This is a genomic window from Methylobacterium sp. CM6247, from assembly GCF_054817925.1.
Genome location: NZ_JBTXKX010000003.1, coordinates 2,827,993 through 3,730,408, shown reverse-complemented (window position 1 = coordinate 3,730,408; position 902,416 = coordinate 2,827,993). Strand labels below are relative to the sequence as shown.

The window sequence follows — 902,416 nt, the reverse complement described above, 5'->3', positions numbered from 1 at the left end:
CGGCGGAGTGTCCCGTCAGGGGATGATCGGCCCCGGCTCGACGATGTCGCAGCAACATGCGGGGTGATTCGAGCGTTGGCGTGCCATGTTCGACATCATCGGAAAGCATCGCATGACCAAGGCCCCCAGCGAGACCAGGACGTCCTCGACCAAGGCGCATTCGCCGACTACGGCCTCGCCGCTGATCCGCATCCTCGCGCCCGCCCTCGTCTTCACCGCCATTGCGGGTCCGGCCTTCGCCTCGGCCTGTTCCGACCAGATCGCCACGATCGAGCGTCGCCTCAACAGTTCCGGCGCCGTGTCGGTCACCGGCACCGCCTCGGCCGACGGCAAGGTCGCCACCAACCCGTCGATGGGCCTCGACGCGCCTCCCGGCGGAAAGCCCACCGACGCCTCGACCACTCCCAATGCCAAGAGCATCGACCACGCCCGTCACCTGATCGAGCAGGCGCGCAAGCAGGAAGCGGCCGGCGATGCCAAGGGCTGCGAGAACACGATGACCGAGGCCAAGAAGGCAGCGGGCTCCCTGCCGTAGCACAAGGTCCCATCGCGCCGGCTTTCGGCGCAGGAACGGAAAGAGGCCGCCCTTCGCGATGCGAGGGGCGGCCTCTTTCGTGGTTGGGTCTCACTCTGGACTCGATGAGCCTGACTCATCGAGGTGCGGCCGCGCGGCGGCGGTCATCCGCCGGACCTCACCGCCCCTGACCTATGTGTCAGGGGCGGTGAGGCTGGGTTCAATAGGCGTTCTTGGTGGTGACGAGGGACAGAGGCGTCGCCAGCATGATCTGCACGTCGAACAGGATCGACCAATTCTCGATGTAGTAGAGATCGTGGTCGACGCGGCGCTGGATCTTCTCGTCCGTGTCCGTCTCGCCGCGCCAGCCGTTGATCTGGGCCCAGCCGGTGATGCCGGGCTTGACCTTGTGGCGGGCGAAATACCCATCGACCACCTGGTCGTAGAGGGTGGTGCTGGTCGTGGCCTGAACCGCATGGGGGCGCGGCCCGACCAGGGACAGTTCCCCCTTCAGGACGTTGAACAGCTGCGGCAACTCGTCCAGCGACGTCCTGCGGATGAAGCGGCCGAGGGGCGTGACCCGAGGGTCGCCGCGCGTCACCTGCTTCGACGCGGTGAAATCGGACTGGTCGGCATACATCGACCTGAACTTGTAGACCTCGATCGTCTCGTTGTTGAAGCCGAGACGCTTCTGCCGGAACAGGATCGGACCCGGCGAGGTGACGCGGACGGCGATCGCCAGACCGAGCATGACCGGCGCCAGCACGACCAGCATGGCTGCGCCGACGACGCGATCGAAGATGGCCTTGGTGACGATGTCCCAATCGGCCATCGGCTTGTCGAACACGTCGAGGACCGGGACGGAGCCAAGATAGGAATAGGCCCTCGGGCGCAGCTTGAGCTTCGTCGCCTTGGCGGAGAGGCGGATGTCGATGGGCAGGACCCAGAGCTTGGCGAGCATCTGGAGCAGCCGATCCTCGGCCGCGATCGGAAGCGTGAAGATCACGAGGTCGAGGCGGGTCGAGCGCGCGTAATCCACGAGGTCGCTCACCGTGCCGAGCTTCGGGTAGCCGGCGACGACCGAGGAGGACCGGTTGTCCCCCCGATCGTCGAAGACGCCGACGATGCGGATGCCGGATTCGGTTTCCGCCTCGAGGGAGCGGATGAGCTCTTCCGCCAGCGGACCGCCGCCGACGATGGCCGTGCGCCTGTCGAACTGCCCGCGCAGCATGCGGGCCGTGACGAAGCGGAGGAGGGCGAAGCGTCCTGCGAGGAGCAGGACGAGCCCCAGGCTGTAGAACGTCGCGAGCCAGATCCGGGAATAATGGTCCGCGACCTTGGCGAAGACCATCGCCGTGGCGACGACGAGGAAGGTCAGCGACCAGGCGGCGGTCAGGCGCAGGGCCGGTTTGAAGAAGGTCCGGAAGGCGGCGATCCGGTAACTGCCGAAGATCTGAAACGACGCGACCGCGAGCACGGCCACGGCCAGGATCGCCGTGGAATAGCTCCACCCCAGGCCGACCGTGCCGCCGATCTGAACGCGATGCACGGCAAAGCCGAAGAGGGCGATGAGGAGCAGATCCGCCAGCCGAACGCTGCCCGAGAGCACGACGGGAGACAGCACGCCGCCATGATCGCGCGGCGCCCCGATTTCGGCGGGGGGAATGGTCGACGGGGCAGGGCCATACTGGGACGCATCTCCCGCTTTGGGCTGGCTGGGTTGCCCCGCCGCCTTCAGAAGGTCGCGAACGTCGAAGGCGCTCATCGTTTGCTCTCGTTCAAGCTTTCCGCCGATGCGATGGAAGAGGATGCCAGACCGACATCACGGAACGTTTAACGAGGTTCTGGCCGCCAAAGCATGGCGAAGAGCAAGTCAGCGTCACTGTAGCGGTTCCTTCATCACAGGCAGCGATGCTTCGTGCATCGATTTATCTCGACGCTGCAGGGCGGCGGCATAGCCCGACAGGACATCCGCCCCCATCCGCCGCATGGAGAAGCGTGCCCGCACCGAGTCACTGAGAGCTCGGGCTCGGGCGGCGCCCTCGGCGGTGTCTTCGTCGAGCAGGCGGACAATGGCGTTCTTGAGGGCAACGGGATCTCCGGGTCTGACGAGATCCGTTGCCGCCGTTCCGAAGATTTCCGGGATGCCGCCGACATTGGTGGAGACGAGGGGCTGCTGCGCGGCGGCGGCTTCCAGCACCACGTAGGGCAGGGATTCGGCGAGCGACGGGACTACCATGATCCGTCCCTTCGTCAGGGCGATCCGGATCGGCTGGGGCGGCTCGAACGCCACCGCGCCCGACAGGCCGAGCTTCCGGGCCCGCTCCACGAGCTGGTCTTCATCCGGGCCGGAACCGACCATCAGCAGGCGGGTGGGGCGCCCCTCGGCGCGGAGCGCCACCAGGGTGTCGAGCAGGACCGGGATGCCCTTCGCCTCGCGCAACTCGCCGATATAGAGGAGGTCGTAGGCGTCCGCCTGGTGCAGGACCGGTGCGAACTCCACCTCGTCGATGCCGTTATGGACGATCCGCACGGTATGGGGTCTGCTCCCCACGAAGCGGCCATGCCGACCGGCGACATATTCGCTCTCGAACAGGAACACGTCGGTCCGCGTCGCGAGCAGGCGCTCGACCCCCATATACAGGCGGTGGCGCAGCGTGCCGGGCTTGTAATTGTAGCTGCCGCCATGGGGGGTATAGGCCCTGATCGGCGAGGCTACGCCCGCTGGCAGGCGGGCGATGCGCGCATAAGCGCCACCCTTGGCGCCATGTCCGTGCAGGATCGTGGCGCGGATCTCCGCCGCCCGCCTCGCGACCGCCCGGACCACCACGATGTCCGAAAGATGCGGGTTGCGCCGCATGGGAACCCGGACGATGCCGAGCGCGAGATGGGGCAGGAGCTCGTTCAGAGCCTGGACCGCTCGCTCGCCGCCGGTGGACGCATCGCAGACGAGCCCGATCTCGTGCCCGGCGGCGGACTGGATCCTGATCAGGTCGCAGACGTGGCGGAACAGCCCTCCCACCGGCGCACGGAACACGTGCAGGATGCGATGGACGGCCTCGCCCGCGCTGCTGGCGGGGCTGACGGACAGAACGGAGGCGGACGCACTCACGACGGACAAGCTCCACGCGACGACCATTCCAGCCGAATGGCGGTACGATGTCGACGGACACTGGTCCCCAGAGATGGTGCGATCGTTAAGGGCCATCCGCCTTGGCCTCGATTCGGGCCGGCGAACGCCCTGAAACCTCCCGTTCGGTTAGGCAGCCCCTAACGCACCGTCGTCGATCCCGTATCCTCGCCGTCGCCGAAGCCCTGCACTCGCCTAGGCGTGGAGAAGCCCGCTGGGGCGATAGGAACACCGATCAACAATGCCGCCAGCGCTGCGAGCATGAGTTATCTCGATCTCATCTGACCTGGCGTGGACAGACGAAGGCCCGGATCGGATGGATCCGGGCCGATATCGATCGACGACGTATCGAAGACGAGACGTCCTCAGAAGAAGCGTTCCTTGATGACGATCGTGTCGCCGGGCCTCACCAGATAGGTCATCGGGACGATGCCCGAGACGAGGCCGCTTGGTCCCTCGCGGGTGAGGACGGCGTAGTCGCGGGCCGCCCGCGGTCCGAAGCCCGCCGCGATCGCCACCGCCGTCTCGACGGCCATGCCGTTGACGTAGGGATACTGCCCCGAGGTCGTGACCTCGCCGAGGATGTAGAACGGCCGATAGGCATCCACCTCGACGGTGACATGCGGCTCGCGCACGAAGCCCGCCGCGAGCTTGGCCTCGATGGTCCGGGCGGCCTGGGCCGTCGATTGCCCTCCCACCTTCACGAGACCGATGAGCGGCATGGCGATGCCGCCGGATCCGTCGATCGCATAGATGTTGGACAGGTTGTCCTGGCCGAAGACGATGACGCGCAGCCGGTCGCCGGTGGCGAGCGTATAGCGCCCGCCGATCGATCCGGTGGCGGTGGCGTCGAGCTGCGCGGTCCGGAAGTCGGGACGCAGGCATCCGCCCAGTGCCAGAGTGGAGGTGAGAGCGAGGAGAAGGGAGCGCCGGTTCATCATCCAAGCCGCTAAGAGCAAGTTTCTGCCTCTATTTGTAGGATCATATGGTTAACAAAAACTGATATCGCGGAGGGAATGCGATGCGTTGTGGCCGATCTTAACCGACGATCAATCTTAACGAGTTCTAGTCTTCCGGGAGGCGCCCGATGCGGCGTCCTGCTTTGCGTAAAGATCCTCTCATGCCTCGCTCGCAGCAGCCCGTTTCCACGATCGAGCCGATCCCCCAGCGGGACGAGGGGCTCGGCCTGTCCCAGCTGTTCGGAGTCCTGGCGCGGTCCTGGCGCTGGATCGTCCTTCCCACCGTGGCGGCGGGGATCGGGGCCATCGTTTTCGTGCAGGTCGTTCCGCCCCGCTACACCGGCGAGGCCAAGATCCTGCTGGAGAGCCGCGACGCGAGCTTCGCCCGCACCGCCCAGGAACGCGGCGAACAGCCCCTGGCCATCGACGAACAGGCGGTGGCGAGCCAGGTCCAGGTGGTGATGTCCCGCGATATCGCCCGGGAAGCGATCCGCCGCCTGAAGCTCGTGGGCAATGCCGAATTCGATCCCGAGGTCGACGGCATCGGTCCGGTCCAGCGCGTCCTGATGATGATCGGGCTCACCAAGAACCCGATGGAGCGGGCGCCCGAGGACCGGGTGCTGGAGACCTATTTCGACCGGCTCCTGGTCTACCCGGCCGGCAAGTCCCGCATCCTGACGGTCGAGTTCCGCTCGCGCGATCCGGAACTCGCGGCCAAGGCCGCCAACACCATCGCAGAACTCTACATCGCCTCCCTGGAATCGGCGAAGGTGGACACCGCCCGCTACGCCTCGACCTGGCTCGGCGGCAACATCGATACCCTGCGCACCCGCGTTTCCGAGGCCGAGGCGAAGGTCGAGACCTTCCGAGCCCGCAACGGCCTGATCAGCGGCGGCGGTGGCACCACCAGCCAACCCCTGGGCACCCAGCAGCTCAGCGAATTGTCGACCCAGCTGTCCCAGGCCCGCACGGTCAAGGCCGATCTCACGAGCCGGGCCAAGCTCATCCGCGAAATGATCAAGGACGGCCGCGCCTTCGAAATCCCGGATGTGGCCAACAACGAGGTCATCCGGCGCACGGTGGAGCAGCGCATCACCCTGCGCGGGCAGCTCGCCCTCGAATCGCGGACGCTGATGCCGGCTCATCCCCGCATCAAGGAGCTGACGGCGCAGATCGGCGACCTCGACGCACAGATCAAGGCCACCGCCGACCGGGTGGTGCGGACGATGGAGAACGACGCCCGCATCGCCGAAGCCCGGGTCGACAGCCTGAACGCCGCCGTCGACGCGCAGCGCGAAGTCGTCTCCAAGGGCAATTCCAGCGAGGTCCAGCTTCGCGCCCTCGAGCGCGAGGCGAAGGCGCAGCGCGACCAGCTCGAATCCTATCTCTCGCGCTATCGCGAGGCCTCGGCCCGGGACGCCGAGAGCGCGGCGCCCGCCGATGCCCGCGTGGTCTCCCGCGCCGTGGTGCCACAGGTCCCGTCCTTCCCGAAGAAGCTGCCCATCGTGGCGCTCGCCATCGTGATGACGATGCTGCTCTCCATGGGCGGGGTGGTGGCGCGCCATTTTCTCCGCGATCCCGACGACACCCGCCGCCGGACCGGACCGGACGATCGGGCCACCGAGCCCACTCCCTTCACCTTCCCGGAAGCCTCCGTGGCCCTGTCGCGGAGCGGTCCCGCCGCCTCCCTCTATGAAGCGCCGCTGACCGCCCGCGTTGCCGTGCCCATCACCGCCGCCACCGCATCCGCCGCGGAACCGGCGCCGATTCCGGTGCGTGAGGAAACAGCCGGAGAGGCGGGCCGGTCGCCCGTCTCCAGCTACGATCTCCAGGCCCTCATCCATCTCCTGCGCGAGCGGATCGGCCGCAACGGCGGAAGCATCCTGGTCGCGGAGACCGACACGGCCGCCGACCGGCAACTCGCCGCGATCCTGGCGGAGGCCCTGGCGGCGGGCGGGCGCGTTCTGATCGTGGACGTCAACGGCCCGGCCTCACCGTCGGACGATGCCGGCCTCACCGACCTCGTTGCGGGTGAGGCTGCCTTCCTCGATGTGATCCGATCGGTGGCCTCGGTGCGCAGGCTCCACGCCATCCCGCGCGGCTTCGTCGATTGCAACATTCTCACGGACGAGCCGGAAGCGCTGGCCATCGCCCTGGACGCCCTGGCCCAGAGCTACGACTGGGTCGTCTATCGCCTCGGCGAGGCCCTGTCGCAGGAGGCCCAAGACCTGCTGGAGGCCATGGCGGGCCGGATGAACGCCATCGTCATCGCGTCCGACAAGTCCCCCGAAGATCCCGAACTCGTCTCGCTCCACGGCCTGGCCGAACGGGCGGGGGCCGGCACGATCCTCGTCGCCGGTGAGCAGACCGAGAGCGAGGGTGCCGCCGGGGGGAAGCCGGGAAGCGGCCTCAGGCTTTCGGCGGCGTAAGACCGACATCTTGCGGATGGGCTGCTGCCGCGCGGCCGCAGGTTCGGCCCGGATGACCAGCGCCGATGCCGCGTCCGGGTTCCTGGGCGATGCCCTTAAGGATTCGCCTCGCCGGCGGCGCTGCCGTGGCGAGCCGGGCGGTGGAGCGCCTTCCGAACCGCCTTCGCCAGACGCGCCAGGCGCTGGCTGCGCTTGATCCGGCGCTTGAGCCGGGTGGCGGCCATGGCCGGAATGGCGAAGAGATGGCCGCGCAGAGTGACGGCGATGGTCACTTCACCGAGCTGGATCGTCTCGTCGCAGATATTGGCCTTGTAGCGGGCCTCCCCGACTCCGAGATCGAAGCTGCGGCGGCCCCGTTCGGTCTGATCGCGGATGAGGTGGTGCAGCAGGATGTCACCGGGACTCGACCGCCCCACCGTGGGTGTCTGGTCGAAGGAGGTCATCATGCCGCTGTAGCGCGTCTCGCTCACCGCACCGGCGAAGGTCGCGAAGACCTGCCCGGTGTTGCACGCCACCAAGGCGGCGACCTCGATCGCCGCGCCCCGAACCTCGTTCGGATCGTCCTGCCGGCAGGCGCCGGTGGCGATGAAGCGGCGTATCCCCTCATCGGCATAGGGGTCGGCGATGTTCATGGCGGCGAACCGCGAGGCCTTCTGGGCGAAAAAGGCGGAGAGGTACGTCCTCACCTCATCGGCATTCGAGGCTACGCGGTACTCCACCGGGCCGAAGGCCTCGATCAGCTTCTTCTCCTTCGAGCGCATCTTCTTGCGCGCGTCGGCGCTGAAGACGCGCTTGGCGGTGGTCTCCGCGTCGGGGCCGAGGATCAGGCCATAGGCGTCGCTGACGGCCGGCGCGGCGTGGAGGCTCAAGGGATTGGCCGCGCCGTCCCAGAAGCGCGGCTGATGCCCGAGGAGATAGACGTCGATCCCGGCCTCGCGCCCGACCCGGCGCAGGAGCTCGACGAGATCCTCGGCGCGCATGGACGCGGCCTCGCGGGAGGCGAACATCGGCATGTGATAGTTCGCGTGCTTGCAGCCGATCACCCGCGCCACGCGGACCCCGCGTTCGCGCGCGACCTGGAGCGGCAGGATCACGCGGGGCCGTCCGCCGGGATCGCGCAGCACGATGACCCGTAGGGAGGCGTCCTGTTCCTCCGGGGTGCAGCCGAGCTTCGCCGAGACGAAGGCCGAGACCCAGTCGAATCGCTGATAGGGAGTCGACAGCGCGGCGGGATCGCTCTCGACGCTCCGCCACAGAGCCTCGACGCTCGCCAGATCGCGAAACACCTCCGGAACAAGCCGCCCGCGGACGCGCTCCTGCATCATGCCGACTCCGGTGAGATCGTGAACAAGGACCCTCATCACCGCCTCCCCATCATCGGCACCTAGCGCTCCGGCTCTTAAGCGCTGGTGACGATGGGAAACGGCAAGCCATCATTGTGCGATGTGGGTAACGAAACCTTGCGGGTTCAGGATCGAAAAGTCATCCCCGCCACGCCTCCGCTCCGGTGACGTCCATGCCCTCGGCCGAGTTTCGTCACCGCCTGTTCGATGCGGGGTTTCGCGCCATCGTGGCTTCCGGGGCCGACCGTTGGCTGAAGCGCGTCGCGCAAGGGCACGGTCTGATCCTCACCTTCCACCATGTCGATCCGGCCCCCGCGGGGGCCTATGCCCCCAACGGCCTGCTCTCGATCACGCCGGATTTCCTCGACGCGGTGCTGGGCACGCTGGTCTCGCAGGGGTTCGACGTGATCGGCCTCGATTCCGTGGCCGAGAGGCTCGTCCGGCCCGCCGGGGACAGGCCCTTCGTCGTCCTGACCTTCGACGACGGCTATCGCGACAACGCCCGGTACGCCGTTCCCCTCCTGAGACGTCATCGCGTTCCCTGGACGCTCTTCGTCACGAGTGACTTCGCCGAGGGGAGGGGGCGCCTGTGGTGGATCGAACTCGAACGGGCGATCGGCCGTCTCGACCGGGTGCGGGTTCCTGCCGACGAGGCGCCGGCCGTCGATCTGCCCGCCGCCACGGCGGAGGAGAAGATGGCGGCCTTCGCCGCGCTCTACCGCCGCCTGCGCGCAGGATCGGAGGAGCGCCTCCTGTCCGCCATTGCCGTTCTCTGCGACGAGGCCGGAATCGGGGTCGGGCGTATGGCGGAGGAACTCTGCCTATCATGGGAGGAGCTGCGCGGCCTCTCATCCGATCCACTTCTGACTATCGGGGCCCATACCATCACCCATCCGATGCTGGCGAAGCACGGCGAGGCACGGGTACGCCGGGAGATCGGGGAGGGCAGGGCACGGATCGAGCGTGAGATCGGCCGGCCGGTCAGGCACCTGTCCTATCCGGTGGGGGATCCGACCTCGGCCGGGATGCGGGAATTCGCAATCGCCCGCGAGACCGGTTTCGACACGGCCGTGACGACCCGCCCCGGCCATCTCTTCCCCGGCCATGCCGACCATCTCCACGCCCTTCCGAGGGTCTCGGTGAACGGGTTGCATCAGTCGAGGGCGGCGCTCTCCGCGCTGCTGTCGGGTGTCCCGTTCCTCGCCTGGAATCGCGGGCGGCGGCTCAATGTCGAGTAAGACCGATCGACTGAGCCCGGTCGGGCCGGTCCCGCGCGGTGCCGGTCAATGCCGCCGGCGGCGGCGATAGGACGAGCGGCTCTCGCTTCCTCCGACGGTGAAGCTGGCGCTCTGGCGGCCCTGGCGGGTGTAGCGTCCGCGCCTGCCGCGCTGGCCCTTGCGGGTCTCCTGCGCCGGCTCGTCGGCCATGGGGAGCGATTCGGTGCTGACCGGCGGGACGGCGGCGAGCGCCGTCGCGACGGACGAGGAGGCCGATCCACCGTCGCTGCCCCCGCCCCCGCCGCCGACATTCTTGGCGGCCGGCCCGAACATCGCGAGGCACTGATTGTAGGCGAGGTCGTTCTTGAGGCGCTCGCATTCCGCCATCGAGCGAGGCGCATTCTGTGCCGAGGCTGGCGTGCCGAGAGCCGGAAGAGCGGCGCAGCCGAAGCCTACGAGCAGGAAAGACGCGAGGAATCGGTTCATGGGGCGGAGGATCTTGGCCTGGATCTGACGAAACGTCGAAGCTTGCCCAAGCCTGTGGCTGCCGAGTGCGGCGAAATCCCGGCGTCGGGGGAAATCCTCAGCGGGCTCGCGTTGGCAAGCCAACGCTTCACCTCGCTTAAGTCATTGAAGTGTCACAGGTTTCAGGACGCAAAACCGGTGACCACTTTTGCTAAACCTGCTTAGGGTTCAGTGCCCGCCATCGACATCCTTTCGCTCCATCCAGCGGATCAGCGGCATCAGGGGGAAGATCCAGGCGATGCCGAGGAAGGCGTAGAGGATGGCCTGCACGGCCGGAGGCGTTTGCGAGATGCGGCTGTCGGCCAGCGCCATGGCGAGGGGCGCATAGAGCGCCACGAAGGCGAGCATGCCGATCGTGCCGAGCAGCGTGCGGGTGCGGCGGCGCATGGGCGCTCTCCTGGCATGGGACTTCTCCCCGGCAGGGAAGTCCGGCGGTGACGTCCATCGACTGTTGTGCAATCGGTCCGCCGGGGTTAGGCCGACCGCCCCGGCAAGGCAATTGCCGCTCGCGCCGCATCCAAGCCTTCTGCGGCCCAAGCCCTCTGCGGCCCTCGGCGCCGTTGCCCCCGTGGCCGCGCATGCGTAACGCAGGGGCGCAGGCACGGGACACCCGCGCCGATCCCGACACCACGCGAGCCCCTACCGCGATGCCTACACGCGAAACCACCTCGACCGCACCGGTCCGTTCCACGAACCCGGTCCGCGTCTGGCTCTACACCCTGGCGATCCTCGTCGTGGCCATGGTCGCCGTCGGCGGCGCCACCCGCCTGACCGGATCGGGCTTGTCGATCACCGAATGGCGGCCGGTGACGGGCGTGGTCCCCCCGGTCTCCGAACAGGCCTGGGCGGCCGAGTTCGACAAGTACAAGGACACGCCGCAATACCGTATCCTCAACCAGGGCATGGGGTTGTCGGACTTCAAGGTCATCTATGCCTGGGAATGGGGCCACCGCCTGCTCGGGCGCATCCTCGGGCTCGCCTTCTTCCTCCCGCTCCTGGTGTTCTGGTGGCGCGGCCTCGTCGACCGGCGCCTCGGATACGGGCTCCTCGCCCTCGGCGCCCTCGGCGGTCTTCAGGGCGCCATCGGCTGGATCATGGTCGCCTCCGGTCTCCAGCCGGGAATGACGGCGGTGGCGCCCCTGAAGCTCGCCCTGCACCTGACCACGGCGAGCCTGATCCTGGCCGGCCTCGTCTGGCTGGCGGCCGGGTTGCGGTCCGGCCCATCGGAGCCGGCACCGGGTCGCCTGAGGATCATTGCAGCCCTGCTGCCGGTCCTCGTCCTGGTCCAGATCGGCCTCGGCGGTCTCGTCGCCGGGTCGAAGGCCGGACTCGTGCACAATACCTGGCCCGACATGGACGGCGTTCTGGTGCCGAACGCCTCCGAATTGTTCGCCGTCAGCCCGTGGATCGAGAATTTCGTCGACAACGTCACCCTGGTTCAGTTCAACCACCGCCTGATGGCCTATCTCCTTCTGGCGGCAGCGCTGTTCCATGCCGTCGATGCGAGCCGGCGGCTTCCCGCGAGTGGCACAGCCCGCCGCGCCATCGGCATCGCGGGCTTGACTGCGGCACAGGCGGGACTGGGCATCGTCACTCTCCTGCTGGCGGTGCCGCTCTGGGCGGGCCTCGCCCATCAGGTCTTCGCCATGGCGGTCCTGATGATGGCGACGGTGCATGCACGGCTGAGCCGCGGCGCAACCCGGCGCACCCTGGCATCTCCCGCCGGCGCGACCACCGCCTTCGGCTTCGAGGGCATGACGGGCCGAGGCGCTTAGGCCCTCGCGGAACGCGTCGTAGCGGAGGCCGGACGGCTCGGTGCGCCGGCCTCTCACTCGCGAACGATGGGGACCTGACCCGACCCTGTTTCCGGACGTTTGCAGAGCGAAGGCTGCTGCATCGCACAGACCGTTTCACCGCGATGCAGGATAAGAAAAGGCGGATTGGCCGGATGCTTGCACCCTGCCAGCCACCATCGGCGAGCGTCCCCCTCGGCCATTTTTTGTTGCGTTGCAGCGAAACTAAGCTTGGGGTTGTGCCGTTAGCCGATGTGTCGATGGCGCCGTGAGAGCGGAGCCCGGCAGCGTCACGCCACAACCGAAAGGCCGTCCAGCATGCACGACCAACGCCTCGTGTCGGAAGAGCAGGTACTCGTTGAGCGCGACCAGACGGTACGCGAAGGTGCCGACGTGGAGGGGACGAGCCACGCGCGGACCCGGAAGGTCGTCGTCGGCCTCACGGGACTTCTCGGAGCGGCCTGGGCCGTCGTCCTCGCGAGCCGCTTCACGACCTTCTCCTTCTAGGAATCCTCCCACCAGGAAAATATGCAGGAATCAGGTAGGCGGCGGTTCACGATGCTCGCCGCCTACGCAGTTCGAATAGGGAACGAGTCCGCCCCTTCGGTGCTTAAGCTTAGGTTAGGAAAGTTCGGAGTCAGCGATGTTCCTGGCTGAGGACGGTAGACCCATCGGACTGACCTGGAACTACACCCGCCGGGAGCTGATGGCGGATGCCGCCGTGCATATCGCCGGCATCGCGTTCGGTGTGGCGGGCTCGATCGCCATCGTCATCCTGGCGGCGATGGCCCCGCTGGATTGGACCGAGCGAGCGGCCGTCGCGGTCTATGCCGCCGCCCTGGTGTCGATGCTCGGTGTGTCGGCCACCTACAACATGTGGCCCGTAGGGCGCCGCAAGTGGATCCTGCGCCGAGCCGACCACGCCCTCATCTACCTGATGATCGCGGGCACCTACACGCCTCTCGTCGCCCTGGTCGGGCGCGGATCGACGGCCTGGATGCTGCTCGCCTTCATCTGGGTGCTGGCGGGAATCGGCATCGCCCTGAAGCTTCTCATGCCCGGCCGTTTCGACCGGGCCGCCATCGGCCTCTACCTGCTCCTCGGATGGAGCGGCGTCGCCACCTACGAATCGGTGATCGGCGCACTGAACCCCGAGGCGCTCTGGCTTCTGGCGATCGGCGGCGTACTCTACTCGGCCGGGGTCATCTTCCACGTCTGGCGCAGCCTGCCGTTCCAGAACGCGATCTGGCACGCCTTCGTCCTCGCCGCCACGGCCTGCCATTACGGCACCGTCCTCACCAGCGTGATGAGCGCCGCTCCCTAGGCGGCGCTCAGTGGCACGTCCCCCGACTTCCCGGTTCTTCGCCTACTTCCCGTTGCAGAGACCCTGCCCGGAAAGTCGGTTGTGTTCGCGCGGATCGCAATCCGTAGCCAGGAACGAGGCCCATTCCGCGGTGGTGCCGTAGAATGCGTTCCGGTCCACGTCACCGCGCACGCCGGGAACCCGGCCCGTGGAGGTGAACTGCCACAGCATCCACTTCCGCTTGGCGAAGCGCTGCTCGGGCTCGGCCGCCGTGGAGCGGACCCAGTGCGGATAGTCGAGCAACTCGTCCTCGAGCACGTCCTTATGGAAGGTGATGTCGGTATAGATGATCGGCCGCTTGCCGGTGTAGCGCTCCATCTCGTCGAGCATGTAGCGCATCATCGCCAGCGCCTGGGCCTTCGGCAGCTTCTTCGGGCAGAGCTGCGAATGGCCGTTCCATTCCACGTCGAGGACGGGGGGCAGGGCGGTGGGATCGTTGGGGACGTTCTTCTTGAACCACTCCACCTGATCCTGGGCCGAGCGGCACCAGAACACGAAATGGTAGGCTCCGCGCGGCACGCCGGCCTTGGCGGCTCCCTCCCAATTGGCGCGGAAGCGTTCGTCCACGTGGTCGCCGCCCTCCGTCGCCTTGATGAAGGCGAACTGCGTGCCGGCTCCGCGCACCGAGGCCCAGTCGATCGGCCCCTGCCATTTCGAGATGTCGATGCCCTGGATCGGGTGCTGCTTGGCACGGGCGACCCCCGGATGGGGCTTCACATCACCCTTTGTGGGATAGAAGTCGCTCTGGTTGCCGGCGCAGGCCGCGAGCGTCGCGAGCAGGGCGGCGGTCAGCGAGCGTTTGGCCCAGTGCATCGCGGCGTTGCGTGGCATCACGGCCAAGTCTGTCGGGGCGATCCCGTTCTCAAGCGACATTGATGCCCGGTCCACCGTTCTCACGCGCTACACTCATGGGTAAGGGATGGCCCCGTGCGGTTAACAGAGCTTTGACGGCAATGCGGCGGAATTCCGGAACTCGTTGCGGGCGAACCACATAGGGTGGATTCAGGCGCTTTCGCCGCAGGCCGGTCGCGGATGCTAAGTCCCGAGCCGATCAGGCATTTCGAGGGGAGGGGAGTCTGGGCAAGGTTTTGTTCACCATCGGTTACGAAGGGCTGGATTCCGAGCGTTTCGTGGCGACTTTGAAGGATGCCGGCGTCGCGACGCTGGCCGACGTTCGCGCGGTGGCCAATTCGCGCAAGCGCGGCTTCTCGAAGAACGCGCTGAAGACGAGCCTGGAAGAGGCGGGCCTCACCTATGCGCATGCGCGGGAACTCGGCACGCCGAAGGCCGGGAGAGAGGCTGCGAGGGCCCATGATGCCGCGCTGATGCGTCGGATCTACTGCGAAGAGGTGCTCGACACCGCCGATGGCGGGCTCGCCCTCGCCGCCCTGTGCGAGGTCGCCTCGCGGGCGCCGACCTGCCTCCTCTGCTTCGAGCGCGACCCGGAGCGATGCCACCGCCGTGTCCTGGCCGAACGACTGGAAGCGAACGGTTTCAGGACGGTCGACCTGTTCGGATAACACCGTCCCATGACTTGCCCGCGTAAGGCCGGTTCCGACCGAGCGGAGTCGTTGACAATCTAGAGTTCTGTTGCCCACATGTTTCTCGACCATGAATGGTGGTCGGATTCTCCGGCGAGAACGCGGGTGACGCGCAAATCCCTCGATCAGACCCTCGGCTTCCTCCGTTCCCTCGACCGGACGGCGAGCGGCGAGGACGTCGCCCGGGTTCTGGCGGCGGAACTGGCGGATCTCGGCGTCGCTCATATCATGGCGGCCACGGTGCCGGTACGGGGCACGTCCGTCCGCCAGCAGCGCGGCCACGTCCTGCTCAACACCTTCCCGATGGAATGGGGCCGGCGCTACCTGACGCGCGGCTATGCCTTCCACGACCCCACGGTGCAGCGCCTCGGCTACTTGACCGCGCCCTTCGCCTGGAGCGACGCCACCGATGAGCATGCCGACGATCCCCTGGCGCGCAGGGTGATGGACGAGGCTGCGGATTTCCATCTGCGCGACGGCCTGACGATCCCGCTGATGACCCTCGACGGCGAGACCGCCGGGTTCAGCGTCTCGGGCGAGCGCCTCGCCATCGATCCGGCGGATCGCGGCATGCTCCAACTGATCGCCACCTACGCGTTCGGCCACCTGCTGCTGCTGAACGGGCAGAGCCCGGCGGCCTCCGCGCGCCTCGCCCCGCGCGAGCGCGAGGCCCTGCAATGGGCGGCCGAAGGCAAGACCGATTGGGAGATCGGCGAGGTCATGGGGATTTCCGCCCATGGCGTCGATTTCCACCTGCGCTCCGCCCGCGCCAAGCTCGGCACCGCTAACCGCACCCAGGCCGTCGCCATCGCCCTGCGGCGGGGGCTCATCATCTGATGGGCTCGAGGCCGGACATTCGATAGTCTCGCGCGAGCTCAACCTCGCGAGAGGAGTCGACGATGCCCAAGGTCAGCACCTGCCTGTGGTTCGGGAGGGATATCGAGGCGGCGGTCGGCCTCTACGTCTCCCTCGTCCCCGATTCGCGGATCGACCATGTCCAGCGCTCGCCTGGACCCTGGCCGGGCGGGGAGGCGGGCGATGCGCTGCTGGTGGCCTTCATCCTCGGCGGACAGAGCTTTCAGGCTCTGAACGGAGGCGCCACGGCCGATTACGGCACTGCCGCTTCGATCTCGGTGGCCTGCGCCGACCAGGACGAAGTCGACCGGTTATGGGCGGCGCTCACGGCGGATGGCGGGGCCGAGATCATGTGCGGCTGGCTCAGGGACAAGTGGGGAGTGCCCTGGCAGATCGTGCCCACGATCCTCCCCCGGCTGCTGGCCGACCCCGATCCGGCCGTGGCGAGCCGGGTCTTCTCCGCCATGCAGGACATGGTCAAGCTCGACATCGCCGCCCTCGAGCGCGCGGCCGCCGGCTGAACCGGACGTCTCGCCTCACCCGCCGCCCGGGCGTTCGCGGCGGCCGAAGCGCTCGGCGATGACGATGCCGCCGAGGACGAGGGCCAAGGCCGCGGCCTGGTACCATTGGAACGCTTCGCCGACGACGAGGATGGCGAGGCCCGAGCCGAAGATCGGCACGAGGTTCACGAACACCCCCGCGCGGTTCGGGCCGATCAGTTCGACGCCCCGCATGAACGAGAGCTGGGCGATCAGGGACGGGCCGAGGGCAACGAAAGCGACGATGGCCCACCCCTTCGGTGTCGGCCAGATCAGGGTTCCGGCAGCCTGTTCGAGGACGAGGGCGGGCAGGGAGGTCACGAGGGCCGCCAGCGCCATCGCCGAGAAGAAGGTCAGGCCGGACATCTTGGGCCGGTCGGCGAGGGCGACGGTGTAGCCGGCATAGAGCAGGCAGGCGCCGAGCATCAGCATGTCGCCGATGTTGAAGGAAAGCGTCGACAGGATGTGCCAGTCGCCGTGGGTCGCCGCGACGCCCGCGCCGCCGAGGGTGATGACGACGCCGAGGATCTGCGCCCCGGTGACGGCGACGCGGTGCACGACATAGTTCAGCAGGATGACGAGGACCGGGATCGCCCCCTGGAACAGGGCGACGTTGACGCCGGTGGTGTAGATGCCGGCGGCGTAGAACAGGCTCGCATAGGCGGTGTAGCCGCAGGCCCCCATCAGCAGGACGTAGCGCCAGTGGCGCGCGATCAGGTGGCGCTCGGCCACGATCCCGCGCCAGGCCGGCCAGGCCAGCGCGAGGCAGGCGAAGGCCCAGCGCAGGCAGGTGAGCACCTGAGGCGAGACTTCCCCGACGGCCCATTTGCCCGCGACCACGTTGCCGCCCCACAGCAGGGTCGTGAACAGGAGGAGCGGGTAAGCGGCCCCGGCGCCACGGGTCTCGACGGCCGGGCCGGGGGAGGCGGACGGAGAGGTCATGATCCCTTCGGGGGCTTTGCTCGGAGATGTTTCTTCGCTGGCGGTACCGCCATCCCCTTCTGTCCCGGCCATGACGGGCTGAGCAAGGCCGCCGGAAGCAGGGCTGACATCACGGATTCTACTCGGAGACGGGCCGGGGAGGGCGGCGCTTGGCGGCGGGTTTGGGGACAGGCAGGGCGGCGGCGATCCGCGCGGCGTCGCTCGTCCAGAGATGCACTGCGGCGTAGGCCCGCCAGGGCCGCCAGGCTTCGGCCCGGATGAGCAATTGCGCCGGTGTCGGACGCCCCGCCCCGGTATCGAGGGACCGGAGCAGGGCGAGGTCGCTCGCCGGCAGCGCATCCGGTTCGCGCAACGCCCTGAGGGCGATGTACTGCGCCGTCCACTCACCGATCCCGCTCAACGCCCTCAGGGCGGCCACCGCCGGATCGAGCCCACGTCCCCGTGCGAACAGAGCGGGATTTGCATGGGCCTCCGCCGCAAGGGCGCTGATCGCTCTGCCGCGTGCCCCCGGCATGCCGAGGGTCGCGGCCACGTCTGCATCGAGCAGGCGATCCGGCGTCGGGAACAGGTGGGTCAGCCCCGTTCCGGCGTATTCCGGCGCCAGCGCTTCACCGAAGGCGGCAACCAGTCGGCCGGCGAGCCGGGTCGCCGCATTGACCGAGACCTGCTGTCCGAGAATGGCGCGTACCGCGATCTCGAACCCGTCCCAGGCGCCCGGAACCCGCAGGCCCGGCCGTTCGGCCACGAGGGGGGCGAGGTCGGGGTGGCGCGAGAGCGCGTCCGCGATCAGGGCCGGGTCGGCATCGAGATCGAACATCGGCCTCAGCCGTGCCAGAACGTCCGGCAGAATCGCCGGATCGGGATGATCCACCGTCGCGACGAGGGCATCGTCCCCGCCCTGCATGACGGAGATCGTGCCGTGGAGCCCGCCGATGAAGATGGTCCGGGCATAGGCGTCCGCCGTCACCACCTCGACACCCGGAATGGCCCGGCCGCCGAGATAGGCCAGGATCGCGGGCCAGTCGTAGGGCGGCCTGTAGGGCAGCGGGATGATGTGGGTCACGACGCTCTCCGGCCGCCTCCACCATCTCACGGCCGCGGGAATCGCGAAACCGCGCGCAGGCCGGCGCAACGGTGCGAGGCAGGAGGTGAGGCAGGACGGGAAAATCCGGCATCGCCCGTATCGTGTTGCGGGGCGACGCTGTATCCGTTCACGAGGGACAACGCGGCGTATCGATCGCGAGGCCGGGGAGGGCGGTTCTGGTGTCGTGGGTGCGTGGTCTCCTCTTCGCGGGAATCGTGGCCGGAATCGCCGCCTTCGCGGTGAGCGAAGCCGGCACGGCCCTCATCGCCGAACTGCGGGAGCGGGTCGCCCCCGGTCCCCCTGCCCCGCGCCATCTTCCGGCCCAGCGCACCGCCATCGAGGACGGGCGCACCGTGGTCCGGCTCAAGCCGGAGGAGCGGGAACGCCTCGGCATCGCAACGCAGGTGCGGCCCTTCGCTCCCCACCGCGAGGAACTCCAGGCCTATGGCAGCGTCCTCGACGTCGCCAGGGTCACCGACCTGACCAATTCCTACGCCAGCGCCAGGGCGCAGCTCCAGACCGCCCAGGCCCGGGTCGAGGTCTCGCGCAACGCCTTCCAGCGCGCCAAGAATCTCGGCCCCTACGCCACGACAGTCCAGGTCGAGACCACCGAGGGCACGTTTCAGACCGACCAGGCCGCTCTGGCGGCGGCGGAATCGCAGGTCCGCACCCTCGCCGCCACCGCGCAGCAGGAATGGGGGCCGGTGATCGGACGGGCCATCGTCGAGCGCTCGCCGGCCATCACCCGGCTGATCGAGCGCGTCGACTTCCTGGTCCAGGTGACTCTGCCGCCGGGCGAGAGCATCAAGGGCCAACCCGCCGCCGCCTTCGCCGAGGTGCCGCCGCAGAGCGCGCGGATCGCGCTGCGCTACGTCTCGCCGGCCACCCGCACCGACCAGCGCATCCAGGGCCTCAGCTACTTCTACACCGTGCCGGGCGATAGCGGCTTCCTGCCCGGCATGAGCATGCTCGCCTTCCTCGCCTCCGACCGGAGCGTCACCGGCATCAGCGTGCCCGAGGATGCGGTGGTGCATTGGCAGGGCGGAACCTGGATCTACCGCGCGGTGGCGCCCGACGCCTTCGCCCGCCACGCCCTCAAGGCCGACCCGCCCATGTCGGCCGATGCCTATGTGGTGGAGGACCTGCCCGGTGAGACCGAGATCGTGCTGACGGGCGCGCAGGCGCTCCTGTCCGAGGAGATGAAGAGCCTGCTCTCCGTCTCCGGCGGCGTGGACGACGATTGACGTGAGCGACGTTCCGAACGCTTCCCCGAGCGGCCCCCAGGCGGCTCTCGTCGCCTTCGCGGTGCGCTTTCGCGGCATCGTCCTGGCGCTCAGCCTCGCGCTCGCCGGCTACGGCATCTACGTGCTGGGGGACGCGAAATACGACGTGTTCCCGGAATTCGCGCCGCCCTCCGTGGTGGTCCAGACCGAGGCGCCCGGCCTCAATCCCGAACAGGTGGAGGTGCTGGTCACCCAACCGATCGAGGTGGCGGTGAACGGCTTGCCGGGGATCGAATCCCTGCGGTCGAGCTCGATCCAGGGCCTGTCGGTCATCACCGTCACCTTCGGTGCCGGCAGCGACGTCTACCGCGTCCGCCAGCTCGTCACCGAGCGCCTGACGGCGCTCGCGGGCCGCCTGCCCCAGGGCGTGCTGCCGCCGGCGATGACCGCTCTCACCTCGGCCACCAGCACCGTGCTCCTCGTCGGCCTGACCTCGGAGCGGCGCTCCGACCTCGACCTGCGCACCATCGCCGACTGGACCGTGCGCCTCCGGCTTCTGGCCGTGCCGGGCGTCAGTCAGGTCTCGGTCTATGGCGGCGCCGTGCGCTCGCTCCAGGTCCAGATCCGGCCGGCGGACCTCATCCGCTACAATATCGGCATGAACGACGTGCTCGCCGCCGCCCGCAAGGCCACCGGCGTGCGCGGGGCGGGCTTCGTCGATACGATCAACCAGCGCGTCACCCTCCAGACCGAGGGGCAGTCGCTCACCCCGGAGGAGCTGTCCCGCACGGTCCTCATCAACGAGGGCGGCGCCAGCGTGACCCTCGGCGACGTCGCCACCGTGGTCGCCGCCGGCGAGCCGCCGATCAGCGCCGCCCTGGTGGACGGCAAGCGCGGCGTGCTCCTCATGGTCGGCGCGCAATACGGCGCCAATACCCGCGAGGTCACCGCCCGAGTGGAGGCCGCTCTCGAAGACCTGCGCCCGGCCCTCGACCGGGAAGGCGTGGCTTTGCGGCCGGACCTGTTCCGGCCGGCGAACTTCATCACCATCGCCAATGCCAACGTGCTCCAGGCGCTCGGGCTCGGCGGCATCCTCGTCGTCGTCGTGCTGTTCGCCTTCCTGTACGATTGGCGCACCTGCGTGATCTCGTCGGTGGCGATCCCGCTCTCCCTCATCGCCGCCGTGGTGGCGCTCCAGGCCATGGGCGAAAGCCTCAACACCATGACGTTGGGCGGCCTCGCCATCGCCATTGGCGAGGTGGTGGACGACGCGGTGATCGGCGTCGAGAACGTGGTGCGCCGCCTGCGCGAGAACCGGCGCCTCGCTTCGCCCGTCCCGGAGGGGAGGGTGGTCATCGACGCCATTCTCGAAGTCCGCACCGCGGTCGCCTACGCCACCTTCGCGGTGCTGCTGGTGTTCCTGCCGGTGCTGGTCCTGTCCGGCATCGCCGGCAAGCTGTTCGCCCCCCTCGCCCTCGCCTACATCCTCGCGGTGGTGGCTTCGCTCGCCGTGGCGCTCACCGTCACCCCCGCCCTGTCGATGATGCTCCTCACCGGGCGGCGCGAGACGGACATGCGTGACCCGCCGGTGATGCGCTGGTCGCGCGGCGGCTACACCCGCCTCCTCCAGGGGATCAACCGCGCACCGCGCATCGTCATCGCCTTCGGCATCCTCGTGACCCTGGCGGGCGCCGCCGCGACGCCGTTCTTCGGCAGTACTTTCCTGCCCGACCTGAAGGAGGGCCACCTGATCCTGCACATGGCGGCGGCGCCCGGTACGTCGCTGGGGGAATCCATGCGCCTCGGCGGTCGCATCACCACCGAACTGCGGAAGATCCCCGGCATCCGCGCCGTGGCTTCTCAGATCGGCCGCGCCGAGGCGGGGCAGGACACCGCCGGCACCCATTACAGCGAGATCCATATCGACCTCGAACCGGGGCTCGACGGCGCGGGGCAGGGCAGGGCCGAGGCCGATATCCGCACCCTGATGGCGGGGTTTCCCGGCGCCGCCTTCTCGCTCAAGACCTTCCTCACCGAGCGCATCGAGGAGACGGTTTCAGGCTACACCGCGCCGGTCGTCATCAACGTCTTCGGCAACGACCTCGCCCGGATCGAGGCCGCCGCCCGCGACATCGCCCGCGAACTCGCCGAGGTGCGCGGCGCCACCGACATCCAGCAGGCCTCCCCGGCGGGGCTGCCGCAGATCAATGTGGGGCTCCGGCCCAACGACCTGCGCCATTGGGGGCTCTCGGCCGTCGAGGTGATGGAGGTGGTGCGCACCGCCTATCAGGGCGACGTGGTCGGCCAGACCTATGAGGGCAACGCGGTCTTCAACGTCCTCGTCATCCTCGATTCCGGGGCGAGGGGGCGTCTCACCGCTTTGGGCGACCTCCCCTTGCGCTCCTCGAACGGCCGCTTCATCCGCCTCGCCCAGGTGGCGGACATCTACGAGACCTCGGGACGCTACCAGGTCCAGCATCAGGGTGCCCAGCGCGTCCAGGCCATCACCGCCAACGTCACGGGGCGCGACGTCGCCTCCTTCGTCGAGGCGGCGCGGCGCAAGATCGCCAAGGAAGTGGCCCTGCCGAGCGGCGTCTATGTGAGTTTCTCAGGCTCGGCCGAAGCCCAGGCGCGGGCCAAGCGCGACCTGCTGCTGTTCTCCGGGCTCGCGGGCCTCGGCATCGTGCTGCTGCTGGCCATGGTCACGGGCAGCGCGCGCAACCTCATGCTGGTCCTGGTCAACCTGCCCTTCGCCTTCGTCGGCGGGGTACTGGCGGTCTTCGCCACCGGGGCCGTGCTGTCGCTCGGCTCCATCGTCGGCTTCGTGACGCTGTTCGGCATCTCGCTGCGCAACACCATCATGATGATCTCGCATTACGAGCATCTCGTCGCCATCGACGGCCGGGCGTGGGACCGCGACACGGCGGTGGAGGGGGCCGCCGACCGTCTGGTGCCGATCCTGATGACCTCCCTCGTCACCGGCCTCGGCCTGTTGCCTCTGGCGCTGGGAGCCGGCGAGCCCGGCCGCGAGATCGAGGGGCCGATGGCCATCGTCATCCTCGGCGGCCTCGTGACCTCGACGGTCCTGAACCTCCTGATCCTGCCGACCCTGGCCCTGCGCTACGGCCTGTTCACCACCGGCGAGGGCAGGGCGCCGGACACGGCGCGGGCATCCTAGGGAGATCCGGAGCGAGCCGCCGGTCGGTACCGTACGGTACGGCGAACCCAGATGGCGAATGTACCTGTCACCGCTATCTGGCGACGGCGAGAGAAAACTGGCGGCGGTTGTCCGGGAATAGCTGGGAATGAGCGGGACTACGCGGGTCATTTCCGCTTCTGCCCTGCGGCTTCAACGCGTGTTCGGATGATCATACGGTTCACCGCTGAGCGGGACTGCAAACGATGCGCTCCGAACTAACTGATGGCGGCTTCGCGAAGGCGTTCCACCTTTGGCCTGCACCCTGCGGACGTCGTGGCGCTCGTCGTGAGCTTTTTTCCTGCTTAGGAGGCATGCAGCTTGTTCACGCAGAGGCATAGGTCAGCCCCCATGCCTTGTTAGGCTAGCGGTCCAGTTACGTTTTATCGACAGTAGAAAACCCGTCACGTTTTCCCGTCAGGATATAATCCGTTTGCACGGCTAGTTCGGTGCATTCTGCAGGCGTCAGAGAAACAATCGTTTTGCCGACGAGCGATACAGTCTCATTCCGACCTAACCTCGTCGTTTCAGCCGATCTCTACGATGTTCAGTGGCCGACGTTTACGGATGGGGCATATGATCATTGCAGCTGATTCAGCCGGATTTGCATCCTCTGCATCAGCAAGAAAGGGGACGTGGACGCACCCCTCTCTGGTTGTTCGCGATACGGTAGGTCCTGGACCCTCCCAGACCTTACGGTATGGTCATGCCATACCTACGAACTGTGGAAGCTAGCCAATGACGTTGGAAATCCCAGACACAGCCAAGCCGGGCGACATTCTCACGCCGGATGGCAAGATCCTGTGTCGTGATGGCGAACTTCACGACTTCGGTTACTTCGCAGTGAGCTATGAGCAGGCGCAGGCGGCACGGGCCTATGGTTGGGGCTGCCGGGCCGGAGTTTTCCTTGAAGCTGAGCATTCTGACGAGAAAAGCTGGGCTTACGCGGAAGAGGAACGGCTCTACGCAATCGAAAATGGTGAAGATCTGCCCTTAGTGCGGATTTACCGAGAGGCGCCAGTTTGCCCGCTCGATACGCCCCTGTCCTGCCGGCTTACAACTCGCTAGTGCGCTGACACATACGAAAGATCGGGGCAAAGTAGAATTAGGCCAATGTAACAACAGCTTAGAGACAAATTCTTGAATTGCCGGTCCGCGTCAATGCGGACAGGTTTTCGGTCGTTTTCCGTACCATTCAAGAAGGGCTATCCTTGTAGAGCATGAGTGCGGGACGAAATCGCCCCTAGGTTCGTCGGTATCGTGATACATCAGGGCGTATGTCTGCCGAACAACTTCACCTTAACTCCCCGCATGCCCCTATCACGACGGCCACTACGGCTGTCGTTGATCGTCACGATCGCTACCGGCTCCTGGTTGAGTCGATCGTCGACTACGCGATCTATATGCTCGACTTACACGGGAAGGTGTCGAGCTGGAACCGCGGCGCGCGTCGGTTCAAGGGCTACACCGACGAGGAGATCATCGGCCAGCATTTCTCCCAGTTCTACACGGCAGAAGATCAGGCTACCGATCTGCCCACTCGCGCGCTGCATATCGCGGCCACAGAAGGTCGGTTCGAGCAGGAGGGGTGGCGCGTCCGCAAGGACGGCTCGCTGATGTGGGCACACGTGCTGATCGACCCAATCCGCAATGAGGACGGCACCCTCCTGGGCTATGCCAAGGTCACCCGCGACCTGAGTGAGCGCAAGGCTACCCAGGAGGCGCTCAATCAGAGTGAGCAGCGCTTTCGCCTGCTGGTCGAGGGCGTGCAGGACTACGCCATCTACATGCTCAATCCACACGGGAAGGTGTCGAGCTGGAACAAGGGAGCGCAGCGCTTCAAGGGCTACACCGACGAAGAGATCATCGGCCAGCACTTCTCCCGGTTCTACACGGAAGAGGACCAGGCCACGGGCCTGCCCGCACGTGCCCTGCAGACAGCGGCGAGCGAAGGCCGCTTCGAGGCCGAGGGCTGGCGCGTGCGCAAGGACGGCACGCGGTTCTGGGCCCACGTCGTCATCGATCCCATCCGGGGTGAGCATGGTGAACTGGTCGGCTTTGCCAAGATCACGCGGGACATCACGGAGCGCCGAGAGGCGCAGCAAGCGCTCGAAGAAACACGTGCCCGGTTTATTCAGTCTCAGAAGATGGAAGCGATCGGGCAGCTCACTGGCGGGGTCGCCCATGACTTCAACAACCTGCTGGCTGTCGTGCTCGGCAACCTGCATCTCGCCCGCAAGCACCTACCGCCGGATCGTAAGCTTCTGCAGCTGATTGAGAATTCGATCCAGGCGGCCGAGCGCGGGGCGACACTGACCAAGCGCATGCTCGCTTTTGCCCGCCGACAGGATCTGGAAACCGGTCCGGTCGACGTACCGGATCTCGTGCGTGGCATGGCCGAGCTGCTCCAGGGCTCGATCCGTTCCAGCATACCGGTCAACACACAGTTTCCGCTGCACCTGCCCAACGCTCACGTTGACGCCAACCAGCTGGAATTGGCCCTTCTCAACCTGACAGTGAACGCTCGGGATGCCATGCCGGAGGGCGGCACCATCACCATCGCGGCCCGCGAAGCCCGGGTCGACGCCGCTCAAGCTCCAGGGCTGGCACCGGGCAACTACATCTGCCTGTCGGTGACCGACACCGGTGAGGGTATGGACGCTGAGACGCTGGCTAAGGCTGCCGAGCCCTTCTTCACCACCAAGGGCGTCGGCAAGGGCACGGGGCTGGGTCTCTCTATGGTGCATGGCTTCGTCGAGCAGTCTGGCGGCCGGCTGATCCTTAAAAGCGTCAAAGGTCAAGGAACCACGGCGGAGCTGTGGTTGCCGGAGGCCGAAGCTGGCAGCCTGAAGAAGGAGGAGGCCGAGGCCGGTCCCTCACTGCCCAGCCTGCAGCCGGTGACGGTGCTGGTCGTCGACGACGATCCGCTCGTACTGATGAACACCGCAGCAATGCTGGAAGACCTCGGCCATACGGTGCTGGAGGCGACCTCAGCCCAGCAGGCCCTGCGGGTTCTACGCCGCGCCACAGAGACCATCGCTCTCGTGATCACGGATCAGATAATGTCGGGCATGACCGGCATGCAGCTGATCGAGGCACTACAGGCAGAGCACCCCACCCTGCCAGTGATCCTTGCCAGCGGATATTCCGAGTTGCTGGAGGATAGGCTTACCGGCCTCGTGCGTCTGGCCAAGCCGTTCGAGCAGATCGACTTGGCGCGCGCCTTGGTGACCAGCCTGCGGCCGGAAGCCGAAGTGGTGCGGTTCCCCATCCAAACAGGGGTAAACGGACGCGCAGCACCGTAGGTCATAAAGGGGGGCGCTTCCTGTCGACAACTAGTAGGCACAGTCTGATCCCGCCCCACTCTTCGGATTACCGCCATCTTCCGATCCGTCGTTGTGTAAACGTTCTGCCTTGAGTTCGCGTTCTGCCTCGAACCAGAACTCGGCTTCGTAACCCTTTGGCTGATGCCGCCGCTCCCAAATTTCATAAGCACGCTGGCGGATCTCATCAGATGTGGGGTCGGCGATGAAATGGTGCATGTCGCTGCTCCTGCATTGGTATCGCAACCAAGCACTCAACAAGGGTTTATTGATGTTCGAGCTATCACAACTGAAAGGTCACGGCGTTAAGATAGACCGGTTGGCAGACCTGCATAGCCCCTGTTCACAGGGGAGTTGAAGAAACCTTTGAACTGACGACATGCACATCTGCGATGGGTAATCACCCACATCTGTAATGTCGGGTATCAGCCAACGTGTAAGCGAAGCAGCCAATCCAGAACGGGGTCGAGACCGAACAAGCGGCGATCTGTGTTTATTGAAATGCCTTGCAATTTTAAAAATCCTGGCAAAATCCAAACGTTTCGATCCAGAGGAAAAATTATTTATACTCTAATATTCGCAGTTTTCCAGCGCAGTACCGCGCGTTTCATTGCATCCGTTCTCATTCTATACGGTACTTGTAAATAGTCGGTCCCGCTGTCACCGGGCCGCATCGTAGCGAGGCCCGTCAATCTTACTCGGCCGACAGGAGCACGCAGCACAAAGACGTCAAAATATTTTTATTCCAAGCGAGCCGTAGTTGCAAATTATTGCCAAGCGATGTAGAAGGACAAATCGATTGTTGGCCAGTCGTTCGGCTCCTGCATCCCAATTGGGTGCGCGCTCTGCCTCTCTCCGATATTTCGAACTGAGCGGTCAAGCAAATGCTATGCATTCGCCCGACTCGTTTTATTGCGTTTTAATCTACGGAATGACAAATGAGCATTGGCACCGTTAAGTGGTTCAACGAACAGAAGGGCTTCGGCTTCATCCAGCCGGATAACGGCGGGCAGGATGCCTTCGTTCACATCTCTGCTGTGGAGCGCGCCGGCATGTCCAATCTCGTGGAAGGTCAAAAGATCTCCTACGAAATGGAGACTGACAAGCGCACTGGCAAGCAGTCTGCGGGAAGCTTGCAGGCCGCTTAAGGTCCATTTCGGTGATTGAGTAGCTATCGAAGCCGTTCCTCTTGGGACGGCTTTAATTGTTTCTGACCTCAGCGATTTAGCAGATCGCGCAAGGATATGTGTGAGCCACCTCAAAAAAGACCCTCTATCTGATCGTCTTCAAACTGCAGAGACGGCACGTCAGGAAACCTTGGCGCGTTTCCGTGCGCGACCTGCAGCCGACGATCCGGCGGTTGTCGCCAGACAAGCTGCGCGTGAAGCTGTCTCGGAAGCCCGTGAGATCCGAACAGCGGAACGTGAAGCGCTGCGCCTCACGACTGAAGCCGAGCGCGCACAAGAAGCTTGTGCTGCGCAAGAGCGGGCGGTCGGTGAGATAGCCCGTCAAGCCGCGGAGAAGATCGAGCGCCAGGCCGCAGAGAAGGTCGAGCAGAAGCTTGCACGAGACACCCGCTACGCCGCGCGCAAAGCCAAAGCAAAGAGATAAGCGGTGTTGCAAGACGTCTATGGCGTAAGGGCTTCTAAGGCGAACCAAACCGCCTTTATCGTCCATGTGAGCCGCCTTGACGAGGAAACGTCGTCTGTACCTGCGCCTGCTTTCTACGCAGCCCTGACGACAACCTCCAAGCAAGCCGTTGCGTTGGTCCCACAGGCGGTGAAGCCAGAAGCTTTGGTCGTCGTAGCAGATGTGTGCTTTTCGCGAAGCACGGCACATGCAATTTTGATGATGCCAGATCTTATCATAACTATCCGAAAAAGCTCGGCATCTCTGATGTCATCATTCGATGAGCTGTACACTCACTTTTTGTCAATCCTAAAAATATTACAGATGCTCTACTGCGCAAAATCGTGGATGACGCTCTGCATTCGATCGCTGCGCATCTTGATGCCGCACTATTATACACCTACTCATGAGGATCCTATAGATGGCAAATTTTTCGGGTTATACGCCTACCAAGCTCGATCCCTTCGCGAATCAACAGGATCATCGAGCCCGGGATGGCGCAGACGTTTGGGCTGACCATGGCGAGGTACTCCAGGCCCAGGAAGAAAAGACGTCCCGCTTGAAGGCCTTGCGGCTCGCTAAGGCTGCAGCCGAGGCTGCCGTTGCAGCGGCGATGGAGTTCAAGCCGAAGCGAAAGCCTGTTTCCGTCTAATTCTGCCCTCCGGAGGCGAGCGATGGCCAACGATCGTAGCAAAGACTGGAAGCGAGCTGAGGCGGCATTTGCGAAGACGCAAAACATTCCGAAGTCGCCGCCTTCGCATGTGCCAACTGACAGCATGGCTGACACGAACACCGCACAATTGAAGGCAGCTCGCTTGGCAAGGGACGCTGCCGAAAGCAGGAAAGCACCTCAAAGGACAAAATGACCTCGCCCAGACGCTTCCTCACTGCCGCTCTCTTCAGCTTACTTGCGGGAACGCCTGCTCTTGCCGAGTGTCAGATTGCTGACGCTAAGTTGGAGGAGGCTATTCTACAAAAGCCTGACCTGCGCGGACCCGAGAACCGTCAGACTGTAAAGGATCTCCGCAGTTTGCGCGATGCAGCCTTCACTCTATGGTCCTACGGTCGTCATGCCGACTGCGAACGCCTCATGGGCAACATCCGTGAACTGATCGCAGGCCCGACCATGAGCAACCTCGGTGACAACGACGAGGATGCGGCTGAAGAACAAATGGCAGCGAAAGACCCAAAGATTCAGCGTGGCGCGAAGAAAGGCCGTCGCGACGAGAACGACGCAAAACCGTTGGTCAGCGTCGACGAACTCTCTCTGGGCTTGCGTGTGGACCAAGTCATCGGCGCAGAGGTTCGCAGTTCCGACGACAAGATCGTTGGTGAGGTCAGGAACGTCGTCTTTGGTACGAAGGACCGGCAGGATTACGCCGTCGTAGCCTCGGGCGGGTTTTTCACGCCAGGCAAGGACAGCATTGTCGTACCGATCCGGTCCCTGAAAGTCTCTCAGGAGCGCGACAGCTTTTTTCTTCCCATGTCCAACGCCGAGGTGAAGGGTATCCCGTTGATGCCTGATCAAGAATACAAATGGCTCTCGGATGAAATCTGGAAAACCCGGAACGACGCGTTATTCGCGCGTCGCTGATACCCCGGGGTGAGGACGATGCGGCGAGAGCGACTGCGGGCAATATACACACCGGGACAGCGGAACAGAGAGCCCTCGCCATGTCTGTGCCGCCTAGTGTTCGACGTCGGTTTGGTTGGACCCAATCGGCACTCTGGCTAGGGGCTCTCAACCTATTTTCAGTCATTGGCCTCTGCGCGATCTCGGCCTTCATGCTGTGGCAGATGCGCCTCGATGCAGAACAGCGCACAGAGATCACTTCCCGTAGCCTCGTAGAGGTGTTGGGGCGCGATATCGCACGCAACATCGAATTGTATGATCTCTCGCTGCAGGCCGTGGTCGACAATTTGCAACTGACAGAGGTATCGCAGGCGTCCCCTAAACTGCGCCATTTGATCCTTTTCGACCGGGCGATCTCAGCGGCTGGCTTTGCCTACGTCCTCGTGCTGGACCGGGATGGCAATGTCATTGCCAACTCCCAAACCCTTGGCCCTATCTCCTTCAACGCAGCAGACCGGGAGTACTTCCGCCACTTTGCCGACGGCGCGAATGACGGCCTGTACATCAGCAAGCCGATCGTCTCACGCCTCAGCGGGCAGTCAGTGCTCGTGATGAGCCGCCGGCTGTCGAACGCGGACGGCTCCTTCGCGGGCATCGTCACCGGGGGCATTCAGATCGACTATTTCCGCGATCTCCTTAACTCGGCGAAAGCGGAGCATGCCGGCACCGTCACATTGTACGGCCCCGACGGCACGGTTGTGATGCGTACACCACTCGGTTCGGATCCGCTCGGCACCAGCGTGATGCAGACGCCGAGCTACCAGAGGACTTTGGCCGCCAAAAGCGGCAGTTTCGTCGGTCCCGCCATGGTGGGTGAAGGGGATCGCCACTTCGTCTTCGCGCAGATTGGCAACTACCCGCTTCGCCTGAGTACGTCCGTCGCCCCCGCACAGATCTACGCCGACTGGTGGAAGAATGCCCTTGCGCTTGGATTCGTCGTGCTCAGCCTCTGTGGCACGACGGTGGTTCTGACTTGGCTATTTGGTCGAGAGTTGAGCCATAGGCGGCAGTCCGAGCAGGTTACTGCCGCTCTGAACGTCGAGCTGGAGCAGATGGCGACCACAGATGCTTTGACGGGGCTAGCCAACCGCCGACGCTTCGACGATGTGCTCGCACGCGAGTGGCGTCGTTCTGTCCGCAGCCAGCAGCCGCTTTCTCTGATCCTGCTCGATGCGGACCATTTCAAAGGCTTCAACGACCGCTATGGGCATCAGAAAGGGGACGAGGCGCTAAAGCTGATTGCGCGATCGATCGAAGCCGCAATCGACCCCATTCATGACCTTGCCTGCCGGATCGGTGGTGAGGAATTCGCGGTGATCCTGCCTGCCACAGACGTATTGGGTGCTGAGATCGTTTCCGAGCGCATCCGTGAAGCCATCGCCGGCTGGAGGGAGCCGCACGCAGCAAACCCGCATGGCGTGCTGACCGTGAGCGGAGGCTTGGCTCAGATCCCCCAAATCCGAGCCGCGGATCCGGCTGCTCTCATCGCGATTGCCGATCGAGCTCTCTACGAGGCCAAGGCGGGTGGGCGAAACCAAATACGGGTCGCATGCCGGAGCGGAGCAAGCTTACGGGTCGTTGCGAGCACTTGAACACCGTTCGAAGCTGTCGCCCGGCCTTAGGCGACGTGGATGCGGTACCGTGGTCCCTTACCCCATACGCCCGGCCTCCCGCTCCTCACCCACATAGCCGATGTACCATTCGAGGTACCCGGCGACCTCTTGGCCCAAGCGATCAGGGGACGCCTTCAGGGCCTCGGCCGCTGCGTTCACGGTGCCGTAGGGCTCGCAGACCTCGCCGAGGTAGAGGTTGATCTCCTCGTTCAGCTGCTCCTCCGACATGTCGTCGAAGCGGTTGGCTTTCCTCGCCTTTTCCAGCTTGCGGAGGCGGAGATCGATCACTTTCGAGGTCATGGCTGGGTCATCTCCTCCAGGCGGGCAAGGCGCTCGTGCAGATCGGTCGTCTCGATGGCACGGACGTGGGCATCAACGGATTTCGAGATGTCGGCGGCCTCCGACGGGGTGAGCTCGCCAGCGGCAACAGCCTGCAATAGGGCGTGCGTGGCCTTGGGGGGTCAGCAGTGGTTTCGATCACGGGAAGGTCGAACTGCACCGGGCGGTCCTTCCTGGCCGGCATGAGGCGATCCAGGCACATCCGCAGAGCCTGCGTGTCGCCGTCCGTGGCGAGCTCGATAGCTTTGCGAACGATGCTCTCGGCATCGCCCTCCAGGATGGCCTCCAGGGCAAGCGTAGAACGGTTGCGGCTGCCTTTCGGGCGGCCGGCAGGGTTTGCCGCTCTTGCCCTTCTCGAACCTGCTCTTTCGCTCCGTCATAGTTCCATAACTCTACTACGGATCGAACGGTGGCAATGAGTTAGTCGGTTTGTCCGCTGTTCTGTTTATATCAGAAACGGAACAGGAAGGCGCGGGCCTAATAAGCTGATGTTGCACGCCATCAACGATGGGCTGCTGCTGCAACGGGATGGCGGCGCCAGCACCAGGCCGAGGACGCCGGAAGAACGGGCAGGCCGCCATTCAGCTGAGTACATCGCCAAAAGGCGCGCGATCGCGCAGGCCGGGCGGGAACTCTGAAAGACGACGCAGATCCTTGAACAGATGCTGCGGGACGCAGGGCGGTAGTTAGCGGCAAAGGGTACGAACGAGCCTCAGCGGCGCGTCACGAGGTGAACCTTACCGTGTTCGCGAGTTGCCGCTCCATCCAGTCCTGCGCCACGTCGAGGTTCGCGAACTTGGGCGCATTCTGATGATGAACGCGGCCGAACCCGGCTTCCAGGAACCAGCTGCCAGCCTCGTGTTCGTGCTGCTCAGAGAGTTGCACGAGGATCGCCACGAGGAAGCCATCGGCAAAAACCAGATGGCTTTCCGTGTCATTGCTGTCCGTCGCAACCTGCACAGGCTGGAGGTGAAGGCTCATCTTTCAACCCGTTTTTGCAAAATGGAGGTAGGTGGGATCGAACTCTGATGTCTGCGTCAGCTCATCCCACGCATGGACGACGAGGGTGTTGCCTCGCAGCGTAATCAGGCCCTGGCCCCGCATCGCTTGGAGGGTTCGGTTCACGTGGACGGTCGAAAGCCCGAGCGCATCGCCGAGTTCGGCCTGAGTGATCGGTAGGGGACACCGATGGTCACCGGCGAGGCCAACCGCTTGCAGCTTCGCATACATTTCGCAGAACAAGTGACCGATCCGGCCGAAAGCCGACTTCCGGCCTATCCCCGCCATCCACTCGCGGAAGATGGCTGCATCGATCAGAGTGTCCCGCCAGAGCAGCGCCCCGACACGCGGGAAGCGCATTGTCAGATCCAGCAAGCTCTTGTGGGGAATGAGGACCACGGTCGCCTTGGTTATCGTCCCGAGGCTGTGATCCATGGTGTGCAGGTGCAGGCTTTGCAGATCGGGAATGTCGCCGGGGATGTGGAACGAGAAGATTTGCCGCCCATCTCCGAGGATCTTGAAGCGGCAGGCCCAGCCTTCAATGATGAGGCAGCATTGTGAAGGCTTGTCGCCTTCATGCACGATGGTCTGCCCAGCCTGAAAAGTGCGGATCTTGGTCGGCAGGGCGTGAATGGCCTCACGCTCCTCGTCGGATAGAGTGGCGATGCTCTCCAGTTTGCGGATGAGCATGGTCAAAGGCTTGTCGTTGAAAGCTGGGTGCATGGCCGCTTCACCTTGCGTTGCAGGCGGAAGCGCATGTCTCTCCCAGCTACCAGCACCTGTGTCAGACCAACCGGTAATGCAGCTAATCTTAAACGTGCGTGATGCCGGCGCATTCACACACGATAGCATGCACCGCTCGACTACTCCTTGGGTAGTCTACCTGACACTTCCACCAACCAAGACCCGCTGGGGGACGTCGGCCGGCTGCCGGATCAGCCATGTCCCTGTGTAGACCAGCGCTGCCATGCAGACCGCCTGAGCTGCAAAAAATCTCAGCCACGGCAACTCAAGTGAGTGCGGCAGCTCAAGAAGCAGTCGCATAAGGGGGGGGTTGAAGTCACCTCCTGCAATATTGCGGTCGGCACACCGTGCCATCGCCTCTACTTCATTACGGCAATTGAATGTCAAACGTTATTCGCCCGGCCAGCAAGCATGTGCCCCGCATGATCGTGAGTCCGTCCGTCGGGCAACTCAATTGGCGCGAGAGATGAGGGCTGAGATCGCTAGGAGCCGTGCCCTCCTGAGCGAAGCGAGGGAGACCCTCCGCAAAATCCCGGACAGCCGGACGAACTTCGATTAGCTCCAGGCCGTAGAGCTTCAGGCACTCAGCCTTCTAATCGACGGGCGGGAAATGCTCAATGAATCGCAGGCCATCCCATAGCTCGACGGCGTGGCCGTCTACCATCGCCTTGGCGCGCTCACAGGCCTCCGCGTCGTCATCTGCCTGAAGACGCATAGCGTTCACAACCGTCCCGCTCTTAGCGATTAAGATCACGCGGTAGGCGGGTGGCTTCGGCTCGTTGGGGACATCTGTATCAGTTTGAGATGTGTCGGCCATCGCGCGGCACTCCCTGGCAGTAGCGGGAGCGCACACATCTCTCAGTCGTCAACTCGCTGGTTCGGTATCGACGATGGAGAACCATAGCAACGAATTGGCCTAGTGTCCTTCGCATAGGATTATTTGGCGCATGAGCTCCAAGGCCGCGGATCTCGCGCGAAGCTACTGCACCCAGCGTGGCGAGGTAGACGGGTAGACCTGTCGGCGACGTAGCTCCTCGATAGCCTCGGTGAGGGCATTCTTGGCGGCATCGGCAACAGGGGCGGTCATTCGGTCTCCAAGCAGATCTCCATGAAGTCGAGGTTCCGACGCGCCAATCGGAGCGTCTCCTCCACCATCATGAGCACATGCTGAGCCTGCCACTGAAGGCGATGCAACTCGTGCGATCTGTGCATCTCGGCGCTCCTCGGCTTCATTGAGGCTCTGCCGGAGGCTAACGATCAAAGATTCGATTTGGGGGGCCATCGCAGCCGAGGCGTTCTCGGCGCCCAGGCTGCGGCTCGTCAGCGACCGCAACCCGCTCTCATCAACGACCACCGTCGTCTCCATCATCAACTCAAGTCTGGCATCGGATACCGCTTCTTCATCAGAGGTTGAAGCGGCCAATCCCTTTCGCGAGTCCGGCTAAGCGGAGCGGCGCGTTCTGCCGTGGCGTGGTAGAACTTTCGATGTTCCGCTCGAATTTCCTTGAGCCGCATGTCTTGGAATACACTGCACACCAATTTTGAACCTAGGCATAAACAATGGCTGCTTCCGAATTCGTCGACGCCTCATCGGGGCGCATATCCGCCGGCATCGGAGGACTCGACGAGATCCTAAGCGGTGGCTTCGATGCCAATCGCGTCTACCTCGTCGAAGGCCAGCCCGGCAGCGGCAAGACCACTTTGGCCTTGCAGTTCCTCCTTGAAGGCGCGCGTCGGGGTGAGCGGACCCTGCACATCTGCCTGTCGGAAAGCGGCCCAGAGCTCCAGCTGATCGCCGAGCGCCACGGTTGGTCGCTGAAGGGTATCGAGCTTTTCGACCTGTCCTCTTCCGAAGCCAGCCTCGACCCCGACGAGGAGCTGACCGTGTTCCAGCCCTCGGCGGTCGAGCTTAGCGAGACAACGACGGGGATCATCGAGCGGATCAAGGCCCTCAAGCCGACACGCGTCGTGTTCGACAGCCTATCGGAGATGCGGGTCTTCGCGCAGAGCCCGCTGCGCTACCGGCGCCAGATCATGGCGCTCAAGCACTTCTTCGCCGCCCAGCAATGCACGGTGCTGCTCCTCGACGACCTGTCCTCGCAGGACGGAGACGTTCCACTCCACAGCCTGGCGCACGGCGTCGTCCTGCTGGAGCAGAACCCGGTCGACTTCGGCGCGGAACGCCGCCGTCTGCGCGTGATCAAGATGCGCGGCATCCAGTTCAAGGGCGGCTACCACGACTTCACCATCCGCCGGGGCGGGCTTGAGATTTACCCCCGCCTCGTCGCGGCCGAGCATCACAAGCGCTTTCTCGGCGACTTCACACAGAGCGGAAACGGCGAGTTGGACTCCCTCCTGGGCGGCGGCCTGGAGCGCGGAACGAATGCGTTGTTCATTGGTCCCGCCGGCGTGGGCAAGTCGACACTGGCGCTGACCTTCGCCGTGGCGGCGGCTCGGCGGGGGGACCACGCCGTCATCTTCGCCTTCGACGAGGGCCGCGGCACCATCGATGCCCGTGCCAAGGCCATTGGCCTGGACATCGAACCGCTGATCCAGGCCGGAACTCTGCGCATCGAGCAGATCGACCCGGCCGAGATGGCGCCCGGCGAGTTCGCCCATCTCGTGCGGTTGAGTGTCGAACGAGACAAGGCCTGCATCGTCATCATCGACAGCCTCAACGGCTATCTGAACGCCATGCCGGACGAGCGATTCCTCATTCTGCAGATGCACGAGCTGCTGAGCTACCTCAGCCAGATGGGTGTCGTTGCGATCCTACTCCTGGCTCAGCACGGTCTGGTCGGGCCGATGGAGACGCCAGTCGACATCAGCTACCTCAGCGACGCGGTGCTGATGCTTCGCTACTTCGAGGCCGAAGGCCGTGTCCGGAGGGCCCTGTCCGTGCTCAAGAAGCGCAGCGGCGCACACGAGGACACCATTCGCGAGTACCAGCTGACTTCGGACGGCATCAAGCTCGGCCCGCCCCTGACCGAGTTCAGCGGCATCTTCACCGGGTCGCCGACCTATACCGGAAACCAGAAGCCCTTGATGCCGAAGCTCCCCCATGATTGAAACCGCCCGTATGGGGGAACGCGTCCTCGTCCTGGCGCCGACCGGTCGCGACGGCCCCGCCACCGTCGATGTGCTCCACCGGGCCGGGCACGAGGCGTCGGCCTGCGCCGACGTGGGTGCACTCCTTGACGCGTTCGACGGGGGCGTGGGGACCGTCCTCGTCGCCGAGGAAGGTTTCCTCGGGCACGACGTCAAGTCCCTGGTGGAATGGGTGCAGGGGCAGCCACCCTGGTCGGACCTTCCGTTCCTGATGCTGACGAGCGACCGCGAGGCCCCCTCTATCCGTAAGCAGCGCGAGCGCCTGATCGAGCGGTTGCGGAACGTCGTCCTGATCGAGCGCCCGGTGCAACCCCTGACCCTGTTGAGCGCCGTTGACTCCGCCCTCCGAGCACGCCGGCGGCAATACCAAGTCAGGAGCCATCTGCTCGAAAAGCAGCGGACGGAGGAAGACTTGGAACGGCGCGTGGCGGAACGCACCGCCGAATTGCAGGTCTCCGAGGATGCTCTACGGCAGTCGCAGAAGCTCGAAGCCATCGGGCAGCTCACCGGCGGCGTCGCGCATGACTTCAACAACCTCCTGACGGTCATCAAGTCCTCTACCGACCTGCTGAAGCGTCCCGACCTCTCCGAGGAACGGCGTGCCCGCTACATCGGGGCGATCTCCGACACCGTTGATCGCGCCGCGAAGCTGACCGCGCAACTGTTGGCCTTTGCCCGGCGACAGGCCCTGAGGCCGGAGGTGTTCGATGCGAGCCAGAGCCTACAGGTCATCGGTGACATGGTCGCCACCCTGACCGGTGCCCGCATCGAGGTCGCGATCCGCACCTACGACGAGGCTTGCTTTATCAGCGCGGACCCAAGCCAGTTCGACACCGCCCTGGTCAACATGGCCGTCAACGCGCGGGACGCTATGAATGGTGAGGGCCGGCTTACGATTAGCATCGACCGGGCGGCGATTATTCCCGCGATGCGGTCGCATTCCGAGCGGGCCGGTGACTTCGTTCGGATCACGCTGTCGGACACCGGTAGCGGCATTCCAGGGGATCAGCTCAACCGGATTTTCGAGCCCTTCTTCACCACCAAGGGCGTGGGGCAGGGTACCGGCCTCGGCCTGTCGCAGGTCTTCGGTTTCGTCAAACAGTCCGGCGGCGAGATCCTAGTCGAGAGCGAGCTCGGGAAGGGCACGACATTCAGTCTCTATCTGCCACGGGTCGAGAACAAAGGCGGCGCGCAGCAGGAAACGCAGGCGGACGAGGCAATCGTCGACGGACGGGGCACCTGCGTGCTCGTAGTCGAGGACAATCGCGAGGTCGGCACCTTCTCGACCCAGACACTGGAGGAACTCGGCTACGGCACCCACTGGGTCGCGAATGCCGCAGAGGCCCTATCAGCCCTCGCAGCGGAGTCGACCGCCTACGACGTCGTGTTCTCGGACATCGTGATGCCGGGCATGAATGGCGTCGATCTCGGTCGCGAGATCAAGCGGCTCTATCCCGGTCTACCAGTCGTGCTCACCAGTGGCTACAGCCACGTGCTCGCCCAGGAAAGCGAGCACGAGTTCCAACTCCTGCAGAAACCTTACTCGGTCGAACAGCTCTCGCGGTTGCTGAGCAAGGCTGCCAGCCGGAAGCGCCGTAAGCGGGTCGTGGGGCAGTAATTCATCCCCGGCAGAGCTGATCGGACGACCCCCGCCATCCGGCTCGCAAAGGCAGGACGTCCCTGACCTCTACGCGCCCGACACCAGCGGAACATGGCCGGGCTCCGTACCGTTCGTTCCTGGTTCGGCCGAGATGGTCGCCATGGCGTCACGCTCCGGTGGCGGGCTTCTGCGGGACTAGCTGCTTCAATCCTCCAGCTAGGCCGTGAAGAGCCGCGGCGGCGGCCTGCTGGCGGACCTCGCGGGCCTCGATGGTGATGGCGGCGACCATCGCGAACTCGCGGGCGTCTAGGATTCCTTTGAGGTAGGCGGCTTGTTCGCATGGGGTCATGCTCGAAATCCAAAAGCTGGTTGATGTGTGAGTAGGTGTTGAACCGCACGGCGTCCCGGGCGAGGCAGGCCTAGATCAAGGTCACTGAACAAGTCACGGCCAACCGCCATTCGACGGAGACCGCGCAAACCCAAGTGGATTGTGCCATGAACACTCGTATTGCTTCTGCTGTTGCTGCTGTCGTCCTCAGCGTCAGCGCCGTTGATTCGCCGGCCATTGCCAAGACTTATCTCGCACGCGGCGAGGTTCCGGCCTATGAGGTGACCTCTTCCAGCGCGAGCCGCGTCACAGCCGATGACGATCTGACTACCGGATCGATCGGGTACAGCCGTGGCCGGGGCCACGACTCGGCTCAGGAAGGCAACGCCAATCAGCCGAACTTCCCGGTCCAGCAGTACGGCCAGACCTCGGGCGGCGGTCGCTAAGCCTTCACATCCATAAGACGACCACCGGCGGGGCGAGAGCCTCGCCGTTTTTGCGTGTGCGGGATCGCGGCCTTGTGCTGCCAATCTGTTCCTGGCCTTCAGGAAGCAGGATACGTTGCCCTCGCACACGGAGAGCAAGTCATGCCCGACAAACTGGTCGTCCACACGGAAGACCTTGGAAACACCGAGTACGATGGCAACCGACGTGCTTGCGCTGAGCAGGCATCCGAAGCGGCATCGACTGCGGGGAAGAAGCTGACGACCGGGCCTGTGACCGGCACCAATGAGGCTCGGGATGTTGCGCTGGCTCAGAAAGGTACGAGCGAGATAGCGGTTGTCCGAGGTAAGACAGAGATCTGAGCATCACCGATCATACCCGCCACCCCGCGAGGCCGGTTCATGCCTCGGTGATGATGGCTTCGCGATGATCGGCCTTGGCTGGGGCCTGCTCGCAGATAATGGCGATGGTGTGCGCTAGGGCCTCGGGTCCGCCGGCCTGGACTAATTCGTCACTCTTCCTACAGATCGTGCGAGAGAACGCCGTGGCGGCTGGGGTCGGTGCATTGGTGTTCTCAGGTCGAGGACGAGGGCCGTCTCAAACATCCGGTTCGGGCGAAAAGCGGCCTTACCAGGGTGCACTCTTTTGGCGATGAGCTGCCACGATCCGGGGCCATCGCGCCCGGCGGATAATGGGCGCATAAGGGGCCATCACTGGCTTTGGTCCCGGCCGTCAGTGCCTGAGAGTAGCGAGTGCTCCCGCCCTGATTTCGCGGAGCACGTCTGTGTCTGACAAACCTTTAGCTATCCTCATTGCAGAGACTGATCCGCTCGTCCGCATGGTCACCGCCGACATGCTGACGGATCTTGGTTATCAGGCCATAGAGGTCCGCACCGCCACCGGGGCATTGGAGGTGCTTCAAGGACCAGCTACCGTGCGCATGCTGATTACGGGGCGTAGGATTACGGGTGATGGTGTTGCCCTCGCGCACCTCGTTCGCCACCGTTGGCCCAGTGTTGCCATCATTGTCACCTCAGGAGCTGGAGCTGAGTTTCAGCACGAGTTGCCACCGGGTACGCGCTTGCTCCGTAAACCGTACAGATTTGCGGATCTTGTCCAAGCGGTGGAGGCCGACCTCGTACAGGCGCGGGACGAGCCCTCAGCCGCTCCCGTATTGCCGAGCGGTGTACCCCCTCATAGGGGCTTGGACCTGGGCCACGGCGTGGGCGCCATTGCCGCTCCCTCGACCGAGCCGGACAAGACGTAACCTCTGTCTCCACGAGGGCCCGTCCGGCATGCTTCACGATACTTGGCGCCCGAACGGCTGCCGGCTGGTGATGAAGCTGTTAGGCGGGCTCAGTGCAGGGACGGAAAGCGTTGGATGAATCGCTGATTGTCCCATAGCTCTAGCACCCGTCCATCCATCAAGGACTCCGCTCGCACAATAGCATGGTCGTCGTTCTGGGCCCTGATGCGGATGAAGCCGATGACTGCTCCATTCTTCGCGAGCATAATTGCAACGTAGCTCGGCGATGATCTGTAATTTTGATAGGCCGCACGAGATGTGGGCGAGTGGGTCATTTCATCACGCTCCTATCGGAGGCGGGAGCGCACGACTCTCTCAATCATCGAAGCCAAGGGTAGAGACCGTTGATGAGCAACCTTAGCCGTTACGTATAGAATGGCCCATAGATCTCTTCAGATCTGAAACATTTACTCACAGAGACGCATCGATCTAGATTGACGGCATCACAGGAAAGCGCAGGACCGCTTACTATATCCACCCCCCGTCATTGATCTGTGTCCTTATACGATACGGCTCCGCCAGAACGTGTGCGTGAGAAATGCCAGCTGCGAGCGCAATAGCAGCGGACGAATAGGAGCTTGATGATCGGCAGGAGTGGAACCCAGCCGTCGTCACTGACCACCGAAAGCGGTTTTTGTCGCTTCGGCAAGCCGACACGGCTACGCTATGATTGGGTAACGTGGGGATCTGCATATCCCATCATGCCACGGTACCCAGACTACTCCAAGGTTGGGTCAATCCCGTCAGATTTTGAACTGACCCACCGCCCATTGTCATTGTCGCTCCGCCTTGCCCTTTCAGGCATGCGATGAACGAATGCTCCTCCCTTACGGGACCAGGCAGAAACGTGCGATAATATGCGGATGACACCAGTCAGCATTTGCGTCCGCGCGATCGACACCGCCTCCGAAATCACCGACTCCACGTTGGTTGAGAAAGTAGAGGCTGCAATCGATGCGCTGGAGGCGTCATGCTCCACGCCGAGCGAACGGGTCCTCGCGCTGGAGCGTGTCTATGGGACGTTCGCGCGTCGGCGCCGTAGCAAAACCAACGCTCCGTTTGGCCGGTTCATTGCCCACCAAATCGATGTGCGCCAAGACCGCATATTGGCACGAGCCTAAGTGGTACCCTGCCGGGCTCGGCCGATGCCAGTTCGCCCATGCCTGGGCTGAGGTCTGTCTACCCCGCGAAGGCTGGGTCTCAATCAGCCCAATCCACTCATCGGCCGCCCGAGATCCAAAACTATTGACGGCGGGGCGGAAGCCTCGCCGTTTTTGGTGTGGGGATCACGCGGGTCTCCCTCGGGTACGCCACGTTTCAGCGGATTTGTGCGCCAAACCAACAACCTCCTCGATCCAAGCCGCGTCGGCGTTGGTGACACGGGCTGACCGCTCGAATGTCCTGAGACGGTCACGGTCAGCCTTATTGAGGAAACGTCCTCCAAACGCCTTCGGCATCGTCCAATCGATCATGAGAGCGTAGCCGGCGGCACTGCTCCAGGGCTCCACAGGCTTGGTATCCCAAAGGCGCATCCCCGGCCTGCTACAGGGTGCGGAGGGGGCGCTGTCGCCGGAAGCGGGCGGCCGCGAGGAGGGTTGTGGTGTACCTACATCGACAGGCCAGGCTTGAATGGCGCCGGTGAGAGCGTGCCAATCAAGGCCGGCTGCGGCGAGCGTCCGGCCTATGGCGCGGGCGGCGGCGATAACTTCGTTGTCCTGATCGCTGCCGAGAAGCGGCAGGAGCTTGCCAAGCTTCTGACGGACCGCAGGCGGGATCATGACCGCCATCCAGGTAGGCCAGTCCATGCATGATCGATGAGGCCTTCCCTACGCTCAGCGCGGTCATGTGCGGCGTCGGCTACAATGCGCAGGGCTGCCTCCATTGCCTCACGACCGCCGTTGGCCGCTGCTTCCTCGCCATTGCGGCGGATGGCAGTCTGGTAGGCCCTCACGGCCGGTCCAACGAGTGTTTGGCTCTCGACTACGGTGACGAGGGCTAGAAGCGCTTGGCCGATCAGGTCGGCACTCTCCTGCGACGAGGGCTTCACGACGGCTTCTGGCTGCTTGATGGATTCAGCAAGCTGTTCGGTCGTCCGAGGACGGATCATGGCTTCGGGCTCGCATCCGCGGCAAAAAGAGGGGGGCCCGGCGGACATCAACGCACGGGCTCGCAAATTCCTGCGGTTCGCGTCTTCGAATGGAAATGATTTGGTAACCATCAATAAGCAATAATTTTATCAACTTATTTTGCGCGTGGAACGCCACACATCGCGGGATGTTGAATTCAAATGCATGAGCGGCCACTGAAGCGAGAGCCGAGATGTTGCGCCCAATCCTTGTGATAACCCTTCTCGCAATAACGCCTCTTGCCATTTATTCGGCCTCGACATGGCCGGACAAGGCGAAGATCGACGCCGAGACTCATGAAGAACGTGAGCGGTTTTTAGGCCGTCTCGCCGAGCAGCAGGCCCTACGCTGTGAAGAACATCGCCGAGAGTCCGCGAGCGATGGCTGCCCCCGTCCCGTCCGGTTCCAGTAGAGCATCCCCCACTGGGGCCAGTTCGCGCGGATTATCCTTTGCCTTGCCATTCGCGGACGGCACTGGGCAGAGACGATTTAACCGGCGCTGCTGAGCGAGAGCCGGACCCTTGCGAGACCGCCTTCATGTCCTTTGTCGCCGATAAGTTTGCCTGAGGTACCACGCCCGGTCTAGGACGCGGGCGGCGTCTCTGCACGGCTATGAGACAGATCGGAGGCTTGGTTGACGGAACCCGAACAAGGCAGCGCTGAGGCGGTCTATGTCTCAGCCATGGTCGGCGAAATGATGCGTCGCGTTCTAAATGATGCTCTCGTTGACCTCGCGCGGACTAAAGGCTCTGGCTATCTCGACACATTCCTGCAGCGCGAACTTACCCGCTACGTTGAACTCTTCCGTGAGCGGTCCGGCGACACAGCAGAGATAACCGACGCCTTGCGGGCATGGTTTCTGACTGAGGGTAGTACGGCTCTGCAGGCCGTTATTGCGCGCGCAAAAGCGGACGCGACCCATGAATAGGGTTTCCGTTGCGCTCAAGTTCCAGGGCCTACTCGCTGTGGCCAGAGTGGAACACAGCGCGGTCAAACCGTTCGCTCTTCGAGCCCACAACGAGATTGCTGGCGAGGCGGAACCCTTCAGACCACATATCGCTTTCGTCTGAACCCCGTTGGTAGGGACATTCATCCAAGGTATCACCCTGGTTAAAGGCTTCAAAACCAACCCAAAACGGCGCAGCAGGATCTACTTCAGCCATTGAGCCCTCCGGACCAATCCAGACGGTGACGGTGCAACCTCCGTGCATCACGGGGGGCAGGCCGCCGGATGCCCTCCGGGGATCAAAAGGCCACGAGACCTGAATGCAACGCACCAATCTTCGGTCGGAAACGTATAAGCTGGGCCATAGGAGCTGCCAGCTTGGCTGCACCTGCCGAGAAAGATTGCACGACCTATTGGGCTACCTTCGTTGGCCCCGACGGGGCGGAATCGCTTACGGTCCTGTTCTTCGCCCTCGATGATCGCGAGGCGAAGTACAAAGCCAAAGCTATGTTGGATGCCCACGGCGTGGACCTGTGGGACGGTGTGCGTTTGATCGGGCGCTTCCCGCCGAGCTAAGCGATGAGTCCGCCCGCTCTCGTCTCGGCTGCCTTAAGGGCCTCGATTGCCCGCGCAATGCGCTCAGGGAAGTCGCCCTCGATGAGGGGGAAAGCGTCCGCCATCGCATAGTCGACTCCGATCTTGAACAGGGTCGAGTGACGCTTCTCAGGTCGGGGAGCCCAGATAAGGAAACGGTTGCGGGTGTAGATCATGGCGATCTGCCAATGCAGGTGCGTTGACGATCAATCCTGGCCGATAGGGATGGTTTCGCTGCACGGTTGCGTGGGTATGACATGCGACCAAGCATTCCAGCTTGGCCGTGCGTACTGGAAACTCGCCAAGCTCTGCGATTTGCCTAGAAGTTCGCCCTCGCTCCCGGCGCTATGGCATTCGGCCGGGTCGAGGTCGGGGGCGAACAGCCCCCACTGGTATCCGGCGGGGATCATCGGGCGACCTCGTGACCACGCCGGGCGCAGTAAGTGGTGCCGACACCAAACGCCTCGATCATGACGAAGCGCAGAGCGGCTTCTATCGCATCACAACAAATCCCGCCCGTCACCGGATTGCGACACTACGGACCAGCTAGAGAAGCCGAAATTTGGTGGCCGAAAGACGACACCCCATTGGGGTCATGATAGGGCCCTCTCATGGCTGCCAGGCACCCCCGACACATCGCCCTGACCGGACCTCTCGCTGAATACGTCGATCATCAGGTGGCCCAGGGTGAGTACGCCTCGGCCAGCGAGATGGTCCGCGTGGCGCTCCGTCTCCTGATCGAGCGCGACGAAGCCAAGGCCCGGCGCAAGCGCGGGGCGAAGATCGCCTCAGGACAAACCCATGACCGCCCGTGAAACCGTGCGCTCCGAGCACTCGGTCGACGAGGCCACCCGCCTCGCCATCCTCGACGATTATGCCATCCTCGATACCGACGCCGAGCAGGGTTTCGACGACATCGTCCTGCTCGCCTCGCGGATCTGCCAGACGCCGGTCGCCCTGGTTAGTCTCGTTGCCAGTGACCGGCAGTGGTTCAAGGCCCGCGTCGGCTTCGACGCTTGCGAAACGCCTCTGTCGCAATCGGTGTGCGCGAACGCCCTGCTTCAGCCCGGTCTCCTCATCATTCCCGACCTGACCGCCGATCCGCGCACCCGGGACAACACCCTGGTGACGGGCGGACCTCGCATCCGCTTCTACGCCGGCGCCCGGCTCGAAACAGACGAGGGCGTCGCGCTCGGGACCCTCTGCGTCATCGACGTGGAGCCTCGGCCGGAAGGGCTGACGCTGGCTCAGACCGAGAGTCTGGAAGCCTTGGCCCGACAGGTCATGTCGCAGATGAAATTGCGTCGCTCCATGGCTGCGCGGGATGAAGCGTGGCGTAAGTCGCGGGAGAGCGATGCCCGCCACCGGCAAATCATCGACAGCGCCATCGACTACGCCATCATCACAATGAATCTCAATGGCCTCGTCACGAGCTGGAATATCGGTGCCGAGACGATCCTCGGCTGGACCGAAAAAGAGATGTGCGGCCAACTCGCCCACGTCTTCTTCACCGAGGAAGATGTACTAGCCGGCACTCCAGAACGTGAGATGGCAGCGGCCCGCGAGAGTGGTCGTGGCAACGACGAGCGCTGGCACCAGCGCAAGGATGGGTCGCGGTTCTTTGCCCTCGGCGAGATGATGCCGCTCCATGCCGATGACGACACCCATATCGGCTACCTCAAGATCCTGAGGGACCGCACCGACCAGCGGCTCGCGACCGACGTGTTGCAGCAGCAGACAGATCTACTCCAGACTGTCGCCGACCACGTCAGCGAAGCCGTGTTTCAGCTCGACCTCGATGGCGTGGTGACCTTCGCCAACCGCACGGCGCACATCATGCTTGGCTGGGATGCGGGCATGCTGATCGGGCAGGACCTGCACGAGGCCGCTCACCACCACTACCCCGATGGGCGTCCGTTTCCGGTCTCAGAATGCAACTTCGTCGACGCAATCCGCGAAGGGAAAGTACTCCGCGAGCGAGAGGCGACGTTCTTCCGCCGGGACGGCACGCCCGTCGAAATGGTCTGCTCAAACGCGCCCATCCTCCGGGGGGAGGAGATTGTCGGCGCCGTGCTGACCGTCTCCGATGTCACGAAGCGGCGTCAGGACGAGCGGCGTCTCCGAGAGCTGAACGAGACGCTTGGGGAATTGGTCGCTGAGCGCACCCAGGAGCGGGACCGGATCTGGCAGGTTAGCCAGGACATGCTCGGCGTCGCCGATGCGAACGGCGTTTGGATCAGCATCAACCCGGCTTGGCCGCGGATCCTCGGATGGGACTACGACGAGATTCTCGGGAACACCTCGGAGTGGCTTGAACATCCCGACGATCGCGAGAAGACGCGGGCCGAGGTCGACCGCCTCGCCGCCGGCGGACTGACACTGGCCTTCGAGAACCGGTTCCGGGCGCGAGACGGCAGTTACCGCACCCTGTCGTGGACCGCGGTGCCCGTCGAGGGCCTGCTCTACTGCGTCTCGCGCGATGTCACGGAGGAGAAGGAGCGAGCCGCCAGCCTGCTCCAGACCCAGGAGGTGCTGCGGCAGTCGCAGAAGCTCGAAGCCGTGGGCCAGCTCACGGGCGGCGTCGCACACGACTTCAACAACCTCCTGACCGTCATCAAGTCCTCGACCGATCTCCTCAAGCGCCCCGACCTCACCGAGGAGCGGCGTGAGCGCTACATCGGGGCGATCTCGGACACCGTCGATCGAGCTGCCAAACTCACGGGTCAGCTGCTCGCCTTCGCCCGGCGACAGGCCCTCCGCCCAGAGGTGTTCGATGCGAACCAGAGCGTGCAGGCCATCGGCGACATGGTCGCCACCCTGACCGGTGCCCGCATCGAAGTCGCGATCCGCATCGAAGACGAGTCTTGCCGTATCAGCGCGGACCCGAGCCAGTTCGACACTGCCCTGGTCAACATGGCCGTCAATGCCCGCGACGCCATGGATGGTGAGGGCCGGCTCACGATTGCCGTTGACCGGGCGTCAACCATCCCGGCCCTGCGCTCACATCCGGAGCAGGCCGGTGACTTCGTCCGGATTGCGTTGTCGGACACCGGCACCGGCATCCCAGCCGATCAGCTCGACCGGATCTTCGAGCCGTTCTTCACGACCAAAGGCGTCGGGCAAGGGACCGGTCTCGGTCTCAGCCAGGTGTTCGGCTTCGCCAAACAGTCCGGAGGCGAGGTCCTGGTCGAAAGCGAAGTCGGGAGGGGCACGACATTCAGCCTTTACCTGCCACGCGCCACGATCGAGGGTAGCAGTCTGGAAGACGCTGCCTCCAGCGAGCCCACGGTCGATGGGCGGGGCACCTGCGTGCTCGTCGTTGAGGACAATCGCGAGGTTGGCCTCTTCTCGACCCAGACGCTGGAAGAACTCGGCTACAGCACTCACTGGGTCGCGAATGCCTCGGAGGCCCTGTTGGCTCTCGCAGCGAAGCCCATCGCCTACGACGTCGTGTTCTCAGACGTCGTGATGCCGGGCATGAATGGCGTCGAGCTGGGTCGAGAGATCCGGCGGCTCTATCCCGGTCTACCCGTCGTGCTGACCAGCGGCTACAGCCACGTGCTCGCCCAGGAGAGCGACCATGGGTTCGAGCTCCTGCAGAAGCCCTACTCCGTCGAAGAGCTTTCACGGTTGCTGAGTAAGGCCGCCAGCCGCAAGCGCCGCAGGCGGGTTGTGGGGCGCTAATTCGCGTGCGGCAAAGGCCAACATGCTGAAATCCGCCACGCGGGCTCACGGTGGCGAGGGCCCCTGATCTCTACGCCTGCGATAGAAGGCAACCGAGCGACGGTCCTGGAAGCCTGATCGCATGTTCGCTCCGGGAAAAACTCCCCTATTTTTGGGCAAGTGGTCTGCCGTGCAGCCGAGCTGGCGCTCCCTGCGAACTAGCATCGAATTTGAACCACCATTGAACGTCGTGGGCGGCTTTCATGCCCTTTGGATCAGCCGGGGTGCCCGAGCCTATGAATCGGCCTGTGAGGGCGCCGAAGACGATTTGATGAATACGGTCGCCGAGGGGGTACGCCACCTTCCCCGTTCATGCGCGTCCCGCTACCAGGGCGGGATGGCAACATCCGAATGAGCGAATTTCTCGGGCCTCGGCGACCGCCAGCGATCCTATGTGGCGATCAGTAGGCACCGCAAGCCGGCTTCGGTCGCCGAGGGGGTACGCCACCTTCCCCGTAACAGCACAGCCCGCTACCAGGGCGGGATGGCAACATCCGAATGAGCGAATTTCTCGGGCCTCGGCGACCGCCAGCGATCCTATGTGGCGATCAGTAGGCACCGCAAGCCGGCTTCGGTCGCCGAGGGGGTACGCCACCTTCCCCGTAACAGCACAGCCCGCTACCAGGGCGGGATTGCACAGCCGAATGAGCGAGATTTCTCGGGCCTCGGCGACCTGCAGAATTCTAGAACAAGGTAGCACCGGCGACAAGAGCAAGTTGTTGCCCAGCCATCACCTTAAATCTTGTTCAACCGATATGAAGATCAAAGTCGCCGATAGTCGTCAACGTCTGTTCAGCAAACATTTTCGCCATCGCTTGAATTTGGTGGTTTGTGTTTAGAGGAGCCGAAGCCTTACTAAGGTAGGATACCTCGAATGTACCTATAAAACGGTCATTTTTTACAAATCCAACAGCTTGCGTAAAGGCTGTCATGGAAACCCCGAAGGGCAATACGATGGATGGAACCCCTAACACTTCTGGCATTACATCGCCTGGGGCGGTATCGATCCGAGCCAAGTTTGTAAAAATAGTCGGGTTCTCGCAGTCGCAAGATAGATATTCGTCCGTCGACCGAAAGGATAGGTCGCTCATACCATTGCTTCCCATCATGGCGTCGCCAGCTGATGCAACACTCAGCATAGAGATGCGAGCTTCGATGGTTCCATCCTCCAACCGTGAGACCATGCCTTTCGTTACAGGTGCGCGCAATCCATTAAGCCTCGCCAACGACGCATTCAGCATCGGATTGGGCGATTTCGTCTCAGCGTATGTAGCAAACCCACCATTAATCTCGGCCTTCGAGGGTAATCCCAGGGCTAGCGGTTTTCCTACGTCTATTTCGTAATGTTTAGAACGGAGCTTGAAAGCCTCCGGACCAAGTACATTTTTGAGCGTAAGTAACATATTGTCCGTTTGCTCATTCTCCCACGATAGAATGCTTTTCCCAGGTTCGCCAATGCGATACAGTTTCCATTCTCTACCGTTAGTCAAAAGATAAAAAAATGCTCCTATTTCTGGATGCGTAGCGTATGTGTGAGCCTGCTCTGACTCCTCGATTGTTAGCTCAACGCTTGAAGCCTTAGCTTCCACAACCCATCGCCCGTATGGAACGATTTCGCATATATAATCAGCCCTACCTTGCAGGACTGGATCTTTTTTGGAGTTCTTTCTTCCCAAAAAAGCACGGCTATACCGAAGCGTTACTTCAGTGCGGATATGTGCTTCCGTGCCGTATTTATAGCCAAGCTTATCGAGGAAGGGGCGGACAATGATTTCGCGGACATCTGTTTCGTTCATGCGATCGCAGTTCATGTCGCGCTCTCCCTTGGAAGCCGAGTGTGCTTCACCCCGCCCGAGAGAGTCGAGGGCTCTTTCACGCCTCGGCCGTCATGAAGCGCGGCGGCGCTGGGTCGAGGAAACTCAGCGCAATGCTCTGAAGCTATGAGACGGCCGCCGAGGGGGTACGCCACCTTCCCCGTAACAGCAGCCCGCTGAGATAGCGGGACGCCAAACCGGACCTGCGAATTTCCCGGTCGTCACGGCGACCAAGCAGTGATTTTGCCTGTCCTATGGAAACGAAGCAAGGCGCAGGCAGTCCCAGCGAGTGACATTATATCGTTTTTAAAGAGCATGGTTGCGACCGCGAGACTGCTCCTGTCGAATAAAGATAAGGGGGGGCATTTCCATCCCCTTATCTAAGTAAGTCAAATAGCGAATTCGGATCCTATGCCTCCGCCTTAATTTTAGCTAGGCATCGGCATGAGATCATCGAAATCGCCTCGTGAACTCAATAATCTCTCCACTTTCCATATCGCGAGAACGAAGATGTCTGGAATGCTTCGGCACGGCCAGTTGCACCAACTCCGCCGAATTGAAGAAGCCGTTCTCAACGCCCGTAAGCTGCTCAAGCTCACGATCCGGCAACGCCATAAGGGATCGTAGCCCGTCTCTCGTATAGAAGCCCTCGCTCAGAAGAGCTTCAACTCCGCGCTTCAACATGCGCGGCTTCTCCATTGGCATCTCCGCTCGGCTGTCGAACGGTTCGCGCAGAACGCCGCGCCAGCCCCGGCGGGTCAAATTCCTGAAGAGAATGCCCCGCTCTTCCTTGCCGATAAGCCCTAAGTTCGAGGCCCTGAAGATCATCGCACCTATCGAGATGCCCCAGCGCTTCTTGAGCGAACACAAATAGTCCAAGGAAACAATTCGCGCCTCTTGGAAGAAAGCTTCGCGGGGAAATATGAATGCCCCGGCAAACCGATGCGCCTGATCCTCGACAATCTTATGCAGCGCAGGATCCCTGTTCTGCTGTGGGGAGACGTGAGCGTGAAGTATGATGTGGCCAAGCTCGTGGGCGCAATCATATCTCGCTCGGCTACAGCTAACATTATAGGTGTTGATCGCGACGAACGGTCTATGCAGATAATCAGAGTGATAGCAGAGGCCGTCTTGTTTCTCGGAAGGGATATCAAGGTTCACGACCGGGATGCCTACATTCTCAAGCGCGAGCGTGACATCCGGGATAGGGCGTACTCCCAGTTTCCAATGAGTACGAAGGGCCTCCGCCGCACTCTCGATCACTTCGGGCGTGATCAGACGGAAGTCACTTGGTATGTCGAGGCGCGGAAGATGAAAATGCGGAAACGTCAGTTCCGCCTCAAGAAGCGCAAACAACTCGGCCAACCAACGCATCCGCTGTTTGGTCATATCACGCGCCGTCTTAGTCTCGGCAGCTTGAGACCGCCAAAAAATCAAGTCTAGTGGCTCCGACCAGGTGGGGCGAAGGAAAAACTCATAAGGAAAATTAAGCTGATTAGCGAGAGCACACAGCTTTTCATGTTGAGGCTTGTCGCGGCCTTCCTCGTAGTTTGTGATCGATGTTCCAGTTACACCGATCATATCGCCGAGAGCATTCTTATAGAGGCCTCGCGCAAGCCGGGCCTCTTTCAAGCGACTACCCTGGAATGCCTGAACTCCGACACTCATCTTCCTGTTTCTCTTTCCGTGTTCTTCTTCTTGGGCTTAACAACCACGTTGTCAGTCTGATCGTCCGGAACACTTTTATCCTCGGTGTCAGAGAGCCAGCCTGCTCCCCTACGGCCGAACATTGCGATCTCCATGAGGTCGAACCTCCGGGTCCAATGCGTATAGCCTGCATCAGGAATGCCGAGAGCTACCCCTCCGAGCTGCTTATGTTCCTTTGTGAATTGCGTGCCAGCCGGCTTATGAAGAAGCACAGCTAAGATGCACCCCGACCACTCTCGATGCCGAAACCGGCCATCCCCAAAATCAAACTCTAGCTGACGGCAAGTGCTGCTTGTGCTCGCTAGCTCGACTTTATAGTCAGCCGACTTGAGTGGATCGCCGAAGGCGTCGATTGCTTCTTGTAGCATTATGATCCGGCCCATTCGAACGAGCAACTTAGTCTGCCCGTTGTAGTGTAGCCGCATGCGCTCGTACGGCACCTTATGCCGATCACACGCAAATATGAGCGCTTCGGTGGCACAGAGGCCACGCCTTTTATTGTATTCTTCGGTTCTTTGATCCTCGTTTAACTGCCGATCTTTCGACAGCTCTCCGAAGAGACGATTATACTCCCAAGGGAGCTGTTTAAGGACCGTCTCAATGAACTCCGGATCGAGATCATTTTGAACGATGTAATCGGTTGGATGAACTGCCGATACCACGCTGACCCCTTGGGTGGAGCTGCCATCCAAGCGTCATGTCGGATTTTGCCGAAAAAGTCAAGCGAGAGGTCGCTGGCGCCAGATCGGCTTTCTGAAGGTATAAGCGAATTGTGCAGGTGGTGTTGAGCTCGCCCGAGAAGGAAAACGCCCGCCTAAGGGTGTTAGGCGGGCAATGGGGTTGGTCGCATGTACGTGGCGTTTCTATCCTCACCTTATGCTCACCCGGTCCGAGCAATGGCATGAGGCCTTTTCCGCGTCTTCATTGCCCGAAGCGCTGTGATGACCTTGCCAGCCGATGCGGTGGTGAGGAAGCGCAACGACGAAGCGCGATGGTACTTTTCGAGCCAAGCGTTCAAGGCCGCTTCAACAACGGCGTCAGCCTCTGGCGTCGGCCCGAACCATTCCCGCCACTGGGATCGGATCAGCTCCACCTGTTCCGGCGATGCGAAACCGGGGCGGCGGCCAAAACCCGGCTCCGCGCGGGCAAGTGGCTCGCGGTGAAATCCCTCCGCGCCGAGGAAGGCCATGCACAGGTCGAAGCCGCGTCCGTCGAGGTCGGTTGCCGACACGACCCCGCCGAGGCCCTGGAGCATGCCGTAGTAACGTCGATCCTCCATCGCGTTCTGTTTCCGGGCAACCTGGATCAGCTTGAGTTGCGCCGTAGTGACGGAGCGGCGCTTGGCGGTGAAGGTCGCCACCTTCAGGCCACGATGCTCCCATCGCGTCAGCAGGTCGATCAAGCCGTAACCCGTCATATCGCGGAGATCGGATGCCCCGGCATGACCGCGCAGGTCCGCGTTGTAGGTATGCTCGGACAAGTCGAGCAGTCGCGCCGCTTCCCAGATCAGCTTTCGCGTTTCCGGCGAGAGGATCGGTCTCTCACGGCAGCGGAAGCCCTTGACGGTGAAATGGTCCATCAGCCTGTCGAAGCTTCGCGCCGTCAGGGCCTCGACGCTATCCACGCCGCCACAGCGGCGGAGCACCTCGGCGAAGTCGGCTGCGTCGGAGGCTTTCGCCTCACGCGCGCGGTCGAGAAGCTTACGCTGCGCCGGGCGGATCATTGGAAGTGCCTTGCACGTGCCGCATCGCCCTGCTCTTCCAAGCTGTTCAACCGGTCGGCCATCGTCGTCATTGAGCCGTCCACCAAACGTAGGGCCTGGGCAAGATTTTCTTCGACGTTCTGACTGTTAAGTGCCATGTCCAAAAGGTTGCCGAGAGCGCGTAGATCGTCCGCTATACCGCTGGCATCCTCCAAAAGGCCGCGCATGACGCGTACGCATGCTTCCTGTTCCTTGAAGGTTCGCTCGTAGGAGGAGTGCAGGCGGGCCTGCGCCTTCGCACAGTTCGTCAGCATCGCCTTCCAACGGATCAGAAGGCTTTCAGGAACCTTGGGCCCGATGGATGCTCCGTCTGGATCGAACCGGAGCGGATGACGCTCGCCGGCCTCATTGATCGCCATGATCGGGATATGCTTCGGATTGACGTGATCGTTCATCGGAGACAGCCTTTCTGGCGGAAGGAAAACCGGCCGGCTCTAGGCTTGGCGCGGGGTACGCAACGAAGGGGGAGGGGGATCAGCGCCGCTTCGGTAGGCGCTTGAAGCTGCTTTGGCGCTCAACCTGCGGGCCCGCCTTGGCCCTCGCCAGGTCGCGCGAGAAGTGCGGGAAGAGCGACAGCGCTTCCCTCAAATGATCGACGTTGACCGTCCGGCTGCCCGCCGCCTCGGCGACGGCACAGGCGATGGGCAGCACCTTGCCGATGCCGTCCGCATGGTGGGTCTCGGCGAGGGTGCGACACAGCCGGAGCGCTTCCGGGTCCTCGACGGCATACTGGCCGGCGAGTAGGTCCGCGTCTGCATCGAGGATGCAGTCGATCTCTTCGCGGATCGGCAGGCGCCGAGCGATCTGGCGGATGGCGGCCTTCTGCGAGTTGACGAACTTCAGCACCTCGTCGTTGCCGAGGAACAGCATCTGGACGTGGGCCTGCTCGCTGATCGCCAACAGGTCTCGCGCCACGCGGTCAGCAAGGTTCTGCGCCTCGTCGAATAGCAGGACAGGAAATTCGCTGGCTCGGCTGCAAAGGAGCTTCATCGTCGCAGTAACGCTGTAGACAGTGCGCACTCCGACGTGAGGAGCGATCTCCTCCAGCACCGCCATGGTCGAGTTGCCCATCACGCCAGTGACGGTCACAAGGCCAACGGGAGGCCCTTCCATCGTGCCCGAGCGGCGTACCGCCTCCTCTAGCGCACGCGTCTTGCCGACGCCGGGAGCCCCGGTGACGAGCCCGTTGTGTCCGAACCGTACGCAGCGGTCGATCGTGTCGAGCACGACACGGGCCGCCGAGGTCATCACGAAGGGGGTGTCCCGGTTTACATGCGCCTGACGGCGAGCCTCGAACGCTTCTTTCTGAGCGGCTTCGGCTGCGCGCTTTGCAGCCATCTCCGCACGCTTCTGTGCGATCCGCTCCTGACACCGGCGCTCTTCGCGCTCTTCCTCCTCGCACTCCAATCTGTGCGCCAGGATCAGGCGTTGGGTGTAAAGGGGGAGGTGGGCGTACTTGGGGTCGAGCGTGGGGGTGAGGTCGTTCATCACAAGCCTCTGGCGCGTTCGATGCGGTCTAAGGTAGCCTTGAGCTTGGCCTGCTTCTCCTCGCGGTCGCGGTCGCGCCGCTCGGTCGGGCTCTCCACGATGCGCCGGCCGATCTCGGCGTGGTCCCTGCCCAGCTCGATCGTGCCCTTGCTCGCCGGTACCGGCGGCGCGGACTGACGGCGGCCAGAGGTGATCATCTCCGCCTTCACATCGATCCGGTTGAGGTCGGCCGCCTCGGACCGGATCGCGTCACGGGCCACGCCCTTGCGGCGGACGGCCTCCAAGGCCCCGGCCGGATCGAGGCGGGAATAGACCCGGTCGGGGAGGGCGATACCGATGAGTTCGCCCTTGATCGTGAACACCGGCACGGCCGGCCAGCACAGGTATTTCGGCAGGCGGACGGTCACCTTGTCGCCGGTGTGGCAGGCCAGCTCGTCGCAGTAGAACAGCTCGCCGCCGACTTTGATCTTGCCGTCCACGACCTTGCGCGTGCCCTCGATCGAGAACGCCGTCATCAGCGCAAGCGGGTCTACGTCGGTTCGCTGCCAGCCCTCGGCGACAGCCTGTGCGTAGACTTGCTCCGGAGAGCGGCCTCCGAGATCGCCGGTCTGACGCTTCGTATTGTAGAAGGCCATCAGCCCGATGAAGTCGTGGGCGAAATCGTCGAAGGTGCCGTCAAACGGGGAGGGCGCTTTGCCGAGGTTGGCGCGCCGCGAGTTCATGCGGTCGCCACCGATGTAGCCGGGAACGGAAGAAAGGATCGTCTGCTCGATGACGCGGAACGACCCTTCGATGATACCCTTGGCTGCCGCATTGTAGGCGCCGGCCCGCGTGATCGGTCCGCTCTTACCCGTGTGGCAGTCGAGACCGGCAAGCTTCAGAGCGTCGGGCAGGAAGTCGGCGAAGCCATATTCCGAGCCGTTATCGAGGTAGAGCCGCGACGGCATGCCCCAATGTGGGTCCTGCGTCATGGAGATGAAGCTATCGATCAGGTCGGTATTACGGATCGCGGTGCCGGGCTCGCACAACACGAGGTCAATCCGGACGCGCCGGGTGCCGGCATCGAGCCAGGCGATGCCCTTGGGCGTCGCAAGGGTGCCGTCCGTGCGGGCGACGTAGACATCGAAATGGTGCACATCACCGAAGAGGAGTTCCATCGGCGCGAGCCCCGCCGAAGTGAGGCGGACGCGCGGGCGCTGATCGTCCCACGTCTTGATGTCCGTGCGGTACTCATGCACGCGCCGGGCACTGCGGCCGGCCTCGACAACATGCTTCGGCAGCTCGCAGGCCGGCAAGATCGTCGCGAAGTCGCCGCCGATCCCAGCCCGGAGCGTCAGCTGGGCAAGGTGCTCGCTCGCGAGGCGCTGGACGCTGCTGTAGACAGCGCCGCTGCCCCATAGGTCGCGGACATGTTGGCGCGCCTTGCGAGCGATCTCGCCCCTCACGGTCTCGTCCAAGCCGGCCGTGGCGGCGTCCCACCGCTTTGTCAGGATCAGCCGGCTCTCCGGCTTCGTCTCGCGGCGCTTGCGCATCAGGCCCTTCAGGCCGTGCGTTTCCGCCTTGCTGATCTTGCGCTCAATGTCGCGCAGGCTTGGTGCGAACCATTTGCTTTGCGGACCACACACTTCGACGCCAGCCCGCGCAGATATCGCCGCGCGGCGCTCACGCGAGCCCTTCGGGAGGTTCAGAATGGGTCGAAGAAAATGAGCCCACCACGTGGCGGCTTCAACAGCCTTTGAAGTGGAGTTGAACGTATCACCAAGCGGCGGCGTAACCGCCCCAACCCGCAGTTGGATTTCGAGTGGAAGGCTATCCACACGAACCTCGTACCGCGCACCACACTTGCCGCCCCGACCATGCACCTGCCGGATCACAAGCTGGGCTCCGCGCCACGAGGCCCACTCGCCTTTCGAGACGCAGCGAAGCGCTTTTTTCATCGCCCTCGGCGTTATGCCAGCAAGCGATGCTAGCGCCGTGGTGGACAAGAAGTCTGTCACGCAGCCAGCTCTTCGATACCGAGTGCGTCTCGAAGAAGCTGCTTCACGATCTGTCTGGATCTGTCGCTACGGCGCTGGCCTTTCAACGCCTTATCAACCGTTTGCCGAGCTATGCCGTTGGCCGTACACCAGGCATTGAGCGTGGTGCCTTTAGCGATAAAGGCAGCACGCACCGCCCTATCCAGCTCTTCGGAAGCTGGGATGGTAAGTGTGATTGTGTGTCTAATGTGGTGCATGTGGTCACACATACACCAAATGTGGTGCTTTGCAATGCCCGACTGGTCGCAGGTTGAGATCGTAGCGACGCTACGAGAGGCGATGAAGAAAAGGTCGGTTAAGCTGACAGACCTTTCTCGCCTCACCGGTGTTCCATATCGCTCTCTACAGAACTACTTCTCTCGTAGAACTGAAATGCCAGCACTAGTTTACTTAAAGCTATGCGCGCAACTTGGACTTGACCCATTCTACGTTAAGGAGGGGAGTTTCAAGGTCGAATATTTGCCGTTAAGAAGGGCGCTGCTCGATACTGTAGGTCATCAACTGCCTACACATGATTTTCTCGAAGATCGCTCAATGACCCTAGTCCCTTACTCAGGGCCAGAGCGCAGTTCGCAGGAACTATGGAAGGACGCTGGAACCGTCGCTCACTTTGTCGCACGAGCCTACGACCATGAGCGTGAAAGGCAGCTTCAAGAGCCGTTGAACGAAGAGAACGAGGACGAGGGTTCCCCAAACGGTACCCCAATCGATGAGCCTAAACGGTAGGGGTCCTCAAAAATTCCATACGCATCAACAGGTTACACGTAACTGGCGATAGTACGCGGAACGGGGAGGGGTGCCCAATCGATGCCCCGTAACACCTTGATTTTAAATGGGTTTCTTAATCTTCCGCCAGTTAGCGGTGACAAGCTCGTCGCCAATTTCGCTCGCTCGCCCCAAATCAGGCCCTTTCAAAACCCATATCTGCCATTCGCATAAGATATATTATGGAACATGAAGCCCTGGAGAACGGGGTGAGGGGGGCTTACAGGACCAACTTGACACGAAGCTGGGATTCACCATTCCATGAAGTGTCGCCGAGAGATGGCGGCTTTACGCCTTGCTCACCAGCTTCCTTAAGCGATCCGCCAGTTTCAGAGGCAATCGTCACAATCCTATCTCAAACCGCGTGTCTAACCCGTGGCGGAGTGGGACCGGTCTTCGCGACCGCCCGCCCCGATCGTTCTCGAAGCGGATCCGATGCTGACCCTTCTCAAACCCTGCGCCGCCCCGTTCCTCGGCCTGGCCCTCGTGGCTTTGGGCCTCGGCGCTCCGGCATGGGCGGAGCCCGTGGTATCGAAGCCGGCCATTCCCGCCCGGGCGCTGGCCAAGCTCTCCCACGTGGCCGCCCTGGTGAAGGCGGGATCCGACATCCGCATCGTCGCCTTCGGCTCCTCGTCCACGGAAGGGTCGGGGGCCTCCTCCCCCGCCACCGCCTACCCCGCCCAATTGCAGGAAGACCTGCAGGGACGTCTCGACGTCGCTGGCGCCAAGCATCCCATCGTCACGGTCCTCAACCGCGGCAAGGGTGGTGACGACGCCGAGGCCATGGCCCGCCGCCTCGACCGGGACGTTCTGGCCGAGCGGCCCGACCTCGTGATCTGGCAGACCGGCAGCAACGACCCGATGACCGGCGTCACGGTGGAGCGTTTCACCGAATTGACTCGTCAGGGCATCACGGCGATGCGCGCCGCCGGCTCCGACGTCATCCTCATGGACCAGCAATGGTGCCGCCGCCTGACGACGACCAACGGTGCCGAGCGCTACGGCGACGCGTTGCACAGCCTCGCGGCCGAGCTCGACGTGCCGGTGATCCGCCGTCACGCCCTGATGCGGACCTGGGCCGCCAGCGGCCTCCTGAGCCCGGCGCAGATGATCGGCCCCGACGGGCTGCACATGACCGATGCGGGCTACGACCGCCTCGCCAAGGCGGCCACGGCGCAGATCCTGGTCAATGCCGGCCTGATCCCGGCCGACCCCATGCGTAACTGACGCGCGCCCTCCCCGGCACTCTGCCTGCGCGTCTAGAGGTCCACGCTCACCGACAATCCGTCATAGGCCGGAACCACGCCCGGCGGCAGCTTGGCCGCGAGCGTGGCGTAGTCGAGATCGGTGTGGAGGTTGGTGAGAATCGCGCGGCGCGGGCGCACCTCCTCGATCAGCGCGAGCGCATCCGAGACCGAGTAATGGGTCGGGTGAGGGGTGTCGCGCAGGGCATCGATGATGAGGAGATCGAGGCCGCGGAGTTGCGCCTTGGCCGCTTCCGGCATCAGGCTGACATCTGGCGCGTAAGCCGCCGGGCCGAAGCGAAAGCCATGGGCGCTCTCGGTGCCATGCTCCATGCCGAAGGCCACGGCCTCGATCGCACCGCCCTCACCCGGAATCGTCACCGGCTCGCCCGCCACGAGATCGTTCATGTCGAGGATCGGCGGATAGGCGCTGCCGGGCGGCGTCTCGAAGCAATAACCGAAGCGCGTCGTCAGCAGGGCGCGGGTCTCGGCATCGGCATAGACCGGGATGCGCCGGTGCATGTGGATCACCAGCGGCCGGACGTCGTCGATCCCGTGGGTATGGTCCGCATGGGCATGGGTGAACAGCACCGCGTCGAGGCTCTGGACCCGCGCCGCCAGAAGCTGCTCCCGCAAATCCGGCGAGGTATCGACCAGAAGGGTCGTGGACCCCGCCTGCCCTCGCCGCTCCACCAGGATCGAGCAGCGCCGCCGCCGGTTCCTCGAATCGGACGGATCGCAAGCGCCCCAGCCGTAACCCACACGGGGAACGCCGCCGGACGAGCCGCAGCCGAGGATCGTCAACGTCAGAGAACCCATCCGCACCTCCCGGTCCGTTGGTAGCGGAGCGCGCGGACCTCTGTCATGCTGCCCGGCCGCCGGATGGGGTCGCCTTGTCGAACAGACGGTGGAAATTGGCCGTCGTCAGGCTCGCGAAGGCCTCGAACTCCATGTCGAGGGTCTTGGCCAGGGAGCGGGCGGTGTCGGCGGTATAGGCCGGCTCGTTGCTGCGCCCACGGTGCGGCTCGGGCGCCAGGAACGGCGCGTCCGTCTCCACCAGGATGCGGTCGCGGGGCACGGCGAGAGCGATGTCGCGGAGCTCGTGCGAGCGCCGAAAGGTGACGATGCCCGAGAAGGAGACGAACAAGCCGAGTTCGACCCCGACCTCGGCCAGGCGTCGGCCCGAGGAGAAGCAGTGCAGCACCGCCTTGAAGGCCCCGCGCTTCATCTCGTCGACGAGCACCGATTCCATGTGCTCGTCGGCATCGCGGGCATGGATGACGAGGGGGAGGCCGGTCTCGCGGGAGGCCGCGATATGCCGGCGGAACACCCGCTCCTGCACCGCTTCGGGGGCGGCGTCCTCGTAATGGTAGTCGAGCCCCGCCTCGCCGATCCCGACGCAGCGCGGATGATGGGTGAGGGCGACGATCTCTTCCGTGGGCACGTCGGGCTCGTCCCCTGCCCCATTCGGATGGGTGCCCACACTGTGCCAGATCTGCGGATGAGCCTCGGACAGGGCCTCGTAGGCCCGCGCCTTGGCGATTCGCGTCGAGATGGTGAGCATCCCCGTTACGCCCGCCGCCTCGGCGCGGGCGATCACGCCGGGAAGATCCTCGGCGAAGTTCGGGAAGTCGAGATGGCAGTGGCTGTCGACCAGCATGGACAAAACTCGGGATTCTCGGTGACGCTGCGGACCCCGCCTCAGACGGCGGGAGCCTCTGGCTCGACGAAGCGCGGGAACAGCCCGCTCGGCGCCGGGAGCGCCGTGCCCGGCACCAGTCGTCCCTCCTCCCCGATATCGGCGAGCTGCCGCCTGTCGGCGGGCACGGCCAGGAGGTCGAGGAGCTTGGCGCCCGAATCCGGCATGAAGGGCTGCACCAGGATGCCGATGGCCCGCAAGGTCTCGGCCACCACGTAGAGCGAGGCGGCCATGCGGGAAGGGTCGGTCTTGCGCAGGACCCAGGGCTTCTGCGCGTCGAAATAGCGGTCCGAGGCCGTCACCACGGCCCAGATGTCGGCGAGCGCCGTGTGGAGGGCGAGCTTGTCCATCGCCACCCGCACGGAGCCCGGCAGGGCGTCCGCCAGCGCCAGGAGGGCCCGGTCGTCCTCCGTGAAGTCGCCGTGCTCGGGGACGAGGCCGCCGCAATTCTTCGCAATCATCGAGAGAGAGCGCTGAGCGAGGTTGCCGAGACCGTTCGAGAGGTCCGCCGTGTAGCGGGTAATGATGGCCTCGTGGCTGTAATTGCCATCGCCGCCGAAGGGGACTTCGCGCAGGACGAACTGGCGCAACGCATCGACCCCGTAGGTCGCGATGAGGTCCATCGGATCGACCACGTTGCCGAGCGACTTCGACATCTTCTCGCCCTTGGAGAGCAGGAAGCCGTGGCCGAAGACGCGCTTCGGCAGCGGCAGGCCCGCCGACATCAGGAAGGCCGGCCAGTAGACCGCGTGGAAGCGCACGATGTCCTTGCCGATGACGTGCAGGTCCATCGGCCAGAACTTTTTGCGGGCGTCGGCCTCGTCGGGGAAGCCCGTCACCGTGAGATAGTTGGTGAGGGCATCGACCCACACGTACATCACATGATCCGGGTGCCCCGGCACCGGCACGCCCCAGTCGAAGGTGGTGCGGCTGACGGAGAGGTCCTTGAGGCCGGAGCGGACGAAGCTCGCCACCTCGTTGCGCCGTGTCTCGGGGCCGATGAAATCGGGCTGGGCCTCGTACAGAGCCAGCAGCCGATCCTGGTAGGCGGAGAGACGGAAGAGGAAGTTCTCCTCCTCCATCCAGGTCACGGCGGTGCCGGTCTCCCGGGCGCGGCGTGTCCCGTCAGGGGCGGTCTCGGTCTCGTCCTCGTTGTAATAGGCCTCGTCGCGCACCGAGTACCAGCCGGCATATTTCGACAGGTAGATGTCGCCATTGGCCTCCATGCGCCGCCAGAGTTCCTGGGCGGCGGCATAATGGTCCGGCTCCGTGGTGCGGATGAAGCGGTCGTGGCTGCAGTTCAGCGCCTCGGCCATGGCCTTGAAGCGCGCGGCCATGTCGTCGACCAGGGCCTTCGGACTGATCCCGGCCTTGGACGCTGTCTGCTGGATCTTGAGCCCGTGCTCGTCGGTGCCGGTGGAGAACAGCACGTCGTAGCCGTCGAGGCGCTTGAACCGCGCGATCGCGTCCGTGGCGATCACCTCGTAGGCGTGGCCGATATGCGGCGCGCCGTTGGGATAGGAGATCGCCGTGCTGATGCCGAAGGTTTTCGCACGGGAAAGGGCATTGGCATCGGAAAGGGTGGGGCCTGGATCGTTGGCCATCGCGTAGCGGTATCCCCGGATACAGGGTTCATGGGTTCACGGGACGGCTCCGGGAGCACGGGCCGAACCGGCTCACGTCCCTTCAGCGTACGGCGCCCGCGAGGTCGCCGAACAGCGAGAGGATCAGCGGCCGGCGGTCGAGATTGTAGGTCGCGGCCTCCCGGGCGGCGCGGGCGATCTTGTCACACACCTCCACCAGGGCCGCAAGGCGAGCCGGCGGCTCGTGGCGGCGACGGTCGAGTTCGGCGGAGACGAAGCGGAACACCGCCTCGAGGCTCGCGGCGAAATGCTCGTCCGCGTCCCGCCCCGAAAGCTTGTCGGCCAGCGCCAGGATGCGGCGCCAGTCGGGATGGTCGAGGCGCGAGAGCAGGGTCTCCATCTCGCCGACGAGGCCGGATGTCGCCGGATCGAGCATGGCGAAGCCCTGCGCCACCGAGCCCTCGGAGAGGGCGGCGGCACGGGCCAAGACCTCCGGATCGGGCCGGACGAAAGGGGGAGGGAAGCTTCCCAGGACCTCGGCCACCTCCCCCTCCCCCAGGGGGCGCAGGTTGAGGGCACGGCAGCGTGAGCGGATCGTCGGCAGCAGCCGGCCCGGCGCGTGGCTGACGATCAGGAACAGGCAGCGGGGCGGCGGCTCCTCCACCATCTTGAGTAGGGCATTGGCGCTGTTGGCGTTGAGATCCTCGGCGCTGTCGACGATGCAGATGCGGTAGCCGTCATTGCCCGCCGTCGAGCCGAACAGGTCGAGGGCATGGCGCGCGGCATCGACCGAGATCTTTGTCGCGAGCGTCTTGGCATTGTGCGGCCGCGTCCGGCGCAGGGCCACGAGGTTGGGATGCGACAGGGCTGCCACCTGCCGCGCCGCCGGATGCGAGGGATCGACCGCGAGGGTATCCGGGACGTGGCCGGGGCGCGGGTTGGCGATGAGCCAGCGCGCCACCCGATAGGCCAGGGTCGCCTTGCCGATGCCGCGCGGGCCGCCGATGAGCCAGGCATGGTGCAGGCGTCCCGAGCCGATCCCTTCGATGAAGGCGGCTTCCGCCTCCGCATGGCCGACGAGGCCGGCCTGCTCGCGTGGCCGTGGAATATCGGCGAGGTCGCCGGGTTCGACATCCTCCGGAGCACGGTCAGGCCGCATCGTCGGTGGCCTCCGGGCCGGAGAGAAGGCTGGGCAGGCGGGCCGCGAGGGCGGCTGCGATCGCCTCTTCCGCCGCATCCGGGGGGAGGCCGGCATCGATGACGACGCAGCGCTCCGGCTCCATTGCGGCGATGGCGAGGAACGCCTGCCGCAGGCGGGTGTGGAAGGCGAGGGCCTCCGCCTCGAACCGGTCGGCCGCCTCCCCCTCCCCGGCGCGGGCCTTCGCCCTGGCGAGGCCGATGACGGGGTCGAGGTCGAGGATCAGGGTGAGGTCGGGCTTCGTGTCCCCGACGACGACCCGCTCCAGGGCCGAGAGAAGGGTTGGTTCGAGGCCTCCCGCCGCTCCCTGATAGGCACGGGTCGAATCCGAGAAGCGGTCGCACAGCACAGTCTCGCCGCGGGCGAGGGCCGGGCGGATCAGCGTGTCGAGATGGTCGATCCGGGCAGCTGAGAAGAGCAGCGCCTCGGCGAAGGGGCCGTGCCGCTTCACCGTTCCGGCCAGCAACGCCTCACGGATCGCCTCGGCCTTGGCGGAGCCGCCGGGCTCGCGTGTCGTCACCACCGGCATGGAGGACGCACCGCGCAGGCGCGCCGCGAGACGGGCGATCTGGGTCGATTTCCCGGCCCCCTCCCCGCCCTCGAAGGTAATGAAGACCCCTCCCCGCCCGCGGTTTCGGCCGGTCACGACTTGGCGCCGGCCTTATCGGTCGCACCGGCCTTGTCACCCGCGCCGACCTTGTCGAAGGCGCGCCGGAACAGCCCGGTCCCGAACTCCCAGGCTCCGTCGAGGGCGCGCTGCGGGATCGTGCCGGCTGGCACGTCTTCTCCGGCATAGACCGGCAGGTCGAGGGCCTGGGTGTCGCCGCGGGTGATGCGCAGGCGGCCCACCTCCTTGCCCTGTTCCACCGGCGCGGTCAGGGGACCCTGATAGACGACGCGGGCGCTGATGCGGTCGCCGTTGCCACGGGGCAGGAGCACCCGGACCGGCTTCTTGGCCACCAGCGGGACGCTACCCTGCGCCCCGCCGAAGACGGAGGCATCGGCCACGGTCTCACCGCTGGCGAAGATCTGGCGCGGCTCGAAGGCGCGGAATCCCCATTCCACCAGCTTGCGCGACTCGGCGGCGCGGTCGCGCGCCGTCTTGAGGCCGCTGACCACCATGATGAGGCGCTGGCCGTTCTGGACCGCCGAGCCCGTAAGGCCGTAGCCCGATTCCTCGAGATATCCGGTCTTGAGCCCGTCGGCCCCGATATCGAGGGTCAGCAGCGGATTGCGGTTCTGCTGCTTGATCTTGTTCCAGGTGAACTCGCGCTCGGCGAAGATCTTGTAGAGATCGGGATAGGTGTCGATGAGGTGGATCGCCAGCTTGGCGAGATCGCGTGCGGTGACCTTCTGGTCGGGCGCGGAATAGCCGGTGGCGTTGCGGAAGGTGGAGCGCGTCAGGCCGATTTCCTTGGCCCGCGCGGTCATCATCCGACCGAAATTCTCCTCCGAGCCGGCGATGCCCTCGCCGATGGCGATGGCCGCGTCGTTGCCCGATTGCACGATCAGGCCGCGCAGCAGATCGGACAGCTTGATGCGGCTGTTGAGCTGGGCGAACATCGAGGAGCCGCCTCCCCCGGCACCGCCCCGGCGCCAGGCGTCCTCGGTGATCTGGAATTCGCTGTCCATGCTGAGCCGGCCCTGCCGGATCTCGTTGAACACGATCTCCGTGGTCATCAGCTTGGCCATGCTGGCCGGCGAGAACAGCTCGTCGGCCGCTTTTTCGAACAACACGGAGCCCGAATCCGCATCGATCAGGATGGCGTGGGGAGCGGCTGTCTGGAAACTCTGGGCAAGGGCCGGGAGGGCGGCGAACCAGCCGATCGCCGACAGGCTCAAGCCGGCCAGACCGGCCCGAAAGCCGGCGGCCAGATTCGTCCGGTTCGTCGTCGCACGCATCGTTCGCCTCATGCCCGTCGGCCCCGAGGCTTGGCTGATAAGCCCGGTCCGTTCTCGCCCTTGCGAGATGGTATAGCGGATCGCCCGCGAAATCGAACGCAACTTTGCCGATGATGTCGCGACACGGTGGACGAGACGATGCCGCCGGTCCCGGTCGTTCGACGGTCAGTTGACCTCGGCGATGCGCGAGCGGCGTGGCTGGGCCGGCTTCGCTGCGGCGGTGGCGACCGCCGGGGCGGACGACTTGCCGCGTCCGGCCTGTGCGCCGACGGGCTGCGAACCGGCCGGAGGCACGGACAGCTTGGCGACGCTGGCCTTGGCCGTTCCCAGCGGGCTCGAGGGCGGCGCAGCCGGACGCAGGTTCGCCACCGCGGCATGGCTTGTCGCGGAGCGTGCCGGGGTCGCGGTGCTCGCCGTCTTCACCACCGGGCCGCGCGAGGGAGCAGGGGCGGACGCCATCCTCTGCGGTGCCGCCGGGACCGGCACGTGGGTGAGTTTCGTCTTCGGAGCGGAGGATTCCAGCTTGGCCTGGAGCGTCTTCGCGTCCTTGGTCGTCGTGGCGCCCTGCTTCGATGCCTGGGCAGGGGCTTGGGCAAGGTTCTGGGCTGGGCCGGCGCTCGAAGCGAGGCGCATCGCTGCCACGGCGTGGGGCGGCGATCCCTTCGCCTTCGGCGCGGCATGAGCCATCTGCAGGGCCGGTGCCGGGCGATCCGGCATGGTCGGCCGGAACGCATGCGACCGGGACGCGGTGGGCTGCAGGGCCGCCGGTACGGCGACGCTGGAGCCGCCTGCCACCAGGACCGGCGCGGACCTGGCAGGACGCGGCGCGGGGGCGGCATCGTCCTCGTCAGGGGCCGGCTTGAAGGCCATGGCGGGACGCTGCGCACGCGACAGACGCTCCGTTTCGGCATCGGGGCCGAGATCGGCCATCATCACCGGTGAAGCGCCGCCGACGCGGGCGGGCGCTCCATCGGTGCGCAAGGTCGCCATCAGCTTGCGGTCGTCGCTGCCGGCGGTGGAGGCCTTGCCCACATACTCCACCCGGACCTTGGCGGTGCCGCTACGGTGGAATTCCAGGGCCTGGGCCACCTCCTCCGACACGTCCATGAGCCGGTTGGCATGATAAGGGCCGCGATCGTTGACGCGCACGATCATCGAATGGCGGTTGGCGAGGTTGGTGACCCGGACGTAGCTCGGCAGGGGCAGCGTCGGGTGGGCGGCTGCGATGGAGTGACGGTCGAATACCTCGCCATTGGCGGTCATCCGGCCGTGGAACGCGCTGCCGTACCAGGAGGCCAGTCCCTCGCGGACATAGCCCTTGGCATCGTCGCGGGGCACGTAGGTGCGGCCCGCCACCACGTAGGGCTTTCCCGAGAAGCGGCGGCCGCCGCCCTTGGGGATCGTGTCGCCCTCGTTATAGAGGCGAGGACTGGCCTTCACACCGTATTTCGGATCGTAGGACGATCCGGAGGACCCGGCCGGGCCAGCGAGCTTCTGGGTGTTCTGCGCGCAATTGGCGGTGGTCAATGCCACCACGGACACGGCGAGGAGGCGCAGCAGCGGTACGCCCGCCGTTGGAGCCGATCCGGCCTTCGTCGAACGCGCCATACCGAACCGCCCAGCACTCTACGCTCTCGAAACGCCATACAGGGCTCGGGGAACGGAAGAGCGATCCGGTCCGGCCGTCGAAGGCCGCCCGGAAAGAGCGGGCTTCGATTGCACAGACAATTGTCGGGTTGACGTAAAGGAAAGCTGAACGCTGCGGGTCGAGGGCGGGGCCGGCCTTATCCGCTCATTCATCCAGTGAAGAGCGCGCTACAAAACCCTGTCAGAGTGAAGAGAATCACGTTCTCGCGGTTGTGGACATCGTCTCGAAATTCCGCCCGGAAGGTCAGGAGGTCGGTGCCGCCAAATGCGGATGTGTCAGTTGAGGGTGTGTAAATAAGTATTTGGCAAAAAATGATTTTCTCCTGTCGATGCCTGGCATCGACAGGAGACGGGATATCAGCGGTGGCTCGTCTCGTTCAGCCGCTCGATCGGCATGGTCCCGCGCTGTTTGAACAGCAGATCGAGGGCTTCCAGCATGAGCGCATGCATCTTCGTGCGCTCGGTATGGGCGAGGTCGCGCAGCTGGTCGTAGACCGGCGGCTCCAGATAGACCGACATCTGCCTGGCACGCTCCTTCAGGGTGCCCGGCGCCTTGCGGACGGGCGTGTGGCCCGTATCGAGCTGGACGATGTCGGCGCTCCTCCCTGGGGAGGCGGCTCCCGCGACGATGGAGGCGAGGCTCGGCCTAGGCGGCTTTGGCATGTTTGACGACCTGCATCCGCTTCTCGATCCACGTCCAGAGCTTGCGGACTTCGCCGGCGGCCTGGCCCTTGGGGTTGAATTCGGTGACGCCCTGACCGACGCCGATCGCGTCCTGGTGATCGGTCCGCGCGACGATGTTCACGTCCGGCAGGATGCCCAGCACGGCGAGGCCGTCGGCCGCGTCGCGGATCCGGTAGGAGCGCGGCGGGGTCTGGTTCAGCACGAAGGCGAACTTCTTCTCCAGACGGTAGATGGCGGCCAGGGTCGGCTTGAACGCGCGTAGGTCCGCCGGGGTGGGGCGGCAGGGGATGATGCAGAGATCGGCCGCGCGGATCGCCGAGAGCGTGCCGGTGGAGTCGACGCCCGGTGTATCGATGAAGACGTAATCGTAGGAGGATTCACGCAGCTGGGTCATGACGGCTTCGATCTGCGTCGCGTCGATCTGTGCCACTTCCGGGCCATCCGCCGTGCGGTGGTCGAGCCAGTCGCTGATCGTCGCCTGGCGGTCCATTTCCAGGATGCAGACCGACAGGCCGCGCTCCTGCGCCGCCACCGCCAGTGAGATGCACAGGGTGCTCTTTCCACTGCCTCCCTTCTGGGTGACGAAGGTGATGGCTTTCATACGGGAGCCCTTCTCGCGGCTTGAGATGTCGCATTCCTGCCGTGCCGGGGCGAATATCGGCCCGGAGGCCGATCGAATTCCCGGCCTCGGATCGACACCGGACGCGCTCGAAGCCGTCGTCCCGTGACACCAGGATGCCCTGATCCCGGTTTTTGGCGGGTCATGGTTAATCAGTGGTTAAGATCGATGCCTGGGCTTGGAGGGTTCCGTTGGCTGAGGATCGTGCGCCACGATCGATCTCCCCGTCCCCCGACGAACATGCACTTGGTGGCAATCTCAGGTTGCCTTTAATGCACGTTTGACGTGTTGAGCGCTTTCGGTGATGCAATTTTAGGGGTAGGATGCGGTCTCTGTCGCCGGCTGTCGAAGCATTTATCAACCTCAGGTAATGACCCAATGGAGGTCCGATTTAGCTTCGGGATGCTCCGCGGTCACTGTTTCGCTGTCAGTGCCCCGGCCCCTGCGGCCCAGGAGATCCATGCCTGCGCGCACCAGCTTTTTCCCCGACGACTCGGATAGCCTTCGGGATGCGCTCGACGCATCGGGAATCGTTGGCGTCTGGTCCCACGACGTCTGGGCTGGCCGCATCGCCGTCTCCGGTTTGCTCGCGGAGATTCTCGGCTTCGCTCCGGAGACGGAGGTCGTGAGTCTCGACGCCTTCCTGACGGCGATCCACGATGAGGACCGGTCTCGCATGGAGAATGCCCTACATGCCGCCACCGAGGGGGGCGGTCTGTTCGAGATCGTCTTCAGGACGGTTCGAGGCGAGCGCCGGCTCGGCCTGCGCGGACGGGTTGAGCGGGACGGGTCTGGCGAGTGCGCGAGGGGGCTCGGCATCGTCATCGATCACACCGAGGATGGCGCCCTCCCTCATCAGCCCGACATGCAGGCCCAGGCGGCGGCCAACCGCATGGCGGAACACGCCATCGCCCTGCAAGACCTCGCGACCGGCCTCCACCAGCCGAAGCTGACGGCACTCCTCGATGCCCTGATGCGAGAAATCGGCTTCACGCTGGCCGGTCACATCGAGAGGGGCGAGCGACGCCGCGATCATTGAGGGCGAGGTTGGCGTCGAGAGACGTGATCCTGGCCTAATCGGCCGGCTTCCGTAGCAGGTAGATGTCCATGATCCAGCCGTGGCGTGCCCTCGCCTCCGCCCGGATGCGCCGGATCTCGGCGGCGACGTCGCCGAGGCGGCCCGAGAGGGTGATCTCGTCGTCGCTCCCGAGATAGGCGCCCCAATAGATCGTCAGCTCCGGGTCGAGTTGGGCGAAGGTCGGGTCGCCGTCGAGCATCACCACGGTGGTGTCGGCCTCCTCGGAGAGGCCGCCGGCGATCTGGCGTCCCGTGGTGATCTGCACCGGCGCGCCGATGCGGTTGAGGGCGATGCGGTGACTGGCCGCCAGGGCCTGGACGCTGGTGATGCCGGGAATCACCCGGTACTCGAAGGCGAGGCGGCCCCGCGCCACGATCCGGTCGATGATCCGCAGGGTGCTGTCGTAGAGCGATGGGTCACCCCAGACCAGGAAGGCCCCGGTCTCGTCTTCTTGCAGTTCCCGCTCGATCATCGCTTCGTACAGGGCGGCGCGGGCACTGTGCCAATCCTCCACGGCCACGCCGTAATCGGCAGGGTTGCGGTCGCGCTCCGGATCCTGGGCCTCGACGATGCGGTAGGGCCGCTCCTCGATGTAGCGCTCGCAGATCTCACGGCGCAGGGCGACGAGGTCGGCCTTCTCGCCCCCCTTGTCGAGGACGAAGACCACATCCACCGTGTTCAAGGCCCGGATCGCCTGGATCGTGACGTGCTCCGGATTGCCGGTGCCGATGCCGATCACGAGGATCTGTCTCACGCGTCTAGCCTTCCGAGTTGCGATCGGCCCTGTCGCGGGCGCATGCCCTATGCTACGCTCTGCGCCGACATGAAACCCATCCGGCGCAATCTGGACCGGAGCCTCGCGCTCTGGCTGATGACGGTGATCCTCGCGATCGCCGGCTTCGCCATGTCGTCGCCCGCGAGCGCCCATACCGGGCATGGGCACGGAACCGGGGCCCAGGTCGAGCGGGGCCAGGTCGAGCGCGTTCAGGTTCAGAACGCCCGCGAGACGAAAGCGGTCCAGGGGATCACGTCCGATAGCGGCATGCGTGCCGTAGTCTCGGTCCTGCGGGCCGAGCCTCATCTTGGCTGTGCCGGTCCCTGCTGCGCCGGCGGCTGTGGCGCTCCCTGTTGCGCCCTCGGCCTCGCTCCCACCGAGGGCGACGTCGCATCCTCCGCCGGACTGACCGGACCCGTTCCCGTGGGTGCCGCCTCTGCACGGACGGATGCCGCCCCGGATTCCCCGTCCGAACCCCCGAGATCCTTCGCCTGACGTAACGACGGCGTTCCCGCGCGGCTGCCTTCCGGCCTCGCGTAGATCGCCGTCTCCTGCTTCAACGGCGCCAAGGTTTCTCGCATCATGTCCATCGTTTTTCCGGCCGCCCTGCGCCGTGTCGCAGCGTGCGCCATCGCCTGGGCGGCCCTGACCGGCGCGGTCCTGTCCCATGAGGGCCATTCCCACGGAGACGAGGCCCCTGCCCTGCCCGTCGCGGCGGCAGCACCGCGAGCCGAGGCGAAGTCGGAGCGCTACGAACTCGTCGCCACCGTGCAGGGGCACGATCTCGTCTTCTATCTCGACGCGTTCGAGACCAACGCGCCGGTCACCGACGCCACCCTCGCCCTCTCGACGCCGGACGGACGCAGGAAGGCCGAGGTCCAGGCCGACGGCACCTACCGGCTTTCGGCGCCCTGGCTCGAGGAGGCGGAGCATCACGATCTCCTCGTCGCGGTGACGGCGGAGGGCCGAACCGACATCCTCTCCCTCGATCTCGACCTGCCCGCCCCCAAAGTCGCGGCTGCGGCGTCCGAGACGGCGACCGCCGCCTCCCTGGTCGAGCGCCTGACGCACCAGCCGCCCTCCGTCACCGCCGCCGGGGGCTTCCTCCTCGGCCTCGGCGCCGTCGTCCTGTTCCGGCGTCGGCGCACGATTCCCATCGTCGTCGTCCTGGCGGTCACGGCGACGATCGTGCTGGGCAGCGCCGCCCTCGCCCATGAAGGCCACGATGCCGCGCCGGCCGAGGGGGGGATGATGGCGAGCCCGCCCTCCGGCGGCGCCGACCGGGCCAAACGCCTGGGCGACGGTTCGATCTTCGTACCCAAATCCCTGCAGCGGCTCCTCGTCCTGCGCACCGCCCTGACGGCGACGGAGAACGTGGCCCGCACCGTGGCCCTGCCCGGCCGGGTCATCGCCGATCCCAATGCCAGCGGCGTGGTGCAATCCTCTGTCGGAGGCCGTCTGGCCCCTCCGGCAAGCGGATTTCCTCGCCTCGGAACCCGTGTGACGCGCGGCGAGGTGCTCGCCACCGTCACTCCGCCCGTCCAGGCGGTGGACGTCTCCGACATGCGCCAGCGCCAGGGCGAACTCGACCAGCAGATCGCGATCCTCGACCGGCGCGTGGTCCGGTTCGAGCGTCTGGCGGGGACCGGCGCCGTGGCGCAGACCCAGCTCGACGATGCCCGATCCGAGCGCGACGGGCTGAAGGACCGCCGCGCCGCCCTCGATGCGGTCCGTGGCTCGCCGGAGGCGCTGGTCGCACCCGTGGACGGAGTCATCGCCGAGGCCAGCGCCACTGCCGGTGCCATGGCCGCCCCCGGCACCGTCGTCTTCCGCATCCTCGATCCGAAGAAGCTTTGGATCGAGGCGCTGAGCTTCGAGGCCCTGTTCCCTGAGGGTGCGGCGACGGCCCGGCTCGGGGACGGGCGCAGCATGGCGCTGGCCTATCGCGGTGCCGGCCTCGCCGATCGTAATCAGGCCGTTCCCGTGCAGTTCGCGGTGGACGACGACACGACCGGTCTTCGTCTCGGCCAGTTCGTCACCGTCCATGCCCCCCTGACGGGGGAGCGGACCGGTCTCGCCGTCCCACGGTCCGGCATCCTCCGCGCCGAGGGCGGGAGCGTCGTCTACGAGCATGTCGGCGCCGAGCGCTTCGTGGCGCGCACCGTCCGCACCGATTCCCTCGATGCCGACCGCACGCTCATTGCCGACGGTCTGGAGCCGGGACGGCGCGTCGTCGTCCAGGGTGCCGAACTCCTCGACCAGATCCGCTGAGGAGACAGCCCCATGTTCGGCCTCATCGTCGCGCAATCCCTGCGCAACCGCCTGCTCGTGCTGGCCCTCGCCTTCGCCCTGGTCCTCACCGGCGCGCTCTCCCTCGCGCGCCTGCCCGTCGACGTACTCCCCGACCTCAACCGGCCCACGGTCACGATCCTGACCGAAGCCGAGGGGCTCGCCCCCACGGAAGTCGAGCAGCGGGTGACCTACCCGATCGAGACCCGCATGAATGGCCTGCCCGGTGTCAGCCGGGTGCGCTCGGTCTCGGGCATCGGCCTGTCCATCGTCACGGTGGAGTTCGAGTGGGACACCGACCTGTTCCGCGACAGGCAGTTCGTCAATGAAAGGCTGGCGCTGGCGCGCTCGGAACTGCCGCCGAACGTGGTCCCGCAGATGGGGCCGGTCTCCTCGATCATGGGCGGCATCCTGCTCGTCGCCGTCACCTCGAAGACCGCGACCCCGATGCAGGTGCGCGAGACCGCCGACTTCACCTTGCGCCCGCGCCTGCTCTCGATCCCGGGCGTGGCGCAGGTGATCCCCATCGGCGGCGAGGTGCGCCAGTTCCGGGTCGCCCCCAATCCCGCCGCCATGCGGGCGCTGGGCGTCACCGACGAGGCCCTCACCCGAGCCCTGCAGAATTACGGCGGCAATGCCGGTGGCGGCTATTCCGAGGCCGGCGGCCGCGAGGTCCTGATCCGCGCGCTCGGCCGCACCACCGATCTCGACGACCTTCGCAATCTCGTCGTCACGACGCCGGGCGGTCCGGTCTACCTGCGGCAGGTCGCCGAGATCGCCTTCGGAGCGCGGCCCAAGCGCGGCGACGGCGGCTTCATGGGCAATCCCGCCGTGGTGGTCTCCATCGAGAAGCAGCCGGGGATCGACACCGTGCGCCTGACCCGCGAGGTCGAGGCAGCGCTCAAGGAGATCGGCCCCTCCCTGCCGCACGGAATCGAGGCCGGCAACGTCCTGTTCCGGCAGGCGGATTTCATCGAGACATCGCTTCGCAACGTGATCACGGTGCTGATCGAGGCCGTGGCCGTTGTGGCCGTGGTGCTGTTCGCTTTCCTGTTGAACGTGCGGACCACGCTGATCTCGCTCGCCGCCATTCCCGTCTCGATCCTCGCCACCGCCACGGTGTTCTCTCTGCTGGGCCTGTCCATCAACACGATGACGCTCGGCGGCCTCGCCATCGCCATTGGAGAGTTGGTGGACGATGCCGTCGTCGATGTGGAGAACATCCTGCGGCGCCTGCGCGACAACCGGGCGGAGGGCTCGCCCCGCACGTCCTTCGCGGTGATCGTCGATGCCTCGAACGAGGTGCGCTCCGGCATCGTCTACGCCACGATCATCATCTGTCTCGTCTTCGTGCCGCTCTTCGCCCTGTCGGGGATCGAAGGCCGGCTCTTCGCGCCGCTCGGCCAAGCCTACATCATCGCCATCCTGTCGAGCCTTGTGGTCTCGCTGACCCTGACGCCCGCCCTCTCCTCCTGGCTGCTTCCCGGCCTCAAGAGCCTCGACCATCCCGAGAACCGGCTGATCCGCGGCCTCAAGCGGGCCAATGGGCGACTGGTGGAAACGGCCTTCGCCCATCAGCGCCTTGCCATGGCCTGCGCGGTCCTGGCGGTGGTCGCCTCCGGCTACGGCGCGGGCCGGTTGCCCCGCGCCTTCCTGCCGACCTTCAACGAAGGCTCGTTCACGGTCACCACCACCTTCACCCCCGGCATCTCGCTCGCCGAATCCGCTCGTGTCGGCGCCATCGCCGAGCGCCTGCTGATGGAGATTCCCGAGGTCGACAAGGTCGGTCGCCGCACGGGCCGCGCCGAGCTCGACGAGCATGCCGAAGGGGTCCATTCCACCGATCTGGAGATCCGCCTGAAGCCCGGCGGACGCGAGCGCCCGGCCATCGTCGCCGACATCAGGGGGCGGCTGTCCGTTCTTCCTGTCACGGTGAATGTCGGCCAGCCGATCTCGCACCGGCTCGACCACATGCTTTCCGGCGTCCGGGCCGAGATCGCCCTCAAGCTGTTCGGCGAGGATCTCGACGCGTTGCGCCGCACCGCCGAATCCCTGCGCGAGACCTTGTCCGGCATTCCGGGTGTCGCCGACCTCCAGGTGGAGCGGCAGGTGCGCGTTCCCCAGATCGAGGTGCGGGTCGATCCGGCCAAGGCGGCGCTCTACGGCGTCTCCCCCGCCACGGTGGTGGAGACGGTGGGGAACCTCGCCAACGGACGCGTGGTCTCCACCCTGGTCGAGGGACTGCGCCGCTTCGACGTGGTCCTGCGCCTGCCCGAGAGCGGCCGCTCCATGGCCGCCCTGCGCGACCTCCTCATCGAGACGCCGTCGGGCTGGGTGCCCGCCCACGCCCTGGCCGACATCGCCGAGCGCGACGGTCCCAATCAGATTCAGCGCGAGAACGGCCGCCGCCGCATCGTGGTCCAGGCCAACACCGTGCCGGGCTCGGACGGCTCGAAGGTCGCCGCCGACATCGCGCAGGCCCTGGCACGGACGACGCTGCCGGAGGGGATCAGCGCGCGCCTCGAAGGCGCGTTCGAGGCGCAAGGGGAGGCGACCCTCCGCATCGGCCTCCTCGGCCTCGTCTCCTTCGCCCTGGTCTTCGCCCTGCTGGCGAGCCGTTACCGCTCCGGCGTGCTGGCTCTCATCGTCATGGGCAACGTGCCGCTCGCCCTCATCGGCAGCGTCGTCGCCCTCACCATCGCCGGGCTGCCCCTCTCCGTGGCCTCGATGATCGGCTTCGTGACGCTCACCGGCATCGTCGCCCGCAACGGCATCCTGAAGATCAGCCACGTGCTGAATCTCGGGTTGAACGAAGGGCTGCCCTTCGGCCCGGCTCTGGTGCTGCGGGCGAGCAACGAGCGCCTCGTGCCGGTGCTGATGACGGCGCTCGCCGCAGGCATCGCCCTGGTGCCGCTCCTCCTCGACGGCACCGCGCCGGGCAAGGAGATCCTGCACCCCGTGGCCGTGACGATCTTCGGTGGCCTCATCAGCGCGACGCTCCTCGACGCCGTGCTGACGCCGGTCCTGATGCTGCGCTTCGGCGGCCCCGCCTTCGCCCGACTGCGCGAGGCACCCGGCGATGAATCCCCCTCCCCGGTGGCGGGGACCATGCCCTCCCCGCCCGCAACCTTCTGACGACAGGGAAATCCCATGACGAAGATAGCCCTCCCCGCGATCCTGGCCGCGATCCTGGCTCTGCCCCTCGCCTCCCCGGTTCTCGCGGCCGAAGAGCACCGCCACGAGGACGGCACCACCCATTCCCACAGCCATGACCACGGGTCGAAGCCCGCCGCGAAGGGCAAGGCCGCCGACACGTCGGCGACCCGCGCCTTCAAAGAGGCGAGCATGCGCATGCACGGCGACATGGAGATCCGCTATTCCGGCGACGTCGACCGCGACTTCGCCGCCGGCATGATCCCGCATCACAAGGGCGCATTGGCCATGGCCAAGGTCGCCCTCCAATACTCGAAGGATCCGGAGGTCCGGTCGCTGGCCGAATCCATCGTCAAGACTCAGGAAACCGAGATCGCCCAGATGGAGGCGATCCTGAAGCGGACCGATCCCGCCAGGAAGTGAGGCTCCCGCCTCGCCCCTGGACAGTATCGCTCAGGGGCGGCACCGCTTGCCCTCTCGACGCCGGACCAGTCGCCTTGTCGACGGCGGGAACCCTAGACGACGAGCATATCCGCGAAGGTCAAATGCACTTTCGTATCGATGACGGCGAAGGTGTGGGCGGTGCCGGCTCCGCTCCCGTCGGCATCGTAGGAGAGGGTGCCGGTCGTGGCGTCGTAGAGAACGCGGTCATCCGCATCGGCCCGCCCTGATGAAAGGTCCTTGAAAGCTTTCTCCGCGAGGGGGCCGGCGCGAAGGGCCGCGAAGACCTTGCTCGAGAGCGCGACGACATCCTCGGCGACGGAGAAATCGCGGATGTGATCGGTGTTGCCGGTTCCGGGCCGCGTGCGAAACAGGAAGGTATCCGCCCCCTCCCCGCCGGTGAGAACGTCGTTTCCGGCTCCGCCCGTCAGCATGTTGCCGGCGCCGTTGCCGGTGATCGTATTGGCGACGGCGTTGCCGATGCCATCGATCGCCTTCGAGCCGAGGAGCCTCAGAGCTTCGAGATTCGTCCCGAGGCGGTGGCTGGCCGAACTCAGCACCTGATCCGTACCGCTCCGGGCCGCCTCCTCGATCGTGTCGCGGCCGTCCGTGACATAGGTGTCGTTTCCGAGCCCACCGCTCATGCGGTCGGCCCCCCGTCCGCCGTCGAGTCGGTTGGCGCCGTCGTTGCCGATGAGGATGTCGTCGCCCGCCCCGCCCTTCGCCTTCTCGATGGAGACGCCATTGGCGATGGTCACGCCGCCGGTCAGGGTTTCCGACGTCGAGAGCCAGCCGCCCCCGCCGATCTCGGCTTTCAGTGTCGCCGCGCGCAGGTCGATCTTGGCCGCGCTCGACCCCTCATAGACGATCGTATCGGAGCCGCCCGTTTCCCAGATCGTGGTGTAGCCGCGATTGGCATCGACATCGTCGCTGAAGCGATAGACGTCGTTGCCGGCGTTGTGGGCGCGGGCTCCGTAGAGATGCTGCAGGGCTGCGATGTCGATGGCCCCGAAGGAGCCCGGCTGGGCATTGAGCGCGGTGTTCTCGTCGCGCTCGGGCGTGAACGGATTGTCCTCGCCCCAGAACGGGAAGGTGTAGCCCATCACCGTATAGATCGGGGAGTTGAGGTTGCCGGTGCCGAAATCGCCCGGCTCGACGACACCCGGCAGCTTGCCGTTCTCCCCGTCATGGGGGTGGCCGAGGCCCAGGCTGTGGCCGATCTCGTGGATCCAGGTTTCGGAATAGGTGCCGAGGCGGACCACGTCGGCGGCCCCTTTCACGCTCGTCGGGTCGATGCCCACCGCGGTTTCCAGCGAGGTGACGCCCGGGGCGGGCGTGCCGGATTCGCCGCCTCCGCCGACATCGAGCCGCTGGATCAATTGGGCCCGCGCCACGCTGCCTTCGACGAAATCGACATTCGCCACACTGCTGACGGTGTCGTAGATCTCCCTGTAGAACGCCTTCCAGTCGCCCTCGGAGAAATCGTCGATCCCGTTCGCATCGATGTCCTGCGCCTTGAACCCGTAGGTCAGGGTCACGGCGTTCCAGGCGCCGCCGAGGATGAGGCTGTCCACGACGGCATTCCCCGTCAGGGCAACGGGTTTGAAGAGGTCGGCCATCGATTGATCTGCCCCTGGGGAAAAGCTTCTCGAAGCTTGGCCGTTCGAGCCGGCCGGGGCAGTCCCTAACCACGATGCCGCGTCATAAACAATTGATGGTCCTACTCCTCCGTGGTCAACCATGCCAGGTGGAAGCGGTATGCTTTATCGGCTCCGAGGGGGAACCGACCTGACGGCGCTAAATCCGGGCTCGTCCGCCCGCATAGGTGCTCAGCCAGCCGAGCCCATCCTCGGTTCGGCCACGCGGATTGTACTCGCACCCGACCGAGCCCGAATATCCGAGCCGGTCGAGTTCGGCGAAGACGAAGGCGTCGTTCACCTCCCCCGTACCGGGCTCGTGGCGCGCCGGTACGCTCGCGACCTGGACATGGCCGACGATGGGCAGGAGGCGGGCCAGACGCGTGGTGACGTCGCCATGCAGGATCTGGGAATGGAAGATGTCGAACTGGAGCTTGAGGTTGCCGAACCCCTCCGCGCGCAACGCCGCGACGAGTTCGGCGGCGGCGTCGACATCGTCGAGGAAGTAGCCGGGCATGGAGCGGCGGTTGATCGGCTCGATCAGGAGGTCGATGCCATGCCGGGCAAGGCGTCCCGCTGCATACCGCACGGACCGGCGATACGCTTCCATGGCGTGGTCATCCTGCCGGTCGGCCATGCCCGCCATCAGGTGCAGGCGGGGGCAGCCCGCGGCGAGCGCGTAGGCGAGCGCTGTCTCGACCCCAGCCTGCATCTCGTCGAACCGTTCCGGCAAGGCGGCGAGCCCTCGGTCGCCGGTTACCCAATCTCCCGGCGGCATGTTGAACAGGACGAGGTCCAGGCCATTCGCGGCGAGACGCCCGGCGATGTCGTCCGGAGAATGCTCGTAGGGGAACAGGAATTCGACCGCCGTGAACCCGGCACGGGACGCGGCCTCGAACCGGTCGAGGAAGGCATGCTCGGTGAAGAGCAGCGTCAGGTTCGCGGCGAAGCGCGGCATGGGAGGGCTCCATCGTGGCGGGCCCCAATCCGGGCCGCCCTCAATCGCGGATGAGCTTGCCAGTATAGACGACGGGGCCGGTAGGCAGGCCGGTGGCAGATCCGTTCGGCGGCTCCACCGAGACGGCGAAGACACCCTCGCCGCGCCGCGCAGCATCGGACCCGGCGGGCAGGGCCACGCGTGCCGCGTCCTTGCCGATCAGCCCGAGGGATTTCGGCGTCTTGTCGGCTCCCACATACCACAATTCGAGGCTGCTTCCCGCCGGCGCCTCGGCGCCGACCGGGCGCACTCGCGCGGTTCCCGCCACCGTATCGATGCTGACGATGAGGGCCGGCGCCTCGCCGCCGCTGGAGACCACGGCGACGTAGCGTGTCTCGCCCTCTCCGCCGGGGCGGGGGCCGACGGCGATGAACAGGGCGAGCCCGGCAGCCAGCACCCCTGCGCCCGCCGCTGCGGCCCGCCACAGGCCGAGCTTGCGCGATAGGGCGGCCACGCGGTTGTCGTTCGCCGCCGGAGACGGGGAGGCCCGGTTGGGCAGCGCGCGCAGGATTGCCGGCCATACGCCCTCGCCCGGTTCGATCTCGGGAATGACGGCGGCGAGAGGGGCCAGGCGACGCTCCCACTCCCGCACGGCGGCGCGAGCGGCGGGGTCGACGGCGAGCTCCAGGTCCATGGCGGCGCGCTCGGTGGCGTCGAGCGTACCGATGACGTATTCGGCGGCGCGAAGATCGCGCTCGGTGGGGTCTTCGGTCATGCCGGCCCCTCCAGGCAGCCCCGCAGGGCCGCTAGCCCGCGATGCAGCCACGTCTTGATGGTGTTGACGGGACGCGCGAACCGTTCTGCCAGTTCTTCCCGGGAATGCCCCTCGCAATAGGCGAGTACGATGCAGTCGCGCTGCGTCGCCTCCAGGCGGGACAGGCAGGCGCGCAGGGCATCGCGCCCGAGAATCGCCTCCTCGCTGTCGTGGGGATCGGCGAGCCGTTCCACCCAATCCTCCCCGTCCTCGGTCACCGGCCCCTGGACCTCTCCCTTGCGGCGGACCCCGTCGATCGCCCGGTTACGGGCGATGGCGCAGAGCCAGGGCAAGGGGCGACCCGCCTCCGGAGAGAACGAGCCGGCACTTTGCCATATCCGCAGGAAGACATCCTGGAGCACGTCTTCCGCCATGCCGCGATCTCGCTGGATACGGAGCACGATGCCGAAAAGTTTCGGGGCGGTCAGATCGTAGAGCGCGCGCAAAGCCTGCTCGTTGCCGGATGCGACCGCCGAGATCAGGCGCGCCAGTGCCGCATCGTCACGCAAGGGTCAGGCGTCCTCTCGACAAGACAAGACTCGACAGGACATGGCGCAGCCGTTCCATCTGGCGTGAACGTTAACCCAAGTCTTAATCGAGCGCACGGGCCTAGGCTACTGTGTTGCGGGCGATCGATGTGGATCGGCGCACCTCTGTCACGCTCCCGACCTGCGCAGGGTGTTCGACGGCGAGCCGGCGACCTATCTCCCGGATGGAACCGATGACCCCCACGCTCTGCGGATCCGCCAGAGCTCATGGGTCCGAGGCGCAGGACAGGGATACGGGATTGATGACGTCGCACGGAGACTGGAAGATTCCCTCCGCCGTGCAGCCCAAGGCCGGCGATTACGCGTACGATCTCGACAGGGCCCTTTCGGCCATGGTGTCGCTCTCCACGCGCATCCCGCCCGAGGCGTTCACGGCGGAAACCCTGGGGACGGAACGCGCCGGGAACGGCGTGGTGATCCGCGAGGACGGCCTCGTCCTCACCATCGGCTACCTCGTCACCGAGGCGGAGAGCGTCTGGATGACCACCCATGACGGGCGCTCGGTCCCGGGCCACGTGGTCGGCTTCGATGCCGTGACCGGGTTCGGCCTCGTCCAGGCATTGGGCGATCTGCGGCTGCCGCCGCTTCCCATCGGGCGCTCGGAGAGCCTGAAGATCGGAGACAAGGCCGTGGTGGCCGGGGCTGGGGGACGCACGCGCAGCGTCGCCGCCAAGCTGATCGCCCGGCAGGAATTCGCCGGCTACTGGGAATACGTCCTCGACGAGGCCCTGTTCACCGCGCCGTCTCACCCGCATTGGGGCGGTACGGCTTTGATCGGCCCGGCGGGCGACCTCCTCGGCATCGGCTCCCTGCAGCTCCAGCAGGGCGGGACCGAGGGTCCGAAGGCGATCAACCTCGTCGTTCCCATCGACCTCCTGCCACCGATCCTCGAGGACCTGACCACACGCGGGCGGGCGGACCGGCCGACCCGGCCCTGGCTCGGCCTCTATGCCAGCGACAATGACGGCGCGGTGGTGGTGATGGGCCTGGCCGATGACGGGCCCGCCGAGAGCGCGGACCTGCGCGTGGGCGACGTGCTCGCCGCTGTCGCGGGCGAGCCGGTGGAGGATCTCGCCGGGTTCTTCCGCCAGATCTGGGCGCTGGGCGAGGCCGGGGTGCGGGTCCCTCTCACGATCGAGCGGGAGGGACGCCCGATCAAGCTGACCGTGACGTCGAGCGACCGCGAACGCTTCCTCGTCTCGCCGCAGCTGCATTGATCGGGGCGGGTCACGGGTCTATCCCGTGACCATGACGGACCGAGCAGACACTTCCCCCATCCATATCGTCGGCGGCGGCCTCGCCGGGTCGGAGGCCGCCTGGCAGATCGCCGAGAGCGGTCATCCTGTTGTTCTCCACGAGATGCGGCCTGTGCGCGGCACGGAGGCGCATAAGAGCCGGGATCTCGCCGAGCTCGTCTGCTCGAATTCGTTCCGCTCGGACGATGCCAACGGCAACGCCGTCGGCCTGTTGCACCAGGAAATGCGGACGCTCGGGTCGCTGATCCTGCGCGCGGCCGATGCCAATCAGGTCCCGGCCGGCGGGGCGCTGGCCGTTGACCGCGACGGGTTCGCCGCTGCCGTCACCGCCGCCCTGGAGGCACAGCCCCTCGTCACGATCGAACGCGAGGAGATCGAGGGCCTGCCGCCGGAGGAATGGGGCCGGACCATCATCGCCACCGGCCCCCTCACTTCGCCAGCCCTGGCGCAGGCGATCCGCGTGCTCACCGGCGCCGAGGCCCTCGCCTTTTTCGATGCCATCGCACCCATCGTCCACCGCGACTCCATCGACATGGACAAGGCGTGGTTCCAGTCGCGCTACGACAAGGTCGGCCCCGGCGGCACGGGGGCGGACTACATCAACTGCCCGATGAACCGCGAACAGTACGATGCCTTCATCCAGGCGCTGATCGAGGGCGACAAGATCGGTTTCAAGGAATGGGAGGCGACCACCCCCTATTTCGATGGCTGCCTGCCGATCGAGGTCATGGCCGAGCGCGGCCCCGAGACGCTGCGTCACGGCCCGATGAAGCCCGTCGGCCTCACCAACCCGCACGACCCCACCGTGAAGGCCTGCGCTATCGTCCAGCTGCGTCAGGACAACGCGTTGGGCACGCTCTACAACATGGTCGGCTTCCAGACGAAGCTGACCTATTCCGAACAGGTCCGGGTGTTCCGCACGATTCCCGGCCTTGAGAACGCGGAATTCGCGCGTCTCGGTGGGCTGCACCGCAACACATATCTCGACTCGCCCCGTCTCCTCGACGCGACGCTCCGCCTGAAGGCACGCCCGAGCTTGCGCTTCGCCGGCCAGATCACCGGTTGCGAGGGGTATGTCGAGAGCGCCGCCATCGGCCTCATGGCCGGGCGCTTCGCCGTGGCCGAGGCCCGCGGTGACACGCTGGAGCCGCTGCCCGCCACGACGGCGCTGGGTGCCCTCATCGGCCATATCACCGGCGGCCACATCGCCACCGAGGATGCCGGCGCGCCGCGCTCGTTCCAGCCGATGAACGTCAATTTCGGCCTGTTTCCGCCGCTCGCCCATTCTCCGAAGGGAGAGGGCGGCAAGCGCTTGAAGGGGCCGGAAAAGGCGGTGGCGAAGAAACGCGCCTATACCGACCGGGCACGGGCCGATCTGGCCGCCTGGATGGGACATGACACCGGGCAGATCGCAGCGGAATAGGCCATGATCCGGGGCTCGGGATGGTTCTTAGGCAAACTTGCAGGGCCTTTGCGGTAAGCGATTCGTTTCGACGACCGACAAATTCATTCTTATCCAAGCTGCCAAATCCAGGCATATTGCGAGAATACACTTAGGGGAACGGGATCGATTTATGGATCCATCCATGATGACGAAGAACCAAAAATTAGTCTGAGGGGAGCTATCGATACCTAATCGATCCCTCCTTTCGTTCCGGTGTCATGTCTTTCGGATCCTCGCCTCACCTTGCCACGCATCCAGCACTGGTCGCCCAGGCGGAGTTTGGCCGGATTCCCGGCACCGTGTCTCGTTCGGGATCGTTCGGTCGGAGTGCGCTCCTGATCGCCGCCTGTGCGATCGGCCTTGCCGGATGCGTGTCTGCGGAGGAGCAGCGGAAGCTCGATCTCGGTCAGTGCTCCGGTTACGGGTTCGCCCCTGATTCCGAAGGATTCGCGACCTGCATGATGAACATCGACCGGGACCGCCAGCACATGCGGGCCGAGCGGAATCTCCAGATTCAGGCCGATCTCGCCGCGCAGAACCGCGAGCGCGAAGCCCGCGCGGATCTCTACAAGGCTCTCAGCCAGCAGCGCGTCGGCGACAAAACCTTATCGGTCTGCAATGCCGCTTCCGGCGGCGGCTTCGATGCCCGGACGGGGTATTGGTACGGCAAGGATTGTCGGAGCCGCTGAGGCTCGTAGGCCGTCCGACCCGTTCAGACCGGATCCAGCGAGAAGATCCGTCGGCCCGGCCGATGCCCCTCGTCGCCGGTATCGCGAAAGCCGGTCTTGAGCAGCAGCCCGCGAGAGGCTGCGTTCTCAGGCCGGCATTCGGCGACGATGAAGCGGTGGGGAAAGCGCTTGCGCAGAATCGCGACGACGCCGGCGACTGCTTCACTGCCGTAGCCTCGGCCGCGGGCGGCGCCGCCGACCCAATATCCGATTTCGACCGCGTGTTCTCCGCGCAGATGGACGCCGATCACCGCCACGAGAACGCCATCGGCCTTGGCCCCGAGAAAGCAATCCTTCACCGGCTTGCCGCTGCCGATGAGGCGGCGGGCGTGGTCGAGAGTGAAGGGGGTTGGCAGGAAATCCACCACTCCGGTGATGGCCGGGTCGTCGGTCAGCGCGCGGACCGCCTCTGCATCCGCCTGGACCAGCGGTGCGATCCGCAGGCGCTCCGTCGCCTGCGCGGGCAGGTTCGACAGGGAGTAGCGCGAGGCGAGCGTGCGAAAGAACATGGATTCGACGTGGGGCCACGACGCGCCAAGAGCAAGATACAACGAGGCCGGAGAACGCCTTCGGCAGGGGATCGCTACCAAAAAAGAAACCCGCCCCGGCATGGCCGGGACGGGTTCCGTCGAGATCGGTCTCTCGCCGGTCCTACGGATGGATGACCATCGCGGTGAACGGATAGACGTAGGCCTGCAGCATCACGAGGCCGCCGACTAGGCAGGCCAGCACGATCGAGTGCCAGAACACGAAGCGCAGGATCTTGCCCTCCTGGCCGAAATAGCCGGTGGCGGTGGAGGCGACGACGATGGACTGGGCGTCGATCATCTTGCCCATGACGCCGCCCGACGAGTTCGCCGAAGCCATGAGGATGCCCGACAGACCGAGCTGCTCCGAGGTGATCTTCTGCAGGCCGCCGAACAGCACGTTCGAGGCCGTGTCCGATCCCGTCAGCGCCACGCCGAGCCAGCCCAGCAGGGTGCCGAAGAACGGGTAGAGGATGCCGGTTCCGGCGAAAGCCAGGCCCAGGGTCGCGTCCACGCCGGCGTAGCGGGTGAGGACGCCCAGAGCCAGCATCGCCGAGATGGTGATGAGCGAGTAGCGCAGCACCCAGATGGTCTCGATGTAGGCCGTCACCAGACGCCACGGCGAGAACCGCATGAGCAGGCCCGACAGGATGGCGGCGAACAGCACACCGGTGCCGGTATAGGACATGTAGGTGAAGGCGAAGACGGCGGCTTCCGGATGGGCGGTCGCCACGACCGGCGGCACCTTCATGATGACGTTGTGCAGGCCCGGCACTTCGTAGCGCCAGGTGAAGATCGGGTTGACGATGGCCTTGAACCAGCCCGTGCCCCAGATCGCGACGATCACCGAGAGGATGATCCACGGCACCCAGGCCATCAGGATCTCGGAGGAGGAGGCGGTGCGGGCACCGGCGCCCGTGGGGGCCACTTTGGCGCCACCCTCGGCGGTGACGAAGCCGATGGAGGGATCGTTGCCGCGCAGTGCCGGCGAGGTCCAGATCGTGGCCGGGCGCCAGAACTTCAGGAACAGGACCAGGGCGCCCATGGAGACGAGGGCGGCACCGATATCGACGATCCACGGGTTGACGTAGTTCGAAATGCCGAACTGGGCCAGCGCGAACGAGCCGCCGCAGACCAGGATGGCGGGCCAGATCTGGACCATGCCGCGGAAGCCCGCGAACACCCAGATCAGCCAGAACGGCACCAGCACCGAGAAGAACGGCAGCTGGCGGCCGATCATGGCGCCGAGGATGTAGGGATCATAGCCGGTCACCGAGGCGAGGCCCTGGATCGGGGCGCCGAGGGCGCCATAAGCCACGGGCGCGGTGTTGGCGATGAGCGACAGGCCCGAGGCGGCGAGCGGCGAGAAGCCGAGGCCGATCAGGATCGCGCCGGTGACGGCCACCGGGGTGCCGAAGCCGCCGGCTCCCTCGAAGAACGCGCCGAAGGCGAAGGCGACGAGGAGGAGCTGAAGCCGCCGGTCGGTGGTGATGCCGGCCACGGATTGCTGCAGCGTGGCGAACCAGCCCTTCTCCACCGTGAGACGGTAGAGGAAAATGACGTTGAGGATGATCCAGCCGATCGGGAACAGCCCGAGCGCCACGCCATAGGCGGAAGCGCGGGTGGCCAGATCCGCCGGCATGCCGAACAGGAAGACGGCGACGCAGAAGGCCAGGACCAGGGACAGAACGGCCGCGATATGGGCCTTCACTTTGCCGCTGGCGATCATGCCGAGCAGGGCGATGACCGGTAGGGATGCGGCAAGCGTCGAGAGCCATGGGCTCCCAAAGGGATCGTAGACCTGGTTCCACGTATTCACGGGCGTCGCGCTCCTCGGTGAGCCCGATCTCTCGTCGGGCCCTTGACATCGTAGCTAGCAGAGCAGTGGAGCGGGCTCAACGCGAAGAATCTTGTATTCAGATCATGTTGCGCGCGTGCTTCGCTTTCTGTCCGCCAAGACCGAAGACGCTCGGAAACGGCAGGACGTCTCTTTCGAAACGCAAGCGGAGCCGTCCCATAACGCAAGCGGAGCCGTTCCAAAACGCAAGCGGAGCCGTTCCAAAACGTAAGCGAAGCGGCCGTGCGACCTGTCGCAGCCTCGGAACATGAGGGTGGGGAGACCGTTCCCGTTGGTATCCTCCATACCGGCGATACGGAGATCAACCTATGTTTATGCGCGTCGACAAGCTACAAGCCGAGCTTCCCGCACCCAAAAGGAAAGATCCGAACGCCGCCGCTGCCCTGCAGGAACTGCTAGGCGGCAAATATGGTGAGATGTCGACTCTTGGGAACTACATGTTCCAGAGTTTCAATTTCCGCAGCAAATCTAAGCTGAAGCCATTCTATAGCTTGGTGGCGGCCATCACCGCCGAGGAATTGGGCCATGTGGAGCTCGTAAGCAACGGCGTTGCGATGCTCAATAACGGCCCCGATAATGACGGCGACGAGAAGGATGGTGGCGACATCTCCAAGGCGCCGTTCGAGGACATGAAGGATATCCGGCTCGCGGCCGCGTTCCTGTCGAATGGCGGCGGCGTAACGCCGGTCAACAGCAACGGCGCATCCTGGAACAACGACTTCATTACGACGACCGGCAACGTCGTCGTCGACCTGCTCCACAATTTCCATCTGGAATGCGGCGCTCGCCTGCACAAGCTGCGCGTTTACGAGACCCTGACCGACCCGACGGGCCGTGAGGTCTGCGGCTACCTGCTGGTGCGCGGTTCCGTTCACGCCCATGCCTACGCCTTGGCGCTGAAAAAGATCACCGGCGTGGAGATCGAGAAGTTCCTGCCGACACCGAACATCAACCTCGACAAGATTCCCGAGTGTCAGAAGTACCTGCAGGAGGGTTCGCACCGCCGGCTCTACACGTTCAGCCCGGGTGACTACACCGAGATGGCCGGCATCTGGGGCAATGGCGAGATGGCTCTGCCGGGCGACCCGCCGGGCGAACTCAGCGTCGTCGAGGGCATGCCCGAGGGCGGCAAGATCCACCAGCTCACCGGTGTCCCCTCGGCCTTCACACCGGATTATGCTCCGGAGGAGATGTTCGAAATCGCCGAGAAGCTGACCAAGAAGGCCCGCTGAGGTCAAACTCGATCGACCGCCTCTGCTGCATCCCGGGGCCGCTCAGCGGAGCCCGGGATGCAGAACCCAGGTCGTTAGACATCGGACTCTGGCAGAGCTCTGGATTGCACGGTTCTGGTGCGGATCTCTGCTTTTGGATGAGCCTGCAGTACCCCCGGAATGATCGGGACGATGTTCGCCGCGTCCCGGCTCTACGAGGAAGAATACCCAGCGTTCTTCGGGAGCCCTGGGTTCAACCCCGCCGCGATCCCCGCCACAGCCGCCACAAGCGACGCCAGCGCGGCAGCGCGATGACGGTGTTGAGCGGGTCGTAGCCCGGCCGCTCCATCATCGCGAGGCTGGGTTCGACCAATGCAGTGGGCAGGAAGGCCGGCAAGGCGGCGGGCGCGATGGTCGTGCGCGCTGTCTCGAAAGCCTCGAGATGTCGGCGCGCCAGAGCCCGAAGGTCGGCCGTCGCGCCGAGAAGGCCCGGGCCTCCCCGTCCCGTGACGATGTCCTCGCGGGTGACGCCATGGTCCTTCAAGATGTCGGCCGGTAGATAGACCTGTCCGTTGCGGGCGTGCCAGGGCAGGGCCCGCAAGAGGCCGGCGACGCCATAGGCAACGCCCGCATGCCCCGCCGCGGCAGCTCCGCCCGGCTCGGCGCCATCGCACAGGACGAGCCCGCCAAGGCGGATGAGCGAGGAGGCGGTCTCGCCGCAATAGCCTTCGAGATCGTTTATCCGGGGCATCGGGTCGTCATAGAGATCGAAGACGCGGGCATCGATCAGATCGACGAAGGGCTGGCGCCCGAGCCGGCGCTTGACGATGGCATCGTCGAGGGCGGCGGCGACGGGGTTGGCCTTCACATCCCCCCTCGCCTCTCCCTGGAGTGCATCGCGCCACCATTGCAGGCGGATCTCGCCCGCCACCGGATTGGTGACGGCGTCGCGCACGCGAGCAATGGTGAGGCTGAAGGCGGCGAGCGCGAAGAGATGCGGCCGGTACGCTACGGGGGCGAACAACGTCGCGAAATAGCGGTCGGGATCACCCTCCCGGACCAGTGCCTCGCAATGCTCGAACGCGAAGGCGAGAGGGTCGGCCGTTCCGGGGCTGGTCTCGGTCTTCGTCACGCGACCGCGATCAGGGCAGTGGCGACCTTGCGGTTCTCCGCCATCAGGATGTTGTAGGTCCGCGCGGCCGCTCCCGTCTGCATCACATCGAGGCCAATGCCGTTATCCTTGAGCCATCGCCGCAGCGTATCGGGAAAGGGGGCGATGTCGAGGCCGGTGCCGATGAGGAGGAGCTCCACCGCCCCCGCCTCGGCAACGACGGGACGCAGGGCGTCCCGGTCGATCTCTTTCGCCTGCGTGACGTCCCAGGCCCTGATGCCGCTCGGCGTCACCAGGATCGAGCCACGATGCGACATGTCGGCAAAGCGGAAGCCGCCATTGCCGTAGGCGTCGATGAGATGGCGCCCTGGAACGAAACCGTCGTGCAGGCTGCCGTCCGCCATCGTTACTCCGCCGCCTGGGGCACGCGACCGCCGGTGGGGCGGTTCTGGGATTTCACGCCCGACAGCATCAGGCCGAGATAGATCAGGACCGGCGTCGAGACGAAGATCGCCGAGTAGGTGCAGATGACCACGCCCGCCAGCATCACCACCGCGAAGCCCTGGATCGCCTCGCCGCCGAACAGGACGAGGGCCAGCAGAGAGAGGAAGGCGGAGGTGGCCGTCATCACCGTGCGTGACATGGTGGAATTGATCGACAGGTTGAGGAGTTCCACCGTGGGGATGGTCTTGTAGCGTCGCATCAACTCGCGGGTCCGGTCGAACACCACCACCGTCTCGTTGAGCGAGTAGCCCACGATGGTGAGGATGGCGGCGATCGAGGTCATGTTGAACTCGATCCGGCTGATGACGAAGATGCCGATGGTGAGCACGATGTCGTGCAGGGTGCCGACGATGGCTCCGAGCGCCAGTTCCCGCTCGAAGCGGAACCAGAGGTAGAACAGCACGGCGAGCACCGAGAGCACGACGCCGAGCGTGCCCGACTGGACGAGCTCGCCCGACACGCGCGGACCCACCGTCTCGGTGCGGCGGAACTCGTACTCCGCGTCGAAAGCGCCATGCGCCTTCTGCATCACGGCCGTCTGGCCCTGCTCGCCGGGCTGGAGCGGGAAGCGAACCAGGATCTGGCCCTGGCCGCCGAGTTCCTGCACCTCGGTCTCACCGAAGCCGAAACCGTTGGCGGTATGGCGCACGGTTCCGACATCGGCGGTGCCGGACTTGGCCTGGAGCTCCACCAGGGTGCCGCCCTTGAAGTCGATGCCGAAATTCAGGCCGACCGTCAGGAACAGGATCACCGTCCCGACCGACAGCAAGGCCGAGAGCGGGAAGGTGAAGCGCCGGAAGCGCATGAAGTCGACGTGCGACTCATCGGGCCAGAGGCGGAGCAGGCGCATGATCGGTCTCGGTCTTTCGGCAATGAGGTCGATCTGGTCGTCGAAGAGAACCCGTCCGGTTCCACCGCACGTCCGTCATTCCGGGGCGCCCGCAGGGCGAGCCCGGAATCCAGACACTCAGGTGGAGACTAGCCTGGCAATCCCGCGTGTCTGGATCCCGGGCTCCGCTTCGCGGCCCCGGGATGACGGGATTGTGTTTCGGATGGACGGATCACTCGAAAACCGGATCGGGCTCCTCTCGCAAACTGTGAATGCTCGGACGGACTTCAGAACGGCAAAGCCTTGGGTCGGGCGTAGTTGTACCACAGGGCGATCATCATGCGGGTCAGCGTCACCGCCGTGATGACGGTGGTGAGGATGCCGAGGATGAACACCACGGCGAAGCCCTTCACCGGACCGGAGCCGAGGAAGAACAGGATCACGGCGGCGATGGCCATGGTCGAGTTCGAATCGATGATGGTGGCGAAGGCCTTGTCGAAGCCGGCCTGCAGGGCCGAGACGATGGAGCGCCCCGCCCTCACCTCTTCGCGCACGCGCTCGTAGATCAGCACGTTGGAATCCACCGCCGTGCCGATGGTGAGCACGATGCCGGCGATGCCCGGCAGGGTCATGGTCGCCTCCAGCACCGACATCAGGCCGAGGATGAGACCCACATGGACGAGGAGCGCGATGTTGGCGAAGAAGCCGAACACCCCGTAGGTGGCGAACATGAAAATGATGACGAGGGCGCCCGCGACCAGGGTCGCCTTCTTGCCGGCCTCAATGGAATCGTTGCCGAGGCCGGGGCCGACCACGCGGCGCTCGACGACGGTGAGCTTGGCGGGAAGCGCACCGGCGCGCAGCAGGATCGAGAGGTCGTTGGCCTGCTTGACGGTGAAGTTGCCGGTGATCTGGCCCGAACCGCCGGTGATCGGCGTGTTGATGCGCGGCGCCGACACCACCTCGTTGTCGAGGACGATGGCCATGCGGCGGCCGACATTCTCCGAGGTCGCCTGGCCGAAGCGCTGGGCGCCCTTCAGGTTGAACTTGAAGCTCACCATAGGCTCGTGGCTCTGCTGGTCGAAGGCCGGCTGCGCATCGGTGAGATCGCCGCCATCGGCCATGACCCGACGCTCGACCGGTACCTTGCCGCCGCCTTCGTCCTTGTTGGTCAGCATGTCCACGTCGCCGGAGGGCGAATCGGCGAGCATGCGGAATTCGAGCTTGGCGGTCTTGCCGAGCTGATCCTCGAGCTGCTGCGGGTCCTGCAAGCCGGGAACCTGGACGAGGACGCGGTCGGCCCCTTGCTGCTGGATCGAGGGTTCCTTGGTGCCGCCGAAATCGATGCGGCGGCGAATGACCTCGATGGCCTGGGTCACGGCCCGGCGGGTACGGTCGGTGAGGCCGGCATCGGTGAGCGTGAGCTGGATCGTGCCGTCCGGCCGCTCCGCCACGTCGAGGGTCTGGCCGCCGGCCTGCGCCACCATGGCGTTGGAGATCGGCTGGGACAGTTCGCGCAGCTTGGGCAAAGCCTTGGCGCGGTTGGCCGGATCGGAGATGCGGACCTGGACGCCGCGCGGGATCACCTGGATGCCGCCTTCGGGGGTGACGTTGGCTTCACGCAGGGTGCGACGAACGTCGTCACGCAGGCCCGTCGTTTGCGAGCGGATCAGATCGGTCTGGTCGATCTCGAGGAGGATCTGCGAACCGCCCTGGAGGTCGAGACCCAGCACGATGGCCCGCTGGGGTACGATCCAGCTCGGGAACCAGCCCGGCAGCGCGGCCATGAATCCCTTGCGCTGCTCGGCCGAGAAGAAGCTCGGCACGGCGAGACTCAGGCCGATCAGGATGACGGCCAGCGTCGCGACGATCTTGGTTCTCGAAAAGCGCAGCATCCGCCAGTCCCGTTTCTTCTTATGGTGCCGATGCTTGCATCGGCCCCTTCAAGCGGAGTCACAAGCTGTGTGCCGGGGCGCGGACCATCGGTTCCGCACCACGTCTCACCGCATTCGGCTCACGCCGCTTTGACCGGCCCGCCCTTGACGCGCACTTCCGAAATCATCGTCCGGACGATCTTCACCCGCACGTTCGGGGCGATCTCGACCTCGATCTCGGACGCTTCGTCGGCCACTTTGGTGACGCGCCCGACGAGGCCGCCGGTGGTGACGATGGTGTCGTCGCGGCGCACGTTCTTCACGAGGGCCTGATGCTCCTTCACGCGGCGCTGCTGCGGGCGGAGGATCAGGAAGTACATGATGACGAAGATGAGGACGAACGGCACCACCTGCAAGGCGATGTCCGCTCCGCCAGCGGCCGAGGTGGCCCCTTGCGCGAAGGCGGGGGTAATCAAGCGGGTGACTCCTTAGCTGAACCGGTCCTCACATCGTCGCGCACGGGCCGATCTCGGCGCGTCTGGACCGGTCTAAAAGCGCGCGGACTATAGCCATGCACTAGGTGAAAGCAACGGCGCGTCTGCAGCCGGCAAGGTGCGGATCGCAGGCGCCCGATGCCGCACCCGTGATTTTCGTGCCCGATGTCCGTAATGACGCGCTCAAGCGCGTATTCCAGGAGCTTCGAGACGCCATGACCGCGACCCAACCTGCAGACCGGGAGATGATCGAGGCGATCCTGCCCGTCCTCGAGCGGATCGCCGCCGCGCTGGAGCGTTCCGCCCCGGCCGCGAAACCCGTCATCGACATGAATTCCGCCGACGCTTTCCTCTGGGGCGCCGAGTGCCGCCTCATCCCGGTGCCGCGGGTGAACAGGGTGGAGATCGATCTCCTCACCGGCATCGACCGGGCCCGTGACATTCTCGTGGACAACACTGCGCGCTTCGCCAAGGGGCTGCCCGCCAACAACGCCTTGCTCTGGGGGGCACGCGGCATGGGTAAGTCGTCGCTGGTGAAGGCGGCCCATGCCCGCATCAACGCCGAGCGGGCGGAGGGCGAACTGCCGATGAAACTGGTGGAGATCCACCGCGAGGATATCGAGACCCTTCCCGACCTGATGGCGACCCTGCGGGCGGACCGGCACCGCTGGATCGTGTTCTGTGACGACCTGTCCTTCGACGGCGACGACACCTCGTACAAGTCCCTCAAGACCGCTCTCGACGGCGGAATCGAGGGCCGGCCGGAGAACGTGCTGTTCTACGCGACCTCGAACCGGCGGCACCTGCTCGCCCGCGACATTGTGGAGAACGAGCGCTCCACGGCCATCAATCCCGGAGAGGCGGTGGAGGAAAAGGTTTCCCTCTCCGACCGGTTCGGCCTCTGGCTCGGCTTCCACAAGTGCAGCCAGGACGAGTACCTCGCCATGATCCGTGCCTATGTCGAGCGGTACGGACTGAAGGCCGACCTGGATACGGTGCGGGCCGAGGCGCTGGAATGGGCCACTACCCGCGGCTCCCGCTCGGGTCGCACGGCGTTCCAGTTCATCCAGGATCTGGCGGGGCGGTTAGGGCAGCGGCTGGAGTGAGGCTCGCCCAGACCGAGTTGAAGTGTGTGCCTCGGGATGGATGGACGGGGTATCAAACGGATCTACAAACGAAAACGGCGGCTCCTGCGAGCCGCCGTTTCTCTTTGGGTCTTGAATGCGCTCAGTTGCTGGCGAGGTGCGGCATCGGGTCGACCGGGGTCGCGCCCTTGCGGATCTCGAAGTGCAGCTGGGGCGAGGTCACGTTGCCCGAGGCGCCGGACTTGGCGATGGTCTGGCCGCGCTTGACCTTCTCGCCGGGGCGAACGTCGAGTTCGCCGTTATGGGCGTAGGCCGAGACGTAGCCGTTGGTGTGGCGAACCAGCACCAGCTTGCCGTAGCCCTTCACGTCCGAGCCGGCATAGGCGACCGTGCCGTCCTCGGCGGCCTTCACGGCCGTACCCTCGGGCACAGAGATGTTGATGCCCTCGTTGCCGCTGGTGCCGTAGCCCGAGATCACCCGGCCCTTGGCAGGCCAGCGGAACGACTGGTCGGGCTCGGCGGCGGGAGCCGCAGGTGCGACGGAGCCGGTGCTGGCGGGCTCGGCCTTCTCGGGCACGGGCGTCAGGGAAGCGACCTTGACGGGCGCGGCCTTGGCCTTCTCGGCGGCCTTGGCTTCGGCGACCTTCTTGGCCGCATCCTTGGCGGCTTCCGCCTTGGCGAGCTTGGCTTCGGCTTCCGCAGCCTTGCGGGCGGCCTCGGCCTTCGCCTTGGCGGGATCGACCTTCGGTGTCTCGGCCTTGGCCACCTCGACGGGCTTCTTCACCTCGGCGAGTTTCTTGGTCTCCGCGAGCTTCTTCGCATCGGCCGCGAGCTTGGCGTCGGCGAGTTTCTTGGTCTCCACGGCCCGCTTGGCCTCGGACACCTTGTTCGCCTCGGCGATCTTCCTGGCTTCCGTAGCCGTCCTGGCTTCGGCTACCGCCTTGGCGGCGGCTTCCTTGCGGGCCGCTTCCTGACGGACGCTGTCCTGGCGAGCGGCCTCCGCACGGGCAGCCTCTGCACGAGCCTTCGCTTCCGCTGCCTTGGCGCCGGCATTGAGCGGGAGACGGGCCGGGGGTGCGGCAGGCACGGTGCGCGGGGTCGCGACCATGCCGCGGCCGGCATCCGGATTCATGCCCGCGGGATTCATTCCCGAGGGGTTCATGCCGGACACCATCCCGGAGTTCGGCGCGGTGGAAGCGACACGGCCCGTGGCCATGGGAGGCGTCGCCGCCAGCGGACGCGGCGACATCGGCGCGCCGAGTGACTGCGACTGGATCCTGGAGGTGCGCACCGCCGGGGCGGCAGGCATCTCGCCCTCCTCGGGCAAGCTGCCCGTGGCGCTGGGCTCACTTGAAATGTTGGAGGCGAAGGGGTTCCCGAAGGGGTCGCCCAACCGCGACGCATCGGTGGAGCATCCGGCAGCACTGCCGCCGATCACACCGATGAGCGCGAAACGCGACAGCGTCCTCAACCCTAGACCAGTCCCGCGAACCCGCATCGACGCACCTGTTTGCCTGACGCAACTTGATGACGTCATTCAAACGGGATTCAGGTTAAACAACCGTTCCCGTTCACCACGTTTTCGACACCGAAGGAACTTTCCGAGGGCCGGAGTTCCATGGCCGGTTCAGGTTCGAATGGCCTTGGGGAGCGATAAGATCGTGTCTGATCAAAGGTTTGGCGCCTCCCCTCGTAGACCCAGCTCCTCGCTTTGGCGAAGCGAGGTCTTTCGTCAAAGAATGAACGCCCTGCCGTCTGTCAGGGGCGCCAGCCTTAATCCGCTGCCGAACCCTTCGCTGATGCGACCGTCCCGATCCCGGTCGATGAAGGCCAGCCGGCTACCGCTCCCGTAGCCGAGGGCGCCGACGAGACGGCCGCCGGGCAGCAGGGCGGCCGCGAGATGCTCGGGGAAGGCTGGCAGGGTCCCGTTGACGAGGATACGGTCGAAGCCGCCCTCCCCGGCCGATGCGGGATCGAGGCCGTCACCCGTCTCGATACGGGCGATCACCCGGTCCTCCGGGTCGAGGGCGGAGACGGCGTCCTCGGCCAGCGTCGCATAGCGCTCGACGCTCAGGATCGCGGCGGCGCCGAGACGGATCAGCAGAGCGGTGACGTAACCGGAGCCGGTGCCGATCTCGAGAATGCGGGTGCCGGGCTTCACCTTCAACGCGGTCAGCATGGCGGCAACGACGGTGGGCGCCGACATAGTCTGGCCGCAGGGTAGCGGCAGGGCGATGTCGCGCCGGGCCAGATCCCGGTGCCCTTCAGGGGCGAATCGGGCACGGGGCACGCGCTCCATGGCGCGCAACGTGTCGGTGTCGCGCACGCCAAGACCGCGCAGGGCCATGACGAAGGCGGCATCCTCGACCGAGCCCTCCATCGTCACCAGCTGTGCCTCATGGCCGTGTTCGATCGTTCCGTGGCTTGGATCGTCCGCGGTCCCGCACAGGGGCGCTGGGGCGTGATAGCGCTTGCGCCGTGCGAAGACCGGGATTCCTCACTCGGCAAAGGCTTGCGCGAAGCGGGTCAGGCTCGGTTCGTCGGTGAGATCGAGCCGCAGCGGCGTCACGGAGATGCGGTTCTCCGCAATGGCCTTGAGGTCGGTGCCATGGCCCGGCTCGAACTGCGCCTTGGCGAAGGCGAGCCAGAAATACGGGTTGCCGCGACCGTCCTGCCGGGCATCGATGGCGAGCAGCGCCTGATTGCGCATACCCTGCGCAGCGACGGAGGTGCCGGCCACCTCCTCGGGTTCGCAATCGGGGAAGTTGACGTTGACGACGATGCCGGGCTCGATCCCGATTTCGAGGATCTTCTTGACCACGCCCGGCCCGTGATGGGCAGCGCAACCCCATTTGATCGCCCCACGCCCACCGGCGCCGTAGGCCTGGCTCAGGGCGATGGACCGCACGTTGAGGATCGTGCCTTCCATGGCCGCCGCGATGGTGCCCGAATAGGTCACGTCCTCAGCGACGTTCTGGCCGCGATTGACCCCGGACAGGACGAGATCCGGCCCGTGGTCCTTGAGGATGTGGCGCACGCCCATGATGACGCAATCCGAGGGCGTGCCCTTCACGGCGAAGCGCTTCTCGGAGACCTGGCGCAGGCGCAGTGGGTCGTTGAGCGACAGCGAGTGGGAGACGCCAGACTGGTCGCTCTCGGGTGCCACGACCCAGACGTCGTCGGACAGGGTCCGGGCGATGCCCTCCAGGGTTTCGAGTCCCGGCGCGTGGATGCCGTCGTCGTTGGTGACCAGGATGCGCATCAGCTCTTCAGCCCTTCGATCTTCTCGATGCCGCCCATGTAGGGCTTGAGAACCGACGGGATGGTGACGCTGCCGTCCGGGTTCTGATAATTTTCCATCACGGCGATGAGGGCGCGGCCCACGGCGACGCCGGACCCGTTGAGGGTATGCACGAATTGTGCGCCCTTGCCTTCCTTCGGCCGATAGCGCGCGTTCATCCGCCGCGCCTGGAAGTCGCCGCAGACCGAGCAGGACGAGATCTCGCGATAGGTCTCCTGACCCGGCATCCAGACCTCGATGTCGTAGGTCTTCTGGGAGGCGAAGCCCATATCGCCCGTGCAGAGCGTCATGACCCGGTAGGTCAGGTCGAGCTTCTTCAGCACGGCTTCCGCCGAGCCGAGCATGCGCTCGTGCTCCGCCGCCGATTGATCGGGCGTGGTGATCGAGACGAGCTCGACCTTGTTGAACTGGTGTTGGCGCAGCATGCCCCGCGTGTCGCGCCCAGCCGAACCTGCCTCGGCGCGGAAGCAGGGGGTGAGCGCGGTGAAGCGAAGCGGCAGCTCGTCCTCGGAGAGGATGCTCTCGCGCACGAGGTTGGTGAGCGGGACTTCGGCCGTGGGGATGAGCCAGTGTTCCTCACCGGCCCGGAACTGGTCGTCGCGGAACTTCGGCAACTGCGCCGTGCCGAACATCGCCTCGTCGCGCACGAGGATCGGTGGCGCCACCTCGGTGTAGCCGTGCTCGCCGGTGTGGAGATCGAGCATGAACTGGCCGAGCGCGCGTTCGAGCCGGGCCAGCTGCCCCTTCAGCACCACGAAACGGGCGCCGGACATGCGCGAAGCCGCCTCGAAATCCATGAGGCCGAAGGCCTCGCCGAGTTCGAAATGTTGGCGGCCGGTGGCGAGCTTCGTCCGGTTGCCCGAGAAGGTGCGGTGCTCGACATTGCCGTGCTCGTCGGCGCCTTCCGGCACGTCCGGGTTCGGACGGTTCGGGATCGCCGCGAGACGGTCGTCGAGAATCCTGCCGGCTTCCGCCTGCGCGGCCTCGAGGGTGGGCCCCTCTTCCTTCAAGCGCGCCACTTCGGCCATGAGTTCGGTAGCGCGCGCCTCGTCCTTCGCCTTCTTCGCACCACCGATCTCCTTGGCCAGAGCATTACGCCGCTCTTGGTTGGCCTGGGCCGCCGAGGTCGCGGCTTTGCGGGCGTCATCGAGGCCGATCAGCTCGGCCGAGAGCGCGTCGAGGCCGCGACGGCGCAGGGCTTCGTCGAACGCTTGCGGATTCTCGCGGATGGCGCGGATGTCGTGCATGGGCGGCTCGGTTCGCTATGAGTCGCCGACGCTTTGCAGCATCGGGGCGACCCCGACAAGGCCGGGCATGAGTCGACGGAGCATCCCCGATACCCCCTCATCCTGAGGCGGCGCAGCGCAGTGCAGCCCTCGAAGGAGGCCTCCAGACACCAAGGTGCGGACTGGAGGCCTCCTTCGAGGCCGCTTACGCGCCGCCTCGGGATGAGGTGGTGGATGGGGCTTTTGTGGCGCCTAAGGCTCCAGACCTTCCGCGACCCGCTTCGCCTTGCGACGGCGCTCGACGCGGGCCACCGAGAAGATCGAGGCCTCGTAGAGGAGGAGCATCGGCAAGGCGAGGGAGAGCTGCGAGATCACGTCGGGCGGCGTCAGGATCGCCGCTGCCACGAAGACGAGGACGATGGCGTAGCGCCGCTTCTCGCGCAGGAAGACCGTGTCGATGACGCCGATCTGGCCGAGCAGGGTGAGGATCACGGGCAGCTGGAACGCCAATCCGAAGGCGAAGATCAGCGTCATGATGAGCGAGAGATACTCGTCCACCTTCGGCAGAAGCGAAATCGTCGCTTCACCCGGCTGGCCGACCTGCTGCAGGCTCACCGAGAACTGGATGAGAAGCGGCATCGCCAGGAAGAATACCACCAGTGCGCCGAGAACGAAGAAAATCGGCGTCGCCACGAGATAGGGCAGGAAGGCCTGGCGCTCGTTGCGATAGAGGCCCGGCGCGACGAAGGCGTAGATCTGCGTCGCGATGACCGGAAAGGCGAGGAAGGCCGCGCCGAACACGCTGAGCTTGATGTTGGTGAAGACCTGCTCGAGGAAGTGCGTCGCGATGAGCTGCGCCTTCTCCGCCCCCACTACGGAGACGTAGGGGTAGAGCAGGATGTTGTAGATGTGCCGCGAGACGAAGAAACACGCGAAGAACATCACGATGAACGCGGCCAGCGACTTGATCAGCCGCGAGCGCAATTCGATCAAATGATCGAGGAGCGGCGCGCGCGAAGCCTCGACCTCGGATTCGTCGACCGAATCGATCATGTGCTTGCGCCGGTCTCGGTAGGTTTGGTGGAGGATGCCTCGGGCGCGGTCGTACGCGGCGGAAGGTCCGGCAAGGCGTGCACGGGCGGTGGCGGCTCCGGCGAGGCTATCTCGGGTGACGGCGCTTCGGGTTCGGGCGGCGGATCGTTCTCGGCGAGCTTGGCGGCCACGTTGGCGAGGGGCTGGGTGCTCGACTGGGACCGGCCGTCGACCGCACCGCGAATCTCGTCGCGTATCGTCTGGACCGGGTTGAAGCTCGGCCCCATCGTGCTCGCGGAGCGCTTGATTCCGTCGACCTCGCGGCGGACCTCGTCGAATTCGGCCTCGCGGATCGCCTCGTTGAACTGGGCATGGAATTCGCCGGCCATGCGGCGCATCTTGCCCGTGACCTGACCGACCGTGCGCAGGGCCTTGGGCAGATCCTTGGGTCCGATGACAATGAGGGCGACACCGCCGATCAGCATCACCTCACCCCAACTCATGTCGAACATGGCGTCGCTCGTCCCGCGGCCGATGGCCTTTGCCTCGTCACGGCCGGCGGCCTAGCATAGTTTGCGCAAGGCCGATGCCTGTCCGTACGGTTTGCTTCAGACGACCTTGCGGTCGGCCGTGACATGGCTCGCCGTGGCCGGCTCGCCCTGGGCAGGCAGCGTACGCACGGGCTCGCCCGCGCTCGGCGGCGGAACGGCCGGGGCCTGTCCGGTCGGGGTCTCGTCCTCGGCCATGCCCTTCTTGAAGGCCTTGATGCCCTTGGCGACGTCGCCCATCAGGTCCGAGATCTTGCCGCGCCCGAACAGCAGCATCACGATGCCCGCGACGATGATCCAGTGCCAGATACTCATGCTGCCCATGGCAAACTCCTGCGCCCATGCTGTCGCCAGCCCAGCGACGCCCTCTCACGACGGATTGTCGGGAACCTAAGGATGGCGGGGAGCGAACACAAGAACCGCACGGTCTCGCGCTGAGGCATTTGAGGCATCTGAGACAATTGTGCAGCGCGTCATGGCGGCACTCGCGTTGAGCGAATGGGCAGTCCGGGCCTCACGCGTGGGCGGAAAGACCAGCCTCGAAACGCGAACGGGCCTCGGCGACATCGAACTCCACGCGCGGCGCGAGCCGGGCCAGGGCGGCCTCGGCCCGGCGCAAAGCCTCGCCGGACAGGATCGGCGTACCTTCCAGGACGGCCTGCATCTCTTGCCGCTCGCCGTTGCAATGGAGGGCGACATCGATACCGGCGGCGAAGGCCTTCTCGGCCTTCTGGCGAAAGCTGCCGTCGAGGGCCTTCATCGAAAGGTCGTCCGTCATGAGCAGGCCGTCGAAGCCGATGAGGCCACGGATCACTTGGCCGATGACGACGCTGGACTGGGTCGCGGGGTGATGCGGATCGAGGGCTGCGTAGACCACATGGGCGCTCATCGCCATCGGCAGGTCGGCCAGGGCGCGGAAGGGCACGAAATCGTGCGAGGCCAGGCTGACGCCCTCGGCCTCGACCACGGGCAGGTCCTTGTGGCTATCGCAGGCGGCGCGACCGTGACCGGGAATGTGCTTGATCACCGGAAGGACCCCGCCTTCCATCAACCCTTCGGCCACCGCCCGTCCGAGCGCGATGACAATGTGCGGATCGGTGCCGTAGGCGCGATCGCCGATGATGTCGTGGGCTCCCGCCACCGGCACGTCGAGGACGGGCGCGCAATCGACGTTGATTCCCACCGCGGCGAGATCATGCGCCATGAGCCGCGCGCCGAGGCGCGCCATGGTGGTGCCCGATCCGTTGAGGCGGCCGAAACGGGCGCCGGCCGGATAAGACGGCCAGTGGGGCGGTCCCATGCGCTGCACCCGTCCGCCTTCCTGGTCGATCAGAATCGGCGTGTCGGCCCGGCCCGTCGTAGCGCGCAGCGCATCGGTCAGCGCCCTCACCTCGTCCGGCGAGCCGATATTACGCTTGAACAGGATGAAGCCCCAGGGCTGCGCGTCGCGAAAGAACGCGGCCTCCTCGTCCGAGAGAGTCCGGCCGGCACAGCCGAGGATCAGGGCGCGAGTTGTCATGGGATGTGCTGCTCGGCTTGATGATGGACGGACTGTCCGAGGGGCATCCGTCCCTGCGCTTCACGATGGCGGCTCCGCCCGCGCTGGCGGTACTCGAACGAGGCGTCACGGACCCGCGACAAGCCGGCACTGTCTCTCGCCGTCTTCGCGGCACTCGCTTGAGCGCCGCCGTGACCCTCAGTTCCCGAGGCTCAGTTCTTGGCGACGAAGCACTGGCCGCCGGCGCCCTGCAACTCGGTGCAGAGGGTGGTCGCCTCGGCCTTGGCCAGGGGCCCGACGCGGACGCGGTAGATCGTCTTGCCGCTCACCTCGGCCTGACGGATCAGGGCGGGCTTGCCGGAGAGCTGGCTGAACTTGCTCTGCATCTGCTTGAACGCGGCCTGCGCTTCGGCTTCGCTGGTGCGTACGCCGAGCTGGACCGAGTAACCGCTCACGGGTGCGGTGGAGGCCGAGGCGGCGGGCGCAGGCGTCGGCAGGGCGGAGGTCGCGTCGGGGGCGACGGCGGCTACCCGCTGCGGGGCCTTCGCGCGAGAGGCGGGAGCGGTCGGCTCGGAGGCCGAAGCTTCCTCGGTGGGAGCGGGCGTCGTCGCCGGCAGCTTCCCGACGCGTGAATGCATTGAGGCATTGGTCGAGCCACCGCCGTCACCCGGAAGGGTCATGGTGGGGATCACCGATTGGGCAACGGGCGCTTCGCGCTGAGGCGGCGGCGGAGGCGTATCCGGCTTCACCGACACGGTCCGCACCCGGCGAGGCTCGCCGAGGGTTTCGGTGAGGGGACCCGTATTGCCGCCCTGCTGTCCGGTGGACGGCGTGGCGCCGCCCTCTCCGGCGCGCTGGGCCGAGCGGGCGGCCTGCGCCACGTCGACCGGCTGCTCCTCGCGGTTGACGATGTGGATCTGGTCGTCCTTGGCGTTGCGGTCGTAGATCCGCTTGTTCTGGTCGGGGATCTCGACGCCGTCCGCTTTCTGCGGTGCGATCTTCAGCGGAGCCTTGTCGGCGAGGATCGTCGGCACGGTGCCGTCGCTGTGGCTCGAATTCATGCTGCGCCAGGTGAGCGCACCGGTGACGCAGACCACCAGCACGCCGAGGCCGGCGCCCACGGAAACGAGGCGGCTGCGCTGGCGGGGCCGCTCGGCCGCGCGATTGAGGCGGTCGTCCTGCTCCGGCGCGTAAGCCTCGGACCCGTGCGGATCCTGAGGACCGGCGGCATAGGCACTGTGGTCGACGGAGGCGAGATATTGATCGAACGCGTCGGCCGGATGTGCCGAGTGTGCGGCCTGCGGCTCGGGCTCGACCTGATGCTGGGCATGCTGTGCGTAGCCCGAAGGCGCGGCGGCGTAGCCTGCGGGAGCCGCCGGTGCCTCGTCGTGGAAGCTCGGTTCCCTGCGTCCTCCCTGGACTCGCGGCTCGGCGGTGGCACGGGAATCACGCGCTTCCAGCAACGCGCGGAAAGGATCGTCCTGGCCGACGATGCGGGCGAGTTCGGCCAACGGATCGGGCTTGGCCGCAGGCTGGGCCTGCGACTGGGGCGGCGTCGTGGGCTGCAAGTCACGCGCGAAGGCGTCGAAATCGACAGGCGCTCGCGAAGCGTTCGTCGTCATGGCAGCATTCCTCTTCACGCCGAGATCACCTCACCGCATTTCATCCGGCGCGGTGACACCCAAGACCGTGAGGCCGGAGGCGACGACGCCCCTCAAAGCCTCCACGAGGGCCAGTCTTGCCCGTGTCGAGTTTCGGTCGTTTGGATTAATAAACCGTAATTGCGGCAGGTCTTTGCCTTTGTTCCAGAAACCATGCAGGGAACTTGCGAGCTCGTAGAGGTAGAATGCCACACGATGTGGCTCGTGCGCCGCAGCCGCCGCTTCGATCACCCGGGGGTACTGGGCGATCAACCGCATGATCTCGATTTCCGCGGAATCGGCAAGGAGCGTCAGGTCCGCGTCGGCTAGGCCGGCGACGGAAAAATCCTCGTCCGGCATGGCCTCGCCTGCCTGCCGGAACACCGAGGCGCAGCGGGCATGGGCGTACTGGACGTAGAAGACCGGGTTGTCCTTGGATTGCTCCACCACCTTGGCGAGGTCGAAATCCAGGGTCGCGTCGTTCTTGCGGTAGAGCATCATGAAACGGATCGCGTCGCGGCCGACTTCGTCGACCACCTCGGCAAGGGTGATGAACTCGCCCGCGCGCTTCGACATCTTGACCGGCTCGCCGGCCCGCAGGAGACGCACGAGCTGGCACAGCTTGACGTCGAGAGTGGCGTGGCCGTCGCTCACCGCCTTCACCGCCGCCTGCATGCGCTTGACGTAGCCGCCGTGATCGGCCCCGAGGACGTCGATCAGGTCCGTGGCGCCGCGCCGGATCTTGTCGCGGTGATAGGCGATGTCGGAGGCGAAATAGGTGAACGAGCCGTCCGATTTCAGCAGCGGCCGGTCGACGTCGTCGCCGAACTCCACCGTGCGGAACAGGGTCTGCTCGCGGTCCTCCCAATCCTCGGGAAGCTGGCCCTTCGGCGGCGGAAGCCGGCCCTCGTAGACGAGACCTTTTGCGCGGAGTTCCGCCAGGAGGACGGGCACCGCCTCCTTGAGGGTAGCTTCGGAGAAGAACACGTCATGGTGGATGCCGAGCCGGGCGAGATCGCCCCGGATCAGGTCCATCATCGCGGCGATGGCATCCGCCCGCACCTGCGGCAGCCAGTCGGATTCCGGCGCGTCGAGGAGCGCGCGTCCGTGCTTCTCGACGAGCGCCTTGCCCACCGGCACGAGATAGTCGCCGGGATAGAGGCCTTCGGGCACGGGGCCGACCTCTTCGCCCAGGGCCTCGCGGTAGCGCAGGAACGCGGAGCGGGCGAGCACGTCGACCTGCGCGCCGGCATCGTTGATGTAGTACTCGCGCGTCACGTCGCGGCCGGCCGCCACGAGCAGGTTCGCCAGCGCGTCGCCGAATACCGCCCCGCGACCATGGCCCACATGCATCGGTCCGGTGGGGTTGGCCGAGACGTATTCGATGTTGACCTTGCCGCCGCCCATGCGGGCGCGACCGTACTCGGTGCCCTCGCCGAGCGCGGCACGCACGACCTCGTGATAGGTCTCGGGCGTCAGGCGCAGGTTGATGAAGCCCGGTCCGGCCACGCTCGCCTCGACCACGCGGGGATCCTGCCGGAGCTCCGCCGCCAGCGCTTCGCCGAGCGCCTTCGGATTGGTCCGGGCCTCCTTGGCGAGGACCAGGGCCGCATTGGTGGCGAGGTCGCCGTGCGTGGCGTCGCGCGGCGGCTCGACCACCACGCGGGAGAGATCGAGCCCCTCGGGCAGCGTCCCGGACCGGGTCAGGCTCTCGAGCGCTTCGCGCACGCGCGCCTCGAAGGTGGCGAAGATGTTCATGGGATATCTATTCCGCTCGCGCCAAGCCGCATCGTCACGACGGCTTGCGCCTCAATGCGGCGGCATACCAACGCGGGGGGCAGGTGTCACGGGAGGCAGGTGTCACGGGAGGCCGCCCATCGCACTTCCTGGCTCCTCATCGACCCGGCGCTTCACGAGGCGTCGCCAAACTCCGGTCTTGGCCGGATCTCGCTCAGCTCAACACGGCACATCGGAGGTTTCGTGAAGGACACTCAGAACCAGGCGCGCCAAGCTTCCCAGCCGGCGACGACGCTGGCCAGAGCCGCGTAGCCTTTGGCATTGGGGTGCGTTCCGTCCCCCGCTGCAGCCTCGCTGGTCCATGCGTCGGATTCTGTCGCCATGCCGAAGACCGGCAGGAACGGGACATCGAGTCGGGCGCAAAGAGGAGCGATGTCCCGCGACAGAGCCAGAATTCGCGCATCCGTCGCTGGATCGTCGCAGACGGGAAGCGGACCGACCATCAGGGTTCTTCGCCAACCGGCGGCGTCTCCGAGAATCCTCTCCGCCGTGTCGAGGGAGCGGTCATGAGGGACGCGGATTCGGCCATCGACGCGCGTGCAGTCGTTTGCGCCGAACGAAAAGACAAGCCGGCCGTCCAGCCCCTCGGGCAGCCGGGCTTCGGCCTCGCGTCGCCAGCGGCCGTGGATGTCGAGGCTGGTGTCGCGGCGAATTCCCAGATTGTAATGCGTGACGTCCCAGCCGGCGCGGCGGGCCTCGGCACAGAGACGGCCCGTCCATCCGAGACAGGTGTCGTCACCGACCCCGTTCACGAAACTGTCGCCGATGAAGCAGATGCGCATGAATCGTCCCGAAATCTCGGCCGCTATCCTTCCGCCAGCGGCAGGCCCCGGCTCTCCGGGCTCCAGTGCAGGTCCGGCGTCGTCGCGAACAGGCGCTTGTGGGCGAGCACGGCGTAAGTGTCGGTCATGCCGGCAATGTAGTCGGCGACCCGGCGGGCGATGCGCCCCTCCCCTGCGCCATCGAGCCCGACCCGCCATTCCTCGGGCATGGCCGCCGGGTTCGCCGTGAAGGCGCCGAACAGATCCGCGACGATGATGTCGGCCTGCGCCCGCACCGCCAGCACGCTCGGGTGGCGGTACATCCGCGCGTAGAGGAAGCGCTTGATCGTCGTGTCCGCCTCCGCCAGTGCCGGTGAGAAGGCGACGACCGGTGCCGATGCTCCACGGATGTCCTCTACCGACATCGGCGCCAGGACTTCGATCCGGCGCGTATTCTCCGCGATCACGTCCTCGACGAAGCGGGTAATGACGCGACGCGCCAGTTCGTGGATCTTTCGCGAGGGTTCCAGCCCCGGATGCAGGGCGTCGATCTCCTCCATCAGCCTGGCGAGGAACGGCACCTCTTCCAGGTCGGAGAGTTCGAACAGACCGGCGCGCAGGCCGTCATCGAGGTCGTGGCTGTCATAAGCGATGTCGTCGGCCAGCGCCGCCGCCTGCGCTTCCGGCCCGGCGAAGCGGCCGAGTTCGAGATCGTGAACGGCGTTGTATTCGAGGATCGCGGCGGGAATGCCCCGTCCTGCCCAGCGCGGGGTCGGGACGCCCTCCTTCGTGAGGAGGGGGCCGTTATGCTTGACGAGGCCCTCCAGGGTCTCCCAGGCGAGATTGAGCCCGTCGAACCCGGCATAGCGCCGCTCGAGCCGGGTCACGATGCGCAGCGCCTGGGCGTTGTGGTCGAACCCGCCATGGCCTTTCGTCAGCGCATCGAGGGCGTCCTCGCCGGTATGCCCGAAACAGGTGTGGCCGAGGTCGTGGGACAGCGCCAGCGCCTCCGCGAGATCCTCGTCGAAGCCGAGGGCACGGGCGAGTGCCCGTGCGATCTGGCTGACTTCGAGCGTATGGGTCAGGCGGGTCCGATAATGGTCGCCTTCGTGATGGACGAAGACCTGGGTCTTGTGCTTCAGGCGCCGGAAGGCGGCCGAATGGATGATCCGGTCGCGGTCGCGCTGGAAGTCGCTGCGGGTGGGCGAGACCGCCTCCGGGATCAGCCGCCCGCGCGTGGCTGCCGGATCGGTGGCGTAGCGCGCCCGCCAGCGTTCGCCCCTGTGCCGCACGTCACCTCCCGAACCCGTCATTGCGCGCCAGGCTCCTACCGCGTTGCAGCGCGTCTCTACGGCGCATATCTTGTGTGGGCTAGCGCTTCTGGCAATCGACGAGAACCCAAGAGCATCACGATGGCCGACATTACCCTGACCCCCCGCGCGGCCAAGCGCATCAACGAGATCATGGGGACCGAGCCTCCCGGTGCGTCCCTGCGGATCAGCGTCAATGGTGGCGGCTGCTCGGGCTTCTCCTATGCCTTCGACATCGAGCGCTCCCGCGCCGATGACGACATGGTGATCGAACGGGATGGCGCGACCGTCCTCGTCGACCCTGTGTCCCTCGAATACATGAGCGGCTCGACCATCGATTTCGCCAACGACCTCATCGGCCAGTCCTTCAAGATCGAGAACCCTCAGGTCACGGCCTCCTGCGGCTGCGGTACGTCGTTCTCGCTCTGAGCCATCGTCTTTCCGTCACATCGCGGCGTGCGGCAGCGCGATTGCCTCGCCGCGGAAACTGCGGCACGGATGCGGTTCGGCGCGGCACCGTTGCACGAAGCGCCTTTTCCGCAGCGCCCCGGATCTGCTCATGAACGTCCCACAAGGCCGTCCCTTCCTCATGCGGGCGGCCGGCCTTTCGGTCTGTGCCCTCCTTGCCCTTGGCGGAGGTGGCCCGATGGGCCCATTGCCGGCCACGGCTCAGGAGGCGGCGTCCGCCGTGCAGGACGTCACGCTCCAGAACGTGACGATGACGTTCGGCGGTACGACCCTCACCGCACCGCAGGTCATCGTCAGCGGTACGCGTCTGACGAAGGACGATCTGCTCGCTCTCCTGAAATCCGGCCCCGAGCCTCTGGCCGCGCGTCTGGCCAAGTTCGATGCTGCCAGCATCGTGATCCCGGAGCTTCGTTCCGAGACCCGGATCGGTACCAAGGCCCAGACCGCGACCTATCGCGACGTGACGGCCAAGGATGTCCGTGGCGGCCGTATCGCCCAGGCGAGTGCCGCTGGGGTGACGGCTGCGGAGGATGGGGGTGAGGCGAGACACAGCGCCAGTTACGGCCGCATCGACATGAAGGACGTCGATCTCGCCGCGATGGCGCGGCTTTACGGCGAGGCAGGCGACGCCAAGAGCCCGATGCTCCGGATCTACGGCAATTTCTCGGCCGCCGACATTGTGATGGAGGCCGAGGGCACTCTGGTGAAGATCGCCCGTCTCGAGGGTAGCGACGTCAGCGGCCGACAGATTCCCGCGACATGGACGGGCGCGCTGGAAGCGATGTCCCGTGTGGACCCGACCCAGCCTGCCTCCGCCGACAAGGCGCGGATCCTCGGAACCGTGGCGGACCTGATGGACGGGTTCTCCGTCGGCTCGTTCCAGGCCAGCGGGCTCACGGTCAATCAGACCCATGACGGTGAACCCATGGCGATGACCATGGGACGCATGGCCTTCACCTCCGGAAACCTGACCTTCGAGGATCTCGGCTTCACGGCGGGCGAAGCCAGTGGCAAGCTCTCGCGTATGTCCTTCGCGGGCTTCTCCTTCGCTCCGACCGTGGCGGCCATGCGGAAGCTCTCGGCTCAGGCCGGGGAGCCGACCGAAGCGGATCTGCGGCAGATGACTCCGGTGCTCGGCACCCTGGCAGTGAAGGACCTGCGCCTCGACCTGCCGCCGGACGGGGCACCCGCCGCACCGAAGCCCCCCGGTAATTCTGCAGGCAAGCCCGCTGCTGCTCCCGCGCTCCCCCCCGTCGCGACGGCTCCCACGCAGATCGGCTTGCGTGACGGTGCCTTCGCCTTCGGGCCGCTGCGCGACGGCCTGCCGACCACCGGCCGTGCCACCCTCTCGGGACTCACCCTGCCCGCTACGGCGGTGGCCGGAATTCCGGGGCTCGGCTCCCTCGGCGCTTACGGCTATCGCGACCTCGACCTGAACGTCGTCGCCGACACGGCCTGGAACGAGGCCGCCAAGGAACTCTCCTTCAGCGAGGTGTCGGTGTCGGGCAAGGACATGGGCAGCGTGAAGGTCAACGGCATCCTGGGCGGTATCGGCCCGGCGGTGTTCGACCCGGATCCGAGCGTCTCGACCTTCGCCATGCTGGGGGCGACTGCCAAGACCCTCGACCTGCGGATCGAGAATAGCGGCCTGTTCGAGCGCTTCATCGCCTCTCAGTCGAAGAGCCTGAGCCTCAAGCCGGAGGAACTGACCCAGGAATACGTGACCGCGACCACGTTCGGCGTTCCGGCGATCCTCGGCAATTCCGCCGGCGCCAAGGCCATCGGCGCGGCTCTGGGCCAATTCGTGACCCGGCCGGGCACGTTCCTACTCAGCGCCAAGGCAAAGAATGCTGGCGGCATCGGCATGCTCGAATTCAGTGCGGCCCCGACGCCGGGTGCCGTGCTCGACAGGTTGGACGTCAGCGCGAAGGCGAATTGAGGACGGGCGCGCCGCGCATGCGGCTCCCCTTCCCCAGGCGGGGGGGACGCGAGGCCTGGATCAATCCAGCGCGCGCACCACGATCCGCCCACCCTGGGCCGAGAGGGCCAGGCGGCCTGCCTTGAGGGCAAGCGCCTTCTCGCCGAACAGCGTCCGGCGCCAACCCTGCAGCACCGCGATGTCGGCTTCGTCGTCTTCCGCGATGGCTTCGAGGTCATCCATCGTGGCGACGATCTTGGGCGCCACGTCCTCGGCCTCGCAGACCGCCTTGAGCAGCACCTTCAGCAATTCGACCACGGCGCCGTTGCCGCCCCGGCCCCGGCTGCGCTCGGGCAAGGCGATCTCGGAGAGGTCACGCTGAAAGCCGCGCTCCACGGCGGCCAGGATGTCGGCTCCGGTGCGCGAGCGTTCGAAACCCGCCGGGATCGAGCGGAGGCGTCCCAACGCCTCGACGCTGCGAGGCGCGGAGGTGGCGATGTCGATCACCGCCTCGTCCTTGAGGATTCGCCCGCGCGGCACGTTGCGGGTCTGGGCCTCGCGTTCGCGCCAAGCCGCCACCTCGGCCAGAACCGCGATCTCGCGCGGCTTGCGCATGCGGCCGGAGAGCCGGCGCCAGGCCTGGGCCGGGTCGGCCTTGTAGGTTTCCGGCGAGGTCAGGACGCTCATCTCCTCGTCGAGCCACTCGCCGCGATCGGTGGAGAGAAGCTTGCCGGCCAGCACCTCGTAGATCGTCACCAGATGGGTCACGTCGGACAGGGCGTAGCTCGACTGGGCGTCCGAGAGCGGACGGCGCGACCAGTCGGTGAAGCGGGACGACTTGTCGATCTTGGCCTTGGCGACGTCGTTGACCAACTGCTCGTAGGAGACCGAGTCGCCGTAGCCGCAGACCATGGCGGCGACCTGCGTATCGAAGAACGGTTGCGGCAGCAGCCCGCCGAGCAGCCAGATGATCTCGAGATCCTGGCGTGCCGAGTGGAACACCTTGACCACGCTCTCGTCGGCCATCAGCGCGAAGAATGGCGCGAGGTCGATATCGGGAGACAACGGGTCGACGAGCACGCCCGACCCGTCCGGCCCCGCCATCTGGATGAGGCAGAGCTTGGGGTAGTAGGTCGTCTCCCGCATGAACTCCGTGTCGACGGTAACGAACGGCTGTCCGGCGAAACGGCTGCAAGCCTCGGCGAGGGCCGGCGTGGTAGCTATGAGGTCCATGAGAGCCGGCTATATCGGAGGTTGACGCGTGAGGCGAGATCGTATCTCGCGCCGCGCGCGCCTATCCCCGACATCCCGTGCTGCACTTGCCTCGTCAGGCGGCGCGCTTGCGGGACCGGTTCCGGCGAGCGAGGCTGCGCACCAGTTCGGCACGCTCGCGCCTCTGGGCCTCGGCACGGGCGAGAAGCCAGTCGAGGATGCCGGCATTCATCCGGGGGCCGCCTTCCTCGGACAGGCGCCGGATGCGGTCCACCCGAAAGCCGCGATAGCCGCCGCGTGCGCGGTCGATACCGCCCAGCAGCGTCCGGCCGGGTCCGAGCCTCAACTCTCGCGCGCTCAGGCTCCGCGTGCTCCAGAGGCCACGGGAATCCTCGTAGACGATCTCGTAGCGACCTTCGAGCGGCAGAACCTGCCACGCGCCGGGCTTGTGTTCGCCCTGTTCGGCAGTCTTCCGGCGTTCGGCAGGAGCGGCGGCAGCCTCGTTCAGAATATCGAAAAATGCGTTTGCATTCATGGACCTGATATGGGGATTCACCCTCGTTTCCGAAAGGTCCCGCCCTCGTTTCCAGGGCCTCGACGATGCCCGTTCCGGGCTCGTCCCCGCTCCCGCCTACGGGCTCCGCCGCGTGGCGTAGGATCGCCTTCGCCTTGACTTGCCCGCCCTCGCGTGAATGGTGCGCCGCTCAATCTGAAGAGCCCGTCATGCACCGTTATCGTACCCATACCTGCGGGGCGCTCCGCCCGTCCGACGTCGGCGAGACCGTTCGCCTTTCCGGCTGGTGCCATCGCATCCGCGATCATGGCGGCGTGCTCTTCATCGATCTGCGCGACCATTACGGTCGCACCCAATGCGTGGTCGACTCCGATTCGAAGGCGTTCAAGACCGCCAACCTCGCCCGCTCGGAATGGGTGATCCGCATCGACGGCCGCGTGCGCACGCGCCCTGCGGGAACCGAGAATGCCGACCTGCCCACCGGAACGGTGGAGGTCTATATCGACGACATCGAGGTTCTCGGCCCCGCCGTCGAATTGCCGGTGCCGGTCTTCGGCGACCAGGAATATCCGGAGGAAACGCGGCTCAAGTACCGCTTCCTCGATCTGCGCCGTGACAAGCTGCACGCCAACATCATGAAGCGCGGCGCGATCATCGATTCGCTCCGCCGCCGCATGCGCGAGGGCGGCTTCTTCGAGTTCCAGACACCCATCCTCACCGCCTCCAGCCCGGAAGGCGCGCGTGACTATCTGGTGCCGTCCCGCGTGCATCCCGGCAAGTTCTACGCGCTGCCGCAGGCGCCGCAGCAGTTCAAGCAGCTGACGATGATCGCTGGCTTCGACCGCTACTTTCAGATCGCACCGTGTTTTCGCGATGAGGATGCCCGCGCCGATCGCTCGCCGGGCGAGTTCTACCAGCTCGACATCGAGATGAGCTTCGTCACCCAGGAGGACGTGTTCCAGTCGGTGGAGCCGGTCCTGCGCGACGTCTTCAAGGAATTCGCCGAAGGCAAGCGGGTCACCGAGACCTTCCCGCGCATCCCCTATGCCGAGGCGATGCTGAAATACGGCGTCGACAAGCCCGATCTTCGCAATCCGCTGATCATCGCCGACGTGACGGACGAATTCGCTCGCGACGAGGTCGAGTTCAAGGCCTTCAAGGGCGTGATCAAGTCCGGCGGGGTCGTTCGCGCCATCCCGGCGACGGGGGCGGCGACGCAGTCGCGCTCGTTCTTCGACAAGCTCAACGACTTCGCCCGCGCCGAGGGCGCGCCGGGCCTCGGCTACATCATCTTCGAGGACGACAACGGCACTGTCACCGGCAAGGGCCCGATCGCCAAGTTCATCCCTTCGGAGATCCAGGCCCTCATCCGCGAAAAGACCGGCACGAAGGCCGGCGACGCCGTGTTCTTCTCCGCCGGCACCGAGGCGAAGGCCGCGGCTCTGGCCGGTAAGGCCCGCATCCGCATCGCGGACGAGCTGAACCTCTCCGACAAGGATCAGTACGCGTTCTGCTGGATCACCGACTTCCCGATGTACGAGTGGAACGAGGACGAGAAGCGGATCGACTTCTCCCACAACCCGTTCTCGATGCCGAATTTCGACCGCGAGGAGTTCCTCGCCCTCGATCCGAGCGAGTCCGAGAAGATCCTCGGCATCAACGCGTTCCAGTACGACATCGTCTGCAACGGCACGGAGCTGTCCTCCGGCGCGATCCGTAACCACCGCCCCGAGGTGATGGAGAAGGCCTTCGGTCTGGCCGGTTACGGCCAGGAGGTGCTGGAGGAGAAGTTCGGCGGCATGCTCAATGCCCTGAAACTCGGCGCCCCGCCGCACGGCGGCATCGCACCGGGAATCGACCGCATCGTCATGCTGCTCTGCGGCGAGCAGAACCTCCGCGAAGTGGTGCTGTTCCCGATGAACCAGCGCGCTGAGGATCTGATGATGGGGGCCCCTGCCGAGGCGACTCCGAAGCAGCTGCGCGAGCTCCACATCCGTCTCAACCTGCCGGAGAAGCAGGGCTGAGAAACCTTCGCCCGGCCGGCCACGATGCCTTCCCTCGTCGCCATCGTCGTCGCTCATGACAGCGCCCATGCGCTTCCGTCGTGCCTCGCGGCCCTGGCGGCGGAGCATGTGCCTGCCGTCGTGGTCGACAATGCGAGCCGTGATGCCTCGGCGAGCGTCGCCGAGGCGGCCGGCGCAAAAGTGGTCCGCAACCTCCGCAACGAGGGCTACGGCCGGGCCAACACCATCGGGATCCGGGCCGCCGAGCGCGCCGAGCGCGTGCTCATTCTCAACCCGGACATCGTGGTTCAGGCAGGAGCGGTCGATGCCCTGCTGCGGGCCGCCGCCGCCTATCCCGATGCGGGGCTGCTGGCGCCGCGCCTGATGGAGCCGGACGGGCGCTTCTTCTACCAGCCGCGCTCGCTGCTCGCGCCCTATCTGACCAATCCGCCGGGCAACCGCGCCTTGCCCGAGGGCGATGCCTGTGTGCCCTTCCTGTCGGGCGCCTGCCTGATGATCCGGCGCGACTTGTTCCTCGACCTGGGCGGGTTCGATCCGAACATCTTCCTGTTCTACGAGGACGACGATCTCTGTCGCCGGGTCGCCGATGCCGGTCGCTCCCTGGTCCATGTTCACGGGGCGGTCGCCCTGCATGGGCGTGGGCGTTCGTCCGCGCCTGAGCCGGGCCGGGTCTTCCGCACCCGCTGGCACCAGGCTTGGTCACGGGCCTACGTTTCACGCAAATATGGTCTGCCCGATCCGAGCCCCCGGATGCTTGCCGTGAACGCCCCGAAGGCAGCTCTGGCCTCCTTGAGCTTCCGCCGGCAATTGCTCGAACGCTATGCCGGTTCGGCCGCGGGCGCCCTCGCCGCTATTCGTGGCCGCACGGCTCTCGCGCAGGAAGGGCTGGCATGACCTTGCTCAATCCAACGGACGCCCTGGCACGCGCCGTGGCCGGCGTCGCGTCACATGGCTTCCTGATTGTCGCCCGCAACACGCGCGGCGACAGCGTCTATCTCAAGCCGGAGGGCAGCGTCTTCGCCCTGCGCGTCTCGAACCATGCGCGAACCCCGAAGCAGCGGGCGAACCACCCGGATTCGGTGACGAGTCTCGTCATCCGCCAGCCGAAGACAGAAAGTCAGATCGACGCCCTGGTGGCGGAGGCCCTGAGGAATTACGCGGGAGAGTGCCGGAAGCGGGAGGGCTAAGGCCCGCCGGATCGCGGTGAAGGTCCCGCGATCAGGGAGCCGGTGCCGTTCCCATTGGACACGGCGTCGGGGTGACCCCTTCAGCCTTCCGCTGCGTCGTCCCGGAAATAGGGCTCCACCGGGCCCTTCAGCTTCACCGTCATCGGGTTGCCGGCCCGATCCAGGGTCTTGCCGGCCGACAGGCGGACCCAGCCCTCGCTGACGCAGTATTCCTCGACATTGGTCTTCTCGACGCCCTTGAAACGGATGCCGATGCCGCGTTCGAGGATGGCCTCGTTGTAGAACGGGCTGTTGGGGTTCACCGCGAGGCGGTCGGGAGGCGTGTCGGACATCGTCTGTGCCTTGAAGTCGATCGATCGTCAGTGTGGATATGAAACAGTCCGGGTAAGGGATTCAGACGGCGCCCGCAACGCCGGCCGCCCGCGCCGCGCGCGCGGCCGCAATCAACTCGGCGACACGATCGCTCTGGAGCAGCGGCACGAGCGGGCGGATCGCTGCGGGATCGAGCTCCCACCAAGCCGTCTCCAACAGGCCCGCCACCAGACCCGGATCGAAGCGGGAGCGCACCACCCGGCCAGGATTGCCGACGACCACCGCATAGGGCGGCACGTCGCGGGAGACGACGGCATGGGCCCCGATCACCGCTCCATGTCCGATGGTGACGCCCGACAGGATCAGGCAACCGGAGCCGAGCCAGACGTCGCTGCCGATCGTCACGTCGCCGCGTGATGCCTGGTCATCGACCGATGCGTCCACCCCCGGCCACAGCCCTGCCATGGCCGCGAAAGGATAGGTGGTCGCCCAGTCGAGGCGATGCCCGCCCCCGAGAAGGATCTCGACCTTGTCGGCGATGGAACAATACCGCCCGATCGTAAGGTGCCGCCCAGCTTCCGGGAACCGCACTTTGGGACGGCCGTAGGAGTATTCCCCGATGGAGAAACCGTAAGTTTTCACCAATTTCTCGAGGTGGATCCGGGTTTGGTTGTGCGGGTTGCGCCCACTCCGCAGGCGGTGCAACAGGGACGTCAACCAACGCATCCCGACGTCCGGCGGGAGAGTCCGGCGGAGCCGAAAAGGCCCGTCAGTGAGGGAGTGAGGCTCATGGGCGACAATATGTCTGACGATCTCAAGTCCGGAGCCCTCGTCTACCATCGTCTACCCCGGCCCGGAAAGCTCGAGATCCAGGCGACGAAGCCGCTGGGCAACCAGCGAGATCTGGCGCTGGCCTACTCGCCCGGCGTCGCCGCCGCCTGCATGGCGATTTACGAGGATCCGCAGGAGGCGGCCAACCTCACCATCCGCCAGAACCTGGTCGCCGTGCTGACCAACGGGACCGCCGTGCTCGGCCTGGGCAATATCGGCCCGCTGGCCTCGAAGCCGGTGATGGAGGGCAAGGCCGTCCTGTTCAAGAAGTTCGCCGATATCGACGTGTTCGATATCGAGGTCGACCAGACCGACGTGTCGAAGCTCGTGGACGTGGTCTGCTCCCTCGAGCCGACCTTCGGCGGCATCAACCTCGAGGACATCAAGGCTCCCGAGTGTTTCGAGGTCGAGGAGCAGTGTCGGGCGCGGATGAACATCCCCGTCTTCCACGACGACCAGCACGGCACGGCGATCATCGTCGCGGCGGGTGTGCTCAACGCCCTCGAACTCGCCGGTAAGCAGCTTCCGGAGGTCCGGATCGTGACCTCGGGCGCGGGTGCGGCGGCTTTGGCCTGCCTGAACTTGCTCGTGTCGCTCGGGGCCCGTGTCGAGAACATCACGGTCACCGACATCAAGGGCGTGGTCTACAAGGGCCGCACCGAGTTGATGGATCGCTGGAAGGACGTCTACGCACAGGAGACCGAGGCCCGGACCCTGGCCGAGGTCATTCCGGGTGCCGACGTGTTCATCGGTCTCTCGGCCGGTGGCGTGCTGAAGCCGGAATACCTGGAGAAGATGGCCGAGAAGCCGCTGATCATGGCGCTGGCCAACCCCTACCCCGAGATCATGCCGGACCTTGCGCAGGAGAAGCGCCCCGACGCGATGATCTGCACCGGGCGTTCTGATTTCCCCAATCAGGTCAACAACGTCCTCTGCTTCCCCTACATCTTCCGGGGCGCCCTCGATGTCGGCGCCACCTCGATCAACGAGGAAATGAAGCAGGCCGCCGTGAAGGCCATCGCGGCGCTCGCCCGTGAGACGCCGTCCGACGTGGTCGCCCGCGCCTATGGCGGCGAGGCCCGGCCCTTCGGCCGGCATTCGCTGATCCCGAGCCCGTTCGATCCGCGCCTGATCCTGCGGATCGCGCCGGCCGTGGCCAAGGCCGCGATGGATTCCGGCGTCGCCGGCCGTCCGCTCGAGAACATCCAGGCCTATGCCGACAGCCTCGACCGGTTCGTCCACCGCTCGGGCTTCATCATGAAGCCGATCTTCTCCAAGGCCAAGGAAGCGCCCAAGCGCGTCATCTACGCCGAAGGCGAGGACGAGCGTGTGCTCCGCGCCGCCCAGGCCATCGTCGAGGATCAGGTGGCCCGGCCCATTCTGGTCGGCCGCCCGCGAGTCATCGAGACCCGGATCAAGCGCTTCGGGCTCTCGATCAAGCAGGGCACCGATTTCGACCTGATCGATCCCGAGGACGATCCGCGCTACCGGGACTATGTCGCCACCTATCTCGAGGCGGCGGGCCGGCGCGGCATCACCCCGGACGCCGCCCGCACCCTGGTGCGGACGAATTCCACGGTGATCGGCGCGGTCGCCGTGCGCCGGGGCGAGGCGGATGCGCTGATCTGCGGCCTGGAGGGCCGGTTCGAGACACGTCTGCGGGTGATCCGCGACGTGATCGGTCTCGCGCCGGGCGTGCTCGACTTTGCAGCCATGAGCCTCGTCATCACGAAGAAGGGCGCGTTCTTCCTGGCCGATACCCATGTCCGTCCGGATCCGACCGCCGAGGAGATCGCCGATGTGGCGGTGGCCTGCGCCGGGCATGTCTCGCGGTTCGGCATGACGCCGAAGATCGCTCTTCTGAGTCATTCGGATTTCGGCCAGTCCGATTCTCGCTCGGCCATCAAGATGCGCACCGCGCTGGGCCTGATCCAGGCTCGCAAGCCCGAACTTCAGGTGGATGGCGAGATGCAGGCCGATAGTGCCCTGTCCGACCTGATCCGTGATCGGGTGCTGCCGGGTTCACCCCTCAAGGGGGCGGCCAACGTGCTGATCTTCCCCAATCTCGATGCGGCCAACATCGCCTTCCAGTTCTCGAAGGTCCTCGCCGACGCTCTCCCGGTGGGGCCGCTCCTGATCGGACCGGCGAAGCCCGCTCACATCCTGTCGCCCTCCGTGACGGCGAGGGGCATCGTCAACGTCACGGCTGCAGCGGTGGTGGAAGCGCAAGCGACCTCCGTGGAATCGAGGGCGGCCGCGGCCGAGCCGGGAGTGACCCCGCTCTCGGAATAGGACGCCCTGGCCGGTCGTCTCGAACCTTCCGGCATCGTCATCGCAAAGGCTCCCGGATCGAATGGTCCGGGGGCCTTTTTGTCGTGTCCCTGTCGCTTGGGGAGAGGATCAGGCGTGTCGCTCGCCGTAGGCGATGGCCGGGCCCATGGCGCCGAAGCAGCCGCCCAATCCGGAGGAAACTCCTTGGCCGACGGATTGCATACAGGACTCAGGACGAGCCTTCCCATCGGAGAAGTCCATGTGCCTCGGTGACGATCCCAACTGCACGCATTTTGCCGAACATCGGCAGCGGTTCCTCGGCGATCTCGCGCCCGAGCGGCGTGCCTTTCTCAAGAGCGGATTCGTCGCGACTGGCGGTGCCGCGGCACTGGCCGCAGGTGGCTTGTCCCTCGTCGGCCCTGCCCTGGCGCAAGCCAGTGCCAAGGGCATCAAACAGACGGCGCATTACCATCTGCCCGCAACGGCCGAGACGGTGCATTGGGGCTATTTCTCGAAGCTGCTGAAGCCTCAGGTCGAGATCGCTTCCGGCGACTACGTCACGATCGAGACCCTGACCCACCACGCCAACGACGATGCCGAGCGCATGGTGACGGGAGATCCCGGTGCCGAGAGCGTATTCCTCTGGACCAAGGAGAAGAAGGGCGTGGCCCGCCGGGGCGCCGGACCGGAGACCGGCCCGCTCGGACCGGGCGGAGGGCTCGGCGTGCATATCTGCACTGGCCCGGTGGCGATCCGAGGCGCCGAGCCCGGCGATGTGCTGGAGGTCCGCATCCTCGACGTGGCGCCGCGCCCCTGCGCCAACCCCGCCTTCAAAGGGCGCAGCTTCGGCAGCAACGCCGCCGCCTGGTGGGGCTACCATTACAAGGACATGATCACCGGCGACCGGTCGCGCGAGGTCGTCACCATCTACGAGGTCGACGCTACCGGCGCGCGCGATTGGGCGAAGGCGGTCTACAATTTTCGCTGGCCTGGCGTCACCGATCCATTCGGCGTAGCGCATCCGACCATCGATTATCCAGGCATCCCCGTCGACCACACCAAGACACAGCGCAACTTCGACGTGCTCAAGGGGGTGCGCGTGCCGATCCGCCCGCATTTCGGCACGATGGGCCTCGCGCCCAAGGAAGCCGACATGGTGAACTCGATTCCACCGAGCTACACCGGCGGCAATATCGACAATTGGCGCATCGGCAAGGGCGCGACGATGTATTACCCGGTGGCAGTGCCGGGCGCCCTGTTCTCGGTGGGCGACCCGCATGCGAGCCAGGGCGATTCGGAACTCTGCGGCACAGCCATCGAATGCTCGCTCACCGGCACGTTCCAGTTCATCCTGCACAAGAAGGCCGACCTAGCCGGTACCGCGCTCGAATCCCTCGATTTCCCGATGATCGAGACATCGGAGGATTGGGTGCTGTCCGGCTTCAGTTACCCGAACTACCTCGCCGATCTCGGCCCTGAGGCGCAGAGCGAGATCTTCGCCAAATCCTCCATCGACCTCGCCATGCGCGACGCCTTCCGTAAGATGCGATCCTTCCTGATGCAGGCGAAGGGGCTCACCGAGGACGAGGCGATCTCGCTCATGTCCATCGCCGTCGATTTTGGCATCACCCAGGTGGTGGACGGCAATTGGGGCGTCCACGCCATCGTCAAGAAGGCGATCTTCGCGGACAGGCCGGCGTGAAAACACCGAGGCAGCGGCCGGAATTTCCGGTCGTCGCCTCGTGAAGACGACGGCAATGACGGAGGCTGCCCGTATTGGACCTCTCCGGGGGGGTGACTAGGCCGTTCGGCCAGCTTGTGTCCCGACAGGGCTCCCCTGACAGGCCCGTTCGGCGCCGGCTCCCTTGCGACGCGATCGCCTGACCGCATCGGCATAGCGGAATTTCGGCTCCCACCACGGCGGCTGACTACATAATAGATTCTGCTTTTGCCTACAAAGTACCTATTAATCAAGATAAATCAATTAACAATTCTGTGTTTATGCTGGATGAGTTTGGTACTCGATAGCAGAGCGTATCTTAGCATGGTATGGACCGGCGGAGTTGGCGGATTTTTTCGGCAAACTCGATCCCTCATCATGGATCGCCAAGGTGTATCGGCGGTCGAATTCGCCTTGATCGCACCCGTTCTGCTTCTGATGCTGGGGGCGTTCTTTACCGTCGCAATCTTTATACGGACCCACACCACAATCTCGACCTATGCGCGGGAGGCCGCACGTGGCGTGGCGGTGGGATACATGACCGCTGCGGAGGCAAAGCAGTTCGCTGAATCTCATTCTCTGGACGATCCCGGCGTCGTCGCAACGGCCAATATCGATCCCGCCACCAAAGGGGACGAAGCCGACCGGGATGTCGTCGTCACCATTGAGATCACCAAGGCCGAAATGGCCAAGATCACACCGTTCGGCGGTTTTTCGGCCGGCGTCACGTCGCGGGCCGTCATGCGCAGTCTGGCGGAATGATGAAACTCCGCCCCTCCCATATCCGCGCCTTTTCGGCAGGCCGCGGCGGAAACGTCGCCCTGATCTTTGCCTTCGTCCTACCGGTGATGGTGGGGGTCGGGGGGCTCGTCATCGATTTCGGAGCGGCGGTCCTCGAGAAGAATACTCTCATGACCAGCGCCGAGGCCGCGGCTCTCGCCACGGCCAGCTACATCGGGGCGGCGGACCGGAGCGCGGCCCTGGCGACGGCGCAGCTCTATGCGCGGCAGAACCGGCCGACCGTCGATCAACTCGTCACCAATGCCGATCTGGAGTTCGGAAAGTGGGAAAACGGCGCCTTCACCGTCGACGAGAACGCCAATGCCGTACGCGTCACGGCATCGCGAACGACGGCCAAGGGAAACAGCTTCAAGACCTCGTTCGCGAAGCTCTTCGGCTCTGATTTCTGGGAGATCTCCGCGAGCGCGATCGCACTCGCCAATCCGATGTGCATCCTGATCCTCCATCCGGATCATTCCAATGCTTTCGACATCGATCCCGGAGCACAGATCGATGCGCCGGATTGTGGCGTGCAGGTCAACTCGAAGCATCATTCCGCGTTGGAGATCGGAAGCTCGTCTTACGTCAACGTCAGCAGCATCCGCGTCGTCGGCGGGGTCGGCATGCACAGCACGGCAACTGTACGACCCGCTCCCATGACGGGAGCCGTACCGGTCGCAGATCCTTATGCGTCGCTGGCTCCTCCGGTCAACGAGACTTGCGGGGGTGCCAAGTTGATCAATAAAGATACGGCAGCAAAAACGATCGAACCAAGCTTTGCTTTCTGCAAAGGCTTAACGATCGACGATGCGTCCGTGACTTTATCACCAGGAGTCTATGTCATCAAGGGACCGCTCACGCTGAAGAACGGGGCTTCGATCAAAGGCAATGACGTAATCATCTATATGGATGGGCTGGGGAGCGATATCTTCTTCCACAGCAAGACGAGCTTCGAGCTGAAGGCCCCGACGACGGGACCTTACGCGGGAATGGTTCTCTGGTCGGATAAAAGAAACACCCACGATCACGACATCTACTCGAAGTTCGGTGCCTCGGCCGAAGGGACGATCTATGCCCCCAGCAGTCAGGTCGAGTTCGAGAACGACGTCGTATGGGAGGCCAATTGCATTCGTATCATCGTGTCCCGCCTCGAACTCGACAACGACTCGAAGTATCGCGCCTCGAATCCGAACGCGAATTGCAGCAACAACGTCTATAAGGGGACTACTCGCCTCGTCCGGTGACAGGTCACGGACGTGAGCCCGCGCCGTTCACGGCCGTTGTCCTGAGAACCCCTCGTGTCGAGAGGCCTGCCCGGCGGCGCTTGTTTGAAAAACGTCAGGGACAGGCGATCCGCCCCTCCATCCCCAGAATCCGACCGAGACCGCGGACGCGGTTGAGGAGGCGGTCTCCGGGAAGCGCGGCCAGGTCCGCCGGCAGGGTCAGGGTCACCCGTCGATCGTCCAAGAGGAGGGGCAGGCGCGCCAGGGCTCCCTCCATCCCCGCCGAGACCGGGAAGGCGATGCGCAGGAGCGCGCCGAGGAGCCGGGCGCGCTCGAACAGGCGTGGTCCGGCGAGGCTGCGCAGCATCGGGCTCGCCTTCTCGGCAGCGACGCCCTCGTGACGGAAATACACTGCCAGCGCGAGATAGGCCCGGCCCGGATGGTCGATGCCCACGAAGGCGGCATGGGTGATGATGTTGATGCTCTGCTCGCCCCGGTAATCGGGATGCGCGCGCCAGCCGATATCCGACAGGAGACAGGCGGCGTGGCGCAGGCGGCGCTCGTCGGCGGTTTCCGGTCCGTCGAGGGTGGCGACGAAGCGGTCGGTCCAGGTGATGAGATCGGCGCCATGGCCTGGCGAGCGGGCGCGGAGCCGGTTGAGTTCCGCCGCCGCCGCGAGAAGCGGGTCGGTCAGGCGCGTGTCGCGGTCGAGCTGCTCGTAGAGCAGGCCCTCGCGGACGCCGCTCGCCGAGATGGCGAGTTCACGCGGACGGCCGACGCGGATGATCTCCTCCAGCACCACGGCACCGTAGGCGAGAAGGGGCCTGCGCGCCTCGGAGACCGCTTCCACGTCCTGCAGCAGGGCGGCGTCGGTGCGTTCGACCACTTCGAGGAAGCTCAGCTCGTCCGACGGCTCGATGCTGTAGCCGTGCATGACGTGGAGCGGGTAGCCCCGCGCTGCCTGGTGCAGGCGGGCCAGCGCCCGCCATGTGCCGCCGACCGCGTAGAAGCTGCGACCGCGCAGGGTTTCCAACTGGGGGGCCGCCTTGGCGAGGTTCTCGCGGGCGATCTTGAGGGCCTTCTTCACCGACCCGCCGGACAGGTCCTGAAGGGCGAGGCCGCCCAGCGGCATGGTCACGCCCTGCCCTACTGTGGCGCCCCGTACGTCCACGAGTTCGAGGGAGCCGCCGCCGAGATCGCCCACGACCCCGTCCGGCGTGTGGAACCCGGAAATCACGCCGAGGGCCGAGAGCTCGGCCTCCCGCCGACCGGACAGGAGTTCGATCCTGTGGCCGCAGGCGGCCTCCGCCGCGGCGAGGAATTCCGGGCCGTTCTGCGCGTCGCGCGCGGCGGCCGTGGCCAGCACGAAGACACGGCCGACCTTCATCGTCTCGCAGAGGATGCGGAAGCGCGCGAGCGCGCTGAGCGCGCGCCGGACCGCCTCCTCGTTGAGCCGGCCCGTGCTGAACACGTTGCGGCCCAGCCCACACAGGACTTTCTCGTTGTAGAGCGGCGTCGGCGCGCGGTTCAGACCGTCATAGGCCACGAGCCGCACGGAATTCGAGCCGATGTCGATGATCGCCACCGGTTCCACGCGGTCCTGCACGCCGGGATCTCCTTGAGTCGTGAAGCCTAGACCCGACCTGCCGTCACGAGGAAGTCCCATGACCAGCTCCTGCTGGAATCGTCCGCTCACGAACGTTGGGCCCTGCGGCTCAGCGCCCGCGGACTCGACTTCTTCGAGGACTTGCCCCGACCGGACAGGCTCGGGTTTGTCATGAAGTACTTGTGCGCGTTGAACGGCTCCTCACCCTCCGCAGGCTGGACCCGTTCACTCGCACCAGACGCCAGTACACGCCAGCTCTGCTGGTTGTCGAGAAGGTTGGCGAGCATGATCTGGTCCAGCACCTGCTGGTGCACAGTCTGGTTGGTGATGGGCAGGAGCGCCTCGACCCGGCGGTCGAGGTTACGGCTCATCAGGTCGGCGGAAGAGATCGAGACCGTGGCCTTGGGATGGGGCAGGCCGAATCCGTTGCCGAAGGCGTAGATCCGACCGTGTTCGAGGAAGCGCCCGACGATGGACTTGACCCGGATCGTCTCCGAGAGGCCGGGAATGCCGGGCCTCAGGCAGCAGATTCCGCGCACCACGCAGTCGATCTGCACACCCGCCTGTGAGGCGTCGTAGAGCGCGTCGATGATCTGCGCGTCGACGAGGGAATTGCACTTGATCCAGATCGCGGCCGGACGCCCGGCCTTGGCATGCGCCACCTCGGCCGCGATGCTCTCGATCAGGCGTGGCTTCAACGTCAGCGGCGAGACCGACATCCGCTCGAGTTCGGCGGGCTCGGCATAGCCGGTGATGTAGTTGAAGATGCGCGAGACGTCCCGCGCCACCGCCGGATCGGCGGTGAAGAACGACTGGTCCGTGTAAACCCGCGCGGTGATCGGATGGTAGTTGCCCGTGCCGACATGGCAGTAGGTGACGAGCTTGTCGCCCTCGCGGCGCACCACCATCGACAGCTTGGCATGGGTCTTCAGTTCGATGAAGCCGAACACCACCTGCGCGCCGGCCTTCTCCAGGTCACGGGCCCAGCGAATATTGGCTTCCTCGTCGAACCGCGCCTTCAACTCCACCAGGGCGGTGACGGATTTGCCGAGTTCCGCGGCCTCGGCCAGCGCAGCCACGATCGGTGAGTTCGACGAGGTGCGGTAGAGGGTCTGCTTGATCGCCACCACGTTCGGGTCACGGGCCGCCTGGGCCAGGAACTGAACCACCGAATCGAACGATTCGTAGGGGTGGTGGACGATGAAGTCCTTCTGCCGGATGGCGGCGAAGACATCGCCGCCGCTCTCGCGGATGCGCTCGGGGAAGCGTGGGTTGTAGGATTTGAACTTCAGGTCCGGCCGGTCGATGCCGACGATCTGCGCCAGCTCATTGAGGGCAAGCATGCCCTCCACCACGAAGATGGCGTCGTAGCCGATCTCGAGTTCGTCGGCGACGAAGGCCCGAAGGTCCTCAGGCATCCCGGCCTCGACCTCGAGCCGGATGACGACGCCGCGCCGGCGCTGTTTCAATGCGGTCTCGAAATGCAGGACGAGGTCCTCCGCCTCTTCCTCGATCTCGAGGTCGGAATCGCGGATGACGCGGAACGCCCCCTGCCCCTTCACGAAATATCCGGGGAACAGGCGGCCCGTGAACAGCACGATCAGCTGCTCGATGGCGATGAAGCGCGCGGTGGTGTCCCCGGCCATGTCGGGCAGGCGCACGAAGCGGCCGAGGACCGAGGGCAGACGGATGAGGGCGCGCAGCGTCCGCCCGTCGCGCGGGCGGACCATCATCAGTGCGATGCTGGAGCCGAGGTTGGACAGGAACGGGAAGGGATGGGCCGGATCGATGGCGAGCGGCGTCAGGACCGGGAAGACGTGACTGAGGAAGTACTCTTCCAGCCAGGCCTTGTGCTCCGGGGTCAGGTCACCGGGCTCTACCAAGTCGATACCGACTCCATGCAGATCGTCACGCAATTCACGCCAGCGCCGTTGCTGGTCGAGGGCCAGCCGCGAGACTTCCGAACCGATGCGGGCAAGCTGTTCGGCCGGGCTCAGCCCATCCTGCGACGGCTGGATCAGCCCGGCGCGGACCTGATCGTGCAGGCCCGCCACGCGAACCATGAAAAACTCGTCGAGGTTGTTGGCCGAGATCGAGAGGAAGCGCAGCTGTTCCAGCAGCGGATGGCTGGTGTTGGAGGCTTCCTCCAGCACCCGGCGGTTGAATTGCAGCCACGACAATTCCCGGTTCACGAAACGCTCCGGCGATTCGCGAAGGGCCCTACCGGCCGCCAGAACGCTCTCCCGTGCCGGGGGCTCGGCAGCGGCCCGTTCGGGCACCGTGTCGGCGATGACCGTCTCGACCAGGATAGAATCGGTCTCCGCGTCGTCCGCCGATGCGGAATCCTGCGCCGTCGCTCCGGGCCGGGACTTCGAGGCGAGCTTCGTCACCCGTGCATGCGCGGCGGGAACCCGGACGGTGCCGGCGCCCGCGGGCCGGCGTCGGGGCGCAGGCCCCTTCGCTGGCGCCGCGTTCGGCGTCCGGGAATCCAGGTCGTCCTCGCCGGGGCCGTTCTCGCCGTGCGAGTCCTCGGCGGCCAGAGCCGCTTCCTGCTCCTCGGCATCCGTACCCTTGGCGATCGCGTCCGACTCGACTTCCGGCAACGGGTCTTCTCCTCAACTCTGATAAAACGATCTGCTTCGTAACATACGATAGGGTCGCCGCGTCTGACATTTCGATGACAATCGGGCCGGACCTTTCATCAGGTCGGCGGACCGTCCTCTTCGGTCTCGTCGTCGCCGGCCTCGTCGTCCGGTACTCCCAGATCGGCCAGGACCGACATGGCCAGCGGCCGCGTGATGCGTCGACCCCGGCGCAGGGCGTCGCGGTCGAGTTCGGCCACCACTGCCCTTGCCCTGGCAAGGGAACGGTCGATCCGCAAGGCGATGGCCTCGACGACGCTGAGATCGACGACGAGCTGGCGGTCCACGAAAAGCTTCACCAGCACCGCCCGCATCAGCGCATCGTCGGGGGGCAGAATCGTGGCGCCCGGCGCCAGCCTGAGGCGCGAGCGCAGATCGGCTGTGACAAGCCCTAGCGCCTCAACCGGTGCCGCCGCCGTGATGAGGACGGGGCTGCCGTTCTCCCGGGCGAGGTTGAGGAGGTGGAACAGGGCCGCCTCGTCGCGCCCCTCGGGCCGGTCGAGATCTTCGATGACCAGGGCACCGTTCGAGACGAGATGGGTGACTGAGTCGGCGGTGACGCCCGAGGCGGGGACGGTCCAGGCGTGGGAACGGGTCGCCCAGATCGAGGCCAGATGGCTCTTGCCGCTGCCCGACGGCCCCGTGATGAGACAGACCGTATCGGGCCAGCGCGGCCAGGCCTCGATCAGCCCATAGGCGGCCTCGTTCGCCGGCCCCACCAGGAAATCCTCGCGACCGTAGCGCGGGTCGAGGGGGAGGTCGAAGGCGAGTTGCTTCGGAGGCGCGGCCACGCGCATCGGTGTCTTCATCCCTCGCGCTTCTGAATCAGGATCGGTTCTTCCGCATGATAGAGTGGACTTTGAAGATAACGCGAGATCGCGAACCGCACGATGACGCCGATGGAGGCGGCCACCGGCACGGCGAGAAGGAGGCCGAGGAACCCGAACAGGGAGCCGAAGGCCAGGAGCGCGAACATCAGCCAGACCGGGTGCAGGCCGACCGAGTCACCGACGAGCTTGGGCGAGATGACGTTGCCTTCGAAGAACTGGCCGACCACGAACACGGCGACGGTCAGCCCGATATGGAGCCAGTCCGACGTCGGCCAGAACTGGACCAGGGCGACGCCCACCGAGAGAAGGAAGCCGACGAGGGTGCCGACATAGGGGATGAAGGTGAGGAAACCCGCGATCATCCCGATCAGCACGCCGAAATTCACCCCGACGAAGAATAGGCCGACGGCATAGAACGTCCCCAGGATCAGGCAGACCAGGGTCTGCCCGCGGACGAAGCCGATGATCGCCCGGTCGATCTCGCCGGCCAGACGCCGCACGGTGGTGCGGTGGCGCGGAGGGGTCCAGCCGTCGACGGTGGCGACCATCCGATCCCAGTCGACGAGGAGGTAGAAGGCCACGACGGGGGTGACGACGAGGAGCGAGGCGATGGAGACCAGCGCCTGGCTGCCCGACCACAGCGACTTCAGGAAAGCCAGGAACCACGTGCCGCCCTGCCCCACCAGGGTTCCGACGGACGATTGCAGGTCGTTGAGAACGTCCGCCCCGCCGACCCGCGTCAGGATCGGCCCGACCCGCTCGACAATGATACCCTGCAGCCGTGACACCATGCCGGGGAACGTCGTCACAAGCGCCGAGATCTGATTGGCGGCCAGGGGCACCACGATCAGCAGGATCACCACGAGCCCGACGACGAACATGGCGAGGATCAGGAGCGAGGCGGAGAGCCGCCCGAGACCCAGGCGCTGGAGCCTGTCAGCCATGGGGTCGAGAAGATACGCGAGGGCCAGCCCTGCCACGAAGGGCAGCATCACCCCCGAAAGCAGGTAGAGCAGCAACGCGACGATGCCGAGGCCCGCCAGTCCGATCACCGCCCTGCCGCGCATCGGCCGTCCCCCCTCGTCGTGTCCGCCGTTGCGGAGAGTGGGAACGGGAGTGCTCACGGTCAAGGCATGGCGGTGGCCGGTCGTATACCGCATGACATTCTCCCTGGGGGGGCGGATCTGTTGCGAATCGCTAATTTCCCGATCACGACTCGCCGAGATTGGTGCAAGCGGCTAGAGGAGCGGAATGACTTTGGCCGACATCCCGATGCCGGCCATGCAGGACGTGGATTGCGAGACGGGGCGCCGATGACGGCCGAGAGCAAGAACGGCGAAAGCCGGAACGGAATGACCTACGCGGATGCGGGCGTCGATATCGATGCCGGCAACGCCATGGTCGAGACGATCAAGCCGCTGGTGCGCTCCACCCGCCGGCCCGGGGCGGATGCCGAGATCGGCGGGTTCGGCGGATTGTTCGACCTGAAGGCCGCCGGCTTCTCCGACCCGATCCTGGTGGCGGCCAATGACGGCGTCGGCACCAAGGTCAAGATCGCCATCGAGACCGGCCGCCACGACACGATCGGCGTCGATCTCGTGGCGATGTGCGTGAACGACATCATCGTCCAGGGCGCCGAGCCGCTGTTCTTCCTCGATTATTACGCCACCGGCAAGCTGGTGCCGGGTGTCGGCACCGATATCGTCCGCGGGATCGCGGCGGGCTGCCGCATCGCGGGCTGCGCCCTCATCGGCGGTGAGACCGCAGAGATGCCGGGCCTCTACGACAGCTCGGATTACGATCTGGCCGGCTTCAGCGTCGGCGCCGCCGAGCGTGGCAAGCTCCTGCCGCGTCCCGGCATTGCGCCCGGCGATGTGGTGCTTGGCCTGCCGTCCTCCGGTGTGCATTCCAACGGCTTCTCGCTGGTCCGCCGGATCGTCGAGGCAAGCGGCCTCTCCTACGACGACCCGGCCCCGTTCGAGCCGTCGCGCTCGCTCGGCGACGCCCTGCTGGAGCCGACCCGGATCTACGTGAAGCCGCTGCTGGCCGCACTGAGGGCCACCGACGGGATCAAGGCCCTCGCCCACATCACCGGCGGCGGCTTTCCCGACAACCTGCCCCGCGTCCTGCCCGACGGCGTCGGCATCAGCATCGACCTCGACGCGATCATTCCGCCGCCCGTCTTCGGATGGATCTCGAAGGTCGGCGGGGTCGCGGAATCCGAAATGCTGCGCACCTTCAATTGCGGTATCGGCATGGTGGCGGTGGTCTCGCCCGAGAGCGTGTCGGCGGTGACCCGTGCGCTCGACACTGCCGGGGCCTCGCCCATCCGCCTCGGGCTCATCACCGAGCGCGGACCCGAGCCGGTGACCTTCCAGGGCAAGCTCGCCCTGTGATGGCTCCCCGGCCCAAGATGCGGGTCGCGATCCTCATCTCGGGACGCGGCTCGAACATGGTCTCGCTGATCGAGGCCGCTCGGGCACCGGACTATCCGGCCGAGATCGTTCTGGTCGCCTCCAACCGGCCCGACGCCGGTGGTCTCGCCCATGCGGCGAGTGTTGGGATCGCCACGACGGCGCTCGATCACCGCGCCTATCCCGACCGGGCGAGCTTCGATGCCGCCCTGAACGCGGAACTCGAAGCGGCCGGGATCGAACTCGTCGTGCTGGCCGGCTTCATGCGGATCCTCTCCGCGGGCTTCGTCGAGGCTTGGGCCGGGCGGATGATCAACATCCATCCGTCGCTGCTGCCGCTATTTCGCGGCGTCCATACCCACGAGCAGGCCTTGGCGGCCGGCGTCTGCCTGCATGGCTGCACGGTGCATTACGTGGTGCCGGAACTCGATGCCGGGCCGATCGTGGCCCAGGCCGCCGTCCCGGTCCTGCCGGGCGACGATGCCGACAGTCTCGCCGCGCGCATTCTCGTGCAGGAACACCTCCTCTACCCGCGTGCCCTGGCGCTGATCGCCGGCGGACGGGCCAGGCTGGAGAGCGGCCGCGTGGTGTTCGCCGGCGACATCAGGCCGGCCGAGGGGGCCTTGCTCAGCCTGTCCGCGCAAGGCTGAGGCCCGAATCGCCGATCCCGAAACATCGAGATCGGCGATGATGACGGCTTACGCCGGGCGCGGCAGGCTGCAGCTGTCGAGGGCCGAGAGAGCCTTCGCGCGGGCGGAATCGTTGAAGTAGCCGGTGGTGCGGTAGGATTCGAGCTCGGCCGGGTTGAGGCTCGCCAGGGTCTGCTTGGCGTAGCAGCCGCATGGGCGGGCGAGCGACGCCTCGGGGACGCTCTGCAGGCGGGACTGCGTCACCGTGCAGGCGTGGCGCACGCGTCCGGTGAGGTTGCTGGCGGAGGCCGTCTTCAACGCGGGGTCGGGCGTGTAGCCTTCGAGGGAGGCCGTGGGCGCACCCTTGTTCGCATTGCAGGCGGCGAGCAGGGACACGAGGCCGGCGGCGAGCAGGATCCGGCCGGTGCGCGAAGCGATGGAGCGCATGGAATGTGGGGTCCGTGAAAGGGATTCAATGAGGGAATTCCTTTCACGCCCGGCAGGACTCGCGCGCAAGGGCGTTCGCGCCACACCCGGCATCGTTCCGCGCCACGCTTCCGGTTCACCGGACGACGATGCGATCACGAACCCGTTGGCGGCGCGAAAGCCGGTCGGGCTCAGCCGACGATGTCGGAATCCTGGAAGAACTGCGCGATCTCGATCTTCGCGTTCTCGGCGCTGTCCGAACCGTGCACGGTGTTCTCGCCGACCGACTCGGAGAAGGTCTTGCGGATGGTGCCCTCGTCGGCATTGGCCGGGTTGGTGGCGCCCATCACGGTGCGGTAGGCGGCGACGGCGTTCTCGCCCTCGAGCACCTGCACGACCACGGGGCCCGAGGTCATGAAGGAGACGAGTTCACCGAAGAACGGGCGTTCCTTGTGAATCTCGTAGAACTTTTCGGCCTGGGCCTGGGTCATCTGGATGCGACGCTGGCCGACGATGCGCAGGCCCGCCTTCTCGATCACGGCATTCACGGCGCCGGTGAGGTTCCGCTTGGTCGCGTCGGGCTTCAGGATGGAGAAAGTGCGCTCGGTGGCCATGTTCAGTCCGGTTATGTTCGCTCAGCCGAAAACGGCTTCGGCGGCCGGCTTATAGCGGGCACGCCCCATCCTCTCAACCCGAAGGACGAAGACGGCGCATCCACAGCGGAATTCCCTTGGCCATGGCTTCGGCGCAACAGTGCCGGAAATTCGCCCGATTGCTGGTGTCTTCTCGCACCAGAAGACGCCGGCCCGGACCGTTCTCGACGCCCGGCACGGCCACGACCAAGCTCTCGACCCCAGGCTCACGACCCTTCGCGACGCTCCCGCCGATGCGCCGCGGCCCTTCACAGGCTCCAGGAGACCAAAAGCCATGCGCGTTGCCCTGACCTCCGCCTTTCTGCTTTCCGGACTCGTCGCCGCCGCTGCGGCTCCGTCGAAGGACCCGTCCGGCACCTGGCTCACGAAGGATGGCCGCGCCAAGATTCGCATCGATCATTGCGGCCCGAACAGCGCGAACATCTGCGGTAAGGTCGTGTGGCTGAAGACGCCGACCACCGAGACGGGTGCGCCGCGCACCGACGCCAAGAACCCCGACCCGAAGAAGCGCTCGCGTCCCGTGATCGGCCTGCAACTCATCGAGGGGCTCGCCCCCGACGAAGAGAAGTTTTCGGGCGACATCTACAATATCGACGAGGGCAAGATCTATCAGGTCAGCCTGGAGCGCGAGTCCGGCTCCGAGCTCAGCGTGTCGGGATGCCTGCTCAAGGTCCTGTGCGGTTCGGAGACCTGGACCCGCGTGCCGGACGTAAACCAGCAGGCCGCTGTCGCCCCGGGTTCCGAGGCCGCGCCGAAGCCCGCTACGAAGGCGGCCGCCAAGCCGGCTGCCGCTCAGGCCGAAGCCAAGAAGTAACGGATCAGATCGCCGCGAAGCCTCGCTTCACGGCGGGTCTCGCCAGAACCAGATCGAGCCAGCGCCGGACATTCGGCAGGCTCGACAGATCGATATCCTGCTTCTCGTGATGCTTGGCCCAGGTGAGGATCGCGATGTCGGCGATGGAATATTTGCCGGCCACGTAGTCGCGATCCGCGAGGCGGCGATCCAGCACGCCGTAGAGCCGATGCGATTCGGTGGTGAACCGCTCGATGGCGTAGGGGATCTTCTCCTGCGCGTAGATCCTGAAATGATGCGTCTGGCCAAGCATCGGCCCGAAGCCGCCGACCTGCCAGAACAGCCATTCGTCCACCGCCGCTCTGGCGCGTTCGTCGGCCGGGTAGAGGCACCCGGTCTTGCGACCGAGATATTGCAGAATCGCCCCCGATTCGAAGATCGAGATCGGCTTCCCTCCGGGGCCGTCCGGATCGACGATGGCCGGAATCTTGTTGTTGGGCGAGATCGCCAAAAAGTCCGGGGCCAGCTGGTCGCCCCTGCCGATATTCACCGGCACCACCCGATAGGGCAGGCCGCACTCTTCCAGCATGATGGGAATCTTCCAACCGTTGGGCGTGCCCCAGGTATGGACGTCGATGGGGTTCTGGGTGGCGGCGGCCATGGGAAACGTCCCGCTCCTGTCAGGGTCGCGTCATATCGCCGATTCAAACCGGACGAGAAAGCGGATGGTTGCAGGTTTCACGCCGACATCCAACGGTGGACGGCATGGGGCGGCGCGACGAAGAGACTTGCTCTCCCCCGACTTCTGGCTGTGATGAGGTCGGCTCTGCCTCCGTTTCGTGAGTGCAGGGTAATGATCTGGGGTTGCAATCATGCGGGTTTGTTGTTTTCCAGCCATGGTGATCACGGTGTCCATGGTTCTGGGCTTCGCCACGGCCGCGTCCGCCCAGGCCCCTGTGGCCGCTTCCCCGGATGCCGCCGCGAAGGAATTGAGCGTGGGGCAGAACGCTGCCAGGGAGCGGCAGAAGAAGTGCGGTGCCGAATGGCGCGCCCTTTCGGTCGCCGACAAGGCCGCGCAAGGACCGAAATGGCCGCAATATTATAGTAAATGCGTCAAGCGCTTGAAGGAGATCAAGGCCTGATCTAGTTCGGCTGGGAGCCGGCTCGCGGGCGCGGGATCAGCCGGGCCTGAACGGGGAACGGACGCATGCGGGAGCGCGAGGCGCTGCAACGAGTTGTGGCGGTGGCCGCGATCATACCGGTGGCGTCCGGCCTCTTCGGAATCCTGTTCGGGCTTGGAGGAGTTGGCGGCAACAGCCTGGCCCAGATCTCCGCCGACAGCCATTTCCGCTATCTGTCAGGTCTGCTGATGGGCATCGGCATCCTGTTCTGGAGCTGCGTCCCGGCCATCGAGGCGAAATCGCGCCTGTTCCGCTTCCTGACCCTCGTCGTCGCGCTCGGCGGTCTGGCGAGGCTGCTCGGTCTCTATCTCACCGGGCTGCCTTCGGCGGTCATGCTGGGGGCGCTGATCATGGAGCTGGTGGTGACGCCCCTCCTCTGCCTCTGGCAGATGCGGGTCGCCGGCAAGGCCGCGGATGCGGCGGCGGGCGAGCCTTCCCTGTGAACGGGGCTTTCCCTGTGAGCGGAGCCTGCCGATGAGCGGGCTGTCCGCCGAAACACGCCCCTCCCCGGCCGACCGCGTGCTCTCGTTCGTCGAGCGCATCTTTCCCGCGCCCTCCGCCTGGGCTTTCGCCTTGCGGATCTGGCTCGCCATGGTGCTGGCCCTCTACGCCGGGTTCTGGCTTCAGCTCTCTGGCGCCTCGTCGGCCGCCGTCTGTGTGGCGATCCTGGCCCAGCCCAAACGCGGCCAAGCCCTGTCCAAGGCGCTGTACCGCTTTCTCGGCACCCTGGCGGGGGGCGCGATATCGATTCTGCTGATCGGTGCGTTCGGACAGGACAGGGTTCTCCTCCTGGTCTCCGTGGCGACCTGGCTCGGCCTCTGCGTCTTCGTCGCCCACTTCCTGCAGGACACGCGGGCCTATGGCGCCATGCTCGCGGGCTTCACCGTCGCCATCGTCGCCGTCGCCCATATCGACACGCCGCAGGCGGTCTTCGAGGCCGCCATCGACCGTGTCGCGGCGATCACCATCGGCATCGTCGCCATCACCTTCATCAACGACGCGCTGGCCTCGCCCAGCACGTGGCGCACCCTTCGCAAGCCGCTCTCGGAGGCCCTGTCGGCCACCAGGGCTTTCGCCCGCGAGACTCTGTCCCGGGCGGATCCCGGCTCGGAGCGGGCGGCGGCCCTGATCCGGCAGATCGCGGTGATGCGCGCCGATGCGAGCGCCATCGGCGGCGAACTCGACGACGGCGCCCGCCGGGCCGCCGGGGCGCGCAGCACCATCGCCGCGCTCTACGCCATGGCGGCGGCAAGCCGTGCCTTCACGGCCGCTGCCGCCATGCTGGACCACGAGAGTGACGCTGTCGCCGAGGCCCGCCGGATCTGCCTGGGCCTGACCGACGACGGGAAGCCCGATGCCGACGCGGCCGCGCATCGGCTCGGTGCCCTGGTGGATGAGGCAATCCAGAGTGGGACGAGCGAGCCCCTGGAGATACTGGCGCTGCAGCGCGGCCTCGATTTCGCGCGCGCCGCCTCCTTTGCCGAGGATGGATTGAACGCTCTCTCCACCGGCTGCCGACCGAAGCGCGACGTCGCCCTGCCGACGCATCGCGACTTGCCAGTGGCCCTTCGTGGGGCGGCACGGGTGGGGATCGCCTTTGGCGCCACCGCCCTCCTCCTCATCGCCGCCGGCTGGCCCGCCACCTCCTTCGCCCTGGTACAGGTGGCGGCGACCTGTTCGCTCTCGGCCATCGCGCCGGATTCGAAGGCCTTCGCCCGCGGCGTCCTCATCGGCATGCCTATCGCGGCGCTCTGCGCCGGAATCGTGCTCTTCGGCGTGCTGGGGGGCGAGCAGGGCTTCCCGCTGCTCGCCATCGCCATCGCGCCGGTGATCTTCGTGGCGTGCTTTCTCAGCCTGAACCCGCCGACATTCGGAATCGGCTTCATTCTGCTCGTGTTCTTCATGGTCCTCCTGTCGCCGTCCAACCCGCAGACCTACGACGCGCAGGGCTTCCTCGCGAACGCGTTCCTGGTGACGATGGCGGCTTGTATCCTCTTCGTCGCAGTGCGGATCGTACTGCCGATCTCGCCCGCCCAGCGCCGCGCCTTCGCCCTCGATTCGGCTCGGGATTCGGTGCTGGACGCGCTGGCTGGCGATGGCGGCGACGCCACCACCCGCACCAGCCTCAACAGCGATCGGCTGCTGCAATTCTCGCAATGGAGTTCGGGCAGCGGCGCCGTCCGCGCGGCGAGCCTGGACCGTGCCTTCGAGCTGGCCCGCCTCGAATCGGCCGCCGCCCGCGCCCATGCCCAGCTGTGCCGCCTCCCCGACGAGCCTTCTCTGAACGATGCCGCGAGGCAGGCGCGGGAGGGACTGGAGGCGGCGGACGCGGCCACGCTCGCCCGGTCCGTTCGTGCGTTCCTCCGGCACGGCCGATCCGTGGGCGCCCCGACGCGGCTCGACATCGCCCGCCTCGTCAGCGACCTGGTGACGGCGGGCGGCATCATGGAGAGCCAGCACCGCCTCCTGCGCCGCCTCGGCATCCTGCGACCGGCCTGATGGAGGCGCCCCGTGCGGCATGACATCGATCTCGGCGGCGTCCTGATCTCGCCCTTCGTCGCCTATGTGGTGGCGGCCCTGGCCATCATGGTGCTCCTGCGGTTCGGCTTCAGCCGCATCCGCTTCAGCCGCTACGTCGCCAACCCGCCGCTGGCCGAGGCGGGGATCTTCGTCTGCATCCTCGCGCTTCTCATCGTTCTCTTCTGAGCAATGTGTACCGCCGACATGGATCTTGCCTGACAATGGCCGACGACGATCTCTCCGATGCTCGCCCGTCCCGCGAGCGCGCGCCGTCCCTCGCCCGGCGCCGATGGTGGCGCGTGGTGCGGCTCATGGCGACCGTTGTGATCCTGGCCTGCGCCTGCCTGGCCGCCGCCCTGGTCTGGCAGTTCTACGTCACCGCGCCCTGGACCCGCGACGGGCGCGTCCGCGTGCAGGTGGCCAGCGTAGCGCCCCAGGTCTCCGGCCAGATCGTCGATCTTCGCGTGGCCGACAACCAGAACGTCGCCAAGGGCGATGTGCTCTACGTCATCGATCCGGTGGATTTCGACATTTCCATCGCCACCGCCCAGGCCGAACTGGAGAACCGCGAGGCCGACCTTCAGGTGAAGCGGACCCAGGCGGCCCGGCGCGAGGCCCTGACCACCCTTTCCACCTCGGTGGAGGAGAAGCAGCAATATGCCGGCACCGCCAAGATCGCGGAGGCGGCGCTGGCTTCCGCGAAGGCGCAGCTGCATCAGGCCCGGGTCAACCGAGGACGCACGGAAGTGCGCTCTCCGGTGAACGGGCGCGTTACCAACCTCCTCCTGCGCGCGGGCGACTATGCCACCGCCGGCACCGTGAACGTTGCGGTGATCGACACCGATTCATTCTGGATCGACGGCTATTTCGAGGAGACGAAGCTGGCCCATATCCGTGTGGGTGACGTGGCGAGGGCCGAACTCCTCGGCTACTCGGCTCTCATCGATGGCCGGGTGGAAAGCATCACGCTTGGCATCAGCAACGCCAATGCCTCGCCGAGCACGCAGGGCCTGCCCAATGTCGACCCGGTCTATACCTGGGTGCGCCTCGCCCAGCGCGTCCCCGTGCGCATCCGCATCGAGAGGGTTCCCGACGGCGTCACCCTGGTGGCCGGCATGAACGCCACCGTCTCCGTGGGCGAGCCCGGTGCCCATGGCGGCACGTTCTGGAAGACCCTGCGCGACCGCTTAACGGGACCCTCCGCCTCCTCCGGGCAGGAGCGTGTTCCGGGGGCGGCGGCCCGCTGAAGCCCTGGCCGGGAAGACGTCGCGCTCGCCGAATGCCTCGGGGCAGCATGCCCCGGCGATGAAGAGGTGAAAACTTCTTCAGTATTGGCGCGAAGTTGAGCACGGATCGCGAAGAGGTTTCAACAGCGCTTAAGGGCCATGAGCGATTCTTCCGGCATCTTCTCGGCTGGGTCGGGTCACGTGCTGAAATCCATCGACGCCTTTGAGAACGACCCGACCGCGGCGCCCGAAGACGTGGGCGTCACCGACGCGGTGGCCGGCATGGCGACACTCATGCGCCACGCCGCCCGCGCCAATGGACAGGCCGCCAGCTTCACCCGCGAGATCCGTCGCCAATCGACAGGCGTCGACCGTTCCCTGGCAGCCACGCTGGGCAGCGTCGGGCGCGACACGGCGGCGGGGACGGCCGAGCGCCTCCGCGGCGAGCTCGTGGATGCGGTCGGGCAGGCCATGCGCGCGATCAACGCCGAGATCGCCCGCATCGGCGCGCGCATCGACACCAAGGCCGCCGAGGCGAGCCGGATCGTCGCCGCCATCGATGGGATCGGCGCGACGATCCGGATGCTGTCGTTGAACGCGACGATCGAGGCAGCGAGAGCCGGTGAGCATGGGCGCGGCTTCGCCGTGGTCGCCGCCGAGGTCCGCGCCCTGGCCGACCAGACCCGGGAGAGTGCGCGCAACGCGGCCGGCATCATCGATTTCTCCGATGTCCGCGCCGATCTCTCCGCCCTGCGCGTCTCGACCGACCATGCCCTGGACGGACTCGCCGGCGCCGTTCGGTCCACCGCCGACCGGATCGAGACCCTGCTCGGCGGTGTGGGCGTCGAACTGTCCGCGATCAGCGCCAGCAACGCCTCCATCGGCGAGGCTCTCGGCGCCATGCAGAGCAGTATCGACCGGACCGAGGCCAAGACGTCTCGCGCCCTGGCCCTCGCCGATGCCACGCTCCAGGCGGCCGCCTCGGGCCTGCCTGCGCCGGACATGGCCCGGCACGGTCTCGCTCGCCGTCCGAAGAACTTCGATCTCCTCGACGACATCCGGGCGCGCGGTACCCTGCGGATCGCCGTGGAGCCCGATTTCAAGGGGTTGTCCTTCCGCAAGGCTGCCGGCGGCGCCCTGCTCGGCCTCGACATCGCCTATGCCACGGCCTTCGCGCGGTCCCTCGGCGTCACGCCGGTCTTCGTCGAATGCCCCTGGGACCAGTGCACGGAACTGCTCGATGCGGGCCGGACCGCCGCCGAGGCGCCCGCCGACATCGTCTGGTCGGCCCTGCCGCCGAGCCCGGGATTCGGCGCCATCGCCTATTCGCAGGCCTATACCCACCTCCATTACGTGCTGGCCCGCCGCACCGGCGACACGCGCATCCGCAGCCTGTCCGACCTCGACGGCCGGACGCTCGGCGTCATCAACGATCCGAGCGCCTACGCCACGCTGGAGGCCGCCGGGCTTCGCTGGGCGGAGAACCTCCAGACCAAGGGCCGGCGCGTGGCCGTGCTCGGCAGCCTCGTGCCGATCACCGACCAGGGCCGTATTCACGATGCCCTTGCCCAGGGCGTGGTCGATGCCTTCGCCGTGGACGCGCCGATCATGCACTGGGCCTGCACCGGCGCCGACAGCCCGTGGCGCGGCCGCATCGAGATCGTGCCCGGCAACATCGCGCCCGCGCCCTGGTACTACACCGCCGCCGTCGCCGACCATCCGAGCGCCTGCCGCCTGCTCATGGCGGCGGATGCTTTCATCGCCGCCTTCGCCGGCACGCCCGAGCGTCTGGCGATCGAGAGGCAATGGCAGGGGGCACCCGTGGCCGGAACGGGCAGCTACCGCGACGAGCCGGGGCGTCTGCGCGGCGCTGCGGATCTGGCCGCCGATTACGAGGCGGCGACGGGCAAGGCGCCGAGCCTTTCCCCCTCGACCGGGAGCGGCGCCCTGCGAAACATCGCCTGAGGCGGTCCTTCGCGGCGGCCGCGAAGCGCCAAGCGCCTGAAGGTCCATAGCTTTTCCCGAACCGTCCAGATGGGAATGAATACAGGTTCGAGAAAGTGGAGATAGGGACTTGACGCGGGTCAAATCCAGTCGCACCTTGATCATGTGCTTCGAAGCAAAGCACATCTCAAGCAACGAGGAGGCGCTGATCGTTTGTCGATCGCGACCAACTTAGCCGCAGGAGACGGGAATGACTCCACCCCAGCAGGATGCTGTGACGATCATCCGGGTTTAATTCGGTCCGGACGTTGAGCAGCACAAACACGAATTACGGGACGGAGGCGGTCTCCGGGGTGCAGAAGCGGCCGACACGGCACGACTTCGAATACGCAGAATGCCCCAACTCGACCGCTTCCGCCGCCTATGTCCTTGCAGGATCGGCCATGGTTCGTGGTGGATCGTCTGGTTTCGGGGCCCAGCCGCTGCGCGATCTGCGCGAGCGGGATAACCCATGAAAGCATCGCTTTCGGCTGGCGCAGCTCCCCTCTTCTTCCATGCAGGGCGTTCGCAGATCTAAGCGTCGTGCCGGAAGCCGTCAGCCGTGGCTCGGCTGCACGGTCTCACGATGACCGAGCGCGTTAGGCGATCGCTCTCTTCGATACGATCACCCTCGTCGCGCCCGCGTGGTCAACACCGCGTCGATGAAGGCCGCCTTCTCCGGCGTGATACGCCGCCATGGAAAGCCCGTCGCACCCCATCTTGAACGCGTTGGACTGCGCCAATAGCGGCCATTCTCGACGGTGAGTTGGAGGCCCAGCGAAATCGCGCGTGTCTCGTCCGCGAAGGCTGCGAAATCGTCCGTTTGGATCGAGCCGGGCTTCATCATCTGGAACGAGGCCGCGAGGGCAGCCTCGGCGCGGTCAAACTCCGCCGCATCCACCCGCACGACGAGATCGAGGCCGCCTTTCGTGAGACACACCGGAATGGCGCTAGCGCCCACATGCCGGAGGTCGGCGTAGGGCGCGGCCGCCGCCATGTCCCTCCTGGGGACGAAGCCGGTCCGCGTCTAGGATCGGCCCAGCCTTATTCGATTCCGAGCTTCGCCTTCAGCAATGCGTTCACGGCCGCCGGGTTGGCCTTGCCGCCGGTGGCTTTCATGGTCTGGCCGACGAACCAGCCGAGCAGGGTCGGCTTTTCCTTGGCCTGCTGAACCTTGTCGGGGTTCTTGGCGATGATCTCGTCCACCGCCGCCTCGATGGCGCCGGTATCCGTCACCTGCTTCATGCCGCGCGCTTCGACGACCTGACGCGGGTCGCCACCCTCGGACCAGACGATCTCGAACAGGTCCTTGGCGATCTTGCCCGAGATCACGCCCTCGCCGATGAGATCGACGATGGCGCCGAGCTGGTCCGCCGAGACCGGGCTCGTCTCGATGCTGTGGCCTTCCTTGTTGAGGCGCCCGAACAGCTCGTTGATCACCCAGTTCGCCGCGGCCTTGCCGTCCCGGCCCTTGGCCACCGCCTCGAAATAATCGGCCGAGGACCGCTCGGCGATGAGCACACCGGCATCGTAGGGCGAGAGGCCGTAGGATTCGATGAAGCGGGCCTTCTTCGCGTCCGGCAGTTCCGGCAGTCCCTCGGCCAGCGCGTTGACATAGGCCTGGTCGAATTCCAGCGGCAGCAGGTCCGGGTCGGGGAAGTAGCGGTAATCGTGCGCCTCTTCCTTAGAGCGCATGGAGCGGGTCTCGCCCTTGCCCGGATCGAACAGGCGGGTTTCCTGGCTGATCGTGCCGCCATCCTCAATGATCGCGATCTGGCGACGGGCCTCGACCTCGATGGCCTGACCGATGAAGCGGATCGAGTTGACGTTCTTGATCTCGCAACGGGTGCCGAGCGGATCGCCGGGCTTGCGCACCGAGACGTTCACGTCGGCCCGGAGGGAGCCCTTCTCCATGTCGCCGTCACAGGTGCCGAGATAGCGCAGGATGGTGCGCAGCTTGGTCACGTAGGCGCGCGCCTCCTCCGACGAGCGGAGATCCGGCCGCGAGACGATCTCCATCAGGGCGACGCCCGAGCGGTTGAGGTCGACGAAGCTCTGGGTCGGGTTCTGGTCGTGCAGGGACTTGCCGGCATCCTGCTCGAGATGCAGGCGCTCGATGCCCACCGTGATGGTCTCGCCCTCGGGCAAGTCCACCAGCACCTCGCCCTCGCCGACGATGGGGTCCTTGAACTGGCTGATCTGGTAGCCCTGTGGCAGGTCCGGGTAGAAGTAGTTCTTTCGGTCGAACACCGAGCGATGGTTGATCTGCGCCTTCAGGCCGAGGCCGGTGCGCACGGCCTGCGCCACGCATTCCTCGTTGATGACGGGCAGCATGCCGGGCATCGCCGCGTCCACCAGGGAGACGTGGTCGTTCGGCTCACCGCCGAACTCGGTGGAAGCGCCGGAGAACAGTTTGGAGCGGCTCGTGACCTGGGCATGGATCTCCATGCCGATCACGACCTCCCAGTCGTGCAGGCCGCCCTTGATGAGCTTCTTGGGGTTCACGGCAGCGGTCATGATGGCCCGGATTCAGTGTTGCGCGGCGCGAAACCGCGCCGGAAAGGTGGAAGGACCGGCCGGCGCGGTCAAGCGCGCAGGCGGTAGAGCTGGTGGGCGAGGAAGCCCAGGGTGCCCCACAGGAAGCCCGCCATCCAGCGGATGGGGAAGAAGGTCGGCCCGTCATGGCTCACCGGCGCCGGCCAGGGAATGCCGATGGCGGTAACGGCCCAGGACACCAGCACCGAGATGGCGAAAGCCATCAGCGAGACCAGGATGACCTTCACGAACTGATCCGACTTCCAGCCCATGACCAGCGCAATGGCGATCAGGACGGGATCGAACGCGGCCCAGATCCAGACGTCGAAAGGATAGACCGGAACGGTCATGGTCGCGCTTTCATGCCCACCACGCGGCGGGCAGCTTGGTCCGTCCGGCCGCCGTTTCGATCACCTGGGCGGCGGCGAACAGCGTCTCCTCGTCGAAGGGACGGCCGATGAGCTGGAGGCCCAGCGGCAGCCCCTGCGCGTCGAGGCCGGCCGGCACCGAGATGCCGGGCAGGCCCGCCATGTTCACCGTGATGGTGAAGACGTCCTGGAGGTACATCTCGACGGGGTCGCCAGAGCCCTTCTCGCCGATGCCGAAGGCGGCGGACGGGGTGGCGGGGGTGAGGATCGCGTCGATTCCGGAGGCGTAGGCCTCCTCGAAGTCGCGCTTGATCAGGGTGCGGATCTTCTGCGCGCGGACGTAATAGGCGTCGTAATAACCGGCCGAGAGCACGTAGGTGCCGATCATGATGCGCCGCTTCACCTCGCGGCCGAAGCCCGCCGCACGGGTGTTCTCGTACATCCCGGCGATGTCCTTGCCGGGCACGCGCAGGCCGTAGCGAACGCCGTCATAACGGGCGAGATTCGAGGAGGCCTCGGCCGGGGCGACGATGTAATAGGCCGGGAGCGCGTAGCGGGTATGCGGCAGCGAAATCTCACGGATCGTCGCGCCAGCATCCTTCAGCATCGCGGCGCCCTGGTCCCAGAGGGCCTGGATCTCGGCGGACATGCCCTCCACCCGGTATTCCTTCGGAATGCCGATGGTGAGACCCTTCACGCCCCGCGCCACCGCCGCTTCGAAATCGGGAACGGGCAGGTCGGCGCAGGTGGTGTCGCGGGCATCCGGCCCGGACATGGAGCCGAGCAGGATCGCGCAATCGCGCACCGTGCGGGCGATGGGGCCGGCCTGGTCGAGCGACGAAGCGTAGGCGACGGTGCCCCAGCGCGAGCAGCGGCCATAGGTCGGCTTGATGCCCACGGTGCCGGTGAAGGCGGCGGGCTGACGGATCGAGCCGCCGGTATCGGTGGCGGTGGCTCCGAGACAGAGATGGGCCGCCACCGCCGCCGCCGAACCGCCGGACGAGCCGCCCGGAACCAGCTTGGCCTCGGAGCCGCTCCGGCGCCAGGGCGAGACCACGTCGCCATAGGCGGACGTCTCGTTCGACGAGCCCATGGCGAATTCGTCGAGGTTGAGCTTGCCCAGCATCACCGCGCCGTCGCGCCACAGATTGTGGGTCACGGCGGATTCGTAATGCGGCTGGAACCCTTCGAGGATCTTGGAGCCGGCCGTGGTGGCGACGCCGTGGGTGCAGAACAGGTCCTTGACGCCGAGCGGCAGGCCTTCGAGGGGCCGTGCCTCGCCGGAGGCGATCTTGGCGTCTGAGACCTCCGCCATCTGCAGGGCGCGTTCCGGCGTCTCCAGCAGATAGGCGTTGAGGCCCCGCGCTTTCTCCATGGCGGCCAGATGCGCCTTGGCGAGATCCGTGGCGGAGAAGTCCTTGGCCTTCAGCCCGTCGCGGGCCTCGGCCAGGGTGAGTTCGTTGATCTGGGTCATGGGGCCTGTCCTCCAAAGCCCGCCGGACCCCGTCGCCCGTTTCCGGCGCCGCGCGGTCCCTCTCAGCGGGCAAGAATCACGAAATCGACGGAGCTACTCGACCACCTTCGGGACGAGGAAATAATGGTCCTCGGTCTCGGGAGCGTTGAAGACGATGTCGCGGGCATGTCCGCCGTCGGTCACCACGTCGGTCCGCTTCTTCATCGCCATCGGGGTGACCGAGGTCATCGGCTCCACGCCGCTCACATCGACTTCGGAGAGTTGCTCGACGAAGGCCAGAATGGCGTTGAGTTCGCCCTGCAGCGGCGCGACCTCGTCGTCACTCACCGCGATACGCGCCAGATGCGCGATGCGCCTCACTGTGGTTGCGTCGACCGACATGCTGCCTTCGGACCTCGGGACCTGCGCCGGAACGCGCGTCAGAGGCCGGGCTATAGCACCGGGCTTCGCGGCGCCGCAACGCCGGGGGCGGGCGGAAGCCCCAACTCAGACGATGGCATTGCCGGGATGAGAGGGAGTCTCGACGACGACACCTTTGTCCTGCCGGACGATTTCCGACTGCCGGAAGCCAAGGACCAGAATTTCGAGAGCCAAGGCGAGCATGAGTTTGTGCCGGAACGACAACCGGCCCTCGCCGTCGGCAGGTCCGGTTCGCGGACCCGTGGGCGCCGGTCGCACCATGTCGAGGCATAGGGATATTCGGCCGAGCCGACGCATGGTTTCTCCGTATCGTTAAGAAATCCTTAACTACGGAGGGCATGAACGCGTTGCAATTGCCAAAGCGGGTTACCACCCGTTGCCGGTTCGTCTTGCGGTGGCCTGTCGGCGGAACGACGATGCGGTTCGGGGCCGGTGCGGTTACAAACCGCAGCGCAGGTGGTGCTGGTCGAGACGATGCCTCCTCTTCGTCCGGCAGTTCGGATGGCCACCTGATGCAGAGGTGGACTTGAAGTCCGCCTGGGTACCCCGCTCTCCGGGTGGGGCTCCGGAACGTCGCCCCACCCTCGTGATCGGTTGCGTCAGGCCGCGCGCACGGTGGCCAGGAACCTGTCGACCTCGGCGTTTAGGTGTTCGGATTGACGCGACAGATCCGAAGCAGCGCCGAGAACCTGGCTTGCTGCCGCTCCTGTCTCTTCGGCCGCTCCCGCCACGCCCGAGATGTTGCTCGTCACCTCGCTCGTGCCCATCGCGGCCTGGGCCACATTGCGCACGATCTCCTGGGTCGCCGCTCCTTGTTCCTCGACCGCGGCCGCAATCGTCGTCGCGACGCCGCTGATGTCCTGGATGCGTGCGGCGATGCTGCCGATCGCCGACACGGCACGGTCAGTGGAGCCCTGGATCTGGTTGATGTGCTCCCCGATCTCCTGCGTAGCCCGCGCCGTCTGGTTGGCCAGTTCCTTGACCTCGGCCGCCACGACCGCGAACCCTCGCCCCGCCTCGCCGGCTCGTGCCGCTTCGATGGTGGCGTTGAGCGCCAGCAGGTTGGTCTGGCCGGCGATGGAAGTGATCATCGTCACGACGTCGCCGATGCGGGACACCGCCGTGTTCAGCTGCTGGACCAGTTCCGCGGTCTCGGCCGCTTCCTGAACGGCACTCTGCGCCATCGTGGCGGAGGTGCTCACCTGGCGCCCGATCTCGAGAACAGACGAGCCGAGTTCCTCGGCCGCCGCCGCAACGGTGTTGACGTTGGAGGCGGCCTCTTCCGCCGCCGCCGCGACGCTCGTGGTCTGGTTGGCGGTCTGGGTCGCGGTGCCGGCCATGCTCTGCGCGGTTGCCTGCAGCTCGGTGGCCGAACTCGTGACCATGGAGATGATGCCCCCGACCGCGTCCTCGAAACGGTCGGCCATGGCCTTCATGGCCGCCTTGCGCTGTGCCTCCGCCCCGGCCCGCGCCAGGACCGTCTCCTCCTCGAGGGCCCGCATCCTGATCAACCCGTCCTTGAACACCTGCACCGCGTCGGCGATGGTGCCGATCTCGGTCCGGGCGCCCTGATGCGGGATCGTCACCGAGAGGTCGCCGGCCGCGAGGGCCTGCATCGGCTGAACCACCGATCCGATGCCGCGCGTGACCCCGCGAACGATCAATGCCGCTGAGAGCGCGGAGATGACGAGACTGAGCGCGATGGCACCGATCCCCCAGGCACGCGTCGTCTCGAATACGGCCTTGCTGTCCGTCTCGGCGGCGCTGGCCCCTTCGTTATTCATCGCGACCAGCTTATCGAGAGCCGCCGAGGCCGCGCGGCGCGGAATGATGCCTTTCTGCTCATAGAGGTCGTAGGCCTGTGCCTTCTGGCCGGCGCGCGAGAGATCGAGAATGGACCGGCGCACCGCCTCGAAGTTCCCGGCTTCACGGGTGAACGTTTCGTAAAGGGTCTTCTCCTCCGGTGAGGCGATCATCGGTTCGTAGGCGGCCTTCTTCTCGTCGAGCTTCTTGCCGAAACGCTCCATATCCTTCTCGATACTGGCGACCAGTGCCGGGTCGGTGGCCTGCGTGTGCCGGAGAACGAGCGCGCTCGTCCGCGCTGTGAGCGTATCGATCTCACCGAGAATACGTACGCTCGGCAGCCAGTTGGTCTCGATCTTGAGCGCCTGCTCGCGCATGCGTTGTGTCCCGAGCAGGCCAAGCACGCCCAGCCCGACGGTAAGGAGGGTCAGGATCAAGAAGGCCGCAACCAGCTTCGTGCGGATGGAAAGATTTTGGAAAGACACGATGATCTCCGAACGCTGCCACTCAAGAATCCATAGGCAGCCGTGTAGGGATCATCATTGGAAATCGTTAAACGAACACCCATTGGTGTTGCGAATACCAAGCGGCGCTCGACATCCCTGAGCCAATAGGCGGGGGCCGTAGCAGGAGCGCTATACCTATGGCCTTGCGGATGCCGTCCGCGTGCCGCCCAACCTTACCGTGGGGATCAATCGGCTTCGTGACTGGGCGCATCGACGGCAATGGGCTCGATCTCCAGGCCCGTCGTATCGTCGACGAAGCGAGCGGGATCGACGCCGCGGTTCCGCTGCGCCCAGGCTCCCATCATCAGGACGGGGAGGAAGTCGCGCCCTGCTGCTGTCAGCACATATTCCTCACGCCAACGGCGTCCCCGCATGAGCCGCCCGGCACATTCAATCCAAACGGATTCGAACGAGGGCGCGGGCTCGCCACGAATCGTCAGATGAGCGAGGCGGCAAGCAACTGCATGTTCGCTCCAGCGATGCCGTCGCCGAGGCCGGGCGATACGCGGCCCGTCGGATTGTCTTGACGCTCCGTCTCACGGGACGGTCGGCACAGCTTCCCAGCCTCTGCCAATAAGAGCGCATTCCCACGACGCGGAAACCGGCTCGTCGAAACAAGACGCGTCACGACAACAACCGGGAGTCGTATCCGGCCAGACCATATCCGGTCGGATATGACTCTTCTGGTGAGAACCAGATGACCTGTGCTGCCAGATAGAGCTCAGACTCCGTCATGTAAGTCATGAGTGGTCTTTATGCGGTGGCGATTTAATCGGGAAAAGCTGCCGTTCTGAGATTTGGTGTGTCTGAATATTCAGAGATCGAGGGCCGTGTTTGTCGTTTCTATCAAAGCTGTGGGCTGCGAGACACTCACCAGCACTGTGGCCCCGCCAATTTCTCAATTGTTGAGGGTCGCTTTTTCGCTTAACGCCAAAGTATGCGGTGGGGGCAAATCATCGCTGCGAGGGGCGGCAGGTGATCATGGAACAGTTTCCGCATGGGCTGCGTGGGGAGGAAACCTCCGCAGAGCTTGGGGGCTACCGCCAGGAACTGAAGCGAACTTTGGGTTCGTTTCAAGTCTTCGCCGTTTCCTTTGCCTTCATTTCGGTCGCCGTCGGGATATTCGGCACCTTCGACGACGTCCTTCGCAGTGCAGGCCCGGTCGGGATCTGGCTCTGGGCGATCGTGGCGATCGGGCAGACCTTCGTCGCCCTCGTCATCGCACAGTTCGCGGCCCGCATTCCCCTGACGGGCTCGTCCTATCAATGGGCGTCGCGCCTCGCCAATCCGGCAATCGGCTGGTGGTTCGGTCTCTTGAGCTTCTGTTACCTCGGCATCGGCGTGGTGGCGGTGGACAACGCACTCGCCAGTCAGGCGCTCATGCCCTTGCTCGGCATGGCGCCCGACGAGCAGACGGCCAGGTGGATCACCTTGGCGATCCTGCTGGTCCAGGCCGTGCTGACCATCGTGTCCACGCGCCTCGTCGGCCTGATCAACGGGACCGCCGTCGGCATCGAGGTGATGATCGTCATCCTGCTCGTGATCCTTCTGCCGATCGCGATCGCAATGAACGGAATGGGCTCCTTCGCCAACTTGACCTCCCGCGGGACGGCTGCCGCCGACCCCGATTATTTCAAGGTCGGCGGGGGCTTGATGCTCGCCATGCTGATGGGCCTCTCCACCCTCGTCGGCTTCGACGCCGCGGCCAATGTCGCCGAGGAGGCCAAGGACCCGTTTCGCAGCGTTCCTCGCGCCATCGTCGGATCCGTCGTCGCCGCGGGAGTGCTGGGGCTGCTTTTCCTGATCGCGCTCACCGTCGCCATTCCGGATGTCCAGCGGATCACCCTGAGCGACTCGCCGGTGGCCGAGATCCTGCACGACCAGTTCGGCCCCATGATGAAGACGATCATGATGGCCGCGGTGACATTCGCCTTCTTCGCCTGCGGAATGGTCGTGATGGCGACCGCGGCACGGCTGGTCTACGCGATGTCGCGGGACGGCCGCTTTCCCGCGTCGGGTCTGATGAGCCAGGTCCACCCGCGCACGCAGACGCCGATTCCGGCGACGATCCTGGTCCTCGTCGGGGGCATACTTCTCATGCTTGCGCTTCCGGGCGAGGCGCTTCTGCAATTGATCACGGCGTCCACGATCCTGCCGATCCTCAGCTACGGCGTCACGGTCCTTCTCTATCTGGCCGTGCGAAAGAAGCTCGACCGACGGGTCGGCGCCTTCGACCCGGGCGCTTTCGAGGTACCCGTCGCCGTCATCGCCCTAGTCTGGCTGATGGGCGCGCTGTTCGTGCTGGTCACGCCCGATGCAGCTTTGGTCCCCGACTTGATCGTGGTGGGGCTGCTCGTCACGGGCGGCGTCTATTTTCTCTACCTTCTCAGGTTCAATCGCACGGTCCTTCAGGTCGAACCGCCCACGGCCACTCTGCCCACGGTCTCGCTGCCCACATCGTGACGCCACAACCGACCGACCGAGATGTGCGTCCGGCGACTCTTTCGCTTCGGGACAACCAGAAAGTGAGCGCCGTGGTAAAGTCAGCGACCAGAATCAGGACCATGCACGTGCTGGCTGCGTTGCTGGCCTCCACCACGGTGATCTTCCTCACCGCTCCGGCACGGGCGGACGAAGGGGGAGCGAACCTGTATCTGGCCGGCTCCTTCGCCAGCATGGCGGCGGTGCCGGGCATGCCGGGATGGTCGACGAGCCTGACCTACTACCACTCGACCGCAAGGGTTCAGAACGTCTCCGAGAGGGCTGACCTCGCCTATGCGGGGATCACCTATTCCCTCCCAACGCCGGTGCTCGACGGGCAATTGTCCCTCAGCCTGTTCGGCGCATTCGGCGGGATGGCCGTCGCCATCACCGATGTGAGGAACGATTCCCGGGTTGGAATCATGGACCTGACGCCAGCCGCTTCGATGCGCTGGAGCGCCGGAAATCACAACTACCTCGTCTATACCCTCACTAACGTCCCGTCCGGCACCTACAACTCATCACGCCTGGCCAATTTCGGCATCGGGCATTGGGGCCAGGACGCAGGTTTCGGCTACACCTATTACGATAAGGACTTGGGCTACGAACTCTCGGCCGTCGCCGGCATGACGTATAATTTCGAGAATACCAAGACACAGTATCAGAACGGTATCGACGCACATATCGACTTCTCGGCGTCGAAGTTCATCGGCGACCAATACCAGCTCGGGCTGGTCGGCTACGTCTATCAGCAGGTGACCGGCGATCGCGGACGCGGCGCTACATTTGGCCCGTTCAAGGGCAGGGTCTTCGCGGCGGGACCCCAGGCCGGCTACCTGTTTCCGGTGGGCGACGCCCAAGGGTACCTCAACCTCAAATTCTACCGCGAGTTCGAAGCGGAGAACCGCCCGGCGGGATGGAATCTGTGGCTGACCATCGCGATCTCGCCTCGGGGCGCATGAGAGGAAGCGCTGGGTTCCCGGTTGCGGCCCGGGCAACGCATGGCGTCGAGCCGGGGAACGGGATCGATCGAACCCAGCGGCGTCACGTCGAGGAATCCTTCGTGGACGTCTGGCGCATTTACGTCCCACGCGGCTATTCCCTCCGGAGTAGGGTCTAGCGCGTCGAGGACAGACATCATGTGGCAGACGGTGTTCACCGAATTCACTGCCGGGCCGAAAGCCGATCCGGCCGATCTCGACCGTGCCGAGGCCGAACTCGGTTTCCCGCTGCCGGAAAGTTACCGCAGCTTCTGCCTCGAATGCGGCGCAGGGCTCGCCTGCGGTTCCATCCGCATCGCGGTTCCGAGTTCCACCGAGAGCGCGGACCTCGTCACCCGCTCGGAACTGATCGCGCACAGCATCGCCTCCGTGATCGAGATGCGGGAGGGCCATCGTTTCGATATCGAGGGGGACGATCCGAGCGTGGTCGAGCGCGCCTGTTTCTTCGGTGAGACCGAAGCGGGCGAGTTCCTGTTCTGGGACGTGGCCGTCGGCGCCGACGAGGCCGGGCCCCGGGAATACGAGATCTGGGTGATGGGTGCCGATCTCGAATCGGTGCGGTTCGGGGGGAGCGACCTTCCCGACCTCATGCGACGGGTTCAGGGCCCCGCCGTGCGCGGCATCCTCGGCATGGGCGCGGAGCCCCTGCCCTCCACCTTCCTGGGTCAGGTCTCGTGACGGAAGACGAGATTCGGGCTTTCGTCGCGGCGTCTGCAGGCGGCCGACGCCTCATCGGGATCGACCTCGGCACCAAGACGATCGGGCTCGCCCTCTCGGATGTGGGCCGGCAGATCGCCTCGCCGCTCGAGACCATCCGCCGGGTGAAGTTCACCCCCGACGTCGCGCGCCTGCGCCTCCTGTGCGAGGCTCACCAGGTCGGCGGCCTCGTCATGGGGCTGCCCCTCAACATGGACGGTAGCGAAGGGCCGCGCGTTCAGGCCACGCGCTCCTTCGTGCGCAACATGAAGCCCCTGCTCGACCTGCCGGTGCTCTTCTGCGACGAGCGCCTGTCCACGGCGGCAGTGACGCGGGCCTTGATCGCGGCGGATGCCTCTCGGGCCAAGCGCGGCGAGGTCGTCGATATGCTGGCGGCCGCCTACATCCTCCAGGGCTGCCTCGACCAGATCCGGGGTCTGCTAGGGGACGAGGAGCGCGAAGAGCGCGACCCGTACTGAGGGGAGCGGCGCGTCACGCCGCCGCCGGCGGCTCGTCGTCTCCGGGCTCGACCGGCGAATTGAGGATGTCCTCCAACTCGTCCACCAGCATGTCGATCTGGTCCTGGCTCGCCAGCACCTTGAGGGTCTGGCCGCTCTCGGTAGCGAGGGCGAGCTCGATTCCCGCGCCGGAGCGCGTGGCGAGGATACGGGCGAGTTTGTGCGTGGCGCTCATGCGGGTCTCCCGTTCGGTTCAGTGTTGGATGGTTTCGGCGGCCAGCAGGGCCACCGCCACGGCCGGGCCGCAGGTGGAGGCCCAGTCGGCGCCCTCCTCCGCGAGCGACGGCGCGATGAGGTCGGTGAGCGCCACGGCCGGGCGTCCCAGGCGCCGGGCCAGCCGCTCTGCCAGGAATCGCCCCGCCCCGCAGACGATCAGGGGCGCATCCGCCGCGATGTCGGGGCGCGAGAGCAGGATCGCCGCCGCATCGTGGAGGGGACGGAGCTGACATTCGGCGAAATGCGCCGCAAGAGCGTGCCAATCCGCTGAGCTTCCCTCCGCATGGTCGCGGCCGATCATACGGCCGAGGCGGATCTCGGTCTCTGGGATCGATTTGCCCTTCATGTCGGCGCTGTGCTGTTGGTCGGCCCCCTCGGGCAGGTCGCCGGTGAGCCGGTAGACGTCGGCCGTGGTGGCGAAGGTCTCGGCCATCAGGCCGGTGCGTCGGCCCTTGAACGGCGCGGAGGCGGTGAAGGCGAGGACGGGCGTGCGCACCACGCCGGAATAGACCAGTTCGCCCGTCTCCAGGCGCTCGGCGTCGCTGTAACCGGTGGCGGCGGGGTGGCCGTCCACGATGGGGATCAGGTCGGCCGTGGTGGAGCCGATATCGACGAGGAGCGCGTTCGCCGCGTGGCGGCCGGCCAGGGCCGCCGTGGCGTGCCAATTCGCCGAGGCCACGTCGATGGCGGCGCCCGTCGCCTCACCGGGCGCGAGGAGCCCGGCCCGGCCACCATAGATCCGCACCGAACCGGCGAAATTCGCGCTCGCCCAGGCGGAGAGCTGCGCCACGCCATCGGTGCGGTCGGAGAAGCAGTCGGTGAGTTCTCCCGTCATGGTGACGACGTGTTCGGCCTCGCCGCGCGCCCAATCCGGCAGCTGCGAAAACGTCTCGTCGAGGGCGGGAAGGCCGCGCCAGAGACGGCAGGGCGCCTGCACCACCGCCTCGACCCGGCCGCCCCGAACCAGGGCCGCCTTGACATGGACCCCTCCGAGATCCCAGCCGATCACCGGGTTGTGCGTGGATGCGGCAGATGTCACGGGCAAGTCCGTACAGGGAGGAACGCGATGAAGGACGGGTTTCGGATCGTTCCGGTGATCGACCTGCGCCACGGAGAGGTGGTGCGGGCCAGGGCCGGGGATCGCGACTCCTATGCCCCGATCGTGACGCCCTTGGCAAAGGGATCGTCGCCCGGGGAGGTCGCGCGGGGTCTCGCGGAGGCGATTGCCGCGCGCATCCTCTATGTCGCCGATCTCGATGCGATCATCGATGGCAGGCCTCCGGATCTCGGCAGTCTCACGCAGGTCGCTCTCGCCTGTCCGGGCGTACAGCTTTGGGTCGATGCGGGATTCTCAGGGGCCGCCGGCGTCGATGCGTTCCTTGCGGAGGGGTTGGGCCGCCCGGTGATCGGTAGCGAGAGCCAGCACGATGCCGGCTTGGTGCGAGCGCTGGGAGACCGCGCGGTCTTCTCCCTCGACAGCCGGGGCGCCGAGAGGATGGGGCCGGCGGAACTCCACGACGAGCCGGCGCACTGGCCTTCCGAGGTCATCGTGATGACCCTGAGCCGTGTCGGCGCGGGGACCGGGCCGGATCTCGACCGCCTGTCCGAGATCCGCAGGGTCAGCCCCGCGACGCGGCTCTACGCGGCGGGCGGCGTGCGCGGACCGGGGGATGTCGCCGCGTTGGAGGAGATCGGCGTCACGGGCGCCCTGGTGGCCTCCGCGATCCATGACGGGACATTACGGACGTAGCGGGCCGGGGACACAAAAAAACGAGGCGGCCTGAGCCGCCTCGTTTCATGTTTCATCGTCCGAGGAAGATGGAAGCCAGTCGCTGGAGCAGGCCCCGCGGTGCGGGCGGAGGCGCGCTCTGCCCAGGACTGTCCCCGATCTAAGCGTTCGACGCGAAGGGGTGCGAAGCGGAGTTGCGCTGCTCGGTGGCGTAGGCAGCGGTGGGCTCGCCCTTGACGGCGCGCTGGATCGACAGCTTCACGGCGTCGTAGTTGTACTTCTGGATCTTGGCGTCGTCGGCAGCTTCCCAGTGAATGAACACGCCGACCAGGATGAACAGGTCGTCGGCTTCGTCAGCGGGGATGATGCCTTCGGCAACGGCGTCCTGCACGGCCTTGGCAACGCCGTACTGGGCGGGGCCGAACATCTGGACGGCCTGACGGGCGTCGTTGATGGTGACCTTGTTGAACATCAGGGTGTTCGGCTTGCAGGGCAGGTTCGGCGCGATGACCGCGAGCAGGCTGGTGAAGCCGTGCTTGTTGTTCACGAGGCCGTTGCAGAAAGCCGTCTCGGCCGGCGAACCGCGCGGTCCGATGATGAGATCGATGTGGGCGACCTCGTTGCCATCGCCGACGAGAGCCTCGCCGACCAGAACTTTGTTGATCTTCGCCATGTGGGGTTTCTCCCAGGAGTCTTGAAAAAGCATGACCGCCCCGTAGTTTGGCGCGGCCGAAAGCCATCCTTGTTCACGGCGTCCAGTCCCATGAGGACCGGACCGGTTTGCCCGGATCGCGGCGCGGACCCTACTCTGGGGTCTCTGCCGGAACAACCCTGCAGGGGGGGCGGATTCGAGCAAAATCTTTGTCTAACGGGGGGTTGAACGCGCCGTTTCATGAATTATGGCGCACTCCGCCGACACCGGGTGGCCGGTGTCACGGCTGTTCCATCCCGGCCGCCAGCAATCGGTCGGCGAAGAGTGTGGCCACCGTCATGTCCGCGCTGGTGCCCGGATTGAGGTTCTGGCCCTTCCACGAGCGGTCCCGTGCCAGGAGCTCGGTCACGGGGTGCGTGGCGAGATCGAGAGGGAGAAGCTCCGCCGCCTCGGCGCGCAGGGCGTCGGCGCGGCCTGGCCCGTGCTTGCGCGCCACATGGCTGTCGGGGACGGCCGCGAGGTAGCCGAGGAAGACCGCGGTCGTGCTCCAGGGGGGCGTGAGACCCTTGGCGCGCGCCGCCGCCAATGCGGGCAGGCCGATGCCGAAGATGTCGGCGAAATCGGTGACGTAGGCGCGGGCGATCCGATCGCGCGGGGCCGCCTCTGCCATGGCAGCGACGAGGCTGGTGGGCGCTAGCGATTCGGTCACGTCGTGCCGTTCGACTCGGCCGAGGCCGCCCGGATTGGCGGCGCGAATCGCCGCGAAGACGTCGGTCGCATCGGCAGCGTCGAGGGTAACGAGAACGTGGCTCAACGCCTCGCGCAGAGGGCCGCCGCGTTCGGCGGCGAGCGCCAGGGGCGCGCAGAGGAGCAGGATGCCGAGATTGGTGTTCTGGCCTACCGCGCCGAGGGTCGCCTCCATGGCGGTGCGGACGCGCCGGCCGATCCGCGCGCCTGGTTCCGCGAGATGGGGAGCGGAGATTTCGGCGCTCGTGACGAAATCGGCCACCGCCATGCGGTGGCCGTCGCCGAAGACGTGGACGTTTCCGGGTTTCAGGGCATCGAGCTCGGCCAAGCAGCACGCCCGGTAGGCCGAGGCGATCGCCTCGGGCGAGAGCCCGCTCATCCCGATGCCGCGAGGAGCCGGGGGGGCCTCGCTGCCCGTACGGCGTTGAGGAAGCCCCGGGCCACGGCGGCCGCGACGTCGACCTCGGTGACCTGCTGCAGGCCCGACCAGGCCGGCATGGAATTGACTTCGAGGACGAGGTATCCGCCCTCCCCGTCTTCCACGAGGTCGATACCGGTATAGTCGACGCCGATGGCGGCGGCGGCCCGCTCGGCGAGCTCGGCAGCCTTCTCCGGCATCCCCCAGGGCAATGGCCGGCCCCCGCGGTGGACGTTGGTGATCCAGCCGTCGCCTTCGCGGATCATGGCGGCGATGGCCCGGCCCTCGCAGACGAAGACGCGGTAATCGCGCCAGAGGCCGTCGTTCCGCGCGATGTAGCGCTGGAGATAGTAGACCCGCGACACGGCTTCCTCACCGGGCAGGTCTTCCGGCCGTTCGATGAGCTGCAGGCCCTCGCCCTGCGAGCCAAAGAGCGGTTTGAGCACCAGTGGCCGGCCCGGTCCCGCCTCGCGGGCGACGCAGGCGGCGGCGGCCTCACGGCTGGAGAAGACGAACGTGTCGGGGGTGGGGAGGCCGGCCCTGGCGACGAGGAGGCTCGTCATGGCCTTGTCCACCGAGCGCTCGATGGCACCGGGGGAATTCCAGACCGTGACCCCGGATGCGACGAGGGCGTGGAGCACGCCGAGCCGCATGGTGGTGGCCTCGAAGGTACCCCCGGCGATGGTGCGCAGGAGGACGCCGTCGGGCAGGCCGTCCGCGAACCCCGGCACCCGCAGCGGCTCACCCGCGCCGGTGACCACCGCCACGTCGGCGAGCGAAAACAGCACCGGCTCGGCGCCGAGATGTTCCAGGGCGGCCCTCAATCGGGCCTTGTGCCAGTTGCCGTTATCGGCCGCGAGCCCGATGCGCATGTTGTTCGCAACCTCGACGTCGATCCCTCTCCCCCTTGCGGGAGAGGGTGGCCCGCGAAGCGGGTCGGGAGAGGGGAGCGCCGGTTCCGGACAGGGCTTCCCCTCTCCCGGTCGCTCCGCGACCACCCTCCCCCGCGGAGGGGGGAGGGTTGCGTGATGGGCCTCAGCTGAAGGAGGCGTCCACCAGTTCCGGCATCAGCCGGCCACCGCGGAAGCTCTTGCCGGTGGTCACCGAGGTGACGATGACCTCGGCCGGGCTGAACAATGCCCCGTCGATCTTGTAGAAATCGCCGTTCACCCGGCCGAAGATCTCGGCGAAGGGCGCCCCGTGATCGGCGGAAGTGGTGGAGGGAAGCTGCTCGGCCAGCTGCTTGGCATCCGCCTCGTCGGCCTCGACGAAGAGCTGCACCCGGCCGCCATAGATGATGGCGTCGTTGGTGCGGCCCATGGCCTGGATGAAGTCGGGATGCTGCGGCGAGAGCGGGGCCGAGCCGATGCCGTCGACGATCTTGTGCAGGTCGAAGCCCACGGTGTGGGCCTTGTGCAGGGCGACTTCGAGGACGCGGGCGACGACCTGTGTCGAGCCGGCCAGCGACTGGGTCGGGGCGTAGATGAAGGTCAGGGCCTCGGCCGACAGGCCGCAGGCCTCGGCAACCTTGGCGATGACGGAGGCGGGCGGTCCGCCAGCGGCTTCGAGCACCAGGGCGGTTCGGCTGGCCGTGTCACGGTAGCCGAGCTCGTTGTAGAGGTCTTCCACCACCGAGACGGCACGGCCGGGGCCGGAACCCAGGGCGAAGAAACCGGAATCCCCGGTCTCGTCGGCAAGCGACCAGCCGGCATACTGGCTGCCGAGGCAGGCCAGAACTGGATCGGCGGAATGCACCACGACGGAATAGGGCCAGGACGCGATCGGTCCTGTGGGAACGATCGAGACGGTGCCGAGGCCGCCGAGGCAGATCTCGGCGATGCGCCGTCCGGCCTCGATGGAGCCGCGCACGGTGGCGCCGGCATCGACCATGCGCGCGCCGTTCTCGGTGGTGACGGCAAGGCGCAGAGCCTCGGCGTCCGCTACCAGCTTCTCCACGAGGGGAGCGGACAGGGCGTTCAGGCTCGGCGTGGTCCGGAGCGTGGCGGGGGGATGGGTGGTCATCGGGCTTCCTCCGTCGGGGCGAGCAGGGTCCGCAGAGTGGCGGCCCGGACACGCAATAGGTCTCGGGTGGCGGCCGAGTCCGGACCTTGGGCGAACACGGTGCATAACGGTGCATCGCGTGCCACGGGGGCGCCGGATTGTGGGCGGTCGCGAACGAAATCCGGCCAGTCGAGGGGCGGCATCGGCGCGTAGCCGGCTGCCGCGTACCAGATTTCCGTGGCCGCCGCATCCACCGGTGCTGGTTCGATTCGCGGCAAAACGCCGAGGCTCGCGTCGATATGCGCGGTCAGCAGTGGCGTGTTGCGTCGGTCCAGGATGTCCAGCGTGGCTCCTGGGCGCGGGTTGATCTCGGTGAGCCACCATCCCGCCTCGGAGACGAGGAGGTCGGCGCTGGCGAGGCCGCGAAGCCCCGTCGCGGCGACGAGGCTACCAATCGCCGCCGTGATCGCGTCGAGGACGGGGGCGGCCAGGAAAGGCGGCTCGTGGGCCGCCCGTTCCAGCGCACCGGCATAGCGGAAGGGGCGTAAGGCAGACGGCGCGCTCCATTGCTCGGTCACCGCCAGGATCGCCACCTCGCGCCCGTCGGCCAGGAAGGCGACCGCATGGGCTGTTCCATCGACGCGTCTCTGGAAGTAGGCGCCGGGTGGGGCCCGGCCCATGCCCGCGGGGCGGATATGGCTGCCGCCGGACCCGCCGGCACGCTTGACCAGCCAGCCCGATCGGTCAGCCAGAAGGTCCCGTGTCACTTCGGGATGGGGAATCGCGTGCCGCGCGCAGAGGGCGGCGAAGGCGAACGGATCCTTCAGGGCCCGGACCGAGCGGGGCGTGGCCCCCAGCAGCCTGTGGCTCCGGCCCAGTTCCTCCATCAGGTCCGGGGCGGTCTCGAAGCCGCTGCCGAGAACCAGTCCGATCGGTGGCTTGTCCGTCTTGGCGGCCAGGGCATCGAGCCCGGCCAAAACGCCCTCCCCCGTCAGCCCTTCGCCGAAACGGCCCTCGGCGGGGCGATAGCCTTCGGCGAGGGCGCGGGTGTCGGCATCGCCGAAGAGGTCGAGGACATAGGGGCGCAGGCCCGCCCTGCGCGCGGCCTGCGCCAGGGCGCGCCCGGACTGGGCGGCGATGAGAAGTGCGTCACCCTGGGACGGACGCCGTTCGGATGATGCTGCCATTGCGGCGATCGCTTCGGATCACTCCTACGCTGCTCCCACCACCCTGCCTCATCCTGAGGCGACGAGCGAAGCGAAGGCCTCGAAGGAGGCTTCCAGTTTGCTCGGCGGGAGCTGGAGACCTCCTTCGAGGCCCGCTTTCGCGGACACCTCAGGATGAGGTCATGGGTAGGATCGAGCGAGCAGATGAGTGCCCGTCAGCCGGCCACCTCGACGGCGACCTTGTAGGCGTCGCGGAAATCGAGGCAGAGGGGCTCGTCGGCAGCGAGAATTTGGCGGAACAGGCGCGACTGGGTCTGGTACTTGACGTTGCCGACCGCGAGCGCGCCGATGCCGATACCCTTGCCCGTGGGCAGCGCCACGTCCTTGGCGTTCACGTCGATTCCGGCGATGCCGGCGGGCGGTACTGCGTTCACGTCGGAGGCGACCAGCAACTTCGGCGCGGATTCGAGATCCTGGGCGGACAAAATCGGAATGCCGGCCGGGCCGGCCGAGAGGATCACGTCGGCCTCGGCGATGGCGGCGCGGCGCGCATCGCCGGTCGAGCCGTCCACGGCGCCGACATCGATGCCGAATCGCCATTTCATCGTGAAGGCGATCTTGCTGACACGCTCCTCGCCATCATGCCCGACGAGAACGGTCTTGGCGCCTTCCAGCGCGCCGATCACCGCCGCCACATAAGCCACGACGCCGGCTCCGCCGAAGATGACGATGCGCTTGCCCTTCAGGTCGGTGCCGAACTTCGCCTTGAGGGCGCGGGTCACCTCGGCGACCATGGCGGCACCGGTGGTGAAGGACCCGGCCGGATCGGCCACGATGTGATTGGCGAAGGGCGGTACCAGGGCTTTCTTCGCCCGGTCCATCATGTCGAGAGCGTCCTCGGCATTCTTACCGCCGATGAAGATGCTGGTGCGCGTACCGTCCTGGGGCGAGCGGGAGAAGATCGAATCCTGCACCAGGGAGGTCACGTCCGGCAGGGTTACGTCCGTATAGGTCGCAATCGTCTCGAAGCCAGCATCCACAGCCATGTTCACGTCGAACGGGCTCATATGCTTGAGGGGCGTCAGCATATGCAGAATCGAACGGGCCATCGTCTGTCTCCTCCGCAAGTGTCCGACTCCCTCGCGGGGTCGCCTCTCGCATGGTTTCTTTCACGTCTACATCCAGAACCGGCCTGGGCCGGCATGGTCAAGCGTCGCTTATGCGCCAGGTTCCCTTAAAGTCGCGTGACCGAGGCGCCGCTGTTGCGTCCGCGCGCGATCACGAAGCGCAGGGAACCGGGACGTCCGAGGTCGGCCTTGAGCGCCTGGGCCTCGGCCTCCGACGCCAGGAGGGCGAAGCCGGTCGGCCCCCATGAACTCTGGCCGTAGCCGGCCACCCCTCTGGCGGCGATCGCCGCCAGGGCCTCCGCCACAGCGGGGCTCGCATAGCGCCCTCCCTGATGCGGCGCGAAGTGGTCGCCGATCAACCGCTGGATGGTGGTGATGCCGGCCCCGAATCCTTCGGGCTCCGCCGTGGCGACGGAGGGCAGCACCTGCATCAGTACGATGCGGCAGATCTCGGCCGCCTGCGCCTCCGGAAAGCGCGGCAGGTCACGGAAAGCCTCGACCTCACGGGTGCCATGCACTCCCGTCATGCCCTCGTCGAGGATGAGCAGCACCCGCCACGCTTCAGGATAGGCGAGACGCGCGATCAGGGGCGGCGGGCCATTGCTGGCGTCTCGGCCCCCGTCGACGATCAGCCCGCCTTGGGTGAAGGCGGCGAGGCCCACGCCGGACCGGTTGCCACGGTCGAGGGCATCGGCAAAGGCGTCGGGCGAGAAGGGGCGGCCGTCGAGGGCGGCCAGCGCCGCGGCGACACTCAGCGCGAGCTGCGTGCCCGAGCCGAAACCGGCATGGGCGGGGATCGCCTGGTCCACCTGCAAGGCGGCGTGCCCTGCGATGCCGAGATGGCGCGCCGCCGCCTCGGCATAGCCCCTGGCGCGCCCGGCCTCGAACCCGTCCACCCGGAGCGCCGCCGCCGGCCTCGCGGTGAGATCGATGGAGGGGGCGTCGACCGCGAGGCCGATGCTCCCGAAGCGCCGGCCGAGGCCGCCATGAAGATCGAGAAACCCGAAATGCAGGCGCGCGGGTGCATGCACCCGGACCGCGCCGCGTGTCGCCGCTTCCTGGCTGAGAGGCCGTTCGTCGGCGATCCGGTCCACGGCGAGCTCCTTTATCGTGACACGCTCCCGTCCTGGCGCATGTCAGCCGCATCCTCGTCCCGTCGGTCGGTGGCGGGAGCAAAACCGCGCTCGAGACGACGGCCCGGTTGCCGGCTTCTCCCACGGAGGGCCGACCGCTCGCAAGCACCGCCCGCCATCGCGATCGCCATTGCCTCCATGCGATTGCCCCGAAGCGGCGAGCGTGGGGGGTTGCTTGCGACGTCTCCGCGATGCAAACGTGCCGGCCCACTAGGAATGGACTGGCGCAGTCCCGCCGTGCGCGACGCTGAACACAGCGCGTGCCGGGCCCTCGTTCTCCAAGGTGAAGGCATGGCTGCCTGGGTAAAGGGTGGTGCGGTGGACGTGAGTGCGGCGGTGGAGGCCGCCGCGACGCTCCTCGCCACAGCGAAGACCCCGATCGTCACGGGGTTGAGTGCGGATACGAGCGCGGTGAGGGCGGCCTATCATCTGGCTGGACTGATCGGCGCCTCCGTCGATCCCGCCGGTGGCGACGGACTCTATGCGGAGCTCGGTCCTCTCAGTCAGTTCGGTAACCTCAACACGACGCCGGCCGAGGCGATCGGCCGGGCCGATGCCGTGCTGGTTGTCGGCCTTCGACCGTGGGATCGCCCGATCGTGCAGGAGATCGCCTCCTCCGCGCCGGTGCGCGGCCGCGCCGCCGGCTCCGAGCGGACGCTGCTCTCCCTCGGCGGTCCCGGCAACGGAGCCACCCGGCACGTGGCCTATCCCGCCGATACCGGCGGGCTCGCCGTCTCGGTGGCGCATCTGCGCGCTTACGTGAAGGGCAACCTCTCCGGCGAAGCGGCCTTTGCAGACCTCGCCCGTCGTCTCACGACCGCGCAATACGGCGTCGTCCTCTATGATGCGGCCGAGGTCGGTGAGCTCGGCGTGGAGATGCTGCAGGGTCTGGTCCGCGACCTCAACGACCTGACGCGTTTCTTCGCGCTTTCCATCTCTGACGGGTTCCAGGGGCGTGCCGTGACCCAGCTCGCCTCCTGGACCACCGGCCAGCCGCCGCGGGTCGGTTTCGGACGCGACCTGCCCGAGCACGATCCCTGGCGGTTCGATAGCGCGCGCCAGGTGGCCGCCGGTGAAGTCGATGCCGCCCTGTGGCTCGCCGCCATCCCTGCCCCACGCCCGGACTGGCTCGGCAGCCTGCCGACCATCGCTATTGTCGGCGAGGGCAGCCCCGAGGCTACCGGCGACGTCGCCGACATCGTCATCGCGGTGGGAGTGCCCGGCGAGACCGCCGGCGGCGCCCTGTGGAACGAGCGTCGCGCGGCGATCACCTATTCGCCCCCCGTCGGCCAACCGGCCGACCTCACGGCGGCCGGCGTGCTCGCCGCCATCCAAGATCGCCTCACGCAGAAGAAGGGCGTCTCATGCTGATCCTGATCCAGGGCGGCCGGGTCGTCGATCCTACCGCCGGCCGCGACGGTATCGGTGATGTCTGGATCGAGGACGGCCATGTCGTCGCCGCCTCCGAGCGCAAGCCCGACCGGACCATCGATGCTTCCGGTTGCGTCGTGATGGCGGGCGGCGTCGAGGTGCATTCGCATATCGCCGGCGGCAACGTGGTGATGAGCCGCCTGCTGCTGCCCGATCTCTATGCCAGCGAGGCCGCGCCAGAAGGCCATCCCTTCGCTCATGCCGGCGGCTCCGCCGCCTGGATCGGCGCGAATTACGCGCGGATGGGCTACACCGTCGCCGTCGAGCCGGCGATGCCGCCGACCAACGCGCTCGCGACGCAACTCGAACTCGCCGACATCCCGCTGCTCGACCGCGGCGCCCTTACGGTGATGGGCAACGACGACCAGCTTCTCGAATTGCTGCGCCAGCGCGAGGGCAAGGCGGCGGTGCGGGACCTCGTCGCCCTCTCGGTGGCGACCTCGCGGGGCCTCGGCGTCAAGTGCATCAATGCGGGAGGCGCCTCGGCCTTCAAGGACGGGATGCTCAATCTCAGCCTCGACGAGGAGATTCCGGTCTACGGGCTCACCACCCGCAAGATCATGAACGCCCTCCTCGACGCGGTGGAGGAGATCGGTGTCCCGCATCCGCTCCACGTCCATGCCAACAATCTCGGCATTCCCGGCGCCGACGATTCGTTCGTGGCGACGATGGAAGCGGCGGAGGGACGGCGCATCCACTTCGCCCATGCGCAATTCTATGCCTATGGCGCGGCCGATCCCGCCAACCCGGCCACCGGCGGCTTCCGCTCTGCGGCCGAGCGAATCACGGAGGCGATGGAGCGGCACCCCAACGCCACGTTCGACGTGGGTCAGGTCGCCTTCGGCCAGACCGTGACGATCTCGCTGGACGTGATCCGCCAGTTCGCCGGCCGCAAGGGCGCGAACCCGAAGAAGTGGATCATCACAGCAGGTGACGCGGAAGGCGGCGGCATCGTGCCGTTCCTGTACAAGCCGCGCGGCCCGGTCAGCTCCCTGCAATGGGCGATCGGCCTCGAATTGATGCTGCTGTCGGGCGATCCGGAGCGCACCATCCTCACCACCGACCATCCCAATGGCGGCCCCTTCACCGAATATCCGCGGATCATCCATCTGCTGATGGACAAGGAGGAGCGCGACCGTGAGATCGCCGGCCTGCACAAGGTCATCGCCGAGCGGTCCGGCCTGTGCGGGATCGAGCGGGAATATTCCTTCTCCGAGATCGCGCAGCTGACGCGGTCCGGCCCGGCCAAGCTCCTCGGCCTCGCCGATCGCGGCCATCTCCGTGGGGGCGCCCGCGCCGATGTCGCAATCTACCGGGACGACAAGAACCGGACCGCGATGTTCGCCCGTGCCCGACTCGTCCTGAAGGACGGCGAGGTCATCGTCGAGGATGGCGAGATCGTGAACTGGCGTTCGGGCCGGACGTTGGAGCTCGTCGTCGAGTCCGACAAGGCGATGGTGACGCGCGCCGACGCCTATCTCGACGCTCGCTTCGGCACCGGCCTCGACAGCTTCACCGTGCCGGACGCGGCCTTCCCCGCGGGCGACGTGTTCGAGGACGTGGCATGTCGCGCATGAAGATCCTGCAGGGCTCGAAGACGATGCGTCGCGTGAGGATGGGTGACTGACCATGGCTGACCTCACCCTCAACGGCATTCCGGTGATCGACACCTTCGCCGAGGCGTTCGACGTCGCCGGTACGGCGCTGATCATCACCAACGACACCGCCAAATGGGCGATGATCGCCGCCGTGACCATGACCGGGTTCGCTACGTCGGTGATCGGCTGCGGCGCCGAGGCCGGGATCGATTGCGAGCTCTCGCCGGAGGAGACTCCGGACGGCCGCCCCGGCGTGCGCGTGCTGCTGTTCGGCTTCGAGCCGAACGGCCTCAAGGACCAACTCCTCAAGCGCGTCGGCCAGTGCATCCTCACCTGCCCCGGCACTGCCTGCTATGCAGGCGTCGACGGGCCTCACAAGATCAAGCTCGGCGGCGCGATCCGGTATTTCGGTGACGGGTTCGCGGTGGCCAAGCGTCTGACCGACCCAGTCTCCGGCAAGGCGCGGCGCTATTGGCGTGTGCCGGTGATGGACGGCGAGTTCCTCTGCGAGGATTTCGTCCGCGCGGTGGACGGCGCGGTGGGCGGCGGCAACCTGCTGTTCCTCGGGCGCAACCATGCCGAGACCCTCAAGGTCGCGGAGATCGCCGTGGATGCCGCTCGCTCGGTGGCGGATGTGATCCTGCCCTTCCCCGGCGGCATCGTCCGTTCCGGCTCCAAGGTCGGAGCACGGACGAAAGGCATGATGGCCTCCACCAACGACGCCTATTGCCCGACCCTCAAAGGCCGGGCCGGCTCCGAACTCGCGGCAGAGGTCGGCGTGGTGCTGGAGATCGTCATCGACGGGCTCACCTCGCGCTCGGTGGCCGAATCCATGCGCGCGGCGCTCCACGCCTCCACCGAAGCCGGTGCCGCGCACGGGCTCGTGGCGGTGACGGCGGGCAATTACGGCGGCAATCTCGGCCGCCACCATTATCACCTGAAGGACCTGCTCTCGAAGGAGCCGGCGAGCGAGGCTGGAGCGGCATGAGCACCCTCACCCTGCGCCAGGAGCCGCCGGAGCGGCTCGATTTTCTCCATGTGAATCCGCTCTCCCTGAGCGGCCTGACCGAGGCCGAGGCGGGGAAACTCCCCATCGGCACCAGCCGACGCGGCCTGACGCTGGGCGACGTCTTCGCGATCAGCCTCGACGGCTCCGACAGCCTGACCATCGAGGGCGGGTCATCCCGCTTCGACAGCATTGGTGCCTCGCTCAGCGGCGGTTCGATCCGGGTCGTCGGCGATGTCGGCCAGCGCCTCGGCGCAGGCATGGCATCGGGCTCGGTGACGGTCACGGGATCGGCCGGCCCCTATGCCGGATCGGGTGCCAAGGGCGGCACGATCACCATCGAAGGGGATGCCGGCGATCATGCGGGCGGCGCAGTCTATGCCGCCAAGGCCGGACTCGACGGCGCCACGCTGGTGATCCGAGGCTCGGCCGGCGATTATCTCGGCGACCGCATGCGGCGCGGGCTGATTCTGGTCGGATCCGCCGGGGCTCATGCCGGATCGCGGATGATCGCGGGCACGATCGCGGCCCTCTCGGTGGGTGACCATCCGGGCTACGGCATGCGGCGTGGGACGATCCTCGCAGGCGGACACGGTGCCCTGAGCCCGAGTTTCGTCGAGACGGGAACGCACGATCTCGTGTTCCTGCGGCTGCTCGCCCGATCCCTGCGCGCCCTCAGCCCCGCCCATGCCGACCTCGCGGCGGGTGCGCTCAAGCGCTATTCCGGCGATCTCGCCACCCTCGGCAAGGGTGAACTCTGGGTTACGGCCGCCTGAGAAACCGGGCGAGTCCCTTGCCGGCGGCGCTCTGCGCCGTCGGCGGAGTCATCACGTATCCGTTAGCTCGGTGCGATCCTGCTGATCGACCGTTGATCGCCCCGCCCTCATTCTCCGGGGCTCTGGACGCATAGGCCACGGCGCTGGCCGGGAAGCCCGGATCGCTCAGATCACGGCTCGCAAGGTTCGTTTCGTCGGAGACGAGACGCCGGATCGGTACGATCGCTCCGTTCGAGATATGCCGGCTAGGCGTCGCCGCGACCCGAAAACCGGTTTCTACGGTACGAGTCTCAAGATCGCCGGACCTGCGCGACTCCCAATCCTGCATTTACTTGCCAGGCCCCGCTCCCATGCAGGAGCTGCGTCGTCCCCTTGAAAGCCGGACACCGTTCTCGCGAACATCACAGTGATCATTGTTGCTGATCTGAATGATGCATAATTATTCTGATTAACAAATGGTTGTAGAAGGTGTGGAGCGGATGTCGCACCGGTGGATCTGGATCATCGGTCGCTCTGAAGGAGAAATACCCTCAGGTGCGCCAGAACACGTGGCCGATTCCCAATTCCTCACCTGAGTCTAACCTTTACCCTTCGTTGACGGCTGCTGCTGTATTCGATGGATGTTGTTGCAGGAATGCGACAGACCTCACGCCCGACCAAGCCTACAAGCGCTCAGGCTTAATGCCCATCAGGACCAGACACACAATGAAAAGACTGCTTCTCGCTACGACCGTTCTCGCCGGCCTGACTGCTGTCGCTTCGGCCGCCGACCTTCCCCGTCGCGCCGCTCCGCCGGTCTTCGTTCCGGTCCCGGTCTTCACGTGGACGGGCTTCTACGCCGGTATCAACGCCGGTTACGCTTTCGACGCCGGCAAGGAAGGCCCCAACTCCTTCCCGGTGGCGAGCCGCTTCACCGCCGCTGGCACCCCGCAGGTCGCCACGTTCAGCAAGGACAGCCAGGACGGCTTCTCCGGCGGCGCGCAGATCGGTTACAACTACCAGTTCACCCCGGGTTCGGGCGTGGTCGTCGGTATCGAAGCCGACGCCCAGTACCTCGATTTCGGCGCCAAGCGTCGTGACTCGGGCGTCGTTGCCGCTCCCGGCTTCGCCATCAACGACCCGCGTGGCCTCTCCAGCCTCGACTTCTTCGGTACCGTCCGCGGTCGCCTCGGCTACGCTTTCGACCGCACCCTCGTGTACGGCACCGGCGGCTTCGCTTACGGCGCTGGCAGCACCGACCGTAGCTTCGGCGGCTTCCAGGGCAACGACGACTTCCGCACCGGCTACGCCGTCGGCGGTGGTATCGAATACGCTCTCCCCACCGACTCGTTCTTCAACTTCTTCCGCGCTTCCGCTGTGACGCTGAAGGTCGAAGGCCTGTACGTGAACCTCGATCGCGGCACCCGCAACCAGGGCGCCTTCATCATCAACACCGCTGCCAACAACGCTGTCGTGCAGTCGATCAGCAGCGGTCGTCGCGACGACGAGTTCGCCGTCGTCCGCGCCGGCCTGAACTACAAGTTCGGCACCTACTAGGATCGTCCATAATCTCCGCGCAGTCCTCCTTGAGGGCTGCGCGGCTCAGGATCGTCCATACGAAAAACCCGGCCTCGCGGCCGGGTTTTTTGCGTTGGTATGGGTTCGTCGCACAGTGACGGGGAAGCGGTGCTTCCCCTGTCTCATGCCAGACCTCGATCAGCCCGCCTCAGCCCGCACTCGGCATCAGATGTCGAGCACGGCCTCGTCGGCGAAGGCAGCGCGTTCGGAGATGAAGGCGAAACGGGCTTCGGGCTTGTTGCCCATCAGCCGCTCCACGGCGTCGCCCGTGGAGACGCGCGCCTCGTCGAGGACCGCGACGCGCAGAAGGGTGCGCTTCTTCGGGTCCATGGTCGTCTCCTTCAACTGCGCCGGCATCATCTCGCCGAGCCCCTTGAAGCGGCTGATCTCGACCTTGGCACCCTTGAACGTGGTCTTGATGACCCGCTCCTTATCGGCATCGTCACGGGCATAGGCCGTCTTCGCGCCGTGCTGGAGGCGGTAGAGCGGCGGGATCGCGAGGTAGAGATGACCCTTGTCGATGAGCTTGGGCATCTGGCGATAGAAGAAGGTGATCAGCAGGGATGCGATATGGGCGCCGTCGACATCGGCGTCGGTCATGATGATGACCTTCTCGTAGCGAAGATCCTCGCCCTTGTAGCTGTTGCCCGTGCCGCAACCGAGCGCCTGGGTCAGGTCGGAGATGAGCTGGTTGGCGCCCATCTTGTCGCGACTGGCCGAGGCCACGTTGAGGATCTTGCCGCGCAGGGGCAGGATCGCCTGGCTGGCGCGGTCGCGCGCCTGCTTTGCCGAGCCGCCGGCGGAATCGCCCTCGACGATGAAGATTTCCGAGCCGGCCGTACCGGCCTTGGAGCAATCGGCGAGCTTGCCCGGCAGACGTAGCTTGCGGGTCGCGGATTTGCGCGCGACCTCTTTCTCTTGGCGTCGGCGCAGGCGCTCCTCGGCCCGGTCGATCACCCAGTCGAGAAGTTTGTTGGCCTGGGCCGGGGAGGCGGCGAGCCAATGGTCGAACGCGTCGCGGATCGCCGTCTCGACAATCCTCGAGGCTTCCACGGTGGCGAGCTTGTCCTTGGTCTGGCCCTGGAATTCCGGCTCGCGGATGAAGACGGAGAGCATCGAGGCGCAGGTCGCCATGACGTCATCCGTTGTGACGGAGGTCATGCGCTTAGCCTGGCCGACGCGTTCGGCATGTTCGCGCAGCGCCCGCAGCAGGGCGACGCGCAGGCCGCTTTCATGCGTGCCACCCTCGGCGGTGGGGATGGTGTTGCAATAGGAGTGCGAGACCCCGTCCTCCACCACCATCCAGGCGACGGCCCATTCGAGGGAGCCATGGCCGCCGGGCTTCGTCACCTTGCCGGCGAAAACCGCATCGGTAACGAGTTCCTTGCCCTCGAGATCGCGGGCGAGATAATCGCGCAGGCCGCCGGGGAAGCGGTGCACGGTCTCTGCCGGAACGTCGTCCATCCCCTCGATCAGGGACGGCGCGCAACGCCAGCGGATTTCGACGCCGCCGAACAGGTAGGCCTTGGACCGGGCCATCTTGAACAGCCGGCGCGGATCGAATTTCAGAGCTCCGAAGATCTCGGCATCGGGATGGAAGCGCACCCGGGTGCCGCGACGGTTCTGCACCCGGCCGACCTCCACCAGAGGCCCCTGCACGTGGCCGCGCGAGAACGTCTGGCGGTACAGGGTCTGGCTGCGGGCGACCTCGACCTCGAGGCTGTCCGAGAGGGCATTGACCACGGAGATGCCGACGCCATGAAGGCCGCCCGAGGTCTCGTAGACCTTCGAGTCGAATTTTCCGCCGGCGTGCAGCGTCGTCATGATCACTTCGAGGGCGGATTTGCCGGGGAATTTCGGATGCGGGTCCACCGGGATACCGCGTCCATTATCGGTGATGACGAGGTGGCCCGTCGCCTCCAGTTCCACCTCGATGTAGCTGGCATGGCCGGCCACAGCCTCGTCCATGGAATTGTCGATCACCTCGGCGAAGAGATGGTGCAGGGCGCGTTCGTCGGTGCCGCCGATATACATGCCCGGCCGGCGCCGGACGGGCTCCAGCCCCTCCAGCACTTCGATCGACGAGGCGTCGTAGCCGGCCTCGGCTGTTTCGATGGGCGCCTTGTCGAGGGGCGCCCGGGCGGCCGAGGAAGCCTTGGCACCGCGAACCGGCGCCTGGCCGCCTGCGAACAGATCGCTCGGCCGGCCGACGGCGGGGGCCGCAACGGCCTGGCGTGAGGTCTCGCGCTGAGTCATGTGCCAACCATACAGGAACGAAACGGAAACGTGAAGCGCCGCCATGAGGGCGCGGGAGGTCTCTCCCCGTGTTCCTGCACAGCTTGCGCCGATTCCCTTAACGCTGTGTCGTCTGGATTTCGGAGGGACCGGCGCGGTCGCTGCGCCCTGCCCTTTCCCCGGTCGCTATCCGTACCCCTGCTGGCACTCTGAAGGAGTTGCGGCGCAATGGGGGCGAGTTCCACGACGCCGGTTCGACAGGGCCGCCATTCAGCGGCGACGGAGGGGGATCCAGTGTCCAGCTGGAAAGGCCGAGCGGTCAGCTTCCTACCCGGCCGCCCCCGCGCTTCGTGATGGCGACGATGGCCGGGCGGGGCGGCATCGCATCGTCGAAATCCGGCCACCGGGTCGAGGGTGCCTCGAACGTGGCGGGGGCGGCCTTCGGATCCTCCTCGTCGGCCTCGCCGGGATGCTGGACGGCGACGAAGAACGTGGTGTCGTCCGGTGTGAAGTAGGGGCCGCACATCTCCGCGCCGTTGGGCACCCGGAAGAAGTGCTTGCCGGTTCCCCGTCCCTGCCCGTCCGTCTCCATGGCCCAGATTCCGTCGTTCCGGCCCGTCTTCGATGGCGAGTTCCCGTCGGTGGCGACCCAGAGCCGACCCTGTCCGTCGACCGAGCAATTGTCCGGCATGCCGAACCAGCCGTCCTTCGTCGTCGCGGAGGAGAAGGTGGCGCCGACCGTAGCGATGGAGGGATCGCCGCATTTGACGAGGATCTCCCAGGCGAAGCCCGGTGCCGCATGGTCGCCCTCGTCGGGGGTCAGCTCCACGATGTGGCCGAAGCGGTTGTCGGGCCTCGGATTGGCGGCGTTCACCTCGTCGGGTTTGCGTTTCACGTTGTTGGTGAGCATGACATAGACCTTGCCGGTCTTCGGATTGGCCTCGACGTCTTCCGGGCGATCCATCTTGGTGGCGCCGAGGAGGTCGGCGGCACGCCGTGCCTCGATGACCACGTCGGCCTGGGAGCGGAACCCGTTCTCCGTCGTCAGGGGGCCTTGTCCGAAGACCAGCGGCATCCAGGCGCCGCGTCCGTCGGCATCGAACCGGGCGACGTGGAGCGTGCCGGAATCCAGGATATCGCGGTTGGTCTGCCGGTCGGCGAGATTTACGGCCGCGTCCGTCACGAACTTGTAGACGTAGTCGAAACGCTCGTCGTCGCCCTGGTAGACCACGTAGCGGCCGCTCTTCGAGACGATGCCGGCGGCGCCTTCGTGCTTGAACCGGCCCATGGCGGTGCGCTTCGTCGGGACGGAGGCGGGATCGAACGGGTCGATCTCCACGACCCAGCCGAAGCGGTTCGGCTCGTTCGGCTCTTTGGACAGGTCGAACCGCTCATGGAAGCGGCCCCAGGCATAGGCATTGCCTGGTAGGCCGAGGCGCTTGTGATTGGCCGCCTCCCCCGAGCCCTCGGCGAGTGTGCCTGAGAAGTAGTAGTTGATGTTCTCCTCGCAGGTGAGCCACGTCCCCCAGGGGGTGGTTCCGCCGGCGCAGTTGTTGATCATCCCCTTCACCGTACGGCCCGCAGGATCGGCCGTCGTCTTCAGCCGGTCGGAGCCTGCGGCGGGACCGGACAAAGTCATCACCGTCTCCGCGGTGATGCGCCGGGCGTGAGGCGAGTTCGGCACCACGGCCCATTTGCCGTCCGTTCGCTTCACCTCGATCACCGATCCGCCATGGGCGGCCATCTCGATATCGACGAGCTCGCGGTTCATGCCCTTGAACGCAACAGTCTTGATATCCTGGCGGCCGAAGCCGGGGAACATCAGCTCCTCGTTGGTGTATTCGTGATTGACCACGAGAAGTCCGTGCGCCGCCGGATCGGCGGCGCCGGGCATCGGGAAATAACCGACGAAGTCGTTGTTGTAGCCGAATTGCCGGGCCTGGGCCTCCGCCGACTGGTTCCGCGGATCGAAAGCAGGCGCGCCAGGCAGAACTGGATCGCCCCAGCGGATCAGGATGTCGGCATCGTGCCCCTCGGCCACGTGATGGTGGGTGTCCGAACCCGCTTCGATCTCCTTGAACGGGAACGGCGTCGCCCGTCCCTGCGCCGCCGCAGCCGGGGCGGCCGCGAGCGCGCGGGGCGTCACCACCGCCGCGATGGCGCCGACCCCGAGGAGACCGCGCAGCAGATCGCGCCGGTCGAACCGCGCGGCGACCACATCGCCGAACGTGGCGTTGCCGCTCGTATTCGTGCCTGCATCCTCGCCGTCTTCGGCGGCCTGCGAGCGGGTGCGCAGCGGCTCGGTCATGGTGGAACTCGTCCTGTGACTTAGGTGACAGAATCCTAGGAGCCGGACATGGCGGGGCGATGACGGGTCGGATTGGGAACCAATCTCTGGTTTGTGCGTTTCCGCACATAGAGCCGATCGGTGGGAGAGCGACATGGCGCCGTCTGCAGCCTTGAGAATGGTGCGCCACGACGATCTCATCCGCGCGTCGCAGGCTGCGGGTCGTGCCTTCTCGCCGATCGAGGACGGAGCCGACGATGGATCGACGGCATCCTCCAAATTTCTTGCTCTCTCGGCGGTGTCTCTTGCGGGCTTCCTCGCGAGCTTCGGAGCCTTCCTCTTCTTCGTCTGAGGGCAGCGCAGCCCTAAAGGTCGAGGGAGCCGTCTGCTCGCCGACGAAGCTATGCCTGGCTCAAGCCGACCGAACCATCATATCGCAAGGAAAACAGCCTGCCGAAGGGTGAGAGGGTAGTCTTTGACCCGACCCTTCAGCCTCCTGCCTCGCCAATCGTCGGCTCAGCTTTTCAGGCCGCCACGGACCCGGTAGCCAGCCCTCCGAAGCGGCGGTCGCGATTGCGGTAGGCGGCGAGAGCTTCTTCGAGGTCTCCGGCATCGAAATCAGGCCAATGGCGGCGGGTGAAGTGAAGCTCGGCGTAGGCGCTCTCCCAGAGCAGGAAATCGGAAAGCCGCTGCTCGCCGCTGGTGCGGATCACGAGATCGACCTCGGGGACACAGGCATCGCCCGTCACCAGGGCCGAGAAAGCGGTGCGGGTCATGCCGGGATTGCTGGCGCTGGCGAGCGCGGCGGCGAGAATGGCATCGCGGGCGGAGTAATCGACGGCGATCCGCAGATGCAGGGCTTTCCCCTCGAGCGTTGCGGCCTCGGCTCGGCCGATGGCGGCGGCGAGTCCCTCGGGCAAGCGGTCGCGCCGGCCGATCACGCTGAGACGTACGCCGCTTTCGACCAAACGGGCGATCTCGTTGCGCAGGTAGAGCCGGAGCAGCCCCATCAGGGCGGAGACCTCCGCCTCCGGACGTCTCCAGTTGTCGCAAGAGAAGGCATAAAGGGTGAGGGTGCCGATGGCTTGTTTCGGCGCCGCCTCCACGACCCGGCGGATCGCCTCGACGCCTTCCTTGTGACCGAGCGCGCGGGGCAGTCCGCGCCCCGAGGCCCAGCGTCCGTTGCCATCCATGATGATGCCCACATGCAGGCCGGGCGTCTGTTCGCTTTGCATCGCAGAGTTCCTTGGCAAAAAAAAGACGGAGCCTGGCCGTCAGGCCGGACGCGCGACGAGGGGGAGGCCCGCGCTCTCGGCCGCCATCTCGGCGGCCTTGGCGGCGTCCCGCACCACCTGTTCGAGGACGGCGAGGTAATCGAGGAAGCGAGTCCGGCCGGTCGGTGTCAGATGGCAGGTCGTCAGCGGTCGGGTGCCACCATGGCTCTTGCCCTGCCCTTTCCTGATCTCGACGAAGCCGGCCTCCTGCAACACTTGGAGGTGACGGTTGAGATTACCGTCCGTGAGGCCGCAGAGTTGCTTAAGGTCGCCGAAGGCCAGCCCCTTTGGAGCCGCCATCAGCGAGGTGAGGAGGCCGAGCCGGGCCTTCTCGTGAATGACCCGGTCGAGGCCGTCATACGCGAAGGGAGCATCACGCATCACTTTCCTCCCGGGCGCGGTAGAGGATCATGGCCATCAGAAACTGGCCGACGGCGAAAGGCAGTCCCATGGTCCAGGGCGAGAGGACGCGGTCGGCGCTCGCCAGCATGAGCACGGCGAGGCCCGCCACCATGTACCAGGCGCCCGGCAGCGCGATGCCTTTCGGAAGGGACCGCACCGAGGCGAAGAGCCCGAGGCTCACTAGCATCTGCCACAGCCCCGGCAGCATCCACAGGGATTCCGGCGAGACCTGTACCAAGACCAGGGCGAGGCAGGCGCCCGCCGCGCCGGCGGGCAGGAACTGCTCCACCGCGTTCACGATCGCCGTGTCGGTGAGCCCCGCATGGTCGCGACGCGAACGGGCTCGCATCTCGGCGCCGATCAGGCCGGCGGAGGCCAGGGCGGCGGCGATCCAGCCGCCTAGGAACAGTAGCGGCTGTCCGGTCGGGTCGTCGAGCCAGACATGCTGCGCCAGGGCGGTGCCGAGGGCGAGGACGCCCGTGGCCGCGATGGCGGAGGGTCCGAACCCGCAGAAGGCGTCGCCGCGGGCGAGTTGCGCGCGGATCGCCACGATATCGGCGAGGGCTCTATCGAGATCGGACATCCGATACTCCCGGATCAACTTTGTATCGCAAAGTAAGCTGATCCTGCGCCTGTCCGCAAGTGCCGTCAGGCACGTGGAATCAGCGGGTGCGGAGCTCTGTCACTCCTGTGCCAGTCGCTCGGCCAGGGCCGGCGACAGGCCGATGCTCTCGATGGACGGCGCCGGCTGGCCCGGCGGCAAGCCGCAGATCGCGGCGGCGAGGACCGCACGGGTCCCTACTTCCACCGAGCATAGGACGGGCACCGGCACATGCGGCTGGATGCGTTCGGCGAGGCCGGCAAGCGCCGCTCCGCCGAGGATCACCACATCCGCCCCGTCGCGGATGGCGCAGGTGGTGCAGGCGGCGGCCAGATCCGCCAGGGCCGCCTCGGGGTCCCGTGCGATGCGGTCTCCCGTGGGGGCAATGGTGCGGATGGCGGCGAGCTTGTCGGAGAGGCCGATGCTCGCCACGAACTCCTCCAGCATCGGTCCCCATAGGGCGCCCCCGGTGACGATGGCGAAGCGCCCTCCCCGCGCCGTGGCGGCGAGGCACGAGGCCTCGGCCATGCCGACCACCGGCAGCGGGGATATCTCGCGCAGGCCTCCGAGTCCCGGATCTCCGAAACAGGCGAGGTAGACCGCGTCGCAGCCCTCGGCGTGCTCGGCCAGCGCGTCGAGGGCGGCATGGGCCGCGATCGCCGAAGCGGCCCGGCTGGTGATGTAGCGGGCACCGAAGCGCCCGGTGACCGCCACGATCTCGACGGCGTCGCCCGCCACTCGCCGCGCATGCGCGGCGACCAGATCGGTGACGGATTCGGTCGTGTTGGGGTTGATCAGCAGGATGCGCAAAGGGAATCGGTCTCCGGTCAGGCCTTGGCCGCGGCGGCCCTCTTACGCATCAGGACGACATAGATCGAGAAGCCCAGGGCCACGCCGATGAACCAGCTGAAATTCGCCACGCTTCCCAGGGCCGGGATGACGGCGCAGAGCACCGGCACCAGGGCGGAGGGAATGACGCTGTAGATCGCGGCGCGATTGTATCCGCCATCGTACCAGTAAGTTCCGGTCGGGCTCATCGTGTAGAGGTCGTCCACCACGACATGCTGCTTCCGCACGATGAAGAAGTCGGCGATCAGGATGCCGAAGAGCGGACCGATGAAGGCGCCGAGGATGTCGAGCGTGTAATGGATCACGGCCGGGTTGTTGTAGAGGTTCCACGGAGTGATGAAGATCGAGGCCACGGCCGCGATCATCCCGCCCATGCGCCAGCTGATATGCTGCGGAGCCACGTTCGAGAAATCGAAGGCCGGGGAGACGAAGTTCGCCACGATGTTGATGCCGATCGTCGCCGTCATGAAGGTGAAGGCGCCGAGCACCACCGCGTAGGTGTTGTCGATCTTACTCACCGTCTCCACCGGATCGATGATGAGGTGGCCGAAGACCGGCAAGGTCGAAGAGGTGGTGATGACGGTGAGCAGCGAGAAACCGATGAAGTTCACCGGCAGGCCCCAGAAGTTACCGGCCTTCACCGCGGGAAATGACTTTCCGTAGCGTGAGAAGTCGCCGAAATTCAGCATCGGCCCGGAGAAGTACGAGACGACCAGGGCGACCGCATTGAGCATCACCGGCAGGGCGTCCCAGCCCCGGTACTTCACCTCGCCGAGGGTGAGGCCGACATTCGCCACGCCGGCCTTGGCCACGAGGTAGACCGCCAGGGCGATCATCACGACGTAGACGGCGGGGCCGGCCCAATCGATGAATTTGCGGATCGCCTCCATCCCGCGCCAGAACACCAGGGCCTGGATCACCCAAAGGGCCATGAAGGCCGCCCAGCCGAGGCTGGACAGGCCGGCGAAGCCGAACTGGGTCACCTCGGCATAGGGTTTCAGCTCCGGGTAGAAGCGCAAGGCGACGATCATGAAGGCGCTGGAGGCGAGGTAGGTCTGGATGCCGTACCAGGCGACGGCGATGAGGCCCCGGATGATGGCGGGGATGTTGGCGCCCTTCACGCCGAAGGAGGCCCGGCAGATCACCGGATAGGGCGTGCCCGTGACCTGGCTCGGCTTGGCCACGAGGTTGCAGAAGAATTGCACGATGAGGATGCCGACGAGCAGCGAGACCAGCACCTGCCAGCTCACGAGGCCGAGGGAGAACAGGCTGCCCGCCGTGATGTAGCCGCCGACGCTGTGGACGTCCGACATCCAGAAGGCGAAAAAGTTGTAGGTGCCCCAGCTCTGTTTCCTGAGCGGGGCCAGATCCTCGTTGGTGAGGCGATCGTCGTAGCCGGGTTTGATCACCACATCCGCATGGGAATCGGGAACTGCACCTCCGGACGCGGCCGGCTCGGTGATCGAGGCGCTATGTGACATGAGTTCGTCCCCCTTCGTGTGAGGGCCGAAGCCCATGTCCTACCGGCGCTCGCTCAAGCAGGGCGTGTGCCAGCTTGACAGTACCCCCGACTCTTCGGCTTCTCGTTCGCAGACGCCGTATGCACCGGATAAACGACGGTGCTTTGCCCGTGGTCGATTGACAAGACACCTCAAGGCTCTAAGTGTCCCGCAACGCGTGTGCGCGGCTGGTCCTGTATTCGAACGACCCTTTTCGAACGGACCGCGGAGCCTAGCCCACGACGATCTTCTCCGCGCGGATCGTTACGAGTTCCTGCGCGCAACGGTTCACATCAGCATATGTCTTTTGCCGACCTCGGATTGAGCGACAAGGTCCTCCAGGCCGTCACGGCCGCGGGCTACACGGACCCGACACCGATCCAGGCTCAAGCCATCCCGCATGTTCTGGCGCGCCGTGACGTCCTTGGTATCGCCCAGACAGGGACGGGTAAGACCGCCGCCTTCACCTTGCCGATGCTCACCCTGCTCGAGAATGGACGGGCACGGGCGCGCATGCCGCGCACGCTGATCCTTGAGCCGACCCGCGAACTCGCGGCCCAGGTGGTCGAGAATTTCGACCGCTACGGCGTCAACCACAAGCTCAACGTGGCCCTGATCATCGGGGGCGTGTCCTTCGCCGAGCAGGATGCCAAGCTGATGCGCGGCGCCGACGTTCTGATCGCGACACCGGGCCGCCTGCTCGACCATTTCGAGCGCGGCAAGCTGCTGCTCACCGGGGTCGAGCTCCTGGTCATCGACGAGGCGGACCGGATGCTCGACATGGGCTTCATTCCCGATATCGAGCGCATCGTGAAGATGGTGCCGTTCACGCGCCAGACCCTGTTCTTCTCCGCGACGATGCCGCCCGAGATCGAGCGGCTGGCTGACGTGTTCCTGCATAACCCGCAGCGGATCGAGGTGGCGCGCCCCGCCTCCACCGCGACGACGATCGTGCAGAAATTGGTCGCCGCAGGGTCGGAGGGGCACGAGAAGCGCGATCTCCTGCGCCGTCTCATCCGCGGTGAGGCCGAACTCAACAACGGCATCATCTTCTGCAACCGCAAGCGCGACGTGGCGCTGCTGCAGAAGTCGCTGGCGAGCCACGGTTTCAACGTCGCGGCCCTTCACGGCGACATGGATCAGCGCGCGCGCACGGTCGCCCTCGATGGATTCCGCTCCGGTGAAGTTCCGCTGCTGGTTGCGAGCGACGTCGCGGCTCGCGGCCTCGACATTCCCGCGGTGAGCCACGTCTTCAATTTCGACGTGCCGCATCACCCGGAAGACTACGTGCACCGGATCGGGCGTACGGGCCGTGCCGGTCGCGCCGGGCATGCCTTCACCCTGGTCACCCGCTCCGACGAACGGTCGGTGACCGCGATCGAGAGCCTGATCGGCCAGCCGATCCCCTGGGCTGAGGGCGATCTCGGCACCTTGGCCGAGCCCTCGCCGGTGGTGGTCGAGGAAGAGACCCGCACACGTCATCGCGGACGCAGCGGGGATTCCGCTCGGCGCTCACGCGGTGGCGAGGGCGGAAGATCCGAGGGAAGCAAGTCCGAGAACGGCAAGTCCGAAAGCGGCAAGCCCGAGAATGGTAAGTCGGAAGGCGGCAAGTCGGAAAGCCGGCGCTCATCACGCGAGCGCCAGCCCTCGCGGCGTTCCGAGCCCGCACAGGTCGATGCCGTGGCCGAGTCCCCCACGCCCGAGGCAATCGTCCAGGCTCCGCGCCGGCGCGAGCCTTCTCGTCCGCCGCAAGAGGCTCGCAACCCTGATCCACGCGGTCAAGATTCCCGCCGAGGCTCGTCGGACCGCGGCCGCGACGAACGCCGTCCGTCACCCCGTCGCAGAGACGATGAGGATGGCGATACGCCGCTCGGTCTCGGCGAGCATGTGCCCGCCTTCCTCCTGCGCCCGGCCGTGATCAAAAAGTCGAGCTAACGCGCCGAGCCACAAATTGTTCCCTGCCCTTTTAACTGCATCTCCACCATCAGTGGGGTAACGGGAACATCTCGTCATTCAGCATCCTGAATGCCGGTTCGGGAAGCAGGCGGGTTGATGAGCCACGGAAGCTACGGTGACAGGGAGCGAACCTTCGCACTGTCCGACCGCGCCAACGTGCTGATGCGGGATTACGGCTCCTCGGCGACCCCCCAGGCCTATTCCGTCTGGTATGCCTACGTGTCCGGCACCCAGCCGCTGATGAACGACGCGATCAAGAGGCTGACCACGGAGAATGGCAGCCTCTCCGATTCCGATGTGGATTCCCTCTACGAGACGTATGTCGACAGTCGCCGTCTTGTCGCCGCCACCGAGCGGATGAACGCGAACATGCTGGCCGAAATCGAGGGCATCATGGAGGTGATGGACCTCTCCCTCGGATCGACCGCGCAGTATGGCGCGTCACTTCAGGCGTTATCGCGCGATCTCGACGTCTCGGACCAGAACCGCGCCCGCGTCCGTGAGATCGTCACGACGCTCGTGGCGACGACCCGGGAGATCACCGCCAATAACCGTACGCTCGAAGCCCGCATGCGCGAGAGTCGCAGCGAGATCGAGACCCTGCGCGAGACGCTGGAGGCGACGCGGCTGGAGAGCCTCACCGATCCGCTTACCGGGCTGTCTAACCGCAAGCATTTCGAGGAGAGTCTGCGCAAGATGGTCGAGGCCGCGGCGAACCAGGCGGTTCCCTGTAGCCTGATCGTCATCGACGTCGATTTCTTCAAGCGCTTCAACGACGTCTATGGCCACCTCACGGGCGATCAAGTGCTGCGCCTCGTCGCCATCGTCATGCGCGAGCACCTGAAGGCTCGCGTCACCCTCGCGCGTTTCGGCGGCGAGGAGTTCGGTATTCTCCTGCCCGAAACCGACCGGAACGCGGCTGTCGCCATCGGAGAGAAGGTCCGTGCAAGCGTGATGGGGCGTGAACTGGTGAAGCGGACCACGGGGGAGTCCCTCGGCAAGGTGACGATCTCCCTCGGAGTTGCGACCTCGCGACCGGGGGACACAGCCGTGTCGCTCCTCGAACGCGCCGACCAATGCATGTTCATGGCCAAGCGCGACGGCCGCAACCGGACCGTGGACGATTCCCGCGTCGCCTTGGACGTGCTCACCGCCGTCGCATGAAGGCCGAGCCGGTTATGCCGGCCGGACCCTCGCGTCCCGGCCAACCCGGCCTCAGGCCGAGGCGCGCAGCACTTCGGGATTGGCCGGCGTGATCGCGACGGATTCGCCGCAGCCGCAAGACGAGGTCTGGTTCGGGTTGTTGAACACGAACTGGGACGACAGCTTGGTCGTCTTGAAGTCCATCTCGGTGCCGAGGAGGAACAGGACCGCCTTCGGGTCGACGAAGACCGTCACCCCACGATCCTCCACCATGTCCTCGCCGGGGTTGCGCCCTTCCGCATATTCCATCGTGTAGGACATGCCGGCGCAGCCGCCGTTCTTGACGCCGACGCGGAGGCCCGCGATCGGCTTGTCCGCATCCGCGATGATGGCCTTGATCCGGTCCGCCGCCGCATCCGTCAGCGACAGGACCTTGAAATTCTTGAGCATGAGATCTCTCCGGCAGCCGGGTTCAAGGCCCGGGCGGTTGAGGATGGCAGTACGCCGTTAAGATAAGGATGGCGAAGGCTGCGGTCCACTGCCGTGGGACGCAGCAAGGCCTGCATGGGTATGATATCGTTCGCACTGCGAGGCTGAGGGAGCGATGGCGGACGCGGGGCGGAGGACCATGACCCCGGAAGAGTTCTTCGATTGGCAAAGCGGTCAGGACGAACTCTACGAACTCGTCGACGGCCACCCGGTGCCGCGGCACCGGATGATGACGGGGGCGAGCATGCAGCACGACCGGGCGACGGTGAACATCATCATCAGCCTCGGCAATCAGCTCCGCGGCAAGCCATGCCGTCCGATGACAGCCGATATTGCCATCCGCACCAGCATCAAAGGTTTGCGTCGTCCAGACGTGATGGTCGAGTACGCGACGCTGGTGCCCGATACCTACGAGGTGCGGGAGCCGAAGCTCGTGGTCGAGGTGGCTTCGCCCTCAACCACCTCCATCGATCAGACCCGCAAGGTGGAAGAATACAAGCGGCATCCGACCCTCGCGTACATCCTCCTCGTCGAGACCCTGAAGCCGCAGGCTTTGCTCTACGCGCGTGAGGGGGATTCCTGGGAGATAGAGACCTTCGAAGGTGTGGAGGCCGTCATCGCCCTCCCGGCGATCGGTGCCGCATTGGCACTGCCAGACATCTATGACGGGCTGAGCTTCCCGCGGCGCCGGGATCTCGCCGCCGAAGAACCGCCCCTCTGAACCGCGCTACCACATATCGAGGGCGACGCGGGCCTCGTCGGACATCCGGCTCTGGTCCCACGGCGGATCGAACACCATCGTGACGCTGCAGGACTGAATACCCGGCACGGCGGCGACTGCCGTCTCGACCCAGCCCGGCATCTCGCCGGCCACCGGACAGCCGGGGGCCGTCAGGGTCATGTCGATGGTGACCGTGCGGTCATCGGCGATGTCGACCTTGTAGATCAGGCCGAGCTCGTAGATGTCCGCCGGGATCTCGGGATCGTAGACGCTCTTCAAAGCGGCGACGATATCGTCGGTAAGGCGGTCGAGTTCCTCCGGCGGGATCGCCGAGGCGCTGGCGATGGCGGGGGTATTGGCCCCTCCGGTGATGGCTGCGTCGCTCATGGTTGGTTCCTTACGTGAACATCATCTCGGCCTTGGCCAAGGCCTCGGCAAGCGCATCCACTTCGTCACGGGTATTATACAGGCCGAACGACGCGCGACAGGTGGAGGTCGCGCCGAATCGCGTCAGCAACGGCATGGCGCAATGGGTGCCGGCCCGGATGGCGACGCCGTAGCGGTCGATCACCGTGGCGATGTCGTGGGCATGGGCCCCCTTCATCTCGAAGGCGATGACGCCGCCCTTGCCCTTGGCGGTGCCGATCATCCGCAGTGAGTTCATCGCGCCGAGGCGCTCCTGGGCATAGGCCAGGAGGGACGCTTCGTGCGCCGCGATCCGGTCGCGCCCGACCCCCATCATGAATTCCAGCGCCGCGCCGAGGCCCACCGCCTCGATGATCGCGGGGGTTCCGGCCTCGAAGCGATGCGGCGGATCGTTATAGGTGATCGCGTCCTGGCTCACCGTGCGGATCATCTCGCCGCCACCCTGATAGGGGGGCAGGCGCTCCAGCCATTCCTTCTTGCCGTAGAGCACGCCGATACCGGTGGGGCCGTAGACCTTGTGACCGGTGAAGACGAAGAAGTCGCAATCGAGCGCCTTCACGTCGATGGGTTGGTGGACCGCGCTCTGCGCCCCGTCGAGGAGCACCGGCACCCCGTGCGCATGGGCGATGCGGACGATCTCGGCCGCCGGCGTCACCGTGCCGAGCACGTTCGACATCTGGGTGATCGCCACCATCCTGGTGCGGGGCGTGAACAGCTTCTCGTATTCCTCGACGAGGAAGTTGCCCTCGTCGTCCACCGGCGCCCATTTGATCACCGCACCGCGCCGTTCGCGCAGAAAGTGCCAGGGCACGATGTTGGAATGGTGCTCCATGATCGAGAGGATGATCTCGTCCCCCTCCCCGATCTGGCCGAGCAGCCCCATGGACGAGGCCACGAGGTTGTAGGCTTCCGTGGCGTTGCGGGTGAAGATGATCTCGTCGGTGGAGTCGGCGTTGAGGAATTGCCGCGTGGTCTCGCGCGCGCCTTCGAACCCTTCGGTCGCCGCATTCGCCATGAAATGCAGGCCGCGATGGACGTTGGCGTAGCCGGTCTCCATGCAATTCACCATGGCGTCGATGACTGCGCGCGGCTTCTGCGACGAGGCCGCGTTGTCGAGATAGACCAGCGGCCGGCCATAGACTTTTTGGGCCAGAATCGGGAATTCGGCCCGGATCGCCTCGACGTCGTAGGGAGTATTCAGAACGGGTGCGTTCATGGCGATACCTGTTGGGTGTCCGGCGCGCGCAACCCTTCCCCCCGGTGCGAGGGGAAGGGGCCTGTCGGAATGCGATCAGCCGCGCGCCGCGAGCCACGCCTCGACGGTTCCGACCAGAGCCTCTCGCGCGCCCTCGTGGCTGACCGACTCGATGGCGGCTCCCAGGAAGGCCTGGACCAGCAGGCTCTCGGCCTGGGCCTTCGGCAGTCCGCGCTGCATCAGGTAGAACAGCAGATCTTCATCGAGCGCGCCGCAGGTGGCACCGTGACCGCAGGCGACGTCGTCGGCGAAGATCTCGAGCTCGGGCTTGTTCATCATCTGGCCCTCGTCGGACAGGATGAGACAGGCCGACATCATCTTGCCGTCGGTCTGTTGGGCCGCCTGCTGGACGATGATCTTGCCTTGGAACACGCCCGTGGCCTCGCCATCCACCACGGTCTTGAACAGCTCGCGGCTGACGCCGCCGGTGGCGGCATGGTCGGCCAGGAAGGTGGTGTCGGCGAGTTGCTTGCCGTTGAGCATGGCCGCGCCGTTCACCACCGCGCGGGCATCGGCCCCGGCGAAGTTCAGGTAGACCTGATGCCGGGAGAGCACCGCGCCCACCACGACGTTCACGGTTTCCACCGCGGCCTCGGCCCCGAGCTTCACGGATAGCGTCGACAAGGCCACGGCGTCGCGGCCCTCCGCGTTCAGGCGCGCATGCCGGAAGGTGGCATTATCGGCCACCACCACGTCCATGGCATCGTTGGGCTGGTAGGAGATACCGTCCGGCCCCTCATGGCTCTCCAGCACGAGCGCTTCCGCGCCCTCGCCCAGCGTCACGAGCACGCGGGTGGCGGTCGAGTAGGCTTCCGTGCCGGTGCCGATGAAGCGCAGGTGCAGCGGCGTCTCGACCTTGGCGCCGGCCTCCACGCTGATCAACGCGCCATCCGCCAGGAAGGCGGTGTTGAGTTGGTAGATCGGGTTCTCGGAGGCCTGACGAACGGGCGTCAGTTTCTCCAGAAGCGCGTTCCCGACGGTCAGCGCCTCGTTGAGCGGAGTCACGGTGATGCCGGCCGGGATGCGGCCGAGATCCGACTGGTCGGCGATCAGGTGGCCGTTCACGAAGGTGAGGCGCACGGCCTCGATCCCGGCAAAGCCCTTCGCCTCTTCGACCGCCGCCTTGGCGGTGTCGGATGAGGGCATCTCGGCCGGGTGAGCGGCATCGCGAAACGCCGAGCGCAGATCGGTGTATTTGAACGCCTCGACCCGGCGGGTCGGCAGGCCCACCGCCTCGAAATAGCGGAAGGCCTCCTCGCGGGCGATGGACACGCCCGTGGGGTATTTCATCTTCGTGGCTTCGAAGAGTTTCGACAGGGCGGTCTCGGCCGCCGTGCGGAGCGGGGTGATGTCGGCCATGATCAGGCGGCCTCGCCCGTGCGGTACTCGGCGTAGCCGGAAGCCTCGAGCGCCTTGGCGAGGTCCTTGTCGCCCGACTTCACGATCTGGCCCTGCGACATCACGTGGACCACGTCCGGCACGATGTAGTCGAGCAGGCGCTGGTAGTGGGTGATGACGAGGAACGAGCGGCCTTGTGCGCGCAGCGCGTTCACGCCGCCGGAGACGATGCGAAGGGCGTCGATGTCGAGGCCGGAATCGGTCTCGTCGAGCACGCAGAATTTCGGCTCCAGCAGAGCCATCTGCAGGATCTCCATGCGCTTCTTCTCGCCGCCGGAGAAGCCGACGTTGAGGGCGCGCTTGAGCATCTCCTTGTTGATCTCGAGCTTCTCGGCAGCAGCATTCACCTTGCGGATGAAGTCGGGGGTGGAGAGTTCGCCCTCGCCGCGCGCCCGGCGCTGGGCGTTCAGCGTCGCCTTGAGGAAGGTCATGGTGCCGACGCCCGGGATTTCCAGCGGGTACTGGAAGGCCAGGAACACACCGGAGGCGGCGCGCTCGTCGGGGCTCATCTCGAGGATGTTCACGCCGTCGAGCAGGATCTCGCCGTCGAGGACCTCATAATCCTCCTTGCCGGCGATGACGTAGGACAGGGTCGACTTGCCCGAGCCGTTGGGCCCCATGATGGCGGCGACTTCGCCGTCCTTCACGGTGAGGTTGAGACCGTTGAGGATCTGCTTGTCCTCGATGGCGACGGTCAGGTTCTTGATTTCGATCATTGCAGCAAAGTCCGTTCTAAAACTTGAAACGCGGAGCGACCCTTTCCCATCCGAGGAGAGGGGCGTGCCTACGGAGCGGGCGGATCGGTACGAAGTCCCGCAAGAGGGGGCGAGCCCTCCGGGTCGCGCGCACCCCTCATCCGGCCCGCTTCGCGGGCCACCTTCTCCCGCAGAGGGGAGAAGGGAAAAACCGCCCTACCCCACCGAGCCTTCGAGGCTGATCGAGATCAGCTTCTGGGCCTCCACGGCGAACTCCATCGGCAGCTGCTGCAGCACGTCGCGGACGAAGCCGTTGACGATGAGCGCGGTCGCCTCCTCGTTGGAGAGGCCGCGCTGCTGGCAGTAGAACATCTGGTCTTCCGAGATCTTCGAGGTGGTGGCCTCGTGCTCGAACTGCGCGGAAGAGTTCTTCGACTCGATATACGGCACGGTGTGCGCGCCGCACTGGTCGCCGATGAGGAGCGAGTCGCAGTTGGTGAAGTTGCGCGCGCCCGTCGCCTTCCGGTGCGCCGAGACGAGGCCCCGGTAGGTGTTCTGCGAACGGCCCGCCGAGATACCCTTCGAGATGATCCGGCTCGTCGTGTTCTTGCCGAGATGGATCATCTTGGTGCCGGAATCGACCTGCTGCATGCCGTTCGACACCGCGATCGAGTAGAACTCGCCACGGGAATTGTCGCCGCGCAGGATGCAGGACGGGTACTTCCAGGTGATCGCCGAGCCGGTCTCGACCTGGGTCCACGAGATCTTCGAGTTGGCACCTCGGCAATCGCCACGCTTGGTGACGAAGTTGTAGATGCCGCCCTTGCCCTCGTTGTCGCCCGGATACCAGTTCTGGACCGTCGAGTACTTGATCTCGGCGTCATCGAGAGCGACGAGTTCGACCACGGCGGCGTGAAGCTGATTGTCGTCGCGCTTCGGGGCGGTGCAGCCCTCGAGATACGAGACGTATGAGCCCTTGTCGGCGATGATCAGCGTGCGCTCGAACTGGCCTGTGTCGCGCTCGTTGATGCGGAAATAGGTCGAGAGCTCCATCGGGCAGCGCACGCCCGGCGGGATGTAGACGAACGAGCCGTCGGAGAACACGGCGGAGTTCAGGGTCGCGAAGAAGTTGTCGGTCACGGGCACGACCGAGCCGAGATACTTCCGCACCAGGTCCGGGTATTCGCGGATGGCTTCCGAGATCGGCATGAAGATCACGCCGGCCTTCGACAATTCGGCCTTGAAGGTGGTGGCCACCGAGACCGAGTCGAACACCGCGTCGACGGCGACCCGGCGCTCGGGGGCGATGCCCTCCAGCACCTCGACCTCGCGCAGGGGAATGCCGAGCTTCTCGTAGGTCTTCAGGATTTCGGGGTCGATCTCGTCGAGAGACATCGCCGCCGGGCGCTTGGGGGCGGCGTAATAGTAGATGTCCTTGTAATCGACCTTGTCATAGGAGACTCGCGCCCAGTCGGGCTCCTGCATGGTCTGCCAGCGCTTGTAGGCGTCGAGGCGCCAGGCCAGCATCCATTCGGGCTCGTCCTTCTTGGCCGAGATGAAGCGGATCACGTCCTCGGAGATGCCCTTGGCGGACTTCTCCATCTCGATCGTGGTCTCGAACCCGTACTTGTACTGGTCGAGGTCGATCGAGCGGACCCGGTCGATGGTTTCCTGCACTGCAGGCATTGCACGTCTCCTGACCTACACCGGCGTCAAGGGCCGGGGGTTTTCGCGAGAGGATGGCTTGGGATGGGCGGCGCTTCAGGCCGCCTGCCCTCGCCGTTGATATAGGGTCCCCACCAGCCGTTCGAAGGCCGTGAGGAAGCGTGAGCGGTCGCTTTCCGCGCTGTTCCAGCCGAAACTGACGCGGAGCGCCCCCGCAGCCAGCGCGGGGCTCACGCCCATGGCGGCCAGGACCGTCGAGCGGGCGACCTTGCCCGACGAGCAAGCCGACCCGGACGAGAGGGCGATTCCGGCGAGATCCAGCGCCATCAGCGCCGTTGCCGCATCGAGTCCCGGCACGGCGAAGCACAGGGTATTGGGGAGCCTTGGCGCACCGCTCCCGAAGACGACGGCATCCGGGGCGATGCGACGAAGGGCGGCTTCCGTCCCGTCCCGGAGGCCGGCATTGATGCCGGCCAGATGCACACGAGCGATTCGCGCCGCTTCGCCGAGGCCGACGAGACCCGGCAGGTTCTCGGTTCCGCAGCGCTGCCGCGATTCCTGGCCGCCGCCCCGGATGAAAGCCCGATCCAGCGCGACGCCTTCGGCGAGCACGATCGCGCCGGTGCCCTTCGGCGCGGCGAATTTGTGCCCGGACAGGGTGAGGGCATCGAGGCCGAGCCCCGCAAAATCGAGAGGGATCTTCCCCACCGTCTGCACGGCGTCGCTATGGACGAGGGCACGGCCATGCGCTTTGGCCAGGGCGACGATCTCGGCGAGGGGCTGGACCACGCCGGTCTCGTTGTTGGCCGCATGGACGGAGACCAGCACCGATTCGTCGCGTGCTCGCTCCAGGGCCTGCTTCAGTGCGGCCAAGTCGATCAGGCCGGAGGGGTGAACCGGTACGATCTCCACCGATCCGGGCGCGAAGCGGTGTCCCGCCCCGACGCAGGCATGCTCGGTGGCGCTCATCAGGAGACGTGTCGGCGCCGCGGCTCCGGTCCTGATCAGAGCGCCCGACAGGACTGCATTCGCCGCCTCGGTGCCGCCGCTGGTGAAGATGACGCGGCCCTGGCCAGCGCCGATCAGGGCGGCGACCTGGTCGCGCGCGGCCTCCAACGCAGCCTTGGCGGCACGGCCCTCGTGATGGATCGACGAGGGGTTGCCGGGCAGTTCCAGCGCGCGCGCGACCGCTACCGCCACCTCCGGACGAACCGGAGATGTCGCGTTGTGGTCGAGATAGGCTCGCGAAATAGTCATGCGTTGGTCAAGGCCCGAACCCACATTTCCTTGCTTTTGCCCCCCGTCATCATGCTAAGGCCCCGGCACCACACGTCTTCGCCAAGCGCCGAGCCTCGAGGGGCGACCGATCCCAAGTCTCTGGAAACGAGTCAGTTTAGAATTATTCTAATCACCTAGAATTATTCTAAGAGCGTTTTTAAGAGTGCGGCGCTCCGAGTCAAGGCGCGTTGGCCGACAGGATGGGTTGCTTTCAGCGAGCGGCGCCAGGAGTTTTGGAAAGACCATGCCCGAAGTCATCTTCACCGGACCCGCCGGCCGTCTCGAGGGGCGCTACCAGGCACCCAAGAAGAAGGGCGCGCCGATCGCGATCGTGCTGCATCCGCATCCCCAGTTTGGGGGGACGATGAACAATCAGATCGTGTACAATCTTTTCTATACCTTCGCCAATCGCGGCTTCGCGGCGCTCCGCTTCAATTTCCGCGGCGTCGGCCGCAGCCAGGGCAACTTCGACCATGGCACGGGTGAATTGTCCGATGCGGCCTCGGCGCTCGACTGGGTGCAGTCGGTCAATCCCGAGGCGCGGGCCTGCTGGATCGCCGGCGTCTCGTTCGGCTCGTGGATCGGCATGCAGCTTCTCATGCGCCGCCCCGAAATCGAGGGCTTCATCTCGATCGCGGCCATGGCCAACCGCTACGACTTCACCTTCCTGGCCCCCTGCCCGTCCTCCGGCCTGTTCGTGCACGGCTCCGAGGACCGCGTGGCTCCGGCCCGCGAGGTGATGCCGGTCATCGAGAAGGTGAAGGTGCAGAAGGGCGTCATCATCGAGCATCAGGTGGTCGAGGGCGCCAACCACTTCTTCGACGGCAAGGTCGACGAGCTGACCCAGACGGTCGACACCTATCTCGACAAGAGGCTCGGCCCGAAAGAGCAGGTAGGGTGAGACAAACGGACGGGATCGATCCGTCGCCAGCGATTCTTCTTTAAAAAAAGCCGGCGTGGCGCCAAGCTCCGCCGGCTTTTTTCGATCGGAGGAACGTCATGCCCGGCAATCGGCCGAGACATGCCGGGCTTCGCCTAACCCTTGATCAAGGCGGTGAAATCCGACCATTGCTCGACACGGAAGGCCCTGATGTCGCGCACGGATCGGGGAAACCAGCTCAGCCCCTTCAGGGCCGTGATGGCCGAGAACAGCTTAGCCAGATCCTCGTCCTTGCTGGTGTAGAGACTTCCTTGCACCCAGTCGAAACCATGCCCGGAAAGCGTGGTGCGGATGTCAGTATAGGCTTGCGACACGCCTTTGGGATGATGGATCTGAGCCTCTGCGACCACGAGATCGAACGCAATGGCGAACATCAGCGCTCTCTGGGATCGTCCAAGACGTCAGCGAGTCGATAATTGATCTCCTCGCTGGTCTCCAGCACGCGAACGCGCACGATCCGATCGCCATCCGCAGGCGTATCGCCCACACTGACGATCTCGTAGACGGGACCGACCTGGCCGAACCGCCGCCACGTCCCGACGAGGCCCTGCAGGTTTGGAAGTGAAACAGGTGCCATATTGTTCATGGCGTCATCCTACAGCTTTTTGCGGACCGTCCAACGGGAAGAGCAGGCCCCGAGTCAGGCCCCCGCCGTCTTTGCGTGAATCACCGGCACTGCCGGCGCGCCTTCCCATTCCGAATGGCCCGGGATCGATTCGCCCTTCATCACGATGGTGAGCGGGCGCAGGCGGGCGTAATCGCCGACCTTGGTGTCGTAGAGGACCGTCGAGAAGGCCCCTACCGAAACGCCCTTGCCCACCACCACGCGGCCGACCTTCATGATCCGGTCCTCGTAGAGATGCGTCTGCAGGGCCGAGGTCCGGTTGATCACCGAATAGTCGCCGATGGTGACGCAGTCGAACTCGGTGATGTCGGTGGTGAGCATGCAGACGCCAGAGCCGATCTTCGCGCCGAACAGGCGCAGCATCCAGGGCAGGAACGGCGTGCCGACCAGGTGCTCCAGCAGAACCTTGCCGGCCAAGCCCCAGTACAGCACGGCCACCGCCTCGGTGCGCATGGCCCACCATGACCACATCGGCTGCATGCCGGGCTGGTAGGCCCCCATGAGCAGCCATTTCACCCCGATCACCGTGAAGGACTGGATGAAGGCGATGGCGACGCTGACGACGACGAAGCTGACGGCGAGGCCGGTCCAGTCCTGGGCCAGGATGGCGGGGTAGAAGTAGAAGTCGATAGCCGAGATCGCGAGGGTGATGAACAGCATCGGCGAGAACGAGGTGGAGAAGGCCTCGAAGATGCCACGCCGGAGCTTCGGCCCGATGCCGGGCTCGTAGGTCTGCGCGTTGGAGCCGAGATCGACCTTCTGGCGCGAGGGGAGTTTGATGGGCGGCGAGCCGAACCAGGTATCCCCCGGCGCCATCAGGTCGTTGGCGGGCGGCTTCGACTTGATGCCCACCAGCATGTCGTCGGGGATCACGGCGCCCGGTGGCACCACCGCGTCGTTGCCGACGAAGACGCGGGCCCCGGTGCTCACGGGATGCATGTGCATCCAGCCCCGGCGGATTTCCTCCTCACCGAACACGACCTCGTCGGCGATGAAGTTGCGCGCGCCGACATCCGCCAGATCGTAGCGTCCGGCGAGGTTGGTGGAGATCTCCGCCCCCTGCCCCATCCGCGCGCCCATCAGCCGGTACCAGGCCCGCATGTAGACGGTGGCGAAGAGAGAGGAGAGTGTCTCCAGCGTCACCTCGGCGGCGAGCGCCACGGCCCATTTGCGCAGGTAGAATCCGCTATGCACCGAGTAGGTGCCGGACGAGACCCGCGGCAGCACCAGCCAGCGGATGCCGGCGATGAGGAGCACCGTGCCCGCCGTCATCAGCATGGCGGTGGGCCAGGTCAGCAGCGGCAGATACCAGTGGTAGTCGATATCGGTGATGTCGCTGAGCGAATCGCTGAGCTGGTCGAAGATGTAGAAGGCCGGGAAGATCGGCAGCAGCCCCACGGCCGGGATAGCGGCGAGCAGGAAGGCGTAGACGGCGAGGAAGCCGGCGCGCCGGCGGGGCGAGGCCCGGGCGGCCTCGGGCAGCACGGAGGGGTCGGCCATGCCGACCTTGCGCCCGGGTGAGCCGTCCCATTGCTCGGCGCGTTCCACCACCGTGCCGGTGGGGATCGTGGTGAGATCGGCGATCTCGGCAAAATCGCCGATCGTCGTGTCCGGGCCGATGACGCAGGACGTGCCGATGGCCACATCGGCGCCGATGCTGACGGTGCCGATGATGAGTTCGTCGCCCACCACTTCGGCATTGGCGATGACGAGGCGGCCGCCGAGGGAGGCCCCTTCTCCGACGCTGAGCAGGTCGGGCGCGCCGACCTCGATATCGGAGATGAGGGCATCGGCACCGATCTTCGCGCCGAGGAGTCGCAGGTAGATGGCGATGGCGGGCGAACCCTGGAGCCATTTCACGTGGACGAGCGGGGTCAGCCGCTGCGTCAGCCACCAGCGGTAATAATAGACGCCCCAGAGGGGGTAGCGGCCGGGCTTGGTCCGCCCGAGGATCAGCCATTTGGCGCTGATCGCGATGCAGGCGGTGACGGCGTTGATGCCGATATAAACCAGCAGCAGCACAGCGATCTCGCCGAAGAAGCCGAGCGAACCGCCTGTGAGCAGCAGGTAGGTGACGAAGATGCCGAGCCATTGCGAGGTGGCGAGCGCAATGACGAATGGCAGGGCGATGGCCTGCGCGGTCCCGCAGAGGATGCGGCGCAGGAGCGGCGGCGCCACGAATCCGAGGTCGCGCACCGCCATCTGGGTGCCGACGCCGCCGGTGCGCTCGATCAGCGCTTCCGACATGGCCCGGAGGGTGCGCCGGGTATAGACGTCCTGCAGGGTGATGGCCGCGAGGGCGGGTGCCTCGCGCACGGCGCCGACGAACCGGGCCGCGAGCAGCGAGTGGCCGCCGAGATCGGCGAAGAAATCGGCCTCGAACGGGATCGGCTGGTTGCCGAAAACCTGCTTGGCGGCGGCCAGCATCGCCGCTTCGGTCTCGTTGTTGGGCAGCTCCTGCTCGCCCGACAGGTCGGCGACGGTGAGGGTCGCGATGCGCAAAGCCTTGCGATCGACCTTGCCCGAGGTCAGGCGCGGCAGCACCTCCACCACCTCGAAATGCCCCGGCACCATGTAGGGCGGCATTTGTTCGGCGAGGGTGTGGCGCAGGGCGGCCTTGTCGAATTCCGTTCCCCGCTCGGGGATCAAGAAGGCGACGAGGCGGTCGACGCCATCGTCCTGGCGCAGGACCACCGCCGCCTGATTGATACCGGCCTGTGCCTGGATGCGGGATTCGATCTCGCCGAGCTCCACCCGGAATCCGCGGATCTTGACCTGGTCGTCGATGCGACCGTGGAAGACGATCCGCCCCTGCGCATTGAGGGAGACCGCATCGCCCGACCGGTAGAGTACCGGGTCGGTCCCGTCGGAGGGGAACGGGTTCGCGACGAATTTCTCCGCCGTCAGCTCGGGCCGCTGGAGATAGCCGGCCGCCACGCCGGGGCCGCCGATGAGGAGTTCGCCCTGCTGGCCGGGGCCGAGCAGGTCCAGGCTCTCGCTTGCGACGTAGACGGAATAGTTCGGGATCGGGCCGCCGATCGTGACGGGTTCGCCCGGCCGCATCTCGGCCGCGGTGGCGACCACAGTGGCCTCGGTCGGACCGTAGGTGTTGAACAGCTTCCGCGATCCCGTGGCCCAGCGGGCGACCAGGGGCTCCGGCAAGGCCTCGCCGCCCAGCAGCACGAGGCGGACGCTCGGCAGCGTCTGTGACAGCATGGCGAGCAGCGTCGGCACCGTGTCGAGCACGGTGACGCGGTTCCGTGTCAGGATGTCGGGCAGCGCCTCGACATCGCCCATCATGGCCGGGCTGGCGACGAACAGCGTCGCGCCGACCAGATAGGGAACCCAGATCTCCTCCATGGAGAGATCGAACGCCACCGAGGCGCCCTGGAACACCACATCGTCGGGCCGCATCCCGTAGAGCGCGTTCCCCGAGCGCAGGAAGTGGCAGATGTTGGCGTGGCTGATGACGATGCCTTTCGGCACCCCGGTCGAGCCGGACGTGTAGATCAGGTAGGCGGGATGCGCGGGGGTCAGGCCGGCACCGCGCGGGTCGGGACGGGGCGCATCCGACGGCACTTCGGCGAGAAGCGCCTCCGGGGTCAGGGCCGGCTTGGCCGCCGGCGCCTGGGGCGCGAGGGCGGGCGAGACCAGGAGCAGCTTCGCCTCCGCATCGTCTAGGCAGACGGCGACGCGATCGGCCGGTGCCTCGGCGTCGAAGGGCAGCCAGGCCGCTCCCGACATCGTGATCCCGATCTGGCTGATCAGCAGGTCGGGTCCCCGCGCCATCCAGAGTCCGACGACGTCGCCGGGGCCGATTCCGCGATGCGCGAGGCCGCGGGCGATGGCGCCCGCGCGAGTCTCGACCTCGGCATAGGAGAAGGCGGGATGACGGCCGGCCGCGTCCCGGCTCGCGCCGTCGATGATGGCGGGATGGTCCGGGCGCAGGCGGGCGCTGTCGGAAAAGACTTCTCCCAGAACCTCGTCCCGGATGAGGTCCGGGCGGCTCTCCCCGCGTAGTACGGCCTTACGCTCCGGCGCTCCGCCGCCGCTATGCGACCCGGTCTCGCCCCATTCGGCCTTGTCCACAAACGACTCCGCCCGAGGCCGGGTCGTCTCGGCGAGACTGCTCATCCGATGCTCCGCTGCCGGCCCCGCCGCTGCGAGGCCGTCCTTTTGACCGGGTTAGGCGCCCGGATCGTGCCGAAAACGCGGCGCCCCGATGTGGTCGCGCCCTCTAGCACGTTTGCCGAGCCGCCTAGAACTGGTCTTCACGGAGAAAGCACGTCAGGCCCAGTGCCAGCGGGCCCGGTCCAGGACGAGGACGCTGCCCTGGCGGATCGCCATCCGGGGTGCTTCGCGGATGCTGGCATAGCCTAGGATCACCAGGATCGCGCGGGCGACGCCGCCATGAGCGACGATGACCGCCGGCCGCTGCAACTCGGCGATCGCCGGTCTCACCCGCTCCACCAGCATGGCGTAGCTTTCGCCATGCTCGCCGGGCGGGCGGTAGCCCCAACGGTCGCGGTCCCGCGCCAGGGCGCTGCCGCTGTCACGCCGACGGATCTCGGCCCAGGTCGAGCCTTCCCAGGTGCCGAAGTTGATTTCCTTCAGCCGAGCATCGACGGCGTAGTCCTGCGGTGCGAGGTCGAGGCGGGCCCGGAGGACTTCCATCGTCTGCCGTGTGCGCTGGAGCGGGCTCGCGACGAACCGGGCCTCGCTGAGGCTGTCGCCCGCTACGGCTTTCAGGCGCTCGGCCACGCTTTCCGCCTGGCCCAGGCCGGTGGCATTGAGGGGCACGTCGCGCTGGCCCTGGAGTCGGCCGGCCGCGTTCCAGTCGGTCTGGCCGTGCCGGATGAAATACACCGTCATGCGCGCCGGCCGGCCATGGCGGCGTGCCGCGCTGCCCCGGAACGGCCAAGGCCGCGGATCGTTGTCGCGCTCAAGGTTGCTCCACGCGTTACGGGCATCGGCGGGTCGCCTTCCCGGAGAGGCGGCTCGCCCATGCGGTGCCCGCTGCATCGATTGAATATCGTATAAGGTGAGTTGTGATCATGTCGAAGAAGCGCGGCAAGCGGCATTCGGGCCAATCGGACGACATGGGTCGACATAAACCCAAGCCGCCGGCCCGCCGGCCCGAATCGGACAAGCCGCCCTCCTCCGCCGCCTGGGCTCGTTCGGCGATGCGGTATCCCGACCGCGCGAGCCCGATCGACACGGCCTCCATCGCCTCCTGCGCCGCGGCGGGCATCGTCACGGTTCAGCCGGGCGAGCCATTGGATCTGGCCGCGATCGACGCCGATGCCGATGGCGGGCTCGACAAGGAGGCGTCCAAACAGGCGCTCCTCGTCGAGCATGGCCGCATCCAGGCACTGCAGGAGCGGCTCTATGCCGAACATCGGCGCAGCCTCCTCGTGGTGCTTCAAGCTATCGATACCGGTGGCAAGGACGGCACCATCCGCTCGGTCTTCGAGGGGGTGAACCCGCAAGGGTGCCGGGTGTGGTCGTTCAAGGTCCCGAGCGCAGAGGAGCGCGACCACGACTTTCTCTGGCGCTACCACGCCAAGGTGCCGGGGCGCGGCATGATCGGCGTGTTCAACCGCAGCCATTACGAAGACGTGCTCGTGGTGCGGGTGAAATCCCTGGAGCCGGAGGACGTATGGCGGCCGCGCTACGACCTCATCAACGATTTCGAGCGGATGCTGACCCTGTCGGGCGTCACCGTGCTGAAGTTCTTCCTGCATATTTCGAAGGACGAGCAGAAGGAGCGCCTGGAGGCACGGATCGCCGACCCCGAGAAGCATTGGAAATTCGATGCGGCCGACCTCGTCGAGCGCCAATCCTGGGACGCCTATCAGAGCGCCTTCACGGATGCCTTGAGCCGGTGCTCCACCCCGCACGCGCCCTGGCACGTGGTGCCGGCCAACCGCAAATGGTACCGCAACCTCCTCGTCGCCCGCACCATCGCCAACACCCTGGAGGCGATGGACCCGCGCTATCCGGACGCTCAGCCGGGCATCGCCGAGCTGACTGTGCCGGATTGAGGGGGGACGATGCTGCTGCGTGGCCTCATCCGGTAATGATCACCAGCACCGATGCCGGTGCGCTGCCGAGGCGGCGGAGACGGTGCGGCAGGCCGCCATCGTAGGTGGCGCAGTCGCCGATACCGAGGATGACGCTGCGGTCCGCCACGACAAGTTCAACCTCCCCTGCCAGGACATAAGCGATCTCCTGGCCGCCATGGGTAGGACGATCCTCGGTGAGGAACGTCTCGCCCGGTTCGACCATGTACAGGGCGGCGGCCCGTCCCGCCTCGGCCGGCAGCAGAGCGTGAACCGCATAACCGGCGTCACGGGTCGTGATCCTGGCCCCGGCGCGCGCGACGATCACGTCGTCTGCGGCGGCCTTCTCCCCGAACAGTTCGGACATGCTCGCCCCGAGCCCCATCGCGATGGCCTCCAACGTGGCCAGGGATGGAGCCTTCTGGCCGCGCTCGATGCGCGACAGGTGGCCCTTGTGGACCCCGACGCGGGCGGCAAGGGCATCGAGGGTGAGATGGCTGCGGCGTCGAAGCGCCCGGATGCGTTGTGCGACCGACATGCCCCCACATGACCGGCTTTCACCGGGTCGGCAACGCGATGTGCCGTTGACAAATCGAAGGCCGAGGGACAACGAAGGATTCATGAGACAACAAGTTGTCTCATGGTTTGTCGTAGGTGATTTCGGTGGGGTGACCATGCGTGTGACGATCGAGGCCGTGCTGGTGGGGCGGGTCGCGCCTCTGGCTTCGACCGGGAAGCCCAGTGGCATCGATAAGTCGGCCTCGGCCGGCCCTGTGCGGATCGGGTCCGAGGGGCTGGACGGCGACGAGCATGCGGATCGTCGTAACCATGGCGGGCCGGAGAAGGCCGTCCATCACTATCCCCTCGATCATGCTCCGGCCTGGCGAGCCGACCTTCCCGGAGCGCCAGCCCTGCTCGAGCGGCCGGGTGCTTTCGGCGAAAATCTCTCGACCCACGGGCTCACCGAGGCCGACATCTGCATCGGTGACCTTTGGCGCGCCGGTACCGCCCTGCTCCAGGTGAGCCAGGCCCGTCAGCCGTGCTGGAAGCTGAACGCCCGGTTTGGCGTGACCGACATGGCCGTGCGCGTGCAGAAGACCGGGCGGACCGGCTGGTATTACCGCATCATCGAGACTGGCACGGTCAGGGCGGGAGACGATCTCGCGCTGGTGGAACGGGCGCACCCGGACTGGCCGCTGTCGCGGCTGCTGCGGGTCTTCTATGTCGACCGGCTCGATCGGGCGGCGCTGGCTGAGATCGCCGCCCTGCCGTCCCTGTCGACGTCCTGGCGAACCCTTGCCGCACGACGCCTCGACAAGGGGCAGGTGGAAGATTGGAAACCCCGGCTGCAGGGAGACGCAAGCACCGCCTGACCCTCTCGAGCGCTTGCCCGCGATGGCCGCATGCGCTTCGACTGGCCCCGCATCTTCGGCGAAGGCGGCCCCATGCTCACCGTCCGTAACATCTCCTCCACCGGGTATCGGTCCCTCAGGCGTATCGGCTTCCCGGTGGATGCTCTCTCCGTGTTCATCGGTGGCAACGGTGTCGGCAAGACCAACCTCTACCGGGCGCTCGAACGCCTGCAGGCCGCCGCCGCCGGCACGCTGGTGCGTGATCTCGCGGCGGAAGGCGGGATGGACTCGGTCGTCTGGGCCGGACCACGCAGCGGCAAGGGGCCGGTGCGGGTGGGATGGTCCGTCGAGCTCGGCGACGAGGCTGCGTCCGTCGCCTACGGATACGAGATCGAGGTCGGTCTGGTGCCCCAGTCGGAGGACGGCCCCAGGGGAGCGGCCTTCCGGCTCGAACCGCAGATCAAGCGGGAGCGGCTCACCGTCCTGTCGGGCCGGCGGCCGGCGGTCATGCTCGAGCGTGACGGGCCTTCCGGCTTCGTGCGCGGCGATGACGGCCGCAAGCGCTCGCTCGGCTCGAGTCTCCTCGCCACCGAAACCGCGCTCGCGGCACTTCAGGACGCGGTGGCGTTTCCCGAACTGCATCTCGTTCGGCATGCGCTACTGGATTGGCGCTTCCACCACGATTTCCGCACCGACGCGGCCTCGGCCCTGCGCCGACCCTGCCTCGCCGTCACCACGCCGACCCTGTCGTCGGACGGATCCGACCTCGCTGCCGTCTTCGCTACCCTCCGGCACATCCGCGAGGACAGTGTCGATCTCGACGGGGCGGTGGCCGATGCCTTCCCCGGCGCGCGCCTCGTCATCCCGTCGCCCGGCCGCGAGGCGAGCTTCGGGATGGTCTTTCCCGATTACCCCAAGCGCGTGTTCGAGGCCGCCGAACTGTCGGACGGGACGCTTCGCTACCTCGCCCTCGCCGGGGCCCTCCTCGCCTACCGGCTCCCGCCCTTCATCGCCCTCAACGAGCCGGAGACGAGCCTCCACCCGGACCTGCTCGAGCCCCTGGCACGGATGATCGTGACCGCGTCGCGTCGCACACAGGTCTGGCTGGTGACCCATTCGGAGCGGCTGGCCGACGCTCTCAGGGAGCAGAGCAGCGTGTCGCCCCGCCGGGTGGTCAAGCGGGAGGGGGCGACCTGGATCGAAGGGCTCAAGCTGTCGGGAGAGTTCGCGGAAGCCGACGACGCTTGACGGGGGCTCTCAAGCGCAGCTGGTCATGCCCTGTCGCCGTGGTCGGGCCGCCAGCGCCGGAGAGATCCCGGCAGCGACCGCATCATCGCCCCGCCGATCCTATCGGCATGGCGCTGGTAGAGGATACCGAGGCCGATCAGGCCGAGACCGATGAGCGACAGCGCGAAGGGGAAGAGCAGGGAGTCGCTGAAGACCCGGCTCGCCAGATCGCCGAGATAGAGCGCCACGCCGATGGCGCCGAACACCGCGTAGATCCGCCGAGACAGGAAGATGGCGAGACCGATGAGCGCGACGTTCAACAGGGCGTAGAGCGCCTTCGCCACCTCGCTGTCGGAGAATTGCCACGTCACCGCGCCCCAAAAGGTGAGGATGCCTGCAACATGGAGCCAGAACGCGTAATCTGCCCGCTTCTGGCGCAGGTCCACGGCCCCGGCGAAGGCGATGAGGCCGAGTCCGAACCAGAGCGAGATCGTCCGGCGGGTTTCCCAGTCGAGATCCGGCCCCGTGGCCCAGAGGCCGATATCCATCGACAGGAACCATAGGGATACCGCCGCGATCACCGTGATGAAACCGAAGCGCGTAGCACGCAGGGCGATGGCCGAGGTCAGGAGCGTCGCCGCTTCCATGGGCACCCAGCCGCCCTTGATCCAGGCGAAGACGTCGCGATAGGCGCCCGGCCGGCCCTGCTCGCCCCAACCCCAGCTCTCCTGCAGGCCGTAGACGGCGAGCGGCGTCATGGCGACGGCGCAGGCGATGAGGAGGCCGCCGGGGACCGGCAGATCGTGCGCGATGCGAAGGTGCCGCCCGGCGGCGACGAAGGCGGCGGCGTAGATCAGGGCGGTGGCGGTGAGGGCCGGTCCGCCCATCAGCCCGAAGGCTAGGGTCGAGAACAGGCCCATCGCCCCGATGACCACCAGGGCGCCGGCATACCAGAGCACATGGGTGAGATCGAAGGCCGCGCCGCGGCCCGGCTGCGCGGCGTAGAAGGCGGCGAGCGCGCGTGCCTGTTGGGCGGTGATGATCCCGGCGGAGGCCGCGTCATCGAAGTCAGGGCTAGTCTTCACGATGACGGGGCCTCGGCGGAAAGCGGCCCCGGAACGGGTCGGTGTTCCGCCCTAATCGCCCGGGGCGGACGGCGCGAAGCGCTCGCGGCCCACCTCACTCCTTGCTGTCGAGCCTCAGATCCGGGGCGTCCGGGTTCTTCATGCCGACCACGTGGTAGCCGGCATCCACATGGAGGATCTCGCCCGTCATGCCGCGCGACATGTCGGAGATGAGATAGGACGCGGTCTCGCCGACCTCCTCGATCGTCACCGTGCGCCGCAGGGGCGCATTGTACTCGTTCCACTTGAGGATGTAGCGGAAGTCGCCGATGCCGGAGGCGGCGAGCGTCTTGATCGGCCCCGCCGAAATGGCGTTGACGCGGATCTTCGAGGGGCCGAGATCGGCCGCGAGATAGCGCACGGAGGCTTCCAGCGCCGCCTTGGCGACGCCCATGACGTTGTAATGCGGCATCCACTTCTCGGCGCCGTAATAGGTCAGGGTCAGGAGCGAGCCGCCATTGGGCATCAGCTTCTCGGCCCGCTGGGCCACCGCGGTGAACGAGTAGCAGGAGATCATCAGCGACTTGGTGAAGTTCGCCTCCGAGGTCTCGACATAGCGGCCGGTCAGCTCGTCCTTGTCGGAGAAAGCGATGCAATGGACGACGAAGTCGATCCCCTGCGGGAAGACGCGACCGGCCTCCGCGAAGACGGCGTCGATGGAAGCGCCGTCGGTGACGTCGCAATGGCCCACCACATGGGCATCGAGCTCGCGCGCCAGCGGCTCGACCCGCTTCTTCAGCGCATCGCCCTGGTAGCTGAAGGCGAGCTTGGCGCCATGCGCATGGGCGCTCTTGGCGATGCCCCAGGCGATGGACCGGTTGTTGGCGACACCGAGCACCAGACCGCATTTCCCGGCGAGCAGGCCGCCGACGTGATCGTGTACCGGGTTCGTATCCGCCATGGGTCACCTGAGCGAGAGGCCGTCGCGCGCCGGAGCGGACCCGTCCGGACCTGGGGGGAAGCGCTCGCGCCGAGGCATCCTTAGCGGAGGTGCGCCGGTGACGGAAGTCCGGGCCTACGCCTGTCCAGTGCCGGTGCGGGCCGCTCGACGCGCATTGGCATAGGCGATGAGGTTCTCGTCCTCGCTCGCGGGCAGCGAGATCGCTGTGGTGGCGAACAGATCGCCGCGGGTACCATCCTTCTTCGGCAGGCCCTTGCCCTTCAGGCGGAAGGTCCGGCCCGAACTCGTCATGGCCGGAACACGCATCTCGACCGCGCCGGTGAGGGTGGGCACGCGGATCGGGCCGCCGAGGATCGCATCCTCGAGGGCAAGGTCGACGGAGGTGCGCAGATCCGCCCCCTCCACGGTGAAGCGCGGATGCGGCAGGATGCGGATGGTCAGCAGGGCGTCGCCCGGCGAGGAGCGTGGGCCGCCCGGGTTGCCGAGCCCGCGCAGGCGGATGGTCTGCCCGTCCACGACGCCTTTGGGGATCACCACGTCCACGTCGCGTGAGCCCAGCGAGATCCGCAGCTTCTCCTCGCTCGCCACCTGTTCGAGGGTCACGGAGAGTTCGGCGGCGAGATCTTCGCCTTTCATCGGTCCCCTCGCGCCCGGACCGCCACCGGCACCGCCCCGGAACGTGTCGCCGAACAGGTGCGAGAAGATATCCTCGCCGATCCCGCCGCCACCGGCCCGGCTGCGCGCGGCGCTCTCGAAGTCGAAGCCCGCGGAGCGGGCGCCGCCCGGGCCACCACCGAAGCCGCCGAACCCATCGAAGCCGGATGGCGCACGAGGCCTGCCGTCGGAGTCGATCTCGCCACGATCGAACTGGGCGCGCTTGGTCGCGTCGCCGAGGATCTCGTAGGCGCTGTTAGCCTCCGAGAAACGGTCCTTGGCCTTGGCATCGTTCTTGTTGGTGTCGGGGTGGTAGGCCTTGGCGAGCTTGCGATAGGCCTTCTTGATGTCGGCCTCGCTGGCGCCCTTGGCCACACCCAGCACGTCGTAGGGATTGCGCATCGTCTGTTATCGGTCTCGGTGCCGCACGGGGCCGGGCTCATGCCCGCTCCCTGTCGAAATCTTCCGCTATGTGGAATGGCTGTTGCTTCTTTGCAACGGTCGTTCGACAGGATTCGACGGTTCGATCCAGGCGTCAACCCATGGGTCCGCCGGACGATCCCTGGCGGCGGACGATCTTGCCCCTACCCTTTCGCTTTCGCCATGCGGACGCGGGTCAATTCCCACTCTCCCCCCGAAGGCTTGCACCCGGTGCCGCGAACGAAGCGGCTGCGGACAGGGGCGATGACCGAGGCGAGGAAGTCGCGGCAGATCAGCTCGTTGGCCACATAGGGAAGTCCCGTCGGGCTGATCGATCCACGCAGGGACGAATCCGGGTTGTCCCATTTCACCGGACGGCCGTTGCCCTGTGGATCGAGGGCCACCGCCAGAGCCGCATGGGCCCGGCGCCAATCCTCGTCGCTCATCTCGTTGCCGAAGCTCTTCGGGCGCTTGTCGATGCTTCCCGTGACCAGGGGCTCCGGGACAGTCACTTCCGGTTCCGCCTTGCTCTCACTTTGGAAAGTGAGGATTGGAATGCCGCAGCCGGCGAGCGACAAGGCCACCGCCACGCTCCCCGACATCAGCATGGCGGTGCATCGGACGCGGGCGAAGCAGGGTGCGGCGCCGTCACGGGTGACGGCGGGTAGGGCTTTACTCTCGCTCCGACGCATTACACCTGTTCTCACGACGTGACTTGAACGACGACAAATCGTGTCCCACGTCGGTGCCCCCGACCCGGATCTCACTCACAGGATTACGCCTTGGATCGGTTAAGGATCGATGAGCCGGCCCCGTCCGGCATTGTCTCACCCCCCTCGTCCCCCCTCGGGGCCGCTGGAGACTTCACGCTGTCCACAGACCCCTGGGCATTGTTCGCCACTTGGATGGGCGAGGCCGAACGCGCGGAGCCCGAGGATCCCAACGCCATGGCCCTCGCCACGGCCGGCTCCGACGGGCTGCCGGACGTACGGATGGTGCTGCTGAAGGGCGTCGATGAGCGCGGCTTCGTCTTCTATACCAATGTCGACTCGGCCAAGGGCGAGGAGCTGGCGCAGAACCCGCAGGCTGCCCTGGTCCTGCATTGGAAGAGTCTGCGCCGCCAAGTGCGCGCGCGGGGTCCGGTGAGCCATGTGTCGCTCGAGGAGGCGGATGCCTATTTCGCGAGCCGCCGCCGCGAGAGCCGACTTGGCGCCCATGCCAGCCGCCAGTCACGCCCCCTTACGGACCGTGCTACTCTGGAAGCGGAGGTTGCCGCCCTGTCGGCCCGCTACGAGGACCAGCCGGTGCCGCGCCCGGAGAACTGGACCGGGTTCCGCATCGCCCCGGTTTCGATCGAGTTCTGGCAGGACGGCCCCTACCGCCTCCATGACCGCGTCCGCTTCACCAGGGACGGCAGCGGCTGGAATGGGGCGAGGCTCTATCCCTGAGGGCCGGAGTTCCGCCGCCAGACAGGCTCCCTCGCGGTAAGAGTTTCCTGGAGCGATTCCAGTCTTGCTGCGACGCGGGATCGACCCTGGATTTCCCGGCCGCCGCGGCTTAGACCTTGGCATGGCACGGCGGGATGATCTCGGCTGTCCACCGCCTCCGAATCCTGAGGAACGGCTTTGGCCATATCGAGCAATGAACGCCGCCGCGTCATGCTGCTGACGGGCGCAAGCCGCGGAATCGGCCACGCCACGGTCAAGCGGTTTTCTGCGGCCGGATGGCGGGTGATCACCTGTTCGCGTCACGCCTTCCCGGAGAATTGTCCGTGGGAGATGGGGCCGGAGGATCACCTCCAGGTCGATCTCTCCGACCCGGAGGATACGATGCGCGGCGTCGCCGAAGTGGCCGGACGCTTGGCGGATGAGGGCGGCCTGCTCCATGCCCTGGTCAACAATGCCGGCATCTCGCCCAAGGGCGCCAATGGCGAGCGCCTCGGCGCCATCGCCACGGAATTCGGCGACTGGCGCAAGGTCTTTCAAGTCAACGTCTTCGCCCCTCTGCTCCTGGCGCGCGGCCTCTGCCAGGAACTCACCCGCGCCAAGGGTTCCATCGTCAACGTCACCTCGATCGCGGGCTCCCGCGTCCATCCGTTCGCCGGTGCGGCCTACGGCACGTCGAAGGCGGCGCTCGCCGGCCTGACCCGCGAGATGGCCAGCGATTTCGGGCCCCTCGGTGTGCGGGTGAACGCGATCTCGCCCGGCGAGATCGACACGGCGATCCTTTCGCCCGGCACCGACAAGATCGTGGCCGGCATCCCGCAGCGGCGCCTCGGCACGCCCGACGAGGTGGCCAAGGCGATCTACTTCCTCTGCACGGAGGCCTCGTCCTACGTGAACGGCGCCGAGTTGCACATCAACGGCGGCCAGCATGTCTGAGCGAGGTGCGCGCTGGGCGCTCCTCGCGGTTTCCCTTCTCGTCGCTTCGTCCCTGAGCCCGCAGCCGGTCCGAGCCGACCCGGTGGTGACGATCCTCGACCTGCCGTTCAGGGCGCGTGCCATGCGCGGCCCCGGCAGCGAGGTGTCCCTTGCGGTGGCGACCTCTGGCCTCCTTCCCCTTGCCCGTCCCAAGGGATTGAAGGGCGAGGTGGTGGAAGATGTGCCGCTGGCCGTCCTGTGGGGCGACGAGGGCGGTGCGGCGCTGACCCTCGCCGACGGCAAGGTCGCCACAACCCTGCTCGGTGTCGAGGCCATCGACGGCCTCATCGCTTCCGAGACGCCGCGCGGCGCCATTCCCGGCACCCGGCGCGCGACCCTCGGTGCGGTCAGTGCCTACCTGTCCGATTCCGTCCGTCCCAATGCCAGCGAGCCCGAACGCGCGGCCACGCTCACCATCCGCGAGCGCCAGCCGGTGGGAATGAGCGCCGACCCGAAGCCCGTGCCCATCGTGACCACCGCCGTCGCCGCCGGGGCCGGGGCGGCCTTCGCCCTGCGCCGACCGATTGCCGCCCTCGTCGATGGTAGGCCAGTCGTCGTCGCGGTGACCGCACAAAGCGGCGGATCGGCTTTGGCCATCGTGGGCAAGACCGCAGCAGCAGTAAGCAAGCCCCCGGCGGAAGCCGACGAGGCCTGGACCGTCCTTGCCCGAAGTCCCGTCCAGGAGCCGGGAGCGGGCGGGCAGGCGCTGACCCTCGCGGCGATCGGCGACGTGTCGAAAGCCGGACAGCCCCGTATCGTCGCCGTGGCGGCTCCGGACGGGGCCGGCATACTCCAGCTTTGGGCCTATGAGGGTGGAGCCCTTCGCCTGATCGGAGAGGCACCAGGCTACACCACCCTGTCCCCAGGCGAGGGCGGGGCCGATCTGTCGGCCCTTGTCGATGCCGATGGGGATGGCGTCCCGGAACTCGCTGTGCCGGTGGCGGATCGGAGCGCCCTGGCGATCCTGTCGTTGAAGGACGGCATCCGCGAGGTCAAGCGCGTTCCCCTGCCCGGCCTTGCCGCCTTTGGCGTTGCCGCCATCGGCCAAGGCACCCGCACGCGCCTGCTCGTCGGCCTTGCCGACGGCCGGGTCGCGCTCATCTCTCCGCAACCGTGAATCGGCGAGCCTCATGAGCGATACAGCGAGCGAGGACGGCTCAGAGGGGCGACTTTTCCCGACACGTCCCTTTGTCGGCGCGTCCATCGCCGTCATCCGCGACGGACGGGTCTTGCTGGCCGCCAGGGCCAACGAGCCCCTTCGCGGAGTCTGGACGCTTCCCGGCGGGCTGGTGGAGCCCGGTGAGACCCTGGCGCAGGCCGCCCTGCGCGAACTGAGCGAAGAGGTCGGCGTCTCGGCCGTGGTCGTTCGCTCCCTGACCCCCACGGAAATCATCCTGAAGGGCGAGGACGGACGCGTGCGCCATCATTACGTCGTCCATCCCCATGCCGCCCTCTGGGCAAGCGGCGAGCCGGCTCCCGGTCCCGAAGCTCTCGGCGTGCGCTGGGCTCTTCCCGAGGAGCTCGCGGATCTCGCCACCACGCCGGGATTGCGGGACACGGTGGACGAGGCCTTTGCGCAGGTCGCAGGCTTCGGCGGCCAAGCGGAATCACGATGAGGCCGACGCGCGCCTCGTCTTGGCCGGGAAACGGTGTAAGCCTGACGGACGAGGTTCGGGGCGACGGAGGACGGGGCGTGGCTGTGTCGTGGGTGAGGCGATGCCTGTCGCCTGTGCTGCTGTTCGCCGCCCTCGCGGTGGGCATGCCCGATCTCGCTTCGGCTCAGCAGCGCGCCAACCCAGGGCGACCCGCGCAGAAGGCCCCCGAGAAGGACAAGGAGCCCCCTGCCCCCGCCGAGCCGCCGCCCGCTCCCTACGACCGGGACCTGATGCGGCTCTCCGAGATCATCGGCTCCCTCTCCTTCCTGCGCAGCCTGTGCGCGGCACCGGACGCCGCCGAATGGCCGACACGGATGAAGGCGTTAATGGAGGCCGAGGGAGTGACGCCCGGCCGGCGGGACCGCCTCGCCGGGGCGTATAACCGAGGGTATCGCGGTTACTCCCTCACCTACCGGGCCTGCACGCCTTCGGCGACCGAGGCTGCGTCCCGCTATGTCGCTGAAGGGGAACGGCTTTCGCACGCCCTGGCCAGCCGTTTCGGGGGATGAGGCGGAGATGTTGCGCTTGGGATACAGGGCGCAAGGCTGAAGGAAATTCGTCGTATTCGAGCGCCGGCGTTAACCGCTTCGCAATTCTTGGCTTCCCGACGCGCGAAGCTCAGCCTATGTTTCGGTCATCCGCCGAGCCATTCTTCGGCGCAACCGATGTTATCGCCATGCAGATCGACACCGCCCCCGCGCCCTTCGAGGCCGATCTCGACGACAAGCGCGTAGCCCTCGGCTATGTCTCGGAAGCGTTCGCGGAAGGCTGTCTCGACGGTCTCGACGGTGATTGCATGGCGCAGGCGGCCCTGTTCGCCGCGTTCCAGGAACTGGTGATGACCTATGGCGAGGATGCCACGGCGCGCTATGCCGAGGGCTTTCCCGAGCGCATCCGCGGCGGCGCCTTCACCACCGCTCCGCAGCATTGAGACACGCTACGGGGCCGCACCTGGCCCATTGACGATGAGCCTATGATCAAAAACGAGCCGCTCGGGCATGTCCGGGCGGCTCGATGCGTTTATGGGCCGGGTCGGCCTTGGAGCGTGGGCCTCACCTCGTCGGCAGGGCCTCGTCGAACACCACTGCTTCGCCGCTCGAGGGCCCGACGAGCTCGCCCTGCCACATCACCCGCTTTCCCCGCACGATCGTGCCCACCGGCCAGCCGGTGACGGTGACGCCGTCATAAGGGGTCCAGCCACATTTGGACGCGATCCATGGGTTGCGGATGGTCTCGCGGCGCTTGAGGTCCACCACCGTCACGTCGGCATCGTAGCCCGCCGAGAGCCGGCCCTTGCGGCTGATGCCGAACAGGCGCTTCGGACCGGCGCTGGTCATGTCGACGAAGCGGGCGAGGGACAGCCGTCCGTTGGCGACGTGGTCGAGCATGATCGGGACCAGCGTCTGGACGCCGGTCATGCCGGAAGGAGAATCCGGATAGGGCTTGGCCTTCTCCTCCAGCAGGTGCGGCGCGTGGTCCGAGCCGAGGATGTCGGCGACGCCCTGCGCCAGCCCGCGCCAGATCCCGTCGCGGTGAGCAGCGTCACGCACGGGCGGGTTCATCTGCACCAGGGTGCCGAGGCGGGCATAGGCCTCGGTCCCGTCGAGGGTGAGGTGGTGCGGCGTCACCTCGACGCTGGCCACGTCCTTATGGTCGGCGAGAAACACCATCTCCTCCGCCGTGGAGATGTGCAGGATGTGGATGCGGGCACCCGTCTCCCGCGCGATCCGCACCAGACGCTGCGTCGCCTTCAGCGCGGCCTCGGGCGAGCGCCAGACCGGGTGGGAGGACGGATCTCCCGGCACCCGCAGGCCCTTGCGCACGCGCAGCATGGGTTCGTCCTCGGCATGGAACGCGGCCCGGCGCCGGGTGCGCTTCAGGATCTCCGTGACGCCGGCATCGTCCTCGACCAGGAGCGCTCCCGTGGAGGAGCCGACGAAGACCTTGATCCCCGCCGCGCCCGGCAGGCGCTCGAGGGTGGCGACCTCATGGGCGTTCTCGTGGGTCCCGCCGACCCAGAAGGCGAAGTCGCAATGCATGCGGTGGTGCCCGCGCGCCACCTTGTCGGCGAGGGTCTCGGCGCTGGTGGTCAGCGGGTTGGTGTTGGGCATCTCGAACACGGCGGTCACGCCGCCCATCACCGCCGCGCGGGACCCCGATTCGAGATCTTCCTTGTGGTCGAGGCCCGGCTCGCGGAAATGGACCTGGCTGTCGATGACACCCGGCAGCAGGTGCAGGCCGGTGCAATCCTGGCGCTCACCCTCGGCCCGGCTCAGGTCGCCGATCGCGGCAACGCGCCCGTTCCTGATGCCGAGATCGGCAGCGTGCTCGCCGTCGTGATTGACGATCGTGCCGCCGGTGAGGAGGAGATCGAAGGGCTGGTCCATCGGGGTCGCTCCTGAACGGCGTTGAGACGCGGGTGGCGGCGGCTTATGTCAGCCTCGTGCGGCGCGCAACGTCGTACCTCGCGGATGGGCTCGCGGCGCAGCTTCACGTTGGCGCGCCGAGGACTTCGCGGGAGAATGTCGAGGAGTTGTCATGCCGATTGCCCTGCTGCCGGACCGCGCCGTCATCGCCATCGCGGGCGAGGATGCTATGAGCTTCCTCCAGGGCGTGGTGACCTGCAATATCGAGACCCTCGAACCGGGTGAGGCGCGGCTCGGCGGGCTGCTGACCCCGCAGGGCAAGATCCTGTTCGATTTCCTGATCTGGCGCTCCGGCGACGGCTTCCGCCTGGATTGCCCGGCCGATCAGGCCCCGGCCCTGGCCAAGCGCCTCACGCTCTACCGCCTGCGCGCCAAGGTGACGATCGCCGTCGATCCGACCCTGGGGCTCGCCGCCGCCTGGGATGGAGCGGAGACAACCTCCGAGACCGAGCGCCTGCGCGACGGACGCCTCGCGGCGTTGGGCGAGCGCCTCGTCTTTGCCGAGGGTGCGTTCTCGGCCGATGCCACGGAGGCGGATTACCACGCCCACCGCATTGCCCTCGGCATCCCCGAGGGCGGACGCGACTTCACCTATGGCGATGCCTTCCCGCACGAGGCGCTGATGGACCAACTCGGCGGTGTCGATTTCAAGAAGGGTTGCTATGTCGGCCAGGAAGTCGTGTCGCGCATGCAGCATCGCGGCACGGCCCGCACCCGCATCGTTCCGGTGATCTCCCGCGACGGGGAGGCCGTGACCTCCGGCGCGGAGGTGACTGCGGGAGCGCGGGGGCTCGGCACGATCGGGAGCGTGTCGGGAGCGCGCGGCCTCGCCATGCTCCGTCTCGACCGCCTCGCCGATGCGGTCGCCGCCGGTGAGCCGGTGCGCGCCGGTGCGGCGATCCTCGGCGTCGAGAAACCCTCCTTCGCCACCTTCGCCTTCCCGGAGGTGGCGCCGGCTGGGTGATCGGTGGCGACAACGACACCTAGTGAGTGCGCCTCTCCCCGCCGTGCCTTCGGTGAGTGGAGGCGAAGCCGGAGCGACGGTGAGGGGCCGATTTCGGAAGAGGCTCCTTGGACCGAGCCCCCTCACTTTCGGCTGCCGCCTCGCCGCGCCGACGACGGGGTCGTCGCGGCCCTCTCCCCGCGTGCGGGGAGAGGGAATGCTCACTTGATCGCTCCTGACGACGACCTGGCCTCCCGGCGTTCTCGGCCCATCTGGTGTTCTTGATCCGTTCCGATTACGCTCAATCCCATGTCAGACGATTCCACAGGCCTGATCCACCACCCCGACGGCTGCCCGCGCTGCTGGTGGGCCGGGCTCGACCCGGTCTACGTCGCGTATCACGACACCGAATGGGGCGTGCCCGAGCGTGACGGCCGGGCGCTGTACGAAAAACTGATCCTCGACGGGTTCCAGGCCGGACTGTCCTGGATCACCATCCTGCGGCGGCGCGAGGGCTTCCGCCGGGCCTTCGCCGGGTTCGAGCCGGAGGCCATCGCACGGTTCACACAAGCCGATATCGAGCGGCTGATGCAGGATACCGGGATCATCCGGAACCGCGCCAAGATCGTCGGGACCATCGCGGGCGCCCGCGCCTTTCTCGCCATCGAGGAGCGCGGCCCCGGCTTCTCGCGCTTCCTGTGGGACTTCGTCGAGGGCAGGCCGATCCAGGGCCGGGCGACGGACCGGGCCGGCATCGCCACCGAGACAGAGGTCTCGCGTACCATCTCCCGCGCCCTCAAGAAAGAAGGGTTCAGCTTCTGCGGCCCCACCATCGTGCATGCCTTCATGCAGGCGGTGGGCATGGTGAACGACCATCTGATGGGCTGCCATCGACAGGCTCCCTGCGCCGCCATGGGGGTGGATCGGTGAGCACCGCCCCCCGCGCCTGGCAGCGGATGTTGTCGGGCCGGCGCCTCGATCTCCTCGACCCCTCGCCGCAGGATATCGAGATCGCCGACATCGCCCACGGTCTCGCCCGCGTCGCCCGCTGGAACGGCCAGACCGCCGGACCGCACGCGTTTTCCGTGGCCCAGCACGCCTTGCTGGTCGAGGCTCTCGGGGCGGATCTGGCGCCCGGCCGGAGCCGGATGCAGCGTCTCGAATTCCTGCTGCACGACGCCCCGGAATACGTGATCGGTGACATCATCTCGCCGTTCAAGGCGGCGATCGGCCCGTCCTACAAGAGCGTGGAGTTGCGCCTGATGGCGGCGATCCGCCGGCGCTTCGGCTTGGCGGAACCCACGGAGGAAGAGGTTCGCCTCGTCAAGCGTGCCGATGCGGTCGCGGCCTATCTCGAGGCCACACGCCTTGCCGGCTTTTCCGAGGAGGAAGCCGGTACCATCTTCGGCCACCCCGACGAAACGGGGCCTGAGGCGCTGGCCTTGATCGAGCCGTGGCCCATCGCCGAGGCTCAATCCCGGTTCCTCGATCGTTTTCAGTCTCTTAGCCACGGTTTCTGATGCCGGACATTCACGTCTGCCCCCTGTCACAACTGCCCCAGACCCTCGAACGCATCGGGGCGAACCATCTGATGACGCTGATGAAGGTCGGCACCGCGATCGACCGGCCGGACAGCATCGCCGACGGGCGCCACTGCGTGGTCGAAGTCAGCGATATCGTCGCCCCCCTCGACGGGCATGTCCTTCCGGGCGAGGTTCATGTGCGTCGAATCCTCGATTTCGCCGCTTCATGGGATCGGGAGCGTCCGCTGCTGATCCACTGCTATGCCGGGATCAGCCGCTCCACGGCAGCGGCCTATATCGCCGCCTGCGCCCTTGCGCCGGAGCGGGACGAGGCCGAGATCGCCCTTGCTCTGCGCGCCGCATCGCCTTCGGCGACGCCCAACGCCCTGTTCGTGGACATCGCCGACCGGCTACTGGCGCGCGAGGGACGGATGTCGGCCGCCATCGCCGGGATCGGGCGGGGCGCGGATGCGTTCGAGGGAACCCCGTTCGTTCTCACGTTGGGGTGAAGAACAGGCCTCGGCCCAGCTTAGAATTGTGCCGAATCGAGTGTGGCCGAAACGACGCCACCCTTGACGAACTGCACGCCGATAGAGCAGCTGACGCCCCCTTGGGCTTGTCGGGCGGGCGGGCGCAGGCTTAGACCGGCACAATGAGGGGTAGCTTGGGATGACCGCAGCGCGATCCGCCGTGGCGGCGACAACCGATTCGAATGCGTCCGGTGAGGGGCTCGATCTGCCGTTCGAGAAGGCGCTCGAACAGCTCGAGGAGATCGTACGTCGGCTCGAGAAGGGCGATGTGCCCCTGGACGAGTCGGTTACGATCTACGAGCGCGGCGAGGCCCTGAAGCGGCATTGCGAAGGCCTGCTGCGGAAGGCCGAGGCGCGGATCCAGACGATCACGCTGGGGCCCGATGGGCGCGCGGCGGGGGTCGCTCCCCTCGATGTCGGCTGAGCCCAGGAGGTCGTGATGATCTGTGGCTCTTTCGAAAATATTCATCTGCCGCAAGAGTTTGCGCGCATGTCTTCCCTCCGGGCGTGAGGTTGCTTCGGTGTCACGGATAGAAACCTCGATCCTCGACGGGCTTGACGAGACGTCTGCTCTTCGCGCGCTTCCCGAGAGCCAGCTTCAGGCGGTGGCGGACGCTGTGCGTCTGGAGATGATCGACGCGGTGTCGGTGACGGGCGGTCACCTCGGGTCGGGGCTCGGCGTGGTCGAGCTGACGGTGGCGCTGCATCACGTGTTCGACACGCCCGACGACCGGATCGTGTGGGATGTCGGGCACCAGGCCTACCCGCACAAGATCCTGACGGGGCGGCGGGACCGGATCCGGACGCTGCGCCAGCCGGGCGGGCTGTCGGGCTTCACCAAGCGGTCGGAGAGTGTCTACGACCCGTTCGGGGCGGCGCATTCCTCGACCTCGATCTCGGCGGCGCTCGGCATGGCGGTGGGCCGCGATCTCGACGAGTCGACGGCCAAGGCCAAGGGCCACCCCGCTCCGAAGCGCCGCAACATGGTGGCGGTGATCGGCGACGGCTCGATGTCGGCGGGCATGGCCTACGAGGCGATGAACAATGCCGGCGCGCTGCATTCGCGGCTGATCGTGATCCTGAACGACAACGACATGTCGATCGCCCCGCCGGTGGGGGCGATGTCGGCCTATTTCGCCCGGCTCGCTTCGGGCGGGACCTATCGCGGCCTGCGCGAGACGGCCAAGCAGCTCGGCAAGCTGCTGCCGAAGGCGATCTACCAGCGCGCCGCGGCGGCGGAGGAATATGCCCGCTCGCTGGTGGTGGGCGGCGGCACGATGTTCGAGGAGATGGGCTTCCACTATGTCGGCCCCGTCGACGGGCACAACCTCGACCATCTCCTGCCGATCCTGAAGAACGTGCGCGACTCGGACCAGGGCCCGATCCTGCTCCATGTCGTGACCCAGAAGGGCAAGGGCTACGCCCCGGCCGAGGCCAGTGCCGACCGCTATCATGGCGTGGTGAAGTTCGACGTCCTGTCGGGCGTGCAGGCCAAGGCCAAGCCGAACGCGCCGGCCTATACGCGGGTCTTCGGCGAGAGCCTGATCAAGGCGGCGGATGCCGACGACAAGGTGGTGGCGATCACCGCGGCGATGCCGGGCGGCACCGGGATCGACCTGTTCGGCAAGGCGCATCCGGACCGGACCTTCGATGTGGGCATCGCCGAGCAGCATGCGGTGACGTTCGCGGGCGGTCTGGCGACGGAGGGCTACAAGCCGTTCGTGGCGATCTACTCGACCTTCCTGCAGCGGGCCTACGATCAGGTCGTGCACGATGTGGCTTTGCAGAACCTGCCCGTGCGGTTCTGCCTCGACCGGGCGGGTCTGGTGGGTGCGGACGGGGCGACCCATGCGGGCGCGTTCGATCTCGCCTATCTCTGTTGCCTGCCGAACATGACGGTGATGGCGGCCTCCGACGAGGCCGAGCTGGTCCACATGGTGGCGACCCAGCATGCCCATGACAGCGGCCCGATCGCGCTGCGCTATCCGCGCGGCGAGGGGGTCGGTGTCGACCTGCCCGAGCGCGGCGTGCCGCTGCCGATCGGCAAGGGCCGGATCGTGCGGCGTCCCGAGGGCGCGCGGGTGGCGCTGCTGAGCCTGGGCACGCGTCTGGGCGAAGCCTTGAAGGCGGCCGACCTGCTCGAGACGGCGGGGATCGCCGTGACGGTGGCGGATGCGCGCTTCGCCAAGCCGCTCGACGAGGCGATGATCCTGGATCTGGCGGCGAGCCACGAGGTTCTGATCACCCTGGAAGAGGGGTCGGTGGGCGGTTTCGGGGCTATGGTGCTGCATCTCCTATCGGAGAAGGGCGCGCTCGATGCGGGCCGGGTACGGGTACGGACGCTGACGCTGCCGGACACCTACCAGGACCACAACAGCCCCGACACCATGTATGCCGAGGCCGGCCTCGACGCGGACAGCATCGTCCGCACCGTTCAGGCCACCCTGCCCGAGCAGAAGGCACGGGCCGGCGCCAAGCTCGTCAGCATCGGCAAGGCCCAACGCTGACCGACCGTTACTGAACCGGGGCGGACATCACGGCCCCGCTGTCGCGGCGATCGTGATGTCGCCCTCTGCGCTCGCATCCCCTCCCGGCTTCGGGCCGGGGATGCGATGACGGGTTACTTGATCACCGAACAGGCGATGCGGGCGCCGGCGCCACCGATGGGCTGGCTCGTATGGTCGTCCTCATTGGCGTGGATGATCAACGCCGAGCCGTCGGCATCCTTGAGGCCGCCTTCGCCCGTGAGTGGCGTCTCGCTCGAGACTTCGGCATTCACCGAGCCATCGGCATTGGCATAGACGTTCGGCAGGTCACCCTCATCCGGTCCTTCCGGATTGAGCAGGCCGTGCTTGCTCTGGTCGTGGTTCACATGGGCCTTCGACTTCTCGAATTTCTCCATGTCCGAGCAATCCGCCACGGCGTGGAAGTGGATGCCGTGCCAGCCGGGAGGCAGCCCACCGGGCTGGATCGCCAAGCGTAGCACCAGCGCGCTCGCTCCGTCGCGGATCGTGGCCGTACCGATCGGTTCACCCTTCCCGTTGACGACCTTGCTCTCATAGGTCTGCGGCGCGGCATTCTGCGTGGCGGGGGCCGGGGCCTGTGCGAGGACTGGCGCGACGCTGCCCAGCAGGGCGAGGACCGACAGGAATCGTCTCATGGCGTTTCTCCTCTCCACGCCGGGGTGATTGTGGAGCGATACAGGGAAAATCCCGGCCGACCGTAGCCGAGGACGATCGCTGGAGCGGCGACGCCTTCGCTTTCGAGTCGTTAGCCATGTGTGTCGGCAGACCCCGGACGGCAACCGGTCGCGGTGGGCATGGTGCGGGCGGCCATGCTCCGTTTGCACAGCGTAGGGCGGACTATGGCCGCGCGACAGGTCGGGCGCAGTGACGCCGCCGCGCCGCCCTGCATAGGTCGATCTCCCCATCGGCGGTCGGTTAACATAGCATCGTGGACGGCATCGTAAGCTTTCGTTAAGCTCTCGCCGCTGTCCGCCTCCGATTGCCGGGCGGCGCGTGCAGAGGTGGATCGCCGATATGCGTCCGATCTCTCGGCACCAGCCTGGAGAACGTCGATGCCAGTGCGGATTCATCGGGTTTCGACGATCGTTGCAGCGCTCGGCCTGCTGGCGATCTGGGCCATGTCCCCGGTCGATCCCGTTCTCGCTCAGGATGCGTCGCCCCCTCCCACCGGGCGAGCATGGACCGACCCGCCCGATCGTAAGGCCACTCCCTCGCCTGTCGCCGCCCGCGAGGAGGGTAAGCCGCAGGAGGTTCGTAAGGGAAACGCGCCGACTCGCGCGAGACAGCTTGCCGGCAGCCGTCGCGACGCGGTGGCTCATCGGCAAGTGAGCAGGAAGGCATCCGCACCCAAGGTCGCGCGCCGCATCGCTCCCACCGACCGCCAGTCGATCCGACGCACGGCCGTCCGGGCTCCCACCCACCGATCCACAGGAGACCGCGCCTGGACCGTCCGGGCCTTTCAGCCGTCACGGGAGGAGGCGCCAGCCTATCGCTACGGCTATGTCCCGGACGAGGCTCCTGCCTATCACCGCAGGGAGGACGAAGTGACGGATTACCGGGCGGCCCGTCTGCGCCAGGCACGGGAAGCGGGATATCTCGTCGTCCGTGGCAGCGATCTTCGTACTCTTCGCGGACGGCCCCTGGAGACCCTCCGCGAGCCAGAGGATCAGGACGATCCCGAGGATTGATCCCTGACCAAACTAGGTCGCTGAGACTTTCGCTGCGTATGGGCGCGTCCGGTGACGCTCACGCAAAAAGCCCCGCCGGGAATGCCAGCGAGGCCTGAGATCTACGCGGAATGAGTGGCGCGTTAGCGAAGCCGCCCGGGGCGGGCCGGCTCGAACACGATGCGACGGTGGAAGGCACACCAGCTTTTGCCATCCGGCGCAGGCGCTCCACAGCACACCGCGCGATCGTTAGGCTCGCCGATGATGAACTTACACACGAAGGCACCCGACTGCGCGAAGGGGACACGCAGTTCAGCCGATGGCTCGGCAATGGCGTCTGCATCGCCGATCTGTGACAGGCGAACGAGCTGATTCATGTAAAACGTACTCGCAGGGTTCTGCGTCTCTGGCGGGCGCACGCCCGATGGGACCGGATTGAAATCCGCCGCGCGAACGTTTCTTCGGTTCCGGAACACGATTCGTGCTCCAGTTCCTTCCGATCCGCCCCGTGACTTCTGGAAAGTCACGATACGACGCTGTCATGATGTCGTTGTATCTAGGGATCTTTCGCCCTTAAACAAGTCTCTGTGCACCAAGGTGCTGCAGCGCACAGGAATTCGTGCATTTCTGCGCGTTCAGCGGACGAGGGTTGGGCTTTTTAGCACTCTGTCTCTTTCGATTCGGGGAATTCCGGCAACGTGAGTCGGCCGCGATAGGCTCGAAGACGCCGAGTGATTCGCCGGTAGCATAGGTGCTCGACCCGTTCGAGTCGCTTCGTGGTACCGGGTCGATGGCCTGACGGGATCGTTCCGGCGGCAGATGTCCCAAGCTGTCTGCGGTTCCGGAACGGCAAGACAAAAACCCCATGCGCCGGTTCGAGCCGGTGCATGGGGTCTGGTCGTTCTATCGACGCCGTAAGACTTGGCTAGCGGCTCGTCGCGAGGGTGAGCCGCCTGCTTACTTGAGCAGCTTGACCAAGGCCTTGCCGGCCGGGGTCTTCAGTTCGGCGGCATCGAGGGTGCCGTCGTTGTCCGGATCAGCCGCCTTGAAGCGGGACTCGACGAGAGCGAGATATTCTTTCTTGTCGAGGGTGCCGTCATTGTCCGGATCGGCTTCGGCGATCGCCTTCTTGCCGCCGCGGCCCTTCAGTTCCTTGGCGTCGAGGGTGCCGTCCTTATCGCCTTCGAGGGCGTCGAACTTGGCACTTGCGACAGCTTGGACTTCCTTCAGGTCGATCGTGTCGTCATTGTCGGTGTCGATCATCGAGATGATCTTGTTGCCCTTGGCGGAGGCCGGAGTGGCGAGAGCGACGGGGACGGCCAGGGCGGCGATGGCAAGGAAAATAGGAAGTTTGGAACGTGCAATCATGCGTAAAGCTCCTAAGTTAATCAGCATAGTGGCACTATCACACGCCTTCGCAGATGCGAAGGTGTCCTGTTGCAGGGCAGCAGCTCGTTTGTAGGCCAGCTGTGGATGGCCGATCCGTCGCTTTGGACGAACTGGATTGACATGGGAGCGTCCGTCCGGCGATCCCCGCCCGCGCGATCTCGGTCTTTTCCTTCTTCAACCTGAAGAGGCGGTGCCGTAGTTCAACGACAAAGGATGTGATCGATCGCTATGTTTCGGCCCGTCATGGAAAGCGGTCGTCGTCTGCTGAGACGCGTCTGGCGTTGGACCGTCCTCGGAGGGCGTGGGTTCAAGTACCGGGATTTCGAGGCGGCTTTCGAACGCGGCGATTGGACGACGATCCTGACCTGGGCGCGTAAGGCGAACCGGCTCAAGAACAGCCCCGCGATGATGGGCATGTTCATTCGCGCCGCTGGCGAGATGCGAGACGTGGAGGCGCTCCGTTGGGCCGAGCAGGAGTCCCTTCGTGCGGAATGGCCGAAGCGAGACCGTTATGCGGTGAGCCAGAGGTTCCTGCTGGTCGGCGAGGCGTCGTCCGCCTGGGCGGTCTTCCTGGCCGACTCATCGGTGATGGCCGAGCCGCGATTTGCGCAGCAGGCGAAATCGTTTCTCCCCCATACCAAGGATCCGGCCCTGCGGTCCGAGATCAAGGCGGCCATGGCGAAGGCCAGCCCCCCTGCTCCCGGTGCCACGGCCAGCGCCGCAATGGCGATGTCGACAGCGATTCGTTTTCCGTTCTCCGGGTCCGGGCGACAGGTTCAGGGCACCGTCGAGATCGTGTCGAGCGAGCGCACCCCGCCGCGACACGCGGTGCGGATTGCGGCGGATATCGAGAGTTTCCGACAAAAGACCGCCCGGGCGAAGCCGCCCGAAATCATCGAACACCGGGATGTGTTCGTGGACCGGAACGGCCAGATCTGGAAGGAAGACGGCAGCGTCGTCGTCTCGAAGGGGTCTCCCATCCCTCGCCTGTCACGCGAGGACGCCCCCCGTATCACGACGGGTTTCTTCGCCATCAAAGCCACACGCGGCATCTATCATTGGCTGGTTGACCGCCTCCCGCTCTTCTCCTGGATGCTCGAGGACGGGGCGCCGGAGGCGGCAATCCTCCTCAGCGACCAGGCCCCTTCCTTCGAGAGGGAGACGCTGCAATTGGCCGGCCTTTCCCATGCTGTGGTCGGTGTGGGGGAAGCGGTCTTCGTCGAGCGATTGCTGATCGCCCGCAGCGGCATGCAGGGCTTCACCTACTGGGACCAGGTGGCGCCGGTCATCGAACGGGTGAAGCAGGCCGCCAGGGCCATCGCCGCTCGGGAGATGGTGAGTGCTTGCGACGCGATCTACATCTCTCGCCGCGACTCGGGCCGGCGCGTCATGAGGAACGAGGCCGAACTCGAGGCGCAGATCGCGAAGCGAGGATACGCGGGCATCACCCTCGGAACCATGCCGCTGTGGCAGCAGGTTTTCACCGTATCGTCGGCGACGCGGATCGTCGCTCCCCATGGTGCGGGCTTGGCGCATATCCTCTTCGCGCAACCGGGAGCGCAGATTACGGAGATGGTGCCGGTGCAGGACGGCACTTACTTCCTGCGTCTGAACTTCGCCCGGCTCAGCCTCGTGATGGGACACCGCTATCGAGGCTGGTTGGAGCCCCATCTCGGCGCCATGGACAGCTGGACCGTGGATACTCCGGCCTTTCTCGATTTTCTCGATGGAGGGATAAGCGGTACGGGCCTCTCGGCCCTGGCGCATCCCGTCGGCGACCGTTCCCGGGTGATATGACTGGGCCGATAGCGACGGGAAAACGAGCGAATCACGTGATTGTTGGACATGAGCCGACGACCGAGGGCCCTCATTCCTGCCATGTCGTTGCAGCAGGACCGTCGTTCGTGACAAACACGCCGGATCGACGTCAGGGCCGGGATTGGGGCTTGTTCGCCAAGGAAGGTCGGGCCGGGAAATTCGGCTCGGTCTCTGTCGACGCATGATGGATGAAGGCATGATGTTGCCTCCTCGCGTGACGCGGTTTTAGATTTCGGATTGGGAGATCGGGATTGAGCGCGCGACCGGCGACACGTGCGGTGAAACGGTGCCTATCGCTCTCCGTACGAGATGTTTCATGCTGATCTTGGAGAACGTCTGGCTCAGGTCGCTTCAGTCGCGGTCGCACGCGGTTCTGTGCGGCCTCACCGGGGTCATCCCGACGAACCGGCGTGTCGGGATTCTCTGCGCTTCGAAAATCGAGCGCCGTGCTTTCAGCGACCTCATCATGGGGGTGCGGGCGCCCAGCATCGGCAAAATCCGGCGCGAGGCGGAGATTTCGAGCCCCGTGGGCCGGATGGCAGGAATCGTGGTTCAACACACGTTGAGGCGGAACTGCGTATTCGCCGCCAAGATGCACCGGATCGAGCCGACGAGCCTTATCAAGTTCGTCGCGTTCGTGGCCAATATCGACGCTTTCATGGACGTGCCCTACAAGCAGGTGCCTGCCGATATCGCCCTCTCCTTCCGGTATGCCCTGTCTTATGGACTGCCCTACGAGACGTATTTCGTCGATGGGGACATCATTCCGCAGACGGCCGAGTTCACCGACCGTTTCGCCAGCGTTGTTAAGCAGCGCTCGGCCGCGAGCGGCTTCATCGTCATCTCGTCGAACGTCAAGCTGGTGCGGGAATTTTGCGACATCGTCGGCGTGGTGCAGAGCGACAAGATCGTCCTCTACTCTAACGCTCAGCGGGCCATCCACGAATACATGAGGCTAGTCGACCTCAACAGGCCCGACGTCGATGCCGCAGAGACTTTGCTGGCACGGATCCGTCGCGCTCTGAAGCTCGAGGATTGGCCGATGGTGGCCTCCATCGCCGCATCCGAGATGGAGGGTGATCCGGACAGTACAACGGCGATCTGGCTGTATGGGGAACTCGCCCTGTCGCGCGGAGAGCGTCGACGTGGCATCGACTTGATCCTACGTGCCTGTCAGGCCAGCCCCTCTTTCGAGGAGCCGTGGAAGGCGTTGGCGCGAATCGCCGAAGACGAACAGGACGAGGAGCGGCTCAAGCTCCTGGCCAGCGTGCTGATGACCAACGGTAAAGGCCGGATCAAGCGGATAGCCGCTAAAATCATCGAGCAGACCGGCACCGACGAAGCGGCCGTCGAAGCATGGCGTCAGGTCGCGGTGGCGGCTCAGGGTGATGTGAACATCCAGATCGAGGCCGGAGACCGCCTGCTCCGCGCGGGAGCGGGGGAGGATGCGGCACGGATCTTCGAGGCAGCCTTTGCGGCCGATCCGACCAATGGACGCATCTTGGTGATGCTCTACCGCAGCGAATTGCTGTTCTCCGACAACGAGCGGTTGGCCGATCTGGTGGTTCTCATGATGACGGTCTGCCCGGAAGAGATCGAACGGGCGATCCGCCTCGCCCAGCGGGCGCGCCGTTTGGAGGCGAAGCTGATCGACGAGAATGGCGCGCCTGCCCTACTGGAAGCGCAGGTCGAGGAAGCGCTTCCGGTGCGGATCCGGCGCGCCATGAAACTGCAGGATGTCGCTGCCATGGCCGAGATCGCCGAGGCTGAGTTCCGGCGGGACGCGGACAGCGCCACAGGCATATGGCTCTTCGGCGAAATCGCCCTCATCAAGGGGGACCGCGAGCGCGGCGGCGACCTGATCCTACGCGCGTGCCAGACGGATGCGGAGTTGGAAGAGCCCTGGAAGACTCTCGGCCGTCTCGCCGAGGAGGAGAAGAACGAGGATCGGCTCAGCTCCTACATCTCCGTGCTGATGACGAACAACCAGGGCGGGGTCCGGCGGCTGGCTGCCAAGGCCCTCGAATCGACGGGGGACGAGGAATCCATCCTGGCCGCGTGGCGTGCCGTCGCCCATGTGTCGGGTGGGGATCTCGGCCTTATGCTGGAGGCGGGTGACCGACTGTTACGCTACGGCGCCGCCGGCGAGGCATCTCAAGTTCTCTCACGGGCGCTTCATATCGACCCACGGAACGGACGCGTGCTGATCCTGCTCTATCGCTGCGAACTCGCCTTTGCCGATGACGAGCGCATGATGGCATTGGCGGATCGGATCAACGAGGTCTCCTCTGCCGAGCTCGATCGCGCGATCCGTCTCGCCTCGATTGCGCGCAGGGGGGAACTCGGCAAGCGGCTGAAGCAACGATTCAGGCAGCCCGCCTCCAGCGACGCGAGCGCATGAGTGAAGGCGATCTCGATCCCATATCGGTGAACCTGATACACCGATCAGACTCGACGAGGTCCAGCCTTACGCCTCTCGCACGCCGGGTTTGTGCCCTGGATCGAAGGTGAAGACGACGCCGGCCTGTTCGAGTACCTGACGCACCGCCTGAATCGTATCACGTCTCGGGCGGATCGTGGCGTCGGGATCTTCGATCCGCACGATGGTCGAGACTGAGACGCTCGCGCGTCGCGCCAGCTCGTCCTTCGACAGGCCGGTCATCCCGCGGGCGGCCCGAACCTGTGCGGACGTGATCTCCCCGCCGCCGCGACCGATATCGCTCGCGGGGCCGCGTGCTTCCGTTGTCGACGAAGCTGCCTGGAATCGGCTCTGTCCTGGGACGCTCAGGCACACGCCGACCCATTCCTTCACTGAGCCGTCTCGGTTCATGATCGGCACGCCACGGGCGTTGAACCAGCGATAGATCCCGTCGACACAAAGGATCCGATAGTCGGTGTTATAGGCCGTGTCGTGGCTGAGGGCCGTGCGCCAAGCGAAGTTCGTGCGCTCCCTGTCGTTGGAATGAAGCACGTCGAGCCAGCCAAGCCCCTGGAACTGCTCGTGTCGCTGTCCGGTGAGCTCTTCCCAGAGCGGCATGTCGATCGACTTGCCGTCGGGGCTGACGATCCAGACCACGGCGGCGGTAGCCGAGAGCAGGGCCTTGAAGCGATCGTATCCTTGTTCGGCGGAGTGTTTCGCGTCGTACTGGTCGGTCACATCCTCGACGACGCCGATGGCTTGGCTCGGGCGATTGCCGGGGCCATGCACAACCTCCGCATGGCTGGCAATCCAACGCAGTGTCTGGTCCGGCCGGATGATGCGGAACTCGCGCTTGAGAGGCCGGCCATTGCGGAGAACGGTCAGCATGTCCGTATGCGCGGCCCGGTCATCGGGATGCATCATGGCCTCGACGACGCCGAAGCTCAGGGCGACAGAGGGGGGCAGGCCGAGAACCCGGTGAAGCCCGATCGAACCATGGATGCCGAGTTCTTCGAGATCGGCCGACCAGAAAGCGATATCCGTGGCGTTGTCCAGGAGCTTCAGCAGGCGGCGAGACGGGACACGGCGCGATGCGCCATCCGACCGTCCGGATGGATCCATCGGCGACCGTGGCGACATGCTACTTTCTCCTCGGCCAATATGCCGCCTTACGGGAATGAATTTGTTCCAGGATATGCTTGGAGAATATGTCGTTGCGTGTTTTTTGCGCGCAACACAACCCAATGAAGAGGGGATAAAGGGATTTTCCTGTAGTTGCTTTTGCGGGGACTCGTCGCATTCACATAGATTGTCTCTGTCATGCATCTCCCTCACTTCGCCGCGGTCTTTCGGCTGCGCCATGAAGGGGCTGTATGCGAGGCCACAACCGGCCCCGCCCCGCACCTCGGCAGCGCAAAGCATCATATTGCATGCTTGTCGCTGCGAGAGAGGGAGATGGTCGATTCACTGAGCTCGACGCCGGATAGGCCGGAGCGTGCGTTCCAGCGGACATGTGTGGCGTCGCGGCCGAACCTCGCCGACCAGCCCGGACGAATCCGATTCAGCCAGCCCGAACCGGTGAATTGGCCAGGGTGAGAAGGGTCTGGAGCAGGACGTCGGCGCCAGCGGTGCAATCGCTCTGGGTCGCCGATTCCGCCTCGTTGTGGCTGATCCCATCGCGGCAGGGCACGAAGATCATGGCCGTCGGGGCGAGGGCGGCGATATTGCAGGCATCGTGGCCAGCGCCCGAGACCATGCGGCGATGGCTGAAGCCCAATCCCTTGGTCGCCGCCTCGACGGCGCCCACCACTCCGGCATCGAACGGCACCGGCTCCTTGCGCCAGATACGGGTCAGCTCGATGGTGAGCTTGCGCCGACCGGCGATGGCGTCGAGTTCCGTTCGCAATTCGCTTTCGACCGCGTCGAGGGTCTCGGCTTTCGGGTCGCGCACATCGAGGGTGAAGCGGATGCGGCCGGGAATGACGTTGCGCGACGGCGCGCCGATCGCCGCCTCGCCGATCGTGGCCACCGCCGTGGGACCGTGGGCATGGGCGATCCGCTCGACGGCCAGTGCGATCTCGGCGAAGCCGTTGAGGGCGTCGCGCCGGCGCGGCATCGGCGTCGTGCCAGCATGGCTCTCGAAACCCGTCACCACGCCGTCGAACCAAGCGATCCCCTGCCCGCCCTCGACCACGCCGATGGTGGTCGCCTCGGCCTCCAGGATCGGACCCTGCTCGATATGCAGTTCCACGAAAGCGCCGATCCTGCGTTCCCCCACCGGCTCGTCTCCGAGATAGCCGATGGCCTCCAGCGCCTGCCTCACCTCAATGCCGGCGGCATCACGACGGGAATGGATGTCCTCCACCGTGAATTCTCCGGCATAGGCGGCGGACGCCATCATGGCGGGCGCGTAGCGCGAGCCCTCCTCGTTGGTCCAGTTGACCAGGAGCAGGGGCGCCTCGGTCTCGATGCCGGCATCGTTGAGGGCGCGCATGACCTCCAGCCCCGCCAGGGTGCCGAGGATGCCGTCGAACTTGCCCCCCGTGGGCTGTGTGTCGAGATGCGAGCCACAGGCGACGGGCAGGCGCGTCATGTCGCGTCCGCGCCGCAGGGCGAATTGCGTACCCAGCGCGTCGACACCCACTTCGAGGCCCGCCGCCTCGCAGGCATCCCGGAACCAGTCCCGGACCTGGCCATCCTCCTGCGACAGGGTCAGCCGGTTGATTCCGCCGGCCGGGGTGGCGCCGAACCGGGCGGTCTCCATGATCGTGGACCACAGGCGCGCGCCGTCGACGCGGAGATTGTGGGTCGTGCTCATATGCCTATCCGTTGTCTCGGTTCGGTCGCTGCGGAATGGGGGCGGATCTTCAACCTTCAACCTCAGTCCAAGGTGCCGCGCGAAGGGGCCTCGAAAAACGTCCGTGCTTCGCTTCGGCACTTCAGGGCGAGGTCGTGGGAGGGGGGCTACGCGTCCGCCAACTCCGCCCGCTGAGCCTGGAAGCTCCGCGCCGCCTCGTCGGTCTTCCAGCAGGCGGCGCGATGGCCCGGTCCGGCCTCGACCACCGGCGGGTCGCCCACGCGGCAGCGTTCCTCGGCAAGGAAGCAGCGCGGTGCGAAGGGGCAGCCCGGCTGGCGGTTGGCGAGGTCGGGCGGGCTTCCCGGGATGGTCTGGAGCCGGGAGCCCTTGGCGAGCGCCCCGTCGGCGCGGCTGCGCAGCAGGCCGATCGTGTAGGGATGATGCGGGTTCAGCACCACCTGCCGGGCCGAGCCCTCCTCCACGATGCGGCCGGCATACATCACCGCGATCCGGTCGGCGACCTCGACGGCGGCACCGAGATCGTGGGTGACGAAGAGAGTGGACAGTCCGAGTTCCGCCTGCAGGTCGCGCAGGAGAAGCAGGATCTGGATCTGCACCGTGGCGTCGAGGGCCGTCGTCGGCTCGTCGGCGAGGAGGACCTTGGGGTTGCAGGCGAGCGCGAGGGCGATCATCGCGCGCTGGCGCATACCCCCCGACATCTCGTGCGGATAGGCGTCGAGTCGCCGCTCCGGGCTCGGGATGCGCACCCGTTCGAACTGTTGAAGCGCGCGGGCCCGCGCTTCGGCTGCGCCGATTCCCTCGTGCTGGCGGATCGCCTCCATGATCTGGCGGCCCACCGTATAGACCGGATCGAGGGCGAGCAGCGGCTCCTGGAAGATCATCGCGACTTCGCGGCCGCGCAATGCCGTCAGGTCGCGCTTGCCCATGGCCATCACGTCGCGGCCGGCGACGAGGATGCGGCCTTCGATCGCGGTCTTGCGCTCGGGGTTGAGGCGCATGATCGCGCGCAGGGTCACGCTCTTGCCCGATCCCGACTCGCCGATGAGGGCGATGGCCTGGCCTCGGCCGAGGGTGAGATCGACCCCATCGACCGCGCGGACCTTGCCGCCGAAGGTGATCTTCAGGCCCTGGATTTCGACGGCGGGTTCCTTGCCAACCGCTCGGGTCATCGGTCGCATCTCGGGTTCGGCGCGAATCGGGGCGTGCCTTGGTGGCGAAGGACCGTGCTCATGCGGCCACCGACAGGGCGGGCGCCGCCGAATGGCCGGATCCCGGCTGGCGGGCGAGGCAGGCGACGCGGTGGACGGGGTCTACCGGGGCGAGGGGCGGAACATGGCTCCGGCAGACATTCTCCACGAGACTGCAGCGCGGGTTGAAGCGGCATCCCGGCGGCGGGTCGATGGGATTGGGCGGGTCTCCGGCCAGCGGCGCCACGGTGGTGCGGTTGTCGGGGTCCATCGAGGGCATCGAGGACAGGAGCGCCTTGGTATAGGGATGGGCGGGGTCGGCCAGCACGGTATCGGCCGGGCCGATCTCCACCACCTGTCCGAGATACATCACCGCCACCCGGTCGCAGATGAAGCGGACGACGTTGAGGTCGTGGCTGATGAACAGGTAGGTGAGGTCGAATTCCTGCTTGAGGTCCATCAGCAGGTTCAGAACCTGCGCCTCCACCGACTTGTCGAGGGCCGAGACCGCCTCGTCGAGGACCACCAATCGCGGCTCCAGTGCCAGGGCGCGGGCGATGTTCACGCGCTGGCGCTGGCCGCCGGAGAGCTCGTGCGGATAGCGGGCGGCGAAACGCGCCGGCTCCAGGCCGACGCGGGCGAGCAGGCTGCGCGCCCGCTCGATGGCCTGGCGCTTGGGCACGCCGTGGACCCGTGGCCCGAAGGCGATGGACCCCTCGATGGTCATGCGCGGGTTGAGCGAGGAGTAGCTGTCCTGGAACACCATCTGGGCCTGGGCGCGGAACTCGCGCAGGGGCAGGGCCCGGCTGCCGATACGCTCGCCATCGAACAGCATCTCGCCCTTGTCGTGCTGGGTCAGGCCCATGATGAGGCGGGCGGTGCTGGATTTGCCGCAGCCGGATTCGCCGACGACCCCCAGGGTCTCGCCCTTCTTGATATCGAAATCGACGCCGTCCACGGCGCGCACGACGGCCTTCTTTCCGCCGATCCCCTTCTTGACCGGGAAATGCTTCACCAGCCCCTCGACGGTGAGGAGCGGCTGGCCCGGGCCGCCCCGGTCGCGGGAGGAAAGCGGGCTCGACGCGATGGGCGTGCTCATGACTTCACTTCCATTGCCGAACGCAGGCCGTCCGAGAACAGGTTGAACGAGATCGAGACGATGAAGATCGCAAGGCCCGGAAGTGCCGCGACCATCGGGTTCACGTAGATCGCCGTGCGCAGGGTGTTGAGCATCAGGCCCCATTCGGGCTCCGGCGGCTTCACGCCGAGGCCGAGGAAGGAGAGGCCCGAGGCCAGGATCATCGACACGCTGATGAGGCTGGTGGAGTAGACGAAGATCGGTCCGAGTACGTTGCCGAGCACCTGCGCGCGCAGGATCGTCAGGGTCGAGGCGCCGGACAGGCGGGCGGCATCGACGTAATCGCGTGAGCGGATCTGCGTCGTCACGCTCTCGGCCACGCGGGCGATCTGGGGTGTGAACACGCAGGTCAGCGAGACGATGGAATTGAACACGCCCGCTCCCAACGCACCCGAGAGCGCGATGGCCAGAAGCACCGAGGGGAAGGCGAAGAACACGTCGACGGTGCGCATGAGCACGGTATTGAGCCAGCCGCCGACATAGCCGGCGAGGATGCCGATGCTGGAACCGAGGAGGAAAGCGAGGATCACCGGCGTGACGCCGATGAACAGAGAGAGGCGCCCACCCAGCATCAGGCGGCTCAGCATGTCGCGCCCGAGCTCGTCCGAGCCGAGAATGTATGTGGCGTCGCCCACGGGTTTCAGCCGCCGCACCATCGAGCCGCGATACGGGTCCATGGGCGTGATCCAGGGCGACAGCAACGCGATGGCGACGATGGCGAGGATGACGAACGCCGCTGTCATCGCCACGGGATCGCGCAGGAGCTTGGCCAGCACGTTGCCCCAGAAGCCGCGCGAGGCGACGAAGGCATCCGGCGTCGAGGTGAGCGGTGGCGCCCCGCCGGCAATGTCGATGGCCGATGCGGCCGGACTGGTCCCGAGTGCCATCAGCCCCTCTCGATGCGCGGGTCGAGCGCCGTCTGCACGACGTCGACGATGAGGTTGAGGGCGACGAAGAACATCGCCAGGACGAGGATGGCGCCCTGCAGCAGCGGCAGGTCGCGCTGGAAGATCGCGGCGTTGAGGAGGAAGCCGGTGCCGGGCCAGGCGAACACCGTCTCGATCAGGATCGAGCCGCCGAGCAGGTAGCCGAGCTGCAGCCCCATGATCGCGAGAGCGGTGGGGGCGGCGTTCTTCACCACATGCTTGAACACGCCGAACTCGGAGAGGCCCTTTGCCCTAAGCGCCCCGACGAAATCCTGGGAGAGGATGTCGCCCACCAGCGCCCGGACGGTGCGGGCGATGACGCCCATCGGGATCACCGACATCGTGATGGCGGGCAGGATGATATAGCGAAGGTGCTCGAGATCCGGCTTCCAGTTGCCCGATCCGTCTGGGCCGGCTCCGGTGGAGGGCAGCCAGCCGAGCTGGGCCGAGAACACGATGACCAGGACCATGCCGAGCCAGTAATGCGGCACGCTCACACCGAAGACCGAGATGGCGGAGGCCGCCCGGTCGAGGACGGAGTCGCGGAAATAGCCGGCGACGAAACCGAACAGGCAACCGAAGGTGAAGCCGATCAGGGTCGCCACGGAGGCGAGGATCAGGCTGTTGACGACGGCGCGACCGACTTCACTCAAGACCGGCCTGCCGGTGGCGATAGACGTGCCGAGATCGCCGTGGAGCACCTTCCACAGCCACAGGGCGTACTGGACCGGCAGCGGCTTGTCGTAGCCGTAGGCGATCCGCATGGCGTCGATCGTCTCCTGGGTGGCGTCCACCGGCAGGATGGAGCTGAGGGGATCGCCGTCCGCCAGATGTACCAGCGAGAAGCAGACGATGCTGACCCCGAGCGCCACCGGGGTGACGGTGAGGAGGCGGCGGAGGATGAAGCTCAGCATGGCGCGGTCCCTCGTCTCCCTCCCCCCTCTGCGGGGGAGGGTGGCCCTCGCGTCAGCGAGGGTCGGGAGAGGGGAGCGCCGTATCCGGAGAGGTCGCCCCCTCTCCCGCCTGCTCCGCAGGCACCCTCCCCCGCACCACGTCGGGCCTGCCCGACTTGGCCAGCCAAGGACGAATCTCGGGCAAGCCTGAGATTCGTGGGGGGAGGGTTGGTGTGCATGGCGGCCCTCGTCATCACTTCCCCACGGTGATGGGCGAGAAGTCCTGGTACCAATTCTGGGCCTGGACGAAGCCCTTCACCTTCGAGCTCATGGCGCGCGGGTTGGTGTCGTGGGCGACCATGAGGAACAGCGCCTCGTCGACGTATTTCTCGTGGACCTTCTGCAGCACCTTGATCTGCTCGACGGGATCGAAGGTCGTCCGGATCTGGTCGAACAGCTTGTCCATCTCGGGGTCGCAGTAATGGCCCCAGTTCGTGCCGTTGGGGGCGGCGAGATTACATTGGAGATGGCGGATGAAGCCGGTGAAAGGGTCCTGGATGAAGTAGGAGAAGTTCATTCCCGTGGCGCCGCGCGACACGTCGGCCTTCGAGCCGGCCCGCCACAGGTTGATGAGCGCGTTCCACTCGACGACTTCGAAATTCACCTTGATTCCGATATCGGCGAGGTTCTGCTGGATCAGCTCGTTCATCGGCAGGGGTTGCATCTGGCCCGAGCCCGAGGGCGCGATCAGGATCTTGGTGACGATGGGCTTGTTCGGGCCGTAGCCGGCCTCGGCCAGGAGCTTCTTGGCCGCCTCGGGATCGTAGGTCGGCTTGAAGGTCGGGGAGCCGAACCAAGCGGAGCCCGGCGGCATGAATCCCTCGGCCGGGATCATCAGCCCGTTGAGCATCTCCTTCATGCCCTCGCGGTCCACGGCGAGGTTGGCGGCCTTGCGCACGCGGACGTCGTTCCACGGCGAGCCATCGGCCCGAGACAGGTGCCAGGTCCAGTTATGCGGATAGGCATTGGTGACGATGCTGAACCCCGCCCCCTTGAGCGAGGCGACAGCGTCCGGCGGCGGGGCCTCGATCCAGTCGACCTGACCCGAGCGCAGGGCCGCCACGCGGGCATTGGCTTCCGGCAGGGGCACCAGGACCAGCTTGTCGAGCTTGGGAACCCGTGCCTTGTCCCAATACTCGGCGTTGGGTGCCATCTCGGCGCGTTCGCGCGGGGCGAACAGTGTCAGCTTCCACGGGCCGGTCCCCGACGGGGTCTTGGCGAAGGCGTCCCAGCTCTTGCCCAGCTTCTCCCACTGCGCCGGCGAGGACATCATGATCCAGGCGATCTGGTAGGGCAGCGTCGCGTCCGGCGCCTTGGTGGTGATCTCCACCGTCATCGGATCGACGACGCGGTAGCTGGCGACGCCGGGGATGCGCGAGCGCCCTTGCGCCGATTGGCGCGGGTCGAATTGCGGTGCGTCGTTCTTCAGGAGCTTGTCGAGGTTCCACACGACCGATTCCGCGGTGAAGGGCGAGCCGTCGTGAAAGGTCACGCCGGGCCGCAATGTGAAGATCCACTTGGTCTTGTCGGTGGCGTCCACCGCCCAGGACGAGGCGAGGCCCGGGACGAGTTCCGAGGGCTTGGTGGCGCTCGACAGGTCCCAATTGATGAGGGCGTCGTAGACCGTGTAGCCGGTGAAGCGCATGCCTTCGCCGCCATTGTCGGCCTGACCCGTGGTGAGCGGAATGTCCGACGCGGTCATGCCGATCCGCAGCGTTCCCTGAGCCCAAGCCGCCGGCATCATGCCGCCGCTGGCCAGCGCCGCGGCCACGAGTCCAACGCGAAGACGTTCTGCCAAGGCTCTCATCGTGTTGTGCTTTTCCTCGAGGATCCACGTCCGGCAAGTTTGCCGGTCTCCGGTCCCCCCATGCAAAGCACCGGCCAGACTGGACTCCTTCCAGCTCACCGGGAGAAAAATGTATACGATTCATGTGAAAGCCCGCCGGGTCGGCATGCGCTGGATGCCGGCCCGGGTGGCGAGGCGGCCATAGAGGGTTTTGCGCCGCCGCGATCGGCTCTAAACCGCCCGTCTTCGGGCAGGCCGCCCGGCGGAGCGCCCCAGTTGCCTCTCTCCCCGAAACCCATGGCCAAGACGGGTGCCCCAAGGTCCGGCGGCCTCCGGCGCGGGCGCGTGGCGGACTTCCTGATGGGCCGGGGCTCCCTGTCCGCGCCGGGATCGAACCTGGCCCGCCTGCCCGTCGCCCTCGACCCGCGCGGGCTCAGCATCATCGAGGGAATACGGGCGGCCTGCGCCTTCGGCACCGTCATCCTTCTCCACGAATTCGTGGCGTGGTCGCCGCTCCTCATCATGGCGCTGGCGGCCAACCTCACCTGCTTTGCCGATATCGGCGGTCCGGTGCGCTCCCGCCTGATGGTGCTGGCCGTGTTCTCGGTGCTCGGCAGCCTGATCTGGAGCCTGTTCGGTCTGCTCCAGCCCCATGGCCCGGCCGTGGTCGTGCCGCTCGCCACCCTCGTCATCTTCTGCTGCACCTATGCCCGCGTCTGGGGCGTGCAGGAGCAGACCGCCGGCAACGTCCTCGTCCTCGTCCTGGCCTTCGCCCTCGACCGTCCGCTCACCGGCGGCGAGGCCGTCATCGCCGGTGCGATGGTGCTGGCCGGCGGCCTGTGGGCGACGGTTCTGGCCCTCGCCCTCTGGCGGCTCAACCCCTATCGCCCGACCCAGCGGGCCGTGGCCGAGGTCTGGCGCAGGCTCGCTCTGCTCAGCGGCGATCTCGAAGACCTCGCGGCCGCCGAGGAGGCCGATGCGACCGGGTTCGACGACCATGCGCGCGCGCATCGCCGCGGCGCGCGGGAGGCGATCGAACTCGCCCGCAGCCTCATCGTCGACATCGCCCGCAGCCGCGAGAGGGTCTCCGACCGCACCGCCCAGGCCCTGATCCGGCTGGAGACCGCGGAACAGATCTTCGCCGCCCTCATTGCCCTGTCCGACCGGATCGAGGCCGACCGCAATCCCAACCGGCAGGTCCGGACGCGGCGCCTGCTGCGTCGCCTGAGACCGCTCCTCCTCGTTGTCGCGCGGGCGATCCGCGACGACACCGTCCTCGACCTGCCGCGCATCGAGCGCTCGATCGCGCGGGCGGGGCGCGGATTCGCATCCGACCCGGCTCTCAAGGCGCTGGCCGAGCGCATCCTCGACCGCGTCCGCATCGGGGCCAAGCTCTCGACGCCGGAAGGGTATCGCCCCGGCGGCACATTATTGGGGAGCGCCAGCTTGCCCCTGCGCCAACGGCTGCTCGGCCCGTTGAAGGCGAACTTTACCCTCGCCTCGCCGAACCTGCGGCACGCGATCCGCGCCAGCGTCGTCACCGCGCCTGTCCTCGGCCTAACCCTGCTCTGGCCGGGGCCGTTCACGCATTGGCTCACCATCACGGTGGTGCTGACGATGCAGCCCTTCTACGCCGCTACCTGGCAGCGGGCGCTGGAGCGGATCGGCGGCACGGTGCTCGGCGGGCTGTTCGGCGCCCTCCTCGCCAGCCTCGCCACGACGACCCTGGCACTCTCGGCCCTGATCTTCCCCTTGAGCATCATCGGTTTCGCCGCCCGGCAGGTGAGCTATGCCTTCTTCATCGCCTGCCTGACGCCCCTGGTGGTGCTGCTCGTGGAGGTGATGGAGCCCGGCCATGCCTCCTGGGAAGTGGCGGGCATGCGCGCGCTCTTCACCCTACTCGGCGGCCTCATCGCCGTGGTGAGCAGCCTGCTGCTATGGCCGGTCTGGGAGCCGGATCAGGTCCGCCTGGAACTGCGAAAGGCGGTGAAGGCGCATGCCGATTTTGCGCGCACCGTGCTCTCGAACCGGGCGGAAGCCGAACGGAGCGGGGCCGCCGAAGCCGCGGCGCGGGCCAGCGGTCTCGCCCTCAACACCCTGGAAGCCGCCCTCTCCCGCGCCCTCCAGCAGCCCCGCGCCGGGCGCCACCCGCAGGTCCAGACCGCGATGGTCGCCGATGCGACCCTGCGCCGGATCGGCGCGCGCCTGTCCGCCCTGCGCTATGCCGCCGACCCCAGCACCGATGGGCCTGTCGGCTGCGCCTGGGTCGCCTGGATCACCGAGACCCTCGCCCGTCTCGCCCAGGAGGGCGGCGCCCTGCCCTCCCATCCGGATCTGCCCCGCCCCGATTCTCTCGTCCGCCTCGTGACGCAGGTGGAGTTGCTCGCCGAGACCCTGCGGCCACCGCGTTCGCGTGCGGAGGCGCTTCCTCCGGAGCCTGCCGCCGCGCCGGGCAAAGGCTAGGTTTTTCCGCAGGCGCGGGGCTAAAGAGGTCCGCGTTGCGCGATCCCGTTTTCAGGCTGGGGTGATCCTTGGAAGACCTCCTCCACCGATGGCTGCAGGCGACCGGGTCGATCCGGGCCGAGGTGCTGGCCCTGCTCGGCATCGTTCTGGCGCTTCTCGTCACTGTTCATGCCCTGCTGCGCAAGCGCGAGATCGGCACCGCCATCGGCTGGATCGGCCTCGCCTGGCTGTCGCCGATCTTCGGGACGGCCCTCTACGCGATCTTCGGCGTGAACCGGGTCTCGCGCCGGGCACGCCAGTTGCGGGTAAGGCCGTCGCAGCGGGCGAACGCCCCGGCCCTTCCCGATGCCACCGTGCCGGACGAACTCCGGCCCCTCGACCGCGCCGTCCGGCAGATCACCCAGCTACCCCTCCTCGGCGGCAACGCGTTCGAGGCCCTGCGCAACGGCGACGAGGCTTATCCGGCGATGCTGGCGGCGATCGAGGGCGCGCGACGGAGCGTCGCCCTGTCGAGCTACATCTTCCGCAACGACATCACCGGTGGCCGCTTTTTCGAGGCCATGCTGGCCGCCCGGCAACGGGGCGTCGAAGTGCGGGTGCTCATCGACGGGATCGGCAGCGGCTACTTCTTTCCCGCCATGGCGCGGCGCCTGCGCCGGGCGGGGGTGCCGGTCGGCCTGTTCATGCATTCCGCCCTGCCCTGGCGCATGCCGTTCCTGAACCTGCGCACCCACAAGAAGATCCTCATCGTCGATGGGCGCATCGCCTTCACGGGCGGCATCAACATCGCCGACGAGAACCTCGTGGCGACGTCGCCGCCCGACCCCGTGCGCGACAGTCACTTTCGCATCGAAGGTCCGGTGGTCGAACAGCTCTCCCAGGCCTTCGCCAGCGACTGGGCCTTCGTGATGGGGGAGGAGCTCGACGGTTCGCACTGGTTTCCCCCGCTGGGTGCGGCGGGCGAGATCGAGGCGCGCGTCGTCACCTCCGGCCCGGATGCCGATATCGAGAAGATCGAGTTCGCGGTGATGTCGGCGATCAGCTGCGCTCAGCACAGCATCCGGCTGGTGACACCCTATTTCCTGCCGAGCGAGATTTTATCGACCACCCTCGCCCTCGCGGCGACCCGCGGCATCCGCGTCGACGTCATCATCCCTCGTGCGAGCAACCATCGTTTCGTCGATTGGGCGACGCGGGCCCATGTGGCGCCCCTGCTCGAGAGCGGTGTGCGGATCTGGCTCGACGAGCCGCCCTTCGACCATTCGAAGCTGCTGGTGGTGGATGGCGAGTGGAGTTTCGTCGGCAGTGCGAACTGGGACATGCGTAGCTTCCGACTGAACTTCGAGCTCAATGTCGAGGTCTATGACCGCGCCTTCGCCGACCGGCTCGACCGGTTCATGCGGACGAAGATGGAGGCGCGCCTGACGTCCGAAGAACTGGCGCGGCGGTCGCTTCCCGTCCGGCTGCGCGACGCAGCCGTGCGACTAATGCTGCCATACCTCTGATATCGTGCGCCGTCGGCTGCGCCGGGGCCGGGGCGAGGTGCACGACGATGGGCCGGTGATCGGAAGCGCCGCGCGGCAGTACCGTACGCCCGAGGCAGGCGAGGCCGCGTACGAGGCAGCGGTCGATGCGCAGGGGCACGAGGTCCACCATGGCATGCGTGGGAATGCGCGGCCCGGCATCGCGAAAACCCGGCAGCAGGGCCGGACCGATGAGATTGTAATCGCCGATCACCGCCGCGCGCGCCGGAAGGCTCTGCTCGATCCGCCGCAATTGCCGCCGGTTGAGCACCTGCCCATGCGAGAGATGGACATTGGCGACCCCGAAATCCCCCATGTCGAGGATCTGGCAGACGCGGTCGACCAAGGCGCCGGACGGCAGCTTGATGACGATCGGAGGCGCGGCCCAGGCCACCGGGCTCCACATGGCGAGGCCATGGATACGGCCGGGCAGCGGAGCCCAGGCATAGTCGCCCCCGAGCCGCTCTTTTATCGATGCGATCTCCTTCGTAGCCTCCTGCATCAGCAGGAGATCGGGCTGCTCGCGTAGGACGAGTTCGACGATGCTGTCGACCTTGGCACCCGTGCGCCGAAGCAGGTTCCAGCTCACGATCTTGCGGAAACGGCCGCGGTCCGGTGCGCTGAGGGCGCGCAGGTCGGCGCTGCGGGCGGATTCTGAGACGGCGTAGCGGCGGTCGTTCAGCATGCCGCCCCAGGGGAGCAGCCCGTGTCTCTTCAGTGGCACCCGCCCGCCTCCCGCTCTCGCCCGTCGCCGCGTCTCAACGCGCCTCGTGGTCCCGACGTTTCCCGTCCCGCTGCGTCTCGTGCCGGCGACCTCTGGCCGGCATCCGCCCGATCAGCGCTTCTTGCCGAGTTCGGCGGCGATGTCCTTGACCATATGGCCCGCTTTGCGGTGGGCGGCGATCAATTGATCGCGCGTGACACCCCAGCGTTTCATCCAGTGCTCCACGGCCTGCCGCTCGGACAGATCGAGCCTGTCCTTGTCAATGAAGCCGCGCTTGTCCTTCAGTCCTGCCATGAATCCTGTCCCACCATGAATTCTACCACGCGGAGAAAGCCCGACCGATGATGGACGGTTCTGCCCCGCAGGACAGGCTTCGTGAAGAGTGCCCCCGCACGCTTCCGAGCAATCGCCCGGGCAGACGACGATGAGCCACACTCATCGTCGTCTGGTGTTGCCTCAATCGCGGGCGGCGGCCTCCCGTCGCGGCTCGGGCCGGGGCCTGCTCACCACGACCGTGTCACCGGAGCGGGTGATCTCGATGGAATCGGCCGTGGCACCGAGTTCCTGCGGCGTCGAGAGGGACACGCTCTGGCCGGAAGCCAGGATCGTCTCGAACCGCACGGCGCGACTGGTTTCGGTGCGGGCCAGGGTCACGACGACCCGGTAGCCCTTGGGTTCGGCGGTATAATAGGCCACGCCGGAGAGATCGCCGAGGCTGACGCTGCCGCCACCCAAGGGCCTGATCGTCTCGGCGGAAGCTTGGCCGGCGATAAGGGCGCTGGTGAGGGCGGCGCTGGTGATGAGGTTGCGAAAGGTCATGGTATCTGGACTCGCTCGTTGGGCGGGGCGCGGCGCGCCCTTGCTTCGAGACCGGATATGCCGTGCGCTGCAGCATGGATCAAAAAGATAGAATCGATAATGACTATTGATCACGTCGATCTGTCGCGCATCGATCTCAATCTCCTCGTGGCCCTTGATGCCTTGCTGGCGGAGCGCAGCGTCACCCGCGCCGCCGCCCGGATCGGCATCGGCCAATCGGCCATGAGCAGCAGCCTCGCCCGGCTCCGCACCACCTTCGGCGACGAACTCCTCACCCGGGCACCGGAGGGGATGCGCGCCACCCCTCGCGCCCTCGCCCTCGCCGAACCCGTCCGTACCCTGCTGCGCCAGATCCAGTCGCTGGTCCGGCGCGACGAGGCGTTCGATCCGCGCAGCGTAACGCGCACCTTCACCATCGGCCTGCCCGATTCGACCGAGGTGCTGCTCGGTCCGCGGCTCCTGGCCTATCTGCGGCGGCACGCACCGGGGATCAGCCTGCTCCTGCGCTCCATCGACCGTATCCGCATCCTGCAGGAACTCGATGCGGACAGGGTCGATCTCGGCATCGGCACGTTCAGCCACGGCCAGACCCACCACAAGCAGAGGCTGCTCTACCGGGACCGCTACGTCTGCCTGTTCAATGCCGACCTCGTCGGGCTCACTCCGCCGATCTCGCTGGACGATTACCTGCGCTTTCCCCACGTGCTCACCAGCCTGAAGGAAACGGCGCATGGCGTGGTGGACGACGCTCTCGCCCTCCTCGGCCTTCGCCGCGACCTTGCGGTGACGACGCCACGCTTCCTCGCCGTGCCCTTCCTCGTGCGGAGCGCGCCCGTTCTCACCACCATGCAGGAGCGCCTCGCCACCCTCTTTGCCGGAACCCTCGGCCTCGCCGTCAGCCCGGCGCCGCTGGCCCTCGACGAGGTGGCGATCTCGATGCTGTGGCACGCCTCCTATGACGACGACCCGGCCCATCGCTGGTTGCGCCAGACGCTTCTCGCTCTCGCCGACGACGCGGCACAGGTCGGGTGAGACGCTTCGACTCGCGCGGCCCGGCACCACGTCCGGTCCGGATCTCCTGCCCCCGGCGACCCAAAACTTGCCAATGCGCGCAGGCGCGTGCTTTGGGAGGGCCGGCATCGGCTGCTCCGCAGGAGCAGGGCTCCGGGAAAGAGGCCGCATGGGTTTGGTAGCAGGAGGGGTCGCTGACGTCGTCGGAGGCTTCGGCGCGTGGCGCATGTGGTGGATGCTGGCCAAGAACGACGTGATCCGTCGGTATCGCCGCTCGCGCGTCGGCCAGCTGTGGCTGACCCTCAGCATGGCCGTGATGATCTTCGGCATGGGCGGGATCTACGCCTCGCTCTTCGGCACCTCGATGGCCGATTACCTGCCCCATCTCGGCACAGGCCTCGTGCTCTGGGGGTTGATGTCGCAGACCATCAACGAAAGCTGTTCGAGTTTTACCGATAACGACAGCATCATCCGGCAGGTCGCGCTGCCGCGGTTCACCTACCTGTTGCGGACGATGGCCCGGAACCTCTTCATCTTCGCCCATAACCTGATCATTTTGCCGGTCCTGTTCCTCGTCACCGGCACGGTGATCGACTGGCACATCCTGCTGTTCGTTCCCGGCCTGCTGCTCGTGCTCGCCAACCTGGCCTGGATTGGCTACCTCCTGGCCATCCTGTCGGCGCGGTTCCGCGACATTCCGCAGATCGTCGCGAGCGTCGTACAAGTCGCGTTCTTCGTCTCGCCGGTCGTGTTCAAGCCTTCTCAATTGCGGGTCGACCATCCCGTACTCATTTTGAACCCCTTTGCCAGCATGCTGGACGTGATGCGCGAGCCTCTGCTGGGCCATCTGCCGAGCGCAACGTCCTATCTCATCCTGCTCGGCCTGCTGGTCATTGGCTGGCTGATCGCCCTGGCATTCTCGGGCAAATATTCGCACCGCGTCGTGTACTGGCTCTGAGGGCAGGATGGCTCATATCGTCCTCGACAAGGCGAGCGTCGAGCTCGCCGTCTACAATTCGCGCGGCCGTGCCCTGAAGAGCGAGATTCTGCGTCGCACGGTCGGCGGAGGCCTGCAGAACGACCGCGACAGCAGCGTCCAGGTGGTGAAGGCGCTGAACGCGGTCAGCTTCGAAGCGCGCGATGGCGACCGGATCGGTCTCGTCGGCGGCAACGGCGCCGGCAAGACGACGCTCCTGCGGGTGCTCAGCCGGGTCTATCCGCCGACCTCGGGGACCGCCACCATTGAGGGGCGCATCTCGTCCCTGATCGACCTGTCCATGGGCATGGACGGCGATGCCACGGGCTACGACAATATCGAGATGCGCAGCATCATGCTGGGGCTGAGCCACAAGCAGGCCCAAGCGATCGTCCCCGACGTCGAGGAATTCAGCCAACTCGGCGAGTTCCTCTCTCTGCCGATCCGCACCTATTCCAGCGGCATGATGCTGCGGCTCGCCTTCGCGGTCAGCACGGCCGTCCATCCCGACATCCTGATCCTCGACGAAGTGATCGGCGTCGGCGACGCCTCTTTCGCGGAACGCGCCGAGAAACGTCTGCACGGCATGATCCAGAAGGCCAGCATCATGTTCCTCGCCTCCCACGACAACGCCTCGATCAAGCGCTTCTGCAACCGCACGCTCTGGATGAAGGGCGGCACGCTGATGATGGATGGCGCGCCGGACGAGGTGTTGGCGGCGTATGTAACAAATAAAGACTAAGATGATTAAAGTATAATATAACTTTCTATTCTGCGCCGCAGGCTCGCTCTTTTTAATGGCAGTAATTTTTCGTGGAAATCTTAAAAATCTTTACAATAGAAGTTCATTTTCGATTATAAGCGCTTATTTGTTAGGGTGAGTTGTATTGATTTTCGACTGAGGTTGGCATTGATGTGGTATATAGGCCAAAAGCGTCCACCTTTCCAGGCAAGCATTCAATATGCTCTGCTCGTCAGCCTTCATGGTGGGTCTTCGTCATCTTATTTCGGCGGTCTCCGGTATGGGGTCATTCGCACGTCTTCCGATGGTTGGAGTGCTATCTGTACGGGCCTCCATGGTGGGAGCCACTAATATGTTCACCTGTTATGCTCAGAATTTCGAGGACGTTCTGCTGTGGAGGGCGTTGAAGGACGTTCCAAACGGTTTCTATATTGACATAGGTGCTCAGGATCCTCGCGTCGATTCTGTGAGCCGCGGTTTCTACGAAAATGGCTGGCGTGGCTTCAGCATTGAGCCGACGCAAGCCTATGCCGACAAGTTGCGTGCAGACCGCCCGGATGAACGGATCATTCAGGCTGCTGTCGGAACGGGAGATCGAGATATCGTTTTCTTCGAATTTCCCGAGACTGGGTTGAGCACGGCAAATGCGACGGTTGCTGCGGCGCACAAGGCTGAGGGATATGATTGCGTCGAGACGGTCGTTCCGATTCTTTCGCTTGATCGGGTTTTGAAGGATGCCCGTCGCCTCGATGTCCACTGGCTCAAGATCGATGTAGAGGGCCTTGAGGCCAGCGTTTTGGAAAGCTGGAGCGATTGCGACGTCCGGCCCTGGATCGTGGTGATCGAGAGTACAGAGCCTCTGGCCCAAACTCCGACCCATCATCTCTGGGAGCCAGCGCTGCTGGATCGAGGGTACCAGTACGTTTATTTCGACGGACTTAACCGATATTATGTGTCTGAGACACACGCAGATTTAGCTGCGTTCTTCGGGCCCGGTGCGAATGTTTTCGATGGCTTCGAGATCAGCCTCCTCGGCCGTGCTCCTGGTGCCGGTGGACTGCGCGAGGCGTTCCTGAGTGCAAGTTTGGATGCCGAGGGCTCACGAAAGGACCTCGCCCAGGCTTCCGCCGAACGCGACGTTTTGATTGTGGAGCGTGACAGGTTTGCGAAAGCCGAGAGTGAGTTGCTCGCGGAACGCGACACTCTCACCTCCGAGATCCGTGGCCTCGCATCCGAACGCGACGTTCTTTATTCCGAGCGTGACAGGCTCGCATCCGAACGAGACAAGCTTGCTTCCGAGCGCGACAGGCTTTCGCTGGAGCGTGACAGGCTTGCGAATGACCGTGAGGTTCTTGCATCCGAATGCGAGAGGATGGGCCGCCAACTCGACGTGATGGAAAGCCAAAGCATTTCCGCGCAAGGCGTGGAGCGCATGCTGGCCGCCACGCGCGCGAGCACCTCGTGGCGTGTTACGGCTCCCCTGCGTGTCGCCAGGCGTGCGACACGGGGAGACTTCACGTCCTTCAGTCGCTTTGCCGGTCGTCGAAGCGGGATCGTTGGGATGAAGCGAGCAACCCGCTCCGTACTCGCAAGAGGGGCTGCATTTCTCCGCGAACGGCCGGCCCTCAAGCGTGCCGCGATCACCGCCCTTGATCTGGCGCCGCCATTTCGCGACAGATTGTTCCTTGCGCTGCAACGCGAGCGAGCCGAGCTGGTGGTCGTCCAGAAGCAAACCTACACCGATTATGCGTTGTCCGTCGAACCCGGGCGCCTTAACCAATGGCGCACTTTGGCCGACACGCCGCCTTCCGACGGAAAACTCCCATGAAAGTCTGGTTCGACGGTCAATGCCTCCAAACGGCGAGCCGTCTTCGGGGGATCGGCCGCTATGCGCAGGAATTGATCCGCGCATTGTCGGAGCGTGGCGATATCGACCTGTCGATATCCTTCAATGCGGCGATGCCCGACGAGGCACTTGCCGCGCGCGATGTGATCTCTGCATGGATCGCGCCACGAGATATTCATGTGTGGGAGAGCCCGCGCGAAAATGGCGAAGCCATCTCCGGATACACGGATGCGCGAAGGCTCGGGCAAATCGCGCTTTCTCATCACGTGGCATGTCTCGGCGTGGACGTCGCGGTTTCCACGAGCCCGTTTGAGGGGCATGGCGATGCTGCCATGCCCCTTGAGCCCAGTCCACTGCTTGGTTGTCCGCTTGCATCGATCTTTTACGACGCAATCCCATACCGTTACCCAGATCGCTATCTTAGAGATCCAAATTTACGCTCCAGCTATAATCGTAGATTGGAAATTCTCGGACGCTACGATCTCAATTTGTGCATTTCCGAGTACTCGACGCGTGAGGCTACCGCGATCGTAGGGAGAGGCAATCACGTCAATATCAGCGCCGGTGTGTCACCAGACTTTCTTCATCTGCTTGCCATGCCGTTGATGCCAACGCCCCCTGGGCCCTATGTGCTATATGTTGGTGGGCTCGACTGGCGAAAAAATGTCATTGCCATCGTGGAGGCATTTGGCCGTCTTGCGGGCGCATTGCGCGCATCGACGCGTTTGGTCCTAGCGGGCGACCACCCAAGTGAGTTGCTGAAAGACATCGCACGTCGGTGGCAAGAACTTGGATTGCGGCCTGACATGCTCGTTCTGAGCGCGCACGTCTCGGATCTCGAACTCGTTTCGCTGTATAGGGCGGCTGCCGTAGTTGTGCAGCCGTCTTATCTCGAAGGCTTCGGCCTCACGGCCCTTGAAGCAATGCGTTGCGGTGCTCCGGTCATCGTCGCGGATCGGGGGGCTGCACCCGAAGTCGTGCAAGACCGGGAATTGATGTTCGATCCTGACGACCATGATCGTCTTGCCGCCTTGATAGCCCGAATGATTGAGGATTCCTCTTTCGCTGCCGCCGCCGTTGAGGCGGGACGCATCAGGGCTGAGACCTTCACTTGGGACCGGTCGGCGCAACATGCCCACGCTGCCCTCAAGGGCCTCGTAAAGAGCAAGCACGATGCGCCCCCATCGCTGGAAGCACGCCGCCGCGCCGCTCTTGCTGCTATCCGACAGGAGGGTCTGCAGTCGACTAATGTCGCCGAGATCCTCGCACGTGCCGAACCCCTCGACTTTCTGCCCCCCAGGCTCCTCATTGATTGCACTGCAACGCTCCGCAATGATGGTGGTACGGGCATTCAGCGTGTCACTCGGGAAATCAGCCGCCGGATGAGCGCAACCGCCGATGCCACGATTCTATTTGGAGACGATCAGATTTCTCTACAGCCGGTCTCGTGGCTAGGGAGCAGGCCAATTAGGCCGATCGAACCGACCGGTGATCGGGCGTACTTTATCAGGCCCAACGATACCGTTTTCATGCTGGACAGCTCATGGGAGTTCCATGAGTCGCATCTGCTCCAGCTCATGTCGGCCCGTTTGCGGGGAACGCGTGTCATTTCGATGATGCACGACCTTGTTCCGATGCTAACGCCGGCCTTCTGCAACGAAATTATCCCGCCAATATTTAAAAAATGGCTTGCTTCTGCGCTTGCGTATTCAACAGGATTTATTTGCAACTCCCGTACGACAGCTGAAGAATTGCTCGCTCTTCTGCAGGCGTTGAATTTTCCTCGGCCAATGAAGATCGGTTATTTTCTGCTTGGGGCCGATCTCAAGGATGTGACTCGCCCGGCCCGGTCCCGGCCGCCAAGCCAAGGTTACCGCTTCCTAATGGTGGGCACGATCGAGCCGCGGAAAGGCTATGATGTCGCCTTGGCTGGATTTGAGGCGTTGTGGACGGACAGCGTCGATGCTGAACTGACGATCATCGGACGGGCCGGATGGAGTACCGAGCGGCTCATGGAGCGCATTAGAAGCCATCCCGAGTATGGGCGGCGCCTTCATCTGCTCCAGGGCATTCCGGACGAGGATTTGATTCAGGCGTATGCCGACACCGACGCGCTGATCGCGTCGTCGTACACCGAAGGTTTCGGATTACCGGTCGTAGAGGCTCGGCATTTCGGTAAGCCGGTGATCGTCAGCGACATTCCCGTCTTTCGCGAAGTGACGGAAGGCGCAGAGAACGTCCTCTTTTTTGCTCCCGGTGACTCCTCGTTGCTCGCGGATGCCGTTCGTCGGTTCATCGGTGGCGAGGGGCGCGGTCCGGTTGAAGACAATACAGGCTTTGCATGGCCGGATTGGGATGAGTCGGCGCGTCTAGCCTTGCGGGTCGTGCGGGATGGTGAATGGCAAATGGAGTATCGTCCCAAGGACGAACACCCCTATGCATCCGCATACGATATCGGCGAAACTCGGATGCTCCGGCTGCTTGGACCGGGTGAGCGGGACCATAGCCTCAATGTGTTATCCATCGAGATACTGGACGATGGCACCGCCCGACTTCGGGTACGTGTGACCAATCTGTCAGAGACCGTGTGGTCGAGTAATCTCGAAGACGGTGAGAGGCTCGGTTTCGCTCTTACGGCTCGCTCTCTTTCCGTCCTCGGAGCACCGATAGGCGTACCGACATGTACGGCGATTCCGCTGATCCTGCCCGCCGGCCAAAGCATCATTCTCACCGTCACTGTCCCATCAGGTTGCGCCTCAGTGGAACTGGAGGCGGGTCAGGACGGCAAGGGCTGGGGCAATGTCCTGCGCGTTCCGATCTTGTGAAGACGCTTCTGCGCCGGACCGCTCGCGGCTAAATTGTGTTGGTGCGGCCCGCTCGGTAATCTGGGGACCGGCGAAGACGGTCTGAGCTAGGACTTTGGGGCGCTTCGCCTAGAACGATCCTTCGGTGCGTCGTCGTGTGACGAATGTGAAAGATCGCGGAAGGAGCGCAGCCGGCGATTCGATGCTAGTGCGCCTCGAGGAAGAAATGTTCGCCGATGCCATTGACCTCTAGCGGCCTCCTGGTGGTCGTCATCACGCCTCAGAGAAGGGAGGATCTGTCCAGAATTCTCGCGACGATTGATGCGCCGCACGGGCAGATTCTAGTTCTCGAAGGGCCGGCCAGCGACGACATAGCCCGGCTTTGCCGCACGCTCGATATCGAATGTGCTTCTGTCGAGGCGGATCTGTCCTTCAAGGAGCTATGGGATCTCACGCATCGGGTCGCACGATCGAGGTCCGCAACCTTCCTTCTTCTCATTGACGGTAACGCAGAGGGAGCGCCCTCTCTGGTGACCGTCCTTCTCTCAGAGATGCAGGCAGATCCGGGCTTGGCGATCGTGTCGCCCGCCCTTGTCATCACCGACCGAAACGGCAGCAGGATCGAGGCGCAGCGCTCGGGTTGGGATCTTCGCCACGGCCGCTTAGGTCCCGACCCTGATGTCGTCGACCCCGCCCCGAATCGTTTGGAGGCAGATTACTGCCTCCTTACCTGCGCTCTCCTGCGCATGTCCGCTCTCGATAACCTCGACGTCACCGTTCTGCAGCAGGATCTCGTCGGATTCAGTGCCGGGCTGGGCCTTCGATTGCGCGATGCAGGGTATGCCTGCGCTTCCCTACCAAGGATCAGCATCACCCTCACGAGGCCTGAAACAATTTCAAATCCCACCGCCGGGCTCGACGATATACGATCTCTATCGACGCATGGCGTGCGCCTAAACAGTCCTCATCCAAACGACACCAGTTCCTGGGGACGCGTGAAGCGCAATCTTCGCGAGGAACTCGATCGTTGCGGTATCCTCGACATCCGTGCGCCGCGGTTGTCCTTCGCCCACCCTGGCCTGCGTCCCTTCGATTATTTATATTCTGTGTGGGAGACGGACAGGTTGCCGTCCAGCTGGGCTGGATTCGAAGAGCGTTACAGGGCGGTCTTCGTCGCCTCCGCCTGGAATGCCGAGGTCTTTCGCTCCGCCGGCTTCAGTAACGTCCGGCACGTTCCTCTCGGTGTTGATACGGACGTGTTTCATCCCTGGGGCACCTCTCATCGTGCCTACGACGAGACGACCTTCTTATGGTTTGCTCACAATCAGCACCGCAAGGGGCTTGATGTATGTCTTGAAGCTTGGCGGCTGTTTCGGATTGAGCGCCCATTGACCCGTTTAATTGTGATGGGAACGGCCCTGAAAGGAGCCTTCACCGGGAGTTCCGCGGCAGCGATTCGTCGTGGCCCTTTTGCCATCTCTGAGCGGCCGCAAGATGGGATCAGTGTATGGGAAATCGTCGGCTCGCTGAGCGATGGTGACATCGCAGCAATCTACCGTGGTGTCGACGTGGTGCTATCGACCGCCCGGAGTGAAGGATTCGGCTTTGTAACTGCCGAGTCCCTGGCATGCGGCACACCGTCGATTTTTGCCGATTACGGCGCTTCGAGGGAGTTCGCCTATCCGGGTGCACTCTTCTATGGAGGACGACAGGCACTGGCCGATTACTCCGATATGGGGTTCTCCGATGTTGGGCATTGGTGGGAGCCGAATGTGGGAGACCTCGTCGCGCGCATGCGCGAGGCCTACGATCTCGGCGATCGACGCCGGAGAGAAGTTGGATTGGCTGGAATGCGCCTGATTCGTCGCCGTTTTACATGGCGAAATACGGCATTGGCACTGCGCAGAGGTCTTGCGGATGTCGAGACGAACGAAGGCGCCGGGAGATTTCATTGGGCGAAGCCCGATGGAGGTAGACGTCGCCCAGAAACGCCAGTGACGCTGCTCGAAGATGCAGGGCGCGAGGCATGGTTCGGCGCCGCCAACAGGGTCACCATCGCAACCCGATCCTTCCGGACGACATGGTCCGCTTACGGCCTAGCGGCGGCGGTGCGAGTCCTTGCCCGACAACTGACTACGTTTCTCCAGAAACGCATTCGAAAGTTATGACAGATTGCTAAAACGACCTGTTATGGTCGTCTTCCACCCTTATGGCCGGCGCGCAATCTCGTCTCGCCAGTAGGACAAGACGTCCGACAGAGTTTTCCGAAGCGGAATCGTCGGTGACCATCCCAGTAAATGAAGTGCTGCCGAGGGGTCGCCTACCGACCGGGCGATCTCTAAGGGCCGCATCCGTGCCGGATCCTGCTCAACCACAATTTCCGCAGGGCTCAGCGATACGAGAATCTTGAGAATCTCCGAGATCTTTATTCCCACTCCGCTCGCGAGGTTGATGGCCCGGCCCTGAAGTGTAGAATCCTCAACCTTAGCCGCCATAACGTAGGCCCTCACCACGTCTCTCACATCGAGGAAGTCCCGTTCCGCGAGCAGGTTACCAACCTTCATGACCGGCTGTTGCAGGCCCTGCTCTATACGGGCGATCTGTCGCGCAAAGGACGAAACCACGTAAGCATCTGTCTGACCGGGGCCTGTGTGGTTGAAGGGCCGCATGCGCACGACATCGAGCCCCTCCCCACTGAGTTGCCCTAACAGGATATCGGCCGATGCCTTTGTGACACCGTAGGCGGAAGTCGGCTCCAGCGGCGCGTCCTCGCAGATCGCGGTGACGGAGCGGTTGAAGCTGCGTCCATAGACCTCCGAGCTTCCTGCAAAAACGAGACGGGTCTGCGGAGAGTGCGTGAGAATGGCCTGGGCGAGGTTCAAGGTTCCAAGAAGGTTGACGTCAAACGCCGTCCGGATGTCGTCTTTCGCTCTCGCTGGGGCGGCGATTGCCGCAAGATGCACGATTGCGTGCGGTTTTAGTCGTGCAACCGCATCATTGACCTGAGCTACATCCCGCATGTCGCCATGGCCGCCCTCAAAGAAGCTGACCCCGCAAGCGGCGTCAGCCTCATCGAGTTGGCGCATCATCCACTGTCCGACGAAGCCGGATGATCCTGTTACGGCAACGATCCGCGTCATTGAGCCGGGCGCTCCGGCCAGCAATCAGTCCGGAGACCGAAATTCATGTCCCGCGTGAACGAAACTTGAGAACGCATGATAATCTCAGCGCCGTACGCGTGCCAAATCGGCATCGACCATCTCCACGATCATCTCTTCCAATGTCGTTTTCGCCTTCCATCCGAGCTTGGCCTGAGCCTTTGCAGGCTGGCCGAGGAGGATGTCGACTTCGGCTGGCCGATAGAGCGCCGGATCGATGACGAGATAATCGTTCATGGAAAGGCCAGCATGCTCGAAGGCGATCCGGCACATGTCACGGACCGTCACCGTCCGGCCTGTGGCGACGACGTAGTCATCGGCGACGTCCTGTTGCAGCATCAGCCACATGGCTTCGACATAGTCGCGCGAATGACCCCAATCGCGCCGGGCATCGATGTTTCCGAGCCGGAGCTCGTTCTGGAGGCCGAGTTTGATACGCGCGACGCCGTCGGTGACCTTGCGGGTGACGAATTCGATGCCCCGCAGGGGTGATTCGTGGTTGAACAGGATGCCGCTCGACGCATGGAGACCGAAGCTCTCGCGATAGTTCACCGTGATCCAATGACCGTAGAGCTTGGCCACGGCATAGGGTGAGCGGGGATAGAACGGCGTCGTCTCCGACTGCATCTCCTGCTGGACGAGGCCATACATCTCGGAGGACGAGGCTTGGTAGAAACGGGCGTCCGGGCATTGCAGGCGGCAGGCTTCGAGCACGTTTCCGACACCGAGGCCGGTGACGGCCCCCGTCAGGAGGGGCTGCTGCCACGACGACTTCACGAACGACTGCGCGGCCAGATTATAAATCTCGTCCGGTCGAACCTCCTGCACCGTCCGCAGGATCGCCGAGAGATCGAGCAGGTCGCCGTCGATGAGTCGGATGTCCTTCTCGATGCCGAGCCATTTCAAGCGTACATCGTTCACCTCCGCCGTGCTGGAGCGGCGGACGAGCCCCGAGACCTCGTACCCCTTGTCCAGAAGGAGTTTGGACAGGTACGCACCGTCCTGACCGGTGATGCCGGTAATGAGGGCCTTCTTCGCCATAATCTTGCAGATCCCAGAACGGCGCGGTCACAAACCGCCGCGGGTGAATGAGGCATCGAACGTCAGAAGGATTTACGAGGTTGGTGCGTGCAACGCAATTGCCTGTTACGGAGCATTGTTTCAAGAGTTCACTACGCTTTAAATCTCATGGCGCATGATTCTAATTAGATAAATTCAGTAATGATAAATATAAAACGTGGTTTGTAGTAAAGATTTAGCCAAATTCTGGTATGCCGGGTTTTTTTATCAAGGTTTCCCGAGCACGCTCTCTCGCGTTTCGAGCTTGCCGCGGGCCCCGTCGATCAGGCCGTGCCAGAGAGCATTCCGTGTCTCCCTCGAGAAGCGGTTATGGACGAGGTATGCGACGACGCGCAGGGGGAGGGCCAACAGTGTCTTGGCTTTGTGGGCGAGCGGCACGTGCGCCATGCGGAGCATCGCCAATTGGTTGCGCAGGAAGGTGTAGAGCCGCCGCGGCGGCTGGTCGGTGAGTAAGAGGCCGAAAGGGAGCCGGATCAGGCCGCGCCCGAGTTCATGCGCCATCAGGACATCGTCCGCCATCCAGATCGAGTAGCCGAGGTGATTGGCGCGCATGCACCACTCGATGTCGATGGCGTCGATGAAGAAATCCGCGCGGAAGGGGCCGATCGGCAGCGCTGCCTCGCAATCCACGAGGGAGCCCGAGGAGATGACGAACTGCACACGCGTGACATGCGCCTCGTCATTGTCGCTCGCCTCAACCGGGGGCGCCCTCAGAGGCTTGCCGGACCAATCCGTCGGTCGCGGGCCAACGATGGCGGGGCGTTCGCCCGCTGCATACAGATGTCCATGAAGTGCTGCGAGCCGTGGGATCGTGCCCTCTTCTGGCAGGCTATCCTGATCGAGAAGGAACAGGAAATTGGCGCCCTGCTGGCGGGTATGATCCAGAAGCGCGTTATAGGCGGCACCGAGGCCGAGATTGCTGCCGGGGCGCATCACGGACAGATCCGTCCCGTGTGCCGCCGCGCGGAGGGTTGCCTCGTCCTGCTGGGAGAATGCGGAATTCGCATAGATCACGATTTCCCGTACGTCGGGCGCCAGCACGCCGACGAGACGGAGAAGGTTCGCTTGGTCGGGATGATAAATGACGATCCCGGCTATCGTCTGCGTTTGCGCGGACAAGGTGGCTTCCCGTTGCGGCACGTAGAGGCGGGACTGCCATTCCGGTGAGCGCCGCGCAAGCTGCGGACGTCGCGTCGCGGGAAACGGTTCGTCCGGGCGAATGACGGAACCTGCCGCGAGCGAGCCCGTTATGGTTCAGCTAAGAGACTCTCCCTTCACCCGCCCGGCTCACGCCGCGGCGGGTTTTTCGTCGCAGGGTGACGGCGCAATCGATCCTCACCGCCGCTGCCGCGTTTCCCAGGTTCCAGCAACATCCGGAATGGGACACGAACCATGAGCGACGGCGCCACCGCAAGCGACAGCCCTTTCATCAAGGGGCGGAACGCCCGCCTCTACGGCAGGACACGCGAAAGCTGCCCCTATTCCGAGGGAAGCGACGATCACGCGGCTTGGATGCAGGCCTTCGACGAAGCCCCCGGCGGCGAAACCGAGACCGAAGCGGGAACCATCGATCCGCAGAACCCGACCTGACCGCTCGCCGTCCGGCCGGAAATGTCCGGCCGGCCTTCCCGTTTCGCTGTCGTCGTGCCCAGGTCTCGACGGGACAGCGATCGTGCGGTCTCGACCCTCCAAGCGCCGGAGTTCCGCATGAACGGACGAAGCCCGAAGGGCGGGTACGGCACCCGCGCCCTCTCTCGGCACATCCTGCCCGCTGCGGGAACGATGATCGGGGTCTGCACGACGCTGGTGGGATTGGTGAAGATCGCCGAGGCCCGGATCGGCCCGAGCCATGTGGACGAGGCCGTTTCGCTGACGGCGATCCTGTTTCTCGCCAGTGCGGCGGCTTCGTATCTCTCGATGCGCCTCGACGATGGCCGTCCCTTCGCTCTCCGGTTGGAGCGGATCGCCGATATCTGCTTCGTCATCGGCCTCATCGGCCTGTCCACGATCACGCTCCTCTTCGCCTACGAGTCGATCTGAGCCGACGCGAACCGTCTCTCCGCCGGAGGATGACCGCCAATGTTCGACGGGGACCACTGGCCGCGGATCGAGGCGTCGCCCGCTGCTTCAGAGCCGACGCCGCGGCCGGCCGCGGCGTCGGAGTTGAGCTCCACCCTTTTTATGAGGCCACGAGGGATCTGAGGGCGTCGGAGAGGTCGGACAGGCTGAGCTGGCCCTTCTGCAGCACTCGGTCGGCCTGGCCGGCGAGACGCCGACGGTCGTCGGCGGTGACGTCCTTGGCGGTCAGCACCACGACGGGGATGTCGCGCCATTCCGGTTTCGCCCGCAGCGCGCGCAGGAAGCCGAACCCGTCCATCTCCGGCATCATCAGGTCGAGAAGGATCAGGCAGGGTTTCTTCACGGCCACCGCTTCCAGCCCGGCCCGGCCATGCTCGGCCGAGGCCACGCGCCAGCCCTCGCGGGTGAGCATCGCGGTCATCCGCTCGCGCACGTCGGCATCGTCATCGACGACGAGCACCGGCCCATCGGACGCCCCTGCCTTGAAACGCTCCATCGCCTCCTTCAGGTGCCCCCATTCGATGGGCTTGTGCAGGTAGTCGGTGGCGCCGAGGGAGAAGGCGAGGCTCTGCTCGTCGAGAACCGTCACCATGATCACCGGCGTCGCCCCGAGATCGGGGTCGGCGCGCAGGGCCCGCAGCACCGACCAGCCGTCCATGCGCGGCATGGTCACGTCGAGGAGGATCACGCGGGGCCGCAGGCTGCGCGCGAGCTCCAGCCCCTCGCGGCCGTCGGCCGCGCTCGCGACCCGGAAGCCCTCCTTCTCGAGGAAGCGGGTGAGCAGGTCCCGCGTGGCGGGGTCGTCGTCGATGATCAGGACCCGGTCGCCGGTCTTCGGCGTGGCTGCCGGCTGCGCCGGGGAACCGTCGGGGGCCTCTTCCCGAGCCTCGGTGGCGGTCTCCCGGTATTGTGCGGGGATCCGGATGGTGAAGGTGGTTCCCTCCCCTTCCCGGCTCGCCACGTCGATCTGTCCGCCGAGCATGGTGGCGAAGGCCCGCGTGATGGCAAGGCCGAGGCCGGTCCCGCCGAAGCGGCGCGTCGTCGAGGCATCCGCCTGGGTGAAGCGCTCGAACAGCTTGGCTTGCTGCTCCGGGCTCATGCCGATGCCGGTATCCGTCACACGGAAGACCAGTGAGGTGGACCCGGCGATGCCTTCCTGCACGGCCGAGAGGGTGATCTGCCCGTTCTCGGTGAATTTCGCCGCGTTGCTGAGAAGGTTGATCAAGCACTGGCGCAGCTTGGTCTGGTCGGTATGGGCGATGCCGAGATCGTCCGCGAGATCGAGGACGAGGGTATTGCCCTTCTTGGCCACGAGGGCGTCCACGGTGGAGGCCACTTCCCGCACCATCTCGCCCACGGGAAAGGCCTCGGCATAGATCTCCATCCGCTCGGCTTCGATCTTCGAGAGGTCGAGGACGTCGTTGATCAGGCCGAGGAGATGACGGGCATTCGACTCGATCTTGCGCATGTCTGCGAGCAGGCTCTCCTGGCCAAGATCCTCCATCTCCTCCTGCAGCATCTCGGAATAGCCGATCACCGCCGAGAGCGGCGTGCGCAGCTCGTGGCTCATATTGGCCAGGAACTGGCTTTTCGCGCGGTTGGCTTCCTCCGCCGCTTCCTTGGCGGCTTCCAGCGCCTGCTCGGCCTCCTTGCGCGCGGTGATGTCGGTATGGGCGCCGACCCATTCGCGGACCGTCCCCGCCTCGTCGAGGATGGGGACGCCGCGCACGGCCATGTAGCGCCACACGCCGTCATGGCGGCGCAGGCGGTGCTCGATCTCGTAGAGGGTGACGTGGGTGACCGCATGATCCCAGGCGAGTTGCGTCTTCTCGCGGTCGTCGGGGTGGATCGCCGCGAGGAAGCCGTGGCCGGCGGCCTCCTTCGGCGTCTGGCCGGTGAAGCGGGTCCATTCGGACGGCGCGACCGTGAAGCCGCCATCCGGCGGAGTCGCCCAGACGATGGAGGAGGTAGCCTCGGTGAGAGAGCGGAAGCGCTGCTCGCTCTGGCGCGTGCGCTCCTCGGTGAGCTTGCGCAGGGTCTCGTCGGTGACGACGAAACCGACGCCGTCCACCGTCCCGTCGGAGAGGCCCGCCGCGCCTGGCAGCGGATAGACGCTGATCTGGAGATGGCGGACGCCGCCCGGCGCACTCGGGGTCGGCACCGCGACGTCGATATCGGGCGTGATCAGGCCGTTGTCGCGCGCCGCCTCGAATTTCGGACGGAGCAAGTCTTCGAGTTCCGGGAGGGCGGCCCAGATCGGTCCGCCGAGGGACGCCTGGAATCCGCGCGCGTTCATCGTTTCCAGGGCGCGGTTCATATGGCGGATCGACAGGGTGTGGTCGAGGAAGCCGAGGCCCACGGGAGCGTTGGCGAGGACTCCGTCGAGCAAAGCCGTCATGCGCTGGCTGTCACGGCGGCGCAGCAGGGCGATGCGGCCGAGGAGCGCCATCGCAGCCAGGGCCGAGGCCGCGCAGACGAGGGACAGGATCAGCCCGCGCCAGAATTCCGTCGTCTCGGAGCGGGCGAGGCTGTCGCGGGCATGGTCCTGGCCGACCCGGGTGGCTTCGCGGATGCCGTCCATCATGCGCTTGCCCTCCCCGGTCCGGACGAGGGTCACGGCCGCTTCGAAGCCGCTGGCATCCCGCGCTTCCACCACCCGGCGGGCGAAATCCCGTTCACCCGTGATGAGGGTCCGCAATTCCTGGCGCCGGGCGGTTCCGGGGTCGGCGGATTCCGATTCCAGCCGGTCGAGCTCGCCGATCTGTCCGTCGAGGGTCTCAAGCGCCCGTTTGTAGGGCGTGAGGTAGTTCGGCAACCCGGTCAGGGTGTAGCCGCGCATACCCGTCTCGAGGTCCTTCATGGTCGAGAGCAGGCGCTCGTTCAGCGTGATGATGTCGTGCTGGCGGGTGGCCTCCGTTCGGCTGCGCTCGGCGAACACGTAGTTGGCGAGGCCCGCGATGAGGGCGACCGCGAACAGGGCGAAGGCGACGGGTGAGCCGGGGATCCCCTTCAGGGCGGTGGGAACCGTCTTGGGGCTGCGCCAGCGCCAGAGGCGACGGGAGGAGGTCGGGGTGCTCATCGGGGCGGCTCGCGGTGATGTCGATGACAGATCGGTGGTGTGCGGGGGACGGCGCGTCCGGCGAATGCCTATCGTCGCAGCCGGTTGCCCAGCACGAAGCCGAACAGGCCCATCAGGATGATCCCGGCGGCGCCTTCGATCCCGACGAGGAGGTTGGTGAACCTCCCGACCGGCTTGACGCCGATCTCGGGAGGGTTCGCCGTCATCATGTTGAGGGCGCTGTAGCTGAGGAGGTCGAGGGGATTGTACGTCGCGCTCCCGCTGCCGCCCTCGGGAATCAGCCCGCCGGCAATGCCGAACAGGGCGCCGAAGACGAAGATCAGGATCACGAAGGCACGGGCGATGCGCGACAGGCTCTCCCCGTAATCGCACAGCCATTCCACGAACCGGTCGGCGACCCAGCGATATCCCGATTGCAGGACGGGCTTCCAGGTTTGGGGCGCCCGGGTCCGTCGGGCCCAGGCCGCCCGCGCCTCGGCGCCGGCATGGAGCCGGCCCATGCGCCGGCCGCGCTTGTAGGCCCAGCTCGCCTCGTCATGGCTGCCGATGCTCTTCATGTTGTGCTCGATGGCGAGATAGCTCGCCTGCGCGGCCTCGTATTCGCCCGCGATCTCCTCACCGACCGCGCCGCCGAGCTGGTCCACCCGGAAGCGGACACCGGTAAGGAGCGCACCCGAGAACCGTGCATGATTCAGGCGGCACGACATCAGGTTGAGGCGCACGAGGTTGGTGTCGGACAGATCGGCCCCCGACAGGTCGGCCCCGTCGAGGGCGACGCCGGCGAGGCTGGCGCCGCGCAGGCGCGAGCCGGTGAGACGCGCCTTCTTGAGGCTCGCCCCGTCGAAATTGGCGAAGGTCAGGTTCATGTCGGAGAGGTTCGCCTCATCGAGGCGGCCGCCATCGAACCGGCTGTAATCGGCATCCGCTCCGGTGAAGTCGGCTCCCCAGAGATCGGCGCGGGCGAAGGTCGCGCCGTCCAGCAGAGCACGCTGCATCCGGGCGAAGCGCATCGTCGCGCCCGTGAAGTTGGCGTCCTCCAGCATGGCGTCGGAGAAATGCGCTTCGCCGCCGACGATGCCGGTGAAATCCGCGCCGCTGCAATCGGCCTCGCTGAAATTCGCTTCCTCCAGGATCGCGCCTTCGAACCGGGCCGAGCGCGCTAGCGCCCCGACGAGGGAGGCGCCGGACAGGTTGGCGCCGGACAGGTCGGCCTCGACGAGATCGGCTCCGTCGAGATGCGCGCGGCACAGGCCGAGGCCGCGATGCCTGCCGTCCCACCATGGGGGAGCCGCCTCGCCGGGCGGAATGCGCGCCAGCAGCTCCTCGCGCCCGGCCCGGAGGCCGGACAAGGCGAGCCGGTCCTCATCCGCGCGGAAAGGACGCCCATCCGCCTCCGTGATACCGGCCAGAAGCCCATCGGTGGCGGCATGAGAATGGGCGGGGTCGCGAGCGGTCATGGCCTCAGCCGCGTCCCGCCCGCTCCGGCGCGGCATAGCGCAGGGCCGCGTCGAGGGCATCGTTGAGGGAGGTCACCAGCACGTCGGCGGAGGTGGTCCGGCGAAGGCGGTCGAGGGTCGAAGGGTCGCGCTCGCGCCAGAACCCGACGAGCACCTTCACACCGGGAAGCTCCTTGCGGGCCTGGCGGACGGTGAGGCGGATCTGCGAGAGGCTGACCGGTTCGAGATAGGAGAAGCAGATCATCGCAATCTCGTCGGTGCGCTCCGGCCGCTTGTCGGCGCGCAGGTCGGCCAGCGAGGTCATCTGGGCGGCCAGACCATGGCGACCGAGGATCTGGCTCAGCATCAGGGTCGCCGCCTCGTCGAAGGGACCGCGGCTCGAGACGCAGAGGATCGGGGTGGTGCCGCGCCAGTTCGCAGCGAGATCGTCCCGCGCCAGAACGATGCCGGCGCTGCTGCGATCCGGTCCGGCGGCGGCGATGGCCGCCGCCGCTTCGGCATTCGCGGCGGAGCCCGACCGCTTGATCGGCGCGAGCTTGAGCCTGTCGACCACGGTGCGGATCGCCGCGCCGACCTCGCTCTGGCGCGACCGGTCGAGGGCCCCGCGGGCGAGGTCGTCCTGCGCGAGGCGAAGGCCCGCCAGCACGACCTCGTCGTAATAGGTCACCAGCGCCCGCGCCTTCAGCACCTGCCGGCCCTGCTCGATCGCCTCGGCCGGGTCTCCGGCGAGCATGCGCTGGTAGAAGATTTCGGGCGGCGCCAAGGCGGGCTGGTCGCCGAGGATGACGTCGAGGAACCAGAGCCGGTCCACGTGGCGGCCGAGGACGACGAGACAGACCGTGATCGGCGTCGCGAGGACGAGGCCGATCGGTCCCCAGAGGAAGGTCCACACCGTGGCCGCCAGGATGACCGCCAGCGGCGAGAGGCCGGTGGAATGGCCGTAGAGCAGCGGTTCGACCACATGGCCGGCGATGGGCTCGACGATGAGGAACAGGAGCGCGGTGGCGATGACCATCGACCAGCCGGGATCCACCGCAGCGGCCAGGATCAGGGGCAGCAGGGCGCTGATCGCGCCGCCGATATAGGGCACGAAGCGCAGGATCGCCGCCAGCACGCCGAAGAGGATCGGGCTCGGCACCCCGATGAACCAGAGGCCGGTGCCGATGACCGCGCCAAAGGCGATGTTGAGGGCGAGCTGCGCCAGGAAGAACCGGCTCAGCCGGCTCGTGGCGTCGTCGATGGCCGCCGTGGTGCGGCGCAGGTCGCCCGAGCCGGCGAGCCGGATGGCGCGGTTCCGCAGGTCTTCCCGCTGCAGCAGGATGAAGATCGTGAAGAGGAGGATCAGGCCGGCGGTGGCGAGCGGGTGCAGGATCGGTCCGACGAAGGCGCCGAGCGTCGTGGCGAGGGCAGCCTGCGGGGTCGCGACCACCACGTGGAGCGGGTTGGCGCGGCTGCCCGATCGGCCCGGAAGATCTTCGTCCTTCGGGGCCGCGGGCTGCAGTTCCTCGCCGAGGTCCTGCACCATGTCGACGATGCGAGACAGGGTTCCGCTGCCCGAGGTCGCCTCCTTCACCGAGGCGATCTTCTCGCGGATGGTGATCTGGTAGCGCGGCAGGTCGGAGGCGAGCTGGCCCGCCTCGGTGGTGATGAGCAGCCCGACCCCGATGATCGCCGCGAAAGCCGCCACCACCACGAGGGGCGCCGCCGCGGCGCGCGGCACCATCGCCCGCCTCAGCACGCGCACGGCGGGCACCAGGACGAAGCTGAGGAGGATCGCCAGGACCACGGGTACGATGATGTCGCGGCCGAAATATAGCATCGACGCGATGGTGACGACCAGCAGGCACGAGGCCAGGATCGTGAACACCGGCATCGCCTGCCGCATCAGGCGCGCGGTGATGGGATCGTCACTCATGGAGGATGGGTCTTCTCGTCTCGACGCGTGTCAGTGGAAGCCCCGTCCCGACGGGACGCGCGAAGTCCTGGATCGGACCGTCGGTCAGGCCGGCGTTTCTGTGCCGCCCAAAGCCGCGCCGATCTGGGTGAGGAGCTTGGAGAAGTCGATGGGCTTGGGATGGTAATCGTCGCAGCCGGCCTGGATCGCCTTGTCGCGGTCGCCCAGCATGGCGTGGGCGGTGAGCGCGATGATCGGGATGTCCCGGGTGTCGCCGCTGGATTTCAGGGCGCGGGCCGCCGACCAGCCGTCGAGGATGGGCAGGTTCATATCGAGAAGGATCACGTCCGGCCGTCCGGCGCGGGCCTGCTGCACGCCGGCCTCGCCGTCATGGGCCAGGATGACGTCGTAGCCACGTCGCTTGAGACGGCGGGACAGGAAGTCCCAGATCTCTTCATGATCTTCCACCAGTAGGATCTTGGCCATCAACGGAACTCCGGCATCATCTCGACCCGACTCTTCGGGCCTGCGCTTGCGTGATCGTTCGTTCGGGAGGCCTGGATCCCTCTCGCACGACCATTCGTGTTGAAGACATCGGTCTCCGTGCCTGCCGGCCCGGCCACGACGTCCCTGCCCCCTCCGCCGCCGGCTGGAGCCGGATATGTCCGGCCGTGCGGCGGAGGGGTGCAAAGGTCATCGCCCTCTCCTCGCCCGGCCCCGGATGGTCGCTCCCCACGGCGGAGCGTCCTGGTGTCAGGCGTGACGATGAACTGCAACGCACCAATCGCGCTTCCGGTCCTCGATGCCGACAATTCTATCGTCCGTCACGGACGAGATACGAAGCGGCAAGGCGGAAGAGATCGAATCCGTCGGCGGGGCCGGGAGGCGAAGCCCGGACGCGGTGCTAAATTGCGCTCGTGACGAGGATCGCAGCGATGACGGCGACGGCATCCTCGATGAAGGCGGCCGGCCGGTCCGAACCGAAGGAGGCGGCCATCCACGCCCTCGCCCGGGAGCCGACCAGCGTTCCGATGACGGCGCCCGCCGCGCCCGCCAGGGCTCCGGCGACGGGCTGTCCGAGGCCCGTCCCGATCGCACCGCCGCAAAGGGCGCCGCTCGCGATCCGCGCGGCGAACTGCACGGGCACGGTGCGGCTCGGCGTGGCGGGAAGCGTGTCCGTGACGAACTCGGCGAGCGCGAGAAGGGTGAGGATGACGGCCGTCGAGCGGTAGCCGAGAAAGGCGAGCCAGCTCCCGTCGAGGGAGATCCAACCGAGATGCGCCGCCCAGGCGACGGCCGCCGGCGCGGTCAAGGTCCGCAGTCCCGCCACCATCCCGATCAATCCCGCGAGAACGATCCCGGCCATGGAGTTTTCCTGCTGCGACGCCATCGTCGAAGCCGGAAGATCGACCGGGCACGGGCCAAGTCAAGGTGGGCTTAGGGAAGCGGCGCCGCGCGTGTCCCTGATACCAGCGGCTGGACCGAACGAAAACGGGGCCCCGCAGGGCCCCGAAAATCCGTTATTCGCCGTCGATCTGGCGTCCGAGCTGGGCAATCGCCTTCTGGTAGACGGTGGCGGCGTTCCATCCCTGGATGGCCGCGAAGTTCGGCTCGCCCGGCTGGTAACCGGCTCCGGCCCTCCAGCCGTGGCCCTTGAGGAAGTTCGCGGTGGCGTTGAGCGCGTTGGGGGCGCTGTCGAGGCTTCCGCCGGTGCTGTAGGTCAGCACGTTCTTGGGCAGGAACTGGGTGTGGCCGACCTCGCCATGGGCGGCGCCGCGGGTCGAGGCGTTGAGGATTCCACGATCGACGAGGGTGAGGGCCGCGTAGAGCTGGTCGGTGAAGAAGTCCGAACGGCGGCAATCGTAGGCGAGGGTCGCCACGGCGGAGAGCGTATTGATATTACCGCGAACGGCGCCGAAGCCCGTCTCCATGCCCCAGATCGCCAGGAGCGGGCCGGCCGGCACGCCGTAGCGCTGCTCGATCGAGGCGAACAACGCCGCGTTGGTCTGTTTCAGCTTGCGGCCGCGCGCGACGATGGTGGGGCCGCCGCGCTTGGCCAGGAACTGGTCGAGGGTCAGGCGGAAGCTCTTCTGGCCCCGGTCGGCAGAAATGGTGGCGCCGGAATAGGAGGTCTCCATAAGGGCGGCGAGGCTCGCGGCGCTGGCGCGTCCCTTCGCTTCCTGCGCGAACTGGGTCTTCCACGCCTCGAAACCGCTGGCCGTGTTGCCGCATTGGGCCGCCTGCGCCGTGCCGGCCATGCAGGCCAGGGCACCGAGGCCGGCGGCGATGATGGCTCCCTTGTAGCCGCGTCTGGTCATCCGAAACTCCTTCGTCGCGGCAGCTCTCAGGAGACCGCCAGCTTTGCCGATCGCCCTAAGCCGTTCCGCATGGGAAGGCTACAACCTTGCTGAGGTGTCGGGGCGCCCGGTCCCAGTTCCCGACAAGATGTGATCTTACGGTTACCACCCTGACCGTCCGCGAGTGCCCTGCCTGAGCTCGATCCGGCAGCGTTGCACAATCCGCCGACTCCGCGATGCGCTCGATTCCGCTCGCCTCCGAGGGGGATGCGATCGGACGCACATCGCCTTGCGCCGTCGATAAGCAGGCTATTATGCATGCAAGACAAAGCAGTGGAAATTTACTGACGCATGAAATATCGGTTAATATGAAAAATATCACCTATTTATTTATCACTAAATTGCATATTTAGAAGAATTACAATGTTTCTACTGGATATTGTCAGAATATATCATTGGTAATACTTGTGATCCCGGAGTGTTTCCGGAGCCGACAATGCAAGACCAAACAGGATGCCTGACAAACGCGGTGGGGCTCGACCGCCGAGCCGCCAACCGCTTGCCGTGGTTGCTGGCGGGCGGAGCCGCCCTCGTCCTCGCGGACACGGCCTGGGCCCAGAACGGCCCCGTGGTGCAGGCCGCGTCCCCGATGGCCGTGTCCCTCGATCAGATCACCGTCGACGGCGATGGCCGGAGGACCATCGGGTATCAGCCCCGGCGCACAAGTTTCGGGGCCGGGTCGGACACCTCGCTCCTCGACACGCCCGCCAACATCGCCGTGGTGCCCGCCACGGTCCTGCGCGACCAGGCCGTCCTCTCCCTCGACGAGGCCCTGCGGAACGTCAGCGGCACCGCCCAGGCCAACAGCCTCGGGGGCACGCAGGAAGGCGTGATCCGGCGCGGATTCGGGACCACGCGAGACAGCTCGATCCTGCGGGATGGCCGCCGTACGGTCCTGCAGCAGAACTTCAATTACGCCATCGAGCAGGTGGAGGTGCTGAAAGGGCCCGCCTCCCTGCTTTACGGCATCTCGGAGCCCGGAGGTCTCATCAACCTCGTCTCGAAGCGTCCCGAATTCACGTCACACGGCGCCCTCGGCATCACCGGGACGAGCTTCGGCGGCGGTCTCGTCCAGGCCGACGTGACCGGGCCGATCGAAGGCACCAACCTCGCCTATCGGGTGGTCGGCGATTTCCAGGATTATCAATACTGGCGCAATTTCGGAGCGATCGAACGACAGGTCGTGGCACCATCACTCACCTGGAAGGGCGACGACACCAAGGTGACGGTGGCCTACGAGTTCTCGCATTATAATATTCCATTCGACCGCGGCACCATCTTCGATCCGCGCACCGGCCGTCCCCTGAAGGTCCCGCGCGACCGCCGCTTCGACGAACGCTTCAGCAGCGTCGACGCCACCAGCCATCTCGCCAGCCTCGACATCGAGCATCGCTTCAACGACGATTGGCGGCTGCATTTCGGCTACAGCTTCAGCCATCTCGGCTACGACGACAATCAGGTCCGCGCGGTCTCGTACAATGCCGAGAGGGGCATGCTGACCCGAAGGGCCGACTCGACCCAGGGCGGCGACTTCAACGCGCATGTGGCACGCCTCGACCTGACCGGACGGGTCGACACGTTCGGCCTGCGGCACGACATCCTGGCCGGCGCGATGTACGAGCGGGTGGATTACTTCCGCAAGACCACCATTCGCGGAGCGAACCAGGGCGGCTTCAACGTCTTCGACCCGATCTATGATCGCCTCGGCCCGTCGAGCCAGGTTTCGCTCACGGGGAGTGACGTCCGCGACCGGCTCAACAACACCAGCCTCTATCTCCAGGACTCGTTCCACCTCACCGACCAGCTCATCCTGGTGGCCGGAATCAGCGCGCAGATCTACGATCAGCTCGCCTATGCCGGACGACCGTCCGTGGTCACCACCGACATCAACGGCGTGCAGCCGGTCCCGCGTGCCGGGATCGTCTACAAGCTGACGCCCGATCTCTCGCTCTATGGCAGCTTCAGCCGCTCGTTCCGACCCAACGTCACCGATCTGGAGACCAACGGCTCCCTCGCCCCCGAGGAAGGCGAGGCCTACGAGGTCGGTGTGAAGGCGGATCTCGGCCCCGGCCTCACCGTGACGGGAGCCATGTTCGATGTCGAGAAGGCCAATGTGCTGGTCACCCAGGTGGTGGACGGGGCACGGCTCGCCACCACCGCCGGCAAGGCCCGTTCGCGCGGGTTCGAACTCGATTTCGCCGGCCAGATCCTGCCCGATTGGGCGGTGATCGGCAGCTACGGCTTCACCCAGGCCCTCGTGACCGAGGATCCCATCCTCGCGGGCAAGGAGCTTCAGAACACGCCGCGCGTGACGGCCTCCGCCTTCCTCACCCACCAGTTCGGCGCGGTGACGCGGGAGGGCGAGCTCGGCTCGCTGCGCCTCGGCCCCGGTTTCCTCGAGGCCGGCTTCGGTACCCGTTACATCGGCGAGCGGCCGGGCGATGCCGCCAACACCTTCACCATGCCCCACTACCTCGTCAGCGATGCCTTCCTGGCCTATCGCACGGCGGTGAACGGTCGGGCGACAACGATCCAGCTCAACCTCAAGAACCTGTTCGACGAGACCTATTATACGTCATCGGCGGCCAGCAACCTGCTGGTGGCGGTGGGCGAGCCGTTCCAGGCCCTGGTGACCGCGCGCGTGACGTGGTGACAAGGGTCCGCTGAGGCGCTGACCCCGCGATCGTCCCGACAATGACGGGCCGGATGCCCTATCCGGCCCGTCGGCGTTTTCAGAAGGACAGCCTCATCCCGGCGACCACGTTGCGCGGCGCCCCGGCGAAGACCGAGCCCGTGGTGGCGGCGAGCACGCCCGCACCGTTCTGCAGGCCGCTCGTGGCGCTGAGGGAGTTCGCGAGGTTCTGGGCCGAGGAGATGTAGGTCTCGTCGAAGACGTTGCGGACTTCCGCATAGAGGCTGATGCGCTTGGCGTAGCCGCCGGTGAGGTCGGCCGCGTAATGCACGTTGGCATTGACGACGGTGTAACCCGGCGCCTTCAACTGGTTGGCGTTGTCGAGGAAGAAGCCATCCTGGACCACCGCTTCCACATAGGCACCGAGGCCGGCGAGCGGCCCTGTCGGCTGGTCGTAGCCGATACGGGCGAGGAGCTGGTGGGCGGGCACGCCCGGGATGGCGTTGCCGGCCCGGTCGAACCTTTCGGTGAAGGCTCCGGCGCTGAGTTGCTCGGTATATGTCGTATAGATCTGGTCGTCGAACGTGTAGGCGGCGACCGCGCGCCATCCGGGTGAGAAGGCCCAGTCGGCCGCGAACTCGATGCCGCGATGCTCCGAGGCCGGGGCGTTGAACGTGTAGCTCAGCAGCCCGGCGCCGGGGGATTGCGACACGAGCTCGTTGCGGAAGAACTCGTAGAAACCGGTCAGGCTGAGGCGCAGATTTTCTGTCGGAGTCCAGTCGGCGCCGAGATCGAAGCCGAGATTCTCCTGGGTCTGGAGCTGGGTGTTGCTGCCCGGAAGGCCGGCGGGGGTGATGAACAGGTTGCTCGCCGCCGGCGTGGTGTAGCCCGTGGCGGCCCGCCCCCGGAACGCCCAGGCTGCGTTCGGCCGGTAGACCAGGGCCAGTTCGGGCGCGACGTTGAGGAAGCTGCGGTCGGTCGTCGCCACCGTCGTCGTCCGTCCCGCCGCCGAATAGCCGTAGGCGAGGTTGCGCCCGGTGATGGTGGTGTTCTCCGCCGCGATGCCGAGGACACCCGTCCACTGATCCGAGAGTGCGACCTCCGTCCGGGCGCGGCCGCCGAGATTCGATTGCACGGCCTCCTGGTCGCCGATCAGCGCGCCGAGCGTCGGTCCGCCATAGGGCGCGCGGTTAAAGGTCGTGATGTGGTTGTCGATGGTGTTGTAGGCGAGCGCCACGTAGCCCACCGCCGGCAGGCCGAAGAGGTCGCCGCGCCGGGTCAGGTCGGTGAGGAAGTTCCAGGACGGATACGAGCCGCGCGACGAGGACGTATAGAAGGGCTGGTTGAAGTTGCGCTCGTCGAAGCCGAGCTGCGTGCGCCACGTGGTCTGCGCGTCGATATCGTGCTCCCAGCGCGCCGCCACGATGGTGCGGCGGTCCTTACGCCCGAAGGCGCCCTCGTCCGCCGTGACGGGCACGGTGGCGCCGAAGGCCCCGTTGATGCGCAGGTTCGTGAGCGTGCAGCCCGGGGCGGCGGTGGCCGCAGCCGCGCAGCCGCGTTGGTAGGGATTGATGCCGAACTGGTCGAGGGAGGAGCGGGCGGGAAGGTCCGCGTTCACCTGGTTGTTGATCACCTTCAGGGTGAAGCGGTTGTCCGGGGTGGGCGTGTAGCTCGCCAGCAGGTTGATGGTCTGGGTGTCGTAGGAGGAATGGCCCTGGTAGCCATTGCCGCGCGCGTCGCTGGCGAACAGGCTGATCTCCACCGGACCACTGGCGCCGCCAACGGTGAAGTAATTGCTCAGATAGCCGAAGCTGCCCGCCTCGGTGCCGATCTCGTAGCCGTTGATCTCGCGGCCGGTGCGCGTCCGGAAGGCCAGCGCGCCGCCGGTGGCGTAATTGCCGAACAGGGCCGATTGCGGACCGCGGAACACGTCGATGCGGGAATAGGCGCGCGGATCGACGAGATCGAAGCGGGAGGCCCCGTCCGGCTGCGTCAGGATGAACCCGTCCTCCAGAACCACCATGTTCTTGGTGACGCCGGTGGAGCGGGCGTTGTTGCCCCGGATCGAGATGACGACGTCGCGCGCGCCGTTGCCCTGGCGCACGGTGACGCCCGGGCTGTTGACGAGGACCGAGCCGATATCCGTGGCGGGGCGATTGTCGATCGTCCCGCTGCGCCCGACCTGCGTCACCACCTGCCCCACGGGCTGTTCGATGACGCTGGGGGCCGAGCCCTGGGGCGAGGCGACGCCGAAGCCGCTCCGGCCTGGCTCTCCGACGACGGAGAGTTCCGGCAGCGTGACGCCGTCCTCGGCTTGCGCCAGGGCGTCGGCATTCGCGAGCGGCAGGGCGGCGAGGGCGAGGAGGGCATGCCGGGCGCCGATGCGGCGGGCGGCATGAGGAAAACGGGAGGATGACATCGAGGGGAGCATTCCGGATCGCGGCAGAGGGGATGCGCCGTGGGGAGACGGCGCGCGCTGGATCAGGACGCGGTCGGCGGTGCGCGCGGCTGGCCGGCCGGGCGATGCGGACGGGCCGGCTCGGATGGCGGCGGGATCGGCCAGGCCAGCGCGTGCCATCCCTGGCGCCGCGCCACCGATGGCGCTTGGGGAACGAGTGGGCTCGACAGCCCGACCGCGCAGAGCGGGCAGGCCTTGCAGGCCGGCGCGGCGGGAGACTGATCCCCGATGGCGGGGGAGCCCTCCGCATGACCGCAGATCGCCGAGAGCACGAGCGGGTCGACCGAGGTTCCCGCTACGGCGTGGTCCGCCATCATCCGCAAGCCGGCCAGCGGTGCGATCGCCTGTCCCCACAGGGCGAGCAGGATCAACCCGCTGCCGAGGCAGAGGCGCATGGCGCGCAGGGCGCGAAATTGGCGGATGAGGTCGGTCACGGGCGCGGTCCCCGCGTCGCTCGGATCAGGCCGCCGCCGGTCGCCGCGCTTGGCGCCGGAGGGCCTGGATGCCGAAGTCGAGCCCGATCATGGCGAGGATGGCGAGGCCGGTCAGTGGAAACAGCGCGCCCAGCCCGAGGACCAGGGCGGTGACCGTGGCGGCGATCCGGCGGTCGCGCGGCCAGGGCGGGACGCCGAGACCGCCCGCCGGCCGCCGCTTCCACCACATGGTTCCGGCTGTGACGCTGAGCAGCATCGTGGCGAGGCAGAAGGCGAGCATCGCCAACTGGTTCAGGCGGCCCCAATACTCGCCCTTGTGCAGGCCGATTCCGTACTGGATCGCCTGCCCGACGCCGCCGAGATCGGCGAAGGCCACGTCCACCAGAGGGGCGCCGGTATATTGGTCGAGGGAGATCAGCCGCTGGCGGTCGACGTCGCGCGGGTAGATCGCGGCGGCATAGATGCCAGTGGGTCCCTCGGGCAGCGCGACCTCGTAGCCGCGTGGCATGCCGAGGCCGTCGAGGATGGCCAGGGCCCGGTCGAGGCCGATGGCGGGCGCGTCCGCCGGTTGCGAGACCGGCATCGGCGCGTCCTCCATGGTCCAGCCCGCCTGGGTCAGCCGGTCCTTCATCGGCACGGCGGACACCGCCCTCCCCGCCCACAGGGCGCGCGGCTGGCCGAGCCCCGCCTCGTTGGACAGGGCGCGGACCTGCTGGCCCCACCAGACCGACCAGGGCAGGCCGGTGATCGCGAGGAAGAACAGGCCGGCGCCGGCCACGAGCCCGGTCACCGCGTGGAGGTCCCGCCACCAGACGCGCTTGGACGGCCTCGCCCGGACTGTCACGACACCACCCCCTTGCCCGCGCGGCCACCACAGATAGGTGCCGGTGACGACGAGGATGATCGCGAAGCCTGCCACCACCTCCACGATCCCGTTGGCGACCGTGCCGAAATAGCTGAGGCTGTGCAGGCGCCTCACCACCATCATCGGGTCGTTCTCGGTGTTCACGACGTCGAGGACGTCGGCGTTGTAGGGGTCGAGGTAGACCTGAATCCGGCTGCCGCCCTCCCTCATGGTCACGAGGGTGGAGGCGGTCGCGGAGGCCGGGCCGGTGAAGGAGACCGGCACACCGCCCGGAACCGCTTCGGAGGCGGTGTAGACGAGGCGGCTCGCGCTCACGGGCGCCCGGTTCTGCGCCGCCACCTCGGTCCGGTGGGCGAAGAGCGTGGCGTTGATCTCGTCCTTGAACAGGTAGATCGCGCCGGTCGTCGAGAGCAGGACGAGGAAGGGCAGGCACAGCAGGCCGGCGTAGAAGTGCCAGCGCCAGACGGCGCGATAGATGCCGTCGCGCGACGCGCGCATGGCGTCGGCCCCGCGAAATGCGTGGGCGCCGCCCTGGGACGATGGGGTCATCGGGGTCAATCCGGGTCTGAGCGATCGAAACGGTCTGATCTCTCAGGCGGAAGGCGGACCTCGCGATCCGATGGATTGGTCGGGCGGTGCCCGCGCGGCGGGGACCACCACATCCGGACGTGGCGGAAGCGGGGCGGGGCGGGCCTGCCAGACCACCGTCGCGAAGGCCGTGTCCTGTCCCGGCGCCTGCGGTCCCGCATGGGCCGCCGTGCAGCACGCATGCGCGCAGGCCGGGCTCGCATCGGTGGGATCGTCCGGTGCGTCATGCCCGCAGAGGGCGCTTTCCCATCCCGCCGGGGCCGGTGGCGCCATCGTGCCGAGGAAGGCCTGGAGACACAGGCCGTAGAGCGCGATCATGGCGATGATCGCGCGCAGGCCGGCCGTCCCTGGCGAGAGCTTCCGCATGATGAGGCCTTACGGCACGGGTTCGCGCGCCGTCAACGTGGCGCGCGGATCGGTGGTGTCTCGGTGTGCGGTATGGCTGTGGGCGACGGAGCGGGTGATGTCTTTCCTTTCTGCTTTCCCGAAAGGACGAGCTGAAAGTGCACGTGCCGGCCCTACAACTTGCTGTCGCGCGTCGCCAAAGCCAGCGCCGCTTCTTGCGTGACCTCGGAGGTGGCCGCCACATTCGGGCTCACGCCGACACCGCCCCAGTTGCCGCCCGTTATCGGATTCGCTGCCCTGCCGGTCGGCACGACGACGAAGAAATCCGAGCCGAGCTCGTTGAGGCCACCCGGATTGGCGCCCCCGCGCGTTTTCTCACCGACGATGGTCGCGCGTTTCAAGGCCTGTAGATCGTAGGCGAACTCCTCGCCTGCCGAATATGTCTTGGGACCGACCAACACGTAGACCGGCTTGCCGAGGTAGCTCACGCGGGTGGGCGAACTCCAGAACGACTCCGTTCGGAAACTCGTCGTCCCGCGATTGCGCCAGATCAGATCATTGATGTGAACGCGCTGGCTTGGATCGAGAAAGAAGCTGACGAGGTAGGCGACGGAAGCCGGATGGCCGCCGCCATTGTCGCGCATGTCGACGATGAGCGCAGCGGTGTCCGATAGGTCCTGCATCGCCTTGTCGGCGGCCGGCTTGAAATCCCCGGGCGGAATGAAGCTGGCGAGGTGGATGTATCCGACATTGCCAGCCAACCGCTTCACCTGAAAGCCGGCCCCTCGCATGTCCAAAGGCTTGGGCCGGTTCGCGAAGGGATCGCCATGGATCACCCTCACGTGGTTGTCGCTGGTCAGCGACCGCAGGCGTTCGGTGAGTTGCGTGGCGAACTCGCCGGGATCGCTCGCCTTCGCATAGGCATGGGCATCCAGATCACGTTGGATTGCATCCGCGGCCTGCTTTCCCAGATCGGGGAATACGTATCCTTCTCTCAGTTCGGCGGCGATGCCGTTCACGACTTTCCTGACCGTGTCCTGGGCGAGGGGCGCACGCTTCAAGCTTTCCGTTGACGTGTCGGCTTTGGAAATGGAGGGTGCCGCCATGATCGCCAGTACAGTTGTGCAAAAGACGGCTGCGACAACAGATCGGCAACGGCGCATGGCTAAACCTCCAACTACTCCCGGCAACCATATTGTCCGCCTTGGACAATGGCCAGCAGGGTCGCCCGACTTCTCGCAAGGGTCGAAGGCCGCCGCTGGCCCGGAGCAAATTCCAAACCAAAGTACGACTGGCGGAACCCATCCCGTCCGCCGTCGCGATTGATCGCTTCACGCGCCGGCATGTTCGGCGATGTAATGGCCGATGGCGCTGGCGGCGTTGAGCATGTGGGCGCGCATCCGCCTCGCGGCGGCGTCGCCGTCGCCCTCGGCGATGGCGGCCAGGATCTCGCCGTGCTCGGCGCGGGAGGTCCGGATCCGCTCGCCATGGCGCAGCTGCGTACGGCGAAACCCCGAGAGCCGTGTGCGCAAGGCGAGCGCTTGTTCCAGCAGGAAGCCGTTATGGGTGGCGCCGTAGAGGGCCTCGTGGAAACCGCGGTTCAGCGTGTCGTAGGCGTCCACATCGCCCGCCTCCACCATCGCCTCCGATTGGGCATGCAGGTCCATGAGGTGGCTGCGCTCGAGCGGCGTCATCCGGTAGGTGGCGAGGCGCACGCACATCGCCTCGAACTCGGCGGTGGCCTCGAACATGTCCATGATCCGCTCCGGCGTCATCCGGGTGACGACGACGCCCCGGCGCGGGCGCAACTCCACGAGCCCGTTGAAGGCGAGCTGGCGCAACGCCTCCCGCACCGGCGTCCGGGAAGCGCCGAAGCGGTCGGCGAGGTCCTGTTCGTCGAGGGCCGTGCCCGCGCTCAGGGTGCCGGCGGCGATCTCGTCGGTCAGGGCGTTGCGGATCAGGTCGGAGAGAAGCCCCCGCTCCTCGGCGATGCCGTCCATGATCGTCGTCCCCTCCCCGCTTGCGTTGCCGGCCCGCCTCACGATGTCCCTCGTCCCAGATGGGGCGGATCGTCAAGCGGGAGAGGGAGGATCCTAGCACGCCCGGAATGCCGAGGCCTCGTCTTATCGCCATCTCGTATTCTTTACCTCGCCGATAACCCATATCGGTATACCCAGAATTGACTTGGTCGCCAGACGGGGTACGCATGGCGCGATACGAGACGGTCCGCGACCTATCGCTGGCCGCGCGTTCCCACGGTCGCCGCCGATGCGGGGCCGGATGACGAGAGGCGGATCGGATGGCCGATTGGCGGGTGCAGCGGAATGCCAGGGACGCGCGGATCGAGCGCGGCCGCGCCCATGCCGAGGGCAAAGTCGTGCCCGCTTCGGCGGTGGTCGACCTGCTGGAAGCGGTGCTGCTGCCGGGCGACCGGGTCTGCCTCGAAGGCGATAACCAGAAACAGGCGGATTGCCTCGCGAGGGGCTTGAGCGCCTGCGACCCGGCGCGGGTCCACGACCTGCACATGGTCCAATCCGGCATCGTGCTGCCCGAGCATCTCGACATTTTCGAGCAGGGCATCGCCCGGCGCCTGGACTATTCCTATTCCGGGCCGCAGGGCGCTCGCATCGCCCGGATGCTCTATGGCGGGCAGATCGCGCTCGGCGCGGTGCACACCTATCTCGAACTCTTCGCGCGCTACTTCATCGATCTCACACCCAACGTCGCCCTCATCGCGGGCGTCTCGGCGGATCGTGACGGCAACCTCTATACCGGCCCCAACACCGAGGACACGCCGACGGTGGTGGAGGCGACCGCCTTCAAGAACGGCGTCGTGATCGCGCAGGTGAACGCAATCGTCGACCGTGTTCCCCGTGTCGACATCCCCGGCGACCGGGTGGATTTCGTGGTCGAGGCCGACAGGCCGTTCTACGTGGAGCCGCTCTTCACCCGCGATCCGGCGGCGGTCACCGAGACGCAGATCCTGATGGCCATGATGGCGATCAAGGGCATCTATGCCGAATACGGCATCCGCCGGCTCAACCACGGCATCGGCTTCGGCACCGCCGCCATCGAATTGCTGCTGCCGACCTTCGCCGAGCGGCTCGGTCTCAAGGGCAAGATCGCCACCCACTGGGCACTCAACCCGCATCCGAGCCTGATCCCGGCCATCGAATCGGGTTGGGTCGAGCAGATCCACTGTTTCGGCTCGGAAGTCGGGATGGACCGCTACATCCGCGAGCGGCCGGACGTGTTCTTCACCGGCTCCGACGGAAGCCTGCGCTCCAACCGCGCCTTCTGCCAGACGGCGGGGCTCTATGCCTGCGATCTCTTCATCGGTTCGACCCTGCAGATCGATCTCCAAGGTAATTCCTCCACCGTCACCACCAACCGGGTGGCGGGGTTCGGCGGCGCGCCGAACATGGGCTCCGATCCCCATGGCAGGCGCCACCCCTCGGACCCCTGGATGAAGGCCGGCGAGGAGGCCGGCGACACCGGCGATCCGGCGCTACGCCGGGGCCGCAAGCTCGTGGTGCAGCTGGTCGAGACCTTCGGCGACAAGCTGGTCCCGGCCTTTGTGGAGCGGCTCGACGCTCTCGAACTGGCGCGCAAGCTCGATCTCGAACTCGCCCCCGTCATGGTCTACGCCGACGACGTGACCCACATCGTCACGGAAGAGGGTATCGCCAACCTGCTCCTGTGCCGGACGCTCGACGAGCGCGAGCAGGCGATCCGCGGGGTCGCCGGCTACACCGATGTCGGGCGCGGCCGCGACAACGCCATGGTCGAGTCCCTGCGGGCGCGAAAAATCATCCGCCGGCCGGAGGATCTCGGCATCGATCCCCTGGACGCCGACCGTTCGCTCCTGGCGGCGCGGTCGATCAAGGACCTCGTGCACTGGTCGGGCGGCCTCTACGAGCCGCCGGCCAAGTTCCGGAACTGGTGAGGGAGCGCCCCCATGGAAAAGCTGACCTTCCGGCATCGGACGGCAAAGCCCCTGCCCGGCACCAAGGCCCAGGCGATCACCGGCGTGGTCGCCTCCGGCAATCTCGAAGTGCTGATGGAGCGGAGCCTCGCACCCGACGAATGCACCGTCGAGATCGATACCGCGATCAACGGCTACGGACCGGTCTGGGAGGCGGTGGTCTCCGATTTCGTGGCGCGCCGACAGCCCGGCGGCCTGCGCATCACCATCAACGATGGCGGGGCACGTCCCGACACCGTGACCCTGCGCCTGCTCCAGGGGGCCCGGCTGATGGAGGCCGTGTGATGGCGATGAGTCCCGTCTCCCTCTCCGCCGATCCCCTCGACCAGAGCTGGTACGAGGCCAGCGCCCGCGCCCGCCTCGACGCCCTCGTCGATCCCGGCACGTTCGGGGAATTCCTCGGCCCCGAACAGCGGGTGATGAGCCCGCACCTGCCCGCCTTCGACCTGCCGCGCGCCTTCGACGACGGCATCGTGGTGGGACGCGGGCGCCTCGACGGTTCGCTCGTCCTCCTGGCCGCGCAGGAGGGCCGCTTCATGGGCGGGGCCTTCGGCGAGGTCCATGGCGCCAAGCTCGTCGGCCTGATGCGGGCCGCGCTCGCGGTGAAGCCGGCGGCGGTGCTGATCCTGTTCGATACCGGCGGCGTCCGGCTGCAGGAGGCCAATGCCGGCGAGACCGCCATCGCCGAGATCATGCGCGCCATCGCCGATCTGCGCCGGGCCGGCGTGCCAGTGATCGGGCTGATCGGCGGGCGCGCCGGCTGCTACGGCGGCGGCGGCCTCATCGCCGGCACCTGCTCGCGTCTCGTGGTCTCGGAGGGCGGGCGCATCAGCGTCTCCGGCCCGGAGGTGATCGAGACCAACAGGGGAGCCGAGGAGTTCGATTCCCGCGACCGGGCGCTGGTCTGGCGTACCATGGGCGGAAAGCACCGCCGCCTCATCGGCGGAGCGGACGCTTTCGCGGACGATACGATCCGCGCGTTTCGCGATGCCGCCCGCCAACAGATCGGCAAGGCGCCGGCCTTCGATCTCGCCACCCTGGAGGCCGAACAGGCGCGCCTCGAAGCCCGCCTCGACCGGTTCGGCGATGCGCGGGACGCCACCGAGATCTGGGGCCGCCTCGGGGTGAACGATCCGGCCGCCGTGCCGGGCTTGGACACGGACCGGTTCGACGCCCTTCTCGCCCGCCTGCCGGAGGCGCCCCATGACGCTCGCTGAAATCCTGGCCTCGCTGTTTCCCGAGGGGCATGGTGTCGAGGTCGTGGACGGCCTCATCGGCGGCGACGGGCCTTTCGGAGCAGGTCGTCTCGCGGTCGTCGGGATCGACGGCAACACGCCGCTCGGGATCGAGGGGGCCTGTCTCCTCGCCGGGCGCGTTCTCGATGTGGTGCGCCGGGGCGGCGAGACGCCGATCCTCGTGGCCGTGGATTCCGACAGCCAGCGCATGAGTCGCCGTGACGAGCTGCTCGGCCTCAACGAATATCTCGCCCATCTCGCCAAGGCGCTGCTCCTCGCCGATGCCAGCGGCCACCCCACGATCGGCCTCGTCTACGGGCACACGGCGGCCGGTGCCTTCATCGCCACCGCCCTGGCGACGCGGGTGCTCGCCGCCCTGCCCGGCGCCCATCCGAGCGTGATGGACCTGCCCTCCGTGGCGCGGGTCACGAAGCTCCCCCTCGAACGGCTGGAAGAGTTGGCAACATCCACCTCCGTCTTCGCGCCCGGCCTCGACAACATGGTGAAGGCGGGGGCGGTCCATGCCGTGCTCGACCCCACGGCACCGCTCGGTCCCCAGATCGAAGCCCTCATCGCCGGGAGTTCCACAACGGATGGCCGCGACGTCCTCGGCCTGGAGCGCGGCGGGCGGCTCATGGCCTGCGACATCGCCGGTCGGGTGGTACGCGCGGCGACGGGCGACGTGGCACGCCGTGACTGAGGACGAGGCGTCGGGTCTGGCCCGCCACGACCTCCTGCGCGTCGACCCGGAATCCTGGGCGCGCCTCCTTGCCGGGCGCCCGGATCTCGATGGCGTTCCCCATCTCGCCGAATGGGCCCGTCGCGGCTGGCCGGTCATCGTCCGCCGCCGCGATCCTGGCGAGCCGGGGGACCACATCCCCGCCGGCCTGCCGCTGCCGCCTTCCGCCGGCAAGCGCCGGATCGGCCTCGCCTTGCCGATTGCCGCTGCGAGCCGGCTTGCACCGGTCACCCTGGATCGGGCGCGCGAGACCGCACCGCCGGCCTGGAGATCAGTCATCGACGATCTGGCCAACCTCGCCCGTGGGTACGGCCTCGTGCCGACCGTGTTCGGAAGCCTGTCGTGGCAGGTGCTGACCGGTCTTCCCTATCTCGGGCCGGGCTCCGATCTCGACCTGCTCTGGCCGGTCTCTGGCCGGGTCGATCCTCGCTTTCTGCAGAGCCTCGCACGGATCGAGGCGGGCGCGCCGATGCGTCTCGATGGCGAGATCGTCCTGCCCGACGGGGCCGGCATCAACTGGCGCGAACTGCGCGATACCCCCGAGGGCGGAACCGTCCTGTGCAAGGGGCGGGAAAGCCTGGCCCTGCGCCCCGCCGCGTCGTTCCTCCGGGAGGCGGCGTCATGATCGCCCGCGCCCGCTCTCCGGTCAGGGACGCCCGGATTCCGCTCAGCCCCGGCGACATCGCGGAATGCGCGGTCGAGTCCCTGCGCCTCGAAGTCGCGACCTATCCGAAGCCCGGCCTCGTCAGCCATGTGGATCGCGGCAGCCATGCCGACATGGATGCCGGCACCTTTCGCGCCAGTGCCACGGCCCTCCTGCCCTACTTCGCCGAGTTGGCGGATGCCGGAGCCGCCGGTGCCGGCATGCCCACCCTGCGCCGGATCGGCATCGAGGCCGAAACCGCCATGCGGGAGGCGACGGGCGGGGTGAACACCCATCGCGGCGCCATCTTCGGCCTCGGCCTGCTTACCGCTGCCGCGGGCGCCCTCGCCCACACGGCCTGCCGCTTGTCGCCGGGAGCGCTCGGGCGTCACGTGAGCGAGCATTTCGGCGAGGCGATCCTGGCCGGACCCGTCCTGCTCCATGCGCCGGGAGCGGCGGCGCGGCGGCGCTACGGAATTGGCGGAGCGCCCGCCGAGGCTGCGGCCGGATTTCCGACCCTCTACGCCATTGGGCTGCCCGCCCTGCGCCGGGCGCGGCATCTCCGCCTCGGCGATGAGGAGGCGGCTCGCGTCGAGACCTGCTTCGCCCTGATCGCCCATCTCGAGGATACCAACCTGCTCCATCGCGGCGGCGAGGCGGGCTATGCCTTCGCCCGCGCCACGGCCACCGCCTTCCTCGCCGGGGGAGGCGTCGCGCGGGACGATTGGCGGGCACAAGCGGAGGCCGTCCACCGGGCCTTCGTCGCCCGAAACCTAAGCCCCGGCGGCAGCGCCGACCTCCTCGCCATGACCCTGTTCGTCGATGGACTGGAGGCGGCATGAGTCTCGCGGTCCTGCTCTCGGGCCAGGGCGGGCAGAATCCCGCCATGTTCGATCTCGTGGACGATCATCCCGCCGCTCAGGACATCTTCGCGGCAGCGACGCCCCTCCTCGGCGCCGACCCGCGCGACCTCGCCCGGACGGGCGGCCCGGCCCTGCACGGGAACCGCACCGGTCAGATCCTGTGCTGCGTCGCCGGCCTCGCCGCATGGACCGTCCTGCGCGAGGCGAATCCCAGTCGTGTGGTCCTCGCCGGCTACAGCATCGGCGATCTGGCTGCCTGGGGCTGCGCGGGGCGGTTCTCCCCCGCCTCGATCCTGCATCTGGCCGCCGCGCGAGCCGAGGCGATGGATGAGGCCAGCGGGCCGGGCTACGGGCTCGCGGGCCTTCGCGGCCTGTCGCGCGCGCGGGTCACCGCCCTGGTCGAGGAGCACGGCTGCCATCTCGCCATCCTCAACGCCGCCGACAGCGTGGTCGCCGGCGGGGCGGTGGCCGATCTCGAATCGCTCTGTGCTCGGGCTCTCGCCTCGGGCGCGGCGCGGGCCGTGGTTCTGCCGGTCCAAACACCCTCGCACACGCCGCTCCTGGCGGCGGCCAGCGCGCGGTTTCGCGCGGAGCTGGCGCGGGCCGAGATGCTGCCGCCGTCTCGTCTCGGCCCATCGCCACCCCCTCGCCTCCTCGGCGGTCTCGACGGTGCCCCGGTCTTCGACGCCGCCAAGGGCCTCGACAAGCTCGCTTCTGCGATCTCACAGACCATCGATTGGGCGGCCTGCCTCGAGGGCATCCGCGAGGCCGGGGCGCGAGCCGTCCTCGAACTCGGCCCCGGCCATGCCCTGGCGACCATGGCGCGGGACGCCATGCCGGACGCGGCCGTTCATGCCGTCGCGGATTTCCGCTCCCTGTCCGGGCTCATGGACTGGCTCGCGGCGAATGCCGGCACGGGCTGACCCGCCCGGTTCTCTTTTGCCTCGTTGCGCCATCATCCGTGTGAACCCCAAGCCCCGCCGCTGCGTTGACGGTGGTCGGGGAGGCTTGACCATGTCGAGATGGATCTACGGGGCCGGTATTCTGGGGGCCGCGCTCGCATCGTCGGGCCCCTGTGCCGCTCAGAACATGGCGCTCACACCGCCCGCGCCGCCGGCGAATGCCAGCTCGAGTGAGCCCGTCCGACATCCCGAGCCTCCTGCGCGACCGCAACTCCATGCTTTCAGCGGCGAGCTTCCGAACCAGAGGACCGGTCCGATGCGCAGCCGTGTGGTCCGCGACATCTGCATCGGCTGCGGCCGCTGAATCGGCGGGTCGGGCGAGGGCCGGACATCATCCAGAAACAGAGCGGCGCGAAACGGATCCGCTGCGCTCCGACTGCCCCCAAGCGAGGCGTGGCGGATGGACGGAGCGGTGCGCCGATGGTGCGTCGCTCCGTCCGTCTTCATGACCGCGCGGACGGGTCGCGCGACGAGACGGGATGTCCCGAGTTTTCCGCCGGTGGTCTATGGATGTCCGAGTGACATCCAGCGGAGACGCGTTTGGCTAGCCGCTATGGGCTCGAGATCCGGGCTGCGACCGCTGCCGACGCGGCTGGCCTTGCTGCTCTGTTCCAGGCATCGGGACCGTCCATTGCCGCAAGCGATCTGGCCGAGCGGCTGGATTCCCTGCGCCTCGGGAGCGGAACGGCCCTGATCGCCGTCGAATGGGGGCCGCCGAGCGGTCTCGTCGTCCTGCACTGGTATCGCTCGCTGACGGCGGCTCAGCCCGTCGCCCAGATCACCGGCCTCCTCGTCGGCCCGGAGGAGCGCCGCCGCGGGATCGGCCGTCTCCTGCTGAAGGCCGCGTCGCAGGCCGCCCGGATGGCGGGATGCGCGACCCTCGAACTCACCGCCTCGCCCGATGAGGAAAGCCTGCGGGCATTCTGCGCCAGGACGGGGTTCGAGCCGGCCGGGTCGCTTTTCACCCGACCGCTGCGCAAGAAGAGCTGATGCCGGTTGCTCCGGGAACCGTGGGATTCACCGCGTCGTTGCTTCCAATGATCACTTTGACCCGATCAAGGAGACCGGCATGACTCGGACTCTCATTCGCGCGGCGCTCGCCTCGGCATTGATCCTCGGCCTCACCGATGCCGCCCTGGCGCGCGGCGGCACCGGCGGTGGTGGCGATGGGCTCTCGCCTTATTCGGTATTGAGCGGCAACGACCGCTCGGCCGGCGTGAACAACGGCAATTACCGCGATCCCCGGCTCGATCCCTATCTGCAGACCTATGGCCGGCGCTACGTCGCCCCCCGCCCCTATGGCGGCGCGGGCGAATACGGCTATCGCCCGTCGCGCCGGGGCTATGACGGATACGGGTACTGACGGGGCGCGGCCCCGCTCTCAGGCCGGAGCCTTACGGGCGGCGGCGGCGTCGTCGCCCGGCTCGATGACGATCGGCTCCACCGTCTCCGGTATGACCTGTGACCGGCATTCCGCCAGGATCGCATCCGCTCCCTCCTTGCCGATCAGGCCGAGCGAGAGGGCATGCTCGGCCATGATCGTGGTGTCCCCAGCCAGCACCAGGCTGCTGCCGGCCTCGAGGATCGCCTGCGACAGCCGCTCGATCTGCTCGGCCCGGGACGGATCGCGCGAGACGTTGCGGATGTAGACGGCGAGCACCCGTCCGGGATTCTCCGAGACGATCTTGGCATAGACTTCCGGGTCGTGCTGGCCGCTATCGCCGATGAGGACGAAGGGCAGGTCGCCGTAGAGCGCCAGCATGTGGCGGATCAGGTCGCGCTTGTGGTCCTCGGCGCGGCGGGGCAGCGGATGGCGCCAGGACAGGCCCCATTCCCGCAGGAACAGCACCGGCCCCGCCGGAATCCCGTGCTGCCGGAAGAATTCGCTCAGCATGTCGTAGATGCCCCAGGGGGCGCGCGAGACATAGAGCATCGGGTTCGACTGATCGCCGGTGGCGCCCGCATGCAGCGCCCGGCTCAGGGACGCCGCTCCCGGGAAGGCGACGCGGTCCTCCGCATCGGCCACGAACAGCCGCCACAGCATCTTCAGCTTGTTGGCCACGCCCGTATGCATGATCGTGTCGTCGATATCGCTGATGACGACGAAGCGGCACTTCTCCGGCGGAATGAACACCCGCCCCTGCGCCCGCACCGGCGGATCGGCCGCGAGTTCGAGATTTACGATATGCCAATGGCCCTCGCCGGTGGGCACGTTCGGGGGTTTGAGGCTTACCCGGAAATAGCCGTCGCGGTCGGTCACGGCGGTCGTCTCGGCTCCGCCGAAACGCGCGACGACGGACGCATCGGCGACCTTGCGCCTGCGGATGCGCCGGGCGATGTCACGCAGGTCGGCGGCGATATCGTCGGCCTTGAGGTCCGGGTCGCGGCGAGCCTGCCGGAAGACCCGGCCGATCAGGAAGATTTCCTTGCTCGAGCCGTAGCCCCGATAGGCCTCGATCACTGTCCCGCCCGTCCCCTGCGCCCGGCGTACCGGGCGGGCGACGAGGGCCAGCAGGCGACCGCCCGCCTTGCGCCAGCGTGGCGTCGCCCGTTCGGGGGTCGGAGGAGGTGAGGTCATGGGCCGGCCTGACGCGATACGATCGTGATCGCGGTCAAGCCGTCGTCAGGGCCGAAGGTTGCGCGGGACGGGCCGGATCGAGGGGCGTCACAGCCGCTCGATCTCCGCCAGCAACGTGTCGGAGAGGGTGATCCCCTCCTCGGCGGCGCGGGCGCGGGCGGCGAAGCGGCGGGTTCCGGGCAGCCGTGCGCCGTCCTGTTCCGCCACCGAGCGGGCCATCACGGCGAAGCGTTCCAGCGCGTTGCCGGCAAAGGCCGTGGCATCGATGGCGAGGATGAGCTGGCCGGTGGCGGGAGGCTCGCCCTCGGCATCGAGGAAGGACGTGGCTTCGCTGGCGAACCGCGCTCCGGTGAGGCCGGCTGCGAGAAGCTCCACCATCAGGGCGAGGGCCGTGCCCTTGGCGTCGCCCAACGGCACCATGGTGCCGGCGAGCGCCGCGACGGGGTCCGTGGTCGGGTTGCCCTCGGCATCGAGGGCCCAGCCCTCGGGGATCGTCTCGCCGCGCTGCTTGGCGGTGATGATGTTGCCCCGCGCCACCTTCGACAGGGAGAGATCGACGATGATCGGCTCCGCCCCCGGCAACGGGCAGGCGAAGGCGATCGGGTTGGTGCCGAAGACCGGCCGGGTTCCGCCCCAGGGCGCCATGGAGGCGGGGGCGTTGGCGAACAGGATGGCGACGAGGCCCTGCTCGGCCAAGGCCTCCACCGGCCGGCCCGCTGCCCCGCAATGATGCGAACGGCGGATGGCGGCGGCGGCGATCCCCTGTTCGCGGGCGATCTCGGGCAGGAGCGCGATGGCCGTATCGAGGGCCGGATAGGCGAAGCCGTGGGCGGCATCGATGGCGAGCAGTCCCGGCTTCGGCCGCGCGGTGGTGACGACGGCATCGCCGACGACTTTGCCCGCTCGCACCTGTTCGCCATAGGCGAGGAGCCGCATGAGACCGTGGGTTTTCAGCCCGTCGGCCTCCGCGCCCACCAGGGCCCTGGCGACGCTCTCCGCCTGGATGGGCGCGGTTCCGCAACGGACCAGGGTGTCCGTGGCGAGGCGATGGGCGGCGTCGAGGCGAAGGATCGGCATGGCGTGGCCTTAAGCCAGCTCTCCGTCACCTGTCGAGAGCGAAGTCCCCTCGCTGCGGGGCATGGCCAAGCCGTAATGGTGTGACTGCCGCAAGAACCATCGGACAAAGACGAGCGATCGCACGTACAAGCTGAGCCGTGGCTCTCGGCTCGCGAGAATCTTGTATTTATCCTCGATCAACGGCGGATGATTATTTTGTGAACCATGCTTGGCGTGGGACGTTGTTGAGCCAAGTCCGTACGACATGAGGAAATATACTATGCAGATCAAGACATTCGCAGTCGCGGCCGCCCTTGCTGTTTCTCTGAGCGGCGCAGCCTTCGCCCAGACTGCTGCTGGTGGTGCCAGCGCCGAGGGCAACATGAACAATCCCGGCAGCGTGAAGAGCAACAGCGAGAAGGGCATGGAGCGCATGGGTGGTGGCGCCAGCACCACCGGTTCCACCGCCGCACCCGGCATGACGCGCGACGTGCCCTCCAATGCGACGCCGGGCGCGCCGGCCGGCTCGAATGGCGGTAACGCCGCCACCGGCAGCGGAGCTGCTCCCAGCGGCAAGTAAAGCCCGGGGGTAAGGTTTCGAGGCGTGGGCCTCCGGAACTGGATAGTCTGATTAGCGGAAGTCGCCCCGTCCGCCGAAAGGCAGGCGGGGCGATCTCATGTGGGGTGACCGGGAATGACCCGGGCAGCCAGTACATCCCTTCAAAAAATATGCGCGCGATTTATCGGTGATTAACCAACTTCGCGCTGAATGGGAGGCATCGAGGTTGATGGTTCCCTAAAACGACATGGCCGGTCGACGTGACCTTCGCGGGGCTCTTGCATGAGCTTGGTGAGGTCCTTCGAGGGGCGTGCGGGCAGGGTACGCGTATCCGAGTACAGCCCGCATGATCGACGACGCGTCCACCTATCGCCGCCGTCCCCGCCGTTCCCGGCCGCGCAGCCGTGTCCTTCTGAAGACGGCCGTCGTCGCGCTGTTCGTCGCGACGTTTCCCCGGCTGACCGGGTTGGACGCGCCTGTTCCCGCTGCGACGGCACCGCTCGCGAGCCGTCAGATTGTCCCCGAGGCACAGCCCGCCGCTGTCGCCCGCAGCTTCGCGTGGATGCTCGACCCCTCCCCCGCCCTGGGTGTCCGGACGCCGGACTGGCGCGCCTCGGAGCCGATGCAGGTGGCCGGGTTCGAGGCGCCGAAGGCCTCCCCCGTCGAGATTGCGCCCGGGATCGCGCTTGCCGCCGTGGCACCGGTCCCAGCGGCACGGCCGCTCCAGCAGACCGCTCGCCTCGTCCAGCCGATGCCCGCGCCGGTTCCTCGCCCCATCGACCTGAAGCCCCTTTCCCGCGAGCCGCGCCTCGCCACGCGCCGTCCGTCCTCGCGGAGTGTCGTCGCGGCCCGGCAGGATGTGGAAGCCGAGCGGTCGTTCTTCGAGACGGTGTTCGGCCGGCGTGATCCCGAGCGCAGCCCCGCTCCCGCCCTCGCCTATGCCTCCGCCGATACGGGTGCCATCGATCTGAGCCAGCGCCGGGCCCTGGATCGCGTGCCCGCGACGGCGGGCGGCGGGACCGCGATCTACGACATCAGCACCAGCACGGTGACCCTGCCGAGCGGGGAGCAGCTGGAAGCCCATTCCGGCCTCGGCCAGCACATGGACAACCCGCGTCTCGTCCATGTCCGCATGCGCGGTGCGACGCCGCCCGGCACCTACGATCTGACCGAGCGCGAGGCCCTGTTCCACGGAGTGCGCGCCATCCGCCTCAACCCCGTGGGCGGCAGCGCCGCCATCCACGGCCGCGATGGCATCCTCGCCCATACCTACATGCTCGGACCGAGCGGCGCGTCCAATGGCTGCGTGGTGTTCAGGGATTACAACCGCTTCCTGCAGGCCTATCTCCGCGGCGACATCCGCCGCCTCGTGGTGGTGGCCGGCTATAAGGGCGATGCACCGGCCTCGCTCACGGCGAAGCTGTTCGGCCGCTGAAGCTTTCGCGGCTCCGGTCAGGCCGCCATCGCCCGGCAGGACTCGGCGCAGCGGCGGCATCCGGCGACACAGGTGTCCATGTCGCCGACCGCCTCGCAACTCGCCGCGCAGGCCTCGCAGATCTCGGCGCAGGCCCGACACGTCTGACGGTGCTCCGCGACCCCGAGGAGCATCATGTGCGCGGACGTCCGGCATAGTTCCGCGCAGGCCAGCATGAGGCGGACATGCTCCGGCTCGACATGCTTGCCGCCGGCCGGAAGGCAATGCTCCGACACCATGCCGAGGCAAGTCCGGTAGCAGGTCAGGCATTCGTCGATACAGGCCTTCATGTCGTGGGACGTCATCGAGAGCTTCCTCCGTTGAGGTCATGCAAGACAGTGCATCCGGCCGAGGTACCGTCGGGCGATCGTGCCGCCGCTGCTCGTGGCCCAACCCGGATGATCGGAATGCCGATCCGATGTTGTCGATCCGGCGCGGCCTGGACATTAGCGACGACAACGCATTCTCTGGCGCACGGGTTCTGGCTTTGGAGGCCGGATTTAGAGATAACTTATGTTCGTCGCTCGCGTTCGCCGATGTTAATAGCCTGATTTAATCGGCGGCGTTCGCTGAAGTGTAAGCTCAAGCTTGATTGTGCTTGAGATGACGCGCTCGGAACTCTGGAACTCATGGACTCGGGGGGTGTTTCCGATCGGAGCCCTCGCTTCGGGGTTCGACCCCGCTGCCCTGCTGCGCCACGCGCGTCCGGGGCTCGTCCTGACATTCCGGTTTCGAAAGAGCGCAATGAAAGCACTGTGTTGGCACGGCAAGGGTGACATCCGCTGCGATACGGTGCCCGATCCCCGGATCGAGGATTCGCGCGACGTCATCATCAAGGTGACGTCCTGCGCCATCTGCGGCTCGGACCTCCACCTGATGGACGGCCAGATGCCGACCATGGAGAGCGGCGACGTCCTCGGCCATGAATTCATGGGCGAGGTGGTCGAGGTCGGCCAGGGCTTCACCAAGTTCAAGAAGGGCGACCGCATCGTCGTGCCCTTCAACATCAATTGCGGCGAGTGCCGCCAATGCAAGCTCGGCAACTGGTCGGTCTGTCAGCGCTCGAACCGCAATGCCGAGATGGCGGCCGCGCAGTTCGGCTACACCACCGCCGGCCTGTTCGGCTATTCGCACCTCACCGGCGGCTATGCCGGCGGCCAGGCGGAATATGTGCGCGTGCCCATGGCCGATGTGGGGCCGATGCTGGCACCGGAAGGCGTCGACGACGAGTCGCTGCTGTTCCTCACCGATATCCTGCCCACCGGATGGCAGGGTGCCGAGCATTGCGAGATCAAGGGCGGCGAGATCATCGCGATCTGGGGCGCCGGCCCGGTGGGGTTGTTCGCGATCCAATCCGCCAAGATCATGGGCGCCGAGCGCATCATCGCCATCGAGACGGTGCCGGAGCGGATCGAACTCGCCCGGAAATACGGCGCCACCGACATCATCGATTTCATGAAAGAGGATGTGTTCGAGCGGATCAAGGAGATCAGCAAGGGTGAGGGCGCCGACGGCGTGATCGATTGCGTCGGCATGGAGGCCACCGCCGGCCACGGCGTCGCGGGGATCATCAGCACCCTGCAGGAGAAACTGACCTCGACCGAGCGCCCCTACGTCCTCATGGAGGCGATCAAGGCCGTGCGCCCCTGCGGGATCGTCTCGATCCCCGGTGTCTACGGTGGCCCGCTTCCCATCAATATGGGCTCGATCGTGCAGAAGGGGCTGACCCTGAAGAGCGGCCAGACCCATGTGAAACGCTACCTGGAGACGCTGACGAAGCTGATACAGGAGGGCAAGATCGACATGACCTCGATGATCACCCACCGCTCCACCAATCTCGCGGACGGCCCCGACCTCTACAAGACGTTCCGGGACAAGAAGGACGGGTGCGTGAAGGTGGTCTTCCACCCGAACTGATGGCATCGGCAGGGATATGGCCCGGAACGAGGCCATATCCCACCATAAGCCACGGCCTGCATCGCTATCCCCGTGCCAGGGCGTCCTGAAACTCCGCCTCCGGCAGAAGCGCCCCGCCCGTGGTCCAGACCACATGCGTCGCCTGCGCAGGTACGGCGGCATCGAGATAGGGCCGGATTGCGGCGAACCCCGCCGCTGCCGAGGGTTCGAGCCGCAGGCCCGGACCGGCCCAGAGGCGTTTCACCCAGGCAAACAGGTCGGCATCGGCGACCGTGACCACGGCCTCGATGAGCGGACCGACCGTGCCGGCCACCAGCATCGAGGCGCCGGCTACCGCCAGCCCATCGGCGGCGGTGCGATTGTCGAGGCCGATCTCGTAGACGTCCACCGGGCGCGACAGGCCGGCAGCGAGTTGCACCAGCATGCAGGGCGAGGCGACCGGCTCCACGAAGATGCAGCGGATGGCGTCGCCGAACAGCAGCTTCAGGCCGAGCGTGACGCCGCCGGGCGCGCCGCCGACGCCGCAGGGGAGATAGACGCAGAGCGGGTGGGCCGCATCGACCCTTATCCCGGCCTCGTCCAGCTGGCGTCGCAGGTCGAAGGCCGCTGCCGCATAGCCGAGGAACAGGTCGACGGAGCTCTCGTCATCGACGAAATGGGCGTCGGCCCGCCCCTCGAAGGCCGAGCGTGCCGCCGCGACCGCGCTGCCGTAATCGCCCCGATGCTCGACCACCTGGGCGCCGATATCCCGCAGGCGCTGCTTCTTCCACGCCTTGGCGTCATGGGACATGTGGACCTCGACCGCGAAGCCCAGCGCCCGCGCCATGACGCCGACGCTGAAGCCGAGATTGCCGGTGCTACCGACCGCGACCGTATGCGCGCCAAACGCGTCGCGGGCTTGCGGATCCGCCAGCCGGGCATAGGAATCGCCCGGCCGCAGCAGGCCCTTCTCGAGCCCGAGCCGCTCGGCATAGACCAGGACCTCGTAGACTCCGCCCCGCGCCTTGATGCAGCCGGTGACCGGCAAATCATGGTCGGCCTTCACCCAGACCGCGCCGCCCGTCGGACCCGTGATGGCCTGCGCCACAGGGTCGGAGAGGGGCAACAGGGGCGAATCGATGCGCCCGGTGTCGAGATCGTCGAAGAGATGGCGCAAAAGCGGATCGAAGCGGCGCCAGCGTGCCTCCGCCGCCTCCACATCGGCCAGGGAGAAAGCCAGGCTCGGCAGGAATTCGGCGGCCGACTGGAGGCCGGGATTGAGCCAGGTGGTGGGCCGCGCCTCTCGCACACTCGCCGGGATGGCATCGAGGGCGCGGGCGGGCGACGTGTCGGCATTCATGCTCATGCGTTCCCTTTTCCTATGATCCCGATGGCCCCAGCGCCGTCGCGGCGCTCGATGGACTGGCGGGACCGCCTCGCGCAAGCCTCGCAATCAGAGAACCGCTCACCGTCAAAGGTGCGCATCGTCAGAGATCCATCGGCGCATTGTCCACCACCTCCTTCATGACGAAGAAGGTCCGCGTCTGCCGCACCCCCGGCAGCGCGATCAGGGTCTCGCTGTGCAGGCGGTTGAAATCCGCCATGTCGGAGACGCGGATCTTGAGGAAATAGTCGAAATCCCCGGCCACGAGATGGCAATCGAGCATGGTCGGCATCGCCTGGGCGGCTGCCTCGAACGCGGCGAAGCTCTCCGGCGTCGAGCGGTCGAGCACGACGCCGACGATGACGAGGGACCCCCGCCCGACCTTCTCCGGCGCGATCCGCGCATGGACGCCGCGGATGTAGCCCTCGTCGAACAGGCGCTGCGTGCGGCGGTGACAGGTGGCGGCGCTGGTATTCACCCGCTTGGCGATCTCGGCATTGTTCATGCGCCCATCGGCCTGGAGCAGGCGCAGGATCTTCAGATCGATCCGGTCGAGCGATGGCGACATGGAAGAACCTTCCGCATTTTCGGTAGAAACGATGGTTCGTACTAAGCTTGGCCGGGGAAAACCTGGAATTTCGTGGCACATCTCATCGTCATTCGAGAGCACCTTTCACGGGAGTTTTGCTAGCGTTTGGTTCTCACTGATGCGAGGACGTTGCCAAGCCATGCTGTCGAAATTCGAGCGCTATCCCCTCACCTTCGGCCCGAGCCCGATCGAGAAGCTGTCGCGTCTCACCGACCATCTCGGCGGCGATGTCGAGATCTACGCCAAGCGCGAGGATTGCAATTCCGGCCTGGCTTACGGCGGCAACAAGCTGCGCAAGCTCGAATACATCGTGCCCGACGCCATCGCGAGCGGAGCCGATACGCTGGTCTCCATCGGCGGCGTGCAATCCAACCACACCCGCATGGTGGCGGCGGTGGCCGCCAAGATTGGCATGAAGTGTCGGCTGATCCAGGAAGCCTGGGTGCCGCACGAGGATGCGGTCTATGACCGGGTCGGCAACATCCTGCTGTCGCGCATCATGGGCGCGGAGACGCAGCTCGTGGATGACGGGTTCGACATCGGCATCCGCGAGAGCTGGAAGGCGGCCCTGGAGGATGTGAAGGCCAAGGGCGGCAAGCCCTACGCCATCCCCGCCGGCGCCTCCGTGCACAAGTTCGGCGGCCTCGGCTATGTCGGCTTCGCCGAGGAGGTCCGCGCCCAGGAGGCCGAGATGGGCCTGCGCTTCGACTACATCGTGGTCTGCACCGTCACCGGCTCGACCCATGCCGGCATGGTGGTGGGCTTCGCCGCCGATGGACGTGCCCGCAACGTCATCGGCATCGACGCCTCCTGCACCCCGGCCCAGACCAAGGCGCAGGTGCTCGACATCGCGCAGAAGACGGCCGCCCTCATCGGCGCCCCCGAGATCACGGCCGACGACGTGGTCCTCAACGAGGATTACGCCTATCCGGTCTACGGCGTGCCCTCGAAGGAGACGGTGGAGGCGATCCGCCTCTCGGCGCGGCTCGAAGCCATGATCACCGACCCGGTCTACGAGGGGAAGTCGATGCAGGGGATGATCGATCTGACCCGGAAGGGGTTCTTCCCCAAGGGTTCGAAGGTGCTCTACGCCCATCTCGGCGGCGCGCCGGCCCTGAACGGCTACAGCTACACGTTCCGGAACGGCTGATCGGGACGGTTCATGCGCCGCCGGCTTCCGCCGGAGGCAGGGCGGCCACGAGCTGGCGCAGGAACGCCTGCGCCGCATGCGGCAGCTTGCGGTCCCGCATCAGCTGGACCTGAATGCCGCGCCGCAGGCTCGCCTGCGATTGGATCGGGATGCAGACCAGCTCCCCGAGCCGCACCGGCGTCTGCACGGAAAGCGGCGACATCAGCGCGATCCCCCTCGTCCTTCGGACGAAGGGAAGCAGCGCCGTGAGGATGTTGGAGGTCAGCGTCGGCTCGATGACGATGCCTTCCGCCCGGCAGGCCGCGTCGAAGACGAGGCGCGCCGTGGTGTCGAGGGGCGGCATCGCGATCGGATAGGCCTGGAGTTCGCCGATCCGGATCGATGCCCGGCCGGCGAGCGGATGGTCGGGGGCGGCCAGCGCGACCATCTCCACCACGGCCTCGTAGAACACCGTGACGAGGTTCGTCGGCGCCAGTGCGAAGGTGATACCGATATCGGCGTCGCCCGCCGCCACGACCTGCGTGACCTGTGCCGGGGGAAGAACCTGGATTTCGAAGCGGATGCCGGGATAGCGGGCGTGAAACTCGGCGATGGCGTTCGGCAGCAGGTCGAGGGCGAATCCCTCTGCGGTGGCGACGCGGATGAAGCCCCGTGCCAGCCCGCGCAATTCCTGGATCTCGGCGGCGACCTGCTCGGCCCGCGCCAGGGTCTGCCGCGCATGCTGGGCCAGCAACTCACCGGACGGGCTCAGGACCATGCCGCGCGGCCGGCGCTCGAACAGGACGCAATCGAGCTCCGCTTCGAGATTGGCGATCTGGCGGCTGATCGCGGAGGCGGCGACGTTGAGTTGCGCCGACGCCGCCGCGATGGACCCGGTCCTGGCGACGGCGAGGAAGTAGCGCAGGCCCGACATCTGCATAGGCACGCTCCATTGCCGAAACGGCACGGCAACCATCGATAAATTCTACTTGTTGCGATGTGGAATGCACAACACCATGGCACGAGGAAAAAAGCGGCAGTGCAGATCGGCCACGGGCCGCCGAGCAGCCGGTAGCGAAAGGAATGCGGATCATGGCCAGACATGTTCCCGCGGCAGGCGCCGCGCTCGCTCTCCTGCTGGGGACGTTCAGCGATCCGGCGCTGGCCGGCAAGGCCAACGATACCCTGGTCTATGCCTCGGATACCGAGCCGGAAAACGTGAGCCCGTATCACAACAGCGCCCGCGAGGGCGTCGTGCTCGCCCGCAACGTCTGGGACACCCTGCTCTACCGCGACCCGAAGACCGGCGCGTATCAGCCGATGCTGGCCACCGCCTGGAAATGGGTCGACCCGACGACCCTCGAACTGACCCTGCGCGAGGGCGTCACCTTCCATAACGGCGATGTCTTCGGCCCCGAGGACGTGGCCTTCACCTTCAACTACGTGCTGACGCCCGAGGCGCGCACGGTGACGAAGCAGAATGTGGACTGGATGAAGTCGACGGAGGTGGTGGACGCCAAGACCGTCCGCATCCACCTCAAGACCGCCTTCCCGGCCGCTCTCGAATACCTCGCCGGACCGACCCCGATCTTCCCGGCCGCTTACTTCAAAAAGGTCGGCCTCGACGGTTTCGCCAAGGCCCCCATCGGCACCGGCCCCTACCGCATCACCAGCGTCGAGAACGGACGCGGGGTGAAGATGGAGCGGAACGCCAAGTATTGGCCCGGCAGCCCGATCGGCACGCCAAAGATCGGCAAGCTCGAATTCCGCGTCATTCCCGATGCCGACAGCCGCATGGCCGAACTCGTCACCGGCGGCATCGACTGGATCTGGCGCGTGCCGAGCGACCAGGCGGACCAGCTCAAGGCCGCGCCCAACGTCACCGTGCTCAGCGCCGAGACCATGCGAGTCGGCTTCCTGCAATTCGACACGCTCGGCCGCGCGAAGGAAAACTCGCCGCTGAAGGACCCCCGCGTCCGCCAGGCGATCTCCTACGCCATCGACCGTAAGGCGATGGTCGACAACCTCGTCTGCGGCGGCAGCCGTGTCATGAACGCGGCCTGTTTCATCGACCAGTTCGGCTGTACCGACGAGGGCGTGCCGCGCTACGCCTACGATCCGGCCAAGGCCAAGGCGCTCCTGAAGGAGGCCGGCTATCCCGACGGGTTCGAGATCGATCTCGGCGCCTATCGTGAGCGCGACTACGCCGAGGCCGTCATCGGGTATCTCCGCGCCGTCGGCATCACGGCTCGGCTCAATTACCTGCGCTACGCGGCGCTGCGCGACATGATCCGGAGCGGCAAGGTCTCCATCGCCTTCCAGACCTGGGGCTCGTTCTCGGTCCTCGACGTCTCGGCCTTCACCGGCGTCTACCTCAAGGGCGGCGACGAGGACCTGACCAAGGATCCCGAGACCATCGCGGCGCTCCAGGCCGGCGACGGCGCCACCGATCCGGCCGCCCGCAAGGTGAAATACGCCGAGGCGCTCAAGCGCATCGCGGCCCAGGCCTACATCCTGCCGCTGTTCTCCTACTCGACCAACTACGCCTTCACCTCGGACCTGACCTTCACGGCGCAGCCCGACGAGCTGCCGCGCTTCTACGCAGCGAGTTGGAAGTAAGGGGCGCATCCGAGGTGCGAAGCGCGGCTCATGGAAGGCGTACCCGTTCACTCATCGCGGATGCAGCCCGCGCCGTCCCCTCTCCCCTTTGCGGGAGAGGGTGGCCCGCGAAGCGGGTCGGGAGAGGGGAGCGACGCTTCCGGATAGCGCGCTCCCCTCTCCCGACCCTCGCTGACGCGAGGGCCACCCTCCCCCGCAGAGGGGGGAGGGAGAAGCCCGCGGATCGCTCTCGGCAGAGCCGAACAATCGTCCGGACGACGAACGTCACGACCCGTAACGGACCAAAGGAACCGGCCCATGCTCAGGTTCATGCTGCAACGCATTTTCGTCGCCATCGCGGTCGCCGTGACGGTGTCGGTGGCGAGCTTCATGCTGCTGCACCTCTCCGGCGACCTCGCCGCCGCCATTGCCGGCCCCGAGGCCACCTCCGCCCAGGTCGAGGCGATCCGCGTCCAGTACGGGCTGAACCAGCCGATGCTGGCACAATTCACCGCCTGGGCGTGGAAGGCGCTGCATTTCGACTTCGGCAATTCCTTCTACTTCCGGGAAAGCGTGGTCGACCTCCTCGCCTCCCGCATGCCGATCACCCTGTTCCTCGGCGTGGTGGCGCTGGCCGTCGCCCTGTTCGTGGCGATCCCGCTCGGCGTGCTGGCGGCGGTGAAGCGCGACACCTGGATCGACCGGCTCGCTTTGTCGATCTCGGTGCTCGGTCAGGCGATGCCGAGCTTCTGGTTCGGCCTGACGTTGATCATGATCTTCTCGGTGAACCTGCGCTGGCTGCCGGTCTCGGGCAACACGACCTGGAAGCACTTCGTGCTGCCGGCCATCGCGCTCGGCTATTACGCCATGCCCGCCGTGATGCGGCTCACCCGCAACGGCATGTTGGAGGTGCTGGCCTCGGACTATGTCCGCACCGCCCGGGCCAAGGGCCTGCCCCCGCGAAAGATTCTGATCCGGCATGCGCTCCGCAACGCCGTGATCCCGGTGATCGCACTGGCCGCCGTGCAGTTCGGCTTCATGCTCGGCGGCTCCATCGTCATCGAGGCGGTGTTCTCGCTCCAGGGGCTCGGGCAGCTCGCCTGGGAATCCATCGCCCGTAACGACTTCCCCGTGGTGCAGGCGATCGTCCTGGTCCTGGCGATGATCTACATCGCCCTGACGCTGGCGGCCGACCTTCTCAACGCTTTCCTCGATCCCCGGCTGCGCCAATGACCCTTCAGCCGTCCTCCTCCCCGGTGGCTCCCACCCTTCCCTCGACCGATCTGCTGGTCCAGGCCGGTCCTGTGCCCGACGCGAACGCGCCGCTGCCGGCGTCGCGCTCGCCCACGGCGCTCGCCCTCCGGCGCGGCCTCCATCACGGCGGCTTCATGATCGGGGCCGTCATTCTCGGCGGGATCGTCCTCGCGGCCCTGGCCGCGCCCCTGATCGCCCCGCACGACCCCTATGCCCAGGACGTCTCGCGCCGCCTGATCCCGCCGATCTGGAACGCGAAGGGGACCTGGGACCACGTGCTCGGCACCGACAAGCTCGGTCGCGACTATCTCAGCCGCCTGATCTACGGCAGCCAGATCTCCCTTCTCATCGGGATCGCGGCGGCCTGCATTTCGGGCCTGATCGGCACCGTGCTCGGCATCTGCGCCGGCTATTTCGGCGGCAAGGTCGACGCGGTGGTGAGCTACGTCGTCACCACGCGCCTCGCCATGCCGGTGGTGCTGGTGGCTTTGGCCATGGCCTCCCTGGTGGGCGGCTCGCTGAAGGTGGTGGTCCTGGTGCTGGGCCTGCTGCTTTGGGACCGCTTCGCCGTGGTGACGCGTGCCGCCACCCGCCAGATCCGCGACCAGGATTTCGTCGCGGCGGCCCGCGCCTCGGGCTTCTCGAACGCCCGGATCCTGTTCCAGGAAATCCTGCCCAACATCTTCAACGCGCTCATCGTCGTCGCGACCCTGGAGATGGCGCACGCGATCCTGCTCGAAGCGGCCCTGTCGTTCCTCGGCCTCGGCGTCCAGCCGCCCCTGCCCTCCTGGGGGCTGATGATCGCCGAGGGCAAGCCGTACATGTTCTTCCAGCCCTGGGTCATCACCATCCCGGGCGTCGCCCTCCTCGTCCTCGTTCTCGCCATCAACCTCCTCGGCGACGGATTGCGCGACGTCACGGCTCCCGAGGGGCGGCGCTGAGCGCTTCCCTCGGCTCCCATTCTCACCCGACACAGAGTGGATCCATGTCCCGACACGATGCGATCGCGCATGCCGCGCGCCACTACGACGGAGGCGGGTTCCGCGCCGTCCTGCAGGATGCCGTTGCCCGCCCCACCGAGAGCCAGACGACAGGGCAATTGCCGGCGCTCCATGCCTACCTGTCCGACTTCCTCATGCCCGCCATCGCGCCGCTGGGTTTCACCGGTCGCATCCTCGACAATCCCGATGGCCAGCACGGCCCCTTCCTCATCGCCGAGCGGCACGAGGGCGACGACCTGCCCACCGTGCTGATCTACGGCCATGGCGACACCGTGCGCGGCTATCCCGAACAATGGCGCGCCGGCCTCGACCCATGGGCGATCGTCGTCGAGGGCGACCGCTGGTACGGCCGCGGCACCGCCGACAACAAGGGCCAGCACATCATCAATCTCGGCGCGCTCGAGGCGGTAATGGCGGCGAGAGGCGGACGCCTCGGCTTCAACACCAAGCTCCTCATCGAAATGGGCGAGGAATCCGGCTCGCCGGGCCTGCGCGACCTGTGCCGGGCCGAGGCGCGCGCCCTCGCCGCCGATGTGCTCATCGCCTCCGACGGGCCACGGGTGAGCGCGGAGCGCCCCACCCTCTTCCTCGGCTCGCGCGGCGGTTACACGTTCGAGCTCATCGTGAACCTGCGCGAGGGCAGCCACCATTCGGGCAATTGGGGCGGCCTGCTGCGCAATCCCGGCACGGTGCTGGCCAACGCCATCGCGACCCTGGTCGACGGGCGCGGCAAGATCCTCCTCGATGCCCTGCGGCCACCCGCGATCCCCGAGGGCGTGCGGGCGGCGCTCGCCGACATCGCGGTGGGCACCGACCCCACCGCGCCGAGGATCGACGAGGATTGGGGCGAGCCCGGCCTCAATGCGGCCGAGCGCGTCTTCGGCTGGAACACCCTCGAAGTGCTGGCCTTCAAGACCGGCGACCCGGATGGCCCGCTGAACGCGGTGCCGCCCCACGCCAAGGCGACGCTGCAGCTGCGCTTCGTCGTCGGCACCGACTGGGAGGGCCTGATCCCGGCCGTGCGCGCCCATCTCGACGCCAACGGTTTCCCCATGGTCGAGGTGCGGGCGGCCCGTTCGGAAGTGTTCCGCGCCACCCGCCTTCCTGTGGAAGATCCCTGGGTCGGCTGGGCGCTGGCCTCCATCGAGGCCAGCACGGGCAAGCGCCCGGCATTGCTGCCCAATCTCGGTGGCTCGCTGCCCAACGACGCCTTTTCCGAGATCCTCGGCCTGCCGACCCTGTGGGTACCGCATTCCTACCCGGCCTGCCTCCAGCACGGTCCGGACGAGCACCTGCTCGGGCCGATGAGCCGGGAAGCGCTGATGCTGATGGCGGGCCTGTTCTGGGATCTCGGGGAGACCGGACCCGTCATCCGGGCGAAGCGCGCCGCGAAACGGGAGACCTGACCATGAGCGAGCCAGTCGTCAGCATCCGCAACCTCACCCTGGCCCTGCCGAAGGGGGCGGACCGACCGCATGCGGTTGAGGATCTCTCCCTCGACCTGATGCCGGGCAAGATCCTCTGCGTCGTCGGCGAATCGGGCTCGGGAAAATCCATGAGCGCCTATGCGCTCACCGGTCTGCTGCCGCGTGCCCTCACGCCCGTCGGCGGCAGCATCGTGTTCGAGGGGCGGGACCTACTCACCCTCGGCGAGCGCGACTGGCGTGCTTTGCGCGGGCGCCGCATCGCCATGGTGTTCCAGGAGCCCATGACGGCGCTCAACCCGGTCATGCGGATCGGCGACCAGATCGCCGAGATGTTCGAGGCGCATGGCCTTCTCACCAAGGCCGAGCGGCGGGCCAAGGCCATGGCGCTCGCCACCGAGGTCGGCCTGCCCGACCCGGCGCAGATCGTGCGTGCCTATCCGCATCAGCTGTCGGGCGGACAGCGCCAGCGCGCGATGATCGCCATGGCTCTGGCATTGGAGCCGTCGATCCTCGTCGCCGACGAGCCGACCACGGCGCTGGACGTCACCACCCAGGCGCAGATCCTGAAACTCGTCCGCGACCTGCAGCGGCGGCGGGGCATGAGCGTCCTGTTCATCACCCACGATTTCGGCGTGGTCGCGGACATCGCCGACCATGTGGCGGTGCTCCAGCGCGGCAAGCTGGTGGAATCGGGCTCCGCCGACGAGGTCTTGCGGAACCCCCAGCATCCCTACACCAAGGCCCTGCTGGCGGCGGTGCCTAGCATCGTGCCGCCGGAGCGCGAATCACGGGAAGGCGCGCCCATCGCTCTGTCTGCCATCGGCTTGACGAAAACCTACACCTCGCGCCGGGGCCTGTTCGGGCCGCCGCGCATCGTCCACGCGGTCAAGGAGGTGGCGTTCGACGTCCGCCGCGGCGAGACCCTGGGCCTCGTCGGTGAATCGGGCTCGGGCAAATCCACCACGGCGCGCCTCGCCATCCGGCTCATCGACCCCGACCAGGGCACCGTCCGCCTCGGCACGCTCGATTACACGGCGCTGGGGCCGCGGGCGCTCCGCGCCGAGCGCAAGCGCATCCAGATGATCTTCCAGGACCCCTTCGCCTCCCTCAACCCGCGCCGGACCGTGGAGCAGATCATCACCGCCGGGCCGATCGCCCATGGTGTTCCGGCCCGCGGGGCCAGGGCGCGGGCGCGCGACCTGCTCGATCTCGTCGGCCTGTCGCCCAGCGCCGCCGAGCGATATCCGAACGCCTTCTCCGGCGGCCAGCGCCAGCGCATCGGCATCGCCCGGGCGCTCGCCATGGAGCCCGACGTGCTGGTCGCCGACGAGGCCGTCTCGGCCCTCGACGTGTCGGTCCAGGCCCAGGTGCTCGACCTTCTCGAGGATCTGAAGCAGCGCCTGAACCTCGCGATGCTGTTCATCACCCACGACCTGCGCGTCGCGGCCAAAATCTGCGACCGGATCGCGGTGATGCATCGGGGGGAGATCGTGGAACAGCGGCCGACCGCCGACCTGTTCCGCCGGCCGGACCATCCCTACACGCGCGATCTGCTCTCGGCCGTGCCGGGATTGCAGATGGAGCGGGCCTGAGGCGCGAGAGGGGTTACTTGCGCCAGGCGTCGATCAAGGAGGTTACCGGCTCGACCACGTAGGACAGAAGCGAGGTGGCCCAGCCCCTCGCCCTCGCGCCGATCGATGGCTTGCCCTGTCGACGGGCCTCGGCCTCGGCCGCCTGGGCCACCAGCATCGCCGAGACGTAACTGTTCTCCAGGCTCTTGCACTCGGCCAATGCGGCCTTCTGCGCGGCATGGGTCGGCAGGCCGGCGGGTTGCCCGGAGAAGGCCTGCCGCACGCATTTGTGCCAGCGCCGCTCCAAGAGATCGAGATCGGCTACGGCGGTCGGCACGTCCTGCGCCGTCGCTTCCTGAACCATGGCACCCGACGATGCCGCGATGCCCGCCATGATCGCAGCGGTCATCAGGGCATGAGGCCTCGTTCGGCGTCCTGATCGAGGATACGTCGTCGGCCCGACTGGGCTAGCGGGCAAGCGCCCGCGTCTCGTCGAGGATGGCTTCCACCGCGGCGATCGCATTTTCCAGCTCCGCGATGCGGCGCAACGTGCTGTCGGCCGGCATCGTTTCGTGCTCCGCCGCTTCCATGATGAGGGCGCGCTGGCGGGCTTTGAGACGGTCCAGGAGAGATTCGAGCTTAGGCATGAGCCGCACTTAACCGGGCCTCACGCAATGGACAACATTTGTTTCCGGTAAAAACACCGATGTGTTGGACCAAGCCACCAGCGAGGAACACGATTGTACGGGAGTGTGGCGAAGATGAAATGCCGACTACGTATTTTCACTTGCCTGATTCGAGCCTGTACCTGACGCGAGCATGCACCCGACGCTGCGAATCGCGGCGGCTTCGAGGCGCCGCTGAACCTTTCCCCCGGTGGAGGGTTCACACAGCCTGAAGACCAACCCCGGAACCGTGATCATGTCGAAGACGATGTCCGCCGAGTTCAAGAGCCGTCGCGATGCCGAGACCGCGGTCGAGCATCTCGTCCAGGAACACGGGATCGACCGGAGCGCCGTCACCATCGCGCCAGCGGGGGACGAGAACAGCGCGGGGACCGAGGCGGCGCGGGCCGATATCGAGGATGGCCGCCTGAAGGAAGGCACCGAGGGCGAGCCTGCACTTGAGGGGGCGATCCGCGTCACCGTCGAACTCGATGACGGGCTGACCGAGAAGGTGATGACCTCCTTCGAGACCTATGGCGGACGCGCCGCCGATGCCGGCTGAGCCGGTCGGCTGATTCGGCAGGTCGGCCCGGCATTCAGCGCCGGGCGGCCTCGCCCGAAGCGGGTCGGGGTGGGTTGCTGGCGGTGAGCCATAGCCTCAGCGCGTCGAAGGTCCACCGTGCGCCTTTGATCACGCTCTCGGATCGGCCCTCTTCGCCCGACCGGTCCAGGAAGGTCCGGAACGAGGTCCACATCGCCGCCGTGTCCCGCTTTCCGTAGCCTTCGTAATAGGCGCAACCGCCCGAGGCGATCGCATCTCCGAGGCTACGGCGGATGTGGTGGGCGATGACCTGTCCACCGAGCGTAGACCCTTCGGTGACGTAGAGGGCGCCGAGGATCGCGGGGCGGTCGTCGAAACCCGTTCCGGCGGCGAAACGGGGCAAGGCCTCGATGGCGTCGCGATTCATGCCGAAATGGACGAGGTCCCGTTCGATCAGGTGCAGTTTGCGGCGCGGCCATGCGACGTCGCGCCCGAAGGCTTGGCCGACGATGGGTTCGAACACACGATGAAAGCCCCACCAGCGGGCAAGCAGGGTCAGGTATCCGTCCCGCGTCGCCATCCGCTGGCGCCAATCGAGGCAGCGCTCCAGTTCCTCGTGCAGATCCTGCGTGCCTTCGCGCAGCCGTTCGGCCAGAGGCGCTTCCGGGCCGCCAGTCGCGAGCGCGGTGCGGGTCATGGCAGGGATGCCGGATCGGGCGCACCGATGGAGGCCGTCAGGATCACCCTCAATCCCGGCCGGTTGTTGGTGTTCTCGATCGTCCCGCCGAGGCGGTCGACCATGGCGTTGAGCATCCGCGTCCCGAATCCGCTCCGTGTACCCGACATGCCCTGCCCCTGATCGGCGACGATCAGGCGGAAGCGGTTGCGATGCTGTTCGAGGCTGATGGCGATGGGACCGACCGCGCCGGAATAGGCGTATTTGTTGGCGTTGATGACGAGCTCGGTCAGGATCAGTCCGATATTCACCGCAGCGTCGGTGGGGATGATGATCGGGGCGAAATCGGTGCTGAACTGCTCGGCCCATTCAGGGCCCATCGACGATTTCATTTCGGAGACGAGATCGTCGAGGTAGCGGGCCAGATCGATCATCTCGACGTTGTCGTCGCTGTAGAGCCGTCGGTGCACCAGGGCCACGGCGGCGAGCCGGCGCTGCGCCTCGCTCAATGCCTCGCTGAGCCCCGCATTGCCTTCCGCCCGCGCCTGCAGGGCGAGGAAAGCCGAGACCAGCTGCAGGCTGTTCTGGACGCGGTGATTCACTTCCTTGATCAGGTAATCCTTCTGGACCAGCAGGCTTTCCCTGTCCGCCACCGTGGCGGCGAGCTCGCGGTTGAGCTCGCGGATGCGCCGGGTCTGACGAGCCTCGTAGAGCTCGCGCACGATGCGCTGCGCCGCCTCGATCTCGGGGAGCGACCAGGGCTTGGCATGGCCATGGACCTCCTCGGTCCAGGCTTCGAAGGAGGCGCGGGGGCTCAAAGTATCGCCGACGACGTTGGCGGCCTTGTGGGGGTTGCCGGCCCAGTTGACGAGTTCGACCCGCTCGGCCCGGAACCACATCAGGATGATCGGCTCCTCCCCCGACAGGACGACGGCGAGGAGCCCGCTCGCCAGCGCACGATAGGCGGCGGCGCGGGGGAAGCGCTTGCTGAGGCTGTGGGTGTGAAGCGCCTGTACCCCGCCCACCGTCCGGACCCAGGCCGCGATCTCGCGCAGGTCGGTTTCCTCGGCGCAGCGTCCGGTATGGTGGAGGTCCCTGCCCTGGAGCAGCGCGAAGCCGTCGGCGCCGAGCATGCGGCGCAGCTCCTCGCTCGTCTCGATCAGAATTTCGGCGAGGGGAGCTTCGCCCAGAACCTTTCCGGAGACCACGTCCTCGGCGCTGCGCAGCCGCAGCCGCTCACGGTAATTCTCGGCTTCCTCCCGTGAGCTGACCTGACGGGCGAGACTTCCCGCCAGGGCCTGACAGGCCATGCGCTGTCCGAAGGCGAGGGTGCGCGGCGTCCGGTTGTGGCAGGCCACGAGCCCCCACAGAATGCCGTCCTTGACGATGGAGATCGAGGCGGAGGCCGCCACATCCATGTTGCGCAGATATTGAAGGTGGATCGGCGAGACGCTGCGCAGTTCGATGTCGCTCAGATCGAGCTGTGACAGGTGCCGGGGCCGAAGCGGCTGTGGCGTATAGGTGACGTCCGGGATCACGCGGACGCGGTTGCGGATGTAGAGGGCGCGCGCCTGTTTCGGGATGTCCGAGGCCGGAAAATGGTGGTGCAGGAAGCTGCCGAGCTCGGGAACGCGGCTTTCCGCGATGACGACGCCGGCATCGTCGTCGAGGAAGCAATAGATCATCACCCGGTCGAAACCGGTGAGCTCGCGGAACGACGTCGCCGCCCGGTCGCACAAGGCCTTGAGGTCGGTGGCCCGCTCCAGGGCGCTTCCGGCGCGGTCGAGCCAGCCGAGAAGGCTGGCCGCATCGGTCCACAGGGAGGCCTGCGGTTCGAGCTGGATCAGCCATTGGCCGTCCTGAAAGCGCGCAGTGGCATCCATTGCCGCGCGAAGCCCCATGACGTGACCGATCACGACGGTCTCGTCGCGGGGCGCGTCGAGCAGCAGGGAGGCCGGCGAGGCGCCGAGGAGCTCGGACAACGTCCGCCCGGTCCATTCCGCGGCGAGCAGGCCTTCGATGTCGCCCGCGCCGCCGACCACCCTCTGGTCTTCGGCATTCGCGATCAGCAGGAGGCCGTGCGGCTGGATCGCTCCCGGAATATGGATCGGCTCACGGTCGCAGACGGTCAGGTCCGGACCGAGATCCGAGGGGTCGGCATCCTGGCGAGGATCCAGGGCAGGGTCGGCCGTCCGGGTGGCACTCAGTTGCGTCATGCGTTCATTCGGTAACGTGATGTGAGCCTCGACAACGGCGATGCCGCTGGGCGATTCCCGCGAGTCGGTCGGCATCACGGAAGGACGTCCTTCCGCATCACCCGGCCCGCACCTCCTGAAAGAAATCACTTCCCCCGTCCATGGGAGAAGAAGGCGGCTCGCACTTACCCGCAATCCCTCGGGAGGGTTGCATGGAAAAAACCGATCCCCCCAGGAGGCGGGCTGAAGAGTTACTTAGGCACTATCGACGGCTTTGCCATATCGGCCGGGGCATAGTTTTTCGATGAACTGTGTATGTATTCATACACAGGAGGTCGTCTTATCGCATGGTACATTGATCGAGGATGAACAACTGTCCGGAATGACTTGCCTAGTCTTTGCTGCCGCCCTGCCCGATGCCGATCACGCCCCCATCAGGACCGATACGTGGGCGGCCACCGAGTCACCGAGGCCCTTCAGGTCGTAGCCGCCTTCCAGCAGCGACACGATCCTGCCGTCGCAGGTGCGGTCGGCGATTTCCATGACTTGGCTGGTCGCCCAGGCGAAATCCTCGGCCTCCAGCATGAGGTTGGCCAGCGGGTCGCGCCAATGGGCGTCGAACCCGGCGGAGATGACGATCAGGTCGGGCTTGAACGCCTCGAGACGGGTGAGGATGCGGCTTCGCATCGCCTCCTTGAAGGCGTCGCCATCGGCGAAGGGCTTGAGCGGCGCGTTGACGATGGTGCCGTGCTCGCCCTCCTCGGACACCGCTCCGCTGCCGGGATAGAGCGGCATCTGGTGGGTCGAGCAGAACAGCACGGATGGATCGGACCAGACGATGTCCTGCGTGCCGTTGCCGTGATGCACGTCCCAATCGACGATGGCGACGCGCTCCGCCCCGTGGACCTTCCTGGCGTGAAGAGCGGCGATCGCCGCGTTGTTGAAGACGCAGAAGCCCATCGCCTTGGTGCGTTCGGCATGGTGCCCCGGCGGTCGCATGGCCGAGAAGGTGTTGCGGGCGGCACCCGTCATCACGAGGTCGACGCCTTGCACGGCCGCACCGACACCGCGCAGGACGCAATCCAACGTTCCCGGCGAGAGCACCGTATCGGAATCGAGATGGGCTAGCCCCTCGCTCGGCACCGAGCGGAAGATGGCGCGGACCCATTCCTCGGGATGGGCGAGGAACACCGATTCGAGGGCGGCGGCGTCCGGCGAGCGACGGTCGAGGCCGGAGAAGTCCGCCGTCCCGAGGGCCTCCTGAACCGCCTTCATGCGCTCCGGCCGCTCGGGATGTCCGTGCGGCGTGCGATGCTCGAACGCGGCCGCATGATGGAACAGAACGGTCATCGATATCTCCCCTCGTGAATCTGGCATCGGGTATACCAGCTTGAACGAGGGATGACAGGAGCGGGGATCAGGCTCGCAAGTGCCGGAGGGCCTCGGCGTGGAGGCCGGCATTGGCCGCGGCCACGACCCGTCCGTCGAAAGCCGGGGTCAGGGGGCGACCGTCCCAATCGGTCATCACCCCGCCCGCCCCTTCCACCACCGGCACGAGGGCCATGACGTCGTAGACCTGGAGCCCCGCTTCCACCACGAGGTCGCAATGACCGCTGGTGAGAAGGCCGTAGGCGTAGCAATCGCCGCCGAAGCGGCGCAGGCCCACCGCTCCGCTGAGCCGTGCGAAGGCCTCCGCATCCATGCCCTCGAAGATGTCCGGGGAGGTCGCGAACAGGCGGGCCTCGTGAAGGTGCCTGCCGCTCGTCCGGGCGGGCCGGCCGTCGAACCACGCCGCGTCGCCGGTTCCGCACCAGCGTTCGCCGAGTGCCGGCATGTCGATGACGCCGACGATCGGCCGTCCGCCGGAGACCAGGGCGATGAGCGTCCCGAAGAGCGGCATGCCGGTGATGAAGCTCTTGGTGCCGTCGATCGGGTCGATCACCCAGGTGAGCGGCCGCTCGAAGTCCCCGCCCTCCTCCTCTCCGAGGATGCCGTGGTCGGGATAGACGCTGCGGATCTCGGCGCGCAGCAGGGATTCGATGGCGCGGTCGGCGGCGGTGACCGGGCTCGCATCGGCCTTGGCTTCCACCGGCAGTTCGGTGCGGAAATAGTGCCGCGCGAGCGGAGCGGCGAAATCCGCGAGGCGATGGGCGAAGGCGAGGAAATCCGCTTTCGTCGCCTCGTCCCCGGACCGGATCGGCGATGCGTCCACACCCATCACAGGCGCCTCAGCCAGAGTGGCCAGTCGGGATGGTGGAACAGGGTTCGGGCCCGCATGTGCTTCCAGGTTCCGTATTTGTAATAGTCGAAATCGAGGGTCGAGACGGCCTCCTGGATCATCGCCCAGGTCGCCCATTTGAGATCGCCAAGCGCCTTCAGGACCGCGATGCGCGCATGGATTTCGGGGGTCCAGCGGCCGAAATAGGCCTCGATCATCTCCCGCTCGATCGTGTCCGGGAACGCCATCTCGTCGAACCAGAGGGCGAGTTCGTAGGCGCGCTCGTTGTTGGAGGCATATTCGAAGTCGACGAGCAGCACCCTGTCGGCCTCGTCGATCATGAAATTGCCGGCGAGCGTATCGTTCATGCATGGCACGAGATCGAGGCCGGAGGCCGTCATCGCGGCTTTCGCCTCGGCCATGCAGCGCATCAGATGGGCCTGGTCGGCGGGAAGCCGGCCGCCTACCTCCGCGACCTGTTCGACATGCTCCTCGATCATCTCGAAGATCGTCTTCGTCAGCCCGAGCGGCGCGGAATCGTTGAAGGCCTTGAGGGCGCGCACGGCGTTGTGGCGGACAGTGGGGCGCAGGAAGTCGAGATTCGAGGAGGCGCGGTAACGCTCGACGAAGGCGAAGATCTCGACTCCGGCATCGGGCAGGTAGTCGACGACCTGGACGCCGTAGCCGCAGGCCTCCGCGCGCCGGCTGGCATCGTTGGCGCAGTCGCGGGTGATGAACATCTCGGTGCCACGGCCGGGCATCTTCACGAAATAATCCTGCGTGTCCCCGATGGCGACGCGCCAGTTGGTGTTGCTGATCCCGCCCGCCACCGGCCGGTAGCGCATCGGCCGGCCCCGCCAGGCAGCGATGCCGGCCAGCACGCCCTCCAGGGCGCGCTCGCCCTCGCTGATGCCGTCGCCCAAGCCTTTCCAGCTCATCGCCGTTCGCTGCCTCCCGTTTCGAATGCCCGAGTCACAGCCGGCGCAGCCAGCTTTCGAAGTCACGCGCGCCGACGGTCGTGCGCGCATGCAGAAGCCGCCAGGTTCCGTATTTGTAGAACTCGATCCCGCTCCGCGCCGAGGTGACCGCACGGGTGACGCCCCAGAGGCCGCCCATCACGTCATCGACCGCGCCGTAGAGGCGGCAGCGGTTGTAGAGGCGCTCGTCGAACCGGCCGACATAATGCTCCACCGCCTCGCGCCGCTCCGGCTCGAAGAGGCAGGCCTCGTTGAGGAGGGCGCCGAGATCGAACCAGGGGTCGTTGTCGCCGGCGAGGTCGAAATCGACGAGACGGATTTCCCCCTCCCCGATCATGATGTTCGAGGCGATGCCGTCGTTGTGGCAGAAGGCGAGGTCGATGCCCGAGGCATGGATCGCCTCGCGCACGAGCGCCATCGCCGCCACGAGCCGGTCGGTCCCGTCGGGAAGCGGAGCGTCGGCGGCACGGGCCTCGGCCGCGAGGCTCTCGATCCGCGCGAAGGGGCAGAATCGATGGCCGAGTAGGCCGTCGCCATGGAGCCGCGCCTTGGCATCCAGAATCTTGCCGAGGATGGTGCCGTCCTGAAGGTCGCCGACCCGGCCATAGCGCCAGGGCTCGGGCAGGTAGGCGAGGCCGAGCGCCCCGTCCGCCTCGTGGACCACCTCCGGGGCGATGCCGAGGCGCGCGGCCTTGCGGGCCGCCTGCGCCGCCACGGGCGTCAGATCGTCCGCCATATCGGCATGGCGCAGCTTGAGGAAGACCGGCTCGCCCTCACGGAACGCGACCTGGACGCAGTCCGAGGCCACGGCCCGGTGGGTCGGGGATGCCACCGGCGCTGCGGCCAGCCCATAGCGAGGCTGGCGCGCGATCCAGTCCGGCCGCGTGGCGATGATGGCTTCGACGCGATGGTCGAAAGGGGTGCCTGCCTCACCGTATTGTATCATCGCTCCGCTCCGAACGCCTCGTTCGGCCGTTTGACGAGCAAGGCGCGTTCCGGCGAGCCGCCGCTACGGCACAAGCGCCATGCGGCGCGTAAGGCCACCGCGAGTCCGGCTTCGAGATCGGCCGGCCGAGACAGTTCGGCCTCGTTATGCGCGATGCCGTCGACACTTGGGACGAAGACGATGCCGGTCGGGCATTGGCCGAGCAGGCTGATCGCGTCGTGGCCGGCCACCGTATCCATGCGCAGCGACCGCAAGGATGTCTCCTCGGCGCAGGAGGAGACGAGATCGCACACCGCTTCGGGCAGATTGCGGATCGGCCGCAGCGTCCGGCCGGGAATTGCCGCCACGACGCCGGCGCGGCACGCCGCCTCGGTGATCGCCGCCTCCGCCATCAGGGTCGCATCGGTGAGCAGGCGATCGTCGGCCGAGCGCAGTTCGACGCTGAGCTCCACCCGGGCGGGCACCACGTTGGGGGAGTTCGGCTCCACCAGGATGCGTCCCACCGAGGTATGGAAGCGGCCGGGCCAGCGCTCGGCGATCTCTCTCACTTCGGCGATCAGATAGGCGGCGGCGAGCAGCGCATCGCGCCGGCGCGGCATCGGGGTCGGGCCGGTATGGGCCTGCTCGCCGGTGAAGACCACGTCGATCTTCGCCGCCCCCCAGTTGCGGGTGACGACGCCGATGGTCGCCTTCGCGTTCTCCAGGATGAGGCCCTGCTCCACGTGGAGTTCGAGGTAGCAGGACGGGAGCGGCGGCGGCCGGTCCGTGCCGAGGAACCCGATCCCGCCCAGGGCCTCCCGCAGGGAGATCCCGGCATCGTCGCGGCTGGACAAAGCCTCCTCGATCCGGCGCGCGCCCGCATAGGCGCCGCTGCCGAGGAGGCTCGGCCGGAAGCGCGCGCCCTCCTCGCCGGTCCAGTTCACCGCGCAGAAATCCGCCGTGAAGGTCTCGCCGGCGCGCCGCGCCCGCATCAGGGCGGCGCCGATGCCGGCGGCCGCTGCCACGCCGTAGGTCCCGTCGAAGCGGCCGGCCTTCGGCTGGCTGTCGAGATGAGAGCCCATCATCACCAGCGGGGCACCGGGACCGTCGGTGAGAGGGAAGATGGCGAATTGGTTGCCCACCGCGTCGAGGAGGATCTCGGCGCCGGCCTCGCGGGCGGAATTGGCGAAAACGCGACGGGCCTGTCCGTCCTCGGCCGAAGCACAGAGCCGAGTGATGCCGCCGCCGGGTGTCGCGCCGCAGGCGGAAATCTCTTCGAAGAGCGCGTGGAACGCGCCGGCCGCCGCAGCTGCGTCAGGAACTGATGAGATCGATGTCATGCTGGGTGAAATAATCCAGGAACGGCTGCGGCGGCGGCCGGTCGGTGACGAGGGTGAGCCGTTCCGAGAGCCCGAAGGTGCAGAGGTTGGCCTGACGGCCGAACTTGCGGGAATCGGCGAGAAGCACGCTCTGGCGTGCCTGGCCGCGAAGCACCTTCCGCAGGGCGGATTCGTGCTCCTCGTAATCCATCCAGCCATGGGTGAGGTCGCAGGCCGCGATGCCCATGAAGGCGATGTCGAAATAGAACCGCTGCGCGTAGGCCACCGTCTCGTAGCCCACGAGGGCGTTGTCCCGCGCCCGCAGCATCCCCGGTGTCAGGTTCACCCGGGCGGGACCGTTGCCGAGATGGAGCGCAACGTCGATGGAATTCGTCGTCACCGTGAGGTTGCGGCCGCTGAGGCGGCGGGCGAAAGCGAGCGTCGTGGTGCCCGTGTCGATGAAGACCGACATCCCGTCGCGGATCAGCCCCTCGGCATTGGCCGCCACCTTCGCCTTCTCGCGCGGGTTGGTCTTGCCCCGCTCGTGCAGAGGCCGGTCCTGGTCCAGGCGCGGCGGCACCGCGCCGCCATGGATCCGGCGCAGGACGCCGCGCTCCTCCAAGACCTTCAGGTCGCGCCGGATGGTCTCCTCGGAAACCCTGAGATAGGCGGCGACGTCGGAGACGCCGACCCGACCCGTTCCGTTCAGACGGGACAGGATCTCCTGATAGCGGTGGTCGGTCAGCATCGGCCTCGGCATCTCCCCATTTCGCTGAAGCGTAGCGATTTTGATGGGGCGAGGCCGCAGGAAAACGCGTGTCCCGCACGGTATTTCCCACAGAGATTGCAGACGCACCGGCCGTGCCGGCCAGGGCCGCCATCGATGCCGGCTCTGGAAAACCACCTCGAATGGCGAGCCGTGGAGAGGCAGGGTCGGGCAGATCCCACATGCCGGCATGTCCTGTCCGATTGATCATGACGTCTGGATCACGCTGCCTGAACCGGGATGACGAGGAATGTTGCTGTCGCTTGCAGCGAAACGGGCGCTGGAACGAGGTTGGCGAAAAAGTCCCCGGCATGGTGATTCTGTCAATCTGAAACTGACCGATTTGTGGGATTTATGGGGGATTGCCTGAATTTTCTGCCTTTTGCCGTCTACAGGATCACGACTGCCCGTTTCCGTGCCCTCCTCGTCCATCGAGATGCTGGGGAGTTCGCCCTGAAGGACCTGTCAGGACGGCCTCTGCTGGTTGAATATCAGTTTTTCGACTGCTGTGGTTCAATCCCACGGTGTATTTCGAAGAATTTGGACGGGGAGTGGAACTTTTATCGGTTTCGCTCTCCGCTGTGGCATTGGCCTTGCTGAACTCTCCCAATCTCACAATTCCCCGCTCTTGGGCTCCTTCGACGAGCACGTGATCGAGCGGTGCGGGGAACAGCAGAATGGGGACGCTCGACGATGCCGACAGACGCGACAGAGACACTCGGACGCGCGCCCTTCGCGCCTCCGGCTCGCCGACCCGGGCTTCCGGTGCTCCTCGGCGGCGCGTTCCTCGCGGCGGGCATGCTTTCCGCCGAGGCGCAGACGGCGTCCCCGGTGGGCGAGTTCAACGTCCAGACGCAGCCGCGCACCACCCGCGAAGTGGCGGAGAAACCCGCCGATCCGGTGCGCGTCGGGCCGCTCGCGCCCTGGGCCACCGATATGGCAGCGCGCGGGCTCACCTTCGACGTCAACATCTACGATTTCTATCAGGCCAATCCGAGCGCCGGCCTGCGAACCGGTGAGCAATCGAACTCGGCCTATTTCGTGCTCAGCATGACGGCCGACATGCAGAAGCTCGCCGGCATTGCCGGAGGCTCGATCAACTTCACCCAGACGTTCTTCGGCCTCGTGCGCAACCTCAACATGGCCGGTGACATCGGCGACACCACGGTGGGCTACCAGCCGCCCTACACGCCCAACAGCACCCGCCTCTCGCTGCTGACCTACCAACAGAAGCTCCTCGACGACCGCCTCGTGGTCGAGGTCGGCCGCACGCATCCGGACCGTTATTACGGCCTGCCGCCGTGCAACTCGATCAATTCCTGTTTTCAGGACATGTTCTACTTCAATGCCGGCTTCACCTCGCCGCTCTTCGCCGTCTGGGGCGCCAACATCGCCTACAAGATCTCGCCGACCACCTACATCCAGGCCGGCGCCTTCAGCGTGAACCCCGGCACCAACGTCCTGTCGGGCTACGATTTCGGCTACGAGCGCCTGGCCGGCGCCGTCGTGATGACCGAGATCGGCCGCAAGACCGACTATACGATGGAGGCCTATCCCGGCCGCGTCTCGCTCACCGGCTTCTACAACACCGCCGACCACGACGATAACTTCAAGACCATCGCCGGCACCTCGAAGGGCCTCAACCCCGGCACGCCGTCGCTGCAGAAATCCGGCACGTCGGGCGTCGTCCTCACGGGCACGCAGACCCTGTGGCGGGCCGATGGCGGAAGCGATGCGAGCAACCCGCATCCCACCGCGATCTCGGCCTATACCGGCACCGGCTACGCCTTCGACCCGACGATCCCGATCCGCTTCAACTCCTTCGCCGGCCTGCTCCTGCAGGCTCCCGACCAGAGCCGGCCCAACGACACCTACGGCATCAAGGCCAATTGGCAGCGGCTGAACGAAAACTACGCCGCCTTCCTGTCGGATGCGAACTTCATCTCCGGCGGCACCGGCGAACCCTATTCGCGCGACAAGTTCGTGTTCGAGGTCAACGCCCATTTCGACCTGGGTAAGGGCGTCATCCTCGAGCCGGTGGTGCAGTACGTCGTCAATCCGAACTCGTACTGGAACCCCTACACAGCCCGCCGCGCCAAGGACGGCTTCTACGGCGGCTTCACCCTCGTCGTTCCCCTCGGCACCCTGCTCGGCCTCGCGCCGGGCTAGGCTCTCGGGGGCCTGCGGCTTCGACATCGTCAGAGAGCCGGCTCCGTTCGCGCGGAGCCGGCTTTTCGTTTCCGGCGCATCGTCGATGCCGGACCCGAATCCCCTGCGCAAAACAGCGTATGGCGCATCGCCCCCGCCCCCGGCATCGAGGGTGCACATCTTCGAGGAACCCGCCATGCCCACCGTCGACGCCCTCTACCGCTATCCGATCAAGGGTCTGTCGGCCGAGGCCCTGACAAGCCTGAGCGTCACCCCGCAAGACGGCCTCGCCCATGACCGGGAATACGCCCTGGCGCTGGGGACCACCCGGTTCGACCCGGAGAAGCCGGAGCCCCTGGACAAGGGCTTCTTCCTGATGCTGCGCAACAACACGGCGCTGGCTTCCCTCGCCACGCGGCTCGACCCCGAAAGCCACCGCCTGACGATCCGGCGCGGCGGTGAGGAGGTGTTCGCCGCCGACCTCTCCACCGAGACCGGACGCGCCGGGACGGAGGATTTCTTCGCCGATTACCTCGGCGAGGAGACCCGCGGGCGACCCCGCCTCGTGCGGAGTGAGAACCACAAGTTCACCGATGCCAGCGTGCTCTCACCGGTGATGATGCGGGCGATCTCGGTGGTGAACCTCGCCTCGGTGCGGGCGCTGTCCGAGGCGACGGGGCGGGAACTCGATCCCCTGCGCTTCCGCGCCAACATCCATCTCGACGGGCTGGAGCCGTGGCAGGAGCTCGACTGGGTGGGGCGTGAGCTCGGCATCGGCCCGGTGCGCCTGCGCGGCCTCGCCCGCACGCCGCGCTGCGGCGCCGTCAACGTCAACCCGAAGACCGCCGAGCGCGACGCGAACCTGCCGAAAGCCATCATGAAGCATTTCGGGCATGTGGACCTCGGGATCTATCTCGAGGTCGTCGAGGGCGGGACGATCGCCACGGCGGATGGTGTCACCCTCGGCTGAGGGAGGTCCAATCTCTCTTGTGGGCTTCTCGATTCAGAAATCTGGTCGAGAGCCGTTGCCTCTGTTCAAGAGGGTTCGTCATGAGGCGTCACGGGCTCCCTCTCCTTCCAGGCAGGGCGATCGCATATGCCGATTTACTCGTCGAGAAATTGAAACGCAGCACCCCGTCATCCCGGGGCCGCGCAGCGGAGCCCGGGATCCAGAAACACAGGTGGTGCAGGACTTTGCACCGTCGGTGGCTCTGGATTGCACGCCTCTGGCGCGGCCCTCCGGGTCCGGGCTCGCCTCTGGCGACCCGGAATGACGGCGTGGTACCATATGCGATGGCTCTGCCTTCCAGGAGAGGGGACTCGTGTTGCCCGCGAGAGGTGCGACTATCGTAGCCCACAAGGGGGAGGAGGGCCTCGGGTCAGGCGTGCTCCGTCCTCAGCTCGGCCTCACCAGGCTCGGCGCCTTGCGGTAGCCGGTGGCCGCCTCGTAGGCATAGGCGAAGCCGAGGAGGTCGGCCTCGCTCCACATCCGGCCCACGAAGATCAAGTTGAACGGCGAGCCGCTGGCATAGGCCCCGGCCGGCAGCGTCACGCCGGGCAGGCCGGCAATGTTGATCTCGCAGACCGTGGTCTCGTTGATGGCAAGGCCGCCATGCAGGGGCGGCAGTTCATCGCGCATCTGCGGGAAGACGAGCCCGTCGAGCCCATTCTCGTCCATGACCCGGTTGAAGATGTCGAGATAAGCCTCTCTGAGAGCGAGGAAGTCCGACAGGTCTGGCGGCCGCGTCGGGTCGGCCAGGATCGCCTCGAAGACCGGATATTGGTGCAGGTAGCGCAGCACGCCCTTGGGGCCGAACGCATCCTCGTCCGCCGTCGCCTCGGCGAAGGCCGCGACACTCGGCAGCGCCGCGCTCGACCCGAGGCGCTGCAGGTAGAGATGCAGGTCGTAGGGCACGGATTCCATGCCGCGGGCATCGAAATAGTTCAGGCCTTCGGTGGGCTCGGCGAGGGCGGCGAAGCCCGTGCCGGCGAACGGATCAGCGACCAGGGTCGCGCCGCAGGCGGTGATCTCGCTCTGCGCCCGCGCGTAGAGATCCGTCGCCTCGGCCGAAAGCGGCAGGTCGCGCCAGCCGGGACCGAACAGGCCGAGGCGCTTGCCCTGGAGCCCGTTCCCGTCGAGTTTCAAGGTGTAGCCGCCCTTGGGCCGCTTGCCGATGCCCGCCACGGTCTTGGGGTCGGCGGCGGTGTAGCCGGCCAGCACGTCGAGGGTCAGGGCGGCGTCGCGCACGCAGCGGGCGATGGGGCCGACCACGTCGCGGGTGCTGCCGGCCAGCGGCACCACCCCGGCATTGGGGACGAGGGCGAAGGTCGGCTTGATGCCGACCAGCCCCTGCGCCGAGGCGGGATTCTGGATCGAGCCGCCGGTCTCCTCGGCGAGGCCGAGCACCGCGAGGCTGGCGCCCACCGCCGTGGCCGTGCCGGCGCTGCTGCCTCCGGGCAGGCAATCGGGCGCCGCCGAATTCAGGGTCGGTCCGGCCCAGCTGTCGTTGGCGTGGCTGCCGGTGGCGCTGAGGACGGGAACGTTGGTCTTGCCGAGCATGACGCAGCCGGCCGCCCGCATCCGCGCCACGACGGGCGAGTCGGTCTCGGGGATCAGGTCGACGCCGCCGGCTTGCGCGCTGAGGAAGCGCCAGCCCGCCGTGGTCGGCAGCCCGGCCATGTCCATCGGGTCCTTGATCACCACCGGCACGCCGGCCAGCGGTCCCAGCGCCTCGCCCGCGGCGCGGCGCGCGTCGATGGCGCGGGCGTCGTCCAGCGCCTGCGGGTTCATGACGATGATGGCGTTGTAATGCGGGTTGTAGGCGGCGATCCGGTCGAGGAAGGCCAGCGTCAGCGCCTCCGAGGTGACGCCGCTGGCGAAGGCGTCGGCCACGTCGGCCAGGGTCATCTCGACGATGTCGAGGTCGGGGATTTGCGTCGGTTCGGCAGCCATCGCTGGATGTCTCCTTGGTTGGAATGGAAAGGCTGTACGGGATGAGGCGAGCGGCCTCATTCCATGCCGACGAATTCCTCGATCATCGCCCGGTCGCGGGCGATCTCGGGCGGGATCTCACGGGTGACGACGCCCTTCTGCAGGATCAGCACCCGCTCGGAGAGGCCGGCGATGAAGGTGAGGTTCTGCTCGACGAGGAGGATCGTCAGGCCGCGCGCCCGGCCGATCGCCTGCAGCGTCTCAATGATCTCCTCGATGATCGAGGGCTGGATCCCCTCCGTCGGTTCGTCGAGGAGAAGGATGCGGGGGTTGCCGCAGAGACAGCGGGCCAGCGCCAGCAATTGCTGCTCGCCCCCCGACAGCGCCCCGCCCGGCCGGTCGAGATAGGCCTTCAGGCGGGGGAAGACGGTGAGGATGTCCGCGATGGTCTCGTCCTCGTCCCTGTCGGAGAGAAGGCAGCCCATGCGCAGGTTCTCGCGCACGCTCAACGTGGCGAAGATTTCCCGGCCCTGCGGCACGAACCCCATGCCGAGCCGCGCCCGCGCCGTCGGCGAGCGCCGGGCGATGTCCTCGCCCCCGAGGCGGATGCGGCCGGCGGTGACGGGAAGGTAGCCCATCAGGGTGCGCAGCAGGGTCGTCTTGCCCATGCCGTTATGGCCGAGGATGCCGACGAACTCGCCCTCCCCCACGGCGAGCGAGACGCCGCCGAGGATCGGGATGCGGCCATAGCCGGAATGCAGGCCCTCGACGGCGAGGAGCGCGGGCCGTGCCGCCGCGGCGTCCGGGCCGGAGGAGAGCGGGAGCGGTTCTTGCGCGTTCATCGTGCGGCTCATGCGGCCTGCTTGCCGAGATAGACGTCGCGGACGCGCTGGTCGGCCAGCACCCGCTCCACGCTGTCCTCCATCAGGATGCGGCCCTGGTTGAAGACCGTGACGGTCCTGGCGATCATCCGGATGAAGGGCATGTCGTGCTCCACCACGATGAGGGCATGGGTGCGGTTGATCTCGCGGATGAGCTCGGCGGTACGGTGGACCTCGTCATGGGTCATGCCGGCGGCCGGCTCGTCGAGGAGGATCAGCTCCGGTTCCTGCGCGAGCACGGTGGCGATCTCGACCCATTGGCGCTGGCCGTGGGCGAGCTGCCCGACATTGCGTTCGGCGATGGCCGTGAGCTGGAGCCGCGTCAGCGTCTCGTCGACGATGGAACGCGTCCGGGCGATCGACTTGCGCCGCCCGGCCGCCACGAACACGTTCTCGCGCACCGACAGGCCGTTGAAGACGTTGGGCACCTGGGTCTTGATGCCGACGCCGAGCCTCGCGATCCGGTGCGGCTCGGCCCCGGTGATGTCCGTGTCGCGGAAGCGGATGCGGCCTTCGCTCGGCGTCAACTGGCCGGTGAGCATCTTGAAGAAGGTGCTCTTGCCCGCGCCGTTGGGGCCGATGAGGCAGCGCAGTTCCACCTCGCCGAGGGTGAAGTCGACATTGCCCACCGCCGTCACGCCGCCGAAGCGCATGGTGACGCCTTTGGCCTCGACGAGGGGGCGAAGCGGCGGGCGGATTGAGGAAGCCGGCGCCGTCGCTGTCATGGTGATGCTCATGGCCGGACCTCCCCTGCCAGCGCCTCGCGGGCGGGATCGGCGGGTCTGCCCGCCTTCGCCTCGACGATTTTGGTCCTGAAGACCTTGGTGACGAGATCGGGTAGGCGCATCAGCAGGTTCCTCACCACCGGCAGCAGGCCCTGCGGGATCAGCAGGACGAACGCCACGAGGACGATGCCGAGGCCGAGATTGGAATCGACCACGTTCTGCGAGCCGGCCTCGATGATGAGCCACTGGATCAGCACCGCGCCGAGCATCGGGCCGACGAGGGTGCCGAGGCCGCCCACCAGCACGAAGATGATGACCTGCGCGGACATCGACAGGCCGAACACGGTGGGGCTGATGAAGCCGCCCCAATTGGCGTAGAGGCAGCCCGCGAGCCCGGCGACCGCGCCCGAGATCATGAAGGCGAGGAGCTTGTAGAGGCGCGGATCGTAGCCGATGAGCTGCGCCCGGGTCTCGTTCTCGCGGATCGCCACCACGACACGGCCGAAGCGGCTGGCCAGCACCCAGCGCAACACCGCGTAGACCAGGATCAGCGCGCCCATGGCGGCGTACCAGATGCCGTCATTGTCGAGCGGGTTGCCCGCGTCGCCGAGCTTGTTGAGGGCGGGGATCGCCGGGATGCCGTTGAACCCGCCGAGTTCCGCCTCGCCGAGCCGGTACTGGCTGCCGGAGGTGGTGTTCACGAGCTGGAACAGGATCACCGAGACGGTGAGGGTGATGACGCCGATATAGGCGTCCGAGATCCGGCCGTAGAACATGAAGTAGCCGAGCAGACCCGCGAACAGGGTCGGCACCAGGATGGCGATGAGGATCGGCAGCGTGCTGTCGCCCATATTGATCATGGAGACGGCGTAGGCGTAGCCGCCGAGCCCCAGGAAGGCGGCCTGCCCGAAGGACATCACCCCGCCATAGCCCCAGATGAAGCCCTGGCTCAGGGCGAACATGGCGAGTGCTGCAAAGCCCGTGGCTTGGACGAGGCCGAACGTGTCGAGGATGTGCGGCGCCCCGAATAGGAGGCCGAGCATGACGCAGAGGGTCGCGAGGAAGCCCCCTGCGGAGCGACGGTCGACGGGATTCATAGGCTGCGCCTCAGGTAGCGGCCGGTGATGCCCTGCGGCAGCACGCGGATCAGCAGGATCGCGGCGACGAGGAGGGCGACGTCGCCGATGACGGGCGTGGTCCTGAACGAGACCAGTTCGTTGATGAACCCGAACACCGAGGAGGCGAGGCCCGTGCCCGTGACGATGGCGGGGCCGCCGCCCAGCACGGTGATGAAGGCGCGGGAAATGTAGGCCGCCCCCATGGAGGGGGAGACGCCGGAGATCGGCGCGAGGATGCCGCCGGCCAGCCCCGCGAGGGCCGCGCCGAGGCCGAACGTCGCCATGTAGATGCGGTCGGGAGAGACGCCCATGGCGGCGGCCATGCGCGGGTTCTGCATGGTGGCCCGCAGGATCAGCCCGAACTTCGTCATGCGCAGCAACAGGAACATGCCCGTCAGCACGGCGAGCGCGGTGGCGATGATGACGAGGCTGTAGAGGCTGGCGCCGTAGCGGCCGATCTCGAAACTCCCGACCGGGGTCGAGACGCCCCGCACGACGTTGCCGTAGAGCGTGGTGATCAGGCCGATCAACCCGAGGCTGATGCCCCAGGTCGCCAGCATCGTGTCCATCATCCGCCCGTAGAGGAAGCGGATGACGGTGCGTTCGAGGATCAGCCCCACCGCCCCCACCACCAGGGGCGGCAGGACCAGCATGGCGATCCAGATGTTCACCCCGGCGCCGTTCGCCATCACGGCGGTGTAGGCGCCGAGCATCATGAACTCGCCGTGGGCGAGGTTGATGATGCGCATCATGCCGTAGATCACTCCGAGACCGAGGGTGATCAGGACCAGGGTGGCGATGCCGGTGGCGACGTTGAAGGTCAGGAGCCCCGCGAGATCCATGAAGAGGCGCCTCAGCCCTTCAGGTCGGGCGTGAACTGCTTGTTCATGCGCGGATTCTTGACGAGGTCGCAGGCGCCGCCGGTATCGGCCGGGAACGAATCCGGGAAGGCCGCCAGCTGCTCCCATTTCCGGTCCTTGGGCCGGGCGAGGTAGGTGTTGCGGATGGTGTGGTGGGTGCCGGGATCCATCGTCACCTTGCCCGTGGGCGAGTCGATGGTGATGCCGCTCTCCAGCGCCGCCACGACGGCGTCGCGCTCGACCGAGCCGGCCTTCTTCACCCCTTCCGCCCAGAACATGATGCCTTCGTAGGTGGCGGTGTCGAGTTCGCTCAGATCGGTGACGTCGGCGCCGAACTTCCCCTGCATGCCGGCGACGAAGGCCTTGCTCGCGGGCGTGTCGAGGTCGTTGTACCAGCCGTAGCAGGTGAGGATGCCGGTGGTGGTGGAGGTGTCCATGGTGGTCAGCTCGTCGCCGAGGCCGAACACGCTGGCGCCCATGGGGATCTTGCCCTTCATGCCTGCGGCGTCCCACTGCCGGTAGAAGCCCGAATGGTTGGCGCCGACGAGGGCGGAGAGGACGATCTCCGGCTGGGCCTGCTGGATGCGGCTGATGGCCGAGGAGAAGTTCGTGACGTCGAGGGGGAAGAAGTCGGTGCCGGCCACGGAGCCGCCGCCATCCTTCATGAACTTCGTCATCCAGCTCGCGGTGATGTGGCCGTAATTGTAGTCCGCGGCGATGATGTAGGCTTTCTTGCCCCAGTTCTTGAGGGCGTAATCGACGATGTGGTTGACGGTCTGGGCCGGGGTCGAGCCGGTGCAGAAGACGTTGCGGTCGCAGACACCGCCCTCGTACTGGGTGTTGTAGAAATAGAGGGTCTTGGAGCGGCCGAAGATCGGCCGGATCGCCTCGCGCGAGGCTGAGGTGATGCCGCCCTGGATGACGTCGACCTTGTCCTTCAGGGCGAGGGTCTGGGCGTATTGCGTATAGAGCTGCATGTTGGACTGGGTGTCGTAGGCGATCAGCTTGATCGGACGACCCAGCAGGCCGCCGGCCTTGTTGAGGAGCTCCACCGTGTATTCGGTGGTCTCGATCATCCGCTTGCCTTCGAGCCCGAGCGCCCCGGTCCCGTCGAGGAGGCTGCCGAGCTTGATCGGCTCCGCCGCCAACCCGTTGCGCGCGAAGAACGGCATCGCCACCGCGCCGCCCGCCCCCGCCAAACCGAGCTTGAGCGCATGGCGACGGTTCATCGTGCCCTTGGTCATCAACATCACTCCGCTTCGTGCCGTCTGCACGGACGATCGCCGCCGGCCGCGCCGGAGTGACGTAACAAGATCGATGCCAACAAATCTCACATTACGGGCAAGGTCGGGCGAGCGCGCCGGATGCCTCCTCCATAGGCAGGCCGGGGGCCGTTTCGCCTCGCCTCAAGGCACGAAAGCCACAGATCACGCACGTCCCGCATCGGCGCGGAGAGCGTCCCGCGTGGTCGGTCAGGCGGCTCGCACGGTGGCGAGGAAGCGGGCGACCTGGAGACTGAGATGCTCGGATTGCTGCGACAGGTCGGAGGCCGAGGCCAGGACTTGGCTCGCGGCGGCGCCGGTCTCCTCGGCCGCGTTCGCGACGCTGGAAATGTTGGTGGTGACCTCACCCGTCCCGACGGCCGCCTGAGCGACGTTGCGGACGATCTCCTGGGTCGCGGCGCCCTGTTCCTCGACGGCCGCGGCGATGGAGGTAGCGACGGTGCTGATCTCGCCGATCCGCGCGGCGATGGTTCCGATCGCCGCGACCGCCTCTCCCGTGGAGGTCTGGATGCGGCCGATCTGGTCGCCGATCTCCTGGGTGGCCCGCGTCGTCTGGCTGGCGAGCTGCTTCACCTCGGCGGCGACCACCGCGAAGCCCCGGCCCGATTCACCGGCCCGCGCCGCCTCGATGGTGGCGTTCAGCGCCAGCAGGTTGGTCTGTCCGGCGATCTCCGAGATGATCGAGACGACGTCGCCGATCTTGCCCGCCGCCAGACTGAGCTCCTGGACGAGGGAGGCGGTCCGGGCCGCCTCGTTCACCGCGAGGGTGGCGAGCCGGGCCGACCCGTCGACCTGACGGCCAATTTCCTGCACCGAGGAGCCGAGCTGCTCCGTCGCGGCCGCCACCGTGTTGACGTTGTAGGCCGCTTGCTCGGCCGCCGCCGCGACCGCCAGGGATTGCGAGGCGGTCTGCGTGGCCGTCGTCGTCATCGATTGCGCCGTGCCCTGGAGCTGGTTCGCCGACGCCGCCACGGTGCCGATGATGCCGCCCACGGCCTGTTCGAAATCCCCCGCCATCCGATGCATGGCGGCGTGGCGCTGGGCTTCGGCGCCCGCCCGTGCCAGCACGGTCTCCTCTTCCATCGCCCTCATCTCGATGAGGCGTGTCTTGAACACCTGCACCGCGTCCGCGATCGTGCCGATCTCGGTCCCCTCACCCTGGCGCGGGATCGCCACAGACAGGTCGCCCGAGGCCAGCGCCTGCATGGGCTGGACCACCGAGGCGATGCCTCCGGTGACACCGCGGACGATCCAGAACGCGAGCAGGGCCGAGAGCACGAGGCCGCCGATGCCGGCGCCGAGGACGATGGTCTCTGTGCGGGCGAAGGCTTCCCGTCCTTCGATCCGGGATGCTTCCGCGGCCTCGTTGTTGACGGTCACGAGCTGGTCGGCCAGCGAGGTGCTCAGGCGCTGAAGCTCGGTCGATCTGCCCTGCATCCGCTCGAGCGCATCCTCGTTCATCCCGCTGCGCGAGAGGTCGAGGATCGGCTTGTTCTCCTTGAGGTAGTCGAGCCAGGTCGCGTTGAGGCGGTCGTAGATCGCTCGCTCGCGCGCGGAGGTCGCGAGGGGAGCGTAATCGGCCAGCACGCGCGTGACCCTGCCCTGCCGCTCGACGATCTCGGAATCGTAGCGCTTCTTCGAATCGGGGTCGATCGCGGCCAGATGGCGGTAGATGCTGATCGCGTAGCGCGCGACCCAGCCGGAGATCTCACCGGCCTTGCCGACGCTCGGCAGGGCATCCGACTGGACCGCCACCAGTTGTGCGTTGATCGTCCGTGTTGCGGTCAGCGCGACCGCCCCCATCCCGAGCAGAAACAGCGTCGTGACCGCGAAGGCGCCGATGAGGCGCGCGCGCAGGGAAAGACGGCTCAGCATGACGGCGTTCCGCGACAGAGAGGGGATGTGTGGAAAATATCCACCCCCAAGATCCACCGAAGGTCTGAATATTTTCTAAAGCTAAATACCGACGCGATGAGACTTTTGTTTCCACATAGATAAGGTTTTTATTCCTACATCTGCAATTTAACCGGTCTTTCTCGTGTAGTCGGCTAGAAGATGCATGCACTTGTTCGGTCGGTTTGTCGGTGAAGTGGCGGAATAACGATGCCGACGAGCGAGACGACTCGACGCCCGGTCACGATTGCATGGGCGGGGAGGTCTCGTCGGTCACGGTTGCTTCCGCTTTCGCCGCGCGTTCCCGCTCGGCCCTCAGCTCTTTCTCGGCCATCAGCCAGAATTCGATTTCGAATCCCATCGGCTGGTGATTACGCTCCCAGAGTTCGTAGGCGCGCCGGCGAATCTGATCGAATGTCGGGCTGGCGCTGCGTTCCGTCGATGTCTGCTTCATGGGAACTTCGCCTCGTCCAGATTCTGCTTCGTCCAAATCCCGCTCCATCCGAACCCCGTCCCGGCATCGGCCGCCGGCCTCGCGTCGCGACGGTCTCGCAACATGCCGCAGAGCCCATGGCATGTTCCCCGCCCGTGAACATTCACACAGGGCAGGGGCCGGGCGGTTCTGCGCCGCGTCATGCGATGCTAACGATCCTCCGCGAACCAGGGCGCTTCAGCGCCGTTGTCGCATATGCCTTTGTCGCACATGCAAAAGGCGGGACAGGCCCCCGGCCAGGACGCCGAACCCGCTCCGGCATCTGGCCACGGTTTCGTGCTGCAGTGCAAGATGCGGGGATGGGTCGACCCATGACCGGGGCGAGGTGGACCAGGGCGAGGTGGGCCAGGGTAAGGAGTGAGGGGAAGGCGTGACGGGCGGGGAGATCCGATATTGGAGCGTGACTTTCCTCGCGATCCTCGCACTGGCGGGCGCCTGGCTGCTGCTGCCGATGGACGAGTGGCTGCGCGGCTTCGCCGAATGGACCGCGGGCCTCGGCCTGCTCGGCCCCCTCGCCTTCGGTGGGCTCTTCTTTCTCGCGACCCTGCTGGTGATCCCCTGTACGCCGTTGACCATCGCCGGGGCCGTCGCCTTCGGATGGTGGGCCATGCCCATCGCCCTGGTCTCGGCCACGGCGGGCTCCGTCCTCGCCTTCATCGCCAGCCGCTACCTGTTCCGCGAGCGGCTGCGCCGCCTCATCGCGCGCCGCCCGACCATGGTCGCCACCATGGAGGCGGTGGGGGATGGCGGGTGGCGCCTTCTCACCCTGATGCGGCTGAGCCCCTTCGTCCCCTTCAATGCCCAGAACTACGCGCTCGGTCTCACCGAGGTCGGCATGGGCGCCTATCTCGTCTCGACCATCCTCGGGATGCTGCCGGGCACCGTCGTCTGCGTTTATCTCGGAATCATCGGGCGCGCGGCCGGCAGCGATACGACCGAGCATTGGCTCTTTCTCGGTCTCGGCTTTGCCGCCACGGTGGCGGCCGTCGCCCTCACCCGGCGCCGTGTGCGGCACAAGATGCAGGCCAGGCAGGCGGCGACGGCGGCATGAGGGCACCGGCATGAGGACACCCGGCATGAGAGCAGTGGCGTCGAACCAGTGAAGCGAGACAGTTGATATGAGCGGCCCGTCCCAGCCGGCGGCATTGGATCACGGCCATGCCGTGCCCGCCATGCCGGCCCCCCTGACATCCTGGCTGGTTCCCGGCGCGACCTGCTGGCGCCAGGAGCGGGCGGCCCGCGTGGCGATCCTGCACGACGGCGCCGCCTATTTCGCCGCGTCGCGCGAGGCGATCCTCAAGGCCCGATCCTCCGTGATGCTGATCGGCTGGAGCTTCGATCCGCGCGTGCGGCTGACGCCCCAGGGGGAGGCGGACCGCGAGACCATGGCCGACCTGCTGCGGCGCCTGAAGGCGACGCGGCCCGAGGTCGAGATCCGTCTCCTGATCTGGGACATGCCATGGCCGATCTCCGCCGGCACCGATCTCAAGCCCGACGACATCCGCGCCCTGCTCGGGCCGGGGATCGAGTACGTCGTCGATTCCCGCCTCCCCTTCGGGGCCTGCCAGCACCAGAAGGTGCTGGTGGTGGACGACCGCATCGCCTTCAGCGGCGGCAGCGATTTCGAGGTGAACCGCTGGGACACGCCCGCCCATCGGGACCGTGACCCGCTCCGGCGTCTGCCGACCGGCGAGGATTACCCGCCGCGCCACGACGTCATGATGCTCGTCGACGGTGCGGCCGCGTCGGCGTTGTCCGATCTCGCCCGCCAACGCTGGCAGGAGGCGACGAGCGGGCGCCCGGCCTCAGCCGTGTCCGGACCGGTCGGCACGGACGCACGCGGTCCTTCCCTCCCCCATTCTACCCTGTCCGATTCTTCCCTCCCCGATCCTTGGCCCGATTCGGTGACGCCGCTCTTCGAGGACGTGACGGTAGGGCTCGCCCGCACGATACCGGCACGGGAATCGGGGGATGCGATCCGCGAGAACGAGGCGCTCTATCTGCTGGCGATCCGCCGCGCGTCCCGTCACATCTATCTCGAGAACCAGTACTTCACCTCTCCGCTCATCGCCGAGGCCCTGGCCGCGCGCCTCGCCGAGCCGGAAGGTCCCGACATCGTCGTGGTGCTCGCCGAACGCAGCCCGAACGGCTTCGACCGGATCACCATGGACGGGGCGAGGCGCGGCCTCATCGCCCGGCTTCGCGCGGCGGACCGGTATGGCCGCCTGCGCATCCTCGCGCCGCATACGCTTCAGGGCCGTCCGATCCTCGTCCATTCCAAGGTCGCGATCTTCGACGACCGGATGCTCCGGGTCGGGTCGACCAACCTGAACAACCGGTCCATGGGCTACGACACCGAATGCGATCTCGCCCTCGAAGCGCTCGATGGCGACGCGGGCGATGCACGGCGCATCGCCATCGCGCGGGTGAGGAACGGCCTGATCGCCCATCATGCCGGCTGCCCGCGCGACGCTTTCGAGGAGGCGGTGCGGGAGAAGGGCCTGCTCGCGGCGATCGACGATCCCGCCCTCGTCCCGGCCCGCCGGCTGTGCTCCCTCGTGGCCTCCCGGCGCGGGCCCATTGTGCGCCTCGTCGAGGCCTTCCATCTCGGAGATCCCGTCGGTCTCGCCGATGCCTGGCGGCCCTGGCTCCGTCACCGCGCCCTCGCCCGGCGCCGCGAGGGAGCCAACGCGGTCGCGGGTCAGCAGCCGGTACGCGCCGGGGCGGCGCAGGCCGCCGAGGCTTCCTGAACAGGTTCGCAACGGCCAGCCAACGCTTCACCTCGCTCAGGCTTTTGACGTGTCGCGGTTTCGAGACGCAGAACCGGTGACCGCTTTTGCTCAACCCGCTGAGAGGTCGAGATCCGACGGACGGAACGCTTCCCGCACAGCCGGTGTGCTCGGCGGCACCTGATGAAGCCTGCGAGGCGGATCGATGCGTCCCTCGTCGCGCGGTCGGTGATATGGCGTCGTTCCGTTCGGGCGCAGCATCGGCTCCGTGCCGATCGTCCACCGTCGCCGATACGAGAGCATGTTTCACCTGATCTTCGGTCTGCCCTGCCTGTACGTCGTCACCAGGGTCCTATGGCCGCTTCCATGGCCGTTCGCCGTGAAGGCCGGCATTGCCGTCCTCCTGCTCGTCGCGTCGCAATACCATCTGTGGAGCCGCCTCTCGTCCGGCTCGGTCTTCGCGCCCGAGTTTCCGCGGGTGCTGATCCTGCTGTTCAACTGGGCCTTCGGGGCGATCTTCCTCCTGGCGGCGATGCAGCTGGCGCTCGACGTCGTGGCGTTGGCTTCCAGGCTCGTGCCCGGTGGCGGCTGGGCGATCCCGGCCGGCTGGCGCTACGCCGAGGCGGCGCTGGCCATGCTCCTGTCGGCGATGGCGGTGCAGCAGGCGGTGCGGGTGCCGCCGCTCAAGGACGTCACCGTCGAGATCGAGAACCTTCCGGCCGGCTTCGACGGCTTCACCCTGCTCCAGCTGACGGACCTGCATCTCAGCCGCCTGTTCCCGGCGGCATGGGCGCGGGAGGTGGTGACGCGATCCAACGCGCTCGGCGTCGATCTCGTGGTGGTGACCGGCGACCTGATCGACGGGGCCCTCGCATCGCGCCGCGCCGACGTCGAACCGCTGCGTGGTCTCCATGCCCCGGACGGGGTCTGGGTGATCCCCGGCAACCATGAATACTTCTTCGACTATGCGGGGTGGATGCACCGCTATGCCGAACTGGGCATGGGCGTGCTCGAGAACCGGCACACGGTCTTGAAGCGCGGCGGCGATGCTTTGGTTCTCGCGGGCGTGACCGACCTGTCGGCCTCGCATTCGGGACGGCCGGTGCACGACCTCGACGCCGCTTTGGCCGGTGCGCCGCCCAATGCCCCCATCGTCCTGCTCGACCATCAGCCGAGGGGGGCGGTGCGGTCGGCCGCGAAAGGTGTGGCCCTGCAACTCTCCGGGCACACGCATGGCGGGATGATCTGGGGCCTCGACCGGCTGGTCGCTCGCGCCAATGCCGGGTTCGTCTCCGGCGCATACGCGGTCGGCGCGATGACGCTCTACGTCAACAACGGCACGGGGCTGTGGCCCGGCTTCGCCTTGAGGCTCGGGACATCCTCCGAGCTGACGCGCATCACGCTCCGGGGCAAGCCCCGATCCTAGAGCTGCGCCCGACCACAATGGGTCCGGCTCAGCTGAGGTGATGAAATCCGACGTTCGGTACCCGCCGTCGGGGGAGTTTCCGACCCAACCCGGCCGCTTGGTTCGCCATGGGTACTCCTGACAAGCAGTCATCTGTTGGCCGGCCGGCAACGTCGGCTCGCGGCGGCAACCAGACTTTGGTCCTTCGTCCCGAAGCGGACGTTCCGCTGTCGATCCAACCTTGCCGTGGAGGATGGTTTTCAGCTGTCCTCATGAGCGAACGGTCATCGCTCCTTGTCCCGGCTGCATGGCGTCTCGAGTGCAGCCGCGCAGCAGGTGGATGCTTATCGGCAGCTGAGGGACGAAAATCCGCTGCCTGCAGAACACCAGTATCCAGCTGCAAAAATCAATTATAGACGATACAAACGTAATATGTTTGTGTATCCTGACCCCTCCAGAGAGCGGTTCAGGCGTTTGATGCGCCGTTGAACTATGCGAGGCCGTGATTCGATTGCGTCACCATTTCTATTGGGGGCCAACATGTCCGACGCGATCCACCCGGCTGCACCGCATCATTTGCCAATATTCATGCCAGCGGCAGACGGGACTGACGTGTTCATGTCGGTCATGGCCGTGGTCCTCGTCCTCGTGGTGATGGCAGCGGGGCTTCTGTTCCTGCGCCTGCACACCTTGCCCGAACGGATGGCCCACAAGAGCCACAAGCTGCAGTTCGAGATCGTCGCCGTGCTGGGGTTGCTCGCCCTCTTCACGCATATCCATCTGTTTTGGGTGATGGGCCTCCTGCTTGCCTTGATCGACATCCCAAACTTCGGAGGGACGCTCGGTCGCATGGCGGGGGCGCTCGAACGGATCGCGGGCCTCCCTCCAGGAACGGGAACTGCCGGGGTGTCGGAGGACATCGAGTCGGCCAGCGTCCCCCGGGAAGATGTCTGGCCCGTCTTACGGCCCATCCCGAGGATCGTCCCGGTCAGCACGACGAGGACCTGATCTATGCTCGAGATCTTACTGTGCTCGGTGCTGACAATCCTGCCGGACTATCTTTTCCGACGCTTCGGCCAGGGCAAGCGGTTCGGCAAGGAGATCACGCTCTACTCGGTGTGGTTCGAGCTGAGGTGGGGCATCGTCTCGTGCCTGATGCTTTCCGTGGGTCTCATCACGGTGATCTTCTATTATCACCCATCTACGAAGACCGCGACCCTGTACTACCGGACCGTTCCCATTGTCTCGGAGACCAGCGGACGTGTCGCCGAGATCTACGTCAACAGCATCAGCGGCGAGGTCAAGAAGGGCGAACCCATCTTCCGCCTGGACAGCGCGACCCAGGAGGCGGCGGCCGAGGCGGCTCGGCGTAAGATCGCCGAGGTCGAGGCGTCGATGGTGGCGGCGCGATCCGAGATTGCGGCGTCCGAAGGCAAGGCTCAGGAGGCGAGGAGCGGCCTACAGCAGGCCATCGACGAACTGGAGACGAAGCAGGAGCTGAACCGGCGGGGCGCTGGGATCGTCGCGTTTCGCGAGATCGAGCGGCTTCAGAATGTCGTGAACGGCCGGCGCGGCGCGGTCGCGGCTGCGACGGCGGCCAAGCAGACGGCCGAAGCGCAGGTCAGCAGTCTTCTCCCCGCCCAGAAAGCCAGTGCAGAAGCTGCTCTTGCTCAAGCCACTGTAGAGATCGCGAAGACCACCATCCGGGCCGGCGTTGATGGACGAGTGGAGCAGTTCACCCTGCGGGTCGGCGACATCGTCAATCCGATCATGCGACCGGCAGGCGTGCTGATCCCCGAAGGTGCCGGACGGAAAGCCATTACGGCGGGGTTCGGGCAGATCGAAGCTCAGGTCATGAAGGTGGGGATGCTGGCCGAGATCACCTGCGTCTCCAAACCCTGGACCGTGATCCCCATGGTGGTGACGAGCGTGCAGGACTTCATTGCTGCCGGACAATTTCGTGGCGGTGAGCAGCTCATCGATGCGCAGCAGGTCGTTCGCCCCGGAACGATCACGGTGTTTCTCGAGCCGCTCTACGCGGGTGGGCTCGAAGGCGTGAAACCGGGCAGTAGCTGTATCGCCAATGCATATACCAGCAACCACGACCTGATTAACTCGGGCAAGCTCAGCACCACCAGAAGCTTGATCCTCCATGCGGTCGATGCCACCGCCGTGGTCCACGCCATGATCCTACGTATTCAGGCATTGATGCTGCCGATCCAAACTCTCGTTTTTAGCGGACATTAGTATGGGAACGGGCAGAAGACCCAGTCAGTCACGGAGCCGATTGTCTGGTCTCCACCCGACCCAGCCGCAGACTTTCCGACCTTGTGCAACAGGTCGTAAGCGGGCGCGACGGCTGTGTCTGCTTCTGCCAACTCCCCGCCAGAAGCAGACGCTGCTCCCTGATCCATCTCCGACGCTCGGGGCGGGTACGATCGGTCGAATTTCTTCAACCACCCGACCCTTGTTGCGCCGCGCTCGTTTGCGCCGAAACGGCATCCATTTCGGCGGAGCGCGCCCTAGCCGACGAGGACGACGGCCTTGCGCGCATAGGACCGCCCGTCGATCTCACCGGCGATGAAGTGGGCCACGTCGGCGCGGGAAATCAGGCCGTTCCGCCAGGATGCGGGCTCCGTCAGGATCTTGTAGCGTCCCGTGGCCGAGCCGGGCGTCAGGACGCCCGGCCGGACGAAGGTCCAGTCCAGGCCAGAGCGGCGGATCCGCATCTCCTGGGCGTCCTTGTCGTCATAGGCCCGCCCGAAGACGAGGCGGAAGGGGATGCGTTGCAGCAGGCCGATGGCGTCACGGCTGTCGCCGGTGCCGAAGCCCGTCACGGCGAGGATGCGCCGCACGCCGGCTTTCTCCATGGCCGGCACCAGCACGTTGGTGGCGGACGAGAACAGGGCCACCGGCCCGAGCAGGTTCTTCGCAGGCACGCCCAGGGCCTGCACCACGACGTCGATGCCCTCCAGGGCGGATGTGACGTCGGCGGCGTTCAAGGCGTCGCCGGGGAAGCGTTCCAGCCCCTGGCCCGACAGCGACATGGTCGCGGCGGATCGGGCGAAGGCGCGCACGCGATGGCCGGCCGCCAGGGCCGCCTTCACGGTTTCCAGGCCGATGCCCTGGCTGGCGCCGATGACGAGGACGTGGGCCATGTCGGGTTTCCTGACGCGTGTTGTGACTGGCGAGCGACGTGAAGAGGGAGGGACGGTCGTTCAGGCGGCCGGGACATTCATCTCGAAGCCGAGCCCGGTCTCGTCGATCCGGCGCGTGAAACGGCCGCCGAGGCTGCGCTCGATGGTCTGTCTCAGCAGTCGGGAACCGAACCCGCCCCCATCGGCCGTGACCGTCCCCGAGGAGGCCGACGTCTCCTCCCAGTTGAGCGTGAGCGTTCCGTCCGACACGCGACCCGTCACTGTCAGCGTGCCGCCTCCCGAGAGGGCGCCATACTTGGCCGAGTTGGTGGCGAGCTCGTGCAGGATCATGGCGTAATCGTTGACCTTGCCGGGAGGCGCCACGGCGGCGTCCTCGACGTCGATCTCGATGTTGCCGCCGTCGAGGTAGGGGGACAGGATCCGCTCGGCCAGCGTCCGAAGCCTGACATTGCCGTGGTCCCCGGCCTGTGCCCGCGTCGCCAGGGCCGTCGCCTCGTGCAGCACGCCGAAGCGTTGCGACAGGTCCTCGGCGAAGTGAGGAGTCGAGGTGGCGCCCCGGGCGACGATGGCGGTCAGCGCCCGAGCGACGGAGAACATGTTCGAGACACGGTGCGCGAGTTCCGCCGTGAGGAGGTGCTCGGCTTCTTCGGCGCGCTTCTGCCGGGTCACGTCGAGAAAGATGGCCTGGACCCACTCGCCGACCTTGCCGGACTCTCCCCCCACCCCGCGGGCGGAGACCCAGCGTGCGTCAGGGCCGTCGCCGATGCGAAAGTCGAAACTGTAGGGATGGGAATCGGCCTCGCTCGCCGCCCAGTCGAGCATCATGGCGCGGCGGTCCTCCGCGTTCACGCGCGCGAAGAGATCGTCGATGGGGACGACGGATTCGGACGTCCCCCAGAACTCGCGGCAGAGCCCGTCGAGTTGGGCCAACCTGCGTGTCGGCGACCAGGCCCACAGGGCGACGCCGCCGCGATGGATGGTGTCGGTGAAGCTGGCCAGCGTCCACTCGTAGCCTGACGACGTCACATCCTCGGCCATGCAATTCCCGATTGAACCTCGAACAGGGTCGATGCCTGTCGCATCGCCGGGGGGACAAGCCGTTTGGCCGCGGTTTGCTCCCTCACGTCATCGACATCCTCCGATCCGCGGCGATAGCGTCGCGTTTCCCATCCTCGACTTGGCAAGATGGGCGTGCGGCGCTCCATCGATGGCGCTTCGTGTCGCTCCCGCGGTCGAGATCGTCTTGCAGACTTCGGGCAACCGAAGCCGGACCGCCCCACCCTCTCCCCGCATTCGAGGCTCCGGGTCAGACCGCGGCCGGACCGATCTCCAACTCCACCAGGAGGGGCAGGTGGTCCGAGGCGCGGCGGGCGAGCGGCGTGCGCACGACTTCCATGCGTCGCACCCGCACTTCCGGCCCGACGAAGACATGGTCGATCCGCAGCAGCGGCCAGCGGCTCGGAAAGGTGGCGGAGCCGGATTTCTGCCCGGCGATCCGCCTCGCATCGACGAGATGCGCGGCAAGCCGCCGGTAGGCGGCGGATTGCGGGATGGCGTTGAAATCACCCATCAGGACGAAGGGGGAGACGCAGTCGGGCGATCCGGTCCAGTCGGGGCCGAGCAGCGCCTTCGCCTGGGCCATCCGCTCCTTCGCCGACAGGCCCAGATGGGTGTTGAAGACCTGCAGAATCCGGCCATTCGCCGTCACTTCCACCCACAGGGCGCCGCGCGGCTCCAGGCCGGGCCGGTTCGCGAGGCCGGGCAGGATGCCCGACCGGACCAGCCGGGACGGAAGGCGGGTAAGGATGGCGTCGCCGTAGCGCTCATCGGCCAGGTGCAGGGCCGGATGGAAATGGTGATCCATGCCGAGACGCCGGGCGATGGTCTCGGCCTGGTCGAGGCCGCCGGTCCGGGCGTGCCCGACATCGACCTCCTGGAGCGCGACGAGATCGGCCCCGCTGGCAGCGATGACCTCGGCCACCCGGTCCGGCGACACGCGCCCGTCCATGCCGCGGCAATGACGGATGTTGTAGGACAAGGCGCGGACGCTGATCAAATGGGAAGGCTCGTCAAACGGGAAGCACTCGTCAAACGGGAAAGCTCGGGCCGAGGGCGGGAGGGCCGGCTTCGCATGTGGGACGAGACGGGCACGGGCCCTAACTAGAGCGCTTTCCGTCGAAGGGGATGCCGGTTCGGCGCCTAATCGTCGTCGTCGTCCACTGGGGAGCCGGAGGGGATCGGGCTGCCGTTCTCGACGCCGTTCTCGAACATGCCGGGGGGACCGTCGAAGCCGACGACGCCGTCCGGATTGTCCGGCGACACGTTGGGGTCCACCGGCGGCGGCATGGTCCGGTCGAGGCGGCGCTCGATGCGCTCCTCGCGGCGAAGATCGTCGGTGATCGGCACGTCGCGCGGGCTCTGCGCCCAGGCCTGGGCGGCCGGGGACGCCGCGAAGAGGCCCAGCAGGATAACGGATCCGAACTTCATCTCATGTCTCCAGGCGCCGCGTCGGAGCCGTCGGAAGAGTTTATTGGACCAGGAGCGATAAACGACAGTCAACGATTATGATGAAGAACGATTCATGCTGAATCCGCCCGACCCATATGGCCGCATTGGCAATCGTCGGCCCGTCGAGTGGGTCTCCGGCCGGTCCGCTCAAGCCTGCAGAGCCTGAACTCGGACAAGTCACGCTTGGCCCGGCCCGAACCTCGTCTCGTACAGAACGTGAGATGCTGCGGCTGAGCCTCCCGGCCCCGGCCCGCCCATTGCTAGGCTCCATTGAAGGGGCCGATTTGCCCAACCATTATCCTCGTTCGGGAAAGGGTCCCCGGACATCAGGACGAAACATCGCCGTGAAACGTTGTCCTAGTCGGTAAGGGGAGATCTGAATGGACACGAGCCTCATTGCGATGAACGACGAAGCCAACCGGATCGGATCGGAGCGGCTTCTGACGCAGTTGCGCGAGGAGGGCCTGGTGTATCGTCTCTGGGTCACGGGCACGGCGAAGGGAAGCCAGCTCCACATGCAGGTGGACGGGCTCGACGACGATCTCGAAGACCGCCTCGTCCGCGTCCTCAGGGGACGGGGCATGCAGCTCGATATCCAGCCGCTGACCGCTTGAGCAGACCCGTCCGGTGAACGGCTCGACCTCCTGTGTCGCCGTTCCTCGGGCTAAGTTGCCGGCGGTCGAGCCGTCCGGCGCATCGACGTCGCGGAGATGGCCCAGAGCGCCAACCCGCCCAGCGCCAGGGCCACGCCGACCCACCCCGTGGAGGGCAGGCCGAACCCGGCGGTGAGGGCGAGGCCGGCGAGCCAGGGACCCAGGGCGTTGGCGAAGTTGAAGGCCGAGTGATTGAGCGCGGCAGCCAAGGTCTGCGCATCTTCGGCCACATCCATCAGTCGCGTCTGCAGGATGGTGGCGAGGCCGCCGCCGCAGCCGATGAGGAACACCACCGGCGCCAGGGTCCAGACGCTGCCCACCGAGAACGGGTAGAGGGCCAGAGCCACGGCCGTCCAGACCAGGGTCAGCCCGGCCGCCGGCATCAGGGCACGGTCGGCGGCCCAGGCGCAGACGAGGTTGCCGATTGTGAGGCCTACGCCGAACACGGCGAGGACCAGCGGGATCGCCGCGGGCCCCGCGCGGGTGACCTCGATCAATGTCGAGGCGAGGTAGGTATAGACCGAGAACAGGCCGCCGAAGCCAATGGCGCCGATGGCGAGCGTGAGCCAGACCTGCCCGCTCCGCAGGGCGCCAAGCTCTCGCAGGGCGCTGGCACCCGAAGCCGGTCGTCCGAGCGGCGCCAGGATCCTCAGCGAAACCGCCGTCAGCAACGCCAGGACGGCGACGAGCCCGAAGCTCCAGCGCCAGCCGACGAGTTGGCCGACGACGTTGGCCAGGGGCACGCCCGCCACCGTCGCGATGGTGAGGCCGAGGATCACCCGCGAGACCGCCTGGCTCCGCCGCTCCCGGGGGACGAGGGAGGCGGCGACGAGGGCGGCCACGCCGAAATAGGCGCCGTGCGGCAGGCCCGCCAGGAACCGGAACAGCAGCATTCCGTGATAGTTCGGGGCCAGGGCCGACAGGACGTTGCCCAGCGCGAACAGCACCATCAGCCCGACGAGGAGCGTCCTGCGGGCCATCGTCGCCGCGAGCACCGCGATGACCGGCGCGCCGACGACGACGCCGAGCGCGTAGGCGCTGATGACGTGGCCGGCCGTCGGCGCGTCGATGCCGAGATCGGGCGCGAAGGACGGAAGCAGGCTCATCGTGGCGAATTCGGTGGTGCCGATGGCAAAGCCGCCCATCGCCAGGGCGGTGAGGACGAGGCCGGGATGCCGGCTGGGCGCCGCATCCGGCAGGCTGAGAGCGCCGGAGCGGGTGTCGAGGGTGGTGCCGGTCATCGTGCCGCTTTCAGGTCTCGTTCGCGGTCGCCGCGCAAGGTGCAGGCCGCGTGAAGCAGGGCGAGATGGCTCAGGCCCTGCGGTGTGTTGCCGAGATGGTCGCCGGTCTCCGGATCGACCATCTCGCTCATCACGCCGACGCCCCTGGCGGCGGCGCGCAGCGTGCCGGTGAAGATCGCCTCGGCCTCGTCCTGCCGGCCGAGTTCGGCCAGGGCCTCCACGAGCCAGAACGAGCAGGCGATGAAGGCGCCCTCCTCCCTCTCGGCTCCCGAATAACGATAGAGAAGCGGGCCGCGCCCGAGTTCCCCGCAGATCGCGTCGAGGGTGGAGGACAGGCGCTCGCGCCCGTCGAAGCCGAAACGGACCGCCAGGATCAGGGAGGCGTCGAGTCGGTCGGTACCGGGATAGAACGTATAGGCTTGGCGAGCCTCCGACCAGCAATGCTCCTCGATCCAGGCCTGGATCCGGTCCCGCTCGCGCGACCAGCGCGGCACGCAGGTGGCCGCGATATGGCCGGCCTCCGCCAGTTCGACGGCGCGGGCGAGCGCCTGCCAGGCGCTGATCTTCGACATCGTGTAATGCTGCGGGACTTCCAATTCCCAGATCCCCGCATCCTTCTGACGCCAGCGGTCGGCGCATTCGTCGGCGAGATCCGCCAGGACCGTCGCGCTTTTCTGGTCGAGGATGTTGCCGTCGGCGACGAACAGGGTCGCGGTCTCGAAGATGTCGCCGTAGATCCCGTGCTGGTGCTGGCGCGCCGCCGCGTTGCCGACCCGGACCGGGCGCGAGCCGCGATAGCCCGCGAGGTCGAGGGAGGTTTCCTCCGGCACCTTGCCGCCGCGCAGGGTGTAGAAGACCTGCGCCCCGTGCTCGTGCAGGCGCGCGATCAGCCAGGAGAAGGCGGCCTTCGCCTCCGGCATCGCGCCGATCCGCAGGAAGGCGTTGACGGTGTAGCCGGCATCGCGGATCCAGGCGTAGCGGTAATCGTAATTCTTCGGGCCGCCGATCCGTTCGGGCAGGGACGAAGTGGCGGCGGCCGCGATGGCGCCGCTCGGCGAGTAGAGCAGCAGCTTCAGGGCGAGGCCGCTGCGCCGCACTTCGGAGCGGTGCGGGCCGTCATAGCCCAGCCCCTCCGCCCAGTGCCGCCAGGCATCGTCGCTGATATCGATGCGTCCGTCGATCTCCGCGATGGTGGGGATGCCGAGCGGCTCGTCCTCGCCGGCGAGAAGCGCCACGACCGCGCGCTCTCCCTCCTCCACCGTCACCGTGGCGGCGATGGTGCGGTCCTCCTCCTCGATGACATGGACGTTGTCGCTGAAGCGGATCACCCCGAGCACCGGGCCCACATGGAAGACGCAGCCATTGGGCGTCGGCTGGAGCCAGGGCGAGAGGGTGTCGCCGCGCGTGCCGAAGACGGCGCGGATCCGGAACGTCACCGTGCCGGAAACGCCTTCGAGCCGGCGCGCGAGTTCGCACCAGGGCAGGCGGCCGGCACGGCTGCTGTTGAGGGATTCGGTCACGCGTGCGGTGCCGGTCGCGGTGGTGAAGACCGTTTCCAGCACGTTGCTGTCGGTGCGGTAGCGCCGCTCCATCGTGAACGGGCCATCGGGCCGAACCTGGAAATAGCCGCCGTTCTCCGGCTCGAGAAGCCGGTCGAACAGGGGCGGCGAATCCATCTCGGGGACGCACCACCACGCCACCGCGCCGTCCGGGCCGACGAGGACGACGGAGCGGCCATCGCCGAGCGGGGCGTAATCCTGGATCGGATATTCCGTGCCCTCGGGATCGATGCGAACGGGTCCGTCCCGCGAGGACGACGCCTCGCGAGAGTTGCACCGTGCATCGACGGTGAGGTCGGTGCCCGCCTGGGCTCGGTCATTCATTGCGGGACTTGTGGAGCGAGGGACGGGGGCGGTCTGGAAACGGCCGGGCTAGTTCAACGGAACCTTGTCCTTGCCCTTTCCGGGATTCGACGTGTTGACGAGCTCCGGCGATTTCTGTGCCGAGAGCGTCTGCTCCTGGGCCTTCGGGTCGATGCGCTTGGTGCGGGTGAAGGGTTCGAGGGTCTGAGACGTGCCGGTCTGCAGGGCGCGGACGATGCCTTCGATCACGCGGAGATCGGCGAGGCCTTCCTCGCCATCGGGCTCGGGCTCACGGTCCTCGAGAATGCAATCCGAAAAGTACTTCAGCTCGCCGCCGAAATGATCGGTGTTCTTGAAGCTGGCGTGGCTCTTGTCCTCACCGATCGTGACGGTGTGCTCCAGGGGCTTGCCGTACATGTAGGCCGGGTTGACCTCGACGCTGCCCTTGGTGCCGACGACCGAATAGCTGTCGAGGGTATTGCCGTAATAAGACAGCACGAACTGCGCGATGCGGTTCTGCGGGAAACGGAGCATCACCGCGACGGTATCGTCGAAATCGCCGAGGCCGGCTTCGGGGTGACGGATGCCCACGGCCGAGACCACCTCCGTCGGCTCGTCGCCGAAGATGTAGCGAGCGGCGTTGATCGGATACGGACCCATGTCGAAGATCGGGCCCGCTTCGATGCCGCTCGTCGCCCGGTGGTTCTCGGGCGAGACCATCTGGGTGAAGGTCGAGGAGAAGGTCAGGAGGTCACCGAGCTGGCCGGAGCGGATCAGGTCGATGGTCGCCAGGGTGCAGGGCTCGAAATGCAGCCGGTAGGCCACCATGAGCTTGGCGCCGGAGGCCTTCTGCGCCGCGATGATCTCTCTCGACTTCTCCGCCGAGATCTCCAGCGGCTTCTCGACGAGGACATGGATGCCGGCCTTCAGCGCCGGCACCGCGAACTCGGCGTGGCGCCAGTTCGGCGTGGCGAGATAGATCGCGTCGATCGTGCCCGAGGCCAGCAGCGTGTCGAACTGCTCGTAGCCATAGGATTCGGTCACGCCGTATTGCGCGCCGACGCCGCGCGCCTTCTCCGGATCGCCGGTGACGAAGGCGACGACCTCCGAATTACCGGTGTGCTTCACGCCGGGCAGCATGGCTTCCTGCGTGATGTCTCCGAGGGCGACGAAGGCGTAGCGGACTTTTTTCGAGGATGTCAGGCCGAGGGCGGAGGCGATGCTCATGCGGATGTCCGTGCGGTTATGCGTGGCGTGCGGCCTTGGCCGGCGTGGAAGGACAGGCCAAGCCGAGGCGCCCGCGATGTCGGGCAAAGCCGGCAGGCTACGCGACGGCAAAAGGCCCGGCAGAGCGCCATGTCGGCCGCGCGCCGGCTGTGATGAGAAAGGAACGTTGCGCTGCAGCGAATGTTTCCGCGTCGGCCGGTCGCGCCCGTCCGTCCCCGGCCTCAGCGCGAGACGGCGAGCCGTAGGATGCGCGACAGGTCGGCCACCGAATAGGGTTTGCGCAGGAGTTCGAACCCATGGCTGCCCTCCTCGGCGAGGACGTGGCTGTAGCCCGAGGTGAGCACGATCGGCAGATCGGGCCATTTGCGGCGGATCGCGTGGCCGAGATCGATGCCGTTCATGCCCGGCATGACCACGTCGGAGAACACCACCTCGAAACCGGCGGAGTCGCGCGCCAGGGCGTCGAGGGCCTGCTGCGCATCCGTCACCCAATGCGTGACGTAGCCGAGTTCCTGCAGGGCCTGGGTCGCGAAGGCGCCGACCTCCGCGTTGTCCTCCACTACGAGCACGCGGGTGCCGTGCCGCTCGGCCAGGGGCGGGGGCTCGCGCACCGGCTCGGCCGCCACGGCCTCGCCCGCCGCGCGCGGGAGATAGAGGGTGAAGGTCGTGCCCTGGCCGAGGCGGCTTTCCACCACGACCTCGCCGCCCGATTGCTTGGCGAAACCGAAGACCTGAGACAGGCCGAGGCCGGTGCCCTGCCCCACGCCCTTGGTGGTGAAGAACGGCTCGAAGATCCGGTCCAGCATCTCGGGCGCGATGCCCGAGCCGGTATCGGCGACGGAGACGGCGACGAAATCACCCCGGATGCGGGGATGCGCCCGCACGGCCGGAATGGTCGTGGCGCGGCGGACCCGGATGGTCAGCCGGCCCTCGCCGTCCATGGCGTCACGGGCGTTGACGACCATGTTGACGAGCGCCGTGTCGAACTGGCTCGGATCGGCGTCGATGAGGCAGGCCAGCGGCTGTCCCGCATCGTCCCGGCCGGTCTCGATCTGAGTGACCACCTGGATGCGCGCGCCCGTGAGGGTACCGACCATGTCGGCCACGGAGGCCACGCCCTTGGCGACGTCGAAGACCTCGGGCGTCAGGGATTGCCGACGGGCGAAGGCCAGGAGCTGGCCGGTGAGCTTGGCCGCGCGCGTCACCGTATCCGAGATGGCGTCGACATAGCGCCGCCGGCGCTCCTCCGGCAGGTCGGGACGGCGCAGGAGGTCGGTGGAGGACCGGATCACGGTCAGCAGGTTGTTGAAGTCGTGGGCGACGCCGCCGGTGAGCTGGCCCACGGCTTCGAGCTTCTGCGATTGGCGGAGCTGCTCCTCCAGGGCCTTGCGCTCGGTCACGTCGCGGCCGGCGGCGTAGAAATGGTCACCCTGCGGGATCGCGTTCCAGGAGACCCAACGCTCGCTGCCATCCGCCGCCATCTGGCGGATGTCGAGGTTGTCGAGGATCGCGCCGCTGCGCAACCGGTCCATGGCCTGCTCGGCCGCCTTGCGGTCGTCGGGATGCACGAAGGCGTCGAACCGCGCGCCGACCAGCGAATCGGCGGGCCAGCCCAGCATCTCGCTCCAGGCCGGATTGACCGACCGGTAGATTCCATCGAAGCCGCAGATCACGAGGAGGTCGCGGCTCGCGCGCCAGACGAGGTCGCGCTCCGTGGTCCGCTCGCGCGCCGTCGTCCTCAGCACGGTCTCGGCCTCGCGCCGGTCGGTGATGTCGTTGAACAGGATGGCGACGCGCCGCTGGATCGGCTCCCCGATGCGCAGGGCGTGCACGTCGAACCAGCGGCCCAGCGTCACCGCCCCGCTCTCGAACCGCACGGGATTGCCGCTCAGTGCGACCTCGCCATAGGTTTCGAGCCAGCGGGGTTCGATGCCGGGAATGACTTCGCTGACCCAGCGGCCCTCGACGTCGCCGAGGCCGGCCTGGTGTTCGAAGGCGGGATTGACCTCGATGAAGCGGTAATCGACGGCGCGGCCCGTGGCGTCGAACCGCATCTCGACGATGCAGAACCCGGCATCGATGGCGTCGAACAGCGTCCGGTAGCGGGACTCGCTCTCGGCGAGCTTGCCCTCCTCGGTGCGAAAGCGGGTGACGTCGAGCTGGCTGCCGAAGAAGTAGCGCAGGCGCCCGTTCCGGTCGAAGACGGGGCTGACATAGAGCTCGTTGCGGAATGGCGTTCCGTCGCGGTGATAGTTGATGATCTCGACCACCACGTCGCGCCGCGCCGCGATGGCGTCGCGCAGGCGCGCCACATCGGCCGGGTCGGTTCCCGGCCCCTGCAGGAACCGGCAATTGTGCCCGACGAGTTCCTCGGCCGAGTAGCCGCACAGGTCCTGAAAGGCGCGGTTGGCGAAGACGATGGGATTGTCGGGCTGGTTCGGGTCGGTGATGATCTGCGGCATGCGGGTCTTCTCCGCCGCCGTGAACAGCAGTTCCGGCCCCGCCGCCGAGGTTTTCTGGCCGCTGTCCGGGGAATGGATGCCGGACGCGATCTCCGCTTTCAGCCGCGCGATCTCGGCCTCGAGTTCGGCCTCGCGCCGCCGCAGCCGATCGATGTCGTCCTCCATACTGCCCGTTCCCATCCGGCCGCCGCATTCACTCGGGCTTCGAGGACCCCAACGGGCGAACGCGCGGTCGGCTCCCTAACTCAGGTTGGGGAGACTGTCGCGCATCCCTCGATCGCCCTGCCCCGTGGCGCGAGCGCGGGGACGGCGGCGGTATTCAGCCGCGTGCGTCCTCGTCCCATTCCACCCGCGGATAGGAGACCGGCGGCTCGCGCAGCGCCCAGAGTCCCAGGCATCCGACGGCACAGACCGAGGCGCTGATGTAGAGGATGAGGTCGAGCACGAACGATGTCCTCGCGACGGGTTGGCGAAGCGGCATTCTCCCGTGGCATGGCTAAGAAAGCCTGAACGCCCGCGGGATGGCGACGGTCTAGAACTGCTCGTCGCGCAGGCGCGAAACGCTACGGCGCGGTGGCGCGCCGGCTCGCCGCGAGGGCCGCCGCCTTGCCGCCTGCCGCATAGAGGTCGAGGCGGGAATACAGGCCGAAGACCGAGCCGTCGTCGAGGAAGCCGCCGGCCGGGCCGAGGGTGGCGGTGAGGATGGCGTTGGCCTCGTCCAGGGTCACGGCCGGAAAGGCGGCCGTGAGGAGGTGTCCGGCCTCCGGCGCGACCCGCGCGACATCCACCGCCTGGCCCGACCGGGACTGATGCACCACCGGCAGGCCGTAGGTCTGGGTGGAGGCGTAGAAGGCCCCGTTGGCGGCGGCATCCTTGAACCGGCTCCGGTCGGCGGCGGCGCAGGCGGCCACCGTGTCGCCGCAGCCTTCGCCGAGGACGGCCTGGAGCTCCTTGCGCGCCGCCTTCAGGGCCTCGGGATAGTCGGAGATCGTCACCGCGCCGTCGGTGGCGCGGCTCATCTCGTTGTCGATGGCCGGGTTCGCGCGGGTCTGACCCACATAGGCGGGGTCGTTGGCCAGCAGATGGGCGACGGCGTGGAGCGCCACCGCCCTGCCCCCGAGCACGTCCATGGTGTAATGGGCGCCGACCACGATGCGGTTGTTGCCGTACTCGGCCCCGCGCGCGATCATCTGCTGGTAGCGCTCGGGCACCAGCAGGGCGAGGAGCAGCGATTCCGTGTAGCCGTAGGTGGTGTGGCCGCTCGGATAGGACGGGCTGTCCGTCAGGTTCTGTTTCGGCCCGCGCAGCCAGTCCATGCTGTGGGAGGCGGCGCCGAAATAATCCTCGCCGCGATAGGCGAGAAGGCTCGGCTCGGTCTGGAACGGGCGCGAATTGCCGAAGGCGTCGGCACCCGGCGTTCCGGCGGGACGGCCATAGGCCTTGCCGAAGACATCCGTCGTGCCGCCGACCTTGGTGAGAATGGCGCGGGCGGGTTCGGAGACGGGGGCCTCGCCATTCGTCGTCGCGTTGGCGAAGAAGTACTTCCCCGCATTCGAATCCGACTTGGTGATGTTGTTGGTGTAGCCGATCAGGCGGGCGAGGCTGCCCGAAACACTGGTGAAGGTCTTGAAGTCCTCGTAGCGCGCCTTGGCCTGATAGGCCTCCCCGAGGGACGTGCCGAGGCCGTCGGCGAGCTGCGCGGCGTTGCCGTCGGTGATGAAGCAATCGCGCAGGGCGAGGCGCTGCTGCTCGGCGAAGGGCAGCAGCAGGGGCTGCGGGTGCCGCCCCATCTGGATGTCGCCGGTGACCGTGAGGTTCGCCGCCAGCGCAGCCTTGCCCTCCGCCGTCGCCGGCAGGGCGCTCACCGGCGCCAGCCCGCGCAGGGCCTCGAGATTCGTCGCCGATTGTGCCAGCGCGTGAGCGGGCGCCAGGGCGAGGCATGCGATGAGCCCGAGCGTGCGGGCCGTGTTCGTGCGTGGTCTGGTCATGGCACCGGAATCAGGCTGTCGTGGCGGTGGCGCAGGCTAGCAGAGTGCTCCGCCCATCGCCGCCGGTTTTCGCGCCGGACCACGCGCACCATTCCGTGACGCCCGCGTGACCCGTTCTCCGGCGGCGGGTCGAGGACCGCCCCTGACGGAATGTTCCCCGAAGACTTATCCGCGCTTGGCGCTAATGGTGCATCTCGGCTCCCACTGAGCCAAAGCCCATCGGGACCGATGACCGCCCATAAGCCGCTTTCCATGTGTTGCCGCATGATCCCCCGCCCTTGCCAGCCGTCGCCGGTCGCGCGCCGGTCGTGTCCGTTCGGCGAGGCCCGCGGGCCCGGTCCGGCACGAGGGGAATCGGCGTGAGCGAGCTCGACGGCTGGGCCGAACGCCGCCGCATCGCCGAGCAGGCGCGGGGCGAGCGCGCATGGTCCCTGTGGGGACCGTATCTCGCCGAGCGCCAATGGGGGACGGTGCGGGAGGATTACAGCCGCGACGGCAATGCCTGGCGCTCGCTGCCGCATGAGGAGGCACGCTCGCGCGCCTATCGCTGGGGCGAGGACGGGCTGGCGGGGATCTGCGACGAGCGTGCACAGATGTGCCTGTCCCTCGCCCTGTGGAACGGCCGCGACCACATCCTGAAGGAACGGCTCTTCGGCCTGACCAACGAGGAGGGCAACCACGGTGAGGACGTCAAGGAGGTCTATCACTACCTCGACGCGACCCCGAGCCACGCCTACCTGAAGTTCCTCTACCGTTATCCGCAGGCCGCCTTCCCGTATGAGGACCTCGTCCGCGAGGGGCTGCGCCGTGGCCGTGATCAGCCAGAATACGAGATCGAGGCGACCGGAATCTTCGACGGGGACCGCTTCTTCGACGTGACCGTCGAATATGCCAAGGAAGATATCGACGACATCCATGCCGTCATCACCGTGACCAATCGCGGTCCGGACGCCGCCGACCTGCGCGTCGTGCCCCAGCTCTGGTTCCGCAACATCTGGTCGTGGCGCGAGGGACCGGCCGAATCACGCCCGCGCATGGCGGTCCAGCCCGATGGCGGCATCGCCTGCGAGCATCCGCGCCTCGGCCGCTACCGGCTCTCCTTCGACGGCGAGCCGGAGGTGCTGTTCTGCGAGAACGACACCAACCTGCGCCTGCATGGCTGGCAGCCCGATGCCGCCGGCCCGTTCAAGGACGGGCTCCACGCGGCCATCGTCGGAGGCGACGAATCCGCCGTGCGGAGGGATGGGGGGACCAAGCTCGGCCTGCATTACGCCTTCCGCCTCGCGCCCGGCGAAACCCGGCGGGTGAACCTCAGGCTGTCGTCGGGGGCGCGGCCTCGTCCGGTCGACCACGAGGGCGCCATCCTGCTGCGCCGCGTCGCCGAGGCGGATGCGTTCTACGACGCGGTGCAGGACGGGATCGCCGATGCGGATTCCCGCGCGATCTTCCGGCAGGCCGCCGCCGGGCTGATCTGGTCGAAACAGTTCTATTGCTTCGATGTCCGGCTCTGGCTGAAGGGCGATCCGCTCCAGCCCGCCCCACCCCACGAGCGCGATGGCGGGCGCAACATCCATTGGCGTCATTTCGCCGGATCCGACGTGCTCTCGATGCCGGACAAGTGGGAATATCCCTGGTTCGCGGCCTGGGACCTCGCCTTCCACTGCCTGCCGCTGGCGCTGCTCGACCCGGATTTCGCCAAGAAGCAGCTCCTGCTCCTCACCCGCGAATGGTACATGCACCCCAATGGCCAGCTTCCGGCCTATGAATGGGAGTTCGGCGACGCCAACCCGCCGGTCCATGCCTGGGCCACCTACCGGGTGTTCGAGATCGACCGTGACCGGCGCGGCGGGCGCGGCGACCTCGCCTTCCTCGAAGGCGTCTTCCACAAGCTCCTGATCAACTTCACTTGGTGGGTGAACCGCAAGGATGCCGACGGCCGCAACGTCTTCCAGGGCGGCTTCCTCGGCCTCGACAATGTCGGCGTGTTCGACCGGTCGCGGCCGCCGCCCGGCTTCGGCCGCATCCACCAGGCCGACGGCACCGCCTGGATGGCGATGTATTCGCTCAACATGATGCGCATCGCCCTCGAACTCGCGCTCCACAACGACGTCTACGAAAGCACCGCCTCGAAGTTCTTCGAGCATTTCCTCCTCATCGCCGAGGCGATGACCGATATGGGCGGCGAGGGCTTCGGCCTGTGGGACGAGGAAGACGAGTTCTACTACGACGAGGTCGACATTCCCGGCGGCGGGATGCTGCCGTTGCGGGTCCGCTCCGTGGTGGGGCTGGTGCCGCTCTTCGCCGTCGAGGTAATCGAACCCTCGGTGCTGCAGCGGCTGCCGGATTTCGCCCGGCGCCTGAACTGGCTCCTCGAGAACCGCCCCCACCTCGCCTGCCTCGTCTCGCGCTGGGACGAGGGCGGCGTCGGCGACCGCAAGCTGCTGTCGCTCCTGCGCGGCCACCGGATGAAGGCGCTGCTGCGGCGCATGCTCGACGAGGCCGAGTTCCTCTCGACCCACGGCGTGCGCTCCCTGTCGAAGGCGCATCTGGAGCGGCCCTATTCCCTCAACGGGTTCGGCGACGCGTTCACGGTTCGGTACGACCCGGCGGATTCCACATCGAACATGTTCGGCGGCAATTCGAACTGGCGCGGCCCGGTCTGGATGCCGATCAACTACCTCGTCGTCGAGGCGTTGCGACGGTTCCATTCCTATTACGGCGACGATTTCGTGGTGGAATATCCGACGGGATCGGGTGTCTTCGTCACCCTCAACGCCATCGCGGACGCCCTCACCGACCGCCTGATCTCCCTCTTCGCCAAGGGCGAGGACGGAAAGCGCCCGGCCTTCGGCGATCGCCCGCCGATCGCCTCCGCGCCCGGCGCCGAGGAGGCCCTGCTGTTCCACGAGTTCTTCGACGGCGATACCGGCCGCGGCCTCGGTGCCTCGCACCAGACCGGCTGGACGGCGCTGATCCTCAACCTCCTGCACCAGAAGGCGCGCCAGACGGAGGTGGAGAAGGGGAGAGCGGCGGACTGACGGGCCATGCGAGGGGCAACCGAACGGCCATGCCGCAGCCACGAACCTCGATCCGTCTTGTTGTGGCGCTGCAACACCACGACGAATTGATGCCAATCCGGAAACGAGATGTAGTTTAGAAATGTCGTTCGGGAGAACATTTGTCCCGAAAAGACAAAGGTTTGCTCACTTGAAAGACGAGTTATTTAGAAAACATACAAAGTACCACCCGGCTTGCATAATGAGCGGCTCGCTTCTTTGCTCGGAGGCACGGTCATCAAGCGATGCTGCCATGATCCAAAGTGGGTGGTACTGGTATCATGCCAACGGTTTCAGTCGATGCGCTGCATCGTAGCGAGGGCCTGAAGCTTCAACGCTTTCTGCTTCGGCTGCTCGACAATCCCGCCGACGCCGCCGATGCGATGCAGGAAACCTATCTCCGCCTCATCAAGGCGCTCAACAGGACCGAGATCGAGCACCCGCCGATCTTCCTGTTTTTCGTGGCCCGCAACGTCGCCAACAGCTTGGGAAAGCGTCGCCGGTTCGAGGCCGATCTGTTCCGGCAGGTGACGGACGTCCACCTCGCCAGCGGTGTCGACGAGACGATCCGCACGGAGGAGCAGGTCGTCGCGCGCCAGCAGCTCCGCTTGGTCGCGGCCGCCATCGACGAGCTGCCGCCACGGTGCCGGGACGTCTTTCTGCTCAGTGCCTTCGATGGGCTTGCGAACGGAGAGATCGCAGCGCGGCTCGGCATCAGCCGCAACATGGTCGAGAAGCACCTCATGAAGGCGCTGCTTCATACACGCCGTCGCTGCGCCGACTTCTTCTAGTGTTGCGATGCTCCGACCCCGTATGTCGTGAGCTTGCGATCCGGCACGTCCGCTATGAAGGACCGGGTCGGCCTATCCCCCCTCGGCACATCGATAGAGCGGCATGAACGAAGGCGTCTCACCGGATGCATCGCCCGGAGGGGAGGACGATCCCGTCTATGAGGCCGCCGCCTTCTGGGTCGTACGGCTTACCTCGGCCGATGCGAGCAGTGCAGATCGAAAGGCCTTCGAGGTCTGGCGCAGGGCCGATCCGGCCCATGCCGAAGCCTATGCGGAGATGGAGACGTGGCGTCGGACCATGGGCCAAGTGCCCGATCCGCGCGAGCGTAAGCCCAGGCGGGCTGTGGGGCTGAGCGCCGTCGTGGCGATCGCTCTCGCCGGAATCGCGGGGGCTCAGCTCGGTCTGATCGATCGCCTGCGGGCCGATGCGTGGACGGGTGTGGGCGAGATCGAAACCCGCACCCTGGTCGACGGGAGCCGGATCGACCTCAACACCGACACGGCGGTCGCGCTGCGTTTCACGGCCGAGGAGCGCGCCGTCGATCTTCTCCGAGGCGAAGCGGTGTTCGATGTCGTGCCCGATCCGCGGCGTCCCTTCGTCGTGCGCGGGAACGGTGTCAGCGCCCGCGCCGTCGGAACCCGCTTCTACGTGCGGGTCGATGGAGCCGCCGATCCCGTCGGCGTTGCCGAGGGGCGTGTCGATGTCTCGACGGCCGTCGGTCACGCACTCCTCCATCCGGGTGAGGTCGCGTTCCGGGACGCGGGCGACCGCCCCGTCGCGCGGCAGGGAAATGTCGCAGAGGCAATGTCGTGGCGAGACGGTAAGCTCTCGTTTTCCGGCCAAAGTCTCCGGCAGGTCATCGCCGAACTCGAGCGCTATCGGCGCGGCCGGATCTTGCTGATGGATTCCTCCGTCGGCGAGCGGCGCTTCAGCGGCACGCTCGATCCGCGCGATACCGACGAGGCGCTCGACGTGCTGGTCACCGCGATGGGGATCCGCGTCACCCGCCTGACGCCGTTCGTGATCCTGGTGCGTTAGCCGCCCTTGTCCAACGCGCGAAAAAAGTTTCGGGGAGGACGTCAGGAGATTCGCGGGTCGACGGTCTATCTGCGCAGGGACGAAGAAGCGCGAAGCGCACCGCCCCGGTTTTGGACGGATGGGGCCGATGATGGTGATGCAGGGTCGAGATGTCGGGGTGCGCTGGCTCGCGCGGGGAGCGTGGATCGGCGTCTCGCTCATTGCGATGAACCAGGTCGCGGCCGCTCAGCAGCCCTCCACCGCGCGCCGGCTCTTTCAAACCCTGCCCCGGTTCGACCTCGTCCCAGGCTCGACACGGATGGCGGAGCATTCCGCCGAACAGACCACGATCCGCGTCAGGGTTTCCATCGAGGCCGGCCCGCTCGAGCCGGCGCTCGCGGCCCTGTCCAAACAGGTGCAGCTCAAGCTGGCCTACAAGACGTCGCTGACCGAAAATCTCGTCACGGCGGGTGTCGCCGGCGATTTCCTGCCTCTCGAGGCATTGGCCAAGCTGCTGGAGAACACCGGATTGACGTATCGCTCGGCCGGTACGTCGACCATCACGCTCGTCAATCCGCGCTTCGTCCAGCTCGAAGCGCCGACGCCGCCGCCGGGAGGTATCCTCCTCGATGAGCTTTCGGTGGAGGCGCAGCGCGCGAGCGCCGCGGATTCGATGTCGGCCGCCTCACGCTTGTCCGCCCCCTATGCCGGGGGCCAGGTGGCACGGGGGGGACGGATCGGTTTGCTCGGCAATGTCGACACGGCGAAAACGCCGTTCAACGTCACGAGCTACACGGACCGCTTCATCCGGGACCAGCAGGCGAGCACCGTGTCCGAGGCACTCATCCTCGATCCCTCCGTCCGGGCCACGCAGACGACGGGCGCGCCCTTCGACTCTTTCTCCATCCGCGGCTTTCCCATCAACGAGGGGACCAGCGGCGAGATCGCCTTCGACGGGATCTACGGCGTTGCGCCGAGCCTGCGTGTCCTCACCGACTATGCCGAGCGTATCGAAGTCCTGAAGGGTCCCTCGGCGGCACTCTCGGGGATCGCTCCGAACGGGGGAATCGGGGGCGTCATCAACGTGGTGCCCAAGCGTGCGGGCGAGGATCTGACGCGTGTCACCCTCGATTACGGTTCGATCGCACGCGGCGGCGGCCAACTGGACATGGCGCGGCGCTACGGCGCGAACCGGGAATGGGGGGCGCGGTTCGTCGGCAGCCTGCGGGGCGGCGACACGCCCATCGACCGCCAATCCGAGACGACGGGGGTCGCGTCGCTCGCCCTCGATTACCAGGGGGACCGCTTCCGTGCGTGGCTCTACCTGCTGGCGCAGAACGATCGCTTCACCGCACCCCTGCGTCCTTTCCTTCTCAGGGCCGGCGTGCCCGTACCGAGGGCCGCCGACGGTCGTATGAACGTGAGCCAACCCTGGGAGTACTCGAAGGTGGACGATCGCGGCGGTCTGCTGCGTATGGAGTACGACCTGAGCGACCAGATCACCCTCTTCGGCGACATCGGCGGTTCGCAAACGGGTGTCGAGCGTTACTTCGCATCCGCACCGACCATCACCAACGTCCTCGGCGACACCACGACGGCCCCGCAATACTACAATCTCGGCGTCGACCGGCTTACCTACGACGCGGGCATCCGGACCAAGTTCGAGACCGGATTCATCCGCCACGCCTTCGCGGTACAGACCTCGGTCTACACCGAGGATACGGGACGGGATCTTTCCGCCGTGCGCGGCAGCTATCTGTCGAACATCTACAATCCCGTCCTCGCCCCCTACATCGCTCCGGTCATCTCGTCGTCTCGGCCGCGCCTGTCCGACACTACGCTGACGGGGGTTTCGGTGGCGGACACGATGTCCGTCCTCGATGAGCGCATTCTCCTCACGGTGGGCGTGCGTCAGCAGCGTATCGAGGCCCGCAACTACGTCTCGAACGTGGGCACCCTGGCCTCGTCCTACGACCAGAGCGCGACCAGTCCCCTCGTCGGTCTCGTCGTACGACCCTGGGAGAACATCTCCCTCTACGGCAACTATATCGAGGGTCTGAGCCGTGGCGACATCGCTCCGGCCACCGCGACCAACTTCGGGGAGGTGTTGGCGCCCTACGTCGCGCAACAGGTCGAGGCCGGCGTGAAGGTGGATTTCGGCCGGATCGGCACCTCCTTCAGCGCCTTCCAGATCACGCGGCCCATCGGCGAACTGAGCCCGGACAGCCGCTATGCCCAAACCGGCGAACAGACCGTGAGCGGCCTGGAGTTCAACGTTTATGGCGAGATCGCACCGGAGCTGCGTGTCCTCGGCGGCCTCACCTTGCTCGACGGCGTGCGCACGCGATCCGCGCTGGCCGCCAATGTGGGCAATCGGCCGATCGGCGTACCCGATGTGCAACTCAATCTCGGAGCGGAGTGGGATCTGCCCTGGGTCCCAGGCCTGACCCTGAACGGCGCTGTCATCTACACGGGGCGGCAATTCGTCGATACGGCGAACGCCCAGGCCCTGCCGGATTGGGCCCGTCTCGATCTCGGACTTCGCTACGCGACCCTGTTGGACGGGCGCCGGACGACGTTCCGCGCCAATGTGGTGAACGTGACGGGGACGAATTACTGGACCGGCGTGGCGTCGTTCGGCACGTTCTTCCAGGGGGCGCCGCGCACCTACCTGCTGTCGATTTCGATCGACCTCTGATCGGCGACTTTGCGTTCCGCGCGAGTTGCCGGTCGGGACGGGAACGCATGCCCGTTCCGATGCTCTGACGGCTTGCCGTCGGGCTCGACCACTGGCAGGCGTACTCCATGCTGGAAACCGCGCCTGCCCGCCGACCCTTCTCCGCCCTGCGCAACGCCCTCCGGAGCGAGGCCAGCGGCGGATTGATCCTGATGGCGAGCGCCGTGCTCGCCCTGATCGTCGCCAATTCCCCACTCGCGTCGAGCTACTTCGCCCTGCTCGGCGCCTATGTCGGCGGCCTCTCCGTGCTGCATTGGGTCAATGACGGCCTGATGGCCGTGTTCTTCCTGCTCGTCGGGCTGGAGATCAAGCGCGAGGTGCTGGACGGGCGGCTTCGCACCTGGCCGGACCGGGTCTTGCCCGGAATCGCGGCTCTGGGCGGGATGGTCGCGCCGGCGCTGATCTACGTCCTGGTCAACCGCTCCTCGCCCGAGACCCTGCGGGGTTGGGCGATCCCCACCGCCACCGATATCGCCTTCGCGCTCGGCGTCCTCGCCCTGCTCGGATCGCGTGTCCCGGTCTCGCTGAAGGTGTTCCTCACGGCGCTGGCCATCATCGACGATCTCGGCGCGGTGCTGATCATCGCCGCCTTCTACACCGCCAACCTGTCGCTACCGAGCTTGGCCGGTGCGGGCGTCGTCGTCGCGATCCTGTTCGGTCTGAACCGCGCGGGCGTGAGCCGCCTCTCGCCCTACCTCGTCCTCGGCGCGGTCCTCTGGTTCCTCGTGCTGAAATCGGGCATCCACGCCACCATCGCGGGCGTACTCCTCGCTCTGACCATTCCGCTGCGCCTGAGCCCCGCCAGACCCGACGACCCGGCCTCGCCGCTCCACAAGCTGGAACATGCGATCCATCCCTGGTCGGCCTATCTCGTCCTCCCCGTCTTCGGCTTCGCCAATGCGGGCGTCTCGTTCAGCGGCATGTCGCCGGCGATGCTGTCCGATCCGGTGACCCTCGGCGTGGCCCTCGGCCTCCTCGTCGGCAAGCAGATCGGCGTGTTCGGGGCGGTCTTCGCCGCCGTGAAACTCGGCCTCGCCCAGCGCCCGGCCCATGCCGGCTGGTGGCAGATCTACGGCCTGTCGCTGCTCTGCGGCGTCGGCTTCACCATGAGCCTGTTCATCGGCCTCCTCGCCTTCGCAGACAATCCCGGTCTGGAGACCGAAACCAAGATCGGCGTGCTGCTCGGCTCCGTGACGTGCATGATCGCCGGCGCCGTCGTCCTTCTCCTCGCACCCGCCCCCGACCGCCGGAGCGACGCCGCGGCGTGAGGACGCGGGCACGGTCTCATTCTGCATTGGCAACACAATCTTAAACGGAACCGCCTAGACTGGTCAGTCGGAGAGCAGGATGACTCGAAAGGCAGGCTTGGCTTTCAGCAAGGTGGCCGTGACGGTTTCGGTGGCGGCGGTGATCGGCGCGAGCCTGTTCGCCACTCACAGCAACAGCAACAGCGACGACGCGGCAGCGTGGCGCGGCGCCTTTGCACGCCCGTCCGAACTGCCGGTGCCCGAGGGCGGTCCCGATACGCCGGCCCAGGTCGAACTCGGCCGGACGCTGTTCTTCGATCCGGTCCTTTCGCAATCCCGCACCATCTCCTGCGCCACCTGCCACGAGCCGTCGCGCCATTGGGGCGACGGGCGGATGCGGGCGATCGGCGAGCCCGGGATCGAACTGAAGCTGCGCACGCCGACCCTGCTCAATGTCGGTTGGCTCGCGCCGCTCGGCTGGGACGGCAAGTTTCCGGACCTCGAATCCGTCGCCTTCACGCCGATCACCGGCCCGAATCTGATGAACCTCTCGGAAGAGGAGCTGATCGCCCGCCTGCGCGCCGATCCGGATTACGTCTCGGCCTTCGCCGCGACCTTCGAGGATCGTCAGGTCACGCGCGGCGGGATCGAGCGGGCGCTGGCCGCGTTCCAGCGCACCATCGTGTCGGGAAGCGCGCCGTTCGACCGCTGGCGCGACGGCGATGCCTCGGCGGTGGAAGCCCCCGCAAAGTCCGGCTTCGCGCTGTTCAACGGCAAGGCCGGGTGCCACGAATGCCATTCCGGCTGGGCGTTCACCGACGGATCGTTCCACGATATCGGCGTCGGCCGGGACGACGATATCGGCCGGGGACGTCTGTTCCCGAAATCGAAGGGCCTGCAATACGCCTTCAAGACCCCGACCCTGCGCGACGTCGCGCAGCGCGGCCCCTACATGCATGACGGTTCGGTGGCCACCCTGCGCGAGGTGATCGATCTCTACGATCGCGGCGGCATCGAACGCCCGAGCCGTTCCCCCAAGATCCGGCCGCTCAACCTCTCGGAATCCGAGAAGGCCGATCTCCTGGCTTTCCTGGCCACGCTGACCGCCACGGAACCCAAGCAGAAGGCCGCGTCGAACTAAGACTTCGACGCCAGCTTCGCAGTCGCGAGGGCCGCCGCGGAAATCGCGGCGGGCTCGGCCGACAGGTTATCGTCCCATTCCGCTCAGGTTCTAGCGGAACAGCGTCAACCCGACGCCGGCGAGCGACAGACCCACGATCATCAGGGATCCGCCCCAAGTCTCGTAGGTCGCGGCCCGCGCCGCCACGCGCGTCGAAGCATAAGCGAAGCTGCCGCCTGCGATCAGGGTCGACAGGCTGAGTGTTGTAATCACGCGAGAGCCTTTCTGCTTGATACGGAGAGAGGGCTTAGGCGCCGCCCCTCGATGAAGACCAGCTTTTGCCGAAATATCCCGTCGACAATCTCGACGAGCGCCTATGCTGTTGCTCGGGGGTGACGTGGCCATTGATTCGTGCCTGGTCACGTGTGTTTGCGATACCGGCGCAGCCCACGGCTGGCCTCCCCGCTTCACAACCGCTCGGGGATGCGGATCGTCTGTGCCACGGTAGGGTAGCCGGCCTGGGAGATCGTTAACGATGCTTAAAAATCATTAACGAAATCCTTCCACGATCGATAAAATCTAAGTAGAACGACTTCAAGGCCGCCGAATGTCGGCGCTCCAGATTTCGCTAAGGCTTCACCACATGAGTGCGCGTTGTCGGTTGCCCGGCCCAAGTGCAATGTCTGCTGCCCTTCTGGTCCTCGTCACGAGCGCCACTGGGGCCAGTGCCCATGTCAAATGGTTCTGTGCATTCGACGTCGCTGGCGCGCCCGTCGGGCTCGGCGAGGTACTGTGCGATAGTTTCGAGCAGCTCGTCGTCGTCTCGCTCCTGGCCCTGTTCGTCGGCGCGTTGCTTGAGCGGACGATCCTCGGCGAGGCGATGATGCGGTCCCTCGACCGCGTCACGGCCTGGGCGCGGGAGAACACCGAACTGATGTTCCGGGCGGTCTGCGGCGGCTTCTTCGTGTCGCTCTGGTCGCTCGGCGGCATCATCCTCACGCCCGAGCTCACTACCACCAGCACCGCCCTGCCCTGGTTCCAGCTCGCTATCGCGGCGGGGTTCCTGTGGCGGCAGACGATGCCGCTGTCGGCGCTCGGCATCGTCGTCCTGTTCGGGATCGCGGTGGCGAATTACGGCGTCTTCCACCTCGCGGATTATCCCGTCTTCCTCGGCGTCGCCGCCTATCTCGCCCTGACGGGGCTCCGGCGCGAGCTGTTCGGGATCCGGCCCCTCGACATCGTCCGCTACTCGGCGGCGGTGACGCTGATGTGGGCCTCGGTGGAGAAATGGGCCTATCCGCAATGGTCTTACCCGCTCTTCATCGATCGCCCGGAACTGACCATGGGCTTCGACGGCGCCTTCTTCATGAAGGCCGCCGGCGCGGTGGAATTCGCCCTCGCCTTCGGGCTGCTCTGCACGCCCCTGGTGCGCCGCGTGGCGGCGATCGTGCTGGCGGCGGCCTTCGTCTCGGCGATCTTCGAATTCGGCAAGGTCGACGCGATCGGCCATTCCCCGATCATCGTGGCGATGGTGGCCATCGCCGCCGACGACGCCCGGGTTCCGCTGCGGGTCCGCCAGCTCGCGACGATGCCCTTCGGATACGGGGCCGCCCTCGCGAGTTTCATCGGGCTCTATTACGGCGCCCATGCCGCGCTGTCGGCGGCCGGGGCTTTGTAAGCCCGGGCCGGCATCCGGGACGCGTCGCGGTCAGTTGCCGTCGACGCGGACCGCCAGCTTCATCTTGGGATGGATGCCGCACAGGACGGCGAAGGTCCCGCTCACGGGGAAGACGATCTCGGCCTTCCCACCGGGCTCCTGATCGCCGGAATCGTAGCGGAAGGTCGGGGAGTCGATATAGGCGTGATGCAGGAGGTCGCCGTCGTCGTTGACGATCTGAACGGTCTCGCCTTTCTTGATGACCAGCGCACTCGGCTGGAACGCCCGCCCCTTCTGCGAGATGCGGTAGACCTGTCCGGCCGCCGAGGCATGGAGGGCAAAGGCGGCGACGCCGGTCGCGACCAGGGCGAAGGCAGCGCTGAATGAAGTGATGCGTCTCATGCAACCTGTAGGTATGATTTTTTGCCCTTTCGCATTTTCACCGGGGCAAGTAAATATGCTGTTAATTGGCAAAGCTGTATGAAGGTTTCAAGCCCAGCTTAACTATTACAGGCGAACAATTTACGATGGGCCGGATGAGACACACTTAATGAATTCTATTCACGGTGGGAAATCCGCCAAGTCTGGCGAGAGGAGCTGGCCGAGGCCGGTCGCCACGGCTGTCTCTTTTGCCGGCACTATCCGCGGTCGAATTCTGATCGCGTTTCTCATCATGACCGCCATTACGGGCATTCTCGGCCTCTCGGCGGCCTCGGGGATCCGCCGGGCCGACGAACTCGTGAGCCGGACCTTCGACCAGTCCCTCATGTCGATCAATTACGCGCGGGCCGCCGCCGCCGATTTCGCCAATATGCGCTCCCTGGAATCCCGTCGGCGGATGAGCGCCGATGCCGCCGTGAAGACGCAGCTCGAAGGCCGGCTCGAGACCCTCCGCCGCGTGTTCGCCGAGGATCTCGCCGTGGCGGTCGAGCGGGCCCAGTCGAGCCGCGCGACCCAGGCGGCCCAAGCCGTGGAGCGCTCGGTGAAGGATTGGGACGCCGCCCGCTCCGTCCTCGCCGGCCGCGAGACCAGGGAGGCCGATTGGGACGTCGTCGACCGGCATGCGGCCGCCGCCGAAGAGCATCTCGACCTCTTCATCAACCACACCGCCGGCGACGGTTTCATCTACCGGCAGCAGGCCCGCGCCATCGTCGCCCGCGAGACGCAGATCAACCTGTTCGGCACGCTGCTCGCCCTGTCCATGTCGGCCTTCGTCGCCTTCCTGCTGGCGCGGCGCATCATGCGGCCGGTGGCGGATGCGTCCATGGTCGCGTCGCGGATCGCGGCCGGCGACCTCAGCGTGACGATCCCGTCCGGCAGCGCGGACGAACTCGGCGCCCTCCTCGCCTCCATGGGCGTCATGCGCGACAACATCCGCCGGGCGATGGAGCAGGAGGTCGCGCAGCGCATCTCGGCGGAGGCGCATCTCGCCGACGCCCTCGAGACCTCCCTCGAAGGCATCGTGGTGGTCGATCAATCCGGGCGGATCGCGCTCATCAACGGGCAGGCGGAGGATTTCCTCGGATTCGGTCACGAGCCGCTGCCGCGGGACACCTCGCTCGCCGAGGTCGCCCGCGAAGGCAACGCGCTCGCCCGCACGCTCCTCTCCGACGACGACGATTGGGCGGCGCCGCGCGAGACGCAGCTTCTCGACGGGCGCTGGCTCCGGATCAGCCGCAGCCGTACCCGCACCGGCGGCTTCATCGCGGTCTGCAGCGACATCACCCTGTTGAAGGTCCAGGAGGCGCATCTCCAATCGACCAACCTGCGCCTCGACACCGCCCTCGACAACATGTCCCAGGGCCTGTGCCTGTTCGACGCCGAGGGACACCTCACCGTCGTCAACCGGCGCTATTGCGAGCTGTTCGACCTCGCGCCGGAAGACCTGCCGCTCGGCACGCCCTACGAGGACGTGGCGTCGCTCTACCTGGCCTCGGCCGAGGAGGGCACGGTCTTCGAGATCGAAGGACGGCAGATCTCGGCCGCCGGTTCGGGCTTCCGCCAGATGGGCAACGGACGCGTCCTCGCCGTCACCCACAAGCCCGTGGCCGGGGGCGGCATGGTCTCCACCTACGAGGACGTGACAGAGCGGCGCCAGGCCGATGCCCGCATCGCCTACATGGCCCGCCACGACGTCCTCACCGGCCTGCCCAACCGCGCCATGTTCGGCGAGCGGATCGAGGAGGCTCTGGCCCATCTCGGGCGCGGCGGCATGTTCGCCGTGCTCTGCCTCGACCTCGACCGGTTCAAGGAGGTCAACGACACCCTCGGGCACCCGGTCGGGGACGAACTCCTCAAGGCGGTGGGAAACCGGTTGAGCGCCTGCCTGCGCGAGGTCGATACCGTCGCCCGGCTCGGCGGCGACGAATTCGCCATCATCCTCGCGGGCGTGACCTACCCGGAGGAAGCCACCATCCTGGCGCGGCGGATCGTGGACGTGGTGAGCAACCCCTACGAACTCGACGGCCAGCAGGTCGCGGTCGGGGTCAGCATCGGCATCTGCCTCGCGCCCGGCGACGGCACCAGCTGCGACAAGCTCCTCAAGAACGCCGACGTCGCCCTCTACCGCGCCAAGGCCGATGGGCGCGGCACCTGGCGTTTCTTCGAGGTGGAGATGGACATTCGGCTCCAGGCCCGCCGCGCCCTCGAACTCGACCTGCGCGAGGCCGTGGCCCAGGGCGCGTTCGAGATGTTCTACCAGCCGATCTACGATTTTCGCGGCCGCCGCGTCGGCGGGTTCGAAGCGCTGATGCGCTGGCATCATTCGGAGCGGGGCCTCGTTCCCCCGGGGGATTTCATCACGGTCGCCGAGGAGATCGGCCTCATCGTGCAACTCGGGGCCTGGGCCCTGCGCACCGCCTGCACCGAGGCCATGCGCTGGCCCGACGGCATCCGGGTCGCGGTCAACGTCTCCGTGGCCCAGTTCCGGGACGGCATCATCATCCATTCCGTCAAGGAGGCGCTGAGCCTCAGTCGCCTCCCCGCAGCGCGCCTGGAGCTCGAGATCACGGAATCGGTCCTGCTCAAGGACAATGCGGCCACCCTCGCCACCCTGCACGCCCTGCGACGCCTCGGCGTCCGGATCGCCATGGACGATTTCGGCACGGGCTACTCGTCGCTGAGCTACTTGCGTAGCTTCCCCTTCGACAAGATCAAGATCGACCAGTCCTTCGTCCGCGACATCACGGCGGCCGACGAATCCGCCTTCATCGTCCGCGCCGTCATCGGCCTCGGATTGAGCCTGCACATGCGCACCACCGGCGAGGGGATCGAGAACGAGATCCAGTTCGAGCGCCTGCGCCAGGAAGGCTGCGACGAGGGCCAGGGCTATTATATCGGCCGCCCCGAGGGTGCCGGCAGCATCCCCGAGGTGCTGGAACGCTGGTCGGGACGGCGCGGAGTCACACAGCACGCGGTGGCCTGAAGGGTTATAGGCGGTTCCCGCAACCATGGGGCACACTTCGCCTCCGGAAGAGGCGGGGTCCCCCTCTCCCCGCCGGGCGGGGAGAGGACGTCGTCCTCCCCTCGTCGGGAGGCGACGTGAGCCCGTCAGGGCGAGGGTGAGGGGGTATCTCCGGGTATGGCTCCTTCGGCCGCGCCCCCTCACCCCCGGCTGCCGCCTCGTCGCGCCGACGACGGGGTCGTCGCGGCCCTCTCCCCGCGTGCGGGGAGAGGGAATGCGCGCCGGCCTTCGGGCCAAGCAGGCATAGGGCACGTCCCTATTTGGAAGAGGCGGTTCCCCTCTCCCCGTGGGCGGGGAGAGGACGTCGTCCTCCCCTTGCCGGGAGGCGACGTGAGCCCGTCGGGGCGAGGGTGAGGGGGCGACTCCGGACGTGGCTCCACCGGACGCGCCCGCTCACCCTCGGCTGCCGCCTCGCCGCGCCGACGACAGGGTCGTCGCGGCCCTCTCCCCGCGTGTGGGGAGAGGGAATGCGCGCCGGCCTTTGGGCCAGGCAGGCATAGGGCACGTCTCTATTTCGAAGAGGCAGTTCCCCTCTCCCCGCCGGGCGGGGAGAGGACGTCGTCCTCCCCTTGTTGGGAGGCGACGTGAGCCCGGCAGGGCGAGGGTGAGGGGGTCTCTCCGGGTATGGCTTCTCCGGACGCGCCCCCTCACCCTCGGCTGCCGCCTCGCCGCGCCGACGACGGGGTCGTCGCGGCCCTCTCCCCGCATGCGGGGAGAGGAGAATGCGCACCGATCCCTATTGTGGCGCTGGGGTCGGCGCCGGTTCTGCGGGTATGGGATCCGCTGCGCTCGCCGTCTCGGTGGATTTGGCCAGTTCGGGATAGGGCCCGATGACCTGAGCGCCGTTGAGGGGCTTGCTCTGGCCGTTGTGGCAGGTGGTGCAATTCACCTTCGGCACGTCGCCGAGTTCCCCGAGGCGGGCGGTGGGGAAGGTCGAAGTCAGCGGCTCGAGGTAATTGCCGTTGATGTCCCGCACCATGCGGATGCCGTGCCAGGCGGTGGTGCGCTGGGGCGTGCTCTGCGACCAGTTCGAGATCGCCCTTGTGTTGTGGCAGAAGGTGCAATTGACCCCGAGGCCCTCCGACATGTGGATCATCAGGCCGTAGGTCTTCTCGGCGTCCTGGATCGGCTTGCCCTTGGTGGTGGGAAGCGCCGTGGTCGCATTCACCCGGATGGCGTTGTTGTCGATGGTCTTGTCGGCGAGGTACTCGGTCAGCGTGTCGTAGGGCAGCGAGGCGAGGCCCACCGAGGCCTTGGCCAGATTCTGCCCGTTGTTGCGGGCGATGAAGCCGCCGGGGCGGTTCGGGCCGGGATCGGTGAACCAGACATGGGCCGGCACCGGCTGGCCGCGGTGGCAGGTGAAGCAGGTGACGCCCGTGCCCCCCACATGGTTGTCCTTCCAGCTTTCGTTGATGTGCTGGGTCATCTGCAGCATCCGGCGGGCGACCTTCTTCTGGTAGAGGCTGTCGTCGGCCATGTTCTCGGTGTTGTGGCAGTAGGTGCAGCCCTGTTCGGGACTGACCCATTCGGTCATCGAGACCATCAGGCGGTTGAACTCGTTGACGCTGACGTTCTTGAGAACCTGGACGTTTTCGTAGGTGGCGCCGGCGAGTTCCTCGCCGGGCTCGGCCGGGTCGGCCGGCGCCGGCGCGACATTGGCCGCCTTCGTCTCGGCCGCCCCGGCGCGGGTATGGATCTGGTCCATCGCCGTGCCGCGAAAGCCGCTTTGCTGAACCGCCAGGGGCGGCCGGTCCCAGTCGGTCAGGCCGACCATCGCGATGGTGAGGAAGAAGGCGATCGAGCCAGCGAGGACAGTGAAAAACGTCTTCATGGGACCGCCCCCGGCATGCTCAAGGGATCGACGACCGGCGCATAGACCTGCGGATAGGACGGGGCGACGCCGTGCTTGACCGCCCAGAGATACCAATTGTCGACCACCGTGCCGGTGAGCAGGATGCCGATGCCGCCGGTGAGGGTGGTCAGCACCGCGAACCACCAGGCCCAGCGGTGGACCGATTCCATCGTGGCGTTGAAGCCCATGGTCCAGCGCCAGAACAGGGCGGCGCGCTCGGTGGCGGTGCCGCGATCGACGATCTGGTCGATCTCGCGCTCGCCGCCGAAGCGGCTCACCGCCAGGATGGTCGCCCCATGCATCGCGAAGAGCAGCGTCGACCCGTAGAGGAAGACGATCGAGAGCATGTGGAACGGGTTGTAGAAGAGGTTGCCGTAGCGGAGCGAGAAGGCGGCGGTCCAGTCGAGATGCGGGAAGATGCCGAAGGGCACCGCCTCGCTCCACGACCCCATCAGGATCGGCCGGATGAAGCCGAGGACGAGGAACAGCCAGATCGCGGAGGCGAAGGCCCAGGGCACGTGGGTACCGAGGCCGAGCGCCCGGGCGCGGCGATAGAGCCGCACCCACCACAGCAGGATCGAGGCGGTGAGGAAGAAGCCGGCGATCAGCCACCATCCGCCCTCCTGCAGCGGCGGCAGAATTTTGAGCCCGTATTGCGGTCGCGGCGGCTCCAGGGCGAGCCAGGGCAATTGGCGCACGAACTGGACCGGGTCCCAGTTCACAGAGGCCCACATGTTGAGGCCGACGATCTCGAAGGCGATGAGGAAGCACACGCCCGAGAGGGCGCCGAGATAGCCGATATAGATCGGGCCGACCTGGGCGTTGCCGAACAGGCCGAACAGGTAACTGTGGAACGGCGTGCCCCAGCGCCGGTCGACATCGACGGGAACGCCGAGTTCCGGAATGGTGGAGCGGACTTGGACCTCGGTGAAGATGTTCTGATAGTAGGCCATGGTCGTCGTGCCCCGCTCAGCAGGTTTCGCAGGATTGGTCACCGGTTTCGCGTCGTGAATTCTGCGGCGCTCGTCAGCGCCAGACCGGGAGATTGAGCCACCAGCCCCACCATTCCGGCCAGCCACGGGTCCAGAACGGGCCGCTGATGATGATGCAGACCGCGCTCCAGAAGCCCGCCGAGAGGGCGAGGAACAGGCCGAGCCGGTGGATGCCGAGCGTGCCGATCGAGTAGCCGATCGTGTCGCGGAAGAAGGTGTCCTCGTGCTCGGGGGTCTTCACCACCTGGCCCTTGCCCGGATTGGTGGCGGAGAGGATCAGGGCGCCGTGCAGGGACAGGGCGAAGGTCGTCGTGAAGAAGAACGACACCGCCAGCATGTGCGCCGGATTGTAGTGGAAGTGCAGGTACTGGTAGCCGGTGTTCGAGACCCAATCGAGATGGGAGAGGATGCCGTAGGGGAAGCCGTGGCCCCAGGCGCCCATCAGGAACGGCCGGATCACCACCAGCGAGACATAGGCGAAGATCGCCACCGAGAAGGCGAAGGGCACGTGGTAGCCGATGCCGAGCTTGCGGCAGATCTCGACCTCGCGCAGGGCCCAGGAGACGAACGACCCGATGGCGCAGAAGGTGATGATCTGCCAGAGGCCGCCCTCCTTGAGGGGGGCGAGCGCCAGCCCGTATTTGAGGTCGGGCGGCGCGATGTTGATCTGCCAGATGTTCCAGGTCGGCCCGAGGGCCGCGCCGTAGACGATCAGCGCGGTGCCGAGCACCGAGAAGAACAAAGTGGTGACACCGAAGAACCCGACATAGAACGGCCCGACCCAGAAATCGAACAGGTCTCCGCCGAGCAGCGTGCCGCCGCGGACGCGGTATTTTCGTTCGAAACTCAGCATCGCCATCGCGAATACCTCCCGGCTTCACAGGTCACGATTCTTGATGGATGGGCGCATCCGTCAGGGTGCGCGTCGTCCCCCTCCCCCTTGTGGGGAAGGGGCCAGGGGTGGGGGTGGCGCCGCCAGCCTCCGCAGTAGGAAGGTCGCCCGACCACCCCCACCTCCAACTCCTCCCCACACCCATCTCGGGCTTGCCCGATATGGGCACCTGACATGCGGGTCTCGGGCGAGCCCGAGACCCGGAGGGGGAGGAGGGTGATCCCGGCCCGCCCGGTCAGGCGGGCATCGTCGGCAGGACCAGCGTCTGCGCATTGGCGGCGCGCGGGGCCTTGGGGCCTTCCAGCCAGTTGAACCGGTCGGTGCTGAGCAGGATGAAGTGGATCAGCAGCGCCAGGATGAACAGGAAGGTGAAGAGCGCCACCAGCGTGCGGCGCGGATCGAAGAGAAGCCAGACCTTGTGCATGGGTGCGATCCTCCTCAGGAGATCATCGAGACGAGGCCGTGCGCGGCGCTCGTGACGGTGTCGAGGGCGGCGTAGCCCTTGGGGCCGGGCAGCCACGGGCGCCACATCCAGACGAGGATATGCGCGACCACGGCGATGGCCGTGAAGATGATGAAGCTCGTCAGGAAGATCGCGTGGAACTCCTTGGCTTCGGGTTCGGTCAGCCCGGACAGGCTGCTCGCCTTCTCGATTCCACTGGACATGATGTGAGCCTCCGCTTTCGTCTGGCCGGGCGTGCTCCACGCGCGGCGGGTGAGGTCGCGGGGGCCGGCAGCGGCGCTCGCGACGGTCGTTCCCCCCTCGTCGGACGGGAGGTCGTTCGGGTTCCGGATCGGGCGGGCATCGGCCCGGGGCGATCCGGCCCCGGAAAGCGTCAGCCCATGAAGACGAAGGGGATCGCCGACTCGGCCATGGCCTTGGCCTCGCCGAAGACCGAGCGCCGGGCGATGAGTCCGTGGCCCGCCGGAGCCCGGGCCGGGACGAGGCGCTGGAGCGCCGCCGCCGCGAGGAAGAACGGGTAGGTCGCCACCAGGAGGAGGCGGAACTGCAGCGCGTGCCGCTGCAGGCGCGTCATCGGACGCGACGGGGCGGGACGCGAAAGGGACTGGCGGGACGGCATGGTCATCGACTGCATGGCGGAAATCTCCTGTCCACGATCCGCGGCGGTCGGCCTCGCGAGAAGGCCGGTCCTCGACGGAAACGGCGCCGCGCCGCTCCAGCCGGAAAGAGGGTGTGGGGCGGGGGCGCTCATGCCGCCGCTCCGAGGGTGAGGTCCGCATGCGCGCGCTCGACCTCGGCCGGGCCGACGCGGTCCTGCCCGGCATTCCGGGTCGCCCGTTCGGCGGCGTCGCGCAGGCGCTTGGCGACCGAGATCCGCACCAGCACCGGATGGGCCTCGACGAGGTCGTCGAGGAGGGTGCGGGCGGCCTCGTCCCAGGGCAGTTCGCGGTGGATCCGGGCCGGCGTCGCCTCGACCCGGTCCATGTCGCGGGCGAGCGGCAGGATGTGGAAGAGCATGTCGAACAGGGCGTTGCAGACCTCCTGGATGAGGTAGGTCGCGCCCGAGAAGCCCATAAACGGCGTGCCGGTATGGCGGCGGATGATGGCGCCGGGGAAGGAGGCCGGCACGAACACCGCCCGCGATCCGCATTCGGCCGCGTACATGCGCTCGTTGAACGAGCCGAACAGGACGAGGGGCGGGTTGGCCTTGATCGCGTCCCGCACCGCCGCGTTGTCGGTCTTGGCGCCGGGCCGGCGCGAGATCGCGAAGGTGCAGGGAAGCCCCATCTCGTCTTCGAGGAAGCGGCGGACGCCCCGCGCATAGGTGTCGGAGGCGACGATGCCGAAGCTCGCGGTGCCGAAGAAGTCCTGGGTCACGGAGCGCCACAGGTCCCAGACCGGCTTGATCGTGGTGTGGCGCTCGCGCTCGATGAAGGGCTCCGGATCGAGGCCGAGGATCTCGCCGAGCTTGCGCAGGAACCGGGTGGTGGCGTGAAGCCCGATCGGCGCCTGCAGGTAGGGCCGCTCGAGGGCTTCGCAGAGCAGGCGGCCGAACTCGCGGTAGAGGCAGATATTGGCATCCGCGTTCACGAGTTTCGGCACGTCGGCGAGATGCGAGCCGAGCGGAAAGGCGAGGTTCACCTCGGCCCCGATCCCCTCCACGAGGCGGCGGATCTCGGCGAGATCCGAGGGCATGTTGAAGGTGCCGTAGGCCGGGCCGATGATGTTGACGCGGGGGCGCTCCCCCTCCTTGCGGGGAGGCCGGGCCGGGATGCCCTTCTTGGCGAATTTCCGTGTTCCGTATTCCTGCCAGAGCCAGGACATCGCCCGGTCGGCGGTCTGCCACTGGTCCTCGTCGATGGTGCGCGGCAGGAAGCGCTGGAGGTTGGTGCCCTCCGGGGTCACGCCGCCGCCGATCATCTCGGCGATGGAGCCGGTGACGACCACGCTCGGCATGCCCGGATCGAGGGTGGCATGGGCCCGCTTCATCGCGGCCTCGGTGCCGTGGCGGCCGAGTTCCTCCTCGGCGAGGCCGGTGACCACGATGGGCAATTCGTGCGGCGGCAGCGCGTCGGTGTAGTGGAGCACCGAGGTGACCGGCAGGTTCTCGCAGCCGACGGGACCGTCGATGACGACCTGCAAACCCTTAATGGCGGTGAAGACGTAGACGGCGCCCCAATAGCCGCCGGCCCGGTCGTGATCGAGGACGAGCATCAGGCCATCTCCCCGATCGGGTTATGGGAGGGTTTTCCGCGCGTCGCCGAGGCGACGTTCTGGCGGATTGTCGGCACGTCTTCCCAGATCCCGGCGGCATGGCCCTCGCCGACCCCGTCGAAGAAGTCCCGCATGGCGTCGAACCGGTGGCGGTTGCCGAGCGCCGTGTTGATGACCTTGGCGAGCGACCCGGCGCCGGCGACGCCCATGAGCGGGCGGGCCGAGATCAGGTTGGTGAAGTAGAGGGCGGGGATCGCCCGCTCCTTGGCCGCCTGCACCACCGGCGTGGTGCCGATGGCGAGGTCCGGGCGGAACTCGCGCATGGCGGAGAGGTCGTCCTCCAGCGAGGCGCGGAAGCGCACCATGACGCCGCGTGATTCCAGCCAGTCGCGGTCGGCCTCCGAATAGGGCGTGCGCGGGCAGGCGGTGCCGACGTAGCGCAGGTCCGCGCCGCTCTCGACGAGGAGCCGGCCCACCAGCAGTTCAGACCCCTCGTAGCCCGAGAGCGTGATCCGGCCCTTGATCGGCGCGGCGGCCAGCGCCCCCTGGATCATCGGCAGGAGCCGGTTCTTGGCGGCCTCCACAATGACGCGCGGTACGGCGCAGGCCTCGCCGATCCGGTCGAGCCAATCGGCGGTGCCGTCATGGCCGACGGGGGCGGAGCCGACGATGGGGCGGCCGGCGAGTTCGAATTCGCGGATCGAGGCGGTGTAGAACGGGTGGATCGCCGCCACCGCCGCGCAGTCGAGGGCCGCGTAGAGTTCGCGCCATTCGCGGGTCGGCACCACGGGGCCGGCGCTGAGGCCGAGGGGCTCGAGCAGGCCGCCGATCACCACCGGGTCGGCCGGGAACATCTCGCCGAGCAGCGTCACGCTGGGGCGCTCGGAGCGGCCGAGGCGCGGGGCCTGGACCGGGCCCTGCTCGGCCTCGGCCCGGGCGAATTTCAGCATGGCCCCGGCCAGCACGTCCTTGGCTTCCGCATGGGTCGGCACGCCGAAGCCCGGCACGTCGATGCCGATGATGCGGACCCCGTCGATCTCTTTCGGGAGAAGACGCAGCGGCACGCCGGAGGCGGTGGGGACGCAGAGGTTGATGACGACGACCGCGTCGTAATCGGCGGGTCTCGCTGTCTCGAACACCGCCTCGCGGATATCCTCGAACAGCTTGCCGGTGACGAGGGTTTCGGAATTGAAGGGCACGTAGCCGACGCTGCGCTTGGCCCCGTAGAAATGCGAGGTGAAGGTGAGCCCGTAGACGCAGCAGGCCGAGCCCGACAGGATTGTCGCCGTGCGCCGCATGCGCAGGCCGACGCGCAAGCTGCCAAAGGCCGGGCACATGCTCTGGGGCTGGTCGTGCGGCCCCTGCGGGTAGTCCTTTCGGAGTTGCTCCAGCGTCTCCGACATCCCGGCGGCTTCGGCGGCCGCCCGCATCGCGTCCTTGCCGGAATGGCAGCCGAGCCCGTCGGTCTTGGTGGCGGCGAGGTTCACCGCCTCCGCAGGCAGCGCGGCGGGAGCCAGGGTCGAGGCGGGGCGCTCCTTGCGGGCGCGCAGATCGGCGATGTCGAGGGAGACGGCCATGCGCGTCAGACCTCGTCGTAGACGACTTCGAGGGACGGCTTCACGACCAGGGCCGTGCCGCACATATCCTCGAAGGTGGCGGGGACCAGGGTGACGCCGCGGCCCACGGCCTCGCCCTTGAACAGGCCGAGCAACCCGTCCTGGGAGAGCGGCGTCGGGTGGTTGGCCGCGGCGTCGTGGACGTTCTGGGCCAGATCCGCGAAGAGCGAGCCCCATCGGCTCTCGGGCCGGCCGATGATTTCGTAATTCGCGCTCTTCTTGCGGATATCGTCATCGGCCGGGATCGAGGCCAGGACCGGGATGCCAACGGCGGCGGCGAAGGCCTGGGCCTCGCCGGTGCCGTCGTCCTTGTTGATGACGAGGCCGCCCACACCCACGTTGCCGCCGAGCTTGCGGAAGTATTCCACCGCCGAGCAGACGTTGTTGGCCACATACAACGATTGAAGATCGTTCGAGCCGACGACGATGACCTTCTGGCACATGTCGCGGGCGATCGGCAGGCCGAAGCCGCCGCAGACCACGTCGCCGAGGAAGTCGAGCAGGACGTAGTCGAAGCCCCATTCGTGGAAGCCGAGCTTCTCCAGCAGTTCGAAACCGTGGATGATGCCGCGCCCGCCGCAGCCGCGCCCGACTTCCGGGCCGCCGAGCTCCATGGCGTAGACGCCGTCGCGCTTGAAGCAGACATCGCCGATGGCGACCTGCTCGCCGGCGAGTTTCTTCTTGGTGGAGGTCTCGATGATGGTCGGGCAGGCGCGGCCGCCGAACAGGAGCGAGGTGGTGTCGCTCTTCGGGTCGCAGCCGATGAGCAGGACCTTCTTGCCCTGCTGGGCCATCATGTAGCTGAGATTGGCCAGCGTGAACGACTTGCCGATGCCGCCCTTGCCGTAGATCGCGATGATCTGCGTCTCCTTGGTGGCGGAGACGGGGGCCGCATCCGGCTCGATGGCGGCTTCGGCGCACAGGAGTGCGGCTCCGTTCAGCTGCATGTTCATGAAGCGGCTCTCCAATCGAGGATCATCTTCAGGCATTCGGGCTCACCGAACGCCGTGCGATAGGCAGACGGCGCGTGCGCCGCCGTTTCGCGATGGGTGATCAGCCCGTCGAGGGAGAGACGCCCCCCTTCGATCAGGGTCAGAACCGCGGCGAGATCGTCCGGCCGCCACTGGGCGGCGACGCGGATGCGGGCCTCGCGCAGGAAGGCGGGCGGGAAGGCGAAGGAGAGCGGCGCCTCGTAGAAACCGGCGAGCACGATCTCGCCGCCGGGCCTGAGCCGCCCGATCAGCGTGTCGAGGATCGCGGCGTCGCCGCTGACATCGGTGATGGAGCCGTAATCGCGGGTCTCGTCCGCATCGGGATGCAGGACCTCGTAGCCCTGCGCGCCCGTGGCCCGCACCGCGTTCGTTTCCCACACCACCGGCTCGCCGCCGGCGATCCGTGTGAGGCGGGCGAGAAGCCGCCCGAGCACCCCGTGACCGACGATGAGCGAGCGGCCTTCGGGACGCGCGTGGAGTGCATGGTAGGCGGTGGCCGCGAGGGCGATCAGGATTCCGTGTTCGCGCAGATCCGCATCGATGGGAACGAGGCGCGCGCCTTCGCTCACCAGGCGCGAGGCCGCGCCGCCGAACAGGCCGCGCACCGGGCCGAAGCAGCGGGCGCCGGGCACGAAGACCCGCTGCCCGACGGCGAGGCCGGAGGCGGGGCCGGCTTCCACCACCTCTCCCACCGATTCGTAGCCGGGGACCAGCGGATAGCCCATGCCAGGAAAGGGCGGCATCCGGCCCGTCCAGAGCAGGCGCTCGGTGCCGGTGCTGATGCCGCTCCACAAGGTCTCGACCACCGCGTCGGCCGGGCCCGGAGCATCCAGGGCGAGTTCGGCGAGCGACAGCTGTTCGGGGCGTTCGAAGAGGACGGCGAGCGCGTGCATTGTGGTCGACCCTCCCCTGTTTCTTGCCTCGACCCGATGGAGACGGGTTCAGACCATGTTCGATGTGTCATCCTAGATTGACACTTTTATTCGTCAAGTCTTACTTACGCTGCAGCGTGTCAATTCGTCTGGACACCAGCAGGCGGGTCAGGAGCGTGCGCCGCGTCGGGATCTCGCGGCACTCGCGAAATCCGGCCTCGTGGAGAAGCGCGGTCAGCTCGGCGGGGCGGCGGCAGCGGCCGCTTCCCATCGCCAGCAGGTAGAAGCCGAAATAGGCGTCGGTGACCGGCTCGGCCCCCGCCGTCCCGGCCATCGGCTCGGCGATCAGGAGCGTGCCGCCATCGCCGAGCGCGTCGTAGGCGGCGCGCAGGAGCAGGCGGACGGTGTCGTCGTCATGGTCGTGGACGACCCGGACGAGGGAGATGGCGTCGGCGCCCTTCGGCAGGGGCGCGGTGCGGAAACTGCCGCCCTGGGCTTCGGCGCGGTGGGACAGGCCCTCGGCCGCGAAACGCTCCGTGGCGCGGGCGGCCACCGCCGGCAGGTCGAACAGCCGGACGGCGAGGCCGGGCGTCGCCCGCATGACCGTGCGGAGGAAAGCCCCCTCGCCGCCCCCCACATCCATCAGCAGGCGGTGCCGGTGCATCGGATAGGCATCGAGGATGTCCTCGGCGATGAGGGATTGGGAGGCGGCCATGAGGGTCGAGTAGTCCGCCACCGCCTCGGCCGGGATCGCCGTGTCGCCGGCCGCGCCCGCATAGGGCCAGTAGGCGGCGAGGCGGCTCGTGCCCCCCTCCTCGCGCAGGAGCGCCACCGGGTCACGCAGATCCTCGTAGAGGAGCGCGTGGTGCTCGATCATCGCGGCGATGGACGGGTTGCCGATCAGCGCCGCGCCGAGATCGGCCAGGGCGAAGCGCCCGTCGGGCAGGCGCCGCAGCAGGTGGAGCGAGGCGGCGGCGTCCAGCAGGCGAAGCGCCCGTTCCGGCCGCAGGCAGGTCCGCTCGGCCAGGGCCTCGAGCCCGAGCGGGCCGGGGGCGAGGATGGCGAACAGGTCGAGCCTGATGCAGGCGAACAGGGTCTGCGAATAGACGAAGCCGGCGCAGAGATCGAACAGCGCGCGGGTGTTGCGCCGCGCGATCCCCCGCGTGAGGGGGAAGGCGGCGGCCCAGCGCTGGAAGGCCGGATTGGCGATGGTGCGGTTGCGGAAGGCGAGCCAGCGCTCGCGCAAAGGCAGGGCGCGCTGTCGCCCTCCCCCCTCTGCGGGGGAGGGTGGCCCTCGCGTCAGCGAGGGTCGGGAGAGGGGAGCGCCATCTCCGGAGAGGTCGCCCCCTCTCCCGCCTGCTCCGCAGGCACCCTCCCCCGCAGAGGGGGGAGGGTTCATGATCGGCGTTGCGTCAGGCGCGGAATCGGCCCGCAACATCGGGGCAAGCCCCGCTCACGCCAATTCCCGCGCGAGGCTCGCCGGCAGGAACAGGCGCGTCTGCGCCTCGATCTCGGCGCGGAGTTCGTCGGCGCCGGGGCAGGCGGGGATCACCTCCACGGCTTCCCGCACGAGGCGCTTGAGCCGCGAGAGCGCCCCGGCCATGCCGAGCAGGGCGGCGGCGTTGGGCCGGCCCAACGTGGCGTCGCGGCCCACCGGCTTGCCGACCTCCTCCTGGCGGCAGGCGACGTCGCGCAGGTCGTCGGCGACCTGATAGGCCTCGCCGAGGCATTCCCCAAGGAGCCGCCACGGCAGCGCCTGTGCGCCTGCCGCCGCCGCGCCGGTGACGGTGGCCGCCGCAAACAGCGCGCCGGTCTTGGCCTGCTGGTACTCGGTGAGCCCCACATGCCGCTCCGATTCCCAGGCCTGCCCGGCGGCGATGCCATTGGGTGATCCCGCCGCGCGGGCGACGAGGCCGACGAGGGCGGCGAGCCGGGCCGGCGAGCGCGCAGCACCCCGCGCCAGGGTCTCGAAGGCCGAGACGATGAGCGCATCCCCGGTCAGCACCGCCAGGGGCTCGCCGAAGGCGGCATGGACCGAGGGTTTCTGCCGCCGCATCGGCGCATCGTCGAAACAGGGCAGGTCGTCATGGACCAGGGAGGCGCAGTGGAGGAGTTCGATCGCCGCCGCCGCCGCGTCGGAGGCCGCCGGATCGTCGTCGCCGCAGGCTTTCGCCACCGAGAGGCAGAGGCGCGGGCGGATGCGGTGGCCGCCGGGAAAGACCGCGTAGCGGATGGCTTCCGCCAGGAGCGGCGGCGCGCCGGGCGCCTCCGCATGGGCGACGGCAGCGTCGAGAGCCTGCTCGATCCGACGGTTGGCATCCATGGCGCCACTCCCTGGTGTCTTTTCGTATTGCCATTGCAAAGTGTCAGATATTATTGACATTCGTCAAGGCAGAAACAGGTGACACAGTGGCGGCGCAGCGGGTTGCGGTGATCGGAGCGGGAATCGGCGGGCTGGTGGCGGCCCTGCGCCTCGCCCATGCGGGGCTCGACGTCACCGTGCTGGAGCGCGCGACCGCGCCCGGTGGCAAGATGCGCAGCGTCGCGGCGGACGGGGCACGGGTGGAGGCCGGCCCCACCGTCTTCACCATGCGCTGGGTCTTCGAGGAGATCTTTTCGGAGTGCGGCGCCGACCTGTCGGATCGCGTGAGGCTGAGCCCGGCCTCCATCCTCGCCCGCCATGCCTGGGGGGCGGACCAGCGCCTCGACCTGTTCGCCGATCCCGAGGAATCGGCGGCGACGATCCGCGCCTTTGCCGGCCCCCGCGAGGAGGACGGCTATCGCCGCTTCCGTGCCCGCGCGGCGGAGGTCTACGGCACGCTGGAAGGGCCGTTCATCCGGGGCGAGCGGCCGAGCCCGGTCGATCTCGGCCGCCGCGTCGGCCTGTCGGGGCTCGGCGGCTTGCTGCGCATCCAGCCCTTCACCACCCTGTGGGGGGCGCTGGGCGAATACTTTCGCGATCCGCGCCTGCGCCAGTTGTTCGGGCGCTACGCCACCTATTGCGGCTCCTCGCCCTTCGAGGCCCCGGCGACGCTGATGCTGGTGGCGCATGTGGAGAGCCAGGGCGTCTGGCATGTGGAGGGCGGTCTCAGTCGCCTCGCCGCGATCATGGCCGAACTGGCGCAGGAGAACGGCGCCCGCATCCGCTATCGCGCCGAGGTGGCCGCCATCGCGGTGGAGAACGGGCGCGGCATCGTCGGTGTCGACCTCGCCGATGGCGAGCGGATCGCGGCCGATCTCGTGGTGGCCAATGCCGATGCGGCGGCCCTCGGCGCGGGCCTGTTCGGCGTGCGTGCGGCGCGGGCCGTGGAGGCGGTGCCGCCGAAAGCCCGCTCCCTCTCGGCGGTGACGCTCTGCGCGAAGGCCCGAACCTCGGGCTTCCCGCTGGTGCGGCACAACGTGTTCTTTTCGGGCAATTACGCCGCCGAGTTCGCGGAGCTCCGCGCCGGCCGGCTTCCCGATGATCCCACAATCTATGTCTGCGCGCAGGACCGCGCCGACGACGATTCGGCCCTCGACCGACCCGAGCGCCTGCTTTGCCTCGTCAACGCCCCGGCCCTCGGCCGGGAGCGCCCCCTCGCCCCTACGGAGATCGCCACATGCGAGACCAACCTACGTCGCAAGCTGACGGAATGCGGGCTGACGATCGAGGCGACGCCCGGGACGGTGATTACCGATCCGGCGGGGTTCGAGCGGCTGTTTCCGGCGACGGGGGGCGCCCTCTACGGCCGGGCCTCGCACGGCTGGATGGCCTCGTTCAAGCGTCCGGGCGCCAGGACGGCGCTGCCGGGGCTGTATCTCGCGGGGGGCAGCGTCCATCCGGGGCCGGGGGTGCCGATGGCGGCGCAATCGGGGCGGATCGCGGCGGACAGCCTGCTGGCCGATCTCGCCGCGAAGGGCCGCGCTTCGACACGCCGGTGGTCCGGGACGGTTACGTCTGGTGGTATGTCGACGCCCTGAGCGAGGACGGGCGCCAGGGGCTCACGATCATCGCCTTCATCGGCAGCGTGTTCTCGCCCTATTACGCCCTGGACCTCAGCCGCGACCCGTTCAACCACTGCACCATGAACGTCGTGCTCTACGGGGAGCGCGCCAACCGCTTCTGCATGACCGAGCGCGGCCGGGACGCCCTGAGCCGGGACGCGTCGCAGATCCGGATCGGCCCGAGCGGTCTCGCCTGGGACGGGACCACCCTCACCATCACCCTCGACGAGGTGACGGCGCCGATCCCCTCGCGGGTGCGCGGCACGATCCGCCTGCGCCCCAACGGCTTCACGCGGGACACCTTCACCCTCGACGCGGAGGGCCGGCACCGCTGGTGGCCGATGGCGCCCTCCTCCCCCGTAGAGGTGACCCTCGACGCCCCGAGCCTGACCTGGCGCGGCACCGCCTATTTCGACACCAACCATGGTGACACCGCCCTCGGCCGGGATTTTCGCGACTGGACCTGGTGCCGGGCCGATCTGAAGGACGGGTCGGCGATCCTCTACGACGTGCGCCGCCGCGACGGCAGCACCCAGAACCTGTCCCTGCGCTTTGCCGCCGACGGTACCCGCCGCGACATCCGCCCGCCGCTCCCCGCCGCTTTGCCGCCGACGCGGTTCTGGCGCATGCCCCGCGCCACCCGCAGCGACGACGGGGCGTCCACGGTGGTCCGCACCTTCGAGGACACCCCGTTCTACGCCCGCTCGCTCCTCGCCTCGACCCTCGACGGCGAACCCGTACGCCCGGTCCACGAGAGCCTGTCCCTCGACCGATTCCGCAACCCGCTGGTGCAGTTCATGCTGCCGTTCCGGATGCCGCGGCGGGCGGGGTGATGGGGGGCTGTGACGCTTCTGCGGCGTGTTGGCCTCAAAATGCGAAGCTCACTCTTCAGCGGGATCGACTTTCGAACCTACGGAATGCAAATGTTCGCTTCGAAACCGCGAGGGTAGCCATGAAACAGAAAAATCGAGTTGAGTGATGTCCGCATTGCTCATTGCGGCAAACCCATCTCTTGATGGCTCGTGGTGAAAATCTGACGCTTGGTACCCGCCCCGAAACGTCTGTATCGGGTGGATACCAGACATGCCTGTGTCAGAGGCTCAAAGTGATGCACTCGGACGTGCTGCACTTCATGCCGCCGATCAGCGGCGCATTCCGCCAGTATTTCACCGTTCCGATACCGCAGATGGGACATGGCGCTTGGGAGGCGAACGGTTGACGATCCCGCTCCCGCTCGAAAGCCTTTATCAAGTCGTAAGCTGGTGCCATCGCCTTCTCGACGCGATCGCCAAACCCTGGATGGGGCTCGCCTGAGTGGTTCGATAGTTCGGCCTTGAGGTCGTCCCAGAGGGCTTTCGCATCGGTCGTCATTTTTCACTCATAGCGCATGGCTACTCTGGGTCGGGAGCCGACCCAGAGTAGGGGTTCCATCCGTTAGACGTCTACCGCTGTCTACCCAATTCACCAGTGTGCCGTGCGATAGCATCGGAACGGTACTCTGTCGGATCTTCCCCGCTCCTTAAAGAGCCGGACCTTGCTTTGAGCCCTTTCGGATGAAATGCTGAATAAGATTATAAATCTTGGGTGTCTTCTGGGATGTGCCGTTCGGCCAGGGTAACGCTCTCGGCGTTGCGCTCGCCAACGATCGTAATCAGGGCGGCCATCGCTCTGGAGTAGGGTAATAATGACTTGGCGTTCGAGGCTTTCGTTGGCCTTTAGGTGGGCCTATTTGTAGCCGATAAAGCCTATTTAATCGGATTTATAAGCGGATTGTCATGCCAAAATAGATGATCCAATCAGATCTCCTCATCCTGAGGTGCCCTTTGCTCAAGCAAAGGGCCTCGAAGGAGGGCTCCAGTGGTCGCGCGATCCCTGGAGCCCTCCTTCGAGGCCGCTACGCGGCACCTCAGGATGAGGTAAGGTCTTGGAAAAATACATCAAACAGGCTCTGAGGGAGAACCGAGCCGCCGAGATACGCGCCCTTCCGGCCAACCCCACTCCACTCCCCCTCCTAACCTCCATCGAACCGCACCCGCGCCGCCTCGATCTCCGCATGGCTCCGTTCCGCCCAGCGGACGAGGGCCGCCAGGGGCTCCATGAGCGTGCAGCCGAGATCGGTCAGGCGGTAATCCACGCTGGGCGGCTTGGTCGGGTAGACCGTGCGGGCGATGTAGCCGTCGCGTTCGAGGTCGCGCAGGGTCTGGGTCAGCATGCGTTTCGAGAGGTCGGGGATCAGCCGGAGGATCGCGCTGAACCGGTGCGGGCCGCCGGCCAGCGCGGTGAGGATCAGGATCGACCACTTGTCGCCGGTCCGGTCCAGCACGTTGCGGACGGGACAGCGGGAGGCCTCGAACGCCCTCGTCCGCCAGCCCGCGAAGGTCCGCGCCAATTCGGCCTGAGCCGGTGCGGGGGCGGTTCCCTCGGCGTCACCTTGTCCCAAAATCCTGCCTCCTTCACAGCCGATGCGGTCTCACTTAGTTCCCTTGTACCGAAAGTGAACCCTGGGTAAGACCGCCATGTCCGACACCACTCATCCGACGATCTTCGTCACCGGCGCCTCCGGTCACTTGGGGCGCCTCGTCATCGCGGCTCTGCTGGAACGGGTGCCGGCCGGCGCCGTCGTCGCCGGTGTGCGATCCCTGGAGAGCGAGGCCGCCCAGGCCCTGCGAGACCGGGGCGTCGCAGTGCGGGTGGCCGATTATGCGCGGCCCGAGACCCTGGCCGAGGCCTTCCGGGGCATCGAGCGCCTGCTGCTGATCTCATCGAGCGAAATCGGCCGGCGCGTCGCTCAGCACGAGACCGTCATCGCGGCGGCGACGGCGGCCGGGATCGGGCGGCTCGTCTATACCAGCCTCCTGCATGCCGACACCTCGCCGCTCAGCCTCGCCGGGGAGCACCGCGCCACGGAGGCCGCCATCGCGGGCTCGAGTCTGTCGGCGACGATCCTGCGGAACGGCTGGTACACCGAGAACTACACCGCTTCGATCCCCGGCGCGCTCGCCGGCGGCGCGTTCCTCGGCAGCGCCGGTGATGGCCGGATCGCCTCGGCCGCGCGGGCCGATTTCGCCGCTGCCGCCGCCCTCGTGCTGACCGGCGACGGCCATGAGGGGCGAACCTACGAACTGGCGGGGGACGAGGCCTATACCCTGGCCGATCTCGCCGCCGAACTCTCGCGCCAGACGGGCCGCGACATCCCCTACAGGAACCTGCCGCAGTCGGACTATGCGGCGCTGCTCAAGGGCTTCGGCCTGCCGGACGTCCTGGCCGATTCCCTCGCCGCGTGGGATGTGGACGCCGCTCACGGCGCCCTGTTCGACGAGGGCCGCCAACTCTCGACGCTCATCGGCCGCCCGACGACGCCATTGTCCAGCAGCATCGCCGCCGCGCTGGGGTGAGGCTGGCGCATCGGATCATGCCGTCTCCGGACGATCCATGCGGTCTCGGGCCAGCGCGGGTTTCTCTCCTAGTGGTGAAAATCCGACGTTTGGTACCCGCTGCCGGGGCTGCTTTCGACCCATGTCGGGCACTCTGAAAAGCGCCGAGGCTTCCCAAAAGCGGTCATAATCAGGTCGCCTTACAAGGTCGGCTCAGGTAGTAAGGAGGGCTACTCGTGCTGCCGCTTAGCGGCCAATCGGTCGAGGGCCGCCCCGTCAAGCTCGTAGTACACCTTGTCGGACCCGTTTGCGCCCAACCCGTCGTAGAGCGCCCGCGCCGCTGTGTTCTCGGCTGAAGTGGACCATTCAATCCTTGTGCTGCCTGCGGCTTTCGTGGTGCTTGCAACCTCGGCCATCAATGCCTGAGCAACACCGAGTCGACGTGCGGAACGGGCTACATAAATCTGCTGGACGTAGGTAAATGCGAGCAGACCACGAACGGGGTAAAGCGACGTGAAGGTGGCGAAGCCGAGCAGTCGGGCATCATCGTGCGCAACAACTATGTTTACCTTCTGAGCTTGCCGGATGACGTCCTCGGTGATTACCAAATCAGGATCGATTGTAGCCCCGTAAAAGCCGGCCATCTCAATCATTAGGTTAGCCAGCGGCTGGGCATCTTCCCGCTGGAAGCTACGCACCAGAACCATCATTCGACCCCGCTGTAATGAACTTCTCCGGCTTCGGTACACCGCTCATGCCGCACGGGCCATCGAGAGGCGGCTGCGCCGGATCGGAAACGGGCGTGACAGCGATGTCCGCTGCCACGTGCGGGCACTCAGAAAAAGACGGGCACAAATCCATCAATCTCGGACGTTAGGGATGGGTACCATCCGTCAGATCTGGACCACTAGGAGGAGAGGGACAGGGTGAGGTATGTGAGCTTTCCGGAGAGGGGTCCCACCTCACCCCAGCCCTCTCCTTCCAAGAGAGGGAGCCCGTCGCGCCTCGAGTCGAAACCTCTTGGAGAGAGCGAACGGCCGTCGAGTGGATGTGTGAATCCGGTAGCCCCAAAGGGGAGAGGAACGCGGTCAGCCGGCGGGATCGTCCGGCGGGCGGCGGGCGGCGTCGTCTCGGTCCTTGGCGATGCTGCGCCGGACGACGATGAGCTGCCACAGGGCCAGCCCCAGCGCGAGGGCGAAGACGAGGCCGATGTCGAAGGCGGCGAAGAGCCGGTCGCTCACGAGGGGGCGGGCGCGCGGCCGAGCGCCTCACGCTCGCGCAGGGTCTCCACCAGGTCGAGCACCTGCGCCACCTGCGCCGGTACGTTCCACCAGGGTGGGATCTGCGGGGCCATCGATGGAAGCGCGGCCACCGCCTCGATCAGGAACAGGATTTCCGGCAGCGGTGTTTCGCGCAAGGCCGCCCTGTCATCCGTCGAGACCAGGGCGCGGGCGAGGAGCGCGAGCTTCCGGCGCCCGTCCACGCGGGCGCGGCGGGAGACCGAATCGTAGCCGGCCCGCTCCACCTCGCGGCCGATCTCGGCATAGATCAGCCGCGCCGCGCGGATCGCCGGACGGCAGGCGGGGGGCAGGCCGGCGATGCCGGATTCCGAGCGCGCGTAGAGAAGCTCCGCCGCCGCCAGCAGGCGCGCTATGATCCCGCCGAGGGCGGGCGTGAAGGCGGGGGCGCGCAGGAACGCGTCCGGGTCGATCCCTGCCTCCCTCAGCCAGGATCGCGGCAGGTAGAGCCGGCCTGCCCGCGCGTCCTCGCCGACGTCGCGGGCGATATTGGTGAATTGCATGGCGATGCCGAGGTCGCAGGCGCGGGCGAGCACGTCGGGGTCGCGCACGCCCATGACCAGGGTCATCATCGCGCCGACCGAGGCGGCGACCCGCGCCGCATAGGCGGTGAGGTCGCCAAGCGTCTCGTAGCGGCGGCCGTTTGCGTCCCAGGCGAGGCCCTCGATCAAAGCGGCGGGCAGCGCCTGGGGAATGGCGTGGTCGGAGACGATGTCGGCCAGTGCCCGGTCCGCCGGGGCGTCGCAGGGGCGTCCGTCATAGGCCCGGTCGAGGCGCATCCGCAGCCGCGCCACGGCTGGGCGGCGGCCGCTCGCGGCCACGTCGTCCACCGCGTCGTCGGAGAGGCGGCAGAAGGCGTAGAGCCCGTAGGCCGGCCGGCGGATGGAGGGCGGCAGCAGGGCGGAGGCGGCAAAGAAGCTGCGCGACCCGGTGCGGATCGCCGCCCGGCACGCGGCATGGTCGGCCGCATCCGCATGGGGGATCGCCCAGAGGGGCGGCCGGGAATAGTCAAGCCGAGACAAGTCAGGCGAAGACGCGCGCATCCGGCACCACGGTATCGAGAATTCGGGCGGAGGAGAGGACGCCGGGCAGGCCGGCGCCGGGATGGGTGCCGGCTCCCACGAGGTAGAGCCGCGCCACGTCCTCGGAGGCGTTGTGGGGCCGGAACCAGGCCGATTGCGTCAGCACCGGTTCGAGGCCGAAGCCCGAGCCGCGAAAGCTCAGTAAATCGGCCGCGAAATCCCCCGGATGCGTCACCTTCGAGGTGACGATGCTCTCCGACAGGCCCGGCATCACGGTGGCGTCGAGATGCTGCTCGATGGCGCGGCGATAGGGCTCCGCCTCCACCGCCCAATCCTGGCCGCCGGCGAGGTTGGGCACCGGGGAGAGCACATAGAACGCATCGCAGCCGGGCGGCGCCAGCAGCGGATCGGTGGCGGTGGGGCGGTGCAGGTAGAGGCTGAAATCCTTCGATAGGACCTTCCGCCGGAAGATGTCGTCGATGAGCCCGCGATAGCGCGGCCCCATCAGGATGGTGTGGTGGGCGATGTCTGGGAAGGTCCGGTTCGTGCCGAAATACCAGACGAACAGGCCCATGGAGGAATGCGACCGGTCGAGCCGGCGGTCGGTCCAGCGCCGCCTCACGCCCTCGGGCAGGAGGGTGCGGTGGGTGAAGGCGGAATCTGCGTTGGAGACGACGATGTCGGCGGCGATGCGCTCGCCCGAAGCCAGGGCGACCCCGGTGGCGGCCCCGTTCTCCACCAGGATGCGCGAGACCTCCGCGCCGCAGCGGAGCGACCCGCCCTGCCCCCGGATCAGCCCGGCCAGCCCGTCCACCAGGCGACCGGTGCCGCCGAGCGCGAAATGCACGCCCCAGCGCCGTTCGAGATGGGCGATGAGGCAGTAGATCGCGCTCGCCCGGAACGGGCTGCCGCCGATGAGGAGCGGGTGGAAGCTGAAGATCGTCCGCAGGCGCTCGTCGCGGATGTAACTCGCTACCACGTCGTAGACGCTGCGGTGTCCGCCGAGACGCACCAGATCGGGCATGATCCGCAGCATGTCCGAGACCGACGTGAAAGGCACGTGGCCGAGCCGCTCGAACCCGACCTCGCAGATCGCCCGCGAGCGCTCCATGAAGCGTTCGTAGCCGGCGACGTCCCCGGGCGAGAACCGCGCGACCTCGGTGCGCATGGCGTCGAGATCGCCGCTGTAATCGAAGGTCGCGCCGTCCTCGAAGCGGATGCGGTAGAACGGCAGCATCGGCGCGAGGACGACGTCGTCCTCCATGCGCCGCCCGCACAGGGTCCAGAGTTCCTCGAACAGGAAAGGCGCGGTGACGATGGTCGGCCCGGCATCGAAGGTGAAGCCGTCCTGGCGATGCACCCGCGCCCGCCCGCCGGGCTGGTCCAGCCGCTCCAGCACCGTGACCCGGTAGCCCCGCGCCCCGAGGCGGATGGCGGCGGCGAGCCCTCCGAAGCCGCTGCCGATCACCACCGCGTGGGGGCGTCTGGCCGGCCGGGTCGAGGACATCGGCACATCGCTGAGTGTCAACATAAGGTGACACTATCAGGCGAAAAATCACGGACGCAAGCGCTGATTCACTAGCTGAGTGTGATCGCCCCCGACGGACCAGGGCCGGCGGCTGTCAGATGACACGCGCGCGGGGACCGAGGGGCATCGCCCCCCGGTCCCACGACGCGTCGCGTGCGTCCTAGCCGCGGCCGCCGTGGCTCGCTTCGCCGCCCTTCTTGCCCGCTTCCGAGGCGCGCTGAGGATCGTTGGCGAAGTTGCCGCCGCTCTGCTGGCCGCCCTTCGAGCCTGCTTCCGAGGCCCGCTGGGGGTCGTTGGCGAAGTTGCCGCCGCTGGCCTGACCGCCCTTCGAGCCGGCCTCCGAGGCGCGCTCACGATCCTCGGCGAAGTTGCCCGAACCGCCGCGATGCTCCGACTTGCCCTGCGTGTCGTTGGATTGAGACATGCTGTCCTCCGTTACGTTGGGGGGTGGACCCGATCAACCAGCAACCGAAAGCATGGTTCCGAGAAAGGCGGGATTAAAAAGCCATTATACAAGGATAGGGTGCGGTTTAACCCAGGTTTTTAACCTGGCTTATGCCTATGTTTGTTTCGAGAAAGGGTCGCTATAGCCTGGCTGGGCTCTACGTTTGGTTGAAGGCGGAGGGTGAACCGCGCGGCCTCGCGGAGGTTGACCCGGCTTGGACGAGGCATTCCGCGAGGCTTTCGAGAAAGGTCGGCCATGAACGGACACAGGCGAAACCGCTCGGCGATTCCCCGGGAGCGTGCGCCGGACAGCACCCTGTCGCTGCTCGCGGAAGGCTATGCCTTCATCCCGAACCGCTGCCGCCGCCATGGGTCGGAGCTGTTCGCGGCGCGGCTGATGCTCAGTTCGGTGGTCTGCCTGTCCGGCCGGGAGGCGGCGTCACGCTTCTACGACCATTACCGCTTCACCCGCCGCCACGCGCTGCCGCCCACCACCTTCGCGCTGATCCAGGACCATGGCAGCGTGATGGTGATGGACGGCGAGGCCCATCGCCACCGCAAGGCGATGTTCCTGTCGCTGGTGGGGGAGGACGCCCTCCGGCGCTTCGCCGACCTGTTTGCCGAGCATTGGCGCCGGGCCGTGCCGCGCTGGGCGGCGAGGGAGAGCGTGGTGCTCCTCGACGAGGCGCACCGCGTCATCACGCAGGCGGTGTGCGACTGGGTCGGTCTTCCGCTGGCCCCGGACGAGGTCGATGCGCGGACGGCCGAGTTCGCCGCCATGGTCGACGGCACGGGCGCCATCGGGCCGCGCAATTGGCGGGGGCATCTCCTCCGCGCCCGCACCGAACGCTGGGCGCGGGCACGGATCGAGGAGATCCGCGGCGGCCGAAGCGACGCACCGCCCGGACCCGCCCGGACCGTCGCCACCCATCGCGACGCCGAGGGCCGCCTCCTCGACGGGAAGACGGCCGGCGTGGAGCTCATCAACCTGCTGCGCCCCACGGTGGCGAATGCGCGCTACGTCGTGTTCGCCGCCATGGCGCTCCACGAGAACCCGCATTGGGCCGAGGCCCTCCGCGCGGCGGACGCGGACACGCGCCAGCGTTTCGCCTGGGAGGTGCGCCGCGCCTATCCGTTCATCCCCTTCATCGGCGGGCGGGTCCGCGAGCCGTTCGAATGGCGCGGCCATGCGTTCGAGCTCGGCGATTGGGCGCTCATGGACCTCTATGGCACCAACCACGATCCGGGCCGCTGGCACGCGCCGGACCGCTTCGACCCGGACCGGTTCCGCACCGAGACCATCGATCCGTTCGACCTGATCTCCCATGGCGGCAGCTCGGCCACGGACGGACACCGCTGCCCCGGCGAGGGCCTCACGCAGACCCTGCTCGTCACCGCCGCCCACCTCCTGGCGACGTCGATGCGCTACGACCTCCCCCCTCAGGACCTCACCCTCGACCTCGCCTACATCCCCGCCCGCCCCCGGAGCGGATGCGTTTTGCGTGGGGTGCGGGCTGTTTGAGGATGCGGGGGGCTTCGAAGAGGAACGACGCGGCGGTGGGGGGGCGGCCGCCATACCGATGAACCCCCGCCCACCCGCCGGGCTGGTCGAGCCGCTACCACACTATGACGCGGTAGCCCCTAACCTGATGGTGGCGGCCAGAGCGCCGAGGCCGCTGCCGATTAGCACGGCATGAGGGCGTCACACCGGCCGGGTAGAAGAATCGGGAGATTGCCAACTATCAAAATAGGTTGACGACATCGGGCAAAAATTTGCCGAGGCAAACCATAACTCGCCGGCAATGCACGGAAGTTTTGGCAGGGCTTGGTTCTGCGGTTTAATCTTGGCGGCTCGCCCGTTTCGACTCATGCTAGCCATGCCGAAGACCATTGGCGATTCACAAAGTCAGTCACTGGTTAGTGATCCAACAGATTTGTCTTGCATTGGGAAGCCGACGTCAGAGTGTCTCAGATAATTACATTTCAGCTACTGCTACTGCGGTTAGAAAAACTCGAAGCTCAACCCCACTAGAAAAGTGCGTTTCGAAGGAGCGGTCAAAGGTCTAGGGAGGAAACGCCCGACAAGGACACCTGTATAGCAACGTTATCTCCGGGCCATGTTGCAAACCCAGCTTTCCGCAGGCAGTAGTCAACTACTTGGAGGCGAAGGTGGGTGTATTTGCATACCTACCTCCGCATAGCCTTATAACCAGGCTGTAGCTTTTTCTACGCTGCCGCCTTGTGAAGCTATTTCTTCGTAGGCGCAGGCTTTACGCCGCTGCCGCCGCTTGGCGGGTTTGGTGTGCCCGTTCCGGTCGGCTGGTGGCCCGCCCCCGGGTTGTTGGGGGTAAACGCTGGTTGGTGTCCACGATCTATCCTGACCGGCTGACGTACGTCATTGGTGATGTGCGGCTTGGAGGCGCTACCGGAAAATTTTGGCTTGTCACTCATCAGTCATTCCAGAAGTTGACGTAGCGGATTTCCTTTGCAGGAATCAGGATGCCTCGGCGGGGCTCCTGTCGTGTCCAGACACTGCCATTATCCGGCACATCCCACAACTCCTCGATGTAAATATCACGTTCGCTGGGGTCAGAGGAAGCGAACGATAATGCGCCAAAAATACCCGTCGCCGTCGAGCCGTCCGCCATTGTGACCATGATGAACTGCTGACCTGCGCAGCGGCTAAACCGCCAATCCCAGGAATTCGGAGTACTGTGGACCGGCCTCATGCCAAGCTTGTGAGCGATCCGTCTAACCCACCCGTACTGTGCGCCTACCCCAAGCAGCATGCCGAAGAATGCCGGGCCAACCGCAATCAGCAGCCACCAGCTGAGGATCTTTAACATTCCAGCGGGTAAAACAAATATGTAGGTGATGAGCGGTAGCGTTATTCCGTAATATACGAATGTTAGGGATAGATACGCAAGAATTGCATCGGACATTTTTTCCATGCGCCCAGCAATAAACCGTGACCGAACATAGGTAATAATCAGTCCAGGAACGATAAAGGCAATTACAAGCTGGACGTTTACCAAATCTTTCATATCAGGCATTTGATTCCTCCTGAGCTTCCCCGTTATTATTGATTATATTAGCGATAGGGTTCCATTTATCTGGCATATTTATACAACAGGGAGGACTTGCCTTCCCGGCCTATGCCGCCTGTCGGCGTCAGATCGGGTCGCTTTGGAAGGAAAAAACGATACCACGGCAAGTTGGGTGAAATCTGTGAAACCAAATGCCACTACCGTTGGTTGTCGATAGATACCACCGATAAAGTACGTGGGGTAGGAGAGTTTAATCAATGGCGGACAAGAAGGTGGTCTTCATCGCGTTTGCGATCGAGGACGAGGATCAGCGAAACCTTTTCATCGGGCAACGGCTTCATCCTCGGGCGCCATATGAGTTCACGGATATGTCCGTAAAAGAGCCCTATGATGAGGAGTGGAAAGCTCGTGTGCGCACCCGAATCAAGCGTTCTGACGGTGTGATAGTACTAGTCAGCAAAAACTCTGCCAAATCATCCGGCCAAAAGTGGGAGATCGCCTGCGCGAAGGAAGAAGCTAAGAAAATTCGCGGTATTTGGGCGTATAAAGATGATAGAAGTCAGATTGATGGCGTGACGACTTACGAGTGGTCAGACAAAAATATATCTGATTTCATCGATAGCCTGTAGAGGATGGAATGGCTCGCAAAGCTCTGATAGTTGGTATCGACTATTATGCCTCAATCGAAGGTTTGACCGGCTGTGTAAATGATGCTCATGCTGTCAAAGCTGCGCTGGACCGCAATGCAGACGGTTCGGTCAACTTCGGTACTCGCCTTCTGGTGAGTACCGGCCCCGGAGAGATGGTGACTAGAAAGCAGCTTAAGCAGGCGGTGGAGGACTTATTCTCTGACAAAGGCGAGCTTGCGTTGCTGTATTTTGCGGGTCATGGATACATTGAGGCTACGGGCGGCTTTCTCTGTGCGAGTGATTGTGAAACTGGGGATGATGGTTTCCCTCTCTCCGAGATTATGCTGTTCGCCAATAAAAGCAATGCCAGCAATAGGATTATTATCCTTGATAGCTGCCACAGTGGTGCCATTGGTGACCGAGCTATCATCCCGCAGGTCTCCGAGATCGCAGAGGGTGTAACCATCCTTACTGCTTCGACCAAAAAGCAATATGCGGCTGAGGAAAACGGTGGGGGTGTGTTCACGGGGCTTCTGATTGATGCTTTGTATGGAGCTGCTGCAAACCTTATTGGTAAGGTGACGCCGGGTAGTGTTTACGCGCATATAGACCAATCACTGGGGGAATGGAATCAACGACCGGTCTTCAAAACGAACGTAGAAACTTTTGTGTCGTTGCGACAGGTTCAAGCACCTTTGGAATTGGCTGACTTACATCGTATTGCAGAATTTTTTCCAGAGCCGGGATTCGAGTTTCATCTCGACCCGTCTTATGAGCCAACCGAGGAAACGGCTGACCCCGACAAGAATGAAATATTCGCTATTCTTCAAAAGTATAATCGTGTAAACTTGTTGGTTCCTATTGCTGAAAAGCATATGTACTATGCCGCGTTGCATAGTAAGAGCTGTAAACTCACATCTCTCGGCGAACATTACAGGCGGCTCGCCAACGAAGGGCTTGTTTGATTATGGAAGCCTCGAAGCTGAAACAGGCACTCGAGGGTGCACGGGAGGGACTTAGCTCTATCGAGCATCAGCGATGGGCCCATTGGCAGGCTTACATGCATTCTAAGTGTGTAAAGCAGCCCGACGGCTCGCTCATCATTCCTGCCGACCTTGTCGCGAAGTGGGAGAGACAAATTGCTACAACGTATGACGAACTCTCGGATGAAGAAAAACAGAGCGACCGTGAGCAAGTAGATAGATACATACCATTTTTAATTGAATTTTTAAGTAAAAGATTTTGATAATATTTTAACGATACCGTCCTATAATACAAAGATCGTTAGTGAAATTCAAGAAAAATTTACAAAAATACATTACGCAAAATAATTTTGCGTTGTTCGTTGTTATTATTGGGCCGTTTTGATTTTTTGCTAATTGATCTGGCGTGACTAATTCAATGTCTGCGAAGGGTCGTGCGCCGGTGGTGTGGCAATGTCCGCATCATTAAGCCTGTAGCTGAAAAGCTGACTCATGGACATCCGCCCACTGAAGACCTCGCGGCCAAGACTCGAACCGAAACACCACCCACCCATCTTCACGGCAACACAGTAACCCCGGCCCCAACCCCCTCCCCCACCGCCAAATCCATCGCCCCAAAAATCACCTCCGCCACCTTCTCCGGCGCCTCTTCATGCGCGAGGTGGCCGAGGCCGCGCAGCAACTCCACGCGGGCGTGGGTCAGGCGCTTCTTCAGGGCGAAGGCGGTGTCGGGGGAGATGGCCTTGTCCTCGCTGCCGACCACGAGGAGCGTCGGGGTGGCGAGGCGGGTTATGGCGCGGTCGAGGGTGGCGAGGTCCCAGTTCGCCATCATGCCGAGGGCTCCGGCCACGTGGCCGGGTGTGCGGAACAGGCGTCGGTAGAGGTCGAGCCCCTGGGGGTCGAGGCGCGAGCCGGTGCCGCGAATCAGGCGCTCCACCGCCGGGCGGTCGGCGGTCCAGGCGAAGAGTTTAGGGGTGACCGGGTTGAGGAAGAGCAGCCGCGCCATGCTGGGGAACAGCACCGAGGCGAGGCCGGGAAACGGCGTGAGCGCGCCGTTGAGCGCCACCAGGAGATCGGGCGCGATCCGCCCGTCGAGGCAGAGCCGGACCAGGAGCGCCGCCCCCGCCGAATGGCCGACGACCAGTTTCGGGCGGAGGTCGAGGCTGTCGAGGAGGTCGCCCACGGCGCTCGCCATCCCCGGCAGGGAGAGCCGCGCGGCGGGGAGCGGGTCGGTGAAGCCGTGGCCCGGCAGGTCCGGGGCAACGATTCGGAACCGCGTCGCCAGGAGCGGCATCAGCCCACGCCAGGAATGGGTGGCGGCCCCCGTGCCGTGGAGCAGCAGCACGGTCGAGGCCCCGTCCTCCCCCATCTCCTGGATGTGCCACGAGAGGCCGGAGGCCGTGACGAAGCGGCTCGCCTCGCGGTGCGGCCAGTCGGCGCCCTCGCTCTCCCAGCGGGGTCGTTCGGCGGGCGCGCGCATGTTGGAACCCTTTATTCCCTCGCCGACCGGATCGCGGCGCTCATCGCCCCCGCATCGGCATGGGGCAGGGGCAGATAGCGCGCCCCCATGGCGGCGGCGAGGCGGCGCGCCGAATCCTGCGGTCGCTGAGCCGTGTCGATCAGGATGGCGCGGACATCCGCCTCGCGGAAAAGGCGGGCGGCTTTGAGCGAATCCTCGCCCGCCCGCTCCCGCCCGGCGATTCCAGAGCGGGCGACGTTGGCCCTCCCATCGGTGAGCATCACCACCACCGGCGTCCCGCCGCCGCGCCGGACCCCGAGGGCCACCTTTCCGGCGGCGTCGATGCCGGCGGCGAGCGGCGTCCCGCCGCCTCCGGGCAGGGCGGCGAGCCCGCGCCGCGCCCGCACCAGGGAGCGCGTCGGCGCGAGGACCAGCTCCGCGCCGGCCCCCCGAAACGCCACCAGGGCGACCTTGTCCCGCCGCGTATAGGCCTCGGCGAGGAGGAGCTCGACGGCGCCCTTGGCCTCGGCCAGCCGCTCCAGGGCGGAGGAGCCGGAGGCGTCCACGGTGAAGATCGTCGTGGTCTCGGTCCGCTGCCGGAACCGGGTGATTCGGATGTCGTCGGGGCGGATCATGAGACGGGTGCCGCCCCCCTCCTCCCGCCGGCGGAGGCCCTGCCACGGGGCTGCGGCGCGCAGGGTCGCGATGAGATCAAGCCGGGCCCGTCGCGGATCGCCCGGCCGCGCGCCCATGGGGCGGCCGGAGCGGGCGGAGACGGCCTTCGCCCCGGCCTTGCCGGCCCTCGGCATCCGCAGGCGCGGGCCGTCCCGCATCAGCATCGCCAGGAGCCCGACGGGAATCGCGGCGCGGGCGGCCTCGACGATGCGGTCCTCGCTCGCCTGGCCCGTGCCCTCCTCCGGCTCGGGGCCGGGCTCCCGCTGTTCGGCGGGCGCCTGTTCGGGGGGCGACGGCTCGCCCTCCTCCGGCTCCTCCCCGGGGGACGACTCGCGGTCCGGCAGGCGGGTGGCGCGGTGGCCGAGGACGAGGCGCGCGGCCTCCCGCGCATCCGCCTCGGCGGTCTCGGCGCGCCCGTCGAGGCGGGCGAGGAGGCGGGCCACCCGGAGGGCGAGGAGCGGCGCGCGCAACGAGGCGATGCCGAGCCGGGCCGCGACCTCGCTCAGCTCGGCGACGGGATCGTGGCCGCTCCGCGCACCGCCATGCGGCGGTGTTTCGGATTCCGGCGAAAGGCCGTCGCATGGCGGTCGAAGCACCCCTCGCATGGCGCTCGGCGGCACGGTCGTGAGGTCGAGATGGAAGGCCAGCCGATCGGTCAGGGAGGCCGGGGCGGCCTCGTCCTCGCCGATCCCCTCGTCGAGGAGGACGAGCCCGAACCGCGCCGGCCGGGTCTCCGCCAGCCCGTCCCGCTCCACCCTCAGACGCCCGGTATCGAGGGCGGCGGCGAGCTGCGCGGCGGTGCCCTGCCCCATCCGCTCGGCCATCGCGGCGACGAGCAGTCCCCCATCGGCCTCAGCCAGCAGCCCGGCCTGGGCCACCGGCCGCCCGGCGCCAAGCGTCGCCGCGAGGTCGAGCCCGCCGATCAGTCGATCCTCGGCGATCCCCGCCGGCATCCGCCGTAACGGCTTGCCGGGGTTGAGGTTTTCGCGAAGGATCTCGAGCCAGCGGTCGCGCACCGGGCCGGCTCCGGCGCGCACCACCACGCCGCCGCAGCCATGCGGGTCGGCGGCCACGAGCCGGGCGACACGCAGGGCGTCGGCCCAGATCGCCGAACTCTCGCTCACGAGCCCAGCACCTCCTCCACCGCCCTCGCGACGCGGGCGGTGGAGCCAGATTCGTCGAGCGGGTTGCGGCGCAGGCGGTGGCGCAAGGCCGACGGCGCGACCTGCCGGAGATGCTCGATTCCCACGGTGTCGGCCCCCTCATAGGCGGCCAGCGCCCGGGCGGTGCGCATCAAAGTCAGCTCGCCGCGCAGGCCGTCGGTGCCCAGAGCGAGGCAGAGCCGGGCCGCGGCCTCCAGGGTCGCATCGGGGACGTCGAGCCCGGGAAGGCGCGCCCTGGCGGCGGTGAGGCACTTCTGCAGCGCCCGGTCGGCCTTGGCATAGCTGGCGCAGAACCCCGCGGGGTCGCGCTCATAGGCGTCGCGCCGGCGCACCACGTCGATGCGGGTGGGCAGGTCCGTCGGCGTCGTCACCTCCACGGCGAGGCCGAACCGGTCGAGGAGCTGGGGCCGCAGCTCGCCCTCCTCCGGGTTGCCGCTGCCCACCAGAACGAATTTCGCCGGGTGCCGGACGCTCAACCCCTCGCGCTCCACGGTGTTGATCCCGGAGGCCGCCACGTCGAGGAGGAGATCGACGAGGTGATCGTCGAGGAGGTTGACCTCGTCGATATAGAGGAAGCCGCGATTGGCGCGGGCCAGCAGCCCCGGCTCGAACGCCTTCTCGCCACGGGTGAGCGCTCTCTCCAAGTCGAGCGCGCCCACCACCCGGTCCTCGGTGGCACCCAGCGGCAGGTCCACCACCGGCACCGGCGCGAGGTGGCTTTGCCTCTCATCGGCGCGGCCGGAACAATGCGGGCATTCGCCGGCGGGTTTGGCGGGATCGCAGGAATAGGGACAGCCGATCACTGCCTTCATCGGCGGCAGCAGGGCGGCGAGGCCCCGGATCGCGGTGGACTTGCCGGTGCCCCGGTCGCCGAAGACGAGGACGCCGCCCACGGAGGGGTCTACCGCCGCGATCATCAGGGCTCGCCGCATCTCATCCTGGCCGACGATGGCGGAGAACGGGAAGGTGACGGGCCGGGCCGTGAAGGAGGGCTCCGGGTCGTTTCGGGGCTTCCGGAGTACCTCGTCGAGGCCGGCTCTGCGCTCCGGCGCATCGGGACGAGAGCGAGGATGGGAGGCTGATCCAGGAGACACCGTTCGGGTCGTTCCATTCAGGACCATAGGCCGTCTCCCGGTGTCTCGACATGGTGTGGGTCTCTCCCTCTCCCCTCTGCGGGAGAGGGTTGCCCGCGAAGCGGGTCGGGAGAGGGGAGCGCGGGTTCCGGAGAGGTCGACCCCTCTCCCGCCTGCTCCGCAGGCACCCTCCCCCGCGGAGGGGGGAGGGTTCTTGCCTTCACTCCGCCGCCGCCTGCTCCACGCCCATCCGCGTCCAGATCGCCGCCAGCGCCCCGACGAGATGGTCGATGTCGGCGTCGGAATGCAGCGGCGACGGGGTGATGCGCAGGCGCTCCGTCCCGCGCGGCACGGTGGGGTAATTGATCGGCTGGACATAGATGCCGAACTCGTCGAGCAGCGTGTCGCTGATCGCCTTGCACAGGACGGGGTCACCGACCATCACGGGCACGATGTGGCTGTCGTTGGGGAGGTAGGGGATGCCCGCGGCGTCGAGCCGGGCCCGGACCCTGGCGACGCGTTCCTGATGCCGCTCGCGCTCGCTGCCGCTGGCTTTCAGATGTCGGATGCTCGCCGCCGCGCCGGCGGCCACCGCCGGGGGCAACGAGGTGGTGAAGATGAAGCCCGAGGCGAAGCTGCGGACGAAATCGCAGAGCTTGGCCGAACCGGTGATGTAGCCGCCATGCACCGCGAAGGCCTTGCCGAGCGTCCCCTCGATGACGTCGAGGCGATGGGCGAGGCCCTCCCGCTCGGAGATGCCGCCGCCGCGCGGGCCGTAGAGGCCGACCGCGTGGACCTCATCGAGATAGGTGAGCGCGCCGTGGGCTTCGGCGACGTCGCAGATCTCGGCGATGGGCGCGATGTCGCCGTCCATGGAATAGACCGACTCGAAGGCCACGAGCTTGGGCCGCGCCGGGTCTATCATCCGCAGCTTGCGGTCGAGATCCTCCGGGTCGTTGTGGCGGAAGATGTGCCGCTCGGCTCGGGAGGCCTTGATGCCTTCGATCATCGAGGCATGGTTCTCGGCATCCGACAGCACGACGCAGCCCGGCAGCTTGCCGGCCAGCGTGCCCAGCGCCGCCCAGTTCGAGACGTAGCCGGAGGTGAAGAGCAGGGCCGCTTCCTTGCGGTGGAGGTCGGCGAGCTCCTGCTCCAGAAGCACGTGGTAATGGTTGGTGCCGGAAATGTTGCGGGTGCCGCCGGCCCCGGCGCCGCAGCGGTCGAGGGCCTCGTGCATGGCGTCGAGCACGACTGGGTTCTGGCCCATCCCGAGATAGTCGTTGGAGCACCAGACCGTCACCGGGCGCTCGCCGCCTGGGCTGTGATGAGTGGCGTGGGGGAAGCGGCCGTTCTGGCGCTCGAGATCGGTGAAGACGCGGTAGCGGCCCTCGCGGTGGAGACCGGCCAACTCGTTCCCGAAGAATGTCTCGTAGTTCATGGCGTCCCTTTCCCCAACGAGCGGCGACCTGTCTGAACGAGCGACGCCTTGCCTTGTCCCGGCAGCTTTTTTGACCACCGAGTGCATAAGTGTGTCAACTAAACTTGACGCTTTTGGACGACAATAAATTACCCAGTAGATCGGCGCGGCGTGTTTCCGCCGACCCGTCCGATATGGAAGCGCGCGGTCGGGGCTTGGATCAGGGAAGGCGGATCGAGGGGATCAGGCACGGTCGCGGGGATGCACCGGCGCTGGTTCGGCGCGCAGGGACGGCCTCTTGCCCGAGGGCAGGCTCCAGCTCCAAAGGGCGGCGGAGGGCAGCGGCAGCATCAGGAACCCGTGTTCCAGGGTGGCGAGCGCCAGCATGGTGGTCAGAATGGTCAGGCCCACGACATCGTGTGGCAGTGCCGGCTCGTCGATGGCGGCCAGCCCGATCGCCACCGTCAGCGCTGTCCCGACGGCGACCGAGACCGGGAACAGCATGTTCATCGGCTTCCTGGTGAGGAAGCACGAGAGGTAGCTGAGATGCTCGGGGAGAAACTCGGCGTTGAGGTTGCGCACGCCCAGGAACATGTTCAGCCGGGCGGAGAGGTTCATCCCCCAGAGGGTGAGATAGGTCCACATGGCGAAACGGTTTGGCTCGCCCCAGGTGAGGGCGAGGATGGCCGCTCCCCCGGCGACGATCGCCGCCTCGTGCCACAGGCTCGTGGCCACCGCCGCCCGAAATCGAGCGAGGCCTCGCGTGCCCGGCGCGCATCCGACGGCACGCGGGCCGGACACGAAGCCCATGTAATAGCTCATCTCCTGCCAGCCCCAGACCAGTAGCGCTCCGGTAAAGGCGATGTAGGCCCCCGCCTCGCTCGTGTCGGAGGCGCTTCGGGCGATGGCCCAGACGGCGCCGGCCAGCACGAGGGTCGCTCCCGCCATGCTCCAGGCATGGGTGTGCCGGGGTTTGAGGTCGAGAAGCAGGATCAGTCCGGTGGAGAACCACCAGACCACGATCGCGTAGAGCGCGGGGACCGCATAGGCACCCACGCTACCAGACCGGCTCGAGTCGGATCTCGGCCGGCATCGGGTTGTCGATGGTCGGCAGGGCATAGAGCCGGACGAAGTTGACCGCCGAGGCCGCGATCCAGGCGCCCTGTTTGAGCCTCCCCACGATCCCACCCTGCGCCTTGGCGTCGGCGAGCCTGTTCGAACAGACGAGGAGCCGGTCGAGGGCTGCCTTGAACTTCGGATTGTCGAGGTCGAGGGTGAGCGGGAAGGTCTGTTTCGAGATGTCGGAGGTGATCCGGAACACCTTGAAATCGTAATCCGTCGGATCGACCCCCAGCGCCTTGTGGAAATGCGGCCGGCAATGGTCGCGCACATACATCGTCGCGAAGACGGCGAGCAGGAAGAACTTGATCCAGTAGCGGTTGATGCCGGTAGTCAGCTTCGGGTTGGCGCGCATGAGCAGGGCGAACGCCTCGCCGTGACGGAACTCGTCGTTGCACCACTTCTCGAACCATTTGAAGATCGGGTGGAACCGACGGTCTGGATTGCGCTCCAACTCGCGGAAGATGGTGATGTAGCGAGCGTAGCCGATCTTCTCGGAGAGATAGGTGGCGTAGAAAATGAACTTCGGGCGGAAGAACGTGTATTTCTTCGATTTGGTGAGAAAGCCCAAGTCGACGCCGATGCCAAAATCCTTGAGCACGTCGTTGATGAAGCCGGCGTGGCGGGCCTCGTCCCGGCTCATGAAGCCGAACAACTCGCGGATGTCTGGGTTCTTGGCGCGCTTCCTCATCTCCGCATAGAGCACGCAACCGGAGAACTCGGCGGTGATCGAGGAGACGAGGAAATCCATGAATTCCTTGCGCAGGTCCGGGTCGAGGCCGGACATGTCGAGGTCGAACTCCTCGTTGCGGGTGAAATGGCGCTTGTTCGGGTCGGCGCGGAGCTCCGCGATCAGGATGTCCCATTGCTTGCGCACGGGCTCGACATCGGTGCGGTCGAGTTCCTCGAAATCGGTGGTGTAGAAGCGGGGTGAAAGGAAGGTCGTCTCCTGGGCGGCCTTGGTGCCCTCGTTCATGGGCAGTTTGGGCGTGACGCCCTTCGGGCTTTGGTGCTGGATCGAGACGTTCACAGGCGCCTCCTCTCTGAGAAGCTGACTTCGTAGAGTTCGGTGAGCTCGAAATGGCCGGCGAATTTGATCCAGAGCCGCTCCAGGATGCCGGCACGGGTGACCGTGGCGGTGCGGCGGACCACAAGGCGCTCGCCATAGGGAACGGAGGTGGGTGCGTCGTGGACCTGGACCTCGTCCCCCGGTTCGATCTCGAATGTGGCGTCCAGGGTCACGTGGGCGTGGAGGGTCTCGGGGGTCTGCTCGATCTCGACGGTGCAGGGCACCTCGACGATCCGCCGTCCGAACCAAGCACTCATCGCACCGCTCCGCTGTCGGCCAGTCTCGTATCGGCGAGGAGCCTGATGAAGGCTGCGAAGTTCGACGGGCCGAAGGCGCCGAGATTGACCACGCGTCCGGTGGACGGGTCGGAGAGTTCGAGGCCGCCATCGGCGAATCGCGTCAGGCGGAAGGGCTGCCCCCGGGTGAGGCCGGCGCGCAGGCGGGCCTGGCCGAAGCCGCGCAAGGTGGCGCGGACGAAATTGTCCTGGCCGGGCTCGACGATGGTGATGACGTCCTGGGTCCAGGCATCCCGGATAACGATGGCGCCGTCGGCGCGGTCATCCGGGGTCAGATCGACAGAGCGGACGATCCGGGCCGGCGGCATGTGTGAGAGGCCAATCCCCTCGCTGCGGCCGACCCCCACTACGACGGTCACGAACCCCATGAGCCCGAGCGCCCCGATGACCAGCGGTCGCGGGATCCGGGCGGCATCAGCCTTCGCCGTCATCGCGTCTCCTCCCTGCATTCAACTCGCGTTGGCGAGGCGCGGAGGACGTACCTGCCGTTTCCGCGCGACCACGATAGGAGCCGCAGTTTCCTCTGTTGTGTCAAGTGCAGTTGACAGAGCCTGGGCGAGGATTTCGGCTGCCTGCTTTACCTCTGGCACCGATCGCATCATCGGTTCAGGTCGTGAAAGGGCCCATGGCCGGGCGTGAGGCCAGAGATGAAGGTAGGCGATGCGGTTGCCGGCCCGCAGCCGTAAAGGCAGATCACCACTACCATCTGTAAAAACTTTGCAGCCGGCGCTCTCGATCAGGGTAAAAGGCAGGTTGAGGGTCATCGGCAGGGCAATGCCGAGCCGCATCACCACCCGGCGATTGGTGATCGTGTAGGTGGTCGAGCGGGCGGAGAGCCAGCCGAGCAGGCCGAGCAGGACCAGCGCTCCACTGCCGACGGCGAGTGTCGGCCCGGCCACCAGCGCGGCCTCGGTGAAGCTGCCTTCGGCGAGGGGCGGGATCGCCGCCCAGAGGGCCAGTCCGACGAACCAGAGGCTGACGAGGCGGATATGCAGGGCCCGGGCGGCGATGCCGAAGCCGCAGGGGCGGCCCTGCCAGAGGATATGCTCACCGGGCGGCAGCGGTGCTGGCAAGCCGGGCGGAGCGTCGAAGGCGTTGGCGGGAACGCCGGGGCGGTGTCTCGCGGCGCGGCTCACAGGAACGGCTCCTGGCGGTCCGCCGTGGCGTAGAGGGTGCCGGCACCGAAATAGGCCATGATCCGCTCCTCTTCGTAGAGGGTCACCGAATCCGGGTCCTTCTGGCCGGGGATGTCCGCGAACTGATGGGCCAGTAGCGCCTCGGTCTTCACGGTGCGGGTGAACCGGCCCGTCCGGCAGAAGGTGTTGGGCATCAGCACCCGGCGACCGCCCCCGGCGAGCTCGACCTCGACATAGCGGACCATCGACTCTCCGCGATCGATCCAGAGGTCGCTGACGATGCCCGCCACCTTCCAGTCGGCCCCGAACACGGTCATGCCGATCGGGTTGGGACCATCCTCGTGCACCACGAAATGCTCGGCGACGCGTAAGGGGACGATCCGCTTCTCGTCGTCCCAGGTCCGGTCGTGATGGTCGTCGCGGTCGACATAGGAGCCGGGGCCGATCTGGTCGTGAAGCCCGTCGCCATCCGGTTCCATCGGGGCGCCGGGCCAGACCTCGCGCTTGTGGCCGCTGTAGTTCCGGGCGGGCTGCATGTCGGTCTGCGGCGCGGTCTTCACCAGGCCGTTCGAGAGCAGGAACTGTTTCGGGCTCGGGATCAGGATTGGGTCCGGCCGCTTCAGGCGTCCGGCCACTTCGTTCTCCAGCGGATAGCCTTCGCGCCGGTCTTCCCGCCGAAGATAGAAGACGAGGCCGGCGAAGAAGATCCAGAATGCATAGAGCACGACCTGGGCGACGTCGATGTAACCCGTGATTTCACCTCGTTGCATGGTCAGGCTCCTTGACGGGAAACGGGGGTCGGCAGGAGGGCGCGCCCCTGCCTGAGGCGGGCGGTCGGATCGCGGACGAGGGGCCCGATGGCCAGCAGCGTCGCGAAGAGCAGGGCGATCTCGATGTGGTAGACGATGAGGTAGCCCACCGACGGGTCGCTCATCGCCTCGCCCAGCGCTCCGGAGGCCGAGAGGCTGGAACCGATATCGCGCAGGATGCCGCTTGCCGCGATGGCGATGCCCGCGGCACTGGCCTGGACGGCGCCCCAGGCGCCCAGCGCGAGCCCGGTCTCTTCCGGCCCCGCCTTCGCCATGGAGGCGGTGAGGGTTCCGTGCGCGAACAGACCGCCGCCGAGGCCGATGAGCGTGACGCCGGTGGTGAAGAGCTGGGCCGAGGCGAGGGGCGCGGCGAAGATCACCGCCGAGAAGGCGACGATGCCGACGACGCTGCCGGCCGCCGCGACCCGGAACGGATCGCCGCCCCGGCCGAGCCAGCGCGCCGCGAGCAACAGGCCGACTCCGCCTCCGGCCGCGAGCATCGCGGTGAGCGCCGTGGTGGCGGCCACCGGCAGATGCAGAATCTGCCCGCCATAGGGTTCGAGCAGGATGTCCTGCATCGAGAAGGCCGCCGTGCCGAGCCCGGTGGCGACGAGACGCCGTCGCGCCAAGCCGCTGCCGGCATAGGCTGACCAGGATTGCGAGAAGCTCGGGCGCGGCAGGTCCGTCGCCGTGCGTCCGACATGTCGCGCCTCCTGCTTCCACAGGGCGATGCCGTTGAGGAGGATCGTCACCAGGGCCGCGCCCTGGATCACCTGGATCAGGCGGATTGCGGAAAAGTTCGCCAGCAGCAGCCCGAAGGCGACCGCGCTCACCACCATACCGGCCAGCAGCATCGCGCAGAGCAGGGCCACGACCCTCGGCCGCGCATGGGCGGGGGCGAGATCGGTGGCGAGCGCGAGGCCGACGGTCTGGGTGGTGTGGAGGCCGGCCCCCACCATGACGAAGGCCAGAGCCGCCGCCACATGGCCCGGCCAGGCCGGGCCTGTGGTGTCGCCGGACAGGATCAGCAGCGCGAACGGCATGATGGCGAGACCGCCGAACTGCAGCAGGGTGCCGAACCAGATGTAGGGGACGCGGCGCCATCCGAGGACCGAGCGGTGGGTGTCCGAGCGGAACCCCACCAGGGCCCGCAAGGGGGCGAAGACCAGCGGTAGCGACAGCATCACGGCCACGATCCAGGCCGGGACTTCGAGTTCGACGATCATCACCCGGTTCAGCGTGCCGATGAGGAGCACGGCGGCCATCCCCACCGTCACCTGGAACAGCGACAGCCGCAGCAGCCGCCCCAGCGGCAGTTCCGGCGTCGCCGCGTCGGCGAAGGGCAGGAACGGCATCAGGCCGGGGCCGAGGCGCGTGAGCAGGCGGGCGGTGAGGTCGGCGGGTTTCATGGCACGGTTCCCCCCTCCCCAGCGATGCGGGGAGGGCTTTTCCGCGCCAACTCCACGGCGTTCGACAGGTAGAACCCGCTATTGACCCGCTGTGTCCGCCCCACAGCGAACCCGGCGAGTGCGGCCTCCCCGCCGATCCGGCGGCGCAGGCCGCCTTCGGTGATCGGCACGATGGCGGGCGCCCGGTCGCCGCGCGGGAAGAGCCGGCCGGCGGCGTGCATCAGGGTGAGGAGCGCCGTGCGCGGGGCCACGGTGAAGACCAGCGATCCGTCGGTCCGCAGGCCGAATTCGGCGAGCGCCCGGACGATGTCGCTGGCGCTGTAATGGATGAGCGAATCCATCGCCACCACGTGGTCGAAGCGCCCGAGCCAGGGATCGAGCATGTCGCCGACGCGGAAGTCGATATGGTGGCCGCCGAGCAGCTCGGCGCTGCGCTCGCGGGCGAGGCCCACCAGCGTCGGCGAGACGTCGATGGCGACCACCTCCGCCCCGCGGTGGGCGGCCTCGACGCTGAGGGCTCCCGTCCCGCAGCCGGCATCGAGAATGCGCCGGCCGGTGAGATCTTCGGGCAGCCAGGAGAGAAGGTTCGCCCGCATGGCGTCGCGGCCGGCCCGCACCGTGGCGCGGATCTTCGAGACCGGGGCGTCGGTGGTGAGACGCGCCCAGGCTTCCACCGCCGTGCGGTCGAAATAGGTGGTCAGTTGCGAGCGGCGCTCGGCGTAGGTTCCGGTATGCATCGGCCTGCCCCCCCTCAATCGAACCCGAGGAACTCGAACAGGTCGCGGTCCTTCATCGGCATCGCCGAGAGCGGCTTGCCGCCGGCCCAGAGATGGGCGGCCAGCCGCATGTACTCGTCCGTCACCGCGATCAGCTCGGGTGTCGGCTCCATCTCGAACAGGGTCGATTTCTTAAGGCGCGAGCGCCGGACCACGTCGAGATCGGGGAAATGAGCGATGCGCTCCAGGCCGACGGCGGCGTTGAAACGGTCGATCTCGTCGGTCTTGGCCGAGCGGTTGGCGATGACGCCGCCGAGCCGCACGGGATAGTTCTTCGACTTCGAATGGATCGCGGCCACGATCCGGTTCATGGCGAAGATCGAATCGAAGTCGTTGGCGGTGACGATGAGGGCCTGGTCGGCATGCTGGAGCGGTGAGGCGAAGCCGCCGCAGACCACGTCGCCGAGGACGTCGAAGATGACGACGTCGGTGTCTTCGAGGAGGTGATGCTCCTTGAGGAGCTTCACCGTCTGGCCGACGACGTAGCCGCCGCAGCCGGTGCCGGCCGGCGGGCCGCCGGCCTCCACGCACATGACGCCATTATAGCCCTCGGCCACGAAATCCTCGATCCGCAATTCCTCCGAATGGAATTGCACCGCCTCCAGGGCGTCGATCACCGTGGGGACGAGGCGCTTCGTCAGGGTGAAGGTCGAATCGTGCTTCGGGTCGCAGCCGATCTGCAGCACGCGTTTCCCAAGCTTCGAGAAGGCCACCGACAGGTTCGACGAGGTGGTGGACTTGCCGATGCCGCCCTTGCCGTAGACGGCGAAGACCTTGGCGGTGCCGATCTTCAGCGCCGGATCGAGTTCGACCTGGAGGCTGCCTTCCTCGCGGCGCGAGGCCACGGGATTACGGATGGCGATGTTCATGCGGCGACCCCTGCGGTGATGCCTTCGAGACGGTCTTCGAGCTCCTCCTCGGCACGGTCGAGCGCGTCGCGCGTGGCCGCGTCGGGAGTCCAGAAGCCGCGCTGATGCGCCTCGATCAGCCGATGCGCGACCTTGGCGGACGCGGTCGGATTGAGGGCGGCGAGGCGCTCGCGCATCGCCGGATCGAGGAGGTAGGTTTCGGTGATGCGCTGGTAGATCCAGGGCGCGACGGCGTTGGAGGTGGCCGACCAGCCCATGGTGTTGGTGAGATGCGCCTCGATCTGGCGCACGCCCTCATAGCCGTGGCCGAGCATGCCCTCGGTCCATTTCGGGTTGAGCATGCGGGTCCGGGTCTCCAGGGAGACCTGCTCGGAGAGGGAGCGCACGACGCCCTCCCCCCGTGTCTGGTCGCTGATGAAGATCGGCACGGCCTCGCCCTTGGCGCGGGCCACCGCCCGGCCCATCCCGCCGAGACCGTCGAAGTAATGGTCGACGGAGGTCACCCCGACCTCCACCGAATCGAGGTTCTGGTAGGCGAGATCGACCTTGGCCAGCACGCTGCCCATCAGGGCCCGCTGTGCGGTGGGCCGGCCGTTGCGGCCATAGGCGAAGGACTTGCGCCGCGAGAAGGTCTCGCTGATCTCATCCTCGTCCTCCCAGCGGCCGGATTCGACGAGGTTGTTGACGTTGGCGCCGTAGGTGCCCTCGGCGTTGGAGAACACCCGCAGGGCTGCCGTCTCCATGTCGATGCCGTGCTCGTCCATGTGGGCGAGGGCATGCTTGCGCACGAAGTTCCGCTCCGACGGCTCGTCGGCGATGGCCGCGAGATAGGAGGCTTCCGCCAGCAGCTTGGTCTGGAGAGGGAGCAGGTCGCGAAAAATGCCCGACAGGGTCACCACCACGTCGATGCGCGGGCGGCCGAGCTCTTCGAGGGGGATCAGAGTCGCGCCGCACAGGCGGCCATAGCCGTCGAAGCGCGGGCTCGCGCCGATCATGGCCAGCGCCTGCGCGATGGGTCCGCCCTCGCTCTTGAGGTTGTCGGTGCCCCACAGGACGAGGGCGATGCTCTCGGGCAAGGGCGCACCCTCGTCGCGATAGCGGGCGAGAATGCGGACGACCTGCCGGGTGCCGTCGGCTACCGCGAAGGCCGAGGGCAGGCGGTAGGGGTCGAAGCCGTGGATGTTGCGCCCCGTCGGCAGCACGGACGGGTTGCGCAGGAGGTCGCCGCCGGCGACGGGCGGGATGAAGCGGCCGTCGAGCGCCCGCAGCAGGGCTGGAAGCTCGTGGTCCACCGCCAGCAGCGCGTTGGTCTCGCATAGGGCCGCGAAGGCGGCGCGGTGGGTGTCGTCGAGAGGCAGGCCGGAGGCCGTCAGGGCCTGGACGATCGTGTCGCCGGCCACCAGGGCGGCAATGCCGGCGCGGTCGGGCCGGAGCCCGTTCGAGGCTTCGGCCAGGGCGGTCAGCAGGTCGATCCGCTCTTCAGGGGGCGTGCCCTCCCCGACCACATGCATCCCGTGTGGGATCAGGCTGTGTTCGAGTTCGCTGAGCGCGAGGCCGAGGGCCAGGATACTGCCGGACATGTCCCCGGACCAGGCCGGCTCGGCCGATGTCAGGTCGAGGGCTGAGCCCTGCGCCTGGATCAGCTGGCCGAGTTCGCGCCGCTCGGCTTCCGCCTCTGGCTCCAGCCCGCGCCAGCGCTCGACCGAGGCCTTCAGGTCGATGAGCCCGCGATAGAGGCCCGCCTGAGTGAGGCTCGGCGTCAGGTAGCTCACCATGGTGGCGGCCGAGCGGCGCTTGGCGATCATCCCCTCGGACGGGTTGTTGGCGGCGTAGAGGTAGACATTGGGCAGCGGCCCGATCAGGCGCTCGGGCCAGCAGGAAGCCGACAGGCCGGTCTGCTTGCCGGGCATGAATTCGAGCGCCCCGTGCGTGCCGAAATGCAGCACGGCGTCGGCCCGGAAATCCTCGCGCAGGTAACGGTAGAAGGCCGAGAAGGCGTGGGTCGGGGCAAAGCCGCGCTCGAACAGCAGCCGCATCGGGTCGCCCTCGTAGCCGAAGCCCGGCTGCACGCCGACGAAGACGTTGCCGAATTGCGCGCCCAGCACGAAGATCTGCGAGCCGTTGCTGTTCTGGCGCCCCGGCGCCGGACCCCATTGCGCTTCGATCTCGGAGAGGTGGCGCTCGCGCCGGATATGGTCGTCGGCCGGGATGCGGTGATGGACGTTGGCACTGGTGCCGTAGCGGGCTGCGTTGCCGGCGAGCACGGCGTTGCGCAGGTCGTCGACGCTGTCCGGCACGGCGACGTCGTAACCGTCGGCCTTCAGGCCTTTCAGCGTGTTGTGGAGCGAGTGGTAGACCGAAAGGAACGCCGCCGTGCCGATGCTCCCGGCATTGGGCGGAAAGCCGAACAGGACGATGGCGACCTTCCGCGAGGCCTTTTCCGTCCTGCGCAGCGAGACGAGGCGTTCGACGCGCGCTGCCAGCATGTCCGCCCGTTCCGCATGGACGCTCATGTCGCGGGCATTGGCGCCGGGCGACGCGCTGGAGCGACCGCCGAACACCATCGGCGCGGTGGCGCCGTCGAGTTCGGGAATCGCCACCATCATGGTGGCCTCCACGGGGGAGAGGCCGCGATCGGAGGCCTCCCATTGCTCCACGGTCTGGAATTCGAGGGCGTGGGCAGCGAGATACGGCACGTCGAGGCCGCGCAGGGTCTCCTCGGCGGCCGAGGCGTCGTTATAGGCCGGGCCGCCCACCAGGGAGAATCCCGTCAGCGAGACCAGGGCGTCGATGACGGGGCGCCCGTTGCTCCGGAAGAAGGCGTCCACCGCCGGGCGGTTGTCGAGGCCGCTGGCGAAGGCCGGCACGACGGCGAGCCCGCGCGCCTCGAGGGCGGCGATGACGCCATCGTAATGGGCGGTGTTCCCGGCCAGCACGTAGGAGCGCATCACCAGCAGGCCGACGCGGCCCTTCACGGTGCCGGCGGGAGCCGGAACCCGTGTCACGTCCTCGCCGATCCGGCCCTTCATGCGTGGGTGGTAGAGACCGGTCTCGGGATAGCTCATGGGGGCCGGAGCGGCGGCGATCTCGCGCCAGGCCGCGCGCGGCCCGGCGGCGTAGCGGCCGACGAGGAAGCGCACGAGGGCGGCGATGTTCTCGTCCGAGCCCGAGAGCCAGTATTGCAGGGTGAGGAAATAGGCCCTGACATCCTGGGCCGAGCCGGGGATGAAGCGCAGGATCTTGGGCAGGCGGCGGATCATCGCCATCTGGCGGGCGCCGTTGCCCTGGCCGCCGGGCTTGCCGCGCAGCTTCTTCAGGAAATCGAGGGCGCCGCGCTTGGTGCCGTCCATGTCGAAGCGGTTGAGGCGCGTCGTCTTCACGATCTCGCTCGCCGACAGGCAGCCGATCATGGCGTCGCAATGCGGACGGCGGGCGAGCAGCGCCGGATGAATGGCGCGGACATGCTCGTCCATGAACAGCATGGTGGAGAGCACGATGTCGGCGACCGCGATGTCCGCCTTACAGGACGCGAGCGCACCCGGATCGGTGTCCCATTCGGCGGCGGCGTGGAAGCCGAGGACGAGCCCCGGCATCTCGTCATGGAGCCGGCGGCGGGCGCGTTCGAGCGCGCTCGCCATGTGATTGTCCATCGTCACGACGACGATGCGGAGGGCCGGACGCTCAGCGCCCGAAATGCGCTTTGGCATCATAGAGCGTCTCGACTGTGATGAGGGGGAGTTCGCGCTCGCGGGCGAACCGTTCGGTATTGGCGCGGGCTTTGCCCCGCACGAAGAACGGGATCTTCCTGAGTTCCTTCTCGGCGTCGGGGGCCCAGGTGCTTTGTGCGGAACTGGAACTCTCTCCCCCCTCTGCGGGGGAGGGTGCCTGCGGAGCAGGCGGGAGAGGGGGCGACCTCTCCGGAACTGGCGTTCCCCAATCCCGACCCTCGCTGACGCGAGGGCCACCCTCCCCCACAAAGGGGGGAGGGACAGGCTGGTGAGCGGGTCCGAGATGGGAGGGCGCGGCGTCGGCGTGGAACTCGTTGTCCTCGCGGAACATGCCGAGCAGATGTTCTTCCAGCCCCATCATCAATGGATGGACCCAGGTATCGAACAGGACGTTGGCGCCCTCGAACCCCATCTGCGGCGAATGCCGGGCGGGGAAATCCTGGACGTGGATCGGGGCCGAGATCACCGCGCAGGGAAGGCCCAGACGCTTGGCGATGTGCCGCTCCATCTGCGTGCCCAGCACCAGTTCGGCGGCGCTGGCCTGGATCGCGGCTTCCACGTCGAGGTAATCGTCGGTGACGAGGGCCTCGATGCCGTGGAGCGCCGCCTCCGCCCGGATCTCGCGGGCGAATTCGCGGGTATAGGTGCCGAGGCCGACGACCTTGAAGCCGAGTTCGGTGGACGCGACGCGGGCGGCGGCGAGGGCATGGGTGGCGTCGCCGAAGATGAAGACGCGCTTGCCCGTCAGGTAGGTCGAATCGACGGAGCGCGAGTACCAGGGCAGCCGCGACGGTGCGCCGTCGAGAACCGGGGCCGGATCGATCCCGGCGAGCGTCGCAACCTCCTCGACGAACCGGATGGTAGCCTGGACGCCGATCGGCACGGTCTCGACCATCGGCTGGCCGAAGGTCTTGTGCAGGTGCTGCCCGGCGGCCCGCGCGATCTCGGGATAGAGCACCACGTTGAAATCGGCCTCGCCGAGGCGGCCGAGATCGGCGGGGGTCGCCCCGAGCGGCGCCACCACGTTCACGTCGATCCCGAGTCGGCCGAGCAGGCTCCTGATCTCGACGAGGTCGTCGCGGTGGCGGAAGCCGAGGGCGGTGGGGCCGAGAATGTTGCAGAGCGGACGCCGCGTCTCGCGCGGCGCGGTGGGTTTCACCGGGACGGCCAGAGTGCGCACCAGCCGGTAGAAGGTCTCCGAGGCGCCCCAATTCTCCTTCTTCTGGTAGGAAGGGAGATCGAGCGGGATGACCGGGATCGGCAGGGCGAGGGCCTTGGCGAGACCGCCCGGATCGTCCTGGATCAGTTCGGCGGTGCAGGACGCGCCAACGATCATCGCCTCCGGCCGGAACCGCTCGTAGGCGGCCTCCACCGCATTCTTGAAGATCGCGGCGGTGTCCGCGCCGAGGTCGCGGGCCTGGAAGGTAGTGTAGGTCACCGGCGGGCGCGCATCGCGCCTCTCGATCATGGTGAAGAGCAGGTCGGCATAGGTGTCGCCCTGGGGCGCATGCAGGACGTAGTGCAGTCCCCGCATGGCGGTGGCGACGCGCATGGCGCCGATATGGGGCGGCCCTTCATAGGTCCAGATCGTGAGCTGCATCGCGTCAGACCTCCAGCCGGGTGCGACGGACGAGGGGTCTGGCGAACAGTTCGGCGAGGTCGCCGGCCTGGTCGTAGCCCTGGATCGGGGTGAAGAGCAGCTCGATCGACCATTTCGTCGCCAGCCCCTCCGCCTCCAGCGGGTTGGCGAGGCCGAGGCCGCACACCGTCAGGTCCGGCCGGGCCGCCCGGCACCGGTCCATCTGGGCATCGAGATCCTGACCCTCGACGATTGTGGTTCCGCGCGGGAGCAGCGCCAGTTCGTCGGCGAGATGGCCGCGATGCAGGTAGGGCGTGCCGATTTCGACGAGTTCGGCGCCCAGTTCCCGCGACAGGAAGCGCGCCAGGGGGATTTCGAGCTGCGAATCGGGGAAGAAGAACACGCGGCGGCGGCCGAGCATGGCCCTGTAGGGCGCCAGCGTCTGTTCTGCGCGGCGCGATCCCGCGGCGGTCGCCGCGGCGAACCGGGCGGGGGCCACGTCGAACGCGTCCGCCGCGGCCTTGAGCCATCCGGTGGTGCCTTCGGCGCCCAGGGGAAACGGGGCGGCGAGCCGCGTGGCGCCGCGCTCCTCCAGCGCCCGTGCCGTGTCGGCGAGGAAGGGCTGGGCCAGCAGCGTCAGGGTGTTCGGGCCCGCCGGTGGCATCTCGCCGGCCCGGAGCGCGGGCAGGAACCGCACGGGGGCGATGCCGAGTTCTGCGAAAATACGGGCGAACTGGTCTTCGACCACGTCGGCCAGCGCCCCGACCACGAGGAGCGAGGGGGCGGCATCTTTCGCCTCGGCCGGCATGGAAGGGACGAGGGAGGCGAGGCAGGCATCCTCGCCCTGCGTGAAGGTGGTCTCGATGCCGCTGCCCGAGTAGCTCAACACCCGGACTTGGGGAGACAGCCCGCGGGACAGGCGCTGCGCCGCGCGGCCGAGATCGAGCTTGATCACCTCCGACGGGCATGAGCCGACGAGGAACAGCAGCTTGATCTCGGGGCGGCGCTCGATCAGCCGACCCACCACGCGGTCGAGCTCGTCGTTCATGTCGGCGATGCCGGCGAGGTCGCGCTCGTCGATGATGGCGGTGGCGAATCGCGGCTCGGCGAAGATCATTACCCCGGCGGCCGATTGGATGAGATGGGCGCAGGTGCGCGAGCCGACGACGAGGAAGAAGGCGTCCTGGATCTTGCGATGCAGCCAGACGATCCCGGTGAGGCCGCAGAACACCGCCCGCTGGCCGCGCTCCTGCCGGATCTCGACGCCGCAGGCGGGGTCGAAGTTGCCGAGCTTGGCATGGGCATTCATCGCACGCCCTCCGGTGAGAGGACGAGGCGGGACGGGGCCTGGAGCCGGGCGGCGCGCAGCTTCAGCAGGAATTGCGCGGCGTTGACGGCGTAGGACGCGTAGGCGGCGAGCGCCAGGAGCATCAGCTTAGCCGTCGTGAGGGCGCCCGTGACGAGCGCCCCGAGATAGGCGCTGTGCAAGGCCAGCACGAGCATGCTGACCATGTCTTCCCAGTAGAAGGCCGGGGCGAACAGGTAACGCCCGAAGACGTCCTTCTCCCAGATCGAGCCCGTGACCATGATCGCGTAGAGCAGCAAAGTCTTGGCGACGATGGAGACGTTGGCCATCTGCGCGCCCTCCCCCGTCGCCAATGTGCGCAGGACGAGGCCGAGGCTGATCAGGAAGACCAGGAACTGGAGGGGGGCGAGGATGCCCTGGACCAGGGTCCAGCGGGAGGCGTCGCGCCGGGCGCGCTCGGCCGGCGAGTAGAGAGGTCGAGTCGGCTGGCCCCCTCTTGCAGGCATCGGTTCCACCCTGTCCCGGCTTGGCCCCGCATGGTCAGGGTCCGTTGCCGAGGAGGGTATGAACCGGCGGAATAAGTGTCAAGCTGGCTTTACGTCATTTTAAATTTACGACATTGATGCATAATAATGTGAGTTGCTGGATTGCCAAATGGGTTGTGAAGCGTATCGTTATCGACAAGGCCCGCTTGTCGCACTGCAAGCAGCGTCGGACGCTTTTTAAGTCGAAGACGTCAAGTTCGACAATCAAGATCGAGCTGGATCAAGAAGCCGTCATAAAACATTGGAGGACCCAATGGATGATGTCTGGCGGTTTCGCACGGCTTCCGGGATCGAGCCGGTTGCATTGGACGAGTGCGCCTCGTCGGAATTCGCATTATATCCTGGCAGGGCCAGGCAGGAGCGGAACTCCGCGTGGGACGTCGATCTCGCCAGTGTCATCGAGGCGGAGATCATCCCTCGCCTGATGCTCGCCCACCGGGCGGATTCCCGTGCCAACCGCCCGGGAATCCTGCCGAGCACGGAGCAGATCACGGATTTCGCCACGCTGGTCCTGTCACCGGACGGCGAGGATGTCGAAGACCGGATCGCGCGCCTCGTTGATGACGGGCTCGCCCTCGACAGCCTGCTCCTCGATCTCCTCGCCCCCACGGCCCGCCATCTCGGCCTCTTGTGGGAAGAGGACCTCTGCGACTTCGCCGAGCTCACCATCGCCATGGGCCGGCTCCAGCGCATCATGCACGAGCTCACCGCCCGGTTTCGCGACGAGCCGGCGCCGGACCCGCACGGCCGCAGCGTCTTCCTGATGGCCTGTCCCGGCGAGACGCACAGCTTCGGTCTCTCCCTCGTCGAACGCTTCTTCCGCGACGCCGGATGGGATGTGACCAGTGCGGCCCATTCCGCGCATTCCCAGGCGATCCGCGCCGCCAGCACGGGCTGGTTCGATGTGATCGGCGTATCGCTCGGCTGCGAAACCCTGCTCCCAACCCTCACCCGGCTGGTGACCGAGCTTCGTCGCACCTCGCGCAATCCATCGGTCCGTGTCATGGTCGGCGGGCCGATCTTCATGAACCATCCCGAATATTCGGCACTCGTCGGCGCGGACGCGACGGCGGGTGATGCACGCCTTGCCATAACCATCGCCGAGAGCTTGCTTGATCCGCGGGCCAGACCCTGCTGAAAGACCGGCTCGACGTCGTCACATCGTGGTGATCCTTGACCAGTCTGGCACTTCCCGCCGCGGCGGAAACCTTCGCAGCGCTTCGTAAGGCACTCGGTCCCCTGGACGCGGAGTCGGCCGGGCTTCTCGTCGCGGCCGCGACGGATCTCGCTCTGGTGGTCGATGCGGACGGGATCATCCGCGATGCGGCCTTCGGCAACGCGGATTTCGCCGATGAAGGCTGTGAGACCTGGCTCGGCCAGCCCTGGATGGATACCGTCACGGTCGAGAGCCGGCCGAAGATCGCCGCCCTCCTGCGCGATGCCGCCCCGGGCGCCGTCACGCGCTGGCGGCAGGTGAACCATCCCTCCGCCACCGGCATCGACCTGCCGGTCCGCTATTCCGCCCTGCGCCTGGAGAATGGTGGTCCGATCATCGCCATCGGCCGCAATCTCCGCGCCATGGCCGTGCTCCAGCGAAAGCTCGCGGAGACCCAGCAGGCCCTGGAACGCGACTACCTGCGCCTGCGCGGCGCCGAGACCCGCTACCGTCTGCTCTTCCAGCTCGCCGGCGAGCCTGTCCTGGTGGTGGATGCCGCCACCCGCCGGGTCACCGAGGTGAATCCGGCCGCCGCCCGCCTCCTCGGCCGGGCGGAGAAGCGCATCATCGGACAGGACGTGGTCGACCTGTTCGATTCCGCCAGCACCCGCGAACTCGAATCGCTGTTCGCTGGCCTGCGCATCACCGGCCAGGCCGGCGATCTCGTCGCGCAGCTCGGCAACGGTCGCGGCGAGACCCGCGTCGCCGCTTCCCTGTTCCGCCAGGAGAACGCCACGAGCGCGCTCCTGCGCCTCTCCTCCGGCCCCGCCGAGGTGGCCGGACCGAGCCGTGCCGGCACCTCCGCCCTCGACGTGATCCAGAGCCTGCCCGAAGGTTTCGTCGTCACCGATCCGGCCCGCCGTATCCTCGCCGCCAACGCCGCCTTCCTCGATCTCGTGCAGCTCGCCACCGAGGAACAGGTGCGCGGCGAACCCCTCGATCGCTGGCTCGGCCGAGAGGAGACCGAGGCCGCCGCGCTGTTCTCCACCCTCGGCCAGCATGGCTCGGTGCGCCATTTCGCGACGAGTCTCCGGGGCGAGTACGGTTCGGTGGAGGAGGTGGAGGTCGCCGCCGTCGCGGTGCCCGGCGCCGGGCAACCCTGCCTCGGCTTCACCATCCGTTCGACGCCGCGCCGCACGGCGGCGGCTTTGGGCGGTCGGGAATTGCCACGCTCCGTCGAGCAGATGACCGAACTCGTGGGCCGGGTCTCGATGAAGAACCTCGTGCGCGAATCGACGGACCTGATCGAGCGCCTCTGCATCGAGGCGGCCCTGCGCATCACCCGCGACAACCGGGCCTCTGCCGCCGAGATGCTGGGGCTCAGCCGGCAGGGCCTCTACGCCAAGCTGCGCCGTTATGGCATCGGCGATCTCGATGCGCCGGAGCCTGCCGACGAACAATAGTTCAGGCCTGTCTTCCGGCAGGCCAAATGTCGCACAAGATTGGCATTTTATGTGTCAATCTTTCTTGACACTTCCGACGGTCGGCCCCTAGCTTCGGGGCATGGCAACGTCGGCGTCCACCCCTCCCGCCGCTTCCGTCGGCATCCCCGCTCCAGCCACCCTGGTCGAGCTTCTGAAGCCGATCACCTGGTTCGCGCCGATGTGGGCCTTCGCCTGCGGCGTGGTCTCATCGGGTATGGCGGCCGAGGGGCGCTGGCCGCTGATCCTCGCCGGGATCGTGCTCGCCGGCCCCCTGGTCTGCGCGACCTCGCAGGCGGTCAACGATTGGTACGACCGCCATGTGGATGCGATCAACGAGCCGCTGCGCCCGATCCCGTCCGGCCGGATGCCCGGCCGCTGGGGCCTCTACGTCGCGCTGGCCTGGACCGCCCTCTCCCTCGCCGTCGCGGCCTCGCTCGGGGTCTGGATCCTCAGCGCCGCGCTGTTCGGTCTCGTCCTCGCCTGGATCTACAGCGCGCCGCCCCTGAGGCTGAAGCAGAACGGCTGGTGGGGTAACGCGGCAGTGGGGCTCTGCTACGAGGGCCTGCCCTGGTTCACAGGTGCCGCCGTGATGGCCGGCGCCCTGCCCGACCACCGCGTTCTCACGGTGGCCCTCCTCTATTCGGTGGGTGCCCACGGCATCATGACCCTCAACGACTTCAAGTCGGTGGAAGGGGATGCGCGCATGAATCTCCGCTCGCTGCCGGTCCAGCTCGGGATCGACCGGGCCGCGCGCCTCGCCTGCCTCGTCATGGCCCTTCCACAGCTGGCGGTGATCCTCCTCCTCTCGGCCTGGAACTGCGCGGGGCACGCGGCCCTCGTCACGGGGCTGCTCGTGGCGCAACTCGCGCTGATGTCCCGCCTGCTCCGGAGCCCGCGCGAGCGGGCAGCCTGGTACAACGGTACCGGCACCACCCTCTACGTGCTCGGCATGCTGGTGGCGGCTTTCGCCCTCAGGGCCCTCGCGCAGCAGGGAGCCGCGTGATGGCGCCGAAGCTGGGCTGGCTCGCCATCGTCCGCCTCGGCCTCGTTCAGACCGCTTTGGGTGCCGTGGTCGTTCTCATGACCTCGACCCTCAACCGGGTCATGGTCGTAGAGCTCGCTTTGCCGGCGATGATCCCCGGCGCCCTCGTCACCCTCCACTACGCCGTGCAGGTTCTGCGCCCGCGCTGGGGCTACGGCTCGGATGTGGGCGGGCGGCGCACGCCCTGGATCGTCGGCGGCATGGCCGCGCTCTGCCTCGGCGGATTCGGTGCGGCGGCGGCGACCGCCCTCATGGAAACGCAGCTTTCCACCGGCATCGCCCTCGCCATCCTGTCCTTCCTCTTGGTGGGGATGGGCGCGGGCGCGGCTGGGACCTCTCTCCTGGTTCTCCTGGCGGGCGGCGTCGATGCGCGCCGCAGGGGGGCTGCCGCCACCATCGTCTGGGTGATGATGATCGCCGGCTTCGCCATCACCGCGCCGATCGCCGGACATTTCCTCGATCCGTTCTCCGGTGTCCGGCTGGTGATGGTCTCCGGCACGGTGTCGCTTGCCGCCTTCGCCCTCGCCTGTCTCGCAATCCGTGGAATCGAGCCGCGCCGCGCGGCGGCCGCACCGTCCGATGCCCGCGGGAAGCGGCCGTTCCGCGAGGTCTTGGCCCGGGTCTGGTCGGAGCCGGCCTCGCGCCGCTTCACCATTTTCATCTTCGTGGCGATGCTCGCCTACAGCGCGCAGGAGCTCATCCTCGAACCCTTCGCCGGCCTCGTCTTCGCGATGACGCCGGGGGCCACCACCAAGCTGTCCGGTCTCCAGCATGGCGGCGTGCTCGCCGGCATGATCACCGTCGCCGGCCTCACCATGGGAATCGGCGGTCCCTATCTCGGCTCGCTGAAAGTATGGACCGCCACCGGCTGCGCCGGCTCGGCGCTGGCTCTGGCCGGAATCGCCGTCGGTGGCCTCGTCGGCCCGGACTTCCCCCTGCGCGCCGCCGTCTTCGCTCTTGGCCTGTTCAACGGGATGTTCGCCGTGGCCGCCATCGGCTCGATGATGGGTCTGGCGGGTGCCGGTGGCGAGGCCGAGCGCGGCACCCGAATGGGCGTCTGGGGCGCGGCCCAGGGCGTCGCCTTCGGGGCCGGAGGCTTCCTCGGGACCATGGCGGTGGATCTCGCCCGCCTCGTCAGCCCCGAACCGGTCCATGCCTATGCCGCCGTCTTCCTGGCCGAGGCCGCCCTGTTCCTGGTCGGCGCCGCCCTGGCCATGCGGATCGAGCATGCCGCTGCGACGCAATTGCGCCGCCCTGCCCGCCCCGCCGAGCCCGTGCTCCAGCCCCGATTGTCGTTGAGGTGAGACCCATGCCGGAATTGGAGACCTTCGACGTCGTGGTGGTGGGAGGCGGCCCGGCCGGGGCCACCGCCGCCACCGATCTCGCCCGGATGGGGCGGCGGGTGCTGCTCCTCGACAAGCCGGGGCGGATCAAGCCCTGCGGCGGCGCGATCCCGCCGCGCCTGATCCGCGACTTCGCCATTCCCGACGCGCTGCTCGTCGCCCGCGTCCGCTCGGCCCGCATGATCTCACCGGCCGACAAGCGGGTGGACATGCCCATCGGCGACGGCTTCGTCGGCATGGTCGACCGGGAGCATTTCGACCCTTGGCTGCGCGACCGCGCGGCCCTGGCTGGGGCCGACCACCGCCCGGGCAGCTTCACCCGCATCATCCGCGACGCGGAAGGCGGGGCGGTGGTGCATTACCGCTCGGGCGATGCGGAGTACCGGGTTCGCACCCGCCTCGTCATCGGCGCGGACGGCGCGAGCTCGGTCGTCGGCCGAGCAGAGATTCCCGGGCACGCGGCCATGAAACAAGTCTTCGCCTATCACGAGATCGTCCGGCGGCCGGCGGATGGGAGCGGCGATGTCGAGGGGACGCGCTGCGACGTCTACTATCAGGGCAAGCTCTCGCCGGATTTCTACGCCTGGGTCTTCCCCCATGGCGACACGATCAGCATCGGCACCGGCAGCGCCCGCAAGGGGTTCTCCCTGCGCGGGGCGATCCGGTCCCTGCGCGCCTCCACGGGCCTTGATGCCGGCGAGACCCTGCGCCGCGAGGGCGCGCCGCTGCCGCTGAAACCGCTCAGGCGATGGGACAATGGCCGGGACGTGCTCCTCACCGGGGACGCCGCCGGCATCGTCGCCCCGGCTTCGGGCGAGGGCATCTACTACGCCATGCTCGGCGGCCGGCTCGCGGCGGAGGCGGCCGACACCTTCCTCGCCACCGGCAAGGCCGCATCCCTGGCCCTTGCCCGGCGACGCTTCATGCGCCTGCACGGCCGCGTCTTCCTGATCCTGCGCATGATGCAGTGGGTCTGGTACCGCAACGATTCCCTGCGCGAGCGCTTCGTCTCGATCTGCAAGGACAAGGACGTCCAGCAGCTGACCTGGGATTCCTACATGAACAAGGAACTGGTCCGGGCAAAGCCCGCCGCCCATGTGCGGATCTTCTTCAAGGATCTGGCGCACCTGTTCCGCTGGGTCTCGCCGTGATCGGCGGTTACGAGACCGGCCCGGTCGTGGCTGCGGCGGCCGCCGCCCTCGTCACCGCCCTTGCCGGTGGCCTCCTGACGACGACCGGCCACTGGTATCAATCCCTGCGGCGTCCCTCGTGGAAGCCGCCTGACTGGGCCTTCGGCCCGGTTTGGACCACGATCTTCACCCTCATGGCGATCTCCGCCGTGATGGCCTGGCACGCGGATGCCGGAACCTCGGCGCGCACCGCGCTGCTGGTCGCCTACGGCGTCAACCTCTGTCTCAACATCGCCTGGAGCGGCATCTTCTTCCGCCTACGCCGGCCGGACTGGGCCTATCTCGAAGTCATCGCCCTCTGGCTCTCCATCGTGGCGCTGATCGCGGTGACGGCCCAGGCCTCGGGGATCGCGGCGTTGCTGCTCGCGCCCTACCTCGCCTGGGTCAGCGTCGCGACACTGCTCAACCGGGCGATCGTGCGGCTGAACGGGCTGTTCGGCCGGGCCGTACCGGTCCGCGATGTCGGAAGCCGGGCATGATTCCGGATGCGGCGACCCTGGCGTCGCTCTTCGCCTCCGGGCGGATCATCGACGTGATCCTCGGTCTCGTGGCCCTGGAGGCCGCCGCCCTCGTGGCATGGCGCCTTCATGGGCGAGATCGCCCGCTTCTTCCGCCCCTTTTCTGCAATCTCGCCTCGGGCGCGGCGCTGATGCTGGCGATCCGCGCCGCGCTGATCGGCTCGGATTGGACGGTGGTTGCGCTCTGCCTCATCGCCTCGCTGATGGCGCATCTAGGGGAGGTCGCGTTGCGCATGTTTGGGGGGTCGCGTTCCGCATCCGATCCGGCGATGCCCGATTTTCGCCAACCGGGCAGACCGGTCACGAAGCGTGCCTGAATTGCTGCTGTCCAACCTTCGGCTTCATGAGTGGAGAACCGGCATCATGCGTCGCATATCTGCCCTTCTGCTCGGTTCGGCCGGTCTCATCGCCGCCGTGACCGGTGTCTCGGCCCAAGATGCGGAACAGATCAAGCGGGGCGAATACTTGGCGACGGCGGGCGATTGCGTCGCCTGCCATTCGGCACCGGGCGGCAGGCCCTTTGCCGGGAACTATGTCCTCAACACGCCGATCGGGAAAATCCGCACGCCGAACCTCACACCGGACGACGAGACCGGGCTCGGCAAATGGACCGCCGACGACTTCTACCGCGCCCTGCACGAAGGCATCGACAACGAGGGCAGCTACCTCTATCCGGCCTTCCCCTTCGCCTGGTACACCAAGGTCACGCGCGACGATTCCGATGCGATCTTTGCTTATCTGCGCTCCCTCGAGCCGGTGAAGGAGCCCCGCAAACCTTCCGAGATCCCGTTCCCCTTCAATATCCGCAGCGCGCTGATTACCTGGCGCACCGCGTTCTTTACCGCGGGCGAGTTCAAGCCGGATTCGAACGCCAGCGCCGAGGTCAATCGCGGCGGCTACCTCGTGGAGGGCCTCGGCCATTGCGGCATGTGCCACAACGCCAACAAGATCGTCGGAAACAGCGGGTTGGCGGGCAAACTCGGTGGCGGGGTCATCGACGGCTGGTACGCGCCCAACATCACCCCCGACGACCACACCGGGATCGGCTCCTGGACCGACGATCAGGTGGTCGAATACCTCAAGACCGGTGCCGCTCCCGGCAACCGGCCGGGCGTCGCAGCCGGGCCGATGCGTCAGACCATCGAGGAATCCCTCTCCAGGCTGACCGATGCCGACCTGAAGGCGATGGTCGCCTACCTGCGCACCCAGAAAGCCAAAGAAAGCTACAAAATCAAGGACATCCAGGCCTTCAACCAGGCCGATGCGCCGGGAGCGGCCACCTATCTCAGCTACTGCTCCTCCTGCCACAAGCCGGACGGCCAGGGCGTCGAGGGGGCGATCCCGGCGCTCGCCGGCAATACCTCGGTGCAGTCGGAAGGCCCCGAGACGGTGATCCGCATCATCCTCGGCGGCCTCGCTGCCCAGAACGGCTACGCGCCGATGCCGGCCGTGGGGGCCGGCATGACCGACCGAGAGGTCGCCGACGTCACGGACTACATCCGCAACGCGTGGGGCAACAACGCCCCCGTCATCGCCGAACGCGGCATCGTCACAACCGCCCGGACCGCCACTCAGACCATGCTCGCCGGAACGGCGCCCTGCGCTGAGATTGCGCAACCCGAGGTCGCTAAGGCCATCGCCGATGCGGGGAGTGCCAACAAGCTCAAAGGGCTGGCACCAGAGAACTTCATTCCGGTCATCGGCTCTCTGCTACCCAAGGTAAAGGCAGCCGCCGGAGGGGCCAAGGACGACGACATCGTCAATGGGCTGACGACAGTGTTCTGCCAGGCTGGGCGCCATGATCCGGCCTACGGCAAGATCGGCTGGCACGCGGTCATCGGCAGCTTTTCGAGCGTCGTATATAGTCAGATCAGGAATCCCGAGAAACGTGTAGCCTTGCCGGCCCCCGCTGGTGTTGCGCCGACGCCGTGATTCAGCGCTAACGACGTCGCGGACATCAATACCTGCGAGCGCTGCAAACGCGAAGCCGATGATTTTGATCTCGCATTGGCAAACGTTATCACGGCAAGAGTACAAATAAATATTTCCGGTTATACAAATAATGAGCGCTGCTTTAATTTGTAGGTATTTCGCGAGAGAATTGCCTCTTTATCTATATGTGACCTTTAGGTGACATTCGCAGATGAGATGACGATACGTGGGGAATGAGATCCGGTGCTGGTGCGTCGATGAAGGAGAGCTTGCTCGAACGCAGCGCTCTTCCCATCACGCTCGAAGAAGAGGCACTGGATGATTCACGGTACCCGTCACGCGACATACACGCTCGGTCTCACCCTGTGCGTCGGCCTCGGCCTGACCACCCTGGCTTCAAGACCGGTCCAGGCCGGTTCTGCGGCGCAACCGGGACAGACGGTCGGTCTCCCCGTTGGCGCCCAGCTTCCCGTCGGCCTCTACTTCGTCAACACGTCGAGCTTTGGTGTCCGCGATACCCGGCCGCTTGATTCCGAATCTAATATCAATCTGCCTACCTTCCTTTGGGCGACGCCCTGGAACCTGCTGGGCGCGCGCCTCAACCTGGCGGCGATCCAGCCGGTCGTAGCGTCGAGTCCGCGAGGCGTAGCCTATCAGAGCGGCATCGGCCAACCACTGCTCGCTGCCCAACTCGCCTGGAACCTCGGCAACGATTTCGGCGTGAGTTATCTCTTCGGCGGATACCTGCCGATCGAGACGGAGTTCCTCACCCGGAACGCGTCCCTCAGCCATCGCTTCGCTGCGAGCTATACCGGTAACGGACTGAACCTGACCGCTAATCTGCTCTACGGAATCTTCGTTGATCCGGTGGCCGCCCAAGGTGTGGCCTATCCCGACTATCTCAACCTCGACCTCACCGCGACCAAGAAATTCGGTAAGTGGGAGGTCGGCCCGGTAGCCTTCGCCTCCACTGACATGCCCACCCGATTTCCCGGGTATCGCCGCCAGGGACAGATCGCCGTCGGCGGCCTCGTCGGCTACAATTTCGGGCCTGTGAACGTTCAGGCCTATGTCACGCGGGATGTGGTGGAGCGCAATTACGGCGGTCAGGAAACGCGCGGTTGGCTGCGGCTCATCGTGCCGATCTACAAGGAAAGCACCAATTCGGCGGCTCCCTCGATCCCGCTGAGCGGGCGGCAATCCCTGCGCTAGGGATTCCTCATAGAGCGTTCAAGCGAAAGGCCGACTCCAGCACGCTCCAGGCTCCGGTATCGATAAGGAGCGTGTTGCCGGTTTGAAGTCGGCATCCCCTGCTGGCGTCCATGCCTTCGAAGGCGGTCGTGACAAGGGGCCGTCGAGGAGGCGTCCTGCGAAGTTGGGACAGGTTAGCTGATGCAGGGGCACCGCCACGATGCGGACGCGCTTGCCCCCAGGTTCGACGTAGCCAACGCCATAAGGCGCAGCCCAGATCACCTCCACAGCCAAAGGTCCTCATTCCCAATGTTATGAATATAGATGCTCTCATCCGCAGCGAGAGCCTGCCGATTTGGATCGATCGTTGCAATAAGGCCTGCCATGAACGGCAGACGTGGCTATATGCTAATTTCCGACTTGAGAGAGTCACCTTCACCCAAGATTATTCAACCAGAAAGCCGTATCTCAATTCGGCAATTCGTCGGGATGGCGCTGGGTGGAGCCGAGCTCCCATGGCATATCGTTATCCGATAGAATAAAACCTTCTTCATAAACTAGAGGACGAAGCATTTAAACTGGCAAATGCTTTGCTCTGTTCCTGTTTCGAAACATGTGTGTCCGGACGGGCGAGCATCGTCGTTCGGGTGGGTCGGCGTAAGGGAATTTCCTCGGTTCCGTGTGAAGTACAAGGCGGTGCACCTTCGGGACAGGGCTGGGATTTACCGTAAACCGCCCATTAATCCGACTCGTCGAAACCTAGCGATCGTTGGGGCCGGGGCGACATGCGCTGGTCTCCGCGCGTGGTTTGTAAGGGTAACGGTGTATGCGTAGCGTTCACACGGCGATCGACAACGTGGTTCCCTTCCGACGTCCCGGCAGGCCCCAGCCCCAGGCTCCCGTCGTATCGCCCTCCCTAGCCGCGAGGCGGGTCGATCAGCGCGCGCTGATGGATGCGGTCTATGCCAGCGGAACGCTCGCGGTTGCGGCGGGTGATCGTGAGACGAAGCTGATCGCCGCCCGCCTGCAGGTCTACGGCTTCCTCACCGTCGAGGAATTGAGCGAAGAAGGGGCATTGCGGCGCCTGCGTCCGTCCGAGGCTATCCGCGCCCAGGCCGACCGCCCCTGGCGCCTATCAAAAGCGGCCTACGGCTCCGGCCTGTCTGTCACTGTCCCAGCCACCGACGATTTCCTGTTCGACTCTTCCGCCGGTGCCTCAGCCTGATCCTCCCGTAAGAAGCACTGGCTGTCCTTGTTCATCGACGGTAGGCTCCGGAGGGGGGCGGCTCTCCGGAGACAATGTGAATGGCGGCGGCGAGACAGCTAATTTCTTCGTCGCCGAAGATGCATCCCTGAACACCACCGGGGTAGATGCCCCGAGGTGCAGCTATCCGCTCTTGATAGTCAGCGTCTGCTTATACCCACGACGTTTTTCTTCACGAGCGACGACGTCGCCTACCCGGCTCGACCATCGGCAGGTGGGTTCCTATGGCTAACCGGGAAATCTGACTGGGCCGAAGCATCGAGCCGAGCATCATCGAGCAAATCCACCGCACCGGCGTAAGGCCTGCTGTGGCGCACCTATACTTTGCTCGGCAGCGACCCAGGGGGGATGCCTCAGCGGTCGCGCTTATTTACCACCGCGCAGCCGGTCATTGGTCCACGGCTCCCGTTTATGACAGAGCACGTGACGAGAGATGTCGCCGCATCGGCATGGCTGTGGCGGGAGATGACCGCCTGCTCGCGGGCGCGGCGAGCTGCGGCTACGATCAGGTCTGGTGCAATCCCGGTAGCGATCCGCCCGGCCCGGCCGAACAGGTCATAGTAGTCATCGCTCGGCGTCTCCCCCTTGAATTGGACTCCGACAGCAGACGGGTCACCGCAGGCGAGTGTCAGCGTCATCCCATTGGTGACCGACATTTCCGCGAAATCAACGGTGCGGTTGACGAGCGTGGCCTTCGTCTCAGCCACGACGCTTTCGATGAGATCCCTGCACGGATCTGCCTGGGCCGAACTGCTGAAGAATGACACGAGGGCGGCGGTCAGAATCATGAAGTGCATGGGAGTTAAACTAGGAGCGCCGCTCATTCCGGCGAGGAGGGAGTCGGATAACATTATTAGCTCCTATTGAACGTTCATTCATTGACGTTTGAATGAACGTTCAATAGATTTGCGGAGAGACAGGAGGCCGCGATGGGCGATCTAGGTTGGTACGATGACGTGGATGCGCCTCGCGATGGGATCTCCCAGCGCATTATGGCCTCGGCCCGCTCCGCTTGCCGGATGTCCAATCTTCTGCCGGGGCTCTTGATTCTCGTCGGTTGGCTCGCTTTCATTGGCTGGACGGGTGCAGGATCGGATGGGTGGCAGGCGCGGGTCTGCGCCGACCTTGGTGGACATGCGTACTCCTGCGGATCGATCAATGCTCAAGGTGTGGGCATCGTCGCGAATACGGGGGCCGCATCATGAGCGCCGGCGTCCTCACTGAGCCTCGAAGCAGCCAGTCGACCCGCCGCCAGGACATCCTCGATGCAGCCGAGATTTGCTTCGTCCGCAATGGCTTCCACCGCACAACGATGCAGGATCTCGCCCGTCAAGCCGGGATGACCGCAGGCAACATCTACCACTACTTCAAGTCGAAGGAGGCCGTTGTCTTAGGCCTCGCGGAGCGTGAGCGCGGGCATGGTATGACCCTCGTCGAAGAGATGGAGCGGGCCGGCGATCGCCGTGGGGCCCTAATGGGCATCCTCGAACGCTACTTCGCCCGGGCGACCCGCGAGAGCGCGGTCCTGCGCGTCGATCTCTGGTCCGAGGCTACTCGCAACCCCGACATTGCCGGCATGGTCGAGCGAGGCGAGACCGAGGCCCGCCTTTGGTTTGTCGAGACTCTTTCGTCTCTGGCAACCTCACCGGCCTGCGATGCCGCCATTCTCTACGACAAAACGCTGAACCCGCTGATGAAGGGCATTCTCGTGAACCTGGCGCTCTGGCCAGCCTTCGATCCAGCCCCCGCCGCGGCGCATTTGTGCGCCCTGATCGAGGCGGGACTGGACGGACGGCTGCCGACGGCGGCGCAGGAGGCGGAGGCCGGCGCGCTTCCCGTCTCGCTCGGTTTTCCGTCCCACTCTCTCTTGGAGGGTAGCCGATGAGTTCCGTCCTCAAGGTCGTCCGTCCCTTCGTTCTCATTCTTGGCCTACCGTCGGGTTCGGCCTTCGCTGAGGTCGCGCTGGCTCCAAACAAGCCGGTGCCGGCGGTGAGCACTGTCGAGGCGGCACGCCGCGAAATCGTCGAGCAGGTCGTCGTTACCGGATCCCTGGTTCCCCGTGACGAAATCCTAGTAACGCCCGAAATCGAGGGCTATCGGGTCACCGAAGTGCTGGTCGAGGAGGGCATGCGCGTAGAGCGAGGCCAGATCCTGGCACGGCTCTCGCGCGATCTCATCGACCAGCAGATCGCTCAGCAGGACGCCCTGGTCAGCAAGGCGTCGGCCACCGTGCCGCAAGCACAGAGCAATATCGAGCAGGCGGAAGCCGCCGAGATGGAAGCGCGCCTTGCCTTCGAGCGAGCTAAGCAACTCATGAGTAGCGGCAACGGCACAGCGGCGATCATGGAGGGGCGCACTGCGGCCTTGCGTCAAACGGAGGGCAAGCTCGCCTTCGCGCGCAATGGTCTGGTCATCGCAAGGGCGGAACTCGCTCAGGCGCGGGCTCTGCGCGACGAACTCTCATTGCGCCTCGCCCGCACCGAGATCCGCGCGCCGGAAGCCGGTATCGTAAACCGCCGTACGGCCCGCGTCGGTATGGCAGCCTCCTCCTCTTCTGAGCCGTTGTTCAGGCTCATCGCCAGAGGCGAGATTGAGCTCGAAGGCGAGGTCATCGAGACCAAGCTGCCACTGTTGCAGGAGGGGGCACCCGCCTCGATGGAGCTTACCACTGGCGAGCGCGTGCGAGGCAGCGTGCGCGCCGTCTACCCGGAGGTCGATAAGGCAACCCGCCTCGGCAAGGTCCGCGTCCGGCTCGATCCCGATCCGCGCCTGCGTATTGGCACCTTTGCTCGAGGGGCAATTGAGGTGGCACGAACCCGTGGCATCACCGTGCCCCAGGCCTCCGTTCTATATGGCGGGCCGCAGCGCAGTAGCGTCCTCATAGTCGCCGATGGCCTCGTGGAGGCGCGGACCGTGCGCACCGGCATCTCAGACGATGACGATATCGAAATCCGCTCAGGCCTCAACCAAGGCGAGGCCGTGGTCGCGCGCTCTGGAAGCTTCCTGCGTAACGGCGACCGGGTCCGCGCCATCCCGGTTACCGTTACGCCGGCTCCCGCCGTCGCGAACGGCCCGTCCCCGCGCGAAACCGCTGAAGCCGGCCTTCCCTGAAACAGTGCCCGGAACAGCCGGGCTCTGTTGTTTCCATCTCGCGAACACGGTTTGTGCCGATGCGCCTCAACGTCTCCGCCTGGGCGATCCGCAAGCCGATCGGCCCACTGGTTCTGTTCCTCGTCCTGATCGTTCTCGGCCTCGTCAGCTTTCGTGGGCTTCCAGTCACGCGCATGCCGAATATCGACGTGCCCATCGTCTCGGTGGCGATCACGCAGGCCGGCGCTGCCCCATCCGAGCTCCAGACCCAGGTGACGAAATGGGTCGAGGATTCAATAGCCGGCGTACGCGGCGTGAAGCACATCACCTCGGCGATCACAGAGGGATCCTCCGTCACGACGGTAGAATTTCGTCTTGAGGTGAACACTGACCGCGCGGTCAACGACGTAAAGGATGCAATCTCGAAGATCCGCATCAACCTGCCACGCACCATCGACGAACCGGTGATCAGCCGTGTCGAGATCGCAGGCCTGCCGATTCTGATCTACGGCGTGAAGGCCCCGGCGATGACACTTGCCGACCTCTCCTGGCTGGTGGAGGACAAGATCGCCCGCTCGCTCCAGGGGGTGAAGGGCGTCGGTGGGGTCGAGCGTGTCGGCGGCGTCGCGCGCGAGATCCGCGTCGTGCTCCAGCCCGACCGCCTGCTGGCGCTCGGCATCACCGCCGCGGATGTGAACCGGCAGTTACGCTTGACCTCAGCTGACATGGCGGGCGGACGTGGCGAGGTCGGTGGTCGCGAACAATCGATTCGGACGCTTGCCGCTTCTCGCACGGTACGTGAGCTCAAGGCGACGTCCATCGTCCTACCGGGGGGACGCAAGGTTCGTCTCGACGATCTCGCTGTGGTGCAGGACGCCATCGAGGAGCCGCGCACCTTCGCGCGTTTCAATGGCGAGCCGGTCGTCGCCTTCGCGGTCTCGCGCGGCTCGGGCGCCAGTGATGCCGAGGTGGCGACAGCCGTCGAGAAGCGCATCGACGAGTTCCGCAAAACCTATCCCGACGTGGCTTTCGACGTCATCGATTCATCGGTTTCGGCCACGATCGGAAGCTACGATTCGGCGATGCACACCCTGATCGAGGGCGCTGTTCTCGCTGTCATCGTGGTTTTCCTGTTCTTGCGGGACTGGCGCGCGACCTTGATCGCGGCGGTCGCCCTACCGCTCTCCGTCTTCCCGACCTTCTGGGCGATGGATGCGCTGGGTTTTACCCTCAACGGCATCAGCCTGCTCGCCATCACCCTCGTCACCGGCATTCTGGTGGATGACGCCATCGTCGAGATCGAGAACATCGTCCGGCACATGCGGATGGGAAAGTCAGCATACCGGGCTGCGATCGAGGGCGCCGACGAAATCGGTCTCGCCGTCATTGCCATTACCGCCACGCTGATCGCGGTGTTCGCGCCGGTCTCGTTCATGGGCGGTATCGCAGGCCGCTACTTCATGCAGTTCGGGCTCACCATAGCCGTCTCGGTGTTCATGTCGCTGCTCGTGGCGCGGCTGATCACGCCGATGCTCGCTGCCTATTTCCTACGCGACCACGGCCATCACTACGACGAACGTGAGGGATGGGTGATGCGCACCTATGGCCGGTTGGTGGGCTGGTCTGTGCGCCACCGTGTCATCACCCTCATCGTCGGCCTCGTGCTGTTTGCCGGTTCGCTCGCCTCCACCGGGTTGCTGCCCTCCGGCTTCGTGCCGAAGCAGGACAATGCCCGCACGCTGTTCATGGTGGAACTCGCACCTGGCGCGAAGCTCGTAGACACCGTAGCTGTCGCTGACCGAGTGGTCGAACGCATCCGTTCCCTGCCGGAAGTCACCTCGGTCTTCGTCGATGGCGGTCGTCAGGTGGGGGGCAAGAAGGAGACCCGGCTCGCCACCCTCATCGTCAACCTGACTCCGAAGAACGCGCGCTCGAAGAAGCAGGCGGCGGTAGAGACCGACATCGCCGCGTTGCTGGCGGAGGAACCGGACATCCGCTCCTGGTCCCTGCGCGATTCCGGCCAGCGCGACCTCGCCCTTGTGGTCGGAGGGCCGGATGCCGAGATCGTCGCCGAAGTGGCGGCAAGGCTGCAGCGCGACATGGCGGCGATCCCACACCTCGTCTCCGTGATGTCGACCGCACCGCTCAACCGCACGGAAGTGCGCATCCGCCCGAAAGAGGGGGCCGCCGCCGATCTCGGCGTCTCCACAGAAACCATCGCCGAGACCGTACGAGTCGGGACGATCGGCGATATCGGTCTGAACCTGGCCAAGTTCAACGCCGTCGACCGCCAGATTCCGATCCGCGTTCAATTGCCCGAGGCGGCGCGCGGCGCGATTTCGCGGTTGGAGAACCTCAAGGTCCCAGCAAAGAACGGCGGCGCCGTGCCTCTCGCCGCTGTGGCTGATATCGAGCTCGACCAGGGACCGGGCGCCATCGAGCGCTATGACCGCGTAATCCGCGTGGCGGTCGAGGCCAACATGGAAGGGTCCGACGCGTTGGGCTCGCTCATCGCTCAAGCCCTGGAAACACCCACCGCGAAGTCGCTGCCGCCTGGCGTCACCATTCGCCAGACCGGCGACGCCGAGATCATGGGCGAGGTCTTCTCCGGCTTCCTGCTGGCAATGGGGGCCGGGATCATGATGGTCTACGCTGTTCTCGTTCTCTTGTTCGGTTCGTTTCTTCAGCCACTGACGATCCTGTTCTCGCTGCCGCTCTCCATCGGTGGCGCGATCCTCGGCCTCCTCATCCTCAATATGCCGATATCGATGCCCGTGGTCATCGGTATCCTGATGCTGATGGGGCTGGTCACGAAGAACGCGATCATGCTGGTGGATTTCGCCGTGGAGGAGATGGCGCGCGGCGTCGACCGCGTCACCGCCATCGTCGATGCCGGCCGCAAGCGGGCGCGCCCTATCGTGATGACAACCATCGCCATGGCCGCCGGCATGGTGCCCTCGGCGATGGCGTTGGGTGTCGGTGGCGAGTTCCGCGCACCCATGGCGGTGGCGGTGATCTCCGGCCTCATCGTCTCCACCCTGCTCTCACTGGTCTTCGTGCCGGCCGTGTTCCTTCTGATGGACAGCCTCGGCGCCCTGCTCTGGCGCCTGTTCGGCCGCTTCGTCGGCGCCCGCGACGAGGCGCCGGTTTCCGACGCGATGGCCGGCTCGGCCCGATGACGGTCCGTCGGCATCTGAGCATCGGTACCAGGAACTTTCCCGATCGACCGGTCGGGAGAGAGCTCTCACCTGCGGAATGCGGGACATTTGGAAGCACATTTCGCGAGCCTTCGCCTATAGTTTCGCCTGTCGACAAGTCTATCGGCTCGCTGCCGACGCGAGGGCGCAATGAAGATCCGTCACCCCAAACATAATCGTTGCCTTCACCATGCATGTCTCGCCGATCTCGGCGGCACTCATCATGGGACGATTCTGACGAATGGGGTTGATGGTCATGGGTTATCACGACGCGAGAATTGAAGCGGCTAGCTCCGCGAGCGCCTGGGCTCTTGCAGGCGCTATCGCGCCGAAGCATGTTCGCCGCACCTATGGCAGGGCAGCCGTGGCTGCTGCCATCGAGAACGGACTGATGCCCGAGGAGCTGTCCGAAGTGCTGGCTGGCCGCCGCGTCGTCGAGGCCTTTCCGGTCGATGGCGGAGAGAGCGTCTCCGACTACGCCCACCGGGCGGTGGCCGAGATGATGGTCGCCTATCTCAGTTACGCCCCGGCCTGACCCGCCGACTGCCTCTCCAGACATTCCATCGATCCATGAAGGCGGGCTGCTCGCGGCCCCGGAGACGACCATGACCGACGACCTGCTGTCCCGACGCCGCCTGCTGAGAGCGGGCGCCACCGTCGCGGCCGCCCTGCCCCTCGGCCTCACCGCGACGGCGGGGCGTGCCTGGGTTCCGGGCCCTGCTGTGCCCTTCGATCCCGGTCCCCTGTGCGCGCCGGCAGTGGCCACCGAGCCATGGAGCGGCCCGCTGCGGCCTGTGAAGCTCGCCTGGAACGCCAATGCCATCTGCACCGCCGCGGCCCCCGTCGCCAAGGAGCGGGGCATCTTCGCGGCCTACGGGCTCGACGTGGAATTCATCAATTTCGGCGGGTCTACGGAGGCCCTGCTGGAGGCCATCGCCACCGGCAAGGCCGATGCCGGCATCGGTATGGCCCTGCGCTGGCTGAAGCCCCTCGAACAGGGATTCGACGTCAAGATCACCGCCGGCCTCCATGGCGGTTGCCTCAGGCTGCTCGGCGCAAAATCCGCAGGCATCAGCGACATTGCCTCCCTGAAGGGCAAGACCATCGCGATCAGCGACCATGCGAGCCCGGCCAAGAACTTCTTCGCCCTGCTCCTGTCGGATGCCGGTATCGATCCCGACAGGGAGGTGGAATGGCGGCAATACCCAGCCGATCTCCTCAACCTCGCCGTGGAGAAGGGCGAAGCCCAGGCTTTGGCCGATGCCGACCCGCGCACCTGGATCTGGCTGAAGGACCCGCGCTTCACCGAAGTGGCCACCAACCTGACAGGCAGCTTCGCCACGCGCTCCTGCTGCGTGGTGGCCCTGCGCGGCAGCCTGATCCGTAACGACCGGGCGGTAGCAGCCGCCCTCACCCGCGCCATCCTCGAGGGTGGTCACCGCGTCGCCACCGATCCGCTGGATGCCGCCGGCATCTTCTCGAATTACGGTGGCAAAGGCTCGGTGGAGGATCTGGCCGCGATGCTGCGCAGCCATACGCACGATCACCGGCCGGTGGGCATCACCCTCAAGCAGGAGATCGCCCTCTACGGCGACGAACTGAAGCGCGTGAACGTGATCCGCCGGTCCACCGACACGGCGAAATTCGCCGACCGGGTCTATGCCGACGTCCTGAGCTGAGGGGCATCCATGTCGAGTTCATTGACGGGGGCGTTCGGCGGAGGCTTCCGCCGAGCCGCCGATGCGGATGCGGATGCCACGGTATCGAGTCGCTCCGCATGGCGAACTCGTCTCGCTGCCCTGTGGTGGGTCGGTCTCCTCGCCGGTTCCGTCTGGCTCGCCCTCGCGGCCCTCACGATCGGTCTGCCGGAGAACGGCGATTTTCCGTATTCCACCACGTTTGGACATGGCACTGGCCTGATCGGTGCGGCCTTGCTTCTGGCGAGCCCCTTTCTCCCTGCCCTCGGCCGGGTCGGAGCCCGCCTGCGCCATTGGGGACCCTGGACGGTCGCCCTCGCCCTCGCCTTCACCATCTGGGAACTGGTGACGGCCAAGTTCGAATGGCTGCCGATGCCGTTCTTCCCGCCTCCTCAGGCGATTCTGGAAGTCTTCGCAGAGGATTGGCCGAAACTCGGCGGCAGCATCGTCAATTCGCTGATCCTTCTGTCGGGCGGCTACCTCATCGGTGCCGCGGTCGGCTTCGTTCTCGGTGTGGCGGTGGGCTGGTCGCGGACGGCCGGCTACTGGGTCCATCCGGTCCTGCGCTTCGTCGGACCGCTCCCGGCCACCGCCTGGCTGCCGCTGGCCTTCTTCGTGTTCCCCTCGTCCTGGTCGGCGAGCACGTTCCTTGTGGCTCTGGCGACGGGTTTCCCGGTGACAGTGCTGACCTGGTCCGGGATCGCGGCCGCCAACAAATCCTATTACGATGTCGCGCGCACGCTCGGCGCCTCGCAGAGCTTCCTCATCCGCAAGGTCGCGATCCCGGCCGCGCTGCCCCACGTCTTCGTCGGTCTGTTCATGGGCCTCGGCGCCTCCTTCGCGGTTCTCGTCGTGGCCGAGATGCTGGGCGTGAAATCCGGCCTCGGCTGGTACCTGCAATGGGCGCAAGGGTGGGCGGCCTATGCCAATATGTATGCCGCTCTCATCGCCATGGCGCTGATGTGCTCGACCCTGATCACCCTGCTGTTCCGCCTGCGCGATCGCGTCCTGTCCTGGCAGAAGGGGCTCGTCCAATGGTAGCGGCCACCCTCGAAGCGCCCACCGGCACCTCTGCCGCCAGCCGGCGTGGAGCCCTCGCTGTCAAAGGTGTTTCCCACGCTTTCGATATCGGCGGGACGCGCCTGCCCGTCCTCGACGACATCGATCTCACCATCGCGCCGGGCTCCTTCGTCGCCCTGCTCGGCCCCTCGGGCTGCGGAAAGTCGACGCTGCTGCGCCTCGCCGCCGGTCTCGAACCGCCGGAAACCGGCACCCTCGCCCTCGACGGGGAGACGATCGCCGGACCCGATCCGGAACGGCTCCTCGTCTTCCAGGATCCGACGCTCTATCCCTGGCGCACGGTGCGGGGGAATGTTTCGCTTGGCCTGGAGGCGCGCGGGCTGCTTCGCCGCCATCGGCACCGCATCGACGAGGCGCTGGACCTCGTCGGGCTTGCCGACTTCGCCGAGGCCTATCCCCACCAGCTTTCCGGCGGCATGGCCCAGCGCACGGCGCTCGCCCGGGCCCTGGTCAACGATCCGAGCCTGCTGCTCCTCGACGAGCCTCTGGGCAAGCTCGACGCTCTCACCCGCCTCGCCATGCAGGGTGAACTCGTCCGGCTCTGGCAGGAGAGCCGCTTCACCGCGCTCCTCGTCACCCACGATGTCGAGGAGGCCCTCATCCTCGCCCAGCGGGTGATCGTGCTGAGCGACCGACCGGCTCGGATCAGGACCGAGATCGCGGTGGATGCCCCCTATCCGCGCCGCCGCGACGACCCGAAGCTCCTGAGCCTGCGCACCGAGATCCTCGGCATCCTTGGGGAGAAATGACCGCCATCGGAGGGGGCAAACGACCGCCATCGGACGGGGTCAACATGCGTCATGCGGCGGGCTTTACTCCAGCGCGGACGATCCGTCCGATCCTGCCTGTCCCGCGCTTGAAACCGGCTTGGATTCACGCGGGCGGAGGGTTGTATGAGCGACACGTCGAGCAGGGAGGAATGCCCCCGCCCGGCCATGGATGACGCCCTCGTCCACCCCATCATCCCGCACTCGGTACGGTCTGCGACAAACTGGGGACAGATCGTGAATCTCGGGACCCGAGTCGCGTCGGCCCACGTTTGCCGACTCCCGACATCAATGATGGGCAGCGCACTCCCCGATGGCAAAACGCCGGACTAGGACGTCTCCCGACAACGCCTCCGAAGAGGTCGTCGCTCCCCTCGTTCCCATCGGCGCCCTGGCCGTGGCGCTCCTCGACCTCGTGGCCCTGAACAAGCCCCTGATCCACATGGTGCGCGAAACGCACCGGCAGGAGGCCATCGCGGCGATCCTGCGGGCGCTGGCACCCGATCGCAGCGTTGCGATCTACCCGGAATGGGATTGCCTGCCCTTCGACCGGACCTCGCCGTCGCGCGGCGTCATGGGGCAGCGCACGGGCGTGTTGCGCTGGCTCACGGACACCGCCGCCCTGCCCGACATCGTCCTGACGACCGCCCCCGCACTGATCCAGCGGGTTCCACCGCCCGAGACATGGGCGGAGGCCCATCTCGAGATCCGCGTCGGCGACGATTTCGACCCGACGGCGATCACCGCGACGTTGCAGCGCCTCGGCTACATCCTGGACGACCGGGTCGACGAGCCGGGCGAGGTGGCGGTGTGGGGAAGGACAGTGGACGTGTTCCCCGCCGCTGCGCCGCGCCCCTGCCGGATCGAGCACGAGGACGGCCGCGTCATCGCGATCCGGTCCTACGATCCGGTCTCCCAGCGCTCCCTGGCGGAGGCCGAGCGACTGGTCATCGACCCGGCGACGGAGATCCTTCTGCCGGAGGGATCGGACAACCAGTTGCGGCCCTTCACCGGTCAGGAGCACCAGCTTCCTCGCTTCTACCCTACGCTCACGACGGTGCTGGACTACGTCCCGGATGCCCGCCTCGTGGTCGAGACCGGCGCCGAACAGCGCGCCGACGCCTTCTTCGAGCAGATCGCCGAAGGGCGCGATGCCGGCGACCGGAACCGTGACCTCGGCGACCTCTATCTCGCCCCCCGGAGTTGGGCGTCCCTTCAGGAGACGCGACGTGTCGCCACCGCGTCGGCGGACGAATCCGAGGATCTCGCCATTCCGGCCTTCGTGCGGAAGGCCCGTCCCAATGCGGCCCTCGCCGAGACCCTGCGCCGGCATCTCGAAAGCGGAGAACGCATCCTGCTGACGGGACCGGAGGAGCCTCTCGGTCGCCTGATCCGCGTCGCCGAGCGTGTGTTGGGTCGCAAGGCACGAAAGGTGACGAACTGGACGGAGGTTGCCCGCGCCGGGCCCGGTGCGATCCTGGCGCTGGCCGCTCCCATCGAGGCGGGATTCAGGGTGCCGGGACAGGGTGTCTGTGTCATTGCAGCCGCCGACCTGTTCGGGAGCCGCGCCGCCGCTGCGGCTGAGGGCGAGCCGACGGCGAGCCTTCCCATCGGCGAGGTCGAGCTGCGCATCGGCGATGTGGCGGTCGATCGCGATAATGGTCTGTGCGTCTTCGAGGGATTGGAGCATGTCGAGACCGGAGCGGAAGGCGGCGAGGACGCCCTGCGTCTGCGTTTTGCCGGAAACGCGATCCTGATGGTCCCGGTCTCCCAGGCCGACCGGATCTGGCGCTACGGCTCGGAGGCCGAGGCGGTGACCCTCGACAAACTCGAAGGCGGGTCCTGGGGGCGTCGGCGTCTCGAAGCCGAGGCCTGCATGGCCAAGGCGGCCCGCATGATGCTCGCCGATGCCGAGGCACGCCGGGAGGTCAAGGCGCCGGTTCTATCACCCCCGGTCCGGGAGATGGAGCGCTTTGCCGCCGGTTTCGGATTCAACCTCACCGCCGATCAGGCGCGCGCCGTGAACGGGGTGATGGGCGATCTCGCCTCGGGGCGGCCGATGGATCGGCTCGTCTGCGGCGATGTCGGCTTCGGCAAGACCGAGGTGGCCCTGCGTGCCGCCGCCGCCGCGATCTTCGCCGGTCGCCAGGTGGCGGTGGTGGCGCCCACCACCGTGCTGGCTCGCCAGCATGTGCAGACCTTTACCCGGCGTTTCGCCCGCTTCGGCATCGAGGTCGCCCATCTCTCCCGGCTCGTCACGCCGGCCGAGGCGAAGCGCGTGAAAGCGGGGCTCGCCGACGGCAGCATCCGCCTCGTCGTCGGCACCCATTGCCTCACCGCCAAGGGCGTCGGTTTCGCCGATCTCGGCCTCGTGGTCATCGACGAGGAGCAGCGCTTCGGGACCAAGATGAAGCAGGCGCTCCGCAACACGGCGGGGGACGGTCACGTCCTCACGCTCACGGCGACGCCGATCCCCCGCACCCTGCAATCCGCCCTCGTCGGACTGCAATCCCTCAGCGTCATCGCCACGCCGCCCGCGGTGCGCCAGCCCATCCGCACGGTGATCGCGCCGTTCGACGCAGATGGCCTGCGGGACGCGCTCCTGCGCGAGCATCGACGGGGCGGACAGAGCTTCGTCGTCTGCCCGCGGATCGAGGATATCGGCCCCATGGCGGAGCGTCTCGCCAAGCTCGTCCCCGACCTGCGCACGATGATCGCCCATGGCGAGCTCAAGGCGGCGGACATGGACGACGTGATGGTGCGCTTCGCCGATGGCGAGGGCGACGTGCTGCTGGCGACCAGCATCATCGAGAGCGGCCTCGACGTGCCCCGTGCCAACACGATGCTGGTCTGGGATGCGGAGCGTTTCGGCCTGTCGCAGCTGCACCAGCTGCGGGGCCGGGTCGGTCGCGGCCAACGCCGGGGCGTCGTCTATCTGCTTCACCAGCCGGAGAAGCCTCTCAGCCCGGCGACGGAGAAGCGGCTACGCACGTTGGAAGCCCTCGATCGGCTCGGTGCCGGTTTCGCCATCAGCGCCCGCGACCTCGACCTGCGCGGGGCCGGCGATCTCGTGGGCGAGAACCAGGCCGGCCATGTGAAGCTGATCGGGCTCGGCCTGTATCAGCACCTTCTGCATCTCGCCCTGAGGGCCGCGAAGGGTGAGACCGCCGAGGATTGGACCCCCGAGATCCGGATCGGTCTCTCCGGCGGCGTGCCTGCGGATTACGTGCCGGAGCCGGAAGTGCGCCTGAGCCTCTATACGCGGCTCCTGCGCCTGACGACCGCCGACGAGGTCGAGGCGCTCCGCCACGAGGTTGCGGACCGGTTCGGCCCACCGCCGGAGGCGTTCGAGGCCCTCGTCACCCTGGCCCGGCTCCGGGTCGGTTGCCGCACGCTCGGAATCGCCCGGTTGAGCGGAGGACCTCAAGGCTTGGCGGCGGATTTCCGTGCCAACGCTCCGCCGATCCTCCTTCCGGTCAACGCGCATATCGAGCGCCGCGACCGCCGCGTGCTCCTGCGGGCGCAATGCGAGGATGCCGTCGAGCGCGGCCATCTCGCGGCCCGCCTCCTCGAACGCCTGCAGGAGGCCAGCGCCCGGCGCCCGGCCAAGGAGGGAAGGAGCGGTTCCTCGCCGATGCGGAAGGCCGGGTGAGATCGGGGGGCTCGGACGGGAAGTGTCATCGCTTGCCCCGAGGCGTCTGAAGGAGGACGCCTCGGGGCAAGCTGCGGCGGATCATTCCGGCCGGGCCACGTCGTGACGACGATGGTGGGGCCGGGCGAGGCCGAGATTCTCGCGGAGCGTGGTCCCTTCGTATTCCGTTCGGAACAGTCCGCGCCGCTGCAATTCGGGGATCACCAGCGTGGCGAAATCGTCGAGCCCGCCGGGGAGCGTCGGTGGCATGATGTTGAACCCGTCGGCGCCATAAGCTTCGAACCGCTCCTGGAGGGCGTCGGCGATCCGGGCGGGTGTTCCGATCAGGGTCCAGTGGCCCCGAGCGCCGGCGATGCGGAGGTAGAGCTCGCGGATGGTCAGGCCTTCGCGCCGGGCGATGGTGACGAGAAGGTCCTGCCGGCTCTTGCCGCCCTCCGTCCCGTTGGCCGGCGGAACGGGCGCATCGTCGGAATAGCCAGAGAGGTCGAGCCCCGCGAGCTGTTCCAGCAGCGAGCGGCCGACGACAGGATGGATGAGTTCCTGCAACGCGTCGTACTTGTCCTCGGCCTCGGCCATCGTGCGACCCACCACCGGAAAAGCGCCCGGCAGGATCTTGAGTGAGTCGGGCTCGCGGCCGTGCTGGCTGAGTCGGCCCTTCACGTCGGCATAGAAGGCGGTCGCATCGTCCAGTGTCGCCTGGGCGGTGAAGATCACCTCGGCGGTCCGGGCCGCCAATGCCTTTCCGGCCTCCGAAGAGCCCGCCTGCACGACGACCGGATGGCCCTGCGGCGGACGGGGAACGTTGAGCGGGCCACGCACGGAGAAATGCTCGCCCTCATGGCCGAGCACATGCAGCTTGGCCGGATCGAAGAAGCGGCCCTCGTCGCGGTCACGGACGAAGGCGTCGTCCTCGAACGTGTCCCAGAGGCCGGCGACCACGTCCACGAATTCCTCGGCGCGGGCGTAGCGGCTCGCATGGGCGAGATGGCTGTCGCGGCTGAAATTGTAGGCCTCGCGCGGGTCCGCCGAGGTGACGAGGTTCCAGCCCGCCCGGCCACCGCTGAGATGGTCGAGGGAGGCGAACTTGCGCGCCACGTGGAACGGCTCGTTGTAGGTCGTGGAGGCGGTGGCCACGAGGCCGATGCGCTCCGTCACCGCCGAGAGGTGGGAGAGCAGGGTCAGCGGCTCGAACTGTCCGACATAACGGATCGCCGTGCGGCTCAGGGCGTCGATGTCGTCGCCGCGGATACTGACCCCGTCGGCGAGGAAGATCAGGTCGAACTTCGCCGCCTCGGCCACCTTGGCGAGGCGCCGGTAATGGGCGGGGTCGATCCCCGCATCCGCCTGCGACGAGGGGTGCCGCCACGCCGCGACGTGGTGCCCGCCCGGATAGAGGAAGGCACCGAGGCGCATCGTGTCCCGGCGACGTGACATGGGTCTGTCCTTGATCTCTCGTTGCAATGGGCTTGCTTGGCAGGGGGCGCTTCAGGCCGAGCCGACCCGGTATTGGCGCGGCGGGGCCGTGCCGTTCACCGCGAAATTGCCCACGGCTCGGTCCCGGTAGATCCGGGGATTGTGCGAGGCGATGGTGCGGGCGTTGCGCCAGTGCCGGTCGAGGCCGAGACCGCTCTTCACCGCCGACGCGCCGAGCGCATCGAACAGGGTCGTGGTGGCTTCGAGAACGAGATTGGTGACCACGGTCACCGCCTGGTTCACCTCGATGTCGGCGATACCCGCCGCATGGTCCGCCGCTTCTCCCGCGCGGTGGATGTCGTAGGTCCGCTGCAGGGACTCCGCCGCCTTGAGGACGATGGCGCCCGCCGCATAGGCCGCGCCGCGCACGCGCCCCACCACCTGCTGCACCTGGGGATCGTCGCCGGCCCGGCTGCCGTTGCCGTGGCTGTAGACCCGCTTGCGCTCGGCCACGAGCCGCGACACGTCGATGGCGGCCGAACGGCCGATGCCGGCCAAAGTCGCCAGATGGACGAGCTGGAAGAACCCCATCGCGTAGGGGAAACGCTCCGGATCGGGCTTGATCAACTCCGGCCCGATGAGGACGTCCGTGAAGATCGCCGTGCCGCTCGCGGTGAGCGACTGGCCGAAGCCGTCCCAATCGTCGACGATCTCGACGCCCGGTGCCCGCGCCGGCACGGCCGCCACCAGGGATGCGCCCGCCTCGTCCTGGGCCGAGACGTGGATCCAGTCGGCGAAGAGCGAGCCGGTGGTGTAGAATTTCCGGCCGTTGAGCAGCCATTGCCCGTCCTGCGGCCGCAGCACCGTATCGAACTGCCCGACCTTGGCCTCGCCGGTCTCGGACACGCCGCTGCCGACGGTCTGGCGATCGCCGATCCGGGCGGTCCAGCGCGCCCGCCATTCCGGCGAGGACGAGCACAGCATGTCCTCCGTGAAGCCGAAATGCGCGCGGAGGGCGTTGGTGACGTTGGGGTCGGCCTCAGACAACTCGATGAGGAGGTTGAACAATTCGGGCAGGCTCGCGCCATGGCCGCCCTCTTCGCGTGCGAGGCGCAGGGTGGTGAAGCCCGCCTGTTTCAGCCAGTCGATCTCGTCATGGGGGAGCGTGTGCGCGAGATCGCGGGTGATGGCGGTGGCGCGGATGCGCGCGAAGACCGGCCGGAAACCGGCCGCGAGCGCCTCGTAGCCCGCGCTCGGTCCCGCGCCCCATCCCGCTTCCGTCTGTGACATTCCGTCGATCCCGTGCCTGTGATGCCGTGACGCCGAAGGGGCTCGCGCTCGATGGCCCCCGGCCTCGTGGTCGTCCTGATCGTCAATCCGAGCAGGGCAGACAAGTATAAATAATGATCAGATGGGCGATTTGGAGATGTTATGCTCTAAAACATCGCAAAATAGACGATGTATGCTTGGAAGGGGTGATCGTTGAAAGATCATTCTTGTTGACCGGGTCTGGTCTCCGGCTAGGCTCATGCGCCTGAAGGCCTCCCGCATCGCGTGAACGAGGCCTCTCTTCCCCATCGCACGATACCGTCGCCCCGGATTGCCTGGATCTGCCATGAGCCCACGCCGCGAATTGAGGCTGAACGCCTTCGAGATGGGGGCGCCGGGCCATACCTGGGCCGGGCTGTGGCGGCACCCGCGCGACGCGGCGGCGCGTTACAATACCCTCGATTACTGGGTGTCGCTGGCCCGCACCGCCGAGCGCGGCCTGTTCGACGGGATCTTCCTCGCCGACGTGGTCGGGGTCTACGACGTCTACGGCGCCAGCCCGGCCACCGCCCTCGCCCGGGCGGCGCAGGCTCCGAACCTCGACCCGTTCCTGCTGGTGCCGGCGATGGCCCATGCCACGACGCATCTCGGCTTCGGGGTCACGGCGAACCTCACTTACGAACACCCCTACACCTTCACCCGCCGGCTCTCGACCCTCGATCACCTCACCAATGGGCGGATCGGCTGGAACGTGGTCACCGGCTATCTCGAGAGCGGCGCGCGCGGCATGGGCCTGCCCCAAGCGCGCGAACACGATGCGCGCTACGATGCCGGCGAGGATTTCCTGGAGGCCGCCTACAAGCTCTGGGAGGGAGGCTGGGAAGACGGTGCGGCCCTGCGCGACCGGGCGAGCGGCCTGTTCACGCAGCCGGACCGGGTCCACCGCGTCAGCCATGACGGGCCGAGCTACCGGGTCGACGGGCAGCATCTCAGCGAGCCGTCGCCGCAACGGACGCCCGTGCTCTACCAGGCCGGCGCCTCGTCGCGGGGACGTCTCTTCGCCGCCCGCCATGCCGAGAGCATCTTCCTCAACGGCCAGACCAAGGCCATCGCGGGCAAGGCCGTGCGCGCCACGCGGCAGGCGGCGAAGGAAGCGGGCCGCGATCCCTACGACATCCGGATGTTTCTCGGCGCCACCGTGATCGTCGCCCCCACCCGCGCCGAGGCGTTCGATCTGCGCGACGAGTACGCGCAATATCTCGACGTGGAGGGCCAGCTCGCCCTCGTCTCCGGCTGGACCGGCATCGACCTGTCCGAACTCGATGCCCATGAGGGGCTCGCCTACGTCAAGACCAACGCCATGCAGTCCCTGTTGGAGAATCTGACGCTGCCCGGCGAACGCCCGTTCACCCGCGCCGATTTCGCCGAGTTCGGCCCGCGCGGGGCGAGGGCCCCCTTCATCGTCGGATCGCCCTCGGACGTCGCCGACGCGCTGCTGTCCTGGGCCGACGAGGCCGATATCGACGGATTCAATCTCACCCGCGCCGTCGCGCCCGAGACGATCGAGGCCTTCGTCGATCTCGTCGTGCCCGAGTTGCAGGACCGGGGCGCGTTCAAGACGCGGTATCGCGCAGGCACGCTCCGCGAAAAGCTGTTCCCGGACGGCGGCGCCACCCTGAAGGCGACCCATCCCGGCGCCCGCTTCCGCCGGACCGGCGCCGAGGCCCGCGCCTCCGCCGCCTGACCGGCACCCTCTTCCCCTCCCCGATCACAGGCTTCCACGATGCCCCCGCTCCGTACCCGCCGCAGCCTCCTCGGCTTCGCGGCTGTCCTCTTCGCTCTGGTGACCGGCCCCGCCTCTGCGGAAAAACCCCTGCGCATCGGCGCGACGCCGGGGCCGGTGGGGCAGACCCTGGCCTTCGCCGCCGATCTCGCCCGCAAGCAGGGGCAGAATGTCGAGATCGTCGAGTTCACCGATTGGGTGACGCCCAACGAGGCCGTGGCCTCGGGGGATATCGACGCCAACCTGTTCCAGCACGTGCCCTACCTCCAGAACGCGATCCGCGCGCGGGGCTACAAGCTGGTGGCGGTGGAGGGCGCCATGGTCCTGCCCGTGGGCCTGTTCTCGAAGACGGTGACCAGCCTCGACAAGGTCCCCGACGGCGCTTCGGTCGCCATCGCCAACGATCCCGTCAACGCGGCGCGGGGCTTGCGCCTGCTGGAGACCGCCAGGCTGATCACCTTGAAGCCGGGCGTCGGCGACGAGGCCTCCGTTGCCGACATCGTCGCCAACCCGAAGCGCCTGCGGATCATCGAACTCGAAGCGGCGCAATTGCCGCGTGCGATGGACGACGTGACCTTGGCGCAGGTGAGCTTCACCTACCTGATCGCCGCCGGCGGCGACCCCAGGACCTCCCTCATCACCGACGGGGCCGGGGATCGGCGCTACACGCTGAGCTTCGTCGCGCGGCCCGACAATCGCGACGATCCGCGTCTCACCGCCTTCATCCGCAGCTTCCGGTCGGCGCCGGTGCGCGACTACATCGAGCAGACCTACAAGGGCTTCCTTGAGCCGGTCTGGTAGCGCGGTCTCCGACTCAAACTCCCGCCCCGACCCGTTTCTTCAAGCGCGTGCCCGCCCGGGGCCCTGCGCTACGCTCGATGGCGGACGCGCCGGCACGCCCGAACAGGAAGGATCACCATGCCCCTGAACCGTCGCGCCCTGCTGGGCGGCACCCTTGCTCTGCTCACGGCCTCCGCGGCCCGGGCCGCGACACCCCTCAAGGTGGTCGCCTCCTTGGTGCCGCATGCCGAGATCCTGACCTATGTGCAGGACAAGCTCGCTCCGGATCTGCCCCTGCGGATCATCGAGATCAGTGGTGACATCCGCCCGAACCGCCTCGTTCTCGATGGCGATGCCGACGCCAACTTCTTCCAGCACGTGCCGTATCTGCGCAGCGAGGAGGCCGAGCTCGGCACTCGCTTCGCCGTGACCGCGAGCGTGCATGTGGAGCCGCTCGGGCTCTATTCGCGCCGCGTCCGCAGCCTCGCCGACCTGCCGAAGGGGGCGACCGTCGCCCTGTCGAACAACGTCACCAATTTCAGCCGCGGGCTGAAATTGCTGCAGGAGAACGGCCTCATCCGTCTCAGGCCCGGCGGCGACGGCACCTTCGCCACGGCCGCCGACATCGCCGAGAACCCGAAATCCTTGAGCTTCATCGAAGTGGCGCCGCCGCAATTGCCGCGCTCCCTCGACGACGTCGCCCTCGCGGTCATCAACGGCAACTATGGCCCTCGAATCCGGCCTCGACCCGGCTAAGGATTCCCTCGGGCTGGAACGGGCGGAGGGCAACCCCTACGCCAACGTGCTGGTGACGACCCAGGCCCTGGCCCAGGATGCACGCATCAAGACGCTCTCCTCCCTCCTGCAATCGGCGGAGGTCGCGGGATTCATCCGCGAGCGCTATCGCGGCGCGGTCATCCCGGTGAGAGGCGCCTGAACGGCGCGCGCCGGCACGTCGGGGCGGATATCGGCGGTGAACCCGTCCCGGTTCGGCATCCGCACCTTCGGCAGGGAGGCGGCATCGAGTTCGGCTTCCCTCGGCAGGATGCCGTTGAGATGCAGCACATAGGCGCTGAGGGCGTAGGTCTCGTCGGCAGTCAGGGATTGCGGCGCGTCGTAGGGCATGGCGCGGCGGATATAGTCGAACAGGGTGGTGGCATGGGGCCAGAAGCTACCCACCGTCCGCACCGGCTTGCTCGTCGCGAGGCTGCCCTGGCCGCCCACGAGCCTGTCGGCGGATGCACCCTCCCCTTGCGCCCCGTGGCAGGCGGCGCAGCGCGCGCCGAACAGGGCCTCACCCTGGCGCACGCTGCCATGGCCGACGGGCAGGCCCTGCCCGTCGGCACGCACGTCGATATCCCACAGGGCGAGGATCTCCGGGGTCGCGGGGCGACCGATCCCGGACAGGGAGACGGGCCCGGACGGGTCCGCCAGGGCGGCGCCCGTCACCATCAGGCAGGGGAGAAGGCCGAGGCCGCTAAACCGCATGGCTCACGTTTCCTCCGGCGGCGACACGCCAGCCGGCGATCGCATTGTTGTGGTAGAAGGATTGGGTGCCCCGGACGGAGAGCAGCGCCTCACGCGGTGGCTGGACGTAGCCCGTCTCGTCGGTGGCCCGGCTGAGGAGATGCGCGGGGCCGCCCTCCCAGCGCCAGGGGAGCCGGAACCGGGTCAGGCATCGCGGCAGGATCGGACCCTCCAGAACGGCTGCCTGCCAGCATGCTCCGCCGTCGGTGGAGACTTCGACGCCTGCGATGCGGCCGCGTCCCGTCCAGGCGAGACCGCGGATCTCGCGAAAGCCGGGGCTTCGCAACTGCTCGCCACCGGAGGGTGAGGTGATGACGGATTTCGCCTCCATCGCGAAGGTGAACTGCCGTGCCGATCCATCCGGCATCAGGTCGGTGTATTTCGAGGTTTCCTCGCGCGTCTGGAACGGCTGGTCTCCGACCTTGAGCCGACGCAGCCATTTGATGCTGAGGTTGCCCTCGACCCCCGGCACGAACAGCCGCAGTGGATAGCCCTGTTCCGGGCGGAGCCGCTCGCCATTCTGGGCATAGGCCAGGATCGCTCCGTCGCGGGCGAGATCGAGGGGAATGCTCCGGGTCATCCCGGCCGCGTCCGCGCCTTCCGCAAGGATCCAGGCGGCGCCCGGCTTCACGCCGACCTCATCGAGCAGAGTCGCCAATTCGACCCCGGTCCATTCGGCGCAGGAGAGGAGCCCGTGACTGTCCTGGAGAGTCCAGCCCGGCTTGGCCCCGAGCCAAGGCGTATTGCCCGAGCATTCGAGGAAGTGGATGCGCGAGACCGAGGGCATCCGCACCAGATCGTCCATGGTCAGGACGAGCGGGCGTTCCACGAGGCCGTGGATCGCCAGCCGGTGGCGCTCCGGGTCGATGGCTGGAACGCCTGCGTGATGACGTTCGAAATGCAGACCGTTGGGCGTGATGATGCCATGCAGGTGCTGGAGCGGCGTGCCGGTGGAGGCGGCTCCCGGAAAGGTCGGCGGCGTCCGCGACTTGCGGCCCAGAACTTCGTAGGGCGATGGCCGTCCATAGGGCGGCGATGCGGACGGCGCGCCGGGCGTCCGGCTCCATTCGGGAACGGCCAGGGGATCGCCGGCATCCAGGGCCTGCGCGGCCGACGCGATGCCGATCCCGCCCGCCGCGCCACCGGCCAGCCGAAGGAAGCCGCGCCGGCTCGACGACCGGCGCGGTTCACGCATGATATCAAACGACATGAAGACGGGGTCCGAATGGGCGTTCGTCAAAGAACGCGAAACATAAGGTCAAGAGATTCAGAGTCGTGCAAAGACACTGCCGCCCTTGCCGATCTCAAAGCATTAAAGCGTAATCGTCTCTTGTATTCAATGAAATGAAATTCTGAACACTTTCGAGAATTCGATAGCATCTTCTATCGAGCGGGTGTCTGAAAGGGTGATTTTCGTGGGTCCGGCCTGCGCGGTCGAATCGTGCTGCCGAATGGTGCCGCAGCGTCTTGGCTCGCGGAAATCGGTGCTCGGAAGTCCTGCTGCGAGAGCCGGGTCGAGTGGGTGGATGGAGGATCCTTCCCTTTCGGTGCGAATACGGGGATCGTTCTGTTCCAATCGGCGATCGATTTGATAACCGTTTTCATTGAGCGTCCAAAGTATAAGATGTAAAAATACGTTTTCAATCCTAGTCATTCTGGCGATCCTGCATGGGCGATGCGTGTGCAGGTCCATGAGGTTCGTTGCGTGTCGTCAGTTCATCATGATAGCCCCGGCGATGCCGTCCCGCCGCCGCCGGAAGTGCTGATCCGTTTCGAGCAGGTGGCGAAGACCTACGTCACCCGCGACGGCGTCGACGTCTCGGCGCTGAGTGGGATCGACCTCTCGGTGGCGGCGGGTTCGGTGCTGGGGGTGATCGGCCGGTCGGGCGCCGGAAAATCGAGCCTGATCCGTCTGATCAATGGGCTGGAACGCCCCAGCGCCGGTACGATCAAGGTCGGGGATGCCGAGGTCTCGTCCCTCGACGAGCGCGCGCTACGCCAGGTGCGCCGCCGCATCGGCATGATCTTCCAGCATTTCAACCTGCTCTCGTCCCGCACCGTCTCCGGCAACATCGCCCTGCCGCTGGAGATCGAAGGGCGCGGCAGGGCCGCGATCCGCGCCCGTGTCGGGGAGTTGCTGGCCCTGACCGGGCTGGAGGATCAGCGCGACCGCTATCCCGCCGAACTCTCGGGTGGGCAGAAGCAGCGTGTCGGCATCGCCCGCGCGCTGGCCACCGGACCGAGCGTGCTCCTCTCCGACGAGGCCACCTCCGCCCTCGACCCCGAAACCACCCGGTCGATCCTGGCGCTGCTGCGCCGGATCAATCGCGAGCTCGGCCTCACCATCGTGCTCATCACCCATGAGATGTCGGTGATCCGCGCCGTGGCGGACTGCGTCGCCGTGCTGGAGGCGGGCCGTATCGTCGAGCAGGGCGACGTGTTCGAGGTCTTCACCCGTCCGCAGGCGGAGATCACCCGGGCACTCTTGGCCGGGGAGATGGGGCTGACCCTGCCGGCCGGGCTTCGCGCCGAGATCGACACCCAGCCGATTGCCGGCGGCACGGCGGTTCTGCGGATCGCCTTTCGCGGAGCTCACGCCAGCGACCCGATCATCGCGCGGCTCGCGCGCGAGACCGGCATCGAGGCCAACATCCTGTCCGGCACCGTCGACGAGATCGCAGGGCAGCCATTCGGCTCACTGACGGTGGGCCTGCCCGCGGGGCCGGATGTCGTCGGGCGCGCACGTGCGTTCCTCGACGCCCACGGTCTCGTCTCCGATCTCCTCGGCTATCTGCCGGTTCGCAGCGTGGAGGCTCGCCGTGTCGCCTGAAATGACCCGCCTGCTGCTCCAGGCGACCGGTGACACTCTCACCATGGTGGCCGTCGCGGCTTGTCTCGGAACTCTGTTCGGCTTGCCGCTCGGGATCTTCCTGGCGACCAGCCGGCGCGGGGAATTGCTCGCCGCACCGTGGCTCAACGGCATCCTGGGTCTCGTCGTCAATGCGACCCGCTCGACACCCTTCATCATCCTGGTGGTGGCGATCATCCCCTTCACCCGCCTCATCGCCGGCACCTCCATCGGCCTATGGGCCGCCACGGTGCCGCTGACGGTGGCGGCGACCCCCTTCATCGCCCGCCTCGTGGAGGCCGCGATCCGCGAGGTCGATTCCGGGCTCGTTGAGGCGGCGCGCGCCTTCGGTGCCGGCCCACTCACCATCATCCGCAAGGTGCTGATCCCGGAGGCGCTACCCGGCATCCTCCTTGGCCTGACCCTCGCGGTGGTCTCGCTGCTCGGCTATTCCGCGATGGTCGGCGCCGTCGGCGGCGGGGGATTGGGCGATCTCGGCATCCGCTATGGCTATCAGCGATTCCGCCCCGAGATGATGCTCGCCGTCGTCGTCGTGCTGATCGTACTGGTCCAGGCGGTGCAGACCATCGGCGAGCGTTTCGCCGCTCGTCTCAACCGGCGTGTCCGACGGGCATGATCCGGCCCCCGTGCCGATCGGGCGAGATCGATCCGGCACATGAGTTGGTGTGGCGGGGGCGGTGACCGGCCTTGCATCCGACAAGCTGCCCGGCGTGTCCCATAAAACGAACGACTGTGGGGATGGTATGAACCAACAGCCTCCAGCTTCCGACTGAAGTACTGGAAATATCCTTCTTGTTATCGACGAAAGCCGGATAGTTACTAAAGTCTACGCGTTCCAGAGACGGATCATCTCCATCCGCTGTTCTATAAAGAGAACGATTTCATTGACGCGGCGAGCGCCGCCAAGCAGATTTGCAGGCGCCTTTCACGTCCCGGCTCCGCATTCCGCGCCCGAATTCGACAGCAGGTTCCCCATGACGACCCGACGCATGTCCCTCTCGCGCCGCAAGGCCGCTTCCCTTTTCGGCGGGCTCGCCCTGTCCCTGGTGGCCGCGGGCCATGCTGCGGCCGGCGAAGGTCAATTGCGCATCGCCAAGCAATTCGGTGTCGTCTACCTGCTCCTCAACGTGGTCGAGGATCAGAAGCTCATCGAGAAGCACGGCAAGGAAGCGGGCCTCGATATCAAGGTGGACTACGTCCAGCTCTCCGGCGGCTCGGCGGTCAACGACGCCCTCCTCTCCGGCAATATCGAGATCGCCGGTGCCGGGGTCGGCCCGCTCTTCACCCTCTGGGACCGCACCAGGGGGCGGCAGAACGTCAAGGGCGTCGCGTCCCTGGGTAACTTCCCCTACTACCTCGTCACCAATAATCCGGACGTGAAGACCATCGCCGACTTCACCGAGAAGGACCGTATCGCGGTTCCCGCCGTCGGCGTCTCGGTTCAGTCGCGCATCCTGCAACTGGCCTCGGCGAAGCTTTGGGGCGACAAGGACTTCGCCAAACTCGACAAGATCAGCGTCGCCGTCCCGCATCCCGAGGCCACCGCCGCGATCATCAAGGGCGGCACGGAGATCTCGGGCCATTTCGGCAACCCGCCCTTCCAAGAGCAGGAACTGGCCGAGAACCCGAAGGCCCGGATCGTCCTCAATTCCTATGACGTGCAGGGCGGGCCGGCCTCCTCCACCGTGCTCTACGCCACGGAGAAATTCTACAAGGATAGCCCGAAGACCTACAAGGCGTTCCTGGGCGCGCTCGATGAAGCCGCGACGTTCATTACCGAGAACCCGGAGAAAGCCGCCGACATCTATCTTCGGATCAACAACAGCAAGCTCGACCCGGCTCTCCTGACGCGGATCATCAAGAACCCTGCGGCGACCTTCAAGGTGAAGCCGGAAAACACGATCGGCCTCGGCAAGTTCATGCACCGGGTCGGCGCGATCAAGGCCGAGCCATTGGCCATCGGCGACTACTTCTTCGACGATCCGCGCATCAGCAGCGGCAGCTGAGGCGGCACGCCGTGAGTTTCGCAGCCCACCGCTCCGACTTTGCCATCGCCGAACATCCCGAATCCCGCGCGCGGGGTTCCATCCGGCGTGAAGACGCGCGCGCCCGTTCCCCGATCGCGGCCGAGGCATCGCCGCTCTTGCGGATCAAGGGGGTGACTCTCGAATACCGCACGCCGGAGCGGGTGGTGCGCGCCACCCATCGCATCGATCTCGACATCCACCAGGGGGACCGCTTTGTTCTGCTGGGGCCATCGGGCTGCGGCAAGTCCACCCTGCTCAAGGCGGCTGCGGGCTTCATTCGCCCCGTCGAGGGCGAGATCACCCTCGACGGCGTGCCGGTTCGCGAGCCCGGCCCCGACCGCATCGTGGTGTTTCAGGAATTCGACCAGTTGCCGCCCTGGAAGACGGTGGCCCAGAACGTCGCCTTCCCCTTGCGCGCGGCACGGGCGCTGGGACGGCGCGAAGCGATGGAGCGGGCCCGCCACTACATCGACAAGGTCGGGCTGACGCCCTTCGCCGCGAGCTACCCGCACCAGCTCTCGGGCGGCATGAAGCAGCGCGTGGCGATCGCCCGCGCGCTCGCGATGCAGCCGAAAGTCCTGATGATGGACGAGCCCTTCGCGGCTCTGGATGCCCTGACCCGGCGCCGGATGCAGGAGGAGTTGCTGGCCCTCTGGGACGAGGCCCGCTTCACCCTGCTCTTCGTCACCCACTCTATCGAGGAGGCCCTGGTGGTCGGCAACCGGGTGGCGCTGCTCTCGCCCCATCCGGGCCGGGTGCGGGCCGAGTTCAACAGCCATGCTTTCGATCTGACCAGCATCGGGAGCCACGATTTTCAGGACGCGGTGCAGCGACTGCACAGCCGCCTCTTCGAGGCCGCACCCGAAAGACTCACATCCACGGAGGCCTCCGCATGAGCAATGCCAGTCTCGCGGGCCGGCCCCTCGTGCCGCCGATCCGCCCGGAATACGACCATGTGCTCGCCCCCTTCGTGGAAGCCCCGGTGGAACGGGTGCTGCCGTTCTCGACCCGGCTCTGGCAGCAGGATTGGCTGCGCAAGGGCCTGATCATCGTCGCCCTGATCCTCCTCTGGGAGGGGCTGGCACGGTGGCAGGACAACGACCTGCTGCTGCCCGGATTCGGCGCCACGATGTCCGCCCTGTTCGATGGTTTGGTGAACGGCGAATTGCTGGATCGGGTACGGATCTCGCTCGTCGTGCTGCTGCAGGGATATCTCGTCGGAATCCTCCTCGCTTTCCTGCTGACGACGCTGGCCGTATCGACCCAGTTCGGCCGCGACCTGCTCTCGACCCTGACGGCGATGTTCAATCCGCTGCCGGCGATCGCCCTGCTGCCGCTGGCCCTGCTCTGGTTCGGCCTCGGTTCCGGCAGTCTGATCTTCGTCCTCATCCATTCGGTGCTGTGGCCGATGGCGCTCAACACCTATGCGGGCTTTCAGGGCGTGCCCGAAACCTTGCGCATGGCCGGGCGCAACTATGGACTGCGCGGCCCGTCCTATGTGATTCAGATCCTCATCCCCGCCGCCCTGCCGGCGATCCTGTCCGGCCTCAAGATCGGATGGGCTTTCGCCTGGCGTACGCTGATCGCGGCCGAGCTCGTCTTCGGCGCTTCCTCGGGGCGCGGCGGCCTCGGCTGGTACATCTTCCAGAACCGCAACGAACTCTACACCGACCGCGTCTTCGCCGGCCTCGTCCTCGTCGTCGTCATCGGTTTGGTTGTCGAGAACATCGTATTCGCGGCCTTCGAGCGGCTCACCGTGCGGCGCTGGGGCATGGCGCGATGATCTGATCGACGGTGGAGGCTCGACGCGCAGCCGTCAGGGATGAGCGAGATGGGGGCGGATGATCGTCAGCATTCGCTCGGCCGAGGTGCCCGGCGGGAAGAAGCCGAGATAGGCCCCCGACCGGTCCATCAGGTAGATGAAGGCCGAGTGGTCGATCGTCCTGTCACCATTCGCTCCCACGCCTGTTTCGAAGAACACCCGGTAGGCATCGGCAGCCTGACGGATCGCCGCCGGTCCTCCCGTCAGTCCGACGAGCCGGGGCGAGAAGTTCGGGATGTATTCGGCGAGATGCGCGACCGTGTCCCGCTCCGGATCGAGGGTGATGAACAGCGGCTGGACCGCCTCGGCCTCCGCGCCCAGCAGGGTGAGGGCGCGGGCGATCTCCATGAGGTCGGTCGGGCAGACATCGGGACACGAGGTGTAGCCGAAATAGACGAGGAGGAGCTTGCCGCGAAAGTCGGCCTCCGTGCGCTTGCGCCCCTCGTGATCGACGAGGCTGAAGGGCCCGCCCACCGGCTCGCGGTTCCACATCAGCACATCCATCAACTCCGCAGCCGAGCGTCGCGCCGGCTCCGCGCCACGAGCCGGCACCATGGTGTGCCAGGCCAGGAGCGACAGGAACAGCGCCGCGGTTGCGGACCTACGCACCGAAGGTGAGACGGCTGCCCGTGGTCGGCACGATCACGTTGGCGGGCATCTGCGCCTGGGCTTCCAGCGCGAAGTTGAGGCCGCTGCAATGCATGGGAATGACCACGTCGGGATCGAGCTTTCGGATCTCGGCCACGATCTGGGTGAGATAGTCCTTCGGCGCCGGCCCGAGATGGAACCCGCCGACGATGGCATGGACCTTCTCGACACCCGAGACGGCCTGGGCCTGACGGACCGAATTGACGATTCCCACATGGCCGCAGGAGCTGATGACGACGAGGCCCTTGCCCTTCACGTTGAAGCAGGTGGCGTGTTCGTGGACATGCTCGTCGGGAATGATTTGCCCCTGTAGTTCAGCCGGCGAATAGTGGGTGGCATCGCAGCCGAGACCGTCCTTGATGCCGCGTTCCACGAAGGTGTTGGGCAGGATGCGCTCGATGGAGGAGCGCTTGATCTGACCCGTGGTGAAGGCATGGCCGGCCACCACAGTCGGCGTCTCGCACAGGACTGTCCTGATCTTCTGCGCCGTCAACTCACGCCGGTCGAGCTGGCCGAAATCCGTGAACTGCCCCTGCACCTTGCTCGGGCTGACGCGGTGACAGAAATTGTCCTCGCCGCCGGCATAGAGCGTCAGATCCGCGGGCAGGGATGCGCGGTACTTGTCCAGGAACCCGTTGAGGCCGCCGTAATGATCGTGATGGCCGTGGCTGACGATGAGGGCGTCGATCTTGGACGGGTCGACCTTCAGGATCTCGATGTTGTTCAGCAACGCGTCGGGGCTGTAGCCGAAATCGAGCAGGATCGTGCGCGCCTCGTCCGCGCGCCGCGATTCCACGAACAGCGACAGGCCCCATTGGTTGTGCAGAACCTTGCGGTAATCGCTGCCGCGCCCGTTCCCGGGTGGCTGGTGGACGACACCCTGAACCGTCGCGGGCTTGAGGAACTGATCGTGGGACGAGTCGATCAATACGCGCAAGCTCAGCGTGTCGACCGTAGGCACCTCGATGGTCGCGGCATTCGCGATCTCGATACACGAAAACCCGGCCGTTGCGGTCGCGGCAAGAGCCGCCGAGGCCTTCAGAAAGCCACGCCTGCCGATCTCTCGGGCCATCCCATCCTCCTCGACGCCGACGCGTCACGGCTCCTGCTCTGTATACATTATAGTCGAGCTTTTCGGGATGGGTTTGCTCTATTTGGAGGTCATGAGAGAAGGGTGTCTCGTATTCGGCGACATCAGTGAAGCTCTGTTCCTTTGTGATGCTTCGTCCGAGGTAGCGCGTCTGCTCAGTGCGCCGCAAGATCGTCGGCATCGTGCCGGTATGCTTGTCGCAAACCTTATCCGTCTCGCAGGTCCTTCAAACTCCAGCACCCCATCGGACACGAGCGAAGCAAGGCGGACCGGCCGCCTCGCGATCGCCGTCTAACGAGCCATTGCCGAAGCGTTTTTGGCCCGATCCGGGCGGGACCGGAACCGGGGCGATTCCCGGTCGGGAATGGATCGAGTCCAGGTGCAGGGACCGGCCAGGAGCGGGCCCGCCTGGCCCGCCTCTGAACTCGCTCGGCTCAGTTTGTCATGGCCGCGGCCGCTGCGGCCAATCCCCAGCGTACCAATTCTTCAGCGTCCGCGGCCGATCCCGCCTCCGCGTAGCAGCGCAGTTCGGGCGCATTGCCGGACGGACGGAAATGGATCGTCCGGCCGCCGTCGAGTTCGACCCTGACGCCGTCCTGTTCATCCACGCCCTGGGGCGTACCGATCGGGCGGAAGAATTCCCCGCGGAACGAGTCCTGACCGAGTTGGCGCAGCAACGCGCCGCTTCGCTCTGCGGGCGTATTGGGAAGACGATCGCTCGCCGTCTCGCCGACATTCAGCGACGTGACGAGTTCAGCGAGGGTCAGGCGGGCTTCCTGCGCGGCCGCCAATGTCGCCACGATCGGAAGGATCGCATCACGCGTCGGCAGGGCCGGCAGTGTCTTGCCATCGATGACGACGTCCGAGCCAAGGAGGAACCCACCATTCGCCTCGAAACCGACGACGGTGCTCGCGCCTTCGCTCTTCGCCCGGTCCATCCCGGCAATGACGAAGGGAGAGCCGACCTTGGTGCGCAACACGCTCCGGAACCCGCCCGCATGCTCGATCGCAGAGCCCGCCGTGACCGGCACCACCACCGTGTCGACGCCGAGGTAGCGAGCGGTGATCAGCCCGAGAACGTCTCCCCGCACGATTCTGCCGGCGGCATCCGCGAGCAGCGGGCGGTCCGCATCGCCATCGGTCGTCACGAGCGCGTCGAAGCCGCCCGACGCCATGGCATCGCGGATGAACGCGATATCCTCGGGACGGTGTGCTTCCGTGTCGATCGGAATGAAGCTGTCGGAGCGGCCGATCAGTACGATGTCAGCCCCGAGCGCGGCCAGCACGTCGGCGAGGAGGTCCCGCGCGACCGAACTCTGCTGATAAACCGCGATCCTTTGACTAGCCAGGATGGTCGGTGCGAAGGCATCGGTATAGCGCTGCCGGTAGCGGTCGATGGCGCCAGGCTCCTGAATGGCTGAATCGGCCTGCGGCATGTCCCCGGCCTTGGTGATGTCGCCCAGGGCGGCGAGGATGGCGACCTCGTCGGTCTTGGTGATCTCTCCATCGGGCCGGTAGAATTTCAGGCCATTGCGATCCGACGGGATGTGACTGCCTGTGACCATGACGGCGCAGGCCCCGCGCCGGATCGCTTCCAGGGCGAGAGCCGGGGTCGGTAGTGCGCCGCAATCGTACACGCTGAACCCGGCCGCCGCGGCGGCATCTGCCACCGTGGCTGCGATCCCCGCGCTGCTGTCACGGAGATCCCGCCCGATGACGACGGTCCGTTCGGACGCGCCCTCGCCAGCCGTCGCGGCGACCGAGCGGAAGAACGCGCTGGCATAGGCGTAGCTCGGCCATCCTACGAGGTCCGTCACCAATCCGCGCAGGCCGCTGGTTCCGAATTTCAGACTGCTCATGAGCTTTCCACTTGCAAAGGGCGTGACCGCGCGCCGAGCGTTGCGGTAAACCCCGCTTCTAAGGGGGTTGCGCCGTCGTCTCAAATGGCAGGCTGGTCCCTTGCGCAACTTTTGGTCGCCCCATTCGAAGGGGGCGGTCCGGAGCGGGGTTCCGAAGGGGCTCCACCTCACGATTGGGCTCGCTCCGGCGAGCATCGTCCGGGTCACTGGAGGTCGGATCAGAGCATGGATGATGCGATTGCCCTGCCCGCACGATGCTGCGTGCCATCACCCGTATGATCCGTCGAGCAAGGAGCGGCCTGCGAAATCGCCTCGACAGAGACGGTGCGCCTTGAGATAACCCTTCCGCGCATGCCCCATGACAAGGCACGTTAAGCCATTGTCATCGCATTGTAATTTTCCGAAACGCGGCTTCGGCTCGATAGCCGGTTCCGTAAGGGGGAGACCAACCTTGGCGAAAGAAGAAGAGTCGCTCGCGGAGAAAACCTTCCTGGCTTTTCTCAGGAGTGGAGAGCGGGATGCGTTCCTCGCGCTCGAGGCCGAGCTGTTGGGCCAGTCGGTGGAAAAATGGGGGGCTCTCGTATCGGCCTACCGCGCTCTGCTGACGCTCGATGATATCGCAGCGGAGGCGAGGCTCGACGAGCGGTTTCGTCCGAAGATCTGGTGGATGCGCAGTCCGTTTCCCGGAAATTTCGGCGATATCCTCACGCCTTACGTGCTGTGGCATGCTTTCGGCGTAATGCCCCGGTGGCACCATGCGAAGGAGGCGGATGGTCTCTGTATCGGAAGCACCGCCAAGTTCGCCCGTCCCGGCATGCATCTCTGGGGTACCGGCATGCCCCGCAGCACCGATACTCTCTGCCCGACCGCGATCTACTCGGCGGTGCGCGGACCTTTGTCCCGCGACGCCGTTCTGGCGGCAGGTGGGCAATGCCCCGAAATCTACGGCGATGCCGCCATCCTCCTGCCCGAGCTTTATGCGCCGGTGGTGGCGAAGACCCACAAGGTCGGCATCATCCCGCACGTGCTGCAGGAGAACCGTATCCGTGAGGCTCTCGAGGCGGTCGGCGCCGACCATGTCAAGGTCATCTCGCTCCTGGGCGTGACGTTCGAGGATATCGAGCGGGTGGTCCGCGAGATCCTGTCCTGCGACGAGATCGTCACCACATCGTTGCACGGCCTCATCGTGGCCCATGCCTATGGTGTGCCCGCACAATCGGCGCGCCTGTCCGAGCCGAACGCCGAGGCGAAGGATTCCTTCAAGATGCGGGATTACAAGCAGTCGGTGGGGCTCGCCGACGAAGCCCTCGAACTCCCGCGTCAGTTCAGCGACCTGTCATGGCTGGAGCGCCGCAGGTGCGTGCTCCCGCCGTCCCCCCTCGACACGAAGCCGTTGCGCGCCGCCTTCCCGTTCCCCGTCCGGATCGAGGAGCCGCCGGCCGCACGAGGTTGAAACGCCTGCGAAACCTCTGCGGCGTCGACGAAAAAGGCTCCCGATGCGATCGCATCGGGAGCCTCTTGCAACGACCGGTCGGATTGTGCCGGGCCGGATTCAGGTCAACGCGACGGTGAAGGCCCCTTGCGTCTTCGACCGGATTTCATCCTCGGTGACACCGTCGGCGAGTTCGACCAGGACCATGCCGCCATCGCCCTTCTTGTCGATGGTGAAGACGCCGAGATCGGTGATCACCATGTCGACCACGGCGGTGCCGGTCAGGGGCAGGTCACAGGCAGTCAGGAGCTTCGGGCTTTCCGACCCATCCTTGCCTTTGGCGGTGTGCTCCATCACCACCACCACCTTCTTCACACCGGCGACGAGGTCCATGGCGCCGCCCATGCCCTTCACCATCTTGCCCGGGATCATCCAATTGGCGAGGTCGCCGTTCTCCGCCACCTGCATGGCGCCGAGGATCGACAGGTTGATGTGCCCGCCCCGGACCATGCCGAAGGAATCGGAGGAGGAGAAATAGCTCGTGGTCGGCAATTCGGTGATCGTCTGCTTGCCGGCATTGATGAGGTCGGGGTCTTCCTCCCCCTCGTAAGGGAAAGGCCCCATGCCGAGCATGCCGTTCTCGGATTGCAGCTGCACCGACATGCCCTCGGGGATGTAGTTCGAGACCAGGGTCGGGATGCCGATGCCGAGGTTCACGTAGTAGCCGTCGCGCAGCTCCTTGGCGGCGCGCGCAGCCATCTGTTCGCGGGTCCAGGCCATGGTGGTGTCTCCCTTGGATGTCAGATGGCAGCTGCGGAGGAATCGGCGGTCTCGCCACGCTTGCGCGTGGTGCGCTGCTCGATCCTCTTCTCGCGGATCGCCACGTGGATGATGCGCTTGACGAAGATGCCCGGCGTATGGATCGCGTCGCCGTCGATCTCGCCCGGCTGGACCAGATGCTCCACCTGGGCGACCGTCACCTTGGCGGCCGTGGCCATCATCGGATTGAAGTTGCGGGCGGTCTTCCGGTAGACGAGATTGCCTTCGGTATCGCCCTTCCAGGCATGGACGATGGCGAGATCGGCGAAGAGGCCGCGCTCCATCACGTAATTCTCACCGTCGAACTCGCGCACCTCCTTGCCCTCGGCGATGAGGGTGCCGACGCCGGTTTTGGTGAAGAAGGCCGGGATGCCCGCCCCGCCAGCGCGGATGCGCTCGGCCAGCGTGCCTTGCGGGTTGAACTCGATGGCGAGTTCGCCGCCGAGATACTGGCGGGCGAATTCTTTGTTCTCGCCGACATAGGACGAGATCATCTTGGCGATCTGGCGGGTCTGGAGCAGCTTGCCGAGGCCGACATTGTCGATGCCGGCATTGTTGGAGATGACGGTGAGGTCCTTGACCCCTGACGCCTGGATCGCATCGATCAGCTCGTCGGGGATGCCGCACAGGCCGAAGCCGCCGGCCATGATCGTCATGCCATCCTTGAGCAAGCCGGCGACCGCCTGCGTGGCGTCGGAATATACCTTCTTCATCTCAAGCCTTCCTCCCGGAATCCGGTCCTTGGCGCCGTTTCGGGCTGCCCTGCGAAACGCGAGCCAATCCCAACCCGCCGGCCCGGCTTAGGTCAGGCTCAGGTATACCAGGGGCTGGCCGTGTCCGTCTGCCCTGTCTCTGCGCCAGGATAAGGCGTTTCGGCAAGATCCTGCGAGGGATCAACGGGCCTGAAAGGTGAGGGGTCGCGAAAGCTGTAGCAGAATGGGGTGCCCGGAGCAGCGCGGGACGGCTTGCCGGGGTCTGCTCCTGAATGCTCCACGGCAGAGAAATGATGCATGGCAGACAAAAGCGTTCCCGCTCGTTATGGAGAGAGCGGGGGTAGGTTTTCGAAGATCGATCGCGGCGGCTCGGCGAGGCCGCGCGCGCAACCGCGTGTCGCGGTTTTGCTCCGATAGGGAGAGACATGTCGCTCCGTCGCCTCCTGCCGGCCCTCTGTATCGGCAGCCTCGTCCTTGCCCTGATCGCCGCCTGTCTGCCCTGGTCGGTCGCGTCCGCGCGCCTGACGCGGGGCGTCGGCAAGGCACTGGCGACCAATTACGGAATTGCGATGAAGGCCGAAGGATCGGCGGGCGTCGCGCTTCTGCCCATTCCCCGGCTCGATTTCGAGGGCGTCCGGCTCAGCGCCGGGACGGTGGACGGGCCGCTCCTCGCCGATGGCGGATCGCTCACCCTCAAGCTCGGGATCCGTGCCCTTCTCGCCGGCCGCATCGAGATTGACACCCTCTCCCTCGAACGCACGACGATCACCCTCCCCCAGGATGACGGGGATTCGCGCTGGGTCGAGCCGCTCCGGCGCCTGAGAGCGCGCCTGACCCAGGGGGGCGCGTCGCGTCCGCGTCGTATCAGCCTCACCGACGCGACGCTGTCCGGCCGAGACCCCCGCGACGGTAGCGCCCAGACAGCCCGCGATGTCGATCTGGTTCTGGCCTGGCCATTCTGGTCGTCCCAGATGAACGCGGCGGGAAGCTTTATCTGGAACGACACGCCAACCCAATTTTCGCTCTCCGGTGTCAGGCTGGACGAGTTGTTCTCCGGCCGGGAATCGTCCTTTTCCGCCAGCGCGACCTGGCCCGCCGGCAATCTGGCGGCTGAGGGAAGCGGCAGCTTCGCGGATGGATTGTCGCTTCGCGGACAGGGCAGCCTGCAATCGCGCTCCCTGCGCGAGACCCTGACCTGGGCGGGGACGGATATCGCCCTGTCGCCGTTCCTCGATAGCCTCGCCATCGACGGAACGTTCGAAAGTTCGGGCCGGACCCTCCTTCTGCCATCCATGCGAATGCGGCTTGGCGACAACAGCCTCGAAGGTGCGGGATCGATCAGCTTCGCCGAGAGCCGTCCGGCCCTTCAGGCGACCTTGGCGGCCGAGAGCCTGAATCTCGCACCCGCTCTTGCCACCCTGATCCGGGTCTTCGGCCCGGACGAATCCTTGAACGCCAGCGGATGGAGCCGGCAAAGTCTCGCGCTGCGTCCCTTCACCGGAGGGGACCTCGATCTGCGTCTCTCCGCCGGCACTGCCCGGCTCGGGCCGCTTGTGATGGAGGATCTCGCTTCCAGCCTTCTGGTCCGCGAGGGCAGCGTCGAGGGCTCTCTGGCTCGCGCCGTGGTCAGAGGGGGCATCGTCAAGGGACGGTTCGGCCTCACGACCTCCGCCACCGACCGCGGTGAGACGGAGTTGCGCGCCCAGGGTGCATTCGACCGGCTCGATCTCGGCGCCCTACTGGTCGATTTCGGGCAGGAGGGCTGGCTTCTCGGAAACGCCCAGGGACAGTTCACGCTCGACGGATCGGGCCGCACCGCGGCCAGCCTGATCGACCACCTCAACGGACGCTCGTCCCTCGCCATGGAGAACGGGACCCTCGCCGGGCTCGACCTCGCCGACGTGGTGCACCGCAATGGCGTCGCCGCCGACGGTGCCTTGGCCCGCCGGAACGCCCGCACCCCGTTCGACCGCGCGGGAATCTCCCTGCGCTTCGTCGATGGCGTCGGCGACATTGCCGATGGCATTTTGAAGACGTCGTCGCTCACCGCCTCGTTACGGGGAACCTTGTCTCTACCGGAGCGGACCCTCGCCGCACGGGCGGAACTGTTGCCGCGAAGCCCAGCCGATCCCGCCCTGCGGCCGATGTCGCCGCCGAACCGCTCTTCGAGCCTGCCTCAGGGCACCCTCTTGGACATCGAAGGCCCATGGGACGCGGTCGCTGTTCGCACCATCCCGCGCGAAGGTGGTTCCGATCTCGACTCCCGCGGCGGCTCGATCCTGAATCTCGATGACATGCAGGGACCGAGGACGGGTGCGCTCGATCTACCGACCAGGGTGCGCGCCTACGTGCCCTGATTTCCTACGCCGCGGCGTCCGGTGAGAAACGAGGCCGCGAGGACTACGACGGTGACGCCGCCGACGAGGAGCGTCGACGCGGCGTTGATCTCAGGGTTCACGCCGAGGCGAACCTGGCTGTAGAGCCGCATGGGCAACGTCGTCGCCCCCGGGCCCGAAACGAAGCTCGCGATGACGAGGTCGTCCAGCGAGAGGGTGAAGGCGAGGAGGAAGGCCGCCACCAGGGACGGCGCAATCAACGGCAGGGTGACGGTCGCGAAAACCCGAAAGGGGCCCGCCCCGAGATCCGCCGCTGCCTCTTCCAGGGAACGGTCGAGTCCCTTCAGACGCGCTCCGACCACCACTGCGACGAAGCCGAGGCCGAGGGTAGCGTGGGCGATGACCAGGGTCACGAGGCCGCGGTCGAGACCGAGCCCGACGAAAAGGAGCAGGAGCGACAGGCCGGTGATCACCTCCGGCATCACCATGGGCGCGTAGACGAGGCCGGTGAAGCCGCTACGTCCGGTAAAGCGTCCGCTGCGGTTGAGAGCCAGCGCCGCCAGCGTGCCGAGGAGTGTCGCCACGAGGGCGGCGAGTGAGGCCACTTTCAGCGAGACCAGGGCGGCGGCGATCAGTGGGCCGTCATTGACGAGCACCCCATACCAGCGCGTCGAGAACCCGCCCCAGACCGTCACGAGGGACGAGGCGTTGAACGAGAAGACGACGAGGACGGCGATCGGTGCGTAGAGGAAGACGAGGCCGAGCCCGAGGCTGAGTCGGTTGAGCACACTCACCGGCCGACGTCCTCCCGCTCGCGCTCCGCATCACGGAACAGCACGATCGGTCCGACGATGAGCACGAGCAGCAGCACCGCCACCGCGGAGGCGAGTGGCCAGTCGCGATTGGAAAAGAACTCGCTCCACAGGACGCGGCCGAGCATCAGCGTATCGGAACCGCCCAGCAGGTCGGGGATGATGAACTCACCGACCATCGGGATGAAGCACAGGAGCGCACCCGCCGCGATACCGGGCCGGGCCAGCGGCAGCGTCACGGTCCAGAAGGCACGCGTCGGCGAGGCCCCGAGATCGGCGGCGGCTTCCGTCAAGGTCGGATCCAGGCGGGAAAGCACCGCATAGAGAGGCAGCACCATGAACGGCAGGTAGGCGTAGGTCAGGCCGATCATCACTGCGGCGGGTGTGTTCAGGATATCCAAGGGGCTGGCGATGAGGCCGGTCCAGATCAGTCCTGCATTCAGCAGGCCCTCGGGCTTCAGGATCGCGATCCAGGCATAGATGCGGATGAGAAAGCTCGTCCAGAACGGTACGATCACCAGCGCTACCAGAAGCGGCTGGAGCCGGGCCGGCGAGCGGGCGAGCGCATGGGCGATGGGCGTGCCGACGATCACCAGGATGGCCGTCGCCATGCCCGCGTAGAGCAGGGACGAGAGGGCCGCGTCGCGATACAGGCTGTCGCCGGCAAGGGTCTCGAAATTGGCGAAATCCAGGGCTTCCAGGAATGCGCCCCATCCGTCGATACCCGCGCTCCAGTCGAGCACCGGCAGGTAGGGCGGCTGCGCCGTCGCCGGTGAGGACAGGCTGATCTTGAGGGTGATGAGGCAGGGCAGCAGCACGAAGGCGGCCAGCCACAGATACGGAGCGACCGGGAGAAGTCGCTTCATCACGCCGCCATGACGGTCGCGGCATCCGGCGCGAAGGACAGGCGCACATGAGTCTCGCTGGCGATCCCGGTTCCGGCGGGCATGTTCGCGCGGATCGTGCTGCCATCCCGCATGCGGATGTCGAAGCGGATGTGGTCGCCGAGATAGGTCGAGGCCTCAACCTGACCGTCGAGAGTATTGCGATCCCCGGCGGCCACCCCGTCGATGGTGGACGCCGCCAGACGCTCGGGGCGCAGGGCGATCACCGCGGGAGCACCGGTGGAGGGGGCGCCCTCCCCGGATGCGAAGATCGGTCCAAGGGCGGTCTCGACCCGCACCAGCGTGCCGTTGGCGTCCCGGACCGTTCCCGGGATCAGGTTCACGTCGCCGAGCAAGCCGGCGACGAAGCGGTTGACGGGCCGTTCGTAAAGGGTCTCGGACCGGCCGACCTGGACGAGGCGCCCCTTGTCCATCACGCCGATCCTGTCGGCGAGCGCCATGGCCTCCGAAGGATCGTGGGTGACGATGACGAAGGCGGTGCCGAGGCGGCGCTGAATCGCGCGCAACTCGCCCTGGGTCTGCTCGCGCAGGCCCCGGTCGAGCGCGCCGAGCGGCTCGTCGAGGAGGAGCACCTTCGGTTCGCGCGCCAGCGCCCGCGCGAGGGCGACGCGCTGGCGCTGGCCTCCGGACAAGGTCTCGGGACGCCGGTTCCCGAAATCCTCCAACTGTACCAGGCGCAGCAACTCCTCCACGCGGGCGGCAGCGGCCGAGCGGCGGAGGCCGTTCAGCCCGTAGGCGATGTTGCGGCTGACGCTCAGATGCGGGAACAGCGCATAGGACTGGAACATCATGTTCACTGGTCGCCTGTGCGGAGCGAGGCCGGTGAGATCGACGCCGTCGAGGCGGATTGCGCCACCTGTTGGCGTCTCGAATCCGGCGATCAGGCGCAGCAACGTGCTCTTGCCGCAGCCGGAGGGGCCTAGCAGGCAGAGAATTTCCCCGGCTGACACAGCGAGCGAAAGATCTGCGACCGCAACTTGCGCGCCGAACGTCTTGGTCAGCCGTTCGAGGGTGAGGAACGGAGCCACGGTGTTCCGCGCCGTCAATTGTCCTCGCGCAAGGCTTCGGCGACCCGTGCCTCGAGCAGGTCCGGACGGCGGATGACCAGGGCGCCTCTGGTCCGGTCGATCAGGCCGTCTGCCGCCATCACGGTGAACTCACGCGTCACCTGCTCGCGCCGGCAGCCGATGCGGGCGGCCAGCACGTGGTGATAGGGCGGCGGCGTCACCACCCGTTCCCCGTCGCCGCCGGCGCGCGGCACGGACAGGCGCAACAACTCGGCATAGAGCCGGTGGCGCAGGTCGAGCAGCGCGTGTTCCATCAGCCGCGTGTTGAGCTCGCGCACGCGCTTGGCGAGAAGGCGGAACAGCCGGTCGGCAATGGCCTCGGAGGCGAAGATCATCTGTCGGAAGATCGGGGCCGGAACGACACAGACTTCGCCACGGGTCAGGGCGGTGACGTTGGCCGAGCGGCCGATCCCGTCCAGAGCCGCGAGCTCACCGAAGAACGCGCCGCCCCGCATCTCGCCGAGGATGACTTCCTTGCCCGATTGTGAGCGATTCAGGATGCGGACCTCGCCGGAGGCAAGGAAATACACGTCGGTGGAGATGTCGTCGTAATCGACCAGGACTTCGTTCTCGTCGAACCGGCGCCAATGGCAGCGGGTCTCATAGGTCGACAGCTCGATTCCCGGCTCCTTGAAGAAGGGGATTGTCGCCAGCCGTCCTGCAGTCACGGGTATCATCTCCTAAAGCGAGTGATCGTTAAGCTGCCGGTCCTGTGGGTCAACCCATTCCGTCGGACCATCCCTACCAAAAGTCGCGTGGTTGGATATTCGATTCATACCAGGTCTCAATGAGTCCGACCTATCGAGCGCCGGCATTGGCTGCGGCTTGGCCATCGGACAGGAGAATGAAAACCCTCATCGCGCGCAGTTTACCTGCCTTTGCAACTGATCTGGGTTAAGCTAAGCGCACGCACAGAATGAACCGCCTGTCTGATGACAATCCCGGTTGATCGCGCTGGGACCCGAGACATGCTGGTGAGCTCCGCGTCATCGACGGACGTTGAAGATGCGAACCGTCTGCCAGGGCAATCGGGGCTTGGGCCAGGATTCGCCTCGCCGCATGACGCCGCCGCGAATTCGCTCGCCCTATCGGTCCAGGCCGTGCGCGAGGTGGCTCCGCCGACTGCTCGCCCCCGGCAGGCGACGCTGTCCGCGAGCTTCTCTCTGACAGGTTACGGCCTGCATACCGGGCGTCGCGTCACGGTCACCGTCGCGCCCGCCCGTGACGACCACGGCATCGTCTTCCGGCGAAGCTTCAGGCGAGCGCGCACCGTCGATGTGCCAGCCTTATGGACCTTTCGCGAGACGCAGCCACTCTGCACCGCCTTGCGATCGTCCGAAGGACCGCTGGTCCGCACCGTGGAGCATCTCCTGGCCGCGCTCGCCGCGTATCGCATCGACAACGCGCTCGTTTGCCTCGACGCGGAGGAACTGCCGATCTTCGACGGGGGCGCCCTGCCCTGGTGCCAGGCGTTGCATGCGAGCGGTCGGACCGAAAGCGACACGCCTTTGCGCAGCATCCGCGTGCTGCGGCCCGTCGAGGTCCGCCAGGATCACAGGACGTTGAGGATCGAGCCGGCCGACGCGCTTCATCTCTCTGGCCGTCTCGAACTCTCCCATTTCGATGCCATGCAATGGTCGGGCACGATCACGCCGGAGGTGTTTACTCAGCAACTGGCCCCGTCACGCAGCTTCGGACGGGCCAAATGGGCGATTCCGGCCAAGATCTACGGCACGCTCCTGCGCAAGCCGCTGCTACGGGGGGCGAACCTCTCCTCGACCGCCTGTATCGTCGGCGGGCGGATCATCGGCGGGATGACCGTGCCCGACGAACCGGTGCGTCACCGCATGCTCGACCTCGTCGGCGATCTCGCGTTGGCGGGACGGCCGATCCTCGGCCGTATCGAGGCGGCGCATACCGGGCATGAACTGAACCACGCCCTGGTCGCGGCCCTGATGAAGGATCCCGCCGCCTGGGAACTGGTCTGACGCGAATCCCGCGGGTGGCGCTCAGCCGATCCCGGTCAAAGCCAGAACGAGGGCCAGGACGAGGGGGAGCGCCGCCCCGGCGATCACGGTCTGAGTCGCCGTGATCCCCGCCATCAAAGGTGCGTCTCCTCCGAGCTGGCGCGACATGATGTAGGACGATGACGCGGTCGGCAGGGTCTGGAACAGCAGGGCCGTCACCGCGGCCGGACCCTTGAGCCCCATGGCGAGGCAGGCGAGGATCGTGGCGGCCGGCATCAGCCCGAACTTGATCAGGGACGCCACCGCGACCGGCCTGATCCAGCTTCGCGCCGACCCGAAATCGAGGGCGGCGCCGACGCAGAGCAGGCCCAGTGGCAGCGAGGCCTGCCCCAGGGCCCGCAGCATCGGCTCGAGTCCCGGTGGCAGGCCGAGCCCCGAGGCCTGGAGTGCGATGCCGCCGAGGCTGCCGATGACAAGAGGGTTGAGGACGATCTGCCGCGCGAGGCCGAGGGCCGAAGGCCTCCCTGCCGTGCCGAAACGGGCGAAGATCAGCACGCAGAGGACATTGACCGTCGGGACGATCGCGGCGTTCGCCACCGCCGCCAGTGCGATGCCCTGGGCGCCGTAGAGACCGGCCGCCGCCGAAACTCCCACGTAGTTATTGAAGCGGATCCCACCCTGGAACACCGAGGTGAAGGCCGGTCCGCTGATGCCGAGGCGCGGTCCGGCCGCCAGCGTCAGACCCGCCACCGCCAGGGTCGAGAGAACCAGGACCAGGGCGAGCGCACCGACGGGGACATCCGCGAGTTGCGCGGTTGCGAGGCTGTCCAGAAGAAGGCTCGGCAGCAGGACGTAATAGGCAAGGCGTTCGGCCTGCGGCCAGAAGCTTTCGGCGAGGAAGCCGAGGCGGCGCAGGGCCGCGCCGAACCCAATCAGGAGAGCAATCGGCAAGAGGGCAGCGAGAAGCGTCAGCGTCATGGCCGCCCGATTACAACGCTCTGCCTCCGCCGGATACGGCACCCTCCTGTCCGTCCCTTGGCGACGCTCCCCTTGCAACCCTCGCCTTGCGCCGCCAGAAGCCTTCCATGCTCCGCGTCAACGACCTCACCTACCGCATCGGCGAACGTCTGATCCTCGACGGCGCCACTTTCGTCATTCCGGACCGGGCCCGCGTCGGGCTCGTGGGCCGCAACGGCGCGGGCAAGACGACGCTGTTCAAGGCGATCCTCGGTGAGTTGCCCACCGAGGGCGGCACCGTATCGATGCCAAAGGGCATGCGCATCGGCGCCGTGGCGCAGGAAGCTCCGGCCGGCCCTGAAACGCTGCATTCCGTTGTGCTCGCTGCCGATACCGAGCGGGCGCGCCTGATGGCCGAAGCTGAGCACGCCGATGGCCTGCGCCGGGCCGAGATCGAGACGCGCCTCGTGGATATCGAGGCGCATTCGGCGCCCGCCCGCGCCGCCGCCATCCTGCACGGCCTCGGCTTCGACGCGGAGGCGCAGGGCCGGCCCTGTTCCGACTTCTCGGGTGGATGGCGCATGCGCGTGGCGCTGGCCGCCGTGCTGTTCTCCGAACCCGACCTGCTCCTCCTCGACGAGCCCACCAACTACCTCGATATCGAGGGCACGATCTGGCTCTACGACTACCTGGAGCGTTATCCGCGCACCGCCGTGATCATTTCCCACGACCGCGACCTGCTCGACGAATGCGTCGATCACATCCTCCATCTCGACCGCGGCAAGCTCAGCATCTACCGGGGCGGCTACACCTCCTTCGCCCGTCAGGTCGCCGAGAAGCGCGTCCTCCAGTCCAAGGCGAAGGCCAAGCAGGATGCGGAGCGGGCGCATCTCCAGAGCTTCGTCGACCGGTTCAAGGCCAAGGCCACGAAAGCGCGCCAGGCCCAGTCCCGCGTCAAGCGCCTCGCCAAGATGGAGATCATCGCCTCGGTGATCGAGGACGACGTGCCGGCCTTCCGCCTGCCGAGCCCGGAGCGGCCGCTCTCGCCGCCCATCGTCGCCATGGAGCGGGTGCAGGCGGGCTACCCGGACCGGATCGTGCTCTCGGGGCTCAACCTCAGCCTCGCCCCCGACGACCGGGTCGCGCTGCTGGGCGCCAACGGCAACGGCAAGTCCACCTTCTGCAAGCTCATCGGCGGGCGCCTGCCCCCTTTGAGCGGCGAGATGCGGCGTTCGGGCAAGATGGAGGTGGCGTATTTCGCCCAGCACCAGCTCGACGAATTGCGGCCCGCCGAGAGCGCCTACGCCCATGTCCGCGACCTGATGCCGGACGTGCCGGAATCGAAGGCGCGCGCTGCCGCCGCCCGCCTCGGTTTCTCGGGGACCAAGTCGGAGACGCCGGTCTCGCAGCTCTCGGGCGGTGAGAAGGCGCGCCTACTGATGGGCCTCGCGGCCTTCAAGGGGCCGCATCTCCTGATCCTCGACGAGCCCACCAACCACCTCGATATCGAGAGCCGGCAGGCCCTGGTGGAAGCGATCAACGATTACGAGGGGGCGGTCATCCTGGTGAGCCACGACCGCTTCCTGGTGGAGGCCTGCGCCGACCGGCTCTGGCTCGTGGCGAACGGCAGCGTGAAGGCCTTCGACGGCGACATGGACGATTACCGCCGCTTCGTCCTCGCGGGTCCTGAACGCGAGGCGGAGAAGGGCGCGTCCGAGGCCGCCGGCGGAGTGAAGGCACTGGAGCGTCGCTCCAATGCCGACCGCCGCGTGGCTTTGGCCCCCCTGCGCAAGAAGCTGGAGGGCGTCGAGGCGCGGATGAAGAAGCTCACCGACGCCATGACCAAGATCGACGCGGCGCTCGCCGACGGCACCGCCTTCCAGACCAATGCCGCCAAGGCCGGAGAACTCGCAAAGATGCGCTCCGACGCCGCCGCCGCGCTGGAGGCGGCCGAGGAGGAATGGCTGGAGCTCAGCGGCGAGATCGAGGGCGCGACGGCGTGATGCGTCCGGCGGCCGGGATCAACCGGCGCCGCCTCGCGTTTCCCGCACCCGATCCATCACGCGGACGACCCTATGCCCGACCTGATCCGGCGCGATCGATCCCTGCCCCTCGCCGCCAAGCTCGCGTTGCTACCCCTCGGTGCTGCCGGCGCGTGGATCGCCTATAGCCGTTTCGGGATCGACCACCGCCAGACGCTCCACCCGGCCCTGCCCGGCCGGCATGAATGTCTCGAGACGCCGGCCGGTGGGATCGGCCTCTATGGGAGCGCGTCCGTGCCGGGCGTCCCGCTGCTCCTGATCCATTCGGTGAACGCGGCGGCCAATGCCTACGAGGTTCGCCCGCTCTACCGGCATTACGCGGGGAGCCGTCCGGTCTACGCGCTCGACCTGCCGGGGTTCGGTTTTTCCGAGCGCAGCGACCGGGTCTACACCCCACGCCTAATGTCCGATGCGATCCGGGCCGTCACCGCCGAGATCCGACATCGGCATGGTGGCGGGGAGATCGATGCCGTCGCCCTCTCCCTATCTTGCGAGTATCTCGCCGCCGCCGCTCTCGAGGAACCGGGCGCCTATCGCAGTCTCGGCCTCGTCAGTCCGACCGGCTTCGATGCCCGTTTCGTCGGCCGGCACCGCGACCGGACGCGACACGGTGGGGCCGTCGCCCGCACCATGCTGAACGCCCCGCTCTGGGGGGAGCCGCTGTTCGATCTCCTGGTGAGCCAGCCGAGCATGCGCTTCTTCCTGGAAAAGACCTGGGGCTCGAAGGACATCGACGAGGGTCTGCTCGCCTACGACTACGCCTCCGCCCATCGTCCCGGCGCCCGGCATGCGCCGTTCTCGTTCCTGTCCGGGGCCTTGTTTCCCGATGCGCCGGGGCGGTTCTACGAGGCGCTCACCCTCCCGGTCTGGATGATCCACGGGGTGCGCGGCGACTTCGTCGATTACCGCCATGCCGACCGTGTCGCCGGCCGCCCGAACTGGACCGTCGACGTCCTGCCCACCGGGGCCTTCCCGCATTTCGAGGATATGCCGGCGGTGGCACGACGCTACGATGCGTTCCTGGCCGATCGCGTCGCATGAGGCCGGGGCTGGTCCGGCGCCGCGGGGCGGGTTACGTCGGGACCGACCCGTAACAGATCGCCCCGGTAAGCCGATGCCCGACCTGACCCTCGCCGCCGCCCAGACCATCGTCGCCACCGCCCTTAAGACGGCCCGCTCGCACAGCCTGAAGCCTCTCGCGGTGGTGGTCTACGATGCGCGTGGAGCCCTGAAGGCGCTGGGCGCCGAGGACGGGACGTCGCTGCGCCGCGCGGAGGTCGCCATGGGCAAGGCCAATGGCTGCCTGGCGCTCGGCCTCGGCGGACGCGCGATCCACAAACGGGCAGAGGAGCAGGCCTATTTCGTGGCGGCCGTGAGCCATCTCGTCGGTCCGGCCGCGCTGGTGCCGGTGCCGGGCGGTGTCCTGATCCGCGATGGCGATGCGGTCATCGGCGCCGTGGGCATCTCGGGCGATACCTCCGACAACGACGAACTCTGCGCGCTCGCCGGGATCGAAGCCGCTGGATTCACCGCGCAGACCGGCGCCTGAGCGCCGCTATGCGCCCCGACCGCCGGGCCTGCCTCCTCGGTGGCGGTGCTCTGCTCGTGGCTGGAACAAGCTCGGCGCGCGCGACCGGCGGGCCGGTCTACCGGCGCGGTAACGATGCCGATCCGGAAACTCTCGATCCGCATAAATCCTCCACCGTGGCGGAGGCGCATATCCTGCGCGACCTCTACGAGGGGCTGCTGACCTACGACAATCACGGGGCCATCATCCCGGGTGCGGCGACGCATTGGACTGTCTCGGACGACGCCCTGACCTACACGTTCCACCTGCGCGAGGACGGGCGCTGGTCGAACGGCGATCCGGTCGTGGCGGCGGATTTCGTCTTCGGCCTGCGCCGGATCCTGCACCCCGCGACGGCGGCGAAATATGCCGAAGTGCTGTATCCGCTGAGGAACGCCCGCGCCGTGAACCAGGGCGAGGCCGCGCCGGAGAGCCTCGGCGTGACGGCGCCGGATGCTCGGACCCTCGTGGTCACCCTCGACCGGCCGACGCCCTACCTCCTCGAACTCCTCACTCACCAGACCTCGCTGCCGGTGCATCCGCCTTCCGTCTCGCGCTTCGGCGATGCCTTCACCCGGCCGGGCAACCTCGTCAGCAACGGTGCCTACGCCCTCGTCGATTGGGTGCCGAACGACCGTATCACGCTGACACGAAACCGTTTTTTCCATTCGGCGGCCGGCGTCTCGATCGAGACGGTGGCCTTCCTGCCGACATCGGATCTCTCCAGCGCGGTCCGCCGCTACGCCGCCGGCGAGATCGAGTCCCTCGCCGACCTGCCGGGCGATCAGATGGCCTCGCTGAAGGCGCGGTTCGGCGGTCAGGTCGTCCTCGGTCCGTCGCTCGGGCTCTATGCCCTGGCCGTCAATACCCGGAAGCCCCCGTTCGACGACGTCCGGGTGCGACAGGCCTTGTCCCTTGTGATCGATCGTGAATTCCTGGCCGAGAGACTGTGGGGCGAGACCATGGCGCCGGCCTATTCCCTCTGCCCGCCGGGCCTCGACAATTACCGCACGCCGCCGGAACTCGCCGGGCGGAACGCGATGCCCATCGACCGTGAGGAGGAGGCACGGTCACTCCTCGCCGCGGCCGGCTTCGGGCCCGGCGGCAAGCCCCTCCGGGTCGAGTATCGCTTCAACAGCACCGACAATAACCGCAACGCGGCGGTCGCTCTCACCGACATGTGGCGGGGCATCGGCGTCGAGACGCGCCTCGTCTATACCGATGCCAAGACCCATTTCGCCCATCTGCGCGACGGCGGCGATTTCGATGTCGCCCGCATGTCCTGGGTCGCCGATTACTCCGATCCGCAGAATTTCCTGTTCCTGCTGGAGACCGGCAATGACGGGCTCAACCCCGGTCGTTACAGCAATCCGGCCTATGACGGGCTGATGCGCGAGGCGGCCGCTGAGCGGGATCTCGCCAGGCGCGCCGACCTCCTGTTCCGGGCCGAGGCGATCATCCTCGACGAGTTGCCGTGGATCCCGGTGCTTCACACCCGGTCGAAGGCACTGATCTCGGCCCGTCTCACCGGCTATCACCCGAACCCGCGCAACGCGTCGCCGACGCGTTTCCTGAAGCTCGACGCGTGACGGGCGGGATCCCGGCATGATCGGCTTCGTCCTGCGCCGCCTCGCCCAGGCGATCCCGACCCTGTTCCTCGTCGTCACCGGCAGCTTCTTCCTGATCCGCCTCGCCCCCGGCGGACCCTTCGACCTGGAGCGTCCGCTGCCGCCGGCGGCGATGCAGAATCTCGCCCGTGTCTACGGCCTCGACCAGCCCCTCATCGTCCAATACGGCCGCTACCTCGCCGCGCTGATCCAGGGCGATCTCGGCCCCTCCTTCTCGTTCCGCGACCTGACCGTGGCCGACCTGTTCGCGCGTGGCCTGCCCGTCTCCATGACCCTCGGCGGCCTCGCCCTCCTTCTGTCCCTGAGCGTGGGAATCGGCCTCGGAGCCTGGGCGGCGTTCCGGCGCGGCGGAGGGATCGACCGGGCCATCGGCCTTCTCGCCGGGCTGACCCTGGCGATCCCGACTTTCGTCGTGGCGCCCCTGCTCCAGATCGTGTTCGGCCTGAGCCTGCGCTGGTTGCCGGTGGGAAGCTGGGAGGGTGGAGCGCCCTCGCATCTGGTGCTTCCCGTGCTCACCCTCGCGCTGCCGCAGATCGGCGCAATCGCCCGGCTGACGCGGACGTCCCTCAACGAGACCCTGAACGCCCAGCCGGTCCGCACCATGCGCGCCATGGGCCTGCCGCCCCGACGCGTCGCCCGCCATGCCCTGCGCGGGGCGCTGCTGCCCGTGGTCGCGATCCTCGGGCCCGTGGCGGCCGGGCTGCTGACGGGGTCGGTGGTGGTGGAGACGATCTTCGGCTTGCCCGGGATCGGGCGGGCCTTCGTCGATGGGGCGCTCAACCGCGACTACACCCTGGTGATGGGCACCGTGATCCTCGTGGGGTTGTTCGTCACCCTGCTCAACATCGTCGCCGACATCGCCTGTGCGCTCCTCGATCCGCGCCTGAGGCACGGGCGATGAGCCGCGCCTGGACCCGGTTCGCGCGCAACCGCGGCGCCCTCGCCGCCTGTCTGATCCTCGTCGCGATGATGCTCGCCTGCCTCGTCGGGCCGTTCCTCACCGGCCACGAACCCGGGCGGATCTATCCCGATCTCGTCCGCATCGCGCCCGGCCTCGCCGCTCATCCCGAGCCCGGGGAGGTCGCTCCGGCACTGACCCGCCTCGCTTTCCGCATGCGTGTCTCGGTCTCGGACGTCACCGTCTCGGGCGACCGCGTGCGCATGGTGGTGTCGGACCCGGCCAGGCCCGTCGACGAGCGCGTCCTCGCCTATCTCCCCCGGTCCGATCTGTTCGGCGCCCCCCGCATCGTCGAGCGTCTCGACGAGGGTCGCCGCCTCGTCGTCGAGGCGCCGCTCGGCCGCCTGCGCTTCCTCATGGGAACCGACATGCTCGGGCGGGACCTCCTCACCCGCAGCCTCGTCGCGGGGCGGGTCTCACTCCTCATCGGTGGCGTCGCCACCGCCGTGGCGCTGCTGATCGGGATCGCCTACGGCGCGGCGGCCGGCTACCTCGGCGGCGTGGCCGATGCGGTGATGATGCGCATCGTCGACATCCTCTACGCCCTGCCCTTCGTCTTCTTCGTCATCATGCTGCTGGTGTTCTTCCGCTCCGGATTGGGGCTGATCCTGGTGGCGATCGGCGCGGTGGAATGGCTCGACATGGCCCGCCTCGTGCGTGCCCAGACCCTGTCGCTACGCGCCCGCGACTTCGTGCGTGCGGCCGAGGCGCTCGGGCTTTCGACGCCGGCCATCCTTTGGCGCCATATCGTCCCGAACACCCTCGGTCCCGTCACGGTGGCGGCGACCCTGCTCGTGCCCAAGGTGATCCTGCTGGAGAGCTTCCTGTCGTTTCTCGGCCTCGGGGTGCAGGAGCCGGCCACCAGCTGGGGGGCGCTGATCGCGGATGGCGCGCGCACCCTCGAATCCGCCCCGTGGATGCTCGCCGGCCCCGCCGCCTTTTTCGTCCTGACCCTCATCGCCCTCAACACGATCGGCGATGGTCTCGCCGATGCCCTCGACCCGCGCCTTTCGGAGACCTGACGGTCCGGCCGAGAACGCGCGAGCGTCCCTCGGCCGCCGCAGGCGGAAGCCCTGCGACGCGCGCCGGCAGGAGGCACGCTGGCAGAAGGGCGGCCGACCCGTCGACGAACGGGGCTACGCGACCGAACGCAGATCGTCGATGTCGATCTCGAACGTATGCACGCAGTTGCGCCCCCGGGATTTCGCCTCGTAGAGGGCGCGGTCCGCGCGCTCGATGATGCGGTCGATGTCCGTGTCGAATTTCTCCGCCTCGGCGATGCCGATGCTGATCGTCGCCAGGAGGCGATCGTTGTCGGCCTCGAACACCGTGCTGGCCACGGTCTGCCGGATACGCTCCGCGATGATCGCGGCACCGGCGGCATTGTTGTCGTTGAGGAGAACCACGAACTCCTCGCCTCCGAACCGCGCCACCTTGTCCGTGGTCCTGATCGTATCGTTGATGATGGTGCCGACCTTGCGGATCACCACATCCCCCGCCGGGTGGCCGTAACGGTCGTTCACCCGCTTGAAATGATCGATGTCGATCATCAGCACCGAAAGGGGGCGCTGATAGCGTCTGAAATCGCCGAGGGCGTCCTTCGCGAGGGGCAGGAACGCACGCCGGTTGAGCAGGCCCGTGAGGGCGTCCCTGTTCGCGATCAGCTTCATGGCCTGGAGATCGGCGCCGATGCGCTCGATCCTGTCCTGGGCGGCTCGGACGGCCCGCGACGCTTCGAGTTCCACATCGCGTGCATCCGCTTCGGCGGTGCCGATCCGTCGCAACAGGGACCTGACCGCGGCGGACAGGCGCAACACTTCGGGGGAGCCCTGGACGCGCTCCGTCATCGTCGCATTTCGCTCGCGGCCGATCCGGTCGACCGCATCCGTGAGACGCGCCAGCGGGCGGCTGAGGCGGGTCACCACGAGGAAAATGCCGAGCGTGCCGAGTGCACCCGCGCCGAGGCCGACCAGGGTGATGAGAACGGTCAGCCTGTGGGCACCCGCGAGGGCCGTCTGCACCGGCTGGAGGGCCACGACGATCCATCCGAGGCCCGCATAATCGCCCCGCCCCCTCGTCGCCGAGACGGCCGCGAACTGGTCTCCGCCGGCGCCGCGCGCGATGAAATGGCCGGCGGCGAGATCGGCGGGCGAATACGGATGGGTGCCGAGCGCCGGTCCCATGAGGACGCGGCCGGTCCGGTCGAGGACGACGACCTCCTCCTTCAGTTCGGGGCGGCGTGAGGACAGGACCTCCCGGCGCACCCCGTCGGCCCAGCTCCAGCTGAGATGGCTTCCCAGGACGCCGATGGTCCGGCCCGACGCGTCGATGACGGGCGATGCGAGATCGACGAACCGGAAGGGCGTTCCGTCGGCATTGGGTTTGAGCAAAGTCTGCAGCAGGGCCGCGAGATGGACGTCCTCGGCCACCGCGCCCTTGATTCCATCGATGAACCAAGGACGCTGGCCGACATTCGCGCCCTCCAGGATACCGCCGGTCGCAGCCCGAACCTTTCCGGTCTCGTCCGCAAAGCCGATCCAGGCATAATCCGGAAAGGTCTTCTGCATCGATTGCAGGACGTTGCGGAGACTCCCGGTATTCTCCATCCAGTGAGGCTGCAGCGGATCGAGCGCGGCCACGTTGCGGATCTCGCGCAGGCGTTCCGCCATGTCCTGGTCCAGACGATCGGCAACGGAGCGTGCGACCTGCAACAGCGCGTTCTCGGCCATGTCGGTGGCCTGCGCGCGCGCCAGCAAGGCAGAGCCCAGCGTGACCGCGGCCACGATCGTGAGGCCGACCGCCCCGGTGACGAGGCTGATCTGATGCCGCAGCGAGATCTTGTTGGCGAGCCGTTCCAGCATCGTTACCGATCCTTTAATCAGACCGGACCTTGCAGCCCACGGGCTTGCGAGACCGTCAACCGGTAGAGTCAATTTTTCCTATAACATGCAACTTCCGTCAGTGACCGGACAGTGCCGCGTCGCGTGGTCGAACGATAATCCGCGCTCGCCCCTCGTATCGGTCCTCAGCCCGTTCGTGGGTGTCGAGATCTTAAGCGAGATGACGGAGCGAGGTCTTTGAACGATATCTTTGCGGTTGGGAGCCGATAGTGCCGATCGGCAAATGACAACGATGATTTTTGTTGTGTGAATCATCGCGACAACCATGATCGGCCTTGTCACGATGGGCTGCCGGCCGGGTCGTCATTGGGCAGGCAGGAGCCCGGGATAGACCACCCGCACGGCACGCCGTTCCGCCGGGATGTCGGCCGCCGGGCGATCCTTCGCCACCGTGCCGGTGCTTCCCGTCATCGTCACGTCGGCGGGGCGAAGGCGCCAGCGCTCGGCGCCGCTCGGCTGGCTGCGCGAGATCTCCGTGGCGCGTGGGGACGTCGGCACGATCGCGACGGCCGTAAGGGCCGTGGTGGCGAGAATGACGGAGAGAAGGCGGGAATACATCGGAGGCGGCACCCGGAGACGAGTACCGTGAGTGAAGCGTGAACAGGTAAAGACGCCGACGGAACCGCGACGCTTGGCCGTTCATTGCCAACAGCAATCGTATCCGGTGGTTAACGAGGCGTCGATGACGAGTATGGTCGAAGCAAAGTCGGGCTCTCCCGCGCCCGAGCGGGTTCCGATGGGCACGGTGATCGATACCGATATTTCCGCTCGTCTCGACCGTTTGCCCTGGGGACGCTTCCACGTTCTCGTCATCGTGGCGCTCGGCATCACCTGGGTGCTCGACGGCCTCGAAGTCACGCTGGCGGGCTCGCTCGTGGGCGCCCTGCGGGCCGAGCCCATGAGCTTCACCGAGTTCGATATCGGTCTGGCGGCGAGTTCCTATCTCGTCGGTGCCGTCGTCGGGGCCCTGGGCTTCGGCTGGCTCACCGACCGGATCGGCCGCAAGAAGCTGTTCTTCATCACGCTGGCCCTCTACCTCGCCGCCACCGCGGCCACCGGCCTGTCCTGGGACATCTACAGCTTCTGTATCTTCCGGTTCCTCACCGGCGCGGGCATCGGCGGGGAATACACCGCCATCAACTCCACCATCCAGGAACTCGTCCCGGCCCGCGTGCGCGGCTGGACCGACCTCGTCATCAACGGTTCGTTCTGGATCGGGGCGGCCTTGGGCTCCTTCCTCTCCATTGCGGTTTTGCGCCCCGGCATGATCGACCCGGCCTGGGGCTGGCGCATCGCCTTCTTCGTCGGCGGCGGTATCGGCCTCGTGATCCTGCTGCTGCGGACATGGATCCCCGAGAGCCCGCGCTGGCTCGCCACCCACGGCTACGTCGCCGAGGCGGACCGGGTCGTCACCAGCATCGAGAAACGCTTCATCGACGAGGGCATCACCCTTCCGCCGGTGGACCAATCCAAGCGGATGAAGCTAAGGACGCGCAGCCACACGCCGCTGAAGGAAGTCTTCGGCACCATGCTGGTCGGCTACCGCAAGCAGACCCTGGTGGGCCTCGCCCTGATGATCGCGCAGGCCTTCTTCTACAACGCGCTGTTCTTCACCTACGCCCTCGTGCTCCAGCGCTTCTACGGAGTGCCGGGGGACCATGTCGGCTGGTACCTGCTGCCCTTCGCGCTCGGATCGTTCCTCGGGCCGCTGCTGCTCGGACGGCTGTTCGACACGATCGGCCGTCGCCAGATGATCGCCTTCACCTACGGTATCTCGGCGGTGCTGCTCGCCATCACCGGCTACCTGTTCAAGATCGAGGTGTTCGGCCCCGTCGGCCAGACGGCGGCCTGGATGGTGGTGTTCTTCTTCGCCTCCGCCGCCGCGAGCGCCGCCTATCTCACCGTGGCCGAGACCTTCCCCCTGGAGATCCGGGCGCTCGCCATCGCGGTGTTCTATGCGCTCGGCACCGGCATCGGCGGCGTGTCCGGCCCGCTCCTGTTCGGCGCCCTGGTCGAGACGGGGTCCCGCGACAACGTGCTGATCGGCTACGGCATCGGTGCCGCTCTCATGCTCATCGCCGCCATCGTCGGCGGGGTCTGGGGCACGGCCGCCGAGGGCAAGTCCCTGGAGGATGTCTCGAAGCCGTTGGCGGCGGCCTGATCGCCGGCCGGTTCCGAGGCGCTCCCAAGTGCCTCAGAACCGCTCGACCCAGGGACGCAGCGCGATCTCGGAGGTCCAGGCGCTGCGGTCCTGGCGCAGGACGTCCCAATAGGCCGAGGCGATGGCATCGGGGTCGAGCAGGCTGTCGGGCGCCTCGGCCGGCTCCGGGCGGGAGGCGCTGCGGATCCCGCCGTCGATGATGAAATGGGCGACGTGGATGCCCTTCGGCTGGAGTTCCCGCGCGAGGCTCTGCGACAGGCCGCGCAGGGCGAACTTGCCCATGGCGAAGGCGGCGGATTCGGCATGGCCCTTCACGCTGGCCGAGGCCCCGGTGAACAGGATCGCGCCGTGGCGCCCCGGCAGCATGCGCCGCGCGGCAGCCTGGGCGACGAGGAAACCGCCGAAGGCCGAGACCATCACGGACTGACGCACCGCGTCCGGGTCGAGATCGGCGATGGGGCCGCGCAAGCGGCCGCTGGCATTGTAGACCACCACGTCGGGCGGGCCCCCGAGCGCCGGCTCCATCCGGGCGAACAGAGCCTCCACCTCGGCCGGATCGGCGGCATCGCAGGCATGGATGGCCGCCCCCGTCTCGGCCGCCAAGCGCTCGAGTTTCCCGACGCTGCGCGAGGCGAGGCCGACCCGCAGGCCTTCACGGGCGAAACGCCGGGCCAGCGAGGCGCTCAGGCCCTCTCCGGCACCGACGATGAGGGCACGCAGATAGGTCGCGATCATGGGGTATCTCCGGGACGCAAGATTCGGATGGCCGCCGTTTGTACGATGGGCAAGGCGTCTCGCGTCAGCCCTCCCGCCTGTCGCGAAAGAAGTCGCGCAGGAGCTTGGCCGCCTCCGCCTCGCGCAAGCCGCCATAGACGTCCGGCGCGTGGTGGCAGGTGGGCTGGTTGAAGACCCGGGGCCCGTGCTCGACCCCGCCGCCCTTCGGGTCGAGGGCTGCGAAATAGACCCGGCGAATGCGCGCGAACGAGATGGCGCCGGCGCACATCGGGCAGGGCTCCAGGGTGACGTAGAGATCGCAGCCGATGAGGCGCTCGTCGTCGATGGCGGCGCAGGCGGCGCGGATCGCCAGGATTTCCGCATGGGCGGTGGGATCGCGAAGCGCCCGGGGGCGATTGTGGGCGACGCTGAGGACGAGGCCGTTCCGCACGATCACGGCGCCGACCGGCACTTCGCCCTCCCCGGCCGCGCGGCGGGCGGCGTCGAAAGCGAGGCTCAACGGGTCGGTCGCGGCCTTCGAGGAAATGGGCGCAGTCACGATCGTCGAGCCCAAGCCTTTGTATTTGTTGAAAGAAGGAAGCGGTCGAGATCCCGTGATCCGGCCCGGCAGGAACATCGCTGAGGCTGAGCCGTTTCATCTCCAACGCGGCTAAGCCGCAGGATCTTATCAGGAGCAGACGATGAGCAGCACCACTGACAAGATCAAGGGGCTCGCCAACGAGGCGGTCGGTAACGTGAAGCAGGGCATCGGCAATGCCACGGATAACGACAAGCTCAAGGCAGAAGGCAAGGCCCAGGAATTGAAGGGCGATGCCCAGAAGACCGTCGGCGACGCCAAGGACGGCGTCAAGAACGCTGCCGACACGGTGAAGAGCAAGCTCTGAACCTCGGCATCGAGCCCGACTGGATGAGGAACGAAGGCAGCCGAGAGGCTGCCTTTTTCGTGATCGGCCGCAATGCCCCCTTGCGCGACGGGCAGGCCGCCCCACGCGCAATCGCTCGCAACCTTGCCTCCGCTCTGTTATGGGGCTCGGATGAGCGACAAGACAGACGAACAGACGGGCGGGTCCGAGGACGCGCCCGAGACCAACAGCGTTTCCGGCGAAGCCTGGACCCCGGCGACCGATGCGGGCGTGCCCGGCCCCTCGGCCGAGGAGCAGCCGAAGCCCCGCCGAGCCGCCGCGCCCGCCAGGGGAGGAGACGCCCCCCTGCGCCGCAAGGCCGCCCTGCCGAGGCCTGCGGCCAAGGCCGGGGACGATGCCGCCGGTGATTCCGATTCGGCGACGCCCGAGGGCGACCGTATCGCCAAGGCGATCGCGCGCGCCGGCATCGCCTCTCGCCGCGACGTCGAGGCGATGATCGCCGAGGGCCGCGTCACCCTCAACGGCAAGGTGCTGACCTCGCCCGCGATCAACGTGACGGATGCGGACGAGATCACCGTCGACGGCGAGCCCCTGCCCGCCCGCGAGCGGACCCGGTTGTGGATCTATCACAAGCCGCGGGGCCTCGTGACCACGGCGCGCGATCCGGAAGGGCGCCAGACCGTCTTCGAGGCCCTGCCCGAGGATCTGCCGCGCGTCGTCGCCATCGGCCGTCTCGACATCAACACCGAAGGCCTGCTGCTTCTCACCAACGACGGCGGCCTCGCCAAGGTGATTGCCCATCCCGATACCGGATGGCTGCGGCGCTACCGCGTCCGCGCGCATGGCGACACGAATCAGGCCGAGCTCGACAAGCTGCGCAAGGGCGTCACCATCGACGGCATGGATTACGGCCCGGTGGACGCGGTCCTCGACCGGTCCTCGGGCGACAACCTCTGGCTCACGCTGGGCCTGCGTGAGGGCAAGAACCGCGAGGTCAAGCGCATCCTCGAACATCTGGGTCTGGCCGTGAACCGGCTGATCCGCCTGTCCTTCGGCCCGTTCCAGCTCGGCGACCTCGAAGTCGGACTGGTGGAAGAGATCCGCACCAAGGTGCTCAAGGAGCAGCTGGGCCCGACCCTCGCGGATCAGGCCGGCGTCGATTTCACCAGCCCCAACCGTGAGCCCATCGCCCCGTTCGGCTCGCCGAAACCCGCGCAGCAGCAGGCGAAACAGCCCGCCCGCAGCGCCTCGGCGGCTGCGGCGCGAAGCGCAGGGCGCAGCTATGACGACGCCCCGCGCGGTTATGAGCGCGGCGGCGACCGTGATCGCGGCGGCGACCGCCCCTTGCGCAAGCCCGCCGAACCCGCACGGGTCCCCACCGGCGGCAACAGTGCCGGCCCCCGGCGCTCGGTCTGGCGCGCGGACGAGGCCGCACCGCAGGAGGACGGCCCGCGCCGGGTCAAGATCCCCCGCCGTGGCGCCGATCCCAAGGCGGAGCGTGAGGCATCCGCCGCTCGCGGCCGCGAGCGCGTGGGCGCGATCAACACCGGCGAGCGCCGTGTCCTGGTGGAACGCCTGAAGGCGAGCCCGCAGGAGCCGGCTCCCGAGCCGCATCGCCGTGATCGCGGTGCACGGCGTGACGAGACGGGCGCCGCCGAGCGTCCGGTCCGGACGCTGCGCCAATCCGATGCCAAGGCGGCCCGCCGCGAGGAGGCCGATGCGCGGCCGCCGCAGCGCCGGTTCGATGGCGATGCCAGACCTCCGCGAAGCGATGCCAGACCTCCGCGCAGCGATGCAAGGCCTCCGCGCAGCGATGCAAGGCCTCCGCGCAGCGATTCCAGACCCCCGCGCCGGGACGATGCTCCGCGCAGCGGCGGGTTCGGACGGCCCGATGGCGCCGAGCGGCGCGGTCCGCCTCGTGGCGGCGACGAGCGCCCCCGCAGCTTCAAGCCTCGCGATGGCGGCGGCTTCAACGACCGCGCGGAACGTCCGGCCTTCAATCGCGGCGAGCCGCGCGGGGACAGGCCGGCGGGATTCCGCAGCGAGAAGCCGGCCTTCAATCGTGGCGGAGACGATCGTCCCGGCGGCGGCCGGCCGGGTGGGTTCAAGCCGGGCGGCTTCAAGGGAGCGGGCTTCAAGGGCCGCTCCGACGACCGCCAGGGCGGCGACCGTGACATCGGCGCCGAACGCTCGGGCGCCGATCGTGGCGGCTTCCGACCGGGCGGCAAGCCCGGTGGGTTCGGGAAGCCCGGTGGGTTCGGGAAGCCCGGCGCATCGGGCAAACCCGCTGGGGCCGGAAGGCCGGGCGGGTTCAAGGCGGGCGGCTCGTCCCGTCCCGGCGGTTCGGCGAAGCCCGGCGGCTTCGGCAATCGCGGCGGCGGCGCGGGCGGCAAGCCCGGTGGCGGGGGCGGACGTCCGCCCCGTGGCGGCTCGCGGTGAGGATCGTCGGCGGCGACCTGCGTGGACGCCGCCTCGCCACCCCGAAATCGGACGCGATCCGGCCCACGTCGGATCGCCTGCGCGAGGCGCTCTTCAACGTTCTCGCCCATGCCTATGACGACGCGGTGGCGGGCGCGCGGGTTCTCGATCTCTTCGCCGGAACCGGGGCGCTGAGCTTCGAGGCCCTGTCCCGCGAGGCGAGCTACGCGCTCCTGGTGGACGAGGGGGCGGAAGCGCGCGGTCTGATCCGCGAGAACATCGATGCGTTGGGCTGTGCCGGCAAGACGCGGCTGTTCCGCCGCGATGCGACCAAGCTCGGCCCGGCCGGCACCAGCGGGACCTTCACCCTCGTCTTCTGCGATCCCCCCTACAACAGGGACCTCGCGCCGGCCGCTCTCGCCAGCGCGTCCCATGGCGGGTGGCTCGCCCCCGGCGCCCTCGTGGTGGTGGAGGAGGCCGCCGGCGCCAACGTCGCGCTGCCGCCGGGCTTCACCGAGCTCGAACGACGGGTCTACGGAGACACCGCCCTGGCCTTCGCGCGCTTCCAGGCCTGACGCGTCGACCCTGCGACCCCGGCGCGCGCCGGGAACCCCGGGGCATCGCCGCCGCGTTGCCCCGCTATGGTCCTCGAAGACGCTACACACGATCCCCTGACGGCCGAACCGGCGAAGGCCGGGCCGGTAGAGGGGCTGCGTGACGCGCGCCTGTGGAGGCCGCGCCGTGTCCTGGTGACGCCGGCGGCCCTGGACCATGCCCATGGCCGCGCGATGCTGGCGCGGGCCGAGGCGCTCGGTCTCCCGGTGGAGCGTCTGAAAAGCAACCGTCTCACCGGCCTGCGCGACGCGGATCCGCGCCGGGCCTATCGCGAGGCGAAGGCGACCCTCGCCATCGTGGTGGCGCCCCCTACCAAGCTGAGGCTGCAGCCGATCCCGCCCAGTGCCGACTGGCGCTTCGATCTCGCGGAGGGCTGCCCGGCCCATTGCCAGTATTGCTACCTCGCCGGCTCCCTGTCCGGCCCTCCGGTGACGCGGGCCTATGCCAATCTCGACGCGATCCTCGGGAATCTGCCGGCCTATCTCGGTGAGGGCAGCGTCACCTCGGCCCAGGCCGGCCGGGTCGAAGAGGGCACAACCTTCGAGGCCTCCTGCTACACCGACCCCCTCGGCATCGAGCACCTGACCGGCTCGCTCTCGGCGGCGATCACGCATTTCGGCGCCTGGGACGCGGCGGTGCAACTGCGGTTCACGACGAAATTCGCCGCCGTCGAGCCGCTTCTGGCCCTGCCCCATCGGGGCCGGACCCGCGTGCGGTTCTCCCTCAACGCGCGTCCCGCCGCGCGCTACGAGGGCGGCACCGCCAGTCTCGACGCCCGCCTGCAGGCGCTCGAGGCCATGGCCCGCGCCGGCTATCCGGTAGGTCTCACCATCGCGCCGATCATCGCCGTTCCCGATTGGCCGGACGCCTATGAGGGACTCCTGCGGGAGGTGGCGGAGGCGCTGTCCGGCGTCTCCAAACCCGACCTCACCGTGGAGCTCATCACGCACCGGTTCACGCCGGGGTCGAAGGACGTGCTCCAGGGCTGGTATCCCGGCTCCGACCTGCCGATGCGGGAGGACGAGCGTAGTCGCAAGCTCACCAAGTTCGGCTCGGTGAAATACGTCTACCCCCGCGATCTGATGCGGACCATGCGGGAGACGATCACCGCCGCCGTCGCGCGCGAATTGCCCTTCGCGCGGGTCCTCTACTGGACCTGATCGGCCGATCCGCCCAACGGCTCGGCTTCCGAACGTCCGCGTATCAGCCCGGACCCGCCTTGCCGTCTGCATCGAAACGGGTCCGCGCGGCCTGGATCGTGGGCAGGTTCGCGAAGGCCCAGGAGCCGAGCGCCTGGACCGGCACCTGAAGCGAGCGGCCGAGCTCGGTGAGTTCGTAATCCACCCGGGGCGGGATCGTCGGCGTGACCGTGCGCGAAACGAGGCCGTCTCGCTCCAGGCCGCGCAGGGTGAAGGTGAGCATCCGTTGCGAGATGCCGCCGATGATCCGCTTCAACTCGTTGAAGCGCCGGGGCCCGTCCGTGAGCGTCATCACCACGAGGATGCTCCATTTGTCGCCGACGCGCGCCAGCACCGTACCGACCACCCGGCAATCGCCGGGGCGGTGGGAGGCCTGTGCCTCGGTTACCTCCATGTGTCCGGGTTCCACCAATGTGCCTCCTTGCGCGAGCGCCGCTCCGGTACTCTATAGCGCCTCGGTATATTTCTGATACTGAGGATCGAACATGAACCTTCTGCACATCGACAGCAGCATCCTGGGCGAGCATTCCGTCAGCCGCGCGGTCTCGTCCGCCATCGTCGCCCGCCTCCGCGCGGGGGCAGCGGACCTCGAGACGACCTATCGCGATCTGGCCGCCACGCCGATCCCCCATCTCTCCGGCGCCTATCTCGCAGGCCATCAGCCCAACGCGACCAACACGCCCCACATCCAGAACGACGTCGCACTCGGGCGCGCGGTGCTGGCGGAGTTCCTGGCCGCCGACATCGTGGTGATCGGCGCACCGCTCTACAATTTCACGATCTCGACCCAGCTCAAGGCATGGATCGACCGCATCCTCGTGGCCGGCCAGACCTTCAAATACACCGAGAGCGGCGCCGTCGGCCTCGTGCCCGAGAAACGCATCATCGTCGCCGTGTCGCGCGGCGGCCTTTACGGTGCGGGGTCGCCGACGGCTTCGGCGGAGCATGCCGAGACCTATCTGCGGGTCGTCCTCGGCTTCATCGGCGTGACCAACCCCGAATTCGTCATCGCCGAGGGGATCGCCCTCGGTCCCGAGGCCCGCGAGAAGGCCCTCGCCGGGGCGCTCGACGCGGCTTCCGCCCTGCCGACCGGCTGAGGACGGACGAGCCGGCGCCACTCTCTAGAGCTGCGCCCGACCACGTTGGGCCGGGGCACATCTCCAGGCCTTTGTTTTGCCGCGCTCTTTTTCGCCGAACCGGCATCCACTTCGGCGGAGAGCGCTCTAGCGCCGGCCGAACAGCCGCTCGATATCCTGGAGCTTCAGTTCCACGAAGGTCGGGCGGCCGTGGTTGCATGTGCCGGCGAACGGGGTGGCCTCCATCTCGCGAAGGAGCGCGTTCATCTCCTCGGGGCGCAGGCGCCGGCCGGCGCGGACCGAGCCGTGACAGCTGATGCGCGAGAGGATCGCGTCGAGACGCCGCCCGAGCGGACCGCCCTCGGTGCCGTCCGCGCTGCCCTCCTCCAGCCCGCTCGCGTCGAGGGCGTCCAGAACGTCCTCCAGCAGGCGGCGGGTGGATGCACCGGCCAGCGCCGTCGGCATTTCACGCACCAGGACCGCACCCGTGCCGAAAGCCTCCAGGGTGAGGCCGAGCCGGTCGAGGTCGGGTGCGGCGGCGACGAGGCGCTCGGCGTCCTGGGGCGCCATCTCCACCACGTCCGGGATCAGGAGGCCCTGGCGGGCGATGCCGCCGGCGGCGCGCTCGCGCTTCAGCCGCTCGTAGACGAGGCGCTCATGGGCCGCGTGCTGGTCGACGAGGACGATTCCGTCGCGGGTCTGGGCGACGATGTAGGTCTCGTGGAGCTGCGCGCGGGCGGCACCCAGCGGGTGATCGTCCGGCAGGGGCTCCACCTCCGGCTCGCAGATATCGGCGCCGGGCGGCGCGAGATCACCGGAGAACAGCGCCTGTCCGGCTTCCTCGAACCCCGCCCCCTCGAATCCTGCCGTCTCGAACCCTGCCCCGGACCGATCGAACGCCGCTTGCGGGGCCTCGAACAGGCCCGCCCGCGCACCGAAGGACGCTGCCGGCGCGAGGCCGGCGGGCGCGCCGAACGAGGGCAGGCCCGGCGGAAGCGGTGCCCTGCCCGACCAGGCGCCACGTCCCGAATGTGCGGTCATTGCAGGCCGCATCGTCGATGAGGGATGGCCCGGACGCAGGGCGTCCAGGGTGCGGGCGGCCCCCGTGCTGGCGTTGCGCGCTCCGACCTGCCGCAGGGTCTCGTGAATGGCGCTGACGATGAGGGCGCGGACGAGGCCCGGCTCGCGGAAGCGCACTTCCGTCTTGGCGGGATGGACGTTCACGTCGACGAGGGCGGGATCGCAGGTAATGGCGAGGCCGAGCACCGGATGACGGTCCGAACTCATCGTGTCGGCATAGGCCCCGCGCACGGCGCCCAGCAGCAGGCGGTCGCGCACCGGGCGGCCGTTGACCGTGAAGTGGATCTGGTTGCCCGCACCGCGATGGTAGCTCGGCAGGCCGATATGGCCGGACAGGGCGAAGCCTTCCCGCGCCATGTGGAGGGGGGCGGAACTCGCGCCGAAATCCGACCCCAGCACGGCCGTGAGCCGGCGCAGGTCGGCGTCGTCGCCGGTCTCGGCGGCGAAGACCAGGGGGCTGCCGCTCTCGGAGCGGAGGGCGAAGCGGATCCGCGGCTGCGCCACGGCGAGACGCCGCAACCCATCGGCGATGGCCAGCGCCTCGGCGCGGTCGGATTTCAGGAATTTCAGCCGCGCCGGCGTCGCCGAGAATAGGTCCGTCACCTCGATCCGCGTGCCGCGCGGGCTCGGTGCGGGGCGGACCTCGCCCTTGATCCCGGCATCGACCACCAGGGTCGATCCGGTCTCGGCGTCGGCGGTGCGGCTGGTGAGGGAGAGGCGGGCCACTGCCCCGATGGAGGGCAGCGCCTCGCCGCGAAAGCCGAGGGAATCGATACGGGTCAGGTCCCCGCCGGGGAGTTTCGAGGTGGCGTGACGCTCCACCGCGAGGGCGAGATCGTCGGCGCTCATGCCGGCGCCGTCATCCACCACGCGGATCAGCCGGCGGCCCCCCGCCTCGATCGTCACCTCGATGCTGGTGGCGCCCGCATCAATGGCGTTCTCCACCAGTTCCTTCACGGCGGAGGCCGGGCGCTCCACCACCTCGCCCGCGGCGATGCGGTCCACGAGGATCGGGTCGAGGCGGCGGACGGGGCGGAGCACGGGTGGCATTCCCCCGACCATAGGCGAGCGCGCCGCCGCCTCAAAGCGCTGCCCGCGTCATCGCGGTGGGAAGGACGCGGTCAAAAGAAGGGAAAGGCGAGGCCCTGACCGGCCTGGACCCAGGCGATTGCGATGACAATGCAGAGGAGGCAGGCTGCCAGCGTCACGAGCATCCGTCGCCTCGGCAGGCCGAGGGCGATGAAGCCGGCGGCTGCGAGCGGCACGATCTGTTCCCCATGCATGCCGAGGAAATGGGCGATCCTCAGATCGCCGCCCGCCCGGTTCCAGCCGAGAAGGGGCAGGCTGGCACCGGTTGGGCCGACCGCATGGCCATGGTTGACGCTGAGGGCGATGCCGGTGGCAGCCCCGAGGATCACCGTCGTCGCGAGGCCGAGAAGGACGGCCAGGCGCAGGCTCGGCTCAAGGCCCGGACGTGGACGGACCGCCACCGCGATGACCAGGGGAATCTTGGCAGTGAGCAGGGTCAGCGCCATGATCCCCATCGCGGCGTAGAGGGACGCGTGCAGCGCATCGCCGTCGTTGAAATGCGAGGCCTCGGCCCGCGCCGCCTGCAGAGTGATGTAGCCGAGTTCGAACCCGCCGGCGATGATGAGCAGGAGCCGGCCGGTGCGCAGCGAGCGGGAGCGGCGCCGATCCGGCCGGACGTAGCCGGTGAACCAGGCGAAGGTCAGGGCGTATAGACCGACCGAAACGAAGAACTTCGCGGGCTTCGCCCAGACGAAGGCGCCATCGACGAGCCGCCCATCGACCAGGGGGAGTGCCAGGGTGACGGCGCCGGTCAGCAGACAGGCGAGGCCGAAGGCGGTGAGGACGGGATCGTCCGCCCGAAGCCGGGCGAGTGCCGTGGGGCGGGGAGCGTCTCCGCCGAGGGTGAAGGCGATCATGTCCGGGTCTCCAGGCCGAGCCTGCCGGTGCTGAATCCGATGACGAGGGCGAGGAGCAATCCCGCCGGGCCGACCAAGAAGGTGAGGACGAGGCAGGGCAGGAGCAGCAGCGGCGAGATCCCCGCCCCGATGCCGGAACGGGCGATCCAGGTGCCGACGAAGAGGTCGAAGGCCAGATAATGAATCCAGCCGGCGGTGAGCGCATGATCGTCCGCGAACAGGGCGCGGACCGCCTCAATGGAGTCGAAGCCGCCTTTCGCTCCCCCGGCCAACCCTGCCGCCAGGGCGCCGAGATAGGCCACCGCCAGGAATGCCGGCAGGACGAGGCCGGTGCCGATCCAGGTAGCCCTTCGGAGACGGGGAGCGAACAACGCGATGGCGAGGGCGATCCAGCCCAACAGGGCGATCGTGCTGCAGAGGGAGAACAGGCTGGCTGCGGGGATCACGTCTTGCCCATCCTTATCTTGACATCGTATAGATCGAGCATGGACAAGCATCTTGACACTGTCAAGTCGTCGAAGGACGTCGGAACGACCGAGGCTGCTGCCTACCATCACGGCGATCTGCGTTCCGCCCTGATCCAGGCGACGACGGCCATCCTGCGCGAGCGCGGGATCGACGGATTTTCCCTAAGGGAGGCGTCACGACGCGCGGGCGTTTCGCCGGCGGCCCCACAGCATCATTTCGGCGACGCGCGCGGATTACTCACCGCCGTGGCGACGGAGGGGTTCCGGATGCTGGGCGACGCGCTGGCGGCTGCCGATTCCACCGCGACCGACCGAGACGGGCGCATCCGTGGCCAGGGCCGGGCCTATATCGGCTTCGCCCTCGACCATCCGGCCGAGTTCGACACGATGTGGCGCTGTGCGCGGATCGACGCCGGCAATGCCGCTTACGCTTCTGCGGCCGGGCGCGCCTTCGGGCTCCTGAAAGCGGCGGTGGCCGGAACCCCTTTCGAGGATGGCGGACTACCGGCGGTCTCCAATCATGCCGCCCCGGACCCGAAGGCCGTCGCCTGCTGGTCCCTGGTCCATGGCCTCGCTCGGCTCGCCCTCGACGGAGCGCTGGGGCCGGCCGAGGCGGCGCGTGGGGCGATCGACGGGATGCTGGAGCCTATCCTCGACTGCCTGACGGTTTGATGCCGGGGCGACCCAGCTCGGTTCCCGCTCTCACCCCAAGACTCTAATGGGTCACACATCTGCTCGACATCCGTTCCCTTGATCCAGGCGGGTTCGACATGAGGCGCGACGGGCTCCCTCTCCTGGAAGGAGAGGGCTGGGGTGAGGTGTGGTCCATCTCCGGAGAGGTCACATACCTCACCCTGTCCCTCTCCTTCCGGGCAGGGCCATCGCATATGGTACCGCGCCGTCATTCCGGGTCGCCAGAGGCGAGCCCGGAATCCAGATCCGCTGACGGTGCAAAGTCCTGCACCGCCTGTGTTTCTGGATCCCGGGCTCCGCTGCGCGGCCCCGGGATGACGGGGTGCTGCGTTTCAATTTCTCGACGAGTAAATCGGCATATGCGATCACCCTGCCTTCCAAGAGAGGGGACTCTTGCTGCCCGCGAGATGTGTGAGTGCCGTGCCCCAAGACCGGGGGGCGGATACGCTCCGGTCTTCGCGGAGGAAAGGCCCGTGGTCAGGCGACCCCGGCCCGCAGCAGGTCGTGATAATGGACGAGGCCCACGGGGCGCTCGTTCTCCACGACGATGAGCGAAGTAATCTTCATCGATTCCTGGATTTCCAGGGCCTTGGCGAGAAGGGTCTCCGGGCTCACGGTGCGCGGCCGGACGCTCATCAGCGCCTCGACGACGAGGCCGTCGAGATCGGCCCTGAACACGTTGCGGCGCAGGTCGCCGTCGGTGAGGATGCCGGCGAGGCGGCCGTCCTCTTCCACCACCACCACCGAGCCGAATCCCTTGGCGTCGATCTCGGCGATGGCGGCGCGCATGCCCGTGCCGCGCCGGACCACCGGCAGCTGGTCGCCCGCATGCATTACCTCGCGGACCTGGCGGAGCGAGGCTCCCAGGCGTCCGCCGGGATGGTAGATGCCGAATTCGCGGGCTGAGAAGCCGCGGGCCTCGAGCAAGGCGATGGCGAGGGCGTCGCCCAAAGCGAGCTGCATCGCCGTGGAGGTCGTGGGCGCGAGCCCGTTGGGACAGGCCTCGCGGGCCTTGGGCAGGGTCAGGCAGATATCGGCCTCCCGCCCGAGGGTCGAGCCGGCATTCGCCGTGATGGCGATGAGGCCGACCCGGTAGCGCCGCGCATAGCCGATGATGTTGGCGAGTTCCGTCGTTTCGCCCGACCAGGACAGGGCGACGACGACGTCCTCCGGCTGGATCATGCCGAGATCGCCATGGCTGGCCTCGGCTGGATGAACAAAGAGTGCCGGCGTGCCGGTGGAGGCCATGGTCGCGGCGATCTTGCGGCCGACATGGCCCGATTTACCCATGCCGGTGAGGATGGCCCGGCCCTTGGCGCCGGAGATCCGGGCGACGGCCTCGGAGAAGGCCGTGCCGAGACCGTTGCCGATGGCCTCCATCAGGCAGCGCAGGCCCTCGCGCTCGGTCTCGATGGTCCGAAGGGCGGAGGCGACGGCGGGGAGGTGCCCGGCATCGGGCTCGGAAACCCGCTTCTCCGCTGCAGCAACGCCCATCCGAGATCCCCGTATCGTCGCCGGTGCGCCCGGCACCGTTCCAAGCCGCCTATGCAAGGGGAATGTGGTCGGATGGGGGCTTGGCGTCGTCGACGCTCCGAGCCCGTTGCGCCAACGGCGCAATCAGGGGCGCGGGGACGGATGCGTGTGAGGGGCGTGGGGCGGCACCTTCGGCTCATCGGCCCGAATGCCCCCCGCACCTTGCGGCACCGGAACGGCATCGCCGCTCCGGATGGCTTCGGCTTCGTTGCGAGGCCCGGCCACGCCTTCCGTTCCGCCCGGTGCGGTGGCGGCGTCGCGGCCCGAGGGGGCGCCGTAGCTCTGCGCGGCAGCGAGGCTCGCGGATGCGATCACAAGACCGGCGGCGAGAGTAACGGTGAAGAAGCGTGTCATCGGTCGTGCTGCCACGGTTGAATGTATCACGGTGATTGGTTGTCGGCACGTCAAATGGAAGTCAATGCAGTGCAATCCGCATGCCGGAGCAGATCCCAATGCGCGATCGTCCTGTTTCGGACGAATGGGGAAATGGGGCGGGGCACGGCCGGATTGGGCATCGCCCTGCAGATCTCTGACGATGACAGAAGAATACATGTGTCGCGATGGGATGAGGAAGAGACGAGGCAATCAAAAGTGAACCTTAAGGATTCCGAGGGAGTGTCGACATTCGATCGCCCCACCGAATGACCGGATGGTGGTCTTGATGAGGTTCGTTGTGACGCTCCAGGCTCTCCCGATTCGCACGAAGCTCATCGTGGCTTTCTCGATACTCACCGTCTTCATCATGGGATTGGGGCTGCTCGGGATTCTGGGCACCCTGCGCATGCGTGAACAGGCGCTCCACATCGAGACCAACTGGCTTCCCAGTATCCGTGTACTTGGCGAGATCGATACACTCACGGCGAGAAACAGCGCCGTCATCCTGCGCCATGCCCAGGAGACCGATGCGCAGAAGCAGGCCACGATCGAGGGCGACCTCGTCCGTTTCGGAAAGAAGCTCGAGGAGAAGAAGAAATCCTACGAGACGATGATCGCGTCCCCCGGCGAGCGCGACCTCTACGAGGCGTATACCCGTGAGGCCGCGAAATTCGCCGTGGTGCGCGACGCCATCATGGATCTCTCCCGCAGCGGAGAGAAAGCTCAGGCCTTCGCCCTGTACGAGACCAAGGGGCTCGCCATCCGCCGGGGCGTGTCGGAGGCCCTCGAAAAACTCGTGAACCTCAATAATGTCGGTGCGGATATGGCACAGGCGCGCAGCAAGGAAGTGTTCGAGCAGACCCGGACCCTAGGCATCTCCGCCATCGTCGTCGCCGTCGTGCTGTCCGTGCTCTCCGCCCTCGTCATCATCCGGGGCGTCACCGGAGGGATCGATTCCGTAGTGCGGCCGATGCAGACCCTCGCTGCGGGCGACCTCTCCGTGACCATCCCGCACCAGAAGGCCCGGACCGAGATCGGGCGCATCGCCGATGCCGTGCAGGTGTTCAAGGACGGCCTGTTGCGCATGAAGGCTCTGGAGGAGGAGACCGCCCTGGCACGGGCCGGCGCGGAAGCACAGCGCAAGTCGGCCATGCGAACCATGGCCGACGGTTTCGAAGCCGCGGTCGGCGGGATCATCCAGAGCGTCACGAGTTCGGCGACGCAACTGCAGGCGACAGCCCAGAGCATGGCCGGCACCGCCACGGAGACCGCTGCGCAATCCACCAGCGTCGCCGCGGCTGCCCATCAGGCCGCGTCCAACGTCACCACCGTGGCGGCCGCGGCCGAGGAACTCGGCTCGTCGGTGCACGAGATCGGCCGTCAGGTCAGCGCCTCGGCCGACATGTCCCATGCCGCCGTTCAGGAGGCTGCCCGGACGACGACCTTCGTGAAGGACCTCAACTCGGCGGTGCTGAAGATCGGCGATGTGGTGACGATGATCACCTCGATCGCGGCCCAGACCAATCTCCTCGCTCTGAACGCCACGATCGAGGCGGCGCGCGCCGGCGAGGCCGGCCGCGGCTTCGCCGTGGTCGCGGCGGAGGTCAAGGAGCTCGCCAACCAGACGGCCAGGGCGACCGAAGAGATCGGCGGGCACATCGCCTCGGTGCAAAGGTCGACGGATCAGGCGGTCTCGGCGATCGGCGGCATCACCACGCGAATCCAGGAAATCAGCGGCGTCTCGACGTCGATCGCAGCCGCCGTGGAGCAGCAGGGCGCCGCGACACAGGAGATCGTTCGCAACGTGGCCCAGGCCGCTACCGGCACGAGCGAGGTGACGGTGAACATCGTGGGCGTGGCGGGCGCCGCCGAGGAGACGGGAGCGGCGGCCAGCCAGGTGCTCGGCGCGGCATCGGAGCTGTCACGCCAGTCCGAGCATCTCAACGTCGAACTCGGCCGCTTCCTCGCGACGATCCGCGCTGCCTGACCGGGGCGCTCCCTCGCGGGATCTGCCACTCACCGTCTCCACGGACGAGCTCAGCTCCCGCGATAGGTCTGGTAGCTCCAGGGGCTCGCCACCAGCGGGACGTGGTAGTGACCCTCCGGGTCGCTCACCCCGAAGCGCAGGGTGACGATATCGAGGAAGGGCGGTTCCGGCAGTCCGGGATTCGTCCGCCGGAAATGGTCGCCGATGCCGAACCGCAATTCGTAGGCCGCGATCGGCACCGGCCTCCCGCCGATGAGGGGCGCGTCGGTGCGTCCATCGGCGTTCGTCACCGTGCTGGCCACGAGGGCGGCCCTGTCGTCGGAAACCCATTCGTACAGGGACACCGCGACCCCCGCCGCCGGCCTGCCGGAAGCGGTGTCGAGGACGTGAGTGGAGACGCGGCCGGTCGTGCGCAGCCTGCCCTCCCCCTTCACTAGAGCATCGAGGCGGATCGCGGCGATCCGGAACACCTCCTCCTCTGCTGTCGCCCGCTCCATCGCTGGCGTCGAGGCCAGACGTTGCTCGAACGTGCTGAGCAGCGAGGCGCGGCCGTGTCGCTCGACGCACAGGATGAAGGGAAAGCCGAACGTTGCGCGATAGCGCGCGGTCAGGCTCTCGCACCGCGCAGACTCGTCCTCCGAAAGCCGGTCGAGCCCGGCCGAGGCTCGTTCGGCATTTGCATCCGCAGCAAACGTACCGGCGCGGGCGGCGTATTGGCCAAGCTCCGCGTGGTTGGCCAGGAGAGCGAGCCGATCCGGTTCCGGAGCCGCCTCCACCGCGGCCCGCATGGCGGCGAAGAGTTCGGCCAGCGTCGCATAGGGACGGCCTCGCACGGCGGCCTCGGCCACCCACGGCGCATGATCGAACACCGCCTCGAGGGCCGTCACGAAATGCGCGGCCGGTGCGGTGTTGAGGCTGGCGAGGTCGAGTTTGGCGAAGCCGGAGACGGCAGGCTCCGTGCCGCCAGCCCCGGTGGCCGCTGAAAGGGTCATGGCATCCCTCGCTGCTGGTTCATGCCGCCTCGACGGCTCCGGCGGAGGTGCCGAACCGAGCCGGTTTCATGCGCTTTCGTAGCAGGCAACGGACCAGATCGGGCAAGCGGCATCGGGACCCTATCCGCTCCGGGCCGTAGGCTCGGCCGATTCCGCTGGCATACCGCTTGCGGACGATTTTCCCGCTTGCAGACGATCTTCCGGAGAACCGGGACCCCCGCGCTCTGTCGGAGCGGCGGACCGAACGGCATCCGCTGGCCGGTGATGATCGGTCTGGTCTTCCCCGACAGGTCGTTCTCGCAGACTATCGCCCATGCGGCCGAGGCCTGAGGCAAACGAGAAGGAACCGATCATGGCCCTGACGGCGTCGACCTACGGCAAGGGACGGGTGCGGGTGATGCGGCTCGCCCGCGACGGCGACCACCATACCCCGCGCGAACTCGACGTGAAGGTGCTGATGAAGGGCGGCTTCGACCGTGCCTGGACGGCGGGCGACAACCGGGCCTGTGTCGCCACCGACAGCGTCAAGAACATCGTCAACGTCACGGCGGCGAAGCATCTCACGGCGGAGAAGGAAGCGTTCGCCGGCGCCGTGGCATCGGTCTTTCTCGACGCCTACCCGCAGGTCGAAGAGGTCGTGATCGAGGCGCGAGAGACGCGCTGGCTGCGCCACGCCATCGCGGGCGTGCCGCATGGCCATACCTTCACCCTCGACGGCAACGGCGTCGGCTTCGTCAAGCTCACGGCGAACCGCGCCGGGTCGGTGCTGAAATCCGGCTTGCGCGGCTACACCTTCATGAAGACGACCCAGTCCGGCTGGGCCGATTTCGTCGACGATCAATACCGTACCCTGCCGGATACCAGCGACCGCATCGCCGCGACGAGCATGGACGCGACCTGGACCTGGGCCGGCATCCCGGCCGATTATGCTGCCGCCAACGCCCAGGTGCTGGCGACCCTCATCGCGGTGTTCGGCACGACGTACAGCTACGGTGTCCAGGACAGCATGTACCGGATGGGCGAGGCGGTTCTGGCCGCGATCCCGGAGATCGTCGAGATCGCCTTCGCCATGCCCAACAAGCACTACATCCCGATCAACCTCGTGCCTTTCGGCCTCGACAACCCGAACGCTGTGTTCCTGCCCACCGACGAACCGCACGGACAGATCGAGGCGACGATCGGGCGGGAGCGGTAGCGCGGCGCACACTCTGGCGGCGGCGACCGCTCATCGGCTAAGCAGGTCCGCATGCAGCGCGTGATCGTCATGGGGCCGCCGGGCAGCGGGAAATCGACCCTGGCGAGACGCCTGGGCTCCGCCCGCCGCCTGCCCGTCTTCCATCTCGATCAGGCCTATTTCCGTCCGGGCTGGGAGCCTGTGCCGTCCGAGGCGTTCCGCGCCGAGGTGGAGCGTCTCGCGGCGCTCCCCCGCTGGATCATCGACGGCAACTACACCGACACGATCGGGCCGCGCTTCGAGGCGGCGGACACTCTGGTCTATCTCGATCTTCCGGCCTGGCTGACGATGGCGCGGGTGATCCGCCGGCTGGCGGCGAGCTACGGCCGGGTCCGGCCGGATGCGGCTCTCGGTTGCCCGGAGCGGCTCGATATGGAGTTCCTGCGCTACGTCTGGACTTGGAACCGCAAGAGGCGGGCGAGGAACCTCGCTCTGATCGAACGGTTTCCCGGCAAGGTCGTCATTCTGGCGAGCCGTGCGGAGCAGCGCCGGTTCGAGGGGGCATGACCCTCCCCCGATAGGCGCTCGCGTCATCGGGGGTGGCTGCCTTCGGGGGTGGCTGTCATCGCAGCGCCGCTCTCGCTAGAGTCCGGCCTCCATCGCAGGAACCCGCGCTCGCCCATGCCATCACCCCGCACCGCCGCGAAGCACACGGAACTCGGCACCGACTTCTACGACGTCGTGGCCGCCGCCGATTTTCCGAAGACGATCCTGCGCTATCGCAACCGGCCCTGGTCGGCGCGGGTGGGGCTCGACGGTCTGTCCGACGAGTCGTGGATCGCGCATTTCGGCCGTTTCCAGCCGCTACCCGGCAGCCTGCCCCAGCCGCTGGCGCTGCGCTATCACGGCCACCAGTTCCGCTCGTACAACCCCGATCTCGGCGACGGGCGCGGCTTCCTGTTCGCGCAGCTCCACGACCTCGCGGATGGGCGTCTCCTCGATCTCGCGACGAAGGGCAGCGGCACCACGCCATGGTCGCGCACCGCCGATGGCCGCCTGACCCTGAAGGGGGGCATGCGCGAGATTCTCGCCACCTCCATGCTCGAGGCTCTGGGCGTCAACACCTCGAAGAGCTTCAGCCTGATCGAGACCGGCGAAGACTTGGAGCGCGGCGACGAGCCCTCCCCCGCCCGGTCCAGCGTCCTGGTGCGGCTGAGCCATTCCCATATCCGCATCGGCAGCTTCCAGCGCCTGCTGGCGCTGGACGAGCCGCACAACATCCAGAAACTCCTCGATTACACGGTGGGGACCTACCTGCCTGAGGCGTGGCGGGATGAGACCGGGCCCCGCGCCGTCGCCTTCCTCGAGGAGGTCTGTCGCAGGGTCGCCCGCACGGGCGCCCAGTGGATGGCGGCGGGCTTCGTCCATGGGGTGCTCAACACCGACAACATCAACGTCACCGGTGAAAGCTTCGATTACGGCCCGTGGCGCTTCGCGCCCACCAGCGATCCGAGCTTCACCGCCGCCTATTTCGACGTTCAGGGGCTCTACAGTTTCGGCCGGCAGCCCGAGGCGCTGTTCTGGAACCTCAGCCGGCTCGCCGAATGCCTGATGCCGCTCGCCGACCGCGAAGCCCTCGAAGGCGCGCTGAAGGTCTTCGGGACGAGCCTTCAGGATGCCTTCGCCGAGGCGCTCCTGGCCCGGCTGGGCCTGGCAAAGCCGGCGGACGAGGCGGATTTGCACCGGTTCGTCGCCGCCTTCTGGGGCTTCCTGGCGAAGAGCCGGGCGCCGTTCGAGCAGACGTTCTTCGATTGGTATGGCGGCCTCGCCAGCACCGACCGTGCGGCGGCGAGCCCCTCCTCCGCCTTCTACGAGCGCGAGGATTTCGCCGCCGTCAGAACCAGCCTCGCTTCCCTGTCCCCGGTGGAGGGAATCCGGCTCGATCACCCGTATTTTGCGCGGCGCGAGCCCTGCACGATGCTGATCGAGGAGGTCGAGGCCCTGTGGGATCCGATTGCCGAGCGGGACGATTGGTCGGCGCTCCATGCCAAGCTCGATGCCATCGCCGAGATGGCGGTGGCCTATGGTACGGCGCCTGCACCGGCCGTCTGAGGCGACGCCCTGTTTCGGACACATGGCTGCGTAGGTTCGGGCGATGGCGGCGGTCGATGTCCGCCAGGACGGCACGATGACGGATATTCGGATCACGGCGGGCTCCTTCGGCGAGGGAGTGGCCACCTACGACAACGGCGTGTTCCGCTTTCCCAACGGCGATATCCGTGGCGTGGAGGATCTCTCCGATCTCGGCCTGCCGACCGACCCGGCGACGGAGCCGCATTGGAGCGGCGACATCGTGCGCGGTCTCCAAGGCGCGCTCGCCACGACGACCAAGGCCCTGCCGTCGCCCTTCGGTTTTGCGGCCTCCTTCGTGGGGCTCGGGCTCGATGTGCTCGAATCCTCGGCCACGACCACCGCGACCCTGCCGATCACCTTCACCGACGGCGCCAGCGCGACGATGGCCGCCGACCACGCCATTGCGGCGATCCTTATGCGCGACCGTGAGGTGGTGCGCCTCGCACTCGAACGGAGGGCTCCCACCCCGGCGGTCGAGCCTGCACCGGCCCCCGAGCCTGCGCCGGCGCCCGAGTTGGCGCCGATGAGCCCGGCATCGGATCCGGCCGACCCGACCCTGACCTCGATGTTCCAGTACGAGAAGCGCAAGGGTCGCCTGCGCCGCGTGGTGACCGAGAAGGCGCCTCAGGAGACGTGAGCACGCGCTACCGCCCCGCACGTCGCTGACGCTTGCTCTCCTATAAGCGGTCTCCGCGAGAGGAGCAGGCCAGGGCTCTCCGCGCCTATCCGTCGATGACGCTCACATGCGCGGCGACGACCTTCCAGCCATCGGGAAAACGGATCCAGGTCTGGCTTTGCCGACCCACCTTGCCGGGCGATCCGTCGCGGCGGAACAGGGTCATCGCCACGGCCGTATCCCGCCCATAGGCCGTGATCACCGTATCGGACAGGGTCCGTTCCAGCCCGGCCGGTGAGCGCGCGCGACGGAAGGCACGGATCGCGTCCATGCCGTAGAGGTTCTCGCCCCCGCCATAGCGGATGGTCCGGGGATCGTCGTGGAACAGGGCTTCCAGCGTCGCCACGTCGTTGCCGGTGAGTGCCTTTTCATAGGCCGCGAAAGCGGCCTCGACCTCGGCGATCACGTCGGCTGCGTCGATGTCCATCGGCTCGCTCACAGGATCGCATGCGGCGCGGAGACAACGCCGTTCCTCTCCAGGTGGCGCGCGACCCGGAGCGCCAGATCCTCGCGCCACGGAGCGGCGATGATCTGGACACCGAGGGGCAGGCCGTCATCGACACGTACCGGCACCGCCACCACGGGCAGGCCGATGAACGAGATCGGCTGCGTGAAGACGCCGATATTCGCCCGCACCGGCAGCGTCACCCCGTCGAGCTCGAAGGTGACCTGACCTGATTTCGGAGCCCGGCACGGGGTCGAGGGTGCCAGGATGATGTCGACCTCGCGGAACAGGTCGAGCATCGCCGCCCGGTACCAGCGGCGGAAGCGCTGCGCGCGCTCGACGAAGGGGGCCGGAATCATCGCTCCCGCGATGAGCCGGTCGCGCACGGCCGGGTCGAAATCGGCGGCGCGGGTCCGCAGCCGGTCGAGATGGAGGGCGGCACCCTCGGCGGCGGTGATGAGATAGGCTGCGGCCCGCGCCCGTGCGGCTTCGGGGATCTCCACCCGGCGCTTGGCGCCCAGGGATGCGGCGAGGGTTTCCACCGCCACGAAGGCCTCGTTATCACCGCCACGCGCGAAGTATCCGCCCGCCACGGCGATGCGCAGACCGCCGATGCCGTCATCGAGGCTCGGCATGGCGGGATCGGGCGCGCGGGTGGTCGCCACCGGATCGTCCGGATCGGCCCCCTGCATGGCATCGTAGGACAAAGCGAGGTCGGTGACGCTGCGCGCCATGGGGCCGAGATGATCGAGGCTGCCGACGAAGGGGAAGCTTCCCGCCCGCGTCAGCCTTCCATAGGTGGGCTTCAGCCCGAAGCAGCCGCAGAAGGCGGCGGGGACGCGGATCGAGCCGTTGGTGTCCGAGCCGAGGGCCAGCGGGACGAGGCCCGCGCCGATGGCGCCGCCCGAACCCCCGGACGAGCCGCCGGACATGTGCCCGAGATCGTGTGGGTTGCGGGTGGCGCCGTCATGGACGTTCTCGCCGGTGAAATCATAGGCATACTCGCCCATGTTGAGGCCGCCCACGAGGATGGCCCCGGCCGCTTCGAGCCGTCGCACCAGGGCGCCGTCACGCTCGGCGGGGGCGAGATCGCGGTTGATCTTCGAGCCCGCCCGCGTCGGCAGGCCCGCGATGTCGATGAGGTTCTTCACCGCGAAAGGGACGCCCGCCAGGGGACCCAGCGCCTCACCACGGTTCCGCGCCGTATCGATGGCATCGGCCCTGGCCAGCGCGCGCTCGGGCAGCACGTCGGTGAAGGCATTCACCGATGTGTCCACCCGGGCGATGCGCGCGAGCACGGCCTCGACCGTTTCGCGGGCGCCGATCACCCCGTCCCTCACGGACTCGGCGATCTTCGCCGCGTGCATGGTGCTCGGATCGTTCATCGTGTCGTTCGTCATTGCGTTCTGCTGCTCACGCTACGAAGACCGGAGCCGGCTCTGCCTCGTCGGGCAGGGGAAAGGCCGCGACGAGGCCGGCAGTGGCCTGAAGCACGGTGAGGTTCGCCCCGATTGCCGCGATCCAGGCGGGGTCGAGGGGAATGCCCAGGAGCGAGGAGGCGGCGTCGATATAGGTGTCGAGCCCCCCCGGTGCGGGTTCGGTCTTCGGCATCTCGACCATGATCGTCTCCCTGTCTCTTCTATTCCGCTGGCAGCGCCGACGAGACCGGCAGGAGCCGCTCCCCGGCGGTGGCGCGGGACGCTGCGTAGAGGAGCCCCGCCACCATGAGATAGGCAAGGGCCAGGCCGGGCTTCACCGCGATTCCCACCGCGGGGCCATGCATGAAGCCGAAAAAGGTCATCACCGCCCCGGCGCCCGAGAAAGCCGCCGCCTTGGCGAAATCGCGCTCGACGATGAACACCGCGATGGCGCCGAGGATCAGCCCACCCAGGATCGCGCCCTCGCCGAGCACTTCGAGCCCGCCATAGAGCACGCCCACCTGTCCGAGCTTGTCGAGCCCTACCGCCGCCGCGCTGGTGCCCGCCGCGCCCAGCGCGCCGTCCACGAGGGTCTTGGCCCAGGCGGCGAGATGCGGCGCGAAGGCGAGCACGATCGCTGGCGCATGGGAATGCGGCGTCTCCTGGAAGGCCTGCGCCCCGATGAGCATGCCGATGTAGAGCAGGATCGGCGCGATCGCGACCACGGGTACGAGGCTGGAGAGCAGCGACACGAGATTGAGCCAGCACAGGGCCAGGATCACCAGACCCGTGCCCACCGAATAGCCGATCCGCCCGCCCATCGCCTTCCAGCCGGGATGGCCGATATAGACCGCGTTGATGCAGGGGGTTGCCCATCATGCAGCCGATCAGGCTGACGGCGCCGTCGGCCGTGAGGACGCGGGTGGTCGGATAGGCATCCCCGGCGACCTCGGCACTCTCGACATTGTCCATGGCCTCCACGAGATCGTAGATGCCGAACGGGATCGCGGTCACCAGGATCACGCCGAGGAACTCGAACCCGCCGAAGACGTGGCCGAAGGCCGGCAGGGGAATCGAGAAACCGATTCCCTGGATGGCGGCGAGGAAACCGGGACCGCTGACCCCGCCCATGTCGAGGCCGAACGGCTTGGCGCCCCAGGCCACCACCATCCCGAACAGGATGGCGACGAGGCCGGCGGGAATCCGGCCGGGATAGCGCAGGCCGCCGAACCAGGCGAGGAGGATGATGGCGAAGGCGACGACACCGATGACGGGTGTCGTGATCATCTCCAGGGCCGGACGCATGGCGATGAAGGTGACCGAGACGCCGGCCAGCGTGCCGAGGAGCGCGGCGCGCGGCGTGACCCGCCGGATGACGGGGGCGACGAAACCGCCGATCATCAGGATGAAGCTCTGGATGAAGACCCAGGCGAGGCCGGCCTCCCAGCCTTTCACCGGATCTCCGGTGGCGAGCTTGATCGGCAGCATGATGACGAAGACGACGATGAACATGTGCGGCACGCTGATGCCGGATGGCAGGGCGCAGACGTCGCTCCGGCCCGTCGCCTTCGCCAGGCGATAGGCCAGCCAGCCGTAATAGGCGGTGGAGAGGCACAGCATCAGCCCGATGGCCGGCAGGATGCGCCCGAAGGTGATGGCATCGGGCATGCCGAGGACGAAGCGCAGCAGGCCGGTGAGGACCAGGAGGTTCACCAGGATGTTGGTGCGGAAGCCGAAGAAGGCGTTCCAATCCCCCGGCACCCAGAGGCTGGGACGGAAGACGCCGCCGATCCCGCTTGTCGTTCCGCCCGAAGCCGATCCCGCTGCCATGGTCCACCCTCCCCGTCCCGCCGCCATCAGCCCGTCCCGCCGATCGTCATCCGGGCGTGGCGAGGGCCGTCAGGACGGCCTCCGACGACGAGACCCAGCCGAAGATGCCGCCCTGCGCCTTGATCATCTCCAGGCCGATGCGGTGGAATTCCGGGAAGTAGGAGGCGCAGCAATCCGCGAGCGCGACGCAGCGATAGCCCCGGTCGTTGCCTTCACGGATCGTCGTATGCACACAGACTTCCGTGGTGACGCCGCAGACGAGCAAGGTGGCAATGCCACGCTCGGCCAGAACCGCCCCCAGTTCGGTCGCGTAGAATGCCCCCTTGCCGGGCTTGTCGATCACGATCTCGCCCGCCGACGGCGCGAGATCCGGCACGATGTCGTGTCCGGGCTCGCCGCGGATCAGGATGCGGCCCATCGGGCCGGGGGCGCCGATCCGCGCCGTCGGCTCACCCCGTTCGAGCTTGGCCGGCGGTGCGTCCGACAGGTCGGGCAGGTGACCTTCGCGTGTATGCACGACCAGCATCCCGGTGCGGCGTGCCGCGGCGAGAACGGACCGGCAGGGCGCGACGGCGGCCAGCAGGAGCGAGACGTCGTTGCCCAGGGTTTCGCCGAACCCACCGGGCTCCAGGAAGTCCCGCTGCATGTCGATGATGACGAGCGCGGTGGTGGCGGGATCGAAGGCGAGATCGGCGGGCTCCGCGCTGAGCGTGACACTCATGACCTGCACACCCGATCGTCCGATGCCGCGTTCTCGAATCCCGGCGTCGGTGCCGATTCGGTCGCGATGTCGTTGCGATCATGTATGCACGGTAGCTCCGGCACACGCCCAAATGATGCGCGATCCTGCGTCGTTGCGCGCCAGGTTGTGGAATCCTTGCGCTGCCTCAGCGGTTCGAGCGCTCCGGCCTGTCGATCCCCGCTTCCGGTTCGACGGCGGAGCGGCGGTCGTCATCGCGTTCGTGAGCGGCTTCGCGCTCCCGCGCCGGCTCGGCATCCACGCTCTCGAAGACGTCCTCGACGATGCTCATATGGATCAGCATCGCGGCATTGGCCGCCGCCGCGTCGCGCCCCAGCACCGCGCGAACGACGGCGTCATGCTCCGCATGCGATCGATGGAGCCGGCCGGGGGCCTTGAACTGCGCCTTGCGGTAAGGTGTCAGCCTTCTGCGAAGCGAGACCGCGATCTCCTCGACGACGCTGTTATGGGCGCCGGCATAGAGGAGGCCGTGAAACTCCTGGTTGGCGGCCATGTAGCCCGCCCTGTCATCCGCATCCGCCAGCCGGGCCATGCCGTCATGCAGGGACCGGAGCTGGCTCCGCTCCTTGGGCGTCATGCTCAGTGTCGCGAGCCTCGCGCAGGTAGCTTCGATCTCCCCCATGGCGATGAACAACATGTCGAGTTCGTCGAGCGCCATCCTGCGCACCATGGCGCCCGCGCGCGGACGCAGGTCGATCAGTCCCGTCCCGCTCAAGAGGCGCAGGGCGTCGCGGACGGGCGTTCGCGACACGCCGAAGCGCTTGGCGAGGACCTGCTCGTCGAGATGAAGGCCCGGTGGGAAAACGCCGGCCAGGATGTCGTTCGCGATCTGGTCCGCCAGATGTTCGGCGCGGGTCTGTGATGCAGGCACCGGTCTCTCGATGAAGCGGGGGACGAAGACGACCCGAAGGGACGCGGTCGTACCCTAGCGCAGTTTCTCGTGCCGTGAATGCATGGTGTTGCGAGAAGCAGACTTATCGAGACCGGCTTGGTGCTGCAACATTCCCCAGGACGACCACTATAGCCGTCGATTCGGGAGACCATGCCTTCCGGGTCGCGCTTGAAAGTACCGGAATTTTTCATATCGTTTTTAACGATGCCAGTTGGGTCGGGCCTCATGATCGTCAATGACTTGCCGGCGAAGAGGAATTGTTAAACTATCAAGTTCGAATCGATATATGTGCATTGACTGCCGGTCGGACGGTGGCCCCCTGTATTTGTTGTCGACTCGTACCCTCGGCGCTTTTGTTGCATATTTGCACATATCGGGTCGCCAATTCGCACATCCTCTCCGGCTCGCGTGTCCTGGCATATGGGTTGCAGCCTTCGATCCCCATGAGCGCGATGCTCGGAAGAGGGATTGAACATGTCGGGCATCCCGAAAGCGCTGATGGCGGCCGTGGTCTCGTTGCTGGTGACGGCGCCCGTTTTCGCCGCCGACCTCGTGAAGGCTCCCGCACCCGCACCGCTCCCCGATGCGCCCGGATCGTTCTTCCTCTTCTCGGATACGCAGTTCAGCTACCGTTATCAGTTTCCGTCGTCCGAGCCCGGCGTGCAGGTTCAGAATTCCGACGGCTCGTTCAGCACGCGCGGTATCCCGAAGCACATCTACAATATCTCCCATGCCAATGCCTGGGCCTACGGCACCAACTTCTTCACGCTGGACATCCTGAAATCCGCCTCGCAGGACCCCGGCGGCACCACCAACGCGCCGGGAGGCTTCGCGCAATACGATTATGGCGCCACGGAAGCCTACGGCCTCTATCGCGGTACGCTCAGCCTCAATGCGCTCACCGGCACGAAGGCCTTCGCGGTGCCGGGCATCATCAAGGACATCTCCCTGTCCTATGGTTTCGACGCCAATGCCAAGAATACGGCCTTCGGCCCGCGCAAGCGCGACGTGGTCGGCGGACTGAACTTCGCCTTCGACGTGCCGGCCGGGTTCATCAACGCGTCCGTCCATGCCTACAAAGAGTGGAACCGGAACGGGTTCAACACCTATCCCAACCGCGACGTCAGCTTCGACACGGTCCCCGAATTCGAAATCGTCTACAGCCTGCCCCTGAGCTTCACCGGCCTGCCGCTCAGCATCGCGGGCTTCAACAACATCGTGCTGCCCAAGGGGCGCGGCGTCACCGACGTGACCGCGTTCGCCTTCAACGCGAAGACCGGTCTCGAATTCCTCTCCCGCACCAATCTCGTCCTCGACCTCGGCAAGCTCGTCTACGACACACCCAACAAGGTCGATGTCTTCATCGGCTTTCAGTACTGGCTGAACAAGTTCGGCGCTCAGGAAACGGCGACGTTCAAGGGCACGGAAGAGAAGAGCTTCCTCGCCGGCGTCTCGTTCCACGTCTTCTGAAGCAAGGTTTTCCTAGGAACGCGCCGGTCGGGAAGGTTCGCGTCCGGCGGGGAGCGCTTCTGGAAGGACGCGTCCGTCCACCTCACACCAAGGCGTGACGAGGCCGGGGCAACGCTCCGTCCTTCCTCCGGCGAAGGGACTGACGGGCACGATGGCAGAAGCGGGCACACCGAGGCGGGTCTGGATCCGCAATCCGCTGGCGATCCTCGCGGAGGATGCGGGCGGGGGCATCGTCGTCGAGGGAACGCGGATCGTCGAGCGGATCGCGGCGGGAGCGCAGCCTTCGCGAGCCGTGGACGAGACCTTCGACGCGAGCCGCCACGTCGTCATTCCCGGGCTCGTGAACACGCATCACCATTTCTTCCAGACGCTGACGCGCGCCCATCCGGTGGCGTTGAACAAGCCGTTGTTCCCGTGGCTGCAGGCCCTCTACACGGTGTGGGACAAGATCACCCCCGACGCGTTCCGCCTCGCGACCCGGCTCGCCTATACCGAGCTCCTGCTCTCGGGCTGCACCACGGCGGGCGACCACCACTACCTCTTTCCCAAGGGCCTCGAATCCGCCGTCGACATCCAGGTCGAGGAAGCGGGCCCGATCGGCATCCGCGCCTTCGTCACCCGTGGTTCCATGAGCCTGTCGGTGCGCGACGGCGGCCTGCCGCCCGAATGCCTGACGCAGGACGACGATACGATCCTGGCCGATAGCGAGCGCGTGCTGCGCCTGTTCCACGATCCGAAGCCGGGGGCCATGGTGCAGATCGGGCTGGCGCCCTGCTCGCCCTTCAGCGTGACCAAGCGCGTGATGCGCGAGAGCGCGGCGCTCGCCGAGCGCTACGATTGCCGCCTGCACACCCATCTCGGCGAGACCCTGGACGAGAACACATACTGTCTCGACGTCTTCGGCCAGCGCCCGGTGGATTACATCGAGGAGATTGGCTGGATGCAGAGCCGGACCTGGCTCGCCCACGGCATCCATTTCAACGACGAGGAGGTGGTCCGTCTCGGCAGGGCCGGCGTCGGCGTGTGCCATTGCCCGACCTCGAATATGACGCTCGCCTCCGGCCAGTGCCGGACCTGCGAGCTGGAGGCCGCCGGCTCGCCGGTGGGGCTCGGCGTCGACGGGTCGGCCTCGAACGACAATTCCAACCTGATGGAAGGCGTCCGCCACGCCCTGATGCTCAACCGCCTGACCTACGGCGCTGAGCGCGTCACCCATCTCGACGCCCTGCGCTGGGCGACGGAGGGCTCGGCCGCCTGCCTCGGCCGAAGGGATATCGGCCGGATCGAGGAGGGCCGCGAGGCCGATCTCGCCCTGTTCACCCTCGACGAACTCCGCTTCTCCGGCGCCCACGACCCGTTGGCGGCGCTGGTCCTGTGCGGCGCCCACAGGGCCGACCGGGTCATGGTGGCGGGGAGCTGGCGGGTGGTGGACGGGCAGCCGTTGGGCATCGAGACCGGGCAGCTGCGCGAGGCCCATACCCGCCTCGCCCACGCGCTGCGGAGCGGATCGTGACGGCGGCCGCGGGCAGGAAGGCGGGTGGGCTGCGTGCTCGCCCGATCCTGCGCCGCGCCCCGCAATGGCGGCGTGGTCCGATGGCCTCGCCACGGAATCGGGGAACCCAGCCCTCATGACGGATGCGACCCCGAGCCCGGCTCCCGCTACCCCCGCTCCCCCGGCTCCCGCTACCCCGGCTCTTGCCGGCCAAATTGGCGCGACGCCGCTATTCGGTGCCTACGGCATCGTCAAGCGCTTCGGCGACTTCACGGCCAATGACGGCGTCGATCTCGAAATCCGTGCCGGGGAGATCCACGCCCTGCTCGGCGAGAACGGGGCCGGCAAGTCGACGCTCATGAAGATCCTCTACGGGCTTCTGGAACCCACCGAAGGGGTCGTGACTCATCGCGGCGACATCGTGAAGCTCGCCAACCCCGAAGCCGCGCGGGCGCTCGGCATCGGCATGGTGTTCCAGCACTTCTCACTCTGCGAGAACCTCACCGTGGCGGAGAACATCGCCCTGGTGATGCCGCCCGACATGAGCCCGAAGGCGCTCAGGGAAAAGATGTCCACGGTGGGCGCCACCTACGGCCTGCATCTCGATCCGCATCGCCCGGTCTGGTCGCTCTCTGCCGGCGAGCGCCAGCGCATCGAGATCATCCGCTGCCTGCTGCAGGACCCGCGCCTCGTCATCCTCGACGAGCCGACATCGGTGCTGACGCCGGGTGAGGCGGAAGGCCTGTTCACGGTGCTGGAGCGACTGCGCGACGAGGGCCGGGCGCTGCTCTATATCTCGCACCGCCTCGACGAGGTGCGCCGGCTCTGCTCCCGCGCCACCATCCTGCGTGGCGGCAAGGTCGTGGGCGCCTGCGACCCGCGCCAGGAGAGCGCCCGGTCGCTGGCGGCGATGATGGTGGGCGTCCAGGTCGGCGAGGTGAAGCCGCCCTCCGGCATCCCGCTCGGCGCGGCGCGGCTCGTCCTCTCCAATCTCTCGCTGGCGACGTCGGGCCTGCACGGCACGGCGCTGAGCGACATCTCGCTCACGGTCTCGGGCGGGGAGATCGTCGGCATCGCGGGCATCGCCGGCAACGGACAGGCCGAGTTGTTCGATGCGCTGTCCGGCGAGGCTTCGGCACCCGAGGCCGGCATGGTGACGTTCGACGGCGTTCCGGCCGGGCGCCTCGGCATCACCGAGCGACGCCGCCACGGGGCCTGCTTCGTGCCGGAGGAGCGCAACGGCCACGCGGCCGCCCCGACCCTGAGCCTGTCCGACAACGCCCTCCTCTCGCGCCACGCCACTGCCGGCCTCAGCCGCTTCGGTTTCCTCCGCAACGCCGCGGCCAAGGCCTTGGCGCAACGCGTGATCGCCGCCTTCGACGTGCGCAAGGCCGGGCCGGACCCCGCCGCCGGCACGCTCTCCGGCGGCAACCTGCAGAAATTCCTGATGGGGCGGGAGATCATGGCCGAGCCGGGGATCCTCGTCGTCAACCAGCCGACCTGGGGCGTCGATGCGCTCGCCGCCGCGCATATCCGGCAGGCCCTGCTCGATCTCGCCGGGCGCGGGGCCGCCCTGCTGGTCATCAGCCAGGATCTCGACGAACTGTTCGAGATCGCGGGCCGCATCGCGGTCCTGCGTGACGGGACGCTATCGCGGGCGGTGCCCGCGAGCGAGACGAGCCGCGAGGCGGTGGGGCTGCTGATGGGCGGCTGAGGCATCGAATCGACGCCGCCGTCAGCGGCGAAGGAGGTGGTGGCCCATGCGCATTGACCTGTCGCCGCGCACCAACCGCTCCCCCCTCATGGACGGCCTCGCGCCGATTCTGGCCTTCGTCGTCGCCGTCGCCATCGGCGGCATCGTGGTCGCTGCCATGGGCCGTTCGCCGGCCGCTGCCTTCGTCACCTATTTCGTCGCGCCGTTGAGCGAGGTGTGGTCCCTGCAGGAGGTGGCGCTGAAGGCCGCGCCCCTCGCCCTCATCGCCATCGGCCTCGCCTTCTGCTTCCGCGCCAATGTCTGGAATATCGGCGCCGAGGGCCAGTTCGTCGTCGGTGGCCTGTTCGGCGGCTGGATCGCCGTGGCGACGCACGGGGCGGAGGGGAACACCCTCTGGGTCCTACCGCTGATGCTCGTCGTGGGCACGCTGGCCGGCATCGCCTATGCGCTGATCCCGGCTTTGCTCAAGGTCTGGCTCGGCGTCTCCGAGATCCTGACGAGCCTGATGCTGGTCTATGGCGCCGAATTGCTGCTGGACTACATGGCGCGTGGACCCTTGCGCGATCCGGCGGGCTACAACTTTCCCCAGAGCGTCACCTTCGACGACGCGGCCCGCCTCCCCTACCTGATGGAGGGGGACACGCTCCATGCCGGCGTCCTCATCGCCCTGGCGGCGGTGATCATCGCCGCCATCGTGCTGGCGCGGACCTTGTTCGGCTTCGAGGTCCGGGTGGTGGGGGCGAGCCCGCGCGCCGCCTGTTTCGCTGGGTTCAGCGATGTCCGCCTGACGCTCGCGGTCTTCGCGGTCTCGGGCGGTGCGGCGGGGCTCGCCGGGATCGCCGAGGTGGCGGGCAAGATCGGCCAGCTCCAGCCGTCGATCTCGCCGGGCTACGGTTTCACCGCCATCATCGTCGCCTTCCTCGGACGGCTCTCCCCGGTGGGAATCCTGGTGGCGGCCCTGGTGATCGCACTCACGACCATCGGCGGCGAGGGCGCGCAGATCGACCTCAAGCTGCCCCTCGACCTCACCCGCGCCTTCCAGGGATTGCTGCTCGCCCTCGTGCTCGGGGCGGACGCCCTGTCGCGCTACCGCGTCCGTTTCGTGCCGGGGACGGCGACGTGACGGGCGTGACACCCCTGTCGGCCCGGCCCGCGCGCATGATCCGTCTGTGCGCTCCTCGGCGAGAGACGACCCGCAAGGCGGCTGGACGGACGGCGCGTCGAAGGAAGCTCGCACCATGACTCTCGACGTCCTGCAGATGGTGCTCGTCACCATCGTCGCCGCCGCGACACCGCTGATGATCGCGGCGCTCGGCGAACTCGTGGTCGAGCGGTCCGGCGTGCTCAATCTCGGCGTCGAAGGCATGATGGTGCTCGGCGCCGCAACAGGCTTCGCGGTGGCCGTGGAGACGGGCTCGACATTGGCCGGAGCGGTGGCGGGGGCGGGGGCGGGCCTCGCCTTGTCGGCTCTGTTCGGGATCCTCACCGTGGTGCTCGCCGCCAACCAGATCGCGTCCGGGCTCGCCATGACGATCCTCGGCCTCGGCCTCTCGGGACTGGTCGGCGCCTCCTATGTCGGCATGAAGCGGGAATCGGCGCCGCATCTCGCCATTCCCGGCCTCACCGACCTTCCCGGCCTCGGCCGGCTGTTCTTCGGACAGGATGCGTTCGTCTATGCCGGCTTCGCCCTCGTTGCCGGAATCGCATGGTTCCTGTGGCGGACCAGGGCCGGTCTCGCGCTCCGCGCCATCGGCGACGACCACACCTCCACCCACGCGCTCGGCCTCAAGGTGCGCAAGGTCCGGTTTCTCGCGGTGCTGTTCGGGGGCGCATGCGCCGGTCTCGCCGGCGCCTATCTCTCCCTCGCCTACACGCCGTTCTGGGCTCCCGCCATGACTGCCGGCCGCGGCTGGATCGCCCTCGCCCTCGTCGTCTTCGCCTCCTGGCGCCCGCTGCGGGTGATGGCCGGCGCGATGCTGTTCGGCGGAGCCACGGTGCTGCAGCTTCACGCCCAGGCGGCGGGGCTCGGGCTGCCCGGTCAGGCCCTCTCGGCCCTGCCCTATCTCGCCACCATCCTGGCCCTCGTCTTGCTCTCCCTCGGGCGACGACAGGGTGGCTCGGTGGCCCCGGCCTCGCTCGGCCGCGTGTTCACGCCGTTCCGCTGAACGGCGCTTTTCGAAGAGGACGACGGTGATATGGGGATGATCAAGGGGGTCGCCGTCGCTGTGGCGCTCACGCTGGGGCTCGGTGCGGCCCAGGCGCAGGAGAAGCCGGCGGGCAAGCTGAAGGTCGGCTTCATCTATGTCGGGCCGGTGGCCGATTTCGGCTACTCGTTTCAGCACGACCAGAGCTGCAAGGCGTTGCTGGCAGCGATGCCGGACAAGGTCGAGACGAGCTTCCTCGAGAACGTGCCCGAGGCGGACAGCGAACGCTCCATCGAGAGCCTGGCGCGCTCGGGCCATCAGCTGATCTTCACCACCTCCTTCGGCTTCATGGAGCCCACCCTGAAGGTGGCCAAGAAATTCCCGAAGGTGAAGTTCGAGCATGCCACCGGCTACAAGCGCTCGGCCAACGTCTCGACCTATTCGGCACGGTTCTACGAGGGCCGCTACATCTGCGGCGAGATCGCCGGCAGGCTCTCCAAGACCGGCACGGTGGGCTACATCGCCTCGTTCCCGATCCCCGAGGTGGTGAGCGGCATCAATGCCTTCATGCTCCGCGCGCAATCGGTGAACCCCAACATCAAGCTCAAGATCGTCTGGGTGAACACCTGGTTCGATCCGGGCAAGGAGGCCGAGGCGGCCAAGGCCTTGCTGGCGCAGGGGGCCGACATCCTGTCCCAGCACACCGATTCCGCCGCTCCGCTGCAGGAGGCGGAGAAGCAGGGCAAGTTCGCCTTCGGCCAGTCCTCCGACCAGATGCGCTTCGCCCCGAAGGCTCAGCTCACCTCCATCGTCGACGATTGGGATGGCTACGTGATCGGCGAGGCCAAGGCCGTTCTGGACGGCACCTGGAAGAGCCACGACACCTGGGGCGGGATCAAGGAGGGCATGGTGGTGCTGGCGCCCTTCGCCAACATGCCCGACGACGTGAAAGCCAAGGCCGAGGCCTCCAAGAAGGCGATCGCCGACGGTACGCTCCATCCCTTCAAGGGGCCGGTCCTGAAACAGGATGGCAGCGTCGCCGTGAAGGAGGGCGAGACCGCCCCCGACCCGATGATCCTCGGCATGAACTGGTATGTGAAGGGCATCGACGACAAGCTGCCGAACTGACCCCGTCGCACCTGTAGCATCGATCCATTCCGGCCCGAAGAACCGGCCGTCGCACCTCAGGTGACGGCCGGTTTTTTCGTGCCTGGGGCGACGGAAGCTCTGTGGCCGATTCCTTTTCCGGACGCAGTCGCCGGACGAGGCCGGAACCCTGGACCCCGGCGACGCAGCTCTTGCCTTATATGCTCGATGCATCTAACTAAGATGCATCGAGCATATAAGGCTATCCCGTGACCGAAGCCGAGTTCCTGGCGGAGTATGATCCCGCCGCCTACGAGCGCCCTGCCCTCGCCGTCGATCTCGTCCTGCTGGGACTGCGCGCGGGCCGGCTCGCGGCGCTGCTGCTGAAGCGGGACCAGCTTCCGCATGCCGGCCGCTGGGCGCTGCCCGGCGGCTTCGTCGGCATCGACCAGACCCTCGATGCGGCGGCCCTGCATGTCCTGCAGGAGAAGGCCGGCATCGCCAGGGCGCATCTGGAGCAGCTCTACACATTCGGCGCCCTCGACCGCGATCCGCGGATGCGGATCATCAGCGTCGCCTATCTGGCTCTTCTGCCGGAGGCTGACTTCGCCGAGGCGCTGGAGCGCTCGGCGGCCCTCATGCCGGCCACCATCGCGGTGCCGTGGCCGGGCGAGACGGGCGGAGAGGTGACGGCCCTGTCGCCGAAGGGAGAGACGCTTCCCCTCGCCTTCGACCATGCCGCCATCCTGGCCATGGCGATCCTGCGGTTGCGCGGCAAGCTCGACTATTCGGATGTGGGCTTTGCCCTCCTGCCCGAGCACTTCACCCTGCGCCAGTTGCAGGACGTGCACGAGGCGGTGCTCGGCACCACGCTCAACAAGCCGGCTTTCCGACGCAGAATGCTCGACCGGGGCTGGCTGGCGCCGACCGGATTGCGTGAGGCCGGAACGTCGTTCCGGCCGGCCGAACTCTACCGATTTCAACCATCTCGCTGAACGCACAGGAGGATTTCCATGGCGACGATCCGCAATATCGGCCTGGTCGCGCAGCTGAGGAGCGAGGCGAGCAGCCACGTCATCCGCTACCGCAAGGGACGCATCCGGCAGAGCGGCCGGGGCCTCGTGTTCTGGTTCCGCCCCGAGACGTCGAGCATCGCCGAAGTGCCGATGGACGACCGCGAGATGACGTTGTTCGTGCGGGGCCGCAGCCAGGATTTCCAGGCCGTCGCCGTGCAGGGGACGATCGGCTGGCACGTGGTCGATCCCGAGCGGTTGGCGAACCGCATCGATTTCTCCATCGGCCTTCGCAACGGAAAGCTCCAGGGTGAGCCGATCGAGAAGATCGAGGCCCGCATCGCCGGCATCGCCAGTCAGGCGGTGCTGCAATATCTCGGTGGCAAGCCGGTGCGCGCCATCCTGGATGCCGGCCCCGAGCCCCTGCGCGGAGGACTGGAGACCGTTCTGGCGGGGGACCAGTCCCTGGCCGAGATCGGCGTCTCGGCGGTGTCGGTGCGGCTTACCAACCTCGCGCCGACGAGCGAGCTCGAACGCGCCCTGCAGACCCCGACCTTCGAAGCGCTTCAGCAGAAGGCCGACGAGGCGACCTTCTCCCGTCGGGCGCTCGCCGTGGAGAAGGAGCGCGCCATCGCCGAGAACGAACTCGCCACGCGCACGGAACTGGCGCGTCGGGAGAAGCTCCTCATCTCCGAGGAGGCCGAGAACGCGCGAAGCCGCGCCGCCGGTCTCGCCGAGGCGCAAGGCGTCGAGGCGATGGCGGAAGCGGAGCGCATCCGCCTCGTCGAGGGGGCCAGGGTCCTGGCCGAGGCGCAGCGCGTCGCGATCTACCGCGACCTGCCGCCCGCGGTTCTGCTCGGCCTCGCCGCGCAGGAACTGGCGGGCAAGCTCGACACGATCGAGCATGTCAGCGTGACGCCCGACCTCCTCGCCGCCGTGATGGGCGAGTTTCACAAGCCCCGTCCGATGGTGGGGGCGCGCTAGGCATGGCCGCCCTCACCCACCGCGCGGTCTTCGTCATCCGCGAGACGGATTACGAGGCCCTGATCGCCCGGCACGCCACGAGCGGTCAGGCGCGCTTCTTCCTCGAGAGCCGTGGGCAGAAGCTCGAGGACGTGGTGGAGCGCCACGAGCGTTTCCACGCCGTGCTCGCCCAGGCGCGGGCCTCGGTTCCGGACGAATGGCGCCAAGCCCTGGTCCGGCGGGCCGATCTCGACCGTTTCCTGTTCGCACCCGACGACGTGATCGTCGCCGTGGGGCAGGATGGGCTGGTGGCGAATGTGGCGAAGTATCTCGGAGCGCAGCCCGTCATCGGCATCAACCCGGCGCCGGACCTCTATGACGGTATCCTCGCCCGCATCGCCGTCGAGCGGTTGGGCGCTCTCCTCCCCGCCAGCGTGAACGGTGCGGCGACGATCGAGCGTCGCACCATGGTCCGGGCAATCCTCGACCATGGCGAGACGCTGTTTGCCCTCAACGAGATCTTCGTCGGGCATCGCAGCCACCAATCCGCACGCTACCGGATCGAGACGGCGGACGAGGCCGAGGATCATTCCTCCAGCGGGCTCATCGTGGCCTCCGGGACCGGGATCACCGGATGGGCCCGCTCCATCGCCGAGGCGACGCATCTCACCATCCCGCTCGGAACCGAGGAGGCGGCGGTGGGCTATTGGGTGCGCGAGCCCTTCCCCAGTGTCGCCAGCACCACGCGGCTGCGCGCCGGCAAGTTGAAAGATGCCGGGCTCCTCATCACCTCGCGGATGAACGACGGCGGCGTCGTGTTCGCGGACGGTATCGAGCAGGATTTCCTGCCATTCGGATGGGGTTCCCAGGTCAGGCTCTCGCCGGCGGACCGCACCCTCAACCTTGCCGTCGGTTAGACAGTCACGGGGTTACTGTTCCATTCTCCGCCGTGATTTTATTTCGTCACAAGATCAGTAGCCGTTACCGCCATGATAGCCGTCATAGCCTATAGCCGGCGCGAAGCCATGTGACGCCGTCGATGGGCCGCCCCAGCTATAGCTTTGTCCCATCGGGTAGATGAGACTTTCGCTCAGAGGATGGGGCGCGACAGGAGAGCTTGACCGTAATGACTTTTGCGGAGGTTGTTCAGGATTGGCGCGCTTCCTGAAGATCGAGAGGACAGATGATACGCGACGCATGCATGCCTCCGACTTAAACTTGGAAGCAAGAAACAAGTTCGCGTCAATACCGTTCCTTCATCCGCCGATTATTCGATTATGGTCGTCGTTCGTGTTCGCGACAGGAACCTGCGGCGATTCTACATGCCGCAGGCCATTCCGAAATATTTGGTCGTCCCATCGCCCGCTACGAGCTTGCGAGCATGCTCGTCGATTGGAGGATGACGACCACCAGCGTGACGAGGGCCGCGACGGCCACGACATAGGTGATGGCCTTGGTGAACTTGGTCATGGATCCGATCCGTTTCTCTGTGTTTTTCGTGTCGCACGCCCCCGACGCCACTCTCACCGGGCAAGACGGGGCACGGGCTGTCGTCTTACGTGTCAGTCTTCGGCGTCGTCGGAGGAGCGGCCACGCGACCGCTCATAAGCCGCGATGGCGCTCGAGCATCCTTCCGAAAGGTTCGGGCGATTGCGCTTGAAGCAGGCTTTCACTTCAGGGCCGCCGGGCTTCATTCCCGCGCAGAGTCGCAGGTAATCGCCGCCGCAGCTCGCCCGCATGGCCTCCATTTCGGGGCCCTCCTGCGCCGCGGATGGCTGGGTCATGGCTAGCGCTCCGACGAGAGCGAGACCCGTCAGGGCTAAGATACGGATGGTCATGCTGCGATCTTCATAGGGGACAGGGCCGGATGGGCGACCCACGCAAGCGTTGCTCGCGTGGGTCGTTGTTGCCTCAACGAGACGGCTGATTGGTGGCGGGTTGGCCGGGCGCCACGGCCGGCGGAGCGGCGAGCTGCTGGCGGGTCTCGGCGAGCTTCGCCTGGGCGGCGCTCAGATCCTGCCGGGCGGAGGCCAGGCGCTCGTCGATGGAGGCAGCCTCCTTGTTGCGGGTGGCCAGGGTCTCGGTGAGCGTGGCCAACTCTCCCTGCGCATCGGTCTGGCGCTTGCGCAGCGCGTCGATGGCAGCGGTGCCGGCATCGCGGTCGGCGGAGAGCTTCTGCAACGCCTGCTCGGCCTGGCCACGCTCGGACACGACGCGGTCGCGTTGCGCCTGGACCTCGGCGAGGTCGTTGCGGACAGTCGCCAGGGCCTCGCGCGCCTGCTGGGCGTCGCGGTTGGCGAGGCTGATCTCGGCGGTGAGCTTGTCCTTGTTGGCGCTCAATTCGGCGACGGCCTGATCGATCTCCGTGCGCTGCTTGGTGGCCTGCTCGGTCGCCGCACGCGCGTCAGCCAGTTCCTTCTGCGCGGCGGCGGCGGCCTCGCGGGCATTCTGCTGGCGCTCCTCGGCCTTGGCGAGGTCGGCCGTCTTGGCCGTCGCCTCCTGGGTCATGGTCGCGAGATCGGCGCGGAGCTTGGCCTCCTGCACGCGGGCGTCCTCGAGACGGCGACCGACCTCGGCGAGATCCCGGGCGCGGTCCACCGCCGATGTCTCCGCGGTGGTGATGGCCTCGCGCAACGGCGTCAGCTTTCCCTCGGCCTGCGTGACCTGGCTCTGCAGCTCGGTAAGCTTGCGGGCCTCTGCCTCGGCCGTCTTCTTTGCCTCGGTCACCTTGGCCTCAGCCGTCTGCTGCTCCTGCGTCAGGGCCGCGGCGCGCGACTTCGCCTGCTCGGCGGCCTGGCTCGCCTGCTGGTCCTGCTGCTGGGCGGTGGCGATCTTGGCCTGGAGCGCATTCAGGGTTCCGGCGGTCGAGACCTGTCGCTCGAGATCGGCGCGTAGCGCAATCTGCTGGCTCTGCAGATCCTCGATCCGATGGTCCCGGGCGCTGCGCTGGCGCGCGCCCGCGATGGAGGCGACGATGAGCCAGACCAGCAGGATCGCGGCCACGACAGCGAGGCTGAAGGGCAAGGGTCGGCGGAGTTCCGAGCGGTAGTCGATGGCCATGAGGGTCTCGCGGTGTCGGGGAAGGCGGTGGATCGAACCCCGGCGCGGCATCGCCCGGCGTCGTATACGGCGGGCGCTGTCATGCGCCGGCCGCATCGTGGCTTCGTGTCGGGTAGGTCTGGCCTGCGAGTCTGGCCTTAAGCCGGCTTGCGGCCGTCGGCGGCGTAGCGGTCGATGGCCGAGGGCAGCTCGCGCGAGAGGCGGGACAGGAGCGCGGCGCGGCTCAGCCCGGTCTGCTGGGTGAGGTGGTCGAGGGTGTCCGTGCCGATGGCACGTTCCAGATCCGCCTCGGGAATGTCGCGGTTGGCGCCCTGGTTGACCCAGGACGTCGCGGTCTCGCCATGACCGCCCTTGGTGAAGTGATCGACGAGTTCACTCAGGCCGCTGGCGATCAGCCCGCCCACGCCGGCCGTGCCGAGGCCGCCCAGAAGACTTCCGAGGCCGCCCGTGGAGCCTGTGTTCGCGCTGGTGTTGGGAATCGGCGGGACGGTGCCGTGGTTCGGGCTCAGGGACGGAGCCGACGGGGCATCGTGCCCCTTCAGCAGTTCGGCGAGCTTGTCGCGGTTCTGGTAGCCGGCCACGGCCAACAGGCCCAGCAGCGCGGTCATCGAGGGATAGCCCTTGCTCATCTGTCGTCCTTGTCGGTGGGGAGTGGGGGGCGGAAGGCAGTCCGCGGAAATCCGGCCCGGCATGGGAGCCGAGCCGGCGTTGAAAGGAGTGCCGCGGGAGCCGGGGCGGAGCGACGCCGGCATTTTCCGGGCGTGTCCGGGCCCCATCGATGGATCAGGGGCAGGTGTGACGGTCGCCGTCGTTGCCGAGATAGGTTCCGCTGGCCGCGTCGTAAGAGCGGAAACGGCGGGCGCAGGCCGCGACGGCCTCGGCCGGGACCCCACGCGGGGCGGCCTGGGCCTGCGAGTTGGCGATGGCACCGCCGATGATGGCCCCCGCCGCAAGGCCTGCCACGCCTGCGCCGACGGCGGCGCCCACGCCGGGACCACGGCGGTAGCCGTAGCCACGACGATGGCCGTAGCCCCGGCCGTATCCACGCCCGCCACGCCAGCCGTGCCGATGACCGAAGCGACGGTGCTGCACGTACCCGGTCGCCAGGTCACCACGGACCAGCGCCTCGATCGGAGAGACGGTGGCCGGGGAGGCCTGGGCCGGAAGCCCGATCAGGGTTGCGGCCAAGGTGGCGGCGAGGGCGAAGGTCAGCTTCATCGTGAGGTGGTCTCCTGACGTACGATGGGGAAATGCCGAAACCGGATCAGTAGCCCCGACGGTTCGGCGGTGCGGCGGACCGGCCGCCGAAATGGCGGCTGACATAGGCGATGACCTTCGGAAGCAGGAAGGCAGTCAGGAGCTTGCGGATCATGGGATGGTCTCCGAGGACGAGGGATCAACGCTTGGAACGGGACAGCCATCCGACCGCGAAAGCGACGGCGGCGAGGCCGAACAGGGCGGAGGCTCGGTTGTTGTCGGCGTAGCGAACGGCCTGCCGGCCGTAGGTCGTGCCGCGCTTGCGGGCGTGACGCGCGAGGTCGCGGCCATCGGCAATGAGGTGTCCGGCCCGATCTCGCGCCTCGTCGACGAGGTGACGTCCGTCCTCGACGAGATTTCCGGCGCGATCCCGGATCTCATGGGCGATGTCTCGGCCATCCTGGGCCAAATCCTCGGCCCTGCCACGGGCCCGACCGTAGGCGTATTGCGCACCGCCGGCCACCTGATTGACGGCGCCGCGCACCTGACGGGCGGGATCACCGGTGATCCCACCGAGCGCGGTCTGGGCGCGGCCCGTGAGGTGGCGGGACGCGCCGCGGAACTGGTCGCCGTTCATGAGATACTCCCAGGTTCGAAATTGATGGAGGTGACGGGCCCCGGATCGGGTCGGGGCCCGCCCTTTCGGGTCAGCGTTTGCGGGGTCAGCGCTTGCCGGTGACCGTGTCGACCACCGAGGCGACGCCGTCCTTGGCCTCGCCGACGGTGCGCTGGGCCTCGCCCTTGAGTTCCTGGGCCTTGCCCTCGGCGACCAGCGTGTCGTTGCCCGTGACCTTGCCGGCCGCCTGCTTGACGTTGCCGGCGGCTTCGTTGGCGAGGCCCTTCAGCTTGTCCGTGGTGCTGCTCATGGGGATGCTCCTTCGGTTCGGGAATGAGGATCGTAGGGGGGCGGCCGGTCGCGGGTGACCGGCCGGGGAGTGGCTCAGGCGCGGCGGGCGCCGTAGCTGTCGGCGAGGGTGTGGAGCTTCGGGGCGCCGAGGCGGCCGCCGAAGAAGCCGGCGAGCGCGCCGAGGATCAGGGCGAGCGCACCGTAGAAGGCGCCCTGGGTGGCGGCGGACTTGGCGGCGACGGCCGCGGCCTCGGCCTTCTGCTTGGCGGTGGCGACGGTCTCTTCGTACTGCTTGCGGTAGTCCTGGATCTGCGTCTTGGCCTGGTCGACCGGGATGCCCTGGGCCTTGGCCAACGCGTCGGCGGCACGGTTCTCGGCCTGGGCCTTCTGGCTCGGATCACCCGTGAACAGGGCGCGGATCGCGGCGACGGCGGCGTCCTTGGCGGCCTGCGGGTCCTGGCCTGCGGCCTGGTTGCGGACGCTCTGCTCGATGCCGTCGAGCGGGTTGGTGATCTTCGACAGCGACGGGGCAGCGGCCTGGGCCGCGGTCTGCACAGTGCCGCCGACCAGCGAGCCGGCTCCGCCCAGCGTGCTGGTCACGCCGGAGAAGGCGCCGCCGATGAGGCCGCCCGCAGCGGAGGTGAGAAGATATAGGACGACGAGGGTGGTTACCGCCCAGGAAACGAGGCCGTGCAGGCCGGCGGCGCCTGTGACGGGCTTGCCCGACAGACGCCCGGCGATGAAGCCGCCCGCCAGGGCGGCCACGATGCCCGAGACGATGAACCAGATGCCGGCGCTGAGCGACAGGGTCGAGGCGGCCGGGTTGTCGGCGGCCACCGGTCCGACGCTGGACAAGCCGATGCCGACGCCGACCATGTTGAGGATGACCTGGGTCACCAGGGCGGTGACGGCGCCGGCGAAGATCGCGCCCCACGACACCTGGTTCAGCAGGACGGTGCGGGTGTCGGCGGCAGCCGGGGTGGATGAGGTCGCAAGAAGGGGGGAAGTGGACACGATACTGGTACTCCGGGTCGTCGGTCGTCCGAGAAGCTCGGTCGTTCGGGGGTGGGTGAACTCATGGGCCCGACCGCGCGGTCACGGCGCGGTCGGGCCGATCGATCGCGGCGCTAGAGCTGCGCCCGACCACGTTGGGTCGGGGCACATCTCCAGGCCTTTGTTTTGCCGCGCTCTTTTTCGCCGAACCGGCATCCACTTCGGCGGAGAGCGCTCTAAGCGTCAGTCGCGGCCGTGGATGAGGAGGCCGATTCCGTAGCCGAGGAGGCCGGCGACCAGCAGGGCGGCGACAGGGTGCTCGGCGATCTGGTTGCTGGCTTCGCGGCCGCCTTGGCGCAGATAATTGCCGCCGTTTTCGTAGGCGTCCTCGGCCCGGTCATAGGCCTCGCGGCCAGCCCTGCGGACGGAGCGCTCGGCGCGGTCGTAGGTGTCGGCAGCGGCGCCCTGGGCGCGGCGCGCGCGGTCCTCGACGTCGTCGGACCCGATCAGGTTTCCGACCGTGTCGCGAACCTTGCCGCCGATGTCGCGGGCGGTATCGACCACTTGGTCGGCCGCGTCGCGCACGGTGTCCTTGGCCTGGCCATAGAGGTTCTCGGCAGCACCCTGTGCCTCGCGCGCACGGCCCTCCGCCGAATCCCGCTTCGAACCAGTGAGGTCGCCCACCGTGCCCTGCACTTTGCCGCCGAGTTCCTTGGCGGCGCCCGTGATGCGATCCGCATCGACCATGATGTCTCTCCTGTTCTTGTCGTGAAGGATGTTCGTGAAGCGTGACGTTCCGCCGAAGCTACGACTTTGGGGTGGTCTTCGGTTTCACGTCGGGTTTCAGTAATTTCTGCTGAGATCTGCCATCGGCTTCGACTTCTGGATCTCCGACCAGTTTTCCGATGGCCTCTTTCACCGAGGCCTTGAGCTTGTCGGAAGCATCGGTCGTCTTTCGCGCGCTCACGGGATGCTCCAATGCCTCAGCGACTGACACACCCCTCAAGTGGCTCGTGCTCACTGCCGAGCAATGATGCAAATCTACTAGTAGAGTGATTTTTATTCGTCAGTTCAGATCAAGGGGAAACTGTCGCTACGGCTCTGGACAACGTCTGCGGAATGCTCGTGCTCGTTGAGCTTCCGGCGGGCGGCCTCCGTGTGGCCGCCCGTCATGACGATCGAGAAAAGGAGAGTCCTTGCGCCCGCCGACCCGCCGAAGCTCATGCCTGCCGCCGCCAACCACCTTCGACCGCCTTCCGTGCCGCCTGTATCAAGCCCGCCTCTAACAGGTGGGGGTGGCCGGCGGTTCCGATGTGTGAAAGCGAAAGACTGGTATATCTGGATCATTGACGTGAACGTGAGCGATCATCCAGAAGCGCGTACGTATTCTCAACCGTAGAAGCACGGCGACCTCCGGCCGCTATCCGGTACAAGGACGTATCTGCGGAATGTACGTCACCACAGAAGCTAAAGAATCTTCATATCCAGATGGCTCGAATCCCCCTGTGCAGGATGAGCTTGGACGAAGACTTGAAGAGCTCATTCCCAGAGCGGGCACGGTCGAGGCCGATACGCGGCTCGGTAGGGTTCTGCTCCGGCTCAGAGCCGCCCTGCTCGACGCGGAGGCGGAGCGGCAGGTCTCGAAGGCGTTCAGCGACGGGTTGATCGCCCTCGTGCCGCGCCTGCGCCGCTTCGCTCTCCTGCGCACCGGCAACATCGTGGAGGCCGACGACATGGTCCGGGCCACGCTGATGCGGGCCTGGGAACAGCGCTCCCGGTTCGCTGAGAGCACCAGCCTCGTGGCGTGGCTGTTCACGATCCTGCGCAATATCCACCACAACAAGCACAGGCGCGTGAGGCGCCGGATCTTGGATTTCGACGGTGCCGTCGCGGCCGAACACTCGGCTGCTGCCAACCAGCAGCAAGGGGCCGCCCATCTCGTATTACAGGCCGCCCTGGATGCCGTTCCCATGGAGGAGCGAGAGACGTTGTTGCTGGTGACGGTGGATGGACTCACGAATGAGGAGGCGGCCGCCGTGCTCGGGTGCCCCGTCGGCACCGTGAGGGTCCGGGTGAGCCAGGCGCGTTACCGCCTCACCCTTTCCCTGGGCCAATGACGCCGATGTCCGCGCGCTTGCGCTGAGAGTGAGGAGTCGCCCGGCCGTTCGGTCCGGCGTCCGTCGCTCTGCTGACTCTGTCGGGTCCAGGCGCTTTCGTCGCGCAAGCGATCAGGCTGTCCGAAGCGTGGAGGATGGCCCCTCGTCAGCCGTGGGCGGAGGGTCGTAACGCGACATGTCGGGTGCCTTCGGCGCATTCGAGAACAGTTTTCCTGCGATACGCCGTGTGATGGGCATGCTGGCGAACCGCAACGCACCGTGGAGGAGACGGATGCCGAGGCGACTTTTCGGGTTCGCCAATTTCGGGGCGATCTTCGGGACGTCCTGGCCCTGCTCGACCATCGGTCGCATAGCCCTCTCGTAGGCATCGAAGCCCGAGCGAATATCGGCGGTCCGCGAGAGCTCGTGGGCCAGCACGAAGGCGCCGGTTATGGCGAGGGTAGTGCCGATGCCCGCGAGCGGCGTGGCGCACCAGGCCGCATCACCCACCAGTGAGACGCAGCCCTTCGACCAGCGCGGCATCCGGACCTGGCGAAGGACGTCGAAGTAGAAATCCTCCGTCGTGTCCAGGCCGGCGAGGACACGTCCGGTCTGCCAGCCGGCGCCGGCGAAGCGCTCCCGCAGGAACGCCTTCTGCTGGTCGCTGTCCCAGCTTTGCTCGTTCCCCGGCGGCTGCCGGAGGGACAGCATCGCCCGCGTGGTGCCGTTGCGGTCGGGTCGAAGCGAGACGCTCCGGCCACCGGTCGCGTTGTACCAGCGCCAGAGCCGGTCGTCGTCGGCGACGCGCGGGATGGTGAAATAGGCGATGACGAGATCCATCCAGCGCGGATCGTTCTCGCCGGGGAAGACGAGCTCGCGCGTCGCCGAACCGACGCCCTCGGCGATGACGACGGCGTCGTAGCGCTCGGTGCGACCGCTCGCGAAGGTGACGGTCGCCGCCTCCCCGTCCTGGTCGATCCTGTCGATGCTGTCACCGAAACGAAACCGTGCCGTGTCGCGCCCGGCCTCGTAGAGGAGGCGGGCGAGGTCCCCGCGCAGGATCTCCATCTCGGCCGTCGGTCCGTCGCCGCCGTCCCTGTCCACGAGGAATTGAGCGGCGATCCGGCCCTCGCCATCGACCCAAGCGGTTCCAGTTTCGCCCGTTCCGCGTTCGAGGGCGATCTGTTCCAGCCCCATCCGGCGCAGTACCTCACGGCCGACGCCGCGCACGTCGATGTTCTGGCCGCCGTCCCGGAAGGTGGGTGCCCGTTCGACCACGGTGACCTCGTTTCCAAGATGGGCGAGCCACCATGCGAGGGTACAGCCGGCCACGCTGGCTCCGGTGACGAGGATGCGATGAGCCATGAAATGTCCGGGGGCGTGGTGACGATGTGGGGCTGGATCTAGGTTCCGAGCACGGAAGCACCAGCGGACGATCGATGTCAGGGGGCAGGCTTCCCGACTTCGACGCTAGGAATTCGCGAATGCCGCTTCGATCAGTCGACGAGCGCGTTCATCCGCTTCGTCGTCAATTGCCTCAGGATGCGCCCGAGCTGTTCGGCCGAGTACGGCTTGTGCAGAAGCTCGAAACCCTCCGTTCCATCCTGCGCCAGGACGTGGCTGTAGCCTGAGGCGAGCAGTATCGGCAGGCTCGGCAGCTGCGCGCGCAATCGCTTGGCCAGGGCGATGCCGCCCATGCCCGGCATCACTACGTCCGAGAACACGGCGTCGAATCCGTTGCCCTCGCTCCCCAACAGCTCCAGGGCTGCCTCGGCATTGACGGCCCAGGTGGTGCGGTAGCCGAGGTCTTCGAGGATCTGCGTGGCGAAGCGGCCCACCTCGATATTGTCCTCGACCACCAGGACGCGCTGGCCCGCACCCATCGGGGAGCCCGGGGCCGGCTGCGGTATCTCGCGGTCCGCGCCGTTCTGCTCGATCACGATCTCGGGCAGGTAGAGCGTGAACGTCGTGCCGTGCCCGAGCCTGGTCGACACGTCGACATCGCCGCCGGACTGCTTGGCAAAACCGAACACCTGGCTGAGGCCGAGGCCGGTTCCCTTCCCCACCTCCTTGGTGGTGAAGAACGGCTCGAAGATGCGGCCCAACTGCTCAGGCGCGATTCCGGTGCCCGTATCGGTGAGGGAGATCGCCGCGAAGGCTCCGAGGGCGACCGCATGCCCCCGGATCGGCGGCAGCTTTCCCCGGCGCACCAGAGTCAGGGTCAGGGTCCCCTCCCCGTCCATCGCATCGCGGGCAATCACCGCCATGTTGACGAGGGCGGTCTCGAACTGGCTCAGGTCCGCCTTCACGAAGCAGGGCTCGTCGGGCGTTTCCACCGTCAGGCGGATGCGGGCCCCCGTCACGGTGTCGATCATCTCCGAGACGGCGCGCAGGCGCTCGCCGACCTCGAACACTTCGGGCTTGAGGGCCTGGCGGCGGGCGAAGGCGAGGAGCTGCCCGGTCAGCTTCGCGGCGCGGTCGACCGTATCGGACACGGCATCGAGGTAGCGCCGCTTGCGCTCCTCGGGCAGCTCCGGCCGGCGCAGGAAATCGACGGATGAGCGGATGATGGTCAGGAGGTTGTTGAAATCGTGCGCCACGCCTCCGGTCAGCTGCCCGACGGCCTCCATTTTCTGCGATTGGCGCAACGCTTCCTGCGTGTCGGCGAGTGCGGTCTCGGCGCGTAGCCGCTCCGAGATATCCTTGGCGTAGTGGAACGCCCCGACGATGTGTCCCACCTCGTCGCGCAAGGGCGAGTAGGACACCTCCCAATAGGGCTTCGCCAGGTCGGGGTCGCCGAATTCCTCGGTGACGGTGAATGTCTCGCCCCGGAGCGCGCGCTCCATCAACCCGCGCATGACCGGGGCTTGGTCCGGCGGGAACAGGTCGGGGAACACCTCGCCGACCTGCACGCGGTGGGCGAAGATGCGGAAGAACTCGTCGCTATGGGCCTGATTGAAGGCGATGAGCCGGTACGCGGTGTCGAAGGCGCAGATGGGCGCGGCGCTGGATTGGAGGATGTCGCGCGACAGACGAAGCTCCGCCGTCCGCTCCGCGACCTGCCGCTCCAGGTCGTCGTTCAGGGCTTGCAGGGCTTCCGCCCCGGCTTGCCGCGCGGTCTCGGCCCGGTAGCGCTCGGTGATGTCGCGGGAGATGCCGACGAGCTTGAGGGCACCGCCCTCGTCAGGCTGGAAGGGCGCGAAGCTCACCTCCCACCAGCGAAGGTCGCCATCGGCCGTCTGGGCCTGCCCCTCGATGCGTGAGACCTCTCCGGCGGCCGCCCGCCGGACGGCATCGCGGAGCTTGGCGCGCTCGCCCTCCGGCCAGAGCCCGGCATATTCCTGCCCCACCACGTCCTGCAGCGATCCGATCTGGTTGAGTTCCAGGCCCCGCGCGCTCATGAATTCCAGCGTGCCGTCGGCGCAGAGCACCTTCACGCAATCCGGGCTCGCCCTGAGGATGCCTCTGACGAAGGCGTCGCTGCGCCGGAGCGCCTCTCGGTCGGCGAGGCGCCTATGCGCGTCGAGATGGAAGCCGATGAGGTCGGCGAACATCCTGAACATGCCGACGGTCTCCGGCGTGTTCAGTCGGGCCGGACGAGGGTCGATGGCGCAGAGCGTGCCGAAGAAGCTGCCGTCCGGCAGGGTGATGGGCATCGAGATGTAGCTCTGGAAGCCGTACATCTCCGGGGTCGGATGCGCCTGGAACGCCGGGTCCTCGGACACGTGGTCGATGACCACTCCCGTCCCGGACGAGCGGATCGCGTCGCAGATCGTGGTGGCGACCGGCAGCTCGCCACCCGGCGCCAGACCGAAGGCGATGTCGTCCTTGACACTGCAGGCGACCCAGCGGTCGTCCGTCACCCTGGCGATGGCGGCGAAGCCCATGCCGGTCGTCCGACAGACCACGTTCAGGATCGTCGGAACCGCGGCGATGCCCTCGACCGCAATGATATCCGCCTGGAAGTCGTGCGGGGCGGACGGAGCGGCAATCGAGGGGGGCATCATCTGTCCGCCGCTTTGGCGGAGCTATGGCCGCGGGAGCGAGGCACCGCGTGGTCACGCTCGATCAGAAGGCGAAGACCGGCGCGGACGACTTCGCTGGCATTTGCGTAATGCCCACTCGCGACCTGACCCTTGATGTAGCTCTCCAGCTCATGGGTCAGGGCGATGTTGCGGGTCGGCGTGCTTGACATGACCGGACGGTGTCACAGGGCCATGAAGCTGTCAAAAGTTAGCAACTGTGCCGGTCGCGGGGGCAGCGGCAGCGGTTCAATCAGCTCTGATCCCGCAGGCATCCGGGAGCGTGTCGAACCGGCCGTTCGGCCACATCCGGTGCATCCCGATCCGTTCAGCGCAGGAGCTGGAAGGCCTCCACGAGGCAACGTCCCCTCCATCGAGCGAAACCGAACCCGTCAAAAAGCGGCGGGTGGCATGTCCCGCCGCCTCATGTTTCAGATGACGTGTGCCATGCCCATGGCCCGAAGCATGTCGTTCTGGATCGGAGCCACCGCCTCATTGATGCGCGCGACGCCGAAATCCACGCCCTCGGGCATGACCACCGTGCGCAGGGGACGCCGCTCCGTTGCCTCGACCAGCCCTGCGATCGCATCGGCGACGAGTTGCGGGCGCGGAGGATGGGCGGGGTCGTACGACTTGTCGGCGTTGTCCTTGATCTGGCCCGGGATCGACGCCACTGCGCCATAGGCGGTCAGTACGCCCGTATCGGACGGCTCGGGGCTGGACGAGATCAGGCTGCTGGGGAACGGGCCCGGCTCCACGATGACCGAATCGATCCCGAAGCCGCTCAGCTCGTAACGATAGGTCTCCGCCAGGGCTTCGAGCGCGAACTTGGTCGCCGCATAGACACCGAAGAACGGGATGACGAAGCGTCCCATCAGCGACGTGACCTGCACGATCAGTCCGCTGCCGGCGGCGCGCATATGCGGCAGGACGGCACGGTCGGCGCGGACCGCCCCAAAGACATTGACCGCGAACAGCCGTTCGACATCGGCGATCGTGTAGGCTTCCGTCACCCCGATGGGCATCAGGCCGGCATTGTTGACCAGAACGTCGATCCTGCCGTGCTGCGCGATGACCCGAGCGATGGCGGCCTCGACCGAGTCGTCGCTGACCACATCCATTTCGAGGACCTGCAGGAGATTCCCCTCCGCCTTCGCGGCCTCGATCAGTTCGTTCCGGACCGCGCTGTTCCGGCCTTCGACATCCCGCATGGTCGCGATGACGGTGTGACCGCACCTCGCCAGTTCCAGGGCCGTGAGTTTTCCAAAGCCACTGCTCGCGCCGGTGACCACCACGACTTTCGCGCTCATCCTCAGTTCTTCCTTTTCCATCCGGGGCGTGCCTACGGGACTCGACCTCTGCCGCCCTTTGGGCGGGGCCGCTCCTGTCGGGGCCTCGCCGTCCGTCCGCCCTTCCTCTAGCGTAGATTTTTCTGCGGCTTCAGATCTGAGTATTCGCTTCTTTGTTGCCTGTGGCGCTACAATCGACGGATCAGGATCGGCAGGATCGGGCGACCGATGCGGGACAAGTTCGACGGCGTGCAGATCTTCGTGGAGGCGGTAGAGGCTGGCGGGTTCGCGCGGGCGGCCGACCGGCTGTCCCTGTCCCGGTCCGCCGTCGGCAAGGCCGTAGCCCGGCTCGAGGAGCGGCTCGGCGTGCGCCTGTTTCAGCGGACCACGCGCACCCAGAGCCTGACGGAAGCCGGGCAGCAATTCTACGAACATTGCCTGCGCGCCGTCGCGGAATTGCGGACCGGCGAGGCGCTCCTCGAATCGGGCCGCCAGGAGGTGGCGGGGCGATTGCGGATCTCGATGCCGGTTCTCCTCGGCCGGCGCTGCGCGGCGCCGATCCTGCTCGACTACGCCAAGGCGCATCCGAAGCTGGAACTCGACCTGAATTTCAGCGACCGGGTCATCGACCTGATCGCCGACGGCTTCGACCTCGGGCTGCGCTTCGGCGCGCTCGGCAACAACAGCTCTCTGCGTGCCCGGCGGCTGGTGACGGAACGTATGGTGCTCTGCGCCTCCCCGTCCTACCTCGACGCGCGCGGACGCCCGGAGGAGCTCGCGGATCTCGCCGGGCACGACGCACTCGCCTATGCGCGCGGCGACCGCGGCTATGCTTGGCGCCTGCCGGATGCCAACGGCGTCCTCGTCCCGGTTTCCCCACATTCCAGGCTGCGGTTCGACGACGTCGAAGTCATCCTGAGCGCCGCCAAGGCGGGGCTCGGCCTCTGCTGGCTCCAACACTGGCTGATCCGCGACAGCCTGCAAAAGGGTGAACTCGTCCAGCTCTGGGCGGAGCGGCCCTACGCGACCATGGATTGCTACGCCGTCTGGCCCGCGGCACGGTATCTGCCGTTGCGGTCACGCCTCGCCATCGATGCGCTCGCCAGCCGGATGCCGAGTGACGGTGTCGTCAAGCACCCTGGGTAGGATCGCGGAGCCCCCTGGGAGATGAGCGGGAGTCGGCCGTTCAGGGGGCGGCCCGATTCGGTTCATAGGCTATCGACCTGTCTTGCCGACTCCTCTCCGAAGGAAGGGCAGACCCCAACCTTGCCATAGACGGCGATTGACTGACTTCCCGAAAGCAGATGTCCACCGGCCCAAGACTGGCCGTGCTCCACGGGGATGCGGCTGTGATCGACGCACCCACGAGCTATGAGGTTTGCGCTCCGGTGAGATAGTCCCAAAGCTCGTCGGCGGCGTGATTGCGGCACTCGAGCGAGCGGAACAGTCTGATCTCGATGGGCACGTCGAACTGTTCGTGCCCCGCGCGGACGAGGCGACCGCGCGTCTGATCGTCGGCCGCGACCGTTTGTGGGAGCCATGCGACGCCGTGCCCCTCGCGCGCCATGGTCGTCAGCGTCGCGGCGAGATGCGAGGTGAAGCGGGTGTCGAGGTGGAACGAATCCCCGTTGCGGCAGCTCGCCAGGATGCGCCCGAGGCCCGAGGCCTGGCTGTAGGCCAGGTAGGGAACCGGCTCGGCGGACGATCCCGGCAGCGACCACAGACCCGCGCCGTCTCCCGAGGGCGCGCAAAGCGGGATGAGACGATCGTCGCCGACCCGCACGCTCTCGAACCGGTCGGGCTCGAACCGTGTCGGGGCGTTCCCGTGGAAGTGGCAGAGCAGGAAGTGCACCTCGCCCGACAGCATGATCTGCTCGCAGGCTTCCATGCTGTCCGAAATGAGATTGAGCGTGCCCAGCGTCCGGGATCGCATGACCCGGCGGACCCAACTCGGAAAGAACGTGAACGATAGGGCGTGGGTCGCGGCGATGGAGAGTGTCGCCGTATCCTGAGCGCCCACCGCCCGCGTCTCGCGGCGGGCCCGCTCCAGGCTGTGCAGCAGAGCCTGGGCTGCCGGGAGGAAGGTGACGCCGGCCGGGGTCAGCGCCGCCCCTTGCGCGCCCCGTGCGAAGAGCGGCGTCCCGACCCAATCCTCGAGAGCCCGGATGCGCCGGCTGAAGGCCGGTTGCGTCACGCTCCGCGCCTCGGCCGCGCGCGAGAACGTCTTCTGCTCCGCCAGCGCGAGGAAGTCCTTCAGCCAGTCCAGATCCATCGATCAGCCAGTGTCCGTCAGCCCGTCCAGCCCGATGCCGACCGCGCATAGCGCGCACCGAACATGGCATTGGCCGAGCGACGGTGTCCAGGCGTAAAGACGACCTCAAGCCCCACAAGAGGGATCACTAATCAAGCTGCCCGCTAAGTGGCAGATCAGGAGGAAACAGATCATGAAGTCATGGCTAAGCCGACTCTATGTTCAAGTCTTCATAGCAATCGTCATCGGCGGGTTCGTCGGGTATTTCCTGCCCGACGTCGCCGTCACGCTGCAGCCCCTGGCGGACGGCTTCATCAAGCTGATCAAGATGCTGCTCGCGCCGGTCATCTTCGGTACCATCGTGGTCGGCATCGCCAAGATGGGTAACATGAAGGAGGTCGGCCGCATCGGTGTGCGCGCGCTGATCTACTTCGAGGTCGTCTCGACGCTGGCCCTCGTCATCGGCCTCGTGGTGGTCAACGTGATGCAGCCGGGCGTCGGCATGAACATCGACGCCACGCATATCGACGGCAGCGCCATCGCCTCCTACGCCAAGCGGGCGGAAGCGCAGCCCGGCATCGTCGGCTTCCTGATGGACATCATCCCCTCGACGATGGTGGATGCCTTCGCCAAGGGCGCCATGCTGCAGATCATCCTGATCTCGCTGCTCTTCGGCCTCGCCCTGGTTCAGGCGGGCGAACGCGGCAAGCCGGTGGTCGTCGTCATCGACAGCCTGCTGGACGCGCTGTTCCGCATCGTCGCCATGGTGATGCGCCTGGCCCCCATTGGTGCGGGTGCCGGCGTCGCCTTCACCATCGGTAAGTACGGGTTCGGTACCGTATGGTCCCTCGCCTACCTCATGCTCGGTGTCTACGCCACGTCGATCCTGTTCGTCGTGCTGGTGCTCGGCTCCGTCTGCGCCTGGACCGGGTTCTCGCTCTTCAAGGTCCTCGGCTTCTTCAAGGACGAGATCCTCATCACCTTCGGGACCTGCTCCACCGAGGCCGTGATGCCCCGGATGATGGCCAAGCTGGAGCGGGTGGGCTGCGAGAAGTCGGTGGTCGGCCTCGTTCTGCCGACGGGCTACACCTTCAACGCCGACGGCACCTGCATCTACCTGACCATGGCGGCGATCTTCGTCGCCCAGGCCACCAACACGCCGCTGGGCATCGGCGACCAGCTCGTCGTCCTGGGCGTGCTGCTCCTGACCTCGAAAGGGTCGGCGGGTGTCGCAGGGGCCGGGTTCGTCACCCTCGCCGCCACCCTGTCGAGCATCCACACTGTCCCGGTCGCCGGCCTCGTCCTTCTGCTCGGCGTCGATCGCTTCATGAACGAGGCACGGGCGGTCACGAACCTCATCGGCAATGCGGTCGCCACCATCGCGGTCGCCAAGTGGGAAGGCGCCTTCGACCTCGCCAAGGCGGAGGAGGCCTACCGCAACCGGGCCGCCGTCTCGTCCGAGGACGTCGTTCCCGACACGGAAGCCGGGCATGCCCTGCCCCGCCCCGTGGCGGCCGCCCACTAGACCTTCCGGCTGCTTTCGTCCGCCTCCATCCCTTCCCCCCGCGCGAATCCCTTCGCATCTCAAGGAGAGCCACCATGCGTATCGTCGACGTCTGCGAGATCACCAAGCCGATCTCCTCGCCCATCCGCAACGCCTATATCGACTTCTCGAAGATGACCGCCAGCCTCGTGGCCGTGGTCACGGACGTGGAGCGCGACGGCCGCCGGGTGGTGGGCTACGGCTTCAATTCCAACGGCCGCTACGGCCAGGGCGGCCTGATCCGCGAGCGCTTCAAGAACCGCATCCTCGAGGCCGAGCCCGCTAGCGTGCTGAACGAGGCTGGCGACAACCTCGACCCGCACAAGCTCTGGGCGGCGATGATGACCAACGAGAAGCCCGGCGGCCACGGCGAGCGCTCGGTGGCGGTGGGCACCCTCGACATGGCGATCTGGGACGCCACCGCCAAGATCGCCGGCAAGCCGCTGTTCCGGATGCTCGCCGAGCAGAAGGGCGTCGAGGCCAATCCGCGCGTCTTCGTCTACGCGGCCGGCGGCTATTACTATCCCGGCAAGGACGACACCCAGCTGCGTGCCGAGATGCGCGGCTACCTCGACCGTGGCTACAACGTCGTGAAGATGAAGATCGGCGGCGTGCCGATCGAGGAGGACCAGCGCCGCATCGAGGCCGTGCTGAAGGAGATCGGCTCCCAGGCGCAGCTCGCCGTCGACGTGAACGGCCGCTTCAACCTCGAACAGGGCATCGCCTACGCCAAGATGCTGCGCCAGTACCCGCTGTTCTGGTACGAGGAGATCGGCGATCCCCTCGACTACGCCCTGCAGGCCGCGATCTCCGAGTTCTATCCCGGCCCGATGGCGACCGGCGAGAACCTGTTCTCGCACCAGGATGCCCGCAACCTCCTGCGCTACGGCGGCATGCGGCCCGACCGCGACTACCTGCAGTTCGACTGCGCCCTGTCCTACGGCCTCGTCGAGTATCTCCGCACCCTCGACGTGCTGGAGCAGTTCGGCTGGTCGCCCAAGCGCTGCATCCCGCATGGCGGTCACCAGATGTCGCTCAACATCGCTGCCGGCCTCGGGCTGGGCGGCAACGAGAGCTACCCGGACCTGTTCCAGCCCTATGGTGGCTTCCCGGACGGGGTGAAGGTCGAGGACGGCCACATCGTCATGCCGGAGCTTCCCGGCATCGGCTTCGAGGGCAAGTCGGACCTGATCAAGGTCATGCGCGAACTCGCCGAGTAAGCGGCGACCGATCCGTGCGGGGCGCGATCCGGCCCCGCACGGCCTCCACCGCCGTCGCCCGGCTCCGGGCGGCGGCCGTCTTCCGGGAACCGACGTGCCGAGGAAATCCGTACGATGCGACCGCTCAGTGATGAGGAGCGAGCCGTTCTGTCCGCTTTGACCGAAGATTTCGTCAGCGCCACGGTGGTCAAGGTCAGGTCCGGCCTTCCGCGTGGCCAGAGGAACGAGACAGTCCTTGCGGCCTGTATGGGATTGGCGCAACGCGGTCTTGCCGAGCGGGCCGGCTCCGGGTTGCGGTCCACCCTCCGCTGGCGGAAAGCACAAGGTGGCTTCGCCCCGGAGTGGGAGCGCCACCTCCACGGAACACGCAACCGCGAAGAGGCCCCATGACAGCGCATGCGAAGGCGGAGATCCTGCTGCTGAAGGCGATCCTGCCCGATACGATCCGGGCCCTCGACGAGCGCTTCGTCCTCCACCGCCTCGATCGGGCCACGGACCGGGACGCGTTCCTGGCGGAGGTCGGCCCGGCCATTCGCGGCGTGGTGGTGGGAGGACAGGCGCCGGCGGGAGCCGATCTCTTCGCGCGCCTCCCCGCCCTGGAGATCGTCGCCAATTTCGGTGTCGGCTACGACACGATCGACGTCGCGGCCGCCAAGGACCGGGGCGCCGTCGTCACCAACACTCCGGACGTGCTCACCGAGGAGGTCGCCGACCTCGCCCTCGGCCTGCTCCTCGCCACCGTCCGCCGCCTACCACAGGCCGACCGCTATCTCCGCGCGGGCGCCTGGCCGAAAGCCCCGTTTCCGCTCTCGCCCTCGCTGCGCGGGCGCCGCATCGGCATCCTCGGCCTCGGGCGGATCGGGCACGCCATCGCCACGCGCCTCGACGGATTCGGCTGCGCCATCGCCTATCACGGCCGCCGCCGGCAACCCGAGGTGGCCTATGACTACCACCCGAGCGCGGTCGAGCTGGCGCGGGCCTGCGACGTCCTCGTGGTCGTGGCGCCCGGCGGCGGAGCCGGGCCCCTCGTCACCGCGGAGGTGCTGGGCGCCCTCGGCCCCGACGGTATCCTCATCAACGTGGCCCGCGGCAGCCTCGTCGACGAGGACGCCCTGATCGCGGCCCTGCAGCAGGGCGCGATCCACTCGGCCGGCCTCGACGTGTTCGCGAACGAACCCCGGGTTCCCGACGCCCTCATCGCCTTGGACAACGTGGTCCTGCTGCCGCATGTGGGTTCGGCCACCCATCACACCCGCCGCGCCATGGGCAACCTCCTCGTGGACAACCTCGTTGCCTGGTTCGAGGGTCGGGGGCCGGTGACCCCCGTCGCCGAGACGCCCTGGCCGTCGAGCGCCGCCTGATCCCCAAACCCATCCGCGGAGCGCCATTCCCATGACATCACGCCACTATCGCATCGCCGTCATTCCGGGCGACGGGATCGGCAAGGAGGTCGTGCCGGAGGGCGTGCGCGTCCTCGAAAAGGCCGCCAAGCGCCACGGCTTCAGCCTCGAGTTCGATTGGTTCGACTTCGCCAGCTGCGATTATTACGAGCGGCACAACCGGATGATGCCGGAGGACTGGAAGGCGCAGATCGGCGGTCACGACGCGATCTTCTTCGGCGCGGTCGGCATGCCGGACAAGGTGCCCGATCACGTCTCGCTCTGGGGCTCGCTGATCCTGTTCCGGCGGGAATTCGACCAATACGCCAACCTGCGCCCCGTGCGTCTGATGCCGGGGGTGAAGAGCCCGCTCGCCGACCGCAAGCCCGGCGACATCGATTTCTGGGTGGTCCGCGAGAACACGGAGGGCGAATACTCGAATGCGGGCGGGCGCATGTTCGCCGGAACGGACCGCGAATTCGCCCTGCAGGAGACGATCATGACGCGCCACGGCGTCGACCGCATCCTGAAATTCGCCTTCGAGCTGGCCCAGAGCCGCCCGAAGAAGCACCTGACCTCGGCCACCAAGTCCAACGGCATCTCGATCACGATGCCTTACTGGGATGAGCGTGTGAAGGAGATGGCCAAGGCCTACCCGGACGTGGCCTGGGACCAGTACCATATCGACATCCTGACCGCGCATTTCGTGCTGAACCCGGACCGGTTCGACGTGGTCGTGGCCTCGAACCTGTTCGGCGACATCCTCTCCGACCTCGGACCGGCCTGCACGGGCACGATCGGCATCGCGCCCTCCGGCAACATCAATCCGGAGCGGCTCTTCCCCTCGGTGTTCGAGCCGGTGCACGGCTCGGCCCCCGACATCGCCGGCCAGGGCATCGCCAACCCCATCGGCCAGATCTGGTCCGGCTCGATGATGCTGGAACATCTCGGCGAGCCCGAGGCCGCCCGGGAGATCGTCACCGGTATCGAGCGCGTCCTTTCCGAGCGGACCTTGCGCACCCGCGATCTCGGCGGCAACGCCGATACCGAAGCCTGCGGCAGGGCGGTGGAAGAAGCCCTCGGATAAGGGCATCCGGCTGGAACGCCAGGACGCGGCCACCGACGCCGAAGGCCGCATACTCGATGAGACCGGCGTCGGATCTTCCGGCGCCGGTGCTTTCGTCGTCCGTTCCCGGCAAACAGCCGGTTGAAGTCCACCTGTGACTTCCATTCGGGCGACGACCGAGCGTCCGGTTCCCGCGATCAAGATCAATCTACACTAAGGTCGACCTAGCCCTCCGTACCGAACGAGGTCGTGGCTTCCCGATTGCGCCGATGAGTGGCGAGTGGGGACGAAGCGCCATTGGATCATCGCTGAGGAGCATCGCGAGCGAGACTGAGGATACCAGGCAGGGGCCACGCAAAAACTGCCCATCGATGCCGTCAGGTGAACACCACGTCCCGATTGTTCGCGCTGTCCGGCAGATCCCTCTCAGAGAACCAAAAAGCCCCGGACCAGAGGTCCAGGGCTCAAAGGCTAGGTCGATCTAACGACTAGGAATGATTGGTAGCGAGGGAGAGATTTGAACTCCCGACACAAGGATTATGATTCCTCTGCTCTAACCAACTGAGCTACCCCGCCACAACAAAGGAACCCGCGCGGTGCAGGCGCCCCTGAAGAGATCGGCGGTATAAAGAAATCCGCCTTCGGGTGTCAACGGGGAGTTTGCCACTTGCGAGCTCCCCGTTGCGGTTTTCTCAGAGGCGGGTTCCCAGGATTTCGGCCACCTGCGGGATGTCCTTGTCGCCACGGCCCGAGAGATTGAGCACCATCAGGTGTTCGGCCGGCTTCGTCGGCGCGATTTCGAACACCTTGGCGAGGGCGTGAGCCGGCTCCAGGGCCGGGATGATGCCCTCCAGCATCGAGCACAGCTTGAACGCTTCCAGCGTCTCGGAATCCGTCGCCGAGAGGTAGGTGACGCGCTTGGCCTCGTGCAGCCAAGCGTGTTCGGGGCCGATGCCGGGATAATCGAGGCCGGCGGAGATCGAGTGGGCGTCGGCGATCTGGCCGTCCTCGTTCTGAAGAAGGTAGGTTCGGTTGCCATGGAGCACGCCCGGCTTCCCGCCGGAGAGGGAGGCGGCGTGCAGGCCCGAGGAGATGCCGTGGCCGGCGGCCTCGACCCCGTAAATCTCCACCTCGCGGTCGTCGAGGAACGGGTGGAACAACCCCATGGCGTTGGAGCCGCCGCCGATACAGGCGATGAGTGAGTCGGGCAGTCGCCCTTCCATCTCCAGCATCTGCTCCTTCGTCTCCCGGCCAATGATCGACTGGAAGTCGCGCACCATCGCCGGATAGGGGTGCGGGCCGGCCACCGTGCCGATGCAGTAGAACGTATCTGCGACGTTGGTGACCCAGTCGCGCAACGCCTCGTTCATGGCGTCCTTGAGGGTCTTGGTGCCGGATTCCACCGGGATCACCTCGGCGCCGAGCATCTTCATGCGGAAGACGTTGGGCGCTTGGCGCGCTACGTCGACGGCGCCCATGTAGACGACGCATTTCAAACCGAACCGGGCGCAGAGGGTGGCGGTGGCGACCCCGTGCTGCCCGGCGCCCGTCTCGGCGATGATCCGGGGCTTGCCCATGCGGCGGGCCAGCATGATCTGGCCGAGCACGTTGTTCACCTTGTGCGAACCGGTATGGTTCAACTCCTCGCGCTTGAAGAAGACCTTGGCTCCGTGACCCGGGGCCGATGCCGCGCGCAGGTGCTCGGTCAGGCGCTCGGCATAGTAGAGCGGGCTCGGACGGCCGACATAATGGGTCAGATGGCCGTTCATCTCCTGCTGGAAGGACGGATCCGCCTTCGCTTCCGTATAGGCCTTCTCGAGATCGAGGATGAGCGGCATCAGCGTCTCGGCGACGAAGCGTCCGCCAAAGATGCCGAAGCGGCCGCGCTCGTCCGGTCCGTTGCGGAACGAGTTCGGAGAGGGGGCGATGGTCACGGTCAGTCGTCCTTCACGTCGTCGGCTGGCGGATCGCCGCCGGGCCTGTGCGTTCGGTATGGGGTTGCGCCAATGCCTAGACCCGTGCGGGGGGCGGCTACAATGCGGCGAACGCGTCGATTTGTGAAATCGGACGCTATTCGCCAGTCTGAACCGCCGCAATGAAGGCTCCGATGCGCTCGGAACTCTTTTCTCCCGGCCGGGTCTCGACCCCCGAAGAGACATCGACAGCGCGAAGGCCCGTCCGGCGGAGGGCCTCGGCAACATTGCCGGGAGCGAGGCCGCCGGACAGCATCGTCCCCGCCGGCAGGTCCAGCCCCGCGAGGATGTCCCAATCGAAGGCAATGCCGTTGCCGCCCGGCAGGGCCGCGTCGGGCGGAGGCTTCGCATCGAGGAGAATGCGGTCGGCCGCTTCATAGGCGAAGAGAACGTCGAGATCCGAACGCGTCGAGACGCCGAGCGCCTTCATCACGGGGCGATTGCTGTGGGCACGGATGGCCGCGACCCGCTCCGGGGTCTCATGGCCGTGGAGTTGGATCCAATCCGGATCGACGGCCCTCAGTGCCGCATCGATCAGAGCATCGTCGGGATCGACGAGAAGGATGACCCGCTCCGCCCTGCCCTTCGCCTGTTCCGACAGCCGACCCGCAGTCTCGAAGTCGACATGACGCGGGCTCTTCGCGAAATGCACGAGGCCGATCAGGTCAGCCCCTGCCAAGAGCGCTGCGTCGAGGGCCGCAGGGGTACTGAGCCCGCAGATCTTGACGCGGATCGACGACATGACTGCGCTTGGCCTCTAGCGCGGGGCTGGGAGCGCGACGCGGCCGTCCTGGCCGGGATAACGCTCGGCCGGCGTGGGCTCGCTGGCCGCGACGCGGGATTTCAGACGCTCGGTCTCGCCCTCCAGGCGACGGATCTCACGGCGGCGGGCGGCGCTCGTGCGCCGGGTGCCGGACTGGCCGAGCCAAGTGCCGATACCGCCGCAGAGAATGCCGATGGCGACAGAGGCGAAGATCAGGACGTAGAGCGGCAATGGCAGGCTGAAGGCCGGCGTGTCCGCCGTGAACGGATCGAAGGACAGGCGGACGACCTCCCGGTTCGCCACGGCCAGGGCCACGACCACGATCGCGACGGGAAGCAGCACCAAACCCTTGAAGAAGCGGATCATCGAGACACTCCGGTCGGTAGGACGAGGCTTTGCATGGGCTCAGGATTCCTCATTCTCGGAGGGCTCCTCTGCGCCGATGCCGGCCTCGTTGAGTCGCTGGCGCATCTCCTTGCCCGTCTTGAACACGGGGATGGCCTTCTCGGAGACGGCAACGGGCTCACCGGTGCGCGGGTTGCGCCCGCGGCGCGCATCACGACGCTTGACCGAGAAAGCGCCGAAGCCGCGCAACTCGACCCGGTCGCCGCGTGACAAGGCTTCCGCGATCGTGTCGAGGATCGCCTTCACGAGGGTTTCCACGTCACGCTGGTAGAGATGCGGGTTCTGCTCTGCGATCCTGAGCACGAGCTCCGACTTGATCATGCGGCGGTCTTCCCTGACTTCATGCGGTTCCGGCACCCCTGCGGACGTGATCCAGGCAGGGGTGATTCGGCGTCGCCCTCAAGGCGCATCGGTTGAGGCCGGACGCCAGAGAGCCAGCATTCCCCCTTGCGCGATGCTCGCCGTCTCGTCGCCGACCTGACGGAGGCGCGTCGCAAGACCGCCCATGCCAAGGAGATCGGCGCCCGTGCCGAGAGCCGACCAGAGTTTGAAGTCGCTCTCGGATTTGGGCTTCCAATCACGGATGGGCAGGCCCTTGGCGACGTTGCGCTCCGCCTCGAGCCAAGTCACCGCCTGACGCTCGCCGCCGACGCTATCCACCAGCTTCAACGGAACGCTCTGGCGGCCGCTGAAGACGCGCCCGTCGGAAACGGTCGCCAGTTCCTTCTCGGAGAGTTTGCGCCGCTCGGAGACGAGGCCTTTGAACCAAGCGTAGGTGTCGCCCACAACGGAGGCCAGGGCGGCCCGTGCCTCGGGCGAGGTCGGGGTGAAGCCGGATGGCTCGGCCTTCAGGGGCGACGACTTCACCGACTCGACCTTGACGCCGACCTTGTCGAGCAGGCCGGACAGATCGGGATATTGGAACAGCACGCCGATGGATCCGACCAGGGCGGTTTCCCGAGCGACGATATGATCGGCCGCGATGGCGGCGATATAGGCGCCAGAGGCCGCCGTGCCATCGACGAAGGCGACCATCGGCTTCTTCTCGGACAGCGAGCGCAGGTTGCGGTAGAGTTCCTCAGAGCCGGTGGTTGTGCCGCCCGGCGAGGAGATCGAGACGATGACGCCCTGCACCGCGCTGGCATCGCGGACGCGCTCGATCAGCTTGGTCGTCGATTCGCTGCCGGCGATGAAGCCACCGATGGAAATTCGCGCGATCTGTGGTTTCACGGCTGGGAAGCCGAACCCGTCATTGCCCCGGACCCGGTAGCCCACCGCACCGACGGCGACGATCAACCCGCCGATTCCCACGACGCGCCAAAGGGAGAGCTTGCGGCGCAGGCGCCGACGATCGATCAGAAGTTCGGCGTCTGCAGCCATGCGATCGTCCCGTTCCCTTAACGTTTCCGCCCGTTTCGGCCGGTTCTTCGCTCATGGGCAAGGAGGCGTGCATCCATGGTGCACCCCTCCGCCCGTCAAGACTTGTTTCACACCCGCCGGTGGTTTGCACCAAACCTTTGGGAGCTCACACGTCCTTCCGCCGGAAGGTCGCCGAAGCCCGGGGGGACGCGAAAGCAGGGCCGTGTTCTAGCGCTCCCTTCTGCGGACCGGCAAGAGCACTCGTTGGCCGGACGCGCGGCGTCAGGACACTGCCTCGAGGGATACGGGGCCCGATGGGTGGTATTAGGATCGGTAGAAGCGGAGGCGTCGTGCCGGCGCGGCGACGGGTTGTCGCTTCGATCGTTCAACCCAAGCAAAATCCTCCGATGGCGAACGGGCGACATCGGAGGATTTCAGCGCTTGGCTTCGCTCGTTCAGGGAGCGAGGTCGTGGACCGGCTTCGTCGTGGTGGTAGGGTTGCTGTTGAGGACGGTGTTGCTGACCGGCGTCTGCTTCAGTGCCTCGACGTCGATCTGCGGAGGAGACGGCAGCTGCAACTGCTCGCTCGTATAGGCCCAGGCCTGCGCGACCCGTTCCGGATCGTCGTTCAGCTTCAATCCGTAGCTCGGGACGATCTGCCGAAGCTTCGACTGCCATTCAGGGGTCGAAACCTTCGAGGCGAACACCTTCTCCAGCACCTTCAGCATGATCGGAGCGGCCGTGGACGCGCCCGGGGAGGCGCCGAGCAGCGCCGCGATGCTGCCGTCCTTCGCGCTGACGATCTCCGTGCCGAGTTTCAGAACGCCACCCTTGTCCTTGTCGCGCTTGATGATCTGCACGCGCTGGCCCGCCTGCCACAGGCGCCATTCTTCCTTCTTGGCCTTGGGGAAATACTCACGCAGGGCGGCGATGCGGTCATCGTCCGAGAGCATCAGCTGACCGGCCAGATACTCCACCAACGGATATTCATCCACGCCCACGCGAACCATCGGCCAGACGTTGCTGGTGGTCGTCGAGGAGAGGAGGTCGAAATAGGAGCCTTCCTTCAGGAACTTGGTGGAGAAGGTCGCGAAGGGACCGAACAGCAGGACGCGCTTGCCGTCGAGGACGCGCGTGTCCAGATGCGGAACGGACATCGGCGGCGAGCCGACCGAGGCCTTGCCGTAGGCCTTCGCCAGATGCTGCGTCGTCACATCGGGATTCTCATTGACGAGGAACGAGCCGCCGACGGGGAAGCCCGCGTAATCCTCGCCTTCCGGAATGCCGGATTTCTGCAGGAGATGTAGGGATCCGCCGCCCGCGCCGATGAACACGAACTTGGCGTCGGAACTCTGCTCGGACCCGTCCTTGAGGTTCCGCGAGACCACGCGCCAGGAGCCGTCGGGGTTCTTGTCGATGGTCCGGACCTCGCTCGAGGCCTGCAGGTCGAAATTCGGCTGGCTCTGCAGGTGGGCGACGAACTGGCGGGTGATCTCGCCGAACTCCACGTCGGTGCCCAAAGAGGTCCAGGTGGCTGCGATTTTCTGCTTGGGATCGCGGCCCTCCATCATGAGGGGAACCCATTTCCGGATCTGCTCGGGATCGGTCGAATAGTCCATGCCGGCGAAGAGGGGGCTCGCCTTGAGCGCGGCATGGCGCTTCTTGAGAAACGCGATGTTCTCGTCGCCCCATACGAAGCTCATATGTGGGGTGTAGTTGATGAAGGAGCGCGGGTTCTTCAGGACGCCGTTGCGAACCTGCCACGCCAGGAACTGGCGGGTGACCTGGAAGGCCTCGTTGATCTCGACGGCCTTGGCGATCTCGATCTGCCCATCTTTCTTCTCGGGCGTGTAGTTGAGCTCCGCCAGGGCGGAATGACCCGTGCCGGCGTTGTTCCAGCCGTTGGAGCTCTCCTTCGCCACGCCATCGAGACGCTCGATCATCTGGATCGACCAGTTGGGTTCGAGTTCGCGCAGCCAGACGCCGAGGGTGGCGCTCATGATGCCGCCGCCGATCAGAAGGACATCAACCTTCTTTGCCGGAGGGGCAGCGAGGACCAGGGAGCCGGGCATTGCCACGGCCGCCATTCCGGTCAGGGCCGTGCCAAGAATCTGCCTGCGGTTCAGGGCAGGCGTGGTGGAGGAAGCGCCGTTGGACGGGCTCGTATCGTTATTATCGGCGCTCATCGCCATACCTCGTTCTGCAGAACACGTCCGGAGGACCCTCATCGGACGTCTGTCCGTCCAGGGCATCGGATCGAGAGGATCGGAGGAGCGCTTCTTCCCATGGGCATTCTTGCCCGGTGTGCTGGCTTGACCAGTCTGCCGGATCGATGCCTCGCTGACCCTGGTCGGTAAAGGGATCTGCGATAGTCTTCCAGCTATTATTTATCAGTCTCGTCGAACGTTTCGGTGTTCCGATTTTCTCTCTGGAACACTTATAGAACAGGTGTCGATGCGACGTCATGAGGTGGGGCTATATGTCCAAGGCCCGAAGAGGTCTGCATCATGGCGAGCCGGCACGAGCTTATGGCCGACCACCGCCGATGAAACGTGAGTGCTGTTTTCAGCTGATTAAAGTGCGACCCGAATGTCATACGTGGCTGCCACTGCAGACGAGTGTCCGGCACCGGCTATGTCTCGAAAAGTGGCGTGTGCAGTTCGAGCCGTTTCTTCGGTCGCCCGGTTCCTAGCCGATGGGCCGGCGGTCAACAATCTGCCGGATGCCGCAATCCGTTCAAACGTCGCGTTTTGAAACCGTCCTGTGATGAGGTCTCGTACCGAGACACGAAAACGCCCGCGCGAGAGACGATCCCGCGCGGGCGTTCCGAGACATGGCGTCCAGCTCTAACGAGCTGGACGCCATTCGTATCTGCGCGGGGCTTAGTCCTGCGCGTCGTCCTTGTCGTCGCTGGTGCGGGCCTTCTTGAAGGCAGCACCGAGGATCTCGCCGAGGGAGGCGCCGGAATCGGCCGAGCCGAACTGGGCCATGGCCTCCTTCTCCTCGGCCATTTCCAGGGCCTTGATCGAAAGCTGGACCCGACGCGCCTTGCGATCGAACTGGATCACGCGGGCATCGAACTTCTCGCCGGCGGCGAAACGCTCGGGACGCTGGTCACCACGATCGCGGGCGAGTTCTGCCCGGCGGATGAAGGTGGAGAGGTCGGTGTCGACGATCTTAACTTCGACCCCCGAATCCTTCACTTCCACCACTTCGCAGGTCACGATCTGACCCTTCTTGAGTTCGCCGGCTTCCGTGAAGGGGTCGCCGCCGAGCTGCTTCACGCCGAGCGAGATGCGCTCCTTCTCGACATCGACGTCAAGAACCTGGGCGCGCAGCATGTCGCCCTTCTTGAACTCTTCGATGACCTGCTCGCCGGGGCGGTTCCAGTCGAGATCCGACAGGTGAACCATGCCGTCGACGTCGCCGTCGAGACCAATGAACAGACCGAACTCGGTCTTGTTCTTGACCTCGCCCTCGACCTCGGAGCCGACCGGATGCTGCTCGGCAAAGGCCTCCCAGGGGTTCTGGAGGGTCTGCTTGAGGCCGAGCGAGATGCGGCGCTTGACCGGATCGACCTCGAGGATCTGCACTTCCACTTCCTGCGAGGTAGAGACGATCTTGCCCGGATGGACGTTCTTCTTCGTCCAGGACATCTCGGAGACGTGGATCAGGCCTTCGATGCCCGGCTCCAGCTCCACGAAGGCACCGTAATCGGTGATGTTGGTGACACGGCCCTTGAGCTTGGCGTCGACCGGGTAGCGCTGGGCGATACCCTCCCACGGATCGGCGAGCAGCTGCTTGATGCCGAGCGAGATGCGGTGGGTCTCGTGGTTGATCTTGATGATCTTGACCTTGACCGTCTGGCCGATGGTCACGACCTCGGACGGGTGGTTCACACGACGCCATGCCATGTCGGTGACGTGGAGCAGGCCGTCGATGCCGCCGAGGTCGACGAACGCGCCGTACTCGGTGATGTTCTTGACGACGCCGTCGATGACCTGGCCTTCTTCAAGGTTGGCCACGAGCTCGGAGCGCTGCTCGGCGCGGCTCTCTTCGAGGACGGTGCGGCGCGACACGACGATGTTGCCGCGGCGGCGATCCATCTTGAGGATCTGGAACGGCTGCGGGGTGCCAAGGAGGGGCGTGACGTCGCGCACGGGACGGATATCGACCTGCGAGCGCGGCAGGAAGGCCACGGCGCCATCGAGATCGACGGTGTAGCCGCCCTTGACCTGATTGAAGATCGCGCCCGTGACGCGCTCATTGGCCTCGAAGGCCTTCTCGAGCTTGACCCAGCTCTCCTCGCGGCGTGCCTTATCGCGCGAGATGACGGCCTCGCCGAGGGCGTTCTCGATGCGGTCGACATAGACCTCGACCTCATCGCCGACGGCAAGTTCGCCTTCGCGGCCGGGGCCGTTGAATTCCTTGAGGGCGACACGGCCTTCCGTCTTGGCGCCGATGTCGATGACGGCCACGTCCTTTTCGATCGCGACGACGCGACCCTTGACGACGGACCCTTCGGTGATCTCGTGCTCGAGGAAGCTCTCCTCGAGGAGAGCCGCGAAGTCGTCGCGGCTCGGGCTACGCTGCAGGGCGTTACCAGCGGTCATTCTGTCTCCTGACAGGCCTCTCGTGCGAGGCCGGCGTCGGCGGTTCGTGTGACGGGGCACCCTCGGCGATCACCGCCCGCGGCCCCTGATGGGATCCGACAGGCTCACCCCCCGTAGGAGGGCCAACGCAATATGAAGCGATGGTCGAGGGCCATTCTCCAACGGGCCGGTGACGGGACGAGACGCCCGCGCGCAGTCGAATCCGATTGGAGGACGGCGCTCCCATACCTGATCTCGTGCGTTTCGGCAACATAACGCTTCGGATCGTTCGTGGGTGGGGCGATCAGGTGAGCATCCAGCGAGGCGTCTCGGCGTGGCGCAGCCAGATCGCCGAAGCGATCGAGAGTGCCTCGAGTGGAAGAACCACATCGCCCCGGCCCTTATCCCAGAGTTCGATGCCGGAAAATCCAACCTTGCGGATCGTAAGCCAAGCGCCGAACGGGAATGTCGCGTCGGTCCCCTCGCCAGGGCCGAAACATTCCTCGAAGGCGAGCGGATCAATCATCATCTGATCGTATTTCCGCAGATGCTCGGCCATCGAAACCTTGGATCGGAACAGGATGCGATCCCGGCTATACGACGAAAAACACGGCTCATATTCCGTCAGCGTCATCGAGAGCTTGCCGCCGATGCGTAAGTAGGGCGGGTTTGGGCCAGTCTCGTCGAAATTCAGCGGGCTCCAGCCCTCCTCGCTCATCAACGACTCCGCCAGGGTCACAGGCTCCGACGCTGCCATGCGCGAGACAACATCCCCGGTCGCCGCGTCAGGGAGTGATCCTGTCACCAGGATGTCTGGTCCGAATCCGTGGCTGCCCGGCTGGTGCTCCGCCACATCGTGTCCTGTCTCGCGAGAGGCCATTATCCGCCCCGAAAAAGTGTCCCCGTGGATCGAGGAAGATCAATATTACTCATTTTCTTATGGTTGGCGATCATGCGGTGCACCAACACGAAGAAGGGCGCTGCAACAGCAGCGCCCTTGGGATGATTCGAATGGATTGTGGTGTCGTCGAGGTAACGATTATTCCTCGTCGTCATCCTCAGTGTTGCGCATGCCCTTGAGTTTGGCGAAGACCGAATCCGCGTTGAGCTTCTCGTCGCGCTCGTTGCGATGATGCTCGTCCGCCTCTTCGTAGCTGCCTGCGGTGGACACCTCTGTGGGCAACAGGGTCGCGCCGGCATCGGTCGGCAGAACGGCCGGTCGGTCCTTGGCGGCGCGCTGAACCTCGAAATCGAGATCAATCTGCGTGCAGAGACCAAGGGTCACCGGGTCCATCGGCTGCAGCGAGCTCGAATTCCAGTGGGTGCGCTCACGGATCTGCTGGATCGTCGATTTGGTGGTGCCGACGAGGCGGATGACCTGCGCATCCTTCAACTCCGGGTGGTTGCGGAGCAGCCAGAGGATGGCGTTCGGCCGGTCCTGGCGCCGTGACAGAGGGGTGTAGCGCGGACCCTTGGTGGTGCGCTTGACCTCCGGCAACTTCACCTTCGAGACGGCAACCTTCAGCTTGTAATTAGGAGATTTCTGCGCTTTCTCGATCTCGTCGCGGGTAAGCTGACCCGTGGTGATCGGGTCGAGGCCCTTGATCCCGGCAGCGACTTCGCCGTCGGCAATACCCTTCACTTCGAGCGGGTGAAGCTTGCAGAAATCGGCGATCTGCTCGAAGGCGAGCGAGGTATTCTCGACCAGCCAGACGGCGGTCGCCTTCGGCATTAGCGGACCTTGGGACATGCTCTGTGGCTCCGACGTTAGCGGGGAACGGGCGGCGCCGGGCATCGGTCCGTAGGCTCCGGATGAATCGATCCGGAAGTCCCGTCTCACGCTCTCAAAAGGGGATCAGCGTATATAGGCGGCGGCAGAAGAGCGCGCAATTGCCTTCGCGTCCGGTCATCGCCGACGGAGGACCCGCGCGACGCGAGGTCCATGAGATTTTGGCATCGAGCGCCGTAACTTGGGCAGCGGACGATGATCGATGCCGTATCGGCCAGGCATCAGGCCAATCAGACGAACAAGCTCGACACACTCGATTCTGTCGCGGTCCGACCGATGGCCTCGCCGAGCAGCGGCGCGATGGTGGCCACGCGAATATTGCGGGCGAGCTTGACCGCCTGTGTCGGCTGGATCGAATCGGTAATCACCAACTCTTTCATCCGCGAAGCCGCGATGCGGGAGACGGCGCCGCCCGAGAGCACCCCGTGGGTGATGTAGGCTGACACATCCTTGGCGCCGGCGTTCAGTAGGGCTTCTGCGGCGTTCACGAGCGTACCGCCGGAATCGACGATGTCGTCGACGAGGATGCACGAACGGCCCTCGACCTCGCCGATGATGTTCATCACTTCCGATTCACCGGGGCGCTCGCGGCGTTTGTCGACAATGGCCAGTGTCGCGTCGATGCGCTTGGCGATGGCGCGGGCGCGGACCACACCACCGACATCGGGCGAGACCACCATCCATTCCTTCGGGTCGAGACGCTCCTTGATGTCGCGCACGATCACCGGCGCGGCGAAGAGATTGTCGGTGGGGATGTCGAAGAAGCCTTGGATCTGGCCTGCATGGAGGTCCAGTGTCATCACGCGGTCGGCGCCGGCTTCGGTGATGAGGTTGGCGACAAGCTTAGCCGAAATCGGCGTGCGGCCGGAGGTGCGACGGTCCTGTCGGGCATAGCCGAAATAGGGGATCACCGCCGTGATGCGCCGCGCCGAGGAGCGCCGCGCCGCATCGATCATGATGAGCAGCTCCATCAAGTGGTCATTGGCGGGGAACGAGGTCGATTGAACGATGAAGACGTCCTCGCCGCGGACATTCTCCTGAAGCTCGACGAAGATTTCCATGTCCGCGAAGCGACGGACCATGCATTTGGCCAGGGGAAGCTCGAGATAGGCGGAGATCGCCTCCGCAAGCGGACGGCTGGCATTTCCAGCGATGATCTTGATCGAGGACTTCATGCCGCCGTCTTCATCTCACATTTTCCAGCCGCGCCAGATACCGGCCTATCGGCGCGGCACCCATTACAACCCCCGCCCCGGCGTCACAATGCCTTCACTTATGATTGGGGGATGCCCTGCACAGATCATGGCTCCAGCAGGCGATGGAGATGGACGATGAAATAGCGCGTCTGAGCGCTGTCGACGGTGGCCTGTGCCTTCGATTTCCAGGCGCTCTGCGCGGAGGCATAGTCCGGAAAGATTCCGACGATGTCGAGCCCCTTCACGTCACGGAAGTTGACGCCGTCGAGGTTCTCGAGCTCGCCACCGAAAACGAGGTGTAGCTTCTGTCCGCTGTCGATCGTGGTGGTCATCGTCTCTCCTTGGCAAGCCTGCGCAGGGCCGATACCGGCGGTGCCGAGGTCGTGTTTCGACGCGCCGCCATGCATTTCAACCGTCTCTCAGGAAAATCCCGTCGGTAGCGGCTTTGCTCCCCAGCGGCGGGACTTCAGCGGATGCCTTTAGCGGTGTTCTCGATGGCTTGCGAGCCACGGCGGGCCAAGACGCATCGCTCGCGCCAAGGTTCACGGCCATGCCATGCGTCTGCGGCAGGACTTGTTCGACAGGACCCACGGCGTGATCGGGTCACAGCTCGAACAGGGATTGCTGCGGCGGTGTTTCCACCGTTTTCCGCGACTGTCGCTTGCGCTTCGGAGGCTCTGCTCCTCCCGGCGTCGGAGCATCCGAAGCCTCCGTCCGGGCGAGGAGCGTGCCGTCGGCGAATTCGAGGCTCAGGCGCTGCCCCGGCATCGCCGATGCGGCGGCGCGGATCGGCGCTCCCTCCTCGTCGCGCACGAGGGCAAAACCTCGCGCAAGAACCGCGCGATAGCTCAACGACCCAAGGAGCGATGCGAAACTGGCGAGCCGGTCGGCTCGCCGCTCGAGCAGGCGACGGGCTGCCTGTCCCAGGCGAGCGTCGAGCGCGCCGAGCCGCTCCTTTCGGCGAACGGCCTCCGAGCGAGCACGCACGAGAGTTTGCTCGCGGGCGACCACGAGGCGGCGACCGAGATAGGCTAGGGCCTCTCCTTTGCGCGCCGCGTAGTTCCGCAGGGCCGAATGGGGACGATCGGCCACCAGGGCGAGCCGACCACGCGCCTGGGTCAGGCGCAATTCTGGCGGATGACGCCCGAGCCTGTCGAGCAGGCGGCCGAAACGAACCCGGTAATCGCGTGCATTGCCAGCGAGCGCCGGCATGAGCCGGGCCTCAGCAAGGTCGAGGCGTTGGCGTTTTGCCGACAGGAACGCATCCGCGCCCGGCATGGCGCGGAGAAGCGCGCGCAGGTCTGAACCCTCACGGTCGAGCCTGCGCTGGACGGCTTCGCGTTGACGATGACCAAGGTCGCGGATCTCGGCGATGAGATCCGCGCGCACGGGAACGGCCATCTCGGCGGCTCCGGTGGGAGTCGGCGCACGTCGGTCCGAGACGAAATCGATGAGGGTGGTATCGGTCTCGTGGCCTACCGCCGAGATCAGAGGAATGGCGCTTTCCGCGGCGGCACGGACCACGATTTCCTCATTGAACGCCCAGAGATCTTCGATCGAGCCGCCACCTCTGGCGACGATGAGCACGTCCGGCCGTGGGATGGCGCCGTGCGGGAGAAGCGCGTTGAAGCCGCGGATGGCGGTCGCGATTTCCTCGGCCGCGCCCTCCCCCTGGACGCGTACGGGCCAGACGAGGACCGGCCTCCGAAAGCGGTCTTCCAGCCGGTGGAGGATGTCCCGAATGACGGCACCGGTGGGAGAGGTCACGACCCCGACGACCCGGGGTAGGTAGGGAATCGCGCGCTTGCGCTCGGCCGCGAACAGCCCCTCCGCCGAGAGGACACGCTTGCGCTCCTCCAGCAAGGCCATCCAGGCACCGATCCCCGCCGGCTCGAGGGTCTCGACGACGATCTGGTAGGAGGACTTACCGGCGAAGGTGGTGATGCGGCCGGTGGCGACCACCTCCAAGCCTTCCTGCGGCCGTTGGCGCAGGCGGTTGAAAGTCCCCTTCCACACCACCGCGTCGATCCTGGCGGTCCCGTCCTTCAGCGAGAAATAGGCGTGGCCCGAGCCATGCTGGCCGCGATAGCCGGAAATCTCGCCGCGCAGCCGGACATGACCGAACGCGTCCTCGAGCGTTCGCTTCAGGGCCAAGGCGAGATCCCCCACCGACCATTCGGGAGCATTGGAGATCGGCGGAGACGCTGATGGAGGAGGAACGAGGGCCATGTCGCGGCGGACGCTAGGCTCGGCACGGACGCGGGTAAACCCCGGAGCGAGCAGGCAGCGTCAGAAGATCAGGGCCAGGAGTAGGATGCCCGACAGAACCGGTGCGACACCAATAGCCACGGCCCAAGGCCAAAACGCCGGAATATGGGATGGGCGATTGTCATTGGCGGCCTTGACGGTGACGCGACCGCTTTGAAGAAACTGCGACAAACGCACTCCCGACCCCGGCGTCGGGGCCATTGGCGGGGAAGCGGAGTGGCGACATCCTGGCATGACGATATTCAACTCGGGGAGAGCCGGCATCGTTCCTCCGATTATCATCGATCATATGCGGTTGGGGAATGAATTTCGTGCGTGCCAAGCATCCTCGAAATCACGGGAATCCGCGACCGGGACCGTGGCCGGGACTTTCCATCCCCTGCTTTTCGGGGGAAACGCCATGCCGGGATGCTTAGGGGGCGGCGCTGCGAGGCCGGGACAATGCTATGGTGGAGAGCCATTCGGCGCATTGTGCAGGCTCTTGTCCATACCGGTTCGGCATCTCGCCATGCCTTCCGTGTCCTTCGAAGCGTGACTTATGAACATCCTCCTCATCGGCTCCGGCGGACGCGAACATGCGCTGGCTTATGCGATCGCCAAAAGTCCGCTTTGCACTCGTCTGTTCACGGCTCCGGGCAATCCGGGGACGGCGGAATATGGCGAGAACCGTCCCGATCTCGCTGTCGCCGATCATGAGGCGGTGAAGAAGTTCTGCGAGACCGCCGGGATCGGCCTCGTGGTGGTCGGGCCGGAAGCGCCGCTGGTTGCGGGCTTAGTCGACGATCTCCAGGCGGCCGGTATCCGTGCCTTCGGACCCACCAAGGCCGCGGCGCAGCTCGAAGGCTCGAAGGGATTCACCAAGGATCTGTGCACGGAACGCGGCATCCCCACCGCCGCCTTCGCCCGGTTCACCGATCAGGACGCCGCCCTCGCCTATCTGGCGAAGTCCGGTGCGCCCATCGTGGTGAAGGCCGATGGGCTCGCCGCCGGCAAGGGCGTCGTGGTGGCGGAGACCTTGGATCAGGCGGAGAACGCTGTCCGCTCCATGCTTGGCGAACCGGGTGGTGAGATCGTCATCGAGGAGTGCCTGTTCGGCGAGGAGGCGAGCTTCTTTGCCCTCTGCGACGGGACGAACGCCGTGCCGATCGGAACGGCGCAGGACCATAAGCGCGTCTTCGACGGGGATCGCGGCCCGAATACCGGCGGCATGGGCGCCTATTCCCCGGCCACTATCCTGACGCCCGCCCTCGAACGGGAGGTGATGGAGACGATCATCGCCCCGACCCTGGCGGGAATGCGCGAGCGCGGGACGCCCTTCACCGGCATCCTCTATGCCGGGCTGATGCTGACGGCCGATGGCCCTAAGCTCATCGAGTACAACACCCGCTTCGGCGACCCCGAGGCGCAGGTGCTGATGCCCCGTCTCGCCTCCGATCTGGTCCCAGCCCTGCTCGCCGCCTGCGAGGGCGACGTCACCGGCATCGCGCTGCAGTTCGACGCTCATCGCGCGGCCCTGACCGTCGTGATGGCGGCAGCCGGCTACCCCGGCGCGGTGATGCGCGGTTCGACGATCCGGGGGATCGCCGAAGCCAGCGCCAACAACGCGGTCATCGTGTTCCAGGCCGGCACGCGAGCGGAGAATGGCCATATCGTCGCCGATGGCGGCCGGGTATTGGCGGTGACGGCCACCGGCGACAGCATGATGGAGGCCCAGGCCCGCGCCTATGCGGCGGTGTCGCGGATCGACTGGCCCGAGGGCTTCTGCCGCCGGGACATCGGTCGGCGGGCCGTGGCCCGCGAAGTGGCGGGGGATGGCATCTGACGAAGCCGCGCCCTTGAAATTCCGGGCGCTCGCTCATCTTGCACGGTGACGGCCGGTATCGCGCCGGCGCGGAGGAATCGACCGATGGGCTACGTCTCGAAGACCGTGATGGAAGAGGGCAAGGCCGCCAAGATCGCCGGCCAGGCGGATGCGTCCAACCCCTACCCCGCCGGATCGCAGAACAGCGCCGACTGGCTCGAAGGCTACACCTACGACGAGGCGGAGCAGAACGTCGACAACGAGTCGGACGAGTAGCCGCCCGGATCAGTCCTTGGTCCAGACCTGCCCGTGATACACGAACACCTCGGGCCGGTTGGCCAGGGCGGCGAGACCGGAAAAGGCCGGATCCTGGACGGAAATCACGCTGGTGGGGATCGCCTCCATCTGCGTGACGAAGGGCGGCTTATGCTCGAAAGACCGTCGGAAACCGCCCTCCTCCAGGACGGGCAGGATCCGCGGGGTGATGCCGCCGCCGATATAAACGCCGCCCGTAGCGAGGAAGGTCAGGGCGAGGTCGCCGCAGACTCGGCCGAGCAGCTTGGCGAACAGGGCGACGGCCTCGGCCGCATGAGGATCGCTGCCGTCGACACCTCTATTCGTGACCATGGCGGGCTCGGCATCCGCCGCCTCTTGGCCGGTGCGGGCGAGATGGATGGCCTTGTAGAGCCGTGCGAGGCCGGGTCCCGAGAGCAGCGCCTCCACCGTCACCCGCCCCTCGATACGCTCCACATGCCGCCAGATCTCTTCCTCGGCCGCATCTGTGGGGCCGAAATCGACGTGGCCAGCCTCGGTGGAGACGATGGCGAGACGGTCCGCGTAGGGGATGACGGCCGCCGCGCCGAAGCCGGTGCCGGGGCCGAGGACGAGTCTCGTCCCCTGGTCGCCCTTCAGCCCACCATCACGATAGGGGCCGACCGGCGTCAGGTCGGTGGGGGCGATATCCACGGCGCCGGCGGCGACGGGGACGTAATCGTTGACGACCACCGCGCGCGAGAGGCCGAAATCCCGGCCGATCCGCGCGCCTTCGATGACCCAGTTCGCATTGGTGAGACGGACGGCGGGGCCATCGATCCGGGCGGCGACCGCCAGGATCGTCGAGCGCGGCGCCGGTCCGTCATACTTTTCGAGAACGGACCGGATCGCGGCGCTCGGGTCGGGGAAGGCGTTGGTCGGGACATGGCCGACGATCTCCGCCCCGGCGCCCGCCTCCGGCACGAGTGCGAAGCGGGCATTGGTGCCGCCGATATCGCCGACGAGGACCGGGAACTCGAACATGCGTGCGGTTGTCCTTCGCGCTGGAATCCGGGATTTCACATCTCGCCCCCCCTCGATGCGGGTGAGGGGCGTCACGGTCTGGTCTGCGGCACCGGCCCCGATGCGGGATCGCGGCCGGTCGCGCCCTCAGGCGGGCGGCAGGGCGTCGGGGTCGATCGGCGCGCCGTAGGCCCAGGCATAGATCAGCGCGCGCACGGCATCGGGATCGGTGAGGCGCCGCGTGGCGATGGTGTCGCTGCCACCGATGCGGACGCTCACCCCACCCTCCTCGTTCACCACGGCGAAGGCCTTCTCGTCGGTGAGGTCGTCGCCCAGAAACATCGCGCGGCGGCCGGCATAGGGCGGCGCCTCGGACAGGGCGCGGATGGCATGGCCCTTGGTCGCGGAAGCCGGGACGATCTCACCGACCGCCTTGCCCAGCTGCAGCCGATAGGCGTCACCGAGATCGGCCGCGGCCGCCTTCACGGCCTCCTCCGCCTGCGCGGCATCGGTGGGCGTGGCGAGGCGCCAATGCACCGCGACGGAGGCTCCCTTGTCCTCGATCAGCACGGATTCGAGGTCGCGCACGGCGTCCTTGAGCCCCGTGATGCGGGCGCGCAGGGCAGGATGATCCTCGGCACTGCCTCCCGACACCACCCCGTCGACCCGCCGCTCGACCCCGTGAAGCCCGGCGACATCGAACCTGGCGGGCGAAAGGAAGTCGTCGATCACCGCGATGGGGCGGCCGGTGACGATGGCGAGCGCCCCGCCGAGCCGGTCCCGCAGGCGCAGGAGCGCGGGCGCGAGCTCCGGGGGCACCACCACCTGGTCGGGTCGGGGAGCAATCTCCACGAGGGTGCCGTCGAAATCAAGAAAGAGGGCGAAATCCGTCACAGGCATTGTCCCAGGGTGTCTGGCTCGGGATGGCCGGCTCACCGAGACGGCCGATCCATCGGAGCGGCCGAATTTCTATCATCCGCGTCGCGAGCCGGGCTAGCATGGCCCGCGCCACGCGCAAACGCCGCGTCTCGAATATCGCCTGCGTGCCGGCCCCCATCGCGAAAACGGTCTCCCGTTTCCGGAAGGGTGTTCTCCCGGTAACCCATTGATACGCCTTCGAAGTTGGATGATTCCGATGCACCCCACCCCCCTGCCCTTCGGCCCCGGCCAGGAAAGCGTGTGGAATTATCCGCGCCCGCCGCGGCTGGAGCGCGTGGCCCGGCGCCTGCGCGTGGTGTTCGCCGGTGCGACCGTCGCCGACACGGTGGCAGGGTACCGCGTGCTGGAGACCAGCCATCCGCCGACCTATTACCTGCCCCCCGGCGATGTGGCCGATGGCGTGCTCGGGCCGCCCATCATGGCGGGGATCTGCGAATGGAAGGGCCGCGCCGTCCTCCACGATGTCCTGGCCGGCGGCCATCGGGCGCCGGGCGCGGCCTGGTCCTACCCGGAACCCACACCGGATTTCACGGCCATTGCCGGCTTCGTCGCCTATTATGCCGGGGCGATGGAGGCCTGTTTCGTCGGCGACGTGAAGGCCGAGCCGCAGCCCGGCGGCTTCTATGGCGGCTGGATCACGCCGGAGGTCGTCGGCCCGTTCAAGGGCGGACCGGGCAGCATGGGCTGGTGAGTGCCACGTCCCGCGCTTTCCATGCGTTACGCGACGGCCCTTCGATGCGCCATGCGACGGCCCTTCGGCGTTTGACCGACAGCCGGCAAATACCGGTACCCATGGCGCCGAACGATGCTCTAAACGCCGGACCCAGGTTCGACGAGACGGCCGCGCGAGGGCGGTGAAGATGGAGAAGCGCGCATGCAGGACACCCCGGTACAGGACTTGCCCGTAACCGACCCGAAGGCCCTCGGTCTCTGCCCCGAGCGGCTCGAGCGGGTCGATGGCTGGATGCGCAGGCTGGTGGCCGAGGGCAAGCTCGCCGGCCTCTCGGTGATGCTGTCGCGGCGCGGGGAGACCGCCTTCTTCCGTGCCCATGGCCTGGCCGACATCGCGCGGGCGACGCCGTTTGCCGCCGATACGATCACCCGAATCTACTCGATGACGAAGCCGCTGACCTCGGTGGCGGTGATGATGCTCTACGAGGAAGGGCGCTTCCAGCTCGACGACCCGATCACCCGCTTCCTGCCCGAATTTACCGACATGCGGGTTTTCACCGGCGGCAACCGGGTGAAGGCCGAGACCGTGCCGGCCCAGCGCCCGATCACCATCCGCGACTGCCTCACCCATACGGCGGGCTTCACCTACGGCTTCATGGAGGCGACCCTCGTCGACGCGCTCTACCGGCAGAACGGCGTCGATTTCGGCGAGAACCAGGATGCGAGCCTCGCCGAGGTGGTCGCCCGGCTGGCGCGGCAGCCCCTCCTCGCCCAGCCCGGCGCGGAATGGAACTACAGTGTCGCCACCGACCTCCTCGGCCACCTCGTCGCGGTGGTCTCGGGACAGGATTTCGGCGATTTCCTGAAGACCAGGGTGATCGACCCGCTCGGCATGGTCGACACGGATTTCTACGTGCCCGCCGACAAGGTCTCCCGGCTGGCGGCCAATTACAGCCTGTTCCGCGACCGCAGCCTCAAGCTCTACGACGATGCCGTGGGAAGCCGCTTTTCCGCCAAGCCCGCGATCGCCTCCGGCGGGGGCGGCCTCGTCTCGACCGCGTCGGACTATATGCGCTTCTGCCGCTTCATCCTCGGGCGCGGCACCCTCGATGGCGTGCGGCTCCTGGGCCGCAAGACGGTGGAGCTGATGCTGATGAACCATCTGGGCGGCGACCTCGCCTCGATGGGCCAGCCGCGCTTCTCGGAATCCTCCTATACGGGAATCGGCTTCGGGCTCGGCTTCTCGGTCATGCTCGATCCGGCGCGGGCGCAGATCGTCGGCACCCCCGGCGAGGTCGCCTGGGGCGGCTTGGCCAGCACCTCGTTCTGGATCGACCCGGCCGAAGACCTCGCCGTGGTGATGCTGGCCCAGCTCATCCCGTCCTCGGCCCTGCCGATCAGACGGGAATTGCGGGTGCTGACCTACGCCGCCTTGGTGGAGTGACGGGGCTTTAAGCGAAGCCTCGCCCCGGACCTGAGATCCGGGGCGAGGCGAGCCGGCATGAGCCGGCGTGACGATGGAACCGGCAGCAGGCCACTTGGCGTCTCCTACAAGCGCGCCTTCGTCTTCCCTCACAAACTCCGCAAGGCCATGGCCGTGGAGTTGAAGGGCCGCGTCGTCGGCGGTGTGGGCAAGACGGTCGAGGTGGATGACGGGTGCTTGGGCAGCTACATCAAGCCCGCCATTCACAAGGCGAACCGCGTCGACCGGCACCTTGCCAGAAACCAGAACGGCAAGCGTGAGTGCGTCGTGATCGTCCGCGAGCGCGGCGGCAACTCTGTCCCCGCCGTGTTCCGTACCGAAGGCGCGGCCCTCAGTTTCATCAAGGCCCGCGTCGCCAAGGGCACCGTCATTCAGGCCGACGAGGCCGCTTCATGGGACGCGCTTCACGCTCATTGCGAGGTCAAGCGCATGAATCACCGCGACGCCTACAGTGATGACGGTGCCTGTACGGACATGGACGAGGAATATTTCTCCCACCTCCGTCGCGCCGAGCAGGGCCACCATCACCATATCGCTGGTGTCTATCTCCTCCGCTACGCCCAGGAGGCCTCATGGCGCGAGGATCGCCGCCGCGAGGCGAAGGGCACTCAGTACGAGCGGATCGCCGGGCTGGCGATGAAGCGCGGTCCATCCGTGGAATTCTGCGGCTACCGGCAGCGGCATAGAAGTGTCGCCGCCTGAATAGATTGGTCTAAAGTTATAATCCAATCTTAAATAGCTCTACTCGATATAATAGAGTCAAGTCCAGCAAAGTCAGTTCTTGCTCCATCAACTGTTATGTAATGCCCTGGATTTACAAATCCTCTCAGTTTACCGATTGCAACTCCATGCTTTTGAGCCTCGGGAGCTAAGCTATGATAGTGCTTGATTTCGCCAAGCTTGTTGCCGCCAGAAGGAACTAGAGTGTGATCAAAAGACATAAGCTCTGATACAACTCGTTCTCTGACGCGTGCTTCAATTTTTGTCTCCCAATCAGCGTGAGGTATTGCAGCGCTTCTGCCACGATTGACTTTATATGCTGATGTTACATATCCTAAATACTTAGGGCGCCCCATCGGGAGTCTGCGTCTATCGGCAGTAGTAGCAAGTTCTCGGACGGTTTTCCATTCATCCATCCACTTTTTCATAGCACGGCCAACTGTAGATAGCGCGCGAAGAGAAAATAGATCTGCGCATACAGGCGTTATGAAGTAGTCGCAATCGAGTAAAATAGCTCTGTTTAATGCTCCAATGTTTGGCCCAACATCATAGAGACAATAATCGGCGCCAACTCTTGCCGCAGTGCTGTTTACCAATGATGCAAGAGCAGTTGTGACATCGTAGCCGCGTGTCCTGCGAGCAAAACAATCTGTCCAGGCGGAAGGAAGCGCTTCTTCATATTCAGAAAGCAAAACATCGCCTGGCAGCAGATGAATATTTCTTCCAGGTATTTGAATTGTAGGAATATTCACTACCCCACCGCGGCCATCTACGACTGGCTTGATCGCAGACTAAATTGTTGCCTCAGACCCCTCGTCGTCGGACTCGCCAAGTAGTCGCTCAAGACTGTCCTCTTCGACGTAGAATGAAGTAACATTGCATTGAGGGTCCGCATCGGCGATAATCACGGTCTTGCCGAGATCTGACAGTGCGTCAGCAATATTAATTGTCAGCGTCGTTTTTCCGACGCCGCCCTTGTGGTTGAAAAGGGCAATCTTTTTCATAGCGGACTCCGACCAAGCGTTTGCTCAGACCTACCACTCCGCAAGGTGGCTCAGGAAGTTATATCTGACGGAAATTAGCCCCGCACCACCCTTTCAAATCGCATTCAATCACCGCTTCCCTGACATTCCCGGCCTGCTTGCTCTTCCACAAACAGGCTCCGACCCGCTTCCGAATTATCTGCGCGACCTTGCGGTCGTCCTTGTTGAGTCCGCGTCCGGTCATGACGTGGTCCGAGATCTCTCTGGACGTAAGCGGCCCGTCAGCGACGCGGAGCGCCCCCAGGACGAACCGCATCATCTCACTTGGAAAGGCGCGTGAAGCGGCGGGTACTGACGGTTCCTTATCTCTCCCACCTCCGCCGTGGGGTCGAAGATGCGGATAATGCTGTCTATGGCGTCCGGCGCCGTGACGAGCATCCGAAGCTCGCCCTGAGTGTGTCGGATCTGTCCGGCGATCTCGGCCTGCTTGCGGACGAGGCCGCTCAGCACATGTTCGTTTTCCAGGCCTGAGATTTGGGGGCTGACCCCTCAGGCCACTTGTGGCGTTTGCGCCCTAATACCGGATGGAACCCTCCCGGCCTCGATCCGCGGACGGCCGCCCCGGTGCCGAGGTCGCGCGGAGACGTCAGCGGCAGAGGCTTTGCCGCGCGAGGCAGGGCAGCAGGCTGTCTTCGGGGAAAGGCAGCGCCACCTCCCCTGTCTTGGATTCGAGCCTGGAGATCGCCCATTCGCCCTTCGCATCGGCGACCGGCTCGATGAGCCAGCGGAGGGCGCGGACCTGGTCGCGGCCTCTCTCGGCCGGAAGCCGCGCCTCGACATATTGCTTGGACCACCACAGCATGCCGGAGGTGGGGAAGGTGACCGTGACCTTCTGCCTGGCCGCTTCGCAGACGAGCTGACGGACCCGGAAGCTGTTGCCCGGTGTGGCCTTCGGCCTGATCGCGGCCTCCAGCAGGCCGGAGCCGCCACCGGACGCCTTGAGGGCTTCCTGGCACCGGAGTTCGTCGCGCCGGGCGGCCAAGGCGCGGCTTCCCTCCTGGCAGGCCTGGACGAGGGGCCTGAGACTTTCATGCAACGGAATCGTGCCGCGCCCACATTGCAGGATGGGTGAGGCCGTAACGTCCGATATAGGATCGGCGGCGGCGAAGGCCTTGTCGACTTCGCCCGTCGCAATGCGGACGGCCTCGGCCCGGACCTCGGCGATCTTGCCGTTGAACTCCGTCACGAGGGCCGCCGGCGGATAGATCCCGCGCACATCGCCCGTGCCCATCAGGAACCAGTTGTTGGCTTCCAGCCCTCCGAACGTCTTCGGTGCGGCCTCGATCCGCCCGGCCTGCTCCTGGAAGACCTGCCGGACACTCCTCGCGACGTAGTCTTCCGCCATTCCGGTGCAGGTCTTGTAGAGGCGCGACAGGGCCTCGTTGCCCCATTGCGTGCCGACGAGCCGGTCGCATTGCGAGCGAGCCTCGTTGAGGGGGAGGCCCTTGAGGCTGTCGCCGCCGAACACCTCCTGAAGCTCCCGAGCGGCGGCCTGCTCCATCTCGGTGCGACGGGTTTCGAGCGGGGCTCCGAGGAAGCGGTCATAGGCCATTCGCGACACGTCGTTTCGGCGGAGTTCGTCCCTGCTGAGCTGCAACCCGTTCGTGTCACGGAACGACGTCAGGGTCAGGGGAAGGGCGAGGAGACGCTCCCGCTCCTCGCGCAGCCAGAGGGCGGCCTTCCGGCGCTTCTCGATGTCGGGATAGGATTGAGACAGCAACCGCCCGATGGTCCTGCCGTCCTTGCAGGACTGGGCTTTCTGGAGAAGGTCCTCCGTGAAGGCACGGTCCCAGTATTCGACCGGTAGACCGACCGCTAGTTCGAGCCGCTCGACGTCGATAGAGCCGAACGTCGACATTCGCTCACACAGATTATCCCCCGGGAGGGCCTCGAGCGGTCGCCCGCTCGCCGCGAGGCGGTCGGCGACGATGCGCAGGAAGTCCAGGGCTGCCTGGCGGGCTGCCCCGTTTCGGTCGAGCGACCCTTCGGGCGCCAGCGTCAGGCTCGTCACCGCACGCATTTCCCCGACGGCCCGATCACGGGCGTCCGGCGGTTCGACGGGGAGTTCCGCGAGCCGCTTGCGCTCGGCGTCGTAAAAGCGCCTCCAGAAGCTCGGCGCCGCCTCGGCATAGCGCTGGCGATAGGCTTGCTGGTCCAGATCCGGCAGCAGGTCGATCGGCGGGAGTTTCTGCTGTTCCTCGGCGACGGTCCGGGCCGTTTCGACGGAGGGACTGGTCTCGCCCAGCAGGCCGAAGAGACGATCCATGCGAGCCTTCGCGCTCTCGCTCCGGGAGAGCGTGAACGGCTCGCAATCGGATTGCGGCTTGCCCTGGCCGGTGAGCCACCGCCCCTGGAGGCTGTCGCCGTTCTGCCCGAATCGCACCGCGATCCAAGGGCGACCGCGCCGATCGACGAGGAGAAGACCACCATCCGTATCCTGAGCGACCAACTCCAGCTTTTGGAAGGAAGACGCCGTCGTCTTGCGAAAGAAGACGTCGAATGACGATTCTTCTTGTCGGAATTCCCAGTCGTCCAGCGTCAACGCGCCGTTGCAAACATGGCTGCCATTGTAGAAGCCGGAATCGATTGCCTTGGCCTCCCCGGATAGTGCTCCGGAAATCGCAAGGATGACAAGGGATTTCAAGCTGAAATTCATGGATTGACTTGGATCTCCGCAATGCCGATCCATCGATCGACCCCTCTACAAAGGTCGACCGATGTCTTGGACAAGCAAAGTCTATGTCGAGCCTGCGGCGCACTCAACGTTTGGCCGAATGGGGTCCTGATCGATGGAAGCAGACCGGCTCCGGGCGGTCGTTCCCGACCGGACGTGGCGCAGACGCGCAGCGTCCAGTGTCCCTCACACGATGAAGCCGGCCACGCGCACCGTCGGGTGCTCGTGGGTGGCTTCGTTGTCGAGGGTCTTGGGGATCGGTCGAGGATCTTGGGGATCGAACGTCGGAGGTGCGGCTCCGGTGTAACTGCAGCCGCTCGGGCCTGTCGGAACCGCTACGCCGAGCGCCGAGTGATCCCGGTCGCCTCGTCCGCCGTGCGCCTGGTTCGGGGGACGTCCCCGGACGGCTCGAACACATTCAGGGGTGGCAGCTTCGCGATGATGCCGGCGGGCAGTGGCTCCCCGGCCAAGCGAGGGGCTTGATCCCAGGACGGGTCGTGATCCGAGGATAGGTCTTGTCGTGCAACCGGACTCCCGACGCCCGCTTACCGCGCGAACTCCCTGATCGTCAGGAGGTCGCACGGTAGCGGCACGATCCGGCCGTGCAGGACGTCATCGAGCGGATACGAGCGGCCGTCGATCGTTCCAACGACCCTCGGCCGGATCGAACGGTTCCGGCCGTCGTCTTACTCGGCCGGCTTGGCTGCCGGCTTCGGTGCCGTGGCGGCCGGTTTGGCGGAGGATGCGGCAGGCGTGCCGGCTCCCCCGGCCGGTGCGGCCTTCGGCGCCCATTCCGGATCGGAGCGGGGGCCGCCCGGGCCGTTGGTCGGGCCGGTGATCTGGCCCGGTGCCGTGTCCGTCACCTTGGTCCAGGCCTGCGACATGCACATGAAGCGCAGCATGCAGCCGCGCACGGTGAGCTCGCCGGGCTTCTCGCTCCAGATCGTCACATCGTAGAACGACCCGTCCTCGGCGTTGTAGATCTTGCCCTCGTAATGGTTCTCGGCGTTCGGCTTGATGCCCATGATGAGCTGGTGGCCGAGGGAGGGGCGGGCCTGCTTCTTCGGGTCGGGATTCTTGAAATCGACCCGGGGCTGGCCCTTGTCGTTCAGCGGCACTTTCAGCCAGACGACGTAGCCGCAGACGTGATCGTTCTTCGCGCCGCATTTCTCGATGCGAACCCGCGCCCGCCCGTCCTCGGTGAGCCAGGTTCCGCTCGGATCGTTGGGAGCGGCCACGGCGAAGCCCGATATCGCGCTGAGCGCGAGGCCGGCCATCGGGGCCAAGAGGCGCCCGGCCATTGCCGAAATGGGTCGATACGTCATCCAGAAAAAATCCTTAACCCGCCCCGAAACGCAACCGCCCGTCCCTGTGCCGCCCATCCATACGGAGGCGTGACACAGGACGCGATGGCAGGAGCCGCCCATCGTCTGAAGGTCCCCGCTTCGGACGCGAAGGTGACCGGATCATGACCGGCTCGCGGCGTCCTAACGGAATTCGGGACGCGTGCGAGAGAATTCTTCGTGAGGTTCGGGAAGAGACGCTACCGTATTCGACACATGAGAAAGGGCCGGTGCTTCCGCACCGGCCCCGATCTCGCCCTTCGTGATGGAACCGACCTTGTGCCGAGCCTCTCTAAGCTTGACCGATCGGTCTCGCCTGACGGGTCCGGCGGGCGGCTGGAGCTTACTCGGCGGCGGTCATGCCGGAGGTGAAGTGACCGCACCAATCCTTCGAGGCCACCACCGGCCACAGGCCAGGCGACTTCGGCTCGGGCTGGCTCACCGGCGGGTTGTAGCGGCAGAGGCCCTGATCGGCGGCAGCCTGGCCGCCATTGATCTTGTGGTCGTCGAAGAAGCGGCAGGCCTCGCAAGCTGCGCTGGTGATCTGTGCCATCGGTCTCTCCAATATGTCCGGGCCGGCTCGGGACGCCCCCGATGCGCCTGCCCCTCAGTTGCTAATTAGAATAAGTCCAATCTGGCGTCAATGGTTCCTCGGACGACGGAAGGTCTGTTGCCGAGCACTGCGCCGGTGGAGGCGCCTGTGCCGGCGGACGTGATTCAGCGGCCGCGCGGCGGAGCCGAGGCTCGGGAAGTGGAGTTGGTGCAGACGCTTACGCTATCGGCTGTTCGGAAAAACGGGTGCCGCCAGCCGCCAGCCGCCATCGCGCCCGGAGCGCGGGCTTCTTCGGCGGTGGTCGCTCGGAAGAGATGGGACATCCTGTCGCCTGCCTCGCGCCGGCGATGGAAAGCCCGGCGCGGTGGCCTTCGGCCGGGCCGGAGGACTGGCCCTCAGGCGATGCCCGGAGTGTCGTCGTCCTCGTCGATCAGGCTCAGCGTGCGGAGGATCGCGAGGGCGACCATCTCGGCATCCACTTCGCCCTCGGCCGTGGCTGGCAGGATCGCCACGGTGCTGACTTCCTGCCCGGAGAGACGCCCGACGACGACCTTGTAGACCTCCCCGCCGGGCGCGTCGTCGTCGCGGACGAGGCAGACGCGGTGATCGCCGGCCTCCCCGTAGACGCGCTGCGTCGTGACCTCGACCCGGTCGTCGTCACTGACGGGCTCGGGCCGACGCGGCTGACCGAAGGTCGGACGGATGATGTTGCTCATATCGACCCTCCCGGTCGTATTGGCTCAGACGTCGAGATTGGCGACGCTGAGAGCGTTCTCCTGGATGAACTCCCGGCGCGGCTCCACCACGTCACCCATCAGCTTCACGAACAGGTCGTCGGCATCCTGGGTGTCCTTGATCCGAACCTGGAGCAGCGAGCGGACCTCGCTGTCGAGGGTGGTCTCCCACAGCTGCTGCGGGTTCATCTCGCCGAGCCCCTTGTAGCGCTGGAGCTGCAGGCCCTTGCGCCCGAACGCCATCACCGCCTCGAACAGGCCCACGGGGCCGTGCAGCACGGTCTCCTCGCCCTTGCGGGCATAGGTCACCGGCTCGCCGTAAATCTCGCGCAGGGCCTCGGCGCGGTCCGACAGGCGGCGCGCCTCCTGCGAGGCGATGAGCGAGGCGTCGAGGGTCACGACCTGGCGCACCCCGCGCAGGGTCCGGCTGAGGATGTAGCCGCCTTCGCTGACGGAGCCCTCCCAGCCCTGCTCGATATCGTCGGCGATGACATCCATGCGCCGGGCGATCTCGGTGGCGCGCTTCGTCGCCTCGTCGGGGTTCTCGTCCACGTTGGTGCGGAAGGCCCCGGCGATCATCGCCTGTTCCACCGTGGCGCGGTCGTAGCGGGTGTGGAGCGCCTGCATCAGGCCGCGGAACTGGCGCGCCTCCTCCACCAGGGCCTTCAATTGTGGCCCGCCGAACTCGGCGCCGGAGGCGAGGCGGAGCACGGCCCCGTCGACGCCGGCATCAATGAGGTAATCCTCCAGCGCCCGCTCGTCCTTGAGGTAGATCGCGGTCTTGCCCTTGGCGGCCTTATAGAGCGGCGGCTGGGCGATGTAGACGTAGCCGCGCTCGATCAGCTCCGGCATCTGCCGGAAGAAGAAGGTCAGCAGCAGGGTGCGGATGTGCGAGCCGTCCACGTCCGCATCGGTCATGATGATGATGCGGTGATAGCGCAGCTTGTCCGGGTTGAAGCCCTCGCGGTCGGTGGAGGAGCGGCCGATGCCGGCGCCGAGCGCCGTGATCAGCGTGCCGATCTCGGCCGAGGAGAGCATCCGGTCCGCCCGCACGCGCTCGACGTTCAGGATCTTGCCGCGCAGGGGGAGCACGGCCTGGAAGTGGCGGTCGCGGCCCTGCTTGGCCGAGCCGCCGGCGGAATCGCCCTCCACCAAGAGGATCTCGCATTTCGACGGGTCGCGCTCCTGGCAATCGGCGAGCTTGCCGGGCAGCGAGGCGATGTCGAGTACGCCCTTGCGGGTCACGGTCTCGCGGGCCTTGCGCGCCGCCTCGCGGGCGGAGGCCGCGAGGATGACCTTGCCCATCACGGATTTCGCCTGGGCCGGGTTCTCCTCGAGCCAGTTGGAGAGGCCCTCGTTGAGGACGTTCTCCACGGCCGGACGGACTTCCGACGAGACCAGCTTGTCTTTGGTCTGGGACGAGAATTTCGGGTCGGGCACCTGCACCGAGATGACCGCCGTCAGGCCCTCGCGGCAATCCTCGCCGGTGAGGGTGATTTTCTCGCGCTTGGTGATGCCGGTGGATTCGGCATAGCCGGTGATCTGCCGGGTCATGGCGGCGCGGAAGCCCGCCATATGGGTGCCGCCGTCACGCTGCGGGATGTTGTTGGTGAAGGGCAGCACGGTCTCGTTGAACGAGTCGTTCCACCACAGCGCGACCTCGACGCGGATGTTGTCGCGCTCGGCCCGCACGAAGACCGGCTTCGTCATGCCCTCGATCGGTTTGCGCGAGCGGTCGAGATAGCGCACGAAGGCCTCGATCCCGCCCTCGTAGAACAGCTCCTCGCGCTTGTGCTCGGCATGGCGCGCGTCGGTGAGGACGATGCGCACGCCGGAATTGAGGAAGGCGAGTTCGCGCAGGCGCTTTTCCAGCGTCGCGTAGTCGAACTCGATCATCGTGAACGTGTCGGTGGAGGGCAGGAACGACACTTCCGTGCCGCGCCGTCCGTTGCCGTCACCCACGACCACCAGCGGCGACACCGCGTCGCCGTGGCGGAACTCCATCGCGTGCTCCTTGCCGTTGCGCCAGATGCGCAGGCGGAGCCATTGCGAGAGGGCGTTGACGACGGAGACACCGACGCCGTGCAGGCCGCCGGAGACCTTGTAGGAATTCTGGTCGAACTTACCGCCGGCATGGAGCTGGGTCATGATGACCTCGGCGGCCGAGACCCCCTCCTCCTTGTGGATGTCGGTGGGGATGCCGCGGCCGTTATCGGACACCGTCACCGAGCCGTCGGCATTGAGGGTGCAGGTGACGACGTCGGCGTGGCCCGCCAGCGCCTCGTCGATGGCGTTGTCCACCACCTCGTAGACCATGTGATGCAGGCCCGACCCGTCATCGGTGTCGCCGATATACATGCCGGGCCGCTTGCGCACGGCATCCAGCCCCTTGAGCACGCGGATGGATTCCGCCCCATAGGCCGTAGCCGCCAGGTTGCGGGAGGTGTCGTCGTCGGTCATGTCGGACATCAAGTTCCCCAGGCAGGCGGGTCTTTGCTTGATTTTCGTGCCCCGGCTCGGTCCCCGGGTACGCCTGCGATTCGTTCAGTGGGCTATATATAAGCGGTGCGTCTTGAAAATGCACCGCATGAGCACGGTCAGTCCCCGTGCCTTCCCGACGATTCCCGGGCTTGCCGCCACGCTTGACCTCGCTGCACTCTCAGCCTGCATCGAGGGTCGTGCCGACCCTTTCGAAAACATACCATGCAGGGTGTGAAGAATGGGCTGGCGGGTCGAGCTTCATCACGAATTCCGGCGCGAGTTCGATGCGCTGCAGGAGGCGGTTCAGGACGAGTTGCTGGCCATGATCGAGCTTCTGAAGGTCGCGGGCCCTCAATTGAGACGGCCTGGGGCGGATACGCTCAACGGTTCGAAGCATGCCAACATGAAAGAGCTTCGCTTCGAGGCTGACGATGGTGTCTGGCGGGTGGCCTTCGCCTTCGACCCTGCTCGAACCGGCATCCTCCTCGTCGCGGGGGACAAATTGGGTGTTTCGGGAAAACGTTTCTACACCGCGTTGGATCAAGCGGGCCGACGCTCGTTTCGACCAGCATCTGAAGGCCACATCCAGGGATGGGAGTTCCCGGTGACCGACGACCATCGCCCTGTTTCGGCGGACGACATCCTCGCGACGCTCACGCCGGAGCGACAGGCACGGATCAGAGCGCGCGGTGCCGAACTGATCGCCGAGGAGTTCGCGTTGAGAGACCTGCGACGCGCCGAGGAGATCACCCAGGCAACCGTCGCCGAACGGTTGGGTGGCCGTCAGGTCTATGTCTCGCGCCTCGAGAAGCGCGCGGACATGAAGCTATCGACCTTGCGTGCCTATGTGCAGGCGATCGGCGGCGATCTCCAACTCCTGGTGACGTTTCCGGAAGGCCGCGCCGTACGTCTGAAAGACATCGGTGCGGCCGTTCCTCGTGCCCGCAGAAGCCCGGCCCGGAAGATCAAGTCCACCGAATGACATCACCGGCCGGTCTTCGGCTTCATTCCTGCAGGAACGGATTGGTCATCCGTTCCTCGCCCAGCGTGCTCGTGGGGCCGTGGCCGGGAATGAAGGCGATGTCGTCGCCCAGCGGCAGGACCTTGTCCTTGATGGCGCGGATGAGCTGGTCGTGGTTGCCGCCGGGCAGGTCGGTGCGGCCCACCGAGCCCTTGAACACCACGTCGCCCACCAGGGCGAAGCGCGCGTCGCGGCTGACGAAGACCACGCTGCCGGGCGAGTGGCCGGGCGCGTGCACGATGTCGAAGCCGAGCTCGCCCACGCTCACCGCGTCGCCCTCGGCGAGCCAGCGGTCCGGAATCACGGCGCGCGCACCGTCGATCCCGTAATTGGCTCCGGTCTCCGGCAGGGAATCGAGCAGATAGCGGTCCGCCTCGTGCGGGCCCTCGATCGGGACGCCGAGCCGCTCCCGCAATTCGTCGGCGCCGCCGGCATGGTCGATATGGCCATGGGTGAGCAGGATCTTCTCGATGGTGATGCCCTGGTCGCGGATCGCGGCTTCGATCCGGTCGAGATCGCCACCGGGATCGACGACCGCGCCGATCTTGGTCTCGTCGGACCAGATCAGGGTGCAATTCTGCTGGAAGGGCGTCACCGGAATGATACCTGCGCGGGGCGTGCCTGCCATCGGGACCGTGTCTCCGTTTCCGTGGAACTGCGTGTCTGAGGAGGCGCCCGTCCCCGCCGCGCGTTCGTTCGCGATCGGTGAGGCGCCCGTGTCCGGTCCGCGTGTTTAGCTCATTTTCACGCGGAGGGGATGCCTCGCGGCGGCGATGTGCGTTTCCAACTTCGCATGGGCTGAAAAGGCGTCTGGCGCCGGGCGTGTGGCGGCGCTAATCCCGGCGGAGGCCGCCCTCCTGGTCGAGGCTGCCGTCCTGGTAAATGCGACGGCGCTGCCAAATTTCGGCCTCGCCGTCACCCTAGACGGAGCCGCGCCGCAGATCGGCACGATCCGAACAGGCGGGCCGGCCTGACTTTTCAACGCGGCCACCTTCACGCCAGACGGGGCAGTCCCTTGCGCACATGCTGAAAACCGCCTTCGTCGCCGCTCGCGACAGGCAGCGCCTGAGCGAGATCGCCGCTGTCCTGATCGGATTCGGTGTCACCAAGGTCGTGGAGCGCCTCGGCCTCGGCCATCTTGCGCGGTTCGCCAAGCGCCGCCGGCCCCACGTGGACGTGGCCCGCCTGTCCCAGCCGCAGCGCGTGCGCCGCGCGATCGAGGCCCTCGGCCCGACCTTCATCAAGCTCGGCCAGATCCTCGCGAGCCGGCCCGACTTGCTGACGCCGGAATGGACGGAGGAGCTGGAGAAGCTCCACAGCCAGGTCCGGCCGATCGCCTGGGACAAGATCCGGCCGCAGCTGGAGGCCGATCTCGGGGCGCCGCCCTCGGAGATCTTCGCCGAGTTCGACACGGTGCCGTTGGCCGCGGCCTCCATCGCCCAGGTCTACCGCGCCCGTCTGATGTCGGGCGAGGAGGTGGTGGTGAAGGTCCTGCGCCCCGGCCTGCGCAAGGTCATCGAGGCGGATCTGCGCCTCCTCGCCCATGCCACCCGCATCGTGGTCGACGAGTGGCCGGAATTCGGGCGCTACCAGCCCCAGGAGCAGATGCGCCACCTCGCCGCCGGCCTCTACGGCGAGCTCGACCTCGTCAACGAGGCGCGCAACTGCGAGACCATCGCGGCGATCTTCGCCGACCGGGACGACATCGTCATCCCTAAGATCCACTGGGAGTTCACCTCCGAGCGCGTCCTCGTCCAGGAATTCATCCACGGCATCCCGCCCAACGACCATCCCCGCCTCGACGCGGCCGAGATCGACAAGGTCAAGGTTGCCCAGAAGGGCACCGACGCCTTCCTCAATATGGCGCTGATCGAGGGCGTGTTCCACGCCGATCCGCATCCCGGCAACATGCTGGTGATGCCGGGAAACCGCATCGGCTTCATCGATTTCGGCATCATCGGCCGCCTCTCCGAGCGTCGCCGCACCCAGCTCCTCATGCTGATCGGCGCCATGCTGAAAGAGGATTCCGATGGGCTGATGGCCGTCCTCCTCGACTGGACCGGATCGAGCAATCCCGATCTCACCAAGCTCGAGACCTCGTCCCAGGCCTTCATCAACCGCCATGCCGGCTCGGTGCTGAACTTCGGTGACCTCCTCACCGATTTCATGACCATGGCCCGTGAGAACGACCTCGCCATGCCCACCGACCTCGCCATCCTGTTCAAGGGATTGGTGACCGCCGATGGCGTGATGCGCCATCTCGACCCGAAATTCGACCTCTTCACCGCCGCCGGCCCGACGGTGAAGAGCAAGCTCGCGTCCCAGTTCTCGATCAAGGGCATCAGCCGCAAGGTCGAGGCGGTGGGAGCGGGCCTGTTCGGAGCGGCCTCCGAACTGCCCACCCTGATTCACCTCATGCTGGTGCGCCTGAAACAGGGCCGCGTCACCGTCGAGATCGAGCTGAAGGGCATCGAGAAGCTCACCCGCGGCATCGAGCGCGCTGCCGCCCGCATCGCCGTGGCGCTCATCGTCGCCGCCTTCGCGACGCAGCTCGCCCCCCGCTTCATGGATCTCGGCACACCGGCCTTCATCACGGTGGGCGCGATGGTCTGCGTGATCGGAATCGGCTGGCTCGTGCTGCTGGGGCGGAACAAGTAGGCGGAGCCTCAGCGCAGATTTCCTTTAGGTTGAAAATTGGCGCGATGTGACTACCTCAAGTTTGCTGTCGGATATGTGCGGCAAACGGAAAGGATTCATGCATCATGGCTGATCGTGCAGTGAGAAAGACGGGAAAAAATTCTCAGGGAGATATCACCTCCCTTTGCAATGATGGCGATTTCTGGTCACCACGTTCCAAGCTGGATGCCATCACCGACATCGAACGAGGGATTCATACCTATTACGTTCCTTGGACGAGCGGGCGGACCGAGATACGGGTCGTACAGGGATCGAACGGGAAATACCTCCGCACGGATCGCGATCAGACCACCCGAAACAACCTGGACGATCTTCCGGATTGCTGATCCGAGTTCAGGCTTCGATAGGGCATTCTCGCCGAGCGCGGCAGGCAGGATCGATAGTGTCCGCCGCGCTCTCGACCTGAAACAGGTCTTCACCCCACCCGTCGCTTCAGCGGCGCGTCGAGGCCGCCGAGCCGGAACCAGTGGTAGCCGTAGCGCTCCATCATCAGGCAGTGCCAGCCATCGTCACCCGCCTCGCTGCGACGGCCAGTGAGGAGATCGACCAGGACACGGCCCTCCGGTCCCTCTACCTCCGGTGAGAGGGAGATTTCCATCGGCGTTCCGCTGAGGTTGTGGACACAGAGCACCGAGTTGCCCTCCCAGTCGTAACGGATCGCCAGGATCGCGGGTGAGGCCGTCTCGATCACTGCGAAATCGCCCCAGCCGATCTCCGGCACCTCCTTGCGGGTGCGGATGACGCTCTCCATCCAGTTGAGCAGCGAGCCGCGGTCATGGCGCTGGCTCGCCACGTTCACGTGGTCGAAGCCGTAGGCGCCGCTCCCGATCACCGGCAGGGTCGGGGTTTCGCTCTTGGTGAAGCCTCCTTGCGCCTCGGCATTCCACTGCATCGGGGTGCGGGCGCAGTCGCGTTCCTTGAGCGAGAGGTCGTCGCCCATGCCGATCTCGTCGCCGTAGCGCAGCACCGGCGTGCCCGGCAGGGTGAACATCAGGGAATAGGCGAGCTCGATGCGCTGCTGGTCGCCGCCCAGCATCGGGGCGAGACGGCGCCGAATTCCGCGGTCGTAGAGTTGCATCCCCTTCTCCGGCCCGAACGCGGCAAAGACCGCCTGCCGTTGGGTCTCGGTGAGGCGTCCGAGATCGAGTTCGTCGTGATTGCGCAGGAACACCGCCCATTGCGCCGAATCCGGTCGGTTCCAGGTCTTACGCATGGCCTTGGCGAGGGGACGGCCGTCGGCGGAAGCCAGCCCGTAGAAGAGAGCCTGGTTGACCTGGAAGTTGAACAGCATGTGGAGCCGGTCGGCATCGTCGCCGAAATAGTCGAGGTCCTTCTTCGGCAGGATGTTGGCCTCGCCGAGAATGATGGCGTCGCCCTGCCGCCATTGCAGGAACTCGCGAAAATCCCGCAGCATGTCGAATTGCTCTTCGGGCTCACCCGTGACCTCGGGTCCCTTCTTGGCAATGACGAAGGGCACCGCATCCATGCGGAAGCCCGAGACGCCGAGCTGGATCCAGAACCCCATGATCTTCTGGATTTCGGCCCGCACCGCCGGATGGGCGGTGTTGAGATCGGGTTGGAACGGCATGAAACGGTGGAAGTAATAGGCTCCCGCCTTGGCGTCGCGAGTCCAGGTCGTGGTCTGGACGCCGGGGAACACCATGCCCTCGTCCGCATGCGGCGGCCTGGATTTCGACCAGACGTACCAGTCGCGGTGAGGGGAATCCGGGTCCGATCGTGCCGACTGGAACCAGGGATGCTGGTCCGACGTGTGGTTGACCACCAGATCGATGAGGACGCGCAGGCCCCTCTGCTTGGCCGCGTGGGTAAAAGCGACGAAGTCGCCAAGCGAGCCGTAATCCGGGTCGACGCCATAGTAATCGGTGATGTCGTAGCCGCCGTCGCGCTTCGGCGAAGGCTGGAACGGCATCAGCCAGATCGCCGTGATGCCCATGCCCTGCAGGTAATCGAGCCGGCGCTCCAGTCCGACGAAGTCGCCGATGCCGTCGCCGTTGCCGTCGAGGAAGGACCGGACGGACAGGCAGTAGACGACCGCGTTCTTGTACCAAAGGTCCTTGATCATGCGACGCAGGTCTCCGGAGGGCCGCGCCGGCGGGCGCATCCGCCTGCAACGTCGCCGGGGACGGAAGCGTTGCGGGAGGCCGGTCCGGTGCCGGTCTCCTTAAATCAGCCGCCTTGTGCATCCCATCTTGGGCCGAGTGCGTTGCGGCTGCCGATCCGGTCGTCCGTGCCCTGTGACGCGTCCTGGATTTCGGTGCCCGCTCCTCGATGAACATCATCCTGATCAAGCTGTTCGCGACGGCGCTGACGCTCAGTCAGGTGACGACGCGGCCGGATGCCGTGAAGACGCAGTTCGATCCGGTGGCCGACAAGGCGCAGGTGGTGCAGATCCTGCGCGACGGCTGCGCCCATATGCGGAAAGCCTTCGACATCGAGGACATCAACCTCGACGAGCTGATCTCCACCGCGATGGAGGACCCCTCGGCCATCGCCGGTGCCTCCGCGCCGAAGCTCCTGCACGGGCTCGATATCGGCGAGCTCAACACGAGCTACCGGCAGTTCTGCAAGGGCGAGAACCCGGCGAACTCGCCCTTCGACGCGGGTGAAGTGATCGCCTTCTACAACAAGGCCGTGGCCGACCTGCCCTCGGCCCAGGACCTGAAGGACCGCAAGCTGCCCGGCGCCAGCCTGATCCTCGACGGGGCGGGCAAGCGCTATGCCGAGGCGTTCGAGGCCAATGGGCGCCGCCTCAGCGTGCCGATCTCCGACGTGCCGGTGATGGTGCAAAAGGCGTTCGTGGCCGCAGAGGACAAGCGCTTCGAGACCCACAAGGGCATCGACGAGCGCGGCGTCATCCGGGCCTTCATCGGCAATCTCGCCTCGCCGGGGCGGCCGGCCGGCGGCTCCACCATCACCCAGCAGGTGGTCAAGAACCTGTCGGTGGGTGACGACGTCACCTATGAGCGCAAGATCCGTGAGATGATCGTGGCCTCGCGCCTGGAGCGCATCCTCGGCAAACCGCAGATCCTCGAACTCTACCTCAACGGGATCTATCTCGGCCGCGGCTCCTACGGGATCGAGATGGCCGCGCGGAGCTATTTCGGGAAATCCGTGGGGCAGCTCACCGTGCCGGAGGCGGCGCTGCTGGGCGGCATGCCGAAGGGGCCGAACTTCTACAATCCGGACAAGTATCCCGACCGCGCCAAGGAGCGGCGCGCCTATGTGCTGGCGCGGATGAAGGACGAGGGCGTCATCACCGAGGCGCAGCTGACCGAGGCGGCCAATGCCCCCCTCGGATTGAAGCCGATCGAGACCACGCGGCGGGATTCGGGGTTCTACTTCGTCGATCACCTCACCCGCGAGGCGCGCACCTTCGCGGGCATCGACTCGCTCACCTCTGCCTCCCACGTGGTCCGCTCGACCATCAATGCCGGCCTCCAGACCGCCGTGGAATCCGCCCTGCAGGACGGGCTCGCCACTTACGAGCGCGCCACCGGGCGCCAGCGCTACGAGGGGCCGGAATTCAACCTCGCCGACAGCATCGCCAAGCTCGGCGGGGCGACGCCCGCCGTGGAAGGATCGGTCCAGTCGGTGCCGCTCGTCGTCGGCGGCGAGGCGAGGCCCAGATCGGCCGCGGACAAGCCTGCGGCGGTCAAGCCCGCGGCGGCCATCGGGCCGAAGCCCGTGCTGCAGAAACCCGTCTGGCAGCGCGCCCTGGAGAGCGCGCGGCCCGTGCTCTACGACGTGCATTGGCCGCTCGCCGTGGTGCTCGAATCCGGGCGCGGACCGGTGAAGGCGGGGCTCGCCGACGGGCGCATCGTCAGCCTCGATCCCGGCATCGCCAAGGGCCGTCTGCAGACATACGACGTGGTGCGGGTGAAGCTGCGCGACCCGAAGGCCCGGGTTCCCCGCGCGGAGCTGCGCGTGCGCCCCTCCGTCCAGGGCGCGGCCCTGGTGCTGGAGAACCGCACCGGGCGCATCCTCGCCATGGACGGGGGCTTCTCCTACCCGCTGAGCCAGCTCAACCGGGTGACGCAGACCGTGCGCCAGCCCGGCTCGACCCTGAAGCCGCTGACCTATCTCGCCGCGCTCAACGCCGGCCTGCAGCCCAACACCCTGGTGATGGATGCCAGCGTGACCCTGCCGCCCATCGGCGGTGTCGGCCAGTCCTGGAGCCCGAAGAACTACGATGGCGGCGGGTCGGGCGCGACGACCCTTCGGCGCGGGCTCGAATTCTCGAAGAACCTCGTCACCGCGCGCCTGCTCCAGGGCGGCATCGCCGATACGCCGCCCGCGAGCCTCACCCGCGTCTGCGACCTCGCACTCGAAGCGCAGCTCTATGCCGAATGCGAGCGCTATTATCCGTTCGTCCTCGGCTCGCAGCCGGTCCGCATGGTCGATCTCGCTGCCTTCTACGCGGCCGTGGCCAACGAGGGCGCGCGGCCGGCGCCCTACGCGCTGGAGGCGGTGGAGCGCGACGGCACGGTTTTGTACAAGCGCGAGCCGAAGGAGCCGGTGCGGATCGGCTCGGCCGACAGGGTGGCCTTCTATCAGCTGAAGACCATGCTTCAGGGGGTCACCAACCACGGCACCGCGGCGGCCCTCGCCCGCTTCTCAGGCTCCATTGCCGGCAAGACCGGCACGTCCGAGAACGAGAACGACGCCTGGTTCGCCGGTTTCACCAACGAGATCACCATCGTGGTCTGGGTCGGCTACGACAATGCCGACGGCACCCGCCGGACCCTGGGGCGCGGCCAGACCGGCGGGCATCTCGCGGTGCCGATCGCCGGCACCATCCTGCAGGCCGCCTGGGCCAACGGCGTGGCGCGCACTCCCCTCGCCCCGCCCTCCCCGCAGGCGAAACGTGACCTCGCCGACCTGCCCATCGACGCCCGCAGCGGTGAGCGTGTCGCGGGTGGCGGCTTCCTCGAGCATTTCCGGCTGAGCAACGGTCGCGTGGCCGACACGCAGTACCAGTTGCTGCCGCGCGAGGTGCAGACCGCCATGCGGCCGGATTCCGAGGACGGCGACACCGGCGGCCTCGACGACGGCGCCGACGTGGTGGGCGACCTGTACGGTAACCTCACCACCCGGCGCGGGGCCGAGCCGGACCCCCTCGACCCCTTCGGCGAGAGGCCGGCGCAGCCGCGCGGCCGCCGGGCGCAGGGGGATGGCTATGGCTACGAGGGGTCGCGGAGCCCGGCATGGCCCGGCACCCAGCGCTCGCCCTTCGGCGAGGACGAGCCGCCCCGCGCTCGCCGCCGCGATCCCGACTACCTGTTCGGCGACGACCCGCGCTACTGAAGGCGCGGATCCCCCCTTCATCAGCAATCGAGGCCCCGACGTGAAGACGCAGCTTCCGGCGACACGTGTCCTTGTCCAGATTCTCAGCTTCCTGCCCGTCCTGGCACTCGGCCTCCCCGCCTCCGCGCAGGAAGGGATGAAGGTCCAGGTCCCCGCCGACCGGATCAAGGAGGTTCCCGCCATCGAGCCGTCGGGCCTTGCCGCCCTCAAGCCGGGCACGATCCTGTTCACCGACCACCGGGACAATCCGGCGAACCCCGAGAGCGGCCTGACGCCCTATCTCGAATGGCGAAAGCTGCGCCCGGCCGAGCAGGCGGCCCTGGCGCCCTACCCCGCCTATGCCGAGCCCGATTACAGCGTGACGCTCAACGGCGTCTCGAAGCAGCGGCACGAGACCCTGAAGGTCTATGTGGCGCAGGGGCGGTTCGTGGTGGCCAAGCCCGCGGAGTCCATCGACCTGTCGGCCTTCGCCAATCTCGGCTTCGTGTCCAAGATGGACCCCGTCATCAAGCACAAGACCCTGAGCCCCACCGAGGTGACGCCGACCAAGGACCCGGCCGCCGCCTTCGCCCGCCGCCCGGACCGGGCCTGGTGCGAGGGCGCTGCCGCCTGCATCGAATCCCGCTACGACCTCGAGGGCAAGCTGCCGCTGGGCGTGAAGCTCGCCAACAAGCTGGAGGACGGCGCCTCGAAGAAGGTCGCCGAGTTCGTCTCGTTCCAGAGCGAGCTGCGGACCCTGCCGGCGGCCGAAGCGGCCTCGCTCGCGGCGCTCACGCGAGTCGACACGCCGGTGGCCGGCGGCCTCGAACAGACGATCTTCTGGGTCAACCAGATCCTGCGCTTCGGCAAGTTCCTCGCCGTGTTCCAGCCGATGCCGAACGATCCCGGCAAGACGGTGGTGACGACCTACATGGCGCTGGCGATCAAGGCCGATGTCCTCGACCGCAAGCAGGAATATGCCCGTGTGCCGGTTCTGAAGAACCTGCTTCCGGCCCAGGTGCTGATGGGCAATTCGTCCTTCAACACCGGCACGTCGATCAGTGCCGGCCTGCCGACCTATGCCCGCAACCGCATGATCGCCTTCGCGGACGCCCTGGCCAAGAACTGAGTGGCGAGTGTCGGAGCCTGTTCGACTGGATTTTTCGACGGATTTCCATTCCAGAATCGATCATCCAATCAGACCTCCTCATCCTGAGGTGCCCGCATCAGCGGGCCTCGAAGGAGGCCTCCAGTGCTCGCGTGATCCCTGGAGGGCTCCTTCGAGGCCGCTTCGCGGCGCCTCAGGATGAGGTAAGGCCTTGGACGAGCAACGCGAGCAGGCTCTCAGTTGCCGCGGCTGACGATGGAGGGCATCGACGGGGCGGTGTAGGCGCGGTTCACGTCGCGGCGGGTCTGCGTGCCGTTGGTGTCGTTGGAGCGGCGGAAATTCTCGGTGCTGAAACTGTCCGAGAAGCCGCTGCGGTCGGCGCTGTTGCAGGCCCCGAGGGCACAGAGCAGGCCGACGGCGAAGAGGACGGGGATGGGACGCATCGGAAGTTCCTGGGAGTCTGGTCCGGCTGGACCGATCGGGTCTTTCGTGGTGCCGGGTTGGCCCTCGCGTCAAGCACAAGGATAACGAACCGTCTCAGCTTACGGGCAGAGTGATGTTCTCGCGCCACGAAAACGCTCACTACGCTTGACGGCTTTCGGGCATGGGGGCCGCAATCACGCGGATTTAGCCTCCTTGGATCTGGTGCTCGGGCCGGCCTTGGGCGACACCTTGTCCAACATGAGCAACGTGGTCCCCTTCTCCCGCCCCCCCGCCGCCGCACCACAGATCTCCAATGTGGTCGCCGTCGCCGACGATCTGTTCGCCGCCCTGGAGCTGCTTCAGGGCGTCGCCCACCGTGCCGCCGCCATGGGCCGTCCCCGCAGGGAGATGGAGCTCACCGTCCGCAACCTGCGCGAAGCGGTCAGCGCCGTGGAACGGGCCCTCGACTGCATCGGCGAAGGCGACGAGGCCGGCCAGGGCTGAACCGACACCGCGCCCGAGCGTGATGCGCGCGGGCGCGGTCTTGCCTACGGCTACGGCATTCTACATTTTTCGCGGGAAGCGCCGTCCCGCCCTCCTCCTCCTTGTGGGGAGGAGTTGGAGGTGGGGGTGGTTGGGCGACCCTCAGCTTACGGAGGCTGGCGGAGCCACCCCCACTCCTAACCTCTCCCCACAAGGGGGAGAGGGACGCGCTATGTCTGTAAATGCAGATGTGTGAATCCAGTCGCTCGTGACAGGCGGAAGGCGCGCGGCATCCGCCGCGACGACAAGATTTTTCGCTACCTTCGTCAACTAGTGGACAGACGCCTTGGCGGTGATAAGCTAAGCGCGAGACAGAAGGTGAACACAGCGCATCAGATGCTCCCGTCGACAGAGTCCTTCATCGAAGGCAATCTCCTGCTGAAGGCGCTGTCCCGGGAGGATCGCGGGCTTCTCATGCCCTATTTCGAACCGACCGTCGTTCGGCGCGGGGAGGTTCTGTTCTCCGTCGGGTCCCGGGTCTCGTACATCTCCTTTCCCTGCGATCAGACGGTCATCAACCTGATCGTCTCCATGCGTGACGGCCGGAGCGCCGAGACGGCCACGATCGGCCGGGAGGGCGCCGTGGGCGGCGTCGTCAGTCACGGCAGCCTTCCGGCATTCAGCACGGCCCTGGTGCAGATCGGCGGGCCGGTCCTCAGGCTCGATGCCGCGAAATTGCAGGACGCCAAGCTTCGCTCGACCACGCTGCGCAACCTCTTCACCCGTTACGCCGATTGCCTCCTCGGCCAGGTGCTGCAATCCGTGGCGTGCAACGCCCTCCACCCGATCGAGGAGCGATGCCTGCGCTGGCTGCTGACGCTGCAGGACAGGATCGGCACCGAAACGCTTCCCGTGACCCACGAACTCCTGGCCAACATGCTGGGCGTGCAGCGGACCTACCTGACCCGGATCCTGCGCACCCTGCAGGTACAGGGGCTGATCGAGGTGGGGCGCGGCCGGATCACCATTCTCGACCGGGCCAAGATCCAGGAGGCGGCCTGCGAGTGCCATGGCGCCGTGGTGAGCCATTTCGAGACCGTGCTCGGGGCCGTCTACGATGCCGACGGGCGGATGCTCTTCGTCGATCCTCCGACGCAGCCGAGCCAGGACGATCCCGTCCCGGCAGCGGCTGTCTGAGGCGGCATCGCTCGATGTCCGCTCGGGGGGACGAGGCTTTCCGATCCCGGGCACAGGTGCCGGGACAAGTCTCCGATCCGAGTTCGATACGCTGTGGGTGGGGAGGATCTCGCGAAATCTCGTGGCGAGACTTGTTCGTTGCGAGGTCCGACTGCATTTCATGTGATGGCGATCGACGGAATCAGACCCGCATCCGATGACCACTGCGAATGTACCTCCACCCTTCCGAGGGAGTCGTCGCGATCTTCCTTCGCCGGTAAGGACCGCGGCCGGTGGTATGACCGACGGTGCCGTTGGCATCGGCGGTGGTGCCGCCTCCCTCGATCGGTGGTCGACCGACGAGCGCTATCGCCTCGTGGCCAGGGCGACCAACGATGTCGTCTGGGATTGGGACCTGCTGCGCGACGCCATCCTGTGGAACGAGGCGCTCGAGACGTCCTATGGCTGGCGGCCTGCCCATATCGGTCCCGGCTCCGACTGGTGGCTCGGCAACATCCATCCCGATGACCGCGCCATCGTCTCCGCCGGGCTGAATGCCTTTCTCGACGGAGGCTCGGACAGGTGGAGCTGCCAGTACCGTTTCCTCAAGGGAGACGGGGCCTATGCCGACGTGCTGGACCGCGGATATCTCGTCCGCGATGCTTTGGGCGCGCCGGTGCGGATGGTCGGCGCGATGCTCGACGTCACCGTCAGAAGCAAGTTGGAGGCTCAGTTCCGCGCGGTCTTCGAGGGTGCCAATATCGGGATCGTCCAGTTCGATCCCCGCAGCGTCCTGGCGCTCAGGGTCAACGCCAAGCTCTGCGAGATCTGGGGTGCGCCGGAATCCGAGATCGTCGGTCGCTCCCTCGCCCAATGGACCCCCGCCGAGGATGCGGATGCGCGCGACGACCTGCATCGCCGCCTCGCCACCGGCGAGACCCTTCAGGACCGGTTCGAGAAGCGCTACCGGAGACGCGACGGCCGGATCATTTGGGCGAGGGTGAACCTCGTCTCCCAGACCCTGGGTGACGCCGTTCACGCCATGGCGATGATCGAGGACATCACCGAGGAGAAACGCGCGGATGCCCGTCGCGAGGCGCTGATCAGCCTGGGCGACCGCCTGCGTGAATTGCGCTCGAACGCCGATGTCGTGGCCATGACGGCGGAGATCCTGGGCCGCGCCCTCGGGGCGACGCGGGCCGGCTACGGCATGGTCGACCTTCCGGCGGGGCTGGTGACGGTGGCGCATTCCTGGTCCTCGGACGGACAGACTTTTCCGAGCCGGACCCTGCGGCTCGAGGAATTTCCCGCCAGTATCGCCGGCCTGCGGCGCGGCGAGATCCTCGCGGTGGACGATCTCGCGACCTCCCCCGACCTCGATAGCGATGCGGAACTCTACATCGCGGAGGGTGTGCAGGCGGTGATCTCCGTCCCCCTGCTCCAGCGCGGTCGCCTCGTCGGCGTGCTCTATGCGACGGAGGCCTCGCCACGCTCCTGGACGCCGCACGAGATCGCCTTCGTCCGCGAGGTGGCGGAACGGGCCTGGAGCAGCCTGATCCGGATCGAGGCGGACGAGCAGCAGCGGATTCTCAACCGCGAACTCAGCCACCGCATGAAGAACACCCTCGCGATGGTTCAGGCGATCGCCTCGCAGAGTCTGCGCAACGTCACCGATGTGGAAGCGGCCAAGCATGCCTTGGCCGCGCGCCTGATCGCCCTCGGGAATGCCCACGACATCCTGCTGACCGGAGAGCGCGAGAGCGCCGCCATCTCGACGATCCTGCAGAGCGCCCTGTCCCTTCACGACGACCAGCAGCCGGGGCGGTTCGATCTGTCGGGGCCCGAGATCGTCATCGGCTCCAAGGCGGCCCTGTCGCTCGCCCTGATGATGCACGAACTCGCCACCAATGCCGCCAAATACGGCGCCCTTTCCAGGCCGGACGGCCGCGTCGTCGTGGAATGGCGGGTGGTCGCGGTGGGAGACGACGACACGATCCACCTCGTCTGGTCCGAGCATGGCGGGCCACCCGTGAGCCCCCCGACGCGGAAGGGCTTCGGCTCACGGCTCATCGAACGCGGGCTCGCCGGCGCCGTCGGCGGCGAGGTCTCCCTCGCCTACGAGCCCGATGGGCTGATCTGCCGGGTCGTCGCGCCCCTCGGCGGGTTTCAGACGAGCGTCTAGGGCGTTCTGCGCCGAAGTGGTTGCCGGTTCGGCGAGCAGGAGCGCGACAAACGAAGGCCTGGAAATGCGTGCCGACCCACCGCGGTCGGGTGCCGCTCCAGCAGAGGAGCGTGTCCCACTTCCATGGTGCGTTCGGTCGCGAGAGCTTGGCGAGCGTCCGCCCGAGCGCAGAATTCAGCGCCGATATTGTAGCTGTACGCTTTTTGTTCTAGCTGGGTGGCGGATATGCGTGGCGTGCGTCTTGCCCGCCCGGCCCGTGCGCCCGACATGGCGACCGGTGGCGGGACCGTTGTCTTCGACCTCGCCGCATGACGTCCCGGAGACGATCCCCGCGCGTCGTCGCCGATCCTCCTTTCCGCCAAGTCCTGCCGCCGAAGAGACCCAATGGCCAAAGCAAAAGCCGCCGCCAAGACACCACGGGGCCTGAAGAGCCAAGCGGCGCAGGCACAGGAAGAGAGCGTCGAGGCGCGGATCGAGAAGCTGTTCGAGGGAAGTCCCGACCGTCGCGTCATCGCCGTGCGCGGCGCGCGCGAGCACAACCTCAAGAACATCGATCTCACGATTCCGCGCGACAAGCTCGTGGTCTTCACCGGCCTCTCGGGGTCCGGCAAGTCGTCGCTCGCCTTCGATACGATCTATGCGGAAGGCCAGCGCCGCTACGTCGAATCGCTCTCGGCCTATGCCCGTCAGTTCCTCGAGATGATGTCGAAACCCGATGTCGATCAGATCGACGGGCTCTCGCCGGCCATCTCCATCGAGCAGAAGACGACGTCGAAGAACCCGCGCTCCACTGTGGGGACCGTCACCGAGATCTACGATTACATGCGCCTGCTCTGGGCGCGGGTCGGCATCCCCTACTCGCCCGCCACCGGCCTGCCGATCGAGAGCCAGACCGTGAGCCAGATGGTCGACCGGGTACTGGCCCTGCCGGAGAAGAGCCGGCTCTATCTCCTCGCCCCCGTGGTTCGGGGCCGGAAGGGCGAGTACCGCAAGGAGATCGCCGAGTTCCAGAAGAAGGGCTTCCAGCGTCTTCGCATCGACGGCGAATACTACCCGATCGACGATGCGCCGAAGCTCGACAAGAAGCTCAAGCACGATATCGACGTGGTGGTGGACCGGCTCGTGGTCCGCGCCGACATTGCCGCGCGTCTCGCCGATTCGTTCGAGACCGCCCTGGAACTGGCCGACGGCATCGCGCTGATCGAATTCGCCGATCCGGCCGAGGGCGAGACCATCACCTTCTCGTCGCGTTTCGCCTGCCCGGTCTCGGGGTTCACGATCGCCGAGATCGAGCCGCGCCTGTTCTCGTTCAATAACCCGTTCGGCGCCTGCCCGACCTGCGGCGGCATCGGCCACGAGATGCGGATCGACCCCGAACTGGTCATCTCCGACGTCAAGCTCAGCCTCAAGCGCGGGGCCGTCGGCCCCTGGGCGAAATCGACCTCGCCCTATTACGGACAGACCCTGGACGCCCTGGCGGGGCATTACGGTTTCAAGACCACGTCGCCCTGGTCGGACCTGCCGGAGACGGCGCACAAGGTCATCCTCTACGGCTCCGGCCGCGAGTCGATCCGCTTTGCCTATAACGACGGCATGCGCGCCTACGAGGTGAACAAGCCGTTCGAGGGCGTCATCCCGAACCTGGAGCGGCGCTACAAGGAGACCGAGAGCGACGCCTCGCGCGAGGACATCGCCCGTTTCATGAGCGAGACCCCTTGCGCCTCCTGCGGCGGCAAGCGCCTCAAGATCGAGGCTTTGGCGGTGAAGGTCGCCATGCAGGATATCGGCGACGTCACTGCGCTCTCCGTACGCGAGGCGCATCGCTGGTTCTCCGAACTATCGGAGAAGCTGACGCCGAAGCAGAACGAGATCGCCTTCCGCATCCTGAAGGAGATCCGCGACCGTCTGACCTTCCTGGTCGATGTCGGCCTCGACTACCTCACCCTGGCGCGCGGCTCGGGCTCGCTCTCGGGTGGCGAGAGCCAGCGCATCCGCCTCGCCTCGCAGATCGGCTCCGGCCTCACGGGGGTGCTCTACGTCCTCGACGAACCGTCCATCGGCCTGCACCAGCGCGATAACGAGCGCTTGCTCGGCACGTTGAAGCGCCTGCGCGACCTCGGCAATTCCGTCATCGTCGTCGAGCACGACGAGGATGCGATCCTCCAGGCCGATTACGTCGTCGATGTCGGCCCCGGTGCCGGGATCCATGGCGGGCAGATCATCGCCCAGGGCACCCCCGAGGAGGTGCTGAAGAACCCCGCCTCGCTCACCGCCAAGTACCTGACGGGCGAGATGAGCGTGCGGGTGCCCACAGCCCGGCGCAAGACGAAGAAGGGCAAGCTCACCCTCGTCGGCGCGCGGGGCAACAACCTGAAGGATGTGAGCGTCGAGATCCCGCTCGGGACCTTCACCTGCGTCTCGGGCGTCTCGGGCGGCGGCAAGTCCACCCTCATCATCGACACGCTCTACAAGGCGGTGGCCAAATCCCTCAACGGCGCGATGGAGCACCCGGCCCCGTTCGAGCGTCTCGACGGGCTGGAGAATCTCGACAAGGTCATCGACATCGACCAATCGCCCATCGGGCGCACGCCGCGCTCCAACCCGGCGACCTATACCGGCGCCTTCACCCCGATCCGCGACTGGTTCGCGGGCCTGCCGGAGGCGAAGGCGCGCGGCTACCAGGCCGGCCGCTTCTCCTTCAACGTGAAGGGCGGGCGCTGCGAGGCCTGCTCGGGCGATGGCGTCATCAAGATCGAGATGCACTTCCTGCCGGACGTCTACGTCACCTGCGACGTGTGCAAGGGCCGCCGCTACGACCGCGAGACCCTGGAGGTGAAGTACCGCAACCATTCCATCGCAGATGTCCTCGACATGACCGTCGAGGAGGCGGCCGACCTGTTCAAGGCCGTACCGACGATCCGCGAGAAGATGGAGACCCTGGCGCGGGTCGGCCTCGGCTACGTCAAGGTCGGCCAGCAGGCGACAACCCTGTCGGGCGGCGAGGCGCAGCGGGTGAAGCTATCGAAGGAGCTCTCCAAACGGGCCACCGGCCGCACCCTCTACATCCTCGACGAGCCGACCACGGGCCTTCACTTCCACGATGTCGCCAAGCTCATGGAGGTGCTCCACGAACTCGTGGACCAGGGCAACACCGTCGTGGTGATCGAGCACAACCTCGAAGTCATCAAGACCGCCGACTGGGTCATCGACATGGGTCCCGAGGGTGGCGATGGCGGCGGCATCGTCGTGGCCGAAGGGACGCCGGAGCAGATCGCCAAATCGAAGGCGAGCCATACCGGTCGGTTCCTGCGCGACGTGCTGGCCCGCCGGCCGCTCGCCGAGGCGACCGCCAGCGTGGTTGCGAAGGGCCGTAGCGCGGCGGAATAGGCAGGCTTCACGCGCCGGCCGAGCGTGATTCGTCCGGCGCGGGGAACCGGGGCTCTGTTGCGGCGCACAGGCTGCCTGCGATCAGGAATTGCGATGCGCAAACCGCCTCCCGCGTTTGCGCAATCGTCCCGTTGATACAGTCGCTCGCAACAGCTTGATGGCCCAGCGTTATTTTGCCAATGCGTTGCTCAATGCGACGCCATGCCCAAGGCAATTCTGCCGAGAAAGTTAACAAAACCTTGCGCTGCAGCGCGCCCAAATTGCGGCTTTTCCGCAACGGTGGATTTGGAACTGCCTCGATCCGAAGCATTGGACTGTCATTCCGATCCGACCTGTAGAATAGTTCTCAGCGTTGAGACACGAATTCGGGCCGCAAGGGGGGCCCTACGCACAAAAAGCCAGGAAGCCGCAAGAATGCGGCGCTCGGCAAGATGGTGCGTAGGTCTGCGCGGCGAGTGCCTGAAATCCTTGGGAAGGACTAGAAAATGACGAAGAACTGGCTCGCCACCGGCGCACTCGCGCTGACCATGGGCATGACCGCCTCGGCTTCCTACGCACAGACCACGACGATCCCCGGCGAGCAGGTCGGCCTCGCCACCGGCGCGCCGCTTCCCGAGGGCATCTACGCCCTGAACACCTTCGTCTACCAGTCGCGTGACAACTCGGCTCTGGACGTCGGGATCAACATCCCCGTGCTGGTCTGGTCGACCCCGCTGGTTCCGCTCGGCGGCCGCATCGAGCTCCTCGTCGCTCCCCCGACCGTGTTCGCCTTCGGCAACCGTGGCGGCTCGACCGGCCTGCGCGATCTCTCGATCAACGTCGGCACCTTCGTCGGCGGCATCTGGGCCTTCGATCTCGGCAACAACTTCGGCGTCAGCTTGCTCGGCGGTGTCTACCTGAACGAGCTCAACGGCGACCGCGGCGTTCTCGTCCAGAACAATGGTGTCGTTGCCTCCACGGCAGTGCTGCCCCAGCTCTCGTCGAACACCTACCGCTTCGGTGTCGCCGGCAGCTACACCGGCGATGGCTACAACCTGACCGCCAACCTGACCGCCAACATCTACGACTCGCCGTCCTCCTTCGGCGGTGGCCGTGACCCCAACCGGGCTGGCTTCTCTACCGTTTACTCCCTCTCCGACTCCCTCAACCTCGACCTGACCGCGACCAAGAAGTTCGGCAAGTTCGAGATCGGCGCCATCGCCTACGGCACCGTCAACTTCGACACCGGCGCCAAGGCTGGCGGCATCATCAACGCCGCCCTGAACGATCGTGGCCGGTTCCTGATGGGTGGCCTCGTCGGCTACGACTTCGGCTTCGCCACCGCGCAGGTCTACGTCGCCCGCACCGTTGCGACCACCAGCTTCGACAGCACCGAGATCTCCGGCCGCCTGATCGTGCCGCTGTACTCGCCGACCCCGGTCGCCGCTGCTCCGGCCCCGATCATCCGCAAGTACTGATCTCGTACTCAGTGGCGAGGTTTATCCTCGTCGCCGTGCAGATCACGAAAGCCCGTCCGACCTCCTGGTCGGGCGGGCTTTTGCTTTGGAGCAGGTGCTCGCTTCCCGCCGTATCTAACACGACCACGACTTTCTGCAGCTTTCCCGAAACTTTCCTCTTCCGGGCTCCGTAACGAGCGATGACCCCCTCCGAAGGGGCATGACTCAAGAGGAACGCTCCATGACCAACGCCCGTCGCCCCGTGGCCTCCACCTTCGCCGCCGTCGCCCTCGCCTTCACCATGGGCGCCGCGTTCCCGGTGGCCGCCCTCGCCAAGAACCCGATGGTCGGCGGCGCTCCGATGTATGCGTCGAAGACCATCGTCGAGAACGCGGTGAACTCGAAGGATCACACCACCCTCGTCGCCGCCGTGAAGGCTGCCGGCCTCGTCGAGACCCTCTCGGGTCCTGGCCCCTTCACCGTCTTCGCGCCCACCGATGCCGCCTTCGCCAAGCTGCCGGCCGGCACCGTCGAGACCCTGGTGAAGCCCGAGAACAAGGCGACGCTGACCGCGATCCTGACCTACCACGTCGTGCCCGGCACCCTGACCGCCAAGGACCTCATGAAGATCGCCAAGGATGGCGGCGGCGAGGGCCAGATCAAGACCGTACAGGGCGCGCCGCTCGTGGTTCAGACCAAGGGCAAGGCTGTGTTTCTCACGGATGCGAAGGGCAACACCGCCAAGGTGACCATCGCCAACGTGATGCAGTCGAACGGCGTGATTCACGTCATCAACAGCGTGCTGCAGCCGTAAGACGTTTCTTCAGACCCGAAACCGACTCCCTCCCCCGGCTCGATGAGAGCCGGGGTTTTTTTATCGAGTCCGCTCGCGCTGGAGCGTCCCGATCGGGACGCGAGTACTGAATGACCGGCTACTCTGCCCGGCTCAGCTTGCGTGCACTGGCGAAGCGGTTGAGGAAGCGCGGCTCTTTCTCGGGTGCCACGCGGATGGCCAAGTGGATCGTGCCCGCCTCCTCGGCGCGCCGGTCGAGGACCTCGGCATTCTCGTACAGCCAATTGAGCGCTGCCCCATCCTCCGGCGCCAGGGTCACGGCGAAGGTGGAACGACGCTTGGCGATCCGCGCCTCGATCCGGCCGGACAGGGCCGCCAGACCCTCGCCGGTGAGGGCCGAGACCAGGATCGGCACGTCGCTGTCCCGGTCGTTGCGCCCCTGGGCGCTGAGGTTGAGGAGGCGTGTCCGCTCCGAATCGTCGAGCAGGTCGGCCTTGTTCCAGACCTCGATGATTCGCTCGGCCGTCGTCTCGATCCCGAGTTCCCGCAGGACATCGCCGACATCCTCCGCCTGCGCTTCCGAATCGACGTGGCTGACATCGCGGACATGCAGCAGGATATCCGCTTCGATCACGTCCTCCAGCGTGGCGCGGAAGGCGGCGATGAGGGCGGTGGGCAGTTCCGAGATGAAGCCCACCGTGTCCGAGAGGATCACCGTCTCGCCATGCGGCAGCTTCGTCGCGCGCGCGGTCGGGTCGAGGGTGGCGAACAGCATGTCCTTGGCCATCACTTCGGCCTTGGTCAGCGCATTGAACAGGGTCGACTTGCCGGCATTGGTGTAGCCGACGAGGGCGACGATCGGGTACGGCACCCGCGCGCGGCTCTCCCGGTGGAGACCGCGCGTGCGCGTGACGCTGTCGAGCTCGCGCTCGATCTTCGTCATCCGCTCCTGGATCATCCGGCGATCGGCCTCGATCTGCGTCTCGCCGGGGCCGCCGAGGAAGCCGAAGCCGCCGCGCTGCCGTTCCAAGTGGGTCCAGGACCGTACGAGCCGGCTCCGCTGATAGGCCAAGTGGGCATGCTCGACCTGTAGCGTGCCCTCGCGGGTCGAGGCACGACGGCCGAAGATTTCGAGGATCAGGCCGGTGCGGTCGATGACCTTGCAGCCGAACGCCTTTTCCAGGTTGCGCTGCTGCACCGGCGAGAGTGCGCAATCCATCACGACGAGCCCGATCTCCTCGGCTTTGATCCGCCCGGCCAGTTCCTCGACGCGGCCCTTGCCGAGATAGGTCGAGGGGCGGATGCGGGAGACGGGCGCGATGATCGCTTCGGTGACGTCCAGCTCGATGGCCACGGCGAGACCCGCCGCCTCGTCGATCCGCGCCTCGCTGGAACGCATCGGCTCCTGCGTCTGGCTGCCGTTCCTCAAGAGAGAAGTACGGGTGAGATACGGCCCTACGACGAGCGTATGGGTTGCCGCCGCGATGTCTCCCTCGGGGGCGGCCATCGCCTGCAGCCGTGCCTCTCCGGGAAGCATAGGTTCGCTCATGAAGTTCCCTTGCCCATCGGGCTTAGAGCGCTCTCCGCCGACGGGGATGCCGGGTCGGCGAAAAAAGCGCGGATCTCGTGTCTCTCACAAAACTCCCGCTGCGCCATCCTGCTCGGAGGAGAAGCACTCACTCGTCGCGAGTGTCATGAGATCTACTCATATGGGGGAGCCGAGGCTCCATTGACAGTGTCCGGGCGGGGCGCAGGAATGCCGGCTCGTCGCCCACGGAACCTCAAGGGCGGCGCCATCCGATCCGTGGGCAAATATCAATGTAGGGGCATGTATAAGGACCGCATTAATCGGATCGTAAGGGCTAACGCGGCTTATCGACCGGCCTGAGGCAGGCCTGTCAATATTACCGAAGGTTAGCATATGAAAACTATTTCTCTTTTGGCGGCCGTAGCGTTGTCGATCCTCGGCACCGCAGCGCAGGCCCAGCCTGTTCCGGATGCGAAGTCCGATACCAAGATCGCCATGCCGGCCGCGAACTGGCTGTTCGTCCAGACCGCCGATTCCGTGACGTTCGAGGGCAACACCCTGACGCTCAAGGGTGTTGCGCCGCAGACCCTGATGTTCACCGACCGGCCCGAGCGCATGACCGGCGACGCGGCCACGGCGAAGTTCGTCGACTATTGGACCTCCGGAAAGAGCGACTTCCAGAAGGACCCGCCGAACGCGACATTGTCGGTGGATGTCAACGGCGAGGCACAGCTCTCCGTCGTCTAACTCACCGATCCGAAGCTCAACGGCGACACCCTCACCTACACCGTCAAGGTTCTCGGCGATAAGCCGCCCGTTTCGGGCAAGAGCGCGAGCCTCTTCATCGATTGGTGGTACGGACCCGGCTGGGGCCCGCGTCATTTCTGGCATCCCGGCCCATGGGGCGCCTATGGCGGCGGCGCCTGCTGGCGCGGTCCGTATGGCGGCCTGCATTGTCGTCCGGCATGGGGCTGGTAAGCCCGTCTTGCGCCTGATCCCGTCGTGAGATGCGAGCCCGGTTCGACGAAGGTCGAGCCGGGCTTTTCCGCCTCACCGCACGGGAAGGTCAGGCTTTCTCGGGCGCCGTCTCGTCCGGCTCGAACAACTGAACCGGGTGGCCGGGCATGATCGTCGAGATCGCATGCTTGTAGACGAGCTGCGAATGACCGTCCCGGCGCAGGAGGACGCAGAAGTTGTCGAACCAGGTCACGACGCCCTGGAGCTTGACGCCGTTGACGAGGAAGATCGTGAGCGGGATCTTGTTCTTGCGGACATGATTGAGAAACGTGTCCTGCAGGTTCTGAGCGCGTTCGCCCGCCATTTTTTATTAATCCTTCTTATAAACCTGCCGCCCGCCGTGACTGGCGGGTTCTTGTTGGTTTGAATGCGTAGCAGACCGGTGAAAACAGACAACCTCGACTATTACACGTTCATTGTCACGCACATGCAAGGGGCACGTACATGTAAGGTGAAGGTCGCCCGGGCCCTCAGGGGCCGATGCCGAGCGACTTCAGCTTGCGGTGCAGGGCCGAGCGTTCCATCCCGATGAACTCGGCGGTCCGCGATATGTTTCCGGAGAATCGCGCGATCTGCGCGATCAGATATTCGCGCTCGAAGATCTCGCGCGCCTCGCGCAAGGCGAGGCTCATCAGCTTCTCGCCGCCCGCCCCGTTCGGCGTCGTCGGCACCAGGGCGCCGATCTCGGTGGGAAGCATCTCGGAGGTCACCTCCTGCTCCGGGTCGGTATGGGTGAGGATCATCAGCCGTTCGACGTTGTTGCGCAGCTGACGGATGTTGCCGGGCCAATCGTGCGATTGCAGCACCGCCATGGCGTCCTCGGCGATGCGCCGGCGGGCGAGCCCCGTGGCGGTCGAGATCTGCTCCATGAAGAAGTTGATGAGCTCCGGCACGTCCTCGCGCCGCTCGGACAGGGACGGCACCCGGATCGGCACCACGGAAAGGCGGTGGAACAGGTCTTCGCGGAAGCGGCCCGCGGCGATCTCCTCGGCGAGATCGCGCGAGGAGGAGGAGATGATGCGCACGTCCACATGGACGCGGGTGGTGCCGCCGACGCGCTGGAAGTTCTGGTCCACCAGAACTCGCAGGATGCGGTTCTGGGTCTCGCGCGGCATGTCGGCGATCTCGTCGATATAGAGGGAGCCGCCATGGGCCTCCTCCAGGGCGCCCACCCGGCGGGCGCGGCCCTCACCGGCCTCGACGCCGAACAGCTCGGCCTCCATGGTCTCGGGGGTGATCATCGCCGCGTTGATGACGACGAACGGACCGCTCGCGCGGGTCGACGAGGCGTGCAGCGTCCGCGCCGAGAGCTCCTTGCCCGAACCCGGCGCGCCCAGAATCATCACGCGTGCATTGGTGGGGGCCACCCGCTCCACGGTCTGGCGCAGCTGGTTCACCGCCACGGACCCGCCGACGAGCCGGCTCGCCTGGCCAGAGCGCGCCTTGAGGTCACGCACCTCGCGCTTGAGGCGGGAGGCTTCGAGGGCACGCTCGGCGACCAGGACCAGACGATCGGCCTTGAACGGCTTCTCGATGAAGTCGTAGGCGCCCGCCTTGATGGCGGCCACCGCCGTCTCGATGTTGCCGTGGCCCGAAATCATCACCACGGGCAGGTCGGGATGCCCGAGCTTGATCTGGTCGAGCACCTGCAGCCCGTCGAGGCGCGAACCCTGCAGCCAGATGTCGAGGAAGACGAGGTGAGGGCGACGCGACTCGATGGCGGCGAGCGCCTCGTCGGAGCCTCCGGCCGTGCGGGTCCGGTGGCCTTCGTCGTCGAGAATGCCGGCGACGAGGTCGCGGATGTCGGCCTCATCGTCGACGATCAGAATATCGGCGCTCATGACGTCATCTCCGCGATTGGGGGTGCCGTCTGTGCGGCAACCTTCTCAGCCTGCGCGGAAGGTGTCCCCTCCGGCTTCTTTTCCTGGGTATCGAGCGGCACGCGCATCCGCACGCGACCGCCCCTGCCCTCTGGATTGTCGTTCAGTTCGATGCCACCGCCATGCTCTTCGAGCACCTTGCTGACGATCGCGAGCCCGAGCCCGGTGCCGCCCTCGCGGGTGGTCATATAGGGCTCGAGCAGCCGCTGGCGCCCCTCGACGGGGAAGCCTTTGCCGTTGTCGGTGATCTCGATCACCGCGAACCCCTCCTCGACGAGGAGGCGCAGATCGACCCGGCCCTTGCCCAGTTCGGCCTCGGGCACGGCGGAAACGGCCTCGACCGCGTTCTTGAGAATGTTGGTGATCGCCTGCGACAGGAGCCTGATGTCGAAGGCGGCATGCAGGCGGTCCTGCCCGGCTTCGGTGAAGCCGAACTCCATGTCGGGATGCGCCACCCGCATCATGAACAGGTTCTGTTTGGCGATCTCGCTGAGGTCGTTCCGGGCGATGGCGGGTTTCGGCATCCGCGCGAAGGACGAGAACTCGTCCACCATGCGCTTGATCTCGTCCACCTGGCGGATGATCGTCGCCGTGCACTGGTCGAACACGTCTTTGTCCGCGACGATGACCTTGCCGTATTTGCGCCGGATGCGCTCGGCCGAGAGCTGGATCGGGGTCAGCGGGTTCTTGATCTCGTGGGCGATGCGGCGGGCGACATCCGCCCAGGCGGAGGTGCGCTGGGCCGTGACGAGGTCGGTGATGTCGTCCAGCGTCACCACGAAGCCGCGGGCGCCGCCCTGGGCCTGCTCGCTGGTGACGCGCACGGTGACCGTGCGCTCGCGCCCGTCGCGGGTCAGCTGGATCTGCTGCTGGAGGGCGCGCAGGCGGCCCTCCCCTCCCTCGGGAAGGATGGCCTGAAGCTCGGGCACCGCCTGGACCAGCGGCTTGCCGATGATCGCGTCCGCCTTGAGCCCGAGCGTGCGCTCGATGGAGGGGTTGGCGATGGTGACGAGGCCGGCCGCGTCGACGCCGATGACGCCGGGCGAGACGCCGGCAAGCACCGCTTCGGTGAACCGGCGGCGGCGGTCGATAAGTTCGCTCGCGGCCGTCAGCCCATCGTGCTGGCGCCGCAGCTCCTGGGTCATCTTGTTGAAGCTCTCGCCGAGATGGGCGAGGTCGCCGTCGCTCTTCCGGGCCGGGACCTGGGCGTAGAAATTGCCCGAAGCGACCTGGTCGGCCGCGTTGATCAGCCGGCGGATCGGCGCCACGAACCGGTTGGCGAAGTTGAGGCCGAACCAGACCGCCGACAGCAGGGCGATCAGTGCGATCAGCACGAAGATCGAGGCGAAGCTGATCTGGATCGAGCGCTTCAGGGAATCGTAGGTCAGATACTCGGCCGCCGCCGCCCGCGAGACGCCGGGGAAGTCGACGGCGAGCTGGCTCACCTCGCGCTGCACTAGCAGCACGGCCCCGTCATAGGCGGGCATCTGCAGCAGGGCGGCGAAGATCCGACCCTCGCTCGGCCGCAGGCAGATCGTCTCGTTCGACTTGGCCGCCTCCTCGAAGGCCGCGGCGGAGGGGAGCCGGCGTTCCTTCAGGATGTCGATCTTGGCCCGGGCGACGACCTCGTTCGGCCCCCGCATGATCTCGGCGACCGGCAGCCCGAGCGCCGTCGCCCGTGTGGTCAGGAAGTTCTCGAACCATTGCCGGTTCACGTCGAAATTCGGCCGCGCCCGCGTGAGGTCGTCGTTGAGGATGCGGATCTCGCGGGCGAGCGACTGGCACTGGTTCTCCTGGTAGGCGTCGGCCACCTCGACGGATTTCAGCACCACGTCGCGGACGCGGTCGGTGAAGCCCAGCGACAATCCGCGATCGATCGTCACCGCCGCCACGACGGCCAGGAGCACCGTGGGCAGGATCGCGATGAGGCTGAACAGCCCGACGATGCGGGTATGCAGGCGTGCCACGGCCGCATTGGCCCGGCGCGCATGCAGGAAGACCCGCGCCTCCCAGCCGATGACGACGAACAGGCTGAGGACGAGGAAGACGTTGATGCCCAGCAGCGTCAGGCCGATCGTCGGCGTCGGCGTGACCCGGATGACCCCGGCGAGGATCAGGAAGGTCGCGATGGCCGAGACCAGGGCGGTGCTGACGACGAGCGCACCGACCCAGCCGGGCCCGCGCGGCGGCGCCCGTCTGTTATGCGGTTCGGGCTCGCCCTGCGGGGAGACGTCGTCTCCCGAGGCGGCCGATTGTCTGGAACGTCGAAGCCACGCCATGGCTGATGCGTCGCCACAACAGTGTGGCGAAATTAATACGAATCGGGCAGGCGTATCGGCGGAAAACGTTCATGCAGCGCGGCCTCACACGACGCTTCGAGCGGTGAAACCGATGCTGCCGCAGCAGGCTGCGTCCGGTTCTTGCCAGGGACAGGTCACTGTCGACCGAGCGTAAAAATACATTATCCTCACGCCTTTCCTCACACCGAGTTCACGATGCCCGAGACGCCCGTCTATTCCTCCGCCGCCGTTGCCGCGCCTCACCACCTGGCCGCCACCGCCGGACAGACCGTTCTGGCGCAAGGCGGCAACGCCATCGAGGCGATGGCGGCGATGGCGGCGACCATCGCCGTGGTCTATCCGCATATGAACGGCATCGGAGGCGACGGGTTCTGGCTGGTTCGCGAACCGGGCGGCCGGGTGCGTGGCATCGAGGCCTGCGGTCCTGCCGGGTCTCTCGCCACGGTCGCTCGCTATCGCAGCCAGGGCCATGAGACGATCCCCTCGCGCGGGCCGGATGCGGCCCTGACCGTGGCCGGCGCCATCGGCGGCTGGCGTCTGGCCCTCGACCTCGCCAAGGCGCTGGGCGGCCGGCTCCCCCTCGAGACCTTGCTGGCCGATGCGATCCGACACGCGCGCCAGGGCTGCGCGGTGTCGCCCTCCGAGGCGCGCTACGTGCCGAAGGAGATCGACACGCTGCACGACCAGCCGGGTTTCGCGCAGACCTTCCTCGACGGGGGCAAGCCCTTCGCCGCCGGCGTGACCCGGCGCCTGCCGGCCCTCGCCGATACGCTCGAACAATTAGCCCATGCGGGGCTCGACGATTTCTACCGGGGCGACCTCGGCCGCGAGATCGCCGCCGATCTCGACCGCCTCGGTTCGCCGGTGACGCGGGCCGATCTCGAAGCCTATGCGCCGCGAGAGCGGGCGGCCCTGTCGCTGCGCCGTCGCGACGCGGTGCTTTACAACTTCCCGCCGCCCACCCAGGGCCTCGCCGCGCTCATCATCCTCGGCATCTTCGACCGGCTGAAGATTTCGCGGCCCGAGAGCACGGCGCAGTATCACGGTTTGATCGAGGCGACGAAGCGCGCCTTCGCCATCCGCGACCGCACGGTCACCGATTACGACCGGCTGAGCGTCGATCCGGCGAGCTTCCTCACCCCGGAACGCCTCGACCGCGAGGCGGCTCAGATCGACATGCGCCGCGCCGCCTCCGTGCCCCTCCGGGGACCGGGCGACGGCGACACGGTCTGGATGGGCGCCATCGACAAGGACGGTCTGGCCGTCTCCTACATCCAGTCGATCTACTGGGAATACGGTTCGGGGATCGTCCTGCCGAAGACCGGCATCCATTGGCAGAACCGCGGCACCTCGTTCTCCCTGGACAAGGGCGCGGTGAACCCCCTGGAGCCGGGGCGCCGGCCGTTCCATACCCTGATCCCCGGACTGGCCGCCTTCGACGACGGGCGCGTGATGTCCTACGGCAGCATGGGCGGCGACGGGCAACCGCAATTCCAGGCCCAGATTTTTTCGCGGTATGCCGACTATGGCATGAGCCCGGCCGAGGCCGTCGACGCGCCGCGGCTGCTCTACGGGCGCACATGGGGTGCCGAATCGTTGAGCGTGAAGGTGGAGGACCGGTTCGATCCGGCCTGCATCGCCGAGCTGCGCTCGATGGGCCACGAGATCGAGGAACTCGGCGGTTCCTACATCGATTCCCTCGGCCATGCCGGCATGCTGGTCCGCCATCCCGGCAACGGGCGCATCGAGGCGGTCCACGATCCACGCTCGGATGGCGGTTCGGCCGGCCTGTGAGACGGGTCCCCGCCGGGGATCGGACGATCGAGACCCAGAGACCGGACGGTTCATGATGGCGGATGGCGGGATCACCCAGCGCGAGTACTGGAACGGCGAGGTCGGCGCGCGCTGGGCCCGCAACCAGCGCCGGATCGACGCTGTCTTCGCGCCCCTCACCACCGCGTTGCTCGATGCGGCACGCCTTCGGGTGGACGGCTCGGTGCTGGATATCGGCTGCGGCGCCGGTGATTGCGCCATCGCCGCCGCGCGCCGTCTCGGTGCCGGGGGACATGTGGTGGCGGCCGATCTCTCCGCGCCCCTTCTCGCCGTCGCGCGCGAGCGGGCCGGAACCGAGGCTTCCGCCGGCGCGCCGATCGCGTTCATCGAGGCGGACGCGCAGAGCCACGATTTCGGCGCGGCGGTTTTCGAACACGCGATCTCGCGCTTCGGAATCATGTTCTTCGACGATTCCGCCGCCGCCTTCGCCAACATCCGTAAGGCCCTGGTTCCCGGTGGCAGCCTGACCTTCCTGTGCTGGCGGCGGATCGAGGACAATCCCTGGATCACCGTGCCGAGGGAGCTCGTCCTGCCCCTCGTACCGGAACCCGAGCCGGGTCCGCCGGACGCGCCCGGTCCGTTCCGCTTCGCCGAAGCGGAGACCATTCGTGCCGTGCTGGCAGAGGCCGGCTTCCGTGACATCACCGTCGAGGCTGTCGACCGCCCGCTCACCCTCGCCCGGTCCGGTGACGGCGCGGGCCCCACCGCGGCGGAGGCCGCCGCGGATTTCGCCACCGAACTCGGCCCCGTCTCCCGACTCCTGCGCGATCAGCCGGCATCGATTCGCGAGGACGCTCTGCGCAGGGTGAGCGACGACTTCGCGACGCGCACCGTCTCAGGGGCCGTCGCCCTGAATGCGGGTTGCTGGCTGGTCTCCGCCACAGGCTGACGACCCCGTCGGTTCAATTGGTATACACTTTGCGTCTCCGTGCCCGCAGCATGGAGTGCATAATGGATACGAATCTTTCCCGGCAGCGCTGGATCCAACTCGGCCTCGGCCTCGTGGCCATGATGGCGATCTCCAGCCCGCAATACGTCTGGACCCTGTTCACCAAGCCGCTGATCGCGACGACGGGCGCGAGCCTGCCGCAGCTGCAATGGACCTTCACGATCCTGATCGTGCTGCAGACCTTCTTCTCGCCGGTCCAGGGCTACCTGATCGACCGGTTCAGCCCCAAGCTGATGATCGCGCTGGGCGCCATCCTCTCGGGCCTGGGCTGGGTGCTGGCCGCCCGCGTCGACACGCTCTGGGGCGTCTACGCCACCTACGGCCTGTTCTGCGGTCTCGGCACCGGCATCGTCTATGTCGGCATCGTCGGCCTGATGGTGAAATGGTTTCCCGATCGCCGGGGCTTCGCCGTGGGCGTGGTCGCCGCCGGCTACGGCATGGGCGCGATGCTCAGCACCTTCCCCATCAGCGACATGCTCACCGCCTCGGGCTACCGCCACACGCTGACGGTGTTCGGCATCATCCTCGGTGTCATCGGCGCGCTGGCCGCCCTCGGCCTGAGGGCTCCCCGCGCCGACGAGGTCCTGCCGGCCCCGGCCCGCAACCTCTCGACCTGTGTCCACGACACCGCCCCGAAGGAGATGCTGAAGACGCCTCTGTTCTGGCTGATGTTCGCGATGATGACGATGATGTCCACCGGCGGCCTGATGGTGGTGGCGAACTTCGCGTCCTTCGCCCGCGACTTCGGCGTGGCCGACGCGATCATCTTCGGCTTCGTGGCCCTGCCCTTCGCCCTCACCTTCGACCGCATCACCAACGGCCTCACCCGGCCCTTCTTCGGCTGGGTCTCGGACAAGATCGGCCGTGAGAACACGATGGGCATCGCGTTTGCCGCCGAGGCGGTGGCCATCGCGCTGCTCCTCGTCTTCCGCGAGAACGCTTACGCCTTCGCCCTGCTTTCGGGCGTCGTCTTCTTCGCCTGGGGCGAGATCTTCTCGCTGTTCCCCTCGATCCTCACCGACACGTTCGGCACCAAGCACGCCACCACCAATTACGGCTTCCTCTACATGGCGCAGGGCATCGGCTCGCTCTTCGGCGGACCGATCGCCGCCTGGATCTACCTGGTCCAGGGCTCCTGGCTCCCGGTCTTCGCGATCATCATCACCCTCGACGTGCTGACCGCGATCCTCGCCTACTTCGTCCTCAAGCCCATGCGCCGGAACTGGCTCGGTCTCGGCGAGACACGCGCCATGACGGCCAAGCCCGCCATGGCCTGACACCCACGTCCTGACACCCACCTCCTGACCCTCGCGGCTGGGTTGATCTTTCGAAGCGCGGACGGGGAAACCCGCCCGCGCTTTGCCGTATGGCGCCCATCGATCTTTGTCTGCTCGATGAAGTGCGATTTACAACTTTGACAGGTGCATTCGCCGGGCCAGCGGAATGACTTGGTTGGCTGTCAGGGGCGCAAGCTCGATCGTTGGCGGCATCGTCATGGAAACCCAGACCACCTCTTCGATTTCGGCTGCGGGAGAGACGGGTTGGCCGATGTCGAAGCCGTAAAGTTCGGCGTCCACCCAGTGGCCGTCTTCGTTCGCGGCTTCCGCGACGAAGCGGCCGAGATAGGATGCTTCGGACGGAAGCTCCACGCCCAGCTCTTCCTTCAGCTCTCGCCCCAAAGCCGCGAGCGGGGTTTCTCCCGGCTCGATCTTTCCTCCCGCCTGCATGAAGAACGAGGACCCTCGCGTTCGAACGAGGAGCGTTCGGCCGTGCGAATCGAAGATCAACGCTGCCGCGATGCGAATGACGGGCGCTCCGTCGGGCAGGGAATTTTTCAAATGGTCTGTCTCCTCCGTCCCTGCGGGATGAGGGCGAAGCCCAGGGTCAGGATCGCGCCAATCCCGGCACCGAGCATGACGGTGAAGGGCCCCCATCGATCGAGCAGGGCGGATCCCGCCATGGCGCCGATGCCGATCGCCGCGTTCAGGATGGCCGTGTGAATGGCCGCCGCCGGCGTCGCCAGCGGGCCCGCTGCCTTCAAAATCCAGGTCTGCAACGTCGCGAAAAGCATCGAGATCGCCGCGCCCCAGACCACGAGGCATGCTCCGACGCCGAGAAGACCGAGTGCCGTGCTCGACGTTCCCATGAGGATCAGGGCCATTCCCATCGCCGTGAGCGCACACAGGATGACCTCGTGCAGGAAGCGATCGATCAACAATGCGCCGAGAACGCTGCCGAGAAGGCCTGCCGCACCGAAGGCGAAGAGGAAAATTGGGACCGTCGTCGGCAGGATGCCCGGAAGCGCGGCGATATACGGTTCGGCAAAGGTGTAGGCCGAGAAATGAACCGCCCCGATCAGCGCGGTGATGGCGTAGATCGGTCGGAGCGTCCGCTGACCGATGGCATCGGCGAGCGTCGCCTCCCGGCCGCGCGTTGATGTCGTCAGGTTGGGAAGCGTCACCATCATCGAAACGGCCGTGAGCAGACCGAGCAGCCCAAGCGCGCCGAAGGCTCCGCGCCATCCCATCACCTGCCCCGCCATATTCACCGCCGGAACACCCATGACCGTGGCGACGGAAATGCCGCCGAAGACGATGGAGGTCGCCAGCCCCGTTCGGTGAGGCGGGGCGATGTCCATGGCAAAGGCGGCGACCGTCGCCCAGAAGATGCCGTGTGCCACGGACCCGACGAGGCGGGCGAGGAACAGCGCCTCCAGGGACGGCGACATAAGCGCGATCGCGTTCGACGCGGCGATGACGAGCATCAGTCCGATCAGGAGAGCTTTGCGCGGGACGCGTCCGACAAGTGTCGGCGCGAGAAGACCGCTGAGGGCTCCGAACCAGGCGTAGAGGGTGACGGTAAGGCCGATCGTGGCCTGGGATTCGCCGAGATCGCCAGCCATCTGCGACATCAGCCCGATAGGGGCGAATTCGGTCGAGACCATCGTGAACGCGGCGATGCCGAGCACCGAAATCGAAAGCCATGTCCGGAATGGAGAGCGACCATGATCCTCGGCCAAACGTTCTCTCCTCGGACAAACGCGTCAGGCGATCGAATAATGGTTTTTTGAACTTTATCGAGTGGCGCCAACATCACACTTAGGAAGTGTTTGTTGTGATTTGCCGTTCCGCATTAATTAAGTGACATTTCTTCGTACGTATCTAAAGAGATATCTATAAAATCAATCGACGAACCGAATGGATATCAAATTGATTGTGAAAAGTTTTCCACAACGCATCATGACAGGTATTGTTTCAGGTTTTTGCTAATTATGAGTCGAGAAGGGCAATCTAGACTTTTGGGTTTGCCCAGCAATTCATCGCAAATATTGCCGTGCGCCATTCTTGTGGAGCGAGAGGCTGTTGTTTCACCAGCCGTTCCGGTCAACTCGATCATCACTTCACCGCACAAACACCAGCGATCGGCCTCGGCGGTCCGCCCTCCGGCGTGACCCAGTCCTGCGCGTTCCGGAGGCGGATGCCGCTGGCGTGCAGGGTTGAGCGCCAGATCGGCGCCAGGGGGGTGAGGCGCGGGAGGGGGCGGAGTTCGACGCCCTGCGCCGTCATCGCGGCGGGGAGGTCCCGGATCGTGTCGTGGCCAATCGGGACGACCGGGCTTCGCGAGACCCAGGTGCCGGGCTCTCCGGTGGGCTCGAAGGTCTCGGCCGGCATCCGGTAGCGTTGGATCGCGGCGGTCGCGATCCTCTCCGACCAGGCCTCCTCCACATAGGCGACGGCGCGGCCGGTGACGTCGCCGAACCAGGCACGCCGATCCTCCGGCGTGGTCCGTTCGGTCGGCCAGATCACGATCCGGGGGCAGTCGCGCGGGAACAGGTAGAGCAGGCTGTGGGCTGCATCGATCGCCCAGACCAGGGGGCCGTTCAGCCAGGCTCCCGCCTGTCCGCGATCCACGCCGACGCGGACGGGGCGCGGCGCGAAGACCCGGATCGTCGGGTCCTCGCCGAAATGGAACAGGTCCTTTGGTTCGCCGGACGTGTCGCGCGGGCTCACCGTGCGTTGCGGAAGACCTGAAGGTCGAGGTCCCGCACCTTCTTGCGCAGGGTGTTGCGGTTGACGCCGAGCAGTTCCGCCGCGCGGATCTGGTTGCCGCGCGTGGCGGCGAGCGCCGCGCCGATGAGCGGGCCTTCGATCTCGCGTAAGATTCGGTGGTAGAGTCCGGGAGGGGGCAGCGTGTCGCGATAACCGCTGAAATACTCGGCGAGATGCCGCTCCACCGCGGCCGACAGCGTCTCGTTGTCCGCCGCGCCGGCCTTGCGCGCACCGGACCCGTTGGCCTGTGGCTGGGCCAGCGGCAGCGTGTCGAGCTCGGCCTCGATGACCGGGCCGGTGATCGTCTCCTGCGGGTAGAGGGCCGCGAGGCGGCGGACGAGGTTCTCGAGTTCGCGCACGTTGCCGGGCCAGCGATAGCGCTTCAGGCGCTCCATCGCCTCGCCGTCGAGCTGCTTGCGGCTGAGGCCCTCCTTCTCCACCAGGATGAAGAAATGGCGGATCAGATCGGGCACGTCCTCCGAGCGCTCGCGCAGCGCGGGCAGGCGCAGCGGCACGACGTTGAGCCGGAAGAACAGATCCTCGCGGAAGATGCCCTGCTGGATCGAGACGCGCAGGTCCTTGTTGGTGGCCGCGATGATGCGGACATTGGTCTTGATCGGGACCCGGCCGCCGACCGTCGTGTACTCGCCCTGCTGCAGCACGCGCAGGAGGCGGGTCTGGGCCTCCATCGGCATGTCGCCGATCTCGTCGAGGAAGAGCGTGCCGCCCTCCGCCTGCTCGAACCGCCCGGCCGAGCGTGAGAGCGCGCCGGTGAAGGCACCCTTCTCGTGGCCGAAGAGTTCGGATTCGATGAGGTCGCGCGGGATCGCCGCCATGTTCACCGGCACGAACGGCCCGGAGCGGCGACGGCCATAATCGTGCAGCGCGCGGGCCACCAGCTCCTTGCCGGTGCCCGACTCGCCGGTGATCATCACCGTGAGGTCGGTGGGCATCAGGCGGGCCAGCGCCCGGTAGATCTCCTGCATGGCCGGCGAACGGCCCACCAGCGGAATGTCCTCGTTGCCCGGATCGGCGCCGGGGGCGGGCGTGCCGCGCGGCCGCGAGAGCGCCCGGCCGACGATGGCGATGAGCTCCTTCAGGTCGAAGGGCTTGGGCAGGTATTCGTAGGCCCCGCGCTCGGAGGCGCGGATCGCGGTCATGAACGTGTTCTGCGCGCTCATGACGATGATCGGCAGTTCCGGCCGGACGCGCTTGATGCGCGGCAGCAGGTCGAACACGTTCTCATCCGGCATCATCACGTCTGTGATGACGAGATCGCCCTCCCCTTGCGCGACCCAGCGCCAGAGCGTGGCGCAATTGCCTGTCGAGCGGACTTCGTAGCCCGCCCGTGACAGGGCCTGGTTGAGGACGGTGCGGATCGCAGCGTCGTCGTCCGCGACGATGATGTGGCCGTTGGGCATGACGCGACTCTATTGCTCCACGACCGATTCGCGCCCGTCACGGGCGCTCGACATGGGAAGGAGGAGACGGAAAGTGGTGCGGCGCGGCACCGGATCGCATTCGACGATGCCACCGTGATCGCCGATGATCTTGGCAGCCAATGCAAGTCCGAGGCCGGACCCCTGGGCTTTGGTGGTCACGAACGGGTCGAACAGGTCGGGCAAAAGCTCGGCCGAGACCCCCGGCCCGTTATCCCGCACCGCGACCTCGATGGGCAGGCTGACCCGCTCGCGCGAGCCCGGAACCTGCATCTTCAGCCCCGTACGGAAGGCGGTGGAGAGTGTGATCTCGCCGTCCACCGCATCGGCGCCGATGGCCTCGGCGGCGTTCTTCACGAGGTTGAGGATGACCTGGATCAACTGGTCGCGATTGCCCAGGACCGGCGGAAGGGAAGGGTCGTAGGTCTCGACGAAGCGGATATGCCGGGCAAAGCCCGACTGGGCCGAACGCTTCACCTGATCGAGCACGCCGTGCACGTTGACCGGGCCGCGTTCCACCGGGCGCTCGTCGCCGAACAGCTCCATCCGCTCGACGATGCGGACGATCCGGTCGGATTCGTCGCAGATCAGCCGGGTGAGCAGGCGGTCGTCCTCGGTGCCCGATTGTTCGAGGAGCTGAGCCGCCCCGCGGATGCCCGCGAGCGGGTTCTTGATCTCGTGGGCGAGCATGGCGCCCAGCGCGATCATCGAGCGGGCGGCGCCGCGATGGGTCAGCTGGCGGTTCATCTTGTCGGCGATGGTGCGCTCCTGCAGCATCATCACCACCGCGTCCTCCTCGTCGCCGAGGGGGGTCGCGAAAACGTCGACATTGCGCTCTAGGCCGGAGCGCGGCTGAACCAGTTCGACGCCGTATTCGCTGACGCTCGCCTTGCGGCGGCGCACCTCGGCCACGAGAGCGCTGATCGGGGACGAGAACGGGATGATGTCGCGCAAGTGCCGACGCTGCATCAACCGGGCGGAATGATCGAAGAACGTCTCCCCCGCGTGGTTCACGTGAAGGATGCGGTCATCCGCGCCGATGGTCAGAACCGGCAGCGGCAGCGCGTTGATCACCGCCTCACTCGAAGGCAATGGGCGGGTCCTTCCGCCATAGTCCTTGTCCGCGCTCACGCTGCCTCCTCGGTGATGGACGGCTCGCGCAGGGGCCGCATCGCCCTCAGGAGAAGGTCGGCCGCGATTGTCGGGTCGGTCGTGGTGAGAAGCCGTGTCCGGTCATCCGGGCCGAGGGCGCCGACATCGTCCACATAGGCCGCCAGATGCTTGCGCGCGTGGCGCACGCCCATGGCGGGGCCGTAGAGCGCTATCAGCCCCTGATAATGTTCGAGGGCCAGGGCGGCCTTCTCTTCGGCGTCGAGGGAACGCGGTGCCCGACCCGCGAGACCGGCGGCGATCTCGCCCACGAGCCAGGGACGACCCACGGCCGCACGCCCGATCATCAACCCGGCAGCGCCCGAGGCGGCGAGGCAGGCCCGCGCGCCGGCGAGATCCACCACGTCGCCATTGGCGATGACGGGAATCGAGACCGCATCGACCACGGCGCGGATAGCGGCCCAATCGGCCTGGCCCTTGTAGAATTGCTGACGGGTGCGGCCATGCACGGTCACCGCCGCGAGGCCGAGCCCCTCGGCGCGCCGGGCGAGATCGGGGGCATTGAGGCTCGCATGGTCCCAGCCGAGCCGCATCTTGACCGTGACCGGGATCGCCACCGCCTCGCGGACGGCGGCGAGGATGCGCGTGGCCCCCTCGATGTCGCGCATGAGGGCGGAGCCCGCCTCGCCGCCGGTGACGGTCTTGGCCGGGCAGCCCATATTGATGTCGATGACATCGGCGCCGTTCGCCTCGGCCAAACGCGCGGCCTCCGCCATCGATTCGGGCACGCAGCCGGCGAGCTGGACCACGTGGGGATCGACCCCGCTCCCCTCGGCCCGCAGGCGCGCCTCCTCCGCCCCACGGGCGAATTCGGCCGCCGCTACCATTTCCGAGACGACGGCGCTTGCACCCAGCCGCCGCGCGATGCGACGCATGTGCAGGTCGGTGACGCCCGACAGGGGGGCGAGCAGGACCGGCACCGAAGCCGCGGCGCCTGCCCCCTCGCCGGCCTGCCCCTGGCCATCGCCCGAGCGCAGAACGCTCAAATAATCATCAGCTTTCATTGTGCCCAACAAATAGACAATCGCCGGGGCGACGCAAGCGCCTTGCGCGATTTGATTTCAGGCTATGCCCCGCTTAAACGACAGACCACCCCAGCCATTCACGCTACCTCGAACTGATGCGGGAGCACTTTTCCATGTCCGGCACCGCCTGGAACGCCGCGGTGGTCGTCGCAGCCGGCCGCGGGATCCGCATCGGCGGTGACGTTCCCAAGCAATATCGCAGCGTCGGCGGACGCGCGGTCCTCACCCGGACCCTCGCCGCACTGGCGGCCCATCCCGACCTCGCGGTGATCCAGCCCGTGATCGCCGCGGACGCGGCCTCGTTCTACCACGCCTGCGTCGCGGAACTCGACCCCGTTCTGCGCGCCAAGCTCGCGGCGCCCGTCGAAGGCGGCGCCACGCGCCAGCAATCCGTCCGGGCCGGTCTCGAAGCCCTGGCCGCAACGTCGGTGGAAACGGGCGCGCCGGGCCTCGTCCTGGTTCACGACGCGGCCCGCCCGCATGTGGACGAGGCGCTGATCGACCGGGCCCTCGTCGCCGGCCGGGACCATGGCGCGGCGGTGCCCGGCATCGCCGTCACCGATACGATCAAGCTGGTCGAGGAGAGCGGACAGGGTATCTATCGCGTGCGCGAGACCCCCGCCCGCGAATCCCTGCGCGCCGTCCAGACCCCTCAGGCCTTCGCCTTCGCGCCCCTCCTCGCCGCCCATCGCCAGGCGGCGGAGGCGGAGCTCCACGGCTTCACCGATGACGGGGCTTTGGCCGAATGGGCCGGGCTCGACGTGGTGGTGTTCGAGGGCGACCCGCGCAACCGCAAGATCACCCAACCCTCCGACCTGATCGAGGCCGACCGCGGCTTTTCCGGCAGCGATGTGCTGCCTTCAGAACCAGAGACCGATTCCATGACGACCTACGTGACCCGCCTCGGGACCGGCTTCGACGTTCACGCCTTCACGGAGGGCGACCATGTCTGGCTCGGCGGCGTGAAGATTCCCGCCGATCGCGGCGTGCTCGCCCATTCCGACGGTGACGTGGCGCTGCACGCCCTCACCGACGCCCTGCTGGGGGCGATCGCGGATGGCGATATCGGCACGCATTTCCCGCCCAGCGACGAGCAATGGCGCGGCGCCTCGTCCGACCGCTTCCTGGCCCATGCGGTGAAGCTCGTCCGCGACCGGGGCGGCCGGATCGATCATCTCGACATCACCGTCCTGGCGGAAGCACCGCGCATCGGTGCCCATCGCGAGGCGATCCGCGCCCGCATCGCCGAGATCTGCGGCGTGAAGCTGAGTTCGGTCTCCATCAAGGCGACGACGACCGAGAAGCTCGGCTTCGTTGGCCGCGCCGAGGGGCTCGCGGCCCAGGCGGCGGCGACGATCCGCCTGCCGGAAGAAGACGCCGCGTGATCGACGACCCGGCGCTCCTCGCCCGCGCCGAGGCGCTGGTGGCGGCCTATGCCGCTGCCGGCCTCCGTGCGGCCTGCGCCGAATCCTGTACCGGCGGCCTCGTCGCCGGGCTGCTTACCGCCGTTCCCGGCTCCTCGGCGGTGGTCGAGCGCGGATTCGTCACCTATTCCAACGAGGCCAAGTCCGAAATGCTCGGCGTGCCCGCCGACCTCATCGCGACCCATGGGGCGGTGAGCAAATCCGTGGCCCGCGCCATGGCGGAGGGGGCGCTCGCCCATTCGCATGCGGATGTGGCGGTCTCGATCACCGGCATCGCCGGCCCGGGCGGCGGCAGCGAGGCCAAGCCCGTGGGCCTTGTGCATTTCGGCCTCGCCCGCCGGGGCGCCGCGACCCGACATATCGAGCGCCGTTTCGGCGATCTCGGCCGGGGCGAAATCCGCCGCGCGGCCGTGGCGGAGGCGCTGGAGCTGTTCGGCAGGGCCGTGGAGCCCGTCGGGACGGATTGAGGCCTATGTCAGTTGCTTTTCCAAGGCTCTACCTCATCCTGAGGTGACGCGTAGCGGCCTCGAAGGAGGCTTCCAGCCAGCATCGAGCGATCTGGAGGTCTCCTGCGAGGCCGCCGCTGTGCGGCATCACCTCAGGATGAGGTGGTCTGATTGGATGATCGACTTCGGTCTCGCCATCCGCTGAGCAATCCGATCAGACTGTCTCTCAATCGGCGACTTCGCCGAGGATTGCGCCCGTCTTCGGATCGGCATCGAACTTCATCTTTTGGCCGTTCTTGATGCCCTCGCCGTCCCAATGGCCGTCATCGGCCTCGAGCTTCGTGATCTCGGTGTAGCCCTCGGCCATCAGCGCCTTCTTGACCTGATCGATGGGCAGCCAGTCGGCACCGGGCTGGTCCGCCACGGCGAAGCCGGCGAGGCCCGCATTCAAGGCGAGGGCGAGGACGAGAATCGGGATCGGTCTCACAGGGTGTTCTCCGGTGGCGCTGCACCCCGGTATCTAGGGCCCCGCCCGGCATTGTCCGCCCGTCTTATCTACGGTGCCACACATCTCCGCGGGTTGATCGGGTCCGCTCTCCTGGAAGGCAGGGCGATTGCATATGGCACCACGCCGTCATTCCGGGTCGCCAGAGGCGAGCCCGGAATCCAGAGCCGCCGACGGTGCAAAGTCCTGCACCGCCTGTGTTTCTGGATCCCGGGCTCCGCTGCGCGGCCCCGGGATGACGGGGTGCTGCGATTCGATTTTCGACGAGCAAATCGGCATATGCGATCGCCCTGCCCGGAAGGAGAGGGACAGGGTGAGGTGTATGACCTATCCGGAGATGGACCACACCTCACCCCAGCCCTCTCCTTCCACGAGAGGGAGACGGTCGCGCCTCATGTCGACCCCTCATAGGTAGAGAAACGGCCGTCGAGCAGATGTGTGGATCCAGTAGCCCGTCAGAGAACGGGCACCGGCGCGTCAGGCAGCGCCGTACACCCGATCCGCCCTGCCCTCGAACGCATCGGTGAACTTGCGGAAGGCGCGGTCGAACATCGTGCCCATGAGCAGGCCGAGGGTGCGGCTCTTGAACTCGTAATTGATGAAGAAGTCGACGTCGCAGCCGGCGGGAGATTTCTCCTTGAAACCCCAGCGGTTCTCGAGGTGCCGGAACGGCCCATCGATATATTCGGCGACGATCCTGAGGTTCTGCGGATCGAGGGTGACGCGGGTGGTGAAGCGCTCGCGGATCGCCTTGTAGCCGACACCCATCTCGGCGACGAGAATCTCCGTCCCGTCCGCGCCGGGTTGGCGGCGCAGGACGCGCAGGGATTCACAGAGCGGCAGGAATTCCGGATAGCGTTCCACGTCGGCCACGAGGTCGTACATCTGCTGCGGCGAGTGGCGCACCGCGCGGTTGATCCGGAAGGAAGGCATCGGCCCTCAGGCGTTGGCAGGCGCGAGCCGAGCGAGCCGGGCGGCCTTCAATCGAGAAAAATCCTCGCCCGCATGGTGCGAGGAGCGGGTCAGGGGCGTCGCCGAGACGAGGAGGAAACCCTTGGAATAGGCCGTGGTTTCAAGGGTCTTGAATTCTTCCGGCGGGACGAAGCGCCTCACCTCGTGGTGCTTCTTCGTCGGCTGCAGGTACTGGCCGATGGTGAGGAAGTCCACATCCGCCGAACGCAGGTCGTCCATGAGCTGGACGATCTCGTTCCGCTCCTCGCCGAGGCCGACCATGATGCCGGACTTGGTGAAGATGGTGGGGTCGAGCTCCTTCACCCGCTGCAGCAGGCGGACCGAATGGAAGTAGCGCGCGCCGGGGCGGACGGTGAGGTAATTGCCCGGCACTGTCTCCATGTTGTGGTTGAACACGTCCGGCCGTGCCTCCACGACGAGCTCCAGCGCCCCGTCCTTGCGGAGGAAATCGGGGGTGAGCACCTCGATCGTGGTGTTGGGGCTGCGCTCGCGAATGGCCCGGATGGTGCGGAAGAAATGCATCGCCCCGCCATCGGCCAGGTCGTCGCGATCTACCGACGTGATCACCACGTGATGCAGGCCGAGCTTGGCCACCGAATCGGCGATCTTGGCGGGCTCGTCGTCGTCGAGGGCGTTCGGCAGGCCGGTGCGCACGTTGCAGAAGGCGCAGGCCCGCGTGCAGGTGTCGCCCATGATCATGAAGGTGGCGTGCTTCTTCTCCCAGCACTCGCCGATATTGGGGCAGCCCGCTTCCTCGCAGACCGTGACGAGGCCGTGCTCCTTCACGATGGCGCGGGTGGCGTTCCAGCCGGGCGATCCGGGTGCCTTCACCCGGATCCAGTCGGGCTTGCGCTGGATCGGGTTGTCGGGGCGATGCGCCTTTTCCGGGTGCCGGGGGCGCTGGTCGTTTCGCAGGAGGTCGAGGACGACGGCCATGGCATACCGGGCAAGCTGCGCCGACAACGTGCCGGCGCTCAGGCCGGAACGTAATGGCTCGGCCACCGCATCGCAAACGATCGGGAAACGATCCGCCGAACCTGTCAGTAGCTCATGCCGCGCCCGCGGATCGCCCGGTAGATGGTGATGATGATGACCGCGCCCACGGTCGCCGAGATGAGGTTGCGCCAGAAGCCGTAGATCGGGATGTGGAGCTTGGCGGCGAGGTAGTTCCCCAGCAGGCCGCCGAGGATGCCCATCGCGATGTTGGCGAAGAGGCCCATATTCGCGGCGGTGAACTGTTCTGCGAGCCAGCCCGCCAGGGCGCCGATGAGGATGGCCATGAACAATCCCATGCCGGGCTGCCCCAGCGCACCGTAGACTTCGCCATCCATAGTCGTTGCTCCTCGCGATGAACGGGGGGACGCCCCGCGTCGCATCCTACCTGTGATGCCCCGCTGCGTGGCGCAAGTTGCCCTGGCGGACCTGATATCGAGTTTTCCCGCGCTGCGATCTTCGCGTGGATGGACGCAGGTCATGCAATGACAGGTTTAGGCTCGGTCAATCGGGTGGATGCACCTCGGTCCGGAGCGTAGTCAGCCTCATGGTGCAAGATAGAACACAAAATTAACGATATTTCTTAACCATAATTGGACTGAACCCGGCATAGTTAGGGAAAATTTTACGTATTAATTTCCACACACTTGTCAGCATCTTGTTAACGATCCCTTAACTATCTTTGGGCTGCCGAAACGTCCGCCCGGATGTGCAGTCCTTGGAGCGAGTGCTGTGAGTCGAATTCTTCTGACAGGTGCGACAGGGCTCATCGGCGGTGCTGTCCTGCACCGCGCCCTGGTGGCGAAAACCGATGCCGAATGGGTCTGCCTGGTGCGCGCCTCCGACGAGGAGGCCGGGCGTCAGCGCATCGCGGCGCGTCTCGGCCGCTTCACGAGTGCCCTGAACGCCCAGCGGATGGCGCAGCGCGTGGAGATCGTGGCGGGGGATTTCACCAAGGCCGACCAGATCGCCGATCCGCGTCTGGATTCCGCGACGCAGGTTCTGCATCTGGCCGCCGACACCTCGTGGTGGGCGCAGGAGAAGGTGCACAGGACCAACCATGACGGCACCCTGGCTCTGGCCCGGCGCGCGGCGCGGATGCCGCGGCTCGACCGTTTCCTGCATGTGAGCACGGCGATGATCTGCGGCGGCAAGCCGCCCACCATGGTGGACGAGACCCGCTACCCTGACCCCGACGCCGCGCATCTCGTGCATTACAGTGCGTCCAAAGCCGCCGCCGAGACGTCGCTCGCGGCCGGTTTCGCGGACCTGCCCCTGGTCGTGGCGCGCCCCTCCATCGTGCTCGGCCATTCGACGCTGGGCGCCCGGCCGGGTTCGAGCATCCTCTGGGTGATCCGCGCCTGCGACCGGCTTCGGCTCGTCGCCGGTTCCCGCGACGGGACCGTCGACATCGTCCCCACCGACTGGGTGGCCGACACCCTGGTGGAGATGCTCGCGAGGCCCGCCCTCGCCCACGGCACCTACCACCTCTCCGCCGGCAAGCTGAGCCGCACCCGCTGGAGCGAACTCGGCCGCACCCTCGATCGCGTCGACCCGGCCGAGGGGCCGCGCCACTACGAGGAATTCTCCGCTCGCGACCGGGCGACCCTTCACAGGCGCTTCACCGAGGTCTTCGGCATGGACGAGGCCATCAAGGTGGCGATGTTCCGGGCGCTGCAGGCCTATTACCGGTTCTGCGAACTCGACGTGACCTTCGACAATACCCGCCTCCTGGCGGAGGGCTTCGCGCCTCCCCCCGCGCTCTCGGAATACATCGGCCGCTGCATCGAGACCTCCGGCGAGATCGTCGATCAGTTCCGCGAGGATTTCGGCGGATTTGCCGGGGCGCCCGTGCGGGGCGAGCAGACCGCTCGTCCGAGGCCGTCCCAGCCCGATGGCGTCACGAACCGGACCGTGGCGCGACGGGGATCCGCCCCAGGCTGATCCCTCCCTTGCCGTAGCCAAATCTCACCTCGCCCATGTAATCTGAGCGAAGGGCGTCCGGCTCGGGCGCGGATACAGGGTCACCACCATGCGGAATCGATCGAAGCTCGGCCTTGCGGCCTTGGGCGTAGTGCTTCTTGGCGGAGCGGCATTCCTCCGCTTCGTCGTCTACCCCGAGAAGGCCAGTCTCGAAGCCTCGGCCGGAATAGGACCCGACCCCACCCTCCCCGCGCCGAACCCCACGCTGATGCCCACCGTCAACATCGCCCGCGTCGCCCGCTGGGAGAACGGCGCCAAGCCGAAGCCGGCCGCGGGGCTTCAGGTCGCGGCCTATGCGGCCGGGTTCGACCATCCGCGCTGGATGTATCTCCTGCCCAATGGCGACGTGCTGGTGGCGGAGGCGAACAAGCCCAAGACCGACGACCCCTCCACCGGCATCGCCGACTGGGTCGCCGACAAGGTGAAGAGCATGGCCGGCGCCGGCGTGCCGAGCCCGGACCGGATCGTGCTCCTGCGCGACAAGGATGGCGACGGGGTCGCCGAGGAGCGCCACATGTTCCTCACCGGCCTGCACTCGCCCTTCGGCATGGCCTTGGTGGGCGGCGATCTCTACGTCGCCAATGCCGATGCCCTGGTGAAGGTGCCCTATGCGCAGGGCCAGACCGAGATCACCGCGAAGCCCGAGAGGGTGGTCGAGCTACCGTCCGGCATCAACCACCATTGGACGAAGAACGTCATCGCGAGCCCGGATGGTACCAAGCTCTTCGTCACCGTGGGCTCGAACAGCAATGTCGGAGAGAACGGTCTCGACAAGGAGGTGGGTCGCGCCGCGATCTGGGAATACACGATCGCCACGAAGCAGATGCGCGAATTCGCCACCGGCCTGCGCAACCCCAACGGCCTCGCCTTCGAGCCCACCACCGGCGCCCTCTGGACGGCGGTGAACGAGCGTGACGAGATCGGCAGCGACCTCGTGCCCGACTACGTCACCTCGGTGAAGGAGGGTGGCTTCTATGGCTGGCCCTACAGCTACTGGGGCAAGCATGTGGACGAGCGGGTCTCGCCACAGAAGCCCGACCTCGTCGCCAAGGCTATCGCGCCGGACTACGCGGTCGGCACCCACACAGCGTCTCTGGGCATCGCCTTCTCCAACGGATCGACCCTGCCGGAGGCGTGGAAGAGCGGCCTCTTCGTGGCCCAGCACGGCTCATGGAACCGCCGCCCGAAGAGCGGCTACAAGGTGATCTATGTGCCCTTCAAGGACGGTAAGCCCACCGGCCAACCCGTCGAGGCGCTCACAGGCTTCCTCGATGCCGACGAGAAGGCGCAGGGGCGGCCCGTTGGCGTGATCCTCGACAAGACCGGGGCGGTGCTCGTGTCGGACGATGTGGGGAAGGTGATCTGGCGGGTGAGCGGTGCGTCGCAGACGCAGTGAAACCGAACCGGGTCCCTGACGACCGGGAGGGAGGGGGTCTCCCTCCCTAGTATCCGTCGCCGTAGACAAGGACCGTTCCGTACCCACTACGTTCGTCAAGCGGATTGCGAGACACACGTGTGACCGGAGCGTCGTAGTAGTTTTCCTGCTCCCACGCCCGGTCTCGCGCGCTTTGAGAGACGACGCGACGTGCGCGCTCCGAGGAGCGAGCCACACGCTGCGGTTCGGACCGACGGAGGTTGGCGACGGGCGCATGAATGCTGCCCTCGACGGTGACACGCGTCCCGCCCATCCCCTGCTGCCTCACCAGCGCGAACAAAGTCGCGGCGTTGCGCGGCGAGAGCCGGACACAGCCATGCGAGGCCGGGCGGCCGAGATGGCGGGTCTGATGGGTGGCGTGGATCGCGTGGCCGGCGGGCGTGAAGAAGATCGCGTGCGGCATCGGCGCGTTGTCCCATTCGCGAGAGAAGTGCGTCTTCTCCATCCGGAACGGCCGATATGCGCCGTTCGGCGTGTCGTAGCGGGCGAGCCCCGTTGAGACCGGCCAGACATGCCGGGTCTCGCCGTCCACTGCGACACTCATGCGCTGCGCCTCCTTGTCGATGGTCACGCGCAGCTCGGCCGAGGCGGGATGCGTCAGCGCCGCGAGGGCGAAGGCGGACAGGAGGGTGGCGAGACGGCGGCGCATGATCGTCCTCGGTGTGATGCGAGGGTACATGCACCGGCGGGGGCGCGCTTCATGAGATGCGGTCTGCTTAACGCGCGCTTCAGCCCCTGAGGGCGGAGCGGACATACCCCCGCGAAATCAACCGGCTGGTCTCGCGGGCCCGACGCTCGGCCTGCATCAGGTCGGACAGCGCGTCGGTGATGGCGCAGCGGAGCGCGATCTCCGCATCCCCCGCCGTGCTGGTGAGATAGGCCTGGGCGATATCCTCCACCGGACAGTGCAGGCCCGGCTCCGCCTCACCCTCGTTCCTAATCCTGGTCAGCGTCTTCGGCATGGCCTGTCTCCGACTCGCATTGAGAACGAAGACAGAACACGTCGTGACGGTTAACGGATCCTTACCCAGGTGGTTATAAGCCTGTGGACATCGGCACGATGATGTGCCGGGCTCAGCTGTGGATCACCTTGCCGTAGGCGTCGAGCACGCTCTCGTGCATCATCTCGCTCAGGGTCGGGTGCGGGAAGACCGTGTGCATCAGGTCTTCCTCGGTGGTTTCGAGGTTCATGGCGACGACGTAGCCCTGGATCAGCTCGGTGACTTCCGCTCCCACCATGTGGGCGCCGAGCAACTGGCCGGTCTTGGCGTCGAACACCGTCTTCACCAGCCCGTCCGGCTCGCCGAGCGCGATGGCCTTGCCGTTGCCGGCGAAGGGGAAGCGGCCCACCTTCACGGAGAAGCCCTGCTCCTTCGCCTTGGCCTCGGTGAGGCCGACGCTGGCGATCTGTGGCTGGCAATAGGTGCAGCCGGGGATCTTGGCTTTGTCCATGGCGTGGGTGTGCAGGCCCTTGATCGTCTCCACGCAGAGCACGCCCTCGTGCTCGGCCTTGTGGGCGAGCATCGGCGGTCCGGCGACGTCGCCGATGGCGTAGATGCCCGGCACATTGGTGTTGCCGAGCCCATCGGTGACGACGATGCCGCGCTCGATGCCGATGCCGAGCTTCTCGAGACCGAGATTCTCGATGTTGCCGACGACGCCCACCGCCGAGATCAGCTTCTCCGCCGTCAGCTGCTGGCTCTTGCCGTCCGTCGTCTCGACGGTGGCGGTGACGGAATCGGCCGCCTTCTCCACCTTCGTCACCTTGGCGCCGGTGAGGATCTTGATGCCCTGCTTCTCGAAGCGCTTGCGGGCGAGGCCGGCGATCTCGGCATCCTCCACCGGCAGGATCTGCGGCAGCAGTTCGATCACCGTCACCTCGGCGCCCATGGTGCGGTAGAACGAGGCGAACTCGATGCCGATGGCGCCCGAGCCCATGACGAGCAGGCTCTTGGGCATCGTCTCCGGCACCATGGCCTCGTAATAGGTCCAGATTTGCTTCTTGTCCGGCTCGATGCCCGGGATCGCGCGGGGGCGGGCACCCGTGGCGACGATGATGTGCTTGGCCGAATAGGAGCCGGCGGCGAGCGCACCCTTCGGCGCGGGGGCGCGGCTCGTCTCCTTCACCGTGACCTTGCCGGGCTCGTTGCCCTTGGCGGCGGCCTCGATGGTGGCCTCGCCCCAGATCACATCGACCTTGTTCTTCTTGAGCAGCATGCCGACGCCGCCGTTGAGCCGGGTCGAGACGCCGCGCGAGCGCTTGACGATGGCGGCCGTGTCGAACCCGACTTTCTCCGCCGACAACCCGTAATCGGAAGCGTGCTGCATGTAGTGGTAGATCTCGGCCGAGCGCAGCAGCGCCTTCGTGGGAATGCAGCCCCAGTTCAGGCAGATGCCGCCGAGATGCTCTCGGTCCACCACCGCGGTCTTGAACCCGAGCTGCGCCGCCCGGATGGCCGCGACGTAGCCCCCGGGGCCTGCGCCGATGACGAGGATGTCGTAGGTGTTGGACATTCAGGGCTCCGCGGTCTCTCCTCCCCCTTGCGGGGAGGAGGTAGGAGGTGGGGGTGGTGCCGGATGAAACGGGTAGGGTGCCGATTGGCCCATCGCCGCCTCCAATTCGGTCTCGGGTGAGACACGTGACGACGGGTCGGAGAGTGCGGCGAATATCGTCTCGAGGACGGTGTCGATCCGCAGCATGACGTCTGCATTGGTGAATCTGAGAACGCGGAAACCTCTCTCTTCGAGAGCGAGCGTGCGGGTTTCATCGTAAGCGGCCATGTGGTCGTGGCTATGCTGCCCGCCATCGACTTCGACGATCATGCGCGCGGACAGACAACAGAAATCAGCGACGTACCGCCCCAGTGCAACCTGACGACGGAAATGCGAGCCTTCGATCGGCAGGCAATGCCTCAGGTGCCGCCACAATCGCCTCTCCGCATCTGTCGATGTTCGGCGCAGGGTCTTCGCATTCAGTGTGGCGCGCGGAGAGACAGAGTGCCGAGGCGGTTCCTTCCATGGCATCGGCTGTCGCCTCCCGTGAACCCCACCAAGCTCGCGCACCTCCCTCCCCCTTGTGGGGAGGGATCGAGGGTGGGGGTGGCTCCGCCGGACTCCGCAGTGGGTCACCCAGTCACCCCCACCTCCAACTCCTCCCCACAAGGGGGAGGAGGGCTCGTTCAGTCTGGTCCGAAAGACTAGACCAGCATCCCCATCGGGTTCTCGATCAGGCTCTTGAAGGCCGAGATCAACTCGGCGCCGAGAGCCCCGTCGAGCACACGGTGGTCGCAGGACAACGTGGCGGTCATCACCTGGACCACCGCCGGGGCGCCGTCCTTCACCACGACGCGCTTCTCGCCCGCACCCACCGCCAGGATCGAGGATTGCGGCGGGTTGATCACCGCCGTGAAGTGCTTGATGCCGAACATGCCGAGGTTCGACACCGAGGTGACGCCGCCCTGGTACTCTTCCGGCTTCAGCTTCTTGGCCCGCGCCCGGCCGGCAAAGTCCTTCATCTCGTTCGAGATGGTGGAAAGCGTCTTCTGGTCGGCCTTGCGGATCACCGGGGTGAACAACCCGCCGTCGATGGCGACGGCGACGCCGACCTCGGCATTGTTGAAGCGTAGGATCCGGTCCTCGGCCCAGACCGCGTTGGCGGCCGGCACGCGCATCAGCGCCAAGCCCATCGCCTTGATGACGAAGTCGTTCACCGAGAGCTTGAACAGCGGCTTGCCGTCCTTGGTGGTGCCGGCGCTCTTGTTGAGCTGTTCGCGCAGGGCCATCAGCGCGTCGAGCTCGCAATCCACCGTGAGGTAGAAGTGGGGGGCCACCTGCATCGCCTCGGTGAGGCGCTTGGCGATGGTCTTCCGCATGCCGTCGAGGGGAACCTCCTCGAACGTGCCCTTCTGGTAGAAGCCGCGCACCTGATCGGTGGTCAGCCCCTGTGCGGCGGCCTTTGGTGCGGGCGCTGGCGCGGCGGGAGCCGGAGCGGCCGCAGGGGCAGCGGCGGGGGCGGTTGCCTTCGGTGCGCCGGCCTTGGCCGAGCCGCTGGCGATGGCGGCGCGGACGTCGCGCTCGATCACGCGGCCATGTGGGCCGGAGCCCGAGACGGCGGACAGGTCGATGCCTTCGAGCTTGGCGATGCGGCGCGCCAGCGGCGAGGCGACGATGCGGCCGCCCTGCCCTGCCTGCGGGGCGGCATCCGGCGTGGCGCCATCGGGCGCCGCGTCGACCCGCGCGTAGGATTTGTGGCCGTCGCCGGGAGTGGTGTTCAGTGCGGGCGTGTCGCTCTTCGACGCGTCTGCTTTGGGAGCATCGGCCTTGGGGGCCTCCGCCGCCGCGCCGCCGTTGCCTGCGGCCCCGACGGTCTTTGGGTCTTCGCCCTCGGAGGCGATGATGGCGATGAGATCGTTCACTGGCACGTCGGCGGTGCCCTCGGCCACGATGATCTTGGCGAGGATGCCCTCGTCGATGGCCTCGACCTCCATCGTGGCCTTGTCGGTCTCGATCTCGGCGAGGACGTCGCCGGATTTGACCGCGTCGCCCTCCTTCTTGAGCCACTTGGCGAGGTTGCCCTTCTCCATCGTCGGCGACAGGGCGGGCATCAGGACGTTGATGGGCATCGTTATGAATCCTGATCGTCAGCGGATGGGCGTGGCGGGGCGGTCAGTTGAGTGTGCCGCCGGGCGGCAAGTCGGGGTCGAAGCTCTCGGAATCGAGGCCGGCGCGGATGCGCTCGAACGCCTCTTCCTCCGACATCTCGGTCTCCAGCGCGTAGACCCGGGCGGCCTGGCGCGCGAGGTCGATGAGAAGACGGCCCCAGGTATAGGGATCGTCGAATGAGCGGCGCAGGGCCACGCTCACCGCGCCGTCCACCACGCTGGCACGCACCACCTCGATGCCGCCATTGTTCAGGGCGTCGGGGGGAGCGGAGAGTTCCTGGAACTTGTCGGTCATGGTGCTGCTCTACTCTCCTCCCCCTTGTGGGAAGGAGTTGGAGGTGGGGGTGGTTGGGCGACCCTCGACGTGCGGAGGCTGGCGGAAGCACCCCCACCCTCGATCCCTCCCCACAAGGGGGAGGGAAGTTGGCGCGGTAGGCTCAGCGATAGCAGACCGCCTTCACCGCCTGGATCACTTCGGCGACGTTGGGCAAGGCGAGTTTCTCGAGATTGGCGGCGTAGGGCATCGGGACATCCTTGCCGGTGACCCGCAGGACCGGGGCGTCGAGGAAGTCGAAGGCGTCGGCCATGAGGCGGGCGATGATCTCCGCGCCGATGCCCGATTGCGGGAAGCCCTCCTCCACCGTGACGCAGCGGCCGGTCTTCTTCACCGATTCCACGATCGTGTCGGTATCCATTGGGCGGAGCGTGCGCAGGTCGATGACCTCCGCGTCGATGCCCTCCTCGGCCAAAGCCTGCGCCGCCTTCAGCGCGTAGGTCATGCCGATGGAGAAGGAGACGATGGTCACGTCCTTGCCGGTGCGGTGGATGCGCGCCTTGCCGATGGGGAGCACGAAATCGTCGAGCTTCGGCACCGGGAAGCTCTGGCCGTAGAGGATTTCGTTCTCGAGGAAGATCACCGGGTTCGGGTCGCGGATCGCGGCCTTGAGCAGGCCCTTGGCGTCGGAGGCGGTATAGGGCGCGATCACCTTGAGGCCGGGCACGTTGGAGTACCAGGCGGAGTAATCGTGGCTGTGCTGGGCGCCGACGCGGGCGGCGGCACCGTTGGGGCCACGGAACACGATGGGACAGCCGAGCTGGCCGCCGGACATGTAGAGCGTCTTGGCCGCCGAGTTGATGATGTGATCGATCGCCTGCATGGCGAAGTTGAAGGTCATGAACTCGACGATGGGGCGCAGGCCGGTGAAGGCGGCACCGGCCGCGATGCCGGCGAAGCCGTGCTCGGTGATCGGCGTATCGACCACGCGGCGGGCGCCGAATTCCTGCAGCAGGCCCTGGGTCACCTTGTAGGCGCCTTGGTACTCGGCGACTTCCTCACCCATCACGAAGACCGAATCCTCGCGGCGCATCTCCTCGGCCATGGCGTCGCGGAGCGACTCGCGCACGGTCATGGTGACCATTTCGGTGCCGGCCGGGAATTCCTCCATCACCGGCGCGGGAGCCTTGTTGGTGATGACGGCCGGGGCGGCGGGAGCGTTCGGCTTGTCGTCGCCCGATTTCGCCGTGGCGGCCGGTGCAGAGGCCTGGCCTTCGGCCTGCATGGTCGGCGTCGGGGCCGATTGTGCCGGGGTCGAAGCCTCCGGCTTCGAACCGCCGCCCGCCGCCGCCGCGGCCACGTCCTCGCCTTCACCGGCGATGATGGCGATCGGCGTGTTCACCTTCACGCCCTCGGTGCCTTCCTCGATGAGGATCTTGGCGAGGACGCCTTCGTCGATGGCCTCGACTTCCATCGTGGCCTTGTCGGTCTCGATCTCGGCGAGGACATCGCCGGATTTGACCGCGTCGCCCTCCTTCTTCAGCCACTTGGCGAGCTTGCCTTCCTCCATCGTCGGAGACAGCGCGGGCATCAGGATGTCGGTCGCCATGAGGTTTTTTATCCGTAGGTTGGCGGGCGGCCTTCTGGAGAGGAAGCAGCGGCTTCTCGGTCCCTCGCTGCGGCTCTCCCCCGTGCCGTCATGGCAGGGGGATGCCCCGGCTCGGGGAGCGTCGCGAGGCCTGTCTTAGGCGCGGGCTTCCAGCAGGATGTCGGTCCAGAGCTCGGACGGATCCGGCTCGGGATCGTGCGTGGCGAACTCGGCCGCGTCGTTGACGGTCTCGCGGACCTTGGCGTCCGTGGCCTTGAGGTCGGCTTCCGGCACCCCGTGCATCTCGATCAGGCGCTTGCGCACCATCTCGATCGGGTCGTGCTCGTCGCGCATCTTGGAGACTTCGTCCTTGGTCCGGTACTTGGCCGGATCGGACATCGAGTGGCCGCGATAGCGGTAGGTCTGCATCTCGAGGATGTAGGGTCCCTGCCCGGAGCGGGCATGCTCCACCGCGCGGCTCGCCGCCTCGCGGACGGTGCGGACGTCCATGCCGTCGACCTGCTCGCCGGGGATGCCGAAGGAGATGCCGCGCCTGGAGAAATCGGTCTGCGCCGAGGCGCGTGCCACCGACGTGCCCATGGCATAGCGGTTGTTCTCGATCACGTAGACCACGGGCAGCTTCCAGAGCTGGGCCATGTTGAAGCTCTCGTAGACCTGGCCCTGGTTGGCAGCGCCGTCGCCCATATAGGTCAGGCTGACTTTGCCGTTCTTCCTGTAGGCGTCGGCGAAACCGAGGCCGGTTCCGAGGGAGACCTGGGCGCCGACGATGCCGTGGCCACCGAAGAACTGCTTCTCCTTGGAGAACATGTGCATCGAGCCGCCCTTGCCCCGGGAATACCCGCCGCGGCGGCCGGTCAGCTCGGCCATCACGCCCTTCGGGTCCATGCCGCAGGCGAGCATGTGGCCGTGGTCGCGGTATCCGGTGATGGTCTGGTCGCCTTCGACCGAGGCCATCTGCATGCCGATGACGACGGCTTCCTGGCCGATATAGAGGTGGCAGAACCCACCGATCAGGCCCATGCCGTAGAGCTGGCCTGCCTTTTCCTCGAAACGCCGGATCAGCAGCATTTCGTGATAGGCGTGGAGATCTTCTTCCCGCGTGAATTGTGGTGTGTTCGGCGCGGGGGCATGCTCCGGAGCATTGCTGGCCCCCGCACCCAACTGAGCCGAACCTTTGGCCGAATCGGCTTTCGCCTGCCCCGCTTCGTTGGCGGCATCCATCGGCTTTCCTCCCGTGAACGGCTATTCTGAACCGTTTCTAGGACAGGGTTTTCCGGAAAGCGAGGCCGTCCAGTCGACAGATCGTCGGAGTTGTCAGGCGGAATGCGACGGGACAAACACGATCATGGGTTGATGATGACGACATCGTTCGCGTGGACGCGCCCCAGCACGATGCGGGCACGTTCCTCGAGGAGATCGCGGTCGATCTGGTCGCTGCGCAGGAGGGCCACCCGGTGTTCCCAGATCGCCCGGTCCGCCTTGGCGGCCGTGAGCTCCTGCTTCAACCCATAGGCCTGGATCTTGAGCGCGCGCTTGGCCTCCAAGCCGCGATTGCCGCTCTCGGCCTGATGAACGAAATATCCGACCACGAGCGCGGACACGGCGTAGAGGCCGAGCGGCATGAGAACGGAACGGACGCGACGACGGACCACCATGTTTCGAGCATCGCGTCACAGGGTTAAGGATGTGTTTCCAATGTGGCTTCCTTTCGCCGGGTTTGCCCGATGATGCGTTTCGACCTCGTCGATCTCGGCCTGTTTCGCCACGTGGCCGAGGCGGGGTCGATCACGCATGGGGCGGCCCGGGCGAACCTGGCGCTCGCCGCCGCGTCGAGCCGGATACGGGCGATGGAGGTTTCCCTCGGGGCGGCACTCCTCAGCAGGAGCCGTCAGGGCGTCGTCCTGACGCCGGCCGGGCGGGCACTCCTCGCCCATGCCCGTTCCCTGCTGGAGGGGATCGACCGGATGCAGGGCGATCTCGCCGCCTATGCCGGCGGCGCGATCGGCCAGATCAAGGTTCTGTCGAACACCCACGCGCTGACCGAATTCCTGCCGGAGGCCCTGAGCGCCTACCTCGCTCTCCATACCGGCGTCAGCGTCGATATCGTCGAGCGGACGTCGGACGAGATCGTCGGTCTCGTGGCGGAGGGAGCCGCCGATCTCGGCATCGTCTCCGGCACGGTGGATACCGGCACCCTGGAGACCCACCCGTTCCGCCAGGACAGGTTCGTGGCGGTGCTGCCTTCCGGTCATCCGCTGGGGGAGCGGGACGGCGTGCTGTTCGCCGATGTGCTGGATTACGACCTCGTCGGCCTCGATCGGGCGAGCGCCATCACCCGCTTCCTCGCCGACAAGGCCATGCGCACCGGGCGACCGCTCATGCGGCTGCGGGTCCAGCTGCGCGGCTTCGATGCGGTGTGCCGGCTGGTGGAATGCGGCGTTGGGCTCGGGATCGTTCCCGAAACCACCGCCCGGCGCGCCGCGCGCTCGATGGGCCTCGACATCGTGCCGCTCCTCGACCCATGGGCGGCGCGCGACCTCACCATCTGCCTGCGATCCCTCGAAGCGCTACCGGTTTTTGCCCGGGAATTCGTCGCTCATCTCCGCGCAGGGGCGTCACGGCCCGGTTTAGGGCTCCCCTCGGGGGCCGGCCTTGGCTAAACACGGCTCGGGAACGGAATGGTCCGTGTCCGTGACACCGATGAAGCAAGGGGTGCCCGGCATCATGCAGGATTCGTCGCGATCCATGCCCGACGCCCCTCTGGTCGATCCGGACGTCCATGTGGAGAGCTTCCGGCAGGCACGCGAGGCGCGCCGCCTCGAACTCGTCGAAGATTACGTGGAGTTGATCGCCGATCTCATCGGCGATGGCGGCGAGGCGCGGCAGGTCGATATCGCCGCACGCCTCGGCGTCGCCCAGCCCACCGTCGCCAAGATGCTGAAACGCCTGGCCGAGGACGGCCTCGTCCAGCAGCGCCCCTATCGCGGCGTGTTCCTCACCGAGAGCGGGCGCATGCTCGCGGTCCAGAGCCGCGAGCGCCATCGGATCGTCGAGCATTTTCTCTGTGCCCTCGGCGTCAGCGCCGAGACCGCGCGGCGCGATGCCGAAGGAATCGAGCATCACGTGAGCGCCGAGACGCTGGAGGCTTTTCGCGACTTCACGGAGCGCAAGGCCTGAAGGGGTCGAAGCTCAAGGGGCTGGCATGTCACGGAGAGGTGCCGGCCTTCGCCCCGTGGTCGAACGGAACGCTACGGTTTTCGCGCGAAGACATGGCGCGTCGAGCGGCTCGACGGCAGGACCGAGGTCGTTTCCCCTTCGCGCAAAGGCCGGGCGCTCCCGCCGATCTCGCGCCACCCGCCCCAGCTGGGTCCGGTCGCGGTCTCCTTGGATGCCTGGATGATGCCGTCCGAGACGGAAAGATGCCCGGTTGCGACGCCGCGTATCATTTCGGGCGCGTATTGCCGGGCCGCGATCCCGAACAGCGAGATCCCTTTGCTGCCTGGCGCCAGCAGGGTGCCGAGCGCGCCTTCCGGTGGTTCGCCGGCGAGGCGCATGACGCTGGTGTTGGAATCGAGGACGGCCGCTGCCGCTTCGATGTCGCCCTTTGCCAAGAGCCGGCCGGCGCGGGTGATGCGCACCTCGTAGCCGTATCCATCCCGGTCGCGATACAGGCGGGTCAGGCCGAGTTGCAGGGATTCGCAGATCATCAGCACGTGGTCGCGGGCGTATTCGTCGCTCGTCATGACCGTGGGGAGATCGCTCCTTCCCGTCTGCGTGCTGGCGGCGATGTGCTCGAGGAACTCGAGCTTGGTGGATTTCCGCCTGATCGTGCCGCCGCCTTTCAACCGGGGTACCTCCCGCACCGCATTCGAACGTCATCGGGGCGACGAGCGCCCCACACAGCCCCCGAAGTCGGATGCCCTGGCGACGAGCCTCCGACCGTCACGTAGCTTTCGCGAGGGGACGTTAAGGCTGTGAGGGTTTCCGTTCTCTTGCCAAACCCCCTCAGTCTGAAGCGATTTCATCCGTGCGGAGGACGGGAGCGTCAGTCCGTCCTCAGTGCTCCGCCGATCTCCCGTGCCGCGCCGCCATCCACGAGGAGCTCCACCGGGCGCGGGTGGCTGAGAAAGCCCGTGGGGCTCGCCGTCAGGCCGTAGGCCCCCGATTGCAGCACGGCGATGAGGTCTCCTGCCGCGAGGTCCGGCAGCGGTGTGGCGCGGGCGAGCATGTCTAGGGGCGTGCAGAGCGGGCCGACGACGGCGCTGGGCGAGCGTGGCCCGCCCCGGTCCACCACGACGGCGACGGGATAATCGCGCTTGACCACCTGTCCGAGATTGCCGGAGGCGGCGAGATGGTGGTGCATGCCCCCATCGGTGATGACGAAGCGACTGCCCCGCGAGACCTTCACGGCCCGCACTCGCGCCACGTAGAGCCCGGCCGGCCCGGCGAGGAAACGTCCGGGTTCGAGCACGATCCGCGCATCCCTGAGGCGGGGATCTGACTTCACACGGGCGATCAGCGCTGGCATGCCGTCCCGGATGGCGGCGAGGTCCAGCTGCGTGTCGGTGGAGAAATAGGGGATGCCGAGGCCGCCGCCGAGGTCGATCGTGTCCAGCGGGCGCGCGATCCGGTCCGCGACCCGCGCCGCCAGCGACAATCCATAGGCCCATTGGGACAGGAGCGTCGCGGCGACGAGCCCTTGCGTCCCGGCAAAGAGGTGGATGCCGGACAGGTGCAGGCGCGGCTCGGCCTCCACCGCATCGACGATCGCATCCAGTTCCTCCTCGTCGAAGCCGAAGGGCGAGGGTTTGCCGCCCATCCGCATGGCGCCCCCCTGCGCGTCGGGCCCCGGATTGATCCGGATCGCCACGCGCTGAACGACGCCGTGGCGCCCGGCGGCCTCGGCCACGCGCCGCATCTCCTCGCTGTTCTCCAGATGGATCTCGCCGATCCCACCGGCGACGGTGGCCTCGATGTCGAAATCGCTCTTACCCGGCCCGGCGAACAGGATGTGTCGAGGTTCGACGCCGGCCGCCCAGGACGCGGTGAATTCCGCGCCGGAGGCGATCTCGGCCCCCGCTCCCTCATCGCGGAAAACCCGGATCACCTCGGGTGCCGGATTGGCCTTCACCGAATAATCCACCACGGCGAAGCCCGAGACCGCATCGGCAAGGTCGCGATAGGCCCGTCTCAGAAGGTCGGCATCGTAGACGAAGAGTGGCGTGCCGTGAGCCTCGGCGAGGTCGCGCGGGTCGAGCCCGCCCACCCGAAGCACACCGTCAGACCGGGGGAAATGTGCCGCCACGAGGCGATCCGCGAGGCTATCGCCGGCCGTGTCAGACATAGCTCGTCCGTTCCGCCACGAGGCGCTTGTAATCGACCTTACCGTTGGGCGTCGTGGGCAGGGCCGGGACGCTCTCGACGGCACGCGGGACCATGTGCGGGGGAAGGCTCCGCCGCACGTCCTGCAGCACCTCGGCTCGGGCAGGGCCGCCCTCCGTCGGCACCGCCACCGCATGGATGCGTTGACCGAGCGCGGCATCCGGCAGGCCGATGACCGCCACGGCCCGGAAGGCCCCGGTTTCCATCAGCGCCTCCTCGACTTCGGTGGGGCTGACGCGGAACCCGGCGCTCTTGATCATCGAGTCCTCGCGGCCGAGGAAGCGAAAGTAACCGTCCTCGTCTTCCACGACGAGGTCGCCCGAGCGGCAGACGAGGGTTCCGTCCTCCGGAAAGCGCGGGTCAGGCATGAGCACCCTGGCGGTGTCCTCGGGCCGGTTCCAGTAGCCAAGGGATACGGTGGGCCCGCGATGGTGCAGGATACCCGGCTCTTGGGGCCGGCTCCGCTCTCCCTCCGCCGTCACCGCGAAGATCTCGGTCTCCGGGATGGCGCGGCCCATGGAGCCCGGCCGGATCTCCAATTCCTCCGGGGGAAGGAAGGTGGAGCGGAAAGCCTCGGTGAGGCCGTACATGAGTACGATCCCGGTCTGCGGCAGCGCCTTGCGCAGCCTCGAAACCGTCTCCAGCGGCACCGCTCCGCCGGAATTGGTGATCAACCGCAGGCTCGAAAGATCGGTCTTTCCCAGCCTCGGTGCCGCGCGGGTCAGCAGGGTCCAGAGGGTGGGGACGCCGGCGAGCACAGTGATCCGATGCCGTTCCAGCGCACCCACCACCTCGTCTCCGAAGCGGAATTCCAGCAGGACGAGGCACGCGCCCTGCTCGACGCTCGTGAGCAACTGGTTGAGGCCGTAATCGAACGAGAACGGCAGGACGGAGAGGATGCGGTCGTCCGCCGTGATCGCCAGGTAGGTGCGCACGATCCGGGTGCCGGCCAGGAGATTGGCATGGCTGAGCATCACGCCCTTCGGCAGACCGGTGGAGCCGGACGTGTAGAGGATCGCGGCGAGGCCGGGCGGCGGCGATGTCACGGATTCCGGCTGCAGCCGGACGATGATCGGGAATTCGGGAACCCCTCCCTCCCCCGTTGAGGGTGGAACGTTCGAGGGGGGCAGATCGAGGGCCGAGAGCAAGGTCGCGTCGGTGATGAGGAACCGAGCGCCGCAATCGGCGAGGATATGCGCCACCTGACGCGGGCGCAGGCTCGGATGGATCGGCACGAACACCGCCCCGATCCGGCTGATGGCGAAGATCGCCGTGCATTCGGCAAAGGATTTCGGAAGCAGGATCGCGATGCGGTCGCCGGGCTCCGCGCCCTGGCTCCTCAAACGTACTGCGAGATCATTCACCCCGGCCCGCATCCCGCCATAGCTCAGCCGTTCGGTGCCGGCGACGAGGGCGGTCCGCTCGGGCGCACATGCCGATCCGTCGAGGAGGTCGTGCAGCAGCGCGGGCGCCGACATATCCTAACGCTGCGCCTCAGCCCGCTTGGCGTCGACGAAGGCGGCCAGCGCGTCGATGCTTTCGAAATGCGTGAGTTCGAACGCGTCGTCCTCGATCTCGAAGCCGAACCGGTCGCCGAGCTCCATCATCAGATCGAGCACGCCGATGGAATCGAGGGCATCGCTGGTGACGAGGGACGTCTCGCCCGTGATGGCCCCTGGCGCGAGGCCGGGGTTGCGGCCAGCGATGAAGGCGAAAATCGCCTCTCGCGCGGCGGCATGGGTGTCGACCACATTTGTCTCGACCACGTTCCAGCCTCCCCATCGGTCATTCCGCCGACCGTCGCCGCCCATAGCGAGGTCGACAGGGCAAGTCCATGAGTCACGCGGACGTGCTCCGAGCCAGGAGGTCATCCAAGACGGGAGACGGGCGGGACCGCTCCAGATTTCTGTATCGGTAGGTGAGACCGCACCTTGAGATCGTTTCGGTAGCACCGATTCGACGATTGCCAAGAGTTGTGATGAAAACTACGCTATTCATGTGAATATCGAGCAGAGAACCGATTCTTCGGTCTTGAATACCGGATGGTCGCCCCTCTGCATTTGAGCGGAGATGGTCATGACCAATGATACGATCCGGCGAGCGACAGCAGAATTTTTCGGAACATTCTGGCTGACTTTCGGCGGCTGCGGCGCAGCCGTCGTTTCAGCGGCCTATCCCGAATTAGGGATCGGATTTCTCGGGGTGGCCTTCGCCTTCGGACTGACTGTCCTGACGATGGCCTACGCCGTCGGGCACATTTCGGGTGGCCATTTCAATCCCGCCGTCACCGTCGGCCTATGGTCCGCCGGGCGTTGCGCCGACCATCATGTCATTCCCTACATCGTCGCGCAGATCGTCGGGGCCGTGTTCGGTGCCGGCGTGCTCTACCTCATCGCCTCCGGCAAGGCCGGATGGATGCCTAACGGCTTCGCCTCGAACGGCTACGGCGACCTCAGCCCAGGCAAGTATGGACTGCTCTCCTGCTTCCTCGTGGAGGTTCTCGCGACCTTCTTCTTCCTGTTCATCATCATCGGGACGACATCGAAGGGGGCCGCCACCGGATTTGCCGGTATTCCCATCGGCTTTGCCCTGGTGCTGATCCACCTCATCTCGATCCCGATCACCAACACCTCCGTCAATCCCGCGCGCAGCACCGGTCCGGCCGTGTTCGCGGGGGCCGAGGCGATGGGCCAGCTCTGGCTGTTCTGGCTGGCACCGGTGCTCGGTGCCGTGATGGCCGGGGCCATGGCGCGCTGGCTCTACGAGCCGGACACGATCATCGAGACGACGATCGTCGAGAAGCGGACTCCGGCGTAGGAATAGACGGAACCCATTCCGTCTCGCGACCTCATCCTGAGGGACCGACGAGGCCTCCATGACGCTCGGCGTTCCTTGAAGGCCTCCGTCGAGGCGTTCGCTTCGCTGCCGCATCTGGGGATCGCGTAGGACGACGCTCGAAATCAGGCTGTTTCGGTTTCCGGCTCGCCCGCCGATTCCGGCATCGCTTCGCCGTCCGGGATCACATCCACCTCGACCTTGAGCTTCTGCGGGCCGGAAGAGGACACGATGCCGTCGATGGGCGAGACGTCTGTGTAGTCGCGGCCCCGCGCCACCACGATGTGGTCGTCGCAGGCGCCGATATTGTTGGTGGGATCGAGGCCGATCCAGCCATCCCCGCACCAGACCGAGACCCAGGCATGACTGGCATCGGCACCGCGCAGGCGCGGCCGTCCGGCGGGAGGGATCGTGCGGATGTAGCCGCTGACATAGGCCGCCGGCAGGCCGAGCCCGCGCAGGCCGGCGATCATGATATGCGCGAAATCCTGGCACACCCCGGCCTTGAGGGCGAAGGCCTTGGCGAGGGGCGTGTGAACCGTTGTGGCCTTCGCGTCGAATTTGAAGTCCGCACGCATGCGCCGCATCAGGTCGACGGCTCCGCCATATGCGCTGCGACCGGGCGTGAAACTCGCGCGCGCATAGTCGGTGACGTCCGGGTCGAGGGGAACCCTGACGCTCGGGAACACGAAATGCACGGGGGCGTCGGGCGCCATCGATCGACCGGAAATCGCCGTGTCGCGCACCGATTCCCATGCCATGCCGGATTCGGGCGGCGGCAGCGGCGGACGCTCCACCTTGACCCGCGACAGGGCTTCGACCCGCAACTCGTTATGCGGCGTGTCGATCAGGAAGGTCACCACGTCGAGGCCGAAATAGTCGCGCCGCACGGTGCGGGTTTGCGGAGCCGGCGAAACGGTCAACTCACTGGACAGGACACACTGCCCCTCCCCGTCCCGCGGCTGAAGCCGCAGGGAGCAGCGGGCGTAACGGACGGGCTTGCCGTAGCGGTAGGTGGTGAGGTGGCGCAGCGTATAGATCACGCGAGCCCCACGAGCTTCTCCGGACGCATGGCGTGCGGGCCGTTGGGGAAGTAGCGGGTGACGATCGCGTCGGCGAGGCCCTCGAAGGCGTTCTCCAGGCGCGTCAGGGCGGCGCCGTCGAGTTCCGATGCTTCGCCGGTGGTGAATTCGGCGGCCAGCTTGAGAGCGAGGCGCTGGTGCGTCTCCGGCAGGCCGTCGACGCGCAACACCGGCAGGTCGGCGAGATGCCGGCAGATCGCTTCCACCTGGAACGCGACGGAGCGCGGGTTGAACGGGTCGAGGAGCACCATGTCGCGTACCGGGTCGATCGCCACGCCCTGCATGTAGCGCGCGCCGAACGAGACGTGCGAGTCGCACAGGGACAGCATGACCCCGAGATCCTCGGCCGTCGCCTCGTCCCCTGCGAAACTGGCGGCGAAGGAGCAGGTGTTGATCGCCCGCTCGATCCGGCGTCCGAGATCCACGAAGTGCCAGCCGGCGGTCCGGTTCATGTTTTCCTGGGCGAGACCGGCCAGGGCGGCGATGTGGCTGAGGGCACGCTCCGCCAGGCCGAGGAGCTCGGCTTCGGCCAGTTCCTTCGCCTCGTCGAGTTCCAGGAGATCCTTCAGGTCGGCGAGCACGCGCCATGCCTCGCTGGAGAGCCTTTCGCGCAGGGAGGCCGCGTTATGGCGTGCCGACACGCTGTGCGAGAGGGCCGAGCCGTAAGTCTGGCGTCCGCTCAGGGCTTCCTGCGCGAGCTTGGCCGTCGGCAGGTCGGGCGCTTCGATGGCGCCCCATTCGTCGAGCAGGGCGCGGATCCGCAGGGCCGTCGGCGCCGTCTCGTCGCCCGCCATGTCGGCGATCACCGCGTTCCCGACGCTGCCGAGATGGGCGATGACGAGCCGGATCACCGCCTCTGCCCGCTCGACGTAGCGGCCGAACCAGAACAGGTTGTCGGCCGCGCGAGACGGCAGGTGCCCGGCGATGCGGCGAACCCTGGGCGCGCCCGGATGCATCAGCGAGACCGGTTCGACCGGACGGTCCGAGAGGACCCAGACATCCGCCGATTTGATCCCGGCCCGCATCTCGATCGGGTTCACGTCGGGCCGCTCCGAGATGCGGCAGAAGCCGCCCGGCATCACGCGCCAGCCGTCCGGCGTCGCCGCCGCGAAGACCCGCAGGACGAAGGGACGGGGCACGAGGCGCATCCCGTCCTCCCGACGCTCCCAGCCCGGCATGGTCGAAAGCGGCGCCTGTTCCTGGGCGATGTAGTCGAAGGGCCTGTCGCGCAGGGCCGCCACCACGCGCTCGCGCTCGGCGACGATCGCGTGCGGTCCGAGGATCGCGTCGCGACCCATCCCCTTGGTCGGCGTCGCCACAGGGCGGAGGTTGAGGTGTTCGAGGTTGTCGCGGACATGGGCGAGCGCGTCGGGATCGCCGCACCACCAGCTCTTCAGCCCTTCGAGGCTGAGATCGGTGCCGAGGAAGTAGCGGGCGATGCGCGGCAGGTAGGCGCCGAGCGCACCCGATTCGAGGATGCCGGAACCCGGCATGTTGCCGACGACGAGACTGCCGTTGCGCAGAGCCTCCAGCACCCCGGAAATACCGAGGCGCGAGGCCGGGTTCAGTTCGAGCGGGTCGATATAGTCGGAATCGATGCGCCGCCACAGCACGTCGGTGCGCTTCAGCCCTGAGACGGTGCGCACGTGGAGCGCGCCGTCCTGCATCACGAGGTCGTCACCCTCCACCAGCAGCAGGCCGAGATAGCGCGCGAGCGCCGCCTGCTCGACATAGGTGGAGCTCAACGGCCCGGAGGTAAGAAGGCCGATACGCGGGTCGCTCCGCTGCGCACCCATGACCAGCCCGTCGCGAAACGCCTGGAAGAACGGGGCGAGGCGCTCGACATGGAGGTCGGCGTAGAGGTCCGGGAAGGCGCGGGTGAGCACCATCCGGTTCTCCAGCGCGTAGCCGGGACCGGAGGGAGCCTGCGTCCTGTCGGCGAGGACACGCCAGCGCCCGTCCGGCCCCCGGCCGATATCGGCGGCGTAGAGCTTGAGCCAGCGCCCGCCGGGCGGCTTCACCCCTGAGAGCGGTCGCAGGAATTCCGGGCTGCCGGCCACGAGGGCCGCCGGCAGCACGCCCTCCGACACCATCCGGCCGGGGCCGTAGATGTCGGAGATGATGGTTTCCATCAGCTCCGCGCGCTGAACGATGCCAGCGCTGAGGGCGCGCCATTCGGCGCTCTCGATCACGAGAGGGAGGGAACTCAGTGGCCAGGCATGCTCGCGCTGGTCGCCGTAGATCCGGTAGGAGATCCCGGTATCGCGGATATGCCGCTCCGCCGAGGCGAAGCGGGTGGTGATCTCGGTTCCGCTGAGGGTCCCGAGCCGGTCGAGCAGGCGGGGCCAGGCACCGAGATGCGCGCCTCCCGCCCCCACGAACTCGTCCGGGATACCGGGCCGAGGCTGGTAGTCCGAGGTCCAGCGCGCAAGACGCTTCGCCCGTCTTCCGGCTTGCGCCTCGGCCATATTCGTCATCTGGGCGCGGGTGTCCTGAGGTCGAGCGTGAGCGGGAACTCGCGGCTGATCTCCTCGGCCGGCATCTCGACCTTTCCGGGGGTGTGGCCGTGGGCCTGGAAGCGCGCGAGACGCCGACCCTCGGCCTCGTAGGTGTTCACCGGGAAGGTCTCGTAGTTGCGGCCGCCGGGATGGCTGACATGGTAGCGGCAGCCGCCGATCGAGCGTCCGCTCCACGCATCGAGGATGTCGATGGTGAGCGGCGAATGCGCGGGGATCGTCGGATGCATCGAGGAGGCCGGCTGCCACGCCTTGAAGCGCAGGCCCGCCACCGCTTCGCCCACCGTGCCGGTGCCGGTCATCGGAAGGCGCCGGTCGTTGCAGCTGATGATGTGGCGGCCGGGCACGAAGCCCTCGACCTTGACCTGCAGACGCTCCACAGAGCTGTCCACGTACCGCACCGTTCCACCGATCGCCCCCTCTTCGCCCAGCACGTGCCAGGGCTCCAATGCCTGCCGCAGTTCCAGCTTGACGCCGCCCTGCTCCACCGTCCCGAAGACCGGGAAGCGGAACTCGTACTGCGCCTGGAACGCCGCCGGATCGAAGTCGTAGCCGGCTTGGCGGAGGTCTTCCAGCACGCCGAGGAAGTCCGTCCAGAGGAAGTGGGGCAGCATGAAGCGATCGTGCAGGCCCGTGCCCCAACGGACACAGCCGCCTTCCTGCGGTTCGCGCCAGGCCCAGGCGACGATGGCCCGCAGCAGGAGTTGCTGGGCCAGACTCATGCGCGGGTCCGGCGGCATCTCGAAGGAGCGGAACTCCAAGAGGCCGAGGCGGCCGGTGGGGCCGTCCGGCGAGTAGAGTTTGTCGATGCAGATCTCGGAGCGGTGGGTGTTGCCGGTGACGTCCACGAGGATGTTGCGGAAGATCCGGTCCACGAGCCAGCGCGGGATGTTGGGCTCGTCGGGTTTGGGCACCTGCGCCAGGGCGATCTCGAGCTCGTAGAGCCCGTCGTGCCGGGCCTCGTCCATGCGCGGCGCCTGGCTCGTCGGGCCGATATAGAGCCCGGCAAAGAGGTAGGAGAGTGAGGGGTGGCGCTGCCAGTAGAGCACGAGGCTCTTCAGCAGGTCCGGCCGGCGCAGGAACGGCGAATCCGCCGGGGTGGCGCCGCCCAGCACCACGTGGTTGCCGCCGCCGGTGCCGGTATGGCGCCCGTCGGTCATGAATTTCTGCGCGCCGAGGCGGATCTGGCGGGCATCCTCGTAGAGCTCGCTCGTGATGGTGACGGCCTCGCGCCACGAGGTGGCGGGGTGGACGTTGACCTCGATCACGCCCGGATCGGGCGTGACCTTGATGACGTTGAGGCGCGGATCGAACGGCGGCTCGTAGCCCTCGATATGCAGGGGCTGCTTCAGCTCGGCGGCGACGGCCTCGAGATGCCCGATGAGCTCGAGATACTCGTCCACCCGCTGCAACGGCGGCATGAACACCCGCAGCACCCCATCCCGCGGCTCGACGGCGAGCGCCGTGCGCACGGCGACGCCGGTGACGCCCGATCCGTTCTCGGTCTTCGTGCCGGGATGACCTTCGGGGAGCGCGCCCCGCTCCTCCAGCGGGTCCTGGGGCTGGTAGTAGGGGTAATGCTCCGGCGGCACGAAAGGCAGCGAACTCAGCGGCAGGCGATACCCCACCGGTGAATCTCCCGGCGTCAGGAAGGCGTGGGTACGGCGGAATTCCCAGGGCTCAGAAATCCAGCGACGGTCGTCGGGATCGTCCTTACCCATGGGCAGGCTCGCCAGGGGAAGAGCATAGCCGGCGGCCTCGCCGAGGCCGCGCTCGAACACCCGCGCGATACGGGCATTGGTCTCCGGGTTCGGAAACTTGGCGTCGGAGGTGGTGACGTTGATCGGCAGCTCCTCCCGCTTCTCCTCCCAGTAGATCGGGTCTTCGAAGGCGGGGAACACGTAGGTTTCGAGGCCGAGGCGCTTGGCGACGCCGTCGATCAGCGCCTTCGCCTTGCTGGAGGTGGCGTCACGCGGGCCGTCCTCCTTGGCGACGAGGTCGGGATTGCTCCAGATCGGCTTGCCGTCCCGGCGCCAGTACAGGGCGAAGGCCCAGCGCGGCAGGCTCTCGCCCGGATACCATTTGCCCTGGCCGTAATGCAGCATGCCGCCCGGTCCGAAGCGGGTGCGCAGGCGCCGGATCAGCTTGTCGGCGAGGCCGCGCTTGGTCGGCCCCACGGCGGCGGCGTTCCACTCGGCCGATTCGAAATCGTCGATGGAGACGAAGGTCGGCTCGCCGCCCATGGTCAGGCGCACGTCCTGTTCGGCGAGATCGACATCGATCCGCTCGCCCAGCGCATCCATCTTGGCCCAGACCTCCTCGGAGAAGGGCTTCGTGATGCGCGGGGCTTCCGCCACGCGGGTCACCGTCATCTCGAAGCCGAACTCCACCTCGGCGGGTTCGGCGAGGCCGGAAATCGGCGCGGCGGATTGATAATGCGGGGTGGCGGCAAGGGGGATATGCCCCTCGCCGCAGAGCAGGCCCGACGTGGCGTCGAGGCCGATCCAGCCGGCACCCGGCAGGTAGACCTCGGCCCAGGCATGAAGATCGGTGAAGTCCGTGCTGGTGCCCGCCGGCCCGTCGACGGCGGTGGTGTCGGGAACGAGCTGGATCAGGTAGCCGGAGACGAAGCGCGCGGCGAGGCCGATGCGGCGCAGCACCTGGACCAGGAGCCAAGCGGAATCGCGGCAGGAGCCGCTCTTGAGCGTCAGCGTCTCGGACGGTGTCTGGACACCGGGCTCCATGCGGACGCCGTAGGTGATCTCGGAAGCGATCATGGCGTTGAGGGCCACGAGGAAGAGCACGGTGTTGGGCTGTTCGGGCAGCCGCTCGAGCAGCGCGTCGATCTCGGGGCCCACCGCGTCGTCGGTGACGAGATAAGGCTTCAGCTCCGCGGTCAGGTCGCTCTCGTAAGCGAAGGGGCGGGTCTGGGCGTAATCCTCGACGAAGAAATCGAACGGGTTGATGACCGCCATCTCGGCGGTCAAATCGACCTCGATCTTCAATTCGGTGGTCCGCTCGGGGAAGACCAGACGGGCGAGCCAGTTCCCGTTCGGGTCCTGCTGCCAGTTGATGAAGTGGTTCTCCGGCAGGATCTTGAGGGAATAGGCCGGCACGGTCGAGCGCGTATGCGGCGCGGGGCGCAAGCGGATCACCTGCGGTCCGAGCTGGATCGGCCGATCGTACTTGTAGTGAGTGACGTGGTGCAGAGCGGCTTTAATGGACACGGGGACTCCCGCTGGTTCGGACGTGAGACCGGGCGCGCGGCGGACGCGCGGCGGTGGCGGGAAACCGGAGCGCATCACCGAAGCGCCCCACGGTTGTCATCGGCGTTTTGAGGCCGAATGACCATAGGCTGTGATCGCCGCCGACGGCAGTCGAAATCGGTGCTAGTCTACAGCGGCGTTGCCCTACCGGGCGATGGGAGGTGACGACGTTCATCACGTGAGCAGATTGGCCCTGGCAGTTCAGACAGACGGCATGGCGACGCTGCCCGCCGTCGAGCAGAAAGCAAATTCCGTGCATCGTGACGCGGGGCTTCGCCGCGAAGCGTTCCCTCACGCATATGCCGGCGCCCATAGTGCGGGCCCGGCCGGCCCATGAAGATCTTTCAGTGCCAGGCTTGCAACCAGCCGGCGAGTTTCGAGAGTACGGAATGCGAGAGCTGTCAGCGGCGGCTCGGCTATGTCTGCGGCACCCACGAGATTTCCGCCCTGGAGCCGTCCGGGACGGTCTGGCACGCCTATGCCGATCCGGGCCGGAAGTACCGCTTCTGTGCAAATGCCGAGTTCAGTGCCTGTAATTGGCTGCTGCCCGATGACAGTCCAGACCGGTACTGTACTTGCTGTCGGCACAACAGGGTGGTGCCGGACCTGGCCCTCGCCTGGAATCTCACGCGCTGGCGCCAGATCGAGGCCGCCAAGCACCGGTTGTTCTACTCGCTGCTTCGCCTCGACCTGCCCCTGATGACACGGGACGAGAACCCCGCCACCGGTCTGGCCTTCGACTTTCTGGTCGACCCCGCCGAGAGTTACAGCGTCGGCCCTCCCGTGCTCACCGGGCACCGCAGCGGCCTCATCACCCTGAACATCGCCGAGGCGGACGATGTCGAGCGCGAACGGCGCAGGATGCTGTTCGGGGAGTATTACCGCACGCTCCTCGGCCATTTCCGCCACGAGATCGGGCATTATTTCTGGAACGTCCTGATCCGCTACGATCAGAGCATCTGGTCGTTCCGTGACCTGTTCGGCGACGAGCGTGCCAGCTACGGCATGGCCCTGCAGCGTTACTATGCCCAAGGCGCGCCGGCGGACTGGCAGGAATCCTACGTCAGCGCCTATGCCACCAGCCACCCATGGGAGGATTTCGCCGAGACCTGGGCGCATTACCTCCACATCGTCGACACGGTGGAGACGGCGAGCACCTTCGAACTGCACGTGCGGCCTCGCCTGCGCAACGGCGCGCCGGACCCCGTCGTGATCGATTTCGATCCGTATCAGTCGCCAGACCTCGATCGCCTGATCTCGGCCTGGTTGCCGCTGACCTATGCGGTGAATTCCTTGAGCCGCAGCATGGGGCAGCCGGCGCTCTATCCCTTCAAGCTGACACCGGCCGTCATCGCCAAACTCGCCTTCATCCACGACCGGATCGAAACCGTTCGCTCGGTCACGGGTGATCATCTCGATTCGGATATTCTGAAGGCGGTGATCACCGGCCTGCGCCAGCGCGTGGCACCGCCGAACGTCTGAGCCGCGAGCCGAACCCTAGGGCCGGTTCAGGGCTCACATTCCCTGTTCCGGCTCCGATTTGGGAAGCCTGCGTGGGCGCCCATCATCGTCGATGGCGACGAAGGTGAAGGTCGCCTCGGTGACCTTCTCGCGCAGCTTGGTGCGGAAGCGACGCGCCCAGGCTTCGACCTGAATCTTCATGGACGTGCGGCCGACACTCTCCACCCGCGTGTAGACGCAGAGCACATCGCCCACCCGTACCGGACGAATGAAGGTCATCGCGTCGACCGCCACCGTGACCACGCGGCCTTGGGCCTGGTCGACACCGGCAATTCCACCTGCCTGGTCCATCTGCGACATCACCCAGCCGCCGAAGATGTCGCCATTGGCGTTGGTGTCGGCCGGCATGGCGATGGTGCGCACCGTGAGGTCGCCGCGCGGGTCGCTGGTCTCGCCCATTCCGGTCTCCACCCATCCTCGTTGCGACGCCTTCGTTCGTCCGAGACGTCGCTTGGCCTCCTGCATCGGCCGACAAGGGGCATCAGGTCAAGAAAAAGCCCGGCCGTCCCGAATGGGACGACCGGGCCTCGAAACCGACCGGCGTGACCGACTCAGTAGTAGAAGCGACGCGGGCCGTAGAACCGGCGCGGACCGTAAAACGGCCGGCGGTAGAACGGACGCGGCGCGAAGTACGGCCGACGGTAATACGGACGGGCGTAGTAAGGACGACCGTAGAACGGGCGACGATAATACGGCCGGCGATAGTAGTACTGCGCCTTCTCGGCGACGGCCGGTGCGGCCTCGCTCTGAAGGGCCGAGACTGGGCCGATGGGCGCGGCCGAGGCGCCCTGGGGGGGCAGGGCGGCGAAGCCCAGGGCCAGCAAGGCGGCCAGAAGGAGTTTCCTCAACACGTTCATGACTCCTCGAGTGATCGAACGACGGTGATGATACGACGGCATGCGAAGGAATGCATGCTTGGCCGTCAGCCGAACGCACAGAATCGGCAAACCGTTTCATGCCCTCCGTCGGCAAGCTTAACGGCAACCTTCCCGGGAACGGCCTTCGCGGGCGGGGTCTCCGCGTCGGTGGCTTTGCATGGACGGGTCAGGCGATCTTCAACGTCATGTCGACGATGCTGGCATCGGCCGAACCCTTCACCAGGGTGATGCCATGCTCGCAATCTTCCCTGCGGGCATAGCCCTCGGCCGAATCGGCGATGACGTTCCCGTTCGTGACTCGGAGGCGCCAGCGCCAGTCGCCACTCGAATCCCGGTACAGTTCGAAACGCATGCCCATGCCTCCCTCGCGGAGATGCCCGCCAGAGGCTGAGATGGCGCGGGATCGTCCGTCGGCAATATCCGTCCCGGCCTTGGGCTCAAACGAAAACGCCGCCCCGGACGATCCGGGGCGGCGTCGTGTCGAGCGAACTCGACCGTCTGGGATCGATTCGGATCAGGAACGCGGGAAGCGGTCGAGCCAGCCGATGGCGCGACCTTCGCCGGCGGCATTGCCGCCGCCGCCGCTGCGCGGGCGTTCACCCTGGCGCGGAGCGCGGGTGTCGCCGCGCTGGTCGGGACGGGGGCCACGGCCCTGCCCTTCCGCCGGACGATCGCCGCGGCCTTCCTGCGGACGGCCGGAACGGGCCGGACCGCCGGGCTGGCCGCCACGGCTCTCGCCGCCGCGACCGCCGCCGGGACGACCGCCGAAGCCGGGGCGTCCGCCGCCGGGACGCTGACCCTGGCGCTGGCCGGGACGCTGACCCTGGGGCGCCGGACGACGCTCCTCGGCCTGCGCGGCCTCGGCCGCTTCCTGGCGGGTCGGCGGGTTGAAGCCCTCGGGGAAGGCGCCGACGGGGATCTTCTGGCGCGTGGTGCGCTCGATATCCCGCAGGTAGGCCTTCTCCTCGTCGTTGCAGAACGAGATGGCGAGCCCGTTCGCCCCGGCGCGCGCGGTGCGGCCGATGCGGTGGACGTAGCTCTCGGGCACGTTGGGCAGGTCGTAGTTGATGACGTGGCTCACGGCCTCGACGTCGATGCCGCGGGCGGCGATGTCGGTGGCCACCAGGACGCGGCACGACCCGTCCTTGAACGCGGCGAGAGCACGCTCGCGCTGCGGCTGGGACTTGTTGCCGTGAATGGCCGAGGCGTTGATCCCGACCTTCTCCAGGCCGCGCACGACCCGGTCTGCGCCGTGCTTGGTGCGGGTGAAGACCAGGACGCGTTCGATGGCGGGGTCGCGCAGGATGTGGTTCAGCAGGGCCTGCTTCGCACCGGTATGGGCGAAGATGACCTCCTGCGTCACACGCTCGGCCGTCGTCGCCACGGGAGTCACGGCCACCTGGACCGGGTCACGCAGGTACTGATCGGCGAGGCCCGCGATGTTCTTCGGCATGGTCGCCGAGAAGAACAGGCTCTGGCGCTCCTTCGGCAGCATCTTCACGATGCGCTTGAGGGCGTGGATGAAGCCGAGGTCGAGCATCTGGTCGGCCTCGTCGAGGACGAGGATCTCGACGGCTTCGAGGGTCAGCGAGCGGCGCTCGATGAGATCCATCAGGCGGCCCGGCGTGGCGACGAGGATGTCGACGCCGTTGGCGAGCGCCTTCTCCTGACGGGAGATGGTGACGCCGCCGAACACCACGGTGTTGGTGAAGGACAGGTGCTTGCCGTAATCCGAGAAGCTCTCGGCGATCTGGTTGGCGAGTTCGCGGGTGGGCGAGAGCACCAGCACGCGGCAGCCGCGGCGGATGGCCTTGCGCGGGTTCTGGGCGAGGCGGTGCAGGATCGGCAGCGCGAAGGCCGCGGTCTTGCCGGTGCCGGTCTGGGCGATGCCGCAGAGGTCGCGGCCTTCCATGGCGGGGCGCAGGGCCTGCGCCTGGATCGGGGTCGGAGTCTTGTAGCCGGCCTCATCCAGGGCGCGCAGCACGGGCTGAGCGAGGCCGAAATCGGTAAATTGGGTCAAGGGTAGACTTTCAGGCAGCGGGACCGGCCGGACGCCATCGGATAGGATGGTCGTCTTATCGAAGGGACTGGTCCGTTGAGCTGGAGGTCGCCCGCGTGATGGGGCGATCCGGGTGCATGCACGTTTGAAGAGAGGGGCTCAGGTCGCTTGGGTCGCGCTGACGCGCAATCGGCGATCCGTCACGCAGCCCTCTCAAGCGAACCTGTCACGGCCGCTGACGCTGCAACTGCGATATGCGCTTTCGCGCCTGCGAAGTCAATCTCGGCCTTGAGCCATACGCTGAGCGCCTGGACGTGTGGCCTTACCAGCCGAAACGCGCCATCTGGGCGAGCTTGGCCTGGACCGCTTTCTCGTCCCGGCCGAGGGAGGCGAGGGTCTGGGACAGGCCGTAGCAGGTGCCGCAGAACGGGAGCTGGACGAGGGACATCGTCTCGGCCCGGAACCGGGACACGGAGCCGATCAGGCAGGCGATGACCGCCTCGTCTTCCGGGCCGCCGACGCAATCTCCGCGTGGGCTGCCGAACAGGGCACGATTCGGCCAGGCCAGGGCGATGGTGGTGCCGCCGCGCCGGTCCGGTGCGGGCGGCAACGTGTAGCTCCGTACGAACAGGCCCGCGAACAGAAGCATCAGAACGAGGCCCGCGAGGACGCGCATGGTCAGGCGGTCTCGTCGAAACGCGTGCGGTGGAAGACTTCCGTCCCCGCCCCGTCGATGACCCGTACCGCCTCGGCCGGTCCGCCCGAGCGCTGGGGTGCCCGTGCCCGTGCGAACAGCAGGAGCGCGCGCTCCGTGGCGCTCTCGGGCCCGCTCGCGCGGATCGACAGGCGCTGGCGCACGCGATCCTCTCCCTCGTCCTCGGAGCCGAGAATCTCGATGTGGAACGTCTCGCGGGAACTCACGATTCTGTCCGCTCCGGAAGGGGTTCGTGGCTGCGGCTCGTCATGCGGTGAGCTTTCGCCTCAACGCACCGACTGTGCAAGCCGGGGGCGGATGTGGTTGAGTGGCGCTGACCCTCCTCACGGACCGAGAAAACATGACGCCTTCGCACTTCGTCACGACCGACTGGCTCAAGGAGCGTCTCGGCGCGCCGGGCATCATCGTGCTGGATGCGTCATGGTATCTCCCCGCCCAAGGCAGGAACGCCGAGGCCGAGTACCAGGCCGCGCACATACCCGGCGCGATCCGCTTCGATATCGATGCCGTGAGTGACGAGACGTCGCCGCTGCCGCACATGCTGCCCCGCCCGGAGGTCTTCTCCTCGCGCATGCGCGAACTCGGCATCGGCGACGGCATGCACATCATCGTCTATGACGGAATGGGTCTGTTCTCCGCCCCCCGGGTCTGGTGGATGCTGCGCACCTTCGGCGTGCGCGACGTCCAGATCCTGGAAGGCGGTTTCCCGGCCTGGCTCGCCTCCGGCGGCAAGACCGAGGATGGCGACGGCCCCCGGCGCGACCGGCGCCATTTCTCGGCGCGACTGGACCATGGCGCCGTGGCCGATGCCGGCGATGTCGCTCGCGCCCTGGAGCGCGGTTCGGCGCAGGTCGTCGATGCCCGTTCCGCCCCGCGCTTCCGTGGCGAGGAGGCCGAGCCACGCCCCGGCGTACGTCCCGGCCACATGCCGGGTGCCCGCAACGTCCATTATTCCGCGCTCCAGGCGGACGGCCGGCTGAAGGACGCCGATTCCCTGCGCGCGGTCTTCACCGAGGCCGGGGTCGATCCGGCAAAGCCGGTCATCACCACCTGCGGTTCAGGCGTCACGGCGGCCATCGTCTCGCTCGCCCTGGAGACGCTGGGCCACCCGCCCCGTGCGCTGTACGATGGGTCCTGGTCCGAATGGGGCGTCGATCCCGCGCGTCCGGTCGCGACAGGGCCGGCCTGAGGGTTCCGCGCGGGACCCCCTTCCCGTGGCCGACCTCGCGAGCCTCGACACCGTCCCTCACGCTATTGTTCCGGTGCGCCAGCGCTCGGAGGGGCGCGTCGCCGTGCGCGTCGTCCGCCACGGGGCGGGCACGCATATCGCCGATCTCTCGGAGGCCGGGCCGTTGCGCCTGCGCCTGCCGCGCCATGGCGAGGGTGTCTGCGAGGCGGTGCTGCTCAACACGGCGGGCGGCATCGCCTGCGGCGACGGTTTCCGGGTCGAGGCGACGGTCGATGCCGGCGCGCATCTCGTGCTCACGACGACGGCCGCCGAGAAGATCTACAAGTCCGACGGTCTCTCGAGCCGCGTGACGACGACCGCGACCCTGGCCGAGGGCGCGGGTCTCGACTGGCTGCCGCAGGAGACGATCCTGTTCGACCGCGCGCGGCTGGAGCGACGGTTCGAAGTGGACCTTGCGCCCGATGCCCGGTTGCTCGCTTTCGAGGCGGTGGTCTTCGGGCGAACGGCGCGCCATGAGCGTATGGAAACGGGCCTGTTCCGGGACGCATGGCGCATCCGCCGCGCGGGGCGTCTGACCTACGCGGATTCCGTCGCCTTCGACGGGCCGATCACCGCCCTTCTGGAGCGGACGGCCTTCGGCGGCGGTGCCCGCGCGATGGCGACTCTGCTCGATGTTTCGGCAGATGCGGAATCCCGCCTGGAGCGGTTTCGCGCCCATCTCGACAGTCTGGGACCGACAGGGGTGGATGTGGCGGCCAGTGCCTGGAACGGGCACCTCGTTGCCCGTTTCTTGAGCGCCGACCCCGACGCCCTGCGGGTGACGGCCGCCTGTATCCTGGTGGACTACCGTGGCGCGCCGATGCCCCGGGTCTGGCAGAGCTGAGGCCCCTCGTCAGGGGGCCTTCTCTCCCTGGAACGGATGGATCGGCGGAATCAGCGCCGCCGCGAGTTCCAGCCGGCCGGAGATGACGCCGCGCTCGGTGATCATCGTGTCGGCGATGGTCTGCAGCGTCGCCGCCGGCCCCTGCACCAGCACCACTTCCAAGGTCTGGTTGTTCATCAGATGGACGTGGAGAGAGGAAATGACCTCAGCGATGTAGCGCCGCTGCAGATCGGCCAAACGCTGCTGCACGCCCGGCGCGAGATGGTCGTAGAACAGTGTGATCGTGCCCACCATCACCCGGTCGCCGACCTTGTGGCGGTGCTCCACGAGCGAGCGGTGGAGGATCGTCGCCACGGCCTGTGAGCGGCTGGCGAAGCCACGCTCCCCCACCATGGTATCGAGCTCGCAGAGCAGATCCTCGGAAAGCGACAGGCTGATCCGACTCACCGGCTTGCGCCGGCCGCCAACTCCCTCCTCCGGGTTCGTGCCGTCCTCGGGGGCCGCTTCCGTCGCTTCGCTACCCGCCATGGCGCCTTCCCCCTGCATGCCGAACTCGTCCTGGCACGTGTTTTGTATGGCAATCAGCCGATCGGTATTACGATTTCCAGCGATCGTACTACGCGGTTCGGAGAATGCAGATGCACCTTTCCACGATCCTGACCGCCGGACGCAAGGCCGTCACGGGCTGCGCCCTTGCCCTGGGCCTCCTCACGGCCTCCGCCTCCATCCCCGTGGCGCACGCCGCCGAGCCCCTGCGCATCGGCTACAGCGACTGGCCCGGCTGGGTCGCCTGGCAGGTCGCCATCGAGAAGGGCTGGCTGAAGGAGGCCGGCGTCGACGCGAAGTTCGAGTGGTTCGACTACTCGGCCTCCATGGATGCGTTCTCCGCCGGCAAGCTCGACGCCGTCACCTGCACCAACGGCGATGCCCTGGTGATGGGTGGCAATGGCGCCAAGAACGTCATGATCATGCTCACGGATTACTCCAACGGCAACGACATGATCGTCGGCAAGCCCGGCGTGAAGGCACTGGCCGACCTCAAGGGCAAGAAGGTCGGCCTCGAAGTCGGCCTCGTGGAACATCTCCTCCTCATCAACGGCCTGACCAAGCTCGGCCTCAAGGAGACGGACGTCACCCTGGTCAACGCCAAGACCAACGAGACCCCGCAGGTTCTCGCCTCCGGCGACGTCTCGGCCATCGGCGCTTGGCAGCCCGTCGCCGGGCAGGCGATGAAGGGCGCGGCCGGCGCCAAGCCGCTCTACACCTCCGCCGACGAGCCGGGCCTGATCTACGACGTGGTCACCGTCTCGCCCGCCAGCCTGTCGGGCCGTCGGGCCGAGTGGATCAAGTTCGTCGGCGTCTGGAACAAGGTCGTCGCCTATATCCAGGACCCGAAGACGCAGGGCGATGCGGTGGCGATCATGGCGGCCAAGGTCGGCATCGACGCGCCCACCTTCACCCGCTTCCTCAAGGGCACCAAGCTCCTCACCCTGGCCGAGGGCGCCAAGGTGATGAAGGATGCCGACGGGTTCGGCTCCCTCTACGGCTCGAGCCGCTATGCCGACGCCTTCAACGTCAAGTACGAGGTCTACAAGACCGCCCAGGACGTGAAGAGCTACATCGACCCCGCGCTGACCGACGGCAAATGAGCGCGGAGATGCGCCAGGGCTTGGAGCGCACTTCCCCTCCCCCTTGTGGGGAGGGGACAGGGGTGGGGGTGGCTCCGCTAGCCTCGGCCGCGGTGGGTCACCCAACCACCCCCACCTCCAACTCCTCCCCACAAGGGGGAGGAGGGGCCCGCGTCTCGTCTCCCTTGTCCCCCCGCCGCCGCTCCTGGGTCGGCGTCGCCCGGCCGCTCTCGCCGCGCCGCCGGACGAGCCTCGCAATCCTGTCGTTCCTGATCCCGCTCCTCGCCTGGGCGGCGGTCTCCTACGTGCCGTTCCTGTGGCATCCCCTGGTGGAGGTGACCGAGCCCGGCGACATCGCCTGGATGGAGCCGGGGATGCGCGTGCCGAAGGCCGCCTTCGCGGAGGAGGTCGCCTCGGCCAAGGCCGCCGGCACCGCCGAGCCGGCGGGCAGGCCCGCCAACCCGGTCTACCTTCCCGCCCCGCACGAAGTGGCCACCGCGTTCTGGACCTCGCTGACGGCCCAGCCGACCCAGCGCGACGCCATCCGCCTGCCCCTGAGCCTGTGGCACTCGATCCAGATCATCGCCTTCGGCTTCCTGCTGTCGTCGCTGATCGGCGTGCCGCTGGGAATCCTCTGTGGCGCCCAGCCGACTTTGGCGCGCCTCACCGAGCCGGTCATCGAGTTCGTGCGCTACATGCCGGCTCCCGCCTTCGGGGCGCTGATGGTCGCCATCCTCGGCATCTATGACGGGCCGAAAATCGCGATCATCGTCATCGGCACCTTCTTCCAGCAGGTGCTGGTCATCGCCAATACCACCCGGCGGATCGAGCCGCTGCTGATCGAGGCGGCCCTGACGCTCGGCGCGCGAAATCTCCGCCTCATCCGCCGGGTGATCGTGCCGGCGATGCTGCCGCAGCTCTACCGCGACCAGCGCATCCTGCTCGGCTGGGCCTGGACCTACCTCATCGTCGCCGAACTCATCGGCACCTCGTCGGGCATCACCTTCTTCATCACGCAGCAGGCCCGCTACCAGCATTTCGACAACGTCTACGCCGCGATCCTCATCATCGGCCTCGTCGGCTCGATCACGGATCTCGCCCTCGCCTGGCTCGGCCGCCGGCTGTTCCCCTATGACAGGAGCGAAGCGTGAACTCGGTCTCTCCCGTCGTCTCGCCCGTCATCCTGCCGATCGAGGCCTGCGACTACCGCACCCAGTGCGAGCCGGTCCGCGCCCGGTTCGAGAAGCTCAAGAGTCGTGAGGTCGCCCTCCGGGTCGAGAAGCTGACGAAGACCTTCCGCAGGGCGGATGGCGGCGTGACGGTGGCCTTGAAGGACATCGACCTCGTCACCCACCGGCGCGAGTTCCTCTGCGTCGTCGGGCCGTCGGGCTGCGGCAAGTCCACCTTCGTGCGCATCCTCGCCGGGCTCGAGACCTCCACCTCGGGCGTGGTCAGCGTCGAGGGCGTGCCGGTCTCGGGGCCGGGCGCGGACCGGGGCATGGTGTTCCAGGGCTACACGCTGTTCCCCTGGCTCAGCGTCCTGCGCAACGTCGCCTTCGGGCTGGAGGAGAACGGCACGCCGCGCCGGGAAGCGGAGCGCGAGGCCCGGCAATGGCTGGCGCTCATCGGCCTGGAGGCCTTCGCCGACAGCTACCCGCATCAATTGTCCGGCGGGATGAAGCAGCGGGTGGCCATCGCCCGGGCTCTCGCCACCCGCCCGCGCATCCTGCTCATGGACGAGCCGTTCTCGGCCCTCGACACCCAGTCGCGCGCCCGGATGCAGGCCTATCTCATCGAGATCTGGAAGAAGATCGACATCACCATCGTCTTCATCACCCACGATCTCGACGAGGCGGTGCATCTGGCCGACCGCATCCTCGTCCTCAGCGCCCATCCGGGCGAGGTCGCCGAACTCATCGAGGTCCCGGTGCCGCGCCCGCGCAGCCACAACCAGGCGCTCACCCCCGAATTCCGCGTCACCCGCGCCCGTCTCGACGCGCTGATCCACCCGCCGAAGGACGAGGCTGAGGAGAGCGTCGCCCCCGACGTGGTGACGCGCATGACCTCCGCCGGGGACGAGGTGGAATGATCGCCATGTCTTACACGACCGGCTCTGGCTTGCCTCACGGCGATCTCCGGCATGCCGACGTTCACGCATCCGGGGCGCTCGGGCACAGCCCTCCCCCCTCTGCGGGGGAGGGTGGTCGCGGAGCGACCGGGAGAGGGGGCGACCTTTCCGGAGATGGCACACCCCTCATCCGACCCGCTTCGCGGGCCACCTTCTCCCGCAGAGGGGAGAAGGAGTCGTCTCACCTCGACCTCGGTGTGGGCCGACGGAGGTCTGTATGACCGCCCCCTCCCCCCTCCTCTGGGCGAACCGCACCTGGGACGAGATCCCCGGCGACCTCGCCGCCGTTGCCCATGCCGCCATCCTACCCGTGGGAGCCACGGAACAGCACGGGCCGCATCTCGGCACGGGCATGGATTTCGTCCTGGCCGAAGCCCTGACCCATGCGGTCTCGGCGCGGACCCGCGTGCCGGTGCTCCCCACCCTGCCCTATGGCTGTTCCCTCGGGCATAGCCGGCGCTGGCCCGGTACGATCACCCTCGATCCCGTGATGATGACGCGGCTCGTGGCCCAGATCGGCACCTCGGCCTACCAGTCCGGCGTCCGCCGGCTGTTCATCGTCAACGCCCACGTCACCAACGCCGCGCCCCTGCGCTGCGCCCTGGAGATGCTGCGCGCCGCCCATGACGACCTCATGGTCGCCCTGGTGAATTCCGCCACGGTGAGCGAGCGCGTCCGCGCCGCGCATTTCGCCGATGCCGACGACTGGCACGCCAACGCCGCCGAGACCGCGCTGATGATGGCGGTGGCGCCGGACCTCGTGCGCCCGGACCGCATCGCCGATGCGGACGACCCCGACCGGACGGAGGGGCTCGTCTTCTCGCATCCGGTGAACCGCACGAGCCTGAACGGCGTCACCGGGCGTCCTTCGGAGGCGAGTCTCGAAGACGGGAAACGCCTGTTCGGCTGGATGGTCGAGGACCTGTCCGCCCTCGTCCTGCGCGGCCTCTCCGAGACCCCGCCCCTCCCCCATTCCTTCTCCGTTTCCGCTTAAAACCAAGGAGCCGCCCGATGGCGCATGCCACCGAAATCGATCCCGCCATTGCCAAGCTGCAGGACGAGCTGCGCGCCAAGGGCGTGAAATACGTGATCGGCGCCTATGTCGACATCCATGGCGCGCAGAAGGCCAAGGTGGTGCCCATCGACCACCTTCCGCAGATGGCGGCGGGGTCCGAGCGCTATACCGGCTATGCCCTCGACGGGCTCGGCCAGGCTCCGAACGAGGACGAGCTGGCCTCGGTGCCGGACTTCTCCCAGTTGATCCAGCTGCCCTGGGAATCGAAGCTCGCCTGGTGTCCGGCGGACCTGACGTTCCAGGGACAGCCTTATCCGCTTTCGACCCGTGTCGCCCTGAAGACCGTCATGGCCGAGGCCGAGGCCATGGGGTTCGGCTTCAGTCTCGGCATCGAATGCGAGATCTTCCTGCTGAAGCAGGAGGCGGACGGCTCGCTCCACACGCCGATCCCCGACGATAAGCTGGTCAAGCCCTGCTACGACGTGCGTGGCTTCGTCGACAACTTCACCTGGCTCGACAAGGTCGCCACCACGATCAACGATCTCGGCTGGGACCTGTATTCCTTCGATCACGAGGATGCGTGCGGCCAGTTCGAGTTCGACTTCAATTACGCCGATGCCCTGACCATGTGCGACCGGCTCACCTTCTTCCGCATGATGGCCAAGCATTATGCCAAGGAAGAAGGCCTCATCGCCACGATGATGCCCAAGCCCTTTGCAGACCGCACCGGAAATGGCGCGCATTTCAACATGTCCCTCTCCGACAAGGAGACGGGCAAGAACATCTTCGCCCGCGACCCGAAAGACGATCCGCGCGGCCTCGGCCTCACCGAGACCGGCTATTACTTCATCGGCGGCGTGCTGAAGCACGGGCGGGCGCTCTGTGCCGCCTTCGCGCCGACGGTGAACAGCTACAAGCGCCTCGTGCGCCAGGGCTCCATGGCGGGCTTCTCCTGGGCGCCGGTGTTCAACTCCTACGGCTCGAACAACCGCACCAACTCGGTGCGCGTGCCCGCCGGCGGCGGCCGCTGCGAGAGCCGCAACGCGGACGGTGCGGTCAATCCCTACCTCGCCGCCGCTCTCGTCCTCGCTGCCGGTCTCGAAGGCATCCGCGAGCGCATCGATCCGGGCGCCCCCAACGAGGACAACCTCTACGACCTCACCGACGCCCAGCGCGCCGAACGCGGCATCGAGTTCCTGCCCCAGACCCTCGCCGAGGCGGTGGACGCCTTCGCCGCCGACCCGCTGGTGGAGAAGACCCTGGGCAAGGCGCTGCGCGACGAGTTCATCCGCTACAAGCGCGCCGAGTGGGAGGAGTATCACCTCACGGTCAGTGCCTGGGAGATCGAGCGCTATAGCCACCTTTTCTAGGTGTTAACTTCCTCTTGAAGCGGACGCTCAACACACTCATGCCTCTCTCGCGCGAGACATATTGGTATTTGCAGGTACGGCCGAGATTCGGCCGGCCGCGGATGTCCTTGCGAGGGAGATGGCTCGGTGGAGATTGCGCGGCTGCTTCATACTTTCGGCGGTCCGATTCTTGCCCTGTTCGGCGGCATGGGAGCCCGATCGGTCGCGACCCTCGTGACCGGTATGGGACAGGGCAGAAAGACCATCGATTTCGTCCCCGCTCAGCGGCAATCGAAGCCCTATCGGCCGGAGCGGGAGCGTATCGTCTCGGGCGACCCCGCCCAGACGGTGAGCTTCGTCTAACACAGCGAGGACAGTCTCTTCTCGGCCGGAACCTGGACCTGCCAGCCGGGCAAGTGGCACATCGAATTCGCGCAGAACGGGTTCGTCCACATCCTGGAAGGGGTGGCGTCGGTCACCGACGGGGACGGGCTCGCCAAGACCTACCGCGCGGGGGACACCTTCGTCTCCCCCTCCGGTTTCGCCGGCACCTGGGACGTCAGGGAGCCGGTCCGCAAATACTTCACACTCGGCGGACCCCCGGGTTAAGCAGCACCGCGATCGACGCATGCCCGCCGGGACGACCCGGCCGCGACAGGGCTGTTTTTCCGGGACGACCCGGAGAACAGACTTGAGGAGACGGGCATGACCGACACAGCCAGCATCATCGCCGAGAATCGGCGTCGCTACGAGGAACTGAAGGCCCAGGGCCAGGGGCATGCCCCCCGCGCCCTGCCGCCGCCCTCGTCGCGGGGATTGCCCCTCGACGAAGCGGTGATCCTCCACACCGAGACCATCCCGGGCGGCTGGTACTGCACCTTCGAGCTGAATGCGGGCGAGGCCCTGCGGATCAGTCTCGACCATGGCCCCTCCAGCGTCGCCCTCGTCGCCTGGAACGCCGCCGAGACCTCCGAGCGACTCAATTACGCCGATACCGTGAAGGTGCAGTGGACCGCCGCCCTCCAGCGCGGCCGGGTGCTGTTCTCCGACATGGGGCGGGTGATGCTCTCGCTCATCGAGGATTCCTGCGGCGCGCACGATGCGCTGGTGGGCGGCTCCAACGCCGCCTCCAACGCCGCGCGCTACGCGGGCGGCCCCCATCGCAGCACCCGCGACAACCTCGTCCTCGCCGCTCTCAAGGCCGGGCTCGACCGGCGCGACATTCCCGCCTGCGTCACGCTGTTCGCCCCCGTCTCCGTGGGTGCGGAGGGGCGCTTCGCCTGGAACGAGGCGGGTCGCCGCGCGGGCGACTTCGTCGATCTCCGCGCCGAGCTCGACCTTCTCGTCACCCTCTCGAACTGTCCCCACCCCCTCGACCCTAACCCGGATTACGCGCCGAACCCCGTGGTGGTGACCCGCTTCCGGGCGCCCGTCCCCGCGGCCGACGATCTCTGTCGCACGGCCACGATCGAGGCCGTCCGCGGCTTCGAGAACAACGCCGCCATCGGCTTCTGACGGGAGGGACGCATCATGACCAACGACACCCAGCTTCTCCTCGAAGAGGTCGTGCCGGCTCAGGCGCCCTGGTCCGGCCTCGTGCGCAAGGGCCAGATTCTTCGCATCACCGACACCGACGGCTGCCAGGCGGTGGACACCCTGTTCTACCGCGTCGGCGACATGGGCGAGCGATATTCCTCGCAGGACACCCTGCGCGTCCAGGGCTCGGCCTATTTGACGACGGGCACGCGGCTCGTCTCCAACGAGGGCCGGGTGATGGCGACCGTCACCGCCGATTCCTGCGGCCGACACGACACCTCGGCGGGCGCCTGCTCCTGCGAGGCCAACACCGTCCGCTTCGGACACGCCACCAAGTATCTCCATGCCTGCCGCGAAAATTTCGCCCTGGAAGTCGCGAAATACGGGCTCTCGAAGCGCGACATCCCGCCCAACATCAACTTCTTCATGAACGTGCCCATCGAGCAGAACGGCGAGCTCGCCATCGTCGACGGCGTCTCCGCTCCCGGCGACTATGTCGAGGTCACGGCTGAGATGGACGTGATCTGCGTGATCTCGAACTGCCCGCAGATCAACAACCCCTGCAACGGCTTCAACCCGACGCCGATTCACGTCTCTATCCGGGATCAAGCCTCGACCGGGGATCTGCGCTGATGTTCGGCAAGATCCTCATCGCCAATCGCGGCGAGATCGCCCGGCGGATCGCTCGCACCTGCCGGCGCATGGGTGTCGCGTCCGTGGCCGTCTACTCGGATGCAGACCGGTTCACCCGTGGCGTGCTGGAGGCGGACGAGGCCGTCCGCCTCGGACCCGCGCCGGCGGCCGAGAGCTACCTGAACGTCGAGGCCGTGATCGCCGCCTGCAAGGCGACGGGAGCGCAAGCCGTCCACCCCGGCTACGGGTTCCTGTCGGAGAACGTCGCCTTCGCCGAGCGTCTGGCGGCCGAGGGCATCGTCTTCATCGGCCCGAAACCCGACCACCTGCGCGCCTTCGGCCTCAAGCACACCGCGCGCGACCTCGCCCGCGCCAGCGGCGTGCCCCTCCTGCCCGGCACCGGCCTGCTGCCGGATCTGGACGCCGCCCTCGCGGCGGCCGAGACCATCGGTTACCCGGTGATGCTCAAGAGCACGGCGGGCGGCGGCGGCATCGGCATGCGCCTCTGCGCCTCGGCCGACGAGCTGCGCGAGCACTACGCAACCGTCGAGCGCACGGCCCGCGCCAGCTTTGGCGATGCCCGCGTCTATCTCGAACGCTTCGTCGGCGAGGCACGCCACGTGGAGGTGCAGATCTTCGGCGATGGCGCGGGCCGCGTCGTGGCGCTCGGCGAGCGCGACTGCTCGCTCCAGCGCCGCAACCAGAAGGTCATCGAGGAGACCCCTGCGCCGGGCCTGTCGGATGCCGTGCGCGAGCGGCTCCACGCGGCCTCGGTGGCTTTGGGGACGAGCGTCGCCTACGCCTCGGCGGGGACGGTGGAGTATATCTACGATCCCGTCCGCGAGGATTTCTCCTTCCTTGAAGTGAACACTCGGCTCCAGGTCGAGCACCCAGTCACCGAGGCGGTCTTCGGCATCGATCTCGTCGAATGGATGATCCGCCAGGCGGCGGGCGAGGACGTGATTGCTGCCGCCGGCCCCCTGGTCCCGCAGGGTGCCGCCATGGAAGCGCGGCTCTATGCCGAGATCCCGCACGCCAATTTCGCCCCGAGCGCCGGCCTCCTCACCGAAGTGCGGTTCCCTGCCGAGGCGCGCATCGACGGTTGGATCGAGACCGGCACCGAGGTCACCACGAACTACGACCCGATGCTCGCCAAGATCATCGTGACCGGCGAGGACCGCCCTGCGGCGCTCGCCGCTTTGCGCCAGGCCCTCGACGACAGCGCGGTCTCGGGGATCGAGACCAACCTCGATTATCTGCGCGCCATCGCCGGTTCCAAGCTCTTCGCCTCGGGCCGGGTCGCCACCACGGCATTGCGCGACTTTCCCTATGCGCCGCGCAGCATCGAGGTGCTGGTTCCCGGCGCGCAATCGAGCCTGCAGGAACTGCCCGGCCGCATCGGCCTCTGGCATGTGGGCGTGCCACCGAGCGGGCCGATGGATGCGCGCTCGTTCCGCGACGCCAACGCCCTCGTCGGCAACCCGCCCGATACCTGCGCCCTCGAACTCACCGTGTCGGGGCCGACCCTGCGGTTCCACGCCGCCGCCACCGTGGCGCTCGCCGGGGCCGCGATGACCGCGCGTCTCGACGGGGTCGAGCAGCACCATGGCCGCGCCTTCACCGTCGAACCCGGACAGACGTTGAGCATCGGCGCGATCGCCGGCCCCGGCCAGCGCAGCTACCTCGCCCTGCGCGGCGGTTTCGCCGCGCCCGTTATCCTCGGCTCGCGGGCGACCTTCGCCCTCGGCGCCTTCGGCGGCCACGCCACCGGTGTGCTCAAGGCCGGGGACGTCCTGCATCTCGGCGATGCGCCCGAGGTCGAGGCCTCGATGCCCGAGCCTGCGCCCCTCACCCATGCCTGGGAGATCGGCGTGGTCTACGGGCCGCACGGTGCGCCGGACTTCTTCCGGGACGAGGACATTTCGGACTTGTTCTCAGCCTCTTACGAGGTTCACTTCAACTCGGCCCGCACCGGCGTGCGCCTCGTCGGCCCGACCCCGCTCTGGGCGCGCAGCGACGGCGGCGAGGCCGGACTCCATCCGTCGAACCTCCACGACAACGCCTACGCCATCGGCTCCATCGACTTCACCGGCGACATGCCGATCCTCCTGGGGCCGGACGGCCCGAGTCTCGGCGGCTTCGTCTGCCCGGCGGTGATCGCCCGCGACGAGCAGTGGAAGATGGGGCAATTGCGGCCGGGGGATACGGTGCGGTTCAGGGCGGTGGAGCGGGTGGGGGATGTACCCACCCTCTCCCCCCTGCGGGAGAGGGTGCCTGCGGAGCAGGCGGGAGAGGGGGTGACCTCTCCGAAGATGGCGCTCCCCTCTCCCGACCCTCGCTCACGCGAGCTGGTCCCTCCCCCGCAGAGGGGGGAGGGACCAGCTCGCGTCGGCTCGCCCATCCTCGCCACCGACTCCTCCGGCCCCGTGCCGGTGGTCTACCGCCGCCAGGGCGACGACAACCTGCTGGTCGAATACGGCCCAATGGCCCTCGATATCGGCATTCGCCTGCGGGTCCACCTCCTGGCCGAGGCGGTGGCCGCGGCGCGGTTGCCCGGTCTCATCGACCTGACGCCGGGCATCCGCTCGCTCCAGATCCATTACGACGGCACCACGCTGCCGCGCTCACGCCTCCTCGGGCAGTTGCGCGAGATCGAGGCCGCCCTGCCCGCCGTCGAGGACGTGACGGTGCCGAGCCGCGTGGTCCATCTGCCCCTGTCCTGGAACGACCCGCAGGCCGAACTCGCCATGCGCAAGTACCAGGAACTGGTCCGCCCCAACGCGCCCTGGTGCCCGTCGAACATCGAGTTCATCCGCCGCATCAACGGCTTGGAGTCGGAAGCTGACGTAAAACGCATCATCTTCGATGCGAGCTATCTCGTGATGGGACTGGGCGACGTCTATCTCGGCGCGCCGGTGGCGACACCGGTGGACCCGCGCCACCGCCTGGTCACCACCAAGTACAACCCCGCCCGCACCTGGACGCCGCAGAACGCGGTGGGCATCGGCGGCGCCTATATGTGCATCTACGGCATGGAGGGGCCGGGCGGGTACCAGCTCTTCGGCCGCACCATCCAGATCTGGAACACCTGGCGGATGACGAAGGAATTCGTCCCCGGCCATCCCTGGCTGCTGCGCCCGTTCGACCGCATCCGCTTCTTCCCCGTGAGCCACGACGAGCTGATGGAGGCGCGCGCCGCGTTCCCGCACGGGGCCTACCCGCTGACCATCGAGGAGGGCACGTTCTCCTATGCCGAGCATCGGGCCGAGCTCGCCCGCAACGCCGTCGAGATCACGGCCGCGAAACTGCGCCAGCAGACCGCCTTCGAGGCCGAGCGGCAGCGCTGGCAGGATGAGGGGCTCGACAGTTTCGTCGCCGACGAGGGCGCCCCCCTGGGCGAAGAGGATGCGGTGCCCGACGGCCATGTGGGCGTGCCGACCACGGTGCCGGGCAATGTCTGGAAGGTGCTGGTCGAGGAAGGCCAGAGCGTTGCGGCCGGCGAGACGGTGGCGATCCTCGAATCGATGAAGATGGAGATCGCCGTTTCCGCCCCGGTGGCGGGAATCGTGCGTGAGGTCCGGGTGAAGCCGGGCCGCACCCTGCGCGGCGGCGATCTCGTCGCCATCCTCGAAGAGATCTGAGCAGGTGAGAGAGCCGACCGACATGCTGCCGACCATCCTCGACCTGTCGACCCTGCGCGCCCTCTACGCGTCGGGCCGTGCCACCCCCGTCACCGTCGCCGAAGCCGTCGCCGAGCGGATGGAGGCGTCGACGGACCCCGCCATCTTCATCACCGCCCTCGACCGGGAGGAATTGGTCGGCGCCGCGCGGGACCTGATGGCGCGCCACCCCGAGCCGAACTCCCTGCCGCTCTGGGGCGTGCCCTTCGCGGTAAAGGACAATATCGACGTCGCCGGCCTGCCGACGACGGCGGCCTGCCCGGCCTTCGCCTACACGGCGGAGGCGGATGCCGAGGTGGTGACGCGCCTCAAGGCGGCGGGTGCGTTCTGCACGGGCAAGACCAATCTCGACCAGTTCGCCACCGGCCTCAACGGCACCCGCTCGCCCTACGGCGCGCCGCGCAGCGTGTTCAGCGCCGCCCATGTCTCGGGCGGGTCGAGCTCCGGCTCGGCCGTCGCCGTGGCGGCGGGGCTCGCGAGCTTTTCGCTGGGCACCGACACGGCCGGTTCTGGCCGCGTGCCGGCGATGTTCAACAACCTCGTGGGGATCAAGCCGACGCCGGGCCTGTTCAGCACGACGGGCCTCGTCCCCGCCTGCCGCAGTCTCGACTGCATCAGCATCTTCACGGCCACCGTGGGCGACGGTCTCGCGATCCGCCGCATCGCGGAGGGGTTCGACGCCGCCGATCCGTTCTCGCGGCGGGCGGTACCACATTCGCTCCCCGCTCAGGGCCTGCGCTTCGGCGTCCTGACCCCGGCCGAGCGCGAGTTCTACAGCGATGCCGAGCGCGAAGCGCTCTACGACGCGGCCATCGCCCGCCTCGAATCGCTGGGCGCCGTGGCGGTGCCCTTCGATTACGCACCGTTCCGCGAGATCGCGACCCTGCTCTATAACGGGCCGTGGGTCGCCGAGCGCCTGGCCGCCATCGCCGGGTTCTTCGCCGGGAATGCCGACGCCCTCGACCCGAGCGTGAGGAGCATCGTCGAGTCCGCCAAGGGCTACAGCGCCGTCGATGCGTTCGAGGGCCGCTACGCGTTCGAGGCCCTGCGGCGGCGCACCGAGGCGACCTGGGCGGAGGTCGACATCCTGCTCCTGCCGACTTCCCCCACCACCTACACGGTGGAGGAGATGCGGTCCGACCCGATCCGCCTCAACAGCCATTTCGGCCATTACACCAACTTCGCCAACCTCCTCGGCCTCGCCGCGATCGCGGTGCCGGGGGGATTCGGTGACGATGGATTGCCCGGCGGCGTGACGCTCGTCGGCCCCGGCTTCAGCGACGAGGCTTTGGGCCACTGGGCCGACGCGCTCCACCGCGCGGCGGCGAGCGGAATGGGGATCGCGCGCGACGCGGTTCTGCCCGAGGCCAGCCGGGTGCCCGCCCAGGAGGCGGACGAGATCGCCCTAGCTGTGGTGGGCGCCCATCTCACGGGCCTGCCCCTCAACCACCAGCTCACCGATCTCGGCGGCAGGAAGGTGCGGGCGGCGCGGACCTCGGGCGCGTACCGCCTCTACGCCCTGCCCGGCACCCTCCCGGCCAAGCCCGGCCTGGTCCACGAGCCGGGCTTGGCCGGCGGCGGGTTGGAGGTCGAGATCTGGGCCCTACCCCCGGCCGGTTTCGGCCGCTTCACCGCCGCGATCCCCGCCCCCCTCGGCATCGGCAAGCTCACCCTGGAGGACGGTTCAGACGTCTCCGGGTTCCTATGCGAGGCCCATGCGGTGGCGGGCGCCGAGGACATCACAATCCATGGCGGCTGGCGCGCCTACCTCGCCTCCCGCTGAAGCACCCCGTCAGCTCGCCGGCGAAGCGGGCATGCCCCCCGCCGGCGACCACAGCCTTTCGCAAAAGAAGCGCTCGCGCAGGAGCATCACCAGGGCCGCGCGCTTGTGCGGGAAATCGAAGGTCTTGATCCGCGCGAAGCCCGACCGCTCCAGGTTGCGCAATTGCTGGACATGGTCCGCTTTGGGCTCGCCGACGATCCGCTCCGTGCGCGGGTCGTCGAGGAAGAGCGCGTGCATCAGCGAGGGCAGCCAGGCCGAGATGTATGCCTTGCCGCGAAACCGGCTCTCGCCGATCAGGACATGCCAGCCGCGATCGTAATCCTGCACGTCGTAGAACGGGGCGAGGCGGTTCTCCTTGGCCCAGTAGATCTCGAAATAGCCGAACGGCTCGCCGCCGATCGTGCCGATCAGCGGGATCATGTGCGGATCGGCGATGAGGCCGGCGAGATAGGCCTCGTGCTTGTCGCGTTCGCCGGCCTCGCCCCAGGCGGCATCGACCACCGGATCGTTGAACCAGCGATGCAGGATATCGACGTCGTCGATTGTGGCGGCGCGGAACGCCACGGCCTGTCCGAGCCAGGGGATGAAGCGGGAATAGATCACGCCCTTGGGCTTCGGCGACCGTTGCGGATGGCGCTTGCCGTCACTCATGATCTGACGGGCGGGAAAATCGCGCGTCGCTAGGTTGGCGAGCCAGGGTTCGGGGCGCTGCCACAGCATCGTCGGATCGACGGAAAGCGCGTCGCCTTCCCGGACGACGAGGCCACGTTCCGCCATGGAGGCGACGAGACCCGCGAAGCTGGCACTGTCGAGGCCGATCCGTTCGGCATCTGGATGTGTCGCCGAGACCATCTCGAATGCCGCCGTGATGTTCTTCAGGACCTCGCTCGGGTCGGGTCTCACGGGCTCCTCCAGGGACAGATGCGGGCTGCTCCCCTGCTGAAGGCGCAGGCGTAGACCGACCCGGCCCTCCGCCACGACGCTGAGCCGGTCGCCGTCCAGGTAGACCTCGACGGTACGGCCCGTCGCCTCGCCGCATCGAAAAGGAACTGTTGTCGAAAGCATCGCGTCTCGTCGTTGGCTGGTACCGGCATCCGCGACCGGGATGCCCTCTGGGACAGGACGCTCCGGCACTCCGGAAATTTAGGGGCAACCGGGAAACTCGTGGCGCCCACAGCGGCATGACGAGCCGAGCACTCCGCTGCCGCCACGCCTTTCGATCCTGGGCAGCCGGGTCCTGCTCGCGCAACAACTGTATCTTTTCTTAACGCAACCGTTCACAATCCGAAGATGTGTTCGTTCATGCAGCAGGTGGCCTGTGGCCATGCGACAGAACATTTTGGCCAAATTTCATGTAGCTTCATAGCATAAACCCTTCGAGGAAAGCCTGAATATCGTCTGACCCATTCGATGTAACCGGCGATTCTACATTTAGAATATTTCTAATTCAAACATCTCCCTATAAAATCACTCTTGTATGTCTGTGGAATTTATCTCTTTAGCCTCCATATCCGAGTTGGATCGTGGAAATGACCCGGCGACATGCGCGGCTGGGCAGTTTCGCGCGTTTTCGTACTGACCTACGCATCCGAAGAAGGTCGTCCATGTCACAGACTCATTCGCCTGGAAGGCGGAGCGACATCGCAGCTCCGCTGCTCGCCGCTCTCATCGCCGAACAGTCGGGCCTCGTGGCCTACGCGACGCAGATCCTGCGTGATCGCTCGGCGGCGGAAGACGTGGTGCAGGAGGTGGTGCTCAAGCTCTGCGAGGAGCCGGCCGCCGATCTGCGTCCTGGTCGCCGCGTCGAGGCGCCGATGCATTACCTGCGGCGGATGGTTCGGAACGCCGCCATCGATTGGGCGCGGCGCACGATCCGCGAGCGCTGCCGCTTCGTGCCGGATGAGCAGGCCGAGGCCATTCCCGCTCCCTGCACCTGTCCTCAGGACCGCCTCGAGCAATGCCAGGCGCTGAAGGCAGCACTGGCCGCGCTGGAAACGACCTCGGAGCGAACCCGCCGGGTGTTTCTCGCCCATCGGATCGACGGCATTCCGCAGACCGTCCTGGCCCGCGAGAACGGCGTCTCGCCGACGCTGGTGAATTTCATGATCCGTGACGGCACGGCCCTGTGCCGGTCGGCCGCGGCCTAGGCATTTCGCGCTCAGGATGCGTCGCGCTCATGTGCCCGTCATGGACGCCGCGCGGCCTTCCTGCGCAGGAGGCCGTCAGTGGGTAACATGTTGCGCTGTCGAGGTGGCCACAAGCGACGAAACACCGTCGCAGCCCGGCACGCTGCCAAGCTGGCTGATCCTGTCTCCCGGCGCCGGAAAAGCTACGCGTTCACGACAAGATCGTTGATTCACCAGGGACTTGAAAGAAACCTGGTGGAGCTGAGCGGGATCGAACCGCTGACCTCCGCAGTGCGATTGCGGCGCTCTCCCATCTGAGCTACAGCCCCGTTCCGAGGTGGCCGCTTTGTAAGCGCGCGTGCCTCGGGCTGTCAATTCAGGAAATCCCGCCGTTGACCCGCGCCGGTGAGGCCGGGCGAACGAGGACATCAGAACCGCGCATGTACGCACTTCTCTGGCTCTTCGACACCGTCGTCCAGCTCTTCATCTACGTGCTGATCGCCAGCGCCGTGCTGAGCTGGCTCGTGGCCTTCAACGTGGTCAACGTGCGCAACCCGATCGTGTCGCAGATCGGTGAGGTGCTCTACCGGCTGACCGAGCCGGTTCTTCGCCCGATCCGCAGCGTCCTGCCCAATCTCGGTGGGATCGACCTGTCGCCGATCGTCCTGGTGCTGCTGCTTCTCTTCATCAGCCGCCTCCTGCACGAGGTCATTCCGCCCCAGACCGTGGTCTATGGCGGCTGAGGCCGCACTGGACAAAGGGCCAAGAAAATCACGTCGAGGGACGACCAAGAGATGAAGACCAATCCCGGCCGCTTCTTCGAGGATTATCGCCTCGGTGAGACCATCCGCCATGCCACGCCGCGCACGGTGACGGGCGGCGACGTCGCGCTCTACACCTCCCTCTACGGCCCGCGCTTCGCCGTTCAGTCCTCCGATGCCTTCGCCAAGGCCATCGGCTACCCGCAGAGCCCGCTGGACGACCTGCTCACCTTCCACGTGGTCTTCGGCAAGACGGTCCCGGACATCTCCCTGAATGCGCTCGCCAATCTCGGCTATGCCGAGGGCGGCTTCCGCCGGCCGGTCTATCCGGGCGAGACCCTCTCCACGGTCTCCGAAGTGATCGGCCTCAAGGAGAGCTCGAACCGCCAGACCGGCGTGGTCTACGTCCGCTCCACCGGGTCCGACGCCAACGGAGAGACGGTTCTGAGCTATTGCCGCTGGGTGCTGGTGAAGAAGCGGGACCCGGAAGCGAAGATCGAGCAGGAACATGTCCCGACCTTCGCCAAGGTGGTCGACCCGGCCGACCTGGCCGGCGCCCTGCCGCCGCTGAACGTCGGCGCGTACGATCTCGACCTCGCCGGCAGCCCGCACCGGTTCGGCGACTACGTGGTCGGCGAGAAGATCGACCATGTGGACGGCATGACCGTCGAGGAGGCCGAGCACCAGATCGCCACGCGCCTCTACCAGAATACCGCCAAGGTGCATTTCGACGGCTTCGCCGCGAAGGACACACGGTTCGGTCGGCGCCTGATCTATGGCGGGGTCGTCATTTCGCTCGCCCGTGCGCTCAGCTTCAACGGTCTCGGCAATACCTTCGCGCTGGCCGGCATCAATGCGGGTCGCCACGTGGCGCCGCTCTTTGCCGGTGACACGGTCTATGCCTGGAGCGAGGTGCTGGAGGCCGCTGAGCTTCCCGGCCGCACGGATATCGGCGCTCTCCGCCTGCGCACGGTCGCCACGAAGAACCAGCCCTGCGGCAACCATCCGGACAAGGTCGGTGACGGATACGACCCGGCCGTGATCCTGGACCTGGATTACTGGGCCTTCATGCCGCGCTGACGCCGGGCTTAGTTCCCGGCGAACAGGCCCATCGCGGCCTGCCGCAGTGGGTTTTCGGGGTTCGAGAGCAACCGGATCGCCATCGCGCAGGCGATGGTGACGAGAAGCGGCCGGATCAGCTTCGCGCCGAGGCGGATCGCCAGGATCGAGCCGATCTGGGCCCCGATGAAAGCCCCGAAGGCCATGGCGATGCCGATGGTCCAGACCACGTGGCCCGAGGCTGCGAACAGGGCAAGGCTGCCGAGGTTGCTGGCGGCATTGGCGAGCTTGGTATGGGCGGTCGCACGCACCACGCCGAGCCCGAGCAGCGTGACGAACCCGATCATGTAGAAGGCCCCGGCGCCGGGGCCGAACACACCGTCGTAGAAGCCGACGGCGGGAGCCCAGGTGAGCGCGAACAGGCCGGGGCGCATCCGTGCCGCCGCGTCCTCGCTGCTCATCCGCCGCGCGAAAGCGAAATAGAACGCGATCCCGATCAGCAGGACGGGTACGGCCGCGTCGAGGACGGGGCGCGGCAGCAGGCTGACGCAGAGCGCACCGCCGATCGACGAGAGACCGGCGCTGAGGGCGATCTTCCAGGCCGCCGGCCAATGGATGTGACCGCGGCGCGCGAAGGCGATGGTCGATGAGATTGCGCCGGCGCTGCCCTGGAGCTTGTTGGTAGCGATGGCGCTCACCGGATCGAGCCCGGAGAGGAGCAGGGCCGGCACCGTGATGAGGCCGCCGCCGCCCGCGATGGCATCGACGCAGCCAGCCGCCACGGCCACGGCGAACAGGCCCGCGACGAGGCTGATGTCGACACCGAAGATCATTCCGCTCTCTCCTCCGTTCGGTCGCGACCGACCGGATGCCGGCGGGAGGCGGATGGGGTCTTCAGTTGCGCACGATCACCTTCGTGCCGACCTTCACCCGGTCGTAGAGGTCGACCACATCCTTGTTGGTCATTCGGATGCAGCCCGACGAAACGGCGGCACCCATGGTTTCCGGCTCGTTGGAGCCGTGGATACGGTAGAGCGAGGAGCCGAGATACATCGCCCGCGCGCCGAGGGGGTTGTCCTGGCCGCCGGCCATGTAGCGCGGCAGGTCGGGCCGCCGCGCCAGCATCTGCGCCGGCGGACGCCAAGCCGGCCATTCCTTCTTCATCGTCACCGACTTCTCACCCGACCAGGAGAAGCCCTGGCGCCCGACACCGACGCCGTAGCGGACAGCCGCTCCGCCGCCGAGGACATAGTAGAGCCGGCGCTGGCTCGTGGAGACGACCACGGTTCCGGGTTTCTCTGAGCCCTTCCACGCGACTGTCTCGCGCGGGATCGCCTGCTCCTTGAAGATATTGAGGAAATCCGCGATCGGACCGCTGTCGAACGGGTTGCCGGCGCTGGCACCGACGCTTGTGGCAAGGCCCATGCCCAACGCGAGAGCCGAGGTGGCGAGGAGAGAGCGAATGCCCATTTTAATCGTCTCCGGCCGGATCTGGACAGGCCGGTGCGCAGGCACCCCGTCTCCCATTCCGGCGAGGTCCAGGCTTTGGGAGCCGGACGTCAGATGATTGGACCGGCAGACTTGGCCGGATGGTTAAGGGCGGTCAACCCGCTGCAATGTGAACGGAATACACTGTGGGATTGGCGCAACGGCGGTGATCCCCGCTCTCGGCCGCCAGCTTGACAGAATGTCGCAGGTTATTGCGCTGCGGGAACTTTCGCACCACCCTCAGTTTCGTGACTTCAGAGACGACCAGATCTGCCATTGCCTCCGTCGAGGCAGGATGCCTCGCTTCGAACGCCCCGCAAGCGCATGCGGTCGTTCGTCCCCGCTCGGCTCTGTCGACCCTGCTGGTGTTGCTTTCCCTCCTTGTGATGGTTCTGCCGAGTTTCCCGCAGGAGCTGTGGGGCGCCGGTATCGGTGCGCCCGTCAGCAGCCGGGGGCACGACGGTCTCGTGAGCCAGGGTGAGGTTCCGTCGACCGGTTCCGCCGCGCGTCTGGAGGTCGACGACGCGATGACCCCGCCCTCGCTTTCGGGATCTCGTGTGCTCGGTGCAGCCTCGGCACCGACGTTGCGTGGTCGTTCGGCCTTGTCTCTCGGGATCAGCGCGGACGCACCACTCCACCGCCCTCCCAGGATCGCCACCTGAGAGCTTGGCCGCGGCGTTTTAACCAAACCGCGTCGAAGGCTCTCCTTTTTCCGGCTTGCGTCGCGTGATCGCCAAGATTGTGAGCGATTGCTGAAGCCGTGATGTGTGTGGTTGGCCCCGGTCCGGCCGCCACACGCCCAATGACGCCATGGCCGCCCTGCGTGGCCCAGCGATTGCCAAGGTGCTGAAGTCGCTTCGCGGATCTTCGCCCAGGACTTGAGTGTCAGTGCCGCCAATCCCCTGCCGGATTGCGGTCGACCGCGTATCGCATAGGAGCTAAATCATCGTGACGACCACTTCTCACCGCGTCCGACGTGTCTGGCCGGCCTCTCTGGCTGCTGCCTCCGTCATGGTCGCCCTGTCTGCCTGCAACCAGAAGCAACAGGCCGCGGCGCCGGTGCCGACCCAGCCGCCGGAAGTCAGTGTCGTCACCGTCCGCGAACAGCCTATTCCCTATGTGCGCGATCTTCCGGGTCGCGTTGCGCCCCTGCGCATCGCCGAAGTGCGCTCCCGCGTGTCCGGCCTCGTGGTCAAGCGCACGTTCGAGCAGGGCAGCTTGGTCAAGGAAGGCGACATTCTCTACAAGATCGACCCGGCTCCGTTCGAGGCCGAGCTCGCCAGTGCCGAGGCGGCCCTCGCCCGCACCGAGGCCGCCCAGGTCCTGGCCGGCCAGCAAGCCGACCGTCTCGAGCAGCTGCTTTCGCGCCAGACCGCCAGCCAGGCGCAGTACGACAGCGCCTATGCCAGCCTGAAACAGGCCCAGGCGGAGGTGGCCGGCGCCAAGGCCACGCGCGATAGGGCCAAGCTGAACCTCAACTACACCGACGTGCGCGCCCCGATCTCCGGCCGCATCGGCCGTGCGCTTCTTACCGAGGGTACGCTGGTCGAACAGGGCGCGACCGCGATCCTCGCCACGATCCAGCAGCTCGATCCGATCTACGTGGACATCACCCAGTCGGTCGGTGAGTTGAACAAGCTGCGCCGCGATCTGGCCAGCGGTGAGCTTTCGCGCCTTTCCAAGGACACCGCCAACGCGCATCTCATCATGGATGACGGCTCACTCTACGGGTCGGCCGGCAAGGTCCTGTTCTCGGACGTCACCGCCGATCCGAGCACCGGACAGGTCACCCTGCGCGTGCTGTTCCCCAACCCGCATGATGAGCTGTTTCCGGGCATGTATGTCCGCGCCCGCATCAAGCAGGGCATCGACGCTGATGCCATCGCGGTGCCGCAACAGGCGATCCAGCGCACCAATGACGGTAAGGCCGAGGTCTGGATCGTCGGCAAAGACGACAAGGTCATGCTCCAGCCGGTGGAGGTTGGCCCGGTCGTCGATTCGAACTGGATCATCCGCGACGGCCTGAAGACCGGGGATCGCGTCGTGGTCGAGGGAGTCCAGAAGATCTCTGTGGGGTCGGCCGTGAAGACCGTCGAGCTCAAGGTCGCCTCCGCTCACGCCGAACTGAAACCGATCGATACCGATCTCGATGACCGGGCAGCCAGCCCGCAGCCCGCTTCGGCGCAGGTGCGCTGAGCCATGGCCCGTTTCTTCATCGATCGCCCGATCTTCGCCTGGGTCGTCGCGCTATTCATCTGCCTGGGCGGAATTCTGTCGATCCCCAGCCTGCCGGTCGCCCAGTATCCGGTCATCGCGCCACCTTCCATCGCGCTGTCGACGGCCTATCCCGGCGCGTCGGTGGAGAACCTCTATACCGGCACTACCCGCCTCATCGAAGATGAGCTCAACGGTGCGGCCAACATCCTGAGCTTCGAATCCGCCAGCGACGCGTTCGGTGTCGTCGAGATCACGGCTCAGTTCCAGCCCGGCACCGATTCGAGCCTCGCCGGCGTCGAAGTGCAGAACCGCCTCAAGCGCGTCGAAGCCCGTCTTCCGGCGGAAGTGCGCCAGCAGGGGACGCTGGTCGAGGAGGCCTCCGCCGCCACCCTCAACATCATCACGCTGATCTCGCCCGATAAATCGATGGACGAGATCGCGCTCGGCGACTTCCTCATCCGCAACGTCATCAACGAGATTCGTCGTATCCCCGGCGTGGGCCGCGCGACGCTCTATTCGACCGAGCGCAGCCTTCGCATCTGGATCGATTCCGACAAGTTGCGCGGCCTGTCGCTGAACGCGTCCGACGTCTCGAAGGCGATCACCAACCAGAACGTCCAGATCGCATCGGGCGCCGTCGGCGCCATGCCGAGCCCGGCCTCGAACACCGTCAACTTTCCCATCATCGTGAAGGGGCAGATGACGGCGCCGGAAGAGTTCGGCGCCATCGTGCTGCGCGCCAATCCGGACGGCTCGAACGTGCGCCTGCGCGACATCGCCCGGATCGAGCTCGGCGGCGAGGACTACAAGTTCACCACCCGCCTGAACGGCGGTGAGGCGGCAGGCATCTCGGTGACCCTGGCTCCCGACGGCAACGCCCTGGAGACCGCCTCCGCCATTCGCGCGAAGATGGAAGAGCTGTCGCAGTTCTTCCCCTCCAACGTGCAGTGGGACATCCCCTACGACATCACGCCCGCCGTCGAAGCCTCGATCAAGAAGGTGCTGATGACGCTGGTGGAGGCCGTCATCCTGGTCTTCGTAGTGATGTTCCTCTTCCTCCAGAACATCCGCTACACCCTGATCCCCACCATCGTCGTGCCGATCGCCCTCATGGGCACCTGCACGGTGATGCTGCTCGCCGGGTTCTCGGTGAACGTGCTCACCATGTTCGGCATGGTGTTGGCCATCGGCATCCTCGTCGACGACGCCATTGTGGTCGTCGAGAATGTCGAGCGCATCATGAACGAGGAAGGGCTGTCTCCGAAGGAGGCGACCCGCAAGGCGATGAGCCAGATCACTGGCGCCATCATCGGCATCACCCTGGTGCTCATCGCGGTCTTCATCCCGATGGCGTTCTTCCCGGGCTCGGTGGGCATCATCTACCGTCAGTTCTCCATCGCGATGGTGACGTCCATCGGCTTCTCGGCGCTGCTCGCGCTGACGCTGACGCCCGCTCTCTGCGCCACCCTCCTCAAGCCCATCGAGAAGGGACACGGCCATTCCAAGGGAGGCGTGTTCGGCTGGTTCAACCGGGTCGTCGACCGCGAGACCGCGCGCTACGGGCGCGGCGTCGCGGGGATGATCAAGCGGTCCGGCCGGGTGATGATGATCTATCTCGCCCTCGTCATCGGCCTCGGCTTCGCCTTCGTGCGGATGCCGGAAGGCTTCCTGCCGGTGGAGGACCAGGGCTTCTTCACCGTGGATATCCAGACGCCGCCCGGCTCGTCGTTCAACCGCACGCTGAAAGCCGTGAAGGCGGTGGAAGAGCATCTCCTCGCGCAGCCCGGCGTCGCCACGGTGACGATCGTCAACGGCTTCTCGTTCTCCGGCCAGGGCCAGGTGACGAGCCAGGCCTTCGTGACCCTGAAGCCATGGGGTGAGCGCGACGCCGCGAACTCGGCGGCTGCCCTCGTGGAGGGCACCAACAAGGCGCTGTCCAGCTACAAGGACGCGGTGATTCAGGCTCTGGAGCCGCCGCCCATCGACAATCTCGGTAACGCCTCGGGCTTCAGCTTCCGCCTGCAGGACCGTGCCCAGAAAGGCTATTCGGCGCTGATGGCGGCCCAGGAGCAGCTGCTCTCCCTCGCCAAGAAAAGCCCGATCCTGCAGAAGGTCTATGTCGAGGGCCTGCCACCTGCGCCTCAGGCGGAACTCGTCATCGACCGTGAGAAGGCGGCGGCACTGGGTGTCGATTTCGAGGAGATCAACAACACGATCCAGGTCAATCTCGGTTCGGTCTACACCAACGACTTCCCGAACCGGGGCAAGATGCAGCGCGTCATCGTGCAGGCGGAGGACAGCCAGCGCCTGAAGGCAGCCGACTTGCTGAATTACGGCGTCAAGAACAGCCAGGGCACCATGGTGCCGATGTCGTCCTTCGCAGACCTTAAATGGAGCGTCGGCCCGGCCCAGATCATCGGCTTCAACGGCTATCAGTCGGTGCGGATCACCGGTGAACCGGCACCTGGCTATACGTCCGGCGACACCATCGCCGAGATGGAGCGCCTGATGCAGCAATTGCCGAAGGGCTTCGGCTATGTCTGGACCGGTCAGTCGCTGCAGGAGAAACAGGCGGGAAGCCAGGCGACCCTGCTTCTCGCCCTGTCGATCCTGATCGTGTTCCTGTGCCTCGCAGCACTTTACGAAAGCTGGTCGATCCCGTTCTCGGTGCTGCTGGTCATCCCGCTCGGCGTCATCGGCTCGGTGGCGGCCGTCTACCTCCGCGGGCTGCCCAACGACGTGTATTTCAAGATCGGCCTCATCACGATCATCGGTCTCTCGGCCAAGAACGCGATCCTGATCGTGGAATTCGCCAAGGATCTCTGGAAGCCGGGCAAATCGCTCGTCGATGCGACCATCGAGGCATCGACGCTCCGCTTCCGACCGATCGTCATGACCTCGCTGGCCTTCATCTTCGGTGTGGTGCCCCTGGCCATCGCCTCGGGCGCAGCGTCGAAGAGCCAGCAGGCCATCGGTACCGGCGTGCTCGGCGGCATGATCTCCGCCACGATCCTGGCGGTTCTGTTCGTGCCGGTCTTCTTCGTCTTCATCATGCGCCTGTTCAAGACGAAGCCGGTGGAGCACGAGCCGAAGGCGGCCGAGGCGGGCTCCATGCCATCGAGCCATCACGCACCGGCGGAATAGAAGCAGTTCCTCTTCCTCACCTCTGGGGAAGAGGAACCTTCAAACGAAAAAGGCCTGGAACCGGGGAGAACCCGGTTCCAGGCCTTTTTCGTTTGGATAACCCGCCGCGACCGGGCTGAACGCCCGGCCGCCGTTTTATGGCGAGGAGGCTCAGGCGGTTTCGAGAAGCCGGCGGGCGATGACCTGGGCCTGGATCTCGGCGGCACCCTCGAAGATCGAGAGGATGCGCGCGTCGCAGAGGACGCGGCTGACGGCGTATTCCAGCGCGAAGCCGTTGCCGCCATGGATCTGCAGGGCGTTGTCGGCCGCCGCCCAGGCGACACGGGCGCCGAGCAGCTTCGCCATCCCGGCCTCGAGATCGCAGCGCTTGCCCTCGTCCTTCTCGCGGGCGGAGAAGTAGGTGAGCTGGCGGGCGATGTTGATCTCCACCGCCATCATGGCGATCTTGTCGGCGACGCGGGGGAAGTTGATCAGCGCTTTGCCGAACTGCACCCGGTCCTCGGCGTAGCGGAGACCGAGGTCGAGGGCGTTCTGCGCCACGCCGATGGCGCGAGCCGCCGTCTGGATGCGGGCGGATTCGAAGGTCTGCATGAGCTGGGTGAAGCCCTTGCCCTCGACTTCGCCGAGAAGGTTGGCCGCCGGCACTTCGAAATTGTCGAAGGCGAGCTCGTATTCCTTCATGCCGCGATAGCCGAGGACGTGGATCTCGCCGCCGGATAGGCCGGCCACCGGGAAGGGATCCTCATCGGTGCCGCGGGGCTTCTCGGCGACGAGGAGCGACAGACCCCTGTGACCCTTCTCTTCGGGCTTGGTGCGCACGAGACAGGTCATGATGTCGGCGCGGACCGGGTGCGTGATCCAGGTCTTGTTGCCCGAGATCTTCCAGACGTCGCCGTCTTTCACCGCCTTGGTGCGGAGGGACGCGAGGTCGGAGCCGGTATTCGGCTCGGTGAACACGGCGGTGGGGAGGGTATCGCCCGACGCGATGCCGGGCAGGAAGCGGTGCTTCTGCTCCTCGGTGCCGCCGCACAGGATGAGCTCGGCCGCGATCTCCGAGCGGGTGCCGAGCGAGCCGACGCCGATATAGGCGCGGGACAGTTCCTCGGAGACGACGCACATGGAGATCTTGGGCAGGCCCATGCCGCCGTATTCCTCTGGGATCGTCAGGCCGAAGACGCCGAGCTCGGCCATCTTGGTGACGATCTCCATCGGGATGTAGGCGTTCTGGCTGTGCCACTCATGGGCGTGCGGCACGACCTCGGCGAGGCCGAAGCGGCGCATCTCGGAGCGGATCGCCTCCATGTCCTCGTCGAGGCCGGACTTGCCGATGGTGGCCGAGCCACCGTTGTCGCGGATGCGAGCGACCAATGCGGCGCGGTTGGCCGCCGTATTGCCCTCCGCGATCATGGCCTCGACGGCGTCCGTCCGGAACTTCGCGATCTCGCGGGCGGAGAGACCGAGCGAGCCGGTGACGCGCACGATCTCGCCCTGGCTCATGGAAATGCCCGAGAACATCTGGTCGAGATATTCGCCGATGCCGATCTTTACGAGGAGCGCCTCGGTCTCCCCGAATTCGCCGGCTTCGGTCAGGCGCGCTGCGTAGGCGCCGAGTTCGCGAAGACCTTCGGCATAGGTGGCGAGCCAGGCGAGGCCGTGGGCGGCATGCTGCTCGGCCTCAAGCTTCTCAGGCGAGATCTTCCCATCGGCGGAGAGAACCTTCGCGCGAACGCGGCGGGTCGCCTCGGCGACGAGGGCCTTGGCAGCTTCGCCGGCGCCCTGGGCGAGGGTCAGGAGATCCTGCGGTTCGGTGGAGACGGCCGGGGAAGCGGACATGGTTCGAATCTCTCAAATCAGAATGAGGGTTGGCGCTCATTATAGGCAGGTTTGCCAAGTCTGTAGAGGCGTCTCGCCGCAGCGCGGCACTATCCCGCCTGAATTCATTATTTCTTGCCGCGGAAAGCCTGGTTTTGCTCGACAAAACCAGGAGAGCTGAATTTTATTGAGAGATGAATCAAAGAAAAACTCATCTTCGGCTGGCGACCGCGACCCCAATCGTGGCCACGGCCATGCCGGCCATCTGGATCGGGGCCAGTGTCTCGCCGAACAGGAGATAGGCCATCGCCGCCGAGACCGGGGGGACCAGGAAGAGCAGGGAGGCGACGCCGGCCACCTCGCCGCGCCGGATCAGGGCGAGAAGAAGCAGGATGCCCGCCACCGAATTCACGAAGATCGACCAGGCCAGTCCGCCCCAGAGCGGCAGGGACGCGTCGAAACGGCCGGTGCCGAACAGAAGCGCCGCCGGCACGGCGAGGAGCGTCGCCCCGACGAACTGGATTGCCGCATTCGGCAGCAATTCGGCCTGTCCCGCACGACTCTTCTGCCACAGCGTGCCGATCGTCATCGCCACCATGGCACCGAGGCAGGCGAGAAGCGGAAGTGCCGGGATGCCGGATGCGTCTGCAGTACCGATTTTCGGGGCGAGGACGAGAAGTGCCCCGGCAAAGCCCGTGGCGATCCCGATCCAGCGACGCGGGCTGACGATTTCACCGAGGAATGGACGCGCCATCGCCGCCGTCAGCAGGGGCTGGAGACTGCCGACCAGGGCAGCGATGCCCGATGGCAGGCCGCGCTCCACCGACCAGAATACGCCGATGACGTAGATGCCCTGCATCAGCACGCCGGCAACCAGGGCATCGCGCCATCCTGCCCGGCTGCGCGGCCATCTCGCGCCGAGGCCGAGGGTGATGGCGGTCAGGACGATGGCGACGCCGACGACTCGGATGGCGACGAAGGTGAAGGCCTCCGCATGGGGCGCCACGAAACGCGCGGCGACGAAGCCCGATGCCCAGATCAGGACGAAGACCGACGAGACCACGGAAGCGGGCACGGTACGGGTTGAGGAAGCCGGTGCATCGACTGACATGACGGTGGCGCAGGCAACACACCGAACCGCCGAACACAAGTCGCATTGGTGGCGGGTGGCATTGCATCGATCGGACGATCGCCCTGGACGTTGCGCCATCGCCCGGCCTCGCGTTTAGACAGATGGGTCGACGAGTCCCCCCAGTCACGAGAAGCGCCCCACCCGCCGTGAGCCGTCTCCGCAACAGTGCCAACATCGCCAGCCTCGCCGCCCAGCGCTTCGTTGCCCATGACGGCTGGGCGATCGCGAGCCATATCGCTCTCTCGATCCTGACGTCGCTGTTTCCCTTCCTGATCCTGCTCGCCGCCTTGGCCGGTCTGCTTGGGACCAAGTCGCTGGCCGACGAGGCGGGCGACCTGATTTTCGAGGCTTGGCCGCGCGAGGTGGCGAAACCCATCGCGAGTGAGGTTCACCGTGTGCTCACCGAGCAACGTGGCGGCGTGCTCACCATCGGCGCGCTGCTCGCCCTCTACTTCTCGTCCTCCGGAGTGGAGAGCCTCAGGGTGGGGCTCAACCGAGCCTACGGCCTGCGCGAGATCCGGCCCTGGTGGCTCACCCGACTCGAATCCATCGGTTACGTCGTCTGCGGGGCCTTCGCCATGCTCGCCTTCGCGCTGCTCGTCGTCCTGGGGCCGCTGATCTGGCGTCGTATCATCAACGTGGCGCCTGGGCTCGAACCACTGAGCCTCACCGTGGCTATCGGGCGGATCGCGATCACGGCCTTCCTGCTCGCCACGGTCCTGGTCATTGCCCATAAATTCGTGGCTGCGGGCCGTCGCGCCATCCTGTCGGTCTTGCCCGGCGTTGCCGTGACGCTGGTCCTCTGGTTTCTCGCCGGACTTGGGTTCGGCTTCTACCTCGATCGGTTCTCGGCCGCCTACGCCTCCACCTATGGCGGATTGGCCACCGCGATGGTGTTCCTGGTCTTCCTCTACTGGCTAGCCGCGATGTTCCTCTTCGGCGGTGAAATCAATGGCACCGTCATTGCAGCACGGCGGCAGCGGCTGCAGGCCCGGATGTTGGCCAAGCAGGCCGAGGCGCGCCGGCAATGAAGCGGAGTGTCGCGACCTGCATGCTGACATCCACCTGTGACCTTCGCGGCCTATGCCGAACGGTCTCGCGCGGGCATGAGGGCGGCAGGGCTGGCGCGACGGTCGGTCGGAGGTTCAACGGTAATGCGCATCAGGTTCGGCTGCGAGATGGGCTACGACTTCGCCTATCCTACTCCGATGATCGCTCGATTGACGGCGCATCCGAGTCGGTTCGCTGGAGCGATGGAGCCGGACAGCCTAGCCATCGGCCCGGAGACGCCGCACGAAGTGTTCATCGACGATTTCGGTAACCGCTGCTGCCGCCTCGTGGCACCGGCGGGGGCGGTGACCCTTTCGGTGGAGGGATGGCTCGATGATGACGGCGATCTCGATCCGGTCGTGCCGCAAGCGATCCAGCATCCCATCGAGGACTTGCCCCTGGAGGCCCTGCCCTTCCTGGTGGCAAGCCGCTACTGCGAATCCGATTTGCTCTCGAACGAAGCGTGGCGCCTGTTCGGCGATGTCACGCCCGGCTGGGCACGCGCTCAAGCCGTCTGTGATTGGGTCCACGGCCATATCAGCTTCGGCTACGGCTATTCGAATGTGGACCGCACCGCTGCAGATGCCCTCGCCGTAGGGCGCGGAGTCTGTCGCGACTACGCTCACCTGTTCGTGGCGTTCTGCCGTGGCCTCAACATGCCGACGCGTTATTGCACCGGCTATCTCAGTTTCATCGGCGAACCCGAGCCGCATGCGCCCGGGGATTTCGCCGCCTGGACCGAAGTCTATCTCGGTGGCGCCTGGCATGTCTTCGACCCGCGCAACAACGCCCCGCGCCGTGGTCGCATCCTGGTCGCTCGCGGACGAGATGCGGCGGACGTCCCGCTGACCCATACGTTCGGAACGAACGTCCTGACGAAGTTCAAGGTGTGGGCCGAGGAGGACATGGGCGACGCCCATCCCCGCAGATAGGAGGGTGTCAATGAACCTTCCTCCCGTCCGCGGAAGAAGGGCATACACGCAGTTGGCCCGATGAGGGTCGCGCAATCTCCGGAGAGATTACCCCCGTCTCCGCCTGATCGGCAGTGACCCTCCCCCGACGCGGGGGGGAGGGTTTTCTCCGTCAGGCTGCCAGGGCGAGTGTGGGCTCGGAGGCGTCGGCACCGGCCATGAACTGCGCCCGGGCGAGGTCGGCGAAGCGGCCGTTCTCCGCGACGAGTTCCTCGAAGGTTCCCGATTCGACGATCCGGCCCTCGTGGAAGACGAGGATGCGGTCGGCGTTGCGGATCGTCGCCAGACGGTGGGCGATGACGAAGGTGGTCCGGCCCTCCATCACGGCTTCGAGCGCACCCTGCAGCTTCCGCTCGGTGGTCGCGTCCAGGGCGGACGTGGCCTCATCGAGGATCAGCACGGGCGGATTCTTGAGCAGCGCCCTGGCGATGGACAGACGCTGGCGCTCGCCGCCGGAGAGCGAGCGGCCGCGCTCGCCGATGATCGTGTCGAGACCGTCGAACTGGCGATCCATGAACTCCGTCGCCTGGGCACGGTCGAGGGCGTCGAGCATCTCCGCATCGGTGGCGTCGGGACGGCCGACCTGGAGATTCTCACGGATCGAGCGGGCGAACAGCATCGGCTCCTGGAACACCACGCCGATGTTGTGACGCAGGGAGGCGAGGCCGATATCGCGGATGTCAGTACCGTCGATGCGGATCGCGCCGGTATCCGGGTCGAACGCACGGTGCAGCAGGCCCAGTGTGGTCGACTTACCCGAGCCTGTAGTGCCGACGAGGGCGATGGTCTGCCCGGCCTGCGCTGTGAAGGAGACGCTCTCCACGGCCTTGCGGCGTGGGGTGTAGGAGAAGCCGACCTGATCGAAGGAGACCTCGCCCTCGAACCGGGCCACCTGCATGGCACCGGGACGATCGTGGACGGCCGGGGTCGTGTCCAGAATCTCGAAATACTCGGCGATCTTGGGCATCTGCTGGAACAGACCGTTGATGCAGGTGGCGACCTGATCGAGGCGGGCGACGAGCATGGTGGCAAGGCTCATGAAGGCCACCACTTCGCCGATCGAGGCCATGCCGTGCTGATGCAGGGCGATACCCGTGATGAAGATGGCCGTCATGGTCAGGGTGGCGGCAGCGCGGGTCGCGACATTGGCGAGCGCCCACCACGACAGGACCGGGATCTGGGCCGCGAGCAGGTTGCGAATGATGCCATGCATGGCCTCCTTCTCCGCCTTGGCGCGGGTGAAGGACTGGATCACGGCGACGTTGCCGAGGGCGTCGGAGGCATGGGCGGCAAGGCCCGACTGGTAGGCCTCGACTCGGCCCTGCAGCATCTCGGTGCGGCGCATGACGAAGGTGGTGAGCACGGTGAACATCGTCACCAGCACGACCAGGATCGAGCCGAGTTGCCAGTTCACGAACAGGGTCATCGGCAGGAGCACGGCGAGGGAGACGACGGCGACGAAATGATCGCGGAAGAAGCCGAGCCAGAGCCAGAACATGCCGTTCGATCCTTCCAGCATCGCCTTCAGGACGCGGCCGGAATGGTTCGAGGAATGAAAGGCCAGCGGCAGTTCGAGCACATGCTCGAAGTAATTCGCCATGGACGCGAGACGATTGCGATGGGCCAGCCGGTCCGCATGCAGTGCGATGGTGACGCCGGCCGCGATGGTGAACAGGCCGAAGGCGACCCATGCGCCGATGAGCGGCGCCAGTGTCGAGAAGGCGTTACCGTCGCTCTTCAGATGCGTCAGCTGATCGATGATGCGCCCCATGAGCAGCGGCTCGGCGAAAGCCGCGACCGCGAGGGCCACATTGGCGACAGCGAGGAGGGCTGCCAGGCGCCGATCGGCGCCCAGTAGGCCCATGACGCGCGCATAGAGACGAACCAACGGCATGACGACGTGTGCTCCGATGCCAATCACGGCGCGGTCCCTTTTGCCGGAACCTTCGCCCTCAACCCTTCGCCTTCGGCCCGGCCCCCATTCATCGGAGATCACAAGCCATTCGGCGTGCTCGGCTTATCGCAATGCCACCCTGAACGGCGAATGACAGGAATGCGCCGGGCGGACCGTTATCCTTTACGGTTCGTTTAGCGCGTCTGCCTAAGGCTGAAGACGTCGCTTTCCGCTCGGATCCTGTTCCGTGCTGCTGGGCAAGCCGACCAGGGTTCACCATGGATCTCGCAACCGGTATCGGGCTTCTCGGCGGCTTCGGTGTCGTCTTCACCCTGATCATGATCGATGGCGGGAACTTCGCCGCCTTTTTCGACAAGCACGCGGTCATCGTCATCTTCGGCGGTTCCACCGCGGCGACGATGATCCGCTTCCCGTTCGCGACCATGATGCACGGCCTGCCGATGGGCATGCGCTACGCCTTCACCATGCGGGCGATCAGACCGCGCGAACTCATCGAGGAAATCACCAAGATCGCCGACGTCGTGCGCAAATCCGGCCCGATGGCGCTGGAGAACATGGAGATCTCCGATCCCTTCCTGGCTCAGGGCGCCCGCTACATCGCCGATGGCTACGACCGCGAGTTCATCCGCGACACGATGGAGCGCGACCGCGACAACTTCCTCATGCATCTAGATGAGGGCTCTAAGATCTACCGCGCCTTCGGGGATTGTGCCCCCGCCTGGGGCATGATCGGCACCATTCTCGGCATGGTGACGATGTTCGCCAACATGTCGGACCCCTCGAAGCTGGGCCCTGCCATGGCGACCGCGCTGCTCGCCACCCTCTACGGCGCGCTGATCTCCAACATGATCGCGCTTCCGCTCGCCGACAAGCTACACGTGAAGCTGGAGGAGGAGGACGTCTCCCGCTCCCTCATCATCGACGGCATCCTGCTTATCCGCGACTCGAAGAGTTCGTCCCTCGTGCGCGAGATGCTGGTCGCCTACCTGCCGCACAACCACCGCGACGACCTCGCGGCGGAAGCGGCCTGACGGGAAGAGGGTAACCGGCCGTGGCTAGGAAGAAGCGCGGAGGCCATGGCGGTCACGGTTGGTTCGTGACTTTCGCCGATCTCATGGCGCTGCTCATGAGCTTCTTCGTGATGATCGCGGCCTATTCCACTCAAGATCAGAAGAAGATGCAGGCTGTGGCCGGCTCCATGCGCGATGCCTTCGGTGTCAACAGGGAATCGCGTTTCTCCGGAATCATCGAAGTGAACGGCCTTCCGACGCCGGGCCATATCAAGAACCGCAGCGAAATCGCGCCCGAACAGGCCACCGATCGGCCAAAGCCGCCGGATATCGAATCGACTGCCCCGGAAGGGATCCAGGATAGCGGCTATCCGGAAGCGTTCGGCCTTGCCGCCGCCAGTCTGCGCCAGGCGATGCAGGACATGCCCGAGATCTCGGAGCTTTCGAAGAATATCATCGTCAATCCGACGCAGAAGGGCGTCGATCTCTCGCTGGTGGATCAGGACGGCAGCACGATGTTCCCGCACGGGTCGAGCCGCCCGAACGATCGGACGAGGCGCCTTCTGGAGAAACTCGCCCCCGTCATTCGGAAGCTGCCCAACCGCATCACCGTCACAGGCTATACCGCCACGGATAGGCCCGGTACACGCCCCCCTGCCCCGCCTTGGGAGCTCTCGGCAGGTCGCGCCATCAGCGTGCGCGAAATCCTCGCCAGCGCCGGCGTGCCCGACGATCGCTTCGCTTCGGTCTCCGGCAAGGCGGATACCGAGCCGCTGTTCCCGGACAATCCGTATCTGTCATCGAACCGGCGCGTGACGGTGACGCTCATGGGCGAGCAAGCACCGACGCCGCGTTCGATGAAGCTGCCCTGAGAGGGGGGCTGGCTCACTCGGCGACCAGCAGCGCCCAATAGACCTTGTATTTCGAATTGGGTGCATAAGCGGTGGCGATGCCCATGCGTGTGGCCCGAGGGGCCAGCATGACGGCGTTATGGGCCGGGCTGTCGCGCCATCCCGAGAAGGCCTCCGCCAGGGTGTGATAGCCGGCCGAGAGATTCGCCTGCGCGCCAGCATAGCCGAGGCGTTGAACCGCGACCTTCACCGTCTGTGCCTGGCTCGGCTTGTCGGCGGCCGCCATCGCCGCTGCCTCGGCTTCGGCCAGACGCTGCAGGTCCGGGTCGATCCGTAAGGGTGCACCGCCGCTCCGCGCACGATACGCCGAGATCATATCGCGTGCGGTCGCCGTATCGACCGATGCGCCGGAGGTGGTCATTGGCCAGTACAGGCTCGGGAGCGCGCCGGTGGTCGGTGCTTCCCTGGCGCAACCGGACAGCACGAGGCTGCCCACAAGCGCGAGGCCGAACACCCGGAATCCCATCGTCATCGTTCAAGCCTCGCGTTCGTCGTCGATCGTGTCGGTCTACGACACCTCCGCAGGGCTCCTACGCCGGTTCGGTTCACGGGGCGTTGCCGAGCGCATCGGCTCGGCTTCCTCGTTCGCGGAAGGGCTGACCTGCCGGTCATCGACCTCCTCCGCCTGAGCCGGCCGATCCTGGCTCCGGTTCTGTGCGAACACGCCGGCGATCTGCCCGAGTGCGGTCTGGACCGGCTCCAGGCCCTGGACGGTGACGACGCTCGATCCGGGGCCGAGAGCCGGGATGAACCCTGCGCCGGACAAGGCCTGAAACACGGAAAAGTTCAGGTCGCTCGTGACCTTCAGGCCCATGCTGACATCGACGATCATCGCGATCAGTTCGAATTCGAGGAAAGGATCGCCGATCTTGCGGAACACCACTCGCGGCGCCGGCTCCTTCAGCACGTCCGGATGAGCGGCGGCGCAGGCCACCAGCATTTCGGCGGCACGAACCGGATCCTGGTTGCGCAGGACGTTGACCGTGATGGTGACGCGGCCGGTGCGATCGCCGCGAACCCGGTTCTTCACGATACCCGAGATGAGGTTCGAATTCGGCACGATCACCGCCGAGCGGTCGAAGGTCTGGATCTCGGTGGAGCGCACCGAGATGCGCTTCACGATGCCCTCGCTGTCGCCGATGAGCACCTGATCGCCGACGCGGATCGGTCGCTCCCACAGCAGCAGCAGGCCCGAGACGAAGTTGTTGACGATGGATTGAAGGCCGAAACCGATACCGACGGAGAGCGCACCGGCGACGATAGTCAGCTTCTCGAGGCTGAGTCCGAGATAGGAGAAGGCGAGCGCGAGGGCGATCAGGAACCCGCAATAACCGGTGATGGTGGAGATGGAGTTGCGCAGGCCCGCATCGAGATCGGTGGCCGGGAGGTAGGTCTGTTCCAGCCAGCGCTGGACTGCGCGCGTGATGACCACGCCGATGACGAGAAGTCCCACCGCATACGCGATGGTGGAGAGCGAGATCGTCACGTCTCCGACCTTGAAGCCGAAGAAGGCGCTGCGCACGGAGGTGAAGACGTCGGTGGAATCGAGGCCCCAGGGCGCGAGCGCCAGCAAGGCGGCCACCAAGATCAGAACGACTCGGGCGAGACCGGTCGACAGAACGGCGATCTGGTTGATCGAGCGCTTGCGTAGCCCGGTATTGGCCTGAAGCGCTGTAGCGAAGCGGGTCTCGTCCTTCAGCGTACCGCCGATGAACGTGTCGGCACTCGTGATGAGCAGGTAAAGCAGCGCGATCAGGCACGCCGTCCAGACCAGCTGGTCGATGAGGAAGGCGGCGAAGGCGACATAGCCGACGAGGGGCGCGATGCCGATGACGATGACGGCAGCCCATCCGAGCAGGCGCGCCGGACCGCCGATCGTCGTGGTGGATTCCGGCGCGACGTAGGGACCGAAGCAGGCCTCCTCTTTATCCGCCGTGTCGGCGAAGCGGTGCAACCCGATGGCGAGGATCAGGATGGTGGCGAGAGCGCCGATGCCACGGGTGGCGATGGAGATCGATAGTGCGGCGTAGATGCCGGAATTGAGCGCCTCGATGGATTTGACCACCGTGATTACCGTGGCGATGCCGACGGCGAGCCGCGTCAACCGCGACGCGGTCGAATCGCTGAGCGGAGCAGGACGCCAGGACGGTTTTTCCGGCGACAGCAGTGCGTCGCAAAGGGCCTCTACGAAGGCGATGAAAGCGAGACCGCCGAGGATGGCGCCGGCCACCGGCATGAGCCGCTGCGGCAGCAGGTCCGTGGAATCCAGGGCGTAATAGACGGCGTAGCTTCCCACCACCGCCGGTACGGTGCCGAGGAGGAAGACGCGCCAGGCCGCCATCAGCTTCATGCGCTGCGTCGGGTCGACGACGCTCTGGCTGCGCCGCCCGAGACGCGGGGCGATGTTTCGGCGTCCGAAATACAGCGCCACGGAGATGCCCAGGGCGACCCCGAGCAGAAGAAGATTCCAGATCGATCCGTTGCGGCCGAACAGGCCAGCGATATCACTGACGGCGGCCTGCAGAGCCCGGATGTCGCGCGGGACATCGTCGGCGATACGCATCCAGAGGTCGGGATTCACCAGTGCCGACGAGCGTTCGAACAGGCCGCGGGTGAAGGCTGCCCTGCGCTTGTTCGTGATCTGGTCGATGATCTGGTCGCTCTGCACAAGAAGCGATTTCGCCAGCCGCTGCGTCTCGTCGATCTCGGCGACCGCATGCTCGCGCTCGCCCCGCTCCTTGGCGACGTCCTCGCCCTCCTCGCCTTCCTTCGGCTTCGGGCCGAGCTGCGTCAGGCGCTCGCGGGCCGCTTCGAGACGCGGCGTGGTGGCATCGATGATCTGACGGATCCGGTCGGCGATGGCGTCGAGGCCCTCGCGTGCCTTGAGCAGGTTCGCGGAATCGACGTTGCGGCCGGCGAGCAGCTTCTCACGCTCATCGAGATTGGCCTTCGCCTCGTCGAGCCGGTCGCGGACATTCTGGATCGCTTCAGAGACCGCCTGTTTCGGCACGGCCGGCTTTGCGGCCGGCGCGGCGGGTGGGACGGTAGCAGGCGCCGGCTTTGCCGGCTCCGTCTGCGCGGGGGCGACGGGCGCCGCCTGCGCCAGAACCGGAATGGGAGTCAGGAAGGAAGCACCCATCCACGCGGCAAGGAGAGCTGCATGTCGCATTCTGCCCTTCATGAATCCCAGTTCCATGTCGTTCCTTTCGTCGGCTTGGGCCGACCGCCCCTCTGGCGTCGGCACGCAGACCCCGGTGCGCGGGCCAATCGCTTCCAGGCCCATCTCCGGCAAGAGCCGTGGCCATGACGGGAGCATCAGCGCAGGCACAACACGCGCCGTAGGTGGCAGCGGGTCAAAAATCAGATTGTCGGATGGCCGATCAATGGGGCGAAAGGGTGCCGCAGACACATCATTCGTCCGGTCCGCCTGATAGATTTTGGGCCGCGACGTCGTGGATCGAACGGGCAACCTTCACAAGCGTGTCATGCTGATATTAGACTAACGCGCAATGGACAGAGCCTTTTCGTATCGACACGAGGAGGTGGCGTTGGCCGTCCATGTCGATGTGCCTCGCCACAAACCGGGCGTTCCCGCCCGATGCGACCGCTTTTGGCTAAGCCCAGGCCGGTCCGCCCTCCCCGATCATCTGTTCTCTTCGCATCCTGTGCCGGTCCGGCGACCGAGATTTGTTCGCCGGATGCCGAAGTCGAAGACCGAACTGCCGGGACCACCGATCTTTCATCATCCGGGGACGATGCCGCGCCGTAACGTGCTGCGTCGTCCCTTCGTCGATCCGTCAAGAGAGTAGCGCCATGCTGGATCTCCAAACGCTCGTCCTCAATGCGGATTACCGGCCGCTTTCGTATAATCCGCTGTCCTTATGGTCCTGGAAGGACGCTTTCACCGCCCTCTTCCTCGACAGGGTCACATTGGTGGCCAGCTACGATGTCGAGGCCCGGTCACCGAGCCGCGCCTTGAGGGTCCCCAGCGTCGTTGCCCTCAAGAACTACGTGACCCTGGCGCGCAGTCCGGCATTCACCCGCTACAACATCTACCTGCGCGACACCTTCTCCTGTCAGTATTGCGGACTTCGGATGCCCTCGGGCGGGCTGACCTTCGACCACGTCATTCCGCGCTCACGCGGCGGATTGTCGAGCTGGGAGAACGTCGTCGCCGCCTGCTCACCCTGCAATCTGCGCAAGGCGAACCGTACTCCGGCGGAAGCGGAGATGCCGCTCCTGCATGAACCCCACCGGCCGACGCGGCACGAGCTCCATCGCCGCCAACCGGAATTCGACCACCGCGAGTACCATCACACCTGGCTGGATTACCTGTACTGGGACAGCGAACTCGAAAGCTGACGTTGGTCAGTCCTGCGAGAAGCGCGGCGGCGGTTCGTTATAGACCGGTGCGTTGGGGTTGTGCGGGGGAACAAGACCCAGGACGACTGGCGGGCCGTAAATGGTTCTCACCAAGCGCGGCGCCGGCAAATAGCGAGGATCACGATAGGAAATCTGCGGCGGCAACATCGCGCCGTGCCGCTGAACATACGGACCTTGGTACACAGCATCGACGGCAATGTGGCGGCCTCCTGCCTCGGCTCCTGAAATGGATACGAGGCTGAGTATCGCGGCACCGACGGAGAGGTTGGTTCGGTTCATCGTGCGGAGTCCGTTTCAAAATGCTGGCGGACTTTGCAGCAGATGATGCGATGAAGCCCTTAACGCACCAGATTTTGTATGAGTCTCAGAACTTCACGGCCGCGCCGCCGCGGACGGTGTTCAGATTGACTTTGTGGCCATCAAAGTCGTTAAAGAGGACATATTGATATTCCCCACGCAGAATAATGTTTTGCGTCAACGCGTATTCCAGGCCTGCGCCCAGTGCGATGCCGCCAACGACCTTTGTTTTACTGCTTCCGTAGGTGATGGGCGCTGCCAGAGTTGATCGACCGGGGTTTTGGGCATTGAAGCTGCTATAACCACTGTGGCTGACGACGGCGGCTTGCCTAGGATCGCTGAGGCCGAGATTGGCACGATACGTGGTTTGGTCGTATTCTGCGGCCTGAACCTTTACTTGATCTGCGATTTGTGCGCGGCCGATGGCCAGTCCGCCCGTTACGAACGGGAGAAAGGCACCCATTGTATAACCGGCACGGGCCCGGATCGTGCCGAAATCTTCAATTCGCGTCGAGGACGTGCCTTCGAGGCCGACGGAGCGAAAAAAGCCATCTGTTCCAACCATGAAACGAGAAATGTAATTGTTGCTCGCGCCGGTTCTGCCGAAGCTTGTATAATCCACCTCAATGCCGATGACGGTCTCGTCGAACTGGTAATTCCATCCCGCAAAAGCTCCATAGCTGGCGCCTTCCGTCCGGGTTGAATGCGTTTGGAGCAATCCAGAGGCATGCATCTCGTTCTCGAAGTAAGTCTGGCTGAGCGCGCTTGCGACAATGGGTTGAAACGCATTGTTGAAGCCCAGCGCGGCCGAGCTGTATCCCGCATGCCCGCCGAAATATCCGCCGTTCCAATCGATCTCGGTTGAGGCAGGCTCGTAATCGGAACCACGCAGCACGCCATAGTCCAGATCGGCGGCCCGGGCGGTCGGCAGCCATCCGAGTGTGATGCCGGTCAGGAGAGCAAGGGTGACGGTACGCGTCGAGGTCGTCCTCAGGGCTGCAGCCCGACTGTTCTTTCCGAACATAGTATCATTATTGATTGCGTAACCTTAATACTCCGTTGCGTTCGCGCCACATGAGTTACGGCGAGGCCTATGGTCATGGTCGCAGGACGAAAAAGCCCGCGCGGCACGGGCCGGGCGGGCTTTGAGCATAGGAAGGCGGGCGAAGGTCCTGCCGTGTATCGGGCTATGCCTTATTCGTAGGGATTGCCGCCGCCGTAACCGCCGGTCCCAAAAGCAGCAGCGCCGCCGGCGAAGCTGTAGCGCAGGCCGACGCGAACCTCGTTGGCCGAGATGTCCTTGAGGCGGGTTCCGAAGCCGAAATCGTCGAGGCCGGTCTTGGCGCGGCCGAGATTGACGTAACGGTAGTTCGCATCGATCGCGAAGCCCGCACCGATCTCGTAGGACACGCCGCCTGTCAGTGCCCAGGCCAATGACGTGACCGAACCGTTGCGACGCGCGGCAGCGGGGCGTGGCCCGACCACCGGGCTTCCGTCACAGAGCACGGGAACGGTACAGGTGGTTTGGGTATAGGCGTTGCGGAAGTCTTTCTGCGCGATACCGATGCCTCCGCCGATATAGGGGGTGAGTCCCCACCATGTGCCGAGATCCGCATAGACGTTCACAAGGGCTGTCAGCACGTCGAGCTTGCCGGCCTCGACGTTGTATCCGTTCGCGAAGTTCGAGCCGGACGAGTAGGTCGTGAAACGGCTGGGAAGGCGCTGGTCGATGGTGGCGTCCATGCGCAGCCAGTTGTTGAAGCGGTAGCCGATGCCGCCACCATAGCCCGGCTGATGACTGAGGCGCAGTCGTACGAGCGGCGGCGTGCCCGGTTCGACCAGCGTCGCATCCTTGGGATGATCGTAATAGCTCTCGGTGAAATCGGCACGGAGGTACCATCCGCTGCCGATCTGGACCGGGGCGGGTGCCGGCGGAGGCGGTGGCGGCGGAAGAAGGTCCGCTGCAACGGCTGGCACGGCGGCGCCGATTGCCAGTCCGGCGAGGATCGCAGCGAGGGCTGCGGAGCGGTATGGACGAGGCGGAATCATCAGGATCCTCACGGACGCATCGGCCGGAAAGCGCATGTTATGGATGCATGCCGGCGAGGGGGGTGACTGACCAAGATGATGAATTTAAAAGGTTATGATCGCCTTAACCCTAACGGGTCCTGAGCTGGAAAAGACAACGCGCTCCGGCGTTAACCCAGCTGTCGTGCTCGCACAAAAGAAGACGGCGCGGATACCGATCCGCGCCGTCTTTGTAGTGTCCTTGGAAAAAATCAGTATTTACGGACGATCGGTTCTGGCAGCGGCTGATATTCGACCGCTGGTGCAACGGCGCCCCCAAGAATCCAGCGCATGCCGACCTTCACGTCATGCGAGGCAATGTCCTTGAGGTGATAATCCGTCTTGCAGAAGGGCGGTGCGTCGCAGGTGATCGTGCCGGTTTGCGCCGAACCCATGTTGAGATAGCGATAGGCGAGCTCGAGCTTGAGGTTCGGCGTAATGGAATAGCCGAGACCGGCATGGGCCGCCCAAGCGAAGCTGAGCTTCTGCTTTTCCGGGCCCGAGCCAAAGCCGCCTTGATAGAGGCCTTGGCCGTTGTCGGTCACGCCGCCGAACATGTGGTGTGCAAAGCCGACACCTGCGCCGACGAAGGGAGTGACGCCGTAATATGTGCCGAGATCGACGTAGCCGTTGGCCATGCCGACCACCGAGGAGAACTTGCCGGACGTGCGATTGATCCCGCCGCTCGGCTTCTCGGCCGCGTAGAAGATCCATTTCGCTTCCGACCGGTACTCGCCGGTGAAATCGAAGCGGAGCCAGGAATTGGCTTGGTATCCGATACCCGCGCCCACGAAGGCCTGGTTGCCCAGATAATCCTTCAACACGTTGTAATTGTATTGGATCGGAGGGGTCGTCACGTCCTTGGCGACGGTGTGACCTTCCCCGAGAATTCCAGCACCGGCGTCGCCGCGAAGGTACCATGCGCCGCCGATTTCGATCGGCGGGGGGAGCGGCTCGGGAGGCAGGCTCGGAAGCAGGTCGGCGGCCTGCGCGAGGCATGGCGCTCCCACGCTCGCAAGGAGCGTGATCGAGCGCGCCAAGGCAGAAAGCTTGGAGCGGCGCATAATGGATCCTTCAACTCGATCGTTCGGCGGAGGTGTGGGAGCACCAGCCTGGATGACGAGCCCATCATCTGCCGGATGAGTTAAATCGCGCTTAACGTTAAACGTTAGCCTTTCTGAGTTCTTAGAAGGCCGCAAATTTACTGTCGCTCGTAGAAGCTGTCGAGATATCGCGGCACTTGCATTCGCGTGCCGCCTCGGTGGTTTTCGCGAGTAACGAGGCAGAGAGATCATGCGGCCTGAAGATGTACGCGCACTCGCCCTGATGCTGCCGGGGGTGGAGGAAGGCGCCCATATGGGCCAACCCGATTTCCGCATCGGCGGGCGGATCTTCGCAACCCTCTGGGTCGACGAAGAACGCGTTGTACTGAAGTTCCCGGCCGAGCATCAGGCTTTTGTGGTCGAGGCCGAGCCGGACCTGTTCGATCCTGTCCCCGGCGCTTGGGGACGGCGTGGCTGGACCAGCCTGTCCCTGGATGGGGCCGATGAGGAGACGCTCAGAAGCGCTCTCCTCACGGCATGGCGCTGCCTCGCGCCGGAGGCGTTGCGCGATTAGGCCGCGGCTTTCGCGACGGCATCGACGATGTCGTCCACGACTTCCGTGACGAGGCTTCGATCGTCGCCCTCAGCCATGACGCGAATGACCGGCTCGGTACCCGACGGACGTATGACGACGCGGCCGGTCTCGCCGAGACGCTCGCGGCCATGGGCGATGGCTGTCACGACCGCGTCCTGCTGCAGCGGCGTACCAGAGCGGTAGCGCACGTTTTTGAGGATCTGCGGCAGCGGGTCGAAGCAATGGCAGACCTCGCTCACCGGCCGCTCCTGACGCTTGACCACGCTGAGAAGCTGAAGTGCCGCCACCAGACCGTCTCCAGTAGTGGCGTAATCCGACATGATGATGTGACCCGACTGCTCGCCGCCGAGATTGTAGCCATGCTCGCGCATGTGCTCGAGGACGTAGCGATCGCCGACCGCCGTGCGGGCGAGACCAAGGCCGATCCCCCCGAGGAACCGCTCGAGACCAAGATTGGACATGATCGTCGCGACGATGCCGGGCTGTGTCAGGCGGTCGTCGTCCTTCCAGGACCGTGCCACGACAGCCATCAGTTGGTCGCCATCCACCGACTGGCCCTTCTCATCGACGATGAGAACACGGTCTGCGTCGCCGTCGAGGGCGATACCAATATCCGCCCGCAATTCCCGAACCTTGGCGGCAAGGGCGGCGGGAGCCGTGGATCCGACATCGTGGTTGATGTTGAAGCCATCGGGATCGACGCCGATGGCGATCACTTCCGCTCCGAGTTCCCAAAGGGTCTCCGGCGCAACGCGGTAGGCCGCGCCATTGGCGCAATCGACCACGACCCGTAGGCCGTCGAGGGTGACGTTGCGCGGCAGCGTACGCTTAGCAAATTCGATGTAGCGAGCATGCACGCTTTCGATCCGCTTGGCGCGGCCGAGGTCGCGTGAGCCGGCGAGCTTCTTATGCAACTCCCCGTCGATCAAGGCTTCGATGGCGCGCTCGACATCGTCGTTCAGCTTGAATCCATCGGGACCGAAGAGCTTGATGCCGTTATCCTCGAACGGATTGTGCGACGCCGAGATCATAACCCCTAGATCGGCACGCATCGAGGGGGTGAGCATGGCCACGGCCGGCGTCGGCATGGGGCCGAGCAGCATCACGTCCATGCCCACCGAGGTGAACCCGGCAACGAGAGCCGTCTCGATCATGTAGCCCGACAGGCGGGTGTCCTTGCCGATCACGACCCTGTGGCGGTGATCGCCCCGCTGGAAGACCAATCCTGCCGCTTGCCCCACCTTGAGGGCCAGTTCAGGGGTGATCACCCCGTTGGCACGGCCTCTGATGCCGTCTGTGCCGAAATACTTACGCACGTTCTTCAATCCCGATCGTCACAGCCCATCATAGCGGGTCTCACCTCGCTGAATGGTATCGAAGCATGGCAAACGAATGGTGGCCGGGCGGGAGCCTAGCTCATGCCTCGTCGCGCGTCAGAAGGCCTGTGAAACAGCAATGATCAGCGAAACGAGGACAGAACCCTCGATCTGCTTGCCAATGCTGAAATAGTAAAGCTCCACCCACTGCCAGGTCGCCATGTTAGCCTGCCAGAACCGGTCCGAACGCTCGTCAAGAGCAGGCTGCACGTCTCGAACGAATAGGCCAGCGGATCGAAAGCCAGGTCGAGATTGAGAAGCTTGTCCCTCACCTCCTCGTTGCTCGTCACGCCGGCAAGCGCCTCGCCGTACGGTCGATCTATCCGCGGTGCCGCCCGATTCGACCTTTGGCAATCAAAAGAAAAGCGGCGAGGTCTCCCTCGCCGCTTTGATATTTCTGAAGAACGAACACCCTGACGTCACGCCTGGGGCTGAGGCTCCAGCCCGCCCTCGTTGTCCCGCGGCCGGCCGCGACCGGCGGACGGGACGGACGAACCACGGATCGGAGTCGGTCCATCACCCGCATCACGGATGGGCGGCTTGCCGGCGATCAGGTTCTTAATCTCGTCACCCGAAAGGGTTTCGTATTCGAGAAGCCCCTGGGCCAGTGCCTCGAGATCGTCCTTATGCTCGCCGAGGATGCGGCGGGCCTCCTCAAGGCCGGTCTCTACAAGGCGGCGAACCTCGGCGTCGATCTTCTGGGCAGTGGCCTCGGAAACCGTCTGCTGACGGCCCATGGACATGCCGAGGAAGACCTCGTCGTTGTTCTCGCCATAGGCCACGGTGCCGAGCTCAGGCGAGAAGCCCCAGCGCGTCACCATCATGCGAGCGAGACGTGTCGCCTGCTCGATGTCTGACTGTGCTCCAGAAGTAACCTTGTCGGCGCCGAACGTCATCTCTTCGGCGATGCGACCGCCCATCATGATGGCGAGACGCGAGGTCATCTGCTCGAAGCTCATAGACAGCTTGTCGCGCTCTGGAAGCTGCATGACCATGCCCAGGGCCCGGCCGCGCGGAATGATCGTCGCCTTATGGACGGGATCAGTGGCAGGCACGTTGAAGGCGACAATGGCGTGGCCACCTTCGTGATAGGCCGTGAGCCTCTTCTCGTCCTCAGTCATCACCAAGGTGCGCCGCTCCGCACCCATCATCACCTTGTCCTTGGCGTCCTCGAACTCGTGCATCGTGACGATGCGCTTGCCACGACGTGCGGCGAGCAGGGCCGATTCGTTGACGAGGTTCATCAGGTCGGCGCCGGAGAAGCCAGGGGTCCCACGCGCGATGACCTTGAGATCGACATCCGGTGCCAAAGGCACCTTGCGAACGTGAACGCGAAGGATGCGCTCGCGGCCGACGACGTCGGGGTTCGGCACCATAATCTGGCGGTCGAAGCGGCCCGGACGCAGCAGGGCGGGGTCGAGCACGTCGGGACGGTTCGTGGCCGCAATGATGATCACGCCCTCGTTGGCCTCGAACCCGTCCATCTCCACGAGGAGCTGGTTCAATGTCTGCTCGCGCTCATCGTTGCCGCCGCCGAGACCCGCGCCGCGGTGGCGACCGACAGCGTCGATCTCATCGATGAAAATGATGCAGGGCGCATTCTTCTTGGCCTGCTCGAACATGTCACGGACGCGGCTGGCACCGACGCCGACGAACATCTCGACGAAGTCCGAACCCGAGATCGTGAAGAACGGCACATTGGCTTCGCCCGCCACCGCACGGGCAATGAGGGTCTTACCCGTGCCGGGAGGGCCGACGAGGAGCACCCCGCGTGGAATGCGACCGCCGAGACGCTGGAACTTCTGCGGATCACGCAGGAACTCGACGATCTCCTGCAGGTCTTCCTTGGCTTCCTCCACGCCGGCGACGTCGTCGAAGCTCACGCGGCCAGAGGCCTCGGTGAGAAGCTTGGCCTTCGACTTTCCGAAGCCCATGGCGCGCCCGGCACCCGACTGCATCTGGCGGCTCAGGAAAATCCAGGCACCGATGAAGACCAGGATGGGCAGCCAGCTCACGAGAAGCTGGATGAACCAAGGCGTGTTGTCCGAGGGGGGACGTGCGGAGATCTGCACACCCTTGCTCTGCAACTTCGACACCAGGTTCGGGTCGTTGGGTGCATAGGAGGTGAAGTTGCCACCGCCGACATAGGTACCACTCACATCCTGCCCGGAGATCACCACCGTCTGGATCTTGCCGGAATCGGCATCGTTCAGAAGCTGGCTATAGGCGATCTCACTGCCGCCGCCGCGATGTCCCGGATTCTGGAACAGGGTGACGAGGGCAAGCACGAGCAGGAAGATGACGACCCACAAGGCAAAATTGCGGAAGTTCGGGTTCATCGATCAATCCCTGGGGGCGTCCGGTCCCGCGCTTGGTGGGCGGATCACGCGGATGCATGTCGGCAATGTAGGCAGTGCCGCCTCCCTTGCCAAGTAAATCGGGCCTGCCTGCGGCAAGCCGGTCGGCGGAAAGGTGAGCGCGTCCCTAAGATGGGGACCGTCGCGCCGGTGCCGGAGAGAAGGAGAGGACGCCCTCGGCCCCAAGTTCGACGAGGATGCCCCGAAGCGTGCGTCGCATGGCGGTGCCTGCGGTGAGGGCCGGCCGAAGCTCTTCGAAGACGAGCCGCTCCATGCGTTCCAGGCGCCCTACCCCTCCCCCTCCGGCCTCGTTCAATGCGAGGTCGACGACGCGAATAAGGATCGCATCCGGAAGAGCGGCCAGTAGGCGGCCATCCAGGACAACGGCATCGGCGGTAAGGCGGAGCCTGATAAAGGTGGACTGCGCTGCATCGCGTAACGCGTCCTCGTCGCGAGACATGCGGGCCGCCAGACGGCAGAGCCGTTCGGCGTTGAGACCTTCCGCTGCGAGGTCGGGCATCAGTCGGCGTAAACGTGCACGTGCGAAGCGCTCATCCACATTCGAAGGATCGCTCGCGTATGCCAGCCCATGAGCCGAGCAGTAGGCGATGAGATCCGCCTTTGGAATATGGAGGAAGGGTCTTGCAAGGCGCAGGCCCGGCGCAAGCTCCCGGTCGCGCCGCATACCCGCGAGACCAGCCGGACCGCTTCCGGCGAGGAGCCGCATCAGCACGGTCTCTGCCTGATCGTCAGCTGTATGGCCCGTCAGTATTGTGTCCGCGCCGATCCCCGTCGCGCATTCCGCCAGGAGGGCGTAGCGCGCCTGCCGTGCGGCGGCTTGAATACCCCGGCTAGGCTTGTCGCCGTCCCAGGTCAGGATGTGGTGCCTCAAACCAAGCGCCTGTGCAGTGATCCCGACGTTCCGGGCCTCGACGCCTCCCTCCGCCCGAAGACGATGATCCACCGTCGCGACCTGGATCGGATGCGCCGCCCCGGACCGGGCGGCTGCATGCATCAAAGCCGTGGAGTCCGGTCCGCCGGAAACTGCGATGAGCAGGTTGCGAGTTTCGAGATAGGGCTTCAGCGCCGCGACAAGCGTCGCGTCGATCCCGTCACCCGCTGGGGTGGCATTCAAGTGGCGCAGCGGGCGCGTTTCTGCTCGCGAACCACGCTCTGGCGGACACCCTGCGCTGCGGACGGGAACTTCCGCTCCAGTTCGGCGAGAGTGGCGCAGGCTTGTTCCCGTGCGCCGAGTGCATTCAGAGATATTCCAAGCTTCAGCATCGCATCCGGCGCCTGGGGCGAGCGCGCGTAATCCGTGGAGACCTTCAGAAACTGCTCGGCCGCCTCGCGGTTGCGGTTGCGCTGGAGGTAGCTCTCACCGAGCCAGTACGTCGCCGACGGCACCTGCGCGTCGCGCGGATGCGATTGAATGAACTGGCGTAGGCTCATCTCCGCCTGTTCGTAATGGCGTCCGGTGATGTAGCCGTAAGCCGTCTCGTAATCCGCCCGTGCATCGCCTGTCGTGGTGGCGGCCACGCTGGTCATCGGGCGCGACGGGCTCGCGAGAGCGCCCGTCGTAGGAACGCGCGACGGGGGCGTGAGGTCGACGGGGCCACCTAGGCCGGGAGGCGACAGGCCAGGCACTTCGTCATCGGCATCGACCACGGTGGGCGGCACACTCGGTCCCCGAGACGGTGGTGCGGTCGCGATGGCAGCCGACGGCATAGTCGTGCCGAGCGGCATCGGCCCGCCGGGACGACCCGGATTCTGCTCGGGGTTGAAGGCATCGCTGCGCTTTTGCGTCTTGGCTTGTCCGGGATTGGTGCCTGACGGGGATGCGGCGGGCTTTCCAGCGCCACCCTTGCCTTCTTGCAGGCGATATTCGACGTCCTCTTGGAACTTGCGAAGCTGTTCCTTGAGCTGGCGATTCTCGTATTGCAGCGTCTCGATCTGACCAGCCATCTGACGGGACTGGTTCTCGATGCGGTTCAGACGGACGACAAATTCCGACGCATCCTGGGCCGTCGCCGAACCGCCGACGGTCAAGGGAGACAGGAACGTGAGAAACGTGGACGCGATGAGCAGGCGGCGGAGCATGGGAATCGGCACCTGTGGTCGGATCGGACGAGGATGCATCGGCAGCGCCCCGCCGATAGCAGATGTGCCTGGACGCAGCAAAAGTGGGCCGCACCCGTAATGGCTAACCTACGTTCTCAGGAGCCGGCGCCCCGGTCGAGGACGGTCACGGCGCGGCGGTTCTGTGACCAGCAGGAGATGTCGTTGCACACGGCGACCGGGCGCTCTTTTCCATAGGAAACCGTCCGCATCCGTCCGGCGGCGAGGCCGCGCGAGGACAGGTAATCCTTGACGGATTGGGCGCGGCGCTCGCCGAGCGAGAAGTTGTACTCGCGGGTGCCGCGTTCGTCGGCATGGCCTTCGACCAGGAAGGTGTAGCGGGGATAGCGCTGCAGCCACTGGGCCTGTTTGTCGAGGGTGGCGGTGGCAGTCGGCGTCAAATCGGTCGAATCAGATTCGAAGAAGACGCGGTCGCCGATATTGACGACGAAGTCCTGCGCGCTGCCCGGCGTATTGGCGCCTCCTGCGAAGCCCGAAGCGTCGGCAAGATCCTTGTCGTTTGTGCAGGCAGCGACACTGAGCGCGGCGCAAAGGGCCGCCGCGAGCGGAAACACGCGAAAGCGCGCGGTCATCGACATGGTCGTGGTCTCCTCGGGCGGGGTGTCCGGTTCCGGAGCGTCCCAGCGGGGTCGTTTGGTGGTAGGACCTATGTAGGTCGAGCGGGTTAAGCGAAGGTTCCGTCAACCTTGACGGCGTGTTTCAAAGGCTGAAATCCAGTCGCGGCGTGTGACGCTGAGCACCTCAATTCAACGAAACGACCTCGTGACCGGCGCGATACCCTGTGTCGCACCTGAAATGCGGCAGCTGCGCGACGAAAAAACTCCGTGCTCCTCTCCTCCGACGGGTGTGTCTTCGGCGCAACGGATCATTGCGGTGAGGTGTTCGGAAGACGCGAAAGTGCTGTCACCCGTATGCGCCCAAGACGGCGAGCGCGTCGAGCGCGCGCTTGGCGGCGACCCGGCCTTCCTGCAGCGGGACGTCGATATCACCGCCATTGAGGCAAGCTTGAGCGATCGCTGAACAGCACCGCGAGAGGTCGACGAAGCCGAGAGCCCCACTCGATGCCAGGAGTGCATGGGCGTCCTGCCCGATGGCGATCCGATCGTCGTTCCCGGCTCGAAACCGGATTCGGATCTCGACGATGAGCAGGGACAGAAGCTGCATCAAGTGGTCGCGTCCAAGCAGGTCTTCGAGTTCGGCGAGCGTAGCTTCATTGCAGACCGCCCACCTCCCCTTCTCCGCCGTTGGCTCCAACGCTGCCTCGCGCATCGTCACACGGTCTCCAAACGACCCCCCGTCCACGTTGCGAGCGACACCCGAGTCGACGCGACCGTTGATGGAAGCTTAACCATTAATGCAGCCATTTGTTGGTGTAGGATAGGGTCGATGGCCGGAATGAGTGGCACACCGAAAGTTCTGATCGTCGAGGATAATTTCCTTCTGCTGGATATGTTGACGATCCAGTGCGAGCGCGCTGGTCTCGCAGTCGTCGCCGCGTCAAGCGGAGAAGACGCCTTGACGCTTCTCAGGATTCATGGCGTCGATATCGACTGGTTGCTGACCGATATCAATCTCGCGGGGATGATAGACGGATGGACGGTGGCTCTTGCCTTCCGCGAGGTTCGCCCCGACCGCCCGGTGATCTATGCATCGACGAATGCTTATTTTGACCGCAGGCCCCTTCGGGGAAGCCTTTCGGTCCGCAAGCCGTTCCAGATCCGCGAAATCGTTGCGCTTGCCCGAATGATGGCAGCTGAGCGAGGCTTGCCGCCAAGATCCGTTTCTCACCACGTATCAGCGTGAGGCGGTCGCAAGTGTTCTGCCGGAGGGGCTAGCCGGAACGTCCCCCGTCCTTCCGCCTTGGCCGCATACAGCGCCATGTCGGCCTCGGCGAAGATGTCTTCCGAGTTGTGGCGTGCCATCATGGCGATGCCAATCGAAACTCCGATCGTGAAGGTCCCCTGCCCCCAAGCGATGGGCGGCGCCATGGCAGCAATGATACGCTTCGCTAAGACGGCGAGTTCGGGAGGATTGATAGTGGCGTCCACCACGATGCCAAACTCGTCCCCCCCGATACGAGCCACGAACTCGGTGTGACGGCACGTCTCCATAAGACGTCGCCCGACCTCCGTAAGACAAGCATCACCGGCCATATGGCCATGTGTGTCGTTGACTTGTTTGAAGCCGTCGAGGTCGAGGAGCAACAAAGCTCCCATTCTGCCCATAGCTGTGAGCCGACTGTAGAAAACGGTGCGGTTCGGCAGGCCCGTCAGCGTGTCGAACTCTGCGAGATAACGGGTCCGGTCTGCGAGGATCTTCTCCTCGGTGATGTCCTGCTTCATGCCGAAGATACGGACCGGGATTCCGCTGTCGCATTCCACCGTTGCGGTCAGGCGGATCCAGCGGCGGTTGCCTGCGACGGTCATAATTTCGGCGTCGAGGGTAAAGCCGCCGCGTTCGGCGATGGCCTGGCTGCGGAGCGCGTCGAGGCGGATGCGCGACGCCGGGCTGTAGCATGCCAGGGTCGTCTCGCGGTCCACCGGCGAGCCCACCGGCAGATCGAACATCCTGTAGACGGCATCGGTCCAGGTCAGTGCCTCGTCTTCGAGGCGGCATTCCCAGACTCCGATTTTGGCTACGGCGGAGGCGCGTTCGAAGATTTTCCGGCTATGGGCGAGGGACACTGCCTGTGCGTCGATGAAACGGGCTTGTTCCTCGACACGCGCCTGCAGGCTGGCGATCAGCGCTGCATCGCCATTTTGCTCGATTGTGAACTCTCCGAGACCAGCGGGATCCCCGTCGAGACGGATCAGTACGGTTGAGCAGGGCGATAGGGCGGTGCGGACCTCATGCATCGGTATTCTCGGGCCGCGAAGTGTATGAGATTGTACGCAGACAGTACCGGACGAGCGATTAACCGTTCCTCTTCCGCCCGCAAGGCGCGGAGATGCCGCGCCCGACCGGATACCAAGCTCCCGCGACCGATGCGTGCGCCAAGCTATTGCAGATGCTTGGCGTAGGTGTCGCCAGCGGCACGTTTCAGCTCGGCGCCGGCGTCCTGTCCGATTTCGGCCGCATCGGATACCGCGCCAGAGCGGTGGACCGCCCAATGAGCACTGCCGTCGGGCAGGAACAACAGGCCGTTCAGGGTCAGCACCCCGCCGTCGATCCGTGCCAGGGCCGCGATGGGCGTGCGGCAAGACCCGTCAAGCTCCGCAAGGAGGCCACGCTCAGCATCGAGTTCAGCCGTGGCCGTCGGGGACCGGAGGGGGGCAAGCAGAGCTCGAACATCGGAATCCACCTCCCGGCATTCGATGCCGAGGGCGCCCTGCGCCACGGCGGGGAGCATCTCGTCCACGGACAGGACGCTTCGTGCCATGTCGGCCATGCCGAGGCGTTCGAGACCGCAGAGGGCCAGAAGCGTCGCCTCGCATGTGCCCTCCTGGAGCTTGCGCATTCTTGTGTTGGCGTTGCCGCGCATGGGGACGATGCGCAGGTCCGGCCGGCGCATGAGAACCTGGGCGGCCCGGCGCAGGGAAGAAGTGCCCACGCGTGCGCCTGGTGCGAGGCCGGCAAAGCCCTCGGCTTGCGCGGAGAGGAATGCATCGCGTGGATCGTCCCGTTCCAGGATGCAAGCGATGACCAGCCCCTCGGGTAGCCAGGTTTCGACATCCTTCATGGAATGCACGGCCACATCGACCACGTCGGCGAAGAGGGCCTGTTCAAGCTCCTTCGTGAAGAGTCCCTTGCCGCCGATTTCGGACAAGGGGCGGTCGAGGATGCGGTCGGCGACCGTGTTCACCACCACCAGCTCCGTTTCCAGCCCCGGATTTGCGGCCACGATCTTGTCGCGGACCATTCCCGTCTGCGCGAGAGCCATGGGGCTGCCGCGGGTGCCGATGCGGAGAGGGCGCTGAATCATGGGCGATGGACGCCTGTGCAAGGACGCTTCGGACAAGACCGCCTCTGTCGAGAACGGTATCCTTCAGTAAGCAGTCGGCGATCGGCTGTCACGGTGGCGGAGGCTTTGCGCGAGCCGCGCGCCAGGGAGTGAAAGAAATCTATTAACCCACCCCGATCATCGGATCCTGATGATAGGAAGCCGATCGTATTTCGACCTCCAACGAAATGAGAGATGGCTTCGAGCAAGCTCGAACGTTCGCGCGATACGCATTTTCCTTAGGATGATGCGGGACTGCTGCCGGACAGCAGCTTGCTCCTCCTGCCCGTTCCCCTTGGGGCATGATGCCGCCGGTCATGACGGGTCTGGACGTCAGAACGCCTGCAGGGTCAGTTCCGTATGCTCGACGCTCGGCGGTCCCTCGAAGAAAGGGGATACCATGGCGCGGTAATCCTTCCAGGCCTGCGAGCCCGTGAAGAGTTCTGTATGGTCCGCGAGGGTCTCCCACTCGATCAGCAGTCGATAGCGTTGCGGCTTCTCAACGGAACGACGAACAGCGAAGCTCCTGCATCCCTTGGCGACCTTGAAGATTTCGGCTGCCTTGGCGATGTTCGCCTCGAAATCAGCTTCCATGCCGGCTTTAATTTCGATCTGTGCGATTTCGAGGATCATGGCGTGGACCTGAACCCGGTTTCTGTATCGGTGAAATCTCAACGCAGTTTGCGGCCGAGCTTCTTGGCAAGGATCCGCTGTGGGCTGCGTTCCGGATCCGCTTGGCTCGTGACGGGCAGGTAGGCCGTCTGTTCCAGCATGTAGCGGCCGCCCATGGCGCCGTGCATGACGAGGTCCGAGAACGTCACCCAGGTCTGGCCCGGTGCAAATTGCACATCGGCCTGGGGACCTTTCTGCTGGTACTCCATGTCCTGCTTGAGCGCGTCATGGAGATGAAGCATCAGGTGGTCGTATTCGGAGCGGCGCGCCTTGGTGATACGCAGCGTGGCCAACAGCCGCGCGGATAGCGACGAGTAGCCCGGCAAGCGCGGCAAGAATTTTTCAGCCATCGAGCCGAAATCCTCGCCTACCCGCCACAGGCGCGGTTGGCCGTTGGGGTTGATGTTGCGGAAAATACGCAGGATGCGCTTCTCGCCGATCGGATTCGACGGAAAGGCATCCACATGCAGACGGGTGTCGTCGCGGCGCCAACTGAGCTTGCGTTGATCCACCTCGAACGGACGGTAGGAGGTGCCAGCCAGCGTGACTTTGCCGGTATAAGCCGGCAGATGGCGGTCGATGAGCCCCTGGGCGAAGGCTTTGTAGCGGATAAGAAGCTGACGCAGCGCTTCCTGTTCCTCCGGCGTCCCGGCGGCACCTCTCAGGGCGGCCTCCTTGCCGCGGATGTTCACATTCTTGGCCTTGCCGTCAGCGAAGGGTCGTTCGACGAAGCGCTTCTCGAAATCGCTGAACGGGAAGTCTTCGTCGTGGAAGACCAGGACCGACCCGTTCTCCAAGGCTTCGACGAGAGAAGGAGCGCCGGGCGCTGACCCGTCGCGGGCGACGGAAAGGATCGGGCTGATCATTGGGGAAGCGTCCTCGAAAGCCGCGTGTGCCGCGCGGTTTAGCCGAAGCCCGGGCTTTCCGCCAAGGGTTGGCCGTCAAAGGTAAGACGGTAAGGGCCAGTCACTACGGAATGAGCCCGAGTCGGTACCTTCACGGACGATGACGTGCGCTGGAACATCGACGCTACCGAGAGTGACGTGCGGCGGATTAGTAGTGGATGAAGTCTTCACCCGGTTGTCATCGGCCCTGTACCGGCTCAACCATGCTCGATCGACCGATGGCGTCCGTCGCAACCTTGGCGCATGCCCGATCGTTCTCTCGGTGGCGGGCAGGTCCAAAGGTCCGGCCGCGACGGCAACGAGGAAGCCGACGATGGCGACGTTGAAGGAATTCGAGGAGGCCCTGCGAGAGCAGGGTATGAACATGGCGCTGGCCCTGCTCCAGCGCCTGCGCGAGCGCGATCGAGCAACCCGGACGATCAAGCCCGCGAGACGCCTCACGGGGCAGAAGATGACGCCGGAACTGGCCCGGGCCATCCTCGACCTCCACGCTTCCACGGGAATGACCCAGCAGGAGATCGCCTTCAAGGTCGGCGTGAACCAGGGACGGGTCAACGAGGTCATCAAGCGCGGCAAGTGGCTGAACGAGGATCCGCAGGCTCCCGAAGCCGTAGCCCGCGACAAAGCGAAGGCTAGGATGCGCGGCGAGCCGAAAACACAGCGAACCGCGACGAAGCCTACGGTCCGTAGAGAGCGGCCGATAGCCGCTCGCCCCAGGCAGAGCCCACAGGGACAACTCGCTTTCGGAGACCTGTGAAGCCCCTCTGAAACTTGACTGATCGGCTTCGAGTTACCCTGGTCGAACGGTGCTCTCGCGTCGTCGAACACGGGGGCATTGGATTGTGACGAGGGTCTTCAATTTCATCTGCGGCATGTGTGCCGCGATCGGCGTCGCTTCGCCGGCTATCTCGCAACGGGCATCCACACTCGATATGACGTGTTCAGAGGCCCGATCCGTCGTGTCGCGCAACCGCGGCATCGTTCTTGGGACGGGTGGAGCGACCTATGACCGTTTCGTGCGTGACCGGGGTGCTTGCGAAGTGACCGAGATCACAATCCCCGCCTATGCGCCCACGCGCGACACGCCGGATTGCTTCATTGGCTATCGCTGCAGGGAGCCCGGCCGAGGAGACCGGTTCGACGGGTTCTGACACGCAAGAGCGCCCCGACCAGGGGATCGGGGCGCTCTCCATCAAAAGACGATCGATTAGGCCGCTTCTTGCACCTGACCCTCGATCACGGGTGCCTTGGTGGCAGCCGACGTGGCGATCTGGATCTGGCGAGGCTTCTTGGCCTCCGGAATCTCGCGGACGAGATCGATATGGAGCAACCCGTTCTCCAGGGCCGCGCCCGTCACCTGCACGTAATCGGCAAGCTGGAACCGACGCTCGAAGCCACGAGCGGCGATGCCCTGATGCAGAACCTCGACCTTTCGGCTGGCATCCGGCTTACGCTCACCCTTGAGCGAGAGAGCGTTTTCCTTCACCTCGATGGTAAGGTCTGCTTCGGTGAAGCCTGCTACCGCGACCGTGATGCGGTAAGCGTTCTCGCCTGTGCGCTCGATGTTGTAGGGTGGGTAGGTCGGGACCGCGTCGGCGCTCACGAACTGATCGAGGGCCGAGAACAAACGGTCGAAGCCGACAGTAGAACGATAGAGGGGAGCAAGATCGAACTGGCGCATGACATATTCTCCTTAGGAAGCAACATGTAACGTTATCGTCCGCCCAAGGGGCCGGACTATTGCGCCGCCGTATCGGCCGGCGCTCCTCTAATATCGGAGGCGTGGCGATAGGCTTCAAGAGTTTGGATACCCCGTCGCATGGAAATTTTGATGCTGCTCCTCTTGTTCGGACACCGCCCATGCTGAGCCTTGCTTCCACCCCCGGAAATCCAGTTCCCCCGGGGGGAACGCTGGTCTCTGTTCAGACGGATGACGGAGTACGGCTGAGGGCGGCTCACTGGCGCCCCACAACGCGTCTCGCCAAAGGAACGGTGTGCCTGCTTCAGGGCCGGGCCGAGTTCATCGAAAAGTACTACGAAACCATCACGGATCTGCGCCGGCGCGGCTTCGCGGTCGTAGCGTTCGATTGGCGTGGTCAGGGCGAATCGCAGCGGCAAGTCACCGATGCGCATCGTGGCCACGTCGCACGGTTCGACGATTATCGCCACGATCTCAAAGCAATAGAGGAAGCGATCCTACGGCCGTTGATGCCACATCCGCATATGGGTCTCGCCCATTCAATGGGTGGCGCCGTGGCTTTGACCGGTGCGATGGACGGATGGCTTCCCTTCGCCCGACTAGTCACCGTGGCACCGATGTTGTCGATCCGGATGATCCGTTTCCCGGCGGCGTCCTTCTTTCTCGCCCGTGTGCTGCATGCGCTGGGGCTCGGGCGCAGCTATATCCCGTTCGGCAAGCCGACCTCGATGGCGACGAAACCGTTTGCGGGAAACCGACTCTCGGGTGATCCCGCCCGCTATGAACGCAATGCCCAGGCGGCCCGGGCGGTGGGCACTGGCGCCGTGGGCGACCCGAGCGTGGCCTGGATCGTCGGTGCGTTCAGGGCGATGGAGAAGCTCGCCGATCCGCGAAAGGCCGCCTCGATCCGCATCCCGATCCTCGTGATCGGCGCTGGCGCCGACCCTGTTTGCGATACCGCCATCACGGAGCGGTTCGTCGGCCGCCTTTCCTCCGGGTTTCTCCTCGTCCTGCCCGATGCCCGGCATGAGATCCTCTCGGAGCGTGACGCGATCCGAGATGATTTCTGGGCGGCTTTCGATGCCTTCGTGCCGGGGTCGGTGGTCACGCCGTCGCGAGTGGAGCACGCCGATACGGGGCGGTCAGCCGCTGCCGCGATGCTGCCCTAGAACCCGCGCGGTTCAGGACCTCACGGGTTGAGGTGGCGCAGGGCCGCGGCATGCAGCCGGACATCGCCGGCGGCGACGATGCGGCCGCCCTTCGCGGCCGAACTGCCATCCCAGGCGGTGATGACGCCGCCGGCGCCTTCGATGATCGGGATCAGCGCGACGATGTCGTGCGGCTTCAAGCCGGCCTCCACCACGAGGTCGATCTGCCCCGCCGCGAGCATGCAATAGGCGTAGCAATCGGTGCCGTAGCGCGACATCCGCACCGCGCCCTCGATGCTTCGGAAGCGATCCTGCTCGTCGCCCGGCGCGAACAGGCGCGGGTCCGTGGTGGCGAGCAGCGCATCGGCGAGGCGCTCGCAGCGGCGGGTCATGAGCTTGCGCGGGCCGCGAATGCCATGAAACGTGGCACTGGCTCCATCGCCAACGAAGCGCTCGCCGAGATAGGGCTGGTTCATCAGCCCGCGCACCGGCACGCCGTCATGGAGCAGGCCGATCAGCGTTCCCCAGGTAGGGAGCCCCGTGATGAAGGCGCGGGTGCCGTCGATCGGGTCGAGGACCCAGACGCATTCGGCATCCGCATGGTCGGAGCCGAACTCCTCCCCGACGATGCCGTGGGTGGGGAAGGTGCTCCTGATCCGGCCGCGCAGGATGGTCTCCGCCGCCCGATCGGCTTCGGTGACCGGATCGAAGGCGCCGGTGCCCCTGCCCTTGTCGTCCATGCCGAACGAAGCGCGGAAGAAGGGCAGGATGGCCTGACCCGACTCGGTGGCGAGATCTTCCATGAACCGTGCGAGATCGACGACGCTCATCGACGGGCCTCCTGTCCGAACCGTGTCCGCCACGGAAGCGACGATGGGCCGGCCGCGTCAAGCCCGATAGGCCCCGAACGACCGCCATGACCCCGGTGGTTCGACCGCCATCGCCCGGCCTTTCGACCGCAACGGAGCGCCTCTTCCGTCAGGTCGCCAGGGCGGCCGTGACGGGTGCCGATGGCGGTGGCTCGGGCGCGGACGAGTTCGCCTTGTCGGCCCCCACAATCGTGCCGGCCTGGGCGAGGACGGCCTGCAATGTGGAATCGAGGGACGAGACGTGCACGTCGCCGCCGATCGCCGCGCGCTGACCTTCGTCGTTGAGGATCTCGTGATCCGCCTGCCACAGGCCGACGACGATGGGCAGGTCCGGCATGCGCCGCTTCAGCCGCCCGACGAGGCGGCGCAGATGCGTCGGCTCCCCGCTGATGGCGAGCGACACGATGCAGATCATCCGGGCCGGGCCGGGGTCGAAACTGTCGATCTGGGCTCGCGCCACATCGGAGAAGGGCACGATTCGCGTGCCGATGCCGCGCTTGCTCAGGAGTTGGGCCAGGATCGAGCAGGCCGATTCGTCGACGAAGCTGCGCCCCGTCACGCACAGGACCGCACCGTCCTGCTTCCAGGCCTCGGGGATGTCGTCGGGAATGGCGAAGTCGTCGTCGGGCACCTCGGTCTCCCGGCGGTCGAGCCCGGCGATGAGGACCGCGACCGTGTCCCGGATATCGTTCTTCTGCTCCGGGGTGAGCACGCCGCGGGCCGCGTCGCGGGCAGCGAGTTCGAGGCCTTTCAGCACCACGTCGTCGTAATAGGAAGAGAGTGAGCACTCCTTGAGGATCAGCTCGGCATGCTCCTCGGCCTCTTCCGGGTCGTCGGCGAGGATGCGTTGGTAGAAGTTCTCCACCGGGGTCAGGGCAGGCCGGTCGCCGAACAGCACGTCGAGGAATTCGAGCTTGTCCACATGGCGGCCGAGCACCACGAGGCAGACGGTGAGCGGCGTCGACAGCAGCAGGCCGACGGGTCCCCACAGCCATGTCCAGAACAGCGCCGAGACCAGCACGGCGAAGGGCGACATGCCGGTGGACTGGCCATAAAGCATCGGCTCGATGACATGACCCGTCAGCGGTTCGAGGATGAGGAACACCGCCAGGGTGGCGATGACCATCGACCAGCCGGGATCGACCGCCGCCGCCAGCGCCAGGGGGAACAGGGCCGCCAGGGCCGCGCCGATATAGGGCACGAACCGCATCAGCGCCGAGAAGATGCCCCATAGGGCCGGGTTGGGCACGCCGATGATATAGAGACAGATCCCGATCACCACGCCGAAGGCGGCGTTGAGTGCGAGTTGCACCAGGAAGTAGCGGCTGAGACGCCGCGCGGCATCGTCCATCGCCACGGTGGTCCGGTGGAGATCGCTCGACCCGACGAGGCGGATCATGCGGTCGCGCAAGTCTTCGCGCTGCATCAGCAGGAACAGCAGCACGATGAAGACGATGCCGATGGTGGCCAGCGGATGCAGGATCGGCGACAGAATGGTGTTGGCCAGCGCCAGCGGGTCCGGTGCCCGCTCCTTCATCTCGACGAGGACCGGTTTCTCGGGCGGCGGAGCGTTGGGCTTCCCGGCCTCGGGCTTCGGAGTCTCGGGCTTCGCGCTCTCCTCGCCGCCCTGATGCATGGTCCGGCCGATATTGGCGACGTAATCGGCCATCCGCCCGGCCGGGCTGTCACGCAGGCCTTCGACCTTCTGCTCGATGGTCGCGCGGTAGCGGGGCACATCCTTGGCCAGATCCGCCAGCTGGACTCCGATGAGGGTGGCCAAAGCCGCCGCGACCCCGAGAGCCATGACGACGGAGGTCGCCACCGACAGGAACCGCCCGAAGCGCAGGCGCCGCAACAGGTAGACGATGGGGCCCAGCACGAAGGAGAGCAGGACCGCGATGGCGATGGGAATAAGGACGTCGCGGCCGATATAGAGGCCGGAGACGATCAGCGCGGTGACGATGAGGGGCGAAACCAGCGAGGGCGGGAGCGATTCGGCCGCCGCGATGCGCGTCGCCCGGGGCGGCAGCATCGGATCCCGCAGTGGCGTCGCACGGGAGATGCCGGTTTTGCCACTCGTGGAACTCTTGGCACCCGCGGACCCCGCCTTCGGCGCCTGCGGCGATGCGGCTTCAGCCGGGGTGGTTGTCGCCATGTCGGTTCCGTCTCAACGCTACGCACACGATGTCGCGGCAATCTCGCCAGCGTAATCACCATGAGGAACGGAGTATCGGCGGGAAACGATCCCTGCTTCCTGCAAGCTTTGCATTCATTCTGGAATCAGGCGGTGTTGAACGCGGCCAGTGCGAAGCCCGCTTCTCCGAGGGCCAGCCGGACCGCGCGCGCCGTCTCGACCGCTCGTGGCGTGTCGCCATGGACGCAGATCGTGTCGATGGACACCGCGATCCGCCGGCCGGACAGGGTGATCACCGCCCCCTCCTCCACCATGCGGCGGACCCGCGCCGCCGCCTCGGCCGCATCGTGGATCACGGCCCCGGCAAGTGAGCGCGCGCAGAGTTGCCCATCGTCGGCATAGGCCCGGTCGGCATAGATCTCCCGCACCACGGCGAGACCGGCATCGAGAGCCGCGCGCTCGGCCGCGAGGCCCGGCATCACCACCAGGGGCAGAGTCCGGTCGACGGCGAGGACCGCCCGCGCGAGAGCCTTCGCCACATCCGCATCGGCGTTCGACAGGTTGGCGAGGGCTCCGTGCGCCTTCACATGGGTGACGCGATGATGGCCGAGGGCCGCACAGGCCTGGAGCGCGCCGATCTGGTAGGCCACCCCGGCCTCGATCTCCCCCGCGCTTTCGGCAATGACGCGACGTCCAAAACCGCGAAGATCCTGAAATCCCGGATGGGCGCCGATAGACACGCCGCGCGCCCGCGCCGCCGAGGCGGTGGCGACCATGATCGAAGGATCGCCGCCATGGAAGCCGCAGGCGACATTGGCCGAGGTGACGAGATCGAGGAGCGCCGTGTCGTCGCCGAGCGTGTAGGGCCCGTAGCCCTCGCCGAGATCGGCGTTGAGATCGATGCGGCGGCTCATGCGGCCCGTGCTGGCCGCGCCCGCAACATCACCCCGAACCCTTCGTCCTCGTCGCCGATGAAACGGACGCCCTCCCCTTCGAGGGCGTTGCGGATGGCGTCGAGCGTCCGGTTGCGCGGGGCGACCTGGTCGCTCTCGATCATGTTGAGAGTGACGATGGAGAGGGAGGCCCGCGCCGCGAGCGTCCCTTGCGTCCATTTCAGCAGCCCGCGCCCGGCGCGGATCTGAGCGGATGTGATCATGTTCAGGAGATGGACCGAACTGTAAGATTTTTCAAGTTTCGCCTTGACTGGACCGGAGCGCGACTCTAATCACCCCGCCATCGGCCTGCCGGGCCGGTGATCGAGGGTTATCGCTCAATCCCGACGTCCGCGGTCGCGAGCCGTGGGGGCCATGAGGCCCAGTCGTCCTCGATCGTTCATGACCGGTAGACCAGATTGCCTCACCGGCGCGGGCCGGCGGGGGCTCGGTTATCACCTCTCATGTGAAACCGCCCGAGCCCCATTCGACATGTCCGCGTCCCTCGCCATTCGGTCCCTGCCACGGACGGAGCAACGCATGAAGAAAGTCGACCTAAGCGTCGCCGCGTTCGCCTGTCTCGGGGGCGAAAGCCGGCGACCAACCCGTCTTTGATCCGGCGCTCCGCGCGGGCCGCTGACGAACGGTTATCTTTGGGATGAAGGGCTTTCGAGCCCTGGGGTTCGACCCCCCGACGGCCTCGCGGCCGATCCGTTCGCCTCGACCATGTCCGCGCGGCCATAGGCCGGGTTCACCGACAATCCCTCATCGTCGACGTTTCCGTCGCCTTCGCGCGGTGCGGGCCTCCTGGCTCGCGTCCGAGCGTCCGCGCCGGAACCCGAGCGGTCCGTGCGGGCCGACAGGGGACGGTTATCGGTAGAGCGCCGCGGGGCTCGCCTCGCGGAGGTTGCGGATTCGAATTCCGCCGGGGCCGTCGCGGTCCCGAAGCTCATGACGCCGTCCCTCGAACACATGCCCGCATGGCCGACCCGGATCGGCGAGCGGATCACCCCATCGGCCGCGCGGGCCGACGCGGCAGGATTATCGACGTCTTGTGTCGCGGGTTCGACTCCCGCCGGGCAGCGATGCCCGTAGCTCAGACGGTAGAGCAAAGAACCCTCCTGCCACTGACCCATGCCCGCGCGGCCCCAACGAACCACCGGGCACGAGGCCCCGTGGAGGAAGGAGCGAGCGATGATGTCCTATGCCAAGCTGTTCTCGCTCCGGCGCAATCCGCAGTCGGAGCCCATTCCCCGTACCGTGCCGAACTCGGCCGGCGGACACGCCTTCCCGGTGAGCGACTGGACGCGGCTCGACCGTTTCCTGGTGCTCGGCTCCGAGGGCGGCTCGTACTATGCCGGCCCCGTCGCCCTGACGCGCGACAATGCCCGGGCCGTGCTGCGGTGCCTCGCGGAAGACGGCCCGCGCGTGGTCGCCGCCATCGTGGCGGTGAGCGAGGCCGGACGGGCTCCGAAGCAGGATCCGGCGATCTTCGCCCTGGCGCTCGCCGCCTCGGCGGAGGGCGAGCATGCCCTCGCCACCCGCCGGGCCGCCCTGGCCGCCCTTCCGCGCGTCTGCCGCACGGGGACGCACCTGTTCCAGTTCGCGTCCGCCGTCGAGGCGATGCGCGGCTGGGGCCGCGGCCTGCGCCGCGCGGTGGCCGATTGGTATGTCGCCCGCCCCGTGGAGGCCCTTGCCTACCAGGCGGTGAAGTATCGTTCGCGCAACGGCTGGTCGCACCGCGATCTGCTGCGGCTGGCTCATCCGGAGACGGGCGAGCCGGATCGCGCCGCCCTGTTCGACTGGATCTGCCGCGGCACCCTGGCCGAGGCGGCACCGGCGCTCGTCCACGCCTTCGCCTCGGTGCAGGCGCCGGGCGTCAACGGGGCTTCGGCCGCGGCGATGATCCGCACGCACGGCCTGCCGTGGGAGGCGCTGCCGACCGAGCTGATGACGAGCCGGGCGGTGAACGAGGCGCTGATCGAGCGCATGCCGGTGGGAGCCCTCGTGCGTCAGCTCGGGCGGCTCACGGCCTTGGGCGTGCTCGCCCCCTTCTCGGATGGGACCGAGCATGTCCGGGCGCTGCTGTCGGACCGGACGCGCATCCTCGATGCGCGCCTCCATCCGATGGCGCTGCTCATGGCGCTCAAGACCTACGCGTCGGGGCGCGGTGAGCGCGGCCGGCTCTCCTGGGAGCCGGTGGCCGCCATCGTCGAGGCGCCGAACGCCGCGTTCTACACGGCGTTCGCGTCGGTGACGCCCACCGGCAAGCTTCTTGTCCTGGCCCTCGATGTGTCGGGGTCCATGGCGACGGGAGGCGTGGCCGGGTCTTCGCTCACCCCGCGTGAGGCGGCCGCCGCGATGGCGCTCGTCACCGCGGCGACCGAGGAGCACTGGTAGGTCGTCGGCTTCACGGCAGGTGTCGGCCGGCGCCGGAACGAGGGCACGGCGCTGACCGCCCTACCGATCGGGCCGTCGATGCGGCTCGACGCGGCGGTGGCGGCCACGGCCGACCTGCCCTTCGGTGGGACGGATTGCTCGCTGCCCATGCGCTGGGCCCTCGAGCGGAACGTCAAGGCCGACGCCTTCGTGGTCTACACCGACTCGGAGACGTGGGCGGGTCCGGTCCACCCGGTGGAGGCCCTGCGTGCGTACCGGCGGAAGACCGGGATCGACGCCAAGCTCGTGGTCGTGGGGCTCGTCTCCAACGGCTTCAGCATCGCCGACCCGGAGGATGCCGGCATGCTCGACGTGGTCGGCTTCGACGCCGCGGCGCCGGCGCTGATCGCGGACTTCCTCCGCGCCTGACAGGGGAGACGGACGGCACGCCGCCCGTCTCCCGCATGCCTGGATGAGGGCCCCTCTCGGCAAACCTCACACGATGACCGGCATCTCCGCCATCTCGCCGATGCCGAAGACGCGCTTGTAGCGGGCGACCTCGTCGGCGGGGCCGATAGCCTTGGACGGGTTGTCGGAGATCTTCACGGTCGGACGGCCGTTGGCGGCGATGACCTTGCAGACGATGGAGATCGGATCGAGCCCGTGATCGGGCACCAGCCCGCGGAAATCGTTGGTGAGCAGGGTGCCCCAGCCGTAGCCGATGCGCATCCGCCCGTGGAAATGCGCGTGGATCGCCTCGATCGTCTCGATATCGAGCCCATCCGAGAAGATCGCGAGCTTGGAGGCGGGATCGCAGCCGCGCGACGCCCACCAGGCGATGGCCTCCTCGCCGCCCTCGATCGGGTCCTTCGAATCGATGCGGATCCCGGTCCAGGCCGTCATCCATTCGGGCGCATGGGCCAGGAAACCGGTGGTGCCGTAGGTGTCCGGCAGCATCACCAGGAGGTTGCCGGCGTAATCCTGCTGCCAGTCGCGCAGCACGTCGTAGGGCGCCTGGGCCAGGGCCTCGTCGTCCTCGGCGAGGGCCGAGTAGACCATCGGCAGTTCATGGGCGTTGGTGCCCACCGCCTCGACCTCGCGGCGCATGGCGATGAGACAGTTCGACGTGCCGAGGAAGGCCTCGCCCAGGCCCTCGCGCATCGCCTCGACGCACCAATCCTGCCACAGGAATCCGTGGCGGCGTCGGGTGCCGAAATCGGCGATGGAGAGGCCCGGCAGGCGCTTCAGCCGCTCGATCTTCTCCCAGACCCTCGTCATCGCCCGCGCGTAGAGGATCTGCAGCTCGAACTTGCCGAGCCCGCGCAGAACCCCACGCGAGCGCAGCTCGTTGAGGATGGCCAGCGCCGGCACCTCCCACATCGTGGTCTCGATCCAGGGACCGTGGAAGGTGAGAACGTATTGTCCGTCGCGCGCCTCGAGTTCGTATTCCGGCAGGCGGAAGCCTTCGAGCCAATCCATGTAATCGGCCGAGAACATCTGGCGGTTGCCGTAGAAGGTGTTGCCGCGCAGCCAAGTCGACTCCCCCCGGCTCAGGCGAACGGTGCGGGCGTGGTTGAGCTGTTCGCGCAATTCCCCCACATCGACGAAATCGGCGATGCGGACGGAGCGGCTGCGGTTCTGGATGCCGAAGGTCACGTCGGCGTCGCGATGGCGGCGAAAGATCGTCTGCGCCATCAGGAGCTTGTAGAAATCGGTATCGAGCAGCGACCGGATGATCGGGTCGATCTTGAAATTGTGGTTGTAAACCCGCGTCGCGAGATCGAGCATGGTCGGGAGGGATCCAGCGCGGGACCCGGGCGCCCGCTCGCCGGCGAAGAGCGCATGGGCCTCGGGCGCGAGTCAATCGTTCACCCGGTGATTGGTGGGGACCTGATGGCGACCGAACGGTTCGGCCTCTCGCGTTTATTCGCAGACGGGTGAGGTGAATCGCGGCTCTCTCCCCCTTGTGGGAAAGGTCAGGAGTGGGGGTGGTTCCGCCAGCCTCCACCGGCTGAGGGTCGCCCAACCACCCCCACCTCCAACTCCTCCCTACAAGCTCGACGGATCTCGGGCAGGCCCGAGATCCGCTGGGGAGGAGGGTCCCGCGCGCAGTCTCGCGGCAGAGGGAGGCGTACGGTGGAAAACGCAGAAGGGCGGCCACCCGGCTTCGGATGACCGCCCCACTGTCCGTCCCATCAAAAAATCAGGCGAGATCGACCTTCTTGGTCTCGGTCTTGGGCGATTCGCCGGTGAGGGCGGCCTTCACGTAGCCGTAGATGTGCAGGGCCGTGGCGTTGGGGCTGTCCCAATACTCGCCCTTCTCTGGGTGGATGCGGATGAGTGCGACTTCCGGGTCGTCCTTGCCGTTGGGGAACCAGGTCTTCATGCTCTCGCTCCACTTCTCGTCGACGAGGGCCTGATCGGTGACGATCTCGGCCTTGCCGGCGATGGAGACGTAGGTCTGGCTCGACGGGTCGGAATAGGCGAGGTTGACCTGGTTGTCCTTGCTGATCTCAGCGGTCTTGGGCGAGTGCAGCTTGGTGAAGAACCAGATGTCGCCGTTCTCGTCGGTATCCTGGCTCCACATCGGGCGGCTGTAGAGCTTCCCGTCCTGATCCGCCGTGGTCATCATCGCGACCTTGATGTCCTTGACGAGTTCGAACAGCTTCTTCGCGCCCTCGTGGTCGCGGTGGTTGCCTTGATGCATGAAACGGGTCTCCTGAAGATCTGTCGTCCGTCTCAGGGCACGGCTGTCCCGGTCGCGGGCCGGCCCTGAAGGCTGCACTCACAACGGGCCAGGGCTCGCTTGGTTCAGCACCGGAGGAAGAAGAGGAAGAATGTCTTTGCCCGTCCCGATCCGGGGAATCCCAGGCCTGTTCCTCCTCAACCTGCTCCTGGGTGCGGCCTGCGCCCTTCCCCTCTCTCACCGCGCGCGTCGCGGCGCAAGTCCGCTTCGGTCCCGGCGTGCGGATCGGCGGCCACGATTTCTCGAACCGGCGCTACGGCAGCGTCCATATCCAGCGGGTGAAGCGTCTCCCCGGCCCGCCCGGATGCCGCCATCTCCGCAACGGGATGTATCGGCGCGGCGACGGGGCGGTGGTCAGGGGCCCGATGGAGCGGTGCAACCTCATCGCCATCCCGCCCGAGCGCCGCCGCTGAAGCCGCCCGCTCCGTGCATATCGGAGGGTCGAGACCGCAACGGGTCTGGCGTTCTGATTGCCGTCGGTTACATGCAAGGTAACGTTCGGGCCGCCCGCCCCTTAGTCTTGCCTGGAGAAACATCTTGGCCATCACTCGCGACGACGTGCTCAAGGCGCTGTCCGCCGTCACCGTCGATGCCGGCGGGACCACGCTGCCCGCATCGGGCCGCCTGTCCCAGGTCGTGGTCGACCCCACCAACCGGGTCATGTTCTCGATCCTGATCGACCCCAGCGAGGCGGAGCGTTTCGAGCCGGTCCGGCGCAAGGCCGAGGGCACCGTCCTGGCCATGGCGGGCGTCTCCGGCGTCTTCGCCAGCCTCACCTCGGAGCGCGGCCCGAACCAGCCCGCACCGCCGACCCAGGCCGTGGCACCGCAACCGCCCCAGCCGGGCCGGCCCGCGCCTCCGCGCACCGGCCCTGCGCTGCCGGGCGTGCGCCACATCGTGGCGGTCGCCTCCGGCAAGGGCGGCGTCGGCAAGTCCACCACCGCCTGCAACCTCGCCCTCGCCCTCTCGGCGCAGGGGCTGAAGGTCGGGCTGCTCGATGCCGACATCTACGGCCCCTCGGTGCCCAAGCTGTTCGGCCTGTCCGGCAAGCCGAAGGTGATCGAGGAGCGCCTGCTCGCGCCGATGGACGGCTACGGCATCAAGGTGATGTCCATCGGCTTCCTCATCGAGCCCGAGACGGCGATGATCTGGCGCGGCCCGATGGTGCAATCGGCCATCACCCAGATGCTGCGCGAGGTCGCCTGGGGCGAGCTCGACATCCTCGTGGTCGACATGCCGCCCGGTACCGGCGACGCCCAGCTCACCATGGCCCAGGCGACGCCGCTTTCCGGGGCCGTCATCGTCTCGACGCCGCAGGATCTCGCGCTGATCGATGCGCGGCGCGGGGTGACGATGTTCCGCAAGGTCTCGGTGCCGATCCTCGGCGTCATCGAGAACATGGCGACCTTCATCTGCCCGAATTGCGGCCATGCCTCGCACATCTTCGGCCATGGCGGCGCCCGCGACGAGGCCGCGCGGCTCGACGTGCCGTTCCTCGGCGAGGTCCCCCTCGACATGACCATCCGGGAGACCTCCGATTCCGGCCGTCCCGTGGTGGCGGTGGACCCGGACGGGCCGCATGCGAAGGTCTATCGCGGCATCGCCGCGCAGCTCTGGGCCAACCTCACCGGCGGGCCGGCCCCCCGCGCCGCGCCGCGCATCGTCATCGAGTAGCCCGGCGTGGAGCCCGTGCTCGGCGTGATCCTGGCCGGCGGCCTGTCCCGCCGGATGGGCGGCGGCGACAAGCCGCTGAGAATTCTGGCGGGCCGCACCCTCGTCGACCGGGTGGTGGAGCGGTTCGCGCCTCAATGCGGTCTCGGCATCGTCCTCAATGCCAATGGCGACCCGGCCCGGTTCCCGGAATTCCCCGGCCCGATCGTGCCGGACGGGGTGCCCGACCATCCGGGGCCGCTCGCGGGAATCCTCGCCGCCCTCGACTACGCGGCCGTGCGCCACCCCTCCGCTACCCATGTCGCCAGCGTCACGGGCGACGCGCCGTTCCTGCCCCTCGACCTGGTGGACCGCCTCCAGACCGGACTGTCCGGCTCCCCCATCGCCATGGCCTCGTCGGCCGGGCGGGAGCATTTCACCGTGGCGCTCTGGGCGGTGTCCCTGCGCGAGGATCTTCGGACGGCCCTGGTGGAACGCGGCGAGCGGCGCGTCGGCGCGTTCCTCCGCCACCACGGGGCCGTGGCGGTGGACTGGCCGGCGGAACCGCTCGACCCATTCCTGAACATCAACACGCCGGAGGATCTGGCGCTGGCGGAAACGCTGCTTCGTCAGGCCGATCGGTGATCGCTACGCAGGAGATGCGGGAAACCCGACCTGCGTCGGCTCGTAGCCCAGCATTCCGCCATGCGCGCAGACGGCCTGCGTGATGGCGATGCGCCCGGTCTCGTCGAGGCGTGCGACGCCTGTTTCTAGGTGACGGCGCCAGGAGGGACCTCGGCTCCACGCCTCGACCCAGGAGGCTGCCAGAGCAACGGGCTGGTTCCTGGCCAGGGCCGCGATCAGGAAGCCTGCCTGAGTTAGGTCCTTCGCCTGTTTCTCACGCTCGGTCCGCTCGTTCGCCACGATGAGTTTGTGAACGGCGTAGCGCTCTGGAGCAGGCACCGTGACGAAGATCCCGCCGGCATGGAGCAGCGTCGAGCGAACAGGGTCTCTGATGAGGAAATCGGGATAGCGAAGCGGCTGGGCGCTGACACCGCCGAGAGCCGGCATCGGGACGAGCGCGCCGGTCAGATCGTCCGAGCCACGGTTCGACACGAGAAACTCCACCCGAAACCCATCGGCGTTCGCGAAAGCGCTCGTGCGGTCCGGCAGCGACAGGTTCGGCACCGGACGGAAGCTCGCATCTACGGCCTGAAGTTCCTCGTGAACGGGAGGCATGCTCTCTCCGATCGCGACCGAGATGCCGTAATCCTGTGCGAGATCGATGTCGCCGGTCCTGAGCGCTCTCATCGGGCGCTCCCCGACGAGGCCCGGATAGGTCTGGAACGCCACCGTGCCGACCAGGACCCCACGCAGCCGAAAGAAGCCTGCCTGCGCCAGACGTTCGACGACCCGGCCCGTCAGGGCGTCCGCGGTCGGAAACCCGGCGCTCCGCAACATCCGAACCGCGTCGATACGGGTGCGGTAATCGACCCGCTGGCGGTCATGGGCCTCGACCCGCCGCGTGGTCTCGGAATCCGCTACGGTGCCGACATAGCGGTTGGACTTCGTGCCGGTGGCGGCATCGTAGCCCTGATAGTACCAGTATTCGCGCGCCTTGATGGTGCGCCTGATAAACTTGCCGTTCTCGGGAAAGTCGCGGTCGAACTCCGCATCGGCGCAGCGCTGATTGAGATCGGCGAAGACCGTCTGCGCGGCGGCATCGATGGACGGCATGGCTCGTACCCGCGTTACAGGAAAATCGCCGTTTTCATGTAACGCGCGGAGCTGAGCCCCACAAACGAGAAAGGGCGTCCGCGCGGGTCACGCGCGGACGCCCTTTTCATCGACGGATCGACCGGTTCAGGCGGTGCCGACCGTGGCCTTGACGATCTTGTCCGGCGAGCGGGGCGGCTCGCCCTTGTTGAGGCTGTCCACCACGTCCATGCCTTCGGTCACCTTGCCCCAGACGGTGTATTGCTTGTCGAGGAAGCGGGCATCGCCGAAGCAGAGGAAGAACTGCGAATTGGCCGAATGCGGGAAGTTGGTGCGGGCCATCGAGCAGGTGCCGCGCACATGCGGCTCGTCGTTGAACTCGGCCTTCAGGTCCGGCAGGTCGGAACCGCCCGAGCCGGTGCCCGTCGGGTCGCCGGTCTGGGCCATGAACCCGTCGATGACGCGGTGGAACGGCACGCCGTCGTAGAATCCCTGTCCCGCCAGCGTCTTGAGACGCTCGACATGGTTGGGGGCGAGATCCGGGCGCAGCCCGATGACGACGCGGCCCTTGGTGGTTTCGAGGATGAGGGTTTCGGTATCGGCCATGGGGTCAGACTCCTTGTCCCTGGGGACCTTGGTAGATGAACCGCAGGGCGATCGGGCGCCCCGCGATGGCGGCGCCGAGCGCCGGCGTGATCGCGACCGGCGTGCAGCGCCGGATCGCGTCGAGGGTCGAGCGGGTCAGGATATCCCTGCCGCGCCGATCGGCATTCTGCATCGAGAAGGTGATGCGAGGCTCGCCGATGACGGACCCGTCGCGGCGGAGCGCGAAACGGGCGGTGATCTCGGTACGCGGGAAGCCGGCGAGGCCCTGCGGTATTTCCCAGCAGGCCGCGAGTCGGGGGTAGAGCTCTTGAAGCGTGTTAGCCGGACTCGTTGCGATGCCGCCCTCCGGGGCCTGCACCGTGGAGCGTAGGGACGCGGGCGGAGTCAGCGGCACTCCGGATCCCGCCAGGGCGGCCGATGCAAAAGCCGCCGCGAACGGGATGGCGACCGCCGACGCGGCGACGGCGAGGCGCGTCGGGCGCCTCACTGTCGCGCCTCCGCTCATTTCGCGCCTTGGGCCATCTGCATCTTCACGATCTTGTCGGGGTTCTGGACCGCGCCGCCCGGAGCGCCCGCGGCGGCCTTCTTGATCTTGTCGACGACGTCCATGCCGGAGGAGACGAGCCCGATCACGGTGTACTGCCCGTTCAGGAACGGCGCATCGCCGAGGCAGATGAAGAACTGCGAGTTCGCCGAGTTCGGATCCGACGAGCGGGCCATGCCGAGCGTACCGCGCCGGAACGGCGATTGCGAGAATTCGGCCGGGATGTTCGGCAGGGACGAACCGCCCGTGCCGTTGCCCTTCGGGTCGCCGGTCTGGGCCATGAACCCGTCCATGACGCGATGGAACTTCAGCCCGTCATAGAAGCCCTTCTTGATGAGGGTCTTCAGCTGGGCCACGTGCTGCGGCGCGAGATCGGGACGCAGCTCGATGGTGACGCGGCCATCCTTGGTGTCGAGATAGACAGTGTTGTCGTCGGCGGCCCGTGCCACGGGCGCGAACCCGATCATGGCGGCGAGGGCCAGGGACAGGAAGGCGGTCCGCCGATGGAGGGTCCGATGAGTCATGAGGGGGCGGTCTCCGGTCCGTTGAAAGAGGTGGATGGAAGGGATCAGGCTTGCGTGAAGCGCGCGGCGAGCCGTTCCGCCACGAGGGGAGGAACGAAGGGCGAGACATCGCCGCCCATGGCCGCGATCTGGCGCACCAGGGTGGCGGTGATCGGCCGAACGCCGGTGGAGGCGGGCAGGAACACGGTCTGCACCTCCGGCGCCATGGCGCCGTTCATGCCGGCGAGCTGCATCTCGTAGTCGAGATCCGTGCCGTCGCGCAGGCCGCGGATGAAGATGCTGGCGCCCGAGCGCCGTGCGGCCGACACCGCCAGATCGTCGAACGTGACGATGTCGAGGCTGGCGCCTTCGGCCTCCGCCAGGGGGGCGCAGGTCGCTCGCAGCAGATCCGCGCGTTCCTCGGGCGAGAACATGGGGGCCTTGCCTGGATGCACGCCGATGGCGATCACCAGGTGCTGCACGAGCCGGCATGCCTGACGGATGACGTCGAGGTGTCCGTTCGTGACCGGATCGAAAGAGCCAGCGTAGAGCGCGGTGCGGATCATCACCGGTGGGCGTAGAGCATTTCGCCTCGAAACGGAACCGCCCGCGACCATCCCGGCCCGATAGTGAATCCTCCCCGTAATGGACCGGCGCACGAAAAAGGGCGGATGCCCCGATGGAGCGCCCGCCCGAAGTTTCGGTCTTCGAAGTCTGGTCGACGACGTCCGGCTTATGGATTCGCCAAGCGAAGTGCCGGAACGTCAGAGCCTTTTCGCAACTCCACGCTGCGCCGAACGTCTCGTTCGGTCCGGCGCGGATCGTGGAGCGATATCTCTCTGAGGGCGAACTTATCGGTGCATCGCGGCGCCGGATATGACTTGGCTGCAACACCGAAGATTAGTGACCGAAACGAGAATGCCGGCCAAGTCTTGCGACTCGACCGGCATTCCCCGCGACAATGTTCAGACTGGTCTCGAACGATTCCAGGCCGGCCTGAACAGGGCCGTCTTCAGGTGGCGTCGCCTGCGGGATCGATTGCCGTCACCTCTCCGGCATCGTCCTCACCTTCGCCTTCACCTTCGATATGCTCGACGGAGACCACGCGCTCGGTCTTCTCGGTGTTGAACACCGTGACACCCTGCGAGGCGCGGCCGACGATGCGGATATCGTCCACCGGCACACGGATGAGTTGTCCGGCATTGGTCACCAGCATGATCTGGTCGGAGGGCTGGACCGGGAAGGAGGCGACGAGGTTGCCGTTGCGCGGGTTGACCCGCATGGCGGTGATGCCTTTGCCGCCGCGACCCGAGATTCGATACTCGAAGGACGAGCTGCGCTTGCCGAAGCCGCGCTCGGAGAGGGTGAGCACGAATTGCTGGGCCGCGCCCATTTCGGCGTAGCGCTCCTGGGAGAGAAGCGGCGCATCGGTGGCGATGTCCTCGGAATCGGCATCGCCGCCCTCGGTGTCACCGATCACGGCCCGCTGCATCTTCAGGAAGGCGCCCCGCTCCTCGGGCGTCGCATCGAAGCTGTTGAGGATCGTCATCGAGATGACGCGGTCGTCCTGCGCCAGGCTGATGCCGCGCACGCCGGTGGAATCGCGGCCCTTGAAGACGCGGACATCCTCGACGGGGAAGCGGATGCACTGGCCCGCTTGCGTGGTGAGCAGGACGTTCTGGTCGGCGCGGCAGATCTCCACGTGGACGATGTGGTCGCCCTCATCGAGCTTCATGGCGATCTTGCCGGCGCGGTTCACCTGCACGAAATCCGAGAGCTTGTTGCGCCTTACGCCACCGCTGGCGGTGGCGAACATGACGTCGAGCGTCTCCCAGGAGGCTTCGTCCTCCGGCAGCGGCATGATCGTGGTGATGCGCTCCGTGCCCGCATCCATGGCGAGGATGTTGACCAGCGCCTTGCCGCGCGCGTTGGGGGCGGCCATCGGCAGGCGCCAGACCTTCTCCTTGTAGACCTGCCCCTGGTTCGAGAAGAACAGGACCGGCGTGTGCGTGCTGGCCACGAACAGGCGGGTGACGAAATCCTCGTCTCGGGTGGACATGCCCGAGCGGCCCTTGCCGCCCCTGCGCTGGGCCCGGTAGGTCGAGAGCGGCACGCGCTTGACGTAGCCGGCATGGGACACGGTGACGACCATGTCCTCGCGCTGGATCAGGTCCTCGTCCTCCACATTCGAATCCCAGTCGAGGATCATGGTCTTGCGCGGTGTCGCGTAGGCTTCGCGGACTTCGCGCAGCTCGTCCTTGACGATCGTCATGATGCGCAGGCGCGAGCGCAGGATGTCGAGGTAGTCGGCGATCTCGTCGGCGAGCTTCTGGAGCTCGTCGCCGATCTCGTCGCGGCCGAGGGCCGTGAGGCGCTGCAGGCGCAGGTCGAGGATGGCGCGGGCCTGGATCTCCGACAGGCGGTAATTGCCGTTCTCGTCCACGCGGTGGCGCGGGTCGTCCACCAGGGCGATGAGCGGCGCGATGTCGAGGGCTGGCCAAAGGCGGCCCATCAGCGCCTCGCGGGCGGTGTTCGGATCGGGCGAGGTGCGGATGAGGCGGATGACCTCGTCGATATTGGCCACCGCGATGGCGAGGCCGCACAGGACGTGAGCGCGCTCGCGGGCCTTGCCGAGCAGGAACTTGGTCCTACGGGACACGACTTCTTCGCGAAAATCGACGAAGGCCGTGAGCAGGTCCTTCAGGTTCATCAATTCGGGGCGGCCGCCATTCAGCGCCACCATGTTGCAGCCGAACGAGGATTGCAGCGGCGTGAAGCGGTAGAGCTGGTTCAGCACCACGTCGGCCATCGAATCGCGCTTGATCTCGATGACGATGCGCATGCCGTCGCGGTCGGATTCGTCGCGCAGGTCGGAGATGCCCTCGACGCGCTTCTCCTTCACCAGCTCGGCGATCTTCTCCATGAGAGTCGCCTTGTTCACCTGATACGGGATCTCGGTGAAGATCAGCGCCTCGCGCTCCTTGCGAAGCTCTTCCACATGGGACTTCGCCCGCATGATGACCGAGCCGCGGCCCGTGGCGTAGGCCTGCCGCACGCCGGCGCGGCCGAGGATCGAGCCGCCGGTGGGGAAGTCTGGACCCGGGACGTATTCGGTCAGCTGCTCGATCGTCAGGCCCGGCTCGTCGATGAGGGCGATACAGGCGTCGATGAGCTCGCCGAGATTGTGCGGCGGGATGTTGGTGGCCATGCCCACCGCGATGCCGCCCGCTCCGTTGACGAGGAGGTTGGGGAAGCGCGCCGGCAGAACCTTCGGCTCCTCGCGCGACTCGTCGTAGTTCGGCTGGAAGTCGACGGTGTTCTTGTCGATATCGGCGAGCAGCGCGTTGGCGGGCTTGGCCAGACGCGACTCGGTGTAGCGCATGGCCGCCGGCGGATCGCCGTCCACGGAGCCGAAATTGCCCTGCCCGTCGATGAGCATGAGCCGCATCGAGAAGTCCTGGGCCATGCGGACCAAGGCGTCGTAGATCGATTGGTCGCCATGCGGATGGTAGAGACCGATCACGTCGCCGACGATGCGGGCCGACTTGACGTATTTCCGCTCGGGCAGGTGCCCGCTCTCATAGGCCGAGTAGAGGATGCGCCGGTGCACCGGCTTCAGGCCGTCCCGCGCATCGGGCAGCGCCCGGCTCACGATCACGCTCATCGCATAATCGAGATAGGAGCGGCGCATCTCGTCGGTGATGGAAACGGGCTTGATGTCCGAGGCGGGCGGCGTCGCGCCGGCGCCGGTATCGTCTTTCTCTGCCAAGGTCTTCGATCTCTGCCTGTGACGGTCCCGGCGGGCCGGGTCCGCGTGGAGCGACGGGCGCTACGGAAAGTGGGGGGCGGGGCGTTCCGCGTGGCCTCGAAAAGGCCGGCCGCGTCACGTCCTGGCTCGGACGTCCTTCATACGCCATCCGGTGCCGCTGCGCCACCGCCGGACATGTCGCGACGACATCGACAAACCCCATGCGTCGCAAGCGCTTGCGACGCCGATTTCAGCGCATGAGCGCCGGTTGTTTCCCGGCCGCTTCCCCGGATGGGTGGAGGCTCGGCGGAACCCGATCCGGTGCCCATGTGGGAGTGCCGAGAGGTCGCCTAGAATGGTGGGGGCGGAGCGTCGTGCCCCTCATCCCGCCGCAGCGCCCGCGAAATCGGACATCTCGTAGAGCGGCCGGATCTCGATCTCGCTCGGGCCGGGCATCGGGTTGGGACAGCGCTTCACCCAGTCCAGTGCTTCCTCCATGTCCTTTACCTGCCAGAGCCAGAAGCCGGCGACCAGTTCCCCGGTCGCGGCGAAGGGGCCGTCGCTGACGGTGCGGGAGGCACCATCGAAGGCGACCCGCTTGCCCTTGACGGAGGGGTGCAGGCCCTCGCCGGCGAGGAGGATGCCCGCCTTGGCGAGTTCCATGTTGAACTCGCCCATGGCGGTGAGCAGGTCGAGGGACGGCATGATCCCCGCCTCGCTGTCCGCGGTCGCCTTGACCAGAACCATGACGCGCATCGATTCGCCTCCCCTGCTCGATCGAGCCCATGGAAGCACGAAGGCACGGTTCGTGTGAACTCACAGACCGCTGGGCCGGTTGCCTGACGCCATCGATCCCGCCGCATCCATCGACAGGGGCAAAGTCATGCTCACTCGCCCGAAAGCCGTCGCTTTCGACATCATCGGCACCGTGTTCAGCATGGAGCCGATGCGGCCTGCCCTGGTGGCGATGGGCTTGCCGCCCCTCGCCCTGGACTTCCTCTACACCGCCGGCCTGCGGGACATGTTCGCCCTGGCGGCGACAGGCACCTTTGCGCCGTTCCAGTCCGTGCTGTCGGGGTGCCTGGACGAGGTGCTCGCCATGCACGGCCTCTCCGCCTCGCCGGAGGACAAGACGGCTTTGCTCGGCATGATGAAGGCCCTTCCGCCGCACGAGGACGCCAAGGGGGCATTCGAGGTTCTGGCCGATGCCGGCATCCGGGTCTTCGCACTGAGCAACGGCGCGGCCGCGACCACGAGGGGATTGCTCGCCGCGGCAGGTATGGAGGGGCTCGTCGAGCGGGTTTTCTCCATCGAGGAGGTGAAGCTGTCGAAGCCGCGCGCCGAGGTCTACCGCCACGCCGCGCGGGCCGCCGGCATCGCTCCGGGCGAGATGGCGTTGATTGCGATCCACCCCTGGGACCTCCACGGCGCCAGGATCGCCGGCCTCATGACCGGCTATGTTGCTCGTGGCGTGCCGTACTCACCGGCCCTCGAGGCGCCGGATCTGACCGGGGAAACCCTGCTGGAGCTCGCATCGGAGATGGTGCGGCTCGGGCCGTCGCAACCCGACGCCTGATGCTTACCCCCTGATCGGGCACCCGCCGGTCTGCTCGGTCAGCGGCTGCTGGATTCACCCATCTCCTCGACGCCTGTTCCCCCCTGTTCATGGAGAGGCGATATGAGGCGCGACGTGCTCCCTCTCCTTCCAGGCAGGGCCATCGCATATGCCGATTCGCCTGTCAGAAACTCGGTGGCACCACCCCGTCATCCCGGGTCCGCGCAGCGGAGCCCGGGATCCAGAAACACAAGTGGTGCAGGACTTTACACTGTCGGCGGCTCTGGATTGCACGCCTCTGGCGCGGCCCTCCGGGTCCGGGCTCGCCTTTGGCGACCCGGAATGACGGCGTGGTGTCATATGCGATCGCCCTGCCTGTAAGGAGAGGGTTGGGGCGAGGTGTGGTCCATCTTCGAAAATGTCACACACCTCACCCTGTCCCTCTCCTTCCAGGAGAGGGGACCCGCGCCGCTCGCGAGATGTGTGACTCTCGTAATGCGTCCCGTCCGTCGGATGCCGTTGACGGGAACGGCAGATCCCTAGAACGGGATATCGTCGTCGAGGTCGTAATTGGGCTTCGAGGTGCTCGCCGCCGGCCGACGCTCGCCGCCCGAGGAACGGCCGCCGCCGTATTCCCCGCCGCGATCGCCACCCCGGTCTCCTCCGCGATCCCCGCCACGGCCGCCGCCGTAATCGCCGCCACGGCTGATCTGGCCGCCGCCCTCGTCGTCGGCGCCCATCTCTCCACCGCCGCTGCGACCGTCGAGGAGCGTGAGCTCACCACGGAAGCGCTGGAGCACCACCTCGGTGGTGTATTTCTCGACGCCGGACTGGTCCGCCCATTTCCGGGTCTGGAGTTGGCCCTCGATATAGACCTTCGAGCCCTTGCGCAGGTACTGCTCGGCCACGCGGGCGAGGTTCTCGTTGTAGATCACCACCGAGTGCCACTCGGTCTTCTCCTTGCGCTCGCCCGAGGCCTTGTCCTTCCAGGATTCGGACGTGGCGATGCGCAGGTTGACCACGGGATCGCCGGAGGCGAGGCGCCGGGTCTCGGGGTCGCGCCCGAGATTGCCCACCAAAATCACCTTGTTGACGCTGCCGGCCATGCCGCTCTCCTCTCGATCGATCTCACTGACGGAAGGGCCTCACACGCCGTCCGTCCCGTTCGCCCTTCATGAACTTCGGACAGGCGGCCCGCAATCGGAAGGGCGAATTTGTCCCCATCGATCACAGGTCGATGTTCTATCTTTGTTCGTTTTGGCGCGCAAGGATCGCGCACCTGCTGGTCACGCGATCCGCACCAGCATCTTGCCGAAATTCCGGCCCTTCAGCAGCCCGATGAAGGCCTCCGGCGCCGCCTCCAGTCCGTCGACGATGTCTTCCCGATGCTGGATGCGCCCTTCTCTCAGCCAGGTTCCGACCTCGCTCAGGAACTCCTCCTCCTGGTCGGCGAAATCCCACACGATGAAGCCGCGCAGGGTCAGGCGCTTGGTCAGGATGGCGCGCATGATGACGGGGCTGCGGTCCGGCCCCGGTGGCAATTCGGTGAGGTTGTAGCCCGAGACGAGGCCGCAGACCGGAATGCGGGCGAAGTCGTTGAGGAGCGGCAGTACGGCGTCGAAGACCGCGCCGCCGACATTCTCGAAATACACGTCGATTCCGTCGGGGCAGGCGGCGGCCAGCGCGCCGGGCAGGTCGTCGGTGCGGTGATCGACCGCCGCGTCGAAGCCGAGCACGTCGGTGAGGTAGGCGCATTTCTCAGGACCGCCCGCGATGCCGACGGCGCGCGCGCCCTTCAGCTTGGCGATCTGGCCGACGAGGGAGCCTACCGGCCCGGCAGCGGCGGCGACTACGACGGTCTCGCCCGCCTTCGGCTGCCCGATGGTGAGGAGGCCGGTATAGGCGGTCATGCCCGGCATCCCGAGGACGCCGAGCGCCGTGCTGACCGGCGCCGCCGCGGGATCGAGCTTGCGCAGGCCCTGTCCCTTGGCGACCGCGAAATCCTGCCAGCCCCCGAAGGCGGTCACCACGTCGCCCTCGTGGAAATCCGGATGCCGCGAGGCCACCACCTCCGATACGGTGGCCCCGACCATGGGCGCGCCGATGGCGACAGGCTCGGCATAGGATTTCGCCGCGCTCATCCGTCCGCGCATATAGGGATCGAGGGAGAGGAGGCGGTTGCGCAGCAGCACTTCCCCCTCCCCTGGCGTCGGAGTGCGGCTCTCCTCGAGCCGGAAATGCGCGGCGGTCGGCTCTCCGTGCGGACGGGAGGCGAGGACGATGCTGCGGTTCACGGCGACCATGATCTGACGCTCCGGTTGTGATGACGAATCCGCTGAACGGGCGTGCGGGAATCGAGGGACATTTCGACAAGGCCGATCTGGCTCGGGGTGTTCCCGTCGCAGGGCCGGGGCACCGCCCGCGCCGAGCAGCGTTGACGCCCATGGGCACATGCCCGTCACCTCGACCGGTATACCCCGATGACCCGCCCGCTTCTCCTCGCCAGTATCGCTGCCATGTCCGGCCTTGCGTCGCAGGCACTCGCCGAAGATCCCCTCGCCGCCCATCGCTGGACATCGCGCGTTCTGGTCATCGTCGCTCCGGACGGTGAAGATCCGCGAATCGAGGAGCAGAGACGCGAGGCGCGGGCGCGACGGGCGGATTACGCGGAGCGCGACCTCGTCGTGGTGGAGGCGATCGGGACAGGCGCCGAGGCCAAAAGCATCCGCAACCGCTTCGGGATTGGGGAGCGGGACTTCCGTGTCGTGCTGGTGGGCAAGGACGGCGACGCGAAGCTCGTCGAAGCCGCCCCGATCCCGGCCCCCCGCCTGTTTTCCACTATCGATGCCATGCCGATGCGCAAGGACGAGCGAGGCCGGCGATAGCGTATGGGTTGGCCGAGGGGGCAACGAAAAAGGGACCGCCGAGGCGGTCCCTTTCCTATTGAAGTCATCTCGAACGAGACCGGCTCAGTAGCAGCGCTCGACCAGGACCCGGCGAGGTCCGTAGGGAGTCCAGCGGGTGCGCGGGACGGTGTAGCATTCGCCACCGTAACCGCCGTATCCGCCATAAGCGGCCGGGGCGTAACCATACCCGTAGGCCGGGTATCCGCCATAGCCACCGTAGCCGCCATAGAGCCCGCCAGCGGCGAGGCCGAGGCCCACACCGAGGCCGAGACCGCCGAGGCCGTAGCCGTAGCCACGGCCGTAACCGCCGCGCCAGCCGTAGCCGCGATGCCCACCCCAGCCGCCGCGATAGCCGAAGCCCGCGCTCCGGAAGCCGCCGCGATAGCCGCCGAAGCCACCGTGACCGAAGCCCCCGCGGCCGAAGCCGCCATGGGCGAATCCACCGCGTCCGAAGCCGCCATGGCCAAACCCGCCACCATGGCCGAATCCGCCGCCATGGCCGCCCCAGCCACGGGCTTCCGCCGTCGCCGGGATCATCGCCAGAGCGCCGACCATCGCGGTCGCTGCCAGAACAATGCGTTTCATCGTCTTGTCTCCAAAGACAGGTTCTTGTCCCCAGTGGTTGCAGAACGCCCCGGCTCCGCAAAGGGTTCATGGCGCATTTTGTCCCGCACCGGCCGTGCCGATCACAGCTCGGTGAGACGGGCGACCGTCACGCCTTGAAAACGCCTCCGGTTTCGGGCGAGGACACCCCGCGCCACGCCGTCCGCATGGGACGGCGGACGGTTCGTTCGCCCCGGGATTCACCGATGACGTCAACGCGACCCAACCTTGCCCGTGCTGTTGCCCGAGCCTTTGCCGGAGCCATGCTCCTCGCGGGCGTGGCCGGACTCGCTTCCCTGCCCGCCGGGGCCGCGCCGACCACACCCTCTCCGTGTAAGGCGGTTCAGTCGGAGGGCGAGACCTTCACGATCTGTACGGTGGATCTGCGCCGCGAGCGGGTCCGGGTGTTCTGGCTCGGCACCGACGGCCTGCCCTATTCGTCGCTGTCGACGCTGGGCGAGAAGATCGGGCCGAAGCTCAGCTTCGCCATGAATGGCGGCATGTACGACAAGGGCCAGGCGCCGGTCGGCCTTTATGTGGAGGAGGGCCGCGAGATGAAGGGCGTCTCCACCGCCAACGGGCCGGGCAACTTTCACCTCAAGCCCAATGGTATCTTCTACGTGAAGGGCGAGCGCGCCGGCGTCGCCGACACGGCCCGCTACCTGCGCCAGAAGATCAAGCCGGATTTCGCCACCCAATCGGGGCCGATGCTGGTGATCGACGGCAAGATCCATCCGAAGATCTCCACCGACGGGCCGAGCCAGAAGATCCGCAACGGCGTCGGCGTCCGCGACGACGGCCGCACGGCGATCTTCGCCATTTCCGAGCGCCCCGTGACCTTCGGTTCCTTCGCCCGCCTGTTCAAGGACACGCTCGGCTGCGCCAACGCGCTGTTCCTCGACGGCAGCGTGTCCAGCCTCTACGCGCCGGGCATCAACCGCTCCGACATCAGCCGGCCGCTGGGGCCGCTGGTGGGGGCGGTGGCGAAATAGGGCGGCCGGATCAGGCCAGCCGCGCCCGCTTGCCGAAGGCGACCCTGAGCCGCGCCTTGGCGAGTTCGGCGATCTCCGTCATCGATTCGATCCGCACCATCGGCATCTCCGCCCCGATGAGGCTCGTCGGCTCGAAGCTGAAGAGCAGGTGGCGCACGCCGATCTCCAAGGCCCTCACCCCGTCGGACTGGGTGAGGTCTTCGCCGAAAATCTCGATGAGCGGCCCGTCCGGGTCGCCCTTCTCGATCTGGATGATGAAGTAGCCGGCCGGCTCCTCCTCGTCATCCGCGCCGGAGATCAGGCTGATGCCGTTCTCCTCGTCGTAGCGGACGCGCTGCACCGTGATCGTCGTGATGTCGTCGTCCATGGTCTTTGCCTGAAATCGGGTCAGCGTTGCCCGAACTGGGTGTCGCGGAACAGGGTCTTGAACTGGCGCGGCTGGCAGCGCCAGTACTGCTTGGGCGCGCTCACCTGGGCGCCGAGCTCGGCCGCCGCATGCCACGGCCAGCGCGGATCGTACAGCATGGCGCGGGCGAGCGAGACCGCATCGGCCTTGCCCTCGGCCAGGATCGATTCCGCATGGGCCGCCTCGGTGATGAGGCCGACCGCGATGGTGGTGAGCCCGGTCTCGGCCTTCACCCGCTCGGCGAAGGGAACCTGATAGCCGGGCGAGAGCGGGATCTCCTGGCGCGTGGAGAGGCCGCCGGTGGAGACGTGGATCGCCGCCGAACCGCGCCGCTTCAGCGCATGGGCCAGTTCCACGGTCTCGTCGAGCGTCCAGCCGCCCTCGACCCAATCGGTGGCCGAGACCCGCATCCAGACCGGCTTGCCCGCCGGCACGACCTCACGCACCGCCTCGAAACATTCCAGCGGAAAGCGCATCCGGTTCGCGAGGCTGCCGCCATAGGCATCCGTACGGCTATTGGAGAGCGGCGAGAGGAACTGGTGCAGCAGGTAGCCATGGGCGCCGTGGAGTTCGAACCCGTCGATGCCGATGCGTAACGCGCGCTTCGCCGTCTCCACGAACCCGTCGCGGATGCGCTTCAGCCCCTCCGCGTCGAGGGCGTGGGGCGGCACCTCACCGTCGCCATGGGGAACAGCCGAGGGCGCCTCCGTGCGCCAGCCGTCCGGCATCTCCGGCTCGATCTGCGAGCCGCCGTCCCAGGGGGCGCGGCTCGAGGCCTTGCGACCGGCATGGTTGATCTGGATCGCGATGGGGATCGGCGCACGGAGCCGCACCGCATCAAGCACCCGGCCCAGCGCCAGTTCGGTCTCGTCCGAGTAGAGGCCGAGATCGGTGGGCGAGATCCGCGCCTCCGGCGAGATCGCGGTGGCCTCCAGGGTCAGCAGGCCCGCGCCCGACATGGCGAGCTGCCCCAGATGCATCAGGTGCCAGTCGCCGGCTTGGCCCGCATGGGCCGAATACTGGCACATAGGAGCGACGATGATGCGGTTGGGCAGCGTCAGGCCATCGAGGGACAGAGGTTCGAACAGGCGTGCGGTCATGCGCGGGATCCGGTTTTGGCTGACAGCCTAGATGGAGCACCTGTCTCCCCCGCGCCAGAGATGGACGGGCCACATCTGCGTTTCCCGAACGCCCAAAGCGTCTCCGTCTGCGATACTCCCACATCTCGCGGGCCGCTCGGGTTCCCTCTCCTTCCAGGCAGGGTGATCGCATACGACACCACACCGTCATTCCGGGTCGCCACAGGCGAGCCCGGACCCGGAGGGCCGCGCCAGAGGCGTGCAATCTAGAGCCGCTGACAGTGTAAAGTCCTGCACCACTCGTGTTTCTGGATCCCGGGCTCCGCTACGCGGACCCGGGATGACGGGGTGGTGCCAGCGGGTTTCTGACAAGCAAATTGGCATATGCGATCGCCCTGCCTTCTAGGAGAGTGAGCCCGTCGCGCCTCACGTCGCCATCTCTTGGAGAGAGGAACAGCCATCTAGCAGATGGGTGAATCCAACAGCTGTCAGCGCAGGGCGTGCAGCGTCAGCGGCTCCTCTTGTCGCCGGGAGCCTGACGCTGCGCTTCTTCTTCGACTGGCGCCGGATCGGGTTCCGCTGGAGCTCCACCAGTCCAGGGAAGGGAACGCTCAGCTCCCGATCCCCCTCCCCTTCAAGCTCTCGCCGATCTCGTCCAGCACGGCCGCGTCGTCGATGGTGGGCGGGGTGGTCCAGGCTTCGCCGTCGGCGATTTTCTTCATGGTGCCGCGCAGGATCTTGCCCGAGCGGGTTTTTGGAAGCCGTGCCACGGTGAGCGCGAGCTTGAACGCCGCCACGGGGCCGATGCGCTCGCGGATGGAGGCAACGAGTTCGCGCTCGATCTCGGCGGTGTCGCGGGAGACGCCGGATTTCAGCACCACGAAGCCGCAGGGCTGTTCGCCCTTCAGTGCGTCGCGAATGCCGATGACGGCGCATTCGGCGACGTCGGGATGGGCGGCCAGAACCGCCTCCATGCCCCCGGTGGAGAGCCGGTGCCCGGCGACGTTGATGATGTCGTCAGTGCGTCCGAGCACGGTGACGTAGCCGTCCGCGTCGACGATCCCGGCATCCGAGGTGTCGTACCAGCCGGGATAGGTGGTGAGATAGCTCTGGCGGAAGCGCTCGTCCGAGCCCCACAGGGTCGGCAGGCAGCCGGGCGGTAGGGGGAGCCGCAGGGCGATCGTGCCCATCGTGTCGGGCGGCAGCGGCTTGCCGGCCTCGTCGAGGACGGCGAGATCGTAGCCCGGCATCGGCACGCAGGCGCTGCCATGCTTCACCGGCAGCATGCCGATCCCCACCGGATTGCCGGCGATGGCCCAGCCGGTCTCGGTCTGCCACCAATGGTCGATCACCGGCCGGTCGAGGGCCCGCTCGGCCCAGGCGACCGAATCCGGGTCGGCCCGCTCGCCGGCGAGGAACAGGGAGCGGAAGCCTGACAGGTCGTAGGAGGCGACGAGTTCGGCGCGCGGGTCGTCCTTCTTGATCGCTCGTAGGGCCGTCGGTGCCGTGAACAGGCAGGCGACGCCGTATTCCGCAGCCACCCGCCAGAGCGCCCCGGCATCGGGTGTCCCCACCGGCTTGCCTTCGTAGAGGACGGTGGTGCAGCCATGCAGCAGCGGGGCGTAGACGATGTAGGAATGGCCCACCACCCAGCCGATATCGGAGGCGCAGAAATACACCTCGCCGGGCTTCACGTCGTAGAGGTTGGGCATCGACCAGGAGAGTGCCACGCAATACCCGCCGGTATCCCGCACCACGCCCTTGGGTTTGCCCGTCGTGCCCGAGGTATAGAGAATGTAGAGCGGGTCGATCGCCGCTACGGGGACGCAATCGGCGCTGATTCCGGCGGCCTTCGCGCGGGAGACCGTCTCGGCCCAGTCGCGGTCGCGTCCCTCCACCAATCCCGCCTCCGCCTGAGGACGCTGCAGGATGAGGCAGGCCTCGGGCTTGTGCGGCGAGGCGGCAATGGCCGCGTCCAGAAGCGGCTTGTAGGGCACGACCCGGCTCGGTTCGATCCCGCAGGAGGCGGCCAGCACCACCTTCGGGGCGGCGTCGGCGATGCGGATCGCGAGTTCGTTCGCGGCGAAACCGCCGAACACCACGGAATGGACCGCGCCGAGACGTGCGCAGGCTAGCATCCCGAACAGGGCTTCGGGAATCATCGGCATGTAGATGACGACCCGGTCGCCCTTCTCCACGCCGAGCAGCGAGAGGATGCCGGCGAGCGTCGCCACTTCGTCGCGCAGGGCCGCGTAGCTGATCGTCCGCTTCGTTCCGGTGGCGGGGGAATCGTACAGGATCGCCGCCTGCTCGCCCCGGCCTTTGGCCACATGGCGGTCGATGGCATTGTGGCAGGCGTTCAGCGTCGCGTCGGGAAACCAGCGTCCATAGGCACCGGCCTCCGGGTCGAAGGCGCGGGAGGGGGCGGTCTCCCAGTCGAGCGCATCGGCGGCCTTGAGCCAGAAACCTTCGGGATCGGCGAGGGAGGCGGCATGGACCGGGCCGTACGCGTCCGGTGCATCGGCTGATTCGGGAGGTGTCGCGGCAGCGTCCATGGCGGTTCGTCCCCGGATGGCCGGTCGAAGGATGCCGGCTTGATCGGGGATTGTAACTCAAGCCGCGCCCAAGGCGACACGGCCGACACCACCACAAACGAAAGCCGCCGCGCTGTGGAGCGCGGCGGCGTCGTTCTGGAAGTCACGAAATGGCTTGGAACGGGCGTTAATGCACCGAGTCGGTCGCGGCACGAAGCCGATTGATCTCGTCCTTGAGGTGAAGTTTGCGTCGCTTCAATTCTGCGATCCGTAGATCGTTCTCAGACGGGCTTTGAATCGCGGAATGAAGTTCCCGCTCGAGGGCTTCGTGCTTGAGGGCGAGTTGGCTCAAATGCGTCTGCAGCGACATGAGTCGTTTCTCCTGTCTCGTTCCGACTCAGGTAGATTGGCATAGTATGAGCCGGCTGTCGAAACCGGATTCGGGTGTTGGGCAACATTAGTTAATCGTGCCCGGCGAAGCCCGCTCCGATGGAAGAAGCATCTTCCAGAGCGAATTGCGGCCACCGCCTTGCCGCAGGGGCGTGTGTGCCGCATGGTTTCAACAAGGGGCGTGTCGGGGCTGCAGGTGCGATGGCGGGTGAGTTCGAGGATGACGGGACGGCGGAGTTCGTCGAAGAGCTGGCGCGACTTCGCCAGGAGCACCGCGACCTCGACGGGGCCATCGACGCCTTGGAACTGAGCGTCGCCGGCGACCAGTTGCAGATCCAGCGCCTGAAGCGGCGCAAACTCGGCCTGCGGGACCGGATCTCCTATCTGGAAGACCAGATCACGCCCGACATCATCGCCTAGAGCTGCGCCCGACCACGTCGGGTCGGGCACATCTTCAGGCCTTCTGTTCTGCCGCGCTCTTTTTCGCCGAGCCTGCATCCACGTCGGCGGAGAGCGCTCTGGAACCGGTTTGCCTTGAGCACAGGATTGGCTCGGGCACCGTCTTGCGGGCGGTCGCCCGCCCGCGTATGCGGCACGGTCCGGGTGCAGAATCGCTTCCCGGGATCGCGCCGCCACGAAGACATGGCCTGAACCCGGCCAAGCATGACCAGGCGGCCGCGATCGTCTCGGGAAGGAAGTGACGACGATGGCGGGAGCGCCCCCGGTCGCGATCATCATGGGAAGCCAGTCCGACTGGGCGACCATGCAGCACGCCGCCGATACCCTCGATGCCCTTCGCGTGCCGCACGAGGCGTTCATCGTCTCCGCCCATCGCACGCCGGACCGCCTCGTCACCTTCGCCAAGGGGGCGAAGCAGGCGGGCTACAAGGTCGTGATCGCCGGCGCCGGCGGGGCCGCGCATCTCCCCGGCATGACCGCAGCCATGACCTCGCTGCCGGTCTTCGGCGTGCCAGTGGAATCGAAGGCCCTGTCCGGCCAGGACAGCCTGCTCTCGATCGTGCAGATGCCGGCCGGCATTCCCGTGGGCACCCTCGCCATTGGCCGGGCCGGTGCCGTCAACGCGGCCCTCCTCGCTGCCGCCGTCCTGGCCCTGACCGACACCGCCCTCGCCGAGCGCCTCGATGCGTGGCGAGCCGCGCAGACCGCATCCGTGGCCGAGAGGCCGGAGACACAGATTCCGTGACCGACATGTCCCTCACGCCCGGTTCCACCCTCGGCATCATCGGCGGCGGCCAGCTCGGCCGCATGATCGCGCTGGCCGCGGCCAATTACGGCCTGAAGGTCCATGTCTACGCCCCCGATGCGACGAGCCCGGCCTTCGATGTCGCGGCCGAGACGACCTGCGCGGCCTATGACGATTCCGACGCCCTCGCCCGCTTCGCGGCGAGCGTCGACGTCGTGACCTACGAGTTCGAGAACATCCCGCGGGAGACCGCCGACCTGCTGGCGCGCCACGCGCCCCTCCGCCCCAGCGCCGACGCCCTCTCCACGACTCAGGACAGGTTGTCCGAGAAGAGCTTCATCAACGGCCTCGGCATCGCCACCGCGCCGTTCCGGCAGATCGACACGCCGGACGACCTCGCCCGCGCCTTGGAGGCGATCGGCTTGCCGGCGGTGCTGAAGACCCGTCGCTTCGGCTATGACGGCAAAGGCCAGCGCATCATCCGCACCGCCGAAGAGGGCGACCGGAACGCGATTTTCGCCGAGTTCGGCGGCGCGCCGCTCATCCTCGAAGGGTTCGTGCCGTTCGAGCGCGAGGTCTCGGTGGTGGCGGCCCGTTCCCCCGATGGAAGCTTCGCCGCCTTCGACCTGTGCGAGAACGAGCACCGCGACCACATCCTGGCGCTCACACGCGTGCCCGCACCGAACCTGTCGGAGGAGACCGCCCGGAAAGCGGTGGAGATCGCCCGTAGGATCGCCGAGGCTTTGGACTATGTCGGGATCCTCGCCGTCGAGATGTTCCTGGTGCGAGACGAGGCGGGCGAGCACCTGATCGTCAACGAGATCGCGCCGCGGGTGCACAATTCCGGACATTGGACCATCGAGGGCGCGGTGACGTCGCAATTCGCCCAGCATGTGCGCGCCGTCTGCGGCTGGCCCCTGGGCGATGCCTCGCGCGTAGCCGGGGCCTCCGTCGAGATGCAGAACCTGATCGGCGACGATATCGACGCCTGGCACTCTCTCCTCGCCGAACCCGGCGCGCATCTGCACCTCTACGGCAAGGGTGACGCCCGGCCGGGCCGCAAGATGGGCCATGTCACGCGGGTGATCCCGGTTGTGTAGGAGCGGCGATCATACCCGGTCGTCCACCCTCTTGAAGCCGGTCTCGATTTCGCGACCGTGATGCAAGGCCGCCGAGCGGCCGCATCCGGTCATGGCAGACGTCCTTCCGGCAACCGCGCAGATGCGGAACATCGATCGCTTCGAAGGGCACGCACATCCTTCGCCGACATGTCGAACCGCCGCCTGAACGCCTTGCTGAAAGTGGGCGCATCGGTGAAGCCACAGGCATGCATGAGGGTTTTTATGGATGAGCAATCGTTGGCCGGTGATTCGAGCCAGCGACGGACGCGATCCAGGCGGGCATCGCGGATCTCGGCGGCGATACCCTCGCCCTCCGCAAACGCGCGGTAGAGTTTGGACCGCGAGACGTTGAGCGCCGCGGCCATGGCCTCGGGCCCATACGATGGGTCATGCGAATAACGTTCGATATGCACGCGCGCGAGCGATCTCAGCACGTCGGAAGACGCTTGTCCCTCACTGTCCTCGTCGCGATCTCTCACGAGCGCACGGACGATGTGGAGAGCACCCTTGACCGCAAGTCCCGCCTCGGCGTCCGACATGCCCGTCGCGGATTGCGCGACACTGTGCATGTACGTCATCAGTAATTCCGTCGACGGGCTCGCCCGGATACGGCGGCCGACCAAGCCATCGGCGCTTCCGACCTGTGCTTCGAACTCCAACCGGGGGACGCTGAAGCGTAACTCCCGATACGGCGTCAGAGCGCCAACGGCGAAAGGGCGGTCGAGCCTAATGAAACCGATATCACCGACACCCACGATGTGACCGCAGCTTCCCTGTTCGAGATAACCGTGTCCCGAGAGGAAGAAGCTGACGACGATGTCGTCACGGCCGGCTTGCCGAACATGGCGAAGATCGCCCTCGACGCTCACTGGACTGCTTTCCGTCAGAAGCAAGGTCGTGTGCGAGGACACAACGGCCAGACGGCTCGCCGAGAACGTTCCGTGGGGATCTAGCCGGCCGACTCTGCCGAGATTTTTCAGCGCGGTATTCCGCCAGAAATCGAAAGTGCGCGAAGGCTCGATGTTTTCGGTCGTTTCAACCAGCGTCAGTACTTTCGAGGGGGTAGGCACCGGGGAACTCCTGGGAACGTCCGATTCGATCCGCGACCTACGACACACGTAAAATCGGTCGGGCGGATGCCGGTTCTCGAATGCTGCGCGCGCAGTCGATTGCGTGACAACGATGCGGTCGCACAACCCTTGATGGCGCAATTGGTTTCCGTCTGGCGCATCGGCATATGACGACGCAAGCAGTAATTCGCAGGCCGTTCGAACCATGCTGGCAGGAATCGTGAGCGATACGCCAGGGGTATTCTGAATTACCGTATTTTGGGACGGAGAGACAATTTCCGTGGATTGACCCGTGGCGTTGGAGGCTTGTATTGCGGAGAAAGTGATTTGCTAACTTGTCTGAAAAGACGAGGCTATAGCACGTGTTGATTTATATAATTTAGTATTCATGCTCTCAATTGAGAATTATATGATATAAAATATGATGTAAAATATCATATTTATGTATTCAAGTGGCGTTTTTATGTGCGGGTATCTTTCTATTGCCTTCTATCAATTGAGAATGTGGAGGCTCATATGTGAAGATTGATATAATATATGATAAATGCGAACAAATTTATTGTGATGAGCATATAATAGCTGACATGCGGTGGGTGGTATATTGTAATCTCACCGCCTGTTGTGTCAAATTGCATTTCATTGCTAATTTATTCGTTGGTGCGGCTTGGGCTGGAAAGTCTATTCGTTCGCCAATCTGAATTGCGGTCAAGCGAACTGGTGCGATAGCAATCGCGTTTTCGCTATAGTCGAAGGTGAATTCACGCCTAGTTTTAGGTAAATTAGTAAAAAGCTGAAGCAAATAAGGCCGCTGAATGGTTCCGTTAAAGAACCTGCGCGCGTTTAATTTTATTACTTTCAATCTTTTGGTGCAACAATAACGTAGAATCCACGTAGTTATATCCTAACTAAAGTAAAATATGGAATCTCTTGGTTATTCGGAATGGTTTTACATCACAACTAAGTTTTGAAGAATATTTACTCGCATTATTGCTATTCGAAATCGTGACACTAGCGACCGCGCATGGCTGACTCGCACATGATGTCGTGAATCTATTTATATTTATTCTTTGCGTTCAGTTCGAGGCAGGCGGATTGGTATGTTTGCACCGGTATGCCGGGGCAATGTTCCGGGAACTTGTTTTTGTTAATCCGGTTGTTCGCATGGGAATACATTGAATTTTACAGACATTTAACAGAAAATGTCGTAACGTCTTGGTGTGGCCGCTGAAAGCTGAGTTTCAGGGCTCATTCCGATGAGCGCGCCAACCAGTACCAGTTGTTCAAGGGGCTGAATCGTGGAACGGACAATCGTCGCATTCGTCAAACCGCTTGCTTTAGCGTTAATTTGTTTCGTATCGATATTATATATATCGAAGAATGTTGGGGCTGCATTGGTCATCAGCCTCGTGCCATTGCTATTGGGCTGGCTCGGTATCATGGAGACTTTTGCCTACGCGATTGCGGCGGTTGTATTCCTGGCCGCGGTCACGTGGGCGGCAACACCGGTATCGGTCAAAGGTATCCTGGCCGAGCATTCGGAGCGGGCGATCACGGATATCCAGCAGGAAATAAAGGTGCGCTAGGGCCTAAAGGCTTTAACGGGCGATCAGGCACAAACTGATCCAGGTCGAGCAGAGCAAGGGCCGTCAGTGCCACTTCACCCCGCTCGACCTTTGTCCGTCCATGCTTCGTTTGTCGTTGTTCCGTATAACCAACTGTAATGCTGAAAAATGCCGGTCGGTGCAGCGCCGTCTCGCTTCGAGGGCGGCCCGCGCGATCTCGTCCGCTATGACGTCCCGAGCGCGGCATCCAGCCGGAGCCCGAGGGGCGCAAGGGGGCAATGTTCATTCGTCCTTGCCTGGCCACCCAATCGAGGCCTGGCGGACGATACGGTAACCCGTCGCGAATCCTCGTTCTCCGGCATCGGGTACCTGTCTCAGGTCTACCGCTCGATTGCTCCCCTACGACGCTGGAGACCACCTGTCAGAGCATCGAAACTGCGTCTTACCGGACACACCCTAAGCCTGCCGCGACACGCCGGACCGCCTTCACCGCACCGCAGGGAAACGGGCCATACCTTCGCCACATCGCGCGGCTTCAGCGGGTGAGCCGGCAGAATTTAAGCGCGTGTTCACCGCGACGCGGGATTGTGCAGGCACGCGTCGTCTTTCCCGCATCCGAAGCGCTTCGAGGCGCGACGGCGGGTGGGACGATCAATAGCAGCGGACGGGAGCGTGCCTTGGGGGCATGGCGATCCCGAGGGGAGAGGGGCAATGACGTTTGTAGTGCCGCGCGCGAAGGCGGGTCTGATCGGGGCCGTGGCGATGGCGGCGGCTTTGGCCGGGTGCGAGACCTATGGCGGTGGCGGGGCAGCGGCGACGCGCCAGTTCGCCGTGGTCGAAACCGATTCCACCGGTGCCACCAACGTCAACATCGCCTCCCTCACCGAGGTGATCCAGCGCAATCCCAACGATGCCGGTGCCTATGTCACCCGCGGCGCGGCCTATGCCCGTTCGGGCCAGTTCAACGACGCCATCGGTGACTTCTCGAAAGCCGTCCAGATCGATCCGAATTCGGCCTCGGCCTATAACAACCGTGCCCTCGCCTACCGCCAGACCGGACGCAACGACGCGGCATTGGCCGATTTCTCGAAGGCGATTTCCGCCGATCCGAGCTACGGCCCGGCCTATATCGGCCGCGCCAACGTTCTGCGCGCCCAGGGCGATCTCGACGGCGCCACCTCCGACCTCAACCAGGCGATCCGCCTGACGCCGGAATCGGCCGAGGCCTACCATGCGCGCGGCCTCGTCCGTCAGCGCCAGGGCCAGAACACCCAGGCCATCGGCGATTTCGACGCGGCCATCGACCGCAATCCCTTCGTCGCCGCGCCCTACGCCGCGCGCGGCCAGAGCCTCATCGCCACGAACCAGTTCGACAAGGCGATCGAGGATTACAACGCGGCCCTCAACGTCAACAACAAGGACGCCACCTCCTGGGCCTATCGCGGTCTCGCTTACGAGAAGTCGAACCGCAAGAAGGAGGCGATGGAGAGCTACCAGCGGGCCGCTCAGCTCGAGCCCGGCAATCCCGTGGCCAAGCAGGGTCTCGGACGTGTGCAGGGCGGCGTAGGCACCCTCTTCAACTGAAGCCCGCACGATGCGCGGAGGATTCTCGAACGGCATCGCCGCCTTGGCGATGCTCACCCTATCGTCGGGCGGAGTCGCCCTCGCCCAGACGGATACGGGCCGTCAGGCCTCGTCCGACCTGGCGACGATCGAGCGTTGCGTCGGATCCGCCAAGGACGACGGCGCGCGCCTGTCCTGTATCGGGCGTGTATCCCAACCCTGCATCGATGCGCCGGACGGTTCGGGCTCGTCCACCATGGGCATGAACGGGTGCTACGCCCGCGAGATCGCGGCCTGGGATACGCTCCTCAACCGCACCTACAAGGATTTGGGCGCGGCGATGAGCGAGAGCGCCAACCTCTCCCTGCGCGACGCTCAGCGGGCCTGGATCGCGTTCCGCGACAAGGCTTGCGAATGGCCGTCCCTCGTCTATCCGGGCGGTTCCATCATCGGCCCTCTCAGCGGCGAATGCCTGCAGATCCAGACCGGTCGGCGCGCCCTCGACCTCGACCGCATCAAGGCGGCGCTCACCGAGCGATAGGCGTCGGGCGTGGCCTAAGGGGACGGATGGGGCCAGCGTGTCGGGGCCGCATCCGGCCCTTCATCGACCACGAGGAAGCTTGACGACTCGGCGGTCACGGTGTTTCGCTGGGAACGGCTGATGCAGCCGGCCGCTCGCGCCCCTTTGGGTTTGGTGAATGCATCCTCCAATAGGTCTGCCATCCCTTTTGCAGGGTCGGCCAGTCGGCAATGCGAGCGCTGACGTTGCGGCCGATCCGGTAGGGATCAGCAAGATGACTTCCGTCGGCAGTGCAAAATCCATGGCAAAAGCCCTGGAAACGGCTATGCGAGCCAAGAACGTCGATATCTCACATGGCGAGTGTCTCGACATCGTCGCCCGTCAGCTCGGATGCCAGGACTGGAACATTCTCTCGGCCCGAGCCAAAAGCAGGACTGCATCGGCGACGCGTAAGGTGAAGGATCTCAAGGTCTGGGAGTTCAGGGCAGCGTATCCTGATGCTTACGACCATGGTGCGGATGCGGAAGCCGGAGCGCCGGGTGGATCGGCCGCTCTGATTCGGCTGATCCCAGAGATTTCCGTGGATCGCTACATAGATCTCACGAAGGCTATGGGCGGATACATGCAGACTGCGTCCGCACGGCCGTATCGTGGAAAGAGGTTCGCTGTCAGCGCTCAGCTTCGCAGCGAAGGTGTGAGCCATGGGGCAACGATTTTGGCGAGTGTTGGCGGCGCACCCGGTGAGACGTTCGCCTATGACAACCTGAAGAACCACCGTGACGGCTGGTTGTTTGGCGATAACCCTTGGACCTCCCGAAAGGTTGTGCTCGACGTCGACGATGATGCGGAGAGCCTATTCTTTGACTTCTTCCTCAAGGGGGCGGGCGCAGTCTGGGCTGCCGATTTCTCCGTCGACGTGGTCGATACGTCGATCCCGTTGACCGGTGAACGCATTGAGCGACGCGCTGTCGAGGCTGCCTGGCGGACGCCTGCAAACCTCCGGTTTGCCGAGGCAACGGAACCCCTGGGAAGCACTGCATAGACGAACGAGACGGAGCCGGATCGAGGGCTGGCCCCCACAGGGCGCCCGCTTTCTCGAAGCGGACTTCCGTTCCCCTTCCGCTTCGGGTGGTCGTGGCGCAAAACCGATGCCGGCTTTCGACCATCACGTCGTCCGTTCAGCCCGGCGGCAAGATCCGCCGGTACTGGATGAAGCCCGACCGGTCGGCGAGCGTCTCGTAGAGGGCGCGGGCCGGTGCGTTGTCTTCCATCGTCAGCCAGTGGACGCGGTCGGCCCTGGCGTAACGGGCCTCGACCATCACCGCCTCGATCAGGGTGCGGGCGACTCCCTTGCCTCGGGAGGACGGCACCGTGAACAGGTCCTGCAGGTAGCAGTAAGGTCCACGGGTCCAGGCCGAGGCGTGGAAGACGTAATGGACGAGCCCCACCAGGACGCCCTCATCCTCGGCCACGAGGGCATGGATGGGCACAAGGGGATCGTGGATCCGCGACCAGGTCAGGTCGCGGGTCTCCGGCGGGATCGAGGCGCGGTAGAAGTCGAGATAGCCCGACCACAACCCCTCCCAGGCCTCGCGCTCGTCGGGCCGGACGGCGCGGATCGCGAGGCCCGGTACGGCGGTCACGCTTCGAACCGCTCGGGGCGGCGATGCTCGCCGACGATGCGGCGGACGGTGCCGGTGGACGAACGGTAGACCACCGTCTCCGTCACGATCATGCCGGTCTTGAACCGCACGCCCTGCAGGAGCGCCCCGTCGGTGACGCCGGTCGCGGCCACGATCACGTCGCCGCGCGCCATGTCGGCGAGCTCGTATTTCCGGTTCGGATCGCTGATGCCCATCCGGGCCGCGCGCTCGCGCTTGTCGTGGCTGTCGAGGATCAGACGCCCCTGCATATGCCCGCCGATGCAGCGCAGGACGCCAGCCGCGATGACGCCCTCAGGTGCCGCGCCGATGCCGAGATAGATGTCGGCGCCGGTCTCGTCCGGGCTCGTCGTGTGGATGATGCCCGCGATGTCGCCGTCCGAGATCAGGCGGATGCCGGCGCCAGTCTCACGCACGGCGGCGACCAGGCCCATATGGCGCGGCCTGTCGAGGATGATGGCGGTGATTTCGGAGGGGGCGCAGCCCTTGTGGCGGGCGAGCGCCGCGATGTTGTCGGCCGGGCTGGCATCGAGATCGACGAGGCCCTGGGGATAGCCGGGGCCGATGGCGATCTTCTGCATGTAGACGTCGGGCGCGGCGAGCAGCGACCCGTGCTCGGCGAGCGCCATCACCGCGATGGCGCCGGGCATGTCCTTGGCGCAGAGGGTCGTCCCCTCCAGCGGATCGACGGCGATGTCCACCTTCGGCCCGGCGCCGGTGCCGAGTTGCTCGCCGATATAGAGCATCGGCGCCTCGTCGCGCTCGCCTTCGCCGATGACCACCGTGCCGTTGATCGGCAGGAGGTTGAGCTCGCGCCGCATGGCGTCGACGGCGGCCTGGTCGGCCTCCTTCTCGCGTCCCTGGCCGCGAAGCCGGGCAGCGGCGATGGCGGCGCGCTCGGTCACGCGCGCCAGTTCGAGGCTCAGGGTGCGGGTGACCGGATGTCCCGTCTGCCCAATCGTTTCGTCCGCCATCCTGGTCCCGTCCCTTGTCGTGTCTGGGCCGCGATGGGCGGCCTTCTTATTCGCGTTCGATCCTGATCAATTGCGGCGCTTCGGCAAGGAGTCCATCCGCCGCGATGGCGTCGAGCGCCGCGCGGATGGTGCCTTCCGTGGCCGCGTAGGTGATCAGCACCAGGGGCACCGGCTGGCCGGAGCGGCCATGCGGGTCCTTGGTGGCGGCGCTCTCCGAGCGTCGCTGCAGGATGCTTTCGATGGAGATGTCGCGCTCGGCCATCCGCGTGGCGACACCCGCCGCGACGCCGGGCCGGTCATGCACGGTGAGGCGGATGTAGTAGCCGCCCTCATGCCGCTGCATCGCCACCCGCTCGGACGGCGCGAGGCTCGCGGCGGGGCGTCCGAAGGTCGGCCGCGCGACGCCGGCCGCGATGTCGGCGATGTCCGCCACCACTGCGGAAGCGGTCGCCTCGCCGCCGGCTCCTGGGCCGATCAGCGTCAGCTCGCCCACCGCATCCGCACCGATGGTCACGGCGTTGGTGACACCCATCACCTGGGCGATGGCGGAGGATTTCGGCACCATGGTCGGGTGGACGCGCTGCTCGATACCGCCCTCGGCCACCTGTGCGACGCCGAGCAGCTTGATCCGGTAGCCGAGTTCCTCGGCCATGGTCAGGTCGAGGGGCTGGATCGCCGAGATGCCCTCCACCGAGACGCCCTCGGCGTCGATCTCCACACCGAAAGCGAGGCTGACGAGAATGGCGAGCTTATGGGCGGTGTCGAACCCCTCGACGTCGAAGGTCGGATCGGCCTCGGCGTAGCCCAAAGCCTGCGCGTCCTTGAGGCAGGCCTCGAAGGTCAGGCCTTCCCGCTCCATCCGGGTGAGGATGTAGTTGCAGGTGCCGTTCATGATTCCGTAGACGCGCGACACGGCATTGCCGGTGAGCCCCTCGCGCAGAGCCTTGATGACGGGGATGCCGCCGGCGACGGAGGCCTCGTAGGCCAGGGTCACGCCCTGGGCCTCGGCGGCTTTCGACAGGGCCGCGCCGTGATGGGCCAGCAGCGCTTTGTTGGCCGTGACCACGTGCTTGCCGGCCGCGATGGCGGCCTCAACCGTCGCCTTGGCCGGGCCTTCCGAGCCGCCGATGAGCTCCACCACGCAATCGACCTCGCCCGAGGAGGCCAAGGCGACGGGATCGTCGAACCAGGTCACGCCGGAGAGATCGAGGCCGCGGTCGCGAGTCTTGTCGCGCGAGGAGACGGCGGTGACACGCACCGCGCGGCCCGTGGCGGCGGTGATGGCTTCGGCGCGGCGAGCCACCATCCGGACGACGGAAGCGCCGACGGTGCCGAGACCGGCGACGCCGAGGCGGAGGCTCTGTGACATGGACGCGATCCGTATCTGACTTCGCTCGGCCGAGCGCGGGCAACCCGTCGTTCGAGCCTGTGCGTGACGCCGCTCCTTCGAACGGCCGGCTCTTCTGCAACGAATCCCTGTGGCGTGCAAGAAAACCTGTGGCTCTTCGCGACGCGGCGTCGAGCGGGCCGATCGGAGAACGACGGAGCCGTCCTCCTCAGGGCGTGGAACGCCGATCGTTCACCTTCGCCTCGAAGCGCCACGCCGTGGCGATGAGGCCGTACAGGACGGCGGCGTTGAGGCAATGCCAGAGGAAATGGGTGCCGATCGGCAGGCTCGGGCAGAGGGCGGCGTCCAGGGTGCGGAAGGTCAGGGAGAGGGCGAACAGCGCGGCGATGGCGAGGAGCGAGAGGCCGGCGCGGCTCCGTGCCGGGCCGAGGGAGCATGTCTGGGGCATCAGCAAGCCGACGGCGACGCCGACGAGGGCCAGGATGGCGGGGGCGTAGGCGATGGAGCCATTGCTCAGCCTGTCGACGGATTGGCCCGTGAGCGCGTCGAGGGCCGGTTCCAGCCCGGCAGCGAAGCCGGCAAAGCCGAGGGTCGCCAGGATCGCCGGAACGAGGGTGAGCCCGAGGAGCCGTCGAAGGGCGAGGAAGAAATAGGCGTAGATGAGGAGGGCAATGGGGATGACGTCAGCGAGCATCGCCCAGCGGACGGCAAGGGTGTGGAACAGGAACGACCCGATGCCGACAATGGCGACGAGCCCGGCCAGCGCCGTCGCCGCCCGGTCGCGTCTGGGGCCGGAGCCGGCGAGGCGAAAAGCCAGGAACGCGGCGACGAGGAAGGCCGCGTTGGAGGTGGCGTTCAGCGGCTCGGCCCAGAAGCCCGCATCCCCGCGCTCGCAATAGGCCCGGATCGGTGCGAACCAGCCGTCGGACATCCTGTCTTCCTCCCCCGCGCATGCCTTGCCAGCCCGACGCGAAGGCCCGATGACGGGCGGCCCTCTCCGACCGGATTTCAGAGCCCATGCGGATCGCCACCTGGAACGTCAATTCGATCAAGCAGCGGGTCGGCCATCTCGTCGGCTTCCTCGACGAGGCCAAGCCCGACGTGGTCTGCCTGCAGGAGCTGAAATGCCAGGACGAGGGCTTTCCCCGCGCCGAGATCGAGGCTGCGGGCTACGCCGTCGAGACGCTGGGGCAGAAGGCGTATAACGGCGTGGCGCTGCTGGTGCGGGCGCCGCACACCATGAGCGAGATCCGCCGTGGCCTGCCCGGCGACGAGACCGACGAACAATCCCGCTACATCGAGGCGCTGATCTCGGGGGAGGATGTGGCCCCCGTCCGGGTGGCCTCGATCTATCTGCCCAACGGCAATCCGACGCCGGGACCGAAATACACCTACAAGCTCGGCTTCATGGAGCGGCTGCGGCTGCATGCGCGCGCGCTCCTGGCCGACGAGCAGGCCCTGGTGCTGGCGGGCGATTACAACGTGATCCCCGAGCCCGAGGATGCGGCGGACGCGAGCGCCTGGGTGAACGACGCGCTGTTCCTGCCCGAGACTCGTTCCGCCTTCCGCGCCCTCCTCGCCGACGGATTCACCGAGGCCCTGCGCGCCTGCGACCCTCGGCCGGGCCTCTACACGTTCTGGGATTACCAGGCCGGCTGCTGGCAGCGGAACCAGGGTATCCGCATCGACCACCTGCTGCTCTCGCCCCAGGCCGCCGACCGTCTGGTCTCGGCTTCCGTGCAGAAGCATCTGCGCGGCCTGGAAAAGCCCTCCGACCACGTGCCGGTGACGATCGAGCTGCGACCGCGCTGATCCGAGGCCCGAGTTCGAGGGCTGAGCTAGCGACGTTCCGGGCGCGACTGCCCCGGGTAAAGGAATGATCTCTCATCGGACCCGTTCGGAGACGATCCTCCGTCACCGGGCGGTCATGCACATGCCGTAACGGCCCTGGAATCGATCACGCCAACCAGCGACGTGAGACCGTTCATGACGCGCGCAGCACGGGCCATCCGCCGCGAGACGAATCTGGGTCTCACTCAGGCCGTCCATCGCAACAGGGCCTTCTCGAAGGCGGGAGTGTCGGAACGCCTGTTCACGGCGGCCTTCAGCGGGTTGGTCTACCCACAGATCTGGGAAGACCCGGTGGTGGACATGGCGGCGCTTCGGCTGCGGCCGGAGGACCACGTCGTCACCATCGCCTCGGGGGGCTGCAACGCGCTCTCCTACCTCACGGCCAACCCGGCACGGATCAGCGCCGTCGACCTCAACGGCGCGCATGTGGCCCTGGGGAGGCTGAAACTCGCCGCCCTCCGGCACCTGCCCGACCATGCCGCGTTCTTCGGCTTCTTCGGCCGCCCCGCCCGGCCCGAGAACGTGGCCGCCTATGACGAGATCATCCGGCCGCATCTCGACGCCACGTCCCGGGCCTATTGGGAGACGCGGTGCCTTGATGGCGGGCGTCGCATCTCGGCCTTCGAGCGAGGCTTCTACCGCTACGGCCTGCTCGGGCGTTTCATCGGCGCGGGCCATTGGCTGGCCCGCCGCTACGGCTGCGATCTCAGTGCCGTTCTGAAGGCGCGGGACCTCGCCGAACAGCGGACGATCTTCGAGAAGGAACTGGCCCCGCTCTTCGAGAAGGCCTTCATCCGCTGGCTCATCCGCCAGCCGGCCTCGCTTTACGGCCTCGGCATCCCGCCCGCGCAATACGTGGCTCTGGCGGGCGACGGCCCCGGTGGAATGGCGGCCGTCTTGCGCCATCGCCTGGAGCGGCTCGCCTGCGGCTTCCCGATCCGATCCAACTATTTCGCCTGGCAAGCCTTCGGCCGCGCCTACGACACCGCGCCCGACGCATCGCTGCCGCCCTATCTCCAGGCCGGGAACCACGCGGCTCTACGCGAGCGCGCTGGCCGCCTCAGCTTCCGCCAGCAATCGATGACCGAATTCCTGCGGGAGAGCCCGGCCGCCAGCGTCGATGCCGTCATCCTTCTCGACGCGCAGGATTGGATGACGGATGCCGACCTCACCGACCTGTGGACCCAGATCACCCGCGCGGCTCGGCCTGGCGCCCGCGTGATATTCCGGACGGCGGCGGACGAGCGTCGGCTGCCCGGCCGGGTCCCGGATTCCATCCTCGGCGCCTGGGACTATGCCGAGGAGGAGAGCCGTCGCCTCGGCGAGCAGGACCGGTCGTCGATCTATGGGGCGTTCCACCTCTACCGTCTGGCCTCTTCATGAGCGAGGCGGCGCGGCTGATGGATCGGATGTACCGCTACCAGCGGCACATTTACGATGCGAGCCGGAAGTTCTACCTCCTCGGCCGAGACGGCATGGTCGCGGATCTCCGGCTTCCCGCCGGGGGGAGCGTGCTGGAGATCGGGTGCGGCACCGGGCGCAACCTCGTGCGCATCGCGCGAACCTACCCGGACGCCCGATGCTTCGGCCTGGATGTCTCGGCCGAGATGCTCGCGACAGCGGGGCGCGCCACCGCCCGCGCGGGCCTCGCCCACCGCATTCGCCTCGCCCGTGGCGATGCCACGGCCTTCGATCCGGCTGCCCTGTTCGGGGAGGCGGTCTTCGACCGGATCGTGATCTCCTACGCCCTGTCGATGATTCCGCCCTGGCGGGCCGTCCTCGCCGAGGCGGCCGGCCACCTCGCTCCGGACGGCTCCTTGCACATCGTCGATTTCGGAGATCAGGTCGGTCTGCCGCGGCCGGCGAGGTGGCTGCTCAACCGATGGCTCGCCGGGTTCCACGTGACCCCGAGACAGGGACTGGCCGATGCCCTCGCCGATGTGGCGCGCCTTTCCCGACGGCGGGCACGCGTGGCGCAGCGTTTCGGCGGCTATGCCGTGCATGGGGTGATCGAACGGGATCCGGGCCCTATCTGAGGTCATCCGAGGCACGGGCCATCGCGGCCCGCCTCACCCTCCCCGATCCAACAGGCCTTCCCTTCCCATGATTCTCTACGGCACGAGCTATTCGCCTTTCGTCCGCAAGATTCTCGTCACCCTCGCCGAGAAGAACATTACGTTCGAGCACGTTCCGGTGTTCTTCCACGCGCCGGACGAGGCGTTCCAGGCCTGCAGCCCTCTCGGTAAGATTCCGGCTTTCGAGGATGACGGCTTTCGGCTGGCCGATTCTTCGGCGATCTCGGCCTATATCGAGGCCAAGTATCCGAGTCCTGTCCTGTGGCCACAGGCGCCGAAGGACCGCGCGCGCGCCGTCTGGTTCGCCAAGTTCGGCGATACCGAGTTGTTCGCGGTGCTGATCAAGCCCTTCGCCGAGCGTGTCGTGAAGCCGGTCCTGATGGGTAAGCCCGGCGACGAGGCCGTGGCGGTGAAGGCGGTGACGGACGAGTTCCCGAAGCTCTACGATTACCTGGAGAGCCAGATCGACGGCCCGTACCTTGTAGGTGACGCGTTCAGCATCGCCGACATCTCGGTGGCGACGACGTTTCACAACCTTCGGCTCGCCAAGGAGCCGGTCGATGCCGGCCGCTGGCCGAAGCTCGCGGCCTATATCGACGCGACGCTGTCGCGTCCGTCCTTCGTCACGGCGATCGCGGCGCGGACGAAATGAGCCAACCGGCAGCCGGCTGTCGCTTCCTTTCCGGATCGCCTAGAGCGCTCTCCGCCGAAGTGGATGCCGGTTCGGCGAAAAAGAGCGCGGCAAAACAAAGGCCTGGTGATGTGCCCCGACCCAACGTGGTCGGGCGCAGATCTAGCGACGGCGCCGGGACGATCCGGTGACCTGCGACTGAGCCTGGAGGGCCTGGGCCTGAGCCTGGGCCTTCTCTTCTTCCGAAGCGGTGGCCCATGCCTTGTCGGACAGGGTGACGATCCAGTCGTCCTTGCGCCCCTGCGCCGATTCCCGCGCCAGCGACAGCCACATCAAGCCACGGGCCCGCTGTGCCGGAACGCCCTGCCCGTTCATCAGCAGGTTGCCCAGCAGGGCCTGGGCCGGAGCATGGCCTTTCTCGGCCGCGAGGTTGAACCAGCGCGCGGCCTGACGCGGGTCGGCATCCACGCCGGTCCCCTCGAGGTAGAGGCGCGCGAGATTGTACTGGGCGTTCGGGTCGCCGAAATACGACGCCGCGTAGTTGAACATGTCGTAGGCCCGCTCAGGATTCGGGCGCACGTAGGTGCCCTTGATCCCGTCGAGGAAATACGTGCCGAGCGCCGTGAAGGCGCTGGCGACCACGCCCGAATTCTGGGTGTCCGGCCCGTCATCGGTGTTGTCGTCGGCGATGCGCGAGAAGAACTCGAAAGCCTTCAGGTCGTCATGGGGCACGCCGTCGCCCTCGGCATACATCCGGCCGAGCTTCCACAGGGCAAGGGCGTGGCCCTGGCCGGCGGCGTATTCGAGGGCGCGGGCGGCCCCTTCCTTGTCGCCGGCATTGTAGTCGCGAACGCCCGAGCGCAGGGCTTCGCGCGCCGTGCGGTAACCGCCCGTGGCAGGCACGGGCGTACGCGCGGCGGGATCCAACGCCAGCGCCGAGGTGGCGCCGGCGAGGAGCAGCGCGAGGGCCGCTCCCATCCGCCTCACCCGACGTGCGGCGCGACCGGGATCGGCCCCTGCCGGCCGCACGGGCCGGCGAAGGTCAGTCCTAGACATCCGCATAGGTTTGAATCTCCTCGGCGCCCCCGGGATGGGTGACGGCGCCGTCCACTGCGGGACCGACGGTCTGCATGTATTTCCAGAGATAGCCGGAGGTCGCGGTGTTGGTCCGCGGCGTCCATTCCGCCCGCCGCTTGGCGAATTCCTCGTCGGTCACGGCCACGTCGAGCGTGCCCTTGATCGCGTCGAGGGTGATCATGTCGCCATCGCGGATCAGGCCGATCGGCCCGCCCACGGCGGCTTCCGGGCCGACATGGCCGACGCAGAAACCGCGCGTCGCGCCGGAGAAGCGTCCGTCGGTGATAAGGGCGACCTTGTCGCCCATGCCCTGGCCGTAGAGCGCGGCGGTGGTCGAGAGCATCTCGCGCATGCCGGGGCCGCCCTTCGGGCCTTCGTAGCGGATGACGAGAACCTCGCCCTCCTTGTAGGTGCGCTTCTGGACCGCCTCGAAACAGGCCTCTTCGCCGTCGAACACGCGGGCCGGGCCGGTGAAGACCTGCTTGTCCTCCGACATGCCGGCGACCTTCACGATGGCGCCCTGGGGCGCGAGGTTGCCGCGCAGGCCGACCACGCCGCCGGTGACGGTGATGGGCGCATTGGCGGGCCGGACCACGTCCTGGTCCGGGTTCCAAGCGACCTTCTCCATGTTCTCGGCGATCGTGCGGCCGGTCACGGTCATGCAGTCGCCGTGGATGAAGCCGTGGTCGAGGAGCGTCTTGATCAGCAGCGGGATGCCGCCGACCTCGAACATGTCCTTGGCGACGTAGCGCCCGCCCGGCTTCAGGTCGGCGATGTAGGGCGTGCGCTTGAAGATTTCGGCGACGTCGAACAGGTCGAACTTGATGCCGCATTCATGCGCGATCGCCGGCAGGTGCAGGGCCGCGTTGGTGGAGCCGCCGGAAGCCGCGACCGCGGCGGCAGCGTTCTCCAGGCTCTTGCGGGTGACGATGTCGCGCGGGCGGATGTTCTTGGCGATGAGCTCCATCACCTTCTCGCCTGCGGTCATGCAGAATCTGTCGCGGATTTCGTAAGGGGCCGGGGCGCCGGCCGAATACGGCAGCGCGAGGCCGATGGCCTCGGAGACCGTTGCCATGGTGTTGGCGGTGAACTGCGCGCCGCAAGCCCCGGCCGAGGGACAGGCGACCTGCTCCAGCTCGTCGAGATCGTCGAGGCTCATGTCGCCGACGGCGTGCTTGCCCACCGCCTCGAACAGGTCCTGTACCGTGACGGGCTTGCCGCGGAACGAGCCCGGCAGGATCGAGCCGCCATAGATGAAGATCGACGGCACGTTGAGGCGCACCATGGCCATCATCATGCCCGGCAGGGACTTGTCGCAGCCGGCAAGGCCCACGAGGGCGTCATAGGCATGGCCGCGCATGGTCAGCTCGACCGAGTCGGCGATGACCTCGCGCGAAGGCAGCGAGGCGCGCATGCCGGCATGGCCCATGGCGATGCCGTCGGTGACCGTGATGGTGCAGAATTCGCGCGGCGTGCCGTTGGCGGCGGAGACGCCCTTCTTCACGGCCTGCGCCTGGCGCATCAGCGAGATGTTGCAAGGCGCCGCTTCGTTCCAGCACGAGGCTACGCCGACCAGCGGCTGGTGAATCTGTTCCTTGGTGAGACCCATCGCGTAGAGATACGACCGGTGCGGAGCCCGCTCGGGACCTTCCGTGACGTGACGGCTCGGAAGCTTCGACTTGTCTGTGGTACGCACGTCCATCGTCTCTCTCGGCCCCGTCTCAGCCGCTACAGGTGAAGCCCGGCTGTCGTTTCTCAACGCGATGACAGGCGACGCCGGCGAAGCGTCGTTCGACACCGTGAAGCGCAGTCTCGGAATTCAGCGGTAAAGCGTTGGGGAAACTGTCGTTTACCGCGGATGTTGAGGTGGTCCCGGTTTATGGCGGGATCGCGGCGAATGAGGGCGTCTCCCAAGGCGAAGTCGGGATGCTTTCGCGGTGTTGCGACCCCGCCACAGCCACGCTTCTTCCCGGGACCGGGGGCAGGCAGCAATGTCCGGTGGGAGCACGCTGATCCGTTCGACCCTCGCGAATAGCTATCGCAGCCGGCGCAGCGTCGAAGCTCGGCCATGCGCGAAGTAAGAGAGGGAGGACAACTACTCTTTGCCTCACCCCGGCAGGGTATAAGCCAATCGCCATCGGCCGCGCCCACGAGATGTGCTCAGAATCGCGCTTTAGCGAAAGGTTTTTCCATTCGGTCGACTGAAAGCGCGTCTGACTGAGGTGTGCCCATTCCAGTCACAGGGCTCCACACTTCTCGGCTCGACTACCGTCGACCTCGAACAATGCTCCGTCAGGCGACGGATGCGGTGTCGCTTCCGTCCCCGATCGCCTGCTGACGCGGCGGCGGCTCCAGGTCCGGCCCGCTGCCATCCTTGAGGTTCACGCCGGTGATTCCGCGCACGAACGCCTCGCGCAGAAGCCAGTCGAGTTTGAACGCCGCGAGCTCATGGGAGAGCCCGGCGGGGCGGACGTTCGAGATGCAGTTGCGCTCGGCATCCGAACGACCGACGCGCGGGTCCAGAGTCAGATAGATCCCGAGACTGTCGGGCGAGGACAGGCCCGGCCGCTCGCCGATGAGGACGGCGACGGCGCGAGCCTTCAGCGCCGCGCCGATCCCGTCGCCGAGGGCGACGCGCCCCTGCGTCGCCACCACGATGGGAGCCAGCGTCCATCCGGCCTTATCGATATGCGGCTTGAAGGCGGCGAGGAAGCCGGCCGCACCCTCGTGCACTGCCCTAGCTGACAGGCCGTCCGCCACGACGATGGCGAGGTCCGCTGGCTCGGTGGGCCGCTCAGCGAGGGTCTTCGCGCTTTCCTCGCCCAGGGTGCGGCCGAGATCGGGGCGACGCAGATAGGTGGCGCGATCCGGCGCCGCCGAGGCGAGGGTCAGGGTGGGATAGCCGAGTGCCTCGATCCCGGAGGCGACCTCGGCGGCATCCATTGGCGTGTGTACGGCATCCCGCGCCTGTGCATGGGCGAGCCCGAAGCGCAGCACCTCGATGGTGGGCATGCCGGTTCCGGCGCGCCCGAGGCCGATCCGCGCCGGCGTCAGGCGGCTCAATCTGGTCCACGGATCTTCGGAGGTGTCCTCGGCGCTCATGCGGCAATCCCCTTCTGGGCGGACAGGCCGGGAGCCGCCGCTATGAGGCGGGCGCTCGGTCCTTCGGGCAGGAGTGCGCCCTCGGCGTCGGTGAGGCCGATCTGTTCGAGCCACGCCTCGAATTCCGGCGCGCGTTTCAGGCCGAGCACCTCGCGCACGTAGAGTGAATCGTGGAACGAGGTGGATTGGTAGTTGAGCATGACGTCGTCGGCGCCGGGAATGCCCATGACGAAGGTGCAGCCGGCCGCTCCCAGCAAGGTTAGGAGCGTGTCCATGTCATTCTGGTCGGCTTCGGCATGGTTGGTGTAGCAAACGTCGCAGCCGAGCGGCAGGCCCATGAGCTTGCCGCAGAAATGGTCCTCCAATCCGGCCCGGATGATCTCCCGGCCGTCATAGAGATATTCCGGCCCGATGAAGCCCACCACGGTGTTGACGAGGAGCGGCCGGAACGGACGCGCGACGGCGTAGGCCCGTGCCTCCAGGGTCTGCTGGTCGATGCCGTGATGGGCATTGGCCGAGAGCGCCGAGCCCTGCCCGGTCTCGAAATACATGCAATTGTCGCCCACCGTGCCGCGCTTCAGGGCAAGGGCCGCCTCGTGCGCCTCCTTCAGGATCGGCAGGGTGACGCCAAAACTGGCATTGGCCTTCTGCGTGCCCGCGATCGACTGGAACACGAGATCCACCGGCAGGCCGCGGTTCATCGCCTCCAGCGTGGTGGTGACATGGGTGAGGATGCAGCCCTGCGTGGGGATCGCGAGGCGCTGGATCAGGTCGTCGAAGAGGTGGAGCAGGCCGCTCAGGGTGGAGACGGAATCGGAGGCCGGATTGAGGCCGATCACCGCATCGCCGCAGCCATAGGACAGGCCGTCGACGATGGCGGCGGTGATGCCGGCGGCATCGTCGGTGGGATGGTTGGGCTGGAGACGGACGGAGAGCCGGCCGGGTAGGCCAATCGTGTTGCGGAACTTCGTCACCACCCGGCATTTGCGCGCCACCAGGATTAGGTCCTGATGCCGCATGATCTTCGAGACCGCGGCGGCGATCTCCGGCGTGATGCCGGGCGAGATCCGGGTCAGGGTCTCGGAGGACGCCTTGATCAGGAACTCGCGGAAATCGCCGACGGTGAGATGGGCGATCTCCTTGAAGGCCACTTCATCATGCGTGTCGAGGATGAGGCGGGTGACGTCGTCCTCCTCGTAGGGAATGATGGGTTTCGCCAGGATCTCCGACAGCGGCACCTCGGACAGGCACCAGCGCGCCGCCATCCCCTCCTCCGCCGATTCCGCAGCGATGCCGGCGAGCCGGTCGCCGGATCTCAGCGGCGTCGCCTTGGCCATCAGCGCGGCGAGATCGGCAAAGACATGGGTCTTGGGGCCGACGATGTGGCGATAGGTCATTTTTTAACGCTCCTGCATCGTCGTCGCGAAAATCGAGCCATACGACCGGGCGTTCATTCTACCTCATGTTGGCGGCTGGGAAGTCCGAGCCGTTGGAAAATCTGCACTTCCACGACCGTGCGCAGAACCAAGCCGATGAACCCTATAGGCAAGAAAACAATCTGAAAAAGGACGATCTGTAGAGATCGATTTTCATCCGAGAGCGGGCCGATTGCGATGGAAACCGAAAGGATGACCGCAACCATGATCACGACGAGGGGCAAGCTTGCTCGAAAAGCGATAAAGAAGATGTCCCACGCCCGACCTTCCGTTGCCCGAAATGCGTCTTTGGCGGTGACGTTCAGGTTTGGCACTGCAAGGATCAGTCCCAAGACGACCAAGCGTATCCTAAGCCATAACAAGAGGCCACCCGCGCCGATAAATATCGATAGCATAAGCAGCAGCGAGTCGGTTTTCTGAGCTTCTCCCCATAGGGATGTGATCAGCTGCCATCCTATCTCATAGACGATAAAATATCTTGCCCGGATCGACTGAGTGAGCGAGTTTTTAATGCTTAAGCGTTCAAGGTCCAAGCAATAGCGATAGATTGCTAATAAATAAGGAATGTATATGATTGAGAAAGCTATGTAAAATAGTCCACCCAGCGATATGAAAGGACTGTCAAATGATCTGCCTGCAAAACTGATCAACACAAATTGCGTGATAGCAATCGCGATCATAGTGCCGGTTTCGCGCCAAAGCGAGCGCATTGCCCGAAAAGACATTCGATATGCATCTAATGTCATTCCTTTTGTCTGAAGGATGGCTGGCATCGTGCCTCATTCGATAGTCTATCTTATCCCGAAAGAGGCATATCATAGATCGTAAAGTCTTGCTTAGACTGAAATCTCATACATCGGCCGTCTGGTAGACGGTCTTATCCAAGACGGAGGTGTGGACGAACCACCCCGACATGAGGTCAGGGCACCGAATCGATCGCCTTTGTCGGCCCGACCCATGTGCCGACGACGCGCGTAGGTGCCGAAATCGGGCGACGGGACACGGCATCCCGTCACCCGGACGTTCAGGCCGCTCCCGCATGCGGCGCGGGCAATTCCGTCGAGATTGCGTCGACCGTGCGCTGGGGCGGGCTGCCGAGGCCGTCGGAGCGCGCGATACGGATTTGCTGGTTGACCGGCTGCATGTTGCCGTAGGGCGTCGAGAAGGCGATCTCGGCCGCATCCCGGCCGACGCCGATGCGGACGAGACCGTCGAGATCGGCCTGACGGGTGGCGTCGAACAGCCACCAGCGGCCGTCGAGATAGGCCTCGAACACAGCGTGGAAATCGCTCGGCACGAGCCCGTGGGCGTAGCAGCTCACGAAACGGGCGGGGATGCCCAGGGCTCGGCAGAAGGCCGTCCCGATATGCGCGAAATCGCGGCACACGCCGGCGCGCTTGAGCAGGCTCTCATCGGCGGTCGTCTCGCCGTCGCTGGTGCCGGGCTGGTAGGTGAGATGATCGTGAATCCAGTTGCAGATCGCGTTGACGCGCTGGTGCCCCTTGGGCATCGCCCCGAACTCGGCCTGCGCGAAGGGCGTCAGCCGGTCGGACGAGACGAAGCGGCTGGGCAGCAGGAACGGCAGGATGTCGAGGGGAAGCTGCGAGATCGGCGTTTCGTTGATCGTGGCCGGATCGGCCCGATGGACGGTGAGCTCGACCTCGGCGTTGTATTCCAGCGAGAACTGGCCGGCGGGGACGTTCACCCCGAGATAGCGGTTTTGCAGATCGGGCGAGATGTAGATTTCCCGCTTCAGGTCGGGCTTGAGAATCAGCGTCTCGCTGAGAATCTCAAGGCTCTTCAGTCGAGCGACCTCGATATTGAAGATAAACGTCGTGTCCGACAGTATGTTATAAGACAGACTGCAGCCGAGCATGTAGCGCATGGAAGCTCCTTCCTCCGTTTCGGAAGACCGTGCAAGGATTACGCCCGCCGCAGCTGCAAGGATCCTGTTGTTAAGGCCGGCTTGCGCTTCCCGGCCCCGCTGCCAAACCAATCTTTTGTCCGAGGATGCGGCCACCGTTGAGCCCGGAGGCCGCATCACGGCTCGGTCTGGATACCTTCGAAGCAGTGCTTCAGCTACCGGATGATGTTCGTCTTGGCGAGATCGAGAACCGAATCCCCGCGGCCGCTCATCACCGCACGCAGCACGTAAAGGCTGAAGCCCTTCACCTGCTGTCCGTCGATCTTCGGTGGGATCGAGAGTTCCTGACGGTTGACCACCACGTCGAGTACGGCCGGACCGTCATGGGCGAGCACGTTCCGGATCGCGCCCTCCAGTTCGGCCGGGTCTTCTACCCGCACCGCGTGGAGCCCGACCGCCCGGGCCATCGCGGCGAAATCCGGGTTCTCGAGCGCGACGCCGGTTTCGAGATAGCCTGCGGCCTTCATCTCCATTTCGACGAAGCCGAGTGAGCCGTTGTTGTAGATCACGATCTTCAGCGGCAGCTTCTCCTGCCGCAGTGTCAGGAGATCGCCCATCAGCATCGAGAAACCGCCATCGCCCGACAAGGAAACGACCTGCCGGCCGGGAGAGGCCGCCTGTGCGCCGATGCCCTGCGCCATGGCGTTGGCCATGGAGCCATGCACCCACGATCCGAGAAGCCGGCGCTTGCCGTTCATCTTCAGGTAGCGCGCCGCCCAGATCGTCGGCGTACCGACATCGGCCGTGAAGATCGTGTCATCCGCCGCCGCTTCGCTTACGAGCTTGGTCAGATATTGCGGATGGATCGGGGCCTTGGCCGATTTCAGGCCGAACCAGCCCTTGGTCGGCGCGCCGGTGGCGAGATCGTCGAGGTCCTCGCGCGCCTTGGCGTAGTGTTTCAGGCTGGCATCGAGCCAGGTGCGGTCGGACTTGACGCCGAGCTTCGGCAGGAGCGCCGTGATCGTATCCCGTACGTCGCCGACGAGACCGAGATCGAGCTTCGTCCGCCGGCCGAGCTGGTTCGACCGTAGATCGACCTGCGCCACCTTGGCATTCGCGGGATAGAATTGCTTGTAGGGAAAGTCGGTGCCCAGCATCAGCAGCGTGTCGCAGTCTCGCATCGCCGCATAGCCGGAAGAGAACCCGATGAGGCCGGTCATTCCGACATCGTAGGGATTGTCGTATTCCACGAATTCCTTGCCACCGAGGGCATGGACGATCGGGCTCTTGAGGGCTTCGGCGAGCTGCAGCAATTCGGCATGGGCGCCGGCGCATCCGCGACCGCAGAGTAGCGTGATCTTCGACGAACCGTCGAGGAGTTCGGCCAGCGCGTTGAGCTCGGCTTCGGCGGGACGGATCGTCGGCTTCGCCGGCAGGAGGCCGGCATTGGGGGCAATGGCGCGGGCCGGCGCATCCTTCAACGCGACGTCGCCGGGAATGATCACCACGGCGACACCACGCTCGCCCACCGCGGCACGGATGGCATTCTCCAGGACGAACGGGAGCTGGGACGGATCGGAGACGAGCTCGCAATAGTGGCTGCACTGGGCGAACAAGGCCTTCGGGTCTGTCTCCTGGAAGTAGCCGGATCCGATCTCTGCCGAGGGGATATGTGCGGCGATGGCCAGGACGGGAGTCCGGGTTCGATGGCAATCGAACAGGCCGTTGATGAGATGGACATGGCCTGGCCCGCAGGAGCCCGCACAGACCGCCAACTCCCCGGTGATCTGACTTTCCGCGCCGGCCGCGAAGGCGCCGACCTCTTCGTGGCGCATATGCACCCAGTCGATGACGCCCCTCGCCCGGATCGACTCGGTCATGGCGTTGAGGCTGTCGCCGACGACACCGTAGATCCGTCGTACCCCCACCTGCTGGAGGGTTTCGACGACGAGATCCGCGACGGTATCGATTTTCATGGTTCGCGCTCCTGCTTCAGAACCCGAACGATGCTGCGCCGCACACGTTCCCGAGGTCCATTGAGTGTCACTCACCCGTGTCATTCCGCGATATCGCTGACCCGAGGCGCGATCACGGCGAAGAGATCCCCGAGCGTCGCGAGGCTCGCGGCCTGAAGCGAATTCGCGGGCACCACCTGACCGTCGGGACCGGGCAAGGCGCGGGTCGCGGTGGTGGAGGCCACGACCGTCGGGCTGAATCCCAGGTTGAAAGCGCCGCGCGCCGTGGAGTTGATGCACATATGCGTCATGAAACCGGCGAGCAGAACCGATTTCATACCCGTCGCTTCGAGGTGCTTCTGCAGATCCGTACCGACGAAGGAATTAGGATAGTTCTTGACGATGACCCTCTCGCCGTCTCGTGGCGCGACCTCGTCACTGATCCTGCCGATCGGGGCGGCGATATCGTAGGGCGAGCCGGGTCCGGCATCGTGCTGGATGTGAAAGATCGGGATGCCGGCCTCCCGTGCGCGATCGAGGAGTGCGCGTGCCGCGCGGATGGCGGGCTCCACCTCTTCCAGGCGCATGATGCCTTCGCGATAGGTGTTCTGCAGATCGATCATCACCAGGGCGGAGGATCGAAGCCGGGCCGGCACCGGGCTCAGGCCGGAGACGTCGCGCAGGGTCTTGAGGTCTGTCATGGCTGGCTTCCGGTCTGCAATCGCAACGGCGGGGTTTGGGGTGAGGAGACCTCATTCGGGGACCGCGTCAATCCCGTCCTTGGCCAGCAGGAACGGTACGCCCTCGCGAAAGCTCCCCGGTCACCCTTTCTCAATCACGAAATCGCGCGCTCAAGGCCTCTCGTACCGTAGGGAGGTGCAGGCGGCGAAAATGTCAGAATTTGTTCAGCGATCGGGTGTCTTGATGCAGCACGCCCCGCGGTGAAGCTTTAATCCCGAGGGGACGCGATCCGGAGTTTGTGTCATGAAGCACGTCAAGACTTATGGCCTCCTTGCCGCCGTCATTGGTGGCCTGACGATGTCTGCCGCCACAACCACCACGGCCGAGGCTGCCGGCGGGTGCGGTTACGGCTATTACCCCTCCGCGTTCGGGTGCAAGGCCACATCCCGCGCGTTCGGCTACTACGCGCCCCGCCCCGTGCCGGTTTATGGCTATGGTTACGGCTATCGCCCGTATTACCGTCCTTACGCCTATGCTCCTCGGCCCTACGCTTACGCACCCCGCCCCTACGTGCGGTTCGGCTTCTGAGAATGACAAAGGGTGCTCCCGGCCGACCCGGAAGCACCCCCTCGTTCGATGGTAGCGAGGCGGGCGACGAGAGGCCTGGATCGCATGAGACCCAGGCCTGATCCGCCCTCAGTGACGTCAGCGGGTCGGCGCGCTGGTACCTTTGCCCGATGCTCCCGGAGACGACCCCGAACCGGCATCATTGGCGCCCGTGCTGTTCGACGTGCCTGAGCGGCTCTTGTCTCCCGTGGAGGGGCCGCTCCCGGCGGCTCCCGGCGATGAACCGGCTCCCGCATCGTTCGGCCCGGTGTTGTTCATCGTGCCGGACTTCGTGGTTCCGGAGCCACCTTCCGCAGCGAAGGCGGGCGATCCGAGGAGCAATGCCCCGGCGAGGGCAAGCGTCAAAGCTTTCATGCGTTTCTCCCTGAGTCTGGCGCGGTGCACGCTGAAGGAAACGCAAAATTCAGCTGTGACGTTCCGGCACAGGCGGCAATGACGATCCGGCAGGCCGAGCCCAGCGTGGAAGGCATCGGGTGAGACGATCTGGATCGATGTCCGTGCCGAGAGTCCTTCGAGGTCTGCTTAGCTTGTCGACTGGCGGAGTTCAGGCCGACCCTGACGCCTTCCATCTCGCAACGCAGGCGATTGCCTCATCTCTTTACTCCGCTCTACTATCGCTGTGCCGGCCATGCGGTGATGCGATTTGAGTCGGCGATGAGGTCGCCGATGTTCGTGGACGAGGGTTGGAGGCCGCCGCGAGAACCGGCTTGGGAGCCGCCTTCACGCAAGCCCCCGATGACCAAGGCACAAGAGCGGGCGGTCGTCTGGATCGTCGGACTGAATGTGGTGCTGCTCTTCGTTGCACCAGTGGGCGGGGCGAGCGTGATCCACGCCCTAATCGCGCTGTTCGGGCAATCATAGCCTCCACGATGAGACGACCAGGATCCCGATCGTTGCTGCCCTGGCGTCACTGTCTACCGTGATCTTCCGAGGGTCTCGCGGATGTGATCCGAACTTCTGCCCCGACTGTTTGTGGCGACCTGTCGTGCTGGATCGCTGATGCCCTTCAGCCCACAGCCACGCAGCGCGGCAAACTTTATTGCTCGCTCACCCCGAACGCGGTCATTCAGTCCTGACCAATGCAACAGAATGCCAGCGTCGCGGTCACCGTCACACGAGACTGGCTGCACCGCACGACATGTTTCACGGAATGGCGTTCAAGGCCCGATCTGGCGGAGCTTATTTGGGCCGTCGCGTGATGGCGGAGAGATGGCGACCCCGGTTGGGCTCGAACCAACGACCTGCCGCTTAGAAGGCGGCTGCTCTATCCAGCTGAGCTACGGAGTCGGGACGCCGCGCTTTTCCTAACACCGCCCTGGAGGGCTGTCATTAGCCCTCGCCGATTGCCTGGGCTGATCAAGTGTGGAGAGCACCAGATGGGCCTACGCTGCAAGGCAGCAGGATTTTCATGGCTTCCTCTACCGCAGATCCTGTGTTTGCGGCATGTTCCGACCAAGGGTGATCGACGGTTGAGACAACAATTATAACGTCCAATCCTCGTCGATCCACGGCTCGCCCAAAGCTCCTATAAAAACCGTACCTTCCTGCAAACCTCAGCATTTTCCGCGAAAAAGCCTACTTCGCGGCGCATGCCGGAAGTAGGCTTTGTCGGATGACCCGGATGATACTAGGTCGGGTCTTTGGAAAAGACTCAGGCCGCCTGCTTCTTGCGCGGGCCGCGACGCTTCTTTTCCGGCGCGGGAGCGACAGCTTCTTCCACCGGCTCGCTCACAACCTCTTCTGGAGCTGACTTGGTCACAGTCTTACGACGCTGCTGGCCGAGACCGAGTGCGCGAGCCAGTTCGGACCGTTGTTCGGAATAAGCGGCGGACGTCATCGGATAGTCGGGCTGCAGACCCCATTTTGCCCGGTATTGCTCAGGGGTCAGTCCCCGTAGCGTGAGGTGACGGCGAAGCGTCTTATACTGCTTGCCGTCTTCGAAGCTGACCAAGTAATCCGGGGTCACGGAGCGGCGGATCTCCTGCGGCGTCGCCTTGGGCGGCCCAGTGTCCACCGCCGGTGCATTGCTCGTGCTCACAGTGCGAATGGCTTCGTGCACATCGCTTAAAAGCTTAGGCAGTTCCGCGCTTTGAACGTGATTGTTGCTGACGTAAGCGGAAACGATATCAGCCGCTAAGGTGATAAGACGAGCCGATTCAGTGTCTGATTCACTCATGATATTCGTACCATCGATTCAATTTGTTGAAACTGTACACGAGACTAAGCTCTGTTTTGACCTATCGCAAGATGTTATTGCAGGAAATTCGGTGTTTTAAGGATCATTCGCTCGTGTGTATCGGGTTTTCGCCGTCTGCGAGAGCCATATCATGCGATCCCCATACGTTTGGGCGTGGCACCAAGCAGAGTTTATCCATCATTTCAGCGCATCAACGCCTCGCGGCGGCTCGCTCATCACCAGACCCGACAAAGGTCGCAGGGGAAAACTTCGTGGGTGGGATTGTCTGCCGGTCAAAACAATCACGACTGGCAAATCCACCTGGGCCAGCCTCGAAGTTCCATCCAGGGGTAAGTCCGCTCCCGACACTTCGCATAAGCTCAAAGGTCGTTGCGGCAGCCGAATCCAACTGCACGGCGCACTGCCACGCATCGGGAAGATCCATCATTCAGCCCTGTCGGTGGGGCTATTTGTCCAGACGACATGCCGTGATCCCGATGTTGGAGTAGAATGTGCTTTTCCACCTTCGCCGAATAGCAGATGTCGCGGCTTCTGGTGCGGAAGGCCGGCAAATCGTAGAAATTAAGAGTTTGCAATCGTATACCTCCCCTCTCATGACGTTTCGAGGTAGGAGTTCGGCAGCGGTAGCGGTGGATCTTTGGCCTCCTCGTCTGACATCTTCAAGGTGCTCGTGGAATTGTGCCTTCCTCTCGCATCAGGAAAAGCTTCTTAGAAACATGCATCTACTTCGACGGGGCATACGGTGAGTTTTTCGACGTCCATTGAGCGACAAGAAACTTTCCTCATCGCCGTGATTGGCAGGCGACGGTGGCTAACCTGTCCAACGGAAATTCGTTCCCTGTAAATTCAGTCAAAATCGCACCTTCATGCAAAAAGTATGCGCCGTATTGCTGCGAACATCAGCGGTACGATGAGAGGCAGATTCTCCAGAGGTCTCTTTTTAAGATGAGTCGTGAAGGTCGGTGTGAAATATCCGCCGTAATTTTGCTGAATATGGATGTCCCGTCAACGGGACGAACAAAATACAACTAATGCGCGTGGGGATAGTCTTTGGCGGGTCGGAGAGGAAGGAGGATGAAGTTGGACTCGTTGGTCGCTTCGATGTCCGAGAATCGACGTATGGCTGTCGCAGTTCCGAGGCCGAGCCAGCCTATGGCGATGCGCTCTCGCATGGGAAATGCGCTGCCAGAAATATCATATACGCATTGTTCGAATGACGCCGCGTGAAGTCTCGGCGCCAAGTTCCAATTTCCGTCAGTCGACCGATCCGGCGATACCCGAGCCACGCCCCATAATATGGACAGGCCCGGATAGTGTAGTGAGTCCTGTCCGCGTCGTTCGTTTAATCCAGCCCGAGCATGAGGCCAATATTCTGAACAGCGGCACCGGAGGCGCCTTTACCAAGGTTATCGAGCCGGGCAACGAGCAGCGCCTGGGAATGGTCCGGTGTTCCATAGACCCTTAGTTCGAGACGATCAGTATCGTTCAGGCCCTCGGCATCCGGCTTGTCGTTCGGGCTGGTCTGTATCACCGTCACCAAGGTGTTGCCGGCATAATGGGCTGCGAGAGCCGCTTCCAGTGCTGCCGCATCCGGACGCCCCGGCAGAGTATCGAGGTGAAGCGGAATGCTGACCAACATGCCCTGGCGGAAGTTTCCCACGGATGGGATGAAGATTGGCCTACGGGTCAAGCCGCCATAGGTTTGAAGCTCCGGCAGGTGCTTGTGTGCAAAGCCGAGGCCGTAGAGCTGAAACGCCGGTGCGTCGCCGGCCTCATAGGCTTCGATCATGCTCTTGCCGCCACCGCTGTAGCCGCTTACCGCATTGACGCTGATCGGCGTGTCCGACGGCAGCAATCCAGCGTCGACAAGGGGCCGTACCAACGCGATCGCCCCGGTGGGATAGCAGCCGGGATTGGCGACGCGCCGCGACTCGCGGATCACCTGTGATTGGCCGGCGTTCAACTCAGCGAAGCCGTAAGCCCAACCGGGGCTGACGCGGTGGGCGGTGCTCGCATCGAGAATGCGGGGACCGCCAGCCGGAAGAGCATCGGCCAAAGCCACCGTTTCCTTAGCAGCGTCGTCGGGCAGGCAGAGGACAACGAGATCTACGTCAGCCAACAGCGCCCGTTTGACCGCGATGTCTTTGCGGCTCTCATGAGGGATACTTTTCAGGGAGACGCGGCCCTCGCGCTCCAGGCGTTCGCGAATGCCGAGCCCGGTGGTGCCGGCCTCCCCATCGATGAACACCGTGGGCTTCGCCAATCCGCTTTCGCTCATTTGAAAGGTTCCGTTTGTCTCGCCGTGGGATAACCGCCCTGCGCGCTCGCGAGGTGAAGGCTCTGGCTTCTCAAGTCAATGTCGCGGTACCGGAGCCTTCGCGGTCGAAGCACCTGTATCGTCGTGCTTTCACACGGATTGATGACACGTCACACCCCGGGAACTGGCCCTTCCGGCGCATGTTGATCGCATGGAAACAAGCAAAGGCTTGAACGATGGCCGCCAGCGCAGAGAAGTCCGATCCTAAGCTGTGGGATAAAATCAAGTCCGAGGTCACCTCCTCGGATAAAGGAGGCAAACCCGGCCAATGGTCCGCCCGCAAAGCTCAAGCGGCGACGAAGGCCTATAAAGAGGCCGGAGGCGGTTACAAGGGACGGAAGTCCAAGGACAACAGCCTTACGCAATGGTCCAATGAGGAATGGGATACGAAATCCGGCGAGCCGAGCAGCGAGACGGGCGAACGGTATCTTCCAAAGAAAGCACGTTCCTCCTTGTCAAAGGAGGAGTACGACCGCTCGACCCGAAAGAAGCGTGCTGACACGAAAAACGGGAAGCAGTTTTCGAGTCAGCCGAAGGACGTAGCTGAGAAAGCGGCCTCCGCCCGGAAAGGTGGATCCAAGTCCCGCAAGGCCTCCGATGGGCCCACCAAGGCCCAACTGATGCAGAAGGCCCGATCGGAAAATATCCGCGGTCGCTCGAGTATGTCGAAGGCCGAGTTGCAGAAGGCGCTTCATGCCTCCTGACCGTGGGAGGATTGGCAGATCCCACGCTTCCTTGGCATCGTGGTTGAACGGAAGCGAGCCACGCCGAGTTCTGCCCTATATCACTGTTCTTCCAGGACCCGTTTCGATGATCGCCAGACCCGTCGTGCTCGCACCTTGTCTCGTCCTATTGCTGACGGGGACCGTACTTGCTCAGAGCATTCCGGCTCCGGCCGGCATCGGCACGGCCCCATCGCAGAGTGATGAAGCTGGCATACCCTCAGGGAGCGCCTCTGGCATGCCATCGACAAACTCCGTTTCTCCCGGGTCTCCGGTTGGAAAGCCTCCGGTCGGTGGTGCGGGTGCGGCATCGGGGCCGTCCTCCAGTGCGGGCGTCGGAACCGGCGTCGGTGGCCCCCCTGGGACCGGCGCCCTCCCGGGTACCGGTGGAACATCCGGCGGTCCTGGTGGAATCAACCGCTGATCCCGCCAATCCGGTTTTGATGTCACGTTCTCCGCAATCCCAACCTTTGAGAGGCCTTCACATGCCCATCCGCCTGACGTCGCTCGCGGCCGGCTTCGCGACCCTCGTGGTTCTCTTGACAGGGTTCAGCGAAGCCGAGGCGTTCTGCCTGCGCAAAGTTGCCAACCGGTCGACATTGACGCTCGTAGTGGGCCAAGGGGATGGCGGAGCAGTGACGGTTCGCCCCGGCACGTCGAGGACAATCAGGCTCGATGGGGCGGCTCCGGTAGACGTGACCGGCTATTGCGACGTCCCGCGCCGAGGCGCACCCTTCGGACAACCCGTTGTTCAGCGCAGCTTTCCCGTGACGGCGGTCATGGATCGCTGCTTCTACGAGGTCGGGAATGGGTTCTTCGAACGCGAACTCGGCCCGAGCTTCTTTCCGCGCGACGATACCGGAGCGTTTGCTCTGAACACTCCTCGTCAGGGGGATCTCGCTCTGGGTCCATCCGGCGAATTCTGCCCTGCAATCCGATAAGGCTCAGCCGAAACGGATATGAAAAAGGCCCGCATGCATTGCATGCGGGCCTTTTTCTCATTGTACCACGTCCGTAATTGTCAGATCGGGGCAACCTTCCGGTTGATGGCGAGCGCGCCCAAGGTCGCGACCGCACCCGACAGTAGGTAGACGCCCACCCAAGCAAGGCCGAATCGGCTCGACAGGCTCAGCGCCACCAGCGGCGCGAAGCCAGCTCCGATCAGCCAGGCGAGATCGGATGTGAGCGCCGCGCCGGTATAGCGATAGCGCGTGCCGAGATACTCGGTCACCGAGCCTGATGTCTGCCCGTAAGACAGGCCGAGCAGACCGAAGCCGACGAGCACGTAGATCGTCTGGCCGGTTTCGCTATCGCCGAACAGCAGCGGTGCGAGAATACTGGCGAGGCTGAACAAGCCGATCAGGCTGGCCGCGATGCCGACGAGCCGACGCCGGCCCACCTGATCCGCGACGATTCCCGAGATCACGATCGCGCCAGCGAAGACGATCGAGCCGACGAATTGTACGAGCAGGAACTCGCCGGCCGAGCGCTTCGTGAACAGGGTGATCCAGCTGATCGGGAAGATGCTGACGAGATGGAACAGTGCAAAACTCGCCAGCGGCACGAAGGCGCCGATAAGGACAGTTCGTCCCTGTGCGCGGATCATTTCCCAGACCGGGGTCGGGGCGAGTTCGCGCGTCTCGAGAAGCTGCGTGAACTCCTCGGTTGCCACGAGGCGAAGTCGCGCGAAAAGAGCGACGACGTTTACCGCGAATGCCACGTAGAACGGGTAACGCCAGCCCCAATCGAGGAAGTCGTCCATGGTCAGGTTGGCAAGAAAGAACGAGAACAGGGCACTTGCGAGCCCGAAGCCGATGGGCGCTCCGAGCTGCGGGATCATCGCATACCAGCCCTTGCGGTCACTGGGGGCTTTGATCGACAGAAGCGAAGCGAGGCCGTCCCACGCGCCGCCCAGCGCGAGCCCCTGCCCTATACGGAAAGCGGCGAGCAGCCAGACCGAGGCCATCCCGATGCTGTGATAGGTCGGCAGGAACGCGATCGACACCGTCGAGCCACCGAGCAGGAACAGGGCGATCGTCAGTTTCACGCCTCGCCCATGCCGTCGGTCGATCTCCATGAAGATCACCGAACCGATGGGCCGTGCCACGAAGGCGAGAGCGAAGAGGGCGAACGCGTAGAGCGTGCCTTCCAGGGGCGGGACGAACGGAAAGAAGACCTTCGGGAAAATCAGCACCGAGGCGATGCCGAAGACGAAGAAGTCGAAGAATTCCGATGTCCGGCCGATGAGGACACCGACGGCAATGTCGCCGGGGGCAACTTCGGGTTCGGATGCGCCGGCCCTGGCACCTGCACTCAGATGCGGCGGGGTCTGCAACGCGTAATCTTGGCTCATGGACGGCCATTCGCTGCTTGAAGGGTGGGAAGGACACGCCGCACTTGGCGCATCCCTGTGTTCCGATTATGAGGGCTTGTTGCACTGCGGCAAAGCGATGCAACGTCACGTTTCGCGGATCAGCCAGGCATATGTCCCGCGGGTGATGCTTCCCTTCTTACTGCCTTCGGCGATGGAAATCAGCTATGCTCTCAACGCCCGGCTGATTAAAGCCGCACGCACTTGCCAGGGCGCCTTTGCACTGCGCAGGAGAAGCCCGTATCGAACCGGCATCGCGGCAAGCGATCCAGTACGAGCCGCCGCTTTTCGTAAACCAAATGTTTCCTCCCGACGTTCCGCCCGCGGACGTCTCACTGCAGCCGGTCGGATGTCATCCAGATCCTTGCGCGCTCTCGCATTCCTGCCTCTCATGGCCCTTCTCTCGGGCTGCAACATGGTCGTCATGCAGCCAGCGGGCGACATCGCCACGCGGCAGCGTGACCTCATTGTCGCCTCGACGGGGCTGATGCTGCTGATCATCCTTCCGGTGATCGCCTTCACGCTCTTTTTCGCTTGGCGCTATCGCCAATCGAACACCGAGGCCGAGTACGACCCCGACTGGCACCACTCGACTCAGCTCGAAGTGCTGATCTGGTCGGCGCCTCTCGTGATCATCATCGCCCTCGGGGCGCTGACCTGGATCAGCACACATACGCTCGATCCCTACCGGCCCCTGAGCCGCATCGACGCTTCCCGTCCGCTCACTGCGGATGTGAAGCCGTTGACGGTCGAGGTCGTGGCACTCGATTGGAAGTGGCTGTTCTTCTATCCCGACCAGGGCATCGCCACGGTGAATGAACTGGCGGCGCCGGTGGATGTGCCAATCAATTTCAAGATCACCTCGGCTTCGATGATGAACTCTTTCTTCATTCCGGCGCTGGCGGGACAGATCTACGCCATGGCCGGAATGGAGACGAAGCTGCACGCCGTCATCAACAAGGCGGGCGTCTACGAAGGTTTCTCCGCCAATTATAGCGGCGAAGGCTTCTCGCGGATGAACTTCAAGTTCCACGGGCTTGACCAGGGCGGCTTCGACCAGTGGGTCGCCAAGGTGAAGGCCGAGGGCAAGGAGCTCAACCGCGACGCCTACATCGCCCTGGAGAAGCCGAGCGAGCGTGAGCCGGTGGGCTACTATTCCAGCGTCGCGCCGGGGCTCTATAGCGCCATTCTGAACATGTGCGTCGTCGAGGGTAAGATGTGCATGGGCGAGATGATGAGCATCGACTCCAAGGGCGGCGCCGGCAAAGAGAGCCACGCCAACCGGGAGCGGCTTCGTTACGACGACCGGCATGCCGTCCGCGGCGAGGAGGCCCAGGGGGCGACGTTCCCAGCCACCGAAAAGAAGACGCGCAGCCAGGAGGTCGACCCGGACAAGGGGCATGATCACCACCACGACCATTCCGGGTCCGAGACGAAGCAAAGTGACCCTGCCCCCGCGCAGCTGAACCGCTAGGCCGACGCGATGACGCGCGGCCTTCGGGACAGGCGCATCACAGCGGCGGCACCATTAAATTGAACCCATGAGAGACCAGTACCGAATCGATCGGTACGTCCCCTCGCCGACAACCGGGAACGAAGCGATCCCATGTTTGCCAATCTCGATCTTCAGAAGCTCGTCTTCGGGCGACTGACTCTCGAAGCCATTCCGTATCACGAGCCGATCCTGCTCGTGACGTTCATCGGCGTCGCCATTGGTGGCGTCGGACTGCTGGGCCTCATCACCTACATGCGCTGGTGGGGGCCGCTGTGGCGCGACTGGTTCACCTCCGTCGACCACAAGAAGATCGGCATCATGTATGTCGTTCTCGCGCTTGTGATGCTGCTACGCGGCTTCTCCGATGCGCTCCTCATGCGCTCGCAGCAGGCCATCGCCTTCGGCGCCAACGAGGGCTACCTGCCGCCGCATCATTATGACCAGATCTTCACTGCACACGGCGTGATCATGATCTTCTTCGTGGCGATGCCTCTGGTCACCGGGCTGATGAACTTCGTCGTGCCGCTGCAGATCGGTGCACGCGACGTGTCATTCCCGTTCCTCAACAATTTCAGCTTCTGGATGACCGTCAGCGGCGCCGCGACGATCATGGCGTCGTTGTTCGTCGGCGAGTTCGCCCGTACCGGATGGCTGGCCTACCCGCCTCTCTCCGGCCCTGCCGGAAGTCCCGGCGTCGGTGTCGATTATTACATCTGGGGGCTTCAGATCGCCGGCATCGGCACCCTGTTGTCCGGCATCAATCTGATCGCCACCATCGTGAAGATGCGCGCGCCTGGCATGACCATGATGAAGATGCCGATCTTCACCTGGACCGCGCTCTGCACGAACATCCTTATCGTCGCCGCTTTTCCGATCCTCACGGCCGTTCTCGCGCTGCTCTCCCTCGACCGCTACGTGGGCACGCACTTCTTCTCGAACGACCTCGGCGGCAACCCGATGATGTACGTGAACCTCATCTGGATCTGGGGTCATCCGGAGGTCTACATCCTCATCCTACCCGCTTTCGGAGTGTTCTCGGAGATCGTCTCGACCTTTTCCGGCAAGCGGCTCTTCGGCTACGCCTCCATGGTCTACGCCACCGTGGTCATCACGATCCTGTCCTACCTCGTCTGGCTGCACCACTTCTTCACGATGGGCTCGGGTGCCTCCGTGAACTCGTTCTTCGGCATCACGACGATGATCATCTCGATCCCGACGGGGGCGAAGCTCTTCAACTGGCTCTTCACCATGTACAAGGGCCGCATCCGTTTCGAGGAGCCGATGCTCTGGGCCATCGGCTTCATGGTGACCTTCACCATCGGTGGCATGACCGGCGTTCTCCTCGCCGTGCCCCCGGCCGACTTCGTTCTCCACAACAGCCTGTTCCTCATCGCCCACTTCCACAACGTCATCATCGGCGGCGTGCTGTTCGGTATGCTGGCCGGCATCACTTACTGGTTCCCCAAGGCCTTCGGCTTCAAGCTCGATCCGTTCTGGGGGAAGATGTCGTTCTGGTTCTGGCTCACGGGCTTCTACTTCGCCTTCATGCCGCTCTACGTCCTCGGCCTGATGGGCGTGACGCGCCGCGTGCAGCATTTCGACGATCCGTCGCTGCAGATCTGGTTCATCATCGCGGCCTTCGGCGCCGGGTTGATCGCGCTCGGCATCCTCTCCTTCATCATTCAGCTCGTCGTGAGCTTCATGCGGCGTGAACAGCTGCGTGACGTGACCGGCGATCCGTGGGGCGGCCGTACCCTCGAATGGTCGACCTCCTCGCCGCCGCCGGATTACAACTTCGCCTTCACGCCCGTGATTCACGATCACGATGCGTGGTCGGACATGAAACGCCGTGGCTATGCCCGACCGCTCCAGGGTTTCCGCCCGATCCACATGCCGAAGAACACCGGCACGGGCATGATCCTCGGCATCCTCAGCATCGGCTTCTCGTTCGGCATGATCTGGTACATCTGGTGGCTTGCCGCACTGACGTTCATCGCCATGGCCGTCGTCGCCATCGGGCATACGTTCAACTACAACCGCGACTTCCACATCCCGGCCGACACCGTGATCGGTACCGAGGCTGAACGGACCCGGTTGCTCGAAGGTCGGGTCTGAGAACCATGGCGTCGCACGCTCCCACCCTCGCCAAGGAAGGCGAGGCACCCTCCTTCTACATGGAGGAGGATCACCATCCCGAAGGCGGCACCATGCTGGGCTTCTGGATCTATCTGATGAGCGATTGTCTCATCTTCGCGGCCCTGTTCGCCACATACGCCGTTCTCGGTCGAAACTATGCGGCAGGTCCTTCTCCCAAGGACCTGTTCGACCTGCCGCTGGTGGCGTTGAACACGTCGATGCTGCTGTTCTCGTCCATCACCTATGGCTTCGCCATGCTGGAGATGGCCAAGGGCGAGCAGCGGCGGATGCAGCTCTGGCTCGGCGTGACCGGCCTGTTCGGCCTCGCCTTCATCGGCCTGGAGCTCTACGAGTTCGCACACCTCATCCATGAAGGCGCCGGGCCGCAGCGCAGCGCCTTCCTGTCGTCGTTCTTCACCTTGGTGGGCACCCACGGCCTGCACGTGACGCTCGGCTTGGTCTGGCTCGTCGTGCTGATGGTCCAGACCGAACAGAAGGGCCTTATCCCGGAGAACCAGCGCCGGCTGCAGTGCCTTTCGATGTTCTGGCACTTTCTCGACGTGATCTGGATCGGCGTCTTCACCTTCGTCTACCTCATGGGAGTGCTGCAATGAGCGCCGCCAGCCAGTCCGCCCATGCGGCGGACCACGAAGAGGACGTGAAGGGCCACGGCGACCATAGCGGTCACGGCTCGTTCAAAGGGTATGTTACCGGCTTCGTGCTGTCGGTGATCCTGACCGCGATCCCGTTCTGGCTGGTCATGGGGGATGTGCTCGGAAACCCGCGTCTCACCGGCCTCGTCATCATGGGCTTCGGTGTGGTGCAGATCGTTGTCCACATGGTCTACTTCCTCCACATGAACACCAAGTCCGAGGGCGGGTGGACGATCCTGGCGCTGATCTTCACCCTGACGCTCGTGGTGATCACGCTCACAGGCTCCGTCTGGGTGATGTATCATCTGAACACCAACATGATGCCGATGACGCCGACCAGCTTGCATCAGCACCACTAGCGCACCGTCGCAATTACTGGACGCCGGTTTTCGGGAAGAACGATGCGAGACCAGTACCCTACGGCCACGTCTCGGATCACGTATCCGAGGCGTGGCCGTAATTTTATCGTCTCGGCATTCTGATGAGAACGGATAGACCCCTCCGGCCCTTGGGCACTGGCCTCGCTGTGGTCGGTGTTCTAACTCTCCTGACAGTAGCGGCCTTCCTTGCGCTGGGCACTTGGCAGGTCCAGCGCCGCGCGTGGAAGCACGACCTGATCGCCCGCGTCGATGCGCGGATCCATGCCGCTCCGGTCCTCACACCTCGGCAGCCGGATTGGCCCTCGATCGATGCCGGCACCGACGCTTACCGCCGGGTCTACGCCACCGGGACCTTCGCGAACGATCGGGAAACCCTCGTCCAGGCCGTGACGGAACTCGGCGGCGGATATTGGGTAATGACGCCGCTGGTGGGCGCGGACGGAACGACCATCCTCGTCAACCGCGGCTTCGTCCCGGCGGATAAGCGCGATCCCGCATCGCGTGAACTTTGCCGGACCATAGGCGAAACCCGAGTCTCCGGCCTGTTGCGCATCTCTGAGCCCGGCGGCGGCTTTCTGCGCCACAACGATCCTGCGGCCGATCGTTGGTACTCGCGCGATGTCGCAGCCATCGCTGCTTCGCGAGGCCTCGGAGCCACCGCGCCCTACTTCATCGATGCCGAGGCCGGGCCTGATCCCGGCATCTACCCTATTGGTGGGCTCACCGTGGTGGCCTTCAGCGACAACCACCTCGTCTACGCCCTGACATGGTACGCGCTCGCCATCATGGCCGCGGCTGGTGGCGCCTACGTCATCCGCGACGGTATGCGCCGGCGCGGCGCCTGAGACTCTTAGCTCTCCTCCGGAACCCAGCCGATGGACTGCCGGAGGAATCCCATCCCAAGGGCGAGGAAAGCGGCCGTCTCGGAATTGTCCTTGCCGTAGCCGTGGCCGCCGGCCGCCGGCTCGAAGAAGGCCGGGTCGTAGCCGAGATAGCGTAGCTTCTCCGCCATCTTGCGGGCATGCCCCGGATGGACGCGGTCGTCGCGTCGCGTCGTGGCGATGAGGATCGGCGGATAGGGCTTGCCCGCTTCCGCTGTGTGATAGGCCGAGATGGCGCCGAGGAAACTCCAATCCGCCTCCACATCGGGATCGCCGTATTCGGCGATCCAACTCGCGCCCGCCAGGAGTTTCGAATAGCGCCGCATGTCGATGAGCGGGATCGTGCAGAACAGGGCGCCGAAGCGCTCGGGGTAGCGGGTCAGCATGTTGGCGATGAGGAGGCCGCCATTAGAGCCGCCCTGCGCGGCGATGCGCTGGGGCTTCGTGACGCCGCGCGCCACCAGATCGGCGGCCACCGCCGCGAAATCGTCATGCGCCAGCGCCTTGCCCTCGCGCCGGCCGGCCTGATGCCAGCGGGTGCCGAACTCGCCACCGCCACGGATGTTGGCGACGACGCCGACGCCGCCCTTCTCCAGCCAGAGTTTGCCGAGAACCGCCTGATAGGTGGGAAGCAGCGAGATCTGGAATCCGCCATAGGCTGACAGATGCACCGGCGCGTCACCGCTGGCCCCAGTCGGCCCGACCTGGACGTAGGGGATGCGCTCGCCGTCCACCGAGATGGCCTCGTGGCGGGTGACCGTCAGGCCTTGGGTATCAAAGGCCGATGGCGTCGTGCGCAGGATGGTGGGAGCCGAGAGATCGCCGGGGATCGACAGCAGCGTCGGCGGCGTCAGCGGATCCTGAACCATCGCGAGGAGCGACCCGTCCGACTCGCTCTGCTCGGAATCGAAGGGCCAGACGGATACGCTGCCGATCTCCGGCAGGCCCGGAAGGCTGAGTCGGTTCCAGCCGCCCTCCCCCGGTTCGAACACGCTGTAGGACGGGCGCAGGTCGTCAAGGGCGTCGACGATGAGGCGCGGCCCGGCCCAGGAGACGTTCTGCAGCGCCCGGCGGTCGGAGGGCGTCCACAACACGGTGAAGCCGCGATCCCCATCGAGGAAGGCCGGAAGGCCGATGGCGAGGACCGTATCGGGCACGTGGAGCGCGCCGCCGATGCTCCATTCAGAGCGGGTCCGGATGACGAGATGGTCGCCGTGGAGAGAGATTTCGGCGTCGGTGGGGGCGTCGATGCGGTGGGTCGGGCCAGTTCGGTCGCCGATATGCAGGATGCCATCGAAGAAGCCGGTGCGCTCCATGAACACCACGCGCTCGGAGGGCGCGGCGTGGTCGACCTCGCCCCACAGGCCCATATTCTCGGGCGCGGTCTCGAACAGGATGGTGGCCGCGAGCGGGTCCTGGCCGCGCGTCCAGAGCCGAACCGTGCGGGAATAGCCGGAGCGGGTGGCCATGCCCTCGCCGAGGGCGCTCGACAGGATCAGCGTGTCGCGGTCGAGCCAATCGGCCCCGCCCTTCGCCTCGGGAAGGGTGAAACCGTCGGCGACGAAGCTGAGCGTCGGCAGGTCGAACTCGCGCAGAATGGTGGCGTCGCCCCCTCCCCGGCTCAGCTTCAGCAGGGCGCGGTCATGGGTGCCGGGGATGAGCGTCGCGCCGCCCCAAACCCAGTCCACGCCTTCGGTTTTCGCCAGGGCGTCGATGTCGAGGAGGGTTTCCCAAGCGGGGGTACCGGCGCGGTAGGAGGCTTCGTCGGTGCGCCGCCACAGACCGAGGGGATGCTCGGCATCGCGCCAGATATTGTAGAGGAGATGGCCGCGCCGTGACACGAGAGGGATCTTGTCAGGCCGGTCGAGAATGGCCTTCACCGCCTCGCGGTCGCGCTCCATGACAGGGTCGGTGAAGCGGGCCAGCGTCTCGGCGTTGCGCGCCTCGACCCAGGCGACGGCCTCCGCACCCTCCACCTCTTCGAGCCAGAGATGGGGGTCGTCATCGGGGTCGGCGCGGGTGGGACGGGGGTCGAAGGAGGGTTTCGTCGGCTGGATCATGTCCCGAAACTAGGGCGATTCCACCGGAATGGCGACGGCTTCCGAGCGGAATCGGACCCCCCTTTCGACCGGTACGCACGGGTCTTCGCGCGAATCTCTAACCCTCGAGCGTTCCCCAGCTCGGCTTCCATGCGCTTTGCGGATCGATGACCACGATTTCCATGCCGCCCTCGTTGGCCACATGCACGGCGATGCCGAAGGCCTGGGCGATGGGAAGCACGCCGGTGGTGCTGAACTGGCGTCCGTCGGCGAGCTTCACTTCGCCCTTCACCTCGCCGCCGGCCTTCGACAGGCAGAGCGTGACCGCGGTGACGACGGGGGCGTGAACGCGCCGGAAGACGTTGGGCATCGAGTGACCTTCGGACTGTGTCGCGACAAACGAAAAGGGCGGCACGAGGCCGCCCTTTCCAAAACCTGAGAGAACCGAAACGCTCAGCGCTTCGAGAACTGGAAGCTGCGGCGAGCCTTCTTGCGGCCGTACTTCTTGCGCTCGACCACGCGGCTGTCGCGGGTCAGGAAGCCTTCGCGCTTCAGGGGCGCGCGCAGCTCGGGCTCGTAATAGGTGAGCGCCTTGGACAGGCCGTGACGGACGGCGCCGGCCTGGCCGGAGAGACCGCCGCCATGCACCGTGACCGTGATGTCGTACTGGTCGACGCGGTTGGCGATGGTGAGCGGCTGGCGCAGGATCATGCGCAGCACGGGGCGGGCGAAGTAGGTCTCGACCGTGCGGCCGTTGACCACGACGGTACCGTTGCCGGGCTTGATCCAGACGCGGGCGACCGCGTCCTTGCGCTTGCCGGTGGCATAGGCGCGGCCCTGGGCGTCGAGCTTCTGAACGTGGACGGGGGCCGCGTTCTCGGGATCTTCGACGTTGGCGCGGTTCAGGTCGGAGAGGGACTGGAGGGTCGCCATGATCAAGCGCTCACGTTCTTGCGGTTGAGGCTGCCGACGTCGAGCGCCTGCGGCTGCTGGGCGGTGTGGGGATGCTCGGTGCCCTTGTAGACCCGGAGGTTGCCCATGATCTGGCGGAACAGCGGTCCACGGGGGAGCATACGCTCCACGGCCTTCTCGACCACGCGCTCGGGGAACCGGCCGTCGAGGATGAACTTCGCGGTCCGCTCCTTGATGCCGCCCGGGTAGCCGGTGTGGTGGTAGTACACCTTCTGCTCGCGCTTGCGGCCGGTGAACTTCACCTTCTCGGCGTTGATGACGATGACGTTGTCGCCGCAATCGACGTGGGGCGTGTAGGAAGGCTTGTGCTTTCCACGCAGGCGCATCGCGATGATGGTGGCGAGCCGGCCGACGACCAGACCCTCCGCATCGACGATGATCCACTTCTTGTCGACGTCGGCGGGCTTCAGAGAAAAGGTCTTCATCCCGTGGCGTTCCGTATGATGTCTTGCAAAACGATGCGCCGCCACGTGAGACACGCAGCGGCGTTGGAGGCTGCAATACGGGGCGACGGGTGAGTCGTCAAGGCATTTCGGATGAGGGGAATCGGCAAAAACCTCAAGGAAACGAGGTATTTCCGGGTTGAGGTATCAGGATACCGCATCCTTCCCACTCCCCTCCCACCCTCGATTGCATCCTGAGGCGCCCGCGCCAGCGGGCCTCGAAGGAGGGCTCCAGCCATCATGCGCTGGCTTGAGCCCTCCTTCGAGGCCTCCGCTTCGCTGCGGCGCCTTAGGATGAGGTGGGTGGGAATGGCCGGGCGCTTCGGCGGGATCGAGACTGGGCACGTCGCCATCGGTGAGCGAGACCGGCTGAAGCGTGAGGAAGCGCGGTTGTCCGGGCCTGGACTATCCAGCACCGGCTCCCCCTCTCCCCTCTGCGGGAGAGGGTGGCCCACGAAGTGGGTCGGGTGAGGGGAGCGCCCTATCCAGAGAGGCTGCCCCCTCTCCCGCCTGCTCCGCAGGCACCCTCCCCCGCAGAGGGGGGAGGGTGAGGTGGCGGCTCGCCTCTTGGGCGGGATCGAGGATGCTAAGCGGTGTCAGATAAGCGAAATCGGCTGAAGCGTGAGGAAGCGCGGTTGTCCGGGGCTGGAGATATCCGGCACCGGCTTCCCCTCTCCCCGCACGCGGGGAGAGGATCACAGGCACCTTGTCGTGCCTGTGATGAGCGGAGCGAGGATGAGGGGGCGTCGCCGGAAGAGGCTCCCCCGGAACCGCCCCCTCACCGTCGGCTGCCGCCTCGACGCGCCGACGACGGGGTCGTCGCGTCCCTCTCCCCGCGAGCGGGGAGAGGGGATGCTCACGCCGGACCCGCAGAGGGCGAAGGGTGCTGGCTCACCGCTCCGGCGGGATCGAGTACGTCCCCGTGGCGTGGCAGACGAGGTCGTCCGAGCCGGTGGCGAAGAGGCGCGCCTCCCCCACCGCGAGGCGCTTGCCGAGCTTGAGGAGGGTGGCCTCGGCGACGAGCCCGGTGGGGCCGGGTTTGCGCAGGAAGTTGAAGGAGAGGTTCGTCGTCACGGCCAGACCCACCGGGCCGATATTGGCGAGGATCGCCGCGTAGAGGGCGTAATCGGCCAGCGCCATCATGGCCGGGCCGGAGAGGGTGCCGCCGGGACGCAGGAAGCGTTCGTGATAGTCGAGCCGCATCCGCGCGGAGAGCGGACCCACCGATTCGAGGTGGAAGGCCGGCCCGTCATGGTTCATCTGCGGGAAGTCCCGCTCCAGAAAGGCGATGGTCTCGGAAAGGCTCATGGCAGTCGTCATGACGTGCCTTGCAGCATGCGCCGCGATGGCGGACAAGTCTCGGGCTTCGTTTTCAAGAGTTCCGATGACCCAGCCCGACGCTGCCCACCCCGACACCTCGCGCCATGACCGCTATCCCGATGCGCTGATCCGCCGGCTCCTCACGGAGACGAAGTCGATCGCCCTCGTGGGCGCGTCCGCGAACCCGGCCCGGCCGAGCTGGATCGTGCTGAAATACCTGCTGTCGCGCGGCTACGACGTGATCCCGGTCAATCCCGGCCTCGCCGGGCAGATGCTGCTGGGCAAGCCCGTCGTCGCGCGCCTCGCCGACCTCCCCGGCCCGGTCGACATGGTCGAAATTTTTCGGAACTCCGACGCGGCCGCCGGCCTCGTGGACGAGGCCCTCGCCTTGCCGGTGCTGCCGAAGATCGTCTGGATGCAGCTCGGCGTTCGCGACGATGACGCCGCCGCCCGCGCCGAGGGAGCGGGCGTCACCGTGGTGATGAACCGCTGCCCCAAGATCGAGTACGGGCGGATCTCGGGTGAGATCGGTTGGACCGGGGTGAATTCCCGGATCTTGAGTTCGAAGCGGCCGGTTTTGGGGGGTAAGGGGGTGCAGCGGCTGACGATTGAGCGGGGGTAAAACGGATCTATATGTATTTGATGAACTACGACATAATCTACGTAATTCCAGGTATATATGGCTGATTGACCTGTTTTGCCGCTGTGCTGCTGCCTTTGTCTAGTTCTGCTAATTCCCTTAGAATATCGTCAGACCAATAATTCACTGCTGCTGAATTTGACTGCTCAAATTTTTCGTCAATTATCGGTCTAATATCTTCGTATTGCGAAAAATATTTTGCAAAAAAGTATAGGAGTGCCCCTCGATTCATTGGGAAGCAAACCCGATAAATTTGTCGTACAACCATCTTAGTTATTTCGGTCTGAGATCTGCCGACAGGTCTATTTGTAACTAGTAAAAATAACATTATCTTGATAGAATCCAGTGCAAACTTTCCGCGATCCAATCCGTACTCTTGAAGTATCTGCGTTCCTGTCTCGGGGTCATCCAGGATAATCTTAAGTAGAAGTGTAACCCTTTCCTCCTGCCTGCCTTTGCTTTTCACTTTGCGGACTTCCAAGCTTATATTTTCTTCATACTTACGGCCTTCGTCTTCATTTGCATTTTCTGACGAAGTTTCAGGCCTTATGATTTCATCAAATTCGGTTTGAATAAGCCTTTCGATTTCATGCAGGCTAATATTGGAATAATCCTCAGGTGAAATATGACTGACGTCTATATGAATACGATTATTCTCTCCAATAATGACGGTTATATTTGACCGGGCAAGCAGAATTCGCTTTGCGGACTCGACTGACGGCGCTGCTCGCAAGAGTATTTTCCATAACTCGGTTTTGAGTACCGAGCCTTCAATGAAGACTTTTGCCGCCAGAGTATCGCCAGAATCATAAACTGTATTACGAAAGTTTTTTCTGCTTGATCGTTGTTCAATTTGTGTGCCAACAAGGCCATAAATCTGCAAATTTATCGACGTTTCTAGACTATTTTCATCGATGAATTTGGTCAGCCCGCTTCGAATTGTGCGTATATCGCCAGCAAGTAAAGATCCCTCTTTATCTACAAAAATATGAATTGGTTCATCGCCGATGCCTAATATAATTCTACTATTTATATCTGAAATAGGCTTATTGTGAGATATAGGCCGAAACTCCGATATGTGCCCGCTAATTTCGTCGACATATTGAATAAAAACTTTTGAATTATCCTTGGATGTCGAGAAGATCGGCAATGCAAACCCAAAATCTTTAGGACCATATGGAATAAAACCAACTAGTTGGTATACAATAGTAGCTCTACTCATCAAAGACTCCTGATGATTTATAATAATCACGTATCACACCCTCTAACAAGGAATGGTAGTGATCAGGGTGCTTGCCGGGAATAAATTCATACGGGAGAATAGTTACTCCCAAGCCATGAGACTCGAGCAGCCAAGGAGCCTGCTTCGTCTCATTCCAAAAAGTGTGCGGGACAGCTATCGCAAGCAATTTCCCCTCCAGTTTGACAGCGTTTTTTATTACTATCTCAATACTGCAGACTCTATCGTCCGGCTCATTGCGGCCTTTTGAGTTGATTAAATCAAGATATGCTTTGGTATGAAATTGCCAAGCTTCTCCCTCTTCGTCAGATTTTAATGCTTTAGAGGTGTCTGCATTAAAGTAGTTTAACTTACTTTTAAATACTGCACTAATTATCTTGTTTGGCCTAGTGACATCTTTTTGCAGTGAGAAATCATCGATATTCATTTCGTCGACTAAGATATGGCTGAACATACGTTTGCCGAACGCGCCTGTATCGAACGCATGAAATTTTTCTGCGTCCTGTATCAGCTCTGGTTTGAATATAAGACATGTCGGACAAGCAACTTCCGCTTTAATTACTCCGTCACCAGAAATGCGATATCCTGGTCTACCATAGGAAAAGAAATTTAGATAATCTTTGAGATTATCGCAATAATCGCCTTGTATTTCTCCATCATCCATTATGTCAGCTAAATTTATTCCTTTCGTGACATGCGTAAGAGGCATTAATGACCAGTCAGGTGAGGTGATCCCGTCTACCCATTTTCTGAAAGAGGTTCGGTCCTTAATTTTTTTAGCCATAACTGTCTCCTACTGATTTAGTAAAAATAAATAATGGCAGAGAGAGTGCAATATTAGTCTAGTTATCCAAGTGCTAAATTGATCATTTTTAACTCAAAGTTTGTGCTCGCCCGTCTCCTCCATCAACGCCACAGCCACAAAGCTAACCCCAGCCGCCACAGCCAGATACAACCCGACCCAACCGATCCCGCCCCAGTCACTCAGCCGCTGCGCCAGATACGGCGCGGCGGAGGCGCCCAGGATGCCGGCGAGGTTGTAGGTCACCGAGGCGCCGGTGTAGCGGACGCGGGTGGGGAAGAGTTCGGGCAGCAGGGCGCCCATGGGGCCGAACAGCCAGCCCATGGCGAAGAGGCCCAGACACAGGAAGCCGAGCACCAGGCCGCCCTGCCCGCTTCCCAGCATCGGGCCGAGGAGCAGGCCCAGCGAGGCGGTGAAGGCGAGGCCGGTGAGGAGGACGGGGCGGCGGCCGTAGCGGTCGGCGGCCCAGCCGGAGAGCGGGATGCCGAGGGCCATGAACAGCACGGCGACGCATTCGAACAGCAGGAAGGTCGGCCGGTCGAAGCCGAGTTTCGAGACGCCGTAGCTCAGGGCAAAGACGGTGGAGAGATAGAACACCGCGTAGCAGGCCACCATGGCGAAGGTGCCGAGCAGCGTCGCCTTGATGTATTTCGTGAAGATGGTGGCGAGCGGCACGCGCTCGGGCGGGGCCTTCTCCATGGCGGCCTTGAAGACCGGGGTCTCGGTGAGTTTCAGGCGGACATAGAGCCCGACGCCGACGAGCACGGCGGAGGCGAGGAACGGGATGCGCCAGCCCCAGGCCTGGAAATCGGCCGGGCTCAGGGCGAGAGCCAGCCCGAGGAAGCCCAGATTGGCGGTGATGAAGCCCACCGGCGCGCCGAGCTGCGGGAAGATGCCGTAGAGGGCGCGTCGCCCCGGCGGGGCGTTCTCCACCGCCAGCAGGGCCGCGCCGCCCCATTCGCCGCCAAAGCCGATGCCCTGGCCGAAGCGCAGCACGCATAGGGCAAAAGGCGCCCACCATCCGGCGGTGGCATAGGTCGGAAGGCAGCCGATGAGCACGGTGGAGAGGCCCATGATCATCAGCGAGGCCACCAGCGTCGCCTTGCGCCCGACCCTGTCGCCGAAATGCCCGAAGAACGCCGCCCCCAGCGGCCGCGCGATGAAGGCGATGGAGAAGGTGGCGAAGGCCGCCAGCGTCTGCACCGAGGGATCGTCGGCCGAGAAGAAGATCGGCCCGATCACCAGGGCGGCGGCCGTGGCGTAGACGTAGAAATCGTAGAACTCGATCGCCGTGCCGACGAAGCTGGCGATGAGGATCCGCGCGGCGGGAACGGGAGGGGGCGGAGCGGGCTGGAGCATGTGCGGCGCTATAACCGCAGGCGGGGGCGAGTGCCATGCGAATTCGTGCAGGATCGTTCCTGCGGTTCTCCTTCTCCCCTCTGCGGGAGAAGGTGGCCCGCGTCAGCGGGTCGGATGAGGGGATCGCCCTATCCGGACGCGTTGCCCCCTCTCCCGGTCGCTCCGCGACCACCCTCCCCCGCAGAGGGGGGAGGGACGCTCGCACGAGGCTCCCGCTCCTCGCGACAGCACTCACCCTTTATGTCTTCAGCGGGTCGTGGCCCCAGTTCATCAGCGAGAGACGCCAGGGCGAGTCCTCCACCGCGTCCTTGTCCTCCGGGCCACCCTGTTTGAGGTGGCGGTTCACGTAGCCGGTGACCTTGCGCATATGGGCGTAATCGTCGTCGGTGAGATCGGCCTTCTTGGCCTTCAGGATCGCGACGATGCGGCGGCCGGAGGCGTGGCCGGTGGATTCGGACGCGCCGTCCTTCTTCTGCCCGACCGAGCGGCTCTGCTCGCTGTCGAGGAATGTCTCCAGGGCGGTGGGCGTCATGTTCACCGCCTCCTTGAACGCGCGCCAGGTCTCGTCGTGGTCGTTCTTGCTCACCATCCGCCTCCGTCGCATCGGGAATGATTCAAGCGGGAGGCGCGGGGCGGGTTCCTCGGGGTCGGAGGGGCGAATGGTCACGAGGTGTCGGCGCCCGCGCCGTCATCCTGGGGCGCCGTAGGCGAGCCCAGGATCCAGACGCGGTGACGGCCTTCGCTGGATAAGGGTTCGCGGTTCTGGATCCCGGGCTCTGCTGCGCAGCCCCGGGATGACGGGAGTGATCTTCCCCCCCTCGCGACATCACCCACCCTTGACCCGCGCGCATCGTCCGCCATAAAGAACTTCTGTTCGTTTAAGCGGAACGGGGGCGTGGCTCCTCTTCCGTCTGGCCCGGCACAGGCGCTAGAACGACGTCCAGTGCGTGCCCGCCGGCCCCCGGAGTAAGTGATGACCGACCGTATCCCAGGCTTCAACACGCTGGCGATCCATGCCGGCGCCGCTCCCGATGCCACCACGGGTGCGCGGGCCACGCCGATCTACCAGACCACGTCCTTCGTGTTCGACGACGTGGACCACGCCGCCTCGCTGTTCGGGCTGCAGGCCTTCGGCAACATCTATTCGCGCATCACCAACCCCACCAACGCGGTGCTGGAAGAGCGCATCGCGGCGCTGGAGGGCGGCACCGCCGCCGTGGCGGTGGCCTCGGGCCACGCGGCCGAGTTCCTCACCATGCACGCGCTGATGCAGCCGGGCGACGAGTTCATCGCGGCCAACAAGCTCTATGGCGGCTCGATCAACCAGTTCAACCATTCCTACAAGAGCTTCGGCTGGAACGTGGTCTGGGCCGATACGGACGACCCGGATTCGTTCGAGCGGGCCATCACGCCGCGCACCAAGGCGATCTTCTGTGAATCCATCGCCAATCCGGGCGGGGTCATCACCGATATCGCCGCCCTCTCGGTGATCGCCCGGCGCCACAAGATCCCGCTCATCGTCGACAACACCATGGCGACGCCGTACCTGATCCGCCCCTTCGAGCACGGGGCCGACATCGTCGTGCATTCGGCCACCAAGTTCCTCGGCGGCCACGGCAATTCCATCGGCGGCCTCGTGGTCGATGGCGGCACCTTCGCCTGGGCCGGCGACGACCGCTACCCGATGCTGTCGCAGCCGCGCCCCGAATATTCCGGCATGGTGCTCTCCGAGACATTCGGCAATTTCGGCTTCGCCATCGCCATCCGGGTGCTGGGCCTGCGCGATCTCGGCCCGGCGCTCTCGCCGTTCAACGCCTTCCTCATCCTCAACGGCATCGAGACCCTGCCCCTGCGGATGCAGCGCCATTGCGACAACGCGCTCGAGATCGCGACCCATCTCAACGCCCATCCGGCGGTGGAATGGGTGAGCTATCCGGGGCTGGAGACCGACAAGTATCACCAGCTCGCCCGGCGCTACACGCCGCTCGGCTCCGGCTCGGTCTTCACCATCGGCCTCAAGGGCGGCTACGAAGCGGGCGTGAAGCTGGTGGCCAATCTCCAGCTGTTCTCCCATGTGGCGAATATCGGCGACACCCGCTCGCTGGTGATCCACCCGGCCTCCACCACCCACCGCCAGCTCACCGACGCACAGAAATCCGCGGCCGGCGCCGGGCCCGAAGTGGTGCGGCTCTCCATCGGCATCGAGGACCCGGCGGATCTGATCGAAGATCTCGACGCGGCGTTAAGCGCTTGATTTTGCTGGCAGGCCTGGGCGCGATCCCGGCCCGACGCCCCCGGGTTGACCCTCGGCGGCGTCGGGACTACCCCGCGAACCATTCCCCCATCGAGATCGTTCGCATTGCATGACGCATGATCCTTTCGAGACTTCCGGCGAGCCCCCGGTCATCCTTCTCGTCGAAGACGACGGCCTTCTCCTGATGGAGGCGGCCGATACCCTGGTCGATGCGGGGTTCCGTGTCCTCGAAGCGCCGCAGGCCGACAAGGCGCTCACCATCCTCGAACGCAACGAGGAGATCGACCTGCTGATGACCGACGTGGACATGCCGCAGGGCTCCATGGACGGGTTCGCGCTGGCCCGCCTCGTCGCCCATCGCTGGCCGACCATCCCGGTCCTCGTCGTGTCCGGCATGGGCACGCCCGGCCCGCACGACATGCCCGAGGGCGCGCGCTTCATCCCGAAGCCCTACGCGCCCAACACCCTGGTCCGGACATTGCGGGCCTTCGCCAGGCGCGCTGCCTGACCCCGCCACCTCTTTCGAAGATCGCGACGCCCATCATGGCCACCGAGACCCGCCCGCTCCGCTTTGCCACCCAGGCCGTCCATGCCGGCGCGGCACCCGACCCCGCTACGGGCGCGCGCGTCCAGCCGATCTACTTCACCAACGGATTCGTGTTCGAATCCACCGAGCAGGCCGCCGACATCTTCGCCATGCGGCGCACCGGCTTCTCCTATTCGCGCGGCTCGAACCCCACCGTGGCCGCCCTGGAGCGCCGGGTCGCCGCCCTGGAAGGCGCCAAGGCCGCCGTGGCCGTCTCGTCGGGCCAGTCCGCCCTGCTTCTCGTGCTGATGACGTTGATGAAGAGCGGCGACGCCTATGTGGCCTCGCCGCGCCTGTTCGGCGGCTCGCTCGGGCTGATGAACCGGCTCGACGCCCGCTACGACCTCAAGCCGCTCTTCGCCAAGGGCCTGACGCCCGCCGATTTCGAGGCCGCGATCACGCCGGAGACGAAGGCCATCGTCTGCGAGTCGATCGTCAATCCCTGCGCCACGGTGATGGACATCGCCGGCATCGCCGAAGTGGCCAAGCGGCACAACCTGCCGCTGGTGGTGGACAACACCCTCGCCTCCCCGGCCCTGATCCGGCCTATCGAGCACGGGGCCGACATCGTGTTCCACTCGACCTCGAAGTTCCTCGGCGGGTCCGGCCAGACCATCGGCGGCATCATCTGCGACGCGGGCACGTTCGACTGGCCGGCGGCGGAGGGGCGCTACAACCTCATCACCGAGCCCTGGGCCGATTACGATGGCCTCGTCGTCTCGGACCGCTTCCCCGATTTCAGCTTCGCGGTCGCCTGTCGACTCTTCGGCCTGCGCGATCTCGGCCCCGGCCTGTCGCCGATGAACGCCTTCCTGACGCTCACCGGCATCGAGACCCTGCCGCTGCGGATGAAGCGGCATTGCGAGAATGCGAAGGCCGTCGCCGCCTTCCTCAAGGACCACCCGGCGGTGGCATGGGTGAGCTATCCGGCGCTGCCCGGCCAGACGGGCGAGGAGTTGGCCGCCCGCTACGTGCCGGAAGGGCCGGGCTCGATCTTCACCTTCGCGCTGAAGGGCGGGCAGCCGGCGGCGGTGAAGTTCATCATGAGCCTGGAGCTCGTCTCGCATCTCGTGAATATCGGCGAGATCAAATCCCTGGCGATCCACCCGGCCACCACGACGCACCGCCAGCTGAGCGATGCCGACAAGGCGGCGGCCCTGGTCGGCCCCGAGACCGTCCGTCTCTCCATCGGTCTCGAAAATGCCGAGGATCTGATCGCCGATATCGCCCAGGCGCTGGATCAGGTCGATTCCTGATCAGGCGAATTTGAGCTCGGTGGTGGCTCCGCTCTTCGGCTGCGCGACAGCGCCGCCGTGGTGCTTAAGGAACCACGGCACCCGGCTCTGCGGCATGGGCTTGCTGTAGAGATAGCCCTGCGCATAGGCGCAGCCCTGTTCGCGCAGGAAGGTCGCCTGCGCCTCGGTCTCCACGCCCTCGGCGGTGACGTTGAGGCCGAGGCTCTGGCCCAGTTGAACCACCGCCGTGACGATGGCGGCGTCGTTCGGGTCCCGCTCCAGATCGCGCACGAAGCTGCGGTCGATCTTGATCTCGTCCACCGGATATTGCTTGAGGTGGGTCAGCGACGCGTAGCCGGTCCCGAAATCGTCGAGCGCAACGCGTACACCGGCGCTGTGCAGGCTCGCCAGCACCGCCGAGACTCGGTCGCCATGGCCGCCGAGCAGGACCGTTTCGGTCACCTCCACGCCGATCCGGTCATGGGAGAGGCCCACGGCGGCCAGATCGGAGATCAGGTTCTCGGCGAGGTTCTCCTGGGCGAACTGGGCCGAGGAGAGGTTCAGGAACACCCGGCCGGGATCGTACCCCTGCGCGATCCAGCTTGCCAGATCGGCGAAGATCTGGCGCGCGAGGACGGTCCCGACCGCGACCCCGATCTCCGCATCGTCGAACACGGTCGAGAAGCTGGCGGGCGCCAGGAGTCCGCGGCTCGGATGCTGCCACCGCGCCAGGGCTTCGAACCCGATGATCTCCCCCGTGGCGAGGCCGATCTTCGGTTGATAATACGGAATCAGCCCGCCGACTTCGAGGGCCGACCGCATCTCGCGGGCGACGGAGACGCGGTGCTCGATATCCGCCCGAAGCGCCGGGACGAACAGCGTCGCCCGGTTCCGCCCGGCCGCCTTGGCCGCGTAGAGGGCGAGGTCGGCATTGGTGAAGAGGTCGGTCGGATTGGCGGCGTGTTCCGGGAACAGGGCGAGGCCGAGACTGGCACGCGGCGAGACCACACGCCCCGAGACGGCCATCGACGGTTTCAGGACTTCGAGGATCGCCCGGGACAGGGCGTGGATGCGCCGGCTCGGCTGATGGCGATCCTTCTCGCACAGGGCGATGATGACGAATTCGTCGCCGCCGAGCCGGGCGACGAGATCGTGCTCGCCGATGATGTTGCCGAGACGCCGGGCGACCTCCTTGAGCAGGGCATCGCCCGCGTCGTGGCCGAGGGTGTCGTTCACCTCCTTGAACGCATCGAGATCGATCAGGATGAGGCCGACGCGCTGGCCGGATGCCTCCGCCTTGCTCAGCGCGGCGTCGAGGGTCGTCTGGAAGAGGGCGCGGTTCGGCAGACCGGTGAGGACGTCGCGCTGGGCGGCGAGGCGGATCCGCTCCTCCACCGCCTTGCGGCTCGTCATGTCGACGAGGCTGGAGATTACACGGGTCGCGCCGTCCATCTCCACGATGACCGCCGACAATAGGGCGTCCCGGCGTACACGGCCCGAGACGCCCGTGGCGATCTCGATCTCGCTGGCGGTTCCGCTCCGGTCGAGTTCCGCCTGGATCACGCGCCGGGTCGGCCCGTCGACCAGATCGCGTATTGTGTATCGGGTCAGCTTTTCGCCGTCGTCGAGTCCGTAGAAACAGCTCGCGGCGTCGTTGGCATCGACGATCTGGCCGTCATCGGCGCGCGACACCACGATTGGAATCGGCGCTGCCTTGAACATCGTCTCGAACAGGCGCCGGCTTTCCGCCAGTTCCGCATTGGCGCGCCGCTCCGCCTGGGTCGCGGTCCATTCCAGACGCCTCAGGCGGTTCGACCGCACCACGAACAGCAGCGTGGCGACGTTGGACAACAGGACCGCGAGACAGATGCCGAGGGCCGTGGACGGCATCGGCGGCGGCAGGAGATAGCCCGCCACCAGCGCGGTGGAGGCGATCGCGCTCGTCGTCAGGCTCCAGAGAAAGCGCGTCGGCATGACGATCATGTAGATCGCCGGAAGCAGGAGCATCACGAAGAGCGCGATGTCGGATCGCGACGAGCACAGGACCGCGACGCATCCGGCGACGAGGATCTCCCATGTCACCATCACCAACTGCAGCCTGCCGAAACCGGTGACTTTCCAGGTCGCCAGCAGGCTGGCGAGGGACAGCAGGATGATACCGGCACGGGCGGGTACGGCGACCCAGAAATGGATCTGACCGGCGAAGCGCCAGTCGCTGAGCAGGAAGAGCGTGTTGAGGAGAATGGCGCAGAGAAAGATCAGGCGCGCATGGCGCAGGGTCTCGGGAAAGCGCTCGTCCTGAAACGCCCTTTCCCGATCGACCGAGACGAATTCGCCGCCGATGGCGTTGAGTCTATGCTTCCACATGGCGCCCGACACTCGCATGCAAAAGTCGCGCAGGCGTTAAGAACCAACTAGATTGATAACATTTATCAGCCTGGAGGCTTAGTTCGGGTCAGGGCGCGCAATGCCCCGCGAAACGTCCTGACATCCTGTTCGGTCATTGCCATGCGATGCAGCATGTCGCGCATGTTGCGGGCGATGACATCCCGCTTTTCGGGCGGGTAGAATCCGCCCGCGTCGAGGCTGCCTTCCAAGCTGGCGACGAGGGATGCCATCGCCTCGCGCGTAGCGGGCGGGGATTGCATCTCGCCGGTGAAGGGGAGCCGGGCCTGGCCCGAGGCCTTGCGCCATTCGTAGCCGACGAGGAGCACCGCCTGGGCGAGGTTGAGGGACGGAAAGTCCGGGGAGACCGGAAAGGTGACGATGGCGTCGGCCAGCGACACCTCGTCGTTGGTCAGCCCGATCCGCTCGCGGCCGAACATCACGCCGACGCGCTGTCCCGTCCGCGAGGCCATGTCGGTCATCGCCTCGTCGGGACCGTAGGCGCGCTTCATCTGCCCGCGCTCGCGGGCCGTGGTGGCCAGGAGATAGTTCAGATCGGCGATGGCCTCCGGCACCGTGGCGAAGACGGTGGCGCCGTCGAGGACATGCGTCGCCCCTGAAGCGGCCTCCCGCACGCCCTTCTTGGGCCAGCCGTTCTTCGGCGCCACGAGGCGGAGTTCGGCGAGGCCGAAATTGGCCATGGCGCGGGCGACCATGCCGATATTCTCGGCCAGCTGCGGTTCGACCAGGATGATGACGGGGGCGATCATCGTCGCCCTCTGCCACGGGTCGGCCCGGACGGAAAGTCCGTTTGGGGAGGATGGGGAGCCGCGGGCACCGTCGGCGCCGCGGCTCCCCCGTTCGCAGTGGAAACGCTCAGATCTTACCGTCGAGACCCATCTGGTAGTATTTGTGGATGATCTTGTCCTGGTTCTCGAGGAGCCAGTCGATCGAGGGCTCGTTGGTCATGGCCTTGCGGATCGCTTCCGTCATGCCCTTGCGCTGGATCTCGAACAAAGCCTTGTGATCGACCGTCTCGGCCTCGATCACGCCGGGGCTGAGCCAGACCGAGCAGATGATGCCGAGATCGTTGGCCTTCTCCTTGGGGATATAGCCGAGGCGCACCGCGTCGAGGACGCCGTTGGCGATGGCGAACTGCACCGTACCCATCAGGATGGAGGTGTATTTGCTCTCGGTGACGCTGACCTTGGAGACGCAGAGAGTCACCGGCCGCACCATGATGTCGGTGTTCAGGAGCGCGAAGACGCGGCTGTGGCCCACCACCTGATCGCCCGTGAGGGTCGCGAGCGCCGTGCCGACCGGCCCGTCGAGTTCGCCGATGATGACCTCCGGCTCGGAGGCGGTGTTGGGCGGCCCGCCGGCGACCAGGGCCTCGCCGGCCCGCAGGATGATGCGTTCGCTCATGGAGATATCCTTCACAGAAATCGGAATGGGCCGCAGATTCCCGGCCCGAGGGCGGATGTCCAGAGCCGGCCGGGAATTATCTCGGTCCCCGACGCAGTTCCCGATCTGTAAGGGGCACGGCTTTCGCGTCCTGTTGCAGCGCGCTATGACCGCGGGCGAGCGGGAGCGCGGCCGGTCCCGGCCGCGTGATGAGAAAGGTTCTGAGGATCATGTCGAAGATCAAGGTGGCGAACCCGGTCGTCGAACTCGACGGCGACGAGATGACCCGGATCATCTGGAGCGAGATCAAGAACAAGCTCATCCATCCCTATCTCGACCTCGACCTCGATTATTACGACCTCGGCGTGGAGCACCGCGACGAGACGAACGACAAGGTCACCGTCGATGCGGCGGAGGCGATCAAGCGCCACGGCGTCGGCGTGAAATGCGCCACCATCACCCCCGACGAGCAGCGGGTGGAGGAGTTCAAGCTGAAGGAGATGTGGCGTTCGCCCAACGGCACGATCCGCAACATCCTCGGCGGCGTGATCTTCCGCGAGCCGATCATCTGCAAGAACGTGCCGCGCCTCGTGCCGGGCTGGACCCAGCCCTTCGTCATCGGCCGCCACGCCTACGGCGACCAGTATCGCGCCACGGACTTCAAGGTGCCCGGCAAGGGCCGCCTGACCATCAAGTTCGAGGGCGACGACGGCACAATCATCGAAAAGGAAGTCTTCAAGTTCCCGGCCGCCGGCGTCGCGATGTCGATGTACAATCTCGACGAGTCGATCCGCGATTTCGCCCGCGCCTCGCTGAATTACGGACTCGCCCGCAAGTACCCGGTCTACCTCTCGACCAAGAACACCATCCTCAAGGCTTATGACGGCCGCTTCAAGGACCTGTTCCAGGAAGTGTTCGACGCCGAGTTCAAGGCGAAGTTCCAGGCGCTCGGCATCACCTACGAGCACCGCCTCATCGACGACATGGTGGCCTCCTGCCTCAAATGGTCCGGCGGCTACGTCTGGGCCTGCAAGAACTACGATGGCGACGTGCAGTCGGACACCGCCGCCCAGGGCTTCGGCTCGCTCGGCCTGATGACCTCGGTGCTGATGACGCCTGACGGCCAGACCGTCGAGGCGGAAGCCGCGCACGGCACGGTGACGCGCCATTACCGCGAGCATCAGAAGGGCAAGGAGACCTCCACCAATTCCATCGCGTCGATCTTCGCCTGGAGCCGTGGCCTCGCCCACCGCGCCAAGCTCGACGACAACGGCGACCTCGCCAAGTTCGCCAACACGCTGGAGAAGGTCTGCGTCGACACGGTGGAAGCCGGCTTCATGACCAAGGATCTCGCCCTCCTCGTCGGCCCAGAGCAGAAGTGGCTCTCCACCACCGGCTTCCTCGACAAGGTCGACGCGAACCTGAAGACCGCCATGGCCTGAGGGCGAAGTGCGGGTTCCCCTCTCCCCGCCAGGCGGGGAGAGGACGTCGTCCTCCCCTTGTCGGGAGGCGACGTGAGCCCGGCAGGGCGAGGGTGAGGGGGTAGCTCCGCATGTGGCTCCTTCGGCCGCGCCCCCTCACCGTCGGCTGCCGCCTCGCCGCGCCGACGACGGGGTCGCCGCTTCCCTCTCCCCGCGTGCGGGGAGAGGGGAACGCGCGGCCATCGTTCGCTTAGGATGAGGGCCTTGCCGCCTCGGCGTTGCGCTTGCGGGTCGCGGCGGCTTTCTTTGCCGAGGCGGAGCGTTGCTCGGCGGTGCGGGAGGCCGAGGCCTTTCCGCCGGCGGCTCCGCCCTTGTGGGCCGCCGGGTGGGAGTTCGACTTGCCCCTCCCCGATCCGCCCGGATGCTTGCCGCCGCCATCGTCCTTGTTGACGGTCGCCCAGGCACGGGCCTCGGCCTCTTTCTCCGGTACGCCGCGCTCTTCGTAGGATTCCGCGATGTGTTCGGCCTTGCGGATCTGCTTGTCGGTGTATTTCGACTTGTCACCCTGTGGCATGGCGAGTTTCCCGTATCGGGCCCCTCGCCGCTGCCTCAGCTGTCGTCGGTCGGACCGTCCAGGATGGCGCGAACGCGGCGGATGAGATCGGTACGGCGATAGGGCTTGTTCAGAAGGTCGAACTCCGAACCCCCGGCATCGGTTCGCTCGAGACTCGCCTCGGCGTAACCGGTGGTCAGCAGGACCTTCAATCGGGGTTGCCGCCGCCTGGCCTCGCGGGCGAGCATGATGCCGTTCATCCCGCCCGGCATGATGAGGTCGGTGAACAGCAGGTCCACCGAACCGCTCGAATCCAGGATCTCCAGCGCCTCACGGCCGTTCTGGGCCATCAACAGCGTGTAGCCGCTATCGCGCAGGATGGTCCGCGCCAGTTCGGCCACGTCCTCGCGGTCATCGACGATGAGGATGGTCTCGGTCCCCTGGCGATCGACCGTCCCCGACACGGCGCGGTTGGGCTCCCGGTCGTCCTCGGCGGCGGCGGGAAAGGACAGGCGGACGCGCGTTCCCTTGCCGACGACGGACTCGATCTGCGCCGCGCCCCCGGATTGCCTGGCAAAGCCATAGACCATCGACAGGCCGAGCCCCGTGCCCTTGCCCTCGTCCTTCGTCGTGAAGAACGGCTCCATCACCCGTGCCAGGATCGGCGGCGGGATGCCCGCCCCGGTATCGGCGATGGTCACGGTGACGTAGCGGCCCTCGCCCAGGGAATCCGATCCGCCGAAATCCTGTGAGCCCAGATCCTGCGCGCCGATATCCCGGTTCTCGGTGGAGATGACGACGGTGCCGCCCTCCGGCATGGCATCGCGAGCGTTGATGAGGATGTTGAGCAGGGCGACCTCGGCCTGAGCCGGGTCGACACGGCAGTTCCAGAGGTCTTCGCTCAAGTCGAGCCGCAGCGTGATCGCGTCACCGAGGCTGCGCGCGGCCATATCCTCCATGCCCTTCACGAGGGCGTTGAGATGGACCGCGCGGCCATCGAGACGCTGCTTACGCGCGAAGGCGAGAAGCTGCTGGGTCAGGGTGGTCGCCCGTTCGGCGGCGGTACGGATATTGTCGGTGGCGCGCCGAAGGCGGTTACGGTCCGCATCCGGACGGTCGAGACCGTGGCTCAGGATATCGATGTAGCCGACGATGACCTGGAGAAGGTTGTTGAAGTCGTGGGCGATGCCGCCGGTCAGCTGGCCGAGCGCCTCCATCTTCTGGGCCTGCCCCAACGCCTCCTCGACGGTGCGGCGGCGGGAGACATCGAGCTGCGAGGCGAAGAAATACACGAGGTCGCCGGCCGCATTGTAGATCGGCGCGACGAACAGCGCGTTCCAGAAGGTCGATCCGTCCTTGCGGTAGTTGATGATCTCGGTGGTGAATTCCCGCCTAGCCTGGATCGCCTCGCGGAGGGCGTTCACGCTTTCCCGGTCGGTGTCCGGTCCCTGCAGGAAGCGGCAATTGCGACCGATGATCTCCTCGGTTGCATAGCCTGTGAGTCCCAGGAAGGCCTTGTTGACGAAGACGATCGGGTTGTCGTCCTGCCGGGGGTCGGTGACCACCATCGGCATCCGGGTCGCCTCGACAGCGGTGAAGAAGATGTCGCTGGTGTGATCGGCGATCTCCGACACCGCCCCGGTTCTCACGCGCGGCGGTTCACCTGCAGGCGGTTTCTCGGGGCTCTCGGTCATCATCGGTCGGTTGTTTTGCCAGGCAATGAATGTGGGTCAGGAATGCCCAACGGCTGGCGCTTCATCCGTTTCCCTCGACAAATCCCGCGATGACGACGCAGGTGCCGACGGCGCCCGCGTCGTCATCGATCGAAATGGCCCCGAGTCGCGCCCGACCGCTTGGGTCGGGACGCATCTCCAGGCCTTTGTTCCGCCGCGCCCGTCGTGGCCGAAGCGGCATCCACTTCGTCGGTGCGCGCTTCAGGTCGCCGAGGGGGCGAAGCGCACGCTCTCGATATTGGCGCGGTCGAAAGCCTGCATCACGTGCTGGTAGGAACGCTCCATCGCGGTGGCCTCGTCGCCTTCGGTCTCCTCGGGCTTCAGCACGAACATCAGCATCGAGCGTCCGGTGACCTCGTAGCGGTCGCCGATCTCCCAGGTGCCGACCTCCTGGCTGTCGGGCAGGTTGGTGTCGAGGAGCCGGGTCCAGCCGACGCCGCCGACCGAGCTCGGCAGCGTGAACGAAACGAGGTCGCTATAGGCGTTGTAGAGGATCAGCAGTGTCGCATCGCCGCCCCTGCGGTGGATGCCCGAGGCCTGCGCGCGTCCGTCGAGCAGGACCGCGATGGAATGCGCGCCGCCATCCGTCCAGTTCTCCGTGGACATTTCCTCGCCGTCGGGGCGCAGCCACGTCACGTCCTTGACGCCGAGATCCTCGTCATAGGCGCCGGAGAGGAAGCGCCCGCGGGTGAGGATCGGCAAGGCTTCGCGCAGGATGGTGAGGCGCTGCGTGAACTCGGCGAGGTCGCGGCCCGCCTCGTCGATCCCCTCCCAATCGAGCCAGGAGATCTCGTTGTCCTGGCAATAGGCGTTGTTGTTGCCGCCCTGGCTGCGGGCGAATTCGTCGCCGGCAAGCAGCATCGGCGTTCCCCGCGAGAGGAACAGCGTCGCCATCATGTTGCGCATCTGGCGGGTGCGCACCGCCTTGATCGCCTCGTCGTCGGTGGGGCCTTCGACGCCGTAATTGTTGGAGAGGTTGTGGGAATGCCCGTCCCGCCCGTCCTCGCCATTGGCGAGGTTGTGCTTCTCGTTGTACGAAACCGTATCGTTCAGCGTGAACCCGTCATGGGCGGTGAGGAAGTTCACCGAGGCCCAGGGCTTACGCCCGCGCTTGTTGAACTTGTCGGCCGATCCGGTGATGCGCGAGGCGAGGCTCGGCAGCAGACCGGAATCTCCGCGCCAGTAGCCGCGGACATCGTCGCGGAACCGGTCGTTCCATTCCGCCCAGCCCGGCGGGAAGCCGCCGACCTGATAGCCGCCGGGGCCGCAATCCCACGGCTCGGCGATGAGCTTGACCGAGTTCAGCACCGGATCCTGCCGGCAGGTGTCGAGGAAGCCGCCGCCCTCGTCGAAGCCGTGCGGCTCACGCCCCAGGATGGTGGCGAGGTCGAAGCGGAAGCCGTCGACCCGCATTTCCGTCGCCCAGTAGCGCAGGGAATCGGTCACCAGCTGCAGGACGCGCGGGTGGGACAGGTTGAAGGTGTTACCGGTGCCGGTATCGTTGATGTAGTAGCGCTCCTCGCCCGGCATGAGCCGGTAATAGGAGGCGTTGTCGACGCCCTTGAATGACAGGGTCGGGCCCTTCTCGTTGCCCTCGGCGGTGTGGTTGTAGACCACGTCGAGGATCACTTCGAGGCCGGCGCCGTGCATGCGCGCCACCATTTCCTTGAACTCGGAGAAGGCGAAGTCCGGCACCGCCGCGTAGCGCCGGGCGGGCGTGAAGAACGAGATCGTGTTGTAACCCCAGTAATTCACCAGGTTCTTTTCCTGGAGATAATCGTCCTGCACGAAGGCATGGACGGGCAGGAGTTCGACCGAGGTGACGCCGAGGCTCTTGATGTAGTCGAGCACGGCCGGGTTGCCGAGGCCGGCATAGGTGCCGCGCAGCTTCTCCGGCACGGCCGGGTGCAGCTTGGTGAAGCCCTTCACATGGGTCTCGTAGAAGATCGTCTTCTCCCACGGCACGTGCGGCTTGCGGTCCCGTCCCCAGGTGAAGGCCGGGTCGATGACGCGGCTGCGGCGGGTGAAGGGCGCGGAATCGCGCTCGTCGAAGGTGAGGTCGTCGCCGGTCTCCATCTGGTAGCCGAACAGGGCCGGGTTCCAGGTGATGGAGCCGACGAGGCCCTTGGCGTAGGGGTCGATCAGCAGCTTGTTCGGGTTGAAACGGTGCCCGGCCTTGGGCTCGTACGGTCCATGGACCCGGTAGCCGTAGATCGTGCCGGGACGCGCGTCGGGCAGGTAGCCGTGCCAGATCTCGTCGGTGTATTCGGGCAACTCGATCCGCTCGAGTTCCTGCTCTCCGGCATCGTCGAACAGGCAGAGTTCGACCTTGGTGGCATGGGCCGAAAACAGGGCGAAGTTGACGCCGAGGCCGTCCCAGTTGGCCCCCAGCGGATAGGGCGATCCCTCTTTGATGCGCGACCGCACGGCCTTCGTCTGCGCGGCAGCCTGCGGCATCGGGGGGTTCTTAGCGACCATGATCACTCCAGGGTGGGCTCGCTGCGTGACGCGGAGCCCGACGGCATGAATTCCGCCGAGTGAACGCTGATGCTTGACCGTAAGGTCCGTGATCGTGGAAACTTTTTGCGTTGCGAGACGGACTCGCGCGCAGGCGCCGTACTATGATCCGGCCGCTTCGCCGCGCCCGGCATCTTCGCCGTTTTGGAGGCAGCTCATGTCTTTGGAGACAGCCCATGTCCGATAGACCCTCCGTCCTGCAAGCCGCTGCCGAACGGCACGGCGTGAGCATCGACGCCGTCCGCCACCTCATGCGCGCATTGGAGGTGGGCAACGGAACCATGGCACAGTTCAACCATCCCGAACTCGGCGGTTTCGGGCAATGGTCGTCCGGCGGCATGACCATGATCGGCAACATGTTCGATGCCAATCTCAAGTCACGGGTCGCGGCTCTCTGCGCGGATCTGGCCCAATCCCTGCCCCCCGGCGGATGGGACGACGGCGCGGCATCCGGGAATTGGTGGCCGGCGGAGCTCGGCCGACCGGCCACGTCCGGCTCGCAGAACAGCATGCGCTACGCCTATTTCCCGGATAGCCGGCTGCTCGCCGTGGAGACCTCGGGAACGCTCGTCCTCTACGATACCGGGCATTACGACATTTCCGGCGTGTCGCAGCAGCAGGGGGATACCCAGAGCCTTCGCTTCAGCGGCCGCAACGGCTATGTCGATCTCGAATCGCTCCAACGGGTCAGCGTAGCCCCCGCGCCGGATCGCACCCTCGAGCCGAAGCCGTTCCATCCCGATCCGATCCCGTCGCCGATCCGCACCGAAGACCGCCCGCGTCCAGCCCCGGAGCCGGATTTCCCGCAAGCCGGAGCCCCCTCGGGCGACGTCATCTCGACCTTGGAGCGCCTGTCCGACCTGCACCGCAAGGGCGTGCTGACCGAGGCCGAGTTCTCGACCAAGAAGGCCGAACTCCTCGCGCGGTTGTAAGGGCCCCATCGATCAACGGGCGGTTTCTGGGGGCATCTGCGCGACGCATGTCCATCGCAGGCGGACGCCCCGTCACTCGTGATGGGAACGGCGCCATCTCACGCAATGGTCGTGGGGGCGCAGTCCAACCTCCGGACCCGCTCCCATTATGCCGGTATTTGTTGTAACGACGATTCGATGACCAATGATGATATGCGCGAATCACGCGCCGCACTGATCCTGCTCGCCGTCGCGGTCGCGTCGGTCCTGATTTTCGGGGTGGTCACGATCCTGATTCAGCTTTGAGCCGAATGCCCGGATTGCAACTCGGCCGTCGCCTCAGTGGGTCCAGGGCGCCGTGCGGTTGAACTTGAAATTATCCGAATAGGACAGACCCTTGCGGATCACGGGCTTCTGGGGCTGCTCGACGCGGTAGGTGATGCCGTTATGGGTCGCGTAGGCCACGGCCTCTTCCTGCGTCTCGAACGACAGCCTGACCTGCTGCAGCATGTCCGACGAACCGGTCCAGCCCATCAAGGGGTCGGTGTCGCGCGGAGAGCTCTGGTCGAATTCCAGCACCCACGCTTTGGTGCGGGCCATGCCGGATTGCGTGGGATCCTTGGCGGGCTGGTAGATCCGGGCACTCGGCATCGTGGGGTCGATAGCTCCTGCAGGATGGAACGGCCGATAAGCACGAGATTGGTCGGGGCGATAGGATTCGAACCTACGACCCTCTGGTCCCAAACCAGATGCGCTACCAGGCTGCGCTACACCCCGACTGCCCGTTACGGCTCCATCGCTCTAGCGGTTGCCCGGTTTCGGCGCAAGCAGCCTCTCACGTGCCGAGCCGCTGGCGATGAAATCCCGACCGATCCACGTCCTCGGCCTCCGACATCACTAAGGACGCCAATGGCGGGCGGTTCCGCTCGATCCCGTTTGGAGGACGTCGCGGCAGACCGCTATGTCTGCACCACGCTCATCTGTGACACGATCTGAACCTTGCGGAAGTCCTCCGGGAGGATCACCGCTTCATTGTATTTGTTGCCGCCGAGCTTGCAGAACAAAAATCCGCCTCTCATGCTAACCTCGAACTGTCGTCCCTTTTCCAAGATCAACCGGCCACTTTCTCCGTCTGATGCGACGATCTCTTCGAGGACGACAATTCTGTCTCCCGGTCGATACGATGCGTCGAACAGGGCTGGATCCACGTCGTCTTTCCAATGTGCCATGTCGTCTTGTCCCGTCTATGCAATTGGATATGGCTTTTGCTCGAGCGATGGAGTCGACTCGCACCGAGCCGACGCGGCGGGCCGCCGACCTGCAACCGTCATAGCGACAGAGTTCGAATCGGAAAAACCAAATTCCCTCGCCCGGCCTGCATCGCCTTGATGCGACCGCCCGAAATCGCGGGGCATTTGCCGCATCCTGTCTGCCGATGCCGCTTCACTCTGCCTGTCGGCGGCGATGGAAGGGACTCAGTATGGTCACGGACGCTTACCTGCGCCATCAGGGCTGGCATCAAACTCGGAATCTTCGCTACAGCCGGTGAGAAACCGACTGCCCGAGGCAGGACAACAATTCACCGCTCCACCGTGTTAAAGCCCTAGCAATAGTTTATATCCAAGGCCGTATGGTAACGGATTGCAGGCGTGTTCGTGGGAACCATCGCAATCGAGATCGGAAAGCAAGACTTGGGGTATTTTGGCAGCGGTGAGTAAATTTTCTTTGGTGACCCCTACGGATGCAAGTCGCGCGGTGCCCGATGGGAACTTGCAGCAAATTCTGGATAGGGGTGGCGACGATGCTTTCCTTCTCCAGAGCCATCATCTCCTCAATCACTACATCGCCGCGGCATACGAACTCTCGCGGGCGGATGCGCTTGAGAGGGCTGCCGACCTCGTCATGTCCCCGCGCTGGGACAGGATCCATCGTTATTCCTTCGCCCGGAGCTTTGTGGCATCGCAGCGGTGCGATCTGGCCTGGAAGAGCATTCAGGCCAACCCGGATCTTTCGTCAGACCCGGCTTTCGTCAAACAAGCACGGCGGGTCATCGCTTATTCTCGCGACAGTCTTTTGCGCAGTGAGATCAAGCGGGCGATCGCCGAAGCCTTGAAGGGTGGTGCGGACATCAAGCCCGTCCCTTCAAAGTTCGCTTTCCCCGGCTCTGGGTCTGCTCCGGCCATGCTTGGCAGCGCGGTGGCTGAACTTGGTTCACGTACGGCGCCGAGGCATCTCGCGGCTTTCGATCTCGCAATGGAGCGCGCTCGCCATACTTTGTCGCGAGCGAAAAGGCCCGAGCTGCGTGAGTACCGCGACGTTTTCGTTGATCGACACGGTCAGATTTGGCGCGAAGACGGTGCGATCCTGAAGACGACCGGTAAGCCGATCTCCCAGGTGAGCCGAGCGGACGTTCCGAACCATTCCGTCGCCATGTTCGCCATCAAGGAGACGCGGGGGATCTATCATTGGTTGGTCGACCGGCTGTCGTCCTTTGCCTGGATGCTGGAAGAGGATAACGGGCGCCTGCCCATTCTCCTGTCCGATAAAGGGTCGGCCTTCGAGACGGAAACGTTGAGCCTCGTTGGCTTCGGCGACGTCGTTTTCCCGGTTGGGCACGCAGCCTACATTGAGAGACTGATCGTGCCGCGCGTAGGCTTCGAGGGCATGGTGTATTGGGATCAGGTCACGCCGATTTTTGACCGTATCAGAGACTACGCGATATCGATGGCACAGCCTTTGGCGCTGAAGGCTGCCGACAAAATCTACATTTCCCGCAGTGATGCGAAAAGACGCCCCATGTCGAACGAGAAGGAGATCGAATGCAAGCTCGCCGAAAGCGGGTATCAAATCGTCTCGTTTGCCGGACTTCCGTTGTGGCAGCAGTTCTTCATAGCCTTCTCCGCCAAGGATATTGTCGCCCCGCATGGCGCGGGGCTATCCCATCTCATCCTGTCTCCGCCAGGGACGAAGGTCACGGAAATCCTTCCCGTCAGTGATGGGACCTATGCTCTGCGTTTTAACTACGCACGCCTGAGCTTGCTTCGCGGTCATCACTACCGCGCTTGGCTCGAGCCTCAGACGGGGGCTGAAAATAGCTGGTCCGTCGATACGGACACATTCCTGAAGTACCTTCATTGCGATTAGGCCGTGATGGGGGCTCTCGCGCCTTAGCCCAAGACCGCGATTTCGACGTGCAAGACGCGGTTTCCCCAACTCGGCATCGGAAACGTCCTCCGTCACGGAGCATGACGGAACAGGGTGGACAGCGAGACGTCCCTCGCTGCCTCTGGCTCTCGATGGAGCAACCGTTCGCAGAACGGCGATTCGGGGCGTTGCACGGACGCGGAGAGTGAATCGCCGTTTGGGGCTTCAGGGTTCGAGCCCGTATCCGCGACCCTGCGGTGCCGACGATCCCGGCACTTGGCGTTCCCGCCCCTCACCCGTCCTGCGGATGTCCTGGCGGCGCCGGCGTTCAGAGCGAGAAAGCGACGCCGAGCTTTCGGTCCCGTCTCCAGACCACAGTACAGGCGCGGGGCTTCGCGTAGGCCGTCATGACCAGGATGAACTCGTCCGGAACCGCCTCCGGAACTTCGACTTCGATCTGGGCGCCGGTTTCGGACTGGTCCCAGACCAGGCAGTCGATATCGGGCCGGTCGTTCCCGAATGAAAGCGCCCCGATGCGGAAGGCATCTTTGCGTGAGGCGCTGCGACGATTGGTGGTCACGTCATGGATCCCGATCAAACCTGATGTCGACTGTCATTGCAGCCGGTTAATTTTCAGGCCTTCGGTACGGCACTAGACGATCACATCGACGACGCGGTCCTGACCTGTCGGACGGGCGTTCAACGTCGGTTCGGTGCGCGCGCCGACATTGACGGAGACGAGGTTGGACTCGGTCTCCCGCTTGCGCAGGGCGTCGATACGGGCGTTCGCCACCACGTCGGTGGCTTTCAGAACTCCGAGCGAGTTCAGCGAAACCGTGATCGTCATGGTGAGACACCTCCGTCGATGGATGGGGACGCTACACGAGAATGTCGAGGACGCGCTTCTCGGTGTCGAGGGTCGATTTCAGCACGGCTGTGTTGAGTTCGAAGCTCGCCTTGCTCTCCATGAGCTGCACGGCCGAGCTCGACAGGTCCACCTGGGTCGGGCTGGGGAGGATCTGATCGGCCTGAGTCGGGCTGGGCATGGTCATGCCGACCGTAGCGATCTGTTCCGCCGCATTGCTGAAGCGCTGGGAGGCCGCCACCATCCCGCCGCTGCTGATCGCCGTCGCGCTGCTCATCCTGCCGGTCTCCCGCTCGGGTTACCCCGTGAAGGGGGATGCAAGCACGAGAACCTTAAAGCGATAGGGTGAAAAATCCGTCGCATTCGACCGAACGGTGCCGGCTTGACCTCGGTGCCAGCGGTCGCCACCTCGGCTTTCAGCGCCGCCCGGTGATCGCGGTTCGCTGGAGGGATTTCGATGATCGATCTGCATTACTGGCCGACGCCGAATGGCCATAAGGTGACGATGTTCCTGGAAGAGGTCGGACTTCCCTACACGATCAAGCCGGTGAACATCGGTAAGGGCGAGCAGTTCAATCCGGATTTCCTGGCCATCGCCCCTAACAACCGGATGCCGGCCATCGTCGATCACGACCCGCAGGGCGGCGGCGAGCCGGTCTCGCTCTTCGAATCGGGCGCGATCCTGCTCTACCTCGCCGAGAAGACGGGACGCTTCATCGCCTCCGACCCGCGCGGCCGCGCCGAGGTGCTGCAATGGCTGTTCTGGCAGATGGGCGGGCTCGGGCCGATGCTCGGCCAGAACCACCACTTCTCGCAATATGCGCCGGAGAAGATCCCCTACGCGATCGAGCGCTACGTCAAGGAGACGAACCGGCTCTACGGCGTCCTCGACCGTCGTCTGGCCGACCGGGAGTTCGTCGCCGGGCCCGATTACTCCATCGCCGACATGGCCTCCTATCCGTGGATCGTCCCCTGGGAGAAGCAGGGCCAGAACCTCGACGATTTCCCCAACCTCAAGCGCTGGTTCACGGCCATCGCCGAGCGCCCCGGCACCAAGGCGGCCTATGCCCGCGCACCCGAGGTCAACCCCGATCACGGCAAGACCATGAGCGAGGACGCCAAGAAGGTGATGTTCGGCCAGACCGCCAAGCGCGACTGACGCAAGGGGGGCTGAGCTATCGCCGGAGGCTGTCCAGCCTCACCGGGGCGGCGTGCGGGCGGGTCGCCAGCATCCCGTCGATGAGGGCCAGCACCTCGGCCCGGCCGCAATTGGCGGCCGGTTCGAACGGGGTCCAGGTCTGGGTGAAGTCGAGCTGGGCGAAGACGTCGCGGTAGCGGCGCAATTCGTTGGTGGTCAGCGGCACCCCGCGTACGAAGGCCTTGTGCGCCGAGATCGTCTCGGCCCGGCGGAAATCCTTCGGGTCGAGCTCGAATTTCAAGGCATCGCCGCAGAACAGGATCTTTCGCGCCCGGTCGAACAGGATTGCGTGGCCGTCGAAATGCCCCGCCGTGCGGTGGAGTTCGAGGCCGGGGAGCGGTTCGAGGAAATCGTCGTAGGGCCAGGAGACCTGCAAGGCCGCGCTCCAGATGAAGTCGGCGGCCGGCAGGCAGAGTTCCGGGTCGAACCGGTCCTGCAGCTGCACCAGCGCCCCGTAGGCATGCGGGTGCGACGAGGACAGGACCTGCATTCCGCCGAGCGAGGCGATGTGCTTGAGCGCCGCCTCGCTGAAGACCGGGCAGGCCTCGAACCCCATATTCCCGTCGGGCGTCTGGACCAGATAGGCGCTCGGCCCGATGCCCGAGACGGGATCGTTCCAGAAGCGCCAGATTCCGGGCTCCAACTCTTCCCAATGGCAGGGGAAGCGGTCCTGCGCCTCGCGTTCGCTCCAGAATTGCCAGCCCTTCTGCGGGACCACGTGACGTGCGTCGAGGCACATCGGACATGAGGGCGGCGGCGCGAAATGGCGCTGCCAAAACCCGCAATTGTCACAGGTATAGGCGGGGAGATCGAGGGCGCCCGCGAAGGGCAGGTATCCGGGAGACACGGTGGCGTTGCTCGGGTTCGGGGCGGGAGGTCGAGGCCCAGCCATATAGGTCGTGTGTCGAGCCTGTCGCGGGTCGGACGACGAGAGGATCGCTTCGGGGTCGGCCGGAACGCATGGCTCCTGCGCCGGACGGCCCGGTTGCGAAGCGGCGGCGGCGTCGCGATCTCTTCCGGGTGGGGACGTTCATGGCCGGCGCGAGCCGGTCGCTCATGCAAACGGACACGCGATTCATGATCCCTCTTTCCGTTCTCGACCTCGCCTTCGTGCCGCATGGCGCGACGCCCGGGGACGCCCTGCGGAACACCCTCGACCTCGCGAGGGCGGCCGAGCGCCTCGGCTACCGGCGGTTCTGGCTGGCCGAGCACCACAACATGGTGGGCATCGCCAGCGCGGCGACCTCGGTGGTCATCGGCCACGTGGCCTCGGGCACGAGCCGCATCCGCGTCGGGGCCGGCGGGGTCATGCTGCCGAACCACTCGCCCATGGTCATCGCCGAGCAGTTCGGCACGCTCGAGACCCTGTATCCGGGCCGGATCGATCTCGGCCTCGGCCGCGCGCCTGGCACCGACCAGCGCACCTTGCGCGCCCTGCGGCGCTCGCCGGAGACGTCGGACCAGTTCCCGCAGGACGTCCTCGAACTCCAGGCGCTGCTCGGCGACGCGCAGCCGGGCCAGGTGATCCAGGCCGTGCCGGGCACGGGCACCAAGGTGCCGCTCTGGATTCTCGGCTCCAGCTTGTTCGGCGCGCAGCTCGCCGCCATGCTCGGCCTGCCCTACGCCTTCGCCTCGCATTTCGCGCCGGACGCGCTGATCCAGGCGCTCGCCGTCTATCGCGAGCGCTTCACCCCGTCCGAGCAGTCGACGGCGCCCCATGCCATGGTCGGCGTCAACGTCGTGGCGGCCGAGACCGATGCCGAGGCGCGCCGCCTGTTCACCTCGGCGCAGCAGCAATTCGCCAACATGTTCCGGGGCACGCGGGGCCTGCTGCCGCCGCCCATCGACGATATCGAGACCTATTGGTCGCCCTCCGAGAAGCGCCAGGCTTCGGGGATGCTCGCCCGCGCCATCGTCGGTTCGCCGGAGACCGTGCGCCGGGGGCTCGCAGACCTGATCGCCGAGACGGGCGCGGACGAACTCATGGTGGCTAGCGCCATCCACGACCATGCCGCCCGTGTGCGCTCCTACGAGATCCTGGCGGATGTCGCCGGAGCACCGATCCGGGCAGCCCCGGCGCGGGAACTCGTCGCGGGCTGATCCCGGCTCCGCCGGGCGGGGTCTCGCCTCACCCGGACGGTGTGCCTATGGTGCGGCACCAACCTCACGGGCCGACATGATCAAGAAGACGCACCTTCCCTCCGACGCGACTCTCGCGGACGTCGTCCCCACCCTGGAGGAGGCCGACGCCTATTTGAGCCGGCTGCTCACCAACATGCGCTTCTGCCAGAAGCGGCACGGCAACGCCTCGGTCCGCATCGCGGTCACGGGCAAGGGCGGCCACCCGTCCTACCGGGTCGATTACGTCAAGCCGGTGGCACCGGACCCGGACGGCACGGCGTTCGACGCCTATGGCGGCAAGGCCCATTACAGCTTCACCGCCATCAACATCATGGAGACGAACTGGAGCAGCCGGTCGATGAGTCTCGACGAGGTGCTGAAACTCCAGGCGGAATTGCGGAAGCCGAAATTCGAGGATCGGTGAGTCCGGGGGCCTCGCTCTGATCGCTCTCGGCCGAGCCTGCCGGATTTATCCATCCACTCGACGGCTGTTCGCTCTATTCAAGAGGGTTCGACTTGAGGCGCAACGGGCTTCCTCTCCTGGGAACAGAAGCAGATTGCAGTGGCCGATTTGCTCGTCGGAAGCCTAATTGTAGCCTCAGTCATCCTGGGGCCGCGCAGCGGAGCCCAGGATCCAGAAACACAGGTGGTGAGGACTTTGCACCGTCTGCGGCTCTAGATTCCGGGCTCGCCGGTGGCGACCCGGAATGACGGGGTGGTGCCATATGCAGGCGCCCTGCCTTTCTCGAGCCGTGTCCCGCGCATCCCGCGAAATGCGTGACTCTCATAGCGCTCGACCGGAGGCGGTCGGTTCAGCCTGCCAGCGGGATGCGCGAGGCCCGGTCGGGCAGGCGCGCGGTTTTCGCCCCGCCCGCCTGACCTGCGCCGAAGTTCGGCCGGGACGCGAAGGGCAGGAATGTCCAGCCGTCTCGTTTCCGGCCCTTCGTGACGTAGAGCGCGGAATCCGCGCATTCGATCAGTTCCTCCGGCATGTGGTGTCTGCCGGGGACGGCCGAGGTCACGCCGATGCTGATCGTCAGCCCGATGCGTTCGCCACGCCAGAGGAAGGGTGAAGCGCGCAGGGCCGCGTTGGCCTGCTCGGCGATCCGACCGGCCGCATCCCCTTGGACGCCGCGAAGCAGGATGCCGAATTCGTCGCCGCCCAGTCGCGCGAACACATCGGCGGGACGGATGATTCGCTGCACCGCGTCCGCCACGTGTTTGAGCGCGGCATCGCCGGCCATGTGGCCGAGGTCGTCATTGATCCCCTTGAACCGGTCGAGATCCATCAGCATCACGCTGAACGGCTCGCCCGTCTTGCGCGCGCATTCCCCGGTGAGCTGCTGCATGAACTGGCGGCGATTGGGCAGGCCGGTCAGGTCGTCCTCGGCGGCGAGCCGCTCCACTTTCGCCATCAGGCTGTCGACCACCGAGACGATGAAGCCGAAATTCCAGATGATGCCCGCCAGGATGAAGACCAGCAGGTCGGTGGCCGCGAGGGAGACCAGGGAGACATCCGGCGCGATGCCGCTGAGCCTCACCGTCACCGCGCAGGCGACGATGCCATGGGCCGTGATGGCCGACGCCAGTGCGCTCATCGTGATGAGTGCGCCGAGCTCCCGTGTCCGGCGCCGGGCGAGATAGAGAATTGCGAGCACGAGAGGAATGCATTGCGACGTGACGTAGAGTGGGTTCTGGCCCCACCAGGGCCGCCAAGTGAGGGCCATGGCCAGGATGCTGGCGGCCAGCAGCCCGGCATGGAGAGCCCAACGCGGCCTGTCCCCGTGGAAGCGGCGCAGGCCGACCGTATTCAGGTGAAAGGCCAGACAGGCGACGGCATTCCCGCCGACGGTAGTGGCGAAATTCCCGACGCCGCCATCGATGGTGAGCAGGATGCCGCCCGCCACATGAGCCATGCTGCCCGCCAGCCAGTAGCGCACCCCCGGCAGCGTCCTGTAGCGATAGAGGATGGCGGCCCAGAGCACGCAGTGCGAGAGCCCGGCTATCAGCACGATGAGGTAGAGCGTATAAAAGTCCGGCATGCGGGGCAGGTGTTTCTTTCGTCATCCGCGAAGTCTGAGGCCGATTCTCGGGCCGGGATTACGGGCATCGCCGTGGCCAAGCTCGAAGGAGGCGACGCCGAATACGTGATTCGCAGCCGCCCCGACGTTAGACGGAGGAATATCGAGGCCAAGCACCATACTCCCGGCCGCGATCGCGTGGCGGGATTTGTCCTTGGTTTCCACCGCGATCTTGACTTGCGTGGGCTCTCGGACTAGTCCGCCAACCTCATATCCGACGACATGTCGTCAATACGAACGCCGACCGGCCCTGTGAGGCTGGAGGTCAACGCCCGACAGCGCGATGCGCCCTCGGGCGAGTTTCGCGTTGGAAACAGGCCGTCGCTCCGCCGATCCAGACGAGTGAGTCTCGCCCTGTCGCAAGCGCATGAACCCCTTCGCATCGAGGATGCGGTCAACGACGTCTGCCCCTGGTCGGGCAAGCCGATCGCGGCCGATTCCCTGACGCTCTACAACGGGTCCGTCGTCGGGTTCTGCAATCCCGATTGCCGGGACAAGTTCGCGTCGGCGATCAACGCCTTCGAGGCGGCGCTGCAGGTGCGGCGCGTCTCGTCCGCCGGCCTGTTCCAGTAGGTTCGGAGAGCCAGACGATGTTCGAAGGCCTGTCCGACCGCCTGTCCGGTATCCTGTCGGGGCTCACCCGTCGGGGTGCGCTCACGGAAGCCGACGTCACCGCGGCCCTCCGCGAGGTGCGGCGCGCGCTGCTCGAAGCCGACGTCGCCCTCGAAGTGGTGCGCGGCTTTACCGAGAAGGTCCGCGAGAAGGCGGTCGGCGCCGTCGTCGTCAAGTCGGTGACCCCCGGCCAGATGGTCGTGAAGATCGTCAACGACGAACTCGTGGCCATGCTCGGCTCCGAGGCCGGCCTCATCGATCTCAACGCCCCCGCCCCCGTCGCCATCCTGATGGTCGGCCTCCAGGGCTCGGGCAAGACCACCACCACGGCCAAGATCGCCCGGCGCCTGACCAACCGCGACAAGCGCAAGGTGCTGCTCGCCTCCCTCGACACCCGCCGCCCGGCCGCCATGGAGCAGCTGGCGATCCTGGCCAAGCAGGTCGGCGTCGACAGCCTGCCCATCGTCGAGGGCCAGTCGGCGGTGCAGATCGCCCGCCGCGCCATGGATGCCGCGCGCCTCGGCGGTTTCGACGTGGTCATGCTCGACACCGCCGGCCGCATCACCCTCGACGAGGCGCTGATGGCCGAGGCCGCCGAGGTCAAGGCGGCGACGAAGCCGCACGAGGTCCTGCTGGTGGCCGATGCGCTGACCGGCCAGGACGCGGTGGTTACCGCCCGCGCCTTCGACGAGCGCCTGGGCGTCACCGGCATCGTGCTGACCCGCATGGACGGCGATTCACGCGGTGGCGCGGCGCTCTCGATGCGCGCCGTCACCGGCAAGCCGATCAAGCTCGTCGGCACCGGCGAGAAGGTGGACGCGCTCGAGGAGTTCCACCCCTCCCGCGTCGCCAACCGCATCCTCGGCATGGGCGACATCGTCTCCCTCGTGGAGAAGGCGGCCGAAACCATCGACCATGAGCAGGCGCTCCGCACCGCGGAGAAGATGCGCAAGGGCAAGTTCGACCTCGACGACCTGTCGATGCAGCTCGCCCAGATGGAGAAGATGGGGGGCATCGGCGGCCTGATGGGCATGCTGCCCGGCATGGGCGCCATGAAGAAGCAGGTCGAGGGCGCCAATCTCGACGAGAACATGTTCAAGCGCCAGCGCGCCATCATCTCGTCGATGACCGCGCAGGAGCGCAAGAATCCCGACATCCTCAAGAATTCCCGCAAGAAGCGCATCGCCGCGGGGTCGGGGACGAAGGTGGAGGAGCTCAACAAGCTCCTCAAGATGCACCGGACCATGGCCGACATGATGAAGGCGATGGGCTCGGGCAAGCGCGGCATCGGCCAGGCGCTCGGCTCGATGTTCGGTCTGGGTGGCGGTGGCGGGATGGGCGGCATGCCCGGCCTTCCCCCCGGCATGCCCGAGCCGACGCCCGAGCAGATCGAGGCGATGCAGAAGCAGTTGGGCGGCAAGCTGCCGCCCATGCCGCCGGGCTTCGGCGGCGGAAAGATGCCGGGCCTTCCGGGGCTCGGAGGACCGAAGGGGCCGGGCGGTCTGCCGGGCCTCGGCGGTTTCCCGTTCGGGAAGAAGAAGTAGGGGCGAATGGGGAGTAGCGAATAGCGAAGGGGCGGCAGGCCGGCTCTCTTCGCTACTCACTACTCGCTATCCGCCAAGAACGATCAGATTACCAACCTCCAGGAGCACACCATGTCCCTCAAGATCCGTCTCACCCGTGGCGGCGCCAAGAAGCGCCCGTATTACCGCATCGTCGTCGCCGATGCCCGCGCGCCCCGCGATGGCCGCTTCATCGAGAAGGTCGGCGTGTACGACCCGATGAAGGCCAAGGACGATCCGGCCCGCATCGTGCTCGAGTCCGAGAAGATCCAGGCTTGGCTCGCCAAGGGCGCCCAGCCCACCGACCGCGTCCTGCGCTTCCTCGATGCCGCCGGCCTCGCCAAGCGCCCCGCGCGCAACAACCCGCAGAAGGCCGAGCCGGGCGAGAAGGCCAAGGAACGCGCCGCCAAGCGCGCCGAGAAGGCCGCCGCCCCGGCCGAAGACGCCGCAGCCTAAGGCGTCCTCGCGATGGCGCGCCGCCCCGGAGGCACTTCTTCCGCCGGCGATGGCGGCCGTCGCGACCGCCCGAGCCGCTTAGGCTCGGGCTCGGCCACCTTCGCGCATCGGCCCAGGCCGATGCCGGAGGTGCCGCTCCCGTCCACCGATCCGAGCCTCGTCCAGATGGGCGAGTTCGGCCGTGCGCACGGGCTCAACGGTGAAATCCGCCTGAAATCCTATACCGGCGACCCGCAGGCTATCGCCTCCTATGGAGCGCTGATCGGCGCCGGGGGGCAGCGCATCGAGCTCACCGATGTGCGCCGGGCCGGCGGAGCCTCGCCCGACCTGCTCGTGGTGCGGGTGAAGGGCGTCTCCGACCGCAACGGCGCGGAAGCCTTGAACCGCCTCGCCATCTACCTGCCGCGCGACCGCCTCGGCCAGGTCGAGGACGACGACGAGTTCTTCACGGCCGACCTCGTCGGGCTCGATGTGGTGGATGTGTCGGGCGCGGTCCTCGGCACCGTCACCGACGTGCCGAATTACGGCGGCGGCGATCTCCTGGAGATCAAGCCGGCCCTCGGCGGCGCGACCGCGCTCCTGCCTTTCACCAAGGCCTTCGTCCCGACCCTCGACGTGGCCAATGGCCGGATCGTGATCGATCCGCCCGACGACCTGTTCGCGCCCGCCGGGCCGAAGCCACCCGACGAGCCCGCCTGAGGCGGGAGCGCCGGGAACGGCCCGTCGCTCAGGGCTTCGGGCTCGTCATCGCCGTCCGCGCCATCTCCAGCGGTGCCGACGTGACCGGCATCGGCCCGTCGAAGGGCCGCTCGTGCAGGCCGATCATGCCCAGCGTCGTCACCGTGGCGGCCGAGAACAGGATCATCGCGACGGCCTGCGGCACCGGCTTGTCCACGTGGATCAGCCCGATGGAGAAGAGGGTGAGCAGCGCCAGTACCATCAGTGTCAGCCATTTCGACTGGTCGCCCTGAACGTCGGCGAGGCCGAGGCGCGTGCCGCGCTCGGCCCGCAGGTTCATCACCGAATCGAGAAGGCTCCCATGCGCGGCGGCTCCCGCCTCGGTGCTGTGCCGGGGATCGGCCACGGATTGTATCAACTCGCCCAGGGCGTCGTTCGCGGTCCCCGAAGACTCGCCCTGTGTCATCTTCGGCCATTCGTCGTCGATCAGCGCGTTCGCGTAGGCGAGCAGCTTGGTGCGGATCGCGGACATGTCGGAGGCCGCGGCGAGGCTCAGATCGTGAACGGCGAGGAGATTGGTCTTCTCCGATTGCACGATCTTCGTCGCCTGCCGCTGCCGTTCCCAGGCGTCGTTCGCCACGAAGCCCGTGAGCAGCGCCAACATCACCGAGATGGCGTTGAAGTAGGGGGCGACGACGCCGATGCCGAGCTTGTGCATGCCCGGGCGGGTCGCGGACCAGACCGAGAGGATGCTGATGACGCCCATCAAGACGGCGAAGACCGCCGACAGAAGGACGAACATCAACCAGACCGGCTGATCGAGCCAAAACGTCAGGACCACGCACGTATTCTCCCGCTCGCTCTTCGAGCCGGGACGATGATAGCCGTTCGCCGCTACCGAACCGTGAATCCGCCCTGGCTCAACGCTGGCCGGTTCGCGTCGCCCCATCCGTGCACGGGGTGATCGACGAGGGATCGGGGCGTGCCGCAGGGGCCGGAGCCTCGAAGATCGCGAGATAACCGACTCCGCCCTCCAGCACCGAGAAGCCGATCTCGCGATAGCCCGCCGCCGAGAGTTCGCACCGCAGCAGGGCCGGCGGCGTACCGTGCCGCGACGGGATGGCGTCGGCATCGACGATCCCCACCCGGCCACCGGGTTTCATCGCCGCGGCCAGGTTGTGCAGGAGGCCGTAGGGCTGGCTGATCTCGTGGTACATGTGGACCAGCAACGCCGCGTCGAGGGAGCCCGGCGACAGGCGCGGATCGTGCGGCTCCCCCCGCACCACGGTGACGTTGCCGAGCTTGGCGCGCGCGAGACGCGCCGTGAGGTCGGCGAGATAGCGCGGCGTCACGTCCTCGGCGAAGACATGGCCTCGGGGACCGACCCGTTCCGCGAGACGCGTCGTGTAATAGCCGCTCCCAGCCCCGATATCGGCCACGGTCTGGCCCGGCGCGATCCCCATCAGCCGCGCCACCTGGCCCACCTCGTCGACCTTGTCGCGCTGGGCTTCGGAGGCCCAGAGCGGCGCGATGATCTCGGCCACCGGCCTGTCCGGTTTGGGAAAGGCGGAGGCAGGGGCGCCAGGAGGTGCCAGCGGTTCTGCGGCGAAGGCCGGGACGATGAGGGTGAGGAAGGCCGCAAGGGCGAGACGAGAAGACATGGTGGGACAACGAGGCGGCCCGCCCGGAAGTGCCCTCCCCCGGTTGCCTGCGGCATTCACACATCTGGCGGGCAGCGCTGGTCCCCACTCCTGGAAGGCAGGGCAATCGCATATGACACCACGCCGTCATTCCGGGTCGCCATAGGCGAGCCCGGAATCCAGAGCCGCTGACAGTGTAAAGTCCTGCACCACTTGTGTTTCTGGATCCCGGGCTCCGCTGCGCGGACCCGGGATGACGGGGTGGTGCCAGCGGGTTTCTGACAGGCAAATCGGCATATGCGATCGCCCTGCCTGGAAGGAGAGGGAGACGGTCGAGGTGTGAGCCCGGAAGAGGATCGTTGACCCGCCCTCACCACACGCGCCATCAAGCGCCATGACGCCCGCGCCCTGGACCGCCACGATCCTCACCCTCTACCCGGAGATGTTTCCCGGCCCGCTCGGCATCTCGCTCTCGGGCGATGCGCTCGCGCGCGGAACCTGGGCGCTCGAAGCCCGGCAGATCCGCGACCACGGGATCGGCCGCCACCGCGCCGTGGACGATACCCCGTCGGGGGGCGGAGCGGGCATGGTCCTGCGCTGCGACGTGCTGGGTGCGGCCATCGATGCCGCCGCCTCCCCCGGCGACACGCGGCCTCGCCTGCTGATGAGCCCGCGCGGACGCCCCCTGACGCAGGCGCGCGTGCGGGAACTCGCGGATGGGCCGGGACTCGTCGTCGTCTGCGGCCGGTTCGAAGGGGTGGACGAGCGGGTGATCGCGGCGAGGCACCTCGAAGAGGTCTCCATCGGCGACTACATCCTGTCCGGCGGCGAGATGGCCGCGATGGTCGTGCTCGACGCCTGCATCCGGCTTCTGCCGGGAGTCATGGGCAAATCCGCCTCGGGAGAGGAGGAGAGCTTCGAGGGCGGCCTCCTCGAATATCCGCATTATACGCGCCCCCGCGAATGGGAGGGACGGGCGATTCCCGAGATCCTCAATGGGGGCAACCATGGCGCCATCGCGCGCTGGCGCCGGGGCGAGGCGGAGCGGATCACGCGCGAACGCCGGCCTGACCTGTCTGTGCGATCCGGCATGTCCTCGACAAAGCCTTGATCCATCAAGGTTTGACCGCGAAAGACCATGACATTCCGGAGGGCGGGACTGAATTTATCCGCAACGCATCTTGCTTATTCGTCGCGTGAGGTTCATTGGCAGCGGCGGGCCACTCCTCCCCAACGAGGAGCATTCATCTGTAAGGATGGACTTTGTCATGACACGTCCCACCACGCGCCCCCGCGTGCCGAATTTCTCGTCCGGCCCCTGCACCAAGCGTCCCGGCTGGACCCTCCAGGCCCTTCAGAACGCCACTCTCGGCCGCTCGCACCGCTCGCCCGCCGGTAAGGCCAAGCTGGTCGAGGCCATCGAGCTGACCCGCACCGTGCTGCGCGTGCCCGCCGATTACCGCATCGCCATCGTCCCCGCCTCGGATACCGGCGCCGTCGAGATGGCCATGTGGTCGATGCTCGGCCCGAAGACGGTCGAGGTCGCCGCCTGGGAAGCCTTCGGCTCCGAATGGGTCACCGATGCGCTGCAGGAACTGAAGATCTCGCCCATCGTCCACGAGACCGCCTATGGCGTGCTGCCGGACCTGTCGGCCATCGACACGAAGCACAACGACGTCATCTTCACCTGGAACGGCACCGCCGCCGGCGTCCGCGTGCCGAATGGCGACTGGATCGCCGCCGACCGTGAAGGCGTGACCATCTGCGACGCGACGTCGGCCGCCTTCGCCATGCCGCTCGACTGGGCCAAGCTCGATGTCGTCACCTTCTCCTGGCAGAAGGTGATGGGCGGCGAGGCCGCGCACGGCATGTTGATCCTCTCGCCCCGCGCCGTCGCGCGCATCGAGAGCAACACCCCCGCCTGGCCGATCCCGAAGGTCTTCCGGATGGCCAAGGGCGGCAAGCTGATCGAGGGCATCTTCAAGGGCGATACGATCAACACGCCCTCGCTCCTCGCGGTCGAGGATTACCTCGATACCCTGCGCTGGGCGCAGAGCATCGGCGGTCTCGACGCGCTCCACGCCCGTGCCGACGCCAATGCCAATGTCGTTCACGACTGGGTGGCGCGGACCCCGTGGATCGGACACCTCGCCGTCGACCCGGCGACGTATTCGAATACCGGCGTCTGCCTCGTCATCACCGATCCGGACGTCCTCGCGATGGGTGACGCCACGGTGGCGTCGGTGGCCAAGGGGATCGCCGACACGCTCGATTCCGAGGGCATCGCCTTCGATATCGGCGCCTATCGCGATGCGCCGGCCGGCCTGCGCATCTGGTGCGGCGGCACGGTGGAGACCTCGGATCTCGAGGCCCTGATGCCCTGGCTCGACTGGGCCTATGCCGCCCAGAAGGCGAAGCTCACCAAGGCTGCCTGAGGCAATGCTCTCCTCCCCCTCTCCCCTCTGCGGGAGAGGGTGGCCCGCGCAGCGGGTCGGGTGAGGGGAGCGCGCCGTCCGGAGAGGTCGTCCCCTCTCCCGGTCGCTCCGCGACCACTCTCCCCCGCAATGGGGGGAGGGTTGAGACTTGCCGCGCCCTCACGCCTCACCTCCGAAATAATTCCCTTCCTCAAGAGCCGGAGGCCATCATGGCTGCTCCCAAGGTGCTCATTTCCGATTCCCTCTCCAATGCCGCTGTGCAGATCTTTCGCGACCGCGGAATCGACGTCGACTTCTTCCCCAACCTCGGCAAGGACAAGGAGCGCTTCGCCGCGATCATTGGCCATTACGACGGCCTCGCCATCCGCTCGGCCACCAAGGTCACGGAGAAGGTGCTGGCCCAGACCTCGCGCCTGAAGGTCATCGGCCGGGCGGGAATCGGCGTCGACAACGTCGATGTCGCCGCCGCCACGGCGCGCGGCGTCATCGTGATGAACACGCCCTTCGGCAATTCGATCACCACCGCCGAACACGCCATCGCGATGATGTTCGCCCTGGCGCGGCAGATCCCGCAGGCGGATGCCTCGACCCAGGCCGGCAAGTGGGAGAAGAACCGCTTCATGGGCGTGGAGCTGACCGGCAAGACGCTCGGCATCATCGGATGCGGCAATATCGGCGCCATCGTCGCCGACCGCGCGGTGGGACTGAGGCTGAAGGTCGTGGCCTACGACCCCTACCTCTCCCCGGAACGCGCCCTCGAAATCGGGGTCGAGAAGGTCGAGCTCGACGTGCTGCTGGCGCGGGCCGACATCATCACGCTTCACGTGCCGATGACCGACAAGACCCGCAACATCCTGTCGGCCGAAAACCTCGCCCGCGCGAAACCCGGGGTGCGGATCGTCAATTGCGCCCGTGGCGGCCTCGTGGACGAGGTGGCACTCCGCGCGGCCCTCGATTCGGGCCATGTGGCCGGGGCAGCCTTCGACGTGTTCGTCGACGAGCCGGCGACCGAGAATCCGCTCTTCGGCCATCCCAACGTCATCTGCACCCCGCATCTCGGCGCCGCCACCAACGAGGCCCAGGAGAACGTGGCGCTGCAGGTCGCCGAGCAGATGTCCGACTACCTGATGACCGGCGCGATCACCAACGCGATCAATTTCCCGTCCATTTCCGCGGACGAGGCTCCCCGGTTGAAGCCGTTCGTGGCGCTCGCCGAAAAGCTCGGCTCGTTCCTCGGCCAGCTCACGGACGCGCCGATCAAGGGCATCCGCATCACCTACGAGGGCGCAGTGGCGGGCATGAACACCCGTGCGCTCACGGCGGCGGCGGTGACCGGGGCGCTGCGGCCGTTCCTGCAGGACATCAACATGGTGTCGGCCCCCGCTCTGGCGCGGGAGCGCGGCATCGTGGTGGACGAGATCAAGCGCGAGGGCGGCGCGAGCGACTACGAATCCGTGATCCGCATCACGGTCGATGCCGAGGATATGCCGCGCGACGCCGCCGGGACGGTGTTCCATGACGGCAAGCCGCGGATCATCGAGATCCGCTCCATCGCCATCGATGCCGCCTTCGCGCCGCACATGCTCTACGTGCGCAACCACGACAAGCCAGGCTTCATCGGTCGGCTCGGCACCATCCTGGGCGAGGCCGGCGTCAACGTCGCGACTTTCAACCTCGGCCGCGAGGAAGAGGGCGGCAACGCCATCTGCTTCTGCGCCGTCGACGCGCCGATCTCGGACAGCGTACGGGTGGAGATCGAGACGATCCCGCAGGTGAAGCGGGCACGGCCGGTGAGCTTCTGAGCGCGTAGCCCTCTCGTAGGGGGCACGCTGCCGTCATCCCGGGGCGCCGAAGGCGAGCCCGGGATCCAGAGCCGCCAACGGCGAATAGTCTTGCTCGACCTGCGTTTCTGGATCCCGGGCTCCGCTGCGCGGCCCCGGGATGACGTGGTGCACCACCGGACGTTTGGGCGAGCGACGCGGCTGAGTTGATCGCTCCGCGCCTTGCAATGGGTCGGGCGCATGGCCCAAGGACTGGCCCTTGCGCCCGGAACATGCGAGAGGCCCGCGCATGAACATCGACGGCAAACCCTACCGCACCATCCTTCCCGCCGCCGACGGCGCGTCCGTCGAGGTCATCGACCAGACCCGCCTGCCCTTCGCCTTCGAGATGAAGCGGCTCGCCACCCTGGATGAAGCGGCCGTTGCCATCCGCACCATGATCGTGCGCGGCGCGCCGCTCATCGGCGTCACGGCGGCCTACGGCCTGGCCCTGGGCCTGCGCCGGGACGCCTCGGATGCCGGGATCGACCATGCCGTCGAGACGCTGGCCGCCACCCGCCCCACCGCGATCAACCTGCGCTGGGCCCTCGACCGGGTCGCCGCCAAGCTGCGCGAGGTCGCGCTTCCTGAGCGCGCCGCCTTCGCCTTCGCCGAGGCCGGGCGCATCGCCGAGGAGGATGTGGAGAGCTGCCACGCCATCGGCCGCCACGGCGCCGCGATCCTGGCCGATCTGCACAAGGCCAAGGGTTACGACAAGGAAGAGGGCCGCCGCCTCAACGTGCTCACCCATTGCAATGCCGGCTGGCTCGCCACGGTGGATTGGGGCACCGCCCTCGCGCCGATCTACGTAGCGCATGAGGCCGGCATCTCGGTCCATGTCTATGTCGACGAGACCCGGCCGCGGAACCAGGGCGCGGCGCTCACCGCGTTCGAGCTCAACGCCCACGGCGTGCCGCACACCGTCATCGCCGACAATGCCGGCGGCCACCTGATGCAGCATGGCCAGATCGACGTCTGCATCGTCGGCTCGGACCGCACCACGGCCTCGGGCGACGTCTGCAACAAGATCGGCACCTATCTGAAGGCGCTGGCGGCCTCCGACAACCGCATCCCGTTCTACGCCGCCCTGCCCTTCTCCACCATCGACTGGACCCTGGACGACGGTGTCGCGCAGATCCCGATCGAGGAGCGCGACGGTCGCGAGGTCTCCCATCTCACCGGCCGTCTCGCCGATGGCGGCTTCGCCACGATCGAGGTGGTGTCGCCGGGCAGCCCGGTGGCCAACCCCGCCTTCGACGTGACCCCGGCCCGCCTGGTGACGGGGATCATCACCGAGCGCGGCGTGGCTTCGGCGGATGCGGAGGGGTTGTTGGCGCTGTATCCGGAGCGGCGCTCGGCGGCTTAGAGCTGCGCCCGACCACGTTGGGTCGGCGCATATCTCTAAGCCATTGTCTTGCCGCGCTCTTTTTCGCCGAACCGGAATCCACTTCGGCGGAGAGCGCTCTCGCGGGTCACGACGCTTCCCACTGCCAGAACACAGACCCCGTAAACTCGAACACCCGCTCCCCGCGCTGGTTCTGGGCGGTGTTGTGGTGGGTGGCGACGCCCCAGCCGGGGTGCGAGGCGGATTCGCGCTTGTCGAGCAGGGTGCAGGCGTAGGCGATCGTGTCGCCGGCATAGACGGGGGCGAGCCAGCGCATGTCGCGAAACCCCGGAGAGGGGCCGAGCTGCGGCACCGGGCCGTTCCTCTCCGTCAGGGCGATGTCGCGCTGGCGGGTGATGTGCAGGCGCTTCATCCACACCGCCGCCGTGTGCCACCCGGAGGCGCAGAGCGCGCCGAAATGCGTCTTTCGGGCGGCGTCTGCATCGAGATGGAAGGCCTGCGGGTCGTAGTCCCGCGCGAAGGCGATGATCGCCTCCGGGGTGAAGACGTGGCGGCCGAGATTGCGGATCGTGCCGAGCTTCGCCTGTTTGAGGAAGAGGAGCGTCTCCGCGTCGTCGCCCTCGATCACCTCGACCGGGTCGCCGAGCGTCACCGCGCGCGGCGGCAGGGGATCGGCCCCGCGCCGGGCGAACATGACCGTGAAGGCCTGAATCATCACCGACTCGTCGCGGCCGTTCACGACCGTGAGGGTGAAGCGGACGAAGCCGCGATCCGGCTTCGAGTTCGAGGCGCGGCACTCCTCCACCTTGGTGACGATCCGCAGCGCGTCACCCGGCAGGACGGGGCGGAGCCATCGCAATTGCGAGATGCCGGGCGAGCCCATGGAGGTGGCGCCGCGAAAGACATGGGCCTGGAGCAGGCGCATGCCGAACCCGGCCGTCTGCCAGCCGGAGCCGATCAACCGACCCGCCAGCGTCGCCTTCGCGGCGTCCTCATCGAGATGGAAGGGCTGCGGATCGAACTCCTTCGCGAAGGCGACGATCGCCTCCCGCGTCACCGTGAGCGGGCCGCCCTCGATCACGTCGCCGGGGGTGAAGTCCTCGAAGGTGATGCCGGTCATTGAACCTCTTGTCGATGGATGGAGCCGCGCTGGCGATGGTGGCGGTCCCTCTTTCCGCCCGCCTACGATAGTCACACATTCCGCGGGATGCGCGGGACCCTCCTCCCCAGCGGATCTCGGGCCTGCCCGAGATCCGTCGAGCTTGTGGGGAGGAGTTGGAGATGGGGGTGGTTGGGTGACCCTCATGGTCCACAGTCGGGCGGAACAACCCCCACTCCTAACCTCTCCCCACAAGGGGGAGAGGGACGCGTCCTGCCTGAAACAACAGATGGCTGGATTCAATAACCCCGCGCGGGGAGAGGGGATGCGCACCCTCTTTCCGGAGATGCGGTAAGCATCAGCCGAGGCCGGTCCAGCTCCTCAATTGGCGAAGCGGAAATGCAGTACGTCACCGTCCTGCACCACGTAGTCCTTGCCCTCGAGGCGGAACTTGCCAGCCTCCTTGGCGCCGCTCTCGCCCTTCAGGGCGGTGTAATCGGCGAATGCGATGGTCTCGGCGCGGATGAAGCCCTTCTCGAAATCCGTATGGATCACGCCGGCGGCGGCAGGCGCGCGGGTGCCCTTCTCGATGGTCCAGGCGCGCGCTTCCTTCGGACCCACTGTGAAGTAGGTGATGAGACCGAGAAGCTCGTAGCCTGCGCGGATGACCCGGTTGAGACCCGGCTCCACGAGCCCCACCGCTTCGAGGAAGTCGCCCTGGTCGGCGAGCGGCATCACGGCGATCTCGCTCTCGATCTTGGCCGAGACCACCACCGCGCGCGCCCCCTCGGCCTTGGCCTGGGCAATCACCGCCTCGGAATAGGCGTTGCCCTTGTCGGCATCGCCCTCGTCCACGTTGCAGACGTAGAGGACGGGTTTCGCCGTCATCAGCCCGAGGGTCTGGAACAGCTTCTCCTCTTCCGGCTTGCGGCTGACCAGACGGGCGGGCTTGCCCTCGCGCAGCAGCGGCAGCGCCCGCTGGACGAGGTCGAGCATCTCCTTGGCTTCCTTGTCGGCGCCCTTGGCCTTCTTCTCCAGAGCGAAGAGGCGCTTCTCGAGGCTGTCGAGGTCGGCGAGCATCAGCTCGGTCTCGATGGTCTCGATATCCGCCTTCGGGTCGACCTTGCCCTCCACATGGGTCACGTCACCATCGGTGAAGCAGCGCACCACGTGGGCGATGGCGTCGACCTCGCGGATATTGGCGAGGAACTGGTTGCCGAGCCCCTCCCCCTTCGAGGCGCCGCGCACGAGGCCGGCAATGTCCACGAAGGTCAGCCGGGTCGGGATGATCTCCTTCGACGTGGCGATCCGCGCCAGATCGTCGAGGCGCGGGTCCGGCACCGCCACCTCGCCGACATTCGGCTCGATCGTGCAGAACGGATAATTCGCCGCCTGTGCCGCCGCCGTCTGCGTCAGCGCGTTGAAGAGGGTCGACTTGCCGACGTTCGGCAGGCCGACGATGCCGCATTTGAAGCCCATGATATTCCTCAAGAGTTCGCGAAGATCGATTCCGGTAAGGCCCGAAACGGATTCACGATTGTCGTTCCTTCGACCTCGCGGCCGTGCTGATAGTCTTCCGACAGGAGGAAGCGGCATCCGGCCCGGATCGCGGAACCGAGGATGACGCAGTCCCACCACTGAAACCGGGTCTGCTCGCGCAGTGACCACGCATCGCCGACGAGGGCGAGATCGGTGGCGCCTTCCGACCATTCCTCCAGTGCCAGCGTCGTCTGCCGCGCATCCTCCGGATCGATCGGGAGCCGACCGCGCAGGATGACGGCATGCAACTCGCCGAGAACCTGCGGGCTCACGACGATCAGGCCGCGATCCGCCAGCGCTTCCAGCCAATGCCGCGCCATGGATTGCTTCTCAGGGAAGCGGTCGTCGCGGGCATACACGAAGACGTTGGTGTCGACGAACACCCGGCCCGTGACGGGGACGGTGTCACTCGGCATCGTAGATCTGATCGCGCGTCGGCGCGCGCCCGTTCTCATCGAGGAGATGGAGGGGTGGCCCCGCCAGGAAACGCTCTAGTGCCTGACTCTGGGAGAGCGGCCGGCCGACGCGTTGTTCGACCGTCTCGGCGATGAACTTCGAGAGGCTCTTGCCGTCACGCGCCGCGGCGACGCGAGCGCGTTGCAGGAGACTCTCATCCATCGTCACCGTGACGTTCCTCAAACCAGCCTCCCCACCCGTCGAATCCGAGCTTCGATATCGTGTTCCCGTGTTTTCGTGTCAATCACGGCCGGTGGCCGCCGCGTTGACCTGTTTGACGTCGTCCCAGCCCCGGCCGGCCATGGCGAGATGGACCTTGTTCTGGAAACTCGCGTCTTCGCCCTGGGCCAGGAGTGGAGCGTGGTCCGCCACGGCGCGGCAGAGATCCTCGACCCAGGCCCGCTCGCCCTTGCCGAAATCGTTCAGCACGTAGGCATGGACCAGGGCCTTGTCGCCCGGATGACCGATGCCGAGACGGACGCGCCGGTAGTCGTTGCCGCATTGGGCGGTGATCGAGCGCAGGCCGTTATGCCCGGCATTGCCGCCGCCGAGCTTCACGCGGAGCTTGGCCGGGGCGAGGTCGAGTTCGTCGTGGAGCACGATGACGTCGGCGAGGGCGATCCTGTAGAAGCGCTGGGCTTCCGAGACCGAGCGGCCGGATTCGTTCATGAAGGTCTGCGGCTTCAGCAGGACGACCCGTTCGGTGCCGAGCGTCGCCTCGGTCACCTCACCCTGGAACTTGCGCCGCCAAGGCGCGGCGCGGTGGACGCGCGCCATCTCGTCGAGGGCGAGAAAACCGATATTGTGGCGGTTGCCCGCATAGCGGGCCCCTGGATTGCCGAGCCCGACGATCAGGCGCATGGCATCATCTCCAAGACGATTTCGTCACGAGAGCACTCTCCGCCGAAGTGGATGCCGGTTCGGCGAAAAAGAGCGCGGCAAAACAGAAGGCTTAGAGCTGCGCCCGACCCAACGTGGGCGGGCGCAGCTCTAAGGACGGATGACGAAGGGGCGACGTCAAACGAAAAGGTGCCCCGACCTCGCGGCCGGAGCACCCGTGGAGAAAGACGAGACCGGGGCGCGAAGCCCCAGGGCCTCAATCCTCCTTCTTGTCTTCTTCAGCCTCGGCGGCCTCTTCGGCCTCAGCCTCGGCCTTCTCTTCGGCAGCTTCGGTCGACTGCGCCTCGGCGATCGCGGCCTCTTCGGCCTCGACCTCGGCGCCGAGCACGGTCGGCGGCACGACGTTGGCGACGACGGCCTCGGCCTCGCCAGTGAAGGTCGTGTTGGCCGGCAGCTTCACGGCTTCGATGTGGATCGAATCGCCGATCTGGAGACCGGTGAGATCGACCTCGACCGCGTCGGGGATCGCGTCTGCGGGCACTTCGAGCGAGAGTGTGTGCAGGACGACGTTCAGGGTGCCGCCATTCTTCTTGATGCCGGGGGCCTCATCCTCGTTGATGAAGTGCACGGGCACTTCGACGGTGAGGCTCTGGCCGGCGACGACACGCAGGAAGTCGACATGCAGCGGCACACCGGTCACCGGATCGAGCTGGAAGTCGCGCGGGATCGCGCGGGTCTTGCGGCCGCCGGCGTTGATCTCGAACAGCGTGGTCTTGAAACCGCCGGCATAGATCAAGGTCCGGGTGCGGACGAGATCGATGGCGATGGATTGCGGAGCCTGGCCACCACCATAGATGACGGCGGGAACGTTGCCCTGGCGACGAACTTCCCGGGCGGCCCCCTTGCCGACCCGGTCGCGTGCCACGGCCTCAAGCGGCTTTACTGCGCTCATGGCGTGATCCTTCAAACAAAACAGAAAAAAGCCGCGAAACGCCAAAGGCCGCCCGAAACGGACGGCCCTCACCGATCCACGACGCGCCCGTGCCTCCAAGGGTGTCTGGCGGGCGCGTGTGGTGCATACCCGCAAGTGACCGGAAGTGCAATGTTTCCACTTCGATCGCCTTCGCCCACATATCGGAAGACATCGTTCCGATCTGCCCCGGCGCGCGACCGGTGCTGAAGCAGACTCGTCGAATTCCGGCCGCCCGTCCTATTTCGGGCCGCCTCCCCCGCCCCCGCCTCCCCCCGTGGCCAGGTTGCGGCGGGTGTCGGCCTGCCCGCTGACATCGCCGAAATACTTCGTCGCATCGCCGAGCTGCATCGACGGCATGCAATTGGGGGTGCAGGAATAGGATTCCCGGTCCAGCCCGCGCTGAACCGTGACGATCGAGCCTTGAGCGGCTTGGACGCTGACGATGGATTCGGCGAGCATCGCGCCGGACGCGTCGAGAGCGATGAGATTGGTGGAGCCGAAGCTCTTGCCGGTCAGGATGACGATTCCGTTTCGCTGGAGCGCCACATCCGCCACCAGAGGGTTGCCCACGATCACCGTCTGCGTCCGCTCGGGCAGGCGAATGACCTTGGCATTGTCGACGCTCACCGCCACGGTGGCCGGGGCCGTCTCCGCCAGGGCGGGCACCGCGCCGAGGGCGAGGCAGAGGGCGACTCCAACCCCTCGAGCGTGGCGCGTCAGGGGCGAGCGTGTCGGCAGTGACCGGTGGCCCATGGCTCTGATGCTCTCGGCTAAACCCGCGCGTTTCCGGCCGAGCCCGCCATGCGGAACGGCCAGCCTCTCTTCGTCAGGCGAGTGTTAAGCACGTGGTGGTGAATGAAGCGCTAAGGCGGTTCGGCACAATTCGCGACGCATCGGTCCGTGCCGTCTTGACGAAATGATTTGGCATCATGTCGCCATGGCGACGGTCATGGCAGTAGGTTTTTCGCAAGATAGAGCGGAGTTCATTTTCAGCGGAATGTATAAAAATACATCTTTTCCATTCATTTCCCTTTTACCAAAAGACAATCGAGAGGTTCTCGACGCTATTTGCGCGGCCGATTTAACCCAATCTCAAGAGAAAACGGGCAATGTTGTTTTCAGTCGCCGATCGAGACAAAGCAAAGTTCGACGGCAACTTGGCAAGACAACCAATCGGGAAATACTGTTATGTCGAGCATCTTCAAGCGTTTTGCCGCTGACGAATCCGGCGCGACGGCTATCGAATACGGCCTCATCGCTGCGCTCATCTCCGCGGCGCTCGTCGCTGCCTTTTCCACCCTTTCGACGAATATTTCGACTGGATTGGGTAACGTCGGGAGAACCATCGCTGGGACGACGACGCCGGCGGCGGGGAACTAAGATTGTCATCGGTTTTGCCAAGTAAAGATGGCAACATGCTCCGTGGGACCGTCATTCGCCCATTCCTCTGGCAGTGACGATCCAGCCGGCTGTGCTTGGGTGACGTAAGTGCCCCGCCGGACGATCTTTCCCGATCGTCCGGCGCAGCCGTTTCTGGAATGATCGTGTGGCGAAGACCGACACCCGTGATCGTGGTCCTACTCACCGCGTCGATGAGAAAGACCTGACCGGTTTCGGATCACCGGAACCCACCGGGCGTATTTTCCGGCCGAGATCGAGGCTGTTCCCATGGCAAGCGTCGCGCTGCTGATCGTGTTTCCGTTCCTGATGGCCTATGCGGCCGTCCGCGACCTGTTGACCATGTTGATCCCTAACACGGTGTCCCTTCTCCTGCTGGCAGGCTTCGCTCTGTTCGCATTCGCGACGGGATTATGGGGGTGGGACCTCCTGAGCCATCTCGGCGCCGGGGCAGCGACGCTCGCCGTCACTTTCACCCTCTTCGCATTCGGAAAAATCGGCGGAGGCGATGCCAAGCTTGCCGCTGCGACGGCGGTATGGATCGGGTTCGACCGGTTGCTGGAGTATCTGGCGGTCGCCTCGCTCGCTGGAGGCGTTCTCTCCCTGGCGATCCTGATGGCGCGGGCGCATCCGCTGCCGCCGCTGCTCGGCCGTCTGCCCTTCGCCCTCCACCTGCACGATGCGAAAACGGGCGTACCCTACGGAATCGCCCTCTCCTTCGGCGCCCTGATCGTGATCCCGGAGACCATGACCTGGGCAAGAATGATGGCATCGTGATGTAAGATGCACGCTCAGGTCGAACTTGCGGAGTTTGCTCCGCAGCCTGGAAAGTTCTGACCTCAGTAAAAGCAGACCTGTCGCAGGACAGTCGCACTCGGCCATCGTTATTTTTTGTTAACCGTAATTTGAGGAATCCCGTCGAACAAGGGATGGCGACGGCACGAGGCCGTCCTGTCAGGTTCGAACACGGCGATGAAACCAGCCCGCCTTGCCGTTCTCGCCATCGCCCTCGCCGCCGGGGGCGGGGCCGCGTTTCTGATGAGCGGCAGCGATGCACCGCCCCCGGCCCAGCCGGTGGTCAAGGCGCCCCCTCCCCCGCTCCCGGTCACGGATGTGCTGGTGGCCGCCGCCGACCTGCCGATGGGGCAGAACATCCAGGCAGCCGACCTGCGTTGGCAGCCCTGGCCCGACCAGGCCATCACCGTCGGCTACATGACGCGCACGGTGTCGCCCAACGCCATGGAAACCATCATCGGTTCGATCACCCGCAGCGCCTTCCTCGCGGGGGAGCCGATCCGCCCGCAGAAGATCGCGCGGTCCGACGGCGGCTTCATGGCGGCGATCCTGCCCTCCGGCATGCGTGCCGTCGCCATCGTCACCGATACGCGCGGCTCGAGTTCGGCCGGCGGCTTCATCCTCCCCAACGACCATGTCGACGTCATCCGCACCTATCGGGACGAGGATGCTTCGCGCTCCGGCGGTGGCGAGGCGCAGATCTCCGAGACCCTGCTCACCGACATCCGCGTGCTCGCCGTCGGCCAAATCGTCCAGGAGAAAAACGGGACGAATGTCGTCACCGGCGAGACGGCGACCCTCGCCTTGACCCCGTCCCAGGCCGAAACCGTCACCCTGGCGCAGAAGGTGGGACAGCTCTCCCTCTCCCTGCGCAGCCTCGTGGATGCCGGCCGAACCGTGGATGCCGTACCCGAGACGCAGCAGGATTCCGCGATCACCGTCGTGCGCTTCGGCGTCGCCAGACAACAACCGCGTCGCTGAGATGCCGAACCGCGCGATGTTCAAGGATTCTTCGATGACCACGAGACATCGCGTCCGCGTGGGCAGCCTGGCCGCGTTCGCGGCCCTCGTGGGGCTGACATCCCCGGCCCCGCCCGCCGTGGCGGCGCCGAGAGACAGCTTCACGCCCGCCCCGATCGTCGATGTCGGGGGCAATGAATCCGGCACCTCGCGCCGCGTCGAGCTGACGACCGGACGCTCCCTCGTGATCGACCTGCCTCGCGACGCCAAGGAGGTCTTCGTCGCCAATCCGAAAGTGGCCAACGCCGTGGTGCGCTCGACCCGCAAGGTCTTCGTGATCGGCATGGAGGACGGAGCGACCTCGATCTTCATCATGGATGCCGAAGGCCGCCAGATCACCGCCCTCGACGTCACCGTGGCGCGCGACCTCAAGCTCGGAACCCTGCGGCAGATCCTGCTCCAGAGCATCGTTGGCGGGCGTTTCGACATCCGGACCGCGGGGGATTCCCTCATCCTGTCCGGCACGGTCGGTTCCGCTGCGGAGGCGGCCCAGGCCATGGATATCGCCACCGCCTTCGTTGGTCAGTCCGGCGGCGGTGCCGGTGGTCCTGGCGCGAAGGGCGCGGTCATCAACAACCTCACCATCCGGGGCAAGGATCAGGTGATGCTCCGCGTCACCGTGGTCGAGGTCGCACGGACGGTGCTCAAGCAGTTCGGCGTCAATCTCAGCGGCAACTGGTCCGGTTTCAACCTCGCGAACGTCGCGCCCTTCGGTCTCAATGGCGGGCAATTCCCGAACGGGAACGAGATCAGGGCGACGATCAACGCAGGCGGCGGGGCGAGCGTCTCGGCGACCTTGCGCGCCTTCGAGCAGGCCGGCGTCTCGCGCATTCTCGCGGAGCCGACGCTCACCGCCATTTCGGGGGAATCCGCCAAGTTCACGGCCGGCGGCGAGCTTCCCGTGCCCGCCACCCAGAACTGCACCGGCGGCGTCTGCACCACCGGCATCACGTTCAAGACCTATGGCGTGACCCTGAACTTCACGCCGGTGGTGATGGCCGAGAACCGCATCTCCGTGCGCGTCGCGACGGAGGTCTCCGAGATCGACCAGACCAACTCCTTCACCTTCACCCAGGGCGATTCCACGGTCTCGGTGCCCGGTTTCACCTTGCGCAAGACCGAGACCACGGTGGAGCTCGCCTCCGGCGGAACCATGATGACCGCCGGCCTGATCCAGCAACGCAACAAGGCCTCCGTCGGCGGTCTGCCCGGCCTCGTGAACCTGCCCATCCTCGGAGCCCTGTTCCGTTCGCGCGACTACCAGCGCCAGGAAACCGAACTCATGATCATGGTGACGCCCTACATCGCCAAGGCGATGGAGGCGAAGCAGGTGGCGCGGCCGGATGACGGCTTCATCGATGCCCAGGACGGCCAGGCGATCCTGCTCGGACGCTTGAACCGGGTCTACGGTTCGGCTCGCACAGCGCCGCTCGGCGCCACGTATCGCGGACGCGTCGGCTTCATCACCGACTGACGCCCCGTGCGAGATCCGCGCAGCCACGACATTGCAGGACGAAGCGGCCCCGGCCCCATCAGGACCCGACCCCCATGTCACTCATCCCGTTCCGCTCCCCTCTCGCCGTGCTCGCCTCGATTGCCCTGGCCACGACTTTGGGTGCCTGCCGCGCCGACCGCGCCGAGACCACCGGTTCGCTCTATCCGGCCGATTACCGGGCCCGTCATCCCATCGTGCTCGCCGACGACACGCGCTCGCTCGATGTCTTCGTCACCGGTACCGGTCATATCGATCCGCGACAGCGCGCCGATATCGAGGCCTTCCTGCTGGAATTCCGCCGCTACGGGCGCGGCACCGTGATCCTCGACATGCCGCGCGGCGTCTCGCCGTCGCTCGGCGCAGCCGTGGAGCGGACCGGTGCCGGTATCCGCAGGCTGGGCGCAGAAAACGGTGTCGGCGGAGGGCAGATGGTGGTCACCGGCTACGCGGTGGCGGACCCATTCCTCGCCTCGCCCCTGCGCCTCAGCTTCCGGCGCCTGGAGGCGAAAGTCGGCAACCAATGCGGCCTGTGGCCCCAGGATCTCGGGGCCGGAAGCCCTGCCTTCTCCGCACGCAACGAGACGCATTGGAACCTCGGCTGCGCCATGCAGTCCAATGTCGCGAGCCAGATCGCCGATCCGGTGGACCTCGTACGCGGTCGCCCGGAGGGGCGCATCGACGCGGTCCAGCGCACCATGGACATCAACAAACTGCGCGAGGGCAAGGATCCGTCAACCATATGGCGCCAGGATGGGAAGACGTCGGTGAAGGCAGCCATCGATAACTGATCGACGCTCCCCTTCCGTCGTTCGCCAGAGCTTCGGCCTTCGTTTCCAACCAGAGACCGGACCCCGCCCCATGCCCGATATCAACGAGTCACCCGAGCGCATCATCGCTCCGGTGCCGCGGATCACGATCCAGGCATTCTGCGAGACCGGCGAAACGGCCGCGACGATCGAGGCGGCCGGGAGCGACAGGCGGCTGCAGAAGGCGCAGATCAAGATCCAGATGGGCGGCGGTCCCGCCGCCGTCGAGGCGTTCCGTCACGCGCCCACGCCAAACGTCGTCATCATCGAGACGCAGAGCGCGAAATCGCGTCCCCTTGAGATCCTCGATTCCCTGGCGGAAGTCTGTGACGAAGGGACGAAGGTCGTCGTCATCGGCCATGTCAACGACGTGCAGCTCTACCGCCAGTTCATCCAGCGCGGCGTGAGCGAGTACCTGATGGCGCCGGTGGAGCCGGTCGTCCTGATCCAGGCCCTGTCCGACCTGTTCACCGCGCCCGGAGCCCGCCCGGTGGGGCGCACCATCGCGGTGGTAGGCGCCAAGGGCGGCGTCGGCTCGTCCACCATCGCCCACAACCTGGCCTGGACCGTGGCACGCGAGCACGCGATGGCCACCGTCATCGCCGATCTCGACATCGCTTTCGGGTCGGCGAGCCTCAACTTCAACCAGGATCCGCCGCAGGGCATCGCCGAAGCGGTCTTCGCGCCCGAGCGCCTCGATTCCAACCTCCTCGACCGGCTGCTCTCGAAATGCAGCGACAATCTCTCTCTTCTCTCCGCGCCCGCCACCCTCGAACGGACGACGGACCTGAACGAAACGTCCTTCGACAACCTCATCGACCTGATGCGGGCGGCCGTGCCCTGTGTGGTCCTCGATGTCCCGCATACCTGGTCGGCCTGGACCCGGCGCCTGCTGATCTCGTCCGACGAGATCATCGTCGTCGCCCAGCCAGAACTCGCCTCCTTGCGCAACCTCAAGAACCTGCTGACCCTGCTGCAGCAGGACAGGCCGAACGACGCCCGTCCGCGCATCGTCCTCAACAGCGTCGGCGTGCCGAAGCGGCCGGAAATCTCGGCCGGCGAGTTCGCGAAGGCCTTGGACGCCACGTTGACGGCGACGATTCCCTATGACCCGGCCCTGTTCGGCACGGCGGCGAATAACGGCCAGATGATCGCCGAGGTCCAGGCCGGCGCCAAGGCGTCGGACGTGTTTTCCGAGCTCGCCGCACGCATGATCGGCCGCCCCGAGGCGCGCCGCCCCCGCGGGAAGCTGTTCGAGCCCCTCTTGTCCCGGTTGTCCCGACGCAAGGCGTCCTGATGGACCCGAACCGTGAGGAGCCCTGTCATGTTCGGTAGGAGGAGTACCGGCACGGCGGTCGCGGCCACTATCGCGGTTCCGTCGGCACCCAAGCCATCGGCCTCCATCCCGGTCTTCGACGACCATGCCGCCGAGGCGAAGAAACCGCAGGCGGAGCGGCCCGTCCCGGTCCGGGAGACGGTGAAGTCGGAAGACTATTTCCGCACCAAGAGCATGATCTTCGGCGCGCTGATCGAGGCCATCGATCTGGCGCAGCTGTCGCGTCTCGACGTCGAGTCGGCGCGCGAGGAGATCCGCGACATCGTCTCGGAGATCATCGGCCTCAAGAACATCGTCCTGTCCATCGCCGAGCAGGAGGAACTCCTCGACGACATCTGCAACGACGTGCTCGGCTACGGGCCGCTCGAGCCGCTTCTGGCCCGCGACGACATCGCCGACATCATGGTCAACGGCGCCAACCGGGCCTTCATCGAGGTCGGTGGCAAGATCCAGCTGACCAACGTGCGCTTCCGCGACAACCAGCAGCTGATGAACATCTGCCAGCGCATCGTCAGCCAGGTCGGCCGGCGCGTCGACGAATCCTCGCCGATCTGCGACGCGCGCCTGCCCGACGGGTCCCGCGTCAACATCATCGCGCCGCCGCTCGCCATCGACGGGCCGGTCCTCACCATCCGCAAGTTCAAGAAGGACAAGCTCACCCTCGACCAGCTCGTGACCTTCGGGGCGATCTCGCCCGAAGGCGCGCGGATCCTGCAGATCATCGGCCGCGTCCGCTGCAATGTCGTCATTTCCGGCGGCACGGGGTCGGGCAAGACCACCCTGCTGAACTGCCTGACGCGCTATATCGACGAGGACGAGCGGATCATCACCTGCGAGGACGCGGCCGAGCTGCAGCTGCAGCAGGCCCACGTGGTCCGCCTCGAGACCCGGCCCGCGAACATGGAGGGGTCGGGCCAGGTCACCATGCGCGACCTCGTGAGGAACTGCCTGCGCATGCGGCCGGAGCGGATCATCGTCGGCGAGGTGCGCGGCCCGGAGGCGTTCGATCTGCTCCAGGCCATGAATACCGGCCATGACGGCTCGATGGGCACGCTCCACGCCAATTCCCCGCGCGAGGCCCTGGCCCGTATCGAATCGATGATCACGATGGGCGGCTTCAGCCTGCCGTCGCGGACCCTGCGCGAGATGATCGTCGGATCCATCGACATCATCGTCCAGGCGACGCGCCTGCGCGACGGCTCGCGCCGCATCACGCACATCACCGAGGTGCTGGGCCTCGAAGGCGACGTCATCATCACCCAGGACCTCTTCGTCTACGACGTGCTGGGCGAGGACGCGAACGGCAAGCTTCTCGGACGCCATCGCTCCACCGGCATCGGCCGTCCGCGCTTCTGGGAGCGCGCGCGCTATTACGGAGAGGAGAAGGCCCTGGCGGCCGCCCTCGACGCGGCCTCAGACGGCGCCGTCACCCCATGAACGGGCTGCAGATGCCCCTTGCCGTCGGGCTCGCGGCAATCGCCGCCGGGGCTGTCGCCTATGTAGTGCTGACGCCGCTCCTGTCGGGCGAGAGCCGCGCGGCCAAGCGCAGGCAGGCCGTCAGCGTGGTGACGTCTCCTGCCCAGCGCGTGGCGACGGCGAGCCGACGTGAGCAGGTGGCCAGGAGCCTGAAGGAGGTGGAGGCCAAGCGTGGCGGGACGAAGGTCTCGCTCGAGCTCAAGATCGCTCGCGCCGGGCTGGATTGGTCGAAGCAGAAATTCTACGCCGTCTCCGCACTCATGGCCGTCGTCACCGGCCTCGTCGTCTTCGTCCTCACCGCGCATACGCTCGCGACTCTCGCGGGCCTCTTCGCCGGCGCCTTCGGCCTGCCTCTATGGCTGCTGAGTTTCCTGCGTAAGAAGCGCATCAAGGCCTTCATCACCGAACTACCCACCGCCATCGACATCATCACCCGCGGCGTGCGCTCCGGCATTCCGGTGGGCGATTGCTTCCGGATCATCGCCCGGGAAGCTCAGGAGCCGATCCGTGGCGAGTTCCGCCAGGTGGTGGAATCCCAGACCATGGGTCTCACTCTCGGCGACGCCATGGTGCGGATGTACGAGCGGGTGCCCGTCTCCGACGTCAACTTCTTCGCCATCGTCATCGGCATCCAGGGCCGGTCCGGCGGCAATCTGTCGGAGGCTCTCGGCAACCTGTCGAGGGTCTTGCGTGAACGAAAGAAGATGGAGGGGAAAATCCAGGCCATGAGCATGGAGGCCAAGGCGTCGGGCGGCATCATCGCGGCCTTGCCCTTCGTCGTGGCGGTCCTGACCTACCTCTCCAGCCCGGATTACGTCGCCCTGCTCTGGACGACGAATACCGGCAAGATGGCCCTCGTCGCCTCTGCGATATGGATGTCGATCGGGATCTTCGTGATGAAGAAGATGATCAGCTTCGAGGTCTGACGCCCATGTTGTCCATCATCGGCGAAAAGCTCATCGACCCGCGCTTCATCGGCATGGTGTTGGCCGGCGTGGCGGCCGCCGCGACGGCCTTCGCCCTGCTGCAGCCGCTTCTGGAGCCCGACAAGCTCAACAAGCGCATGAAGCTGATCGGCGAGGAGCGCGAGGAGTTGCGCCGGCGCGAGCGGGACCGGTTGAACAACAGGTCGACGCTGCGGGTGGCACCGAAAGCCTACATGAAGCGGGTCGTGGACCAGTTCAACCTGAGCCGCTGGCTCGGCACCGACACCGCTCGGCAGCAACTGGTGATGGCGGGATACCGTTCGCCCGGCGCCGAGACCGGGTTCCTGTTCTTCCGGATGGTCATGCCCATCGCGGTCGGGCTCGCGGCGATCGTCTATCTCTTCGTCTTGAAGATCCTGGATTACTCCGTCACCGTCCGCCTCATGATGGTCATCGCCGCCCTGCTGGTCGGCATCAAGGCACCCGAACTCTACCTCATCAACGCCACCAAGAAGCGCCAGGCCGAGATCCGGGCGGCATGGCCCGACGCCCTCGACCTCATGCTGATCTGCGTCGAGTCGGGCATGTCGGTGGAGCACGCCATTCGCCGGGTCAGTATCGAGACCGTCACCCAGTCGGTGGCGTTGGCCGAGGAGCTCGCCGTCACGGCAGCGGAACTGTCCTATCTGCCGGATCGGCGCATGGCGTTCGAGAACCTCGCCAACCGCGTGGGCCTCGATGCCGTCAAGGCGGTTGCGACCGCGCTGATCCAGGCCGAGCGGTATGGCACGCCCGTGGGTCAGGCCCTTCGCGTGCTCTCCCAGGAGAGCCGGGACCAGCGCATGAACGAGGCGGAGAAAAAGGCAGCCGGCCTGCCGCCGAAGCTGACCGTGCCGATGATCCTGTTCTTCCTGCCGGTTTTGTTCGTCGTCATCCTGACGCCGGCAATCATCCAGATCTACCGCTGAGGTCGTATCCGCGTCTCAGGGGAGCGTGGTCCGCCGCTCTGCTCGGAGCGATCGGGATGTCCCTCAGCCCGGCGGGAACTCGCCGGCCGGCGAGCGTCCGGGGTATTTCGCGGCTCTGGGCTGTCGCACCGGGGCGGACATGGCCCGCAGGGAGGCGGCGTTGGCCGCCGCATCTTCCGGAGACAGGTCACCGCGGGTGACCTCTTCCGCCTCCGCGATCTTGCCCCGTAATCCGAGGACCAGAGCGAGGTTCTGGCGCACGCGTGCATCCGCGCGCGGCTGGGCCACGGCGACGCGCATCACTGCCTCGGCCTGGTCGAGCTGCTTTGCCAGCGCGAAGGACAGTCCGAGATTGGAGAGGACGGTGGGGTCGTTGGGCTGGATCTTGAGGGCGGCCTCATAGAAGCCTTGCGCGCGGACATGGTCGCCCATCTGGTCGGCCACCGCGCCCTGTGCGGACAGGACACGCCAATCCGGCCGCGCCGGGGTATGGGCGTTCTGGAGCACTTCGGCGGCTTCGGTGAAGCGCCCGACCTCCCCCAGGACCTTTCCGTAGGCGGCCAGAACGGCCGAATTCTTCGGGTTGCGCAGAGCCGTCTGCTGAAGCACCGCCACGGCTTGGGGCTTCTGGTTCGTAGCCCTGAGTGCCTGCGCATAGCGCAGGGCGAGGCCGACATCGTTCTGGTCGGCATTGTATTTCTGACCGAGCGCGTCGACGTCGCCGAGGCTCACGACGTTGCGGTCCGGCCCCCGTCCGAAATTCTTGATGGAGAAGCCGCCGATGGAGCCCGTGGTTTCCGGAGAGCGCGACTGGCAGGCGCTCGCCAGAAGGCCGAGCAGCGCCACGCCGGCCAGGCGTAGCGGCAACCGAATGCGAGTCGGCGAACCCGGATGAGGCTGGTCTGAACGCAACGACACCATGACGTGCTCCGCACGAGCCTGCCGGTCGACGCTTCACGCCACCGGTGGCGCAGTGATAGACCGTTAACCCTAATCGCCGGTTAACCCGACTTTAGGGCTTCAGCGGATCAGCCGGCCGCGCCACGCAACGCCCCCGAGAATCCATCCTGTCCCATCTCAGCGCCGACGATCCCTCCGCCCTGCCGATCTGCTGCCTCCGGAGCGACGAGTGGAGCGGCTTCGAAGCGGAGCTCGGCCCGAGGCACAGGGCCTTCGCCAAAGCGACCGACTTCCTGCCGAAAGCCGGGCGGGTGGCGCTTCTTCCCGCCGAGGATGGGACAATCGAACGGATCCTGTTCGGCCTCGGCGACGGGGCCGATCCCTTCCTCGCTGGCAAACTGCCCTCGCTGCTGCCGCCCGGAACCTACCGCCTCGAACCGAGGGCTTCCCTCGACATGCAGGCCGCTTCCCTGGCCTGGCTGCTCGGAAGCTATCGCTTCACGCGCTACCGCAAGCCGATGCCGAAGGGACCGCTCCTCGTCTCGCCGGAAGGCGTCGATGCGGCCGAGATCCATCGGATCTCCCAGGCCGTCGCCCTCGGGCGCGACCTCGTCAACACTCCCGCCAATGACCTCGGCCCGGCAGAAATCGAAGCCGTCGCCAGGGCGCTGGCAGAGGAACACTCCGCACTGTTCTCGGTGACCGAGGGCTCGGATCTCGCCCGCGAATTTCCCCTGGTCCACGCGGTCGGCGCGGCCTCCCCCCGCGCACCCCGCCTCATCGACATGAGCTGGGGCGAGGCGGACGCGCCGAAAGTGACCCTCGTCGGCAAGGGCGTCGTGTTCGATACGGGCGGCCTCGACATCAAGCCGTCGAGCGGCATGCTGCTGATGAAGAAGGATATGGGCGGCTCGGCGGCCGCCCTCGCCGCCGCTGCGATGATCATGGCCGCCGGTCTGAACCTGCGCCTGCGCCTCATCATTCCGACGGTGGAGAACGCCATCGCGGGCAACGCCTTCAGGCCGGGCGACGTGTTCAGGAGCCGCGCCGGGCTGACGGTGGAGATCGGCAATACCGATGCCGAGGGGCGCCTGATCCTCGCCGATGCCCTCGCTTTGGCCGATGAGGACAAGCCCGATCTCATCATCGATTTCGCCACCCTCACCGGAGCGGCGCGGGTCGCCCTAGGGCCCGATCTCCCGGCCTTCTTCACGGAGGATGACGCACTGGCCACGGCCGTGTCGAAGGCGGGTGACGAGGCCGTCGACCCGGTCTGGCGGCTGCCGCTCCACAAGCCCTACGCGAGCCTGCTCGATTCCAAGGTGGCTGATCTGAACAACGTGTCCGGCGGACCCTTCGCCGGCGCGATCACTGCGGCTCTGTTCCTGCGGCGGTTCGCGCCGGCGACGCGGGCGCATGTACATTTCGACCTGTACGGCTGGAATCCCTCGACGAAACCCGGCCGGCCGGAAGGAGGCGAGGTCCAGACCGCCCGCCTCGTCTATACCCTTCTGAAGGAGCATTATCCGGCCCGTTAGCGGGCGCCTTCAGGCCGCGAGTTGTGCCTTCTCGGCAATGTAGGCGACGCGCACCACGTCCTTGCCATAGGTCCGCTCCAGGCGGCGCACGGTGAAATGAGCGCGCGCCATCGCCTGGAAATGGTTCATGAAGGCGGTGTTCACGGCAGCCCCGCCGACGGCGCCGAGGATCGGCACCGCTTGCGCGGCGACCTTCTGCGAGACTACCAGACCGAACCGCGCGGCGATCTGCGTGGAGAAGCGGATCAGGGCCGGAGCCGCCTCGTCGAGAAGGGCGCGGTTGCCGGCATAGCGCGCCGCTTCCGACATGGTCTTGGCCAAAGCCGCGCGCACCGCGAAATACCCGCTCTCCGTCAGCGCCGTCTCGGCACCGCTGCGTCCGCCGAGCGCGAAGACCTGGACGCAGGCCAGCGCGTTTTCAGGGTCCGACAGGTCTTCGCCCTCCTCGCGGGCGATCTCCGCGATGGAGCGCAGCATCAAGGTCGTCGAGACCGGCAGTTCCAGCGGCAGCGTCGCGATGCCGAACGCGCCGCCGACTGCGCCGGACAGGGCCGCCATCGCCTTGTGCCCGAAATCCCCGGTGGGCAGGAAGCGCGCGAAACGCTCGCCCGCCGTGGAGGCTGCTGGGGTGGGGAGGTCGTCGACCACGGAGGAGCCGGTCGCTCCGGCGGCCGCTGCCGGGACGATCGTCTTCTCCGCCTCGGGCAGGGTCGCGAGGGCCACGCGCAGGGCCGTGCGCATCGCCCCCTCGGTGGCGCGTGAGACCGCTTCCGTCACGGGAGCCGGAAGGCTGCGGCTGATCATGTCGAGGGGCGCTCCGGCCACCGAGGACAGCCGCGCGGCGAGGCCCGGCGTCTCCAGGGTGCGGACGGCTCCGACGAGGGCCGCACGGTCGGCATCACTGAGGTTCGAACCGGTGGCGGTCTCCGCCGGGGTGGAGCGGGTATCGTCGACGAGAGAGATGTTGCTCACGACTGGGGTCTCATCCGTGTTTCGGGTGCCGGCGCGCCGGGCCGATCGCCGGAAGCAAGCGTGAGGCCCGCAGAATGGTTCCCGCTCACGCTCTCGGTGTCGCCCAGGGCAGCGGTCTCGGCGGCGGCGCGGGCCGCGCTGAGCTCGCCGGCGCGTCCGACGAAGAAGCACAGGATCACCACCGGAATGCCCACGGCCGCGGTGAAGGCGAAGAAGACGGGATAGCCGTAGCTGGCGACGATGAAGCCCGACGTGCCGGCCACGAGCTTGCCCGGGAGCGCGTAGAGCGACGAGAACAGCGCGTATTGCGTCGCCGCGAAGCCCGGTGCCGTCAGGCTCGACATGTAGGCGATGAGCGCCATTCCGGCGAAGGAACCGCAGAAATTGTCGATGGAGATCGCCGCCGTCAGCCGCCACACTTCAGGCCCGCCATAGGAGAGCCAGGAAAAGGACAGGTTCGACGCCGCCCCGAGGAACGCCCCGATGACGAGGGTGGGGAACAGGCCGAGCCGGGTCATCGCCCAGCCCCCGACGAAGGCGCCGGCAATGCCGACCCAGATGCCGTAGAGCTTCGACACCGCGCCGATCTCGGTGAGGGTGAAGCCGATCTGCCGATAGAGCGGGCTCGCCATGACGCCGGAGATGAAATCCGGCATGCGATAGAACGCGACCAGGATGAGGATCGCCCACAGGCTCGGGCCGAGGCGGGTATGGAGTTCGGTCAGGGGTTCGAGCACCGCGCCACGGAAGGACCAGACCTTCGCCGGTGCACCATCGGGCCGTGCCGGTTTGGCCTCCGGATCCTCGTCATGCTGTCTGTCGAAGGCGGGGGCCAGGAGAGCGGCGATCATGCCCACACCCATGAGCGCGGCCATGCTGAAATAGGCGACCGACCATCCCGCCCAGTCGGCGATGAACAGGGCCCCCGCCCCGGCGCACATCAGCGCCAGGCGGTAGCCCAGGTTCGAGGTCGCCGCCATGACGCCCTGCAGATCGGTGCCGGCGGCATCGATGCGCCATCCGTCGATGACGACGTCCTGGGTCGCGGCGCAGATCGCAACGAGGAAGGCGCCGAGGCCGAGGAGGACGAGGCTGCTCGCCGGGTTGGCCGTGGCCATGAGCGAGAGCGAGAGGGCGACGGCGACCTGCGTCGCGATCATCCACGAGCGCCTGCGGCCGATGCGTGCGCTGAGGACCGGCACGTCGAAACGGTCGATGAGCGGCGCCCAGAGGAATTTCAGGGTGTAGGGGAGCGCCAGATAGCTGAAGAGGCCGATCGCCTTGATGTCCACGTCCGAATAGGCGAGCCGCGTCGAGAATGTGCCGAGCACGAGCAGCAGCGGCAGGCCGGACGAGAAGCCGAGGGCCAGCATCAGGATGATGCGGGGATCTTCAAAGATATCCCGCATGGCGAGCTTGGAGCGTGCCTTCCCCGCTACCGCTGCACTTTGAGCCATTCGTGGAACTCCTGAAGGCTTATGACCCTTGAAGGTCGGCTGCCATGCTCGTCGGTGGGTGGATCGTCCGGTGGGTTGCCACGATGCGTCGCGGCGACAACGGCCCCGTGTGACAGGGATGAAGAATGGTCACCAGGAACTTAAAGAGTGCATGGTCTTTGTAGGTAGCTATTGGCTTGCAATGGGACATATTTCGACCTGACGAGTCGAAGTGACGGGGCAGATCGGCCTCGATTTATCTCTTGGGGCGGTCGGGTCGGTCAGTACCGTCGAAGTGCTGTCATCGTTCGAGCGGCGGCGTAGGCGTGATGTCAGGATGATGGACAGCAGCAACAACCCGGTTTCGGCCGAACTCCGTCCGGTGGGCAATGCCCTCATGGATGCCAAGATGTTCGCCATGGCCTTCGCTGCCAGTCCCACGCCCATGGTGGTGACCGACCCCCGCCTCGCCGACAACCCCATCGTCTGGGTCAACGACGCCTTTCTGAATCTCACCGGTTATACCCGGCAGGAGTTGCAGGGCCATAATTGTCGGATGCTCCAGGGACCCGATACCGACCCTCGGGCGATCGATCGCATTCGGGATGCCGTGCGTCGGCAGGTACCCATCGAGGTGGAGCTTCAGAACTACCGCAAGGACGGAACCTCCTTCTGGAACGCCATGACGATCACGCCGGTCCGCAACGATGCGGAGGAGCTCGTCTATTACTACGCCGCCCAGGCCGACATGACCGAGAAACACGTGCTCGAACTCGCCATGAAGGGGACGAACGACGAACTCGAACGGCAGGTCAACGAACAGACCGCCGACCTGAGGGCCGCCCTGGACGAGAAGACCGCGCTGCTTCACGAGGTCGATCACCGGGTCAAGAACAACCTGCAGGTCATCTCGTCCCTGGTGCTGCTGAAGGCGCGGCGAACGCCGCAGGGCGAGGCGCGGGACGCTCTTCAGGGCATGGCCGAGCGGATCGGGGCGCTCTCCATGGTCCATCGCATGCTCTATTCGGCCGGCGACGTGACACGGTTCAACCTGGAAGAGTTCGCCGACGACTTCCTGTCCGACCTCACCGCCAGCATCGATCCGGCGCGCACCGCGGTCACGGCCGAAATCGATCCGATCTCGTTGCCGGCCGCCATCGCGGCGCCTTTGGCGCTCATGCTCCACGAACTCGCTACGAACGCCGTGCGCCACGCTTTCCCCAATGACCGGGAGGGGCGCGTCTCCATCTCCGCCCGCCAATGCGAGACTGGCTTGCGTCTCCTGATCGAGGATGACGGTGTCGGTCGGACAGCGGGCGTGTCGAATCCAGCCGGGTTCGGCTGTTCCCTGGTCGAGATGGTGGTGAAACAGTTGCGCGGCGTCATCACCTGGCACGAGCCCGGAACGGGGACGCGCGTCGAGATCGTCATCCCCTTGCAGCACGAGATCAGGAAGCCGACCGCAGCCCCACCGCGCGAAGCTGCGATGGGACAGGCAGGGTGAGCCACGTACCCGGATTGCGCATTCTCGTCGTCGAGGACGAGGCGCTCATCGCCCTCGAACTCGAATGTCTGCTCGACGACCTCGGCTATGTCACGGTCGGCGTGGCGGGAAGCTCCTCCGAGGCCATCGAGCTCGGCCGTGCCACCGTGCCCGATATCGCCCTGGTGGACATTCACCTCATCGACGGTCCGACAGGCATCGATGTAGCGAGGACGCTCAGCTCGGACCCGCGCACGAGCGTCGTGTTCATGACCGCCAACGACAAACGCATTCCGGCGGATTTCGCGGGGGCTTTGGGAGTCATCGCCAAGCCCTATTCCGAGCGCGCCGTCGCCGGCGCGTTGCGTTACGTGGCCGCGCTACGGGCCGGCGGCCAGCCTGAAGCGGACGGGCTGGATGGGTTCCGGCTCGCCACCCATGGTGCACCGGGCCACGAGTTGTAGCCGCCTCGGCCGCCGCCGGGACCGAAGGCTCGATCCGTTTCCGGTCTCGTCGTCATGCTTCGCGCGCCGCTTTCTTTAGGCGGTAGAGAACCTCCAAGGCCTCCCTCGGCGTCAATGCGTCGGGATCGATCCCATCGAGTTCCTGACGCAAAGGGTCTTCGCGCGTCGGAACCTGCACTTCCGGCATGGGCGGCGGCGCGAGGCTGGCGAAGAGCGGCAGATCGTCGATGCGGGGACGGGTCGGACGGTCGCGCTCGGCCTTCTCGAGGTTCTTCAGGATCGAGCCGGCCCGGGCGATGACCCCGGCGGGCAGGCCGGCGAGACGGGCGACCTGCAGACCGTAGGACCGCTCGGCCACGCCAGGCACGACTTCGTGCAGGAACACCACTTCGCCCTTGTGCTCGGCGACCTTGAGCGTCGCGTTGTCGAGCCGCGTGAGACGCTGGCTCAGGGCCGTGAGTTCGTGGAAATGGGTCGCGAACAGCGCGCGGCACCCGTTCTGCTCATGCAGGTATTCGAGGCAAGCCCAGGCGATGGAGAGACCGTCGAAGGTTGCCGTGCCCCGGCCGATCTCGTCGAGGATGACGAGGGAATGCCGGCTCGCCTGGTTCAGGATCGCGGCCGTCTCCACCATCTCGACCATGAAGGTCGATTGCCCGCGCGCGAGGTCGTCGGCGGCCCCGACCCGCGAGAACAGCCGGTCTACGACCCCGAGATGCACGCGGGTCGCCGGTACGAAGGCGCCCATCTGGGCGAGGACGGCGATGAGGGCGTTCTGGCGCAGAAAGGTCGACTTGCCGCCCATATTCGGCCCAGTGATGAGCCGGATGCGCCCGCGCCCCTTGCCAGAAAGGTCGCAATCGTTGGCGATGAACGGCTCGCCGGATCGCCGCAGGGCCGATTCCACCACTGGATGACGGCCACCCTCGACCACGAAGCTGAAACTGTCGTCGACGAAGGGCCTGCGCCAATCCCGCTCCACCGCCAGTTCGGCATGGGAGGCGGTGACGTCGAGGCTGGCCAGGGCGTCGGCGATGGCGGCGACGGTCTCGGCCTGAGCCATGATCCGAGCGGCCAGTGCATCGAAGACCTCCGTCTCGAGAGCCAGCGCCCGGTCGGCCGCTCCCGAGATGCGGCTTTCGAGATCGTTCAGTTCCACGCTCGAGAACCGCATGGCATCCACCATGGTCTGGCGGTGGATGAAGGTCTCGCGCATCAGGCCCTTGAGGCAGCTTTCGCCGACGGCCTGCGGCACCTCGATGTAGTAGCCGAGCATGTTGTTGTGCTTGATCCGCAGGGTGCGGCAGCCGGTCTCCTCGGCATAGCGCGCCTGCAGCCCGGCGATGACCTTGCGCGAATCCTGACCGAGGAGCCGGGCCTCGTCGATCTCGGCATCGTAGCCGGCGCGCACGAAGCCGCCGTCGCGGCGGTTGAGGGGGAGGTCGTCGGCGAGCGCCGCGCGCAGATGCTCGACGAGATCGGCATCGACCGTGCCGAGGCGCTGGACGATGCCGGCGAGATCCTCCGGCAAGGCTTTCACCTCTCCGCAACGCTGCGAGATCGCCAAGGCCGCGTCGAGGCCGTCACGGAGGGCGGCGAGATCGCGTGGGCCGCCACGTCCAAGGCCGAGCCGCGACAGGGCGCGGGCGATGTCGGGCGCCCGCGCCAGGGCGTCCCGCAGGGTTCGACGAAGGGCGCCGTCTTCCACTAGGAACGACACTGCCTCGTGGCGGCGCATGATGGCCGAGAGGTCGGTGAGAGGGCCGGCGAGATGCTCGGCCAGCAGTCTCGCGCCGATGGCCGACACCGTGCGGTCGATGGCGTCGAGCAGGCTGCCGGTGCGCTCGCCCGAGAGGGTTCGGGTGAGTTCGAGATTGGCGCGTGTCGCCGCATCAATGGCCAGCGTCGCGCCGCTCGTCTCCCGCGTCGGCGGCGACAGAGCGGGCCGCGCGCCGATCTGCGTGCGCTCGATGTAAAGCAGGGCCGCTCCGGCGGCGGCGAGTTCGGCCCGCCCGAACTGCCCGAACCCGTCGAGGGTCGAGACGCCGAACTGTTCCTTGATCCGCCGCTCCGCCGAGGCGGGTTCGAGCTCCGCCTGCGCCAGGGGCGTGACCGGGGCTCTCACGTCGCGCCAGAGCCCGGACAGCGACGGATCTGAGTGGATCGCCTCGGAAAGCACGATCTCGCGCGGATCGTGCCGGGCGATGGCAGCACCCAGCTCGCCTTCGGGAACCTCGCTCAGGGAGAACCGGCCGGTGGAAATGTCCACGGCGGCGATGCCGTAGGCGTAGCCGGATTCCGAAAACTTGCGGCGGCCGAGGGCTAGGAGGATGCTCGCCCGTGACGGGTCGAGGAGACGGTCCTCGGTGATCGTACCGGGGGTGACGAGGCGGACGACCTCGCGCCGCACCACCGATTTCGGGCCGCGCTTCTTGGCCTCCGCCGGGTCTTCGGTCTGGGCACAGACCGCCACGCGATGGCCGAGGGCGATGAGGCGGCTGAGGTAATCGTCGGAGCGCTCCACCGGCACACCGCACATCGGGATATCCGCCCCGCCATGCTTGCCGCGCTTGGTCAGGACGATGCCGAGCGCGCGGGATGCGATTTCCGCATCCTCGAAGAACAACTCGTAGAAATCCCCCATCCGGTAGAACAGGAGGCAATCCGTATTGGCGGCCTTGATCTCGATATACTGCGCCATCATCGGCGTGGCGCCGGCGATGTCGAGGGGCGAGGCGCTCACGGTTTCTTCCGCCGTGGCATGGGTCTTCGGACTGGAGCGGACTGCACGCTGGGACATGCCCCATCATAGCAGAGCCGGCCGGACCGGATCAGCGCTCCCTTCCGCATCATCTGGGGAGAACCGTCGAGCGACGAAAAAAGGCCGATGCGTCTCCGCACCGGCCCCCTCCGACGAAAATACCGCCGCTCAGCTTAGTAGCGCGGGCCGCCCGACGTGGTGCCCTTGCGCTGCATGTAGCCCGGCTGCTGCGGGTTGCGGGAATTCGGATCACCGTGGCTGTAGGCGGCGGGGGCGCGGCGATGGCGCATGCCGTGACGATGATGGTGGTGGCGATGGCGCATGCCTCGATGGCTGGCGTAGCCCGGGTGATGACCGCGGGTGACGATTTCGGTGGTCAGTGCCTCACCGGCGATCACGGGAGCGCTCGGCATGGCCGGGGCGGCAGTGGCGGCGCCGAGGCCGAGAGCGCTGAAAAAGGTTCCTGCTGCAAGAGCAAGGGCAATCTTGGTCATCAAGTCCATCCGTTAGGATCGCGCCGCGCGCGTCGAGGCAATAAGTCGTTCGCCCGGACTCCGTTCCCATTCTTTTTTAACGCATGTTTGTCCACCGAAAGGCCGGTAAATGAGCCGGAACGAGGGGATGATTCCGGTATCCCGCACGTGATCGATCACGCCGCACCGAATCGGGGTTGCGCATCTCACCGCTTGCCCGCACCACCCCATCCGCGATGGCGACGAACCCCTTCTTCTCTGCTGCCCTCCCGATCGATGCGGCCCTGCCGCGCCTTCTCGCGGCGCTCGAAGCCGGTCCGTCGGCGGTGCTCGTGGCACCTCCCGGAGCCGGCAAGACCACTCGCGTCCCGCTGGCGCTTCTCGATGCGCCATGGCTCGGCGCCGAGGGCCGCATCATCCTCCTCGAACCACGGCGCCTGGCTGCCCGCGGCGCGGCCGAGCGCATGGCCGCCACCCTCGGCCAGCGCGTGGGCGAGACCGTGGGGCTGCGCGTCCGCCTCGGCTCGAAGATCTCGCGGGCGACGCGGATCGAGGTAGTCACGGAGGGGGTCTTCACCCGCATGATCCTCGACGACCCGGAATTGTCCGGCATCGGCGCGGTGATCTTCGACGAGTTCCACGAGCGCTCCCTCGACGCCGATCTCGGTCTCGCCCTCGCGCTCGACGCCCAGGGTGGTCTCCGCGACGATCTCCGGATCCTCGTCATGTCCGCCACCCTGGACGGTGCGCGGGTCTCGCGCCTGATGGGCGACGCGCGCATCGTCGAATCCGAGGGGCGGGCCTTTCCGGTGGAGACACGCCATACGGAGCGCGATCCGAACCGGCGGATCGAGGATGCGATGGCCGACGCCATCCTTCGCGCCCTGCGGGCCGATCCCGGCTCTGTCCTCGCCTTCCTTCCCGGTCAGGGCGAGATCCGGCGGGTCGCGACGCTCCTCGCCGAGCGGGTCGACGAGAGCACCGAAATCGCGCCCCTTTACGGTGCGCTCCCTCCGGCCGAACAGGACCGCGCCGTGGCGCCCGCTCCGCCCGGAACCCGGAAGGTCGTGTTGGCGACCAGCATCGCCGAGACGTCGCTGACGATCGAGGGGGTTCGGATCGTTGTCGATTCCGGTCTGTCGCGGGTGCCGCTCTACGAGCCCGGCATCGGCCTGACCCGCCTCGTCACCGCCCGCGCCTCCCGCGCCTCGGTGGACCAGCGGCGCGGCCGCGCGGGGCGGACAGAGCCGGGGATCTGCTATCGACTGTGGTCGGAGGCGGCGACCAGCGCCCTCGAACCCTTCACGCGGCCGGAGATCCTGGCCGCCGACCTCTCCGGCTTGTTGCTCGACTGCGCCGCCTGGGGCGTCTCCGATCCCACAACCCTCTCGTTCCTCGATACCCCGCCGGCCCCTGCTCTGGCGGAAGCGCGCTCGATGCTGCGCGACCTCGCCGCCCTCGATGCCGATGGACGCCTCACCGAGACGGGACGGGCCTTGCGTGCCATCCCCCTCCCCCCACGCCTGGCGAGAATGGTGGTCGCTGCGGCCGAATTCGGCCGGGCGCGGGAGGCTGCCGACCTCGCCGCGATCCTCGTGGAGCGCGGGCTCGGCGGCGACGATGCCGATCTCTCTATCCGGGCCGATCGGTTCGCCCGCGACCGGGGAACCCGTGCCTCCGACATGCGGCGTTTGGCGCGAGGCTGGGCCGAGCAGGCCGGGGGATTCGTTCGCGCAGTCAGGAACGTGGATGTCTTCGGGGCCGGGCCGCTCCTCGCCCTTGCCTATCCCGACCGCGTTGCCCGCTCGCGAGGCCGCGACGGCGAGTTCGTGATGGCGAATGGCCGCGCCGGACGGCTCGATCCGGCCTCGGCGCTCGCGCGCGAACCTTTCCTCGTGGTGGCCGATATCGCCGGGACGGCGGCTGCCGGGCGCATCCTCGCCGCCGCCGCGATCACGCTGGAGGAGATCGAGACGCTGTTCGCAGAGCGGATCGAATCGGTCACCCAGGTCGTGTTCGACAAGGGAGCCCGGTCCCTGCGGGCACGCGCCTCCCGCCGTCTCGGCGCGGCAACCCTCGGCGAGCGGATCCTGCCGGTGAAACCGGATGCCTCCTCGGCCGCGATCCTGGCGCGGGGCATCGTCGGGCTCGGCCTCGACAATCTGCCCTGGACGCCCGCCCTCGCCCAGTGGCGGTCCCGGTTGGCGTTCCTCCGCGCTGCCGAGGGCGAGACCTGGCCCGATCTCTCGGATGAGTCATTAGGCGCGTCGGTGGAAGACTGGCTCGCGCCGGAAATCGAGGGCCGCGTGAGCCTCGATTCCATCACGGCAGACGATCTCGGCCGCGCGCTCGGCGCGCTTCTACCCTGGGAGATGCGTCATCGCCTCGATACAGAGGCCCCGACCCATTTCGAGGTGCCGACGGGATCGCGCATCCCCATCGACTACGATGCCGAGGGCGGGCCGGTCCTGGCCGTCCGGGTGCAGGAATTGTTCGGCCTCGACCGCCATCCCGCCATCGCGGGCGGTCGTGTGCCCTTGGTCCTCCACCTGTTGTCTCCGGCCTCGCGTCCGATCCAGATCACCAAGGACCTGCCCGGCTTCTGGCGCGGCTCCTGGACCGCCGTGCGCGCAGAGATGCGCGGACGCTACCCGCGCCATCCCTGGCCGGACGATCCGCTGACCGAGCCGCCGACCCGGCGGGTGAAGCCGAGGGGGACATGATGACGGGCTTTTCTCGATGACGGGCTTTCCTTGGCCTGCGGCGCATTTCGATCCGCGAGGCCGCCTGTCCCGCCGAGCCTATCACCGTCAATTGATCGGCACGCTGCTGCTTGTCGTCGTGTCGGGCAGCATCGCCATCCTGGTCGCGTCGATGGAGGCGCGGTCCGCGGCGCTGATCGTAGTGGCAGCAGGCACCATCGGGGCCGGGGCTTTCGTGACGGTCGCCACGGTCCGGCGTCTGCACGACCGGGGGCGGACCGGATGGTGGCTGCTCCCCAACGCCTTCGTGACCGTCGCGGGTTTCGCCCCGATCGAGACCCTCGCCGACGCCTATCCGGTGGCGGTGATCGTCGCCACCCTGGCGATGACCGGGTTCAATCTCTGGTTCCTCATCGAGACCGTGGGGCTGGCGGGCATGGTGGGCCCGAACCGCTACGGGCTCGAGCCGGAGCACTGAGCCTCGTCAATGCACCCGCGCACGGTCCACCACCGCGCGCGCCGCCTCGAAGGCTTCGTCCGCATCGAGATCGGTGGTGTCGAGAAGAACGGCGTCGGGAGCGGCCTTGAGAGGGGCCGTCGAGCGTTGCGCGTCGCGTGCATCGCGGGCGACGATGTCGGACAGGATCGCCCCGAGGCTCGCCGGCTCTCCCCGTCGAAGGAGTTCCAGATGCCTACGCCGGGCGCGCTCCTCGGCGGCGGCGGTGATGAACAGCTTTACCTGCGCCTGCGGGCAAACCACGGTACCGATATCGCGCCCGTCGAGGACGGCACCGCTGGCGCCACCGGCAAAGCGCTGCTGCCATGCGAGCAAAGCCGCGCGCACGGCCGGGATCGACGAGATGCGGGAGGCCGCGTCTCCCATTGCCCGCTCCCGGAGGCGCGGATCCGCGAGGCGGTCGGCGATCAGCGTCGCGGCGGCTCGAGCCGCGGCGGCATGGTCGTCGAGGTTGCGCCCGGCATCGATCACGCTGAGGGCCACGGCCCGGTAGAGCAGACCCGTATCGAGATGCGGCAGGCCGTAATGCGCGGCGAGGCGCTTGGCCAGGGTTCCCTTGCCCGAGGCAGCGGGTCCGTCGATCGCGATGACCATCGGCATGGGACCTACTCCGCGATGCGGCCGCCGAGCGCCCGCATCGTCGGCAGGAAGCTCGGGAAACTGGTGGCGATCATGGCACCGTCATCGACGGTCACGGATTGCTTCGTCGCGAGGCCCATCACCAGGAAGGCCATGGCGATGCGGTGGTCGAGATGCGTGGCGACGGTGCCGCCGCCACGCGCGGCGGAGCCGTCGCCCTCGACGATGAGATCCTCACCCTCGATCCGGTAGGTCACGCCGTTCTCGCGCAAACCATCCGCCACGGCGGCGAGGCGGTCGGATTCCTTCACCGTCAGCTCGTGCAGCCCGTTCATCCGGGTGACGCCCTCGGCGAAGGCGGCGGCGACGGCGAGAACGGGATATTCGTCGATCATCGCCGGGGCCCGCTCGGCCGGCACATCGACGCCCTTGAGCCGGCTGGCGCGGACATGGAGATCGGCCACGGTCTCGCCGCCCTCGTCGCGCTCGTTACGACGCTCGATATCGGCGCCCATCTCCAGCAGCGTCGTGATGAGGCCGATGCGCAGGGGGTTCATCATCACGCCCTCGATCGTCACCTCCGAGCCGGGGACGATGAGCGCCGCCACCAGCGGGAAGGCCGCGGAGGACGGATCGGCCGGCACGATCACGTCGGTGCCGCGCAGGATCGGCTGGCCCGTGAGGGCGATGGAGCGGCCGTGGCCGCCCGGGCCGTGCGGACTCACCGCGACCTCGGCGCCGAACAGGCGAAGCATCCGCTCGCTATGGTCCCGGGTCGCCGCCGCCTCGATCACCGTCGTGGTTCCGGGCGCGTTCAGGCCGGCGAGGAGCACCGCCGATTTGATCTGCGCCGAGGCGACCGGGGTCTCGTAGGTGATCGGAATGGCTTCCTTCGGCCCGCGAAGCGTCAACGGCACGCGGCCGCCCTCCTCTTCGCTCAGCACCTGGGTGCCCATGCGGATCAGCGGATCGAGGATGCGGCGCATGGGGCGCTTGCGCAGGGAGGCGTCGCCGTCGAAGGTCGCGGTGACGTCCTGCCCGCCGACGACGCCCATCATCAGGCGCGAGCCGGTGCCGGCATTGCCGAAGTCGAGCACGCCGGCCGGGTCCATCATCCCGCCGATGCCGACGCCGCGCACCGCCCAGCTGCCCTGCCCGAGGCGATCGATGCCCGCACCGAGGGCTCTGGCGGCGTCGGCCGTGCGCAGCACGTCGTCGCCTTCGAGCAATCCCTCGATACGGGTCTCGCCGATGCTGAGGAGGCCGAGGATCATCGCCCGGTGGGAGATCGACTTGTCCCCCGGAGGCCGCAGCGCGCCGCGCAAGGGCGCGCCGGCGGAAGCGGTCAGGGGCTGCGGTTCGGAGTGATGCGACACGGGATCGACAACTTTTCGGCTTCTGGCGCGGTCGCGCCGTCTGGGGCCGGCCATGCAGCCGGCGAACATCGTAGCGCCGGTTACCACGCAGGCGGGGCGGCGTCATCCGACCCGGAGAGGCCTCCGGGCGGTTGAATCCGGATAAACCGGAGGCCCAGGTAGTCGGGGTGTCCTGACGAGAGTATTTGACAGGACGGTTTCACCCGACTAACGGGGCGCCTCTCCCAAAACCCTATCAGAGGTTCGCCCGTGGCCAGACCGGAACTCGGCTTGAAGCGTCAATGCATGAGCTGCGGCGCGAAATTCTACGATCTCGACAAAGATCCGGCGACCTGCCCGAAATGCGGGACCATCTATCAGGCCGCCGCCACGTCGCGCATGGCCGCTCCCGCGCTCGCCTCCCGCTCCGCAGCCGTGCCGGCTGACGACGACGAGGATACGGATGCCGAGAAGGGCGGTCCCGAGATCGTCTCCCTCGACGAGGTCGAGGCTGCCGAGGACGAGGCGGATACCACGACCGGCGATGACGATGCCGATTCGACCGATGCCGACGACACCTTCCTCGAGGAGGAAGATACCGGCGACGACGACGTGGCCGACCTCATCGACGGCGATATCGAGAACGACGAGGAAAGCTGAGGCCCGACCTCGGCACCCTTTGCGTCCCCGAGAGCGATCGCAGCAAAATCCTATGCCGCGTAAAATTCTCGGCGGTGAATGCGAATAGGGGCTTGAGTCCGGGCAAGCGCCCGAATATAGAACCGCCTCCGCCGGACGCCGCAAGGCAGGTTGGCGGAACGACCACCGCGAGACATTTTGCGGTGGTCCCAGAAGTGGGGCCTTAGCTCAGCTGGGAGAGCGCTTCCATGGCATGGAAGAGGTCATCGGTTCGATCCCGTTAGGCTCCACCATTTCTTTTCGTCCGAGTCGTCGATGTGGTCGCGAGATGCGGCCTTCGACGAGCCGGAAAACAGCAGATCTCGGTGGTGTTCACCGATGATGACGACGATCGTGAGACGATGTCACGATTGTTTCGGAATGTGGGGCCTTAGCTCAGCTGGGAGAGCGCTTCCATGGCATGGAAGAGGTCATCGGTTCGATCCCGTTAGGCTCCACCATTCGCTTCCTTCGATAGTCCGGCCTCATGCGCCGCGAGCGTACGAAGTACGACATCCCTCAAGCTCATCTGGGATATCGGCATACCGGCCGCGCCGTGTAGGACGACGCGCCCGGCAGGAATGATACGTCCGTTCAGACGATGTGGAAATCGAGATTGGTGAGCGCGATCGGCTGATCGAGGACGGCGAAGGTCACCGCCAGGGCGCTGCCGTTGCCATCCTTGTCGTAGGACACGGTCCCGGTGGTCCGGTCGTAGAGGATGCGGTCGTCGGCATTCACCGCGCCGGTGGACAGGTCCTTGAACGCGGCGGCGGCCAATGTCCCGATGGGCAGTACCGGCACGATCGTCCGCGCGATCTCGATCGTATCGGCGGTTGCGAAATCCGTGATGTGGTCGAGATTGGCCGCGGCGAAGGCGGTGCTGAAACGGAACGTGTCGCTTCCCGCCCCTCCGGTCAGGATATCCTTACCCAGCATTCCGTCGAGGCGGTCGCCGCCGGCATTGCCCACGAGCGTGTTCGCCACCTTGCTACCGGTCATCGTGTCGGCGAAGACCGATCCTGAAACCGATTCGATCGAGATCAGGCTATCGCTGCCGCCATAGGTGTCGGTGGCCGTGCCGGCACCGAGATCCACCACCGCGCCGTGGGTCGCCCCGGCGAGATCGTCGTTTCGGAAATCGATCGTGTCGAGCCCGGCTCCGCCATCCAGGACATCGTCGCCGCCTTGCGCCGTGAAGCGGTTCGCCAGCCCGTCGCCGGTCAGACGGTCGGCGGAAGCCGTGCCCGCGACTGCCTCGATCCCCGATAGCGTATCGGTATTGCCGAAACCGTCCGTCGCCGTGCCGGTGGCGAGGTTCACGACGACGCCCCGGGTGCCGCCATTATCCACGTCCCGGTCGTAGCGGATTTCGTCGAACCCCCTACCGCCGGCGATCGTGTCGTTACCCCCAAGTCCGTAGAAGCCTTCGTAGGCGGCACTCGCCGTATTGCCGCCCGTCAGCATGTCCGCGAACTGCGTGCCTCGCACGACCTCGATGCTGATGAGCGTATCGCGATAGCCGAACCCATCCGTCGCGAAGCCCTTGGCGAGATCGACCGTGACGCCCTGGGCGCCCCCGAAACTCGCATCCCTGTCGTAGCGGACCGCATCGTTGCCGCCGCCGCCGTCGAGCGTGTCGCCGCCGCCGAGGCCGATCAGGCTATCGAAGCTCCGGTCGTTCGAATCGTTACCGTGCAGGGAGTCGGCGTATTGCGTGCCGCGTACGCCTTCGATGCTGCGGAGCGTGTCGGTCGCTCCGAACCCGTCGGTGGCTTTTCCCGCGGCGAGGTCCACGATGACCCCACGCGTGCCACCGAAATTGACGTCCTTGTCGTAGCGTACCTCGTCGTAGCCCGAACCGCCATCGATGACGTCATTCCCGTCGAGACCGAGGAAAAAGTTGTTCGGACCGACGGGATCGGTGTCCCCTCCCGAAAGCCGGTCGGCAAAGGCAGTGCCCCGCACCGATTCGATGTTGCGCAGCGTATCGACGGTTCCGAACCCGTCGATGGCCTTGCCGGTCGTGAGGTTGACGGTGACGCCCTTCGTGCCGCCGAACCCGGCGTCCCGATCGTACCGAACCTCGTCGAAGCCGCTGCGGCCATCGATGATGTCGTTGCCGGCGAGCCCATAGAAATGCTCTCCGCTGTTATCCAGGGCTTTATTGCCTCCCGTGAACCGGTCGGCGAGTCGCGATCCCATGATCGCCTCGATGCTGATCAGCGTATCGCTATTGCCGAACCCGTCGATGGCCTTGCCGGTGGCGAAATTGACGATGACGCCCTTGATGCCCCCGGCCGCGTAATCATCCATGTAGTTGGCGATGTCGAAACTTGCCCCACCGTCGATCCGGTCGTTCCCGTCCCGACCCGAGATGATATCTTCACCGGCTAGACCGTTGATCGTGTCACTTCGCCCGAGCGGGTTGAGGTAGACGTCGAAGTTTGGAGTCAGGTTCACCACCGCCATTTGAGTCTCTCTGGTTTGATAAAACTTTGAGTTATGGATTCGTGTCACTATGCGGATATAAACTGTTATCGAACGATGAGATCAAATTCAGTTAAATAAAACGTGGATCAGCGCCTCTGGCGATTTCTGTCGATCGGTGGTGTTCGCAGATCACGGGTCTCACGCTCATCGGCGCGGGCGGCATGTGACGATCCCACACCAAGGCGCTTCCCGCCCCGAGCAGCAGGCCCTCCCTTCCATCCCGCCAAGGATACCGAGACACTGGTCTCGCCCTACTCGCCCGCCTTCTCAGCGGTGACACGCGCTCGATCATGGCGTGTGTCGGTTTCGGCTGCATGATAGGTCGAAGCCATGACCCTTCCCGCCGGACCGCATGCCCCCCTCGCCTCCTGCTCCGCGGAAACGGCCGAGGCGCTGATCGAGACCCTGAGCGCGCGGCTCCTCGGCGGCGACAGTGCGACATCCGTGCTGGAAGGCTGGTGCCGGGAGCGTCGGCTCGCCTCAAGCGCCCATCTGGTGGCGACGCGGGTCGTGGGTCCCGAACGACAGCCGACCCCCGTTCAGAGTCAAAGGCTCGACCTCTCCGACGGGGAGGTGGTCCGGTACCGGCACGTCCGGCTGAGCTGGGGAGGCCATGTCCTCTCCCAGGCCGAGAACTGGTACGTCCCGGCTCGTCTGACGAGAGAGATGAACCTGCTCCTCGACGAGACCGAGATTCCCTTCGGCCGGGTGGTCCACACCCTGTTCCCCAGACGGCGAAACCTGCGACTGCTTCGTTTATGGCCCCAGGATGCGGGTGTTCCCGGCCCGTCCGAGCAGGTCTTCGCCATCGAGGCGATCCTGTCGGATCGATCCGGACGCCCGATCTGCGAAGTCAGCGAGACCTATACGGGCGCCATCCTGGCAATCGGCGACGCCTAGCCGCTCACTCGTCGAGGCGGGATTCCGGGTCGAGCTTCGACAGTTTCAGCAGGTTCTGGCCGTAGGCGGTCTTGGCGAAGAGTTCGCCGCGCGCGATCAGCTGCGCCTTGTCGATGAAGCCCTGGAGATAGGCGATCTCCTCCAGGCACGCGACCTGCAGGCCCTGCCGGTTCTGCAGCGTGCGCACGAACTCGCCCGCTTCCAGCAGGCTGTCATGCGTCCCCGTATCGAGCCAGGCATAGCCGCGCGACATGCGCTGCACATGGAGTTCGCCGAGATCGAGATAGGCCTGGTTGACGGATGTGATCTCCAATTCGCCGCGCGCCGAGGGCTTCACGGCGGCGGCGATGTCGAGCACGCGGTTGTCGTAGAAGTAGAGGCCAGTCACCGCCCAGGGGCTTTCCGGCACCGATGGCTTCTCCACGATGCGCAGCGGCCGCCCGTCGCGGTCGAGGGTGACCACGCCGTAAGCTTCCGGGTGATCCACGTGATAGGCGAAGATCGTCGCGCCGGTCTCGCGTTCGCGCGCCTGTTTCAGCATGGCGCTCATGCCCGAGCCGAAGAACAGATTATCCCCCAGAACCAGGGCGACATCGTCCGAGCCGACAAAGTCGCGACCGATGGTGAAGGCCTGGGCGAGGCCTTCCGGACGGGGCTGGACCGCGTAGCTGAAGGAGAGACCGAACTGTTCGCCGGTGCCGAACAGGCGTTCGTAATTGCCGAGATGCTCGGGGCTCGAAATGATGAGGATCTCGCGGATGCCGGCGAGCATCAGCACCGAGACCGGATAATAGATCATCGGCTTGTCGTAGACGGGCAGAAGCTGCTTGTTGATCGACAAGGTCGCCGGATGGAGCCGCGTGCCGGACCCGCCGGCGAGAACGATACCCTTCATGATCTGGTCTCTGCTAAGTGAGGCGCGGGGCCGATCAGCCGGTCGAGAATGTCGTCCAGGGCGGCCTGCCAAGGGCGCGGAGTCAGCCCGTAGGCTTTCGTCAGGCTCTCCGTCGACAATTCCGAGTTGGCGGGCCGCCGCGCCGGCGTCGGATAGGCGCTCGTGGGGATGCCGTTGACCGGAACGTTCCGGCCCCCGCGCGCGACCGAACCGGCGACGATGGCTTGCGCGAAACCGTGCCAGGTGGTGGCACCCGCATTGACGAAATGGTGCGTGCCCGTGGGCGCGTCGCTGTCGGCGGAAAGACGCAGGGCGATATCCGCGAGGGCGTCGGCGAGATCGGCGGCGGAGGTCGGGCAGCCGCGCTGGTCGTTCACGACATTCAGCGCATCCCGCTCGGCGGCGAGCCTCAGCATCGTCTTCACAAAGTTGCCCCGGTGCGGGCTCACGACCCAGGCCGTGCGCAGGATCGCATGACGCGGATTGGCGGTGCGGACCGCCATCTCCCCAGCGGCCTTGCTGGCGCCGTAGACGCTCGTCGGGCCGATCGGCGCGTCGGACGTGTAGGCGCCCGAACCGGTGCCGTCGAAGACGTAATCGGTGGAGACGTGGACGAGGGGGATGCCCCGCCGCGCCGTCTCGGCCGCCAGGATGGCGGGAGCCAGGGCGTTCAAGCGCCAGGCCTCCACCACCTCTGACTCGGCCTTGTCCACGGCTGTGTAGGCGGCGGCGTTCACCACCGCCCCGATCGTGCGCTCGGTAAAGATCCGCGCCACGGCCGCAGCGTCCGTGATGTCGAGTTCGGTACGGGTCGGGGCGACGAGGGTCATGCCCGTGCCCCAATGCCGAGAGGCCTGCAGTTCGGTGCCGACCTGGCCCGCCCCGCCGAGGATCAGGATATTCATCTCAGGCCTTCGCGGCAGGTGTGCCGAGGCCGAGGCGCTCGCCGGTATAGCGGCCCTCGCGGATCGGACGCCACCAGGCTTCGTTGTCGAGATACCAGCGTACGGTGTCCTCGAGCGCGTACTCGAAGGATTTGGTTGGGGTCCAGCCGATTTCCCGCTCGGCCTTGCCAGGGTCGATGGCGTAGCGCCGGTCATGGCCCGGACGGTCGGCGACGAACGAGATCAGGCGCTCATGCGGGCCATGCTCGGGCCGCAATCGGTCGAAGGCGGCGCAGAGAGCCTTCACCACCGCGAGGTTGTTGCGCACCGACCGGCCACCGAGAAGGTAGGTCTCCCCCAGCGACCCACGTTCCAGCACCGCGACGAGGCCGCGAGCGTGATCCTCCACGTGGATCCAGTCGCGCTCGTTGAGCCCGTCGCCATAGACCGGTAGCGGACGGCCTTCGAGGGCGTTGAGGATCATCAGGGGGATCAGCTTCTCCGGGAAATGCCGGGGGCCGTAATTGTTCGAGCAGTTCGTGATCAGAACCGGCAGGCCGTAGGTCTCTCCCCAGGCCCGCGCCAGATGGTCGGAGGCGGCCTTGGAAGCCGAATAGGGCGAGCGCGGGTCGTAGCGGCTGTCCTCGGTGAAGAACCCGTCCGGCGGGAGCGAGCCGTAGACCTCGTCGGTGGAGACGTGGAGGAACCGGAATGCCGCCCTCGCCTCGCCGTCGAGGCTTTCCCAATAGGTGCGGGCGCCATCGAGCATCACTTGCGTGCCCACGACGTTGGTGCGGATGAAAGCGCCCGGATCGGTGATCGAGCGGTCCACATGGCTCTCGGCGGCGAGATGCATCACCGCGTCGGGCCGGAACTCGGCGTAGAGGGCATGGACGGCGGCGGGATCACAGATGTCTCCCGTGACGAGCCGGTGACGCGGATTGCCGTCGAGGGACGCCAGCGAGATCGGGTTGGCCGCGTAGGTCAGTGCGTCGAGTGTCGCGACCTCACGGCCGAGATCCTCGACGAGGTGCAGGACCATCGCCGATCCGATGAAGCCGCATCCGCCCGTGACCAGGATGCGTTGGGGTTTGGCCATGTCGACAAATCCTGGTGGTCGCGCATCAGCGGGCTCGTATCCTGTCGCTGAAGCTGCGTTCGCTGAAATTGTGGAAGGGCCGCCGATCAGAAGACCGTGCCCAATTGGGCGAGGGACGGCGCCACCCGGTCCTTGTCGGACAAGATTGCTGCTTCCGCGCTGACCGGCCAGGAGATCGCCAGATCCGGATCGTTCCAGGCCAGGTTCCGATCATGCGCCCGGCTGTAATAGGACGACACCTTGTAGGCGACCATGGTGTCGGGTTCGAGGGTGCAGAACCCGTGGGCGAACCCGACGGGAACGTAAAGCTGCTCCCCCTCGGCCGCGTCGAGCCGGACGGCGACATGCCGGCCATAGGTCTCGGACCCATGCCTCAGATCGACGGCGACATCGAGGATGGACCCGGAAAGCACGCGGACGAGCTTGGCCTGCCCTGCGGGTTCGAGCTGGAAATGCAGGCCGCGCACGGTTCCGGTCTGCGCCGAAAAGGATTGGTTGTCCTGCACGAAGGCGACGTCGATGCCGGCCTCGGCCAGGATGTCCGCCCGGAAGGTCTCCGAGAACCAGCCCCTGTCATCGCCGAAACGATTGGGAACGACGCGTTTCACCGCGGGAATCTGTGCTTCGATCACACGCATCGCTGGATACAACCCTCGCCAGACCGTGCCTGTAGGCGCGTGGACGGCTTTCCTGTCAAGGGATGCCCCTGCCCTCGATCGACTTGCTCCCCCCGTACCGGAGGGGTAACTCCCGCCTCCTTCAGAGCCGGGCCGATCCGACGGCCGCCGTGACCATTCGAGAGCAGAAAGGATCATCATGACGTCGAGGCAAGTCACCTCACGGCCCACCGCTGCGCTTTTGATCGCGCTGGCCATGACCGGGGCGGCCTTCGCCCAGAAGGGCATCGACCCGAGCGGGGTGTGGTTGACGGAGAACGGTGATTCGAAGGTGCGGATCGCGCGCTGCGGAAGCGGCTATTGCGGTACGCTCGTCAGCGTTCCCGGTCCGGGGCTGGATTCCAAGAACCCCGATGCGTCGCTGAAGTCCCGTAGCCTCATCGGCGTCCAGATCATGAATGCGGGCACCCCGTCGGGCGACGGCTATGACGGCTCGCTCTACAACCCCAATGACGGCAAGACCTATTCGGGAAGTCTCACCGTGAAGGGGCCGAACGTCGTCGAGGTCGCCGGCTGCGTGATGAGCGTGTTCTGCAAGCGGCAGACCTGGAAACGCGTCAACTGACCGACAGCGCTTCGCGGATTGCGTCGATGGCGGCCTGGGCGCCCGATCCCTCCGGTCCGCCGGCCTGTGCCATGTCGCGGCGACCGCCGCCGCCCTTACCGCCCAGATGCCCGGCGCCCGCCCTGACGAGGGCGACCGCGTCGTAGCGGTCGGTGAGATCCGCGGTCACCCCGACCACGAGACCGGCTTTTCCGTCGGCCGACAGCCCGACCAGAGCGACGATCCCGGACCCGATACGGCTCTTGCCAGCATCCACCAGGCTCTTGAGGTCGCGGGTCTCCACGCCTTCCACGACCTTGGCCATCACCTTGATGCCGGCGATCTCGGTGACGCCGTCATCGCCCCCCGACGTGCCGCCCATCGCCAGCTTCTTCTTGGCTTCGGACAATTCGCGTTCCAGGCGACGGCGATCCTCGATGAGGGCGCTCAGTCGCTCGGGCACGTCGGCGCTCTGGGACTTCAGCAGGCCTGCGATCTGGCTCAGGGTGCGGCTTTCCTCGGCGCGGTGACGCCGGGCGGTTCCCGCCGTCAGAGCCTCGATCCGGCGTACGCCGGCACCGACCGCGCTCTCGCCGAGCACGGTGATCTGGCCGATCTCGCCCGTACGGGCCGCATGGGTGCCGCCGCAAAGCTCGATGGAGAAGGCCGGAAGCCGGCCCGCTTCCGCGAGTTCACCCTGGTTGTCGACCGGACGCCCCATGGAGACGACGCGAACCTCGTCGCCGTATTTCTCACCGAACAGGGCGCGGGCGCCGGAGGCGACGGCCTCGTCCTGGGCCATGAGCTTGGTCACCACCGGCGTGTTCTGCAGCAGCACGGCGTTGGCGATGTCCTCGACGGCGCGAAGTTCGGCCTCGTCCAGCGGTTTGGGGTGGCTGAAATCGAAGCGCAGCCGCTCGGGGGAGACCAGCGAGCCCTTCTGGGCCACGTGGTCGCCAAGCACCTGACGCAAAGCTTCGTGCAACAGATGCGTCGCCGAATGGTTGGCCCGGATGGCCGAGCGTCGGGCATGATCGACGGCAAGCTCCACCGGCTGGCCCATGGCGAGCCGACCTTCGTCCACGGTGACGTGGTGGACGAAAAGATCGCCGAGCTTTTTCTCAGTGGCGGTGACGCGCGCCTTGAGGCCGGTGGCAGAGAGTAGGCCGGTATCGCCGACCTGACCGCCGGATTCGGCGTAGAAGGGTGTCTGGTTGACGAGGACGAGGCCGGTCTCGCCCGCCGACAGGCCGTCCACTTCGCTGCCTTCACGCAGGATCGCGGTGACGATGCCTTCGGCGCTCTCGGTCTCGTAGCCCAGGAACTCGCTGGCGCCGACGCGCTCCTTGATGCTGTACCAGACCGTCTCGGTGGCGGATTCCCCGGAGCCGGTCCAGGCCGCTCGTGCCGCTTGGCGCTGGCGCTCCATCGCCTGGCCGAACGCCTCCGTGTCCACGCCGATGCCGCGCGCTTTCAGGGCGTCCTGCGTCAGGTCGAGAGGGAAGCCGTAGGTGTCGTAGAGGGTGAAGGCGGTCTCACCGGACAGGTTCTGGCCCTGAACCAGCGAACGGCTTTCCGAATCGAGGATGGCGAGGCCACGCTCGAGGGTACGGCGGAAGCGGGTCTCCTCAAGGCGGAGGGTTTCCGAGATCAGGCTCTCGGCGCGGGTGAGTTCGGGATAGGCCTGACCCATCTCGCGGACCAGGGTGGGGACCAGGCGGAACATCACCGGCGCGCGGGAGCCGAGGAGTTCGAGGTGGCGCATGGCCCGGCGCATGATGCGGCGCAGGACGTAGCCGCGGCCCTCGTTCGACGGCAGCACACCGTCGGCGATGAGGAACGAGACCGAGCGCAGGTGATCGGCGATGACGCGGTAGGAGGCGACGTTTCCTGCCTCGGGGGGACGGCCGACGGCGTGGCTCACCGAATCGATCAGTGCCTTGAACAGGTCGGTGTCGTAATTGCTGGTGGCGCCCTGGAGGATCGCCGCCATGCGCTCCAGCCCCATGCCGGTATCGATGGAAGGGCGCGGCAGAGCGAGGCGGTTGCCCGGCTCGATCTGCTCGTACTGCATGAAGACGAGGTTCCAGAATTCGAGGAACCGGTCGCCATCCTCGTCGGGCGAACCGGGAGGACCGCCCTGCAATCCGGGGCCCTGATCGATGAAGATCTCCGAGCAGGGACCGCATGGGCCGGTATCGCCCATCTGCCAGAAATTATCCGAGGTGCCGATGCGGATGATCCGGTCGTCGGAGAAGCCGGCGATCTTGCGCCAGAGCCCGGCCGCATCCTCGTCATCCGCGTAGACGGTGACGAGGAGCCGGTCCTTCGACAGGCCGAACTCCTTCGTGATCAGGCTCCAGGCCAGTTCGATCGCCTGCGGCTTGAAATAATCGCCGAAGGAGAAATTGCCGAGCATCTCGAAGAAGGTGTGGTGGCGCGCGGTATAACCGACATTGTCCAGGTCGTTGTGCTTGCCGCCGGCACGGACGCATTTCTGCGCCGTGGTGGCACGGTTGTAGGGCCGCTTCTCGACGCCGGTGAAGACGTTCTTGAACTGCACCATCCCCGCATTGGTGAACATCAAGGTCGGGTCGTTACGGGGAACGAGGGACGACGACGGCACCACGGCGTGGTCCGCCTTGGCGAAATAGTCGAGGAAGGCCGACCGGATCTCGTTGACGCCGCTCATCGTGAAATGACTCTGTCGTGCGCTTGGGGCGGTCGAGACGACAACCCGAGGCTTCTTCGTGGCTTGCGCCCTCATAAGGAGGCCGGACCGTCGAGTCACGCCCGCTCCGCGATCGTGCGTTCCTGTTTCTTAACGCTGCACCCTTCGAACGCTCGACGGCGCTCGTCTCTGGACTTGGCGATCGACCAAAGAGCGAGCATCGGGCCGATTCGCACCGATAGGATAGTCCGAACATGAAAGAGGCCGCCGCGATGGTCCGCGACGGCCTCTTTCATGACTTACGAGGCGATCAGGCCTCGCCTTCGTCCAGATCGTCCGCCGTGGGCTTGGCGGTCTCGAGGATCTTGTCGGCCAGCAATCCCGAATTCTGCCGGATCGCGGCTTCGATCTTGTTGGCGATGTCCGGATTGTCGCGCAGGAACCCCTTCGAGTTCTCGCGGCCCTGGCCGAGGCGCTGGCTCGCATAGGAGAACCACGCGCCGGACTTCTCCACGATCCCGGCCTTCACCCCGAGGTCGATCAACTCACCGACCTTCGAGACGCCCTCGCCGAACATGATGTCGAACTCGACCTGCTTGAAGGGCGGCGCGACCTTGTTCTTGACGACCTTGACGCGGACCTGGTTGCCGATGGCCTCGTCACGATCCTTGAGGGTCGAGATACGACGGATATCGAGGCGCACCGACGCGTAGAACTTCAGTGCATTGCCGCCGGTGGTCGTCTCCGGGCTGCCATACATGACGCCGATCTTCATCCGGATCTGGTTGATGAAGATGACCATGCATTTCGAGCGCGAAATCGAGCCCGTGAGCTTGCGCAGGGCCTGGCTCATCAGGCGGGCCTGAAGGCCGGGCTGGCTGTCGCCCATCTCGCCCTCGATCTCGGCGCGGGGCGTGAGCGCCGCCACCGAATCGACCACGAGCACGTCGATAGCGCCCGAGCGCACCAGGGTGTCGGTGATCTCCAGGGCCTGCTCGCCGGTATCGGGCTGCGAGATCAGGAGATCGTCGAGCTGCACGCCGAGCTTGCGCGCATAGACCGGATCGAGAGCGTGCTCCGCATCCACGAAGGCGCAGACGCCGCCCTTCTTCTGGGCCTCGGCGATGGTGTGAAGGGCAAGGGTGGTCTTGCCTGATGATTCGGGGCCGTAGATCTCGATCACCCGGCCACGCGGCAAGCCGCCGACGCCGAGCGCGATGTCGAGGCCGAGCGAACCGGTGGAGACGGTCTCGACCTCCGCTACCTTATCGTTCTTGCCGAGTCGCATGATCGAGCCCTTGCCGAAAGCACGCTCGATCTGGGACAGCGCGGCATCGATCGCCTTCGCCTTGTCCTTGTCCACCATCGGGGAATCCACAACTTTCAGCGCGGGCTGAGCCATTCGTCGGCATCCTTATGCATGGGGAGAGCTCAAGGCTCAATGTGCCTCGGATGCGAATGATGTACTTGTTTTGTTCTCTTTTTGCAAGGTGCCGGGTGCTGATTTCGCATCATTCGGCGGGAGAACGTCGCCCTAACGGGCGATCGTCTCCTTCACCGTTTCCACGAGCTGCTTGAGGCTGAAGGGCTTGGGCAGGAAGTTGAAATCCTCGCCGTCGGGCAGGTTCTTGCGGAACGCGTCCTCGGCATAGCCGGATACGAAAATGACCTTCAGATCAGGACGGTGCTTGCGCAGTTCACGCAGCAGTGTCGGGCCGTCCATCTCCGGCATCACCACGTCGGAGACGACGAGGTCGATGGTTTGGTCGACATCGCTGATGAGGGCCAGGGCGTCGAGGCCCGAGGCCGCCTCCAGCACTGTGTAGCCCCGTGCCGACAGGGCCCGGCTGTTGACCGCGCGGACCGGGTCCTCGTCTTCCACCAGCAGGATCACGCCTTGCCCGGTATGATCGGGAGAGGGTTTGCGCGGGGCGGATTGTCCGCCACTGCCGGGCTTTTCGAGGTCACGCGCTCCCCTGAGCCGGCTGGCGGCGATCTCCGCGTTGCTCTGCGGGGCAACGGCGACGGCGATTTCCGGAACGGGCTCGGCCGCAGGCTCGTGGCGCGGTAGGTAGATCCGGAAGGCGGTGCCGCTGCCAACGGTCGATTGCACGTCGATGGTGCCGCCGCTCTGCTTGATGATGCCGAAGACGGTGGACAGGCCGAGGCCGGTCCCCTTGCCGATATCCTTCGTGGTGAAGAAGGGCTCGAAGATCTTCTCCATCACGTCGGGCGGGATGCCCTCACCGGTATCGAGCACCTCGATCAGGACATGGTCGCCCGCCGGTGCGCCGGGTTGGCGCTCGTTAGTCTCATGGCCTTCGAGGATGTTGGCGGTGCGGATGAGCAGCTGGCCGCCATTCGGCATCGCGTCACGGGCATTCACCGCAAGATTGACGATGACCTGCTCGAACTGGTTCACGTCGGCCTTGATCGGCCAGATGTCGCGCCCGTGCTTGAGGTCGAGATCGACACGCTCGCCGAGCAGGCGCTTCAGCAGCAGCGTCAGATCGGACAGGGCTTCGCCGACATTCATCACTTCCGGGCGCAGGGTCTGACGCCGCGAGAAAGCCAGCAGCTGCCGCACCAGGCTCGCGGCCCGGTTGGCGTTCTGCTTGATCTGCATGATGTCCTGGAAGGCCGGATCGGTCGGCCTGTGGCTGGCCAGCAGAAGGTCCGAATATCCGATGATGGCCTGGAGGACATTGTTGAAATCGTGCGCGATGCCGCCGGCGAGCTGGCCCACCGTGTCCATCTTCTGGGTCTGGGCGATCTGCTGTTCGAGCTGGCGCTGCGCCGTGGTGTCGAGGGCATAGAGGATCACGCGCTCGCGGTCGGCCGGCGTGGCCGCATCCGCTGCCGCCGAGGTGTCGCCGCCGGCAGGGCTGAGCCAGACCCGCGCGGAACGGTTTCCCGGCCCCGCCAGCGCCACTTCGATCGGTTGCACCTCCACGGTCCCGTCGGCGGCCTTCACCAGGGCGCCCTCGAGGACGGCCCTGTCGCGGTCGAGCAGGGCTTCCCACATCGTCGGCTCGGTGCCGAGCTCGCCACGCCCATCCGGCACGGCCTGGCGTGGGGTGCCGCCGAACAACCGGGCGAAGGACGCGTTGGCGCGGGCGATGCGCCCGGTCCGGTCGAGGGTCGCGATGGCGATGGGGCTGTTGTTGAGGAAGCGGGCGAGCCGCACCTCGGCGGCGCGCTGCGGCTCGTCGCTCTCGGCGCCGGCCGAGCGGTTGAGCACGAAGGTGCGCGACGGGCCCGGCTTGCCGTCCTGGCCGAAGGCGACGCGATGGTAGAGCCGGGTCGGCAACGGCTGGCCGTTGCGGCGCCGCAGGTCGAGGTCGAACCGGTCGGTGCGCACCTCGCCGGGCAATCCCTCGGTGGCGGTGAGCACGTCGGCGCTGGGTGCGATATCAGGCAAGCGCAGGCCGCCGGACCCCACGGTCGCGAGGTCGTAGCCGAGCCAGAAGGCCAGCGTCGCGTTCATGTAGACGATGGAGCCTGCCGGATCGATGGACAGGAAGCCGGCCGGCGCATGGTCCAGATAATCGATCGCGTGCTGAAGCTCCTGGAAGACGTTCTCCTGGCGCTCGCGCTCGTGCGTGATGTCGGTGACCGTCCACAGGGTCGCCGGGAGTCTCGGCCTCTCCACCGCGCGCACGGCGATGCGGAACCAGGCGAAGGCGCGCTCGGTCTCGCCCTGAGGCGGGGGCGCCATGCGGATTTCCTCCACGTGGCCGCGCCCGTCATGGGCTGCCTGGGCGAGGCGGTAGACGGCCTCCGACACATCGGGCGAGCCGACGAAGACGCGCTCCACCGGCCTCAGGTTGGAGAAGGTCTCCCCGCCGGAAATACGGAGATAGGCTTCGTTGGCGTAGATCAGGCGGCCGCCATCCTCCACCACGATGGCGCCTTCGGGCGACGCGTCGACAATGGCCTTGGTGATGTCGTCGCGCCCGGTCTGTCCCGAGAGCTGTAGTGCGCCGATCGCCAGGGCGAACAGGCAGAACACGCCCGCCATGGCCAGCAGCGCGAGGAGGCCGAGGATCAGCGGCTGCGCCTGTTCGTTCGCGACGAAGGACAAGCCTACCGCCGCGCCCACGAGAAGTCCGGCGAGAACGAGGAGCAGTCCGACCCGCCCAGGCCTCTCCGACCGGTCGATGGCGCTCGACACCGGTTTCGTTTGTCCGCTCACCTCAGCCATTTCGGCGCCATTCCACCCTCGACCGATCCCGGTTAGCGCCCGGGCCGCGTCGGCAGCAAGGGTATCCTCAGGACGTCACGGACCAGTCTCGTCAAAAAAGGTGCATAAAGCGTGGCGTTTTCACGCCGCGCGGCGCTTCAGCCGCATGACGAAGCCGATCACCTCCGCCACCGCGCGGTAATGTTCGGCCGGAATCTCGGAATCGATCTCCACCGTGGCATGGAGCGCCCGGGCCAGCGGCGGGTTCTCCATGATGGGAACATCGTGCTCCTTGGCCACGGCCCGGATGCGCAGCGCGAGGGAATCGACGCCTTTGGCAACGCAGATCGGAGCCGCCATCCCGGCCTCGTAGCGCAGGGCGACGGCATAGTGGGTGGGGTTGGTGAGAATGACCGTGGCGGTCGGGACGTCGGCCATCATGCGCTTGTTGCCCCGCGAGGCGCGGATCTGCCTCATGCGCCCCTTCACTTCCGGATTGCCCTCGCTCTCCTTGTGCTCCTGTTTCATCTCCTCCTTGGTCATGCGCAGCTTCGAGCGCCAGCGGAAGCGCTGATAGAAGGCGTCGCCCATGGCGATGACCACGAACATGGCGAGCATGCCGCCGAGAAGCTTGAGGGCGATGCCCAGGATGGCAGGCAGCATCGCCGCGGGGTCGAGCCGGGCGAAGACCTCGAGCCGGTCGCGCTCGTTCCACAGGATGGTGCTGGCGACGACCCCCACCAGCATCAGCTTGGCCAAGCCCTTGATGAACTGGACCATGGCCTCCACGCCGAAGATGCGCTTGACGCCGGCCATCGGCGAGATGCGATCGAATTTCGGCATCAGGGCATCGGTGGAGAAGACCAGGGGGTGCTGGACCAAACCGCCGGCGAGGCCTGCAATGACCACGAGGCTGACGGGAATCAGGAGCGCCTGGCCGCAGATCAGCAGCGTTCGCATCCCCATCTCGGTATAGGCGGTGGGGTCGGAGGGGACCTGATGCGCGTTCATCAGGAAGGCGCGCAAGCTGACGAGGAGGTCCTTGGCGATCGTTCCCGATGCCAGCAGCAGCGCCATCATGAAGGCGGACAGGATGAAGAAGGTGTTGACCTCGATGCTGTTGGCGACGTTGCCCTGCTCGATCGCTTTCTCGATGCGCCGCTGAGTCGGCTCTTCTGTCTTGTCTTCCTGATCGCTGTCGTCGGACATGGCTCAGCGCTCCCCTGTCCGCTGTCTCACAGGTCCTTTCGACACTGCCGTCACCGCCCGGTCAACTCGCCGAGATAGCGGCCGATGTCGTCGAGGAAGACACCCATCATGATGCCGAGGCTGCCGAACAGGATCAGCATGCCGATGAGGACGGAGGCCGGCACGGCGATGAAGAAGACCTGCATCTGCGGCATCAGGCGCGAGAGCACACCGAGCCCGACATTGAACAGGATGCCGAACGCGATGAACGGCGCCGAGATCTGGACCGCCAGGAGGAAGCCCCGCGCCATCGCCCGAAGGGCGAGCTGGGCCGCCTCCCCCATGGCCAGCACACCGCCGGGCGGCAGCATCACGTAACTTCGCCCGATGGCGTCGAGAGCCACGTGGTGCAGATCCGTAGCGAGGATGAGGGTGATGCCGAGCATCATCAGGAAATTGCCGAGCGCCGCCTGTTGGCCGCCCTGCGTCGGGTCCACGGTCATCGCGTAGGACAGGCCCAATTGCTGCGAGACGATGACGCCCGTGGTCTGCAATGCGGCCAGCACCATGCGGACGGTGAGGCCGAGAACGAGCCCGATCAGCAATTCGCCGATAAGAAGCGAGATCAATCCGGGGGCCGCGAGGGTGGCGCCCTGCATCGGCAGGAGCGGGCGCACCATCGGGAACAGGATCAGCGAGACCAGCAATGCGAAGGCGAGGCGGATCCGCGGCGAGACGGATTGTTCTCCGAGCCCCGGCAGCAGCATCATCAGCGTGCCGATACGCGCGAAGGTGAGCAGGTAGGCCGCTGCGATGCCGGGCAGAAGCAGGTTCATGACCCTGCATAGCAGCGCCCGGCCCGGCGCGTCACCCGCCGGACACGATGCGGGCGGCGATGCGGGTCATGTAGCCGGCGAGCGCATCACCCATGAAGGGCAGCATGAAGAGAAGCGCTGCGAAGACCGCGACGATCTTGGGCACGTAGATGAGCGTCTGTTCCTGGATCTGCGTCAGCGCCTGGAGCAGCGAGACCACGAGACCGACGACCAAGGCGACGATCATCAGCGGTCCTGCGACCTTGAGAAAGACGAAGATCCCGTCCCGGGAGACGTCGAGGATGGCAAGGCCGGTCATGGAAGTGAGCTCGCGGATTGTTTCGGGGCGGCGGCAATGTCGGCCGGCATCTCATCTGCGCCCTCATCCTGAGGTGCCGGAGCAGAGCGGAGGTCTCGAAGGAGGGCTCCAGTTCGCTCGCCGGGCTCTGGAGGGCTCCTTCGAAGCTCGCTGACGCGGGCACCTTATGATGAGGAGGCGGGTAGGAGGGCAACGAAAGGCGGTGGCGACTAAATCTGCATCCGCATGATTTCCTCATAGGCGGAGATCACGCGGTCCCGGACGGCGACCAGGGTCTGGAGTGCCGTCTCGCTCTCCGCCACGGCGGTCACCACATCGACGACGTTGGCCTTGCCGCCCGCCACTGCCAGGGTTTGCGCATCGGCCTTGGCGCCGCTCTCGCCGATCTTGTCCAGGGCCGAGGAAAGAAGCGACGTGAAGCCGCCATCCGCTGCCGAAGTCGGGGCGATCTTGGGCGCGCCGCCCTTCATGCCGCCGATATTCTGGACGGCGGCGTAGGCTCCTGCGGCGAAGGCGTTGGTCGGCATGGCGGCGGACTTTCGGAGGGAGAGGAGCGTCAGGCCTTGAGGATGGCGAGGGTGGCGTTGATCATCTTGCGGGTCGCGGTGACCATGTTCAGATTGGCCTCGTAGGAGCGCTGTGCCTCGCGCATGTCCATGTTCTCGATCAGCCCGTTGACGTTGGGCATCCGCACTTCACCGCGCGCATCGGCGCTGGGATTGCCGGGATCGTATTTGGTGCGGAACGGCGAGGGATCGCGCCTGACCCGCCCGGCCTCCAGCATCGACGCGCCGGTCTCCCGGTCGATGTGCTGGGTGAAAGTCGGAATCTTGCGCCGATAGGGTTCGGCGCCGACCGCGCTCGGGGCCGAATCCGCATTGGCGATGTTTTCGGCGATGATCCGCATCCGGCCCGACTGGGCCTTGAGACCGGATGCGGCGATGGTCAGGGATTTGAGGAAGTCCACGGCAGGTTCTCCGCAAGCTCAGAGGGCGGGACGATCAGCGCTTGCCGATGGCGATCTTCAATTTGTCGAGGCTCTTCTGGTACATCGTCGCGGCGAATTGATATTCGGCCTGGTTGTCACCCGCCTTCATCATCTCCTCCTCCAGATTCACTCCGTTCCCGCTCGGCCTGATCTCGAAGCCATTGAACCGGCGGGGATCGGCACCCGGTCCTTCGGGACCGCCGTTCAGGGCGATGTGGGCCGGGCTGGTGACCGCGAGGCCCGAGTTGCCGCCCATGGAGCCTGCCGGCTGAGCGAGGTCGCCGGCTCCGTTGCCGAAGCGCGGGCTCGCGAGATCACGCGGTTTGAAGCCCGGCATGTCGGCGTTGGCGACGTTCTCCGAGAGCAGCTTCTGGCGCGTCTGGTGCCATTGCATCCGGGTGCGGAGCATGGACAGGATGGGAAGGTCGGTGACGGACACGGTGCTCGAAGCCCCTCGGCGCCGCCGGAATCTCCCGGAGCGCTGGGCAAAATCTGCCGCCTCCATGGTTAATGTTCGGTTAAGAACATTCCTGGACGCGACCGGCGTTCGGGGCGGAAATTTTGTGTTAACGAAGTCTTAAGGAAGAATGCCTGACCAAAGGCTGACCGGGATATCGGCTCCCGCACGCGCCGCCCAATCAAACCGAGTTAGCAGATAGCTTCGATACGGCCTGATGTGCCGTTCGTAAAACGATGACGGGTCTGTTTTCGCTCCTCCTTCAGCACATGGCTGAGCTTTACCAGGACCATCGGACATCCCCCGCCTCTGCAGAGCGGATTATACCAGATGACAAGATGGAGGCGGATAATATAAATTCACATGTTTACCGATTAACAGGCTAGCTGGATTTTGCTTGCGCCATTAGAGTTCTCGTTTCGGCTGGGCATAATGTATTCGCTGATCAACAGATTTAGTCTCTCCGTTCAGGCGAGGACGAAGAGCGCCATTTCGCAATGAAATAAATGGCAGCCATGACAAGCAGAATCGGGATGCTAAACCATAGCCATCCCATATCCGGGTAATGGCTGCCCGCTGGGCTGGGGGCCGGTTGGGTCCGACCCGCTTCGGTATGTGGTTGGTCTACGGATTGTGCGAGTGAAGCAGTCGTAGTCACCACCCATATTGCTGGGGTAAGTCGTCTCGCTTTGGGCATCACGGATCACTTTCACGCTGACAGTTGCGAGGACGCGACAGCCGGACGCTGATCAGGGGTTCGGTACGGCTTCATCCTGCTCGACCGCGTTGGTTATCTCGTCTCCCGTCATCCATTGCACCCCTGCGGGAGAATGAATGGCATGCGCGAATAAACCCATTTGAAGTTTCGTTTTGGCGGCTGCCAGGGCCTTCTCGGAGCTTTCATGCTCCTCGTGATTCCATTGCCCGCCGGCTCGGTTGGTGCTGTCGCCCCATTGCAAGATCCACATCGCGTGCTCCTTCTTTGAGGATCAATCCTGCAATACCCCCGGCTGGTTCCGCGTACGGTGTCGGACAGTGATGGGTCGGCAATCAGATTGACCTTCGGCCTCTCTCAGCCGTCCTTCAGGCTCGAACCCGATGCGTCCTTGCGAAGAGCGCGGCCAGAGCCGCGAGGCAGGCCGTCAATCCCGCCGGGAAGATCAAGGCGAAGATACCGATCGCGCTGTAGACGGCGGCACCGCCAATGGCTCCGATCAGCAGGGCCAACCAAACTGCGGCATCACCAATCCAGCCCAGCGGCGGTCCCGTCTTCGTGAAGGCAGCGGCGATCTTTTGACCCAGGCTGAACAGCGCCCCAGTGATGAACGTCGTTCCCGCTCGGAAGCCCTGCACCGAGCCGAGAACCGCGTTCTGTGCGCCCATGGCGAGAGCCAGGAAGAACGACACCAGACCTAAATCAGGCAGTTGCAGCCCGAGGGCGAACGCTCCGAAGACCAGGATGGCCTCGTAGGTCAAAACGATCGTCGTCTTCCAAGGCGCGGGCGTGACGATCGACAGGCCGCTGGCAATGGTCGACCCGAGCAGGAACGTGGCGATCAGGACTGCCGGTTTTACGATGCCGTCCACCGCACCGTGAGAGATCGACACCCCCATCTGTGTGGTGTTGCCACTCATGAACGATGTGTAGAGCCCGGTGAGCTGAATGAACCCGATGGCATCGATGTAGCCCGCCAGCCCGGTGAGCAGCAGGCCGAAGGTAAGTTGCGACGGTCGGTTCAAGATCCCGCTCTTTGATACGCCCACACAGTTCGCGACGCTGCCGGTCTACCTTGCCGTCCTGACGGCGTCTGGCGCAAGAGCCGAATGGGTGCGGCTCCCGACACGTTAGAACAGGTCGCCGGGTGATGGGCCGGCTGGACTTTTGAAGGACGCCGTTGCCGGCCAAGAGGTCATGCGGGTGTTCCTCAGCGGGAATACGACGCTGCTCATTGGATGGATGGTGACGGGAGCGCGAGGCGAAAGGGAACACTGACCGCCGCCGGCTCCCGTAACGGTGGCCGACGTGCCGCCGTTCCTACAGGTGCCGCGCGCGCGGTAGTCGACGTGTTGAAGGAGTTCCGTGACCTCGTCACCCGGCAGACCGAGGTCACTAACCGGATCGCAAAGACCGTCCGGGTCATCCGTGACCAGCGGGAGCCTCACAGCGAGTTACTGACCGCAATCGTGTGAGAGCGAGCAATCGAGTGCCGAATGCACAGACGCGACGCATATGTTCAGCGCGCCCTTCCAGCCTACTGGACCCGACGCTGCGCATCGCGACGTTCGGTCCTCCCGAGAGCGCGACATTGCCCCGCCCGGTGAAAACCGGAGCGGGGTTTCCTTAACGCGTCTTTGCGCAGCGGTGTCTGCTGATCAGTAACCGCGATAAACCGGGCGACCGTAGGGCCGGTAATAGGGGCGGGCGTAAGGCCTCGCATAGCCAGGGCCATAGAAGCGGCGCGGGCCGTGATTGATGGAGCCGTTGCCGCGGCAGCGCCCGGTGAAGCGGTCAGGGTAATAGCCGAGGCCGCAATATCCCGCCGCCTTGGTCACAAGACCGTCCTCCAACGCGCCCGCAGCCGGTGCAGCGGCGAATGGGGCTGCCTGTGCGGCACTGCCGAAGCCAATGGCGCTGGCCACGATCGCAATCGCAGAGAGCATTTTGAACGTCATCGTTTTCCTCCAAAACCAACCTTAGGCTGGGCATATCGATGAGCCCAAGCCGTCGCATCAAGGAACTTATACGCCAACTCGATGAATGCGGCATGAGGGCCAGTCACCCTTCACCAGCCCGGTTCACACCACAGCGGATTCTGGTTTTCAATCGAACCAGCGACGAGGCGTGAATCCATAGACGGCCAGGAGCGCCAGCATCGCAAGCAGGAATGGCAGATCGTAGAGAAGCGCCAAGATCAGCAGGCCAAAGTAGCCGATGGCGGTCGAGGCCATGATAACCGCGACATAAGGGCTCATTGCTTAATGCCCCTTCCAAGTCTCCCGCTTCCTGTTCTCACAGCTTGTCCAACTTGGTCATCCATCAGACGGTTCGGTGCATTCTGCACGATAATGCTGTTTCAGCCTTGCACAAACGTATGGTAGCCCATACAAGACTATAGGTAAATGAAATCTGTAGTTGTATAATTCACGATCCAATGAAAAAGTCAGTTGGCCGCCTTATAAACAATATCTCCGGCGTCGTATTATCTGCTTGGCCGGGTCGAAAGCTGCGAATAATAGAAACTGAGATCGCCAGAATGGAGCGGATCATTGAAAAAGAAACAATGATGAGTTCACCTAAATATGATTTAATTAGAAATGCAGAGATGGTTCTTCTAAAACTCAATGGCGACAAAACAAAGTCGCGAAAGAAAAGCCGTCATACCGCATAAATATTGTAGGATAATAAAATTTTTCTGCTGTAGTGGTACATAACACGTTAGAATCTCACGTAAACATGATTGCCGCTACCGTAAGAGTTCCTGCTTTGCTTAGTCAGATGCATATCGGTGGAACGCCTCAGCCGGTTATGGAAGTGCGGAGTAAGGCGGATCGAAACTTTGCTTTGTCGAACGAGGCGACGGGAACCCCTACGTAAGATCCCATCTTTCGGACAAGATGCGATAGGTTTCTGGCGTCCTTACTTGATACATCTACTCCGCAAGGCCGCGTGAGAATGAAAGCCCGTAGTCTGACTAGATATGCCCGCGAATACGCTAGGCTGATGCTACAGCCGGCCTTTCGATTTCCGAATTGGATTTGAAGCAGCGGAATATCCAGCGGATCCCTAGCGCGCCAAGTGCCGTCGCTGCGCTCCAGCCCAACGCGCTATCACGCGGTAGGTACGTGATCAGCCCAAACCATATCTGATAGCTCAGCCATAAGAGTATGAGGCCCGCGATGCCCTTGAGGGGCCTTACGACATATCGAGATTGTGTCGGCACCATTGCTCTTGGCCCCCAAGTCCTGCCCATCCAGGCAGTTCGAGCTTCACCGTTAATATCTGCGCGCTCGCACAGATGACGTGAGACAAGATCCTGCTCGAACATCCGTCTCGCCCAGTCGTTGGTCTCGTTCAAGACGCCAGCGAGGACACCATGACCGAGAAGAAAACGCCCCAAACCGATGAGGCAGGCCCAATGGCTGCGCCGGACCCTCAGGATCCGCTGAACGTACCAATGGATCAGGTCATCACGAAAACCTCGAAGATCGAAGGCAGCCATACGCAGGAAACCGTCGATCCGGCGGAGCGGCTGTCTGATGATCCCGAGGAGCAGAACGATCTCGCTTGACCCTCTGCGTGTTGCGAACCCTGCCCCGCATGGCTCCGGCCACGCGGGGCATTTCGCTCATCGCTCAACGGGTCAGGCAGCCCCAACCTCGAATTCCATCCCCCGCCCGGGACCCTGGTCGGTATAATCGACCAGAACGTACCCGCGCTCAGCCAAATCCGCTTCGAGGATGTCGCGGTGCTTTCGGTACATCTGGCCGATCGCCAGGGGGGTCAACCGGGGGTTGCCGCGTCGCAACTGCTCGACGCCGATGCTCACCGGCGCTCCTTCGCGGTCGGCGATCCGAGCGAGGGCCAGCGCCAGATCGGCGGCCTTCGTCTCCGAGGCTGATTTCGCTTTGAACGCCATCGCGGTCCCCTTCCCTCAAGCCACCCGCAGGGCTGAGCCGGCTTACTCGAACCTTAGGCTTCGACAGCTGATCGAGGAAACCCAGCGGGCCTTATCGGCCAGTTCAATCGCAAACGCAGCGCTCCTTCGATGGTCGCGAAGGACGAGTGCAATCGTCGCCCCGAACGTGAGGCCGTCGTGCCGGCTCAAGCCGGCCTGCAGAAGAAGCGGACCCGGTCGACGATGTTCGAGATGTTCAGCCCGCGCTTCACGGCACAGATGCGGAATTACCCAGCGCGCATGGTCGAAAGACAGATCCGTCGTGGCGACCAATCCGCGGGCCTTAACCCCTCGGCCTAATCCGAAGCACGAAGGCTGTTGATGAAACGCCTCGCTATCTCGCGCACAGCCTCATCATCTCGGGTGTCGTCATGAGCCTTGTCCCAAAGATGATCCACGCTGCGGTCGAGTTCGTCCAGTAAGTCTGGGTGGCGCTGGGCTACGAACCGAATCGTGCCAAACAGCAGATGCTCTATCGCGATTTCCCGGCGGTTCGCATCCGCGATCTTGTCCGAGGTCGGGGTGTGAGGCGTATTTGTCATAAACCCACAACGTCACGCACCCTCGCTAGGTTCGCCACGTGAACCCGGTACGAGTGCCGCAGCACCGTGCGTTTGCAGCACGCGACGAGGCAGATATCTCGACAACGGACTCGCGGCTCGAACGGTCATCGGGTGCGTCTAACGCTTCACCGCCCAGATCGGCACGGCACCGTGCGGTCGCCCCGGCACAGCCCGGAAGTATCGCGTCCGCTCGAAACGGATGAAGTCCGGCTCGACCTTCGACACGAGATCGCTACTCAGAACGAGGGCTCCGCAGAAATCGGAGCGGATCACGCCCAGTTCGGGGTGCACGCCGAACAAGCCCAGCGTCGTCCAGCCGAGCCGGCCAGCCTCGTCGGCGTACTTGTCGAGGAAGTCCAGGGCCGCGGCATGGACGCCCTGCCAATTCTGTACCGTCAGCCCAGGGCAAGGGACCACATTAGGCTTCATGCTGAGGAAGGCTTCACGCCACGATTGGGGGCTGCCCGGTTCGATCTTGAAGGCGGGTGATGCAGACATGGGGCCCGGCAGTTGTGATGGGCCGGACGGAATAGGGGGCGCGGGGCGGAGGCGCTATGCCCGATGCATCACAGGTGACGGCCCAACGGCATCATCCAATCAGTCCGAAGCGGTGTAGGAGCTTCTGTCCATCAAGGCAGCGGCGAACGATTCCCGATGGCGGGCGTTTAAGGCCATGCTTGCGCGATCGCCCCTTCGACAGTCTCATTCCAGGGCAACGGCTATCGCCGATCGTTTCGAGGCTGGAGACGTCACGGCGGGGCTGACGCTCGCAGGCGCCAAGGATCATCCGGCCGTTCGAGCGCTAGGGCTAGCGAGCGAAATCGGGAGTTGGAAGTCGCTGCTCGCTCTGTCGGCTGGTGCTTTGGCCTTGGGCATCGTGAAGCGCGATCGTCGCCTCGCACAGGCAGGCCGACACATGCTCCAGGCCGGTATCTTGGCGAGCGTCGTGAAAACGAGCTTGAAAAGGACGGTGCATCGAACGCGCCCAAACGTCCTCATGGATGAGGGGATTTACGCGCGAGGGTGGCCCGGAACCGGCAACGGACCATGGCAATCCTTCCCCTCGGGCCATTCCGCCCTGAGTACTGCGGTCGCTTGTGCCGCCGCTCGAGTCTATCCTGAGGTCAAGGGTGCCGCGTATGTCACCGCTGCCGGGGTTGTCGCAGCTCAAGTTCTACGCGGGGCGCATTTCCCCGCAGATGTGTTGACAGGCGCTCTGATAGGTCTTGCCGCAGAATCGGCGGTCAATAGGCTCACGACGCAAGGCCCGAGGACGCGTTCCTAGCCAAGTTCCCCCACAAATAGGTCGGCTCGCTCCGGCTGTCTCTCGCATCTCAACCTGTGCATGCAATGTGCAGGCTCGTTTAGATTATTATCGCGACGGATCTGTTTTCAGCACCGAGACGACCGGCACGCGATAGTCATTCCGCCGGATCGCGCCGGGCTCCAGCCGCCACAACCTTCATCATGGTGTCGGGCAGCGGGCGCTGTAGCTCGAGGGCGATCTCGGTCGGCGCCTCGAGCCACGCCCGCCACTCCTCCGGTGTCGTCAACAGGACCGGCATGGCCTTCGGGTGAACCGGGCCGACGATCCCATTGGCCTCTGTCGTGAGGAACGAGAACAGCCGGTGCTCGGCCTCCTCTCGGTCGGGGTTCTCGGCCTTGGTACCGCGCACGCCGGTCCAGGGACGCCAGATGCCGGCGAAGGCGAAGAGCGGACGGTCGTCATCGAGGGCGAACCACGTGGGCGTCTTCTTCGGCTTGGTGTCCGCGTACTCGCTGAAAGAGGAGACCGGGACGAGACAGCGGTATTCCGGCTTCAGCCAGGGCCGCCAGTGCGGGCTCTTCACGTTCCGGACGTTTGTGACCGGATGCTCGCCGTACTGCTTCGGACCTGGGATGCCCCATCGAAACATCTCGAGGGCCTGCCTGCCATCCTCGATCCGCACGATGGGCGCCATCTGGTCGGGGAAGATGCCCGGCATCCTCGGGAGGTTTCCGGCGCGATCCTCCGCAACGCCGAATGCCTCACGGATATCTGCCTGCGAGGTGATGAGGCTGTAGAGATTGCACATTCCAGCACCATTCTGCCGCAGCTACGAACGGCCTTCTGTCACGTTAGCCGAGGCCCTCGGAAGGACAGACGATGACCTCAGACCCACGCACCGCCGGCCCCCGCCCGCCTTTCCCCGGAGACCAGCAGCAGGAACGACCTGGCTTGACCTCGAAGATGACACCCGTGCCGGACCATGGTGAGGAGAGTTATGTCGGCAAGGGGTTGTTGATCGGCAAGGTCGCCTTGATCACGGGTGGCGACAGCGGAATTGGTCGCGCGGTGGCGATCGCCTATGCCCGTGAAGGAGCGGATGTCGCAATCTCCTACCTGCCGGTTGAGCAGTCCGATGCGGAGGAGACCGCTCGGTGGATCGAGAAGGCCGACCGGCGTGCTCTGTTGCTGCCGGGCGATCTACGCGACGAGGCGCATTGCCGTGAACTCGTCGCTCGCACCGTCGAAGCGCTGGGTGGCATCGACATCCTGGTGAACAACGCAGCTGCGCAGACGGTCAACGAAGAGCTCGACGACGTGACGTCGGAGGATCTCGAAGGGTCGTTCAGAGCCAATGTGTTCGCCATGTACTACCTCTGCCAAGCGGCGGTACCTCACATGAAACCCGGCTCCGCGATCGTCAATTCGACCAGTCAGCAGGCCAAAATCGCCGATAAGACGATGCTGATCTACGCAGCGACAAAGGGCGCCATCGCGAGCCTCACCATTGGCTTGTCGAACTTGCTCGCCCCCAAGGGTATTCGGGTGAATTGCGTGGCGCCCGGCCCGATCTGGACACCCATCCAACCCATCGTGAAAAGCCCGGAGCAGATCGAGAAGCTCGGAGAGGACACCCCACTTGGCCGAGCGGGTCAGCCCGCCGAGCTCGCGCCGGCCTATGTCCTTCTGGCTTCGCGCGAGGGCAGCTACATGTCCGGCGCGTTGGTGCCGGTGACAGGGGGCACTCCCATGTTCTAGGCGGGCGGCACATCCCGGCATCGTCGAAAACGGCCGACACGTCACTGTGGGGCTGGACGAGTTCCGTGAGGCGGCGGCTTGCCGGTAGCGGGGTGCGCGATCGACCTACAGACCTCTCTGAGCTGATTTCTCCTCTGTACAGGATCGCACCAAGTCGGAACTAGTACGGCCTCCTGGGCATGACCTCGTGTTCCTCCCCTGAACGGACTTCGCCCGCCCGGCTCATGCCGCGGCGGGCTTTTTGTTTCAGATGAACGCCTCACCGGTCATCGACGACTGGCTAGATGGGCACAATAATTCCATCGACCTTAACAATATGCTGGCCAAGCACGCGATCACTGGCGTGTTGCCGCTCAGCTGCTTGAGCTCGTGCGATCGCTCGCTTCTTGGGTGACCAAGCATTTCTATAAGCTCGGTCATACACGTCAAATAACACTGGTCGCTGGCGGTCCCGGTTGCTCTTGGCCCTACCGCGGTTATCGCGTGCCGGGCTTTTTCTGTGGGCAACGGCATTCCTGCAATTTCAGCGAGCAGGGGAACGTGCGTTAACCAAATCAACGAGTTACCGTAAACGAAATCTTAACGTTATTGCCTGTGACCGCCCCAAGCGTGATATCAGGACAACCTGTGCGTATGGCCTCGGCCAGAAACCCGAAAGAGCCCGATCTTGTCAGCGTTCTTTAATTCGGACGGCTCGTTTCCGCTCCAGTTCCTGATCATCTTCGCCGTCATCTTCGCCGTGCTGGCTGCGATCGTGCTGGTCTTCCGGCGATTCTCGGGAAGGGGCATGGCGTTGGCCAAATCCGGCCCTCGCGGACGACAGCCCCGCCTCGGTATCGTCGATATCTACGAACTCGATAGGCAGCGGCAACTGATCCTGCTGCGCCGGGACAATGTCGAGCATCTGCTTCTCGTCGGTGGCCCTAACGACGTCATCGTGGAACGCAACATCCATCGCGGCGCTGGCGCCCGCCTCCCTGTCGACGAGTCGGCCAAGGTCGAGCCGCTTCAGGAGGAGTCGGCCTTCGAGCCTGCACGGTCAGCGGAGCCTCCGGTGTTCCAGGCGCCGGTCTTTCAAGTGCCGGATCTGCAGCCGCCGGCCCCCCAATCTCAAGTCTCGAAAGCTCCGGCCTACAGCGAGCCGAGTTCACCGGCAGCGGCGCCGGAACTGGCGGCAATGCCCAAGCCGCGCGGCGATGCTCCCGAAGAGCCGAAGACCGCTCCAAAGCCCAGCAAAGCCGACATCATCGCCGCAAAGGCGGCCCGTCGGAATCCGCCGCCGCTCGCGAACCTCAAGGCCGAAGCCCCCGACCGTCAGCGCCCCACGGAGACACGCTCGGATGCGGCCAATGAACCGGTGTCCTCCGCGGCAACGCCGAATGCCCATGAGGTCGTTGAAGCCCCCCCGGCCCCAGTCGCGCCACCGGTGACCGAGCCTGTGCGCACCGAGCCGCCGATGCGTCCACAACCCACGGCGAAACCCGCCCCGATGGTCGAACAGGTTCCCGCCGTTCCGCCGCCGCTGGCGCGGCCGACGAGTTCCCGTCCGGTGGACGCGGCGATCCTGTCCGACATGGCAAGGCAGCTCGAAGAGGCTCTTCGCCGGCCATCCGCCGCGATTTCTCCGTCGCCGCAGGCCGTGCCGCCGAAGGCATCCACGCCGCTGGCGGAGCCCAAGCCTGAGCCGAGGCCTGAGCCGGTTCTCGATCCGATGAAGACAGAGAAGTCCGCCCCTGATCGGCCTGTCGATCCGATTGCGGCCGCCATGGCCGAGCCCGCAGATGCCGAACCGCCGCAGGCCGCCGTGCTTCCCAAGCCCGATCCATCGACGGTGAAGCCGAGCCAGGACGAGCCCGTTACGAGTGAGCCTGCTCCCGACGGTCAGGACAAAAGCGAACCGGAAGTATCCTTGCCGGCACCACCTCCTCCTCTCCCAGCCGCTCGGGAACCGGCGAGCAAGGAGCCGCTGGCCCCGCGTCGTGCCACTCCCGCCGCCCAGAATCCTTTCTCCGTGGAGGAGATCGAGGCCGAGTTCGCGCGGCTGCTGGGGCGTTCCCTCGACAGGAAGGGCTGAGACCAGCGCCTACTCGGCCGCAGAGCGTGACGGAAAGCCCTTTCCGTCATTGGCCAGTGTGGCCGGCAGGGCGAATGTCCCCTCGGTGGGTTCGTCCTTCCGCCCGATGAAACGGCCGAAGAGTCGGACGAAAAGGCGAGACAGGTCGTCGACCAGGACGAAGATGGCCGGCACGAAGATCAGCGACAGGCCGGTCGAGACGATGAGGCCGCCGATGACCGCGACGGCCATCGGCGCGCGGAATTCGCCACCGATGCCGAGCGCCATGGCCGACGGCACCATGCCCGCCGCCATGGCGATGGTGGTCATGACGATGGGGCGGGCGCGTTTGCGCCCCGCATCGATGATCGCGGTGGCGCGATCCACGCCCCGCGCCATTTCCTCGATGGCGAAATCCACCAGCATGATCGCGTTCTTGGTGACCACGCCCATGAGCATCAGGATGCCGATGACCACCGGCATCGAGATCGGCATGTGGAAGATCAGGAGACCGAGGATCGCACCGCCGATGGAGAGGGGTAGCGAGAACAGGATGGTGAGCGGCTGAAGGAAGTTTCCGAACAGCAGCACCAGAACGCCGAACACCATCATCAGGCCCGCGCCCATGGCGAGGGCGAAGCCTTCGAACACCTCCCCCATGATTTCCGCATCGCCGGTCTGGCTGATGCTCACGCCCGGCGGCAGGTTCTGCGCGGTCGGCAGCGCCATCACGGCTTCGATCAGGGTGCCCAGCGCGTCCGAGCCCTCCATGTCGGCCTCCAGGGCCACGCGGATCGAGCGGTCGTAACGGTCGATCGCCGTGGGACCACGCCCGAGGCTGAGATCGGCCACCGTGGAGAGCGGAACGGAGGCGCCCCCTTCACCGGGACTTTCAGGCTCTCCAACTGGGACAGGTCTCCGCGCAGGGCGAGGGGCAGCTGCACTCGTATCGGCACCTGCCGGTCGACGGCGTTGAACTTGGCGAGGTTGGCGCCGATATCGCCGATCGTCCCCACCCGCACGGTCTCGGCGATGAGATCCGTGGAGACACCGAGATCGGCGGCGACGCCAGCTTTGGGGCGGATGCGGATCTCGGTACGGTCGAGCGGGGCGGTGGAGAGTACGTTGACGAGGTGGGGCACGGTGGCCGCCTCACGCTGCAACTGCGCCGCCGTCTCCGAGACGAGGCGCAGGTCCGGCCCCGAAATGATGAGCGCGAGATCGCGCTGCCCGCTGTCTCGCAGCGACCAGAACCGGATGTCCGGCTCCTCTCGCAGAATCGCACCGATGATCCGGTCGAGCTGCTTCTGCGTGCGATGACGGGCGTTCTTCGGCGTCAGGTTGATGGTGAAGCTCGCGAGCCGCACCTCCTTCTTGGCCGGCAACTGGCGGCCGCCATCCACGAATACGCTGCGGACTTCAGGCAGCGCCCTGATCTTGTCGACGATGCCGTCCGTGACGCGGGTGGTGTCGGCGTGGCGGGCACCGGGCGGCAATTCCACGACGAAGATCGTTCGTGCCGCATCCTCTGCGGGAAGGAAGCCGGCGGGCAGCAGCCCGGTGGACATGATCGACCCGGCAAAGCACGCGAGGCCGACGACCAGCGTGACGTATTTATGCCTGACGGACCACGCGACCACGCGGGTATAGGCCCGCATCACAGGCCCCTCGCGCTCGTGGTCGGGACCGTGATCGCGCAAGAAATAGGCGGCGAGCAGCGGCGTGATGAGGCGCGCCACCAGCAGGGACATGAACACGGCCGCCGCGATGGTGAGGCCGAACTGTTTGAAATACTGACCGGCGATGCCGCTCATGAAGGAGACGGGTGCGAAGATCGCGATGATCGTGGCGGTGATCGCGATGACCGCGAGGCCGATCTCGTCGGCGGCTTCGAGGGCCGCCCGGTAGGCGGATTTACCCATCCGCATGTGGCGGACGATGTTCTCGATCTCCACGATGGCATCGTCCACCAGAATGCCCGTCACGAGGGTGATGGCCAGCAGGCTGACGGCATTGAGCGAGAAGCCGAGGGTACTCATCACCCAGAAGGTCGGCAGCACCGAGAGCGGCAGCGCGATGGAGGCGATGAGCGTCGCCCGCCAGTCCCGCAGGAACAGGAACACGACGATGACGGCCAGCGCCGCGCCTTCGATGAGGCTCAGCATCGCCGAATGGTAGTTGCCCACCGTGTTGATGACGGAGGTGTCGATCAGGTCGAACCGGACACCGGGATTCTTCGTGCCGAGATCGGCGATCTTGCGAGCCACCGCGCTGGCGACCTCGGCATCGCTGGCGCCTGTCGCGCGCGAGATCGCGAAAGCCACCACCGGCTCGCCGTTGAAGCGCGCGAAGGTGCGCGGCTCCTCCGATCCGTCCACCAGCGTCGCCAACTCGTCCAGGCGGACCTTGCGGTTGCCCGGCACGACGATCGAGGTCTGGGCCAGGGTATCGAGGCTGGCGGCACCGGCCAGCGTCCGGATCGACTGTTCCTGGCCGCCGAGTTCGCCGCGCCCGCCCGCCATGTCGGCCGAGGTGAGGCGGAGCTGGCGGTTCACGTCCGCCGCGGTGATGCCGAGTGCCAAAAGGCGGTCGGGCTTCAGCGTCACGCGGATCTCGCGGGCGACGCCGCCCAGACGCTCGACGCCGCCGACGCCCTTCACCCCCTGGACCTGCCGGGCGATCACGTCGTCGATGAGCCAGGACAAGTCTTCCGGCGTCATCGCCGGCGCCGAGGCGCCGTAGACCATGATCGGCAGCCCGGCGATCTCGACGCGGCTGATGATCGGCTCGTCGATGGTGCGTGGAAGCGTCACCCGCACTTTGGCGATGGCGTCCTTCACGTCGTTGACGGCGCGGTCCACGTTCACTTCGAGGCGGAACTCGATGGTGGTGGCCGAGACGCCCTCCGAGATCGTCGAGATGATGTGCTTGACGCCCTTCACCCCGGCGACCGCATCCTCCACCACCTTCGTCACCTGGGTCTGCAGCTCGGAGGGAGCCGCGCCGGCCTGGGTGACCTGGATCGCCACGATCGGGATGTCGATGTTCGGGAATTGCGTGATCGGCAGCGAGCGGAAGCTGACGAGCCCGAGGATCATCAGGACGAGGAACAGCACGATCGAGGTGATCGGCTTGCGGATCGCCCAGGCTGAGATGTTGAGGCGCATGGGCTGACGGGTCCGATTCTCAGCGCGACGTCACGGAGGCGGCGGCTTCGGCTTTCGGCTGCACCGGTCTGACCCGGTCGCCATGGCGAAGGAAGCTGCTGGCCCGCGCGACGACGGCCTCGCCGGATTTCAACCCCTCGCGGATTTCCATGAACCCGTCCGCCGCGAGGCCGGAGACGACCTTGCGGGCCTCCACCGTGCCGTCATTCACCACGTAGACGAGGGCCGAGCCGTCGATCCCGTAGAGTACGGCGGAAAGGGGGACGGCCACGGAATCGCGCCGCGCCACCTCGACCTTGCCGCGCGCGAAGGCGCCGATGCGCAGGGCCGGGTCGCGGTCGAGGCTGATACGGATCTTGCCGAGGCGCGTCAGCCGGTCGATCTCGGGGTCGATCCGTCGGACCTTGCCCGTCACGATCCTCCCCTGATCCGCTTCGAGGCGCACGATGTTGCCGCGCTTGATCCGGGGCATCCAGGTTTCCGGCACTTCGCCTTCGAGTTCGATCTCGCCGCGCGCGATAAGCCGGAACAACGGTTCGCCCGTGGACGTCGCCGCCGCGCCGATCCGGGCGGTGCGGCGGCTGACGATGCCTCCGTCGGGTGCCTTGATGTCGGTGCGCGCGCGCTTGAGCGCGATCTCGTTGCTCTGCGCCCGCGCCGCCGAGAGATCGGCCTCGGCGAGTTGCAAGCCGCCCTTCGCCGCGGCGAGCCGGCCTTCGCCGCCTTGGGCTGCCGAGACCCGCTGCTCCAGCACCGCCGCCGTGGCGTTCCCGGTCTTGATGAGGGAGCGGGCGCGTTCCAGCGCGAGGTTGGCCTCGATCTGCGCGGCCTCGGATTGGACGATCTGGCTACGGGCCTGAACGATGGCCGCCTGCGCCTTGGCGATGGCGGCGGCGTTGGCCGCCTCCTGCGTGGCGATCATCTCCAACGAGAGCCGGGCCAGGACCTGGCCCTTCGTGACCTCTGCCCCTTCCTCCACCAGCAATTCGGTGATGCGGTAGCCCTCGATTTCAGGCGCCACCAAGATCTCGTCGCGCGGGACGAGCGTGCCGGTGACCACGGCCTGCTCGACGATTTCCCGGCCGGCGGCCGGCACGATGGTCACTGCCGGGGCTGGCGCGGTTGCGCCGCTCACCGGCGGCGCCTCAACCGCCCGAGCCGTCGAGGACAATGCCAAGAGCATGAGGATCGAGAGAAGCTGAAGCAGGCGCATGGAAACGTGGCTCACCGTTCAGCGGAGAAGTCTGGATGACCCAGGCGAAGCGAAGCCGCCGCGCTTGTCTCTTCTCTAAGACGCCGGCCTTTTCATGACGCACGATCAATAGAGGTTTCGCGCTGGCCTGAGCTTCGATCATCCGATTCGCAGACTTGCGACGGCAGCCTGGCAACCGGGCTGGCGTCATGACTGCTTGGCGAAAGCCTTTTCCAGGAACTTCGCGGCCGAGAGCGCACGAGCATCGTCCCCGAAACGGGCGATGATCTGCACGCCGAGCGGGGCCCCCTCCCCCGGCACGGGGATGGTGACGCAGGGCACTCCCATCAGCGTCCAGAGCCGGTTGAAGCGGGAATCCCCGGTGGAGGCGTACCCCTCCGGCGCCCGGCCCGGGGCCGAGACCGTCAGAAGGACGTCGAGATCGGAATCGCGCAGGATGTCCCGCATGCTGCGCCTCGCATGATGAGCCACCCGCCGGGCGGCATCGTAGGTAGCGGCCTCGATGGTCCGGGCGGTGTCGAGATGGCCGCGCAGGAGCGGCGGCAGCGAATCGCGGTGGGTTTCGTATTCCCAGGCGAGGGCTTGCGCCGATTCGAAATCCTGGATCGTCGCGTGCGCATTGAAGGCATGGCGGAACTCGTCGGGCAACGCGAAGTCGCGGATGTCGGCACCTGCCGCTTCCGCCATCACCCGCGCCCGGTCGAGAGCCTGCAGCGCGTCGGGTTCGGCGGCCTCGCAATACTCGGGAACGAGGAGGCCGATCCTTGGAATCGGCCCCGTCCCGTCGATCTCCGGCCGGCCGGCGATGAGGGCGAGGGCATGGGCGGCGTCGGCTGCGCTCGCGGCGAACAGGCCGAGTGTGTCGAGGGTCCAGGAGAAGCACTTCACGCCGACCGTCGGCAGCAGCCGGAACGAGGGTTTCACGCCCACCACGCCGCAAAAGGCCGCTGGCCGGATCACCGAGCCGCCTGTCTGTGTTCCCAGTGCCAGCGGCAGCATCCCGGCGGCCACCGCCGCTGCCGAACCTGCGGACGATCCACCCGGGGTCCGGCCCGGCGCGCGGGGATTTCGTGTCTCCGTGGGATCGACGAAGGCGAAGGCGGTCGTCGTGGTCTTGGCCAGGGGCACGGCGCCGAGGCGCTTCAGACGCGCCACGATCGGCGCATCGGCGCGCGGCTGCCAACCGGCATAGATCGACGATCCCATCTGCGTCGGGAGGTGCGCGGTGTCGATGATGTCCTTGAAGCCAACCGCGATGCCGGCGAGCGGGCCCGTATCGGACACCTGCGGGGTTGCATCGGCCGCCACGAAGGCACGGACCGACGGTTCGTGCTCCGCTATCGCGTCCCGGGTCCGCACGATGGCCTGTGCGGGGGTGAGCGTTCCCGCCTCGATACGGGCGCGGAGGGACAGGAGCGAGAGCATCGTCATCGGGTGGCTCGCTGGGGCACGATGAAAGGGAGAGCCGGCGGCTTGTTCCAGGAAGCGCCGTCGGGAGCGGGTGTCACAAGCGTGTCTCGGGCCGCTCGACGAACAGTCGAGGTGATGCCAGGAACGTCGGGAAGCGTCCAGCACATCACGGTGGCGCTGGTGCTGCGGCCTTGCAACTTCTGCGAGAGTTTTCGATTCCCGCTCAGCTTTGGTCTCGCTCATGCATGGCGGTTGCGTCACCGGTGGACGACGATGACAAGCGTGCCGGAGACACGCCCGTGGCCGAAACGCTGCGAAAAGGGATGCGAGTGGGCGATGGCGGGAATTGAGACGCAGGTGGCCAAGGATCGCGTGGGAATGATGTGCCAATCCCTGCGCCGCGCCATCGTCGAGCGCGCGCTGGCGCCCGGTGATCGCCTGCCGGAAGATGCCCTTGGCGACCGTTTCGGCGTGAGCCGCACCATCGCGCGGCAGGTGCTGGGGCAACTCGCCGGTGAAGGGCTGGTGGAACTCCGCCGCAACCGGATCGCCATCGTGGCGACGCCGAGCTGGGAAGAGGCACGCGACACGTTCGAGGTCCGCATCTCCCTGGAGCGCCTCGTGGTCCAGCGACTGGCCGGTCGCCTCACCGCCGAGCAGGAAGCGATTCTGCTCGCACATATCGACGAGGAGGACGCGGTCCGTGGCGGACCGGAAGCCCCATCGATCCGGCTCGCCACCGAGTTTCACCTCCTGCTGGCGCGAATGACCGGCAGCCCCGTCCTCGTCCGCTACGTGGCCGAGCTCGGCTATCGCTGCGCGCTGACCCTCTCGCTGTACAGCCGTCCGCACTCCTCGGATTGCGCCGTCAACGAGCATCGCGAGATCGTGGCGGCGCTCATGGCCGGCGACGTCGATCGTGCGACCCATCTGATGGATCATCACCTCGATGCCGTGGCCGTGCGGGCGCATATCGTCGCTGAACCGCCGCGCGAGCGGGACCTCAGCCGGGTCCTGGCGCCCTACGTCACCGAGAAGAGTACTTTGCGACGCCGGGCTAGTTGATAGAGGGCGCTGCTCCGACTGTCAGGCGGCCTCCTGCTCGAACGGCATGATCCTCTCGATATCGGCGCCGATCTCCCGGGAGAGGGACTCGATCTCGAACCGCTTCTGCAGATTGATCCAAAGGTCGGGACTGGTCTTGAAGAACCGCCCCAGCCGCAGTGCGGTGTCGGTGGAGATGCCGATTTCCTCGGCGGCGATGCGTTCGATCCGGGTTCGTGGCACCCCGCAGGCTCTGGCGACCCTGCCGGCGCTGAGACCGAGGGGGAGCATGAACTCTTCGCGGAGAACCTCCCCCGGATGCATGGGCGGGAGAACCATGTCGGTTTGGTCATCGAGTGGCATGGCGGTGGTGTCCCACATTGCTGGTGGTCGTCTCAGTGGTAATCGATGATCTCCACCTCGGCCGGTCCTGCCTCGGTCCACTGGAAACACACACGATAGGCTCCGTTGATCCAGATAGCGGTGTACCGGCGCGATCACGAAGCAGCGGGTGTAGTTTGTTGCCCGGCGGCTGCTTCAGGTCGTCCAGCGTGCTCGCGGCATCCAAGTAGCGAAGCTTGCGGCGGGCGGCACTCAGGATCGACGATGGGATGCCCTTCGGCTGGCGACCGTGAAAGACCGCCTCCGTTGCGTCGTCGGCAAAGCTCAAGATAGCCACTGCGTCACCAACGTTCATCCATAATGAATGTATCTGTGGATGATACATTTCGTCAAGCTCTTGTATCTATCGGCGATACGCTCGTTTGCCGCCTCGACGCGATTTTCATGGCTTGGAGGCGGCACCGCGTGACGCAGTCAATCCGGCGGCTTTAATCTCTCGGCAACCCTGAAAGCCTAGGCCCCTCTCCTCGGACCGTCGGCCCTGACAGGAGAAGCTCGCCTTGCGTGAACCGTTCGTTCCCGATGCGCTGGCCGAGCGGCTGCGGGCCAAGCGGCGTAATACGAGGCCGGTGGCGGCCCTGGTCTGCGAGCCCGCGAAGCCCCTCTTCGCCGAGTTGCTCGATGGGCGCGGGCATGGCACCGGGCAGTTCGTTCGTCTGTCGCAGGGAATGGTGGAGCGCATCGCGCGGGTGATGCGCGATGAGGTGGTCGGCGAAGGGGCTTGACCATTCGGTGAGGCCGCATCCCGCCGGGCAGTGTTCCGGTTCGGCGCGAACGGCCTTACAGAGCCGGCGATGGACCTGAGACCCTACCAGCGCGCCAGCCTCGACGCCCTCTATGCCTCGTGGCGCAACGAGACCGGCGACGGGCTCATCGTCCTGCCCACGGGGGCGGGCAAGGCCTTCGTCATCGCCGCCCTGGTGCGGGAGGTGATCGCCGAGCGTCCCGGCGCGCGGATTGCCATCGTCACCCATACCCGCGAGCTCATCGCCCAGAATCATCGTGAGCTCATGACCTACTGGCCGGCTGCGCCGGCCGGTATCTACTCGGCCGGCTTGAACCGACGCGAAACCGCGACGCAGATCCTGTTCTGCGGCATCCAATCGGTCTGGAACCGCTTCGACGCCATCGGTGCCTTCGATGTCGTGGTGGTCGATGAAGCCCATCTGATTCCTCGCGACGCGGAGACTCGCTACGGCCGGTTCCTCGCGGCCCTGCGTGCCGCCCGACCGGAGCTGAGCGTCGTTGGCCTCACCGCGACTCCGTACCGCCTCGATAGCGGTCGCCTCGACGAAGGTGAGGGCCGCCTGTTCGAACGCATCGTCTACGAGGCCAATGTCGGCGACCTGATCCACCAGGGCTACCTCGCCCCCCTGATCTGCAAGGCCACCGCCACGGCGCTCGACGTGTCGGGCGTGGCCAAGCGCGGCGGCGACTACATCCCGAGCGCCCTCGAGGCGGCGGTGAACCAGGATTGGATCACCCGCGCGGCGGTGGAGGAAATGGCCGGTTTCGGCCGCGACCGCCGGGCCTGGCTCGCCTTCTGCGCCGGTGTGGCCCATGCGGAGGCGGTGCGCGATGCGGTGCGGGCGGAAGGCTTCAGCTGCGAGATGGTGACGGGTGAGACCGGCAAACGCGATCGCGACCGGATCGTGCGCGATTTCACCGCCGGAAGGCTACGCTGCCTGACCTCGGTCGGCGTCCTCTCGACTGGATTCAACGTGCCGCGCGTGGACCTCATCGCTCTGCTGCGGCCGACCCAGAGCACGGGCCTCTACGTCCAGCAGGTGGGCCGTGCGCTGCGGACCGCGCCGGGCAAGTCCGATGCGCTGATCCTCGACTATGCCGGCCTGGTACGGATGCACGGGCCGGTGGATATCGTCACCGCGCGCAGTGCCGCCGCGATCAAGGGCCGAGAGGGAGAGATCCGGGCCAAGCCCTGCCCCGGCTGCGGCGCGCTCATCGCTCTCAATGCCAGCACCTGCGAGGCGTGCTGGGTCGAGCCGGACGAGACCGACGAGGATGGGCCGAACCATGAGGCCGCGGCCGACGACGAGCATCCGATCCTCTCCCGCGCGGTACCGGTCTGGCGCGGCGTCTCCCGGTGGCGGCTCGGCCGCCATGCTTCATCCGGCAGCCTCGACGTCGAGTTCCAGACCGATGACGGGTCGAGTCACCGGGTGCGGATCGCCTTGGAGCAGGCCGGTTACCCCCGGGAGAAGGCAGTGCAATGGTGGCGTCAGCTCGGCGGTGGCCGCGACGTGCCGATGACGGTGGCCGAGGCGCTGACGCGGATCGACGATCTCACCCGGCCCTCCGCGATCCTGATCCGTGCCAACGGACGACTGTCCGAGAGCATCAGCTATCGCTTTCCGGATGGCCGCACCTTCGTCGACACGCGGCGGCTCGCCGGAGCCGACGCCTGAGGGGGGCGCCTAAGCCGAGACGCCGTGCTTCGTGAGCAGTCGTTCGGCACTGTCGTTCCATACTTCCATCGTCACGATCAGACCGTCACGTACCGTGAAGCGGTCGACGTAGCGATTGCCTTCGAACGGCGTTCCATCCGGCCATTCGCCGTAAAGGGTGCCGAGGCTGTAGACCGTGGTGACTCCCTCTCCCGGCACCACGTCCAGACGCTCCATGCGCTTCTTCACCCAGGCATAGCGGCTCGCGTTGAAGGCCGTCACCTCGCGGGGATGCCGGAAGACCCGGGCGCCGGTGAAGACGATCTCGATCCCCGGCGCCATATAGCCCGCGGCGGTTTCTGGGTCGGGCACCATGGAGGCTTCCAGATAGGCGGTGACGATGGCCGCATCGGTGTCGGTGGTGGTTTCTGCCTCGGTCGCTTGGGTCATGCTCTGGTCTCCGTTCGATCCCGACACTGCTCCGAGCTCGCAAAAAGTGCATGCAATAAGTGTATGCAGTTTGGCGTGAAAGCAGGCATCGCAATCCGCGCTTTTGGAATTAGATAAAAGATATCAACGCTTTGACAAATGGCACGGTGGTTGCGGTAATGGGTCCGATTCCTCCGGAGAGCCGTCCATGCGCAAGCACAGCCCATCATCGCTGACCCGCCGCCTCGCCCTCGGGGCGACCGCGTTGGTCGGTCTCGCGTTCGTCGCGCCGGTGCAGGCGGCGGAGACAATCAAGATCGGCCTCGTAACCGCTTTGTCTGGCCAATCCGCCAAGTCCGGCGAGGCGATCTCGCGAGGCATCGGTCTCGCCATCGACGAGGTCAACGCTGCCGGCGGCGTTCTAGGGCGGCCTCTGGAGCTCGTGGCGCGGGATGACGAGGCCAACCCGTCGAAGGGCGTGCTGGCCGCCCGGGAGCTGATCCAGCGCGTCGGCGTCGTCGCCCTGGTCGGCGGTCTCGATACCCCGGTCTCGATGGCGATCGTGCCCATCGCCAACCAGATGAAAGTGCCTTTCCTCGGCCCCTGGGCGGCGGGCACCGGCATCACGCGCAACGGTGCCGCCGACAACTACGCCTTCCGCGTCTCGGCGGTGGATGCCCTCGTGGACGAGGCTCTCGTCGCCTATGCGATCAAGACCCATCAGGCGAAGAAGCCCGGCATGATCCTCGTCAACAATGCATGGGGCGAGTCGAACCAGCAGGGTCTGACGGCGGCCTTGAAGACAGCCGGTCTTCCTGCCGCCGGCATCGAGAAATACGAGGCGTCCGATGTCGACATGGTGCCCCAGCTGACGCGGCTGAAAGAGGCCGGCGCTGACACTCTGTTCCTGGTCGGCAATGTCGGGCCCTCGGCCCAGGTCGTGAAATCCCTCGACCGGATGGGGTGGAGCGTACCCGTCGTGTCGCATTGGGGGCCTGCCGGCGGTCGCTTCGATGAGCTTGCCGGCCCGAGCGCCGCCAAGGTGCATTTCATTCAAACCTTTACCTTCGCTGGCAATTCATCGCCAAAGGCGATGGCCGTGCTCGATGCCCTGAAGGCCAAGTATCCGGCGATCAAGTCCATGGCCGACGTGACCCCGGCCGTGGGCATCGCCAACGCGTACGACGCGACGCATCTCCTGGCCCTCGCGATTGGCGAGGCCAAGTCCACAAAGGGGCCGGACGTGCGCGACGGCTTCTACAAGATCGCCACCTATCCCGGCCTGATCAAAACCTACGACAAGCCCTTCGCCCCGGACCGTCACGACGCGCTCGGCCCACAGGATTACGTGTTCACGCGGTTCAAGGACGGCGAGATCGTCGCCGTGGCGAACTAAGGGAGCGGCCATCGCTGTTCATCCCACCCGCGACCTCATCCTGAGGCGCCGCGAAGCGGCCTCGAAGGAGGTCTCCAGAACTCACTGTGCGAACCGGACGCCTCCTTCGAGGCCTCCGCTTCGCTGCGGCGCCTCAGGATGAGGTGGCTGGGTGGGATGGACCACATGATACGGTGAAAGTGAGAGTTCCATGTTGACCGGCTCCCTTGTGAGCGGCCTCGGTCTCGGGAGCATGTACGGGCTCATCGCCCTCGGCTTCCACGTGACCTACGCCGTCTCCGGTACGGTGAATTTCGCGCAAGGAAGCGCCGTCACCCTCGGCGCGGTGCTGGGCTACATGCTCGGCGTTACATTGGGCTGGCCGATGCCGTTGGCGGTGGCCGCAGCCCTGGCCGGCTGCGCGTTTCTCGGCATCGTGGTCGAGCGCATCCTGGTGCGCCCCTTCGTCGAGCGGAACTCGGATGCCTGGCTCCTTGCCACGGTGGCCGGGGGCGTGGTGCTCGACAACGTCATTCTGTTCACCTTTGGCAAGGAGCCGCGCAGCCTGCCCTCCCCGCTCGCGCGCAACCCGGTCGATTTCTTCGGCACCGGGATCTACCCACTGCAGATCGTGATCCCGGTTGTCGGACTCGCCGTCGCCTTCGCCATCCACACGGTGTTCCGCCGGACAGATCTCGGCCGCGTTCTGCTTGCGGTGGCGCAGAATGCCGACGCCGCGCGGCTGATGGGCATCGACGTGCGTCGCACGGTGGCCTGCGCCTTCGCGCTCTCCGCCCTGCTCGCTGGCGCGGCTGGCCTCCTCATCGCCCCGCTGTTCTCGGTCTCGGCCGAGATGGGCACCCTGTTCGGCATCAAGGCCTTCGCCGTCGCCATTCTCGGCGGGATCGGCTCCGCCACCGGCGTGGTCCTGGCCGGTCTGCTCTACGGCGTGGTCGAGGCTCTGGTCACCGGATATCTCGGCTCCGGCTACACCCAGATCGTGGTGTTTTCGGTGATCATCCTCGCGCTGGCTTTGCGCCCCGACGGCCTTCTCGGCCGGGCCGCCGTGAACAAGGTCTGAGCCGATGCGCGCCGGAAGCTCCGCCCTGCCCCTCGCCATTCTCGCCCTCACCGTCGCGGGGATCGGCCTCGTGGCCGCCACCGACGGCTACAGCCATTTCATCATCGCCCTCTTGGCGTTGACGACGCTGGCCGGAACGGGGCTGAACGTCCTCCTCGGCCTTACCGGCCTGATCTCCTTCGGCCATGCCGGTTTCTACGCGATCGGCGCCTATGCGAGCGCCATCCTGACCCTTTCCGGGGTGAGCTTCTGGCTGGCGCTCCCCGCCGCCGGCCTGCTCTCCGGGGTTCTCGGCGGCGTGCTCGCGATCCCCGCCATGCGGGTCAAGGGCCCCTACCTCGCCATGGTGACGATCGCCTTCGGCTTCATCGTCGAGCATGGCCTGATCGAGGGCGGTGCGCTCACCGGCGGCCAGAACGGCCTCGTCATCGCCACGGGCCCGACGCTGTTCGGATTGCCGTTCCTCGAGCGCGAACTCGCGATCCTGTCGATACTCGGTGCCGGCCTCGCCCTCTACGGCTTCCATCGCCTCGCGCGCAGCCGCCTCGGCCTCGCCATGCGGGCGGTGCGGGACGCGGATGTCGCCGCCGCCTCCCTCGGCTTCGATCCGGTGCGGGTGAAGACCCTGGCCTTCATGATCTCGGCGGCACTGACCGGTCTCGCCGGGGCGGTGCTGCCGCCGTTGATGCTGTTCATCGCGCCGAGTTCGTTCCCGTTCACCCAGTCGATCCTGTTCGTGCTCTCGGTGGTGGTGGGCGGTGCCGGCACGGTGCTGGGGCCGCTCTTCGGTGCCCTCGTCACCGTGCTCCTGCCGGAGACCCTCTCGGCTCTCGCCGAATACCGCCTGCTGTTCTTCGGCCTCGCGACGCTGGTGGTCCTGTGGCTGGTGCCGGCCGGCATCGTCGGGAGCCTCGCCCGGCTCCTGCCGCGCCGCGTTTCCGAGACAGTGCCACGCGTCGGGGGAGACGTTGCCACCTATCTCGCGCAGCGGTCGCCCGAAGCGCTCTCGGTGGAGGGGATCGGCATCAGCTTCGGCGGCATCAAGGCTGCGGAGGGCGTCTCGGTGAACGCCGCCCCTGGCGCCGTCACGAGCATTATCGGCCCGAACGGCGCCGGCAAGACCACCGTGCTCAACATGGTCTCGGGCTTCTATCGTCCCGGTGCCGGGGCGATCCGGCTGATGGGGCAAGATCGCCCAAATGAAGATCTCCCGGGCCAAGATCCCGTCGGCAAAGATCTCGCCGGTCTGCCGGCCCACCGTATCGCCCGCGCCGGCATTGCCCGGACCTACCAGACCACGCGGCTGTTCGGTTCACTGTCGGTCATCGACAACGTGGCCCTCGCCATTGCCCCCGGGCGTCTGTTCCGAGCAGGCGCGAGAAGCGATGTCGCCGCCTCTACCGCCCTCCTCGCCTTCGTCGGCTATACCGGGTCCCTCCACCGGCCCGCCGCCGAGTTGCCCCATGTGGATCGCCGCCTCGTCGAAATCGCGCGGGCGCTGGCCGGTCAGCCGCGCGTCCTTCTGCTCGACGAGCCGGCAGCGGGCCTCACTCGCGCCGATACCGACCGTTTGGGTGGTCTCCTGCGCCGCATCGCCGATTGCGGTATCGTGGTGGTTCTCGTCGAGCACGACATGCCCCTCGTCATGGGCATCTCGGACCATATCCTCGTCATGGATGCCGGCCGGCCCATCGCGCGGGGGGACGCCGCCGCGGTACGGGCCGATCCCGCCGTCCTGCGGGCCTATCTCGGTGGTGCCGATACCCCTGCCCGGCCGCGCCCGTCCCCTTGGAAAGGTCCCGCCGACGCGGTTCTCTCGGCTCTCGACCTGACCGCGGGTTATGGCGCCGCACCGGTCCTGGACCGGCTGTCGCTGGATGTCCGTCCCGGCGAGACCGTCGCGCTCCTCGGCGCGAACGGGGCGGGAAAATCCACCGCCATGCGTGCGTTGAGCGGTCTCCTCCGCCCGGTAGAGGGCGCGGTGATCCTGGAGGACCGTGCCATCGCCGGCCTACCGGCCCATGCCATTGCCCGCCTCGGCCTCGCCCTCGTGCCTGAAGGCAGGCAGGTCTTCCCGGAACTCTCCGTGATGGAGAACCTCCGGCTCGGCGCGCATGGACGCAAGGCCCCGATCGATCCGAGTGAGATCGAGGCCCTGCTCGGCCGGTTTCCCCGCCTTCGCGACCGGGCAACGAGCCGGGCCGGGCTACTTTCGGGCGGCGAACAGCAGATGCTGGCCATCGCTCGCGGAATTATGGCGCAGCCGCGCATCCTCCTCCTCGACGAACCCTCGCTCGGGCTCGCCCCGTCCATGATCAACGCCCTCTACGCCGTCGTGGCCGAGTTGCGCGACCAGGGCGTGACCATCCTCATCGTCGACCAGATGGCCGCACTGGCCTTGACCGTGGCGGATCGCGGCTACGTGCTGGAACAGGGCCGCGTCGTCGCCTCGGGCTCGGCGGCGGAACTCTCCGCCGATGGGACCCTTGCCGCGGCTTATCTCGGTGCCGCCTGACAATTCGAGGGAATGAGATCGATCATGGAGCGCGATGCATTGACGGATGCACCGAAACACCACGGCCGCTACCGCTATAGCGCCCTGCCCGATCGTCCCGTCTACGACTGGCCGGGGGGGAAGCGCCTCGCGGTCTATGTCGCGCTCAATCTCGAGACTTTCGATTTCGGATCGGGCCTCGGCGCCGAACTGGCCCCCGGCGGTCCCCAGCCGGACGTGCTGAACTATGCCTGGCGCGACTGGGGCAATCGCGTCGGCGCCTGGCGGATGAAAGCGCTGTTCGACGAGCTTTGCCTTCCCGCCAGCGTCCTCGCCAACAGCCGGATCTACGAGGATTGCCCCGGTCTGATCGAGGCTTTCCGGGCACGCGGCGACGAGATCGTCGGGCATGGCCGCACCAATGCAGAGCGACAGGGCAGCCTCGACGAGGATGCCGAACGCGCCCTCATCGCCGAAGCCACGTCCATCCTGACTCGGGAGGAAGGCAAGGCCCCCACCGGATGGCTCGGTCCCTGGATCTCGCAATCTCGCGTGACGCCGGACCTCCTGGCCGAGGCGGGATACCGCTATCTTCTCGATTGGGCCCATGACGACCAGCCGATCTGGTTCTCCACACGCGGAGGCGGGCGCATCCTCTCGGTGCCGTATCCCCAGGAACTCAATGACATCCCCGCTATCGTGGCGAGGAAAGATTCCGCGCGGGACTTCGCCGATATGATCGTCGATGGCTTCGACGAGATGCTGCTGCAATCGGAGCGAGCCCCGCTTGTCATGGGGATTGCCCTGCACCCCTATATCGTCGGTCAGCCGCATCGGCTGCGGCCGCTTCGGGCGGCGCTTGCCCACATCGCCTCCCACCGCGACGAAATCTGGCTCACCACCGCTGGAGCCATCGCCGACCATGTGACGAGCCAGGCGGGACCGGAGCGGGGATAGCGCCACCTCTTCGCATGTTGCTCCGACCCAGAGCGCCCGCGGGGTTTGTTCCGTCAGTAAGCGATATGGCCAATAAAGGGTGGAAGGCGCGCAAGGCTTGCGCCATATAGGGGACATGACCGAAACATCGACATACCCCTACACCCTGGAAATCCTCAGCCCCCGCACCGAGGGCGCGACCTACCAATGGGCCATTCGCAAGGGTGGCAAGCTGGTTCAGCGCTCGGACCGAAGCCTGACCAGCGAGGCCAAGGCCCGCGAGAACGGTCTCGCTCAGATCGAGAAGCTCCTATCGGGCTTTGGCGAGCGATAAGCTCGGTTTTCTTCGGTTCCGCACTCGGATAGCGGCCGGTCCTGGTTGAACGCCGGACCGCCGCTAAGACCGTATCGCCGGAACGTGACGTGGGGGCGGGCCTCCCCAATTGGCTTCGGCCGATGGGATATATGGCATCATGGTTGACGCCTTAGCCCTTCCACGAACGGCCGAACTCCTTCCTGACTAGCATGGCCGCAGCGACCTAATCCGAATGGGTCCTGCAAGCCGCTTTGCAAATTGCGTTGGCATATTATATCCCAGTATGTGTCTCTGACGCCGATTGCTGGGAGGTCGCTCGATGGTGAAGCTGGTGCAACCCGATCGTCCAATCTGGCCTCCTTTTCCGGACGAGCCCGATGAGATGCCTCCTTCGAGAGAGGATGGGCTTCAGGGTGGAACGCCAAGCGAACGGATACCGCAGGCGGAACCTGGATATAGCCATGCGACCGAACGTAAGGAGCTTGCTCGACCCGCCATCTTGCCGGGTTCATAGCCGGCTGCCTACATAGGTCTTGAGCTGTGGCGAGTGTGATAGGCTGCAAAGCATGAAACTGATCGCCCTCACGTAGGTTGACGTCTCAGAGATTCACTTGTGAATTCTGGGACGTTTCATGACGAAGATCGCCACTTCCTTCTTTGCGGTGATGCTGACTGCGTCCGCTCCCGCCTTGGCGCAATCGACAGGGCCGGCGGAAATCAAGCAACCCGGCCCGGCACGTATGACAACGCCAGGGACCACCGGCGCACCGGTGGTGAAGCCGGGGGGCATCGATAACGGCGGTCCAGGCTCTATTGGAACCGAGGCGTATGGTGCCGTAGGCGCAGAAAGCCGTTCGAATAACTCGGGTGCTGCGGGCAACGCCAACAAGCCTGAAGTCGCGATCCCCAACACGGGCGGTGGTGGCGGACGATAGACCGCGCTTTGGACGTACTCACACAACCGTATTAGTGCTAGTCAGTTGCTCGTACCGACGGTATAGATTCGGGCTTTCGTGGAACGAGGGCATTATATCGGCGGATATGACTTGGCTTATACGATAATATCAGCTCAACATTAGATTTTATTCATTCGAGTAATGAAAATTATAACGCTACGGGTGTGATGAATTCGTGGCCTGTATGGCATTCACGCAATCCGGTATTTGCATTTGGGCGGAAGCCGCTCCGCTTAATCGACCGTAGACCAGTTATCAGACGATCGACCGGCCCGCGCGAGGAGGGCACCATCGCGAGCCGGTCGATGTACCGCGCATTCACCGGGTGAATGCGCGATGTCGGCATGCCCGAAGCGGCCGGGCATGATTGATGTGTCCTGCTACGATGCGGCCGGGTGAGCCATCGAGGTCGCGCCAACAGTCGTCCGGTCCTTGTCCGGAACTCGCTTCACGCGGAACCAGAGGGCATAGAGCGCGGGGAGGAACAGCAGGGTCAGAAGCGTCCCGACACCGACGCCTCCGATGAGGACGTAAGCCAGCGCCCCCCAGAACACCGAATGGGTGAGCGGGATGAAAGCGAGCATGGCGGCGGCTGCGGTCAGGATGACGGGGCGGGCGCGCCGCACCGTCGATTCGACGATGGCATCGTAATCCGACAGGCCGGCTTCACGGTCGTGGTGAATCTGGTCCACCAGAATGAGCGTATTGCGCATCAGGATGCCGGACAGGGCGATCAACCCCAGGATGGCGTTGAAGCCGAAGGGCTGGTGAAAAATCAGCAGAGTCGGCGCCGCACCGACCAAGCCCAGCGGGGCGGTGGCGAAAACCATGAACATGGCCGCGAACGAACGCACCTGAATCATGATGACCGTGAGGGTCACGATCAACATGATCGGGAAAACCGCCACGAGCGACATCATCGCCTTCGCGCTTTCCTCGACCGCGCCGGCTGTGTCGATGCGGTAGCCCGGGGGTAGCTTGGCCTTGATCGGATCGAGCAGGGGCGCGACCTGAGCGTGGATGTCCGGTGGCTGCTTTCCGTCGATCACGTCGCCCTGGACGCGGATATAGGTCTCGCGATTGTAGCGCTTCAGGACTGCATCCTCGCTGGTGCTCTCGAGCCGGGCGACTTGGGACACGGGCACTTGGTGGCCGTCCTTCGTTGCCAGCGTCAGGTCACCGATCTCGCCGAGTGAGCGCCGCTCCGGGCCGGGGCTGCGCAGCAGCACATCGACCGAGCGCAGGTTCTCGCGCACCTGCGTGGCGGGGGTGCCGTTGAGATAATTCTGCAGCTGCTGGCCTGCCTCCTTCGGGGTCAGCCCGATCAGGCGCAGTCGCTCCTGGTCGAAGGCGAGCCTCAGATTGGGGGTCTTGTCGCCCCAGTCCAGATGAACCAGGCGCAGGTTCGGGTTGGCCGCCATGACCTCTCGGATCTCGGCTGCGATGCCACGGATCACGTCGAGATCAGGACCGACGACCCGGAAGGCCACGGGGAAGCGGATGGGGGGGCCGAACACGATCTGCAGCACGCGCACCCGCGCCTCGGGGAAGCGGCCCTCTTCCACAAGTTTGCGGACTCTGCCGCGTAGGACGTCGCGGGTCGCCGCATCGGCGGTCTGCACCACGATTTGGGCGAAGGCCGGATCTGGCAGTTCGGGATCGAAAGAGAGCACGAAGCGGGGCATGCCCTGGCCGATATAGCTCGTGATCTCCCCAGCCTCAGACAGTTCGCGTACGGCCGCTTCGATCCGCTTGACGCTGGCCTCGGTGGTGGCGAAAGCCGATCCCGCCGGCAGGGTCACCTCGACGATGAGTTCGGGGCGCTCGGAATTCGGAAAGAACTGCTGTTCGACCTTCCCCATGGCGACCACCGCGAGCGCGAACAGACCTACCGTGATGCCGGCTGCCATCCATTTGTGGTCGACCGACATCCGCACGACGCGGCGTAGGCGCTGGTAGTTTTTCGTGGCGTAGATGGCCTCGTGGCCGCCTTCCACTTTCTTGATGTTCGGCAGAAGCTTGACGCCGAGATACGGCGTGAAAGTCACGGCGACGATCCAGGAAATGATCAGCGAGAATGCTACGACCCAGAAGATGTTACCGGCATACTCCCCGGCGGTGGAAGCGGCGAAGCCCACCGGCAGGAAGCCCGCGATGGTGACAAGCGTGCCCGTCAGCATCGGCGCGGCGGTGGCGCTCCAGGCATAGGTCGCGGCCTCGATCCGGTCGGCGCCTTCCTCCATGCGCACCACCATCATCTCGATGGCGATGATGGCGTCATCGACGAGTAGCCCGAGCGAAATGATGAGGGCGCCCAGTGTGATGCGGTCGAAGTCGCGGCCCGTCACCATCATGACGACGAACACCGCCGAGAGGGTGAGCGGCACGGCGAGCGCCACGACGATGCCGACCCGGAAGCCGAGCGCCACAAGGGAGACGAAGATCACCACGCCGAGGGCCGTGAAGAACTTGACCATGAATTCATGGATGGCGTCGTCGATGACCTTGGCCTGGTCGGTGATCTTGGTGAATGTGATGCCCACCGGCGTCTCGTGATGGATCGCCACCTCCTCGGCATTGAGGGCCGCGCCGAGGTTCAGGCCATTGAAGCCAGGCTTCATCACGAGGCCGAGCATGAGCGCCGGTTCGCCGTCGTTGCGGATCTCGAAGGTCTTCGGGTCTTCGTAGCCGCGCTTGACCTCGGCGATATCGCCGAGCTTGAGACTGCGGTCCCCGGCCGCAACGGGGAGGTTTCGGATCGCGTCGAGTCCGTCGATGGCGCCGTCCAGGCGCAGGTAGACGCGTGGACCCACCGCCTCGACGAAGCCTGCCGGTGTGACGTCGTTCTGATTGGCCAGCGCCGCCAGCACTTGCTGGCCGGTGATTCCGAGGGTGGCGAGGCGCTGATACGAGATTTCGACGAAGATCTTCTGGGCCTGCTCGCCAAGGATATTGATCTTCTCGACGCCGGGGACGCGCAGCAGGCGCTGGCGCATATCCTCGGCCCGTAGCACCAGCTGCCGGTGTGGAAGACCCTTTGCCTGCACCGCGTAGAGGGCGAAATAGATGTCGGAGAATTCGTCGTTGAACAGCGGCCCAAGCACGCCACGTGGCAGGCTGGAGGCCTGATCGGAAAGCTTCTTCCTGGCCTGATAGAACTCCGATTGGAGCTTGGCCGGCGGCATGTTGTCCTTGAAAATGACCTTGGTCATCATCAGGCCGGGCCGGACTGTCGTCTCGGCGCGATCGTAGTAGACGAGTTCCTGCAGGCGCTTTTCGAGCGGGTCGGCGACCTGACGCTGCATTTCCTCGGCGGTGGCGCCGGGCCAGGCCGCCGAAACCGTCATCACCTTGACGGTGAAAGCCGGATCTTCTCCGCGCCCGAGCTTTTCGAACGCGAAGAAGCCGGCACCCGTTAGAGCAATGAGGAGAAAGAGCGTGACCGCTCGTTCTCGGACCGCAAGTGCTGAAAGGTTGAAGCCGCTCACCGCACGACTCCCGGCATGCTCGCCGGGGCCGGCCTGACCTTCTGGTCGGGCTTCAGAAGATGAGCACCCAGCGCCACGATGCGGTCACCCGCACTCAGGCCCGCGACGATGTCCGCGCGCTCCTCGCCCATACGAGCGACCTTCACGACTTGAGGCCGCACTGTTTCGGTGGCTGCGTCGTAGCGCCAGACGGAGGTACCTTGGCCTTGGTCGAATAGCGCGCCAAGCGGAACTTCCACCGCGGCGGCACGGCCGGCACTCAAGGTCTTGAGCAGCAGGGTCACGGTCGCGCCGAGTGGCGCGGTCTCGCCGCCGCCCGACAGAATGTAGCGCGCGCGGTAGGTGCGCGTGGCGGGGTCGGCGGTTGCCGAGAGTTCACGTAGCCGCGCGGGATAGGTGCTCTCGCCTTCGGCGTAGAGGGTGGCCGAGGCTTCGCCTTGCGCGGCACGCCGGCTGCCCTCCGGCAGGAACACTTCTGCCTCGCGCGCGCCATCGCGTGCCAGTTTCACCACCGTCTGCCCGGCGGCGACCACCTGACCGGGCTCCGAGGGGACCTCCATCACGACCCCGTCGGCATCGGCCTGCAACTCGGCATAGCCGGCCTGGTTGGCGATCTGGCTCGCTTGGGCTTCGGCATTGGCGAATTGCGCGATGGCGGCGTCGGCCGCGCCTTTGTTCTGATCGTAGGTCTGTTTCGAGGTCCAGCCGTCTGAGACGAGTTTTCGGCTGCGCTCCTCGTCGGCTTTGGCCTTGATCATCTGAGCGCGGGCAGCCTCGACGGAGGCGCGGGCGGCGTTGAGCGCGAGGCTGAAATCGGTCCGGTCCAGGCGCATCAGAGGCTGGCCGCGCGTCACCCGGTCACCCGGATCGACGAGACGTTCGAAGATCTTACCTCCGACGCGGAAGCCGAGATTGCTCTCGGTGCGAGCCCGGATCACCCCCGTGTAGCGGGCCATCCCGCTGCCGGTGCGCACGACCTCCACGGTCTGGACCAAGGGCGGCTGAGGTGACACGGCGGTCTCGGCCGGCGAGCATGCCGTCAGGGCAAGCCCGATCATCCCGAGCGCAATCCTCGCATCCATTACGCATTTCCCCGTCGGCGACTCATCACCAATAAAATGATGAGTAACATATATTTTGCCAAAGAGAAGCGTCAAGATGCGTCGCTGTGGAGCGCGCCCTGTCTGAGGACGTCGCTCTCGGCCTATCGGGGGGAAAGGCGGCTCTGCCGGTACTGAAGGCCGCGGCGGTTAGAGTTTCGTCGTCTCCGCCCGCATTGTGATCGGGCCGCCAGGGACTCACAGCGAAAATCTTAGAACACGGGCAACGGCATGAGCCGATGCTGGGTCAGGCCGCACACAGAGGCCGCGTGACTCCCATTTTCCACGAAACAGCTGGCGCCGAGGCCGGAAAATAGGGTCAGCCCCGCATGGGGCGGGCTTGCAGGATGGCAGCCAGCACGAAGGGGCGCTTCATCAGGGGGCCGGCATTGCCCCGGTTCACGAAATCATTCGCGCCGGGATGCCGTCGCACGGCTTTTCCCAGATCGAGACGGTAGCCTTCCTTGAAAACGAAAGGCGGCGCCATCGAATTTGCAAGAAACACTTCGACGGCAGCCGCCACTTCCTCTTGGGAAATCAAATTCAGGTCGCACAGGGCGGCTGTCGTCAGCTTTTCGGTCATTCCGAATGGTAGAGCCGCGCCGCTTTCCCGGCAACCATTAGCGCACTCAGTGCGGCGGCATTCTTCATTGGGCAAGCCAAGCCTGACGGTGCAAGCTCGGGCGCATGATATCAGCCTCGGCCCACCACGTGCACAACCGCGACGCGGGGATAGGACACGGCCAGAAAGCTGTAGTTTGACAGGGGTTTAATGGTTGATGGCGGAGGGAGCGTCAGCCCCATTGATGTGCAGCACTAGCCAACATAGTTCTAAAACCTATGCCGTGACAATGGCTTAGCTTATGCGCCTTGTTCGAGCTTGTCCATTGCAATCCGCCTATACCCCACTTAAAGTGTGGTCGAAAATGTGGGCGCTATGAGTTCGACGGACACTACAGGAAAGCGAAAAGGCCGCCATCCTGAAAGAGCGCTCACCGCCGTGCAGGTTCGGGCGCTTAAGGCTCCAGGCAGGTACGCAGATGGCCATGGCCTCTACCTTGTTGTCGAGCCATCAGGTTCAAAACGCTGGCTTCTGCGCATCGTCATCCAGGGCACACGACGCGACATCGGATTAGGCGGGGCCAGCCTTGTCACGTTAGCCGAAGCCCGGGAAGAAGCACTCGCTTATCGTAAAACGGCTCGGGACGGCGGTGACCCCCTCGCCGAACGGCGAAAGCCTGTCGAGACGATCCCAACCTTCGCCGAAGCGGTCATTCGGGTCTTCGAGGACAACAAGCCCTCGTGGAACAACGCGAAGCACGCCGCGCAGTGGAAGACCACCCTCGAAACCTACGCGAATCCGTTTTTCGGGAGCCGGCGCGTCGATCAGGTCGAAACACCCGATGTGCTTCGCGCCCTGTCGCCGATCTGGCTGACGAAGCCGGAGACAGCGCGGCGGGTACGCCAGCGGATTGGCACCGTCCTCGATTGGGCGAAGGCCGCCGGCTATCGTAGCGGTGACAATCCGATTGACGGGGTGAGCCGAGGGCTACCGAAGCAGGGTGAGCGCGAAGAGCATCACGCGGCGCTTCCCTATGCAGAGGTTCCTGCTTTCGTCGCTCGCTTGCGTGGGTCCAGCGAACAGGGTGAAATTGCCCGACTCGCCTTCGAGTTTTTGATTCTGACGGCGGCTCGTACCAGCGAAGTGCTTGGCGCCGGCTGGTCTGAGGTCAATGACGGCGATGCGATATGGACGGTGCCAGCAACCCGCATGAAGGCGGGGCGAGAGCACCGGGTCCCCCTCAGTGACAGAGCAGTTGAGGTGCTGACACGAGCGAAAGCCCTGGGCAGCGGCAGTGCCCTCATCTTCCCGGGTCGTTCGGGAACCAAGCCGCTATCGAACATGGTTTTCTTGATGGCCCTGCGCCGCATGGGGGTGCCGATCACGGCCCATGGGTTCCGGTCGTCGTTTCGCGACTGGGCAGCCGAGGCGACGAACCTGCCGCGCGAGGTCGCGGAGATGGCACTGGCGCATGCCGTTGAGAACCGAGTGGAGGCGGCCTACCGACGAAGCGATCTGCTGGCGAAACGACGCGAGATGATGGAAGCTTGGGCGGCATACATAGCTGGCGCTACGATCTCTCATGACCAACAAAAAACAGCTTAGCGATGCGTTCCCTGATCTACAGCCGAATTTAGGCATCAAGCTCTTTCGCGACAGGGGCGCGGAAAAGGCTAGCACGCGTCGGGCTTACTTCGTTCTTCGAAGTTTTGTCAGCTATGAAAGTCCTGCAGTCGCCAAGGACATATGGCGAGAAAATCGTCAGCTGACCCTACAGGGTTTATGTCATACATCGGCGCGCTATTGGTCTGACAATGAGCATGATGACAGGGCAGCTGCCGGCTCCATCAAAGCTGAGCTTGGCAAGCTCAAAGCACATGCAGATGCCTTGGTCCAAGGGATGGAAAGCCTCTCGCCCGCTGCCCGAAGAGGGCTTAGCGGCAAAATAGTCAGTGAGATGCTGAAGCGGCCATTATCCCCGCGATCATTCAATGATGCCTTACTTGCGGTAAAAGATATTCAAACGAGTATCGATCTACTCGTAAGCCGCAAAGCATCAAAGATAACGCAAGCATCAATACGCAATGCTTGCGGAACTCTAGTCGGGGTTCGTGAACGAATTTTAAGAAAACCTTTCTTGCGCAGTTATGAGTCGACCCAACGAGGTGCAAGCAGCAAGTTTACGACTGGAAAGACCGAATTTTCGGCGTTAGATGCCCTGTTTGTTCAAGCGGCAATGCAGGCCATCGATCCGACTTTGGAGATTCTTTAATTCGAACGGGTTTGAGGGCGTGGTTCGCGTAAAAGAAGGAACAAGCAGAAGCGCGTGGTGAGGGGAAGGAGCGGCCATAACGCTGAACGAAGACACGATGAGGCATCAAAATCATTGTCAATCGTGTCCTGGGATTCGCTCGCAGTAGGCTGAACGTGGTGATTGATGTCCGACCCTGTCCAATAAACTGGAGGGTCCGATGGATCACAACGCCAAGTCCGAAAACCCCAATACCCCAGGCTTCTTGCCCGACAGCTACGTTGTCTACGAGCCGGCGAGGGTCGTCACGGCACCGTTGAAGGCCGTGAAGGAGGGCTTCGCCCCGCACAAGCCGGTGAAGCCGAAGTCCAAGCCCGAGCCCATCGCGTTCCCGACCGAGGGGTACTGTACCTACGCGCAGGTAAAGGCGCGCCTGCAAATCAGCAACAGCACGATGCACCTTTGGATCCAGCAGAACCGGCTGCCGGCTCCCGTGCGCATCGGCGCGCGAGCGATGCGGTTCAGCGTGCAGGATATCCTCGACTACGAGCGCGCGGCCCGCGAGGCCAGCAAGGTGGCAGCGGAGTAGTCCGCCCCGCCACCGCTTAAACCTGCTCGGCAAAGGCAACATCGAGCACGCTGGCAATCCGAAACCTGCCAGCAACTCTCTCCCCTTCCCCACGAAAATGACCCGCCACCAAAGCAACCGGCCTCGCGGCCGGCAGGGCAGCTTTTGCCAAGGATCCCGCCCTAAAGGAAAGTAAGATGAAGCTTCCCAAACACTATAACAGTTCTATGCCACTGTCTGCGGCTGCACCTGATGAACTGCAAGCCATCGCAGGCCGAATCAAGCAACGTGATCAACAGGTGACTGCAAGCACCAAAGCTTTCGCCGCTTTTACTCAGAACCAGTGGCTCGAAAATGGCCGCGACTTGCTGAAAGCGAAGAAGCTTTTGGAACACGGCGAGTTTGGTCCGTGGTGCGAGAAGGAACTCGGCTACAGCAAGCGTACGGCCGAGAAGTACATGAGGGCAGCTGAGATGTTTGGTCCGTTGATCAAAAACGAACCTGGTTCGCATTTGCCGTGCCTGAGCCTGGTGTACCTTCTCTCGGCAAGGTCGGTGCCGGCGGAGATCTTCAAAACCTTCGCCCCCCGCGTGGTTGCGGGCGAAAACGTTCGGCGCGAGCTCCAAGCGGTCATTAAAAAGAACCGCGAAACGGTGAAGCGGGCCAAGGCGCTGGCCAAGCGCGGTCCCGAGGCAACTGCCAAGCTGGAGAAGCGCGAAGCAGAGAAAGCGAAGCGCGAGGCGCGTGATGAGGCGTTGCGCGACGCCAAGCGGGAGCGCCGTGAGAAGGCTCGCTCGGCCGCGATGGAACTCCTCGAGGTTCGTTTGGGCAGCGACTTGGCCAAGTGGATGGAACTCGTTGCCGAGGCTGGTGCTGCGGATCTGTTGGAGATTCTTGGCGCAGAAGAGCGGAAGGAGCAGGCACAGGTGAGCAGTGCACCGGCCGCCGAAGTGGACGAGATCGCTGTCACTGCCGTCGAGCCCGGCAGCGCCTCACGCAATGAGTTGGAGGTGGTGTGATGACGACCACCACCAAACCCGGCTCGTACGGGCTCGGCCTCCGCGAGGTTGTGCATGCCATTCTGGCAGACAGCTTCGAAGGGGGTCACTACCTCAGCTACTCGGATGGCGGGTTCCGGCATTTCAACGGTACCCATTGGGCCGAGCTCTCGGAGGACGAGCTCGGCCGCATCGTCTGGTCGCACGCAGCGGTAGCCGAAGCCACGGGGCGTCAGCGCACCCCAAGCTTGATCCGCGACGTGATCACCGGCTTGCGGCATGCGACGGCCGTGCCTGGCGACCACGGGCGTCGCGAAGCGGCGGCGCCCATCATCAATGTCGCGAACGGCGAGCTCTGGTTCGAAGTCGATGGTGCCGTCTGCCTGCGCCCTCACGATCCGGGTTCAGGTCACCGCGACTGCCTCAATGTTGCCTACGATCCCCAGGCAACCTGCCCGCAGTTCGATGCGGCCATCACCAGGATCTTCTCGGCCTCGGGCGATGGCAACCGGCTGACAGCCTTCTGGCACGAGTTCAGCGGGTACATCCTTCAGCCCCAGCGACACGAGCCGCTGATCGTTGTCGGCTGGGGTAAGGGCCGCGACGGCAAGAGCGCCCTGGCCGAACTGCTCATGCACCAGCTCAGCCATGGCCGTAGCGCGTCGATGCCGGTCGAAGACCTTCAGGGCAGCCGGTTCGTTATGGGCGACCTCGCCGGCAAGCACTTGTTCGTTGACGACGACATGGCGTCAGGCGCGCGCTTGCCCGACGGAATGCTCAAGAAGATGAGCGAAGGCACGACGGTGACGGCTGAGCGGAAGTTCCGCGACCCGGTGACGTTCGCAATGACCGCAGTCCCGCTGCTGCTCGGCAACAACGTTCCGATCCTCCGCGACCGCTCGGCCGGCTTTCGGCGTCGCCTTGTGGTTCTCCCGTTCGACCGGCAGTTCGGCAAGGACGAGGTCGATTATGGCCTGTTCCCGCGCATCAGGGCGACAGAGATGCCGGGGGTCCTGAACCGGGCCGTTAACGGCCTGCAGCGGCTGATCCAACGCGGCTGGCAGTTCGACCTGCCCGATGCCGTGGCGGTGGCGACGGAGGCCTGGTGGGCTGAGGCAACCGGTACGCAGGTGCCCAACGAGAACGACCGGGAGAAGCAGCCGGCTCAGCGATCCCGCGCTCGAGCCAAGCCCCTCGCTGTGAAGCCTGACCGCGTTCAGGTCTCGGGTCATGAGGCCCATGCCAACGCCGACGCTCAGGGGACCAGCCCTGGGCTCCACCTCAACCTCGAAGTGCCGCTCCAGTGCGAAAGCGCCACCGTAAACTTTATGGCGAACGGCCAGCCGGCCGAGCTCCGATTCAGCTGTGTCCCGAACGGTACCGCGTTGCTGGTGGCTGCCCGCAACGCGAGCCGCCGCTGAAGTCGTCACAGGACAGGAAGGAGGCCTCACATGGCAACGCTCAACATTTCGCCGGCGGTTCTGGCGGCGAAGATCATGGCAGCCCCTCACGCCCCCTCACGGGTGGCTGTGGAGCCTGCTCAGCCGCCACCGCTGGGTTGCGCCACCGGCGACCCGGCAAAGGGCTCTGACGCTGCCCTGCCGGACAACTTCGAAACGGAAGCGGCAATGGTCCAAGAGGATCGGCTTCGCGCTCGGCATGCGCGGCGCGTCTTGAATCGTCCGGGACCGACGAACTGGGTGAACCTCAATGACCGGGTTTGGCTGGCGAAGCAGCAATCCAGCGGGGTGTTCGCGACCAAACTGGATGGCAACGCCATCGAGGCCCTAATCAGCAAGCTGGTTAGCGGGGTCGCGACTGGCCAGCCGGCCCTGACCCTTGCCTCGGCACTTCGGATGCGAGCGATCCGAATGGCACTGGGCCGTGCCAAGCTCGATGCCTTCGCCGAGTACCACGATAATGATCTTCGGACTGTGACCGTGATCTACTCGGGGTGGGCCTACACGCCCGCGACCCTCGACGGGGTTACGGCGTCCCAGATCAAGGCGCAGTTCACCCAGCACCTGATCCGAGCGGGGGTGACGGCCATACCAGGGCCGCTGTTCGCGATGCTCCATGGTGAGTTCGAAGCATCAAGCGGTGTCTTCCAACTGCACTTCCACATCATCACGACCAAAGCGAAGGCGGTGGCTCTGCTACGTCTGCCGAAGGTTGTGAAGGGGTATACCAAGACCGCCACCGGGGCTCGCCCGGTCCGTTGCTCGCTGGTCGGCAATCGTATCCGACAGTTCACCTACCTCGCGAAAGCATTCTGGCCCGGAAAGCCAGTGGTCCTGATCAACGGTGTCCCCAAGCGTGTTCACGGCTACCGGCGCATCCCTGAACCGTTCGGAACGCAAGTTCTGCTGTGGCTCGACCGGCAACGGCTGGCCGATCTCATTGTGATGAACGGGTGCTGGTCTCCCCGGAAAGGGGGCACCCCGGCGATGCGGCGGCTGTATTTACTGGCGCAGGGTGGTGGGTGAGGCGGGGCAATAGATTGGCCCACGGGGGCATCTAACTGGCTGACGGTGCCCTGTAGGGGCCTGTTGGTGCGGTTAAGCGCCGGGGTGCCGGGGTGGGGGGTGACAACACTGCGATACCCCACCGGCCAATTATCGGGTGCCCCTTCAGCAGGGTGGGAAGGGTGGGAAGGTGGGAAGCACTCCCAGCCTGACTATCGATCCTAACGTTTCAGAAAGAGGTCACGATGTCCGCGCCAGTTCGGAAGCCCAACGCCAAATCCAACTCGCCGAGGCACTCCCATGGGGGGAGTGGCGCCGCATCGGCAAGAGGGTGGATCAAGCCAAGCGTTGCCTGGGCCAAGCCGTGCATCCTCGATAGGGTGACCGACCAAGAAGACGTCAGTTGGGTCCGCTTTGGGACACCCACTCGAGCGCTTTGGATCAGGGTATCAGAGTTCGCCCGAACCGATGTCTTCTCAGGGCTCGCCAATATCGATCCAAGCCTCATCGAGCCGGCCGCGCAGCGGGCGCTTCGTAGCGAAGTCGCAAAGGTTGAGACCTACAGGTCGGCCCTTGTCGCAGGTACTCCGGGGTGGATCGAGGGCCATTTCGTGCTGGGCGACGGGGGCGTTTTGCAGCCACCGCACAATCCCCGCGAAGTCATTGTCACCTTTCCGCGAAGCTCCAAGTTTGCGGCGTGCGGCAGCTTGGCCGAGTGGCAGGCAGGGATCGAACCGATTGTGGCCCGGCAGCCCTTGGCCCTGTTCGCCCTGTCCGTTGCTTTCGTCGGACCTCTTTTGCCGTTCGTCCCGCCGGACTATCTCAGTCCCCTATTTGAATTCGTTGGTGATCCGGGCTGCGGAAAATCGACGCTCGGCATGGTCGCGGCGTCTGTTTGGGCCGGTGATCGTGATAGCACCTGTGGTGGGGGCGAAACTTGGAATCTGACGCCGGGCCGTTTTGACGAAACGAAGCTGGCTCATCGGCACATGCTCTTGCTGCTCGACGAAGCCAATCTGGCCGGAGCCTCGAAAGAAGCGCGAAAGCAACTGATCCACCAAGCCGTGTTCGGGCTCACGAACACAGGGCAAAGGCAGCGCAGCGGCGACCAGCTAACCAAGCCCCACGCGCACTTGGCTGTTCTCAGCACCAGCAACCGACGCCTGAGCGAACTCATCGAAGGCTCCGAGGCTGAGCGTGGTGCCCTTACCGAACGCATGGTGACGATACTCATAGCTCCCGAACGACCCTACGGTGTGCTTGATCATGTGCCATCTGGCTACAGCGATTCAGCAGCGGCAGTCGAAGCATTGCGTGCCGCCAGCAATGCGCATTGGGGCGCTGCGGGCACGGCATTCATCAAACGAATGCAAGGCCAGATTGACCGCGACGAGCAGGCCTTCCGAGGGGCACTCAAGCGCGTCCTAGATCGCGAACGTGCGGCAGTGAGCGCTGACATCGACAAGGAGCGGGTTCGGAAATGCTTTGCGCTCGTCGCCCTAGCGGGGTTGCTTGCGCGCCATTGGAAAATCATGCCGCGAGCTTGGGGATGCCCGGCGACGGCGGTCTATGCCGTTGCACGAGAGACTGCTGGCAATCAGAATTTCCGCAGCCTAAGCGCGTCGGTCCCGCCCATCCAGCAGATCCAAACTTATTTTGAAAAGCATCGGACGCATGTGGTCGATGTCAGCACGTTGCAGGCTCCGCTATCAAAGGTTGCCTTCGAGGCTACCGCCGGCATCTTGCGACAAAGCGAGGGCGGTACCGAACTGATGATCCCCGCGCGCCGCTTTCAGGAAGCGTTCCCGCGGTATGAGGCGCTGATGCGGGCGTTACGGGATATCGGACAAGCACGAACGGAAAGTGGCCGAAAGCCCAAGCTGACGATTAAGACACCCAGAGCGATCTGCAGTGATGGCCGCGTCTACTGCGTGAAGCTCGATTTGGTTGACCCTGAATCGTCCTGACGCATCATTTTGAGGCGGCTGGGAGACCGTGAGGCCACGACTGCGCTCCCTGGCCTAAGCGGTACCGACGACCGCGATGTCGGCGATCTGGGTCGCGTAGCGCAGCGAGCACATGTCGAACCGCGTGAACCGGTTTTACTGCGCCTGGAAACCCGCCTTGCCTGGCACCACCGACCCTCGCCCCTAGCGGCGGTTACAGGCGTCGAGAGCGTCCATCGGTGCCGAACCCCGCTCGCGGCCGAGACCGTCGAACAGCCCACGCTTTGAGGCCGCCAGGGGGGACGAGATCGACGGTCATCACCCCGGCCTTCGAGTATCGATAGCCGGCCTTCCAGATCCGCCGCACGCCCGCCGTCGCCGCCTTGATTAGCACCAGGGTATCGGACGTCGCTTCGGGCAGGGTGACAACGGTCGAGGCAGATCGTTGGGGGTTGCCGGTGTCATGCTCTGAGATATGGAAAAACACCGTCATGTCGTCGGTGCCGAGCCGTTCCCGGCGGAGCTTTTCACCCAGTTGGGTCGCATGCGCCGCTACCGCCTGCTCCATCGCAAGAAGGTCCTCGACCCGCTGGGAAGAGCTCCGGGTAACCGCGCAGCCCTTACGCGTCGCTGCGACCGTCTCAGTCCGGTTTTTTTGAAACCAAGGCTATTTTACTCTGTACTGCCAAGCCTTAGGCCATTCGATCAGCCAAAAAAATCATTCCAAAAATTTCCTCTGTATCTGAATATTTGTGATACCTTCACATTAGAGTAAAAACGGGAGGAAGAGATGCTATGGAAATATACGCATCGTAGTTCCCACGGCGGTGCGAACTCACTTTCTGGATTTTGGACATTTGTCGTCAAGGGACAGGGGCCGTTCGCGGCTGCCCTCTCCCTGAACGTCCTGTGGTTCATCATCTTGGCCTGGATCGCGAATTTGGTCGTCACCGGACTGAGATAGGATCTTCGTACCACGGCATCGCCGAGATCATCGCGCCGCGGCGGAGCATCGCCGCGGCGGCGCGGGCCGACGCCATTCAGATCCTAATTTCCGCATTCGCAGCATCCGGGGGAACGGTGATCCATGCGGACCCTGCGCAGGGTCATCAGTTCGGAGCTTGCTTGAACCGGAAGACATCAGATGACCTACACGAGCATCATGGTCGGGCTGGATCTCGGTGATGGGTCCCGAGGTCGGACCAAACTCGCCACGCACCTGGCTGAGACGTTCCAAGCCCGGCTTATCGGCGTCGCGGCAAGGCGGCCCGATTACGCTGGCCGATATGGCGAGATCTCGGTGCTGAGCGAATCCGGCATGGATGAAATCCGACGATTTGCCACGGATGACCTAGTTGCGGCCGAGGATGCTTTTCGCGAGGTCGCAGGCGAGGGCCGAAGCGTCGAATGGCGGTCTGCCGTAGCGGACCCTGGGGTCTTTTTGGAAGAACAGTCACGTGCAGCCGATCTCGTCGTGATCGGTCGAACCGGGGATAAGGATCCGCTCGATTACAGAATGTCACTTGATGCTGGCGTAGCTCTGATGGCTCTCGGCCGCCCCGTCCTAGTGGTGCCACCGGAGGTCAACCACCTGTCGGCCAAGCGTGTCGTCGTCGGTTGGAAAAATACACTTCAGAGCCGTCGGGCCATCTCGGATGCGATGCCTCTCCTGAAACGGGCTGAGCAGGTCCGGGTCGTCAGGATTGCGGCCGAAGACGACAAGGAGGACCTTGCGGACGTCGTTCAGTTCCTCGGGTTGCACGACGTCAATGCATTGCCGTTCCGTTGGGCATCGTCGGGAGTCGGTGTCGCTGAGGCGCTGCAGCGGGCGGCGAACGACTTCGATGCTGACCTGATCATCAGCGGAGCATACGGCCACAACCGTGTTCGCGAATGGTTCTTCGGCGGGGTCACCCGGGCCTTGCTCGATCACTGTCCGATCTGCTGCCTGATGTCTCACTGAGGCAAGCGCTCCTTACAGAACGTGATAAGTTCGCTGGGCACGTCCGAGACCAGGAACGCTTGCGAGCGGCGTCCATTTCCACTGGCCGATGGCAGCGGGCGTGAGCGGATTGACCTTAAAGACCGGGACGTGACCGGCCCAACAGAGGTATTGCTGGGGGGCGCAACCGGTGGCCTCGGGCTGCGGATCGCCAAGGCGCTGCGGGCACGCGGCGCCGGCGTGAAGGCGGTCGTGCGACTCGGCACGGCGGCTGACCGCATCTCCGTCCTGCAACGTTACGGTGCGAACCGGCAGCTGCCAATGGGGTTGAGAGCCTCTATCGGCGTCCAACCCCCTGCCCATAAGTCTTAGATGGCCGTCGTGGGCTGCCTGTGACGCCTGTGACGCCTCCAGGGGCATGACGCCGATATGGGTGCCCCTAACCCTCGAAAATCGGTCGCATCGGCTTCTCCCCGCCGCGCGCTAGCTCACTCAGTCTGCCGGGCAAGCGAGATCGAGTGCGTAAAGATGCTGCTTCGAGGTGATGAACAGACGCCGCTTGTCTGGCGAGAAGCAGAGGTTGGTACAAACCTGCGGCGTCGGTATTAGCCCAAGCCGGTACCCCTTGGCGGAGAACACTTGGACTCCGGCCTCAGAACTTGTCCAAATCCAGCCACGGTGGTCTGCGCGAAAACCGTCTGGTACGCCGGGCTCGACCTCGGCGAAGACGCGGCGTTCTCCTAGAGTGGCGTCATCGCGGACGGGGAAGGCGTAGATCGTGTGCCCCTTGTCGCCCTCTGTTCGGGAGGTGTCGCTGACGTAGAGGGTGCGACCGTCCGGCGCGAATGCAAGGCCGTTTGGTTGGCCAAGGTCAGCCATGCGTCCCACCTCACCATTTGCCGGATCGAAACGGTAGACGCTGTGATGGTCGAGGTAGGGCTCGGCCAATACCCCCTGTTTAGGCTGCCGCAAGCCGTAGGCGGGATCGGTGAACCATAGGGCGCCATCGGCAGCGCAGACTACGTCGTTCGGCGAGTTGAAGCGGTTCCCCTCGTAGGTCTCGACCACCACCTCGTAGCGCCCGCTAGGTGTCGTCCTGGACAGGCGGCGGTTGCCATGCTCGCAATGAACCAAGTTGCCGTCACGGTCGATAGTATTACCGTTGATGAACGGCGTGGCGTCGATCACAACCCGAACGGAGGCATCAGGATGCCAGCCAAGGACGCGACGTCCTTCGATATCCGACCACACCAGGATGTCCCGGGCAGGCCACCATGTCGGCCCCTCGCTGAAGTTCGCTTGATCGTAGAGCGAAACCAAGAGGGCGTGGTGAGGCACCACCTCGGTGAAGCGTGGGTCGTACCCGCGCGGCGGATCAACATGCGGAACAGGCTCGGGCGGGCCGGCGCGTCGCAACAGATCGGGCATATGATTTCGTGCTTGCTCTGGAACAGGTGACAGTATGGGGATCAGTCTCTGCCGAGCACCTTGTCGGCTTTGGCATCGACCTTTGCCTTGTCGGATTTGGATAAGTTGCCGGCCTTCTCGGATTGCGCAGCTCGAGCCTTAGCGTTCCGCGCATGCGCCTTGTCTTCGATTGGGAAGCGCTTCTCGTCGGGGAGGGCAAAATCCTTTTTTGGAAGGGACTTGCGGTCTTCGGTGGTCAGCTTTGACATCGCTTGCTCCTCTGGCCAAACAACGCCTTTCCCCCGGGTCGGTTCAGCATCCGTCTACTCGTCAACGAATGCCAGCGACCGGACGACACAATATGGCCGCCGAACGACGCGCCCACGTTCGCCTCTCGGCATGATTTGCGCTGAAGCAGCTATGCCGCTTTGGGCCCTATCAAGCCGTGCGAGGCCCATCAGACTGCCAGTAAGCAGACGTTCCAAGTGCTCATGAGGGGTCGAGCCCGGTTTCGCCCCAACACGCCAAACTGCTGCTGCATTGGGCCGCAATCTTGCCGCAGAAATGCCGATTCGCGCGATTGAGATGAAGATCCTGGCGGCTCAAAACTTCTCGGTCCGTCGCCTGCGCATCTGACAGCGTGGGACGAAGGACTGGCATCTCAGCCAATGCAGGGTAGCGGATGTGCCTGACCATGGCGGAAGAGACAAAGCGTTTCACGAGGATGCGGAAGGGTTTTGCCCTCATAAGCGTCCTGCCGATGGTAGGTCTCCTTGGTGGCAGCCTGATCAACGCTGGATACTGGCTTCCCTTTTCGTCTTCCTCACAGCTTAAAGTGATGGCGACATTGCCGGCTGTGCCAAAAGCGTCCGGCGCCGAGGATGAGGCGGCAATCGTCACAGCAGCACCTAGAAAGCCTCCGACAGTCGAGGAAGGCGAGGTGCCTGCGCAGTCCCAGCAACCCACTACCTACGCGGCCGCGATCATTCCTTCGACGCCGGACGACCTTCCCGCCCCTTCGATCACCGGGCCAGCTACGGCACCTCTTGCGTCGCGACTTGTACCGCTTCCTGTGCCACGTCCGCCCGAGTTTCGGCCGAGCAGGGCACGATCCTCGGCGCCGCGTGTCGCAGTGCGCCGCGATTTCGCCGTTGCATCAGCTCCAAAGGAGGACACAAGGTCCTTCATCGACAAACTATTCGGCATCGAGAGCCCTGAGCCACCGCGGCTCGCCTATGCCGCCCTGGAGACGAAACCCATCGACAACGTCTTTCGCAGAGCGCTGAATGTGGTACCGGATGGTGGCACAGGCGGAGTCGCGATTTACGATATCCGCGCCAAGGTTGTTACGCTTCCGAATGGAGAGAAGCTCGAGGCGCATTCGGGGTTAGGCGAGAGCATGGACGATCCGGGTCACGTGCATGTCCGAATGAAGGGGCCAACTCCGGTGGGGACCTACGACATCAGCGAGCGGGAGAAGCCGTTCCATGGAGTTCGTGCCCTTCGCCTCAATCCCCTTGGTGGACCTGAGGCCGTGCATGGTCGGGTTGGCCTCTTGGCTCATACCTACATGCTCGGTGCGAGCGGTGCCTCGAATGGCTGCGTTTCGTTCAAGGATTACGACAAGTTCCTGCAGGCGTACCTACGAGGCGAAGTCCAGCGCCTCGTTGTGATCGCAGGCGGTTAGATCTGCCCCTCCTGGGGTGTGACGGCGGGCGTTTCCGTGCACCAGTCCCTCGTCTGCGCAAGCCTGGCTGCCTGACCCCACGCAAATGCTGTCGCATCCGCTTTCGACCCTTCACAGACCCTCGGAATGTCCGCATCGCGGCAGCTTGGTGGAGGATGACCTACGTCCGGGATGGGTGGATATCCGCTGGTCAGCTTTCGGACGGCTAAGAGACGAAGCGGACGTCGCCACTGCGCCCGCTCACGATCTTCGCAAAAGTACGGCGCCGGTCGCCCGTGAGAGCACCGGCGCTATTCTTCATAGTTGGATACCGGCTGCTTCGAGAGCACCGTCGATACGCGTGTCGACTTCCCTCTTCGTCGCCGCCCAACCAGGTACCGCCTCCAGCAGTCGCTGCTGCCAGGCCACGAGGTTGGGGAACTCGTTTAGCGGGATCTTTGTGCGCTCATTCTGTGAGAACGGGCCCGCGACGTCGAAGTCGGCCAGGGTTTAGCCGGTCGCCGACGATGTGGCTGTGCTTAGCGAGATGCGCGTCTAGCACGCCGGCTGCAGCGCGGATCTTGTTGGCCGCCAGTTTGACGATGGCCTCCTCTGCGGGCTGGCCCATGAAGCGCTTGGCGAGCACCTCGTCGAAGGTGAGGGTCGCGAACACGCGCCACTGCTCGCCCGACCAGAACATCCACTGGAGGATCTCGAACCGCTCCCGCGTCGTTCGACCCGTCAAGTCGCTTCCCGCCTTCTCGGCGAGATAAAGGTTGATGGCCGCGGACTCGTAGAGGATGAGGTCGCCGTCCACCATCACTGGCGACAATCCGTGTGGGTTCAACGCCAAGAACTCGGGCGTGTGGCTCTCCCCGTTAAAGAGATCGATATCCACGACCTCAATGTTCACGCCCATAGCCGCTGCCGCCGCCGTAACGCGGCGCCGGCTGCCGGAACCGGGGTCGCCGTAGATCTTGATGGTCATTGCGGGACCTTTCTCCTGTTGGGTGAAGGTCTGGATGATTGGACTGCCGTCGCGACGGCGCACTGAAGGGGAGGTAGCTCATCCGGAAAAGTCGATGTATCCATTCCATGCGGACATCATCTATCCGGATTACGAATGAGTGACCGTTGGCAGGAGATGGCCGTGTTCGTCCGCGTAGCGGAGACCGGCAGCTTGTCGCGCGCTGGACGCGAACTGATGCTCTCGCAACCTTCGGTGTCGCGCATCGTCGGCGCGCTGGAGGCGCGGCTGGGCACGACGCTGCTGCTGCGCACCACCCGCAGCATCTCCCTGACGGAAGCCGGCAGCCTGTATCTGGACCGCGCGCGATCCCTCCTCGCGGAGGTCGAGGAGGCCGAGCAGGCGGCCCGGGGAGTGGACTCGCTGCAGGGCGTGATCCGTCTCGCGATGCCGGTGCTCTACGGCTCCCGGGCCGTCGTCCCCGCGCTCGCGACGTTCCTGGCCCAGCATCCGGGCCTCCGGATCGAGATCACCATGAGCGACGCGCGCCAGAACCTCGTCACGGACGGGGTCGACATCGCCATCCGCCTGGGCGTCGGCCCATTGGCGGACTCCACCTTCGGTGCCCGCAGGCTTGCGGCGGTCGAACGTCTGGTGGTCGCGGCGCCGGCCTATCTCTCATCCCGCGGCACACCCGTTAACCCGGCCGAACTCGCCCAGCACGATTGCATCGTGCAGCACGGCCTGTTCGGTCGCGAGAGCTGGCGCTTCACGCGCGACGGGACCGTTACCTCAGTCGATGCCCCCGCGCGCCTCTGGATCAACTCGGCGCCGGGGATCCTAGCTGCTGCGGTGGCGGGCATGGGCATGGCGCTGGCGACCCGCGTCATGGCCGGGGATGAACTGCGCGCCGGCCAGCTTATCCAGGTGCTTGAGCCCTATCGGCTCGATCCTGCCGAGGTCTACGCGGTCTTCCCGGCGGGTCCGAAACCGTCTGCGAAGGTCCGGGCGATCATGGATCACCTTGGTGCGTCGCTTAATCGGGGCTGATCGAACCGCTCTCGGCTGAGATCAGAGGCGCGAGGGGCGTATCTCTGCCGGAGCGGTGATGGGATGTAAGTCCGCTTTTGGGAGCCTCGAAGCCACAATTGTACGGCTGGTTCGGGTCGGATGCAGAACGTCCGCTTCAGGGCGAAGGGTTAGGGTCCGCTCCCCACCAATAGCGGGTTCTCAGGCCTTGAGCCTATCGATCAGGCCCCTGAGCGCCCTGGATACATGCCAACGGCTTGGGTAATGGACTGGCCGTCGTGGAGACAGAGATTACGTCTTGTCTGGCTCGGTCGAGGGAGCGGCAATGGCTCCCACGCCATGGCCCAGGTCCAATCCCCTGTGGGGCGGCACGGCACTCGGCAGTACGGGAGCGGCCGAGGCTTCGTCCCGAACCGGTACGAGGTCGGCTTCCACCGCATGGACAAGGTCCGCAAACTTGTATGGCTTACGGAGCAAGCGCGCGCCCTGCGGTAACTCGTGCTGAAGCTCAGCTCCAGCTCCCGAGGTGACAATGATGGCAACATTTGGCCAACGGTGGCGAACAAGGTGAGCGAGGGCAACACCATCACCCACAATCCTGCGCCCCGTGATCAGCATGCACACGGTGGCTGGTCCTTGAAGCACCACCAATGCCTCGGTGGCGGTGCGGACCTCTAAGGCCTGATAACCGAGATCCGTTAGCATGTCGGCGGTGACCATACGGACGAGCGGATCAGTCTCTGCGATGAGGATAGCTAAAGGCCTGTTATCAGACAAAGTCGTGCTCCGCGAGATCAGGGCGGGAGCGCTCGCGACTCTCAGGCACTGGCGGCCGGGACCGAAGCCAGTGATGGTTTCTTATGCGCCAATTATCTACCGGACGCGAGCGCCTGAGTTGTAGCAGATCATCACCCAGAAAGTTTATTCTGGATGGGCAACTTTCACCCACTGCCGCCACCGCACCACTCTGATTGAGGCGATCAACCGCTTAACTCAACCAAAGATTATCGAGCATTAAATCAACCTAAGCTTGACATTAGGACGATAATCTTATAATGTGAAGTTCGCTGCGGGCTGTTTCGCAGCTAACCGGATGCCCCCGATGCCCCCGATGCCCCTGCTGTTGCGACGCCTGCCACCGCCCGAGCCCGACCGGCAGCAGGCTGGTGCATCCTCCCCCTCACACTCAACGCAAGGCGGCCTCCGGGCCGCCTTCGTCGTTTCTGGAGCCCATTCATGACCATGACCACCACAACCAGCACAGCCGCCATCATGCCGCCCGGCCTAATCCTGTTCGGCCGCGACGAACGACAGCGCCCTCACGCTTCGCGCTTTGCCGCCGGGGACAAGGCCAATGCCGAGCGCGCCGCTGGACTGATGGGCATGCATGTACTTGAAATCAGCGACGACACCTATCGCCGCCTTGCCGCCGGCCTACCGCAGGGCCGCCTGTTTGAGAGCGGCAAGGCTTTTGTGCCGTTCGTCAAAGCCGAGGTGTTCGAGCGTCTGGTTGCCGCAGCGGGCCTGCCCGATGTTGCCGTGCCCGTTAGGGCTTCAGGCAAGGCCGCCAGCGCCCCTCCGGCATCAGGGGGCGGGGCGAGTAGCGCTTCGGGCGCCGGAGGCCCTGGCGGCCGCTTCAAGGCACCGACCGATTGGCACGAGATCGAACGCGGCTCCCTCGTACTCGCGTGCGAAGGCCCGCAGGAGGGCTGGTTCGAGGCGATCATCATGTACACAAAAGCCGACGACGCATTTGAGCTTCAGTGGCGCGACTGGCCGGACAATCCGTTGATCACCCGGCACCGCAGCGAGCTTGGCTTGCTCCCGCCCGGCGCGGTTCACGGCACGAAGCAAGGTTCATGAGTCGGCTCGCCCATAACAGCGTTGAGGCGGATCCCGCCTCGACCACCCGCACCCCTCGGGTGCGTGCCCTCAACGATGCCTTCCGCCGGAGCTTTGCCGGCGGCCATGTGATGCTGTCACGCGGGATCGCCACCCTGCCCGTAGAGCGCCGCCGCGAGGCCGAGGCAGCGGTGCAATCGTTCGCGGCCTTCAGCGTCGCCGACGACCCGTATGGCGAGCACGATTTCGGAGCCTTCGATCTCGCCGGGCACCGATGTTTTCGGAAGATCGACACTTATGACCGCGCCATGGTCGGGCACTCGCCTGACCCGGCCGACGCGGCGGTGACGGTGCGCGTGCTTACCATCATGCTGGCTCAGGAATACTGAGCCTCCGACACCGATAGCCGTGCCTGCCAGCTTCCCAGCCGGCGCACCCGCCCAAACGGCGTTGCGCGTGACCCCAGCCACGACGCCGCGCTTATCACCACCCCATCATCAGGATCTCGAACATGAACTCGTACCTCAGTGCGATGCGGAGCTATCGCGACTTTTCCGGCCGGACCTCGCGCGGCGACTACTGGCGCTTCATTCTTATGTACTTCGGCATCGCGCTGATCGCGCTGGCGCTCGATGCCGCCTTTGCCACCGGTAACAAGGATGGTGGCCTGTTCATCGGCCTCACTCACCTTGTTCACCTCCTGCCGCAGGTGGCGGCGGGCATTCGCCGAATGCACGACACCGACCACTCGGGGTGGTGGTTGTTGCTCAGTCCCGTCGCGCTGGTCTTTGCCTGCTTCGCCGGGACGACCGGGCTTAACCGGTTCGGGCCGCCCCCGGTAGCCGGTGTCGTACCCGCCTCAATTGGCACCGTACCTTCGACACCCACCTCGGCTGCACCTGTCGCCCCGCCGCGTGACGTCATCGCCGAGATCGAGCGGCTGGCGCAGCTTCGCGCCGGCGGCAGCCTGTCGGAGGCCGAGTTCGAGGTGCTGAAGGCGCAAGCCCTGTCGCAGGCGCGCGGCGCGTGAACGACGACACGGCCTGGGTGCTGGTCGCGCTCACCGTTTGCGTGGCGATCTACGGCCTACCCTCGATCATCGCCTTCCATCGCCACCATCCCAAACGCTGGGTCATTCTGGCGGTCAACGGGCTGTTCGGCGGGACGCTCATTGGCTGGGTCGTAGTATTAGTGTGGGCACTTCACGCGATACATTGGCCGGATCAGCCCAGCGCCTCGCAGTGCGGTGAATCGGGGCTGAACCTGTTCGTCAACGACACCCGGCAGGTCGCCCTCGTAGCGGCCCCTCAGGGGGATGGGGGCGGACACGCGCGGCCCGCCTTGTCACCCGCCGATGCGGTGCGAGAGCTCGGACGTCTCGCCCATCTCCGCACCAATGGCCACATCGACGAGATCGAACACCGGATGATCAAAGCCTCGATCCTTCGAAAGATGTAGGGCGGATGGCTCCTGACGACCCTACCTCAACGTAGCGAGGGCCTTGGCCTTAACCCGAAAGCTGGCAAGCGCAGCGCTGTTCGATGAGGCCAGCGATGTCCATTGCGCGTGACTATCGTGTGGTTTCACCGTGCCAGATAGCTTGGATGGAACAGCTCTACTTCCAGGCTGGCTCCAGCGCTTGCGTCGCAGGAGCGTCCTACTCGCTGGGGTGGCCACGGCCTAAGCCTCCATCCCGTTTTGATCCTGCGCAAAGACCCAGGGCACCATCGCGTTCACGAAGGTCAGCGGTCGGATCGGCCTGCGCCCGACCTGGGAGCACCATCATGGACGATACCCTGCTTCGACAGCACATCCTCGACGAACTCGACTTCGACCCGAGCGTCGGCTCGGCGCATATCGGCGTCGCCGTCGACGGGGGCGTTGTCAGTCTTTCCGGATGCGTCGGGACCTATGCCGAGAGGATCGCAGCCGAGAAGGTCGTTCAAAGGGTCCGCGGCGTGCGCGCCATCACCGAGTCGCTCGAAGTCCGCGGGCCGGACACGGAGAGGACCGGCGACGTCGAGATCGCCGGACGCGTCCTGAACGTCCTCGCCTGGGACTCGCGCATCCAGGATCACGGCATCCAGGTCAAGGTCGAAAAGGGCGCCGTCACGCTCAACGGGACGGTTCCGTACTATTTCCAGAGCGTCGCCGCCGCTTCCGACGTCCGGAGGCTGTCCGGCGTGACCGACGTGCTCAACTTGCTCGCCGTGCGTCCCCCGGCCGAGGCGGTTCATGTAAAGGCCAAGATCCTCGCGGCCCTGAAGCGGAACGCCAAGCTGGATGGCGACGCGATCCAGGTCACCGTCGTCGATGATGAGGTCACGCTGGAAGGCTTCGTGAACGCCTGGCACGAGCGTGAGGTCGCTGAACGGGCGGCTTGGTCCGCACCGGGCGTGCGAGCGGTCGTCGACCGCCTAGTGCTGGCATGATCGGGCCGGGAGCCTTCGCGCCGTTCATCGTGATCGAACATGTCAAACCGGGGCGGGCTCGGCTTCGACGGGGTGGCTAGTCCGGGTGGCCATGCAAGGAGATCCCGAGGAGACATCCTGCCTCCTCGGCGATTTCACGCTCCTCGTCGGCCGGGATGACGAGGACCGGGACAGCTGCACCAACGCGCCCGATACTCGACCACCCTTGGGCGTTGTGTTCGGGCTCGATGTCCAGGCCGAGGAACGCGAGCTTCCCGCAGACATCGCTTCGGATTGTCGCCGCGTTCTCGCCGATGCCGCCGGTGAAGACGAAGGCATCGAGGCCGCCCAGGGCGGCGACGAGGGAGCCGGCCTCCCGAACGACGCGGTAGGCGAAGAGATCGAGGGCCTCACGGGCCTCCAAAGCCTCGCTTTTTTGAAGAACCCGGACGTCGTCGCTGATGCCGGACACGCCGAGCAGGCCGGAGCGCCGGCCGAGCAGGTCGGCTACCTCGGACGCTGCCATACCGCGCGACTGGATCATGTGGAGTACGAGGCCCGGATCGACAGTGCCAGAACGGGTGCCCATCATCAGGCCCCCGAGAGTAGTCAGCCCCATCGTGGTCGCGATGCTGCGTCCCCCGTCCAGGGCGCAGAGGCTGGCGCCGTGGCCGAGATGTGCGACGATGATACGCCCCTTCGCCCTCTCGCCGATGAGCCGGGGCAGCACCCCGGCGATGTGGGCGTATGAGAGGCCATGGAAGCCGAAGCGCAGAAGGCCGTCCTCGGTCAGCGCGCGCGGGATTGCCTCGATCTGGGCTAACCGGTCCTGGGTCCGGTGGAAGGCCGTATCGAAGCAAGCGACCTGCGGCAGGCTGGGCCACGCCTCTTCGACGGCAGCGATGCAGGCGAGCCCCTGCGGTTGATGGCCGGGGGCCAAGGGCACCAGAGTTTCCAACTCGGCGACCAGGGGTTCGTCGATGCGGGCCGGGCCAGCATGGCGGGCGCCGCCATGGACGATGCGGTGCCCGACCACTCGAAGGCGGAGATCCGGCAGTCGCTGAAGGCAAGTGAGGAGCCATTTCACCACGAGGGCGAGATCGCCCGCCGGCGGCACATCCCCTCCGAGCTCGAGGTCCCCCGTCACCGTCAAGCGCGGGGAACCGCCGATCCCGGCGACGTGCACGCGCCAAGCTGCAGCGTCCTGGCCTTCCCTGAACAGGGCGCAGCGCAGACTGGACGAGCCGGCATTGAGGACTAGGATCACGCGCATCCCCAGGCATGACCCTCAGTGGCACGGCCTAGCCGAGCGTGACGTGATCCAGATCAAAGAACCGCCACCCGGGGAATGCGACGACCGGCTTCATGGGGCGCAGGATCGTCCCGCAATGCCCGGGAACCCGAAATGCCTGTCGCGAGCGATCCGAAGCCTGCCGTCGTCCAGGATCACGGAGGGAAGCCGTCCCGCCTCGACTTCGTGCCCGGGCCGCTGGGACCGACAGGCCTCGCTGCCATCGATGCCTACTGGCGGGCAGCAAACTACCTCTCGGTCGGCCAGATCTACCTGCTCGACAACCCGCTGCTGCGTGAGCCCCTGTCCCTCGGACACGTGAAGCCGCGACTGCTCGGCCATTGGGGCACTACGCCCGGCCTCAATTTCATCTACGCGCACCTCAACCGGACCATCGTCCTGCGCGACCTCGACATGATGGCCGTCTGGGGGCCGGGCCACGGTGCCCCCGGGCTAGTGGCCAACGCCTACTTGGAAGGAACCTACGGCGAGGTCTACCCTGATGTCGGCTCCGACACGGAGGGGATGCGCCGCCTATTCCGCCAGTTCTCGTTCCCCGGTGGCATCCCGAGCCATGCCTCACCCGAACTGCCCGGCTCTATCCACGAGGGGGGTGAGCTCGGCTACTCGCTGATCCACGCCTTCGGTGCCGCCCTCGACAATCCGGGCCTGATCGTCGCTTGCGTAATTGGGGACGGCGAGGCCGAGACTGGACCGCTCGCGGCCTCCTGGCACGCCTCGAAGTTCCTCGACCCTGTCGGTGACGGTACCGTCCTGCCGATCCTCCACCTCAACGGATACAAGATCGCCAACCCGACCGTGCTGGCGCGGATGCCGGGGGCGGAACTGCGCAGCCTCCTCATCGGCTACGGCTACGAGCCGCTGTTCGTTGAGGGCGAAGAGCCCGGCCTGATGCACCAGGCCATGGCGACCGCCCTGGACTACGCGCTCGACCGGATCGCGGAGATCCGCGAGGCAGCGCCACGTCGCGATGTAGGTCGTCCGAACTGGCCGATGATCGTGCTACGCAGCCCAAAGGGATGGACCGGCCCGAAGGTCGTCGACGGTAAGCCTGTCGAAGGGACATGGCGGTCGCACCAGGTCCCGGTGGCGACCCTGCGCGAGAACCCGGACCACCTCGCGATCCTGGAGCGCTGGATGCGCTCCTACCGGCCCGAGGAGCTTTTCGACGACGCGGGCCGCTTCGTGCCGGCGCTGACTGCCCTGCATCCCCACGGCGAGCGGCGCCTGAGCTCCAACTCCCACGCCAACGGTGGACGCGATCCACGGGCGCTGCGGCTGCCCGATCTCGCCGAGCACGCTATCGCGATGCCGTCCCACGGGACGGTGGTCGTTGAGGGGACGCGCGTGCTCGGTCGCTACCTTCGCGACGTGCTCGCCCTCAACGCCGAGGCCCGGAACTTCCGAGTCATGGGTCCGGACGAGACCCTGTCCAACCGCCTTGATGCTGTGTTCGACGTCACCGACCGCGTCTGGCGCGACGCAATCGTGCCGACCGACGAGCACATGGCCCGGCAGGGCCGGGTGATGGAGGTGCTGTCCGAGCACCTCTGCGAGGGTTGGCTCGAAGGCTACCTACTCACTGGTCGGCACGGCGTCTTCGCCTGTTACGAGGCCTTCATCCACATCGTCGATTCGATGGTGAACCAGCACGCGAAGTGGCTCAAGGCCTCCCGGGCGCTAGCGTGGCGCAAGCCGGTACCCTCGCTTAACATCCTGCTGACCTCGCATGTCTGGCGCCAGGACCAGAACGGGTTCAGCCACCAGGACCCAGGCTTCATCGACTTCATGGCTAATAAGAAGGGCGACACGGCGCGGGTTTACCTGCCGCCGGACGCCAACTGCCTGCTCTGGGTGATGGACCATTGCCTGCGCACGCACGACCGCATCAACGTCGTCGTCGCCGGCAAGCAGCCCGCCCTGCAGTGGCTCGGCGCCGACGAGGCGGCGCGGCACTGCTCGGCCGGCATCGGCGTGTGGGAATGGGCCTCGAACGACGGCGGAGCCGAGCCGGACGTGGTCATGGCCTGCGCTGGGGACGTGCCGACCATGGAGACCCTGGCGGCCGTCGAGTGGCTCCGCACCCGCATTCCGGAAATCCGAATCCGGGTGGTGAACGTCGTCGACCTGATGACGCTGCCCTCGCCCGACATGCACCCGCACGGGCTCGACCACGCCACCTTCGACAGCCTGTTCACGCGCGACCGGCCGGTGGTGTTCGCCTACCACGGCTATCCGTGGCTGATCCATCGCCTGACCTACCAGCGCACCAACCATGCCCACATCCATGTCCACGGCTTCGTCGAGGAGGGGACGACCACCACCCCCTTCGACATGGCGGTGCTCAACGGCCTCGACCGCTACCATCTCGCGCTGGCGGCTCTGCGGTGGTCATCCGGGCTCGGGTCAGCCGTGCAGCATGCTGAGGAAGAGCTCCGCGACCTGCTGGCTTTGCACCGCGAGCACGTCTGCCGCACTGGGGAAGACCTCCCACATGTCCGTGACTGGGCCTGGGCGGATGCGTCCGCCCTTAGTGGTACGCGGACTGCCAAGGCTGGGTTCGACCTGCAAATGGTGAGGGACGTCGTTGAATACGAAACCGGGCCTGACGGCCGGACGCTCTAGGCGTCGCAGCCCCGTTTGCTGGCTCGGTGACCATTGCGTCCCGCCGGCCGCATCCCTTCGCCCCTCGCGGGCACCGCTTACCCCCTGGATCGGATCCGACCTATGTCCAAGCGTCTCGCCTACTGGCTGCTTATCCTCACCAGCCTCCTGCAGACCGCCGAAGCTGCCACGGACGGACAAATCCAGCGTGGCAAGATCTTCGTTGGCGCGAACTGCGCGACTTGCCACGCCGTCGGACGGATCGGGGCAAGCCCGCTGGCCATCGCGCCTGCATTTCGGGACCTCCATATGAATTATCCGGTCGAGGACCTTGGTGAGGCCTTGGCGGAAGGCATCACCACCGGGCATCCGACCATGCCGGAGTTCCAGCTCGGACCCGACCAGATCACCGACGTGGTGGCCTACTTGAAGTCTTTGGAGCGCTGACCGTAGCGGAAGTTCGAGACCGCCCCGTTAAAGACTATGCTGGGCCGATGCCGACAGCCTTGGCGATAGCCTCGATCTGCGTCGACTGCGTGGCCAGCATGCCTTCGAGACGCTCCATCCGGATGTGGTCGAGCTTGTCGTGCAGGGCCATGATCTCGACCTCGGCCTTCAGGTTGATCTCATAGTCGAGGCCGGCCGCCATCCGATCCCGCGCCGCCTGGCGGTTCTGAGACATAAGGATCACTGGCGCCTGCAGGGCGGCGACCATCGACAGGATGAGGTTCAGGAAAAAGTAGGGGTAGGGGTCGAAAGCACCGGAGCGCGCCAAGACGACGGTGTTCACGAGGACCCATGCGACGAGCATTCCCGTGAAGACCAGGATGAAGCCCCACGAGCCACCCAACTGGGCGACGCGATCCGCGAGGCGCTCGCCGAACGCCTGGTTCTCCACCAGGACGCGGTTCACGTCCTGGGACACGTGTCGCCGCTTGGCGATGTGGAGGATCACCCGCCGCTCGCGTTCCGAAAGGCCCTCAAGTCCCGCCTCCATCAACTGGTGGGCGAGCTGGGTGACCGCGGCGTCAACGAGCGGCCTTCCGGCGTCGTCCGCCTTGGCACGGTCGACGATGGGGGTAGCGCGGCCCGACAAGACGTGCTCGCCCATCAGTGGCTCAGAAAGCTGTAGAGTGGGAAGTACCGCAGGATATCACGGCTGACACCGCCAAGGACGTCCTCGCGTAAGCGCCCATGACTGCAGTCACGTCCGCGGATCAGCGGCAGCAATCGGACCCCGTTCCGCTAGTGACGAAGCCCCCGTCCGGAAGGACCGGCTGGCCGGTCGTCTCGCCGCGGAGTTGCCGTTCGGCCTGGAGCCAGAACTCTTCCTCGTAGCCTTCCGGCCGACCCCGAGTCTCCCAGAGTTCGAGGGCGCGGCCGCGGATCTCGGCTTCTGTCGGCATCGTCTCGGGTCGCATGGATCGTGTCCTTGATGTCCAAAGGCGGAGGGGATGCGTCGCGGCGGCTACGACTCAGGCAGAACCTTGTCCTGCAACGCGTTCCTTGGAGCGGGAGCACGCTTCCGCGCGGCTCCCCGGATCAGAGTGGCGATGGCATAACCCATTGCACCGACGGCAATAGCGGTGGCCAACGCTGTCGTCCCGCGTCGACGATCCCCATCCGAAATCCCACCCCGGGTTGCCTGGTCCGCTTGCCGGATGGCGGCGTGCCCGCGTTCCAGGGTGTCCTGCGCCAAATGCGTGGCTTGGTCGGCGACGGCGCGGACGGCGTCCTGGGTCTGCGAAAATACCTCCTCGGTCGATTCTCCGATGCGATGGCTTTCGGTATCGGTTTCCGGACTTGCCATGGAATGGCTATGCTCGTGATCGTGCTTGGTCATGATTGGGTTTCCTGTCCTGGTGATCGACCCTTTGGTCGACCGGGTTCGTCCGCAATCAGTGCGCGAGAAAGAGGGGGGTCGGGCACGCCGTCATCAACGACTGGGTAAGCCCGCCAAAGATCCACTGCCGGATGGGACCGTGGCGGTAGGCACCCATGACCAGCATGTCCGCGCGGTAGCGACTGGCCGCATCGCGCAAGGTCTCGGCAATGTCGCCGTCCGGACGCAGCGGTACGTCGTCCACAGTCACGGCGATGCCGTGGCGGGCCAGATGTGGAGCGAGCTCGGCCCCCGCGACCGAGCTCGACAGATCCTTCTCGCCGACCACCGAGATGATCTCGACGGCCTCGGCCGCCCTCAAGAACGGCAGTGCGTCGTTCACGGCCCGGGCTGCATGCCCGCCGCCGTCCCAGGCGATGACGATGCGCCGGCCGGCGAAGGCGTTGTGGCCGGCTGGGACGACGATGACAGGGCGACCGCTTCCGAACAGCGCCGCTTCGATCAGCTCGCGGTCAAGGTCTATGGTGCGCTCCTCGGCATCCAGGATGGTGAGGTCGTGCAGCCGAGCCTTGGCCGCGAACGTGGCGAGAATGTCCGGATGCGTCAGTTGCGGGCTTTCGACGGTGCATCCGACGCCGGCGCTGGCGGCGTCGCCTCGAACCTTTTCGGCCACCGCCTGGCTGAGGCCGGCGGTCCGCCCGTTCTCCTCGGTCACGAGCGCTCGTCCGAAACCGCCAGCAAGGGCGCTGTTCATGACGAGCCGCCGCGAGGCCGCCTGGACGGTGAGGTGCGCCCCAGCGGCGACTGACAGCGACAGGCCGTAGCCGATGGCATTGCTCGTCTCGCCCTGCTGGCCCTCCTCGGTCAGGCCCACGAGCACGTTCTTGATGTCCTTGAGTGCCGGCATGGATACGTCCCTCGTTTCGGTTGGACGAACCCTAGTCCCGGCCCCGCGGTAATCCTTGATCCAGCGCAAAGCCGGTCGCGAAGGCCGAGAGCATGATGCCGTTCGAACCTGCCCCACTCGTATCGGGGTCCACCGCGAAGGGCTAAGCACGCATGGCTCGATTGATGATGACGCTCGCGGTGCTCGGCGTGCTCGCGGCCGCGGCCACTGCCCACGCTGCTTCTGATGACGGCCGCCAAGCCCGTTCCCACGGACCGAACATGCCGCGCTCCCGGGACATCGTGCCGAGCGAGATCAGGCCTCAGGAGCCCGCCGCGACAGGCCGCATGCCAGGTCGCGCATCGTCCGGTAACCGGTCAAGCTGGCAGGACATGAAGCGCCCGCCAGTCCGTCCCCCGTCGTTGTGAGAGTAGCATTTCATGACATTCTCGACAGAGCTTCTGTACGGCGGCAAGGCCCCTACGCGGCGCATCGGCGAGCCTGCCTACTTCCTCGACTCCTCTGAACTGCGACCGGCGCTGCAGGAGGCGCGGGCCTGGTTCGACGCAGCAAGGACGACCGCCCTGGCGACGGGGGGCGCCGTCCCCTCGGCGGTCGCCCTCATGGAACGTGGCCGTGAAGTCTACCGTTACCCGGCAGTCCGGACCGTCAGTGGGCCGACATCCGGTCGAGGCGTATCTGGTCAATGAGGCGCACGCCGCCTGGCACGATGAGTATGCAACCGTCCCGGTCCAGGCGCGACAGGGTTCGGCTCACCGTCTCGATAGTCAGGCCGAGATGGTCGGCGATGTCGAGGCGTCCCATTGGAAGTTCGAGGGTGACCGAGGACAGCCCGATCCGGGCGTAGCGCGCCTGCAGCCCCACCAGGAAGGTCGCGATCTTCTCCTCTGCCGTACGTCGGCCAAGAAGCATCATCATGTCCTTGGCCCGGGACAATTCCTGTCCGGTGATCTCGTGCAGGTGCATCATCAGGCCCGGCTGCCGGCATACCAGGTTCCGAAAAGCCAGCCGCTCGAACCTGCATGCGATTACCGGCGCAAGCGCGTCCGCCGACACCATGTAACGGTCGAGCATCGACAACCCGAGGAAGTCGCTCGGGAAGGCGAAGCCTGTGACCTGCCGGCGTCCATCCGGTAGGATGCGATACAGACTGAGCGCACCAGAAATGACGTTGAACACGGAGCCGGCAGGCTCGTCCTGCACGTAAAGGGTCTGCTTCTGGTCGAGTGACACGCGCCGGCTCAACGGCTCCAGCGTGCCGCGTTCAGCCAGTGGCAGGTCCGTGGACAGGCTGACGAGGCGGACCTTGCCGAGCCCATCGCCTCGATGCGCCGGCACGGCGGTGAGGCTCGGATAGGTCGTCGGGCGGACCTGCAACGAATGGAGCGACATGGGGCTCGTCCTTCCTGTTGGAGCGGTCTCGTCAAAACGGCGGATGCGGTGCCGTGGCCAGTCAGGCCGCGACGGAGGATCTCGCGAGGGCCACGTCGAGGTGGACCGGGTTGTGCAAGGTGTTCGCCACCGGCGACCACACCAGCGTGTGCTTGATGAGCGCCGCCAGGGCCTTGCGCGAGGCGTCCGCATCCATCGCCACTGAGACCCGGATGTCTCTCGAACCAGAGGTCTTCGGATGGAGGTCGCCGCTGCCCCAGACGGGAGTCATGTTGATGTCGGCCTCGACGCTGAGCTCTAGCGACCGGATTTGGATGCCCTGTGCCAGGGCGTTGGCGTGGATGCCGATGGAGAGGCAAGACCCAAGGGCGGCGAGCAACGCCTCCGAGGCGTTCGGCGCGGTGCTGTCGTGCAACCGGCCCACGGGCTCGTCCTCCATCACCGGCTTCGGCGGCAGGTCCCGGATGTAGTTCAACTGGCTGATCCGCCCCTGTGCTACAGTCCGGCACCGCAGGGTGCGAACGGCCGTCGGGTTGGCCTTGCCCTCTGCGATGACTGCTTCCAGTCGACGCCTGCCGATGGGCGCCGGAGCCCCTCCGTCGGAACCCGCTGGTAGCCGTGCCATGCCACTTTCCTTTCGTACGTATAACCGGCGCGCAGCATCTCAATTCATGAAGATATTTCGGCCCTGCTTATTCTGCCCGCCTGAGTATAGGTTGCAGAAAAACAAAAGTCGGCACCCAAAGTCGACGATGGGAGATGCAGAATTGGGTGGCAGGTGACGGATGCTTGACTGGGACGACCTAAGGTTTTTCCTCGCCCTAGCGCGGCATGGCACGCTCTCGGCTGCCGCCAAGGTGCTGCATGTCTCGCAATCGACGGTTGGGCGGCGCCTGAACTCGCTGGAGGCGACGCTCGCGGTGCGGCTCCTGAACCGCACACCCGAGGGCTACGTTCCGACCTTGGCCGGCCAGGAGGTGCGCCGGAAGGCCGAACGGCTGGAGGCGGAGGCACTGTCGCTGGAACGCGACGTCACCGGCCGCGACGCCCGAATGCGCGGCCTTGTCCGCGTCACCTGCGCCGAGACGCTCGCCGCACATGTCCTGGCGCCAAGCTTCGCCAAGCTTCACGCAACCCATCCCGACATCATGATCGAGCTCATCCCGAACCCGCGGGAACTGAGCCTTGCGATGCGCGAGGCCGACATCTCCCTGCGCATGCGGCAGCCCGAGCAGCACGACCTCGTCGTGCGGCGCATCGGCGGCATCGCCTTCGGCATCTACGCGACGCCGGACTACCTCCGGGACCTGGGCCCGTTGGATTTCGACGACGGATGCGCTGGGCATCGCCTCATCACTCAGCTCGACGACACCCAGGAGATGACCCAGTCCAACTGGCTCACCGACCTGGCCTCGCGCGCGACGGTCGTCCTTCAGACGAGCAGCCACGAGGCCGCCGTGCTGGCCGCCGCGAACGGAGGGGGATTGGCGTGCCTCGCGCGCTTTCGCGCCGATGGGGAAGCAAGGCTTACGCGTCTGTGGGTACCGGCCGATCCTCCGTGCGCGGACATCCTGCTCCTGGTCCATAAGGACAACCGCGATACCCCGCGCATCCGGGTGGTGCTGACGCACATCACGGAAAGCATCCACGAACTTGCAGGGGTGCTTCAACCCATTGAGACGAGCACCTCGGACGTCCGCGTCCCGGTTTAATCGTCTCGATCCCGTCATGCGCCTTTCGTGGGCGGCGCCCGCCCGCAAGCATCAATGCATGGGTTGAGAAGCGGTCAGTTGCTCATCAGGCAGCAGACTGGCGTATTCCGCAGGATGTCCCAGGTGACGTCGCCGAAGACCCACTCCTGGAGCCGGGAGTGGCCGTAGGCGTCCATCACCAGTAGGTCCGCACCCTCGCGGTCAACGAACCCAAGGATCGCCGCGGCGGCAATGAGGTCGTCCCCGCGCAGCAGGTGGGTGGTGACGGCTGCCCCGTGGCGCGCGAGGTATTCGGCGACATCCTGCGATCCGCCGTCATCCAGCTTGGGGCTCACGGAGACGACGTGGACGGTGTCAGCCCGTTCCAGGAACGGTAGGCTGTGTAAGACGGCCCGCCGGGCCTCAAGGCCATCCTTCCAGGCGATGACGACCCGACCGATCCGGAGCTCCTCAATGCCGGGCGGGGCGACGAGGACAGGGCGGCCGGCCTCTACGACGAAGGGACCGGGTAGGACGACGAGGGGGCCAGGATCCGGATCTTCGGCGCCCCACCTCCCGACCACGACCACGTCGGCGGCCCTTGCCTGTTGCATCAGGTAGCGTGTCGGGTGCGCCAGGTCGGACCGCCAGGAAGCCCGTCCAAAGCCCTCGGTGCTACGCTCGAAGAGCAGGCTGGCTTGTTCCAGGTCCCGGTTAGCCCGCGCCATCGCGACGTCCGACACCTGGACGGCCGAGAGGATGTCGCGGCTCCCGGATGGCGGGTACACCTGCCGTGAGGCCACGCCGATAAGCCGGGACTCGAACCGCTTGGCCAGGCTGGTCGCGAGTTGGACCCGATCCGCCGCGGCCGCGCCGAGATCGACGGAGACCATGATGCTGGCCAAGTTCATGAGGGTGCTCCGTACCTTGAGGCTTCGGGATGGGGTCCCCGGTCAAGCACGGACATCCCACCGTCGGCCTTGATCCAGGACAAAGTATCGATGGGATGGACGCGTCAAACCCAGGGGCTAGCCAAGCGAACAGTCTTTGGACGCTTGGCATCCCGGAACCCATGAATGGATTTGACCATGAGAACGCTGACGGCACTGACGGTGATGTTCCTCAGCCTGTCGATGATGAATGCCGCCCAGGCGCAGTCGCCGGTGCCACCTTCCGGGGATGCGGCCGCGACGATGCGGGAGGCGGGACGCGAGGCAAGCCAGGCAGCGGATGCGGCGCTTGAGGCTACCCGTCTTGCGCTGCAGGCGTCGAAGGTGGCGGTGAAGGAGGGCCCGAAACGGTCCGCTGACATGATCGGGAAGCTCGCCACCGACGCCGCGGAGGCCGCTACACGCGCGGAGACCAAGATCGCTGCTGCCAACCGGGCGGCAGGGGTCGCAGCCAACGTCTCAATGCTGAGGGCGACGGATTCGGCGCGGAAGTCCGTTGAGGCGACGCAGGCGGCGATGCGGAAGTCCAAGGAGGCCGCCGAGGCCTCGGTCAGCTCGAACGTGGCATCCGTCCGGCGGGCCGCGTCGGGTGCGCGGGCCGCCATTGTCAGGGCCGCGACGGCCGCATCGAACGCCGCAAAGGCCGCGCGCGAGGCGGCCCGGACCACATGGGAGCGCGACATGGCGCAGACCCAGCTTCGCGGCTGACATCGGTCGGACGCCGCTTCCGACCCTATCCTTGAAGGAGAACACCGATGACGACGAGCATGATGGCCCGGTCCTGCGAGGAAGCCGCGCACCAGCACGACCGGGCCGCGGCCCATTACAGGCATTCCGCCAGGCATCTTGCGAGGGGCGAGCACGCCGCCGCCGTCAAGGAGCGGGACCTCGCCATCGACCATTCCGACAGAGCCCGGATCGAGGAACTCGCTGTACGGCCAGATGGCATGGCGTCGGAGATCCGGACCCAAACAGAGGCGGCCTGGCACTTCGTGGGCTGATGCCGCCGAATGCCGGTTTCCCTTCCACCTGCCATGCGGACCCGTCCATGACCAACCCGATGTCTCCCGAGCAGCCCAATCCGACGTTTCCCGACCCGTCGCCGGCGCACCCGCCGCAGCCCGAACAGAACCCTCTGCTCGAGCCGCGCGGCGTACCCGACTATGGCCCGGACGAGATGCCTCCCTCCAACGAACCTCTCGGCATCCCGTCCGGCGCCCCGCCGGAAATCGGATGACCCCCGGCTCGCTCGTCGACCCACCCTCCGGCTTTTCCCTGGCGAGGGGACCACCCGCCACAGACGGGTACGAGACGCCATCCGCCTATGCCATCGAGGCTGTCCTTGGCTTGTCAGGCCTGGGTGTGCTTCGCGAGCATGACCGCATCGTTGCCGAACTGGCGCGCAGGGTTGGCAGCGTCGACCCGTTCGCTGCCGCGGTCCGCGCCTCGCAAATGGCGATGGTGATCACCGATCCCCTCCAGGCCGATAACCCCATAGTCTTCGCTAACGACGCCTTCTGCGTCCTGACGGGCTTCCCCCGCGATGAGGTCTTGGGTCGGAACTGCCGCTTCCTGCAGGAGGCAAATACAGACCAAACCGAGATCATTCGCGTGCGCGAAGCCATCAAGGGTGGCGTCCCGGTCGAGGCTCGGCTCGTCAATCGCCGCAAGGACGGAAGCTTGTTCTGGAACAGGCTCTTCGTGTCCCCGGTGTTCCAGGGCGAGACCCTGGCGTTCTGGGTCGGCTCCCAGTCCGACGCCACGTCGGAGAAGGCCCGCCTCGACCGTCTGTTGACCGACAGGGAGGCGCTGGAGCGTGAGGTCGAGCGTCGGACCCGCGACCTGACCGAGAGCGAGGAACGCCTGCGGTTCGTGCTCCAGGCCGGACGGTTGGGTTCGTGGACCCTGGAACTCGCCGACATGGACTTCGTCGCATCCGAGACCTTCAAGATCGCACTAGGGCGAGACCCGAACGCCCCAATGAGTCACGCAGAATACGTGGGCCTGATCCACGAGGATGACCGGATTCGGCACGACGACAGTGTCGCCGCCTGCATCGCTGGACATGGCGACTACGACATCGAGTACCGCGTCAACACCCCAGCCGGAACGGTTCGGTGGTTCAAGATCCGTGGCAAGCCATTCTATGGCGACGACGGCGTTCCCCTGCGGTTGGCCGGCATCGCCCTCGACGTGACGGAACGCAAGATCTCCGAGGCGCATCGTACGCTGCTCTCCAACGAGCTCAATCACCGCGTCAAGAACACCCTGGCCACCGTCCAGGCTATCGTGGTCCAGACCCTCAGGGCGAACCTGAGCCATGACGAGACCCGGGAAATCATCCAAGGCCGCATCCATTCCCTTGCGGCGGCGAGCGACGTGCTCACCCGCGAGAGCTGGGACGGGGCGATCCTGACCCAGGTTGCAACGACCGCCTTGGCCCCGTTCCGAGCCGAGGGCGAACACCGCATCAAGATCAGGGGACCGGAGGTCATGCTGACGCCCCGGCTGACGCTGGCCTTCTCCATGGCCTTCCACGAGCTCGCGACAAACGCCGTGAAGTACGGAGCGCTGACGAATGAGACCGGCCGCATCCTCCTCGACTGGGATATCCTCAGCGGTTCACATCCCCCAACGCTGCGTCTGACATGGCAGGAATTCGATGGCCCTCCGGTCAGCGCGCCGACACGCCGTGGCTTCGGATCGCGCATGATCGAGCGTGCCTTGGCGGACGAACTCCGGGGTTGCGCGGAAATCGACTATCGGCCGGACGGCGTCGTCTTCACGGCAGAGGCCCGCCTGCCCGAGATACCCCAACGTGATTCAGGCCCGATCCAGGCCTGACTGTGATCCAGATCAAGACACACTCTGAGGCGATGGCCTCAATGGCTTCACCGCTCGTCGACGCCGGGAAGCCGGAGCGATGGACTATGGGAGGAAACGATGACCGACGTTCGCGTATCCGAGGATCTGTGGTCCACGGGCATGCTGCCCGAGGGCATCTTGGAGCGTTGGCTCGTTGAGGACGGGGCCAGGGTACGCGTCGGCGAGGCCGTGGCGGCCGTGCGCATCGGTGACGCCCTGCACGACATCGTCTCGTGCGCGGATGGCACCGTATCGATCATGGCGCCCGCAGGCGACTTGGTCGACCCAGGCTGCATCATCGCCGAGGTCAATGCGCGATGACGTCTCCCCCCGACGCCAGCGCTCCAGCGAGGAAGCCATGACCGGAACCGTGGTTCAGGGATGGGGTTTGGGTATCGTCGCCGTCCTGTCGCTTGCCGATGCCCAGCCCGCAGTGGCGGAGCCGGTCAGGAACCACCGCATCCGAGGCTGGAACATAGTCGCGGAGAACTGTGGTGGGTGCCACGTCGTCGGCGGCCTGCAGGAAGGGGGGATATATCGGTCCTGCGTTCTCGGCCCTGGCCGCGATGCCTTCCACCACCGGCATGTCCCTGAACATCCTGCTGCAAAGCCACCATCGAACCATGCCGAGCGTGAGGCTCGACCGGGACGAGGTGGATGCCGTCATCGACTACATTCTCAGCCTTAAGGCTGCAGAGCCTGCACAGCATTGATCCTGACGGTGTGGCACGCGTAACGCCGGTTCGCCGACGCAGCTTCACGCCCTGAACGATGAGCATGCCGACCGTATGCAGTATCGTTCGCACACCACGGCGTATAAATACGAGAGCTCGTTCAGGGACCAAGTGTGACACCCGGCCGGGAGTGGTCCCTGCAAGCCCTCTAACGCTCGAGCCGTCGCTCAGTAAGCTCGGCATTCTAAGTCTTGGTTAGGCGACAGCGAAGCATATATCATCGAGCACTCAACGAAACGCTGCCATGTCCGCTTAAGGAGACCACGGAACTAGAAGCTGCCAGTCTGCTCCCCACCCATTTAGGACATCGGCACCCTTAATACAGGCTGTCAGTTAGGCCTCTCTGATCACCCGATACACCTGCATACGGGAGCAGCCCAAAGCGGCGGCAATCGCCGCGGCCCCATCGCCTGCCGAAGCCATCACCTTGATCCGCTCGCGGTCGAGACGGCGCTTACCGCCGGCGTAAGCGCCACTGCCCTTCGCGCGCTCGATGCCTTCGCGCTGGCGCTCCTTGATGAACCGTCGCTCCATCTGCGCGACCATGCCGAGTACCGTCATAACGACGTGGCCCATTTCCCCTCGTGTCGAGACGTGGGGGTCGAGTACCGTGACGTGGGCGCCGCGCTGCTCGGCCTCGTGAATGAGGTTCAGGACGTCTCGGGTATCGCGGCCAAGCCGGTCGAGGCGCGTGACCACGAGTTCGTCGCCGGGCCGTAGGAACTCGAGCACGGTCGCCAATTCAGTTCGGCTGTCGCGGCTTCCGCCCGAGACTTTCTCAGAACGGATGACCCAGCAGCCTTCGGCCTTCAGCCGGGCAACCTGCCCTTCAAGATCCTGATCAAGGGTGCTGACGCGGGCGTAACCGATGCGGGCCATGGTTTGTAACCTCAAGCTTTAGGCCCGAGGCTAACTTGTCACAAATAGCCGGTGTCAACCCAGATGTTACGATGACTGATGTCCGCCATGTTACGTCACGTTGGGGTATACCCTGATGTCACCCGACACCACCGGCACCGCGCCTGAAGCAAAAGAAATCACCTATCTTACGGTATGGCCAGGGCCGCGCCCAATCGTCTCACAAACGGCGACACTTTGCGCTGCGAGGCTAACTAGGTCCACTCAACTGCCTCGCCCATTATTTCCACAGCATCCGGGTGGGTCTCGCTCTTGAAACCCTCGACCGTCCGCATAATTGTCGCTCCCCTTCGGGTGCATCATTACCCGACTGACAGAACGTTACTAATCGGACCTCGCCGCCCGTGATGCGAGGGCCGAAAAGGAGGACCACTTGAGAACGAACGTTGGTTACGCTCAGCTCATCCCAATGGTCCAAGGCGTTCTCAATACGCTCGATAGTGGGATCGCGGCAGAGGAAAATGCTGCGGCTGGGCTAGGCCGCTTGGCACGCGCAATGGGCGATGGGCAGAGTGAAGGGGAGGAATCTCTGCTCCAAGCGAGCCGTCATCACGCCATCGAGGCCATGCAGATGCGGGCCAAGAAGGCGGCACTTCTCACTCAATACGGGCTGTCATAGCCCATGGTTACTTGGCGCACTCCTCAGGGACCGCTACGGGCTCTGCTAGACCACGGGCATAGAGCTTGGCGACGGCAGCCCAGAAGCTGACTCCGTCCGCGCCTGGAAACATCTGCAAGCGGAGGTCGATAGCCTCCCGAGCGGCCTGCGCCATGGCAGTCAACTCCTCTTCGGCAGCTTCAAGCAACGACGGCATCGCGGCATCCTCAAGCTGTCACGCACCTAAGTTAACGCTTGCGGTGCACAAAACGATCCGGCGGCGACCCGCAGCTTTTCTGGCTGCCTTCGGCTGCCGGTCTACTCTTCCATCTTCCGCTTCGAGTTCTGGAACAGCCCCCGGTAGTCATACGTGAGACAGAACTCGGTTCGCTGGGTTAATGACGGTCCCTGCGAGACGCGAAGCGGTATCAGAGTAACGATGAGATGGCTCGGCGAGAGGGTACGCCAACGCCACCACCCTCAGCAGCAGTTTCGGGCTTCTCAGATGCTATCAACGACGGGGCTACGCCTGCCGCGCCCCGCTTTGGCACCCTAACCGCTTTGCTGACGTGTTCTATCCTGACGCCTGTATAATCGCCCCGTCTCCATGCAATCCTCACCCTGCAGATAAACTCGCGACCAACGATGCGAAGAAGGAAGGCTTCGGGCAGAGCCTGATTGGACGGGATGCCTAACCGCGCACCGGACTTCGAAACATCCTTCACGGTGCAGGCGAGCTCGGAGCCATCAGGTAGGCGGACGGTAGCAATCCAACTGGTACGGTTGCGCTCCTCGCTGCGCACCATTTGGCCTAAAAGTGGATCGGAGCCCTCCTTCGACATTTGCCGCTCCCGCTCGTCGCGTCTTTGTAAACTTCAATACGATCAAAGAGTTTAAGAAGACACATTCCAAGGACCAGACCTTGCGGCAGCCGGGAGCAGGCCTCATGCCTACCCCCGGCCGCCCTCTCGCCTACCTCAAGCCCGGCCGCCCGGAAACGGCTCCTGAAAGTCCCAAATACTAAACGCTATCCTTTGGGTTATCGATAAACGGCAGCCTTTATTGCTGCGCCCTGTGCGCCTCCTATGGTGCAAAAACCGCAGCAGTAGATGGGAAAGATGCAGCCTGGGATGCTCATAGCGTAGTAATAATAAAAGGGCGCAAGGCAATATTGGAGTCGTAAGCCAGAACACAAATGCGATTGCCAGCCAGTTCTTGAGGTTTTCCGACATAGGGAAAGTGAGTGATCCGCCGTCCCTGAATTCGGTTGTTGACTCGCTCGACGGGCTTGGCCGCAATGGCGCAATGCTCAGTGACGTCTCAAATGTCGTGCCTATTGAGGCAAGCCGCGAACGTTTCCTGAGCTTCGTCAAAGCAGCGTGAGGTTGCCCCATGACCGCCGAAACACCCCCAAAGCCAGGGCGGACAGCGCACCCGCTGACGCCAGCACAGGCCATGCAAGTCGGTGACGCGGAGTTCCTCGGCTTCATCATGGAATCGGCTGCTGACGCCCGACAGTCTGTCGCTAAATCCAAAGCGGTGATCGAAGAGACGAGGGCGATGTTGAAGGAGCCTGAGGCTGAACCCAAGCGTCCCTCCAAGCTCGGCGCGGAGAAGCTGACGCCCGAGGAGCAGAAGCGCCGGTTCATCGAAGCCGCACGCGAGGCCGGATCCAGCGAGGACGAGGCGGACGTCGATGCGGCGTTGAAGCGGATTGCGAAGCCGAAGCAGGGGCAATCGTAGCGCCCCCGCTTCGATAAGATGTCCTACTTGGATTTGTCGGCGATGCCCTTCAGACCGCCATCGTAGACGCCAGCAATAGCTTCCTTGGCCTTATCGTCGGGCGCGCCCTTGGCTTTGAAACTGCCAGTCCAAGTGACCTTAGAGCCGCTACCATCCTTCTCGACCATGATCGTGGACTTGTAGTCCTCGACCGGAAGCGGTCCTGAGAGGATCGTGTAGGTGTAGCTCATCTTCTTGTCGTCGCGGGCCTGCTCCTGCTCGACGATGGTGCCGCCGCCCTTCAACGATAACGTACGCCCCTCCTTGCTGCCGTTTTTGGACAGCACGCACTTCTCAATGACGGGGTGCCAATCGCCGATGCCGCAGAAGCCGCCGATTGTCTTCCACACTGCGTCCGGCGAAGCGGCGACCATCGCGGTCTTCGTTACCTCCAGCGCGAGAGCAGGCGTGATCGCGACGGCGGCAAGCGCCACGGCGGGAATGATCGTCTTGAACATCTAGCGTTTCCTCAAGAGGCTTCTTTGACAGGCGTCAGCCTGCAACTGAGGTAGCTAGGGCGCAATCGACATTAAGCTATGCCGTTTGCGTATGTGCGAACGGTATAACAGCTGACGAAAAGCCCCCGGCCGGCGCGAAGCCAACCGAGGGCGAGGAAGGCTAAGTAACTGAGGAATAAGGCGGTGGGATTTATCACTGCCGCCAACGCCGACCAAGAGGCCAACCATAAGGCTGGCCTCTTAGTCGGCTAGATGCCGCTCCCCGCTTACTCGGCAGCGGCCATCTCGGGCGTGAGGAGGCCGCACCAATCGCTGTTCGCCACCACCGGACAAAGGCACTTCGACTCGGGGGCGGGCTGCGGTTCCGGCGGAGGTGAGGCGATGGATGCCGTGGTCTGCGAACTTAGGCGCAACTTAGCCGTTGCCACGAAGTAATAGCCTCAGG

Annotated in this window: 830 protein-coding genes, 6 tRNA genes and 7 pseudogenes; 369 read left to right on the top strand and 474 right to left on the bottom strand. The window is 66.3% G+C overall.

What is annotated here, in order from left to right; all coding sequences use genetic code 11:
• Positions 1-112: 112 nt before the first annotated feature.
• The gene (locus tag ACYQOP_RS18490; protein WP_244478121.1) at positions 113-535 is read left to right on the top strand and encodes a hypothetical protein; all 423 of its coding nucleotides are present in this window, start codon (positions 113-115) and stop codon (positions 533-535) included.
• A 199-nt stretch (positions 536-734) separates the two neighbouring features.
• Here ACYQOP_RS18490 and ACYQOP_RS18485 read toward each other — a convergent pair whose 3' ends face one another.
• The 3 genes from ACYQOP_RS18485 to ACYQOP_RS18475 form a co-directional block, all read right to left on the bottom strand.
• Positions 735-2,279: an undecaprenyl-phosphate glucose phosphotransferase gene (locus tag ACYQOP_RS18485; RefSeq protein WP_461223399.1), complete on the bottom strand. Its 1,545-nt coding sequence runs from the start codon at positions 2,277-2,279 to the stop codon at positions 735-737.
• Positions 2,280-2,393: 114 nt separating this feature from the next.
• Positions 2,394-3,653 (bottom strand): glycosyltransferase family 4 protein, encoded by a 1,260-nt coding sequence (locus ACYQOP_RS18480; protein WP_461223398.1) that lies wholly within the window; start codon positions 3,651-3,653, stop codon positions 2,394-2,396.
• 356 nt (positions 3,654-4,009) lie between these two features.
• The gene (locus tag ACYQOP_RS18475) at positions 4,010-4,582 is read right to left on the bottom strand and encodes a polysaccharide biosynthesis/export family protein (protein ID WP_207413133.1); all 573 of its coding nucleotides are present in this window, start codon (positions 4,580-4,582) and stop codon (positions 4,010-4,012) included.
• A 182-nt stretch (positions 4,583-4,764) separates the two neighbouring features.
• On the opposite strand from ACYQOP_RS18475, the gene ACYQOP_RS18470 reads away from it, so the two are divergent.
• Positions 4,765-7,032, top strand: a complete 2,268-nt coding sequence (locus tag ACYQOP_RS18470) for a GumC family protein (protein WP_461223397.1) — start codon at positions 4,765-4,767, stop codon at positions 7,030-7,032.
• A gap of 95 nt (positions 7,033-7,127) precedes the next feature.
• Here ACYQOP_RS18470 and ACYQOP_RS18465 read toward each other — a convergent pair whose 3' ends face one another.
• Complete coding sequence (locus ACYQOP_RS18465) at positions 7,128-8,393, bottom strand: GNAT family N-acetyltransferase (protein ID WP_311275171.1); 1,266 nt, start codon at positions 8,391-8,393, stop codon at positions 7,128-7,130.
• Positions 8,394-8,548: 155 nt separating this feature from the next.
• Between ACYQOP_RS18465 and ACYQOP_RS18460 the strand changes: the two genes are divergently transcribed.
• Complete coding sequence (locus tag ACYQOP_RS18460; RefSeq protein WP_461223396.1) at positions 8,549-9,613, top strand: polysaccharide deacetylase family protein; 1,065 nt, start codon at positions 8,549-8,551, stop codon at positions 9,611-9,613.
• Positions 9,614-9,658: 45 nt separating this feature from the next.
• On the opposite strand, the gene ACYQOP_RS18455 is transcribed toward ACYQOP_RS18460, so the two are convergent.
• Both ACYQOP_RS18455 and ACYQOP_RS18450 read right to left on the bottom strand, forming a co-directional pair.
• Positions 9,659-10,078 (bottom strand): hypothetical protein, encoded by a 420-nt coding sequence (locus ACYQOP_RS18455; protein WP_207413100.1) that lies wholly within the window; start codon positions 10,076-10,078, stop codon positions 9,659-9,661.
• A gap of 207 nt (positions 10,079-10,285) precedes the next feature.
• Positions 10,286-10,504 (bottom strand): DUF2842 domain-containing protein, encoded by a 219-nt coding sequence (locus tag ACYQOP_RS18450; protein WP_461223395.1) that lies wholly within the window; start codon positions 10,502-10,504, stop codon positions 10,286-10,288.
• 260 nt (positions 10,505-10,764) lie between these two features.
• On the opposite strand from ACYQOP_RS18450, the gene ACYQOP_RS18445 reads away from it, so the two are divergent.
• The 3 genes from ACYQOP_RS18445 to trhA all read left to right on the top strand — a co-directional run bounded on the left by ACYQOP_RS18445 (position 10,765) and on the right by trhA (position 13,234).
• Positions 10,765-11,892 (top strand): COX15/CtaA family protein, encoded by a 1,128-nt coding sequence (locus tag ACYQOP_RS18445; RefSeq protein ID WP_461223394.1) that lies wholly within the window; start codon positions 10,765-10,767, stop codon positions 11,890-11,892.
• A gap of 336 nt (positions 11,893-12,228) precedes the next feature.
• Complete coding sequence (locus ACYQOP_RS18440) at positions 12,229-12,417, top strand: hypothetical protein (RefSeq protein WP_461223393.1); 189 nt, start codon at positions 12,229-12,231, stop codon at positions 12,415-12,417.
• 136 nt (positions 12,418-12,553) lie between these two features.
• Positions 12,554-13,234 carry a PAQR family membrane homeostasis protein TrhA gene (trhA, locus tag ACYQOP_RS18435; RefSeq protein WP_207413097.1) on the top strand — a complete coding sequence of 227 codons (681 nt, stop codon included), beginning with the start codon at positions 12,554-12,556 and terminating at the stop codon, positions 13,232-13,234.
• A 42-nt stretch (positions 13,235-13,276) separates the two neighbouring features.
• Here the strand turns inward: trhA and ACYQOP_RS18430 are convergent, their stop codons facing one another.
• Positions 13,277-14,104 (bottom strand): glycoside hydrolase family 25 protein, encoded by an 828-nt coding sequence (locus tag ACYQOP_RS18430; RefSeq protein WP_461225374.1) that lies wholly within the window; start codon positions 14,102-14,104, stop codon positions 13,277-13,279.
• Positions 14,105-14,349: 245 nt separating this feature from the next.
• Between ACYQOP_RS18430 and ACYQOP_RS18425 the strand changes: the two genes are divergently transcribed.
• The 3 genes from ACYQOP_RS18425 to ACYQOP_RS18415 all read left to right on the top strand — a co-directional run bounded on the left by ACYQOP_RS18425 (position 14,350) and on the right by ACYQOP_RS18415 (position 16,190).
• A complete protein-coding gene (locus ACYQOP_RS18425; RefSeq protein WP_419952605.1) occupies positions 14,350-14,793 on the top strand; it encodes a DUF488 domain-containing protein in 444 nt (147 codons plus the stop codon).
• A gap of 126 nt (positions 14,794-14,919) precedes the next feature.
• Positions 14,920-15,651: an autoinducer binding domain-containing protein gene (locus tag ACYQOP_RS18420; protein WP_461223392.1), complete on the top strand. Its 732-nt coding sequence runs from the start codon at positions 14,920-14,922 to the stop codon at positions 15,649-15,651.
• A gap of 62 nt (positions 15,652-15,713) precedes the next feature.
• The gene (locus ACYQOP_RS18415; protein WP_461223391.1) at positions 15,714-16,190 is read left to right on the top strand and encodes a VOC family protein; all 477 of its coding nucleotides are present in this window, start codon (positions 15,714-15,716) and stop codon (positions 16,188-16,190) included.
• A 15-nt stretch (positions 16,191-16,205) separates the two neighbouring features.
• Here the strand turns inward: ACYQOP_RS18415 and ACYQOP_RS18410 are convergent, their stop codons facing one another.
• The gene (locus ACYQOP_RS18410) at positions 16,206-17,150 is read right to left on the bottom strand and encodes a DMT family transporter (RefSeq protein WP_056424294.1); all 945 of its coding nucleotides are present in this window, start codon (positions 17,148-17,150) and stop codon (positions 16,206-16,208) included.
• 118 nt (positions 17,151-17,268) lie between these two features.
• On the bottom strand, positions 17,269-18,213 hold the full coding sequence (locus ACYQOP_RS18405) for a DNA-3-methyladenine glycosylase family protein (protein ID WP_461223390.1): 945 nt from the start codon (positions 18,211-18,213) through the stop codon (positions 17,269-17,271).
• Between the two features lie 200 nt (positions 18,214-18,413).
• Between ACYQOP_RS18405 and ACYQOP_RS18400 the strand changes: the two genes are divergently transcribed.
• From ACYQOP_RS18400 to ACYQOP_RS18385, 4 genes are all read left to right on the top strand, one after another.
• A complete protein-coding gene (locus ACYQOP_RS18400) occupies positions 18,414-19,478 on the top strand; it encodes an efflux RND transporter periplasmic adaptor subunit (protein ID WP_461223389.1) in 1,065 nt (354 codons plus the stop codon).
• Position 19,479: 1 nt separating this feature from the next.
• Positions 19,480-22,635, top strand: coding sequence for an efflux RND transporter permease subunit (locus ACYQOP_RS18395; RefSeq protein WP_461223388.1), 3,156 nt, complete (start codon positions 19,480-19,482; stop codon positions 22,633-22,635).
• A gap of 756 nt (positions 22,636-23,391) precedes the next feature.
• Positions 23,392-23,721: a hypothetical protein gene (locus ACYQOP_RS18390; protein WP_461223387.1), complete on the top strand. Its 330-nt coding sequence runs from the start codon at positions 23,392-23,394 to the stop codon at positions 23,719-23,721.
• A 209-nt stretch (positions 23,722-23,930) separates the two neighbouring features.
• Positions 23,931-25,958, top strand: coding sequence for a hybrid sensor histidine kinase/response regulator (locus tag ACYQOP_RS18385; RefSeq protein ID WP_461223386.1), 2,028 nt, complete (start codon positions 23,931-23,933; stop codon positions 25,956-25,958).
• A gap of 30 nt (positions 25,959-25,988) precedes the next feature.
• Here the strand turns inward: ACYQOP_RS18385 and ACYQOP_RS18380 are convergent, their stop codons facing one another.
• Positions 25,989-26,195, bottom strand: coding sequence for a DUF2934 domain-containing protein (locus ACYQOP_RS18380; protein WP_461223385.1), 207 nt, complete (start codon positions 26,193-26,195; stop codon positions 25,989-25,991).
• A gap of 719 nt (positions 26,196-26,914) precedes the next feature.
• Here ACYQOP_RS18380 and ACYQOP_RS18375 point away from each other — a divergent pair.
• The 6 genes from ACYQOP_RS18375 (at position 26,915) to ACYQOP_RS18350 (ending at position 30,830) form a co-directional block, all read left to right on the top strand.
• Positions 26,915-27,124 (top strand): cold-shock protein, encoded by a 210-nt coding sequence (locus tag ACYQOP_RS18375; protein WP_461223384.1) that lies wholly within the window; start codon positions 26,915-26,917, stop codon positions 27,122-27,124.
• 100 nt (positions 27,125-27,224) lie between these two features.
• Positions 27,225-27,587: a DUF6481 family protein gene (locus ACYQOP_RS18370; RefSeq protein ID WP_461223383.1), complete on the top strand. Its 363-nt coding sequence runs from the start codon at positions 27,225-27,227 to the stop codon at positions 27,585-27,587.
• A 439-nt stretch (positions 27,588-28,026) separates the two neighbouring features.
• Positions 28,027-28,257, top strand: a complete 231-nt coding sequence (locus tag ACYQOP_RS18365) for a hypothetical protein (protein ID WP_461223382.1) — start codon at positions 28,027-28,029, stop codon at positions 28,255-28,257.
• A 22-nt stretch (positions 28,258-28,279) separates the two neighbouring features.
• Positions 28,280-28,471: a hypothetical protein gene (locus ACYQOP_RS18360; RefSeq protein ID WP_461223381.1), complete on the top strand. Its 192-nt coding sequence runs from the start codon at positions 28,280-28,282 to the stop codon at positions 28,469-28,471.
• Entirely contained in the window at positions 28,468-29,199 is a 732-nt protein-coding gene (locus ACYQOP_RS18355) for a PRC-barrel domain-containing protein (RefSeq protein ID WP_461223380.1), read from the top strand. Before ACYQOP_RS18360 ends, ACYQOP_RS18355 begins: the two co-directional genes overlap by 4 nt.
• A 203-nt stretch (positions 29,200-29,402) precedes the next feature.
• On the top strand, positions 29,403-30,830 hold the full coding sequence (locus tag ACYQOP_RS18350) for a sensor domain-containing diguanylate cyclase (protein ID WP_461223379.1): 1,428 nt from the start codon (positions 29,403-29,405) through the stop codon (positions 30,828-30,830).
• 57 nt (positions 30,831-30,887) lie between these two features.
• On the opposite strand, the gene ACYQOP_RS18345 is transcribed toward ACYQOP_RS18350, so the two are convergent.
• From ACYQOP_RS18345 to ACYQOP_RS18315, 7 genes and pseudogenes are all read right to left on the bottom strand, one after another.
• Complete coding sequence (locus ACYQOP_RS18345; protein WP_461223378.1) at positions 30,888-31,151, bottom strand: hypothetical protein; 264 nt, start codon at positions 31,149-31,151, stop codon at positions 30,888-30,890.
• A complete protein-coding gene (locus ACYQOP_RS18340) occupies positions 31,148-31,288 on the bottom strand; it encodes a hypothetical protein (RefSeq protein WP_461223377.1) in 141 nt (46 codons plus the stop codon). Before ACYQOP_RS18340 ends, ACYQOP_RS18345 begins: the two co-directional genes overlap by 4 nt.
• A 137-nt stretch (positions 31,289-31,425) precedes the next feature.
• Positions 31,426-31,470: pseudogene (locus ACYQOP_RS18335) on the bottom strand (hypothetical protein); the annotation flags it as partial.
• Between the two features lie 443 nt (positions 31,471-31,913).
• Positions 31,914-32,171, bottom strand: coding sequence for a hypothetical protein (locus ACYQOP_RS18330; protein ID WP_461223376.1), 258 nt, complete (start codon positions 32,169-32,171; stop codon positions 31,914-31,916).
• A 3-nt stretch (positions 32,172-32,174) separates the two neighbouring features.
• Positions 32,175-32,912, bottom strand: coding sequence for a Crp/Fnr family transcriptional regulator (locus ACYQOP_RS18325; protein WP_461223375.1), 738 nt, complete (start codon positions 32,910-32,912; stop codon positions 32,175-32,177).
• 613 nt (positions 32,913-33,525) lie between these two features.
• The gene (locus ACYQOP_RS18320) at positions 33,526-33,750 is read right to left on the bottom strand and encodes a hypothetical protein (RefSeq protein ID WP_461223374.1); all 225 of its coding nucleotides are present in this window, start codon (positions 33,748-33,750) and stop codon (positions 33,526-33,528) included.
• 266 nt (positions 33,751-34,016) lie between these two features.
• Positions 34,017-34,145, bottom strand: a complete 129-nt coding sequence (locus ACYQOP_RS18315; RefSeq protein ID WP_461223373.1) for a hypothetical protein — start codon at positions 34,143-34,145, stop codon at positions 34,017-34,019.
• 348 nt (positions 34,146-34,493) lie between these two features.
• Here ACYQOP_RS18315 and ACYQOP_RS18310 point away from each other — a divergent pair, with 348 nt between their 5' ends.
• Positions 34,494-36,002, top strand: a complete 1,509-nt coding sequence (locus ACYQOP_RS18310) for an ATPase domain-containing protein (RefSeq protein WP_461223372.1) — start codon at positions 34,494-34,496, stop codon at positions 36,000-36,002.
• Positions 35,995-37,659: an ATP-binding protein gene (locus tag ACYQOP_RS18305; RefSeq protein ID WP_461223371.1), complete on the top strand. Its 1,665-nt coding sequence runs from the start codon at positions 35,995-35,997 to the stop codon at positions 37,657-37,659. The genes ACYQOP_RS18310 and ACYQOP_RS18305 overlap by 8 nt, the downstream gene beginning before the upstream one ends.
• Positions 37,660-37,807: 148 nt before the next feature.
• Here the strand turns inward: ACYQOP_RS18305 and ACYQOP_RS18300 are convergent, their stop codons facing one another.
• Positions 37,808-37,990, bottom strand: a complete 183-nt coding sequence (locus ACYQOP_RS18300; protein WP_461223370.1) for a hypothetical protein — start codon at positions 37,988-37,990, stop codon at positions 37,808-37,810.
• Positions 37,991-38,136: 146 nt separating this feature from the next.
• Here ACYQOP_RS18300 and ACYQOP_RS18295 point away from each other — a divergent pair, with 146 nt between their 5' ends.
• From ACYQOP_RS18295 to ACYQOP_RS18285, 3 genes are all read left to right on the top strand, one after another.
• Positions 38,137-38,415 (top strand): hypothetical protein, encoded by a 279-nt coding sequence (locus ACYQOP_RS18295; protein ID WP_461223369.1) that lies wholly within the window; start codon positions 38,137-38,139, stop codon positions 38,413-38,415.
• Between the two features lie 141 nt (positions 38,416-38,556).
• Positions 38,557-38,775, top strand: a complete 219-nt coding sequence (locus ACYQOP_RS18290; RefSeq protein ID WP_461223368.1) for a hypothetical protein — start codon at positions 38,557-38,559, stop codon at positions 38,773-38,775.
• Positions 38,776-40,582: 1,807 nt separating this feature from the next.
• Positions 40,583-40,840, top strand: a complete 258-nt coding sequence (locus ACYQOP_RS18285) for a hypothetical protein (RefSeq protein WP_461223367.1) — start codon at positions 40,583-40,585, stop codon at positions 40,838-40,840.
• Positions 40,841-41,005: 165 nt separating this feature from the next.
• Here ACYQOP_RS18285 and ACYQOP_RS18280 read toward each other — a convergent pair whose 3' ends face one another.
• A complete protein-coding gene (locus ACYQOP_RS18280; RefSeq protein ID WP_461223366.1) occupies positions 41,006-41,497 on the bottom strand; it encodes a hypothetical protein in 492 nt (163 codons plus the stop codon).
• 29 nt (positions 41,498-41,526) lie between these two features.
• On the opposite strand from ACYQOP_RS18280, the gene ACYQOP_RS18275 reads away from it, so the two are divergent.
• Positions 41,527-41,718: a hypothetical protein gene (locus ACYQOP_RS18275; RefSeq protein ID WP_461223365.1), complete on the top strand. Its 192-nt coding sequence runs from the start codon at positions 41,527-41,529 to the stop codon at positions 41,716-41,718.
• A 761-nt stretch (positions 41,719-42,479) separates the two neighbouring features.
• Positions 42,480-42,773: a hypothetical protein gene (locus tag ACYQOP_RS18270; RefSeq protein ID WP_461223364.1), complete on the top strand. Its 294-nt coding sequence runs from the start codon at positions 42,480-42,482 to the stop codon at positions 42,771-42,773.
• A gap of 28 nt (positions 42,774-42,801) precedes the next feature.
• Here ACYQOP_RS18270 and ACYQOP_RS18265 read toward each other — a convergent pair whose 3' ends face one another.
• The gene (locus ACYQOP_RS18265; protein ID WP_461223363.1) at positions 42,802-43,008 is read right to left on the bottom strand and encodes a hypothetical protein; all 207 of its coding nucleotides are present in this window, start codon (positions 43,006-43,008) and stop codon (positions 42,802-42,804) included.
• 161 nt (positions 43,009-43,169) lie between these two features.
• Here ACYQOP_RS18265 and ACYQOP_RS18260 point away from each other — a divergent pair, with 161 nt between their 5' ends.
• Positions 43,170-43,367 (top strand): hypothetical protein, encoded by a 198-nt coding sequence (locus ACYQOP_RS18260; protein ID WP_461223362.1) that lies wholly within the window; start codon positions 43,170-43,172, stop codon positions 43,365-43,367.
• On the opposite strand, the gene ACYQOP_RS18255 is transcribed toward ACYQOP_RS18260, so the two are convergent.
• Positions 43,364-43,561, bottom strand: coding sequence for a hypothetical protein (locus ACYQOP_RS18255; RefSeq protein WP_461223361.1), 198 nt, complete (start codon positions 43,559-43,561; stop codon positions 43,364-43,366). The two genes, ACYQOP_RS18260 and ACYQOP_RS18255, sit on opposite strands and share 4 nt — an antisense overlap.
• A 435-nt stretch (positions 43,562-43,996) precedes the next feature.
• Between ACYQOP_RS18255 and ACYQOP_RS18250 the strand changes: the two genes are divergently transcribed.
• Together ACYQOP_RS18250 and ACYQOP_RS18245 are read left to right on the top strand one after the other, a co-directional pair.
• Positions 43,997-44,200 carry a type II toxin-antitoxin system ParD family antitoxin gene (locus ACYQOP_RS18250; protein WP_207414314.1) on the top strand — a complete coding sequence of 68 codons (204 nt, stop codon included), beginning with the start codon at positions 43,997-43,999 and terminating at the stop codon, positions 44,198-44,200.
• Positions 44,187-47,069 (top strand): PAS domain S-box protein, encoded by a 2,883-nt coding sequence (locus ACYQOP_RS18245; RefSeq protein ID WP_461223360.1) that lies wholly within the window; start codon positions 44,187-44,189, stop codon positions 47,067-47,069. Before ACYQOP_RS18250 ends, ACYQOP_RS18245 begins: the two co-directional genes overlap by 14 nt.
• 785 nt (positions 47,070-47,854) lie before the next feature.
• On the opposite strand, the gene ACYQOP_RS18240 is transcribed toward ACYQOP_RS18245, so the two are convergent.
• The 8 genes from ACYQOP_RS18240 to ACYQOP_RS18205 form a co-directional block, all read right to left on the bottom strand.
• The gene (locus ACYQOP_RS18240; protein WP_461223359.1) at positions 47,855-48,919 is read right to left on the bottom strand and encodes a type I restriction endonuclease subunit R; all 1,065 of its coding nucleotides are present in this window, start codon (positions 48,917-48,919) and stop codon (positions 47,855-47,857) included.
• 453 nt (positions 48,920-49,372) lie between these two features.
• Complete coding sequence (locus ACYQOP_RS18235; protein WP_461223358.1) at positions 49,373-50,590, bottom strand: helix-turn-helix domain-containing protein; 1,218 nt, start codon at positions 50,588-50,590, stop codon at positions 49,373-49,375.
• Positions 50,587-51,321 carry a hypothetical protein gene (locus tag ACYQOP_RS18230; protein WP_461223357.1) on the bottom strand — a complete coding sequence of 245 codons (735 nt, stop codon included), beginning with the start codon at positions 51,319-51,321 and terminating at the stop codon, positions 50,587-50,589. The genes ACYQOP_RS18235 and ACYQOP_RS18230 overlap by 4 nt, the downstream gene beginning before the upstream one ends.
• A 188-nt stretch (positions 51,322-51,509) precedes the next feature.
• Positions 51,510-52,352 (bottom strand): regulatory protein GemA, encoded by an 843-nt coding sequence (locus tag ACYQOP_RS18225; protein ID WP_461223356.1) that lies wholly within the window; start codon positions 52,350-52,352, stop codon positions 51,510-51,512.
• A complete protein-coding gene (locus ACYQOP_RS18220) occupies positions 52,349-52,786 on the bottom strand; it encodes a hypothetical protein (protein WP_461223355.1) in 438 nt (145 codons plus the stop codon). Before ACYQOP_RS18220 ends, ACYQOP_RS18225 begins: the two co-directional genes overlap by 4 nt.
• A 79-nt stretch (positions 52,787-52,865) precedes the next feature.
• Positions 52,866-53,879, bottom strand: coding sequence for an AAA family ATPase (locus ACYQOP_RS18215; protein WP_461223354.1), 1,014 nt, complete (start codon positions 53,877-53,879; stop codon positions 52,866-52,868).
• Positions 53,879-55,504 (bottom strand): Mu transposase C-terminal domain-containing protein, encoded by a 1,626-nt coding sequence (locus tag ACYQOP_RS18210; RefSeq protein ID WP_461223353.1) that lies wholly within the window; start codon positions 55,502-55,504, stop codon positions 53,879-53,881. The genes ACYQOP_RS18215 and ACYQOP_RS18210 overlap by 1 nt, the downstream gene beginning before the upstream one ends.
• A 368-nt stretch (positions 55,505-55,872) precedes the next feature.
• Positions 55,873-56,049 carry a helix-turn-helix domain-containing protein gene (locus tag ACYQOP_RS18205; RefSeq protein WP_162242030.1) on the bottom strand — a complete coding sequence of 59 codons (177 nt, stop codon included), beginning with the start codon at positions 56,047-56,049 and terminating at the stop codon, positions 55,873-55,875.
• A gap of 1,066 nt (positions 56,050-57,115) precedes the next feature.
• Here ACYQOP_RS18205 and ACYQOP_RS18200 point away from each other — a divergent pair.
• Positions 57,116-57,907 (top strand): SGNH/GDSL hydrolase family protein, encoded by a 792-nt coding sequence (locus ACYQOP_RS18200; RefSeq protein WP_056424280.1) that lies wholly within the window; start codon positions 57,116-57,118, stop codon positions 57,905-57,907.
• Positions 57,908-57,939: 32 nt separating this feature from the next.
• Here the strand turns inward: ACYQOP_RS18200 and ACYQOP_RS18195 are convergent, their stop codons facing one another.
• The 9 genes from ACYQOP_RS18195 to ACYQOP_RS18155 all read right to left on the bottom strand — a co-directional run bounded on the left by ACYQOP_RS18195 (position 57,940) and on the right by ACYQOP_RS18155 (position 67,238).
• Entirely contained in the window at positions 57,940-58,743 is an 804-nt protein-coding gene (locus tag ACYQOP_RS18195; protein WP_461223352.1) for an MBL fold metallo-hydrolase, read from the bottom strand.
• A gap of 43 nt (positions 58,744-58,786) precedes the next feature.
• The gene (locus ACYQOP_RS18190; RefSeq protein ID WP_461223351.1) at positions 58,787-59,584 is read right to left on the bottom strand and encodes a TatD family hydrolase; all 798 of its coding nucleotides are present in this window, start codon (positions 59,582-59,584) and stop codon (positions 58,787-58,789) included.
• Between the two features lie 41 nt (positions 59,585-59,625).
• Entirely contained in the window at positions 59,626-61,227 is a 1,602-nt protein-coding gene (metG, locus tag ACYQOP_RS18185) for a methionine--tRNA ligase (RefSeq protein WP_461223350.1), read from the bottom strand.
• Between the two features lie 82 nt (positions 61,228-61,309).
• On the bottom strand, positions 61,310-62,365 hold the full coding sequence (locus ACYQOP_RS18180) for a DNA polymerase III subunit delta' (RefSeq protein WP_461223349.1): 1,056 nt from the start codon (positions 62,363-62,365) through the stop codon (positions 61,310-61,312).
• Complete coding sequence (gene tmk / locus ACYQOP_RS18175) at positions 62,355-63,050, bottom strand: dTMP kinase (protein WP_461223348.1); 696 nt, start codon at positions 63,048-63,050, stop codon at positions 62,355-62,357. The genes ACYQOP_RS18180 and tmk overlap by 11 nt, the downstream gene beginning before the upstream one ends.
• Entirely contained in the window at positions 63,047-64,306 is a 1,260-nt protein-coding gene (locus tag ACYQOP_RS18170; RefSeq protein ID WP_461223347.1) for a D-alanyl-D-alanine carboxypeptidase family protein, read from the bottom strand. Before ACYQOP_RS18170 ends, tmk begins: the two co-directional genes overlap by 4 nt.
• A 165-nt stretch (positions 64,307-64,471) precedes the next feature.
• Complete coding sequence (locus ACYQOP_RS18165) at positions 64,472-65,914, bottom strand: septal ring lytic transglycosylase RlpA family protein (protein WP_461223346.1); 1,443 nt, start codon at positions 65,912-65,914, stop codon at positions 64,472-64,474.
• A gap of 396 nt (positions 65,915-66,310) precedes the next feature.
• Positions 66,311-66,616 (bottom strand): ribbon-helix-helix domain-containing protein, encoded by a 306-nt coding sequence (locus ACYQOP_RS18160; protein WP_056424261.1) that lies wholly within the window; start codon positions 66,614-66,616, stop codon positions 66,311-66,313.
• Positions 66,600-67,238 (bottom strand): ParA family protein, encoded by a 639-nt coding sequence (locus ACYQOP_RS18155; RefSeq protein ID WP_056424260.1) that lies wholly within the window; start codon positions 67,236-67,238, stop codon positions 66,600-66,602. The genes ACYQOP_RS18160 and ACYQOP_RS18155 overlap by 17 nt, the downstream gene beginning before the upstream one ends.
• Positions 67,239-67,716: 478 nt before the next feature.
• On the opposite strand from ACYQOP_RS18155, the gene ACYQOP_RS18150 reads away from it, so the two are divergent.
• Positions 67,717-68,295, top strand: a complete 579-nt coding sequence (locus ACYQOP_RS18150; protein WP_461223345.1) for a PAS domain-containing protein — start codon at positions 67,717-67,719, stop codon at positions 68,293-68,295.
• 34 nt (positions 68,296-68,329) lie between these two features.
• Here the strand turns inward: ACYQOP_RS18150 and cobF are convergent, their stop codons facing one another.
• Positions 68,330-69,088: a precorrin-6A synthase (deacetylating) gene (gene cobF / locus ACYQOP_RS18145; protein WP_461223344.1), complete on the bottom strand. Its 759-nt coding sequence runs from the start codon at positions 69,086-69,088 to the stop codon at positions 68,330-68,332.
• Between the two features lie 42 nt (positions 69,089-69,130).
• On the opposite strand from cobF, the gene ACYQOP_RS18140 reads away from it, so the two are divergent.
• From ACYQOP_RS18140 to copM, 4 genes are all read left to right on the top strand, one after another.
• Positions 69,131-69,604, top strand: a complete 474-nt coding sequence (locus ACYQOP_RS18140) for a hypothetical protein (RefSeq protein WP_461223343.1) — start codon at positions 69,131-69,133, stop codon at positions 69,602-69,604.
• Between the two features lie 87 nt (positions 69,605-69,691).
• On the top strand, positions 69,692-71,380 hold the full coding sequence (locus tag ACYQOP_RS18135) for an efflux RND transporter periplasmic adaptor subunit (RefSeq protein WP_461223342.1): 1,689 nt from the start codon (positions 69,692-69,694) through the stop codon (positions 71,378-71,380).
• Positions 71,381-71,392: 12 nt separating this feature from the next.
• Positions 71,393-74,533, top strand: coding sequence for an efflux RND transporter permease subunit (locus tag ACYQOP_RS18130; protein ID WP_461223341.1), 3,141 nt, complete (start codon positions 71,393-71,395; stop codon positions 74,531-74,533).
• 15 nt (positions 74,534-74,548) lie between these two features.
• Complete coding sequence (copM, locus tag ACYQOP_RS18125) at positions 74,549-74,974, top strand: CopM family metallochaperone (protein ID WP_461223340.1); 426 nt, start codon at positions 74,549-74,551, stop codon at positions 74,972-74,974.
• A 92-nt stretch (positions 74,975-75,066) separates the two neighbouring features.
• Here the strand turns inward: copM and ACYQOP_RS18120 are convergent, their stop codons facing one another.
• The 4 genes from ACYQOP_RS18120 to ACYQOP_RS18105 all read right to left on the bottom strand — a co-directional run bounded on the left by ACYQOP_RS18120 (position 75,067) and on the right by ACYQOP_RS18105 (position 78,889).
• Positions 75,067-76,611, bottom strand: coding sequence for a M10 family metallopeptidase C-terminal domain-containing protein (locus tag ACYQOP_RS18120; protein ID WP_461223339.1), 1,545 nt, complete (start codon positions 76,609-76,611; stop codon positions 75,067-75,069).
• A gap of 178 nt (positions 76,612-76,789) precedes the next feature.
• On the bottom strand, positions 76,790-77,587 hold the full coding sequence (gene otnI, locus ACYQOP_RS18115) for a 2-oxo-tetronate isomerase (RefSeq protein WP_461223338.1): 798 nt from the start codon (positions 77,585-77,587) through the stop codon (positions 76,790-76,792).
• A 40-nt stretch (positions 77,588-77,627) separates the two neighbouring features.
• Positions 77,628-78,341 (bottom strand): anti-sigma factor, encoded by a 714-nt coding sequence (locus tag ACYQOP_RS18110; RefSeq protein ID WP_207411989.1) that lies wholly within the window; start codon positions 78,339-78,341, stop codon positions 77,628-77,630.
• A complete protein-coding gene (locus ACYQOP_RS18105) occupies positions 78,338-78,889 on the bottom strand; it encodes a sigma-70 family RNA polymerase sigma factor (protein WP_207411990.1) in 552 nt (183 codons plus the stop codon). The genes ACYQOP_RS18110 and ACYQOP_RS18105 overlap by 4 nt, the downstream gene beginning before the upstream one ends.
• A gap of 281 nt (positions 78,890-79,170) precedes the next feature.
• Here ACYQOP_RS18105 and ACYQOP_RS18100 point away from each other — a divergent pair, with 281 nt between their 5' ends.
• The 3 genes from ACYQOP_RS18100 to ACYQOP_RS18090 all read left to right on the top strand — a co-directional run bounded on the left by ACYQOP_RS18100 (position 79,171) and on the right by ACYQOP_RS18090 (position 82,317).
• The gene (locus tag ACYQOP_RS18100) at positions 79,171-80,145 is read left to right on the top strand and encodes a S1C family serine protease (RefSeq protein WP_207411991.1); all 975 of its coding nucleotides are present in this window, start codon (positions 79,171-79,173) and stop codon (positions 80,143-80,145) included.
• Positions 80,146-80,176: 31 nt separating this feature from the next.
• Positions 80,177-81,607 carry a methylenetetrahydrofolate--tRNA-(uracil(54)-C(5))-methyltransferase (FADH(2)-oxidizing) TrmFO gene (gene trmFO, locus ACYQOP_RS18095; RefSeq protein WP_461223337.1) on the top strand — a complete coding sequence of 477 codons (1,431 nt, stop codon included), beginning with the start codon at positions 80,177-80,179 and terminating at the stop codon, positions 81,605-81,607.
• 239 nt (positions 81,608-81,846) lie between these two features.
• Positions 81,847-82,317 (top strand): hypothetical protein, encoded by a 471-nt coding sequence (locus ACYQOP_RS18090; RefSeq protein ID WP_461223336.1) that lies wholly within the window; start codon positions 81,847-81,849, stop codon positions 82,315-82,317.
• A 23-nt stretch (positions 82,318-82,340) separates the two neighbouring features.
• Here ACYQOP_RS18090 and ACYQOP_RS18085 read toward each other — a convergent pair whose 3' ends face one another.
• Together ACYQOP_RS18085 and ACYQOP_RS18080 are read right to left on the bottom strand one after the other, a co-directional pair.
• Entirely contained in the window at positions 82,341-82,865 is a 525-nt protein-coding gene (locus tag ACYQOP_RS18085) for a GNAT family N-acetyltransferase (protein ID WP_461223335.1), read from the bottom strand.
• 142 nt (positions 82,866-83,007) lie between these two features.
• Positions 83,008-84,702: an L-lactate permease gene (locus tag ACYQOP_RS18080; RefSeq protein ID WP_056424236.1), complete on the bottom strand. Its 1,695-nt coding sequence runs from the start codon at positions 84,700-84,702 to the stop codon at positions 83,008-83,010.
• A 347-nt stretch (positions 84,703-85,049) separates the two neighbouring features.
• Between ACYQOP_RS18080 and ACYQOP_RS18075 the strand changes: the two genes are divergently transcribed.
• Complete coding sequence (locus ACYQOP_RS18075; protein ID WP_056424235.1) at positions 85,050-85,973, top strand: manganese catalase family protein; 924 nt, start codon at positions 85,050-85,052, stop codon at positions 85,971-85,973.
• A 232-nt stretch (positions 85,974-86,205) separates the two neighbouring features.
• Here ACYQOP_RS18075 and ACYQOP_RS18070 read toward each other — a convergent pair whose 3' ends face one another.
• The 5 genes from ACYQOP_RS18070 to yajC all read right to left on the bottom strand — a co-directional run bounded on the left by ACYQOP_RS18070 (position 86,206) and on the right by yajC (position 90,746).
• Positions 86,206-87,084 carry a squalene/phytoene synthase family protein gene (locus tag ACYQOP_RS18070; RefSeq protein ID WP_207411995.1) on the bottom strand — a complete coding sequence of 293 codons (879 nt, stop codon included), beginning with the start codon at positions 87,082-87,084 and terminating at the stop codon, positions 86,206-86,208.
• Entirely contained in the window at positions 87,081-87,467 is a 387-nt protein-coding gene (locus ACYQOP_RS18065; RefSeq protein WP_056424231.1) for an Mth938-like domain-containing protein, read from the bottom strand. Before ACYQOP_RS18065 ends, ACYQOP_RS18070 begins: the two co-directional genes overlap by 4 nt.
• Positions 87,468-87,469: 2 nt before the next feature.
• Positions 87,470-88,417, bottom strand: a complete 948-nt coding sequence (gene secF / locus ACYQOP_RS18060; protein WP_056424229.1) for a protein translocase subunit SecF — start codon at positions 88,415-88,417, stop codon at positions 87,470-87,472.
• 266 nt (positions 88,418-88,683) lie between these two features.
• On the bottom strand, positions 88,684-90,291 hold the full coding sequence (gene secD, locus ACYQOP_RS18055) for a protein translocase subunit SecD (protein ID WP_056424227.1): 1,608 nt from the start codon (positions 90,289-90,291) through the stop codon (positions 88,684-88,686).
• Between the two features lie 119 nt (positions 90,292-90,410).
• On the bottom strand, positions 90,411-90,746 hold the full coding sequence (yajC, locus tag ACYQOP_RS18050; RefSeq protein WP_056424225.1) for a preprotein translocase subunit YajC: 336 nt from the start codon (positions 90,744-90,746) through the stop codon (positions 90,411-90,413).
• Between the two features lie 233 nt (positions 90,747-90,979).
• Here yajC and ACYQOP_RS18045 point away from each other — a divergent pair, with 233 nt between their 5' ends.
• Positions 90,980-91,870, top strand: a complete 891-nt coding sequence (locus ACYQOP_RS18045) for an ATP-binding protein (protein WP_461223334.1) — start codon at positions 90,980-90,982, stop codon at positions 91,868-91,870.
• Positions 91,871-91,991: 121 nt separating this feature from the next.
• Here the strand turns inward: ACYQOP_RS18045 and ACYQOP_RS18040 are convergent, their stop codons facing one another.
• From ACYQOP_RS18040 to ACYQOP_RS17985, 12 genes are all read right to left on the bottom strand, one after another.
• On the bottom strand, positions 91,992-93,347 hold the full coding sequence (locus ACYQOP_RS18040) for a murein hydrolase activator EnvC family protein (RefSeq protein ID WP_461223333.1): 1,356 nt from the start codon (positions 93,345-93,347) through the stop codon (positions 91,992-91,994).
• Positions 93,348-93,581: 234 nt separating this feature from the next.
• Positions 93,582-94,229, bottom strand: a complete 648-nt coding sequence (locus ACYQOP_RS18035; RefSeq protein ID WP_311275286.1) for a protein-L-isoaspartate O-methyltransferase family protein — start codon at positions 94,227-94,229, stop codon at positions 93,582-93,584.
• Positions 94,230-94,346: 117 nt separating this feature from the next.
• Positions 94,347-95,111 carry a 5'/3'-nucleotidase SurE gene (surE, locus tag ACYQOP_RS18030; protein ID WP_461223332.1) on the bottom strand — a complete coding sequence of 255 codons (765 nt, stop codon included), beginning with the start codon at positions 95,109-95,111 and terminating at the stop codon, positions 94,347-94,349.
• Positions 95,111-96,397, bottom strand: a complete 1,287-nt coding sequence (gene serS / locus ACYQOP_RS18025) for a serine--tRNA ligase (RefSeq protein ID WP_461223331.1) — start codon at positions 96,395-96,397, stop codon at positions 95,111-95,113. Before serS ends, surE begins: the two co-directional genes overlap by 1 nt.
• Positions 96,398-96,628: 231 nt before the next feature.
• On the bottom strand, positions 96,629-97,429 hold the full coding sequence (gene tatC / locus ACYQOP_RS18020) for a twin-arginine translocase subunit TatC (RefSeq protein WP_056424215.1): 801 nt from the start codon (positions 97,427-97,429) through the stop codon (positions 96,629-96,631).
• The gene (gene tatB, locus ACYQOP_RS18015; RefSeq protein WP_461223330.1) at positions 97,426-97,920 is read right to left on the bottom strand and encodes a Sec-independent protein translocase protein TatB; all 495 of its coding nucleotides are present in this window, start codon (positions 97,918-97,920) and stop codon (positions 97,426-97,428) included. Before tatB ends, tatC begins: the two co-directional genes overlap by 4 nt.
• Positions 97,921-98,016: 96 nt before the next feature.
• Entirely contained in the window at positions 98,017-98,280 is a 264-nt protein-coding gene (locus ACYQOP_RS18010) for a twin-arginine translocase TatA/TatE family subunit (RefSeq protein ID WP_207411999.1), read from the bottom strand.
• A 190-nt stretch (positions 98,281-98,470) separates the two neighbouring features.
• Positions 98,471-99,475 carry a beta-N-acetylhexosaminidase gene (gene nagZ, locus ACYQOP_RS18005; RefSeq protein WP_461223329.1) on the bottom strand — a complete coding sequence of 335 codons (1,005 nt, stop codon included), beginning with the start codon at positions 99,473-99,475 and terminating at the stop codon, positions 98,471-98,473.
• Between the two features lie 191 nt (positions 99,476-99,666).
• Positions 99,667-101,076 carry an SPOR domain-containing protein gene (locus tag ACYQOP_RS18000; protein ID WP_461223328.1) on the bottom strand — a complete coding sequence of 470 codons (1,410 nt, stop codon included), beginning with the start codon at positions 101,074-101,076 and terminating at the stop codon, positions 99,667-99,669.
• A gap of 30 nt (positions 101,077-101,106) precedes the next feature.
• On the bottom strand, positions 101,107-102,852 hold the full coding sequence (argS, locus tag ACYQOP_RS17995) for an arginine--tRNA ligase (protein WP_461223327.1): 1,746 nt from the start codon (positions 102,850-102,852) through the stop codon (positions 101,107-101,109).
• A 233-nt stretch (positions 102,853-103,085) separates the two neighbouring features.
• Entirely contained in the window at positions 103,086-103,673 is a 588-nt protein-coding gene (locus ACYQOP_RS17990) for a GDSL-type esterase/lipase family protein (protein ID WP_461223326.1), read from the bottom strand.
• 23 nt (positions 103,674-103,696) lie between these two features.
• The gene (locus tag ACYQOP_RS17985) at positions 103,697-104,965 is read right to left on the bottom strand and encodes a deoxyguanosinetriphosphate triphosphohydrolase (protein WP_461223325.1); all 1,269 of its coding nucleotides are present in this window, start codon (positions 104,963-104,965) and stop codon (positions 103,697-103,699) included.
• 99 nt (positions 104,966-105,064) lie between these two features.
• Between ACYQOP_RS17985 and ACYQOP_RS17980 the strand changes: the two genes are divergently transcribed.
• Positions 105,065-105,391 carry a HesB/IscA family protein gene (locus tag ACYQOP_RS17980; RefSeq protein WP_056424199.1) on the top strand — a complete coding sequence of 109 codons (327 nt, stop codon included), beginning with the start codon at positions 105,065-105,067 and terminating at the stop codon, positions 105,389-105,391.
• 217 nt (positions 105,392-105,608) lie between these two features.
• On the top strand, positions 105,609-107,369 hold the full coding sequence (locus tag ACYQOP_RS17975; RefSeq protein ID WP_461223324.1) for a hypothetical protein: 1,761 nt from the start codon (positions 105,609-105,611) through the stop codon (positions 107,367-107,369).
• A gap of 60 nt (positions 107,370-107,429) precedes the next feature.
• Here the strand turns inward: ACYQOP_RS17975 and rnd are convergent, their stop codons facing one another.
• Both rnd and ACYQOP_RS17965 read right to left on the bottom strand, forming a co-directional pair.
• Positions 107,430-108,581: a ribonuclease D gene (gene rnd, locus ACYQOP_RS17970; protein WP_056424197.1), complete on the bottom strand. Its 1,152-nt coding sequence runs from the start codon at positions 108,579-108,581 to the stop codon at positions 107,430-107,432.
• 94 nt (positions 108,582-108,675) lie between these two features.
• Positions 108,676-109,095, bottom strand: coding sequence for a hypothetical protein (locus ACYQOP_RS17965; RefSeq protein ID WP_056424195.1), 420 nt, complete (start codon positions 109,093-109,095; stop codon positions 108,676-108,678).
• Between the two features lie 188 nt (positions 109,096-109,283).
• Here ACYQOP_RS17965 and aspS point away from each other — a divergent pair, with 188 nt between their 5' ends.
• From aspS to ACYQOP_RS17950, 3 genes are read left to right on the top strand one after another with little or no spacing between them, the layout of a single operon-like run.
• The gene (aspS, locus tag ACYQOP_RS17960; protein ID WP_461223323.1) at positions 109,284-111,098 is read left to right on the top strand and encodes an aspartate--tRNA ligase; all 1,815 of its coding nucleotides are present in this window, start codon (positions 109,284-109,286) and stop codon (positions 111,096-111,098) included.
• A gap of 24 nt (positions 111,099-111,122) precedes the next feature.
• Positions 111,123-111,992, top strand: coding sequence for a glycosyltransferase family 2 protein (locus ACYQOP_RS17955; protein WP_207412007.1), 870 nt, complete (start codon positions 111,123-111,125; stop codon positions 111,990-111,992).
• Positions 111,989-112,285, top strand: coding sequence for a hypothetical protein (locus ACYQOP_RS17950; RefSeq protein ID WP_311275210.1), 297 nt, complete (start codon positions 111,989-111,991; stop codon positions 112,283-112,285). Before ACYQOP_RS17955 ends, ACYQOP_RS17950 begins: the two co-directional genes overlap by 4 nt.
• An 80-nt stretch (positions 112,286-112,365) precedes the next feature.
• On the opposite strand, the gene ACYQOP_RS17945 is transcribed toward ACYQOP_RS17950, so the two are convergent.
• The gene (locus tag ACYQOP_RS17945) at positions 112,366-112,617 is read right to left on the bottom strand and encodes a DUF3297 family protein (protein ID WP_056424187.1); all 252 of its coding nucleotides are present in this window, start codon (positions 112,615-112,617) and stop codon (positions 112,366-112,368) included.
• Positions 112,618-112,678: 61 nt separating this feature from the next.
• Complete coding sequence (locus tag ACYQOP_RS17940; RefSeq protein ID WP_461225371.1) at positions 112,679-113,302, bottom strand: CatB-related O-acetyltransferase; 624 nt, start codon at positions 113,300-113,302, stop codon at positions 112,679-112,681.
• Between the two features lie 84 nt (positions 113,303-113,386).
• On the opposite strand from ACYQOP_RS17940, the gene ACYQOP_RS17935 reads away from it, so the two are divergent.
• The 4 genes from ACYQOP_RS17935 (at position 113,387) to ACYQOP_RS17920 (ending at position 119,443) form a co-directional block, all read left to right on the top strand.
• Entirely contained in the window at positions 113,387-115,720 is a 2,334-nt protein-coding gene (locus ACYQOP_RS17935) for an NADP-dependent malic enzyme (protein ID WP_281435339.1), read from the top strand.
• 238 nt (positions 115,721-115,958) lie between these two features.
• Positions 115,959-117,401 carry an acetamidase/formamidase family protein gene (locus tag ACYQOP_RS17930; protein WP_461223322.1) on the top strand — a complete coding sequence of 481 codons (1,443 nt, stop codon included), beginning with the start codon at positions 115,959-115,961 and terminating at the stop codon, positions 117,399-117,401.
• Between the two features lie 396 nt (positions 117,402-117,797).
• Positions 117,798-118,181 carry a TadE/TadG family type IV pilus assembly protein gene (locus tag ACYQOP_RS17925; protein ID WP_207412012.1) on the top strand — a complete coding sequence of 128 codons (384 nt, stop codon included), beginning with the start codon at positions 117,798-117,800 and terminating at the stop codon, positions 118,179-118,181.
• Positions 118,178-119,443: a pilus assembly protein TadG-related protein gene (locus ACYQOP_RS17920; RefSeq protein ID WP_461223321.1), complete on the top strand. Its 1,266-nt coding sequence runs from the start codon at positions 118,178-118,180 to the stop codon at positions 119,441-119,443. The genes ACYQOP_RS17925 and ACYQOP_RS17920 overlap by 4 nt, the downstream gene beginning before the upstream one ends.
• A gap of 94 nt (positions 119,444-119,537) precedes the next feature.
• Here the strand turns inward: ACYQOP_RS17920 and ppx are convergent, their stop codons facing one another.
• The 4 genes from ppx to ACYQOP_RS17900 form a co-directional block, all read right to left on the bottom strand.
• Positions 119,538-121,088, bottom strand: a complete 1,551-nt coding sequence (ppx, locus tag ACYQOP_RS17915) for an exopolyphosphatase (RefSeq protein WP_210348393.1) — start codon at positions 121,086-121,088, stop codon at positions 119,538-119,540.
• A 26-nt stretch (positions 121,089-121,114) separates the two neighbouring features.
• The gene (locus tag ACYQOP_RS17910) at positions 121,115-123,319 is read right to left on the bottom strand and encodes an RNA degradosome polyphosphate kinase (protein WP_461225369.1); all 2,205 of its coding nucleotides are present in this window, start codon (positions 123,317-123,319) and stop codon (positions 121,115-121,117) included.
• A 410-nt stretch (positions 123,320-123,729) separates the two neighbouring features.
• A complete protein-coding gene (locus ACYQOP_RS17905) occupies positions 123,730-124,467 on the bottom strand; it encodes a P-loop NTPase family protein (RefSeq protein WP_207412064.1) in 738 nt (245 codons plus the stop codon).
• 8 nt (positions 124,468-124,475) lie between these two features.
• On the bottom strand, positions 124,476-125,567 hold the full coding sequence (locus tag ACYQOP_RS17900; protein WP_461225367.1) for an AI-2E family transporter: 1,092 nt from the start codon (positions 125,565-125,567) through the stop codon (positions 124,476-124,478).
• A gap of 246 nt (positions 125,568-125,813) precedes the next feature.
• Between ACYQOP_RS17900 and purM the strand changes: the two genes are divergently transcribed.
• Together purM and purN are read left to right on the top strand one after the other, a co-directional pair.
• Positions 125,814-126,896, top strand: a complete 1,083-nt coding sequence (purM, locus tag ACYQOP_RS17895; RefSeq protein WP_461223320.1) for a phosphoribosylformylglycinamidine cyclo-ligase — start codon at positions 125,814-125,816, stop codon at positions 126,894-126,896.
• Positions 126,896-127,564 (top strand): phosphoribosylglycinamide formyltransferase, encoded by a 669-nt coding sequence (gene purN / locus ACYQOP_RS17890; protein ID WP_461223319.1) that lies wholly within the window; start codon positions 126,896-126,898, stop codon positions 127,562-127,564. The genes purM and purN overlap by 1 nt, the downstream gene beginning before the upstream one ends.
• A 48-nt stretch (positions 127,565-127,612) precedes the next feature.
• Here purN and ACYQOP_RS17885 read toward each other — a convergent pair whose 3' ends face one another.
• On the bottom strand, positions 127,613-127,990 hold the full coding sequence (locus tag ACYQOP_RS17885) for a hypothetical protein (protein WP_056424165.1): 378 nt from the start codon (positions 127,988-127,990) through the stop codon (positions 127,613-127,615).
• Between the two features lie 170 nt (positions 127,991-128,160).
• The gene (ndk, locus tag ACYQOP_RS17880; RefSeq protein WP_018043493.1) at positions 128,161-128,583 is read right to left on the bottom strand and encodes a nucleoside-diphosphate kinase; all 423 of its coding nucleotides are present in this window, start codon (positions 128,581-128,583) and stop codon (positions 128,161-128,163) included.
• 313 nt (positions 128,584-128,896) lie between these two features.
• On the opposite strand from ndk, the gene ACYQOP_RS17875 reads away from it, so the two are divergent.
• A complete protein-coding gene (locus tag ACYQOP_RS17875) occupies positions 128,897-129,436 on the top strand; it encodes a DUF2147 domain-containing protein (protein WP_461223318.1) in 540 nt (179 codons plus the stop codon).
• Positions 129,437-129,440: 4 nt separating this feature from the next.
• Here the strand turns inward: ACYQOP_RS17875 and ACYQOP_RS17870 are convergent, their stop codons facing one another.
• Entirely contained in the window at positions 129,441-130,076 is a 636-nt protein-coding gene (locus ACYQOP_RS17870) for a glutathione S-transferase N-terminal domain-containing protein (RefSeq protein ID WP_461223317.1), read from the bottom strand.
• Between the two features lie 253 nt (positions 130,077-130,329).
• Here ACYQOP_RS17870 and ACYQOP_RS17865 point away from each other — a divergent pair, with 253 nt between their 5' ends.
• The 6 genes from ACYQOP_RS17865 (at position 130,330) to ACYQOP_RS17840 (ending at position 136,307) form a co-directional block, all read left to right on the top strand.
• Entirely contained in the window at positions 130,330-130,557 is a 228-nt protein-coding gene (locus ACYQOP_RS17865) for a hypothetical protein (RefSeq protein WP_348271046.1), read from the top strand.
• Positions 130,558-130,622: 65 nt separating this feature from the next.
• Positions 130,623-131,039: a DUF4345 domain-containing protein gene (locus tag ACYQOP_RS17860; protein WP_207412021.1), complete on the top strand. Its 417-nt coding sequence runs from the start codon at positions 130,623-130,625 to the stop codon at positions 131,037-131,039.
• Positions 131,040-131,070: 31 nt separating this feature from the next.
• Positions 131,071-133,095: an FUSC family protein gene (locus ACYQOP_RS17855; protein ID WP_461223316.1), complete on the top strand. Its 2,025-nt coding sequence runs from the start codon at positions 131,071-131,073 to the stop codon at positions 133,093-133,095.
• Positions 133,096-133,107: 12 nt separating this feature from the next.
• Positions 133,108-133,302, top strand: coding sequence for a DUF1656 domain-containing protein (locus ACYQOP_RS17850; RefSeq protein ID WP_056424155.1), 195 nt, complete (start codon positions 133,108-133,110; stop codon positions 133,300-133,302).
• A 35-nt stretch (positions 133,303-133,337) separates the two neighbouring features.
• Entirely contained in the window at positions 133,338-134,363 is a 1,026-nt protein-coding gene (locus ACYQOP_RS17845) for an efflux RND transporter periplasmic adaptor subunit (protein WP_461223315.1), read from the top strand.
• A 138-nt stretch (positions 134,364-134,501) separates the two neighbouring features.
• On the top strand, positions 134,502-136,307 hold the full coding sequence (locus tag ACYQOP_RS17840) for a methyl-accepting chemotaxis protein (protein ID WP_461223314.1): 1,806 nt from the start codon (positions 134,502-134,504) through the stop codon (positions 136,305-136,307).
• Positions 136,308-136,950: 643 nt separating this feature from the next.
• Here the strand turns inward: ACYQOP_RS17840 and ACYQOP_RS17835 are convergent.
• The 8 genes and pseudogenes from ACYQOP_RS17835 to ACYQOP_RS17800 all read right to left on the bottom strand — a co-directional run.
• Entirely contained in the window at positions 136,951-137,322 is a 372-nt protein-coding gene (locus ACYQOP_RS17835) for a hypothetical protein (protein ID WP_461223313.1), read from the bottom strand.
• 47 nt (positions 137,323-137,369) lie between these two features.
• Complete coding sequence (gatB, locus tag ACYQOP_RS17830; protein ID WP_461223312.1) at positions 137,370-138,842, bottom strand: Asp-tRNA(Asn)/Glu-tRNA(Gln) amidotransferase subunit GatB; 1,473 nt, start codon at positions 138,840-138,842, stop codon at positions 137,370-137,372.
• A 68-nt stretch (positions 138,843-138,910) separates the two neighbouring features.
• Positions 138,911-139,210 carry a hypothetical protein gene (locus ACYQOP_RS17825; RefSeq protein WP_461223311.1) on the bottom strand — a complete coding sequence of 100 codons (300 nt, stop codon included), beginning with the start codon at positions 139,208-139,210 and terminating at the stop codon, positions 138,911-138,913.
• A 10-nt stretch (positions 139,211-139,220) separates the two neighbouring features.
• On the bottom strand, positions 139,221-140,702 hold the full coding sequence (gene gatA / locus ACYQOP_RS17820) for an Asp-tRNA(Asn)/Glu-tRNA(Gln) amidotransferase subunit GatA (protein WP_461223310.1): 1,482 nt from the start codon (positions 140,700-140,702) through the stop codon (positions 139,221-139,223).
• Between the two features lie 93 nt (positions 140,703-140,795).
• Positions 140,796-141,083 (bottom strand): Asp-tRNA(Asn)/Glu-tRNA(Gln) amidotransferase subunit GatC, encoded by a 288-nt coding sequence (gene gatC / locus ACYQOP_RS17815; RefSeq protein WP_056424141.1) that lies wholly within the window; start codon positions 141,081-141,083, stop codon positions 140,796-140,798.
• A 105-nt stretch (positions 141,084-141,188) separates the two neighbouring features.
• On the bottom strand, positions 141,189-141,419 hold the full coding sequence (locus tag ACYQOP_RS17810) for a hypothetical protein (RefSeq protein ID WP_461223309.1): 231 nt from the start codon (positions 141,417-141,419) through the stop codon (positions 141,189-141,191).
• 302 nt (positions 141,420-141,721) lie between these two features.
• Positions 141,722-143,410 (bottom strand): methyl-accepting chemotaxis protein, encoded by a 1,689-nt coding sequence (locus tag ACYQOP_RS17805; RefSeq protein WP_056423990.1) that lies wholly within the window; start codon positions 143,408-143,410, stop codon positions 141,722-141,724.
• Between the two features lie 206 nt (positions 143,411-143,616).
• Positions 143,617-143,811, bottom strand: a pseudogene (locus ACYQOP_RS17800) (winged helix-turn-helix transcriptional regulator); the annotation flags it as partial.
• A 601-nt stretch (positions 143,812-144,412) separates the two neighbouring features.
• Between ACYQOP_RS17800 and ACYQOP_RS17795 the strand changes: the two are divergent.
• The 4 genes from ACYQOP_RS17795 (at position 144,413) to ruvX (ending at position 148,088) form a co-directional block, all read left to right on the top strand.
• Positions 144,413-145,894 carry an APC family permease gene (locus ACYQOP_RS17795; protein ID WP_461223308.1) on the top strand — a complete coding sequence of 494 codons (1,482 nt, stop codon included), beginning with the start codon at positions 144,413-144,415 and terminating at the stop codon, positions 145,892-145,894.
• A gap of 101 nt (positions 145,895-145,995) precedes the next feature.
• Entirely contained in the window at positions 145,996-146,874 is an 879-nt protein-coding gene (locus ACYQOP_RS17790) for a SphA family protein (RefSeq protein ID WP_461223307.1), read from the top strand.
• Positions 146,875-147,051: 177 nt separating this feature from the next.
• Positions 147,052-147,591 carry an SMI1/KNR4 family protein gene (locus ACYQOP_RS17785; protein ID WP_461223306.1) on the top strand — a complete coding sequence of 180 codons (540 nt, stop codon included), beginning with the start codon at positions 147,052-147,054 and terminating at the stop codon, positions 147,589-147,591.
• Positions 147,588-148,088 (top strand): Holliday junction resolvase RuvX, encoded by a 501-nt coding sequence (gene ruvX, locus ACYQOP_RS17780; RefSeq protein ID WP_461223305.1) that lies wholly within the window; start codon positions 147,588-147,590, stop codon positions 148,086-148,088. The genes ACYQOP_RS17785 and ruvX overlap by 4 nt, the downstream gene beginning before the upstream one ends.
• Before the next feature lie 13 nt (positions 148,089-148,101).
• Here the strand turns inward: ruvX and ACYQOP_RS17775 are convergent, their stop codons facing one another.
• Together ACYQOP_RS17775 and ACYQOP_RS17770 are read right to left on the bottom strand one after the other, a co-directional pair.
• Positions 148,102-148,302, bottom strand: coding sequence for a hypothetical protein (locus tag ACYQOP_RS17775; protein ID WP_018043476.1), 201 nt, complete (start codon positions 148,300-148,302; stop codon positions 148,102-148,104).
• An 18-nt stretch (positions 148,303-148,320) separates the two neighbouring features.
• Positions 148,321-149,382: a hydantoinase/oxoprolinase family protein gene (locus ACYQOP_RS17770; protein ID WP_461223304.1), complete on the bottom strand. Its 1,062-nt coding sequence runs from the start codon at positions 149,380-149,382 to the stop codon at positions 148,321-148,323.
• Positions 149,383-149,409: 27 nt separating this feature from the next.
• Between ACYQOP_RS17770 and ACYQOP_RS17765 the strand changes: the two genes are divergently transcribed.
• Positions 149,410-150,093 carry a HisA/HisF-related TIM barrel protein gene (locus ACYQOP_RS17765; protein ID WP_461223303.1) on the top strand — a complete coding sequence of 228 codons (684 nt, stop codon included), beginning with the start codon at positions 149,410-149,412 and terminating at the stop codon, positions 150,091-150,093.
• 139 nt (positions 150,094-150,232) lie between these two features.
• Here the strand turns inward: ACYQOP_RS17765 and fae are convergent, their stop codons facing one another.
• From fae to ACYQOP_RS17730, 7 genes are all read right to left on the bottom strand, one after another.
• Entirely contained in the window at positions 150,233-150,745 is a 513-nt protein-coding gene (gene fae, locus ACYQOP_RS17760; protein WP_018043473.1) for a formaldehyde-activating enzyme, read from the bottom strand.
• Positions 150,746-151,004: 259 nt separating this feature from the next.
• Positions 151,005-151,850, bottom strand: coding sequence for a triphosphoribosyl-dephospho-CoA synthase (locus ACYQOP_RS17755; RefSeq protein ID WP_461223302.1), 846 nt, complete (start codon positions 151,848-151,850; stop codon positions 151,005-151,007).
• Positions 151,847-152,761 (bottom strand): ATP-grasp domain-containing protein, encoded by a 915-nt coding sequence (locus ACYQOP_RS17750; RefSeq protein ID WP_461223301.1) that lies wholly within the window; start codon positions 152,759-152,761, stop codon positions 151,847-151,849. Before ACYQOP_RS17750 ends, ACYQOP_RS17755 begins: the two co-directional genes overlap by 4 nt.
• 163 nt (positions 152,762-152,924) lie before the next feature.
• The gene (gene mch, locus ACYQOP_RS17745) at positions 152,925-153,911 is read right to left on the bottom strand and encodes a methenyltetrahydromethanopterin cyclohydrolase (RefSeq protein WP_461223300.1); all 987 of its coding nucleotides are present in this window, start codon (positions 153,909-153,911) and stop codon (positions 152,925-152,927) included.
• Positions 153,908-155,077 carry an ATP-grasp domain-containing protein gene (locus ACYQOP_RS17740; RefSeq protein WP_461223299.1) on the bottom strand — a complete coding sequence of 390 codons (1,170 nt, stop codon included), beginning with the start codon at positions 155,075-155,077 and terminating at the stop codon, positions 153,908-153,910. The genes mch and ACYQOP_RS17740 overlap by 4 nt, the downstream gene beginning before the upstream one ends.
• A gap of 194 nt (positions 155,078-155,271) precedes the next feature.
• Positions 155,272-156,165, bottom strand: coding sequence for an NAD(P)-dependent methylenetetrahydromethanopterin dehydrogenase (locus ACYQOP_RS17735; protein WP_056423972.1), 894 nt, complete (start codon positions 156,163-156,165; stop codon positions 155,272-155,274).
• Between the two features lie 125 nt (positions 156,166-156,290).
• A complete protein-coding gene (locus tag ACYQOP_RS17730; protein WP_461223298.1) occupies positions 156,291-157,277 on the bottom strand; it encodes a beta-ribofuranosylaminobenzene 5'-phosphate synthase family protein in 987 nt (328 codons plus the stop codon).
• 330 nt (positions 157,278-157,607) lie between these two features.
• Between ACYQOP_RS17730 and ACYQOP_RS17725 the strand changes: the two genes are divergently transcribed.
• From ACYQOP_RS17725 to ACYQOP_RS17705, 5 genes are all read left to right on the top strand, one after another.
• On the top strand, positions 157,608-158,687 hold the full coding sequence (locus tag ACYQOP_RS17725; protein WP_461223297.1) for a formyltransferase: 1,080 nt from the start codon (positions 157,608-157,610) through the stop codon (positions 158,685-158,687).
• The gene (locus ACYQOP_RS17720; protein ID WP_461223296.1) at positions 158,681-160,324 is read left to right on the top strand and encodes a formylmethanofuran dehydrogenase subunit A; all 1,644 of its coding nucleotides are present in this window, start codon (positions 158,681-158,683) and stop codon (positions 160,322-160,324) included. Before ACYQOP_RS17725 ends, ACYQOP_RS17720 begins: the two co-directional genes overlap by 7 nt.
• A 52-nt stretch (positions 160,325-160,376) precedes the next feature.
• Positions 160,377-161,333: a formylmethanofuran--tetrahydromethanopterin N-formyltransferase gene (gene fhcD / locus ACYQOP_RS17715; RefSeq protein WP_419952569.1), complete on the top strand. Its 957-nt coding sequence runs from the start codon at positions 160,377-160,379 to the stop codon at positions 161,331-161,333.
• Entirely contained in the window at positions 161,330-162,127 is a 798-nt protein-coding gene (locus ACYQOP_RS17710) for a formylmethanofuran dehydrogenase subunit C (RefSeq protein ID WP_207412038.1), read from the top strand. Before fhcD ends, ACYQOP_RS17710 begins: the two co-directional genes overlap by 4 nt.
• 705 nt (positions 162,128-162,832) lie before the next feature.
• A complete protein-coding gene (locus tag ACYQOP_RS17705; RefSeq protein ID WP_056423958.1) occupies positions 162,833-163,663 on the top strand; it encodes an outer membrane protein in 831 nt (276 codons plus the stop codon).
• Between the two features lie 186 nt (positions 163,664-163,849).
• On the opposite strand, the gene parE is transcribed toward ACYQOP_RS17705, so the two are convergent.
• On the bottom strand, positions 163,850-165,940 hold the full coding sequence (gene parE, locus ACYQOP_RS17700; protein WP_244478116.1) for a DNA topoisomerase IV subunit B: 2,091 nt from the start codon (positions 165,938-165,940) through the stop codon (positions 163,850-163,852).
• Positions 165,941-166,238: 298 nt separating this feature from the next.
• Positions 166,239-168,227 carry a PhoX family protein gene (locus ACYQOP_RS17695; protein WP_461223295.1) on the bottom strand — a complete coding sequence of 663 codons (1,989 nt, stop codon included), beginning with the start codon at positions 168,225-168,227 and terminating at the stop codon, positions 166,239-166,241.
• A 133-nt stretch (positions 168,228-168,360) separates the two neighbouring features.
• On the opposite strand from ACYQOP_RS17695, the gene ACYQOP_RS17690 reads away from it, so the two are divergent.
• The gene (locus ACYQOP_RS17690) at positions 168,361-168,558 is read left to right on the top strand and encodes a hypothetical protein (RefSeq protein WP_056423954.1); all 198 of its coding nucleotides are present in this window, start codon (positions 168,361-168,363) and stop codon (positions 168,556-168,558) included.
• Between the two features lie 172 nt (positions 168,559-168,730).
• Here the strand turns inward: ACYQOP_RS17690 and ACYQOP_RS17685 are convergent, their stop codons facing one another.
• The 5 genes from ACYQOP_RS17685 to ACYQOP_RS17665 form a co-directional block, all read right to left on the bottom strand.
• Complete coding sequence (locus tag ACYQOP_RS17685; RefSeq protein ID WP_461223294.1) at positions 168,731-169,441, bottom strand: di-trans,poly-cis-decaprenylcistransferase; 711 nt, start codon at positions 169,439-169,441, stop codon at positions 168,731-168,733.
• Between the two features lie 39 nt (positions 169,442-169,480).
• On the bottom strand, positions 169,481-169,861 hold the full coding sequence (locus ACYQOP_RS17680) for a transcriptional regulator (protein WP_056423950.1): 381 nt from the start codon (positions 169,859-169,861) through the stop codon (positions 169,481-169,483).
• Entirely contained in the window at positions 169,854-170,465 is a 612-nt protein-coding gene (locus ACYQOP_RS17675) for a hypothetical protein (protein ID WP_461223293.1), read from the bottom strand. The genes ACYQOP_RS17680 and ACYQOP_RS17675 overlap by 8 nt, the downstream gene beginning before the upstream one ends.
• Before the next feature lie 99 nt (positions 170,466-170,564).
• Positions 170,565-171,293, bottom strand: a complete 729-nt coding sequence (locus tag ACYQOP_RS17670) for an aspartate/glutamate racemase family protein (protein ID WP_461223292.1) — start codon at positions 171,291-171,293, stop codon at positions 170,565-170,567.
• A gap of 17 nt (positions 171,294-171,310) precedes the next feature.
• Positions 171,311-172,813 (bottom strand): NCS1 family nucleobase:cation symporter-1, encoded by a 1,503-nt coding sequence (locus ACYQOP_RS17665; protein WP_461223291.1) that lies wholly within the window; start codon positions 172,811-172,813, stop codon positions 171,311-171,313.
• A 318-nt stretch (positions 172,814-173,131) separates the two neighbouring features.
• On the opposite strand from ACYQOP_RS17665, the gene ACYQOP_RS17660 reads away from it, so the two are divergent.
• Together ACYQOP_RS17660 and ACYQOP_RS17655 are read left to right on the top strand one after the other, a co-directional pair.
• Entirely contained in the window at positions 173,132-174,766 is a 1,635-nt protein-coding gene (locus ACYQOP_RS17660; RefSeq protein ID WP_461223290.1) for a DEAD/DEAH box helicase, read from the top strand.
• A 117-nt stretch (positions 174,767-174,883) separates the two neighbouring features.
• Positions 174,884-175,951 (top strand): GGDEF domain-containing protein, encoded by a 1,068-nt coding sequence (locus tag ACYQOP_RS17655; protein ID WP_207412044.1) that lies wholly within the window; start codon positions 174,884-174,886, stop codon positions 175,949-175,951.
• A 51-nt stretch (positions 175,952-176,002) separates the two neighbouring features.
• On the opposite strand, the gene ACYQOP_RS17650 is transcribed toward ACYQOP_RS17655, so the two are convergent.
• A complete protein-coding gene (locus ACYQOP_RS17650; RefSeq protein ID WP_056423941.1) occupies positions 176,003-176,380 on the bottom strand; it encodes a HesB/IscA family protein in 378 nt (125 codons plus the stop codon).
• 178 nt (positions 176,381-176,558) lie between these two features.
• Here ACYQOP_RS17650 and ACYQOP_RS17645 point away from each other — a divergent pair, with 178 nt between their 5' ends.
• Positions 176,559-177,140 (top strand): Uma2 family endonuclease, encoded by a 582-nt coding sequence (locus ACYQOP_RS17645; RefSeq protein ID WP_461223289.1) that lies wholly within the window; start codon positions 176,559-176,561, stop codon positions 177,138-177,140.
• A 6-nt stretch (positions 177,141-177,146) separates the two neighbouring features.
• Here the strand turns inward: ACYQOP_RS17645 and ACYQOP_RS17640 are convergent, their stop codons facing one another.
• From ACYQOP_RS17640 to ACYQOP_RS17615, 6 genes are all read right to left on the bottom strand, one after another.
• Positions 177,147-177,527 carry an SUF system Fe-S cluster assembly protein gene (locus ACYQOP_RS17640; protein WP_461223288.1) on the bottom strand — a complete coding sequence of 127 codons (381 nt, stop codon included), beginning with the start codon at positions 177,525-177,527 and terminating at the stop codon, positions 177,147-177,149.
• A gap of 10 nt (positions 177,528-177,537) precedes the next feature.
• On the bottom strand, positions 177,538-178,782 hold the full coding sequence (locus ACYQOP_RS17635; protein ID WP_461223287.1) for a cysteine desulfurase: 1,245 nt from the start codon (positions 178,780-178,782) through the stop codon (positions 177,538-177,540).
• 75 nt (positions 178,783-178,857) lie between these two features.
• Positions 178,858-180,180, bottom strand: a complete 1,323-nt coding sequence (sufD, locus tag ACYQOP_RS17630; RefSeq protein WP_056423931.1) for a Fe-S cluster assembly protein SufD — start codon at positions 180,178-180,180, stop codon at positions 178,858-178,860.
• A gap of 2 nt (positions 180,181-180,182) precedes the next feature.
• Positions 180,183-180,935, bottom strand: coding sequence for a Fe-S cluster assembly ATPase SufC (gene sufC, locus ACYQOP_RS17625; RefSeq protein ID WP_207412047.1), 753 nt, complete (start codon positions 180,933-180,935; stop codon positions 180,183-180,185).
• A gap of 195 nt (positions 180,936-181,130) precedes the next feature.
• Positions 181,131-182,600, bottom strand: coding sequence for a Fe-S cluster assembly protein SufB (sufB, locus tag ACYQOP_RS17620; RefSeq protein WP_056423928.1), 1,470 nt, complete (start codon positions 182,598-182,600; stop codon positions 181,131-181,133).
• Positions 182,601-182,675: 75 nt separating this feature from the next.
• Positions 182,676-183,836 carry a cysteine desulfurase family protein gene (locus ACYQOP_RS17615; protein ID WP_461223286.1) on the bottom strand — a complete coding sequence of 387 codons (1,161 nt, stop codon included), beginning with the start codon at positions 183,834-183,836 and terminating at the stop codon, positions 182,676-182,678.
• 265 nt (positions 183,837-184,101) lie between these two features.
• On the opposite strand from ACYQOP_RS17615, the gene ACYQOP_RS17610 reads away from it, so the two are divergent.
• Entirely contained in the window at positions 184,102-184,758 is a 657-nt protein-coding gene (locus ACYQOP_RS17610) for an alpha/beta hydrolase (RefSeq protein WP_056423924.1), read from the top strand.
• A 134-nt stretch (positions 184,759-184,892) separates the two neighbouring features.
• On the opposite strand, the gene ACYQOP_RS17605 is transcribed toward ACYQOP_RS17610, so the two are convergent.
• The 4 genes from ACYQOP_RS17605 to ACYQOP_RS17590 all read right to left on the bottom strand — a co-directional run bounded on the left by ACYQOP_RS17605 (position 184,893) and on the right by ACYQOP_RS17590 (position 190,294).
• Positions 184,893-185,171: a virulence factor gene (locus ACYQOP_RS17605; RefSeq protein WP_461223285.1), complete on the bottom strand. Its 279-nt coding sequence runs from the start codon at positions 185,169-185,171 to the stop codon at positions 184,893-184,895.
• Positions 185,171-185,383 (bottom strand): DUF5397 family protein, encoded by a 213-nt coding sequence (locus ACYQOP_RS17600; protein ID WP_056423920.1) that lies wholly within the window; start codon positions 185,381-185,383, stop codon positions 185,171-185,173. The genes ACYQOP_RS17605 and ACYQOP_RS17600 overlap by 1 nt, the downstream gene beginning before the upstream one ends.
• A 54-nt stretch (positions 185,384-185,437) precedes the next feature.
• Entirely contained in the window at positions 185,438-189,556 is a 4,119-nt protein-coding gene (locus ACYQOP_RS17595; protein WP_461223284.1) for a Pls/PosA family non-ribosomal peptide synthetase, read from the bottom strand.
• Between the two features lie 153 nt (positions 189,557-189,709).
• Positions 189,710-190,294, bottom strand: a complete 585-nt coding sequence (locus ACYQOP_RS17590) for a histidine phosphatase family protein (RefSeq protein ID WP_207412050.1) — start codon at positions 190,292-190,294, stop codon at positions 189,710-189,712.
• A gap of 182 nt (positions 190,295-190,476) precedes the next feature.
• Between ACYQOP_RS17590 and ACYQOP_RS17585 the strand changes: the two genes are divergently transcribed.
• Entirely contained in the window at positions 190,477-191,466 is a 990-nt protein-coding gene (locus ACYQOP_RS17585; protein ID WP_461223283.1) for a polyphosphate kinase 2 family protein, read from the top strand.
• A 25-nt stretch (positions 191,467-191,491) separates the two neighbouring features.
• Here the strand turns inward: ACYQOP_RS17585 and ACYQOP_RS17580 are convergent, their stop codons facing one another.
• Positions 191,492-192,022, bottom strand: coding sequence for a helix-turn-helix domain-containing protein (locus ACYQOP_RS17580; protein ID WP_461223282.1), 531 nt, complete (start codon positions 192,020-192,022; stop codon positions 191,492-191,494).
• Positions 192,023-192,158: 136 nt separating this feature from the next.
• Between ACYQOP_RS17580 and ACYQOP_RS17575 the strand changes: the two genes are divergently transcribed.
• Positions 192,159-192,857: an MOSC domain-containing protein gene (locus ACYQOP_RS17575; RefSeq protein WP_461223281.1), complete on the top strand. Its 699-nt coding sequence runs from the start codon at positions 192,159-192,161 to the stop codon at positions 192,855-192,857.
• Between the two features lie 72 nt (positions 192,858-192,929).
• Positions 192,930-194,084 (top strand): AAA family ATPase, encoded by a 1,155-nt coding sequence (locus ACYQOP_RS17570; protein ID WP_461225365.1) that lies wholly within the window; start codon positions 192,930-192,932, stop codon positions 194,082-194,084.
• A gap of 23 nt (positions 194,085-194,107) precedes the next feature.
• Here the strand turns inward: ACYQOP_RS17570 and ACYQOP_RS17565 are convergent, their stop codons facing one another.
• The 4 genes from ACYQOP_RS17565 to ACYQOP_RS17550 form a co-directional block, all read right to left on the bottom strand.
• Positions 194,108-195,148: a hypothetical protein gene (locus tag ACYQOP_RS17565; RefSeq protein ID WP_461223280.1), complete on the bottom strand. Its 1,041-nt coding sequence runs from the start codon at positions 195,146-195,148 to the stop codon at positions 194,108-194,110.
• A gap of 94 nt (positions 195,149-195,242) precedes the next feature.
• On the bottom strand, positions 195,243-196,088 hold the full coding sequence (fabI, locus tag ACYQOP_RS17560) for an enoyl-ACP reductase FabI (RefSeq protein ID WP_018043432.1): 846 nt from the start codon (positions 196,086-196,088) through the stop codon (positions 195,243-195,245).
• Positions 196,089-196,202: 114 nt separating this feature from the next.
• A complete protein-coding gene (locus tag ACYQOP_RS17555) occupies positions 196,203-197,144 on the bottom strand; it encodes a DnaJ C-terminal domain-containing protein (protein WP_056423910.1) in 942 nt (313 codons plus the stop codon).
• A gap of 182 nt (positions 197,145-197,326) precedes the next feature.
• On the bottom strand, positions 197,327-197,770 hold the full coding sequence (locus tag ACYQOP_RS17550) for an RT0821/Lpp0805 family surface protein (RefSeq protein WP_207412068.1): 444 nt from the start codon (positions 197,768-197,770) through the stop codon (positions 197,327-197,329).
• 174 nt (positions 197,771-197,944) lie between these two features.
• Here ACYQOP_RS17550 and pdxH point away from each other — a divergent pair, with 174 nt between their 5' ends.
• From pdxH to ACYQOP_RS17520, 6 genes are all read left to right on the top strand, one after another.
• Positions 197,945-198,610, top strand: coding sequence for a pyridoxamine 5'-phosphate oxidase (gene pdxH / locus ACYQOP_RS17545; RefSeq protein ID WP_461223278.1), 666 nt, complete (start codon positions 197,945-197,947; stop codon positions 198,608-198,610).
• A gap of 210 nt (positions 198,611-198,820) precedes the next feature.
• Positions 198,821-199,543, top strand: a complete 723-nt coding sequence (locus ACYQOP_RS17540) for an SDR family NAD(P)-dependent oxidoreductase (protein ID WP_056423904.1) — start codon at positions 198,821-198,823, stop codon at positions 199,541-199,543.
• On the top strand, positions 199,536-200,699 hold the full coding sequence (locus ACYQOP_RS17535; RefSeq protein WP_461223276.1) for a hypothetical protein: 1,164 nt from the start codon (positions 199,536-199,538) through the stop codon (positions 200,697-200,699). The genes ACYQOP_RS17540 and ACYQOP_RS17535 overlap by 8 nt, the downstream gene beginning before the upstream one ends.
• A gap of 13 nt (positions 200,700-200,712) precedes the next feature.
• On the top strand, positions 200,713-201,198 hold the full coding sequence (locus ACYQOP_RS17530; RefSeq protein ID WP_207412056.1) for an NUDIX hydrolase: 486 nt from the start codon (positions 200,713-200,715) through the stop codon (positions 201,196-201,198).
• Between the two features lie 143 nt (positions 201,199-201,341).
• Complete coding sequence (locus tag ACYQOP_RS17525; RefSeq protein WP_311275289.1) at positions 201,342-201,746, top strand: TIGR02301 family protein; 405 nt, start codon at positions 201,342-201,344, stop codon at positions 201,744-201,746.
• 167 nt (positions 201,747-201,913) lie between these two features.
• On the top strand, positions 201,914-202,168 hold the full coding sequence (locus tag ACYQOP_RS17520; RefSeq protein WP_056424475.1) for a hypothetical protein: 255 nt from the start codon (positions 201,914-201,916) through the stop codon (positions 202,166-202,168).
• Positions 202,169-202,289: 121 nt separating this feature from the next.
• Here ACYQOP_RS17520 and ACYQOP_RS17515 read toward each other — a convergent pair whose 3' ends face one another.
• Positions 202,290-203,624 carry a dihydroorotase gene (locus ACYQOP_RS17515; RefSeq protein WP_461223274.1) on the bottom strand — a complete coding sequence of 445 codons (1,335 nt, stop codon included), beginning with the start codon at positions 203,622-203,624 and terminating at the stop codon, positions 202,290-202,292.
• A gap of 151 nt (positions 203,625-203,775) precedes the next feature.
• Between ACYQOP_RS17515 and ygfZ the strand changes: the two genes are divergently transcribed.
• From ygfZ to dxs, 6 genes are all read left to right on the top strand, one after another.
• Positions 203,776-204,627: a CAF17-like 4Fe-4S cluster assembly/insertion protein YgfZ gene (ygfZ, locus tag ACYQOP_RS17510; protein ID WP_461223272.1), complete on the top strand. Its 852-nt coding sequence runs from the start codon at positions 203,776-203,778 to the stop codon at positions 204,625-204,627.
• Between the two features lie 288 nt (positions 204,628-204,915).
• A complete protein-coding gene (locus tag ACYQOP_RS17505) occupies positions 204,916-205,536 on the top strand; it encodes a DNA-3-methyladenine glycosylase I (protein WP_461223270.1) in 621 nt (206 codons plus the stop codon).
• Positions 205,537-205,562: 26 nt separating this feature from the next.
• Entirely contained in the window at positions 205,563-206,126 is a 564-nt protein-coding gene (locus tag ACYQOP_RS17500; protein ID WP_461225363.1) for an HD domain-containing protein, read from the top strand.
• Positions 206,126-206,638, top strand: coding sequence for a tyrosine phosphatase family protein (locus ACYQOP_RS17495; protein ID WP_461223268.1), 513 nt, complete (start codon positions 206,126-206,128; stop codon positions 206,636-206,638). The genes ACYQOP_RS17500 and ACYQOP_RS17495 overlap by 1 nt, the downstream gene beginning before the upstream one ends.
• Positions 206,639-206,798: 160 nt before the next feature.
• Complete coding sequence (locus ACYQOP_RS17490; protein ID WP_419952592.1) at positions 206,799-207,083, top strand: exodeoxyribonuclease VII small subunit; 285 nt, start codon at positions 206,799-206,801, stop codon at positions 207,081-207,083.
• Between the two features lie 97 nt (positions 207,084-207,180).
• Positions 207,181-209,166 carry a 1-deoxy-D-xylulose-5-phosphate synthase gene (gene dxs / locus ACYQOP_RS17485; RefSeq protein ID WP_461223266.1) on the top strand — a complete coding sequence of 662 codons (1,986 nt, stop codon included), beginning with the start codon at positions 207,181-207,183 and terminating at the stop codon, positions 209,164-209,166.
• 113 nt (positions 209,167-209,279) lie between these two features.
• On the opposite strand, the gene ACYQOP_RS17480 is transcribed toward dxs, so the two are convergent.
• Positions 209,280-209,819 carry a superoxide dismutase family protein gene (locus tag ACYQOP_RS17480; RefSeq protein ID WP_056427325.1) on the bottom strand — a complete coding sequence of 180 codons (540 nt, stop codon included), beginning with the start codon at positions 209,817-209,819 and terminating at the stop codon, positions 209,280-209,282.
• 417 nt (positions 209,820-210,236) lie between these two features.
• Between ACYQOP_RS17480 and ACYQOP_RS17475 the strand changes: the two genes are divergently transcribed.
• Positions 210,237-210,872 carry a hypothetical protein gene (locus ACYQOP_RS17475; protein WP_461223264.1) on the top strand — a complete coding sequence of 212 codons (636 nt, stop codon included), beginning with the start codon at positions 210,237-210,239 and terminating at the stop codon, positions 210,870-210,872.
• A gap of 122 nt (positions 210,873-210,994) precedes the next feature.
• On the opposite strand, the gene ACYQOP_RS17470 is transcribed toward ACYQOP_RS17475, so the two are convergent.
• The gene (locus tag ACYQOP_RS17470) at positions 210,995-211,228 is read right to left on the bottom strand and encodes a GcrA family cell cycle regulator (protein WP_018043414.1); all 234 of its coding nucleotides are present in this window, start codon (positions 211,226-211,228) and stop codon (positions 210,995-210,997) included.
• Between the two features lie 580 nt (positions 211,229-211,808).
• Positions 211,809-212,219 (bottom strand): penta-EF hand family protein, encoded by a 411-nt coding sequence (locus ACYQOP_RS17465; RefSeq protein WP_461223263.1) that lies wholly within the window; start codon positions 212,217-212,219, stop codon positions 211,809-211,811.
• Positions 212,220-212,483: 264 nt separating this feature from the next.
• On the opposite strand from ACYQOP_RS17465, the gene ACYQOP_RS17460 reads away from it, so the two are divergent.
• Together ACYQOP_RS17460 and ACYQOP_RS17455 are read left to right on the top strand one after the other, a co-directional pair.
• Entirely contained in the window at positions 212,484-214,037 is a 1,554-nt protein-coding gene (locus ACYQOP_RS17460) for a glycosyltransferase family 61 protein (RefSeq protein WP_461223261.1), read from the top strand.
• Between the two features lie 337 nt (positions 214,038-214,374).
• On the top strand, positions 214,375-216,459 hold the full coding sequence (locus ACYQOP_RS17455) for a hypothetical protein (protein ID WP_461223260.1): 2,085 nt from the start codon (positions 214,375-214,377) through the stop codon (positions 216,457-216,459).
• A gap of 66 nt (positions 216,460-216,525) precedes the next feature.
• Here ACYQOP_RS17455 and ACYQOP_RS17450 read toward each other — a convergent pair whose 3' ends face one another.
• The 7 genes from ACYQOP_RS17450 to ACYQOP_RS17420 form a co-directional block, all read right to left on the bottom strand.
• Entirely contained in the window at positions 216,526-217,617 is a 1,092-nt protein-coding gene (locus ACYQOP_RS17450; RefSeq protein ID WP_461223258.1) for a PAS domain-containing protein, read from the bottom strand.
• Between the two features lie 421 nt (positions 217,618-218,038).
• Positions 218,039-219,295: an allantoate amidohydrolase gene (locus ACYQOP_RS17445; RefSeq protein ID WP_461223257.1), complete on the bottom strand. Its 1,257-nt coding sequence runs from the start codon at positions 219,293-219,295 to the stop codon at positions 218,039-218,041.
• A gap of 146 nt (positions 219,296-219,441) precedes the next feature.
• Positions 219,442-220,464 (bottom strand): ABC transporter ATP-binding protein, encoded by a 1,023-nt coding sequence (locus tag ACYQOP_RS17440; RefSeq protein WP_461223255.1) that lies wholly within the window; start codon positions 220,462-220,464, stop codon positions 219,442-219,444.
• A gap of 58 nt (positions 220,465-220,522) precedes the next feature.
• Positions 220,523-221,581: an ABC transporter ATP-binding protein gene (locus ACYQOP_RS17435; RefSeq protein WP_461223254.1), complete on the bottom strand. Its 1,059-nt coding sequence runs from the start codon at positions 221,579-221,581 to the stop codon at positions 220,523-220,525.
• Positions 221,578-222,507: an ABC transporter permease gene (locus ACYQOP_RS17430; protein ID WP_461223252.1), complete on the bottom strand. Its 930-nt coding sequence runs from the start codon at positions 222,505-222,507 to the stop codon at positions 221,578-221,580. The genes ACYQOP_RS17435 and ACYQOP_RS17430 overlap by 4 nt, the downstream gene beginning before the upstream one ends.
• Positions 222,507-223,460, bottom strand: a complete 954-nt coding sequence (locus ACYQOP_RS17425; protein WP_018043405.1) for an ABC transporter permease — start codon at positions 223,458-223,460, stop codon at positions 222,507-222,509. The genes ACYQOP_RS17430 and ACYQOP_RS17425 overlap by 1 nt, the downstream gene beginning before the upstream one ends.
• A gap of 232 nt (positions 223,461-223,692) precedes the next feature.
• On the bottom strand, positions 223,693-225,306 hold the full coding sequence (locus ACYQOP_RS17420; protein WP_461223250.1) for an ABC transporter substrate-binding protein: 1,614 nt from the start codon (positions 225,304-225,306) through the stop codon (positions 223,693-223,695).
• A 276-nt stretch (positions 225,307-225,582) separates the two neighbouring features.
• Between ACYQOP_RS17420 and ACYQOP_RS17415 the strand changes: the two genes are divergently transcribed.
• Both ACYQOP_RS17415 and cls read left to right on the top strand, forming a co-directional pair.
• Positions 225,583-227,748, top strand: a complete 2,166-nt coding sequence (locus ACYQOP_RS17415) for an FUSC family protein (protein WP_461223248.1) — start codon at positions 225,583-225,585, stop codon at positions 227,746-227,748.
• Positions 227,749-227,816: 68 nt separating this feature from the next.
• A complete protein-coding gene (cls, locus tag ACYQOP_RS17410) occupies positions 227,817-229,253 on the top strand; it encodes a cardiolipin synthase (RefSeq protein ID WP_461223247.1) in 1,437 nt (478 codons plus the stop codon).
• On the opposite strand, the gene ACYQOP_RS17405 is transcribed toward cls, so the two are convergent.
• From ACYQOP_RS17405 to ACYQOP_RS17395, 3 genes are all read right to left on the bottom strand, one after another.
• Complete coding sequence (locus tag ACYQOP_RS17405) at positions 229,144-229,995, bottom strand: endonuclease/exonuclease/phosphatase family protein (protein WP_244477999.1); 852 nt, start codon at positions 229,993-229,995, stop codon at positions 229,144-229,146. The two genes, cls and ACYQOP_RS17405, sit on opposite strands and share 110 nt — an antisense overlap.
• Before the next feature lie 111 nt (positions 229,996-230,106).
• Positions 230,107-230,289: a DUF3606 domain-containing protein gene (locus ACYQOP_RS17400; protein ID WP_056427268.1), complete on the bottom strand. Its 183-nt coding sequence runs from the start codon at positions 230,287-230,289 to the stop codon at positions 230,107-230,109.
• Positions 230,290-230,451: 162 nt separating this feature from the next.
• A complete protein-coding gene (locus ACYQOP_RS17395) occupies positions 230,452-230,814 on the bottom strand; it encodes a hypothetical protein (RefSeq protein ID WP_461223246.1) in 363 nt (120 codons plus the stop codon).
• A gap of 99 nt (positions 230,815-230,913) precedes the next feature.
• Between ACYQOP_RS17395 and ACYQOP_RS17390 the strand changes: the two genes are divergently transcribed.
• The 6 genes from ACYQOP_RS17390 (at position 230,914) to ACYQOP_RS17365 (ending at position 240,361) form a co-directional block, all read left to right on the top strand.
• Positions 230,914-231,846 carry a LysR family transcriptional regulator gene (locus ACYQOP_RS17390; protein ID WP_056427262.1) on the top strand — a complete coding sequence of 311 codons (933 nt, stop codon included), beginning with the start codon at positions 230,914-230,916 and terminating at the stop codon, positions 231,844-231,846.
• Between the two features lie 73 nt (positions 231,847-231,919).
• On the top strand, positions 231,920-232,783 hold the full coding sequence (locus ACYQOP_RS17385; RefSeq protein ID WP_419952600.1) for an ABC transporter permease: 864 nt from the start codon (positions 231,920-231,922) through the stop codon (positions 232,781-232,783).
• Positions 232,784-232,790: 7 nt separating this feature from the next.
• On the top strand, positions 232,791-233,543 hold the full coding sequence (locus tag ACYQOP_RS17380; protein ID WP_461223244.1) for an ABC transporter ATP-binding protein: 753 nt from the start codon (positions 232,791-232,793) through the stop codon (positions 233,541-233,543).
• 352 nt (positions 233,544-233,895) lie between these two features.
• Positions 233,896-235,371 carry an FkbM family methyltransferase gene (locus tag ACYQOP_RS17375; protein WP_461223242.1) on the top strand — a complete coding sequence of 492 codons (1,476 nt, stop codon included), beginning with the start codon at positions 233,896-233,898 and terminating at the stop codon, positions 235,369-235,371.
• On the top strand, positions 235,368-238,214 hold the full coding sequence (locus ACYQOP_RS17370) for a glycosyltransferase family 4 protein (protein WP_461223240.1): 2,847 nt from the start codon (positions 235,368-235,370) through the stop codon (positions 238,212-238,214). Before ACYQOP_RS17375 ends, ACYQOP_RS17370 begins: the two co-directional genes overlap by 4 nt.
• 242 nt (positions 238,215-238,456) lie before the next feature.
• Entirely contained in the window at positions 238,457-240,361 is a 1,905-nt protein-coding gene (locus ACYQOP_RS17365) for a glycosyltransferase family 4 protein (protein WP_461223239.1), read from the top strand.
• Between the two features lie 39 nt (positions 240,362-240,400).
• Here the strand turns inward: ACYQOP_RS17365 and ACYQOP_RS17360 are convergent, their stop codons facing one another.
• The 3 genes from ACYQOP_RS17360 to ACYQOP_RS17350 all read right to left on the bottom strand — a co-directional run bounded on the left by ACYQOP_RS17360 (position 240,401) and on the right by ACYQOP_RS17350 (position 243,550).
• The gene (locus ACYQOP_RS17360) at positions 240,401-241,333 is read right to left on the bottom strand and encodes a GDP-mannose 4,6-dehydratase (RefSeq protein WP_461223237.1); all 933 of its coding nucleotides are present in this window, start codon (positions 241,331-241,333) and stop codon (positions 240,401-240,403) included.
• An 84-nt stretch (positions 241,334-241,417) separates the two neighbouring features.
• The gene (locus tag ACYQOP_RS17355) at positions 241,418-242,392 is read right to left on the bottom strand and encodes a GDP-mannose 4,6-dehydratase (protein ID WP_461223235.1); all 975 of its coding nucleotides are present in this window, start codon (positions 242,390-242,392) and stop codon (positions 241,418-241,420) included.
• 246 nt (positions 242,393-242,638) lie between these two features.
• The gene (locus ACYQOP_RS17350; RefSeq protein WP_461223234.1) at positions 242,639-243,550 is read right to left on the bottom strand and encodes a glycosyltransferase; all 912 of its coding nucleotides are present in this window, start codon (positions 243,548-243,550) and stop codon (positions 242,639-242,641) included.
• 273 nt (positions 243,551-243,823) lie between these two features.
• Here ACYQOP_RS17350 and ACYQOP_RS17345 point away from each other — a divergent pair, with 273 nt between their 5' ends.
• Together ACYQOP_RS17345 and ACYQOP_RS17340 are read left to right on the top strand one after the other, a co-directional pair.
• Complete coding sequence (locus ACYQOP_RS17345) at positions 243,824-244,021, top strand: hypothetical protein (protein WP_056427242.1); 198 nt, start codon at positions 243,824-243,826, stop codon at positions 244,019-244,021.
• 117 nt (positions 244,022-244,138) lie between these two features.
• Positions 244,139-244,471 (top strand): hypothetical protein, encoded by a 333-nt coding sequence (locus tag ACYQOP_RS17340; RefSeq protein WP_056427239.1) that lies wholly within the window; start codon positions 244,139-244,141, stop codon positions 244,469-244,471.
• A gap of 139 nt (positions 244,472-244,610) precedes the next feature.
• Here ACYQOP_RS17340 and ACYQOP_RS17335 read toward each other — a convergent pair whose 3' ends face one another.
• From ACYQOP_RS17335 to ACYQOP_RS17310, 6 genes are all read right to left on the bottom strand, one after another.
• Positions 244,611-247,589: a response regulator gene (locus tag ACYQOP_RS17335; RefSeq protein WP_461223232.1), complete on the bottom strand. Its 2,979-nt coding sequence runs from the start codon at positions 247,587-247,589 to the stop codon at positions 244,611-244,613.
• Positions 247,590-247,657: 68 nt separating this feature from the next.
• Positions 247,658-249,046, bottom strand: a complete 1,389-nt coding sequence (locus ACYQOP_RS17330; RefSeq protein WP_461223230.1) for a pentapeptide repeat-containing protein — start codon at positions 249,044-249,046, stop codon at positions 247,658-247,660.
• A gap of 4 nt (positions 249,047-249,050) precedes the next feature.
• The gene (locus ACYQOP_RS17325) at positions 249,051-250,961 is read right to left on the bottom strand and encodes an AI-2E family transporter (protein WP_056427234.1); all 1,911 of its coding nucleotides are present in this window, start codon (positions 250,959-250,961) and stop codon (positions 249,051-249,053) included.
• A gap of 84 nt (positions 250,962-251,045) precedes the next feature.
• Entirely contained in the window at positions 251,046-251,426 is a 381-nt protein-coding gene (locus ACYQOP_RS17320) for a response regulator (RefSeq protein ID WP_056427231.1), read from the bottom strand.
• A gap of 418 nt (positions 251,427-251,844) precedes the next feature.
• Positions 251,845-252,306: a DUF4126 family protein gene (locus ACYQOP_RS17315; RefSeq protein ID WP_207411948.1), complete on the bottom strand. Its 462-nt coding sequence runs from the start codon at positions 252,304-252,306 to the stop codon at positions 251,845-251,847.
• Between the two features lie 154 nt (positions 252,307-252,460).
• A complete protein-coding gene (locus ACYQOP_RS17310) occupies positions 252,461-253,258 on the bottom strand; it encodes a lytic murein transglycosylase (RefSeq protein ID WP_056427226.1) in 798 nt (265 codons plus the stop codon).
• Positions 253,259-253,733: 475 nt separating this feature from the next.
• Between ACYQOP_RS17310 and ACYQOP_RS17305 the strand changes: the two genes are divergently transcribed.
• Positions 253,734-255,950: a TonB-dependent siderophore receptor gene (locus ACYQOP_RS17305; protein ID WP_461223228.1), complete on the top strand. Its 2,217-nt coding sequence runs from the start codon at positions 253,734-253,736 to the stop codon at positions 255,948-255,950.
• A 79-nt stretch (positions 255,951-256,029) separates the two neighbouring features.
• Here the strand turns inward: ACYQOP_RS17305 and ACYQOP_RS17300 are convergent, their stop codons facing one another.
• The 6 genes from ACYQOP_RS17300 to ACYQOP_RS17275 all read right to left on the bottom strand — a co-directional run bounded on the left by ACYQOP_RS17300 (position 256,030) and on the right by ACYQOP_RS17275 (position 262,619).
• Positions 256,030-258,348 (bottom strand): TonB-dependent receptor family protein, encoded by a 2,319-nt coding sequence (locus ACYQOP_RS17300; RefSeq protein WP_461223226.1) that lies wholly within the window; start codon positions 258,346-258,348, stop codon positions 256,030-256,032.
• Positions 258,349-258,410: 62 nt separating this feature from the next.
• The gene (locus tag ACYQOP_RS17295) at positions 258,411-258,821 is read right to left on the bottom strand and encodes a hypothetical protein (protein ID WP_461223224.1); all 411 of its coding nucleotides are present in this window, start codon (positions 258,819-258,821) and stop codon (positions 258,411-258,413) included.
• A 25-nt stretch (positions 258,822-258,846) separates the two neighbouring features.
• A complete protein-coding gene (locus ACYQOP_RS17290; protein WP_461223222.1) occupies positions 258,847-260,235 on the bottom strand; it encodes a PepSY-associated TM helix domain-containing protein in 1,389 nt (462 codons plus the stop codon).
• Between the two features lie 42 nt (positions 260,236-260,277).
• Positions 260,278-260,640: a hypothetical protein gene (locus ACYQOP_RS17285; RefSeq protein WP_461223221.1), complete on the bottom strand. Its 363-nt coding sequence runs from the start codon at positions 260,638-260,640 to the stop codon at positions 260,278-260,280.
• 152 nt (positions 260,641-260,792) lie between these two features.
• Complete coding sequence (locus tag ACYQOP_RS17280; protein WP_461223219.1) at positions 260,793-261,782, bottom strand: S41 family peptidase; 990 nt, start codon at positions 261,780-261,782, stop codon at positions 260,793-260,795.
• 168 nt (positions 261,783-261,950) lie between these two features.
• Positions 261,951-262,619, bottom strand: a complete 669-nt coding sequence (locus ACYQOP_RS17275; RefSeq protein WP_207411974.1) for a GntR family transcriptional regulator — start codon at positions 262,617-262,619, stop codon at positions 261,951-261,953.
• Between the two features lie 299 nt (positions 262,620-262,918).
• On the opposite strand from ACYQOP_RS17275, the gene mdcA reads away from it, so the two are divergent.
• The 9 genes from mdcA to ACYQOP_RS17230 all read left to right on the top strand — a co-directional run bounded on the left by mdcA (position 262,919) and on the right by ACYQOP_RS17230 (position 270,409).
• On the top strand, positions 262,919-264,565 hold the full coding sequence (gene mdcA, locus ACYQOP_RS17270) for a malonate decarboxylase subunit alpha (protein ID WP_461223218.1): 1,647 nt from the start codon (positions 262,919-262,921) through the stop codon (positions 264,563-264,565).
• 12 nt (positions 264,566-264,577) lie between these two features.
• A complete protein-coding gene (mdcC, locus tag ACYQOP_RS17265; RefSeq protein WP_056427204.1) occupies positions 264,578-264,889 on the top strand; it encodes a malonate decarboxylase acyl carrier protein in 312 nt (103 codons plus the stop codon).
• The gene (locus tag ACYQOP_RS17260) at positions 264,889-265,821 is read left to right on the top strand and encodes a biotin-independent malonate decarboxylase subunit beta (RefSeq protein ID WP_461223217.1); all 933 of its coding nucleotides are present in this window, start codon (positions 264,889-264,891) and stop codon (positions 265,819-265,821) included. Before mdcC ends, ACYQOP_RS17260 begins: the two co-directional genes overlap by 1 nt.
• Positions 265,808-266,539: a biotin-independent malonate decarboxylase subunit gamma gene (locus tag ACYQOP_RS17255; RefSeq protein WP_461223216.1), complete on the top strand. Its 732-nt coding sequence runs from the start codon at positions 265,808-265,810 to the stop codon at positions 266,537-266,539. The genes ACYQOP_RS17260 and ACYQOP_RS17255 overlap by 14 nt, the downstream gene beginning before the upstream one ends.
• Positions 266,532-267,203: a malonate decarboxylase holo-[acyl-carrier-protein] synthase gene (mdcG, locus tag ACYQOP_RS17250; RefSeq protein WP_461223215.1), complete on the top strand. Its 672-nt coding sequence runs from the start codon at positions 266,532-266,534 to the stop codon at positions 267,201-267,203. Before ACYQOP_RS17255 ends, mdcG begins: the two co-directional genes overlap by 8 nt.
• A complete protein-coding gene (gene mdcB, locus ACYQOP_RS17245; protein ID WP_461223214.1) occupies positions 267,200-268,063 on the top strand; it encodes a triphosphoribosyl-dephospho-CoA synthase MdcB in 864 nt (287 codons plus the stop codon). Before mdcG ends, mdcB begins: the two co-directional genes overlap by 4 nt.
• Positions 268,060-269,007, top strand: a complete 948-nt coding sequence (locus tag ACYQOP_RS17240; RefSeq protein WP_461223213.1) for an acyltransferase domain-containing protein — start codon at positions 268,060-268,062, stop codon at positions 269,005-269,007. The genes mdcB and ACYQOP_RS17240 overlap by 4 nt, the downstream gene beginning before the upstream one ends.
• A gap of 579 nt (positions 269,008-269,586) precedes the next feature.
• A complete protein-coding gene (locus ACYQOP_RS17235; protein ID WP_461223212.1) occupies positions 269,587-270,036 on the top strand; it encodes a GNAT family N-acetyltransferase in 450 nt (149 codons plus the stop codon).
• 79 nt (positions 270,037-270,115) lie between these two features.
• Entirely contained in the window at positions 270,116-270,409 is a 294-nt protein-coding gene (locus tag ACYQOP_RS17230) for a hypothetical protein (RefSeq protein WP_461223211.1), read from the top strand.
• Positions 270,410-270,427: 18 nt separating this feature from the next.
• Here ACYQOP_RS17230 and ACYQOP_RS17225 read toward each other — a convergent pair whose 3' ends face one another.
• On the bottom strand, positions 270,428-271,624 hold the full coding sequence (locus tag ACYQOP_RS17225) for an App1 family protein (protein ID WP_461223210.1): 1,197 nt from the start codon (positions 271,622-271,624) through the stop codon (positions 270,428-270,430).
• A gap of 87 nt (positions 271,625-271,711) precedes the next feature.
• The gene (locus ACYQOP_RS17220; RefSeq protein WP_461223209.1) at positions 271,712-272,701 is read right to left on the bottom strand and encodes an Ldh family oxidoreductase; all 990 of its coding nucleotides are present in this window, start codon (positions 272,699-272,701) and stop codon (positions 271,712-271,714) included.
• Between the two features lie 259 nt (positions 272,702-272,960).
• Here ACYQOP_RS17220 and ACYQOP_RS17215 point away from each other — a divergent pair, with 259 nt between their 5' ends.
• Together ACYQOP_RS17215 and ACYQOP_RS17210 are read left to right on the top strand one after the other, a co-directional pair.
• Positions 272,961-273,260 (top strand): hypothetical protein, encoded by a 300-nt coding sequence (locus tag ACYQOP_RS17215; protein WP_056427171.1) that lies wholly within the window; start codon positions 272,961-272,963, stop codon positions 273,258-273,260.
• A gap of 325 nt (positions 273,261-273,585) precedes the next feature.
• A complete protein-coding gene (locus ACYQOP_RS17210; RefSeq protein WP_461223208.1) occupies positions 273,586-274,674 on the top strand; it encodes a DUF2778 domain-containing protein in 1,089 nt (362 codons plus the stop codon).
• 17 nt (positions 274,675-274,691) lie between these two features.
• Here the strand turns inward: ACYQOP_RS17210 and ACYQOP_RS17205 are convergent, their stop codons facing one another.
• Positions 274,692-275,018: a four-helix bundle copper-binding protein gene (locus ACYQOP_RS17205; RefSeq protein ID WP_461223207.1), complete on the bottom strand. Its 327-nt coding sequence runs from the start codon at positions 275,016-275,018 to the stop codon at positions 274,692-274,694.
• 439 nt (positions 275,019-275,457) lie between these two features.
• On the opposite strand from ACYQOP_RS17205, the gene ACYQOP_RS17200 reads away from it, so the two are divergent.
• Positions 275,458-276,630 carry a zinc-dependent alcohol dehydrogenase gene (locus ACYQOP_RS17200; RefSeq protein WP_207411930.1) on the top strand — a complete coding sequence of 391 codons (1,173 nt, stop codon included), beginning with the start codon at positions 275,458-275,460 and terminating at the stop codon, positions 276,628-276,630.
• 64 nt (positions 276,631-276,694) lie between these two features.
• Here ACYQOP_RS17200 and ACYQOP_RS17195 read toward each other — a convergent pair whose 3' ends face one another.
• Positions 276,695-277,975, bottom strand: coding sequence for a D-serine ammonia-lyase (locus tag ACYQOP_RS17195; RefSeq protein ID WP_461223206.1), 1,281 nt, complete (start codon positions 277,973-277,975; stop codon positions 276,695-276,697).
• Between the two features lie 121 nt (positions 277,976-278,096).
• The gene (locus ACYQOP_RS17190; protein ID WP_056146793.1) at positions 278,097-278,561 is read right to left on the bottom strand and encodes an Lrp/AsnC family transcriptional regulator; all 465 of its coding nucleotides are present in this window, start codon (positions 278,559-278,561) and stop codon (positions 278,097-278,099) included.
• Between the two features lie 160 nt (positions 278,562-278,721).
• On the opposite strand from ACYQOP_RS17190, the gene ACYQOP_RS17185 reads away from it, so the two are divergent.
• The gene (locus ACYQOP_RS17185) at positions 278,722-279,732 is read left to right on the top strand and encodes a 1-aminocyclopropane-1-carboxylate deaminase (RefSeq protein WP_461223205.1); all 1,011 of its coding nucleotides are present in this window, start codon (positions 278,722-278,724) and stop codon (positions 279,730-279,732) included.
• 10 nt (positions 279,733-279,742) lie between these two features.
• On the opposite strand, the gene ACYQOP_RS17180 is transcribed toward ACYQOP_RS17185, so the two are convergent.
• Entirely contained in the window at positions 279,743-280,651 is a 909-nt protein-coding gene (locus ACYQOP_RS17180; protein ID WP_056427151.1) for a LysR family transcriptional regulator, read from the bottom strand.
• 152 nt (positions 280,652-280,803) lie between these two features.
• Here ACYQOP_RS17180 and ACYQOP_RS17175 point away from each other — a divergent pair, with 152 nt between their 5' ends.
• The 5 genes from ACYQOP_RS17175 (at position 280,804) to ACYQOP_RS17155 (ending at position 287,583) form a co-directional block, all read left to right on the top strand.
• Positions 280,804-282,330, top strand: a complete 1,527-nt coding sequence (locus ACYQOP_RS17175) for an ABC transporter substrate-binding protein (RefSeq protein WP_461223203.1) — start codon at positions 280,804-280,806, stop codon at positions 282,328-282,330.
• A gap of 297 nt (positions 282,331-282,627) precedes the next feature.
• Complete coding sequence (locus tag ACYQOP_RS17170) at positions 282,628-283,542, top strand: ABC transporter permease (protein ID WP_461223201.1); 915 nt, start codon at positions 282,628-282,630, stop codon at positions 283,540-283,542.
• Positions 283,539-284,504 (top strand): ABC transporter permease, encoded by a 966-nt coding sequence (locus ACYQOP_RS17165; RefSeq protein WP_461223200.1) that lies wholly within the window; start codon positions 283,539-283,541, stop codon positions 284,502-284,504. Before ACYQOP_RS17170 ends, ACYQOP_RS17165 begins: the two co-directional genes overlap by 4 nt.
• Before the next feature lie 44 nt (positions 284,505-284,548).
• The gene (locus ACYQOP_RS17160) at positions 284,549-285,970 is read left to right on the top strand and encodes a M20 family metallopeptidase (protein WP_461223199.1); all 1,422 of its coding nucleotides are present in this window, start codon (positions 284,549-284,551) and stop codon (positions 285,968-285,970) included.
• Between the two features lie 2 nt (positions 285,971-285,972).
• Positions 285,973-287,583 carry an ABC transporter ATP-binding protein gene (locus ACYQOP_RS17155; RefSeq protein ID WP_461223198.1) on the top strand — a complete coding sequence of 537 codons (1,611 nt, stop codon included), beginning with the start codon at positions 285,973-285,975 and terminating at the stop codon, positions 287,581-287,583.
• Between the two features lie 13 nt (positions 287,584-287,596).
• Here the strand turns inward: ACYQOP_RS17155 and ACYQOP_RS17150 are convergent, their stop codons facing one another.
• On the bottom strand, positions 287,597-287,971 hold the full coding sequence (locus ACYQOP_RS17150) for a hypothetical protein (RefSeq protein ID WP_311273792.1): 375 nt from the start codon (positions 287,969-287,971) through the stop codon (positions 287,597-287,599).
• A gap of 58 nt (positions 287,972-288,029) precedes the next feature.
• Entirely contained in the window at positions 288,030-288,209 is a 180-nt protein-coding gene (locus tag ACYQOP_RS17145; RefSeq protein ID WP_056427336.1) for a hypothetical protein, read from the bottom strand.
• 274 nt (positions 288,210-288,483) lie between these two features.
• On the opposite strand from ACYQOP_RS17145, the gene ACYQOP_RS17140 reads away from it, so the two are divergent.
• Positions 288,484-288,789, top strand: coding sequence for a hypothetical protein (locus ACYQOP_RS17140; protein ID WP_207411920.1), 306 nt, complete (start codon positions 288,484-288,486; stop codon positions 288,787-288,789).
• Positions 288,790-288,823: 34 nt separating this feature from the next.
• Here the strand turns inward: ACYQOP_RS17140 and ACYQOP_RS17135 are convergent, their stop codons facing one another.
• The 8 genes from ACYQOP_RS17135 to ACYQOP_RS17100 all read right to left on the bottom strand — a co-directional run bounded on the left by ACYQOP_RS17135 (position 288,824) and on the right by ACYQOP_RS17100 (position 297,826).
• Positions 288,824-289,465, bottom strand: a complete 642-nt coding sequence (locus ACYQOP_RS17135) for a biliverdin-producing heme oxygenase (RefSeq protein WP_461223197.1) — start codon at positions 289,463-289,465, stop codon at positions 288,824-288,826.
• Positions 289,462-291,660 (bottom strand): histidine kinase dimerization/phosphoacceptor domain -containing protein, encoded by a 2,199-nt coding sequence (locus ACYQOP_RS17130; RefSeq protein ID WP_461223195.1) that lies wholly within the window; start codon positions 291,658-291,660, stop codon positions 289,462-289,464. The genes ACYQOP_RS17135 and ACYQOP_RS17130 overlap by 4 nt, the downstream gene beginning before the upstream one ends.
• A 402-nt stretch (positions 291,661-292,062) precedes the next feature.
• Positions 292,063-292,989: a histone deacetylase family protein gene (locus ACYQOP_RS17125; RefSeq protein WP_461223194.1), complete on the bottom strand. Its 927-nt coding sequence runs from the start codon at positions 292,987-292,989 to the stop codon at positions 292,063-292,065.
• A 67-nt stretch (positions 292,990-293,056) separates the two neighbouring features.
• Complete coding sequence (locus ACYQOP_RS17120; protein ID WP_461223193.1) at positions 293,057-293,857, bottom strand: inositol monophosphatase family protein; 801 nt, start codon at positions 293,855-293,857, stop codon at positions 293,057-293,059.
• Positions 293,857-294,795, bottom strand: coding sequence for a phosphotransferase (locus ACYQOP_RS17115; RefSeq protein WP_461223191.1), 939 nt, complete (start codon positions 294,793-294,795; stop codon positions 293,857-293,859). The genes ACYQOP_RS17120 and ACYQOP_RS17115 overlap by 1 nt, the downstream gene beginning before the upstream one ends.
• A 34-nt stretch (positions 294,796-294,829) precedes the next feature.
• On the bottom strand, positions 294,830-295,780 hold the full coding sequence (locus ACYQOP_RS17110) for a phosphotransferase family protein (protein ID WP_461223189.1): 951 nt from the start codon (positions 295,778-295,780) through the stop codon (positions 294,830-294,832).
• Positions 295,777-297,099 (bottom strand): allantoate amidohydrolase, encoded by a 1,323-nt coding sequence (locus ACYQOP_RS17105; protein WP_461223187.1) that lies wholly within the window; start codon positions 297,097-297,099, stop codon positions 295,777-295,779. Before ACYQOP_RS17105 ends, ACYQOP_RS17110 begins: the two co-directional genes overlap by 4 nt.
• Positions 297,074-297,826, bottom strand: a complete 753-nt coding sequence (locus ACYQOP_RS17100) for a DeoR/GlpR family DNA-binding transcription regulator (RefSeq protein WP_461223186.1) — start codon at positions 297,824-297,826, stop codon at positions 297,074-297,076. The genes ACYQOP_RS17105 and ACYQOP_RS17100 overlap by 26 nt, the downstream gene beginning before the upstream one ends.
• Positions 297,827-298,642: 816 nt before the next feature.
• Here ACYQOP_RS17100 and ACYQOP_RS17095 point away from each other — a divergent pair.
• Positions 298,643-300,013, top strand: coding sequence for a carbohydrate porin (locus ACYQOP_RS17095; protein WP_405030535.1), 1,371 nt, complete (start codon positions 298,643-298,645; stop codon positions 300,011-300,013).
• Between the two features lie 175 nt (positions 300,014-300,188).
• Complete coding sequence (locus tag ACYQOP_RS17090; RefSeq protein WP_461223185.1) at positions 300,189-300,962, top strand: MOSC domain-containing protein; 774 nt, start codon at positions 300,189-300,191, stop codon at positions 300,960-300,962.
• 426 nt (positions 300,963-301,388) lie between these two features.
• On the opposite strand, the gene ACYQOP_RS17085 is transcribed toward ACYQOP_RS17090, so the two are convergent.
• From ACYQOP_RS17085 to ACYQOP_RS17050, 8 genes are all read right to left on the bottom strand, one after another.
• Entirely contained in the window at positions 301,389-302,945 is a 1,557-nt protein-coding gene (locus tag ACYQOP_RS17085) for an amidase (RefSeq protein WP_461223184.1), read from the bottom strand.
• 56 nt (positions 302,946-303,001) lie between these two features.
• Positions 303,002-303,766: an ABC transporter ATP-binding protein gene (locus ACYQOP_RS17080; RefSeq protein WP_461223183.1), complete on the bottom strand. Its 765-nt coding sequence runs from the start codon at positions 303,764-303,766 to the stop codon at positions 303,002-303,004.
• A gap of 8 nt (positions 303,767-303,774) precedes the next feature.
• Positions 303,775-304,542, bottom strand: coding sequence for an ATP-binding cassette domain-containing protein (locus ACYQOP_RS17075; RefSeq protein ID WP_461223182.1), 768 nt, complete (start codon positions 304,540-304,542; stop codon positions 303,775-303,777).
• Positions 304,539-305,627 (bottom strand): branched-chain amino acid ABC transporter permease, encoded by a 1,089-nt coding sequence (locus ACYQOP_RS17070; protein ID WP_461223181.1) that lies wholly within the window; start codon positions 305,625-305,627, stop codon positions 304,539-304,541. Before ACYQOP_RS17070 ends, ACYQOP_RS17075 begins: the two co-directional genes overlap by 4 nt.
• Positions 305,624-306,490 carry an ABC transporter permease subunit gene (locus ACYQOP_RS17065; RefSeq protein WP_311273805.1) on the bottom strand — a complete coding sequence of 289 codons (867 nt, stop codon included), beginning with the start codon at positions 306,488-306,490 and terminating at the stop codon, positions 305,624-305,626. The genes ACYQOP_RS17070 and ACYQOP_RS17065 overlap by 4 nt, the downstream gene beginning before the upstream one ends.
• Positions 306,491-306,501: 11 nt before the next feature.
• Complete coding sequence (locus ACYQOP_RS17060; protein ID WP_461223180.1) at positions 306,502-307,752, bottom strand: urea ABC transporter substrate-binding protein; 1,251 nt, start codon at positions 307,750-307,752, stop codon at positions 306,502-306,504.
• 228 nt (positions 307,753-307,980) lie between these two features.
• Positions 307,981-309,666 carry a methyl-accepting chemotaxis protein gene (locus ACYQOP_RS17055; RefSeq protein ID WP_461223178.1) on the bottom strand — a complete coding sequence of 562 codons (1,686 nt, stop codon included), beginning with the start codon at positions 309,664-309,666 and terminating at the stop codon, positions 307,981-307,983.
• 259 nt (positions 309,667-309,925) lie between these two features.
• Positions 309,926-310,138, bottom strand: a complete 213-nt coding sequence (locus tag ACYQOP_RS17050; RefSeq protein WP_311273808.1) for a DUF2934 domain-containing protein — start codon at positions 310,136-310,138, stop codon at positions 309,926-309,928.
• A 490-nt stretch (positions 310,139-310,628) separates the two neighbouring features.
• Between ACYQOP_RS17050 and ACYQOP_RS17045 the strand changes: the two genes are divergently transcribed.
• The 5 genes from ACYQOP_RS17045 (at position 310,629) to ACYQOP_RS17025 (ending at position 316,558) form a co-directional block, all read left to right on the top strand.
• Positions 310,629-311,228, top strand: coding sequence for a TVP38/TMEM64 family protein (locus ACYQOP_RS17045; RefSeq protein ID WP_082470202.1), 600 nt, complete (start codon positions 310,629-310,631; stop codon positions 311,226-311,228).
• A 67-nt stretch (positions 311,229-311,295) separates the two neighbouring features.
• Positions 311,296-312,927, top strand: coding sequence for a phospholipase D-like domain-containing protein (locus ACYQOP_RS17040; protein WP_461223176.1), 1,632 nt, complete (start codon positions 311,296-311,298; stop codon positions 312,925-312,927).
• 280 nt (positions 312,928-313,207) lie between these two features.
• A complete protein-coding gene (locus tag ACYQOP_RS17035; protein ID WP_461223174.1) occupies positions 313,208-314,332 on the top strand; it encodes a metallophosphoesterase in 1,125 nt (374 codons plus the stop codon).
• A gap of 519 nt (positions 314,333-314,851) precedes the next feature.
• Positions 314,852-315,319, top strand: a complete 468-nt coding sequence (locus ACYQOP_RS17030; protein ID WP_461223173.1) for a hypothetical protein — start codon at positions 314,852-314,854, stop codon at positions 315,317-315,319.
• A 3-nt stretch (positions 315,320-315,322) separates the two neighbouring features.
• Positions 315,323-316,558: an HlyD family secretion protein gene (locus ACYQOP_RS17025; RefSeq protein ID WP_461223171.1), complete on the top strand. Its 1,236-nt coding sequence runs from the start codon at positions 315,323-315,325 to the stop codon at positions 316,556-316,558.
• Positions 316,559-316,833: 275 nt separating this feature from the next.
• Here the strand turns inward: ACYQOP_RS17025 and ACYQOP_RS17020 are convergent, their stop codons facing one another.
• From ACYQOP_RS17020 to ACYQOP_RS17005, 4 genes are all read right to left on the bottom strand, one after another.
• On the bottom strand, positions 316,834-317,469 hold the full coding sequence (locus tag ACYQOP_RS17020; protein ID WP_461223169.1) for an NAD(P)-dependent oxidoreductase: 636 nt from the start codon (positions 317,467-317,469) through the stop codon (positions 316,834-316,836).
• A 60-nt stretch (positions 317,470-317,529) separates the two neighbouring features.
• Positions 317,530-318,507: a sensor histidine kinase gene (locus tag ACYQOP_RS17015; protein WP_311273814.1), complete on the bottom strand. Its 978-nt coding sequence runs from the start codon at positions 318,505-318,507 to the stop codon at positions 317,530-317,532.
• A gap of 268 nt (positions 318,508-318,775) precedes the next feature.
• The gene (locus ACYQOP_RS17010; protein WP_461223168.1) at positions 318,776-319,525 is read right to left on the bottom strand and encodes an endonuclease/exonuclease/phosphatase family protein; all 750 of its coding nucleotides are present in this window, start codon (positions 319,523-319,525) and stop codon (positions 318,776-318,778) included.
• A 143-nt stretch (positions 319,526-319,668) separates the two neighbouring features.
• Positions 319,669-319,956 carry a hypothetical protein gene (locus ACYQOP_RS17005; RefSeq protein ID WP_056425399.1) on the bottom strand — a complete coding sequence of 96 codons (288 nt, stop codon included), beginning with the start codon at positions 319,954-319,956 and terminating at the stop codon, positions 319,669-319,671.
• Between the two features lie 401 nt (positions 319,957-320,357).
• Here ACYQOP_RS17005 and ACYQOP_RS17000 point away from each other — a divergent pair, with 401 nt between their 5' ends.
• Entirely contained in the window at positions 320,358-320,591 is a 234-nt protein-coding gene (locus ACYQOP_RS17000) for a hypothetical protein (RefSeq protein ID WP_056425396.1), read from the top strand.
• Between the two features lie 50 nt (positions 320,592-320,641).
• Here ACYQOP_RS17000 and ACYQOP_RS16995 read toward each other — a convergent pair whose 3' ends face one another.
• The 6 genes from ACYQOP_RS16995 to ACYQOP_RS16970 form a co-directional block, all read right to left on the bottom strand.
• Entirely contained in the window at positions 320,642-321,871 is a 1,230-nt protein-coding gene (locus tag ACYQOP_RS16995; protein ID WP_056425393.1) for an MFS transporter, read from the bottom strand.
• Positions 321,868-323,754, bottom strand: coding sequence for a glycoside hydrolase family 15 protein (locus ACYQOP_RS16990; protein ID WP_461223166.1), 1,887 nt, complete (start codon positions 323,752-323,754; stop codon positions 321,868-321,870). Before ACYQOP_RS16990 ends, ACYQOP_RS16995 begins: the two co-directional genes overlap by 4 nt.
• A gap of 48 nt (positions 323,755-323,802) precedes the next feature.
• Positions 323,803-324,960, bottom strand: coding sequence for a Gfo/Idh/MocA family protein (locus ACYQOP_RS16985; RefSeq protein WP_461223164.1), 1,158 nt, complete (start codon positions 324,958-324,960; stop codon positions 323,803-323,805).
• Positions 324,961-325,181: 221 nt separating this feature from the next.
• The gene (locus tag ACYQOP_RS16980) at positions 325,182-327,587 is read right to left on the bottom strand and encodes a PAS domain S-box protein (protein WP_461223162.1); all 2,406 of its coding nucleotides are present in this window, start codon (positions 327,585-327,587) and stop codon (positions 325,182-325,184) included.
• A gap of 154 nt (positions 327,588-327,741) precedes the next feature.
• A complete protein-coding gene (locus tag ACYQOP_RS16975) occupies positions 327,742-327,903 on the bottom strand; it encodes a hypothetical protein (RefSeq protein ID WP_461223160.1) in 162 nt (53 codons plus the stop codon).
• Positions 327,904-327,985: 82 nt separating this feature from the next.
• Positions 327,986-329,410 (bottom strand): phosphatase PAP2 family protein, encoded by a 1,425-nt coding sequence (locus ACYQOP_RS16970; protein WP_461223158.1) that lies wholly within the window; start codon positions 329,408-329,410, stop codon positions 327,986-327,988.
• Between the two features lie 359 nt (positions 329,411-329,769).
• Here ACYQOP_RS16970 and ACYQOP_RS16965 point away from each other — a divergent pair, with 359 nt between their 5' ends.
• From ACYQOP_RS16965 to ACYQOP_RS16940, 6 genes are all read left to right on the top strand, one after another.
• Positions 329,770-332,448 (top strand): MGH1-like glycoside hydrolase domain-containing protein, encoded by a 2,679-nt coding sequence (locus ACYQOP_RS16965; protein WP_461223157.1) that lies wholly within the window; start codon positions 329,770-329,772, stop codon positions 332,446-332,448.
• A gap of 299 nt (positions 332,449-332,747) precedes the next feature.
• Complete coding sequence (locus ACYQOP_RS16960) at positions 332,748-333,257, top strand: RNA polymerase sigma factor (protein WP_461223156.1); 510 nt, start codon at positions 332,748-332,750, stop codon at positions 333,255-333,257.
• A gap of 103 nt (positions 333,258-333,360) precedes the next feature.
• A complete protein-coding gene (locus tag ACYQOP_RS16955) occupies positions 333,361-334,296 on the top strand; it encodes a FecR family protein (protein ID WP_461223155.1) in 936 nt (311 codons plus the stop codon).
• Positions 334,297-334,423: 127 nt separating this feature from the next.
• Entirely contained in the window at positions 334,424-336,973 is a 2,550-nt protein-coding gene (locus ACYQOP_RS16950) for a TonB-dependent siderophore receptor (protein ID WP_461223154.1), read from the top strand.
• 107 nt (positions 336,974-337,080) lie between these two features.
• Complete coding sequence (nhaA, locus tag ACYQOP_RS16945; RefSeq protein WP_207411888.1) at positions 337,081-338,280, top strand: Na+/H+ antiporter NhaA; 1,200 nt, start codon at positions 337,081-337,083, stop codon at positions 338,278-338,280.
• Between the two features lie 79 nt (positions 338,281-338,359).
• A complete protein-coding gene (locus tag ACYQOP_RS16940) occupies positions 338,360-339,400 on the top strand; it encodes a cytochrome-c peroxidase (RefSeq protein ID WP_461223153.1) in 1,041 nt (346 codons plus the stop codon).
• 90 nt (positions 339,401-339,490) lie between these two features.
• Here ACYQOP_RS16940 and ACYQOP_RS16935 read toward each other — a convergent pair whose 3' ends face one another.
• A complete protein-coding gene (locus ACYQOP_RS16935) occupies positions 339,491-339,652 on the bottom strand; it encodes a hypothetical protein (protein ID WP_200919063.1) in 162 nt (53 codons plus the stop codon).
• Positions 339,653-340,058: 406 nt separating this feature from the next.
• Between ACYQOP_RS16935 and ACYQOP_RS16930 the strand changes: the two genes are divergently transcribed.
• Positions 340,059-341,057 carry a hypothetical protein gene (locus ACYQOP_RS16930; RefSeq protein ID WP_207411886.1) on the top strand — a complete coding sequence of 333 codons (999 nt, stop codon included), beginning with the start codon at positions 340,059-340,061 and terminating at the stop codon, positions 341,055-341,057.
• A gap of 30 nt (positions 341,058-341,087) precedes the next feature.
• On the opposite strand, the gene ACYQOP_RS16925 is transcribed toward ACYQOP_RS16930, so the two are convergent.
• Positions 341,088-341,438 (bottom strand): cupredoxin domain-containing protein, encoded by a 351-nt coding sequence (locus ACYQOP_RS16925; protein ID WP_056425364.1) that lies wholly within the window; start codon positions 341,436-341,438, stop codon positions 341,088-341,090.
• A gap of 148 nt (positions 341,439-341,586) precedes the next feature.
• On the opposite strand from ACYQOP_RS16925, the gene ACYQOP_RS16920 reads away from it, so the two are divergent.
• Positions 341,587-344,460 carry an EAL domain-containing protein gene (locus ACYQOP_RS16920; protein WP_461223152.1) on the top strand — a complete coding sequence of 958 codons (2,874 nt, stop codon included), beginning with the start codon at positions 341,587-341,589 and terminating at the stop codon, positions 344,458-344,460.
• Positions 344,461-345,235: 775 nt separating this feature from the next.
• On the opposite strand, the gene pufC is transcribed toward ACYQOP_RS16920, so the two are convergent.
• The 12 genes from pufC to ACYQOP_RS16860 all read right to left on the bottom strand — a co-directional run bounded on the left by pufC (position 345,236) and on the right by ACYQOP_RS16860 (position 356,715).
• Positions 345,236-346,330 carry a photosynthetic reaction center cytochrome PufC gene (gene pufC / locus ACYQOP_RS16915; protein ID WP_461223151.1) on the bottom strand — a complete coding sequence of 365 codons (1,095 nt, stop codon included), beginning with the start codon at positions 346,328-346,330 and terminating at the stop codon, positions 345,236-345,238.
• Complete coding sequence (gene pufM, locus ACYQOP_RS16910) at positions 346,327-347,304, bottom strand: photosynthetic reaction center subunit M (protein ID WP_056425355.1); 978 nt, start codon at positions 347,302-347,304, stop codon at positions 346,327-346,329. Before pufM ends, pufC begins: the two co-directional genes overlap by 4 nt.
• 73 nt (positions 347,305-347,377) lie before the next feature.
• The gene (gene pufL, locus ACYQOP_RS16905; RefSeq protein WP_311273828.1) at positions 347,378-348,202 is read right to left on the bottom strand and encodes a photosynthetic reaction center subunit L; all 825 of its coding nucleotides are present in this window, start codon (positions 348,200-348,202) and stop codon (positions 347,378-347,380) included.
• 268 nt (positions 348,203-348,470) lie between these two features.
• Complete coding sequence (pufA, locus tag ACYQOP_RS16900; RefSeq protein ID WP_018043293.1) at positions 348,471-348,659, bottom strand: light-harvesting antenna LH1, alpha subunit; 189 nt, start codon at positions 348,657-348,659, stop codon at positions 348,471-348,473.
• A gap of 14 nt (positions 348,660-348,673) precedes the next feature.
• Entirely contained in the window at positions 348,674-348,901 is a 228-nt protein-coding gene (pufB, locus tag ACYQOP_RS16895) for a light-harvesting antenna LH1, beta subunit (protein ID WP_018043292.1), read from the bottom strand.
• A 170-nt stretch (positions 348,902-349,071) separates the two neighbouring features.
• Complete coding sequence (locus ACYQOP_RS16890) at positions 349,072-349,323, bottom strand: hypothetical protein (RefSeq protein ID WP_461225360.1); 252 nt, start codon at positions 349,321-349,323, stop codon at positions 349,072-349,074.
• A gap of 122 nt (positions 349,324-349,445) precedes the next feature.
• Entirely contained in the window at positions 349,446-350,912 is a 1,467-nt protein-coding gene (bchZ, locus tag ACYQOP_RS16885; protein WP_461223150.1) for a chlorophyllide a reductase subunit Z, read from the bottom strand.
• Complete coding sequence (gene bchY, locus ACYQOP_RS16880) at positions 350,912-352,489, bottom strand: chlorophyllide a reductase subunit Y (RefSeq protein WP_461223149.1); 1,578 nt, start codon at positions 352,487-352,489, stop codon at positions 350,912-350,914. Before bchY ends, bchZ begins: the two co-directional genes overlap by 1 nt.
• Before the next feature lie 5 nt (positions 352,490-352,494).
• Positions 352,495-353,481, bottom strand: a complete 987-nt coding sequence (locus ACYQOP_RS16875) for a chlorophyllide a reductase iron protein subunit X (protein ID WP_461223148.1) — start codon at positions 353,479-353,481, stop codon at positions 352,495-352,497.
• Positions 353,478-354,413 (bottom strand): chlorophyll synthesis pathway protein BchC, encoded by a 936-nt coding sequence (gene bchC, locus ACYQOP_RS16870; RefSeq protein WP_461223147.1) that lies wholly within the window; start codon positions 354,411-354,413, stop codon positions 353,478-353,480. Before bchC ends, ACYQOP_RS16875 begins: the two co-directional genes overlap by 4 nt.
• A gap of 100 nt (positions 354,414-354,513) precedes the next feature.
• The gene (locus tag ACYQOP_RS16865) at positions 354,514-355,695 is read right to left on the bottom strand and encodes a methyltransferase (protein ID WP_461225358.1); all 1,182 of its coding nucleotides are present in this window, start codon (positions 355,693-355,695) and stop codon (positions 354,514-354,516) included.
• A 150-nt stretch (positions 355,696-355,845) separates the two neighbouring features.
• The gene (locus ACYQOP_RS16860; RefSeq protein ID WP_419953722.1) at positions 355,846-356,715 is read right to left on the bottom strand and encodes a polyprenyl synthetase family protein; all 870 of its coding nucleotides are present in this window, start codon (positions 356,713-356,715) and stop codon (positions 355,846-355,848) included.
• An 86-nt stretch (positions 356,716-356,801) separates the two neighbouring features.
• On the opposite strand from ACYQOP_RS16860, the gene crtD reads away from it, so the two are divergent.
• Complete coding sequence (gene crtD, locus ACYQOP_RS16855) at positions 356,802-358,352, top strand: 1-hydroxycarotenoid 3,4-desaturase CrtD (RefSeq protein ID WP_461223146.1); 1,551 nt, start codon at positions 356,802-356,804, stop codon at positions 358,350-358,352.
• Positions 358,310-359,209, top strand: a complete 900-nt coding sequence (locus ACYQOP_RS16850; RefSeq protein ID WP_461223144.1) for a carotenoid 1,2-hydratase — start codon at positions 358,310-358,312, stop codon at positions 359,207-359,209. Before crtD ends, ACYQOP_RS16850 begins: the two co-directional genes overlap by 43 nt.
• A 259-nt stretch (positions 359,210-359,468) precedes the next feature.
• Here ACYQOP_RS16850 and ACYQOP_RS16845 read toward each other — a convergent pair whose 3' ends face one another.
• Together ACYQOP_RS16845 and ACYQOP_RS16840 are read right to left on the bottom strand one after the other, a co-directional pair.
• On the bottom strand, positions 359,469-359,747 hold the full coding sequence (locus ACYQOP_RS16845) for a hypothetical protein (protein WP_461223143.1): 279 nt from the start codon (positions 359,745-359,747) through the stop codon (positions 359,469-359,471).
• 640 nt (positions 359,748-360,387) lie between these two features.
• A complete protein-coding gene (locus ACYQOP_RS16840; protein ID WP_461223141.1) occupies positions 360,388-360,816 on the bottom strand; it encodes a winged helix-turn-helix transcriptional regulator in 429 nt (142 codons plus the stop codon).
• A gap of 76 nt (positions 360,817-360,892) precedes the next feature.
• On the opposite strand from ACYQOP_RS16840, the gene ACYQOP_RS16835 reads away from it, so the two are divergent.
• Entirely contained in the window at positions 360,893-361,771 is an 879-nt protein-coding gene (locus tag ACYQOP_RS16835; protein ID WP_461223140.1) for an SDR family oxidoreductase, read from the top strand.
• A gap of 209 nt (positions 361,772-361,980) precedes the next feature.
• Here the strand turns inward: ACYQOP_RS16835 and ACYQOP_RS16830 are convergent, their stop codons facing one another.
• The 5 genes from ACYQOP_RS16830 to ACYQOP_RS16810 form a co-directional block, all read right to left on the bottom strand.
• Positions 361,981-362,460, bottom strand: a complete 480-nt coding sequence (locus tag ACYQOP_RS16830) for a GNAT family N-acetyltransferase (RefSeq protein WP_461223139.1) — start codon at positions 362,458-362,460, stop codon at positions 361,981-361,983.
• 378 nt (positions 362,461-362,838) lie between these two features.
• Positions 362,839-362,991, bottom strand: a complete 153-nt coding sequence (locus tag ACYQOP_RS16825) for a hypothetical protein (protein ID WP_461223138.1) — start codon at positions 362,989-362,991, stop codon at positions 362,839-362,841.
• Complete coding sequence (locus ACYQOP_RS16820) at positions 362,988-364,091, bottom strand: phytoene/squalene synthase family protein (RefSeq protein WP_461223137.1); 1,104 nt, start codon at positions 364,089-364,091, stop codon at positions 362,988-362,990. Before ACYQOP_RS16820 ends, ACYQOP_RS16825 begins: the two co-directional genes overlap by 4 nt.
• The gene (locus tag ACYQOP_RS16815; protein ID WP_461223136.1) at positions 364,072-365,601 is read right to left on the bottom strand and encodes a phytoene desaturase; all 1,530 of its coding nucleotides are present in this window, start codon (positions 365,599-365,601) and stop codon (positions 364,072-364,074) included. The genes ACYQOP_RS16820 and ACYQOP_RS16815 overlap by 20 nt, the downstream gene beginning before the upstream one ends.
• Before the next feature lie 157 nt (positions 365,602-365,758).
• Positions 365,759-366,022: a con-10 family general stress protein gene (locus ACYQOP_RS16810; protein WP_311273842.1), complete on the bottom strand. Its 264-nt coding sequence runs from the start codon at positions 366,020-366,022 to the stop codon at positions 365,759-365,761.
• Between the two features lie 276 nt (positions 366,023-366,298).
• On the opposite strand from ACYQOP_RS16810, the gene ACYQOP_RS16805 reads away from it, so the two are divergent.
• Entirely contained in the window at positions 366,299-367,564 is a 1,266-nt protein-coding gene (locus tag ACYQOP_RS16805) for a cytochrome P450 (RefSeq protein WP_461223135.1), read from the top strand.
• Between the two features lie 928 nt (positions 367,565-368,492).
• Here the strand turns inward: ACYQOP_RS16805 and ACYQOP_RS16800 are convergent.
• A complete protein-coding gene (locus ACYQOP_RS16800) occupies positions 368,493-369,095 on the bottom strand; it encodes a DUF6338 family protein (protein ID WP_461223134.1) in 603 nt (200 codons plus the stop codon).
• Between the two features lie 251 nt (positions 369,096-369,346).
• On the opposite strand from ACYQOP_RS16800, the gene ACYQOP_RS16795 reads away from it, so the two are divergent.
• From ACYQOP_RS16795 to ACYQOP_RS16785, 3 genes are read left to right on the top strand one after another with little or no spacing between them, the layout of a single operon-like run.
• On the top strand, positions 369,347-369,718 hold the full coding sequence (locus ACYQOP_RS16795; RefSeq protein ID WP_461223133.1) for a TIR domain-containing protein: 372 nt from the start codon (positions 369,347-369,349) through the stop codon (positions 369,716-369,718).
• A gap of 8 nt (positions 369,719-369,726) precedes the next feature.
• A complete protein-coding gene (locus ACYQOP_RS16790; protein ID WP_461223132.1) occupies positions 369,727-370,683 on the top strand; it encodes a caspase family protein in 957 nt (318 codons plus the stop codon).
• Positions 370,684-370,685: 2 nt separating this feature from the next.
• Positions 370,686-370,964: a hypothetical protein gene (locus ACYQOP_RS16785; RefSeq protein WP_461223131.1), complete on the top strand. Its 279-nt coding sequence runs from the start codon at positions 370,686-370,688 to the stop codon at positions 370,962-370,964.
• Between the two features lie 293 nt (positions 370,965-371,257).
• On the opposite strand, the gene bchO is transcribed toward ACYQOP_RS16785, so the two are convergent.
• From bchO to bchF, 17 genes are all read right to left on the bottom strand, one after another.
• The gene (gene bchO / locus ACYQOP_RS16780; RefSeq protein WP_461223130.1) at positions 371,258-372,181 is read right to left on the bottom strand and encodes an alpha/beta fold hydrolase BchO; all 924 of its coding nucleotides are present in this window, start codon (positions 372,179-372,181) and stop codon (positions 371,258-371,260) included.
• A gap of 11 nt (positions 372,182-372,192) precedes the next feature.
• Positions 372,193-373,959 (bottom strand): magnesium chelatase subunit D, encoded by a 1,767-nt coding sequence (locus tag ACYQOP_RS16775; RefSeq protein WP_461223129.1) that lies wholly within the window; start codon positions 373,957-373,959, stop codon positions 372,193-372,195.
• Entirely contained in the window at positions 373,956-375,092 is a 1,137-nt protein-coding gene (gene bchI / locus ACYQOP_RS16770; protein WP_461223128.1) for a magnesium chelatase ATPase subunit I, read from the bottom strand. Before bchI ends, ACYQOP_RS16775 begins: the two co-directional genes overlap by 4 nt.
• Positions 375,093-375,291: 199 nt before the next feature.
• Positions 375,292-376,509 (bottom strand): 5-aminolevulinate synthase, encoded by a 1,218-nt coding sequence (gene hemA / locus ACYQOP_RS16765; protein ID WP_311273847.1) that lies wholly within the window; start codon positions 376,507-376,509, stop codon positions 375,292-375,294.
• A gap of 222 nt (positions 376,510-376,731) precedes the next feature.
• Positions 376,732-377,544: a putative photosynthetic complex assembly protein PuhE gene (puhE, locus tag ACYQOP_RS16760; protein ID WP_461223127.1), complete on the bottom strand. Its 813-nt coding sequence runs from the start codon at positions 377,542-377,544 to the stop codon at positions 376,732-376,734.
• A 1-nt stretch (position 377,545) separates the two neighbouring features.
• Positions 377,546-378,583 carry a magnesium-protoporphyrin IX monomethyl ester (oxidative) cyclase gene (gene acsF, locus ACYQOP_RS16755; RefSeq protein WP_461225356.1) on the bottom strand — a complete coding sequence of 346 codons (1,038 nt, stop codon included), beginning with the start codon at positions 378,581-378,583 and terminating at the stop codon, positions 377,546-377,548.
• A gap of 50 nt (positions 378,584-378,633) precedes the next feature.
• Complete coding sequence (locus tag ACYQOP_RS16750; protein WP_461223126.1) at positions 378,634-378,933, bottom strand: hypothetical protein; 300 nt, start codon at positions 378,931-378,933, stop codon at positions 378,634-378,636.
• Positions 378,930-379,403 (bottom strand): photosynthetic complex assembly protein PuhC, encoded by a 474-nt coding sequence (puhC, locus tag ACYQOP_RS16745; protein ID WP_461223125.1) that lies wholly within the window; start codon positions 379,401-379,403, stop codon positions 378,930-378,932. Before puhC ends, ACYQOP_RS16750 begins: the two co-directional genes overlap by 4 nt.
• Positions 379,404-379,421: 18 nt before the next feature.
• Entirely contained in the window at positions 379,422-380,108 is a 687-nt protein-coding gene (gene puhB / locus ACYQOP_RS16740; protein WP_461223124.1) for a photosynthetic complex putative assembly protein PuhB, read from the bottom strand.
• Positions 380,105-380,878, bottom strand: a complete 774-nt coding sequence (gene puhA / locus ACYQOP_RS16735) for a photosynthetic reaction center subunit H (protein WP_461223123.1) — start codon at positions 380,876-380,878, stop codon at positions 380,105-380,107. The genes puhB and puhA overlap by 4 nt, the downstream gene beginning before the upstream one ends.
• Positions 380,879-380,880: 2 nt before the next feature.
• Positions 380,881-382,326 carry a BCD family MFS transporter gene (locus ACYQOP_RS16730; protein WP_461223122.1) on the bottom strand — a complete coding sequence of 482 codons (1,446 nt, stop codon included), beginning with the start codon at positions 382,324-382,326 and terminating at the stop codon, positions 380,881-380,883.
• Positions 382,323-383,063 carry a magnesium protoporphyrin IX methyltransferase gene (gene bchM, locus ACYQOP_RS16725; RefSeq protein ID WP_461223120.1) on the bottom strand — a complete coding sequence of 247 codons (741 nt, stop codon included), beginning with the start codon at positions 383,061-383,063 and terminating at the stop codon, positions 382,323-382,325. The genes ACYQOP_RS16730 and bchM overlap by 4 nt, the downstream gene beginning before the upstream one ends.
• A 14-nt stretch (positions 383,064-383,077) precedes the next feature.
• Complete coding sequence (gene bchL, locus ACYQOP_RS16720; protein ID WP_461223119.1) at positions 383,078-383,971, bottom strand: ferredoxin:protochlorophyllide reductase (ATP-dependent) iron-sulfur ATP-binding protein; 894 nt, start codon at positions 383,969-383,971, stop codon at positions 383,078-383,080.
• Positions 383,968-387,678 (bottom strand): magnesium chelatase subunit H, encoded by a 3,711-nt coding sequence (locus tag ACYQOP_RS16715; protein WP_461225354.1) that lies wholly within the window; start codon positions 387,676-387,678, stop codon positions 383,968-383,970. The genes bchL and ACYQOP_RS16715 overlap by 4 nt, the downstream gene beginning before the upstream one ends.
• Positions 387,653-389,299: a ferredoxin:protochlorophyllide reductase (ATP-dependent) subunit B gene (bchB, locus tag ACYQOP_RS16710; protein WP_461223117.1), complete on the bottom strand. Its 1,647-nt coding sequence runs from the start codon at positions 389,297-389,299 to the stop codon at positions 387,653-387,655. Before bchB ends, ACYQOP_RS16715 begins: the two co-directional genes overlap by 26 nt.
• A 4-nt stretch (positions 389,300-389,303) precedes the next feature.
• Complete coding sequence (locus tag ACYQOP_RS16705) at positions 389,304-390,587, bottom strand: ferredoxin:protochlorophyllide reductase (ATP-dependent) subunit N (RefSeq protein ID WP_461223116.1); 1,284 nt, start codon at positions 390,585-390,587, stop codon at positions 389,304-389,306.
• On the bottom strand, positions 390,584-391,090 hold the full coding sequence (bchF, locus tag ACYQOP_RS16700; protein WP_461223115.1) for a 2-vinyl bacteriochlorophyllide hydratase: 507 nt from the start codon (positions 391,088-391,090) through the stop codon (positions 390,584-390,586). The genes ACYQOP_RS16705 and bchF overlap by 4 nt, the downstream gene beginning before the upstream one ends.
• A gap of 292 nt (positions 391,091-391,382) precedes the next feature.
• Here bchF and ACYQOP_RS16695 point away from each other — a divergent pair, with 292 nt between their 5' ends.
• From ACYQOP_RS16695 to ACYQOP_RS16650, 10 genes are all read left to right on the top strand, one after another.
• Complete coding sequence (locus ACYQOP_RS16695) at positions 391,383-392,267, top strand: cobalamin B12-binding domain-containing protein (protein ID WP_246747883.1); 885 nt, start codon at positions 391,383-391,385, stop codon at positions 392,265-392,267.
• Between the two features lie 35 nt (positions 392,268-392,302).
• Complete coding sequence (gene ppsR / locus ACYQOP_RS16690) at positions 392,303-393,748, top strand: transcriptional regulator PpsR (protein WP_311273855.1); 1,446 nt, start codon at positions 392,303-392,305, stop codon at positions 393,746-393,748.
• Between the two features lie 100 nt (positions 393,749-393,848).
• Positions 393,849-394,772, top strand: a complete 924-nt coding sequence (gene chlG, locus ACYQOP_RS16685) for a chlorophyll synthase ChlG (RefSeq protein ID WP_461223114.1) — start codon at positions 393,849-393,851, stop codon at positions 394,770-394,772.
• Positions 394,772-396,115 carry a BCD family MFS transporter gene (locus tag ACYQOP_RS16680; protein ID WP_461223113.1) on the top strand — a complete coding sequence of 448 codons (1,344 nt, stop codon included), beginning with the start codon at positions 394,772-394,774 and terminating at the stop codon, positions 396,113-396,115. The genes chlG and ACYQOP_RS16680 overlap by 1 nt, the downstream gene beginning before the upstream one ends.
• A 5-nt stretch (positions 396,116-396,120) precedes the next feature.
• Positions 396,121-397,305 carry a geranylgeranyl diphosphate reductase gene (locus ACYQOP_RS16675; RefSeq protein ID WP_461223112.1) on the top strand — a complete coding sequence of 395 codons (1,185 nt, stop codon included), beginning with the start codon at positions 396,121-396,123 and terminating at the stop codon, positions 397,303-397,305.
• Complete coding sequence (locus ACYQOP_RS16670; RefSeq protein ID WP_461223111.1) at positions 397,302-397,823, top strand: TspO/MBR family protein; 522 nt, start codon at positions 397,302-397,304, stop codon at positions 397,821-397,823. Before ACYQOP_RS16675 ends, ACYQOP_RS16670 begins: the two co-directional genes overlap by 4 nt.
• A complete protein-coding gene (locus ACYQOP_RS16665; RefSeq protein ID WP_461223110.1) occupies positions 397,820-398,179 on the top strand; it encodes a hypothetical protein in 360 nt (119 codons plus the stop codon). Before ACYQOP_RS16670 ends, ACYQOP_RS16665 begins: the two co-directional genes overlap by 4 nt.
• Positions 398,180-398,225: 46 nt before the next feature.
• On the top strand, positions 398,226-399,794 hold the full coding sequence (locus ACYQOP_RS16660) for a c-type cytochrome (RefSeq protein ID WP_461223109.1): 1,569 nt from the start codon (positions 398,226-398,228) through the stop codon (positions 399,792-399,794).
• Positions 399,795-400,112: 318 nt separating this feature from the next.
• Positions 400,113-401,006, top strand: coding sequence for a transporter (locus ACYQOP_RS16655; protein WP_461223108.1), 894 nt, complete (start codon positions 400,113-400,115; stop codon positions 401,004-401,006).
• Positions 401,007-401,811: 805 nt separating this feature from the next.
• Complete coding sequence (locus ACYQOP_RS16650; protein WP_461223107.1) at positions 401,812-402,210, top strand: hypothetical protein; 399 nt, start codon at positions 401,812-401,814, stop codon at positions 402,208-402,210.
• 392 nt (positions 402,211-402,602) lie between these two features.
• Here the strand turns inward: ACYQOP_RS16650 and ACYQOP_RS16645 are convergent, their stop codons facing one another.
• Positions 402,603-403,046 (bottom strand): hypothetical protein, encoded by a 444-nt coding sequence (locus ACYQOP_RS16645; protein WP_461223106.1) that lies wholly within the window; start codon positions 403,044-403,046, stop codon positions 402,603-402,605.
• 404 nt (positions 403,047-403,450) lie between these two features.
• On the opposite strand from ACYQOP_RS16645, the gene ACYQOP_RS16640 reads away from it, so the two are divergent.
• The 8 genes from ACYQOP_RS16640 to ACYQOP_RS16605 all read left to right on the top strand — a co-directional run bounded on the left by ACYQOP_RS16640 (position 403,451) and on the right by ACYQOP_RS16605 (position 415,732).
• Entirely contained in the window at positions 403,451-404,134 is a 684-nt protein-coding gene (locus tag ACYQOP_RS16640; RefSeq protein ID WP_207411767.1) for a TetR/AcrR family transcriptional regulator, read from the top strand.
• The gene (locus tag ACYQOP_RS16635) at positions 404,131-405,360 is read left to right on the top strand and encodes an efflux RND transporter periplasmic adaptor subunit (RefSeq protein WP_461223105.1); all 1,230 of its coding nucleotides are present in this window, start codon (positions 404,131-404,133) and stop codon (positions 405,358-405,360) included. The genes ACYQOP_RS16640 and ACYQOP_RS16635 overlap by 4 nt, the downstream gene beginning before the upstream one ends.
• Before the next feature lie 59 nt (positions 405,361-405,419).
• On the top strand, positions 405,420-408,518 hold the full coding sequence (locus tag ACYQOP_RS16630; RefSeq protein WP_461223104.1) for an efflux RND transporter permease subunit: 3,099 nt from the start codon (positions 405,420-405,422) through the stop codon (positions 408,516-408,518).
• A gap of 382 nt (positions 408,519-408,900) precedes the next feature.
• Positions 408,901-409,071 carry a hypothetical protein gene (locus ACYQOP_RS16625; protein WP_244477986.1) on the top strand — a complete coding sequence of 57 codons (171 nt, stop codon included), beginning with the start codon at positions 408,901-408,903 and terminating at the stop codon, positions 409,069-409,071.
• A 70-nt stretch (positions 409,072-409,141) separates the two neighbouring features.
• Positions 409,142-410,215: an ABC transporter substrate-binding protein gene (locus ACYQOP_RS16620; protein WP_461223103.1), complete on the top strand. Its 1,074-nt coding sequence runs from the start codon at positions 409,142-409,144 to the stop codon at positions 410,213-410,215.
• Between the two features lie 9 nt (positions 410,216-410,224).
• The gene (locus ACYQOP_RS16615) at positions 410,225-411,274 is read left to right on the top strand and encodes an ABC transporter permease (RefSeq protein ID WP_461223102.1); all 1,050 of its coding nucleotides are present in this window, start codon (positions 410,225-410,227) and stop codon (positions 411,272-411,274) included.
• On the top strand, positions 411,268-412,062 hold the full coding sequence (locus ACYQOP_RS16610) for an ABC transporter ATP-binding protein (RefSeq protein ID WP_461223101.1): 795 nt from the start codon (positions 411,268-411,270) through the stop codon (positions 412,060-412,062). The genes ACYQOP_RS16615 and ACYQOP_RS16610 overlap by 7 nt, the downstream gene beginning before the upstream one ends.
• Before the next feature lie 331 nt (positions 412,063-412,393).
• Positions 412,394-415,732 carry a DEAD/DEAH box helicase gene (locus ACYQOP_RS16605; RefSeq protein ID WP_461223100.1) on the top strand — a complete coding sequence of 1,113 codons (3,339 nt, stop codon included), beginning with the start codon at positions 412,394-412,396 and terminating at the stop codon, positions 415,730-415,732.
• Between the two features lie 81 nt (positions 415,733-415,813).
• Here ACYQOP_RS16605 and ACYQOP_RS16600 read toward each other — a convergent pair whose 3' ends face one another.
• Positions 415,814-417,166 (bottom strand): LLM class flavin-dependent oxidoreductase, encoded by a 1,353-nt coding sequence (locus ACYQOP_RS16600; RefSeq protein WP_461223099.1) that lies wholly within the window; start codon positions 417,164-417,166, stop codon positions 415,814-415,816.
• A 51-nt stretch (positions 417,167-417,217) separates the two neighbouring features.
• Entirely contained in the window at positions 417,218-418,435 is a 1,218-nt protein-coding gene (locus ACYQOP_RS16595; RefSeq protein ID WP_461223098.1) for an acyl-CoA dehydrogenase family protein, read from the bottom strand.
• A gap of 325 nt (positions 418,436-418,760) precedes the next feature.
• Here ACYQOP_RS16595 and ACYQOP_RS16590 point away from each other — a divergent pair, with 325 nt between their 5' ends.
• The 4 genes from ACYQOP_RS16590 (at position 418,761) to ACYQOP_RS16575 (ending at position 421,914) form a co-directional block, all read left to right on the top strand.
• A complete protein-coding gene (locus ACYQOP_RS16590) occupies positions 418,761-420,158 on the top strand; it encodes an LLM class flavin-dependent oxidoreductase (RefSeq protein WP_461223097.1) in 1,398 nt (465 codons plus the stop codon).
• Positions 420,159-420,197: 39 nt separating this feature from the next.
• Positions 420,198-420,998 (top strand): MetQ/NlpA family ABC transporter substrate-binding protein, encoded by an 801-nt coding sequence (locus ACYQOP_RS16585; protein WP_461223096.1) that lies wholly within the window; start codon positions 420,198-420,200, stop codon positions 420,996-420,998.
• A 117-nt stretch (positions 420,999-421,115) separates the two neighbouring features.
• The gene (locus tag ACYQOP_RS16580; RefSeq protein WP_461223095.1) at positions 421,116-421,733 is read left to right on the top strand and encodes a MetQ/NlpA family ABC transporter substrate-binding protein; all 618 of its coding nucleotides are present in this window, start codon (positions 421,116-421,118) and stop codon (positions 421,731-421,733) included.
• Entirely contained in the window at positions 421,702-421,914 is a 213-nt protein-coding gene (locus ACYQOP_RS16575) for a MetQ/NlpA family ABC transporter substrate-binding protein (RefSeq protein ID WP_461223094.1), read from the top strand. The genes ACYQOP_RS16580 and ACYQOP_RS16575 overlap by 32 nt, the downstream gene beginning before the upstream one ends.
• Here the strand turns inward: ACYQOP_RS16575 and ACYQOP_RS16570 are convergent.
• The 3 genes from ACYQOP_RS16570 to ACYQOP_RS16560 all read right to left on the bottom strand — a co-directional run bounded on the left by ACYQOP_RS16570 (position 421,878) and on the right by ACYQOP_RS16560 (position 424,197).
• Entirely contained in the window at positions 421,878-422,465 is a 588-nt protein-coding gene (locus ACYQOP_RS16570) for a c-type cytochrome (protein ID WP_461223093.1), read from the bottom strand. The two genes, ACYQOP_RS16575 and ACYQOP_RS16570, sit on opposite strands and share 37 nt — an antisense overlap.
• Entirely contained in the window at positions 422,455-423,714 is a 1,260-nt protein-coding gene (soxC, locus tag ACYQOP_RS16565) for a sulfite dehydrogenase (RefSeq protein WP_461223091.1), read from the bottom strand. The genes ACYQOP_RS16570 and soxC overlap by 11 nt, the downstream gene beginning before the upstream one ends.
• Positions 423,715-423,840: 126 nt before the next feature.
• On the bottom strand, positions 423,841-424,197 hold the full coding sequence (locus ACYQOP_RS16560; protein ID WP_461225515.1) for a hypothetical protein: 357 nt from the start codon (positions 424,195-424,197) through the stop codon (positions 423,841-423,843).
• Between ACYQOP_RS16560 and ACYQOP_RS16555 the strand changes: the two genes are divergently transcribed.
• The 5 genes from ACYQOP_RS16555 to ACYQOP_RS16535 all read left to right on the top strand — a co-directional run bounded on the left by ACYQOP_RS16555 (position 424,180) and on the right by ACYQOP_RS16535 (position 429,183).
• Complete coding sequence (locus ACYQOP_RS16555) at positions 424,180-425,334, top strand: methionine ABC transporter ATP-binding protein (protein ID WP_461223090.1); 1,155 nt, start codon at positions 424,180-424,182, stop codon at positions 425,332-425,334. The genes ACYQOP_RS16560 and ACYQOP_RS16555 overlap by 18 nt on opposite strands.
• A complete protein-coding gene (locus tag ACYQOP_RS16550) occupies positions 425,324-425,989 on the top strand; it encodes a methionine ABC transporter permease (RefSeq protein WP_461223089.1) in 666 nt (221 codons plus the stop codon). The genes ACYQOP_RS16555 and ACYQOP_RS16550 overlap by 11 nt, the downstream gene beginning before the upstream one ends.
• A 358-nt stretch (positions 425,990-426,347) precedes the next feature.
• Positions 426,348-427,379 (top strand): ABC transporter substrate-binding protein, encoded by a 1,032-nt coding sequence (locus tag ACYQOP_RS16545; protein ID WP_461223088.1) that lies wholly within the window; start codon positions 426,348-426,350, stop codon positions 427,377-427,379.
• Between the two features lie 80 nt (positions 427,380-427,459).
• Entirely contained in the window at positions 427,460-428,296 is an 837-nt protein-coding gene (locus ACYQOP_RS16540; RefSeq protein WP_461225352.1) for an ABC transporter ATP-binding protein, read from the top strand.
• Entirely contained in the window at positions 428,293-429,183 is an 891-nt protein-coding gene (locus ACYQOP_RS16535; RefSeq protein WP_461223087.1) for an ABC transporter permease, read from the top strand. Before ACYQOP_RS16540 ends, ACYQOP_RS16535 begins: the two co-directional genes overlap by 4 nt.
• Before the next feature lie 33 nt (positions 429,184-429,216).
• Here the strand turns inward: ACYQOP_RS16535 and ACYQOP_RS16530 are convergent, their stop codons facing one another.
• The 3 genes from ACYQOP_RS16530 to ACYQOP_RS16520 form a co-directional block, all read right to left on the bottom strand.
• Complete coding sequence (locus ACYQOP_RS16530) at positions 429,217-429,831, bottom strand: SCO family protein (RefSeq protein ID WP_461223086.1); 615 nt, start codon at positions 429,829-429,831, stop codon at positions 429,217-429,219.
• On the bottom strand, positions 429,824-430,942 hold the full coding sequence (locus ACYQOP_RS16525) for an MBL fold metallo-hydrolase (RefSeq protein WP_461223085.1): 1,119 nt from the start codon (positions 430,940-430,942) through the stop codon (positions 429,824-429,826). The genes ACYQOP_RS16530 and ACYQOP_RS16525 overlap by 8 nt, the downstream gene beginning before the upstream one ends.
• A gap of 452 nt (positions 430,943-431,394) precedes the next feature.
• A complete protein-coding gene (locus ACYQOP_RS16520) occupies positions 431,395-432,819 on the bottom strand; it encodes a phosphomannomutase (protein WP_461223084.1) in 1,425 nt (474 codons plus the stop codon).
• A 451-nt stretch (positions 432,820-433,270) separates the two neighbouring features.
• On the opposite strand from ACYQOP_RS16520, the gene ACYQOP_RS16515 reads away from it, so the two are divergent.
• Positions 433,271-434,272, top strand: a complete 1,002-nt coding sequence (locus ACYQOP_RS16515) for a polysaccharide pyruvyl transferase family protein (RefSeq protein ID WP_461223083.1) — start codon at positions 433,271-433,273, stop codon at positions 434,270-434,272.
• Between the two features lie 99 nt (positions 434,273-434,371).
• Here the strand turns inward: ACYQOP_RS16515 and ACYQOP_RS16510 are convergent, their stop codons facing one another.
• Complete coding sequence (locus ACYQOP_RS16510) at positions 434,372-435,031, bottom strand: 3-oxoacid CoA-transferase subunit B (protein ID WP_056425174.1); 660 nt, start codon at positions 435,029-435,031, stop codon at positions 434,372-434,374.
• Between the two features lie 20 nt (positions 435,032-435,051).
• Positions 435,052-435,783 (bottom strand): CoA transferase subunit A, encoded by a 732-nt coding sequence (locus ACYQOP_RS16505; protein WP_056425171.1) that lies wholly within the window; start codon positions 435,781-435,783, stop codon positions 435,052-435,054.
• 425 nt (positions 435,784-436,208) lie between these two features.
• Here ACYQOP_RS16505 and ACYQOP_RS16500 point away from each other — a divergent pair, with 425 nt between their 5' ends.
• The gene (locus ACYQOP_RS16500; protein WP_461223081.1) at positions 436,209-438,140 is read left to right on the top strand and encodes an AsmA family protein; all 1,932 of its coding nucleotides are present in this window, start codon (positions 436,209-436,211) and stop codon (positions 438,138-438,140) included.
• Here the strand turns inward: ACYQOP_RS16500 and ACYQOP_RS16495 are convergent.
• Genes ACYQOP_RS16495 through ACYQOP_RS16480 form a run of 4 tightly spaced genes read right to left on the bottom strand, consistent with a single transcriptional unit; the run spans position 438,128 to position 441,580 of the window.
• On the bottom strand, positions 438,128-438,913 hold the full coding sequence (locus ACYQOP_RS16495; RefSeq protein WP_419953766.1) for an ABC transporter permease subunit: 786 nt from the start codon (positions 438,911-438,913) through the stop codon (positions 438,128-438,130). The two genes, ACYQOP_RS16500 and ACYQOP_RS16495, sit on opposite strands and share 13 nt — an antisense overlap.
• Positions 438,910-439,797, bottom strand: coding sequence for an ABC transporter permease (locus ACYQOP_RS16490; RefSeq protein WP_461223080.1), 888 nt, complete (start codon positions 439,795-439,797; stop codon positions 438,910-438,912). Before ACYQOP_RS16490 ends, ACYQOP_RS16495 begins: the two co-directional genes overlap by 4 nt.
• Complete coding sequence (locus ACYQOP_RS16485) at positions 439,797-440,864, bottom strand: ABC transporter ATP-binding protein (protein WP_461223079.1); 1,068 nt, start codon at positions 440,862-440,864, stop codon at positions 439,797-439,799. The genes ACYQOP_RS16490 and ACYQOP_RS16485 overlap by 1 nt, the downstream gene beginning before the upstream one ends.
• 14 nt (positions 440,865-440,878) lie before the next feature.
• Positions 440,879-441,580 (bottom strand): Crp/Fnr family transcriptional regulator, encoded by a 702-nt coding sequence (locus ACYQOP_RS16480; protein WP_056425160.1) that lies wholly within the window; start codon positions 441,578-441,580, stop codon positions 440,879-440,881.
• A gap of 291 nt (positions 441,581-441,871) precedes the next feature.
• Between ACYQOP_RS16480 and ACYQOP_RS16475 the strand changes: the two genes are divergently transcribed.
• Positions 441,872-442,891, top strand: coding sequence for a UDP-3-O-acyl-N-acetylglucosamine deacetylase (locus tag ACYQOP_RS16475; RefSeq protein WP_461223077.1), 1,020 nt, complete (start codon positions 441,872-441,874; stop codon positions 442,889-442,891).
• Between the two features lie 21 nt (positions 442,892-442,912).
• On the opposite strand, the gene ACYQOP_RS16470 is transcribed toward ACYQOP_RS16475, so the two are convergent.
• Positions 442,913-443,848 carry an AEC family transporter gene (locus tag ACYQOP_RS16470; RefSeq protein WP_461223076.1) on the bottom strand — a complete coding sequence of 312 codons (936 nt, stop codon included), beginning with the start codon at positions 443,846-443,848 and terminating at the stop codon, positions 442,913-442,915.
• A 107-nt stretch (positions 443,849-443,955) separates the two neighbouring features.
• Here ACYQOP_RS16470 and ACYQOP_RS16465 point away from each other — a divergent pair, with 107 nt between their 5' ends.
• The 6 genes from ACYQOP_RS16465 to ACYQOP_RS16440 all read left to right on the top strand — a co-directional run bounded on the left by ACYQOP_RS16465 (position 443,956) and on the right by ACYQOP_RS16440 (position 451,044).
• On the top strand, positions 443,956-445,830 hold the full coding sequence (locus ACYQOP_RS16465; protein ID WP_311273887.1) for an ABC-F family ATP-binding cassette domain-containing protein: 1,875 nt from the start codon (positions 443,956-443,958) through the stop codon (positions 445,828-445,830).
• Positions 445,831-445,902: 72 nt separating this feature from the next.
• Positions 445,903-446,910, top strand: coding sequence for an alpha/beta fold hydrolase (locus ACYQOP_RS16460; RefSeq protein ID WP_461223074.1), 1,008 nt, complete (start codon positions 445,903-445,905; stop codon positions 446,908-446,910).
• A 73-nt stretch (positions 446,911-446,983) separates the two neighbouring features.
• Positions 446,984-447,418, top strand: coding sequence for a GlcG/HbpS family heme-binding protein (locus ACYQOP_RS16455; protein ID WP_056425465.1), 435 nt, complete (start codon positions 446,984-446,986; stop codon positions 447,416-447,418).
• An 8-nt stretch (positions 447,419-447,426) separates the two neighbouring features.
• Entirely contained in the window at positions 447,427-449,025 is a 1,599-nt protein-coding gene (locus ACYQOP_RS16450) for a peptide ABC transporter substrate-binding protein (RefSeq protein WP_461223073.1), read from the top strand.
• Positions 449,026-449,041: 16 nt separating this feature from the next.
• Complete coding sequence (locus tag ACYQOP_RS16445; protein WP_311273890.1) at positions 449,042-449,965, top strand: ABC transporter permease; 924 nt, start codon at positions 449,042-449,044, stop codon at positions 449,963-449,965.
• Entirely contained in the window at positions 449,962-451,044 is a 1,083-nt protein-coding gene (locus ACYQOP_RS16440; RefSeq protein WP_461223072.1) for an ABC transporter permease, read from the top strand. Before ACYQOP_RS16445 ends, ACYQOP_RS16440 begins: the two co-directional genes overlap by 4 nt.
• A gap of 114 nt (positions 451,045-451,158) precedes the next feature.
• Here ACYQOP_RS16440 and ACYQOP_RS16435 read toward each other — a convergent pair whose 3' ends face one another.
• Entirely contained in the window at positions 451,159-452,883 is a 1,725-nt protein-coding gene (locus ACYQOP_RS16435; protein ID WP_461223071.1) for a diguanylate cyclase, read from the bottom strand.
• Positions 452,884-453,225: 342 nt separating this feature from the next.
• Positions 453,226-453,480 carry a hypothetical protein gene (locus ACYQOP_RS16430; RefSeq protein ID WP_461223070.1) on the bottom strand — a complete coding sequence of 85 codons (255 nt, stop codon included), beginning with the start codon at positions 453,478-453,480 and terminating at the stop codon, positions 453,226-453,228.
• A gap of 124 nt (positions 453,481-453,604) precedes the next feature.
• On the opposite strand from ACYQOP_RS16430, the gene ACYQOP_RS16425 reads away from it, so the two are divergent.
• The gene (locus tag ACYQOP_RS16425) at positions 453,605-455,083 is read left to right on the top strand and encodes an MFS transporter (protein WP_461223069.1); all 1,479 of its coding nucleotides are present in this window, start codon (positions 453,605-453,607) and stop codon (positions 455,081-455,083) included.
• A 33-nt stretch (positions 455,084-455,116) separates the two neighbouring features.
• Here ACYQOP_RS16425 and ACYQOP_RS16420 read toward each other — a convergent pair whose 3' ends face one another.
• Both ACYQOP_RS16420 and ACYQOP_RS16415 read right to left on the bottom strand, forming a co-directional pair.
• Positions 455,117-455,818 carry an SDR family NAD(P)-dependent oxidoreductase gene (locus tag ACYQOP_RS16420; RefSeq protein WP_461223068.1) on the bottom strand — a complete coding sequence of 234 codons (702 nt, stop codon included), beginning with the start codon at positions 455,816-455,818 and terminating at the stop codon, positions 455,117-455,119.
• Between the two features lie 64 nt (positions 455,819-455,882).
• Entirely contained in the window at positions 455,883-456,356 is a 474-nt protein-coding gene (locus ACYQOP_RS16415) for a nucleoside deaminase (protein WP_311273893.1), read from the bottom strand.
• A 142-nt stretch (positions 456,357-456,498) separates the two neighbouring features.
• Between ACYQOP_RS16415 and ACYQOP_RS16410 the strand changes: the two genes are divergently transcribed.
• From ACYQOP_RS16410 to ACYQOP_RS16395, 4 genes are all read left to right on the top strand, one after another.
• Positions 456,499-456,702 (top strand): CsbD family protein, encoded by a 204-nt coding sequence (locus tag ACYQOP_RS16410; protein ID WP_056425115.1) that lies wholly within the window; start codon positions 456,499-456,501, stop codon positions 456,700-456,702.
• Positions 456,703-456,852: 150 nt separating this feature from the next.
• Complete coding sequence (locus ACYQOP_RS16405) at positions 456,853-459,120, top strand: pseudouridine synthase (RefSeq protein ID WP_461223067.1); 2,268 nt, start codon at positions 456,853-456,855, stop codon at positions 459,118-459,120.
• Positions 459,117-459,674, top strand: a complete 558-nt coding sequence (rsmD, locus tag ACYQOP_RS16400) for a 16S rRNA (guanine(966)-N(2))-methyltransferase RsmD (protein ID WP_461223066.1) — start codon at positions 459,117-459,119, stop codon at positions 459,672-459,674. The genes ACYQOP_RS16405 and rsmD overlap by 4 nt, the downstream gene beginning before the upstream one ends.
• Positions 459,675-459,740: 66 nt before the next feature.
• Positions 459,741-460,874, top strand: a complete 1,134-nt coding sequence (locus ACYQOP_RS16395) for a spore photoproduct lyase family protein (RefSeq protein ID WP_461223065.1) — start codon at positions 459,741-459,743, stop codon at positions 460,872-460,874.
• 43 nt (positions 460,875-460,917) lie between these two features.
• On the opposite strand, the gene ACYQOP_RS16390 is transcribed toward ACYQOP_RS16395, so the two are convergent.
• Positions 460,918-461,322, bottom strand: a complete 405-nt coding sequence (locus tag ACYQOP_RS16390) for a winged helix-turn-helix transcriptional regulator (protein WP_461223064.1) — start codon at positions 461,320-461,322, stop codon at positions 460,918-460,920.
• A gap of 76 nt (positions 461,323-461,398) precedes the next feature.
• Here ACYQOP_RS16390 and ACYQOP_RS16385 point away from each other — a divergent pair, with 76 nt between their 5' ends.
• Complete coding sequence (locus tag ACYQOP_RS16385; RefSeq protein WP_461223063.1) at positions 461,399-462,010, top strand: FMN-dependent NADH-azoreductase; 612 nt, start codon at positions 461,399-461,401, stop codon at positions 462,008-462,010.
• 126 nt (positions 462,011-462,136) lie between these two features.
• Here ACYQOP_RS16385 and mutL read toward each other — a convergent pair whose 3' ends face one another.
• The 3 genes from mutL to ACYQOP_RS16370 all read right to left on the bottom strand — a co-directional run bounded on the left by mutL (position 462,137) and on the right by ACYQOP_RS16370 (position 465,461).
• Positions 462,137-464,119, bottom strand: a complete 1,983-nt coding sequence (mutL, locus tag ACYQOP_RS16380; RefSeq protein WP_461223062.1) for a DNA mismatch repair endonuclease MutL — start codon at positions 464,117-464,119, stop codon at positions 462,137-462,139.
• A 71-nt stretch (positions 464,120-464,190) separates the two neighbouring features.
• Positions 464,191-465,015 (bottom strand): hypothetical protein, encoded by an 825-nt coding sequence (locus ACYQOP_RS16375; protein WP_461223061.1) that lies wholly within the window; start codon positions 465,013-465,015, stop codon positions 464,191-464,193.
• Positions 465,012-465,461, bottom strand: coding sequence for an abscisic acid-deficient protein Aba4 family protein (locus ACYQOP_RS16370; protein ID WP_461223060.1), 450 nt, complete (start codon positions 465,459-465,461; stop codon positions 465,012-465,014). The genes ACYQOP_RS16375 and ACYQOP_RS16370 overlap by 4 nt, the downstream gene beginning before the upstream one ends.
• A gap of 39 nt (positions 465,462-465,500) precedes the next feature.
• Between ACYQOP_RS16370 and ACYQOP_RS16365 the strand changes: the two genes are divergently transcribed.
• The gene (locus ACYQOP_RS16365) at positions 465,501-466,154 is read left to right on the top strand and encodes a TetR/AcrR family transcriptional regulator (RefSeq protein WP_461223059.1); all 654 of its coding nucleotides are present in this window, start codon (positions 465,501-465,503) and stop codon (positions 466,152-466,154) included.
• 498 nt (positions 466,155-466,652) lie between these two features.
• Here the strand turns inward: ACYQOP_RS16365 and ACYQOP_RS16360 are convergent, their stop codons facing one another.
• Positions 466,653-467,669, bottom strand: a complete 1,017-nt coding sequence (locus ACYQOP_RS16360) for a KpsF/GutQ family sugar-phosphate isomerase (protein ID WP_461223058.1) — start codon at positions 467,667-467,669, stop codon at positions 466,653-466,655.
• A 123-nt stretch (positions 467,670-467,792) separates the two neighbouring features.
• Positions 467,793-468,062 (bottom strand): hypothetical protein, encoded by a 270-nt coding sequence (locus ACYQOP_RS16355; RefSeq protein WP_246747895.1) that lies wholly within the window; start codon positions 468,060-468,062, stop codon positions 467,793-467,795.
• A 319-nt stretch (positions 468,063-468,381) separates the two neighbouring features.
• Here ACYQOP_RS16355 and ACYQOP_RS16350 point away from each other — a divergent pair, with 319 nt between their 5' ends.
• Entirely contained in the window at positions 468,382-470,070 is a 1,689-nt protein-coding gene (locus ACYQOP_RS16350; protein WP_461225350.1) for a methyl-accepting chemotaxis protein, read from the top strand.
• Between the two features lie 50 nt (positions 470,071-470,120).
• On the opposite strand, the gene uraD is transcribed toward ACYQOP_RS16350, so the two are convergent.
• On the bottom strand, positions 470,121-471,062 hold the full coding sequence (uraD, locus tag ACYQOP_RS16345) for a 2-oxo-4-hydroxy-4-carboxy-5-ureidoimidazoline decarboxylase (RefSeq protein WP_461223057.1): 942 nt from the start codon (positions 471,060-471,062) through the stop codon (positions 470,121-470,123).
• A gap of 186 nt (positions 471,063-471,248) precedes the next feature.
• On the opposite strand from uraD, the gene ACYQOP_RS16340 reads away from it, so the two are divergent.
• The 5 genes from ACYQOP_RS16340 to ACYQOP_RS16320 all read left to right on the top strand — a co-directional run bounded on the left by ACYQOP_RS16340 (position 471,249) and on the right by ACYQOP_RS16320 (position 475,006).
• Positions 471,249-471,392, top strand: a complete 144-nt coding sequence (locus ACYQOP_RS16340) for a hypothetical protein (RefSeq protein ID WP_311273905.1) — start codon at positions 471,249-471,251, stop codon at positions 471,390-471,392.
• A gap of 22 nt (positions 471,393-471,414) precedes the next feature.
• Positions 471,415-472,257: a factor-independent urate hydroxylase gene (pucL, locus tag ACYQOP_RS16335; RefSeq protein WP_461223056.1), complete on the top strand. Its 843-nt coding sequence runs from the start codon at positions 471,415-471,417 to the stop codon at positions 472,255-472,257.
• A gap of 51 nt (positions 472,258-472,308) precedes the next feature.
• Complete coding sequence (locus ACYQOP_RS16330; RefSeq protein ID WP_461223055.1) at positions 472,309-472,803, top strand: P-loop NTPase family protein; 495 nt, start codon at positions 472,309-472,311, stop codon at positions 472,801-472,803.
• Between the two features lie 114 nt (positions 472,804-472,917).
• On the top strand, positions 472,918-474,348 hold the full coding sequence (locus tag ACYQOP_RS16325) for a protein adenylyltransferase SelO (protein ID WP_461223054.1): 1,431 nt from the start codon (positions 472,918-472,920) through the stop codon (positions 474,346-474,348).
• Positions 474,349-474,424: 76 nt separating this feature from the next.
• Positions 474,425-475,006, top strand: a complete 582-nt coding sequence (locus ACYQOP_RS16320) for a hypothetical protein (RefSeq protein ID WP_461223053.1) — start codon at positions 474,425-474,427, stop codon at positions 475,004-475,006.
• An 85-nt stretch (positions 475,007-475,091) separates the two neighbouring features.
• Here the strand turns inward: ACYQOP_RS16320 and hpxZ are convergent, their stop codons facing one another.
• The 6 genes and pseudogenes from hpxZ to ACYQOP_RS16290 form a co-directional block, all read right to left on the bottom strand.
• Complete coding sequence (gene hpxZ / locus ACYQOP_RS16315; RefSeq protein ID WP_056425448.1) at positions 475,092-475,472, bottom strand: oxalurate catabolism protein HpxZ; 381 nt, start codon at positions 475,470-475,472, stop codon at positions 475,092-475,094.
• Positions 475,473-475,480: 8 nt separating this feature from the next.
• Positions 475,481-476,890: an AtzE family amidohydrolase gene (locus ACYQOP_RS16310; RefSeq protein WP_461223052.1), complete on the bottom strand. Its 1,410-nt coding sequence runs from the start codon at positions 476,888-476,890 to the stop codon at positions 475,481-475,483.
• Positions 476,891-476,903: 13 nt separating this feature from the next.
• Entirely contained in the window at positions 476,904-477,110 is a 207-nt protein-coding gene (locus ACYQOP_RS16305; RefSeq protein WP_419953794.1) for a DUF4089 domain-containing protein, read from the bottom strand.
• A gap of 19 nt (positions 477,111-477,129) precedes the next feature.
• Positions 477,130-478,738 (bottom strand): annotated as a pseudogene (locus ACYQOP_RS16300) (regulator).
• 46 nt (positions 478,739-478,784) lie between these two features.
• Positions 478,785-479,459 carry a cysteine hydrolase family protein gene (locus ACYQOP_RS16295; protein WP_461223051.1) on the bottom strand — a complete coding sequence of 225 codons (675 nt, stop codon included), beginning with the start codon at positions 479,457-479,459 and terminating at the stop codon, positions 478,785-478,787.
• 166 nt (positions 479,460-479,625) lie between these two features.
• Positions 479,626-480,369: a GntR family transcriptional regulator gene (locus ACYQOP_RS16290; RefSeq protein WP_461223050.1), complete on the bottom strand. Its 744-nt coding sequence runs from the start codon at positions 480,367-480,369 to the stop codon at positions 479,626-479,628.
• Positions 480,370-480,888: 519 nt separating this feature from the next.
• Here ACYQOP_RS16290 and ACYQOP_RS16285 point away from each other — a divergent pair.
• The 9 genes from ACYQOP_RS16285 to ACYQOP_RS16245 all read left to right on the top strand — a co-directional run bounded on the left by ACYQOP_RS16285 (position 480,889) and on the right by ACYQOP_RS16245 (position 491,189).
• Complete coding sequence (locus ACYQOP_RS16285; RefSeq protein WP_461225349.1) at positions 480,889-481,860, top strand: hypothetical protein; 972 nt, start codon at positions 480,889-480,891, stop codon at positions 481,858-481,860.
• A 151-nt stretch (positions 481,861-482,011) separates the two neighbouring features.
• Positions 482,012-483,373, top strand: coding sequence for an 8-oxoguanine deaminase (locus tag ACYQOP_RS16280; protein ID WP_461223049.1), 1,362 nt, complete (start codon positions 482,012-482,014; stop codon positions 483,371-483,373).
• Between the two features lie 115 nt (positions 483,374-483,488).
• The gene (locus ACYQOP_RS16275; RefSeq protein ID WP_461223048.1) at positions 483,489-485,066 is read left to right on the top strand and encodes an ABC transporter ATP-binding protein; all 1,578 of its coding nucleotides are present in this window, start codon (positions 483,489-483,491) and stop codon (positions 485,064-485,066) included.
• 46 nt (positions 485,067-485,112) lie between these two features.
• Positions 485,113-486,189 (top strand): ABC transporter permease, encoded by a 1,077-nt coding sequence (locus ACYQOP_RS16270; protein WP_461223047.1) that lies wholly within the window; start codon positions 485,113-485,115, stop codon positions 486,187-486,189.
• Positions 486,190-486,304: 115 nt separating this feature from the next.
• Positions 486,305-487,231, top strand: a complete 927-nt coding sequence (locus tag ACYQOP_RS16265; protein WP_461223046.1) for an ABC transporter permease — start codon at positions 486,305-486,307, stop codon at positions 487,229-487,231.
• Between the two features lie 30 nt (positions 487,232-487,261).
• Positions 487,262-488,338, top strand: coding sequence for a BMP family ABC transporter substrate-binding protein (locus ACYQOP_RS16260; RefSeq protein WP_461223045.1), 1,077 nt, complete (start codon positions 487,262-487,264; stop codon positions 488,336-488,338).
• A 227-nt stretch (positions 488,339-488,565) separates the two neighbouring features.
• The gene (locus ACYQOP_RS16255; protein ID WP_461223044.1) at positions 488,566-489,291 is read left to right on the top strand and encodes an NUDIX hydrolase; all 726 of its coding nucleotides are present in this window, start codon (positions 488,566-488,568) and stop codon (positions 489,289-489,291) included.
• Between the two features lie 18 nt (positions 489,292-489,309).
• A complete protein-coding gene (locus ACYQOP_RS16250) occupies positions 489,310-490,293 on the top strand; it encodes an SPFH domain-containing protein (RefSeq protein ID WP_461223043.1) in 984 nt (327 codons plus the stop codon).
• Between the two features lie 2 nt (positions 490,294-490,295).
• Entirely contained in the window at positions 490,296-491,189 is an 894-nt protein-coding gene (locus ACYQOP_RS16245) for an NAD(+)/NADH kinase (protein WP_461223042.1), read from the top strand.
• Positions 491,190-491,834: 645 nt separating this feature from the next.
• Here the strand turns inward: ACYQOP_RS16245 and ACYQOP_RS16240 are convergent.
• The 9 genes from ACYQOP_RS16240 to ACYQOP_RS16200 all read right to left on the bottom strand — a co-directional run bounded on the left by ACYQOP_RS16240 (position 491,835) and on the right by ACYQOP_RS16200 (position 497,396).
• The gene (locus ACYQOP_RS16240; protein ID WP_461223041.1) at positions 491,835-492,110 is read right to left on the bottom strand and encodes a hypothetical protein; all 276 of its coding nucleotides are present in this window, start codon (positions 492,108-492,110) and stop codon (positions 491,835-491,837) included.
• A 73-nt stretch (positions 492,111-492,183) separates the two neighbouring features.
• Entirely contained in the window at positions 492,184-493,332 is a 1,149-nt protein-coding gene (locus ACYQOP_RS16235) for a chromosome partitioning protein ParA (protein ID WP_461223040.1), read from the bottom strand.
• Positions 493,333-493,469: 137 nt separating this feature from the next.
• Positions 493,470-493,961 carry a YidB family protein gene (locus tag ACYQOP_RS16230; protein WP_056425030.1) on the bottom strand — a complete coding sequence of 164 codons (492 nt, stop codon included), beginning with the start codon at positions 493,959-493,961 and terminating at the stop codon, positions 493,470-493,472.
• Between the two features lie 154 nt (positions 493,962-494,115).
• Positions 494,116-494,550: a BA14K family protein gene (locus ACYQOP_RS16225; protein WP_207411829.1), complete on the bottom strand. Its 435-nt coding sequence runs from the start codon at positions 494,548-494,550 to the stop codon at positions 494,116-494,118.
• Positions 494,551-494,728: 178 nt separating this feature from the next.
• A complete protein-coding gene (locus tag ACYQOP_RS16220; protein ID WP_311273920.1) occupies positions 494,729-495,166 on the bottom strand; it encodes a CsbD family protein in 438 nt (145 codons plus the stop codon).
• An 85-nt stretch (positions 495,167-495,251) separates the two neighbouring features.
• The gene (locus ACYQOP_RS16215) at positions 495,252-495,455 is read right to left on the bottom strand and encodes a CsbD family protein (RefSeq protein WP_056429224.1); all 204 of its coding nucleotides are present in this window, start codon (positions 495,453-495,455) and stop codon (positions 495,252-495,254) included.
• A gap of 74 nt (positions 495,456-495,529) precedes the next feature.
• The gene (locus ACYQOP_RS16210) at positions 495,530-496,450 is read right to left on the bottom strand and encodes a PhnA-like protein (protein WP_207411831.1); all 921 of its coding nucleotides are present in this window, start codon (positions 496,448-496,450) and stop codon (positions 495,530-495,532) included.
• Between the two features lie 222 nt (positions 496,451-496,672).
• Positions 496,673-497,176: a CsbD family protein gene (locus tag ACYQOP_RS16205; RefSeq protein ID WP_461223039.1), complete on the bottom strand. Its 504-nt coding sequence runs from the start codon at positions 497,174-497,176 to the stop codon at positions 496,673-496,675.
• A 58-nt stretch (positions 497,177-497,234) separates the two neighbouring features.
• The gene (locus ACYQOP_RS16200) at positions 497,235-497,396 is read right to left on the bottom strand and encodes a CsbD family protein (RefSeq protein ID WP_461223038.1); all 162 of its coding nucleotides are present in this window, start codon (positions 497,394-497,396) and stop codon (positions 497,235-497,237) included.
• 538 nt (positions 497,397-497,934) lie between these two features.
• On the opposite strand from ACYQOP_RS16200, the gene ACYQOP_RS16195 reads away from it, so the two are divergent.
• Positions 497,935-498,546, top strand: a complete 612-nt coding sequence (locus ACYQOP_RS16195; RefSeq protein ID WP_461223037.1) for a sigma-70 family RNA polymerase sigma factor — start codon at positions 497,935-497,937, stop codon at positions 498,544-498,546.
• 111 nt (positions 498,547-498,657) lie between these two features.
• On the opposite strand, the gene ACYQOP_RS16190 is transcribed toward ACYQOP_RS16195, so the two are convergent.
• The 4 genes from ACYQOP_RS16190 to ACYQOP_RS16175 form a co-directional block, all read right to left on the bottom strand.
• Positions 498,658-499,890, bottom strand: coding sequence for an FAD-dependent monooxygenase (locus ACYQOP_RS16190; RefSeq protein WP_461223036.1), 1,233 nt, complete (start codon positions 499,888-499,890; stop codon positions 498,658-498,660).
• Positions 499,891-500,021: 131 nt separating this feature from the next.
• Positions 500,022-502,529, bottom strand: coding sequence for a PAS domain-containing protein (locus ACYQOP_RS16185; RefSeq protein WP_461223035.1), 2,508 nt, complete (start codon positions 502,527-502,529; stop codon positions 500,022-500,024).
• The gene (locus ACYQOP_RS16180) at positions 502,529-502,720 is read right to left on the bottom strand and encodes a type II toxin-antitoxin system ParD family antitoxin (RefSeq protein WP_056433188.1); all 192 of its coding nucleotides are present in this window, start codon (positions 502,718-502,720) and stop codon (positions 502,529-502,531) included. The genes ACYQOP_RS16185 and ACYQOP_RS16180 overlap by 1 nt, the downstream gene beginning before the upstream one ends.
• 258 nt (positions 502,721-502,978) lie before the next feature.
• Positions 502,979-503,857, bottom strand: a complete 879-nt coding sequence (locus ACYQOP_RS16175) for an SDR family oxidoreductase (RefSeq protein ID WP_461223033.1) — start codon at positions 503,855-503,857, stop codon at positions 502,979-502,981.
• A 207-nt stretch (positions 503,858-504,064) separates the two neighbouring features.
• On the opposite strand from ACYQOP_RS16175, the gene ACYQOP_RS16170 reads away from it, so the two are divergent.
• A complete protein-coding gene (locus tag ACYQOP_RS16170; protein WP_207411838.1) occupies positions 504,065-504,982 on the top strand; it encodes a LysR family transcriptional regulator in 918 nt (305 codons plus the stop codon).
• A 223-nt stretch (positions 504,983-505,205) separates the two neighbouring features.
• On the opposite strand, the gene ACYQOP_RS16165 is transcribed toward ACYQOP_RS16170, so the two are convergent.
• A complete protein-coding gene (locus ACYQOP_RS16165; RefSeq protein ID WP_311273927.1) occupies positions 505,206-506,108 on the bottom strand; it encodes a LysR family transcriptional regulator in 903 nt (300 codons plus the stop codon).
• 172 nt (positions 506,109-506,280) lie between these two features.
• On the opposite strand from ACYQOP_RS16165, the gene dctA reads away from it, so the two are divergent.
• The 4 genes from dctA to ACYQOP_RS16145 all read left to right on the top strand — a co-directional run bounded on the left by dctA (position 506,281) and on the right by ACYQOP_RS16145 (position 511,316).
• On the top strand, positions 506,281-507,612 hold the full coding sequence (dctA, locus tag ACYQOP_RS16160) for a C4-dicarboxylate transporter DctA (RefSeq protein WP_056433200.1): 1,332 nt from the start codon (positions 506,281-506,283) through the stop codon (positions 507,610-507,612).
• A 74-nt stretch (positions 507,613-507,686) separates the two neighbouring features.
• Positions 507,687-508,850, top strand: a complete 1,164-nt coding sequence (locus tag ACYQOP_RS16155) for a mandelate racemase/muconate lactonizing enzyme family protein (RefSeq protein ID WP_056433205.1) — start codon at positions 507,687-507,689, stop codon at positions 508,848-508,850.
• A gap of 386 nt (positions 508,851-509,236) precedes the next feature.
• Entirely contained in the window at positions 509,237-510,211 is a 975-nt protein-coding gene (locus tag ACYQOP_RS16150) for a 2-hydroxyacid dehydrogenase (protein ID WP_461223032.1), read from the top strand.
• 31 nt (positions 510,212-510,242) lie between these two features.
• Positions 510,243-511,316 carry a tartrate dehydrogenase gene (locus ACYQOP_RS16145; RefSeq protein ID WP_461223031.1) on the top strand — a complete coding sequence of 358 codons (1,074 nt, stop codon included), beginning with the start codon at positions 510,243-510,245 and terminating at the stop codon, positions 511,314-511,316.
• 478 nt (positions 511,317-511,794) lie between these two features.
• On the opposite strand, the gene ACYQOP_RS16140 is transcribed toward ACYQOP_RS16145, so the two are convergent.
• The 13 genes from ACYQOP_RS16140 to xseA form a co-directional block, all read right to left on the bottom strand.
• Positions 511,795-511,871, bottom strand: a tRNA-Met gene (locus ACYQOP_RS16140).
• Between the two features lie 116 nt (positions 511,872-511,987).
• Complete coding sequence (trpB, locus tag ACYQOP_RS16135) at positions 511,988-513,229, bottom strand: tryptophan synthase subunit beta (protein WP_056433223.1); 1,242 nt, start codon at positions 513,227-513,229, stop codon at positions 511,988-511,990.
• Between the two features lie 136 nt (positions 513,230-513,365).
• The gene (locus ACYQOP_RS16130) at positions 513,366-514,010 is read right to left on the bottom strand and encodes a phosphoribosylanthranilate isomerase (protein WP_461223030.1); all 645 of its coding nucleotides are present in this window, start codon (positions 514,008-514,010) and stop codon (positions 513,366-513,368) included.
• A gap of 15 nt (positions 514,011-514,025) precedes the next feature.
• Complete coding sequence (locus ACYQOP_RS16125) at positions 514,026-514,397, bottom strand: LapA family protein (protein ID WP_056433230.1); 372 nt, start codon at positions 514,395-514,397, stop codon at positions 514,026-514,028.
• Between the two features lie 39 nt (positions 514,398-514,436).
• On the bottom strand, positions 514,437-514,757 hold the full coding sequence (locus ACYQOP_RS16120; protein ID WP_056433233.1) for an integration host factor subunit beta: 321 nt from the start codon (positions 514,755-514,757) through the stop codon (positions 514,437-514,439).
• 78 nt (positions 514,758-514,835) lie between these two features.
• Positions 514,836-515,816 (bottom strand): signal peptide peptidase SppA, encoded by a 981-nt coding sequence (sppA, locus tag ACYQOP_RS16115; RefSeq protein ID WP_056433234.1) that lies wholly within the window; start codon positions 515,814-515,816, stop codon positions 514,836-514,838.
• 434 nt (positions 515,817-516,250) lie between these two features.
• Positions 516,251-517,981 (bottom strand): malate dehydrogenase (quinone), encoded by a 1,731-nt coding sequence (mqo, locus tag ACYQOP_RS16110; RefSeq protein WP_461223029.1) that lies wholly within the window; start codon positions 517,979-517,981, stop codon positions 516,251-516,253.
• A 696-nt stretch (positions 517,982-518,677) separates the two neighbouring features.
• Positions 518,678-520,408: a 30S ribosomal protein S1 gene (rpsA, locus tag ACYQOP_RS16105; RefSeq protein WP_056433243.1), complete on the bottom strand. Its 1,731-nt coding sequence runs from the start codon at positions 520,406-520,408 to the stop codon at positions 518,678-518,680.
• Positions 520,409-520,691: 283 nt separating this feature from the next.
• Complete coding sequence (locus ACYQOP_RS16100) at positions 520,692-521,144, bottom strand: hypothetical protein (protein ID WP_244477971.1); 453 nt, start codon at positions 521,142-521,144, stop codon at positions 520,692-520,694.
• Between the two features lie 282 nt (positions 521,145-521,426).
• Positions 521,427-522,137 carry a DUF1013 domain-containing protein gene (locus ACYQOP_RS16095; RefSeq protein WP_056433259.1) on the bottom strand — a complete coding sequence of 237 codons (711 nt, stop codon included), beginning with the start codon at positions 522,135-522,137 and terminating at the stop codon, positions 521,427-521,429.
• A gap of 269 nt (positions 522,138-522,406) precedes the next feature.
• Positions 522,407-523,351, bottom strand: a complete 945-nt coding sequence (locus ACYQOP_RS16090) for a ribose-phosphate pyrophosphokinase (RefSeq protein ID WP_019903469.1) — start codon at positions 523,349-523,351, stop codon at positions 522,407-522,409.
• Positions 523,352-523,476: 125 nt separating this feature from the next.
• Entirely contained in the window at positions 523,477-523,704 is a 228-nt protein-coding gene (locus ACYQOP_RS16085) for a DUF4170 domain-containing protein (protein WP_056433705.1), read from the bottom strand.
• 271 nt (positions 523,705-523,975) lie between these two features.
• Entirely contained in the window at positions 523,976-525,601 is a 1,626-nt protein-coding gene (gene xseA, locus ACYQOP_RS16080; RefSeq protein ID WP_461223028.1) for an exodeoxyribonuclease VII large subunit, read from the bottom strand.
• 577 nt (positions 525,602-526,178) lie between these two features.
• Here xseA and purD point away from each other — a divergent pair.
• Together purD and ACYQOP_RS16070 are read left to right on the top strand one after the other, a co-directional pair.
• Positions 526,179-527,462 carry a phosphoribosylamine--glycine ligase gene (purD, locus tag ACYQOP_RS16075; protein WP_461223027.1) on the top strand — a complete coding sequence of 428 codons (1,284 nt, stop codon included), beginning with the start codon at positions 526,179-526,181 and terminating at the stop codon, positions 527,460-527,462.
• Between the two features lie 84 nt (positions 527,463-527,546).
• Positions 527,547-527,717, top strand: a complete 171-nt coding sequence (locus ACYQOP_RS16070) for a hypothetical protein (RefSeq protein ID WP_419953821.1) — start codon at positions 527,547-527,549, stop codon at positions 527,715-527,717.
• A 9-nt stretch (positions 527,718-527,726) separates the two neighbouring features.
• On the opposite strand, the gene ACYQOP_RS16065 is transcribed toward ACYQOP_RS16070, so the two are convergent.
• Both ACYQOP_RS16065 and otsB read right to left on the bottom strand, forming a co-directional pair.
• The gene (locus tag ACYQOP_RS16065; protein ID WP_461223026.1) at positions 527,727-528,737 is read right to left on the bottom strand and encodes a glucokinase; all 1,011 of its coding nucleotides are present in this window, start codon (positions 528,735-528,737) and stop codon (positions 527,727-527,729) included.
• A 126-nt stretch (positions 528,738-528,863) separates the two neighbouring features.
• Entirely contained in the window at positions 528,864-529,616 is a 753-nt protein-coding gene (gene otsB, locus ACYQOP_RS16060; RefSeq protein ID WP_461223025.1) for a trehalose-phosphatase, read from the bottom strand.
• 235 nt (positions 529,617-529,851) lie between these two features.
• Here otsB and ACYQOP_RS16055 point away from each other — a divergent pair, with 235 nt between their 5' ends.
• The 3 genes from ACYQOP_RS16055 (at position 529,852) to ACYQOP_RS16045 (ending at position 532,512) form a co-directional block, all read left to right on the top strand.
• Complete coding sequence (locus ACYQOP_RS16055) at positions 529,852-530,346, top strand: DUF427 domain-containing protein (RefSeq protein WP_461223024.1); 495 nt, start codon at positions 529,852-529,854, stop codon at positions 530,344-530,346.
• 183 nt (positions 530,347-530,529) lie between these two features.
• Positions 530,530-531,771: a serine hydrolase domain-containing protein gene (locus ACYQOP_RS16050; protein ID WP_461223023.1), complete on the top strand. Its 1,242-nt coding sequence runs from the start codon at positions 530,530-530,532 to the stop codon at positions 531,769-531,771.
• A gap of 57 nt (positions 531,772-531,828) precedes the next feature.
• On the top strand, positions 531,829-532,512 hold the full coding sequence (locus ACYQOP_RS16045) for an IS1595 family transposase (RefSeq protein WP_461223021.1): 684 nt from the start codon (positions 531,829-531,831) through the stop codon (positions 532,510-532,512).
• 29 nt (positions 532,513-532,541) lie between these two features.
• Here ACYQOP_RS16045 and ACYQOP_RS16040 read toward each other — a convergent pair whose 3' ends face one another.
• Positions 532,542-533,282, bottom strand: a complete 741-nt coding sequence (locus ACYQOP_RS16040; protein ID WP_461223020.1) for a P-loop NTPase family protein — start codon at positions 533,280-533,282, stop codon at positions 532,542-532,544.
• A 39-nt stretch (positions 533,283-533,321) separates the two neighbouring features.
• Entirely contained in the window at positions 533,322-533,534 is a 213-nt protein-coding gene (locus tag ACYQOP_RS16035; protein ID WP_461223019.1) for a ParA family protein, read from the bottom strand.
• Between the two features lie 315 nt (positions 533,535-533,849).
• Here ACYQOP_RS16035 and ACYQOP_RS16030 point away from each other — a divergent pair, with 315 nt between their 5' ends.
• A complete protein-coding gene (locus tag ACYQOP_RS16030; RefSeq protein ID WP_461223018.1) occupies positions 533,850-534,044 on the top strand; it encodes a hypothetical protein in 195 nt (64 codons plus the stop codon).
• A gap of 115 nt (positions 534,045-534,159) precedes the next feature.
• Here the strand turns inward: ACYQOP_RS16030 and ACYQOP_RS16025 are convergent, their stop codons facing one another.
• The 5 genes from ACYQOP_RS16025 to gyrB form a co-directional block, all read right to left on the bottom strand.
• Positions 534,160-536,229: a hypothetical protein gene (locus ACYQOP_RS16025; protein ID WP_461223017.1), complete on the bottom strand. Its 2,070-nt coding sequence runs from the start codon at positions 536,227-536,229 to the stop codon at positions 534,160-534,162.
• Between the two features lie 704 nt (positions 536,230-536,933).
• Positions 536,934-537,572, bottom strand: coding sequence for a DUF2147 domain-containing protein (locus ACYQOP_RS16020; protein WP_056433281.1), 639 nt, complete (start codon positions 537,570-537,572; stop codon positions 536,934-536,936).
• A 361-nt stretch (positions 537,573-537,933) separates the two neighbouring features.
• Positions 537,934-538,143 (bottom strand): hypothetical protein, encoded by a 210-nt coding sequence (locus tag ACYQOP_RS16015; protein WP_056433285.1) that lies wholly within the window; start codon positions 538,141-538,143, stop codon positions 537,934-537,936.
• 395 nt (positions 538,144-538,538) lie between these two features.
• On the bottom strand, positions 538,539-538,859 hold the full coding sequence (locus ACYQOP_RS16010) for a hypothetical protein (protein WP_043764525.1): 321 nt from the start codon (positions 538,857-538,859) through the stop codon (positions 538,539-538,541).
• A 24-nt stretch (positions 538,860-538,883) separates the two neighbouring features.
• Positions 538,884-541,337, bottom strand: a complete 2,454-nt coding sequence (gene gyrB / locus ACYQOP_RS16005) for a DNA topoisomerase (ATP-hydrolyzing) subunit B (RefSeq protein WP_056433715.1) — start codon at positions 541,335-541,337, stop codon at positions 538,884-538,886.
• A gap of 259 nt (positions 541,338-541,596) precedes the next feature.
• Here gyrB and ACYQOP_RS16000 point away from each other — a divergent pair, with 259 nt between their 5' ends.
• Complete coding sequence (locus ACYQOP_RS16000; protein ID WP_461223015.1) at positions 541,597-542,340, top strand: type II toxin-antitoxin system RelE/ParE family toxin; 744 nt, start codon at positions 541,597-541,599, stop codon at positions 542,338-542,340.
• 22 nt (positions 542,341-542,362) lie between these two features.
• On the opposite strand, the gene ACYQOP_RS15995 is transcribed toward ACYQOP_RS16000, so the two are convergent.
• Positions 542,363-543,007, bottom strand: coding sequence for an MBL fold metallo-hydrolase (locus tag ACYQOP_RS15995; protein ID WP_207411461.1), 645 nt, complete (start codon positions 543,005-543,007; stop codon positions 542,363-542,365).
• 196 nt (positions 543,008-543,203) lie between these two features.
• On the opposite strand from ACYQOP_RS15995, the gene ACYQOP_RS15990 reads away from it, so the two are divergent.
• From ACYQOP_RS15990 to ACYQOP_RS15980, 3 genes are all read left to right on the top strand, one after another.
• Positions 543,204-543,353 carry a hypothetical protein gene (locus ACYQOP_RS15990; protein WP_461223014.1) on the top strand — a complete coding sequence of 50 codons (150 nt, stop codon included), beginning with the start codon at positions 543,204-543,206 and terminating at the stop codon, positions 543,351-543,353.
• A gap of 49 nt (positions 543,354-543,402) precedes the next feature.
• Positions 543,403-545,037 carry an ABC1 kinase family protein gene (locus ACYQOP_RS15985; RefSeq protein ID WP_461223013.1) on the top strand — a complete coding sequence of 545 codons (1,635 nt, stop codon included), beginning with the start codon at positions 543,403-543,405 and terminating at the stop codon, positions 545,035-545,037.
• Between the two features lie 104 nt (positions 545,038-545,141).
• On the top strand, positions 545,142-545,402 hold the full coding sequence (locus tag ACYQOP_RS15980; protein ID WP_461223012.1) for a DUF3892 domain-containing protein: 261 nt from the start codon (positions 545,142-545,144) through the stop codon (positions 545,400-545,402).
• A gap of 89 nt (positions 545,403-545,491) precedes the next feature.
• On the opposite strand, the gene ACYQOP_RS15975 is transcribed toward ACYQOP_RS15980, so the two are convergent.
• Complete coding sequence (locus tag ACYQOP_RS15975; protein WP_461223011.1) at positions 545,492-547,159, bottom strand: alpha-amylase family protein; 1,668 nt, start codon at positions 547,157-547,159, stop codon at positions 545,492-545,494.
• Positions 547,160-547,365: 206 nt separating this feature from the next.
• Here ACYQOP_RS15975 and ACYQOP_RS15970 point away from each other — a divergent pair, with 206 nt between their 5' ends.
• Both ACYQOP_RS15970 and ACYQOP_RS15965 read left to right on the top strand, forming a co-directional pair.
• Positions 547,366-550,401 carry a penicillin-binding protein 1A gene (locus tag ACYQOP_RS15970; RefSeq protein ID WP_461223010.1) on the top strand — a complete coding sequence of 1,012 codons (3,036 nt, stop codon included), beginning with the start codon at positions 547,366-547,368 and terminating at the stop codon, positions 550,399-550,401.
• A gap of 40 nt (positions 550,402-550,441) precedes the next feature.
• Positions 550,442-551,509, top strand: coding sequence for a hypothetical protein (locus ACYQOP_RS15965; RefSeq protein WP_461223009.1), 1,068 nt, complete (start codon positions 550,442-550,444; stop codon positions 551,507-551,509).
• Positions 551,510-551,724: 215 nt separating this feature from the next.
• Here ACYQOP_RS15965 and ACYQOP_RS15960 read toward each other — a convergent pair whose 3' ends face one another.
• Entirely contained in the window at positions 551,725-551,931 is a 207-nt protein-coding gene (locus ACYQOP_RS15960; RefSeq protein ID WP_056433311.1) for a hypothetical protein, read from the bottom strand.
• 202 nt (positions 551,932-552,133) lie between these two features.
• On the opposite strand from ACYQOP_RS15960, the gene ACYQOP_RS15955 reads away from it, so the two are divergent.
• From ACYQOP_RS15955 to uvrA, 4 genes are all read left to right on the top strand, one after another.
• Positions 552,134-552,415 (top strand): hypothetical protein, encoded by a 282-nt coding sequence (locus tag ACYQOP_RS15955; RefSeq protein WP_311274099.1) that lies wholly within the window; start codon positions 552,134-552,136, stop codon positions 552,413-552,415.
• Positions 552,416-552,790: 375 nt separating this feature from the next.
• On the top strand, positions 552,791-553,591 hold the full coding sequence (locus tag ACYQOP_RS15950; RefSeq protein ID WP_207411491.1) for a Crp/Fnr family transcriptional regulator: 801 nt from the start codon (positions 552,791-552,793) through the stop codon (positions 553,589-553,591).
• Between the two features lie 277 nt (positions 553,592-553,868).
• Positions 553,869-555,752 (top strand): PAS domain-containing sensor histidine kinase, encoded by a 1,884-nt coding sequence (locus ACYQOP_RS15945; RefSeq protein WP_461223008.1) that lies wholly within the window; start codon positions 553,869-553,871, stop codon positions 555,750-555,752.
• A 384-nt stretch (positions 555,753-556,136) separates the two neighbouring features.
• Positions 556,137-559,139 (top strand): excinuclease ABC subunit UvrA, encoded by a 3,003-nt coding sequence (gene uvrA / locus ACYQOP_RS15940; RefSeq protein WP_207411456.1) that lies wholly within the window; start codon positions 556,137-556,139, stop codon positions 559,137-559,139.
• Between the two features lie 7 nt (positions 559,140-559,146).
• Here the strand turns inward: uvrA and ACYQOP_RS15935 are convergent, their stop codons facing one another.
• Complete coding sequence (locus tag ACYQOP_RS15935; protein WP_461223007.1) at positions 559,147-559,449, bottom strand: hypothetical protein; 303 nt, start codon at positions 559,447-559,449, stop codon at positions 559,147-559,149.
• 175 nt (positions 559,450-559,624) lie between these two features.
• On the opposite strand from ACYQOP_RS15935, the gene ACYQOP_RS15930 reads away from it, so the two are divergent.
• Together ACYQOP_RS15930 and ACYQOP_RS15925 are read left to right on the top strand one after the other, a co-directional pair.
• Positions 559,625-560,596, top strand: coding sequence for a transporter (locus tag ACYQOP_RS15930; protein WP_207411454.1), 972 nt, complete (start codon positions 559,625-559,627; stop codon positions 560,594-560,596).
• A gap of 220 nt (positions 560,597-560,816) precedes the next feature.
• The gene (locus ACYQOP_RS15925; protein ID WP_207411453.1) at positions 560,817-561,389 is read left to right on the top strand and encodes a fasciclin domain-containing protein; all 573 of its coding nucleotides are present in this window, start codon (positions 560,817-560,819) and stop codon (positions 561,387-561,389) included.
• 118 nt (positions 561,390-561,507) lie between these two features.
• Here the strand turns inward: ACYQOP_RS15925 and hflX are convergent, their stop codons facing one another.
• Complete coding sequence (hflX, locus tag ACYQOP_RS15920; protein ID WP_461223006.1) at positions 561,508-562,917, bottom strand: GTPase HflX; 1,410 nt, start codon at positions 562,915-562,917, stop codon at positions 561,508-561,510.
• A gap of 372 nt (positions 562,918-563,289) precedes the next feature.
• Here hflX and ACYQOP_RS15915 point away from each other — a divergent pair, with 372 nt between their 5' ends.
• A complete protein-coding gene (locus ACYQOP_RS15915; RefSeq protein ID WP_461223005.1) occupies positions 563,290-563,643 on the top strand; it encodes a hypothetical protein in 354 nt (117 codons plus the stop codon).
• 319 nt (positions 563,644-563,962) lie between these two features.
• Here the strand turns inward: ACYQOP_RS15915 and hfq are convergent, their stop codons facing one another.
• The 3 genes from hfq to ACYQOP_RS15900 all read right to left on the bottom strand — a co-directional run bounded on the left by hfq (position 563,963) and on the right by ACYQOP_RS15900 (position 568,072).
• On the bottom strand, positions 563,963-564,217 hold the full coding sequence (hfq, locus tag ACYQOP_RS15910; RefSeq protein ID WP_003600267.1) for an RNA chaperone Hfq: 255 nt from the start codon (positions 564,215-564,217) through the stop codon (positions 563,963-563,965).
• Positions 564,218-564,383: 166 nt separating this feature from the next.
• On the bottom strand, positions 564,384-565,754 hold the full coding sequence (gene ntrX, locus ACYQOP_RS15905; RefSeq protein ID WP_056433342.1) for a nitrogen assimilation response regulator NtrX: 1,371 nt from the start codon (positions 565,752-565,754) through the stop codon (positions 564,384-564,386).
• Positions 565,751-568,072, bottom strand: coding sequence for a sensor histidine kinase NtrY-like (locus ACYQOP_RS15900; protein ID WP_056433347.1), 2,322 nt, complete (start codon positions 568,070-568,072; stop codon positions 565,751-565,753). Before ACYQOP_RS15900 ends, ntrX begins: the two co-directional genes overlap by 4 nt.
• Positions 568,073-568,288: 216 nt before the next feature.
• On the opposite strand from ACYQOP_RS15900, the gene ACYQOP_RS15895 reads away from it, so the two are divergent.
• From ACYQOP_RS15895 to oxlT, 3 genes are all read left to right on the top strand, one after another.
• The gene (locus tag ACYQOP_RS15895) at positions 568,289-569,887 is read left to right on the top strand and encodes a gamma-glutamyltransferase family protein (protein WP_461223004.1); all 1,599 of its coding nucleotides are present in this window, start codon (positions 568,289-568,291) and stop codon (positions 569,885-569,887) included.
• A 52-nt stretch (positions 569,888-569,939) separates the two neighbouring features.
• Positions 569,940-570,815, top strand: coding sequence for a class I SAM-dependent methyltransferase (locus tag ACYQOP_RS15890; protein WP_461223003.1), 876 nt, complete (start codon positions 569,940-569,942; stop codon positions 570,813-570,815).
• Positions 570,816-570,877: 62 nt separating this feature from the next.
• A complete protein-coding gene (gene oxlT, locus ACYQOP_RS15885) occupies positions 570,878-572,152 on the top strand; it encodes an oxalate/formate MFS antiporter (RefSeq protein ID WP_056452811.1) in 1,275 nt (424 codons plus the stop codon).
• A 129-nt stretch (positions 572,153-572,281) separates the two neighbouring features.
• Here oxlT and ACYQOP_RS15880 read toward each other — a convergent pair whose 3' ends face one another.
• From ACYQOP_RS15880 to dusB, 6 genes are all read right to left on the bottom strand, one after another.
• Complete coding sequence (locus ACYQOP_RS15880) at positions 572,282-572,713, bottom strand: NUDIX hydrolase (RefSeq protein WP_461223002.1); 432 nt, start codon at positions 572,711-572,713, stop codon at positions 572,282-572,284.
• Positions 572,710-573,894, bottom strand: a complete 1,185-nt coding sequence (locus tag ACYQOP_RS15875) for an MFS transporter (protein WP_461223001.1) — start codon at positions 573,892-573,894, stop codon at positions 572,710-572,712. The genes ACYQOP_RS15880 and ACYQOP_RS15875 overlap by 4 nt, the downstream gene beginning before the upstream one ends.
• A gap of 376 nt (positions 573,895-574,270) precedes the next feature.
• Positions 574,271-574,885 (bottom strand): DUF6886 family protein, encoded by a 615-nt coding sequence (locus ACYQOP_RS15870; RefSeq protein ID WP_461222999.1) that lies wholly within the window; start codon positions 574,883-574,885, stop codon positions 574,271-574,273.
• Entirely contained in the window at positions 574,882-576,345 is a 1,464-nt protein-coding gene (ntrC, locus tag ACYQOP_RS15865) for a nitrogen regulation protein NR(I) (RefSeq protein ID WP_056157473.1), read from the bottom strand. Before ntrC ends, ACYQOP_RS15870 begins: the two co-directional genes overlap by 4 nt.
• 9 nt (positions 576,346-576,354) lie before the next feature.
• Positions 576,355-577,494: a two-component system sensor histidine kinase NtrB gene (locus ACYQOP_RS15860; protein WP_056433362.1), complete on the bottom strand. Its 1,140-nt coding sequence runs from the start codon at positions 577,492-577,494 to the stop codon at positions 576,355-576,357.
• The gene (dusB, locus tag ACYQOP_RS15855; RefSeq protein WP_461222998.1) at positions 577,491-578,537 is read right to left on the bottom strand and encodes a tRNA dihydrouridine synthase DusB; all 1,047 of its coding nucleotides are present in this window, start codon (positions 578,535-578,537) and stop codon (positions 577,491-577,493) included. The genes ACYQOP_RS15860 and dusB overlap by 4 nt, the downstream gene beginning before the upstream one ends.
• A gap of 134 nt (positions 578,538-578,671) precedes the next feature.
• On the opposite strand from dusB, the gene ACYQOP_RS15850 reads away from it, so the two are divergent.
• Complete coding sequence (locus ACYQOP_RS15850; protein ID WP_461222997.1) at positions 578,672-579,943, top strand: bifunctional 2-C-methyl-D-erythritol 4-phosphate cytidylyltransferase/2-C-methyl-D-erythritol 2,4-cyclodiphosphate synthase; 1,272 nt, start codon at positions 578,672-578,674, stop codon at positions 579,941-579,943.
• Complete coding sequence (locus tag ACYQOP_RS15845; protein WP_461222996.1) at positions 579,940-580,449, top strand: CinA family protein; 510 nt, start codon at positions 579,940-579,942, stop codon at positions 580,447-580,449. Before ACYQOP_RS15850 ends, ACYQOP_RS15845 begins: the two co-directional genes overlap by 4 nt.
• Before the next feature lie 205 nt (positions 580,450-580,654).
• Here the strand turns inward: ACYQOP_RS15845 and ACYQOP_RS15840 are convergent, their stop codons facing one another.
• The 4 genes from ACYQOP_RS15840 to ACYQOP_RS15825 form a co-directional block, all read right to left on the bottom strand.
• On the bottom strand, positions 580,655-580,915 hold the full coding sequence (locus ACYQOP_RS15840) for a PepSY domain-containing protein (RefSeq protein WP_461222995.1): 261 nt from the start codon (positions 580,913-580,915) through the stop codon (positions 580,655-580,657).
• 495 nt (positions 580,916-581,410) lie between these two features.
• Positions 581,411-581,866 carry a type II toxin-antitoxin system RatA family toxin gene (locus tag ACYQOP_RS15835; RefSeq protein WP_207411439.1) on the bottom strand — a complete coding sequence of 152 codons (456 nt, stop codon included), beginning with the start codon at positions 581,864-581,866 and terminating at the stop codon, positions 581,411-581,413.
• 6 nt (positions 581,867-581,872) lie between these two features.
• Positions 581,873-582,841: a lipoyl synthase gene (gene lipA, locus ACYQOP_RS15830; RefSeq protein WP_056433729.1), complete on the bottom strand. Its 969-nt coding sequence runs from the start codon at positions 582,839-582,841 to the stop codon at positions 581,873-581,875.
• 104 nt (positions 582,842-582,945) lie between these two features.
• Positions 582,946-583,236, bottom strand: a complete 291-nt coding sequence (locus ACYQOP_RS15825) for a GlsB/YeaQ/YmgE family stress response membrane protein (protein ID WP_056433378.1) — start codon at positions 583,234-583,236, stop codon at positions 582,946-582,948.
• A 394-nt stretch (positions 583,237-583,630) separates the two neighbouring features.
• Here ACYQOP_RS15825 and ACYQOP_RS15820 point away from each other — a divergent pair, with 394 nt between their 5' ends.
• On the top strand, positions 583,631-584,842 hold the full coding sequence (locus tag ACYQOP_RS15820; protein ID WP_461222994.1) for an SDR family oxidoreductase: 1,212 nt from the start codon (positions 583,631-583,633) through the stop codon (positions 584,840-584,842).
• Between the two features lie 88 nt (positions 584,843-584,930).
• A complete protein-coding gene (locus ACYQOP_RS15815) occupies positions 584,931-586,277 on the top strand; it encodes a PQQ-dependent sugar dehydrogenase (RefSeq protein ID WP_461222993.1) in 1,347 nt (448 codons plus the stop codon).
• A 46-nt stretch (positions 586,278-586,323) separates the two neighbouring features.
• Here ACYQOP_RS15815 and ACYQOP_RS15810 read toward each other — a convergent pair whose 3' ends face one another.
• The 9 genes from ACYQOP_RS15810 to ACYQOP_RS15770 form a co-directional block, all read right to left on the bottom strand.
• Positions 586,324-586,965 carry a L,D-transpeptidase gene (locus ACYQOP_RS15810; protein ID WP_419953845.1) on the bottom strand — a complete coding sequence of 214 codons (642 nt, stop codon included), beginning with the start codon at positions 586,963-586,965 and terminating at the stop codon, positions 586,324-586,326.
• 79 nt (positions 586,966-587,044) lie between these two features.
• Positions 587,045-587,278: a hypothetical protein gene (locus tag ACYQOP_RS15805; RefSeq protein ID WP_424753635.1), complete on the bottom strand. Its 234-nt coding sequence runs from the start codon at positions 587,276-587,278 to the stop codon at positions 587,045-587,047.
• A gap of 112 nt (positions 587,279-587,390) precedes the next feature.
• On the bottom strand, positions 587,391-588,830 hold the full coding sequence (lpdA, locus tag ACYQOP_RS15800; RefSeq protein WP_461222992.1) for a dihydrolipoyl dehydrogenase: 1,440 nt from the start codon (positions 588,828-588,830) through the stop codon (positions 587,391-587,393).
• Positions 588,831-589,340: an endonuclease domain-containing protein gene (locus tag ACYQOP_RS15795; RefSeq protein WP_461222991.1), complete on the bottom strand. Its 510-nt coding sequence runs from the start codon at positions 589,338-589,340 to the stop codon at positions 588,831-588,833.
• Between the two features lie 173 nt (positions 589,341-589,513).
• The gene (locus ACYQOP_RS15790; RefSeq protein WP_461222990.1) at positions 589,514-590,938 is read right to left on the bottom strand and encodes a pyruvate dehydrogenase complex dihydrolipoamide acetyltransferase; all 1,425 of its coding nucleotides are present in this window, start codon (positions 590,936-590,938) and stop codon (positions 589,514-589,516) included.
• 43 nt (positions 590,939-590,981) lie between these two features.
• The gene (locus tag ACYQOP_RS15785) at positions 590,982-591,272 is read right to left on the bottom strand and encodes a DUF5076 domain-containing protein (protein ID WP_018043098.1); all 291 of its coding nucleotides are present in this window, start codon (positions 591,270-591,272) and stop codon (positions 590,982-590,984) included.
• Between the two features lie 142 nt (positions 591,273-591,414).
• Positions 591,415-592,860, bottom strand: coding sequence for a pyruvate dehydrogenase complex E1 component subunit beta (locus tag ACYQOP_RS15780; RefSeq protein WP_207411432.1), 1,446 nt, complete (start codon positions 592,858-592,860; stop codon positions 591,415-591,417).
• Between the two features lie 135 nt (positions 592,861-592,995).
• Entirely contained in the window at positions 592,996-594,081 is a 1,086-nt protein-coding gene (pdhA, locus tag ACYQOP_RS15775) for a pyruvate dehydrogenase (acetyl-transferring) E1 component subunit alpha (protein ID WP_461222989.1), read from the bottom strand.
• Between the two features lie 122 nt (positions 594,082-594,203).
• The gene (locus ACYQOP_RS15770) at positions 594,204-594,515 is read right to left on the bottom strand and encodes an FtsB family cell division protein (RefSeq protein ID WP_056433401.1); all 312 of its coding nucleotides are present in this window, start codon (positions 594,513-594,515) and stop codon (positions 594,204-594,206) included.
• A 69-nt stretch (positions 594,516-594,584) separates the two neighbouring features.
• Here ACYQOP_RS15770 and ACYQOP_RS15765 point away from each other — a divergent pair, with 69 nt between their 5' ends.
• Positions 594,585-595,520: a LysR family transcriptional regulator gene (locus tag ACYQOP_RS15765; RefSeq protein ID WP_420604500.1), complete on the top strand. Its 936-nt coding sequence runs from the start codon at positions 594,585-594,587 to the stop codon at positions 595,518-595,520.
• A gap of 64 nt (positions 595,521-595,584) precedes the next feature.
• Positions 595,585-596,037: a manganese-binding transcriptional regulator MntR gene (gene mntR, locus ACYQOP_RS15760; protein ID WP_056433737.1), complete on the top strand. Its 453-nt coding sequence runs from the start codon at positions 595,585-595,587 to the stop codon at positions 596,035-596,037.
• A gap of 71 nt (positions 596,038-596,108) precedes the next feature.
• On the opposite strand, the gene ACYQOP_RS15755 is transcribed toward mntR, so the two are convergent.
• The 4 genes from ACYQOP_RS15755 to ACYQOP_RS15740 all read right to left on the bottom strand — a co-directional run bounded on the left by ACYQOP_RS15755 (position 596,109) and on the right by ACYQOP_RS15740 (position 600,008).
• On the bottom strand, positions 596,109-596,723 hold the full coding sequence (locus ACYQOP_RS15755; protein ID WP_461222988.1) for a hypothetical protein: 615 nt from the start codon (positions 596,721-596,723) through the stop codon (positions 596,109-596,111).
• A 182-nt stretch (positions 596,724-596,905) separates the two neighbouring features.
• Positions 596,906-598,204, bottom strand: coding sequence for a type III PLP-dependent enzyme (locus ACYQOP_RS15750; RefSeq protein ID WP_461222987.1), 1,299 nt, complete (start codon positions 598,202-598,204; stop codon positions 596,906-596,908).
• Positions 598,197-599,720 carry an AMP-binding protein gene (locus ACYQOP_RS15745; RefSeq protein WP_461222986.1) on the bottom strand — a complete coding sequence of 508 codons (1,524 nt, stop codon included), beginning with the start codon at positions 599,718-599,720 and terminating at the stop codon, positions 598,197-598,199. Before ACYQOP_RS15745 ends, ACYQOP_RS15750 begins: the two co-directional genes overlap by 8 nt.
• Before the next feature lie 3 nt (positions 599,721-599,723).
• Entirely contained in the window at positions 599,724-600,008 is a 285-nt protein-coding gene (locus tag ACYQOP_RS15740) for an acyl carrier protein (RefSeq protein ID WP_311273973.1), read from the bottom strand.
• A 310-nt stretch (positions 600,009-600,318) separates the two neighbouring features.
• On the opposite strand from ACYQOP_RS15740, the gene aqpZ reads away from it, so the two are divergent.
• Positions 600,319-601,059, top strand: coding sequence for an aquaporin Z (gene aqpZ / locus ACYQOP_RS15735; protein WP_461222985.1), 741 nt, complete (start codon positions 600,319-600,321; stop codon positions 601,057-601,059).
• A gap of 143 nt (positions 601,060-601,202) precedes the next feature.
• Here aqpZ and ACYQOP_RS15730 read toward each other — a convergent pair whose 3' ends face one another.
• Genes ACYQOP_RS15730 through ACYQOP_RS15720 form a run of 3 tightly spaced genes read right to left on the bottom strand, consistent with a single transcriptional unit; the run spans position 601,203 to position 607,902 of the window.
• A complete protein-coding gene (locus ACYQOP_RS15730) occupies positions 601,203-602,120 on the bottom strand; it encodes a transglutaminase family protein (RefSeq protein ID WP_461222984.1) in 918 nt (305 codons plus the stop codon).
• Complete coding sequence (locus ACYQOP_RS15725) at positions 602,117-604,636, bottom strand: circularly permuted type 2 ATP-grasp protein (protein ID WP_461222983.1); 2,520 nt, start codon at positions 604,634-604,636, stop codon at positions 602,117-602,119. Before ACYQOP_RS15725 ends, ACYQOP_RS15730 begins: the two co-directional genes overlap by 4 nt.
• Positions 604,633-607,902, bottom strand: a complete 3,270-nt coding sequence (locus tag ACYQOP_RS15720; protein ID WP_461222982.1) for a transglutaminase family protein — start codon at positions 607,900-607,902, stop codon at positions 604,633-604,635. The genes ACYQOP_RS15725 and ACYQOP_RS15720 overlap by 4 nt, the downstream gene beginning before the upstream one ends.
• A gap of 372 nt (positions 607,903-608,274) precedes the next feature.
• Between ACYQOP_RS15720 and ACYQOP_RS15715 the strand changes: the two genes are divergently transcribed.
• A complete protein-coding gene (locus tag ACYQOP_RS15715; RefSeq protein ID WP_056433426.1) occupies positions 608,275-609,423 on the top strand; it encodes a zinc-binding metallopeptidase family protein in 1,149 nt (382 codons plus the stop codon).
• Positions 609,424-609,456: 33 nt separating this feature from the next.
• On the opposite strand, the gene yciA is transcribed toward ACYQOP_RS15715, so the two are convergent.
• From yciA to ACYQOP_RS15685, 6 genes are all read right to left on the bottom strand, one after another.
• Positions 609,457-609,861, bottom strand: a complete 405-nt coding sequence (yciA, locus tag ACYQOP_RS15710) for an acyl-CoA thioester hydrolase YciA (RefSeq protein ID WP_461222981.1) — start codon at positions 609,859-609,861, stop codon at positions 609,457-609,459.
• 152 nt (positions 609,862-610,013) lie between these two features.
• Positions 610,014-610,313, bottom strand: coding sequence for a hypothetical protein (locus ACYQOP_RS15705; RefSeq protein ID WP_461222980.1), 300 nt, complete (start codon positions 610,311-610,313; stop codon positions 610,014-610,016).
• Between the two features lie 193 nt (positions 610,314-610,506).
• Positions 610,507-610,692, bottom strand: a complete 186-nt coding sequence (locus ACYQOP_RS15700) for a YegP family protein (RefSeq protein WP_056433746.1) — start codon at positions 610,690-610,692, stop codon at positions 610,507-610,509.
• 162 nt (positions 610,693-610,854) lie between these two features.
• Positions 610,855-612,360, bottom strand: a complete 1,506-nt coding sequence (locus tag ACYQOP_RS15695; protein ID WP_207411422.1) for a DEAD/DEAH box helicase — start codon at positions 612,358-612,360, stop codon at positions 610,855-610,857.
• Between the two features lie 301 nt (positions 612,361-612,661).
• Positions 612,662-613,015: a hypothetical protein gene (locus ACYQOP_RS15690; protein WP_461222979.1), complete on the bottom strand. Its 354-nt coding sequence runs from the start codon at positions 613,013-613,015 to the stop codon at positions 612,662-612,664.
• A gap of 2 nt (positions 613,016-613,017) precedes the next feature.
• A complete protein-coding gene (locus ACYQOP_RS15685) occupies positions 613,018-613,260 on the bottom strand; it encodes a hypothetical protein (protein WP_461222978.1) in 243 nt (80 codons plus the stop codon).
• Between the two features lie 134 nt (positions 613,261-613,394).
• Between ACYQOP_RS15685 and sseA the strand changes: the two genes are divergently transcribed.
• Both sseA and ACYQOP_RS15675 read left to right on the top strand, forming a co-directional pair.
• Positions 613,395-614,243, top strand: coding sequence for a 3-mercaptopyruvate sulfurtransferase (gene sseA, locus ACYQOP_RS15680; RefSeq protein ID WP_461222977.1), 849 nt, complete (start codon positions 613,395-613,397; stop codon positions 614,241-614,243).
• Positions 614,244-614,268: 25 nt separating this feature from the next.
• Positions 614,269-615,126, top strand: coding sequence for an urease accessory protein UreD (locus ACYQOP_RS15675; protein WP_461222976.1), 858 nt, complete (start codon positions 614,269-614,271; stop codon positions 615,124-615,126).
• Positions 615,127-615,135: 9 nt separating this feature from the next.
• Here the strand turns inward: ACYQOP_RS15675 and nikR are convergent, their stop codons facing one another.
• Complete coding sequence (gene nikR / locus ACYQOP_RS15670; RefSeq protein WP_461222975.1) at positions 615,136-615,672, bottom strand: nickel-responsive transcriptional regulator NikR; 537 nt, start codon at positions 615,670-615,672, stop codon at positions 615,136-615,138.
• Between the two features lie 86 nt (positions 615,673-615,758).
• Here nikR and ACYQOP_RS15665 point away from each other — a divergent pair, with 86 nt between their 5' ends.
• From ACYQOP_RS15665 to atzF, 11 genes and pseudogenes are all read left to right on the top strand, one after another.
• A complete protein-coding gene (locus ACYQOP_RS15665; RefSeq protein ID WP_207411417.1) occupies positions 615,759-616,775 on the top strand; it encodes an ABC transporter substrate-binding protein in 1,017 nt (338 codons plus the stop codon).
• Positions 616,776-616,939: 164 nt separating this feature from the next.
• A complete protein-coding gene (locus tag ACYQOP_RS15660; RefSeq protein WP_461222974.1) occupies positions 616,940-617,905 on the top strand; it encodes an ABC transporter permease in 966 nt (321 codons plus the stop codon).
• Complete coding sequence (locus ACYQOP_RS15655; protein WP_461222973.1) at positions 617,902-618,843, top strand: ABC transporter ATP-binding protein; 942 nt, start codon at positions 617,902-617,904, stop codon at positions 618,841-618,843. Before ACYQOP_RS15660 ends, ACYQOP_RS15655 begins: the two co-directional genes overlap by 4 nt.
• A 256-nt stretch (positions 618,844-619,099) precedes the next feature.
• A complete protein-coding gene (locus ACYQOP_RS15650; protein ID WP_461222972.1) occupies positions 619,100-619,876 on the top strand; it encodes a creatininase family protein in 777 nt (258 codons plus the stop codon).
• Between the two features lie 17 nt (positions 619,877-619,893).
• Positions 619,894-621,267, top strand: a complete 1,374-nt coding sequence (glnT, locus tag ACYQOP_RS15645) for a type III glutamate--ammonia ligase (RefSeq protein WP_461222971.1) — start codon at positions 619,894-619,896, stop codon at positions 621,265-621,267.
• Between the two features lie 126 nt (positions 621,268-621,393).
• The gene (locus ACYQOP_RS15640; RefSeq protein ID WP_461222970.1) at positions 621,394-621,609 is read left to right on the top strand and encodes a hypothetical protein; all 216 of its coding nucleotides are present in this window, start codon (positions 621,394-621,396) and stop codon (positions 621,607-621,609) included.
• Between the two features lie 15 nt (positions 621,610-621,624).
• Positions 621,625-621,855 (top strand): annotated as a pseudogene (locus tag ACYQOP_RS15635) (cupin domain-containing protein); the annotation flags it as partial.
• A 96-nt stretch (positions 621,856-621,951) separates the two neighbouring features.
• A complete protein-coding gene (locus ACYQOP_RS15630) occupies positions 621,952-622,761 on the top strand; it encodes an urea amidolyase associated protein UAAP1 (RefSeq protein WP_461222969.1) in 810 nt (269 codons plus the stop codon).
• Between the two features lie 15 nt (positions 622,762-622,776).
• Entirely contained in the window at positions 622,777-623,415 is a 639-nt protein-coding gene (locus tag ACYQOP_RS15625) for an urea amidolyase associated protein UAAP2 (RefSeq protein WP_461222968.1), read from the top strand.
• Positions 623,415-627,056 (top strand): urea carboxylase, encoded by a 3,642-nt coding sequence (uca, locus tag ACYQOP_RS15620; RefSeq protein WP_461222966.1) that lies wholly within the window; start codon positions 623,415-623,417, stop codon positions 627,054-627,056. The genes ACYQOP_RS15625 and uca overlap by 1 nt, the downstream gene beginning before the upstream one ends.
• 22 nt (positions 627,057-627,078) lie before the next feature.
• Positions 627,079-628,878: an allophanate hydrolase gene (gene atzF, locus ACYQOP_RS15615; protein WP_461225346.1), complete on the top strand. Its 1,800-nt coding sequence runs from the start codon at positions 627,079-627,081 to the stop codon at positions 628,876-628,878.
• Positions 628,879-628,887: 9 nt separating this feature from the next.
• Here atzF and ACYQOP_RS15610 read toward each other — a convergent pair whose 3' ends face one another.
• A complete protein-coding gene (locus ACYQOP_RS15610) occupies positions 628,888-629,943 on the bottom strand; it encodes a GNAT family N-acetyltransferase (RefSeq protein ID WP_461222965.1) in 1,056 nt (351 codons plus the stop codon).
• 539 nt (positions 629,944-630,482) lie between these two features.
• Between ACYQOP_RS15610 and ACYQOP_RS15605 the strand changes: the two genes are divergently transcribed.
• Positions 630,483-631,025: a sigma-70 family RNA polymerase sigma factor gene (locus ACYQOP_RS15605; protein WP_056433479.1), complete on the top strand. Its 543-nt coding sequence runs from the start codon at positions 630,483-630,485 to the stop codon at positions 631,023-631,025.
• 232 nt (positions 631,026-631,257) lie between these two features.
• Here ACYQOP_RS15605 and ACYQOP_RS15600 read toward each other — a convergent pair.
• Positions 631,258-631,333: transfer RNA gene (locus ACYQOP_RS15600), tRNA-Ala, on the bottom strand.
• A 111-nt stretch (positions 631,334-631,444) separates the two neighbouring features.
• On the opposite strand from ACYQOP_RS15600, the gene ACYQOP_RS15595 reads away from it, so the two are divergent.
• Positions 631,445-631,747, top strand: coding sequence for a YggT family protein (locus ACYQOP_RS15595; protein WP_056433481.1), 303 nt, complete (start codon positions 631,445-631,447; stop codon positions 631,745-631,747).
• Positions 631,748-631,798: 51 nt separating this feature from the next.
• Positions 631,799-632,845, top strand: a complete 1,047-nt coding sequence (locus tag ACYQOP_RS15590) for a MaoC family dehydratase (RefSeq protein ID WP_461222964.1) — start codon at positions 631,799-631,801, stop codon at positions 632,843-632,845.
• 8 nt (positions 632,846-632,853) lie between these two features.
• On the opposite strand, the gene ACYQOP_RS15585 is transcribed toward ACYQOP_RS15590, so the two are convergent.
• Positions 632,854-633,657, bottom strand: coding sequence for a TSUP family transporter (locus ACYQOP_RS15585; RefSeq protein ID WP_461222963.1), 804 nt, complete (start codon positions 633,655-633,657; stop codon positions 632,854-632,856).
• A gap of 61 nt (positions 633,658-633,718) precedes the next feature.
• A complete protein-coding gene (locus tag ACYQOP_RS15580) occupies positions 633,719-634,294 on the bottom strand; it encodes a L,D-transpeptidase (protein ID WP_461222962.1) in 576 nt (191 codons plus the stop codon).
• Positions 634,295-634,560: 266 nt separating this feature from the next.
• On the opposite strand from ACYQOP_RS15580, the gene ACYQOP_RS15575 reads away from it, so the two are divergent.
• From ACYQOP_RS15575 to ACYQOP_RS15565, 3 genes are all read left to right on the top strand, one after another.
• Positions 634,561-634,974 (top strand): hypothetical protein, encoded by a 414-nt coding sequence (locus tag ACYQOP_RS15575; protein WP_461222961.1) that lies wholly within the window; start codon positions 634,561-634,563, stop codon positions 634,972-634,974.
• Between the two features lie 349 nt (positions 634,975-635,323).
• Entirely contained in the window at positions 635,324-636,508 is a 1,185-nt protein-coding gene (locus tag ACYQOP_RS15570) for an efflux RND transporter periplasmic adaptor subunit (RefSeq protein WP_461225344.1), read from the top strand.
• Between the two features lie 3 nt (positions 636,509-636,511).
• A complete protein-coding gene (locus tag ACYQOP_RS15565) occupies positions 636,512-639,673 on the top strand; it encodes a multidrug efflux RND transporter permease subunit (RefSeq protein ID WP_461222959.1) in 3,162 nt (1,053 codons plus the stop codon).
• A gap of 150 nt (positions 639,674-639,823) precedes the next feature.
• On the opposite strand, the gene ACYQOP_RS15560 is transcribed toward ACYQOP_RS15565, so the two are convergent.
• The gene (locus ACYQOP_RS15560) at positions 639,824-641,506 is read right to left on the bottom strand and encodes an acyl-CoA dehydrogenase family protein (protein ID WP_461222958.1); all 1,683 of its coding nucleotides are present in this window, start codon (positions 641,504-641,506) and stop codon (positions 639,824-639,826) included.
• Positions 641,507-641,696: 190 nt separating this feature from the next.
• Positions 641,697-642,596, bottom strand: coding sequence for a DMT family transporter (locus tag ACYQOP_RS15555; RefSeq protein ID WP_461222957.1), 900 nt, complete (start codon positions 642,594-642,596; stop codon positions 641,697-641,699).
• Between the two features lie 122 nt (positions 642,597-642,718).
• On the opposite strand from ACYQOP_RS15555, the gene ACYQOP_RS15550 reads away from it, so the two are divergent.
• Complete coding sequence (locus ACYQOP_RS15550) at positions 642,719-643,648, top strand: YihY/virulence factor BrkB family protein (RefSeq protein ID WP_461222956.1); 930 nt, start codon at positions 642,719-642,721, stop codon at positions 643,646-643,648.
• A 123-nt stretch (positions 643,649-643,771) separates the two neighbouring features.
• Positions 643,772-644,599, top strand: a complete 828-nt coding sequence (locus tag ACYQOP_RS15545; RefSeq protein WP_056433514.1) for a transglutaminase-like domain-containing protein — start codon at positions 643,772-643,774, stop codon at positions 644,597-644,599.
• A 151-nt stretch (positions 644,600-644,750) separates the two neighbouring features.
• Here the strand turns inward: ACYQOP_RS15545 and ACYQOP_RS15540 are convergent, their stop codons facing one another.
• Entirely contained in the window at positions 644,751-646,532 is a 1,782-nt protein-coding gene (locus ACYQOP_RS15540; protein ID WP_311273984.1) for a glucan ABC transporter ATP-binding protein/ permease, read from the bottom strand.
• Between the two features lie 278 nt (positions 646,533-646,810).
• On the opposite strand from ACYQOP_RS15540, the gene ACYQOP_RS15535 reads away from it, so the two are divergent.
• A complete protein-coding gene (locus tag ACYQOP_RS15535) occupies positions 646,811-647,584 on the top strand; it encodes a motility protein A (RefSeq protein ID WP_018043049.1) in 774 nt (257 codons plus the stop codon).
• Positions 647,585-647,604: 20 nt separating this feature from the next.
• Complete coding sequence (locus tag ACYQOP_RS15530) at positions 647,605-648,435, top strand: flagellar motor protein MotB (RefSeq protein ID WP_207411404.1); 831 nt, start codon at positions 647,605-647,607, stop codon at positions 648,433-648,435.
• A 13-nt stretch (positions 648,436-648,448) separates the two neighbouring features.
• Here the strand turns inward: ACYQOP_RS15530 and ACYQOP_RS15525 are convergent, their stop codons facing one another.
• Both ACYQOP_RS15525 and ACYQOP_RS15520 read right to left on the bottom strand, forming a co-directional pair.
• Positions 648,449-648,946, bottom strand: a complete 498-nt coding sequence (locus tag ACYQOP_RS15525; RefSeq protein ID WP_461222955.1) for a CAP domain-containing protein — start codon at positions 648,944-648,946, stop codon at positions 648,449-648,451.
• 36 nt (positions 648,947-648,982) lie between these two features.
• Positions 648,983-651,613 (bottom strand): DUF3772 domain-containing protein, encoded by a 2,631-nt coding sequence (locus ACYQOP_RS15520; RefSeq protein ID WP_461222954.1) that lies wholly within the window; start codon positions 651,611-651,613, stop codon positions 648,983-648,985.
• 674 nt (positions 651,614-652,287) lie between these two features.
• Between ACYQOP_RS15520 and ACYQOP_RS15515 the strand changes: the two genes are divergently transcribed.
• A complete protein-coding gene (locus ACYQOP_RS15515) occupies positions 652,288-652,836 on the top strand; it encodes an HNH endonuclease (protein ID WP_018043045.1) in 549 nt (182 codons plus the stop codon).
• A gap of 6 nt (positions 652,837-652,842) precedes the next feature.
• Here the strand turns inward: ACYQOP_RS15515 and ACYQOP_RS15510 are convergent, their stop codons facing one another.
• The 4 genes from ACYQOP_RS15510 to ACYQOP_RS15495 form a co-directional block, all read right to left on the bottom strand.
• Positions 652,843-653,136, bottom strand: coding sequence for a hypothetical protein (locus tag ACYQOP_RS15510; protein WP_207411402.1), 294 nt, complete (start codon positions 653,134-653,136; stop codon positions 652,843-652,845).
• Positions 653,137-653,221: 85 nt separating this feature from the next.
• Positions 653,222-654,178: an outer membrane protein gene (locus ACYQOP_RS15505; protein WP_461222953.1), complete on the bottom strand. Its 957-nt coding sequence runs from the start codon at positions 654,176-654,178 to the stop codon at positions 653,222-653,224.
• A 170-nt stretch (positions 654,179-654,348) separates the two neighbouring features.
• Positions 654,349-655,203, bottom strand: coding sequence for an outer membrane protein (locus ACYQOP_RS15500; RefSeq protein WP_461222952.1), 855 nt, complete (start codon positions 655,201-655,203; stop codon positions 654,349-654,351).
• A 230-nt stretch (positions 655,204-655,433) separates the two neighbouring features.
• Positions 655,434-656,285 carry an outer membrane protein gene (locus ACYQOP_RS15495; RefSeq protein ID WP_207411487.1) on the bottom strand — a complete coding sequence of 284 codons (852 nt, stop codon included), beginning with the start codon at positions 656,283-656,285 and terminating at the stop codon, positions 655,434-655,436.
• Positions 656,286-656,514: 229 nt separating this feature from the next.
• Between ACYQOP_RS15495 and ACYQOP_RS15490 the strand changes: the two genes are divergently transcribed.
• Positions 656,515-656,838, top strand: coding sequence for an MmcQ/YjbR family DNA-binding protein (locus ACYQOP_RS15490; protein ID WP_056433528.1), 324 nt, complete (start codon positions 656,515-656,517; stop codon positions 656,836-656,838).
• Here ACYQOP_RS15490 and glmM read toward each other — a convergent pair.
• From glmM to ACYQOP_RS15460, 6 genes are all read right to left on the bottom strand, one after another.
• A complete protein-coding gene (gene glmM, locus ACYQOP_RS15485) occupies positions 656,835-658,175 on the bottom strand; it encodes a phosphoglucosamine mutase (protein ID WP_056433774.1) in 1,341 nt (446 codons plus the stop codon). The two genes, ACYQOP_RS15490 and glmM, sit on opposite strands and share 4 nt — an antisense overlap.
• 479 nt (positions 658,176-658,654) lie before the next feature.
• Positions 658,655-660,574: an ATP-dependent zinc metalloprotease FtsH gene (gene ftsH, locus ACYQOP_RS15480; protein WP_461222951.1), complete on the bottom strand. Its 1,920-nt coding sequence runs from the start codon at positions 660,572-660,574 to the stop codon at positions 658,655-658,657.
• Between the two features lie 145 nt (positions 660,575-660,719).
• Positions 660,720-661,727 (bottom strand): tRNA lysidine(34) synthetase TilS, encoded by a 1,008-nt coding sequence (gene tilS, locus ACYQOP_RS15475; RefSeq protein ID WP_461222950.1) that lies wholly within the window; start codon positions 661,725-661,727, stop codon positions 660,720-660,722.
• The gene (ybgF, locus tag ACYQOP_RS15470) at positions 661,724-662,692 is read right to left on the bottom strand and encodes a tol-pal system protein YbgF (protein WP_461222949.1); all 969 of its coding nucleotides are present in this window, start codon (positions 662,690-662,692) and stop codon (positions 661,724-661,726) included. Before ybgF ends, tilS begins: the two co-directional genes overlap by 4 nt.
• Positions 662,693-662,808: 116 nt before the next feature.
• A complete protein-coding gene (gene pal, locus ACYQOP_RS15465; RefSeq protein WP_018043035.1) occupies positions 662,809-663,309 on the bottom strand; it encodes a peptidoglycan-associated lipoprotein Pal in 501 nt (166 codons plus the stop codon).
• Positions 663,310-663,634: 325 nt separating this feature from the next.
• Entirely contained in the window at positions 663,635-664,000 is a 366-nt protein-coding gene (locus ACYQOP_RS15460; RefSeq protein ID WP_461222948.1) for a phosphorelay protein, read from the bottom strand.
• Positions 664,001-664,126: 126 nt separating this feature from the next.
• Here ACYQOP_RS15460 and ACYQOP_RS15455 point away from each other — a divergent pair, with 126 nt between their 5' ends.
• The gene (locus ACYQOP_RS15455) at positions 664,127-664,534 is read left to right on the top strand and encodes a response regulator (RefSeq protein WP_207411485.1); all 408 of its coding nucleotides are present in this window, start codon (positions 664,127-664,129) and stop codon (positions 664,532-664,534) included.
• Here ACYQOP_RS15455 and ACYQOP_RS15450 read toward each other — a convergent pair.
• From ACYQOP_RS15450 to ACYQOP_RS15435, 4 genes are all read right to left on the bottom strand, one after another.
• Positions 664,516-665,586 (bottom strand): diguanylate cyclase domain-containing protein, encoded by a 1,071-nt coding sequence (locus tag ACYQOP_RS15450; RefSeq protein WP_461222947.1) that lies wholly within the window; start codon positions 665,584-665,586, stop codon positions 664,516-664,518. The two genes, ACYQOP_RS15455 and ACYQOP_RS15450, sit on opposite strands and share 19 nt — an antisense overlap.
• A gap of 143 nt (positions 665,587-665,729) precedes the next feature.
• Positions 665,730-666,653, bottom strand: coding sequence for a hydroxymethylbilane synthase (hemC, locus tag ACYQOP_RS15445; protein WP_461222946.1), 924 nt, complete (start codon positions 666,651-666,653; stop codon positions 665,730-665,732).
• A gap of 351 nt (positions 666,654-667,004) precedes the next feature.
• Positions 667,005-667,304 carry an antibiotic biosynthesis monooxygenase family protein gene (locus ACYQOP_RS15440; RefSeq protein WP_461222945.1) on the bottom strand — a complete coding sequence of 100 codons (300 nt, stop codon included), beginning with the start codon at positions 667,302-667,304 and terminating at the stop codon, positions 667,005-667,007.
• Positions 667,305-667,342: 38 nt separating this feature from the next.
• Complete coding sequence (locus ACYQOP_RS15435) at positions 667,343-668,209, bottom strand: Kdo hydroxylase family protein (protein WP_461222944.1); 867 nt, start codon at positions 668,207-668,209, stop codon at positions 667,343-667,345.
• A 352-nt stretch (positions 668,210-668,561) separates the two neighbouring features.
• Between ACYQOP_RS15435 and ACYQOP_RS15430 the strand changes: the two genes are divergently transcribed.
• Together ACYQOP_RS15430 and ACYQOP_RS15425 are read left to right on the top strand one after the other, a co-directional pair.
• The gene (locus tag ACYQOP_RS15430; protein WP_461222943.1) at positions 668,562-669,005 is read left to right on the top strand and encodes an RNA polymerase subunit sigma-70; all 444 of its coding nucleotides are present in this window, start codon (positions 668,562-668,564) and stop codon (positions 669,003-669,005) included.
• Between the two features lie 202 nt (positions 669,006-669,207).
• The gene (locus ACYQOP_RS15425; RefSeq protein ID WP_461222942.1) at positions 669,208-669,399 is read left to right on the top strand and encodes a hypothetical protein; all 192 of its coding nucleotides are present in this window, start codon (positions 669,208-669,210) and stop codon (positions 669,397-669,399) included.
• Positions 669,400-669,455: 56 nt separating this feature from the next.
• On the opposite strand, the gene ACYQOP_RS15420 is transcribed toward ACYQOP_RS15425, so the two are convergent.
• Complete coding sequence (locus tag ACYQOP_RS15420) at positions 669,456-669,929, bottom strand: Hsp20 family protein (RefSeq protein ID WP_461222941.1); 474 nt, start codon at positions 669,927-669,929, stop codon at positions 669,456-669,458.
• A 179-nt stretch (positions 669,930-670,108) separates the two neighbouring features.
• Here ACYQOP_RS15420 and ACYQOP_RS15415 point away from each other — a divergent pair, with 179 nt between their 5' ends.
• Positions 670,109-671,116: an alpha/beta fold hydrolase gene (locus ACYQOP_RS15415; RefSeq protein WP_461222940.1), complete on the top strand. Its 1,008-nt coding sequence runs from the start codon at positions 670,109-670,111 to the stop codon at positions 671,114-671,116.
• Positions 671,117-671,136: 20 nt separating this feature from the next.
• Here ACYQOP_RS15415 and hisN read toward each other — a convergent pair whose 3' ends face one another.
• From hisN to ACYQOP_RS15395, 4 genes are all read right to left on the bottom strand, one after another.
• Positions 671,137-671,925, bottom strand: coding sequence for a histidinol-phosphatase (hisN, locus tag ACYQOP_RS15410; protein ID WP_207411388.1), 789 nt, complete (start codon positions 671,923-671,925; stop codon positions 671,137-671,139).
• A 148-nt stretch (positions 671,926-672,073) separates the two neighbouring features.
• On the bottom strand, positions 672,074-673,996 hold the full coding sequence (locus ACYQOP_RS15405; RefSeq protein WP_461225341.1) for an AI-2E family transporter: 1,923 nt from the start codon (positions 673,994-673,996) through the stop codon (positions 672,074-672,076).
• 248 nt (positions 673,997-674,244) lie between these two features.
• Positions 674,245-675,012: a LamB/YcsF family protein gene (locus ACYQOP_RS15400; RefSeq protein ID WP_461222939.1), complete on the bottom strand. Its 768-nt coding sequence runs from the start codon at positions 675,010-675,012 to the stop codon at positions 674,245-674,247.
• The gene (locus ACYQOP_RS15395) at positions 675,009-675,254 is read right to left on the bottom strand and encodes a helix-turn-helix domain-containing protein (RefSeq protein ID WP_207411386.1); all 246 of its coding nucleotides are present in this window, start codon (positions 675,252-675,254) and stop codon (positions 675,009-675,011) included. The genes ACYQOP_RS15400 and ACYQOP_RS15395 overlap by 4 nt, the downstream gene beginning before the upstream one ends.
• A gap of 910 nt (positions 675,255-676,164) precedes the next feature.
• Here ACYQOP_RS15395 and ACYQOP_RS15390 point away from each other — a divergent pair.
• Positions 676,165-677,838, top strand: a pseudogene (locus ACYQOP_RS15390) (TROVE domain-containing protein).
• A gap of 66 nt (positions 677,839-677,904) precedes the next feature.
• Here ACYQOP_RS15390 and pncB read toward each other — a convergent pair.
• Together pncB and ACYQOP_RS15380 are read right to left on the bottom strand one after the other, a co-directional pair.
• A complete protein-coding gene (pncB, locus tag ACYQOP_RS15385) occupies positions 677,905-679,197 on the bottom strand; it encodes a nicotinate phosphoribosyltransferase (RefSeq protein WP_461222938.1) in 1,293 nt (430 codons plus the stop codon).
• 415 nt (positions 679,198-679,612) lie between these two features.
• A complete protein-coding gene (locus tag ACYQOP_RS15380) occupies positions 679,613-680,116 on the bottom strand; it encodes a pyridoxamine 5'-phosphate oxidase family protein (protein WP_056433585.1) in 504 nt (167 codons plus the stop codon).
• Between the two features lie 191 nt (positions 680,117-680,307).
• On the opposite strand from ACYQOP_RS15380, the gene ACYQOP_RS15375 reads away from it, so the two are divergent.
• The 3 genes from ACYQOP_RS15375 to mobA all read left to right on the top strand — a co-directional run bounded on the left by ACYQOP_RS15375 (position 680,308) and on the right by mobA (position 682,450).
• On the top strand, positions 680,308-680,568 hold the full coding sequence (locus ACYQOP_RS15375) for a hypothetical protein (protein WP_461222937.1): 261 nt from the start codon (positions 680,308-680,310) through the stop codon (positions 680,566-680,568).
• A 124-nt stretch (positions 680,569-680,692) separates the two neighbouring features.
• Positions 680,693-681,829: an Mrp/NBP35 family ATP-binding protein gene (locus ACYQOP_RS15370; protein ID WP_461222936.1), complete on the top strand. Its 1,137-nt coding sequence runs from the start codon at positions 680,693-680,695 to the stop codon at positions 681,827-681,829.
• A gap of 6 nt (positions 681,830-681,835) precedes the next feature.
• Positions 681,836-682,450 (top strand): molybdenum cofactor guanylyltransferase MobA, encoded by a 615-nt coding sequence (gene mobA / locus ACYQOP_RS15365; RefSeq protein WP_461222935.1) that lies wholly within the window; start codon positions 681,836-681,838, stop codon positions 682,448-682,450.
• A 3-nt stretch (positions 682,451-682,453) separates the two neighbouring features.
• On the opposite strand, the gene ACYQOP_RS15360 is transcribed toward mobA, so the two are convergent.
• From ACYQOP_RS15360 to ACYQOP_RS15330, 7 genes are all read right to left on the bottom strand, one after another.
• Positions 682,454-683,542, bottom strand: coding sequence for a nucleotidyltransferase family protein (locus ACYQOP_RS15360; protein ID WP_461222934.1), 1,089 nt, complete (start codon positions 683,540-683,542; stop codon positions 682,454-682,456).
• A 126-nt stretch (positions 683,543-683,668) separates the two neighbouring features.
• Positions 683,669-684,127, bottom strand: coding sequence for a peptidylprolyl isomerase (locus ACYQOP_RS15355; RefSeq protein WP_018043013.1), 459 nt, complete (start codon positions 684,125-684,127; stop codon positions 683,669-683,671).
• A 4-nt stretch (positions 684,128-684,131) separates the two neighbouring features.
• Positions 684,132-684,632 carry a hypothetical protein gene (locus ACYQOP_RS15350; protein ID WP_461222933.1) on the bottom strand — a complete coding sequence of 167 codons (501 nt, stop codon included), beginning with the start codon at positions 684,630-684,632 and terminating at the stop codon, positions 684,132-684,134.
• On the bottom strand, positions 684,629-685,195 hold the full coding sequence (locus ACYQOP_RS15345) for a peptidylprolyl isomerase (RefSeq protein ID WP_311273998.1): 567 nt from the start codon (positions 685,193-685,195) through the stop codon (positions 684,629-684,631). Before ACYQOP_RS15345 ends, ACYQOP_RS15350 begins: the two co-directional genes overlap by 4 nt.
• Before the next feature lie 44 nt (positions 685,196-685,239).
• Positions 685,240-685,740, bottom strand: coding sequence for a pantetheine-phosphate adenylyltransferase (gene coaD / locus ACYQOP_RS15340; protein ID WP_056433597.1), 501 nt, complete (start codon positions 685,738-685,740; stop codon positions 685,240-685,242).
• 446 nt (positions 685,741-686,186) lie between these two features.
• Positions 686,187-688,943 carry a DNA gyrase subunit A gene (gene gyrA / locus ACYQOP_RS15335; protein ID WP_461222932.1) on the bottom strand — a complete coding sequence of 919 codons (2,757 nt, stop codon included), beginning with the start codon at positions 688,941-688,943 and terminating at the stop codon, positions 686,187-686,189.
• A gap of 360 nt (positions 688,944-689,303) precedes the next feature.
• Positions 689,304-689,678 carry a YciI family protein gene (locus tag ACYQOP_RS15330; protein WP_461222931.1) on the bottom strand — a complete coding sequence of 125 codons (375 nt, stop codon included), beginning with the start codon at positions 689,676-689,678 and terminating at the stop codon, positions 689,304-689,306.
• Between the two features lie 79 nt (positions 689,679-689,757).
• Here ACYQOP_RS15330 and ACYQOP_RS15325 point away from each other — a divergent pair, with 79 nt between their 5' ends.
• Positions 689,758-690,498, top strand: coding sequence for an HAD family hydrolase (locus tag ACYQOP_RS15325; protein WP_461222930.1), 741 nt, complete (start codon positions 689,758-689,760; stop codon positions 690,496-690,498).
• A gap of 518 nt (positions 690,499-691,016) precedes the next feature.
• Here ACYQOP_RS15325 and ssb read toward each other — a convergent pair.
• On the bottom strand, positions 691,017-691,583 hold the full coding sequence (gene ssb, locus ACYQOP_RS15320) for a single-stranded DNA-binding protein (protein ID WP_056433608.1): 567 nt from the start codon (positions 691,581-691,583) through the stop codon (positions 691,017-691,019).
• 180 nt (positions 691,584-691,763) lie between these two features.
• Positions 691,764-692,780, bottom strand: a complete 1,017-nt coding sequence (locus ACYQOP_RS15315) for an NADP-dependent oxidoreductase (RefSeq protein ID WP_461222929.1) — start codon at positions 692,778-692,780, stop codon at positions 691,764-691,766.
• Between the two features lie 177 nt (positions 692,781-692,957).
• On the opposite strand from ACYQOP_RS15315, the gene ACYQOP_RS15310 reads away from it, so the two are divergent.
• Entirely contained in the window at positions 692,958-693,362 is a 405-nt protein-coding gene (locus tag ACYQOP_RS15310) for a DUF4174 domain-containing protein (protein ID WP_461222927.1), read from the top strand.
• Between the two features lie 84 nt (positions 693,363-693,446).
• Here the strand turns inward: ACYQOP_RS15310 and ACYQOP_RS15305 are convergent, their stop codons facing one another.
• Positions 693,447-693,968, bottom strand: coding sequence for a hypothetical protein (locus ACYQOP_RS15305; RefSeq protein ID WP_056433616.1), 522 nt, complete (start codon positions 693,966-693,968; stop codon positions 693,447-693,449).
• Between the two features lie 281 nt (positions 693,969-694,249).
• Between ACYQOP_RS15305 and ACYQOP_RS15300 the strand changes: the two genes are divergently transcribed.
• Positions 694,250-694,978 (top strand): phosphodiester glycosidase family protein, encoded by a 729-nt coding sequence (locus tag ACYQOP_RS15300; protein ID WP_461225338.1) that lies wholly within the window; start codon positions 694,250-694,252, stop codon positions 694,976-694,978.
• A gap of 10 nt (positions 694,979-694,988) precedes the next feature.
• On the opposite strand, the gene ACYQOP_RS15295 is transcribed toward ACYQOP_RS15300, so the two are convergent.
• The 4 genes from ACYQOP_RS15295 to ACYQOP_RS15280 form a co-directional block, all read right to left on the bottom strand.
• Entirely contained in the window at positions 694,989-695,345 is a 357-nt protein-coding gene (locus ACYQOP_RS15295) for a hypothetical protein (protein ID WP_461222926.1), read from the bottom strand.
• A 20-nt stretch (positions 695,346-695,365) separates the two neighbouring features.
• Complete coding sequence (locus tag ACYQOP_RS15290) at positions 695,366-696,484, bottom strand: NADH:flavin oxidoreductase/NADH oxidase (protein WP_461222925.1); 1,119 nt, start codon at positions 696,482-696,484, stop codon at positions 695,366-695,368.
• A gap of 590 nt (positions 696,485-697,074) precedes the next feature.
• Complete coding sequence (locus ACYQOP_RS15285; RefSeq protein WP_461222924.1) at positions 697,075-699,018, bottom strand: propionyl-CoA synthetase; 1,944 nt, start codon at positions 699,016-699,018, stop codon at positions 697,075-697,077.
• 166 nt (positions 699,019-699,184) lie between these two features.
• Positions 699,185-699,367: a YdcH family protein gene (locus ACYQOP_RS15280; protein ID WP_056433631.1), complete on the bottom strand. Its 183-nt coding sequence runs from the start codon at positions 699,365-699,367 to the stop codon at positions 699,185-699,187.
• A gap of 221 nt (positions 699,368-699,588) precedes the next feature.
• Between ACYQOP_RS15280 and ACYQOP_RS15275 the strand changes: the two genes are divergently transcribed.
• The 3 genes from ACYQOP_RS15275 (at position 699,589) to ACYQOP_RS15265 (ending at position 701,691) form a co-directional block, all read left to right on the top strand.
• Complete coding sequence (locus ACYQOP_RS15275; RefSeq protein ID WP_056433634.1) at positions 699,589-699,807, top strand: YdcH family protein; 219 nt, start codon at positions 699,589-699,591, stop codon at positions 699,805-699,807.
• 286 nt (positions 699,808-700,093) lie between these two features.
• Entirely contained in the window at positions 700,094-700,591 is a 498-nt protein-coding gene (gene purE / locus ACYQOP_RS15270; RefSeq protein ID WP_056433636.1) for a 5-(carboxyamino)imidazole ribonucleotide mutase, read from the top strand.
• Positions 700,588-701,691, top strand: a complete 1,104-nt coding sequence (locus tag ACYQOP_RS15265) for a 5-(carboxyamino)imidazole ribonucleotide synthase (RefSeq protein WP_461222922.1) — start codon at positions 700,588-700,590, stop codon at positions 701,689-701,691. Before purE ends, ACYQOP_RS15265 begins: the two co-directional genes overlap by 4 nt.
• 89 nt (positions 701,692-701,780) lie before the next feature.
• Here ACYQOP_RS15265 and ACYQOP_RS15260 read toward each other — a convergent pair whose 3' ends face one another.
• Both ACYQOP_RS15260 and ACYQOP_RS15255 read right to left on the bottom strand, forming a co-directional pair.
• Positions 701,781-702,782, bottom strand: a complete 1,002-nt coding sequence (locus ACYQOP_RS15260) for a helix-turn-helix domain-containing protein (protein WP_461222921.1) — start codon at positions 702,780-702,782, stop codon at positions 701,781-701,783.
• Between the two features lie 1,189 nt (positions 702,783-703,971).
• Complete coding sequence (locus tag ACYQOP_RS15255; RefSeq protein WP_461222920.1) at positions 703,972-704,181, bottom strand: hypothetical protein; 210 nt, start codon at positions 704,179-704,181, stop codon at positions 703,972-703,974.
• On the opposite strand from ACYQOP_RS15255, the gene ACYQOP_RS15250 reads away from it, so the two are divergent.
• The 4 genes from ACYQOP_RS15250 to ACYQOP_RS15235 all read left to right on the top strand — a co-directional run bounded on the left by ACYQOP_RS15250 (position 704,174) and on the right by ACYQOP_RS15235 (position 707,469).
• Positions 704,174-704,365, top strand: coding sequence for a hypothetical protein (locus ACYQOP_RS15250; RefSeq protein ID WP_210348270.1), 192 nt, complete (start codon positions 704,174-704,176; stop codon positions 704,363-704,365). The two genes, ACYQOP_RS15255 and ACYQOP_RS15250, sit on opposite strands and share 8 nt — an antisense overlap.
• Positions 704,366-705,055: 690 nt before the next feature.
• A complete protein-coding gene (locus ACYQOP_RS15245; protein ID WP_056433639.1) occupies positions 705,056-705,928 on the top strand; it encodes a tetratricopeptide repeat protein in 873 nt (290 codons plus the stop codon).
• A 10-nt stretch (positions 705,929-705,938) separates the two neighbouring features.
• The gene (locus tag ACYQOP_RS15240) at positions 705,939-706,448 is read left to right on the top strand and encodes a lysozyme inhibitor LprI family protein (protein ID WP_207411370.1); all 510 of its coding nucleotides are present in this window, start codon (positions 705,939-705,941) and stop codon (positions 706,446-706,448) included.
• A gap of 253 nt (positions 706,449-706,701) precedes the next feature.
• Positions 706,702-707,469, top strand: a complete 768-nt coding sequence (locus ACYQOP_RS15235; RefSeq protein WP_461222919.1) for a glyoxalase superfamily protein — start codon at positions 706,702-706,704, stop codon at positions 707,467-707,469.
• 136 nt (positions 707,470-707,605) lie between these two features.
• Here the strand turns inward: ACYQOP_RS15235 and ACYQOP_RS15230 are convergent, their stop codons facing one another.
• The 4 genes from ACYQOP_RS15230 to ACYQOP_RS15215 all read right to left on the bottom strand — a co-directional run bounded on the left by ACYQOP_RS15230 (position 707,606) and on the right by ACYQOP_RS15215 (position 711,341).
• Positions 707,606-708,070, bottom strand: coding sequence for a GNAT family N-acetyltransferase (locus ACYQOP_RS15230; protein WP_461222918.1), 465 nt, complete (start codon positions 708,068-708,070; stop codon positions 707,606-707,608).
• On the bottom strand, positions 708,067-709,062 hold the full coding sequence (gene glpX, locus ACYQOP_RS15225) for a class II fructose-bisphosphatase (protein WP_056433649.1): 996 nt from the start codon (positions 709,060-709,062) through the stop codon (positions 708,067-708,069). Before glpX ends, ACYQOP_RS15230 begins: the two co-directional genes overlap by 4 nt.
• Before the next feature lie 46 nt (positions 709,063-709,108).
• Positions 709,109-710,431, bottom strand: a complete 1,323-nt coding sequence (locus ACYQOP_RS15220; RefSeq protein ID WP_461222917.1) for a homoserine dehydrogenase — start codon at positions 710,429-710,431, stop codon at positions 709,109-709,111.
• 187 nt (positions 710,432-710,618) lie between these two features.
• Positions 710,619-711,341, bottom strand: a complete 723-nt coding sequence (locus tag ACYQOP_RS15215; protein ID WP_461222916.1) for a ceramidase domain-containing protein — start codon at positions 711,339-711,341, stop codon at positions 710,619-710,621.
• A gap of 86 nt (positions 711,342-711,427) precedes the next feature.
• On the opposite strand from ACYQOP_RS15215, the gene xth reads away from it, so the two are divergent.
• The 4 genes from xth (at position 711,428) to ACYQOP_RS15195 (ending at position 714,988) form a co-directional block, all read left to right on the top strand.
• Positions 711,428-712,222, top strand: coding sequence for an exodeoxyribonuclease III (gene xth, locus ACYQOP_RS15210; RefSeq protein WP_461222915.1), 795 nt, complete (start codon positions 711,428-711,430; stop codon positions 712,220-712,222).
• A gap of 174 nt (positions 712,223-712,396) precedes the next feature.
• Positions 712,397-713,644, top strand: coding sequence for a BtaA family protein (locus ACYQOP_RS15205; RefSeq protein WP_461222914.1), 1,248 nt, complete (start codon positions 712,397-712,399; stop codon positions 713,642-713,644).
• Entirely contained in the window at positions 713,641-714,297 is a 657-nt protein-coding gene (locus ACYQOP_RS15200) for a class I SAM-dependent methyltransferase (RefSeq protein WP_461222913.1), read from the top strand. The genes ACYQOP_RS15205 and ACYQOP_RS15200 overlap by 4 nt, the downstream gene beginning before the upstream one ends.
• Before the next feature lie 67 nt (positions 714,298-714,364).
• Complete coding sequence (locus ACYQOP_RS15195; protein ID WP_461222912.1) at positions 714,365-714,988, top strand: glutathione S-transferase family protein; 624 nt, start codon at positions 714,365-714,367, stop codon at positions 714,986-714,988.
• A gap of 141 nt (positions 714,989-715,129) precedes the next feature.
• Here the strand turns inward: ACYQOP_RS15195 and ACYQOP_RS15190 are convergent, their stop codons facing one another.
• The 8 genes from ACYQOP_RS15190 to ACYQOP_RS15155 all read right to left on the bottom strand — a co-directional run bounded on the left by ACYQOP_RS15190 (position 715,130) and on the right by ACYQOP_RS15155 (position 725,102).
• The gene (locus ACYQOP_RS15190; RefSeq protein ID WP_056433677.1) at positions 715,130-716,029 is read right to left on the bottom strand and encodes a tetratricopeptide repeat protein; all 900 of its coding nucleotides are present in this window, start codon (positions 716,027-716,029) and stop codon (positions 715,130-715,132) included.
• Positions 716,016-717,746, bottom strand: a complete 1,731-nt coding sequence (ilvD, locus tag ACYQOP_RS15185; RefSeq protein ID WP_056433680.1) for a dihydroxy-acid dehydratase — start codon at positions 717,744-717,746, stop codon at positions 716,016-716,018. The genes ACYQOP_RS15190 and ilvD overlap by 14 nt, the downstream gene beginning before the upstream one ends.
• A 590-nt stretch (positions 717,747-718,336) precedes the next feature.
• Complete coding sequence (gene eutC, locus ACYQOP_RS15180) at positions 718,337-719,146, bottom strand: ethanolamine ammonia-lyase subunit EutC (protein WP_461222911.1); 810 nt, start codon at positions 719,144-719,146, stop codon at positions 718,337-718,339.
• Complete coding sequence (locus ACYQOP_RS15175) at positions 719,143-720,543, bottom strand: ethanolamine ammonia-lyase subunit EutB (RefSeq protein ID WP_461222910.1); 1,401 nt, start codon at positions 720,541-720,543, stop codon at positions 719,143-719,145. The genes eutC and ACYQOP_RS15175 overlap by 4 nt, the downstream gene beginning before the upstream one ends.
• 53 nt (positions 720,544-720,596) lie before the next feature.
• Entirely contained in the window at positions 720,597-721,355 is a 759-nt protein-coding gene (locus ACYQOP_RS15170; RefSeq protein WP_461222909.1) for a hypothetical protein, read from the bottom strand.
• Positions 721,356-721,606: 251 nt separating this feature from the next.
• A complete protein-coding gene (locus ACYQOP_RS15165; RefSeq protein ID WP_056433694.1) occupies positions 721,607-722,467 on the bottom strand; it encodes a transglutaminase-like domain-containing protein in 861 nt (286 codons plus the stop codon).
• A 194-nt stretch (positions 722,468-722,661) separates the two neighbouring features.
• Positions 722,662-724,422: a ubiquinone-dependent pyruvate dehydrogenase gene (gene poxB, locus ACYQOP_RS15160; RefSeq protein ID WP_461222908.1), complete on the bottom strand. Its 1,761-nt coding sequence runs from the start codon at positions 724,420-724,422 to the stop codon at positions 722,662-722,664.
• Positions 724,423-724,502: 80 nt separating this feature from the next.
• On the bottom strand, positions 724,503-725,102 hold the full coding sequence (locus ACYQOP_RS15155) for a cysteine hydrolase family protein (RefSeq protein WP_461222907.1): 600 nt from the start codon (positions 725,100-725,102) through the stop codon (positions 724,503-724,505).
• Between the two features lie 283 nt (positions 725,103-725,385).
• Here ACYQOP_RS15155 and ACYQOP_RS15150 point away from each other — a divergent pair, with 283 nt between their 5' ends.
• Positions 725,386-725,670, top strand: a complete 285-nt coding sequence (locus ACYQOP_RS15150) for a GCG_CRPN prefix-to-repeats domain-containing protein (protein WP_461222906.1) — start codon at positions 725,386-725,388, stop codon at positions 725,668-725,670.
• 117 nt (positions 725,671-725,787) lie between these two features.
• Here ACYQOP_RS15150 and ACYQOP_RS15145 read toward each other — a convergent pair whose 3' ends face one another.
• Entirely contained in the window at positions 725,788-726,063 is a 276-nt protein-coding gene (locus ACYQOP_RS15145) for a hypothetical protein (RefSeq protein WP_461222905.1), read from the bottom strand.
• 381 nt (positions 726,064-726,444) lie between these two features.
• Between ACYQOP_RS15145 and ACYQOP_RS15140 the strand changes: the two genes are divergently transcribed.
• The gene (locus ACYQOP_RS15140) at positions 726,445-726,570 is read left to right on the top strand and encodes a hypothetical protein (protein WP_281435330.1); all 126 of its coding nucleotides are present in this window, start codon (positions 726,445-726,447) and stop codon (positions 726,568-726,570) included.
• A 349-nt stretch (positions 726,571-726,919) separates the two neighbouring features.
• Here ACYQOP_RS15140 and ACYQOP_RS15135 read toward each other — a convergent pair.
• The 3 genes from ACYQOP_RS15135 to argC all read right to left on the bottom strand — a co-directional run bounded on the left by ACYQOP_RS15135 (position 726,920) and on the right by argC (position 730,184).
• Positions 726,920-726,996 (bottom strand) — tRNA-Arg (locus ACYQOP_RS15135).
• A gap of 364 nt (positions 726,997-727,360) precedes the next feature.
• On the bottom strand, positions 727,361-727,885 hold the full coding sequence (locus ACYQOP_RS15130; protein ID WP_056432877.1) for a Ros/MucR family transcriptional regulator: 525 nt from the start codon (positions 727,883-727,885) through the stop codon (positions 727,361-727,363).
• Positions 727,886-729,248: 1,363 nt separating this feature from the next.
• Positions 729,249-730,184, bottom strand: a complete 936-nt coding sequence (gene argC, locus ACYQOP_RS15125; protein WP_461222904.1) for an N-acetyl-gamma-glutamyl-phosphate reductase — start codon at positions 730,182-730,184, stop codon at positions 729,249-729,251.
• A gap of 215 nt (positions 730,185-730,399) precedes the next feature.
• On the opposite strand from argC, the gene ACYQOP_RS15120 reads away from it, so the two are divergent.
• Positions 730,400-730,927 (top strand): hypothetical protein, encoded by a 528-nt coding sequence (locus ACYQOP_RS15120; protein WP_461222903.1) that lies wholly within the window; start codon positions 730,400-730,402, stop codon positions 730,925-730,927.
• A gap of 503 nt (positions 730,928-731,430) precedes the next feature.
• A complete protein-coding gene (locus ACYQOP_RS15115) occupies positions 731,431-731,886 on the top strand; it encodes a hypothetical protein (protein ID WP_461222902.1) in 456 nt (151 codons plus the stop codon).
• 80 nt (positions 731,887-731,966) lie between these two features.
• On the opposite strand, the gene ACYQOP_RS15110 is transcribed toward ACYQOP_RS15115, so the two are convergent.
• On the bottom strand, positions 731,967-733,298 hold the full coding sequence (locus tag ACYQOP_RS15110) for an MFS transporter (protein WP_461222901.1): 1,332 nt from the start codon (positions 733,296-733,298) through the stop codon (positions 731,967-731,969).
• A gap of 367 nt (positions 733,299-733,665) precedes the next feature.
• On the opposite strand from ACYQOP_RS15110, the gene cyoA reads away from it, so the two are divergent.
• From cyoA to ACYQOP_RS15085, 5 genes are all read left to right on the top strand, one after another.
• The gene (gene cyoA, locus ACYQOP_RS15105; protein ID WP_461225336.1) at positions 733,666-734,790 is read left to right on the top strand and encodes a ubiquinol oxidase subunit II; all 1,125 of its coding nucleotides are present in this window, start codon (positions 733,666-733,668) and stop codon (positions 734,788-734,790) included.
• Positions 734,791-734,922: 132 nt separating this feature from the next.
• Complete coding sequence (gene cyoB / locus ACYQOP_RS15100; protein ID WP_056432857.1) at positions 734,923-736,926, top strand: cytochrome o ubiquinol oxidase subunit I; 2,004 nt, start codon at positions 734,923-734,925, stop codon at positions 736,924-736,926.
• A gap of 5 nt (positions 736,927-736,931) precedes the next feature.
• On the top strand, positions 736,932-737,561 hold the full coding sequence (cyoC, locus tag ACYQOP_RS15095; RefSeq protein WP_056432855.1) for a cytochrome o ubiquinol oxidase subunit III: 630 nt from the start codon (positions 736,932-736,934) through the stop codon (positions 737,559-737,561).
• Positions 737,558-737,959 (top strand): cytochrome o ubiquinol oxidase subunit IV, encoded by a 402-nt coding sequence (cyoD, locus tag ACYQOP_RS15090; protein WP_056432852.1) that lies wholly within the window; start codon positions 737,558-737,560, stop codon positions 737,957-737,959. The genes cyoC and cyoD overlap by 4 nt, the downstream gene beginning before the upstream one ends.
• Positions 737,960-738,081: 122 nt before the next feature.
• The gene (locus tag ACYQOP_RS15085; RefSeq protein WP_461222900.1) at positions 738,082-738,825 is read left to right on the top strand and encodes an SURF1 family protein; all 744 of its coding nucleotides are present in this window, start codon (positions 738,082-738,084) and stop codon (positions 738,823-738,825) included.
• A 5-nt stretch (positions 738,826-738,830) separates the two neighbouring features.
• On the opposite strand, the gene ACYQOP_RS15080 is transcribed toward ACYQOP_RS15085, so the two are convergent.
• From ACYQOP_RS15080 to ACYQOP_RS15060, 5 genes are all read right to left on the bottom strand, one after another.
• Positions 738,831-740,921, bottom strand: a complete 2,091-nt coding sequence (locus ACYQOP_RS15080; protein WP_461222899.1) for a prolyl oligopeptidase family serine peptidase — start codon at positions 740,919-740,921, stop codon at positions 738,831-738,833.
• 97 nt (positions 740,922-741,018) lie between these two features.
• Positions 741,019-741,270, bottom strand: coding sequence for a hypothetical protein (locus tag ACYQOP_RS15075; protein WP_018042799.1), 252 nt, complete (start codon positions 741,268-741,270; stop codon positions 741,019-741,021).
• A gap of 83 nt (positions 741,271-741,353) precedes the next feature.
• Positions 741,354-741,833, bottom strand: a complete 480-nt coding sequence (gene rpsI, locus ACYQOP_RS15070) for a 30S ribosomal protein S9 (protein WP_026175762.1) — start codon at positions 741,831-741,833, stop codon at positions 741,354-741,356.
• A 2-nt stretch (positions 741,834-741,835) separates the two neighbouring features.
• On the bottom strand, positions 741,836-742,297 hold the full coding sequence (gene rplM / locus ACYQOP_RS15065; protein ID WP_018042797.1) for a 50S ribosomal protein L13: 462 nt from the start codon (positions 742,295-742,297) through the stop codon (positions 741,836-741,838).
• Between the two features lie 909 nt (positions 742,298-743,206).
• A complete protein-coding gene (locus ACYQOP_RS15060; protein ID WP_461222897.1) occupies positions 743,207-743,635 on the bottom strand; it encodes a PaaI family thioesterase in 429 nt (142 codons plus the stop codon).
• A 64-nt stretch (positions 743,636-743,699) separates the two neighbouring features.
• On the opposite strand from ACYQOP_RS15060, the gene ACYQOP_RS15055 reads away from it, so the two are divergent.
• Positions 743,700-744,257, top strand: a complete 558-nt coding sequence (locus ACYQOP_RS15055; protein WP_461222896.1) for a CoA-binding protein — start codon at positions 743,700-743,702, stop codon at positions 744,255-744,257.
• Between the two features lie 37 nt (positions 744,258-744,294).
• On the opposite strand, the gene ACYQOP_RS15050 is transcribed toward ACYQOP_RS15055, so the two are convergent.
• From ACYQOP_RS15050 to ACYQOP_RS15035, 4 genes are all read right to left on the bottom strand, one after another.
• Positions 744,295-745,497, bottom strand: coding sequence for a hypothetical protein (locus ACYQOP_RS15050; protein ID WP_461222895.1), 1,203 nt, complete (start codon positions 745,495-745,497; stop codon positions 744,295-744,297).
• On the bottom strand, positions 745,490-746,299 hold the full coding sequence (locus ACYQOP_RS15045) for a hypothetical protein (protein WP_461222894.1): 810 nt from the start codon (positions 746,297-746,299) through the stop codon (positions 745,490-745,492). Before ACYQOP_RS15045 ends, ACYQOP_RS15050 begins: the two co-directional genes overlap by 8 nt.
• 93 nt (positions 746,300-746,392) lie before the next feature.
• Positions 746,393-747,676 (bottom strand): MFS transporter, encoded by a 1,284-nt coding sequence (locus ACYQOP_RS15040; RefSeq protein WP_461222893.1) that lies wholly within the window; start codon positions 747,674-747,676, stop codon positions 746,393-746,395.
• A 238-nt stretch (positions 747,677-747,914) separates the two neighbouring features.
• Positions 747,915-748,265, bottom strand: a complete 351-nt coding sequence (locus ACYQOP_RS15035; protein ID WP_461222892.1) for a DUF3140 domain-containing protein — start codon at positions 748,263-748,265, stop codon at positions 747,915-747,917.
• Between the two features lie 384 nt (positions 748,266-748,649).
• On the opposite strand from ACYQOP_RS15035, the gene ACYQOP_RS15030 reads away from it, so the two are divergent.
• The 3 genes from ACYQOP_RS15030 (at position 748,650) to ACYQOP_RS15020 (ending at position 751,772) form a co-directional block, all read left to right on the top strand.
• Positions 748,650-749,930: an O-acetylhomoserine aminocarboxypropyltransferase gene (locus ACYQOP_RS15030; protein WP_207413510.1), complete on the top strand. Its 1,281-nt coding sequence runs from the start codon at positions 748,650-748,652 to the stop codon at positions 749,928-749,930.
• Between the two features lie 109 nt (positions 749,931-750,039).
• Positions 750,040-750,438 (top strand): response regulator, encoded by a 399-nt coding sequence (locus ACYQOP_RS15025; protein ID WP_461222891.1) that lies wholly within the window; start codon positions 750,040-750,042, stop codon positions 750,436-750,438.
• A gap of 35 nt (positions 750,439-750,473) precedes the next feature.
• Positions 750,474-751,772 (top strand): O-acetylhomoserine aminocarboxypropyltransferase/cysteine synthase family protein, encoded by a 1,299-nt coding sequence (locus tag ACYQOP_RS15020; protein WP_419952179.1) that lies wholly within the window; start codon positions 750,474-750,476, stop codon positions 751,770-751,772.
• On the opposite strand, the gene ACYQOP_RS15015 is transcribed toward ACYQOP_RS15020, so the two are convergent.
• From ACYQOP_RS15015 to ACYQOP_RS15005, 3 genes are all read right to left on the bottom strand, one after another.
• The gene (locus ACYQOP_RS15015) at positions 751,773-754,118 is read right to left on the bottom strand and encodes a putative bifunctional diguanylate cyclase/phosphodiesterase (RefSeq protein WP_461222890.1); all 2,346 of its coding nucleotides are present in this window, start codon (positions 754,116-754,118) and stop codon (positions 751,773-751,775) included.
• A 65-nt stretch (positions 754,119-754,183) separates the two neighbouring features.
• Positions 754,184-754,906, bottom strand: a complete 723-nt coding sequence (locus ACYQOP_RS15010) for an RNA methyltransferase (RefSeq protein ID WP_461222889.1) — start codon at positions 754,904-754,906, stop codon at positions 754,184-754,186.
• Positions 754,907-755,012: 106 nt separating this feature from the next.
• Entirely contained in the window at positions 755,013-755,561 is a 549-nt protein-coding gene (locus ACYQOP_RS15005; RefSeq protein WP_018042789.1) for a formaldehyde-activating enzyme, read from the bottom strand.
• A 209-nt stretch (positions 755,562-755,770) separates the two neighbouring features.
• Here ACYQOP_RS15005 and ACYQOP_RS15000 point away from each other — a divergent pair, with 209 nt between their 5' ends.
• Positions 755,771-756,982: an NADP-dependent isocitrate dehydrogenase gene (locus ACYQOP_RS15000; protein WP_056432812.1), complete on the top strand. Its 1,212-nt coding sequence runs from the start codon at positions 755,771-755,773 to the stop codon at positions 756,980-756,982.
• A gap of 229 nt (positions 756,983-757,211) precedes the next feature.
• Here ACYQOP_RS15000 and ACYQOP_RS14995 read toward each other — a convergent pair whose 3' ends face one another.
• From ACYQOP_RS14995 to glgX, 3 genes are all read right to left on the bottom strand, one after another.
• Positions 757,212-757,535: a plasmid stabilization protein gene (locus ACYQOP_RS14995; RefSeq protein ID WP_461222888.1), complete on the bottom strand. Its 324-nt coding sequence runs from the start codon at positions 757,533-757,535 to the stop codon at positions 757,212-757,214.
• Between the two features lie 35 nt (positions 757,536-757,570).
• A complete protein-coding gene (locus ACYQOP_RS14990) occupies positions 757,571-759,208 on the bottom strand; it encodes a histidine kinase famiy protein (RefSeq protein WP_461222887.1) in 1,638 nt (545 codons plus the stop codon).
• A gap of 240 nt (positions 759,209-759,448) precedes the next feature.
• Entirely contained in the window at positions 759,449-761,725 is a 2,277-nt protein-coding gene (gene glgX / locus ACYQOP_RS14985; protein ID WP_461222886.1) for a glycogen debranching protein GlgX, read from the bottom strand.
• 215 nt (positions 761,726-761,940) lie between these two features.
• Between glgX and ACYQOP_RS14980 the strand changes: the two genes are divergently transcribed.
• Positions 761,941-762,696: an SHOCT domain-containing protein gene (locus ACYQOP_RS14980; RefSeq protein ID WP_461222885.1), complete on the top strand. Its 756-nt coding sequence runs from the start codon at positions 761,941-761,943 to the stop codon at positions 762,694-762,696.
• A gap of 318 nt (positions 762,697-763,014) precedes the next feature.
• Here the strand turns inward: ACYQOP_RS14980 and ACYQOP_RS14975 are convergent, their stop codons facing one another.
• From ACYQOP_RS14975 to ACYQOP_RS14965, 3 genes are all read right to left on the bottom strand, one after another.
• Complete coding sequence (locus tag ACYQOP_RS14975; RefSeq protein WP_056433142.1) at positions 763,015-763,326, bottom strand: ETC complex I subunit; 312 nt, start codon at positions 763,324-763,326, stop codon at positions 763,015-763,017.
• A gap of 49 nt (positions 763,327-763,375) precedes the next feature.
• A tRNA-Pro gene (locus ACYQOP_RS14970) sits at positions 763,376-763,452 on the bottom strand.
• A gap of 182 nt (positions 763,453-763,634) precedes the next feature.
• A complete protein-coding gene (locus ACYQOP_RS14965) occupies positions 763,635-763,904 on the bottom strand; it encodes a hypothetical protein (RefSeq protein WP_461222884.1) in 270 nt (89 codons plus the stop codon).
• Positions 763,905-764,445: 541 nt separating this feature from the next.
• Here ACYQOP_RS14965 and ACYQOP_RS14960 point away from each other — a divergent pair.
• Positions 764,446-765,819: a glycosyltransferase family 61 protein gene (locus ACYQOP_RS14960; protein WP_461222883.1), complete on the top strand. Its 1,374-nt coding sequence runs from the start codon at positions 764,446-764,448 to the stop codon at positions 765,817-765,819.
• A gap of 328 nt (positions 765,820-766,147) precedes the next feature.
• Here the strand turns inward: ACYQOP_RS14960 and ACYQOP_RS14955 are convergent, their stop codons facing one another.
• The 3 genes from ACYQOP_RS14955 to ACYQOP_RS14945 form a co-directional block, all read right to left on the bottom strand.
• On the bottom strand, positions 766,148-766,399 hold the full coding sequence (locus ACYQOP_RS14955; protein ID WP_056433139.1) for a hypothetical protein: 252 nt from the start codon (positions 766,397-766,399) through the stop codon (positions 766,148-766,150).
• A gap of 72 nt (positions 766,400-766,471) precedes the next feature.
• Complete coding sequence (locus ACYQOP_RS14950; RefSeq protein ID WP_056432797.1) at positions 766,472-766,666, bottom strand: hypothetical protein; 195 nt, start codon at positions 766,664-766,666, stop codon at positions 766,472-766,474.
• 31 nt (positions 766,667-766,697) lie between these two features.
• Positions 766,698-766,961: a hypothetical protein gene (locus ACYQOP_RS14945; protein ID WP_207413526.1), complete on the bottom strand. Its 264-nt coding sequence runs from the start codon at positions 766,959-766,961 to the stop codon at positions 766,698-766,700.
• Positions 766,962-767,141: 180 nt separating this feature from the next.
• On the opposite strand from ACYQOP_RS14945, the gene ACYQOP_RS14940 reads away from it, so the two are divergent.
• Positions 767,142-767,843, top strand: a complete 702-nt coding sequence (locus tag ACYQOP_RS14940; protein ID WP_207413528.1) for a glutathione binding-like protein — start codon at positions 767,142-767,144, stop codon at positions 767,841-767,843.
• Positions 767,844-767,859: 16 nt separating this feature from the next.
• On the opposite strand, the gene ACYQOP_RS14935 is transcribed toward ACYQOP_RS14940, so the two are convergent.
• On the bottom strand, positions 767,860-768,774 hold the full coding sequence (locus ACYQOP_RS14935; protein WP_461222882.1) for an MBL fold metallo-hydrolase: 915 nt from the start codon (positions 768,772-768,774) through the stop codon (positions 767,860-767,862).
• A gap of 185 nt (positions 768,775-768,959) precedes the next feature.
• Here ACYQOP_RS14935 and ACYQOP_RS14930 point away from each other — a divergent pair, with 185 nt between their 5' ends.
• Both ACYQOP_RS14930 and ACYQOP_RS14925 read left to right on the top strand, forming a co-directional pair.
• The gene (locus tag ACYQOP_RS14930) at positions 768,960-769,982 is read left to right on the top strand and encodes an LLM class flavin-dependent oxidoreductase (protein ID WP_056433132.1); all 1,023 of its coding nucleotides are present in this window, start codon (positions 768,960-768,962) and stop codon (positions 769,980-769,982) included.
• A gap of 76 nt (positions 769,983-770,058) precedes the next feature.
• Positions 770,059-770,427 carry a hypothetical protein gene (locus tag ACYQOP_RS14925; RefSeq protein WP_461222881.1) on the top strand — a complete coding sequence of 123 codons (369 nt, stop codon included), beginning with the start codon at positions 770,059-770,061 and terminating at the stop codon, positions 770,425-770,427.
• Positions 770,428-770,815: 388 nt separating this feature from the next.
• On the opposite strand, the gene ACYQOP_RS14920 is transcribed toward ACYQOP_RS14925, so the two are convergent.
• Positions 770,816-772,045 carry a GGDEF domain-containing protein gene (locus tag ACYQOP_RS14920; protein WP_461222880.1) on the bottom strand — a complete coding sequence of 410 codons (1,230 nt, stop codon included), beginning with the start codon at positions 772,043-772,045 and terminating at the stop codon, positions 770,816-770,818.
• Positions 772,046-772,426: 381 nt separating this feature from the next.
• Here ACYQOP_RS14920 and ACYQOP_RS14915 point away from each other — a divergent pair, with 381 nt between their 5' ends.
• From ACYQOP_RS14915 to rimM, 4 genes are all read left to right on the top strand, one after another.
• On the top strand, positions 772,427-772,657 hold the full coding sequence (locus ACYQOP_RS14915; RefSeq protein WP_056144470.1) for a hypothetical protein: 231 nt from the start codon (positions 772,427-772,429) through the stop codon (positions 772,655-772,657).
• Positions 772,658-772,674: 17 nt separating this feature from the next.
• The gene (gene ffh / locus ACYQOP_RS14910) at positions 772,675-774,240 is read left to right on the top strand and encodes a signal recognition particle protein (RefSeq protein WP_056432774.1); all 1,566 of its coding nucleotides are present in this window, start codon (positions 772,675-772,677) and stop codon (positions 774,238-774,240) included.
• 111 nt (positions 774,241-774,351) lie between these two features.
• The gene (gene rpsP / locus ACYQOP_RS14905; RefSeq protein WP_018042769.1) at positions 774,352-774,714 is read left to right on the top strand and encodes a 30S ribosomal protein S16; all 363 of its coding nucleotides are present in this window, start codon (positions 774,352-774,354) and stop codon (positions 774,712-774,714) included.
• 12 nt (positions 774,715-774,726) lie between these two features.
• A complete protein-coding gene (gene rimM, locus ACYQOP_RS14900; protein ID WP_461222879.1) occupies positions 774,727-775,413 on the top strand; it encodes a ribosome maturation factor RimM in 687 nt (228 codons plus the stop codon).
• A 28-nt stretch (positions 775,414-775,441) separates the two neighbouring features.
• Here the strand turns inward: rimM and ACYQOP_RS14895 are convergent, their stop codons facing one another.
• Entirely contained in the window at positions 775,442-776,233 is a 792-nt protein-coding gene (locus tag ACYQOP_RS14895) for a bestrophin-like domain (RefSeq protein ID WP_461222878.1), read from the bottom strand.
• A gap of 79 nt (positions 776,234-776,312) precedes the next feature.
• Positions 776,313-777,053 (bottom strand): methyltransferase domain-containing protein, encoded by a 741-nt coding sequence (locus tag ACYQOP_RS14890; RefSeq protein ID WP_461222877.1) that lies wholly within the window; start codon positions 777,051-777,053, stop codon positions 776,313-776,315.
• A gap of 373 nt (positions 777,054-777,426) precedes the next feature.
• Here ACYQOP_RS14890 and trmD point away from each other — a divergent pair, with 373 nt between their 5' ends.
• The 4 genes from trmD (at position 777,427) to mtnA (ending at position 782,653) form a co-directional block, all read left to right on the top strand.
• Positions 777,427-778,143 carry a tRNA (guanosine(37)-N1)-methyltransferase TrmD gene (trmD, locus tag ACYQOP_RS14885; RefSeq protein ID WP_461222876.1) on the top strand — a complete coding sequence of 239 codons (717 nt, stop codon included), beginning with the start codon at positions 777,427-777,429 and terminating at the stop codon, positions 778,141-778,143.
• 157 nt (positions 778,144-778,300) lie between these two features.
• The gene (locus ACYQOP_RS14880; RefSeq protein WP_461222875.1) at positions 778,301-779,467 is read left to right on the top strand and encodes a phosphoserine transaminase; all 1,167 of its coding nucleotides are present in this window, start codon (positions 778,301-778,303) and stop codon (positions 779,465-779,467) included.
• A gap of 209 nt (positions 779,468-779,676) precedes the next feature.
• Positions 779,677-781,269: a phosphoglycerate dehydrogenase gene (gene serA / locus ACYQOP_RS14875; RefSeq protein WP_461222874.1), complete on the top strand. Its 1,593-nt coding sequence runs from the start codon at positions 779,677-779,679 to the stop codon at positions 781,267-781,269.
• A gap of 268 nt (positions 781,270-781,537) precedes the next feature.
• Positions 781,538-782,653 (top strand): S-methyl-5-thioribose-1-phosphate isomerase, encoded by a 1,116-nt coding sequence (gene mtnA / locus ACYQOP_RS14870; RefSeq protein ID WP_461222873.1) that lies wholly within the window; start codon positions 781,538-781,540, stop codon positions 782,651-782,653.
• 106 nt (positions 782,654-782,759) lie between these two features.
• Here the strand turns inward: mtnA and ACYQOP_RS14865 are convergent, their stop codons facing one another.
• The 7 genes from ACYQOP_RS14865 to ACYQOP_RS14835 form a co-directional block, all read right to left on the bottom strand.
• Positions 782,760-783,752, bottom strand: a complete 993-nt coding sequence (locus ACYQOP_RS14865; RefSeq protein ID WP_461222872.1) for a MaoC family dehydratase — start codon at positions 783,750-783,752, stop codon at positions 782,760-782,762.
• A gap of 360 nt (positions 783,753-784,112) precedes the next feature.
• Positions 784,113-785,210 carry a redox-regulated ATPase YchF gene (ychF, locus tag ACYQOP_RS14860; protein WP_056432743.1) on the bottom strand — a complete coding sequence of 366 codons (1,098 nt, stop codon included), beginning with the start codon at positions 785,208-785,210 and terminating at the stop codon, positions 784,113-784,115.
• 8 nt (positions 785,211-785,218) lie between these two features.
• Positions 785,219-785,686, bottom strand: a complete 468-nt coding sequence (locus ACYQOP_RS14855) for a PIN domain-containing protein (protein WP_207413556.1) — start codon at positions 785,684-785,686, stop codon at positions 785,219-785,221.
• Complete coding sequence (locus tag ACYQOP_RS14850; RefSeq protein WP_246748117.1) at positions 785,676-785,888, bottom strand: hypothetical protein; 213 nt, start codon at positions 785,886-785,888, stop codon at positions 785,676-785,678. Before ACYQOP_RS14850 ends, ACYQOP_RS14855 begins: the two co-directional genes overlap by 11 nt.
• Positions 785,889-785,966: 78 nt before the next feature.
• A complete protein-coding gene (gene pth / locus ACYQOP_RS14845; protein ID WP_461222870.1) occupies positions 785,967-786,587 on the bottom strand; it encodes an aminoacyl-tRNA hydrolase in 621 nt (206 codons plus the stop codon).
• Positions 786,588-786,822: 235 nt separating this feature from the next.
• Positions 786,823-787,518 carry a 50S ribosomal protein L25/general stress protein Ctc gene (locus tag ACYQOP_RS14840; protein WP_056432735.1) on the bottom strand — a complete coding sequence of 232 codons (696 nt, stop codon included), beginning with the start codon at positions 787,516-787,518 and terminating at the stop codon, positions 786,823-786,825.
• 258 nt (positions 787,519-787,776) lie between these two features.
• Positions 787,777-788,292 carry a pilus assembly protein N-terminal domain-containing protein gene (locus tag ACYQOP_RS14835; protein ID WP_461222869.1) on the bottom strand — a complete coding sequence of 172 codons (516 nt, stop codon included), beginning with the start codon at positions 788,290-788,292 and terminating at the stop codon, positions 787,777-787,779.
• 435 nt (positions 788,293-788,727) lie between these two features.
• Between ACYQOP_RS14835 and ACYQOP_RS14830 the strand changes: the two genes are divergently transcribed.
• The 9 genes from ACYQOP_RS14830 to ACYQOP_RS14790 all read left to right on the top strand — a co-directional run bounded on the left by ACYQOP_RS14830 (position 788,728) and on the right by ACYQOP_RS14790 (position 797,759).
• Positions 788,728-788,919: a Flp family type IVb pilin gene (locus ACYQOP_RS14830; RefSeq protein WP_461222868.1), complete on the top strand. Its 192-nt coding sequence runs from the start codon at positions 788,728-788,730 to the stop codon at positions 788,917-788,919.
• Between the two features lie 288 nt (positions 788,920-789,207).
• The gene (locus ACYQOP_RS14825; protein WP_461222867.1) at positions 789,208-789,714 is read left to right on the top strand and encodes an A24 family peptidase; all 507 of its coding nucleotides are present in this window, start codon (positions 789,208-789,210) and stop codon (positions 789,712-789,714) included.
• Between the two features lie 195 nt (positions 789,715-789,909).
• Positions 789,910-790,713 carry a Flp pilus assembly protein CpaB gene (gene cpaB / locus ACYQOP_RS14820; protein ID WP_461222866.1) on the top strand — a complete coding sequence of 268 codons (804 nt, stop codon included), beginning with the start codon at positions 789,910-789,912 and terminating at the stop codon, positions 790,711-790,713.
• A 34-nt stretch (positions 790,714-790,747) separates the two neighbouring features.
• On the top strand, positions 790,748-792,226 hold the full coding sequence (locus ACYQOP_RS14815) for a type II and III secretion system protein family protein (protein ID WP_461222865.1): 1,479 nt from the start codon (positions 790,748-790,750) through the stop codon (positions 792,224-792,226).
• Between the two features lie 74 nt (positions 792,227-792,300).
• A complete protein-coding gene (locus ACYQOP_RS14810) occupies positions 792,301-793,035 on the top strand; it encodes a CpaD family pilus assembly protein (protein ID WP_056432724.1) in 735 nt (244 codons plus the stop codon).
• A 70-nt stretch (positions 793,036-793,105) separates the two neighbouring features.
• Positions 793,106-794,350, top strand: a complete 1,245-nt coding sequence (locus ACYQOP_RS14805; protein ID WP_461222864.1) for an AAA family ATPase — start codon at positions 793,106-793,108, stop codon at positions 794,348-794,350.
• 27 nt (positions 794,351-794,377) lie between these two features.
• Positions 794,378-795,826: a CpaF family protein gene (locus tag ACYQOP_RS14800; RefSeq protein WP_056432718.1), complete on the top strand. Its 1,449-nt coding sequence runs from the start codon at positions 794,378-794,380 to the stop codon at positions 795,824-795,826.
• The gene (locus ACYQOP_RS14795) at positions 795,823-796,791 is read left to right on the top strand and encodes a type II secretion system F family protein (protein ID WP_461222862.1); all 969 of its coding nucleotides are present in this window, start codon (positions 795,823-795,825) and stop codon (positions 796,789-796,791) included. The genes ACYQOP_RS14800 and ACYQOP_RS14795 overlap by 4 nt, the downstream gene beginning before the upstream one ends.
• Before the next feature lie 5 nt (positions 796,792-796,796).
• Positions 796,797-797,759: a type II secretion system F family protein gene (locus ACYQOP_RS14790; RefSeq protein WP_461222861.1), complete on the top strand. Its 963-nt coding sequence runs from the start codon at positions 796,797-796,799 to the stop codon at positions 797,757-797,759.
• A 63-nt stretch (positions 797,760-797,822) separates the two neighbouring features.
• Here ACYQOP_RS14790 and ACYQOP_RS14785 read toward each other — a convergent pair whose 3' ends face one another.
• On the bottom strand, positions 797,823-798,680 hold the full coding sequence (locus ACYQOP_RS14785; RefSeq protein WP_461222860.1) for a tetratricopeptide repeat protein: 858 nt from the start codon (positions 798,678-798,680) through the stop codon (positions 797,823-797,825).
• A 179-nt stretch (positions 798,681-798,859) separates the two neighbouring features.
• Here ACYQOP_RS14785 and ACYQOP_RS14780 point away from each other — a divergent pair, with 179 nt between their 5' ends.
• Positions 798,860-800,197 carry a leucyl aminopeptidase family protein gene (locus ACYQOP_RS14780; RefSeq protein ID WP_461225334.1) on the top strand — a complete coding sequence of 446 codons (1,338 nt, stop codon included), beginning with the start codon at positions 798,860-798,862 and terminating at the stop codon, positions 800,195-800,197.
• Positions 800,198-800,206: 9 nt separating this feature from the next.
• Here ACYQOP_RS14780 and ACYQOP_RS14775 read toward each other — a convergent pair whose 3' ends face one another.
• Together ACYQOP_RS14775 and ACYQOP_RS14770 are read right to left on the bottom strand one after the other, a co-directional pair.
• A complete protein-coding gene (locus ACYQOP_RS14775; RefSeq protein WP_461222859.1) occupies positions 800,207-801,169 on the bottom strand; it encodes an EcsC family protein in 963 nt (320 codons plus the stop codon).
• Positions 801,166-802,626: an AmpG family muropeptide MFS transporter gene (locus tag ACYQOP_RS14770; RefSeq protein ID WP_461222858.1), complete on the bottom strand. Its 1,461-nt coding sequence runs from the start codon at positions 802,624-802,626 to the stop codon at positions 801,166-801,168. Before ACYQOP_RS14770 ends, ACYQOP_RS14775 begins: the two co-directional genes overlap by 4 nt.
• Before the next feature lie 376 nt (positions 802,627-803,002).
• Here ACYQOP_RS14770 and ACYQOP_RS14765 point away from each other — a divergent pair, with 376 nt between their 5' ends.
• Both ACYQOP_RS14765 and ACYQOP_RS14760 read left to right on the top strand, forming a co-directional pair.
• The gene (locus ACYQOP_RS14765; protein ID WP_461225332.1) at positions 803,003-804,109 is read left to right on the top strand and encodes a PAS domain-containing protein; all 1,107 of its coding nucleotides are present in this window, start codon (positions 803,003-803,005) and stop codon (positions 804,107-804,109) included.
• Complete coding sequence (locus ACYQOP_RS14760; protein WP_461222857.1) at positions 804,106-804,552, top strand: response regulator; 447 nt, start codon at positions 804,106-804,108, stop codon at positions 804,550-804,552. Before ACYQOP_RS14765 ends, ACYQOP_RS14760 begins: the two co-directional genes overlap by 4 nt.
• A 52-nt stretch (positions 804,553-804,604) precedes the next feature.
• Here ACYQOP_RS14760 and mutS read toward each other — a convergent pair whose 3' ends face one another.
• The gene (gene mutS, locus ACYQOP_RS14755) at positions 804,605-807,352 is read right to left on the bottom strand and encodes a DNA mismatch repair protein MutS (RefSeq protein ID WP_461222856.1); all 2,748 of its coding nucleotides are present in this window, start codon (positions 807,350-807,352) and stop codon (positions 804,605-804,607) included.
• Between the two features lie 134 nt (positions 807,353-807,486).
• Positions 807,487-807,807, bottom strand: a complete 321-nt coding sequence (locus ACYQOP_RS14750) for a hypothetical protein (protein WP_056433123.1) — start codon at positions 807,805-807,807, stop codon at positions 807,487-807,489.
• A gap of 215 nt (positions 807,808-808,022) precedes the next feature.
• Between ACYQOP_RS14750 and hrpB the strand changes: the two genes are divergently transcribed.
• Together hrpB and ACYQOP_RS14740 are read left to right on the top strand one after the other, a co-directional pair.
• Positions 808,023-810,509, top strand: coding sequence for an ATP-dependent helicase HrpB (hrpB, locus tag ACYQOP_RS14745; protein ID WP_461222855.1), 2,487 nt, complete (start codon positions 808,023-808,025; stop codon positions 810,507-810,509).
• A gap of 16 nt (positions 810,510-810,525) precedes the next feature.
• Complete coding sequence (locus ACYQOP_RS14740; protein ID WP_461222854.1) at positions 810,526-810,966, top strand: DUF805 domain-containing protein; 441 nt, start codon at positions 810,526-810,528, stop codon at positions 810,964-810,966.
• A gap of 6 nt (positions 810,967-810,972) precedes the next feature.
• Here ACYQOP_RS14740 and cmk read toward each other — a convergent pair whose 3' ends face one another.
• Together cmk and aroA are read right to left on the bottom strand one after the other, a co-directional pair.
• A complete protein-coding gene (gene cmk / locus ACYQOP_RS14735) occupies positions 810,973-811,605 on the bottom strand; it encodes a (d)CMP kinase (RefSeq protein WP_207412865.1) in 633 nt (210 codons plus the stop codon).
• 5 nt (positions 811,606-811,610) lie between these two features.
• Positions 811,611-812,960 carry a 3-phosphoshikimate 1-carboxyvinyltransferase gene (aroA, locus tag ACYQOP_RS14730; protein WP_461222853.1) on the bottom strand — a complete coding sequence of 450 codons (1,350 nt, stop codon included), beginning with the start codon at positions 812,958-812,960 and terminating at the stop codon, positions 811,611-811,613.
• Positions 812,961-813,209: 249 nt separating this feature from the next.
• On the opposite strand from aroA, the gene ACYQOP_RS14725 reads away from it, so the two are divergent.
• The 3 genes from ACYQOP_RS14725 (at position 813,210) to ACYQOP_RS14715 (ending at position 814,078) form a co-directional block, all read left to right on the top strand.
• Positions 813,210-813,599, top strand: coding sequence for a TIGR02300 family protein (locus tag ACYQOP_RS14725; protein WP_082470039.1), 390 nt, complete (start codon positions 813,210-813,212; stop codon positions 813,597-813,599).
• 196 nt (positions 813,600-813,795) lie between these two features.
• Positions 813,796-813,871: transfer RNA gene (locus ACYQOP_RS14720), tRNA-Ala, on the top strand.
• Positions 813,872-814,002: 131 nt separating this feature from the next.
• A tRNA-Ala gene (locus ACYQOP_RS14715) sits at positions 814,003-814,078 on the top strand.
• 133 nt (positions 814,079-814,211) lie between these two features.
• Here the strand turns inward: ACYQOP_RS14715 and ACYQOP_RS14710 are convergent.
• On the bottom strand, positions 814,212-816,089 hold the full coding sequence (locus ACYQOP_RS14710; protein WP_461222852.1) for a calcium-binding protein: 1,878 nt from the start codon (positions 816,087-816,089) through the stop codon (positions 814,212-814,214).
• Positions 816,090-816,440: 351 nt separating this feature from the next.
• Between ACYQOP_RS14710 and ACYQOP_RS14705 the strand changes: the two genes are divergently transcribed.
• Entirely contained in the window at positions 816,441-817,010 is a 570-nt protein-coding gene (locus ACYQOP_RS14705; protein WP_461222850.1) for a hypothetical protein, read from the top strand.
• Between the two features lie 4 nt (positions 817,011-817,014).
• On the opposite strand, the gene rfbA is transcribed toward ACYQOP_RS14705, so the two are convergent.
• From rfbA to rfbC, 4 genes are all read right to left on the bottom strand, one after another.
• The gene (gene rfbA, locus ACYQOP_RS14700) at positions 817,015-817,905 is read right to left on the bottom strand and encodes a glucose-1-phosphate thymidylyltransferase RfbA (protein WP_461222849.1); all 891 of its coding nucleotides are present in this window, start codon (positions 817,903-817,905) and stop codon (positions 817,015-817,017) included.
• Positions 817,902-818,810, bottom strand: coding sequence for a dTDP-4-dehydrorhamnose reductase (gene rfbD / locus ACYQOP_RS14695; RefSeq protein ID WP_461222848.1), 909 nt, complete (start codon positions 818,808-818,810; stop codon positions 817,902-817,904). Before rfbD ends, rfbA begins: the two co-directional genes overlap by 4 nt.
• A 1-nt stretch (position 818,811) precedes the next feature.
• A complete protein-coding gene (gene rfbB, locus ACYQOP_RS14690; protein WP_461222846.1) occupies positions 818,812-819,888 on the bottom strand; it encodes a dTDP-glucose 4,6-dehydratase in 1,077 nt (358 codons plus the stop codon).
• Positions 819,889-819,974: 86 nt separating this feature from the next.
• Complete coding sequence (gene rfbC, locus ACYQOP_RS14685; RefSeq protein WP_461222845.1) at positions 819,975-820,526, bottom strand: dTDP-4-dehydrorhamnose 3,5-epimerase; 552 nt, start codon at positions 820,524-820,526, stop codon at positions 819,975-819,977.
• A 178-nt stretch (positions 820,527-820,704) separates the two neighbouring features.
• Between rfbC and ACYQOP_RS14680 the strand changes: the two genes are divergently transcribed.
• Positions 820,705-821,130, top strand: coding sequence for a DUF2147 domain-containing protein (locus ACYQOP_RS14680; protein ID WP_461222844.1), 426 nt, complete (start codon positions 820,705-820,707; stop codon positions 821,128-821,130).
• Here ACYQOP_RS14680 and alaS read toward each other — a convergent pair.
• From alaS to ACYQOP_RS14615, 13 genes are all read right to left on the bottom strand, one after another.
• Positions 821,123-823,801: an alanine--tRNA ligase gene (gene alaS / locus ACYQOP_RS14675; RefSeq protein WP_461222843.1), complete on the bottom strand. Its 2,679-nt coding sequence runs from the start codon at positions 823,799-823,801 to the stop codon at positions 821,123-821,125. The two genes, ACYQOP_RS14680 and alaS, sit on opposite strands and share 8 nt — an antisense overlap.
• 289 nt (positions 823,802-824,090) lie before the next feature.
• On the bottom strand, positions 824,091-825,182 hold the full coding sequence (recA, locus tag ACYQOP_RS14670; protein ID WP_056432636.1) for a recombinase RecA: 1,092 nt from the start codon (positions 825,180-825,182) through the stop codon (positions 824,091-824,093).
• Positions 825,183-825,314: 132 nt separating this feature from the next.
• Complete coding sequence (cckA, locus tag ACYQOP_RS14665; RefSeq protein WP_461222842.1) at positions 825,315-827,984, bottom strand: cell cycle histidine kinase CckA; 2,670 nt, start codon at positions 827,982-827,984, stop codon at positions 825,315-825,317.
• A 120-nt stretch (positions 827,985-828,104) separates the two neighbouring features.
• The gene (flhB, locus tag ACYQOP_RS14660) at positions 828,105-829,172 is read right to left on the bottom strand and encodes a flagellar biosynthesis protein FlhB (RefSeq protein WP_461222841.1); all 1,068 of its coding nucleotides are present in this window, start codon (positions 829,170-829,172) and stop codon (positions 828,105-828,107) included.
• Between the two features lie 50 nt (positions 829,173-829,222).
• Positions 829,223-829,987: a flagellar biosynthetic protein FliR gene (fliR, locus tag ACYQOP_RS14655; protein WP_056432627.1), complete on the bottom strand. Its 765-nt coding sequence runs from the start codon at positions 829,985-829,987 to the stop codon at positions 829,223-829,225.
• A 31-nt stretch (positions 829,988-830,018) separates the two neighbouring features.
• On the bottom strand, positions 830,019-830,285 hold the full coding sequence (gene fliQ, locus ACYQOP_RS14650) for a flagellar biosynthesis protein FliQ (protein WP_027174271.1): 267 nt from the start codon (positions 830,283-830,285) through the stop codon (positions 830,019-830,021).
• A 209-nt stretch (positions 830,286-830,494) separates the two neighbouring features.
• Complete coding sequence (gene fliE, locus ACYQOP_RS14645; RefSeq protein ID WP_056432623.1) at positions 830,495-830,812, bottom strand: flagellar hook-basal body complex protein FliE; 318 nt, start codon at positions 830,810-830,812, stop codon at positions 830,495-830,497.
• Between the two features lie 29 nt (positions 830,813-830,841).
• Positions 830,842-831,252, bottom strand: coding sequence for a flagellar basal body rod protein FlgC (gene flgC / locus ACYQOP_RS14640; RefSeq protein ID WP_056432620.1), 411 nt, complete (start codon positions 831,250-831,252; stop codon positions 830,842-830,844).
• Positions 831,253-831,286: 34 nt separating this feature from the next.
• A complete protein-coding gene (flgB, locus tag ACYQOP_RS14635; protein WP_056432617.1) occupies positions 831,287-831,712 on the bottom strand; it encodes a flagellar basal body rod protein FlgB in 426 nt (141 codons plus the stop codon).
• A 767-nt stretch (positions 831,713-832,479) separates the two neighbouring features.
• Positions 832,480-832,698 carry a hypothetical protein gene (locus ACYQOP_RS14630; RefSeq protein WP_461222840.1) on the bottom strand — a complete coding sequence of 73 codons (219 nt, stop codon included), beginning with the start codon at positions 832,696-832,698 and terminating at the stop codon, positions 832,480-832,482.
• Positions 832,699-832,813: 115 nt separating this feature from the next.
• Positions 832,814-833,470: a YoaK family protein gene (locus ACYQOP_RS14625; protein ID WP_056432611.1), complete on the bottom strand. Its 657-nt coding sequence runs from the start codon at positions 833,468-833,470 to the stop codon at positions 832,814-832,816.
• Between the two features lie 633 nt (positions 833,471-834,103).
• Positions 834,104-834,403, bottom strand: coding sequence for a hypothetical protein (locus ACYQOP_RS14620; protein ID WP_056432608.1), 300 nt, complete (start codon positions 834,401-834,403; stop codon positions 834,104-834,106).
• Positions 834,404-834,550: 147 nt separating this feature from the next.
• Positions 834,551-834,703, bottom strand: coding sequence for a hypothetical protein (locus tag ACYQOP_RS14615; protein ID WP_200919207.1), 153 nt, complete (start codon positions 834,701-834,703; stop codon positions 834,551-834,553).
• 1,121 nt (positions 834,704-835,824) lie between these two features.
• Between ACYQOP_RS14615 and ACYQOP_RS14610 the strand changes: the two genes are divergently transcribed.
• Positions 835,825-836,019 carry a hypothetical protein gene (locus ACYQOP_RS14610; RefSeq protein ID WP_461222838.1) on the top strand — a complete coding sequence of 65 codons (195 nt, stop codon included), beginning with the start codon at positions 835,825-835,827 and terminating at the stop codon, positions 836,017-836,019.
• A gap of 72 nt (positions 836,020-836,091) precedes the next feature.
• Here the strand turns inward: ACYQOP_RS14610 and ACYQOP_RS14605 are convergent, their stop codons facing one another.
• From ACYQOP_RS14605 to ACYQOP_RS14595, 3 genes are all read right to left on the bottom strand, one after another.
• Positions 836,092-836,367: an adenylosuccinate synthase gene (locus tag ACYQOP_RS14605; RefSeq protein ID WP_461222837.1), complete on the bottom strand. Its 276-nt coding sequence runs from the start codon at positions 836,365-836,367 to the stop codon at positions 836,092-836,094.
• Positions 836,368-836,702: 335 nt separating this feature from the next.
• A complete protein-coding gene (locus tag ACYQOP_RS14600; protein WP_207412848.1) occupies positions 836,703-836,948 on the bottom strand; it encodes a hypothetical protein in 246 nt (81 codons plus the stop codon).
• A gap of 138 nt (positions 836,949-837,086) precedes the next feature.
• The gene (locus ACYQOP_RS14595) at positions 837,087-837,467 is read right to left on the bottom strand and encodes a hypothetical protein (protein WP_461222836.1); all 381 of its coding nucleotides are present in this window, start codon (positions 837,465-837,467) and stop codon (positions 837,087-837,089) included.
• A gap of 175 nt (positions 837,468-837,642) precedes the next feature.
• Between ACYQOP_RS14595 and ACYQOP_RS14590 the strand changes: the two genes are divergently transcribed.
• Positions 837,643-838,254, top strand: a complete 612-nt coding sequence (locus ACYQOP_RS14590; RefSeq protein WP_461222835.1) for a phosphatase PAP2 family protein — start codon at positions 837,643-837,645, stop codon at positions 838,252-838,254.
• Positions 838,255-838,390: 136 nt separating this feature from the next.
• Here ACYQOP_RS14590 and ACYQOP_RS14585 read toward each other — a convergent pair whose 3' ends face one another.
• Positions 838,391-839,044 carry an SOS response-associated peptidase gene (locus tag ACYQOP_RS14585; RefSeq protein WP_461222834.1) on the bottom strand — a complete coding sequence of 218 codons (654 nt, stop codon included), beginning with the start codon at positions 839,042-839,044 and terminating at the stop codon, positions 838,391-838,393.
• Between the two features lie 71 nt (positions 839,045-839,115).
• Between ACYQOP_RS14585 and ACYQOP_RS14580 the strand changes: the two genes are divergently transcribed.
• Positions 839,116-839,994 (top strand): SDR family oxidoreductase, encoded by an 879-nt coding sequence (locus tag ACYQOP_RS14580; protein WP_461222833.1) that lies wholly within the window; start codon positions 839,116-839,118, stop codon positions 839,992-839,994.
• A 667-nt stretch (positions 839,995-840,661) separates the two neighbouring features.
• Complete coding sequence (locus ACYQOP_RS14575; protein ID WP_461222832.1) at positions 840,662-842,068, top strand: hypothetical protein; 1,407 nt, start codon at positions 840,662-840,664, stop codon at positions 842,066-842,068.
• Positions 842,069-842,077: 9 nt separating this feature from the next.
• On the opposite strand, the pseudogene ACYQOP_RS14570 reads toward ACYQOP_RS14575, so the two are convergent.
• The 3 genes and pseudogenes from ACYQOP_RS14570 to ACYQOP_RS14560 form a co-directional block, all read right to left on the bottom strand.
• Positions 842,078-845,214: pseudogene (locus ACYQOP_RS14570) on the bottom strand (efflux RND transporter permease subunit).
• A 19-nt stretch (positions 845,215-845,233) separates the two neighbouring features.
• Complete coding sequence (locus ACYQOP_RS14565; protein WP_311274963.1) at positions 845,234-846,427, bottom strand: efflux RND transporter periplasmic adaptor subunit; 1,194 nt, start codon at positions 846,425-846,427, stop codon at positions 845,234-845,236.
• Positions 846,428-846,613: 186 nt separating this feature from the next.
• Positions 846,614-847,852: an amidase gene (locus ACYQOP_RS14560; protein WP_461225330.1), complete on the bottom strand. Its 1,239-nt coding sequence runs from the start codon at positions 847,850-847,852 to the stop codon at positions 846,614-846,616.
• A 321-nt stretch (positions 847,853-848,173) separates the two neighbouring features.
• On the opposite strand from ACYQOP_RS14560, the gene ACYQOP_RS14555 reads away from it, so the two are divergent.
• Complete coding sequence (locus ACYQOP_RS14555; protein ID WP_461222831.1) at positions 848,174-848,902, top strand: GntR family transcriptional regulator; 729 nt, start codon at positions 848,174-848,176, stop codon at positions 848,900-848,902.
• Positions 848,903-848,923: 21 nt separating this feature from the next.
• Here ACYQOP_RS14555 and ACYQOP_RS14550 read toward each other — a convergent pair whose 3' ends face one another.
• Together ACYQOP_RS14550 and ACYQOP_RS14545 are read right to left on the bottom strand one after the other, a co-directional pair.
• Positions 848,924-849,244 carry a HigA family addiction module antitoxin gene (locus ACYQOP_RS14550; protein ID WP_461222830.1) on the bottom strand — a complete coding sequence of 107 codons (321 nt, stop codon included), beginning with the start codon at positions 849,242-849,244 and terminating at the stop codon, positions 848,924-848,926.
• Entirely contained in the window at positions 849,231-849,578 is a 348-nt protein-coding gene (locus ACYQOP_RS14545; protein WP_461222829.1) for a type II toxin-antitoxin system RelE/ParE family toxin, read from the bottom strand. The genes ACYQOP_RS14550 and ACYQOP_RS14545 overlap by 14 nt, the downstream gene beginning before the upstream one ends.
• 205 nt (positions 849,579-849,783) lie before the next feature.
• Here ACYQOP_RS14545 and ACYQOP_RS14540 point away from each other — a divergent pair, with 205 nt between their 5' ends.
• Together ACYQOP_RS14540 and ACYQOP_RS14535 are read left to right on the top strand one after the other, a co-directional pair.
• A complete protein-coding gene (locus tag ACYQOP_RS14540) occupies positions 849,784-850,008 on the top strand; it encodes a hypothetical protein (protein ID WP_056432575.1) in 225 nt (74 codons plus the stop codon).
• A gap of 69 nt (positions 850,009-850,077) precedes the next feature.
• Positions 850,078-851,709 carry a DEAD/DEAH box helicase gene (locus ACYQOP_RS14535; RefSeq protein ID WP_461222827.1) on the top strand — a complete coding sequence of 544 codons (1,632 nt, stop codon included), beginning with the start codon at positions 850,078-850,080 and terminating at the stop codon, positions 851,707-851,709.
• A gap of 9 nt (positions 851,710-851,718) precedes the next feature.
• On the opposite strand, the gene ACYQOP_RS14530 is transcribed toward ACYQOP_RS14535, so the two are convergent.
• Complete coding sequence (locus tag ACYQOP_RS14530; protein WP_461222826.1) at positions 851,719-852,138, bottom strand: nuclear transport factor 2 family protein; 420 nt, start codon at positions 852,136-852,138, stop codon at positions 851,719-851,721.
• Positions 852,139-852,325: 187 nt separating this feature from the next.
• Between ACYQOP_RS14530 and ACYQOP_RS14525 the strand changes: the two genes are divergently transcribed.
• The 6 genes from ACYQOP_RS14525 (at position 852,326) to ACYQOP_RS14500 (ending at position 859,254) form a co-directional block, all read left to right on the top strand.
• Entirely contained in the window at positions 852,326-853,513 is a 1,188-nt protein-coding gene (locus tag ACYQOP_RS14525) for an ABC transporter substrate-binding protein (RefSeq protein WP_461222825.1), read from the top strand.
• A gap of 190 nt (positions 853,514-853,703) precedes the next feature.
• Positions 853,704-854,573, top strand: coding sequence for a branched-chain amino acid ABC transporter permease (locus tag ACYQOP_RS14520; RefSeq protein ID WP_461222824.1), 870 nt, complete (start codon positions 853,704-853,706; stop codon positions 854,571-854,573).
• A 4-nt stretch (positions 854,574-854,577) separates the two neighbouring features.
• Positions 854,578-857,088 carry a branched-chain amino acid ABC transporter ATP-binding protein/permease gene (locus ACYQOP_RS14515; RefSeq protein WP_461222823.1) on the top strand — a complete coding sequence of 837 codons (2,511 nt, stop codon included), beginning with the start codon at positions 854,578-854,580 and terminating at the stop codon, positions 857,086-857,088.
• Positions 857,089-857,112: 24 nt separating this feature from the next.
• The gene (locus ACYQOP_RS14510) at positions 857,113-858,024 is read left to right on the top strand and encodes a polysaccharide deacetylase family protein (protein ID WP_461222822.1); all 912 of its coding nucleotides are present in this window, start codon (positions 857,113-857,115) and stop codon (positions 858,022-858,024) included.
• Between the two features lie 115 nt (positions 858,025-858,139).
• A complete protein-coding gene (locus tag ACYQOP_RS14505; RefSeq protein ID WP_018042694.1) occupies positions 858,140-858,337 on the top strand; it encodes a hypothetical protein in 198 nt (65 codons plus the stop codon).
• 614 nt (positions 858,338-858,951) lie between these two features.
• The gene (locus ACYQOP_RS14500) at positions 858,952-859,254 is read left to right on the top strand and encodes a hypothetical protein (protein ID WP_461222820.1); all 303 of its coding nucleotides are present in this window, start codon (positions 858,952-858,954) and stop codon (positions 859,252-859,254) included.
• A gap of 401 nt (positions 859,255-859,655) precedes the next feature.
• Here ACYQOP_RS14500 and ACYQOP_RS14495 read toward each other — a convergent pair whose 3' ends face one another.
• The 3 genes from ACYQOP_RS14495 to ACYQOP_RS14485 all read right to left on the bottom strand — a co-directional run bounded on the left by ACYQOP_RS14495 (position 859,656) and on the right by ACYQOP_RS14485 (position 864,446).
• Positions 859,656-862,763, bottom strand: coding sequence for an efflux RND transporter permease subunit (locus ACYQOP_RS14495; protein ID WP_461222819.1), 3,108 nt, complete (start codon positions 862,761-862,763; stop codon positions 859,656-859,658).
• Positions 862,760-863,845 carry an efflux RND transporter periplasmic adaptor subunit gene (locus ACYQOP_RS14490; RefSeq protein ID WP_461222817.1) on the bottom strand — a complete coding sequence of 362 codons (1,086 nt, stop codon included), beginning with the start codon at positions 863,843-863,845 and terminating at the stop codon, positions 862,760-862,762. The genes ACYQOP_RS14495 and ACYQOP_RS14490 overlap by 4 nt, the downstream gene beginning before the upstream one ends.
• A 337-nt stretch (positions 863,846-864,182) precedes the next feature.
• Positions 864,183-864,446, bottom strand: a complete 264-nt coding sequence (locus tag ACYQOP_RS14485; RefSeq protein ID WP_056432548.1) for a hypothetical protein — start codon at positions 864,444-864,446, stop codon at positions 864,183-864,185.
• 417 nt (positions 864,447-864,863) lie between these two features.
• On the opposite strand from ACYQOP_RS14485, the gene ACYQOP_RS14480 reads away from it, so the two are divergent.
• The 7 genes from ACYQOP_RS14480 to ACYQOP_RS14450 all read left to right on the top strand — a co-directional run bounded on the left by ACYQOP_RS14480 (position 864,864) and on the right by ACYQOP_RS14450 (position 872,674).
• On the top strand, positions 864,864-866,030 hold the full coding sequence (locus ACYQOP_RS14480) for a tyrosine-type recombinase/integrase (RefSeq protein WP_461225329.1): 1,167 nt from the start codon (positions 864,864-864,866) through the stop codon (positions 866,028-866,030).
• Positions 866,008-866,697: a hypothetical protein gene (locus ACYQOP_RS14475; RefSeq protein WP_461222816.1), complete on the top strand. Its 690-nt coding sequence runs from the start codon at positions 866,008-866,010 to the stop codon at positions 866,695-866,697. The genes ACYQOP_RS14480 and ACYQOP_RS14475 overlap by 23 nt, the downstream gene beginning before the upstream one ends.
• A 199-nt stretch (positions 866,698-866,896) precedes the next feature.
• Positions 866,897-867,265 (top strand): helix-turn-helix transcriptional regulator, encoded by a 369-nt coding sequence (locus ACYQOP_RS14470; protein WP_461222815.1) that lies wholly within the window; start codon positions 866,897-866,899, stop codon positions 867,263-867,265.
• Between the two features lie 176 nt (positions 867,266-867,441).
• Positions 867,442-868,263 carry a DUF3102 domain-containing protein gene (locus ACYQOP_RS14465; RefSeq protein WP_461222814.1) on the top strand — a complete coding sequence of 274 codons (822 nt, stop codon included), beginning with the start codon at positions 867,442-867,444 and terminating at the stop codon, positions 868,261-868,263.
• Positions 868,263-869,663, top strand: coding sequence for a DNA primase family protein (locus ACYQOP_RS14460; protein ID WP_461222813.1), 1,401 nt, complete (start codon positions 868,263-868,265; stop codon positions 869,661-869,663). Before ACYQOP_RS14465 ends, ACYQOP_RS14460 begins: the two co-directional genes overlap by 1 nt.
• A 30-nt stretch (positions 869,664-869,693) precedes the next feature.
• Positions 869,694-870,728 (top strand): hypothetical protein, encoded by a 1,035-nt coding sequence (locus tag ACYQOP_RS14455; protein ID WP_461222812.1) that lies wholly within the window; start codon positions 869,694-869,696, stop codon positions 870,726-870,728.
• Between the two features lie 359 nt (positions 870,729-871,087).
• Complete coding sequence (locus tag ACYQOP_RS14450; protein ID WP_461222811.1) at positions 871,088-872,674, top strand: DUF927 domain-containing protein; 1,587 nt, start codon at positions 871,088-871,090, stop codon at positions 872,672-872,674.
• A 54-nt stretch (positions 872,675-872,728) separates the two neighbouring features.
• On the opposite strand, the pseudogene ACYQOP_RS14445 reads toward ACYQOP_RS14450, so the two are convergent.
• Positions 872,729-873,296: pseudogene (locus tag ACYQOP_RS14445) on the bottom strand (DinB/UmuC family translesion DNA polymerase); the annotation flags it as partial.
• 501 nt (positions 873,297-873,797) lie between these two features.
• On the opposite strand from ACYQOP_RS14445, the gene ACYQOP_RS14440 reads away from it, so the two are divergent.
• Positions 873,798-874,616: a universal stress protein gene (locus tag ACYQOP_RS14440; RefSeq protein ID WP_461222810.1), complete on the top strand. Its 819-nt coding sequence runs from the start codon at positions 873,798-873,800 to the stop codon at positions 874,614-874,616.
• Between the two features lie 471 nt (positions 874,617-875,087).
• Here the strand turns inward: ACYQOP_RS14440 and ACYQOP_RS14435 are convergent, their stop codons facing one another.
• Positions 875,088-876,023 carry an SMP-30/gluconolactonase/LRE family protein gene (locus tag ACYQOP_RS14435; protein ID WP_461222809.1) on the bottom strand — a complete coding sequence of 312 codons (936 nt, stop codon included), beginning with the start codon at positions 876,021-876,023 and terminating at the stop codon, positions 875,088-875,090.
• A gap of 41 nt (positions 876,024-876,064) precedes the next feature.
• Positions 876,065-876,271 carry a hypothetical protein gene (locus ACYQOP_RS14430; RefSeq protein ID WP_461222807.1) on the bottom strand — a complete coding sequence of 69 codons (207 nt, stop codon included), beginning with the start codon at positions 876,269-876,271 and terminating at the stop codon, positions 876,065-876,067.
• A 425-nt stretch (positions 876,272-876,696) separates the two neighbouring features.
• Here ACYQOP_RS14430 and ACYQOP_RS14425 point away from each other — a divergent pair, with 425 nt between their 5' ends.
• Positions 876,697-877,689: a DUF2778 domain-containing protein gene (locus tag ACYQOP_RS14425; RefSeq protein WP_461222806.1), complete on the top strand. Its 993-nt coding sequence runs from the start codon at positions 876,697-876,699 to the stop codon at positions 877,687-877,689.
• Positions 877,690-878,134: 445 nt separating this feature from the next.
• On the opposite strand, the gene ACYQOP_RS14420 is transcribed toward ACYQOP_RS14425, so the two are convergent.
• Positions 878,135-878,656, bottom strand: coding sequence for a glutathione S-transferase family protein (locus ACYQOP_RS14420; RefSeq protein WP_461222805.1), 522 nt, complete (start codon positions 878,654-878,656; stop codon positions 878,135-878,137).
• 156 nt (positions 878,657-878,812) lie between these two features.
• On the opposite strand from ACYQOP_RS14420, the gene ACYQOP_RS14415 reads away from it, so the two are divergent.
• The 6 genes from ACYQOP_RS14415 (at position 878,813) to ACYQOP_RS14390 (ending at position 883,938) form a co-directional block, all read left to right on the top strand.
• Positions 878,813-879,685, top strand: coding sequence for a LysR family transcriptional regulator (locus ACYQOP_RS14415; RefSeq protein WP_461222804.1), 873 nt, complete (start codon positions 878,813-878,815; stop codon positions 879,683-879,685).
• A gap of 1,215 nt (positions 879,686-880,900) precedes the next feature.
• On the top strand, positions 880,901-881,527 hold the full coding sequence (locus ACYQOP_RS14410) for a hypothetical protein (protein WP_461222803.1): 627 nt from the start codon (positions 880,901-880,903) through the stop codon (positions 881,525-881,527).
• Positions 881,524-881,895 (top strand): DUF3768 domain-containing protein, encoded by a 372-nt coding sequence (locus tag ACYQOP_RS14405; protein ID WP_461222802.1) that lies wholly within the window; start codon positions 881,524-881,526, stop codon positions 881,893-881,895. The genes ACYQOP_RS14410 and ACYQOP_RS14405 overlap by 4 nt, the downstream gene beginning before the upstream one ends.
• A 122-nt stretch (positions 881,896-882,017) precedes the next feature.
• Positions 882,018-882,536, top strand: coding sequence for a DUF805 domain-containing protein (locus tag ACYQOP_RS14400; RefSeq protein ID WP_461222801.1), 519 nt, complete (start codon positions 882,018-882,020; stop codon positions 882,534-882,536).
• A complete protein-coding gene (locus ACYQOP_RS14395) occupies positions 882,533-882,964 on the top strand; it encodes a superinfection immunity protein (protein ID WP_461222800.1) in 432 nt (143 codons plus the stop codon). The genes ACYQOP_RS14400 and ACYQOP_RS14395 overlap by 4 nt, the downstream gene beginning before the upstream one ends.
• A 326-nt stretch (positions 882,965-883,290) precedes the next feature.
• Positions 883,291-883,938: a BON domain-containing protein gene (locus tag ACYQOP_RS14390; RefSeq protein WP_461222799.1), complete on the top strand. Its 648-nt coding sequence runs from the start codon at positions 883,291-883,293 to the stop codon at positions 883,936-883,938.
• A 76-nt stretch (positions 883,939-884,014) separates the two neighbouring features.
• Here the strand turns inward: ACYQOP_RS14390 and ACYQOP_RS14385 are convergent, their stop codons facing one another.
• Positions 884,015-885,184, bottom strand: coding sequence for an acetate/propionate family kinase (locus ACYQOP_RS14385; protein ID WP_461222798.1), 1,170 nt, complete (start codon positions 885,182-885,184; stop codon positions 884,015-884,017).
• Between the two features lie 138 nt (positions 885,185-885,322).
• Between ACYQOP_RS14385 and ACYQOP_RS14380 the strand changes: the two genes are divergently transcribed.
• Both ACYQOP_RS14380 and ACYQOP_RS14375 read left to right on the top strand, forming a co-directional pair.
• Positions 885,323-887,854, top strand: a complete 2,532-nt coding sequence (locus ACYQOP_RS14380) for a phosphoketolase family protein (protein WP_461222797.1) — start codon at positions 885,323-885,325, stop codon at positions 887,852-887,854.
• 102 nt (positions 887,855-887,956) lie between these two features.
• Positions 887,957-888,280: a c-type cytochrome gene (locus ACYQOP_RS14375; protein ID WP_461222796.1), complete on the top strand. Its 324-nt coding sequence runs from the start codon at positions 887,957-887,959 to the stop codon at positions 888,278-888,280.
• Between the two features lie 34 nt (positions 888,281-888,314).
• Here the strand turns inward: ACYQOP_RS14375 and ACYQOP_RS14370 are convergent, their stop codons facing one another.
• The 6 genes from ACYQOP_RS14370 to ACYQOP_RS14345 form a co-directional block, all read right to left on the bottom strand.
• Positions 888,315-888,944, bottom strand: coding sequence for a DUF1003 domain-containing protein (locus tag ACYQOP_RS14370; protein ID WP_461222795.1), 630 nt, complete (start codon positions 888,942-888,944; stop codon positions 888,315-888,317).
• 106 nt (positions 888,945-889,050) lie between these two features.
• Positions 889,051-889,254 carry a DUF2934 domain-containing protein gene (locus ACYQOP_RS14365; protein ID WP_461222794.1) on the bottom strand — a complete coding sequence of 68 codons (204 nt, stop codon included), beginning with the start codon at positions 889,252-889,254 and terminating at the stop codon, positions 889,051-889,053.
• A gap of 47 nt (positions 889,255-889,301) precedes the next feature.
• Positions 889,302-889,676, bottom strand: a complete 375-nt coding sequence (locus ACYQOP_RS14360) for a hypothetical protein (protein WP_461222793.1) — start codon at positions 889,674-889,676, stop codon at positions 889,302-889,304.
• Positions 889,677-889,731: 55 nt separating this feature from the next.
• Positions 889,732-890,583 (bottom strand): universal stress protein, encoded by an 852-nt coding sequence (locus ACYQOP_RS14355; RefSeq protein ID WP_461222792.1) that lies wholly within the window; start codon positions 890,581-890,583, stop codon positions 889,732-889,734.
• A 648-nt stretch (positions 890,584-891,231) separates the two neighbouring features.
• The gene (locus ACYQOP_RS14350) at positions 891,232-891,975 is read right to left on the bottom strand and encodes a helix-turn-helix domain-containing protein (protein ID WP_461222791.1); all 744 of its coding nucleotides are present in this window, start codon (positions 891,973-891,975) and stop codon (positions 891,232-891,234) included.
• 61 nt (positions 891,976-892,036) lie between these two features.
• Positions 892,037-892,600 carry an OsmC family protein gene (locus ACYQOP_RS14345; RefSeq protein ID WP_461222790.1) on the bottom strand — a complete coding sequence of 188 codons (564 nt, stop codon included), beginning with the start codon at positions 892,598-892,600 and terminating at the stop codon, positions 892,037-892,039.
• Positions 892,601-892,760: 160 nt separating this feature from the next.
• Here ACYQOP_RS14345 and ACYQOP_RS14340 point away from each other — a divergent pair, with 160 nt between their 5' ends.
• The gene (locus ACYQOP_RS14340; RefSeq protein WP_461222789.1) at positions 892,761-893,687 is read left to right on the top strand and encodes a LysR family transcriptional regulator; all 927 of its coding nucleotides are present in this window, start codon (positions 892,761-892,763) and stop codon (positions 893,685-893,687) included.
• Between the two features lie 74 nt (positions 893,688-893,761).
• Here ACYQOP_RS14340 and ACYQOP_RS14335 read toward each other — a convergent pair whose 3' ends face one another.
• Positions 893,762-894,577, bottom strand: a complete 816-nt coding sequence (locus tag ACYQOP_RS14335; RefSeq protein ID WP_461222788.1) for a universal stress protein — start codon at positions 894,575-894,577, stop codon at positions 893,762-893,764.
• 177 nt (positions 894,578-894,754) lie between these two features.
• On the opposite strand from ACYQOP_RS14335, the gene ACYQOP_RS14330 reads away from it, so the two are divergent.
• The 6 genes from ACYQOP_RS14330 to ACYQOP_RS14305 all read left to right on the top strand — a co-directional run bounded on the left by ACYQOP_RS14330 (position 894,755) and on the right by ACYQOP_RS14305 (position 898,194).
• Complete coding sequence (locus tag ACYQOP_RS14330) at positions 894,755-895,324, top strand: hypothetical protein (protein WP_461222787.1); 570 nt, start codon at positions 894,755-894,757, stop codon at positions 895,322-895,324.
• A 47-nt stretch (positions 895,325-895,371) separates the two neighbouring features.
• Positions 895,372-895,617, top strand: a complete 246-nt coding sequence (locus ACYQOP_RS14325; protein ID WP_461222786.1) for a hypothetical protein — start codon at positions 895,372-895,374, stop codon at positions 895,615-895,617.
• 47 nt (positions 895,618-895,664) lie between these two features.
• Complete coding sequence (locus tag ACYQOP_RS14320; RefSeq protein WP_461222785.1) at positions 895,665-895,853, top strand: hypothetical protein; 189 nt, start codon at positions 895,665-895,667, stop codon at positions 895,851-895,853.
• Complete coding sequence (locus ACYQOP_RS14315; RefSeq protein ID WP_461222784.1) at positions 895,850-897,460, top strand: HWE histidine kinase domain-containing protein; 1,611 nt, start codon at positions 895,850-895,852, stop codon at positions 897,458-897,460. Before ACYQOP_RS14320 ends, ACYQOP_RS14315 begins: the two co-directional genes overlap by 4 nt.
• A gap of 99 nt (positions 897,461-897,559) precedes the next feature.
• A complete protein-coding gene (locus tag ACYQOP_RS14310; protein WP_461222783.1) occupies positions 897,560-897,802 on the top strand; it encodes a lipoyl domain-containing protein in 243 nt (80 codons plus the stop codon).
• 173 nt (positions 897,803-897,975) lie between these two features.
• On the top strand, positions 897,976-898,194 hold the full coding sequence (locus tag ACYQOP_RS14305) for a hypothetical protein (protein ID WP_461222782.1): 219 nt from the start codon (positions 897,976-897,978) through the stop codon (positions 898,192-898,194).
• A gap of 354 nt (positions 898,195-898,548) precedes the next feature.
• On the opposite strand, the gene ACYQOP_RS14300 is transcribed toward ACYQOP_RS14305, so the two are convergent.
• The 3 genes from ACYQOP_RS14300 to ACYQOP_RS14290 all read right to left on the bottom strand — a co-directional run bounded on the left by ACYQOP_RS14300 (position 898,549) and on the right by ACYQOP_RS14290 (position 900,537).
• Positions 898,549-899,094: a recombinase family protein gene (locus tag ACYQOP_RS14300; protein WP_461222781.1), complete on the bottom strand. Its 546-nt coding sequence runs from the start codon at positions 899,092-899,094 to the stop codon at positions 898,549-898,551.
• A 665-nt stretch (positions 899,095-899,759) separates the two neighbouring features.
• Positions 899,760-899,948, bottom strand: a complete 189-nt coding sequence (locus tag ACYQOP_RS14295) for a hypothetical protein (RefSeq protein WP_461222780.1) — start codon at positions 899,946-899,948, stop codon at positions 899,760-899,762.
• A gap of 211 nt (positions 899,949-900,159) precedes the next feature.
• The gene (locus ACYQOP_RS14290; protein WP_461225327.1) at positions 900,160-900,537 is read right to left on the bottom strand and encodes a PilZ domain-containing protein; all 378 of its coding nucleotides are present in this window, start codon (positions 900,535-900,537) and stop codon (positions 900,160-900,162) included.
• A 649-nt stretch (positions 900,538-901,186) separates the two neighbouring features.
• On the opposite strand from ACYQOP_RS14290, the gene ACYQOP_RS14285 reads away from it, so the two are divergent.
• Positions 901,187-901,474 (top strand): hypothetical protein, encoded by a 288-nt coding sequence (locus tag ACYQOP_RS14285; RefSeq protein WP_461222779.1) that lies wholly within the window; start codon positions 901,187-901,189, stop codon positions 901,472-901,474.
• A gap of 23 nt (positions 901,475-901,497) precedes the next feature.
• On the opposite strand, the gene ACYQOP_RS14280 is transcribed toward ACYQOP_RS14285, so the two are convergent.
• Positions 901,498-901,971 (bottom strand): SRPBCC family protein, encoded by a 474-nt coding sequence (locus ACYQOP_RS14280; RefSeq protein ID WP_461222778.1) that lies wholly within the window; start codon positions 901,969-901,971, stop codon positions 901,498-901,500.
• Between the last annotated feature and the right edge of the window lie 445 nt (positions 901,972-902,416).

What these genes read in the sequence shown, in the direction of transcription:
- ACYQOP_RS17675 (WP_461223293.1), bottom strand. Translation starts at nt 170,465, where the DNA reads ATGTCCGATCTCGATAGAGCCCTCGCCGATATCGTGGCGATCCGCGCG.
- ACYQOP_RS14320 (WP_461222785.1), top strand. Translation starts at nt 895,665, where the DNA reads ATGACCAACCCGATGTCTCCCGAGCAGCCCAATCCGACGTTTCCCGAC.
- ACYQOP_RS15205 (WP_461222914.1), top strand. Translation starts at nt 712,397, where the DNA reads ATGACGCGCGCAGCACGGGCCATCCGCCGCGAGACGAATCTGGGTCTC.
- ACYQOP_RS17580 (WP_461223282.1), bottom strand. Translation starts at nt 192,022, where the DNA reads ATGTCGGTCGCACAACGCATCCGGGCGCTTCGACGCCGCAGCCATCTC.
- ACYQOP_RS16355 (WP_246747895.1), bottom strand. Translation starts at nt 468,062, where the DNA reads ATGACACGCTTCTTCACCGTTACTCTCGCCGCCGGTCTTGTGATCGCA.
- dusB (WP_461222998.1), bottom strand. Translation starts at nt 578,537, where the DNA reads ATGAAAGCTGATGATTATTTGAGCGTTCTGCGCTCGGGCGATGGCCAG.
- ACYQOP_RS18450 (WP_461223395.1), bottom strand. Translation starts at nt 10,504, where the DNA reads ATGCGCCGCCGCACCCGCACGCTGCTCGGCACGATCGGCATGCTCGCC.
- tatB (WP_461223330.1), bottom strand. Translation starts at nt 97,920, where the DNA reads ATGTTCGACATGAGTTGGGGTGAGGTGATGCTGATCGGCGGTGTCGCC.
- ACYQOP_RS18225 (WP_461223356.1), bottom strand. Translation starts at nt 52,352, where the DNA reads ATGATCCGCCCGGCGCAGCGTAAGCTTCTCGACCGCGCGCGTGAGGCG.
- purN (WP_461223319.1), top strand. Translation starts at nt 126,896, where the DNA reads ATGGCTCCCCGGCCCAAGATGCGGGTCGCGATCCTCATCTCGGGACGC.
- ACYQOP_RS16585 (WP_461223096.1), top strand. Translation starts at nt 420,198, where the DNA reads ATGCCCCCGCTCCGTACCCGCCGCAGCCTCCTCGGCTTCGCGGCTGTC.
- ACYQOP_RS16440 (WP_461223072.1), top strand. Translation starts at nt 449,962, where the DNA reads ATGAGCCGCGCCTGGACCCGGTTCGCGCGCAACCGCGGCGCCCTCGCC.
- ACYQOP_RS18475 (WP_207413133.1), bottom strand. Translation starts at nt 4,582, where the DNA reads ATGAACCGGCGCTCCCTTCTCCTCGCTCTCACCTCCACTCTGGCACTG.
- ACYQOP_RS16280 (WP_461223049.1), top strand. Translation starts at nt 482,012, where the DNA reads ATGGCAGAAGCGGGCACACCGAGGCGGGTCTGGATCCGCAATCCGCTG.
- ACYQOP_RS15520 (WP_461222954.1), bottom strand. Translation starts at nt 651,613, where the DNA reads ATGGGTGCTTCCTTCCTGACTCCCATTCCGGTTCTGGCGCAGGCGGCG.
- ACYQOP_RS17230 (WP_461223211.1), top strand. Translation starts at nt 270,116, where the DNA reads ATGACTCGGACTCTCATTCGCGCGGCGCTCGCCTCGGCATTGATCCTC.
- ACYQOP_RS14430 (WP_461222807.1), bottom strand. Translation starts at nt 876,271, where the DNA reads ATGTCAAAGCTGACCACCGAAGACCGCAAGTCCCTTCCAAAAAAGGAT.
- ychF (WP_056432743.1), bottom strand. Translation starts at nt 785,210, where the DNA reads ATGGGCTTCAAATGCGGCATCGTCGGCCTGCCGAACGTCGGCAAGTCG.
- ACYQOP_RS17155 (WP_461223198.1), top strand. Translation starts at nt 285,973, where the DNA reads ATGAGCGAGCCAGTCGTCAGCATCCGCAACCTCACCCTGGCCCTGCCG.
- ACYQOP_RS16980 (WP_461223162.1), bottom strand. Translation starts at nt 327,587, where the DNA reads ATGGAGGACGACATCGATCGGCTGCGGCGGCGCGAGGCCGAACTCGAG.
- ACYQOP_RS14865 (WP_461222872.1), bottom strand. Translation starts at nt 783,752, where the DNA reads ATGACCGGCATCACCTTCGAGGACTTCACCCCCGGCGACGTGATCGAG.
- ACYQOP_RS17135 (WP_461223197.1), bottom strand. Translation starts at nt 289,465, where the DNA reads ATGACCCGCACCGCGCTCGCGACTGGCGGCCCGGAAGCGCCTCTGGCC.
- trmD (WP_461222876.1), top strand. Translation starts at nt 777,427, where the DNA reads ATGACGCCCGCGCCCTGGACCGCCACGATCCTCACCCTCTACCCGGAG.
- ACYQOP_RS18245 (WP_461223360.1), top strand. Translation starts at nt 44,187, where the DNA reads ATGACCGCCCGTGAAACCGTGCGCTCCGAGCACTCGGTCGACGAGGCC.
- ACYQOP_RS15585 (WP_461222963.1), bottom strand. Translation starts at nt 633,657, where the DNA reads ATGATCTTCGGTGTCGACATCAGCCTCGTCGCGGGCCTGTTCGCCGTG.
- ACYQOP_RS18000 (WP_461223328.1), bottom strand. Translation starts at nt 101,076, where the DNA reads ATGACGACGAACGCTTCGCGAGCGCCTGTCGATTTCGACGCCTTCGCG.
- ACYQOP_RS15035 (WP_461222892.1), bottom strand. Translation starts at nt 748,265, where the DNA reads ATGGTGAGCAAGAACGACCACGACGAGACCTGGCGCGCGTTCAAGGAG.
- rpsI (WP_026175762.1), bottom strand. Translation starts at nt 741,833, where the DNA reads ATGGCGACCCTCCAGTCCCTCTCCGACCTGAACCGCGCCAACGTCGAA.
- ACYQOP_RS16445 (WP_311273890.1), top strand. Translation starts at nt 449,042, where the DNA reads ATGATCGGCTTCGTCCTGCGCCGCCTCGCCCAGGCGATCCCGACCCTG.
- serS (WP_461223331.1), bottom strand. Translation starts at nt 96,397, where the DNA reads ATGCACGACATCCGCGCCATCCGCGAGAATCCGCAAGCGTTCGACGAA.
- pufL (WP_311273828.1), bottom strand. Translation starts at nt 348,202, where the DNA reads ATGGCGATGCTGAGTTTCGAACGAAAATACCGCGTCCGCGGCGGCACG.
- ACYQOP_RS14295 (WP_461222780.1), bottom strand. Translation starts at nt 899,948, where the DNA reads ATGCCGTCGTTGCTTGAAGCTGCCGAAGAGGAGTTGACTGCCATGGCG.
- ACYQOP_RS17690 (WP_056423954.1), top strand. Translation starts at nt 168,361, where the DNA reads ATGGCGCCGTCTGCAGCCTTGAGAATGGTGCGCCACGACGATCTCATC.
- ACYQOP_RS17440 (WP_461223255.1), bottom strand. Translation starts at nt 220,464, where the DNA reads ATGACCCGAGCGGTTGGCAAGGAACCCGCCGTCGAAATCCAGGGCCTG.
- ACYQOP_RS16615 (WP_461223102.1), top strand. Translation starts at nt 410,225, where the DNA reads ATGTCGAGTTCATTGACGGGGGCGTTCGGCGGAGGCTTCCGCCGAGCC.
- ACYQOP_RS14465 (WP_461222814.1), top strand. Translation starts at nt 867,442, where the DNA reads ATGAAGCTTCCCAAACACTATAACAGTTCTATGCCACTGTCTGCGGCT.
- puhC (WP_461223125.1), bottom strand. Translation starts at nt 379,403, where the DNA reads ATGACGGCGAAGGCTGATGCCGCCCGGATCCCGCGACCGCTGGTCATC.
- ACYQOP_RS15435 (WP_461222944.1), bottom strand. Translation starts at nt 668,209, where the DNA reads ATGATCAGCCCGATCCTTTCCGTCGCCCGCGACGGGTCAGCGCCCGGC.
- ACYQOP_RS14920 (WP_461222880.1), bottom strand. Translation starts at nt 772,045, where the DNA reads ATGCCGGACTTTTATACGCTCTACCTCATCGTGCTGATAGCCGGGCTC.
- ACYQOP_RS15360 (WP_461222934.1), bottom strand. Translation starts at nt 683,542, where the DNA reads ATGCCGTCCATCGATGCCGCCGCGCAGACGGTCTTCGCCGATCTCAAT.
- ACYQOP_RS15790 (WP_461222990.1), bottom strand. Translation starts at nt 590,938, where the DNA reads ATGCCCATCAACGTCCTGATGCCCGCCCTGTCGCCGACGATGGAGAAG.
- rpsA (WP_056433243.1), bottom strand. Translation starts at nt 520,408, where the DNA reads ATGACCGCTGGTAACGCCCTGCAGCGTAGCCCGAGCCGCGACGACTTC.
- ACYQOP_RS16250 (WP_461223043.1), top strand. Translation starts at nt 489,310, where the DNA reads ATGGCGACGATCCGCAATATCGGCCTGGTCGCGCAGCTGAGGAGCGAG.
- ACYQOP_RS16860 (WP_419953722.1), bottom strand. Translation starts at nt 356,715, where the DNA reads ATGGATGCCAACCGTCGGATCGAGCAGGCTCTCGACGCTGCCGTCGCC.
- sppA (WP_056433234.1), bottom strand. Translation starts at nt 515,816, where the DNA reads ATGGCTGCAGACGCCGAACTTCTGATCGATCGTCGGCGCCTGCGCCGC.
- ACYQOP_RS14285 (WP_461222779.1), top strand. Translation starts at nt 901,187, where the DNA reads ATGCAAGTCGGTGACGCGGAGTTCCTCGGCTTCATCATGGAATCGGCT.
- ACYQOP_RS15085 (WP_461222900.1), top strand. Translation starts at nt 738,082, where the DNA reads ATGAGAACGGATAGACCCCTCCGGCCCTTGGGCACTGGCCTCGCTGTG.
- ACYQOP_RS16225 (WP_207411829.1), bottom strand. Translation starts at nt 494,550, where the DNA reads ATGAAGCTGACCTTCGCCCTCGCCGCCACCTTGGCCGCAACCCTGATC.
- ACYQOP_RS17465 (WP_461223263.1), bottom strand. Translation starts at nt 212,219, where the DNA reads ATGATTGCACGTTCCAAACTTCCTATTTTCCTTGCCATCGCCGCCCTG.
- ACYQOP_RS15175 (WP_461222910.1), bottom strand. Translation starts at nt 720,543, where the DNA reads ATGACCTATCGCCACATCGTCGGCCCCAAGACCCATGTCTTTGCCGAT.
- ACYQOP_RS16295 (WP_461223051.1), bottom strand. Translation starts at nt 479,459, where the DNA reads ATGAGTGTCACGCTCAGCGCGGAGCCCGCCGATCTCGCCTTCGATCCC.
- ACYQOP_RS16045 (WP_461223021.1), top strand. Translation starts at nt 531,829, where the DNA reads ATGAGCCGGCGTGACGATGGAACCGGCAGCAGGCCACTTGGCGTCTCC.
- ACYQOP_RS15310 (WP_461222927.1), top strand. Translation starts at nt 692,958, where the DNA reads ATGACCCGCCCGCTTCTCCTCGCCAGTATCGCTGCCATGTCCGGCCTT.
- ACYQOP_RS18390 (WP_461223387.1), top strand. Translation starts at nt 23,392, where the DNA reads ATGACGTTGGAAATCCCAGACACAGCCAAGCCGGGCGACATTCTCACG.
- ACYQOP_RS14940 (WP_207413528.1), top strand. Translation starts at nt 767,142, where the DNA reads ATGATCGATCTGCATTACTGGCCGACGCCGAATGGCCATAAGGTGACG.
- ACYQOP_RS15055 (WP_461222896.1), top strand. Translation starts at nt 743,700, where the DNA reads ATGACCCAGCCCGACGCTGCCCACCCCGACACCTCGCGCCATGACCGC.
- ybgF (WP_461222949.1), bottom strand. Translation starts at nt 662,692, where the DNA reads ATGCTCCGCCGCCTGCTCATCGCGTCCACGTTTCTCACGTTCCTGTCT.
- ACYQOP_RS17125 (WP_461223194.1), bottom strand. Translation starts at nt 292,989, where the DNA reads ATGACCGTTCTGTTCCATCATGCGGCCGCGTTCGAGCATCGCACGCCG.
- ACYQOP_RS14400 (WP_461222801.1), top strand. Translation starts at nt 882,018, where the DNA reads ATGAACTCGTACCTCAGTGCGATGCGGAGCTATCGCGACTTTTCCGGC.
- ACYQOP_RS15850 (WP_461222997.1), top strand. Translation starts at nt 578,672, where the DNA reads ATGTCCGGCACCGCCTGGAACGCCGCGGTGGTCGTCGCAGCCGGCCGC.
- hemA (WP_311273847.1), bottom strand. Translation starts at nt 376,509, where the DNA reads ATGAACTACGAGACATTCTTCGGGAACGAGTTGGCCGGTCTCCACCGC.
- ACYQOP_RS15110 (WP_461222901.1), bottom strand. Translation starts at nt 733,298, where the DNA reads ATGAGCCAAGATTACGCGTTGCAGACCCCGCCGCATCTGAGTGCAGGT.
- ACYQOP_RS16800 (WP_461223134.1), bottom strand. Translation starts at nt 369,095, where the DNA reads ATGCCTGATATGAAAGATTTGGTAAACGTCCAGCTTGTAATTGCCTTT.
- ACYQOP_RS16385 (WP_461223063.1), top strand. Translation starts at nt 461,399, where the DNA reads ATGAACCTTCTGCACATCGACAGCAGCATCCTGGGCGAGCATTCCGTC.
- ACYQOP_RS14710 (WP_461222852.1), bottom strand. Translation starts at nt 816,089, where the DNA reads ATGGCGGTGGTGAACCTGACTCCAAACTTCGACGTCTACCTCAACCCG.
- ACYQOP_RS16305 (WP_419953794.1), bottom strand. Translation starts at nt 477,110, where the DNA reads ATGGTCGAGATGCCGAAGACCGAACCCGCACCGGGGGGGCTCGACACC.
- ACYQOP_RS15240 (WP_207411370.1), top strand. Translation starts at nt 705,939, where the DNA reads ATGCGCGGAGGATTCTCGAACGGCATCGCCGCCTTGGCGATGCTCACC.
- ACYQOP_RS18165 (WP_461223346.1), bottom strand. Translation starts at nt 65,914, where the DNA reads ATGGCGCGTTCGACGAAGGCCGGATCGGCTCCAACGGCGGGCGTACCG.
- ACYQOP_RS16835 (WP_461223140.1), top strand. Translation starts at nt 360,893, where the DNA reads ATGTCCGACACCACTCATCCGACGATCTTCGTCACCGGCGCCTCCGGT.
- ACYQOP_RS18240 (WP_461223359.1), bottom strand. Translation starts at nt 48,919, where the DNA reads ATGAACTGCGATCGCATGAACGAAACAGATGTCCGCGAAATCATTGTC.
- ACYQOP_RS15380 (WP_056433585.1), bottom strand. Translation starts at nt 680,116, where the DNA reads ATGCATCAAGGCAACCACCGCGACCACGAGGGCGCGAAGAAGCTGTTC.
- ACYQOP_RS15200 (WP_461222913.1), top strand. Translation starts at nt 713,641, where the DNA reads ATGAGCGAGGCGGCGCGGCTGATGGATCGGATGTACCGCTACCAGCGG.
- ACYQOP_RS16205 (WP_461223039.1), bottom strand. Translation starts at nt 497,176, where the DNA reads ATGGTCGATGCGGATCGCATCACGGGCGCCGCCAAGGAACTCGGCGGC.
- ACYQOP_RS16570 (WP_461223093.1), bottom strand. Translation starts at nt 422,465, where the DNA reads ATGCGGTTTAGCGGCCTCGGCCTTCTCCCCTGCCTGATGGTGACGGGC.
- ACYQOP_RS17635 (WP_461223287.1), bottom strand. Translation starts at nt 178,782, where the DNA reads ATGAACGCACCCGTTCTGAATACTCCCTACGACGTCGAGGCGATCCGG.
- ftsH (WP_461222951.1), bottom strand. Translation starts at nt 660,574, where the DNA reads ATGAACCCGAACTTCCGCAATTTTGCCTTGTGGGTCGTCATCTTCCTG.
- ACYQOP_RS17005 (WP_056425399.1), bottom strand. Translation starts at nt 319,956, where the DNA reads ATGAAGTTCGGATCCGTTATCCTGCTGGGCCTCTTCGCGGCGTCCCCG.
- ACYQOP_RS16960 (WP_461223156.1), top strand. Translation starts at nt 332,748, where the DNA reads ATGCCAACGGTTTCAGTCGATGCGCTGCATCGTAGCGAGGGCCTGAAG.
- ACYQOP_RS17750 (WP_461223301.1), bottom strand. Translation starts at nt 152,761, where the DNA reads ATGCGCATCGGGCTCGCGGCCGATAACGGCAACTGGCACAAGGCCCGA.
- ACYQOP_RS15960 (WP_056433311.1), bottom strand. Translation starts at nt 551,931, where the DNA reads ATGCGTCCCATCCCCGTCCTCTTCGCCGTCGGCCTGCTCTGTGCCCTC.
- ACYQOP_RS18255 (WP_461223361.1), bottom strand. Translation starts at nt 43,561, where the DNA reads ATGATCTACACCCGCAACCGTTTCCTTATCTGGGCTCCCCGACCTGAG.
- ACYQOP_RS16925 (WP_056425364.1), bottom strand. Translation starts at nt 341,438, where the DNA reads ATGAGACGCATCACTTCATTCAGCGCTGCCTTCGCCCTGGTCGCGACC.
- ACYQOP_RS16815 (WP_461223136.1), bottom strand. Translation starts at nt 365,601, where the DNA reads ATGTTGACACTCAGCGATGTGCCGATGTCCTCGACCCGGCCGGCCAGA.
- ACYQOP_RS17150 (WP_311273792.1), bottom strand. Translation starts at nt 287,971, where the DNA reads ATGACCGCTGCGATCATGGCGGGCATCGCGGCATCGTCGGGTGCCATG.
- ACYQOP_RS18300 (WP_461223370.1), bottom strand. Translation starts at nt 37,990, where the DNA reads ATGACCCCATGCGAACAAGCCGCCTACCTCAAAGGAATCCTAGACGCC.
- ACYQOP_RS14930 (WP_056433132.1), top strand. Translation starts at nt 768,960, where the DNA reads ATGATCCCTCTTTCCGTTCTCGACCTCGCCTTCGTGCCGCATGGCGCG.
- cckA (WP_461222842.1), bottom strand. Translation starts at nt 827,984, where the DNA reads ATGGCTGAGGTGAGCGGACAAACGAAACCGGTGTCGAGCGCCATCGAC.
- ACYQOP_RS16480 (WP_056425160.1), bottom strand. Translation starts at nt 441,580, where the DNA reads ATGATACCCGTGACTGCAGGACGGCTGGCGACAATCCCCTTCTTCAAG.
- rimM (WP_461222879.1), top strand. Translation starts at nt 774,727, where the DNA reads ATGGCGCGCCGCCCCGGAGGCACTTCTTCCGCCGGCGATGGCGGCCGT.
- ACYQOP_RS16130 (WP_461223030.1), bottom strand. Translation starts at nt 514,010, where the DNA reads ATGTCGTCGATCCGCGTCAAGATCTGCGGGCTCAGTACCCCTGCGGCC.
- ACYQOP_RS15570 (WP_461225344.1), top strand. Translation starts at nt 635,324, where the DNA reads ATGGTCGCCCTGTCTGCCTGCAACCAGAAGCAACAGGCCGCGGCGCCG.
- ACYQOP_RS17645 (WP_461223289.1), top strand. Translation starts at nt 176,559, where the DNA reads ATGACCCCGGAAGAGTTCTTCGATTGGCAAAGCGGTCAGGACGAACTC.
- ACYQOP_RS15605 (WP_056433479.1), top strand. Translation starts at nt 630,483, where the DNA reads ATGTCACAGACTCATTCGCCTGGAAGGCGGAGCGACATCGCAGCTCCG.
- ACYQOP_RS18045 (WP_461223334.1), top strand. Translation starts at nt 90,980, where the DNA reads ATGACCGCGACCCAACCTGCAGACCGGGAGATGATCGAGGCGATCCTG.
- ACYQOP_RS17220 (WP_461223209.1), bottom strand. Translation starts at nt 272,701, where the DNA reads ATGCCGATCCTTCGCCTCGACGCCGCCCATCGCCTCGCCACGGACACC.
- ilvD (WP_056433680.1), bottom strand. Translation starts at nt 717,746, where the DNA reads ATGGACGTGCGTACCACAGACAAGTCGAAGCTTCCGAGCCGTCACGTC.
- ndk (WP_018043493.1), bottom strand. Translation starts at nt 128,583, where the DNA reads ATGGCCACCGAGCGCACTTTCTCCATCCTGAAGCCCGACGCGACCAAG.
- ACYQOP_RS17615 (WP_461223286.1), bottom strand. Translation starts at nt 183,836, where the DNA reads ATGACTATTTCGCGAGCCTATCTCGACCACAACGCGACATCTCCGGTT.
- ACYQOP_RS15040 (WP_461222893.1), bottom strand. Translation starts at nt 747,676, where the DNA reads ATGCTCCAGCCCGCTCCGCCCCCTCCCGTTCCCGCCGCGCGGATCCTC.
- ACYQOP_RS17145 (WP_056427336.1), bottom strand. Translation starts at nt 288,209, where the DNA reads ATGCCTAAGCTCGAATCTCTCCTGGACCGTCTCAAAGCCCGCCAGCGC.
- ACYQOP_RS16410 (WP_056425115.1), top strand. Translation starts at nt 456,499, where the DNA reads ATGAGCAGCACCACTGACAAGATCAAGGGGCTCGCCAACGAGGCGGTC.
- ACYQOP_RS17095 (WP_405030535.1), top strand. Translation starts at nt 298,643, where the DNA reads ATGCTTTCCGCCGAGGCGCAGACGGCGTCCCCGGTGGGCGAGTTCAAC.
- ACYQOP_RS18110 (WP_207411989.1), bottom strand. Translation starts at nt 78,341, where the DNA reads ATGACCGAAGACCCCACCGAGCGCGATCTTCGCGCCGCCGAATACGTC.
- ACYQOP_RS16270 (WP_461223047.1), top strand. Translation starts at nt 485,113, where the DNA reads ATGCGCATTGACCTGTCGCCGCGCACCAACCGCTCCCCCCTCATGGAC.
- ACYQOP_RS17810 (WP_461223309.1), bottom strand. Translation starts at nt 141,419, where the DNA reads ATGCGTCGGCTCGGCCGAATATCCCTATGCCTCGACATGGTGCGACCG.
- ACYQOP_RS16310 (WP_461223052.1), bottom strand. Translation starts at nt 476,890, where the DNA reads ATGACGAACGACACGATGAACGATCCGAGCACCATGCACGCGGCGAAG.
- ACYQOP_RS15145 (WP_461222905.1), bottom strand. Translation starts at nt 726,063, where the DNA reads ATGAAAGCTTTGACGCTTGCCCTCGCCGGGGCATTGCTCCTCGGATCG.
- ACYQOP_RS16680 (WP_461223113.1), top strand. Translation starts at nt 394,772, where the DNA reads ATGGCGCCGAAGCTGGGCTGGCTCGCCATCGTCCGCCTCGGCCTCGTT.
- ACYQOP_RS15925 (WP_207411453.1), top strand. Translation starts at nt 560,817, where the DNA reads ATGACCAACGCCCGTCGCCCCGTGGCCTCCACCTTCGCCGCCGTCGCC.
- ACYQOP_RS17190 (WP_056146793.1), bottom strand. Translation starts at nt 278,561, where the DNA reads ATGTCGCCATCGCTCGACCGGATCGATCTGAAGATCCTGCGCCTGCTC.
- ACYQOP_RS16665 (WP_461223110.1), top strand. Translation starts at nt 397,820, where the DNA reads ATGATTCCGGATGCGGCGACCCTGGCGTCGCTCTTCGCCTCCGGGCGG.
- ACYQOP_RS15255 (WP_461222920.1), bottom strand. Translation starts at nt 704,181, where the DNA reads ATGACCAATGCAGCCCCAACATTCTTCGATATATATAATATCGATACG.
- ACYQOP_RS16600 (WP_461223099.1), bottom strand. Translation starts at nt 417,166, where the DNA reads ATGTCACGTCGCCGGGACACGATGCGCCTCGGTGCCTTCCTCTATCCG.
- cyoC (WP_056432855.1), top strand. Translation starts at nt 736,932, where the DNA reads ATGGCGTCGCACGCTCCCACCCTCGCCAAGGAAGGCGAGGCACCCTCC.
- tatC (WP_056424215.1), bottom strand. Translation starts at nt 97,429, where the DNA reads ATGATCGATTCGGTCGACGAATCCGAGGTCGAGGCTTCGCGCGCGCCG.
- ACYQOP_RS15945 (WP_461223008.1), top strand. Translation starts at nt 553,869, where the DNA reads ATGACCGACGGTGCCGTTGGCATCGGCGGTGGTGCCGCCTCCCTCGAT.
- ACYQOP_RS17870 (WP_461223317.1), bottom strand. Translation starts at nt 130,076, where the DNA reads ATGGCCGCCGCCACCCAGAACCCCATCGACGTCCATACCTGGGGCACG.
- ACYQOP_RS17165 (WP_461223200.1), top strand. Translation starts at nt 283,539, where the DNA reads ATGACCCTTCAGCCGTCCTCCTCCCCGGTGGCTCCCACCCTTCCCTCG.
- bchB (WP_461223117.1), bottom strand. Translation starts at nt 389,299, where the DNA reads ATGCAGCTCACGATCTGGACCTATGAAGGGCCGCCCCATATCGGCGCC.
- ACYQOP_RS17455 (WP_461223260.1), top strand. Translation starts at nt 214,375, where the DNA reads ATGCTGATCTTGGAGAACGTCTGGCTCAGGTCGCTTCAGTCGCGGTCG.
- ACYQOP_RS16605 (WP_461223100.1), top strand. Translation starts at nt 412,394, where the DNA reads ATGGCAAAACGCCGGACTAGGACGTCTCCCGACAACGCCTCCGAAGAG.
- ACYQOP_RS17240 (WP_461223213.1), top strand. Translation starts at nt 268,060, where the DNA reads ATGAGTCTCGCGGTCCTGCTCTCGGGCCAGGGCGGGCAGAATCCCGCC.
- ACYQOP_RS14705 (WP_461222850.1), top strand. Translation starts at nt 816,441, where the DNA reads ATGACCCTTCCCGCCGGACCGCATGCCCCCCTCGCCTCCTGCTCCGCG.
- ACYQOP_RS18465 (WP_311275171.1), bottom strand. Translation starts at nt 8,393, where the DNA reads ATGAGGGTCCTTGTTCACGATCTCACCGGAGTCGGCATGATGCAGGAG.
- ACYQOP_RS16695 (WP_246747883.1), top strand. Translation starts at nt 391,383, where the DNA reads ATGGATGATGTCTGGCGGTTTCGCACGGCTTCCGGGATCGAGCCGGTT.
- ACYQOP_RS17725 (WP_461223297.1), top strand. Translation starts at nt 157,608, where the DNA reads ATGGCTGCCTGGGTAAAGGGTGGTGCGGTGGACGTGAGTGCGGCGGTG.
- ACYQOP_RS15045 (WP_461222894.1), bottom strand. Translation starts at nt 746,299, where the DNA reads ATGGCTAAAAAAATTAAGGACCGAACCTCTTTCAGAAAATGGGTAGAC.
- ACYQOP_RS16580 (WP_461223095.1), top strand. Translation starts at nt 421,116, where the DNA reads ATGCCCCTGAACCGTCGCGCCCTGCTGGGCGGCACCCTTGCTCTGCTC.
- ACYQOP_RS17450 (WP_461223258.1), bottom strand. Translation starts at nt 217,617, where the DNA reads ATGTCGCCACGGTCGCCGATGGATCCATCCGGACGGTCGGATGGCGCA.
- alaS (WP_461222843.1), bottom strand. Translation starts at nt 823,801, where the DNA reads ATGAGCGGCGTCAACGAGATCCGGTCGGCCTTCCTCGACTATTTCGCC.
- ACYQOP_RS17685 (WP_461223294.1), bottom strand. Translation starts at nt 169,441, where the DNA reads ATGCAAAGCGAACAGACGCCCGGCCTGCATGTGGGCATCATCATGGAT.
- ACYQOP_RS15780 (WP_207411432.1), bottom strand. Translation starts at nt 592,860, where the DNA reads ATGGCGACCGACATCCTGATGCCCGCGCTGTCTCCGACGATGGAGGAA.
- ACYQOP_RS18490 (WP_244478121.1), top strand. Translation starts at nt 113, where the DNA reads ATGACCAAGGCCCCCAGCGAGACCAGGACGTCCTCGACCAAGGCGCAT.
- ACYQOP_RS15455 (WP_207411485.1), top strand. Translation starts at nt 664,127, where the DNA reads ATGAGTGGCACACCGAAAGTTCTGATCGTCGAGGATAATTTCCTTCTG.
- ACYQOP_RS17210 (WP_461223208.1), top strand. Translation starts at nt 273,586, where the DNA reads ATGATCGACGACGCGTCCACCTATCGCCGCCGTCCCCGCCGTTCCCGG.
- ACYQOP_RS17875 (WP_461223318.1), top strand. Translation starts at nt 128,897, where the DNA reads ATGCGCGTTGCCCTGACCTCCGCCTTTCTGCTTTCCGGACTCGTCGCC.
- ACYQOP_RS17990 (WP_461223326.1), bottom strand. Translation starts at nt 103,673, where the DNA reads ATGCGCATCTGCTTCATCGGCGACAGTTTCGTGAACGGGGTCGGTGAC.
- ACYQOP_RS15460 (WP_461222948.1), bottom strand. Translation starts at nt 664,000, where the DNA reads ATGCGCGAGGCAGCGTTGGAGCCAACGGCGGAGAAGGGGAGGTGGGCG.
- ACYQOP_RS17075 (WP_461223182.1), bottom strand. Translation starts at nt 304,542, where the DNA reads ATGAGCATCACCATGACAGCGACGGCGCCGGCTTCCTCAATCCGCCCG.
- ACYQOP_RS16560 (WP_461225515.1), bottom strand. Translation starts at nt 424,197, where the DNA reads ATGGACCTGCACACGCATCGCCCATGCAGGATCGCCAGAATGACTAGG.
- ACYQOP_RS17765 (WP_461223303.1), top strand. Translation starts at nt 149,410, where the DNA reads ATGAAGGACGGGTTTCGGATCGTTCCGGTGATCGACCTGCGCCACGGA.
- ACYQOP_RS15785 (WP_018043098.1), bottom strand. Translation starts at nt 591,272, where the DNA reads ATGACCGACAAGTTCCAGGAACTCTCCGCTCCCCCCGACGCCCTGAAC.
- ACYQOP_RS18135 (WP_461223342.1), top strand. Translation starts at nt 69,692, where the DNA reads ATGTCCATCGTTTTTCCGGCCGCCCTGCGCCGTGTCGCAGCGTGCGCC.
- ACYQOP_RS15245 (WP_056433639.1), top strand. Translation starts at nt 705,056, where the DNA reads ATGACGTTTGTAGTGCCGCGCGCGAAGGCGGGTCTGATCGGGGCCGTG.
- ACYQOP_RS14525 (WP_461222825.1), top strand. Translation starts at nt 852,326, where the DNA reads ATGCGCAAGCACAGCCCATCATCGCTGACCCGCCGCCTCGCCCTCGGG.
- ACYQOP_RS15170 (WP_461222909.1), bottom strand. Translation starts at nt 721,355, where the DNA reads ATGCCAGCCATCCTTCAGACAAAAGGAATGACATTAGATGCATATCGA.
- flhB (WP_461222841.1), bottom strand. Translation starts at nt 829,172, where the DNA reads ATGTCCGACGACAGCGATCAGGAAGACAAGACAGAAGAGCCGACTCAG.
- ACYQOP_RS16065 (WP_461223026.1), bottom strand. Translation starts at nt 528,737, where the DNA reads ATGTTCGAGTTCCCGGTCCTCGTCGGCGATATCGGCGGCACCAATGCC.
- ACYQOP_RS15650 (WP_461222972.1), top strand. Translation starts at nt 619,100, where the DNA reads ATGACCGCCCCCTCCCCCCTCCTCTGGGCGAACCGCACCTGGGACGAG.
- aqpZ (WP_461222985.1), top strand. Translation starts at nt 600,319, where the DNA reads ATGACCAATGATACGATCCGGCGAGCGACAGCAGAATTTTTCGGAACA.
- ACYQOP_RS18360 (WP_461223381.1), top strand. Translation starts at nt 28,280, where the DNA reads ATGGCCAACGATCGTAGCAAAGACTGGAAGCGAGCTGAGGCGGCATTT.
- ACYQOP_RS17605 (WP_461223285.1), bottom strand. Translation starts at nt 185,171, where the DNA reads ATGTTCGCCATTGCGTTCGATCTCGTGGTCGCAGAGGCTCAGATCCAT.
- ACYQOP_RS14370 (WP_461222795.1), bottom strand. Translation starts at nt 888,944, where the DNA reads ATGGGCGAGCACGTCTTGTCGGGCCGCGCTACCCCCATCGTCGACCGT.
- purM (WP_461223320.1), top strand. Translation starts at nt 125,814, where the DNA reads ATGACGGCCGAGAGCAAGAACGGCGAAAGCCGGAACGGAATGACCTAC.
- ACYQOP_RS14485 (WP_056432548.1), bottom strand. Translation starts at nt 864,446, where the DNA reads ATGACCGAAAAGCTGACGACAGCCGCCCTGTGCGACCTGAATTTGATT.
- ACYQOP_RS14350 (WP_461222791.1), bottom strand. Translation starts at nt 891,975, where the DNA reads ATGTCGCTCCATTCGTTGCAGGTCCGCCCGACGACCTATCCGAGCCTC.
- ACYQOP_RS17840 (WP_461223314.1), top strand. Translation starts at nt 134,502, where the DNA reads ATGAGCGATTCTTCCGGCATCTTCTCGGCTGGGTCGGGTCACGTGCTG.
- mdcC (WP_056427204.1), top strand. Translation starts at nt 264,578, where the DNA reads ATGGAAAAGCTGACCTTCCGGCATCGGACGGCAAAGCCCCTGCCCGGC.
- ACYQOP_RS16620 (WP_461223103.1), top strand. Translation starts at nt 409,142, where the DNA reads ATGACCGACGACCTGCTGTCCCGACGCCGCCTGCTGAGAGCGGGCGCC.
- ACYQOP_RS15300 (WP_461225338.1), top strand. Translation starts at nt 694,250, where the DNA reads ATGCTCCTCGCGGGCGTGGCCGGACTCGCTTCCCTGCCCGCCGGGGCC.
- ACYQOP_RS18430 (WP_461225374.1), bottom strand. Translation starts at nt 14,104, where the DNA reads ATGCCACGCAACGCCGCGATGCACTGGGCCAAACGCTCGCTGACCGCC.
- ACYQOP_RS14455 (WP_461222812.1), top strand. Translation starts at nt 869,694, where the DNA reads ATGGCAACGCTCAACATTTCGCCGGCGGTTCTGGCGGCGAAGATCATG.
- glnT (WP_461222971.1), top strand. Translation starts at nt 619,894, where the DNA reads ATGGCGCATGCCACCGAAATCGATCCCGCCATTGCCAAGCTGCAGGAC.
- pncB (WP_461222938.1), bottom strand. Translation starts at nt 679,197, where the DNA reads ATGCTCGATCTCGCGACGCGGGTTTACAACCACAATTTCAAGATCGAC.
- ACYQOP_RS15060 (WP_461222897.1), bottom strand. Translation starts at nt 743,635, where the DNA reads ATGACGACTGCCATGAGCCTTTCCGAGACCATCGCCTTTCTGGAGCGG.
- ACYQOP_RS14615 (WP_200919207.1), bottom strand. Translation starts at nt 834,703, where the DNA reads ATGAGCCCTTATGTCGCGGTTATCATGGCCTCGACCGCCATCGGCTAC.
- nhaA (WP_207411888.1), top strand. Translation starts at nt 337,081, where the DNA reads ATGCTGGAAACCGCGCCTGCCCGCCGACCCTTCTCCGCCCTGCGCAAC.
- ACYQOP_RS15555 (WP_461222957.1), bottom strand. Translation starts at nt 642,596, where the DNA reads ATGTCAGTCGATGCACCGGCTTCCTCAACCCGTACCGTGCCCGCTTCC.
- ACYQOP_RS16265 (WP_461223046.1), top strand. Translation starts at nt 486,305, where the DNA reads ATGACTCTCGACGTCCTGCAGATGGTGCTCGTCACCATCGTCGCCGCC.
- ACYQOP_RS16630 (WP_461223104.1), top strand. Translation starts at nt 405,420, where the DNA reads ATGCGCCTCAACGTCTCCGCCTGGGCGATCCGCAAGCCGATCGGCCCA.
- ACYQOP_RS16575 (WP_461223094.1), top strand. Translation starts at nt 421,702, where the DNA reads ATGGCCCTCGAATCCGGCCTCGACCCGGCTAAGGATTCCCTCGGGCTG.
- ACYQOP_RS18190 (WP_461223351.1), bottom strand. Translation starts at nt 59,584, where the DNA reads ATGCTGGTCGACAGCCACTGCCATCTCGACTTCCCGAACTTCGCCGAG.
- ACYQOP_RS16590 (WP_461223097.1), top strand. Translation starts at nt 418,761, where the DNA reads ATGAGCCCACGCCGCGAATTGAGGCTGAACGCCTTCGAGATGGGGGCG.
- ACYQOP_RS16215 (WP_056429224.1), bottom strand. Translation starts at nt 495,455, where the DNA reads ATGAGCAGCACCACGGACAAGCTGAAGGGCCTCGCCAACGAAGCCGCC.
- ACYQOP_RS14770 (WP_461222858.1), bottom strand. Translation starts at nt 802,626, where the DNA reads ATGGCTCAAAGTGCAGCGGTAGCGGGGAAGGCACGCTCCAAGCTCGCC.
- ACYQOP_RS16715 (WP_461225354.1), bottom strand. Translation starts at nt 387,678, where the DNA reads ATGCCAAAGCGCATTTCGGGCGCTGAGCGTCCGGCCCTCCGCATCGTC.
- ACYQOP_RS17755 (WP_461223302.1), bottom strand. Translation starts at nt 151,850, where the DNA reads ATGAGCGGGCTCTCGCCCGAGGCGATCGCCTCGGCCTACCGGGCGTGC.
- acsF (WP_461225356.1), bottom strand. Translation starts at nt 378,583, where the DNA reads ATGAACGAGGGCACCAAGGCCGCCCAGGAGACGACCTTCCTTTCACCC.
- ACYQOP_RS15015 (WP_461222890.1), bottom strand. Translation starts at nt 754,118, where the DNA reads ATGTGGAAGCATAGACTCAACGCCATCGGCGGCGAATTCGTCTCGGTC.
- ACYQOP_RS17055 (WP_461223178.1), bottom strand. Translation starts at nt 309,666, where the DNA reads ATGCTGAGCCGTCTTTCCCTGCGCGCGCGCCTCATCGGCGCCTTCGCG.
- ACYQOP_RS14470 (WP_461222815.1), top strand. Translation starts at nt 866,897, where the DNA reads ATGGATCACAACGCCAAGTCCGAAAACCCCAATACCCCAGGCTTCTTG.
- ACYQOP_RS17140 (WP_207411920.1), top strand. Translation starts at nt 288,484, where the DNA reads ATGTCGAAGACGATGTCCGCCGAGTTCAAGAGCCGTCGCGATGCCGAG.
- ACYQOP_RS17845 (WP_461223315.1), top strand. Translation starts at nt 133,338, where the DNA reads ATGGCCGACGACGATCTCTCCGATGCTCGCCCGTCCCGCGAGCGCGCG.
- ACYQOP_RS17180 (WP_056427151.1), bottom strand. Translation starts at nt 280,651, where the DNA reads ATGCAGATGTCGGGCCTGCGCTACTTCCTCGCCGTCGCCAGGACCGGG.
- ACYQOP_RS18325 (WP_461223375.1), bottom strand. Translation starts at nt 32,912, where the DNA reads ATGCACCCAGCTTTCAACGACAAGCCTTTGACCATGCTCATCCGCAAA.
- ACYQOP_RS17920 (WP_461223321.1), top strand. Translation starts at nt 118,178, where the DNA reads ATGATGAAACTCCGCCCCTCCCATATCCGCGCCTTTTCGGCAGGCCGC.
- ACYQOP_RS17945 (WP_056424187.1), bottom strand. Translation starts at nt 112,617, where the DNA reads ATGTCCGACACGCCTCCCGACCGCCTCGCGGTGAACCCCAACAGCCCG.
- sufC (WP_207412047.1), bottom strand. Translation starts at nt 180,935, where the DNA reads ATGATCGAAATCAAGAACCTGACCGTCGCCATCGAGGACAAGCAGATC.
- ACYQOP_RS16320 (WP_461223053.1), top strand. Translation starts at nt 474,425, where the DNA reads ATGACGGATATTCGGATCACGGCGGGCTCCTTCGGCGAGGGAGTGGCC.
- ACYQOP_RS15395 (WP_207411386.1), bottom strand. Translation starts at nt 675,254, where the DNA reads ATGATCACATCCGCTCAGATCCGCGCCGGGCGCGGGCTGCTGAAATGG.
- ACYQOP_RS15430 (WP_461222943.1), top strand. Translation starts at nt 668,562, where the DNA reads ATGGCGACGTTGAAGGAATTCGAGGAGGCCCTGCGAGAGCAGGGTATG.
- ACYQOP_RS16435 (WP_461223071.1), bottom strand. Translation starts at nt 452,883, where the DNA reads ATGCTGGAACGGCTCGCCAACAAGATCTCGCTGCGGCATCAGATCAGC.
- yciA (WP_461222981.1), bottom strand. Translation starts at nt 609,861, where the DNA reads ATGGGCGAGACCAGCGACCCGCGCGGCGACCTCACGGTGCGCACCATC.
- ACYQOP_RS15140 (WP_281435330.1), top strand. Translation starts at nt 726,445, where the DNA reads ATGACCAAGGCACAAGAGCGGGCGGTCGTCTGGATCGTCGGACTGAAT.
- ACYQOP_RS16330 (WP_461223055.1), top strand. Translation starts at nt 472,309, where the DNA reads ATGCAGCGCGTGATCGTCATGGGGCCGCCGGGCAGCGGGAAATCGACC.
- ACYQOP_RS17030 (WP_461223173.1), top strand. Translation starts at nt 314,852, where the DNA reads ATGTCCGACGCGATCCACCCGGCTGCACCGCATCATTTGCCAATATTC.
- ACYQOP_RS16325 (WP_461223054.1), top strand. Translation starts at nt 472,918, where the DNA reads ATGCCATCACCCCGCACCGCCGCGAAGCACACGGAACTCGGCACCGAC.
- ACYQOP_RS16990 (WP_461223166.1), bottom strand. Translation starts at nt 323,754, where the DNA reads ATGAATGACCGAGCCCAGGCGGGCACCGACCTCACCGTCGATGCACGG.
- ACYQOP_RS17170 (WP_461223201.1), top strand. Translation starts at nt 282,628, where the DNA reads ATGCTCAGGTTCATGCTGCAACGCATTTTCGTCGCCATCGCGGTCGCC.
- ACYQOP_RS15500 (WP_461222952.1), bottom strand. Translation starts at nt 655,203, where the DNA reads ATGATTCCGCCTCGTCCATACCGCTCCGCAGCCCTCGCTGCGATCCTC.
- ACYQOP_RS17390 (WP_056427262.1), top strand. Translation starts at nt 230,914, where the DNA reads ATGACTATTGATCACGTCGATCTGTCGCGCATCGATCTCAATCTCCTC.
- ACYQOP_RS17950 (WP_311275210.1), top strand. Translation starts at nt 111,989, where the DNA reads ATGACCTTGCTCAATCCAACGGACGCCCTGGCACGCGCCGTGGCCGGC.
- ACYQOP_RS17325 (WP_056427234.1), bottom strand. Translation starts at nt 250,961, where the DNA reads ATGAGTGACGATCCCATCACCGCGCGCCTGATGCGGCAGGCGATGCCG.
- ACYQOP_RS17175 (WP_461223203.1), top strand. Translation starts at nt 280,804, where the DNA reads ATGGCCAGACATGTTCCCGCGGCAGGCGCCGCGCTCGCTCTCCTGCTG.
- ACYQOP_RS17655 (WP_207412044.1), top strand. Translation starts at nt 174,884, where the DNA reads ATGAGCCACGGAAGCTACGGTGACAGGGAGCGAACCTTCGCACTGTCC.
- ACYQOP_RS15815 (WP_461222993.1), top strand. Translation starts at nt 584,931, where the DNA reads ATGCGGAATCGATCGAAGCTCGGCCTTGCGGCCTTGGGCGTAGTGCTT.
- rplM (WP_018042797.1), bottom strand. Translation starts at nt 742,297, where the DNA reads ATGAAGACCTTTTCTCTGAAGCCCGCCGACGTCGACAAGAAGTGGATC.
- ACYQOP_RS14590 (WP_461222835.1), top strand. Translation starts at nt 837,643, where the DNA reads ATGCTTGCGCGATCGCCCCTTCGACAGTCTCATTCCAGGGCAACGGCT.
- ACYQOP_RS15400 (WP_461222939.1), bottom strand. Translation starts at nt 675,012, where the DNA reads ATGAGCCGCCGCATCGATCTCAACGCCGATCTCGGCGAGGGCTACGGG.
- ACYQOP_RS14880 (WP_461222875.1), top strand. Translation starts at nt 778,301, where the DNA reads ATGACACGTCCCACCACGCGCCCCCGCGTGCCGAATTTCTCGTCCGGC.
- ACYQOP_RS18130 (WP_461223341.1), top strand. Translation starts at nt 71,393, where the DNA reads ATGTTCGGCCTCATCGTCGCGCAATCCCTGCGCAACCGCCTGCTCGTG.
- ACYQOP_RS16090 (WP_019903469.1), bottom strand. Translation starts at nt 523,351, where the DNA reads ATGAAGTCCTCGATCAAGATCATCGCTGGAAATGCCAGCCGTCCGCTT.
- ACYQOP_RS17980 (WP_056424199.1), top strand. Translation starts at nt 105,065, where the DNA reads ATGGCCGACATTACCCTGACCCCCCGCGCGGCCAAGCGCATCAACGAG.
- ACYQOP_RS17855 (WP_461223316.1), top strand. Translation starts at nt 131,071, where the DNA reads ATGAGCGGGCTGTCCGCCGAAACACGCCCCTCCCCGGCCGACCGCGTG.
- ACYQOP_RS16830 (WP_461223139.1), bottom strand. Translation starts at nt 362,460, where the DNA reads ATGATGGTTCTGGTGCGTAGCTTCCAGCGGGAAGATGCCCAGCCGCTG.
- ACYQOP_RS14995 (WP_461222888.1), bottom strand. Translation starts at nt 757,535, where the DNA reads ATGCCACAGGGTGACAAGTCGAAATACACCGACAAGCAGATCCGCAAG.
- ACYQOP_RS15020 (WP_419952179.1), top strand. Translation starts at nt 750,474, where the DNA reads ATGGCCACCGAGACCCGCCCGCTCCGCTTTGCCACCCAGGCCGTCCAT.
- ACYQOP_RS14585 (WP_461222834.1), bottom strand. Translation starts at nt 839,044, where the DNA reads ATGTGCAATCTCTACAGCCTCATCACCTCGCAGGCAGATATCCGTGAG.
- ACYQOP_RS15540 (WP_311273984.1), bottom strand. Translation starts at nt 646,532, where the DNA reads ATGCCGTTGGTTCGTCTCTATGCGCGCGTCATGGGCCTACTGGGCGCC.
- ACYQOP_RS17070 (WP_461223181.1), bottom strand. Translation starts at nt 305,627, where the DNA reads ATGAATCCCGTCGACCGTCGCTCCGCAGGGGGCTTCCTCGCGACCCTC.
- ACYQOP_RS17860 (WP_207412021.1), top strand. Translation starts at nt 130,623, where the DNA reads ATGCGGGAGCGCGAGGCGCTGCAACGAGTTGTGGCGGTGGCCGCGATC.
- ACYQOP_RS15770 (WP_056433401.1), bottom strand. Translation starts at nt 594,515, where the DNA reads ATGGTGGTCCGTCGTCGCGTCCGTTCCGTTCTCATGCCGCTCGGCCTC.
- ACYQOP_RS16705 (WP_461223116.1), bottom strand. Translation starts at nt 390,587, where the DNA reads ATGAATGCCCATGCCAAGCTCGGCAACTTCGACCCCGCCTGCGGCGTC.
- ACYQOP_RS14355 (WP_461222792.1), bottom strand. Translation starts at nt 890,583, where the DNA reads ATGCCGGCACTCAAGGACATCAAGAACGTGCTCGTGGGCCTGACCGAG.
- pufM (WP_056425355.1), bottom strand. Translation starts at nt 347,304, where the DNA reads ATGGCCTACTATCAGAACATCTTCACCGAGGTCCAAGTCCGCTCCACC.
- nikR (WP_461222975.1), bottom strand. Translation starts at nt 615,672, where the DNA reads ATGCAGGGGGAAGGCGCCATGGCGGGTAGCGAAGCGACGGAAGCGGCC.
- ACYQOP_RS17575 (WP_461223281.1), top strand. Translation starts at nt 192,159, where the DNA reads ATGCGTGTGACGATCGAGGCCGTGCTGGTGGGGCGGGTCGCGCCTCTG.
- ACYQOP_RS15275 (WP_056433634.1), top strand. Translation starts at nt 699,589, where the DNA reads ATGGCGGGTGAGTTCGAGGATGACGGGACGGCGGAGTTCGTCGAAGAG.
- ACYQOP_RS18460 (WP_461223396.1), top strand. Translation starts at nt 8,549, where the DNA reads ATGCCCTCGGCCGAGTTTCGTCACCGCCTGTTCGATGCGGGGTTTCGC.
- ACYQOP_RS16505 (WP_056425171.1), bottom strand. Translation starts at nt 435,783, where the DNA reads ATGAAGAAGGTATATTCCGACGCCACGCAGGCGGTCGCCGGCTTGCTC.
- ACYQOP_RS15120 (WP_461222903.1), top strand. Translation starts at nt 730,400, where the DNA reads ATGGCCGCCAGCGCAGAGAAGTCCGATCCTAAGCTGTGGGATAAAATC.
- pufB (WP_018043292.1), bottom strand. Translation starts at nt 348,901, where the DNA reads ATGTCCAGTGGAATCGAGAAGGCGAGCAGCCTGTCCGGGCTGACCGAA.
- ACYQOP_RS16475 (WP_461223077.1), top strand. Translation starts at nt 441,872, where the DNA reads ATGCTGGTGAGCTCCGCGTCATCGACGGACGTTGAAGATGCGAACCGT.
- ACYQOP_RS17160 (WP_461223199.1), top strand. Translation starts at nt 284,549, where the DNA reads ATGTCCCGACACGATGCGATCGCGCATGCCGCGCGCCACTACGACGGA.
- ACYQOP_RS14405 (WP_461222802.1), top strand. Translation starts at nt 881,524, where the DNA reads ATGAGTCGGCTCGCCCATAACAGCGTTGAGGCGGATCCCGCCTCGACC.
- ACYQOP_RS18075 (WP_056424235.1), top strand. Translation starts at nt 85,050, where the DNA reads ATGTTTATGCGCGTCGACAAGCTACAAGCCGAGCTTCCCGCACCCAAA.
- ACYQOP_RS16845 (WP_461223143.1), bottom strand. Translation starts at nt 359,747, where the DNA reads ATGACGACCGATGCGAAAGCCCTCTGGGACGACCTCAAGGCCGAACTA.
- ACYQOP_RS14610 (WP_461222838.1), top strand. Translation starts at nt 835,825, where the DNA reads ATGACCGAGAAGAAAACGCCCCAAACCGATGAGGCAGGCCCAATGGCT.
- ACYQOP_RS18250 (WP_207414314.1), top strand. Translation starts at nt 43,997, where the DNA reads ATGGCTGCCAGGCACCCCCGACACATCGCCCTGACCGGACCTCTCGCT.
- ACYQOP_RS15155 (WP_461222907.1), bottom strand. Translation starts at nt 725,102, where the DNA reads ATGACAGACCTCAAGACCCTGCGCGACGTCTCCGGCCTGAGCCCGGTG.
- ACYQOP_RS14535 (WP_461222827.1), top strand. Translation starts at nt 850,078, where the DNA reads ATGGACCTGAGACCCTACCAGCGCGCCAGCCTCGACGCCCTCTATGCC.
- pufA (WP_018043293.1), bottom strand. Translation starts at nt 348,659, where the DNA reads ATGCACAAGGTCTGGCTTCTCTTCGATCCGCGCCGCACGCTGGTGGCG.
- ACYQOP_RS16955 (WP_461223155.1), top strand. Translation starts at nt 333,361, where the DNA reads ATGAACGAAGGCGTCTCACCGGATGCATCGCCCGGAGGGGAGGACGAT.
- ACYQOP_RS14380 (WP_461222797.1), top strand. Translation starts at nt 885,323, where the DNA reads ATGCCTGTCGCGAGCGATCCGAAGCCTGCCGTCGTCCAGGATCACGGA.
- rnd (WP_056424197.1), bottom strand. Translation starts at nt 108,581, where the DNA reads ATGGACCTCATAGCTACCACGCCGGCCCTCGCCGAGGCTTGCAGCCGT.
- hflX (WP_461223006.1), bottom strand. Translation starts at nt 562,917, where the DNA reads ATGAGCGAACCTATGCTTCCCGGAGAGGCACGGCTGCAGGCGATGGCC.
- ACYQOP_RS16155 (WP_056433205.1), top strand. Translation starts at nt 507,687, where the DNA reads ATGCGTATCGTCGACGTCTGCGAGATCACCAAGCCGATCTCCTCGCCC.
- ACYQOP_RS14805 (WP_461222864.1), top strand. Translation starts at nt 793,106, where the DNA reads ATGCCCGATATCAACGAGTCACCCGAGCGCATCATCGCTCCGGTGCCG.
- ACYQOP_RS18355 (WP_461223380.1), top strand. Translation starts at nt 28,468, where the DNA reads ATGACCTCGCCCAGACGCTTCCTCACTGCCGCTCTCTTCAGCTTACTT.
- ACYQOP_RS15130 (WP_056432877.1), bottom strand. Translation starts at nt 727,885, where the DNA reads ATGAGTGAATCAGACACTGAATCGGCTCGTCTTATCACCTTAGCGGCT.
- ACYQOP_RS15610 (WP_461222965.1), bottom strand. Translation starts at nt 629,943, where the DNA reads ATGCTTTCGACAACAGTTCCTTTTCGATGCGGCGAGGCGACGGGCCGT.
- parE (WP_244478116.1), bottom strand. Translation starts at nt 165,940, where the DNA reads ATGACTCAGCGCGAGACCTCACGCCAGGCCGTTGCGGCCCCCGCCGTC.
- ACYQOP_RS16025 (WP_461223017.1), bottom strand. Translation starts at nt 536,229, where the DNA reads ATGAATTTCAGCTTGAAATCCCTTGTCATCCTTGCGATTTCCGGAGCA.
- eutC (WP_461222911.1), bottom strand. Translation starts at nt 719,146, where the DNA reads ATGAGCGCCGAGGACACCTCCGAAGATCCGTGGACCAGATTGAGCCGC.
- ACYQOP_RS15625 (WP_461222968.1), top strand. Translation starts at nt 622,777, where the DNA reads ATGACCAACGACACCCAGCTTCTCCTCGAAGAGGTCGTGCCGGCTCAG.
- ACYQOP_RS16260 (WP_461223045.1), top strand. Translation starts at nt 487,262, where the DNA reads ATGGGGATGATCAAGGGGGTCGCCGTCGCTGTGGCGCTCACGCTGGGG.
- ACYQOP_RS17115 (WP_461223191.1), bottom strand. Translation starts at nt 294,795, where the DNA reads ATGAGCTGGAAAGGCTTGGGCGACGGCATCAGCGAGGGCGAGCGCGCC.
- ACYQOP_RS14475 (WP_461222816.1), top strand. Translation starts at nt 866,008, where the DNA reads ATGACCAACAAAAAACAGCTTAGCGATGCGTTCCCTGATCTACAGCCG.
- ACYQOP_RS14375 (WP_461222796.1), top strand. Translation starts at nt 887,957, where the DNA reads ATGTCCAAGCGTCTCGCCTACTGGCTGCTTATCCTCACCAGCCTCCTG.
- ACYQOP_RS15565 (WP_461222959.1), top strand. Translation starts at nt 636,512, where the DNA reads ATGGCCCGTTTCTTCATCGATCGCCCGATCTTCGCCTGGGTCGTCGCG.
- ACYQOP_RS15350 (WP_461222933.1), bottom strand. Translation starts at nt 684,632, where the DNA reads ATGAGCGGAGGCGCGACAGTGAGGCGCCCGACGCGCCTCGCCGTCGCC.
- ACYQOP_RS16450 (WP_461223073.1), top strand. Translation starts at nt 447,427, where the DNA reads ATGCGCCCCGACCGCCGGGCCTGCCTCCTCGGTGGCGGTGCTCTGCTC.
- fabI (WP_018043432.1), bottom strand. Translation starts at nt 196,088, where the DNA reads ATGGCGGATACGAACCCGGTACACGATCACGTCGGCGGCCTGCTCGCC.
- lpdA (WP_461222992.1), bottom strand. Translation starts at nt 588,830, where the DNA reads ATGTCCAACACCTACGACATCCTCGTCATCGGCGCAGGCCCCGGGGGC.
- ACYQOP_RS15825 (WP_056433378.1), bottom strand. Translation starts at nt 583,236, where the DNA reads ATGGATGGCGAAGTCTACGGTGCGCTGGGGCAGCCCGGCATGGGATTG.
- ACYQOP_RS17585 (WP_461223283.1), top strand. Translation starts at nt 190,477, where the DNA reads ATGTCGAAGAAGCGCGGCAAGCGGCATTCGGGCCAATCGGACGACATG.
- ACYQOP_RS18295 (WP_461223369.1), top strand. Translation starts at nt 38,137, where the DNA reads ATGAACACTCGTATTGCTTCTGCTGTTGCTGCTGTCGTCCTCAGCGTC.
- ACYQOP_RS16975 (WP_461223160.1), bottom strand. Translation starts at nt 327,903, where the DNA reads ATGCCGCTTCGCCAACCCGTCGCGAGGACATCGTTCGTGCTCGACCTC.
- ACYQOP_RS14785 (WP_461222860.1), bottom strand. Translation starts at nt 798,680, where the DNA reads ATGGTGTCGTTGCGTTCAGACCAGCCTCATCCGGGTTCGCCGACTCGC.
- ACYQOP_RS18100 (WP_207411991.1), top strand. Translation starts at nt 79,171, where the DNA reads ATGACGTCGCACGGAGACTGGAAGATTCCCTCCGCCGTGCAGCCCAAG.
- oxlT (WP_056452811.1), top strand. Translation starts at nt 570,878, where the DNA reads ATGGATACGAATCTTTCCCGGCAGCGCTGGATCCAACTCGGCCTCGGC.
- ACYQOP_RS16285 (WP_461225349.1), top strand. Translation starts at nt 480,889, where the DNA reads ATGGCGGCCGTGGTCTCGTTGCTGGTGACGGCGCCCGTTTTCGCCGCC.
- ACYQOP_RS16650 (WP_461223107.1), top strand. Translation starts at nt 401,812, where the DNA reads ATGCGTAGCGTTCACACGGCGATCGACAACGTGGTTCCCTTCCGACGT.
- ACYQOP_RS14280 (WP_461222778.1), bottom strand. Translation starts at nt 901,971, where the DNA reads ATGTTCAAGACGATCATTCCCGCCGTGGCGCTTGCCGCCGTCGCGATC.
- ACYQOP_RS16185 (WP_461223035.1), bottom strand. Translation starts at nt 502,529, where the DNA reads ATGCCCCCCTCGATTGCCGCTCCGTCCGCCCCGCACGACTTCCAGGCG.
- ACYQOP_RS16095 (WP_056433259.1), bottom strand. Translation starts at nt 522,137, where the DNA reads ATGTCCCAAGGTCCGCTAATGCCGAAGGCGACCGCCGTCTGGCTGGTC.
- ACYQOP_RS16490 (WP_461223080.1), bottom strand. Translation starts at nt 439,797, where the DNA reads ATGAAGCGACTTCTCCCGGTCGCTCCGTATCTGTGGCTGGCCGCCTTC.
- ACYQOP_RS17900 (WP_461225367.1), bottom strand. Translation starts at nt 125,567, where the DNA reads ATGCGCGGCAGGGCGGTGATCGGACTGGCGGGCCTCGGCATCGTCGCG.
- glpX (WP_056433649.1), bottom strand. Translation starts at nt 709,062, where the DNA reads ATGGCGGACGAAACGATTGGGCAGACGGGACATCCGGTCACCCGCACC.
- ACYQOP_RS16805 (WP_461223135.1), top strand. Translation starts at nt 366,299, where the DNA reads ATGAACGGACACAGGCGAAACCGCTCGGCGATTCCCCGGGAGCGTGCG.
- ACYQOP_RS16145 (WP_461223031.1), top strand. Translation starts at nt 510,243, where the DNA reads ATGACATCACGCCACTATCGCATCGCCGTCATTCCGGGCGACGGGATC.
- cmk (WP_207412865.1), bottom strand. Translation starts at nt 811,605, where the DNA reads ATGCCGATGGTCATCGCGATCGACGGACCCGCTGCCTCGGGCAAGGGA.
- secD (WP_056424227.1), bottom strand. Translation starts at nt 90,291, where the DNA reads ATGCTGCGCTTTTCGAGAACCAAGATCGTCGCGACGCTGGCCGTCATC.
- ACYQOP_RS17445 (WP_461223257.1), bottom strand. Translation starts at nt 219,295, where the DNA reads ATGAGCACGACCCACAATCTCCGCGTCGACGGCGCGCGCCTGTGGTCC.
- bchF (WP_461223115.1), bottom strand. Translation starts at nt 391,090, where the DNA reads ATGCCTGCAAGAGGGGGCCAGCCGACTCGACCTCTCTACTCGCCGGCC.
- ACYQOP_RS16100 (WP_244477971.1), bottom strand. Translation starts at nt 521,144, where the DNA reads ATGGCAGCGTCGGAGCCTGTGACCCTGGCGGAGTCGTTGATGAGCGAG.
- ACYQOP_RS17285 (WP_461223221.1), bottom strand. Translation starts at nt 260,640, where the DNA reads ATGCGGAAGCTCTCGCCAGGGACGGCCGGCCTGCGCGCGATCATCGCC.
- fae (WP_018043473.1), bottom strand. Translation starts at nt 150,745, where the DNA reads ATGGCGAAGATCAACAAAGTTCTGGTCGGCGAGGCTCTCGTCGGCGAT.
- ACYQOP_RS17520 (WP_056424475.1), top strand. Translation starts at nt 201,914, where the DNA reads ATGCAGATCGACACCGCCCCCGCGCCCTTCGAGGCCGATCTCGACGAC.
- ACYQOP_RS18160 (WP_056424261.1), bottom strand. Translation starts at nt 66,616, where the DNA reads ATGCCAAAGCCGCCTAGGCCGAGCCTCGCCTCCATCGTCGCGGGAGCC.
- ACYQOP_RS17360 (WP_461223237.1), bottom strand. Translation starts at nt 241,333, where the DNA reads ATGACGCGGATCGTTGCCGTAACAGGATCATCCGGCTTCGTCGGACAG.
- nagZ (WP_461223329.1), bottom strand. Translation starts at nt 99,475, where the DNA reads ATGACAACTCGCGCCCTGATCCTCGGCTGTGCCGGCCGGACTCTCTCG.
- ACYQOP_RS17435 (WP_461223254.1), bottom strand. Translation starts at nt 221,581, where the DNA reads ATGAGCACGCCCATCGCGTCGAGCCCGCTTTCCTCCCGCGACCGGGGC.
- ACYQOP_RS17090 (WP_461223185.1), top strand. Translation starts at nt 300,189, where the DNA reads ATGCCCACCGTCGACGCCCTCTACCGCTATCCGATCAAGGGTCTGTCG.
- ACYQOP_RS18195 (WP_461223352.1), bottom strand. Translation starts at nt 58,743, where the DNA reads ATGGGTTCTCTGACGTTGACGATCCTCGGCTGCGGCTCGTCCGGCGGC.
- ppx (WP_210348393.1), bottom strand. Translation starts at nt 121,088, where the DNA reads ATGGGACTTCCTCGTGACGGCAGGTCGGGTCTAGGCTTCACGACTCAA.
- ACYQOP_RS16610 (WP_461223101.1), top strand. Translation starts at nt 411,268, where the DNA reads ATGGTAGCGGCCACCCTCGAAGCGCCCACCGGCACCTCTGCCGCCAGC.
- ACYQOP_RS17505 (WP_461223270.1), top strand. Translation starts at nt 204,916, where the DNA reads ATGTCAGACGATTCCACAGGCCTGATCCACCACCCCGACGGCTGCCCG.
- ACYQOP_RS16595 (WP_461223098.1), bottom strand. Translation starts at nt 418,435, where the DNA reads ATGTCACAGACGGAAGCGGGATGGGGCGCGGGACCGAGCGCGGGCTAC.
- ACYQOP_RS15405 (WP_461225341.1), bottom strand. Translation starts at nt 673,996, where the DNA reads ATGCTGCCGCCCCGGGCGACGCGCATCGCGGCGGCCGAATCGCTCCCG.
- ACYQOP_RS16995 (WP_056425393.1), bottom strand. Translation starts at nt 321,871, where the DNA reads ATGACCGGCACCACCCTCGACACCCGCTCCGGCGCTCTCAGCCTGCCG.
- ACYQOP_RS15745 (WP_461222986.1), bottom strand. Translation starts at nt 599,720, where the DNA reads ATGTCGGCGCCCGCGCTGCTGCACGACCTCCTCGACGGATCGGCATGT.
- ACYQOP_RS14315 (WP_461222784.1), top strand. Translation starts at nt 895,850, where the DNA reads ATGACCCCCGGCTCGCTCGTCGACCCACCCTCCGGCTTTTCCCTGGCG.
- ACYQOP_RS14795 (WP_461222862.1), top strand. Translation starts at nt 795,823, where the DNA reads ATGAACGGGCTGCAGATGCCCCTTGCCGTCGGGCTCGCGGCAATCGCC.
- ACYQOP_RS14935 (WP_461222882.1), bottom strand. Translation starts at nt 768,774, where the DNA reads ATGGCTGGGCCTCGACCTCCCGCCCCGAACCCGAGCAACGCCACCGTG.
- ACYQOP_RS18375 (WP_461223384.1), top strand. Translation starts at nt 26,915, where the DNA reads ATGAGCATTGGCACCGTTAAGTGGTTCAACGAACAGAAGGGCTTCGGC.
- ACYQOP_RS17345 (WP_056427242.1), top strand. Translation starts at nt 243,824, where the DNA reads ATGAGCGACGGCGCCACCGCAAGCGACAGCCCTTTCATCAAGGGGCGG.
- ACYQOP_RS18445 (WP_461223394.1), top strand. Translation starts at nt 10,765, where the DNA reads ATGCCTACACGCGAAACCACCTCGACCGCACCGGTCCGTTCCACGAAC.
- ACYQOP_RS15835 (WP_207411439.1), bottom strand. Translation starts at nt 581,866, where the DNA reads ATGCCTTCCTTCCGGATCAACCGCGCGGTGCGCCACTCGCCGCAGCAG.
- surE (WP_461223332.1), bottom strand. Translation starts at nt 95,111, where the DNA reads ATGCGCATCCTGGTCACCAACGACGACGGCATCCACGCGCCGGGACTC.
- ACYQOP_RS14500 (WP_461222820.1), top strand. Translation starts at nt 858,952, where the DNA reads ATGACGAAGATCGCCACTTCCTTCTTTGCGGTGATGCTGACTGCGTCC.
- ACYQOP_RS18385 (WP_461223386.1), top strand. Translation starts at nt 23,931, where the DNA reads ATGTCTGCCGAACAACTTCACCTTAACTCCCCGCATGCCCCTATCACG.
- ACYQOP_RS17275 (WP_207411974.1), bottom strand. Translation starts at nt 262,619, where the DNA reads ATGGACGGCATCGCCGAGGAGCGGGGGCTTCTCTCCGACCTGATCCGC.
- ACYQOP_RS15050 (WP_461222895.1), bottom strand. Translation starts at nt 745,497, where the DNA reads ATGAGTAGAGCTACTATTGTATACCAACTAGTTGGTTTTATTCCATAT.
- ACYQOP_RS17315 (WP_207411948.1), bottom strand. Translation starts at nt 252,306, where the DNA reads ATGGCCGGGATCGTTCTCGCGGGATTGATCGGGATGGTGGCGGGACTG.
- ACYQOP_RS16035 (WP_461223019.1), bottom strand. Translation starts at nt 533,534, where the DNA reads ATGAAAAAGATTGCCCTTTTCAACCACAAGGGCGGCGTCGGAAAAACG.
- bchO (WP_461223130.1), bottom strand. Translation starts at nt 372,181, where the DNA reads ATGCGCGCGCCCGCCGAACGACCCCGCTGGGAGAGCGAGGGCGCCGAC.
- ACYQOP_RS18440 (WP_461223393.1), top strand. Translation starts at nt 12,229, where the DNA reads ATGCACGACCAACGCCTCGTGTCGGAAGAGCAGGTACTCGTTGAGCGC.
- ACYQOP_RS17785 (WP_461223306.1), top strand. Translation starts at nt 147,052, where the DNA reads ATGTGGCAGACGGTGTTCACCGAATTCACTGCCGGGCCGAAAGCCGAT.
- ACYQOP_RS17300 (WP_461223226.1), bottom strand. Translation starts at nt 258,348, where the DNA reads ATGTCATCCTCCCGTTTTCCTCATGCCGCCCGCCGCATCGGCGCCCGG.
- ACYQOP_RS15995 (WP_207411461.1), bottom strand. Translation starts at nt 543,007, where the DNA reads ATGGCAGGCACGCCCCGCGCAGGTATCATTCCGGTGACGCCCTTCCAG.
- ACYQOP_RS14890 (WP_461222877.1), bottom strand. Translation starts at nt 777,053, where the DNA reads ATGTCTTCTCGTCTCGCCCTTGCGGCCTTCCTCACCCTCATCGTCCCG.
- ACYQOP_RS16165 (WP_311273927.1), bottom strand. Translation starts at nt 506,108, where the DNA reads ATGGATCTGGACTGGCTGAAGGACTTCCTCGCGCTGGCGGAGCAGAAG.
- ACYQOP_RS16170 (WP_207411838.1), top strand. Translation starts at nt 504,065, where the DNA reads ATGCGGGACAAGTTCGACGGCGTGCAGATCTTCGTGGAGGCGGTAGAG.
- ACYQOP_RS15165 (WP_056433694.1), bottom strand. Translation starts at nt 722,467, where the DNA reads ATGCGCTACATGCTCGGCTGCAGTCTGTCTTATAACATACTGTCGGAC.
- ACYQOP_RS17280 (WP_461223219.1), bottom strand. Translation starts at nt 261,782, where the DNA reads ATGCGCCGTTGCCGATCTGTTGTCGCAGCCGTCTTTTGCACAACTGTA.
- ACYQOP_RS15195 (WP_461222912.1), top strand. Translation starts at nt 714,365, where the DNA reads ATGATTCTCTACGGCACGAGCTATTCGCCTTTCGTCCGCAAGATTCTC.
- ACYQOP_RS16375 (WP_461223061.1), bottom strand. Translation starts at nt 465,015, where the DNA reads ATGATCGCCTTCACCCTCGGCGGAGACGCTCCCCGCCCCACGGCACTC.
- ACYQOP_RS14565 (WP_311274963.1), bottom strand. Translation starts at nt 846,427, where the DNA reads ATGCGCCTGCTTCAGCTTCTCTCGATCCTCATGCTCTTGGCATTGTCC.
- uca (WP_461222966.1), top strand. Translation starts at nt 623,415, where the DNA reads ATGTTCGGCAAGATCCTCATCGCCAATCGCGGCGAGATCGCCCGGCGG.
- ACYQOP_RS16785 (WP_461223131.1), top strand. Translation starts at nt 370,686, where the DNA reads ATGGAAGCCTCGAAGCTGAAACAGGCACTCGAGGGTGCACGGGAGGGA.
- ACYQOP_RS16640 (WP_207411767.1), top strand. Translation starts at nt 403,451, where the DNA reads ATGAGCGCCGGCGTCCTCACTGAGCCTCGAAGCAGCCAGTCGACCCGC.
- ACYQOP_RS17420 (WP_461223250.1), bottom strand. Translation starts at nt 225,306, where the DNA reads ATGAGAGCCTTGGCAGAACGTCTTCGCGTTGGACTCGTGGCCGCGGCG.
- ACYQOP_RS16890 (WP_461225360.1), bottom strand. Translation starts at nt 349,323, where the DNA reads ATGACCATGCCGTCCCGCCAGTCCCTTTCGCGTCCCGCCCCGTCGCGT.
- ACYQOP_RS17935 (WP_281435339.1), top strand. Translation starts at nt 113,387, where the DNA reads ATGGGCGACAATATGTCTGACGATCTCAAGTCCGGAGCCCTCGTCTAC.
- ACYQOP_RS18480 (WP_461223398.1), bottom strand. Translation starts at nt 3,653, where the DNA reads ATGGTCGTCGCGTGGAGCTTGTCCGTCGTGAGTGCGTCCGCCTCCGTT.
- ACYQOP_RS15505 (WP_461222953.1), bottom strand. Translation starts at nt 654,178, where the DNA reads ATGTTCGGAAAGAACAGTCGGGCTGCAGCCCTGAGGACGACCTCGACG.
- cyoA (WP_461225336.1), top strand. Translation starts at nt 733,666, where the DNA reads ATGTCATCCAGATCCTTGCGCGCTCTCGCATTCCTGCCTCTCATGGCC.
- ACYQOP_RS14555 (WP_461222831.1), top strand. Translation starts at nt 848,174, where the DNA reads ATGGCGGGAATTGAGACGCAGGTGGCCAAGGATCGCGTGGGAATGATG.
- ACYQOP_RS18485 (WP_461223399.1), bottom strand. Translation starts at nt 2,279, where the DNA reads ATGAGCGCCTTCGACGTTCGCGACCTTCTGAAGGCGGCGGGGCAACCC.
- ACYQOP_RS15220 (WP_461222917.1), bottom strand. Translation starts at nt 710,431, where the DNA reads ATGTCACAGAGCCTCCGCCTCGGCGTCGCCGGTCTCGGCACCGTCGGC.
- soxC (WP_461223091.1), bottom strand. Translation starts at nt 423,714, where the DNA reads ATGTCGTTTGATATCATGCGTGAACCGCGCCGGTCGTCGAGCCGGCGC.
- ACYQOP_RS14580 (WP_461222833.1), top strand. Translation starts at nt 839,116, where the DNA reads ATGACCTCAGACCCACGCACCGCCGGCCCCCGCCCGCCTTTCCCCGGA.
- ACYQOP_RS14340 (WP_461222789.1), top strand. Translation starts at nt 892,761, where the DNA reads ATGCTTGACTGGGACGACCTAAGGTTTTTCCTCGCCCTAGCGCGGCAT.
- ACYQOP_RS16730 (WP_461223122.1), bottom strand. Translation starts at nt 382,326, where the DNA reads ATGAAACCCGCCGACCTCACCGCCCGCCTGCTCACGCGCCTCGGCCCC.
- pufC (WP_461223151.1), bottom strand. Translation starts at nt 346,330, where the DNA reads ATGAAGACGTTTTTCACTGTCCTCGCTGGCTCGATCGCCTTCTTCCTC.
- chlG (WP_461223114.1), top strand. Translation starts at nt 393,849, where the DNA reads ATGGCAACGTCGGCGTCCACCCCTCCCGCCGCTTCCGTCGGCATCCCC.
- trhA (WP_207413097.1), top strand. Translation starts at nt 12,554, where the DNA reads ATGTTCCTGGCTGAGGACGGTAGACCCATCGGACTGACCTGGAACTAC.
- mdcB (WP_461223214.1), top strand. Translation starts at nt 267,200, where the DNA reads ATGATCGCCCGCGCCCGCTCTCCGGTCAGGGACGCCCGGATTCCGCTC.
- ACYQOP_RS17600 (WP_056423920.1), bottom strand. Translation starts at nt 185,383, where the DNA reads ATGAACAATATGGCACCTGTTTCACTTCCAAACCTGCAGGGCCTCGTC.
- ACYQOP_RS18305 (WP_461223371.1), top strand. Translation starts at nt 35,995, where the DNA reads ATGATTGAAACCGCCCGTATGGGGGAACGCGTCCTCGTCCTGGCGCCG.
- ACYQOP_RS14605 (WP_461222837.1), bottom strand. Translation starts at nt 836,367, where the DNA reads ATGGCGTTCAAAGCGAAATCAGCCTCGGAGACGAAGGCCGCCGATCTG.
- ACYQOP_RS15930 (WP_207411454.1), top strand. Translation starts at nt 559,625, where the DNA reads ATGACGAAGAACTGGCTCGCCACCGGCGCACTCGCGCTGACCATGGGC.
- ACYQOP_RS16055 (WP_461223024.1), top strand. Translation starts at nt 529,852, where the DNA reads ATGCACCCCACCCCCCTGCCCTTCGGCCCCGGCCAGGAAAGCGTGTGG.
- ACYQOP_RS16180 (WP_056433188.1), bottom strand. Translation starts at nt 502,720, where the DNA reads ATGTCAAGCACGCCGACCCGCAACATCGCCCTGACCCATGAGCTGGAG.
- ACYQOP_RS18155 (WP_056424260.1), bottom strand. Translation starts at nt 67,238, where the DNA reads ATGAAAGCCATCACCTTCGTCACCCAGAAGGGAGGCAGTGGAAAGAGC.
- ACYQOP_RS17200 (WP_207411930.1), top strand. Translation starts at nt 275,458, where the DNA reads ATGAAAGCACTGTGTTGGCACGGCAAGGGTGACATCCGCTGCGATACG.
- ACYQOP_RS17735 (WP_056423972.1), bottom strand. Translation starts at nt 156,165, where the DNA reads ATGGCCCGTTCGATTCTGCATATGCTGACGCCCCTCAAGCATATGAGC.
- dctA (WP_056433200.1), top strand. Translation starts at nt 506,281, where the DNA reads ATGAAGTCATGGCTAAGCCGACTCTATGTTCAAGTCTTCATAGCAATC.
- ACYQOP_RS15150 (WP_461222906.1), top strand. Translation starts at nt 725,386, where the DNA reads ATGAAGCACGTCAAGACTTATGGCCTCCTTGCCGCCGTCATTGGTGGC.
- poxB (WP_461222908.1), bottom strand. Translation starts at nt 724,422, where the DNA reads ATGAAAATCGATACCGTCGCGGATCTCGTCGTCGAAACCCTCCAGCAG.
- ACYQOP_RS17825 (WP_461223311.1), bottom strand. Translation starts at nt 139,210, where the DNA reads ATGACCGTTCCGGTCTATCCTTTCGACGTCTGGATCTGGGCCGCGTTC.
- purD (WP_461223027.1), top strand. Translation starts at nt 526,179, where the DNA reads ATGAACATCCTCCTCATCGGCTCCGGCGGACGCGAACATGCGCTGGCT.
- ACYQOP_RS17790 (WP_461223307.1), top strand. Translation starts at nt 145,996, where the DNA reads ATGCACGTGCTGGCTGCGTTGCTGGCCTCCACCACGGTGATCTTCCTC.
- ACYQOP_RS17370 (WP_461223240.1), top strand. Translation starts at nt 235,368, where the DNA reads ATGAAAGTCTGGTTCGACGGTCAATGCCTCCAAACGGCGAGCCGTCTT.
- ACYQOP_RS18455 (WP_207413100.1), bottom strand. Translation starts at nt 10,078, where the DNA reads ATGAACCGATTCCTCGCGTCTTTCCTGCTCGTAGGCTTCGGCTGCGCC.
- ACYQOP_RS18470 (WP_461223397.1), top strand. Translation starts at nt 4,765, where the DNA reads ATGCCTCGCTCGCAGCAGCCCGTTTCCACGATCGAGCCGATCCCCCAG.
- ACYQOP_RS14790 (WP_461222861.1), top strand. Translation starts at nt 796,797, where the DNA reads ATGTTGTCCATCATCGGCGAAAAGCTCATCGACCCGCGCTTCATCGGC.
- xseA (WP_461223028.1), bottom strand. Translation starts at nt 525,601, where the DNA reads ATGGCCCTCGTTCCTCCTCCATCAGCGTCTCCGCCGATCTCCAATGCT.
- ACYQOP_RS17555 (WP_056423910.1), bottom strand. Translation starts at nt 197,144, where the DNA reads ATGCGCAATCCCTACGACGTGCTGGGTGTGGCCAAGGGCGCCAGCGAG.
- ACYQOP_RS17340 (WP_056427239.1), top strand. Translation starts at nt 244,139, where the DNA reads ATGAACGGACGAAGCCCGAAGGGCGGGTACGGCACCCGCGCCCTCTCT.
- mutL (WP_461223062.1), bottom strand. Translation starts at nt 464,119, where the DNA reads ATGCCACCCGTGCTCCGCCCCGTCCGCCGCCTCGACCCGATCCTCGTG.
- ACYQOP_RS15295 (WP_461222926.1), bottom strand. Translation starts at nt 695,345, where the DNA reads ATGGACGACGACATCACGACGATCACGGTGCAGCGCGTCCGCTACGAC.
- ACYQOP_RS15750 (WP_461222987.1), bottom strand. Translation starts at nt 598,204, where the DNA reads ATGTCTGACACGGCCGGCGATAGCCTCGCGGATCGCCTCGTGGCGGCA.
- rfbA (WP_461222849.1), bottom strand. Translation starts at nt 817,905, where the DNA reads ATGAAGGGTATCGTTCTCGCCGGCGGGTCCGGCACGCGGCTCCATCCG.
- ACYQOP_RS17375 (WP_461223242.1), top strand. Translation starts at nt 233,896, where the DNA reads ATGTTCACCTGTTATGCTCAGAATTTCGAGGACGTTCTGCTGTGGAGG.
- ACYQOP_RS17385 (WP_419952600.1), top strand. Translation starts at nt 231,920, where the DNA reads ATGCGCGCAGGCGCGTGCTTTGGGAGGGCCGGCATCGGCTGCTCCGCA.
- rfbC (WP_461222845.1), bottom strand. Translation starts at nt 820,526, where the DNA reads ATGCGTGTGATCGAAGCACAGATTCCCGCGGTGAAACGCGTCGTTCCC.
- ACYQOP_RS18415 (WP_461223391.1), top strand. Translation starts at nt 15,714, where the DNA reads ATGCCCAAGGTCAGCACCTGCCTGTGGTTCGGGAGGGATATCGAGGCG.
- ACYQOP_RS16240 (WP_461223041.1), bottom strand. Translation starts at nt 492,110, where the DNA reads ATGACCATCCGTATCTTAGCCCTGACGGGTCTCGCTCTCGTCGGAGCG.
- ACYQOP_RS15595 (WP_056433481.1), top strand. Translation starts at nt 631,445, where the DNA reads ATGTACGCACTTCTCTGGCTCTTCGACACCGTCGTCCAGCTCTTCATC.
- ACYQOP_RS17930 (WP_461223322.1), top strand. Translation starts at nt 115,959, where the DNA reads ATGTGCCTCGGTGACGATCCCAACTGCACGCATTTTGCCGAACATCGG.
- ACYQOP_RS16500 (WP_461223081.1), top strand. Translation starts at nt 436,209, where the DNA reads ATGTCGCTCCGTCGCCTCCTGCCGGCCCTCTGTATCGGCAGCCTCGTC.
- ygfZ (WP_461223272.1), top strand. Translation starts at nt 203,776, where the DNA reads ATGCCGATTGCCCTGCTGCCGGACCGCGCCGTCATCGCCATCGCGGGC.
- ACYQOP_RS17540 (WP_056423904.1), top strand. Translation starts at nt 198,821, where the DNA reads ATGCTGCTGACGGGCGCAAGCCGCGGAATCGGCCACGCCACGGTCAAG.
- ACYQOP_RS18085 (WP_461223335.1), bottom strand. Translation starts at nt 82,865, where the DNA reads ATGTTCTTTCGCACGCTCGCCTCGCGCTACTCCCTGTCGAACCTGCCC.
- ACYQOP_RS15975 (WP_461223011.1), bottom strand. Translation starts at nt 547,159, where the DNA reads ATGATCAAGGACCTTTGGTACAAGAACGCGGTCGTCTACTGCCTGTCC.
- ACYQOP_RS18320 (WP_461223374.1), bottom strand. Translation starts at nt 33,750, where the DNA reads ATGGCCGACACATCTCAAACTGATACAGATGTCCCCAACGAGCCGAAG.
- ACYQOP_RS16875 (WP_461223148.1), bottom strand. Translation starts at nt 353,481, where the DNA reads ATGAACATGCAGCTGAACGGAGCCGCACTCCTGTGCGCCGAAGCCGCC.
- ACYQOP_RS16010 (WP_043764525.1), bottom strand. Translation starts at nt 538,859, where the DNA reads ATGAGCAACATCATCCGTCCGACCTTCGGTCAGCCGCGTCGGCCCGAG.
- ACYQOP_RS17100 (WP_461223186.1), bottom strand. Translation starts at nt 297,826, where the DNA reads ATGCTGACCGACCACCGCTATCAGGAGATCCTGTCCCGTCTGAACGGA.
- ACYQOP_RS15515 (WP_018043045.1), top strand. Translation starts at nt 652,288, where the DNA reads ATGCTGGATCTCCAAACGCTCGTCCTCAATGCGGATTACCGGCCGCTT.
- ACYQOP_RS18010 (WP_207411999.1), bottom strand. Translation starts at nt 98,280, where the DNA reads ATGGGCAGCATGAGTATCTGGCACTGGATCATCGTCGCGGGCATCGTG.
- ffh (WP_056432774.1), top strand. Translation starts at nt 772,675, where the DNA reads ATGTTCGAAGGCCTGTCCGACCGCCTGTCCGGTATCCTGTCGGGGCTC.
- ACYQOP_RS17000 (WP_056425396.1), top strand. Translation starts at nt 320,358, where the DNA reads ATGGACACGAGCCTCATTGCGATGAACGACGAAGCCAACCGGATCGGA.
- ACYQOP_RS16275 (WP_461223048.1), top strand. Translation starts at nt 483,489, where the DNA reads ATGACGGATGCGACCCCGAGCCCGGCTCCCGCTACCCCCGCTCCCCCG.
- ACYQOP_RS16430 (WP_461223070.1), bottom strand. Translation starts at nt 453,480, where the DNA reads ATGTATTCCCGCCTTCTCTCCGTCATTCTCGCCACCACGGCCCTTACG.
- pdhA (WP_461222989.1), bottom strand. Translation starts at nt 594,081, where the DNA reads ATGGATGCCGCCAACGAAGCGGGGCAGGCGAAAGCCGATTCGGCCAAA.
- ACYQOP_RS17720 (WP_461223296.1), top strand. Translation starts at nt 158,681, where the DNA reads ATGCTGATCCTGATCCAGGGCGGCCGGGTCGTCGATCCTACCGCCGGC.
- ACYQOP_RS14630 (WP_461222840.1), bottom strand. Translation starts at nt 832,698, where the DNA reads ATGTGGATCTTGCAATGGGGCGACAGCACCAACCGAGCCGGCGGGCAA.
- ACYQOP_RS14505 (WP_018042694.1), top strand. Translation starts at nt 858,140, where the DNA reads ATGACCGAAACATCGACATACCCCTACACCCTGGAAATCCTCAGCCCC.
- ACYQOP_RS14365 (WP_461222794.1), bottom strand. Translation starts at nt 889,254, where the DNA reads ATGCGACCCGAGACGATGCCGACAGAAGCCGAGATCCGCGGCCGCGCC.
- ACYQOP_RS15890 (WP_461223003.1), top strand. Translation starts at nt 569,940, where the DNA reads ATGATGGCGGATGGCGGGATCACCCAGCGCGAGTACTGGAACGGCGAG.
- ACYQOP_RS17480 (WP_056427325.1), bottom strand. Translation starts at nt 209,819, where the DNA reads ATGAGACGATTCCTGTCGGTCCTCGCCCTGCTGGGCAGCGTCGCGCCA.
- ACYQOP_RS17050 (WP_311273808.1), bottom strand. Translation starts at nt 310,138, where the DNA reads ATGAAGCAGACATCGACGGAACGCAGCGCCAGCCCGACATTCGATCAG.
- lipA (WP_056433729.1), bottom strand. Translation starts at nt 582,841, where the DNA reads ATGGCCGTCGTCCTCGACCTCCTGCGAAACGACCAGCGCCCCCGGCAC.
- ACYQOP_RS18345 (WP_461223378.1), bottom strand. Translation starts at nt 31,151, where the DNA reads ATGACCTCGAAAGTGATCGATCTCCGCCTCCGCAAGCTGGAAAAGGCG.
- ACYQOP_RS18040 (WP_461223333.1), bottom strand. Translation starts at nt 93,347, where the DNA reads ATGCGGGTTCGCGGGACTGGTCTAGGGTTGAGGACGCTGTCGCGTTTC.
- fliR (WP_056432627.1), bottom strand. Translation starts at nt 829,987, where the DNA reads ATGAACCTGCTTCTGCCCGGCATCGCAGCGGCCTACCTGCTCACCTTC.
- ACYQOP_RS16125 (WP_056433230.1), bottom strand. Translation starts at nt 514,397, where the DNA reads ATGATCCGCTTCTTCAAGGGTTTGGTGCTGCTTCCCGTCGCGATCGTG.
- ACYQOP_RS15440 (WP_461222945.1), bottom strand. Translation starts at nt 667,304, where the DNA reads ATGATCCTCGAAATCGCACAGATCGAAATTAAAGCCGGCATGGAAGCT.
- ACYQOP_RS17795 (WP_461223308.1), top strand. Translation starts at nt 144,413, where the DNA reads ATGGAACAGTTTCCGCATGGGCTGCGTGGGGAGGAAACCTCCGCAGAG.
- ACYQOP_RS17380 (WP_461223244.1), top strand. Translation starts at nt 232,791, where the DNA reads ATGGCTCATATCGTCCTCGACAAGGCGAGCGTCGAGCTCGCCGTCTAC.
- ACYQOP_RS17060 (WP_461223180.1), bottom strand. Translation starts at nt 307,752, where the DNA reads ATGACCAAGGGCACGATGAACCGTCGCCATGCGCTCAAGCTCGGTTTG.
- ACYQOP_RS16365 (WP_461223059.1), top strand. Translation starts at nt 465,501, where the DNA reads ATGGACAAGCATCTTGACACTGTCAAGTCGTCGAAGGACGTCGGAACG.
- ACYQOP_RS15420 (WP_461222941.1), bottom strand. Translation starts at nt 669,929, where the DNA reads ATGCGCCAGTTCGATCTTGCTCCCCTCTATCGTTCTACTGTCGGCTTC.
- ACYQOP_RS15980 (WP_461223012.1), top strand. Translation starts at nt 545,142, where the DNA reads ATGGCTGATCGTGCAGTGAGAAAGACGGGAAAAAATTCTCAGGGAGAT.
- ACYQOP_RS14390 (WP_461222799.1), top strand. Translation starts at nt 883,291, where the DNA reads ATGGACGATACCCTGCTTCGACAGCACATCCTCGACGAACTCGACTTC.
- ACYQOP_RS16015 (WP_056433285.1), bottom strand. Translation starts at nt 538,143, where the DNA reads ATGGCACAGATCACCAGCGCAGCTTGCGAGGCCTGCCGCTTCTTCGAC.
- ACYQOP_RS17955 (WP_207412007.1), top strand. Translation starts at nt 111,123, where the DNA reads ATGCCTTCCCTCGTCGCCATCGTCGTCGCTCATGACAGCGCCCATGCG.
- ACYQOP_RS17290 (WP_461223222.1), bottom strand. Translation starts at nt 260,235, where the DNA reads ATGACCCCATCGTCCCAGGGCGGCGCCCACGCATTTCGCGGGGCCGAC.
- ACYQOP_RS14850 (WP_246748117.1), bottom strand. Translation starts at nt 785,888, where the DNA reads ATGGATGAGAGTCTCCTGCAACGCGCTCGCGTCGCCGCGGCGCGTGAC.
- ACYQOP_RS17015 (WP_311273814.1), bottom strand. Translation starts at nt 318,507, where the DNA reads ATGGCCGAGGATGTGACGTCGTCAGGCTACGAGTGGACGCTGGCCAGC.
- ACYQOP_RS16940 (WP_461223153.1), top strand. Translation starts at nt 338,360, where the DNA reads ATGACTCGAAAGGCAGGCTTGGCTTTCAGCAAGGTGGCCGTGACGGTT.
- ACYQOP_RS14410 (WP_461222803.1), top strand. Translation starts at nt 880,901, where the DNA reads ATGACCATGACCACCACAACCAGCACAGCCGCCATCATGCCGCCCGGC.
- ACYQOP_RS14515 (WP_461222823.1), top strand. Translation starts at nt 854,578, where the DNA reads ATGCGCGCCGGAAGCTCCGCCCTGCCCCTCGCCATTCTCGCCCTCACC.
- cyoB (WP_056432857.1), top strand. Translation starts at nt 734,923, where the DNA reads ATGTTTGCCAATCTCGATCTTCAGAAGCTCGTCTTCGGGCGACTGACT.
- ACYQOP_RS17260 (WP_461223217.1), top strand. Translation starts at nt 264,889, where the DNA reads ATGGCGATGAGTCCCGTCTCCCTCTCCGCCGATCCCCTCGACCAGAGC.
- ACYQOP_RS17550 (WP_207412068.1), bottom strand. Translation starts at nt 197,770, where the DNA reads ATGCTGATGTCGGGGAGCGTGGCGGTGGCCTTGTCGCTCGCCGGCTGC.
- ACYQOP_RS14300 (WP_461222781.1), bottom strand. Translation starts at nt 899,094, where the DNA reads ATGGCCCGCATCGGTTACGCCCGCGTCAGCACCCTTGATCAGGATCTT.
- ACYQOP_RS15725 (WP_461222983.1), bottom strand. Translation starts at nt 604,636, where the DNA reads ATGACGAATATGGCCGAGGCGCAAGCCGGAAGACGGGCGAAGCGTCTT.
- puhA (WP_461223123.1), bottom strand. Translation starts at nt 380,878, where the DNA reads ATGCAACGAGGTGAAATCACGGGTTACATCGACGTCGCCCAGGTCGTG.
- ACYQOP_RS18380 (WP_461223385.1), bottom strand. Translation starts at nt 26,195, where the DNA reads ATGCACCATTTCATCGCCGACCCCACATCTGATGAGATCCGCCAGCGT.
- ACYQOP_RS18410 (WP_056424294.1), bottom strand. Translation starts at nt 17,150, where the DNA reads ATGACCTCTCCGTCCGCCTCCCCCGGCCCGGCCGTCGAGACCCGTGGC.
- ACYQOP_RS14815 (WP_461222865.1), top strand. Translation starts at nt 790,748, where the DNA reads ATGACCACGAGACATCGCGTCCGCGTGGGCAGCCTGGCCGCGTTCGCG.
- ACYQOP_RS18065 (WP_056424231.1), bottom strand. Translation starts at nt 87,467, where the DNA reads ATGGCGGACGGCAGCCTGCACGACGGTTTCGTTCCAGGGCGCCATCTC.
- ACYQOP_RS18330 (WP_461223376.1), bottom strand. Translation starts at nt 32,171, where the DNA reads ATGAGCCTTCACCTCCAGCCTGTGCAGGTTGCGACGGACAGCAATGAC.
- ACYQOP_RS15560 (WP_461222958.1), bottom strand. Translation starts at nt 641,506, where the DNA reads ATGTCCGCTTCCCCGGCCGTCTCCACCGAACCGCAGGATCTCCTGACC.
- ACYQOP_RS17215 (WP_056427171.1), top strand. Translation starts at nt 272,961, where the DNA reads ATGCAGATCAAGACATTCGCAGTCGCGGCCGCCCTTGCTGTTTCTCTG.
- ACYQOP_RS14990 (WP_461222887.1), bottom strand. Translation starts at nt 759,208, where the DNA reads ATGACCGAGAGCCCCGAGAAACCGCCTGCAGGTGAACCGCCGCGCGTG.
- ACYQOP_RS18150 (WP_461223345.1), top strand. Translation starts at nt 67,717, where the DNA reads ATGCCTGCGCGCACCAGCTTTTTCCCCGACGACTCGGATAGCCTTCGG.
- ACYQOP_RS15115 (WP_461222902.1), top strand. Translation starts at nt 731,431, where the DNA reads ATGCCCATCCGCCTGACGTCGCTCGCGGCCGGCTTCGCGACCCTCGTG.
- pal (WP_018043035.1), bottom strand. Translation starts at nt 663,309, where the DNA reads ATGTCGATGACCGCGCGCTTTCGCGTGTTTCCGCTCGCGGCGGCCCTT.
- ACYQOP_RS15510 (WP_207411402.1), bottom strand. Translation starts at nt 653,136, where the DNA reads ATGAACCGAACCAACCTCTCCGTCGGTGCCGCGATACTCAGCCTCGTA.
- ACYQOP_RS15215 (WP_461222916.1), bottom strand. Translation starts at nt 711,341, where the DNA reads ATGTCCGACGGCTGGTTCGCACCGATCCGGGCCTATTGCGAGCGCGGG.
- ACYQOP_RS15450 (WP_461222947.1), bottom strand. Translation starts at nt 665,586, where the DNA reads ATGCATGAGGTCCGCACCGCCCTATCGCCCTGCTCAACCGTACTGATC.
- mch (WP_461223300.1), bottom strand. Translation starts at nt 153,911, where the DNA reads ATGACCACCCATCCCCCCGCCACGCTCCGGACCACGCCGAGCCTGAAC.
- trmFO (WP_461223337.1), top strand. Translation starts at nt 80,177, where the DNA reads ATGACGGACCGAGCAGACACTTCCCCCATCCATATCGTCGGCGGCGGC.
- ACYQOP_RS16245 (WP_461223042.1), top strand. Translation starts at nt 490,296, where the DNA reads ATGGCCGCCCTCACCCACCGCGCGGTCTTCGTCATCCGCGAGACGGAT.
- ACYQOP_RS17395 (WP_461223246.1), bottom strand. Translation starts at nt 230,814, where the DNA reads ATGACCTTTCGCAACCTCATCACCAGCGCCGCCCTCACCAGCGCCCTT.
- cpaB (WP_461222866.1), top strand. Translation starts at nt 789,910, where the DNA reads ATGAAACCAGCCCGCCTTGCCGTTCTCGCCATCGCCCTCGCCGCCGGG.
- ACYQOP_RS14420 (WP_461222805.1), bottom strand. Translation starts at nt 878,656, where the DNA reads ATGACCATCAAGATCTACGGCGACCCCGGTTCCGGCAGCCGGCGCCGC.
- ACYQOP_RS14440 (WP_461222810.1), top strand. Translation starts at nt 873,798, where the DNA reads ATGACCTACACGAGCATCATGGTCGGGCTGGATCTCGGTGATGGGTCC.
- ACYQOP_RS16420 (WP_461223068.1), bottom strand. Translation starts at nt 455,818, where the DNA reads ATGATCGCGACCTATCTGCGTGCCCTCATCGTCGGTGCCGGAGAGGGC.
- ACYQOP_RS17185 (WP_461223205.1), top strand. Translation starts at nt 278,722, where the DNA reads ATGCTGTCGAAATTCGAGCGCTATCCCCTCACCTTCGGCCCGAGCCCG.
- pucL (WP_461223056.1), top strand. Translation starts at nt 471,415, where the DNA reads ATGGCCCTGACGGCGTCGACCTACGGCAAGGGACGGGTGCGGGTGATG.
- ACYQOP_RS15900 (WP_056433347.1), bottom strand. Translation starts at nt 568,072, where the DNA reads ATGGCGTGGCTTCGACGTTCCAGACAATCGGCCGCCTCGGGAGACGAC.
- ACYQOP_RS14600 (WP_207412848.1), bottom strand. Translation starts at nt 836,948, where the DNA reads ATGACAAATACGCCTCACACCCCGACCTCGGACAAGATCGCGGATGCG.
- sufD (WP_056423931.1), bottom strand. Translation starts at nt 180,180, where the DNA reads ATGGCCGACATCACCCCGCTCCGCACGGCGGCCGAGACCGCCCTGTCG.
- ACYQOP_RS17425 (WP_018043405.1), bottom strand. Translation starts at nt 223,460, where the DNA reads ATGCTGAGCTTCATCCTCCGCCGCCTCCTCACCGTCACCCCGGTGGCG.
- ACYQOP_RS15000 (WP_056432812.1), top strand. Translation starts at nt 755,771, where the DNA reads ATGTCGAAGATCAAGGTGGCGAACCCGGTCGTCGAACTCGACGGCGAC.
- ACYQOP_RS17865 (WP_348271046.1), top strand. Translation starts at nt 130,330, where the DNA reads ATGGTTCTGGGCTTCGCCACGGCCGCGTCCGCCCAGGCCCCTGTGGCC.
- rfbD (WP_461222848.1), bottom strand. Translation starts at nt 818,810, where the DNA reads ATGAATATCCTGATCCTCGGCGGGGCGGGCCAGGTCGGCACCGAACTG.
- ACYQOP_RS17595 (WP_461223284.1), bottom strand. Translation starts at nt 189,556, where the DNA reads ATGAGCAGTCTCGCCGAGACGACCCGGCCTCGGGCGGAGTCGTTTGTG.
- ACYQOP_RS17430 (WP_461223252.1), bottom strand. Translation starts at nt 222,507, where the DNA reads ATGGCACTCGGGACCAGTCCGGCCGCATCGGCCATCGACATTGCCGGC.
- aspS (WP_461223323.1), top strand. Translation starts at nt 109,284, where the DNA reads ATGCACCGTTATCGTACCCATACCTGCGGGGCGCTCCGCCCGTCCGAC.
- hisN (WP_207411388.1), bottom strand. Translation starts at nt 671,925, where the DNA reads ATGAGCGTCGTCGATCTCGCACGGTTCATGGAAGATCTCGCCACCGAG.
- sufB (WP_056423928.1), bottom strand. Translation starts at nt 182,600, where the DNA reads ATGCCTGCAGTGCAGGAAACCATCGACCGGGTCCGCTCGATCGACCTC.
- ACYQOP_RS15805 (WP_424753635.1), bottom strand. Translation starts at nt 587,278, where the DNA reads ATGCCGAAGACGCTGACCAGGATTAGGAACGAGGGTGAGGCGGAGCCG.
- ACYQOP_RS15915 (WP_461223005.1), top strand. Translation starts at nt 563,290, where the DNA reads ATGAAAACTATTTCTCTTTTGGCGGCCGTAGCGTTGTCGATCCTCGGC.
- ACYQOP_RS16985 (WP_461223164.1), bottom strand. Translation starts at nt 324,960, where the DNA reads ATGAGCATCGCCTCCGCCCTCGGCCTGACATCCTCGAAAAAAGTCCGC.
- ACYQOP_RS17320 (WP_056427231.1), bottom strand. Translation starts at nt 251,426, where the DNA reads ATGGCCAAGATCCTACTGGTGGAAGATCATGAAGAGATCTGGGACTTC.
- ACYQOP_RS15665 (WP_207411417.1), top strand. Translation starts at nt 615,759, where the DNA reads ATGCAGATGCACCTTTCCACGATCCTGACCGCCGGACGCAAGGCCGTC.
- ACYQOP_RS16460 (WP_461223074.1), top strand. Translation starts at nt 445,903, where the DNA reads ATGCCCGACCTGATCCGGCGCGATCGATCCCTGCCCCTCGCCGCCAAG.
- ACYQOP_RS18090 (WP_461223336.1), top strand. Translation starts at nt 81,847, where the DNA reads ATGTCTTTCGGATCCTCGCCTCACCTTGCCACGCATCCAGCACTGGTC.
- argS (WP_461223327.1), bottom strand. Translation starts at nt 102,852, where the DNA reads ATGAACATCTTCGCCACCTTCGAGGCGCGCGTGCGCGAAGCGCTCGAG.
- ACYQOP_RS17500 (WP_461225363.1), top strand. Translation starts at nt 205,563, where the DNA reads ATGTTGTCGGGCCGGCGCCTCGATCTCCTCGACCCCTCGCCGCAGGAT.
- ACYQOP_RS14965 (WP_461222884.1), bottom strand. Translation starts at nt 763,904, where the DNA reads ATGGCACATTGGAAAGACGACGTGGATCCAGCCCTGTTCGACGCATCG.
- ACYQOP_RS16150 (WP_461223032.1), top strand. Translation starts at nt 509,237, where the DNA reads ATGACAGCGCATGCGAAGGCGGAGATCCTGCTGCTGAAGGCGATCCTG.
- ACYQOP_RS16085 (WP_056433705.1), bottom strand. Translation starts at nt 523,704, where the DNA reads ATGACCACCACGATCGACAGCGGACAGAAGCTACACCTCGTTTTCGGT.
- ACYQOP_RS14415 (WP_461222804.1), top strand. Translation starts at nt 878,813, where the DNA reads ATGGCCGTGTTCGTCCGCGTAGCGGAGACCGGCAGCTTGTCGCGCGCT.
- ACYQOP_RS17195 (WP_461223206.1), bottom strand. Translation starts at nt 277,975, where the DNA reads ATGAGCATGAATGCCGACACGTCGCCCGCCCGCGCCCTCGATGCCATC.
- fliQ (WP_027174271.1), bottom strand. Translation starts at nt 830,285, where the DNA reads ATGACCGGCCTTGCCATCCTCGACGTCTCCCGGGACGGGATCTTCGTC.
- ACYQOP_RS16000 (WP_461223015.1), top strand. Translation starts at nt 541,597, where the DNA reads ATGGGCTGGCGGGTCGAGCTTCATCACGAATTCCGGCGCGAGTTCGAT.
- ACYQOP_RS14810 (WP_056432724.1), top strand. Translation starts at nt 792,301, where the DNA reads ATGTCACTCATCCCGTTCCGCTCCCCTCTCGCCGTGCTCGCCTCGATT.
- ACYQOP_RS17570 (WP_461225365.1), top strand. Translation starts at nt 192,930, where the DNA reads ATGCTCACCGTCCGTAACATCTCCTCCACCGGGTATCGGTCCCTCAGG.
- secF (WP_056424229.1), bottom strand. Translation starts at nt 88,417, where the DNA reads ATGCGCCTGCTCCGCCTCTGGCCCGATGAGTCGCACGTCGACTTCATG.
- ACYQOP_RS18365 (WP_461223382.1), top strand. Translation starts at nt 28,027, where the DNA reads ATGGCAAATTTTTCGGGTTATACGCCTACCAAGCTCGATCCCTTCGCG.
- ACYQOP_RS16360 (WP_461223058.1), bottom strand. Translation starts at nt 467,669, where the DNA reads ATGGGCGTTGCTGCAGCGGAGAAGCGGGTTTCCGAGCCCGATGCCGGG.
- ACYQOP_RS14595 (WP_461222836.1), bottom strand. Translation starts at nt 837,467, where the DNA reads ATGTCTGCATCACCCGCCTTCAAGATCGAACCGGGCAGCCCCCAATCG.
- ACYQOP_RS15355 (WP_018043013.1), bottom strand. Translation starts at nt 684,127, where the DNA reads ATGGCCGATACCGAAACCCTCATCCTCGAAACCACCAAGGGCCGCGTC.
- rpsP (WP_018042769.1), top strand. Translation starts at nt 774,352, where the DNA reads ATGTCCCTCAAGATCCGTCTCACCCGTGGCGGCGCCAAGAAGCGCCCG.
- ACYQOP_RS17335 (WP_461223232.1), bottom strand. Translation starts at nt 247,589, where the DNA reads ATGAGCACCCCGACCTCCTCCCGTCGCCTCTGGCGCTGGCGCAGCCCC.
- ACYQOP_RS14460 (WP_461222813.1), top strand. Translation starts at nt 868,263, where the DNA reads ATGACGACCACCACCAAACCCGGCTCGTACGGGCTCGGCCTCCGCGAG.
- ACYQOP_RS17740 (WP_461223299.1), bottom strand. Translation starts at nt 155,077, where the DNA reads ATGGCAGCATCATCCGAACGGCGTCCGTCCCAGGGTGACGCACTTCTC.
- rfbB (WP_461222846.1), bottom strand. Translation starts at nt 819,888, where the DNA reads ATGGCCAAACCCCAACGCATCCTGGTCACGGGCGGATGCGGCTTCATC.
- ACYQOP_RS17065 (WP_311273805.1), bottom strand. Translation starts at nt 306,490, where the DNA reads ATGGATCTCGCGGGGCTCCTGACCTTCAACGTCGCCACCGGCATCGCC.
- ACYQOP_RS17490 (WP_419952592.1), top strand. Translation starts at nt 206,799, where the DNA reads ATGACCGCAGCGCGATCCGCCGTGGCGGCGACAACCGATTCGAATGCG.
- uvrA (WP_207411456.1), top strand. Translation starts at nt 556,137, where the DNA reads ATGGCCAAAGCAAAAGCCGCCGCCAAGACACCACGGGGCCTGAAGAGC.
- ACYQOP_RS16230 (WP_056425030.1), bottom strand. Translation starts at nt 493,961, where the DNA reads ATGAGCAAGGGCTATCCCTCGATGACCGCGCTGCTGGGCCTGTTGGCC.
- ACYQOP_RS18350 (WP_461223379.1), top strand. Translation starts at nt 29,403, where the DNA reads ATGCGCCTCGATGCAGAACAGCGCACAGAGATCACTTCCCGTAGCCTC.
- ACYQOP_RS16220 (WP_311273920.1), bottom strand. Translation starts at nt 495,166, where the DNA reads ATGAACGGCGACCAGTTCCGCGGCGCGTCCCGCCACCTCACGGGCCGC.
- ACYQOP_RS14950 (WP_056432797.1), bottom strand. Translation starts at nt 766,666, where the DNA reads ATGACGATCACGGTTTCGCTGAACTCGCTCGGAGTTCTGAAAGCCACC.
- ACYQOP_RS16635 (WP_461223105.1), top strand. Translation starts at nt 404,131, where the DNA reads ATGAGTTCCGTCCTCAAGGTCGTCCGTCCCTTCGTTCTCATTCTTGGC.
- ACYQOP_RS17885 (WP_056424165.1), bottom strand. Translation starts at nt 127,990, where the DNA reads ATGCGCTCCATCGCTTCGCGCACCGGCCGGATCCTGCTCGCCGCCGGC.
- mutS (WP_461222856.1), bottom strand. Translation starts at nt 807,352, where the DNA reads ATGTCCCAGCGTGCAGTCCGCTCCAGTCCGAAGACCCATGCCACGGCG.
- ACYQOP_RS16190 (WP_461223036.1), bottom strand. Translation starts at nt 499,890, where the DNA reads ATGGCTCATCGCATCCTCGTCACCGGAGCCAGCGTGGCCGGCTGTACC.
- ACYQOP_RS15700 (WP_056433746.1), bottom strand. Translation starts at nt 610,692, where the DNA reads ATGCGTTTCGAACTGTACCGGGATTCGAGTGGCGACTGGCGCTGGCGC.
- mtnA (WP_461222873.1), top strand. Translation starts at nt 781,538, where the DNA reads ATGAACATCGACGGCAAACCCTACCGCACCATCCTTCCCGCCGCCGAC.
- mntR (WP_056433737.1), top strand. Translation starts at nt 595,585, where the DNA reads ATGCAGGATTCGTCGCGATCCATGCCCGACGCCCCTCTGGTCGATCCG.
- ACYQOP_RS14330 (WP_461222787.1), top strand. Translation starts at nt 894,755, where the DNA reads ATGAGAACGCTGACGGCACTGACGGTGATGTTCCTCAGCCTGTCGATG.
- ACYQOP_RS15550 (WP_461222956.1), top strand. Translation starts at nt 642,719, where the DNA reads ATGGGTCGACGAGTCCCCCCAGTCACGAGAAGCGCCCCACCCGCCGTG.
- ACYQOP_RS17045 (WP_082470202.1), top strand. Translation starts at nt 310,629, where the DNA reads ATGGACGAGTGGCTGCGCGGCTTCGCCGAATGGACCGCGGGCCTCGGC.
- ACYQOP_RS16655 (WP_461223108.1), top strand. Translation starts at nt 400,113, where the DNA reads ATGATTCACGGTACCCGTCACGCGACATACACGCTCGGTCTCACCCTG.
- ACYQOP_RS16675 (WP_461223112.1), top strand. Translation starts at nt 396,121, where the DNA reads ATGCCGGAATTGGAGACCTTCGACGTCGTGGTGGTGGGAGGCGGCCCG.
- ACYQOP_RS17640 (WP_461223288.1), bottom strand. Translation starts at nt 177,527, where the DNA reads ATGAGCGACGCAGCCATCACCGGAGGGGCCAATACCCCCGCCATCGCC.
- coaD (WP_056433597.1), bottom strand. Translation starts at nt 685,740, where the DNA reads ATGATCCGCACCGCGCTCTACGCTGGCTCTTTCGATCCGGTCACGAAC.
- ACYQOP_RS15290 (WP_461222925.1), bottom strand. Translation starts at nt 696,484, where the DNA reads ATGACCGCACGCCTGTTCGAACCTCTGTCCCTCGATGGCCTGACGCTG.
- ACYQOP_RS14325 (WP_461222786.1), top strand. Translation starts at nt 895,372, where the DNA reads ATGACGACGAGCATGATGGCCCGGTCCTGCGAGGAAGCCGCGCACCAG.
- gatA (WP_461223310.1), bottom strand. Translation starts at nt 140,702, where the DNA reads ATGACCCAGATCAACGAACTCACCCTGGCCGAGGCCCGCGACGGGCTG.
- hpxZ (WP_056425448.1), bottom strand. Translation starts at nt 475,472, where the DNA reads ATGGACATCGACGCAGCCGACGTGATCGCCGAGGTCGAGGCCGCTTTC.
- bchC (WP_461223147.1), bottom strand. Translation starts at nt 354,413, where the DNA reads ATGCACGCGCTCGCCGTCCTCTTCGAACGCCCCGAACAGCTGTCGCTC.
- ACYQOP_RS17130 (WP_461223195.1), bottom strand. Translation starts at nt 291,660, where the DNA reads ATGACGCAACTGAGTGCCACCCGGACGGCCGACCCTGCCCTGGATCCT.
- ACYQOP_RS16660 (WP_461223109.1), top strand. Translation starts at nt 398,226, where the DNA reads ATGCGTCGCATATCTGCCCTTCTGCTCGGTTCGGCCGGTCTCATCGCC.
- ACYQOP_RS17515 (WP_461223274.1), bottom strand. Translation starts at nt 203,624, where the DNA reads ATGGACCAGCCCTTCGATCTCCTCCTCACCGGCGGCACGATCGTCAAT.
- ACYQOP_RS16120 (WP_056433233.1), bottom strand. Translation starts at nt 514,757, where the DNA reads ATGATCAAGTCGGAGCTCGTGCTCAGGATCGCAGAGCAGAACCCGCAT.
- pth (WP_461222870.1), bottom strand. Translation starts at nt 786,587, where the DNA reads ATGCGCCTGATCGTCGGGCTCGGCAATCCAGGGGCCCGCTATGCGGGC.
- purE (WP_056433636.1), top strand. Translation starts at nt 700,094, where the DNA reads ATGGCGGGAGCGCCCCCGGTCGCGATCATCATGGGAAGCCAGTCCGAC.
- ACYQOP_RS17460 (WP_461223261.1), top strand. Translation starts at nt 212,484, where the DNA reads ATGGAAAGCGGTCGTCGTCTGCTGAGACGCGTCTGGCGTTGGACCGTC.
- ACYQOP_RS17400 (WP_056427268.1), bottom strand. Translation starts at nt 230,289, where the DNA reads ATGGCAGGACTGAAGGACAAGCGCGGCTTCATTGACAAGGACAGGCTC.
- ACYQOP_RS17530 (WP_207412056.1), top strand. Translation starts at nt 200,713, where the DNA reads ATGAGCGATACAGCGAGCGAGGACGGCTCAGAGGGGCGACTTTTCCCG.
- bchY (WP_461223149.1), bottom strand. Translation starts at nt 352,489, where the DNA reads ATGGCCGTCTCCCTCGACATCGCCGATCTGCGCGCCCGCAAGGAGCGC.
- ACYQOP_RS16525 (WP_461223085.1), bottom strand. Translation starts at nt 430,942, where the DNA reads ATGGCCCGAGAGATCGGCAGGCGTGGCTTTCTGAAGGCCTCGGCGGCT.
- ACYQOP_RS18120 (WP_461223339.1), bottom strand. Translation starts at nt 76,611, where the DNA reads ATGGCCGACCTCTTCAAACCCGTTGCCCTGACGGGGAATGCCGTCGTG.
- ACYQOP_RS14750 (WP_056433123.1), bottom strand. Translation starts at nt 807,807, where the DNA reads ATGACCAAGATTGCCCTTGCTCTTGCAGCAGGAACCTTTTTCAGCGCT.
- ACYQOP_RS18275 (WP_461223365.1), top strand. Translation starts at nt 41,527, where the DNA reads ATGATCGATGAGGCCTTCCCTACGCTCAGCGCGGTCATGTGCGGCGTC.
- ACYQOP_RS16020 (WP_056433281.1), bottom strand. Translation starts at nt 537,572, where the DNA reads ATGACGTATCGACCCATTTCGGCAATGGCCGGGCGCCTCTTGGCCCCG.
- glgX (WP_461222886.1), bottom strand. Translation starts at nt 761,725, where the DNA reads ATGGTCGCTAAGAACCCCCCGATGCCGCAGGCTGCCGCGCAGACGAAG.
- ACYQOP_RS15330 (WP_461222931.1), bottom strand. Translation starts at nt 689,678, where the DNA reads ATGCGCGTCATGGTTCTGGTCAAGGCGACCGCGGACAGCGAGGCGGGG.
- ACYQOP_RS18180 (WP_461223349.1), bottom strand. Translation starts at nt 62,365, where the DNA reads ATGCGGCCTGACCGTGCTCCGGAGGATGTCGAACCCGGCGACCTCGCC.
- ACYQOP_RS16970 (WP_461223158.1), bottom strand. Translation starts at nt 329,410, where the DNA reads ATGACCAGACCACGCACGAACACGGCCCGCACGCTCGGGCTCATCGCA.
- ACYQOP_RS17310 (WP_056427226.1), bottom strand. Translation starts at nt 253,258, where the DNA reads ATGACCAGACGCGGCTACAAGGGAGCCATCATCGCCGCCGGCCTCGGT.
- ACYQOP_RS18215 (WP_461223354.1), bottom strand. Translation starts at nt 53,879, where the DNA reads ATGAACGACCTCACCCCCACGCTCGACCCCAAGTACGCCCACCTCCCC.
- ACYQOP_RS14560 (WP_461225330.1), bottom strand. Translation starts at nt 847,852, where the DNA reads ATGCTCTCGCTCCTGTCCCTCCGCGCCCGTATCGAGGCGGGAACGCTC.
- ntrX (WP_056433342.1), bottom strand. Translation starts at nt 565,754, where the DNA reads ATGAGCGCCGATATTCTGATCGTCGACGATGAGGCCGACATCCGCGAC.
- ACYQOP_RS14335 (WP_461222788.1), bottom strand. Translation starts at nt 894,577, where the DNA reads ATGAACTTGGCCAGCATCATGGTCTCCGTCGATCTCGGCGCGGCCGCG.
- ACYQOP_RS14835 (WP_461222869.1), bottom strand. Translation starts at nt 788,292, where the DNA reads ATGGGCCACCGGTCACTGCCGACACGCTCGCCCCTGACGCGCCACGCT.
- ssb (WP_056433608.1), bottom strand. Translation starts at nt 691,583, where the DNA reads ATGGCCGGCAGCGTCAACAAGGTGATTTTGGTGGGCAATCTCGGGCGC.
- ACYQOP_RS15025 (WP_461222891.1), top strand. Translation starts at nt 750,040, where the DNA reads ATGACGCATGATCCTTTCGAGACTTCCGGCGAGCCCCCGGTCATCCTT.
- ACYQOP_RS16645 (WP_461223106.1), bottom strand. Translation starts at nt 403,046, where the DNA reads ATGCACTTCATGATTCTGACCGCCGCCCTCGTGTCATTCTTCAGCAGT.
- ACYQOP_RS15490 (WP_056433528.1), top strand. Translation starts at nt 656,515, where the DNA reads ATGCGGCCTGAAGATGTACGCGCACTCGCCCTGATGCTGCCGGGGGTG.
- ACYQOP_RS14545 (WP_461222829.1), bottom strand. Translation starts at nt 849,578, where the DNA reads ATGAACGTTGGTGACGCAGTGGCTATCTTGAGCTTTGCCGACGACGCA.
- ACYQOP_RS17255 (WP_461223216.1), top strand. Translation starts at nt 265,808, where the DNA reads ATGACGCTCGCTGAAATCCTGGCCTCGCTGTTTCCCGAGGGGCATGGT.
- ACYQOP_RS14550 (WP_461222830.1), bottom strand. Translation starts at nt 849,244, where the DNA reads ATGCCACTCGATGACCAAACCGACATGGTTCTCCCGCCCATGCATCCG.
- ACYQOP_RS17495 (WP_461223268.1), top strand. Translation starts at nt 206,126, where the DNA reads ATGCCGGACATTCACGTCTGCCCCCTGTCACAACTGCCCCAGACCCTC.
- ACYQOP_RS17110 (WP_461223189.1), bottom strand. Translation starts at nt 295,780, where the DNA reads ATGATACAATACGGTGAGGCAGGCACCCCTTTCGACCATCGCGTCGAA.
- serA (WP_461222874.1), top strand. Translation starts at nt 779,677, where the DNA reads ATGGCTGCTCCCAAGGTGCTCATTTCCGATTCCCTCTCCAATGCCGCT.
- ACYQOP_RS14945 (WP_207413526.1), bottom strand. Translation starts at nt 766,961, where the DNA reads ATGAGCAGCGCGACGGCGATCAGCAGCGGCGGGATGGTGGCGGCCTCC.
- ACYQOP_RS16545 (WP_461223088.1), top strand. Translation starts at nt 426,348, where the DNA reads ATGACGACCCGACGCATGTCCCTCTCGCGCCGCAAGGCCGCTTCCCTT.
- ACYQOP_RS17665 (WP_461223291.1), bottom strand. Translation starts at nt 172,813, where the DNA reads ATGTCACATAGCGCCTCGATCACCGAGCCGGCCGCGTCCGGAGGTGCA.
- ACYQOP_RS17470 (WP_018043414.1), bottom strand. Translation starts at nt 211,228, where the DNA reads ATGAATCAGCTCGTTCGCCTGTCACAGATCGGCGATGCAGACGCCATT.
- ACYQOP_RS17355 (WP_461223235.1), bottom strand. Translation starts at nt 242,392, where the DNA reads ATGGCGAAGAAGGCCCTCATTACCGGCATCACCGGTCAGGACGGTGCG.
- sseA (WP_461222977.1), top strand. Translation starts at nt 613,395, where the DNA reads ATGACGCCTTCGCACTTCGTCACGACCGACTGGCTCAAGGAGCGTCTC.
- ACYQOP_RS14490 (WP_461222817.1), bottom strand. Translation starts at nt 863,845, where the DNA reads ATGGATGCGAGGATTGCGCTCGGGATGATCGGGCTTGCCCTGACGGCA.
- ACYQOP_RS14840 (WP_056432735.1), bottom strand. Translation starts at nt 787,518, where the DNA reads ATGAGCGCAGTAAAGCCGCTTGAGGCCGTGGCACGCGACCGGGTCGGC.
- mdcA (WP_461223218.1), top strand. Translation starts at nt 262,919, where the DNA reads ATGGCCGATTGGCGGGTGCAGCGGAATGCCAGGGACGCGCGGATCGAG.
- gyrB (WP_056433715.1), bottom strand. Translation starts at nt 541,337, where the DNA reads ATGACCGACGACGACACCTCCCGCAACCTGGCGGCTACGGCCTATGGG.
- ACYQOP_RS17590 (WP_207412050.1), bottom strand. Translation starts at nt 190,294, where the DNA reads ATGACGGTGTATTTCATCCGGCACGGCCAGACCGACTGGAACGCGGCC.
- ACYQOP_RS14680 (WP_461222844.1), top strand. Translation starts at nt 820,705, where the DNA reads ATGACGTCGAGGCAAGTCACCTCACGGCCCACCGCTGCGCTTTTGATC.
- ACYQOP_RS17650 (WP_056423941.1), bottom strand. Translation starts at nt 176,380, where the DNA reads ATGCTCAAGAATTTCAAGGTCCTGTCGCTGACGGATGCGGCGGCGGAC.
- ACYQOP_RS17905 (WP_207412064.1), bottom strand. Translation starts at nt 124,467, where the DNA reads ATGCGCGTGGCCGCGCCTCCGAAGCAACTCGCCTTCGACCTCCCCCTC.
- ACYQOP_RS14360 (WP_461222793.1), bottom strand. Translation starts at nt 889,676, where the DNA reads ATGACCAAGCACGATCACGAGCATAGCCATTCCATGGCAAGTCCGGAA.
- ACYQOP_RS17525 (WP_311275289.1), top strand. Translation starts at nt 201,342, where the DNA reads ATGCCCGATCTCGCTTCGGCTCAGCAGCGCGCCAACCCAGGGCGACCC.
- ACYQOP_RS15075 (WP_018042799.1), bottom strand. Translation starts at nt 741,270, where the DNA reads ATGCCCAACGTCTTCCGGCGCGTTCACGCCCCCGTCGTCACCGCGGTC.
- fhcD (WP_419952569.1), top strand. Translation starts at nt 160,377, where the DNA reads ATGGCTGACCTCACCCTCAACGGCATTCCGGTGATCGACACCTTCGCC.
- ACYQOP_RS16235 (WP_461223040.1), bottom strand. Translation starts at nt 493,332, where the DNA reads ATGGCCATCGACTACCGCTCGGAACTCCGCCGACCCTTGCCCTTCAGC.
- ACYQOP_RS18315 (WP_461223373.1), bottom strand. Translation starts at nt 34,145, where the DNA reads ATGCACAGATCGCACGAGTTGCATCGCCTTCAGTGGCAGGCTCAGCAT.
- hrpB (WP_461222855.1), top strand. Translation starts at nt 808,023, where the DNA reads ATGGCGACGAACCCCTTCTTCTCTGCTGCCCTCCCGATCGATGCGGCC.
- ACYQOP_RS16510 (WP_056425174.1), bottom strand. Translation starts at nt 435,031, where the DNA reads ATGGCCTGGACCCGCGAACAGATGGCTGCGCGCGCCGCCAAGGAGCTG.
- ACYQOP_RS15950 (WP_207411491.1), top strand. Translation starts at nt 552,791, where the DNA reads ATGCTCCCGTCGACAGAGTCCTTCATCGAAGGCAATCTCCTGCTGAAG.
- ACYQOP_RS14435 (WP_461222809.1), bottom strand. Translation starts at nt 876,023, where the DNA reads ATGCCCGATCTGTTGCGACGCGCCGGCCCGCCCGAGCCTGTTCCGCAT.
- ACYQOP_RS17025 (WP_461223171.1), top strand. Translation starts at nt 315,323, where the DNA reads ATGCTCGAGATCTTACTGTGCTCGGTGCTGACAATCCTGCCGGACTAT.
- ACYQOP_RS15795 (WP_461222991.1), bottom strand. Translation starts at nt 589,340, where the DNA reads ATGCCATGGAAGGAACCGCCTCGGCACTCTGTCTCTCCGCGCGCCACA.
- ACYQOP_RS17985 (WP_461223325.1), bottom strand. Translation starts at nt 104,965, where the DNA reads ATGACGGGTTCGGGAGGTGACGTGCGGCACAGGGGCGAACGCTGGCGG.
- ACYQOP_RS16790 (WP_461223132.1), top strand. Translation starts at nt 369,727, where the DNA reads ATGGCTCGCAAAGCTCTGATAGTTGGTATCGACTATTATGCCTCAATC.
- ACYQOP_RS18170 (WP_461223347.1), bottom strand. Translation starts at nt 64,306, where the DNA reads ATGCGTGCGACGACGAACCGGACGAATCTGGCCGCCGGCTTTCGGGCC.
- ACYQOP_RS17705 (WP_056423958.1), top strand. Translation starts at nt 162,833, where the DNA reads ATGAAAAGACTGCTTCTCGCTACGACCGTTCTCGCCGGCCTGACTGCT.
- ACYQOP_RS15935 (WP_461223007.1), bottom strand. Translation starts at nt 559,449, where the DNA reads ATGCTTCGGATCGAGGCAGTTCCAAATCCACCGTTGCGGAAAAGCCGC.
- ACYQOP_RS17965 (WP_056424195.1), bottom strand. Translation starts at nt 109,095, where the DNA reads ATGAATGCAAACGCATTTTTCGATATTCTGAACGAGGCTGCCGCCGCT.
- ACYQOP_RS17080 (WP_461223183.1), bottom strand. Translation starts at nt 303,766, where the DNA reads ATGAACGCGCAAGAACCGCTCCCGCTCTCCTCCGGCCCGGACGCCGCG.
- recA (WP_056432636.1), bottom strand. Translation starts at nt 825,182, where the DNA reads ATGGCTCAGCCCGCGCTGAAAGTTGTGGATTCCCCGATGGTGGACAAG.
- ACYQOP_RS17695 (WP_461223295.1), bottom strand. Translation starts at nt 168,227, where the DNA reads ATGACCGAGCCGCTGCGCACCCGCTCGCAGGCCGCCGAAGACGGCGAG.
- ACYQOP_RS15305 (WP_056433616.1), bottom strand. Translation starts at nt 693,968, where the DNA reads ATGAAACGCATTGTTCTGGCAGCGACCGCGATGGTCGGCGCTCTGGCG.
- ACYQOP_RS17710 (WP_207412038.1), top strand. Translation starts at nt 161,330, where the DNA reads ATGAGCACCCTCACCCTGCGCCAGGAGCCGCCGGAGCGGCTCGATTTT.
- ACYQOP_RS18290 (WP_461223368.1), top strand. Translation starts at nt 38,557, where the DNA reads ATGCCCGACAAACTGGTCGTCCACACGGAAGACCTTGGAAACACCGAG.
- ACYQOP_RS17535 (WP_461223276.1), top strand. Translation starts at nt 199,536, where the DNA reads ATGTCTGAGCGAGGTGCGCGCTGGGCGCTCCTCGCGGTTTCCCTTCTC.
- uraD (WP_461223057.1), bottom strand. Translation starts at nt 471,062, where the DNA reads ATGACCCTTTCAGCGGCCACCGGGGCTGGCGGCACGGAGCCTGCCGTC.
- ACYQOP_RS15970 (WP_461223010.1), top strand. Translation starts at nt 547,366, where the DNA reads ATGAACATCATCCTGATCAAGCTGTTCGCGACGGCGCTGACGCTCAGT.
- ACYQOP_RS17925 (WP_207412012.1), top strand. Translation starts at nt 117,798, where the DNA reads ATGGATCGCCAAGGTGTATCGGCGGTCGAATTCGCCTTGATCGCACCC.
- cyoD (WP_056432852.1), top strand. Translation starts at nt 737,558, where the DNA reads ATGAGCGCCGCCAGCCAGTCCGCCCATGCGGCGGACCACGAAGAGGAC.
- ACYQOP_RS17330 (WP_461223230.1), bottom strand. Translation starts at nt 249,046, where the DNA reads ATGACCGCTCGCGACCCCGCCCATTCTCATGCCGCCACCGATGGGCTT.
- ACYQOP_RS17660 (WP_461223290.1), top strand. Translation starts at nt 173,132, where the DNA reads ATGTCTTTTGCCGACCTCGGATTGAGCGACAAGGTCCTCCAGGCCGTC.
- ACYQOP_RS18200 (WP_056424280.1), top strand. Translation starts at nt 57,116, where the DNA reads ATGCTGACCCTTCTCAAACCCTGCGCCGCCCCGTTCCTCGGCCTGGCC.
- ACYQOP_RS17085 (WP_461223184.1), bottom strand. Translation starts at nt 302,945, where the DNA reads ATGGCTGCCGAACCGACGCAAATCCCCGACCTCGACATCGTCGAGATG.
- ACYQOP_RS14520 (WP_461222824.1), top strand. Translation starts at nt 853,704, where the DNA reads ATGTTGACCGGCTCCCTTGTGAGCGGCCTCGGTCTCGGGAGCATGTAC.
- ACYQOP_RS15985 (WP_461223013.1), top strand. Translation starts at nt 543,403, where the DNA reads ATGCTGAAAACCGCCTTCGTCGCCGCTCGCGACAGGCAGCGCCTGAGC.
- ACYQOP_RS18140 (WP_461223343.1), top strand. Translation starts at nt 69,131, where the DNA reads ATGCCCTATGCTACGCTCTGCGCCGACATGAAACCCATCCGGCGCAAT.
- ACYQOP_RS15765 (WP_420604500.1), top strand. Translation starts at nt 594,585, where the DNA reads ATGATGCGTTTCGACCTCGTCGATCTCGGCCTGTTTCGCCACGTGGCC.
- ACYQOP_RS18310 (WP_461223372.1), top strand. Translation starts at nt 34,494, where the DNA reads ATGGCTGCTTCCGAATTCGTCGACGCCTCATCGGGGCGCATATCCGCC.
- ACYQOP_RS17225 (WP_461223210.1), bottom strand. Translation starts at nt 271,624, where the DNA reads ATGACCTCACCTCCTCCGACCCCCGAACGGGCGACGCCACGCTGGCGC.
- ACYQOP_RS14825 (WP_461222867.1), top strand. Translation starts at nt 789,208, where the DNA reads ATGGCAAGCGTCGCGCTGCTGATCGTGTTTCCGTTCCTGATGGCCTAT.
- ACYQOP_RS14765 (WP_461225332.1), top strand. Translation starts at nt 803,003, where the DNA reads ATGGATGCCAAGATGTTCGCCATGGCCTTCGCTGCCAGTCCCACGCCC.
- ACYQOP_RS16470 (WP_461223076.1), bottom strand. Translation starts at nt 443,848, where the DNA reads ATGACGCTGACGCTTCTCGCTGCCCTCTTGCCGATTGCTCTCCTGATT.
- ACYQOP_RS16950 (WP_461223154.1), top strand. Translation starts at nt 334,424, where the DNA reads ATGATGGTGATGCAGGGTCGAGATGTCGGGGTGCGCTGGCTCGCGCGG.
- mqo (WP_461223029.1), bottom strand. Translation starts at nt 517,981, where the DNA reads ATGAGCGCCGATAATAACGATACGAGCCCGTCCAACGGCGCTTCCTCC.
- ACYQOP_RS16930 (WP_207411886.1), top strand. Translation starts at nt 340,059, where the DNA reads ATGTCTGCTGCCCTTCTGGTCCTCGTCACGAGCGCCACTGGGGCCAGT.
- ACYQOP_RS17035 (WP_461223174.1), top strand. Translation starts at nt 313,208, where the DNA reads ATGTTTCACCTGATCTTCGGTCTGCCCTGCCTGTACGTCGTCACCAGG.
- ACYQOP_RS14975 (WP_056433142.1), bottom strand. Translation starts at nt 763,326, where the DNA reads ATGCCGAGTGCCCGGATCTACCAGCCCGCCAAGGATCCCACGCAATCC.
- ACYQOP_RS18280 (WP_461223366.1), bottom strand. Translation starts at nt 41,497, where the DNA reads ATGATCCCGCCTGCGGTCCGTCAGAAGCTTGGCAAGCTCCTGCCGCTT.
- ACYQOP_RS15235 (WP_461222919.1), top strand. Translation starts at nt 706,702, where the DNA reads ATGACTTCCGTCGGCAGTGCAAAATCCATGGCAAAAGCCCTGGAAACG.
- ACYQOP_RS16810 (WP_311273842.1), bottom strand. Translation starts at nt 366,022, where the DNA reads ATGTCTCAATCCAACGACACGCAGGGCAAGTCGGAGCATCGCGGCGGT.
- ACYQOP_RS15005 (WP_018042789.1), bottom strand. Translation starts at nt 755,561, where the DNA reads ATGAGCGAACGCATCATCCTGCGGGCCGGCGAGGCCCTGGTCGCCGGC.
- ACYQOP_RS15345 (WP_311273998.1), bottom strand. Translation starts at nt 685,195, where the DNA reads ATGACTCATCGGACCCTCCATCGGCGGACCGCCTTCCTGTCCCTGGCC.
- ACYQOP_RS17040 (WP_461223176.1), top strand. Translation starts at nt 311,296, where the DNA reads ATGAGCGGCCCGTCCCAGCCGGCGGCATTGGATCACGGCCATGCCGTG.
- ACYQOP_RS14740 (WP_461222854.1), top strand. Translation starts at nt 810,526, where the DNA reads ATGACGGGCTTTCCTTGGCCTGCGGCGCATTTCGATCCGCGAGGCCGC.
- fliE (WP_056432623.1), bottom strand. Translation starts at nt 830,812, where the DNA reads ATGCCGACCAACGCCTTCGCCGCAGGAGCCTACGCCGCCGTCCAGAAT.
- ACYQOP_RS15690 (WP_461222979.1), bottom strand. Translation starts at nt 613,015, where the DNA reads ATGCGCGTCCTCGCGGGCCTCGTTCTGATGCTTCTGTTCGCGGGCCTG.
- gatB (WP_461223312.1), bottom strand. Translation starts at nt 138,842, where the DNA reads ATGACCGCTGCCGTGAACCCCAAGAAGCTCATCAAGGGCGGCCTGCAC.
- ACYQOP_RS17415 (WP_461223248.1), top strand. Translation starts at nt 225,583, where the DNA reads ATGGCCAAGACGGGTGCCCCAAGGTCCGGCGGCCTCCGGCGCGGGCGC.
- ACYQOP_RS16820 (WP_461223137.1), bottom strand. Translation starts at nt 364,091, where the DNA reads ATGCGCGCGTCTTCGCCTGACTTGTCTCGGCTTGACTATTCCCGGCCG.
- ACYQOP_RS14830 (WP_461222868.1), top strand. Translation starts at nt 788,728, where the DNA reads ATGTCGAGCATCTTCAAGCGTTTTGCCGCTGACGAATCCGGCGCGACG.
- bchZ (WP_461223150.1), bottom strand. Translation starts at nt 350,912, where the DNA reads ATGCTCGTCCTCGATCACGACCGGGCCGGCGGCTATTGGGGCGCCGTC.
- ACYQOP_RS15895 (WP_461223004.1), top strand. Translation starts at nt 568,289, where the DNA reads ATGCCCGAGACGCCCGTCTATTCCTCCGCCGCCGTTGCCGCGCCTCAC.
- ACYQOP_RS17610 (WP_056423924.1), top strand. Translation starts at nt 184,102, where the DNA reads ATGCCCGAAGTCATCTTCACCGGACCCGCCGGCCGTCTCGAGGGGCGC.
- ACYQOP_RS16555 (WP_461223090.1), top strand. Translation starts at nt 424,180, where the DNA reads ATGCGTGTGCAGGTCCATGAGGTTCGTTGCGTGTCGTCAGTTCATCAT.
- xth (WP_461222915.1), top strand. Translation starts at nt 711,428, where the DNA reads ATGCGGATCGCCACCTGGAACGTCAATTCGATCAAGCAGCGGGTCGGC.
- ACYQOP_RS15315 (WP_461222929.1), bottom strand. Translation starts at nt 692,780, where the DNA reads ATGGTCGCCGTGAACCGCAGCATCGTCCTCGCCTCCCGTCCGCACGGA.
- ACYQOP_RS15415 (WP_461222940.1), top strand. Translation starts at nt 670,109, where the DNA reads ATGCTGAGCCTTGCTTCCACCCCCGGAAATCCAGTTCCCCCGGGGGGA.
- ACYQOP_RS16465 (WP_311273887.1), top strand. Translation starts at nt 443,956, where the DNA reads ATGCTCCGCGTCAACGACCTCACCTACCGCATCGGCGAACGTCTGATC.
- ACYQOP_RS15525 (WP_461222955.1), bottom strand. Translation starts at nt 648,946, where the DNA reads ATGACGATGGGATTCCGGGTGTTCGGCCTCGCGCTTGTGGGCAGCCTC.
- ACYQOP_RS16920 (WP_461223152.1), top strand. Translation starts at nt 341,587, where the DNA reads ATGAATTCTATTCACGGTGGGAAATCCGCCAAGTCTGGCGAGAGGAGC.
- ACYQOP_RS14345 (WP_461222790.1), bottom strand. Translation starts at nt 892,600, where the DNA reads ATGGCACGGCTACCAGCGGGTTCCGACGGAGGGGCTCCGGCGCCCATC.
- ACYQOP_RS15285 (WP_461222924.1), bottom strand. Translation starts at nt 699,018, where the DNA reads ATGGACGCTGCCGCGACACCTCCCGAATCAGCCGATGCACCGGACGCG.
- ACYQOP_RS16795 (WP_461223133.1), top strand. Translation starts at nt 369,347, where the DNA reads ATGGCGGACAAGAAGGTGGTCTTCATCGCGTTTGCGATCGAGGACGAG.
- ACYQOP_RS17205 (WP_461223207.1), bottom strand. Translation starts at nt 275,018, where the DNA reads ATGACGTCCCACGACATGAAGGCCTGTATCGACGAATGCCTGACCTGC.
- ACYQOP_RS17680 (WP_056423950.1), bottom strand. Translation starts at nt 169,861, where the DNA reads ATGCGTGATGCTCCCTTCGCGTATGACGGCCTCGACCGGGTCATTCAC.
- ACYQOP_RS14530 (WP_461222826.1), bottom strand. Translation starts at nt 852,138, where the DNA reads ATGACCCAAGCGACCGAGGCAGAAACCACCACCGACACCGATGCGGCC.
- ACYQOP_RS17775 (WP_018043476.1), bottom strand. Translation starts at nt 148,302, where the DNA reads ATGAGCGCCACGCACAAACTCGCCCGTATCCTCGCCACGCGCTCCGGC.
- ACYQOP_RS14620 (WP_056432608.1), bottom strand. Translation starts at nt 834,403, where the DNA reads ATGACGTTCAAAATGCTCTCTGCGATTGCGATCGTGGCCAGCGCCATT.
- ACYQOP_RS17835 (WP_461223313.1), bottom strand. Translation starts at nt 137,322, where the DNA reads ATGGCGGCGGCCGCGCCCTACGCCGACCTCCGGCATGTGGGCGCTAGC.
- argC (WP_461222904.1), bottom strand. Translation starts at nt 730,184, where the DNA reads ATGAGCGAAAGCGGATTGGCGAAGCCCACGGTGTTCATCGATGGGGAG.
- ACYQOP_RS16175 (WP_461223033.1), bottom strand. Translation starts at nt 503,857, where the DNA reads ATGAGCGCGAAAGTCGTGGTGGTCACCGGCGCGAGCAGTGGCTTTGGA.
- ACYQOP_RS18265 (WP_461223363.1), bottom strand. Translation starts at nt 43,008, where the DNA reads ATGGCTGAAGTAGATCCTGCTGCGCCGTTTTGGGTTGGTTTTGAAGCC.
- ACYQOP_RS17020 (WP_461223169.1), bottom strand. Translation starts at nt 317,469, where the DNA reads ATGGCCCACGTCCTCGTCATCGGCGCCAGCCAGGGCATCGGCCTGGAA.
- ACYQOP_RS14855 (WP_207413556.1), bottom strand. Translation starts at nt 785,686, where the DNA reads ATGCCGAGTGACACCGTCCCCGTCACGGGCCGGGTGTTCGTCGACACC.
- ACYQOP_RS17105 (WP_461223187.1), bottom strand. Translation starts at nt 297,099, where the DNA reads ATGACATCGATCTCATCAGTTCCTGACGCAGCTGCGGCGGCCGGCGCG.
- ACYQOP_RS17305 (WP_461223228.1), top strand. Translation starts at nt 253,734, where the DNA reads ATGCAAGACCAAACAGGATGCCTGACAAACGCGGTGGGGCTCGACCGC.
- hfq (WP_003600267.1), bottom strand. Translation starts at nt 564,217, where the DNA reads ATGGCGGGCGAACGCGCTCAGAACCTGCAGGACACGTTTCTCAATCAT.
- ACYQOP_RS14425 (WP_461222806.1), top strand. Translation starts at nt 876,697, where the DNA reads ATGGCGGAAGAGACAAAGCGTTTCACGAGGATGCGGAAGGGTTTTGCC.
- ACYQOP_RS14800 (WP_056432718.1), top strand. Translation starts at nt 794,378, where the DNA reads ATGTTCGGTAGGAGGAGTACCGGCACGGCGGTCGCGGCCACTATCGCG.
- atzF (WP_461225346.1), top strand. Translation starts at nt 627,079, where the DNA reads ATGCTGCCGACCATCCTCGACCTGTCGACCCTGCGCGCCCTCTACGCG.
- ACYQOP_RS16395 (WP_461223065.1), top strand. Translation starts at nt 459,741, where the DNA reads ATGGTCCTCGAAGACGCTACACACGATCCCCTGACGGCCGAACCGGCG.
- bchM (WP_461223120.1), bottom strand. Translation starts at nt 383,063, where the DNA reads ATGCATACCGGAACCTACGCCGAGCGCCGCTCGCAACTGACCACCTAT.
- ACYQOP_RS15280 (WP_056433631.1), bottom strand. Translation starts at nt 699,367, where the DNA reads ATGTCGCTGCAGACGCATTTGAGCCAACTCGCCCTCAAGCACGAAGCC.
- ACYQOP_RS16750 (WP_461223126.1), bottom strand. Translation starts at nt 378,933, where the DNA reads ATGAGTGCTTGGTTCGGACGGCGGATCGTCGAGGTGCCCTGCACCGTC.
- ACYQOP_RS14310 (WP_461222783.1), top strand. Translation starts at nt 897,560, where the DNA reads ATGACCGACGTTCGCGTATCCGAGGATCTGTGGTCCACGGGCATGCTG.
- ACYQOP_RS16535 (WP_461223087.1), top strand. Translation starts at nt 428,293, where the DNA reads ATGAGCAATGCCAGTCTCGCGGGCCGGCCCCTCGTGCCGCCGATCCGC.
- ACYQOP_RS18220 (WP_461223355.1), bottom strand. Translation starts at nt 52,786, where the DNA reads ATGAACGATCACGTCAATCCGAAGCATATCCCGATCATGGCGATCAAT.
- bchL (WP_461223119.1), bottom strand. Translation starts at nt 383,971, where the DNA reads ATGAACATCGCCATCCGTAATCCCGTGGCCTCGCGCCGCGAGGAAGGC.
- ACYQOP_RS15495 (WP_207411487.1), bottom strand. Translation starts at nt 656,285, where the DNA reads ATGCGCCGCTCCAAGCTTTCTGCCTTGGCGCGCTCGATCACGCTCCTT.
- ACYQOP_RS15535 (WP_018043049.1), top strand. Translation starts at nt 646,811, where the DNA reads ATGGATCTCGCAACCGGTATCGGGCTTCTCGGCGGCTTCGGTGTCGTC.
- ACYQOP_RS15630 (WP_461222969.1), top strand. Translation starts at nt 621,952, where the DNA reads ATGACCGACACAGCCAGCATCATCGCCGAGAATCGGCGTCGCTACGAG.
- ACYQOP_RS16425 (WP_461223069.1), top strand. Translation starts at nt 453,605, where the DNA reads ATGACGAGTATGGTCGAAGCAAAGTCGGGCTCTCCCGCGCCCGAGCGG.
- ACYQOP_RS16455 (WP_056425465.1), top strand. Translation starts at nt 446,984, where the DNA reads ATGCCCGACCTGACCCTCGCCGCCGCCCAGACCATCGTCGCCACCGCC.
- ACYQOP_RS17975 (WP_461223324.1), top strand. Translation starts at nt 105,609, where the DNA reads ATGGGCCCATTGCCGGCCACGGCTCAGGAGGCGGCGTCCGCCGTGCAG.
- ACYQOP_RS16405 (WP_461223067.1), top strand. Translation starts at nt 456,853, where the DNA reads ATGAGCGACAAGACAGACGAACAGACGGGCGGGTCCGAGGACGCGCCC.
- ntrC (WP_056157473.1), bottom strand. Translation starts at nt 576,345, where the DNA reads ATGCCCAACGGCCACATCATCGTCGCGGACGACGACGCTGCGATCCGC.
- ACYQOP_RS14290 (WP_461225327.1), bottom strand. Translation starts at nt 900,537, where the DNA reads ATGGTGCGCAGCGAGGAGCGCAACCGTACCAGTTGGATTGCTACCGTC.
- ACYQOP_RS15010 (WP_461222889.1), bottom strand. Translation starts at nt 754,906, where the DNA reads ATGATCGCCCCCGTCATCATCCTGGTCGAACCGCAGCTGGCCGAGAAT.
- ACYQOP_RS15810 (WP_419953845.1), bottom strand. Translation starts at nt 586,965, where the DNA reads ATGCGCCGCCGTCTCGCCACCCTCCTGTCCGCCTTCGCCCTCGCGGCG.
- ACYQOP_RS15030 (WP_207413510.1), top strand. Translation starts at nt 748,650, where the DNA reads ATGACCGACCGTATCCCAGGCTTCAACACGCTGGCGATCCATGCCGGC.
- gatC (WP_056424141.1), bottom strand. Translation starts at nt 141,083, where the DNA reads ATGTCGGTCGACGCAACCACAGTGAGGCGCATCGCGCATCTGGCGCGT.
- otsB (WP_461223025.1), bottom strand. Translation starts at nt 529,616, where the DNA reads ATGCCTGTGACGGATTTCGCCCTCTTTCTTGATTTCGACGGCACCCTC.
- ACYQOP_RS18285 (WP_461223367.1), top strand. Translation starts at nt 40,583, where the DNA reads ATGACACCAGTCAGCATTTGCGTCCGCGCGATCGACACCGCCTCCGAA.
- ACYQOP_RS16050 (WP_461223023.1), top strand. Translation starts at nt 530,530, where the DNA reads ATGCAGGACACCCCGGTACAGGACTTGCCCGTAACCGACCCGAAGGCC.
- ACYQOP_RS18235 (WP_461223358.1), bottom strand. Translation starts at nt 50,590, where the DNA reads ATGAGTGTCGGAGTTCAGGCATTCCAGGGTAGTCGCTTGAAAGAGGCC.
- ACYQOP_RS16070 (WP_419953821.1), top strand. Translation starts at nt 527,547, where the DNA reads ATGGGCTACGTCTCGAAGACCGTGATGGAAGAGGGCAAGGCCGCCAAG.
- ACYQOP_RS18035 (WP_311275286.1), bottom strand. Translation starts at nt 94,229, where the DNA reads ATGGAGGGCTCGGTCGAGGATGCCGCCTTCGTCATGGCCCTGCGCGGT.
- otnI (WP_461223338.1), bottom strand. Translation starts at nt 77,587, where the DNA reads ATGCCGCGCTTCGCCGCGAACCTGACGCTGCTCTTCACCGAGCATGCC.
- ACYQOP_RS17120 (WP_461223193.1), bottom strand. Translation starts at nt 293,857, where the DNA reads ATGGGTGTGGACGCATCGCCGATCCGGTCCGGGGACGAGGCGACGAAA.
- ACYQOP_RS16520 (WP_461223084.1), bottom strand. Translation starts at nt 432,819, where the DNA reads ATGAGCAGTCTGAAATTCGGAACCAGCGGCCTGCGCGGATTGGTGACG.
- metG (WP_461223350.1), bottom strand. Translation starts at nt 61,227, where the DNA reads ATGGCCAACGATCCAGGCCCCACCCTTTCCGATGCCAATGCCCTTTCC.
- ACYQOP_RS14980 (WP_461222885.1), top strand. Translation starts at nt 761,941, where the DNA reads ATGTCCGATAGACCCTCCGTCCTGCAAGCCGCTGCCGAACGGCACGGC.
- hemC (WP_461222946.1), bottom strand. Translation starts at nt 666,653, where the DNA reads ATGATTCAGCGCCCTCTCCGCATCGGCACCCGCGGCAGCCCCATGGCT.
- ACYQOP_RS15580 (WP_461222962.1), bottom strand. Translation starts at nt 634,294, where the DNA reads ATGGGCATTCGCTCTCTCCTCGCCACCTCGGCTCTCGCGTTGGGCATG.
- ACYQOP_RS17475 (WP_461223264.1), top strand. Translation starts at nt 210,237, where the DNA reads ATGCCAGTGCGGATTCATCGGGTTTCGACGATCGTTGCAGCGCTCGGC.
- ACYQOP_RS15545 (WP_056433514.1), top strand. Translation starts at nt 643,772, where the DNA reads ATGCGCATCAGGTTCGGCTGCGAGATGGGCTACGACTTCGCCTATCCT.
- ACYQOP_RS14925 (WP_461222881.1), top strand. Translation starts at nt 770,059, where the DNA reads ATGATCAAGAAGACGCACCTTCCCTCCGACGCGACTCTCGCGGACGTC.
- ACYQOP_RS15080 (WP_461222899.1), bottom strand. Translation starts at nt 740,921, where the DNA reads ATGATCCAGCCGACGAAACCCTCCTTCGACCCCCGTCCCACCCGCGCC.
- ACYQOP_RS15190 (WP_056433677.1), bottom strand. Translation starts at nt 716,029, where the DNA reads ATGCGGATGTCTAGGACTGACCTTCGCCGGCCCGTGCGGCCGGCAGGG.
- ACYQOP_RS15715 (WP_056433426.1), top strand. Translation starts at nt 608,275, where the DNA reads ATGAAGATCTTTCAGTGCCAGGCTTGCAACCAGCCGGCGAGTTTCGAG.
- ACYQOP_RS14510 (WP_461222822.1), top strand. Translation starts at nt 857,113, where the DNA reads ATGGAGCGCGATGCATTGACGGATGCACCGAAACACCACGGCCGCTAC.
- copM (WP_461223340.1), top strand. Translation starts at nt 74,549, where the DNA reads ATGACGAAGATAGCCCTCCCCGCGATCCTGGCCGCGATCCTGGCTCTG.
- ACYQOP_RS15590 (WP_461222964.1), top strand. Translation starts at nt 631,799, where the DNA reads ATGAAGACCAATCCCGGCCGCTTCTTCGAGGATTATCGCCTCGGTGAG.